Source organism: Sphingobacterium sp. Mn56C (genome assembly GCF_049319645.1).
In the GTDB taxonomy this organism is placed as follows: Bacteria; Bacteroidota; Bacteroidia; order Sphingobacteriales; family Sphingobacteriaceae; genus Sphingobacterium.
This window is the reverse complement of sequence record NZ_JBMOUC010000001.1, coordinates 230,687-1,153,432: the sequence shown is the minus strand read 5'-3', so window position 1 is coordinate 1,153,432 and position 922,746 is coordinate 230,687. Positions and strand designations below refer to the sequence as shown.

General features: G+C 40.6%; 749 protein-coding genes, 6 tRNA genes, 1 other RNA gene, 11 pseudogenes, 1 CRISPR repeat array and 1 riboswitch (2 of these 769 only partly in view). Of the genes and pseudogenes, 348 read left to right on the top strand and 419 right to left on the bottom strand.

The window, feature by feature from the left end:
• The 3 genes in view from aroB to ACL9RF_RS04870 are tightly spaced (at most 45 nt apart) and all read left to right on the top strand, a layout consistent with a single transcriptional unit that may run on beyond the window.
• Nucleotides 1-474, top strand: partial view of a 3-dehydroquinate synthase gene (gene aroB, locus ACL9RF_RS04880; protein ID WP_422799472.1) — the 3' end only. Its footprint begins 597 nt before the window's first position; the window shows 474 of its 1,071 coding nt (coding positions 598-1,071); the start codon falls outside the window, past its left edge; the stop codon is at nt 472-474.
• Between the two features lie 18 nt (nt 475-492).
• Nucleotides 493-1,227, top strand: a complete 735-nt coding sequence (locus ACL9RF_RS04875) for a ThuA domain-containing protein (protein WP_422799471.1) — start codon at nt 493-495, stop codon at nt 1,225-1,227.
• 45 nt (nt 1,228-1,272) lie between these two features.
• On the top strand, nt 1,273-1,692 hold the full coding sequence (locus ACL9RF_RS04870; RefSeq protein WP_422799470.1) for an NUDIX hydrolase: 420 nt from the start codon (nt 1,273-1,275) through the stop codon (nt 1,690-1,692).
• An 8-nt stretch (nt 1,693-1,700) separates the two neighbouring features.
• Here ACL9RF_RS04870 and ACL9RF_RS04865 read toward each other — a convergent pair whose 3' ends face one another.
• Nucleotides 1,701-2,543: an ATP cone domain-containing protein gene (locus ACL9RF_RS04865; RefSeq protein ID WP_422799469.1), complete on the bottom strand. Its 843-nt coding sequence runs from the start codon at nt 2,541-2,543 to the stop codon at nt 1,701-1,703.
• A 158-nt stretch (nt 2,544-2,701) separates the two neighbouring features.
• Between ACL9RF_RS04865 and ACL9RF_RS04860 the strand changes: the two genes are divergently transcribed.
• Complete coding sequence (locus ACL9RF_RS04860; RefSeq protein WP_422799468.1) at nt 2,702-3,004, top strand: YgaP family membrane protein; 303 nt, start codon at nt 2,702-2,704, stop codon at nt 3,002-3,004.
• 93 nt (nt 3,005-3,097) lie between these two features.
• A complete protein-coding gene (locus tag ACL9RF_RS04855; protein ID WP_422799467.1) occupies nt 3,098-3,787 on the top strand; it encodes an SIR2 family NAD-dependent protein deacylase in 690 nt (229 codons plus the stop codon).
• Between the two features lie 185 nt (nt 3,788-3,972).
• On the opposite strand, the gene ACL9RF_RS04850 is transcribed toward ACL9RF_RS04855, so the two are convergent.
• Nucleotides 3,973-4,218: a hypothetical protein gene (locus ACL9RF_RS04850; protein WP_422799466.1), complete on the bottom strand. Its 246-nt coding sequence runs from the start codon at nt 4,216-4,218 to the stop codon at nt 3,973-3,975.
• Between the two features lie 205 nt (nt 4,219-4,423).
• On the bottom strand, nt 4,424-5,755 hold the full coding sequence (gene gdhA / locus ACL9RF_RS04845) for an NADP-specific glutamate dehydrogenase (protein ID WP_422799465.1): 1,332 nt from the start codon (nt 5,753-5,755) through the stop codon (nt 4,424-4,426).
• 186 nt (nt 5,756-5,941) lie between these two features.
• Here gdhA and ACL9RF_RS04840 point away from each other — a divergent pair, with 186 nt between their 5' ends.
• Both ACL9RF_RS04840 and ACL9RF_RS04835 read left to right on the top strand, forming a co-directional pair.
• Nucleotides 5,942-6,730 carry a sulfite exporter TauE/SafE family protein gene (locus ACL9RF_RS04840; RefSeq protein ID WP_422799464.1) on the top strand — a complete coding sequence of 263 codons (789 nt, stop codon included), beginning with the start codon at nt 5,942-5,944 and terminating at the stop codon, nt 6,728-6,730.
• A gap of 77 nt (nt 6,731-6,807) precedes the next feature.
• Complete coding sequence (locus ACL9RF_RS04835) at nt 6,808-7,806, top strand: D-cysteine desulfhydrase family protein (protein WP_422799463.1); 999 nt, start codon at nt 6,808-6,810, stop codon at nt 7,804-7,806.
• Between the two features lie 4 nt (nt 7,807-7,810).
• Here ACL9RF_RS04835 and ACL9RF_RS04830 read toward each other — a convergent pair whose 3' ends face one another.
• Nucleotides 7,811-8,704 (bottom strand): cation diffusion facilitator family transporter, encoded by an 894-nt coding sequence (locus ACL9RF_RS04830; protein WP_422799462.1) that lies wholly within the window; start codon nt 8,702-8,704, stop codon nt 7,811-7,813.
• A gap of 483 nt (nt 8,705-9,187) precedes the next feature.
• Nucleotides 9,188-9,856, bottom strand: coding sequence for a response regulator transcription factor (locus tag ACL9RF_RS04825; protein ID WP_422799461.1), 669 nt, complete (start codon nt 9,854-9,856; stop codon nt 9,188-9,190).
• A 99-nt stretch (nt 9,857-9,955) separates the two neighbouring features.
• Between ACL9RF_RS04825 and tssO (ACL9RF_RS04820) the strand changes: the two genes are divergently transcribed.
• The 21 genes from tssO (ACL9RF_RS04820) to hisD all read left to right on the top strand — a co-directional run bounded on the left by tssO (ACL9RF_RS04820) (nt 9,956) and on the right by hisD (nt 35,162).
• Nucleotides 9,956-10,477 (top strand): type VI secretion system TssO, encoded by a 522-nt coding sequence (gene tssO / locus ACL9RF_RS04820; protein WP_422799460.1) that lies wholly within the window; start codon nt 9,956-9,958, stop codon nt 10,475-10,477.
• A 7-nt stretch (nt 10,478-10,484) separates the two neighbouring features.
• Nucleotides 10,485-11,012: a type VI secretion system TssO gene (gene tssO, locus ACL9RF_RS04815; RefSeq protein ID WP_422799459.1), complete on the top strand. Its 528-nt coding sequence runs from the start codon at nt 10,485-10,487 to the stop codon at nt 11,010-11,012.
• A 13-nt stretch (nt 11,013-11,025) separates the two neighbouring features.
• Complete coding sequence (locus tag ACL9RF_RS04810; protein WP_422799458.1) at nt 11,026-11,931, top strand: hypothetical protein; 906 nt, start codon at nt 11,026-11,028, stop codon at nt 11,929-11,931.
• Complete coding sequence (gene tssR, locus ACL9RF_RS04805; RefSeq protein WP_422799457.1) at nt 11,928-14,288, top strand: type VI secretion system protein TssR domain-containing protein; 2,361 nt, start codon at nt 11,928-11,930, stop codon at nt 14,286-14,288. Before ACL9RF_RS04810 ends, tssR begins: the two co-directional genes overlap by 4 nt.
• A 164-nt stretch (nt 14,289-14,452) precedes the next feature.
• The gene (locus ACL9RF_RS04800; protein ID WP_422799456.1) at nt 14,453-16,924 is read left to right on the top strand and encodes an AAA family ATPase; all 2,472 of its coding nucleotides are present in this window, start codon (nt 14,453-14,455) and stop codon (nt 16,922-16,924) included.
• A gap of 22 nt (nt 16,925-16,946) precedes the next feature.
• Nucleotides 16,947-17,387, top strand: a complete 441-nt coding sequence (locus ACL9RF_RS04795; protein ID WP_422799455.1) for a GPW/gp25 family protein — start codon at nt 16,947-16,949, stop codon at nt 17,385-17,387.
• A gap of 44 nt (nt 17,388-17,431) precedes the next feature.
• On the top strand, nt 17,432-19,327 hold the full coding sequence (locus ACL9RF_RS04790; RefSeq protein WP_422799454.1) for a type VI secretion system baseplate subunit TssF: 1,896 nt from the start codon (nt 17,432-17,434) through the stop codon (nt 19,325-19,327).
• Nucleotides 19,311-20,258 carry a type VI secretion system baseplate subunit TssG gene (locus tag ACL9RF_RS04785; protein WP_422799453.1) on the top strand — a complete coding sequence of 316 codons (948 nt, stop codon included), beginning with the start codon at nt 19,311-19,313 and terminating at the stop codon, nt 20,256-20,258. The genes ACL9RF_RS04790 and ACL9RF_RS04785 overlap by 17 nt, the downstream gene beginning before the upstream one ends.
• Before the next feature lie 36 nt (nt 20,259-20,294).
• The gene (locus ACL9RF_RS04780) at nt 20,295-21,176 is read left to right on the top strand and encodes a TssN family type VI secretion system protein (RefSeq protein WP_422799452.1); all 882 of its coding nucleotides are present in this window, start codon (nt 20,295-20,297) and stop codon (nt 21,174-21,176) included.
• A gap of 33 nt (nt 21,177-21,209) precedes the next feature.
• Nucleotides 21,210-22,358 carry a hypothetical protein gene (locus ACL9RF_RS04775; protein ID WP_422799451.1) on the top strand — a complete coding sequence of 383 codons (1,149 nt, stop codon included), beginning with the start codon at nt 21,210-21,212 and terminating at the stop codon, nt 22,356-22,358.
• Between the two features lie 130 nt (nt 22,359-22,488).
• Entirely contained in the window at nt 22,489-22,941 is a 453-nt protein-coding gene (locus ACL9RF_RS04770; protein WP_422799450.1) for a type VI secretion system contractile sheath small subunit, read from the top strand.
• 25 nt (nt 22,942-22,966) lie between these two features.
• Entirely contained in the window at nt 22,967-24,334 is a 1,368-nt protein-coding gene (locus ACL9RF_RS04765) for a DUF5458 family protein (protein ID WP_422799449.1), read from the top strand.
• A gap of 94 nt (nt 24,335-24,428) precedes the next feature.
• Complete coding sequence (locus tag ACL9RF_RS04760) at nt 24,429-24,932, top strand: hypothetical protein (RefSeq protein WP_422799448.1); 504 nt, start codon at nt 24,429-24,431, stop codon at nt 24,930-24,932.
• Between the two features lie 5 nt (nt 24,933-24,937).
• Entirely contained in the window at nt 24,938-26,842 is a 1,905-nt protein-coding gene (locus tag ACL9RF_RS04755; RefSeq protein ID WP_422799447.1) for a type VI secretion system Vgr family protein, read from the top strand.
• On the top strand, nt 26,842-27,966 hold the full coding sequence (locus tag ACL9RF_RS04750) for a DUF2931 family protein (protein ID WP_422799446.1): 1,125 nt from the start codon (nt 26,842-26,844) through the stop codon (nt 27,964-27,966). The genes ACL9RF_RS04755 and ACL9RF_RS04750 overlap by 1 nt, the downstream gene beginning before the upstream one ends.
• Before the next feature lie 70 nt (nt 27,967-28,036).
• Nucleotides 28,037-29,152 (top strand): DUF2931 family protein, encoded by a 1,116-nt coding sequence (locus ACL9RF_RS04745; protein WP_422799445.1) that lies wholly within the window; start codon nt 28,037-28,039, stop codon nt 29,150-29,152.
• Nucleotides 29,153-29,157: 5 nt separating this feature from the next.
• On the top strand, nt 29,158-30,969 hold the full coding sequence (locus tag ACL9RF_RS04740; protein ID WP_422799444.1) for a phospholipase effector Tle1 domain-containing protein: 1,812 nt from the start codon (nt 29,158-29,160) through the stop codon (nt 30,967-30,969).
• A gap of 24 nt (nt 30,970-30,993) precedes the next feature.
• Entirely contained in the window at nt 30,994-31,650 is a 657-nt protein-coding gene (locus ACL9RF_RS04735) for a hypothetical protein (RefSeq protein ID WP_422799443.1), read from the top strand.
• A 142-nt stretch (nt 31,651-31,792) separates the two neighbouring features.
• Entirely contained in the window at nt 31,793-32,200 is a 408-nt protein-coding gene (tssD, locus tag ACL9RF_RS04730; protein ID WP_422799442.1) for a type VI secretion system tube protein TssD, read from the top strand.
• A gap of 824 nt (nt 32,201-33,024) precedes the next feature.
• A complete protein-coding gene (gene hisG, locus ACL9RF_RS04725) occupies nt 33,025-33,876 on the top strand; it encodes an ATP phosphoribosyltransferase (protein ID WP_422799441.1) in 852 nt (283 codons plus the stop codon).
• The gene (hisD, locus tag ACL9RF_RS04720; protein WP_422799440.1) at nt 33,876-35,162 is read left to right on the top strand and encodes a histidinol dehydrogenase; all 1,287 of its coding nucleotides are present in this window, start codon (nt 33,876-33,878) and stop codon (nt 35,160-35,162) included. Before hisG ends, hisD begins: the two co-directional genes overlap by 1 nt.
• A gap of 283 nt (nt 35,163-35,445) precedes the next feature.
• Here the strand turns inward: hisD and ACL9RF_RS04715 are convergent, their stop codons facing one another.
• Nucleotides 35,446-35,748: a hypothetical protein gene (locus ACL9RF_RS04715; RefSeq protein WP_422799439.1), complete on the bottom strand. Its 303-nt coding sequence runs from the start codon at nt 35,746-35,748 to the stop codon at nt 35,446-35,448.
• 314 nt (nt 35,749-36,062) lie between these two features.
• Nucleotides 36,063-36,842 carry a patatin-like phospholipase family protein gene (locus ACL9RF_RS04710; protein WP_422799438.1) on the bottom strand — a complete coding sequence of 260 codons (780 nt, stop codon included), beginning with the start codon at nt 36,840-36,842 and terminating at the stop codon, nt 36,063-36,065.
• Between the two features lie 144 nt (nt 36,843-36,986).
• On the opposite strand from ACL9RF_RS04710, the gene ACL9RF_RS04705 reads away from it, so the two are divergent.
• Nucleotides 36,987-37,592: a TetR/AcrR family transcriptional regulator gene (locus ACL9RF_RS04705; protein WP_422799437.1), complete on the top strand. Its 606-nt coding sequence runs from the start codon at nt 36,987-36,989 to the stop codon at nt 37,590-37,592.
• Between the two features lie 32 nt (nt 37,593-37,624).
• On the top strand, nt 37,625-38,257 hold the full coding sequence (locus tag ACL9RF_RS04700) for a nitroreductase family protein (protein ID WP_422799436.1): 633 nt from the start codon (nt 37,625-37,627) through the stop codon (nt 38,255-38,257).
• A gap of 98 nt (nt 38,258-38,355) precedes the next feature.
• Here ACL9RF_RS04700 and ACL9RF_RS04695 read toward each other — a convergent pair whose 3' ends face one another.
• The 3 genes from ACL9RF_RS04695 to ACL9RF_RS04685 all read right to left on the bottom strand — a co-directional run bounded on the left by ACL9RF_RS04695 (nt 38,356) and on the right by ACL9RF_RS04685 (nt 42,916).
• Nucleotides 38,356-40,569: an NADP-dependent isocitrate dehydrogenase gene (locus ACL9RF_RS04695; protein WP_422799435.1), complete on the bottom strand. Its 2,214-nt coding sequence runs from the start codon at nt 40,567-40,569 to the stop codon at nt 38,356-38,358.
• Nucleotides 40,570-40,747: 178 nt separating this feature from the next.
• The gene (locus tag ACL9RF_RS04690; protein WP_422799434.1) at nt 40,748-41,470 is read right to left on the bottom strand and encodes a carbohydrate-binding family 9-like protein; all 723 of its coding nucleotides are present in this window, start codon (nt 41,468-41,470) and stop codon (nt 40,748-40,750) included.
• Between the two features lie 48 nt (nt 41,471-41,518).
• Nucleotides 41,519-42,916: a family 10 glycosylhydrolase gene (locus tag ACL9RF_RS04685; RefSeq protein WP_422799433.1), complete on the bottom strand. Its 1,398-nt coding sequence runs from the start codon at nt 42,914-42,916 to the stop codon at nt 41,519-41,521.
• 365 nt (nt 42,917-43,281) lie between these two features.
• Here ACL9RF_RS04685 and ACL9RF_RS04680 point away from each other — a divergent pair, with 365 nt between their 5' ends.
• Complete coding sequence (locus tag ACL9RF_RS04680; RefSeq protein WP_422799432.1) at nt 43,282-44,361, top strand: agmatinase family protein; 1,080 nt, start codon at nt 43,282-43,284, stop codon at nt 44,359-44,361.
• 94 nt (nt 44,362-44,455) lie between these two features.
• Here the strand turns inward: ACL9RF_RS04680 and ACL9RF_RS04675 are convergent, their stop codons facing one another.
• The 11 genes from ACL9RF_RS04675 to ACL9RF_RS04625 all read right to left on the bottom strand — a co-directional run bounded on the left by ACL9RF_RS04675 (nt 44,456) and on the right by ACL9RF_RS04625 (nt 66,164).
• Entirely contained in the window at nt 44,456-46,912 is a 2,457-nt protein-coding gene (locus ACL9RF_RS04675; protein ID WP_422799431.1) for a phosphocholine-specific phospholipase C, read from the bottom strand.
• Between the two features lie 4 nt (nt 46,913-46,916).
• Complete coding sequence (locus tag ACL9RF_RS04670) at nt 46,917-48,428, bottom strand: SusD/RagB family nutrient-binding outer membrane lipoprotein (protein WP_422799430.1); 1,512 nt, start codon at nt 48,426-48,428, stop codon at nt 46,917-46,919.
• Between the two features lie 14 nt (nt 48,429-48,442).
• Entirely contained in the window at nt 48,443-51,670 is a 3,228-nt protein-coding gene (locus ACL9RF_RS04665) for a SusC/RagA family TonB-linked outer membrane protein (RefSeq protein ID WP_422799429.1), read from the bottom strand.
• A gap of 190 nt (nt 51,671-51,860) precedes the next feature.
• Nucleotides 51,861-53,825 carry a sialate O-acetylesterase gene (locus ACL9RF_RS04660; protein ID WP_422799428.1) on the bottom strand — a complete coding sequence of 655 codons (1,965 nt, stop codon included), beginning with the start codon at nt 53,823-53,825 and terminating at the stop codon, nt 51,861-51,863.
• A 110-nt stretch (nt 53,826-53,935) separates the two neighbouring features.
• Nucleotides 53,936-55,531 carry a solute:sodium symporter family transporter gene (locus tag ACL9RF_RS04655; RefSeq protein ID WP_422799427.1) on the bottom strand — a complete coding sequence of 532 codons (1,596 nt, stop codon included), beginning with the start codon at nt 55,529-55,531 and terminating at the stop codon, nt 53,936-53,938.
• 17 nt (nt 55,532-55,548) lie between these two features.
• Nucleotides 55,549-56,589 carry a GntR family transcriptional regulator gene (locus ACL9RF_RS04650; RefSeq protein WP_422799426.1) on the bottom strand — a complete coding sequence of 347 codons (1,041 nt, stop codon included), beginning with the start codon at nt 56,587-56,589 and terminating at the stop codon, nt 55,549-55,551.
• Nucleotides 56,590-56,605: 16 nt separating this feature from the next.
• Nucleotides 56,606-58,636, bottom strand: coding sequence for an alpha-galactosidase (locus ACL9RF_RS04645; RefSeq protein ID WP_422799425.1), 2,031 nt, complete (start codon nt 58,634-58,636; stop codon nt 56,606-56,608).
• A 13-nt stretch (nt 58,637-58,649) separates the two neighbouring features.
• Entirely contained in the window at nt 58,650-59,834 is a 1,185-nt protein-coding gene (locus ACL9RF_RS04640) for a DUF4998 domain-containing protein (protein ID WP_422799424.1), read from the bottom strand.
• An 18-nt stretch (nt 59,835-59,852) separates the two neighbouring features.
• Entirely contained in the window at nt 59,853-61,046 is a 1,194-nt protein-coding gene (locus ACL9RF_RS04635; RefSeq protein ID WP_422799423.1) for a DUF5000 domain-containing lipoprotein, read from the bottom strand.
• 28 nt (nt 61,047-61,074) lie between these two features.
• Nucleotides 61,075-62,973, bottom strand: coding sequence for a RagB/SusD family nutrient uptake outer membrane protein (locus ACL9RF_RS04630; protein ID WP_422799422.1), 1,899 nt, complete (start codon nt 62,971-62,973; stop codon nt 61,075-61,077).
• Nucleotides 62,974-62,987: 14 nt separating this feature from the next.
• On the bottom strand, nt 62,988-66,164 hold the full coding sequence (locus ACL9RF_RS04625; protein WP_422799421.1) for a SusC/RagA family TonB-linked outer membrane protein: 3,177 nt from the start codon (nt 66,162-66,164) through the stop codon (nt 62,988-62,990).
• A 241-nt stretch (nt 66,165-66,405) separates the two neighbouring features.
• Between ACL9RF_RS04625 and ACL9RF_RS04620 the strand changes: the two genes are divergently transcribed.
• Both ACL9RF_RS04620 and ACL9RF_RS04615 read left to right on the top strand, forming a co-directional pair.
• Nucleotides 66,406-66,966, top strand: coding sequence for a Crp/Fnr family transcriptional regulator (locus ACL9RF_RS04620; RefSeq protein ID WP_422799420.1), 561 nt, complete (start codon nt 66,406-66,408; stop codon nt 66,964-66,966).
• 85 nt (nt 66,967-67,051) lie between these two features.
• Nucleotides 67,052-68,242 (top strand): calcium:proton antiporter, encoded by a 1,191-nt coding sequence (locus tag ACL9RF_RS04615; RefSeq protein ID WP_422799419.1) that lies wholly within the window; start codon nt 67,052-67,054, stop codon nt 68,240-68,242.
• Here the strand turns inward: ACL9RF_RS04615 and ACL9RF_RS04610 are convergent.
• From ACL9RF_RS04610 to ACL9RF_RS04600, 3 genes are all read right to left on the bottom strand, one after another.
• Nucleotides 68,232-70,244 carry a hypothetical protein gene (locus tag ACL9RF_RS04610; RefSeq protein ID WP_422799418.1) on the bottom strand — a complete coding sequence of 671 codons (2,013 nt, stop codon included), beginning with the start codon at nt 70,242-70,244 and terminating at the stop codon, nt 68,232-68,234. The two genes, ACL9RF_RS04615 and ACL9RF_RS04610, sit on opposite strands and share 11 nt — an antisense overlap.
• A gap of 101 nt (nt 70,245-70,345) precedes the next feature.
• A complete protein-coding gene (gene trxB, locus ACL9RF_RS04605; protein ID WP_422799417.1) occupies nt 70,346-71,302 on the bottom strand; it encodes a thioredoxin-disulfide reductase in 957 nt (318 codons plus the stop codon).
• Between the two features lie 15 nt (nt 71,303-71,317).
• Nucleotides 71,318-72,286 carry an exonuclease domain-containing protein gene (locus ACL9RF_RS04600; protein ID WP_422799416.1) on the bottom strand — a complete coding sequence of 323 codons (969 nt, stop codon included), beginning with the start codon at nt 72,284-72,286 and terminating at the stop codon, nt 71,318-71,320.
• 287 nt (nt 72,287-72,573) lie between these two features.
• On the opposite strand from ACL9RF_RS04600, the gene ACL9RF_RS04595 reads away from it, so the two are divergent.
• Entirely contained in the window at nt 72,574-74,352 is a 1,779-nt protein-coding gene (locus ACL9RF_RS04595; RefSeq protein WP_422799415.1) for an AMP-dependent synthetase/ligase, read from the top strand.
• 108 nt (nt 74,353-74,460) lie between these two features.
• On the opposite strand, the gene ACL9RF_RS04590 is transcribed toward ACL9RF_RS04595, so the two are convergent.
• Both ACL9RF_RS04590 and pyrE read right to left on the bottom strand, forming a co-directional pair.
• Nucleotides 74,461-74,859, bottom strand: a complete 399-nt coding sequence (locus ACL9RF_RS04590) for an SRPBCC family protein (protein ID WP_422799414.1) — start codon at nt 74,857-74,859, stop codon at nt 74,461-74,463.
• A gap of 22 nt (nt 74,860-74,881) precedes the next feature.
• A complete protein-coding gene (gene pyrE / locus ACL9RF_RS04585; RefSeq protein WP_422799413.1) occupies nt 74,882-75,529 on the bottom strand; it encodes an orotate phosphoribosyltransferase in 648 nt (215 codons plus the stop codon).
• Here pyrE and ACL9RF_RS04580 point away from each other — a divergent pair.
• On the top strand, nt 75,528-76,136 hold the full coding sequence (locus ACL9RF_RS04580) for an NUDIX hydrolase (RefSeq protein ID WP_422799412.1): 609 nt from the start codon (nt 75,528-75,530) through the stop codon (nt 76,134-76,136). The two genes, pyrE and ACL9RF_RS04580, sit on opposite strands and share 2 nt — an antisense overlap.
• 145 nt (nt 76,137-76,281) lie before the next feature.
• Nucleotides 76,282-76,833, top strand: coding sequence for an NADPH-dependent FMN reductase (locus tag ACL9RF_RS04575; protein ID WP_422799411.1), 552 nt, complete (start codon nt 76,282-76,284; stop codon nt 76,831-76,833).
• A gap of 45 nt (nt 76,834-76,878) precedes the next feature.
• Here ACL9RF_RS04575 and ACL9RF_RS04570 read toward each other — a convergent pair whose 3' ends face one another.
• Genes ACL9RF_RS04570 through ACL9RF_RS04560 form a run of 3 tightly spaced genes read right to left on the bottom strand, consistent with a single transcriptional unit; the run spans nt 76,879 to nt 79,981 of the window.
• Complete coding sequence (locus ACL9RF_RS04570) at nt 76,879-77,958, bottom strand: DUF3810 domain-containing protein (RefSeq protein WP_422799410.1); 1,080 nt, start codon at nt 77,956-77,958, stop codon at nt 76,879-76,881.
• A complete protein-coding gene (locus ACL9RF_RS04565) occupies nt 77,936-78,997 on the bottom strand; it encodes a nucleoid-associated protein (protein WP_422799409.1) in 1,062 nt (353 codons plus the stop codon). The genes ACL9RF_RS04570 and ACL9RF_RS04565 overlap by 23 nt, the downstream gene beginning before the upstream one ends.
• Before the next feature lie 57 nt (nt 78,998-79,054).
• Nucleotides 79,055-79,981 carry a histone deacetylase gene (locus tag ACL9RF_RS04560; protein ID WP_422799408.1) on the bottom strand — a complete coding sequence of 309 codons (927 nt, stop codon included), beginning with the start codon at nt 79,979-79,981 and terminating at the stop codon, nt 79,055-79,057.
• Nucleotides 79,982-80,119: 138 nt separating this feature from the next.
• On the opposite strand from ACL9RF_RS04560, the gene ACL9RF_RS04555 reads away from it, so the two are divergent.
• The gene (locus ACL9RF_RS04555; protein ID WP_422799407.1) at nt 80,120-80,776 is read left to right on the top strand and encodes a YceH family protein; all 657 of its coding nucleotides are present in this window, start codon (nt 80,120-80,122) and stop codon (nt 80,774-80,776) included.
• Nucleotides 80,777-81,197: 421 nt separating this feature from the next.
• On the opposite strand, the gene ACL9RF_RS04550 is transcribed toward ACL9RF_RS04555, so the two are convergent.
• The 3 genes from ACL9RF_RS04550 to ACL9RF_RS04540 are packed head-to-tail and all read right to left on the bottom strand — an operon-like array spanning nt 81,198 to nt 82,375.
• A complete protein-coding gene (locus tag ACL9RF_RS04550; RefSeq protein WP_422799406.1) occupies nt 81,198-81,620 on the bottom strand; it encodes an SH3 domain-containing protein in 423 nt (140 codons plus the stop codon).
• 28 nt (nt 81,621-81,648) lie between these two features.
• Complete coding sequence (locus ACL9RF_RS04545; RefSeq protein WP_422799405.1) at nt 81,649-82,146, bottom strand: BON domain-containing protein; 498 nt, start codon at nt 82,144-82,146, stop codon at nt 81,649-81,651.
• Between the two features lie 49 nt (nt 82,147-82,195).
• The gene (locus ACL9RF_RS04540) at nt 82,196-82,375 is read right to left on the bottom strand and encodes a hypothetical protein (protein WP_422799404.1); all 180 of its coding nucleotides are present in this window, start codon (nt 82,373-82,375) and stop codon (nt 82,196-82,198) included.
• A 793-nt stretch (nt 82,376-83,168) separates the two neighbouring features.
• Between ACL9RF_RS04540 and ACL9RF_RS04535 the strand changes: the two genes are divergently transcribed.
• Entirely contained in the window at nt 83,169-83,771 is a 603-nt protein-coding gene (locus ACL9RF_RS04535; protein WP_422799403.1) for a hypothetical protein, read from the top strand.
• Nucleotides 83,772-84,314: 543 nt separating this feature from the next.
• On the opposite strand, the gene ACL9RF_RS04530 is transcribed toward ACL9RF_RS04535, so the two are convergent.
• The 4 genes from ACL9RF_RS04530 to ACL9RF_RS04515 all read right to left on the bottom strand — a co-directional run bounded on the left by ACL9RF_RS04530 (nt 84,315) and on the right by ACL9RF_RS04515 (nt 89,818).
• Nucleotides 84,315-85,580, bottom strand: a complete 1,266-nt coding sequence (locus tag ACL9RF_RS04530; RefSeq protein ID WP_422799402.1) for a Na+/H+ antiporter — start codon at nt 85,578-85,580, stop codon at nt 84,315-84,317.
• Nucleotides 85,581-85,937: 357 nt separating this feature from the next.
• Nucleotides 85,938-87,059 (bottom strand): lipid II:glycine glycyltransferase FemX, encoded by a 1,122-nt coding sequence (locus tag ACL9RF_RS04525; RefSeq protein ID WP_422799401.1) that lies wholly within the window; start codon nt 87,057-87,059, stop codon nt 85,938-85,940.
• Nucleotides 87,060-87,251: 192 nt separating this feature from the next.
• Nucleotides 87,252-89,141, bottom strand: a complete 1,890-nt coding sequence (locus tag ACL9RF_RS04520) for a DUF294 nucleotidyltransferase-like domain-containing protein (RefSeq protein ID WP_422799400.1) — start codon at nt 89,139-89,141, stop codon at nt 87,252-87,254.
• A 20-nt stretch (nt 89,142-89,161) separates the two neighbouring features.
• Complete coding sequence (locus ACL9RF_RS04515) at nt 89,162-89,818, bottom strand: exonuclease domain-containing protein (RefSeq protein ID WP_422799399.1); 657 nt, start codon at nt 89,816-89,818, stop codon at nt 89,162-89,164.
• A gap of 291 nt (nt 89,819-90,109) precedes the next feature.
• Here ACL9RF_RS04515 and ACL9RF_RS04510 point away from each other — a divergent pair, with 291 nt between their 5' ends.
• The 4 genes from ACL9RF_RS04510 to ACL9RF_RS04495 all read left to right on the top strand — a co-directional run bounded on the left by ACL9RF_RS04510 (nt 90,110) and on the right by ACL9RF_RS04495 (nt 96,760).
• A complete protein-coding gene (locus ACL9RF_RS04510; protein ID WP_422799398.1) occupies nt 90,110-90,787 on the top strand; it encodes a response regulator transcription factor in 678 nt (225 codons plus the stop codon).
• Complete coding sequence (locus ACL9RF_RS04505; protein WP_422799397.1) at nt 90,784-92,157, top strand: ATP-binding protein; 1,374 nt, start codon at nt 90,784-90,786, stop codon at nt 92,155-92,157. The genes ACL9RF_RS04510 and ACL9RF_RS04505 overlap by 4 nt, the downstream gene beginning before the upstream one ends.
• A gap of 171 nt (nt 92,158-92,328) precedes the next feature.
• Entirely contained in the window at nt 92,329-95,352 is a 3,024-nt protein-coding gene (locus tag ACL9RF_RS04500) for a SusC/RagA family TonB-linked outer membrane protein (RefSeq protein ID WP_422799396.1), read from the top strand.
• 4 nt (nt 95,353-95,356) lie between these two features.
• Complete coding sequence (locus ACL9RF_RS04495; RefSeq protein ID WP_422799395.1) at nt 95,357-96,760, top strand: RagB/SusD family nutrient uptake outer membrane protein; 1,404 nt, start codon at nt 95,357-95,359, stop codon at nt 96,758-96,760.
• A gap of 239 nt (nt 96,761-96,999) precedes the next feature.
• Here ACL9RF_RS04495 and ACL9RF_RS04490 read toward each other — a convergent pair whose 3' ends face one another.
• The 3 genes from ACL9RF_RS04490 to ACL9RF_RS04480 all read right to left on the bottom strand — a co-directional run bounded on the left by ACL9RF_RS04490 (nt 97,000) and on the right by ACL9RF_RS04480 (nt 99,337).
• Entirely contained in the window at nt 97,000-97,269 is a 270-nt protein-coding gene (locus ACL9RF_RS04490) for a Sec-independent protein translocase subunit TatA/TatB (protein ID WP_422799394.1), read from the bottom strand.
• A 162-nt stretch (nt 97,270-97,431) separates the two neighbouring features.
• Nucleotides 97,432-98,208: a LytR/AlgR family response regulator transcription factor gene (locus ACL9RF_RS04485; RefSeq protein WP_422799393.1), complete on the bottom strand. Its 777-nt coding sequence runs from the start codon at nt 98,206-98,208 to the stop codon at nt 97,432-97,434.
• A gap of 22 nt (nt 98,209-98,230) precedes the next feature.
• The gene (locus tag ACL9RF_RS04480) at nt 98,231-99,337 is read right to left on the bottom strand and encodes a sensor histidine kinase (RefSeq protein ID WP_422799392.1); all 1,107 of its coding nucleotides are present in this window, start codon (nt 99,335-99,337) and stop codon (nt 98,231-98,233) included.
• A gap of 236 nt (nt 99,338-99,573) precedes the next feature.
• On the opposite strand from ACL9RF_RS04480, the gene ACL9RF_RS04475 reads away from it, so the two are divergent.
• Nucleotides 99,574-100,803 (top strand): MFS transporter, encoded by a 1,230-nt coding sequence (locus ACL9RF_RS04475; RefSeq protein WP_422799391.1) that lies wholly within the window; start codon nt 99,574-99,576, stop codon nt 100,801-100,803.
• A 77-nt stretch (nt 100,804-100,880) separates the two neighbouring features.
• Here the strand turns inward: ACL9RF_RS04475 and ACL9RF_RS04470 are convergent, their stop codons facing one another.
• From ACL9RF_RS04470 to ACL9RF_RS04440, 7 genes and pseudogenes are all read right to left on the bottom strand, one after another.
• On the bottom strand, nt 100,881-103,817 hold the full coding sequence (locus ACL9RF_RS04470; RefSeq protein WP_422799390.1) for a DNA polymerase III subunit alpha: 2,937 nt from the start codon (nt 103,815-103,817) through the stop codon (nt 100,881-100,883).
• Nucleotides 103,818-103,961: 144 nt separating this feature from the next.
• On the bottom strand, nt 103,962-105,101 hold the full coding sequence (locus tag ACL9RF_RS04465; RefSeq protein WP_422799389.1) for a hypothetical protein: 1,140 nt from the start codon (nt 105,099-105,101) through the stop codon (nt 103,962-103,964).
• 787 nt (nt 105,102-105,888) lie between these two features.
• Entirely contained in the window at nt 105,889-107,211 is a 1,323-nt protein-coding gene (locus ACL9RF_RS04460) for a hypothetical protein (protein ID WP_422799388.1), read from the bottom strand.
• Between the two features lie 655 nt (nt 107,212-107,866).
• Nucleotides 107,867-108,016 (bottom strand): helix-turn-helix domain-containing protein, encoded by a 150-nt coding sequence (locus ACL9RF_RS04455; RefSeq protein WP_422799984.1) that lies wholly within the window; start codon nt 108,014-108,016, stop codon nt 107,867-107,869.
• Between the two features lie 53 nt (nt 108,017-108,069).
• A complete protein-coding gene (locus ACL9RF_RS04450) occupies nt 108,070-108,474 on the bottom strand; it encodes an integrase core domain-containing protein (protein ID WP_422799387.1) in 405 nt (134 codons plus the stop codon).
• Nucleotides 108,475-108,557: 83 nt separating this feature from the next.
• Nucleotides 108,558-108,824: pseudogene (locus ACL9RF_RS04445) on the bottom strand (transposase).
• 312 nt (nt 108,825-109,136) lie between these two features.
• Entirely contained in the window at nt 109,137-109,688 is a 552-nt protein-coding gene (locus ACL9RF_RS04440) for a hypothetical protein (protein WP_422799386.1), read from the bottom strand.
• Between the two features lie 278 nt (nt 109,689-109,966).
• Here ACL9RF_RS04440 and ACL9RF_RS04435 point away from each other — a divergent pair, with 278 nt between their 5' ends.
• Nucleotides 109,967-110,131 (top strand): hypothetical protein, encoded by a 165-nt coding sequence (locus ACL9RF_RS04435; protein ID WP_422799385.1) that lies wholly within the window; start codon nt 109,967-109,969, stop codon nt 110,129-110,131.
• On the opposite strand, the gene ACL9RF_RS04430 is transcribed toward ACL9RF_RS04435, so the two are convergent.
• Nucleotides 110,132-110,635 carry a hypothetical protein gene (locus ACL9RF_RS04430; protein ID WP_422799384.1) on the bottom strand — a complete coding sequence of 168 codons (504 nt, stop codon included), beginning with the start codon at nt 110,633-110,635 and terminating at the stop codon, nt 110,132-110,134.
• 709 nt (nt 110,636-111,344) lie between these two features.
• On the opposite strand from ACL9RF_RS04430, the gene ACL9RF_RS04425 reads away from it, so the two are divergent.
• Nucleotides 111,345-112,067, top strand: a complete 723-nt coding sequence (locus ACL9RF_RS04425) for an SDR family NAD(P)-dependent oxidoreductase (protein ID WP_422799383.1) — start codon at nt 111,345-111,347, stop codon at nt 112,065-112,067.
• Nucleotides 112,068-112,255: 188 nt separating this feature from the next.
• On the opposite strand, the gene ACL9RF_RS04420 is transcribed toward ACL9RF_RS04425, so the two are convergent.
• Nucleotides 112,256-112,951 (bottom strand): phage integrase SAM-like domain-containing protein, encoded by a 696-nt coding sequence (locus ACL9RF_RS04420; RefSeq protein ID WP_422799382.1) that lies wholly within the window; start codon nt 112,949-112,951, stop codon nt 112,256-112,258.
• A 169-nt stretch (nt 112,952-113,120) separates the two neighbouring features.
• Between ACL9RF_RS04420 and ACL9RF_RS04415 the strand changes: the two genes are divergently transcribed.
• Nucleotides 113,121-114,752 carry an ABC-F family ATP-binding cassette domain-containing protein gene (locus ACL9RF_RS04415; RefSeq protein WP_422799381.1) on the top strand — a complete coding sequence of 544 codons (1,632 nt, stop codon included), beginning with the start codon at nt 113,121-113,123 and terminating at the stop codon, nt 114,750-114,752.
• Nucleotides 114,753-115,270: 518 nt separating this feature from the next.
• Nucleotides 115,271-115,744 carry a GNAT family N-acetyltransferase gene (locus ACL9RF_RS04410; protein ID WP_422799380.1) on the top strand — a complete coding sequence of 158 codons (474 nt, stop codon included), beginning with the start codon at nt 115,271-115,273 and terminating at the stop codon, nt 115,742-115,744.
• 197 nt (nt 115,745-115,941) lie between these two features.
• Here ACL9RF_RS04410 and ACL9RF_RS04405 read toward each other — a convergent pair whose 3' ends face one another.
• The 9 genes from ACL9RF_RS04405 to thiS form a co-directional block, all read right to left on the bottom strand.
• Nucleotides 115,942-116,946 carry a quinone oxidoreductase family protein gene (locus tag ACL9RF_RS04405; protein WP_422799379.1) on the bottom strand — a complete coding sequence of 335 codons (1,005 nt, stop codon included), beginning with the start codon at nt 116,944-116,946 and terminating at the stop codon, nt 115,942-115,944.
• Between the two features lie 125 nt (nt 116,947-117,071).
• Nucleotides 117,072-118,493, bottom strand: a complete 1,422-nt coding sequence (locus ACL9RF_RS04400; RefSeq protein WP_422799378.1) for an aldehyde dehydrogenase family protein — start codon at nt 118,491-118,493, stop codon at nt 117,072-117,074.
• A 192-nt stretch (nt 118,494-118,685) separates the two neighbouring features.
• The gene (locus ACL9RF_RS04395; RefSeq protein ID WP_422799377.1) at nt 118,686-119,777 is read right to left on the bottom strand and encodes a ThiF family adenylyltransferase; all 1,092 of its coding nucleotides are present in this window, start codon (nt 119,775-119,777) and stop codon (nt 118,686-118,688) included.
• 12 nt (nt 119,778-119,789) lie between these two features.
• Nucleotides 119,790-120,953: a 2-iminoacetate synthase ThiH gene (thiH, locus tag ACL9RF_RS04390; protein ID WP_422799376.1), complete on the bottom strand. Its 1,164-nt coding sequence runs from the start codon at nt 120,951-120,953 to the stop codon at nt 119,790-119,792.
• Nucleotides 120,954-120,967: 14 nt separating this feature from the next.
• Entirely contained in the window at nt 120,968-121,747 is a 780-nt protein-coding gene (locus ACL9RF_RS04385) for a thiazole synthase (protein ID WP_422799375.1), read from the bottom strand.
• A 7-nt stretch (nt 121,748-121,754) separates the two neighbouring features.
• A complete protein-coding gene (locus ACL9RF_RS04380) occupies nt 121,755-122,381 on the bottom strand; it encodes a thiamine phosphate synthase (protein WP_422799374.1) in 627 nt (208 codons plus the stop codon).
• Complete coding sequence (locus ACL9RF_RS04375) at nt 122,366-122,983, bottom strand: hypothetical protein (protein ID WP_422799373.1); 618 nt, start codon at nt 122,981-122,983, stop codon at nt 122,366-122,368. Before ACL9RF_RS04375 ends, ACL9RF_RS04380 begins: the two co-directional genes overlap by 16 nt.
• 12 nt (nt 122,984-122,995) lie before the next feature.
• Complete coding sequence (thiC, locus tag ACL9RF_RS04370) at nt 122,996-124,840, bottom strand: phosphomethylpyrimidine synthase ThiC (RefSeq protein ID WP_422799372.1); 1,845 nt, start codon at nt 124,838-124,840, stop codon at nt 122,996-122,998.
• A gap of 3 nt (nt 124,841-124,843) precedes the next feature.
• Nucleotides 124,844-125,047: a sulfur carrier protein ThiS gene (gene thiS, locus ACL9RF_RS04365; protein ID WP_422799371.1), complete on the bottom strand. Its 204-nt coding sequence runs from the start codon at nt 125,045-125,047 to the stop codon at nt 124,844-124,846.
• A 107-nt stretch (nt 125,048-125,154) separates the two neighbouring features.
• Nucleotides 125,155-125,244: riboswitch (TPP riboswitch) on the bottom strand.
• An 860-nt stretch (nt 125,245-126,104) separates the two neighbouring features.
• On the opposite strand from thiS, the gene ACL9RF_RS04360 reads away from it, so the two are divergent.
• From ACL9RF_RS04360 to ACL9RF_RS04325, 8 genes are all read left to right on the top strand, one after another.
• Entirely contained in the window at nt 126,105-126,284 is a 180-nt protein-coding gene (locus ACL9RF_RS04360; RefSeq protein WP_422799370.1) for a hypothetical protein, read from the top strand.
• Between the two features lie 17 nt (nt 126,285-126,301).
• Nucleotides 126,302-127,957 (top strand): hypothetical protein, encoded by a 1,656-nt coding sequence (locus tag ACL9RF_RS04355; RefSeq protein WP_422799369.1) that lies wholly within the window; start codon nt 126,302-126,304, stop codon nt 127,955-127,957.
• An 870-nt stretch (nt 127,958-128,827) separates the two neighbouring features.
• Complete coding sequence (locus ACL9RF_RS04350; protein ID WP_422799368.1) at nt 128,828-129,007, top strand: hypothetical protein; 180 nt, start codon at nt 128,828-128,830, stop codon at nt 129,005-129,007.
• An 18-nt stretch (nt 129,008-129,025) separates the two neighbouring features.
• The gene (locus tag ACL9RF_RS04345; RefSeq protein WP_422799367.1) at nt 129,026-130,678 is read left to right on the top strand and encodes a hypothetical protein; all 1,653 of its coding nucleotides are present in this window, start codon (nt 129,026-129,028) and stop codon (nt 130,676-130,678) included.
• A gap of 856 nt (nt 130,679-131,534) precedes the next feature.
• Nucleotides 131,535-131,732 carry a hypothetical protein gene (locus ACL9RF_RS04340; RefSeq protein ID WP_422799366.1) on the top strand — a complete coding sequence of 66 codons (198 nt, stop codon included), beginning with the start codon at nt 131,535-131,537 and terminating at the stop codon, nt 131,730-131,732.
• 18 nt (nt 131,733-131,750) lie between these two features.
• Complete coding sequence (locus ACL9RF_RS04335) at nt 131,751-133,400, top strand: hypothetical protein (RefSeq protein WP_422799365.1); 1,650 nt, start codon at nt 131,751-131,753, stop codon at nt 133,398-133,400.
• Between the two features lie 616 nt (nt 133,401-134,016).
• Nucleotides 134,017-134,247, top strand: coding sequence for a hypothetical protein (locus tag ACL9RF_RS04330; RefSeq protein ID WP_422799364.1), 231 nt, complete (start codon nt 134,017-134,019; stop codon nt 134,245-134,247).
• 1 nt (nt 134,248) lies between these two features.
• Complete coding sequence (locus ACL9RF_RS04325; RefSeq protein ID WP_422799363.1) at nt 134,249-134,389, top strand: hypothetical protein; 141 nt, start codon at nt 134,249-134,251, stop codon at nt 134,387-134,389.
• 250 nt (nt 134,390-134,639) lie between these two features.
• Here ACL9RF_RS04325 and fbaA read toward each other — a convergent pair whose 3' ends face one another.
• Entirely contained in the window at nt 134,640-135,719 is a 1,080-nt protein-coding gene (gene fbaA / locus ACL9RF_RS04320) for a class II fructose-bisphosphate aldolase (protein ID WP_422799362.1), read from the bottom strand.
• A gap of 157 nt (nt 135,720-135,876) precedes the next feature.
• On the opposite strand from fbaA, the gene ACL9RF_RS04315 reads away from it, so the two are divergent.
• Genes ACL9RF_RS04315 through ACL9RF_RS04305 form a run of 3 tightly spaced genes read left to right on the top strand, consistent with a single transcriptional unit; the run spans nt 135,877 to nt 138,880 of the window.
• On the top strand, nt 135,877-136,227 hold the full coding sequence (locus tag ACL9RF_RS04315; protein WP_422799361.1) for a Spx/MgsR family RNA polymerase-binding regulatory protein: 351 nt from the start codon (nt 135,877-135,879) through the stop codon (nt 136,225-136,227).
• Complete coding sequence (locus ACL9RF_RS04310) at nt 136,227-138,185, top strand: M1 family metallopeptidase (RefSeq protein WP_422799360.1); 1,959 nt, start codon at nt 136,227-136,229, stop codon at nt 138,183-138,185. The genes ACL9RF_RS04315 and ACL9RF_RS04310 overlap by 1 nt, the downstream gene beginning before the upstream one ends.
• Nucleotides 138,167-138,880 carry a hypothetical protein gene (locus ACL9RF_RS04305; protein ID WP_422799359.1) on the top strand — a complete coding sequence of 238 codons (714 nt, stop codon included), beginning with the start codon at nt 138,167-138,169 and terminating at the stop codon, nt 138,878-138,880. The genes ACL9RF_RS04310 and ACL9RF_RS04305 overlap by 19 nt, the downstream gene beginning before the upstream one ends.
• A gap of 133 nt (nt 138,881-139,013) precedes the next feature.
• On the opposite strand, the gene ACL9RF_RS04300 is transcribed toward ACL9RF_RS04305, so the two are convergent.
• Nucleotides 139,014-139,652: a carbohydrate-binding family 9-like protein gene (locus tag ACL9RF_RS04300; protein WP_422799358.1), complete on the bottom strand. Its 639-nt coding sequence runs from the start codon at nt 139,650-139,652 to the stop codon at nt 139,014-139,016.
• A 5-nt stretch (nt 139,653-139,657) separates the two neighbouring features.
• Nucleotides 139,658-140,779 carry a phosphotransferase enzyme family protein gene (locus tag ACL9RF_RS04295; protein ID WP_422799357.1) on the bottom strand — a complete coding sequence of 374 codons (1,122 nt, stop codon included), beginning with the start codon at nt 140,777-140,779 and terminating at the stop codon, nt 139,658-139,660.
• A gap of 173 nt (nt 140,780-140,952) precedes the next feature.
• Between ACL9RF_RS04295 and ACL9RF_RS04290 the strand changes: the two genes are divergently transcribed.
• Nucleotides 140,953-142,278, top strand: a complete 1,326-nt coding sequence (locus ACL9RF_RS04290) for a hemolysin family protein (RefSeq protein ID WP_422799356.1) — start codon at nt 140,953-140,955, stop codon at nt 142,276-142,278.
• Between the two features lie 2 nt (nt 142,279-142,280).
• Here ACL9RF_RS04290 and trxA read toward each other — a convergent pair whose 3' ends face one another.
• Both trxA and ACL9RF_RS04280 read right to left on the bottom strand, forming a co-directional pair.
• Nucleotides 142,281-142,580, bottom strand: a complete 300-nt coding sequence (gene trxA / locus ACL9RF_RS04285; RefSeq protein ID WP_422799355.1) for a thioredoxin — start codon at nt 142,578-142,580, stop codon at nt 142,281-142,283.
• A gap of 45 nt (nt 142,581-142,625) precedes the next feature.
• A complete protein-coding gene (locus ACL9RF_RS04280; RefSeq protein WP_422799354.1) occupies nt 142,626-143,480 on the bottom strand; it encodes a glycoside hydrolase family 25 protein in 855 nt (284 codons plus the stop codon).
• A 187-nt stretch (nt 143,481-143,667) separates the two neighbouring features.
• On the opposite strand from ACL9RF_RS04280, the gene ACL9RF_RS04275 reads away from it, so the two are divergent.
• Nucleotides 143,668-143,752 (top strand) — tRNA-Ser (locus ACL9RF_RS04275).
• A 219-nt stretch (nt 143,753-143,971) separates the two neighbouring features.
• Here the strand turns inward: ACL9RF_RS04275 and ACL9RF_RS04270 are convergent.
• The 7 genes from ACL9RF_RS04270 to ACL9RF_RS04240 form a co-directional block, all read right to left on the bottom strand.
• Nucleotides 143,972-145,297 (bottom strand): DUF4302 domain-containing protein, encoded by a 1,326-nt coding sequence (locus ACL9RF_RS04270; RefSeq protein WP_422799353.1) that lies wholly within the window; start codon nt 145,295-145,297, stop codon nt 143,972-143,974.
• A gap of 4 nt (nt 145,298-145,301) precedes the next feature.
• Nucleotides 145,302-146,672, bottom strand: a complete 1,371-nt coding sequence (locus tag ACL9RF_RS04265) for a substrate import-associated zinc metallohydrolase lipoprotein (protein WP_422799352.1) — start codon at nt 146,670-146,672, stop codon at nt 145,302-145,304.
• A 3-nt stretch (nt 146,673-146,675) separates the two neighbouring features.
• Nucleotides 146,676-148,148: a RagB/SusD family nutrient uptake outer membrane protein gene (locus ACL9RF_RS04260; protein WP_422799351.1), complete on the bottom strand. Its 1,473-nt coding sequence runs from the start codon at nt 148,146-148,148 to the stop codon at nt 146,676-146,678.
• A gap of 12 nt (nt 148,149-148,160) precedes the next feature.
• Complete coding sequence (locus tag ACL9RF_RS04255; RefSeq protein ID WP_422799350.1) at nt 148,161-151,790, bottom strand: SusC/RagA family TonB-linked outer membrane protein; 3,630 nt, start codon at nt 151,788-151,790, stop codon at nt 148,161-148,163.
• A 272-nt stretch (nt 151,791-152,062) separates the two neighbouring features.
• Nucleotides 152,063-153,247: a FecR family protein gene (locus ACL9RF_RS04250; RefSeq protein WP_422799349.1), complete on the bottom strand. Its 1,185-nt coding sequence runs from the start codon at nt 153,245-153,247 to the stop codon at nt 152,063-152,065.
• A 54-nt stretch (nt 153,248-153,301) separates the two neighbouring features.
• Nucleotides 153,302-153,823, bottom strand: a complete 522-nt coding sequence (locus ACL9RF_RS04245) for an RNA polymerase sigma-70 factor (RefSeq protein ID WP_422799348.1) — start codon at nt 153,821-153,823, stop codon at nt 153,302-153,304.
• 566 nt (nt 153,824-154,389) lie between these two features.
• On the bottom strand, nt 154,390-154,986 hold the full coding sequence (locus ACL9RF_RS04240; protein ID WP_422799347.1) for an HD domain-containing protein: 597 nt from the start codon (nt 154,984-154,986) through the stop codon (nt 154,390-154,392).
• Nucleotides 154,987-155,229: 243 nt separating this feature from the next.
• Here ACL9RF_RS04240 and ACL9RF_RS04235 point away from each other — a divergent pair, with 243 nt between their 5' ends.
• The 10 genes from ACL9RF_RS04235 to bglX all read left to right on the top strand — a co-directional run bounded on the left by ACL9RF_RS04235 (nt 155,230) and on the right by bglX (nt 174,123).
• Entirely contained in the window at nt 155,230-155,748 is a 519-nt protein-coding gene (locus ACL9RF_RS04235; protein WP_422799346.1) for an RNA polymerase sigma-70 factor, read from the top strand.
• 88 nt (nt 155,749-155,836) lie between these two features.
• Nucleotides 155,837-156,781 (top strand): FecR family protein, encoded by a 945-nt coding sequence (locus ACL9RF_RS04230; protein ID WP_422799345.1) that lies wholly within the window; start codon nt 155,837-155,839, stop codon nt 156,779-156,781.
• Nucleotides 156,782-156,926: 145 nt separating this feature from the next.
• Nucleotides 156,927-159,623: a carboxypeptidase-like regulatory domain-containing protein gene (locus ACL9RF_RS04225; protein WP_422799344.1), complete on the top strand. Its 2,697-nt coding sequence runs from the start codon at nt 156,927-156,929 to the stop codon at nt 159,621-159,623.
• A gap of 7 nt (nt 159,624-159,630) precedes the next feature.
• Entirely contained in the window at nt 159,631-160,911 is a 1,281-nt protein-coding gene (locus ACL9RF_RS04220; RefSeq protein WP_422799343.1) for a hypothetical protein, read from the top strand.
• A gap of 63 nt (nt 160,912-160,974) precedes the next feature.
• A complete protein-coding gene (locus ACL9RF_RS04215; RefSeq protein WP_422799342.1) occupies nt 160,975-162,180 on the top strand; it encodes a PepSY-associated TM helix domain-containing protein in 1,206 nt (401 codons plus the stop codon).
• Between the two features lie 453 nt (nt 162,181-162,633).
• Nucleotides 162,634-165,492, top strand: coding sequence for a triple tyrosine motif-containing protein (locus ACL9RF_RS04210; RefSeq protein WP_422799341.1), 2,859 nt, complete (start codon nt 162,634-162,636; stop codon nt 165,490-165,492).
• Nucleotides 165,493-165,749: 257 nt separating this feature from the next.
• A complete protein-coding gene (locus ACL9RF_RS04205) occupies nt 165,750-168,755 on the top strand; it encodes a SusC/RagA family TonB-linked outer membrane protein (protein WP_422799340.1) in 3,006 nt (1,001 codons plus the stop codon).
• Between the two features lie 35 nt (nt 168,756-168,790).
• Nucleotides 168,791-170,335, top strand: a complete 1,545-nt coding sequence (locus tag ACL9RF_RS04200) for a RagB/SusD family nutrient uptake outer membrane protein (protein ID WP_422799339.1) — start codon at nt 168,791-168,793, stop codon at nt 170,333-170,335.
• Between the two features lie 113 nt (nt 170,336-170,448).
• Nucleotides 170,449-171,807 carry a glucoamylase family protein gene (locus ACL9RF_RS04195; protein WP_422799338.1) on the top strand — a complete coding sequence of 453 codons (1,359 nt, stop codon included), beginning with the start codon at nt 170,449-170,451 and terminating at the stop codon, nt 171,805-171,807.
• A gap of 6 nt (nt 171,808-171,813) precedes the next feature.
• On the top strand, nt 171,814-174,123 hold the full coding sequence (gene bglX, locus ACL9RF_RS04190) for a beta-glucosidase BglX (RefSeq protein WP_422799337.1): 2,310 nt from the start codon (nt 171,814-171,816) through the stop codon (nt 174,121-174,123).
• 417 nt (nt 174,124-174,540) lie between these two features.
• Here the strand turns inward: bglX and ACL9RF_RS04185 are convergent, their stop codons facing one another.
• The 3 genes from ACL9RF_RS04185 to ACL9RF_RS04175 form a co-directional block, all read right to left on the bottom strand.
• Nucleotides 174,541-174,819 carry a hypothetical protein gene (locus tag ACL9RF_RS04185; protein WP_422799336.1) on the bottom strand — a complete coding sequence of 93 codons (279 nt, stop codon included), beginning with the start codon at nt 174,817-174,819 and terminating at the stop codon, nt 174,541-174,543.
• Nucleotides 174,820-175,299: 480 nt separating this feature from the next.
• Complete coding sequence (locus ACL9RF_RS04180; RefSeq protein WP_422799335.1) at nt 175,300-175,947, bottom strand: TetR/AcrR family transcriptional regulator; 648 nt, start codon at nt 175,945-175,947, stop codon at nt 175,300-175,302.
• 39 nt (nt 175,948-175,986) lie between these two features.
• Complete coding sequence (locus ACL9RF_RS04175) at nt 175,987-177,261, bottom strand: aminotransferase class I/II-fold pyridoxal phosphate-dependent enzyme (RefSeq protein WP_422799334.1); 1,275 nt, start codon at nt 177,259-177,261, stop codon at nt 175,987-175,989.
• Nucleotides 177,262-178,306: 1,045 nt separating this feature from the next.
• Between ACL9RF_RS04175 and ACL9RF_RS04170 the strand changes: the two genes are divergently transcribed.
• The 5 genes from ACL9RF_RS04170 to ACL9RF_RS04150 all read left to right on the top strand — a co-directional run bounded on the left by ACL9RF_RS04170 (nt 178,307) and on the right by ACL9RF_RS04150 (nt 183,626).
• Nucleotides 178,307-178,681: a hypothetical protein gene (locus ACL9RF_RS04170; protein WP_422799333.1), complete on the top strand. Its 375-nt coding sequence runs from the start codon at nt 178,307-178,309 to the stop codon at nt 178,679-178,681.
• Nucleotides 178,682-178,883: 202 nt separating this feature from the next.
• Entirely contained in the window at nt 178,884-180,089 is a 1,206-nt protein-coding gene (locus tag ACL9RF_RS04165) for an NAD(P)/FAD-dependent oxidoreductase (RefSeq protein ID WP_422799332.1), read from the top strand.
• A 316-nt stretch (nt 180,090-180,405) separates the two neighbouring features.
• Nucleotides 180,406-182,067: a hypothetical protein gene (locus ACL9RF_RS04160; RefSeq protein WP_422799331.1), complete on the top strand. Its 1,662-nt coding sequence runs from the start codon at nt 180,406-180,408 to the stop codon at nt 182,065-182,067.
• A gap of 305 nt (nt 182,068-182,372) precedes the next feature.
• Nucleotides 182,373-183,269 carry a DMT family transporter gene (locus tag ACL9RF_RS04155; protein ID WP_422799330.1) on the top strand — a complete coding sequence of 299 codons (897 nt, stop codon included), beginning with the start codon at nt 182,373-182,375 and terminating at the stop codon, nt 183,267-183,269.
• 216 nt (nt 183,270-183,485) lie between these two features.
• Entirely contained in the window at nt 183,486-183,626 is a 141-nt protein-coding gene (locus ACL9RF_RS04150) for a hypothetical protein (RefSeq protein ID WP_422799329.1), read from the top strand.
• 76 nt (nt 183,627-183,702) lie between these two features.
• Here the strand turns inward: ACL9RF_RS04150 and ACL9RF_RS04145 are convergent, their stop codons facing one another.
• Entirely contained in the window at nt 183,703-184,551 is an 849-nt protein-coding gene (locus ACL9RF_RS04145) for an AraC family transcriptional regulator (protein WP_422799328.1), read from the bottom strand.
• 342 nt (nt 184,552-184,893) lie between these two features.
• Nucleotides 184,894-185,352: an SRPBCC family protein gene (locus tag ACL9RF_RS04140; RefSeq protein ID WP_422799327.1), complete on the bottom strand. Its 459-nt coding sequence runs from the start codon at nt 185,350-185,352 to the stop codon at nt 184,894-184,896.
• A 621-nt stretch (nt 185,353-185,973) separates the two neighbouring features.
• Between ACL9RF_RS04140 and ACL9RF_RS04135 the strand changes: the two genes are divergently transcribed.
• Both ACL9RF_RS04135 and ACL9RF_RS04130 read left to right on the top strand, forming a co-directional pair.
• The gene (locus tag ACL9RF_RS04135) at nt 185,974-187,221 is read left to right on the top strand and encodes a putative DNA modification/repair radical SAM protein (protein ID WP_422799326.1); all 1,248 of its coding nucleotides are present in this window, start codon (nt 185,974-185,976) and stop codon (nt 187,219-187,221) included.
• Nucleotide 187,222: 1 nt separating this feature from the next.
• Nucleotides 187,223-187,993, top strand: coding sequence for a TIGR03915 family putative DNA repair protein (locus ACL9RF_RS04130; RefSeq protein WP_422799325.1), 771 nt, complete (start codon nt 187,223-187,225; stop codon nt 187,991-187,993).
• Nucleotides 187,994-188,199: 206 nt separating this feature from the next.
• Here the strand turns inward: ACL9RF_RS04130 and ACL9RF_RS04125 are convergent, their stop codons facing one another.
• From ACL9RF_RS04125 to ACL9RF_RS04020, 22 genes are all read right to left on the bottom strand, one after another.
• A complete protein-coding gene (locus ACL9RF_RS04125; RefSeq protein WP_422799324.1) occupies nt 188,200-188,826 on the bottom strand; it encodes a hydrolase in 627 nt (208 codons plus the stop codon).
• A gap of 323 nt (nt 188,827-189,149) precedes the next feature.
• A complete protein-coding gene (pdeM, locus tag ACL9RF_RS04120; protein WP_422799323.1) occupies nt 189,150-189,800 on the bottom strand; it encodes a ligase-associated DNA damage response endonuclease PdeM in 651 nt (216 codons plus the stop codon).
• Nucleotides 189,797-192,256 (bottom strand): ligase-associated DNA damage response DEXH box helicase, encoded by a 2,460-nt coding sequence (locus ACL9RF_RS04115; protein ID WP_422799322.1) that lies wholly within the window; start codon nt 192,254-192,256, stop codon nt 189,797-189,799. The genes pdeM and ACL9RF_RS04115 overlap by 4 nt, the downstream gene beginning before the upstream one ends.
• Before the next feature lie 33 nt (nt 192,257-192,289).
• On the bottom strand, nt 192,290-193,870 hold the full coding sequence (locus tag ACL9RF_RS04110) for an ATP-dependent DNA ligase (RefSeq protein WP_422799321.1): 1,581 nt from the start codon (nt 193,868-193,870) through the stop codon (nt 192,290-192,292).
• Entirely contained in the window at nt 193,867-194,880 is a 1,014-nt protein-coding gene (locus ACL9RF_RS04105; RefSeq protein ID WP_422799320.1) for a ligase-associated DNA damage response exonuclease, read from the bottom strand. The genes ACL9RF_RS04110 and ACL9RF_RS04105 overlap by 4 nt, the downstream gene beginning before the upstream one ends.
• Nucleotides 194,881-195,069: 189 nt before the next feature.
• On the bottom strand, nt 195,070-196,101 hold the full coding sequence (arsB, locus tag ACL9RF_RS04100) for an ACR3 family arsenite efflux transporter (RefSeq protein WP_422799319.1): 1,032 nt from the start codon (nt 196,099-196,101) through the stop codon (nt 195,070-195,072).
• Nucleotides 196,102-196,104: 3 nt separating this feature from the next.
• Nucleotides 196,105-196,719: a low molecular weight phosphatase family protein gene (locus tag ACL9RF_RS04095; protein WP_422799318.1), complete on the bottom strand. Its 615-nt coding sequence runs from the start codon at nt 196,717-196,719 to the stop codon at nt 196,105-196,107.
• Between the two features lie 17 nt (nt 196,720-196,736).
• Nucleotides 196,737-197,210 (bottom strand): DUF6428 family protein, encoded by a 474-nt coding sequence (locus ACL9RF_RS04090; protein ID WP_422799317.1) that lies wholly within the window; start codon nt 197,208-197,210, stop codon nt 196,737-196,739.
• A gap of 87 nt (nt 197,211-197,297) precedes the next feature.
• Nucleotides 197,298-197,627, bottom strand: a complete 330-nt coding sequence (locus ACL9RF_RS04085; protein ID WP_422799316.1) for an ArsR/SmtB family transcription factor — start codon at nt 197,625-197,627, stop codon at nt 197,298-197,300.
• A gap of 212 nt (nt 197,628-197,839) precedes the next feature.
• A complete protein-coding gene (locus tag ACL9RF_RS04080) occupies nt 197,840-199,258 on the bottom strand; it encodes an alanine racemase (protein ID WP_422799315.1) in 1,419 nt (472 codons plus the stop codon).
• A 30-nt stretch (nt 199,259-199,288) separates the two neighbouring features.
• The gene (locus tag ACL9RF_RS04075) at nt 199,289-201,127 is read right to left on the bottom strand and encodes an FAD/NAD(P)-binding protein (protein WP_422799314.1); all 1,839 of its coding nucleotides are present in this window, start codon (nt 201,125-201,127) and stop codon (nt 199,289-199,291) included.
• Nucleotides 201,091-202,065 (bottom strand): 2,3-diaminopropionate biosynthesis protein SbnA, encoded by a 975-nt coding sequence (gene sbnA, locus ACL9RF_RS04070; protein WP_422799313.1) that lies wholly within the window; start codon nt 202,063-202,065, stop codon nt 201,091-201,093. The genes ACL9RF_RS04075 and sbnA overlap by 37 nt, the downstream gene beginning before the upstream one ends.
• Before the next feature lie 85 nt (nt 202,066-202,150).
• Complete coding sequence (locus tag ACL9RF_RS04065) at nt 202,151-204,265, bottom strand: catalase (RefSeq protein WP_422799312.1); 2,115 nt, start codon at nt 204,263-204,265, stop codon at nt 202,151-202,153.
• A gap of 225 nt (nt 204,266-204,490) precedes the next feature.
• Nucleotides 204,491-207,581: direct repeats of the CRISPR family, unit length 30 nt; unit sequence ATTTCAATTCCAACATGGTACGATTAAAGG.
• 205 nt (nt 207,582-207,786) lie between these two features.
• Nucleotides 207,787-208,050 (bottom strand): CRISPR-associated endonuclease Cas2, encoded by a 264-nt coding sequence (cas2, locus tag ACL9RF_RS04060; protein ID WP_422799311.1) that lies wholly within the window; start codon nt 208,048-208,050, stop codon nt 207,787-207,789.
• 1 nt (nt 208,051) lies between these two features.
• Complete coding sequence (gene cas1b / locus ACL9RF_RS04055; protein ID WP_422799310.1) at nt 208,052-209,059, bottom strand: type I-B CRISPR-associated endonuclease Cas1b; 1,008 nt, start codon at nt 209,057-209,059, stop codon at nt 208,052-208,054.
• 20 nt (nt 209,060-209,079) lie between these two features.
• Nucleotides 209,080-209,589 (bottom strand): CRISPR-associated protein Cas4, encoded by a 510-nt coding sequence (cas4, locus tag ACL9RF_RS04050; protein WP_422799309.1) that lies wholly within the window; start codon nt 209,587-209,589, stop codon nt 209,080-209,082.
• Between the two features lie 2 nt (nt 209,590-209,591).
• On the bottom strand, nt 209,592-212,402 hold the full coding sequence (gene cas3, locus ACL9RF_RS04045; RefSeq protein ID WP_422799308.1) for a CRISPR-associated helicase Cas3': 2,811 nt from the start codon (nt 212,400-212,402) through the stop codon (nt 209,592-209,594).
• Nucleotides 212,371-213,141: a type I-B CRISPR-associated protein Cas5b gene (gene cas5b, locus ACL9RF_RS04040; RefSeq protein WP_422799307.1), complete on the bottom strand. Its 771-nt coding sequence runs from the start codon at nt 213,139-213,141 to the stop codon at nt 212,371-212,373. The genes cas3 and cas5b overlap by 32 nt, the downstream gene beginning before the upstream one ends.
• Before the next feature lie 61 nt (nt 213,142-213,202).
• Nucleotides 213,203-214,126, bottom strand: coding sequence for a type I CRISPR-associated protein Cas7 (locus ACL9RF_RS04035; protein ID WP_422799306.1), 924 nt, complete (start codon nt 214,124-214,126; stop codon nt 213,203-213,205).
• Nucleotides 214,127-214,134: 8 nt separating this feature from the next.
• Nucleotides 214,135-216,081, bottom strand: a complete 1,947-nt coding sequence (locus tag ACL9RF_RS04030) for a hypothetical protein (protein ID WP_422799305.1) — start codon at nt 216,079-216,081, stop codon at nt 214,135-214,137.
• 12 nt (nt 216,082-216,093) lie between these two features.
• Nucleotides 216,094-216,882, bottom strand: coding sequence for a CRISPR-associated endoribonuclease Cas6 (gene cas6, locus ACL9RF_RS04025; RefSeq protein WP_422799304.1), 789 nt, complete (start codon nt 216,880-216,882; stop codon nt 216,094-216,096).
• Between the two features lie 301 nt (nt 216,883-217,183).
• Nucleotides 217,184-217,257: transfer RNA gene (locus ACL9RF_RS04020), tRNA-Arg, on the bottom strand.
• 148 nt (nt 217,258-217,405) lie between these two features.
• Between ACL9RF_RS04020 and ACL9RF_RS04015 the strand changes: the two genes are divergently transcribed.
• Nucleotides 217,406-218,236 (top strand): alpha/beta fold hydrolase, encoded by an 831-nt coding sequence (locus ACL9RF_RS04015; RefSeq protein ID WP_422799303.1) that lies wholly within the window; start codon nt 217,406-217,408, stop codon nt 218,234-218,236.
• Between the two features lie 113 nt (nt 218,237-218,349).
• Here ACL9RF_RS04015 and ACL9RF_RS04010 read toward each other — a convergent pair whose 3' ends face one another.
• Genes ACL9RF_RS04010 through ACL9RF_RS03985 form a run of 6 tightly spaced genes read right to left on the bottom strand, consistent with a single transcriptional unit; the run spans nt 218,350 to nt 224,686 of the window.
• Entirely contained in the window at nt 218,350-219,588 is a 1,239-nt protein-coding gene (locus ACL9RF_RS04010) for a sulfate adenylyltransferase subunit 1 (RefSeq protein ID WP_422799302.1), read from the bottom strand.
• An 11-nt stretch (nt 219,589-219,599) separates the two neighbouring features.
• Complete coding sequence (gene cysD / locus ACL9RF_RS04005; RefSeq protein WP_422799301.1) at nt 219,600-220,490, bottom strand: sulfate adenylyltransferase subunit CysD; 891 nt, start codon at nt 220,488-220,490, stop codon at nt 219,600-219,602.
• A gap of 8 nt (nt 220,491-220,498) precedes the next feature.
• Entirely contained in the window at nt 220,499-221,203 is a 705-nt protein-coding gene (locus ACL9RF_RS04000; protein ID WP_422799983.1) for a phosphoadenylyl-sulfate reductase, read from the bottom strand.
• A gap of 2 nt (nt 221,204-221,205) precedes the next feature.
• A complete protein-coding gene (locus tag ACL9RF_RS03995) occupies nt 221,206-221,784 on the bottom strand; it encodes a precorrin-2 dehydrogenase/sirohydrochlorin ferrochelatase family protein (protein ID WP_422799300.1) in 579 nt (192 codons plus the stop codon).
• A 1-nt stretch (nt 221,785) separates the two neighbouring features.
• On the bottom strand, nt 221,786-222,553 hold the full coding sequence (cobA, locus tag ACL9RF_RS03990) for a uroporphyrinogen-III C-methyltransferase (RefSeq protein ID WP_422799299.1): 768 nt from the start codon (nt 222,551-222,553) through the stop codon (nt 221,786-221,788).
• A gap of 21 nt (nt 222,554-222,574) precedes the next feature.
• Complete coding sequence (locus ACL9RF_RS03985; RefSeq protein ID WP_422799298.1) at nt 222,575-224,686, bottom strand: HEPN domain-containing protein; 2,112 nt, start codon at nt 224,684-224,686, stop codon at nt 222,575-222,577.
• A 173-nt stretch (nt 224,687-224,859) separates the two neighbouring features.
• On the opposite strand from ACL9RF_RS03985, the gene ACL9RF_RS03980 reads away from it, so the two are divergent.
• The 5 genes from ACL9RF_RS03980 to ACL9RF_RS03960 all read left to right on the top strand — a co-directional run bounded on the left by ACL9RF_RS03980 (nt 224,860) and on the right by ACL9RF_RS03960 (nt 230,509).
• Nucleotides 224,860-225,834, top strand: coding sequence for a PstS family phosphate ABC transporter substrate-binding protein (locus ACL9RF_RS03980; protein WP_422799297.1), 975 nt, complete (start codon nt 224,860-224,862; stop codon nt 225,832-225,834).
• Nucleotides 225,831-226,718, top strand: coding sequence for a phosphate ABC transporter permease subunit PstC (gene pstC / locus ACL9RF_RS03975; RefSeq protein WP_422799296.1), 888 nt, complete (start codon nt 225,831-225,833; stop codon nt 226,716-226,718). The genes ACL9RF_RS03980 and pstC overlap by 4 nt, the downstream gene beginning before the upstream one ends.
• On the top strand, nt 226,718-227,572 hold the full coding sequence (locus ACL9RF_RS03970; RefSeq protein WP_422799295.1) for a PstA family ABC transporter permease: 855 nt from the start codon (nt 226,718-226,720) through the stop codon (nt 227,570-227,572). The genes pstC and ACL9RF_RS03970 overlap by 1 nt, the downstream gene beginning before the upstream one ends.
• Nucleotides 227,527-228,363 (top strand): phosphate ABC transporter ATP-binding protein, encoded by an 837-nt coding sequence (locus tag ACL9RF_RS03965; protein ID WP_422799294.1) that lies wholly within the window; start codon nt 227,527-227,529, stop codon nt 228,361-228,363. Before ACL9RF_RS03970 ends, ACL9RF_RS03965 begins: the two co-directional genes overlap by 46 nt.
• A gap of 481 nt (nt 228,364-228,844) precedes the next feature.
• Complete coding sequence (locus ACL9RF_RS03960; RefSeq protein WP_422799293.1) at nt 228,845-230,509, top strand: FISUMP domain-containing protein; 1,665 nt, start codon at nt 228,845-228,847, stop codon at nt 230,507-230,509.
• Nucleotides 230,510-230,855: 346 nt separating this feature from the next.
• Here the strand turns inward: ACL9RF_RS03960 and ACL9RF_RS03955 are convergent, their stop codons facing one another.
• On the bottom strand, nt 230,856-231,959 hold the full coding sequence (locus ACL9RF_RS03955) for a hypothetical protein (protein WP_422799292.1): 1,104 nt from the start codon (nt 231,957-231,959) through the stop codon (nt 230,856-230,858).
• 140 nt (nt 231,960-232,099) lie between these two features.
• Here ACL9RF_RS03955 and ssrA point away from each other — a divergent pair.
• The 4 genes from ssrA (at nt 232,100) to ACL9RF_RS03935 (ending at nt 236,452) form a co-directional block, all read left to right on the top strand.
• Nucleotides 232,100-232,469: a transfer-messenger RNA gene (gene ssrA / locus ACL9RF_RS03950) on the top strand.
• A gap of 1,191 nt (nt 232,470-233,660) precedes the next feature.
• Complete coding sequence (locus tag ACL9RF_RS03945) at nt 233,661-234,518, top strand: TIR domain-containing protein (protein WP_422799291.1); 858 nt, start codon at nt 233,661-233,663, stop codon at nt 234,516-234,518.
• Between the two features lie 277 nt (nt 234,519-234,795).
• Nucleotides 234,796-236,061 (top strand): AAA family ATPase, encoded by a 1,266-nt coding sequence (locus ACL9RF_RS03940; RefSeq protein WP_422799290.1) that lies wholly within the window; start codon nt 234,796-234,798, stop codon nt 236,059-236,061.
• Nucleotides 236,051-236,452: a hypothetical protein gene (locus ACL9RF_RS03935; protein ID WP_422799289.1), complete on the top strand. Its 402-nt coding sequence runs from the start codon at nt 236,051-236,053 to the stop codon at nt 236,450-236,452. The genes ACL9RF_RS03940 and ACL9RF_RS03935 overlap by 11 nt, the downstream gene beginning before the upstream one ends.
• 134 nt (nt 236,453-236,586) lie before the next feature.
• Here ACL9RF_RS03935 and ACL9RF_RS03930 read toward each other — a convergent pair whose 3' ends face one another.
• The 12 genes from ACL9RF_RS03930 to ACL9RF_RS03875 form a co-directional block, all read right to left on the bottom strand.
• Nucleotides 236,587-237,261: a hypothetical protein gene (locus ACL9RF_RS03930; protein WP_422799288.1), complete on the bottom strand. Its 675-nt coding sequence runs from the start codon at nt 237,259-237,261 to the stop codon at nt 236,587-236,589.
• A 4-nt stretch (nt 237,262-237,265) separates the two neighbouring features.
• Complete coding sequence (locus tag ACL9RF_RS03925) at nt 237,266-237,826, bottom strand: hypothetical protein (RefSeq protein WP_422799287.1); 561 nt, start codon at nt 237,824-237,826, stop codon at nt 237,266-237,268.
• On the bottom strand, nt 237,780-238,178 hold the full coding sequence (locus ACL9RF_RS03920) for a relaxase/mobilization nuclease domain-containing protein (RefSeq protein ID WP_422799286.1): 399 nt from the start codon (nt 238,176-238,178) through the stop codon (nt 237,780-237,782). The genes ACL9RF_RS03925 and ACL9RF_RS03920 overlap by 47 nt, the downstream gene beginning before the upstream one ends.
• Complete coding sequence (locus tag ACL9RF_RS03915; protein WP_422799285.1) at nt 238,159-238,521, bottom strand: plasmid mobilization protein; 363 nt, start codon at nt 238,519-238,521, stop codon at nt 238,159-238,161. Before ACL9RF_RS03915 ends, ACL9RF_RS03920 begins: the two co-directional genes overlap by 20 nt.
• A gap of 70 nt (nt 238,522-238,591) precedes the next feature.
• Nucleotides 238,592-239,473, bottom strand: coding sequence for a toprim domain-containing protein (locus ACL9RF_RS03910; protein WP_422799284.1), 882 nt, complete (start codon nt 239,471-239,473; stop codon nt 238,592-238,594).
• Nucleotides 239,474-239,614: 141 nt separating this feature from the next.
• Entirely contained in the window at nt 239,615-240,661 is a 1,047-nt protein-coding gene (locus ACL9RF_RS03905) for an AAA family ATPase (protein ID WP_422799283.1), read from the bottom strand.
• Nucleotides 240,658-240,969, bottom strand: coding sequence for a DUF3853 family protein (locus ACL9RF_RS03900; protein ID WP_422799282.1), 312 nt, complete (start codon nt 240,967-240,969; stop codon nt 240,658-240,660). Before ACL9RF_RS03900 ends, ACL9RF_RS03905 begins: the two co-directional genes overlap by 4 nt.
• A gap of 226 nt (nt 240,970-241,195) precedes the next feature.
• Nucleotides 241,196-242,182: a hypothetical protein gene (locus ACL9RF_RS03895; RefSeq protein WP_422799281.1), complete on the bottom strand. Its 987-nt coding sequence runs from the start codon at nt 242,180-242,182 to the stop codon at nt 241,196-241,198.
• 5 nt (nt 242,183-242,187) lie between these two features.
• Complete coding sequence (locus tag ACL9RF_RS03890; protein WP_422799280.1) at nt 242,188-242,625, bottom strand: hypothetical protein; 438 nt, start codon at nt 242,623-242,625, stop codon at nt 242,188-242,190.
• 161 nt (nt 242,626-242,786) lie between these two features.
• Nucleotides 242,787-243,473, bottom strand: a complete 687-nt coding sequence (locus ACL9RF_RS03885) for a phage integrase SAM-like domain-containing protein (protein WP_422799279.1) — start codon at nt 243,471-243,473, stop codon at nt 242,787-242,789.
• Between the two features lie 296 nt (nt 243,474-243,769).
• Nucleotides 243,770-244,279, bottom strand: coding sequence for a recombinase family protein (locus tag ACL9RF_RS03880; protein WP_422799278.1), 510 nt, complete (start codon nt 244,277-244,279; stop codon nt 243,770-243,772).
• Nucleotides 244,280-244,861: 582 nt separating this feature from the next.
• Nucleotides 244,862-247,507 (bottom strand): outer membrane beta-barrel protein, encoded by a 2,646-nt coding sequence (locus ACL9RF_RS03875; protein ID WP_422799277.1) that lies wholly within the window; start codon nt 247,505-247,507, stop codon nt 244,862-244,864.
• 456 nt (nt 247,508-247,963) lie between these two features.
• On the opposite strand from ACL9RF_RS03875, the pseudogene ACL9RF_RS03870 reads away from it, so the two are divergent.
• The 3 genes and pseudogenes from ACL9RF_RS03870 to ACL9RF_RS03860 form a co-directional block, all read left to right on the top strand.
• Nucleotides 247,964-249,125: pseudogene (locus ACL9RF_RS03870) on the top strand (IS5 family transposase); the annotation flags it as partial.
• 295 nt (nt 249,126-249,420) lie between these two features.
• Nucleotides 249,421-249,660, top strand: coding sequence for a PcfJ domain-containing protein (locus ACL9RF_RS03865; protein WP_422799982.1), 240 nt, complete (start codon nt 249,421-249,423; stop codon nt 249,658-249,660).
• Nucleotides 249,661-250,224: 564 nt separating this feature from the next.
• The gene (locus ACL9RF_RS03860) at nt 250,225-250,554 is read left to right on the top strand and encodes an HAD-IA family hydrolase (RefSeq protein ID WP_422799981.1); all 330 of its coding nucleotides are present in this window, start codon (nt 250,225-250,227) and stop codon (nt 250,552-250,554) included.
• 238 nt (nt 250,555-250,792) lie between these two features.
• Here the strand turns inward: ACL9RF_RS03860 and ACL9RF_RS03855 are convergent, their stop codons facing one another.
• The gene (locus tag ACL9RF_RS03855) at nt 250,793-251,689 is read right to left on the bottom strand and encodes a LysR family transcriptional regulator (protein ID WP_422799276.1); all 897 of its coding nucleotides are present in this window, start codon (nt 251,687-251,689) and stop codon (nt 250,793-250,795) included.
• Between the two features lie 83 nt (nt 251,690-251,772).
• Between ACL9RF_RS03855 and ACL9RF_RS03850 the strand changes: the two genes are divergently transcribed.
• Together ACL9RF_RS03850 and ACL9RF_RS03845 are read left to right on the top strand one after the other, a co-directional pair.
• Nucleotides 251,773-252,369, top strand: coding sequence for a LysE family transporter (locus ACL9RF_RS03850; protein ID WP_422799275.1), 597 nt, complete (start codon nt 251,773-251,775; stop codon nt 252,367-252,369).
• 58 nt (nt 252,370-252,427) lie between these two features.
• A complete protein-coding gene (locus tag ACL9RF_RS03845; protein WP_422799274.1) occupies nt 252,428-252,604 on the top strand; it encodes a hypothetical protein in 177 nt (58 codons plus the stop codon).
• Between the two features lie 124 nt (nt 252,605-252,728).
• Here the strand turns inward: ACL9RF_RS03845 and ACL9RF_RS03840 are convergent, their stop codons facing one another.
• From ACL9RF_RS03840 to lepA, 8 genes are all read right to left on the bottom strand, one after another.
• Nucleotides 252,729-255,143, bottom strand: a complete 2,415-nt coding sequence (locus ACL9RF_RS03840) for an ABC transporter permease (protein WP_422799273.1) — start codon at nt 255,141-255,143, stop codon at nt 252,729-252,731.
• A 171-nt stretch (nt 255,144-255,314) separates the two neighbouring features.
• Complete coding sequence (locus ACL9RF_RS03835) at nt 255,315-255,971, bottom strand: TetR/AcrR family transcriptional regulator (protein WP_422799272.1); 657 nt, start codon at nt 255,969-255,971, stop codon at nt 255,315-255,317.
• Nucleotides 255,972-256,671: 700 nt separating this feature from the next.
• The gene (locus ACL9RF_RS03830) at nt 256,672-258,006 is read right to left on the bottom strand and encodes a sensor histidine kinase (protein WP_422799271.1); all 1,335 of its coding nucleotides are present in this window, start codon (nt 258,004-258,006) and stop codon (nt 256,672-256,674) included.
• 8 nt (nt 258,007-258,014) lie between these two features.
• Complete coding sequence (locus ACL9RF_RS03825) at nt 258,015-258,692, bottom strand: response regulator transcription factor (RefSeq protein WP_422799270.1); 678 nt, start codon at nt 258,690-258,692, stop codon at nt 258,015-258,017.
• 327 nt (nt 258,693-259,019) lie between these two features.
• On the bottom strand, nt 259,020-259,466 hold the full coding sequence (locus ACL9RF_RS03820) for a hypothetical protein (RefSeq protein ID WP_422799269.1): 447 nt from the start codon (nt 259,464-259,466) through the stop codon (nt 259,020-259,022).
• A 62-nt stretch (nt 259,467-259,528) separates the two neighbouring features.
• Nucleotides 259,529-260,047 (bottom strand): hypothetical protein, encoded by a 519-nt coding sequence (locus ACL9RF_RS03815; protein ID WP_422799268.1) that lies wholly within the window; start codon nt 260,045-260,047, stop codon nt 259,529-259,531.
• A 58-nt stretch (nt 260,048-260,105) separates the two neighbouring features.
• Nucleotides 260,106-260,993, bottom strand: a complete 888-nt coding sequence (locus ACL9RF_RS03810) for a bifunctional 5,10-methylenetetrahydrofolate dehydrogenase/5,10-methenyltetrahydrofolate cyclohydrolase (protein WP_422799267.1) — start codon at nt 260,991-260,993, stop codon at nt 260,106-260,108.
• Between the two features lie 37 nt (nt 260,994-261,030).
• Nucleotides 261,031-262,821, bottom strand: coding sequence for a translation elongation factor 4 (lepA, locus tag ACL9RF_RS03805; protein ID WP_422799266.1), 1,791 nt, complete (start codon nt 262,819-262,821; stop codon nt 261,031-261,033).
• Between the two features lie 234 nt (nt 262,822-263,055).
• Here lepA and ACL9RF_RS03800 point away from each other — a divergent pair, with 234 nt between their 5' ends.
• From ACL9RF_RS03800 to ACL9RF_RS03780, 5 genes are all read left to right on the top strand, one after another.
• Nucleotides 263,056-263,871, top strand: coding sequence for an SDR family oxidoreductase (locus ACL9RF_RS03800; protein ID WP_422799265.1), 816 nt, complete (start codon nt 263,056-263,058; stop codon nt 263,869-263,871).
• Nucleotides 263,872-263,974: 103 nt separating this feature from the next.
• Nucleotides 263,975-264,478 (top strand): hypothetical protein, encoded by a 504-nt coding sequence (locus ACL9RF_RS03795; RefSeq protein ID WP_422799264.1) that lies wholly within the window; start codon nt 263,975-263,977, stop codon nt 264,476-264,478.
• Nucleotides 264,468-265,280 carry a helix-turn-helix domain-containing protein gene (locus ACL9RF_RS03790; protein WP_422799263.1) on the top strand — a complete coding sequence of 271 codons (813 nt, stop codon included), beginning with the start codon at nt 264,468-264,470 and terminating at the stop codon, nt 265,278-265,280. Before ACL9RF_RS03795 ends, ACL9RF_RS03790 begins: the two co-directional genes overlap by 11 nt.
• 9 nt (nt 265,281-265,289) lie before the next feature.
• On the top strand, nt 265,290-265,736 hold the full coding sequence (locus tag ACL9RF_RS03785) for a nuclear transport factor 2 family protein (protein WP_422799262.1): 447 nt from the start codon (nt 265,290-265,292) through the stop codon (nt 265,734-265,736).
• A 203-nt stretch (nt 265,737-265,939) separates the two neighbouring features.
• Nucleotides 265,940-266,986: an outer membrane beta-barrel protein gene (locus ACL9RF_RS03780; protein WP_422799261.1), complete on the top strand. Its 1,047-nt coding sequence runs from the start codon at nt 265,940-265,942 to the stop codon at nt 266,984-266,986.
• A 103-nt stretch (nt 266,987-267,089) separates the two neighbouring features.
• Here ACL9RF_RS03780 and ACL9RF_RS03775 read toward each other — a convergent pair whose 3' ends face one another.
• The 5 genes from ACL9RF_RS03775 to ACL9RF_RS03755 form a co-directional block, all read right to left on the bottom strand.
• Entirely contained in the window at nt 267,090-267,524 is a 435-nt protein-coding gene (locus ACL9RF_RS03775; protein WP_422799260.1) for a tail fiber domain-containing protein, read from the bottom strand.
• 101 nt (nt 267,525-267,625) lie between these two features.
• Nucleotides 267,626-268,621, bottom strand: a complete 996-nt coding sequence (locus ACL9RF_RS03770; protein ID WP_422799259.1) for a cytochrome d ubiquinol oxidase subunit II — start codon at nt 268,619-268,621, stop codon at nt 267,626-267,628.
• A gap of 29 nt (nt 268,622-268,650) precedes the next feature.
• On the bottom strand, nt 268,651-270,015 hold the full coding sequence (locus ACL9RF_RS03765; protein ID WP_422799258.1) for a cytochrome ubiquinol oxidase subunit I: 1,365 nt from the start codon (nt 270,013-270,015) through the stop codon (nt 268,651-268,653).
• A 531-nt stretch (nt 270,016-270,546) separates the two neighbouring features.
• Nucleotides 270,547-273,318 (bottom strand): GH92 family glycosyl hydrolase, encoded by a 2,772-nt coding sequence (locus tag ACL9RF_RS03760; RefSeq protein ID WP_422799257.1) that lies wholly within the window; start codon nt 273,316-273,318, stop codon nt 270,547-270,549.
• Between the two features lie 174 nt (nt 273,319-273,492).
• Nucleotides 273,493-274,218, bottom strand: a complete 726-nt coding sequence (locus tag ACL9RF_RS03755; RefSeq protein WP_422799256.1) for a GntR family transcriptional regulator — start codon at nt 274,216-274,218, stop codon at nt 273,493-273,495.
• A gap of 324 nt (nt 274,219-274,542) precedes the next feature.
• On the opposite strand from ACL9RF_RS03755, the gene ACL9RF_RS03750 reads away from it, so the two are divergent.
• Nucleotides 274,543-274,896 carry a helix-turn-helix domain-containing protein gene (locus tag ACL9RF_RS03750; RefSeq protein WP_422799255.1) on the top strand — a complete coding sequence of 118 codons (354 nt, stop codon included), beginning with the start codon at nt 274,543-274,545 and terminating at the stop codon, nt 274,894-274,896.
• 229 nt (nt 274,897-275,125) lie between these two features.
• On the opposite strand, the gene ACL9RF_RS03745 is transcribed toward ACL9RF_RS03750, so the two are convergent.
• Genes ACL9RF_RS03745 through ACL9RF_RS03735 form a run of 3 tightly spaced genes read right to left on the bottom strand, consistent with a single transcriptional unit; the run spans nt 275,126 to nt 282,240 of the window.
• Nucleotides 275,126-277,669, bottom strand: a complete 2,544-nt coding sequence (locus ACL9RF_RS03745) for a M14 family zinc carboxypeptidase (protein WP_422799254.1) — start codon at nt 277,667-277,669, stop codon at nt 275,126-275,128.
• 46 nt (nt 277,670-277,715) lie between these two features.
• Nucleotides 277,716-279,089: a RagB/SusD family nutrient uptake outer membrane protein gene (locus ACL9RF_RS03740; RefSeq protein ID WP_422799253.1), complete on the bottom strand. Its 1,374-nt coding sequence runs from the start codon at nt 279,087-279,089 to the stop codon at nt 277,716-277,718.
• Between the two features lie 13 nt (nt 279,090-279,102).
• A complete protein-coding gene (locus ACL9RF_RS03735) occupies nt 279,103-282,240 on the bottom strand; it encodes a SusC/RagA family TonB-linked outer membrane protein (protein WP_422799252.1) in 3,138 nt (1,045 codons plus the stop codon).
• A 570-nt stretch (nt 282,241-282,810) separates the two neighbouring features.
• Between ACL9RF_RS03735 and ACL9RF_RS03730 the strand changes: the two genes are divergently transcribed.
• Together ACL9RF_RS03730 and ACL9RF_RS03725 are read left to right on the top strand one after the other, a co-directional pair.
• The gene (locus ACL9RF_RS03730; protein WP_422799251.1) at nt 282,811-285,300 is read left to right on the top strand and encodes a TonB-dependent receptor domain-containing protein; all 2,490 of its coding nucleotides are present in this window, start codon (nt 282,811-282,813) and stop codon (nt 285,298-285,300) included.
• Between the two features lie 3 nt (nt 285,301-285,303).
• Nucleotides 285,304-286,059, top strand: coding sequence for a hypothetical protein (locus tag ACL9RF_RS03725; RefSeq protein WP_422799250.1), 756 nt, complete (start codon nt 285,304-285,306; stop codon nt 286,057-286,059).
• Between the two features lie 227 nt (nt 286,060-286,286).
• Here ACL9RF_RS03725 and ACL9RF_RS03720 read toward each other — a convergent pair whose 3' ends face one another.
• The 8 genes from ACL9RF_RS03720 to ACL9RF_RS03685 form a co-directional block, all read right to left on the bottom strand.
• Nucleotides 286,287-286,754 carry a hypothetical protein gene (locus tag ACL9RF_RS03720; protein WP_422799249.1) on the bottom strand — a complete coding sequence of 156 codons (468 nt, stop codon included), beginning with the start codon at nt 286,752-286,754 and terminating at the stop codon, nt 286,287-286,289.
• A 543-nt stretch (nt 286,755-287,297) separates the two neighbouring features.
• The gene (locus tag ACL9RF_RS03715) at nt 287,298-289,340 is read right to left on the bottom strand and encodes a beta-L-arabinofuranosidase domain-containing protein (protein ID WP_422799248.1); all 2,043 of its coding nucleotides are present in this window, start codon (nt 289,338-289,340) and stop codon (nt 287,298-287,300) included.
• A gap of 268 nt (nt 289,341-289,608) precedes the next feature.
• Nucleotides 289,609-291,453: a glycoside hydrolase family 2 protein gene (locus ACL9RF_RS03710; protein WP_422799247.1), complete on the bottom strand. Its 1,845-nt coding sequence runs from the start codon at nt 291,451-291,453 to the stop codon at nt 289,609-289,611.
• Nucleotides 291,454-291,586: 133 nt separating this feature from the next.
• The gene (locus ACL9RF_RS03705) at nt 291,587-293,002 is read right to left on the bottom strand and encodes a Gfo/Idh/MocA family oxidoreductase (protein ID WP_422799246.1); all 1,416 of its coding nucleotides are present in this window, start codon (nt 293,000-293,002) and stop codon (nt 291,587-291,589) included.
• 31 nt (nt 293,003-293,033) lie between these two features.
• A complete protein-coding gene (locus ACL9RF_RS03700) occupies nt 293,034-294,479 on the bottom strand; it encodes a 3-keto-disaccharide hydrolase (RefSeq protein ID WP_422799245.1) in 1,446 nt (481 codons plus the stop codon).
• Nucleotides 294,480-294,537: 58 nt separating this feature from the next.
• On the bottom strand, nt 294,538-295,830 hold the full coding sequence (locus ACL9RF_RS03695) for a Gfo/Idh/MocA family protein (RefSeq protein ID WP_422799244.1): 1,293 nt from the start codon (nt 295,828-295,830) through the stop codon (nt 294,538-294,540).
• Nucleotides 295,831-296,187: 357 nt separating this feature from the next.
• Nucleotides 296,188-296,973 carry a response regulator transcription factor gene (locus tag ACL9RF_RS03690; protein WP_422799243.1) on the bottom strand — a complete coding sequence of 262 codons (786 nt, stop codon included), beginning with the start codon at nt 296,971-296,973 and terminating at the stop codon, nt 296,188-296,190.
• A 2-nt stretch (nt 296,974-296,975) separates the two neighbouring features.
• Nucleotides 296,976-300,125: a ligand-binding sensor domain-containing protein gene (locus ACL9RF_RS03685; protein ID WP_422799242.1), complete on the bottom strand. Its 3,150-nt coding sequence runs from the start codon at nt 300,123-300,125 to the stop codon at nt 296,976-296,978.
• Between the two features lie 412 nt (nt 300,126-300,537).
• Between ACL9RF_RS03685 and ACL9RF_RS03680 the strand changes: the two genes are divergently transcribed.
• Nucleotides 300,538-301,707 carry an aldose epimerase family protein gene (locus ACL9RF_RS03680; RefSeq protein WP_422799241.1) on the top strand — a complete coding sequence of 390 codons (1,170 nt, stop codon included), beginning with the start codon at nt 300,538-300,540 and terminating at the stop codon, nt 301,705-301,707.
• 14 nt (nt 301,708-301,721) lie between these two features.
• Nucleotides 301,722-302,681, top strand: coding sequence for a glycoside hydrolase family 43 protein (locus ACL9RF_RS03675; RefSeq protein WP_422799240.1), 960 nt, complete (start codon nt 301,722-301,724; stop codon nt 302,679-302,681).
• 350 nt (nt 302,682-303,031) lie between these two features.
• On the opposite strand, the gene ACL9RF_RS03670 is transcribed toward ACL9RF_RS03675, so the two are convergent.
• From ACL9RF_RS03670 to ACL9RF_RS03650, 5 genes are read right to left on the bottom strand one after another with little or no spacing between them, the layout of a single operon-like run.
• A complete protein-coding gene (locus ACL9RF_RS03670; RefSeq protein WP_422799239.1) occupies nt 303,032-304,240 on the bottom strand; it encodes a glycoside hydrolase family 76 protein in 1,209 nt (402 codons plus the stop codon).
• Nucleotides 304,241-304,254: 14 nt separating this feature from the next.
• Nucleotides 304,255-305,376, bottom strand: a complete 1,122-nt coding sequence (locus tag ACL9RF_RS03665; RefSeq protein ID WP_422799238.1) for a glycoside hydrolase family 76 protein — start codon at nt 305,374-305,376, stop codon at nt 304,255-304,257.
• Nucleotides 305,377-305,387: 11 nt separating this feature from the next.
• The gene (locus ACL9RF_RS03660; protein ID WP_422799237.1) at nt 305,388-306,536 is read right to left on the bottom strand and encodes a SusE domain-containing protein; all 1,149 of its coding nucleotides are present in this window, start codon (nt 306,534-306,536) and stop codon (nt 305,388-305,390) included.
• Nucleotides 306,537-306,548: 12 nt separating this feature from the next.
• Nucleotides 306,549-308,186: a RagB/SusD family nutrient uptake outer membrane protein gene (locus tag ACL9RF_RS03655; RefSeq protein ID WP_422799236.1), complete on the bottom strand. Its 1,638-nt coding sequence runs from the start codon at nt 308,184-308,186 to the stop codon at nt 306,549-306,551.
• Nucleotides 308,187-308,190: 4 nt separating this feature from the next.
• The gene (locus tag ACL9RF_RS03650; protein ID WP_422799235.1) at nt 308,191-311,349 is read right to left on the bottom strand and encodes a SusC/RagA family TonB-linked outer membrane protein; all 3,159 of its coding nucleotides are present in this window, start codon (nt 311,347-311,349) and stop codon (nt 308,191-308,193) included.
• Nucleotides 311,350-311,542: 193 nt separating this feature from the next.
• Between ACL9RF_RS03650 and ACL9RF_RS03645 the strand changes: the two genes are divergently transcribed.
• On the top strand, nt 311,543-311,692 hold the full coding sequence (locus ACL9RF_RS03645) for a hypothetical protein (protein WP_422799234.1): 150 nt from the start codon (nt 311,543-311,545) through the stop codon (nt 311,690-311,692).
• A gap of 14 nt (nt 311,693-311,706) precedes the next feature.
• Here the strand turns inward: ACL9RF_RS03645 and ACL9RF_RS03640 are convergent, their stop codons facing one another.
• Nucleotides 311,707-313,194 carry a glycoside hydrolase family 125 protein gene (locus ACL9RF_RS03640; protein ID WP_422799233.1) on the bottom strand — a complete coding sequence of 496 codons (1,488 nt, stop codon included), beginning with the start codon at nt 313,192-313,194 and terminating at the stop codon, nt 311,707-311,709.
• Nucleotides 313,195-313,548: 354 nt separating this feature from the next.
• On the opposite strand from ACL9RF_RS03640, the gene ACL9RF_RS03635 reads away from it, so the two are divergent.
• Complete coding sequence (locus tag ACL9RF_RS03635; RefSeq protein WP_422799232.1) at nt 313,549-317,655, top strand: ATP-binding protein; 4,107 nt, start codon at nt 313,549-313,551, stop codon at nt 317,653-317,655.
• A gap of 1,099 nt (nt 317,656-318,754) precedes the next feature.
• Nucleotides 318,755-319,660 carry a helix-turn-helix domain-containing protein gene (locus ACL9RF_RS03630; protein WP_422799231.1) on the top strand — a complete coding sequence of 302 codons (906 nt, stop codon included), beginning with the start codon at nt 318,755-318,757 and terminating at the stop codon, nt 319,658-319,660.
• Between the two features lie 66 nt (nt 319,661-319,726).
• Here the strand turns inward: ACL9RF_RS03630 and ACL9RF_RS03625 are convergent, their stop codons facing one another.
• From ACL9RF_RS03625 to ACL9RF_RS03615, 3 genes are all read right to left on the bottom strand, one after another.
• Nucleotides 319,727-322,978 carry a TonB-dependent receptor gene (locus ACL9RF_RS03625; RefSeq protein ID WP_422799230.1) on the bottom strand — a complete coding sequence of 1,084 codons (3,252 nt, stop codon included), beginning with the start codon at nt 322,976-322,978 and terminating at the stop codon, nt 319,727-319,729.
• Between the two features lie 351 nt (nt 322,979-323,329).
• Nucleotides 323,330-324,160, bottom strand: a complete 831-nt coding sequence (locus ACL9RF_RS03620) for an SDR family oxidoreductase (protein WP_422799229.1) — start codon at nt 324,158-324,160, stop codon at nt 323,330-323,332.
• Between the two features lie 190 nt (nt 324,161-324,350).
• Nucleotides 324,351-328,352, bottom strand: a complete 4,002-nt coding sequence (locus ACL9RF_RS03615; RefSeq protein ID WP_422799228.1) for a two-component regulator propeller domain-containing protein — start codon at nt 328,350-328,352, stop codon at nt 324,351-324,353.
• A 401-nt stretch (nt 328,353-328,753) separates the two neighbouring features.
• Here ACL9RF_RS03615 and ACL9RF_RS03610 point away from each other — a divergent pair, with 401 nt between their 5' ends.
• The gene (locus ACL9RF_RS03610) at nt 328,754-330,967 is read left to right on the top strand and encodes an alpha-galactosidase (RefSeq protein ID WP_422799227.1); all 2,214 of its coding nucleotides are present in this window, start codon (nt 328,754-328,756) and stop codon (nt 330,965-330,967) included.
• Nucleotides 330,968-331,653: 686 nt separating this feature from the next.
• On the opposite strand, the gene ACL9RF_RS03605 is transcribed toward ACL9RF_RS03610, so the two are convergent.
• Nucleotides 331,654-333,120: an RICIN domain-containing protein gene (locus tag ACL9RF_RS03605; RefSeq protein ID WP_422799226.1), complete on the bottom strand. Its 1,467-nt coding sequence runs from the start codon at nt 333,118-333,120 to the stop codon at nt 331,654-331,656.
• A 714-nt stretch (nt 333,121-333,834) separates the two neighbouring features.
• Between ACL9RF_RS03605 and ACL9RF_RS03600 the strand changes: the two genes are divergently transcribed.
• From ACL9RF_RS03600 to ACL9RF_RS03575, 6 genes are all read left to right on the top strand, one after another.
• Nucleotides 333,835-334,584: a DeoR/GlpR family DNA-binding transcription regulator gene (locus tag ACL9RF_RS03600; RefSeq protein WP_422799225.1), complete on the top strand. Its 750-nt coding sequence runs from the start codon at nt 333,835-333,837 to the stop codon at nt 334,582-334,584.
• A gap of 181 nt (nt 334,585-334,765) precedes the next feature.
• Entirely contained in the window at nt 334,766-335,497 is a 732-nt protein-coding gene (locus ACL9RF_RS03595; protein ID WP_422799224.1) for a 3-keto-disaccharide hydrolase, read from the top strand.
• Between the two features lie 205 nt (nt 335,498-335,702).
• Nucleotides 335,703-336,605, top strand: coding sequence for an SDR family oxidoreductase (locus ACL9RF_RS03590; protein ID WP_422799223.1), 903 nt, complete (start codon nt 335,703-335,705; stop codon nt 336,603-336,605).
• A gap of 32 nt (nt 336,606-336,637) precedes the next feature.
• Nucleotides 336,638-337,567, top strand: coding sequence for an AraC family transcriptional regulator (locus ACL9RF_RS03585; protein ID WP_422799222.1), 930 nt, complete (start codon nt 336,638-336,640; stop codon nt 337,565-337,567).
• Between the two features lie 66 nt (nt 337,568-337,633).
• Nucleotides 337,634-338,479: an AraC family transcriptional regulator gene (locus ACL9RF_RS03580; RefSeq protein ID WP_422799221.1), complete on the top strand. Its 846-nt coding sequence runs from the start codon at nt 337,634-337,636 to the stop codon at nt 338,477-338,479.
• Nucleotides 338,480-338,559: 80 nt separating this feature from the next.
• Nucleotides 338,560-339,279, top strand: a complete 720-nt coding sequence (locus tag ACL9RF_RS03575) for an FAD-binding oxidoreductase (protein WP_422799220.1) — start codon at nt 338,560-338,562, stop codon at nt 339,277-339,279.
• A gap of 173 nt (nt 339,280-339,452) precedes the next feature.
• Here the strand turns inward: ACL9RF_RS03575 and ACL9RF_RS03570 are convergent, their stop codons facing one another.
• The gene (locus tag ACL9RF_RS03570) at nt 339,453-340,892 is read right to left on the bottom strand and encodes a hypothetical protein (protein ID WP_422799219.1); all 1,440 of its coding nucleotides are present in this window, start codon (nt 340,890-340,892) and stop codon (nt 339,453-339,455) included.
• 176 nt (nt 340,893-341,068) lie between these two features.
• Here ACL9RF_RS03570 and ACL9RF_RS03565 point away from each other — a divergent pair, with 176 nt between their 5' ends.
• Nucleotides 341,069-341,989: a helix-turn-helix domain-containing protein gene (locus tag ACL9RF_RS03565; protein ID WP_422799218.1), complete on the top strand. Its 921-nt coding sequence runs from the start codon at nt 341,069-341,071 to the stop codon at nt 341,987-341,989.
• Nucleotides 341,990-342,073: 84 nt separating this feature from the next.
• The gene (locus ACL9RF_RS03560; RefSeq protein ID WP_422799217.1) at nt 342,074-343,276 is read left to right on the top strand and encodes an MFS transporter; all 1,203 of its coding nucleotides are present in this window, start codon (nt 342,074-342,076) and stop codon (nt 343,274-343,276) included.
• 38 nt (nt 343,277-343,314) lie between these two features.
• On the opposite strand, the gene ACL9RF_RS03555 is transcribed toward ACL9RF_RS03560, so the two are convergent.
• From ACL9RF_RS03555 to ACL9RF_RS03545, 3 genes are all read right to left on the bottom strand, one after another.
• Entirely contained in the window at nt 343,315-344,199 is an 885-nt protein-coding gene (locus tag ACL9RF_RS03555) for a bestrophin family protein (RefSeq protein ID WP_422799216.1), read from the bottom strand.
• Nucleotides 344,200-344,498: 299 nt separating this feature from the next.
• Complete coding sequence (locus ACL9RF_RS03550; RefSeq protein WP_422799215.1) at nt 344,499-345,125, bottom strand: response regulator; 627 nt, start codon at nt 345,123-345,125, stop codon at nt 344,499-344,501.
• Between the two features lie 8 nt (nt 345,126-345,133).
• Nucleotides 345,134-347,140, bottom strand: coding sequence for a tetratricopeptide repeat-containing sensor histidine kinase (locus ACL9RF_RS03545; protein ID WP_422799214.1), 2,007 nt, complete (start codon nt 347,138-347,140; stop codon nt 345,134-345,136).
• A 165-nt stretch (nt 347,141-347,305) separates the two neighbouring features.
• Between ACL9RF_RS03545 and ACL9RF_RS03540 the strand changes: the two genes are divergently transcribed.
• The 5 genes from ACL9RF_RS03540 (at nt 347,306) to ACL9RF_RS03520 (ending at nt 353,508) form a co-directional block, all read left to right on the top strand.
• Entirely contained in the window at nt 347,306-347,782 is a 477-nt protein-coding gene (locus ACL9RF_RS03540) for a hypothetical protein (RefSeq protein ID WP_422799213.1), read from the top strand.
• Nucleotides 347,783-348,689: 907 nt separating this feature from the next.
• Complete coding sequence (locus ACL9RF_RS03535) at nt 348,690-349,094, top strand: (deoxy)nucleoside triphosphate pyrophosphohydrolase (protein ID WP_422799212.1); 405 nt, start codon at nt 348,690-348,692, stop codon at nt 349,092-349,094.
• Nucleotides 349,067-352,219 carry a DUF3427 domain-containing protein gene (locus tag ACL9RF_RS03530; protein WP_422799211.1) on the top strand — a complete coding sequence of 1,051 codons (3,153 nt, stop codon included), beginning with the start codon at nt 349,067-349,069 and terminating at the stop codon, nt 352,217-352,219. Before ACL9RF_RS03535 ends, ACL9RF_RS03530 begins: the two co-directional genes overlap by 28 nt.
• Before the next feature lie 539 nt (nt 352,220-352,758).
• Nucleotides 352,759-352,980, top strand: a complete 222-nt coding sequence (locus ACL9RF_RS03525; protein ID WP_422799210.1) for a hypothetical protein — start codon at nt 352,759-352,761, stop codon at nt 352,978-352,980.
• An 18-nt stretch (nt 352,981-352,998) separates the two neighbouring features.
• On the top strand, nt 352,999-353,508 hold the full coding sequence (locus ACL9RF_RS03520) for a beta-barrel fold lipoprotein (protein ID WP_422799209.1): 510 nt from the start codon (nt 352,999-353,001) through the stop codon (nt 353,506-353,508).
• 197 nt (nt 353,509-353,705) lie between these two features.
• Here ACL9RF_RS03520 and ACL9RF_RS03515 read toward each other — a convergent pair whose 3' ends face one another.
• The 12 genes from ACL9RF_RS03515 to mnmE form a co-directional block, all read right to left on the bottom strand.
• Nucleotides 353,706-354,155 carry a GNAT family N-acetyltransferase gene (locus tag ACL9RF_RS03515; RefSeq protein ID WP_422799208.1) on the bottom strand — a complete coding sequence of 150 codons (450 nt, stop codon included), beginning with the start codon at nt 354,153-354,155 and terminating at the stop codon, nt 353,706-353,708.
• Nucleotides 354,156-354,556: 401 nt separating this feature from the next.
• Complete coding sequence (locus ACL9RF_RS03510) at nt 354,557-355,402, bottom strand: DUF2971 domain-containing protein (RefSeq protein WP_422799207.1); 846 nt, start codon at nt 355,400-355,402, stop codon at nt 354,557-354,559.
• 2 nt (nt 355,403-355,404) lie between these two features.
• Nucleotides 355,405-356,655, bottom strand: a complete 1,251-nt coding sequence (locus ACL9RF_RS03505; protein ID WP_422799206.1) for an McrC family protein — start codon at nt 356,653-356,655, stop codon at nt 355,405-355,407.
• Nucleotides 356,655-358,727, bottom strand: a complete 2,073-nt coding sequence (locus ACL9RF_RS03500) for an AAA family ATPase (protein WP_422799205.1) — start codon at nt 358,725-358,727, stop codon at nt 356,655-356,657. The genes ACL9RF_RS03505 and ACL9RF_RS03500 overlap by 1 nt, the downstream gene beginning before the upstream one ends.
• Nucleotides 358,703-361,192 carry a helicase-related protein gene (locus ACL9RF_RS03495; RefSeq protein ID WP_422799204.1) on the bottom strand — a complete coding sequence of 830 codons (2,490 nt, stop codon included), beginning with the start codon at nt 361,190-361,192 and terminating at the stop codon, nt 358,703-358,705. The genes ACL9RF_RS03500 and ACL9RF_RS03495 overlap by 25 nt, the downstream gene beginning before the upstream one ends.
• 315 nt (nt 361,193-361,507) lie before the next feature.
• Nucleotides 361,508-361,957, bottom strand: coding sequence for a metallophosphoesterase (locus tag ACL9RF_RS03490; protein WP_422799203.1), 450 nt, complete (start codon nt 361,955-361,957; stop codon nt 361,508-361,510).
• Nucleotides 361,958-362,060: 103 nt separating this feature from the next.
• Nucleotides 362,061-362,897, bottom strand: coding sequence for an IS3 family transposase (locus ACL9RF_RS03485; RefSeq protein ID WP_422799202.1), 837 nt, complete (start codon nt 362,895-362,897; stop codon nt 362,061-362,063).
• Between the two features lie 55 nt (nt 362,898-362,952).
• Nucleotides 362,953-363,267, bottom strand: coding sequence for a transposase (locus tag ACL9RF_RS03480; protein ID WP_422799201.1), 315 nt, complete (start codon nt 363,265-363,267; stop codon nt 362,953-362,955).
• Between the two features lie 54 nt (nt 363,268-363,321).
• Nucleotides 363,322-363,801 carry a tyrosine-type recombinase/integrase gene (locus tag ACL9RF_RS03475; RefSeq protein WP_422799200.1) on the bottom strand — a complete coding sequence of 160 codons (480 nt, stop codon included), beginning with the start codon at nt 363,799-363,801 and terminating at the stop codon, nt 363,322-363,324.
• Between the two features lie 95 nt (nt 363,802-363,896).
• On the bottom strand, nt 363,897-364,076 hold the full coding sequence (locus ACL9RF_RS03470) for a hypothetical protein (RefSeq protein ID WP_422799199.1): 180 nt from the start codon (nt 364,074-364,076) through the stop codon (nt 363,897-363,899).
• A gap of 2 nt (nt 364,077-364,078) precedes the next feature.
• The gene (locus tag ACL9RF_RS03465) at nt 364,079-364,438 is read right to left on the bottom strand and encodes a helix-turn-helix domain-containing protein (protein ID WP_422799198.1); all 360 of its coding nucleotides are present in this window, start codon (nt 364,436-364,438) and stop codon (nt 364,079-364,081) included.
• 270 nt (nt 364,439-364,708) lie between these two features.
• On the bottom strand, nt 364,709-366,088 hold the full coding sequence (mnmE, locus tag ACL9RF_RS03460) for a tRNA uridine-5-carboxymethylaminomethyl(34) synthesis GTPase MnmE (RefSeq protein WP_422799197.1): 1,380 nt from the start codon (nt 366,086-366,088) through the stop codon (nt 364,709-364,711).
• 86 nt (nt 366,089-366,174) lie between these two features.
• Between mnmE and ACL9RF_RS03455 the strand changes: the two genes are divergently transcribed.
• A complete protein-coding gene (locus ACL9RF_RS03455) occupies nt 366,175-366,864 on the top strand; it encodes a DUF4377 domain-containing protein (RefSeq protein ID WP_422799196.1) in 690 nt (229 codons plus the stop codon).
• 173 nt (nt 366,865-367,037) lie between these two features.
• Here ACL9RF_RS03455 and ACL9RF_RS03450 read toward each other — a convergent pair whose 3' ends face one another.
• Both ACL9RF_RS03450 and ACL9RF_RS03445 read right to left on the bottom strand, forming a co-directional pair.
• Nucleotides 367,038-367,886 (bottom strand): aminotransferase class IV, encoded by an 849-nt coding sequence (locus tag ACL9RF_RS03450; protein WP_422799195.1) that lies wholly within the window; start codon nt 367,884-367,886, stop codon nt 367,038-367,040.
• A gap of 13 nt (nt 367,887-367,899) precedes the next feature.
• Entirely contained in the window at nt 367,900-368,937 is a 1,038-nt protein-coding gene (locus ACL9RF_RS03445) for an RluA family pseudouridine synthase (RefSeq protein ID WP_422799194.1), read from the bottom strand.
• A 51-nt stretch (nt 368,938-368,988) separates the two neighbouring features.
• Between ACL9RF_RS03445 and ACL9RF_RS03440 the strand changes: the two genes are divergently transcribed.
• Nucleotides 368,989-369,870 (top strand): 1-aminocyclopropane-1-carboxylate deaminase/D-cysteine desulfhydrase, encoded by an 882-nt coding sequence (locus ACL9RF_RS03440; protein WP_422799193.1) that lies wholly within the window; start codon nt 368,989-368,991, stop codon nt 369,868-369,870.
• A 16-nt stretch (nt 369,871-369,886) separates the two neighbouring features.
• On the opposite strand, the gene ACL9RF_RS03435 is transcribed toward ACL9RF_RS03440, so the two are convergent.
• The 5 genes from ACL9RF_RS03435 to ACL9RF_RS03415 form a co-directional block, all read right to left on the bottom strand.
• Nucleotides 369,887-370,168, bottom strand: coding sequence for a GNAT family N-acetyltransferase (locus ACL9RF_RS03435; RefSeq protein ID WP_422799192.1), 282 nt, complete (start codon nt 370,166-370,168; stop codon nt 369,887-369,889).
• A gap of 18 nt (nt 370,169-370,186) precedes the next feature.
• Nucleotides 370,187-370,687 carry a nuclear transport factor 2 family protein gene (locus ACL9RF_RS03430; protein WP_422799191.1) on the bottom strand — a complete coding sequence of 167 codons (501 nt, stop codon included), beginning with the start codon at nt 370,685-370,687 and terminating at the stop codon, nt 370,187-370,189.
• Between the two features lie 53 nt (nt 370,688-370,740).
• Nucleotides 370,741-372,429, bottom strand: a complete 1,689-nt coding sequence (locus ACL9RF_RS03425; RefSeq protein ID WP_422799190.1) for an ABC1 kinase family protein — start codon at nt 372,427-372,429, stop codon at nt 370,741-370,743.
• 99 nt (nt 372,430-372,528) lie between these two features.
• Complete coding sequence (locus ACL9RF_RS03420; protein WP_422799189.1) at nt 372,529-373,659, bottom strand: LuxR C-terminal-related transcriptional regulator; 1,131 nt, start codon at nt 373,657-373,659, stop codon at nt 372,529-372,531.
• Between the two features lie 852 nt (nt 373,660-374,511).
• Entirely contained in the window at nt 374,512-375,450 is a 939-nt protein-coding gene (locus ACL9RF_RS03415; protein WP_422799188.1) for a hypothetical protein, read from the bottom strand.
• Nucleotides 375,451-375,856: 406 nt separating this feature from the next.
• On the opposite strand from ACL9RF_RS03415, the gene ACL9RF_RS03410 reads away from it, so the two are divergent.
• Nucleotides 375,857-377,233, top strand: a complete 1,377-nt coding sequence (locus tag ACL9RF_RS03410; RefSeq protein ID WP_422799187.1) for a GH1 family beta-glucosidase — start codon at nt 375,857-375,859, stop codon at nt 377,231-377,233.
• A 174-nt stretch (nt 377,234-377,407) separates the two neighbouring features.
• Here ACL9RF_RS03410 and ACL9RF_RS03405 read toward each other — a convergent pair whose 3' ends face one another.
• The 8 genes from ACL9RF_RS03405 to ACL9RF_RS03370 all read right to left on the bottom strand — a co-directional run bounded on the left by ACL9RF_RS03405 (nt 377,408) and on the right by ACL9RF_RS03370 (nt 387,534).
• Nucleotides 377,408-378,082 (bottom strand): hypothetical protein, encoded by a 675-nt coding sequence (locus ACL9RF_RS03405; RefSeq protein WP_422799186.1) that lies wholly within the window; start codon nt 378,080-378,082, stop codon nt 377,408-377,410.
• A gap of 162 nt (nt 378,083-378,244) precedes the next feature.
• Nucleotides 378,245-379,789, bottom strand: a complete 1,545-nt coding sequence (locus tag ACL9RF_RS03400; RefSeq protein ID WP_422799185.1) for a SusD/RagB family nutrient-binding outer membrane lipoprotein — start codon at nt 379,787-379,789, stop codon at nt 378,245-378,247.
• Between the two features lie 130 nt (nt 379,790-379,919).
• On the bottom strand, nt 379,920-383,513 hold the full coding sequence (locus ACL9RF_RS03395) for a SusC/RagA family TonB-linked outer membrane protein (RefSeq protein WP_422799184.1): 3,594 nt from the start codon (nt 383,511-383,513) through the stop codon (nt 379,920-379,922).
• Between the two features lie 181 nt (nt 383,514-383,694).
• Complete coding sequence (locus ACL9RF_RS03390) at nt 383,695-384,681, bottom strand: FecR family protein (protein ID WP_422799183.1); 987 nt, start codon at nt 384,679-384,681, stop codon at nt 383,695-383,697.
• 66 nt (nt 384,682-384,747) lie between these two features.
• Nucleotides 384,748-385,368 carry an RNA polymerase sigma factor gene (locus ACL9RF_RS03385; RefSeq protein ID WP_422799182.1) on the bottom strand — a complete coding sequence of 207 codons (621 nt, stop codon included), beginning with the start codon at nt 385,366-385,368 and terminating at the stop codon, nt 384,748-384,750.
• Nucleotides 385,369-385,471: 103 nt separating this feature from the next.
• A complete protein-coding gene (locus tag ACL9RF_RS03380) occupies nt 385,472-386,680 on the bottom strand; it encodes a GTP-binding protein (protein ID WP_422799181.1) in 1,209 nt (402 codons plus the stop codon).
• Nucleotides 386,677-386,868, bottom strand: a complete 192-nt coding sequence (locus tag ACL9RF_RS03375) for a hypothetical protein (protein WP_422799180.1) — start codon at nt 386,866-386,868, stop codon at nt 386,677-386,679. Before ACL9RF_RS03375 ends, ACL9RF_RS03380 begins: the two co-directional genes overlap by 4 nt.
• Nucleotides 386,869-387,168: 300 nt before the next feature.
• Complete coding sequence (locus ACL9RF_RS03370) at nt 387,169-387,534, bottom strand: MerR family transcriptional regulator (protein ID WP_422799179.1); 366 nt, start codon at nt 387,532-387,534, stop codon at nt 387,169-387,171.
• A 119-nt stretch (nt 387,535-387,653) separates the two neighbouring features.
• On the opposite strand from ACL9RF_RS03370, the gene ACL9RF_RS03365 reads away from it, so the two are divergent.
• A complete protein-coding gene (locus ACL9RF_RS03365) occupies nt 387,654-388,538 on the top strand; it encodes an alpha/beta fold hydrolase (protein WP_422799178.1) in 885 nt (294 codons plus the stop codon).
• 86 nt (nt 388,539-388,624) lie between these two features.
• Here the strand turns inward: ACL9RF_RS03365 and ACL9RF_RS03360 are convergent, their stop codons facing one another.
• The 7 genes from ACL9RF_RS03360 to ACL9RF_RS03330 form a co-directional block, all read right to left on the bottom strand.
• A complete protein-coding gene (locus ACL9RF_RS03360; protein ID WP_422799177.1) occupies nt 388,625-389,317 on the bottom strand; it encodes an AcvB/VirJ family lysyl-phosphatidylglycerol hydrolase in 693 nt (230 codons plus the stop codon).
• A 42-nt stretch (nt 389,318-389,359) separates the two neighbouring features.
• Entirely contained in the window at nt 389,360-391,960 is a 2,601-nt protein-coding gene (locus ACL9RF_RS03355; protein ID WP_422799176.1) for a phosphatidylglycerol lysyltransferase domain-containing protein, read from the bottom strand.
• Between the two features lie 67 nt (nt 391,961-392,027).
• A complete protein-coding gene (locus tag ACL9RF_RS03350) occupies nt 392,028-394,568 on the bottom strand; it encodes a DUF5686 family protein (protein WP_422799175.1) in 2,541 nt (846 codons plus the stop codon).
• A gap of 104 nt (nt 394,569-394,672) precedes the next feature.
• Nucleotides 394,673-395,497, bottom strand: coding sequence for a hypothetical protein (locus ACL9RF_RS03345; RefSeq protein WP_422799174.1), 825 nt, complete (start codon nt 395,495-395,497; stop codon nt 394,673-394,675).
• Between the two features lie 2 nt (nt 395,498-395,499).
• On the bottom strand, nt 395,500-398,049 hold the full coding sequence (locus ACL9RF_RS03340) for a TonB-dependent receptor (RefSeq protein WP_422799173.1): 2,550 nt from the start codon (nt 398,047-398,049) through the stop codon (nt 395,500-395,502).
• A 30-nt stretch (nt 398,050-398,079) separates the two neighbouring features.
• On the bottom strand, nt 398,080-399,093 hold the full coding sequence (locus ACL9RF_RS03335) for a FecR family protein (RefSeq protein ID WP_422799172.1): 1,014 nt from the start codon (nt 399,091-399,093) through the stop codon (nt 398,080-398,082).
• 3 nt (nt 399,094-399,096) lie between these two features.
• Entirely contained in the window at nt 399,097-399,711 is a 615-nt protein-coding gene (locus tag ACL9RF_RS03330) for an RNA polymerase sigma-70 factor (protein ID WP_422799171.1), read from the bottom strand.
• Between the two features lie 228 nt (nt 399,712-399,939).
• On the opposite strand from ACL9RF_RS03330, the gene ACL9RF_RS03325 reads away from it, so the two are divergent.
• From ACL9RF_RS03325 to msrB, 5 genes and pseudogenes are all read left to right on the top strand, one after another.
• The gene (locus ACL9RF_RS03325) at nt 399,940-400,497 is read left to right on the top strand and encodes a sigma-70 family RNA polymerase sigma factor (RefSeq protein WP_422799170.1); all 558 of its coding nucleotides are present in this window, start codon (nt 399,940-399,942) and stop codon (nt 400,495-400,497) included.
• A 4-nt stretch (nt 400,498-400,501) separates the two neighbouring features.
• Complete coding sequence (locus ACL9RF_RS03320) at nt 400,502-400,765, top strand: hypothetical protein (RefSeq protein WP_422799169.1); 264 nt, start codon at nt 400,502-400,504, stop codon at nt 400,763-400,765.
• An 85-nt stretch (nt 400,766-400,850) separates the two neighbouring features.
• On the top strand, nt 400,851-401,300 hold the full coding sequence (locus ACL9RF_RS03315; RefSeq protein ID WP_422799168.1) for a DUF417 family protein: 450 nt from the start codon (nt 400,851-400,853) through the stop codon (nt 401,298-401,300).
• Nucleotides 401,301-401,314: 14 nt separating this feature from the next.
• A pseudogene (msrA, locus tag ACL9RF_RS03310) lies at nt 401,315-401,893 on the top strand (peptide-methionine (S)-S-oxide reductase MsrA); the annotation flags it as partial.
• Nucleotides 401,894-401,926: 33 nt separating this feature from the next.
• On the top strand, nt 401,927-402,406 hold the full coding sequence (msrB, locus tag ACL9RF_RS03305; RefSeq protein WP_422799980.1) for a peptide-methionine (R)-S-oxide reductase MsrB: 480 nt from the start codon (nt 401,927-401,929) through the stop codon (nt 402,404-402,406).
• Between the two features lie 187 nt (nt 402,407-402,593).
• On the opposite strand, the gene ACL9RF_RS03300 is transcribed toward msrB, so the two are convergent.
• The 10 genes from ACL9RF_RS03300 to ACL9RF_RS03255 form a co-directional block, all read right to left on the bottom strand.
• A complete protein-coding gene (locus ACL9RF_RS03300) occupies nt 402,594-403,196 on the bottom strand; it encodes an HAD family hydrolase (protein ID WP_422799167.1) in 603 nt (200 codons plus the stop codon).
• Nucleotides 403,189-403,605, bottom strand: coding sequence for a VOC family protein (locus ACL9RF_RS03295; protein ID WP_422799166.1), 417 nt, complete (start codon nt 403,603-403,605; stop codon nt 403,189-403,191). The genes ACL9RF_RS03300 and ACL9RF_RS03295 overlap by 8 nt, the downstream gene beginning before the upstream one ends.
• Before the next feature lie 180 nt (nt 403,606-403,785).
• Complete coding sequence (locus ACL9RF_RS03290) at nt 403,786-404,697, bottom strand: AraC family transcriptional regulator (RefSeq protein WP_422799165.1); 912 nt, start codon at nt 404,695-404,697, stop codon at nt 403,786-403,788.
• Nucleotides 404,698-404,699: 2 nt separating this feature from the next.
• A complete protein-coding gene (locus tag ACL9RF_RS03285) occupies nt 404,700-405,167 on the bottom strand; it encodes a TetR/AcrR family transcriptional regulator (RefSeq protein ID WP_422799164.1) in 468 nt (155 codons plus the stop codon).
• 40 nt (nt 405,168-405,207) lie between these two features.
• Nucleotides 405,208-406,644, bottom strand: coding sequence for a TolC family protein (locus ACL9RF_RS03280; protein ID WP_422799163.1), 1,437 nt, complete (start codon nt 406,642-406,644; stop codon nt 405,208-405,210).
• Between the two features lie 57 nt (nt 406,645-406,701).
• Nucleotides 406,702-409,863 carry an efflux RND transporter permease subunit gene (locus ACL9RF_RS03275; RefSeq protein WP_422799162.1) on the bottom strand — a complete coding sequence of 1,054 codons (3,162 nt, stop codon included), beginning with the start codon at nt 409,861-409,863 and terminating at the stop codon, nt 406,702-406,704.
• Between the two features lie 54 nt (nt 409,864-409,917).
• Nucleotides 409,918-411,018 (bottom strand): efflux RND transporter periplasmic adaptor subunit, encoded by a 1,101-nt coding sequence (locus ACL9RF_RS03270; protein WP_422799161.1) that lies wholly within the window; start codon nt 411,016-411,018, stop codon nt 409,918-409,920.
• A 483-nt stretch (nt 411,019-411,501) separates the two neighbouring features.
• The gene (locus tag ACL9RF_RS03265) at nt 411,502-412,575 is read right to left on the bottom strand and encodes a pyridoxal phosphate-dependent aminotransferase (protein WP_422799160.1); all 1,074 of its coding nucleotides are present in this window, start codon (nt 412,573-412,575) and stop codon (nt 411,502-411,504) included.
• 8 nt (nt 412,576-412,583) lie between these two features.
• Nucleotides 412,584-414,029, bottom strand: a complete 1,446-nt coding sequence (locus ACL9RF_RS03260) for a SusD/RagB family nutrient-binding outer membrane lipoprotein (RefSeq protein WP_422799159.1) — start codon at nt 414,027-414,029, stop codon at nt 412,584-412,586.
• Between the two features lie 11 nt (nt 414,030-414,040).
• On the bottom strand, nt 414,041-417,334 hold the full coding sequence (locus ACL9RF_RS03255) for a SusC/RagA family TonB-linked outer membrane protein (protein ID WP_422799158.1): 3,294 nt from the start codon (nt 417,332-417,334) through the stop codon (nt 414,041-414,043).
• Between the two features lie 485 nt (nt 417,335-417,819).
• Here ACL9RF_RS03255 and ACL9RF_RS03250 point away from each other — a divergent pair, with 485 nt between their 5' ends.
• A complete protein-coding gene (locus ACL9RF_RS03250) occupies nt 417,820-418,191 on the top strand; it encodes a hypothetical protein (RefSeq protein ID WP_422799157.1) in 372 nt (123 codons plus the stop codon).
• 83 nt (nt 418,192-418,274) lie between these two features.
• Entirely contained in the window at nt 418,275-419,030 is a 756-nt protein-coding gene (locus ACL9RF_RS03245; protein WP_422799156.1) for a DJ-1/PfpI family protein, read from the top strand.
• Between the two features lie 158 nt (nt 419,031-419,188).
• Here the strand turns inward: ACL9RF_RS03245 and ACL9RF_RS03240 are convergent, their stop codons facing one another.
• Nucleotides 419,189-419,428, bottom strand: coding sequence for a hypothetical protein (locus ACL9RF_RS03240; protein WP_422799155.1), 240 nt, complete (start codon nt 419,426-419,428; stop codon nt 419,189-419,191).
• Nucleotides 419,429-420,031: 603 nt separating this feature from the next.
• On the opposite strand from ACL9RF_RS03240, the gene ACL9RF_RS03235 reads away from it, so the two are divergent.
• Complete coding sequence (locus ACL9RF_RS03235; protein WP_422799154.1) at nt 420,032-420,961, top strand: helix-turn-helix transcriptional regulator; 930 nt, start codon at nt 420,032-420,034, stop codon at nt 420,959-420,961.
• 124 nt (nt 420,962-421,085) lie between these two features.
• Here the strand turns inward: ACL9RF_RS03235 and ACL9RF_RS03230 are convergent, their stop codons facing one another.
• On the bottom strand, nt 421,086-421,835 hold the full coding sequence (locus ACL9RF_RS03230) for a hypothetical protein (protein ID WP_422799153.1): 750 nt from the start codon (nt 421,833-421,835) through the stop codon (nt 421,086-421,088).
• A gap of 136 nt (nt 421,836-421,971) precedes the next feature.
• Between ACL9RF_RS03230 and ACL9RF_RS03225 the strand changes: the two genes are divergently transcribed.
• From ACL9RF_RS03225 to ACL9RF_RS03210, 4 genes are all read left to right on the top strand, one after another.
• Entirely contained in the window at nt 421,972-422,595 is a 624-nt protein-coding gene (locus ACL9RF_RS03225; protein WP_422799152.1) for a hypothetical protein, read from the top strand.
• 273 nt (nt 422,596-422,868) lie between these two features.
• Nucleotides 422,869-423,582, top strand: coding sequence for a hypothetical protein (locus ACL9RF_RS03220; RefSeq protein ID WP_422799151.1), 714 nt, complete (start codon nt 422,869-422,871; stop codon nt 423,580-423,582).
• Nucleotides 423,583-423,726: 144 nt separating this feature from the next.
• Nucleotides 423,727-424,539, top strand: a complete 813-nt coding sequence (locus ACL9RF_RS03215) for a GNAT family N-acetyltransferase (protein ID WP_422799150.1) — start codon at nt 423,727-423,729, stop codon at nt 424,537-424,539.
• Nucleotides 424,532-424,657: a hypothetical protein gene (locus tag ACL9RF_RS03210; RefSeq protein WP_422799149.1), complete on the top strand. Its 126-nt coding sequence runs from the start codon at nt 424,532-424,534 to the stop codon at nt 424,655-424,657. The genes ACL9RF_RS03215 and ACL9RF_RS03210 overlap by 8 nt, the downstream gene beginning before the upstream one ends.
• A 157-nt stretch (nt 424,658-424,814) precedes the next feature.
• Here ACL9RF_RS03210 and ACL9RF_RS03205 read toward each other — a convergent pair whose 3' ends face one another.
• The 5 genes from ACL9RF_RS03205 to ACL9RF_RS03185 all read right to left on the bottom strand — a co-directional run bounded on the left by ACL9RF_RS03205 (nt 424,815) and on the right by ACL9RF_RS03185 (nt 433,508).
• Complete coding sequence (locus ACL9RF_RS03205) at nt 424,815-425,672, bottom strand: EamA family transporter (protein WP_422799148.1); 858 nt, start codon at nt 425,670-425,672, stop codon at nt 424,815-424,817.
• 229 nt (nt 425,673-425,901) lie between these two features.
• On the bottom strand, nt 425,902-427,677 hold the full coding sequence (locus ACL9RF_RS03200) for a hypothetical protein (protein ID WP_422799147.1): 1,776 nt from the start codon (nt 427,675-427,677) through the stop codon (nt 425,902-425,904).
• 2 nt (nt 427,678-427,679) lie between these two features.
• Nucleotides 427,680-429,506 (bottom strand): hypothetical protein, encoded by a 1,827-nt coding sequence (locus ACL9RF_RS03195; protein ID WP_422799146.1) that lies wholly within the window; start codon nt 429,504-429,506, stop codon nt 427,680-427,682.
• Between the two features lie 401 nt (nt 429,507-429,907).
• Nucleotides 429,908-431,728: a hypothetical protein gene (locus ACL9RF_RS03190; protein WP_422799145.1), complete on the bottom strand. Its 1,821-nt coding sequence runs from the start codon at nt 431,726-431,728 to the stop codon at nt 429,908-429,910.
• A 4-nt stretch (nt 431,729-431,732) separates the two neighbouring features.
• Nucleotides 431,733-433,508 carry a hypothetical protein gene (locus ACL9RF_RS03185; RefSeq protein ID WP_422799144.1) on the bottom strand — a complete coding sequence of 592 codons (1,776 nt, stop codon included), beginning with the start codon at nt 433,506-433,508 and terminating at the stop codon, nt 431,733-431,735.
• Between the two features lie 329 nt (nt 433,509-433,837).
• On the opposite strand from ACL9RF_RS03185, the gene ACL9RF_RS03180 reads away from it, so the two are divergent.
• The 7 genes from ACL9RF_RS03180 (at nt 433,838) to ACL9RF_RS03150 (ending at nt 440,489) form a co-directional block, all read left to right on the top strand.
• Nucleotides 433,838-434,872, top strand: coding sequence for a c-type cytochrome (locus tag ACL9RF_RS03180; RefSeq protein WP_422799143.1), 1,035 nt, complete (start codon nt 433,838-433,840; stop codon nt 434,870-434,872).
• Between the two features lie 25 nt (nt 434,873-434,897).
• The gene (locus tag ACL9RF_RS03175) at nt 434,898-435,368 is read left to right on the top strand and encodes a hypothetical protein (RefSeq protein ID WP_422799142.1); all 471 of its coding nucleotides are present in this window, start codon (nt 434,898-434,900) and stop codon (nt 435,366-435,368) included.
• Between the two features lie 65 nt (nt 435,369-435,433).
• A complete protein-coding gene (locus ACL9RF_RS03170) occupies nt 435,434-436,372 on the top strand; it encodes a substrate-binding domain-containing protein (RefSeq protein WP_422799141.1) in 939 nt (312 codons plus the stop codon).
• A 24-nt stretch (nt 436,373-436,396) separates the two neighbouring features.
• Complete coding sequence (locus tag ACL9RF_RS03165) at nt 436,397-437,326, top strand: LysR substrate-binding domain-containing protein (RefSeq protein ID WP_422799140.1); 930 nt, start codon at nt 436,397-436,399, stop codon at nt 437,324-437,326.
• 89 nt (nt 437,327-437,415) lie between these two features.
• The gene (locus ACL9RF_RS03160; protein ID WP_422799139.1) at nt 437,416-438,375 is read left to right on the top strand and encodes a bifunctional helix-turn-helix transcriptional regulator/GNAT family N-acetyltransferase; all 960 of its coding nucleotides are present in this window, start codon (nt 437,416-437,418) and stop codon (nt 438,373-438,375) included.
• 212 nt (nt 438,376-438,587) lie between these two features.
• Nucleotides 438,588-440,105, top strand: a complete 1,518-nt coding sequence (locus ACL9RF_RS03155; RefSeq protein WP_422799138.1) for a glycosyltransferase family 39 protein — start codon at nt 438,588-438,590, stop codon at nt 440,103-440,105.
• Between the two features lie 177 nt (nt 440,106-440,282).
• Nucleotides 440,283-440,489 (top strand): hypothetical protein, encoded by a 207-nt coding sequence (locus ACL9RF_RS03150; protein ID WP_422799137.1) that lies wholly within the window; start codon nt 440,283-440,285, stop codon nt 440,487-440,489.
• Nucleotides 440,490-440,576: 87 nt separating this feature from the next.
• Here the strand turns inward: ACL9RF_RS03150 and ACL9RF_RS03145 are convergent, their stop codons facing one another.
• On the bottom strand, nt 440,577-441,419 hold the full coding sequence (locus tag ACL9RF_RS03145; protein WP_422799136.1) for a helix-turn-helix domain-containing protein: 843 nt from the start codon (nt 441,417-441,419) through the stop codon (nt 440,577-440,579).
• A 103-nt stretch (nt 441,420-441,522) separates the two neighbouring features.
• Between ACL9RF_RS03145 and map the strand changes: the two genes are divergently transcribed.
• Nucleotides 441,523-442,290: a type I methionyl aminopeptidase gene (gene map / locus ACL9RF_RS03140; RefSeq protein WP_422799135.1), complete on the top strand. Its 768-nt coding sequence runs from the start codon at nt 441,523-441,525 to the stop codon at nt 442,288-442,290.
• Between the two features lie 131 nt (nt 442,291-442,421).
• Here the strand turns inward: map and ACL9RF_RS03135 are convergent, their stop codons facing one another.
• From ACL9RF_RS03135 to ACL9RF_RS03120, 4 genes are read right to left on the bottom strand one after another with little or no spacing between them, the layout of a single operon-like run.
• The gene (locus tag ACL9RF_RS03135) at nt 442,422-443,546 is read right to left on the bottom strand and encodes a cytochrome-c peroxidase (RefSeq protein WP_422799134.1); all 1,125 of its coding nucleotides are present in this window, start codon (nt 443,544-443,546) and stop codon (nt 442,422-442,424) included.
• Nucleotides 443,547-443,566: 20 nt separating this feature from the next.
• The gene (locus tag ACL9RF_RS03130) at nt 443,567-445,117 is read right to left on the bottom strand and encodes a DUF6850 family outer membrane beta-barrel protein (protein WP_422799133.1); all 1,551 of its coding nucleotides are present in this window, start codon (nt 445,115-445,117) and stop codon (nt 443,567-443,569) included.
• Between the two features lie 2 nt (nt 445,118-445,119).
• A complete protein-coding gene (locus ACL9RF_RS03125) occupies nt 445,120-446,328 on the bottom strand; it encodes a DUF4876 domain-containing protein (RefSeq protein ID WP_422799132.1) in 1,209 nt (402 codons plus the stop codon).
• 14 nt (nt 446,329-446,342) lie between these two features.
• Nucleotides 446,343-449,135 (bottom strand): TonB-dependent receptor plug domain-containing protein, encoded by a 2,793-nt coding sequence (locus ACL9RF_RS03120; RefSeq protein ID WP_422799131.1) that lies wholly within the window; start codon nt 449,133-449,135, stop codon nt 446,343-446,345.
• 483 nt (nt 449,136-449,618) lie between these two features.
• Between ACL9RF_RS03120 and ACL9RF_RS03115 the strand changes: the two genes are divergently transcribed.
• The 3 genes from ACL9RF_RS03115 (at nt 449,619) to ACL9RF_RS03105 (ending at nt 452,112) form a co-directional block, all read left to right on the top strand.
• On the top strand, nt 449,619-450,452 hold the full coding sequence (locus ACL9RF_RS03115) for an SDR family oxidoreductase (protein WP_422799130.1): 834 nt from the start codon (nt 449,619-449,621) through the stop codon (nt 450,450-450,452).
• A gap of 163 nt (nt 450,453-450,615) precedes the next feature.
• Complete coding sequence (locus ACL9RF_RS03110; protein ID WP_422799129.1) at nt 450,616-451,074, top strand: DoxX family protein; 459 nt, start codon at nt 450,616-450,618, stop codon at nt 451,072-451,074.
• A 123-nt stretch (nt 451,075-451,197) separates the two neighbouring features.
• Nucleotides 451,198-452,112: a helix-turn-helix domain-containing protein gene (locus ACL9RF_RS03105; protein WP_422799128.1), complete on the top strand. Its 915-nt coding sequence runs from the start codon at nt 451,198-451,200 to the stop codon at nt 452,110-452,112.
• Between the two features lie 171 nt (nt 452,113-452,283).
• Here ACL9RF_RS03105 and bioB read toward each other — a convergent pair whose 3' ends face one another.
• Together bioB and ACL9RF_RS03095 are read right to left on the bottom strand one after the other, a co-directional pair.
• Nucleotides 452,284-453,381 (bottom strand): biotin synthase BioB, encoded by a 1,098-nt coding sequence (gene bioB, locus ACL9RF_RS03100; protein ID WP_422799127.1) that lies wholly within the window; start codon nt 453,379-453,381, stop codon nt 452,284-452,286.
• Between the two features lie 327 nt (nt 453,382-453,708).
• Nucleotides 453,709-454,692: a YeiH family protein gene (locus ACL9RF_RS03095; protein ID WP_422799126.1), complete on the bottom strand. Its 984-nt coding sequence runs from the start codon at nt 454,690-454,692 to the stop codon at nt 453,709-453,711.
• A 489-nt stretch (nt 454,693-455,181) separates the two neighbouring features.
• On the opposite strand from ACL9RF_RS03095, the gene ACL9RF_RS03090 reads away from it, so the two are divergent.
• On the top strand, nt 455,182-455,967 hold the full coding sequence (locus tag ACL9RF_RS03090) for an SMI1/KNR4 family protein (RefSeq protein WP_422799125.1): 786 nt from the start codon (nt 455,182-455,184) through the stop codon (nt 455,965-455,967).
• A gap of 90 nt (nt 455,968-456,057) precedes the next feature.
• Here ACL9RF_RS03090 and ACL9RF_RS03085 read toward each other — a convergent pair.
• The 3 genes from ACL9RF_RS03085 to ACL9RF_RS03075 form a co-directional block, all read right to left on the bottom strand.
• Nucleotides 456,058-456,142, bottom strand: a tRNA-Ser gene (locus ACL9RF_RS03085).
• A 592-nt stretch (nt 456,143-456,734) separates the two neighbouring features.
• Nucleotides 456,735-457,424 (bottom strand): response regulator transcription factor, encoded by a 690-nt coding sequence (locus ACL9RF_RS03080; protein ID WP_422799124.1) that lies wholly within the window; start codon nt 457,422-457,424, stop codon nt 456,735-456,737.
• Nucleotides 457,414-458,745: a sensor histidine kinase gene (locus ACL9RF_RS03075; protein WP_422799123.1), complete on the bottom strand. Its 1,332-nt coding sequence runs from the start codon at nt 458,743-458,745 to the stop codon at nt 457,414-457,416. The genes ACL9RF_RS03080 and ACL9RF_RS03075 overlap by 11 nt, the downstream gene beginning before the upstream one ends.
• Nucleotides 458,746-458,860: 115 nt before the next feature.
• Between ACL9RF_RS03075 and ACL9RF_RS03070 the strand changes: the two genes are divergently transcribed.
• Nucleotides 458,861-461,233 carry an outer membrane beta-barrel protein gene (locus ACL9RF_RS03070; protein ID WP_422799122.1) on the top strand — a complete coding sequence of 791 codons (2,373 nt, stop codon included), beginning with the start codon at nt 458,861-458,863 and terminating at the stop codon, nt 461,231-461,233.
• An 80-nt stretch (nt 461,234-461,313) separates the two neighbouring features.
• Here the strand turns inward: ACL9RF_RS03070 and ACL9RF_RS03065 are convergent, their stop codons facing one another.
• The 6 genes from ACL9RF_RS03065 to ACL9RF_RS03040 all read right to left on the bottom strand — a co-directional run bounded on the left by ACL9RF_RS03065 (nt 461,314) and on the right by ACL9RF_RS03040 (nt 474,894).
• Nucleotides 461,314-462,972 carry a sodium/sugar symporter gene (locus tag ACL9RF_RS03065; RefSeq protein ID WP_422799121.1) on the bottom strand — a complete coding sequence of 553 codons (1,659 nt, stop codon included), beginning with the start codon at nt 462,970-462,972 and terminating at the stop codon, nt 461,314-461,316.
• Between the two features lie 134 nt (nt 462,973-463,106).
• The gene (galK, locus tag ACL9RF_RS03060; protein ID WP_422799120.1) at nt 463,107-464,267 is read right to left on the bottom strand and encodes a galactokinase; all 1,161 of its coding nucleotides are present in this window, start codon (nt 464,265-464,267) and stop codon (nt 463,107-463,109) included.
• 1 nt (nt 464,268) lies between these two features.
• Entirely contained in the window at nt 464,269-465,309 is a 1,041-nt protein-coding gene (locus tag ACL9RF_RS03055) for a UDP-glucose--hexose-1-phosphate uridylyltransferase (RefSeq protein WP_422799119.1), read from the bottom strand.
• Nucleotides 465,310-465,865: 556 nt separating this feature from the next.
• A complete protein-coding gene (locus ACL9RF_RS03050; protein ID WP_422799118.1) occupies nt 465,866-467,386 on the bottom strand; it encodes a RagB/SusD family nutrient uptake outer membrane protein in 1,521 nt (506 codons plus the stop codon).
• A 9-nt stretch (nt 467,387-467,395) separates the two neighbouring features.
• Nucleotides 467,396-470,572 carry a SusC/RagA family TonB-linked outer membrane protein gene (locus ACL9RF_RS03045; protein ID WP_422799117.1) on the bottom strand — a complete coding sequence of 1,059 codons (3,177 nt, stop codon included), beginning with the start codon at nt 470,570-470,572 and terminating at the stop codon, nt 467,396-467,398.
• A gap of 311 nt (nt 470,573-470,883) precedes the next feature.
• The gene (locus tag ACL9RF_RS03040) at nt 470,884-474,894 is read right to left on the bottom strand and encodes a hybrid sensor histidine kinase/response regulator transcription factor (protein WP_422799116.1); all 4,011 of its coding nucleotides are present in this window, start codon (nt 474,892-474,894) and stop codon (nt 470,884-470,886) included.
• 224 nt (nt 474,895-475,118) lie between these two features.
• On the opposite strand from ACL9RF_RS03040, the gene ACL9RF_RS03035 reads away from it, so the two are divergent.
• The 6 genes from ACL9RF_RS03035 to ACL9RF_RS03010 all read left to right on the top strand — a co-directional run bounded on the left by ACL9RF_RS03035 (nt 475,119) and on the right by ACL9RF_RS03010 (nt 485,844).
• Nucleotides 475,119-477,515, top strand: coding sequence for a glycoside hydrolase family 95 protein (locus ACL9RF_RS03035; protein ID WP_422799115.1), 2,397 nt, complete (start codon nt 475,119-475,121; stop codon nt 477,513-477,515).
• 9 nt (nt 477,516-477,524) lie between these two features.
• Nucleotides 477,525-479,834 carry a GH92 family glycosyl hydrolase gene (locus tag ACL9RF_RS03030; protein ID WP_422799114.1) on the top strand — a complete coding sequence of 770 codons (2,310 nt, stop codon included), beginning with the start codon at nt 477,525-477,527 and terminating at the stop codon, nt 479,832-479,834.
• A gap of 26 nt (nt 479,835-479,860) precedes the next feature.
• A complete protein-coding gene (locus tag ACL9RF_RS03025) occupies nt 479,861-480,124 on the top strand; it encodes a hypothetical protein (protein WP_422799113.1) in 264 nt (87 codons plus the stop codon).
• Between the two features lie 356 nt (nt 480,125-480,480).
• The gene (locus tag ACL9RF_RS03020; protein ID WP_422799112.1) at nt 480,481-482,982 is read left to right on the top strand and encodes an SEL1-like repeat protein; all 2,502 of its coding nucleotides are present in this window, start codon (nt 480,481-480,483) and stop codon (nt 482,980-482,982) included.
• Nucleotides 482,983-482,986: 4 nt separating this feature from the next.
• Nucleotides 482,987-484,777: an HSP90 family protein gene (locus ACL9RF_RS03015; RefSeq protein ID WP_422799111.1), complete on the top strand. Its 1,791-nt coding sequence runs from the start codon at nt 482,987-482,989 to the stop codon at nt 484,775-484,777.
• 8 nt (nt 484,778-484,785) lie between these two features.
• A complete protein-coding gene (locus tag ACL9RF_RS03010; protein ID WP_422799110.1) occupies nt 484,786-485,844 on the top strand; it encodes a hypothetical protein in 1,059 nt (352 codons plus the stop codon).
• Nucleotides 485,845-486,151: 307 nt separating this feature from the next.
• Here ACL9RF_RS03010 and ACL9RF_RS03005 read toward each other — a convergent pair whose 3' ends face one another.
• Nucleotides 486,152-488,071, bottom strand: coding sequence for an alkaline phosphatase (locus tag ACL9RF_RS03005; protein WP_422799109.1), 1,920 nt, complete (start codon nt 488,069-488,071; stop codon nt 486,152-486,154).
• 610 nt (nt 488,072-488,681) lie between these two features.
• Between ACL9RF_RS03005 and ACL9RF_RS03000 the strand changes: the two genes are divergently transcribed.
• Entirely contained in the window at nt 488,682-489,521 is an 840-nt protein-coding gene (locus ACL9RF_RS03000; RefSeq protein WP_422799108.1) for a phosphatase PAP2 family protein, read from the top strand.
• A gap of 63 nt (nt 489,522-489,584) precedes the next feature.
• Here the strand turns inward: ACL9RF_RS03000 and ACL9RF_RS02995 are convergent, their stop codons facing one another.
• On the bottom strand, nt 489,585-490,568 hold the full coding sequence (locus ACL9RF_RS02995; RefSeq protein ID WP_422799107.1) for a lipoate--protein ligase: 984 nt from the start codon (nt 490,566-490,568) through the stop codon (nt 489,585-489,587).
• 182 nt (nt 490,569-490,750) lie between these two features.
• Here ACL9RF_RS02995 and ACL9RF_RS02990 point away from each other — a divergent pair, with 182 nt between their 5' ends.
• The 5 genes from ACL9RF_RS02990 to ACL9RF_RS02970 all read left to right on the top strand — a co-directional run bounded on the left by ACL9RF_RS02990 (nt 490,751) and on the right by ACL9RF_RS02970 (nt 494,696).
• Complete coding sequence (locus tag ACL9RF_RS02990) at nt 490,751-491,458, top strand: response regulator transcription factor (RefSeq protein ID WP_422799106.1); 708 nt, start codon at nt 490,751-490,753, stop codon at nt 491,456-491,458.
• Nucleotides 491,459-492,811: a sensor histidine kinase gene (locus ACL9RF_RS02985; protein WP_422799105.1), complete on the top strand. Its 1,353-nt coding sequence runs from the start codon at nt 491,459-491,461 to the stop codon at nt 492,809-492,811. It abuts the gene before it with no gap.
• 128 nt (nt 492,812-492,939) lie between these two features.
• Complete coding sequence (locus ACL9RF_RS02980; protein WP_422799104.1) at nt 492,940-493,470, top strand: hypothetical protein; 531 nt, start codon at nt 492,940-492,942, stop codon at nt 493,468-493,470.
• The gene (locus ACL9RF_RS02975) at nt 493,463-493,957 is read left to right on the top strand and encodes a hypothetical protein (protein WP_422799103.1); all 495 of its coding nucleotides are present in this window, start codon (nt 493,463-493,465) and stop codon (nt 493,955-493,957) included. Before ACL9RF_RS02980 ends, ACL9RF_RS02975 begins: the two co-directional genes overlap by 8 nt.
• Nucleotides 493,941-494,696 (top strand): YoaK family protein, encoded by a 756-nt coding sequence (locus ACL9RF_RS02970; protein ID WP_422799102.1) that lies wholly within the window; start codon nt 493,941-493,943, stop codon nt 494,694-494,696. The genes ACL9RF_RS02975 and ACL9RF_RS02970 overlap by 17 nt, the downstream gene beginning before the upstream one ends.
• 85 nt (nt 494,697-494,781) lie before the next feature.
• Here ACL9RF_RS02970 and ACL9RF_RS02965 read toward each other — a convergent pair whose 3' ends face one another.
• From ACL9RF_RS02965 to ACL9RF_RS02955, 3 genes are all read right to left on the bottom strand, one after another.
• Nucleotides 494,782-495,672 carry a hypothetical protein gene (locus ACL9RF_RS02965; RefSeq protein ID WP_422799101.1) on the bottom strand — a complete coding sequence of 297 codons (891 nt, stop codon included), beginning with the start codon at nt 495,670-495,672 and terminating at the stop codon, nt 494,782-494,784.
• A 9-nt stretch (nt 495,673-495,681) separates the two neighbouring features.
• Nucleotides 495,682-496,245 (bottom strand): hypothetical protein, encoded by a 564-nt coding sequence (locus ACL9RF_RS02960; RefSeq protein ID WP_422799100.1) that lies wholly within the window; start codon nt 496,243-496,245, stop codon nt 495,682-495,684.
• Nucleotides 496,246-496,731: 486 nt separating this feature from the next.
• The gene (locus ACL9RF_RS02955) at nt 496,732-499,197 is read right to left on the bottom strand and encodes a glycosyl hydrolase family 95 catalytic domain-containing protein (protein ID WP_422799099.1); all 2,466 of its coding nucleotides are present in this window, start codon (nt 499,195-499,197) and stop codon (nt 496,732-496,734) included.
• Nucleotides 499,198-499,320: 123 nt separating this feature from the next.
• On the opposite strand from ACL9RF_RS02955, the gene ACL9RF_RS02950 reads away from it, so the two are divergent.
• From ACL9RF_RS02950 to ACL9RF_RS02900, 11 genes are all read left to right on the top strand, one after another.
• A complete protein-coding gene (locus ACL9RF_RS02950) occupies nt 499,321-500,217 on the top strand; it encodes an AraC family transcriptional regulator (protein WP_422799098.1) in 897 nt (298 codons plus the stop codon).
• A gap of 554 nt (nt 500,218-500,771) precedes the next feature.
• The gene (locus ACL9RF_RS02945) at nt 500,772-501,128 is read left to right on the top strand and encodes a YciI family protein (protein WP_422799097.1); all 357 of its coding nucleotides are present in this window, start codon (nt 500,772-500,774) and stop codon (nt 501,126-501,128) included.
• A complete protein-coding gene (locus ACL9RF_RS02940; protein ID WP_422799096.1) occupies nt 501,118-502,350 on the top strand; it encodes a DUF6596 domain-containing protein in 1,233 nt (410 codons plus the stop codon). Before ACL9RF_RS02945 ends, ACL9RF_RS02940 begins: the two co-directional genes overlap by 11 nt.
• 135 nt (nt 502,351-502,485) lie before the next feature.
• Nucleotides 502,486-503,595, top strand: coding sequence for an alkene reductase (locus ACL9RF_RS02935; protein WP_422799095.1), 1,110 nt, complete (start codon nt 502,486-502,488; stop codon nt 503,593-503,595).
• Nucleotides 503,596-504,170: 575 nt separating this feature from the next.
• The gene (locus tag ACL9RF_RS02930; RefSeq protein WP_422799094.1) at nt 504,171-505,205 is read left to right on the top strand and encodes a FecR family protein; all 1,035 of its coding nucleotides are present in this window, start codon (nt 504,171-504,173) and stop codon (nt 505,203-505,205) included.
• On the top strand, nt 505,192-508,209 hold the full coding sequence (locus ACL9RF_RS02925; RefSeq protein ID WP_422799093.1) for a TonB-dependent receptor domain-containing protein: 3,018 nt from the start codon (nt 505,192-505,194) through the stop codon (nt 508,207-508,209). Before ACL9RF_RS02930 ends, ACL9RF_RS02925 begins: the two co-directional genes overlap by 14 nt.
• A gap of 16 nt (nt 508,210-508,225) precedes the next feature.
• Nucleotides 508,226-509,425, top strand: coding sequence for a DUF4876 domain-containing protein (locus ACL9RF_RS02920; protein WP_422799092.1), 1,200 nt, complete (start codon nt 508,226-508,228; stop codon nt 509,423-509,425).
• Nucleotides 509,425-511,008, top strand: coding sequence for a DUF6850 family outer membrane beta-barrel protein (locus ACL9RF_RS02915; RefSeq protein WP_422799091.1), 1,584 nt, complete (start codon nt 509,425-509,427; stop codon nt 511,006-511,008). The genes ACL9RF_RS02920 and ACL9RF_RS02915 overlap by 1 nt, the downstream gene beginning before the upstream one ends.
• 46 nt (nt 511,009-511,054) lie before the next feature.
• Nucleotides 511,055-511,690, top strand: a complete 636-nt coding sequence (locus ACL9RF_RS02910; protein ID WP_422799090.1) for a hypothetical protein — start codon at nt 511,055-511,057, stop codon at nt 511,688-511,690.
• A 14-nt stretch (nt 511,691-511,704) separates the two neighbouring features.
• Entirely contained in the window at nt 511,705-513,912 is a 2,208-nt protein-coding gene (locus ACL9RF_RS02905; RefSeq protein WP_422799089.1) for a HEAT repeat domain-containing protein, read from the top strand.
• Between the two features lie 38 nt (nt 513,913-513,950).
• On the top strand, nt 513,951-514,520 hold the full coding sequence (locus ACL9RF_RS02900; protein ID WP_422799088.1) for an RNA polymerase sigma factor: 570 nt from the start codon (nt 513,951-513,953) through the stop codon (nt 514,518-514,520).
• A gap of 77 nt (nt 514,521-514,597) precedes the next feature.
• Here the strand turns inward: ACL9RF_RS02900 and ACL9RF_RS02895 are convergent, their stop codons facing one another.
• The 10 genes from ACL9RF_RS02895 to ACL9RF_RS02850 form a co-directional block, all read right to left on the bottom strand.
• Nucleotides 514,598-514,945: a RidA family protein gene (locus tag ACL9RF_RS02895; protein ID WP_422799087.1), complete on the bottom strand. Its 348-nt coding sequence runs from the start codon at nt 514,943-514,945 to the stop codon at nt 514,598-514,600.
• A gap of 84 nt (nt 514,946-515,029) precedes the next feature.
• A complete protein-coding gene (locus tag ACL9RF_RS02890; RefSeq protein ID WP_422799086.1) occupies nt 515,030-516,481 on the bottom strand; it encodes a PLP-dependent aminotransferase family protein in 1,452 nt (483 codons plus the stop codon).
• Nucleotides 516,482-516,509: 28 nt separating this feature from the next.
• Entirely contained in the window at nt 516,510-516,887 is a 378-nt protein-coding gene (locus ACL9RF_RS02885; protein ID WP_422799085.1) for a hypothetical protein, read from the bottom strand.
• A 174-nt stretch (nt 516,888-517,061) separates the two neighbouring features.
• Nucleotides 517,062-517,943 (bottom strand): DMT family transporter, encoded by an 882-nt coding sequence (locus ACL9RF_RS02880; RefSeq protein WP_422799084.1) that lies wholly within the window; start codon nt 517,941-517,943, stop codon nt 517,062-517,064.
• Nucleotides 517,944-518,185: 242 nt separating this feature from the next.
• Nucleotides 518,186-519,076 carry an AraC family transcriptional regulator gene (locus ACL9RF_RS02875; RefSeq protein ID WP_422799083.1) on the bottom strand — a complete coding sequence of 297 codons (891 nt, stop codon included), beginning with the start codon at nt 519,074-519,076 and terminating at the stop codon, nt 518,186-518,188.
• Between the two features lie 224 nt (nt 519,077-519,300).
• A complete protein-coding gene (locus ACL9RF_RS02870; RefSeq protein ID WP_422799082.1) occupies nt 519,301-520,152 on the bottom strand; it encodes a sugar phosphate isomerase/epimerase family protein in 852 nt (283 codons plus the stop codon).
• Between the two features lie 33 nt (nt 520,153-520,185).
• Entirely contained in the window at nt 520,186-520,962 is a 777-nt protein-coding gene (locus ACL9RF_RS02865; protein ID WP_422799081.1) for an SDR family NAD(P)-dependent oxidoreductase, read from the bottom strand.
• Between the two features lie 12 nt (nt 520,963-520,974).
• Nucleotides 520,975-522,690 (bottom strand): IlvD/Edd family dehydratase, encoded by a 1,716-nt coding sequence (locus tag ACL9RF_RS02860; protein ID WP_422799080.1) that lies wholly within the window; start codon nt 522,688-522,690, stop codon nt 520,975-520,977.
• Nucleotides 522,691-522,695: 5 nt separating this feature from the next.
• Nucleotides 522,696-524,849, bottom strand: a complete 2,154-nt coding sequence (locus tag ACL9RF_RS02855) for a PQQ-binding-like beta-propeller repeat protein (RefSeq protein ID WP_422799079.1) — start codon at nt 524,847-524,849, stop codon at nt 522,696-522,698.
• A 98-nt stretch (nt 524,850-524,947) separates the two neighbouring features.
• On the bottom strand, nt 524,948-525,610 hold the full coding sequence (locus ACL9RF_RS02850; protein ID WP_422799078.1) for a metal-dependent transcriptional regulator: 663 nt from the start codon (nt 525,608-525,610) through the stop codon (nt 524,948-524,950).
• 115 nt (nt 525,611-525,725) lie between these two features.
• On the opposite strand from ACL9RF_RS02850, the gene ACL9RF_RS02845 reads away from it, so the two are divergent.
• Nucleotides 525,726-528,029: a TonB-dependent receptor gene (locus ACL9RF_RS02845; protein ID WP_422799077.1), complete on the top strand. Its 2,304-nt coding sequence runs from the start codon at nt 525,726-525,728 to the stop codon at nt 528,027-528,029.
• A 9-nt stretch (nt 528,030-528,038) separates the two neighbouring features.
• Nucleotides 528,039-528,521: a thioredoxin family protein gene (locus ACL9RF_RS02840; protein WP_422799076.1), complete on the top strand. Its 483-nt coding sequence runs from the start codon at nt 528,039-528,041 to the stop codon at nt 528,519-528,521.
• A gap of 48 nt (nt 528,522-528,569) precedes the next feature.
• Here the strand turns inward: ACL9RF_RS02840 and ACL9RF_RS02835 are convergent, their stop codons facing one another.
• On the bottom strand, nt 528,570-528,896 hold the full coding sequence (locus ACL9RF_RS02835; protein ID WP_422799075.1) for a DUF4870 domain-containing protein: 327 nt from the start codon (nt 528,894-528,896) through the stop codon (nt 528,570-528,572).
• Nucleotides 528,897-529,220: 324 nt separating this feature from the next.
• Here ACL9RF_RS02835 and ACL9RF_RS02830 point away from each other — a divergent pair, with 324 nt between their 5' ends.
• From ACL9RF_RS02830 to ACL9RF_RS02820, 3 genes are all read left to right on the top strand, one after another.
• Nucleotides 529,221-529,799 carry a Crp/Fnr family transcriptional regulator gene (locus ACL9RF_RS02830; RefSeq protein WP_422799074.1) on the top strand — a complete coding sequence of 193 codons (579 nt, stop codon included), beginning with the start codon at nt 529,221-529,223 and terminating at the stop codon, nt 529,797-529,799.
• 66 nt (nt 529,800-529,865) lie between these two features.
• A complete protein-coding gene (locus tag ACL9RF_RS02825; protein ID WP_422799073.1) occupies nt 529,866-530,225 on the top strand; it encodes a DUF4260 domain-containing protein in 360 nt (119 codons plus the stop codon).
• A 25-nt stretch (nt 530,226-530,250) separates the two neighbouring features.
• Nucleotides 530,251-530,508, top strand: coding sequence for an NAD(P)H-dependent oxidoreductase (locus ACL9RF_RS02820; protein WP_422799072.1), 258 nt, complete (start codon nt 530,251-530,253; stop codon nt 530,506-530,508).
• 27 nt (nt 530,509-530,535) lie between these two features.
• Here the strand turns inward: ACL9RF_RS02820 and ACL9RF_RS02815 are convergent, their stop codons facing one another.
• The 3 genes from ACL9RF_RS02815 to ACL9RF_RS02805 form a co-directional block, all read right to left on the bottom strand.
• The gene (locus ACL9RF_RS02815) at nt 530,536-531,078 is read right to left on the bottom strand and encodes a DUF6705 family protein (RefSeq protein WP_422799071.1); all 543 of its coding nucleotides are present in this window, start codon (nt 531,076-531,078) and stop codon (nt 530,536-530,538) included.
• 125 nt (nt 531,079-531,203) lie between these two features.
• On the bottom strand, nt 531,204-531,671 hold the full coding sequence (locus ACL9RF_RS02810) for a hypothetical protein (protein ID WP_422799070.1): 468 nt from the start codon (nt 531,669-531,671) through the stop codon (nt 531,204-531,206).
• A gap of 506 nt (nt 531,672-532,177) precedes the next feature.
• On the bottom strand, nt 532,178-532,534 hold the full coding sequence (locus ACL9RF_RS02805) for a winged helix-turn-helix transcriptional regulator (RefSeq protein ID WP_422799069.1): 357 nt from the start codon (nt 532,532-532,534) through the stop codon (nt 532,178-532,180).
• Between the two features lie 105 nt (nt 532,535-532,639).
• Here ACL9RF_RS02805 and ACL9RF_RS02800 point away from each other — a divergent pair, with 105 nt between their 5' ends.
• From ACL9RF_RS02800 to ACL9RF_RS02790, 3 genes are all read left to right on the top strand, one after another.
• A complete protein-coding gene (locus tag ACL9RF_RS02800) occupies nt 532,640-533,536 on the top strand; it encodes an MBL fold metallo-hydrolase (protein WP_422799068.1) in 897 nt (298 codons plus the stop codon).
• Between the two features lie 201 nt (nt 533,537-533,737).
• Nucleotides 533,738-536,065: a TonB-dependent receptor gene (locus tag ACL9RF_RS02795; RefSeq protein ID WP_422799067.1), complete on the top strand. Its 2,328-nt coding sequence runs from the start codon at nt 533,738-533,740 to the stop codon at nt 536,063-536,065.
• 72 nt (nt 536,066-536,137) lie between these two features.
• Complete coding sequence (locus ACL9RF_RS02790; protein ID WP_422799066.1) at nt 536,138-536,923, top strand: DUF4249 domain-containing protein; 786 nt, start codon at nt 536,138-536,140, stop codon at nt 536,921-536,923.
• A 68-nt stretch (nt 536,924-536,991) separates the two neighbouring features.
• Here ACL9RF_RS02790 and ACL9RF_RS02785 read toward each other — a convergent pair whose 3' ends face one another.
• The 4 genes from ACL9RF_RS02785 to ACL9RF_RS02770 all read right to left on the bottom strand — a co-directional run bounded on the left by ACL9RF_RS02785 (nt 536,992) and on the right by ACL9RF_RS02770 (nt 540,966).
• The gene (locus ACL9RF_RS02785) at nt 536,992-537,555 is read right to left on the bottom strand and encodes a LytR/AlgR family response regulator transcription factor (RefSeq protein WP_422799065.1); all 564 of its coding nucleotides are present in this window, start codon (nt 537,553-537,555) and stop codon (nt 536,992-536,994) included.
• A gap of 6 nt (nt 537,556-537,561) precedes the next feature.
• A complete protein-coding gene (locus ACL9RF_RS02780; protein ID WP_422799064.1) occupies nt 537,562-538,518 on the bottom strand; it encodes a sensor histidine kinase in 957 nt (318 codons plus the stop codon).
• A gap of 193 nt (nt 538,519-538,711) precedes the next feature.
• A complete protein-coding gene (locus ACL9RF_RS02775; RefSeq protein WP_422799063.1) occupies nt 538,712-539,362 on the bottom strand; it encodes an MgtC/SapB family protein in 651 nt (216 codons plus the stop codon).
• 29 nt (nt 539,363-539,391) lie between these two features.
• Nucleotides 539,392-540,966 (bottom strand): Na+/H+ antiporter, encoded by a 1,575-nt coding sequence (locus ACL9RF_RS02770; protein ID WP_422799062.1) that lies wholly within the window; start codon nt 540,964-540,966, stop codon nt 539,392-539,394.
• Nucleotides 540,967-541,537: 571 nt separating this feature from the next.
• On the opposite strand from ACL9RF_RS02770, the gene ACL9RF_RS02765 reads away from it, so the two are divergent.
• Genes ACL9RF_RS02765 through ACL9RF_RS02750 form a run of 4 tightly spaced genes read left to right on the top strand, consistent with a single transcriptional unit; the run spans nt 541,538 to nt 550,744 of the window.
• Nucleotides 541,538-544,747: a SusC/RagA family TonB-linked outer membrane protein gene (locus tag ACL9RF_RS02765; RefSeq protein WP_422799061.1), complete on the top strand. Its 3,210-nt coding sequence runs from the start codon at nt 541,538-541,540 to the stop codon at nt 544,745-544,747.
• Between the two features lie 11 nt (nt 544,748-544,758).
• Nucleotides 544,759-546,222, top strand: a complete 1,464-nt coding sequence (locus ACL9RF_RS02760) for a RagB/SusD family nutrient uptake outer membrane protein (RefSeq protein ID WP_422799060.1) — start codon at nt 544,759-544,761, stop codon at nt 546,220-546,222.
• Between the two features lie 18 nt (nt 546,223-546,240).
• Entirely contained in the window at nt 546,241-548,436 is a 2,196-nt protein-coding gene (locus tag ACL9RF_RS02755; RefSeq protein ID WP_422799059.1) for a redoxin domain-containing protein, read from the top strand.
• A 16-nt stretch (nt 548,437-548,452) separates the two neighbouring features.
• Entirely contained in the window at nt 548,453-550,744 is a 2,292-nt protein-coding gene (locus tag ACL9RF_RS02750; protein WP_422799058.1) for a S9 family peptidase, read from the top strand.
• Nucleotides 550,745-550,918: 174 nt separating this feature from the next.
• Here the strand turns inward: ACL9RF_RS02750 and ACL9RF_RS02745 are convergent, their stop codons facing one another.
• The 8 genes from ACL9RF_RS02745 to ACL9RF_RS02710 all read right to left on the bottom strand — a co-directional run bounded on the left by ACL9RF_RS02745 (nt 550,919) and on the right by ACL9RF_RS02710 (nt 563,211).
• Nucleotides 550,919-552,079 carry a metallophosphoesterase gene (locus ACL9RF_RS02745; RefSeq protein WP_422799057.1) on the bottom strand — a complete coding sequence of 387 codons (1,161 nt, stop codon included), beginning with the start codon at nt 552,077-552,079 and terminating at the stop codon, nt 550,919-550,921.
• 59 nt (nt 552,080-552,138) lie between these two features.
• A complete protein-coding gene (locus tag ACL9RF_RS02740) occupies nt 552,139-553,593 on the bottom strand; it encodes a RagB/SusD family nutrient uptake outer membrane protein (RefSeq protein WP_422799056.1) in 1,455 nt (484 codons plus the stop codon).
• Nucleotides 553,594-553,604: 11 nt separating this feature from the next.
• Entirely contained in the window at nt 553,605-556,991 is a 3,387-nt protein-coding gene (locus ACL9RF_RS02735) for a TonB-dependent receptor (RefSeq protein WP_422799055.1), read from the bottom strand.
• Nucleotides 556,992-557,114: 123 nt separating this feature from the next.
• A complete protein-coding gene (locus ACL9RF_RS02730; RefSeq protein WP_422799054.1) occupies nt 557,115-558,305 on the bottom strand; it encodes a FecR family protein in 1,191 nt (396 codons plus the stop codon).
• A gap of 220 nt (nt 558,306-558,525) precedes the next feature.
• Nucleotides 558,526-559,104 carry an RNA polymerase sigma factor gene (locus ACL9RF_RS02725; RefSeq protein ID WP_422799053.1) on the bottom strand — a complete coding sequence of 193 codons (579 nt, stop codon included), beginning with the start codon at nt 559,102-559,104 and terminating at the stop codon, nt 558,526-558,528.
• Nucleotides 559,105-559,421: 317 nt separating this feature from the next.
• Nucleotides 559,422-559,706, bottom strand: a complete 285-nt coding sequence (locus ACL9RF_RS02720; RefSeq protein WP_422799052.1) for a hypothetical protein — start codon at nt 559,704-559,706, stop codon at nt 559,422-559,424.
• Nucleotides 559,707-559,947: 241 nt separating this feature from the next.
• Nucleotides 559,948-561,066: a redoxin domain-containing protein gene (locus tag ACL9RF_RS02715; protein ID WP_422799051.1), complete on the bottom strand. Its 1,119-nt coding sequence runs from the start codon at nt 561,064-561,066 to the stop codon at nt 559,948-559,950.
• A 687-nt stretch (nt 561,067-561,753) separates the two neighbouring features.
• Complete coding sequence (locus tag ACL9RF_RS02710; RefSeq protein WP_422799050.1) at nt 561,754-563,211, bottom strand: hypothetical protein; 1,458 nt, start codon at nt 563,209-563,211, stop codon at nt 561,754-561,756.
• 457 nt (nt 563,212-563,668) lie between these two features.
• Here ACL9RF_RS02710 and ACL9RF_RS02705 point away from each other — a divergent pair, with 457 nt between their 5' ends.
• The 8 genes from ACL9RF_RS02705 (at nt 563,669) to ACL9RF_RS02670 (ending at nt 575,644) form a co-directional block, all read left to right on the top strand.
• Nucleotides 563,669-564,997 carry an IPT/TIG domain-containing protein gene (locus tag ACL9RF_RS02705; protein ID WP_422799049.1) on the top strand — a complete coding sequence of 443 codons (1,329 nt, stop codon included), beginning with the start codon at nt 563,669-563,671 and terminating at the stop codon, nt 564,995-564,997.
• A gap of 13 nt (nt 564,998-565,010) precedes the next feature.
• Nucleotides 565,011-568,115: a SusC/RagA family TonB-linked outer membrane protein gene (locus tag ACL9RF_RS02700; protein WP_422799048.1), complete on the top strand. Its 3,105-nt coding sequence runs from the start codon at nt 565,011-565,013 to the stop codon at nt 568,113-568,115.
• A 16-nt stretch (nt 568,116-568,131) separates the two neighbouring features.
• The gene (locus tag ACL9RF_RS02695) at nt 568,132-570,123 is read left to right on the top strand and encodes a RagB/SusD family nutrient uptake outer membrane protein (RefSeq protein ID WP_422799047.1); all 1,992 of its coding nucleotides are present in this window, start codon (nt 568,132-568,134) and stop codon (nt 570,121-570,123) included.
• Nucleotides 570,124-570,142: 19 nt separating this feature from the next.
• A complete protein-coding gene (locus ACL9RF_RS02690) occupies nt 570,143-571,072 on the top strand; it encodes a DUF4973 domain-containing protein (RefSeq protein ID WP_422799046.1) in 930 nt (309 codons plus the stop codon).
• 700 nt (nt 571,073-571,772) lie between these two features.
• Complete coding sequence (locus ACL9RF_RS02685) at nt 571,773-572,561, top strand: HmuY family protein (RefSeq protein WP_422799045.1); 789 nt, start codon at nt 571,773-571,775, stop codon at nt 572,559-572,561.
• Nucleotides 572,562-572,610: 49 nt separating this feature from the next.
• A complete protein-coding gene (locus ACL9RF_RS02680) occupies nt 572,611-573,579 on the top strand; it encodes a hypothetical protein (RefSeq protein ID WP_422799044.1) in 969 nt (322 codons plus the stop codon).
• Between the two features lie 30 nt (nt 573,580-573,609).
• Entirely contained in the window at nt 573,610-574,623 is a 1,014-nt protein-coding gene (locus tag ACL9RF_RS02675; RefSeq protein ID WP_422799043.1) for a hypothetical protein, read from the top strand.
• 151 nt (nt 574,624-574,774) lie between these two features.
• The gene (locus tag ACL9RF_RS02670; protein WP_422799042.1) at nt 574,775-575,644 is read left to right on the top strand and encodes a hypothetical protein; all 870 of its coding nucleotides are present in this window, start codon (nt 574,775-574,777) and stop codon (nt 575,642-575,644) included.
• Between the two features lie 66 nt (nt 575,645-575,710).
• On the opposite strand, the gene ACL9RF_RS02665 is transcribed toward ACL9RF_RS02670, so the two are convergent.
• Both ACL9RF_RS02665 and ACL9RF_RS02660 read right to left on the bottom strand, forming a co-directional pair.
• Complete coding sequence (locus tag ACL9RF_RS02665; protein WP_422799041.1) at nt 575,711-577,012, bottom strand: nucleotide sugar dehydrogenase; 1,302 nt, start codon at nt 577,010-577,012, stop codon at nt 575,711-575,713.
• A 35-nt stretch (nt 577,013-577,047) separates the two neighbouring features.
• Nucleotides 577,048-578,493, bottom strand: coding sequence for a glycosyltransferase family 2 protein (locus ACL9RF_RS02660; protein WP_422799040.1), 1,446 nt, complete (start codon nt 578,491-578,493; stop codon nt 577,048-577,050).
• 467 nt (nt 578,494-578,960) lie between these two features.
• Between ACL9RF_RS02660 and ACL9RF_RS02655 the strand changes: the two genes are divergently transcribed.
• The 5 genes from ACL9RF_RS02655 (at nt 578,961) to ACL9RF_RS02635 (ending at nt 586,270) form a co-directional block, all read left to right on the top strand.
• Nucleotides 578,961-581,093 carry a TonB-dependent receptor gene (locus ACL9RF_RS02655; protein ID WP_422799039.1) on the top strand — a complete coding sequence of 711 codons (2,133 nt, stop codon included), beginning with the start codon at nt 578,961-578,963 and terminating at the stop codon, nt 581,091-581,093.
• A 1,086-nt stretch (nt 581,094-582,179) separates the two neighbouring features.
• Nucleotides 582,180-583,349 carry a hypothetical protein gene (locus ACL9RF_RS02650; RefSeq protein WP_422799038.1) on the top strand — a complete coding sequence of 390 codons (1,170 nt, stop codon included), beginning with the start codon at nt 582,180-582,182 and terminating at the stop codon, nt 583,347-583,349.
• Between the two features lies 1 nt (nt 583,350).
• Nucleotides 583,351-584,592 (top strand): quaternary amine ABC transporter ATP-binding protein, encoded by a 1,242-nt coding sequence (locus ACL9RF_RS02645; protein ID WP_422799037.1) that lies wholly within the window; start codon nt 583,351-583,353, stop codon nt 584,590-584,592.
• A 1-nt stretch (nt 584,593) separates the two neighbouring features.
• Complete coding sequence (locus tag ACL9RF_RS02640) at nt 584,594-585,421, top strand: ABC transporter permease (protein ID WP_422799036.1); 828 nt, start codon at nt 584,594-584,596, stop codon at nt 585,419-585,421.
• Nucleotides 585,422-585,424: 3 nt separating this feature from the next.
• Nucleotides 585,425-586,270, top strand: a complete 846-nt coding sequence (locus ACL9RF_RS02635) for a glycine betaine ABC transporter substrate-binding protein (protein ID WP_422799035.1) — start codon at nt 585,425-585,427, stop codon at nt 586,268-586,270.
• A 218-nt stretch (nt 586,271-586,488) separates the two neighbouring features.
• Here ACL9RF_RS02635 and ACL9RF_RS02630 read toward each other — a convergent pair whose 3' ends face one another.
• From ACL9RF_RS02630 to ACL9RF_RS02605, 6 genes are all read right to left on the bottom strand, one after another.
• The gene (locus tag ACL9RF_RS02630) at nt 586,489-587,457 is read right to left on the bottom strand and encodes an ROK family protein (protein ID WP_422799034.1); all 969 of its coding nucleotides are present in this window, start codon (nt 587,455-587,457) and stop codon (nt 586,489-586,491) included.
• A gap of 554 nt (nt 587,458-588,011) precedes the next feature.
• On the bottom strand, nt 588,012-588,752 hold the full coding sequence (locus tag ACL9RF_RS02625) for an SDR family oxidoreductase (RefSeq protein ID WP_422799033.1): 741 nt from the start codon (nt 588,750-588,752) through the stop codon (nt 588,012-588,014).
• Between the two features lie 93 nt (nt 588,753-588,845).
• Nucleotides 588,846-589,778 (bottom strand): helix-turn-helix domain-containing protein, encoded by a 933-nt coding sequence (locus ACL9RF_RS02620; RefSeq protein WP_422799032.1) that lies wholly within the window; start codon nt 589,776-589,778, stop codon nt 588,846-588,848.
• 383 nt (nt 589,779-590,161) lie between these two features.
• Nucleotides 590,162-591,223 carry a 2,3-butanediol dehydrogenase gene (locus tag ACL9RF_RS02615; protein WP_422799031.1) on the bottom strand — a complete coding sequence of 354 codons (1,062 nt, stop codon included), beginning with the start codon at nt 591,221-591,223 and terminating at the stop codon, nt 590,162-590,164.
• A gap of 277 nt (nt 591,224-591,500) precedes the next feature.
• A complete protein-coding gene (locus tag ACL9RF_RS02610) occupies nt 591,501-591,851 on the bottom strand; it encodes a DUF3817 domain-containing protein (protein WP_422799030.1) in 351 nt (116 codons plus the stop codon).
• A gap of 29 nt (nt 591,852-591,880) precedes the next feature.
• Nucleotides 591,881-592,342, bottom strand: a complete 462-nt coding sequence (locus ACL9RF_RS02605) for a hypothetical protein (RefSeq protein WP_422799029.1) — start codon at nt 592,340-592,342, stop codon at nt 591,881-591,883.
• Between the two features lie 267 nt (nt 592,343-592,609).
• On the opposite strand from ACL9RF_RS02605, the gene ACL9RF_RS02600 reads away from it, so the two are divergent.
• The 6 genes from ACL9RF_RS02600 (at nt 592,610) to ACL9RF_RS02575 (ending at nt 600,427) form a co-directional block, all read left to right on the top strand.
• On the top strand, nt 592,610-593,197 hold the full coding sequence (locus ACL9RF_RS02600; RefSeq protein WP_422799028.1) for a TetR/AcrR family transcriptional regulator: 588 nt from the start codon (nt 592,610-592,612) through the stop codon (nt 593,195-593,197).
• Between the two features lie 269 nt (nt 593,198-593,466).
• On the top strand, nt 593,467-593,994 hold the full coding sequence (locus ACL9RF_RS02595; RefSeq protein ID WP_422799027.1) for a DUF420 domain-containing protein: 528 nt from the start codon (nt 593,467-593,469) through the stop codon (nt 593,992-593,994).
• Nucleotides 593,995-594,049: 55 nt separating this feature from the next.
• Nucleotides 594,050-595,204: an efflux RND transporter periplasmic adaptor subunit gene (locus tag ACL9RF_RS02590; RefSeq protein WP_422799026.1), complete on the top strand. Its 1,155-nt coding sequence runs from the start codon at nt 594,050-594,052 to the stop codon at nt 595,202-595,204.
• Nucleotides 595,205-595,225: 21 nt separating this feature from the next.
• Nucleotides 595,226-598,390, top strand: a complete 3,165-nt coding sequence (locus ACL9RF_RS02585; protein WP_422799025.1) for an efflux RND transporter permease subunit — start codon at nt 595,226-595,228, stop codon at nt 598,388-598,390.
• 15 nt (nt 598,391-598,405) lie between these two features.
• Entirely contained in the window at nt 598,406-599,833 is a 1,428-nt protein-coding gene (locus ACL9RF_RS02580) for an efflux transporter outer membrane subunit (protein ID WP_422799024.1), read from the top strand.
• A gap of 33 nt (nt 599,834-599,866) precedes the next feature.
• Nucleotides 599,867-600,427 (top strand): biliverdin-producing heme oxygenase, encoded by a 561-nt coding sequence (locus ACL9RF_RS02575; RefSeq protein ID WP_422799023.1) that lies wholly within the window; start codon nt 599,867-599,869, stop codon nt 600,425-600,427.
• A 67-nt stretch (nt 600,428-600,494) separates the two neighbouring features.
• Here the strand turns inward: ACL9RF_RS02575 and ACL9RF_RS02570 are convergent, their stop codons facing one another.
• On the bottom strand, nt 600,495-601,292 hold the full coding sequence (locus tag ACL9RF_RS02570; RefSeq protein ID WP_422799022.1) for a response regulator transcription factor: 798 nt from the start codon (nt 601,290-601,292) through the stop codon (nt 600,495-600,497).
• A gap of 92 nt (nt 601,293-601,384) precedes the next feature.
• On the opposite strand from ACL9RF_RS02570, the gene ACL9RF_RS02565 reads away from it, so the two are divergent.
• From ACL9RF_RS02565 to ACL9RF_RS02555, 3 genes are all read left to right on the top strand, one after another.
• On the top strand, nt 601,385-602,188 hold the full coding sequence (locus ACL9RF_RS02565) for a DUF5694 domain-containing protein (RefSeq protein ID WP_422799021.1): 804 nt from the start codon (nt 601,385-601,387) through the stop codon (nt 602,186-602,188).
• A gap of 37 nt (nt 602,189-602,225) precedes the next feature.
• Nucleotides 602,226-602,942 carry a DUF3667 domain-containing protein gene (locus tag ACL9RF_RS02560; protein WP_422799020.1) on the top strand — a complete coding sequence of 239 codons (717 nt, stop codon included), beginning with the start codon at nt 602,226-602,228 and terminating at the stop codon, nt 602,940-602,942.
• A gap of 279 nt (nt 602,943-603,221) precedes the next feature.
• Complete coding sequence (locus ACL9RF_RS02555) at nt 603,222-604,046, top strand: hypothetical protein (protein ID WP_422799019.1); 825 nt, start codon at nt 603,222-603,224, stop codon at nt 604,044-604,046.
• 256 nt (nt 604,047-604,302) lie between these two features.
• Here ACL9RF_RS02555 and ACL9RF_RS02550 read toward each other — a convergent pair whose 3' ends face one another.
• Nucleotides 604,303-605,163, bottom strand: coding sequence for an SDR family oxidoreductase (locus ACL9RF_RS02550; protein ID WP_422799018.1), 861 nt, complete (start codon nt 605,161-605,163; stop codon nt 604,303-604,305).
• Nucleotides 605,164-605,188: 25 nt separating this feature from the next.
• Nucleotides 605,189-605,599, bottom strand: a complete 411-nt coding sequence (locus tag ACL9RF_RS02545) for a nuclear transport factor 2 family protein (protein WP_422799017.1) — start codon at nt 605,597-605,599, stop codon at nt 605,189-605,191.
• Nucleotides 605,600-605,747: 148 nt separating this feature from the next.
• On the opposite strand from ACL9RF_RS02545, the gene ACL9RF_RS02540 reads away from it, so the two are divergent.
• Nucleotides 605,748-606,104 carry a winged helix-turn-helix transcriptional regulator gene (locus tag ACL9RF_RS02540; RefSeq protein WP_422799016.1) on the top strand — a complete coding sequence of 119 codons (357 nt, stop codon included), beginning with the start codon at nt 605,748-605,750 and terminating at the stop codon, nt 606,102-606,104.
• 59 nt (nt 606,105-606,163) lie between these two features.
• On the opposite strand, the gene ACL9RF_RS02535 is transcribed toward ACL9RF_RS02540, so the two are convergent.
• Nucleotides 606,164-606,982 carry an SDR family NAD(P)-dependent oxidoreductase gene (locus tag ACL9RF_RS02535; protein ID WP_422799015.1) on the bottom strand — a complete coding sequence of 273 codons (819 nt, stop codon included), beginning with the start codon at nt 606,980-606,982 and terminating at the stop codon, nt 606,164-606,166.
• 189 nt (nt 606,983-607,171) lie between these two features.
• On the opposite strand from ACL9RF_RS02535, the gene ACL9RF_RS02530 reads away from it, so the two are divergent.
• Entirely contained in the window at nt 607,172-607,552 is a 381-nt protein-coding gene (locus ACL9RF_RS02530; protein WP_422799014.1) for a winged helix-turn-helix transcriptional regulator, read from the top strand.
• Between the two features lie 423 nt (nt 607,553-607,975).
• On the opposite strand, the gene ACL9RF_RS02525 is transcribed toward ACL9RF_RS02530, so the two are convergent.
• From ACL9RF_RS02525 to ACL9RF_RS02515, 3 genes are read right to left on the bottom strand one after another with little or no spacing between them, the layout of a single operon-like run.
• The gene (locus tag ACL9RF_RS02525) at nt 607,976-608,248 is read right to left on the bottom strand and encodes a VOC family protein (RefSeq protein ID WP_422799013.1); all 273 of its coding nucleotides are present in this window, start codon (nt 608,246-608,248) and stop codon (nt 607,976-607,978) included.
• 49 nt (nt 608,249-608,297) lie between these two features.
• Nucleotides 608,298-608,732: a GNAT family N-acetyltransferase gene (locus ACL9RF_RS02520; protein ID WP_422799012.1), complete on the bottom strand. Its 435-nt coding sequence runs from the start codon at nt 608,730-608,732 to the stop codon at nt 608,298-608,300.
• 17 nt (nt 608,733-608,749) lie between these two features.
• Entirely contained in the window at nt 608,750-609,421 is a 672-nt protein-coding gene (locus ACL9RF_RS02515) for an FAD-dependent oxidoreductase (protein WP_422799011.1), read from the bottom strand.
• 241 nt (nt 609,422-609,662) lie between these two features.
• On the opposite strand from ACL9RF_RS02515, the gene ACL9RF_RS02510 reads away from it, so the two are divergent.
• Complete coding sequence (locus ACL9RF_RS02510; RefSeq protein ID WP_422799010.1) at nt 609,663-610,991, top strand: site-specific integrase; 1,329 nt, start codon at nt 609,663-609,665, stop codon at nt 610,989-610,991.
• A 567-nt stretch (nt 610,992-611,558) separates the two neighbouring features.
• Nucleotides 611,559-612,590 (top strand): serine hydrolase domain-containing protein, encoded by a 1,032-nt coding sequence (locus tag ACL9RF_RS02505; protein WP_422799009.1) that lies wholly within the window; start codon nt 611,559-611,561, stop codon nt 612,588-612,590.
• Between the two features lie 74 nt (nt 612,591-612,664).
• Here ACL9RF_RS02505 and ACL9RF_RS02500 read toward each other — a convergent pair whose 3' ends face one another.
• Entirely contained in the window at nt 612,665-612,982 is a 318-nt protein-coding gene (locus tag ACL9RF_RS02500) for a DUF6922 domain-containing protein (protein ID WP_422799008.1), read from the bottom strand.
• Between the two features lie 180 nt (nt 612,983-613,162).
• Here ACL9RF_RS02500 and ACL9RF_RS02495 point away from each other — a divergent pair.
• From ACL9RF_RS02495 to ACL9RF_RS02485, 3 genes and pseudogenes are all read left to right on the top strand, one after another.
• A pseudogene (locus ACL9RF_RS02495) lies at nt 613,163-613,273 on the top strand (DNA-binding response regulator); the annotation flags it as partial.
• 9 nt (nt 613,274-613,282) lie between these two features.
• Nucleotides 613,283-613,825 (top strand): hypothetical protein, encoded by a 543-nt coding sequence (locus ACL9RF_RS02490; RefSeq protein ID WP_422799988.1) that lies wholly within the window; start codon nt 613,283-613,285, stop codon nt 613,823-613,825.
• A 112-nt stretch (nt 613,826-613,937) separates the two neighbouring features.
• Nucleotides 613,938-614,024 (top strand): annotated as a pseudogene (locus tag ACL9RF_RS02485) (hypothetical protein); the annotation flags it as partial.
• 240 nt (nt 614,025-614,264) lie between these two features.
• Here the strand turns inward: ACL9RF_RS02485 and ACL9RF_RS02480 are convergent.
• The 7 genes from ACL9RF_RS02480 to ACL9RF_RS02450 all read right to left on the bottom strand — a co-directional run bounded on the left by ACL9RF_RS02480 (nt 614,265) and on the right by ACL9RF_RS02450 (nt 621,444).
• Entirely contained in the window at nt 614,265-614,447 is a 183-nt protein-coding gene (locus ACL9RF_RS02480; RefSeq protein ID WP_422799007.1) for a hypothetical protein, read from the bottom strand.
• A gap of 25 nt (nt 614,448-614,472) precedes the next feature.
• Nucleotides 614,473-614,880 (bottom strand): RidA family protein, encoded by a 408-nt coding sequence (locus ACL9RF_RS02475; RefSeq protein WP_422799006.1) that lies wholly within the window; start codon nt 614,878-614,880, stop codon nt 614,473-614,475.
• Between the two features lie 162 nt (nt 614,881-615,042).
• Nucleotides 615,043-615,837: a DUF6597 domain-containing transcriptional factor gene (locus ACL9RF_RS02470; protein ID WP_422799005.1), complete on the bottom strand. Its 795-nt coding sequence runs from the start codon at nt 615,835-615,837 to the stop codon at nt 615,043-615,045.
• Between the two features lie 562 nt (nt 615,838-616,399).
• Nucleotides 616,400-618,991 carry a hypothetical protein gene (locus ACL9RF_RS02465; protein WP_422799004.1) on the bottom strand — a complete coding sequence of 864 codons (2,592 nt, stop codon included), beginning with the start codon at nt 618,989-618,991 and terminating at the stop codon, nt 616,400-616,402.
• Between the two features lie 271 nt (nt 618,992-619,262).
• Nucleotides 619,263-619,454, bottom strand: a complete 192-nt coding sequence (locus ACL9RF_RS02460; protein WP_422799003.1) for a hypothetical protein — start codon at nt 619,452-619,454, stop codon at nt 619,263-619,265.
• Between the two features lie 7 nt (nt 619,455-619,461).
• A complete protein-coding gene (locus tag ACL9RF_RS02455) occupies nt 619,462-620,352 on the bottom strand; it encodes a GLPGLI family protein (protein ID WP_422799002.1) in 891 nt (296 codons plus the stop codon).
• A gap of 3 nt (nt 620,353-620,355) precedes the next feature.
• Nucleotides 620,356-621,444 carry a hypothetical protein gene (locus ACL9RF_RS02450; RefSeq protein ID WP_422799001.1) on the bottom strand — a complete coding sequence of 363 codons (1,089 nt, stop codon included), beginning with the start codon at nt 621,442-621,444 and terminating at the stop codon, nt 620,356-620,358.
• Nucleotides 621,445-621,955: 511 nt separating this feature from the next.
• On the opposite strand from ACL9RF_RS02450, the gene ACL9RF_RS02445 reads away from it, so the two are divergent.
• The 3 genes from ACL9RF_RS02445 to ACL9RF_RS02435 are packed head-to-tail and all read left to right on the top strand — an operon-like array spanning nt 621,956 to nt 623,326.
• Nucleotides 621,956-622,495, top strand: a complete 540-nt coding sequence (locus ACL9RF_RS02445) for a Crp/Fnr family transcriptional regulator (protein WP_422799000.1) — start codon at nt 621,956-621,958, stop codon at nt 622,493-622,495.
• Nucleotides 622,496-622,545: 50 nt separating this feature from the next.
• On the top strand, nt 622,546-622,938 hold the full coding sequence (locus ACL9RF_RS02440) for a tautomerase family protein (RefSeq protein WP_422798999.1): 393 nt from the start codon (nt 622,546-622,548) through the stop codon (nt 622,936-622,938).
• A 1-nt stretch (nt 622,939) separates the two neighbouring features.
• Nucleotides 622,940-623,326 carry a cupin domain-containing protein gene (locus ACL9RF_RS02435; protein WP_422798998.1) on the top strand — a complete coding sequence of 129 codons (387 nt, stop codon included), beginning with the start codon at nt 622,940-622,942 and terminating at the stop codon, nt 623,324-623,326.
• Between the two features lie 144 nt (nt 623,327-623,470).
• Here ACL9RF_RS02435 and ACL9RF_RS02430 read toward each other — a convergent pair whose 3' ends face one another.
• The 10 genes and pseudogenes from ACL9RF_RS02430 to istA all read right to left on the bottom strand — a co-directional run bounded on the left by ACL9RF_RS02430 (nt 623,471) and on the right by istA (nt 632,452).
• The gene (locus ACL9RF_RS02430; RefSeq protein ID WP_422798997.1) at nt 623,471-623,740 is read right to left on the bottom strand and encodes a hypothetical protein; all 270 of its coding nucleotides are present in this window, start codon (nt 623,738-623,740) and stop codon (nt 623,471-623,473) included.
• A 15-nt stretch (nt 623,741-623,755) separates the two neighbouring features.
• The gene (locus tag ACL9RF_RS02425; protein ID WP_422798996.1) at nt 623,756-624,016 is read right to left on the bottom strand and encodes a hypothetical protein; all 261 of its coding nucleotides are present in this window, start codon (nt 624,014-624,016) and stop codon (nt 623,756-623,758) included.
• A gap of 226 nt (nt 624,017-624,242) precedes the next feature.
• A pseudogene (locus ACL9RF_RS02420) lies at nt 624,243-624,521 on the bottom strand (conjugal transfer protein TraG); the annotation flags it as partial.
• Nucleotides 624,490-624,969, bottom strand: coding sequence for a hypothetical protein (locus tag ACL9RF_RS02415; protein ID WP_422799979.1), 480 nt, complete (start codon nt 624,967-624,969; stop codon nt 624,490-624,492). The gene ACL9RF_RS02415 and the pseudogene ACL9RF_RS02420, both read right to left, overlap by 32 nt.
• A 185-nt stretch (nt 624,970-625,154) precedes the next feature.
• Nucleotides 625,155-627,575, bottom strand: coding sequence for an outer membrane beta-barrel family protein (locus ACL9RF_RS02410; protein WP_422798995.1), 2,421 nt, complete (start codon nt 627,573-627,575; stop codon nt 625,155-625,157).
• Between the two features lie 204 nt (nt 627,576-627,779).
• Nucleotides 627,780-628,106, bottom strand: a pseudogene (locus tag ACL9RF_RS02405) (S8 family serine peptidase); the annotation flags it as partial.
• A gap of 112 nt (nt 628,107-628,218) precedes the next feature.
• On the bottom strand, nt 628,219-628,491 hold the full coding sequence (locus tag ACL9RF_RS02400) for a hypothetical protein (RefSeq protein WP_422798994.1): 273 nt from the start codon (nt 628,489-628,491) through the stop codon (nt 628,219-628,221).
• A gap of 55 nt (nt 628,492-628,546) precedes the next feature.
• On the bottom strand, nt 628,547-629,428 hold the full coding sequence (locus tag ACL9RF_RS02395) for a DUF2971 domain-containing protein (RefSeq protein WP_422798993.1): 882 nt from the start codon (nt 629,426-629,428) through the stop codon (nt 628,547-628,549).
• Nucleotides 629,429-630,120: 692 nt separating this feature from the next.
• Nucleotides 630,121-630,882 carry an IS21-like element helper ATPase IstB gene (gene istB, locus ACL9RF_RS02390; RefSeq protein WP_422798992.1) on the bottom strand — a complete coding sequence of 254 codons (762 nt, stop codon included), beginning with the start codon at nt 630,880-630,882 and terminating at the stop codon, nt 630,121-630,123.
• 19 nt (nt 630,883-630,901) lie between these two features.
• Complete coding sequence (gene istA / locus ACL9RF_RS02385; RefSeq protein WP_422798991.1) at nt 630,902-632,452, bottom strand: IS21 family transposase; 1,551 nt, start codon at nt 632,450-632,452, stop codon at nt 630,902-630,904.
• Between the two features lie 161 nt (nt 632,453-632,613).
• Between istA and ACL9RF_RS02380 the strand changes: the two genes are divergently transcribed.
• The gene (locus ACL9RF_RS02380) at nt 632,614-633,033 is read left to right on the top strand and encodes a topoisomerase C-terminal repeat-containing protein (RefSeq protein WP_422798990.1); all 420 of its coding nucleotides are present in this window, start codon (nt 632,614-632,616) and stop codon (nt 633,031-633,033) included.
• Nucleotides 633,034-633,102: 69 nt separating this feature from the next.
• On the opposite strand, the gene ACL9RF_RS02375 is transcribed toward ACL9RF_RS02380, so the two are convergent.
• The 4 genes from ACL9RF_RS02375 to ACL9RF_RS02360 all read right to left on the bottom strand — a co-directional run bounded on the left by ACL9RF_RS02375 (nt 633,103) and on the right by ACL9RF_RS02360 (nt 635,271).
• Nucleotides 633,103-633,597 carry an ester cyclase gene (locus ACL9RF_RS02375; RefSeq protein WP_422798989.1) on the bottom strand — a complete coding sequence of 165 codons (495 nt, stop codon included), beginning with the start codon at nt 633,595-633,597 and terminating at the stop codon, nt 633,103-633,105.
• A 46-nt stretch (nt 633,598-633,643) separates the two neighbouring features.
• Nucleotides 633,644-634,042: an ester cyclase gene (locus tag ACL9RF_RS02370; RefSeq protein ID WP_422798988.1), complete on the bottom strand. Its 399-nt coding sequence runs from the start codon at nt 634,040-634,042 to the stop codon at nt 633,644-633,646.
• Between the two features lie 12 nt (nt 634,043-634,054).
• Nucleotides 634,055-634,435, bottom strand: coding sequence for a DoxX family protein (locus tag ACL9RF_RS02365; RefSeq protein ID WP_422798987.1), 381 nt, complete (start codon nt 634,433-634,435; stop codon nt 634,055-634,057).
• 80 nt (nt 634,436-634,515) lie between these two features.
• On the bottom strand, nt 634,516-635,271 hold the full coding sequence (locus ACL9RF_RS02360; protein ID WP_422798986.1) for an SDR family NAD(P)-dependent oxidoreductase: 756 nt from the start codon (nt 635,269-635,271) through the stop codon (nt 634,516-634,518).
• Between the two features lie 125 nt (nt 635,272-635,396).
• Here ACL9RF_RS02360 and ACL9RF_RS02355 point away from each other — a divergent pair, with 125 nt between their 5' ends.
• Complete coding sequence (locus ACL9RF_RS02355; protein WP_422798985.1) at nt 635,397-635,720, top strand: winged helix-turn-helix transcriptional regulator; 324 nt, start codon at nt 635,397-635,399, stop codon at nt 635,718-635,720.
• A 59-nt stretch (nt 635,721-635,779) separates the two neighbouring features.
• Here the strand turns inward: ACL9RF_RS02355 and ACL9RF_RS02350 are convergent, their stop codons facing one another.
• The 7 genes and pseudogenes from ACL9RF_RS02350 to ACL9RF_RS02320 form a co-directional block, all read right to left on the bottom strand.
• On the bottom strand, nt 635,780-635,992 hold the full coding sequence (locus ACL9RF_RS02350) for a hypothetical protein (protein WP_422798984.1): 213 nt from the start codon (nt 635,990-635,992) through the stop codon (nt 635,780-635,782).
• A 40-nt stretch (nt 635,993-636,032) separates the two neighbouring features.
• On the bottom strand, nt 636,033-636,839 hold the full coding sequence (locus ACL9RF_RS02345; RefSeq protein ID WP_422798983.1) for a helix-turn-helix domain-containing protein: 807 nt from the start codon (nt 636,837-636,839) through the stop codon (nt 636,033-636,035).
• Nucleotides 636,826-637,737: a DMT family transporter gene (locus ACL9RF_RS02340; protein ID WP_422798982.1), complete on the bottom strand. Its 912-nt coding sequence runs from the start codon at nt 637,735-637,737 to the stop codon at nt 636,826-636,828. The genes ACL9RF_RS02345 and ACL9RF_RS02340 overlap by 14 nt, the downstream gene beginning before the upstream one ends.
• Nucleotides 637,738-637,757: 20 nt before the next feature.
• The gene (locus ACL9RF_RS02335; protein ID WP_422798981.1) at nt 637,758-639,173 is read right to left on the bottom strand and encodes an aldehyde dehydrogenase family protein; all 1,416 of its coding nucleotides are present in this window, start codon (nt 639,171-639,173) and stop codon (nt 637,758-637,760) included.
• Between the two features lie 249 nt (nt 639,174-639,422).
• A pseudogene (locus ACL9RF_RS02330) lies at nt 639,423-639,530 on the bottom strand (IS982 family transposase); the annotation flags it as partial.
• 163 nt (nt 639,531-639,693) lie between these two features.
• A complete protein-coding gene (locus ACL9RF_RS02325) occupies nt 639,694-641,181 on the bottom strand; it encodes an ankyrin repeat domain-containing protein (RefSeq protein ID WP_422798980.1) in 1,488 nt (495 codons plus the stop codon).
• Nucleotides 641,182-641,200: 19 nt separating this feature from the next.
• Entirely contained in the window at nt 641,201-642,190 is a 990-nt protein-coding gene (locus ACL9RF_RS02320; protein ID WP_422798979.1) for an alpha/beta fold hydrolase, read from the bottom strand.
• 97 nt (nt 642,191-642,287) lie between these two features.
• Here ACL9RF_RS02320 and ACL9RF_RS02315 point away from each other — a divergent pair, with 97 nt between their 5' ends.
• Nucleotides 642,288-642,650 (top strand): winged helix-turn-helix transcriptional regulator, encoded by a 363-nt coding sequence (locus ACL9RF_RS02315; RefSeq protein ID WP_422798978.1) that lies wholly within the window; start codon nt 642,288-642,290, stop codon nt 642,648-642,650.
• A gap of 177 nt (nt 642,651-642,827) precedes the next feature.
• Here ACL9RF_RS02315 and ACL9RF_RS02310 read toward each other — a convergent pair whose 3' ends face one another.
• Together ACL9RF_RS02310 and ACL9RF_RS02305 are read right to left on the bottom strand one after the other, a co-directional pair.
• On the bottom strand, nt 642,828-644,003 hold the full coding sequence (locus ACL9RF_RS02310; protein ID WP_422798977.1) for an MFS transporter: 1,176 nt from the start codon (nt 644,001-644,003) through the stop codon (nt 642,828-642,830).
• Between the two features lie 12 nt (nt 644,004-644,015).
• Nucleotides 644,016-645,176 (bottom strand): FAD-dependent oxidoreductase, encoded by a 1,161-nt coding sequence (locus ACL9RF_RS02305; RefSeq protein WP_422798976.1) that lies wholly within the window; start codon nt 645,174-645,176, stop codon nt 644,016-644,018.
• A gap of 93 nt (nt 645,177-645,269) precedes the next feature.
• Here ACL9RF_RS02305 and ACL9RF_RS02300 point away from each other — a divergent pair, with 93 nt between their 5' ends.
• Nucleotides 645,270-646,256: a helix-turn-helix domain-containing protein gene (locus ACL9RF_RS02300; protein WP_422798975.1), complete on the top strand. Its 987-nt coding sequence runs from the start codon at nt 645,270-645,272 to the stop codon at nt 646,254-646,256.
• A gap of 102 nt (nt 646,257-646,358) precedes the next feature.
• Here the strand turns inward: ACL9RF_RS02300 and mobC (ACL9RF_RS02295) are convergent.
• The 3 genes and pseudogenes from mobC (ACL9RF_RS02295) to mobB (ACL9RF_RS02285) all read right to left on the bottom strand — a co-directional run bounded on the left by mobC (ACL9RF_RS02295) (nt 646,359) and on the right by mobB (ACL9RF_RS02285) (nt 650,748).
• Nucleotides 646,359-648,360: pseudogene (mobC, locus tag ACL9RF_RS02295) on the bottom strand (conjugal transfer protein MobC).
• A gap of 139 nt (nt 648,361-648,499) precedes the next feature.
• Nucleotides 648,500-649,345 carry an abortive infection family protein gene (locus tag ACL9RF_RS02290; RefSeq protein ID WP_422798974.1) on the bottom strand — a complete coding sequence of 282 codons (846 nt, stop codon included), beginning with the start codon at nt 649,343-649,345 and terminating at the stop codon, nt 648,500-648,502.
• Between the two features lie 101 nt (nt 649,346-649,446).
• Nucleotides 649,447-650,748 carry a conjugal transfer protein MobB gene (gene mobB, locus ACL9RF_RS02285; RefSeq protein ID WP_422798973.1) on the bottom strand — a complete coding sequence of 434 codons (1,302 nt, stop codon included), beginning with the start codon at nt 650,746-650,748 and terminating at the stop codon, nt 649,447-649,449.
• A gap of 84 nt (nt 650,749-650,832) precedes the next feature.
• On the opposite strand from mobB (ACL9RF_RS02285), the gene ACL9RF_RS02280 reads away from it, so the two are divergent.
• Entirely contained in the window at nt 650,833-651,207 is a 375-nt protein-coding gene (locus tag ACL9RF_RS02280; protein ID WP_422798972.1) for a hypothetical protein, read from the top strand.
• A gap of 38 nt (nt 651,208-651,245) precedes the next feature.
• Here the strand turns inward: ACL9RF_RS02280 and mobA (ACL9RF_RS02275) are convergent, their stop codons facing one another.
• Nucleotides 651,246-651,683 (bottom strand): conjugal transfer protein MobA, encoded by a 438-nt coding sequence (mobA, locus tag ACL9RF_RS02275; RefSeq protein WP_422798971.1) that lies wholly within the window; start codon nt 651,681-651,683, stop codon nt 651,246-651,248.
• A gap of 753 nt (nt 651,684-652,436) precedes the next feature.
• Here mobA (ACL9RF_RS02275) and ACL9RF_RS02270 point away from each other — a divergent pair.
• From ACL9RF_RS02270 to ACL9RF_RS02255, 4 genes are read left to right on the top strand one after another with little or no spacing between them, the layout of a single operon-like run.
• Complete coding sequence (locus tag ACL9RF_RS02270; RefSeq protein WP_422798970.1) at nt 652,437-653,204, top strand: ParA family protein; 768 nt, start codon at nt 652,437-652,439, stop codon at nt 653,202-653,204.
• A gap of 5 nt (nt 653,205-653,209) precedes the next feature.
• Complete coding sequence (locus tag ACL9RF_RS02265) at nt 653,210-653,632, top strand: DUF3408 domain-containing protein (protein WP_422798969.1); 423 nt, start codon at nt 653,210-653,212, stop codon at nt 653,630-653,632.
• Nucleotides 653,633-653,643: 11 nt separating this feature from the next.
• Entirely contained in the window at nt 653,644-653,919 is a 276-nt protein-coding gene (locus tag ACL9RF_RS02260; RefSeq protein ID WP_045756031.1) for a DUF3408 domain-containing protein, read from the top strand.
• Nucleotides 653,920-653,921: 2 nt separating this feature from the next.
• Nucleotides 653,922-654,560, top strand: a complete 639-nt coding sequence (locus ACL9RF_RS02255; RefSeq protein ID WP_422798968.1) for a conjugal transfer protein TraD — start codon at nt 653,922-653,924, stop codon at nt 654,558-654,560.
• Between the two features lie 136 nt (nt 654,561-654,696).
• Here the strand turns inward: ACL9RF_RS02255 and ACL9RF_RS02250 are convergent, their stop codons facing one another.
• Both ACL9RF_RS02250 and ACL9RF_RS02245 read right to left on the bottom strand, forming a co-directional pair.
• Complete coding sequence (locus ACL9RF_RS02250; RefSeq protein ID WP_422798967.1) at nt 654,697-656,631, bottom strand: DUF3732 domain-containing protein; 1,935 nt, start codon at nt 656,629-656,631, stop codon at nt 654,697-654,699.
• Nucleotides 656,632-656,634: 3 nt separating this feature from the next.
• A complete protein-coding gene (locus tag ACL9RF_RS02245) occupies nt 656,635-657,855 on the bottom strand; it encodes a three component ABC system middle component (RefSeq protein WP_422798966.1) in 1,221 nt (406 codons plus the stop codon).
• Between the two features lie 420 nt (nt 657,856-658,275).
• Between ACL9RF_RS02245 and ACL9RF_RS02240 the strand changes: the two genes are divergently transcribed.
• From ACL9RF_RS02240 to ACL9RF_RS02170, 15 genes and pseudogenes are all read left to right on the top strand, one after another.
• On the top strand, nt 658,276-658,581 hold the full coding sequence (locus ACL9RF_RS02240) for a DUF4134 domain-containing protein (protein ID WP_249991162.1): 306 nt from the start codon (nt 658,276-658,278) through the stop codon (nt 658,579-658,581).
• An 11-nt stretch (nt 658,582-658,592) separates the two neighbouring features.
• Nucleotides 658,593-658,925: a DUF4133 domain-containing protein gene (locus ACL9RF_RS02235; protein ID WP_422798965.1), complete on the top strand. Its 333-nt coding sequence runs from the start codon at nt 658,593-658,595 to the stop codon at nt 658,923-658,925.
• Complete coding sequence (locus tag ACL9RF_RS02230) at nt 658,922-661,429, top strand: TraG family conjugative transposon ATPase (RefSeq protein WP_422798964.1); 2,508 nt, start codon at nt 658,922-658,924, stop codon at nt 661,427-661,429. Before ACL9RF_RS02235 ends, ACL9RF_RS02230 begins: the two co-directional genes overlap by 4 nt.
• A gap of 20 nt (nt 661,430-661,449) precedes the next feature.
• Complete coding sequence (locus ACL9RF_RS02225) at nt 661,450-662,082, top strand: DUF4141 domain-containing protein (protein ID WP_422798963.1); 633 nt, start codon at nt 661,450-661,452, stop codon at nt 662,080-662,082.
• A gap of 3 nt (nt 662,083-662,085) precedes the next feature.
• Nucleotides 662,086-663,081, top strand: a complete 996-nt coding sequence (gene traJ / locus ACL9RF_RS02220; protein WP_422798962.1) for a conjugative transposon protein TraJ — start codon at nt 662,086-662,088, stop codon at nt 663,079-663,081.
• 13 nt (nt 663,082-663,094) lie between these two features.
• Nucleotides 663,095-663,718 carry a conjugative transposon protein TraK gene (gene traK, locus ACL9RF_RS02215; protein ID WP_379663464.1) on the top strand — a complete coding sequence of 208 codons (624 nt, stop codon included), beginning with the start codon at nt 663,095-663,097 and terminating at the stop codon, nt 663,716-663,718.
• Nucleotides 663,719-663,728: 10 nt separating this feature from the next.
• Nucleotides 663,729-664,129: pseudogene (locus ACL9RF_RS02210) on the top strand (hypothetical protein).
• Between the two features lie 3 nt (nt 664,130-664,132).
• Entirely contained in the window at nt 664,133-664,417 is a 285-nt protein-coding gene (locus ACL9RF_RS02205; RefSeq protein ID WP_422798961.1) for a nitrogen regulatory IIA protein, read from the top strand.
• Nucleotides 664,404-665,729 carry a conjugative transposon protein TraM gene (traM, locus tag ACL9RF_RS02200; protein ID WP_422798960.1) on the top strand — a complete coding sequence of 442 codons (1,326 nt, stop codon included), beginning with the start codon at nt 664,404-664,406 and terminating at the stop codon, nt 665,727-665,729. The genes ACL9RF_RS02205 and traM (ACL9RF_RS02200) overlap by 14 nt, the downstream gene beginning before the upstream one ends.
• Nucleotides 665,730-665,755: 26 nt before the next feature.
• Complete coding sequence (traN, locus tag ACL9RF_RS02195; protein WP_422798959.1) at nt 665,756-666,658, top strand: conjugative transposon protein TraN; 903 nt, start codon at nt 665,756-665,758, stop codon at nt 666,656-666,658.
• A gap of 17 nt (nt 666,659-666,675) precedes the next feature.
• The gene (locus tag ACL9RF_RS02190; RefSeq protein WP_422798958.1) at nt 666,676-667,233 is read left to right on the top strand and encodes a conjugal transfer protein TraO; all 558 of its coding nucleotides are present in this window, start codon (nt 666,676-666,678) and stop codon (nt 667,231-667,233) included.
• 54 nt (nt 667,234-667,287) lie between these two features.
• Nucleotides 667,288-667,692: a DUF3872 domain-containing protein gene (locus ACL9RF_RS02185; protein ID WP_422799978.1), complete on the top strand. Its 405-nt coding sequence runs from the start codon at nt 667,288-667,290 to the stop codon at nt 667,690-667,692.
• Nucleotides 667,693-667,796: 104 nt separating this feature from the next.
• Nucleotides 667,797-668,072, top strand: a complete 276-nt coding sequence (locus ACL9RF_RS02180; RefSeq protein ID WP_422798957.1) for a molybdenum ABC transporter permease — start codon at nt 667,797-667,799, stop codon at nt 668,070-668,072.
• A 61-nt stretch (nt 668,073-668,133) separates the two neighbouring features.
• Nucleotides 668,134-669,447, top strand: coding sequence for a hypothetical protein (locus tag ACL9RF_RS02175; RefSeq protein WP_422798956.1), 1,314 nt, complete (start codon nt 668,134-668,136; stop codon nt 669,445-669,447).
• 288 nt (nt 669,448-669,735) lie between these two features.
• The gene (locus ACL9RF_RS02170) at nt 669,736-670,131 is read left to right on the top strand and encodes a DNA-binding response regulator (RefSeq protein ID WP_422798955.1); all 396 of its coding nucleotides are present in this window, start codon (nt 669,736-669,738) and stop codon (nt 670,129-670,131) included.
• A 15-nt stretch (nt 670,132-670,146) separates the two neighbouring features.
• Here the strand turns inward: ACL9RF_RS02170 and ACL9RF_RS02165 are convergent, their stop codons facing one another.
• Nucleotides 670,147-671,130 carry a hypothetical protein gene (locus ACL9RF_RS02165; protein WP_422798954.1) on the bottom strand — a complete coding sequence of 328 codons (984 nt, stop codon included), beginning with the start codon at nt 671,128-671,130 and terminating at the stop codon, nt 670,147-670,149.
• A gap of 344 nt (nt 671,131-671,474) precedes the next feature.
• The gene (locus ACL9RF_RS02160; protein WP_422798953.1) at nt 671,475-672,107 is read right to left on the bottom strand and encodes an antirestriction protein ArdA; all 633 of its coding nucleotides are present in this window, start codon (nt 672,105-672,107) and stop codon (nt 671,475-671,477) included.
• A gap of 390 nt (nt 672,108-672,497) precedes the next feature.
• Between ACL9RF_RS02160 and ACL9RF_RS02155 the strand changes: the two genes are divergently transcribed.
• Nucleotides 672,498-672,659, top strand: coding sequence for a hypothetical protein (locus ACL9RF_RS02155; protein WP_422798952.1), 162 nt, complete (start codon nt 672,498-672,500; stop codon nt 672,657-672,659).
• Nucleotides 672,660-672,685: 26 nt separating this feature from the next.
• Nucleotides 672,686-673,690: pseudogene (locus tag ACL9RF_RS02150) on the top strand (recombinase family protein); the annotation flags it as partial.
• Nucleotides 673,691-674,216: 526 nt separating this feature from the next.
• Here the strand turns inward: ACL9RF_RS02150 and ACL9RF_RS02145 are convergent.
• Nucleotides 674,217-674,289 (bottom strand) — tRNA-Lys (locus ACL9RF_RS02145).
• Between the two features lie 694 nt (nt 674,290-674,983).
• On the opposite strand from ACL9RF_RS02145, the gene ACL9RF_RS02140 reads away from it, so the two are divergent.
• From ACL9RF_RS02140 to ACL9RF_RS02120, 5 genes are all read left to right on the top strand, one after another.
• Complete coding sequence (locus ACL9RF_RS02140) at nt 674,984-675,715, top strand: hypothetical protein (RefSeq protein ID WP_422798951.1); 732 nt, start codon at nt 674,984-674,986, stop codon at nt 675,713-675,715.
• Between the two features lie 525 nt (nt 675,716-676,240).
• Complete coding sequence (locus ACL9RF_RS02135; RefSeq protein WP_422798950.1) at nt 676,241-676,846, top strand: TetR/AcrR family transcriptional regulator; 606 nt, start codon at nt 676,241-676,243, stop codon at nt 676,844-676,846.
• Nucleotides 676,847-676,998: 152 nt separating this feature from the next.
• On the top strand, nt 676,999-678,174 hold the full coding sequence (locus ACL9RF_RS02130) for an efflux RND transporter periplasmic adaptor subunit (RefSeq protein WP_422798949.1): 1,176 nt from the start codon (nt 676,999-677,001) through the stop codon (nt 678,172-678,174).
• Nucleotides 678,175-678,269: 95 nt separating this feature from the next.
• A complete protein-coding gene (locus tag ACL9RF_RS02125) occupies nt 678,270-681,452 on the top strand; it encodes an efflux RND transporter permease subunit (protein ID WP_422798948.1) in 3,183 nt (1,060 codons plus the stop codon).
• Between the two features lie 23 nt (nt 681,453-681,475).
• A complete protein-coding gene (locus ACL9RF_RS02120) occupies nt 681,476-682,888 on the top strand; it encodes an efflux transporter outer membrane subunit (protein ID WP_422798947.1) in 1,413 nt (470 codons plus the stop codon).
• A 76-nt stretch (nt 682,889-682,964) separates the two neighbouring features.
• Here ACL9RF_RS02120 and ACL9RF_RS02115 read toward each other — a convergent pair whose 3' ends face one another.
• On the bottom strand, nt 682,965-683,336 hold the full coding sequence (locus tag ACL9RF_RS02115) for a winged helix-turn-helix transcriptional regulator (RefSeq protein ID WP_422798946.1): 372 nt from the start codon (nt 683,334-683,336) through the stop codon (nt 682,965-682,967).
• A gap of 156 nt (nt 683,337-683,492) precedes the next feature.
• Here ACL9RF_RS02115 and ACL9RF_RS02110 point away from each other — a divergent pair, with 156 nt between their 5' ends.
• Nucleotides 683,493-684,386 (top strand): class I SAM-dependent methyltransferase, encoded by an 894-nt coding sequence (locus ACL9RF_RS02110; protein ID WP_422798945.1) that lies wholly within the window; start codon nt 683,493-683,495, stop codon nt 684,384-684,386.
• Nucleotides 684,387-684,564: 178 nt separating this feature from the next.
• Nucleotides 684,565-684,756, top strand: a complete 192-nt coding sequence (locus ACL9RF_RS02105) for a hypothetical protein (protein WP_422798944.1) — start codon at nt 684,565-684,567, stop codon at nt 684,754-684,756.
• A gap of 36 nt (nt 684,757-684,792) precedes the next feature.
• Here the strand turns inward: ACL9RF_RS02105 and ACL9RF_RS02100 are convergent, their stop codons facing one another.
• From ACL9RF_RS02100 to ACL9RF_RS02090, 3 genes are all read right to left on the bottom strand, one after another.
• A complete protein-coding gene (locus ACL9RF_RS02100) occupies nt 684,793-685,458 on the bottom strand; it encodes a response regulator (RefSeq protein ID WP_422798943.1) in 666 nt (221 codons plus the stop codon).
• 14 nt (nt 685,459-685,472) lie between these two features.
• Nucleotides 685,473-687,095, bottom strand: a complete 1,623-nt coding sequence (locus ACL9RF_RS02095) for an ATP-binding protein (RefSeq protein ID WP_422798942.1) — start codon at nt 687,093-687,095, stop codon at nt 685,473-685,475.
• 201 nt (nt 687,096-687,296) lie between these two features.
• Nucleotides 687,297-687,452 (bottom strand): hypothetical protein, encoded by a 156-nt coding sequence (locus ACL9RF_RS02090; protein WP_422798941.1) that lies wholly within the window; start codon nt 687,450-687,452, stop codon nt 687,297-687,299.
• 417 nt (nt 687,453-687,869) lie between these two features.
• On the opposite strand from ACL9RF_RS02090, the gene ACL9RF_RS02085 reads away from it, so the two are divergent.
• Nucleotides 687,870-688,850 carry a hypothetical protein gene (locus ACL9RF_RS02085; RefSeq protein WP_422798940.1) on the top strand — a complete coding sequence of 327 codons (981 nt, stop codon included), beginning with the start codon at nt 687,870-687,872 and terminating at the stop codon, nt 688,848-688,850.
• Nucleotides 688,851-689,217: 367 nt separating this feature from the next.
• The gene (locus tag ACL9RF_RS02080; protein ID WP_422798939.1) at nt 689,218-689,613 is read left to right on the top strand and encodes a hypothetical protein; all 396 of its coding nucleotides are present in this window, start codon (nt 689,218-689,220) and stop codon (nt 689,611-689,613) included.
• Here the strand turns inward: ACL9RF_RS02080 and dinB are convergent.
• Entirely contained in the window at nt 689,594-690,760 is a 1,167-nt protein-coding gene (gene dinB / locus ACL9RF_RS02075) for a DNA polymerase IV (protein ID WP_422798938.1), read from the bottom strand. The genes ACL9RF_RS02080 and dinB overlap by 20 nt on opposite strands.
• A gap of 141 nt (nt 690,761-690,901) precedes the next feature.
• Between dinB and ACL9RF_RS02070 the strand changes: the two genes are divergently transcribed.
• Complete coding sequence (locus ACL9RF_RS02070; protein WP_422798937.1) at nt 690,902-691,426, top strand: GNAT family N-acetyltransferase; 525 nt, start codon at nt 690,902-690,904, stop codon at nt 691,424-691,426.
• A gap of 607 nt (nt 691,427-692,033) precedes the next feature.
• Nucleotides 692,034-692,690: a hypothetical protein gene (locus ACL9RF_RS02065; protein ID WP_422798936.1), complete on the top strand. Its 657-nt coding sequence runs from the start codon at nt 692,034-692,036 to the stop codon at nt 692,688-692,690.
• Between the two features lie 76 nt (nt 692,691-692,766).
• On the opposite strand, the gene ACL9RF_RS02060 is transcribed toward ACL9RF_RS02065, so the two are convergent.
• Together ACL9RF_RS02060 and ACL9RF_RS02055 are read right to left on the bottom strand one after the other, a co-directional pair.
• The gene (locus tag ACL9RF_RS02060) at nt 692,767-693,468 is read right to left on the bottom strand and encodes a LytR/AlgR family response regulator transcription factor (RefSeq protein ID WP_422798935.1); all 702 of its coding nucleotides are present in this window, start codon (nt 693,466-693,468) and stop codon (nt 692,767-692,769) included.
• Nucleotides 693,469-693,474: 6 nt separating this feature from the next.
• Nucleotides 693,475-694,488: a sensor histidine kinase gene (locus tag ACL9RF_RS02055; protein ID WP_422798934.1), complete on the bottom strand. Its 1,014-nt coding sequence runs from the start codon at nt 694,486-694,488 to the stop codon at nt 693,475-693,477.
• 172 nt (nt 694,489-694,660) lie between these two features.
• On the opposite strand from ACL9RF_RS02055, the gene ACL9RF_RS02050 reads away from it, so the two are divergent.
• The 3 genes from ACL9RF_RS02050 to ACL9RF_RS02040 are packed head-to-tail and all read left to right on the top strand — an operon-like array spanning nt 694,661 to nt 700,406.
• Complete coding sequence (locus ACL9RF_RS02050; protein WP_422798933.1) at nt 694,661-696,052, top strand: TolC family protein; 1,392 nt, start codon at nt 694,661-694,663, stop codon at nt 696,050-696,052.
• A gap of 6 nt (nt 696,053-696,058) precedes the next feature.
• Nucleotides 696,059-699,343 (top strand): efflux RND transporter permease subunit, encoded by a 3,285-nt coding sequence (locus ACL9RF_RS02045; protein ID WP_422798932.1) that lies wholly within the window; start codon nt 696,059-696,061, stop codon nt 699,341-699,343.
• Nucleotides 699,333-700,406, top strand: a complete 1,074-nt coding sequence (locus tag ACL9RF_RS02040) for an efflux RND transporter periplasmic adaptor subunit (protein ID WP_422798931.1) — start codon at nt 699,333-699,335, stop codon at nt 700,404-700,406. The genes ACL9RF_RS02045 and ACL9RF_RS02040 overlap by 11 nt, the downstream gene beginning before the upstream one ends.
• Nucleotides 700,407-700,525: 119 nt before the next feature.
• Here the strand turns inward: ACL9RF_RS02040 and ACL9RF_RS02035 are convergent, their stop codons facing one another.
• The 5 genes from ACL9RF_RS02035 to ACL9RF_RS02015 form a co-directional block, all read right to left on the bottom strand.
• Nucleotides 700,526-701,548, bottom strand: a complete 1,023-nt coding sequence (locus tag ACL9RF_RS02035) for an endonuclease/exonuclease/phosphatase family protein (RefSeq protein ID WP_422798930.1) — start codon at nt 701,546-701,548, stop codon at nt 700,526-700,528.
• 91 nt (nt 701,549-701,639) lie between these two features.
• Nucleotides 701,640-703,013, bottom strand: a complete 1,374-nt coding sequence (locus ACL9RF_RS02030; protein ID WP_422798929.1) for a DUF5689 domain-containing protein — start codon at nt 703,011-703,013, stop codon at nt 701,640-701,642.
• 6 nt (nt 703,014-703,019) lie between these two features.
• Nucleotides 703,020-705,746, bottom strand: a complete 2,727-nt coding sequence (locus tag ACL9RF_RS02025; RefSeq protein WP_422798928.1) for a TonB-dependent receptor — start codon at nt 705,744-705,746, stop codon at nt 703,020-703,022.
• An 82-nt stretch (nt 705,747-705,828) separates the two neighbouring features.
• Nucleotides 705,829-707,280: a fimbrillin family protein gene (locus tag ACL9RF_RS02020; RefSeq protein WP_422798927.1), complete on the bottom strand. Its 1,452-nt coding sequence runs from the start codon at nt 707,278-707,280 to the stop codon at nt 705,829-705,831.
• Between the two features lie 50 nt (nt 707,281-707,330).
• A complete protein-coding gene (locus ACL9RF_RS02015; protein WP_422798926.1) occupies nt 707,331-708,932 on the bottom strand; it encodes a DNA/RNA non-specific endonuclease in 1,602 nt (533 codons plus the stop codon).
• Nucleotides 708,933-709,086: 154 nt separating this feature from the next.
• Here ACL9RF_RS02015 and ACL9RF_RS02010 point away from each other — a divergent pair, with 154 nt between their 5' ends.
• Both ACL9RF_RS02010 and ACL9RF_RS02005 read left to right on the top strand, forming a co-directional pair.
• Nucleotides 709,087-710,208, top strand: coding sequence for a clostripain-related cysteine peptidase (locus ACL9RF_RS02010; protein WP_422798925.1), 1,122 nt, complete (start codon nt 709,087-709,089; stop codon nt 710,206-710,208).
• 160 nt (nt 710,209-710,368) lie between these two features.
• Nucleotides 710,369-712,018 (top strand): right-handed parallel beta-helix repeat-containing protein, encoded by a 1,650-nt coding sequence (locus ACL9RF_RS02005; protein WP_422798924.1) that lies wholly within the window; start codon nt 710,369-710,371, stop codon nt 712,016-712,018.
• Between the two features lie 124 nt (nt 712,019-712,142).
• Here the strand turns inward: ACL9RF_RS02005 and ACL9RF_RS02000 are convergent, their stop codons facing one another.
• Nucleotides 712,143-712,856: a class I SAM-dependent methyltransferase gene (locus tag ACL9RF_RS02000; RefSeq protein WP_422798923.1), complete on the bottom strand. Its 714-nt coding sequence runs from the start codon at nt 712,854-712,856 to the stop codon at nt 712,143-712,145.
• A 93-nt stretch (nt 712,857-712,949) separates the two neighbouring features.
• Here ACL9RF_RS02000 and ACL9RF_RS01995 point away from each other — a divergent pair, with 93 nt between their 5' ends.
• Complete coding sequence (locus tag ACL9RF_RS01995; RefSeq protein ID WP_422798922.1) at nt 712,950-713,819, top strand: LysR family transcriptional regulator; 870 nt, start codon at nt 712,950-712,952, stop codon at nt 713,817-713,819.
• Nucleotides 713,820-713,849: 30 nt separating this feature from the next.
• Here ACL9RF_RS01995 and rocD read toward each other — a convergent pair whose 3' ends face one another.
• Nucleotides 713,850-715,085 (bottom strand): ornithine--oxo-acid transaminase, encoded by a 1,236-nt coding sequence (gene rocD, locus ACL9RF_RS01990; protein WP_422798921.1) that lies wholly within the window; start codon nt 715,083-715,085, stop codon nt 713,850-713,852.
• A gap of 150 nt (nt 715,086-715,235) precedes the next feature.
• Between rocD and ACL9RF_RS01985 the strand changes: the two genes are divergently transcribed.
• Together ACL9RF_RS01985 and ACL9RF_RS01980 are read left to right on the top strand one after the other, a co-directional pair.
• Nucleotides 715,236-715,727 (top strand): thermonuclease family protein, encoded by a 492-nt coding sequence (locus ACL9RF_RS01985; protein ID WP_422798920.1) that lies wholly within the window; start codon nt 715,236-715,238, stop codon nt 715,725-715,727.
• A 36-nt stretch (nt 715,728-715,763) separates the two neighbouring features.
• A complete protein-coding gene (locus ACL9RF_RS01980; protein WP_422798919.1) occupies nt 715,764-716,585 on the top strand; it encodes a glycoside hydrolase family 16 protein in 822 nt (273 codons plus the stop codon).
• 62 nt (nt 716,586-716,647) lie between these two features.
• On the opposite strand, the gene ACL9RF_RS01975 is transcribed toward ACL9RF_RS01980, so the two are convergent.
• The 3 genes from ACL9RF_RS01975 to ACL9RF_RS01965 are packed head-to-tail and all read right to left on the bottom strand — an operon-like array spanning nt 716,648 to nt 723,943.
• A complete protein-coding gene (locus tag ACL9RF_RS01975) occupies nt 716,648-719,191 on the bottom strand; it encodes a PIG-L family deacetylase (RefSeq protein WP_422798918.1) in 2,544 nt (847 codons plus the stop codon).
• 24 nt (nt 719,192-719,215) lie between these two features.
• Nucleotides 719,216-720,652: a RagB/SusD family nutrient uptake outer membrane protein gene (locus tag ACL9RF_RS01970; protein ID WP_422798917.1), complete on the bottom strand. Its 1,437-nt coding sequence runs from the start codon at nt 720,650-720,652 to the stop codon at nt 719,216-719,218.
• A 12-nt stretch (nt 720,653-720,664) separates the two neighbouring features.
• A complete protein-coding gene (locus ACL9RF_RS01965; RefSeq protein ID WP_422798916.1) occupies nt 720,665-723,943 on the bottom strand; it encodes a SusC/RagA family TonB-linked outer membrane protein in 3,279 nt (1,092 codons plus the stop codon).
• A gap of 602 nt (nt 723,944-724,545) precedes the next feature.
• On the opposite strand from ACL9RF_RS01965, the gene ACL9RF_RS01960 reads away from it, so the two are divergent.
• The 13 genes from ACL9RF_RS01960 (at nt 724,546) to ACL9RF_RS01900 (ending at nt 735,292) form a co-directional block, all read left to right on the top strand.
• Nucleotides 724,546-724,974, top strand: a complete 429-nt coding sequence (locus ACL9RF_RS01960; protein ID WP_422798915.1) for a hypothetical protein — start codon at nt 724,546-724,548, stop codon at nt 724,972-724,974.
• An 875-nt stretch (nt 724,975-725,849) separates the two neighbouring features.
• Complete coding sequence (locus tag ACL9RF_RS01955; protein ID WP_422798914.1) at nt 725,850-727,115, top strand: site-specific integrase; 1,266 nt, start codon at nt 725,850-725,852, stop codon at nt 727,113-727,115.
• 672 nt (nt 727,116-727,787) lie between these two features.
• The gene (locus ACL9RF_RS01950) at nt 727,788-728,180 is read left to right on the top strand and encodes a single-stranded DNA-binding protein (protein ID WP_422798913.1); all 393 of its coding nucleotides are present in this window, start codon (nt 727,788-727,790) and stop codon (nt 728,178-728,180) included.
• 45 nt (nt 728,181-728,225) lie between these two features.
• On the top strand, nt 728,226-729,299 hold the full coding sequence (locus ACL9RF_RS01945) for a DUF932 domain-containing protein (protein ID WP_422798912.1): 1,074 nt from the start codon (nt 728,226-728,228) through the stop codon (nt 729,297-729,299).
• A 54-nt stretch (nt 729,300-729,353) separates the two neighbouring features.
• Nucleotides 729,354-729,788: a hypothetical protein gene (locus ACL9RF_RS01940; protein WP_422798911.1), complete on the top strand. Its 435-nt coding sequence runs from the start codon at nt 729,354-729,356 to the stop codon at nt 729,786-729,788.
• 16 nt (nt 729,789-729,804) lie between these two features.
• Nucleotides 729,805-729,999: a hypothetical protein gene (locus ACL9RF_RS01935; protein ID WP_422798910.1), complete on the top strand. Its 195-nt coding sequence runs from the start codon at nt 729,805-729,807 to the stop codon at nt 729,997-729,999.
• A 12-nt stretch (nt 730,000-730,011) separates the two neighbouring features.
• Nucleotides 730,012-730,623, top strand: a complete 612-nt coding sequence (locus ACL9RF_RS01930) for a PRTRC system protein E (RefSeq protein WP_422798909.1) — start codon at nt 730,012-730,014, stop codon at nt 730,621-730,623.
• 18 nt (nt 730,624-730,641) lie between these two features.
• Nucleotides 730,642-730,860, top strand: a complete 219-nt coding sequence (locus ACL9RF_RS01925; RefSeq protein WP_422798908.1) for a PRTRC system protein C — start codon at nt 730,642-730,644, stop codon at nt 730,858-730,860.
• A gap of 17 nt (nt 730,861-730,877) precedes the next feature.
• On the top strand, nt 730,878-732,032 hold the full coding sequence (locus tag ACL9RF_RS01920; protein ID WP_422798907.1) for a hypothetical protein: 1,155 nt from the start codon (nt 730,878-730,880) through the stop codon (nt 732,030-732,032).
• Nucleotides 732,033-732,044: 12 nt separating this feature from the next.
• Nucleotides 732,045-732,770, top strand: coding sequence for a PRTRC system protein B (locus ACL9RF_RS01915; protein WP_422798906.1), 726 nt, complete (start codon nt 732,045-732,047; stop codon nt 732,768-732,770).
• The gene (locus ACL9RF_RS01910) at nt 732,770-733,576 is read left to right on the top strand and encodes a PRTRC system ThiF family protein (protein ID WP_422798905.1); all 807 of its coding nucleotides are present in this window, start codon (nt 732,770-732,772) and stop codon (nt 733,574-733,576) included. Before ACL9RF_RS01915 ends, ACL9RF_RS01910 begins: the two co-directional genes overlap by 1 nt.
• Nucleotides 733,577-733,909: 333 nt before the next feature.
• A complete protein-coding gene (locus ACL9RF_RS01905; protein ID WP_422798904.1) occupies nt 733,910-735,028 on the top strand; it encodes a hypothetical protein in 1,119 nt (372 codons plus the stop codon).
• 12 nt (nt 735,029-735,040) lie between these two features.
• Nucleotides 735,041-735,292, top strand: coding sequence for a hypothetical protein (locus ACL9RF_RS01900; RefSeq protein ID WP_422798903.1), 252 nt, complete (start codon nt 735,041-735,043; stop codon nt 735,290-735,292).
• A 60-nt stretch (nt 735,293-735,352) separates the two neighbouring features.
• Here ACL9RF_RS01900 and ACL9RF_RS01895 read toward each other — a convergent pair whose 3' ends face one another.
• From ACL9RF_RS01895 to ACL9RF_RS01825, 15 genes are all read right to left on the bottom strand, one after another.
• Nucleotides 735,353-735,748: a DNA-binding response regulator gene (locus ACL9RF_RS01895; RefSeq protein ID WP_422798902.1), complete on the bottom strand. Its 396-nt coding sequence runs from the start codon at nt 735,746-735,748 to the stop codon at nt 735,353-735,355.
• 264 nt (nt 735,749-736,012) lie between these two features.
• Complete coding sequence (locus tag ACL9RF_RS01890; protein ID WP_422798901.1) at nt 736,013-736,321, bottom strand: helix-turn-helix domain-containing protein; 309 nt, start codon at nt 736,319-736,321, stop codon at nt 736,013-736,015.
• Between the two features lie 4 nt (nt 736,322-736,325).
• On the bottom strand, nt 736,326-736,613 hold the full coding sequence (locus ACL9RF_RS01885) for a helix-turn-helix domain-containing protein (protein ID WP_422798900.1): 288 nt from the start codon (nt 736,611-736,613) through the stop codon (nt 736,326-736,328).
• A gap of 163 nt (nt 736,614-736,776) precedes the next feature.
• Nucleotides 736,777-737,061 (bottom strand): molybdenum ABC transporter permease, encoded by a 285-nt coding sequence (locus ACL9RF_RS01880; RefSeq protein ID WP_422798899.1) that lies wholly within the window; start codon nt 737,059-737,061, stop codon nt 736,777-736,779.
• A 101-nt stretch (nt 737,062-737,162) separates the two neighbouring features.
• Nucleotides 737,163-737,612: a DUF3872 domain-containing protein gene (locus ACL9RF_RS01875; RefSeq protein WP_422798898.1), complete on the bottom strand. Its 450-nt coding sequence runs from the start codon at nt 737,610-737,612 to the stop codon at nt 737,163-737,165.
• 11 nt (nt 737,613-737,623) lie between these two features.
• Nucleotides 737,624-738,184 (bottom strand): conjugal transfer protein TraO, encoded by a 561-nt coding sequence (locus tag ACL9RF_RS01870; RefSeq protein WP_422798897.1) that lies wholly within the window; start codon nt 738,182-738,184, stop codon nt 737,624-737,626.
• Between the two features lie 25 nt (nt 738,185-738,209).
• Nucleotides 738,210-739,106: a conjugative transposon protein TraN gene (gene traN / locus ACL9RF_RS01865; RefSeq protein WP_422798896.1), complete on the bottom strand. Its 897-nt coding sequence runs from the start codon at nt 739,104-739,106 to the stop codon at nt 738,210-738,212.
• Between the two features lie 88 nt (nt 739,107-739,194).
• Nucleotides 739,195-740,541 (bottom strand): conjugative transposon protein TraM, encoded by a 1,347-nt coding sequence (gene traM, locus ACL9RF_RS01860; RefSeq protein WP_422798895.1) that lies wholly within the window; start codon nt 740,539-740,541, stop codon nt 739,195-739,197.
• Between the two features lie 5 nt (nt 740,542-740,546).
• Nucleotides 740,547-740,816 (bottom strand): nitrogen regulatory IIA protein, encoded by a 270-nt coding sequence (locus ACL9RF_RS01855; protein WP_422798894.1) that lies wholly within the window; start codon nt 740,814-740,816, stop codon nt 740,547-740,549.
• 10 nt (nt 740,817-740,826) lie between these two features.
• Nucleotides 740,827-741,450, bottom strand: coding sequence for a conjugative transposon protein TraK (gene traK / locus ACL9RF_RS01850; protein ID WP_422798893.1), 624 nt, complete (start codon nt 741,448-741,450; stop codon nt 740,827-740,829).
• 21 nt (nt 741,451-741,471) lie between these two features.
• Nucleotides 741,472-742,467 carry a conjugative transposon protein TraJ gene (traJ, locus tag ACL9RF_RS01845; RefSeq protein WP_422798892.1) on the bottom strand — a complete coding sequence of 332 codons (996 nt, stop codon included), beginning with the start codon at nt 742,465-742,467 and terminating at the stop codon, nt 741,472-741,474.
• A 2-nt stretch (nt 742,468-742,469) separates the two neighbouring features.
• Complete coding sequence (locus tag ACL9RF_RS01840; protein WP_422798891.1) at nt 742,470-743,102, bottom strand: DUF4141 domain-containing protein; 633 nt, start codon at nt 743,100-743,102, stop codon at nt 742,470-742,472.
• Nucleotides 743,103-743,128: 26 nt separating this feature from the next.
• Nucleotides 743,129-745,633, bottom strand: coding sequence for a TraG family conjugative transposon ATPase (locus tag ACL9RF_RS01835; protein WP_422798890.1), 2,505 nt, complete (start codon nt 745,631-745,633; stop codon nt 743,129-743,131).
• The gene (locus ACL9RF_RS01830; protein WP_422798889.1) at nt 745,630-745,962 is read right to left on the bottom strand and encodes a DUF4133 domain-containing protein; all 333 of its coding nucleotides are present in this window, start codon (nt 745,960-745,962) and stop codon (nt 745,630-745,632) included. Before ACL9RF_RS01830 ends, ACL9RF_RS01835 begins: the two co-directional genes overlap by 4 nt.
• An 11-nt stretch (nt 745,963-745,973) precedes the next feature.
• Nucleotides 745,974-746,279 carry a DUF4134 domain-containing protein gene (locus ACL9RF_RS01825; protein ID WP_422798888.1) on the bottom strand — a complete coding sequence of 102 codons (306 nt, stop codon included), beginning with the start codon at nt 746,277-746,279 and terminating at the stop codon, nt 745,974-745,976.
• A gap of 316 nt (nt 746,280-746,595) precedes the next feature.
• Here ACL9RF_RS01825 and ACL9RF_RS01820 point away from each other — a divergent pair, with 316 nt between their 5' ends.
• Genes ACL9RF_RS01820 through ACL9RF_RS01800 form a run of 5 tightly spaced genes read left to right on the top strand, consistent with a single transcriptional unit; the run spans nt 746,596 to nt 754,331 of the window.
• Nucleotides 746,596-746,886 (top strand): helix-turn-helix domain-containing protein, encoded by a 291-nt coding sequence (locus ACL9RF_RS01820; RefSeq protein WP_422798887.1) that lies wholly within the window; start codon nt 746,596-746,598, stop codon nt 746,884-746,886.
• Nucleotides 746,876-748,945, top strand: a complete 2,070-nt coding sequence (locus ACL9RF_RS01815; protein WP_422798886.1) for an HsdM family class I SAM-dependent methyltransferase — start codon at nt 746,876-746,878, stop codon at nt 748,943-748,945. Before ACL9RF_RS01820 ends, ACL9RF_RS01815 begins: the two co-directional genes overlap by 11 nt.
• Entirely contained in the window at nt 748,942-750,219 is a 1,278-nt protein-coding gene (locus ACL9RF_RS01810; RefSeq protein ID WP_422798885.1) for a restriction endonuclease subunit S, read from the top strand. Before ACL9RF_RS01815 ends, ACL9RF_RS01810 begins: the two co-directional genes overlap by 4 nt.
• A 1-nt stretch (nt 750,220) precedes the next feature.
• On the top strand, nt 750,221-753,991 hold the full coding sequence (locus ACL9RF_RS01805; RefSeq protein WP_422798884.1) for a DEAD/DEAH box helicase family protein: 3,771 nt from the start codon (nt 750,221-750,223) through the stop codon (nt 753,989-753,991).
• Nucleotide 753,992: 1 nt separating this feature from the next.
• Nucleotides 753,993-754,331 (top strand): hypothetical protein, encoded by a 339-nt coding sequence (locus tag ACL9RF_RS01800; protein ID WP_422798883.1) that lies wholly within the window; start codon nt 753,993-753,995, stop codon nt 754,329-754,331.
• Nucleotides 754,332-754,375: 44 nt separating this feature from the next.
• Here the strand turns inward: ACL9RF_RS01800 and ACL9RF_RS01795 are convergent, their stop codons facing one another.
• The 3 genes from ACL9RF_RS01795 to ACL9RF_RS01785 are packed head-to-tail and all read right to left on the bottom strand — an operon-like array spanning nt 754,376 to nt 756,224.
• Complete coding sequence (locus ACL9RF_RS01795) at nt 754,376-755,011, bottom strand: conjugal transfer protein TraD (RefSeq protein WP_422798882.1); 636 nt, start codon at nt 755,009-755,011, stop codon at nt 754,376-754,378.
• A gap of 3 nt (nt 755,012-755,014) precedes the next feature.
• Nucleotides 755,015-755,452, bottom strand: coding sequence for a DUF3408 domain-containing protein (locus tag ACL9RF_RS01790; RefSeq protein WP_422798881.1), 438 nt, complete (start codon nt 755,450-755,452; stop codon nt 755,015-755,017).
• Nucleotides 755,453-755,456: 4 nt separating this feature from the next.
• Nucleotides 755,457-756,224 (bottom strand): ParA family protein, encoded by a 768-nt coding sequence (locus tag ACL9RF_RS01785; protein WP_422798880.1) that lies wholly within the window; start codon nt 756,222-756,224, stop codon nt 755,457-755,459.
• Nucleotides 756,225-756,968: 744 nt separating this feature from the next.
• Here ACL9RF_RS01785 and mobA (ACL9RF_RS01780) point away from each other — a divergent pair.
• The 3 genes from mobA (ACL9RF_RS01780) (at nt 756,969) to mobC (ACL9RF_RS01770) (ending at nt 760,813) form a co-directional block, all read left to right on the top strand.
• Entirely contained in the window at nt 756,969-757,406 is a 438-nt protein-coding gene (gene mobA, locus ACL9RF_RS01780; protein WP_422798879.1) for a conjugal transfer protein MobA, read from the top strand.
• Between the two features lie 2 nt (nt 757,407-757,408).
• The gene (gene mobB, locus ACL9RF_RS01775) at nt 757,409-758,710 is read left to right on the top strand and encodes a conjugal transfer protein MobB (RefSeq protein ID WP_422798878.1); all 1,302 of its coding nucleotides are present in this window, start codon (nt 757,409-757,411) and stop codon (nt 758,708-758,710) included.
• A 102-nt stretch (nt 758,711-758,812) separates the two neighbouring features.
• On the top strand, nt 758,813-760,813 hold the full coding sequence (mobC, locus tag ACL9RF_RS01770) for a conjugal transfer protein MobC (protein ID WP_422798877.1): 2,001 nt from the start codon (nt 758,813-758,815) through the stop codon (nt 760,811-760,813).
• Nucleotides 760,814-760,863: 50 nt separating this feature from the next.
• On the opposite strand, the gene ACL9RF_RS01765 is transcribed toward mobC (ACL9RF_RS01770), so the two are convergent.
• Both ACL9RF_RS01765 and ACL9RF_RS01760 read right to left on the bottom strand, forming a co-directional pair.
• Nucleotides 760,864-766,269, bottom strand: a complete 5,406-nt coding sequence (locus ACL9RF_RS01765) for an N-6 DNA methylase (protein WP_422798876.1) — start codon at nt 766,267-766,269, stop codon at nt 760,864-760,866.
• The gene (locus ACL9RF_RS01760) at nt 766,256-766,693 is read right to left on the bottom strand and encodes a DUF1896 domain-containing protein (RefSeq protein ID WP_422798875.1); all 438 of its coding nucleotides are present in this window, start codon (nt 766,691-766,693) and stop codon (nt 766,256-766,258) included. The genes ACL9RF_RS01765 and ACL9RF_RS01760 overlap by 14 nt, the downstream gene beginning before the upstream one ends.
• A 164-nt stretch (nt 766,694-766,857) precedes the next feature.
• On the opposite strand from ACL9RF_RS01760, the gene ACL9RF_RS01755 reads away from it, so the two are divergent.
• Both ACL9RF_RS01755 and ACL9RF_RS01750 read left to right on the top strand, forming a co-directional pair.
• The gene (locus tag ACL9RF_RS01755) at nt 766,858-768,162 is read left to right on the top strand and encodes a DUF6602 domain-containing protein (protein ID WP_422798874.1); all 1,305 of its coding nucleotides are present in this window, start codon (nt 766,858-766,860) and stop codon (nt 768,160-768,162) included.
• A 24-nt stretch (nt 768,163-768,186) separates the two neighbouring features.
• Entirely contained in the window at nt 768,187-768,837 is a 651-nt protein-coding gene (locus ACL9RF_RS01750) for a hypothetical protein (RefSeq protein ID WP_422798873.1), read from the top strand.
• 152 nt (nt 768,838-768,989) lie between these two features.
• On the opposite strand, the gene ACL9RF_RS01745 is transcribed toward ACL9RF_RS01750, so the two are convergent.
• The 13 genes from ACL9RF_RS01745 to ACL9RF_RS01685 all read right to left on the bottom strand — a co-directional run bounded on the left by ACL9RF_RS01745 (nt 768,990) and on the right by ACL9RF_RS01685 (nt 780,810).
• Nucleotides 768,990-769,871 carry an ORF6N domain-containing protein gene (locus tag ACL9RF_RS01745; RefSeq protein WP_422798872.1) on the bottom strand — a complete coding sequence of 294 codons (882 nt, stop codon included), beginning with the start codon at nt 769,869-769,871 and terminating at the stop codon, nt 768,990-768,992.
• Nucleotides 769,871-771,955, bottom strand: coding sequence for a DNA topoisomerase 3 (locus tag ACL9RF_RS01740; RefSeq protein ID WP_422798871.1), 2,085 nt, complete (start codon nt 771,953-771,955; stop codon nt 769,871-769,873). The genes ACL9RF_RS01745 and ACL9RF_RS01740 overlap by 1 nt, the downstream gene beginning before the upstream one ends.
• Before the next feature lie 19 nt (nt 771,956-771,974).
• A complete protein-coding gene (locus ACL9RF_RS01735; RefSeq protein ID WP_422798870.1) occupies nt 771,975-773,438 on the bottom strand; it encodes a DUF3945 domain-containing protein in 1,464 nt (487 codons plus the stop codon).
• Between the two features lie 84 nt (nt 773,439-773,522).
• A complete protein-coding gene (locus ACL9RF_RS01730) occupies nt 773,523-773,831 on the bottom strand; it encodes a helix-turn-helix domain-containing protein (RefSeq protein WP_422798869.1) in 309 nt (102 codons plus the stop codon).
• 27 nt (nt 773,832-773,858) lie between these two features.
• Nucleotides 773,859-774,212, bottom strand: a complete 354-nt coding sequence (locus ACL9RF_RS01725; protein ID WP_422798868.1) for a helix-turn-helix domain-containing protein — start codon at nt 774,210-774,212, stop codon at nt 773,859-773,861.
• Nucleotides 774,213-774,448: 236 nt separating this feature from the next.
• Nucleotides 774,449-775,282 (bottom strand): RteC domain-containing protein, encoded by an 834-nt coding sequence (locus ACL9RF_RS01720; RefSeq protein WP_422798867.1) that lies wholly within the window; start codon nt 775,280-775,282, stop codon nt 774,449-774,451.
• Nucleotides 775,283-775,349: 67 nt separating this feature from the next.
• Nucleotides 775,350-776,117, bottom strand: coding sequence for an MBL fold metallo-hydrolase (locus ACL9RF_RS01715; protein WP_422798866.1), 768 nt, complete (start codon nt 776,115-776,117; stop codon nt 775,350-775,352).
• Between the two features lie 129 nt (nt 776,118-776,246).
• Nucleotides 776,247-776,645 carry an OsmC family protein gene (locus ACL9RF_RS01710; RefSeq protein WP_422798865.1) on the bottom strand — a complete coding sequence of 133 codons (399 nt, stop codon included), beginning with the start codon at nt 776,643-776,645 and terminating at the stop codon, nt 776,247-776,249.
• A gap of 15 nt (nt 776,646-776,660) precedes the next feature.
• Nucleotides 776,661-777,413: an SDR family NAD(P)-dependent oxidoreductase gene (locus ACL9RF_RS01705; RefSeq protein WP_422798864.1), complete on the bottom strand. Its 753-nt coding sequence runs from the start codon at nt 777,411-777,413 to the stop codon at nt 776,661-776,663.
• Between the two features lie 24 nt (nt 777,414-777,437).
• Entirely contained in the window at nt 777,438-778,478 is a 1,041-nt protein-coding gene (locus ACL9RF_RS01700; RefSeq protein WP_422798863.1) for an NAD(P)-dependent alcohol dehydrogenase, read from the bottom strand.
• A gap of 54 nt (nt 778,479-778,532) precedes the next feature.
• Nucleotides 778,533-778,820 carry a hypothetical protein gene (locus tag ACL9RF_RS01695; RefSeq protein WP_422798862.1) on the bottom strand — a complete coding sequence of 96 codons (288 nt, stop codon included), beginning with the start codon at nt 778,818-778,820 and terminating at the stop codon, nt 778,533-778,535.
• Between the two features lie 153 nt (nt 778,821-778,973).
• Nucleotides 778,974-779,729 carry an SDR family NAD(P)-dependent oxidoreductase gene (locus ACL9RF_RS01690; protein WP_422798861.1) on the bottom strand — a complete coding sequence of 252 codons (756 nt, stop codon included), beginning with the start codon at nt 779,727-779,729 and terminating at the stop codon, nt 778,974-778,976.
• Between the two features lie 181 nt (nt 779,730-779,910).
• Entirely contained in the window at nt 779,911-780,810 is a 900-nt protein-coding gene (locus ACL9RF_RS01685) for an AraC family transcriptional regulator (RefSeq protein ID WP_422798860.1), read from the bottom strand.
• Nucleotides 780,811-781,014: 204 nt separating this feature from the next.
• On the opposite strand from ACL9RF_RS01685, the gene ACL9RF_RS01680 reads away from it, so the two are divergent.
• Complete coding sequence (locus tag ACL9RF_RS01680; protein ID WP_422798859.1) at nt 781,015-782,073, top strand: flavin monoamine oxidase family protein; 1,059 nt, start codon at nt 781,015-781,017, stop codon at nt 782,071-782,073.
• 211 nt (nt 782,074-782,284) lie between these two features.
• Here the strand turns inward: ACL9RF_RS01680 and ACL9RF_RS01675 are convergent, their stop codons facing one another.
• The 5 genes from ACL9RF_RS01675 to ACL9RF_RS01655 form a co-directional block, all read right to left on the bottom strand.
• On the bottom strand, nt 782,285-782,821 hold the full coding sequence (locus ACL9RF_RS01675) for an OsmC family protein (RefSeq protein WP_422798858.1): 537 nt from the start codon (nt 782,819-782,821) through the stop codon (nt 782,285-782,287).
• Nucleotides 782,822-783,118: 297 nt separating this feature from the next.
• Nucleotides 783,119-783,625 carry a YbhB/YbcL family Raf kinase inhibitor-like protein gene (locus tag ACL9RF_RS01670; RefSeq protein WP_422798857.1) on the bottom strand — a complete coding sequence of 169 codons (507 nt, stop codon included), beginning with the start codon at nt 783,623-783,625 and terminating at the stop codon, nt 783,119-783,121.
• A 124-nt stretch (nt 783,626-783,749) separates the two neighbouring features.
• Nucleotides 783,750-784,610 (bottom strand): helix-turn-helix domain-containing protein, encoded by an 861-nt coding sequence (locus ACL9RF_RS01665; RefSeq protein WP_422798856.1) that lies wholly within the window; start codon nt 784,608-784,610, stop codon nt 783,750-783,752.
• Nucleotides 784,611-784,630: 20 nt separating this feature from the next.
• Nucleotides 784,631-785,410 (bottom strand): SDR family NAD(P)-dependent oxidoreductase, encoded by a 780-nt coding sequence (locus tag ACL9RF_RS01660; protein ID WP_422798855.1) that lies wholly within the window; start codon nt 785,408-785,410, stop codon nt 784,631-784,633.
• Between the two features lie 287 nt (nt 785,411-785,697).
• Nucleotides 785,698-786,627: a helix-turn-helix domain-containing protein gene (locus ACL9RF_RS01655; RefSeq protein ID WP_422798854.1), complete on the bottom strand. Its 930-nt coding sequence runs from the start codon at nt 786,625-786,627 to the stop codon at nt 785,698-785,700.
• A gap of 473 nt (nt 786,628-787,100) precedes the next feature.
• Here ACL9RF_RS01655 and ACL9RF_RS01650 point away from each other — a divergent pair, with 473 nt between their 5' ends.
• The 5 genes from ACL9RF_RS01650 to ACL9RF_RS01630 all read left to right on the top strand — a co-directional run bounded on the left by ACL9RF_RS01650 (nt 787,101) and on the right by ACL9RF_RS01630 (nt 791,670).
• Entirely contained in the window at nt 787,101-787,937 is an 837-nt protein-coding gene (locus ACL9RF_RS01650; RefSeq protein ID WP_422798853.1) for an oxidoreductase, read from the top strand.
• Nucleotide 787,938: 1 nt separating this feature from the next.
• Nucleotides 787,939-789,108: an MFS transporter gene (locus ACL9RF_RS01645; protein ID WP_422798852.1), complete on the top strand. Its 1,170-nt coding sequence runs from the start codon at nt 787,939-787,941 to the stop codon at nt 789,106-789,108.
• A gap of 78 nt (nt 789,109-789,186) precedes the next feature.
• Nucleotides 789,187-790,077, top strand: coding sequence for an HD domain-containing protein (locus tag ACL9RF_RS01640; protein ID WP_422798851.1), 891 nt, complete (start codon nt 789,187-789,189; stop codon nt 790,075-790,077).
• Nucleotides 790,078-790,766: 689 nt separating this feature from the next.
• Nucleotides 790,767-791,444: a hypothetical protein gene (locus tag ACL9RF_RS01635; protein ID WP_422798850.1), complete on the top strand. Its 678-nt coding sequence runs from the start codon at nt 790,767-790,769 to the stop codon at nt 791,442-791,444.
• Nucleotides 791,398-791,670, top strand: coding sequence for a PLDc N-terminal domain-containing protein (locus tag ACL9RF_RS01630; RefSeq protein WP_422798849.1), 273 nt, complete (start codon nt 791,398-791,400; stop codon nt 791,668-791,670). Before ACL9RF_RS01635 ends, ACL9RF_RS01630 begins: the two co-directional genes overlap by 47 nt.
• A gap of 217 nt (nt 791,671-791,887) precedes the next feature.
• Here ACL9RF_RS01630 and ACL9RF_RS01625 read toward each other — a convergent pair whose 3' ends face one another.
• The 8 genes from ACL9RF_RS01625 to ACL9RF_RS01590 form a co-directional block, all read right to left on the bottom strand.
• Nucleotides 791,888-792,412 (bottom strand): hypothetical protein, encoded by a 525-nt coding sequence (locus ACL9RF_RS01625; protein ID WP_422798848.1) that lies wholly within the window; start codon nt 792,410-792,412, stop codon nt 791,888-791,890.
• A 390-nt stretch (nt 792,413-792,802) separates the two neighbouring features.
• Nucleotides 792,803-793,189: a hypothetical protein gene (locus tag ACL9RF_RS01620; protein WP_422798847.1), complete on the bottom strand. Its 387-nt coding sequence runs from the start codon at nt 793,187-793,189 to the stop codon at nt 792,803-792,805.
• Nucleotides 793,190-793,441: 252 nt separating this feature from the next.
• Nucleotides 793,442-794,059: a Type 1 glutamine amidotransferase-like domain-containing protein gene (locus ACL9RF_RS01615; protein WP_422798846.1), complete on the bottom strand. Its 618-nt coding sequence runs from the start codon at nt 794,057-794,059 to the stop codon at nt 793,442-793,444.
• Between the two features lie 103 nt (nt 794,060-794,162).
• Entirely contained in the window at nt 794,163-794,894 is a 732-nt protein-coding gene (locus ACL9RF_RS01610) for a helix-turn-helix transcriptional regulator (protein WP_422798845.1), read from the bottom strand.
• Between the two features lie 286 nt (nt 794,895-795,180).
• Nucleotides 795,181-796,518 (bottom strand): hypothetical protein, encoded by a 1,338-nt coding sequence (locus tag ACL9RF_RS01605; RefSeq protein WP_422798844.1) that lies wholly within the window; start codon nt 796,516-796,518, stop codon nt 795,181-795,183.
• A 38-nt stretch (nt 796,519-796,556) separates the two neighbouring features.
• Entirely contained in the window at nt 796,557-797,909 is a 1,353-nt protein-coding gene (locus ACL9RF_RS01600; protein ID WP_422798843.1) for a hypothetical protein, read from the bottom strand.
• A gap of 33 nt (nt 797,910-797,942) precedes the next feature.
• Nucleotides 797,943-799,880, bottom strand: coding sequence for a RagB/SusD family nutrient uptake outer membrane protein (locus ACL9RF_RS01595; RefSeq protein WP_422798842.1), 1,938 nt, complete (start codon nt 799,878-799,880; stop codon nt 797,943-797,945).
• Nucleotides 799,881-799,897: 17 nt separating this feature from the next.
• On the bottom strand, nt 799,898-803,029 hold the full coding sequence (locus tag ACL9RF_RS01590) for a SusC/RagA family TonB-linked outer membrane protein (protein WP_422798841.1): 3,132 nt from the start codon (nt 803,027-803,029) through the stop codon (nt 799,898-799,900).
• Nucleotides 803,030-805,196: 2,167 nt separating this feature from the next.
• On the opposite strand from ACL9RF_RS01590, the gene ACL9RF_RS01585 reads away from it, so the two are divergent.
• The 8 genes from ACL9RF_RS01585 (at nt 805,197) to ACL9RF_RS01550 (ending at nt 818,201) form a co-directional block, all read left to right on the top strand.
• Nucleotides 805,197-807,371, top strand: a complete 2,175-nt coding sequence (locus ACL9RF_RS01585) for a TonB-dependent receptor (protein WP_422798840.1) — start codon at nt 805,197-805,199, stop codon at nt 807,369-807,371.
• Nucleotides 807,372-807,756: 385 nt separating this feature from the next.
• Nucleotides 807,757-808,332 (top strand): RNA polymerase sigma-70 factor, encoded by a 576-nt coding sequence (locus tag ACL9RF_RS01580; RefSeq protein WP_422798839.1) that lies wholly within the window; start codon nt 807,757-807,759, stop codon nt 808,330-808,332.
• Nucleotides 808,333-808,415: 83 nt separating this feature from the next.
• Nucleotides 808,416-809,561 carry a FecR family protein gene (locus ACL9RF_RS01575; RefSeq protein WP_422798838.1) on the top strand — a complete coding sequence of 382 codons (1,146 nt, stop codon included), beginning with the start codon at nt 808,416-808,418 and terminating at the stop codon, nt 809,559-809,561.
• Between the two features lie 149 nt (nt 809,562-809,710).
• Nucleotides 809,711-813,070, top strand: coding sequence for a SusC/RagA family TonB-linked outer membrane protein (locus ACL9RF_RS01570; RefSeq protein WP_422798837.1), 3,360 nt, complete (start codon nt 809,711-809,713; stop codon nt 813,068-813,070).
• A 26-nt stretch (nt 813,071-813,096) separates the two neighbouring features.
• Entirely contained in the window at nt 813,097-814,551 is a 1,455-nt protein-coding gene (locus ACL9RF_RS01565) for a RagB/SusD family nutrient uptake outer membrane protein (protein WP_422798836.1), read from the top strand.
• 53 nt (nt 814,552-814,604) lie between these two features.
• Nucleotides 814,605-815,483: a DUF4843 domain-containing protein gene (locus tag ACL9RF_RS01560; protein ID WP_422798835.1), complete on the top strand. Its 879-nt coding sequence runs from the start codon at nt 814,605-814,607 to the stop codon at nt 815,481-815,483.
• A 32-nt stretch (nt 815,484-815,515) separates the two neighbouring features.
• Entirely contained in the window at nt 815,516-817,060 is a 1,545-nt protein-coding gene (locus tag ACL9RF_RS01555) for a PKD-like family lipoprotein (protein ID WP_422798834.1), read from the top strand.
• Nucleotides 817,061-817,079: 19 nt separating this feature from the next.
• Nucleotides 817,080-818,201, top strand: a complete 1,122-nt coding sequence (locus ACL9RF_RS01550) for a thioredoxin-like domain-containing protein (protein WP_422798833.1) — start codon at nt 817,080-817,082, stop codon at nt 818,199-818,201.
• Nucleotides 818,202-818,299: 98 nt separating this feature from the next.
• Here ACL9RF_RS01550 and ACL9RF_RS01545 read toward each other — a convergent pair whose 3' ends face one another.
• Nucleotides 818,300-818,836 carry a DUF1543 domain-containing protein gene (locus ACL9RF_RS01545; protein WP_422798832.1) on the bottom strand — a complete coding sequence of 179 codons (537 nt, stop codon included), beginning with the start codon at nt 818,834-818,836 and terminating at the stop codon, nt 818,300-818,302.
• An 86-nt stretch (nt 818,837-818,922) separates the two neighbouring features.
• Between ACL9RF_RS01545 and ACL9RF_RS01540 the strand changes: the two genes are divergently transcribed.
• On the top strand, nt 818,923-819,876 hold the full coding sequence (locus tag ACL9RF_RS01540; RefSeq protein ID WP_422798831.1) for a cytochrome-c peroxidase: 954 nt from the start codon (nt 818,923-818,925) through the stop codon (nt 819,874-819,876).
• A gap of 106 nt (nt 819,877-819,982) precedes the next feature.
• On the opposite strand, the gene ACL9RF_RS01535 is transcribed toward ACL9RF_RS01540, so the two are convergent.
• The 3 genes from ACL9RF_RS01535 to ACL9RF_RS01525 form a co-directional block, all read right to left on the bottom strand.
• Entirely contained in the window at nt 819,983-821,740 is a 1,758-nt protein-coding gene (locus ACL9RF_RS01535; protein ID WP_422798830.1) for a RagB/SusD family nutrient uptake outer membrane protein, read from the bottom strand.
• A 2-nt stretch (nt 821,741-821,742) separates the two neighbouring features.
• Nucleotides 821,743-824,826 carry a SusC/RagA family TonB-linked outer membrane protein gene (locus ACL9RF_RS01530; RefSeq protein WP_422798829.1) on the bottom strand — a complete coding sequence of 1,028 codons (3,084 nt, stop codon included), beginning with the start codon at nt 824,824-824,826 and terminating at the stop codon, nt 821,743-821,745.
• 828 nt (nt 824,827-825,654) lie between these two features.
• The gene (locus ACL9RF_RS01525) at nt 825,655-825,789 is read right to left on the bottom strand and encodes a hypothetical protein (RefSeq protein WP_422798828.1); all 135 of its coding nucleotides are present in this window, start codon (nt 825,787-825,789) and stop codon (nt 825,655-825,657) included.
• A 52-nt stretch (nt 825,790-825,841) separates the two neighbouring features.
• Here ACL9RF_RS01525 and ACL9RF_RS01520 point away from each other — a divergent pair, with 52 nt between their 5' ends.
• From ACL9RF_RS01520 to ACL9RF_RS01505, 4 genes are all read left to right on the top strand, one after another.
• The gene (locus ACL9RF_RS01520) at nt 825,842-826,288 is read left to right on the top strand and encodes a MarR family winged helix-turn-helix transcriptional regulator (protein WP_422798827.1); all 447 of its coding nucleotides are present in this window, start codon (nt 825,842-825,844) and stop codon (nt 826,286-826,288) included.
• The gene (locus ACL9RF_RS01515) at nt 826,285-826,710 is read left to right on the top strand and encodes an organic hydroperoxide resistance protein (protein ID WP_422798826.1); all 426 of its coding nucleotides are present in this window, start codon (nt 826,285-826,287) and stop codon (nt 826,708-826,710) included. The genes ACL9RF_RS01520 and ACL9RF_RS01515 overlap by 4 nt, the downstream gene beginning before the upstream one ends.
• A 67-nt stretch (nt 826,711-826,777) precedes the next feature.
• Nucleotides 826,778-827,656, top strand: coding sequence for a 3-hydroxyacyl-CoA dehydrogenase (locus tag ACL9RF_RS01510; RefSeq protein ID WP_422798825.1), 879 nt, complete (start codon nt 826,778-826,780; stop codon nt 827,654-827,656).
• 138 nt (nt 827,657-827,794) lie between these two features.
• Nucleotides 827,795-828,430 (top strand): nitroreductase family protein, encoded by a 636-nt coding sequence (locus ACL9RF_RS01505; protein WP_422798824.1) that lies wholly within the window; start codon nt 827,795-827,797, stop codon nt 828,428-828,430.
• A gap of 100 nt (nt 828,431-828,530) precedes the next feature.
• On the opposite strand, the gene rny is transcribed toward ACL9RF_RS01505, so the two are convergent.
• From rny to pheT, 4 genes are all read right to left on the bottom strand, one after another.
• Nucleotides 828,531-830,084 (bottom strand): ribonuclease Y, encoded by a 1,554-nt coding sequence (gene rny, locus ACL9RF_RS01500; RefSeq protein WP_422798823.1) that lies wholly within the window; start codon nt 830,082-830,084, stop codon nt 828,531-828,533.
• 249 nt (nt 830,085-830,333) lie between these two features.
• The gene (locus ACL9RF_RS01495) at nt 830,334-830,624 is read right to left on the bottom strand and encodes a cell division protein ZapA (RefSeq protein WP_422798822.1); all 291 of its coding nucleotides are present in this window, start codon (nt 830,622-830,624) and stop codon (nt 830,334-830,336) included.
• A 68-nt stretch (nt 830,625-830,692) separates the two neighbouring features.
• Nucleotides 830,693-831,001: a hypothetical protein gene (locus ACL9RF_RS01490; protein WP_422798821.1), complete on the bottom strand. Its 309-nt coding sequence runs from the start codon at nt 830,999-831,001 to the stop codon at nt 830,693-830,695.
• A gap of 32 nt (nt 831,002-831,033) precedes the next feature.
• Complete coding sequence (pheT, locus tag ACL9RF_RS01485) at nt 831,034-833,430, bottom strand: phenylalanine--tRNA ligase subunit beta (protein ID WP_422798820.1); 2,397 nt, start codon at nt 833,428-833,430, stop codon at nt 831,034-831,036.
• Nucleotides 833,431-833,614: 184 nt separating this feature from the next.
• Here pheT and purL point away from each other — a divergent pair, with 184 nt between their 5' ends.
• Nucleotides 833,615-837,286, top strand: coding sequence for a phosphoribosylformylglycinamidine synthase (purL, locus tag ACL9RF_RS01480; RefSeq protein ID WP_422798819.1), 3,672 nt, complete (start codon nt 833,615-833,617; stop codon nt 837,284-837,286).
• Between the two features lie 88 nt (nt 837,287-837,374).
• Here purL and ACL9RF_RS01475 read toward each other — a convergent pair whose 3' ends face one another.
• The 5 genes from ACL9RF_RS01475 to ACL9RF_RS01455 all read right to left on the bottom strand — a co-directional run bounded on the left by ACL9RF_RS01475 (nt 837,375) and on the right by ACL9RF_RS01455 (nt 841,758).
• Nucleotides 837,375-839,045 carry an FISUMP domain-containing protein gene (locus tag ACL9RF_RS01475; RefSeq protein WP_422798818.1) on the bottom strand — a complete coding sequence of 557 codons (1,671 nt, stop codon included), beginning with the start codon at nt 839,043-839,045 and terminating at the stop codon, nt 837,375-837,377.
• A gap of 34 nt (nt 839,046-839,079) precedes the next feature.
• On the bottom strand, nt 839,080-839,256 hold the full coding sequence (locus ACL9RF_RS01470; protein ID WP_422798817.1) for a hypothetical protein: 177 nt from the start codon (nt 839,254-839,256) through the stop codon (nt 839,080-839,082).
• A 562-nt stretch (nt 839,257-839,818) separates the two neighbouring features.
• The gene (locus ACL9RF_RS01465; protein WP_422798816.1) at nt 839,819-840,463 is read right to left on the bottom strand and encodes a porin family protein; all 645 of its coding nucleotides are present in this window, start codon (nt 840,461-840,463) and stop codon (nt 839,819-839,821) included.
• A gap of 83 nt (nt 840,464-840,546) precedes the next feature.
• The gene (locus ACL9RF_RS01460) at nt 840,547-841,608 is read right to left on the bottom strand and encodes a Gfo/Idh/MocA family protein (protein ID WP_422798815.1); all 1,062 of its coding nucleotides are present in this window, start codon (nt 841,606-841,608) and stop codon (nt 840,547-840,549) included.
• Between the two features lie 27 nt (nt 841,609-841,635).
• A complete protein-coding gene (locus ACL9RF_RS01455) occupies nt 841,636-841,758 on the bottom strand; it encodes a hypothetical protein (RefSeq protein WP_422798814.1) in 123 nt (40 codons plus the stop codon).
• A 258-nt stretch (nt 841,759-842,016) separates the two neighbouring features.
• Between ACL9RF_RS01455 and ACL9RF_RS01450 the strand changes: the two genes are divergently transcribed.
• Nucleotides 842,017-843,282, top strand: coding sequence for a DUF819 domain-containing protein (locus ACL9RF_RS01450; RefSeq protein WP_422798813.1), 1,266 nt, complete (start codon nt 842,017-842,019; stop codon nt 843,280-843,282).
• Between the two features lie 39 nt (nt 843,283-843,321).
• On the opposite strand, the gene ACL9RF_RS01445 is transcribed toward ACL9RF_RS01450, so the two are convergent.
• The gene (locus ACL9RF_RS01445) at nt 843,322-843,843 is read right to left on the bottom strand and encodes a DUF421 domain-containing protein (protein ID WP_422798812.1); all 522 of its coding nucleotides are present in this window, start codon (nt 843,841-843,843) and stop codon (nt 843,322-843,324) included.
• An 85-nt stretch (nt 843,844-843,928) separates the two neighbouring features.
• Here ACL9RF_RS01445 and ACL9RF_RS01440 point away from each other — a divergent pair, with 85 nt between their 5' ends.
• The 7 genes from ACL9RF_RS01440 to rodA all read left to right on the top strand — a co-directional run bounded on the left by ACL9RF_RS01440 (nt 843,929) and on the right by rodA (nt 851,915).
• A complete protein-coding gene (locus tag ACL9RF_RS01440) occupies nt 843,929-844,372 on the top strand; it encodes an acyl-CoA thioesterase (protein WP_422798811.1) in 444 nt (147 codons plus the stop codon).
• Complete coding sequence (locus tag ACL9RF_RS01435; RefSeq protein ID WP_422798810.1) at nt 844,365-846,041, top strand: M1 family metallopeptidase; 1,677 nt, start codon at nt 844,365-844,367, stop codon at nt 846,039-846,041. Before ACL9RF_RS01440 ends, ACL9RF_RS01435 begins: the two co-directional genes overlap by 8 nt.
• Before the next feature lie 148 nt (nt 846,042-846,189).
• Nucleotides 846,190-847,212 carry a rod shape-determining protein gene (locus ACL9RF_RS01430; protein WP_422798809.1) on the top strand — a complete coding sequence of 341 codons (1,023 nt, stop codon included), beginning with the start codon at nt 846,190-846,192 and terminating at the stop codon, nt 847,210-847,212.
• Nucleotides 847,213-847,312: 100 nt separating this feature from the next.
• Nucleotides 847,313-848,152, top strand: a complete 840-nt coding sequence (mreC, locus tag ACL9RF_RS01425; protein ID WP_422798808.1) for a rod shape-determining protein MreC — start codon at nt 847,313-847,315, stop codon at nt 848,150-848,152.
• A complete protein-coding gene (locus tag ACL9RF_RS01420) occupies nt 848,145-848,669 on the top strand; it encodes a rod shape-determining protein MreD (RefSeq protein ID WP_422798807.1) in 525 nt (174 codons plus the stop codon). The genes mreC and ACL9RF_RS01420 overlap by 8 nt, the downstream gene beginning before the upstream one ends.
• Nucleotides 848,670-848,677: 8 nt before the next feature.
• On the top strand, nt 848,678-850,645 hold the full coding sequence (mrdA, locus tag ACL9RF_RS01415; protein WP_422798806.1) for a penicillin-binding protein 2: 1,968 nt from the start codon (nt 848,678-848,680) through the stop codon (nt 850,643-850,645).
• Nucleotides 850,638-851,915, top strand: a complete 1,278-nt coding sequence (rodA, locus tag ACL9RF_RS01410) for a rod shape-determining protein RodA (RefSeq protein WP_422798805.1) — start codon at nt 850,638-850,640, stop codon at nt 851,913-851,915. The genes mrdA and rodA overlap by 8 nt, the downstream gene beginning before the upstream one ends.
• On the opposite strand, the gene ACL9RF_RS01405 is transcribed toward rodA, so the two are convergent.
• Complete coding sequence (locus ACL9RF_RS01405; protein WP_422798804.1) at nt 851,912-852,766, bottom strand: nucleoside phosphorylase; 855 nt, start codon at nt 852,764-852,766, stop codon at nt 851,912-851,914. The genes rodA and ACL9RF_RS01405 overlap by 4 nt on opposite strands.
• Nucleotides 852,763-853,380, bottom strand: a complete 618-nt coding sequence (locus ACL9RF_RS01400; protein WP_422798803.1) for an IMPACT family protein — start codon at nt 853,378-853,380, stop codon at nt 852,763-852,765. Before ACL9RF_RS01400 ends, ACL9RF_RS01405 begins: the two co-directional genes overlap by 4 nt.
• Before the next feature lie 807 nt (nt 853,381-854,187).
• Between ACL9RF_RS01400 and ACL9RF_RS01395 the strand changes: the two genes are divergently transcribed.
• The 5 genes from ACL9RF_RS01395 to ACL9RF_RS01375 all read left to right on the top strand — a co-directional run bounded on the left by ACL9RF_RS01395 (nt 854,188) and on the right by ACL9RF_RS01375 (nt 859,439).
• The gene (locus ACL9RF_RS01395; RefSeq protein WP_422798802.1) at nt 854,188-855,012 is read left to right on the top strand and encodes a prephenate dehydratase; all 825 of its coding nucleotides are present in this window, start codon (nt 854,188-854,190) and stop codon (nt 855,010-855,012) included.
• A 53-nt stretch (nt 855,013-855,065) separates the two neighbouring features.
• Nucleotides 855,066-856,172: a chorismate mutase gene (locus tag ACL9RF_RS01390; RefSeq protein WP_422798801.1), complete on the top strand. Its 1,107-nt coding sequence runs from the start codon at nt 855,066-855,068 to the stop codon at nt 856,170-856,172.
• Nucleotides 856,172-857,419: a 3-phosphoshikimate 1-carboxyvinyltransferase gene (aroA, locus tag ACL9RF_RS01385; protein WP_422798800.1), complete on the top strand. Its 1,248-nt coding sequence runs from the start codon at nt 856,172-856,174 to the stop codon at nt 857,417-857,419. The genes ACL9RF_RS01390 and aroA overlap by 1 nt, the downstream gene beginning before the upstream one ends.
• A gap of 78 nt (nt 857,420-857,497) precedes the next feature.
• The gene (gene aroC / locus ACL9RF_RS01380; protein ID WP_422798799.1) at nt 857,498-858,592 is read left to right on the top strand and encodes a chorismate synthase; all 1,095 of its coding nucleotides are present in this window, start codon (nt 857,498-857,500) and stop codon (nt 858,590-858,592) included.
• Nucleotides 858,582-859,439, top strand: a complete 858-nt coding sequence (locus tag ACL9RF_RS01375) for an ROK family protein (RefSeq protein ID WP_422798798.1) — start codon at nt 858,582-858,584, stop codon at nt 859,437-859,439. The genes aroC and ACL9RF_RS01375 overlap by 11 nt, the downstream gene beginning before the upstream one ends.
• A 121-nt stretch (nt 859,440-859,560) precedes the next feature.
• On the opposite strand, the gene ACL9RF_RS01370 is transcribed toward ACL9RF_RS01375, so the two are convergent.
• Nucleotides 859,561-861,984 (bottom strand): alpha-ketoacid dehydrogenase subunit alpha/beta, encoded by a 2,424-nt coding sequence (locus tag ACL9RF_RS01370; protein WP_422798797.1) that lies wholly within the window; start codon nt 861,982-861,984, stop codon nt 859,561-859,563.
• 178 nt (nt 861,985-862,162) lie between these two features.
• Between ACL9RF_RS01370 and ACL9RF_RS01365 the strand changes: the two genes are divergently transcribed.
• Together ACL9RF_RS01365 and ACL9RF_RS01360 are read left to right on the top strand one after the other, a co-directional pair.
• Nucleotides 862,163-862,879 carry a hypothetical protein gene (locus tag ACL9RF_RS01365; RefSeq protein WP_422798796.1) on the top strand — a complete coding sequence of 239 codons (717 nt, stop codon included), beginning with the start codon at nt 862,163-862,165 and terminating at the stop codon, nt 862,877-862,879.
• A 66-nt stretch (nt 862,880-862,945) separates the two neighbouring features.
• Nucleotides 862,946-863,401, top strand: a complete 456-nt coding sequence (locus tag ACL9RF_RS01360) for an NUDIX domain-containing protein (RefSeq protein ID WP_422798795.1) — start codon at nt 862,946-862,948, stop codon at nt 863,399-863,401.
• A 69-nt stretch (nt 863,402-863,470) separates the two neighbouring features.
• Here the strand turns inward: ACL9RF_RS01360 and ACL9RF_RS01355 are convergent, their stop codons facing one another.
• The 3 genes from ACL9RF_RS01355 to ACL9RF_RS01345 form a co-directional block, all read right to left on the bottom strand.
• A complete protein-coding gene (locus tag ACL9RF_RS01355) occupies nt 863,471-863,599 on the bottom strand; it encodes a hypothetical protein (RefSeq protein WP_422798794.1) in 129 nt (42 codons plus the stop codon).
• Nucleotides 863,600-863,653: 54 nt separating this feature from the next.
• On the bottom strand, nt 863,654-864,127 hold the full coding sequence (gene rlmH, locus ACL9RF_RS01350) for a 23S rRNA (pseudouridine(1915)-N(3))-methyltransferase RlmH (protein WP_422798793.1): 474 nt from the start codon (nt 864,125-864,127) through the stop codon (nt 863,654-863,656).
• A gap of 352 nt (nt 864,128-864,479) precedes the next feature.
• Nucleotides 864,480-865,106, bottom strand: a complete 627-nt coding sequence (locus tag ACL9RF_RS01345) for a helix-turn-helix transcriptional regulator (RefSeq protein ID WP_422798792.1) — start codon at nt 865,104-865,106, stop codon at nt 864,480-864,482.
• A 186-nt stretch (nt 865,107-865,292) separates the two neighbouring features.
• On the opposite strand from ACL9RF_RS01345, the gene ACL9RF_RS01340 reads away from it, so the two are divergent.
• From ACL9RF_RS01340 to ACL9RF_RS01330, 3 genes are all read left to right on the top strand, one after another.
• Nucleotides 865,293-865,922 carry a superoxide dismutase gene (locus tag ACL9RF_RS01340; protein ID WP_422798791.1) on the top strand — a complete coding sequence of 210 codons (630 nt, stop codon included), beginning with the start codon at nt 865,293-865,295 and terminating at the stop codon, nt 865,920-865,922.
• 69 nt (nt 865,923-865,991) lie between these two features.
• Nucleotides 865,992-866,492 carry a DUF2480 family protein gene (locus ACL9RF_RS01335; protein WP_422798790.1) on the top strand — a complete coding sequence of 167 codons (501 nt, stop codon included), beginning with the start codon at nt 865,992-865,994 and terminating at the stop codon, nt 866,490-866,492.
• A gap of 4 nt (nt 866,493-866,496) precedes the next feature.
• Nucleotides 866,497-867,033 (top strand): NADPH-dependent FMN reductase, encoded by a 537-nt coding sequence (locus ACL9RF_RS01330; RefSeq protein ID WP_422798789.1) that lies wholly within the window; start codon nt 866,497-866,499, stop codon nt 867,031-867,033.
• A gap of 46 nt (nt 867,034-867,079) precedes the next feature.
• Here ACL9RF_RS01330 and ACL9RF_RS01325 read toward each other — a convergent pair whose 3' ends face one another.
• Nucleotides 867,080-868,108 (bottom strand): threonine aldolase family protein, encoded by a 1,029-nt coding sequence (locus ACL9RF_RS01325; RefSeq protein WP_422798788.1) that lies wholly within the window; start codon nt 868,106-868,108, stop codon nt 867,080-867,082.
• Between the two features lie 85 nt (nt 868,109-868,193).
• Between ACL9RF_RS01325 and ACL9RF_RS01320 the strand changes: the two genes are divergently transcribed.
• Complete coding sequence (locus ACL9RF_RS01320; protein WP_422798787.1) at nt 868,194-868,904, top strand: AAA family ATPase; 711 nt, start codon at nt 868,194-868,196, stop codon at nt 868,902-868,904.
• A gap of 92 nt (nt 868,905-868,996) precedes the next feature.
• Here the strand turns inward: ACL9RF_RS01320 and ACL9RF_RS01315 are convergent, their stop codons facing one another.
• The gene (locus tag ACL9RF_RS01315) at nt 868,997-869,818 is read right to left on the bottom strand and encodes a siderophore-interacting protein (protein ID WP_422798786.1); all 822 of its coding nucleotides are present in this window, start codon (nt 869,816-869,818) and stop codon (nt 868,997-868,999) included.
• 827 nt (nt 869,819-870,645) lie between these two features.
• A complete protein-coding gene (locus ACL9RF_RS01310) occupies nt 870,646-871,239 on the bottom strand; it encodes an SOS response-associated peptidase (RefSeq protein WP_422798785.1) in 594 nt (197 codons plus the stop codon).
• A 1,007-nt stretch (nt 871,240-872,246) separates the two neighbouring features.
• On the opposite strand from ACL9RF_RS01310, the gene ACL9RF_RS01305 reads away from it, so the two are divergent.
• The gene (locus ACL9RF_RS01305; protein ID WP_422798784.1) at nt 872,247-872,708 is read left to right on the top strand and encodes a hypothetical protein; all 462 of its coding nucleotides are present in this window, start codon (nt 872,247-872,249) and stop codon (nt 872,706-872,708) included.
• A 351-nt stretch (nt 872,709-873,059) separates the two neighbouring features.
• Here ACL9RF_RS01305 and ACL9RF_RS01300 read toward each other — a convergent pair.
• Nucleotides 873,060-873,133, bottom strand: a tRNA-Arg gene (locus tag ACL9RF_RS01300).
• Between the two features lie 238 nt (nt 873,134-873,371).
• On the opposite strand from ACL9RF_RS01300, the gene ACL9RF_RS01295 reads away from it, so the two are divergent.
• From ACL9RF_RS01295 to ACL9RF_RS01285, 3 genes are all read left to right on the top strand, one after another.
• The gene (locus tag ACL9RF_RS01295; protein ID WP_422798783.1) at nt 873,372-873,896 is read left to right on the top strand and encodes a YceI family protein; all 525 of its coding nucleotides are present in this window, start codon (nt 873,372-873,374) and stop codon (nt 873,894-873,896) included.
• Nucleotides 873,897-873,987: 91 nt separating this feature from the next.
• Nucleotides 873,988-874,072: transfer RNA gene (locus tag ACL9RF_RS01290), tRNA-Ser, on the top strand.
• Nucleotides 874,073-874,323: 251 nt separating this feature from the next.
• On the top strand, nt 874,324-875,376 hold the full coding sequence (locus tag ACL9RF_RS01285) for a site-specific integrase (RefSeq protein ID WP_422798782.1): 1,053 nt from the start codon (nt 874,324-874,326) through the stop codon (nt 875,374-875,376).
• Here the strand turns inward: ACL9RF_RS01285 and ACL9RF_RS01280 are convergent.
• From ACL9RF_RS01280 to ACL9RF_RS01245, 8 genes are all read right to left on the bottom strand, one after another.
• Nucleotides 875,310-875,819 carry a JAB domain-containing protein gene (locus ACL9RF_RS01280; RefSeq protein ID WP_422798781.1) on the bottom strand — a complete coding sequence of 170 codons (510 nt, stop codon included), beginning with the start codon at nt 875,817-875,819 and terminating at the stop codon, nt 875,310-875,312. The genes ACL9RF_RS01285 and ACL9RF_RS01280 overlap by 67 nt on opposite strands.
• Before the next feature lie 335 nt (nt 875,820-876,154).
• The gene (locus tag ACL9RF_RS01275) at nt 876,155-877,138 is read right to left on the bottom strand and encodes a DUF5712 family protein (protein WP_422798780.1); all 984 of its coding nucleotides are present in this window, start codon (nt 877,136-877,138) and stop codon (nt 876,155-876,157) included.
• Between the two features lie 14 nt (nt 877,139-877,152).
• Nucleotides 877,153-877,710: a BfmA/BtgA family mobilization protein gene (locus tag ACL9RF_RS01270; RefSeq protein ID WP_422798779.1), complete on the bottom strand. Its 558-nt coding sequence runs from the start codon at nt 877,708-877,710 to the stop codon at nt 877,153-877,155.
• Nucleotides 877,711-878,015: 305 nt separating this feature from the next.
• Nucleotides 878,016-878,288 carry a helix-turn-helix domain-containing protein gene (locus tag ACL9RF_RS01265; protein WP_422798778.1) on the bottom strand — a complete coding sequence of 91 codons (273 nt, stop codon included), beginning with the start codon at nt 878,286-878,288 and terminating at the stop codon, nt 878,016-878,018.
• Between the two features lie 323 nt (nt 878,289-878,611).
• The gene (locus tag ACL9RF_RS01260) at nt 878,612-879,079 is read right to left on the bottom strand and encodes a hypothetical protein (protein WP_422798777.1); all 468 of its coding nucleotides are present in this window, start codon (nt 879,077-879,079) and stop codon (nt 878,612-878,614) included.
• A complete protein-coding gene (locus tag ACL9RF_RS01255; protein WP_422798776.1) occupies nt 879,034-879,942 on the bottom strand; it encodes a sporulation-delaying protein SdpB family protein in 909 nt (302 codons plus the stop codon). Before ACL9RF_RS01255 ends, ACL9RF_RS01260 begins: the two co-directional genes overlap by 46 nt.
• Before the next feature lie 9 nt (nt 879,943-879,951).
• The gene (locus ACL9RF_RS01250) at nt 879,952-880,467 is read right to left on the bottom strand and encodes an SdpA family antimicrobial peptide system protein (protein WP_422798775.1); all 516 of its coding nucleotides are present in this window, start codon (nt 880,465-880,467) and stop codon (nt 879,952-879,954) included.
• A 131-nt stretch (nt 880,468-880,598) separates the two neighbouring features.
• A protein-coding gene (locus tag ACL9RF_RS01245; RefSeq protein ID WP_422798774.1) for an IS3 family transposase occupies nt 880,599-881,956 on the bottom strand; the annotation gives its coding sequence in 2 pieces (ribosomal slippage) (nt 880,599-881,641 and nt 881,641-881,956; 1,359 coding nt in all).
• A gap of 203 nt (nt 881,957-882,159) precedes the next feature.
• Between ACL9RF_RS01245 and ACL9RF_RS01240 the strand changes: the two genes are divergently transcribed.
• The 4 genes from ACL9RF_RS01240 (at nt 882,160) to ACL9RF_RS01225 (ending at nt 887,680) form a co-directional block, all read left to right on the top strand.
• Nucleotides 882,160-883,146, top strand: coding sequence for a hypothetical protein (locus ACL9RF_RS01240; protein WP_422798773.1), 987 nt, complete (start codon nt 882,160-882,162; stop codon nt 883,144-883,146).
• A gap of 169 nt (nt 883,147-883,315) precedes the next feature.
• A complete protein-coding gene (locus tag ACL9RF_RS01235) occupies nt 883,316-884,092 on the top strand; it encodes a TIR domain-containing protein (protein ID WP_422798772.1) in 777 nt (258 codons plus the stop codon).
• On the top strand, nt 884,093-884,479 hold the full coding sequence (locus ACL9RF_RS01230; protein ID WP_422798771.1) for a hypothetical protein: 387 nt from the start codon (nt 884,093-884,095) through the stop codon (nt 884,477-884,479).
• Between the two features lie 1,212 nt (nt 884,480-885,691).
• On the top strand, nt 885,692-887,680 hold the full coding sequence (locus ACL9RF_RS01225) for a sialate O-acetylesterase (protein ID WP_422798770.1): 1,989 nt from the start codon (nt 885,692-885,694) through the stop codon (nt 887,678-887,680).
• A 160-nt stretch (nt 887,681-887,840) separates the two neighbouring features.
• On the opposite strand, the gene ACL9RF_RS01220 is transcribed toward ACL9RF_RS01225, so the two are convergent.
• Both ACL9RF_RS01220 and ACL9RF_RS01215 read right to left on the bottom strand, forming a co-directional pair.
• Entirely contained in the window at nt 887,841-888,254 is a 414-nt protein-coding gene (locus tag ACL9RF_RS01220; protein WP_422798769.1) for an NUDIX hydrolase, read from the bottom strand.
• A 34-nt stretch (nt 888,255-888,288) separates the two neighbouring features.
• Complete coding sequence (locus ACL9RF_RS01215) at nt 888,289-888,645, bottom strand: winged helix-turn-helix transcriptional regulator (RefSeq protein WP_422798768.1); 357 nt, start codon at nt 888,643-888,645, stop codon at nt 888,289-888,291.
• 149 nt (nt 888,646-888,794) lie between these two features.
• Between ACL9RF_RS01215 and ACL9RF_RS01210 the strand changes: the two genes are divergently transcribed.
• From ACL9RF_RS01210 to ACL9RF_RS01190, 5 genes are all read left to right on the top strand, one after another.
• Nucleotides 888,795-889,547, top strand: coding sequence for an SDR family oxidoreductase (locus tag ACL9RF_RS01210; protein WP_422798767.1), 753 nt, complete (start codon nt 888,795-888,797; stop codon nt 889,545-889,547).
• Between the two features lie 4 nt (nt 889,548-889,551).
• Nucleotides 889,552-889,890: a hypothetical protein gene (locus tag ACL9RF_RS01205; protein WP_422798766.1), complete on the top strand. Its 339-nt coding sequence runs from the start codon at nt 889,552-889,554 to the stop codon at nt 889,888-889,890.
• A gap of 373 nt (nt 889,891-890,263) precedes the next feature.
• Nucleotides 890,264-891,301, top strand: a complete 1,038-nt coding sequence (locus ACL9RF_RS01200) for an MBL fold metallo-hydrolase (RefSeq protein ID WP_422798765.1) — start codon at nt 890,264-890,266, stop codon at nt 891,299-891,301.
• Complete coding sequence (locus ACL9RF_RS01195; RefSeq protein WP_422798764.1) at nt 891,301-892,089, top strand: helix-turn-helix domain-containing protein; 789 nt, start codon at nt 891,301-891,303, stop codon at nt 892,087-892,089. The genes ACL9RF_RS01200 and ACL9RF_RS01195 overlap by 1 nt, the downstream gene beginning before the upstream one ends.
• 16 nt (nt 892,090-892,105) lie before the next feature.
• Nucleotides 892,106-892,933: an SDR family oxidoreductase gene (locus tag ACL9RF_RS01190; RefSeq protein ID WP_422798763.1), complete on the top strand. Its 828-nt coding sequence runs from the start codon at nt 892,106-892,108 to the stop codon at nt 892,931-892,933.
• 82 nt (nt 892,934-893,015) lie between these two features.
• Here ACL9RF_RS01190 and ACL9RF_RS01185 read toward each other — a convergent pair whose 3' ends face one another.
• Nucleotides 893,016-893,975 carry a helix-turn-helix transcriptional regulator gene (locus tag ACL9RF_RS01185; protein WP_422798762.1) on the bottom strand — a complete coding sequence of 320 codons (960 nt, stop codon included), beginning with the start codon at nt 893,973-893,975 and terminating at the stop codon, nt 893,016-893,018.
• Between the two features lie 87 nt (nt 893,976-894,062).
• On the opposite strand from ACL9RF_RS01185, the gene ACL9RF_RS01180 reads away from it, so the two are divergent.
• The 8 genes from ACL9RF_RS01180 to ACL9RF_RS01145 all read left to right on the top strand — a co-directional run bounded on the left by ACL9RF_RS01180 (nt 894,063) and on the right by ACL9RF_RS01145 (nt 903,741).
• A complete protein-coding gene (locus tag ACL9RF_RS01180; RefSeq protein ID WP_422798761.1) occupies nt 894,063-895,205 on the top strand; it encodes an FAD-dependent oxidoreductase in 1,143 nt (380 codons plus the stop codon).
• Nucleotides 895,206-895,400: 195 nt separating this feature from the next.
• Nucleotides 895,401-896,180 carry a hypothetical protein gene (locus ACL9RF_RS01175; RefSeq protein WP_422798760.1) on the top strand — a complete coding sequence of 260 codons (780 nt, stop codon included), beginning with the start codon at nt 895,401-895,403 and terminating at the stop codon, nt 896,178-896,180.
• A gap of 6 nt (nt 896,181-896,186) precedes the next feature.
• Entirely contained in the window at nt 896,187-897,131 is a 945-nt protein-coding gene (locus ACL9RF_RS01170; protein ID WP_422798759.1) for a hypothetical protein, read from the top strand.
• 264 nt (nt 897,132-897,395) lie between these two features.
• The gene (locus tag ACL9RF_RS01165) at nt 897,396-898,037 is read left to right on the top strand and encodes a hypothetical protein (protein WP_422798758.1); all 642 of its coding nucleotides are present in this window, start codon (nt 897,396-897,398) and stop codon (nt 898,035-898,037) included.
• Nucleotides 898,038-898,188: 151 nt separating this feature from the next.
• On the top strand, nt 898,189-899,160 hold the full coding sequence (locus tag ACL9RF_RS01160) for a hypothetical protein (RefSeq protein WP_422798757.1): 972 nt from the start codon (nt 898,189-898,191) through the stop codon (nt 899,158-899,160).
• Nucleotides 899,161-899,180: 20 nt separating this feature from the next.
• Nucleotides 899,181-900,452, top strand: a complete 1,272-nt coding sequence (locus ACL9RF_RS01155; protein WP_422798756.1) for a S41 family peptidase — start codon at nt 899,181-899,183, stop codon at nt 900,450-900,452.
• Nucleotides 900,453-900,813: 361 nt separating this feature from the next.
• Nucleotides 900,814-901,296 (top strand): cupin domain-containing protein, encoded by a 483-nt coding sequence (locus tag ACL9RF_RS01150; RefSeq protein WP_422798755.1) that lies wholly within the window; start codon nt 900,814-900,816, stop codon nt 901,294-901,296.
• Between the two features lie 132 nt (nt 901,297-901,428).
• A complete protein-coding gene (locus ACL9RF_RS01145) occupies nt 901,429-903,741 on the top strand; it encodes a tetratricopeptide repeat protein (RefSeq protein WP_422798754.1) in 2,313 nt (770 codons plus the stop codon).
• Nucleotides 903,742-903,759: 18 nt separating this feature from the next.
• Here ACL9RF_RS01145 and ACL9RF_RS01140 read toward each other — a convergent pair whose 3' ends face one another.
• From ACL9RF_RS01140 to ACL9RF_RS01125, 4 genes are all read right to left on the bottom strand, one after another.
• Nucleotides 903,760-903,957, bottom strand: coding sequence for a hypothetical protein (locus ACL9RF_RS01140; RefSeq protein WP_422798753.1), 198 nt, complete (start codon nt 903,955-903,957; stop codon nt 903,760-903,762).
• Between the two features lie 81 nt (nt 903,958-904,038).
• On the bottom strand, nt 904,039-904,674 hold the full coding sequence (locus ACL9RF_RS01135) for a LuxR C-terminal-related transcriptional regulator (protein WP_422798752.1): 636 nt from the start codon (nt 904,672-904,674) through the stop codon (nt 904,039-904,041).
• A 184-nt stretch (nt 904,675-904,858) separates the two neighbouring features.
• Entirely contained in the window at nt 904,859-906,427 is a 1,569-nt protein-coding gene (locus tag ACL9RF_RS01130) for a helix-turn-helix domain-containing protein (RefSeq protein ID WP_422798751.1), read from the bottom strand.
• Nucleotides 906,428-906,753: 326 nt separating this feature from the next.
• On the bottom strand, nt 906,754-907,413 hold the full coding sequence (locus ACL9RF_RS01125) for a sterol desaturase family protein (RefSeq protein ID WP_422798750.1): 660 nt from the start codon (nt 907,411-907,413) through the stop codon (nt 906,754-906,756).
• A 1,419-nt stretch (nt 907,414-908,832) separates the two neighbouring features.
• Between ACL9RF_RS01125 and ACL9RF_RS01120 the strand changes: the two genes are divergently transcribed.
• Nucleotides 908,833-909,441 (top strand): hypothetical protein, encoded by a 609-nt coding sequence (locus tag ACL9RF_RS01120; protein WP_422798749.1) that lies wholly within the window; start codon nt 908,833-908,835, stop codon nt 909,439-909,441.
• A 33-nt stretch (nt 909,442-909,474) separates the two neighbouring features.
• Here the strand turns inward: ACL9RF_RS01120 and ACL9RF_RS01115 are convergent, their stop codons facing one another.
• The 10 genes from ACL9RF_RS01115 to ACL9RF_RS01070 all read right to left on the bottom strand — a co-directional run bounded on the left by ACL9RF_RS01115 (nt 909,475) and on the right by ACL9RF_RS01070 (nt 920,389).
• Nucleotides 909,475-909,756, bottom strand: a complete 282-nt coding sequence (locus tag ACL9RF_RS01115; protein ID WP_422798748.1) for an antibiotic biosynthesis monooxygenase family protein — start codon at nt 909,754-909,756, stop codon at nt 909,475-909,477.
• 528 nt (nt 909,757-910,284) lie between these two features.
• The gene (locus ACL9RF_RS01110) at nt 910,285-911,034 is read right to left on the bottom strand and encodes a hypothetical protein (RefSeq protein WP_422798747.1); all 750 of its coding nucleotides are present in this window, start codon (nt 911,032-911,034) and stop codon (nt 910,285-910,287) included.
• A gap of 713 nt (nt 911,035-911,747) precedes the next feature.
• A complete protein-coding gene (locus ACL9RF_RS01105; protein WP_422798746.1) occupies nt 911,748-912,698 on the bottom strand; it encodes a DUF4407 domain-containing protein in 951 nt (316 codons plus the stop codon).
• Nucleotide 912,699: 1 nt separating this feature from the next.
• Nucleotides 912,700-913,245, bottom strand: a complete 546-nt coding sequence (locus ACL9RF_RS01100) for a hypothetical protein (RefSeq protein ID WP_422798745.1) — start codon at nt 913,243-913,245, stop codon at nt 912,700-912,702.
• A 33-nt stretch (nt 913,246-913,278) separates the two neighbouring features.
• The gene (locus ACL9RF_RS01095) at nt 913,279-913,554 is read right to left on the bottom strand and encodes an HNH endonuclease (RefSeq protein WP_422798744.1); all 276 of its coding nucleotides are present in this window, start codon (nt 913,552-913,554) and stop codon (nt 913,279-913,281) included.
• 247 nt (nt 913,555-913,801) lie between these two features.
• On the bottom strand, nt 913,802-915,334 hold the full coding sequence (locus ACL9RF_RS01090; RefSeq protein WP_422798743.1) for an MBL fold metallo-hydrolase: 1,533 nt from the start codon (nt 915,332-915,334) through the stop codon (nt 913,802-913,804).
• A 32-nt stretch (nt 915,335-915,366) separates the two neighbouring features.
• A complete protein-coding gene (locus tag ACL9RF_RS01085) occupies nt 915,367-916,611 on the bottom strand; it encodes an MFS transporter (protein WP_422798742.1) in 1,245 nt (414 codons plus the stop codon).
• A gap of 98 nt (nt 916,612-916,709) precedes the next feature.
• Nucleotides 916,710-917,816 (bottom strand): MBL fold metallo-hydrolase, encoded by a 1,107-nt coding sequence (locus ACL9RF_RS01080; protein ID WP_422798741.1) that lies wholly within the window; start codon nt 917,814-917,816, stop codon nt 916,710-916,712.
• A gap of 177 nt (nt 917,817-917,993) precedes the next feature.
• Nucleotides 917,994-918,668: an ArsR/SmtB family transcription factor gene (locus tag ACL9RF_RS01075; RefSeq protein WP_422798740.1), complete on the bottom strand. Its 675-nt coding sequence runs from the start codon at nt 918,666-918,668 to the stop codon at nt 917,994-917,996.
• Between the two features lie 299 nt (nt 918,669-918,967).
• Complete coding sequence (locus ACL9RF_RS01070) at nt 918,968-920,389, bottom strand: PLP-dependent aminotransferase family protein (RefSeq protein ID WP_422798739.1); 1,422 nt, start codon at nt 920,387-920,389, stop codon at nt 918,968-918,970.
• Between the two features lie 99 nt (nt 920,390-920,488).
• Here ACL9RF_RS01070 and ACL9RF_RS01065 point away from each other — a divergent pair, with 99 nt between their 5' ends.
• The 4 genes from ACL9RF_RS01065 to ACL9RF_RS01050 all read left to right on the top strand — a co-directional run.
• Nucleotides 920,489-920,989 carry a cupin domain-containing protein gene (locus ACL9RF_RS01065; protein ID WP_422798738.1) on the top strand — a complete coding sequence of 167 codons (501 nt, stop codon included), beginning with the start codon at nt 920,489-920,491 and terminating at the stop codon, nt 920,987-920,989.
• Between the two features lie 20 nt (nt 920,990-921,009).
• The gene (locus ACL9RF_RS01060) at nt 921,010-921,924 is read left to right on the top strand and encodes a dihydrodipicolinate synthase family protein (RefSeq protein WP_422798737.1); all 915 of its coding nucleotides are present in this window, start codon (nt 921,010-921,012) and stop codon (nt 921,922-921,924) included.
• A gap of 135 nt (nt 921,925-922,059) precedes the next feature.
• A complete protein-coding gene (locus ACL9RF_RS01055; protein WP_422798736.1) occupies nt 922,060-922,392 on the top strand; it encodes a 2Fe-2S iron-sulfur cluster-binding protein in 333 nt (110 codons plus the stop codon).
• An 11-nt stretch (nt 922,393-922,403) separates the two neighbouring features.
• Nucleotides 922,404-922,746, top strand: partial view of a GNAT family N-acetyltransferase gene (locus ACL9RF_RS01050; protein WP_422798735.1) — the 5' portion only. Its footprint extends 197 nt past the window's final position; the window shows 343 of its 540 coding nt (coding positions 1-343); its start codon is at nt 922,404-922,406; its stop codon lies beyond the right edge, outside the window.

Genomic DNA, 922,746 nt, shown 5'->3' with positions numbered 1-922,746 from the left:
ATGGCAGATGCTATAGACCCGGAATTGATCTATAGGTCGGTGCAAATTAAGAATACTGTTGTTTTAGAAGATCCTACTGAAAAGGGCTTACGCAAGATTTTAAATTTTGGACATACGATTGGCCATGCCATTGAGGGGTATTCTTTATATAATGATGCCGACCCTTTATCGCACGGTGAAGCTATTGCAATAGGTATGATCTGTGAAGCCTGGCTTTCCCATAAACAAGGTAGCCTGTCGGCGGATGAACTTGCCGATATTACCCAAACATTTCTGGCGCTTTACCCTAGATATGTCTATACTACAGATCGGTATGAGGCATTTTTAGAACTGATGAAAAATGATAAAAAGAATGAGGCCAACCAGATTGGGTTTGCTTTGTTAAACCGCATTGGTGATTGTACTTTTAATGTATTTGTCGGGGAGGATGATATTAAAGGTGCACTGGATTATTATTTGGCCGTTGCGACCTAATTATTAACCATATTATTGATGAAAAAAGTACACCTAACCCTTATGATTGCCCTGTGCAGCATGGCTACTACAGTCTTTGCACAGCAGCGCGAGCAGCAGAAAAATGTTTTGATATTTAGTAAAACTGCGGCCTTTAGGCATGCCAGTATTCCAAAAGGTGTGGCAACCGTTACGAAGGTGCTAAACGCTAATGGTATACGTACGGTAGCCTCGGAGGATGCAAATTACTTTTGTGCCGACAGTTTACGACAATTCGATGCCGTACTTTTTTTAAGTACCACCGGCGATTTGTTTAACGCTGCACAAAAACAGGCCTTTCAAGACTTTATACATGCTGGCAAGGGGTTTATCGGTATTCATGCGGCAACAGATACCGAGCACAGCTGGCCATGGTATGGGCAGCTTGTAGGGGGCTATTTTGCATCACATCCTGAAGTGCAAGACGCTAAGATGGCGGTAATAAATCGAAAACATCCCGCTACCCAGCATCTGCCAGAGGTTTGGTGGCATAAGGATGAATGGTACGATTTTAAGGATATAAAATCAGAATTAAGCGTGTTAATGACATTGGACGAAACTTCATATAAGGGTGGTAAAATGGGCGATTTTCATCCCATAGCTTGGTTCCAGGAGTTTGAAGGCGGACGTGTTTTTTATACCGGTCTTGGTCATACGGACGAATCTTTTGACGATGCGGCCTTCCAAAAGCATATCTTGGGTGGCACCTGCTATGTTCTGAGATTAAAAAAATAAACCTGTGCATTTTCTGTAAACTGCATAGGTTTACAATACTATATTATGTTAAACCCTGATAATAATACAATAACCATTGCTTCTGCAATGGTTTTAAATTTTAATGGCGACCTATTGGTGGTTCGTAAAAAGGGAAGCTCATACTATATGCTTCCCGGAGGAAAAATTGAGGCCCAAGAAACGCCGGCAAAAGCCCTAGTTCGCGAACTGCAAGAGGAGCTGCAATTCGAGCTTCCGGAAAGTGCATACCACTTCTTAGGCACACATCGCACTGCTGCTGCAAATGAGCGCGGAAAGAGCGTGTGTGGTTATATTTTTCTATTAAAGGAGCGACGCGCAAATACCCCTATAACGCCATGCGCCGAGCTGGAAGAGGTGGTATGGCTCACAAAGGAAAACTATAAAACGTATACATTAGCACACTTATTAACGGAGTTTGCCTTACAAAGATGGCTAAATGGCTAATATCAGTCTTAAACCCCTACGAGCGGACTATTTATCAGTTCGCAGGCCTCTGCAAGAATAGCTTTTTTTGTTTTTGTATCGACGGATAATAACTTTATGTACCTTGGATTATGTATGATATCCTTAACGAGTATACACTGTGCCTTCAACAGGGTGTCTTTTTGCAAAGCATCCAGCGATGTTAAGCAGGTGATAGGATATTGTCCGTTGTCGTCGACCTTTAACTTTAAACTCGCATTTTTAGGGTAATCCCAGGCGAGTAAATTCATTTTATAGTACGCCGCAAATTTTATGGAGTCGGAGGTAAGGTAGGCATTCGTAACCAGCCAGGTCGCAGTAATCTTTAATTTTTTATTGAAAAAGTTATATGTAATACCTGTTATATCCTTCGCGCGCGACATAAAATACATGGGCGTAGTAACGGATATTTTAGCGTCTATATCATTTCTAAATTTACATTCTACAGCCAGTAGTTTATTGCCTTTAACGGCAATAACATCGATTTCATGCGTTACGGCATGCCCCTGTATTGTTTGTCCGGTAATGGCTTGATAACCCTCTGTTTCAAATAACTTGGCTATCCATTTTTCAAAATGATACCCCTCAGGGCCTAAATCGCGAATGGCCTTTTTTAGACTGTATCGGGCAGCATAGGTATTACGTTGATTTTTAAGATAATTAAAGGCAAGCTCGTATAGTTCCCGAGTAGAGATGCCGTCGTATAATTTATGTTGTATAGCTTGGAAGACCTGTGTAACCTCCGTGTCGTTTGCTCCAGACCTCGACAAGGAATGCCTGAGGCTCTCCGGTTTATAGGGTACCAATTCTCCAGAATATTTCTTAACGTTCATAGTATGGTTTTAAAGGCGTAATTTAGGAAGTATAAATCTTTTCGCAAAATCCTTTATCTGGAATATGTTTTGAAGCTGCACATGCCTGCAGGAGAAAGATTATCCGATAAGAATCAAACTTTGTTGTTTATTTTTTGTTTTACATAAAAAAGAACACTATGAATGCACTTATAAATTACGGACTGAATAAGCTTAAAGCAAAGGTCGACGAGAAATGTATCGACGGAAATGTAGGTACATCAGAAAGAATATTATCTGTTGTAGCAGGAGGTTTTATTCTCGGAGTAGGTATAAAGAAAATTATCAAAAATCCAATTAGCGCATTAACAGGCCTTAGCATTGGTGGAGCGTTAATTTATCGCGGTATTACAGGGCATTGTACGGCAAAGTCTGCTTTGGAGAAGATGACCAATAAAGAAGATGAGGTCACCGTAATAGAACATCGCTACTTTGTAAAGTAAGTCAAGTCGTTATTAAAAAAGTATATACAACGCATAAAATTGTAAGATTTTATGCGTTTTTTTGTGGCAGGGTTACCTGAAAAAAAGTAATGTATGCGTAAACGAAAATTGGTTGTATTGTCTGGTGCAGGCATCTCTGCAGAAAGTGGATTGCAGACTTTCCGCGGGCAAGACGGTCTTTGGGAAGGCCATCGGGTAGAAGATGTGGCTTCGCCAGAGGGGTGGGCGCGCGACGCCGAGCGGGTACAGCGCTTTTATAATTTGCGCCGTGCTGCCTGTCGACAAGCACAGCCCAATGCCGGTCATTTAGCACTTGTGGAATTGGAGCCATATTTTGATGTATATATAGTAACGCAAAATATCGATGATCTCCATGAGCGTGCGGGCAGCAAACAGATCATACATCTACATGGAGAAATATTAAAATCTCAGTCATCCAAAGATCCAAAATTAGTATTTGACATCAGCGGCGATACCCTTAAGATGACCGATCTATGCCCTTTAGGCTCTGTATTGCGGCCCCATGTAGTTTGGTTTGGTGAAGCCGTACCTATGATGCAGGTCGCCAGTAAGGTTGTGAGCGAGGCGGATATTTTGCTCGTCGTTGGTACATCTCTACAAGTTTATCCGGCTGCAAATTTAATTTATGCTGTTCCGCATCACTGTGAAATTATTGTGGTCGACCCACAGGTAGATAATTTAAGGTTACACCACCGTGTTCGGCAGATCGCAGCGCCGGCCAGCGTTGCGTTACCAAAATTGATTAAAGAGCTGGCCAAATAATATTTGGAGCCGATATTTATCTCGCTGTTTATCAATGTGTTTTGTCGGTCTTGTGGTATGCTTTATTGAGCAGGTAACCGCCACCTGTGTTATGCAGCGCAAAATACACCAAATTTAATTCTGAAACATACCTACCCCAGTCTTAAGTAGCTGTTTGTCAGGTTGATACAAGGTCTTTTTGAATTTTAATTATACCTGTTGTAGGCTTCTATAAAGCCAGATCGCATGGCTTTAAATTGTTGCAGAACTTGGGTTATAAAAGTCTCATCCAAGATTTCAAAGACAGAATTTACACCTTCGGTAACGTCAGTTTCAGCGAGTTTAAAAGACTGCTCCAAGTTGCCTTGCTCAAATTTGATAATAAACTTTTGGTTCATACCAAAGATGGTAATCTTACATTCCGGATGTGGTAACTCTGCTATTGTTCTCATGTTGTAAATTAAAAAGCCAAATGTAAAAATTAAAAGTCGGAAGTGAAAGCTTAAAGATGTCGCTAGCCAAGGCGACAATTAAATTCCACCTATACTTCGCAATACCTGTAATGGTTGATCAAAAGGATAGGATACGGCCACAAAAAAAGGTGACCTACTTACTATGAACTAGCGTAGGTCACCTTTTATATTCTTAACGACAGGGTTAAACGATACCTTGCGATTTCATCGCCTCTGCCACTTTCACAAAGCCACCAATATTAGCACCTTTTAGGTAATTAATATATCCAGATTCTTCTTTACCGTAACGTAAACAAGTTTTATGAATATTCTCCATAATAGCCTTTAAACGTGTGTCCACTTTTGCTGACGTCCATTGCTGCCCAATAGAGTTTTGCGACATCTCCAAGCCCGATACGGCCACACCACCCGCATTAGCTGCCTTTCCTGGTGCAAAGAATACTTTTGCGGCATGGAAAACAGTAATAGCTTCGGCTGTGGATGGCATATTAGCCCCTTCAGCAACACACTTACAACCATTTTCGATTAGCTTTTTAGCATCATCTCCGTTGAGTTCATTTTGGGTAGCACATGGCAATGCGATATCACATTTAAACTGCCATGGCTTTTCGCCTGCATGAAAAGAGGAGGATTTATATTTCTCAGTAAACTTATCTATATTACGACCTAAAGTAGCAATATAGGTCAGTTTTTCATGCGTAAAACCATCCTCGTCATATAAAGTTCCACTGCTATTGGATAGTGTTATAACCTTAGCACCCAGCGCAATTGCTTTTTCTGCCGCATAAAAAGCAACATTACCAGCACCTGAAATACACACCGTTTTACCTTCCAGATTTTGGTCAATATAATCGTAGATACACGCTACAAAATACAATAAACCATAACCCGTAGCCTCAGGGCGAATATAAGAACCACCCCAATTTACACCTTTACCCGTAAGCACGCCTGTAAAGTTATTCTGTATACGTTTATATTGTCCAAACAGAAAACCAATTTCACGGGTACCTACACCAATATCACCGGCAGGAACGTCAGTTTCCGCACCAATATGACGGTACAACTCGGTCATAAAAGATTGACAGAAACGCATAATCTCATTGTCCGACTTTCCTTTAGGGTCAAAGTCGCTACCACCTTTACCACCACCAATAGGCAAACTAGTCAGCGCATTTTTAAAAACCTGCTCGAAAGCCAAGAATTTCAAAATACTTAAGTTCACATCCGGTGCAAACCGTAATCCACCTTTATATGGACCGATTGCCGAATTCATCTGAACACGGTAACCACGATTTACCTGCACAGTATTACTGTCATCCAGCCAAGCAACACGGAAAGATACCACGCGCTCCGGTTCAGCTAATCTTTCAAGAATTTTTAAGGTTTCATATTCAGGATAATTCTCATTTAAGAATGGAATTATATCTTCAACGACTTCAGTTACTGCCTGCAAGAATTCAGACTCATTGGGGTTACGTTTCTCAACGTAATTAATAAAGTTTTTAAGGTTGAGCATTGTTACTTGTTAAATTTTCATTTTCTCTGACGCTAATTTACATTTTTTTTACTAAAAACAAGTCGATATTTGAAAAAATACAAAAGAATTGTGCTTTCAGCGATTTTACCCTTTAGAAAAAAGGAATGTAACAAAAGATACAGCCTCCGTTTAATTATTTACTTAGCTTTAGACTTTTTAACAAATATGGAAAGTTTAGGTTTTTTATTAGCGCTGTGTATTGGAGTATCTTTGGGATTGATGGGGAGTGGCGGATCCATTCTTACGGTTCCGGTATTTGTTTACATATTGCAGGTAGAACCATCGCTATCTACCACCTATTCTCTTTTTGCGATCGGTGTTGCCGCAGCTATAGGTTCTATACGCAACTACAGACTTAAGCTAATTGATTACCAAAAGATTATAGACTTCGGAATACCTTCCATAATCCTCGTATTTCTTACACGGCAATTTATACTTCCCCTTATACCTAAAGTATTTTTTATCGGCCCCTGGATTATCCATCAAAATACGATCCTCATGGTCTTCTTTTCGTTGGTAATGCTGTTATCAGCCCTAAAAATGATCCAACCATCTGAAAAGCGAACAGCTGTTAATGACCGAAAACCAAGTCGATATACGACCATTCTTCAAGGTGCAGGAGTAGGTTTGATAACTGGCATTGTAGGAGCGGGTGGAGGTTTTCTGATCATTCCGGCCTTAATTGGTTTTTACAAAATGCCCATGCATAGGGCTGTAGGCACATCATTAGCGATTATCTGCATAAATTCTTTTTTCGGCATGGCAGGAGATATAGAAAAAATACCCCTTTTTGACTGGAAAATTTTAGCCCCCTATACGGTTTTACTTTTGCTGGGTATGTTTCTTGGTTTTTATATATCACGTTATTTCAATGGGCAGCAGCTAAAGCGTAGTTTAGGGTACCTTATTTTAGGGATTGCTATTTTTATATTCCTTAAAGAAACACTTTTATAGTAAACCTAGGCTAAACCAAAATATTGCTTATATTGTTATACCTATAATTAGTTAATCGATAATCTGTTATACACAATATGATGCAAGCTATAAATTTAAAAAAGTTCCCCAAGCTAAGATTTATTACCTCAAAAACCGAAATACATAAACTTTCGGTGTTAAGTAAAGCTTTAGGTGTAAACCTTTATTTCAAAAGAGAAGACCACAATATATTTGGTTTTGGTGGCAACAAGGTTCGTAAGTTAGAATACCTTTTAGGTGATGCACAAAAACATAAGGCAACCCATATTTTAACCATGGGCGCCCTACAATCCAACCATGCACATATGACCGCATTACTGGCTAATATGCACGGGTTTGAAACCGAGCTCTTTCTTAAAAAAACAGTTGCTATATCCTCCACCGTTTATGCGCAAAATGGAAACAGCCTGCTGAATAAAATTATTCAGGCCAAAACGCATTTCTTTAGCCAAGGTGAAAATGCTACCGAGGCATTGAAGCAGCGTGTTGAAGCCATAAAAAGAGCGGGGGGGCGTCCCTATGTTATACCTATTGGCGGTTCGTCGGCCTTAAGTACGTTAGGGTATTTAGACGCCTACATAGAAATTATGGAGCAACAGAAAGAAGGACGTACGTATTTTGACCATATGGCTTTAGCAACGGCCTCAGGTGGCACACAGGCAGGGTTGGAGCTGGGGAAGTTGATTACCGGAAGTGCTGTTAAAATTACAGGATACCAGGCCAATCCTACGCAAGAAAATTTGGAACACCAAACATTATCCTTTGTAGAGGAAGCCTTAACTCTAATTAAATATAAAAGCCAGGTACCGGAGAAAATCAACCTGCATAAGGCTTTTACCGGCAACAGATACGGCATACTCGAACCTTATCATATCGACTGCCTACGGTTATTGGCTAAAACTGAGGGTATATTTTTGGATCCGATTTATAGCAGTAAAGCCTTTAGCGGACTGCTAATGGATATTGAAAATGGTTATTATAGAAAAGGAGAGAACATATTATTCCTGCATACTGGTGGGGCACCTAGTTTATTTGCCTATGCTGATAGCTTTTAATCTATTAATCTATCGTAATTTTACTTGGGTCAAAGGGTTCAATATGCACAAATACATTGGCTATATCACTGAGGTTATCCATTAGATAATCTTTTAAGGCATGGGCAATATCATGGCCTTCCTTAACACTTAAATCTGCGCTTACAACAGCATGTAAATCTACAATATACGACATGCCTACTTTACGTACAAAACACTTATCGGTAGCCATCACACCATTAACCTCCAAAGACTTTTCGCGCACAAAGGCCACAATATCCTCAAATAAGTTTTCATCCATAATTTCTCCCAATGCAGGTCTAAAGATGTGGTAACAATTGTATAATATTAAGCCCGAAGCAAATAATGCCGCCCAGTCGTCGGCATATTCATAGCCCTCACCCAACCATAAGGCGATGGAAATTCCGATAAAGGCAGCCACCGAAGTAATAGCGTCGCTTCTATGGTGCCAGGCGTCGGCACGCAAGGAAGTACTATTTAATGCCTTTGCACGACGCATAACAATCTGATAGCTAACCTCCTTCCATACGATAATTACACCTAAAACATACAAGGTCCAGGGTTTAGGAAGCTCGTGTGGAGTCTGCAAATTAAGGATACTCTGGTGTGCAATAACGGTAGCAGAAATTACCAGAAATATTACAACAATGAAGGTAATAAGTGGCTCAATGCGGCCATGTCCATAAGGGTGTGTTTTATCGGCCGGTCGTTTGGAATATTTTATACCCAATAAAACCAAAATCGACGAAAATATATCTGTTGTGGATTCTATAGCATCTGCAATTAGCGCAAAGGAATGTCCAAAGAATCCTGCCAACCATTTTATAATGGCCAGACCAAAACTTCCCAGTATACTGAAGTACACTGTTTTTTCTGCCTTATTTGCTTTTGACGACATACCGATGTTTTTTTACAAAATAACTAATTATATTTTATCATTTGGTCCAAGCGTTGGAAAATAGATAAATAACTTTTCAACATTGCAAATTAAAGAAAGAGCCATTTCTGTTTTGATGGTTAAAGGATCGAATTTTTGTGGGATGTAATAATGATTGTTATCATTAGTTTTCAAAACAACCAAATGAAAGCACATAAATTACAATGTTTTAAAACAGAACTTTTAGCGTTATAAGAAAATTTATAATTAATTAATATACAGGTTAATATTGTTTTTATCTAAATGTATGGAATACCTATATATTTTTAGACATTAAGATGTTTGCAGGAATTAAGCACGAACAAGTTTTCAGATTGTTGTTTGTTGTAGTAAATTAATTTTATTTCATTTGTATGTGATCTAGATAATTTAATACTTGTTCTTTAGCATATAGCTGGCATAATTTGTCAAATACAATAACTGAAATTTTGTTTAATGAAATTGTTATGTACTGGAATTATAATAGCCCTGTTCGACACAGAAACGGATAAGGTCTATTTTATTTCTCAAACCTAATTTTTTGACCAGGTTTGCAATATACGTATCTATAGATCTGCTACTCAAATTAAGGTATAATCCTATTTCTTTATTACTTAGTCCTTCATAGCATAATTTCATAATTTGTATTTCTGTTACTGAGGCAGTATACCAGGCTTTTTGTTGCCTTTGAAAATAACCATGTACCGCAGTAGGCTGCAGTTGCCAATGTTTCAGGTAGTTCGCATACTCCTGCGTATGGGTTAAGATGTAGTTTTTCAATAAATCCAGAATTACAACACTTTTCTTCTGGCAATAATAAACGTCAGGAAATTTGGATAGGTATTGACACATATCGTCCTGATAGGTCGGAGAATAGGTTAGTATAGGCGTGCTGTTGCCTGATTTACGTATCGTTGAAATGGCTTCCATGCCACTCATAATCGGCATAAACAGGTCTATAATAAAAATATTTTCTTGCCGAAAGTATAATTGACTTAATAATTCATGACCATTATTACAGTTTTTTAGTACACGGTAGAACGGATTACAAAGTAAACTATTAACCAATATCTCTTTAAAATAATAATCAGATTCAGCGATAGAGAGGCTAATTGTATGTGGCTGTATATGCATAAAAAGATGATTTAGAGCAAACAAATATAGGGAAAACATTTTCGGATGCCGTTACAGCCAACAAACCAACACAGCAATAAACAAACCAACTATTAATCCATGAAAAGTAAAACTACGATAGCTAACAGCCGGAACAAGCGAAGAGCGCTATGTATATTTATGCTTCATTTTGCCCTATTCACCATACTAACGTTCTTGGTTATTTATCTCTTTTTTTATAGCTATGATGTGCAGCGAAAAAATATTCAGAAAGACATTATTGCTTACCAATCCATTCTTAACAAGCAGTATGTGTTAAAGCTAAAAATGGACAGCCTTTTTTACCTGATGGGCTTATGGAATACCGGGAAGGTGACCAATGACCTGGCACTGGGAAAATACATTACGCAAAATATTCAGCAAACTAATCAGCTAATTGGAGCGGATAGTATTTCGGAATTTAAGCACTATGCCCTTCTATTAAAACAGTTAGACGCTATGCTTATGCTGAAGTATGAAATATTCCAGATTTCGGAGAAAGAACGTATGGCCTTAAGAAATTTAAATGAATGTATGGGCAGTATTAAGAAAGTAAAGGCAGAAATCGAGCAGGATCCAACACGGAGGTTCCAAGTAAAATAAAGCAGCTATGAACAGCGCAAATACTTTATCAAAAAGAGAACAACAGTATCAGTTTACCTATCTGTTGGCCATGGCGCTGCTTGTTATTGGTGCCGGTATATACCTTATTTCCCGCAGGTTTGCTACACCATTATCCGGAAATGATGTTTTAGAAATACAAATGTTGGCCGAGAGAAACAAATTTTCACGACAGCAATATCTGGTGTTTCCATTAATACATAACACCTATAAAAAAATTCATATTCTGAATGATAGCGGCCTGCATCCCTTCGCTGCGCATGATATTAAAAATAGCATTAACGCGATAGCAAATAGCTTTGAAAACAGCGGCATTTACGATAGTAGAAAAGAGGGCTATATACAAATGGCCCAATTCTATAAAATGTATCTCGAAGACAAGATTATTGCAGTCAAAAAAATGGAAAATATAACCCTCTTTGAAAAGCAGTATGAAGAGTGTGCAATCGGTTTTAAAGATAAGGAACAACAGTTGGCCCAAAAGAAAAATGCAATACTCTCTAGAAGTGTTCAGTAAACGGAAGTAGCCTATGGAAGCCTATAGAAAACATAACCATTTAAAAGTTTTACTCCTTTTAGGGGCTGTATTTTTTAGTCTGCTATGGACAGGATTATGGCTGCAATCGACGTTTTTTCATTCTGCAGGTGATATTGATGCAAACGTTTATCCCAGTACCTTGTCCGTGGGTGACACTTTATTTTATACCGATAAATCTGCATTTACAGCCTTAAAGGAGTGGCATTTCGGGGATGGAAACAGTTCGGTAAATGACAGCGGGTTTTACTTTTATAAAAAACCGGGTTATTACCAGGTAAAACTGACTTTAAATGGGCAGTATACCAAAGAATTTGCGATTACAGTATTGCCCCAAGCCGGCGAAAAGCTAATGGACTCCATGACTACAATGGAGGCGCCACATCAGGTTATGCAATATGAAAATGTGGTGTTTAGGGCACACAGCAAATATGCTAAGGTATTTGTTTGGAAGTTTGGCGATAGCCATACCATAGATGCCAGGGAGAAGGTTGCTATCTATGCATACCAAACACCGGGCGACTATACGGTTACGCTCTATACCGATGAAACAGCATATCCTATAACACAGCAAATACGGGTTTTGCCTTCCTTTAAACTTCGAAACGACTCGCTTTCTGTAGATGATATGTACAACAAGATTGATGACGACTTTAAGTATCACCTCCAACAGATTGCCAACAGCACGCAGGTTAATCAGCATTATAAATACCTATTAACCAAATACCTCTGCCAGCAGGAAAATACACCTGTAAAAGTGAACAGCAATAAAATAAATAGCTTTTACTATTACTGTGCGGGTTTACAGTTTGATAGAAATAGGATTATAGAACGTGTTAAGGTGGGTTTTGATGATGATATGAATTGTGTAACACAAATTGAAATAATCCAAGACAAATGAGCCGCACATTTAGATATATCCTGGCCTTTGGTTTTGCATGCCTTCTTCTTGCAAGGGGCTGCTCGCTGCAAAAGGTTCTAATAACACCGCATCCAACATTTTACACCAGTATGGATAGCCAGTATTACGATACTGGTTTCTCGCGTAAAGGCCAGGATTGGATTGCCTTCTCCGACCGATCCCATAACCGCATTTTCCCAACTTCGACATCCGATCATCAAGCCCATAACAAATTGTGCACATTCCTAGATCCCTTTATTATCCTCAAAAAGAAAGGCGGTATGTATAAGGTTACCGCCTATAAGCCTGATTTCATCCAAAATGGGAAAGTACCGCGGTCTAAGCATCTTCGTTTCACAGGTTGGATTCCTGAAGAACAGGTATTGCTTTGGCGTAGCGGAATAATCAACGCATCTACGGGTTTTATGGCTAAAGTTGCTGTTGTTATTAACGCTAAAGAAGTTATGCTGCAGCCCGAAAAATATATACAGCAAGATTCGGCTTTTATATATGCTACTCCCGATCTTACCCACAAAACTGGAAAGAAAATAGGCTTGGGGTCTATCGTGTATATCTATAAACAAGCAGCAGATGGGCAACGATTTTTGATTGGTACAGACCCTCATTTAATGCCCGATAGCTTACAGCACACTACAATGGGATGGATAAGTCGCCATATGTTGTCGGTTTGGGGAGAGCGATTTGCTGTAAAAACAAAAAACGACACCTTGCAGATTGTGCCCTTTTACCCGGATAGTTGCTGTAACGTAGCTGCATCTACCCAGAAAGTATTAAAAACAGCGAATAGCCTAACACAGCTTTATCCTATACAAAATACCGGCGATTTAAAATGCAGCACCAAGGTTTTTAGACCTTTATTTAGTTACGCTAAGAATAGAATTTATAATGTTTTTGGGCAACCGATTTATTATAATAACTACCTCGAATTACTGGATAACCACAGCAAACTCAATATCATCTTTGTGCTTGATATTAGTGGATACAGCAAACCCTATACTGCCGTTGTGAAATCACTACTGCAGGAACTACAGCTGAAGTTCAGTCGGTCTAATTATTTTACAGCCGTTAATTTTGGGGCTGTAGTGTACAAACAAAGTCGCTACAACATCGAAGCCTTCCATACGGATCTACATGCTGACTATAACGCAATTACACATTTCCTTGACGAGCAACAAAAACATGTACCCGGTAAAGATACAACTATTGTTCAGCCCCTGGACAAAGGCATAAACGCAGCCGCCAATATGTTGGTTGATGCGCAGCAGGAGACCAACTTAATTGTGGTCATAGGCTCCACAGCAAGCTTAAGGCAAAGTAACATGGTTATTCATGCACTTTCAAGAAGTAATGCCAGAGCCCTATTTTTTCAGACCCAATCTAAAATGGCAGATGCATATACAGATTTTGTGCTTTTGGCAGAAAACGCCGTTCTAGAGAGTGCGGGTAATATTTCTGCAAAAAAGAAAGCCACCCTTGTCGATCAGCGTACAATCTTATCGGTAAATAAGTATAACATATCTGCAGGCCATAATGGCGTATATATGCTCGATTTTCCTCAACAGAGTATGACCCAGGGCTTAGTGGTATTTCCCAAAAAAGGGGACGTGATGGAAGTAGGAATACTCAAGATGGCACTCGATACGTTACTCAGACAGGTTACTGTCGATAATAAAAGCATGGATAGCTGTTTAATACGTTTTTTCCATTCTTCAATTGGGTTAAAGCGCACCAGCTTATCTACAGCTTATACCCGTCATTTTGAGGATACAAAAATCCGTATTCCAACGGATGTTGCATCCGCCTTTCTGAACCGAAATACGAGCTTACTTTTACGCGAATCTTTCACTGTAAAACAGGATTCATTACCCCATGTAGTACAACCAGGGTTGTTTCTAAACTCCTTGGAGTATGAGCAGTTAAGAGAGTTTTACAACCAAGTATATCAGGCTGTTGTACCGAAAAAGGGGAAGTTTCGCAAAGGTAAAGCCATACGTACTTACTTGCGTATTCTCGCTGAGCATCCGTATGCCGCAAAGAAGTTAAAACGAGCCAAACTTAAACGGTTGCCTATGCGCGAATTAATCCGATTATCAACAGGGTTTGACTTTTTACTGACGGAAACTACCGGCATGGAAAAAACAGCCAACGACTGGATAAAGGATAAAAAAATACGTCCCGAAATGGTTTACAACTATTTCGTCCAATTTGGCGATATAGCCGCAAAGCTTCAGATTGCTAAACAGGATGATTCCTTACATATAGCACATAAAGGGAAGGTTTTCTTTTGGCTTAGTGCGGACTACATCCCACAACTAAAAACGGGTTTTGGGCTTTAGCGCCGCACAGTAAGAATTCGTTACGCTACTGTAGCGGATGAATTAGGCCGGTTATCCGGTAGCATTAAGAATAAGGTTATGGTCGAGTTTTTTCACTGGACTGAAAATAGAAATTGGATACCATTGCATTTAATTTTTCAACACATAATAAGAGTTATCTAAAAATGAGCATAATCATAACCAACGAAACCTTAAAACAGCTCTTTCATATAGCACAATCTATAGCAAAAGAAAATCAAAATATGCATTATGGTGCTTCGCATTTACTGCAGGCACTGATGCATCGGGAGATGGATTTACGTGATTTTTTGAAGAATATAGACCAGGATCCGAATTATATTTACGATTGGACGGAAGTACGTATAGAGGAATATCCAAAATCGGTACATCTTCCTACAAACATTGCGCAGGATTGTATTGTTGCTAGTATAATTGAAGCGGCTGATACCATCCGTTTAAAACTCGGACTGGATGAAATTACGCCTTTATGTATGCTTGCAGCCCTCGTAAAGCCGAATATCGCTTACACTACAGAACAGCTTAAATCACTCCCCCTAAGGGAACATGAGATATTACAGGCGTTTATGCATACCGATGCTGATTTGCCGGCTAACGATACTATGGTAGTACATAAGCTATTTACCAGTACTCCTAAGTATGCGGAGGATATAACTGCCAAAGCGAAAGCCGGAAAACTGCAACGTATTATAGGTCGTGAAAAGGAACTGCGTAATCTTATGGAAGTATTATGCCGAAAAAGTAAACCCCATGTTTTAATAATTGGTGAGCCTGGTGTGGGCAAGACTGCCTTGGTTGCAGGTTTAGCACTGGAGATTGTACAGGGTAATGTACCGGCGATGTTGTGCTCTTCCTTGATTATTGCATTGGATCTGCCGAGTTTATGTGCCGGAACGGCTTATAAAAGTGAAATTGACGATCGCTTAATGGCTGTTTTAGCAGTCTGCAAGAAAATGAATAAGGCTATTGTATTTATCGACGAAATACATAACCTCTTGGACGAAAAGGGTAGTGCAGGGCATCTGGGAAACTTGATAAAACCTGAACTTTCAAACGGGGAGATAACCGTAATTGGTACGACTACACAAGACGAATATCGAAAAATAATTGAGCGCGACAAGGCATTTAACAGGCGTTTCGAAGTATTGGCTTTGGAGGAGCCGAATCAAGATACCTGTGTAAAAATGATGGAACTGCAGCTGGAGCACTTCAAAGCTCATCATACCATGGATGTGGATAAATGTGCCTTGGCTGAATGTGTAAGATTAGCAAAAAGATATGCTAAAGGTAAAAAACTTCCTGATGCCGCTATAGATTTACTCGACCGTACAATGGCGGCATTAAAGATTCTGAACGAATTATCAGTAAAAGAGCTGCACGCCTGGAAACATGAATTTGACCAGCTTTTTACAACAGTCTTCACCGATGAACAAGAACGAATTAGGCAGTTGCATGGGCTATATGGGCAGTTACAAAATAGGATAAGCCCTATACTGTGGGGGGCGTTAAAGGAGCAGCCTAACCTGCATCGCTCCATGAAAGCAGATGCTATCCAGCAAGTGCTAGAGGAGGTGTATTCCAAGCTGCTGATCGATGCTCGTGTACCAAGGTTGCAAGTCGGCAAGCTTGAGCTTACTGCGGTCATGGCCAGCATAACGAATATTCCAATTGGCCATATACAAGCGCAGGAAAAAGAAAAACTGCAGCATATGGAGATACTGCTTCGAAAAAGAGTTGTAGGTCAAAACCATGCTTTAAAAATTGTTACAGATGCTATTATTGAAAACCGCAGTGGATTGAAAAAAAACGGACAACCTATCGGATCCTTTTTCTTCCTTGGTCCTACGGGAACTGGTAAAACGGAATTGGCAAAATCAATAGCCGAGTTATTATTCCACGATGAAACGGCTATGATCCGCTATGATATGTCGGAATTTAAAGAGGAACATGCTGCAGCCTTATTATATGGTGCACCGCCAGGCTATGTAGGCTATGAAGAAGGGGGCCTGCTGGTGAACAAAATACGTCAACAGCCATATGCCGTAGTCCTGTTTGATGAAATTGAAAAGGCGCATCCGTCTGTGTTTGACCTATTCCTACAGATTATGGATGAAGGCAAAATCCATGATAAACAAGGGAAGGAGGGGGATTTTAGCCATGCCTTGATCTTGTTTACGTCGAATATCGGAAGTCAGCTAATTGCTGATAAATTCAACCAAAATATAACCCCTGCCACTGCCGACCTACAACAAATAATGTGCAGTTATTTTCGCCCTGAATTTTTAGGCCGCATTACGGAAATTGTCCCATTTGCTCCTATAACGGAAGATACAGCAACCGAAATATTTAAAATACAGGTACAAACCTTGGTTACGGCATTGCATAACCTGGGTATTCATTTTTCTATGACCCAGGAGGCCATGCGAAATCTTGCCGTTGCGGGGTTCAACAGCAGTTATGGTGCCCGCCAGATCAGTAGCGTAATACGTACACAGCTAACACGGCCCATATCAAAAAAAATTCTCGCAGAGGAACTGATGAATGGCTATTCCATAACAGTAGACTGGAATAATGCCGACAAAATAGTCCATTGGCATATCTCCTCGCCGGAATTATAATATACCTGTAAACAGCCTTATTATGATACACCTAAATTATAATATACCGATAGACACGGAGAAGCTTATTAACAAGCAGCACAATGATGTGGTCTGTAGCGATGCTGAGAGTATTGCGCAAAATATTATGCTATTAATAACGACAAAGAAACGGGAGCATAGATATGACTTGGATTTTGGTAATGCCGTTTGGGATTTGGAGTTTGATAATGCGGTGACTACCGTAGAATGGGAGGCGCTTTTTATAAAGAGTATGAAGGAACAAATAGGTAGGTATGAAAAACGCATCAATACCCCCAAAATTGAAATTCATATGGAGTATGTTGCCCATACTTATGAAACTAAGATGTTTAGTGAGATAAGAAAGAAAGCGAAAATTGCCATTAATGCAAAATTAACCGATAGTGGGGAGAACTTCAGTTTTATGACGGAGTTGTATTTGAGTCCAATGTCTATAGATTAAAACTTGTAGCAGCACTTTTTTAAAAAAATATTCGAAAACAGGGTATGATAAATGAAAAAACAACCGCTTATTCAAAAGAAGCAATTAAGGAACGTATGTTACGGAATGCTGTAAAAATATGGGGACTAAAAAGCAGTGATAATATGGACCCATTGGTATCGCTACTCATCGACGCTTTTGCTATGGAAATTTTTAAGGTCAATCATGAAATCCAGAACGCAGACTCCAGGGTGTTGGAAAAACTGGCTAAACTCCTTACACCTTCGATATATACCCATCCACAACCTGGACATGCCCTTGCCTACTGTTACCCGAATGACTCGATAATGGAATTACCAGCATACAGCGAATTTTTTATAAAAAAGCAAATACCGTCATTCAAAAAATCGGAACCCGATAATCAGGTCGATATTCATTTTACTCCGGTGGATAAGGTGAGGCTGGTGAAAATGAAAACTGCCGTTATGATAACCGCAGGGTGCTACTTTACTTTTACGGAAGGCTCCTGTAAAACAGTCCTGGCAAAACTACCTTCCACAACATTACGCCCGAATAAAATTATGCTCGGTATTGATGCAACCGATTTTTCTGGGGACCATTTCCCGACAAAATTAGCATTGTACTGTACAAACCCAACACATGGCTATATAGACTTTGTATATAAATTATTGCCCTTTATTTCGGTTACTGCTGCCGGAGAACTCTTGGAAGTTACAGCGGGCCTAAGCTATTGTACGCAAAAATCTACTGCGGGATATTTAGAGATTTTTAGCGAAAACTCTCTGCAGAAACTCTTAGAAGAAAATATTAAAAATACGTATAAGGATAAATTCATTGAGATATCGGGCTTAAAGGCAAGCCTGCTTACCGGGCTGCTACCGCCTTCATTGCACTTTATGCACGACCTCAGGGAGGCAATGGCAGGTATTGAAGGGAAACAAATGCTGTGGTTGGAGATGGAGTTTCCTCCACAATACACGCATGATATTCTTGCTGGTTTTTCATTTTCTTTAAATGCCTTCCCCATTTATAACCGGAAATGGAAAAGTAAGGAGTATGCATTGAATGTTATGGCCGATAATATTCCTATGTCGACCGCTGTGGGAGAACATTTCCTATTTGTAGATAAGGTGGAGGATAACTTTGGCCATGTGTATTCGGAGATTCCATTTCAAAATACAAAGGAGGTGGATGTTACGGGACAGTTTACCGTTAGAAAAGGAGGGATGGAACGTTTTAACGACCGTAATGCGTTGGATATGACGGCAAATTTACTGGAGTTAACTCGAGATGAAGTTTCTGCTTTTGGAGTTTTAGACCGAGATAAAGTTGTAGAGGCCATACGAAAAATGACGAATCAAATGCGGGTATTGGATAAGCGCGTTTCCCAAGCTGAAAAAACTACCATGCAGGAAATTAACTATGCTATCGTAAGTCCGTTTGCGGATACAGAATATTTGAAGGCAGCGTATTGGGTTTCCAATTGCACCTTAGCCAATAATATACCAATGGGTACCTGCTTTACGCAGCCTAGAATTACGGAGGTTATTACAAACCAGTCGATTACTTTATTAACCCCAACTACCGGAGGTAACGAAGCCCAAAAAGGAACAAACGCAATTCAGGCCTATAAATATGCATTAACCACAAGGAATAAGCTTATTTCTATGGAAGATATTAAAAGCTTTTGTTTCCTCCTGGTAGCAGATGATATTGCGGAAATTCAGGTAAAAAGAGGAACTATCATTAGCAGTAAACCTAAAGAAGGGTTTATTAAAACTATAGAAGTGGAGATTACGCCGAAGGCGTACAACAGGATGGGGACAAGATATTGGAACAATCTTGCGGAGACGCTAAAACATCAAATTATGCTTAGAGGAATTGACGGAATTGAATATATCGTTCGTGTAATAGATGGAGATCATGAAACAGGTGTATAATATAAGTGGCAACTGGGCAATACAGAATAACCTGTTTACAGATTATAAGGCTGAAGTAATCGCCTTAAACCTGATGAAATATTTTACCAATATAGAGCAGGTATTTTTAAATCGCATGGGAGGTAGCCATAGAACCATTCAAAAAGATATTGTAGGTGTACATAGTCATTGGTACGCGTTGGACGCGCTTATTGTTGAACTATCTTCCTGTCGAGACGGAATTTATGATTATCTCCCCGAAGGGGTTTTTCATGCCCCATACCGCGGTAATTCCGCTCGCCATGTTGATGCGATTAGATCACATATCCACGAACAAAATAAAGTAGAAGCTGCTGCGCGCACCTTCTTCAAGCCTTTTGAGCAAGAGTCTTTCTTCGTAACACGTAATGCCCTCCAGCAGGAACACGCATTTGAAACCATGGATCAGTCGCCCATGTTTTTACAGGTTATGAAAGAGCTTTGGTCTTTACTGGGTGCTGTTGACCCTAATACCGCAAAGATCTTTATTCACCTGCTTCCTTTTTTCCATCGTGTTAAAGGCAATTCCAGCTGGTTAGCCAAATGTTTAACTGCTTTTTTGAATATTCCGGTAACAATAACCTTTGTTCCCAATAAGGTGAAGGACTTTCAAAGCGGCACAAGCAGTGTTTCTCTTTCCAATTTTCACCTGGGCATATCCATGGTTTTAAGTGGTGAACATTTTGATGGCAACAGAAACTGGTGTATACAGTATGGGCCTATTCCTTATGCAGAGATGGCGAATTATGTGCCAAAATCGGCACTTAGAACGTTGCTATCCGTCCTTTACAGTCATTTTGTGCCCGCCAATATTGCGGTCGAAGAGGCCTTCTTAACAAATCGAAATACGGATTCTTTTGTAGTAAGTAAAAGCCAGGATACCAATAGGTTGGGCTACACAACGTACCTATAAGACGGAAAATCACAACACCTAAAAACAGTTATTTATATGGATAACCAAGTTATAAAAGTCATTTTTCTGAAATACATATTAGTACCCCTAGTAATTATACTACTTGCCGTTATCCTGGGGTATATGAAAATCAAATTGCCATCCATTAAATGGAAAGTCATCGTAGCCTACTTACTGGTTGCCGGGATATGCCTTGCGCTACCGGGTTTTTTGGGCTATTCAGGAAACACCTTTAATCCTTTTTGGTATTTAATCTGTATGTTGTATTATATGTTTTGTGGTATGTTAAACGTCAATCTACTACAGAATTTTTTTTACAGCAAATCGCAGCCACTAGGTTTTATAATGCTCTTTAATGGCATCCTAACTACGATAGCTTTATTGTTAGGGGGGTATATTTTTTATTGGATATTTAATGGATTAAGCCCTTTTGAAGGGTATGCCTTTATGGCTGCCACATCCCTCACAATATTCCTTATACCGCTCTCCTTTTATTACTGTTTTATCTTATACATTACTATCCCCTTTACCATCTATAAGACCTGGCAGCATACCCAAGTTCATAATGTCTTTGACTTTCACAAATTAGAATCATCAACCCTTATCGTAATAACCCTGGAATTAACTAAAACAACAGCCGAAGGCCAAAAGTCTAGAATAGATGCCAAAGCCCCTTATGATGTGCTAGCTGTAGGGCATTGGTTTTATAGGGTTGTGGATGATTACAATCACAAATATCCGGCAAGCCCCATTCAGCTGCTAGACGCTAATGACGAGGCTTACTCCTGGGTATTTTATACCAAAAAATCAATTTTTCATTTTAGAAAATTTATTGATTTCGACAAAACAATGCAGGAAAACAAAATAACAAAGCACAGTACTATTTTTTGTAAAAGAGTGATTAACAATGAAATTTAATTTTAATCGATACCCAATAAACCCTACATAGCTATGATTCAGAACCTAAAAAACTTCGCAATAAACTGGACGGATGGGATGAAAATATCGGAAAAGCATCTCAACGCTCACGACAACTTCTTTCTAGACAGTTTACGGGACACAAATTCCTTACGCTGTACGAATTATAACTATGGCCTCTTGCCTATAGGGTTCAAAAAAGGAGATGAGGAGGCGATATTCGAGGTGGTTAATACGGCCACGAATGATGTCCATATTGTCGTCAGACATTGTGCTGCAATAACGGAAGCAGGGTATAGAATTGAGCTTTCAGATTATAAAATTAATTTTAAATCGTTACTTAATACTAGTAAGGGTAAAACCAGCCAAAATAAATTAGCCTATTACGTGCTTATTTCCGCAAACCCCTATAGCAGAATACCCTTTGGGGATATCGATCCCGAGGAAACTCCACCTAGACATCCCTATACCCAATCGAAATATACAATACAGCTTTTAGCTGAGGATGATTTAAAAAGTGGCGCCACAGGTGGTAATTACCTGATTATTGGTAAGGTTGAAATTGATGATCATGCAGCTAAAGCGGATAAAAACTTTATCCCCCCCAGCACAAGTCTGCATAGTCATCCGGTATTGCTTAGCTATTACCAAAGTTTTGCCGATGCGATGGGAAAACTTCAACAGTATGCGCTTATTATTATAAAGAAAGCACTGCAATTTAATCAGAATACCACCTTAGTGATCAATGTGAAAGGCCTATGCCGCACGATAATAGATTATATCGCCAATATATATTTTAGTTATAGAAATATGGTGCCCCAACAACCACCGGTACATATGATTGCGATTTTCTCCAGCCTTGCCTTGCATATATACAACAGTACGCAAGTATTGGCTAATGCAGAGTTGGAGGAGATGTTAAATTATTCCTTTGAATGGAGTGAAGTGCCACCACATGCCCTGCTGAATCAGCTATCTATGGTGGCCGAGATTAACTATGATCACAATAACTGCGGGCAGCATATGTCGGCTATTAAGCTCCTTTTAGACAGCTTAGAGCGCATTTTCAGCCATCTGAGTAACCTGGATTACATCGGTCAGGTAAAAGAAAATATCATCGTTAATGATACCGATATTACACCCAAAACACAGGTTAAGAAAGGCTGGAGTTTACTTGATTAGCATAGAAGTAGTCTTACAAATGATAGATCTAAGAAAACTTCTACAACGCATAAAGGCTATTTTTCGTAACAAAAACTTAGCATCTGGTTCGCGAGATCCTAAAATTAATAACCCTATAAATCCAAAAATTATGACAATGTTCAATTATGGTGTTGGTGGCAACGAAGTAAAAGTAGACACCAATGAAGCTATCCAGGAAATACAACAAAATAAAACCCTACTGGTTAGCAAGTTAACAACAGAGGAGCCGACTTCCCCAGAAATAGTAAAAGACTTAAAAACGATTGCTGATGTTTTTAATTATTTCAAACCTGTAGTAGCAATAAGACACGATACTGCTGATGGAGATGCAGTTAACGAAGATTTTACGTTTCAAAACCTGGGCGATTTTACCCCCAAAAATTTAGTACAGAACTCCGAGTTTTTAAATAATCTGAGTTTAGCGCAGAAACAATACAATACCATTATCCGACAATTGCGAAACAATAAGGTACTGCAAAATATGTTGGCTAACCCGGAGGCCAAAGCCGAATTTATTGAAACGCTTAAATCGGTCGTTTCCGAACTGGAAGGCCAGCAATAACAGCGAACTATTTAAAACAAACATTATGTCAAAAACACAACCAACAACAGCAGCAGCAGCAGCAGCAGCAGCGCCACATAAACAACAGCTGCTGGAAAATGATAGCCATATTAGCGCATTATCAAAACTAGGCGGTTTTAGTTTTATGGAATCCGTAATCGATGGCATTGCCAATATGAACGCCGAAAGAAAAGCAAGGAAACAGATTTTCCTATCCGACAGCAATAAAGCCGCCGAAAGAAAAGATCTTCTTAAGAAGATTCAGGTTTGGATTGATCTGCTAAGTGCCAATGCGCTGGTGGAGCATATGGTAGAAGACTGCAAAAATAAATCGGCAACAGCCGAAATAACCCTAAAAAAGAACTTAAAAAATACCTTAGAACAAACCAGAGATCTGGAGACTGCCTATAGAACGGTTGCTCAATTTTATAAAAATACCGAATTGGATCGGGTAGATAATGTTCATCTGATAAATGCCTCTTTAGCACAAGTTTCTGATATTGATAATCCACTCTTTATAAACCATATCGCCAATGAATTTAAGCAGTATTACGATCGTTTAGATTTGAGAGATAACTACGCCATCTTCGTGGCTCCAGGTTACTTTGGATCGAATAAGGTCGTAGAAAAATGGGCGAAGGTATGTAATGAGAACAAGGTTATGTTAGTAACGGATTTCGCTGATCTTGATAAACCGGATGATGTAATTGATTTATTCTATAGCGCGAATCTTACGGGTGGAGAGCTGCATAGGAGCAATGTTATCATGACATGTAACTGGATTATCGGTCGGGGTAAAGCAGAGGAGGTAGGGGAAGCGGACCATGTATACCTACCGCCATCCACCTCCTTAGCGGGAAAAATCCATTCTACATTAATGTCGCAGGCTGCTGCAGGTAAAAAATATGGCAGCATAAACGAGGTCGATGCTGTAAAGTTTGAACTTAAGAAAAGTGAAATTTCTCAATTAGAAAAGATGGGTTTGGTACCCATGGTGAATGAATACGGTAAAATTATGGCATTTTCTGCAAAAACATTATTTACAGGGGATAACATAGGTTTACAAACCTATTCTGTGGTCCGCGTTTTTGATTATGTAACCAAGGTGCTCCTGGATTTTCTAAACCGTAGGGCCTTTGAAAACTGGACTGCAAAAAATGAAGATGATCTTCGAAAACAGATTGTCCGTTTTCTGGATGGTATTAAAGGTGCCGACAAATTAATCGAAAAATTTAAGATTGTTCGCTTTGAGCAAGACCGCCACCAAAAAGATAGGGTCTGGTTAGATATTCGGATGACTCCCTATTTTCCGGCCAAATCCTTTGTTATAAAACTCGATGGTCATAAGGGGGATGATGGGAATGAATGGGAGGCAGAATATGTGCAGGAATAACATTTAAAAAGGCAAGCAAACTGATGGATGACAGCTTTCAGGTTTCTATTCCATACGGCTATGCTGCCTACCTATTACCTATGCTTAACCCTATATGAAACGTATAACACTGATGCTACTTATCAGCCTGGGTGTTGCCTGTTCTAAAAAGTATAAATCAAGGGCAACAGCAGACAAACAGACGGATAGCAGGTACGCTACAATTAACCTCTTCCAGGAGGCGCAGCCTGTGGAGGAAATGCGCGTTGTAACTATAGCCCTAAAGGAGGCTGTAAGTAAATCTGCTGTTGTGGTCTTCACAACAGACATACAGCGAATAGAGTGCTCCGACTATAGAGGTGGTTCCATCTTTTTCCTGTATCAGGTGAACCGTGGCGAATTTATAAAATCCGGCGGCAAACATAAAAATTGCAAATTTCCGATACGGTTTATAAGCGATAAAAAACTTTTTTATGAAAGACAAATCCATGATTCCATATACCTGTTTTTAATGCCCATGAATGGGCATAAGCTGTTGGAAGACAACCTAGCGGTGAAATATAAATGGAATACTACTATTCCAGGAATAATAAAAAGATTAAAAAAAAATGAAAAGTAACGCATATGGCAAAAAAGGATAGTGGAGGTCAGGGGCAGAAGAGCAATGCCAGCCTGATGGCAAAAAATGAGATATCAGGAATATCTCACCTCGTAAAAATAACCATTGTGGTAGAAGGGAAGCAACTATTATATTACAAAAACTTCCACCTAAAACAGACCGTCTCTGGTCACCATCAATTTACACTGATCTTAGACCACGACGCTTTGGACGGACCGGAAGACCAACATCTAAAAAATGCACAAAAACTTTTGGGAAAACGTATACTCGTAACCTTTAAGCTAAAAAATATTATCAATGGGCCTGAAAAAGAGTTTGTAGGTGTAATAACCCAAGTTGGGTTATGTCGCGAAAATAGAAACCACGGCAATATTGTGCTATCTGGCTTTAGTCCGACCATATTATTAGATGCCGCCATCCATACCCAAAGCTTTGCTGGAAACACGATTATTTCCATAAATAATATTGTACGTACCGTAATCGAACAGGGGCTTGAAACCGATAAGTATCCGGTAGAGATAAATTCTACCTATGAAAATGTAGCCTACAGCTGCCAGTACCAAGAAACACATTACAATTATTTGGTGCGCCTTGCTGAATCTTATGGACAGCAGTTTTACTATGACGGCACCTGTATCCGATTTGGAAAATTATCTTTTTCGGAAAAACCAATACCCTTAACTTATGGTAAAAATGTCGACAAAATTGACATCAATATAAGAGCGGTGCACCTTAATTATCGCTACTATGGGTATAATAGTTATGAAAACCAAAGGCTTTTTACAGGACCTAGTACGATTAACCATGTATCATCTTTGGGGAAAGCGGCGAGCGATATTTCTAAAAGAATATTTAGTACCCCCTCTTTGGTTGTGGCTCCGCTAAGAGCAAGAACGACGAAAGACCTGGATGCAAAGCAAGAGGGCAAAACAGGTGGTGCTTCAGTCAATAGTTTTGTAACGACAGGACGCACAAGAATACCTTTTCTTTATCCGGGTTGCCTTGTCGATATGGACATGCTTCATGCAGAAACCAATGAGCCGACCTACTTTACCAGGTTGATGATTACTGCTGTAAACCATACTGTTGACAAATTGGGGAATTATATTGGCGATTTTGAAGCTGTAGGTGCTGATACAGGATACTTACCACAGAAAAAATTTTTTGTGCCTATTGCCGAGCCACAGTTTGCTACCGTAATTAACAATGCAGATGAAAGAGGACGCGTACAAGTGCGCTTCGATTGGCAAGGCGATGCCGACTGTAGCGATTGGATTCGTGTGCTTAGCCCCAATGCTGGCAGTAGTCAGAAGGTTGATAAAAACCGAGGTTTTGTATTTGTTCCTGAAATTGGCGACCAAGTTATGGTCGGCTTTGTGCATTGCCACCCTGATAGGCCCTATGTTATGGGGGGCTTGTTTCATGGTGGAATAGGTTTAGGTGGCGATAAACAGAATCACCTGAAAACGATAATAACGCGCAGCGGTTGCAGCATTCAAATTGACGACGATGAAAACCAAGGCAGCATTACCATTAAGGACCCCAGCGGTAATGTATGGTATATGGATGGTAATAAGAATATTAGCCTCAGTGCACCGGAGAATTTCACCATAAATGCTGGCAAAAACGTTACTATCCATGCCGGAGAAAATATGAACCTAACTGTGGGAAATAATATGGACACACAAATTGGGAATGGTAATACAGTAACCGTTACTAAGGATCATCGATTTATCTCCGACTCCTATCATCAAAATATCAAAGGCGATAAGATCATACGTGTTGCGGGAAACTTAGACGAAGTTACCTCCACAACCACCCATAAAGCTAAGGACGGAGATGTATTAATTCAAAGTGCTGGTGTCGCTCAAGTTGTAGGTAAAATAGACGCTAAAATAAATAAAGAATAATGCAATACAAGAAATACACCCAACAGCTGTTTTTGCTTATGCTGCTCTCGGCACAACAAGCAAGCTGTAAGCAACAGATAAAGGAAAAGACTATGGCCATAGAACAATTTAAATGGGAGGAAAGCACCAATGCTCCATTGGGTTACCCCGCTGAAGTATATCAGGGTGGACTAGAGCTCGCCAGCGGTGGTTTTGTAGGTTTATTTCATGGCACAATCCCTGGAGACAACGGCTGGGGAAGTCCCGGTTCGGGGATGAGTAGTGGTGCTAAAACGCTACCTAATAAATTGGATGTCAAATACCTCAGTTATGCTGAAAACCAGTTTTACTACGCCAACTGTCCTATAGATTACGACAAACTTGTGCGTGTATTTAAGGAGCCGTTACAAAGAAGAGGAGCTATGGGTAATTTATTGGCGGACCACTTTGATCAGGTAAACGTTGGTTTTGCCCCCGGAGGCGTGGTAGTGGTATGGGCTTCAGGCCCCGGGCATCGCGTAGAAATCGGGCGTTACCAAGCGGAAAAAACTGTCATTCCGGAGTCTGAGATCAATAGATTAGACGGTGCGGCACATCTTATTTTTGAAGAAACGGAAGTAGAGCGCGTCATGCATTCAAACAGCATTATCCCCTTAGCAGTGCAGGCAGCGAATAAAAATAAACCCATCCCTTTTGGTCTTTGGGATAGCTACCGTAAGAAATACCATTGGAGGCCAATTTTTCAGATTCAGCAGGAGGGAAAAATGAGAGACTTTAGTTTTACCTATTTTAATGGCGAAAGAAATAAATACTTCTATGAAAACAATATACAGTCTACCAAAAACAGCGAACTCTTTTATCAAGAGGTACAAGATAGCATTACTTTCGCCATTCCAAGCAGCATAGGTTTTTCATGGTTTGCAAAAGACAGCCGAAAATATTCCGGTTATTTTCGGTTCAATGAGCAGGAAATCTTTCAGGCATTCCACAAACTCTGTGCATCCGATACCACAACACACATAGAAATGTTGATACGCACCAATATACCCAATAGTTATGCTACAGTACTACTTCGTAACAGCCAGGGTAAGGAAATAGCCTTAATACAGCATGATGATGAGGAATTTTTTCAAATTAAAAGATAATAACCATGGGAAAGACAGGCTTTTATGGGAAAATCAATTGAAGTAACTCGGCCCTCTAAATTTAACAGTTATGAAATACATCAAACAACTGCTTTTGCTTATGCTGCTCTCGGCACAACAAGCAAGCTGTCAGCAACAAAAAAAGGAAACGACTATGGCCATAGAACAATTTAAATGGGAGGAAGGCACCAATGCTCCATTGGGTTATCCCGCAGAAGTATATCAGGGTGGACTTGAACTCGCCAGCGGAGGTTTTGTAAGTTTATTTCGAGGTACTATTTCTGGACGTAACGGCTGGGGAAGTCCCGGTTCGGGGATGAGTAGTGGTGCTAAATCGCTGCCTAATAAATTGGATGTCAAGTACCTCAGTTATGCCGAAAACCAGTTTTATTATGCCAACTGTCCTATAGATTACGACAAACTTGTGCGTGTATTTAAGGAGCCGTTACAAAGAAGAGGAGCTATGGGTAATTTATTGGCGGACCACTTTGATCAGGTAAACGTTGGTTTTGCCCCCGGAGGCGTGCTGGTCGTATGGGCTTCAGGCCCCGGGCATCGTGTAGAAATCGGGCGTTACCAAGCGGAAAAAACTGTCATTCCGGAGTCTGAGATCAATAGATTAGACGGTGCGGCACATCTTATTTTTGAAGAAACAGAAGTAGAGCGCGTTATGTATGCAAACAGCATTATCCCCTTAGCAGTACAGGAAGCGAATAAAAATAAACCCATTCCCTTTGGTCTTTGGGATAGCTACCGTAAGAAATACCATTGGAGGCCAATTTTTCAGATTCAGCAGGAGGGAAAAATGAGAGACTATAGTTTTAACTATTTTAATGGCGAAAGAAATAAATATTTCTATGAAAACAATATACAGTCTACCAAAAACAGCGAACTCTTTTATCAAGAGGTACAGGATACTGATACCTTCGCCATTCCAAGCAGCATAGGTTTTTCATGGTTTGCAAAAGACAGCCGAAGATATTCCGGTTATTTTCGGTTCAATGAGCAGGAAATCTTTCAGGCATTCCACAAACTCTGTGCATCCGATACTACAACCCAAATAGAAATGTTGGTACGCACCAATATACCCAATAGTTATGCTACAGTACTACTTCGTAACAGCCAGGGTAAGGAAATAGCCTTAATACAGCATGATGATGAGGAATTTTTTGAAATTAAAAGATAATAGCCATGGGAAAAACATTTGTATATAATAGCGGCAAAGTTGTGGTTCCAAAGGAAGAATTGCAGCCGTCCTTCGGTATATTTTTTGACGGCACACTCAATAACAAAGAGAATACCCGAATTCGGGAGGCCGTACAGAGCAATACGGCTAAAGATTGGGAAAAAAAAGTATATAAAAAAAATGCTGGTCATGCGAAAGACAGTATCAGTTATCAAAATGACTATACAAATATTGCGCGACAATGGAGTGCTTGTAAGAAAGATTATGCAATTTATATAGAGGGCATAGGAACAGTAGAAGTCCCTCCTGATATAGCCAGTCAAAGTCCAGCGCAGCTAAAGAAAACCATTACTAAAATAGGTGATGTTTCGGAGGGATACCTATTGGGCTCAGGCGATACAGGAATACGAGGGAAAGTCCGTAGGGGTTGTGAAAAATTAGTGGAAAAACTAAAAAACATTGTAAATACCAGTGGTGAAAAAGAAGAAAAAAAACTCACCAGCCTCACCTTAGATATCTTTGGATTTAGCCGTGGCGCTGCTGCTGCACGCAATTTTTTATATGAAATTAACGGCAGCCGCAGGGCTATAGATGATGAATTAACAAGCAAAAAAAAACTAGAAAGGGTTGTTGAAGTAAAAAACAAGTCAAATAATCGAAGCAGAGTTGAATACAAGAAAGTTTATAAAACGCTCTATTACGATAGGGATAAAAAAGAGGTAGATGTGTTATATACCGTAAACAATAAGCTGCCTAGGTTTGGATATCTAGGCTACTTATTGTTGAAAAACGGAATCTTATCGAAAGAGGAATTAGAAGGCCTTATTCTGTGTATTCGTTTTATTGGACTTTATGATACCGTATCGAGCTATGAGGAGGTTAATAATCAATCCCTATCATTGGGTGCAAAAGTCGGTGCGCACTTACTTAATTTTAATCAGTTCGAGGATGATGTAGCGGAACTGCAGTTAAATAATCTAGGGCGATTTCAAAAGGCCGTTCATTTTACGGCGATGGATGAATACCGGATAAACTTCAGTCTTACACGGATGCAGGTTCCAGCGGGTTCGTCTAAATCGGTTCTTATAGAAAAAAATCTTCCAGGTGCGCATTGTGATATTGGTGGCGCATACCTTTCTGGATTTGAAGAAATACCCATTACTAAGGAGCATATCAAAGGGTATTGGTACAGAAAAGACCAAACACAAGGAAAGCGCTATGTCCGGAAAGAATACAGTTATATACCATTGCATTTTATGGAAACCCTATTTCGCAATGTGCTAGCCGGCGATGCCGATCAAGTGTTTGCATGTAAAATAGATGAAAAATATCCCCTAAAAATAAACAAGTATGATCATGAACTATTGTACCCGACAAGGGAGAATAGAAGCATGCTTCAGATGAACAGTAATTCGTCAGTTCATAGTCTATTCCCCCCGTCGAAAAAACAAAAAGTACGCTACAACCTCAAAGACGACGAGGTATTGCTAAATGCGAAAGATTATTTGCGGAGATATGTTTTTGGAGATGGGCAGGAGTGGAAATTTATCGACGATAGCCTTCTTAAAAAAAGAAAAAAACGAGTTGCCCAAAACCAGCTCATCGAAGATAGCAAAAGGGATAAGGAGGAGGAGACAGGTGTAAAAAACGAACAGGAGACTGATTTTAAGGTGATTAAGATAAAGGAAGTTCTAGTAAAAGGCTATGATAGTCAATTGCTGTTGAGAAAATTAAGGAATAGCTATTTACATTTGTCAGCAAGAATTTCAGAATTAGGCATGAAGCCACGTAGTAACAATTTGCGTGAGGAGTTTTAGGGGGCTACAAGTGGAATAATTACCATGAAAGAATCGAGCGTACATAGTAATCCACTGCTATCTGCTGTATACCAGTTTTCAAGCACATTACAGCATCAAAATCCACGCCTTACTAAGAAGTATACGCGCAAGGTGTGGGTACAGCAACTAACCTTTAAAAAGGAAACCACATTATACCAGTTCTTATGCAAGAAATTTGTGTTCGACGATCCTCATATAACGGCATTAATTCGAAAATGTGCTTATATATTTGATGTATTACTAATTACGGTGGCTAGAGATGGTCATATTAAAGCCGTTGAAAATGAGAAAGAATTGGCGAGAAAGTGGGAGCGGCTAAAAGAAAACTTACAGAAGGACCATTTCGGTTGCGAATTCGAAAATTACATGCACAGTTTTGATTCCGTTATTTACCATAAAGAAAAGTTACATGCCTTTTTGGAAGCTGATAAAATGTTTGGACTATTTTTACGTGGTTTGTCGCTACTAGAAAATTATGACCCCAATGCATACGATGTTATAACCTTAAATGATAATCTTAAATTGACAAAAAAAGCAGAGCAGAACAGGCTGATTGAGCTGTATAGTTTTCAAGGCGATCTATTGCAAGAAGCCCTAAAGGTGCAAGATCAATTACAACACGAGGTGCTGTGTTGTGGTATAGAAAGCAGTGATGTTTAACCCCATTATCCTAAAGTATTATACTAGGCTATCGTAGTTTTACGATACTTTTTGAGGTTTTAGGGCATATTGTAGGAATTCGATATAGGCTTTAATAAATTTGCTAATAAACCAATTAATATACCATTAAAAACAACTTATTATGGCAGAGAATAATGCAAGAGCGGTGTTGAAATTCAACAAAGGTGACGCTCAAAAAGTTTTGAGACTACATTATAATGTAGATCGTGCAGTAGATGTCTCCGGACGTGTAGCATCAGATCCATCCAATGCAATTATAAAGATTACGGTTGAGGCTACAGATAAATCGGATATCTTGGAAAGCTTGTTGAATGGCAAATATAAACCAACAACAGGGGAGGTGACCTTCAATAAATCGCATGATGAAGGAACATTGATTACCTTAAACTGGGAGAATGGTTATGTGATTCAACATAGCGTAGATTTTAATTCGTTAGACGGAAATAGTATGCTAATCAGCTTTGTGGTCAGTGCAGAAAAAATAAATTACGGTGGTGGAACCTACGAGGGGATTTGGCCAAGCGCTTAGTTTTAAACTACGCCTAAAAAACAAATGAGTAAAAATAGCAAACCCGTATAGGTTTGCTATTTTTTTATAAGCCTAAAACCTGATGGTTAGTCGGTCTGATTTGTCTGTTAATTTCTTTAGCTTATTGTGTTTTACCAACAAAAAATACAGACTCAAGTATCACATATTGGAGGTTTTATTACAGAATCAACAAACTTTAAAAATACAGTCTATTTAACATAAAATAATTTATAAAACAAGTCATATAATTTATATTATGTTAAATAGAATAATTAAATTGTCTTATTCCCGTTGTGTCTCTTTTGTAACTAACTGTATGCCAGTTTAAAATATATGTCTACTTCCCTAACCCAAAATGCTTGGCGTATTTATTTCTTTCCAGGTATTGGGACATAAATATCGCAAGCTAATGGCTTTAAATTTTACTAAAAACTATACAATTCAAGCTGTAGCGCTAAATCACTATGAATCCAATAGCGGCTTTTAGCTGCCTGCTAAACTAGCATCCACAGCATAAAAAAATACTGGTCGCTTTATAACAATGACAGCGAGCCCTATTTTGTTAACATGAACATTCCTATTGGAAACCATTTTTTTTCGTAACGTCTGTAGCATTCATAGTTTGGGAAAAATTTGGATAAAAAAAATTAAAACTCTACATTTGGGCATTGTTATTAATTATGCCACAATTGTTATCACATTACACACATAAACATCATCGCCATTTTGGCGATATGTAACTCTATGTGTTTCTACGTGAAGCAATATTTTCCCCGGCACTATTTTATAATTAATAATACGTTCAACCTTAAATACCAACTATTTTGAAAAATCTTAAAATTGCTATCCAGAAATCTGGTAGATTAAATGAAAAGTCAGTACTTCTCTTAAAAAACTGTGGACTTGATTTTGAAAACTATAAAAGTTCCTTAATAACGACTGTTGCTAATTTCAATCTGGAGATTTTATTTCTTCGTGATGATGATATTCCTGGATATGTAGAACAAGGAATTGCAGATTTAGGTATTGTTGGTGAAAATGTAATCGATGAATCGGAAGCTAAGGTACAGTATCTACAGCGTTTAGGGTTCGGAAAATGCACGCTGAAACTTGCTATCCCTAAAGACTCCACCATTCAGGACCTCAAAGATCTAGACGGAAAATCCATTGCCACCTCCTACCCGGTTATCCTAAAATCATTCTTAACGGAATACAAAATCAATGCAGATATACAGACTATTTCCGGATCGGTGGAAATAGCTCCGGGTTTAGGCCTTAGTGATGCGATATGCGATATTGTATCTACCGGAAGCACGTTGAAAAATAACGGACTAAAGCCTTTTGCCGATGTCCGTAAATCAGAAGCTATTCTTATCGGACGTGATGGCATTGCGGACAATGAAATCCTATGCGAGCTATTGCAACGTATTCAGTCTGTACTGATGGCTAAAGAAACAAAATATGTGGTTTTAAATGTCGAAAAAGCAAATTTACCCAAAATCACCGAGCTCTTATCGGGTGTAAAAAGCCCTACCGTGGTTCCTTTAGCCGAAGAAGGCTGGGTGGCCGTTCATACGGTTATTTCAGAGGATGATTTCTGGGACAAAATCAATAAATTAAAGTCAGCAGGCGCTCAAGGAATTGTAGTAATGCCTATTGAAAAAATAATATTATAATGCTTAAAACTTACCAATATAAAGATCTTACACCTGCGGATATTCAAAATCTTATTCGCCGAAATACAGACCCGAATAATGCCATTCAGCAGACGGTAGAAACTATAATTCAAGATGTAGTGCAGTCTGGTGATGATGCCCTGATTGGGTTTGCGCGTAAATTTGACCAAGTGGAGCTTTCTAAACTGTATCTTGAAAAGGCAGAAATTGAAGAACTGGCCATGACAATTTCCCGTGACCAGCAGCGTGCGTTGGAAATTGCTTTTCAAAATATCCATAAATTTCATAGTACCCAGCTACGTCGGGAGCGTGTTACTGAAACTATGCCTGGGGTGAAATGTTGGCGCGAAGTGCGTCCTATAGAAAAGGTAGGTTTATATATTCCGGGTGGCTCTGCGGTTTTACCCTCTACCCTTTTGATGCTGGGAGTACCGGCGCGTATTGCAGGTTGTAAAGAAATTGTTGTATGCTCACCCCCACAAAAGTCGGGTAAAATAAATGGCTTTGTAGCTTACTGTCTATTGTTGTTAAAAATAGATCGTATCTATTTGGCGGGTGGAGCCCAAGCCATTGCGGCGATGGCTTTCGGTACCGCTACCCTGCCTAAGGTGGATAAAATATTTGGCCCTGGAAATCAATTTGTAACTAAAGCGAAGGCTATGGTTCAAGGTATGACTAATGTAAGTATTGATATGCCAGCTGGCCCATCGGAGGTATTGGTATTGGCCGACCATACTGCAAATCCAGCTTATGTTGCGGCCGACTTATTGGCGCAGGCTGAGCATGGTGTCGATAGCCAAGCGGTTTTGGTGAGCACGGATGAAAAACTACTATCCGCTGTTAATAAAGAATTAACGCAGCAGATTGATGATCTTCCACGACGTGAAATTGCGGCCAAAGCCATTGAAAATTCATATGCTGTTTTAGTGCAAGATTTAGCTGAGGGCATGCAATTTTCTAACCATTATGCGCCAGAGCATTTGATTATTGAATCCGATAGCTGGCAAACCGTTACAAACCATATTTTAAATGCAGGATCTGTATTTTTGGGCCATTTAACACCTGAAAGTGCGGGCGACTATGCCTCAGGTACCAACCATACGCTACCTACATCGGGCTATGCACGCTCCTACTCTGGCGTTTCTGTTGATTCTTTTGTAAAAAAAATAACCTTTCAACAGATATCTGAAGAAGGTTTGCAACATATAGGCAGTGTCGTTGAAACACTCGCCGAATTGGAAGGGCTGCAGGCACATAAAAATGCAGTATCTATCCGTAAGAAATAATAAAATTGGTCATCCTTTGATAGATGACCAATTTTATTTATTCTTCTGTGGCGCGTATTTGGCTCGGCTAAACCTTAGGCTTGTAGGGCCTTCAGCGTTTAAGTGCCAGATTTACTGGTGTCCATTAAAAACAGCCTCAGCAACATTACCCCTTATTATTAATGCAGTATAGTCTATTCCTAAAATTACCAGGAATAATTAGTGTTGCATATGCAGGTAATTGATGATTACAGGTGGGCGCAATAACGCAAGGTGTTAAGTCCAGTTACAATAGCACTTAAAATTAATTCACTTTTGTAAATGTAAAGTAGTAATACTTATCCGAATTTTGATTTTTTAATTTCTTTTTTTGTTCAATAAGGTTTAACAAATCCGAATAGGTTAAATCTACATACTCCACAGCAGCTAAAATTCTTGGTGGATTCGTTCTTTTTTGTCCATAAATAGGAAATAATCGGGACCCGGAATAATAGCTATCTATTTTCCATTTGTATACTTTCGGGTCATCTAATTTATAAGGATCGTAATCATCGCAAGCCACTAAAAGAGTTAACAAAAAACAAAATGTGAAGAGTATTTTTTTCATAAAACATATATTAAAACAATACATAGAAACAATTAAAAGGTAAATACCATATTTCATAAAAAATGCGCGAAAGGTAAATATTAAGCTAATAAGTAAATATTAATCGCATTACTATGAGGTTGCTAATATAGAGTTAAATGAAAAATGCACACCTATACTTTAGGATAGTTAGTCGGTTTACAGCATTTAATTGTCCGTAAACCAGGATAATAATCAAATATTTAGGTAAAGAATAGCCATCCTGTAGGTGGAGGTAGGAATTTTAAAGACAAATTTGGATTTTAAAGGACCAGCCTAAGCCTATACATTGTTTTTTAGGCTAAAAGACTAACAAGCTGTTTTTCGGCAAGCTCATATCCACTTTCAATTAACTCGGAAGCCCGATCAAAATCCCAAATTCCAGCCATATTATGCGGCACATCAACAACATAATCAGGCTTATACAAAGCCAAGCTCATGTTAGACAATCGCCTACGCATGGCGATATACGATTCCTGCAATATACCCAAAGCATTCAATTTGGCATAGTGGGTCTCATTATCCCCATTTGGCGCACCATCCAGATTAACAACCACAGTAATCGTATTGGTCTCCTGTACATAATTGATCGGGATAGGATTTAAAACCCCACCATCAACCAAAAATCTACCCTTCTGCTCTACCCCACGAAAAACAGCAGGAATAGCAATGGATGCACGAATCGCCGCATATATACTACCCTCACGAAAGATAACTTCTTTTCCTTCAACTAAGTCTGTAGCTACAGCGGTATATTTTATCTTCAGGTCTTCGATAGCCATATCTTCAAAAACATCCTGTAAGGTATGAAAAACCCTTTCTCCTTTTAAAATACCAAATCGAGGATCCGTAAAATCCATTAAGCGAAACACCTCTCTTTTGGTTAGGTTGCTCATCCAATGACTTAGTTCATTGATTCTACCTTCCGCAAATGCAGCCCCTACCAGCGAACCGATAGAGCAACCCACGATCTCGTCTATTTCGTAGCCCTTTGCGGTTAACCATTTTATGACACCAATATGTGCCAGTCCTCTTGCACCCCCACTTCCTAGAACTAAAGAAATTTTATGTTTCATGCCCGAAAATTTACCTTATAAAGATAGGTAATTGCAAGGTGAAATAGCAATTGTCAAAAAAAAGTCTAAAAGTTAAAAATATTTTAAAAGTACAAAACCACCCTTTACATTTGCTAACACTGTTAACTAGATGTTTAAACATGTATGTCAAAAGAAAGCAATAGCGTACAAGAACAGCTTGATTTAAAGCAAAATATAATTTCCGAATCGTGGAAGATTATCATAAAAGAAGGATGGCAGGCGTTATCCATCCGAAAAATAGCGGAAGGAATTGGGTTTAGTGTCCCTGTAATCTACAAACATTTTGAAAATAAGGAAGCGATTTTGGCCCATTTTTCCAAAGAAGGATTCGCTATACTTGCCGAAAAGATAGAGCAATCCATTTCAGGAATTACCCCAGGGGCGATGAGACTTCGAGCCATAAGAGATAGCTACTGGGCGTTTGCCAGCGAACATACTGCCCATTACCGCATTATGTTTGGTTTAGGAATTCCAGCCTGCGAAGCAATTAACAGCAATACAGAAATGCGCGCCACTTCAGATTTGATATATGCTGCAATAACCGACCTGCTCATTGAGAATCAGCACACTACCGATGAAGCTTACCTGAAGTTAAAGACATTTTGGTCCATCCTACACGGATTTATAGCGATTGAATTATTAGCTAAAAACAGCATTACACATCCTCCAGCAGCAACCATAAACGACGCTATTGAAGGCTTTATTTATACACTAATACATAAAAAGTAGCATTTAGAATTTAAAATTTAATTTTTTTTAAAATGAGTTTATTACAAGATTTAAGTTGGCGATATGCCACAAAAAAAATGACTGGAGAAAAAGTAGCACAAGAAAAAGTAGACTACATTATTGAAGCGGCACGCTTGGCACCCACCTCATCCGGATTACAACCGTTTAAAGTTATACAAGTTACCGACCCCGAGCTAAAAGCAAAAATTCAGCCCATAGCCTACAATCAAAGTCAGATTGTAGACGCCTCTCACCTCCTTATTTTTGCTGCATACGATAGTTACACGAAAGAACGTGTAGACCAAATATTTGCACAACAAGAAAATGAGCGAGGTTTACCTGCTGGCGCATCCGACGACTACAAAAACATGTTATGGAGCGGTTTAGCACAGCAAAGTGCGGAGCAGCATTTTGCACATGCAGCACGCCAAGCCTATATAGGTTTCGGTCTTGCCATAGCCGCCGCCGCCGAACAACGTGTGGATGCGACCCCTATGGAAGGGTTTGTTAACGATCAGTTAGATGCCCTATTAGGATTAGAAAAACATGGCTTACGTTCCGTAACTATACTCGCTATTGGTCATCGCGATGAAACCAATGACTGGTTATTAAACCTGAAAAAAGTACGTGTAAAAACAGAAGATTTTTTAATCTCCTTTAATTAAAACAAGAAGGTCTGCCTGGTAAAGCCCTGCGACACCTTCAAACATTAATAAATAATATAAAAGTGCCATCGCAATGATGGCACTTTTATAGGTATATATTATAATGCCGCAATTGCCGCATTTAATGTCGCCGAAGGACGCATATCCTTAGTCGCTAACGCATCATTCGGGAAATAATAACCACCAATATCCTGCGTTTTTCCTTGTGCAGCGATCAACTCTTCATTAATTTTAGCCTCATTTTCAGTTAAAGTATTCGCTAAAATAGCAAAACGAGCCGCTAATTCAGTGTCTTTAGTCTGTTTCGCCAACTCTTGTGCCCAGTACAACGTTAAGTAGAAATGAGAACCACGGTTGTCCAGCTGTCCAACTTTACGCGCCGGAGATTTGTCGTTCGCTAAGAACAAAGCATTCGCTTCATCTAATGCATCCGCTAAAACTTGCGCTTTGTTATTATGCTGAGTTTGAGCCAAATGTTCAAACGAAGCCTGTAAAGCTAAAAACTCACCCAAAGAATCCCAACGCAGGTACCCTTCCTCTAAAAACTGCTCCACATGTTTAGGTGCAGAACCACCGGCACCCGTTTCAAACAAACCTCCACCATTCATTAACGGAACGATAGAAAGCATCTTTGCTGAAGTACCCAACTCCAAAATTGGAAATAAGTCGGTTAAGTAATCACGCAATACATTACCCGTAACGGAAATAGTATCTTCCCCCTTACGGATACGCGCTACAGAAACCTTCGTCGCTTCTACCGGAGATAAGATACGAATATCCAAACCAGCAGTATCGTAATTTGCTAAATACGTATTTACCTTCTTAATAATTTCTCTGTCATGCGCACGGTTTTCGTCCAGCCAAAAGATTGCCGGAGTATTCGACAAACGAGCACGGTTTACGGCCAATTTAACCCAGTCCTGAATAGGTGCATCTTTGGTTTGGCACATACGGAAAATATCTCCCTCCTCTACAGCTTGCTCCATTAAAACCGTAGCATTTGCATCTACCACGCGAATAGTACCAGCAGCAGCAGCCTGGAATGTTTTATCATGCGAACCATACTCCTCAGCTTTTTGCGCCATAAGACCAACATTAGGAACAGAACCCATAGTACGCGGATCATAAGCACCATTAGCAATACAATCTGCAATAACAGCCTCATAAACACCCGCATACGAGCGGTCAGGAATAATTGCTAAGGTATCACGTTCAGCACCCGATTTATCCCACATCTTACCACCGATACGAATCATCGCCGGCATAGAAGCATCCACGATAACATCCGAAGGAACATGTAAGTTTGTAATACCTTTATCCGAATTCACCATGGCCAAGTCCGGGCCATTTGCAATAGCCGCATCAATCGCAGCCTTCACCTCCGTTTCCTGTGCTGTGCCCGCAATTTTCGCGTAAACTTCGCCTAAACCATTATTTTTATTTATTCCCAATGTTTTAAAAAGCTCCGCATATTTTGCGAAAACATCGTTAAAATACACTTCAACAATAGCACCAAAGATAATAGGGTCAGAAACCTTCATCATGGTAGCCTTCAAGTGAGCCGACAATAAAACACCAGTTTCTTTAGCCTCTGCCAACGCCGAAGTTACAAAAGACTTTAACTTAGCCAAATTTAAAACCGACGAATCAATTACCTCAGCAGCTTTCAAATTCGCAAAGCCTTTAAGTTCTTTTACAGTACCATCAAGAGCCACAAATTCAATTTTAAACTGCGTATCTTCGGCAACCGTCAACGACTTCTCTGTAGCATAAAAGTCACCATCCTGCATGGAAGCCACCTTTGTTTTACTATCAGCAGACCAAACACCCATACGATGTGGGTTAGCTTTCGCATAATTTTTAACCGCTTTAGGCGCACGACGATCCGAGTTACCCTCCCGTAAAACCGGGTTTACTGCAGATCCTAAAACTTTTGCATAAGCCGCTTTAATTTTTTCTTCCTCCGCATTTGCAGGCGCGTCCGGATAGTTTGGCACCGCATAACCTGCCTTTTGCAACTCCGCAACTGCCGCTTTTATTTGAGGTATAGAAGCCGAAATATTCGGTAATTTAATAATATTTGCATCCGGAGTTGTCGCCAACTGCCCCAATTCAGCCAATGCATCTGCAGTTTGCTGTTCAGGAGTTAAGTACGCATTAAAATTCGCCAGAATACGACCAGCAAGGGAAATATCTCTTAGTTCAACATCGATATCCGCAGTTTTAGCGAAAGCTTGTACAATAGGTAAAAATGAATAGGTAGCCAATAAAGGCGCTTCATCCGTTTTGGTGTAGATAATCTTAGATGACATAGTTTCTATAGAAATTTTATTAAATTTTCGTAAAATAGAAATTAAAAGCCCGCCAGCCGGCGAAGGCTCTAAAAATCCGCCTAAAGATAATAAAATTATGCTATTTACTGGCCTTTTAATGCGTAAAATATTGCTTTTAACGTTAAATCGATTACTAACAACTACCAACAAATAACCCCTATAAAAAACGCAAATGCCCAAAGAATTTAGGTGCATGGAAATACGGTTTAGGGGTGTTAATTGCACTCCACGATAAGTAATGAGGCTGTTGCAATTTATCGCCACATTTATAAAAGTTAGCCCTAAACTGCCTACCCTGAAGATCCGTAATATCGTGTAAAAATAAAGCATTTAGCGGAATAAAAGCCGTAAGATCCCAGCTTGTCGACATTGTTTTCTCGGGAAAAGGACGATCCCCCAGCGACGACCACCGCAAAACGGAAGCCAGCACTGCAGGCGCAGCAAGCCTACGGTCGTGCAGCGTTCCTCCCTGAGCTAATAACCTTCCGGCAGCATTAAATTCAAAATTATAATACAGCGTACTTGCGCTATCCGGCATAACAAAAAATTCAAGGCAAGAATCTTCATACACCCTGCCATTATCATATTCCGTAAGCGCACGAACAGTTTTTTCGTGCACACGGAAATGCAGCAACATACCCTCCCGGTTATAAGCCATACGAAATTGTACTACAGGACTGTAAGGAAAGTTGGGCCAATTCAACTGTTCAATTTGGTTATACGAAACCCGGTGCTCATCAAGCAGCGCTATAATCGCTGCGGGCTCTAATACCACAGCATCCATTCTATGCAACTCCAAATATTTTGGCGATACCTGCGCACAACATACCCGCAGCATACCCAGCAACCCGAAGAAAGCAAGCGACAACCACAACTTCATACAAATTTTAAAATTAGCCCATTTAAAGCATAAACAATCCAATTACCATTACCCGTTTATTGCATCCACATTCCAACCCGATAAAATACCGCCATAAAAATAAAAAGTAACATAAAATTGTTTCCCCGTATTCTTCTCCGACACCAAATATCGCTTAGTAACATCATAACTCCCAGCGTCGGTGTAATCAGACAGCTGAATGACAGGTATATCATCCGTTAGCCGGTCAGCGGCAATAAGTTGCTGTATTTTACGCTCCACCAACTTCATTACACCCGGTTTTTTAAAGGGATCAACCTCCAGTTCTATGGTTTTATCCAGTGGCATAACCCCCTTATTTGCCGCACGTACAGCCTTTGCCTGGCTGGTAAATGCCCTAAAATCAGCCTTCAGCTGAGGATCCTTTATAGCATGTACGGTAAAAATAGCAACCCCCTGGGCGCCACTTCGCAAGGCAGCATCCATGTCTGCAAGTATTTTACTACTGTTGGAAGCCATTAATCCACAGTACAAGGTTGTTTCCGCCTTTTTATCCCGAACATTTTCCAGCGTACAATCACTGATAAAACTAACATCCTCGGTATAAAAATTACTATACACCATCGGAAACACGATATCCAAGTTCCATTTCCCCCAATCCTGGCGCACCATCCGCGACGACATCTTAGGTGTAGGGAATGGTGATGCGGCCATAATTTTACCGCTTTTATGAACCGTTTCGGCAATAAGGTTGGCCACCTCCGTAATCTGGTCACAGCGAAACTGCCGCCAGTTCAGGTCAGTAGAAGGATCAGTTTGCGCACGCGGGTCATAACCATACGCAGCTTTAAATTTTTTGATCGCCTCCGGATGATAACCATAATCCCAAGCAGCATATTCACGATCCTGGACGATCCCATATTTCGGCCATAATGTCGTAGGTAAAACCACATCCACATAACGGTGATAATCAATTGCGATCCCGTTTAAGCCATCAATGGAAGTATATTCCTCTATTTTTTCCTTTATATAATTCCGTACCTCCGGTAAAACGGGCGATAAGAATTTATAATAACCAACATAAGCCATGGAGTCGGCTAAACTCGCCCCGTTCCGGTTTACCTCAAACCAATCCGGATGCGCTTTAAGAATACGCTCCCGGTCGTGCTCCAAGTTCATGGTCCATAACCAAGCATAGACCTCAATGCCGTATTTTTTCGCAATCGGAATAGCATTACGATAAGCCTGAGGTGAAGGAGCATTCAGCAATAGCCCATCAATCCCTAAAAAATTCATGGCGCGGCAAATAGAATCAAAATTTGCATCAGGGCGATAATCGAGCCAAGTCCAGAACATTGGATATTCGGTTTTTGCGGCCTCCCTATCCTTCGGCTGCGCAAGCAGTAAAGAAATAAAAATAAAGAGAAAGGTAAAAACAAGACATACCCTTTTTAAAATAAAGTTCATAATTCGTTAGAGGTTAAGTGAAAAAATGTAAAACCTGCATCGCTAAAAACCACAACCAACACAGATCCAGCCTAACAACCTTAAAAAGAAGTCCTTGACCGATGGCAACCCCACGAAGGGAAAACCATAAAGTCCTGCTTACGAAATCAGGATCTACTCATTAAAAAGTATCGGTTTAGAAAATAGGCTAGCATAGGTAAAGGTTAAGCAGCACAAATTCAAGGTATTAAATTTAATTAAAATTTTAAAATTAATAAAGAAAAAACTGTTTTTAAGCAACCTGAAATATCGGCCTAAGCCCTATACGCAGTTCCATTTTATTATTCCCTTTGGCTTTCTTATTTTTGTAGCTTAACAGAATATTCATGTCAACAAAAGAAGAAAAAATCGCGGGTTTTGATCCTTCACAACCCGGATTAGCAGATGCCAGTATATATGGATTACCTTTTGCCGCAGAAGAGAGTGAAATCGTTGTTGTAGCCGTGCCCTGGGAGGTAACCGTAAGTTATGGTGCAGGCGCTTCCGAAGGGCCGGCAGCCATCCTTGATGCCTCCTTTCAGGTAGACCTGCTGCACCAGGATTTTCCGGAACTATGGAAATTAGGGATCTACTTGGATGAAGGGCCAGAACATTGGAAAACACAAAGCGATAGCCATAAAGCCATGGCGCAGCCCATTATTGAAGCCTTAGAGCGTGGTGAAGACATTCAAAAAGACAGCCTACTAAAGGCAGACCTGGACCGCATTAATGCCGCCTCTGAAACCTTAAATGCCGAGCTTAAAGCACGCGTATTAGACTGGATGGCGAAGGGTAAGAAAGTTATTCTTCTGGGCGGCGACCACTCCACACCATTAGGATACTACCAAGCCTTAGCGACAAAACACAGCAATTTTGGTATCTTCCATTTCGACGCCCATATGGACCTACGCATCGCATACGAGGGATTTACCTACTCCCATGCCTCGATTATGTACAATGCCATACAGCTACCCGAAATCACGAAACTTGTGCAAGTGGGAATTCGGGATTTCTGCGAGCAAGAAGTAGCTGTTGTACAATCATCAAATAAGGTTAAAGTATTTACAGATTCAGATTTAAAAAAGGCGCAGTTTGAAGGAAAAACCTGGCAGCAGCAGATGGATGAAGCAATTGCCTTATTGCCACAACATGTCGCTGTAAGTTTTGATATTGATGCGCTATACCAATGGTACTGTCCAAATACAGGTACCCCCGTACCGGGAGGTTTATCTTACGAACAAGCGGTATATGCTTTAAACCGATTAGCCGAGTCTGGTAAAAATATAATTGGTATAGATCTAGTAGAAGTAGCCCCTGGCGATACCGATTGGGATGGTAATGTGGGAGCACGTTTATTGTTTCATATGTGCGGTGTACTGGCTAAAAACAACGGTTTAGCTGTAGGAACGCCGATAAACTTCCACTAAAAAGAAGGCAAGGTACAGCGACTTAAAATTAAGTTAATTTAAATAGCTGGAACGCTAGCGTTCCAGCTATTTTATTATCCCTTAGTACAGGATACTAGCCCGCCATTAAAGGATCCGTAATACTCGGCGCCCCATTCTCCAGTCTACCCGCAAAATGGAAGCTAAAGTCCGGATCTTCCAGACAAGTGATTTCCAAATCGTACCAGCCCTTACTTTTAGCAAAAGAAAGCACTGTTGGCCCTGAAAATGAGCTCTCCACAACCTGTGGCGCAAATAAGTCATAACTATTATCCTTAATTCGATAACTGAAATCCATATTATGTTTCTCAAAAAGCAAAACCCAATCTTTGCTTTTAAGATCCTGCTTTACCGATATCTCATGTCTTTTAGCACGATGCCCCGTAAAAGAACGATAAAAACCATTCGGACCATACACCCGCATCCTTACGACAGGAGTATCAAACTGCTCCCAGTTCCAAGCATAAGAAACCGGTTTACCCTGCTGCACTGCAAAATTCCATACCTGCCCTTTTCCCTTTACCTTACTCTGGTACGATACAGCATAAAAAGGTACGCCCATAACCTTATGACGCGGAATTGCCGATTCCTGTACAGCGAAGTCAAGTTGTAAACCATCCCCATCCATACGCGCATTCACCTCCATGCGGTACGGTAAAGCATTCGATGGCTTCGTGCCAGGCTCTTGTACCGCCCTGTCTTTCCCCTGTAAACCATGCACACGAATTTCGTCCAATTGCTGCTCCCGAATTTCCACAAAATCCGACGGAAATTTTTGCGATCGTGCACGGTAGATACGCTCAATATACGCATCGTGGTCCAGTGGCTTTAAGCGACTTAAATCAACCGATTTTTCAACCTTTCGGAATACCGAAGTTAAGTCGCCGGTAACCAGCCTGCGCCAATCGCTGATATTCGTTTCAACAATTCTCTTACCCGTTTTTTTAAATAAAAAGTGCTCCAAGAACTGAATATTAGATGTAAGGTCAAAAACCTCCGAATTCACCCATCCCCCTTTTGTCCAAGGCGAGGCAACCACCATGGGTACCCGAAACCCTAAGCCAATAGGGCTTTCCAAAATACTTTCCGCCTTGCCCGTACGCGTACGCTCCTGTTCCTGCGTAACATACTCATCCTCCGTGCGTAAACCCTTCGATACCGCACCAGTATCAGGGTCCGTCGTCAAGGGCGGTACAAATGGAGGTACATGGTCAAAGTAACCATCATTTTCATCGTAAGTAAGGATAAAAATGGTTTTTTTCCAGATTTCCGGATTCTTGGTTAAAATATCTAAGGCTTCAGACAGGTACCAAGCGCCATACCAAGGCGAGCCCGGGTGGTCAGAAAAACGACATGGAGCCACGAGCCAAGAAACTGTAGGGAGTTTATTTTCATCCACATCCTTACGAAACTGGTAGAAAACATCGCCCGCAGGCACCTCCACCTCCTGCAGCCTCTGTCCGTCGTTATAAGCAATCTTCTTGGTTTTATGATAATTTAAATCGCCCTTGTTTGTTACAAAGGCATTACGGTGAATAGCCTGCTGCTGTGGCGATAACAGGTTAAAATTTTCCTTAGAAAACCTAACAATATCCCGCTCCAAACCTGCGATAAGCTGCCTCTGTTTATCCCTGTCCGCAGCCTCATCCATCTGTCGGAGTTCCGCTTTCAGCTGCAGGATTTTTTCCTCCATAAAAGCCACATGCGCCGGGTGATAGCGCACCCCATATTGCTTATGAAACTCCAAATTATTGTCGGTAAAATTTGTTAACCACTCTTCAGCCTCCCCCTCCAAACCCACAGGAATACTTAATTCATTCTGGTACACCTTCCAAGATATTCCCGCTTCTTCTAATCGTTCGGGATATGTTTTCCAGCCTACATCCTTATAATTTATCTGGCCATTATCGACATGCGGAATCGAATGAGGGTCGCGTGGATTTTCGCGTACCGTGCCCGACCAAAAGTGCGATCTGTTGGCACTCGTACCCGTTAATGAAGCGCAGAAATGTTGATCACAAACGGTAAAAGCATCGGCAAAAGCATAATAAAATGGAATATCAGCACGATTATAATACCCCATCGTTAAGGGCATATTTTTAAAATCTGCTGGCCCCGGGCTTTTGGCATCCAGCCAATTGTCCATGAGTCCATAATTTCTTGCCGCAACCATGTCGCTCCAACCATGCGGTAAAGAACCCATCCATGTAGATTTACTACGTACAATATCCAAATGAAAGGGAGCAAAATGCTGGCCCTTTTTATTGGTTTGAACCCAGATAGGCAAACCATTACTTAATTGCAGCGCCCTAGGATCATTAAAACCACGTACCCCCTTTAACGAACCAAAGCAGTGGTCAAAAGAACGGTTTTCCTGCATTAAGAAGACAATATGCTCCGCATCCAGGTAAGTCGATCCTTCCTGAGCATCAATTGCCAGCGCCTTTTGAATAGAATTGGGCAGAAAATTAAATGCTGCCGTAGCTCCCGCCAAGAGGGAAGCTTTTTTTATAAATGCTCTTCTAGACTCCATTATTTTATTTTAACCACCAAGTTGGCAGATTAATATTATCGTTACCATTAAACTGTGCCTTAATGGCATCGGCTACATGTTTACTATTCGTATTATATTCATCCTGCGGATACATCCAACGGTAAGCCACTTTTACGTTAGCATTTTTCCTGAAAGAAGGATATCCCGTTCTGAGATGGTCGAAATAGGCCGTATACCCACCCTGATGGAAAGAACGAAAGTACTTCTGTAGCATAATAAGTTCAATTTTAGCCTCCGTCGACGAAGCATTTTCTAATTTAACCTTTTCTTGTGATAAATAAGCCGTTAAGCGATCCTTTGCGACAAAAGCCGCTAAACTTCCCTCCTTAGATTTAGCATAACGCTCATAAAAAAGGAAAGATCCTGTAATACCCTTGTTGTATAAGTCGGCAGCATCCGCCGTAATCCATCCACGTACAGCAGCTTCAGCCAGAATAAACTGCACCTCCGCATACCCCAATAAAGATAAAGGCTCGCCCACCGCATAATTTGGGAATCGGTCATGTACCTTCGACACCCTACCCGCTACAGCCTTTGCATTCACCTGCGCATAAGGCGCTATAGGGTCGCCACCTTCATACGAAGAAAAATCGTCCAGCGCCTTACCCTGCTCCTTGCCCAAGCGTGTTTGCGAGGCCACAACAAAAAGACGAGGATCCTTATAAGCCTGCAAACGTGCAATAAAGGTCGAATCCATATACATGCCAGAACCGTAACCACTGCTATTAAACTCCGGATATCGGTTGCCATCGATATCTAAAAACACCAGCTGACCATCATCAGCCCCAGTATCATCGTTAATAATCGGTTCATTCGCATAAATTTTGGCAAATTCATTGGGAATACTAAAAGGAAAATCTGTTGTCTTATTGGATAACGTTAATAAAACCTTTAAGCGGAAAGCATTAATTAACTTGCGCCAGCTAGCGCCTCTGCCCGCTAAAATAATATCCCCTTGAATCGGATTATTATCGTCCTTTAATAACGTATTCGCATCCTCCAGTTCTTTCAGAATACCTATAAAGACATCTTTTTGGCTATCATACTTGGGCATATAAATGCTATTACTCTCCCCTTTGGCAGCTTCAGAATATGGAATATCACCGAAGGTAAGGGTAAGGTTATACAAGTAATACGCCCGTATAAACTTAGCCAATGCCGAATACGATTTAACCCCAATTTTATCCGCCTCTTCCTGCATCTTTGTCACATTACGCAGCAGTTTATACTGGTCAAAACTACCACGTTGCCAATTGTAAATCTGATTGGCATTCTCGCCATCGGTTTGCACAATCATTTTTAGCGCATACAGCGGTCCGGTACCCCTCCAGGTACGGAAAGCATCCCACTGCACCTTAGTTAAAAGCGCTTGAGGGTGCGTTGTTGCCGCCTCGTTAGGGTTTTGGTTTATATCCGAAAGCTTTCGGCAAGACTGAAGACCAGCAAATCCGACAAGTCCCAGTGCTAGAAGCATATATTTTATCTTAGTTTTCATGAAATGCTATACCATTAAAATTTAAAGTTGAACGATACCCCAATATAACGTGTTGAAGGATCTTGTAAATCACCGTCGTTGCCAATACCGAAATCAGGATCGATATAAGGAACTTTTTTCCACATGGCCAGGTTGTAGCCAAAAACTGAAGCATCTAAACCTTTAAGCTGTTTTAATTTAAGCACTTTATTAAAGTCGTAACCCACAGACAGCCGGCGTAATTTTACAAACGAACGGTCAAATACATTGGCAAATGTTTTACTTTCCGATGTTGTCACACGCGCCTGGTACGGGTAATTTTGTGCCCAAGTTTGCCAATCCACGGCACGTGTATTCTGGGCATAGGTACGCGTATCCGAAGTAATATTACCATTGATATCGCGCTGCACTTCTCCCCCCGTTACCACAACACCCTCGGGCACGTAAATAAACTGCCCAGCATCATACTGCTCCTGCCTGTACTGGGTAGAAGCCGGATGTTTTCCTCCCCACCACATTTTTTCTATTGTTGTCGAGTTCATCACCCCACCAATGGAGCCATCGATGTCTAACGCAACCTGTATACCCTTGTATTGGAAATTATTGGAGAACCCAAACTGCCAATCCGGATTTAAGTAACCCATATATTGCGGAAAAGGATTACGAATTGGCATGCCCGTATTAGCGTTTAAGATTACCTTTCCCTCCGGTGTTTTTTCCCATGCTGTAGCATAATACGCATCGGCACGATCGTTTAATTTAAGGTTACCAAATTTAGGGTTGTCATCATATATTTCGGTCAGACGTTTCACCATCCGTGTCCAGTTCAGGGAAGTATTCCATTCAAAATTTGTGTTTTTAATAATATTAGCACCTACAGTAACCTCATAACCCTGGGTAGTATACACATTACCATTGATGGTACGGCTGGCGAAAGCCGACCCTAAAGATATGGGCAGGTTAATAATATTGCTGTAATCGGATATATTGTAATACGTAAAATCTACATTCAACTTATTGTTAAAGAAACCCAGTGAAGTACCAATTTCAAGGGACCTAGACTTCTCTGGCAATAAATACGGATTCACCAACTTTTGCGGATAATCTACTGAAGGAATAGAGCCATAGGTAACATCCTTTTTGTAAGTAGGACTGATTTCATACGCACTAAAATCATTGGATACCCAAGCCACAGAACTAAAGACCTTCAAGTAATCTATCTGCTCTGGCATTTTAAAATAATCCGATAGCACCGAGCTTAACGATATACTCGGGTAAAAGAAAGATTGATTTTCCTTATTAAAAGTCGACGACCAATCGTTTCTTCCCGAAAAATTTAAATACGTAGACTTAAAGATACTTAAGTTAACAGCGCCATATAAGCTGCGGATAACCTTTTCATTAAAATTCGATGTTGCCTTCACCGGACCTTGGGTATTTCCTAAACTATAGATAAAAGGAACCACAAGACCGTCGGTCGTTTGGTACAGCGTTCTTTGCGTACGGTCGAAGGTCGACGAACCAGCATTCACGGTTAAGCCAAAATTTTCCGATATTTTTTTGTCGTATGTCGCTAAGATATCCGCGTCGAAATTCAACTGTTTACTGCTCCAATTTTTATAATCCCCGTTTCTTGAATCGTCATAATTCATATACGATTTAGGGCTCTGTAAATCACTAAAATTCGATTTCTGCCTTGCCGAGACCCGACCTTTAACCGTAAACTCCGGCGTAACTTTCCAAGATAATTCCGACTGTCCATGAATGATATCATCGTCGTATTTCTGATTTAGCTCATAAGCCGCAAAATAGGGGTTATTATACCAAGCATAGTTATAGTTTGCCTGTCTGTAGCCCTCCTGTCCAGGAATGTACAAATGCTCGCTCAACTCGCGACCATTCACATCATTACCCATCCATAACAAAATGGTATACATATGGTTTTTAGGGCCATACCCATAGCGGGGATAATTGGGCGACTGAACTTTATTATACGATACATTAAGGTTAAACTGTAATTCAGGAGTAAAGCGGTATGCGGTATTCAAATTTACACCACCCGTTGTTAATTTTGTATTAGGAACCTGCCCCGTCTGCGTGGCATATTTTGCCGAACTAAATAAGCTAACTTTCTCCGTTCGGTACGATATAGTCGCATTATTTTCCGATACAAAACCCGTGCGTAAGAAATCCTTAAGGTTATTATGCGACACCCAATCGATTGGAACACGTTCGTATCGGCTTTTATCGTTATATTTTGTTCCGCGAACATCCCCCCACCAAGGGATAACCTCACCCGACACCTTATCACGTATAGGTGAATTCCACTGCGCTATCTTCTGTCCGGTATTAAGCTTGGGCCCCCAGGTCATATCACCATCGGAAATACCACCGTCACTGCCGTCCCAAAATTCATATTTTCCGTTGGAGCCCGAACCGAATTCCATTTGCGATTCCGGAAATACAGTAAAGCCCGCAGAAAACATCGTACTAGAGCCCACCGTAAACGTTAAGTTTTCACTTTTTCCGGTACGCGTAGTAATCATAATAGCACCATTGCGGCCACGTATACCATAAAGCACCGATGCTGCGGCACCCTTTAACACATTAATATTCTCTATATTCTGACTAGGAATATCAAACAATGCCGTTTCTACAGGAACACCATCGACCACAATAAGCGGAGTACGTCCGCGCAGGTTAAACGTTGGCGCCTGAAAAATACCCGTAGGGTTATTTACATTTAAGCCAGCCACCTGCCCCGATAAAGCAGAGCCGATATTCATGGTTTTTGCTTCTTTCAAAACATCCACCTTCACCTCTTGTGTAGCATAGCCCAGCTGTCTTTTTTGCTGTTTAATACCAATGGCCGTAACCACCACCTCATCCAACTGCGAGTTGTCGCGAGATAATAAAATCTCCATTTTATTGCTCGACAAGGTTAACGACTGCGTAGCATAACCCAATGCCGTTATTCGAATCCTATCACCCAGGGAAGCTTTAATTTTAAAATTACCTTTAAAATCTGTTCTGGAAACCTGCTTATTGCTATCGTTAAAAATAGTAGCGCCATCTACGGGATTACCATCCACATCACGAACGGTTCCTTCCATGACTTCCTCCATTATACCCCGTTTAACGGAAACCGTCGTTGGACCAAGAGTGTTTGCCCAAACCTGTTCAGGCGGCATGCAGCACAAAACGGCTAAACAGATCCCCAAAGGGGTACCCTTAAAAAGATACTTAAATTGTTTTGGTTTCATTCCTAATTTTGATTTCCCCAAAACAAAGAATTAAATATTAAGTCAACATTATCCCCTTGTAAACAAAACATGTAAGTCTGCCAACCCTGCTGTGAGCCATACGAAAACCAGCCGTTAAAAATAAAAAAAGTGAAAAAGCCATTACGCTTTTTCACTTTTCAAACCTATAAAAATCATTATTTTAATCCAATTACTGATCCCACCAATCGTCGGTACGGAATGGCGATGCCGGCAAGGCCTCCTTATTAAAAATACTTAAATCCGGGTTGTCCGCAAATCCATACCGAATAGCAACCGGATGCGGCACCTCTTTGGCCGTTAAAAAAACAGTATTGCCGATCACCTTAATTGCTGCAGGATAAAAGACCCTATCTTTTCCGGCTAGCGTAAAGCCCGACGTAACGCCAGTAGGCTGATGAACCAATAAACTCCCCAGCGGATCGAAAGTCAGCACAGCCTGGTCGCCTTTAATTTGGTAACGTTTTAACTGTGGCCCCTGTGCCGTAATATGCTTACCATAAAGATTTCGCAAGGCGATAAGTCCAAGTCGGCGACCGACCTCCTGTTTATTTTTAGGATGAATATCATACGCATCACCCACATCCGCAATAACCGCCATCCCCGTATGGTTAAGTTTTAATGTATTAGCCTGCGCATCGCGTATTTCGGCAAAGGCTGAAGGTTTAGGCTGTTCGGTTTTCTCCCTATAATTTGCCAATTGTACAAAGTAAAAAGGCAGGCTGTTATTTTGCCATTTGGAACGCCAATCCTGAATCATAGCCGGAAATAGCTGCCTGTAACGTTGCACATCACGCTCGGCATTGCTTTCACCCTGGTACCAGATTACGCCCCGAATGGCAACATCCTTAAAAGGATTTACCATTGCATTGAACAAAACCGTAGGACGATTAGGGCCATCAATAGCCGACGGCATAGCAGGCATCTTCTTCAAATCCAAACCAACGTTAAGCTTCCATGGCCCAGCAATAGATAACTCCTGCAGATCAGGCCCCGTAATTTTAAGTTGATCCAAGGAGCCATACAAGCCCCCATCGCCGGCACCATCAAAAACCTTAATCGCAATCTTAACCTCCGTTGATGTCACCAAAGCCGCGGGGATTACATAATTCCTATTCTGTGTAAAACCCTCCGTGGCGCCAACCCGAGTACCATTAACAAACGTAAAATCATTATCATCTATAGGTCCCAGCGACAATTGTAACTCTTTACCCACCCAATTATCGGGAATATTCACCGTCTTACGGAAGTAAACGATACCATCCAAGCCCGGGTACAACGCCTTATCAAAGGGCTGTGGCAACAATATCGTATTCCAATCCGCATCGTCGACATCTTTCGCTGTCCATCCACCCGTAGACCGATTAAAGCCAAGGTCATTCTCCGCTAGCAGCTGATTCCATAATCCCAGTTCCTGTTTGTAATCCGCTTCTGCAGTTTTACTTTCCAGGCGTTTTATGCCCGATGCATAAGCATCAAATTTCGCTAAAGCCTGACTACTCGACCAAGCTTCAATAAAAGTGCCTCCCCAGGAAGAATGAATTAAACCAATAGGAATACCCGTTTTCTCATACAGCTCGCGCGCAAAAAAATAAGCCGTAGCCGAAAAATCAGGTATGGTATTTGGCGACACCGCATTCCACCCATCCCACAACACCGCTGCATGCTGCTGCGGTACTTCCGCCGTAGCCTGTTTAACCTGAAGGAAACGAATATTAGGGTAATTTGCCAGCGCAATTTCCCTTTTAAAGTTCTGTATATTTCCCCATCCTGCAAGAGGCATTTCCATATTCGATTGCCCCGAGCAGAACCAAACCTCACCAATAAGCACATTATTCAATTGCAGCACATCGCCATCATCGAACTTCAGCGTATAAGGGCCACCATAAGCCGGTGTTTTTACCGCTATCGACCAAGTCTGGTCGTCGGCCACTATCGCCTCATAAGCTTTGTTATCCCAACCCGTTGTAATTTTTACTTTTTTACCCCCACCGTTACTCGTTCCCCAAAGTTTTACTTTTTGCTTCTGCTGCAAAACCATATTGTCGCCAAAAACATCAGGCAAGGTCACTTCAGCATAACCTACAGCCGAAGAAAGCAACCCTAAAAGTAAAAGTATATTTTTTTTAATAGGCATATGTTAATAAGTTGAATAGATGTATAGATGTAAAGTTATAAAGATATATAGATAAAAAGATGTTAAGTCGTTTTCAAGCAACGCTGTTCGTATAAAGATAAGAAATTTGCCTAAGAAGCCACCCCAATGGGAGATAGCAAAACATACAGCCCAACCATTAAGAGCAATAATATAAAGGCATAGCGATAGCGACCTTTCCAATACGATTCGCGGCCAGCTTTAGAGAAGTCGACTTTAAAATCACTATGATATTGCGGGTACAAAAATCGGCTACCCAAATAAATAATAAGCGAGACAACGACAAATAAAATGGCAAAAATATGCAAGTAATGTAAGTCAATATCCAATACAAATTTCAACAGCGCGAAACCCAGCATAAATATAAACAGCCCTACCTGAGCCATTTGTGGCGCCACACTTCTCGACAAAATCCCCATCAGCATAATGGTAAAAATAGGCATATTAAAAAAGCCAGAAACCGTTTGCAAGTACGTATAAAAGCCATCGTGTGCAAATAATATAAACGGCGCAATTACCATGGCAAAAAGAGAAACGATAATTTCAAAAAACTTCCCTTTTTTTAATAATTCATCGTCGGAAATAGGTTTATTTTTACGTGCTAATAAAGGTTTGTAAATGTTAAAAACAAAAAGGCTACCACAACTTTGCAACCCGGCAGTATACGTAGTCATAGCGGCACCAAATACCAAGGCAAGCGAAAAACCGACAAAAATATCCGGAAGAATATGTTTAATTAACTCCGGAAATACCGACGCCGTAGGAACCACATTTGGAATAATATGTACCGCCAACAAGCCGGGCAAATTAATAAGAAAAGGCATCAACAACTTACCCCCGGCCGCAAAAGTCATCCCTTTTTGCGCCTCCTCAAGGTTCTTGGCACTAAGCGACTGCTGCGCAATATATTGCTCCATGCCCCAATAGTAAAAATTGATTAATATCATCCCCGTAAAGAGGGTACTAAAAGGCACAGCATCCCTATGCGAGCCAACCGCATTGAGGTGTTCCGTTTTGGAGGATAATATGGTTTTTAACCCCACCATCATGCTGCCATCACCCAGATGCCATAAGCCATAAATAGGAATAATCAAAGCCAGAAAAAACAACCCAATGCCCAGCGTCATATCTGAAATAGAAATCATTTTCAGACCACCCAATATGGTATAACCACTCGCAATAATCCCTAAAGTCCAAACCAGCATCCAAATACTCTGCCAATACGAGATATTAAAATAGCCCGGTAAGTCAAACATCGAGGCAAAGCTAAGTGCGCCGCCATACAATACCGGAGGCAAAAGGTTAACCATATAACCTAATAAGACAATAATAGAAACTAAGGTTTTTGTAGCATTATTATAGCGGAGCGACAAAAAATCCGGCACCGTACGAAAGCCATTTTTAAAATAAATAGGCAACAAAAATTCAGAGACCAACAACATGGCCAAGACCGAGCTTACCCCCCAGCCTATAACAGAAAGGTTGTTGATATAAACCGATTCATTCTCGCCAATAAATTGGTTGGCACTTAAATTTGTTAACAGCAGGGCAGCCCCCACCATTACAAACCCATTACTTCTTCCAGCGAGGAAGAAACCGTTTAGTGTTTTACTATACTTTCCCTTAAACTTTAAGAAAGACCAAAGGGCAACGATGCTTGTAAAAAAACAAAAACTCAGTAATACCATACCCCTACACGCTAAGATTAGACAGATTGCCTATCGTACAAAACTGTAGGCACAAATTCCTGTATAATATAACGCGTATTGATAAATAGCGCAGCGAGCTCGCCCATACGTGCGAAGTCTGTAGAAAACGTAGTAATACCACCACAGATAATTTCTTTAATAACATCATCATTGTGTGCTAATATAGCCAGATCTCTGCCCAAGACCCATTTTTTCTGTACCACCTCTTTTAACATAAGGTACAGCTCAGGGTTATGAATGGTAAAGTAAACTTTACCTTTCTCCAGGGTACCCTGCTTATATTTCTTTTCAATGCGACCGTTCAAATTGCTATCCTTCAGAAAGCTCATAAACGCACTTTTTAGCGCATCAGGTTCCGCCGTATTTTTACGGAAGAAATAAACAATTTCATCATAACGCTCCAATTTAGGTTTTAAATCGGAGAACACTTTAAGAGCCGACTGTTCAAACTCCTGTGCCACAAAAGAATAATCATCGCCTAAATCCATAAAACGATCTATAAGCAATAATTTTGTTGGCGAAATAGACAGCAACAACTCCTTCGAGCGTTCATTTTCTATCGGCGCCACCACATACACCGTATAACGACCGTTAATACGGTTAAAAATATCCTCAAAAGTTTCTGTGTTATTGTGGTGGAAGAAAAGATCCACCACAATATCATCAGAAATATTAGCTTTTAATTCCGAAACCAGCGTATCCTGAAAGGTGTCATAAGCATACAACACTACAGCCACCTTTTGCTGCATGCTTGTGTTATTGCTGATTACAAAATAGCCCTTACGGTTTTTAGATTCTACAATACCATGAGCAATAAGATCGCGATACGCCTTTACAAAAGTCTCTCTGGCAAAGCCCAGTTCCTTTATCAGCATATTTACCGAAGGCAAACTGTCGTGAACTTTCAATTCATTGGCATCAATAGCATCCAATACCCCTTGCACAATACACTCGTGCTTAGATAAGGTCTGTAAACTTTCTAATTTTTTAATTCTAGCAAATAACAAAGCGTAAGCCGCCTCACTTGATTTCTTCATAAAATTTTGGTCCTAATTAAAGGTCAATACGGAACAATTTGGCACCAGCCTCTTTGAAATGTACCGTACCTGTTGGTTGTAAATTTACCTGTTCTTTTGTAAATAACTCTTTAGCCTGGTAAGTTTTATTTCCTTCTAGGCTAAAGTCCTTAAGGTTCAGCGATAAGTTTGTTGCTTCATTCTTAAAGTTAAACGCCGCAATATAAACACTATTACCCACTTTTTTCACATACGTATCGTTTGCCGCTTTACCAGAAGCAAAACCAACCGGTATAAAGCTACGGCCATCATTTACGACATTCAGCAATTCTTTATCCTGTAAGTACACATTAATCTGCTGTTGCCATCCTTCTTTTTTAGAAAAATCATCCCCAAGAATAATTGTACCCGTTACTAATCCAGACAACAAACGAGCCTTATTTACCTCCGGTCCTTCGCCCGTAAAAACCAAGTGATCAGCATCGATAAACTCATAAATATGCGTCTGCCACCAGCCATAACTTACCGAGTTCAACGTATATTGAGTTTGGTCGATAGTATGCCAAGCATCGCAGGCAATTCTACGCATATGCGCAAAAGGCGCCGTTGCTAAAGAAGGAGATATTGCAGCATAAATTAACATCTGACCATCCAAAACATCCACCAAATGTTTCATACCCACGGAATATGCCTGCATACCCGTTGTAACCTTAGGATCTGAAAAACCTGTAGACTCAATGGCGGCGTGCGATAAGAAATCTATCTTTATCATCTCGAAACCACATTCCTTAAGTTTTCCTAAGATATAATCCATACGCTTCTGCGTACCCGGGTGCGTAGGATCCAAAGCGCGGCCACCATCCAGATCGTGGTACCCCTTAGCCGTTTTAGTCCACATTTCGCCGAAGGTATAGTTGCTACCCTCCGCTTTACGATTCGGACCACTGCCATGCCCCCAGTCAGTAAAAGGCGCCCAATACGCTCCAGGTTTCAAGCCTAAATCCTTACAATATTTAACAAATTCTTTCAATTTTGTATAGTCGCCAGACATACCACCCGGCACCATATTATCCCAAAAAGAATCCAAGTCAATATACGCATCCCCCTGCTGATTGCGGAAATGCGGAATCTGCTTAGCAAAATAATCGGCAGTACCGGTAGCATTTTCAAAGGATAACTTCTCTTGAATAACCCCCCAGCTGTTCCAGCCGATAGGCGTTCCTTTATCCCATTTTTTAAGGTAAGCCGGGAACAGCGTATTATGCGTTTTCGCAAATACATCCATACCCTTACGCCAATCGTTCTGTAAGCCGACGAAAAACAAAGGAGATTTCAACTGGTCGCCCTTAACAAAGCCATGCCCCATAGAATCGCGTGTGATAGTAACATCCACAAAACCCGCCTGCGCCTCTAAGAAATTATAACTTTTAGCATCCCCTTGGATATGTATACCCGATTTCCAGGTCGACTGATCCAAAGAACCTAAAATCAAACCCCTATTCGAATGCTTATCGTACACTACCCCTACTTCGGCGCTCACCTTATTTGAAGTACTAAGGGACTCATTTTCATAGGATATAAAAGTGTCGTTATCCCATGGCATAGCAATTTGGTGTAAAGCACTGCCCAACTGTCCAGTTTGATTTTTAGCCTGCAACGGCACCATCTTATTCGACGACAATGCTTTACCATTAACCTCCACCTGAACCAAAACAAAATCTTGATTATCATAAAGGTAAAAATGCTGCTTAATCTCCTTTCCGTTTTTTGTTTTACCCGTAAAGGTATACTGTTTCCCTTTCCCTAAAGCGTCATTAATAGCTTTTTCTGCCGTCAATCTTTTACCGATAATTTCGGCAGAACTCACGGTTGAGCCATCCGCCAAAGCCACATAAGAAATAGCGTCTTTAACAAAAACATCTTTATTTTTAGAAATGGAATAACTACCCGATTGGCTGTTATACTCCAATACCAGATGCTTGTTTGACATCGTTTTCTTTTGTGCCTGGCTAAGCGAAATTCCGCCTAAGACCAACAGTAAAGTAATACTTAATTTTGTGCGATTCATTGTTTTTTGTTTGTTATTGTAAGGTTATTTTAAACTCCTTAATCTTTACATACTCATACTCGTTCACCATATTGAGTAAAAGACCGAAGTTATAATCTGTTTTTTGTTTTATTTCAAAATTTAATCCTTCCGAATTTTTCAGCTCATTATACGCTTTTGCCTGACTTATATTCGCTAGGTCAGGGATCCCCGCTTTACTGCCCAATACAAGGTACACGCTCGAATTGTTGTTGTAGCCAGTCTCAGGATCGGTTGTAACCGTATACTTCCCAGGCCAAAACGTTGCCTGTTGTTCGGTTTTACCATTTTTAATCAGCTGTGCGCCTCCCCATCCTGTTTCCCATTGCATCACGGCATCACCATTTTCATAACCACCATAGCCACCATTTTGATTTTTAGCAGCAGTATTCGTCTGCCAATACTCCAACGTTCCCCAGCGCTCGCCACTAAAACTTCCCGGAGAAAATGGCTTTTTAAAATTTTGTAAGTACCAAGCAGTGATATCACCCTTCGGGCGAATTTTTTTCGGTGTCCCTACGACAAAGGTATCAATTGCAAGGGCATCTGGTTTGTAACATGTTTGGTATGTAATATCCCCCTCCAAGTTGTAATCGGCAATTTTTGTCTTTTCATCGAGTGCTTTTGTCACGATCACCTTATCCGTTACAGCCCCTGATTTGGAGTTATACGTAAAATGTATACAAGGAACCCCCATATACGTAGATACATTCTGCCAATCCAACTCCACATTTTGGCCGGCCACAAAGCTATACCCTAAAAGCTGCCTATCCACAAGCCCCGCGCGGTACCTGTCGCCATATACATTGCCTGTAATAAACGTAGGGATAGAGAAATTACCTTTATCATCAAGGCTACGAACCTCAAAGTTTATCGGCCCTTCCGGCAAGTTGTTAATTTGTTTTTTTAGGGAGTCGATATTCGAAGTTAAAGTTACCGGAAAAGTAATTGAATCCTTTTTGTTATTCCAGTAAACACGCACCGCAGAAACACCCCTGTTTACGGAAAAGAACCCTTCCAACTGCACCCTATATTTACCCGAGCGCAGCACAATAGAATCCATTTTTGCCGGATATACAATTTCCTTACCATCAAAAGATTTGGTAAAGTCGTTCATTTTACTGCAGGACCCCATAAGTGAAAGCCCTGCTAATGGTAACAATATATGTTTAAAATTCATGATTTTTCGATTAAATGATTAATAGATTCCCCACACCTGCAATTGGGCCATCTGAATAAAGTAGCTACCTCTCCAATTACGTAAGTTACGCACACGTAAGTACTTGTATTTAGGTGCATTACTTGGAACGTCGAAAGACCAGCCGGCACGACCATAATCCTCATCCGCCCCCGTATTAGTTCCCGACGGTGTACCCGACGGTTTACGTACCGTGTAAGTACCTAGCAGATCCCAACTTTCCCAGGAACCATCTTCTTTCGGGTTGTTGCTACCCCAAACTTCAAAATCACGAATATTACCCTTATCGTAGAAGCCAGCCTCGCGGCGTGGGAAAATAACCACACGGCTAATTTGCGCTTCTTTTCCTAACGAAAAGGTCAAGGAAACCGGAGCGCCAGCACTTTCCACCGTATACAGACTAGGCCAACGGTTTGGATCCATGTTACCGTCAAAAATCATTTGCATATTCGTACCATACTGATACTGCGCATCGCCAGGATAATTTAATGGAATAAACTGCTGTCTATCTAACAAATTCTCCTCAAAAGGTGTGATGGTTTTGAATAAGGTATCCGATTTATTCAACCAACGATCGCGCACATAAAAGGCAAAATTCAGCGGCTTAGGTTTAAAGCCACGTACATTGCTAACAATAACCGAGTCGCTGGTAAAAACAGACTCTAATGGCACATAATCACCATTTCCCAAGGAGTCTACCAAAGGAACAATCACTACATTACCTTTATTCTCGTTCACCGAATTTATGCGTACACCACCAAAAGTCGCCGATGCCTCCAACTCCTTAAAAACAAGCTGGTAAATCGGGGTTGTAGGCTTTACAGTAACCGTTATCGGATCCGAACTGACTTCCGACTTACTAACCGTATACAAGGTAATATCCTGCGGTGAAGTATCCGCAAAACCATCAATTGTAATTTGGGTATTGTACTGCGACGATTTTACCGAGCGCACCTGCCCCGACGCCATGGTATACTCGGCCTTGACATAAAGGACCTCCACATTATCCGGGAGATCATATTTTATTAACGCTTTTCCAGGGCCATTAACCACCGAAACATTCGATAATACACCCGGTTTGGTGCCATCATTTTCAATTAATGTCCAGCCCTTATCCGCTTTACAGCTCCACAATATACTGGATACACATCCTAAAAGTAAAGCCGATTTTATAGTATGTTTAAAATTTTTCATGAATTTGGAAATTAAAGTTAAAAAACGATTACCATCCTGGATTTTGCACCAAATTAGGATTCGTCAATAAATTACCTTCGGCAATAGGCCACAGATAGTCACGCGGCGCTATAAACCTCTGCGAGAAAAACGTCTGTTCCTTATAAAACAATTCAGGACGATTTTTATCCTGGTTACGATCCCAACCGGTAATATTTTTATTTAATTCCACTGCCGCCAGTTTCCAACGGCGAAGATCCCAGAAACGCGCGCCCTCAAAAGACATTTCAATATTCCTTTCACGCTGAATAATATCACGTAAACCTTGTTTCGAGTTTGGTTTATCCGGATTTTTAGAATACGACGCCCAGCTTTCCTTAACCCCCTTTAAACCCGCCCTGGCGCGAACCAAGTCTACATATTTAAACACATCCGCTGTAGGACCTTCAGCCTCATTTAAAGCCTCTGCATACATCAAATACAAATCCGCTAAACGCAGCATTGGCCAAGGATACTCCTCTATATGGCTACTGTTTCCATCTTTAAATGCAAATTTCCAGTTGACCAACTTTTTCGGATAATACGTCGTAATCGGAATAGAAAAACCCGAGCCAAAACTTCCCAAACGCAATTCTGTTGTCCAGGTGTTTTCATCGCTACGTGTAGGGCTATTTTCCATGTACCAAATACCACCATCGAAACCCACATTGGCATAAAAACGGTTTTCACGATCAAAGTGCAAACGTGCTGTCTGGTAATTCGGAATATTGTTAAAACGCTCTGCTTGCGTGCCCGCACGAAGTTGCGACTTATTGGTAAAGTCAAGTGTTTTATCCTCATCCATAGGTACCCCATTTCGCGTATAAAACTGTTCAATAATTTTAATCGTAGGTGCCAACACCCCATGTACCCCATTATTGCCCGCATGGTTGGGGTCAATATGTGCCATAGAAGAATACTGCAACTGCCAGGTTCTAGAATTCGAGTTGCCCCAGATAATCTCACTGTTCCATTTTTCCGTAACCGCATTACGGATACTCATTTGCGTAATAGTAGTATCCGATAATTTAAAAGTAGGACTTATAAATTTAAACAGCTGCACACCCAACGATTCGTTAGCATCGATAGCAGCCTTGGCAGCTTTTGCTGCTAAAGTCCATTTCTCCTGCGAGAAAGTCTGGTTAAAAAACGGCTTACCATCCTTACTTAAAAATCCAGCAAAGTCGGTATTGCCATTAAACAAAGGACTTGCAGCATACAACAATATTTTGGCCTTAATACCCAAGGCTATAGGCTTGGTAATACGGCCTAAATCCGTTACCGGCGATTGCACCGCATTCGGTAACTTATCAATAGCCTCGTCTAAGATATTTACGATATAATTAACGACATCATCCACCGGTAGCTGATGAGGTTTGGCCTCATTAATATCAATATCCACCGGAAAATTAGTATCCAAAATAGGAATAGGTCCGTATTGACGCATCAGCATAAAATGATAATATGCTTTTAAAAATAGCACCTCACCTTCCCAAGCTTTACGCTCGTCGGGCATTAAGTCGCGCACCTTTGTTAAGTCGCGAATATTTTCTAAGAAGATATTACAGTCGCGGATAGCCCTATACATCGAGTTATCCCAGTAATTACCATACACCCAGTTTGCAGATTGGTTACCCCGAGCTACGGCCCAGTTATAGCCATTTATACTTACGGTAGGCAAATCTAACCAAAACTCGTCGCCACCAAGGAAAGCGATATTCTGCGTCGGATCGCCGTCGTTAGGGAGATAGTGGTAACAAGTTGCTAAATATTTTATCGCTTCACTACGCATAGTAAAAGCATTATCAACGGTAGCCACATTATCAGGCACCACATCTAAAAAGTTACACGATTGCATAGACAATGCACCCGCAAAAATTAATATTTTAAGTTTAGAATATTTTTTCATGAATAAGCCCTCCGTTAAAAACCAACATTAATACCAATATTGTATACCGCTTGAATAGGGTAACCAATACCTTCACCACCCATTTCTGGATCCCACATTTTAAATTTACTCCATACGCCCAAGTTTAAACCATTGGCATAGATACGTAAATTCGAAATGCGCATGCGTTCCAATTTTTTTGCAGGCACATTGTACCCCAATTCAACAGATTTAAGGCGTAAGAAAGCCCCGTTACGCATCCACCACGTAGAAGTCTGGCCATTGTTGTTATTATAACCGTCGGTTAAACGCGGCCACATCGCACGGATATCCTGATTATCTTCAGACCAGTAGCTTTGCGCAATTTCTTTTAACAATCCATTTTGTGAACCCGCATATTTAGGGTCCGGATTAAATGCAAATGGTGTAACATTCTTAGGGTCGATAAAGAAAGACGAACGTGCTGACCCCTGGAAGAACGCAGATAAGTCTACATTTTTATAGCCTACAGTAAAACCACCACCATAAATAATTTCCGGCACAGTAGGGAAACCAATAGGCATCACATCTAAAGAACTAATTTTGCCATCACCATTAAAATCACGGTACTTAATATCGCCACCTAAAGCAGGGAAAAGATCGCCAAAGTTTTGTGTTGGTGAGTTTGCCGCTTCCACATCGTCGACAAATAAACGTTCTGCAACATAACCGTAAACCTGGTTGATGGACTTGCCGATACGGCTAAGGTATTTTAAATCGGCAGGGTAATCGGGCTCCTCGTTATGGACAACCTTACTTCTAGCATAAGTCATATTGGCACGTAATTGTGTCCACCAGTCGCTGTTAAAAGTCTTGTTGTAATCCAATGCTAAATCGAAACCACGCGTATTGGCTTTACCCATATTCGCTTGCACCGTATTTTGGAAACCAGCAGTAGAAGGAATATTTGAACGGCCCATTAAAATTCTACTGGTATTGTTGTTATACACATCCAAGACTGCGCCAAAACCATTTTTTAAGTTAAGATCAAAACCCACATTAATAGTTTTGGTAACCTGCCAGGTTATATTATTGTTGGCATAACGGCTGATAGAATACCCCGGGCGAGAGAATGCCCAGTTGCTACCCCAAGAGTAGCCATAACCTCCGTCATTCGGATTTACCTGCGAAAGGTAGAAAAAACGATCCCATTCATTACCGATCTGATCATTACCTACCAAACCAAATGTTCCTCTAATTTTCAACCTAGAAACCACAGGTAAAATAAAATCAAAAGCCTTCTCCTCATGTACATTCCATCCCAAACCAAAGGAAGGGAAGAAACCAAAGCGTTCATGTTTTGAAAAGCGCTCCGAACCATTATAACCGAAGTTTACCTCTGCCAAGTATTTATTACGGAACGCGTAGGTTGCTCTACCCGACAGGCCTATATTACGTGCAGGAAGGGCATCTTGTAAATTACCTCCTTTGGTGGTAATAAAATTACGCATAATACCGATCAACATACCCGTAATTTCATGATCTGTACCGATCGTGGTATTGTAATTTACCGACATCTCTCCATATAAAGTTGAATTTGACTCGCGGTTACCTGGAGAGTAATTTAAATATTCTGTACCATTGTTTTCATTTAACAGGTTTAGCACCTTCATATCCGTTCCCGGTAAAGCCGAGTAATTGTAGAAAAACGGACTAAAGTTTCTGCGGAGGTCAAAGTGCGCATAACGCTGTGTGTAGGCCATTAAACGCGCCGATAAACCCTTCGTTAAGAAGTCGAAATTCTGCTTTAATTCTACCTGAACATTTACATTCGACGTACTGTATTCCTGGAAGCCCGACACCATCTGTGCATACGGGTTATTATAAAAATTACGGGTTCTAGGAATATAATCATTACCAAACATCGGGTGTGTTTTCAGCGGATTCATCGAAGACGGATAGATTGCAGGGAACATAACCGGGTTGGACCAGATCGCACGTTTAAATACTTCGCCACCCCCATCAATAGGGCCTCTGTAATCGTCAAACTGTGCATAAGTACGCACGATACCAATTGTAGAAGGCGTAATATTTAACGTAACATTGGAACGTAAGGAGTAATTTTTAAGGTCGATATTATTGTCGAAGTTATTGCTTTTCTCCGAGCGTAATATACCACGATCCGAATTAAAGGTACCGGCAATATAGTACTGCGCCAGATTGCCCCCGCCCGATACGTTAAAGTTTAACCTTTGGTTTCGGGTAAAGTCCTTAATTAAATTATGAATCCAGTTATTGCTGGGGTATAAATACGGGTCGTCACCTCTTTCCGTATGCTCAATCTTATTGGGCGAATAGGGTAACGTTCCCTCCGGGTTACGTGTTAAAACAGCCTCATTGGCCATGTTCATATAGGTAATATTATCCGCAAATTTAAAGTTACGTGTGTTACTAGAGATCGAGTTTTCATAACGAACATTAAACTTAGCCTTACTAATAGCACCAGATTTGGTGAGAACCAAGACCACACCATTGGCACCACGCGCACCGTATAAAGCCGCTGCTGCTGCATCTTTTAATACGGAAAACCCGGAAATATCATCCGGCTGTAAACGCGCAAGGTCGGTATTGCTAGACTCAATACCGTCGATAAGAATTAAAGGATCTACCTTACCCGCACCAAATGATCCTACTCCGCGGATAAAAAACGAAGCATTATCCTTTCCAGGTTCTCCGCTACGCTGGTAGGCAATCATTCCCGATACACGGCCTGCCAACATCGATGTTAAGTTGGATGTTGGGCCCTTAAGTTCTTTAGGATTAATGGAAGTAATGGAAGCTACCATACTTGTTTTTCGTTGAGTACCGTAAGCTACAACGGTCACCTCCTCCACATTTTCACTGGTTGGTGATAGGTAAACCATCAGGCGACCCTCGGTTTCCAAGACCAGACTTTTTTTATCAAATCCTACCGAAGTAAACTCCAAGACATCCCCTTTTTGGACCTCTTTAAGTAGAAATAAACCCTGGCTATCCGTCCCTGTACGGGCGGTACGCCCCTTTACCGAGATGGTAACATTAGGAATAGGGAGTTGGCTGACGCTGTCTAGCACCTGCCCTTTTAAATCGAAAGATTTAGTCTGGGCTTCAGCTACAAAAGTGAGACTAAAAAGACATAGCAACAGGCCTATAACTTTCCAGCTTCTTTGTAAAAAATAATCGCAAACATGCATAAAGATTTTGGTTTTAAATTTTGGTTATAACATTTAAGCGTATATAGAATAGCCCTCTATTCTATTCTATACCATACGCAAATATAAACTACTTTTTTCTATATCAAAATATTTTTTAGACTATCTATAACAATAAAACAAAGGCTTGCGTTTAAGGAAAAAATATTAAATAATTTAGTATTTTTGAATGCTTACCCAGGTATAGTACCCTATATTAAAGCAAGCCTAAAACAAGCAGGGAATGACACTTGAATCGATTATTAATAAGATATACAATATACCGTTATCATCCAGATCTTTATTAGCAGAACATATAGAGGAGATGAGCTTAACGAAAGGTAAAATATTACTAAAAGCAAATAAAGTTGAACACGCTATTTACTTAATAAAATCGGGTATTGTGCGGGCCTACTCGGATCATGAGGATGGAGAGATTACCTTTTGGTTTGGTGAAGAAGGAGAAGCCATTCTTTCCATGAAAAGCTACGTACAGAATGCCCGTAGTTATGAAAATATTGAGTTACTCGAAGATTGTGTTTTATACAAAATCAGTATCCATACGTTAACACAGTTTTACGAAAAAGATATTCATATAGCCAATTGGGGGCGCAAACTGGCCGAAAACGAGCTGCTGAAGGTAGAAGAACGCCTAATTTCCAGGGAGCTCTTATCGGCCAAACAACGTTATGATAAATTACTGGAGCAGCAGCCATCTTTATTAAAGCGAGTACCCTTAAAGCACATTGCTTCGTATTTAGGTATCACACCTGTAAGCTTAAGTAGAATACGGAAGGAAAGATAAAACAATTACTTATCTTAGGATAAGTGTGGGGCATGATGTTGTGGTTAGTTTTGTACAGTTTTTAAATCCTAAAACAAATTTAAATATGACACATAAACAAGTAACAACCGAAACCCTTGTGGATACCATCTTCCCGGTAAAAACCCGAATCCGGCTGGCTTTAGTATGGGCGGTCGTACTGGCATTTTACTTATGGGGAAATAATTTTTTAGGCGCTAATTTAAATCTACTTACTGCGGCAGTATTATTCGGCCTCCTGCTATTTACCATAATTGCAGCTGCATTTGGTGTCGTAAAGGAAGCCGATGAGCTGGCTCATAAATTAGGTGAACCCTACGGCACATTAATCCTTACCCTTTCCATCGTTTCCATTGAAGTTATATTGATTGCCGCCGTAATGTTAGGACCAGGTGAAATGGCTACTATTGGTAAGGATTCTATATTTTCAGTTATGATGATAATACTCAACCTCGTCATGGGAATATGTCTCCTTGCCGGCGGATTAAAATATGGTGATCAGGCCTATAATGCACAAGGTACACTCACCTATATGGCTATGATAATTATGTTGGGCGGTATTGCATTAATGTTACCAAATTTTGTCCAAGGAGCAGGCAACGGTATTTTCACCAGCACACAGGCGGTATTTATTGCGGGATCTGTGGTTGTCCTGTATGCCTTCTTTCTATTCTTTCAAACCACAAAATATAGTTATTTATTTATACAACCGAAATCAGGTGCTATGGAAATTAGCTATGCAGAGCGGTTGGCAGACTTAAAAAATGTGCGCAACAGTAAGCAGCTTAGGCATGCGGGGCAAAAGAAAGAAATCTGGTTACGCTCGCTCATACTCGTCGCTATGATATTGCCTATTGTGCTGCTGTCACACAACATGGCGGTTGTGGTCGACTATGGTATCGCGACAGCCCAACTGCCGCTACAGTTAGGGGGTATTATTATTGCGGTTATTGTATTCACGCCTGAATCTATGACTGCAGTTAAAGCAACCTTAAACAATGAATTACAGCGCACTATAAACCTAAGCCATGGTGCTTTTGTATCCACAGTAGGATTAACAGTGCCTGCAGTGTTGGCAATTGGTTTGATTTCCGGAAAGACGGTGCAATTGGGCCTATCGCCAACGGAAACACTTTTATTTATGGTGACACTGGTGTTAAGCATGATAACCTTTATGGGCAAACGTACATCGCCTTTCCTGGGCATTATGCACCTGCTCCTATTTGTGTTGTTTATTGTACTGGTATTTAATCCTTAGGTGGAAAGAAAAAGGATTTAGGGTTGACTTTAAAATAGAGCCATACCGCTTTTGCCATGCGCCAAAATTCGGTAGCAGAGAGATTCCTCGAACGGAAAGCCAATAGCAAAGACAAGGAGAAGCTAACGGCAAAATTCATGAAACCAATTAAGCCAATCCCGACAATCCCCCACAGCCACATGTCAGTGGTAAGCTTGAAATTATGGCCATAACAGCCTAAAGCAAGATTACCACTGGCAAAGGTGATGTGGCGGATATCCAGATCTAAACCCAGAAATACGCCAATTGTAGCCGTAGATCCCATAAAAACACCAAACCAAATGTTTGATATAATGCCGGCCCATTTCCGTTCGTAAAACCCTGCGATACGATTTGTTCGTTCCTTGCCAAGTCGTTTTTTTAAGAAGGGATGCTCCTGTATACGGTAATACAAGACATGATACTTGTCGCGGTTGGCAACACTGCCTGCAATAATGCCTGACAAGAATAAAAATATACCGGCAATACCCGCGTGAAATAAAGCGGGTGAATCTACAGGACTTAAATCCTGAATTAACGTAAACCATTTTGCTGAGGCAATATTCACTTTGAATAGTTTATCAATACCCCATATTAGGAATAAACTTACTGGAAATGCCATAATTACATTACCAATAAATGCAATAAACTGCGAACGAAATAGACGTGCAAAGAAAACCGCAAAATTCCAATAGCGCTGTATAGCCGTATTTTCGCTGGCCGTAGTTTGCTGCTGCATGGCTTCCACCAAAGCCGAGGCCGTCATGGCGGGTTGTTTTGTAGCTAAGGTAGCGCCTACGAGATAAATGCTGGTGAAACCTACGGCATAATTAAAACTATAGAGCAGCGCATGTCCGAATGCACTGCTATGAACATTGCCCAGTAAAAGCTTAATAATGCATAAAGCGCCAACGATTATACCTCCCGCACATGCCGAGCGGAACATCTTCCAATATTCGGCGCGACTATTGGTTATATAATGCTCACCTGTTTGTGCAGTATGATGGGTAATTTCGTACGCAATGAGCTGTGTACTCTGTCCAATCAATCTGCGAATATTATTTTTACGGCAGTTATAGTCTATCAATTGAATGGCTAAATCGATAGTTTTTTTGTTCTTTTCCTTTTCAGATTCGATAATTAAAAAGGGTAGTAACTCTTTTATACGCTGCAACTGCTGCCGCATTCGTAAAAGTGTTTGGTTTACCTGTATAGAGATTCCAAACTTGTGGGAGTTTGAAAATGCCTGATCAATAAATTGCGCACATTGTTTGTGTAACACCAATAGCTGCTTATACTGCAAATCATCAGCCGACAGGTATTTTATTTCTCCCGCTAAAAAACGCTCATTAAGCTCGCCAAATTCACGACCTATGGCAATAAAAGGGCTATCAAAATTCTGAAACTCCGGAACCATCTTATTAATATCCGTTTCCATTGCCCTACCCGAAATGCGATGTAATAAGGTTTCAATACCGTACAAAACCTCTTTAATTTCAAATGGATTAGTTTTGTCGTATATATTATGGAACTGCAATAGCGTAAACAACCGGTAGCATTGCTCCTTAGGTATCAGCAGCAACCATTCGATATCCTTACGTACATAGAATACTTGATTTAATACATACTGCAACGTATTTTTTGGAGGCTGCTCGGGCAAAATGTTTGCTAACAGGCGTTTATGAATCTCACTCCGAAAATCGGCATACTTTATAATTCCAGCATCTGAAATAATCTGGTCAAAATCAAGGTCCCTAAGAAGGTTATGTACATAAAAGCTTAATATAACATTAGCCTCCTTATGCTGCTGTAGGAATTCGATAAGCGGTGTCAAATCCACTACGGCAGGCATATGCCTTCGCTTAGGTCTGAATATTGCGACCAATTGTATTAAAAAATCAATACATAAATCTTCCTTTTCCGTTAGCTGTAGCCGTTCGGCATATTTCTCAAACAATTGTTGAATTCGATGATAAGGCGTCAAATGAAAAATTATTAAGTAATAGCACACCCGTAAAAATGTGTATGTAGAACAAAAAAAGGGGGAAAATGTTTTCCCCCTTCGTATACTTTATGACCAGGCAGTTATTCGCCTTTACTAGCCAAATAGCGCTCCGCTTCCAGCGCCGCCATACAGCCTGTGCCTGCCGCAGTAATCGCCTGCCGATATACGTGATCCTGCACATCGCCACAAGCGAATACACCAGGGATGTTTGTTGCCGTCACATTAGGTTGGGTAATTAAGTAGCCCGTTTCATCCATATCCAATACCCCTTGGAACAATTCGGTATTCGGTTTATGACCAATGGCAACGAAAAAGCCGGTAACATCAATCACCTGAGATTCCTGCGATTTCGTATCGATCACTCTCACACCCGTCACCCCTTGACCATCACCCAAGATCTCTTCGGTTTCTGTGTTGAAATACACCACAATATTCGGCGTATTTAACACCCTATTTACCATAGCTTTGGAGGCACGAAACTCATCCCTACGGACGAACATATGCACGGTTTTACATAATTTAGCCAGGTAGGTAGCTTCCTCGGCAGCGGTATCTCCAGCCCCTACAATAGCCACGTCCTGACCTTTAAAGAAAAAGCCGTCACAAACGGCACATGCAGATACACCAAAACCATTATACTTCTCCTCCGATGGAAGGCCCAGCCATTTTGCCGTTGCACCCGTTGCAATAATTACGGTATCGGCAGTCACCGTCTTCACAGCATCGATTTCTACCGTGTGTACGCCCCCAGAGGTAGAAAAATCAACCTTTGTAACATAACCGAAGCGTACTTCTGTGCCGAAACGCTCGGCCTGAGCACGTAAATCCTCCATCATAACTGGGCCCGTGATACCGTTAGGATATCCAGGGAAGTTATCCACCTCTGTCGTCTGTGTTAATTGACCACCGGGAACAATACCGGTATAAACCACCGGTTTCAGATCTGCACGCGCCGCATAAATTGCTGCGGTATAACCTGCAGGTCCAGAACCAATTATTAAACACGCTAGGTGCTCTATTTCTTGTGTAGTATTCATCTAATATTTTGTAATTTACTTTTTGAATTTATCCTGCAATCCTTTTAACATATCTGTAGTAATAGGTTTTGCAGGTTCCGTTTTGTTTTTCATAACAGGCTTATTAACAGCACCACTACCCTGCTTAACCGAAACATCTTCTGTAGCTTCTTTTTGCTGGCTAGTTTTGTGCTCTTTCTTTAAGCTACGGTAGGCATTCCACTGTTCCTCGAGGATTTTTTTAGTATACCTGGGAAAGTCACCGTTTTGCATCCAAGCATAATAGCTAGGCTCCATATCAAAAACCTGAACAAGTTTACGGCCTTTGTGTTTTCCAAAATTAATGGTTACATCTCCCTCCTCATCATAAACAAGTCTGCCAGCAAAATCTGCTGGTTTACTTAAATTCGTGAATGTATGTAAAGCCTCTACGTCGTTTACTACCGGCTGAGAAATAACGCCGTGTTTATCTTCAAACTCCACATTTTCGTACTTGCTAAGCTGTGCCTTTAAAACCTCGTAGGTGGCACGAACATCGGCCTCCGCCTGATGGGCATTTTCTAAAGACTGGCCACAGTAAAACTTATAGGCTGCCTTTAGGGTACGTTGCTCCATTTGGTGGAATATATTTTGCACATCAATAAAAGAGCGACCATGTAGGGAGAAATCCACACCAGCGGCCAGAAATTCTTCCATCAACAAGGGAACATCAAATTTATTCGAGTTATATCCGGCCAGATCTGCATCCCCAATAAAAGCAGCAACCTCTGCGGCTAAGTGTTTAAAAGTCGGCAAATCCTTGACATCGTCATCGTAGATACCGTGAAAAATAGAAGATGCAGCAGGAATTGGCATTTCAGGATTAACCTTCTTTTGGTATACTAATTCCGTACCGTCGGGCATAATCTTTAAAATTGCAATCTCCACAATCTTATCTGTAGCTACATTTACCCCTGTTGTTTCCAGGTCAAAAAAAGCTAGCGGTCTTTTCAATTTCAATTCCATGGCCTAAAGATATGGCTAAATCTGTACATACAAAAATCCATTCCTTAATTCCTAAAATTTTTAAATATAAATGATAAATACCGCTAGTTTATCAAAAATAACTAGTATATTTTGACCGATATGGAATACAACAGGCAGTATTCTATGTGCAACCAAATATTACCTAATCTTTACTATTTTCTTACATTTGCAAACTTTATTTCGCCTGTAGCTGTATATGCATATGCAAGAGTACCTGTATTCTTTAGGATGCTGTACAGCTGGAATATCATTATAGTTTATCTTTTATGAATAACGAACAAACCTTACGATTATTTGACTTAGCCCGGCGGCAACAGGAATTATTTCCGGAGCTAGCTATGTTTTCCCATAAAGTTGACGGAGAATGGACCCCCATTTATGTTAATGAATTCTTAGAAACGGTAAATGCGCTATCTAAGGGTCTTATTGCACTGGGCGTGCAGCCCCAAGAAAAAGTAGCACTTATTGCAGACAGCAGTGTGGAATGGCATATTATGGACTTTGCTATTCAGCAGATTGGCGCCATTGTGGTGGCTATCTATCCCAATATTTCGGATAGCGACTACCAGTATATTTTTAATGATGCCGAAATTAAACTTTGTGTAACCCAAACCAAGAACCTTTATAACCGTATTTTAGGTCTGGAGAGTAATATCTACACCTTAAAATATGTTTTCTGTATGGATAAACAGGAGGATGTTCGGCATTGGGATGAGATTAAAGCCATTGGGGTTTCGGTGGCCGATACCCTTATCGCAGAACGCAGCGACCGTATATTGCCGACCGACTTGGCCACGTTGATCTATACCTCCGGTACTACAGGGAACCCTAAGGGAGTAATGCTATCGCATTCGAATATTATGTACAATGTAATGTCGGCTCGCGAAATTACACCCTTGCAGTCCTATAGTAGAGGTTTAACCTTTTTGCCACCCTGCCATGCCTACGAACGCATGGTGATATACACGTATCTCTATATTGGTATTACGGTATATATCGCCGAGGGATTGGATAAAATTGGCCAAAATATGGGGGAAGTAAAACCACATATCATGACCGCAGTACCTCGAATTCTGGAGAAGGTATACGAAAAGATTATGAAAAAAGGGCATGAACTACAAGGGACAAAACGTAAAATTTTCGACTGGGCGGTTGCTGTAGGTGAAAAGTATGACCCTAACCCGGAGAATCGTAGCTTTTCCTATGCGCTTAAACTTGCTGTTGCACGTAAACTGGTCTTAAATAAATGGTATCAAGCCTTAGGCGGAAAGCTCGTAACAGTGGCGTCGGGCTCTGCTTCCCTATCGCCCAAACTTGCCCGTGTATTATTGGCTGCAGGAATACCGATTTACGAAGGGTATGGACTAACCGAAGCTTCCCCTTTAATTGCTGTAAATCATTATATACAGGGTACCCGAATCGGTACTGTAGGGCCTCCTGTAAAGTATGTAGAGGTTAAACTCGCCGCCGACGGAGAGATTCTAGTTAAAGGGCCTAATGTGATGATGGGTTATTATAAAAACCCGGAAGAAACCGCAAAGACTATTCAGGATGGCTGGCTTTATACAGGTGATATAGGGGTATTGGAAGAGGGGCGCTTTATTCGTATTATAGATCGCAAAAAGGAGATGTTTAAGATTTCTGGCGGCAAATATGTCGTTCCTCAACCTATAGAAAAGAAAATTCTGGAATCCGATTTTATTGAACAGGTGATGGTTGTTGGCGACGGACAAAAATTTGCGTCTGCCTTTATTGTTCCGAATTACAATAATCTGCTCGACTGGGCAAAATCTAACCTGCCTGAGGTTAGCGCCATGCCGAGAGAAGAGTTTTTAAAGCAGGATGTAATCGTAAAAAAGGTAAATGCCGAAGTACGTAAGGCTAATCAACATTTTGGAAATTGGGAGCAGATTAAAAGACCCTATATCTTACGTAATGAGTTTACGATTGAAAACGATGAACTCACACCCACTTTAAAAATGAAGCGCAAGGTCATTTTATCGAAATATAAAAAGGAATTCGATGCCATATATGGCGAAGCGTAAGCTTCGTTTGTTACAATATGTTACCCTAAAAAAGAAAATCGTTAGTTTTTCTGCTGTTTTTGATAGCAAAAAAACTAACGATTTTTATTTTTTTTATAACGGTTTAAACTATTTCAATAATTCTTTAAGGCTGGCAACTTGATGATCCACTAATTTTTGAAGTGGTCCTGAAGCTACCATCTTCATCATCATATTCAACTGCGCATCAATTACAAAAGTTGCTTTCGTTTGCCCCGCGTTAACATCCTCGACCTGCCAGGATAACTTCACCTCAAAAGGGGTCTCCTCTACAGGAACACAAACTATTTCTTTATTCTCCACACGAGCACTAACCTGTAGCGCTAATTTAGCCATGTTTTTAATGGTAAAACGCGCTTCATCTGCTGTTGAAGACCAATTATAGATATTCTCAGGCATCAACTGCTCGTGGTTGTTCAAGTCTGCCAGGAATGTATAAACCTCCTGAATGGGTTTATCAAGAACGATAGAATTTTGAAAAATAGCCATATTAAAAATTTTTATGTATTATTTATTCACCGGCACCCCAGTTCGCTGGGTTAACACGCCACTGCTCCAATAATTCCACATCAGCCTCTAACACATAACTTTTCTCTACCGCTACCTTAATTAAGGCATTGTAGTTACAAAGACTATGGAAAGTACATTTAGCTTCCGTAAAATTTTGTGTCGCTTCATCCAAGCCATAGGTAAAGATAGACACCAAGCCCACCACATTACATCCAGCTTCACGAAGGGCTTTTACAGCCTGTAAAGAGCTTTTACCTGTAGAAACTAGGTCTTCTATAACCACAACACGCTGCCCGGAAACAACCTCGCCTTCAATTAAATTTTGACGGCCATGCCCCTTTGCACTGCTACGCACATAAGTAAAAGGAAGTCCTAAATCTTGAGCAACCAATACACCTTGTGGAATTCCTGCCGTAGCTACGCCAGAGATCATATCTACAGATCCGAACTCTTCTTGAATTAACTGCGAAAGTTTTTGTCGAATATAGGTACGGATAGATGGATGTGATAAGGTAATCCGATTATCACAATAAATTGGAGATTTCCAACCCGAAGCCCACGTAAAAGGATTTTTAGGTTGTAATTTTATTGCTTTAATTTGCAATAAGGATTCAGCAACTTTTTGTTCAACCTCATTTAAATTATTCATGGCACAAATTTATAAAATTTATATGAACCAAAGCCTGCTTATTTTAGCAGATTTTGCTCCTCGTATCAAAAAAAACATTCAAACTATTGGATTACAAGACCTTGATCTAGAAAAACTTTTTAACACTACTACTAAGAACAGCCCAACGACTTATTTGTTTGTGCACCCAGATATACTTGATATTGCCAAAGACCTATTTAGCAAGGTTAAAACAATCTATGCTGCTGGTGGCGTTGTACGTAATGGGGAAGGTGAAATTTTATTTATCTACAGGCTTGGAAAGTGGGATTTACCTAAAGGAAAAGTCGAAGAAAATGAAAAAATGCGCGATGCCGCAGTGCGCGAAGTCGAGGAAGAGTGTGGAATTCATATTAATTATCTCGGCAAAAAATTGGTTACCACTTACCATACCTATTATATGAAGGGGAAGTTTGTGCTAAAACAAACTAAATGGTACAATATGGGGGTTAATAAAATTCCAAGGCTGGTACCTCAAGTCGAAGAAGACATTACCGAGGCACAATGGGTAAATCCAAAACATTTGGAATCGGTACAATTCAACACCTACCCCTTGATAAAAGATATCCTGGAACTTATCGAGGAATAGCATCCGTCGATCTGGTCTTTCGCTTTTTATTTTGCATTGTGCAACCCAGGTTGCACAATGCAAATGTATAGCCGTCCAGTAAGCAGCAATAAAACAATCTGTCATCGCTAATTGTTATATACCTACAATTAAACTTTAATAAACTATGGAAAAAAAGGTAGGTATCATTGTAGGAAGCTTAAGGAAGGAGTCATACAATAAAAAAGTAGCCAAATTATTAACTGAAATAGCGCCTAAGGAATTGTCCTTTGAGTTTATCGATATCGCAAATATTCCACTCTACAATCAGGATTTCGATGATTTAGATCAGATACCACCGGAATATATTACGTTTAGAAAATCCATTGAAAACCTCGACGCTGTTTTATTTGTAACACCCGAATATAACAGATCTATGCCTGCCGTCTTAAAAAATGCTATCGATGTTGCATCACGCCCCTACGGGCACAACAAATGGGATAAAAAACCTGCAGGTATTGTTTCGGTTTCTGTGGGTAATATCAGTGGTTTTGGTGCAAACCATCACCTTCGCCAGACGCTAACATTTATAAATATGCCCACCATGCAGCAGCCAGAGGCTTATTTTGGTCATGTATCCGATGTATTGGAAGAAAATGGCGAATGCAAGGATCCGAAGACAATTGCATTCTTAACAAACTTTATGCAAGCTTTTGCTGCCTGGATAAAGTTATTTTAAAATTCAACTGGATCGAAGTTGGCCGGCCAACTTCGATCCAGTTTTTTAAGGCCTGTTCTGCAATTCCCAGGCAATTACTAATCTGCTCATCATGCTATAGCGTTGCATGCCTTCGGGTTGGTTATTATGCTTTAAATAGCCCGTATAAAACCAGGAAAACAGTTTGTCCCCCCAGCTGCTGTACTGCTGCCAAAACAGCGCTTCATTTTTTAGATCCTGTCGAATACCGTCAGAAAGCTTATTGCGATACGATGAAAATAACGATTTATCAAACGCTAAAGGCATCAGCAGATATTGGATAGCCTCATAATAAGCGGCATAAGCATACCAGGGATTTTTATGATCCTTCAGCGTTAAAAATGCAATAAAATTACACTCATCTTCGAAACCTATCCCCATCTGATGGCATAACTCATGCACCATTACAAATGGATACGATGGTGCTGGCATATTTTCATTGATATGCGCTTCCAAAGTAAAAGGATTAAGGTATCCTGTAACCTTAAAATAGGAAACCGCCATACTCGATACAGGCTTCTTCAACTGAATCTGCGATTTCGCCAAAACAGCAGAAAACAAGGTATCCTTGCGCACATAACCTTCGATATCCCGGGCTACCCCATTTTTAGACAGCTTTTCAATATCAATCTGCGCACGAAGGTTATTGGCTTTCTCGATGTAACGATCTAACACGGCCAAATGATCCGACATCGCAAGGGTATCGGTTTTTAATGAAAGCTGGGTAGCAAGGGGCAATCTATAATAATTTAAGCCCCAATTCAAATTAAAATAAACATACAACGACAGCAACGCAACGCCTAATCCGAGCACATTAGTCCACAACTGTTTATAAGATTTTTTACGCCATAAAAGCAGGGTTTTATATATCCAACAGCAGCCAGCAACTAGCACAGCGCCATAAAAAATATCGCCGAAGCTAAAAGGCAAGCTAGAAAATAAGAGTATAGAAAGGTATGAAAATACAGGATAGAATTTTCTGGAATAATACGTTTCTACTAATATGGGGTGCTGCATAAACAGGTTCATCCCGATTATTACAGCAACTAACAGTAATATTGCCCCATATAGTTTTTTTGGCGTATTACGACTGACTTTCATTTTCATAATAGAGCTTATAATAGTTCATGCCCTTATCTTCGTCATAGCCCTGTTCTAAATACTCCCTTTTTCCATGCACATAAAGGCTGAAATTTTTATCTAATTTAATGACAGATTTATACGACGATTGCATTTTTTTTACAGCTGGAGTAGCAATATCAAAATTCTCCTGAAATGGCATATCAAATTCATTTTCAAAATTTTGCTTATAATCTTTAAATAAATCAATAGCCTGCGGGTTGCTGATTACCTCCTCCTGAAATTCATCCATATCGAAACTTTCTTTATTTTTAAAGTAATTCATGGATTTATTTAACAGATCAATCTTATCTGCAGCTTCCAGTTCAAAAACCTCATCCAGTTTCTCGGTAACGAAGTTTTTATAGACCTTCATGAGGTTACCCGTCTGCTGATAACTATCGTTCCGCGATTTTAACTGCAGGAAGTCATCTTTCCAATACACCGCTTCCGATTGGTTAGTTTGGTCGACAACCAGCACTTTAAATCCAAATTCAGCTTCGGTATTCACAATAACCACCCCTTTGTCGAGTTTATTAATGTTGATGGCCTCCTGCTCATAATTTACCTGAAAACCACCTTGCTGTGGATATACCTTTAAGTAAGCTTCTTTATTTTCGGATTTAAATATCCCTACGGCATCCAACTCCTCTCCCTCCATCTGCACATTTTTTAAGGCTACAACATACAGCTCACCAGATTTTATCTTCGGATGTTCAGAAACTTCGTATAAATGCTTCGTTACCTGCTGAGAATATTCATGAAAGGGCAAATCCCCGTCAAAAAAACGCTTGGTAAAATGAAAAACTTCGTTAAGCTGCAATTCCTCATTCGGATGAAAAAAGCGATATACCTCGGTCAGCTTGGCAAAAGGTTTCATAAAATACTGCATCAAAAGGTCGGGAAGAACCTCATCAGCATGGATGTCTATAGGTTCTTCCGAAAGAATATAAAACTCGTCATTAACTTTGTTGCCAACATGATGTATGGATAAATTATCGAGTAAAGCGTCTTGATGAAAAAACATGGTATTTTTTAAAATGTGAATAGTTGAAAGTAAAAAACGTTTTATTTTAATTAAAGATCAAAAATCAAAGATATCAATTGCCGCACGATAGGTCTCTACATGTGCATTAACAATATGTTTTATATTTGGCGAGTACCCCCCTCCCATACTCACCTGAACCGGGATATCCCTGTCGCGACATGCCTGCAACAACATACGGTCACGCTGTTTACAACCTTGAGGGGTAAGTTTTAGTTTCCCGAGTTTATCGGTTTCCAAAATATCAACACCAGCTTGGTAAAAGACAAAATCTGGCTGCAGCCTCGTAAACAGATCCGGTAAATGTGTGGCCAATCGTGCAAGATAGGCGGCATCGTCGATTCCATCCGGCAAGGGAACATCCAAGTCGGAACGTTCTTTTATAAAGGGGAAGTTTTTTTCGCCATGCATTGAAAACGTGAAAACATCAGGACGAGCTAAGAATATATGGGCTGTACCATTTCCCTGGTGGACATCCAAATCGATTATCAAAATCTTTTTTGCCCGCTGCTGTGCAATCAGGTAGGCAGCCGCAATTGCCTGATCGTTGAGTAAACAGAAACCCTCAGCATAGTCGTAACCCGCGTGATGCGTTCCTCCGGCAACGTTAAAAGAAACCCCATATTCCAGGGCATATAAGGCCGACTGTAGGGTGCCGTCGACCAAGCAACGTTCTCTGATCAGCAGCTCCTCCGACAACGGAAATCCTAATCGGCGTACCATCTTAGGGTCCAGCTGCAAGTTAAAAACAGCGTTTACATAAGAAGGCTTATGTGCCAGGCATGCAGTCTCATAGCGCAGCAAATCAGGTGCAAAAAAGTTGTCGGCAGTTACCAGTCCTTCGTACTGCAGCTGTTCTGCAATAAGGTCATACTTCAACATCGGAAAGCGATGCCTTTCGGGAAGCGGATGGTTATATACTTTATGATAAGCAATCTTCAGCAATTTCTCTATCTTTAAAAACACGAAAATACAAAGAACTATAGTATGTACATCTTTTTTTTGCAGGAAACTAAAAATCTGCCGTCCGGTATATTCCTCCACATAACTACCCTGTTTTTATAATTAATTGCTATATTAGAACATCAAAAACCTGACAAGAACATGGACGAAGTACTGGGGATACCTACCCTCAACAAGGAAGAAATTCGCGTATTAGGGGCGCTTATGGAGAAATCTAAAACAACGCCAGAAAATTATCCGTTAACCAGCAACGCCTTACTGTTGGCCTGTAATCAAAAAACATCGCGAAAACCCGTAGTAAATTATAGTGAAGACCTCTTGATACAATCGATTGATAGCCTAAAAAAGAAAGGTCTTGTTTCTACGGTTGTTGGCGGTGGCTCCAGGGTGATTAAGTATAAACACAATCTGGCCATAAAATATCCTTTGGTTCCCTCGGAGGTAGTAGTTCTGGCCTTATTATTTTTAAAAGGCCCACTTACAGCTGGTGAGATAAACAACAGCGCCGGACGCATGTATGAATTTGAATCTTTAGATGAGGTACAACAAACCTTAAACAAACTGGCGGAAGACCCGGTAGGCTATATAAAATTACTACCAAAGAAAGCAGGGCAAAAAGAATCGCGTTATATACATCTTTTCAGCGAATTTAATGCGGAGGATTATGAGCAGCCCTTAGCGCCCAACGCTGAAACCCAAGCCTCTTTACTCGACTTACAGCAAGAAGTGCAGCACTTAAAAACTGAACTTCAACAACTTCGTGACGAAGTAAAAGAAGTTTTAGCGCTTTTGCAGTAGTGGTGGAATCTGAAGCGATTAGCTTTATAGGTAACCGTCCTGTGATACTAAGCACGCACTTTACTATACAGGCGCAACAGCTTCGTACCTTAAACCTTAAGCCCATATACCGGCTAGCTTTCAGGGCATGGCAATTTATAGGGATAATGTAATTTGGCTTAGTGGACCTAATCGCGTCAGGTGGAGGCCCAAAGATACAGCGCAAGCTGGCAGCATGGGCTTTATGGCTGCCACACTAGGAAAAACAGGATAAACAGAAGTACTAAAAGCTTTACTACCCTTGCAACATCAAAAAATGGCAAGCGTAAATACCTAAGCAGATTGTAAAGCCATATCGTTCTATTAACCGACAGCAGGCAAATACACTAAAAGCGCCATTTGGCGCTTTTAGTGTAAGGAACGGTCAGTCTCTACCTCTATACTAAGGTAGAGGTTCTAAATATTGCGCATAACAATAACCTTCCTCGCCGTTTTTTGTACGCACCAACCACCACTGGTCATTAGCACGACTTATTAAATTAATAATCTCTCCTTTCGCTGCCTTCCCAATAATAGGCTGGTCCGTACCAGGTCCTTTTCGGATATTAAGATTCGAATTTTCGGTAATCACTTTTACCTGACTTCCCGCTACAGCAGTAGAGACATCGACATTCATAACCACATCCCCAGCTAGAAAATTAGGGTCTATCTGATTATAAACATCCCAGAGCTTATTTTTAACATCTGCACTAGGCGCTGTACCACGAATATGCAGCACCCCATCCAGCTCTTGTACCTGTAAACCCTCAATATTGGATGCATTTGCAGTATCCAACAGTACTTTATATTTTGTTGTTAAGGCCATATAATTATAATAAAGCTTAATTAATATTTTATTTAATCGTTAATCCAGAAAGATCCACCCGTTTCGGGTTTAAAGCATCCAAAGACTGTTTTAAAACTTGAACACGAGACTGCTCAATAGTTCCGCTTACGGTAATAATACCATCCTTAGCACTTGCCGTAACCGTAGGGTAATCCTTTACTGCATCTACTAATTTATTGGCTAAATCACTATCACTCGTGTTAATCGTAATGTTTTGCGTAACAGGTGCCACCACATTAATGGCGTTTACTACAGATTTAATATGCTTGGAGTCTGCATCTCTCGCAGCCTGCTCTGTTGCAACCTTACTAGCCTCCGAAGAAACATTACCACTCAAAGTTACGACAGACTCATTCACAGCAACCGTGACGTTAGGGTTTGCTTGAATTGCCTTTTCCACCTTTGCCTTTAAATCTGAATCCGAAATTTTGGATTTACAGGAAAACTGCATAAAAACTACAGTAAGCCCAATTCCGAAAAAACCAATGCTTTTTTTGATGTTCATAATTGAAAACTGTTTAATAGTAATTGTTAACCTATTAACAGCATATAAACTAAAAAGTTTGGGGTATACGAAAAGATAAGTTATCCGAAATTAACCGGCAGGAAAAAGACATCGCTTGATAAAATGGACTATGCAAAAACAGAAAACCAAAGCCCAGCAGTACCAATCGATCCATACCTAAATACGAAAACGACAACAATTCCGATAAGTAATTTTTTCTATTCAGCATATATTAAAGCCGATACAGGAAAAACTAACCCTGAAAGCCAGCACCTATAGATATACCATAAAAAACAAGATCTTGCATACAAAAAGCAAACTATTTGTAAGCATAAAAAAATAGAATTGTCGGAACACGGGCAGTCCGTTAATAAATTTTAAGGCAAAAAATTTGCGACAAGAGTAAATTTTTACTACTTTTAAAAATCTGATAACAAACAAATACATCCTCCTGCAAAAAGGAAAGGTGTATAGATATTATTAACCAAGGTCGATGTTCTATTTAGGTAAAAATACAATCAAATGTAAATATAAAGCGCATAAAGAATAGGCTGTACTTGCAAACGATGCTATAAGCTCTGTAATTGGAAAATATTATAAATTAAAATTATAAAGTATAAAAACAGCAGCAACAGCAAACAACTACTAGCCATTGGTCTGTGTCGCCCGTGCTTTCTGTGCCGTCTGTGCCGTCTGTGTCATTTGTAAAGACTAAGCCATCCGAGTCTGATCTGCATATGACCATGTCCAAGTCCATGCAACCCTGCTCTGCTGACCCTCGTGTAGTTGTGACGTTGTGCCGTTGTAACGGCTGCCTGTTATGCGGTTAGTGCTATCCGTACCCAGCAATATTTACAACTAAAAGAATACTTGTCCCGTTTGCTAAAAATTTGCAATTAATTTATGAGCCACCTTCAGGTAATTAACGAAATAAAAATTTTATTTATAGTAATAAAAACCCTAAAAAAAACTACCAATCAAACAGTTACAAACAACACAAATATAATAAATTAAATTGATATATGACAATGAAAACAAATCGAAAGTTTAAAAATGTGCCAGATGAGATTGTGTTTTATACTAATTTAGAAAAACTTCGGAAACATTTTCGTCTGAATAAAACGATAATAGGTAACTTTTTAAAATGGAGCACACTAAAATATGCGCGTATACATAACAGAAAACAAAAGCCTATTCTAGACGACATAATTGAAATAGCAAACATGTATGGCTTAAGAGCAACCGACCTAATGAATCCCGATATGCCCGTTCCCAAGTTATACATGCTGCAATCAGGATTACAAAAAATTGCAGTATCACGTGAGGGTAAGCCCGACAAAGGTTATGTAAGATCCGATTTAATCTCTCACGTTACAATAATTCTAAGTGAACATATCCCTGTTCAAGGAACATTCACCAACAACCAAATACGGGAACATCTTCCAAAACACCTGAAAAAATATCCAATAGAATGGAAAAAAACAAGATTAAAATTTCACGTCGAACCAGCACTTCCTGAAGGGAGAGTATTACGCGGGTCTACACAGACTTATAAACTTATACAAGAAATATCAGAAGAAATACTCAAAAAAGCAAAGGATAGCATCTCGGTACACCAATCATAAAGTACCTTGAAAAACGCGATCTACAGTCAATAAAAAGTTGCAAGCATCCGTTATCAGGACAAAATCCCCTTGGCATACCATGCTTCAAGGGGATTTTTTTATAGATGCAACCCAAGCAACACCAAGCGTATAAAATCCCCTACTCAGGTTCCTAAATCAGGCTATTGTTAAATTGTTGTTACCTATAATAAACCCTTTTAGTTGTCTTACAAATAGTTTTATATTTGTAGCTCATAATTTAGGTTAATAATTGGTTAGTTAAAACGCCGCAGGCTCCCCGCCTACGGCGTTTTTTATTCCCGGTCATTGATGATCAGCATAAATACCGTACTGTTTTTCAAGGCCTACACGCCATATTCCAACCAATCCATAGCTAAGCCGAAAGGTTAGCCGTGCTACAGCACTCCCAAGCGCAGAAAACCAACAACAACACTAACGCAGGCAACACAGACTTCCCCTGTTTGCCTTTCCACTTATAAAAGGTAATGCCAAATAGGACAGGTATCCTATACCCATAACCTAGACTTTAAGACCCGCCTTATTTTAGGAATTCTTAACCGCCGTTTCCTCCTTATCATCCATTCGTTTTATAATCCAAGGTAAAGTAAGGCCCTGTCCGATTAGCGAAAACAATACCACAGCAATAGCAAGGAAAATAATTTCGTTGCGCATCGGGAAAGCCTGCCCGTTATCCAGAATAATAGGTAAACCCAGTGCAATCGCCAACGAAACAATACCACGCATACCCGACCAGGTTAGAATAAAGCTCGTTTTAGAATCGTAAAGGGCCTCCTTACTAATTTTACGTTTTCCCAGGAATGCCCTTTGCAAGGTATGCTGCTGACTATAAACGCGTAACATACGGATTACTAGAGCTACAATAGCAATAACAAAGGCATAGCCCAAAAAGTACCATACCTGGTCGGCAGGAACGCGCTTCAGCACATAAGGAAACTCTAAACCGATTAACAAGAAAATCAAACCATTTAATAAGAAGATAACTACATCCCAAAAATTGCGCGACTGCTGCTTAATATGTTCGGGAAAACGCGAGCGACTTAAACGCGACATTCCCAAGCCTAATATGACAACGGCAATGACCCCGGATACATGGAAATGCTCGGCAATAAGGTAGGTAACAAAAGGCATGAGCACCATTAAGCTGATAATGACCAAGGTATTTTTGCGAAAAAAACGTATCGCAAAAACCAGAATCTGCGTCACCAGGACGCCCAATAAAAAACCTCCGCCTAACACCAGGATAAATTGTAAACTGGCATTCCAAAAATTAAAAGCAATACCAGTAACTGCTGCCACAGCAAATCGATAGGCGATTAATGCTGAAGCATCATTCACCAAACTCTCGCCTTCCAAAATAGTCAACGTTTTATGGGTAAGGCCCAGGCCTTTGGTGATACCAATGGCGGCAACAGCATCGGTAGCCGATAAAATTGCACCTAAAACAAAAGCCAAGGGCCAGGTTAGGCCAGGAATAAGGTAATAAGCCACGACCGCAATACCTACCGTAGTTAGAAAAACTAGACCTATGGCTAAGGTGCTGATAGTATTGAGATGCGTCCGAAACGTTCGAAAGGAAATATTAAAGGCCGCATCGTATAATAATGGCGGTAAAAAAAGAAGCATTATAATCTCCGGGTCTAAGTCCAATTCAGGCATTATCGGTAGAAACCCGATTCCCATACCCCCCAGTAAGAGCACTACAGGTACAGCGATTTTAATTTTATCGGCCAATCCGGATAACCCAATCATTACCGCCATTATGGATAATACAACAGCATAATTTTCCATTCTATTCTTCTATTATAGTTTTGTAACGTATAGCATGTAGCCCTATACTTTTGCTAAAAATATAGTCTCTACGTTATAATTCCAAGCCACATTTATGAGATCAAAGCATTAGGCTAAATAGTAGGTCTGGCAAGGTCCGATCATACAGACCAAAAACCTATTAGGCCTACCCTACGCGCTGTTTTGTCATGTAAATATCAGAAAAACAAAAAGTAAAAAAAAAATTAGCATTGGATGTATCAAAAACCAGTAATCCAACGTTTCTAGAGTATATTTCATAATTTAGGTTAATAATTGGTTTGTAAAACGTCTAGGGATCCCCTCCCTAGGCGTTTTTTTATGGCCAAGCTTAAAAAACTACAAATGATAGCTTTGGTTCTTAAATTCCATGGAAGAATAGATATTATATTTTTGCTTATCGAGCGGATAATCCCAGCAGCCCAAACGATGGTAAATTTCGCCACCGAAGCCAGACTTAAAACGATACAACCCATACATCGGATGTGATGGATCGGCTGTTGGCGAGACTCCAAAGAAATCATACTCCACACAGCCAAAGTCCTTGGCCATCTGCATGGCTTTCCACTGTAAGGCATAGGTAGCCATATAATTTCTATTTTGCGTTGCCGAAGCCCCATACAGGTAGGTTCCGCGATTTCCCGACACCACCAAAAACATCGCGGCCAATGGCGTTTCATCCACCTCGGCGACAAGCAAATACACTTGTGCTGGCGATTCCGTATCATTAGCCTTGGCGGTAAGTACAATTCTAAAGTAATTAATATCGCCTAGAATAAAATTATTCCGCTGCGCGGTTTCCTTATACAACTCATACCAAACCGGCAGGCTTTCCATTCCCAACGATTTGATGGTTACCCCCTTACGGTTAGCCAAATTTATATTGTAACGGGTTTTGGGCTTCATCGCTGCCATCAGGCTGTCCTGATCTTTCCGCAGATCCATAAAGATTGTATTCGACGGCAGAATATCCGTATTTGCCTTACGTAAATTCCAGTTTTCGGTATTGTAATTCAACCGTATTTCCTGTATTCTTTTCTCGGGAACGCCCAACCAGTTACCCTGCAGGTCGTAACAATCCTCGTCCTTAGCCCAATGCGATTCCCAGGAAAGATCATAACGTATTAAAATACAATTTTTGGGCAGGTAAGTACGCAAGCTTTCCGAAAGCTGCTCCAAAAAGAAACCCTGATTTTCCTCGGATGGTTCTATTTCTGGCCCATAAGGCACATAAGCCAAACAATGGTCGGCATCTAAATTTTGGATAAGAATAAGTAAATCGCCCACAATAAATGCATCCTCCTTGGCATCTACAAATAGATCGGCACTTTTAACCCTGAAATCATAGGCTTTAGAAGTTAAACCTTGCATTTCTTTCACCTTAGACCAATAAGCGGTCTGTTGAATAATAGCGGTTCGATAAATTTCTTTTATCGCCTTATCTTCAATATCTGCAATCATTTTTTATAGTATAGATAAACAAATAGTTGGCATATCTACGACGAATCCTAGCTATGCCAACTATATAAAATAATGTTACTTCTGCTTAAATTTAAAACACAAAAACGGCAAAGGTAAGAAATTAAATCTGTATATAGGCAATTATTTTTTGCATTTGCACGGAGGTTTTAAAAATCAACAGCAACTATACGTCTAAATTTCTCGTGTAAAACGTTGTTTGATGCCCAACTGAAAATTATGAATAGTTTTAAATATTTCTTTAAGTGTAGCTTTTTCAATTTTTGTCAGCGAATCGATACGAATCATATTGTCAGGCTCGACCTTCTCGCCAATAATTTGGTTGGCTTGGCTTTTCAGGCGCAGCGCCATTAAGTAATAATACGACTGATACAACTCTTCATATTGCGCCTCGGTAAATACAGCCAATTCCATTAATTTGCGCAACCGCTCGCCGGTATTTTCTTCGAAGATCGTGTTCTTTAAGGCATAAGCACGCACCAAGTCTACGATAGGTGTCATGGCATTTTTGATATTAAAGACCTCCGTTTTACCGATTGTCTGCGTTTTAATGGTATTAAAAAACGTTAGTGGCGGCTCATACTGCAACGCATTTTTAGCGATAAAAGCAAAGAAGCGCTCGTTCGGTTTTTGCAATTCCTGCTGCAGGAAGGCCTTTAATTCGTGGATAATTGCAGCATCACCATACAGCATTCTACAGTCAAAAAACGTTGAAAACTTAATGGCATTTTCCGGAACCGTTTCATCAATCCAATTTTTATAATTACGCTTCCAATGCGAGAGGGAGTGCGTCCAATTGGGGTTGCTAGCCATATAGCCACCCGTACAATACACAATACCTATAGCATTAAGCTGATCCGATACCTGCGTGGCAAACTTTAAAAAATAAGCACGTACGAGCTCACGCTGTTCATTGGCTTTATCCTCATATATAATGGCATTATCCTGATCTGTTTTTAAAGTCTGCTCCTTCCGCCCCTCACTTCCCGTAACCATAAACACAAATTTTGCCGGCGGCGGCCCCAGTTCGCGAATAACCTTCTCGATAACCTTGACAGCGATCGTATCTGCAATGGTAGTAATCACCTGATTGGCAATTTTTCCATGCACACCGCGGCCCAAAAGCTGATTGATAATATCAGGCACATACTTCCACTTCTGCTGCAGTTCGCCAATACTTTCAGCAAGCTTTACTGACTGTATAAATACCAAAGGCGACTGAGCCTGCTCGGCCAGCAGCCTGTTGCGACTTAAAAACCCCACATACTTACCATCCTTCTCGACCAACAAATAGCGGGTTTTGGTGCGAAACATCATCAATACAGCCTCATACAAATACGCCTGATGCGAAATGCTAACAATAGGGTTATCCATGACCAAGCGAATGGCTGCCTTCGGATCCACCTGCTTAGCGATAACATTATCCCGTAGCGTGATATCCGTAGCATAACCAATGATACCGCTATCATCGGTAACAAAAAGACAGCTCACCTTCTGAGCGGCCATATGCTGTGCAGCTTCAAATATCGGCGTTTCTGCTGGGCAGGATACAATGTCTTTATACACTATACCATCGATTTTTCTGGAATACAGCTGCTCGGCAGCAATATAACTCTGCTCAAAAGAAGCCGGTGTTTTCACGAAATGCGAAAACTCCTCGTCCAACATCCGCGTACCGAAGTCCATGGTATAATAATGGAAAAAATCTTCATAGCTATTACATAGCTCAATAAAATCTTTACTAGGCAGTTTATAAATAACAGTACCTTTTTTTGCCATCACCGATTTCAGCGCCTTCGTGCGGTTTAACAACACCGAAATACCACCAAAGCAATACCCCTCCTGATGGATTTCTACCGATCTTCGATTTTCGGAGGTATCAAAAAAGAATGTTTCATACTCTCCTTTCGCAATAATATCTACACCCTGCAATTCGGTGACGCCCTGTCTGTATGCTAAAGTATCTCTAGGATAGGTTACCTGTATTAGTACATCTGTTAAACTTTGCAATACACTTTCCGGAAGCAGGTCAAAAGGCTTAGTCTTTCGTAAGAGTTCGTACATAGTATGGTCAAGTTATAAGGTTAAGATGTTTTCTTGTTAATCGGTATCTGCAAAAAATCGAACTTACGGTTAAAACTTAACCGCTGTTCGTCGAGGGTCTCTTCAGTTATCTCCTGTCGGTCCCAAAGCTCAAAGAAACATTGCGCGGTAACCCACGCATCATGCGCTGCCTCATGGTGTTTTGTAAGCTCGGTTTTAAAAAGAAATTCATACAATTGTGGCAGGCGTAGGAATTTTATGGAAGGGTTTACCACATAGTTTTTACTATTCAGCATGGTACAAAACAAAGCGCGCCCCACAAAAGGGTTCGGAAGTCCGGAACGGTAAAACTCGGCGCTAAGCACCAAGGTATCCAACTCAATAAAATGGCCTATAATAATAGGGTCATATTTCTTAATGATATAAGCTAAATTTCGCAAGGTTTCCTTACGCCTTAGGCCATGCGTTCTCAAAAAATCTATCGTTATGCCATGAACCTGAGTAGCGGTGGCATCTATGCTCACCTCGGGTTCATAGATATAGGCATTAAACTGCTTCACCTCCCTACGATCGATATCATAAAGCTTCCAGGCCAACTGCAGCACATGCGGCCAGTTGCTGTCGTCCATATAACTACGATCCCAACGCAAAGGAATTCCCGATGTTTCGGTATCCAAAAACAGCAGATAATCTTTCAATACAATAAATCTTTATTTTACAATAATAAGAAAAAAGCCATTTTAAAGCTTTCTTTTTCTAATCTTCTTTTAATGAATTTAAAACTATACGGCCTGTGTATGCCCAGCGCAATAGCGATACAATTATACCCATAGTATAGGCGATTGGCGAAATAGCACATCTTTTAGTCCCTATTGCGACAGAAATAGCCGTTTAACAGCCTATAGTCCATATTAGATTTTTCTAACCTATTTCGAAGCTACGTAAAATAATGGGATTTTAGCCGTGCATACTTATGAAAAACGAATATTATGATTATACTTTTGGTAGAAGATGATGCACGCGTATCGAATTTTATAAAAAAAGGACTTGAAGAAGCTGGGCATCATATTACGGTAGCCTACGATGGAAGAATGGGTTTAAAATTAGCCTTAGAAAACCACTATGACCTGCTCATTATCGATGGCATACTGCCCGAATTAAATGGTATGGAGCTGTGCAAGAAGATACGGAATTTTAAGTCCAATATTCCAATTATTATGCTTACCGCATTGGCGACCATAGAAGATAAACTATCGGGCTTTAATGCCGGTGCAGACGACTATATTACAAAGCCCTTTCATTTTGATGAGCTGCTGGTACGCATAAAAGCTTTGTCCAGACGCGGACAAACTACCCTGTCGGCGATTCAATACAGTGCGGATGATCTGGTGATGGACTGCTTCACCAAGCGTGTCACGCGGGCAGAACAGCCAATTGCACTGACAGCAAAGGAGTATGCTCTATTGGAGTACCTATTAATCAATAAAAACCGCGTGATGTCGCGTATGCAAATTGCGGAGGCCGTTTGGGGAATAGGCTTCAATAGAGGCACTAACTTTATTGATGTGTATATTAATTACCTACGAACGAAGATCGATAAGGGGCACCCATCGCCCTTAATTCATACCGCGATAGGTATGGGCTATATTCTCAAAGAGACTAAATGAAAACAAAAAGAAAACTAATTTTACAGTTCTCCCTGCTGTTTGCAGCCCTTTTAATTGTCGTGATGACGGCAATTTACCTGTTGGTGTCGAAAGATATTCAGGCCAGTTTTTACAAACGTCTGGAAGATCGCGCGTATACCATCGGCCATACCTACCTGGCTTCAGACAACTTTACGACGGAGGAGTATCAGGAGGTGTTGAAAAAATACCCCCGGACGCTACCCACAGAACGTATTCGCGTGTACGATATGCAATACAAGCCTATTTTTATTAAGGAGGATGGTTATTTATATGAGCGTGCTGTCATTGACCAGATCATTCAAAAAGGTTTAGTGCAGTTCGAGCGCGATCGGGTTCCTGCCGTAGGTATTTTATACAAAGACAACTCCGGCGACTTTGTCATTATTGCCTCAGCGGCAAATATTTATGGTATGCAATCGTTACAGGAACTGTTGTATGCCATGGTTATCAGCTTTGTACTTGCTATCGCAATTACCATTATTCTCGGCAATGTCTTCGCCGGATGGATATTATCGCCCATCAACAGTATCATCAACCATATGCGTTTTGTGGAAGCCAGCAAACTGAATGAGCGCCTGCCGCTGCGCAGCGTAAAAAATGATGAAATTGAAACATTAAAAGAAACTATAAATCAGGTTTTTGAGCGCCTGCAGCAAACATTTGAAACGCAGCAATCCTTTATTTCCAATGCATCCCATGAGCTTAAAACCCCTATTGCCGTTATTATGGGCAATGCAGAAATTACCCTCCGCAAAAAAAGATCTATCCTCGAATACAGGGAGGTACTTCAAGATATTGTACTCAACTGCAACCGTATAGACGATTTAATCCATAATCTACTGGATTTAGCACAAGTAGATTTTCAAATGTTAAAAACCCAAGACTTTCTGTTTGAAGACTTTTACTGGGAGAGTATACACGATATACTCCATACGAAACCGCAGATACAGGCAGCCCTGGATATCGATGCCCCGCAAGGACTCGGCAATATCTATGTAAATGGAAACCCTAATTTGCTAAAAATAGCCTTATCCAACCTGATTCATAATGCCGGTAAATTCTCCAATTACGAGGAAATAAATATCCGGTTAATACTGCAAGATAACGCTGTTTTAATAGAGGTCGTCGATCAGGGTATTGGTATACAGAAGCAAGATATCCATAAAGTGCTCACGCCATTTTACAGAGCAAAAAATGCCTTATCCCAGGAAGGCTATGGCCTGGGGCTGTCGATGTCACAGAAAATCATCAACCTGCATAAAGGTCAGTTAAGGATAGAATCCGAGTTAAATAAAGGTACCATTGTAACGGTACGTTTGCCATATATCAAAAAAGAAAAAAACACATAAATAGTAGGCCCTAGACTAAGACATTAGAAAAAACTAATGCCTTTCTAATGGGTTATTAAACTCTATAAAATTCTTTTCTAATACCGCATCTATACATTTGAAATGGTTTAGGGATAGGCCTTAAACCATTAAAATATCAGATATTACATGCGTCGAAAAAGTATTTTAAGTATGTGCTTATTGCTAGTATCAGGGTCACCCCTGCTCGTTCATGCACAGCAAAAAACAATTACCGTTACCGTCACAGACCAAAAAAACCAGAAAATTATTCCCGGTGCGGTGCTCGTAAACCCGTTAAATGCGCAGTCCTATGTAACCGACAGCAATGGAAAGGTTTCTATTCCATTGGATAAGGATTTCGTTAACCTTATGGTAAGCATGATGGGCTACCAGACCCAGACGCTGAAAATTAACAACCAGCAAGCAGAATGGACCATCAACCTAGCTAGCGAAAACAAAGAACTGAGCGAAGTTGTTATTACGGGTTATACCAAACAGTCGCGCGTGCATACCACCGGTTCTATTAGCACCATTGAAGGAAATAGCATCGCCAGAATGCCTGTAAGCTCCTTTGACCAAGCCCTGCAGGGCCAGATACCTGGCTTGTATGTCGCGTCGCCGTCGGGGCAGCCCGGAGCAGCCGGCCGGGTTACTTTACGCGGTATAGGCTCTATCCAGGATGAAAACTCCTCGCCTTTATATATATTAGATGGTATCCCCATTTCCGATGGATCGTTTGCGACCCTAAACCCACAGAATTTTGAGCATATTACCGTGCTTAAAGATGCGGCGGCCACCGCACAATATGGCTCCCGTGGTGCCAATGGTGTCGTTGTTATCACCTCCAAAAAAGGTACCGCCTGGGAAGATGGTAAAGCACGCATCAGCTATACAGGGCAGCAGGGTTTTGCTAAGGTAAACAACAGCAAATGGGATATGATGAATACCGACGAGCGTTTAGCGTTTGAAGAAAAGCTGCAGGATCCGAATTTCCCGGGATGGGCGTTCTCCAAAAATAACCCCAACAAGCTGGTTAATGGCGCACTGCTGCCAAAAACAGCGGAGGATTTCGCGGCTGGCGAGGCAGCGTTAAACGACTTACGTACGGTAAACAACGACTGGCGTAAAATATTACTCCGCAAGGGGCGCACACAATCGCATGATATTAACCTCTCTGCGGGTAAGGAAAACCTACAGGTATTCTCGTCGCTATCCTACTTTAACCAACAGGGGGTACTCTATAACTCGGGATTAGAGCGCATAAACTTGAATAACAATATTTCCTACCAATCGGATCGCTTTTCGATGGGTGTAAATGTAAGTTTAGCCACCACAGACAATAAAATTTCTGAGTCGGATTTTGATGTCAGCGAAACCAACCCTGTAGCCTCCCTGTACTTCGCCCTACCCTATGAACGCCCCTACGGCAGCGATGGAAAGCTGCAGACCGGCCCCAATCGCTTTGGTTCCAACGCCTTAAGCATGTATCAAGATGTAAGCCGTAGAGAAAGGCAGTATAAATCGGTTATTTCTGGAAACTTCAGCTATAAAATCACCGACGACCTTAAACTTACCAGTACATCGGGTATAGATTTTCAACAGATAAACCATAAACATATCATCCTGCCCGACACGTATTTTGGTTCCTTGGTAGAGCAAGGGGAACGCGGGTCTTATACCCAGCAAACAAACCATTACTTCAGCCTATTATCCAATATCGGCTTTAACTACAGCAAAAATTGGAATAAGCACTTTATGGAGTTAATTGGGTTGGCAGAAATCAACAAGACCAGGTTGGACAACTATGGTTTTACAGGTTATGGCCTTATTCCGGGATTACACAATAGCCCTGCAGGCATTACACCTGGTAGTACGGATAATAACCTTATTCCCACAATTGAAGGCGGCGCATCCGAAAACGTACTGCTATCACAGATTGGGTTGTTGCGCTATTCCTATGGCAACAGGTTTACGTTTACCGCCAGTTTACGGCACGACGGTTCATCGCGTGTGCCTGTCGCGAATCGCAATAAATTCTTCTACGCTTTCGGTAGTTCATGGAACCTCGGCGAAGAGCAATTTGTAAAAGATCTGGGCATATTTAGCCTGGCGCGCCTTCGTGCCAGCTACGGGCTTACCGGAAATGCGGCGGGTTTTGCGAGCGACTTCGGTTACCGCAGGTTGTATGCTGTATCGCAGTATGCCGGGCAGCATGCGCTCGTGCCTGTAAGCCCAGGAAATCCATTCTACAACTGGGAGATGAATAACGTGGCTGATATCGGTTTAGAATTGGGCTTCTTGAATAATCGCTTAGTTGCCGAGGTAGACTATTACAACCGCGTTACAAGCAACTTATTTGTAGATAGAAATCTTTCGCTAACCAGTGGTTTCGAATCTATTGCCGACAATATGGGTAAAATAAGAAACCGCGGTGTTGAATTGCGCTTAACAGCGGATATTATACGGCAGAAGGATTTCAATTTTCGTTTAGGGATAAATGCTGCTTATAATAAAAACCGCATCTTAAGCTTGGGCGATGAGGAGGAGATTGTTACCGAGGACTATTCCATCCACCGTGTGGGGCATCAACTGGGGCACTTTTATATGGTGCGCTGGGCTGGTGTAGACCCGCAATCCGGTGCTCCTTTGTATCTCGATGCAGATGGAAATACCACCGATGTTTTTGACCCTGAAAATGCGGTGTTGGTGAAAGGCTCCTTTGACCCGCCATTAAAAGGTGGTTTTACTGCACAGCTGGGGTATAAAAACCTATCGGTAAGTGCACTATTCACGTATATAAAAGGGATGTATCGTTTAAATACGGGCGAATTGTACCGCACTGCCGCAGATGGCAACCACCGCATCTACAACCAGTCGAGGTCTATGCTGGACTTCTGGCAAAACCCGGGCGATAATAGTAGCAACCCTTCGCCTAAGTATGCCCGTTTTATGACCGACCGAGAGCTTCAATCTGCAGATTACATTAAACTGCGTAGTTTACAGGTGAACTATAAGCTGCCGCAAATAAAAGCGTTAGGGAAATACTACCGGGAGCTTAGTGTATTTGCAATGGGACAAAACTTAATTACATGGACGCCATGGAAAGGACAGGATCCGGAAGATGACAACAATTGGTATCAATATGAATACCCCCTGCCTCGGACCTTCACGTTTGGTGTTAACTTAAAATTCTAATATAATGACCGCTAGAAATCTACGCTTTTTATTACATGTTATTGCAGCATTTTTTTTAATCCACTTTACAGCTTGCAATAAAACCTTAGACCTACACCCGAAAGACAATTTAGTCGACGAGCAGGTGTTTGCGAATATAGCTAACTTTGAGGCTGCCGTAATGGGTGTTTACGCAGGCTTGGAATACGAGCATAACCTTCTTGTTGCTGGCGCCATGGCCGACGAATTGCGCCTGGACAATGACAACAGTGGTGTTAACAGCTTCGCAACAAACTTTTATAGATGGACATACTCGTCGGAGGATGACGTGCTATTCAATGCTTGGAAATGTGGCTATGAAACTGTATATCGTATTAACCTACTTTTGGAGAATATAAACCGTGTGCCAACGGATGCTGCTGGCGACAGCAAAAAAATTAAACAGCTGAAGGCCGAATTATTAGGCCTTAGGAGTTTTGTACATTTCGGTATTTATCAAATATTCGGAAAATACAACGACAGCCAGGATGGTACGGCCGTGCCTTATATTACACAGGTGAACCTCCGTGCGAAACCTTCCAAGGCGACACAAACGGAATTTTATACGTTAGCTTGGGCAGATTTGCAACAGGCTTTGCAAGCCGAAGATTTACCAACAGTAGATTATCGACTTAACCGCGCTGCTTTACATGCTTTTGCCGCTCGTTTATTGCTGTACAAAAAAGCCTACAGCGAGGCGGCACAGTATGCTGAACTGGCTCTACAGCAGCATAACCTAACCTCTGCGGATAATTATATGGATATCTGGCAAGATAAGGATAATGCGGAAGTTATCTTTCGCTTAAAACGTAACCACGCAAATGCAATACGGCCAAATACGTTATGGTTTAACTATGGCGCTGGTAAGATTCTTTTTCATCCGTCGCACAAGCTGAGTGATTTTGCTCAGCAAGATGTGGGTATACGTAAAGATTTATTCTTGGAACAGCCGGATAATGCGAACGAGGATGAGGATGAAGACGAAGATAGCAGCCCGATATTGAAGTATCCCGGTAATGTTTATGCGCATACTATTAATGATGTCAAAGTATTCCGCGCCGCAGAAATGTACCTGATACGTGCCGAAGCAGCGTTGAAAAGCAATCGGCAGGCCTTAGCAAACGAAGCGTTGAATACCCTGCGTGCAGCACGGGAGGTCGATGAAATTGCCCATAACATCGGTATCGATGACATTGTAAAGGAAAGGTATATAGAACTAGCCTTTGAGGGGCACCGCTATTTTGACCTAAAAAGACTGGGCTTAACTATTCAACGTATTCCGGCCGATTTAGCTATTCCAGAAGACAAAATGGAACTTCAGCCATTTGATAACGCCTATCACTTGCCTATTCCATTTAAGGAAACACAGGTTAACCCGAATTTAAGGTAGCAAAACTAGCGTAGAGGTATAACTACAAGTTTCAAAAGAATACCAAATATAGTGTACAAAAATTTGCGTTAGTGTAAAATGTACACTATATTTGTACTATCATAATTTAGGTTTATAATTGGTTATAAAAGGTTTTCATTCTCCCCGTTTGAAAACCTTTTTTTTATACAGATTTTTTGTAAAAAAAAAGACAGGCTATGCGATAACCTGTCTACCTCTCTTAATAAAAATAAAATTCCTTAAGCCTGTGCTTCCGTTTTAACCGTTACTGGTTCTACGGATTCCGTTGTTGTTGGTGCAGCAGACGCAGACACGGCTTCAGATTTTGTGGCCGATTTCTCTATACTGGCAATCTCTTTGGAGATTTCATTTTTGACACCTTCCGAGGCGTCTTTAAATTCACGGATACCCCGGCCTAAACCTCTAGCTAGTTCTGGCAATTTTTTACCTCCAAATAACAGCAGTATAACCACTACGATTAATAATACTTCTTGTGTTCCTAAATTCATTACTCTGCAGTTCGTTATCAATTAATACAATACAATAAACGAAAGTAAGAGTTTTTCAAAAAGCTATCAAATCGCTGCTTTAAAATTAGAAAAAACTAATCCATAAATAGCGAAATTATAATCTGTTTCTAATTTAGCGCTAGTCCTCGCCGCCATGGAGGTCTAAAAATCTAACCATTTCTTTAAGGTCGTCGCTTTAGCTTTGCTAACCACAATCTCCTCATTCTTATAGCCTACAACATCCAGCTTTAACTTGCCATGGAAATAATTATGAATTTTTGTTATCGCATTTACATGCACAATATACTGTCGGTTGGCTCTAAAGAAAACCGCCGGATCAAGCTCCTGCTCCAGGAGCTCCAGCGTCTGCGAAACGATAACCTTTTCGCCCGAAAATAGATTAGCAAAGGTTACGTTCGTCTGGGTGCTAAAAAAAGCTATATCCACAACATTTACCTTTTTAAAACCGTCGCGATAAGGCAGCAGAAAACGACTTCTATACGTTTTCGGCTGCATATAAGTCAGCAGTTGTTCCATAAGCTGTTGCTGTTGCTGCAGCTCCAACGCCGGTAGATTATTAGCCTCAAACTTTTGTATTGCAGCCAAGAGATCATTCTTATCAACCGGCTTCAGCAGGTAGTCCAGACTATTATATTTAAACGCCTGAACGGCATACTCGTCATATGCTGTCGTAAAAATCACCGGACAAGCGATTGTAAGCTTCGTAAAAACTTCAAAACTTAAGCCATCGTTGAGCTGTATATCCATGATTAGTAAATCCGGTTCTTTATGTTCGGCAAACCAAGCCAAGGTCTTTTTTACGCTCGGTAGCACCGCAGCGATTTCAAAGGTAGGGCGCAGTTCCAGCAGCAAACGTTGAATACGTTCCGCATTCAATTCTTCGTCCTCCAGAATAACTATTTTTTTTATCCAATTCATTCTATATTCTCTCTTATAGCCATTAAAGCAAAGGTATTGTTACGGCAAAAAAATCATTACGCTCCACTATTTCAACCTTTCTTTCGGTCAGTAAAGCATAACGCCCCATAATATTACGCAGGCCCAGCCCCGTAGAACGCGGTGGATAGACTAGGGGTAATCTATTGTTGCTTACCTCCACGCTATCAGGCCCTGCTGAACGAATTACTACCTGCAGAGGTTCCTCCTCGTCGGTACGGTTATATTTAACCGCATTTTCTATAAACAGCTGTAATGTAACCGGTGGAATTAAAAGATTCCGCTGCGCCTCATCTATCGCCAACGTAAAGGCAACCCCTGCCCCCATTCTATGCTGTACCAGGTAAATATACGCCTCCATAAACTGGAGCTCCTCGCGTAGCGTTATCAAAGGTTTTTTTGCATTTGTAAGCAGATAACGGTATACCTTAGCAAAATTCTCCGTATACCGATACCCCATCTGCTGATCCTTTAAAATTAGTTCCGAAAGCACACTTAAATTATTAAAGACAAAGTGAGGATCCAGCTGCAACTTTAAAGCCTCGAGTTCAGCTTCGACCAAGAGCTGTTTATTTTCGGCATCTTTAACTTTATAAACCGCGGCCCTAATAGTTTCTGCCTTCCAACTATCGAGCAGATAGCTACCCGTATTCAGTGCACTAATCATTAAAGCGACACCAACAAAAGCAAGCAACAAGTATAAACTCTGGCGTATGTCCACCACCTCGGTACCGGTACTAACAAAGCTATCGCCCCTAAAAGCAAGGACAGCTACAGCAACGATAATCAGCATCAACAGCATAGCAAACACCTGCATAAGCGTTTGTACAACCAAACGCGTAATGGGTTTTGCCGTCCAGGGCATTTTCTTATTAAGGAAATTATCGATAGCAATACTGATCTCCACCTGTGCCACAGCTATCAGCAAGTTATACCCTACATCCAGCAACAGCTCCTGCGTCGACATGCGCTCATAGCGCTGCCAGTAGCCCGAGTAAGGCAGAAAAACCAGCGGTATAACGTAAGCACCGATAAAAGATAACGCAATCAGAAACAACCGTTTTATAAATTTTGTAAGCCCTATATTCTGATTTTCAATACTATATTCCACCCTATTTTTTCTTTATTTTATATTAATAGCATATTAGTAGAATAATTGTCTATACTGTTACGTTTTTAGCAAATATTATTTTTCAAACTGGCAGCCCTGCAAAAGCGACGTTTTATCTTCTATTTATTCCTACCTATACCTTATTTTCACCGTTTCGCAAAAATATTGATACCATACTGCGCTATAAAACAAATAATATTCATTAATATTGCGCTGCATTTTTCTGACACAAACACATGGAACTCAAGCAAAAACTATCTTTTACAGGTTACGAAAAGCTCGTTATCTTTATTCTTGCCATCACACAATTCACCGTTATCCTAGACTTTATGGTTATGTCGCCATTAGGTGATTTACTGGTAAAATCTATCGATATGGAGGCCTCGAAATTTGGAATTGTCGTTTCTGCCTATGCCTTTAGTGCAGGGATTTCTGGATTGCTGACCGCAGGCTTTGCCGACAAGTATGACCGTAAAAAACTGTTATTATTTTTTTACATCGGCTTTATTATAGGGACAGCACTCTGCGGTATCGCCAACGATTTTTATAGTCTAGTGGCGGCGCGTATTGTAACCGGACTATTTGGCGGCGTTATAGGCTCGATCTCTTTAGCGATTATTACCGATTTATTTGTATTAGAAAAGAGAGGTCGTGTTATGGGCTTCGTACAAATGGGCTTTGGTGCCTCTCAGGTATTGGGTATTCCTATAGGTATATACCTCGCCAACCTATGGGGTTGGGAGGCGCCATTTTTCCTTATTGCCATCCTTGCCTTGCTTATTGCTATACTAATCGCCTGGAAGCTAAAACCTGTACGCGAGCATTTGGCACTGCAGCAAGAAAAGAATGTATTTACACACTTATGGAATACAATTAAAAATAAAAATTACCGAATCGGGTTCATGACGACAGCCATGCTTTCAATCGGCGGTTTTATGATGATGCCTTACGGCACAATATTCGCTGTTAATAACCTTAAAGTAGCAACCGAGCAACTGCCTACCTTATTTATGGTATCGGGTATTTCAGCCTTAGTGATTATGCCTATAGTCGGTAAAATCAGCGATAGCGTTAGTAAACTTCGTTTATTCAGCATCGCTGCAATATGGCTTTCTGTCGTCTGTATTATCTATACCAACCTTTCGGCCACGCCATTTTACCTGGTATTGCTGACCAACGTATGTATGATGATCGGTATCCTTAGCCGCTCTGTACCAGCATCGGCATTAACATCTGCAGTGCCAGATGCAGCCGATCGAGGCGCCTTTATGAGCGTCAACGCCTCCTTACAGCAGATTGCCGGAGGTATTGCAGCCGTAATCGCCGGACTTATTGTACATCAGCAGGATAAGAATAGCCCCTTGGAGCATTATAATATCGTCGGTTATGTACTCGTTGTGGTGACCTTATTATCGATTTATTTTATGGCAAGAGTAGACCACATTGTTCGATTAAAAAAGTCCTAACAGAGATCCTATACAAATAACCGCAACATACAAGAGTCGGCATGATACAGCACATGTACATGCCGACTCTTGTATGTTTACTCGCTGCGCGGATCAACCTTTAAAGGCATCTTGGCACAACGTATCACCTCCAGTGCAGCGCAACCATAAGCTACGGTAACCTTCCCTTCGATAAGGTAAACGCCTGCACCACGCAAAGGAAACTCGGCCAAAGACGGGGGGAAATGTACCGTATCAAAAAATACCCCCTCACAGTCAAAAAAAGTTCCGAATTTCATGAGCTCCCCTTTTTTTGTACGCACATATTTTTCGGCCACAAAATCGCCCACCATACGAACCACCTGCCCCGCTTTGGTCAGCAAATCCTTCGCCATAACATCCCCACGATACGAACTTTTTGCCAAATCAAACATAGACCCTGAAACACAAAAGCCCAACAGCTCTATTTCGTCGTAATAATCTTCCGTATTATGCTGTTCCAGTTGCGGAAGAACAGGAATATGTATATCCGATTGAAAAAGCATATTGCCGCTATTATGCTGCTGCTTTTTGCTAACCAATAGATGCGCATGCCATAACAACTCCTTCTTTCCGATATTCAAAAAACGAAACGCCCCTACACGGATCAGAATGAGCAACTGCTCTATGCCCGCCCCCGTTCGGGCGACAAAATTCTCCAACCCCGTAAACAGACCATTAGCCTGTCGCTCGGTTTCAATACTCGAGGCCAAAGCCTTTTCCAGGTGCAGTACCTCATCAAAGCCCAAGTAAATATCAACCCCCTCGATACAAGTGCTATAAACCGAATGGTTCACACAAGGCAAACAAATATTTGCTCCAGCCAGACGAGCCTCATTCACATACACCTTACGGCTATAAAAGCCCCCATAATTATTTAACACACTCACCATAAACTCCAGGGGATAATATGTCTTCAGAAAAAGACTTTGATAACTCTCTACAGCATACGATGCCGAATGCGCTTTATTAAACGAATAACCGGCAAAACTTTCCATCTGTCGCCATATTTCACGGCTCACCTTAAGGTCATAACCTTTAGCCTTACAATTATCAAAATACTTATCCTCAATTTCAACCAAATGTTTCTTATTGCGGTATTTTCCCGACATCATGCGCCGAAGCACATCCGCATCCGCCATATCCAATCCGCCATAAGCATGCGCAATTTTCATAACATCCTCCTGATACACCATCACCCCATACGTCTCCGACAGCTGCTCCTTAAACACCGGATGCGGATATGTTACCGCACCAGGATTATGGTGTCGTTTAATAAACTCCGCCATCATACCACTACTAGCAACCCCCGGGCGTATAATCGAAGAAGCCGCCACCAGCGTCAAGTAATTGTCGCAGCGCAGCTTCGTAATCAGCTGCCGCATTGCAGGGCTTTCAATATAAAAACAACCTATAGTATTAGCCGATCGCAACTGATCCGCAATATGTGGGTCATTAAAAAATCGTTTAGGGTTCTCCAGATCAATAGACAGCCCTTTATTCTGCAGCACCAATTGCTGGCAATCTTTAATATGCCCGATACCCCGTTGCGAAAGGATATCAAATTTTTCGAAACCTATATCCTCGGCCGTATACATATCAAACTGCACCGTTGGCAAGCCCTTTGGCGGTTTATCCAATGCCGAGTACAGCGTCAAAGGCTGCTCAGCAATCAGCACCCCCGAAGCATGAATAGTACGCTGATTTGGAAAATCCTCCATACGGTTATACACACTTAAAATCGTATCTATAACCTCATTTTTATTTAACATATTATCCGGTTCGTGCAGCAAACGGTCGATCTCTGCCTTCGGCAAACCATACACCTTGCCCAACTCCCGCAAGATACTACGCGACCGGAAGGTGCTCATGGCCCCCATAAGTGCCGTATGCCCCGGTTGGTAACGTTTAAAAATATAATCGTACACATCATCTCTATCGCGCCAGCTAAAATCGACATCAAAATCTGGCGAACTCTTGCGTTTAGGGTTTAAGAAACGCTCGAAAGGCAAATTCAATGCAATCGGGTCAACATCCGTAATGCCCAAGCAATAAGCCACCGCAGAATTAGCACCAGAGCCACGCCCTACATAGTAAAAATCCTTATTCCGCGCATAACGGCAGATATCATCTGTAATCAAAAAGTAACTAGCGAAATGTTGATTTTCAATCACCTCCAGCTCCCGTTGAATACGCTGCTGGGCCACCATATCCGTTTTTGCATACCGATTAGCAAACCCATTCATCACATGTTTAAGTAATAACGCTTTATCACTATAATGGCTCCCGGTAAAGCTGGCCTTATTTTTTGCAGCAGTAAAATCCATTGTAAAGCTACACTGCATAAATAACCGATATGTATTCTGCAAAACCTGAGGCAAGGCCTTGTACAGCAACATAAGCTGTGCTCTAGGGATAAAATGCTCCATAACAGTGGCAACCTGAGTAAGCGATAGCTGCGAAATCAATACGTTATGATCTACCGCCCTTAACTGCTTGTGGAAGGTATAATCGTCGCGTCTAAAACTCACGGGAGCCAGCACCACACAACGCGCTAATGCCGTAGTACCCAACAAAACAGCCCTGCTGCATTCCTCCGGACGAACCCCAATGTATTCATAATCGCGCAACGCAAAACAGCCCATCTTTTCAAAAGGGTACACAATAAAGACATCCTTAAACTCCGGTGCCCGCTCTGGCAGGGTAAGCCCCTCCATATTAAGTGCGGTACGGTAAGCATTAATCTCCTCAAACCCCCTTTCATTTCGGGCGATAGCCACAAAATGAAATATATCGCCCTCACGAAACTCCATTCCAGCCAAGGGATTTAACCCCTTCTCCTGTCCCTTACGGATAAAATCCAAAGATCCACTGCTGTTGTTTATATCGGTAAGCACAGCGGTATCATAACCATAGGAAACCATTTCATCCATTAGCTCCTCTAAACTATAGGTGCCATAACGTAAACTATAATAACTGTGTACATTGAGTAACATAACAAATTGTTTTTTGCTTAGCCCTACTAAAAAGTAAAGCATAAGTACCCACAAAAATAAAACAATTACTAATATTTTTAGCAATTGTTTTATCCTATTGTACAACAATATGTTTATTATAAGTACTACCCCGTTTTTTAAGGTTTAAAAATAATACCCGATATTAATATTAAAGCGTGTTTGCCACTTATCCTGGCCTGTACCATTACTTAAAGCATAAATAGATTCATATCCAAAATTAGACTGGCTTTTTCCAGCGGCAAAATCGATATACGTTAATATTGGTCCGGCGGAAAAAGACAGCCCAGTAACATTCATCTGTGAGCTTTTAAAACCAGACACCTTTTTATTCATAAAGGCATAATCATTATAAAAGCACAATTGCGAAATCGGCTTCCAGTTGACCGGAACGGTATAAGAGAGTCCAAATGTATACGTATCCGCCTCGGCAGCAATTAAATAAGCCCCACCAAAGCCCACCATAGCAACCATATCTTTCGATTCAGTTGCAGGCGCTTTCGTGTTATATTTATACATCGTATACTGTGCTTTGAGCCCCAGCTTACCCCAGTCCATCATACCCTGAACAGCAGTAGCATAATGATCCCCTGTCTTTTCGGTTTCCAAATTATACAAACCACCATACTGCGCAGATAAGCCCAATTTCACTTTTAGATTATCATCCCCAAACTTATAATCCACCTTTCCGTTTATCTGATTAATTTTTTTATTACGGAAAGACATCTTTCCATCACCATCAACATCAATAGAACCGACATCATAACCATAACGCTTAGGCGAAAGGTCGCTATTATTGCCATAATCCTGCACCAGTGGATTCTTAAAGAAAGCAAAGCTAAAGTCTATTTTATCACCAATATGTCTATAGTTTGCCCCCATATTGTAGCTATCCTCCAGCCCTAAGAAAAAGTTCATGCTCATAAAAAATGAGCTCGAATTTGCGGGCGTATTTCCAAAAGGAATAGGCAATAGGCCGAGTTGGATTTTATCCTTTTTATTCAGCGCATAGCCCATTATGCCATGTTTTAACACACCACCACCAGCACTAATTGTCATCACCCGATACTCAGCATCCAGATCAATACCTTTGTAAGCAGCTTTCGTATTTATTCGGAATATATCATATCCGAAATCTCCTCCCCGATTTTTTTGTCCCTGTTTCCAGGTAGAATAATTGTAATTGAAACGTACGGCTCCGCCGATGTCCACTTGAGGCTGTTCCTGTGCTAGCGCACAAATTGTGGTAAAAAGGAACACAACCATCCATAATAAAGGTTTTTTTACATTAATTTTCTATCATTTTAATAAAATAGTACTCTTGAAAATGACAGATAATGTGTCAAAAGACCTCACCCCACAACAAGTGAATATAGAAATGCTAGATAAGCATTAAAAAAGAGTAGTATTTAATTGGATTAATAATATTATAACGGAAATTCTGCCCGTTATTTTAAAAATTCAACCAACTAAACCCAAAAACACAAGTTGAAGTTATGTAAAATTAATCTCAACAAAAAAAATTAAACCCAAAAAATATAGAAAAGTGACAAAAATCATCTATTGGAAAGAAAAAAAATCCGTAAAAAAAAGAAGCTGCCTTAAAGACAGCTTCAATTACGCGTATTACATATTATTTAGAGTCCATGGCAATTTCATCAAATATTGATGCATTATGTCCACCCGCGGCAGCTCTATGTATTATAGGCTGATACGTATGTACACGGATAAACTTTTCTTCAGCAGTTTGCTAAAACAATACCAAGTTACCATTCGATTGAAACTTATAAAATATCATTTCCGACAATTTGAGTATTTAACCTACTCGTCACACCATTTTTTTATGCCCTTGGTACCAAAGATTGGGGTATACCTAGCCCGAGATTGACTTGAAGATTAAGTCAATCCATTGTTATTCTATTCAATGTGGTCAACTTATTATCTGTAATTATTGACTTATCACAGGAGTTAAACATTAACACCATTAATGTGAATGCTAAAATAAAAAAATTTGTTTCATAGTATGAAAATTTAATAGTGATGTATAAAAACATCAATTATTAGTAAACTTATTAGTATTATCAGCAATCTGACCAAAGTATGTAGACAGCGCTCCGGAAGCAGTTCCTGTATGTACTATAGGTTGGTATTTATTTACAGCATCATGTATTATGTCGGCAGTTTGCCAATACAACGCCAAGTTGCCATTTGTTTGAAACTTATAAAATGCGCTTTCCGACAATCTGGGGTAGTTTCCATTCCAATTTGCAGATGGAAGATATAAATTCTCCGTTGACCAAATTGCGCTATTATCGGACATATTATACTGGTTTATAAGATATATAACCAAATTGCCATCATTCTGAAAAATCATCTTATAACTATATTGGCTCCCATTCTGCGCAGACCGTGATTCCCATAAAACTTTATTATTTAATTTATTTTTAATGCATAAATTCCCATTAGACTCACCTATAAGCATATAATTTCCAGCGTTAATTTGCATGGGAAAGTCATATGCTTTTCCAGGCTTTATAATAGTGCCATCCAACATTTGGGAATCCGTTAACTCAGGATTATTTGCTAACACCACATATTTATCATACCATTTTTTGGGGATACCTTTCATAAAAATTTGTTGGCAATCAGGGAAATTAGTAGTATACCTTGAAATACAACCAAGAAACGGAGACATCGCTCCGGCCGCGGTGCCTGTATGCACTATAGGCTGGTATTTATTTACACCCATAAACTTTTCTTCAGCAGTTTGCCAATACAATACCAAGTTGCCATTCTTTTGAAATTTATAAAATGCCTTTTCAAACAATCTGGGGTAGCTTCCATTCCAATCTCCAGATGGAAGGTATAAATTCATTGTTGCCCAAATCGCTTCTCTATTACCACTATTATTAAAATATGTACGATAGATAACCAAATTACCATCATACTGAAAAGTTAAATAATACTTAGCATTATTTTTATATTCTGTGGACTGTGATTCCCACAAAATAGTATTATTTACTTTATCTTTAATAAGTAAATTTCCATTGCTATTACCTATTAACGCATAATTTTCGGCATTAATTTGTATGGGAAAGTCATATGATTTTCCCGGCTTTATACTAAGGCCATCTACCATTTGTGATTCCATGATTTCAGGGGTATTTGTGGTTTTAACATATTTATTATACCACATTGTGGGTATACCTTTGGTAAAAAGCTCTGGATCATCAGGAGAACGAGGTTCATTTGATGATTTAGTTAATCCATTCTCATTCGCTCTATCAATCCAATCCCCAGTAAGGATTGAATGATCACAAGCGCAAAACATTACCAAGATTATCGTTAACGCTAAATTAAAAGTGTTTGTTTTCATAGATTTTTAAATTTAGTATGGGTTTTGTATAGATTAATGTGCCTTAAAACTATAAACCCCCACACAAAAATTGCACACACAAACCTTATTACCAGCGACATAAGTAAGGAAACAAAGTAAACTAGGGGAACCAAGAAAAAAGCAGTTCAAATCAATATATCCTGGTAATATCAAGGGTCAAAAATCAATGCGAAATTTATGTCGTTAATGGAAAGCTATATATAAAAACATATTATACCTACTTCATATTTATAACCATATAAATTTCCAAAGCACATTTTAGCCGGGCTTACATACTAAAACGCTTAAGTTATGCAGCACAACAGGAAAATTTGTCAAGTTGTTTTTATTTATCGTAACAAGCAGACTGTATTTGGAGTGGTAGTAATCGTAGCTACGGTATATGCATTCGATTTTTTAGGTATGCGCTATCAGAAAGCTAAGAAAAAGCTTCGATGAGCTGCTCGGGATGATAAAAATGATTGGGTGCAGGAATCAAATCTCTTTGTTTTAATATCCTATAAACACTTGATTCAGAGATAAAAACACCTTGTTCATCCGTTATTTTGCAAGCTAATTCTCTGCAAGACAACTCGGTATGTTCCTATGCAATTTCTACAACCAGATTCTTTTGCTCTTGGGGGATACTATTCCACTACCTACGACAACTTCTCTTGCTTGTTGCCAAGCCATCAAAGCCACTTCTGAGATAATTCTGGTACCATCTGTAAAAAGTGCTACGTGTAATCCCAAAACTATCTAAAGTACGTTTTACACCGATTTCACGCTGTCTGACTGTTTGTATGATTTCGTACTTCTAACCTGCTGATAATCGCATATATTTCCTGTATTTATGGATTAACCCACCTCTGAAGGATGATTACTGTTATAGTCAATTTGCCACTCATAAGCTAAGGCATTGACCTGATTAATGGATTCAAATAAATAAGCATCTAAAACATCTTCTCTAAATGTACGATTGAAACGTTCAATATATGCGTTTTGTGCAGGCTTTCCTGGTTGGATATACTGTATTTCTATCTCTTGATCGCTACAAAAATCTTTAAAAACTTTAGCGATAAATTCTGAACCATTATCTGCTCTTATGCGTTTTGGTTTTGCTCTGTGTAACAATACTTCTTGTATTTTTTGCACCAACCTTGTTGCGGGAATAGAATAATATTGTGTGGAGAGATCCATAAGTTTATCAATAATGATCCGGTCATCTTTTTTATGGGCATAGTAATACATACTACGGCTCATAAAAACAATTTTACAAGACCTATGAATACTGATTCCTTTTGCTTCAATGATACCCTCAACCAGCTCCTTACGTTCACAGAGCCTTAAAGCTTTTTTTCAATAATATCTTTTAAAATACGACGATCTAAACTCAAATCGGCAAACATCCGCTTTAAACGGTTGTTTTTTTCTTGTAATGCCTTGACTTCTTTCAAATGTTGGGCATCCATACCACCATACTTTTGATTCCATTGTTAAAACGTGGAGGCTGTAATACCATGCTCGCGACAGATGTCGCGTGTCGACTTACCTGATTCATATTCCTTTAGAATATTGACAATCTGATGTTCTGAAAACTTGCTCTTCTTCATAATGTTTAACATACTAATTTAACATTTTTAATTGGTCTGAAAAACAGGGAAGTCTACCGTACCATACGAACAAACATTTGATTAGACGCTTATTTTAAGCCACTAAAAGAACTATTTTTTGTTTTGCTTTATTTTTTTTATTTATTTTATTTACATCAATGTAGCTCTTTATAACTATACTTATCGAATTGTAACTTTTTTAACATTTTGTTCTAACAAATAGGAGTAACAGTATGATTGTAACAAAAAAGAGGAACAAAATAGGTGCAACAGAATAAGTGAGTCAGACCGAGGTACTTTTTATTTACTTAATTACAATTTACCATATCCTGTCGATATAATTAATTTTTCTATTAAAACGTCTATTTTTTTACCATTTTCTACAATACTTCCAAAATAGTCATCAGGATGGTACCCTTCGTTTTGTGATAAATTAGAAAACAGTAATTTATTCAAATGTTTATTGTTGTCTAATAATAAATTATATACTTCTTTAATAGTCGACTTATCTTTAACTTCTGCAAATATGTTAAAGGCACCATAAGATCTGTAAAATGGGGTTTTATACTTGTCAACCATCTCATCAATTTTTATCGGCTCTATTTCTTGGCGACCAACATTATAATAAGGCAAATTGTTGAAAAACGTTTGATATCCATTAGTATTACTTATAAAGTTCTCTAAAGCAGTAGTTCTCTTAGTAAGGATCATTGAGTATTTAATTTCCCTTTTCTTTAAATCCCAGTCAAACCCTATCTTTAAAAGATATCCTATGCCACCAACTAAAATTGTAATAATAACGGCGATTTGAGACCAATAATCAATAATAAACTTAAAAAAAGTGTGACCTTGATTTTCTTCCATGAGGTAATTAATTATGTACATACAATGATACGATTTTTAAATTTTAAAGCTTAATAGCCATCATGTCCCACAAAAAACATTACAAAAAATATTGTCCTATTATTATACTTGTAAATATTCTCCCCTCTTTTCTTTGTTATAGATATTTGTTGAAAGTCAAGGTTCAAGAAAAAAACGACTTAAAATATTATAAGCCCTTACTTGGGGTGCTAATATTCTTTTTAGTAGTACGTGTTAATGAACTTTGTTCTTATAATAATTATACAAAACATTAAAGTATGAAAATCAGTAAAAAAACACAACAAGAGATCGAGTTATTACTGCTTATAACAGGTCACAATTGGGATTGGTCAGATCCAGAAGAAGAGCAGCAATGGATGGATCTTTACACTGCGATAGACCGTTTTAAAAACAGCCTACAAAGAAAAGGCCTGTGGAAGTAATTAGATAGGCTTTTTCGAATAAACCTCAATTGAAATAGGAATTTCAACTTTAGCGCCATTGATTAATAAAGCCAGAACAACTCTATTAATTAATGGACCAGACTTTCCTTTGGTTGCTTTATTTGCTGCGAATGCATCTATAATATTAGCATTATTTGAATGCACATAGGCTGCATAATTAGATTTAGGGCCAATCTTTTGAGGTTTATTTACATCTACACTTTCACTATGAAAGGTATGAAGCTTTACGCTGTTGGCACCTGAATTACTTACGGGCAAAGTTTGATTATTTAAAACAACATAGCTTTCGTTCCAAAGAAAATCGATCGTTTTATCAGATTTATTAAACAACTCAAAATCGATACGTCTTCCCCCAGCTTTTAAAAACTTCACAGTAATCACATCATCTTCAAATAAAAACTTATCCGGGTGCATCCCGTTTAGACTAACATACGTAGAGGATATTTTTTTCACTTCTTGGGCTTGAGTATCTTTTCCGGCCATTGTCAGTAAACAAGCTGTTATCAAAAGATAATATAGTTTCATAATAAAAGCATCTATTCACAAAATAACTAAAAATTATGAAACATTAAAAAGCTCTCCTTAGAAGGATTTAAATTTAATAATTAAAATTATTCTAGTGTCCATTTCTATATCAAGGCTTCAGTGTGCGTGTGTAGAAAGTATTAAAGATTTTTCTAATAGCATAGAGGAGATAGCCCTTGCTGCGTCCACAGCAGGAGATGCTTGGGCAAAGGAATCCGCAATTATCCAACGAAACATAGACAAGTACAAGGATCGCCAGCAAAAAGACCGTAGGCAGCAACATAAATGGGCTGTGAGGAATTATAGGAAATAAAAATCCCCTCTTGCGGGAGGGGTTAGTTCATACAATCTTCAAATATTTCTGATGCAATATTTTTAACTCCATCTAAATCAGTGACACTTGAATTTATTAATAAATAGGTGTAATTAGATTTATCGAAATGATGCACAAAGGCATCATTTAACTTTCAATTTGCAAAATCTAGGAATAAATATATAGTATCAAGAGTTGAAAATTGTTTAAGCCGTTGCTTTTTATATTGTTTTTTTCCATTAATTTTAACAACCTGAAAAAGTATTGGGTAAGCACAGTCGAAATAGAACTTTTTGTTCAATTAAACACATACTTCTTCGATATTTATTTCTCATTAACTGAAATTCAAAAATAATGAATAAAAAAACATACTTAATATTTGGAATTAGTAAAGGATTAGGTAAATCCATTACAATAAATTTACCTAAAGACATTGATACAGTTTTTGGAATTTCAAGAACTCAACCTGATTTTTTAAGAGAAAAAACTAATGTAAATTGGATACAGACTGATTTGTCTAATCCTAAAATTTCATCTGAAACTATTAAAGCTAGATTAAAAAATTCAGCTATTGATTACCTAATATATAATGTTGGTATATGGGAAAATAGTGCTTTCTCAAATGAATATATTTTTGAAGAAAATTCTCTATCTGAAATTAATAATATAATAAATACTAATATCACATCTTGTATAGTAAATATTCAATCACTCTTAAATAATTTAAAATTATCTAGTAATGCAAAAGTTATTTTAATTGGTTCAACTTGGGGATTGGATAATCACAATGGAAAAGAAGTGACTTTTTCTGCTTCAAAATTTGCTTTAAGAGGAATTGTTCATTCTTTGCGAGAAAATTTACGTCGTCACAAAATAGGTGTTTCAATTATAAACTTGGGATATTTAGCAACGGAATTTGATAATAACGAGGATGTAGCGACAGTATTAAAAAAAACTGATGGAAACTTAATCCCATTACAAGATGTAATTAATTCTTTAAAATTTATTATTTCTACATCAAATGCAAGTTGTGTCAAAGAAATTAATATGCCAGCAATGAATGATACGAATTTATAATTGACACATATATTTCATTTACACCTGTCAAAACCATATTTGGGGTGCTAATATTCTTTTTAGTAGTACGTGTTAATGAACTTTGTTCTTATAATAATTATACAAAACATTAAAGTATGAAAATCAGTAAAAAAACACAACAAGAGATCGAGTTATTACTGCTTATAACAGGTCACAATTGGGATTGGTCAGATCCAGAAGAAGAGCAGCAATGGATGGATCTTTACACTGCGATAGACCGTTTTAACTACAGGCTTATATAATTTAAAAGGATCATTAGGGATTAAAATTATGCCATTATCATAATCGTTGTATTTCAATTTCATAGTATCAAATATCACCTTGATATCTCTTATCGTGTTGGCTATAGTTTGATTAGATCTACCTCCTCTTTTAATAGCGTCACTACGCAAAGGAATTTTTAGGAAATCTTGAAATTCTTCCAAAAACTTTACCTTAAAATCAAAAGGCGAAAGTACATCACCCCCTACAAATTCCTTAAGTCGTTGAAGGGAAGATATTCTTTGTTTATACGAGTTTTCACGATGCTTAATACGCTCAAGATATTCTAAACTATATTCGAAAAAATCTAAAGGACCTTGCTCGGCCTTGGTAAGAAAAGTTTTAACATTAGCAACACTCATCAACGCTAATCTTACCCCTAAAGAATTAACTTTATCCCTAAGTTTATTTAATTCAATACTTAAATATCTGTCAATAAAAATCTTTTTTAATCGTAACTTCGTGTCCAAATCTTCTTTCTTAGCAACAAAGTTAGTGTCTAGGTAAACAGATTTACCCTGGTGTGTTATCCGATATTTAACAGCCCAAGTACCGTTCTGTTTTTTATGATGCTTAAGAATAGTAGCTGAAATTGAAGCCATGCTAAAAATTTTATAAGTTGTAAATTATTTGTAAAGTTTAATAGCGCAAAATAAGCAAATATATGTGATATTATAAGCATTACACAATCTAATTGCTAAAAATAATAGTATTCTAAATAATTAAATATCAAGTACTTAACTGCCTTTTTTGGCAGTTTTAATTAATTTTATGGTCAACGTAAATAATATTTCTGTTTCTTTTGGAGGAACCACGCTGTTCAGCGATGTTTCCTTTTCAATAAACGAGAACGATAAAATTGCCCTTATGGGTAAAAATGGTGCCGGAAAGTCTACCCTATTGAAAATTATTGCCGGTGCAGGAAAACCAACAACAGGCAATATTTCGGGACCTAAAGAAGCGGTTATTGCCTATTTACCCCAGCATTTACTTACGGAAGATAATGTAACGGTATTCGAGGAAACTGCCAAAGCCTTCGAGGAGGTCTATAAAATGCGCGATGAGCTGGAAGAGTTAAACGAGCAGCTCAACATCCGTACCGATTATGAAAGCGACGATTACATGAAGCTTATCGAGCGTGTATCCGAGCTTAGCGAGAAGTTTTATTCTATCGAAGAGACCAACTATGATGCGGAGGTAGAAAAGGTATTAAAAGGATTGGGTTTTGACCGTAGCGACTTTACGCGGCAGACATCGGAATTCTCCGGGGGTTGGCGTATGCGTATTGAGCTGGCGAAAATATTATTAAAAAAACCGGACCTTATTCTTTTGGATGAACCTACCAACCATATGGATATCGAGAGTATACAATGGTTAGAAGACTTTTTGGTAAACGCTGCAAAAGCGGTGATTGTAATCTCGCACGACCGTGCATTTGTAGATAACATCACCAACCGTACGATCGAAGTTACCATGGGGCGTATATACGACTACAAAGCAAAATATAGCCACTACCTTGAGCTGCGCAAAGAACGCCGCCAGCATCAGCAGAAGGCATACGAGGAACAGCAGCGCTTTATTGCCGACAACCAGGAGTTTATAGATCGTTTTCGCGGTACCTATTCCAAAACACTGCAGGTGCAATCGCGCGTTAAAATGCTGGAGAAACTAGAGGTTATTCAAATTGATGAGGTAGACACCTCTGCCCTACGGTTAAAGTTTCCGCCTTCACCCCGTTCAGGGCAGTATCCTGTTATTGTAGAAGAGCTGACAAAAAAATATGGCGACCATACCGTTTTCGAGAAGGCTTCGATGGTAATTGAGCGTGGCGAGAAAGTCGCTTTTGTCGGTAAAAATGGCGAGGGTAAATCGACGATGATTAAAGCGATTATGGGCGAGATTGATTTTGAAGGTTCCTTAAAAGTAGGCCATAATGCCAAGATAGGATACTTTGCACAAAATCAGGCCGCCTTATTGGATGGGGAGCTTACCGTATTCGAAACAATAGATCAAATTGCCGTTGGCGATGTGCGTGTTAAAATTAAAGATCTTTTAGGGGCATTTATGTTTAGTGGTGATGATACCACTAAAAAAGTAAAAGTACTTTCCGGAGGTGAAAAAACACGTTTGGCGATGATAAAATTATTGCTAGAACCGGTAAACGTACTTATTCTGGATGAACCTACCAACCACTTGGATATGAAAACCAAGGATATTATTAAAGATGCCTTGCAAGATTTTGATGGCACGCTGATATTGGTGTCGCACGACAGGGACTTCTTGGATGGCTTAGCCAATAAGGTTTTTGAATTTGGCAATAAAAGGGTACGTGAGCATTTTGAAGATATTAAAGGCTTCCTGGAGTACAAGAAGATGAATAGCTTGAAGGATATCGAGAAATAAGGGCTGCCTTAAGGCTTTCTTACAGCCTTAAGCCATCATCCCCATAACCCTACAGATTTAGTTGGCGCTTACGCTTAGTAACTAAACCTGTAGGGTTTAATTTAAATATGCTGCCGTTATTTCTAAGGCAAAAAACCACTATACCTTTACGCCGCTGCAACTACAAGGCCGACAGCATAAATTACAACGCCGGAAAAACGATTTTCCAAGCCTATATATTCGTTTATTTTACCGGTATAAAAAAAATACGACCCGCATAGGCCTCCCCTATAGCAGTCCCCATTCAGGTATTATAAAAACCCATTATACACGGCTCTGTTTGGCAACAGGTAACAGCTAAGCAGATGAATACCATAAGAATCGGCAAACAAACTGGAACGTTATATGCCAGTGCTAGTCACAAGAAAGCCTAAGTTAATTTGTCGTAATACATCAACAAATTGTCAGTTTACATTTCTATAAACCCATTAAATTTGCGTTGAACTAAAATCCAAATCACCAAAAAGCAAGTCAGCAACATGCGCAATACACCAACCCTAACCCTAGTAAATTACGAAAAAAAATACTACAGTCAGCTCAAAGCATTGACACTGGAATGGCTGGAAAAATACCTAACCGTAGAACCAGAAGACGAGAAGTTTATAGAAAATCCCGAAGAATATGTACTCCAGAAAGGCGGCTTTATTTATATCGCCCTTTACAATAATGAAGTAATCGGAACCGTATCCCTATACAAGGTTACAGCGCATCAATATGAACTCGCCAAACTGGCCATTACCGAAAAATACAAAGGATTAGGATTCGGCAAAGCTTTAGTAGAGTTTGCTATACAGAAAGCAAAATCCTTACAAGCCAGAGAACTGGTATTATACACCACAAAACGACTAGCAGCGGCCTATAACCTATACCTTACATACGGCTTTGTAGACAGCAGTAAGGCGCAAAAATACCTAGAATCAGACAGCTATATGGTTTTAAAACTTCAATCATAGCACAGAAAGAACATACAATACAGCAGCATTAAGGCGTTACTTGAGTACCTAACTATTCAAACCAAAGCCCTAAATGCTGCCGCTATAGCTAACAAACGGCAAGAACGCCGTACCGCCAGGCTACTGTTTTTTATTTTCACCTATAAACAAACCGGCATTGACCCGCACCATACATAAAACAGGGAAACGCAGAAAAACTAAGCAACCGACATCACCAACTTTTTACCCCTAGCGTCATTGTTTTCCATAAGCAGGTGCGCCTGCTGCACCGTTTGCACCGTTAAGCCCCCAATACATTTAACCTGAAGCGGTGAGATCGCCTTATTTTCTATCGCCGCAAAAAGACTCCGTAGTCCATCGCCATAAGAAGCAAAGCCAGACACGCCCTTATGCAAAGCCATGGCATAATTGGCAATATGCATACACGAAGCCGCTTTATCAAACAACAAGGCCCGAGCCTTATCCGTTGTAAAAGACGTTACATCAACATACGTACCAAAGACATCCAATACTTCAGCACAAGTCTCAGACAGTGCACCCCCGACCAAATCAATAACATACTGAAAAACACCATGGCGCTGCAGCAGTGTCTCCCGCACCGGTTCAGTGTTATAGTTTATGATGCAAGCAGGAGATAAACCTAAAGACTGCAGATCAGCAATACGCGCTTCATTAGCCGCAGTAGTATAAATCCTATCAACAGCCGCCGCCTTCAGCAAACGTATAACCATCGATCCTACAGCACCAGATCCACCCGTTATGAAAACAGCCGCATCTGTAGGCAGCTGCAAGCGACTTACACATTGCAAAGCCGTTAAACCTACCATAGGTAAAGCCGCTGCTTCCTCAAAACTCAGCTGCTCCGGAATTTTCGCCAGCAAGGCTTCAGGCACAGCGATACGCTGCGCATAAGTGCCATTAGAGGCTAAGCTGCCTACATAAGCTGCAACAGCATCCCCAACTTCGAACTGCTTCACAGCAGCACCAACAGCAATGACTTGGCCAGCAAACTCACGTCCTAAAATCGGTGAATGTAAGAGCTTACTTTCCGTAGAACCCATTCGCATTTGGTAATCAATCGGATTAAAAGCCGTTGCCTTAATCTGTACTAAAACAGAAAAATCATCAAGAACGGGCTCCTCCACTGTCTTTAAACTAAAATTTTCAACGCCACCAAAATTATGCAGTACAATAGCATCCATGTATCAATCGTATGTTAAGATTCGTAAAAAAAGCAATGTACTCTTTTTAAACAAAAAAAAGGAGGCTATTGTAAAATAACCTCCCCCTTAAAAAGCTCCTTCAAGGAACCTAGACCTACCTAAACCTAACCTAAACCCAATACAGCCTTCGGTTCCAAGTAAGCTTCCAAGCCAAAAGCACCATACTCACGGCCAATACCAGATTGCTTAAATCCACCAAAAGGCAATAAAGAATCGTGTGCCAAGCCATTCACACAAACCCTTCCTGCATCCAGCTGCGCAGCAACACGATACGCATGATCCTGATCCGCCGAAGCAACATAAGCAGCTAACCCATACGGACTATCATTTGCTATAGCTATGGCATCCTCTTCATTATCATACGGTATAATCGACAGTACAGGGCCAAAAATCTCCTCCTGCGCAATACGCATGCTGTTGTTTACCCCCGTAAATACCGTAGCCTGCACAAAATTACCCGCTTCCAATCCCGAAGGTTTACCAAGGCCACCCGCCAACAACTGCGCTCCCTCTGCGATTCCAATTCCAATATACTCCTGTACACGTTCAAACTGCTTCACACTAACCATAGGTCCGATTTGCGTATCCATATCACGCGGATCAGCCACCTTAGTGCCGTCGATAATACGTTTCACAATTGCATTAACCTCATTTAATTTTTCTTTAGGAACCAATAAACGCGTTGCCGCCGCACAAGCCTGTCCAGAATTTAAAAATGCCGCCGCTACCGCTACCGGCAATACCGATTCAAGATCCGCATCTGGAAGAATAATATTCGGCGATTTTCCCCCCAGCTCCAACGTTACCCTTTTCATCGTATCCACTGCACCTTTAGCGATCAGTTTACCCACACCCGTAGAGCCGGTAAAAGATATTTTAGAAATCCCCGGATTGCGTGTAATCTCCGCACCCACAACATCACCAAGGCCATTTACAAAATTAATAACACCCTTTGGCAACCCCGCTTCATGGAAAACTTCCGCAATAAGCTGCGTTTGCTGTGCGCTCATCTCACTCGGTTTTATAACCACCGTACAGCCCGCAGCAATGGCCGTTGCCACTTTGGTTACGATAAAACCATTGCTCATATTCCACGGAATAATAATACCAGCTACACCAACGCCCTGTAGATGCACCGTTCCCGTTCCAATTTTACGCGTTAGCTCAAAATCCTTTAACGTATCGATCATCGCGTTAAAATCATGTGCAGCAAATTGGATAATCATAGTACAAAACTGCAAAGTACCGCCATATTCCTGCACCATAACATCAATTAACTCCTGCTGTCTACGGATAAAAGCATCCCTTAATTTTTCCAGGTAAGTAATACGTTCCGCCTTGGAGGTTTTTGCAAAATGTTTAAATGCTGCCTGCGCCGCATGCACGGCATGCTGCACATCGCGTTCATCCCCTAACCGTACTTGAGCAGCTAGTGTATTATCAATAGGACTGTATAAATCCAATACCTGCGTACCATGTGGCGTTACAAACGCTCCGTCGATGTAGATTTTATCAATTACTTTCATATGTTCTTTTTTTATTACATCAAAGTTCAGGAACATTGATGGCAAGTAATTTTCTCTACGGCTCAACTTTTATTTGCCTAAAAGCTCAGGGACAAACAAGGTAAGTCACTATAATATTTAAATTCCAGTCATAAACCCAACCGAAACCCAACCTAAACCTAGACCTAAACCTAGACCTAAACTAACTGAAAGCTATAGGACATGGTAAAAACAAGGCATAAATGCCTTAAGCCAGGTACAAGCTATTCTGCTACGCTTTGCTGTAGGGCATACAAAAACGATATGCCGTTTTTCATGGTATAGCTGTTCCCTCCATACCTTAGGAAGATCATACAGCGGAATATTCCAGGTCGACAAAGGCTGCTCGGCATGTGCATAAATCTCCTGCACATCAATACAAACCGCCTGTCCACGCTGCAACCACTGGTTAAGTCTTTCGGTATCCACAGCAGCAGCAACAGCTTCTACCTGCTGTTGTTCGGTTGCCCCCTCCTCTGGCATGGCTGTGTCAAACTGTAGACTACGATAGCTATTTTCAAAGGCATTGTACAACAGCAGCTTCCCTGCGAAGGTTTTACCTATTCGGGCGCAGATTTTCAGCACCTCATTAGCCATTAATGCCCCTGTAACGGCCACCAATGGGCTCCAAACGCCGTCGCCACCGTTACTACAGCTCCCCTGATCACTAGCTTCCGGAAATATATCGCTATACTGCTTTTGTGTATGGTAGTTAAAAACGGCCAGCTGAGCCTCCCAAGCACCAAGAGCCCCCATCACCAAAGGCAGCTGCCACTGCTGTGCCAAAGCCGCCAGCCTATACTTACTCCCAAAATTATCCGTACCATCGACCAGTACCGTTGCCGTTTGCAGCCAAGGCATGTCGCTGTCCCCATCCATGTATGCGCATATCGGCTGCACAATATCTTTTTGATAGCGGGTATTGATTTGCTCGGCAAGGACTTGTGCTTTAAATTTTCCGATATCAGCTAAGCCAAAGCTAGCTTGACGTGCTAAATTGGATAGCTCTACGGTATCGCCATCTAGCAGTATAATTTTACCGATGCCAGCAGCAGCGATATACGGAAGTATCGCGCTGCCCAGGCCACCAGCACCGACGACGACGACTTGGGCACACTGCAGCCGTTCTTGGCCTTGAAGACCAAATTCTGGTAGTAGTATTTGTCTTTTATATTGTTCCATTGGCTTGAGGTTTAGGTTTAGGTTGAGGTTTAGGTTTAGGTTGAGGTTTAGGTTTAGGTTTAGGTTGAGATTTAGGCTTTGCATGTTCAACAGATTTTAGATAGGATATTCTGATGCCGCTGGTATTTCAGCTGTTGCCTGTATAGGTTCCCAATTTTTCCATACCGCCTCATAGCCATGTGCTTCTATACGTTCGAGCATTTCCTGCGGACTACGTTCGTCGGATATTTCAAACTGCTCCAGCGTTTGTGGATCCACCGCATAACCTCCAGGATTTGTTTTCGAGCCCGCACTTAAGCTCGTTATTCCCAGCGGTATAACATGATCCCTAAACAAGGGCTGCTCGCGTGTGGAGAGCGACAATTCGACGGTAGGATTCAACAGCCTATAAGCGCATATAAGCTGCAGCAAAGCACGATTATCCATATCAAAATTATTCGGCAGCAGGCGGTTGTCTTCACCATCTTCCCAATATATAGGACGTAAGCGTGGGAACGATATGGAGTATAAGGTTTTCCAGTATGTCTCCTCCAGGTATTGCATGTGCAGCGCCGTAAAGAAACTCTCTACCCGCCAGTCCTCTAATCCGATAAGCGCGCCCAATCCGATTTTGTGTATGCCGGCTTTCCCTAAGCGATCGGGTGTATCCAGGCGGAAGTCGAAATTCGATTTCTTCCCTTTGGGATGGTAGTCTTTATAAACCTCGCGGTGATACGTTTCCTGATACACCAATACGGCATATATGCCCTCGGAAATCAGGAGCTCATATTCAGCTTGCAATAATGGCTGTACCTCGATGGAAATATTGGCAAACAAGGGCTTCAATAGTCTTATGGCATTTTGTAAATAAGCTACCCCCACTGTTTTATGCGCTTCACCGGTTACCAGCAACACATGGTCGTACCCCATGGCCTTCAGTGCCTGCGCCTCTAGCAAAATCTCCGCATCATTTAAGGTACGCCGTGGAATCTTATTGTCCATGCTAAAGGCACAGTAAGTGCAAATATTCTGGCATTCATTGCTCAGGTATAAGGGAGCATAAAGCTGTATCGTCTTTCCGAAACGCTGCTGCGTTAAAGCCCTACTCTGCTGGGCCATTTCCTCCAAAAAGGGTGCTGCAGCCGGCGAAATAAGCGCTTTAAAATCTTCGATAGTACGGTGCGTCTTGGCTAATGCCGCACGTACATCGCTATCCCGCTTCGTATAGATACTCGCGTACACCTGCTCCCAGCGGTATTGTGTGAATATAGATTGAAACATAGTAGTACCTTATCTTACTGCAAAAATGCGGTTAAAGGCGAACTCTCCTCGGCAGTTTGCGATGCCTGGGGCAACCCCAGTTCGAAAGCCTTACGACCAGCCTCCACCGCCCATTTGAATGCTAGACCCATTTGCACCGGATCCGAAGCCACGGCAATAGCCGTATTTACCAATACGGCATCGGCCCCCATCTCCATAACCCTGGCGGCATGCGATGGCGCCCCCAATCCGGCATCTACAACCACAGGTACCTGTGCCTGCTCTATAATAATACGCAGAAACTCCTCGGTCAATATGCCCCTGTTACTACCAATAGGTGCCGCTAAAGGCATAACCGCGGCAGCACCAACCTGCGCTAGGCGCTTACATAACACCGGGTCGGCATGCACATAGGGCAGCACAATAAAGCCCTCTTTAACCAAAATCTCCGTAGCCTTTAATGTCTCTACCGGATCAGGCATAAGGTACTTCGGGTCGGGGTGTATTTCCAGTTTCAGCCAATTCGTCTGCATCGCTTCACGCGCAAGTTGAGCAGCAAAAACAGCCTCTTTGGCATCCCGGGCCCCGGAGGTATTGGGTAGCAATTGAATACCCCGCTGCGGCGCTACCGGCTGCGGAATATGCCGCAGTATATTACCCTCAGTTTCATGATTTAGCTGCATTCTTTTTAGCGCTACAGTTACCATTTCCGTGGCGGTAACCTGCATGGTATCTGCCATAACCTTTAGGCTACCAAACTTCCCTGTTCCTAAAAACAAACGGGAACTAAATATTTGATCTGCAATTTTTAACATCCTAATCTTATAAAGTGTTTAAATACCGAAGTAACTGTTTAATCTCGGTTGCGGTACTATTCAGCAAACCGCCAGACATAGCCAATCCATATAGACCGCTATCCAACAATATATTAGCATCATTTATCTGCACTCCGCCAATAGCTATCACAGGAACATTGGCAGTTATTTGCGTTTTTAAAAGGGCCTGGTATCCGGATAAGCCCAAGACAGGGCTTAATTTTTTTTTCGTCGACGTATAGGTAAAAGGCCCTAAACCAATATAATCGCAATTCTCCTGTACCCGCTGCTGCAGGTCGGCCAACGTATTTGCGGTACCTCCAATTATGGTATCAGGCTGCAACATGTCTCGGGCAATGCTTACTGCAGTATCTTCTAACCCCACATGTAAGCCATCGGCATGAAGCTGCCTGCTTAAGTCTACCCGATCATTAATAATCAGCGTAGCCCCATAGACCTTACAACGCTGCTGCACCTCCAACCCGAGATCCAAATAAGCCTCGTTTGTAAAGTCCTTACAGCGCAGCTGTATCCATTTCAAACCGGCATCCAACACAAACTGTATTCCCTGTAACTGCTCTGTAGCAGTACGTCCCTGACTAATATATTGTAAACGTTCTATCTGTTTTGCCATAATGCTTTTATCCCTTTAAAATAAGCTAACGTATCATTCGCATCCCATAAAGCGGAATGCAGAGCGATGCCATCAAAATCGCGCAATACGTCCATTTCATATTGTAAACGCGGCAGCGCGATTCCACCGAGCGCAATACGTTTTGCACGGTTCGACTGTTTAAGTATACACAGCCTTTCTTCCGAAGGCATCGCTGGGTAATTGCTTTTGCTGAGCGATGCAAAGACCGGACTGATAAATACGGCGTCAAAAGCCCCACCTAATGCGGCAAAGCTGTCTGCACTATGTACGGATGTCGATAGCGTATATTTTTCCGCCAGCTTGGGCAACCTAAGGTAAGCGTCGTTACCCAAATATTCCGACTCCTTAAAATGAAAACGCCCGTTATTAAACGGCATATGCCATGCTAAACAATCGGCGGGCCATATCAGGCGCGACTGGTACTCCTCGGGAATATTCGCCCTCCAATAGTCCATATCAGGGGGCCGCAGCTTACGCCGAATATAGAGCGCATCCAAGCCCTCCTCGAAAAGTTCCCGAACAACAGCGCCATCTTTACTGCGCTGTTGTTCGGGTAATACGGCATAAATTAACGATAGCATAACCTATTATTTTTAGCTATACAACGCACCGCCATTCGCTTTAAAAGCAATTGATTTTTCCAACATACCATCCTCCGAGGCCTTACGAATCTCCTGCGTAATTTTCATCGAACAGAATTGAGGTCCACACATGGAGCAGAAGTGCGCAATCTTAGCCCCCTCTGCAGGCAAGGTTTCGTCGTGGAATGATCGAGCCGTATCCGGGTCCAGGGATAAGTTAAACTGATCTTCCCACCGGAATTCAAAGCGTGCCTTACTTAAGGCATTATCCCGGTATTGTGCACCCGGGTGCCCTTTGGCTAAATCTGCCGCATGGGCAGCAAGCTTATACGTAATCACCCCATCTTTAACATCTTTTTTGTTCGGTAAACCGAGGTGTTCCTTTGGCGTCACATAACATAACATCGCCGTGCCAAACCAGCCTATCATCGCAGCACCGATGGCCGAAGTGATATGGTCATAACCCGGGGCAATATCGGTAGTAAGCGGACCCAAGGTATAAAATGGTGCTTCGTGGCATGTTTGAAGCTGCTTGTCCATATTCTCCTTTATGCGATGCATAGGCACATGTCCGGGTCCCTCGACCATCACCTGCACATCATGCTCCCAGGCAATTTTTGTTAACTCACCAAGCGTTTCGAGCTCCGCAAACTGTGCTGCATCATTTGCATCGGCAATACTGCCGGGGCGTAAACCATCGCCCAAGGAGAAAGCCACATCATATTGCTTCATAATCTGACAGATATCCTCGAAGTGGGTATACAGAAAATTCTCCTTATGATGCGATAAACACCATTTCGCCATAATACTGCCGCCACGCGACACAATACCCGTAACGCGTTTCACCGTCAGCGGAATATAGCGCAATAGTACCCCAGCATGAATGGTGAAATACGATACCCCCTGCTCTGCCTGCTCTATCAATGTATCCCTAAAAATCTCCCAGCTAAGGTCTTCCGCCTTACCATTCACCTTTTCCAAGGCTTGATAGATGGGCACCGTACCAATCGGAACAGGAGAATTACGTAATATCCACTCCCGTGTTTCGTGGATATTATTGCCCGTAGAAAGGTCCATTATCGTATCGGCACCCCAACGGCAAGCCCAGACGGCCTTTTCAACCTCTTCTTCAATAGACGATGTAACGGCCGAATTGCCAATATTGGCATTTATTTTTACCAAGAAATTACGCCCAATAATCATAGGTTCCGACTCGGGGTGGTTAATATTATTAGGAATAACCGCTCTTCCTGCAGCAACTTCCTCGCGCACAAATTCGGGGGTTATATGGCTCTTAGGAACCCGCGCACCAAAGCTATTACCTGCATGCTGCTGCAGTAACGTTTTATCCTGTAATGTATCATAAAGTGCATCAATGCGTTGGTTTTCGCGAATAGCGATATACTCCATTTCAGGCGTTATAATTCCCCGCTTCGCGTAATGCATCTGCGACACATTAGCACCCGTTTTTGCACGTAAAGGTTTACGCAAATCCGGAAAACGTATCGCTGTTAAGGAGTCATCCTGCAGGCGCTCCTTGCCATACGCCGAAGTAATGGCTGGCAGCTCCTCAACGTCGCCACGTTCTAAAATCCACGGCCGGCGGATGCAGGGAATACCCGCATAAATATCAACGGTATGCTGCGTATCGGTATATACACCCGTCGTATCGTATACCACCACCGGCGCATTTGGCATTAAAGTACCGTCCATGGTGCGCGTGTCTGCTAGGCTAATCTCGCGCATGGCAACCCTTAAATCCGGGCGGCTGCCCTGCACATAAATTTTACGGGACCCTGAAATCGGCCCTGTAGTAATCCCCTCCTGAGTAGGAAAAAAGTCCTTTTGCTTTGCCATAACCTATCCTCCTTGTGCTGCAGTGATAATTAATACGGAATCGTTTTCCTGCAAGAGGTACGACGATTGACTACTTCGAGGAATTAAGACATCATTTACGGCTACAGCAGTCCCTTGGACGCTACCGTTCAGGAGCTCATCCATCAGTTCGGATAACCGTACCGAAGGCTGCACTTCTCTGCTTTGGTTGTTTACATTAATTTTCATTTCCAAAATGTTTTAACTAATCTTCAGAAATGAACTTGAATATAGAAGGATGGAATTTTAGGTCAGTTCTCAACACATAGACCTACAAAAATACATATGCAACAAGGAAGCTGCACTTCTCTTTTCCCTTCGCCGGTACTAACCGGATCAAGTTCTAAGGGTATAATCTCAGCACTAAGGCACCCCTAAAGATTTTTTTTGCAAGGTCTGTATTATTCATGAAAAAAGCAAATCATAAGCATAAAAAGAAAAATCAGGGTTGCAATTGCGGCGCATAATTTGCCGGGAAAAATACGGCTGCACGCTACTAAACCCTTCCTTAGCTATTCAATTAGGTAAGTTTTAAAATTATATTATTTCTTAAAAAAATATAACAACAGTTCTATCGAAACCCTATTTTAACGGATTTTAATTATCTGTCCACAACTTTTAGCTGTACTTATTCCAGCATTTCACAATTAATTACAACCCACAACTCGGTTCTCATTATTTTATAAACAATACGGGTTATTAAACGGACAAGAAAAATGTTTGCAACTACCCCTATAAGGTCCTATCAAAGCTACCTCATCGCAAAGAAGTTGAATGCAGCTGCTCAAAAGATAATAAGCAAGCATATCACCTTACTAAACTGCTTTCATTTATCCCAAAAAGTCATCTAATTAAGCTGTCCGATATGCCCTGTATAAATTAAGATTTCTTAAATACTCCAAAATTTTAATGCTCCAATACATAGAGCTAGACAACAAGTTTTTTCTACTGAAAGGTTTATTTTTATCTTAATACGTAATATTTAGTAACGATTAGTCTACATATTTTCTATTTAATAAAGCATACAACTCCTAACTCCGCATATATTTACAATCAAAATAAACATAACCCTTAAGAAATAAAAAATATACAGTCCATACAGGGCGTAAAAGACCTGATAAAATACATCATAGAAAAAAAGGCCAGTGTATACCAGCAAAATGCTTTAAAAGTGGCTTATAATTTAAGTTTTTAAAGAAAAAATAACCCTAAAAGAACTAAAAATATGAATACAAATACCAAAAACATGGAAAAAACAAAGGCAAAGGAAAAGACCTACCAAAGCCCTGTCATAGCCATCACACGCATAGGCTTAGAAGGCGGTTTTGCCATAGAATCTGCCCCCTTAAATCCGACATCTGAATTTGGGGAAATTGTAACGGAATGGGAACAAGGGGAAGATGTAAGCACAACAATAGAATGGTAACCTAAAAAACAATTATTATGAATATTTTGAAACTCAACCTAGGGATACAACAATTCCATAACACAGGCCATCTTATACCAGCAGTTCTGCTGTTGTGCAGCCTGTTAGCGTTTTCCTGCGCCAAACAGGAGGACAAAAACTATAATCCCGACGATAATGGAAGGGTTAAGGTGCGCATCAGCAGAGCCAGCTTCGACGACGAAATTAATTTCAAGTCGGGCAGCACTCCCTTTACCGATTACCCTTTGTCAAACCAACAAACCGTATCCGTAGATTTTAATGCAGACTACTACCTGACAGCCACACTAACACCAGAACCGAGCCAAAAAGCGGACAAAAACCCGTCCACAAAAGCCGATATTATAATAGATCTCCTAGAAAATAACGTCAAATACAAAATCGTAGTCTTTGACCCGAATGGCGGTTATGTAACCGAAAAAAACTACAGCCATCAAAATGAAGACACCGAAGGAGACCTGCTATTAGATGAATACAAGGAATACACTTTTATCGCCTACTCCATAAACAGCAGCAGCACAGCGCCACCAGACATGACCTTTACCAACCCCAATGTCAAAACATTAGCCACCGCAAGGGTGTCCGTACCCGGAAATGCAGATTTTATGTACTTTAAAAAGAAGCTAACGCTGGTTGCCAATACCACTAACTACTTAGAAGTAGCGTTTAAACACCTATTCAGCGAGATAACCACAAAAATTGATGTCAGCGCAACTGGCTATACCCTGACCGCATTTGAAGCAACCATCAGTCCGCATAAAAACTCCGCAAATATTTCGCTAGCAAGTGCTGCTATAACCAGGCCTGTAGCAAATGTTACAGCACCCGTTTTGTTTACACCAAACCCAACAAACTCGGTAACGACCTTGATAAACTCCCCAGAAAATACCAATACGACACTTACGGTAAGCAAAATTACCGTCGGAGAGATTACCGAGACCAATCTTCCAGCGATTACAAACCTTAAAATTACACCCGGTGTAAGGTACAACCTAACCCTAAAAATCACGCCAAACGATAAATACCTGGTACACCAAGGTAGACCCGCAGCACAGATCGGCGGACAAATATGGGCGCTGCATAATGTTGGTGTCGCAATAAATCAAGACCCTAATCAAAGCCCAATCACTTCCCAGCTGCATGGTAACTATTATCAGTTTGGCCGCCTCCCCGCTGTTGCTGGACCAACAAGCATTACCGAAAACTCAAATTGGAACGCCACAGCTGCCCCCTACACGGCATGGAATACCGGAACAGAGCTCGCACCAGTTAAAACGGCCACCGACCCCTGTCCTGCAGGATTTAGGGTACCCACAAGAATGCAAATGGCGCAATTAGTAGCCAATATTACCCCAACAAACAGAGGAAGTTTTGCTGAAAGTAACACCCATTATAATGCAGCAAAAGTATTAACCAGCAAAAGAAATAAAAACATATGGCTGGTACTACCTGCACAGGGAATAATGAATACGAATAGCACAGGAAATGAGCCAGTTGGTTTACAGAATCGTGGGAGCTGGGCAAACTACTACACAAGCTCTGCAAGTTCTGCCGGTTTTTGGCGCTTAACAGCTTTGGAAACAACTTTTGAGTTAACGCTACTAACCGATGGTTTTTTACAGCAAAGTCGACCACTGCGATGCATTGCGGAATAACCGCCGACTGTTAACAGCCTTATATTTTTAGCAGGATGCCCGTTTTTGGAATTTATAACCCTGGCTGTCTCTAAAAGACTCACAAAAAACAGTAAAAGAAAGAATAAGGTTAAGCTACTTTGATAACAAAATAACAACATAACAACAAGGAAAAGAGAAGAAAGCCCTAAAAAGCAATCTTCTCTTTTTTTGTTGAAACAAGTCCAAAGCATTATCCCCTACAACAAACCAATACCCTCCCCCCCCCAAAAAAAGCATAGTGCTGCGCACGAAAAAACTATCTTCCATAAAAAGAGCCCAAATATTTTTAGCGCCCTAAACCCATTTCCTTGCTGTATTTGAATGCTTCCGGGTAGAACTACACAAATAATCCATTCTCCAAGGTTTAAATCTGTGACCTTTGCACTCTTTTTTTAGGGGCTAAGGCCTATAAACTTTTTTTTACCAGCCACATCACTAGAAAAACCAGCAAAATCACCATACAACAACACTTTTACTCTCCTACAGCATTAAAAATTAAAAAAACACACAGCTAGAGATAAAATACAGCTGAATTAAGTGCACCACAACACGTTTAAAGAAACAAATTACGCCAACAAGCAATATTTAGTAACGATTAGTCTACATATTTTCTATTTAATAAAGCATACAACTCCTAACTCCGCATATATTTACAATCAAAATAAACATAACCCTAAAGAAATAAAAAATATACAGTCCATACAGAGTGTAAAAGACCTGATAAAATACATCATAGAAAAAAAGACCAGTGTATACCAGCAAAATGCTTTAAAAGTGGCTTATAATTTAAGTTTTTAATGAAAAAATAACCCTAAAAGAACTAAAAATATGAATACAAATACCAAAAACATGGAAACAACAAAGGCAAAGGAAAAGACCTACCAAAGCCCTGTTATAGCCATCACACGCATAGGCTTAGAAGGTGGTTTTGCCATAGAATCTGCCCCCTTAAATCCGACATCTGAATTTGAAGAAATTGTAACGGAATGGGAACAAGGGGAAGATGTAAGCACAACGATAGAATGGTAACCTAAAAAAACAATTATTATGAATATTTTGAAACTCAACCTAGGGATACAACAATTCCATAACACAGGCCATCTTATACCAGCAGTTCTGCTGTTGTGCAGCCTGTTAACGTTTTCCTGCGCCAAACAGGAGGACAAAAACTATAATCCCGACGATAATGGAAGGGTTAAGGTGCGCATCAGCAGAGCCAGCTTCGACGACGAAATTAATTTCAAGTCGGGCAGCACTCTCTTTACCGATTACCCTTTGTCAAACCGACAAACCGTATCCGTAGATTTTAATGCAGACTACTACCTGACAGCCACACTAACACCAGAACCGAGCCAACAAGCGGACAAAAATCCGTCCACAAAAGCCGATATTATAATAGATCTCCTAGAAAATGACGTCAAATACAAAATCGTAGTCTTTGACCCTAATGGCGGTTATGTAACCGAAAAAAACTACAGCCATCAAAATGAGGACACCGAAGGAGACCTGCTATTAGATGAATACAAGGAATACACCTTTATCGCCTACTCCATAAACAGCAGCAGCACAGCGCCACCAGACATGACCTTTACCAACCCCAATGTCAAAACATTAGCCACCGCAAGGGTGTCCGTACCCGGAAATGCAGATTTTATGTACTTTAAAAAGAAGCTAACGCTGGTTGCCAATACCACTAACTACTTAGAAGTAGCGTTTAAACACCTATTCAGCGAGATAACCACAAAAATTGATGTCAGCGCAACTGGCTATACCCTGAACGCATTTGAAGCAACCATCAGTCCGCATAAAAACTCCGCAAATATTTCGCTAGCAAGTGCTGCTATAACCAGGCCTGTAGCAAATGTTACAGCACCCGTTTTGTTTACACCAAACCCAACAAACTCGGTAACGACCTTGATAAACTCCCCAGAAAATACCAATACGACACTTACGGTAAGCAAAATTACCGTCGGAGAGATTACCGAGACCAATCTTCCAGCGATTACAAACCTTAAAATTACACCTGGTGTAAGGTACAACCTAACCCTAAAAATCACGCCAAACGATAAATACCTGGTACACCAAGGTATACCCGCAGCACAGATCGGCGGACAAATATGGGCGCTGCATAATGTTGGTGTCGCAATAAATCAAGACCCCAATCAAAGCCCAATCACTTCTCAGCTGCATGGTAACTATTATCAGTTTGGCCGCCTCTCCGCTGTTGCTGGACCAACAAGCATTACCGAAAACTCAAATTGGAACGCCACAGAAGCCCCCTACACGGCATGGAATACCGGAACAGAGCTCGCACCAGTTAAAACGGCCACCGACCCCTGTCCTGCAGGATTTAGGGTACCCACAAGAATGCAAATGGCGCAATTAGTAGCCAATGTTACCCCAACAAACAGAGGAAGTTTTGCTGAAAGTAATACCCATTATAATGCAGCAAAAGTATTAACCAGCAAAAGAAATAAAAACATATGGCTGGTATTACCTGCACAGGGATTAATGAATACGAACACAGCAAATGCGCCAATTGGTATAGACAATCGTGGCAACACTGTAAATTACTATACAAGCTCTGCAAGTTCTGCCGGTGTTTGGCGCTTAATAGGTTCGGAGACGACTTTTGGCTTAACGCTACTAACCGATGGCGATCTACTTCAAGGTCGAACACTGCGATGCATTGCGGAATAACCGCCGACTGTTAACAGCCTTATATTTTTAGCAGGATGCCCGTTTTTGGAATTTATAACCTTGGCTATCTGTAAAAAGAACCACAAAAAACAGTAAACGAAGAAATAAGGTTAAGCTACTTTGATATCAAAATAACAGCAAAACAACAAGGAAAAGAGAAGAAAGCCCTAAAAAGCAATCTTCTCTTTTTTTGTTGAAACAAGTCCAAAGCATTATCCCCTACAACAAACCAATACCCTCCCCCCCAAAAAAAAGCATAGTGCTGCGCACGAAAAAACTATCTTCCATAAAAAGAGCCCAAATATTTTTAGCACAGTAAACCCATTTCCTTGCTGTATTTGAATGCTTCCTGGTTGTACTACACAAATAATCCATTCTCCCAGGCTTAAATCTGTGGCCTTTGCCCTCTTTTTTTAGGGGCTAAGGCCTATAAACTTTTTTTTACTAGCCACATCACTAGAAAAACCGGCAAAATCACCATACAACAACACTTTTACTCGCCTACAGCATTAAAAATTAAAAAACAATAAAACCACAAAGAAAATACATCCGCATTCAGTTTATTTTAATATGTTTTAGGAAACAAATTTCCTAAATACGCAATATTTAGTAACGATTGGACTACATATTTACTGTTAATTACACAAACAGCCATTAAACTACATATACATTTACAGAGAATTACAATTAACTACATAAAATTAACCAAACAAGGCATACTTAACATAAAAACACAAAAATTGGCTTATAAAAACATGTAAAACAGCCTTTTAGACTTAATAAATCAAAAAAATAAAACAACAAAAATTTATTCAAAGAAAACATATAGCATTAATAATTAAAACACTGTAAAAAAATGAAAAATAGCAAAAACATGGAAACAGCAAAGGCAAAGCAAAAGACCTACCAAAGCCCTGTTATAGCCATCACACGCATAGGCTTAGAAGGTGGTTTTGCCATAGAATCTGCCCCCTTAAATCCGACATCTGAATTTGAAGAAATTGTAACGGAATGGGAACAAGGGGAAGATGTAAGCACAACGATAGAATGGTAACCTAAAAAAACAATTATTATGAATATTTTGAAACTCAACCTAGGGATACGACAATTCCATAACACAGGCCATCTTATACCAGCAGTTCTGCTGTTGTGCAGCCTGTTAGCGTTTTCCTGCGCCAAACAGGAGGACAAAAACTATAATCCCGACGATAATGGAAGGGTTAAGGTGCGCATCAGCAGAGCCAGCTTCGACGACGAAATTAATTTCAAGTCGGGCAGCACTCCCTTTACCGATTACCCTTTGTCAAACCGACAAACCGTATCCGTAGATTTTAATGCAGACTACTACCTGACAGCCACACTAACACCAGAACCGAGCCAACAAGCGGACAAAAATCCGTCCACAAAAGCCGATATTATAATAGATCTCCTAGAAAATGACGTCAAATACAAAATCGTAGTCTTTGACCCGAATGGTGGTTATATAACCGAAAAAAACTACAGCCATCAAAATGAAGACACCGAAGGAGACCTGCTATTAGATGAATACAAGGAATACACCTTTATCGCCTACTCCATAAACAGCAGCAGCACAGCGCCACCAGACATGACCTTTACCAACCCCAATGTCAAAACATTAGCCACCGCAAGGGTGTCCGTACCCGGAAATGCAGATTTTATGTACTTTAAAAAGAAGCTAACGCTGGTTGCCAATACCACTAACTACTTAGAAGTAGCGTTTAAACACCTATTCAGCGAGATAACCACAAAAATTGATGTCAGCGCAACTGGCTATACCCCGACCGCATTTGAAGCAACCATCAGTCCGCATAAAAACTTCGCAAATATTTCGCTAGCAAGTGCTGCTATAACCAGGCCTGTAGCAAATGTTACAGCACCCGTCTTGTTTACACCAAACCCAACAAACTCGGTAACTACCTTGATAAACTCCCCAGAAAATACCAATACGACACTTACGGTAAGCAAAATTACCGTCGGAGAGATTACCGAGACCAATCTTCCAGCGATTACAAACCTTAAAATTACACCCGGTGTAAGGTACAACCTAACCCTAAAAATCACGCCAAACGATAAATACCTGGTACACCAAGGTATACCCGCAGCACAGATCGGCGGACAAATATGGGCGCTGCATAATGTTGGTGTCGCAATAAATCAAGACCCCAATCAAAGCCCAATCACTTCCCAGCTGCATGGTAACTATTATCAGTTTGGCCGCCTCCCCGCTGTTGCCGGACCAACAAGCATTACCGAAAACTCAAATTGGACCGCCACAGCTGCCCCCTACACGGCATGGAATACCGGAACAGAGCTCGCACCAGTTAAAACGGCCACCGACCCCTGTCCTGCAGGATTTAGGGTACCCACAAGAATGCAAATGGCGCAATTAGTAGCCAATGTTACCGCAACAAACAAAGGAAGTTTTGCTGAAAGTAACACCCATTATAATGCAGCAAAAGTATTAACCAGCAAAAGAAATAAAAACATATGGCTGGTACTACCTGCACAGGGAATAATGAATACGAATAGCACAGCTCCATCTGGTTTACAGAATCGTGGCACCAATGTAAATTACTATACAAGCTCTGCAAGTTCTGCCGGTATTTGGCGCTTAAGAGCATTGGAAACAACTTTTGGCTTAACGCTACTAACCGATGGTTATCGACAGCAAAGTCGACCACTGCGATGCATTGCGGAATAACCGCCGACTGTTAACAGCCTTATATTTTTAGCAGGATGCCCGTTTTTGGAATTTATAACCTTGGCTATCTATAAAAGACTCACAAAAAACAGTAAAAGAAAGAATAAGGTTAAGCTACTTTGATAACAAAATAACAACATAACAACAAGGAAAAGAGAAGAAAGCCCTAAAAAGCAATCTTCTCTTTTTTTGTTGAAACAAGTCCAAAGCATTATCCCCTACAACAAACCAATACCCTCATACAACAACACTTTTACTCTCCTACAGCATTAAAAATAAAAAACAATAAAACCACAAAGAAAATACATCCGCATTCAGCTCATTTTAATATGTTTTCGGAAATAAATTTCCTCAATACACAATCTTTAGTAACGATTTAACTACATATTTACATTTAATTACACAAACAGCTATTAAACTACATATACATTTACACAAAAATGTAATAAACTATATAAAATATACCAAACAAATTATACTTAACATAAAAAAACAAAAAAATGGCTTATAAAAACACGTAAAAAAGCCTTTTAGGCTTAGGAAATCAAAAATTAAACAATAAAAATTTATTAAATCAAAATATATAGCATTAATAATTAAAACACTGTAAAAAAAAATGAAAAATAGCAAAAACATTGAAACAGAAAAAGCAAAGCAAAAGACCTACCAAAGCCCTGTTATAGCCATCACACGCATAGGCTTAGAAGGCGATATCCTGCTAGATGAACTCAAAACATACACCCTTATCGCCTACTCCAAAAACAGCAGCAGCACAGCGCCACCAAAAATGACCATTGCCAATTCCAATGTCAAAACAATAGCCCGCGCAAGGGTGTCCGTATCCTGAAATGCAGATTTTATATATTTTAAAGAAGCAAACACGAGTTGCCAATACCACAAACTACCTCGATATAGCCATTAAACGCCTATTCAGCGAGGTAACCAAAAAAATTGACCTCAGCGCAACAGGCCATACCCTGAGCGCTTAAGCGCATTGAAGAACCATTTCAACTTAACGCTGCTAACGTCAGGTTCACTGCGATGCCATAGCAGCGTAGCCTAAGCATTAAGCTGTGCACTAATAACCCCGTCAAACCAACCCTTTACAACCGCCATGCAATCGGACATTACAGAAAACGTAAAATCAAATACCTTAAAGAATACGAGAAAACATAAAAAAAGAACAAAAAAATAGCCATCCTGTGGACGGCTATTTTTAAGTTATAATACAAGTAAATATTACAATTTATCATTTGCATTTACCGCATTCAATTCCTCAAAGGCTTGTTTCAAACGCGCAACAAAAGCATCCTCACCTTTACGTAACCAAACACGTGGGTCGTAATATTTTTTGTTTGGAGAATCTTCCCCTTCCGGGTTACCAATTTGCGCCTGCAGGTAATCGTGGTTTTTAGCTTCGTAAGCACGAATACCATCCCAGAATGCCCATTGCATATCCGTATCGATATTCATTTTAATCGCACCATAAGAGATCGCTTCTGCAATTTCTTCCGGTGTAGAACCCGAGCCACCATGGAACACAAAATTAACCGGTTTCTCTGCCGTAAGGTTAAACTTCTCACGGATATATTCTTGCGAGTTATGCAAGATAACAGGCTGTAATTTCACATTTCCAGGTTTGTAAACACCATGCACATTACCAAATGCTGCCGCCACAGTAAATTTATCCGAAACCTCCGACAATTGCTCATATGCATACGCAACCTCCTCCGGCTGTGTATATAATTTTGAGCTATCCACATCCGAATTATCAACACCATCCTCTTCACCACCTGTAACACCCAATTCGATCTCTATCGTCATACCTAGTGGCTTCATGCGCTCCAAATATTTTTTAGAGATTTCGATATTCTCCTCGATAGATTCCTCGGAAAGATCCAACATATGCGAAGAAAACAAAGGTTTACCATGCTGTGCAAAGAACTTTTCGCCTGCATCCAATAAGCCATCAATCCAAGGTAAAAGCTTCTTAGCCGCATGATCGGTATGCAAGATTACGGCAACACCATAATGCTCTGCCAATAAATGTACGTGCTGTGCAGCAGATACCGCACCAAGAATACACGCCTGCAGACCATCATTGTTTAATGATTTTCCGGCATAGAATTGTGCTCCTCCATTAGATAACTGGATAATAACCGGTGAATTTGCAGCTTTCGCTGTTTCCATAACAGCATTGATGGAATTTGTACCAATGATGTTTACGGCAGGTAAAGCAAATTTCTCTGCTTTAGCAATTTCAAATAATTCTTGAACTTGATCCCCTGTCAATACACCTTTATAATCTTTTAGGCTCATGTTATATTATTTTAGTTTATTTTAAATCAGTGCTAAAGTTAAAGCTTTTTTCCAAATACCGAAATATAGTGTCCAAAATACACTAAGTTTTTTTACACTTCGCGCCCCTGCATCACAATAAGTTTTAATATATTTAGGCATTTATAATAGACGAAAGATGGTACAAATTTACGGAATAAAAAACTGCAACACAGTAAAAAAAGCCTTAGATTGGCTGACAGAAAAGCAGATAGCGTACAATTTTCATGATTTTAAGAAAGAACCCGCTACTGCAGCCAAACTCGAGGAATGGGAAAAACAAGTAACCTGGGAGCTTCTGGTCAATAAAAAGGGGACAACTTGGAAAAAATTGCCGGCAGAAGAACAGGCCCTTGTCGTCGATGCTGCATCAGCAAATACCGCTCTACTGAAAAACAATAGTATGATAAAAAGACCCATTATAGAATGGAACGGCAGCATCATCCTGGGATTCGATGAAGCCTTATACACCGATAAACTTCAAAAATAATGCATAGAAAAAGCTGGAAACACCTGCTATATGTTTTAATGGGAAGCATATCCCTGCAAGCCATAGCACAAGAAAAGAGTAACTACAGTTACAGCGAAGCATTTGGGCCCAATTTTTATAAAAACAACGGTACCGTATACCGCAGTGCCACCGGAAAACCAGGCCCCATGTATTGGCAAAATGCAGCGAGTTACGATATTAAGGCAAGATTAAACGATCAGCAAGACCGTATTACAGGGCAGGTTCAGGTTACCTACACCAATAACAGTCCGGAGGACTTGGATTTTATTTGGTTGCAGCTGGATCAGAATTTGTTTAGCAGCACCTCAAGAGGTCAAGCGACCATACCCCTATCCGACAGCCGTTATGGCAGCACGCATACCGCCTTCGAGGGAGGCTATAAACTGAGCAATGTAAAGGTTTCGGATAGCCCTACGGCAGCGACCTACAGCATTACAGATACCCGCATGCGCCTTAATCTGCCAGCAGCGCTTAAAGCCAATGGTGGTAAGGTAACATTTAGCATGGATTTTGAATTTGCAATACCCGAATATGGTGCCGATCGTACTGGAATATTGAACAGCCGCGATGGTAAAATATACGCCATAGCACAATGGTACCCGCGAGTATGTGTTTTTGATGATATCGCCGGTTGGAATACCGACCCCTACACCGGTCCGGGAGAGTTTTACTTAGAGTATGGCGATTATAAGGTAGAAATTACCGCGCCTGCCAATCATATTGTGGTACTGGGTGGCGAGCTGTTAAATCCCGAGGAGGTATGGACCCCTACACAACTGGAGCGGTATAAAAAAGCGCAAAATAGCGACAAAACAATCTTTATACGCACCGAAAATGAAGTAAGTCAATCTACATCGCGCCCCAACAAGAAAGAGCTAACCTGGAAATATGCCTTAAAAAATGCACACGATATTGCCTGGGCATCGTCGACTGCTTTTATGGTCGATGGCGCTAAGATTAACCTTCCCGAAGGAAAAACGGCGCTAGCCCTATCGGCCTACCCGAAGGAAAGCTTCGGCGGAAATGCATGGGAACGATCTACAGAATATACCAAAGCTGCCATTGAACATTACTCCAACAAATGGTTTCCCTATCCCTACCCTGTTGCTGTAAATGTAGCGTCTAATGTTGGTGGAATGGAGTACCCTGCAATTTCTTTCTGTAGTTCCAAAGCAAAAGCATCCGAATTATGGGGGGTAACCGACCATGAGTTTGGTCACAACTGGTTTCCAATGATTGTAGGCAGCAACGAACGCCTGCACGGCTGGATGGACGAAGGTTTTAACACCTTTATTAATTCCATATCAACCGAGGCATTTAACAAAGGAGAATATGCCTTGAAGCGGATGAATAAAAATTTCCTGACCTATGCCATGTTCGACCCAAAATTGGAACCTGTGATTAACAGTCCGCAAAATATGAAGGAGCGTAATATCGGGTTACTGGTTTATTATAAACCAGCCTATGCCTTAAACCTGTTACGCAATGAAATAATTGGGGCAGCGCGTTTTGATGCCGCCTTTCGGAAGTATATTGAAATATGGGCTTATAAACACCCTACACCAGACGACTTCTTCCGGACGATAGAAAACGAAACCGGAGAAAACTTACGCTGGTTCTGGAGAGGATTGTTTCAGCATAACTGGCAGCTGGACCAAGCTATAACCGAGGTAAGATACCCCGAAATGAACCCTGCAAAAGGAGCCATAATAACTGTAGCCAATTTACAGAAGCTCGCTATGCCGGTTGAAATTGAGGCCACAACAGAAAGTGGTAAAGCTATAACCGTTAAACTTCCGGTAGAAATATGGGAGCGCAACGACAGCTGGACTTTTAAACTCAACAGCACAGAAAAATTAAAAGAGGTGAAAGTAGACCCTAGAAACGTATATCCAGACACAAACCCGGAAAATAATATATGGAAACTCAAAAACTAAATAAAAAAAGCCTACTTGCTTCTTTGGCCTTTATTGTACTATGCATTGCCCCTAACACAAAAACTTTGGCGCAAGAAACCATAAAAGGATTTATACTGGATATCAGCAGCAGTGAACCCCTTTGGAACGCAACGATAAAAAATATCCGCACCCAGCAGCAAGCGCAAACGCAGAAAGATGGGGCCTTTACCCTATCGGGAAGGGTGAACGATTATTTTGAAGTCTATGCTACTGGATATATCAAAGACACCATTTTTTATTACGAAAACAGCATTCGTAGAATCTATTTAAACCGCGACGAGCGAATTATGAATATCGACGAAGTACTGGTGAAAAGATTAACCGATAACCGCTTGGCACAAGAAATTGCAAAAGCCCAAAATGCGGGAAAAGTAACCGATGCAAGTCAGGAAAAAGGAGGCTTACGGATATCACCATCGCGGATATTTGGTCGTTCGGCACGCCAGGCGCGCAGCAACCTAACGCTGCTACTGTTAGAACAAAACAACCGTAAAGTAGACCGTATCTTTACGAGCAATCTTATCGCCAGTATTACCGACCTTAGCCCCGATGATATTGCCCTCTTTAGAGAGCTTTACAGGCCCAGTTTAAGTTTCGTGGAAAAAGCAAGTCCGGAAGACCTTAAAGCCTATATTTCGGATTCGTACAGCAAATTTAAGAAGCGTAATAACTAAAATAACTAAAACGACTAATCCGAAAAAGCGCGCCTTTAGGGCAGGTATGGCGCAGCATTTATACAAATAAATACCGTATAGATGCTGCGCCATTTGAAGTTAATAGCGCAGCAAAAAGCTGCTAAAAGTGTCGCTAAGGCTCGAAATACAACGATCCAAAACTTTGGGGCTGATGAAAATTAGGCATTGGAGTTTGTATAGCATTCCAGGAAATATAATGTGGGTTAGGCAGGCCATCGCCACACTTATAGAAATTGGCGTAAACTACCTTACCAACGATTGGTTCGCTGGTCATTATATCGATAGGTATGAGCAGAAAAATTTCCCATTTTTTTTGACCATTTAATTTTACCAGCTGTGTAAAAACATCAACCCGATCAATTTGTTCGGCCGACAACCTCCTACGATCAGTCCGCAGCGCAGGACCATAGCCAATTATGCCCGTCCCTAAGACATTAAACTCAAAGTTAAAGTACGTCTTTTTATCGTCCAGCGAAACGAAAAACTCGACACAGCTGTCTTCAAACACATTTTCGTTTGCCCGGATATGCTGCGCCTTAACAAAGGCCTCTTCCACCTGATACTGAATAATAATACAACTAGCGGTATAAGCCAGCCGAAATTGTACAGCCGGAAAATACGGATACTGATCCGGCCAAGGAACCTGATCCAATACATGCCAAGCACAACCCTGTAATTTCGTGTTCAGTAGCGCGAAGCTCATGTCGCCCGATAAATCCGACAGCTTCGGCACCGCAATATGTTTTATCATAGTGCTTAAAGATACAGGGAATTTGCGTATGTTGAACGTAATATTTCCTGTAACAGCTCCGCGCGCTTTTCCAGCTGCAAAAGCAAGGTAAACTGCGCCCTGGTACGCACCAGATTATGATTCGGGTAATGCACCTTATAATAAACATCACCGTTAAGATAATCGGTTAAAAAACGTACGGTCTGCAAATACGGCAACAGCAGCACCCCCTCCCACAGCGATTCCAGCTCCATCTTCGTTAAAAAGTCACGTGCCTCCAGCAAATAGCCTTCGGTATATGCTTTAAAGAAAGAAACCTCCAACTGCACCTTCGATAAATCGACCTCATCCTCCGCCCCCATGTTAATAATGCTACGGATTGCATCGCCAAAGTCGTAGGCCACATAACCCGGCATTACCGTATCCAAATCCACAACACACTGCACCTGGCCAGTAAGATCGAGCAGCACATTATTAAATTTCGTATCGTTATGAATAACACGCAGCGGCAGCAATCCCGACGAAGCCATATCGTTAATTTTCGACATCGCTTTTTCTCGTTCAAATATAGCAAACAGCAGGTCCTCCACATCCAAAAGCCTATTATCGGCATTAACCGCCATTGCTGCACGCAAGTTAGCCATGCGAAAGGCGATATTATGAAAATTCGGCAGTACCTCCAGCAGTTTATCCGCCTCCAGCGAAGACAGCTGCTTTTGAAAACGCCCAAACGCCTGGCCGGCAGAATAAGCCTGAGCAGCGGAGCCTACCCTATCATAACAAACCGTATCCTCCAACAGAATAAAAATACGCCAAAAATCGCCCGCCGCATCTTGGTGGTAAAGAGTCCCATTTTTACAGGGAATAACCGTCAACGAATACTTGTTAACATCCTCCACCTGCCCCTGCAACTGCCCCTTCAGATGCTGCGTTACCAACAAAATGTTACGCATTAAACCATCGACATCTTGGAATATATGCCCATTAATTTTCTGTAACAAATAAGACGTTGTTGCCGGTTCGTGCATGGTCAGCTTATAGGTATCGTTAATATGCCCCGAGCCAAAAGGCTCGATATCCTTAATCTCCCCACAAATGGAAAAACACTCAATAACGCTTACGATCTTTTCTAATCCTAAAATAGACATTTGCCAAATTTATAAATTATTGTACGATTTATTACGATAGTACAATATCTACAAAACCTTTAATTATAAAAAATAGAATAACATATCAAACGTTTGCACAAAATTTAAGCCAACCCAAAATGGAAAATTATAAAGTGTTTTTGTTATATTAGTAGCAACCTTTTACTATATATATGCTAACAGAAGTCGTCATTATACTCCTATTAATCCTATTAAATGGAGTTTTTTCAGCCTCAGAAATCGCGATTGTTTCCAGCCGGAAAGCCCGCTTAAAGGTTTTAAGTGAAAATAATCCCGGAGCAAAGAAAGCCTTACACCTAAAAGACGAACCCAACCAATTTCTATCTACAATACAGATCGGTATTACACTAATCGGAATATTAACAGGTTTTTTCTCTGGCGGCAGCATTTCAACCTACCTAGCCGAAATATTATCTGCCCTACCCGCCACAGCACCCTACGCGCAACCCTTGGCGGTTACCCTGGTTGTGGTCGTGATTACCTTTATTACCCTGGTTCTTGGCGAGCTGGTACCGAAGCGTATTGGCATGGCCATACCCGAGCGTTATGCCTCTTTAATTGCCATTCCGATGGATTTCTTAAGTATGGTCGTAAAACCCTTTGTGTGGCTACTTTCCAGGTCTACAAATGCTATTGTACGCCTTTTTAACATCCATAACTCCAGCACTGCCGTTACCGAAGAAGAGATTAAAGCCCTGGTCGATGAAGGTGTGGATTCGGGGGTGATTGAGGATTTTGAACACGACATGATGGATCGCCTATTAATTATCGGTGATAAAAGAGCAATTAATATGATGGTGCATCGGAGTGATATTGTGTACCTAAACCTACACAGTACCTTCGAGGAAATAAAAGCCTATATCCTGCGGCATGAGCATACCGAGTATCCCGTATGCGATGGCAGTTTCGATAAAATAAAAGGAATCGTACGCACCAAAGTATTGTTAAATGCAGTTTTAAGAGGGCGTACATTTAACCTAGAAAAACTTATTGAACCCATACCTTTTGTCTATGAAAACAGCAGTATATACACGGTATTAGAGCAACTTAAATCTGCAAAAGTAATGCAAGCCGTCGTGATTGATGAGTACGGCAGTACCCAAGGCCTGATCACAGGTAAGGATATTATCAGTAGCTTAATCGGCCGTGTGGAGACTGACACATATTCGCATAAATCCAAACTTATACGCCAGCGGGAAGATGGCTCCTTTATTTTAGAAGGCAGGTATCAGCTAGACGACTTTTACCTTCGTTTTGGCATACTCCTAACGGAGGAAGAGGAGGACGCGCTGGGGAATATTACGACCCTCGCTGGCCTGGTATTCTTATTATTAGACCATATGCCTATGGAGGGCGAAACGGTAACCTTCTGTGGCTACCGCTTGGAAGTTTTGGACATGGATGGCAATCGAATAGACAAGATTGCGCTAAGCAAAATTGAAGAACCGCAGCATCCTGAGGTAGCTAATGTAGATTAGCGCTATGCCGAGTGCACATCGATAATCGATACCAGCTCCCGCTTAGTTAACACACCACTTTGACGCCACACCTGGTTTCCATTGCTATACAGAATTAAGGTAGGTACCCCCTGCACGGCAAAACTGCGCGATAGCGCTTCGTTTTTGTCAACATCAATTTTTATCACCGTAAGGCGGTCGCCATAATGGTCCTTAACATCCTTAAGAATTGGTGCCAGGGTCTGACAAGGGCCACACCATGTGGCAGAGAAATCAATCAGTACCGTTTTGTTTTTATTTATTATTTCCTTAAAATTTGCCATATACTTTATTACCTAAAAATTTTAATATTCTTAATCCTTGCTTAACTAGCGGAATGGTATACATAGACGCTCGAGAGCCTCGATATCTCCATTATACATATTTAAATCTACCGGCCCCGTTATACCTTTAACGCTACCTTTTTCCGAAAATTGCCAAAAATGCCAATGATCTTTAGGTTTCTCCACCCAAAAATTATAGTTTGCAATCCATAGGGTATATTCCTTAAATTCCTTCTCTAAAAAATCACTGAAATAGCTATCACCAGAGTAGACAATAGGCTTCACCTTATAATGCTTCTCTACCACCTCTAACCAGCGTTTTAACCCCACTTTAAGGCTATCCATTGGCTGACTGCGCGGCTTTTCTTCAATATCCAATACCGGAGGAAGGTCACCGGGATGCAACTTCACGGTTTGGATAAAATTTCTCGCCTGCTTTAACGAGTTTTCATTCGGCCGGAAATAATGGTAAGCACCACGAATTTTATTACGCCCGGCAACGGATTTCCAATTTTCCGCAAACTTGTCGTCTTGCTTCGTGGCCCCCATTGTTGCCCGTACAAATATAAAATCTATAGGAAAACTATCGTTAATGGTCTGCACATCCGGCCAGTTTATTTCCCCTTGGTAGGCACTGATATCAATACCAAAAATTTTTTCCTGATGCCCCGTCATCAGGAATATATTACGCGCATCGTGTTTATTTTTTTCCTTATCGCTATAGGCGCTGTTTGTATTAAATACGGCACCGATATAATACGTAATTCCTGCACGGTAATGGTATAAGGCAAACAAAAGCACAAGGATTAAAGGAATAAGGATACTCCATATAAAATAAGGCCTGCGCTCCTTTGCATCTGCTGTTATTTTTTGTTTGCTGGTTTTACGTTTTTTCACCATATGGCATCGAAAATAGTTTATTATTCCTAGCTAAACAACAACGACACTATTTTTTTTGACTTTGTAAACTCTTCCTGTAGCCTTAATTTGAGGGCTCATAAAAAATAATTAAGCTCATTTTCAAGTGTTAAAGCGGCCTGGGTTATTTTCTTTTTGGAGATACCGTCAGAATTTCTACTTTTGTGGCGGAGAGTTGGCAGAGTGGTCGAATGCGGCAGTCTTGAAAACTGTTGACTGTAACAGGTCCGGGGGTTCGAATCCCTCACTCTCCGCAGCAAAATCCTTCATCTACCGATGGGGGATTTTTTGCGTTTACACGCTAGGGATACGTTTTTTTGGCATATTGTCCACATTAAGCGTCCTTGCCATTCGGCAAGCTGTACCATACGGTAGCAACAGGTTACATACCCATAGACGGTACAATCCTCCAGACTAGGAGCACAAAAAAAGGGGCTGCAAGATACAGCCCCGATAAATCCTAAAATATCACGTTAATTATTAAAACCTGTAAAATAAAAATCAGGATGCTCCACGCTTTTAAATTGAGACATCACATCCCCTGTTGCGGAATTTACATAATAACCTAATTCAAATTGATCTACATGTAAACGCTCTTGAAGTAAAAAGCGTATATCGTTAAAAATGGCACCTTCATTTCCTGTCGGAGCGTTGGCTAAGGTAAACTTGAACCGCCCGTTTTCAATTGTATAGTTGTAATTATAGGTTAAGGTAACCCTATTATTGCCGGATGTACAGTTAAAGGCAACCGATAATTTATTATTGACCACCTGGAACCTGAAATCTATGGTACGTAGGATAATGGGCCCCGGATCTAAACTCCACCTACTGATGCCCGCCTTAGCAGCATTTCTACGCGTCACGAAATCGGCACTCCAGCCGGTGAATGTTTCCACATCCGGCACCTGTATAGTGGTAAACTTTGACCCCAGTGCAACCAGATACGGCACAACAGACGAACTATTAATTTTTACGGCGTATTCCTTTCCATCCAACCCTATACCCACAACAGCATTTTGATCTTTAAAAACAAAGCGTTTCAGGCGTACCTTATTTACTTCAATACCCTGCGGAAGTTCGACACCCTCCAACGTATTAAAGAAACTCGTGGACACATAATCAAAGGTGCCATCCGATGCGGCCAATATAATAGACACCTTTTTGCCGTTAAAATTAAAGGCAAGCTCTGCTTCCAGACCGTTAACATCAATAGACGTTAGCGGATTGGTCTTAAAAAACAATTTATTCCGGTTTATAGCTTGCAAATAGTCGGCGGAGAGGTAAGCCTTTTGTTCATTTTCTTTCGCCTGCACCAACACCAAAGGCTGACTAAACTTCCGGCCGGAAAAAAACAAGGTATCCCCGTGGGTTTTGACGTATTGGTACTCCACATCACTACCTAAGCCCTGCCCTGCCTTACCCCCAAACACGCTGGGGTCAGGATCTTGTAGCATGGTAATATAGGTATAGGAATCGAACGATAATGTTGCCCCCATAATCTGCCGTATACGATACGTAGACTCTTTCCATGTGGTTGCAGTATTATCATTCAAATCTGCCACAAGCTTCAGCCTATCATTCTGCGCAAACTGCATGTAAAAGCCATATCCCGCTTCCGTAAGTTTTGTTGTAGTAAAAGCCTTCCAACCAAAGGGTGCATCCACCAATGATTTTTTAACATAAGCCAAGGTGTCCGCAATACGTTCATTAGGGTCGCCAAGCAGAAGTTCAGGTTTTCTTTCCTTGGTACAGCTAAGGGCTAACAAAGAGAAAATCAAAATATATACTATCTTTTTCATAGCCTTAATATTTTTTATATGAAACATTCCCTAACAGAGATGCAGTCTGATCATTGCTATCTGTTAGCACTAAAAACTTCAAATAATCCGCTGGCAGTGTATGGGCAACATCATCCTTCCAGGTCACATTAAAAGAGGTGCTCCCCAAATAAGTAATTAAAGGTTGCGTGGCAGCCAGCACCCAATCTAGATTCCCATTACCATAGTTTGCATCTGTGCCCTGTGTTTGAGACTTCACAATGCTGTAACTACCACTCGGCAGGCGTGCAAGCGTAAAATCATAATACGCAGCATACGTATTGCTGTCATTACCGAAGGTAATTTGCAAAGTAGCTTTGGTAGCGGAAGCAAATTTAAACTGCACAGTTTTTGTTCGCCAGCCACCAAAACCATTTAAAATTGGCGTAAGTACACTACGTTGTTTGCTAGATACAGTATTAGCCACAGCCCAGGGCTCACGGATATCCCAATTCAACGCATCGAAATAATTATTGTTCCATGCCGTCGTTGCTCGATAGTTCTGGCTATTATACTTTTCTTCCATCACACGTTGGAATTCCATTTGAAGCAAGGTGACATCGATAAAAAAGTGCTGCATCATATAATCACGAACAATAGATTCCTTACGTTTAAATTTTGTATAAGCATCCCTACCTGCCACAAAACCAATATTATTATAATACAATTGCCCTGCAACAATTAAATGCGACAGCACTTCAGCAAAATCTTCACCAACGGATTTCCGGGCATACGGTGTTATAAAACCCAGCGACCGCGCCAGTATAGCCGTGTTCTCCTGTGCCGTCCAATTGGCGTAATAATTTCCTACAGATACCATTTCATAATCCGGAGGAATAACGCGCGTTTGGTTTAGAATATGTGTAAATTCATGGTGCACCACCTGAAGATTCCCTTGAACAACATTAGGATTAGCAACATTAAGGCCATTTAAGCCATACAGGGTAATTCTACGCCCCCCGTCGGCCGTTCCTCCTTTCACAGAGCCATCCGGATCATAATCACCACTACCGAACAACACAAACTGCTTCGGAGTATATTCCTTAATAAAAGGCATACCTCCAATTTTTCCATAGACCTCCAGGAAGCCATTTTTTACAATTTCCATCTGCGGAATAACCTTAGCCTCCTCCACAGGAGCAATATTTTTATTAAGATCGTGCATATTACGCTGGTAGCGATAAACAACCTCAATATTATACGGGTCAGTAAAATTTTTCGTCAGCCATTCATCGATTACACCCGGTGTAAACGTATCGTAATTTTCAATTTTAACATTTAGTTTATCCTCTTTATGGCAGGAGAACAGCAAGGCAACCAGGCTGCTTCCAAGAAGTAATTTATATATAGTTTTCATACGTTATCTAGGATTTTGTTCAACACCTGACAATTTTGCTTCTTCTGGAATTTGAAGTACCCTTTTGAGATCTCCAGGTTTTAATTCCACAAATGTTTCGCGCCCCTCATTATCCAACACGTTATGCTTTACCGATATGTCCTTACGAATAATATCAAACCAGCGTAACCCCATTGACATAAATCCGATCTGCTTAAGCTGCAAAATGGTTTTAATAAATGCCTCCTTATCATCAGAGACGTTGAAAAACGCCTTAGCCTTATCCAACGTAATACCATGAGCAGCAACAGTATAACCATCAATACGGTTACTTAAGAACAAATTAATATCCGCAATTGCGGCAGAGAAATTCCCCAGTTCAACATAAGCCTCAGCCCTATTCAACAAGGCCTCATCGGTAATCAAAACCGGTACCATCAACATAGGGTACCCCGTATTTGCTGTAGCATCTGTAACATAGAAAAACTCCTTCCATAGGTACGTGGTATAATTGGGCGAACCATAAGAAACGCCGAAGTTATACAACTTCGCACCCGCAGCTGTAGGCCCATTGTATATATTTTGAAAAACATCGACCCCCATCGCATAACGATTATCCCACCAACGCTGGTAACCAGAAAAGGTCTCGGTAATCAATAAATTATACGGCTGTTCGACTTTCGGAAATGCCGTACGCACCGCTTCAAAGCCCATGGATTTGAAGGTAGAATTATAAGGAATTAATTTTCCGGTAAAATCACCACCGGCAAATATTTTATTCGCATGGTCAACCACCTTTTGCCAATCGCCCGTAAACAGGTAGAAACGCGCTGCAAAAGCATGCGCTGCCGCCGGTGTAAAGTGATACTTAGGAACCGTCCAAGTGCCGCCCCCTGCATCGAGAAGCGCTAAACCCTGCTCCAGGTCCTCCCGTATATTGGCATAAACGGAGGCCACGGTACCGCGGGTATATTCCTTTATTAATACCTTTTCTGTTTCCTTAACATAAGGAATACCGGGCGAGTCGTTTTTGGCGCCTGTACTACGGTCATAGACCTTAGCGAAGAAGTTGACAAGCGTAAAGTGTGCATACGCACGAGCGACCAAAGCCTCCCCTTTATATGGAGCAGCCTCTGTACCAAAGTCATTTTTTTCTATGGCATCCAAAGCATGATTTGCTGCCGCAACTGCAGCATAACAGCCATTCCAATAGCCTGTAGGGGTATCACTTCCACTATCCTTAACATCCTCCCAAAAGTAAAGACTCGGTACCGGCTGATACAGCGCACCCACCCCCTTATCTTCCACATTATCAGAATACGTTTCTGCGATTGCCAGATAATTACTCTTCGGATAGGCCGAAGCAAGTAACCGTTTAACCTTATCAACCGTATTAATTTCAGCACGTAAATCCGGCTCCTTATCGAGAAATTTGCTACAAGCGCTAACAAAAACCACCGAAGACAACAGTAAATAATTTATAGTTTTCAATTTCATGATATCAAAGATTTAAAAGCCTAACTTAACAGATAGCGTTACCTGTTTTGGAACAGGAAGCGCTACCCCACCATTACTATAAAACTCAGGGTCAACACCATTTAATTTCTTGTCCGCATACAACAACCAAAGATTATTACCCACCAGATTAAATTGTGCGGTTCTAAACTTAATCTTCGAAACCAACTGCTTAGGCACATTGTACCCCACCGAAACCTGAGACAACCGCAGGTAATCGCCACTTGCAACACGTTCTGTAGAGTAATTATAGGCATTGTACGTGTAGCTAGCAGAATTTCTGGACTGGGCCGCATTAATTACATCATACGAGGCAGCATAGCCATCCAAGGTAGAAGGAATCACTGTAAGGTACTCATCACCGGCATAGATAAAACGGTTTATTAAGTCTCTGGAAACGTTGTACATATCCAAGTACGCAGCCGAGTAAGAAGGTTGCAAACGCACCTTATTTCCAAAGGCAAATTTTAACAGGAAGGAGAAACTAAAATCCTTATACTCCAACCGATTATAAAAGCCCCCTGTTACAGTAGGGTCTACCGGGCCCTCATACTTTAAGAAGCTTGTATTGGTATCCTGAAACCAAAAATAAGTCTGGCCGCGCGTACCATCGGTATTCACAAATGTCGGGAAGCCACTGTTTTCATTCAACTTATCAAAATCCAAGGAATACAAACCCCGATGTGGATGGCCCATCTGTGCGCCCCCTTCGGCAGATATTAAATTCCATATATTGCGCGTAACATTAAGTTTAGTAATCTCGGTACGGTTTAGACCTAAGGTAAACTGCGTACGCCATGAAAAACCATTTGGATCTTTAAAAGGAGAGCCACCGAGTAAAAACTCCACCCCCTTAGATTTCATGTCGGCATAGTTCCCCAGCTTATTAAACTGCCCGCCAATACCAGAAGTACGAATAGGGCCGATAAGGTCAAAAATATTACGTCGGTAAACATCCACTGTAAAATCTATTCTATTGTTCAGAAAACTTAAATCTGTCCCCACATTTAACTCATACATTTTCTCCCAGGTAAGCTCACTATTTTCGAGACCACTGATATCAATTTTACCTTCTTTTTCATTCTCAAAAGGCCTGTAGGCGACAGCATTGTAGAACACGGCCGACGAGTTGGATGCATTCCCAATATTGGCCACCAAACCATACGTACCCCGAATTCGGGCATTGGAGAGAATGGCATTATCTGGGTTAAAGAAATGCTCCTGATCCAAATCCCATGCTGCCGATACATTCCATGTAGGCAACCATCGGGCAACCTTAGTTTTACCCATTTTATTAGACCCATCGTAACGCGTGGTAAAGTTAAAGGAGTACTTACTTTTGTAATTATAGGCCCCTCGTAAGGCATAAGCCAACTTACGGTCGTAATTATACATCATTCCAAAAGGCGGGTCGCCACTTTCTATGGCTTTCTTATAGTAGCGATATCCAGGCATCACCAGGTTACCGTTATCGAATTCAATACCAGGACCATTAAAAGCATGATTCTGTTTATCCGCATATTGAAGCTCGTAGGTACCAAATAAATTCACCGTATGATCGTCCCATTTTTTATTAAACTCCAAGTTATGACGCATGTAATAGCTTATCATATTATTGTTGGATAAATTAAAAAAACCACCATTGGGTAAAACCACATATTTATCGCGGTTTGGGTAATCTGGATCTGCATAAAGGAATCGGTTACCCGAATTTATGGTCTGATCGGAATTTGCCCGGTAAGATTTCGAAAGATTAGCTTTTTCTGTAATCATATGCTGACGCTCCGAATTATAGTACCGATACATACCATTTACGGAATACGTTAATTCCGGTATAATTTTATAGGTTAATCCACCCTGCACCTTAATATCCATAATCTTAAGTTTGATGTAATTATTATCCAACTCGTTCAGAATATTAAACGGCGCATAGTCGCGGGTGAAGAACTCCCGATTTCCTTGTTCATCAAAAGCCGTTATAATACGACTGGTATTCAATGCATACGAATAGGGGTTAATATCAAAATCGCGCGAGTACGATCCAAACACCGCATCCGATTGCCTATTCAAGGTTCCAGGTGCGCGCTGATCCCGGATATTACCTTGAAAAATAAATTCGAAATTCAGTTTATCGTTTAGCCTATAATTATTACGAATATTTGCAGTAAAGCGTTTCGCTTCATTACCAAGGGTAAATCCGGAATCGTTCATAAAACTCGTAGAAGCATACGTCTGTGATTTTGCAGTTCCGGTACTCATACTCAAGGAATGATCGTGCACGAGCGACTGTTTAAACAATAGATCGAACCAGTCGGTATTGGCATTCGCATAACGCTGCAAAAAATTATACCTGCTAGGCGCATCATTACGCAGCGCATAAGAATCTGTTTTAGGATCATAGTCGTACATTAAATTATACATCTTCGTAAACACCCCACCTGTACTGGCCCTGGATACCTGCGAATGGTTCAGGTAGCCTTTGTTTTCCATATCGATAATAAGCTGCATCTGCTCGCCGGAGTTCATAATATCAAACTGGTTGTAATTCGGTTTAATATAAGTCGTATAATTCCCGGAATAGTTGATTACTATGCCACCATCCGTATTTCTACCACGTTTGGTGTTCACGACAACCACACCATTCATAGCGGCCGCCCCATACATAGCCGTTGCTGCAGCATCCTTTAAGACCGTAATCGACTCAATATCATCGGGGTTTAAGCCGGCCACGGAAGATCCTAACAAGGTATTCGCATCTCCGGTAGATAAAGCTTCATTGGAAATATTAACGGCTTCATCCAAAATTACACCGTCGATAACCCATAGAGGCTTGTTATCGCCCGTGATAGATGTTGCACCCCGCACCCGTATTTTAGGAGCCGCCCCAAACGTTCCCGACACATTCTGCACCGAAACCCCTGCAGCCTGCCCTTCCAGCATCCTGGAAATATCAGGCACCCCCGCACGCTCCGCCTCTCTGGCATCTATCTTCGAAGAAGCACCAGTAAACAGCTTACGATCCAGGTTTTGGTATCCTGTAGCAACGACATTAACTTCCTGTAGCTGTTTATTATCCTCTTCCAGAACAATGTTTAAGGTGGGTTTTCCGGCTACGGCAATTTCTTGCGTTACATAACCCACATAGCGTACGATTAAGGTTGCTGTAGGAGCAGCGTTAATTTTAAAGCCCCCTTGGTTATCGGTTAATGTGGAGGACGCCCCCCCTTTTACTGAAATGGAAGCGCCGACCAATCCACGGCCATTTTTGTCGCGTATAGTTCCAGCAATAGGCTGCTGAACTTTTTCCGCGAGCAGCTGCCGAGGCATATTGGCCCTGTTGCTGTTAATAGAAATCGTATTGGCAATAATTTTATACTCTATATGGGTACTTTCCAAAATAGAGCGTAAAGCTTCCTCTACCGTGGCATTGTATAAATCAACATGGATACGGGTTTTCGAATTCATATTTTCACCATACAGCAACCGTAAGTTAGACTGTTTGGATACAGCAGATAACGCTTCTTCCAACCGTACATTTTTAAGCTTTAAGGTAATCCGTTGTGCGACCCCTTCAGCATGTACGCAGGTTACGAACGCGAGGAGAAGGAATGTGCTAATTTTCATAATACGTAAAGGTTTGCAAAAACGAGGATCTTGAGGCATCAATTTCCACTTTTTGCCTTTTGGTAAGTAATTCATAAATTTACGTTAAGTGGGTTAATTTGGTTATTACGCTCCTAAAACATGTGAAACCAAGTTTCCTATTCTCGGCTGGGTATGCGCCAACATACCTAGCCATTTTTCTGAGTGTTGTATATTATATCCTCATATTATGCTGTTTTAAAGGTGATAAAATAGAGTTAATTAAAGTCTTTATCGATTCAGGGAGTAAGGGATTAAACTTTGGCTGAAATCGTCAATGTCCTTCCATCCAATTTAAAGTTAAGATTGCTGACATAAGATAACATCTCCAGCACCTGCGAAAGGTTCACATTTCTATCTATGCTGCCCGTATATTCCTTTTCCAGCGTAACATCTCCTAAAAATTTAACGTCCAGGTCGTACCATCTCGACAGTTGGGAGGCTATACTAACAATGGTTTCCTTTTTAAAATTAAACTCATTATTATGCCAGGCGAGCTCGTAATTTACATCGGCAACACCTTTAAAAAACCTGGAAGGAGACATCTGGGCAAACTCTCCAGGGTTTAATTCCAGCCTTTGATTGCCTAATTTGACCTCAACACGGCCATCAACCAAAGTGGTACGAACGCGCTCGGAGTACGCATTTACATTAAAGTGGGTTCCTAAAACTTTAACCTCCCCATCTTTGGCTTCTACAATAAAAGGCTTATTCGGCTGGTGGTGAACTTCAAAGTATGCCTCGCCGTCCAATTTTACGCGCCTCTCGTGTGCAGCAAAGCGTATCGGAAATGTAAGCTCTGAATTAGCGTTAACCCATACTTTCGTGCCATCACTTAAGGTTACTTTATAAAAACAGGCCTTCGGCACATGGAGGGAGGTAAAATGAAGGCTGGACGAAGGAAGAAATTCATCCTTTACCAATAGCTCATTGCCGGTATCCACAAAGGATCCCATCTGTTTAATGGTGTCTTTACTGTTTTCTTTAAGTAAAATCTGTGAGCCATCGCTTAAAGTCAGTATAGCTCCACTTTTTGCAGGTGCAACATCAGCATTTGCCTTGGCACCAGGGACACCTGCGGATCGGAAAGTTTTATCCTCCTTATGATTTAGCGTATCCTTCTGGTAGAAGTAAAAGTGTAGACCTAAACATACTATCGCCATAGCTGCAATTGATATAGCACAGACCTTTATTCTGTTGTTTTGCAATTTAGACTTATTACGCTTCTTTACAAGGGTAGTCCACGCCTTCTGCTGATCTAGCCCATGTATAAAATTAATATCACGCTCTATATGCTTCGCATCCTGCAGGGAGATTAAAAACGCCTGGAGTTGTTTATCTGCAGCAACAACTTTTTCGAATGCTATACGCTCGTTCGGATCTAAATCATTTACTAAAAATCGATTAATTAAATCGGTTAAATCGTTCGTTTCTTTCATAATCTATATACTTAAGAAACATAACACTGTCAAAGGGGTGACAAAAAGATAAAACTATTTTAATAAAAAAATAATTAGGGGAATAAACTCCGGATCTAGTCTTTGCATTAGAAACTTTAAACCGCGTTGTTTTTGTGTTTTCACCGTATTGACGCTAATTTTTAATTGTGCAACAATTTCCATATTCGATAGACCTTCAAGGTAACCCATCCTAAAAATCTGTTGACAGGAGAAGGGCATGGTTTCCATAATACGGTAAATCTCCGCAAGAACCTGGCTGTGGGTAAAATGCATTTCCATACTTTCGCCATCTTCTTCCGTAAAGGAGGTCATCGACCAATATTTTTGTTTTATCTTTTCACGTCTCAGGTAATTAAGACTTGCAAAACGAACCGCCGTGTACAGAAATCCTTTTATACGCACCTCTTCCCCATCCAGGCGTGCAGGAACTTTAAAAAAATCAATAAAGGCATCTTGTACTACATCCTCGGCGATTGTAGAATCGCCAACAATTTTCCAAGAAAAATGACATAATGGTCTGTAAAATTGCTGAAACACCTTTTCCTCACGATTCATAATTTTAGGTTAAATGATACATGAATTCATCCGATATATTTAAGGCTGAGTTAAAGCAAATATGTATCGAACTATTAACGAATATATAAAATATTTTATAAATCGCAACTTTTTCTCGGTTTATTAATAAGGATTTTACACAAGCACTATCTATAAAATTTTGTACTGCTCTATCGAAAAATTGTTTTGTTTACATACCAAAAAAGGAGGTATTATAGGTACATATAATAAACAAAAATGTTATTTTTTTTGAAATTAAATATAGCTAGCAGGATCAAATGCTAGATTATATAATTTTTTTCGGCTATCTTTTCCCATATGGGCAGCCTGTATTAAGCACCGGATTTACGCCTTGGTGGCGCTCCGTATTACACGCTTCTTTTAACCGGTATTTATCGCTATAGTTATTTCGGTTAACTGTAACATAAAGATGCATTTATTAACAGCCAAAACCTGTTACGCAAGCATAGTTCAGCATGATAATCCTTCCTGCGCACCAGCAAAATACCCAACTAACCCTGTGGTATTATGCTGCTTATGCACGGAGTTAAACAATCGATACGCGGCTATTCCTCCTTTTTTAAGTTACCCGCTGCAACACTAGCATCCAGCAGCTCCTTAGCATAATCCCACAGCTGCTCCGAACCTTCTTTAATTTTTATCTTTTTCTCGACAACCTTATGGTAAGGCACATCAAACTGACGCCAAGTACCGCCAGCGTTGGATACATTCTGCAAAATAGGCTCCAACCGATCCATCGCCCTAGCAAATTTAGCCTCCTCCGTTTTTCCGGCTTCAAACTCCTCCCAGATAGCGATAAAGCGTTCTGCCTGCTGCGGTGGCAGCAAACCGAAGATACGTTGCGCTGCCGCCCGCTCCTCTTGAGTATTATCGTGGTTCTTTGTGCTGTCGTACAGAAATGTATCGCCCGCATCAATCTCCACAATATCATGGATAAGCACCATGCTAAGAACTTTTAATACATCTAATGGGGTATTTGCATGCTCCGCCAATACCAGTGTCATCATGGCCAGGTGCCAACTATGCTCGGCATCATTTTCCCGTCTGTTGCTATGAAACAAACTTGTTTTACGTTGAATATACTTGACCTTATCAATCTCCTGAATAAAAGCCATCTGTTGTTTTAACTGTTCGATTTCCATAAGTAAAAATTTCTAAACCAAAGGTATCTATTAAATCCAAAACTATCCTACCACAACCTATGTATCCTCCTAATAAATAACTACCGTTTACCTCCTGCATATCCAATTTAATGCCTAAAAAGCTGCGTAGCACCTCACAGCTGCGCTGTTGAAATTAAGTAGAAATTTGATAGACTGTTTATTTGGAAACAATCTAAATAAATATATATTTGCACTTCATATTAGGAATTGATTTTTAGGGAAATGTCGCATACGGAATTAGATTGGCAAACAGAAAAAGGATTTACGACACTTTATACATTGTATGCAAAAAAAATGTATCGTGTGGCATATAGCTACCTACATGACAGAGATAATGCGCAAGAACTCGTACAAAAGATTTTTGTAAATTTATGGGAACGGCGTTATGTCGTTCAGATTCAAAGCTCTGTAGAGCATTACCTGTTACGTGCTATAAAGTATGCGATATTTCGCTTTATCGAGGAACAGGCTAAGCGTACGCCCTGTATGCAAGCTTCGATCGACACCAATGATACTTTGCCTGGTCCAACATCCCCAATCGACCAATTGGTTTTCAAAGAAACATTGCAACAGATCGAAGATAGGATTAAAACGCTACCCAGTAAGAGGAGAACTATTTTTCAGTTAAGCCGGGAGGACGGATTAAAAAACCAGGAGATCGCTTCTCGCTTAAAGGTGTCTACAAAAACTGTTGAGTACCATATCAAACACTCTCTCCTTTTCTTAAAAAAGAAATTTTAATGTATTAACCTATATCCATGCCCTAGAAAAAATAAACTTTTTTTTAGGGTGAACTATTTATTTATGTACTTACCTATATACACAGCATATGAAGGTTGACAAATCATTACTCGAAAAATACCATGCTGGCCATTGCAATGCTCAGGAACGCTTGCTGGTCGAGGAATGGCTATGTAGTGACAGTGACGAATGGCCTGAAGAAAGCTTAAAGCCTGCCCCGGATGAAGAGTTCTTAACCCTTCCAGATGGTATAAAAAATAAAAAATACAGCTTTACTAGGCGATATGCTAATTTCGGTGTTGCCGCGGCAGTATTATGCACCTTAGGCTTCCTAATCTACGGACAGCTCAACAAAAGTATACCTTCAGCAGCGGTTGATACTAAACTATCTCCCAGCAATGTATACCATACAGAAAATGGTAAAAAAGCGAAGATAAAACTGGAGGATGGCACAGAAGTTATTATGAATGCCGCATCGGAACTACGCGTTCCGATAAAGTTTACGGATTCTACACGGATTGTGTACCTGGAGGGCGAAGCCTATTTTAAAGTTGCAAAAGATAAAAATCGGCCCTTTACGATTATATCCGACGAGGGAAAGGTGACGGTATTAGGTACCGAGTTTAACCTTAAAGCTTACCGCCATGAAGTAACGGAACTGGATATTCAGGAAGGTCGCGTTTCCTTCGCTTCCTTAAAAGCTGCTAAGCAGTGCCTTATCTTACAGGCGGGCGAGGGCGCTACATTAAACCCGCAAACGGGCGTTTTACGGCGTGCACAGGGAAAGGCTCCTTTAACTAGTTTATGGAAAGATGGTGGTATAAATTTGGAAAATGTAAGTCTAAAGGAAATTGCAAAAATTATTGAACGTAGATTTGATTATACGGTAAACATAGCCGACGACAAGCTTGCTAACCAGCGGTATAGCGGATCCTTTAAAGTGCTGAAGCTCAAGGAGCTTTTAGACGAGCTTGCTTTTGTGATGCATTGCAAGTACAGCTTAGCGGACAAACAGGTGAAATTTTATAAATAAACCCTTAAAACGGAGCGATATATGATAAAAAACAGGAGCTGATACAAAAATTACTTGCGTTTATAACGGAGGAACATCCTGATGTGAAGACTGCGAAACCATTACACCAGGATGTTTTAATTACTTTAACCTTAAAACGATTAAATTGAACAAATATACTAAAATTAGCACAGCCTTTGTGCTGATCATACTGTTTATTGCCCTAATTTTGCCCGCATCGAAGGGCTTTGCACAAAGTGGCATATTAACGAAGAGGATCTCTATTTCCTTTCAGAATACCAGCATACCAAATGCATTAAAGCAGTTGGAAAATGAAATAAACCGTTCATTTTCTTACAATAGCAGTCAGGTTGATAAAAACAAAAGAATAAATAAGAGCTATAGCCACACCCCTATTCGCAGTATACTGGACGAACTTATGGACCAGCGTATTGTCGAATTAAAAGAAAATGCCGAAAAGATTATTTTTCGTGTCAAGGAGGTCGACAATTGGCGTGGTACCTTGCAAGGAAAGGTTTTGGACAGCAGGGAACAGCCTTTAAGCCATGTCACGGTAACGCTTAAGCCTGGCGATAAGAAAGTCATAACCGATAACGATGGGCACTATTTTTTTGACAACCTGCAAAGCGGAGATTATAACCTTACCTTTCAAAGTATAGGCTTTCAAACTATACAGCTACGTAGCAGTTTAAAACAGCATTCTGTTTCGCTTGCGGCAGTGGTTCTGCCTATTTCCGGCAATCAGTTAGACCAGGTAACGGTCGTCGGACAGAAGGATGTGCAGCGCCTTAAAGCCAGCGGTTTCCAAATGAATGCTATTGGATTGAAGGCTTACGCCAATAGCAGCAAGGATATAAACCAAGTGTTAAATACTTCTGCCGGGATACGTATCCGGGAAAGTGGTGGCTTAGGTTCCGACTTCAACTTTTCGATCAATGGTCTCTCCGGCCGTGCTGTACGCTTCTTTATGGATGGTATCCCTATGGAAAACTTTGGCGTTGGTATGCAGTTCAATAATATCCCGGTTAACCTTGCCGACCGCGTGGAGGTATTCAAAGGTGTGGTGCCCATAAATTTAGGAGCAGATGCGCTGGGTGGTGGTGTAAATATGGTTACACAAAAAAGTAAAGATGGTTACCTGGATGCCAGTTATAGTCTAGGCTCTTTTGCCACACACCGCGCGGCTTTGAATAGTCAGTTTGTAGACCGTAATACGGGTATCCTTGTCAACGTAAATGGCTTTTACAATTATTCCAAGAATAATTACTGGATGCATAGCAACCCAAAATATGAAGCTACCATCAGTGTTCCAGATGGAAATGGTGGTTTTGAAGAGAAAAGTGTCAAGCGCTTTAACGACAGATTTGAGTCGGCTATGTTACAGGGGAAAATCGCCCTTATAGACAAAACATGGGCCGATCGCTTTGGCATCGGCTTGCTGTATAACACGCATTATAAGGAGTTTCAAACGGGTGCTAACCAAAATATCGTCTATGGCGGCGTGCACCGCAAAGGGAATTTTATTATGCCCTCTTTACAGTATGAAAAGCAAAATTTATTTGTCGATGGTTTATCTGTAAATATTATCGGAAACTTGGGTATCGACAAGTACAAAATTGTGGATACTTCCAGCAATACGTATTGGTGGGATGGTACAATCGCTTCCTCCGGAAATAGCCACGGCGAGTTGTCCAAAGGATCGCCAATATCCATCAGGCAATACGATAACCATTTCTACCTGGTTCGAGCCAATATGGATTATGCGCTGACCAGCACCTTACACGTAGCCTTAAATTATAACTTTAGCAAGTCGCGCCAGGAATCGTCCGAATTACTGCGCACTACGCCCTACGATCCGGCAAACTTAAAGAAGCAGATATTGGGTTTATCCCTTCGTGGAGAGTTTTTCGACCACCGCTTAAACAGTACCTTATTTACGAAATATTATGCCTTTAATGTGGGCTTAGGCAATAGACAGATCTTGGTAACCGACCATTATGAAATCCAGAATATGGACAAACAGTACCATAACTTTGGTGTAGGCCTTGCCAATCGCTATAAGGTGCTGCCGCAAACCGCTGTACGCTTGTCGTATGAGCACGCATACCGTTTACCCGAACAGGAGGAGGTTTTGGGTAATGGTGTAACGATTGTGGCGAATTATGACCTGCGCCCTGAACGTAGCCATAACCTCAACATAGGCGTTGACCATCAAATTCAAATTTCCGACAAAAGTATCGTTAGAGTCGATGTAGGTAGTTTTTACCGTAAGGCAACTGATCTTATTTACGCTATCCCCTGGGGCAACAACTCTTCTAAATACTTAAACGAACGTAAGGTAAATGTGTATGGCTTCGAAACGGAATTACAGTTTAAGCAGGGCGCAATTTTTGAGGTAAATGCGAATGTAAGCTACCAAAAATCGATACAGAACCAACGCTATATTTATAACACAGCGACGGAGTCTGCGACCTACAAAAATGTGATCCCTAACCAGCCCTGGCTTTTTGGTAATGTATTGATTTCTGCTGGAAAGGATAACCTGCTGGGCAAAGATAGCCGCATACAGCTCGATTGGACAACACAGTATGTGCATTGGTTTTACCTAACCTGGGAGGCTTGGGGCAGCAAAAACTCGTTAAATCAAATCCCTACGCAATTTATTCAAAACTTAGGGTTAAGTTATAGTTTCAAAAATGGCCGTTATAATATTGCTGCTGAAAGCCCTAACCTGACGAACCGCCTATTGTACGATAGCTTCCGCCTTCAAAAACCGGGCACCTCATTTAACGTTAAATTCCGCTACTTTATAAACAAAAACCTTAACAATACTAATAATTAGATTTATCATGAAAGTAATACAAAGTTCAAAAAAAACACCTAGAAAACCCGTATTATGGTCTATAGCCCTTTTGGGATTAACCTTATCATTTACAGGGTGTAGCAAAGATAAAGGCAGCAATATCGATAGTGAAACCATAACAGGGGAATCGGTCTTTGCTGTGGGTGCCGAGATTTTATCGCCTGCGGGATCGTACTTGTTTGAAACTTCAAACTTAACAACTGGCGCGATTTCTTTTTTAGGTAATGGCGCCAATGTTACCACGCAGACCCCCAATTTTATGAGTTTTATTTATGGGGATGGCTTTTACTATGCGTATATCAATAATACCAACACACTTTCACAGTATGCCTACAAAAACCAAAAACTGGAATTGGTAAAAGCTATCCCTTTTACGCTAGAAAATAGCTTCCGCTTTGGGCACTGCTGGGTGGATGCGAATAACCTTTTGATTTATTCGCTATCGGGTGATTATAAGGTGGTCGATGTGCGTAGCATGACGATTCATAAACAAGGAAAAATTACCGCTCCAGCAAAAGCTGGTTTTAGTGCCCCATACATCGGGTTTATGGTGGTCAAGGATAATAAATGTTATGTGAGTTTTGGGTATCCGTACTTGGAGAAAGTTGCGTCGCAGAAGTTTCCGGGTAAAACAAACTCCCTAAGTGGAACCGCAAATTTCGCGGTGTACGACTACCCGGCAATGGACAATGTGGTGTATAGCGAGGATAGCCGCTCGTCATGGGCCGGAAATGAACGTAATGGTGTCTTAAAGACTTTTGTGTATAACGACGATTTGTATGCCATAACGGCAACGATAGAGCTTAGTGGGGGCAACTGGGATAAACCTACGGGCTTGTATAGATTTAAAAAAGGGTCTAAAAAACTGGATGAAGGGTATTTCTTGAACATCTCGGAGAAGCTGAATGGCGATAATACCTTTGGCGGCGCATATGCCGGAAATGGTAAATTAGTGGTACGCCGAATCAGACAGGAGTTGGTTAAAGAGTGGGCAAATTATGGCTTTGCAAATGTTCAGGAGTATCATGTGGTAGACCTGGCTACGGAAAAGGTTACGAAGCTTGACATCCCCTTGTCGAAAAGCTTATCTACAGCGCCGAATGTGTTGGCCGACTTAACCACAAATACGGTTTATTTCGGTGTAAACACGAAGGACTTAGATGGCAACTTTAATATTTACCAGTATAATAGTAACAGCAACACGGTAAAAAGGGGTGTTAAGATCAATAATGTAGATCAGGTGAATGTACTTTTAAAGGTTAAATAAGACGTGATATTCTAAATAGTAAGGGCAGCGCCTGCTGGCTGGCTGCTCTTGCTTACTACTAACATGCGTAAAAATAAACAATCTATAGTTCGTCGTGTCAACAATTGGTTGCACCTATGGTTAGGGCTTATCAGTTCTGTGGTGGTATTTGTGGTTTGCTTAACGGCAGCGATATGGACCTTCCGCTATGAAATAACCTATTACTTTGAAAAAGGTAATCAAGTAGAAAAGCAAGATAAGGCCTACGTTACGCCGGCAATACTGCGCGAAAATGCGCTGGCCTATCTAAGGAAGGATGATAAGGATATGGGCCATATAAACTCGATATTCTATAGAGCCGGCCATAAAAGTATTGTGCTAAATTATAGCGACTCGCTGCGCGCTCCTGCCAAACAATTCTACTTTAATCCTTATGATGGTCGGGTGATATTGCACCGCGACAAACAGAGTGTCACGCAAGATTTTATAGACTTTTTACGTGCGGGACATCGTTTTTTTTGGATGCCTCGACATATTGGTAGTCCTTTTGTCGGCACAAATTGTTTGGTGTTCTTGCTGTTGCTAATTACGGGTTTAGTGTGGTGGTACCCTAAAAAATGGAATAAATCTACCCGCGATAAAAGTTTTAAGATTAAATGGTCGGCAAACTGGAAACGTGTTAACCTTGATCTCCATAATGTGCTGGGTTTTTATGCGGCTTTTTTTGCCATAATATTAACAGTAACGGGGCTTTATTATTCCTTTACTTGGTTTCGGGAGGGTTACCACTTTGTTATTACCGCGGGAAAAACTATAGAAAAACCCGTGCGACAAAATATAAAGGACAATAACCAGGATGGTATGCCGGTTGTGGATGCGGACGATATACTCTTTAAAAAACATTACGACGCGTATTTGGCAGCTGGCTATGAGGCTTTATACATTTTTTACCCTCAGCAAAAAAATGGGCCTATAAATCTACAGCTGCGACCTTATGAGGATGGACAGTATGGGGCGATATCTTATATTTACGACACGCGCACGCTAAAACCTATGGGTAGGAATGAAAACCAACCACCGCAGAATTTCGGTCAAAAGGTCTTTGCCGCTAACTTTGATATTCATGTGGGTTCTATTGGCGGTATATGGACTAAAATATTAGCTTCCCTTATTTCTTTAATTGGGGCTTCCCTGCCGGTTACGGGTTTTATAATTTGGTACAATAGAAAATGGGGTAAAAAGAAAGTACGCCCGAAAAATAGAGAGCGTAGAAACCCGATCGTTGAATAGTAGCAAAGCTGCACCTTTTGAAAAGGTTGCAGCTTTGTTTTTTAGGTCTTAACCTTGACTACCCCACTTTATTCCTGCTTCGTAGATAATTTTTGCTTTTTGGGCCTTCTTTTGGCTTTTTTTTGGCATTTCTAGCGTACGCTTATGCTGTTTTTTGGGGGGATAACTTTTGCATAGCAGGTATTCGATATTTCGGATATACCAGGTATAAAAAATCATATGAATTTATTTAAATCGATTCAATAATGGACGCCATGTTTTTTACACCTAAAATCGCTGCATTAACCCACAAATTACGGGACTATCAACCTCGGTAATTGCCCGTTTAACATTGCATTATTAGCTGAATTTTAGTATTTTCACGGGCAAACAGTATAAACCACCTTGCTAAAGGTTAGTTACTGACCATCATTTTTTGGGTAGGCTATATAATCGCTAAGGGAAGCATAAATTATGTATAACACGAAGACCGTCACTTTGGTTCTGCTTTATTTTTTGGTAAGTTTAAGTACTTGGGCACAACAGATTACACCTATAGGCACGCCACATGTGCAGCAGTATCCAAAATCTTTGTATGCTGCAGGCAACCAAAACTGGGCCTTATCGTTTAGTAAAAATGGCCTGCTGTATAGCGCCAATACCGAAGGTTTATTGAGCTACGATGGTAGTTACTGGACCCTCCATAAACTTCCGACAAAAGGAATACTGCGATCTGTGTTGGTTGCCGATGATGATCGTATTTTTACGGGGGGAAATGAGGATTTCGGGTATTGGGAGCGTAAACCCATGGGACAGTTGACGTATAACAGCTTAAAACCCCTGTTGGACAATCCTAAGACTTTAGATAACGACGAAATATGGAAGATTTTGGCTTATGATAATGCCATTTATTTTCATGCTTTTTCCAAATGTTATGTATATAAGGCGGGTAAAATATCCATTCTAAAAGCAAATGGTGAACCGTTCTTGTTTCCGCATGTTTCGCATAATTCGCTTTATTTTGAACAGATTCCCTCTGGCTTACATAAACTGATTAGGCAGCAGTTATTACCCATAAAGAGTAAGCATACTTTAAAAAACAAAAATATTCTGGCTATGCTGCCGTATAAGGATGGACAGACCATCGTCGCAACGGCACAACATGGGTTGTACCTCATGGATGCGCATGGCGATGTGTCGGTTTGGGATATCCCTGCAAATGCCCTCTTCCGGGCGTATCAGATTAATAATGGCTTGGCTTTATCAGGGCATCAATATGCCTTTGGCACCATCCGCAATGGGCTGTTGATTATTAATGATCGCGGTGAACTGATACAGCATATCAACAAAAATAATGGCTTACAGAACAATACGGTACTGGCCATTGCCACGGATAAACAAAACAATTTATGGGTGGGTTTGGATAATGGTATCGATCGGATTGATCTTAATACGCCCTTGAATTATTATACCGACTTTTCCGGACATATAGGCTCGGTGTATGCGGCGGCAATTTACGGCAATTCCTTGTATATAGGTACTAACCAGGGACTATTTTATAGTCCGTTTACGCCAAACGGCGCTTTTAGGCCCTTTCAATTTAAACAGGTGCCCGGATCGAGCGGCCAGGTTTGGTCGTTGGCGGTTATTGATGGCAAGTTGTATTGCGGTCATAATGCCGGTACTTTTTATGTTCAAGATGATCTATTCGAAAAAATAGCTGCCCATACGGGTGGGTACTTCTTTTATCCGGTGCCTACACAAAACCGGGTGCTTCAAGGAAATTATACCGGCTTAAGTAGCTTTCTTAAAGGTGAAAAACTAATGCATAGTAAACAATTTGAAGAGATAAGAAAACCTATATCTTATCTAAATCAAGTGGGTAGCAATCAGTTTTGGCTGGGCAACGGTAGCGGTTATTATTTGGTGGAGTTAACGCCAGATTTTAGTGCATTAAAGGTTTTAATGAATACCAATACCATACCATCTCTTCCTAAATTCTCTGCTGTATCTACGGTAGAGCATAGTACAGTATTTAGCAGTGAGGCAGGTCTTTATGTATTCGACCCCTTGCTGAAAAAATTTACCCTTCCCCATGACTTGAATAGCCAACTGCAGGGTTTTAAGTATGCGCATAAAATCCTTAAGCTTGCCGAGCACAAGTATATTTTTGCGAGTAAGGCAAAATGGGCAGCGGTTAATTTTTTGCCCAATGGAAAATTAAGCATGGATAGTAGTGCTTTGCTTCCGCTGTCGCATAAGACTATACATGGGTATGAAAATAGCTTATCGCTGGGCAATGGGCTGTACCTGATTGGACTGGATAATGGTTTTGCGATTTACAATAGCCAACATGAAGCCAAAGCCGTCATTCCGAAACCTGAAATTAGTAGGGTACTAAACTTGTCGGATTTCAACGCTACCCTTACTGGAGATATCCTGCAGGTGCCGTATAAGGATAACAATGTACGCATAGCCTTTTCACTCCCCTACTATGCTGATCCGCAAATCCAATATCAATATAAACTCGTCGGCTACACCCAGGATTGGTCTGTATGGAGCCCCGAAACGTTTAAAGATTATACCAATTTACCCTTCGGCACCTATAACTTTCAGGTACGTGCCCGTCTTTCCGATGGGCAGGTTTCACAGGTATCACAGCTCCATATTCATATTCAGACGCCTTGGTATGCGCAGCCGCTGATGTTCGTGTTGTATACCATCGGTTTGGGGCTGCTGTTGTTTGGAGCCTATTTATGGCTGCGCGGCTGGCAGGCGAAAAAACAATTTCTGTTGAAAAGAAAGCTGCTACAGCAGCAAAAAATTGCGATAACACGGGAGACAGTAGAAAATGAACAGCAATTAATACGTTTAAAAAACCAGCAATTAGAAAAAGAACTCGATAATAAAAAACGGGAGTTAGCGAATATGGCGACGCATATGATTTATAAAAATGAAATGCTAAACAACCTGCATAATCAGCTTAAAGAATTAAAAGACGCCGATGGGAATAGATTAAGCAACGAGGAGCTTCATAAAATCCATAACTTAATTGAGAAAGCGCATAACGATAACCGGGATTGGGATATTTTTGAAGAAAGTTTTAATGAATCGCACGAAAGTTTTTTTAAGAAACTCAAGGCAGATTATCCCGATCTTGTTCCCAACGACTTGAAGCTTTGTGCCTATTTGAGGCTGAATATGTCGAGCAAAGAAATCGCTTCCTTGCTCCATATAACCACACGCGGCGTAGAAATCCGACGCTACAGATTACGTAAAAAACTGGGCTTATCTACCGAAAAAAACCTTACCGAGTTTCTTATGGAGCGCTAAAATCCGCAGACAGACTACATCATTACCACACATCGACATGGGTGTATGTTGTACACGCCATAGTTTAGTGGCCTGTATTCACAGCATAGTTCAAAACCCTAGAAATCAATCCAATACACAGATTGCCGACAGATGTCTGAGCAGGTATTTTGATGCTGTAGTAGTAATGTGCATTACCAAAATTTGCATGCGCCAGTTCCCCTACCAATATTTGCGTAGAGAAAAACACGTAACGTAAATTATATAAACCTATTTTTATGAGGACCTTAGTTATTCTTATTACGCTTGTATGCGCCACGCTGACCGTGTATGCCCAGACCCCACGTACAGGGAGGGTTTTGGATAGCCAATCGCGGCAACCCCTTGCGGGGGTAAGTATTTCCGTCAAAGGGAAGCCCGCCGCTATACAAACCGATGCCGACGGCAAATTTACCTTATCGGCAGAGGCAACTGATATTTTAGTATTTAAATTTATAGGTTACACCCTACAAGAACGTACTGCCGGTAACCACAGCGATTTTGAGGTGCTGCTTCAGGAAGATAGCCAATCCTTGGATGAGGTTGTTGTGGTGGGGTATGGCACACAACGTAAGGTTGACCTGACAGGATCGGTGACACGCGTTAAAGGCGACGAGGTGGCGAATATGCCCAACGCTAACCCGATAAGCTCCTTACAAGGAAAGGTTGCCGGTTTAACCATTAGCAATTCCGGTGGCCCGGGAGATGCACCGACGGTACGTATCCGGGGAATAAACAGTACCAATAATGCCGCACCACTTTATGTTGTCGATGGCGTGATGCACGATAACATCGATTTTTTAAGTCCGCAGGATATTGAATCGATGGATGTATTACGCGACCCCTCCTCGATTGCCATTTTTGGGTTACGCGGTGCGAATGGCGTTATTGCGATCACGCTAAAAAAAGCCGCAAAAGGCCGTACTACGGTAAACTTCTCGGGTTCAGTGGGTTTTAACCGCGTGCAGGATCTTATTAAAGTAACCGACGCTGCGGGGTTTAAGGAGCTCTATAACAGGCAGCTGGAAAACTTAAATGCACCTGCGTTTGATTATACCAACTATACGGCAAACACGGATTGGCAGGATTTACTGTTGCGTACGGCATTAAACAGCAATAACAACCTGAGTATTTCCAACAGCAGCGACAAAAGCAGTACGCACTTCTCATTGGGGTACAATAAGCAAGAGGGAGTGGTAAAAAATGGGGAATATAGCCGTTATACTGCGCGTTTAAGTCAGGACCTTAGGGTGTCTGAGCGTATAAAATTTGGTGCCGATTTCTCGGGTAGTTTTTGGAATAAAAACCCTACGGTAGTAAACCTAAACAATGCCTTATGGGCCGCTCCTATAGTTCCTGTGCAGTACAATGAAAGTACATACTACAGTATGCCGTCTTTCCAACGGGCGCAGGTAGGTAATCCCATCGCAAACCTACACCGTAACGACAAAACATCGCTACCACGGGGCTACCGTTTTGTGGGTAGCCTTTTTACCGAGATAGCCATACTACCCGAATTAAAGTGGAAATCTACCGTATATACGGATCTTGGTTTTAATCAAACCCGGGGGTACACACCATTACCTTTTCATTTTATGAACCTGGGGGAAGATGCTGGCGCCAACCGTATAGATTACGACAATACCCAACGGACGGCCGTAAATATGCTGTCGGAGGAGTACCGGAGGTTCCAGCAAGATCATACCCTGACCTACGAGAAAAATTTGGGTGCTGACCACCGCCTAACGGCAATGGCGGGATTTACAACCGTTTATGCCGATAATACAAAAATGAATGGTACACGACGGGATACCACGGTTCATGTTCCGCAGGACCCTAATTACTGGTATTGGGATATTATCAATCAAAACAGTAATCCGCGTGGTGATTATAGCGGCAGCGGCAGTCGAAATTCTATTGCCGGTGGTTTTGCGCGTGCCGGATATAGCTACCAAAATAAATACCTGTTGAATGCCACTATCCGAAGGGATGGCAGCTCAAAATTCGCACCTGCAAACCGCTGGGGCACCTTCGGTAGTGTGGGTTTAGGATGGGTACTATCCGAAGAGTCATTCTTGAAGCATTTCGAGAAGATTAACTTCCTGAAATTGCGTTTTGCTTGGGGTAAAATTGGGAATGCAAATGCTGTAGCCGATAATCTTTACCTGCCGGGTGTAACCAATTCAGCAACGGCGGTATTTGGCGATAATGTCTATTCCGCAATTCAAGGGGAATATATCGCCGATCCAAACCTGCGTTGGGAGGTGGTGCAAGGAATAGACCTGGGGGTAGAACTAAGCGCCCTTGACAACCGGTTGACCGTGGAAGTAAATTTGTACGACCGTACCACAGACGGCATCTTAACCTCGGTGGTATTGCCCAACGAGAGTAGACGCTATTTTACTAACCTCGGTAAAATTACCAATCGTGGTATCGAACTGACAGCGGGATGGTCCGATAAAATCGGTAACCTACGGTATGGCGTAAATGCAAATTACAGCTACAACAAAAATACCGTTAATTCCATTGGTAACAGTACGAACTTCCAAATCCTTGGTAATAATGGTGCCAATGTTACGGAGTCGGGTCGTTCTATAGGTTACTTTTATGGGTATCGGCAGATAGGGATCTATCAAAATGAAGCAGCGATAAAAAACAGCGCATCCTTTGCGGATTCTAAACCTGGCGACATCCAATATGCGGATTTAGACGGCGATGGTAAAATTACGGTAGCCGATAGGGAATATCTCGGAACACCTTTTCCACCCCATAACTTCGGCTTACAGCTGACATTTGCGTATAAAAATTTTGATGCCCTGCTGGAAGGTAATGGTGTGGCAGGAAATAAAATATATCCCATTCGTAAAACGAATAATTTTGCGCCTCTAAATTATGAGGTCAATCGATTAGGCGCCTGGAAAGGCGATGGCAGCAGTACTACGGAGCCTATACTGGATAATAGCCGAGGAAATAATTACCTCTTCAGCAGTTACTTCTTGGAGCCCGGAGACTTCTTTAGACTGCGTACACTGCAAATCGGGTATACGATTGGCTCGAACCGAATACCGGATTCTTTCATCCGTAAAGCGCGGGTTTTTATACATATACAGAATATTAAAACCTGGTCTAAGGTGAGCGGTTATTCCCCAGAACCTGCCATTTCGAGTATTACGGCAGCTGGGGTAGACAATGGCACCTACCCTATTCCTGCTACCTATTCGCTGGGTGTTAACTTATCCTTTTAGCCTTGCTACCCTTTAACCCTAAAAACTGAAAAACGATGAAACCAAATACATCCTTAAGAATCCCTTTAATATTTTTGCCTATTGTACTGATATTTTTAGCCTTATCGGGCTGCAAAAAGTTTTTGGACAGTCCGAATCAAGGCTCGTATACTGAAGATGATTACCCCTATCCTACGGGTGCCGGACCCTACGATCCTTTTATTTTTGGTGCGTATAATGATTTAAGAAGTTACAATGTACACGCTGATGGTTTTATTGCGGCTACCAGCATACGTAGCGATGATGCGGATAAGGGCAGTACACCGGCAGATGGTGGCGCCGATGTGATTAGCATGGATAATTTTCCGGTACTGCCATCCTCGGGTAGAGCAAATGCTTTATGGAAGGGCTATTATGGCTTAATAACCAAGTGTAACCAGACTATTTTTCAGGTCGACAGTAACCGTAATATACCGGCGACAGAGGCGGTTAAAGTACTGGCCAAGGCGGAAGCACGGTTTTTACGTGGCTATGCCTACTTTAATTTGGTGCGCTTCTTTGGTCGTGTACCGAAATTTGATCGGTTTTTTGAAAATCCTGCTGAGCAGAATAATATTCCGCAAAGTTCAACCGCAGCCCTTTATACCTTTATTGAAGAAGATCTTACTTATGCAGCACAAAATTTACCCGACAGCTGGGAGCCTAAATTTATAGGACGTGTAACGCGGGCTGCGGCCCAGGGTTTACTGGCCAAAGTGTATATTACCCAACAGAAGTGGAGCCTTGCACAGCAATCGGCACGGTTGGTAATAAGTTCGGGTTTATACGATTTATCAACCACTTACGACAAAATTTTTACGGAGGAAGGCGAAAACAGCAAAGAATCTATCTTTGAAATTCAAGCTACAGCATCGGCTTCGGAACGAGAGAAGAATGGAATTCAATATGCCAGCATTCAAGGTGTACGCGGGGCCAACAATTGGAATTTAGGTTGGGGCTGGAATGTGCCTAGTGCGCAGCTGGAGGCGGCATACGAACCCAATGACCCACGGAAAGCAAGAACCATACTGTATGCCAGTACATCCACGCAGGAAGGGTATTCGCTGTATAACGAAAAGATGCCTTTATACCCAACGGAAGTTCCAAATCCGAGGTATAACCACAAGGTACTGGGTAGCCCAAACCTACGCAATACCATTAGTAGGGGTTCCTGGTGGATGAATGTGCGCATACTACGTTATGCCGATGTGGTCTTAATGTATGCGGAAGCTGCCAACGAATTGGGGCAAACGGCGGAGGCATTACAGGCCCTAAATCAAGTCCGCGAACGTGCCCGTCGGGGTGCCCCAGATGGCACCTTGCCCGATATTACGGCAACTGGGCAGGAGGAGCTGCGTCAGAGCATAAGACATGAACGTCGTATAGAGCTTGCCATGGAGCATGAGCGCTTCTTTGATATTGTACGCTGGGGTATTGCCGAGTCGGTTTTCCATGCAGCAGGAAAACCCAATTACCAGGATTTTAGGGATAAGTTGTTGCCTATCCCCACGGAACAAATTGACTTAAGTAAAAATGTACTTACCCAAAATCCAGGTTATTAATTCCAGGGTAAAACAAAAATAAACACTAAACATTCTAATTCCCTGCGTATCTTTAACTTATAGGTTACTTTGCGTAGGGATATTTTTACCTATTGACACATTTACAAATAGCCATGCAAAAGTTATTTATTTTATTCAGCATAGCCTTGCTGGTATTAAACGCTTGCTTTCAGGCGAAGCAACAGGCAACAGCGGCAACGCAAAACAAAACGGATATCGATACCGATACCTTATTAGATCGTGTACAACGGCAGACGTTTAACTACTTCTGGGATGGCGCTGAGCCACATTCTGGCATGGCGCGTGAAAGGATACATATGGATGGGCTGTACCCACAGCAGGATCAGGATGTGGTAACCATTGGCGGTACAGGTTTTGGTATAATGGCCATTATTGTAGCCGCAGATCGCGGTTTTATCCCTAAAGCGGATGCCGTACAGCGCTTAACGAAAATAGTTGATTTCCTGGCTACAATACCGCGCTTTAAAGGGGCCTGGGCACATTGGTACGATGGCCCTACCGGAACGGTGAAGGCGTTTAGCGAAAAAGATAATGGTGGTGATATCGTTGAGACTGCGTTTTTAGCACAGGGCTTAGTTGTGGTAAGGGAGTATTTTAAGCAGGGAAATACGGCTGAAAAAGCACTCGCGGATTTGGCAGACAGCCTTTGGAAGTCGATTGATTGGAACCATTATACCCAAGGGGAAAAGGTTTTGTATTGGCATTGGAGCGAGCAGCATGGCTTTGGAATGAACCATCCGATACGGGGTTTTGACGAATGTTTAATAGCCTATGTTCTTGGCGCCGCCTCGCCGACCTACCCGATTTCCAAAGCTGTTTACGATATGGGATGGGCACGATCGGGTGCACTAAAAACTGAGGCCCAAAAGTATGGTATACCGATGTTGGTCAAGCATAATGCACAGCCTGGAGAGGTTGGCCCTTTATTTTGGTCGCACTACAGTTTTATCGGTCTCAACCCTATGGGTTTATCCGATAACTATGTCAATTATGGTCAGGCGGTGGTTAACCATGCTAACATTCATATAACGCATGCTGAACATAACCCGCATAAATTTGTGGGTTATGGTAAAGATAAAGGCTGGGGACTAACGGCGAGTTATTCTTTAGCGGGGTATAGTGCACATCATCCGGACAACGATATCGGCGTTATATCACCTACAGCGGCACTTTCGTCTATGCCTTATACACCCAATGAAAGCCAGTCTTTTATGCGATACCTATTTACGCACCTTAAGGCTAAAGTATGGGGCAAATATGGTTTTTATGATGCCTATAGTGAAACCGAAAACTGGTACCCACAGCGTTATCTCGCTATCGACCAGGGCCCTATAGTTTGTATGATCGAAAATTACCGGTCTGGATTATTATGGCGAACGTTTATGCAGGCCGAGGAGGTGCAGTCTGGCTTAAAAAAACTTGGATTCGAAATTCATAACCTAAACAAATAAATACCAATGAAAAGTAAATTTTATCTCTTCTTTGCCTTACTTCTAGTCGTCCTTGCTGGCGCTATGGCACAACCTAAAGATCCAAAAGATCTTGAAAAACAACATGACCGGACAATGAAGGTCTTTATCGATGCGTTGCTGGCCAAGATGACCCTGGCGGAAAAAATCGGACAATTGAACTTGCTGACTGCCGGCGAGGCGACAACGGGCACGGTAGTGTCTACGGATATCGATGCCAAAATTAAAGCCGGGCAGTTGGGTGGTTTATTTTCGATGAGCAGCCCTGAGCGTATTCGGAAAACCCAACAAATTGCAGTGGAACAGAGTAGATTGAAAATCCCTCTGCTTTTTGGTATGGACGTTATCCATGGTTACAAGACCATCTTCCCTATTCCTTTGGCACTGGCATCTTCCTGGGATACGCAGTTAATTAAACAAACCGCAGCCATTGCGGCCAAGGAGGCTACTGCGGATGGTATACACTGGGCATTTTCGCCGATGGTGGATATCTCCAGAGACCCGCGCTGGGGAAGAATTTCGGAAGGATCGGGTGAAGATCCTTACTTGGGTGGCTTAATTGCTAAGGCGATGGTGCAGGGCCTGCAGGGTAATTCGCTTGCAGATAAGGAGACGATGCTTGCTTGTGTAAAGCATTTTGCATTGTATGGTGCTGCGGAGGCTGGCCGGGATTATAACACGACGGATATGAGCCTGCACCGTATGTATAATGAATATTTTTATCCCTATAAGGCAGCCATTGATGCTGGCGTGGGTAGTATTATGACTTCTTTTAACGATATCAATGGTATCCCGGCCACAGCAAATAAGTGGTTGCTTACGGATGTGCTCCGTAAGGAATGGGGTTTTACGGGTTTAGTAGTTTCGGATTATACTTCCGTGAATGAGCTTATCGATCATGGCCTTGGCGATTTGGAGGAGGTGTCTGCTAGATCTATTAATGCAGGTTTGGATATGGATATGGTTGGCGAGGGCTTTCTGACGACTTTAAAGGCATCGGTGGCGAAAGGTAGGGTTTCCGAAGCGACTATTACGGAGGCCTGCCGCAAGGTGCTGGAAGCGAAGTATAAATTGGGACTTTTTGAGGATCCTTACCGGTACTGCGACAGTAAAAGGGCGGAAAAGGAGATTTTACATCCCTCACACCTTGAAAAAGCGCGTGAAGCGGCTACAAAATCCTTTGTTTTATTGAAAAATAAGGATCAGCTCCTACCCTTAGCAAAAAAAGGAACGGTGGCCTTAATTGGCCCCTTGGCGGCAACAGGAGCAAATATGCCGGGCACGTGGAGTATAAGTGCAGACCTTGAAAATACTGCTTCCTTATTCGAGGGTATGCAGGCAGTACTGGGCGATAAAGTGCAGCTTGTGCATCACCTGGGCACGAATTTGGTTAGCGATCCAGCTTACCAGGCCCGGGCTACTTTATTTGGCCGTGAAATAAAAAGGGACCCGCGTGCGGAGGAGGCGATTAGAGCCGAAGCCTTGGCTGTGGCTGCACAGGCTGATGTTATCGTGGCCGCATTGGGCGAATCGTCTGAAATGTCAGGCGAGAGTTCCAGCAGAAGCGACTTGAATATTCCGGAAAATCAACAGCGCCTGCTAAAGGCTTTATTGGAAACCGGAAAACCAGTGGTTTTAGTCTTGTTTACGGGGCGCCCGTTGACCTTAACCTGGGAGGACAAACATGTGCCGGCAATCTTAAATGTTTGGTTTGCTGGCACGGAGACGGGGAAGGCGGTAGCCGATGTGTTGTTTGGGGATGTTGTTCCGGCGGGCAAACTTCCTGTTACCTTTCCTAAGCATGTCGGACAGGTGCCGATTTATTATGCGCATAAGAATACAGGGCGACCACAGCAAAAGGAAAAATGGTTTGAGAAATTTAGATCCAACTATTTGGATGTGGATAATGAACCCTTATACCCTTTTGGGTATGGCTTAAGTTATACCCAGTTTAATTATACGGATCTGAAGCTCGATAAAGATCAGCTGCAGGCAGGACAGCAAATTCAGGTATCACTAAACATTCAGAATACCGGTAGTTATGATGGCTATGAAATTGTGCAGATGTACATTCAGGATGTGGTGGGTTCGGTAACAAGACCCGTTAAGGAACTTAAAGGTTTTGAGAAGGTGTACTTGAAAAAAGGGGAACGAAAAACAGTTACTTTTACCATTACTGAGGAGGATTTACGCTTTTTTAATGCCGACTTAAAGTTTCAAAGTGAACCGGGAACATTTCAAGTTTTTGTGGGCCCTAATTCAAGGGACACCCAATCGCTACGTTTTGTCTTAAATTGATACAGGATTAGCGGTTTATACCGCTGGCATAGCTAACCAAATTAAAGTTTTGAAAAGCAGGAAGGCCGTAAGCAGGACCTTCCTGCTTTTACTATTACCGCCCTTGTTTTTGCGGCCTGCTCTTGATCGGTTTATAGGTTTGTATTTCGTTGAAATCGTTTGTTTCCACATCTCTTCTGGATTACATACTTCATCAGGCGTATGGCCAGATATTGCAGGTTAGTCTAGATTTGGTATCGATATCGCTGGGGTTCCTGTAAAGGAAATTGTATCGCTCTTCTTGGTCTTCCAACGTGAACGCTACCGGAGGAAAGAGGGATTTTTTAAGAACCTTTTATGCGCTTATAAAAATCTGGAGGATTGAATAAGATAAGCAACAATCGCTTAAGGCTTTAGCTTTATTGCGCCAAATTTTGATTAGGGCGTACTGCGGTTACTGATCTCGGCTTCTATTTGTTTTAGGATAATAATAAAAATAAACAACGCGCATGAAAAACCACCCAATAAAATAAATACAGCGTAGTTGTTGAGCACAACGGAATAATACATTAACAATAAAAACAGCAACAGCGTAAGCACACACAAAAACCTGACATATGCCTTGTATTTCTTTTGTTGCTGCCGCAGTTGCACCAGGGTATAGTTACTTAATTTACCCGTGCTAGAGGATGCTTTAAATATTTCGCTACTTTTCATTGTTTTTACTTATACGCAAATAAACAAAATTTAATCCTATATGCGGTTAGGTATGCGCATATTAAGTGATTTTTAATTTAAATATTCTCACATATGTAGAAAATAATCTACATAGCTGACTAATATACTGTTAACACCGACGGTGAAGGCAATTATTACCCTAAAAGACATAAAAAAAAGCTAGATAGAGTAATCTAGCTTACGCTTAAGAAAGTTGACTTTCGGAGTGAAAGAGTAATATGGAACACAAATATACATATAAATTTTAAAGTTCAAATAATAGAAACATAAATTTTCACATATTAGAGAACTAAAATAGCGGTAATTTTTCCACATTCAACCTTACCTATACTTTAGGGCGCAAAAGGTATTAAACAGGGATAGAAAATTTTTTTTCTATCCCTGTTTTAACTTGTCTGATAAATTTATTGCGCGGAGAATTTACACCCCTGCAAGCCTAAATAACGGCTTAACCGAATACTATTCTGTGGTCCACTTCTGGGTATATGTCCAAGACAGTATATTTTTTATAGCAAGGCGTATGCGATCTAAACCGGCTTTCTCTGTCAGATCGATCTCACAAAAAGTACTCTCCGTATTTTCGGCATGCAGCACCAGGTAATAGATACCAGCAACCAGAATACTTGTTACCGCTCGTAAATCTACCTCCTTACCTTCCAGTTCCTTATCCGCAAAGGCAAAATAGAGCGCACTCATACGCTCTCTTTCCCTTGATATATACGACATAATCTCGGATTTCTCACTGATCTGCCAAGCTACGGCCTTTTGCATCTCTTTATTCTCCATAAACCCGTCCATCTGATTTAATAATAAAGCCTCCAAGACACCCTTGGACCCTTCCGTAGGTGCTTTACCAAAGTATTCCACGGCATGAACGGTTGCAGAAACCCAGAAGTCTTTACCTTTTATATACGTTTCCACCAGATTCTCCACAGTTTCAAAATAAAGATAAACCAACTTTCGATCCACACCTGCCGCTTTGGATATATTAGCAATAGTTAAACCTGGATAACCTTTTTCCTGAAGAACAACACCCACTGCGGCAATTAATTTGCCCATGGTCCGTTCCTTATCATTTTTTTCCCCCTTATATAGTTTACGTGGCATATGTTTTACATTCAAATTTTATATACGATTCCATTATGTTTACCTCCCTTTCTTTAAACTTACTTTTTTTCCAATATCCTCTAAGGCATTTAGTACAGCATCCAGCTGTGCCGTTGTATGTGTTGCCATTAAGCTGGTACGGATACGCGCATCTTTTCTGGCTACACCCGGATAAATAATACAATTGGCGTAAATCGAACGCTGTAATAGCATGCGTGAGATTTCGGCAGTACGTACAGGATCGCCAATTTTAATCGGGATTATAGGCGATTCAGTATTACCAATTTCCACGCCTAATGTTAATAGTCCTTGCTTAAAATACTGCACATTATCGTGAAGCTGCTTACGCCAATGCGGTTCTTCATCGATCAAATCCAGCGCCTTCAGCAAACCAAAACTTGCCGGTGTAGCGGTGGATGAAAAAACATGCTGCCTAGACTGGTAACGCAAAAAGTTAACGATTTCTGGCGAGGCAACAACAAAACCTCCAATATGCCCTAAAGCCTTACTTAAGGTTCCAGATAGAATATCCACCTTTTCCAAGACATTATAAACTTCAGCTGCACCTCTCCCCGTTTCGCCGACCACGCCAATACCATGGGCATCATCTACCATTAAATAGGCACCATAGCTTTTTACAAGATTTACAATTTCGTCCAACTTAGCCAAATCACCATTCTGCGAGTATACCCCGTCGACAATAACCAGTTTGGTTCTATACTGATCCTTTGCTTCACGCAGGGCACGCTCCAGATGCACCATACTATTGTGTGGAAATTTTTTGGTATGTGTGCCAAGAAGCCCCTCGTAAACACTGGCGTGCACTTCCATATCCACAATTGCACAATCTTCAGCTTTTAATAAACTTAATAAGGTTGCACTATTTGCCGTATAGCCGGTCGTAAAGATAATACTCGAACCTTCTGGCCGGTTAAAAAAGCGTGATAATTTATTCTCTAATTCAACATGATACTCGTGCAAGCCACCAATTAATGGCGAGGCACCAGCTCCAGTACCGTATTGACGAATACCAGCAATGGCAGCCTCTATAACCTTAGGGTGACGTGTGAAATTTAAGTAATCGTTAGATACTAAACTAATACATGTTGTGGGTTGCGATAAAAAAGGAGAAGAAACGGTGGTTTCAGGACCACAACCGTTGGTTTTAAAACGGAAATTTAAAAGATTGTTTTCTTTTTGATAGTCGATATACTCTTTAAAGTATTTTGCTGTAGCCATCATATCATGGCCTTCAATATTTTCAAACTCTTTAAACGTAGCTGTTGAAAAGCTAATAGATTCTCTTGAGATCATATAATTGATATAAAGTTATGATAAATTAAACAAGTGAATTTCAGTCACTTATTCATAAAGAGTTTAATAAACTGAAATATTTTGGAATATATATATCACAACCAAGGAGCCAAAAGACAGCCCTTCTATCTAGCTATTTTATTTGGTTCACCAATTACACAGCCGCCTACACCATCTTACCGTATTAATTATACTATCCACCTGACCATAATTTACGGATACCTCCGTAAAACCAAACCAGCGATTTATCGTCTACAATAGGATAGATAATACTTTTTTATACACGAAAATACCGTAAGAAAAACTTCGTATAAAAAATCAACATTAAGATTTACAGAAAGTTACAAATCAAAAGCTGATAGAAAACAACCATTATCAAACCATATACAAGGTACAGAACTCACCCAATTAATATATATATTAATTGTATTTTCAGAAAATTAACTCTATATTTAACTCGGGATTGAAAATTACTTTACCTAATGACATCCTGTTAATTTTATAGTTCTGTAAAAGCCACTCTAGTCCAGTGGCTTTTTATATTGACACGAGCTTCCTAACAAAAGAAGAATTACATCTTAATTCCATATTAGTTAGTATAAAATGCTTTAAATTTTTTATCGATAATTGCATTATTTAATACAAAACAAATACACCAACAAAAACAGACCAACACATACGTGTCGTTATATATTTTCTCAAATATAGGATTTTTATATTACTTCATATAATTTTTTATTTTTTTTTAAAAAACGCGCTAAACAACCCTTCTAAAAGGAAGACTGTTAAATACTTAGAGTTATAAATTTTATCTATAACACATTTATTCTATATAAATTTTATATATATTCACAACATAAAGAAAATTCAAATTAAGGATAATTGTCGATTATTTAAGATAAAAAATTAAAAGAAATCGGAAATTCAGTGTTTTTTATAAAAACAAATATAAGGTTCTAGTCGTTCACTAATTCAAGTAACGCAGGGTACTATTAGTTTTATAGAATTTACCTCAATATTTATACTTTATTTTAGTGTCGCATTTATGAAAATACTAATTTGTAGTACATCGGGATTAATAAATTATGGTTTATGCAAGCATATAGCGCAAACATTTCATGACTCGTTGTTGTTATTTGCAAAGAACGACGAAATATTAAAACAACAACTTAGAGAATATACAGTTCCAATAATCCTACTATCCTCAGAAATGCTCCGTCAAAATAAAGAATTACTTCGTTCATTAAAGGACATATCCCCTCACTCACAAATCATTCTTTTGGTATCAGGTGCCTGTGTAAAACACATTGAAAAGTTAACATTAGATGCAATAGATGAATACTACCACTTAGGAGAGCCCTTAGAAAGGCTTGACAAAATAATAGCTTCGCTTTATGTAACACCAGAAAAATATAAATAAACGAACAGGCTTAATACTAGTGCTATTTTATTGCCGCTATTTAAGCAGAAGCTGATCCCTTTATTAAGATCATGTCAAAAAACAGCATGTACTTTATTAAGGATTAATAAAACCTATACGTCCGAAAAGATCTACAGTATAAACTAAAGTGTATCGCTTTAAACAATATGCGTGGTTCATTTGTTATTCATAAAAAAGTGTCATGGATTTAAAATCGAATGAACCCTTCTGGTTGGTAAAAAATGGAATAATTAACAGTTATCCCTCCTTAAAAGAAAACGCCAGCTGCGAGGTTTTAATTGTCGGTGGCGGTATCACAGGAAGTTTGGTAGCACATCAATGCATACAAGATGGCTACAAGACAATATTGATCGACAAACGCGAAATCGCCAATGGCAGTTCTTCGGCGACAACCGCCATGTTACAGTATGAAATTGATACCCCCTTATACCTGTTGCGGAAAATGATCGGAAAAGGCGCCGCAGACGCTAGTTATAAGGCATGTGCAGAAGCGATAGATCTGCTGCAGGAAATAGGCAAAGAGATAAATTCCGAAGCAGGATTTAAAAAAAAGAGCTCGCTCTATTTTGCGGCTTTAAAAAAAGATGTACCCTGGTTATTGAAGGAATATCAGGCTAGAAAAGACGCCGGTTTTATGGTGAAATGGTTAACAGCCGATGCTATCCATCGAAAATTCAAGCTTTCGAATACCCACGGTGGTATTCTCTCCGAACAAGGCGCCAGTGTAGATGCATTTAGATTGGTGCATGAATTGTTATCCTTTAATAAGCTGTATGGCCTGCAAGTGTACGACCGTACCGAGCTTTTGGAAACAAAAACCTTAAAATCTGGTGTAAAAGCAGTTCTAAGCTCAGGTCATGAAATTATGGCTCATAAAATCATTTATTGCACAGGCTATGAGAGCACAAATCTTATTAAGGAGAATTTTGTAAACCTTATCAGCACATATGCCTTGGTATCTGAAGTTGAAAAAAAGAAGAACAAGAGCCTAAAAGAGCTACTAATTTGGAATACCAGTGCCCCTTATATGTACATGCGAACTACCGATGATGGCCGCATATTAATCGGTGGTGAGGATGAAAAATTCGTCAATCCGGAAAAACGGGATAAGCTAATTCATAAAAAAAGCAAAAATCTTCGTAAAAAATTTGAAAAATACATCCCTGAAATCCCTTTCAATCCAGATTATGCTTGGGCAGGAACATTTGGGGAAACCAAAGATGGCCTACCTTATATTGGGACGCATAAAAAATTTAAGCATAGCTATTTTGTGTTGGGATTTGGAGGCAATGGTATCACCTTCTCCGTTATTGGTATGGCTATGATAAGCAAATGGCTAAGTGGCAAAAAGCATAACCTACAGCGATATTTCCGTTTTGGCCGATAAATCAGAAAAATAATGTGTAAATGGAACCATCGCAAATTTATCCCCCCTTAAGTGGCATTCTATGAATAGGGCGCATTATATTATAGAAATAGAAAATCTACTACTTTTTACTAAATGATTAATGAATAAAATAGTTTAACTAAATATCGGCATCCTTCATAAAGTGCAGTAGCTGCATTTTTGATTGTTAAGGTTAGCATAAGACACTTGTTATCAATTGCAGGTTGTCTCCGAGGTACCCTAACCGTTCAATAATCAAAAGATTACAAGATGACTACATACACTCCTTGAAGGCATCCCTCATTAATTACTTAGAATGATAAATACCATAAATTTTAAAAAAAATATATATTCAAGCATAACCATTGCAGCACTCCTGTTTTTTCATTCCTGCAGCACGACCACCGATAAACTTATTGAAATCGTTCCTGGCGGAAAAGCCAAGCTAGAGGTGGAAATATCAAAAGATTTTTTTGCCGAAAAGAAATCTATCCAATTAATAGGATCTACAGCTGCATCGAGAGTTCCAGAAAGGACGGCTATTCAAACTGCTTCCATTGACCTCAATGATAAATATACATTAAGCGCAGCATGGGTTGCAGAACCTTCTGCAGCGTATAATGCCGTAAACAGCAAAGCGGCGAGCAATATGTTGACCACCACAATAACAACTTTACAACCCTATATTAAATATAAACTTCTCGTTTTTGACGATAAGGGTAAATTTATATCCGAAAGAGACTATACCCATGGAAAAGAGCAGCAGGAAGACCAATTATTACTTCAAGGTGGCATAAATTATACCTTCGTGGCATTTTCTGTTAATAGTGCCACAGTGCTGCCTGCGGTACATTTTGCAGACGAAACCAATAAGACACTGGCTACAGCAAGCATTGCAAACCTAAGTGGTTCTTTGGATTTTATGTACGCTAAAGTACAGAAGGTGCTAGAATCTGACATTACTTATAAGCTTAGTTTAGAGTTTAAACATAAATTCAGCCAAATTACCACAACCATAGATGCTAAAAGTACAGGATATAACATTACAGAAGTGCAGGCTAGGTTTTCACCACACTTTAACGCCGCTAGCGTAAACCTGTCGACCGGCGATATTACTCAAAAAGGAACAGAAAGCCTTGCCGATGTAAAATTTAGCGCATTACATAAACCAACAGTAACCAGTAGTCCTACCCTAATCAATGCGGCAGCTACGCAAACGGCATCGCTAACCATTAACAGCATCACAATAGGACCAATGCAAAAAACAGATGCGCTGTCGTTTAAAGATCTTGCGTTAAAGCCTGGAGTAAAGTATAATCTTATTATAAAGGTAAACCCTAAAGATGAATATCTAACCCATGTTGGCATACCCGCAGCCCGAATAAATGGTAGTATCTGGGCCCTGCATAACGTCGGTGTTTCCACTAGTCAGGATCCAAATCAAGAGCCTATAACAGCCGCATTACATGGTAACTACTACCAATTTGGGCGAATAATACCAACGGCAGGACCGACGGATACAAATATAAATAGCGAGTGGACCTGGCGGTACCCTGCTTTAGATGCCTGGAATGCCGGATCAATAGAAGCGCCTAAAAAAACTGAAAATGACCCCTGTCCAAAAGGCTTTCGTATTCCTACACAAATAGAATGGCGTGATCTGCTTGAAAGTACAACAGCCTCCAACGTAGGGAATTTTAAAATCCATGACACACATTTCAATGCAGCGAAGGTATTAACCAGTAAGCGTAAAAAGAATGTAAGGCTAGTATTACCCGCTCAAGGTTGGATGAATACCAATTCTTACAACATATCTGTCGGCTTAAGACAACGCGGAATTAATATAAATTACTATTCCAGTACAGTAGATGCCGGTGGCATGTGGCGCCTGGCGGGCGACGATCTAGACATAGATATCAGCTATCTCCAAAAAGGCAGATTAACCCAAAGTAGACCGCTTAGGTGTATCGCAGAATAAGTCGCTGCAGGTAGATTTTTAGGTGCACGCAACTAATCCAGGTAACGTGCACCTGTTTTTTATAAAAATAACATCTGCCGCTGCTTTTGCAGCGCCTAGTATGGCTTTGTTTTTACTATATGAAAGGAATTTCGTATTTTTGCACAAAATTCATTGTAATGGTTACCTTATCCGCATTTGATCAACATATCGTACCTTAGTTTTTCCCAAAAACTAAATAATCTGCATTCTTGCAGACTTTAAATGTTATCGTACTACGATAGCAACTGGTACTATATGGTCAAATTTTTATATTAAATATTATAATGAAGAAATCACTCTTCCACCTACATATTGCTATAATTTTAGCAAGCTTATCCGCTATTTTTGGTAAACTCATAACATTAAATGAGGTATTTTTAACCTTCTACCGTATGTTTTTTGCGGCTGTTATACTCCTTATATTGGAGTGGACGGTTAAAAAATATAAACCCCAACGTGCGGATAATAGCTATGTATGGGTAGAAGACCGCGCGCGAATAATGGGGGTCGGCATGCTCCTAGCTTTGCATTGGATCTTTTTCTATGCCAGCATTAAATATGCAAATATCGCAGTCGGCGTGGTCTGCTTTTGTTTAACAAGTTTATTTACGGCATTATTGGCGCCACTACTACAAAAAAAGCCATTTTCATGGTCTGAAATTGGTATAAGTTTACTGACACTGTTGGGCATTCTACTTATCTTCAAATTTGAATCTCAATTTAGGTTAGGTATTGTGTTGGGGGTGCTATCATCCCTATTTGTAGCCTTATTTACCATCCTAAATGAGCCCTGGTCTAAATATGTGGAAGCACAACGACTTACCAAATATCATATGATCGGCGGAACAGTTGGTATTGCTATCTTATTACCTATTTACTTGAAAATTGAGCCTGTAGCGTACAGCATCCCTAAAGGGCTAGATTTAGTATACTTAATTTTATTATCCAGTTTTTGTACTGTACTTCTCTATATACTATTAAATAAAGCTATGCGATATCTTTCTGCCTTTACTGTAAACATAAATTTTAACCTGGAGCCCCTATACGCCATCGCTATAGCCGCGGTATTTTTTCAGGAGTTTAAGGAAGTCAGTGCAGCCTTCTTTGTAGGATTACTGCTGATATTAGCCGCGTTACTACTACAGCTTCTGCAAGTTTTACGGAAACGTTTACCAAATTAAAAATAAAAAAAATAGCTTAAGAAGGCCGCCTGTTAAGGCGGCTTTTCCATCAAAATCAGTTTGCGACACCGCTATAAACAGCATAAGATCCTTATCTTAGAATGCATACACTATTGCTATTATTTTTGACCTGTACAGTACCAATAACAGCGCTGCAAATCTGTACCTAAGAAATAAACCCCAATATAAGCTGGTATTAAATTTTCGAAATATAATATGCTACATATAACAGCGGAAGGTGCCATAAAAGCACAGCTTTCCTTAGTAGAAAGACGGAAAATTGCGCACGGCCTATTATCAGGTTCAGCGCATATTTCGAAATACAATACGGGCATATGCCATTATACAGTAGCCTAGACCCTATAGATGGTACCTTTGTACCTTTAGTTAGGAAGGCACAAAAATTAAGGTTTATATATCGTCCTTGTAAATATTAGGAGGTTAACCTATTTTGCGACTTAAACTGCCGTGGAGCTATACCCACTTTAGTTTTAAAAAATTTGGTAAAATAAGAAGGTTCATCGAAACCTAAGGCATAAGCTACCTCCTTCACGTTCATAGACTCGTGAACCAACAAACGTTTACTTTCCAATATAACATACTCATCAATAAGCACTTTTGGCGACTTCCCCAAAAGCTTCATTACGACTTTCTGCAATTTTCTTTCACTAATATTTAATTTACCGGCGTAATATTTAACCTTGGTAAAATCTCTAAACTCCTCTTTAATCAGCTTCCTATAAGAAGCAACATAGGCATAATCTTTAGAGTATCGGTGGTGAAAAAGCTTGTTCGCACTAAGCAGATCAGTCCAACGTCTTTCCAGTGTAAATAATATATTGGATAAGAAATTATTTAAAATTGCGGATTGAAATTTATCATAAGGCTTCACAAGCTCACTTTTCAATTTCTCTACCATAAATAGCAAATCGTCCAAATTTTCCGTATCGAAATAAATCTTAACAAGTAAACCGATGGTATTAAAAATCTGTGCATTTTCCAAGAAAACCTTGTTTTGTAAGTTTTGATAAAAAAATGCAGCGGGAAAATAAATCAGAACCCCATCAAAACCCGCTCGCGTTAGAAATTTATGAACCTGTCCCGGAGAAATAACAAATACATCGCCTACCTCCATATCGATTTCCTGACAATCTAGCCTATGTGTGGCGCGCCCCGCAAGTTGAATATAGATGCAATAAGAATCCGTATAAGTAGGAATATCCCCTACCTTTCCTGCTTCCACTACACCATCAGAAATCGTAATAATATGTATCTCTTGCATAAGATTGTTTACAGCTTAAAAAATAATCGGATTTATAGAAATAGATTTTCTGATACATGCCACATAAACAGGCTAAAAGCGCTGAAACACCCGCTTTAACCTATTTTAAATTCAAATAATTACACCTAAAGGAAATTTTATTTCTTTTATAACAATAAAACAGGCATTTAGTTTGGTATAGTAATCGAATTTATAGTTAACTTTTAGCTAAGGTTCCTACTGCAGTCGACAGGCATCCTTCCGTTTTTTGGAATATAAAGCCACTGTAGGTAAAGAATAATAAAGGAAAGAGAGGCTTTCCTAAGAAAGCAAAGAGGAAACTACAGCGTAAACATACTACCGCTACTGATTAAATTTTTTTTCCAAGATATCGTAACGGAAATCAAAAATATGTTCCAATTTCTTTTTAACAAACAACTTATGCGCCCATTCGCCAAGTATACCAAAGGGCAATTCATACTCTACCGTATCCCTCATCAGCACCCCATCGGCATTGGGAGTAAACTCGTGGAGGTGATTCCAATATCGATATGGCCCTTTCTCCTGGTAATCGGTAAAACTCTCCTCCCAGTTAACCTGTGTAATTTTAGTTTGCCAAAACAAGGGTATACCCCATAACGGCGATACCTTATACGCGATAATCATTCCCTCGTAAATAGGCACTTCCGTATTTGTAGACAGAACAGTAAAGCGCATATCTGCTGGCGTTATTTTAGCAAGGTTCAAAGGAGTGGAAAAAAACTGCCAGGCAGTTTTCAAATCGCAATGTAGTTGCTGTTCTCTACGTAATTGATGCTTCATAACAACAGGATTTGAATTGTAGCATACTTCGTTATTTAAAATAGTTGAAAGCCATCCCCGCCTTTCCATCTCCCATTTGTCTACCCTATCCCACCCCAATACCTAATTATTTATAATGCATGCAGCAGTCTGCATGCATTATAAAACATTGTATGACAAACCACGCCCTGCAATGCAGCAGCGCAGAAAGGGCAGATCGGGCAGCAGAGCGACATAAATCTTACGTTTATACAGTATTACACCATAATATAGCAGGTAATACCTAAGAAATTAAACCAAAATTTATCGCTATACAAGTATACGAAAATTACAGCAAACGTAAAGTTGCCCGACCAATATTGCTGCTAAAGTATTTACCCAAAAAACTACTTAAAAATCCTAAAAACGCCCAAAAAATCCATAAAGCCTCCTAAACCTCCTAAACCTCCTAAACCTTAAACCTGCTCAATTAGCACATATACCAAACCTTTAAAAACAGCCGATACCTAATTATCAACCCAACTTCAAAGAGCCATATTTTAGAAGTAAAATGATTTAGACCAATCAAATACACTAATTTTTTTAGCCTTTCAATTTTCTGTATACTAATTTATTTAGTATTTTTGTTGCAAATATTTTAGCATGGAAAGATTAGAGGAAAAATTACGCATTTTGGCCGATGCTGCTAAATATGATGTAAGTTGTAGTTCTTCGGGTTCAAAACGAAAAAATAAGGGTGGCATTGGCGATGCCTCATCCTCTGGAATATGCCATAGCTATACAGAAGATGGTCGATGTGTATCCTTATTAAAAATACTTTTGACAAACCATTGTATTTACGACTGTGCTTTTTGCGTAAGCAGGCGCAGCAATGATATACAACGTGCTGCATTTACGGTAGAAGAAGTGGTTGAATTAACAATGAATTTTTATAGGCGTAACTATATTGAAGGGTTATTTTTAAGTTCAGGCATTTTTAAAAATGCAGATTATACCATGGAAAGATTGCTTCGTATTGCCAAAAAATTACGCACCGAGGAACGATACAATGGTTATATTCATCTTAAAACCATCCCTGGAGCAAGTGAGGAGTTGATACAAGAGGCTGGTCTGTATGTAGATAGAATGAGTATTAATTTGGAACTTCCTACCGATGCTGGACTTAAATTAATGGCGCCAGAGAAGGACCATGAGTCTGTAAAGAAGCCTTTGGCTTTTGTAAACAACAAATTAATACAACTTAAGGAAGAGAAAAAAGTAATGAAACATACGCCTTCCTTTGTTCCTGCCGGACAAAGTACGCAGATGGTTATCGGTGCCACAGCAGAGAACGATTATGAAATTATGCATGTTGCCGATAGTTTTTATAAAAATTATAACCTGAAGCGGGTGTATTACTCCGGTTATATTCCCATTTCAAATGATAACGCTTTGCTGCCACAAATAGGCACAAGACCACCGCTGTTGCGTGAAAACAGGTTGTACCAAACGGATTGGTTAATGCGCTTTTATGGCTTTAAAGTAGAAGAGATATTAAATCCTACCCATGTGCATTTAGACCTGGATATCGACCCCAAATTAAGCTGGGCCTTAAGAAATCCGCATTTTTTTCCTGTAGATATCAATTCGGCCGACTATTGGATGATTATTCGGGTGCCAGGAATTGGAAGACAGTCGGCAATGAAAATTATTCAAGCCCGCAAATTCGGTAAAATTCACGAATACCAGGTCAAAAAAATGGGTATTGCTTTCAATAGGGCGAAGTATTTTATGACCTGTGCCGACTCGCCTATCGCTTTAGGTTATTTAGCCATGGACCATGTCCGAAAAAGTATTGTTCAACGCAGCAGTTCCAAAATTATCAGTACCCCACAGCTAAGCTTATTTTAAGATGATCTATAGTTTTGATGGCTCGTATGATGGTTTGCTGACTTCCGTATTTACCGCTTTTGAAAGAAAGCAGTTTACCCTGCAGCTGCTAACCACAGACGATTTTCAGGAGACTTTATTTGAAAAACCTTTGACTATACATTCGGATAGGCAAAAGGCCGATCGTGTTTTAAGTGGATTGCAAAAAAAACTCCCAAAAAATGCGGTGGCAGATTTTTGGAAAGCATATCTCTCCGAAGACCCTAAAATATACAGCATTATCCTTAAGATTATGATTCATGTTTTTAAGGGAAACACGGATATCTTATCCAATTACGGCGATGAGGATGTATTATACTTTCATCAAACACTAAAAAAAGTAAGTCGGGAAAGGCATCGTGTCAAAGCATTTGTACGCTTTCAGAAAAGTGAAGACGGCATGTATACCGCCATTATGGAGCCTGATTTTAATGTATTGCCGCTTGTGGCAGATTTTTTCAGAAAAAGGTATGCCGATCAACGCTGGCTAATTTATGATAATAAACGAAAATATGGACTGTACTATGATCTTCAGCAGGTAACGGAAGTGGAATTAACGGCGACCGAAAATAGCGCCCTACAGAATTTACAAACGCAAATTCACTTGGACAGCAATGATAGCCGCTATGCGCGGATGTGGAAAGGATACTTTGATAGCACCAATATTGCAGCGCGCAAAAACATGAAACTTCATCTACAACATGTGCCCAGGCGGTATTGGAAGTACCTACCCGAAAAACAAAACACCGGATAAGGAAAAACCCCATGCGCTATAGCTAAAGTAAATCATAAAAAACAAGCAAATAAATACGTATTATTTGCTTGTTTTATAAAAATAGAGTCATGTGCAGCATGAACGCGAAAATGAAGCACAGCCTAAAAGCGCCGTCTGCAATTTAAGAAAAGCATAAGGCAACCAAACCTAAGCTGTTGACGCCTCAATAATTTAAAAACCTAAATTTACAAAGTCTCCCCTAAGAAAGAACCATTGCTCACCAGCGCTTTAGCGAAAACTGGAACGGTAGACTCACGATTCCAATCCCGTTGCCATTCGCAAGACACCTGCGTAAGCGACGTCAGAACTGCTCCCGCCTGCTGTAATCTACCTAAGGCCGTATCGTGTGCTATTTTAGAAGTTCCCCCCACACAGTCTACCGGCGTGTACACCTCGTAACCTTCTTTTAAAGCGTCTAATGTAGGAAACGTAAGGCAAGCTTCAGTCCATAAAGCACAAATCAGCAATTTGTTACGACCCACCGCTTTTACAGCGTCTAAAAACTCTTGATCCTCCCATGCATTGATAGACGTTCTATCGTACGATATATCATCCTTAAGCACCGACTTCAATAATTTTACCGTTTCGGTATTTCTTCCCGTACCAACATTGACGGTGGAAAGAACGATAGGCACCTTAAAACCCTTGGCCATCTCAGCGAGTGCAGTAATATTACGTACCATATCGTTTCTATCCATGGAATTAATAGAATTCACCTGTAATGGTTGGTAATCAATCAAAATCAATACCGTATTTTCTGGCGTTAACATGTGATCATTTTTTTGATCGCGAATTGGGGTGATACTACTCATAGAAATTAGAATTTATAATTTTAAATAATCTGTAAATAATCAACTATCCACTGGCAGGAAGTATAAAACAGCGAAAATTCCAATTTCCGCTTTACTTCCATACAAAATTAGGGGATGATAGGCTCCAAAAAAAGGTAATAAACCGTATAAATAGGGTAAAAATTAGCACCTGTTATTTATTCCATGTATAGTCGGCACCAAGCTGTAAAGGCATCCAGTAAAAACTCCAAGGAATACCAGAATACGAAGCCTTTTCCGGGCAGTGTATGATAATAATAAACCGGATAATAAGAAGAGTAATAAAAGGCAAATGCGCGCAACCTTTAAGCGATTTCTGCTATTCCGCCCTCATAACAGGCATAATAGACAGCGTCGTTATACTTGGATTTTGTATCCAAACCGGTAAAATTACTAAATGCTGGAAGAACAATAAGCTCTGGCGACACCACAAAGGCGGGCAAACGTAAGGTACGTCTTGTAGGCAGGGGAAGTACAATACCGGGGTGAATATGACCGGTAATCTGTGGAAACAAGGAATCTGCGACGGGCTCATGTACAAAAAGTAAAGCGTGCAACAAGTATTGCGTTGAAACCGATGATAGCCCCATATTAAGCAGATATTTGTCGTTCATTCTATCGTGATTCCCCTTAACCAGCAAAAAATCAATCGCATGATTCTCTTCAATAAAGCGCATAAAATCCTGCACCTCTATATTATCATTTGCATGCAACATATCGCCTACCATGATAACACGTTTAGCTCCAAAATAATGAATCAAGCGCGCTAAGCGGTTTAAATCTTTTTCATGAATCTGAGTCGGCACAGGAATACCATTTTTTCTAAAATGTGCCGCCTTTCCGATATGCAGATCCGATAATATTAAGGCATCTTCCTTTTGCCAATAGATAACGCGCTCATTACAAAACACAAGGTCTTCCCTATTCCACGCTATGGATTTGGTATGGATTCTCATCTTTTTCTTTTACTTAACCGATTACTCATTTCCTGCATACGTTGGATACGTGCAGCCAAGTCTTCGCTAGATAGCGACTGTCGTAAGCTATCTACCTTAATCGGAAAACTCAGCGGCGTAAAATTAAGGGTTTTTTGATAAAGAATCTTAGAATTAGCAATACGCTCAAATGCCTGCATCAACCGAGGCTCCTCCAATTGCTGATTGAAAACCTCAGTATACGCTTGCCGCAATAACAAATTATGCGGTTCATGCTCCTCAAGCACCTGAAAGATAAGCCCCGCCGAAGACTGCAATGACCTATTATTATGCTGCTTACCAAATTGGTTTTGAATAACATAGCCAGCAATAACGGCAATATCTCTAAATTTACGCTTCGCCATTTCGGCAGCATTGATACTGGCCAGCACATCCTCCATTAAATCCTCCTTGCGCAGGATATGTTGCAGCTGATCGTTAGAAAGAACAATCTCTGTATCCGAATACAGCTCAAAGCCATAATCGTTCATGGCCATGGAAAAACTAATCGGATACAACTGACTTATACGATACGCCATTAAACTAGCCATCACCTCGTGCACCAGCCGGCCCTCAAAAGGATACATAAATAAATGATAGCCCTCCTTAGTTTCAATACTTTCGACCAAAAACTCGTTTTCAGAAGGAATATGCGAACGATCTTGCTGCTTAGCGATTAAAGGGTGCAAAAATTTTAATTCTGTCTCCCGCGCTTTAGGGCTTTTAGAATCCGCTAATTTCTGCCGTAATAAAGCGCCGAGGTTCGAGCTAAGCGGCAGGCGCCCACCTAACCAGCTCGGCGTAATAGCCTTACCTTTGGAAGCGCTGACATAGGCCGTCATATCCTTTAGTCTGACCAGCTCCAACACCCTACCCGCCAGAATAAACTTATCCCCGACCTTCAGTTTAGACACAAAATACTCCTCCACCATACCAATATAGCCGCCGGTCAGAAACTTAACCTTAACCATCGCATCACTGACAATCACGCCCAGGTTCATGCGATGCAACATGGCAATTCTACGCTTTTCCACGACATACAAACCATCCGCATTCCGAACAACCTTATGAAATTCTTCATAATTCTTGCCAATCCTTCCCCCTTGAGTAATATGCGACAAACACCAAGACCAATCCTCCGCCGTGATCCATTGAAAGCCATAGGTAGACTGAACTATAGCCAACATATCCGCATCCTGAAAGCCCCCTCCTAAAGCCACGGTAACTAAAAATTGAACCAACACATCATAACATAACACCAAAGGCTCCCGATTTTCAATAATTTTATGCTTTACAGCATCCTTTAATGCTGCAACCTCAATAAGTTCCAGCGAATGCGTCGGAACAAAATAAATTTTTGAAACTTCATGAGGGGCATGTCCGCTACGTCCGGCGCGCTGCATAAATCGAGCTACACCCTTACTCGAGCCGACCTGAATAACCGTATCCACAGGTTTAAAGTCGACACCCAAATCCAACGAAGAGGTAGAAACAACCACCTTCAGTTTCCCTGCGCTTAAGGCATCCTCAATCCAAGCACGAATATGACCGTCGATGGCGCTATGATGCAAAGCCAGCTGGCCGGCAAATTCAGGATAAGCCTCAAGTAAAAGCTGATACCAATATTCACTCTGGCTACGGGTATTTGTAAATAATAAAGTCGACCTACTGTTTAAAATAATTGGAACGACCTTTTCCACTAACTTTCCGCCCAGATGCCCCGCCCACGGCAATACCTCCACCTCATCCGGAAACACCGAGACGATCTCTATTTGCTTCTTCTCTTTAGCCAGTACAGTTGTTTTTTTTATGTTGTAGGGGATTAAAACCTCCAAAGCCTGCTCCAGATTACCAATGGTGGCAGTAATACCCCAAATCTTCACATCAGGCTTCATATACAACAAAAAGGCCAAAGCCAGTTCAACCATTACTGCACGTTTAGAGGTCAGCAAATCATGCCACTCATCCACGGCAATAAGTTTGATATGCTTAAAAAACTGATCCCTGCTTTTTTGGGCCAACAAGAGATGCAAGCTTTCCGGTGTTACCAAAAGTATATCAGGCATGTGTTTGGTTTGGCGCTGCTTAATTTTAATATCCGTGTCCCCATTTCGAACCCCCACGGTCCAGTCCAAGCCAATTTGATCAATAGCCTCCTGCATAGCCTTCGCTAAATCCTTAGCAAGCGAGCGAAGTGGCGTCACCCAGAGCAGCTTTAACCCCTTCTTATACCGATCAGGATGGTTCATATAATCAATTAGAAGCCCTACAAAAACCGAATAAGTCTTACCAAAGCCTGTAGGAGCCACCAGCAAACCACTATAACCCTTAGCAATACGCGCCCAATTTTCTGTCTGGAAAGAAAACGGCGTTCTACCCTGGTCACGAAACCAAGCCTCTACAATTTTAAAACCCTCCGAATTAACAAAATTATTCAATTACGCGCTATTTTAAAGAGATGTAAAAAAATCTTACTTAATCAACCTTTTAATACCGTCGAGATCATCAATATCCGCCACCGTTTTATCCCTACGCCAGCGAAGGATACGTGGAAACCGTAACGCTATACCCGCTTTATGCCTCGTGCTCCAGCCAATACCTTCGAAAGCAAGCTCAAACACAAGCTCCGGTTTTACCGTACGTACAGGGCCAAACTTTTCAATAGCATTTTTAGTAACGAAGCGGCTGACCTCCTGTATCTCCTTATCCGTCAAGCCAGAATAAGCCTTCGCAATCGTCACCAGTCTATCACCATCCCTAACCGCAAAAGTATAATCGGTATAATAATTACTACGCCTTCCACTACCCTTTTGCGCATAAATCAATACCGCATCCAAGGTCATTGGATCGATTTTCCATTTCCACCAATCCCCCTTCTTTCGCCCAACATGATACACCGAATCCTTTTTTTTCAGCATCAAGCCCTCACTATTATTTTGACGACTCTGCTCACGCTGCGCAGCCAACTCCTCAATCGTATCCACCACGATTAAAGGCGACAACAGCAAGGCAGTATCCTGCTGGCGGCCATAGAGATGCGCCAAAGTATCCCTACGATAAGCCAACGGCTCTTTTCGTAAATCCCGACCATTTAGTTCCAATATATCATACAACAACATAGACACCCTAACCTCCTGCAAAAGCTTCTTTGAAAGCACCTTGCGGTTCAGGCGTTTTTGTAAAACACTGAAATCCAATACAGCAGCGCCATCCACCGGAAGTATCTCTCCATCCAAAACAAAATCCCCGTCCCAATTTAAAATATCAGCAACAATTTCCGGAAACTGATCCGTCACCAATTCCTCACCACGGCTCCATATAAAAACCTCATTAGCCCGCTTAATAACCTGCCCCCGTATACCATCCCACTTCAGTTCCACCTGCCATTCCTGCAAGGGCATAATGGTTTTTGACACATCTTCCAAGGGGTATGCCAAGCAAAAAGGATACGGTTTAGATAAACTAGTATCCGCATATTTCCCATGAATAAGATCATCAAAACTAACCTCATCCACCTTCCAGTCGCCCATAATACTATGTGCAACATCACTAGCTTCGAGCTGGTAATGGTTAGCAATAGCATTTATAAGCCCCTTGCGCGAAACCCCTACCCGAAAACTGCCCCCCAGAAGCTTATTAAAAATAAAGCGCTGTTGATGCGCCAAGCCCCTCCACGACGCAGTAACATACGCTTTTTTCTGCTGATCGGAAACCTGCTGCAAAGCCAATATCTCCGCCATCCATTCCGAAAGGGTTTTATCGATAGAAAACGTTGGATTAGGCAATAATAGAGAAATAGTCTCCCCCAAGTCCCCTACGCTGGCATAACACTCCTGAAACAACCAATCCGGTATGCCCGTAATTTCCATAACCCAATCTTTCATAAGATTCGTATGCACAGCACGCTTTGGCCGTTTACCCGTAAACAGCGCCAGGAACCACACTTTATCCGAATCAGAAGCCACCTGAAAGAAATCATCCATAGCCTTAAGCTTTTGGTTGGTCTTATTGGTACTATCCAAGGCATAAATCAACGCGGCAAATTCTTTCATTCCCCACCTCCCTCTAAGCTATCCACACTATGCTCATCCCCAAATTCAGTTTTCACCTCCTCCGATTCCATACCAATTTCATTCAGGAATTTACTAAACACCGCAGTCTGCCCGTGGGTGACATACACCCTATCCGCTTGCGTAGCTTTAATAGCCTCCAATAAATCCGGCCAATCCGCATGATCGCTAATGGCAAAACCCGCATCAGCACTACGCCACCGTCGCGCGCCACGCACCGTCATCCAACCCGAGCACAAGGCATACGCCATGTTAGGGATCTTCCGCAGCATAGCACTATCCACCAAGGCTGGAGGCACAATGACAATACCCTGATTCAGGTATTTAACATCTTCCCTAAAGTCAACCACCTGGTAATCGGGGAGATGAATTCCGACACTTTTATACGCTTCGTTAAGCCTATGAATGGAATAATGCACATACATAGGCCCCATACCACTAATAGCCTGCATAATACGCTGGGCTTTACCCAAAGAGTAACCAACAAAAACAGATGTTCGCCCATTGTCGCGGTTATAACCAACCCAATCCTGAAGCGCAGCATTCTGTTCCTGAACCGTCTTCCATTGATAAATTGGCAATCCAAAAGTACTTTCCGTAACAAACTCATGGCATTTTACCGATTCGAAAGGCGTTGATAAACCATCCTCCTGCAGCTTATAATCGCCCGAGATAACCACAACCTTACCTTTATACTCCAAACGAATCTGAGCAGAACCAATAATATGGCCGGCGGGATGGAAGGAAACCTTCACCTGGTTAATACGAATACTTTCCTGATAGCCAATACCCTGCACCTGAATATCCGCACCAATTCTACTTTTTAAAATAGGCACCGTAAAATGATGGCACAAGTACTTTTTCATGCCCGAACGGGCATGATCAGCATGGCCATGCGTAATCAGAGCCATATCCACCGGTCTCCAAGGATCGATATAGAAATCCCCTGGAATACAGTAAATACCCTCTGGACGAAATTGAATAATCCGCATATAGTTGTAACTATATTTTCGGAAAAAAGTTTACTTCAGCAGCAAGATTTCCCAAAAGCTCGCCACAAACGCCCCAGCATTAACAAAATAAAGACCTAAACACCTAAACCCAATAAATCATAACGCACCTCCTTACAGTAAAAAAAGTAAAAAGGAAGGAAAAGCGACGATCCACCAGCAAACAACATATCAACTGTAGTATTTCTTTTTAAGCCATAGACTAATCTTTACCAATACAATAAGCACCGGAACCTCCACCAGCGGTCCGATGACACCCACAAAAGCCTGCGGAGAATGGACACCGAAAACCGCTATCGCCACGGCAATGGCGAGTTCAAAATTGTTGCCTGTAGCCGTAAACGCAATCGCTGCATTTTTGTCGTAAGGAACATTCAATGCTTTATTGAGGAAGAAGCTCACAAAAAACATGAGTATAAAATAGAAAACTAAAGGTAGAGCAACCTGCAACACATCCCTTGGCAGGTCTACTATTTTATCCCCTTTAAGACTAAACATCAATACAATGGTAAAGAGTAAGGCATACAATGTTACTGGCGATATAAGGGGTAAAAAACTCCGGTTATACCAGGCTACCCCCTTATAGTTGACAAGAAAGTGACGGCTCAGGAAACCAGCCAAAAAAGGAATACCCAAATACAACATTACAGATTCGGTCACCTCTTTTATAGACACGTTAATCTCCCTATTAGGCAACCCCAATATACCAGGCAAAACATTTAAAAACAACCATAACAGGAAACTATACGTAAAGACCTGAAAAATACTGTTTAGTGCCACCAATAATGCCGCATACTCCCGATTTCCTTTGGCCAAGTCATTCCAAACGATAACCATTGCAATACATCTTGCCAGGCCAATGCTTATCAGACCGACCCTATAATCCGGTTCATTGCCTAGAAACAAAATGGCCAAGGCAAACATTAAAAGCGGTCCAATAATCCAGTTTAGCAATAAAGAGATACCGATAACTTTTCTATCTTTCAAAGCAATAGGCAGTAATGTATAATCAACTTTAGCCAATGGAGGATACATCATCAAAATCAAACCTACCGCCAGCGGAATATTCGTCATGCCAACAGATAGTGAATTTATGCGATCCGAAAAGCTCGGAAAAAAGTGCCCTAAAGCAATTCCCGTTAGCATGGCCATAAATATCCACACCGTAAGGTAACGATCAAGAAATTTTAGTTTTGGCGCCATACCTTAGGTATTGATTTTTGAACAAACGTAAAACATCTCCTCCGCAATTTGCAGGCTCCTTTCCAAATAAACCTGAAACTGCTCGGGCGTATTATCCGAGTGCTTAGGATCTTCATAAGTAATCGATATTCTTTTATCCGCAGCCGCAATAAAAGGGCATCCTGCGTCAGCATGTTCGCAGGTCATGACAGCTGCGAACGCCGACACCGGATTGAACAGACTGTCATACCTCTTAGAAAATCCAATTATTGGCGCATGGTTATCCTTATATTTTATGGCATAAACAGGGTTATTGCCCGCATGAATAGTAAAAGTTACAAAACCCTGCAAGGATAACGTCTCTACAACTGTAGGGGACAATGCAGTCTCCTCCGTGCCCCCCGAATAACACAACATCTGTGGTATACCGAAATAAGCAGCAGCAACCTGGGCCCAAACCTGCGATAAATGGCTCCTGCGCGAATTATGCGTACATATAAAGAGGAGCTGTATCTGCTGCCTATGGTTTAAGCTGTCCTGAATAAAAGCGATCAAAGGCGCTAACGTTTTTCTACGTTCAGAAGCCTCAATTTTTGTCCAGTTTAACTGTCGTATGGTATTGGATAAAATAGAATACATAACACCTTTATCCAACATTAACAACAACCCGAGTCGGGCGTACAACAAGACGATTGATTTACCCCTAAAACGGATACCTTTGTCTTTGGAGTTTGTGGAGGAATACCACAAGCATCCTGCGCTAAACAGGCCGTAGTTTTATTTTTAAGGAGAAAGGTAGTACCGTTGAATGCTAAATCAAACTTGCCTATGGTACCGCGCTGATATTCTACCTCAATCTCCCCATCCTCTATCCCTAATTTTTCTTCTGAAAGTTTGATAATATGCAAGAGCTTTCCAGGTTTCAACCGATGTTCAAAGTCATCGGCATTCCATAATTGAAAGCTGACTGTTTTCTCCTTCCGAATTACGCCAGCACAATCTATAAAATTTTTGAAGACCTGTCCGACCTCGGTTACGTGAAAATGCTCCGGAACAAAAGTCCCGTCTTCTAATTGAAATTCAACATTTTCTAATGCTGGTAAGATTTCTTTAATTTCTGATAATTTCATAACACGAATTTTTAATTTATATAAGAGATAATTTAACTATAAACGACATATAGCAATATTACGATATTGAGAGTAAAAAAAAATGCCCTAACAGCATTGATTTACCTGCACATCCTGGTTAAAAAAAGCATTAAATTCCGCTTGATATTGCCTCCATACCTGCTCGTCGATACAATAACAAACCGATTTTCCTGCTATGGAGCCCTGAATAATTCCTATTGCTTTTAATTCTTTTAAATGCTGCGAAATAGTTGCCTGAGCCAACCCCAACTCCTCAACCAAATCATTACATATACAAGCTTTTTGGTTGATGATATACTGCAGGATTGCTATTCTTGCAGGATGCCCCAAAACCTTAAGCAGCGCTGCAAGTTTATTATCCTCGTCTTTATACTGGTCTGTTTTTGTTACTCCCATTTCTACAACTATTTATATCGCAATATTACGATATTAAAATTCAAATTTCAAAATTTTTTATTTTTTTCTATACGCGATCTTTTCTTAAAACCATTTTCACAAAGAAAATCAGCATACTGCCTACCCCCTTTAGCGGTATACATTACCCCTAAAAAAAAGCCCTACCCTAAGGCGGACTTTGTTATATAACAACCATTGAAACCAGCTACACGTTAATCTGCATTAAGATGAAGTAAATTATTCTCATACATAAGATTCTTCGCTAACTCGAATAAATGTGCTTCAGACTCAAAGAAGTGCATCATATAACCCGCGGTATTTGGAAAAATGACGAGATCACCTACCTGTGGAAACTGCGAGAAAAGAAGCTTACGTTTTAATATCAACTCCTGTTCCAGGCAATACGCCCCGACCAGATAACCTTCAAAAGAGGCTAAACCTGCGGATTCCTTAATCTGTGGGATATGAATCGGGTCTAAAAGAAAATCTGCGCTAGAACTTCGCAACTGCGTACGATTCATCTCCAAGCCAAAGAGCCAGTTACCCTCCGCATCCTTCTTTCTGAAAGCCACCCTGGCCACTGTAATGCCACATTGATCCAACAACGACCGACCCGGCTCCATACGTAATTCCAGCTTACGGTCGGCAAGCAACTTAAAAATTGTTGTGTTATAAGCCGACGATGTAGTCGTCAATATGGCTTTCAAAATGGCATCTTTACTTAACGGACTAAAATACGGATAGACGGTAGGTTCACCATACAGCGTATCGTTTACCTTCACAATTCCCAAGGGATCATTTTGATAGGTAATAGGTTCCCTTTTCTCCAATACGGCCAATTTAAGCTCCCGGTTAAAATCAGCCCATTCCTGCTCGCTGGCAAGGTAATTCATTAAAATCCCGCCGCCGATATCTAAAGAATCTGTAGGGATACCCTGCGCTGCTAAACTATCGATAAGCTGCAAGGCTTGCTCGATGGCCGCCGTTCGTTGCGCCACAGCATACCCATTTAGGTGAAAATGCAAACCTGAATAGGTAACCCAGGACTCCTCCTTATGGATATGGTTTATACAGGCAAACGCTTCCTGCAAGGAAAACCCAAAGCGTGTGGCTAAGGTTTTGCCTTCAAAGGTGAAACCACCCAACCGAATGTTAATATTTATTTTACGTTGCTTTTTCTCCACAATTTCTTTCAGCAAGTGCCATTCGTCGAGATTGTCCAAGACTACGGTTACCTGATGGTCGACAGCTAGTTCAAGTAGCTTTCTATTTTTCACTGCAGCGGTCAGAATAAGGTCTTTGCTCGCTATCCCCGCATCGAGGCATTGCTTCAGCTCCCTATAACTCGCCGTATCAGCCCCCTCACGGAGGCGCGCCGCAGCCAACGGAAAGGCCATGCATTTATTCGCCTTCCTGGCAAAGAAAATTTTATGCCGTAAGGCATAGGCATCGAAAACAGCCTGATATGCCGCTATATTTTCTTCAAAAGGTTTTATGCAATGTATGTTTATCGGGGATTCATATTGTTCGATAGCCGAGAATAAAAGATGCTGTTGGGCTATTAATTCCGCTATCCATCGGTGAATTAAGGGGGTTAATGAAAGGTGAGGTATATCTGGATTGTTGTGCATGTCTTATTTTTTAATGATGCGCTATTTACTTTAGCGCCTGTTGTCAATACGTTCAGCCATTGCGGCGCCCCATAGGCTTATGAGGTTATTCTTTGTACGGGATAAGGAATCGTTATCCAGCAAAAAACCTTCGGTATTACTCCCGTAGGCATACAAGGACAGGTCCTGCTCTGCTTGCAAAACCCTTCCATTTGCAGCCATGGCTATGCAGCCAGGCATATATTCCTGATTGGCATAAGGTTTCGCTAGGTTATTATTCAGCAAGTTGTGATACAGGTTCGAATTCATGGCCATCAAATTAGGCCGCGCAATACGCGCATCTATGATATAATCAACGGGTATAGCCCTATTTTCACCCTGCAATACAAACTGATTATTAGGCTTTTGGTGAATTACCTCCACATTTTGGTCTGCGTGAACCTGCATTATATTTGCCTTTAATAAAGCCCTTATTTTTTTCATATTTTCGATCGGCGGACCGTAGCTTGTTCTCCCAAATGCACTAAACAGTGCCTTATCGATATATTGCTGTGAAGCACCTGTAAAGCCACCTTGAGCATATAAAGAGGCAATCATCGGACTAGCCTCGCGCCAAACTGCGGCCGCCTCCATCAGCGGACTAACCAACTCTCCTTTTTCGGCCTCAGCAATTAAAAAGTCGATATAGCTGATGTAGCTTTCCTGCGCTGTTTCCTGCTTTGGAATCCGCGGAAACAACAAATCATTGGCTTTAAATCTTTCGTTTTCTGGCAACATTTGGATATACGCCTCCACCTTTGATACTTCTCTTGTTTGCAGCATGGTGCTGTAATAGGCAAATTGTATTTCCTTTTCCAGCCAAGGTAATATTTCGGTATTAAAGTTTATTTTTCGCTGCTTGCGCAGGTTTAGCATGTCGTCAAGCCACTTCTGGTTTAAATAATGCAGGGTATAGCTCGTTGACCCAAATATTGGACCACGCGGCATTATGGGGAGCTGGTTGCGGGAGAATGGAATAATTACAGGCTCATTTCCACTGGGGAAGTAATCTCCGGAATCTCCGAAATATCCCCCTCTACCCTCAGACAGCTGCAATACCACATCAATACAGGTTAATCCCCATCCGATAACACCAACACTTTTATGAGCTGGAATTGCATCTAATTGCTCCACCGGGTACGGGTTTATCCAATAATTATCCGGTATACCGTTATCCCGGAAGTCCAGCAACGGCAGGTTACGGTAACAATGACCGGTACAAAGGACCACATTGTCGACCCCTAGTTCAAGAGTATCCGTTTGGATGAGCAAATTCTCCGTACCATCAGTTTGAATACTACGCACCTCCTCTGCCAGGAGATGTAAACCTACATTTGCAGGCATAGCAAGCATAACCTGCATAGCGACATACTGCAAATAGCTGCCAACCAATGCCCTGGAAGCATAATCTGTAGGATCAACCTCCACATCCCGATTCTTAAACTTAGCAATCCAATCTACCAAATTAAGACCATCCTCAGGCGTTTGTCGCGTTCTATCCCAGGCATCAATATGGCCTATGCAATAATTAATAAGTAAATAATCAGGCTGCTCCACTTGGTAGTTAGGTCCCGAGCCGAAATCCTCCGTTTCGTTCCACCAAAAGATCTCAAAAGGCCCCACATTCTCCACCGCCGATAAACGACTAAGTAATTCTTCCAATGCATACAAGCCCTTTGGTCCGCCACCAACAATAGCGATTTTAAAAGCTGAAGAATTATAAGGAAGCACAGCAGCCGAATCCCGATAAATCTGTCGCGCTATAAATGCCTGCCCAGCAGAAGCCTCCGGCACCATATCTAGGGTTTTCCAAATCATAGCGTTAAGGATGTGAAGTGCTGCTTTATCCATGCGTCAGAATAAATGGTGTTGAGGTATCTCTCGCCATTATCTGCAAATATTGCAACCACCGTTGCAGCATCGGGTAAATCGTTAATTTTTGTTTCCAGGGCTTTCACAATAGCACCCGAAGAGCCGCCGACCAAAATGCTCTCCGTTTTTAGCAGATGATGGCAGCCCTGTACCGACTGGCGGTCTGAGATCCACATAACCTCATAAACCTGCTCCGGAATTAAGAAGCTCGAAGCCCGACTCGCGCCCATACCAGGAATAATTCTTTTTTGGGGTTCATGACCAAAAATCAGGCTACCGACCGCATCAATGGCTATAATCTTGGTATGCGCCTTGTGCTTAACAATAGCATCACCAAAGCCCCGTAAAGTACCACAAGTACTGGTCGATATAAAAATATAGTCAGGGGCTTTCCCTAAACTATCCCTAATCTCAAGAAACGTTTGTTCATGCGCCAAAGGACTATCCATATTATGGTACTGATCCGTCCAAAAACTGTTGGGTATTTCCTTTAACAGCTCCTGCACTTTCGCTAATCGGGTATTCAAGTATCCCCCTTTTCCGTCGTGTTTATCCACCGTAACAATTTCAGCCTTAAAAGTTTTTAATATACTTGTGCTCAACGCATTGATATGCGGATCTGTTACCAGGATCAACCGTAAACCAAAAAAATGACATATCCGAGCGAGTCCGATACCCATATTTCCCGATGTAGATTCTATTATCGTGGTGCTGCGATTCACAATACCCCTATCCAAAGCATTCTTAATAATAGCATAAGCTGTACGATCTTTTATGCTACCCCCCGGATTAAACATTTCCAGTTTTCCATACAAATGCACCTTTGAATCGGCAAAAACACGATTCAAAGGTACTAATGGGGTATTGCCAATAAACTCTAAAATGCCCAGATCATCTGCAATTTTTATCTCCTGCATAGTAGCTCGATTTTAGTGTATTTAAAATAATCTTTTACCTCTTGATGGGCAGTAAGACCCTCATTAAAGGGTTGTAAACAGTATACTACGCTTGCACTTTTCTAGATTTTTCACGTTCCCATACCCGATAACCTTTCACCACATTTATAAAATCGTCGATCAGCTTTTTCTTACTGCCTAATATCACCCCCTTATCCTCTTTAACCAAGGTATGTTTAAGGAGCGACTCTGCCCCCGGCGCAAATGCAAGCGCTTTACAATGCCGGAAGCCCTCATTAATACATTGTAAATAATCGGGATTTGCGGCTAACTTCGCCACAGAATCACCTTCAGGTGTATAAAAAGCATCATACAATACAGAAGCATCTGTAAGAAAAGTATGTTGAATATCTTCGGTATCCCCCTCTAGAAACTTCAATTTCCCCACATGCGAACCTATTAACACAGCTTTTGCGCCCTCTTTTTCTAGGGCGTCTCTCATTGTATCCACCGAGGCCTTGCTAACGCCATCATCCAGCAAAAAGGCAATCTTCAATGTTTGCAGCGTTCCCTCACCAGGTTTTATCTGCATACTTAAAGCATCCGATTTCTGAATTTCAGGCTTTTTCGGCTGTATTGGATACTGCGGATGGTTTTGACGCGCAAATTGCAGGGTCAGTGGATCCAGCTCCTTTGGAGGAGTTAACCCAAGGTTATGACCAACTTGTTCAGCTAAACCTTTCTCCACCTGGTATAAGATCGCCAGCTCACGGCGGCGAATATCCACATCATCCACCTTCGATAATTCAAAGCTAAATGCCTGAACTATATGCTCCTGTTCTTCTGGACTTTGGGAATTAAAAAATAAGCGCGCCTGCGTGAAGTGGTCTGCAAAAGAGTCAGCGCGAGCACGAACCTTTGCCGCATCAATTTTCTGCGCATGACTTTGATAACCACCTTCCCCTTTGAGTTTAGCATGAAAAGGACAACCCTCGGCCTTACTGTTCGGAAAGTAACTCACGGCACCCTTTGGTATATCAAAACGAGAGAAACCATCTTTTTGGTTGTTATATTTCCCATTTATGGGCCGATTAATTGGTAACTCGTGGAAATTTGGCCCTCCCAGACGATAATTTTGGGTATCCATATAGGAGAAAATTCTACCTTGCAGCAGTGGGTCATCCGAAACATCAATGCCAGGAACCAAACGCCCCGGATCAAAAGCCGCCTGTTCAGTCTCTGCAAAGAAATTCTCCGGGTTACGATTTAAAGTCATCGTACCAATAATACGTACCGGAACAAGCTCCTCGGGAATAAGTTTTGTAGGGTCTAGTATATCAAATGAAAACTTCATTTCATCCGCCTCAGGTATAAGCTGAACCCCCAAATCCCATTGCGGGAAATCCCCCCCATCAATGGCCTCCCATAAATCACGACGATGAAAATCCGAATCGAAACCAGAAATTTTCTGCGCTTCATTCCACGATACAGCGCGCACACCCAAGCGCGGTTTCCAGTGAAATTTAACGAATGTAGCCTTCCCCTCTTGATTAATAAATTTAAAAGTATGCACACCAAAGCCCTCCATCATACGTAAACTTCGTGGAATGGCGCGGTCCGACATGACCCACAACGACATATGTGCCGACTCAGGCATTAACGATATAAAGTCCCAAAAAGTATTATGCGCCGAAGCTGCCTGTGGCATTTCATTATTAGGTTCCGGTTTTACAGCATGCACAAGATCTGGAAAATTCATCGCATCTTGAATAAAGAAAACCGGAATATTATTTCCTACCAAGTCATAATTGCCCTCCTCGGTATAAAACTTGACTGAAAAACCACGCACATCCCTAGCTAAATCCGTAGAACCCTTAAATCCTGCTACAGTAGAAAACCTAGTAAATACAGGCGTCTTTTTACCTTTTTTCAAAAAATCCGCCGTTGTGAATTCCGAAATATCCGCTGTAGCCTCAAAAATACCATGTGCTGCCGATCCACGGGCATGAACCACGCGTTCGGGAATTCGTTCACGATCGAAATGCATCAGTTTATCCAGGTAGATATGATCCTGCTGCAAGGCCGGTCCTCTGTTTCCTACTTTCAGCATATTGTTATTATCCTGCACAGGCACACCATCATTGGTGGTCATAGTCTTCTGGCTGTTATCTATAACATACTGGTCAACCTCATTTCTTTGTATTCGCTTTTCATTCTTCATAGTTGATAAATTTATTAGGTATTATACTTTCTATCCTTTATATATATCCAAAACAATTAACCCACTGCATACCAATAAACACCATAATCCGTTATTCGTTTTACAAGCTTATGTTAATTAATTAAAATGAATGAGGGCGCAGCGCGAAGATTCAAGCTCAACCTTAAGGAAGTTCACAAAAGATCGTAAAAAACAGTAGGCAATGTAATTACAAACCCAACTTTTATTTCAATTCCAACATGGTACGATTAAAAGCTCTGCCGCCTCTCCTCCAGAAACATTTACAAAGGAATTTCAATTCCAACATGGTACGATTAAAAGGTGACATTCGAGATATAGAAGTTTATATTAGAAACTTATTTCAATTCCAACATGGTATGATTAAAAGAAAAACAGTTCCAAATGTATCGCGCGCTGAATGAAAATTTCAATTCCAACATGGTACGATTAAAGGTTATTGGTTAACAACAAAACCAGCTTATTAGACAGGAATTTCAATTCCAACATGGTACGATTAAAGGTTTCCAGTATGTCATCCATTTTTTTCTGCTCCCAAAGATTTCAATTCCAACATGGTACGATTAAAGGAAGACGGCGAGCGCTTGGGCGGCTTCGCGGCTTCGCAATTTCAATTCCAACATGGTACGATTAAAGGCCAAGTAGCTTAACATAACACCGATAGAACCGAAAGTATTTCAATTCCAACATGGTACGATTAAAGGTTGTTGTCGTCACACCATAAATTAAGAGCTTCGTAAAATTTCAATTCCAACATGATACGATTAAAGGTTGGGAGATACTTTTACACCATCTTTATAAAGCCAAACATTTCAATTCCAACATGGTACGATTAAAGGAAGTTTGTGGAAGCCTATGTAAAATTAGACAACCTTAATTTCAATTCCAACATGGTACGATTAAAGGTGGATATACGACCGTACGGGCGAACGTCTGAAAAGCATATTTCAATTCCAACATGGTACGATTAAAGGTGTGCGAGGTAAACAGTAAAACCCGTATTGATCCCAATTTCAATTCCAACATGGTACGATTAAAGGCGCGGTCGTCGAACCTGGAGAAGGCCCCTAAGTTTATATTTCAATTCCAACATGGTACGATTAAAGGGACCTTGTTCCAGCCTGAGGAGCTCCCGCAGATCCTATTTCAATTCCAACATGGTACGATTAAAGGATTGAAACTAAACCAAATTGAAGCATAACGCCACGTATTTCAATTCCAACATGGTACGATTAAAGGCATCCGATGCTAAAATATCGATGCGTTCCAGGGTAGATTTCAATTCCAACATGGTACGATTAAAGGGGCGGTGTAAGGTTTGTAATTCTACATTTTGCCATAGATTTCAATTCCAACATGGTACGATTAAAGGTGCCTGACCCTTATCCGCTCGACCTCGTGCTGGAACATTTCAATTCCAACATGGTACGATTAAAGGTTGCTCCAATTGCTGTATTTGGTCGAACCTAATTAATATTTCAATTCCAACATGGTACGATTAAAGGAAAGATAGAATTCTCTATCAGCCAAAACTTGAAACATATTTCAATTCCAACATGGTACGATTAAAGGCGGTGCCAATGGGTCAGGGTGATGGACGTCTTGTTCAAATTTCAATTCCAACATGGTACGATTAAAGGGTATCGAACGATCCGGAGAACTCGCCCAGGCGGACCTATTTCAATTCCAACATGGTACGATTAAAGGCCTGCAGTACTGCAGAATCGTTGTAATTATTATTTGATTTCAATTCCAACATGGTACGATTAAAGGCCGCGACGAGTAAATGGGGCGGTAATTGGTTTTTATTTCAATTCCAACATGGTACGATTAAAGGCGATGCTGATTTAACAGAGGTTGAACAATGGGCAGAATTTCAATTCCAACATGGTACGATTAAAGGATCAAGCTCCAGCAGCTATCCGGGGGCGCCCTCTATGATTTCAATTCCAACATGGTACGATTAAAAGTAACCCCTATAAATAAATTTCTAGGCAGATATGTAGAATTTCAATTCCAACATGGTACGATTAAAGGTGTAAGCGCGTTGCGCAATGTACGGCGCGTCTTGTAATTTCAATTCCAACATGGTACGATTAAAGGGAGTCCGATGATCCTGGCATCGGAGCAGTTACAAATATTTCAATTCCAACATGGTACGATTAAAGGAAATTATAAAAGGTAAAGGTAAAAGGTAAATTAATAATTTCAATTCCAACATGGTACGATTAAAGGGGTATGTGGATCTTTGGGCCCAGGTGGTCCTGCTGGAATTTCAATTCCAACATGGTACGATTAAAGGCCGGGCTAGCGATCGGCACCCTAATATCAAAAATAATTTCAATTCCAACATGGTACGATTAAAGGGCAAGGTCCACGGCACACGCTCGAACGTTTCTTGAATTTCAATTCCAACATGGTACGATTAAAGGAAAGAACCTGCACCCCAATAAATATATCGTCCCTATTTCAATTCCAACATGGTACGATTAAAGGTTACGCAGGATATGAAAATTACGGCCGAGGTGGGCAAATTTCAATTCCAACATGGTACGATTAAAGGCCTTTTCTTATTTTCCTCCTTTCTTTTTTTAGTTGTATTTCAATTCCAACATGGTACGATTAAAGGTTCTATTACCATACTACGCTAGTAATACCAGTTTTGAATTTCAATTCCAACATGGTACGATTAAAGGCCCTATAATGACAGCTGCAAGCCTGGGGCTATACATATTTCAATTCCAACATGGTACGATTAAAGGATTACACACGAACAAGCAGTAGAATTATTGGAGTGGTATTTCAATTCCAACATGGTACGATTAAAGGAAAGTGGGGGATGTAGTGAAAGTTTGGGATTATGAATTTCAATTCCAACATGGTACGATTAAAGGATGAGAAAGATAAGAATTATAAAACCAGTGCTACTATAATTTCAATTCCAACATGGTACGATTAAAGGCATAACTTCGCTAGGTCTACAAGTGGATTCACACTAAATTTCAATTCCAACATGGTACGATTAAAGGTTCCATATTTCCGCTATAACCGCTAGAGATATCCATATTTCAATTCCAACATGGTACGATTAAAGGTCTGTGTCCCTCGATAATTAATTCGTTACCGTTGTGTAATTTCAATTCCAACATGGTACGATTAAAGGGCTTTTTAGCTTTGCCCGTTATCCAGGAAGAATTACAATTTCAATTCCAACATGGTACGATTAAAGGGCCAGATCCGGGCGCATCATCCAGGTACCTTTGGATATATTTCAATTCCAACATGGTACGATTAAAGGCCGTATGTTTAACGGCAAAAAAGCCTACTATAGCAGGCAAAACAAAGATACATATTATCCTTTAGCAGTTCAAAATTAGTCGACCAGTAATAACCGATTTTACCCAAGGCATCGACAACCTATATAAAAGCCTAAAAATCAGTTAACTACAATTAACAATAAGATGTCAAAGAGCGATATTTGGAATACATTGTATCATCGACAACTAAAGGAAGGTATCGAGCTCATTTTTTTCCTTTCCAATAACCTGTTTCTCAAGCCATTTTAACTGCCTACTCTTAAAAATAATAATGCTATCCTTTTCATTATCCATAAACAATTTGGCTTTCGTTAGAAGTTCTTGCAGTTTCACTTCAGAAATTTCACCTTCAAACACCGAATTCTGTATCCAATTAAGGTAGCGTCGACAGAGGTTAAGCATTTTAGTCACCTTTTTATCTGTGACATCATAAACGAGTATTACATACATATTACCAACGTGCTTTAAAAGGTTTATACTCTTCCAGACCTAAGATATGCTTACTCAATTTATAACATTCAAGTTTAATCAAATGTTTATAACTAACATTGCGTTTCAACACAGGATGTTTAAATGTTTCGTTTATACGCTCTTCCCAAACTCGCGTAAAAGTCTTCCTCCCAGACTCCTTCAATAAACAACTATTAATTTGATGATCAAAGTCCTTCGCCTGAATTTCCTTTTTATTCAATAACCTAAAAATCAAACGATCGACCAGTAAAGGTTTAAAAATCTCCGCTAAATCCAAGGCTAACGAAAAACGCCTATACCCAGGTTCATGTAAAAAACTAATTGTTGGATTAAGCTGTGTATGATAAATTTGACTCAAACAGAGTGTATAACAGAGCATATTCCCGTATGAAATTAATGCATTAATTTCATTTTTAGGTGGTCTTTTATTTCTATTCCCCATTCTAAAATCAGCAGATATGATATCGTCAAAAGCCTTATAATACGTTTGTCGGATATTTCCTTCGATACCCATTAGTTCATCCACAGCCTTAGCATCTGTTATCAATCTCGCATAGCGATCTATATCTTCTAAAAGATGAGTCAAATTCTTTTCTCTATTAATATAATACCGCAAATTCTTCGTCATATTAAAAGCAGCACCTGAGACAAATTTCTGTGCAATAACAATTCTTGTCTTCGGGTTTATATATTGCTTCGTTTGTTCTATCTGCATCTTCCCTGCTAAGAGATATTCCTTTGGAGAAAAAGACCCTGTATAATGTTCATAATAGTCAAAAAAATGTACCGCAATTCCAGCCTTTCCAAGAAAATTATACAAGGCAGAATTCGCGTCTAAACTTCCAAAACAGAAGAGGTCTGAAACACCCTCAACGGGAATATATTTAGGAACACCTTCTTTTCCATCTTCATCTAAAGGAACAAATTTCAACGTATTATCCTTTCGGCTCATACGCCCTGGATTGAATAGATAGTATGTTTTTTTCATCCTTTAACTTTTATAAAAATTTAATCCTCTTCTCCGACATAACAGAAATCTTGATAACTGCAGGATTTACAAATCTGCGCATGAATAACATCGGGACAAGCAACACTTTCACAAATTTGTTGTATATCAGTTTCCCATTTTTGAATTAGCAGCACATCGCTCTCGACTAATAAAACTCGCTCACGCTGGCGTAACTTAGGATATTCAATAATGCCTGTAGCCCCAGCTACACCTACCTGCTGTAAACGATAGAGATAGTACTTTACCTGAGCAATATGTGCCCCCTCTACCCTATCAGACTTCTTGACCTCATGTATTACTTTATTACGGGCATCATAAAAATCAATTTTCACATTCCCCAATTGCAGTTCCGTATATTTTTCGGAACGATCTGAATAAGAAGTTTCTCCGATTAATTTACCCTCAGCCACTATATCGGAGCTATGTTCCATGCGTATACCATGATAATGCAGCCATAATTCACGCTTGCATATGTGATAGAGATTTATATGTGTAGCATTAATCAGCATAATTATAAAAATTGAGTTTCTTCGATACCATTAAATGCAAGCTTATCCAGCCCCCTTTCTACATTATAAAAATCCCTCCAACGTTCCAAATATTGATACCCATATTTAGATTTTTCTAAATCACTGAAATGAATTATTTGTTGTTCAATCTTATCAGAAGAAAACATGGAAATAACATATTTAGACAGTATACTTTGAAGGACTTTTTCACGAATTTTTTGTTCCATAAAATCAATTCGATTATGAATAATATCGATATATAGATCAAATACTTGAACACCAGAAATAGTTCCTTCTCTTGATGGATAAATTCGATTATTAGCTAAAAATTTCAACTCTATATCATTAAAAAATGCTTTTTTATTATCATGGACAATGGCTGGTAAGAATATAGGTAGGTCCAATGGAACAAAACACGCTATATTTTTTGTTTCTATTAATTTAAATTGTTCCTGTACTTTGGTAAATCTCAAACCCTCGATGTGCCTTTGATACTCATTAAAGTTCACAAAAAGCTCCTTATTATTCCAAACATTGCGATCATTTAAAACTAAATCATATAACAGATCGAAATCCTTAGATTCAAGAATTTTTTTATACTGAGCAACAGTGATTTTTTCTTTTGTTATTTTTAGACGTGAATCCTTGCCATAAATAGTAGTTTCCCTATTATAGTTAAAAAGAAATAGTTTACAGTTATGCTTATTCACATTCCGGTTTATACGTCCAGCTAACTGTTCATCTGAATCTATAAGTGATCGATCCTTAAATCCTAAATCCATATCGATATCAACACCAGCTTCAACAACTTGCGTTGTTATAAGTAATATCTTTTTCGTACGATTATGCTTACTCTTTAAATAATCAATGATATAACGTCTTCTATGTTCTAAAATAGATCCGGAGAGCACAAATATTTCATCAAAGAATTGATGTTTGCCCAACAGTTCATAAAAGGAACTTGCCGATTGTTTATAAATAAATTCAACAATGGTAAAGACCGAACCCTTAGGTTTTGCCATTCCATAATCTTCGTTAGCATAAGCTTGTGATTCTAGTATAACACGATCCATCAGTTCATCGAGTTGCAAATCTGAACGTTCAAAATATTCAAAATTGAATTTTACGCGTTCGGAAAAATTAGGATTTTGAAAATACTTTTGACGTGCTTCAGGTATCAAATAGACAAAATCATTCACCTTTTCTTTCAATACCTCAAGTTTATCTAACTTAGGAAGAGTAGCTGACATTAGAATAAACTTAATATTAAAAGCCTTGGCGTAGTACTTTATAAAATAAATAATTTTATCCCAATGGCTGGGATTATAACTTTGGAGTTCATCGATAACGACAACAGAGTTAGCCAAGCGATGAAGCAAATAATTAGCTTCTTTTTTATTTGTTTTTAAAATATCAAAAAAGCGAATATGCGATAATAAACTTATTGGATAATGTGCAAATAGATTGGCTATATAATTAATCCTATCCTTACCATAAAGAGCATCATTATCATTCTTCTCCGCAATCCCCGACCGACTATGAAATTCCACCAACTCATCTGAAGCTAAACCCAATGTCTCTGCTAATGTTGAATACGTTTGTGTAATTAAAGTCGTAAAAGGAAAAACGTAAAACACCTTATTTAGGCTACCTTGATATTCTTTCAATAATTCAAGCGTAGCTAAAATAGACAGATTTGTCTTTCCTCCTCCTGTCGGTGCTTCTATATAAAATAGGTTTTTAGTTAAATTACCACGTATATTTCGAAGTACCTCAATCCCCATTTCCTTACGCAATATATTCAGATTAGCACCTGACATTTCCTTTGGACCTAAAAGGGTATACCCTTCCAAATCTGAATAGGTATGTGCATTAAAATTAATTTTATGATGTTCCTGATCTAGAAACTCCGTTTTTGTTGCGTAAGCATAAATTTCATCAATCCGACTCTTGGTTAAAACACCATAATCAACTGGCGGTAAACCGCTTAAATACTCGTTAGTCGCCAAATAATCCGAAGCAGTAAGCAGCGAAAAATTCAACTTTATTAATACAAAGGCGACACTTGATTTAGAAAAAAATTTCAGAATATTATCTTCTAAAAATTTTCTATTGCCTAATAGAGAGATGACATTTGGATGAATATCATATTGATAGGCATCTAAATAAGTAGACAAGAAATCTCTGATCTCCTTCTCATCCCTATTGGCAAATAAATTCGCCATACTTAAGGTCTTTATTAAGTTATCATTCAACTCATAAGCATGATGCTTGAAAATACTGTAGGAAAAATAGAATGCGGTGGCTACTAGAAAATACAAATTTTTGCCTTCTTTTTCTTTAAGTAGATCGTCAATATGTTTGGCCAGATAAATAAAGGCGCCTAGCGGGGCGTGGGTATTAAGGATTGGACTTTCTTTCTTATACTTTTCATGAAAATGAGGATTTGTCATCTTAACTACTTGAAAATTCTCATTTACCTTTCCAAAATCATGAAAATAAATACTGTTGATAAAAAGTTTTTTAACCTCATTGCCGATGTTTTTATCAGTTATATCGTAATCGGTCAAATAATTAAAAATAAGCCGATCGATTACAGCATCTAAATGATGTTTATCAACCAAATCAACAAAATAAGTATTCACCAAATCTACATGGTCAGCCAGCGTTTCCGGAGCATGCTGCGACCTGTTATCCTTAGATTTATGAGCCCAATAAACTTCCCCGTTAATCAAATACGTATGTAACGGGGAAGCTTCAGCTAGAAAGCTTCTAACACTTTTATAAGAATTGAACATAACCTTTCCGTTCATTCAGATAATACAGATCTTTCAGTTGCTCTGTTTTCTTAATTTTATATGTAGAATACACAAAGTCGCTAAGTTGATATTGCATTAATACTTCATTTATAGACAAAGGCAAGCGCTCAAAATAAATAAACGTCTGAACTTGATTATCGAATTCTAAAAAGTCTGGATACGCCACTTCTTGCTCATCTTTTAAGGTATATACTTTCTCAAAAATGCTTTTAATTTCAACACTTTCACCTCGATTTTCGTTGGCAAGGTGAAAATTGTATTCTTTAAAGCTTCCCCTTTCCCACCAAGCTGTAAATTCATTTTTACCAAAATATGGAATATACGTGGCCTGAGCAGTAGCAAGCTGCTGTAGAAGCTGTGTATGGAGGTCATCTTGTTCATCTAATAAAATATAAATACGATAAGCAGGACTAATCAGCGTCAATTCTTCCGTCAGGAAGTTGGCCCCTTTATTTGCATAACCAATTGTATTACTATACCGAATACTTGTTTTAGCAAAATTACCACGATCGTGATTTAACGGTTCAATCCCTATTTTCAAATTCTTTAGGCGCGTATAATATGCGGGCAGCACTCCCTTTTCCTTGTAACCGTCCAAACCCAAAATAGCACCTAAAATACCCAAAACAGCAGGTTTGTGGATAATATTATACGACAGATTAATCGTATTATTGGTATCAGGTTTTCTAAAAAACCCAAATTCTGATTGTAAATCTATAGATACTAATTTCATATATGTGTTGCCAACAGATTAAATGCGTTCTGAAGAATTAAAGTCTTCAGGAATACTTCAATTAAATTTCAAATACTAAAGCTCCTTCTGGTTGATGTATTACCTTAGTCAAAGCTTTATTATAGTACAATTCAATTTTATGAATATCGGCAGCAATATGTGCTTCTTTCAGTAAAGATTGTACGTTAGAGAGATCTATTTCTTTGTTATCATTAACCTCGATTAAACCAACAAATGAAGGCAATACTGTTCTTGCATTTTCCTTAAGCTCCACCCATAATAACAATTCATTTTCAGTACCTGATTTTGCTGCAGAATCATAATAGGTTGCTCCTTTACGTAAACCCTCTTTTAATTTATCAATATCGGCAATAGTCAATCCTTCTCCATCGACACGAGCAATATCATCGGTTATATTTTTTGGATTTACAGAAAAATGATGTACATAATGCCCTTCTTCCAATCGGGATTGAGAGCCTAAAGTCGTCATGGTGTTATCAGCACTCCCCTCATTCGAATTTCTAAATGGAGACATAATTTGCTCCGAATAGATTACATTTTCAGAAAACTTATTTAAACCATGTGTAATCTGACAAGTACCATGAATGGAAATATTCGTTTTCCCAGCATACGTGCCACCAAATAGCTTAACATCAATATTCTTTAATAAATTGCCTAAAACCTCCAACCGCAATTTTGATTTATCTTTATCCTTTTCATTTTTAAACTCCTTGTAATGTAACAAATACGTCTCGTCTAAACTTCTAGGCGCCATATTCTCACTCAAGGACTTGAAGTAGAACACATTTTCATTTAAAGCATTTTTCCAGTAATTTCGAATAGTGTACTTCAAGGCTTTATCTGTGGCATAGACAATTCCGTTAGGCAGTTTACGTGGCTGTCCAGAAAAGTCTGCATTATAATTAGAATTAATCGATTTGATTATTGCTGCACCGTATACGCGGTTTTTAAAAGTCGTGCTCATAGCTTTTATTATATTGATTTAATCGAACTAAACAATTGGTTTTTAGCGAATACCCCAGAGAGTATTTCAGGTAGTAAATGCTTTATATTAGCTTCGGTCTCATAGCTTAATACAAAGGCTGCGGCTCGTTCGAAATTACGAGAGAAATTGACGTGTTTGTAGCGAGCTACATCATTCGCAATAGCCTTCTTGAATTCATTGCATTTTGATTGCTGTAAATATGGCTCTAAAAGCTGATAACTATTATCTGCAGACTTGCTTTTACTAATAAGGTAATCTATAACCATACCTGCAGTAAAAGCAAAATATCTATCGTTAACATCCCCTGAAAAGCCTTCTTCGGCAACGACCTCATCGACGAAGCTTTGGTAATCTTTAAGTTTACTTCCCATATTTATTTTAGATTTTTGTTTATTAAAAAAATGTTGCGCACTATACCATATATTTAATTTTTTTTTAATCCCATAAACATTAGATTTTTTAACGTCATCCTTAATGGCATTAAAGACTAACTCATCAAAGACATATTTATCAATAAGTTGGCGTTGAGACTTGTAGACAAAATCATATATGGCCTTTCTATATTTTGAAAAAGACAAATAGGTAAGATCTAAGCCCACATAATCTTCTTTACTTAAATCTGCAAAATAATCGACTCGCAACCATTTACTTTGGATTAAAGGTTTAAAAATAATCTGTTCAAATTGGAAGATGTTTTCCAGCAAAGCATATTGTTTTAAGCCTTTACCTTCTCCTTTACTAATTTCAAACAGATTATCTATTTTTAGGGGAGGATCTATCTTATAGTCAAATTTGCTGACGAAATCAAAATCTTTAAAGACAATACCATCTACAGTATTTTGCCAAAATAGCAAGTAGTAATTACCAATATCATCGACATTTTCAAGGATCATTTTATCCAAAATCTCTTTGAAGGAAAGTTTAAAACCACTCTCTCTAAAAATTCCGATGACTTGCTGTTGTAACTCATCCTTATAAACGAAAATTGGCAAAGGATTAGGAACTGTCCGATTAGGTAATAGGTTTTTAAACTCATTCAGTAGTTTAGCTTCAACATTTGATATACGCCAAGAGATATCAAATGGTGCTGTTTGATGCATTAAAAATGGCATATTGCTATTAAAACCATTCATAAAATTGCTTGTCCCGTATATTAGACTTTCCCCATCAGGAACCGTATTATACTTATCCGTATTGAACAATTTATCATCTAAATACTTTTTATGAACATTCTTATAGGAGGATAAAGGCTCATCGAGATAAAAAATAATATAATCTTTATCTGTAAGTTCTCTAACTTTTAACAACTGTTGATCCAATTCTTGAAGTTGAGTTTTAAATAGTTCCTTTTCAATTTTATCGTTACTATCTTTATTACTTGCCTTTATCGACTCCTGTTTTGCAATTAAAACCTTCCTTTGTTTCTGATTATCACTTTCTATTTTTTCTAAGATACTCGAGAAATGAGTTTGGGTAAAAAAATGCTTAAAAACATCATAGGCTTCTTGTTCGGATTCGTCATCAAATAATTGAAATGATTTGGTAAAGTAATTCGCAAAGCGTTCGTAGATTTGCTTTTTTTTACTTTTTGCGTTTTCTTTATACTTTTCTCCTCCTTCTAAATGCTCCTTTTTAAAAGCGACTACAAAGGGAGAGCATGTATGAATTGCTTTTGTAGGTAAATCAAAACATTTATTTGTATCGATACACCAAGCATTTTGATGTAAAAGTTTACAATTTTCTAAAAATAAACTAGGTGCATCTTTCGTTTTTTTGGAGAATATCTCATGTTGAAAATCTCTCATATTAATACTAGAAACTTGCGCTTCAAGCGTCTTATGTATTAGAATATGTAAGCCTTCTTTAGGAAGAGAACCTAGATTTTTAAACTCTTCTGGTAAGGTGTCAGTAAAATTTACTAGTTCTTTTATCATTACTTTGCATGTTTAATCTTCAACAATCTCAAGGAGTCCCATCCCCTGCCCATTATACAAGCCTGCGCCAGCATTACCCAACAATTCCAAAAACCTCCGTTCTGCCTTCACTTCCAACTTAAAATTTACAAAACCACGGATCTTCGTTTCTTCAGGCGTATCAGCTTTAATGGTAATTAACCGGGATTTCGGCGGAAGCCTATTATACGTCACTGTCGCAAATAGAAAGGCGGATTGCGCTGTTACGTCGTCATAAGAAGCTTTAATCTTTTCACGCCAATTATAGATAAGCGACGAAATAAAATCCACATCCTGCGGAGAGCGATAATCATAATTTCCAGCATCGTTTTTTAAGCCTATCACCAACGGTGATAGCGGAGCGAAAGTTCTGGACAAAATTTGATTTTCGCCATAACTAGCCAAAAGGTTAGGTAATGCTTCTATAGCTTTAACTTTAAAGCAAACCTTAGACTTTTTATCTGCAATAACTATACTCTCAGATGAAAAAAGACCTTGAACAAAATATTGTACCGCTTCTGGTAAGTGAAATGACACGACAAATGACAACTCATTATGTTGCAAAAGCAAACGATCACCTTCAATTTTAAAAGGACAATTTATAGCTGAAAACGTAAAAAATTTAAAACCTTTTCCATAACCTTTTTCATGAAGAAAATCAGCATACTGCCTATCCCCTTTAGCCATAATCCGGTAAATCGCGGATGACAACGGATATTGGTAATTAATTGGTATCATTAGCCTGTTCACTGTATCTGTCGATACTACAATCTTAAATCTCATATTAGTTTATACAACATGTAATGATAAACAATAAAATTAAAATAGCATTACGGAAAACCGTAATGCTATTTTAATTTATATCCTACTAGTAAAAATTTGGTTATGGTGTAAATATTTAATTTAGCAGTTAAAAACAGAACGTCTCAAAGTAAAAATCGTACAAGAATCCATTGAATGACCTAGAAATTTAAGCAGTACCCCGTACAAATTTTTACAACTTACCTTATTCCCAAAGAATCCCGGCCGAAAAAGGAAATTTAACGACAAAAAAAGAGGGTTTTCATAAAGAAAACCCTCTCGGTGCGCTCAAAGGGAGTCGAACCCCTAACCTCCTGATCCGTAGTCAGGTGCTCTATCCAATTAAGCTATGAGCGCGGCTTCCGTCACTTTCAGAACCGTAGTTCCTTCCGTTTTGGTGATGCAAATATCAATACTTTTTTATAAAAAACAAAGCTTTTTAAGCTAAAAAAGCAACATTATACCTATATTGCTGATATTTACGGAATTAAAATTTCATTTTTTTATGGCAGAAAGGATTATTCGTAGCAGCAAAGTACGTATTGACGATATTAGCGTTTCATATTATATAAAAAAGGCGACAGAACCCGAGAAACAGGTCATCCTATTTATCCATGGTTTTCCCTTTAACAAAAACTCATGGCGACAGCAGTTAGCATCTTTAGAAGACAATATTACAGGACTTGCTGTTGATGTCCGCGGACACGGACTTTCTACCCATGGGCACGGCTTCTTTAGCATTGATGTCTTTGCGAAAGACTTACGTTCATTTATGGATGCCCTAGGCATTGAAAAAGCTATTCTATGTGGCGTATCGATGGGCGGATATATAGCCCTGCGCACCTACGAACTAATTCCCGATCGCATAAACGGCCTTATCCTATCAGACACCCAACATAAAGCCGACGATAATTTGGCGAAACAGAAACGATTTGATAGCATCCAAGCGCTATTAAGATACGGTAGAAGACCATTTGCGCTCGGTTTTATAGACAATCTACTCGCAAAAAAGAGTATAGAAGCGCATCCAGAGCTGGTAGAATTTATTAAAAGCAGTATACGCAGGAATTCCATTCGCGGCATCTGCGCTACCCAACTGGCCTTAGCCTCGCGCACGGATAGCAGCGCCTTATTAGCAAAGATTAACGTTCCTACCCTGTTGCTACGAGGTGAGGAGGATAAAATTACCCCTAAAGCAGTTATGGAGGAGATGCACACCGCAATAGCAGGATCAAAATTTATAGAAATTCCGGGAACCGGACATTTACCAAACTTGGAGGATCCACTTGCCTTCAACAAGGAAATAAACCTATACCTCTTAACACACTCCAGATAATAGTGCAAAAGTGCATAAAGAACGAAGTAGAAATTAAATCCTTACATCCTTAAATCCCAAAAAAGATACAAAGATATAAAGATATAAAGATTTAATTTCTCCGCTATTAACCCTTAATGCTCTATAATTAACGCCCCCACTGTTAAGTTATTTCGTGGATCGATAAGAATAGCATGCGAACAGGCAGGAAATTCAGAATTAAAGTCAAAAATAATGTCTGCAGCAGCACCTACGCTAACCCTACCAATATCATTCAGCTTAATTTGCTCGTTGTAAATACGCTCCTGCGTATGTACATCAAACGTATAAAGTACCTCCGCAATCTTAACTTTTGTAATGCGGCTATGCTGCTGTAACAAATACACCTGAGACACATCCAGCGGCCTATGCTCAAACCAACTGATATTAGCCTCAAACACACGTTGCTGCTGTGGCGGAAAAGCGGCGCTGACAATAAAATCGCCACGCGAAATATCCACATCATCCGTTAAGTGCAAAATCACAGACTGACCTGCTGCGGCAGCAGGCAGCTCCTGCTGATCCAGCTCTATAGCCTTCACCGTACTCGAAGTCCCCGAAGGCAGAATAAGCACCGGATCGCCAACCTTAAGACCGTCGCCAATAACACGGCCAGCATACCCCCTATAATCCGGTAAGTCTACACCCTGAGGGCGCAGCACCCACTGCACCGGAAATCGCCAGCCAGCAGCCGTATCCTCTGGCAACTCCAGCTGCTCCAAATACTGCAGCAATGTAGGGCCAGCATACCAAGGTATACGTTCCGATGGGTACACAATATTATCACCTTTCAATGCCGATACCGGCAGAAAGTCAACCCCCTGAAGGCCTAAATTTTCTGCAAGCTGAAGATAATCTGCTTTAATATTTTCAAAAACCTCCTCCGCATAATCCACCATATCCATTTTATTCATGCAGACCAGCACCTTCTTCACAGACAGCAATTTCGCAATAAAGGAATGTCTTTTCGTTTGTTCAATAACCCCCTTTCGCGCATCGATAAGAATAATTATTAAGTCCGAATTAGAAGCCCCAGTAATCATATTCCGGGTATACTCAATATGTCCAGGGGCATCAGCAATAATAAACTTCCGCTTATCCGTCTGAAAATACTTATAAGCCACATCAATGGTAATCCCCTGCTCACGCTCCGCCTTCAGTCCGTCCGTAAGAATAGCTAAGTCCACCGTACCATCCTCATTTTTGCGGTTTGCCAGTCGGATAGCCTCCAGCTGATCATCTAATATAGAATCCGTATCATACAGCAAACGACCAATGAGTGTACTCTTACCATCATCCACCGACCCTGCAGTAATAAATTTCAGTATGTTCATTATATAATATCCTAAAAGTACCCTTGTTTTTTACGTTCCTCCATTGCAGCCTCAGAGACACGGTCATCCAGGCGGGCACCACGTTCACTCACCGTAGAGGCATTAATTTCGGCAATAATAGCATCCAATTCGGTAGCCTCCGATTCTACAGCAGCCGTACAAGTCATGTCGCCAACTGTCCTAAATCTTACAGACTTATGCGCAACCAGCTCATCCGGTTCTATCTGTAAAATATCCGCAGCCGCCATCCACTGGCCGTTTCTCCATACCACATCCCTCTGGTGCGCAAAATAAATCGATGGCAGGCTAATATTTTCACGTTTAATATAATGCCATACATCCAATTCAGTCCAGTTGGAAATCGGAAACACCCGAACATTTTCGCCCTTTTGAATCTTTCCATTAAAAATATTCCATAACTCCGGACGCTGTCTTTTAGGATCCCACTGTCCAAAGGCATCACGCACCGAAAAAATACGTTCTTTGGCACGCGCCTTCTCCTCATCCCTCCTTGCGCCACCAATACAAGCATCAAAGCCATACTGTTCAATGGTATCCAATAAGGTTACCGTCTGCAGCGCATTTCTACTGGCATTCTTCCCCTGCTCTTCAATAACCCTACCCCGGTCAATACTATCCTGAACAGCACCAACAATAAGCTTTTCACCAATCTCCTCCAGCAGCCAATCCCTGTAAGCAATTGTTTCCGGAAAATTATGTCCCGTATCGATGTGCACCAAAGGGAAAGGAAACTTACCCGGCCTAAAGGCTTTTTTTGCTAAGTGCACTAAAGTAATGCTATCCTTTCCGCCAGAAAATAGCAAGGCAGGTTTCTCAAACTGCGCCGCGACCTCTCTTAAAATATAAATGGCCTCTGCCTCAAGATGATCTAAATAATCCATTCCTCAATTTATTTCGTTTTACTATGTAATCCACACTCCTTTTTACTCGTATCCTCCCACCACCAGCGTCCAGCACGGAAGTCTTCCCCCGGTTGCACCGCACGTGTACAAGGCTGACAGCCAATGCTAGGGAACCCCCTATCGTGAAGGCGGTTATAAGGAATATTATGTAATTTTAAAAATTGCTCCACATCAGCCAAGGACCAGTGAAACAAAGGGTGCACCTTTATCACAGCATTATCTGCATCCCATTCCACACTTTCCATATCCTCCCGATTGGGCGATTGCTCTGCCCGGATGCCAGTAATCCAGATTTTATAACCCGCTACAGCACGCTTTAAGGGCTCTATTTTACGGATATAACAACACTCCTTCCTATTATCCACCGATTCGTAGAAGCTGGACGGCCCTTTATGCGTTACCATCGCTTCCACGGCGGTAGTATTGGGGTAATAAGCCTTTATTGGCAACTGATATCTTTCCAAGGTGCGATTCCATACCGCATAGGTCTCCGGAAATAAGCGACCCGTTTCCAACGTAAAAATAGCCACCTCAGGCTGCACCTGCTGCGCCAAAATATGCGTAATAACCTGATCCTCGATACCAAAAGAAGTCGAGAAAACAGCCCTATCGCCATAATTTGAAGCTATAAAAGCCAATATCTCCTCGGCCGTAAGCGGCGCTAAGCTATTTTTTAAATTCTCCATTTCCAGCATTATTCCCCCCGCTTTAAACTATCCTTAGTATGCGCATTTAAGACCCTAATCTTCTCCTGCAAATCACCCTTAAGCTGCTTGCGTAAAGCCTGCATAAGCAGCAAAGTATCATCAATCTCTTCCGGCAACAGCTCATTGAAAAACTCCTTCAAGCGCTTAGCCATAGTAGGCGACTTTCCATTGGTAGAAATCCCCAGCTTCAAGTTTCCCTTCTGTACCACAGAGCCCAGGTAGAAGTCACATAGATCAGGTTTATCGGCAACATTAAGCAAGATATGAGCCTGTTGTGTAAGTTTTCTAACCTCCTTGTTTAAGGCCTCATTGTTGGTCGCCAAAACAACCAGATCCTTATCCAAAAGATCCGACGGCAAGAAACCACGCTGACTAATACGCACTGTATCCCTAAGCGCAGCAAAATCCCATACCTCGGGTAAAATATCCTGCGCCACAACATGCACAAAAGCAAAAGGAGAATTCGTAAATATAGCCTGAAGCTTCTCCAGACCAACAGGACCCGCGCCCACCAATAAAGTCTGCAGCTGATCCATTTTTACATAAATAGGAAACAAGGTATTCATACTACACCGCTAGAAGTTGAGCCTGCTGCATAACACGCTGGAAGGAGGCATGTTTACGCACCACCTCCCCTAATACCAAGATCGCCGGTACAGCAATTAAATTCTGCTCCACCTCCTCTAAAATGGTGTTTATACTGCCCAAGGCAATGCGTTCTGTTGGTAAGGAACCATTCTGAATCACAGCAATAGGCAAATCACCACGCCCCTGCTGCTGATAGAGGGCCACAATTTCTGGTAATTTAGCGTAGCCCATCAATAGCACCACCGTAGCATTCGTATGCACTGCCGTCAGCAAGTCATTCGAAAGCTTACCATCCGAGGTCGCTCCCGTTATCACCCAGAAACTCTCGCTAATACCCCTATATGTCAAAGGTATCTGCTGTAAAGCTGTTAAACCAACCGACGAAGAGATACCAGGTACCACAGCAGTGTCGATGTTAAACTGTCGGGCATAATCCAATTCTTCACCACCACGGCCAAAGACAAAAGGATCGCCACCTTTAAGGCGCACGACATGGCCATGTGTTAAGGCATAATCGACCAAAAGCTTATTAATATAATCTTGTGAAGTCGATAAACGCTCGGCCCGCTTGCCGACATAAATCTTGACGCATGATGGTTTAGCATAATCCAGTAGCTCGGCATTTACTAAGGCATCATACAAGATAACATCGGCATCCATTATTGCTTTTATTCCTTTGCGCGTGATAAGGTCAGGATCGCCAGGACCAGCGCCTACCAAGGTAATAAAGGGTTTATTTTTTTTCATTTCTCACTCTCCCTATTAATTTTAAACGTTTACGGAACGTAAAGCCTCCCTTCGGGCTGCAGCCTCATAATAAAACGCTGTAGCTTGAACGATGTACGTCTCAGCAAAATCCTTACTAGGCTGGTATTTATTAAGCTGCAACACCCGGTCAGCAAAAGACGTAGGAAAGGTAAATATCCCTTCCTGCACATACCGCAAGTCGAACTCCTGAATAACGGCAGACTGCGTACTTGAATTTACACCCTTATCCAAGAGCAAAGCCTTTGCAGTCCAGACAAAAGAGCTGTAACTATGGTAAATAGCATCCGCATACTGCTCCTTTTCAAGAGCCAGTTTTGCCCATTCAATTTTCTCCTCCGCCTCCAGGAGCAACGTCGCCACCAAGTCGATCATCACCCCGGCACATTCCCCAACACCTATTGCCGTTTCAAAATCCCCTTGATGCCCCCAGTCGATAAACTCCTCTGCCGTAAGCGTGCTTAAATCGGCCAGCGGTTTCAGCAGCTGATAGAAATAATCCTTACCGCGGCGTTCGTAATAACCCAAGAAATGCTCTTCGTTTTGCTTTTCCCGCTTAAAATCCACCAGCAGCAGGTCTACGACCTGCAGTACACGCTTCGTAGGCACCTTGATAACCCGCTCGGCAGCACGCCCTTCCCCATCCCCAATGGTACCTCCACCCAACATCACCTGCGCAGCAGGAACAACCTTCCCTTGCGCCTTTACCGAGCTGCCATGAAAACCAATATGCGCCAATCCATGCTGGCCACAGGAGTTCATACAGCCTGATATCTTAATTTTTAGCGCTTGTTCGTAAATAAAATCATCGTGAAAATCGTGTATATATTGCTCCAGCACGCGTGCCATTTCTGTAGAATTGGAGATGCCCAGATTACAGGTATCTGTACCCGGACAGGTTGTAATATCGGCCGTACTATCGTATCCAGGCTTTGCAAACCCCAGCGTCGTTAAAACATTAAATACATGGGGCAGCGACTCCTTACGGACAAATTTAAACATCAGATTCTGACCCTGTGTTATCCGAATATCATCCGCAATATGGCCCTGCAATTCCTGCAGTAAAATACGTGCTTTTTCGGTTGATATATCTCCCGTTAACACCTTGACATTAACACCGTAATACCCCTTTTGTTTTTGTTCAAAAACATTCGTTTGTCGCCATATAGCAAAGGCTGTAGAATCTACCGGTGTAACTTCGGCTAGGGCTACTGCCACTGGTGCGTCCACAGCAGAACTATCTGTCTGGGTATCCACCCAATACACCTGGTTTTTATTGGCTATACGTTCTTCCTCGATCAAGCGCAGCACTTCCGACAAACCTAGCTTTTGTACCAAATATTTAAACCGCGCCTTATTCCGATTATTACGTTCGCCATAGCGGTCAAAAACCCGTAACGTAGCTTCTATATAAGGAATAATCTGCTCTTCAGGCATGAACTCCTGCACCACATTGGCCAGTATAGGCTGCGCCCCTAAACCACCACCAAGCATCACCTTAAAACCACGTTTTTCAACGCCATCAGTTACAATAACCTTAGGGATAAACCCAAAATCATGGATATAGCTAAAAGCAGTATCGCGCTCAGACGATGAAAAAGCAATTTTAAACTTCCTTCCCATCTCCGCACAAATAGGGTTTCGTAAGAAGTAAGCAAAGGTAGCATGTGCATAAGGGGAAACATCAAAGGGCTCTAAGGGGTCTATACCTGCCGTGGCAGATGCCGTGACATTACGCACGGTATTTCCACAAGCTTCGCGCAATGTAATGTCGTCTTCTGCAAGTTTAGCCCATAATTCGGGTGTCTTATCCAGACTTACATAATGTATTTGGATATCCTGCCTTGTGGTTAAATGCAGGTTACTGCTGGCATAGGTATCCGAAATGTCTGCAATCTTTAACAGCTGCTTAAAGGTAACCTTTCCAAAGGGTAACTTTATGCGAACCATTTGCACCCCAGGCTGCCGCTGTCCGTATACACCACGGGCAAGGCGTAAGGACCTAAACTTCTCATCGGGTAATGTACCCGCTTGAAAGTCCTTAATCTTTCGCTCTAACTCAATGATCTCCTGCGCTACAATGGGGTTCTCTAATTCTGTACGAAAACTTTGCATGATTTAATATTATCCTTGGTTTTATAATATTTGCAATAATTATATCTATAAATAGGTAAATCGATAACTATTGCATCACAAAAGTATAAAAATAAAAACTATTTGCACTATATATTCTACCAAATTACTATATATTTGTGAAATAAATTTAAATGCTACTTCACCCATCCTAAATGAAAAAGAATAAAATACTACTAATCAGCGTTTTAATTCTTAATCTTTTGAGCAGTTGCGCACCAAAGGTAAAAGAAGGCTATGACGAAAAACTTGGATACAGCGGAAATATATCAATTTCTGGTGCTTTTGCGCTCTATCCAATTGTGGTATTGTGGTCTGAGGATTTTAAAAAATTGCACCCTCATGTGCGTTTTAATATCTCTGCTGGGGGCGCTGGAAAGGGTATTGCCGATGTTTTAACAAATATGGTTGATATCGGACTGGTATCTCGGGATTTACATCCGCAGGAAATAGAAAAAGGCGCTTTACCCTTATTTGTGGCTAAAGATGCGGTCTTAGGTACCTTTAATGCCAACCACCCCGATGCAGCACTGCTCAAAACACGCGGTTTAACGCAGGCGGAGCTACAGGATATTTTTACGGGTAATAAGTATAAAACATGGCGCGATATTGATCGACGCTTTTCAAATACTGCTATCGGAGTTTATGTGCGTTCCGATGCGGCGGGTGCTGCTGAAACCTGGGCGAAGTTCTTTAAATTGAGCCAAGAGGATTTAAAAGGTGTAGGTATATTTGGGGACCCGGGGTTAGCGCAGGCTATTAAAGACAATACCTTTGCTATCGGTTTTAATAATATCAATTATGTGTATGACCTAAAAACACAGATGACAACACCTAATATCGCCGTTATTCCAATTGACAAGAATAAAAATGGGAAAATTGATCCTGAAGAGGATTTTTACAGCAACCTGGATGAACTTATAGCAGCCGTTGCTGATCATAAATACCCTTCGCCACCAGCTCGGGATTTGGCCTTTGTAATTCAAAAAAACAATGCCAGCAAACTGATAAAGGAATTTATACACTTTGTCATGGCGAAGCAACAACAGGGTTACCTGCTTGAAAATGGCTATGTGCCACTTACGGATAAGCAAATAGAATTAGAATTTGAAAAGATACATACGCCATGAACAGGAGGTTACGAAAAGACTCTATAGTCAAAAACTGCGCCTTAGCGCTCCTTATCCTTACGGCATCCATTATTGTACTACTGGTGGTAGGCTTAGGGATAAAGGCGATGCCACTGCTGCAAACGCAGAACCTGCTGGATATCCTTACAGCCAGCGTGTGGTCTCCGCTAAAAGGTAACTTCGGTTTTCTGCCGTTTATTTTGGGTACGGCTTGGGTTACCTTCATAGCTTTGATTATTGCGGTGCCCTTATGCATTTTAGCGTCGGTATACCTGGTAGAGTACGCCTCAGACCGCCTACGCCAATTGGTCATGCCACTGATGAATGTCTTGGCGGCTATTCCGCCGGTTTTATATGGTGTGTGGGGGGTACTTTTCGTGGTACCCTTAGTGGGTCAGTGGATAGCGCCTATATTTGGCGTGACCACAACAGGCTATTCTGTTTTTGCTGGTGGAATTGTCTTGGCGGTAATGATCTTCCCAATTATGGTGAGTATTATGGTCGAGGTACTTCAAACTATTCCTTACGACCTGAAAGCGGCTTCCTTATCTTTGGGGGCCACCCGCTGGGAGACCGTGCAAAAGGTTGTTCTTAAAAAAGCTCGCCCCGGCATTATTGCAGCCATCGTTCTGGCCATATCCCGTGCCATTGGTGAAACCATTGCTGTATTGATGGTCTGCGGTAATATCCCTCAGATACCGAAATCACTATTCGATGCGGGGTACCCTATTCCGGCGCTTATCGCCAACAATTTTGGTGAGATGATGTCTATACCGCTCTACGATGCAGCGCTGATGTTTGCCGCCCTGTTGCTGTTTATTATTATCTTCGGATTCAACCTGATATCAAGAACCATCTTAAGCCGCTTGGAGGAGCATAACTAATGTCGAATATTAAATCCAGACTTCGCAACGAGAAAATCGCTAAAATTTGTATGCAGCTATCGGGTATCAGCATAACAGGTTCCTTGTTCCTTATTGTGGGCATTATACTCTACAAGGGGCTACCCTACTTAAGTTGGGAAATGGTAAGCCAGTCGCCACAAGGGGGCTTTTACATTGGCAAGGGTGGCGGAATATTAAACGCTATACTTGGATCTTTATATCTGGCCAGCGTATCCACCGCTTTAGCTGCCCTTATTGGTATCCCTATAGCCTTGTACCTCCATGTTTATGTGAAGCGCGACACCTGGCTGGTTAAGGCGGCGAAGCTATTGTTTGATGTGCTATTTGGAATTCCGTCTATTGTGTACGGCGCTATTGCCTTTAGTATAATGGTATGGCTGGGTATTCGAGCCTCCCTGCTGGGTGGTATAATTACCATCACGCTATTAACCATACCTATTGTAGTGCGTACTATAGACGAACTTTTGGCCACCATTCCTATAGACTTAAAAAATGTAACGAAATCACTGGGCGCTACACGTTGGGAGATTGCACAGGTATTATTGAAATACATTAAACCTGGCGTATTTACAGCGCTACTTTTAGCCTTTGGCCGTGCTATTGGCGATGTCGCAGGGGTATTGCTGACCACAGGTTTTAGTGATAATCTTCCGAAGTATATAGATGAGCCGGCGGCAACATTGCCCTTAGCGATTTTTTTCCAGCTGAGTAGTCCCATACCTGAGGTTCAAGGACGTGCCTATGCCTCGGCTTTAGTTTTAACATTTATCATTTTAATTATTGTTATATGCACACACATTCTAGCCTCGAAACAGAAAAAACACAAAATTTAGGTGCAGCAAATCATGTAGCATCCGTGCCTACTGCGTTAGCGCCGCATATACAAATCAAGGATTTGAATGTACATATAGAGGGTAAACATATTTTAAAAAATATAAATCTCGACATCCCCAATAATTCTATCACCTCCATTATCGGACCTTCGGGCTGCGGCAAAACAACGCTCCTGAAGACATTAAACAGGTTGTTGGACGACAGTAAAAATGTGCTGGTTTCGGGTTCGGTTTTAGTAAATGGCGAGGATATTTATGCTAAGGATGCTGAGGTAACCCATATTCGCAAAAAAATGGGCTTGCTATCTCAACGCCCCTTCCCCTTGCCTATGTCGATTTATGATAATATCGCTTATGGCCCGCGCATCCATGGCGAGCGTAATAAGAAGGTGCTGAACGGTATTGTTGAAACACAGTTGAAAAATGTTGGCCTTTGGGAGGAGGTAAAAAATCGGCTGGACAGCTCTGCTACAGGACTATCTATTGGTCAGCAGCAGCGTTTGTGTTTGGCACGTGGGCTCGCCGTAAAACCAGAAATAATATTAGGTGACGAGAGTACTTCTGCCCTGGATCCTATTTCAACACAGACGATAGAAAACTTACTTATAGAACTCAAAAAAGACTATACTATAGTCTTGGTAACGCATATCTTGCGTCAGGCACGCCGGGTATCCGACTATATTATCTTTGTATATGAAGGTGAAATCGTCGAATTTGGAAAAACCGAAGACGTCTTGTTAAATCCGCAAAACCCCATAACACGGCAGTATGTAAAAGGATTTATCTCCTAGTATAAAACGCCTCAGGGGACGTAGGTTATCCATACTAATCTATTATTATCCGATTAGTATGTATCCTTCTATTGCTGCGCTATAAACAATAGAAACAGTTTTTTTACGGTTTATTTGCTACCTAGGAGACGGCCTATTGAATTTTATGGCGTTGACCGTAGAATTCCTGGGGTAATCTTGCACCTTACCCTTACAGGGTATCTCCAAAGGACTGGCCTTTCCGGAAAATGCCTAAACATTAAGGCTAGCTATTCCAATAGCTAAGCGATTTTATGGAGCTCTTTTTTCTTGAAAATATTGGGTAGATAAAAGGGTTAAATACTGACAAATACCCCTATGTATTCTGCATGAAAAGTACGATTAACAAATACTAGCCTTAAGTACAGTATTTGAAGTCGGTTATGTATTTAATTTTACGGCAATTCAAAAAATTGAATAGATGCAATTATTGTTGGAAGAACCAACACGTAAAACTAAAAATATGAAAAATAAACACAAGTATCTCAGAAAAAACTACTATCGTAGAATCGCCTTATTCTTAATTCCTTTTTTATTTGCTCAAGCTTGCAATAAAATAAAAGACGATAACATTCCGGTATCAGAGGGTATGGCCGAAGTTTATATAGAAGTTAAGGATGATGGATATGCCGACGAAATAGCGGTTGAAAAACCGTTAAATCCATCGGCTAAAGTAAAGCTCAGCCAAGGATATACCTTAGCTGCCGAGCTGCTGCCTGTACCGGGTAATATAGGTAGTAAAGGGAATGGTAGTATTTGTAAGATGACCTCTAGATATCTGGCCCAAGGTAGTTCTGAAAATTTGAAGTATAAGGTTGTACTTTTTGATAAGGAGGGGGTATTTCTTTCTGAAAACAATTTCTCGTCAAAACAGGCTATAGAAGCGAATGCATTTCCTTTGCCTGCTAATGCCCCATACACCTTGATTGTCTATGCTGTAGACGGTACAAGTAAACTGCCGGAGATTACTTTTACTGGTGGTAAAACCTTGGCTTCATCGCAGCTTTTGTTTGATAAAACTGTTGATTTAACGTATTTCCGTAAGGATTTGTTCGTTTCTAATACTGCTAGGCAGGTTATTCATGCATCTTTAAAACATAAATTCAGTGCGCTAATTACGACGATTGATGCTAGCCAACTCGGCCATCCGATAAAGGCATTAACTTCAAGTTTTAATCCTGATTATGGAAAGGTATCCTTTAATTTGGCAACAGGTGAGATCCATAGATCGGGTACTGCATCAAACACGGCGATAGTATTCCCTGCTCTGAATACAATCGCTGTAACCAGTGTGCCTACGGTAATTAATGCGGAGGGGGCTGCAACATTTACGATTTCCAATTTTGAAGCCGGACCACTTAAATTTAAGGCTGTGGTTGGTTTTGATAATTTTAAAATTAAACCTGGTGTATTATACAAGCTAAAACTTACGCTTGTTTCTACAGATGATCGTTACCTGATGTATAAAGATCAGGCTGCGGCACGCATTAATGGGCAGATTTGGATGCTTGGTAATGTGGGTAGTAATGCGACAGCGCAATCTTTGGAGATGCGCAACAACGATTATGTTCAATTGGAGAATATACTCTTTCAGCATGGCGATTATTTTCAGATTGGAAATAGTAACGCTGTAGCCAATAAGATTATAACACGCCAAAATATTACGGATTGGATAAAAACGGATAATACGAGTATTTGGAGTACGGGTACCGAGGAGAAACCTGTGAAATCCAAAAATGACCCCTGCCCTACAGGGTATAGGGTTCCTACAAATACGGAGTTTAAGGCACTAATGGCGAATACCTTAATTACAAATTATGGGGACATAAAATCTGATCCGAAAAATTTTAATGCAGGAAGGTTGTTAGTTAGCAAAGCTAAAAACGAAATTAAATTGTTTTTCCCCTTACAGGGGCTGCTCGGTATTGAATCTGGTGAAAAAGATGCTCCATGTGCAATCGCATCGCGGGGTCTTTTAGGGTATTATTGGACGAGTACTTTGTCGAATGGCGACAAAGTAAAAGTTAATTGGATCCGTTTTAGTGGAAATGACCACGCACGTTTTGAATCTGTTAATTTAACGGATCTTTCTAAGGATGCATTAAATATTAGATGTATTGCTGAATAAATCTGTTCGTTAGATAACTGAGTTAACTATCGAATTTATAGTATAATGCCGCTGCTTATTTTTATAGGTAGCGGCTTTTTTGGGGAGTCTAAGTGGGCATAGCTATCCTATACATAGTATGCTTCGAGATGGTAAAGTTTTGTATCGTTTGGTTTTAACTACTTCTCTATCTGCTGCAATGGGAAGGTTTTTGAGAGCATTTAGTACCGTATTCTTCCTATACATCCTTAGGCCGTTAGTTCACAAAAATTAACTTTTAATTTTTAATGATCTTATACTAAGGGTTTTGAAATTTAAAATAAGCTGTTTATCGGGTTCTTAGATGAACAGCTTATTTTTATGTGATTTATTTTTTCTTTTTTCTCTTTTTTACGAATTTGCTGTATAGGTTTTTAACTAATGCTTTGACTTTATCTAATGTTTTTTTCTCTTTCTTTTGACTTGCCTTGCTGCTGTTTTTCTTTTTAGTGGACTTGGGTTTGGCGCTGGATTTCGCGTTTTCTTTTTTCGATTTGTTCTTTCCTTTACTGCCTTGGGTAGGTCTTGCTTTACTGTTTCCTTTTTCTTGTTTGTCTGGTTTGTCTGGTTTGCCTGGGCTGTCTTTTAGGTTTTCTTTGTTAACCTTGGCTGCTACTTGGTCCTTCGTTTTGGTTTTATTTGTGCTAATGGTCTTTGTTTTTGGTGCCTTTGTTGCTGACGCTGATTTTTCTGCTATGGCGGTTTTTCCTTCCGTACTTTTCGTGTTCGTGCTAGCCTTTACTTGCTTGGTATTAGTTTTATTATTATCCTTAGGGCTTAAATTTGCTTTAGAAGGTTTAGCTGGTTTAGCTGGTTTAGATGTTTTTTTTGGCGCTGCCTTTATTTCTTGATTTTCAGTTGTGTGCGTACTTGCGCTTACTGCTGTACTTTTATTGGCATCATTGTTATTATTATCAATATTAGTATTAGTTGAGCTTACCTTTGGTTTCGCTCTTCCTGCTGTTCGTTCTGTTCTTGCTGTACTAACTTTCCTTGTTGTTCTTACTGGTTTTTTTTTATTATCTTCAAGATCTTGAGTATCCTGTGTATCTTGATTATTTTGGTTATTTTGGCTAGCGTTTGCTACTGCCCTGCTGTTCGTGATGTCGCCTTTTTCGATTTCTGGGGCTCCCGTATTTGTATTGCTCGCCCTTTTTACGGTTTGTTTTGCTACAACATCTACTTCCGCTTTCGCTTCTGTTGCTTCTTGCGCTGGGCTTGTCGTCGCTTTTTTTCTGTATGCTCTCTTTGGTTTTACTGCTGCATTGGGACTGCTTGTGGCGGCTGTGCGGGCAGGCGTAGCTTTCGTCGTATCGTTTTTCGTGGTTGAGCTTGGATTTTTTGTGCTGCGGCCTGCTGTTGCTTTCGCCGCTTTATCTCCTTCAGCTTCGGCTACTTTCGCTATTGTTGTTTTCGGTGTTCTTGTCGCCATAATTTTAAGGTTATTATTAACAATTAATTAACAGACTAATATACAGCAAAATATGTGCTAAACTTTATTTTAGCTTAGAATTTTTGCAGATTTTGCTTATTTACCATTCTTTTTTTATGTAATTTTGCTTTTCATAACCTGGGGTCGACCGGAATTGACAGGGTAGCGATGGTTATGTAAGCATGCAGTGCGTTGTTAGTCTAGCACTTTAATCTGAACTTTCAACTTTATAAATGGCGAAGAAAACTACGCCTTAGCTGCTTAATTTAGAATTAAGATCTAGCTTTTGTCTCGTCGGGCTTTGTTCTACCGCTCGACATTAGAGGCACCGAATCGTAGAACTGGTTTGTGTGATATTGCTAAACATAAATGAGAAACAGCAAATAAGGGGTAAGTTATAGGTTAGCAACCCACCTTTCTTACTCTCGAAAATTAAAGGGAAGCTAAGCATGTAGAAAGCGTAAATCATACTATGTTTGGACGAGGGTTCGAATCCCTCCGGCTCCACAAAACACCTTGTAAATCAAGTATTTATAAGTTTTACACCCAAAATTACACCCGATAATTTTGGGTGTTTCTGTATTAATACGGTTCAAAATTTAATTAATGAGGTTATTTAAAAATATTCCTTTATCGTATTACGCTGTAACTCGCGAAAGTTGTATTAAAAGTTCGAATACTGCCAGTCTAACAAAAGACACTGATTATCAGCGCCTTTTGTTATTTACGGACATATTTCGGACAATTTTCATTTTTTTAAAGTACAATTAAGATAGGTAAATCTAGAATAGGGTGTTGTTATACTTGCTTTTTATAGAAATTATAAATAGTCCAAAGGACTTGGAGTTTTCTTCTTATCAATAATTGTGCAATGTGTAAAGATCATTGTCGTTTTAATGGACTTATGTTCTAATAGCTCTTGATTTATACAAATGTCTATAGTAGACTGAACCAAAAACTAAAACAGATGTCAAAGAGCATGCACTTTGACATCTGTTTTAGTTTTTGGTTTGATTAGTGCTTTCTTTTAGAACAAGCTATACACTGCGTTCACTATAACGACCTGTTTTCTCTCCTTCAATTAGATAATCAGTAGGATTACGTATGCCACAGCTATAAATTGTTATCAAAATCGCTTTGTATTTGAATTATCGGTACTATCAAAAAGTCTACGCACCTCTTCTTTTGATAAGATTCGGGTAATTTTGTTTCACTACGCTTAGGTTATAAGAAATTCAAATGAAGTGATTAATCTAGCAATAAGTGGTATAGTTTTATATACCACCAACTAATGATCGCTGGTAGGAAGAACTGGTTTTGTCATCAATAACTTTCTTGTTGAGAAAAGCTACTATTCTTGAGAAAGGGATTAGAGAGAGCTTTTTATCTCCATGTCTGCCTTTCAAAAATATCGTTACGTACTCTTTGTAAGATTTTTTTTACCAGTAGCATAACGTTGTAGGTGCAAACACTCTTCAAAAGCTGATAAAATTATTTCGCTATCCATATACTCTAAAAGGAAAGATAATAATATCTGTTTCGTTACCCATAATAATTGACAATGATATTGAGTTGATATACAGAAAATTACTATATTTAAGAACTTGATGACGAAATTCTTTTTTAGAGATTATCTGGCGTAACATTATTTCGTTTAAAAAGTAGTTAGCGTAATGCTTTCACCGAAAAAACGTTTAAAATATGAATCCAAGTTATTACCAAAATCAAATTAACCGAATTGAAAAGGAAATTGCAGATTTAAATAAAAAAATCGCAGATGAAAATAAAAAGGAAATAAATAAGAATAAACAAATTGATTCAGTTAATAGAACAATAAATAAAAACACATCACTATCATCTTTACAGAGTAAACAAAAGCAAATTCAAGGTTATCAAAATGATATTTTTAATTGCAAAAAAAAGGTAGCTGATTACCAACAAAAAATTGCATCAAAATCTGTTGATTTAGGAAGAAAAAAACAAGATTTAAGAAAAGTCGAAGAAGCTGAATTTAAAAAGCAGAATCAGCAAAAGCTCGATATACAAAAAAAAATGCAACAATCTATTAATGAGCAAAAATCTCAACTAGATTTATTAATAAATCAAAATTATTCTTCAAAAACTTCTCAAATCGAGGATAAAGATGTTGAAGTAGCCAAGCTTTATGATTTTTTTATTTCTCACGCTTCTGAAGATAAAGAAGATATTGTTAGAAGTTTAGCTGACAACCTAAAAGAAAATGGGTTTTCCGTTTGGTACGATGAATTTGAGTTAAAAATTGGTGATAGTCTAAGAAAAAAAATAGACGCAGGTTTAATTAACTCTAGGTATGGAATTGTAATTATTTCACCTTCATTTGTAAAGAAAAATTGGACGGAATATGAACTTAACGGAATGGTAGCTAGAGAAATGAACGGTCATAAGGTTATTCTTCCAATTTGGCACAAAATTTCTAAAGATGAAGTTTTAAAATTCAGTCCAACTTTAGCAGATAAGATGGCTTTAAATACCTCAATTCATTCTACAGAAGATATAATTAACGCTTTGAGGGAAATATAAAAAAGCCCTCCACTAACATCGTATTGAGGAAATGGCAGGTTATGGGAGAAATTGAAAGTTTCTCCTTTTTTGTCGCAACAGCCTTTTATATTTTCTTTTTTCATAAATTTAGAAAATAATAAAAGGCAGTTGCTTAGCTTAGGGCAAGATTGAATGTTTAGGCTTTTTAGTACGCCCTATAGCCAATACGCGGATAGTTATAGGCAATTTTAAAAAACATATAGTAGACCGTTAAATTCTATTTTGTTACTTTGTAAAAATTAAAAAACTAATAAAAGTGGAAAAAATACTTATAGAAAACTTTGGTGGAATAAATAATATGGAGTTTGACTTTAAGTCAATTAACATACTTATTGGGCCACAAGGTTCTGGGAAAAGCATAACAGTTAAATTGCTATATTTCTTCAAAAACTTTATAAATGAGATAATAAAAAGTATTGAAAATGAAGAAACTAAAAGAGACTTAGACCAAAAGCAAAAAGAAACATTTATAACATTTTTTCCTAAAGAATCTTGGAGCAAAGAAGATTTTTTTATTTCATACTCATATGAAAGCACTTCTATATACATCAAAAAAATTGATAACAAAATAAATTTTGACTACTCTGATAATGTTAAGGCTGTAATAAAAAAAGGAAAAAAGATTTATCAAGATGAAAAAGCTAAGCTTCTGGAAAATAGAAAAGTTCCTAATTTTAGTACTAAAAGACAAATTAATGAAAAAATTCAAAAATGTGTCAAAAATGAATTAGGAAGTCTTTCTACTTTTGACCAGTTTTTTATTCCAGCTGGTAGAAGTTTTTTTGCAAATATCCAAAGCAGCATATTTTCTTTTTTAAGTGATAACAGGTCTTTAGACCCATTTCTTATAGAGTTTGGTTCCTTTTATGAGAACTTAAAACGTTTTTATAATGATCTTTTATCTGATGAAAAAAATGACAAAGAATATGATGAACTAATTTCAGAAATATTAAATAGTACTTATGTCAGAGAAAAAGAGAAGGATTATCTAGTTCACAAAGACCATAGAAAAGTAAATTTAACTAATGCTTCATCTGGACAACAAGAAACCCTACCACTAATAATAATTCTTAAAACTCTTACAAGAATTAATTCTGTAGGAGGAGGTTTTACACTTTATATTGAAGAACCAGAGGCTCACTTATTCCCAACTGCACAAAAACGAATAGTAGAACTATTGGCTCGTACATTTAATAGTACTGACAACAAATTTCAGATATTTGTTACAACTCATAGTCCATACATACTTTCTTCTTTCAATAATTTAATTTATTCTGGAAACATAAAAAATAAATTGAAATCTGAAGGAAAGAAAAACTATAAATTAAATAAAATTATTCCTACAAAAGAACAGTTAGAAAGTGATATGTTTAGTGTTTATTCATTAAGAAATAATGAACAAAGATATTTAATTGAAAAAGATTCAAAACTTATTTCACCTACTATATTAGACTCAGTATCAGATGAGATTTCAGTAGAATTTGATAAACTTCTTAATATTGATTTTTCAAATGAATTGTAGAATAGAATCATCTCAGAAATTATTTACATTTGAGGAGAAGAAAAGTAAATTAACTCTTGAAAATGTTGATCAAGTTACTTCAACTAAAATAATTGTAGACGGTTGTGAAATAAATGACGAAACTATAAGATGTGATTATATGTTGTTAGCTAAAGGACTAGAGTTTTATATTGAACTTAAAGGTCAAGACTTGGCTCATGCCGTAAATCAAATTAAAGCAACAATTAAACGCTTATCGGCAGACTTAAAAATCAAGAATAAAAAAGCTTACATAATTTGTACAAGAAGTCCTCTGAGTTCAACACAAATTCAAAATTTTAAATTTGATTTATTGAAAAACTATAATTCCGATTTACAAATAAAAAGTTCTCCTTACAGGGATAAATATTAAAAAATTGCCTACGACAAGGTATTGCCAAAAGCGAGGCTGAACAGCTTCGATTGTAAATTTGTGCAAGATTCAATATTTGTTCTACTATTGAATTTTTGTACTGAAAATCCCCGCCTTCGGCAATACCCGAACCGTTATTCAGGACTATTTAAGTTTCTGATCTCCTGACGTTTTCGGTCTATACTGTTTAATAATTTGTTTTCCTCCTCTCTTTTAACTACAAGGTCATGGAATTTATTGGGATCATGTGTGTATGTGGAGTCAATATGCGATGTAATATTTGGCAACTCCAATTCCATCATTCGGTAACGCATCTCATATGATATTCTATTGTCAAGCTGTCTGTTCTTCTCGTATAGAGCACCAAGCCCTAGCGAGATAACGACCGAAAATAATACCATAAGAACAGCCATAGGAGTCGATTTCAAATCGATGCCATATTGATATTTCACGATGACCTGTTCGGGAATCGCTGAAATTTTTGACACAATCTCTTTTTCTTTGTCTGCTAGTACGACTAATTCCCGTCTAGATGTAATGGCAATTTCATTGGCGACATCTTGAAGTGCCCCATAATCGTTAATGATCTTGGATAGAACATCATTTTCCCGTTTAATAAATTGCTTGATTTGTTGTAGTAGTTCCTGATCTTTGGAGCGCATTACATGAAATTCTCGCATGTTTTTTTCATTATCTGAAAGCAGGGATACAATTGTCGGCATGATTCGTACAATATCCTGCGTGATGAGGTCTGTGTTTTCCTGCAATGCGCTTACCTGTTGCAATAAGTTTTCTAATTCTGTATGCATAGTGTTAACGTTTTAATCCGTAGTTTTCTTTCTTTTTACTTTTTTTAATCAATGGATCGTCTTGCTCTGGTGTAATTTCGGGGATCGAAAATAAAGGTGATGCTATATGACCAAAGGTTTCCCCGAGGTTGGTTTCCGTAAACCGATCTTTCGAAGCAATACTTTCTACCTTGTAGTTTTGTTCTATAAAATTATCGAGCCCATTTAAAGCCTTATCGATCTGCCCAAAGCCCAAAGAGCGGTCAATGGCCGATCCTCGAAATGTCTGTCCGTCTTTGATGAACGAAATACCCTGAACCTCATCTGATCCCGATCTGTACTTAAACTGCATTTCTACACCTCTGTAACGGATATAATTTTGTAGTTCATTCCAGTTTCTGCTATTACGAATGCCAGCCTTCACCGTGTCGTAAATTTGGTATTTCGTCAGATCATTACCTTTCAGTCTTCCTCTGTTAACATTCTTTTTGCCTTCGGACTGCTTAAAGCCATATAGCGCATTAAGTTCCTTGCAGGCTTTAAAGCTTCTTATACCGCTGATTGCTGTTGGAGATAGTCTTACCATAATCGTTCACACGGTTGTAAATAATATGGATATGATCATGCTGGCGGTCGTGGTGGCGTACCATTAAGCACTGGGTATCCCTAATATCTAATTTTGATAGGTAACGCTTAGCTGCGGATACCACGATGTCATTATTCAGCTTGTTCTTATCTTCTGTGTTCCACGAAAGAATAATGTGTCCGACTGCCTTGCCCAATTTGGGGTTAATCATCCTCTGAAAATTAAAATCTTGTGTGATGGTCTTTGCCGAATCCGTCCGCAATCCATTTGCATGGATAATCTCACTATCTTTTTTCAAGGCATATCCAACGCATCCGCCGAATGATCGGCCCTCAATTATCTTCGCTATCATGATGCAGTAGTTTATTGATACAATGGTTAATGTGATGGATCGTATTTTTGCATTCCTGAGCCACCTCAATTAGTCCAGTCTGGTGTGCTTTTTTAGTCAGCTGATTTAGATTGTTCGAAGCCCCTGCGATCGCCCTAAAAGCTTTTAACTGTTCTTCGGTAAACCTAGGTGTAATTTTTCGTAGAATCGCAGATTTGCGCACCCATTCCGATTTGCTCATACCTGCAATTTTTGCGTTTTGCAAAACCCTGTTATGTTCGTTTTCATCGAAACGGACATTGATCCTGAACTGTTTTTTATTTTCGAGTGCGGGTCTTCCGCCTTTTTTCTTGTTATCTTTCATAATCTTCTTTTTTAGCTGTGACCATCGGGAGTCAATCGGTTTTGGGGTCACCAAAACACAACCTTGCTACCTACCTATTCGATAGTTTTCTCCCCGATTGGATATTATGGGTTTGTTCTTCGGATGATGTAAAAATTAGGTAGTCATTGACATCCTTTATATCACAATTCTTTTTCTGCAATTCCTCCATTCCGTTTTTAAGAGTGTGTGTGTTTTCGAAGTGACTTCGTAAAGTATTGTAAGATTTTACACCGCTGGTATCTGCGTCCAGATAACTTGTTATACCGTTATGTTGTTGTAAGAATGGAAATGATTTTTTCAGATTTGCGGTCGTATTCAAGACGCAATAATTAGCAACTAAATAAGGCTTGCCAGCGTTCTTTTTTAAAGTCATATAGGAAAGACAGTCGGTAAAGCCTTCAAGCAGTACAACGTCCTTATAACCGTTGTTAATCGTGGTAATGTCCTTGGTTAAGAGGGAACGTTTGTCATAGCTGTTGCGCAATTCAAATCCACCAGCATCATTCTTAAAACAGACAGCAAAAAATGTCTGTCCTTTTGCTGTCCGATAATAGATTTCCTGACAGTAAGCTTTGGCAATTTCAATATCTATTTTTCGTTCTTTGGTGAGATAGTCTGTTAATGCTTTGTTCTCGAGTGGTTTTATTGAAAGTATGGTGTAACCACGTTCATTTTCATATTGCATTGCTGGCGCTTTATCTAATATGGTCAGCTGGTGAAAAGAAAGGACATTTTTTCTTTCATCAGCCCAATCCAGTACAATAGATAGATTGTCTGTTTCCAGAAACTTCAACAAAAAATCAATGTTGTTACCTCCGAAGCCTTCTGAATGTGAATACCAAATGTTTCTATGGATATCGACTTTTGTCGAAGCCGTTTTTTCGTTCCCGCCATTGAATGGATTTCTAAACCATGCTTCACGACTGTTCATTCTGGTACATGGAATCCGAAGATAATCTAATATGGATATGAGCGGTATACGCTTTAATTCAGTGCATGTCATAATCATAATTTTAAATAGGTTTAGTTTAGTCTATTACTATATAGGGGCAGACTAAACTAAACCTGTTTTTTAATAGTAAAATTCAGGGTTGAACTGATAGGTTTTATCAGTCTTGATGATCATCCGTTTGTTCTCCAAAAAGGTCTTTAGCTGTTTCGCTTTATTAATTCCAAAATTGAAACCTTTTGACAGATAGGCGTCCTTTAGTCTTGCGACAAAATCATCATAAGTACAGGTGATTTCTGAATCATTAAACAATTCCTGCAATACCTCTCGATGGTTCTCTTCTGGTAATTCCTGATAGCTGAATCCTTTTTTAGCTTTCGGACTTGTTAAGTCGAAATTTTCATCAAGTACAGGTATACCATCGTCAATAAAGAAGGTGAATGGTTCAAATTCGATATCCCTGATGAATTTTGGTGCTACGGTGCTGTAGTTGGCATCCAGATCACTTTTAGTTATTTGGAGAATGGATTCGGCTTTGTTGTTCAATTCTGTTCCTAAGTGCCCCCGAGTATTATCATCTCCTTTGTTTAAGTGTAGTACAGTATGAATATGGATATTGAGTTCCTGCGACCACTTCATCAGTTTGTTCGTGATTTCAGTCGCTTCGGTAACGTTATTGATATCGTAAACGAGATCTCTAATACCATCGATGATAAGGAGTGCAATCCTACCAGCATATTTGTATAGCGCATATTCAATGATATTGATACGTTCCTTGGTGGGGTATTCTCTTAAAGAGATAAACTTTAAATTACCGTGGACTTCTGAAGTTGGATAATCAATGAGCTTGTATATTCTGGAAAGTAATCTATGGCAATGGAACTTACTCTGTTCCGTGTCACAATAAAGTATCACTGGACGAGTTGGAGGAACTTTAACCTTATATTGTAATACTTGTTTTCCCCTCAATGCAGCAGCGACCATTGAGATCACGTTGAATGTCTTCCTGCTCTTCGCCTTTCCCGTGGATGCGCTGAAATTCCCAAGGGTTCCAATGACGGAATCCGAATTGCTGATCGTTATCATAATAGGAGGTTCTTTAAATTCATCTGTTATTTTAACTGTAGACTTTTCAAGAGCTTCGACAATATTCTGATTAAATGGAATCATATGAACCTCCTTTTCTTTTGATTGGTATACTCCTTAAACAATTTTAAAGCAAGCCGAGTATCAACAATAATTGTCCTTTGATCCTGTTGAATCGCACCAGTAATTACACCACTGTTTTTTATTTTCTGTGCTTTCGATTTGCTACAATTAAACAATTGCATGATACCCGAAATACCGTATACGAATTCAGGTAATGTGCTTTTAGCTTCTTCTTTAGGTATTTCTGCGATTGCTTCTCGTTGAATAGCAAGTAATTCCTCACCAGTCATCATAGCGACTGGCTTTGATAGTAATTCACGAATGTTCATGTTCTTATTAATTGAAATTAAACAATAGCCGTGCGCATCGGCATTTAATGTTCGAACATGAGCTAAGGTAAGAGGTTAGTATCGTGGTAAATAAGTGGTAGAATAAAACACAACGACAATTATTCAACTTATTATCAGCTAGTTATATAAGGGTAGGTGATTTTCTTTGTGGTTCGTTTGTAAACTAAATCTTTAAAAGTATTCAAAAACTCATTTAAGCGGATTGTTAATTGTTTGAATGATTGAATAAGTCTTCTAAAAGTTTATATAGCTTCTTCCATTTTCTACTACTTTGGATTTGTCGATAGTGTGCTTTATACGATGATAGTTTGATATTTTGCATATTATGGATTTTTTCTAACCACTTATTTCTGGCAACGTCATCAAGACGTTTGGAAAAAGAATCTATAAGATAGTACAATATAAAACCTGGTGAAATTTTTAGATTGATTTCTTTATTCAGGTTGATTACAGTGTGAAAAGTTTGAGCATCTACTTCGATAACCTTATTCTCAATTAAAGCTTCATAAACAGCTCCTACCAAAGACATTGGAAAATATTCATAATATTCGTCGTTTTGGAAATTTTCTCTGTATATATCAAAGAGTGGCTTTATCCTCACTCTCAACACATTAGTCACCTCTTCAAGGATAGATTTTGTTAATTGAAAATCATTCTCGAAAAATTGTTGTGATTCATGGATTTTGGTTTCGTAGTCCTGTAATTTAGATTGAAAGATTGGTTCAATCCGGTCAATTTCCAATTCGGCCCTTATCCTACGGGAATCATCACCTCCGTAGAAATAACTATCCAACGATCTTTCAAGTGCTTCTTTTTCCTTTCTAACTTCTGTAAATTTCTTTGTATATTTTTTGACTTCAAGTTCAATAATTTCATATTCCCGACGAAATGCTTCTATGGATGAATTTGCTTCAATCTCAAAATTTCTGGTATTAACCAGTCCAGCTAATCCATGATAAACGGCATCAAAATTTCTGGTTAGTCCAATGATTTTTTCACGACTAGAATTGACAAGAAGATAATTGATAACTTCTTCAACAGATGGGGAATCCAAACGCTCTAATACAGTTCGCTTTACTTCGGCTAACTTATTCCAGCCAAAATACTGATTATTTATCTGTTGGTGTAGAACCTCCTCATACCGACGTAATAATGTTAGAAAAGATATTAACTCATTTTCTTCTTTTTGCATACTCCTTACATTTTATTAAACATTTCCATAGCTTCGCTAAGCATTTCGTCTACGGTATCGATATAGGGTTGCATAGATTTATAATCTGAGTGTCCAGTCCATTTCATCATAATATGGACAGGTATTCCAAGAAACAAACCGTTGCATATAAAAGAACGTCTTCCAATGCGAGAAGTTAATAACATGTACTTCGGGACAACCTCTTCTATACGCTTGTTCCCTTTATAATAGGTTGTCATAAGCGATTCATCAAGTCCAACTAATTCGCCAAGTTCCTTTAGGTATTCATTATATTTCTGGTTAGAAATTACCGGTAGAGCCTTTTTGTTCGGAAATCTTTCGTCCTTATACTTGTTTAAAATTGCTTTTGTGTGGTTATTAAGGTCGATGATGAGTTTATCATCTGTTTTGATCGTCACTACTTCTATATACCTCTCTTTCACGGCATCTTTTGTTAATGCATATACATCTGAGTGTCTCAATCCTGAATAACAAGTGAAAATCAGTATATCACGAACACGGTGTAAGTATGATTTTTCTTGCGGAATATCGAAAGCCTTAATTTGATCGATCTCTTGCCCAGTAAGAAAAACGACTTTTTTTTCTATTTTCTTAATTTTCGGACGGTACGAAAGGAATGCTGAATTCGTCCCCCCCCCTCTCTATATCCCCAACGAAGAAACCATTTTAAGAACTTTAAATGTTTTTCCAGTGTCGAGTTTTTAAATCCTCGCCTCTTCAAAAGGAAATCCATATACTTATCAAGTGTAGTATTATCAAAATCATTAACAGCGATGTTTGGTTTAAAATCGTGGAGGTGATTTCTGACCGTTCGAAGTTTTTTTTGTGTGCCTTCAGTCCAATTGTTAAGTTTACGGTTCTCTTGAATAAATTGATCGTAGTAATCAAAAAATTTACTTTGTATTGTTGCTTCGGGAGAATTTTCATTTTTTGGTTTTATCTTATCATTTATCTCATTCCTTAGTGTTGACTTCGAAGGGACTGCCCCTTCAATTTCATAACTTTTGAAGATATCCTGAATGACGCTCTCGATTTTTAGGAGTGATGCATTTATTTCGTTTGCAGATTGTTTGATTTTATTTGTTGTGCCAATTTTTACACGTTGCTTTTTATCATCCCATTTAGATACATCAACTCGAAAGCCACTGGATAAATCCAGTCTATCACCGTCATAGTTGATTCGGACTCTGATAGGTACATTTTCTATGACTTCTATACCGTCCTTTTTACGCTTTTCAAGTGAAAAAATTATATTTCTTTTGATGTTCATTTTTGGATGTATGCAAAATAGCTTCACCCAAATTTACACCCAATTTTTCAGAATACCTAAAAATTCCTAAAACCCTTAAATAACATTAAATAACTGAATTACAGTCATTTTTATATTTAATTAGGTTTGTAAAAATCTTTAAAAACCTATAAAAAAAGAGCCTCCGGCTCCACTTGACGGGATAATTGAAAAATTATCCCGTTTTTTTGCATAATAAAATAGCCTATTTCCCTCATTTTCAATTTATTACCAACAAAAGCTTCCGTGATATACGGAGTTCGATAGATGCCATTCTCCTAGTATAAAAAGTCATCGAACACCATTTTAATGAGTTCCTGCTTTTCTATTGTGTTAGCTTCTGTATAAACGTAATTAAGATCTGAAAGATAAATTGGCTCATGATTTTTTAGAGGGAATAACCCTCCTGGATTTTGTTTCCATGCTTTGAATTGTTGAAATCCATAATATAAAGGGTTTGTTAGTATTCGTTCAACGGCAGTAGTTGCCGTGCGTTTTAATTCCATTTCTATAGCCTTTTCTTTTTTTTTGTATAAAGCAACTCCTGCTATATAAGCATCATAAATATATCTAACAACAAATGCTTCACTTTCATCCACTATTAGACGACTTACCTCATTCTTACCCTCCTTTTTATAACCAAATGGGGCCCGCCCGCCTTGAATCCAAAGTCCTTTAACTGCTTTGGCTGTATAGATTCCTGCATTTATATCATTCTGTCTTTTTATATTTTCAGAATTGCCCATTAAAAATTCAAGCCCCATTATAAAGAATGAATTATGATCCATACAATCATAATTTGATCCTCTACTAGCGCTTTAAGCTTCCAGCTCAAAAATTGCAATTTTATTTGTTGGTTACCTTCATAAAATCGAAGAAGTAATTCACATTCATTACCACTTGTTAATAGCAATGGTTCATCCATATCTGTCTCATGTTTTAGCTCCTGAAAGCCTACATTTTGCAGAATAGTTTGTAGCTTATTAGCTTCCTTCATTGATTTCCGGCCGGTGTTAAAAATTGAAATCCAATTTTCAACCGTCAGTTCCTCTAAGGGAGAATCCCTATTTACGAGCTCAAGATAATTATAGGTTCCTTGGTAACCATCAATATTTATTATACTTACCTGAGTGTCATTTTTGAATCCATGATTGGATAAGATAAAAGATTAACAAGAAATAAGTACATCATACAATGATAAATCATTGGATTTAGATTCCTTAAACAAATATACGAAGAGTGCTTTGTCAATGATAAAATCATTAATAAACACAGTTGAATCTTCTTCAGAAGAATTCTTCAATCCTTGAACAATAGTCTTTTTCTTCATAAATTAAATTGAAATTACAGGGGGTACCCTGACTATAATTTTAATTAGATGTTTTAATTCTAAAATTTTCCTCTAGTTGCTTTCTTTCCATTCCGGATTTACTTTTCGTTCCTCCAAAATTATAGCTCAAGTTTAAACGATATACCCTTGTTTCTGGCTTAATATTAAATGTGTAATCCTGGACCTTTATATTGCTATAAAATTTATAATTTGATGTATTGAAAATATCATTAACGGCCATCTTGAGGTTTACCTTATTATTAAAAAAATTCTTAGATAGTCCTAAATCAGCAAAATAAATAGGTTTTATAACATCTTGAGCATAATATTCTCTAGACTGATAATTGAAACTAGCTTCAAGGGAAAAGCTATCTGAAATCTTATATTGATGATTTGTAGTAAAATTAAATGAAATGAGAGCTAAATTATAATTACTTCCAAGAAAGTCTTTGTATAAAAATCTATTTTGATAAACCGTAATATTGTTATAAGTAGTCCAGTTTTTCAAAATTTTAATTTCCCTATTCACATTTAGACTAGTCGAATTTTGTGCATAAATATTTTCAGTAGTTTGAAAGAGATGCTTTCGCAGTGTATCAAGTTTAATAACTCCCGTCATAAAATCCTTAGTTCTTTTATGGCTCAGAGAAACAACAAAATTGTTAATAGAATAATTCAAACTAAAGGAATTAGTATATTGAGGTTTTAAAAAGGGATTTCCTTTTAAATAGGTAAAAGGGTCCGTAAAAAACACAAATGGATTTAATTTTGAGTAAGCAGGTCTATCGATCCTTCGATTATAGTTCAAACTTAATTGAGACTTATCTGAAATATTTTTTGTTAAATTAATACTTGGAAAAAAATCCCAATAATTTCTTTTAACAGTACCGTCTTTGTCAGATGGTTCATTTATCGATTTTGTTTGTTCAACTCTAAATCCCGATTCGATATCCAATTTCATGAAATTGAACTTATATTTAACGAATCCAGCATTAATCTTTTCATCGTATAGAAAACTATCATTTAGATTATCTGTTTTTTGTTCCTTAATCAACTGCGAAAAGATATTATTGGTTTTTACTTGGCTACTTTTGATTCCGAAATCTAGCGAACTTGAATTTTCGAAAACATATTTATAGTCAATTGATACTGCTCCCACTGTGATTGTTGTAGGGGCATCAACCATTAAATTAGATTTACTTTCTACGCCAGATCCAAGTGTGGGTTTCAAAACATTGAAATAATTGCTAGACTGGGTATTTCTATAATTAGCATAATCTAGGGATAAGGAAAGCTGCTGTCCAGATGTATCCGCCAAAAATTTATAGCTTAAATTCAAAGCATCATTTTTGTACTTATTTTTTCCATTTACTTCTGTGAATAATAAGGAATCAATCTGTCCGTCTTCTCCCAAAAATTGACTATTGTTATTCTGGTTGTCATTCCAGGAGTTAATGAATCCTTTGTATTCAAATCCAAGTGAATGTTGTTTTGAAATGTAATAATCTAACCCCAATTTATAATTCGTATTAATTGAAGTACCACTTGATAAACTATGCTGGTTAAAATGAGTAAGTTCATTTTGGTATCTATTTGATCTCAAAATATCAATTTTCCCTTTCATTTTATCGTAATTATTTAAAAAATTCCCGTAAAAATTTAGTTTTCCAAAGCCATAATTTAGATCTAGACTAAGATTATGCTTTTCATAATTACCATAACCTATTCCTCCAGATAAATTACCATTTAACCCCTGTTTTTGTTCCTTTTTCAACGTAATATTAATAACACCTGAACTACCGCTAGCATCATAATTCGACGAAGGATTATCTATAATTTCTATCGTTTCAATTGAACCAGAGGGTGTCGATTTCAAAAGATCCTTTAATTGATCGTCAGTTAAATTTGTCGTCCTACCGTTAACTAGAACATTCACCCCCTGTCTTCCACGCAAACGAATCGAACCATCCTGTCCAACATTCAGTCCAGGAGCCCGTCGTATTATTTCTAATGCTGACGAACCAACCGATAATGAACTGTTTGAAACATTTACTATAGTTTTATTACCTTTTACTTCTACCAACTTTCGTTTTCCGGCAACAACAATCTCATCTAAATAAGTTAAATCTTGTTCCAGTACAATTGTTGAAATAGCAGACTCACTTTCATTATCTAAAACCTCTTTCGATGACAGATCTTTGCTTTTATATCCCATAGCTATAACCTGAATCCTCCCAAACTCTTGACCAACATGTAATTCAAACTTCCCTGTAGAATCAACTTGTTGCTGCGATAAAACTTTTTCTCCGTCGCTAGCAATTAAATAAATTGTTGCATAACTTACAGGCCTGCCTGCCTGATCTACAATAGTTGCCTTAATTGATTTTGGTAATGTCTGACAAATTGAAATGTTACAACAAATTAGTACTATGAAAAAAGTAAAAAATAAATTGATATTTGAGGAGGCCAAGAAACCTTTAGCCAACCCTTGTTTTTGACCTCCTGACAAATTAACACCATCTTCTTGGATATGATAATCAGATCCATTTGGGAAATATTTTTTTAATAATTTTTCGTCCCATAATATGTGTTCACAAGTAGTCTTCTTTTCTTTCCAATTGCCAATAAGCTTATACGGAGGTTGTTTATCTCCTATACAAAACTGATGAATAATTTTAGGTATCATAACAAATTTATAGCTTCAAATTTTCTCCGATTGTAAAACAAATGCAGATAAAATTTATCTGCATCGAAAATTTATCTCTACAAAAATTAACTTAGGGTTTATAAAAATTTATTTTTATTTTCAAAAAAGAAATATTATACGATAGCTAAGATAGGCTAATATTCAATCTTATCCTAAACGATTTGAGATTTTCTGCAATCTTTAATTTTCTATATTCTGAAGGCAGTTCCATGGATAATATCATAATAGAACCCCTTGTATGTATTTAGCTAACCCTTAAAAAGTGGCTATCATGTTGAACATCAAATATTTAAACTATAACTTACTTGTTTTTATTTGCAATGTTTCGTATATTTGGTGTAGAAACCTTGCAAATTCAACCCTATGCTAGCGAAGAAAAGATCACAAACCAATCCAGTTTCTTCTTTACTTTATAATACCCCTTGAACCCCAATCCCCCCTTATATTTTGTCCAACCGTGTTGACTGTCAGCTATTTGATACGACATTTAGCCCTTTATACTGCCCTGATAATGGACGTCCGGCCAAACCGATACGCTTGATGGTAGGGCTATTGATTCTGAAGCATATCCGTAATATTTCCGATGAAAGTATTGTGGAGCAATGGTCCGAGAATTTGTACTACCAATATTTTTGTGGCCTACAGGAATTTATGGCAACAGTACCTTGCGAGGCCTCTGAGTTGGTTCATTTTCGTAACCGTATTGTGGAAGCAGGAATTGAATTAATCTTTAAGGAGAGTATCAGAATCAATGGGGATGACAGCGATGATCCGGATGTTAATGACAATACAACGGTTCAGGAAAAAAACATTACTTTTCCCACCGATAGTAAGCTGCATAAAAAGATCATAAAAAAAGGCGCTTCAAATCGTTAAAAAGGAAGGGTTGTCCATCCGTCAGAGTTACCCAAGAATACGAAAAAAAATTAAGTGTCGATCAGCGATTTCGCAATCACCCCAGAAATAAATCAAAAGCCAGAAAAGCTGATAAGAAAGTAAAAACCATTGCTGGTCGATTGGTTCGTAAACTGGGACGTAATTTATCTGCCGATTCGATCCATCAAAAAACCATCCTATTTTTCAAACAGGTTCTAGCGCAGACCTGGGCCAGTAAACATAAAATATAAGCACTACATGAGCCAGATGTACTCTGCATTTCCAAAGGTAAAGAGCATAAGAAATATGAGTTCGGAAATAAAGTCTCTATCGTAAAGACTCAAAATACCGGTGTAATCGTTGGTGCAATGGGGCTCGAAATGAATTTGATGGACATACATTAACACCAGCATTAGCACAAGTTAACAGAATGGTAGGAAAGGAACCCAAAACTATGAATGTGGATCGGAGGTATCGAGGGAATACCTAGATTGGGATAACCCAAGTTCAGATCCACCCCAAGCCCTTTAATGACAAAAAACAAACCAAGTACCAACAGAACAAGCTCAAAGAAGCGCACCGAAAAAGAGCAGCAATAGAACCTGTAATCGGACATCTAAAAACCGACCATCGGTTGGGAAGAAACTTTTACAAAGGGATTGTTGGTGACAATATCAATATTATCCTAGCTGCAGCTGCTTTCAATTTTAAGCGAATGATGAATAAATGGAAGTCATCATTTTTTGTCTTTATTAAAACCTGATTATCCAATTCAATCGCTGGCTATTAAATTGGATAATCAAGTCAAAATTTTTGTGCCGGTTCCCTGGCAATAAAGGCGGATAATCTGTCGTAGTTTATTCATGTTTATCGGTGTATTGGACATCGTAATCAAGGGTTTTTGTTCATCAAAAATCTAAACAAAAACCACATCTAACGAAACCGATTAGTAAACTACTTTATATTCTTTTCAGGGGATCACTTTCCTCTGGTAGAAGGGGACAGTTTCAGATGGTATAGGGGGACCATTTTGGAGAGGTTTATCCAATAAATACTATTTACAAAAAGATTCATTGATTTTATCCGCTCAAATTGATGGCAAAAGAATAGAAACGGTTGAAGTCTCTTTAAACAAAATGGAAGTTGTTCAATCTCGTGGTTTGCAGAATAGAGCGTCTGAATACAATAAAGATATTGTAGATCTAGTGAATAAAAATATGCATCAGATAAGTAAAAGAATGGAGGCGACGGGGTGATTGATATTACAAAGAATAGGTTATGAATAAAAGGAGACAGGTAGAAAGCTAAACACCCTGTCTCCAGTCAGATTATCTACTTGTTCTCGCAACCTTAATCAAAAGGTTAGAATTTTCTGATTTGTTTTAGTACTGGTACTAAATGTTTGCAAAGGTGTGCCAGCGCCAAAATCGTAAAAATAATATAGATAAAAGTCATTATTATTTAGATTATTTAATTGAATAAATATTATCTAAGTTTTCTGGCTTCCCTTGCCTATTATCTAGTAGTTTCTGGAATACACGTATCCCGTTGATCTGAGGTGCAAATGTAGGTGATTTTTTGAATAGAATAAAAAATGATACATAAAAAATTAATAACAATTGGAAGTGCTTTTGTAAAGAAGCATTTCCGATACCCTTTGGTTTATTCGGAGTTAGTACGCGCTACTCCTACAGGAGAAATACCAGATATAATCGCCTTTGGTGCTTTCAATAGGTCGATAGTTGTAGAATGTAAAGTTTCGCGATCTGATTTTCTTCGGGACAAAAAGAAAAGCTGCCGGGTAATGGACTACCTATTGTCTGATACAGAAAGTATTTCGTAAGCTACACATAGAGCACTATTTTGACAGTAGCATATCTGCAGATTTTGTTGCCAAAGGGAAGCCCAGTCCCGACATTTATTTAAAAGCTGCATTGGATCTACTTACTCACCCATCAAAATGTATTGTATTTGACGATTCAATAGCAGGCATTCGAGCAGCCCATGCCGCCGCAATGATGGTAGTGGCCGTACCGGAAAGCGGAAAATTGCATGATGTAAGATTTGATATAGCGGATTTGAAAATCAGAAAGCTTAGTGATTTTTGCAAGCAGCATCTTGCCTTTTTAAATATAAAAGCAGCGACCTAACTAGCTGTAACGCATATACAGGAGAACGAATGAAACTATCTATTCTAGAATACCTGCACCTGTTAGTATACATACACACATATAGATGCGCTTTGATATTTATACCCATTCGGATGTAAGACTATGTTTGCCTGATATGTGTACCCTTTAAGCTAGAATTGATGCTTTTAAATAGCAGAAACCCTTTGGTATACAACAAGGTAACAGGGTAAACCTATACAAAACTGTACCGAATCGACTAAGGATGTAATTCTAGCATTTTACGTTCCAGAATATCCATAAAAAGTTGCATCGCTGGACTGACCCATTTTTGATGATGATGTGCGGCAATCATAGTCACTGTAGGGTTGAAATCTTTAATCGGGATTTTGACAATTTCGCCGCTCTTAAGCTCTTCATCGACAACAAATGTAGGAAGGCATGCAACGCCAAGATGGTTTATCACGCTTTTTTTTATGGCTTCAATACTCCACAATTCGATATTCTGCCGGGTCTGTATATGGCGTTCCTTGAGATATTGCTGCATATACCTCTGGTAAACACCATTAGGATCATTAAAAATAACATTAACTTGCTTGGTCTGCCCGCTTGTGTCGAAGTCCATTTCCTCCTTCGGTAAACTTGGCGATGCCATAATGCCGACTTCAAAATCTACCAGTTTGTGAACATGCACCTGCGAATCGTAACCATAGACCTGGAAGTGTATACCCAAATCGATCTCGTTTTTCATGATTTCTTTTTGGATATCGTAACAGTTTTTCACCTTCAGCTTGAGGTTAACCTCCGGGGCAGTTTCCAAAAACTCCTTTAAAACAGGTTGAATAATATAGGTCAAAAGACTATCGGATACCGATATCGTCAAGGTACCTTTCATCTGAGATTTGTCGGCACTCAATAACCTGATTTGTTCTATTTCCTCTTCTATCTTCCGAATATGTGGGATGAGTTTTAAAGAGCGCTCCGTAGGAACCATACGTCGGCCGACTTTTTCGAACAGCGGAAACTGCACTTCCTGCTCCAATTGCTGAATCTGATAACTAATAGCAGATAAGGAATAGTTCAGCGCATGTGCGGCATCCTGAAAGTTTCCTTTTTCAACAATGGTTCGGTAGCTCTTCAACTGGTTGATATCCATTACTTCAATTTTTTTGAACTAAATGTACAAATAATTTCGATTGACTCGAAGCATTTATTACCGTAGGTTTGTCAAAAAAAAAGATGTGGATTTCATTTTTTATTTATTCGGTTTTAACGGCACTACTACCTGGGCCCAATAATATTTTAGCACTTAACAGTGTAATGCAGGTAGGTTATAAAAAATCACGTACTCTGCTTTACGGTATTTATGGAGGTTTTACGCTGCTGATGTTTTTATCAGCAGCCTGCAGTGACCTTATTATCAGCTCCTACAAACCGCTTTTGGAATATCTTAAATATTTGGGTGTAGCCTATCTATTATACCTAGCCTGGTCGGTTGCCACGAGCAAACCTTTAACCCCAGATGACCAAGCCAATCTGGATAGCGCTAAAAACAAAAGATCTGCCTTTTGGAAAGGCTTTTTACTGCAGTTGGTAAATGTTAAAATAATTATATATGGTATCACAGCATTTAGCAGTTTTGTGTTTCCGCATTTTAATGATATCAAGATAACGGTGGCCTTTGCCCTATTTCTTTCTTTAATTGGAAGCACGGCAACCTGGATCTGGGCTATGGCTGGGCAGAAATTAATTTATTTCCTTACTAAACATGCGCAAATAATTAATAAAGTAATGGCTATTTTGCTGCTGTATTGCGCCATAAGCCTCCTTTTTTAAACCATTAGTAACTTGGATCCTATTAGCGTATCACAATATTGTAACGCTTTGTTAAATCATGGAATCAAATCCGCCTAGGCACCCCGAAAGAGCCTGTGATTTTTATGTATACAACGAAACAAAAAATGTTCGTTTACTTCTGCTGCTATTATTATTGTCGCTTCTAAAATCTACAGCCCGACAGGGGTCAGTACAACAGGATGCACTCGCGGCCTTGCTAATGTGCAGCTGGTAAACGTAAAATTTTCACGAACAAATCCCGATCCATGGCGCTACATGCTGTTCAACCTCGGCGCAGGTACAGCTTCAGCAGCTTACCTACCTAAATAAAACAAATAAACAGCCAAAAAATAATAGGATTACTCATCGCGCAGCTGTTTTGAAATAGCGACTTTCCTTCTTCCTAGATACATAAAACCAATTAAGGCACAGGTAAATCCGAAGAAGAATAGAAAAACCAACACCAGAACCCAGATATTCTGCTGGATATGGAATACATAATTTGCCAACCATTGGTTCAGCAGCACATACATAAGCGGGGCAGCAATTAAAGTCGACAATAGTAGTAAAACAGCATAATACTTTCCAAATAAAGCAATGATATTAGCCGGTTTAGCACCTAAAACCACCCGCACAGCGATTTCCTTCTCCCTTTTTTGAAGGGTAAACACCAATACCCCTACGATACCCAAAATCGCAATAATAAAGTTCAAAAATGTAGTGACATAAGCCGCCTGCTTCAACTGCAATTCAGCGGTATACAAAAACTTAAACTGCTCGTCCATAAAAGTATACTCAAATGGAACATCCCCCAACACATCCTGCCACTGCGCTTTTACAGTCGACAATGTTTGCGGCATATCCTTTGTAGACAGCTTTAAAGCCATAAATCTATAAATGCTTAAGTCACGAACATGGGCAAACAAAACCGGCTGAATGCCCTCGCGCAGGCTAGCATAAAAGTAATCCTTCACCACGCCTGCAATGGTATAAACATCCTCCGACCCCACTTCACGTACTTCCTGATTGACAGCTGTTTCTACCTCCAACCCTAAAGCTTTGACAGCCGACTCATTTAGCACCACACGATTTGGAGGCAAGGAAGAGCCCGCATAAAAACAAGAACCATTTAATAGCTGTAGACCAAAAGTGGCTGCATAGTTTTCGTCTACACTAATAATTGGAATAGAAACCTTATGGCCAGTCCCATTGGCCGCTTCAAATATAGCCGCATTTGCAGGCGTACGATTAGGGATTTCGAAACAAAGGGTGGCCTCCTTAACAGCATTTAATTTTAAAAGCGCCTCCTGTGCGGTTTTCATTTTTGCAACGCCAGCCGTATCCCATTGTTTGGGCAAGGCCGAGATCACCAATATCTGCTCTTTATCATAACCCAGATTTTGATTAAAAATAAAATCTACCTGCCTAGATACCGTTATGGCTCCCATACAAGCCGCAATAGCAATTGAAAACTGAATCGTCAGCATCAGGCTTTGTAAATTCGCCCCCTTCGTCGTCGGGCCAACCTTCCCCTTAACGGCATTCACCATCCGCGCCGCACTTAAGACCAGCGCAGGATAGATGCCTGCGAGCAAACCTGTAAAAATTAAAACGACCAGTAGAAGCACAAAAATGTGCCCATCAAAATCTATTACCGACGGCATGCTACTGTCCAAAACAGCCGCAAAAACAGGTCTGCAAACCTCATAAATCAGGAGCGACAGAAAGCCAGAAAGCAGACTCAAAATTAAAGCCTCCCCTAAAAATTGCAACATAAGCTGCCTTCTTGTACCACCAAAAAGTTTACGGATACCTATTTCTTTCAGCCTACCGGCAGCGGTTCCCAATGTAATATTCACATAGTTTAATATCGCCATGCCCAACAAAAACAAGGCGGCCCAAAATAAGATATTTATCATCTGTTTTGCAGCACCCCCATCCTGTGTTAAGTAATAATCCTTTAATGGCACCAACTTAACCTTTAAGGCACGCTGAATGTTCGGCTTTGTATAGCTTTGTAATATTTCTTTAATCGCAGCATCCAGCCTTGCTACAGATACATTAGGTTTAACTGAAATATAGCTCAATACATACGGATTGTTCCAGTCCGATGCCGTGTCGCCATTACCGAAGTACCTATTCCCTTCGAAGGGAACGAAAATATGCTGTGTTTCTTTCAGGATATGGGTAACCGAGTTTTTAGGCGGATCTTGCATAACGGCCGACACCGTATACGGCTGCTTCACGCCGGCCAGCGTTGTTTGTATACTAAGCTGCTCTCCGCGGGCATCCGATTTACCATACAGTTTAAGGGCCAAAGATTCGGTAATAACGGCAGAATGAATACCCTCAAAAGCATTACGCCCATCTCCATGCAACAGCTTAAAGCCAAATTGCGAAATCAAGGTCGTATCGCCAATGGCTATATTTTCTGTCGTATTAATCGTTCCTGCCGACACCACATTGGCAACCGAGCTATAGCGGTAGTACTGCGCTACAAGGTCGGGATAGTTTTCCTGTAAAGTGCGGGCCAAAGGAGCCAGGGTAGTAAGAGGTATACCTATACCCTCATTTTTATCCCATTCACTTTGTAGAATATACTGCCGGTCGATATTTTTAAGATCACGGTTTACACGATACTGCGTGAGGATATATATCCCAATGGCCAATGCAAAAGTGATTCCCAACGACAAACAAAACAGGTAAAGCAGGGCAAACCCTTTATGCTGCCGTATATATCTAGTGGTGGTTTTATAGTAATTTCTAAATAGCATAATTCTCCTAATTAGTGTGCATATGAAACAAAAAGCCTACCCTTCCCCGGAATCAAAGCACAGTCCAAAATCATAACCCACTATATACCAAAAAGATGAATAAAAAAAAGAAACAGCCTTATGTACGAAAGCGCACACCAGGCTGTTCAATACCGAACACTGCTAAAAGAATTACTTCGCCGTATTCACCGCCTGCTGGTAACTTAAACCAATCAGCTGCTTTAAACTCTTTGCTATTCGTTTTTTACCCGCTTCAGTTTTTAAATCAATACCACAAAAACTGCCAACGGCAGCATTTTCGTGCAAAGTCAAATAATATACACCAGCTAGTAAAATGCCATAGTTTGCCCGTAGATCAACATCAGAATTAGAAAACAAGGGATCGGAAAGCTTAAACATCGTTTCCCCCAATACCTCCCGTTCATAATTAAGCTGCTGCAATAACGGATTTTTCTCGCTAACCTGCCACAATAAAATCTTCTGCGCCTCCTTGAAACCATCCAAATGTTCAAAAAGCTTGACCAGGGATATTTCGGCCAGGTGCTGCATATAATCCTCCTCAGTACGTACAGTATCCTCCATATCATGCAGAATAATTCCCTCCATACCAATCCAAAAATCACGTTTTCTAAGGTAAGTATTCAGCAGCTCATCCATGCTTCCGAAATACTTATAAATTAATTTTTTACTTACACCAGCAATTTTTGCAACCTTGTTTACCCCCAATCCCGTATGCCCCTCCTCGCGGATAATATCACCTACCACCGCCAATAATTTTTCTTTGGTCCGTTCTTTATTACGAACACTTCCATCCACTATTTTACGCATTACAATATGTGCTAAATCCAATAGGCAATATTATTTCTAATTTTCAATGAATTAAATTAGGCAAAAAAAACAAAATAACAAGCCCTAAATAAAATAAGTCACCACTTCTTCTAAAAATGCATACTACATTTGCCCTAAGCGTAGTAAAACGGGATATAAATTTATTACGATGGTCTTTATTTCAAAGGCAGAAAACTATACTAACCATCTTTATACATTTTGTCCTCTACCTTCAATTCGTTGATAGCAGAGGGCATTTTTTTTACTTACCACCAAAATTTACAGCCTAACGAAATGAAATTTAATTTCAAAATAATTAAAATAAATAACGAAGGCTAAATGAGAACCATCTAGCCTTCCATCTACCTATGAAAAACGGTCTTACTGGGAATAAGACAATTTTAAATCAATATAATACTTTAGAATTGTTAAAGCAAAGTCAAAAATTAGCCCCCGCATCAATACGCTAATAACCATGATTTTTAAGAAAAAAAATAATTCAAAACCAATGGAATTTAATGTAGAGAAGGGGGAAAAAAGGTTTTAGTTTTCTTCATAAAACCAACATTTAAGGGCTATAATAAGGCTTGCCCTCTGGAAAAATAAATCCAGAAACATCGAAAAATTTAACCAAAGTATAAATTTATTTACCTCCTATATCTATTAAAAAATATACGAGCACGCGCAACAACATCAGTCCTTAGAGGAGTAAAAGAACCTCCGTTCCCGTTGCACTGCTTTGGATAGACATTTTAATTTTATGCAAATTAAAGATAATATTAGCTATCGAAAGCCCCACCCCTTTACCTTGATAACGCTGCGTATTTTGCCCACGTACAAAATTTCCCATAATATACTGCAGATCCTCCGTTAATATACCGATACCTGTATCAATAATACGAATACAAAGACGCCCCTCCTCCTCCGTCAACAGCACCTTTACAGGGCTATTATTCGAATACTTAATAGCATTATGTAAAATATTGCCGATAGCTAATTCCAACAACTTATCATTTCCATAAATACGCAGTATATTCGTATCAGCAACCTGAATATCCACCTCAATCTGTGCCTTATGGTAGAGAATTGCATTTTCGATAACCTGCCAAACTACCTCATCCACACGAACAGGTTTAAATTCGAAATTCGTCTTTGCACCAGAAAGCAACATCATATGGTCCAATGTTTCCTGTAAATCATTGGTATACTGTTTTAATTGCCGAATAGTATCTTCATACTCAGCGGTACTACGGGGTTTCTGGTGTGTTACCTCCATTGTGCCCAACAGCGCCGTAATTGGTGTACGCAACTCGTGCGACACATAATCGATAAAATTTTTCTGCACATTAAAGGTCTGTGCCAGGCGGTCTACAAAATGGTTATATGTAGACACCAAATCCTCCACCTCTGCATAAGATTTATTTACAGAAATAGGTTTCATAAAATTTTTAGCATCCCTGTCCTTAATCTGCTCAATAATCTTTAACAGCGGGTCGTAAGCAATATTTCCTAAGTACTGCGAAAAAAAATAGATAAAGCCAATACCAAGTATAGAAACAGCAATAAGAATGTGTAATAAAGACGAAACCTGGTTTTTAAATTCATCCTTTGTCTGCCGTGTTATTACAACAAAATCCCCTTGGTTATCGCGATAAAATATACCATTATAAAAATACTCAGCCGTTTCAAAAAATACATTTTCATGCGCACGCACCTGCGCAATAAAGCTATGCGTTATGGAAGTATCGGTATCCATTTCACCACCAAAATGTTGACCTAAAGAGTCAAAAACCACAATATTCCGGCGTGAAATCGTCTTAAGCAGCTGTGTTTTAATATTTTCATGCTCCAGTAAAGGTAGCTCATCTTTCTCCAGGTAATAGATTGCCGCCAGCAGCGACTTATTTTCTAAGGACTGCTTCTCTTTCTTATCCATCAAGGCATAGAAAGAAATATAAATAACCGAAGATATAATAACGGTTATAACACTGAAGATAATGATAGCGTAAAGAGAAAGGCGGTGTTTTAGTTTCATAACATGCGTTAACCCTTAAACATGTAACCCACTCCCTTTATGGTATAAATAAATTTGGAGTCTCCCTTTTCTATTTTATTTCTGAGGTACGAAATATAAACATCCACCACATTGGTGTGGTTATCAAATGTTATGCCCCAAACGGCATTTAGAATCTGTACACGTGTCACAGTTTTATCAATATTCTCCACCAGGTACATCAGCAGCTTATATTCACGTGGCGAAAGATCAATCTCCGCTCCCCCATGGCTCACCAAATACTGATTCAGATCAATGCTTAAGTCACCAAAAGTTAAAACCGACGAAGGTCGTTCCTGCTGTTGATATTGCTGCCTACGTGTTAAAGCCTTAATACGTGAAAGAAGCTCATCAAAATGAAAGGGTTTCGTAATATAATCATCGGCACCATAATCCAATGCAGCCACCTTGTCTTGCACGGTATTGAGAGCACTAACCATTAGTATAGGTGTAAAATTCTTTTTATACCGTAAGGTTTGAACCAACTGTGTGCCATCCATGCCGGGCAGCATAATATCCAAAATAATAAGATCCCACTGAATATTACTAAAGTCGGAAAGCACATCTTCTGCCGAACGGCACAGGGTTACCATATAACCGTTCTCCTGCAAGCCTTTAATTAAAAAGTCGCTGATGCGTTTATCATCTTCTACTACTAAAATCTGCATATGTAAGCCATTTAATCAAAAATACCGCTTTTAAGACAGTTATCCTTGATGTTTTATGTTTTTATTGCTATTTAATAGGTTAAATACGGCCCGGAGATTGTAAAAAGTGTAGCACCTGCGCTTAGCAGCCTAAAAATAAGGACCAAAATACTCCTCTAAAAATTTTCAAAAAAAATTGTGTAAGTGTAAAATGTACACTACCTTTGCAGTATCATAATTTAGGTTTATAATTGGTTATAAAAGGTTTTCATTCTCCCCGTTTGAAAGCCTTTTTTTCGTTTATAGCCAGGCTAGGCCGCATTAAAATTACCTATGTATTAAAGCATTTTAAGCAATTGCCGTAATAACCGAATGCTTCCCATTAAAGGAAAAACCTTCGCCCACTTTTTTCGTCAATAGGGCTTTACCTATAGGCGATTGTGGAGAAATTACATAAATCGTTTCTTGGTCCAACCGCACCATACCTATACTTATGGCTATAAAATAGGTCGCTGTTTCCGTTTGTATCAGCGCCCCTACTCCTGCCGCCGACAAAAGCTTATCGGCATCAATTTTTTCCAGTATACCCCTATCCTGCTGCGCAATAGCCAGCTGTTGCTGGTAGCGATTCAAGTCCTGCTGCAACATTTCCCTGCTCGTTTCATATTTGTCGCCGGCACTGCTCTTCGTATCCTCCGCCAAGGCTTGGTCGGCATCCTGAATACCCTTTTCAATCTCAGCTATCCGCCCTTGCACCTGCAAAAAACAATGTGTTAAAATTTCTTTTTTATTCATATAATTTCAAAAAAAAGCGCCCGTACATTACATACGGGCGCAAAATATGCTCTTTAAAAAGATTACTTTTTCAAAGCATCTTTTAAATCATTGGCTTTACGCTCAGCGCCTTTGGTAACATCTTTTATCGCATTATCTGCTTTATCAGCTGCTTTACCCATGGCTTCTCCGGCCTTATCAGCTGTATTTTCTAAAGCCTTACCTGTAGACTTACCAGCCTCGATAGTTCCGTCGACCGCGTTGTTTACCTTCTCTTCAATTTTCTCTCCTGTAGCATTCGCAGATGCTTTAACTTTATTCCATGCCGCTTCCGCATCCGCTAAAGCCTTACGTGCAGATTCCTCTGCTTTTTTATCACCTTTGGCAACAGCGGCATCCAAATCAGCCTTAGCCTTATTGTATTCCGTTTCCGCTTTAGCCGTAGCTTCAGCAGTTTTCTGATCCAATTGGTCTAAAGAATGGTCCAATTTTTCACCTACTGTCTGTTCATCGGTTGTAGCCTTATCTTTTGAAGGCGTGTTGTTACAAGAAGCAAAAGTAATTGCTACGGCAACTGCTGCTAATAATGCAATTTTTTTCATTGTCGATCAGTTTAATTTCCTGACCGTAAAGCAACAATTTTTATGCCAAACAATAAAATTATCCTTTAGGGTAAACGGTTCCTTTTGCTGCCTCCAACGTATTCTTCAACAAACCGACAATTGTCATAAGACCTACGCCACCCGGTACAGGTGTAATCCAAGATGCTTTCTGCGATACAGCATCAAAATCTACATCGCCAAAAAGTTTGAATCCAGATTTCGTTTCGGTACTGTCTTCACGGTTAATGCCCACATCAATTACAATAGCCCCCTCTTTGACCATATCTGCAGTAACGAAATTTTTCTTGCCAATTGCTGCCACCACAATATCGCCACGCAATACCTCGGTTTTTAAATCTTGGGTGCGGCTGTGTGTTAAGGTAACTGTACAGTTTCCGGGGTTGCTATTACGCGCTAATAAAATACTCATCGGCGAGCCTACAATATTGCTACGCCCCACCACCACAGCATGTTTACCAGCCGTATCGATACCATAATGTTCCAACATTAACATAATACCATACGGTGTTGCCGGAATAAAACAAGGCAAGTTACGTTGCATACGTCCCAGATTGATCGGGTGAAAACCATCCACATCTTTACGGTAATCGATAGCTTCCGTTATACGCTCAGGATCGATGTGTTTAGGTAAAGGCAACTGAACAATAAGACCATCGATTGTTTCGTCTTTATTGATTTCCTGTATTTTAGCAATTAATTCTGCTTCGGTAATGCTTACATCGTATCGGATATTGGTCGATTCAAAGCCCACCAATTCGCAGTTGCGCATTTTACTGGCCACGTATGTTTCACTACCACCATCGTTTCCAACCAAGATAGCAACCAAATGTGGTTTACGCCCTGCCTGGGCAGTAAACGCAGCGGTCTCTTTCTTAATGTCTTCTTTAATCTTTGCAGATACTTCTTTACCGTCTAAAAGTCTCATTGTAATATATAGATAAGGTTGATTTCTCGCTTTCTTATTAATCTAATTTCAATACTGCCATAAATGCCGACTGCGGAATTTCTACGTTTCCGACCTGGCGCATCCGTTTTTTACCTTTTTTCTGTTTTTCCAATAGTTTACGCTTACGCGAGATATCACCACCATAACACTTCGCCGTTACGTCTTTACGCAATGCAGAGATTGTCTCGCGGGCAATGATTTTTGCACCAATAGATGCCTGGATACGAATCTCAAACTGTTGACGTGGTAATAGCTCTTTTAATTTCTCACATATTTTCTTACCGAAATCGTAGGCATTACTGCGGTGAATTAAGGAAGAAAGCGCATCTACAGGCTCATCATTTAAACGGATATCCAATTTCACTAAATCCGAAGAACGGTAACCGATCTGCACATAGTCAAACGATGCATAACCTTTAGATATGGTTTTTAGCTTATCGTAAAAGTCGAATACAATCTCGCCCATAGGCATCTCGAATATTAATTCTACACGATCTGCTGTAAGGTACGACTGGTTAACAATAGTACCGCGTTTCTGTATACATAAAGATAATACTGGGCCGACAAATTCGGCTTTGGTAATAATATTCGCTTTAATATAAGGCTCCTCGATAATGTCTAATTTACTTGGATCCGGTAAGTCCGACGGATTGTGTACCACCACCTCTTCATTATCTTTGGTAAGGTAGGCCTTGTAAGATACGTTGGGAACCGTTGTGATAACGGTCATATCAAATTCGCGCTCTAAACGTTCCTGGATAATTTCCATATGCAACATGCCCAAGAAACCGCAACGGAAACCAAATCCTAAAGCTGCAGACGATTCCGGCTCAAACACCAAGGATGCATCGTTTAGCTGTAAGCGGTGCATAGATTCGCGTAGTTCTTCGTAATCTTCCGTATCTACGGGATAGATTCCGGCAAATACCATTGGCTTTACCTCCTCAAATCCTAGGATAGCTTCTGTTGAAGGCCTTTCTTTATGGGTGATAGTATCTCCTACTTTCACTTCACGCGCTTCCTTAATACCCGAGATAATATAACCTACATCGCCAGTTTTAATAACATCCTTAGGAACCTGCGTTAATTTTAAGGTACCCACTTCATCGGCAATATATTCTTTTCCTGTGGCAATAAACTTAACCTTATCGCCCTTACGTATTTCGCCATTCTCTACTTTAAAGTAAGCCATAATACCACGGAAGGAGTTGAATACAGAGTCAAAAATTAGTGCCTGCAATGGAGCCGTTGGGTCGCCTACCGGCGCCGGAACGCGCGCAATAATGGCGGCTAAAATTTCCGGTATACCCATTCCTGTTTTTCCCGATGCGGGAATGATATCTTCACGGTTTCCACCGATAAGGTCAATGATCTGATCTTTCACCTCCTCAGGCATAGCCCCCGGCAGGTCCATTTTATTTAAGATAGGAATAATCTCTAAATCATGCTCTAAAGCCAAGTATAGGTTAGAGATTGTCTGCGCCTGTATTCCTTGGGAAGCATCCACAATCAATAGTGCACCTTCACAAGCTGCAATAGATCTGGAAACCTCATAGGAGAAATCCACGTGCCCTGGTGTGTCGATAAGATTTAAGATGTACTGCTCACCATTTAAGGTATATTCCATCTGTATTGCATGGCTCTTAATGGTGATACCGCGTTCGCGTTCCAAATCCATGTTATCCAACAACTGCGCCTGCGCCTCCCGTTGGGTAATTGTTTTCGTGTATTCTAATAATCTATCAGCCAGCGTACTCTTGCCGTGATCAATGTGTGCTATAATACAAAAATTGCGTATATGCTTCATATAGGTTCTTTGCCTTCTACTTTAAACGGCAAATATACGTTTTAGATATTAGATTTATCCTATTTCTGGTGATAATAAAACGGCATATAAAGCAGGTGTAACCCATTTATAGGTATGGATATAAAAAATGCCAACCTGAAATGAGCTTTTCAGCAAATAAAAATTGAGCTTTACAGAAAACGATAGTAAACCAACTACAGCTAAATTTGTTATCAGATTATAACATTAGAAAAAATGAAAAAAACAGTATTTATAACAGGAAGCAGCAGCGGCATAGGTAAAGCTACTGCCTTATATTTTGCAGCGCAAGGCTGGCAGGTTATTGCTACGATGCGTAACCCTGATAAGGAAACAGAATTATCTGCTGTTGAAAACATAAAACTCTTGCCTTTAGATGTTTTAGACCCTGAAAGTATACGTTCTGCCGTAGCAGAAGGGATTGCCACATTCGGCAAAATTGATGTTTTAGTAAACAATGCCGGTTATGGTGCTTATGGCCCCTTGGAGGTTTTCGACCGTGAAAGTATTAGCCGACAGTTTAATACCAATGTTTTGGGCTTACTGGATGTTACGCAAGCGATTACACCGCATTTCAGAACCAACAAGGCTGGGGTATTAATCAATGTGTCGTCTATGGGTGGTAAATTCACCTTCCCTTTTGGCGCCTTATACCACGGCACTAAGTTTGCGGTTGAAGGGATATCGGAATCCTTAGCCTTTGAGTTTGCAACATTTGGCGCAAAGGTCAAACTTATTGAACCTGGCGCCACTGCAACGGATTTTGCAGGCCGTTCTTTCGATTTCAAAAACGACGAAAGTATTGCAGAGTACCAGCCTTTAATGCAAACCTTACTACAGATGATCCAAGCGCTGGATGGCGGCAGCGTACCGCCGAGCCATGTAGCAGAAAAAATATTTGAGGCCGCCACCGATAATAGCGACCGCTTACGCTACCCGGCAACACCTGATGCAGTGGCATTTTTAGAAAAAAGAGCGACAGAAAGCGACGAGGTGTTTATTACCGGAATTAAAAAACAATTGGGTTTATAAGACCGCTAATTTCCATAACCTATAGGCAGGTGTTTGTGCCTATAGGTTATGTCCCCAACATGTTGATACAAAACACATCTGTTGAACCTAAAATACAAACAATATGGACCTACTCAAATTAAGCACCGATTGGGCTAAAGCTGAGGTTTTCTCGGCAAAAATTATTGCTTTAATTAGTATAGTAATACTTCTTGGAAGCTTAGGCTTTTTTATTTACGGAAAAACAGCCATGGCAAGAGCTTTTGTTTGGCCCCTATTTGCCGCTGGCCTTTTTATGATTGCCGTTAGCGCCGGGTTATACTTCGCCAACAAACCTCGCATAGCACAGTTTGAAGCCGCCTACCAGCAGAATGCCACGCAATTTGCCGAAGCGGAAATTGCGCGCACCGCAAAGTCGCAGCAAGATTTCACAAAGGTATTTATCGTATTGCCACTATTGATAGTCGCCGGAGCGGCATTAATCCTTTTTCTTTCCAGCCCCACCTGGCGGGCTATAGGTATAAGCTTAGCGTTTTTATCTACGGTACTGCTGCTTATCGACAGTAATACGGAAGCACGTAACGCTGCCTATCACAAACAACTTAAAACAATAACACATGGTCGGTAATGAATTAGATTTTGGAAAGGCATTTGTTTATTCCTGCTATTTCCAAAAAACCTTTGGGTATGAGCAGTTTATTGCCGAGCATGTCGTATCCTATCAGCTGGAGGGCGAAACACATGTCGAACATCAAAAAGGCAACTTTATTTTAAAAGCTGGCCAGCTTATGATTGCACGAAAAAATCAATTGGCTAAGGCTTTTAAACACCCATCGCCACAAGGTGAATATAAGGTATTGTCGGTTATGCTGCATGCAGAAAGATTAAAGAAGTATGCGGTAGACCATCATATACACAGCTCAAATACCTATGCTGGAGATTTAAATCTTAGGCTAGAGAAGGATACTTTCCTGGAGGGATATTTTCAAACCTTACTTCCGTATGTAGAGCAAAAAACTGCTGTAAGCAAACAAATGGAGGATATGAAGGTGACAGAGTTAACTGTTTTACTGCTGGAACGTAATCCGCAGTTACTGGATTTTTTATTCGATTTCACTGAACCTTTTAAAATCGACCTGGAAGAATTTATGACTAAAAACTACCAGTATAATGTTCCGCTGGAGAACTTCGCGAAGCTTAGCGGCCGTAGCTTGGCTAGTTTTAAACGCGATTTTGAAAAGATTTTCAATACATCGCCAGGGAAATGGCTTAAAGAAAAAAGGCTAACGGAGGCATTTGAGCTTATCGCTAGTAAACAACGTAAGCCTGCGGATATTTACCTGGATCTGGGCTTCGAGAACTTATCGCACTTCTACGCATCATTCAAGGAAAAATTCGGTGTAACACCGGCAACAATATTATCTAAATAGATTATTCGTATGGAAAATGTACAACAAGAAACCAAAGATCGCTTAGCTATCCGCGAACTCGTCGATAACTATGCTTACTGTGCAGATAGCAGAGATGCACAAGGACAGATGGCGCTTTTTACTGAAGACACTCACTTTGTCGTGTTTATGGACAGTAAATCGGATACGCCAACGCAGGTAATCCATAGTCGTGCCGACTTGTTCCCTGTATTCGACAATTTAAATACGTACCATGCTACCATGCATTTTAACGGACAAAGTACAGTGCAGTTGCAGGGTAATACTGCAACGGGTATTACCTATTGTCGTGCCCATCACTTAACATTAACCGACGACGGCCAGCATTTCATGGTTGCAACCATTCGTTACAAGGATAAATTTGTAAAAATTAACGAAAAATGGCTTTTTTCTGAACGAATTTTACTTGTAGACTGGATTGAACAGGGAATAAGATAGTTTTTAAACGAAAAAACTATGTAAAATCTAAAAATAAATAAACAAAAACAGAAAAACATACAAAAAAAACACTCAAAAAGCAAAATTTTAGCATTATTTAAAGCAAGTGATTTATTTTTTTTAATAAAAAAACATAAATCACTTGCTTTTTTAATTTTTCAAACCTATTTTTATTAAAAATTCAACCTAAATAAAAATAAAATATGAAATTTATTATCAAAATAATACTTTTTTGCGTTTTTATCAACGAAACACAGGCACAAACAACCGAAAAAGAAAACCCTTTGGTTATTTCAGGCTATGCAGACACGTATTGGAAGTATGATTTCTCAGGAAAAGAGAATATAGGTACGTATTTTGCCAACGATCAGAACTCAATTTCTTTAGGAATGCTAGCTTTAGGTCTAAAAAAGACTACCGGGAGGGCTACATTTATGGGAGAATTGTCATTTGGCCCTCGTGGACAGTATCTTTCTATCCCGACAGGCGATAATAGAGATAAAACAAACTCATTTCATATCCAAAACTTGTACATGACCTACGATTTCACCGATAAATTTAGCATGACAGCGGGTTACATGGGTACATTTGTGGGCTATGAGGTCATCTCTCCCGCTTCAAATTTCCATTACTCTACCTCGTATTTATTTGGGGCAGGTCCTTTTCAAAATGCCGGCGTTAAGGCAACCTACAGCTTCTCACCGAAGGTATCCATTATGGCAGGACTGTTTAACGATTGGAATGTATACCAGGATTTAAATGGATTATCGCATTTTGGGGCTCAGTTGGCACTACAGCCTACCGATAACCTACAGGCTTATATTAATGTATTAACAGGTAGCTCTTCCGAAGGTAAGGAAAACTACAGCTCTGGAACGTTGGTAGATTTTGTTGCTTCCTATTCCATTACCGATAAAACAAGGCTTGCCGTAAATGCGGCAGACTATAAACATAAGGGAGGTGGCGGATACAGTGGCGTCGCTGTATACCCACAGTATACCATCAGTCCGCATTTCGACCTTGGCCTGCGTGCGGAATATTTTAAGCCGAAAGAAGAAGAAGGCGCTGTCGATACAGAGGAGCAGCATTTCACCTCCTTTACCCTATCGGGAAAGATTAAACACGGCGGTTTATCGGTTATTCCAGAAGTACGCTTAGACCATGCGCCACAAAAGCCGTTCCTTACCCATGCGTCGGTAGCCACAGCACAGGCCTCCCAGTTTTCATTGGCATTGGTTTATGCATTTTGACACTATAAATTTTGAAACTTTAACTAAACTAAACAACGCCTATAATCAAGCGCCGGAGATTGTGCATTTCCTTTTCAGCTTCGGCGCAATAGGCTACATTAACCTACAGATCCTTAACCTTAAGCTGTTCAATTTCACGCTTCAGTTCATCAATCTGAGCCTGCTGTTCTTTAATTGCAGCCACCAAAACAGGAATCAAACCTTCGGTATCGACACCATCAAAACGCGCTATCTTGTTTGTGTTTTTACCAACAGAAACTGCTTTAGCCTCCTGCCGCACCATATTTGGAAACACCGTTTTTACGTTGCTGGCCAAAAAACCATAACGGTCTCCATCGGGCAGCGCTAAGCCTTTAAACTTTTCCGTATTATACGAAAATGCTACAGGCTCTAAATTTTTAAGCTGATCAATAGAATTCGTTAACTCCTGAACATTAATTTTTAGATCCGTTTCGCCAATTTCCTGTGCTGAAGTCCCCATACTAAAGGCTAGCACATAAAATGAAAATGCTGTTGATTTTAGCAGATAATTTTTCATGATTTTAAAATTTTTAGAAAATTGTAATTGCATAACCAATACTCCCTCAAGTATTGACATCTTTTTATAATATTCGTAAAATAATAAAAATTTTTTAAATATTAAACCTGCTCGGGTTTGCGATGAAAAGAATATAGCAGGTAGAACAAAAAAGGTAAAATAAAAATACTCCCCAGCAACAGGGCCCAAGCCAATACGGTAATGGTCCGCTCTCCCCCCTGATGGTCGAACAACGATAAGGAGCCACCATCAGCCAGCAGCACCAAATCCGGAAAATGGTTATACGTTGCGGCGACTAAAATCATAAAAACCTGAATTGCGGCACAGAAGCGAATCAACGTACTCTTACCCTTGGCAAAACCCCAAAATAAAACCACAATGCTCACACTCGCAGCCAGGATGGCTAGCTGCCCGATCGGATGACCAAAGATCCAGGCGAACAAGGGAATATCTGCCTGCGTTGCCGTAGCAAAAACTAAGGCACTCGACAAAAACACCACAAAGAAGTACCCCTTCGCCTTTTTTATTAAATACAAGCGAAAGCTGGCATCAGCCGTCTCGCCAATAATATAAATCGATGCCAGGTAAGCGCTAATACAAATTGTAAATAGACCAACAGCAATACCAAAAGGGTTCCACCAACTAAAAATATAGGCCGTCAGAAAATCTGTAGCCTCCGTATCAATGGCTCTAGAAACCGTACTCGCAGCAATAAGACCTAGGAAAAATGGCGTCAGCAGACTACTTAAACGGAAGATACGATTGTATACCAGCTGCCAATTGTCTTCCACTGCATCATAATGCCTAAAGGTAAATGCCGTACCTCGGGCAATGATACCAAGCAGCATTAATACCAAAGGTATATGCAGGTATATAGACAAGGTGCTGTAAATGGTCGGAAAACCTACGAATAATACCACAATAGCAATAACTAGCCACATATGATTCGCTTCCCATATCGGACCCATGGATTTATAAGTGGTATGTTTCACTTTTTCCATCTGACGCTTTCCGGTAAATATTTCCAGAATTCCAACCCCAAAGTCTGCTCCTCCCAAGATCATATACAGATACAAAGCAACCCATAAATATGCCATTACAACGTACAACATAACAAGTTTTATAATTATCGATTTACAAGATTTCCCTTAACATCAGCTGGCTTCTTTTTAAATTCTGGATCTGTAGGATCATACAATTTGCCTACCATACGCAGCTGGCGATACATTAAAAAAGTAACAATAGCTGCAAGGGATACAAATACAGCCGTAAAAATATAAAAGGAATATACGATACCTGGCATCGGTGTAACGGCGTCTATGGTACGCATAATACCATAAATAATCCAAGGCTGCCGCCCTACTTCCGTAACAACCCACCCAGCTTCCAGCGCAATATACCCCAAGGGAATGGCAAACACAAAAATGCGTAGAAACCAGGTTTGCATCAGCCACGAATTCTTTTTCCACAAGGCAAAAAAATACAATAGCGAAATACCACACAGCAGTACCCCCAGGGAGATCATCAGCTGAAACGCATAATGCGTTATCGCCACAGGAGGCCAATCGGCTTTAGGAAACTCATTTAAACCTTTCACAGGCTCCTTAAAATTTCCATGCGTCAAGAAGCTTAAAACTCCGGGTATTTTAATCGCATATTTGAGTGTTTCGTTCTCCTCATCGACAATACCGCCAAGAACAAATGGCGTATACGGCTCGGTATGAAAATGAGCTTCCATTGCTGCCAGCTTTATAGGTTGTCTTTTGGCAACATCCTTGGCCGAGATATCCCCACTCAAGGGCTGCAGCAAAGCCGCGACGCAGGCACATACAGCCGAAATTTTAAAAGCCTCCCGGTGGAATGCCACATTCTTCTTTTTCAATATCATTAATGCGTGCACACCGGCAACGGCAAATCCTGTAGAGACAAAAGCTGCAAGCAGCATATGCAGGGCCTGGGAAAACCAGGCGTCGTTTAACATCGCTTTAATCGGATCGATATTGGAATACACACCATCGACATAATCAAAACCTGCAGGACTATTCATCCATGCATTTGCTGCCACCACCAAAATACCCGACGCTAAACCACTAAGCCCCACCAGTAAACCGGTAAACCAGTGAAACCATTTGTTAAACTTATCCCAGCCATACAAAAAGAACCCCAGCGCAATAGCCTCGATAAAAAAAGCCGTTCCCTCCAGCGAAAAAGGCATCCCAAAAATAGGGCCTGCATGTTTCATAAATGTAGGCCAAAGCAAGCCCAACTCGAAGGAAAGCATCGTTCCCGATACTGCCCCCGTTGCAAATAAAATAGCCACCCCTTTGCTCCAGGCCTTCGTTAATCCCTTATAAATTTCATTCCCGGTTCGCAGGTACCTATAGTGACTAAAAGCCATAAAAAAGGGCATGACCATACCCACACAAGCAAAAATAATATGAAAACCCAACGAGAGGGCCATCTGAGATCGAGCCGCTATAAAATCATCCATGTTTGTTTACGATAAAGGTTGCTAAAAATAGCAAGGTAAAAACCCATATTTTCTACCCGATGAAGGTAGCCATTTATCGACAAAAAATCAAATCCAAACCTATAAACGCGAGCCATTAAGCCTGCAATCCTAAGACACAGCAAAGCGAAATGCAATGCCTTAATCTTACTTATCCCCTAAACCCCTAAACCCCTAAATCTACTAAACCTGATCGTACCACCGCAGGCTTTTCTTCCCGAACTCCGTCTCCTCTATTTAACATAATATATTTATTAAACACAGATAAAAAGTCCTATCCCATATAAACCAACACCTAAAACGCGAAATACAGGATTCTAAAATAGGGTCCTAAAACAAGCTATTATAAAATCAGCCAAGACAAACTAAAGCAACATACAAAAGCCATATACTACTGTTTACCAACTGCATATAAAAAAAAAGAACTACCCATTACAGATAGTCCTTTAATCACACTAAACCTAATTAACGATTTATAAAAAGTCCAACCAGCCAAGGCAGTGAGACTATAACCTATTTTAATCCCCATTTTTTATTTGGCTTATTCCCCAACCACAACTCCAACGTCCCTCCTTTCACCAGGTCCTCATGCAAAATCTGGAAGGAAGTGTACGTTTTTCCATTTAATACCGCCTTTTGGATGTAACAATTTTCAGCCGAGTTGCCATGTACCCTAATTTTAAATGCAGTACCTCCATAATAACTACGATTAAGGTTTATGGTTACCTCATCAAATACCGGCGCGGTGATATCATATCGTGGTATGGCCGATGAACCCCCATCAATGCTAAACAGGCCAATAGCCATTAACGCGCTTATCGCGCCCATCTGTCCCTGATCTTCATCGTGCCCACCGTAGCCCTTATCTGGTGTAATAGCCCCATATGCCTGCTCTTTGACCCTACGCACCCAGTATTGACTTAACCACGGTTTTCCTGCATGGGCAAAAACATGCGCATTGGAACAACCGGGTTGGTTTGCATAGGATACATACCCTTGGTTATAGCCATACACAAAATCCATTGCGGCCGATTTTTGAAAAGCCGAATCTAACATCCCCGTGAGCACGGCATTACCTCCCATTAATTTAGCAAGGGTAGGAATATCATGCGACAATCCAAAGGTAGCCTGCCAGCCATTCGCTTCCACAAAGCCGTAGCCATCTAAGGGGTTTTCATGCAGCCAAAGGCCGTCTTTCTTTTTCGGCATGATAAGGTTCAAACCTTTATGGAAAGATGAGGGCCATCCGCCTGCCCGTTTTGCGAAGTAGTCCTGATCAGCCGTTCGACCAAGTTTTCCTGCCATCTGTGCCAAAGCCCAGTCTTCAAAGGCCCACTGAATCGTAATTCCCGCATTTTCAGGGCAATAGCCATTTTGTGTATAAAAAGCCAACTGATCGTCCATATCTAAGGCAAGCATCCCCCCTTGCTCATGGTTGCGTTTCATGGCATCGAACGCCGCATTTACCTCCCATTTTTGGGTCAATTTTTTTTGAAAGGCACTGGTAATTAAGGAAGTTGCCGGACAACCGGTCATGATATACGAATAGCCACCCGCATTCGGACCACGTGGTAGCAGTCCGCCATTCGTATCGTATTGCAACAATGAAGCTGCAAAATCATCCAGAACTTCTGGATAAGCTAAACCCCACCAAGTATTTAAATTCCATTGCGTTAACCAAAAAGCATCCGAATTGTACATATGAAACAAAGACTTCCCGTTTTTATCCTTCGGAAGAGTTTGCACCGTAAGTTTAGCATTTTTAGTATGCGCCCCAACACGCGTACCCCCGCGGGTATAATCTGGATATTGTCCGTTAACATCATCCAGCTTATGCCGCCCTAAAATGGTATGCCATACATCGGTATAAAACTTTGTTTTCTGTGCCACCGTTCCGCCTTTAACGTCCACCCTGCCCAGCATGGCATTCCACTCTTGCTGACTTGCCGCACGTACAGCGTCGAAATCCCAGCCCGGGCACTCGGCCAGAAGGTTGGCCTTAGCATTCTCCATGCTTACATAAGAAATGGCCATTTTCACCTGTACCTGATCGCCGGCACGAACGTTCAATTTGGCTGCGATACCCGCAGTTGGGGCATCGCTGTAGCTCATCCCTGCATTCCGGGGAACCGAAAAATTAGGTCCCTGTAGTTCTTTAACATTAGGCAGGTAAGTTTTGTCAGACCAGCCATCTATAGCCTCGAGGTCTTTATCAATCTCCATAACGAAGAATATACGAACGCGGTCCGGACCGCCCCATAATCTGCCTTCAGTATCAAAATATCCCGATACCTCCCGCGCACCTGTAGGTTTCGCGTAAGCATTAACCATCGTGGTTGTCGATACATAACCGCCGAGGTTTAACAAAATATTCGCCTTAGTATCTTCGCTGTAGGTAAGCCTATAGATGCTGGTACGCTCGGTTGCTGTTTGTTCAACCATCGTACCATAGCGCTCCAAGAACATCCGGTGATAGCCTGGTTGCACCAGCTCACCATCGTGTGAGAAGGGCGATTTCCAATGCTCCTCCCCTTGTGTGGGGTCTACGACTCCTGTTGTCGGCATTAACGTTAGCCCAGACAGCATCCAGCCGTGCACCTGTGGAAAGCCCAGTACTTCCGTAGAATTATAATTATACCCACCGCCATACTGGTTTTTATTGCGCGTTAATGGTGCTGCACCAATCATTCCAAAGGGTTGATTTCCGGTAATAAAGAAAAAATAACGCCCCCGCGCAGATTCAATGTAGGGGTCAACCCACGAAATATAGTCTTTATAATCTTCTGGAGCAGGAAAAACTTCTATTTCTGAGAGCCCTAAATTAGGGCCATCACCGTCGGTTACCTCAAATCGAACCCACTCAACCTTACGCGACGGAAACTCGACTACGCGTGGGCTACCATCGTTGGGGATTTGAAATACGGGAACTGCACTGCCATCACTAAACCGTAGTATGCCGCTGGCCGTATGGGAATTTAAGGTCGGGCGATCGTATAGAATTATTTTGTTGATATGGGTAGGCTTCTGCCAATCTAACTGCAACCAAGGATAATCAATTTCTCCCCAGAATGTAACGGAGCTCGAAGAAGCCCACTCGCCAACACCGTTTATGCGCATGCGTTGGTCTATACTATTTTGCCCCTCATAACCGGGTTTCCAAACCGATGATACGGTAACTTTTGCTTGAGCTGCTATATTATAACTGCTGGCATATACAGCATTATATGAAAATATAAGTCCAGCTATGGATGCCCATGTAAGTGCTCGTGTATTTTTAAAAAACATAATAGATTTAGATTTAAAACTGAACATACTTAATATGTATGAACATTTTTATGAAGTCCAAAGATAGAATTAAAATCCATAGAATAGTGTAAAATAAACTATACAAAACAAATTTACGTTTCTATGGAATAAATCGTATCGAGTAGCGGTTGCATTAATTTTTCCCGCAGCAGCTTAACGGGTAAACGACACGGTATAGGTGTAGCTATCGCCCCGGTAGAAGCCGAGGTTATATTCAATCGGGAGATCATTTTCATCCAGCACCCAACGCTTTCGAACAAGCACAGGATCCCCTACTTCAATTTGTAAGCGGTCGGCCAACATTTTATCGGCCAGCATACTGGAAAGCTCCTCCCGGGAGGTTTTTAGTGTATACCCTTTTTGCCTTTCTATAATATCGTATAGTGGACCATCAAAATTATCACTTACGGTAAGACCTAAAATGGGGTTAAAATACGATTGAAAAAATACAAAAGGGAAATCGGTACTACCACGAACACGCTCTAAATAAAAAAGACGGTCGTTCACTGTGGTACCAAAAAACAGGGATACTTCGGCATTAACCTGTCTATGCCCCATACTTCGCTCAAAGTCTACAACGGTAATACCTTTGGATTTCATCTCTTGGGTAAAGGAAATCCAATTATTGGCCTTGCCCTGCAGTGGCCCTTTTGCGAGTAGGGTGCCATGTCCTTTTCTGCGGATAAGCAGTCCCTCCTGTACCAGCCGATTTATAGCTTGCCGTAGGGTATTGCGCGACATGCCAAGTTCTTTGGCCATGCCTACCTCATCGGGCAGTAGTTTGCCGTTTAGGTATTCTTCCTGCTGCATAAGTGCTCTCAAATGCCGCTCGGCACGCATATGTAGGGGTTCGGTAGCCGTTGCTTTCTTTTGCTCCATGGTTTATTGCTCTTGCATTGCAGCCAAAAATACAGCAATTATGGCGTAGAAGCAACCGCCTTTTGGCTATTCTTGGATAAATAATCTGCATGTCGATGCCGCTTACTGGCGTTGCTATCGTTGTGCTCCTGCATACTTATTTTTATTATTAGCATGGTCTGTTGTCCGGCTTCCTTATACTGAACGCCTCTTTTTGGCGTGTTTGTGCTGGGGCATTTTTTATCTAAAAATTTACACTACTAAATAGGTAGACTTAAGCGTTTTTATTATATTTGTTGTGGCTCTAGTGGCCAGACCATTATTAATTTAGAAAGCGTAAAAGAAATGATAGGATTAGGTGCTGCCAGCAAAATCAAATTATGCCGTAGAGAGAGAGGCCTTTCGCAATTGGATGTAGCCGAGGGTTTACATATTTCTTTAAAGGCTTACCAAAATATTGAAAACGGACTGACAAAAATTGATTTGGATCGTCTCGGACAAATTGCTCATATCTTAAAATTGGATATCACAGATTTTATTCCGGCTACCGCTACGGAGGATACGGTGGATGGGGTTCGTGTGCATCAGGAAAAGGAGCTTTACCAAAAAATTATTGCGGATAAGGAGGCTTATATATCGCACCTCGAGGAGAGCTTAAAGTTTTACCGGGAAATTATTAAGGAGCAGATTCATTTTTAGCTGGTTTAGGTTTAGGTTAGGTTTAGGTTTAGGTTACACTTAGGTTAAACCCTTATAGAATAGCTTTACTTGCTTCCGGATTGTATAAAAGAAATGGAGCCATCGTTTGGATGGGCTCCATTTTTTGTTTAGGCTTTCTTTTCTTTAATAGGGGCATGGATTTAAGTTGCTCACGGCTTAAACCCTATGCCCCGGCCTAAAATTTATATGTAGATTGGTTTGTTTTTACTTAAAAAAATCTGTTGCTGCCTCCTGTACCAAAGAAGATTGCATTTGTTAATAGGCGGCTTGTCGATAACCAGTACCCGCGGAAGGTTGGCGATTCGGCGAAGTAGACCACTGCTCCTCTACCCTTGTTGTTTTTACCGATGACGATATTATCTTTTACGGCATTTAATGCCGTAGAATCGGCATAGCCGTTCACTAGGATATTTTTCGTCTTCAGAATTGTTTGGTTGATGGTCTTCGGATCGATGCTGTTGTAGCTGCTACGAAGGGCGTAGGTATCTTTGTCGCTGATACCATAGGCGAGCGGACTTTTGGTGTCGAGTTCGGCCTTCACAATAATGCCGCTTAGGCGGGAGCTGGCGCCGCGGCTGAGTAGTGCTGCACGGGATGTTGCAGCTCCCTCCTCCTTGCTGTCATCGCCTTGTCGCGGTCCGCGCTGCTCGCCAAATAGGGTGCTATTTACCCAGGCGTTGGATCCTGAAATGCTTAATACGGTTCCTCCAGCATCAACCCATGCATTTAAGCGCTGTGCAAAATCGGCTGAGTATTGTGCTCCTGTAAGGATAATGCTGGTGTAGCTGCTTAAATCTACGCGATCTAAGGACTTACCGTCTAATTTAACCACGGGTAGGCCATAGGTTTCACTCAATAGGGCCCATACCTCACCGAATGTTGTCCAGCTGCCGCCAGAAATTAAGGCTACCTTAGGTTTTTTCAATACGCGGATATTGTTGCTGCCGAGGTCTACACCACTTAAGCTGAAACCTTCGTTTATGGCATAAATTTGAATTCCACTCTCCTGTGCTGTTTTTTGTATCACTTGATATAGGCTGCTGGCGTCCAGATCTTGGTAGGCCACGGGTATCACAATACTCCCTGCTGCAAAGGCTACATCGCCAGCGGTGGTTTTACTCTTAAAGGGTAGGCTGCTCACACGTGCGCTAACACCGGCTTCTTGCAGGGCGTATAGTGCTTTTGTTGCCAGGTAGTCGGAAACCTCAAAGACATAGGCTAATTTCGACTGATCGACAGCTAGCGTTGTTGTGGCAGGTAGGCTAACAACGCGTTCGCCTAATGTTTGCGGAACTTTGGACTTCACAAATGGAATGCCGTAGCCGTGTACGGTGCTCCATGCGGAGATATCATAAAATGTCGTTGTTTTATCGAATGCATTGGTTTCATTTTCTTCAAAAATAGACTGCAATACCCTAAACTGATGCTGCTTTAAGGGTACTACATACGCTGTACCCGGTTCGAAGCTTTTGTTGTCGATCGTTACTGCTTTTGGGAGTGTGTATACTTCAATTTGGTGACTTAAAAGGTGTTCTAAAAAGGCACGATTTAAGCCGATGTCTTTTTTGCTACCAAAAACTATGGTTTTATACGGTAGTTTATCCGCCTGCGTTAAGGCGCTTTCAAAAAACGAACGCTGTTCTTTTAAGAAGGTTTCTTTCTCGTCGGTTGCTGCACGTAAACCTGCAATACTGATCTCAAAATTATCGCGTAGATTTTTCGAGAAGGTACGTACACCGGCGTCGGTAAGTACGGCAACGCCCGAGGTGCCTCCTACTTCCAGCGTTATACCTGCCCCCCCCTGGTAGTCGGGATAGGTAGACCCATAGATTGGGGATAAGTTGGTGAAACTTTCTTTTGTAAAATACAAGGAACCGATGCGGTCAAGGGCTGCCGAGAAGTGTTTAGCCAGGATTGCAGTAAGCACTTCGTAGTTGCTTTGTGGCAAAATTTTATTCCAGCTGGTTAATGGCGATGGCTCGAAATAATAGGTGCTATTGCTACCCATCTCATGGAAGTCTAGGTATACGTTAGGGTACCATTTGTGGTAATATGCTACTCTATTTTTACTCTCTACCTGCGATAGTGGCAACCAATCCCGGTTTAGATCGTTCCAAAAGTGGTTACCCCGATGTGGGGTCCATCCGCCAGCATGGCCTAAATCTGCCGGATCTACTACGGTCGGGTTGGTATGAAATCCGTTAATATAGGTGGTAGCACGCTCGCGCCCATCGGGGTTTTGTGCGGGTTCGATCAGTACTACGGCGTCCGACAAACGTTTCACAATATCGGCATCCTCAGTAGCAACCAGGTAATAGGCGGCCAAAACCGATGCATCGGTTCCTGCAATTTCACCGCCATGTACGTTGTAAGCGAGTTCGACAATAACTTTCTGCTGGTTGTAGTTTATAGCCCCTTTTCCATGTACGAGTTTTAAGTGATCCTGACGGATATTTTCTAGATTACGCTGGTTGTCGGGTGTAGTTACAATAAGTTTAACCTGCTCCCGGTTTTCCCAGGAATGGCCGAACACCTCCAGCGAGGCACGATCGGACTTCTGTGCCAATAGTTTAAAATATTCCACAACTTTGTCGTAACGCACGAGTGAGGTTCCGATGCGGAAGCCGAAAAATGCTTCGGGCGTAGGGATATCGGGATTAAAACGGGCCGATTCGCCGAAGTAGTATTTGTCTTGTGCTTTCGTTAAGGTAGCAGCCAACAAAAACAGTAAAATCAATAGTTTATGTTTCATCGTGTAGGTAAATTTTTTTTATTTGTTGTGCACTAATTCTTACACTTTAGTAGCCTGGGTTGTTAATACCATTTAAATCCGGATCCGATAATACATCAGCCTGCGGAATAGGAAACAGCCAGAAATTACGGCTTACACCCAGCAGCTTTTCGGCCTGCTCGGTACGCACCAGGTCGTACCACCGGTCGGCTTCAAAAGGAAACTCCAAGCGTCTTTCCTCCCATATGGCCTGCAGTAGTGCTTCGGTATGGACCGCTGTCGTTGGGTACAGATCTGCCTCGGCACGCCCCCGTATACGATTTAGGTCGGCAATAGCGCCTGCAATATTCGGATTGCTCTTCCGTAAGCGTGCCTCAGCACGTATTAAATAGATATCGGCAATACGGATTACAAAGGCTGGATTTAGGTTCGGGCTTGCGGTATTGTAAATATTAACATACACATCCGCACCCCGTGTAGCCAGTAGGTTCTTGCGTGCCCCCCCTTTTTTAGGGTCGTTCAACAAGTTTACAATTTGGTTGGTCGGGCGAAATTCGTAAGAGCCGCGTGGTGTTCCCGACGCTGGAAACCAAATGGTGCCGCTCATACCTGGATTGTTTGTAGTGGCCGATAACTCGAAAATAGATTCCGACGATAGAAACGGAAGGGTGAAAAATTGGGCGTAGTTTTCTACCAAGCTGTATTTCGGTAGCTGTATAACCGCATCGGCTTCTTTCTCGGCAAGATCAAACTGCTTGGTATATAAGTACAGCTTGGCACGTATTGCTTTAACCGTGGCCCGCTGCACTCTGTTGCGAGTTACAGCATCGTCGGCCGGCAGCAGTGCCTCGGCCTTATCCAAATCGGCAAGCACCTGCTTGTAGCTATCCTCCACCGACGATCTTTTTATTGCTCCTAAGGTGGTTAAATCCTTGGTAGGGTTCAGTTGCAACTGAACGCCGCCCCAGCTGCGCACCAAATTAAAATACGCTATAGCCCTAAAAAAATAAGCCTCCCCAACCAGTTTATCCTGTTCCCCACTTAAAAAAGTAGCATCCTGCACTTTCGGAATTTCTGCTATCGCCCAGTTGGCTACATTTATTAAGGCATAATTTTCACTGTATGCGCTAACAATTGCCGAATTCGTTACGGTAAAAGCACGGTTGTCCAATTCAATATTCTGACTCTGACTACCTGCGAAGAACACATTATCGCCCGGTAAAACGGCCAGGTTAATGGCCGAACCCAAATTGTAGTTTTTAAACCTGGAATAGGCCGAATTTACAAGTGCCTTAGCCGTTTTAGCATCGTAGATGGCATTTTCTGCCAGCAAGGCATTCGTAGGTTTAAGGTCTAAGAACTTTTCACAAGATTGCAGCCCTGCCGACAACGATACCGTGAACAGCAGCCCCCATTGTAGTTTATTAAAACGTTTTTTCATTGTCAAGGAATCTTTAGAGAGAAATATTGATAATCAATTCATAAGTCCGCGGCTGTGGCACTGTAGCCCAGTCGTAACCCGCTGTATTTTGGTCGGTACTCTGCGCACTTACCTCCGGATCCAAGCCGCCATATTTCGTCCAGGTAAACAAGTTGGTCGCCGAGAATGTAGCCTTTAACTTCTGCACCTTTAATTTTTGTGCAAACTGCTTAGGCAAGGTATAGCCAACAGCAACATTACGCAAACGTAGAAACGAACCATCCTCCAGGTAACGGCTACTTAAATTGGCCACCTGCCCGGTATAGTTATTTGCGGGCGAATTATTCTGACTCGGGTTCAAGGTATACTTTGTCATTTTCGGGATATCGGTAATATCACCCGGTTTCTGCCAACGGTTTAGCTGGCGCGGATCGAAACCGATACCATTCTGTGTACCGCCATGCACCAAGAAGAAATCGTGCATATTTAAGATTTTGTTACCCTGCGTAAAATATAGGAATGTCGATAAGTCCCAGCTTTTATACCGGAAGGTATTCGTTAAGCCGCCAACAAAGTTAGGCTGTGCGCTACCCAATATCTGCCGATCGGCATACGAAATAATGCCGTTGCCATCTACATCCTCATATACCGCATTACCCGTTTGCGGATCTACATACAACTGTTTGTATAAAAAGAAAGAATTTATAGGGTGCCCCTGCCGCAGAATCGAGGTTCCACGGTTGGTAGCCCCCATGGTTTGCTCTTGCGGAATGCGTTCAATTTTATTGCGGTTTCCCGAAATATTAAAAGACGTCTGCCAGGTAAAATTATCCTTACTAATATTGGTCGACTCGATGGTTAGCTCCAAGCCTCGGTTACTTATTTCCGAGTAATTACGGATGGCCGATGTATAACCACTCCGGGAAGGTACAAACACAGACTGCAAACCTTTTGTGGTATACTTATGGTACCAATCTAAGGTAACATTAAGGCGACTATCCCATAGACCTACATCCACCCCCAGGTTGGTCTGCCGCGTACTCTCCCAGGTCAAATCGGGGTTCGCTAAACGCCCTGGAGCAAGCGCAGGCTGGTCCAAATACGATTGTGCACTGGTCGACCATATCGCCAAAGCATCGTAATCGCCAATTCCATTTTGGTTGCCCGATATACCATAAGTAGCCCTAAATTTAAGGCCATTTACGGTAGTATTATTTTTCAGAAACTGCTCATTTCCCACATTCCATACAAAACCAGCTGCCGGAAAATAACCCCAACGCACATTTTTACCGAAACGCGAAGAACCATCGGCACGGAAACTAAATTCCAAATTGTAGCGGCTATCATAACCATAACCCACATTACCAAAAAAAGAAACTAAGCGGTTTTCATTCCGGGAAGAGCCACCACTTGTAGTACCCCCATTCGATACCTCCTTAAGGACATCGAAGATATAGTTGCTACCGCTCGCCGAAACACTCTGCGACTGTTGCACATTTACCGTATTTCCAAGTAATACATTGACATCATGCTTTCCATCCCATGTATTTACATAGGTCAGTAACTGCTCGGCCGTATAGACCTGTATCGTACGGTTTGAAACCGATGCCGATGCACCATTGGTAAGCGAAAAATCCGAAAAACTTCGCGATCCATTGCTGGTGTAGTCAAAACTTCCCGATGTACGGTACTTCAGCTTCGGTAAAATACTATACTCCCCGAAAATATTTACGGTATTACGCCAGGTCGTATAATCATTATCCAAATGCTCGATTAGGCGCAGGTGGTTATTAAAGGTAGCATGATTCAAGTAATTGCCTTGATTATCGTATACCGGCAGGAAAGAGCGCGGAAAAATTGCGGAGTTTATTATCCCTCCGGGGTCATTATCGTTATTACGAACATTTGAACGCCCTACACGTGCAACGTTATAACTCGTACCGATTTTAAGCTTATCCGTTACATTATTATCGTAGTTTACCCTACCCGAGAACCGCTGAAACTGGTTGGGTTTAACAATAGACTCCTGGCCGTCGTAACTCAACGCTATATAATGGTTGCTGTTTTGCGTACCACCAGAAAGCGATAGCTGGTAACTGGAGGAGTATGCCGTCTGAAAGATATCGTTTATACGGTCATATGTCGGTAAATTGGCGATATTATTGCGGCTGAAATCGGGGTTTCCGGCAGCATTTTTAAATGGAAATACCAGATCCCAGTTGGTTGGTTTTTCCCGTAGCAGGTAGGTCTCCAGCGACTCTTTATTTTCCAGCGCCGTATTATTCCAAGATTCAAAAAGCAACTGTCCTGTTTCAGGCCCGCTAGTCGCTTTAAACTTCTTCGCCGCATCTGCCCAACCTTGTTTTGTACTGAAGCCAATGCGACTTGCCGTATTACGCTGTCCGCGTTTGGTACGTATTAATACCACCCCATTGGCACCTTGAGAACCATAAATAGCCGTTGCATTGGCATCCTTTAACAGGGTAACACTCTCAATATCTGCCGGGTTAATATCCGCCAACGGATTCGACAGCAGGTTACCGCCACCGCCTGTAACGGGCAGGTTGGTATTGATAAAAACACCATCTACGACATACAACGGAGCCACACTACCGCTGATGGAGTTGTTGCCGCGGATAACGAAACTAACGCCACCACCAGGTGTACCGGAGGTCGACGTAATCTGCACCCCTGCTGCACGGCCCTGCAAAAGTTTAATAGGATCCTGGTCGGCCTGGTTGCTCGTATTTTCCGAGAAATTTACCGTCGTAATCGAGCCACTTACCGCTTTACGCTGCTGCGTGGTATACCCCGTAATGACGACCTCGTCCAGGAAGCTATTTTCGCCCTGCAGATCAATCAGCAGGGGTTGATTTTTATCCTTCACCGTAATCGTCAACGGCTGATACCCTACGCTGCTAATCAATAAGGTAACCGGCAGCTTCGCTACATCCAAGGAAAACGTTCCTTGTTTTGTAGAATGGGCAATATTTTTTGTATTGTTGATGTCTTTAATAGAAACACCATGAACAAGGTCACCCTTTTGTGCATCGCGTATGCTTCCTTGGATTTTCTCCTGGGCAAAGGCCACATTTCCGATTAATCCAGTAGTCAGCAACAGCAAGGCTAATTTAGAGTAACGTCTCTTTTTTTCTCTATCTTTATCTTCCATCAGATTCAATTATAGGTATACATGCTATTTAATGATACTACAGCGTATGTACAGCTAAAACATAGCGCTGCCCGTCCCCTTTTTGGGGCCTAAAAATTTTAATGAACATTTTGTTTTAGGGAAATTACTGACCGATGCTATACATCATGGCCATAAACATGGAGCCGGATGGAAAGTTAAGCTGGATGGGAAACCTATCGACAGACCGACAAGCTAGGTGGGGATTTTTTTTCTGGTAAATTACGTTTTTCATATGTTGTTAATTGTTAGTATTATGCTTTGTTTTCACTGTTTTAATCTACCATTTTAGTAGACTTTATTTTTACAAGTCCAAAGGTAATAGCTATCACACAAAGTTTAAACGCATAATTTATGCCTATAGACGTAGTTTTTATGCCTAAAAAGTTAAAATGCCAACTTTCCCCACGCTAATCCATTTTATAAGCGGTACAAGCACATGCTATTGCTAAAACAATACAGCCTATGAAAAAGCTAAAATTAGATTAATTTCAAATAGTATTTAGAATTAGTTCAAATAAGGATATATTTGCGCATTATTTATTATTACAGATGAAAAACATCCTCTTACCCATCTGTCTTTTCTTTACTATAGGTGTACAAGCAACTTTTGCGCAGTACCATATCCGAGGGAAAGTTACAGATAGCCAAAGCACTGCTATCCAAGCAGCCACGATCAAGCTTATAGGGCAACACAAAACAGCACAATCCGACCAAAACGGATTTTTTACATTTACAGATTTAAAGCCTGGAAAATACCAGCTGGAGCTGGCTTATTTAGGTTACCAGCCCCACCGTAAAGAAATACAGATCAAAGATGCAGACGTACAACTGAGCCTGCAACTGGAACCCGACAGCAGAGAACTGCAGACCGTAGAGATTATGGGGCGCACGGAGAAGAGCTATAAAAATTCGGTAAGTTATGCGGGCACTAAGGTTGCAGCCGAAATTAAGGACGTTCCGCAGTCGATACAGTACGTTACCAAAGAGTTAATGGCAGACCAAGGGGCAGTACGTATGACCGATATTGTCAAAAATGTTAGCGGTGTAAACCAGTATACCTTTTACGATGATGTCAGCATCCGAGGTTTCCGTAATCAAGGTGGCGTAGGCAGCAACAGCTCGAACCAGCTTTTTAATGGTTTACGCACATTCAATGGTTTCTGGCGTCAGAACCTACTGAACTATTTGGAACGTGTCGAGATTATCAAAGGCCCTGCGGCCGCCTTGTTCGGTAATGTAAATCCGGGAGGAACCATAAATAAGGTTACAAAAAAACCTTTAGATACGGCGAGAAGATCAATAAACCTGCAAATGGGCAATTACAATACCCTGCGCACAAACCTTGATTTTACAGGTCCGGCCAACAGTTCGAAAACGGTATTGTACCGGTTAAACCTGGGCTACGAAAATGCAAATTCCTTCCGCGATCTTATGTTCGACAAAAACATCGTTATCGCTCCCTCCCTATCGTATGTACCATCTTCCAATACACGCATTAATTTTGACGCGGTATATAACAAATCGAACAGCCGCCTAGATCGTGGACAATCTATCTTCGGTTCGAACGATTTGCATTCTACACCGATATCCTTAAATGTGGCTGATATTAACGATTTCCTGAACGAGGAAACGTATTTAATAACCACCTCATTAACGCATCGCTTTTCCGACAAACTTACGCTGAATGCTTCGTATTTAAGAACCGGCTATAGGCAGGATCTTTTTGAACATAGAAGCACGTCCTTTGCGGTGGATAAACAAGGGAAAAATATCGAAAATTTGGCTTTACGAAGAGCCAGCCAAAGACACAACGAGCAGTTTAGTGATAGCTTTACGGCTTACCTTAGCAGCAACTTACATACGGGTAAGGTCGAACACCGCCTGGTATTGGGTTACGATTACAATGCCAGCACCATTCCGGTGGGATCTTCACAGATGGATGCTGCGGGTTATCGTTTAAAGGATGGCACTATTGCCAGTAAGTATGTGGCCAAAGACTCGGCTAAGTATGTTTTCTATAACTACAAGGGGAAAATGATCCCTATGCCAAATGTACCTTCTTTTGACCTTTCGAAAAATGAACACTCCCTTTTATCTGTGGATGGCTATGTGTATGCCGCCAACAATACCGATGTTGTGGTGCCCTTCCGCTCGGAACAGCACAGTGTTTATGTGCAGGATTACCTCAGCTATAAAAGGTTAAAGTTGCTGTTGGGGTTGCGTTGGGATAGTTATATTTCTCATCTCAACTACAGCACCCCACAGCTGGAGAAAGTTCGTCAGCATGCCTTTCAGCCTCGTATTGGTGCTACTTACGCCATTTTGGATAATATCAATGCCTATGCGACGTATACAACTGGCTATAATCCGCAGGATGCACGTAGCCAAAATCCAAACGCTGGAGGCCCTTTCGACCCGATGACCAGCTATTTGCTAGAGGCTGGTTTAAAAACAGAGTGGTTCGGGCGCCGCTTAAGTGCTACCGTTTCGGTGTACGATATTCAGCAGCGTAATGTGCTGTACAATGCCTTAGACCCCGATAACCCCGATCTGCTTGTGCAAATCGGTAAAGATAAATCCCGCGGTATCGAATTGGATGTGGTGGGTTATATTGCTCCGGGTTTAAATGTGCTGGCGACTTATGCGTATAACCATGCGCGCCTTGATGGGGCGAATGCTGGTGCCGATACCACGTACAACAACCAGCAGAAACCTAATGCACCAAAAAACCAGGGTAGCGTTTGGGCCAAATATGTGGTGCAGCAAGGGGCATTAAAAGGTTTTGGTATTGGCTCGGGGGTGCATGTCGTTGGCAATAGAACCTTTGGCTTCCAAGGTCAAAAGAATATCGTTCCGAGTCACGGACCGGGTTATACCTTGGTTAGTGCTGCTGCTTATTATACGATTAATGCTATACAGCTGCAGTTTAATGTAAACAATCTTACAAACCGCACGCATTGGGTCGGTGGTTACGATAGTTCGCGCCTATATCCAGGGTCGCCGCGAACATGGTTATTTTCTACAACTTATACTTTTTAATTTATGAACAAATTAGTCGTTACGCTGCTGACAGCCCTATTTTTTATGAGCCTGCTTATTGGGGCACAAGATGTACAAGCACAGCAGAAGGGTAAAGATGCTAAAGAAGGGAAAGCGGTTCAACCGATGAAAGCGCAGGAACGCCGCCTTAAGGTAGCCTATATTACGCGGCTTCAACATCGCGACCGAGAGATTGATGATAGGGTGAAAAATCACCTCGACTCCATGGGTTTTGAGGTTACGTTAATCGACCAGACTGAACCTGCAGCACGTGCAAACGGGGCAGATTTATTGGTTATTTCGTCGACCGTTACTTCGCAGGATTTAGAGCATAAATATACCCATATTGGTATTCCTTTGTTAACTTGGGAAAATGATCTTCTGGACGATTTGCGTTTTACGGGTCGCCATAAGGGCGTTGATTTTGGGGAAGTAGATGGCGAGCATTATATATGGATTGTTAATGCTCCGCATCCTTTAGCGGCGGGTTTGCCGGCTGGTATAAATTCGGTGTACCGTAAAGATCAGCCTATGGGCTGGGGAAAACCGGGTTTAGGGGCTGCGATTATCGCTACTATGCCGGGACAACCTGAGAAGGCTATTATTTTTGGCTACGAAAAGGGGGCTACGATGGATTATGATTTTATTGCTCCTGCACGCCGGGTGATGTTATTTTTAGACAACCGTACCTTCCCTGACTTAAAACCGAATGGGAAAAAGCTATTCGATGCGGCCATTAATTGGGCCGTTGGCAGATAGTGTAATTATCGTATATATACTATTTAGTAATAATCTCAGCGCCCCAGGCCTTCCTACTTTCTACAGGACGGCCTGGGGCGCTGAGTTTTTTTATATTTTTTTGTACGATAAGCCTTACGTTCTTAAAGTTTTTCGGGGGTTACCTAAGCCCAAAACTTAGCACTGACCAGATGCCCTTGAATTTGTTTCCCGGTGATCTTTACCTTTTTCATCGTTAAAAAGGTATTTTATCCGCCTAATACCGCACATATGCTGCCTGGCCTATGTATTTGCCCGGAATCAAGGATTTCGATTATTCCTACTTCCGGTGGCGTATTGCCAGGCATCTTACCCATCACTTGCAGCGTAGACTGCTGGAGTAATACTTCAGTACCCTGCACTTTATAATTGCCCACGTCCTTCCATTCGCCTAAAACAGCTATCAGCTGAAAACTATCATCAAAGGTGAAATTAGCAATGCTATGCTCGGCAACGGTGGCGGTACGCTTACCCTGCGTGGTGGGCACATCAAGCAAGACCTGAAGTTCGCCCAGGTGGGTATCCATTTTTATTTTAGCGCCATGCACCACCACAAGCCGGTTGTCCTGTGCCTGTTCCTCTTCTTCGCGCTCTTTCTGCACGGCTTCCATTTCGCGCCACTCCTGCTTTGCTTGGATCAGCGCATCAAACTCCTGATTTCTTTCGCTACTATCCATACCGGCGGGCATGATACCTGGCCTGCCCATAGCAGCTGGTATATTTTTTAATGTTCTCATAAACCGATGTTTTAAGCTGTCGTTTGTGTCTCTACTAAAACAATAAATTTTAATCCTCCTATAGTCACGAACCCTATTGGAAAAGGTGTTTCCAGGCTCTGTTAAAAAGGCCATTGACCACAGGTTCTCCTTAGAATTCATTTGTCCAAAAGTATATAAATAATAGCTGCATAAGCCCAGGCCGAAGAGCGTATTCCTGAAAAACACTCCGCTTTACATCACGTCCTTTTTATTGAAACGTTTTATGTATAGGCTATTGAAATCTAAAAAAATATAAAATGTAACAAGAAGAAACACTTTAGGCGTTAAGAGGACTACAACCAGGCCATAAATAACAGCCAGCAATTCCTATGGTGGAAAAATACCAGCGTCGAGGAGAATATGGTGCAGCCTGCCCTGCCGCCGCAGGACCGTATGCCTATAAAGGCAAAAAGGCTGCTCCTAAGAACAGCCCCATAACCAAAACCACCTTACTAATACAATCTATTTTGTCGTTGGGAATGCGGCGATACGCAGACGTGCAGCCCCCATCGGTATAAGTTCAATTTCTTGCGTAGGCTCGGTACTCCATAGCGGACTAAGGGGGAGTACCCCGGTTAAACCATGCGCATCGATCTTCCAGTCTGGAAGTTTTTTACCTTTGGTCTTTATACTAATTGGCACAGCATTGGCATCAAAGGGGAAATCATCTTTAGGCCATGCCCGCTTTACAACCTCCCAATCGGCTACATTTGCCAGCTCCTGCTCGAGCAAGGCATAGTTCCAATCCGATGCTGGCAAGATTTCATACGAAGGCCACTTTGTCGGATCGGCAGTTTCCTGCCACTGGGAGTCGCCAATGGCGGAGGTTTTACTATCTTTTTGGATATAATTTTCCTTGATTTTTAAGGCATAGGTCAAGGGCCCCCGCATTACAGTAACCGCATTTTTATTGGCTGTCCAGCGCTGTGTTTTAATGGCCATCGGCATACGGAGCAGCACGGTATCCCCATTCTTCCAGGTACGTTCGATACGCAGGTATTTCCCTTTTACGCTGGACGACACCTCTTTACCATTTACCAGTACCTGATACGCGTCTGCCCATGCCGGAATACGCAGGTACAAGGGAAAGTTAACGGCCTCAGCCGCATGAACAGCAATGACAATGGACTCATCGAACGGATAATTAGTCTCCTGTACCAGCTTTACTTTCTTTTTATCAGCCACCCAAATCTCGGCTTCCGAAGCGGCATACAATACCGCCGCTACGCCGGCGTCGTTGGTTGCCATATAGAGGTGTTCGGCATAATATGGCCAGCCCTGACTATGGTTATGCTGGCAACAGCGCGAGCTAAAAGGGTTCATCATTAAAAATGGACCGCTATTATCGATTCCAGGATGATGGTTATGGCTGTCGCTGATGGACATATTCGGACTGGTTATATAACGTAAAGCCTTAAAATCTGCGGTAACCGCTGCCGGATAGGTATTAAAAGCCACATCCTCCGCATGATCGGCCCAGAAAGTATCGCCCGTAATGCCCAGCAATATTTCGTTCGATGCCAGCTGCTCCACCATTCCACAGGTTTCCACACCTTGGCGTGGGTCGGTAAAACCCGGGCGCGCATTTTCATCCGCGCCAAACATACCACCGGGCACCTGTCCAAACTGATGGCGTATGGTATGGAAGTTAGCATAGGTAGCATTTAAATCCTTAGGGGCATGGCTCTGCAGGTAATAGGTCGCCGGCTCCCTAAACCCCTGAACGACATTTACATTATGCCAATTTGGTAAATCATTCGTTAACATCCAATTTGCGGTATTTTTATGAATCTTCGTCGCCAGTTCCAACAACCATTCGTTGCCTTCGGTGCGGTTATACAACCAGTATACCGATAAAAGGTTATCCCCACCGCGGCTATTTTCCCAATAATCTTTGAGAAAAAAGCTATCCGGAAGATTCAGCTGCCACTTAAAGTAATTGGTCATCAGGGTTAGCACCCGTGTGTCGCCACTATACTCGTAATACGACTGTAGGCACCACAACATAATCATATTACCCCAGAGGTCGGGTTTATTATGGCGCAATATTAAAGGGCCAAAATAACCATCCGGACGCTGACTTTTTAGGGCGCCCTCCAACCATATTTTAGCTTCGGCAAGGATGGCAGGATCCTTCAATATATAGCCCAAATGCGCATAACCCTTTAACCAATACGGCACCTCTTCCCAACCAAAATCCCCTTTTCCATCCGGGCTCAACCAAGCATTATTTTTTTTGGACAACCAGGCAGATATCTCCCCCAGCTGCCCGGTAAGGCCGTTCCGCTGAAGCTCCAAATACCTACCGAGCCATCCTTTTGGTACAATACTTCCTACAGGCAGCTTCATCAACGCATTAGCCTTTAGCGGCAACCTATTGTTTATATAGTTACCATTATCCGCCTTGAGGGGCAAATTGTTTACCACAGAAACCTGCGTATCCTGCGCCTTAGCCAGCAGAGCCAGGCTTATAAAGAGTACAAAAGCGTTTATTTTCTTGATCATATATTGCTGCTATAATATCGTAAAAGCGTCAACGCTATACGATTGTCGATACGCCAAAAATACAGCTACTGTAGCACAATAAAAGGCCATATTATCTCATTAAAACGACAAATCGTATCAGCCTAAACCGCTGGCTCCTTGCCTAAGACAACAATCAACAGCGGGGGCAAAAAAATGGCTACCCCTACTCCGTATGCTACTACAGGCACCGGTATAGATAGTACAAAGGCGCCCCAATTGGAGCGCCCTTGCATTTTTTCCTTATAATTTATTTGATACTATGCTTGTACAAAACCTGATGAATATTACTAAGGTCTTGCGTTGGAATTTTAATCACCTTACGGTCGTAACTCATCAATCCGTTAGTTTCCACCTCCACGTCTGTCGTCTGGGTATACACCGCAGCCGACAAACCTCGGGGTATCAACGGCGATAAACTGTTGATCAATTCTTGGTAGCGGTTCTTAAGCGCTGTAGCATTTTTGAACGATATATACCCCCAATTATCTTTATCCTGCCAGGTATGCCCCTCCACAGGCAACCCCAGTCCGCCAAACTCTCCCAATGCCAGAATATACGCATCTCCAAATATCCGCGGGTCCGGCATGGCTGCATCCGGATAATTGTGGATATCCAAAACATGCCCTACATACTGAAAGTTACCCCCACTTGCACTATTCACTAAGCGCGATGGGTCGTAAGCCATCGTCCATTCGGTAATCTCCTTGGTTTTAAACTGCCCCCAGGCCTCATTGAAAGGCACCCAAAGAACGATACTCGGGAAGTTATGCAAGGCATCCATAATACTTTTCCACTCCTTACGGTAATAGCGCTCCGATTCCTGCGAGCGAGCCTTATCGTGTATACCGTTAGATACTTTGCCGGGTTGCATATCCCAAACATTGCCCCCCAAGTCGCCACTCGGCATATCTTGCCATACCAAAATACCCAAGCTATCACAGTGTCTATACCAACGGGCAGGCTCGACCTTGATATGCTTACGGATCATATTAAAACCCATCTCTTTTGTTTTGACGATATCAAACTTCAGGGCCTCATCTGATGGTGCCGTATGCAGCCCATCAGGCCACCAACCTTGATCCAAAGGGCCATACTGAAAGACAAATTTATCGTTTAAGTACATGCGTTGTATCCCCTTTTCATCCTTCTTCATACCGATTTTACGCATGGCAAAATAGGTTTTGGTTTGGTCTACGACCTTACCCTTACGGAGTAATTTAACCTGTAAATCGTATAAGTTAGGGCTATCGGGGCTCCACAGTTTAACATCCTTCAGCTTTAGTGCAACCTCCTGGCCTACGGCAAATGTCTCGGCTGCTAGTACACTGGAACCATCCAAAGCTTCAATCCGCAGCTGGTCACCAGCCTCCGCATCGACCACATTTGCCGAGAATTTCAAGGCCGACTGGTCTACATCCGGCGTCTGCTTGGTGCTGGCAATATACGTTTTGGGCACAGCCTCCAGCCATACCGTCTGCCAGATTCCTGTTACGGGGGTATACCATATACCGTGCGGATTCACAATTTGTTTTCCACGGGGTTGCGGACCATCACTGGTAGGGTCCCAAACGCGCACCTGCAGCAATTGCTTATCCCCTTTTTGAAGGGCCGCTGTAATATCAAAAGAGAACGGATCAAAACCACCCTCATGCTGCCCTATATGTTTACCATTCACATAAACATCACAGCGCCAGTCTACCGCACCAAAGTGCAAAAGCACCTTCTCTTTACGTAAGTCCTTGGTCAGGCTAATCTCGCGGTTATACCAAAGCGCCTGGTCCTTACTCACCTTTTTACCTACGCCAGATAGCGCCGATTCGATGGCAAAAGGCACCAGAATATCACCCTCCCATGTAACCGGTACTGCCGTTGTATGGACATCCGTAATCGCATATTTCCACAGCCCGTTAAGGCTCTTCCAGTTATTTTTACGCTCCAATTGCGGACGAGGGTACTCGGGATGTGGGTTTTCGGGATTTACATGCTCACCCCATGGCGTTTGTATTTTATCGCCTGCAGGTTTCCATTTTTGCGCCCAGGCCGATGATATTCCTGCGGCCAGCAGCAGCGCTACTAAGATTTGTTTGTTCATATAGTTATAGTTGTTACTTCCAGTTTTTAACGTAAAAAAAATGATTTTTAAAAAATATAGCACGTAGTAATACAGTCCATTGCATATTTATACTATACAATAGCTACAGATGAACTGTATTACATATCAGGATTTATACCTTATAGAAATCTTCCCATCCTTTGCGTGGGGGTGGCCCTGCCAATAAGGCATTCGCGAAGGGATCGTTTAACACCTCCTTGCGTATGGGGTCGAATTGTAAAGTTGCGTTTAAGCGTTGCGCAATAACTCCAAGACAGAAAACCTGGCTTAAAGGGCCTGCTACGGCGAAGGGAGAACGGGTCTGTTCCAGCCCTTTTATTGCCTTCAGGAAATTGGCATAATGGTTGGATGACGATTGAGGTACCTCGGGTAATTTCGCCTGCCAAGCCTCGGCTTTTTCTTCCGGAATAATGGCCAATGTACTGCCGTGCGATCCACCTTTAAACGTAAGGTTTTTGCTGTAGATAATTTTTCCGGGATTAAGTTTTGCCGGCTCCAAACTCCCCGTACTTGGCGGCGGTATATTCGGATCCAGACCCGAGACCCCATAACCCGCCGGTATTGGCGGAAGGTTGTTAATACCATCGTACCAGTTTATTTCCACTGCAGGCATTGATTTACGCTTCGGAAATTCGAATTTTAAGGTCGATGATTGGGGGAAGAAAAAGGAATTGTGCCCTTCCAACGCTAGAGCCGACACCTTGCTGGGTAAACCTAAGGCCAAAAATTCGTGCGCCGTATCCAGAATATGCGCTCCCCAGTCTCCCAATGCTCCCATTCCAAAGTCGTACCAGCAACGCCACTGTCCGTTTACATAGTCTTTATTATAAACATGACCAAGCGTCTGCATCTGCCAGATATCCCAATCGAGCGTTTCCGGGACTACCTCCGCCATCGGGAAATGCTTTCGGTTAACATCCCAGTTGTGCCAGCGCCGTACCAAATTCATATGCGCATCAATACGCGTAACATCCTTTATTATTCCAGCTTGCTGCCAGGCCTTAAACTGAAAATAATTGGCTTCAGAATGGCCCTGATTGCCCATTTGCGTCACAACCTGAGGCTTTTTCTTCGCCATCTGCATCATCAGCTCCACCTCCAAAAAAGTATGCGCCATGGGTTTCTCCACATACACATGTTTTCCAAGACCCAGCGCCATCATGGTCACGGCGAAGTGCGCAAAATCCGGCGTCCCAATACATACAGCATCGATCTGATTACCGACAGCATCAAACATCTTTCGGAAATCTGTAAACTGCGGAGCCTGCGGAAACAACTGCAGCACCTCTACGGTATGCGGAGCACCCAAGTCGACATCACAAAGCGCCACAATATTACACAAACCGGTCTTATACAGCTCCTTAATAATCTCCGCCGCGCGGTTTCCAAGGCCCACACAAGCGAGGTTAACGCGTTCATTGGCAGCGGCCAGAGACAGGCTTGCGAATGAGCTATTGGCCAGCAAAACAGCTCCACCCGCCATTGCAGCACGCGATATAAAACTTCTACGCGATAAATAATGATTCATAATTTAAAAAGTAACTACGCTCGTTAAATTGTTATTTTATTTTTTTAACCTTAATACTGCGAAAAGAAACCGCATCGCCATGATCCTGCAATAAGATATGGCCCGTTGCAGCCTCGCCAAAGGCCTCCCAATCCTTATACTTGCTGAGCGCAACCAAGTCCTTAAACTCCTTAGACCCCCTTTTATACTGCAGCATCAGCATACCGTTGAGGTAATGGAACACCTGATTATCTGCCGTAACGACAATGCGGCCGCGATTCCATTGCCCAATGGGGCGGCGTGCACGCTCCTCCCGGTTGGAAGTAATTAAATCATACAACGACGCCAAGGTACGGTTGCCCGCTCTCCCCAATTTAGCGTCGGGATGGGTCGCATCGTCAAGAATCTGGTATTCCAACCCAATAGCCGAGCCCTGTGTTTGCTCCTTTAGCGTCACAAAATACTTCACGCCACTATTAGCCCCTGGTGTAAGTTTAAACTCAAAAGAAAGGTCAAATACAGCATACCTATCCTTTGTAATAATATCACCCCCATTTGTCGATTCACCGCCATCCGCCTTCAGCACCTGCAAAGCCCCGTCACTAACCTTCCAACCGCGGTCCGGGAAGTCAGGTCCCTTTACACTACGCCATTGCCCAACAGAATTGCCGTCAAACAATAAGTTGTAACCGGCCTTCTTTTCCGTTTCACTCAACACATTAGGCTGTACATTAACCACATAAACATCCGGATTAAGCGGCGAAGCCTTAAACTTACCCGTTTGAATGCGTACCTGTCTAAAAAACACCCTCTTGCCGTCCAACTCATCGGGGATACTATGGATTTGTAAAGCAATAATCCCTTCCCTGCGCATGGTATCGATAAAATGTGAAGCAGGTACACCATTTACCCAGCTACGCAGCTCGGCACCTAAAGCTTCAATACGTAGGGTATTAAATTCCTCCAACTTATAAGCCGATTTAGCCTTTTCATTAAGGTCTAAGGGATAAATCCAGCCTCTGCGGCCTTCATCGTACAGCCCCCCCGTCCAGGATCTAGGCGTAGGGTCGATTTCCACCTGCGGACCAAATACCCTGCCGTAGCCCTTATTTCCTTCCGGATCAATATGACTGCGTACCTGCACTCCGGAATTAGTCGTATTGCCTTCCAGTTTAAATTCCACCTCCAACACAAAATCACCATACTCCTTTTCGGTCACCAGAAAGGCATTGGGGAGGCCTTTTTTCATGGTGCCCACAATAAGCCCCTCTTCCACCTTAAAATCGGCATCCTTACCGACAATCTTCCATCCCGACAAACTTTTACCATCAAACAGATGGTGCCAGCCTTTCTGCGCCTGCACCACAAAGGGTATAGCCCCTACAAGTAAAGACGTTAAGCCCAAAGCAATAAAGTTTCGTGCAGCCCGTAGGTGCCAACTACCATCACTGTATTTTTTATCCATTAGTTTATTTTTGTATGCTGTCTTATTTTTCATACCGCTACCTGATTTTTACGAATGCTTTACTAGAAATATGTAATCCCGTGTTAAACGCCTAGGTCATTCTGTACCCATTATGGTAAGGTGCCAGCAGATACCCATTGGCCTCCTTTTGCAGAAACCGGTTTCGCTGTTTATCCCAATCCAGCTTTTGTCCCGTTCGGTAAGCAATATTACCCATCTGCGAAAATATAGCGATATGCGCACCCGCCTGTATGGGAGCATTCAAAAGCCGGGCATCCTTCTTCTGTATTGCCGCTACAAAATTCTCCATATGCTTTTCTAAACCATTGTCTTTCGGTCGTTGCAAGGGCACCGCCGCCATCTGATCTTTTTCTGGAATAACCTCCCAACCATCACGGTTTAACACCAGCGTACCCTTATTGCCGATAAAGGCAACGCCATGATTTCGATTAAAAGGACCAACACCAATACCCACCGCCTGCTCCCATACCACACTGAAATCATCAAAAGCATACACCGTTGTCAAGGTATCTGGCGTTTCCGAGGCACCATCCGGATCGGCATACTTTCCACCCAAAGCCATCACCGAATTTGGCGTCGACACCTTCATGCCAAGCAAGGCATAATCCAACATATGCACCCCCCAATCGGTCATTAATCCGCCCGCATAATCCCAGAACCAGCGGAATTCGAAATGAAAGCGATTGCGGTTAAAAGGTCTCCTCTTTGCAGGGCCCAGCCAGCGCTCATAATCCACACCCGGTGGTACAGCCTCATCAGGAACCTTCGCTATAGTCTTCTTCCAGTCTACATACGACCAAGCTTTTACCGAGCGTATTTTACCCAACCTACCACTATGCACAAAATCAATAGCATCGGCAAAATGCTGCTGGCTACGCTGCCACTGTCCAACCTGCACCATCATTTGGCTCTTTTCCGCTACCTCCAGCATACGCTCACACTCCCGAATAGAATTGCCTATAGGCTTTTCCATATAGACATGCTTATTGGCTTTTATAGCGTCTACAAACTGCAGGCAATGCCAATGGTCAGGTGTGGCGATAATAACGATATCGACATTAGGATCCTTCAATAAGTCCTTATGGTCGGCATAAGCAGCGACCGCAATCCCCTTTTGCTGCAGCTCCGCCACCCGGCGGTTCAACACATTTTCGTCTACATCACACAAAGCCACACAATGTACCTGCGGAATTTTTAAAACGGCCTGCAAGTCGGCCCAGCCCATACCATTTACCCCGATAACGGCAACCCCCAGCTGCTGCTGCTGCTGCTGCTGCTGCGTGGAGGCAAAGGCTTGAAAACGACCAAATAATGCCGTTGTCGCTAAAATAGAGGATGCTTGAATAAATTGTTTTCTATGCATAGTTTATGTATCCTTTTACTTCGCAATAAACAGACTGTACCCAAAACCAAGCCACATACCAGCAAAAAGAAAAGCCCTAAAGGAGCCATACACTTTCCACCACCTATGCACCGATGAGCTGTACCATACCGTTATATTTCGACGTACATTTAGGTTTACCTTTGTAGAACAAAGATGTTAATTACACGTATTAATTTGTTGTCTATTTAAATCAAAAAAGGCGCAATTCGTATCAACCCAAAAGTGGGTATAAAAACTAAAAGGATTTCCGTTTATTATATTGGTTAAGTTTGCACCGTATTAAATGTAGTGATAAATCCTTAATTAACAATAAGGTAAAAATATATCACAAAAGAATTACATAAAACCCGTTCTGGCGGAAACCCGATATTTATCCATATAATCCTTGGGCGATAGGCCAAACTGTTTCTGAAAATTACGTGTAAAATGTGAAGAAGAGCTAAACCCCACCATCCATGCAATCTCATAAATACGATACTCCCCCAGCAGCAGCAATTCGGAAGCCCTTTTTAAACGTATAGTATTAATAAGCTCATTAGGCGACAAATCAGCCAGCGCCTTAATTTTTCGATACAAAGTAGGCCTGCTCATATACATAAAATCCGCCAAGCGGTCTACACACAAATCCCGCTCGGCAATATTATCCAGAATAAACGAATTCAAGCGTTCCAGCTGCCGCATATCCGCCCTACCGAGCGCTACAGCCTGCACAGGCATGGCTGGCGACTGGTTAAAATGGCTGATAACATGCTGGCGATTCCGCAATAAACTAGCAATCTGCGCCTGCAGAAAACTCGGCGAGAACGGTTTCTCTACATACGCATCGGCCCCATATTCCAACCCGGTAATCTTCGAATTAATATGCGTCTTTGCGGTAAGCATAACAAAAGGAATATGGCAATAGCGAACATCCTTTTTAAGTTCCAAGCACAATTGAAAGCCATCCTTAATGGGCATCATAACATCACTAACAATAAGATCCACCGGCGTAGATGCCAGTACCTCAATAACCTGCTGCCCATCAGCAGCCTGCAGCACATTATAGGTGTCCAGCAAATCGTCGGTTAAAAAATCCAAGATCTCTGGATCATCATCCGCAAGTAATACAGTAAACTTTTCCATGGTTAATTGCTTTCTACTGTAGCCCTTTGTATAGGTACAGTAAGTTTAAAAATATTCCATCCATCCACATTCGGCACCAAATCAAGCCTGCCATCGATAAGGGCAGTAAAAGACTTCGCCAATGCCAAACCTAAACCCGTTCCAGCAATCTGATAATGCGATTTTGAGCGCTGGAAAGGCTTAAATATACGTGCTGCATCCGCCTCCGTTATTAGCCTACCATCATTCATCAGCACCAAGACAAACTCCTGCGCCAGCTTATCCAGCTCCAAGGATAAGCGAATACTATGATCGGCATACTTCACCGCATTAGACAACAAATTATCGATTATTTTCGTCAAAATTTCCAAATCCAAGAAAGCCCAAATTTCCGTACTACAAGCCGCCGTATCGACCGCCAAACCCCGTTTCTCGATTAAAGGAAAGTATTCTGCCAGTATACCCTCCAGCAGCGCACTAACATTGCAGCAGGCTGGCGACAGCTGCCATTGCTGCTGCTCGAGCCTTTGAAAATCCAGTAACTTCCCCGTTAACCCGATTAGCTTCTCCGTATTATTGTCCATCGTACGCAGGTATTTTTCCATCCTCGGATTATCGGTATTCAGCGCTAGGACGCGCTCCAGCGGCGCTTTTATCAGCGTTAGTGGCGTCTTAATCTCATGAGCAATCTGTGCAAAGAAATCCAATTTCGACTGCTGAAGGTCCCGCTCCTGCCTTCGCCTAAAAGCCTCCAAGCGCTGTTTATTCTGTTTTTTCACCCTTTTATTGTACGTAAACACCAACATAAAAATAAAGGTAAGCCCAAGAAACACATAAGCCAAGTAAGCCCAAGGAGTAGCCCACAACGGCGGGTGAACCGTAATGTTAAGCAAACGTCTGTCCGATAAAGGGCGTAAATTAGCATCTATAGCCTCCACGACAAAGGAATACTTTCCAGGAGGAAGTTTGGTAAAATAAGCCTGCTGCGCATCCTTCAAAATTGTCCAGCTGCTGTCGAAGCCCAGCAATTTATAGCGGTACAGTGTGCTATGCGTTGCCCGATAATTTAAAGCCGCAAACTGCAGGGTTATCGTCGACTCGTTATACGGCAGCTGAATATGGTCTAAAAAAGTTACCGCCGTATCCACATCCTGCCCCACAATCAACTCTTTATTAAGCACCTTAACACCCGTTATATAAAGTGGAAGTTTTACGTTACTGAACGTAATATCCTTCAATTGCTGCGGGTCAAAACGCAACAAACCTTTGGTCGTACCGAAATACAAAAAGCCTTCAGGATCCTGGAAAGTGGCGTTATAATTAAACTGCAAATCCAGTAAGCCCTGCTCCTTATCGAAGAGCTTCTTTTCAAAATCCGGGTTTTTCATGCGCAGCAAGCCCAAAGTTGTCGCTATCCACAAGTCCCCCTGCCGATCCTCCTGCACCCCAACAATATGATTGCTCGGAAGACCATCCTTCTTACTGAATGTACGAAGCAGTTCACCCTGCGCGGAGAGCTGCAGCAAACCCGCCTCCGTAGCAATCCAGATTTTCTCGAAACGATCTTGCGTCATGAAATGCACATGCGTAAAATCCACCGGTTTCTGCATGCGCTCCTGCACAGGCTGCAAGCCTTTTTCAGGTTGCTGTGGATGGTATACAAACAAACCACTTTGGAAAGTCCCGACCCACCATAATCCCGCCTTATCCTCGTACATCATTGAAAAGAATTTGCCTTCCGGAAAACCAGGAATAGGGATAAACCTATTCTCTCCAGGGATAAACTCACAGGCACCATAGCCTGTAGACAAAATATAACGGCCCCCACGCGTGCGCATAATATGGTGCACGAAATCATTTGTTAAGGCCCCCGATGTCTGGGTCCGATCAAAATGCGCCAATAGCCTCCCCGTCCTGACCGACAATACATCCATTCCCCGATCGAAAGTTCCGACCAACAAGCTATCGCCAGCGAGAGCAAGGCCATGGATATTCGTATGCGAAAGGCCTGCTGACAAGGAGAAATTCCGAAACGTATGGGTAGCTCTATCCCAGCGAGAGAGGCCATTATCTTCAGTTCCCACCCACATAAAGCCCGCATTATCGATCAGCATCTCCCGTACTGCATGCCCCGCCAGAGAACTCCCTTCAGCACGGGGGAAAAACTTACCAAAGGCATTATGGCTAGGGTGGAAATAATTTACCCCCCCAAAATAACTACCTAACCAAATCCCACCCTGATCATCTTTACAAATCGTATACAAGGCATTATCAGAAAGGCTCCACGGATTATCCCGTTCGTGCGACACAAAACGCGCGATATCCTTAGCACTATCGTACAAAACAAGTCCCGTTTCCGTTGCCAGCCAAAAAATACCCGGCGCAACCTCGCAGATATCCCGAATAAATAGCGGCTCCTTCGCCACATTCGCCGACAAAGGATGGCTTATTGCCGAGGTACGTCGATCCCATTTAAAGATCCCCTGCTTAGCCGTTCCTACCCAGATATTACCCGCCAGATCTTCTTTTATCACCGTAACCCATATCCCCCCCTGATTTGGAACCGGCAGCTTATAGCGCTTTTTGGCAAATATGGCTAGCAGCGCCCCCTCCGCAAAGCCCCATAACTCCCCCTTCTGGTCGACACAAAAAGAAGCCATACGGTAGTCCGCCGCCTCAGGCACCCTATCCAGGCGCTGTCTACCAACCTCATACCGCATCAACCGGCCATCTGCCAGGAACACTATATTACCCGCCTTATCCTCCGCAATATGGTCTACAGGTCCGAAGGCTTCCGCCCCAATTGCTGAAAACCTATCCAAAGCCGCATGATAGCGAAACAAGCCTTTATCGGTGCCCACCCAAAGAACCCCATTAGCGCTTAATAGCAAGCTTTTTATGGCATTATTGGCCCGTATACGACCAAACTCTTGATCAAAATTATACAGCTTAAAGGTATACCCATCGTAGCGATTTAAGCCATCCTTGGTACCAAACCACATAAATCCTTCCCGATCCTGTAGCGAACAAAGGACAGAATTATTAGACAAGCCATTGTCTACCTGAAAACGGTTAAAATTATACGTCTGTGCCCAGCCCCCTTTTAGCAGCATAAGCAGGCAACATAAAATCTGAAAACTACACTTTAACACTTGCACTAGGTTTACATTCATACGAAATGACACATGGTCGACAGCAATAAATATCCTTTTTTCTACCGACAAAAACTGTCATCCCTAATTCAATTCATAGCCAATTTGTATCAAAAAATAAGGATTAATTTTGAACAATATAGCTATCTTTTTGAATGATTTATACAGACATATCCATTTCTATACCCCTATTTTAGGGAATTATAAAAACCAGGAACGCGGTACAGAGACTTTTCGGTAGTTTCAAGAAATACAGACAGGCATTACAGCTACAGAAGGCGTATAATCTCCTCGGCACTGGGGCGTTGAGGCACTGAGGCGTTGAGGCGCTGGTACGTTGAGACGTTGCGTTGTTGAGACCATATAATACTGTAAAACAGGGAAGAATATAAAAATAATACATAACTTAAGTTAAAAACCTAAAAATAGCACCATGCATACACCAAAAATCGGTACTTTGGCCCTTTTGCTCCTGTTGGGAGCCTCCTGCCAACCGCCAGCACAAAAAAACCATGCCGGCGCAAGTTCTACGACCAACAGTACAACCGCCAAACTTGTCGACAGCAGCAGCTTTGCGGCCCTAATAGATCAAAAAAAAGTAAGCCTATACACGTTAAAAAACGATCAGGGCATGTCGGTACAGCTCAGTAATTTTGGAGCCCGCATAGTGGGGCTTATTGTGCCCGATAGAAATCAAAATCCTACCGATGTAGTTTTGGGCTTCCCAAAAGCCGAGATGTACAACAACCCAGAAGAGCCTTTTTTTGGCACCATTGTAGGGCCCTACGGTAACCGTATCGCCCAAGGTAAATTAACCATTGGCAACAACAGCTACGACCTGGTAAAAAATGACGGCCCCAATACCCTGCATGGTGGTGCCAAGGGTGTACACTTTGCCGTATGGGATGCCAAGCAGGAAAACAACAGTGTACAGTTTACCTACCTGTTGCCCGATAAAAACGAAGGCTTCCCGGGAAATATTAAACTCACAGTAACGTATACGCTGCTGCCGAATAATAGCCTCCGCATCGATTACCAAGCCATTTCCGATAAGGAAACAGCGCTCAACCTAACCAATCACGCCTACTTTAACCTCAATGGTGAAGGAGCCGGCACAATAGAAAACCATACCTTACAATTGTTTGCCGACCATTATACTCCGGTCGATAGCACCTTAATTCCTACTGGAATCCTCGAATCCGTTGCTGGCACCGCATTCGACTTTAGGCAACCAAAGGCCATAGGAAAATCAATACAAGACAACACGATACAACTCCAGTATGGTAAAGGTTATGACCACAACTTCGTGTTAAACAAAACCCAGGTTGATGGCTATAATTATGCCGCCAGGGTCGTTGCTGATCAGACTGGAATTGTGATGGACATCTACAGTAAAGAACCAGGCATACAGTTTTATAGTGGCAACTTTATGAATGAAAAGGTAACCTTAAAAAATGGTAAGAAGGATAGCTTCAGAACCGCATTCTGCTTGGAGCCACAAAACTTTCCCGATGCGCCAAACCACAAAAACTTTCCGAACAGCATTTACAAAGCCAACCAGCTGTACAGCAGCACATCGATATATCATTTCAGTGTAGAATAAACCGCAATCTAATTATGCAACTAAAAAACATACTCCTTGGCGCTCTTTTAGCTCTCTATATTCCGCCCATCTGGGCGCAGCAAAACCCTATTTTTCCAGGCTGGTATGCCGACCCGGAAGGTATCGTGTACGACCGTACCTATTGGGTATTTCCCACCTATTCAGCCCCATATGAGCAGCAGGTATTTTTTGATGCCTTTTCATCCAGTGATTTAGTAAGCTGGGAAAAACACCCCGCTGTATTGGATACCAGTGCCGTACGCTGGGCAAAGAAAGCGATGTGGGCACCTAGCGTCATCGAAAATAAAGGCAAGTATTATCTTTTTTTTAGTGCCAATGACGTACATCCCGGCGAGGTGGGTGGCATTGGTGTCGCCGTGGCAAACCAGCCCCAAGGGCCCTATACTGATGTTTTAGGGAAGCCACTTCTCCAAGAAATAAAGCATGGAGCCCAGCCAATAGACCCGTTTGTTTTTCGGGACCAGGACGGACAGCATTACCTGTATTATGGTGGCTGGGGGCATTGTAATGTCGTTAAACTGAATGACGACTTCACGCAGCTGCTGCCCTTTCCTGATGGTACGATATACAAGGAAGTAACGCCAGAGCATTACGTCGAAGGCCCCTTTATGTTTATCCGTAATAACAAATACTACTTTATGTGGTCTGAAGGCGGTTGGGGTGGCCCCGATTACAAAGTAGCCTATGCTATTGCCGACACACCTTTAGGCCCTTTTAAACGTGTCGGTAGCCTATTAGAGCAGGATACTAAAATTGCCACCGGTGCCGGGCATCACTCCGTCATAAAAGTTCCCGACGCGGATAAATACTTTATAGTCTACCACCGGAGGCCCTTAGGAAAAACAGGCGCCAATGAACGTGAAACCTGTATCGATGAAATGACCTTTGATGAAGATGGTTTTATAAACCCCGTAAAAATGACCATTGAAGGTGTAAAACATCCCTTGAAATAAGCAATTTAAAAAAACAGAAACGCCCGCTAGACCCCTGTTCCAGCGGGCGTTTATCGTCAAGGCAAATAGCCGACACTATACCCGCATGGCAGCAATAAACGATTAAAAAAATAGCGCCGGTAAATCATAAAGCCGTGCACAAACCCTATACCATACCAGAGGACGTTATTTTACATCAAGCCCTAACCCCAGGCAGCCAACGCTGGCAATAGCCAAAAAATAAGGGCTGCCTAAACAGACAGCCCCAACAAACAAAAAACACAATACCAATCCTATGGAGGTTTCAACATAACCCCTATAAAATATGGATATTGGATCTTTTTTTATAAACTATTCCTTTACGCCTGGATCTAGATATTACTCAAGCGTGCTAACATTTCGGCTATGGCATACTGATCCAACAGCCATTTCTTATCCGCCTTTTCTTTTCCAGTCCAGTCTTTAGCAAAAAGCCCCTCCTTATCCCGGTTGTTCTTCCAGGCAAAGTCAAGATTCTCCTGAAAAGCCTTAATATAAGTTCGATCCATATCGATATGGTATAAAGACACAAAGCCACGCAACATAACGGCAATAAACCAATTGTCGGTTTTCTTTAATACCGGAAAATCCGCCGAAGCACGATGATCAAAGAAGTACGCATAAGCCGCCTTTGCCGACTTCTGCGCATCGGCCAGGTAAACTTTATTGTTCGTTAGCTTATACAGTAAAACGGCCGCCTGAATCATTTGTCCCGTATTGTACGCATACTTGGCTTTATCAACGCTTCCTTTCAAGTTAATATTATCCCAATATAAATTATCGGTAGGATCCATTAAATGCTTTTTAGTCCAGGCATATAAATCCCTACCCCTTTTCAGGAAACGCTTCTCGCCCGTAGCCTCATACAATTTTAAGGCATATACCGCTCCGGGAGCATTGGAACAGGTGTTTTTACTATTTTTATTTTGTTCCACCCAATAAATACCATCGCCAAGTTTATCATCGGTACCACTTTCAATAAAAGCCCATATCGCTCGCGCCTCCTGCAGGTATTTTTTATCTTTCGTTGCCAGGTACAAATCCGTAAAATCTATACCCAGCCAAATATTATCGTCATAAAAACGATCCGATAAGGGGGCAGAATTAAGGTAAGAAGCATACGCAACCGGGCTACGCTTATCGAAGTAATGCGCCAATCCTTTTAACACATGCCTATCGATTACCGTTTTTATTTTCCTATCCTGCGAAGTTTCCAGTAAGGCCACCTGTGCAGAGAGACCACCAGAAAAGGGCCATAAATACGAATAAGGGTTCGCCCTATGCGCCGTATTATCTGCAGCGTCCTTATCTGCATCCCCTACATCGGCCAGGTAACTGGCCTTATACGTATCGTCGTATGGAAAATTTTCGCGATACAGCCCCGTACCATCCGGCACCAAATAATATTTATCGACCTGTGACAGCATTTCCTGCGCACGCAAGTAATTGGCATCCATTTTGAATTTATGCTGCCCCCAAGCCTGCGTCTGCAACAACAGCACAGCAATAAGTTTAATAACTAAAATTTTCGTGTTCATCATCCTATAGGTTACTACTATTTCATATAATTGGCAATCCCTTCAAACAGCATGGCAGCACTAGCTTGACTGGTCAGTTGAGTTTCTCCAACCATAGGCTCGGTCCAACTCGGCCCGAAGCGCAACAGCTGCGGTATGGTTCCCTCCCTCCAGGCAAGTTTAGCATTATTTTTTAAAAAATTCTCAAACTTTTTTCTATAATCCGGATGGATGCCCTCTTTTTTCAAAAACAGCACAAAATACCGAATAAAAATCCCCTTAAACAAACCATTATCACCCGTACCTTCATTGCGCAGCACGTTTCTACTGGCATCAATACATTTAGTAATGGTAAAATTGGCAATTTTCTGACCGTCATGTATATACAACAAGTCGCCAGTAATATCAAAAAGCTCGACCGCAGTACCCAGGAAAGTCCCTTGGTTGTAAGTCAGTGCCACCGTATTAACGACATCCGTTTTCCCGTTGATATTATCATACACCGCACCTGTAGCGCGGTTAAAGAGCACATCCTTTTGCCAGTTATAAATCTTCAGCGCCCAATCCAGGTACTGCTTATCTTGCGTAACCTTATATAAACGCGCAGCCAAAATACTAGCCGGGCCATTCGAACAAGCATTTTTAGAATACATCATATCCTTAGCCCATGAAATGCCACCCCCCGCATACTGCTCGGTCCAGGCGGCAATAATATCCCGCCATAAATCGACCACCACAGCCAGGTATTTTTCATCTTTCGTAACATCATACAAGCGCAACATGGTCAAGGCATTCCACTCCATATCGTCGTAGAAATTATTATAATACGTATTCCCATTCTTAACTTTTACACCCGCAAACCAGGTATCAAAATAAGCCATATATGCCTTATTCTGGGTGCGTTGGTAGGCATCAATTAGCACATCCATGGCATGCGCATTCGGCCAGTAGTGGAACGTTAAATCGCTGGCATTGCTGCCATAATTAAAATACCCCTCTTCATTCCAAAACTGCGTTATCAAAGACTGTGTGGATTTATCGGCAATTTCCGGCCAACTTAAGGCCAAGGCATCCTCCGCCGGATCCGGATCATCAATCTTGGCACAAGCAGAAAAAAGTAACACCATTGCCAAGGCAAAAAAACAACTATATCTTATCATCGCTATACATTTTATTTAACCTCAATACTATGTGTATACTCCTTATTCCCCTGCAATATGACAGATACACTAGACAGCTTACCATCCACGATATCCGCAAATTTCCATTTATCATCCCAACGTGTAACCTGATTCAACAATTTCAGGTAATAATAACTCGCAGGGCTCGACGCATTGGGTCTGCTATCGGTACTATTTTTGGCCCCCCATTGCAGCGTAACGAGCTTACCATTATCAAGCGTAACCATCTGAAATTTATAACGCTCATCTCTACCCCAGCTCTCCTGTTTAAAGTTTATCGTTCCCGTGCCCTTCCAGATACCAGAGCCCTGATAAGGTAAATCCAAAATAATCCTATCGTCGGGCGAAAAGAAGACGCCAATAGACTGTATCTCCGTATACCGAATCGAAGCCAGGTTAAAATCAATCGCTATACGATAGACCGCCGTTTTGGCGACTGTATTATGCGCATTTTCAGGCGCATCTTGCAATTTCGCCTGATCCTCCGAATAGTACGCCTTAAAACCAGCAACCTTACGGTCTACAAAAACAAAAGCTTTGCCCGCCTCCAATTTAGTATACAACTCAAACTCACCCGGAACAACCTGCTTAAACGGTAGTGCCTGCGACAAATTCTCTGCAGATTCTGTTGCCGCCCCTGTCACATACAGCTCCTCCGGAATGTCGGCAAAGCCCTCAAAACTTGTAAGCGTCAAACTCCGCTTTATCGGCGACAACAAACGCTGTGTACCCCTTGTGCTGATAACCGACCAATTAAACTCACCCGTTTCCCCCGGCTTTATGCCTGCAGAAATAGCCATGCTATTCAACACCTTATGCGTGATATACGCATTATTGGAGAAGCCATTTCTATCCGACAGCGCCTTATAGACAGGTTTGGAAAAATCGCCATCCTTCCGGTCAAAGACAACCTCATACTGCACCGAGCCCGCATCGGCAGCCAAGGCATTCTCCCATTCAAAAAATAAAGCCGCCGACGGGGACTTCGATAATTTTATGGAGCGATTATCCAATGGTTCAAATAAATTATCCACCGCGGTGATATCCACATCCTTATAATTCATATTATCAGTTTTACAAGCTACCACAGTACTTGTAAGCAGGATAATACACTGCCAGATATACGTTTTTGTTTTCATCTTAGGTTAATATTAGTTTTCATAGCCTGGGTTATTGGGCAATAAGTTCTTGTTTAAATCCAATTCGGTACGCGGCACCGACCAAAGGTAATCCCTGTTCTCGTCAAAGCGGCGACTATCCAGCTCGATATACTGACTATTGCCATTTACAAACTTAGCCCCCAGCACCTTGCCCTCGAGGTACGTCTTCCCCGCTTTCCACCGTTTAATATCATAATACCGAAGTCCCTCCAGTGCCAGCTCGCTACGGCGCTCATTGCGTATAACCTGCTGCAAGGCTGCAGCAGTAAGTCCGGTCGGGAAGTTCAAGGCTTCAGCTGCTGTAAAACCCGCGCGTTGACGAATTACCCTTATCGTTTTATTCCAGACCTCAGCATCCATCTGTCCCAGTTCATGTTTCGCCTCTGCCAACATCAACAAGACATCCGCATAGCGGAACATAATAATATTAAGACCCGCATCGAAAGTTGCCGTAGCCGTTTTATCGTAATATTTCCGGGTATAATAACCCGTTGCCGTCGTATTAGCACTAGGACCATTATAGATATCCTTACGCTCGTCGGAGGTGCTACCCGTACCCGGCCGTATATAGATTGTACGTTTCGAACCGTTAAAATCGGTCCACTCTGCAGCATGAAACACCAGCGTTGCCGCCAGACGAGGGTCTCTATTTACATAAGGATTGTTATCATTATAGGCAGGGTCGTCGGCAATCGTTAAGCCCCTTAAAGTAAGGTAACTATCGACCAAAGACTGCACCGGAGCATACGCATTTAAACGCGCGCCAGCCGACAAGGGCGCCATATCATAAAACTTACTCCAGGTACGATCGTTGGGCACATAACCATAGTCCAGTATAACCTCCGCATTATACTCATTAGCGGCTTCAAACAAACCCCCATAACTCGGAAATAAGGCATAGCTACCATATACATGCGGATAGCTGATTAAACTATCGCAGTAATCTACCACCTTCGTCCAGTTGTTCTCGTAAAGGTAAACACGCGCTTGAAAAGCCACGGCCGCCCCCTTCGTAATACGGCCATTATCCACAGCCGGCAATTGATCCCTATTCGGCAGGTGCAGCCCAATATCCGCTAACTCATCGTGGATAAACTGCCGTACCACAGCTGCAGGCGTACGCTTTAAAAGATGCGCCTCCTCCAGGCTTATGTCTTGCGTAAAGAAAGGTACATCACCAAAAAAATTAACCAGCCTAAAGTAAATGAAAGCCCGAATAAAGCGCACCTCCGCTTTCCGCTGCTGCTTCCATTGCAAGGAAGCATCCTCCACACGGTCAATATTCCCTAATAACACATGGCAAGTCTTCAAGGCCCCATAAGCATCCGCCCATTCCCCACGGAAAACAGCAAGCGAAGCATTTGCAATACCACTGCGAATGGTACGTGCATCGGTATTGGTACGCCCTTCAAACACATTATCACTAAGCGCCTCATCATTCCACATCTTATTAGCGCTATACATTTGGTTGTACGCCATATTCACCATAGTCTCCGCATTTGCTGCCGAGCGCCAAAAAGTAAGGTCGGTAAAATTGTCTGTAGGTACCGGGTCCAAGGTATTGCAACTTAAAAACAGCGCAAACACAGGCAACCACAGTCCTAATCTATAAAAAAGCTTATTTTTCATATCTTTAAAATTGAATATCCAAGCCAAAACCATAATATTTTAAGGTAGGATAGTTACGCGCACTATTAGCAGACCCACCCATATTACCATCAAATTCAGACGATTCAGGATCTATCCATGAATTAAAGCTCAAGGTCAATAAATTCTGTGCATTGACAAACACCCGAGCGCGCTGTAATTTTATTTTATCGGTAAAGTGCTTGGGCAAGGAATAACCAATCTGTATATTTTTCAGGCGCGCATAACGCCCATTAAAGAGGTAAAGATCAGATCCCATTCGATAATTATTCTGCGTAGAAATCCCCCCTGCGGCAGTAAGGCGTGGCCACTGCGCATCCATATGCGTTGGCGTCCAAAAATCCAGCTGATGCTGATAGATAGCATACGAATAGTTCTCATGGAAAGGCTCTACCAACTCCCCCCTTACCATCATATCCCTTTTTCCGACGCCCTGCCAGAACATGCTAAAATCAAAATCTTTAAACGTAACATCATAAGAAAAGCCAAACGTATAACGCGGAAAACCATTCCCCAACACAAACCTATCGTTGGCATCAATAATACCATCGTTATTACGGTCTACATATTGCACATCCCCCGGTTGCAAATCACCGGCATTGATACCTACAGGGAGAGCAGCCGTTTCCAGCTCCTGTATATTTCGGAAATAACCTTTCACCTTATATCCATAATACACATTATACGGGAGCCCCTCGCGAATAATTTTGGAAATTCCATCGCTAGTTTGAATCGACTCCTTACCTTGGAAATTCAACACCTTATTAAAAGAGTCGCCGATATTTGCGGCGAAATTATGTTTAAATTTCCCCGTTTCCGTACGGTAGTTCAACACCAACTCCCAGCCCTGATTGCGCATCTCCCCAATATTAGTCTTACTAAGACGCGTACCAAATACCGAAGTAATCTCCGGTGTCAGCAAAATATCCACCGTATTTTTAATAAAATAATCGAAACTTGCCGTCAGCTTATTCCTAAAGAAAGAAGCATCCAAGCCAACATTGAAATTGCGCGTTTTCTCCCAGCGCAGGTCATTATTAGCATAGGTAAAACCAGCGCCCACCACCGGTTTATTATTAAAGCCATACGTATTAGTATACGGCTGATAAACCGTAAGGTACTGATAGGCCGGAATATCCTGATTACCGAGGATACCATAACTAGCACGCAGCTTTAAATCGCCGACACGATCGCGGTATGCGGCAAAAAAATCCTCCTCCGACATCCGCCAACCTAAGGATAACGACGGAAATAAACCCCAACGATTTTCTTTGGCAAAACGTGAGGAGCCATCATAACGAAAGGTCCCTTCGGCAAAATACCGGTCCGCATATGAATAAGCAGCGCGACCAATTAACGAGGTTATACTCGTTTCATAGGTACCATTTAAGGAGGTTCGGCTGCCAGGATCAATAATGGTTCCCGTTGTCGGCGTTCCTAATATCGGATCTGTAAACCTCAATTTAATCTCATTCTGGCGGCGAGTATACGATTCATTGGTAGCCCCAAATAACAACTTCACCGCATGCGCATTAAACGTACGGTCATAATCCAATAGCAACTGGTAATTTAAGCGTGTAGCCTTCTCATTGAAGTCCTCGGTATTCCGATTTGGATTAACATACACCGAAGGTGATGACGCATCGGCACTGCTATACAATGGCACCTGAATACGACGGATAAAACGGTGGTCTGCATAAATCTCCGACCCAAATACACCCCTTAATTTAAGCCCCTTTGCTAGGTTTACATCAAGCGATACATTCGCATTAAAATAATCGTTATCGTATTTTTGATAGCCCCCCTCCTGCAGTTCCGCCAAGGGATTCTGATCCGTAAGCGCATTATTGATCAAGTACTTTCCATTAGGCGCCTGCATGCCATAATAATAGTACGAAGGCAATCGCGATGCATTAATAATAGCATTCGACGCCGTATGGTTCAAGCTGTTATTTCGGGAATACGCCAAAATTGTTCCCAGTTTAAAAATGCCATAAGTTGCAGAAACGTTAGAGCGCAGGTTAAAACGCTGTATACCGAAATTTTCATTACCGACAAAGTTGCTCCTCTGATCAACAAAGCCACCCGAGAAAAGGTAAGTAGCATATTCACTACCACCCGAAACATTGATGGTATGATTATGCTGAAAAGCCCGTTGTATAATCTCGTTATAATTCCATTTTTCAACATCCCGGTGGTCAAATAAATCCAAAACCTGATCCGGCGTAAACTCCGGAGGCTTGCCGACATTGGTTAAAGCCTGATTTCGCAGCACCGCATTCTGATACCCCTTAACCGGTGCAAATAAAATCCGTGGATCCTGAACCCCTGCCAAGGACGAAAGCTTTACAGTAGGGCGCTGATTTCGCTTCCCCTGCTTCGTTGTTACCAAGATAACGCCATTAGCCGATCGGGAGCCATAGATAGCCGCTGTACCCGCATCCTTTAACACCGACACGCTTTCGATATCCATCGGGTTCATTTTATTCATAGCACCAATATCACTCACCAGCCCGTCGATTACCACCAATGGCCCATTACTATTCATGGTAGAAATACCCCGTATATTTACATTCATGGCATTATCATTCGGGTCCATGCTTTTCTGCTGTATCGTTAAACTTGGCGATGCGCCCTGCAAAGCCTGCGTCACATTCGCGACAGGTCTATTTTCCAGCTGTGCAGCCTTGATCTGATCTACCGCACCTACCACCGCTTTACGGGTGGTGGTACCATAGCCGATAACCACTGTTTCCTCCAAAACGGTATCCTCCATCCTAAGCACGACATGCTGCATAGCCGATGCAGTAATGCGATAGGTTTGGGTTACATAGCCCACATGCGAAATCAGCAGATCATCCGCCAGATTTGCCGGCAGCGAAAAATTACCCTTACTGTCTGTAAGTACCGTACTTCCGGCGGATGCTTTTATAAGGCGCAGGCTAACACCGGCCAAAGGTTCTCCTAGCTCATTGACCACCATTCCCCTCACAATTTGCTGCTGCTGCTGCTGCGCCTTGCTTTTTAGGACCGATACAGGGGCAGCTATAGCCTGCGGCGCTGCCAACCCCATTCCTAGCGGAACAGAAAGGACAAAAGTCCCTATTAAGCGTAGAAAAATGGGTTTATTTCTATTCTTTATCATGTTTATTATTGGTTAGTTGAACGCTGATATTTCACAGCGTTCTATTGTTTACATACCGCTACAGCCTCTTCTGCTACCCCCAGCATAAGATTATATAAAACCGCGGTATGGGGTGCACACGGTTTTAAGCTGCCGCTTATACTACATTACGTAATTTAAGTTTACCTATCTTTCATATGTTGTTGTTTTAAAAATGAATACCAAAACTAAATCCCACAAAAAAATGATCCCCGAAATTGAGGGCAGTACAGGGCTTCCTATACCGCAATGTACAGCAGCATCCTCTTGCATGCTCGTGCATCCTGATACATGCTGGAGCATCCTTTGGTACCGCAACCCCTAACCAGCCCCCGCAAACTAAAGGGTATTTAAAAGATTAACTTTCCCACTATGCACCAACTTCAGTATTAGTTCACCAAAAAGTGTATTTTGCCAGGCAAACCAAGACCTTGTAAAATTACTAGGGTCATCCTTATGAAAAGACTCGTGCATAAAACCCGTATGCGCATCAGTAGCCATCAGACTGCGTATACAATCTTGGATTTCGGCGTCATTCTGACTTGTAAATGCCCTCATCATAATGCTCATCGGCCATATCATATCGTAACCGATATGCGGACCACCAATACCCTCGGCAGCCTTACCCTTAAAAAAGTAAGGGTTGTCTTTACTCCACACAAAGTTTCGTGTCTGCTGATAAATCGGGTCGTTAAGATCGACATCCCCCAGGTAGGCCATCGCCAACAGGCTGGGAACATTCGCGTCGTCCATCAAAAGTTGATTGCCGAAACCATCCACCTCGTAGGCATAAATTTTCCCATATTTTGGATGGTTATGTACCGCATAGGTATGTAAAGCCTGCTCCACCTCATCCGCCAATGCGAGGCATGATTTGGCAAGGTCCGGGTTTTTATTTACCTGTGTTAAGATGCTGGCCATCTTACGGAGGGATGATACCGCAAAAAAGTTGGAGGGAACTAAAAACTGCAAGACTGTAGCATCATCCGAAGGGCGGAACGACGACACAATGAGGCCCACAGGATTTACCGGCGCCCCAAGTCCATTGTTGTTTAGAGTGTCGAACGCACGATCTGTTTTACGTAAAAAGGTATAAGGGCCCACATTGTCCTTACGCTGCTGTTCCTTAAAGGTTTTAAGAATCAACTCTACCGCCTTCAGCCAATCGGCATCGAAAATACTATCGTCGCCCGTTACCTCCCAATAATGGAAGGCTAAACGCACGGGATAACATAAAGAGTCAATCTCCCATTTACGCTCATGCAACTCCGGTTTCATGGCGGTCACATCGCTCATCCACTCCCCACCAATAGGGCCATCATTAAAGGCATTAGCATAAGGATCAATCCCGATGGATTGAAACTGTCGCCGTATAACACCCTCCAACATCTTCCTAAGCTTTTCCTCTTTATTGGCAAACTGCACATAAGGCCATACCTGCGCTGCCGAATCACGTAACCACATCGCGTGGATATCTCCGGTTAACACAAAAGTATCCGGCTTGCCCTCCTTTTCTGTATACTCTACCGTGCTGTCCAAGGTATTCGGGAAGCAGTTCTCAAACATCCAAGCCAACTTCGGGTTTTTAAGCTGCTTTTTTACCCGAGCAATTTCCTCCTCTATCACCATAGAGGTAAACATCCGCTTTTGGGGTGCCGGACGATTGGTCTTTATCGGATCATCTATCTGGGTATTATCGCGTACCACCAGCTGCGGCGCATTTGCGGTCCAGAAAGCTGTAGCTTGACTAGTTTGGGGTATGAATACCGCCGGCAGCAGAAAGGTGGATAGTAATCCCAGCCCCATTGTTGTCCGTTTTTGTCGCATAATATATACTATATTTTTGGTTTTAATTTTTACGCCTGCTGCCAAGGTTTACCGCTTTCAACAACGGCATACTGCGCTTTAATCTTTCAGAAATACAGCTTTGCTGCAAGGGCTTAAATTATAGCCCTGATAGATTTAGCATATACGAACTATTACAGCTCGCTTAGGTTTACACACTTGGTATAGCAAAAGTAGAATAAGGCGTTAAAGCGTCAATAGCAGGCCTTCAGCATTGCACAGAACTTAACAACATTGTCACAAATATTTACAAATTAGAAATGTGCCAACTGAATAAAAAAAACGAAATTCGTAAGGCATAATTATTTATAAACCAGCTTCCGAAACACCTAACAAATGACTGTATCCAAACCTTTACGTCCAAACATATACGCCCTATGGCTGCCGTTAAAAACAGCCGTGATCTGCATCATACAGCTACTGGTCTTGCCCTATGCGAATGCCTATAATTTAAAGCAGATTAGCAATCGGGAAAACCTCTCCAACAGCGCGGTGTTATCGGTGTACCAAAGTCTGAATGGTTTAATGTTGTTCGGAACCTGCGATGGTTTAAATTTTTACAATGGCCGTACGGTGGAACACTACCAACCGCTTTCTTCAGCACATGCCCTGTCGGGCAATCTTATTGAAAATATTATCGAGACCGTGCCCGAAACATTCTGGATTCAGACCTATTACGGCATGAATAAATTAAACCGGCAAACCAATACGGTGCAGCATTTCAGCCAGTTTGACAAGGTGCTGTTCCGCGTAAAAGATGCCCACCATACCCTTTTTATTCTACAGGAAAAAGAGGGCATTTTTTACTTCCCAAAAAATGGGAAGGATTTTAAGCAAGTAAAACTACCCGGTCTGGATATCCATTCTGTGAAGGGACTTTTTATTGCTCCGGATAATGCTTTATGGATCCTGCAAGAAGATGGCCGCGCTTATTCGTATACCCTTACCCTCGAGGAAGGAAAGGCGGAGCCGGAGATTTCAGTAAAGCCAGCCCGCTCATTCCGACATCCTGCCGCCATAAAAAATGTCTTTGAAAATCAAGGTGAACTGCTGTTTTTAGATCAATCGGATAACCTGTATAACCTAAACAGTACTGCGAAAAACGCTACATTCTTAACTAATTTAACGGCACTGCTACGCCAAAATGGCGAAATATCCAGTGCCATAACCTATCGGGATGGTTTGTTTATAGGTTTCAAAACGAATGGCCTCTATCACCTTAAAAGACAAAATAAACTGGATCATAGCTATGGCATAGAAAAAGTGTTAATCCATGCGGGTGTTTTCACCCTCTATAAAGACCGCTATCAAGATATCCTGTGGATCGCCACAGACGGTCAGGGCGTGTATAGGTATGCGAACGACAGCTATTCGATAAAATCGACGCTATTAAACGATCTTTACCTGAAGATGAGTAAGCCTATACGAGCTGTCTACCAGGATCAGGAGCGTACCTTATGGCTGGGCAGCAAAGGTGATGGCATCCTTCGTGTGGAGAATTATGAAGTGCATAAAAACATACTTAACAACAACTTAGTGGCTTTAAATAGCAGTAACAGTTTACTGTATGACAATTCTGTATACAGTTTTTCGAAGAGTAAAAAGAATGTCCTTTGGATTGGTACCGAGGAGGGAATAAATTACTACGCGTATAACACGAAAAAAATACATAAAATCGCCTTCTACGATGGTGATACCCCTATAAAGTATATCCATGATATTTATGAGCAGGATTCTATATTGTGGATTGCTACGGTAGGTCTTGGTTTTGTTAAGGCGCAGCTGCAGTGGAAGGGCGACACCCCCACATTAAAACTTATACAACGCTATACCCTGCAGGATAAACTGCCATCGGCAAATTATTTCTTTTCTATATATGCTGAAAACGATAGCACGTTATGGTTTGCCAATCGTGGGCAAGGTGCAGTTATATACCATACTAAAAGCAACCGCCTGGAACCGGTATTGTTGCAGCATACCGAGGCAGATATGACATTGAACGAGTTTTTTAGTATCGCCAAGGATGCAAACAACAATTACTTAATCGGCACCAGCCGTGGTTTAGTACGTAAAGATAACCAGCAGCACTATAGCCTATACCCTAAAAGCGCAGGTTTTTTACATAACAGCATCCATAGCATTGTTGATGAGGGCGACGATATCTTTTGGCTAAGCACAAACCGGGGTTTAATCGCTTACGATGCCGCTGCAGAACGCTTTCGTACCTACGGCCGCTCGGATGGTCTGGAGGTTATAGAATTTAGTGATGGGGCAGCGTTTAAAGATCCACTTTCGGGGGTTATGTTATTTGGCGGCATCAATGGCTTTGTTTCCATACAGAAAAATGAATATGAAACCCAAACCTACAGGCCTCCGATATACTGTGCAGGATTAAGTATTTTGGGTAAGGAAGAGAAACTGGACGGAAATATACAGCAGGATCAGCATAGCCCAACCTTAAGCCTTGGGTATAACCAAAATTTTTTCACATTAACTTTTAATGCCATCGATTACCTTCATGGCACGAACTATACCTTTTACTATAAACTCGTAGCTGCGCATGACGAATGGATAAATAACGGAACCTCCAATCAATTGTCGTTCACCCATCTTCAACCCGGCGAATATACCCTATTGGTGAAATACCACAATGGCGCCTTAAACATCGACAGTGAAACCTATACGCTCAAGCTTAAAATTGCCCCACCCTGGTATCGGTCTCCCCTTGCCTATACCGGTTATTTTAGTATCGCCATCCTTGTTTGCAGTTTGGTGGCACGTCATTTTATCCTGCTGCAACGTAGAAAACGAAGCCATTTACTGCAAAAAATAAAGGAAAAACATAAGGAAGAAGTTTACGAGTCTAAGCTTAGCTTTTTCACGAATATTGCCCATGAATTCTGTACGCCACTGACCCTCATATATGGGCCATGCACGCAGATTTTGCAGCAGCCTAATGTGGATAGTTCCATTGTAAAATACACCCGCATTATACAACATAATGCGGAGCGTCTCAACCTACTTATACAAGATCTAATTGAGTTTCGACGCATTGAAACAGGGTATAAAAACCCGACTATAGCGAAGCTTAATGTAGCCGATTTAACCAAACAAATTGCCGACTTATTTACGGTGATGGCGGAGGCCAGGGAGACGCAATTCGACATCGATATACCGCCAACACTCATATGGAATACCGACAAGAACTTTATTATAACCATTGTTACCAATTTACTGTCGAATGCATTTAAATATATGCAGGCCGAACATGCAGCCGTCCAAATACAGCTATGCTGCACCGAAGCAAATAGCCTGATAATCCGGGTATCTAATACGGGCGAAGGTATTGCGGAAGAAGATATTGCCAAGATATTTGATCGCTACAGTGTATTGGCAAATTTTGAAAATCAAGATAGCCAAACGATGTTCTCGCGTAATGGACTGGGTTTAGCCATAGCGCATAAAATGGTGGAGCTATTGGGCGGAGAAATAAAAATTAGCAGTACAGCCCATGCCTGGACTCATTTTGAGGTTACCCTTCCCTTTATAGCCTCCAACCTTACGAACATTACGGTAGGGAACCTGCAGGATAGCGATTTGAAAAAACTACGCCTGGAAAATAGCCTAATGACCAGGCTGCCACAGTCACAAGCAGCTTATAGCAGCCAAACAGCCAAACCGACCATGCTAATAATAGACGATGAAGTCGATATCCTCTGGTTTTTAAGTGATATCTTTGCGCCAGCATTTAATATCATTGCCTTAAATAATGCTGCAGAGGTACGGGATTGTTTAAATGAAGTGCTCCCCGATATAATCCTGTCGGATGTGAAAATGCCTACAATAGATGGCATTGCCTTGGTTAAAACCATTAAGTCGAACCCACAAACGGCACATATCCCTTTAATCTTAATATCTGCAAAACATGAGATAGAAGAACAAATTGCGGGTATAAATGCGGGTGCCGAACTCTATATTACCAAGCCCTTCCATGTAGACTACCTAAAATCGTCGGTTTCCCATTTGATACACCGAAAGGAAACACTCAAAGACTACTTCTCCTCGCCGCGAAGTGCTTTTGATCTTACTAAAGGTAAATTAACCCATAAAGAGCATAAAATTTTGCTGAAAAAAATCCATGCCATTATAGATGCCAACATAAGGAATTCCGATTTGTCGGCTAAATTCATCGCTGACAACCTACATATGAGTACGCGAAACTTATACCGCAAAATCAATGAAATAGCGGATACCAGTATTTCCGATATGATTCGGGATTCCCGTTTACACATCGCAGAGGATTTGCTGGTGAAATCTAAACAAACTATTGATGAAATTTTATTTCAGTCGGGTTTCGCAAACCGAGTTACTTTTTTTAAGGCCTTCACTAAAAAACACCAGATGACACCCAAAGCCTACCGCGCACAAAACAGCAAGTTATAAAGACTTAAGTAACACACTTTAGCCCATATGGCCACTTGGCAGCTTCCTGTATAAAGGCATTGTAAAGCACCTTAAGGCACTTTAAAGTCAATAAGGCTGCAGCTGCCGAACAGCCATCGACCAAAAAAAGAAAATCAAAATCAAAAATTACCCAAACCTCCGTAAGGGCAAATGCAGTTAGGGTCGTTGAATAAATAAACAATAAAAAAATTACTAAATAGTAAAACTATTTTCTCTTATTAGTGTTCTACTAGTATATTCTAATAGGTTAATAGTTGGTTTTAGAACGTCTACGGTCCCCCCACCTTAGGCGTTCTACATTTTGGTATATATTTTTAAACAATAAGAAAACTAATCGAATACACTTCCTTGGTTCTAGAGCCCGAGCCCGCTAAGTATAAAATGCCGAAACAGTCCAACTTATTTAACATAATATATTTATCAACTTAAAATTTAGATTTAAATCAAAAAAAACAACAGCCGCAGGATGGAAAACAACCATCTGTACCTATACCCCCAAAAACCCGTATATATTACTGGAGATAAAAGTTTACCTAGCGAAAGACAAAAGCAGTTGCAGGATTAACTATACGACCAATACGCCATACAAGCCCCAGCCTACTAGCCCATAAGGAAAAACATTTTGCGAGCGGATTAAAACGCCCTAATTATTGATTAATTTTTAAAAATATACCCATACGCACCTAAAAAATATAAGATATAACATTCAGGATTGAAAAATCATCAATACCGACAGCTCAACTCCTATAAAGTTGTTGTTACAATTTTTAAATTTGTAATCCCTAAACGTTAACAAAAAAAGAATTAAAGGAGGTTGGAGGCCCTAAGGAAAAAAGAAAAAACTGCGCTCAGTTGCAGAAAATAGGCCTTAAACGTCATAAAAAACAATATCTACGTATTTAAAATAAAAATAGAATGCATAAATCGATTTTATTTAGCTTTTATTATATTATCTTCGAATGTTGTTTATAATAAAACTATATCTACCGGAGAACTAACGATTATTATACCATCATCCACTATAGGGTGATAAATAGTCTGTGGATCAAATACAACATTGAAAACATAATCCAAACTAATGAATGTAACTTTAAATTATTTAGGGATTACCAAAAAGTTAAAACAAATACTACCCGGTTTAACCCTAAACCGCCTTGATGATTTAAATCTAAAAACACCACTTAAAAGTGTAAACTTCCGCCCTAATTATTATGCCTTTTTACTCGTTAAAAATGGGGCAGGAAAAGTTATAATAGACGATAATACCTATTCCATACGTCCACAATCCTTAATCTTTTTAAACCCTGGAAATACAAGGGAGTTTTTTTTCGAGCATATCGATGAAATATTTGTGGTTACCTTTAACGATTTGTTTCTTAAAGAGAGTATACATGATAAATTCCTACAAATTTTTCCTTTTTTATTTACCGAGGTAAATAAACCCATCGCATTGGAGGAACGTTCTTTCCAGGAACTATTTAAGCTCTTGCACGACATGCATGAGGAGATATACAACCGTAGCATAGACCGTGCTGCTATTATAGGGCATCAATTTGCACTGTTTCTTTACTTCTTAAAACGCAATGTATGGGAAAATTACAGCCCCTTATGGGAGGGTAAACACAACTCCAAAATTGTCAAGAATTTTAAGTCGCTATTGCAGCAGCACTACCGCGACTTTAGAGCCGGGAATGTAGAGAAAGTGTATAGTGCCGCAGCCTATGCCGAACAGATGGAGCTGGATTGTAACTATCTGGAAGAGATAATCCTAAGCAAAACGGGAAAATCTATATCGGAATGGGCCATCGACAAGTCTGTTGCGGAAGCTAAAATTTTGCTGGCGACAACCCAGGACTCGTTTACCTCAATTGCCAACAAGCTTGGATTTGAGGATAGCGTACACTTTATTTATCATTTCAAGGAAAAAACAAAAAAATCGCCTATACAATTTAGGAAGGACCACTTCGAAGGATTGAAACCTTAAAATACGGGGCCAATCGTATGGACTAAGCCCCGCTGTTAAATACCATGCAATGCTCTACTACTCGTTTTAGAAGGAATAACGCAGACCAAATTGCATTTGCCAACGTGAGGCAAAAAAGTCTTTGGAATAAGAGGTCGTCTCATCTTTATGGAAGGCATACGTTGGGTTGCGGCTTTCTGTACCTGCTTTTTCTAACTGCAAACCTATATTACCGGTAGCGTTAAAGGTATTGGGTGCAAAATATTGTATGCCCCAATGTTTATTCAACAGATTCGTCAGGTTTAAAATATCGTATGTTAGAGACAGGGTATGTGTTTTTGTTTTACGCACTTTAAATGAAATATCCTGGGCAAGTCTAAAATCTGCCTGATAATTCCAAGGCGTACGTGCACCATTACGCTCGGTAAAATCGCCCCGGCGTGTACGTAGGTACTTGTCATTGTCGATATAGCTGTCGAATGCCGCCGCCATTGCCGCCCCCGCTTCTGTTGCGGCAAATAGTTGTGCCGTTTCGCCTACCTTTGGAATATACGCTAAACCTACGTTTTGTGCTGACCCATTTATGGTCGAGTTTACAAAACCTAAGGTGTAGGGCTGGCCAGATTGCGCACTGAAAAATAAGGATAAATTGGTTAGATACCGCTTGTCTTTACCCCAGTCTACACGATAGTTTACCGTAGAAACGATGCGGTTGCGGATATCGAAATTTGAATACGCTAAATCGGGGTTGTTAGGGTTCAAGGCTTGATTTAACTGCCAGTTCGACTCCATCGAGTTACGGATACCATTGGTTATATCTTTAGACCTGCCGTAAGTATATGCTGCCGAAATATCTACGCTATTATCGATATTTTTACCCACCTGTGCCGTTAAGCTATACCGGTACCCTTGTTTTGTATTCGTTAACAAATACGCATTGGTATACAAGGGGTTTATGGCTTTAGTATCGTTTAGTGGCATATATATCGGTTGTTTTTTATTGACATCGTAAGGCATATAAATCGGGTTATCGACCAAGTTGATGTGCTTGAACTGCAAATCGTAAATGACCTTGGTATAAATAGCCTCTACAGAAAAACGCCATTGATCTTCGGTTTTATAATCTACAGCCAGGCTATTGCGCCAGATTTGTGGCATTTTGAAATTATTATCTATTAAATCGACCTGTGTTGCGCCTGAGGCATCGTTAATATCTATGCCTTGGTTTTTTACAAATCCAGCTTCACCGATTCCAGTAAGGGCATCCTTAATCGGGTCTGTTCCAGGCTTTGGCCTGCTCGGTTTATCCCCATTATAGCTGTATCTTTTATCAAAGGCACCGTAGGAGTCTCCATTATTATAATACGCATAACCTAACCAAGCAAATGGAATTCTTCCGGTAAATACCCCCGTACCACCGCGGATTATTAAACGCTGATCTTCGAAGACATCATACGAAAACCCCAAGCGTGGCGACACCTGCACCTGCCCCAGGAAGTTATTTGTTATGTCTTTAGGCTGTGTATAGCTGTATGTCGTGCCATACCTCGGATCAGTTGGCGCATGTATTGTTTTTGTGCTCAACGGCTGTTTATTGGGTATATGCGCCAGATCAAAACGTATTCCTGGCGTTAATTTCAGGTGATTACCGACTTGAATTTCGTCCTGGGCATACAGGCTATATAAATTTACATTAAACTTGGCCGGCGGATTGTTAACGATATAATCGCGACTGTTATTCGCATAGTTGTAGTTCGTACGTACCCGGTTAGGTCTATTGTTTAAGAAATCATCTATACTGGAATACGAAATACGTCCATTCCATGCGTTTACAAACCCGTAATTAATGGTATAAAATTCATTGTGCGTACCAAAAGTAAAGGTATGGTTATTTTTCACCCAGGTCAGGTTATTGGTTAGCTCCAGTGTCTTTTGCTTCATATCAAAAATACTCGCTTCCCGGTCTGTACCCATAAATAAGGTCCCCCCCTTTGCAGCGATTTCAATCTGCGGTACTGCAGGGTCTGCCGTAGGTTTTCTATAATCGTGAATACTGGAATACCCAAGGATGAAGCTATTGGACCAGGCATTGCCAAAACGACTTTTTAGCTCGGCAACGGTAGAATTCTGATTGTTAATCTGCTTAAAATCTATGCCAGCAAACCTAAAGTTATTCTGATCTCTCTCCAAATTTGTTGCCTGTGAGGTAATGGTATTATTGCGTATCGACAGCTGATGGTTAGCATTGATAATCCAATCCAGGCGGTTAAAAAACTTATTCGAGTTGGAAAAAATAGTGTAGTTGTCGTAGCTTCCGGCATCTAAGCCATAAAAATTCTTGAAATGATCGGCAATCTGTTTCGCTTGGTCTACAGTAATTTTATCCATATCTGCAGAACCTGCTCCAAGGATTATAGGATCCTGCCGACGGGTAATTTCCTGGTTAGTGAAAAGGAACAATTTATCCTTTATTAAAGGCAGGCCCAGGCGGAAACCCGTTTGATATTCATGGAAAGATGCGGGCATTTTCGAATTATCGCCGGCACGGTTTCTTCCGGTTATGGCGGCATTTCTTCCAAATGCATATACAGAACCGGTAACCAGGTTGGAACCACTCCGTGTTACCGCATTGATGCTACCCCCCAAAAAGTTACCGATTTTAACATCAAACGGAGCGAGGTAAACCTGAATATCCTGAATGGCATCGATTGATACGGGATTGGTACGCGTGCTGCTACCCGGCTGACCAGAGGTCCCTCCTTGCCCACCCAGGGAAGGGCTAAAACCAATAGCATCGTTATTGATGGCTCCATCTAAGGTGACATTATTATACCTAAAATTCGTGCCCAAGAAGGAGTTATTGCTACTTTGCGGTGTTTTGCGTGTGAAATCTTGCAACGACCGACTTATGGAAGGCATTGTTTTCAATTGGTCGGCATTGATACTGGTATTGGCACGCGAGCTTTTGCCCTTCGATGCACGTACCACAACCTCCCCCAGTGTTTTGCTGTCTTCTTCCAACTGAAAATTCTGTGTACTAGGGCCCAGTGGCAGGTTAATGTTGGCCAGCTCGTTCTTTTTAAAACCAAGGTACTCCACCTGAATCAAGTAAGGGCCTCCAGGGTTAAGATTCGCCAAGGTATACCGCCCTTCGGTATTGGTCTGTGTGGTAAGTCTAGCATTGGTTCCGGTATGGACTAAAGTTACGGTGACGCCCGAGATATTTTCGCCCTGCAGATTAATAATTCTACCCGTAAGGGTAGACGTGGTGATTTGTGAAAAGCCCATCTGCGCGAGAAGCAGCAGAAACATAGCCGGCAGTAAATTTAAGATTCTCATGATTAGTAATTTTCATCGAATCTCAAGTATTAATATTAAGTCAATATTAACGACAGCATATTCTAATCTCTTTCTAATCCATTACTAATAAAGCAGATAGAAACAAAACTTCGCCAATGCAAAAAAAATGCGGATAAAGAATTATTAGGTACGCATAGAGCGGCCAGACAGATTAAGCGTAGATTAGAATGTATATGCCTGCTGCCTTAACAAAAGATGTACCGATTGCACGCTATGTGTTTAAAGGGTAGGCGCCCCTAGGTATCCGCTTGGTTTTCCTATATAGCCCTGTGCCTGCCACCGTTATTTTAGCGCTAACCGCAGCAGAACACAGGCTATAAATAGCATATTTTATCCTTTCGTATCGATGCCAAAGAAATTGCGCATATGGCGAGTGTGCGTTAGATCGTCCATACTGGTACGATCTTTAATCCAGCCTTTAGCATCTTTACCCACCGCATAGCGGAATTGATCGCTGCCATCGGTTGCGGCAACTAAAATCTCCTCTGCAACCTGCTCGGCAGTAGAGATATCTTCCGACATCTGGCCCAGTTTATCCATTGCCGCTTGTGTAAATGCCTGATAATCGGTTAAACTGTCATCGCTAGCAAAAAACTTGGCCGAAGTTTCGTGAAATGGTGTGATTACACCGCCTGGTTCTACCAATTTAAGCGTTATATTTTGAGATGCCAGTTCGTAAGATAGCGCTTCAGAGAAGCCCTCTAAAGCAAACTTTGAGGATACATAAAGTGAAATAAGCGGTATACCAATGCGTCCACCAGCAGAACTTACGTTGATAATAGCACCCTGCTTTTCCTGGCGGAAATGTGGCAGAACGGCACGGATAACATTCATGGTTCCAAAAACGTTTACCTGAAACTGCTTTTCAATCTGCTCCGGTGCTATCGCCTCAAAAATACCATACTGCCCATATGCTGCATTATTCACTAAAAGATCAATCTTGCCAAACCTAGCGATACCTTGCTGTATACTATCTGCGATAGAACCTACGTCTTCTAAATCTAAACGTGTTACTAAAGTATTTTCTAACTGTGTAAGCTCCTGCTCCTTTTCTGGATTACGCATGGTGGCCAATACATTCCATCCATTTTTTGCAAATAAAATTGCTGCTGCTCTTCCTATTCCTGTTGAAGTGCCTGTAATTAAAACTGTTTTTGCCATTGTCTTTATAATTTGTAGTAAAACATTGCCGGAAGCTGCCTCCAAAGGCGGCATTTACCTTCCGAATTACCCTACAAATGTACAGCGCAAACAGGGGCACGAAGTTTCGGCAAAGGCTCAGTTTTACTGTCGGCAAAAGCTCAGAAGCCCCCGCGCTCCTACCGAACAAATACAAAAAACACCCGCCAGCTTACTTTTCTTTCATGGCCTCTTTAAACTCCTTCGGACTCATATTAAACTGAGCCTGAAAGAGCTTCACAAAATAAGACGGACTGCTTATACCGACCAAATAGGCAATCTCATTAATGCGGTACTCATCCTGCTTTAGCAGCTCCACAGCGCGCTGCATGCGCACCAAACGGATAAGCTCTACAGGACTGTAATCGCTGATGCTCTTAACGCGTCTATGCAAACTCGAACGGCTGTAGTTTAATAATTCGGCTAATTTTTCGACACTAAACTTGGTATCCATAAGATGCTGCTGTATGCTGTCTATAACCTTCTCCAGGAATAATTGGTCGCTTTTGGACAAGCTGATGGTTTGTATTCCAAACAAAGGATCTTTCGTAACATTAGACAATACCTGGTTACGGTTTTTTATTAAGGCATCCAATAAGGCCAGCAGGTAACGCGTAGAGAATGGTTTTTCCACATAAGCATCTGCACCCGCCTCTAAGGCCTTTAATTTGCTACCCAAATCATTACGTGCCGTCATCAAGATCACGATCATATGGTTCAATTTGGGGTTACCTTTTATATGTTGGCACAGGGCTATACCATCCATAATATTCAGCATAATATCAGATAATACCATATGGAAACGCTGATTTTCCATTACATGCATAGCCTCCTCGGCATCCCGTGCCGTATGAATACTAAAAGACCCTTCTAATTCACTACTTAGAAAATCCAGCAAATCCGTATTGTCTTCCACCAGAAGAATAGCTAATTTATCCGCATCCTGCTTCGGAAGAACAAGGGCGCCAATAGCCTCCCCATGCCTGGAATGGCCATCGTGGACCGCTTCAAAGGGCAGTTCGATACCATCCTGCTCCAGGGAAGCCGCAGCAGTTGCCGGCATCGGTATAGCCAGGTTAAAGCAGTTTAAGCCATCCTCAACTTTATACGTCAGCGTCGCCTGCAACAGCTCTGCCAAGGCCAACGATAAGGAAAGCCCTAAGCCCGAACCCGGAATTTGATGGTTTCCATCTTTAACCCGGAAAAAAGGTTCAAAAATTTTCTGCTGCGCCTCCGCAGAAATGACAAGACCATCGTTCAGCACGCTCAGCTGAAACGCTCCCGCCTGAACGCTACAACGTATGCGAATCCTGTGTGCGCCATACTTTACCGCATTGGAAAGCATATTATTCATTATTTTCGATAAGGCCTCTTTATCCGACTCTACAAAAAAAGCACCTTCGAGGTCCGTATCCACCGTTAGCTGAATGCCTTTATCCTGAAGAGCGATTTCAAAACGCTCCAACACATTATGCAACAGATCCATCACATCCACGGCCGTTTTATTCACCATAAAACGCTGCGCATCCACCTTCCTGAAATCCAAAAGCTGGTCTACCAAGGTCATGAGTAGGCGACCGTTTCTTTGCATTATCTGCAGGTTCTGCTGTACCCTGGCACCCGCTAAACCATTTTCAAGAATAGATGTTAGGGGACCATTTATTAAACTTACCGGCGTACGTATCTCATGCGCAATATCGGTAAAGAAGTTAATCTTTGCTTCGTACAACTCCCGTTCCTTCTGATTTTCAAAAATCCGCTGTCTGGCTTGTTGTCGCCTTAACTGTCTCTTACCGAGCGCACTTACCGTATAAAAACCAAAGGCCACGAATAAGAATACATAAGCCGCATACGCCAGGTCACTACCCCACCAGGCGGGGCTTATTTCGAGGATGACCAGACGCTCGGGCCCCCAAACGGCATCATTGTTTGTGCCCTTAACCTTAAACTTATACGTACCCGCCTGTAGGTTGGCATACGAAGCACTGTGGTTATGATCTGTATAGACCCAATCTTTATCTACACCCTCCATAATATAGGCATACCGGTTGGCCTGCGGCGCAGCATAACTTAAAGCCGCAAAAAATAAGGTTATATTATTTTGGTCGTAGCGCAGCTTAAACCGCTTTAAGAAGGGTAAGCCTTTATTTATATCCGGAAAATCGGTACTACCCGGGAGAACATCCTTCCCGGAAACCTGCAGCTGCGTAATAAAGGTAGTCGGCACGAAGGTGTTTTTAATAAAACTATCGGGTTTAAAGGCCAGCAGACCATCTAATGTACCCATATAAAAGGTACCGCTACGGTCGACGATTGCAGAATTTAGATTAAAACTATTCGAAGGTAAGCCATCCTTGGTCGTAAACACCCTAACCCTACTGTCCTTAGGGTTGAAACATACCAACCCCCTATTGGTACCAAACCAAAGGTTGTTCGCGCTATCGACTTGTATTTTGTAGGCTATATCGTCTGGCAAACCTTCCTTTACCGAGTAGGTTTTCATGGTATTGGACATTTTATTGTATACAGATATACCCGCTCTTTCCGTCGAAAACCAAATTTGCCCCTCCCGGTCTTCTGCCACGCCATTTAGTAAATTTGTAGGTAAACCCTCGCCTGTTCCCGTTAGAAACTGGCGTACATCCCCCCGAACGGGATCATAACTGAAAGAACCACTACCCATGGTAGCAAACCATATTAACCCTGCGCTATCTTGAAAAATATCCTGCACAAAACAATTTCCAAAAACGGGCATTCGCTGCCAAGCTGTCTCGCCTGGCTTACGGATAAAAACTTCCCAGCCATTTCCCATCCACACATTGCCGGCACGATCTTCATAGAGTACAAAAATACTGCCCTCCTCAATGCCAAAATCTTTGATACTTTGATGCCGCCCCACACCAGTATAGGGATTAAAAATATCCATACTCCCCCCAAAATAACCCGACCATAGGTTGCCGTTATTATAAATTATCGTCGCAGGCTGCCGATTTCCGGATGGTGTTTTTAGCTGCCTGAATGTACCCGTTGACGGATTAAAACCCAGAATTCCGGAATCCTCCGTTCCCAACCAAATATCACCATTAGGGCTCTCCACAATTGTTTTTATCCGATTGGATACCGCATTATTTAGTTTCTCCTGGGGTTTATAAACTTTAAATTTGGAGCCAAAGGCGGAAAGGTAATTTACGCCGGCAAATTTTGTGGCTATCCATATGGCACCTTCCTGATCGCGGTATATATCTTCGATATAGTTGTCGTTTAGGCGATGGCTGTTTACGGTAAGTGTACCCCTTTCAAAGGCAGCGATATCCACACTAAATAAGCCATCCTGTGTGCCGACCCAAAGGGTATGATCAAACACTTCGACCACACGGACAACCGAGGTATTGACCACAGGAACGACTATTTCCTGCAGCTGTTTGGTTTGAATATTCAACAGCAGCAATGCGCCTTGATGTATGCCCAACACCAGCTTGTCCTTATACCGCTGTAGGCTATATATATTTTTTCCTTTTAAAATCTGATTCGCTGTATTGTCTAAAAACTGCTCAAAGGTATCTTTCTTGGCGTTGTATAAAAATATACCAGCGCCATTGCTCCCGACCCATACCAGGCCATGGGCATCTACAAATAGGCTTTCCGGATGCTGTGTTCCTAATTTATACTCCGGCACAACCTTATACAAGGTTAATTTACGCTGGATGCTGTTGTACCGGAAAACCCCTTGGTTGGGTACCGTAATCCAGACATTATGCTGTTGGTCGAGGTGTATATCAGAAATCCACTGGTGGATTTTTATGCCCTCTGCTGTCGCCACATCAAAAAGACTGAAGGTCTCTTTTTCCATCGAAAAAATAAACAGCCCGTTATCTGTACCTACCCATAGCTGCTGTGCATGATCTTCCACTAGCGCATTGATACTATTATCGCGTACACCTTGCTGTGGGTCGTAGCAATCGTAAGCGCGCATATTATGACCATCGAAACGGTTTAACCTGTTTTTTGTTCCGAACCACATAAACCCGTTACCATCCTGTATTATAGCTTTTACATGATGGTTGGATAACTCTTCACTGTAATTAATAGGTATCTCCTGCTTGTGTAATAGCCCTGTATCTACAAAGGGTATAACAAAAAGTGAAACGATAAAAAGCAGGATTTTCGCAGTCATTTACATCTGGCATTAAAAACAGCTGCAAAGATACAAAACCGCCAAAGCAATTCTATCCTATATCCTTATAATAATGTCGCAGCTGTGCCTTGCGGCTTTTTATAAGGTACTATCGGGCAGCATAGGTAGGGCCTAAAGGCCCAGCCCGCCGGCCTGAAGCCAACAGTTTTTCATACTGCTGCGCCCACAGCATATACAAGTTAAGGGGGAATTGCAGGATGGTCTTAGCACGGAGCCTTTGCCGAAGAAAAGGCCTTAACGCTTTAAAAACGAATATGCTAACCGCAAAATAGGACATTTCTATTAGCTTATGCGCCAAAATTACCATCTTATCTGCCGTCGTTATTTTAGCTTTGGCTAATTGTTAATATTATAAATACATGTATAATTCTAAAACATCTATGAAGTTTCTAAAGCAATTTATGTTACTTGTTTTGGTTTTATTAAATCTGCAGCTCTTCGGACAGCAGCCTGTAAAACCAATTGAAATTACAACAGACAAGTTGTCTATGATTTTTACGGTCGACAAAAATCAACGGATTATCTACCACTATTTCGGCAATAAGATTGAAGGTAGTAGACAGGCTTTTTTAAGCCGTGGATTTATTGGTCAACCCGACAGCAATGACGACCTTGCTCCACTGGCATTCCCTGCTTATGGGGGTCGTTATTATCTTAATCCAGCGTTAAAGGTGACGCATGCTGATGGCTTACTTACCACCGACTTAATGTATGAGAAGCATGAGGAAGTAAAGCTGGATAATAACAAAACCCAGACGGTACTTTACCTGAAGGATCGCTTGTACCCGATTTATGTGCAGTTGACGTTTACGGCTTTTGCAAAGGAGAATGTGATCACGCAATCGGCTAAGGTGACGAATAAAGAAAAGGGCAATATTAAGGTGGAAAATATCGCTTCGTCGTATCTTCCATTACATGCAGAATCGTATTACCTGACACATTTTAATGGTACCTGGGCGCATGAAATGCAGCAGGAGGAGGAGAAGCTTAATCATGGCATTAAGGTTATTGAAACCAAGAAAGGTGTTAGAGCAACACAGGCGCAGAACCCTTCGTTTTTAATCAGCCTTAACCATCCTTCGCAGGAGGATTTTGGCGATGTGTATGGCGGTAGTTTGGCTTGGTCTGGAAACTTTAATCTTTCCTTCGAGCTGGATGAATCGTACCGTTTAAATGTGGTTACGGGCATGAATCCTTTTGCATCGACTTTTACGTTAAGCACCAACGACTTTATTGAAACACCGGAGATGATTTGGACGTTCAGTGATAAAGGCCGTGGGCAGGTGTCGAGAAATTTCCACGATTGGGGCCGTAAATATGGTATGGCACATGGCGATAAAGTTCGCCCTACCGTATTGAATAGCTGGGAGGGTGCTTACTTTACCTTTGATGAGAAAACCATTAAGGATATGATCGATGATGCTGCAAAATTTGGCATTGAGATGTTCGTACTTGACGATGGATGGTTTGGCAATACGTATCCGCGTAACTCGGACGGTGCGGGTTTAGGGGATTGGCAGACTAATGTAAAAAAACTTCCTAATGGCTTAAACAACCTGGCGCAATATGCCGTAGATAAGGGCTTACAGTTTGGTATTTGGATTGAGCCGGAGATGGTAAACCCGGATAGCGAGCTGGCGAAGAAACATCCGGAATGGGTGGTGCAAAGCGGACAGCGTGAGAAGTTAACGATGCGTAACCAGTGGGTATTAGATCTTTCAAACCCTAAAGTTCAAGATTTTGTTTATGATATCTTCGACCAAACGGTTAAGCAGTCTCCACATATTAGCTATATAAAATGGGATGCTAACCGCCATATTGATAACGTTGGCTCGACGTATTTACCGAAAGATAAACAATCGCATTTTTGGTACGAATATGTGCGCGGCTTGTACCGTGTATACGAAAGAATACGTGCCAAATATCCGGATATCGATATTCAGTTGTGCTCTTCGGGTGGCGGTAGAATGGACTATGGTGCCATGAAGTTTCACAATGAGGTGTGGCCTAGTGATAACACCAATGGTTTAGACCGTGTTTTTATTCAATATGGCGCTAATTTATTCTTCCCTGCTATGGCTACGGCATCGCATGTTTCTACAAGCCCTAACCATCAGACGCAAATGATGATGCCATTGAAATTTAGATTTGATGTAGCCATGTCTGGTCGTTTGGGCATGGAGCTGCAGCCGAAGGATATTGTTGGCGACGAGTATGATTTTGCACAACATGCAATCCAGGATTATAAAAAAATTCGTCCTACGGTGCAGTTGGGTGATCTTTATAGAATGGTATCTCCATACAATGGCACCAATTGGGCTGCTCATATGTATGTGGCAAAAGATAAAAAAGAGGCGGTATTGTTTGCCTATAGCTTAGCATACCATGGTCGTACCACTTATTTTGAAGAGAAATTAAAAGGATTAAATCCGGATAAAAACTACAAGGTGGTGGAAATTAATAAAAAACCAGGTAGCCGCACTTTCGATAATGATGGTGAGGTATTCACAGGCGAGTACTTAATGAAGGTTGGCTTACGCCTGAATATTGGTGACGCTTTTGCCAGCTCGGTGCTGATGATTTCGGAACAATAAGCGTAGCGCTAGCTTACTTTAAAATTTAAATATTTATGTTGCCCTCTTTCCAATTTACAAGCTGTATTGCCGGGAAAGGGGGCTTTTTATTTTCGCTATCATTTGGTTAACGAAAACAGTAAAAGATTTATCAGGGAGAACACATTCCAATAATTTTTTGACAAAATCAAAGATATTTGGTGCTTTGTATACCTGTCCATTTATATATATTGCCATCAAGCTCATTCTGATCTTTGCATCTTTCAATGTGATGTTAAGCTAATTAATTGGGTTAATATAGTTACAGAGTCCAGTCTTCAAGTAGCATACTTCCATCTCCAGCCTTTGAAGCATTTATCAACCGAAATGCCACACGACAACAAACATGATAAGCCTGCTTTGCCTTAAAAAACAACAGACTTCAGGGGAAATAGCAACATGAGTCCCTTAACTTAACAAGTCAATAGCCTAATTATTAAACATTTAAACGCATGTTGTTTTTATTAAAAAGTAAAGAATTATTTACTTTTTTACTTATCACGAAATCCCTTTACTTAATGAATTTATGTTGGTGACAAAATTTTTAAAAAAAATGGGACTGTTGAAAAATTTAAACAGTCCCATTGATTAATTAAAATCTTTAGAATATTCCTTGATCCCATTACTTCACCCTAAAATCATTAGGTTATTAACAATGCTATTCCAAATTAGTAGATAAGTTCGCAATACCACTTTTGTTCAGAACCATTTTGCCAAGGCCATTGAATAGCTTTAGCACCATCATTTTCAGAATTACTCGAAATTGCTAGAACCTGACCACTATTGTAATTTTTCAATTTAAAAGAACCATCTGAATTCCTTTCAAAAATCCATTTTTGTTCAGAGCCATTTTGCCAGTTCCATTGAATTGCTCTTCCACCATTTGAAATCGAATTATTCGCTATTGCTAACGCTAAATTGCTATTCGCATTGGTAACTTTATAAGAACCATCATATAGTTTTTCAATATTCCATTGTTGCTCTGGACCATTAGACCATGACCACTGTATAGCTTGTTCTCCTAAATTTGTTCTTCCAAATGGAATAGCTAATACCTTACCACTGTTTAAGTTGATTATTTTATACCTACCGTATCTTAGGAAACTATAGTCAGTTATTTTGACTTTATTTTCCTCAAAATATTGATTAATATAGTTTTCAACAGAACTTTTTTTAGATGGAGATAGAATTAAATCCTGAATAGGAATCAAACCATTTTGACCAATATCTATTAAAGCAGCATTTTCAATGGTACATGAATTTTGCCAATTTTGAACATTAATTGTAGGTAATGACCCATCCAGATTTATTGAACCGATTACTCCTTTAGATCCATCTCCACCTACTGTCCTGTAGCTCAAATTTTGGTTAAAATTTGATTCTATATCTTTTCGTTGGACATCTCGATCAATATTCACTCCAAAAATAGAATTAACGCCTAAAACGAGGCCAGCGGTTGTGGCAGTCTGTACACTCCTTGTATTAGATTCTGTTTTATAATTAAGTTCTAGTTTACCACCTAATGTTGCATCACATAAAACATGAGTTCCATACTTTCTAATTAAATTTTGTGGAGTAAGATTTTCAACATCAACTTTAAAACTATTAGTCAGATAATTTTGTTTCAATTCCGACGCACTAGTGTAAAAATTAATCCGCTTTAATTTAATCATTAAAAAAGTAGATGCATAAGAGTATTTATTTGACAAATTACCAATCTCGTTAAATGAATTTTTAAAACCTCCTTTAAAAAGATTATAAGTAATATCAAGCCCCATCTTAGAAGTTAAATTTCTAGAATACTCTTCACTGTTATAGCCATAGACATGACTGTAATACTGCTGTGCATGTGTATTAATACCAATATCATCATTACGTTCTAAAGCGAGTTTATTCATATCAATTACTTGCTGACGCGATGACGATGAGTTCGCAAAACTACCTGTAATATCATATCCTGCACCGAGTACATCAAAATTACCATCCCCTGCAGAAAATGGAGAAACTATTATATCATTATTGTTTAATAGTACACTATCTTGCCTATTTTCCAAAACGTCCTTTTTACAAGATAAAGTAAAAAGAACGACACTAAATAGTAATAAGCAATTTTTTAACATTTTTATAAGTTTCATAATTATATAAATTGTGAGGTTAGTTTAACTACTAATGTAAAAAAAATAACAAATAATTGAAAATTTATTTAAATAAAAAGAAATGTACATTAAAAATATATATGAGATTTGAAATACGTGTTGACTTGGTAGCTTTAGTACTTAGCTTTTTTACCATCAACAACTTTCAAGAAAAGCGTGAAGGGTTAATCCAACAATTTGACCATTGTACTTCTGTAAGTAGTAGTTTGAAAATATAAATTTCCTGATAGAAGTTTTCATCCGGTGTCGCCCTCTGCTATAGGAATACAACAAAAGTATTAGGTTTTAGGTAAATCTGTACCAAATATGCTGATTTAGGATGTATTTATTAATTTTACCCTACTTCAAACCATGCTAACAACATATTATTTTAAGATAATTGTTTTCGTTTTAACACTTCCATTTAATATCTCACCTTGCTCATCGACAACCGAAAGAATTAGAGGTATATTATGTTAGGATTTTATTCGGTGTAATTTTGATATCCACAGCAAGCAGGAGGATGAAAAGTAAGGGTATACATAACGGATAAAGCGATAATCTTTTGAATATTTTAAGTAGGATATACGGAAGCGAATACATGTTGTATAGAAATAGGTTTATTCCTTTTTTTTATTTTTGCTTTTATCCATTCTTTTTTCGCGAAATCATAAAATTTGATACTACCTTTATCGGGTAATATTTAGGGCCCTTATGTTAAAAGAAGAACGATTTGAATTTATACTTGAGCAGTTAAAAAAAGAATCCTCGGTTTCTTATGAAACTTTTGCAGCCTCGCTGTCGGTTTCGGAGGATACCATACGCCGCGATATTGAACAACTTTACCGCAACGGATTGGTTTCCAAAGTTCGTGGCGGTGCGATGTTGCGCAGCAAAGACCCTCTCTCCTTTCAGGATCGCACATTGACCTATCATGAAGAAAAAAATGCCATAGCACTAAAAGCACAGCGTTTTATTAGGCCGGGCATGACGATATTTATGGATGGGGGTACTACAGTATGTGCTCTGGCCAGCACGCTGCAAGCTGATATTGCTGTGCGTATTATTACCAATAATGTAGCATTAATGCCTATTTTAACGGCATTTAAACATATAGATATTATTTTTCTTGGTGGAGAATACCAGGCGAATACCGCAACGACATGTGGCCTTGAAACCACGGCCGAGGTATTGAAGTATAATGCAGATCTTTACTTTATGGGCACCTGCGCCTTGGACGACAAAAATGGAATATCGGCGGTTTTTAAAAATGATGCCGCTGTAAAGCGCGCCATGCTGTCGGCTAGCCAGAAGACTGTCGTACTGGCAGACTCTAATAAACTGAATCAAACCGAACCTTTTAAGGTGACGGATATACACAACATTGATTACCTGGTTTCTGAACTGGCGGCCACCGACCCTAGCTTAGACGCCTACCGCTCTTTGGGGGTCTCGATTCTCTAATAGCCTAGCGGCTAATATCGATTCTTGAATGCTGTTGTTTGTGTTTGCTTATAGCGATAGTGGTTGTTGGGTCGGTTTATTTCAGGTTTTTAGCCTTGTTTTCAACAGAAATATTACACGCCAATTATATTGCGCTTTTTAGCAATATTGCATACTTTTGCAATATCAACAGATTCCAATTATGATAAAAAAAACAATTAAAACATGGACTTGCATTACTGCAACTTTTACTGCAGTCTTATTTTCTGCCTGCAACAGTGAGCCTAAAGAACCCAATAAACTGACAGAAAAAGAGGTTCAGGATGGATGGACACTGCTTTTTGATGGCAAATCTTTGAAAGGTTGGCATATTTTTAATAAGGGTGCAATCCCTTCTTCCTGGACTGTACGAAATGGGGAGTTATTCTGTGACCCCGATAGTAAGGATCGGAAGGGCGACCTTGTTTCGGATGGCTCATATGAGAATTATGACCTGCGTTTTGAGTGGAAATTGGCTAAAGAGGGCAATTCGGGTGTGTTTATTAATGTGCTCGAGGTGGATACGTTAAATTCGGTATGGAATTCCGGTCCTGAGTATCAATTGCTCGACGATTACCACCAGGATTATGATAAACCCTTAAAAAAAGCGGGTTGCTTGTATGGTTTTACGCCGCAAAAAAATCTGGTGAAAACAAAAATTAGTGGCGACTGGAATCAAGGTAGAATCGTACAGGAGAACGGCAAAACGGAGTTTTACCTGAATGATGTGTTGACCGCCGAGGTTGACTTTAAATCGCCACAGTGGCAAAAAATGGTGAAACAAAGCACGTTCGCTTCTTTCCCGGAATTTGGAAAACATACGTCGGGTAAGATTGCCCTTCAAGATTGGGCTCATGGTGTTTCTTTTCGAAATATTAAAATTAAGGTCTTGTAATTGGGTTTTACCGTATATTACAGCAGTAGCATCAGGCTACTTCCTGTATTACTGATCCTAAAATTTGAAGCTATGGTTACACCTGACTTTAAATTTTAGGATTTTTTAGGTATTCAAGTTCCGTTTTGGCTTCAACATGTGTGGATTCGACTACAGCACGATTTCTAGCATTCCAGATCTTTGGGTTATAAAATTTGAATATATTATGCGTATTGTATTAACAGGGTCTTTGGGCAATATTGGGGCTCTCCTAACCCAACATTTAGTGGATGCAAATCATCAGGTTACGGTAATTAGCAGCAAGCCGGAACGAAAACAGGCTATTGAAGCCATCGGTGCGGCAGCGGCTATCGGCAGTATATGTGATGTAGATTTTCTTACACGTACTTTCTGTGGTGCCGATGTGGTTTACCTAATGGAAACCATGGAGGCTGTCGGCGATATTTTTGATCCTCGTATCGACTTTATTGCCGCAATTACTGCTATAGGTTGCAATTATAAAACCGCAGTAGCACTGTCGGGCGTAAAACAGGTCGTACATCTTAGCAGCATTGGCGCAGATATGGACGTGGGTAATGGTATATTGCTATTCCACCGCCGTGTCGAACAGGTATTATTGCAGCTTCCTATGCAGGTAGCTATTAAATTTATCCGACCTGTAGGTTTTTATACCAACCTCTTTGCCAGCATACCTACCATCAAAAAAGAGGGCCTTATGCGTTCTAATTATGCTGGCGATACCAAGGAGCCGTGGGTGTCGCCCCTGGATATTGCCGAGGTGATTGCGGAGGAAATAAACCTTCCATTTCAGGGGCGTAGCGTTCGTTATGTGGCCAGCGACGAAGTGTCGCCCGTGGAGATTGCGGCTACATTGGGAAGGGCTATTGGTATGCCAGACTTGCAGTGGCAGGTGGTTTCGGATGCGGAGCTTTTACAAAACTGGCTCGCTATGGGCTTTAACCCGCAAGTGGCGCACGGTTTTATAGAAATGCAAGCCAGTCAGCGCTCTGGCTTGTTGTATAGCGATTATTATCGACACCGCCCTAAACTAGGGAAAGTAAAACTCGCAGACTTTGCCGTGGAATTTGCGAAACAGTATGCCGAATAAGGAAGCTCTTATATTTCTATTACCTTTGTATTATGCGACAAAAACTGACTAAACGGATTACTTCTATACCGGAATTTCACCGCTTACGGGGTTTGCCCATGCCTAAACATCCGTTAATTAGTATGGTAGATTATAGTGCTATCGTGCCAGACCCTAGTGCGGGACAGTTTAATTGGGTGCTTGATTTTTACCATATTTCTATTAAACGGGGTATGCAGAGTAAGCTGCGCTATGGACAGCAGCACTATGATTTTGATGGGGGTATTCTGTTTTTTATTGCACCTAACCAATTGTTTAGTATAGAGCATAATACCGAAGACTGGCAACAGAAATCGGGATGGATGTTATTGATTCATCCTGATTTTTTATGGAACACCGCCTTGGCCAAGGGAATTAGTCGCTATGATTTTTTTGATTACTCTGTACACGAGGCGTTATTCCTCTCGGAGGAGGAGGAGCTGATATTGAATGGAATTGTGGACGCGATTAGAAAGGAATACCAGGGGACAATTGACCGTTTTACCCGTCTTATTATAGGTACCCAACTGGAAACTTTGTTAAACTTTTCAGCGCGTTTCTATGCGCGGCAGTTTATGACGCGGAAAGACAACCATAATTTACTATTAGCACAGGTGGAACAGCTGATAGCGAAACACTTTAGGGCTGATAATGGGGTGACGACCTTGCCTTCGGTTCAGGATATTGCGGCACAGTTGCAGTTGTCGCCCAATTATTTAAGCCGGATATTGAAAACTTTAACCGGAAAAAATACCCAGCAGTTCATCCACGATAAAATTATGGTTAAGGCTAAGGAGCTCTTGGTTACCACTACACTGTCGGTTAGCGAGATTGCCTATGCACTAGGCTTTGAGCACCCCCAATCGTTCAGCAAGTTTTTTAAAGGGAAGACAAAAGAATCTCCGCTTGCTTTTAGAGATAGAATTCGTAATATCCATTCCTGAAAAACGGTTTTGCCATATTAAATATTAAATTTCAAATCTTGAATACTATAAGCTAAATCCTTGCCCATGCCATTAATTCCCATTCAATCTTTGACACAGGAACCATACCTCGGAATTTCGGTTAAACATATCGTTATGGATAGCCTGCAGGATATGGTTATCGCAAACCAGGCGCACCGCCATGATTTTCATTTTTTCCTGCTGCAGGAAAAGGGGCAAATTGAGATGGAGGTAGATTTTGAAAAACAGAACAGCAACGCGGGTGCACTGATTTATATACACCCCAATCAGGTACATCGCTTCGTGGGTATCGAGAAAGCTAGTGCCTATATTTTGGGTATAAAAAATGAAAACTTACAGGCCGATTATATGGCTTTACTGCACGATATACATCCCCAAAATACCATACAGCTGAATGCGGAGGGCCTTAGTTTGCTGAAAGATGCAATTTCATTATGCCTGAAGCTAAGCACCTTACAAAACCAAAAACTCCTGTCGGCAGCATTTAAAAATAGCTGCAATACGTTTATAGCCTTGGCACTGGCGCAGTACCTGGAGCGGCTGAAACCTTTTAAAAAGCCTACACGCTTTGAAAATATAACCAAGGACTTTACCCATAATTTGAACACAAATTTTAACCGCTTAAAGCGACCGCGTGACTATGCTTTACAGCTTCATATCTCTACGCCCTACCTAAACGAGTGTGTGCGTACCGTTACCGGACTTTCTGTATCGGAACACATCAACCAACGTATTATCCTGGAAGCTAAAAGATTGCTCTACCACACCTCCAAGTCGGTGAAAGAGATTGCCACCGAATTGGGGTACGACAACTTCACCTACTTCTCGCGATTTTTCCGTAAACAGGTTGGCATGACGGCATTAGCCTTTAGGCAAAAAAACTTCGATTAGTGCCATAGCTACCCTATTCTGTTTCTTGTGTCCTACTGGGGATATGCCGTTCTTTGCCTTAACATTTAAAAGGTAATACTATGTTTAACGGAATGAATTGGATGAATAGCGCAATAGATGGCTTTATGGGTGCATTTTTACGGAGCTTTACGGTGGTAGACTGCCAGTATTTAAGTCCGCAAATTAAAATTACAACCTTTAAAGGTGATGTATCTGGCTTCAGTACACAGGTAGGGTACGCCGTTGCCGTACTGGTAAACGAGCGAAAATTTAGAAACTATACCCCACTGAATATCGACCACAAAGCAGGCACATTAACGATAGTGAGCCACCTACATGGCCATGGTCCGGGCAGTTTATTTTTTGAATCTTTAAGACCCGGATTTAGGGTACAGATGTCTGCGCCACGGGGTTTTAAACAGTACGACTCGAGCATAGAAAAGCAGGTATTTTTTGGCGATGAAACTTCCTTGGGTATAGCGCAGACAATTCTTAAGCTGCTAAAGGAAAACGGGCATACCTATCAGTTTTATTTTGAGCTGTCTGCGGAGAATGCCGATATACCACAGCTGATGGGAATCGACAATAGCCTGGTTTTACCTAAAGGCATTAGCCAGGAGCAGATCGCTAGCAGCCTGCCGATATTTTGCCATGAACAGTGGCGGCATGTAAACTTCCTTCTCACAGGGAATGCAAGCTCACTGCAGCAGTTTAGAAAAGTTATAAGACAGCAGGAACAGGCTATTGCAAACAAAATCTACAGCAAAGGATACTGGCAACCGGGTAAAACGGCGTTGTAAGGTTCGTTATGGCGGATTATTATCCCCTACCCTACATGTGCCCCAATACTGCCTTCTAGTAACAAAGCAATGGGGTAATATAGATGTATATATTTATGGGTCTATATTACCCTAAAAACTATTGTCATTAAAGCCCTTTTTTTATACACTTAAGGCAAATAAACCGATAAATATTAGGTGATTTTAAAGGTCAGCTTGGCCGCAAAAATACGCTTAGGGTCGCCAAACAGCGCCATGCTCTCCAGCATTGTGCCGACATTTAATTTCACTTTTTGTTGGTATACAACCTTGCCATTGTACCATACCTGCACGGGTTTTGTAAAATCTATTTCCGACAAATAAAGGGTAAAATCACCCTGTACTTCTCCGACACGGTTTTTAGACTGTATCCGGTAAGTATTGCCGCTTTTCTCCCAGTAAAAATCACGTACCGCCGTCTCCAGCAAACCATCGCTTTGCTTTACGGCTGTATGCTGTAACCCATCTAAACGACAGTAAGCAAAACTGTTTCTGTAGGTATAGCTACTGTCGTTAACACGATTAAACACCGTATCATGAACGGCATAATACTGAAAACTAACCGTATCAGGGTACGGCTTACGCGAGAAATTGCGCAGCCAGGCCGTGGTTTTAAAATAATCTATCCCGTGCCCCCTTCCCTTCTGTATGTCGACAATATGTGGAAATTGACCGTTATTATTCTTAGCTGCCGAGTCTAATGCCAACTTCCATTGCTGTCCGCCAACGCTACGCCCATAGGCATGATCGAACTCGCCAACACTCGCATAAAAGGCGGTGTTGCGGATATTCTCGATTGGCGCCTCGCTTAGTGCTGCAATCCCGGCCATCGGCCCTATGCCCGCAAAATAATCGGCAAAAAACAGCCCCATTCGAAAACTACCATATCCACCCTCCGATATTCCAACCACATGGATTCTATCAGGATCCGCATCCCCGGCTAGCACGGCGAGTTGCCAGGCACGTATAAAAGCCGTCTGCTCGCCCCTATGGTACCAGCGCCCCCGACGGTCGTCGGCCATACGCGGCACAAAGTATAAACTAGGCTCGTCTTTATACATAGCGCCCAATTTCTTTGCTGCCGCCCATTCGCTATCATTAAACGCGGCTCCCCACTTCCATGTTGCCGTCGGTAGCGTTCCGCCACCGTGCAGATTGATAAACATAGGGTATCCTGTAGCAGGCTTTTGCCCCTTTTTTATACGCGCAAAAAGCATCTCCTTTTGTGTTGGAAGCTCCCATATGCTGGAGTCTTGAAGACCAGACTCTGGCAGTGTAGACCAGTATTTTGCCAGCCTTTCTTTATTCGCTTCCAGCCAATAATTCCATACCTGCGCTTGTTGCTGCGACAGATTGCCGGGCTTAACCTCTTGCTTATAAAATACCAAGGGCGGGTTCGTAGGATGTGCTGTTTCCAATTGCGCATGTAGGTACTGCACCGCAGATTTTTCGTTGAGCGATATACCGTTGCCGGTAGATTGCGGCTGCTGGCTTCGGCATCCAGCGGCCAGTAGTACAAGTAGTACCAGTAGTAAGCTATTGCAGGTTATCGTTTGGGTAAAGGTTAATAGTGCCTGCCTGTTAAATTTTTGCATGCCCTAAATGTACATAATACCACGAAATTGTGTGTTATATGTTAATAATATTACGCATTTTACGTTTCCTAGCTACAGTGCAAACAGCCGTTTTGAACCTGCTATTTAAAGCATACATGGTTTAAATTTATAAGGCTTGATAAAAAAATATTATTTGAATTGTGTAATTTCGAATTATGGAAAAGGCAGAAACGCTACAGGAATATTATCGTCGTACTAACAAAATTATGCCCAAGGACTTGGAATATGATAACGCGCCAACGCATCATTTCAATATCCTAAAACGCAGCAACTGCTTCAGCAGTTTGCCCTACCAGCGTAGAGATTACTATAAAATATGCTTGTTGAAAGACCCCCTGCGGCTGCATACTGAAAATGCCGTCCTGGAGATGGATAAACCCTGTATTATCTTCTCCAACCCCAGGCAAAAGTATGGGTGGGAGTCGTCGGTAAGCCCGGGGGATGGCTATATTTGTCTGTTTAATGAAGCGTATATCTCGAGCGATATTAAAGCGATACTGACCAAGTTTTATGCTTTATTTGAGGAGCAGGATTACCCTTTTGTTTTTCTCTCTAACACGGAGTATAATCTTTTCCTAACCTATTTCAGGCAGCTGGAGATGGAGTATAACAGTGATTTTGACTATAAAACGGAGCTCCTACACAGCCTTCTGCGGCTTATAATTTTTCAGGCTATTAAACTAAGGAAACAGCTTATTCCAGAAGTTAAGGTGGAAGACTACCCGAATAAATTGAGCCAGCGCTTTATGCATCTGCTCAACAGCCAGTTTCCTGTAGACTCGCCCTTGCAGCCTATACCATATAAAACGGCTGGTGATTTCGCCGGGCAGCTTTTTGTGCATGTTAACCACCTTAATCATAGTCTGAAAGAGGCTATAGGCAAATCGACAACGCAGCTTATAAATGAAAGAATTTGTTTGGAAGCAAAGGACTTGCTGCAGAATTCGGATTGGAGTATTACGGAGATTGCGTTTAGCTTGGGCTTTGACTATCCGCAGCACTTTACCACGTTCTTCAAAAAACATACCGGACAAAACCCAAAACATTTCCGCCTTTTGGAGTTGAAAAATATTTGATTTGTGGAGATATTTATTTGAATAGGGTAACTACTGCAGGATATGGCGAGCCTACCTTTGTGTCATTATTTTGTGCATAATGATATGAAGCAGTTAAAACATGAAAATCAGCGGATAAGTAGTATTCTAGCCTTTTTACTAATCCCCTTATCCGGACTGGCGATTGATATTTATATACCCTCGTTCCCAGAAATGGCGATAGACTTAGGTACCAGTGCCGACAATATTAAGCTTACCATGACCATTTACTTGTTAAGTTATGGTGTATCGCAGTTGTTTGTGGGCATGTTGTTGGATAGTTTCGGTCGTTATAACATTCATATCGCTTCGCTGCTGGTATTTGTTCTTACCTGTGTTGTTATTGCCTTGACATCGGATATTTACCTCATCTTCCTAATGCGTTTTATACAGGGCTTGGCTATTTCGTTTATTACCGTGGCCAAGCGGGCTTTGTTTATTGATATCTTCACGGGCGATAAGCGTAAGCATTATACCAGCATGCTTACTGTGGTATGGTCTACGGCTCCTATTGTTGCTCCTTTTGTGGGCGGATACCTGCAGACGTACTTTGGCTGGCACTCAAATTTTATTTTGATGGCCATTTATGCGGCTCTTATGTTACTGTTGGAGTTAAGGTATAGTGGCGAAACTATTGTAGTCAGACAGAAACTTTCGTTGCAGAGTATAGTACATACCTACCGAACGTTACTGGCCGATCGGGGTTATAGTATCGGGATAATGGTGCTTGGTTTAAGTTATGCTATGGTCATGGTTTTTGGCATGAGTATGCCTTTTATTGTAGAGCATAAACTACACCTTTCGCCAATTGTTACAGGCTACAGCACCTTAGCATCGGGTGTGGCGATATTCTTCGGCGGCTTTTTAAGTAAAAAACTCGTCGATAAGCCGTTGTATAAAAAACTATGGCTTGCGAATATTTTTCAGCTTATAGCAGTAACCGCTATGCTGATCACGGCCGATAGTGTTGTAAGCTTGCTGTATATTGGCGCGTTTGCTATTGTTATTCACTTTTGGCAGGGCTTCACGTATAATTCCTATTTCACCTTTGCGTTAACACGCTTTCCGGAGTATGCCGCAACATCAAGCGGACTGGCTAGCGGTGGCTCTTATATTTTATTTTCTTTTTTCAGTTATATGATGGTGTCTAACCTTACTATTGATAGCCAGTTTACATTGGGTATTTCGTATCTGGTTTTTATTGTCACCATATCGGCAACGTTAATGCTTTTGGGCTTAACCCTTAGGCGCGGGCTTACCGCGGGTTAAGGTGGTTAACGAGGGATAGCAAATTATTTATCAGGCTTTTATAATATATAATAAGCATCCGGATCTACGGGTTTTGGTTTTTCCACCTCATCCCCAAGCTGCTGCAGTAAGGCGATTTCAATATGCGTACTGATTGTGGTCATCGGAGTATCCATGGGCCCATTTTCAAATGGATCTTGCATCAAGATCGCCGTTTGCTCGATAAAAATAAATATAATTGGTAGACCCGCAGTAAGCGCCGTTTTTATATATGGATACTCGTCGTCTATACCAAAGGGGAGCAATAGTGCAAACAGGTAAATTAAAAAATGTATTAATGTACCATAAGACACCGGAAATACAGTGCTCTTAATACGCTCGCATCGGCCCATCGAATCACAGAGTCTACTTAAAGTTTCGTCGATCTGTACCATATGGTAGTCGGATACCGCACCAGCCTGGCGCATTTTTTTCAGGTGTTTACCATGCAATGAAATTATGCCATTGGGAATATTAAACCCTTTAACCTTATGTTTTGCAATAAAATCCTGCACGCGAGGGGAAAAACCCTGTCCACGTAAAGACTCACTAAGGGCGTAATTCCATATAATCTGCCGCTCTACAAACAACCTTATATCCGCTGCGTAATCATCGGGTAAAAACTCCTGTAGCTGCCTTAACAGTGTGCGCGAATCGTTAACAATCGCACCCCATACCGTGCGCGCCTCCCACCAACGATCGTACGACTGTCCGGTTCGAAAGGCCAGCAGCAGCGATATTGCGGTGCCAATTATAGCTATCAGGCCCAGTGGAATTACTAAGGAGGAGAAATAATTTCTAGTAGAAATAAAACCAATAATAATGCTAAAAGCAGTAATGGCTGTAATATCCAGCTTAATGGTCTTAACAAAATCAAAAACAGAAATTTTACCCTTTAATAACATATAAATATCTCCTTAACATACCCTCCTTAATAAAATCATAATGGCGGTAAAAAGTTTTAAGAATACCTATATTATTTCGCACATTTCAGCTATTCACCTATAAATCAGGCTTTAATTTTTAACGACATACATCAGCCATCTATTCACCTGCCAAATCAAGGTTATCGAAGACACACCATTCTATAGACCACAACATTCGAAACGAAAAGCCTGGCAGTTAAGCTTTAAGGTTTAAGGTTTAAGGATTACAAGCCAGAAATTTGTCGCTTTAAAAAGGTTTTTAATAGCTTAAATGCAAGTTAAATCAACCTATTTTCGGTAGCAATCTTCACCAGCTCGAACATATTTTTAGCTGTAAACTTCTGTAAAAGATTGCGTCGATGCGTTTCTACGGTAATCACAGAAATAAACAATTTTTCTGCAATATCCGCAGACGTAAGACCATTGGAAATGGCCTGCAGCACCTGCTGTTCCCTTTTCGTTAACCGCGGCAGTTGTGGGGGTGCCTCCATAGGCGTTAGCATAATTTCCTGAACCTTTCTACTCAGCGCCAGCTCGCCCGCTACGGCCTTTTCCACACAGCAGACAATCTCGTTCGCATCGGCATTCTTAAGGATATACCCATTTCCACCATTTTCTAAAAAACGGAAAATAATACTTCTTTCCTCCTGGTTGCTGATCCCCAGCAGCACGGTATCTTTAGATTTCTGCTTTATAAGCTTACAGAAGTCCAAACCAGAACCATCGTTAAGCACAATATCCAGCAATACCACATCCACCCTATTTTCCTGGATAAAATCTAAAAGAGCCTCCCCTTTGGTAAAAAAGAAAAGCTGATACCTATCAACATCGCCAGAAAATAAAGACTTTAAGCCTTCTAAAATCATGGGATGGTCATCCACTATCGCTAAGGTTATTCTATCCATAGTACTGATTACAGATTACATTCAATATTTATTGTTGTTCCATGCCCTTTACCGCTATCGATCTCCACCGTTCCTTGAATCAAGCGCAGCCTATTCGTTATGTTTTTTATGCCCAAACCATAAGCCACAGTCGAGGTATCAAAACCTATGCCATCGTCTTCAATCGTTAAAGCCAGCAATTTGTCGTTCTGACTAATCTGCACAATAACATTAGATGCCTGTGCATGTTTTATAACATTACTCAACCCCTCCTGCGTAATACGATAAAGAGCCAGCTGCACCGGAAACGGAATATCAGGCTGCAGGTTGAAAGCTTCATACTGAATGGTTAAACCGGTTAAACCGGGGCTGCTCATAGCCTCACAAAGCTCCTTAAGGGCAATTTCGAGACCTAAATTTTTTAAAGTCTCAGGCATTAGGTTTCGCGATATCCGACGCATTTCCGTAATCGACTTATCAATTTTTGCTAATATATCCGTATTACTCGTAAGCGCTAGCGATGAAATCGACATCCGTATATTAGCCAGCATTCCCCCCATACTATCATGGAGATCTTGGGCAATACGCTGACGCTCCTGCTCCTCACCTTTTAACACCGCTTTCGATGCCTCGAACATTTTTTCCTGTTCCACATGTTGCAGCTCCTTCAAGTGATTGTTGCGTATCTGCTGGTTTAGTCTTCGCTGGTTTCTATAATTCGTAAAGGCCAACAGCGCTATTATTACACTTAATATAAAAGCAACAGCCAAAAAGGTAGTACGCAAACTGCGTGCACTAGCGCGCTGCGCTTCGGTATTTTTTTCCTGCAACAGACGACTTATGGTACTTTCTTTCTGATGCGTATCGTGGATAAGTTCCAGCTCGTTCATCTTTTCGAGCAGCTTTTGTTGCTGAATACTATCCGATAAAGCGGCCACCTTTTTCATCCAAAGGTACGCCTCCTTATAATTTCCCATTGCTTCATTAACTGCTGCCAGCTGCGTAATTGTAATCTTCCTATTCATAGGCTCCCTCCCCAGCACAGCATCGTTAAGGAGCTGCTCAAGAATAGCCTTCGCCTTCGGGTAATCCTGCTGCATCAGATAAACATTGTACATTCGGAAATACATCATCTGCGTAAGTAAGTTCTGATTTTTCTCACGTGAGGCTATAATTCCCTTTCTCAATACCCCTAATGCGCGCGCATACTCCTGTGTTGTGGTGTAATACATAGCCAGCTGGTAGTAATAATTCGGATATTGCCTACTGTCGGAAAAAGGCAGCAACAGCGCTGTAGCCTTATCCAGATATATTTTTGCTGAACGACTATCGGCCATGTAACAATAGTTACTCACCAGATTAAAATAAGTTATTACATGTATGGTACCCTGTTCAGGTATATGTTGCAGCATATCCAAGGCTTTAAAATGATACTCCTGTGCTTTATCGGTTTGGCCGACAGACATAAAGGTTAGCCCTACCTGCGTGTAAGCATACGCCAGCAGCAACTTGTTGCCACTTTTTTGACACAACGGTATACACTGCTCCGTGAGCGTTTTAATAAAAGCCTGATAACCTTTCTCTTCGATTTGCAAATAACCATAGTTATACCAACATTTGATATACAGTTCCAAGTTATCATTATCGTCTTTAAGCGCTTGTATAGCCTCCTCGTAGTACCTTATCGCCCTTAGTTTTTGTCCGCGGTATGCATAATAAATACCTTGATAATAGGCCAGTACCCCCTTATTCAACAACTTCAAACTAGCCGATGAAGACACTTTATCCAAGGCCTCCTTACTCCGCACACTGTCTGTAGGCGCATAAAATTCGGACAGCAGCAAATAATTCACTAAGCGCAGCTTTTCGCTGCTACCCTGCTTTATTGACTTATCCTGGTTATCCGGGTTAACCTGTTCAATTTGCTGGTTTATTTGACTTAGGTACGCACTTTCATCTAAAGGCAGAATTTGCTGCGCATAGCTCGTTGCAGCCCATACCATAATTGCTGTAAGTAGATAGAGTTTCTTTCTCATATAGCCCCAAAATTTAAGCATAAATATCAGGATATTATACAATCCTTCCTACATATACCAAAGAATACGGGTAAACCCGTAGATTAAGAATCCTTGTTTTCTATTATTGCCATACAAAAAATGGCTGCTGATATTTGTATCAAACATTAATAAATAAGCATAGGTATGAAAAAAACAAAATTAAAAACTGCGTTCCTTGGTATTTTAGCTGCTTTAACGCTTGGACTTTTTGCTGTTGGCTGTAGCAAGAGCGATGATAATAATGGGCCTAATTTAGAGAAGAACTTGTATAAAATAACCGTTGCGCTTAGCGATGTGGATGTAAGTCGTGATTTTGTATCCATCGCTGTTGCGGGTGGCACGGCAACAGGAAAAACTGATGTTTGGAAAGTCAACGGCACGCCGAGGGCTGGTGAGTCGGCCATAGGCTTAAACAAAAATGATTTCGGTGCAGGAACAAAAACCTATGTCATCGAGTCTACAGAACCAATTGCCGCATTTTCCGGATCTGTACAGATTATAAACTACGGCGCTGGTTTGCCTATTAGCTTGAAAATCGAAAAAGGTGATAAGGTGGTTGTAAACGAAAATATTACGCTTACCGGTGATGGTAGCGACTTTACAAAATCGTATTCTTTTTAAGGTATTTCGCCCCAGAATTGGGGTAATATATGCTACGGGAGGCAGAAGCTTAGTATGTCTCCTTTTATTGGCGTATAAATGACCTTACCTTTCTGATTTTCTGTTATCAAAAAAACATGCTGTTTACATATGGTATTTAGGTACATAATAGCTGTAAATTAATCAAGTCAAGAATCGGCGATTTTAGACTTGATGATGTTTCAGAATTGCCTGTAGAAAGAAAGTTTTATTAAGATACGCCCTCCGAAACCTATGGGACCAAATCCCAAATCCCAAATCCCAAATCCCTTGCCAAATCCTACAGAACAGATAAATCCTACAGAACAGATAAATCCAGTACCTTTAACTGAAAATCTTTCAGAATTTAGCAACTTATTACGTACAGTATTAAACATACACTACAGTTTCTGCCTTTTCTGAGAAGGGTGATACTTAACCACTGAATGCTATTTAATTAGTCCAGCAATTTTTTTAGATAGCGCATAGATATTATAGCAGGTAAAATTTTTCCAAAAATTTTCTCTCTTCTTAATTTGTCCATCAAAATATTTCTATCTTTTAATAGTTTATTTATAAAAGATTATAACCCTAAAGGGAATATTTTTAACTGATATGAAAAAGTATTTCCAAAAATTTGTTGATATCCCTTTACACTGTCTTTATTTTCTAATTGACAATAGGCTACGAAATATCCGAACCTTTTCTAGCATTTTTTAAGGGCATATAATAGGTTATTATTCCCTTATAGATATACCTTGGTATTCTAGAAGGATGGCATAAGATGGGAACAGGGAACTCCATCCACCCCTGCCTATATTACGCCTATTAATAATCTAAATTTTTTAAGTGTGGCAAATATAAAATTTTAGACTATTTTTAAGTTTATTAAAATGCGTTAAAAAATTTTATGCTAAGAGTTACTTGTGCAATAATCATACACAATGAAAAAATTCTCCTCTGCCAACGAGGAGAAAACATGCGCCTTCCCTTGAAATGGGAATTCCCCGGAGGAAAGCTCGAAAAAGATGAAGCAGAAGAAGCCTGTATCATTCGCGAAATTAAGGAGGAATTACATTTACATATCCATGTAGGGCAGCAATTGACGCCTGTTGAATATACCTATGAAACTTTTGCCATTTGTTTAATACCTTTTTTAGCAACCGTAACAAATCCAACCTTACAATTAACCGAACACAAAGCTTATGCTTGGGTATCCCCACAAAGTCTACTTCAGTACGATTTAGCTCCTGCAGATATCCCAATTGTGCATGAAATATTACAGCTATGGAACTTGGAATATACGAAACCTTAATTACACAAACGCTTCAGGCTAAACTCAATAAACTCGATAAAAAAACCTATTTTGTAGCCGACTCAAAACGATTGGATGCAGTTGAAGCCAGTCATTTTTTATCCTTACACTTAAGCAGAATCATAGGACGTGTACTATCCTCATTGAAAAAATCCGATGATGTATCCTTAGTTGGAAAACAAATTCAAATCGCGAATAAAATTCTCCAATTTTTAGAAGGAGAAATTGAGAATTCTTCCTTTGTGAATGATTTAATTGAGGAAGAAGGACGAATTCTGGAAGGGGTATTTAATAAACTCAACGAAGAATATACGAATTTAAACCTACGTCTAAATGAAATAATGCCTACGACCCGCTTGTCGCAAAGTGAACTTTTTACAGGCGGTAATAGCAGCATATCTCTGGAAAGTGAATTGAAAAAAGAGATTCGTTCTGCTAACCGTATTGACCTGTTAGTATCATTTATAAAATGGAAAGCTATTGTGATATTAAAGGATGCCCTTGAGGAATTTACAGGCAGAGGTGGGCAACTGCGTGTTATTACAACAACATACATGGGGGCCTCTGATGCTAAAGCGATTGAAGAACTGGGAAAATTGCCTAATACCACTATCAAGGTATCCTATAATACATCCAACGAGCGGCTTCATGCTAAAGCATATTTATTTTATCGTAATACCGGGTATCACACCGGCTATATAGGATCCTCAAATTTTTCACGTTCCGCATTAACGGATGGTTTAGAATGGAATGTTAAAGTAACGACTAAGGAGATACCCCATATTATCAATAAATTTCAAAAAACATTTGAGTCATACTGGAACCAAGGAGAATTTGAGATATTTGACAGCACAAAAATAGAGAAATTAACCCATGCGCTGCAAAGCAATAAAATTGGGAAATCTACGAGTGAAATCGTTAATTTCTTCGACTTAAAACCCTATCATTATCAAGAAGAAATTCTAGAAAAATTATCCGTCGAAAGAAAACTACATCGTTCTTTTAGGAATCTGGTTGTTGCCGCTACAGGTACCGGTAAAACCATGATTGCTGCATTTGATTTCAAACGTTTTGCAGAAGAGAATAGACAGGCACGTTTGCTATTTGTTGCGCATCGAATCGAAATATTAAAACAAGCCTTACATACATTTAGAAATGTACAAAAAGATCAGAATTTTGGGGAATTGCTAGGTGATGGGTATCAACCAACAAGTAAAAATCAGGTCTTCGCAACTGTGCAATCTTTTAATAACCTAAATTTAACTACCTATGCGGCAAATGATTTTTATGATTTCATAATTCTAGATGAAGCGCACCATGGATCGGCTAATAGTTATAAAAAAATAGTAAACTACTTCAATCCGAAAATTTTATTAGGGTTAACAGCAACACCTGAACGGATGGATGGTCAGAATATATTGGATGATTTTAATCACCGAATTGCTGCCGAAATACGGCTTCCTGATGCGTTGAACAATAACCTACTCAGTCCATTTCAATATTTCGGCGTTACGGACGCAATAGATTACTCCAAAATAAAATGGAATAATGGCAAGTACCAAGCCGACGAACTTAGTAATATTTATACAGCAAATGATGCGAGAGTAAACGATATAATTACAAATATAAGGAAGTACACGAAGGATATACAAGGTAATAGATGTGTGGGGTTTTGTGTCAGCATAGCACATGCAAAATATATGCATGCAAAGTTTGAGCGTGTAGGCTTAGCATCAAACTACCTCGTAGCTGAGAACTCTTCTCAACGAGATACTATTATCGATAGCTTCAAAAAAGGCGCTATAAATTACCTGTTTGTTGTCGACATATTTAATGAAGGTATCGATATTCCAGAGATAGATACAGTTCTGTTTTTACGACCAACAGAAAGTTTAACCGTTTTCTTACAACAATTGGGTAGAGGTTTGCGCTTGCACGACAATAAGGATGTATTAACCGTTTTAGATTTTATAGGCCAAGCAAGAGAAGAATACAATTTCGAAAGTAAATTCAGAGCATTAATAGGCAAAACAAACTCCTCTGTTGCAGAAGAGTTAAAAAAAGATTTCCCTCATCTGCCTCTCGGAAGTTCCATAATCTTAGAGAAGAAGGCCAAAGATTATATGGTGGAGAATATCAAAAAAGCCACGAATATTACCAGAAAAACTTTAATTCAACGTATACAAATGTTCCAGCAAAACTTTACGTTGAATCTTAGTTTAGCGACATTTTTAGAAAAATACAACCTAAAATTAGCGCATATTTATAAAAACTATACCTATACGGCCTTATACCATGAAGCGTTTGGAACAGCTTATGACAAAACCAACGAACAACGTTATAAAACATTAATAGGAAAAAAATTAATGGCTACCGAAGCAGTTCATTACTTCAAATTTATCCTCGATCTGGTGGCTGTTGATTTTGATTTGAATAGTCTGTATGGAGACAGCGTTTTACATCAAAAGCTAGGGTTAATGTTGTATTATGATTTTTATGGTGAAGCTAATCAAGAGGGAGATTTAAATAGTGCTTTAAGGATGATAGCCCTAAATAAGGACTATGTTGATGAATTAAAAGCCTACCTTAAGTATAGAATATCTAAAATAAGTTTCGAGGAGGTCGACTGTAAGGATCTTCCATTTACATTCCCACTGAAAGTACATGCACGGTATAACCGCGATCAGGTATTAGTAGCCATGGGTTTGTCCAGCTATGGAAAGAAAAGCTCAAACCGTGAAGGTACTGCTCCTAACAAATTTTTAAATGCGGAGGCTTTATTTATAAACTTAAAGAAAAGTGAAGAGGACTTCTCGCCGACTACGATGTATGATGATTATGCAATAAACGAAACTTTATTCCATTGGCAATCACAAAATAATGTGACACCAGATTCAGATAGAGGTCATTCGTACATTTGTCAACATGAATTGGGCAAAACGATTTTATTATTCGTTAGAGAATCTAAAGAAGATGAGCATAATTTCACCAGAGGTTCGGTATTTTTGGGTAAAGCATCATTTGTATCATCTGAAGGCAGTAAACCTATGTCTATCCAATGGTTATTAGAGGAACCTATTCCGAATTTTATGTGGCAAGAAAGTGCTAAGATGATTGTAGGATAAATGTCAGGCTAATTAGGGCCTGTTTGTATGGCGTAATTCATACAGGTCCTTTCCATACCTTTATTTAAAATAATGGTAGAACCCTTATTTTTAACCATATTCTAACATAAATAGTAAGGATGCATCATGAGGTAAAAAAGCGCTTAGATTGGTAAAGCTTTACTTAAGGCTTTTATCCTCTGAACACGAACCTTAAAGGGAGTGTTGTAACAAAGTTCGCTTTACACTCCCGATTTTTTAGGAAAGGAGACTTTGAAAGCAACACACAGTTCTTTTGATACGCTGTAAGATGGTTGATGTTCCACTTGGCGATAGTTTTGTGATTTTCATTATTTCCAACGAACATTACAGCATGTAGAATCCTAAATGCTAACGTAGTTTAATAAATTCCTTTGAAAATAGAGTTTTTTTTCACTATATTGACCAGATAATGCTCCATATCAGCCTAAAATGATTCCTTGGATATACAGATGCATGTAGCATAAAGAAAAAATAGAAAATACTTAACCTATATACCTGTACTAAAATATATTTGGATTATGAAATGGATATTTTGGTTTTTCGTTGTAAACATCATTAGCGTAATAGCACTCATGAAAGGAATGGTTGCTGGCGAAAACACATTTGTTGGGATTATTATTGCCTTATCCGCTTGGGGGTTATTTATTAGGGCTATTGTTACCAGTCAAGAGAAAAAACGTAAAGCAAGGTACAGAGAACAAATGCTTGACGAATATCTCCGTCAACAATTGAGAAAATAATATAAATTACATTAGATAATGCGAAGTACAATTTTGAGCCTATTATGCCTTTTTGTTTTCATGAATACATCGTGTAAAAAAGACGGTGAAAATGACAAAGATAATTCCGTAAAAAAGAAAGCTGTAGAAGTAAAAATAACCTTTAGTTCCAATTATGCCCGTTATGGAGCAAATTTCGGATTACAAGTGGCAAGCGTTGATGGTGGTCTAAACAGTAGCTTTAGATTTGACGGTATCAGCTCAACAGCATCCATAGTATATGATGCGTCCATAATACACCAAGCTGAACTGTCACCGATCAGCAGTTCTAGCCAAAGCATTAAGACATCAATGCCCGTTAGTACTTTTTCCATTGCCACGATAGCAACCAATCTAACCGCAGATGCAACGCCACTAACGGCTAAATATGAATTCTATATCGATGGCAAAAAGACAGTAGAAAAATCCCTTTCATTCCAACCAAACAATTATGCAGCCAAAGTTCTAATTTTCGATGTTTCGAATCCGTCAAAACTCATTGAAAATTAATATCAATATATTTGACCTTGAGAGAAATCTCTAAGAAGAGGGCTATGCGTATACATAATTGGGGCATTATCCTAAATCAGTTCTTAACTTTATTTGAAAAAAGAGTCCAATTGTACGACTACAACTGAACTCTATATTCTTAATTTACACAGTTTGTGACACATTTCACTTTACACTCCTATGTATTATTTGTTTACTTATAATTTTTTTTCAAAACAAATACTACTATCGATATTTAAGTATTGTCCATAGTTCGGAATGATTGTAAAATTGTTTTTCTTATACAAGCCAATAGCCTCAATCATTTTGTCACCCGTTTCTAAAATACATTTGCTATACCCCAATTCTTTAGCCCAAGATTGTAATTCAATAAGTATCTTTCCTGCAATACCCTTCCCTCGCATCTCAGCGGATACAAACATTCTCTTTATTTCTATTACACCATTTCCGTATTCCTTTATTGCTCCGCAACCAATAGGCTTGTTAGCTTCATAAGCAACAACTACATGCTTTATTAGATCAATCTTATTGAATTGAGCGAAATAGTTATTTACTTCTCCATTTTTTATTGCTAAATCTTTATCAAGCTCAATTATTAAATTTTGAAAATCTAAGTTGTCTGAGTTTGTCCTATTAATTGTATACATGCGCTTTATTTAATCTTTTAAATTCGTGGTCTATCGTAATAATTGAATATTCCGAAATACCCAAATGGATTAAGTCCCTGTTTATATGCTAAGGATCCATGGGTTTCTTAAAGCATATTTTTATATTTATTCCGTGTTTGAAAAATTGTAAGTCTTCAAATGCATCGTTTCAAAACTAATGCATTACAAACAATAAAGCAACGAAAATATTTCATTTTCAAGGTTTTAAATTTGTTTGCTAATATCTAGTTATAGGCAGTTATGAGCAACTGCTTCAACCCCCGATACAAAGAGTATTAGTTATTGATTTTTAGTGAATTAAATTTTAAAAAATACAAATAAATTTCAATTTTGTAACATTTTATTATCTGAGAAGTCGTCAATGATTTGTTTAAAAATAATTAAATTATGATTTCTTTTGGCTCTACACAAAATGAATGATAGCCCATCTTCATTTTATAAACTTTAACATTGGCTAAATTTTGGGATTTTATAAATTCTAAAATTTCTTTGCAATGTAAATCTGTCATTTTACAGCCCAAATAAATTTCTTTAATAATCTCTTTTGGATAAGAAATAATTTCATTTGGTAAATTGTTTAACACTAGTCTATACTCTGATTCATATTCCCAACATTTATGTTTTGTAAAACAACGAACAAACGATGTTTTAATATCTCTTTGCTTAGTAAAATCTATTTCAGGATAATCCAATTGATAATTAACGGGACCTATCTTACAGCCAAATTCTTCATACTTCTTTGATATCAAATCAAAAAATAAGTTTGTATCAAATCCTATGCAATATCCTTTATGAAAATTTGAATAATGGCTCCACATAAGAATATTATCATAATTTTTTGCTAAAGATAAAACGCCATAAAAATCATGGTCTAAAGATGATATAAGCTCAGCTCTTGAATTCCAAAATTCCTCTGGATTGTATTTCATGAAATTATATTGACGAGTAGCATCATACAATATCTCTTCTTTTTTTTTGCCTTTTAATACTTTAGGATCTAGTAACTCAAAATATTCATTAATAAAATTATCTAAAGTAAAACTATCATTTGAAAAAACATATGGTAAGCTTAAATCAAAAGGATCATTAAAATTTTTCGGTGAGCTAGCAAATAATTCAAAATTTAACAAAGTTTTTGCATTATAATTTTTTATTACATTTTCTCCTTCATAACCTCTGTACTTGTATAGTACTATAGGAAAATTCAACTCTTGAATATTATTCATAATCAATATAAATTCAATAAATAATTTATTCGCTCCACGATCTTATCCTTCCAGACTTTAAAATCTTTATCAGCAGGAATTTGTACGATATGACAATGCTTATCATCGAGTTCTTTGTGAGTTTTATGATAGAATTGTCCATCTAAGGTAAACCCTTCACCTGGGTAAATTAGGGCAACTCTTCGCGCGCTAAAATATTCGTGGTATACATACATTTGACGCAGATCATCAGGAGAAGGTGAATACCCATTGAGATTTTTCCATTTGGTATCAAGAACAATCACCTCATTACTCAACCGATCTTCTAGCACAATATCTGGACGCATAGAGGAACTCATTCCTTGTGACTTCCAAAATGCTTTACTTATCTGCCCTGATACTTTATGTGACGAGAGTTGCTTTTGTAATACTCGTAAGACAAACTGCTCCCACAATGCATTCATATCAAACATCAATGCTAATACATTTCTTCGACCTTTACTCAAGTCGGGATGATAATTCAATAATAGCAATTCTGCGATTTCCAAAGCCCGTTGGTAAACGATCGTTTTACGATCGTACACTATCCTAGAAAAAGTACTTGCCACAACTTTTATTGGCTTTTGTTCTGGAAAATTCAACAATAAATTACCTATACGTGAAGCTAATAGATTGTTTCTATTCAAATGAGGAAGCAAAATTAATGCTGCATATAGAATTTGGTGTAACTCATGATCTACAGCGTATTTTGTAGTTTCAACATAAAAACGTTCTTGGTGAACTAGATTGTTCTGAATATGCTTTCCGAATAATAGCTTTCCTTTTAATGCAGTCGTATTTTTTTCTTCACGAACATATTTCTTAATCAAACCAGCACGAAATAGAGCTTCTAATTCTGAAATAAACAATTCAAAATAAAGGTCTAAAACAGAATTATACTTTAGTTTTAAACTAGAAGATCCAGAATTTTTCACAGAAAAACCCCAAACCGTCCGAATCATATTGATCAGCAAGCCTTGCCACTTTGATTTAGTTACATCATCTACAGTTTTATCAGCCTTAGGTAATACCTCAATCAAAGTATCTCCAACCTGTAACACCCCTACAAACTCGCAAAATTGAACACCATTGCGGATCAGTCTAAAAAAAGGTGTGTAATCGCCATGATAAGAAACCAAAGCATAGAATAGGCTTTCATCCCCTTCATTACTCAAATCAAAAACAAGCTTCTGATGTTCAAATACAATAATATGTTTTCGTTCTGATAATGCCATTACCTCATTAACAAATCAAGTGCAGCTTTGAACCCCTCCCCATTTTCATCGTATGTACGGTAATCAATGATCTGATAAATCATTCGACTCGCTAAATCTTCTCTATAATCATAATCAAAAGAAGCAAAAATATCATCTTTAGAATCCATAGGTTGTACAAAGCCAGAACCTAACACCAAACCTATCTTGCCATAATCCCCAAAAAAGTATTCTTGCAGTAGTGGGATAATATTTTTATAAAAAGAATCAATAATAGTCTCCTCATTCTTACCAATAAAATATGCATGACCTATACAGTGATCGCGATCTACCAACTTCTCAATACGTAGATTGATACGCTTTAAAATTGCTGAAGCCTTATAGCCGCACACCTCATAATCCAACTCCTCCAAATCTGGTTTTGGAAGCATTTCTTCAAATACAAAACGTCTACGCAAAGCTGTATCCAGAGCCTCCACCGAACGATCTGCCGTATTCATGGTACCGATAATATACAAGTTAGATGGTACCGAAAATTTCTTTTTACTATATGGTAAGATTACTTCTAAAACTTCCTCTTTCCCAGCACGCTTAGATTCTTCGATTAACGTAATAAGTTCGCCAAAGATAGCTGACACATTACCTCGATTGATTTCGTCGATTATCAGAATATGTGGTTTTAAAGAAGGTTCAATTGACTTTGTTGTACTAAACAATTCTTTGAACGCATTAATTTTTACATTATGCTTGTAAAATTCGTAAATGGTCATCTGAGATATATTTATATCTAAGAAAAAATCAGGATTATAATTCATTCGCGTAGATAACCATTTTACTTTTCTAAAATGCTTGTAATCAATAGACAAATTATCATCAAAATAATAGTCTCCATCAACTATACCTACAGCATCTACGATCTTATTACCTCTACTAATTACTACCACATCTCCCTTCTTTATACGTAGAAAAGTAAATGTTGCCTGAGCTGAATAGGTAGATTCGTTAAATTCTTCTGGATTTTGCTCTGAGAATTTATTTTTAAATTCATTCCAATTAGAAATCTTACACAAACCAGATAAATCGTTTTCGCCTCCATAACCTAATGCTATGACATTATTATCCAAACAATATTCATGTACGTCTGGTCTAGAAACTCCTCCTAATGAAAGTTTGAAATAATCCTTATTCTCCCAATCTATCGAATTATCCTTATATACTTCCTTTAATGAAGCTTGATGACATATCGACTTAAATATTCCATCATCAATTGTATAACTTATCTTTCCTTCATTATTATCACTATCTAAAACAGGCTTTATCCCTTCCACAAAATCCTCATAACTCATGGATTGATGAAATGTCGTAAAGACAATTTGGCCTGATTTAACCAGCCGCTGATATTCTGCTTTAATGATCCTACGATCCAGACTCAAATCAAACGATGGATTTGCAATGGATACCGCCTTATTGATTGTATTGTAAGTTTTACCAGTCCCTGGAGGACCGTATAAGATTTGGTTTAATGGTTGTTCCATTTTAATATCTGCAATTTTATCTTGTATACCATCTTGCTCATCCTCTAACATTTCGACCTTATCCATAGCACGAAATGCTTGATACAAAATATCTTGAGCAAATATTAAATGGTTAGCATCATGGTAACATTCGGTAGTTAAGAAATCAGATTTAATAGCTAATAACTCTTCATCTTTCTCGATCACATTAATAATAAAATCCTTAAGTAATTGAATATAATGCTCATATTTCTTATTCTTTGGTGCCGATTTGACACGCAATTTCTTACAATATGCACTATAAAATGAATCTTTATAAAGAGGATAACGATCCGGATATTTAAAACTCAAAAAAGTAGCTATAGTCCTTTCGTCATGATGATGATGTAGCTCATTTCCTAATGATTGATATAATTCAGCCACATTCGCTTGAAAAGCCAAAATACGTTCATGAAGCCCAATGTTTTCATCAAATAAAAGTTCAAAACATTTTTTGTAGGCTTCAGGAGCATTTTTTGCTAAAATATTTCTAACAGCTATTCCATTATGGTATATCAAATTTTGATATTTGATTCCCACTTCAAGCCGCCATTTAAATACATGGGCACCACAAAGAAATCTGAAAGCAGAGATTGTCCAAGATTATTGGCTACAACTCCTTTGAAAAGGTAGTACGCTACATTTTTTGGAATACGATCCAATTTAGAAACCAAGGCCACATCTTTATCTACCGAGGCTTCTAATTGCGTCATTAAAAAACGAACAACAGGATGCAATTCATAAAGCATATGGAATTTTGCCCATTCGCCTTTACGTTTACGCGACTCTTCAATAGCTTTTTGCACCGAATCTTTATTCAAAGAAAGTTGGTACACTTCACCAAACTTAGATGGTTTTGCTTCTTTCGGTAAATCGTATAAAATACGATCCAAATCAGCGGTATGTTTTACTTCTAGGATATCTCCTTCAAAGTTAGCTTGCTCATGTTGTAAATACTGATCGGTTTTTAATTGCTCAATCAGCGCTTCGTAATAGGATTTTTCATTATCAAACAACGAAATATGTTCCTCGATAGGTTCTGCTACCTCCATCTTAGGCGTTGCATCATCAAATAAGGAATCAAATTCGTCATCAGACATCTCAACTTTAGGTGCATCTTCTAACAAACTTTCGTCATTCGTAGCAATCGCTTTAATGACCAAGTCTTCCTCAGCATTAGCATCGTATAATTTGTAGACTGAAGCTGCATCTCCCAATGATTGGTACACAGCTTCCTCTTTTTCTTTCAGTTTATTGACAATGTGTAAATCATCTTTCAATCCCGGCAAATCGGACTTTGCAATCATATAATGGATAAAAGGTGTTTTGCTTTGTCCATAACGATCGATACGCCCATTACGCTGTTCCAAAGTAATCAATGACCATGGAATATCGTAGTTAAACATATGATTACAGTAGTAATGTAAGTTCACCCCTTGTGCACCGGCATCTGAGGTCAATAGCACACGTACATCAGAATCCGCCTTCCCGAAATCTTCGATAATGCGTTGCTGCTCCATATCGGTTAAAGAACCATGAAAATCAGCAATCACCTTGTCCGCAAAATCAAAATCTTTTTTCAATTTATCCTTGAGCGCTTTCAAGGTTTCAATACGTTCTGCGAAAATCACGATACGGAAGTCGTTTTTACGACCGTTCCACTTTAGGCGAATCAATTCATTGCGTAATTCAGTGTATTTTGCATCTTTTCGTTCATTTATAATAGTCTCTAACTTGTCCTTTAACTCTTGAAGAACCGTTAGATTCTGTTCCATTAAATGTTCATCTTGATAAATGCCTTCTATCTTTCGGATACGATTTTCAATGGCTGTTAAAGCTGCCTCAGGTGAAGACATATAAGCTTTGAAAAGACCAATGGCAAATAATAAATCCTTCTTAAATCGCTTCGTTGACAGCTTACCAAATAAGTCTTTCTGCACATCCTCTTTATCCAGTTGGCTCAGCGCATTAAACTTAATTTTTTGCTGCAATTCCAAAAACTCATTTTCAGCATCGCTCAACTCTGCATGAATAGACACAATTTTACGTTCCTGAAAATTGGAGCGTACGGCCGCATCGTCAATATCGTTTTTAAACCTACGTACGTAGTAAGGCAATATTTCTTCTTTGGTATAATTGGATTCGTCCTTAATCGCTAAAGGTTCAATCATGTTAATCAGATTCGCAAAATTTTCTTTCTTACCATTATGAGGCGTAGCAGAAGTCAAAACCAACGATTCACATTTGGTACTTAGCAACAGCGCCAAACTACCACGTTGCGAATGGCTATTGGCCACGGTATGGCACTCATCTATCACAACAATATCCCATCGCGTTTTTTCAATATAATGCTGAAACTTTGCATTATTCTTTAGGGTATCAATGGATACTATGGTTTTATCATAATAATCGAACGGATTTTTATTAGCAGGGAGCTCGGATTTAATCTTTGAAATACCATCAGAATCTAATCGAACCAATGGAATCGCGAATCGGTTCCAGATCTCCTGCTGAAACTGACCTAAAATTGATTTTAAAGCCAATACAAGAATACGCTTGCCTTTACCTCTTTTGATCATCTCAGACAAAAAGATTCCTACTTCTACCGTCTTACCTAAACCTACTGCATCAGCAATAAGAATTCTTGGTCTTGGTAGCTCAAAAGCTTTCAAAGTTGGCTCCAACTGATAATTAGCGACATTAAAAGCAGCCTTGTGCGCAATCGTAATTTTATTGCTGTAAACACTGGCATTTCGAATTTGATTTTCAATAAAAAGCTTGGTCTTTCTGTATCCATAATCGCTATCAGGAACCAACTTTGTATCTTTGGGATCCAACACACGAATCCCTGCATCCAGCTGTGTATCAAACACAAATCGTTTACCTTTTACTAATTCAGAAATTCCTTCTACTCTTAATATCCAATGTCCATTATTTTCAACACAATCGTCAATAATAAAATCTTCATCACGATTTGTGATGCGCTGTCCTGGAGTGAAATTCATATCAGTGGCTAATACTTTGCTAAAGGATATTATAATAACCTAATTAATAAATCGTGAAAATAATAATATTATTTGTGATTTAGTATTATTAATTACTAATACTAAATCACAAATTCACTATTGAATATTAAACAAGAAAATCTTTCATTTAACCAAATTAAATTCAAAACAGATATTAACTTAAAAAAAATTACAATTAAAATAAGTGAAGTGTGATATTAAAGTTTTATTAAACTTTAATAATAAGCTCTTTATCAAACCCATTAAACGGTTCATCTACATAGCCATTAGGGTTACAAATCACTTCGGTCTTACTTATATGATATCGAGAGGGTGTGTGTGAATATGCCCATGAATCCAAAAGTCTGGTTGGTGTTTTAAGATAAAATCTTCCATGTTAGAAGCGTAAGCAGCTGTTACGGGGTGGTTTTTATATTCTTCGGATACAAATTTAATATTTGGTGCATGATGAGTTATTACAATATTTTTAGTTTTATTAGAATCTTGCAAACTTTCATCTAACCATTTTCGAGAAACTTGATGTATTTTAAAGGTATCAATAGTTCTCATTTTAGAGTAAGAAGGGTCACGCTTTATCATTTTGTAATCGTTCATCACAGATTGACAAATGATACCATATTCCATCGGATCTCCAAAAATTGAAAAATCAGTCAACAATGTACATCCATGAAAACGAATGTCGTCAATATCAATAAAAGAATTTTCTAAGACATGAACATTGCTGTTTTCTGCAAGTGACTTCAATTTATTTAATACCTTTGGATAAGAACTTTTATAATATTCATGATTACCCAGTGTTTTGACCCCTATAAAACAAGAGTAATCTTTTAAATTTCGCTTGTTAAAATTATGCTACCAAATCCTTCCTTCGAACCAGGTGTTTATCTGTGTTCCATTTCTCCATTGGAGTCATTTTACCTAAAAGACCATGTAATCTTTCATTATTATAAAAATGGACATAACGTTTTAATATCTGTTGTATCTGACCAAAGTTACTATACTCAAATCTGGTAAACACTTCCTTCTTTAAGATACCATGATAAGCTTCTATATGTGCATTTTCTTCTGGAGTAGCTACATGAGTAAACTCTTGCTGAACACCGATTATACTCAAATACTCCCGCACTTTTTTTGCTATAAATTGACTACCATTATCACTCCTAATAACTGCGCTCTGCGGGTAATCATAGTCTTCGAATAACTGAGAAAGAAGCCCTATAACATGATTTTGCTTAATATTAAAAGCAAAATAATCTTTCAATATTCTACGGGTATGAACATCAATAACTGACAGTAAATACGCATTTTTACCAACATTGGGTATCCATATCATTTTGATATCCATCTCCAGGCATTCCATTGGCTTAGACGTTTTTACTATTCTGAATTTTACAAACTTACGCCCTGAACCACTTCTATTTATTCTATTTTCCAACTTGAGCAACCCCGCTTCTTTCATAATCCTATAGAGTTTCTTATGGTTGATATGATACCCTGTTCGTTTTAAATAATGTGTCATTAATCGGTATCCACAATCGATAAACTCATGTTCCAAAATACCCTTGACAGCTTTGACTACAACCGATTGACAAACCAGACCATCTGTTTGATGATGCGTAAATTCAGAAGGACGGTTCCCTTTTTTGCCCAAACTAGGTTCTCTGTAATAACTACTTTCTACCATACCAACCATTTTTAGGACCTTAGACCTACTGCAATTATGCTTGTGACAAATAAGGTTAACTAAATCTTTCTTGGATCGGATGTCCCAAACTTTTTTTTAAAAGCGCTCTTTGAACCTCCAATTCAATCTCTTTGTCGCTAAGTAATTTTCGAAGTATACGATTTTCTTCTTCTGCCTGCTTTAGCTCTTTGCTTTTGGTGTCATAAGTAACTTTTAGGCCTGCTTCTCCTTGACTATCGTGCTTTTTCTTCCAATTATAAAAAGTACCTGTACTTACGCCATATTTACGACATGACTCTACAACACCTATGGAATCTCCACTAGATAAGATTTCTAGTTTTTGATCTAAAGTCCATTTCTTATATTTCATTATCTCAAATGTATTAATTTGAAATTTAAAATTTCACTCCGAACTTATTGGGGGCTAAATTACATAAGAGTACGAATTCCATTTTAAAGGAAAAAAATCACTCACCCTTAAACCAGTTACAATACAAAATAAAGCCGCTATTTTTATTGTATCAACTTCACAAGGCGTTTCCATTAATCTTTTAATTTCATCCTCTTCCAAAAATTCACGAAATGGATTTTCAGCTTTAGGAGATTGAATCCTTGAAGTGAATTTTTTAGAAATTAGCCCTTGTAAAAACGCCTCTTTTATAGCTGCTTTGAACTTATTGTAATACATGTGCTTTGAATTAGGACTTAATTTATTCATTTCACTTTTAAGTGTGGTTGTCCTTTCTAAATACATTTTGAAATCTCTACACAATTTTTCTGTTATATCTTTAAACTTACATCGGTTATTAGTGAATCTACAAAAATATGTATATGAACTTTTCCAAGTGTTATAATTACCGTCTGAAGTAGCACGTTTTTTTGACTCTTGTTTAAAGAATTCCAAAAAGCTTTCTTCTTGTGCAAAAAAAGATCCCTCCTCAAATGCTCCAGTAAGTAAGCTATTAGTTCTTTCTATCCTAATTTTATCTTCTGCAGCTTTTATGATTTCATTTTTTGCCTTTCTAATGGATCTTTAGTATTCTTTTTATAATAAAGTTTTAAATACTCTCTACGAGTGGATTTACCTGTTTTTGGGTTGACAATAGGAGGATAATAGTCTAAATATAGACTTACACGACCATCTTTCAATTGACTTTCTCTTAATTTAACGTTTATCATGGTTATAATTTTATAAATTCAAAAATATCTGCTCGAGCTATAATTACACGCCTACCGATCATTGTGACTTTTAATCGCCCTTGCTTAATTAATCTCCATAGTGTACTACGGCTAACTCCTAAAAGTTGACATGTTTCAACTACATTAAGTACGGGCTTATTACAGCCCACATCAGTTGATTTAGGATTTTTTAATTTCTCATGTGTTTCTTCGAGAGATTTCAAAAGTTTTTTATCACGAATCTCCTTCTTATAAAATCTGCTATTACAAGTTTTGCTACAGAATCGTGTTACTGTTGTCCTTGCTAAGAAAGCATTCCCGCAAAAATCGCAAATGCGACTGATCTTAATATTACTTGACATGTTTATTTAAGTTTATATTGTTTCATGAAATCACCTCGCAATGTTTCCTGATGTTTCCTCATGTTTCCTGATGTTTCATAATTCCACCACGTCATTTTAAATTTGTACGGATTTTTTATTTTTCACTTTCGCCGTACAAAATCCGTACAAATCCATAACAATGAACACAAACCAAATATAAGTAAAAATAAATAAAAAACCCCTTAAAACATTAGTCTTAAGGGGTTTATACATTATTAGTAATTATCCGTTATTACCGTTAATTACGATTTATTTCCCGATACAAAACTTAGAGAAAATATTCTCCAGCAAATCATCCGTCGTAACAGCACCTGTTATTTCACCAAGATGATGTAGCGACTGACGGATATCCATAGCCAGAAAATCAGAAGTAACCGGATTATCAATACCATACAGCACCTTCTCTAAGGCTGCCTGTGTATGCCTCAACGCTTCCACATGTCGGATATTAGTTACCATTACATCATTGGTATTGATGTTCGATAAATTCACCTGATTCAAAAGCTCATCCTTCAGCTCCTCAATCCCCTGCTGCTCCTTTGCAGATATATATAGCGGATTTAACTGCGCATACGCACTACGCTGCTCCTGCGATAGCAAGTCCGCCTTGTTGATAATCGTTACAAATGGAATCTGCAATGCCTCAACATCCGCCAGCTGCTGCTGCACAGCCTCAATTTTATCCTGCATAGGATCAAACAGATAAACAATCAACCGCGCCTGCTTCATCTTCTCCAGAGTACGCTCTACCCCCTTCGCCTCGATAACATCCACGGTTTCACGAATCCCTGCTGTATCGATAAATCGGAATGTAACACCATGAATATTAATCTCATCCTCAATCGTATCACGTGTAGTACCCGCAATATCCGAAACAATGGCACGCTCCTCATTCAGCAGCGCATTCAACAAGGTCGATTTGCCGACATTAGGTTTCCCTGCAATAACAACAGGAACACCATTTTTAAGCACATTACCCTGCTCGAACGACAAAATAAGGCGGCCTATAATCTTATAAATCGCCTCGATTAATCGTTTAAGCTGATCGCGGTTAGCAAACTCCACATCCTCCTCCGAGAAATCCAGCTCCAGCTCAATCAAAGAAGCAAAATGAACAAGGTCCTCACGCAGCTTTTTCAGCTGATTAGAGAAACCACCACGCATCTGCTGCATGGCAATCTGATGGGATGCTGCCGAATTAGAGGCGATTAAATCGGCCACAGCTTCAGCCTGAGAGAGATCCATTGCTCCATTTAAAAAAGCACGTAGCGTAAACTCCCCCGCCTTTGCTGCACGGGCACCCTGCTTTATAAAAAGAGAAATCAAGCGTTCAATAATATATTTAGAGTTGTGCGTAGAAACCTCCACCACATGCTCTTTAGTATACGAATTAGGCCCTACAAATAGCGTTACCAAAACCTCGTCAACAATCTCGTCCTTATCGCGGATTGTACCGAAATGTACCGTATGAGAGGCTTGTTTGGTAAGGTCTTTACCTTTAAACACGCTATTGGCAATATGTATGGCATCGCTACCCGACAAACGGATAACGGCAATGGCACCATTTGTTCCGGGCGAGGTCGCCAGGGCAACGATGGTATCCTGAGAAATCAATGCTGTAGTTGACATGCGACAAAATTAGCAATTAACCACAGCAATTCTAAACATTTCGCATCTTAACTTGTCTATTTTATAGAAACAATAAAATACATTTTATGAGGAATACTATTAAAACTGTTTTAATTCTATTTACCCTGCTTTGGGGAACCGTTTCCTACGCTCAGAGCAATAATTTCCGTATGGAAATCAAAGAAAATAGAGGCGACTGCCAAGGTGTTGCCAAACAAAAATGCTATTTGGTAAAATACCACAACAGCAAAGACTGGGAGTTTTTTTATGCTACCTTAGAGAATTTCAATTATGAAGAGGGCCATAGATATCGTGTATTGGTAAAAAGAACCGCCATACCAAACCCACCGGCAGATGCCCCTAGCTACCGCTATGATGTATTAAAGGTGCTGAAAAAAACCACCGTAAAAACCCAAAATAACGAAACTGCAGTCAACAACCAGCTAAACTTCCTCGACGGCAAAAAATGGAAGCTAATTCAGCTACAAGGTAAAGACGTCGCTAAATATAATGCCTTCCTGACCTTCGATATTAAAGAAAAAAGAGTCTCGGGAAACTCCAGCTGCAACAACTTTTTCGGTCCTGTAACCTTTAAAGGCAATACCATTTCATTTGGCGCTATTGGTGCCACCATGAAAGCATGTGTGGGTGACACTATCGAGCAGGATGTATTTAAGCTGTTTGACAACAAAGGACTTACCTATGATATTGCCGAACAGACCTTTAACCTATATCAAAAAGATAAACTTATTGCCATCTTTGGACTCGAAAAATAGGACCTGAGTAATGTTTTAGCCCAAAGCGGTAGAAATTGCATTTTTCGCGTTCCCTACATATCGTTTTGGGCTTTATTTTTAAGCTTTACCTGCTCATCTTTAATACTTTAATACTTTAACCTTATAACCCTATAGCACGTAATCTTTAAGCCTCTAACCTAAATTCCTAAAGCTTAAAGCCTATAACCTTTTACCAACTTCTCCTGCAACACCCGAGAGATGCGGTTAAAATAACGTTTCTGCTTGTACCCCATTACCCACTGTATCCCCTGCACCGCATTGGTAACAAAAATTTCGTCGGCTACTTTTAATATTTCCGGACTAATTTGCGCCTCCACCAAAGGAATACCTTCCTCCTCGGCAAGCTCCATAACCACCTTACGCATCACGCCTTCAACACAGCCCTCGCTTAAAGCCGGTGTATACAATACCTTATCGTAATACACAAAAATATTCGACGTTAGCGCCTCACAGAGGTTCCCCTCCTGGTTTAAGATTAAAACCTCATCGTAATCAAACTTTTTCTTATGTAAACCTGCCAGCACATACACCAAAGCGTTGTTCGACTTAAGACAAGACAGCTCCGTGTAGGCTTTTTTATGCGCGGTATACAAGCCCACAATAAGCCCCATTTTTTTATCCCGTACAGGGTCCGTAACGCGGCTAACCTGAAAGATAAAACCAGAGGCATTGGTTTCAGGAGTATACAAACCATCACCATCGCGATACACAATAAGACGCACCCGCACCTTCTGTCCAATCATATTGTTCTTACGGATAAGCTCTTCGGCAGCTTTTTTAATAAAAAAGCTGTCAAATTTCACCGCACCATCGAGCTGCAGCATCTGCATCCCCTTCTGTAAGCGGGCGATATGAAGGTCTAAAAAACGAATTTCCCCATCCTTAAACAACATGGTTTCAAAAACGCCGTCGCCATAGCGAAACGCCCTGTTGTTGGCTTGTAGTATGTTGGTATTTTCTGGAATTAATGATCCATTAAAATTTATATAGTGCAAAGACATAAATACATCAAAATTAAGTCAGCGATTTGTCGGCGGCATAATTACGCCACTTTTCCAGCGCCGCTGAAAAGTCAGCTGGAATCTCTACTTCAAAGTCTACAAACTGTTTAGACTTCGGATGCTCAAAACCCAAGGATTTGGCATGCAATGCCTGCCTGGGTAAAAGCGCAAAGCAGTTTTCTACAAACTGCTTGTATTTGCCATTGGCAGCACCTTTAACAATGCGGTCGCCACCATAGCTGGCATCCCCAAACAAAGGGTGGCCGATAGATTTTAAATGTGCACGGATCTGATGCGTTCTACCGGTTTCCAGTCTACATTCTATCAAGGTAACATACCCCAAGCGTTCTAAAACTTTATAATGCGTAACCGACCACTTCCCCTTCTCCTCCTCATTATACAGATTCATAATACGCCTATCCTTCAAATCACGACCGATGTACCCCGTTACGGTGCCATCCTCTTTAAGGTCGCCCCATACCAAGGCCAAATACCGGCGATGGATGGTATGTTCGTAAAACTGTTTCGCCAGAAACGTCATCGCCCATTCATTTTTCGCGATAACCAGGAGGCCCGATGTATCTTTATCAATACGATGTACCAACCCCGGTCTTCCCGTATTACCGGGCAGCGTAGGCAGCTGGTTAAGGTGAAACGTTAAGGCATTCACCAAGGTGCCTGTATAATTATTAAAACCGGGGTGAACCACCATGCCAGCCTCTTTGTTTACCAGCAGAAGATCATCGTCCTCATACACAATATTTAATGGAATATCCTCCGCATATACTTCCGTATCGCGGGGAGGATCGGGTAAGACCAGGGTAATAATATCCAATGGCTTAACCTTATAACTAGCCTTGATCACTTTATCGTTTACACGCACAGATCCGGCATCAATGGCATTCTGTATTCTATTTCGGGAAGTGTTCTCTACCCTATTCATTAAAAACTTATCTACACGAAGCTGTGCCTGACCTTTGTCGGCAACAATTCGTATATGCTCGAACAATTCCTGTTCTTCCTGTTCGATGAACGCTATATCTTCCGTCATTATGCAAAAATAAGGCAAAACAACCAAAAATTATTAACTTTGGACAAGTATATGAGACCTTTTGACTACCATAGCCCCGAGCAAGAAATATATCACCCTTTATATCAGCAAAAATCAGTACGTGTTTTCAGCAAAAGAGATGATATGATACACCCCTTTATCTCGGGCAATAAGTGGCGCAAACTAAAGTACAACCTCCTGAAGGCCGAGAAGGAGGGCAAATCGCATCTCCTAACATTTGGTGGTGCATGGTCGAACCACCTGTTAGCAACGGCCTGTGCGGCTGCAACCTTTCAGCTGCGCGCCACCGCCTTTGTACGTGGCGAGGATGTACGCAATCCGGTGTTAGACATGTGCCGCATTTTTGGCATGAATCTAATTTTTGTGGATCGCGAAGCGTACAGAAACAAAGCCCTGTTATTCCAAAACCTACCCCATACCCAAGACTACTACTTTATCGACGAAGGTGGCGCCGGTCCTGAAGCTATCCTAGGCTGCAAAGAGATTATCCCAGAACTGCAACAAGAGTACGACCATATCTTCTGTGCTGCAGGCACAGGCACTACCGCTGCCGGCTTGGCCACTGGTCTATCCGAACAATGTAAAAGTAGCCGACTGCATGTGGTACCCGTACTTAAGGGAGGCGCATTTATTGGCGAAGAGCTGTTAGCCCATGGCGTGGATATGCGCCATACCCAGCTCCATACAGACTATCATTTCGGCGGGTATGCAAAAACAAAACCCGAATTAATACAGTTTATCAAAGAATATGTAGCTACTACAGGCCTGCTGATAGAGCCTACTTACACCGGCAAGGCCATGTTTGCCCTACACAGCTTGCTCGCTGCCGACAAAATTGCCCCCAACAGCAGGGTTTTATTTCTGCATACTGGTGGGCTCACCGGTCTATTGGGCATGTTGGATAGATTCTAAGGTGTACCTGCAGGGCTTAGGCCAATACATCACGAATGTCAACATCTTTATCAAACATCGCTTTAGCAAAAGGACATAATGGTATAATTTTAATCGAATTATCACGCGCATAGCCCACCAGCCACTCCAAAAGAATTTTTCCGATACCCATACCTTTCTGTGCGGTATCTACCTCGGTATGGTCAATTATAATTTTATTCGGCCCGGCAACAGAATATGTCATCTCGCCGATCTTTTTATCATTTTCTAAAGCATACACCGCTCCTTTGCTCGTATCAACCTCATGTTTAATTATCATAGTATATAGGGTTTAATTTCAATTATTATTATGTAAACGCTCCAGTAACCGATCTTCTGCCGCTGCTTTTAGCTTGATCAGTTCGGCCACATCCTCATTAGGAACGGTCATCGACAATACATATTGCCTTATCAGCCATTTTCCGTCTTCAAAAATCAACACACCCGATCCGCGGCATATTTTCATTTGTGTATTTAACAACTCATCAAACCAAACAGTTTTACCGTCGTCAGAAAAATCGACATGTCGACTTACGGGGCTAAACGACCAGGCCTTACCCTTGTCGAAATGAGGCTTAGCGTAGGCCATAAATGCATTTTTATCCCATCTTTCTGTAGCATCGGTTCCCAAATACACCGATTTAGGATGCATCAGATTGAAGTAGGTATCAAAATCGGCTTTAGCCGCTGCCTGATGCCATTGATCGATTACCGCGTGTACAACTACAGTAGCAGATTGACCATAACCCAATACATAAGAACAGGTTATAAGACAAAAGGATAATATTTGTTTTTTCATGGACAGGCAAAAAATAGTGGATTTTTAATTGTTATATATAAAGTTACAAAAAATCAGGTGGAAATTTTTCGGCTACGCAGCTTCGCAATTCCTATACAAAGTATACTCAGTATAAAAAACAGCCAAGACAATACGGAGACTCCCAAAAATGATGTGGTACTCGCCTGTTCAGGCTGATACCCATTCTGGATAATACAGGCGCCGATAAATAAAGCGATGCCCAGATAGAAGTACCGTGCTATACGCACGTTTTGCTGCTGCTGTTTATACAGCAATAGCAAATCTTTATTCTCGGTCTGTACTTTTAAATCGCCAGCATTTACTTTTTCCAGCAGCAGAAGCACGTTGGAGGGCATTTCCTTAAGCTGTTTTTGCAACGTTAGCAGCGATATAATACCGTCTCCTAAGAGATGAAAGGAGGTGAAACGCCGAATTATAATTTTGGTAAGGTAGGGCTTTACCTTGTCGACAATATTCAGTGCTGGAAGCAACTCCCGCCCTATTCCTTCGAGTAGCACTATACCGCGCACAAGGAGGTAAACGTGCGACGGCATACTTATGTTATTGCGGTTTAAGATGCCTGAAAATTTGGTAAATAGCATCTTTATATCCAGCTCTTCTAAAGATAAGGCCCCTATCAGGTGGAACATCTCTTCGATATCACGTGTTAGTGTTTTTTCATTTTCCACTGCAATAGAAAGAGCCATTTTTTTTATCGTTTGAATCAGTCCGGCGGCATTTTTATAGACAAAGTACAGAATAAAATCTTCCAACAGCTCCCTATCCTTGGCCAACATCTTCCCGACGGAACCTAAATCGATAAAGGCTATTTTCCCCGATGGCGTGACCAAAATATTTCCCGGATGCGGATCGGCATGAAAAAAGCCAAATTCAAAGACTTGAGATAGGTAAAGACTCAAGCCCCGATCTAAGGTTGTCTCTAGGTTAATACCTTGCTGTAGCAGCGCCTGCACATCATTTATCTTTACTCCTTGGATAAAAGACATACACAGCACATTATCGTTCGACAGATCTTCATAAGGCTGAATACAGGTAATGGTTTTTTCATTTTTAAAATTCTGCGCGAACTGGGTGATATTCTTAAGCTCGTTTTTGAAGGAAAGCTCCTCGTAAATATTCTGCTCAAAGGCCTCAAAAATTTGATCCAAGTGCACCTCCCGGGCAAAGGCATAATAATGCATCAATAGATCCACCAAATCACGAAGCAAGAGCAGGTCGGCTTCCACAATTTCGCGTATACCCGGGCGTTTAACTTTTAGGATAACACGGCTGCCATCTTTGCGTGTAGCGCGGTAAACCTGCGCAATAGACGCGGAAGCAAAAGGTTCGGCATCTACGGCATCAAATACCGTATCTACGCTAATACCTAGCTCCCTTTCCAGCAGTTCGGGCAAATCTAGCGGTATGGGCGGCACGCTATCTTGTAGCTTTTTCAATTCCAGGATAAAGGCCTTAGGAAAAAGATCCTCACGGGTGGATAGCACCTGACCAAATTTTACGTAGGTAGGCCCTAAAGCTTCAATAACAGCTCGTGCGCGTTCATAAAATGAAGCCTGCGCAGTCCCAGCCCCAGCTCCAGTCGCGTCGACAGCGCTAGCGGCATCAGCATCGTTACCGGTCAGCTTTTCTAATATTTCCGTAAAGCCATACTTCGTAAAAATATGGACTAATTTCGCTGTCCGTTTAAGTTTCTTTTGTTTCGTGCTGAAGTCAAAAACCATATGTATCCTATTTAATAAAACCGAAAAACTACAAACTGTAATCAATATACATACTGTAGGCGGTTAAATCAAATCTATGGCCCTGCCGACTTTACTTCCTTAAAACTTAGGTGGCACATTTTCGCGTAGTTCCGACCGTTTATAGATCCCTAGAACCTCATAAATTGTTTTTAAGTGATACTTCACGGTATTTTCGGAAATAAACAATTCGGCACCAATTTCCTTATTGGTTTTACCCAATTTAACAAGTTCGATAATTTCCAGCTGTCGTTTGGTAAAGTCGAAACTGTCGATGCTGATATTTGGCTTCTCTACTTTACTTTTTTCCGAGCTTAACTGCTGCAATAAATTGCGCATAGACTCATTCTCCGCGGCTATCAACGAATTTTTAATCCGGTTAGACTGGTAAAGTTTACCCAATGCTGCCAGCAAGGCCAACAGCAATACCAATAAACTAATAAGATAATAACGAAAATTACGTTCATTCTTACGCGTCAATTCATTACGCCGTTCCAACAACTCCTGTTCCAAGCTATTCAACTTTCCAGCCCTATTATTAGCGTCATACTTACTACGCAATTTGCTTACCTTATTCTGTCGTATATAAGCATTCTCCCAGTCTTTTATTTTCACATAATATCGGGTCATAGCTTCTTCCAAGACAATAAGGTAATAATCTATCCCATAACGCTCCGCATAATCCACCCCTGCTTCATAGGTCTCCAAGACCTTATCATGTTGACCCATGTCGCCGTATAAGCCAATTTTTGCGCGGTACACATTAGGCACATTCCGCGGACTACCGTTTTTCATAATAGCTATAGCACGGTCAAACTGCCGCTCTGCCTCCACAAAATCCGTATTGCGCATCGCCAATATGCCTAAGATGGAAATATAAAACCCTTGTGTATCGGGCCCTACAAGGGGCAATTTAGATTCGTCAACCTGCTTAAACAGGGCATCAAACTCGCGATCTCTTTGCAGGTCAAAATAGATAAACATACGCTCTAGCAGCACCCGAAAGCGTACTTCCTCGTCATTTTTACTTTTTAAACCACATTCTAAGGCTATATCCAGATTTTTTAAGGCACCTGCGTAATTATACAGCCTTTTGTACAACAAGGCCTTTTCCAGGTATCCCTTATAGCGATCGTAATCCGTAGCTTGCTTATCATCAATACATTGTTGGAGATATACTAAGGCATCCTCATAAAGGTGGTTATCCAACATGCTATCTATATCAAATTTATTATTTTCGGGAAAACGGCCTTGCCCTTGAGAAATAAAAATGCACAGACACAAAATACTAGTAAAAATAAATCTCAGCATGCTATAATTTAACATCGATGATATAAAGTCAATATTGTTTGTTTTTCATTTATCCTGTAGGTAGCACAAGATTTTTTGCTTTGCCGCAAAGATACAAAACATTATCACTTTTAAAATATGGGCACAATCGCTTACCATATTTTCACATCGATAAACTATAAATAGATTAACAAAAGGTAAACAAAAGGTTAAAAAAAGCGCACTTCACAGCATAAAAGCCCTCTAACCACTCAAACTACTGCCTTAACCACCCACAAACTACCCGTTTTTTTTCACTTAATAGAGAAAAATAGAATACTTTTGTGACAACAATTCTACTATAGAATGTAACGACATCTGTCTACCTATGATTTTAAATAGCGGAAGAAAGTCAGCAAGGTTTTTGAAAAGAAACCCGCTAGCAAATTTTTTCCTGATGTAAAAAGGATGAAATTGTGAAAGAGCTTTCATTTTTTTGGGCAAGTAAAATAACGGACACGTTTTTTTACGCTAAACAATCCTATTAACCAAACACTATATAGAGTCATCTAGGGGACCAATTTTTTAAACTATAGTCGTGAAGCCAGCGCATGTTGCTTCTTATGTTAAAAGACGTTAAAAACGAATACGTCAAAAACTAAAGTTCGCATACCTGCGTTTTAAGGGTATATTCATAATATAGATTAATAATTGGTTAAATTAAAAAACGCCTAAGGATCCCTCCGAAGGCGTTTTTTAATGCAATAACAGCAGTGCTATACCTTTGTATACGGTTTAGTACTTTATGGCCGGAAAATCTGTTTTCGCCTTTTCCAGTTGCGACAGCCAGCTATTGCCACGATCATCTTTATCGCCGAAAGCCTGTAAAGCCAATGCCTTTAAATCGGTCTTTGCTGCGCCGCTCCAAAAGTGTATAAACTCGCCGTAATTCATGCCGCGTGTATATTCTTTTCCTAAGGCAATATCTTTTTGTGGAAAGTTTGCCGCTAGCAAGGTGAAAAACCGTTGCAACACCACACGCTGACCATAGTTTTGGTAAATTGGATAGAACCAATCCTTAAACCAGGTTGTATTGGGTCTTGGGAAATTATCTTTCGTCGCCATGCAGCTTTGGTATACACTTTCCGCTTCTTTCTTCCACCCCAGATTCACATAGACATCGTAATTAAAAATTTCCATCCATTTACTATCGCGCCAAATTCCGAATGCCGGCGATCCTTTAACGCCATGGGAGGCACCTTCAACAATATGGCCTATCTCGTGTATGTAAGCATCCAGATTCCACCCCGTGCTATCGCGCCAGGAGGTGCTGCCCAAATCTACCATATTGCGGTTATCGTGTGAAGCATCAAAATACGAAGCTGGATGTCCACCGCTAAGTTTTCCCGTATGCAACACCACATATAAACGAGGGTCTTCCCCAAAGTTGCCGTAGGTTTTTTTAACATACTTCCAGGCATCATTGGCCTTACGCCAAGGCCAGGAAATATCCCGCGGGGTGTCATCATCATAGTATACCGCAACCTCATCGTTGTAGTACACCCGTTTCACCAGCTCCTTATGTTCAAACCAATGCTCCTGCCATGTTTCTGGCGGAGTTTCAAGTTTTGTATTTTTCGGATCACTGGATGCTGGAATACGTAATTTTTCTTTCTGAGCACAGGAGCTACCCAACAAGGCCAACAATAGAATGAACGAGCCAGTACGTCGCATAATTTTTAGGGTTTAATTTTATAGTTTATTTTAGGGCGAAAATAGGATTTGCAGCGGTATACACAAAACATCCCTGCCAATAATACCCCAAAAAAAGAGGTTCTTAACGTCAATGTTACAATAGCCCTACTACTGCAGATTGCTGACGCTTGTAATACCTAATAAAAGCCTAAAAATCAATCAAAAGCTTAACAAATACTTAATATATAACAAGCATTTTATAGGTATCTTTAATGCAGGTAAACACCATATTAACGGAAACATTAATCATACTATAATGAAAAAATTAAGCCGCTTTCTGCATCGCATTTTTTTTAATGTTTGTATGCTACAATTCAGTTCCTTTTACTCGCCGTTCAGATTTCATAAAAACTAACTACTTGCCGGTACCATTTCAGCATTTACTATGCACATAAACAAAGAAGCCTTTGGCTCAGACTTCTTATGGGGAGTTTCAACCGCGGCTTATCAAATTGAGGGGGCACATGATGCCCATGGAAAAGGCCCTTCGATATGGGATATTTTTGTAAAAAAAAGAAACAAAATATTCAACAATCAACATGCCGACATGGCCTGCGATTTCTACAACCGGTATATAGAAGATTTGGAGTTATTACATCGGCTAAATATCCCCAATTACCGCTTTTCAATAGCCTGGAGCCGTATTTATCCCGACGGCATAGGAGCGGTAAACCAAGCGGGTATTGATTTTTATAACCGCCTGATTGATCTGGCGCTAGAGCTGGAAATTACGCCCTGGGTAACCCTATACCACTGGGATTTGCCTTATGCCCTCGAGCTACGAGGGGGCTGGCTAAACCGTGAGGTTACGCAATGGTTTTGCCAATATGTAAAGACTTGTGTACAACATTTTGGCGATAGAGTAAGCCATTGGATGGTGTTGAATGAGCCTACAGTTTTTACGGCTGCAGGATATTTCTTCGGCATTCATGCGCCTGGCAAAAAGGGGCTCGACAATTTTCTTGCTGCAGCCCATCATGCTGCCCTCTGCCAAGCCTATGCTGCGGCAGTTATAAAGTCGTTATACCCCAATAGCAGCGTAGGCACCACCTTTTCCTGCTCGCATGTCGAGCCATACAGTCCCCGGCAGAAAGATATTGTAGCCACACAGAAAGCCGATGTGCTGCTAAACCGCTTTTTTATTGAGCCTCTTTTAGGTATGGGCTACCCGACGAAGGAAATTAAGGTACTGCGTCGCATCGAAAAGTTTATGCAGCAACACGACGAGCGGGATTTGCAGTTTAATATGGATTTTATTGGACTGCAAAACTATACCCGCGAGGTAATCCGCCACTCCTATTTTGTTCCATTTATCAACGCCAAGATTGTAAGCGCCAAAAAACGTAAAGTGCCAACGACGGCTATGCAATGGGAGGTATACCCCGAGGCAATGTATCATATACTCAAAAAATTTCAGGCTTACCCCAATATACCGCCACTGCTTATTACCGAAAATGGCGCTGCTTTTCCAGACACCGTGGTCCATAATCAGGTAGACGATCCTAAGCGGTTATTTTACCTGCAACAAACGATAGCTCAGGTGTTGAAAGCCAAGGAAGAGGGCGTGCAGGTGAAGGGTTATTTTGTGTGGACACTATTGGACAATTTTGAATGGGCTGAAGGTTATGCACCTCGATTTGGTTTGGTTTATGTAGACTTTAATACGCAGCAGCGCATTGTAAAATCATCCGGACAGTGGTATGCTGATTTCCTGAAAAACGATAGCAGCTCGCAGTTTACAGGTAGCGTAAGAAACATCTAACGGCGGTAAACAATAAAGGGCCATCCTTCCGGAGGGCCCCACTGTAGCACTAAACTTTAGACTGCCCTTATGCATTAAACGGGTAATTGGATTAATAAGGAAGCCTGATTTCAGGGTTTAAATTTATGGTTTAAAGCCAGGGCGTCTAAAGTTTACTGCTTTTCGTACTCAATGCTAGTAGATTGCTATCCCTTCCCTCCCGGTTGGCACCCCCTGCATGGGCATCGTATCCTGTAATAATTTATGTATCCTGAGCCCCGGTTGCTTGGATGGACTGTGGTATCTTAATAAGTCTGCACTGAAAGATTCATCTTCATTACTCGCTTTGTATCTTTGCGCGGATAGATCGACTGCAACATAAATCTCTGCCATTGTGCCGATGCTAGGCTGAGCAACTGTCCATACTGCTGATACCCTTTCTTCCGGAATTCCTTGTTGCCCCGTAGCCGGCATTGGGTATTGCTGCGGCGACATTATTTTTTCGACCGCCAAACAATAGTAACCCAAACAGGCAATCAACAGGATAACCGCGACGATTACTACGCGGTTCAAAATAGTTAAGCGGTACAATTTTGTCGCCTCCCGTCTTTCGTTTACCGCCACCTGCTGCAAAATGGAATACAATATTTCGTGGGTTTTAGCGGGGTCGCTGTCGCCGTTCCTATAGGCTGCATCTGCCCATTTATCGGCCAGCAAAGACTGTAACTTTTTGTCTTGCTCATCTTGGGATATAACCGCCATAAACTCCTCCACCTCCTGCTCGGTTGCCGTATTGTTATAACACGAATTAAATAAATAAGTTACTCTATCCTGATCCATCGCGTTTATCGTTTCGTTTAATGCTAACATTACTCGCCTAAGGCAGTAACTGATAATTAAAAAAATACATAATTCAAAAAAACAATCCTTTTAGGAAAAGCTGTTAGCCCTTCGGGGCTAACAGCTACCGCCGACTACAAATCGAACAGTGTTTTCCATAGGTAGTAAATAGCTTTTTTTAGAGGGCTGCCATCACCAGGGTTTGCCTGTGCCTTGCAATAACCAGGACTTAGACCAGGCGCTATTCTCCATATCCACCTGTGAATAAGCGGTTTTTTGAATGCGTTTTAACGCCAACTCTACATTCTTCTGGTTTACATTGATCTCCTGCTGTGTATACGGAATACGCAGCGGCAGCTGCGATCTACTCGCAGCCGGCCCTGCTTTAAATTGCGGAAAGCCTGTCCTGCGGTAATCAAACCATGCCTGCGCTGCTGTCGTCCAGTTAGAAATCCACTTCTGCTCCATTAACTGCGCTAGGGTATGATTAAAGGCTACCCCCTCCTGTTTGATATAGCTGGCATACGCAGCCGTTTGACCCCAGCTTTGTAACGATGACCAAATACCGCGCTCGTAGTAAAACTTTGCCGACTCGGGTACCTGCCATCCTTTTAATGCCGCCTCGGCGAGCATAAAGTTTACCTCCGAAGCAGCCAACAGGCGTGCTTTTAGCAGATCTCCGCTAGCCGATTTATAGGTATCGCTTAAATAGGAAACATGCGGATTTATGGACGTTTGTCCCGGCGTTGGGTTCATATTATAGGCCGAAGGGTTTTTCGAACCGCTGGGCGGCAGACCAACATATTCGGGATCGGTATTAACCGGTATTCCACGCAGCATATCTGGCGACAGCACACGAACGCCATTTACTATTCTATCCGTATTTGCGGGCGCGGAGGTATGCACCTCGATTGGGATTTCTACCCGCTTCGCCCAGACCGGTAACCTAGGATCATGGTGCTGCTGAAGGCTTTCTACCAGCGTGGCACACATTTTCATTCTCCTGAAATTGCTGCCCGAGGCATCAAATATCGTGTTCGAGGGCCAGGCATCTCCACTATTGTTGCCTACAAAATCCATTAACACCTCCTCTCTTGCATCGGTAAAAATTGGAAAAACAGCTTGGTTGGCCATAATCTGCTCAACACCTTGTTTGGCGAAGGCTGGCTCTTTTTCCGATAAACGCATATAATAACGAAGGGCTAAGGCATTGGCAAAACGACGCCATTTGGAGGCTTTGCCGCCGAAAAAAACATCCGAATTGCTACGTACATCGTACGAAGCATCGGCCTGCGACAGCAATTTATTGGCTTGTTTAAGCTCGTCCAAGATTCCTTTATAGATAACATCCTGCTGGTCGAATTTCGGAAAACTGTATTGCGGCCCACCTAATTCGGCCTGCAGTGCATCGGTATACGGAGCGTCGCCCCAGAGGTCCGTTATCAAGCCAAAAACATAAGCCCGTATCACCAAGGAAACGCCATGGTGAAAATCCAGCCCCATTTGTTTGGCACGGGTACGCATCAGTTCATTATCACGCAACACACCGTAAAATGGATCCCAGCTTAATGTACCCGTCGCCCACATATAATCGTTATGCACCTCAAACCAAGCGTCCTGCTGCGTATGCTGCACCAGCCCGCCAAGCACACCAAAACAAAGGCTGTTGTACTTAACCCCAATCCCGGTCAGCACGGTCGACAATAATAGGTTGGGGTTTGCCTCGCTCTCATTCATGCCGTTCGGGTTTATATTTATCGCGGTAAGGTTCTTACAGGTCGAAAAATTGAGACTTAACAGACTTATAATTACCAACAGACCGTAATTAATATTATATAATTTCTTATGCATTGCAGTTAAATCATGGTTAAAAGGTTATCGTTATATTAAAGCCCAGTGGAATAGCCCAGGGTGTAACATTATACCGCTCTATTCCTTGTTTAAAACCCAAATCTGGCTCCGGCTGAAAAGCCATCTCGGGGTCAATGCCTACCTTAGCTTTAGTCCATACCATAAGGTTACGGGTATAAACACCCACACGCCCGCTATGAGCACCGCAACGTTTTAACCATTTGGCACCGCTAATATCGTAGCTCACCGTCAATTCCCGGATTTTTATAAAGGAGGCATCGAAGGTAGAGGCACGCATAAAATCCCAGGGGTAATTGTCCGAATAGGAAATATACCGCGTACCCTCCGCGCCTAGATTTTCGGTATAGCCCGTAAGGTTACCCTGGCTATCGTATTGCGCAATAACACCAGGATTAAAAACGCCGAAGTTGCCTACCGTACCGCCGACATTAATCGGAAAACCACCGTATTCATCGCCAGGGCCACCCACCATGGGGAAGATATTCCCCTTTACCCGAACGAGGTCATTTTCTACCAAGTACCTCCGTAAATCATCGGCGGTACGGCCTTTAGGGTTAATAAGATTATCGAGTAAACGCTGTGTCATAAGATTAGACTCGAAATAACGGTAGGTTTGCGACATAAACATGCCGCCGAAACGCATATCGGCAGCTAAGTTTAGCGACCATTTTTTATAACGTAGGTTAGACTGTATGCCGATACTGAAGTCGGGGTACACATTGCCGATTTTATTGCGGCTGTTGTTGATACGTATAGCCTGCCAGGAACCATCATTCGCTAAAATGGGGTAGCCAAAATAGGGCGAGGAGGGCTCCTCTACGGTGATAAGCTTGGAGTCGTACAGGTCGCCAACATCATCCCCAACATAGGTACGTGCAGCACCCCTACCCTCGGTCCAGAAGGTATATAAGTCGGCACCCTCCGAAAGCTCCTCGATACGCGTACGGTTGCGCGACCAATTGGCCCCGATGTCCCAGCTCCAGCTTTTTGTTGCTACAGGTCTTCCGCTAAGGGCAAGCTCTAGCCCACGGCTGCTCAATAAGCCGGCATTAATTTTCTTGGCTTCAAAACCGCTGGATCCCGGTAAGGTGCTGGAAAATATTTGGTTTCTATTTTTTAGCAGGTAGTAGGTTGCCTCTACCTTTAAGCGGTTGTTCCATAGCCCCAAATCCATACCCATCTCGTAGGAGGTAGCAATTTCTGGTTTCAAATCTGAAACTAGCAACATATTCGAGCGACTTAAGCGCGGCACATCCCCCCAGCTTCCTGGATTGTACAATACATTGGTTAAGTTGTACGGACTGGTATCATTGCCTGCTTTGGCGACGCCGCCACGTAGTTTAAGCAGGTTTATGGACTTGGGTAGGTGCAACAGCTGGTTGGCCAGAATAGTCCATACTGCAGATGGATAAAAATACGACCGGTTTGCAACCGGTAAGGTGCTCGACCAATCGTTGCGTGCTGTTAGATCCAGGTATGCATAATCGCGGAAGCTGATATTTACGAAACCATAGATACTGTTTACGGCACGCTGGGTAATTAGGCTTACATACGCTAAGTTTGCCGGACTGATATTAGCGAGGGTATATAATGCCGGAACGATTAATCCGGCGCCAGGCTTTGTGGCATTGCTGTGGTAGGTACTTCTGGTATACCGCAGGTTTCCACCAAATGAACCTTTAATCCGAAAATTACCGATATCTCGTTGGTAGGTAGTTAAGAAATCCATATTCTGCTCGGCATGCATCAGGTTTACTAAACCATAGGCACCGCGTGGCTCACTAATATAGCTGTAGGGGATTTTTGTTTCCCGGTTTTCCCAATATACATCTGTAGCATAGCGTACCATGGCGGTCCAGTTTTGTTTAGCGTCCCATGCGAGGCTTGCATGGCCAAATACCCGATCCCGCACAAAGGAATTATTTACGCCATAGGCTAGAAAATAGGGGTTATTATAGTCTGTAGGCGCCTGCGAACGCTGCTGCATGCCTTCCTGCGAGGGCAACCAATAGTCTTGCAGGTCTAGGATTTGTATATGGGGCGACACCTCGTATGCCGCTTCCATTGGATTGGCTCCTCTATTTCCTGCAGGCCTGTTGTTGGCCTTGTTTTTACTGGCGTCGACCGTTAAACCCATTTCCAGAAAATCGTTGATTTTCACCGTTGAATTCAGGTTTAGGGTATGGCGGGACAGATCTGAATTTGGTATAATACCGCTGTGGCTCAGGTTGCCGTAGGAGAACCTGTAATCCATATGCTCACTCCGGTTGGCAATCGATATACCCTGTGTACGGGTAATGCCGGTTGCTACGAAATTTTTCACATTATTGGGATGCGACAGCAGCGCCGTTGGTATGGGGTTGCCGTTTTCATCCTGTGGACTATCCCATTGTATAGCCCTGTATCCTTTGTCGAGCGGCGGCCCCACACGTGGGCTGGCACTTTCATCGATTCTTAATACACCTGATAGATCGCCAGGCTTCCATGGCATCGTTCCGGTTGCAAATTTATGGTGGGTATGGATAAATCGGTAAGGAATATCAAAAACTGTATTGTGGGTTACGGCGATGGTAATCTTCTCCGCATTTTTACCCGTTTTTGTCGTAATAAGCACCACACCGTTGCTGGCACGCGAGCCGTACAAGGCAGCAGCACTAGGCCCTTTTAATACCGAGATGCTTTCGATAGCATCTGGGTTAATACTGGCAATAGCATTGCCGTAGTCAACGATATTATTGTTGCCAATCTGACCGATATTATTTAGCTGATTTTTTATAGGCACACCATCGACGACAAAGAGGGGCTGATTATCGGAACTTAACGAAGATGCACCTCGGATCAGCATACTTACCGAAGCCCCTGTAGGCCCGGTGCTGCTGATGGATACACCCGGAACCCGTCCTGCCATACCGGTAAGAAAGTTATCGTTATTCATTTGGCTGATAGACTCACCCTTTACCATAGCTACGGCAAAACCCAACGACTTATCCTGTCTCTTTATGCCCAATGCCGTAACAACGACCTCATCCAACGCGTCGTTTTGCTGTTCTAAAACAAGGGTATATGTTGCGGTATGCTTTGGTCCTACAACGAGGTGCTGCAGCTCTTGGCTACGGTAGGAAATATGGTCTACCCTAACCCGGTATTCCCCTGCGGGCAATTTTGTTTCGGCAATGCCCTCCGCATTGCTGCTGACACTACGTTCTATAGGCCCTATTTTTACCGACGCCCGACCGATAGGCTGCTGCTCGCTATCGGTGATACGCAGCCGTAAGGTGTAGCTGTTGGCGGTGCTGCCCTTAACCAGCACCACAGCATCGCCAACGGCGGTATACTGGATGCCCGTATGCTGGAGTATATACCTAAGCACCTCCTCGAAACTCGCCTGCTGAAAGTTGCGTGCCTTAATGCGGATAGCTTCTAAATCGAGCTGATTTTTGTCGTATCCAATTGCCCTTCCCGATTTTTGGGAAAGTGCAACCAAAGCTTGTGCAGCACTTCCATCCTTTAAGGAAATACTAATTTTTGCAGTGAACAACTGCTGCCTATAATCCTGACTTTTTGCCCATGTCCTTTCCTTTGCCAGCATAAGGGTACACAAGTAAAGGACAAAAGCTATATTTGAAAGCTTACTAATTTTAAACATACATGGATACAAATCTTTCAACACAAAATATGCATACGGCAGCCTTTTGCAAGGAAGCGCTTCGCCAAAGGAGCGCCTATTAGAAAAGCAAAAAACGAGGTCAACGCAGCTGTATTTTTTTCACCTACTTAAAGAGCACAATCTCCGAGGCGCTCTTTCTATACTTTAAATCGTGTATCGTCACAATCATTTGCATAAGATGCTCTACCGACCTTACCTGAGGGATAACTAAAGAATAATTAAAATTTCGGGTATCCAAGTCCTCACTGCGGAGTGTCAAGCCATAACGATTAAAAATAACCTGCTGCAGCTCTTCGAAGCTTGCGCCATTCAGCAGCAATCCCCCTTGCAGCCATATGTTGCTAGACTCGGCCTCCGTTGTAAGGCGCTCAACGCTATTACGCTGCCCGTCAAAACGTATACCCTGCCCTGGTGTCAATAAAAAAGCTGTATTTGTGGCAGCAGTCTTTACCTGTACGCGTCCGGTTTTTACATCCACGGTGGTACGCTTCGCCTCTACAGCATAATTTACGTTAAAGGAAGTGCCGAGCACCTGAACAGCAACCTCACCGGCTAGGATAGAAAATGGCAGTATAGTATCACGCTTAACGGCGAAAAAAGCCTCTCCTTGCCGCAGTATAATGGCGCGTTTTTTGGCAAAACCATGGGCATCATAGGCTATTTTTGTATTGCCATTTAAGGAAATTATACTGCTATCGGGAAGTTGCACGCTACGTAGTTCGCCAATATCGGTGCCTATTTCGATAAGCTGCACCGTCTTATCCGTTGCATTATTATTAAAATACTGCTGATTTAGGTATCCCAGGCCGAAGGTAAAAAATAGCCATACTGCCGCTGCCATGGCCACAGCCACAGCCATGCGCCTCCATATCCGTGCAGATTTCGGCTTAGATTTTTTAACCTGATGTATCGGCATTGCGCCAAACAAATCGGCATATATACGACTACGATGCTGCGCATCGGTAAAGGGTGGCACCTGCTGTTCCTGAGCTACAGCATCAAACCAACGATCCACCCGCGTCTGCTCCTCCTGCGACATATCGCCCGAGAGATAGCGTTGGAGTATATTCTTAAACCGCTCTACTTTCACCTTTTTATCCTTGTTTTAGCATACTACAAGTGAAAGGCTTAAAAGTACTTTAAGAAATTGTATTTTTTATTTTAAGAAATGATGAAGTATAAGGGAGCCGATTACCACAACAGGTAGGTTGTCCTGTTCAGAAAAGCGCTGCGTAAGATCCTGTTTTAGAATACGTTTTGCCTCGGAGAAATAATTTTTTACCGTCTGCTCAGCAATATTTAAATCGCGCGCCACATCCTTAACCGATTGATTATCAATACGCATTAAATATACCGTTTGCATCAATTTAGGCAGCTTAGCGACCGACCGATCAACAATTTGCTCGAGCTTACGGTAGTGGCTTAAGGTATCGCCTTCCAACATGCCGATTACATCCATACGGCTAAACATAGTTTCAATAACATTTTTACGCACTTTCTCGCGCGCATAATAGTTCAGCACTTTATTTTTTACAGACTTAAAAAGATAAGGCTGTAAAGATTGGTAATCGGTATGCAGTAGATGACGTTTCTCCCATACCTGAATAAATACCTCCTGCACAATATCTTTGGCTTGATCCTCCACACGCACATGCCGATAAGCAATGGTATAGAGCTGCTCCCAATAACCGTTAAAAAAATAAGTAAAACCCCGAGCATCCCCTTTTTTAAAAAGAGAAAAATAGTGCCTTTCTAAGTCATTTTGCGTACAATTCACCGGGCAAATATAAGGCTATTAAATTACGATAATATTAAAATTTAAAAATAGAAATACAACTATGGCAGCCCCAATCGGCTGCCCGTAATCCAAAGCAACAATGTTAAATAGCGGAAGGAAAAGGATCTTCAATAGGCAACTGTTTATCAAATAGATACCATTCGTCTTCCTGCAGCAGGCAGCCCTCGAGGTCAGCAATAAGCTGATGTTTGTCCATCTCATGACCAATGAAAACTATTTCATTTATACGGTCGCCCCAACGTGCATCCCATTTCGATTCAATAAGGGTTCTATTTTCCACAAACGAAGCATAGCCTTCTCTTTCCCGCAATGGCATACTGCTCCACCATAATCCAGCACTTTCCACACGCGAAGAGCCCCCGGCTTGCGAAAAGTTTAGCGCCATGGCGGGCCTTGATGCTAGCCAAAACAACCCTTTTGCGCGGATTATAGCCTGTGGATACTGTTGATTCAAATATGTCCAAAAGCGTTGCGGATGGAAAGGTTTATTATTTCGAAATACAAATGAGCTTATGCCATATGCCTCCGTTTCGGGCGTATGATGGGCGGCTTCCAACTCTTCTTGCCAGCCTGCTGCCGATTCAGCCTCGGCGATATTAAACAATCCGGTTGCTATAATTTCTTTCAGTTCCACCTGCGCAAAAGTTGAGCTGATAATTTTGGCCGTAGGGTTAAGTTTTTGGATTATAGCACGTAGCATCCCAACACTATCCGTATCGACCAAATCGATTTTATTTAGCAAAATAACATTGGCAAATTCAATTTGTTCGGTCAACAGGTTTACCAACGTTCGGTTGTCGCCTTCCATATCCGTTAACTCCCGATCTACCAATAACTCCGATGTCGAGAAATCGTGAAAGAAATTAAAACAGTCGACCACCGTTACCATCGTATCTATATAACTAAATTTAGATAGATCTATACCACTAAGCTCATCCACATAGGTAAAAGTTTGCGCCACAGGGATAGGCTCGCTGATACCTGTACTTTCGATTAGTAAATAGTCGAACCTATTTGCACGCGCCAGCTTTTCGACCTCTATCATCAGATCTTCCCGCAATGTACAGCAAATACAACCGTTGCTCATCTCCACCAATTTCTCCTCCGTTCTTGACAAGGTATTCTCCTTATCCACCAAACGGGCATCCACATTAACCTCGCTCATATCATTTACAATAACGGCAACACGAAGGCCCTGTTTATTGTGCAAAATATAATTTAATAAGGTGGTTTTTCCTGCTCCCAGAAAGCCACTCAGCACCGTTACCGGCAATTTTTTAGGTGTTTTCATATTTTCTTTAGCCAGCTTATAATATTTTGCAAATGTTCCATACCATACAGCTGTACAAAGCGCTGTGTTTCCAGATGATTAGCATCCAGGTAAATTGAAAGTCGAGATTCGGCAAAGCCTTTGGTCAGGTTAATTTTACATTTCTGGGTTATGCAGACAACCCATTCCTCAAACGTTTTTGGTAGCATGTTATGTTTCCGTATTAATTTATACAATCTGTTTTATTTATTGCAACTATGTTGCAAATGTAAAAATAAAAATCAGCAAAAGAAACATTGTTGCAATAAATTGGCTTAGCGGCTAAAAATGTTAATAGAAGTTAAAAATGAATAAAAACAAACGAATCCAAGCGAATTAGCGTTATGTAGTTACATTCATAATTTAGATTAATAATTGATTCAAACGAACGCCTGAAAATCCCCTTCAGGCGTTCTTTATGGACTACCTGGAGCGTCCTAATCAAAGGTATTGAGAGCTGTACTATAAGGTTAGCCTTCCTCATTTTCGATATTAAACTTACAGCGTTTTATTTGTTTTTTCATCGCTTTTAACTCCTTCATTTTTGTGTCTATTTGCGCTAATCGTTTATTGAGTACCTCTATTTTTGCCGATTTACTTATTTCTTTCTTATACCAAGCATGGATAACATCTTTAATTTCTAACAGGGTAAAACCTACGGCTTTTGCCATTTGGATAAACCTTAGCTTATCCACAACCTCATCTCCATAATATACATAGTTATTGGTGGTGACCTCACTTTTGGTCTGCCCAGAAAATAGACCTGTTTTTTCATAGAAACGGATGGTTCCAATTGGAATTCCTGTTTCCTTGGATAGCTGACTTATTAATTTCATAGGGAATATTAAAAAAAAGTAAAGTATGCAGTATACTACATACTTGCAAGCTTCAAAAATAGTATTTAAGTTTGCTAAACGCAAGATAATCAAGCGTAAAAATTCAACACTACAGAAGTATGGAAAAACACTATTCAGATGAACAGCTTTTACAATCCTTGCCCGGGTTTACACACCACTATACAGCCGTAAATGGCACGACTTTACACTATGTAATTGGTGGAGTCGGCGATCCTTTAGTTTTAATTCCCGGTTACCCGGAAACCTGGTGGGCCTATCGGCATGTTATGGCAACATTAGCTAAAAAATATGTTGTTATTGTTGTGGAAATGCGCGGTATGGGTGGTTCCTCGAAACCCGAAGCAGGTTACGACAAAAAAAATATGGCGCAAGATATTTATGATTTGGTACAAGCCCTGGGGTATCAAAAAATTTATATTGGAGGACACGATATTGGTGCGCATGTGGCCTATAGTTTTGCGGTTAACCATCCGGATGCAGTTCGAAAGCTAATCCTATTGGATACACCACATCCAGACCCGAGTATGTACAATTTACCCATGCTGCCTATACTTAATGCAAATTATCTCTACCCCTGGTGGCTCGCATTTAATCAGGTGAAGGAACTTCCTGAGCAGATTTTAGCGGGGCGTATGCATAGTGTTATTGCTTGGTTTTTTGACCATCTGTTGAAAAATAAAAATGCCGTAAGCGATTTTGATCAAGCCGTGTACAGCAACGCTTACAATAGCAAAGATGCAATTCGAGCTTCCAATGCATGGTACCAAGCCTTTCCTCAGGATATCGAAGACAGTAAGACCTACGGAAAAATAGAGGTCCCGGTTTTGGGTATTGCTGGCAGCGGATATGCCTTACTCGCATCAGCGTTACCCAATATTTCCAACAATTTTCAGCTTGAAGAAATTAAAGATACTGGCCATTTTTTACTGTCCGAAAGTCCCAGTGAAACGGCAAATCTGATGCTTAAATTTTTAGCCAAATAAATAAACTCCAAGAAGTTAAACTTCCGTAGAGGGCGTTTAAAATAAATTATGTAAAAGGCATGCTGCATTTGAGAGCAGCATGCCTTTTACATAATTTTCTTTAATTCTGCAGCCAGCAGGGTAAACTTATTATCAAAATTATGCCCGCCACTTAAGACCAGTAACCTGGCATTCATTGCCTTTAACTGCTGACTTACCTCATCCTCCTTTCCCACTACACATATCAGTTTATCGGGTGTTTGTTTAATTTCGTCCAGCACGCTGTACTTCCTTTTCTTCGCTGTGATGCTAAGCATATCCGCTACACGGATAACAAAATCAGTACTTGCCGACGGCGACAGCAGAATGGTAAGCTGCAGCTTCTCCTTAATAGCCGCAGATAAACGCCGAGGGAGAAAGGCAGCCACGTCGGCACCAAAGGAATAACCTACAATAGAAAATTTAACCTTATTCATCCGCCGCATATAGTACCACACAATCTCCTCCACATCCTTCGCCAGCTGTTCGGGAGTTTTCTGATTCCAGAAATACTTGTTGCTGTTTAAAAGCAGTACCGTATTTCCCGTCTGAGAAATTGACGTCGCCATAGCCTTGTTTGCCGTATTACTGCCACCATCGCCACTAAACATCAGCACCAAACCACCCCCCTGCTGGCTGTTTATAATTTCTATCGGATATTTGGAGCCCAATTCTTCCGTATGGGCAACCGCTGTAGTATGCAGCATCAGGGCGAGCATAATAAGCAACAAAAAACGGGTATATTTATAAAAACTATTCATCAAAAACTGGCGTATAAATTCCTATACATTAAAGAATAAAAGCTATTTGTTAAAATTTAAAAACCATTTAGCCCCCGGGCCGTCAACTTGCATAGCCCTATACATTACCAAAGGAAAAGCCACCAAATCATAGTCGTAATCATACACCAAAAACTTAGCACGCCACTGCGGATCAAATTTCTCCTTAAATGATTTTAGTCCGCGATGTGCTTTAAAAAAGTTCGTGCTGCAATACAAGTAATGCATAATACGGCAAGGCCACTTATTCGTATTTTCCATACCCGCAAAAGGTGCCAAGCCCAGATTCAAGTGAACAACACCCTTGGCACGGCAATACTCTATAAGCTTCAAAATCAGCATATCCATATTTCCGCCCGGGGCCTCATCAATTTTTCGAATGAGATCATACGTTGCTTCACAGGGGGTATAATCGGGTATAATATTCAAAAATGCGACAACTTTACCCTCCTCATCCTCCAGGGTTATAATATCGTGCTGTTTTATTTCGTGGGTACTAAACATACCCTGTGCAAAAACCCGCTCCTTACGTTTCATATCTTTAAGCCAATTATCAGATACCTGCTGCAACTGTTGAATCATATTATTCGAAATTGGCGCATGGTAAATTTTACTTATGAACCCTTTTTTCTCGATACTATTTACAGCATTTCGCAAGGACTTCCGTTTTTTTCCCTCCAAAGAAAAAGTCGACAGATCAACGATAGCCTCCTGCCCAATCGGCAGCCTCTTTTTCCCCATCTCCTCAAATACCTGGACATCATTTTCATCCACACGATAATAAGCAGGCCGCAGGTTTTCTCTTTTACAGAACCCCTCGAACTCCTGCAGCAGCGCTAGGGTTGTGCTTCGGTCACTGGCGCAAACAGGCCCCTCCAGTACAATAGCCCTATTCAAATGACGGCGATAAGCCACAAAACCATCTGTATGCTCCGAGAAATAAAGCTCCTTATCCTTATACAGCTTAAAATAATCCAATGGCGAGCGCCCATACCTATCCAAAATAGCCTGCGCCCTATCCTTTTGCAACAAGGCTGCATTTTCCTGCAGCTTCCGCTGTGGCCGAATAACAGCATACAGCAGCAGAACCAGACTACCCACACCCAGAAAATTTATGGAGTACAAAAACATACGCGCAAAATTTGTTTGCGGTGCAGCAATATTATCATTTAGCAACAAGAAGCTATTACAGGTGCTATGCACCGCATTCCATAAGTTAAAATCCATATTGAAGTGTACCCTACGCAAATAATAAAAACCCGTGATACCGTAAGCCAATACAACAGCCAAAACTAAAACCGCAATTTTCCAATCGATAACCTTAGAATTTTTCCTAATCGTTATGAAATAATGCTTTTTCGTTATTACCAACACGACAATCAACATCAAAAACAAAAAAGACTCTTCGTAATCCAATGCTTTAGTGATATTGCCTACGAGCGATAGCAGCGACAATACCAAAGCCACATACCAAGAGCTTTTGGTACCACGCAGCAGAAAAATCGAGCATAATACCAGTAACACACCCATAACCAAAATCAAAGCATTCGATACATACATCCCCGAAAGCGGCAGAAACTCGTGCAGCAGATGCACCCGTGAAAATATGGATGGTGTTAATACCGATACCATATTCACAATACCCATACTAAAAATAAAAAAGGCCGGAAACATCCGCAGCAGTATAGAATTTCGTGATACAAAAAAGCTGAAAAAACCTGCAATTAAAGGAAGCCAAAATTCGAATATACGGTACATTAAGGTAATAGAAATTGCCTGCTCGCCACTGTACCCATACCTAGACAAAAGCCAGGTCATAGACACTTCCACTGCCCCCATACCCTTTAAAAAGGGAGAGAAACAATACAATAAAGTACCCATGCAGTAGCCAATAACCGATGCCTCCCAACTCCATTCCAACCCCAACACCCACATGGATACATACAGATGCACAATACCTACAAGCTCAATAAACAACGATATCAACAATGTTTTAACCAGGTACTTCTTGGAAAATTCTACTGCCACAATGCGGTTAATACACGGCGCAACAGCAGGAAAAGCAGCAACAACCTTACCATACAGCCAACCTTGTTTTGCCAGCGATAGGGAGCCCCCTACAAACAGCCCCATAAGCACAACAAGGCTGGCTAGTGCCACCCAATAATCGCCCGCAGCATGGGCATTAAATATCCACAAAACAGGCAAGGCCAAGAGCAGTAAAGACACTATCCCCATAATGCCATACACGTAAGAAGCCTTATGAATCGTGGTTTTGTCGACCCCCTTATGCTCCAAATCCTTCGTAAAAAACAGCAGCGAAGTTACCCCACCCGCCGGTAGAAACACCGCGATAAGGTTACGCTTTAAAAATAACTTAACAGCAGAATACATAGACACGCGCTGATAAAAAGTTTCGAAACTCGCCACATACATATACCCCTGCAGCAGGATATACAAAACCGTTAAGGAAATACCCACCAAAATCCAAAACAACGACCCTGTGCGCAGCAAATAAAGCGCTTCTACACATTCATGGCGCTGCTGATAAAAAAACAAAATTGATAAGACCAAAAATAGCCCCGCTAAGCCTATTTTAAAAACCAATCCAAGTTTCAACTTCATAACCTTTAATACTATTTTACAATAATTACCTAAACCTAACCTAAACCTAGCCTAAACCTAGCCCAGCTTAAAAATCAACATACAATTTTACACGTATACCCCAAGGCGCCACATGCTTACGATCCGTGTACGACAGCCGACGTACATAATCTACCCGCAACACCTTAAAAATATTACCCAACCCGACGCTACCCTCCATATACGGAACACGAGACAGGCTACTTACCAAAGTCTCCTGCCGTAAATCGCGCGGAAAGTGCAGCAAATCAGCATTATTCGACGGCATGTTCGACCTATTTAAAGAGCCTGTAAGCACTTTAAAAGAAACAATCTCACGAAGCTGTAACCTTTTCAGCAGCGGCACCTTATTCAAGAAAAAACCATGGAAAGAATGTTGGATATTCAGGCCAGCATACCTATCGCTCATAAACTCCATAAAATTCATCAAGTTGTACGACGACAGCTGGTAAGTATAAGTCTGGTTGGCACGGTGGATAAAAAGCAGCGGATACGACACCTTCCCCAGCAACAAGCCCCCCTCCAGCTGCACATCCGAATATCCCAGCTGGGAAAGGAAAAACCGCTTACTAGCCGTAAACCTAAACCGTTGGTAGTTATAGGCACTGCCAAACAAGTCCTTAACACCAACAGTCGTACCCAACGTAAATATCGGATGCCCCTCATTTATAATGCGTCGATACCGTTTCCCCTGGAAAAACTTCTCCCTTGGCGCCCAGCGTATCTCGGCACCAAACTCCGAGATACCCATATCCTTACGGTACGTATCCGCAGTAGTTTTAAAATTCAGCGCACCTGTAGGCTCCAGCAGGCGGTTTTCAAAGGAAAGCTTAAAAGAAAGATGATTTTCAAACTCATGTAGATACACTGCCGACCACTTTCTATTGTACCACATCTTATCATTTACCCCCCGTTTAAAAGAAAGAATAAAATTATCATCGGCAATATAATTCAGTTCCTGACCAGGAATTTCGATATCATAACTATGTTTTACCGTAAACGATCGCACCGGAAAGGTATAAATAGAATTTTCCGTCAGCGATATTGTGGTACTAAGACCATACTTTGCACGTCTATCCCGTGTACCATAAGCCCCATACCCATCAAATACCAGCCTACGGCTGAAGGCATCCGTAGTACGAGCACCAAAACGAAAACGCGATCCTTCAATGGTATTAAAGCTATACAAGGAATTTATCGGTCCGACTTCTATTTTTCCGAGATCCAAATGACCGCTAAAAATAAAAGAAGCAAGGCTCATATAACGGTTAAAAGACCTGTTGTTTCTGAGGCTATCGACATTACTAAAGCTCGACAGCTCCAAGCGACTCAGTTTTTCAGGCCGCAAGACCGAAAACCTATCGACATTTAGCGACTCCCCTACGGCCGACTTCTCTGCAGGCGATGCTGCGGTTAAAGGTGGAAGTTGCTGGTTGAAATGAGAAGCTCGAAAGGTTTTTATACCATATACGCTCATGCCCTGCTTAAATACCCCCAAGTCCAAGGCCATCCTGCTACGCGACAGGAAGTACTTTCCTGCAGGCGATTTAGCATAGTCTATTTCAAAATCTACACGATTCACCCAATTAAGGTTCGCATCGGCGTTTACATGCAGCACAGCTGCCTGCACGGCATAGCTGCCATCCAAATTGATGTATAGAAAGCCTGTTACTAGGGCATCTTCCTCATTGCGCGGCCTAACCTTGACCTTCATCTGCCATGGGCTGCTGGTCTTGATGGTGTCTACCAGAAAATACTTGTAAAAAATGGGGCCTTCAGCGCTTATAGGACTTAAAAATCTACGGTTTCCCAACTGAATATCATGGTCATAAATATCAGGCGTACCATAGATCATATCCATAAACTCGTCGAGACCATCTTCATCAAACTTCTGGTCTACTCTTCTTTCTTGGCTGGCCAGTACCTCCGATTTCAGCATTTGCTGCTGGGCATACGTTACCTGCGTGGCACGCTCCTGCATAAACACCGGAATTAAGGAGCGCCCCGGTTGATTTACGGTATCTAGCGTTGCCATAAGGAAGGGGAATTTTTTCAGGAGGCGCGATTTCGGAACTTTGTCATTTGGCATGCTGAGCGACATGGCTAATTTATCGTAAGCCAAGAAGGTGTACCGATCTTCTGTACGGGCGTTATTTTGATCGCGCGCGCCAATAACCTGACGTATAAAATCTACAGCAGGATTATTTTTGTTACTATACCTCACCTTTCTGGCTGGCCGTATTACAACCTCCTCCAGCCTCTGTTCCTGCGGATCCAACTGAATGACTACAGGACTTTTCAGGTCTTTGTCTAACAGCAGCTCTTGGGAAACAAAACCTACCGCAGAAATAAAAAGTTTACCGATGGTAGCCCGATGCAGGATTTTAAAATGACCCGCCTTATCGCTGCTTGTTCCTTTATCGTGTAAACCATCAAATATTATAGTAGCGTAGGCGACAGGGTCGCCGGTGGATTTATTAACGATAATACCCGAGTATTCCTGCTGCTGACTGATAGCGGGTTGTATTACGCAAAATAATAGTACTGTAAGTGTGCTTAAACAAATTATTAGACCATTTCTACTGAACATGCTATGTACATTTTTACATAGATGACAGGCGTAGGTTAAAAAGGTCCTATAGTTTTTTGGGAAAAAAGTTATTTTTTTCCCAAAAAACTATATGCCCCGGTTCCCTAATTAGTGCGACTACCAAAATCCTTCACTTTAATGCGATAGCGGTGTGCATCGATAGCGTAGAAGTAACCACTGGCATTGCCGCTGATATTACCGTTTATATTCGCAGGCATTGGCGATAACAGCCCCTTCCAGTCGGTTTCCTGAAAAAGTTGATAGAGGTATTTGGCATAGCCCATGGACATAGAAAAGGTATATAAATCTAGGCTATCTTGTGCACTGAAGTTTTGCGTAATATAGGGCGAAATACTGGACCCTAAGGCATTGGGTGTTCCAAAGGTATGTTTGTAGCTGTAGTGGTATGTATTTTGCCCAGCAAGGGGCAGCCAGGTTGAAGGGGCTTTCTGAATTAAAAATCGTCCTGGATATTGCGTTCCGAAAACATGCTTCGGATAACTTAGTTGTACCTGATTGCCTTTGCGTTCTATCTTTAGCTTATTTTGAGGGCGCTCGCTAACAATTTTACGTAGGGTATCGACAGCCTCGTATACCTTCTCGTTGTAGGTAACCTTTAAATGGTAAGCCTGATTAAAGTTTTTATTATTTTTTACAATACCGGTATATATACCCGAAGAATCTATTTCCTTAAATCTTATGGTTTCCTTTCCATCAAAGAGCATAACCTCGGCATCGTGAATCTGTTGTATTTCGGTGTCATAAAACATAATAGGTTTACTCAACTTAATATACTGCAGCGTATCTAAGGTGCTGATTCCCCCCTCTACGATTACATCATAAACAGGGTCCTCGGGCCAATCGTACTGCTTTTTACAAGCCGTAAGAAGCAACATGAATCCGGAAAGCATAAGCCCTATTTTTTTCATGGTTAAAATTTAACTGTATAATTCACCCCTAGCGTTGTGCCAGTAAAGCGTTTCTCCTCATAAACATGGTCCGTAGCATCCGACTGACTTAACTTAATAACCAAAGGATACTTATTATTATATACATTATTCACATTAAAACGAAGCAGATGCGTACTCTGCCGTTTTGCAATCATCAGCTGCCCCACGCGCCATTCGGCGCCCAAATCTAAACGATGGTAAATAGGCATTCTAAACTGGTAATGGTTATCGTAAATGGGCACTTTCAAGCCGTTATTTTCATAATAACCAATAGGAAAACGTGCCGGACGCCCTGTCATAACGGTAAAAAAAGATGAAATATGAATGCGCTTGGTTAACTGATACAAAGCCTGCAATTTGGTGCTATGTGGAATATCATAATTGGCACTGAAAGTCCTTCCCTTGTTAACCCCATCAATCTTGCGTAAGGCCCTCGACCAGGTATAACTTACGTTTAAATCCATTTTATCGCGATGCCATTCGTACAGCAACTCCAGACCATACGCTCTGCCGCTGCCGAAGCGCAGCTGATCTTCTACTTTAGGGTTTAAAATCAGCTGCGCTTCATTGGCCAGCTGCAGCTGATGGTTTAAGAATTTATAATAACCATTAACGCTGAAGCTTCCATTGGGCTTCAGTCGTTTTACCCCCACATTAAAGTTATGGGCTTGCTGTGGCTTTATTTGGCTACTGCTTGGAATCCAAGTTTCCAAGGAGGAATACGCCAGCTCGTCGTTCTGTAGCAATTGCAAGTATTGAACGTTATGTGCATAGCCCATATGGAAGGCCAGCTTTTCATTGTGCTGGTACCGCAATACCATACGCGGTTCAAGGTGTACCGTACTAAAGTAGGGGTCGTAATAACCCTTGTTGCGCAGAGGAGCAGCAGCAGGGTCTTTAAGCGCTAGGAATGCTCTTTTAATGCGCTGAAAAGCACTTAAACGTAATCCATAATCTATTTTTAGCTGGGCATTCAAGGTTTGTTTACCTCGAAAATACAGGGCATGCTCATTGGCATAACTTCTAGGATTGCTGTTGTTTTGCCTATCCGAAGACTCGCCAGGAATAAAAGAATGCTGAATACTATTAAACCCAAACTGATACTGAACGCGAGGGTTTTTATAATACGTAAAATCGCCCTTCAACGTAAGGTCCTGAATTCCTGTAGTCCAAATATTGCGATTTTCCATGCTATCATTATCCAAGGTCAATCTATTTTTATAATCGCTGAATACTACAGAAAGGTTCAGAAACAACTTAGAATTAAACAAATGATTCCACCGTAAGGTCGAGGTAATATTACCCCAGCTGTTAACAAAACCATTCGGTGCATCGACCTGATCATTCCCCGCATACAAAGAATAATACAGCTTGTCCTTTTCAGAGAAGGTATAGTTTACTTTGCCGTTAATATCTAAATACTGCCCCTTTAAACCAAAAAGCTTATAGTCTTTGTTTAATAAATTTAAGTACGAGCTTCGGGATGTAAGTATAAAAGAACTCTTATCTTTAACAATCGGTCCCTCCAGACCAAAGCGCGTTGCCAGCAAACTAACCCCCACCCACGATTTTGTCGTTTTACTGTTTCCTTCTGCCGTACGCACATCCACGACCGACGATAAACGACCGCCAAAATTTGCCGGTAAAGCATCCTTATAAAGGTCTATATTATTGATAGCGTCGGGATTAAAAATAGAATTCAGCCCAAATAAATGCCCTGTATTATAAATAATAGCTTCATCCATCATAATAAGATTATGGTCTTTATTACCGCCGCGGATAAACATATGGTCGCTGCCGTCGTGTACGGCGGAAACCCCAGGTTCCATCTGTAAGCCTTTAATGACATCCACCTCTCCTTTATAATACGGCATCCGCTGTTTCTTTAACCACTGCATTTTAACCGTCGTGGAGGAATGCGATACAGAGTCGGAATAGCTATCTGCAGCATCTACCACAACCTCAGCCAAATTTTGTTGCCGCAGCAGCATGTCCAAGGCGATATGCTCCATATGGCTATGTAGCGCAATTGGCAAACTCTTCGGTTCATAGGAAAGATGGCTTACACGGAGCTGATAATCACCTTCGGGAATACTGATCGAAAAAAAACCGTAATTATTGGTATTAACAGTGTAATTTCCCGGCGATAAACGAATAGTAGCACCTATTAAATCCTCATTCGAGGACATATCTTTAACGCGTCCGCTGATGGTAAAAGTCTTTTTTTCGGGCAAAAGAATAACAATATCCTGAGCATAGCTGTAGGTTAGGTTGGCCTTACTCAATAAAAACGCCAACACCGTTTCTATAGGTGCATGTACAAAAGACCTTTTCACCCGTACATCCGCTGGGAGCAATTTAGCGTCGTACGACAACGATAAGTTACTATGCTCTGAAAAAAGGGTAAAAGCCTCATTCAAACCCACCTGATCAAACCTGATATCGATATATCTTGCAGGGAGTTTCTCTTGTCCAAATGCCGTTGTAAAAACCAGAACAAAAAAAATGAAATGGACGATTTTTACAACCATAAACTCCTATACAACTGTTTTAACTTTTATTTAATAGGTATTAGAAAAAATGTACCTGTCTCCATTTTTTTCTACACGCAATTGCAGCGCTGCAGCTATAGCGTGTACAATTTCGTCTACGCTTTTATGGTCAAAATAACCACCCCATGTTCTGCTTTTAAGGCGCTCATCGGCAAAGGCCACATCGACATAATAAATCTGCTTTAAATCTGCAGCAATCTGTGCTAACGATGCCTCGGTATACTTAAGCCTCTTGTCGTGCCAGGATTTAAAATTAGGGTTTACAATTGTGCTGCGGTGTAAACGGGCAGTTTCACGATCGTAAACTCCCTTTTCATTGGCGTTAACCAACAATTTAGCCTTATCCTCCGCCGCATAAGGATGGCGCATTTCCACAACTCCGGTAGCAACATTAACCTCCACCTTTGCCGAATCTACCTGCACGTCAAAGCTTGTACCGATGTCTTTAATAAGAATATCAGCAGCTTCAATTTCGAAAGGAGCATCCTTCAGTCCGCCTTTAATATCCACAAATATCTTACCCTGCTTAAGGGTAATTTTACGGTTCCCTCTAAAATTTCGCGCATTATAGGAAACCACTGTATTCTCGGCTAACACTAAAATGGAACCATCGGGTAGTGTAATTTGCCGTCCCTGCTTTTGCGCTGTTAGCAGCAGCGTAGCTACCGGCCTATGATAATAATACAAAGCTGCAAACAGCAAGCCTAAAATTAGCGCTGCCGCCACGGCCCAACGGCGCCACACAGCAATCTTCGGCGAAGAAACTACCGGATGTTTGATAGCTGGCGACGGAGATAAGGCCGGTTGAAATTTCTGCCAAGCGGCATCGGCAGATACCCGCTTATACTCCCCCAACAGCTCCAGCTGCTGCAGCATAACTAACGCCTCCTGATAGCGCTGTGCATGATCCGCTGAAGCGTCAATCCAACGTTCCAGCTGTTTTTTATCCGCTGCGGATATTGTATTTTCTAAGTCCTCAACAATTAAATGGTAAGGTACTTCGTTGAAATCTAGCTTCTCCATACCTTAATGATTACGAAACATCCAAAAAGTCCCAATAGCAAAATGTAAAAATGCAAAAAATACCGAAATAAGTTTATGCTCCTCAAAATACACCCGAATTTTAGCATAACTTAAACTAAGGTGATTTTTTACCGTTTTTATAGAAATGCCTAAGTTGTCGGCAATAGCTTGTTGTTTACGTTTTTCAAACTTGCTCATGATAAGCACCTTTTTGCACTGTGCAGGCAGCGATTCTATGGCCATCTCGAGGTGCAGCAATTTCTTTTCCAGTAGCGCAGCAATATCCACTGCATCGGCATCCTCTGCATCTACGCCAGCCTGCCAATAGGAGGTTTGCTGCGCTGCCTGCAGCTTTTGATTTTTAAGAAGCGTTAAAGCGCGGTTTATAACACAGCGAGACAAATATCCCGACAGGGATTGTTGTATGGTTAACTGGCCAGCATCCTTCCACAGCTTCATAAAAACATCATTCACTATTTCTTCGGCAACGCTTTCATCGTTCATATATTTAAAAGCCAAAATATAGAGGCGTTTATAATACAGTTTGTACAGTTGTTCGAATGCAGCTATATCGTTGGCGACAACAGCTTCCAATCGCTCTTTATCACTTTTTTCCATTAGTATCTTGCAACGGATTATTGTAGAAAGATAGGTCCGCCGATTGAAAATAAAATTATATACTTCAGCCTAATGCGGGCATAACAGAGGGGCAATGCCATCTATAAAACTCCCACATTATACCTATAAACTGAGTGCCAAGGTAGATATTTAATGCGTACCGTAAAAATTGATTTTAAAATTAATTGCGCTATTTCTATATATTTGAATGCTTTAGCCGATAAATGTATGCAGCAGGATGTATCAACAACAATAACCCAATGGATAGACGCGTATAGTGCGGCACTCTACGCAAGGGCGCTGTATCTGCTGTCGGATCCTGCAGAGGCGGAAGACCTGCTGCAGGAGGTTTTCCTCGCTGCACTGGAGGGTTATGCATCGTACCGTAATGACAGCCAACCTAAAACCTGGCTCATGCAAATATTAAACCATAAGGTTGCCGATCTGTACCGTAAGAAGTATAAGAAAAGTACGACCATACGACTGGATCAGTTTTTTGACGAAACAGGTTCCTGGAAGGAAGATATACGGGTATTGCAAGACTGGAATGAAGCGGAAGTTTTATTAAATAACCTCGATTTTTCAGCAGCCCTCGACCACTGCCTGGAGGAATTGCCGGCACGTTGGAAAATCCCACTCCAATTATACTATCTGCAAGAAAAAAAAGCAAAAGAAGTATGTCAGGAAATTGGCATCAGCACGACTAATCTATGGAAAATTCTACAGCGCAGTCGTTTGCAGCTTCGGCAATGTTTGGATATAAACTGGTTTAATCCGCAAAAGTAACTGTATGATTAAAAAAATTATTCATTTTTTCGTGTTGCCATGCAGCAAGGCTACGCTGCTGTTAGAGAGGCGTAATGCAGGCATGCTCTCCCCCATACAGCAGCTGCGCTTAGGTATGCACCTTAAAATTTGTGCTTACTGTACAGCATACAGCGCTAAACTCGCTATTCTTGATCGCATATTGCGAAAAAAAGAAGCCCACAAAAAAGAATTTGACATTGATTTAGAAGGCCTTAAATTAAGGCTTAAAGAAAGTTTAAAAAAATAAGAGCTTTTGCTGTCAGGATTTTTAAAGTTTAACGACTAAACGGTTGTATTTGGTTTAGTAAACACAATTTTAAAAAATCCAAGAGATGCAATTCAATAAAAAAAAGCAACCGCAACTGGTAGTAAACAGCTATGGATACTATCTTATTTTAGCAAGTTCAGCGCTTATCCTGTTCTGGATCGGCCTGTTTAAATTTACCCCAACAGAAGCCCATGCCATACGCCCTTTAGTCGCGCATCATCCGCTATCGTATTGGATGTATGCTGTATTTAGCGAACAGTGGGTATCAAATATCGTGGGTGGCGTAGAAATAACCGTTGCCAGCTTACTGCTGTTAAGTCTTAAATTTGTAAAATTAAAACGATTTGCAGGTATTGGCATGGTTGTTATCTTTTTAATGACCTTAAGTTACTTGTTTACTACAGCTAATATGTGGAAATTAGTAGATGGTTTTCCGACAACCGATTTCTTTATCCTGAAGGATCTTTTATTCCTCGGATTCGGTATCGGTTTACTTCAATTTAAAAATGCGTAACGCAGTTTCATCGTATGAAAAAAACAATTATTGTAGCAGTTATAGCCCTATGCGCTATATTGCTCATTCAGGCAAATGTAGGTACAAACAACACAAAAATAATTCGGGAACATAAAGAACATATAAACATGAAAACAACGGATTCACAACGGGAGATATATTTTGCAGGAGGATGCTTCTGGGGTACAGAGCACTTCTTTAAACAAGTTCGCGGTGTTACCGCTACAGCCGTAGGTTATGCCAATGGAAAAACCGCCAATCCTACGTATGGCGAGGTTACGACGGGCAATTCAGGATTTGCAGAAACGGTGAAAGTCGTGTATGATCCAACGGTAATTGATCTCGATTTATTGATTGATTTATATTTTAAAACCGTTGATCCTACGAGCTTAAACAGACAGGGAAATGATGTGGGCACCCAATATAGAACAGGAATTTATTATACAGACCCCAACGATGCGCCATTAATTACCGAAAAGATTAAGGAACTTGCCGCTAGCATCCATAAAGTTGTAGCCATAGAAAATAAGTCGTTACAAAACTTTTACGATGCCGAAACATACCACCAGGATTATTTGGATAAAAATCCAGGCGGATACTGTCATATCGGTCCGAATTTATTTAAAATAGCACGAGAGGCAAACCCCGAAAAGGCGCCAGCGTTTAAAAAAGCCGATCAGGAAACCTTAAAAAAAACGCTTACCCCATTGCAGTATGAGGTAACACAGCATAACGGTACCGAGCGCGCTTTTCAAAATGAATACTACGATGAGTTTAAAGACGGCATTTATGTCGATATAACTACAGGAGAGCCTTTGTTTATATCGACCGACAAATTTGAATCGGGCTGTGGATGGCCTAGTTTCTCGAAGCCCATAAACGAAAATTTAATAAACGAAAAACGCGATCGAAGTTTTGGAATGGATCGTGTTGAGGTGCGTAGTAAAACTGGAGATGCCCACCTTGGTCATGTTTTCAACGACGGTCCTACCGATAAAGGGGGCTTACGGTATTGCATCAATAGTGCATCCTTAAAATTTATTCCAAAAGAAGAAATGAAAGCTAAAGGTTATGAAAAATATTTACCCCTTTTAGCTAAAAAATAAACTAGTAAAGTGGCTGTCTTTCCCAAGAAGACAGCCACTACCTATGTTACTGCATTACAGCACCGATTAGGGCAGCGGTGTTTAAAAATTTCCAGCCCACCTTGCCTGCATAATATCCCTATCCGTAAGAACAGGTCATCCACATTTCTCCTTTTATTCCCTGCAATAACACCAGCATATAGCGGGGTTAAAACATAAAACCCAAGTGCCTTAAATCCTTTTCTAAGGCCTCGGCCGTTGTAAAATGTACAGCCAAAAAGCCCAATTGCAGCGCCATCTCCACATTTACTCGGTTATCGTCTATAAAAACACAGTCTTGAGGCAGCAAATTATACCGGTTTAGTAAAACCTCAAAAATCCCTGCTTCCGGTTTAATCATCCCCTCCTCACCCGACAGCACAATTCCATCAAAATTCCGCATAAACGCATAATGCTGCTGCAGCAACGGAAAAGTTTCGGCCGACCAATTGCTCAGTGCATAGACCAGATAATGCTGCTGCAAGGCTTGAACAATTTTTGCTGTACCCGCAATTTCACCCTTTAACATATCTGGCCAACGCTCCCAAAACAGGGCTATTTCTCGGCTATAATTCGGGTACTGCGCTTGTAAAGCTACAATAGCCTCCCGAAAAGACCTGCCCCTATCCTGCTGCAAATTCCAGGTAGGCGAGCAGACCTCCGTTAAAAAAAAATCCATTTCTGCTTGCGTATCGAATACATGCTGGTAAAGGTACCGAGGATCCCAATCGATGAGTACGCCACCAAGGTCAAAAACAAAAACTTTAGGCATAGGCAATAAGATGAGCTGCAGCAAGTTCTACATAATTTCCTTCCGGGTCTAATACCACACTTTCATAATACCCATCGCCAGTAGTACGGGGTTCACTGGCAATCGTATATCCATCCGTCCGGAGCCTTTCTGTTAACAAGTGTACCGCATCTTTATCACCAACTGTTAGTGCAAAATGCGCTATCCCTTTGCTGAAACCCCGTTTATCAGGCTCCTCAAGAATATCAGGCCGATGCATTAATTCCAAGCGTGTATTCCCCAATCCAAATGTTAAGAAATAGGAGCTGAATGTTGTGGTGGGATTTAGGTATAAGTCGCTACTATCCAAACCAAAATAGGTACAGTAAAAGGTACGCATCAACTCCAAATTATCAACCCATAGGCCAATATGTTCAATTTTTATATTCATATCGCTTTTTTATTTTCACAAACATATGCAAATTTATGCAATTTTGCTTTGTTTTGCATAATAAAAAATTATCTACCCTAATTAGCCCGTATTACAGCAGTAGAAAAAAACGATTTAGAGGAATAGATATAAAAAAAAAGGTGCCCTTTTTAAGAGGCACCTTCTAGCGATATATGGATGTTAAGAGATTTCTTTACCTTCGATCTGGTTTCGATAAGCCAATGGAGATTTGCCCAAGTAACTTTTAAAAAACTTACTAAAAGTTCCGAAATCAGAGAAGCCGAGCTCGTTCATCACGTCTTTCACCGTCATGCTGGAAACATTTAAGAGCATAACGGCTTCCGACACAACAATTTCGTCCAGGATAACCTTTGGCCCTAAGCCGGTAACCTCCTTCACTACCCTACTTAAGTGCTTCCTCGAGATAAACAACTGGTCGGCATAAAACTGCACCGAGCGGTTTACTTTAAAATGCTTGGCTGCAAGGTTTAAAAAGTTTAATACCAGCCGGTTTTTATGTTCGAAATTCACACTCTTCTTGGCTACATTACCACTGATTTTGGCACTTGTTTCATAGAACAGCAACATTAAGGTCATCTTAATAATTTCCACCTGAAACATCGACCCCTCCTGCAAGGTATTTTGATGCTCCAAGTTATTGAAATACACAAAGAAACGTTCGGCCTGCATGCGGTCGAAAGCAACCACATTTTCACCCTTATGCCCTACACATTCCATCGTATAGGCCTTGTATATCGGGAGGCCAATTTTATGAAAAAGATCAAAATCAGTCAGCATCGTACAGATTTCAATATCCTCCGAAAAGGCTAAGACCTGTACCACCATCATAGGCGAAAGGAAAATCACTTCATCGGGCCCCAGTTCGTAGGTAGTAAAATTTATGGAAATGCGCAAGCTCCCTTTCCGAATCAGGCATATACCAAAATTATCAGCCCGCACCGGACCCAAGGAAAGCTGTGTTTCCAATTCCTTTATATACGCACGAATCACGAGCAGCCCGTCGTACAGCCGATGACCAATATGCTGGTCTAAATGATCCTTAAAGGTAACGCGTGCAATTTGTTGTACCATGGTTATCCATTAAAATTCAGAATACTCTTTTTAAAATACAATACATCATCTTCAGAAAGAACAAAGTTTTGTAAAAATTCATTCAAAAGATGTTTTTCCGACTGCTGTACTGTTTTCTTCAACACATCAAAACGCCGTGTAAACAACTTTTCGTTTGTAAAATAATCCTGCAGAATGGCATTGTCGTTCACAAAATTCATCTTATAGCGCCGAAACTGTAACAGCAAAAAGTTCACCTTATCCAGGCGCTTAGTTTTGTCGTGCACAAAAGTATAACACTTCAACAATTCATCATGCATTACAAGTGCAAACAGCCCGTATATACTACCAAAATAATTAAAGAACTTACTCTGCGATACCTGCATGGTCTCCAAAATATCCTTTACACGAATGGCCTTAAAACCTTTCTGTTGGATTAATGGTCGCACATCGGCCAGCGCTCTACCGATAAACCCTTCTTCTATCGTCATTACCAATCCTTTAATAACGCTTTTTTATTATTTTATTGTCTTATTGTACACCGCCACCTAGCGCTCTATATAGCGCGACCTCAGCATAAAGCAGCTGGCTTTTAACCATCATCTGATCGAGCTCGGCCTGCAATTTGGATTGCTGTGCAGCAAGGATTTCCAAATAGGTTGCCATATCATTCTTAAAGAGAATCTTCGCTTGGTGAATCAGCTCCTGGTTGCGTTGCACCAGCTTATCATTAAAATCCTGCTGATCTTGCAACGAAGAGATCTTCTCCAAAATTGTAGACACCTCCGTTACCGCCTGCAATACCGATTCCTTAAACTGCAGCTCGGTTTGCTCTACGCGTATCCCCGCTTGGTTGTAGGCCGTTTTCAACTGCCGTCCTTGCAATATCGGTTGGGTTATAGACCCGGAAACTAGGGCAAACAAAGAGCCCGGAACATTAAACCAGTTGCTGGCAACAAAGGCATTTAAACCACCCTGTGCCGTAATTCGTAGCGCAGGATACATATTAGCACGCGCCACTTTAACATCCGTAACGGAACGTAGGAAGGCAAACTCCGCCTGTTTTACATCCGGGCGACGGCTCACCAATTCGGCAGGTACCCCCGTAGCAAAAGCCGATCTACCTTCAATTTCCGTTAAGCGGCCACGCTCGCCGATATTGATTGGCATACGGCCAGTAAGGGCATGCAACGCATACTGTTGTACCGCACTATTCTCGTCGATAATACGAATAGCTTTAGACAAATTATCGCGGCTATTTTCCAATTGCTGCACCGCCAATGAATTCGTTAAACCTAAGCGCTGCTGCACCTTAGTAATTTGCAGGGTACTATCCAAGATAGCTAAATTCTGCTCACTTATAACCTTCTGCTGATCAAACATTAACAAGTTGTAATAACCCTGTGCAATGCCAGCGATTAAACCCGTACGCACCGTGTTCATGGCCTCCTGCGTTTGGAGGTAACCTGCGAGAGCACCTGCTTTTTGGCTTTTTATCTTACCCCAAATATCAGCTTCCCATGCTACCGTTAAGGTTGTAGAATAATCCTCCATATAGGATTTACCCAAAAACTGACTGGCCATCATACCATTCATACTATTGTTGGAAGGACGGGTAATATTTGCGGTACCCACAGATAAGGAAGCGGTAGGCAGGTAACCCCATTTCACCTGCTTAAGTGCTTCCTGTGCAATTTCAATCTGCTTTAAAGCCACCTGCATATTGTTGTTGCGGTTCAACCCACTGTCGATTAGCGCCAGCAGGTATTTATCTTGAAAAAATGCCTGATAAGGAAGCTCCGCAATATTTGCTGTCGTATCCAGCTGCAGTACGGGCGAACTGTGCGTAAATGCAGCAGGGAGATCCCGCTGCTGCAAATCCGGCAGTTTTTTGCTTGTTCCGCAGCCTGCTAAAAGCAGCACGGCAGAGCAGACTCCAAACACTTTTATTTTATTAGACTTTGTCATAGTTTACTGTATTCTATTTTTATATATTTCTGGCATCCACCCTGTTGAACCTTAGGTCTACAGCGCAGTTTCCTCTTCATATTCCCAGTCTTTCGGGTCTATTTCCTTGCCCCGTACACGCTCTTGGATATACTGGAAAATAACAAACAATACCGGTGTAAAAAATACCCCCAATACGGTACCAACCAACATTCCGAATACCGCCGCATAACCAATAGAGTGGTTACCGATAGCCGATGGACCTACGGCATTCAACAGCGGCAATAGACCGGCGATAAACGCTAAAGATGTCATTAAGATAGGGCGTAGACGTGCTTTGGCACCTTCGATTGCTGCGGCTGCCAACGGTTTACCCGCCTTCCGGCGCTGCAGGGCAAACTCGATAATCAGGATAGCATTCTTGGCCAATAGACCGATCAACATGACGAGCGCAACCTGCACATAAATATTGTTGGATAACCCACCGATAGAAATACCCCAGAATACACCTAGCAGCCCTACTGGAATGGCTAATAGTACGGCAAATGGAAGGATGTAGCTTTCATATTGAGCAGATAACAAAAAGTATACAAACACAATACACAACCCAAATATGATGGCAGTCTGACCCGATGCTGCCCGTTCTTCACGGCTCATACCTTTCCAATCTATGGTATATCCTTGGGGTAATGATGATTTGCTAACCTCTTCTATGGCCGCCATGGCTTGGCCAGTACTGAAACCCGGTGCCGGCATAATTGTTAAATTAATGGCGTTGAAAAGGTTAAAGTGTTCCACATTTTCAGGACCTGATACAGGTATTAAGTTAACTACCGACTTAATCGGCACCATCTGTCCGAGTTTATTTTTAACACTTATTTTTTCGATCGACTGCGGATCTGCACGGAAAGCCGGGTCAGATTGCATCACCACGCGATAGTATTTTCCAAAGCGGTTGAAATCCGAGGCCTGCATACTACCATAATACGCCTGCATGGCAAACAGCACATCCCCCACATCCAGGCTAAGCTGCTTCGCCAAACCTTCGTTTACCTTAATCTCGTATTGTGGAAAACTAGCGTTAAATGTTGTGAAGGCAAAAGCTACTTCAGGTCTACCCATTAATGCGCCCACAAAGCTGTTCGATACATCGTTAAAGGCAGACAAAGTTCCCGAGTTACGATCCTGCAATACCACCTCTAAGCCCGAGGTATTACCGAATCCCGGAACGGTTGGCATCCCGGCAACCAGGAAGCTCGTTTGATCCTGCGCCGCAAGAATACCTTGAAAGGCGCCAATCAACTGATTGATATCCTTCACCTCACCACGTTCTTTCAAAGGTTTTAGCCGCAACATCAACGCTCCTGCAGAAGATGAAGTACTGAAACTCATCATGTTTAACCCCGAAATATTGATGATACTTTCAATAGCAGGGTGATCCCGCAGCATGCTCTCTGCGGTTTTCAAGTTTTGGCTACTGCGGTTTAGCGATGCCCCTGGAGGGTCGTTTGCCAATACCATCAGGAAGCTTTGATCCTCATCTGGGATAAAACCAGTAGGCGTCGATTGGAAGGCATAAACAAACAAACCAATAAACAATACTAATCCGGCAATGGCTACAGATTTACGTTTCACCAAGAAAATAATAGACTTCGCGTAACGCTTTGTAATCTTATCAAAACCCGCATTAAAACCCGCAAAGAAGCGATCTTTAAAAGAAGTCTTTTTCCCATCCGCATGGTGGTCATGCTGTTTCAGTAAAATCGCACATAAGGCCGGACTTAACGTAAGGGCGTTCACCGCAGAAATAAGAATCGCCATGGCCAATGTTAATGCAAATTGCTGGTAGAATACACCCGTAGGGCCGTCCATAAAGGCTACCGGAATAAATACTGCCGACATCACCAAGGTAATGGAAATAATAGCACCCGTAATCTCGCTCATGGCCGACATGGTTGCCGAGCGGGCATTCATTTTCTTCTTCTCCATTTTGGCATGTACCGCTTCGACTACCACAATAGCGTCGTCGACCACAATACCTATCGCCAGTACCAAGGCAAAGAGCGTAAGTAAGTTGATGGAGAACCCAAATAGCTGCATAAAGAAGAATGTACCTACAATAGATACGGGTACGGCAATCGCTGGAATTAAGGTAGATCTAAAATCTTGTAAGAATATAAATACCACAATAAAAACCAGGATAAAAGCCTCGATCAAGGTGCTCACCACCTGTTCGATGGATTGGTCTAATGACTCCTTCGAACTATACGGTACATTGTATTTTAAACCCGGCGGGAATGACGCCGACAGCTCCTCCAAACGCTTGTTCATCGCTATTTCTACCGCATTGGCATTCGATCCCGCAGTTTGGAACAGGGCCACCATAATAGCAGGCTTACTGTCATAGTTTGTCGTTACGGTATTGGTATACGAGCCAAACTCAATACGCGAGATATCTTTTAACAGCAAAGTAGAACCATCGCTATGCGCACGTAGAATAATATTTTCATACTGTGCAGGTTCGGTATATTTACCCTGGTAGCGGATGGTATATTCAATAGCCTCTTTAGAGCTTTCGCCGAATTTTCCCGGCGCAGCATCTTTATTTTGTGCCTGTATAGCGCCCGCCACTTCCTGTGGTGTAATCGCATACGCCGCCATTTTTTGTGGGTCTAACCATACCCGCATCGAATAGTCTTTGTTACCAAAAACCATAGCATCACCCACACCGGCAATACGTTTTAACTCGGGTACAATGTTAATTTTGGCATAGTTCTCAATAAAGAGCTCATCCATACCCTTGCCATCGGCATACAAGGTAACCATGGCCACCATACTATTCTGGCGCTTCATGGTAATAACACCAATCTGGTTCACCTCAGCAGGCAGCATACTGGTAGCCTGCGCTACCCTATTCTGCACGTTTACGGCCGCTTGATCGGGGTCTGTTCCCAATTTAAATACCACGTTTACCGATAAACTACCATCGTTACTTGCCGTAGACGTTAGGTAGTCCATATTTTCAACCCCATTAATGGCATTCTCCAACGGAGGTGCTACAGATTTTGCGATAACCTCGGCACTCGCTCCAGGATAGGTCGCCATAACGGTTACCGTTGGCGGTGCAATCTCTGGAAACTTGGTTATCGGCAGGGATATCATGGATACCACCCCCAGAATAACCAGTAGAATAGATATAACGGTTGCCAAAACGGGCCGTTTTATAATTTTTTTAAGCATATATAATAAATAAGATGTGACCTTGTATTCCTAATAAGACTATAATATATGGTCCTATTTTTTAGGGCTTACCGCCATACCCGGTTTCACGAAACCTAGTCCGCCAACAATAATAGTCTCTCCCTCTTGCACACCTGCATGCACATAATAATCATCCAAGGTTTTTCCTACCACCTCAATCTCTGTTTGCTGCGCTTTATTTTCTTTGTCCAGTTTAAAAACATAAATTTTATCCTGAACAGCAATTGTAGAACGAATAGGCACCATAACCACATGGTCTAAATGCTGTACCATTTCTATTCTTCCGGTATTTCCAGCTCTTAGCTTTTTATCCGGATTTACAAATTTCGCACGTATAGAAATTGAACCTGTATTTTTATCAAACTGCCCGGTAATGGCATCGATTGTTCCTGCATGTTCATAGGCTTTATCATTCGCTAATACCAAAGAAACAGGTGCTGATTTTCCACTGGCCTGCATATCCTGGAAGTTTGCGAAATCGCCCTCACTCATGCTGAAATAAGCGTACACCTGGTTTATATCCGTCAATAAGGTCAACGGTTCCACCGATGCCGCGCTTACCAAGCTTCCTAAGCGATAAGGAATACGGCCGATGTACCCTGAAACTGGCGCCTTAATCAAGCAAAAATCTACATTTATTTTCGCCGCATTCATGGCAGCTTTAGCCTGCTCTAAACTCGCTTTTGCTGCTTCAAAAGATGCCGTAGCTTGCGTTACCTGTAAATCAGATACAATCTTATTGTCGACCAACTCTACTTTACGATCCAAATCGATTTTCACATTACGAAGATTCGCCTCCGCTACTGCCACAGCAGCTTTTGCCGTCTTAAACTGCTCAACAAAAGGGCGTTCGTCGATCTGAAATAAGGGTTGTCCGGCACGTACATAAGCGCCCTCGTCGACATAAATTTTACTTAAATACCCTGAAGTTTGCGGACGAACTTCAATATTCATTGTTCCTTCAATGGAAGCGGCATAGGTATTTTTTACCTCACCCTCTCCGGCTTTTACCTGGGTAACGGATACCTCCGGTGCTTGTACTTGCTGTGGTGTTGTCGCTTTGCTCTGGCAGGAGATAATGCCCAAGAGCATACCAAAACCTGCAATCGTCTTTAGACAGCGCTTTAAATTCATATGTTTCCTTTAATTTTTTTATGGTCACAAAAATAGATTGACTTCAAACCGATAGAAAGACAGGAAGGTTCCAATGGTTGGTAAAAAGACGCACGCTGTATCGCTTTGACATTTGCATGACCCCTAAAAAAATAAGTGTTTCCATTATTTCCGGTTGTTAAAACAAGCAATTGTAATGGCAGCGTAAAAATTTAATTAAATAGGCTACAAAAAATAAGAGCCCAAAAAATTGTCTCCAACAACAGTAGCGTGAAGAAAAATGGCTTTTTACTTGTTGCATTAATTTCCGCCAAAATGAATAGGGTTAAAAAGGACAACATAACTAACCAACACAAGGCCAGAACCTAGCCCTCGGCTGTGACACTCCATTGCCGAAATGTTTGAATGTGAGGCGAAGACAGCCTGCATATAAAAAGCGCTACCTGGATTTAGGTAGCGCTCGATAATAGCTAGCAGCCATGGCTGCTATATGCTTTTCTTTATTTACTGCTTATAGAATTCCTTTAGCAGATCTTGAATTTTACGATTCTCCTCGGGTAAACCAATACTTATACGGATCCAGGTATGATAAGGCGCAAACTGACGCCCCGTTTGTATACCATGGTCCTGGAGGTATCCTGCAATTTTATCATGCGGTACCTGCGCATCAAAGAACACAAAATTGCCTTGGGAAGCACTGTGTTTTAAGTGCTGCTGCTCCAGAAACTTATGCCATAAAGTGCGCTCTTGGTTAACTTGTCTGTACACTTCGCTGATGTAGGTCGTATCGGCTAAGGAGGCTTTTGCGGCGGCGATCGACAAGCGGTTAAGGTCGTGGGTACTGCCCAAACCTTGTGCTTTCAGGTACTTTGCTATGCCTTTGGGTGCTATGGCGTAGCCAATGGAAAGGCCCGCTAAAGCATAGGCTTTAGCAAAGGTTCGGAAGACCAGCACCTGGTCGCCGTCTTTGATGTTTTGTAGTGCAGTGCGCTCCTTATACTGATCGGCAAACTCCAGGTAGGCCTCATCGACAATGACCAATGCAGTTTTTGATACCTCGTGTATAAACTTATGAAAGGCCTTACTATCCGAAACTGTGCCCGATGGGTTGTGCGGATTAACCAGAAATACTGCTGCTGTTTTTGCATTTACTTTAGCCGCAATTCCAGATAAATCGTTTTCAAGATGTTCGGTTAAGGGCACCTCAATCACCTTACCGCCAACACGTGCTGCCCCATTAACCAATGCCGGATACCCCGGTACGGTATATATAAATTCTGAACCGGGGCCCGCCTTTAGGGCTAGCGTTACGCCCAGCAGATCCAACATCTCGCCGACAATAATCTGCTCGGGATCGACCCCCTCCTTTTGTGCTATTCGGTGTACAAGCTCGTCGCCCTCGTTTCGCGTATAGCGAGCGATATTCTGTAACTCCTGTTGGATCGCCGTTTTTACCGATTTGGCCGGACCAAAGGGGTTTTCATTTAAGGATACCTGTATCTGTGCTGCTGCCGTGCAGGTATATAGTGCTGCAAAACCGCTAAGTAGCAGTGTTGTGGTTTTTATTTTTATCTTCATGCGGTTTACTATTTGTCGTTCCAAAATAATGTTGCCGTAACTTCATCCTTTCCTGTATTCAATTTTTTTACGGCCTCATTCCAGTGTATGCTGTTGCTATTCTGCTCGGCTGGCGGATAATAAAATCTTTTCGGAAAGCTGGACTCTGCCTGCTGTGGCGGACTTACGACATCGATGTTTGGATAACCCAAACGACGTATTTCGGTCCAGCTATCCCAGTTTCTATTGGCAAAGGCTATCCATTTCTGGTAACCAATTTTCTGTTTCCAGTTGCCAGCAGCGCTGGCATAATTCACCGCCGCCTGCTGCAGGTATTTATCCGCATCGGCAGCTGTACCGCCAAATTCTAAAATCGAAGCCCTAATAGCAGCCTCATAATGCCCTTCTACTGTACCCGCAGCAGGAATACCGCGCGCAATTGTTTCGGCAACTAAAAAATGAGTTTCTGCATAACTTAACAGAACAGCGGGTGCATTTGCCGATAGCCAGAAATTACTAAACTTCGAAAGATTCGAATTTACGCCCCCCAGTCCGGCCACGGCACCCGAATAATCCGCATTGCTATCTTTACTAAATAAAATCGGTAGTCGGGGGTCATTCCAGGCCTTCAAGGTATGCACAAAATAAGCCGCTGGCGCATAATAGGTGGCGTAAGTGCCATTCACAAGATCCTGCCAAACCGGATTTGAATTTGCTACCAGCCCCGGCACATAAGTAAAACTCGCATTCTCCGTCAGGAGCCCAGTCTGTATAGCCTCCAACGCTTTGGTATTCGCTTTAGCGGGTTCCTTATCGGCATATAAAAGGGCAAGTTTTAATTTTAAGGTTGCCGCAAACTGCTTCCATTTTTTAACATCCCCCTTAAAGATCTGGTCGGCAGGACCAAAAGACGCCGCCGTAATATCGAGCTTCTCTATCGCCAAGTCCAGGCGCCTTAAAAGGTCGTCGGTAATGGTTTTGGCGTCATCATACTTCGGAAAAGGAATGCTACGGTTTAAGGATTCAGAATAAGGGATATCGCCGTAGGTGTTTACCAATAAGCTATAGGCATAAACCTGCAACACATCGGCAATTAAAGTTTTATTTAATTTTACCGCATCTGGAACCTTATCGTTTTTAAACTTCCCTTTTGCCTCCTCCAAATTACTTAATACGCGGGTATACAAACCCGTCCACCATCCTGTAGGCGCATTATTTGTCGCAAACTGATACCGCGCCTCATTAATATTCGCCGTTTGCGTCCATACCTGCGCAATAACCCGAAAAGGCGATGTGGTCCAGTTACTGCTGCTATACAAATCAGCCAGACTCTTCTCGCCGGCCAGAAACAAGGCATTAGCCGGAACTTCAGTAGCATTTTTAGGGTCGTTATTCAAGTCACTAAAAGACTTTTCGCAGGCCTGTAAGGCTAGTCCACAAATCGTAGCGCTTAGGATCCAAAGTTTTGTTTTCATACGTTGTTGTACTAAAAGGTTAAACGACTGGTAAAAGAAAAAGATCTTACCGTAGGGAATACACCATTCTGATAGCCTATAGAAGCATTCGCTTGGTAAATCATCGGGTCCGCATTCGATAGCGTTGTCGAGGGCGCCCCCTGCTCCGGATCAGCATAGGGTAGGTTTTTATGTATTATCCATAAGTTTCTTCCCGCCAAGGCGAAGTCAATACCCTTAAGCACCTTTTTACCTTCAAAATAGTGCGCTGGAAGGCGATACGAAATGCTTAACTCCCTAAGTTTTACATAAGAGGCATCGTAAACATATGATTTTGCAGTAAGACCGTTACTGGAGCCAAAAGGCAATAAACCGCCCAGCTTATTGGCATCCGAAATATCAATACGCTTATCGTTTGGCGTACCATCCTTCTTCACTCCCGGCAATATCAATCCCCCACCATTTGCTATAGACTCCCGAATATTATGACCTAAATCATTGATTGCCGCTGTTTCGGCCAAAATTCCCGAACGCGAACCATTGTCTAGATCCAACGAATATACATCGCCCCCCTTCACGAAATCAACCAAAAAGCTTAACTGCAGGTTTTTGTAGGTAAAGCGGTTTGTAATACCGCCAATCCACTGTGGCGCTATACGACCAATATTCGAATTCCGATTGCTCGACTTAACATAATATCCATTATCATTGACAAGTGGCTGACCATTTTCATACACATAGTCGGAGCCTCGCAAAATACCGTACGACTTGCCCACCTCGGCAACGAGTTGTACCGCATTGTGGTAGCTAGCCAAAGTATAGGCCTGCTGACCCGCATACAGGGAAATAACCTTATTGTTGTTTTTGCTCCAATTAACGGATAGGTCGTACGTAAAGCTGGACGTACGGACAGGCACTGCCGTTACACTAATCTCCAGGCCCCGATTTTGAATCGTACCGCCATTAACAAAAAAATTGCTGTATCCCGTGGCAGTAGATGGTGTTATAGGGGTTATCTGGTCGTAAAGGCGAGAATGGTAATAGGTAGCATCCAAAATAATCCTATGGTTTAAAAATGCCAATTCTAAACCACCCTCATACGAACGGTTACGCTCGGGTTTTAAATCTGGATTATTGTTGGTCAACGGATTATAAAAGATATGTTGCCCATTTATCGGAGCACCAGCAACGTAGGTATTGCGTACACTATAGATCGGTGCATCTCCACCCACCTCGGCATAGTTTAAGCGTAATTTCCCAAAACTCAACCAGGATGCCTCAGGCAGCAACTTAGAAAACGTGAAGCTCCCCGAAATAGCGGGATAAAAATAAGCATTGTTGGCTTTCGGCAGAGCGGATGATTTATCGATACGTCCGGTAACATCCAGAGCCAGAAAATCTTTAAAAGCCAATGTTGCCCCGGCAAAATAACCGTTTACCTGCTTGCTGCCGTCATATTCTACAGGTGCTGCAGGTGTAGCAGCCGAATTTGCTATACTGTACAGGTTAGGTACAATCAGCCCACCACTGGTAGATTGCGCTATAGACTGCGTATTATTGCGCCGGATATTCGTCCCGATCAGGGCCTGCAGGTTAAAATCGGAGTTTAAATTTTTATTGTAATTTAATAATAAGTCAAAATTATTTTCGTAGAATTCCACCTGCGAGCGCCCATAGGCAGGTGTTTGGTAAGAGCCTACGGCGATTCTATTTTCAAACTTTTGTGTATAGCTATCCCGAGTTATCCGTGCGCTGGCCTGCAGGCCTTCAGCAATATTATACTGCACAAAGATATTCCCAAAATAGCGCCCCCTGTTGTCGTTGTTGTAGTTCTCATAATCGTTCCAGAAGGGGTTATTATGATAGGCGGGTTTAATAACCTGACCGGAATCATCGGTGTAGCTGCCTGTAACGATATTCCAGGAAGCATTATAGCCCCGATCATAGGCATCGCGCAATTTCCTATAGTCTATATTGGAAGGATTCCATTGCCTGAGATCGCGTACATTAGCATTTGCCGACCGATAGTCGTAGGTACTGCGGTTACGTGCATAGACGTCACTAAAATTTATAGCCGCTCCTATGGATATTTTACGGCTGATATCGGTACTGGCCGAAAAATTAAAGGTATTTTTTTTCTGTACGCTGTTTGGTGCAATGCCACGTTCGTAGGCATTGGTATAGCCCAGTTTAAAGTGTACCCCCTGTTTTACGGTTTGTACAAATATGGCGGTAATTGAGCCTAGGGGATGCTGAAAATAGTCTCGGGCTTTGTAGCGACTGCCGGGCTGCCAGGGGGAAGCTTTTCCGTAGTTTTCATCGCCCGGAACAAAAGAATCCCAGTTGTAGACTTGCAGATCTTTATTGTATTTCGGCCCCCAGCCTAAGTCTTGATTGGTCATAACCACTGGAACGGGTTTCCCACCACTACCTATGGCTGGCACATAGTAAAAATACCCCTCCTGATCGGGATAATTGGCATTGTAACCCGCAGTACCCTTTCCTTGGCCATACTCATGTTGATAACGGGGTAAGGTGCTGCCATCAATACTGCCGGATATAAAACTTTGGTTTACAGAAATATCGACTTTGTCGGATGCGGATGTCCCTTTTTTAGTTTGTATAAGTATTACCCCATTTACCGCCCTCGAGCCATAGAGTGCGGATGCTGCTGCACCTTTCAACACCGTTAAGGACGCGATATCCTGCGGATTTATATCTGCTGCGGCGTTCCCAAGATCTAAACCATTACGGCTATTGTTGGCATTATCAATCGGTACGCCATCTACCACAAATAACGCTTGGTTGCTCTGTGTTAGCGACTTAAAACCACGGAGAATAACATTATTTGTTCCTCCGAGGGTATTGTTGCTCGTAACCTGTAGACCGGCAATTTTTCCGGACAACCCGGAGATGAAATTTGTATTTGGGGTGCGGTTTAGGTCTTCGGCCGACAGCTGCTGCGCCGAATAGGGCAGTAAATTTTTAGATCGCGTTATGCCTAATGCGGTGACCACAACATCATCCAGCTGTTGAATAGCATCGGTCAAAACGAGTTCATAGCTGTTCTGCTGCTGTACCAAAAATTCTTGCACGCGGCTGTACAGGCTTTTTACCTGTAAAACATCGCCGATCTCGACCTTCAGCTCGGCATGCCCACTTTTGTCGGTAACCGCAATTGCTTGTCCGGAATTTTTATGGGTAATATTAATACCCGCCAAGCCCGCTCCTGTCGTGGATCGGACGGATAATTGAATGGTTTTTGTTTGTGCCATTAGCGCAATAGTATATACGCCAAATGCGAAACTTAGTATAAGTTTTTTCATTTTATTGGGTAGTAAAATAAAAGATTAACGCCTGGTTGTTGGGCGTAGATTAGAGCAAGTTGATCTGGAGCGTTTTAACAGGAGGTGCTTTGCATTCGAAGGCTACGTTTTGGTTGCCTCGGTATTTCTAGCGTAAAATGCTGTTCTTCGGATTGGAGTTTCGTTATTTTTTTCATCTTTAGTGGTTAGGTGCTACAAATATAACTATTTAATCTATATATTTAGTAGCACTTATTTTAAATAGCTTTTTAAATCGCTGCAAATCAGTTATTTAATTTTAGATTTAGCTGTATAAACCGAATACTAGTGATATAGAATTCAGATTAGCAGGTCGTTTTCAACGTTCTTATTCGCTCCTTCATGTTGAGCTGTATTTGGTTTAAATGTTCTGGAGGTTTAGGAGTTTTAGTAGGTTTAGGAGGTTTTGGTAATCCTTTTTCGTTATCTTTGTTAGCTTTACAAGGTTTACATGGTTTCCCATAGAGATGAAAACAGTAATAGGTCTTCTTTTAATATGCTGCATGGTACTACGACCTTTATTGCCGCTGTTAAATTATGTTGTCAACTATTCTTACATCACCGAGGTCTTGTGCATCAATAAACAAAGGCCTGCATTATTGTGTAGCGGTAAATGTTACCTGCGAAGAGAAATGGCGAAAAACACCGACCCTGCCCCCCTATCAAAAACCAAAATTACGACACAAAAAACAGTGGAAGGGTTTATTGTGGGTGATTCGTTTATGCAGATCGACGTACAATGCAGTAGCATTAAAAAATACCAGCCTCCTATTGCTATTGAACGTATCTATAACTTTTCATTTGTCGGAAAACCTTTCCGACCTCCTGCTGTGGCTTAAAACTTGTCCATATTTTACTTTCTAGGTATAATAACTGGGCATACGGTTAGGTCTTCTTTAATTTATTTTTTACACAAACATCCATGAAATTTACTTGTTTCCTGCTGTTTTCGTTGTGTAGCTTATGTTGCTTTGCACAGGCTACCCCCGTTAACGGCCAACATATGTCGGAGGAGATTGCCTCTGCTACAAAAAAAGATACCATAACAATTGCCGTTCTGCTGTACAATAGTATTGTACTTGAAGACTTCGCTGGTCCTATGGAGGTTTTTTCCAAGGCACAGCAGCTGACTCAAGGTGGGTATAAAACATTTACCGTAGCTTTCTCGCCTGAGGTGATACATACCGAAAACGGTTTGTTGAAAATTGTACCTGATTTTACACTCGATAATTTCCCGAAAGCCGATTACTTATTAATCCCCGGAGCAAGCATGCCGGTCATAAATAAATTACGGGAGGATAAACGTCTTACCACATTTTTACAAACATGGGCTAAACAAGACAGCTCTTATATTTTTTCAGTATGTACCGCAGCTTATCTATTGGCCAATGCTGGAATTCTTGACCATAAAAATGCGACGACGCATTATTTTGTAGCCGACGATTTTGAGGAGCAGTTTCCGCAGGTTACCCTCGTCAGAAATGTCCGCTACATAGCCGATGGAAGGGTAATAACATCTTCTGGTGTTACATCCGGAATTGATGCTGCCCTTTATATTATTGGAAAAAATAGCGGCGAGAAATTGCAAGGTATGATCAATAGAGCGCTACAGTACAGCTATGGCACGCACGAAAAATGGCCCGTCGCACCGCATGGTATGCGGTACCGTAGTAAGTAGGTGCGGGTAGTATATTTTTATCTTTTAAGCCTTGCAAAAATTAAAAGATACTACAAAAAAATAGAGCTGATACCTATGTATCGGCTCTATTTTAGTAACAATCGATTTTCTACTTCCCCTATTTTTTCCTGCGCTTTGAAGGTTTCAAAGAAGCGGTATTACCTGGCCTGTTGCCTGTTCTTATTATCACGCTGACGGCAATCTGGCGCACCCGTAGAGTCCGCTATTCGTTTTAGTCTTGGTTTCCATCCCGTAGTTTTAAAAATATTTAAGGTAAACAAACGCTCTAACTGCTTCGTAGTCATCATATTCACTTCTGCAGGGGATTTCGTAATCATTTGTGTAGCGCATGAACTAAACATAAAAGCAATACACAGCAATAGAATTAATTTTTTCATTTTTATATAGGTCATTAAGTTAATAAGCGGTTGACACGACTGAGTAATCCAATACCACATCATGCTCATCAAAAGTGATAATCAGATCAAAAGACTTACTGCTACTGTTCTGGCTAGAATGCTGCCCGGCAAAAAAATCAGTAGTTCCAGCTTTATTCTAAACCGACATCTTATTATAGCTCCACACCTCTCGGTTAGTTCTATTTTTAGAAACCAAATTTGGAGAACCAAACAACATTAAGACCTCATCTTGCATTGTATTTCCTTTTATAACGTTAGACTTAACAATTCCCATGGTCAAATTACTTTTCTCTGTTGTACTATCAGCACCATACTTGTAGCTATTACAAGATGATAGCGATAAAATCAGTAAACTGGTTAATAAAATTTTATGCATAACGATTCATATTTATCTACCGCAAAGTAAGCGTACGGCTATGGAGCCTATGTTCATTAGTAATCACCAATCGGTGCACATAGACTGCATACAACTGATTATATTTGTCTACCAATGATCATTCATATATGGCAACCAATAAACACGCAATAATAAGATACGAGGCTTTAGACAGATGTTTCTCCAACAAGCGTAGAAAATTCTTTATGAATGATTTAATACAATATGTATCTCATGCTATACAAGAATATACTGGTAAGGAAACATCCATATCACGTAGGCAAATATTCAAGGATATTGACTTTATGCGCGATACTATAGGCTTTAATGCACCAATAATTGACATCAAAGAAGGTAAAAAAGCATTCTACAGGTATGATGATCCTACCTATTCTATTACGCTACAGCAAATAAATCCAATTGAAGCAGAATTGCTAAAAAATGCTTTGGAGGTATTAAAGCGCTTCAAAGGTATAGCTCCATTTGACTTTATCGCAGAACTATCGCTCAAACTCAAGAAAACTTTTCAATTAGAAGATTTAGCGCATATTATCTTTTTTGATCACAATGAATACCTCAAAAATATAGATTCACTTGGTCAGTTGTTAAAAGCTACTCAAGATAAGGATGTACTTACCATTACATACCAATCATTCAACCAGAATAAAGAAGATATCTTTGTCTTTCACCCCTATTTCTTAAAGCAATACAACAAAAGATGGTTTCTTTTCGGACAACGTGAAGATTTTGAGACTTGGACAAATCTCGCTTTGGATCGAATTATGGAGTTTACCAAATCATACAAACATGATTATAAAGCTAATACACAGGATCCTGAAGCGTACTTTGAAGATATCATCGGCGTCAGTAAACCTATTGGTGCTGTTTGTCAGTTTGTCAAAATCAAAGTGAATAAGTCGCTATGGACTTATATCGAATCGAAACCCTTGCATCCATCACAAAAGGTTATCAATAAAGCTGATAGCTATACCACGATACAACTCGATATTATCCCTAACTACGAATTCTATGCGCAGATACTTGGATTGGGTGCAGCAATAGAAGTTTTGGAACCAAAGCAAGTGCGTGATGCTGTTCGTGAAAAAATTGAAGAGAGTTTAAAACTCTATAATTAACAATTAATAAGCGATTTAGAATAAAAAAATCAAGTACAGCAAGTTGAGTTGCTGCAAAGAAGTCTACCTTTGCTTATGCAATACTCTTATTTATTATATCTTATTCGATAAAGTAGTAGGTATTTTAAGAAGTGCTATAAGGTCTTGGTTTATTAAGTATAGAAGACCTATTAAGAGTAAAGTGTAGATTACTGTCACTTTCCTTTATTGTATCAAATACACTTTTATAATCTTCATCATTCGATTCAGGATTAATATAAATTTCATTAAGTAATTGTGATGTATCAATCTTGATATCCTTGTATGTAATATTTTCAACAGTATCAGATTCATCACCTATAAAAAATAAACGATGTTCTCTTTCATCTTGGTATTGAATATCTTTGACCACACAATCAATATAAATATTTCCATATTTAGGTGTAAAAGGAAACTTCTCATAAATAATATTTCCTGAATAAATATTATTTTCATCAGTAATAGATGCATATAATTTATCTAAGGTAGTTTTTACTGCAACACCTACATTTTTATTCTCTGAACGACCATATGTATCCCACATCAAATTATTTTCATGCTCATTTACACACCAACAACAACCGAACACTTTATGTTTCGCTTGGTCACGAAATTTATTTAGTGCATCTACAATATGCTGTTCACAATTAATTAATTCTAATTGTTTAGATAATGTTTCAATTGTATAAGGCTCAACGTGTCCTTCTCTTGCATCTTTCCATTCAGTAATTTTATTAAATCTTAATGTTCGATACTTTAACATACTTTCCAAGGTACTAAGTTTAAAATATCTCCAAACAATTATATCTGAAGGGTTAGCATATTGGTCAAAATTTCTATGTCTAAAATATGTCATAACAAAAGGATTTAATCATGAAAGTTAATAAAAAAGGGATAATAGTAAACATCCCTGCTTTCTCAGAACTGTGCATATAGATTGCACAGACGTTATATATATTTGTATTATTAAACTTTAAAAATAATCAGAAATTATGACATTATTTAGCACAAGTGATCAGGGCTATGAAGTAGAAGATCACCTTTTTTGGATGTATCGTGTAACATACGAAATTGAAATGCATATCAGCACCGTTATTTCATTAGACAGATTAGTTTCTGAGAACTCTTTAATAAGCGATCTCAGCACTGATATGATATTTTATCACAATGAATTAGCATTAACCCGAACTGCATATATTTTAAAAAACCAAACTAAAAAAGATGAAAAACATTCCCTAAAATGTTTAAAAAATTATCTTGATGGTAAACAAGTTAAAATAAATAATAAGCCTATTAAATTGATTTTTGATGAAATAATTACTTTTTATCAAAAGCATCAAGAAGATATTGATAAGCTAATAAATAAAAGAGATGCAGAGGCTCATGAATTTAAGACGAAAAACCAAATTGAAATTTCTATTTACAATCGAATCAGCTTTGACAAACAATTAGACATAATTCAAGAGGCAAGAAATATCATAAGTAAATTATATGTAGTACTTTTTAACCGAGAATTTCCTTCCGATCTAAAATATCCAATTAATTTATACAACAAAATATACAAGAACAGTATAAAAATAATTGCCTCACACGTTCAACCTCAAAATTACAATTAGTTAATTACCATAACTTCAATATAGGCTAACGTCAAATGCAGAGTTTAAGGTATTGTATTTCTAAAATTCAACTAAACATATCAAATATCTCCTTTTTAATTATATTTGGTTGCAACCGAAAATATCAATCCAATAGTGAATATGGCCAAATCCAATTTCCAATTTTTTGAAGAAGAATATGCCTTGCTTTGTAATTTAGCATAAGCCGCTGAGTACAACTTATATCAAGATCCCGCTACGTCCTTATTCAAATTGAGGCAGTACGGAGAATATATGGCTAAGCAGATATTTGAGACCTATGGAATGGAACTGCCTGAGGATACAAAGTTTCAAAACCTAGTATATATGCTAAGAAACCAAGGCATTCTTCCTAGCAATGTAGTCGATCATTTTACAATTCTTCGCAAGCAGGGCAATGATGCTGTTCATGATTATATTGGGACTACAAAAGATGCAACATCATCCCTTTTTTCGGCTTTTAAGTTAGGGAAATGGTTTTATGAGTCGTACTCCAAAAAGAATCGAGATATTTCCAGTCTTAGATTCAGTAAACCAGAGAACCTTGATACGAGGCATGCTTTAAGTATCCTAGAGGAGGAGAATAATATCTTAAAGTTGCAATATGAACAAGCCATTGCACAACAGAAAACAGTTAGTCAACAACAACGTCAAGAATATACCGAGAGAGCAAAACAATCCGCTTCAAAGTTGGATTTGAACGAAGCGCAAACTCGTGTGCTTATTGACGAACAACTACGCAGTGCAGGCTGGGAATGTGATTCAATACAACTCAATTTCAAATCAAATAGCACTTTACCCGAAAAAGGTAAAAACAAAGCTATAGCAGAATGGCCTTGTGGTAGAAAATGGGCATATTATGCGCTATTCATTGGCGAGGAGTTGTATGGTATTGTAGAGGCCAAAGCATACTTTGTGGGTGGAGCACTAAAAGAGCAAAACCAATATTCTTCTGTCTATAATGCTTAGGATTTAACATTAAATTTCCTCCTAGACCTTTTGGCCAAGGATATGAGGAATAATCCTTTCCTACATGAACGCCGTTAATTTCAAAAAGGAATATTAAATTTAGTTTTTGATTCGCTAAAATTATATTTGCAGCAACAAATTACTATGCAAAACTATACTATCCAACGTTTCACACTTCAAGATATCCCTTATATCCATGGCCTACAACCTGCGGATTGGGGTGATATAAGTGCCAACTTTATCAGCTACTGCACCCAAGATTTCTGTTACCCTATAAAGGTATTACACGGCCATCATATTATAGGCTTGGGCTGCTTAATTTGTTATCAAGACTCGGCATGGCTGGCCCATATTATTGTTAGCGAGAACTACCGTGGTCAGGGAATAGGGAAATTAATCGTCAACGCTCTTATTGATACCGCACAGCGCAAGGGTATTAGAGCCATACATCTGATCGCCACAGACCTGGGGCTGCCTGTATATAGCAAACTTGGCTTCCAGGCGAGCTGCAATTATCTATTCTACGATAGACCGCAGCAGTATACGGCACAGCCCATATCGGAACGACTAATGCCAGCGACGCAAAAACACTATGCCCAAATCTTGGCTATGGATGCTGAAATAGCTGGCGACAAAAGGGAGCTGCTAATCCGCCAGCACTTTAACCATTGTGTGGTCTATGAAGCGGATAATATGGTGCAGGGTTATTTCCTACCTACCCTAGGTAATGGGCCCTTGTATGCCAAAACCGAAGCATCAGCAGAGGCCTTAATGGAGCTTAAGTACAGTAGCGCTGCGATGGCTGTTTTACCTGAGGTGAATACCGTAGGGCTGGCTTGGTTGGAGGCGCGTGGGTTTACACGGAAGGTGTATACTGCCATACGCATGACATTATCGACAGCGACAATCTGGCAACCGCAGCATATTTTCTGCCGTATCGGCGGAAATTATGGGTAAAATTATCCTTCAGCATGGCCATGCGGGCGGTTATTATCAGATAATGGTCATGACTATGTTAAAAGACGTTAAAATCAATATGGATCTATACCAGGGGCATAACAATTGCGTTATTTAGGTACATTCATAATTTAGGTTAATAATTGGTTAGTTAAAAAACGCTTTAGGTTCCCCGCCTAAGGCGTTTTTCTTTGTATTACGATAGGATAGGATAAGTACTGTAAGATTAGTAATTAAATTCTGGCACGAACAGCTATTAAACCTTAAAATCGAAATTACAAAATATGAAGTTGCACAAGAGCAAGGAGGCTGATACTTAACACGGCAAGCACAATACCGTAGAGGGTATGCTTCCGTAACGCTTCCTTAAAATAAAATCTACCTATCAGTGTTCCTCCAATAATAACGCCTAAATTCATGGTAATAAAAACCAAGGTTGGACTATCGGCAAATATTTTATGGGCCTTTAAGTAAAAGAAAATATTCATAAAGTTTAATACGCCTAGAAGCAGACCTAGGTAGGTGTATTTGTAGGCAACCTTCCCTTTGCTGCATAAAAAGTAGATAAAAGCGACTACCAAACAACAAAGAAAGACTATAAATAAGGTAGTTGTATAGTTTATGCGCTTATCGGTGGCAATAAGCTTAAATAGGGTATCGACAATACCATATCCAAAAAAAATCGTTAGCAGGTAGACCAAACTAAACTTCCCCGATCCTTTTGATTTTTTATATAAGAGCAATATAATACTCAAAAAAGATAATATAATGGCTACAATTTTAGGTGCTGTGGCCTGCTCATTAAACAACTTAAAGCTTAAGACGACTGGGATTATTAATGATAAGCGTTGAAAAATATCCGTACGCATTATTCCGGACACCTTTAAAGCCTTATACAATATAAAAAACATGCTGGGCAACCCTACGCCTAATAGGGCGATAATAATATAGTTCGTGGTCGAGAAGTTAAGGTTGTGGATGGAAACATCAAAAAATAACCACGATAAAATCGCCGCCGCCAAATAGCCAAAGGCAATAAATAAGGCTAAGTTTTTTGTTGAATCAATTTTCAGCTGCTTCATATAAAAGCCCACACATAGCGACGAAAACAAACTTATCCATAATGTATACATACAAATTCTTTTTTATTTCTTCTTTTACTTCCAATGCTATACTTGATATTGGTATTGTATTATACCCTATATACGCTTTGACGCCCACAGAAGCATTGCAAATGTCTGTGTTTTACCTTTAAATTTACTACTCCGGATGCAAAAATTAAACTGATCCGGCTACACGGCAGCGTTTACAGCAATCTAGCCCTATTTTCGGGGCATGATTCGTGGGAAACATGGCATACAGCTAAACGCTTTTTACCTTACTGAGCCAAAGTAAGCCGAGGACGTCTTCCTCTGCGGCAACCGACCTGAACAAATCTTTGCTGGAAAGGGTATCTTGATAATACTGCATCAGATCAAATTCTCCGGTTGCCGGACGGCAAGGAGCATCGGGGTTGATAATTTGTGTGTCGATATCTGATGTTCCTTTATGGCTCGAAGAGTAGGCATCGCCGGCATAATAGGCTAGAATATCATGCCCAATTTCGTGTGCCGCAATTTCTCTAAACAGTAATTTCGTTTCATACACATCGTGATAATCCCATCCATGCTCATGTTCTATATAGCCCACATTAAAACAAATTACACTCCAACTCCCACGTTTTCCATACAGCGCTTCAAGCTCCTCTGGTACTTGAACAGGGTTTCCGGATGCCACCACTTTATTATTGGTGTTATACAATAAGTATATTTCCGTCATCACATTTTTTCTTCTGTTTTTAGCACGCACGTACACCTCATACGGCTTATTATTTATTTTGACATATTTTCCCTGTTTATGTATTTTATTTCTTCCCCAATGGTAATTAATACCCTCCAAGGCAAATCTCCTCAGATCCTCAAAGCTATGCGTGGCGACCTTAATTGCAGGTATGCCATGGATTAATTCTTTATTTGGTATTTTATTGGCCGCATAAAACGATGCCCCCAATGCACCAGCATCCCTCAACCTCACCCGTAACGCTACCTCCACCATACAGGTTTTATTATCTATCCATATATCAACACACTGAACCGTGTTGTAGCTATAGTTAAAGACAGCAGTGGTGTAATCTTTCATTTTTTCATCCCCAAAAGCAACGATTGTCGCCGTAAGCCCCAATTCGTGGGTCAGCAATTTACTCGAATATACTTCATCATCGTTAAAACCATCCCAGCAGATAATATATGTTCCAGCAGGAAAATCCCTACATACGGTCTTCCGTTCAGCCGAGCCCGCAGCAGCGGTGGATGCTGCTGCCATAATAACATTTGTAACTGGCTGCACTTCTTTTAAAGACGAAAATATATGCCGTATCGTTTGGCCCCTATGTTCAATTTTTAAAAGCCATTGATCAATCCCCTTACCCCGAACGGTTAGCTTAAAATTTATCGTAGCATTTTCCTTGTCGCCAACAAAATCAGGAATACCAAAAGGCATAAAATCGGCTTTAATATGCTCTAGTTGAAGATCAAAATCTAATTCCTCTATTTCCGGTGCCGGTATCACTTCGCCTGCACCAATACAGGCAGGAATATGTACCTGTCCAGGATCAATAATTTCAATACAGCCAGTCTCGGGAGGGCTATTTCCGGGCATTTTACCCATAACCTTTAAGGTAGATTTCTTAAGAAGTACCGCATTATTTTGTACGAGAAAACTGCCATAATTTTGCCAGTTTCCTAGTACGGCAGTTATTTCAAAGCCATCTCTGAATACGAAGTTAGCGCCCTTACGGTCTGCTATGGTACCCGTAGCCTTTCCCTGCGTTGAAGCAACCGTACGTAATACCCTAAACAAGCCCACATGATTTGCTATTTTTACGGTAGCACCGTCCACAACAACAAGCTGGTCTGCCAACTCCTTCTCCTCCAGGTCGCGCGCTTTTGCCAGGGCACGCATCCGCTTCCTGCTCACGTTGCTGTTTACCACAGCATTATGCGCTAAATAGCGCTCAATATCGATGCTATCCCCGTCTACCGCATCCTCCCAAGAATCACCTCGGAAATAAGAAGTAAACATTTTTTTTAACCATGACATAATTAATTACTTTTTAATTTCGTTAACCAAATTAAACCCAGTACATCATTTTCTGCTGCTACGGATCTCTTATGCTCCCAGGGCGGAATATAATTTTGATAATAACACATGGTATCAATTTCTCCGGATATGGGATAATTAGGCGTTTCTGGTTTTACTTCCTGACTCCAAATGGTTGAAGATCCTTTATGTCCATAGGAGTACAGCGCGCCTGCATAGAATTTTAAAATTTCATGACCTACCTCATGAGCCGCAAGCTCCATAAATTTTAAATCTTCATCATACCCATTTTGGTAGGCCCAACCGAAAGAATAATGGATATATCCAACATTATAACACAGCACATTCTTCATCCGCGAATTAAATTCTGCCGTTAAAGGATCCTCTGTTATAGCACCCGGATTTGACGATCGTCTCCATTTTTCATTTGTCGTATAGTGTACACCTAACGGCTCCATCGCATCATTGCCCGTATGCGTAGCCTGCATATATACGCCATAAGAAATATTACCAATTTTTACATTTTTCCCCACACTATGCTGCTCATTTCTACCCCAATGGTAGTTTACACCCTTTAGTGCAAGCAACAGGAGATCATCAAAACTACGTGTCCGTGTTTTGATGGGCGGATACAAGGTTAAAAGCTTCTTTCGCGGTATTTTTTCCCAAGGATAGCCTGCTTTAGAACCGCCTACCTCCGGATGGTTAGGCTCCACATATGGGCGTTCCAATCCTACAGCTCCAGCATCGAATAAATTCAGCCTTAAAAAGAGATCTATTTTAGCAGTTTTCCTATTAATAATTACGTCAACCCACTTGACCTGTTTATAGCTATACCTAAATTCCCCCGTTGAGACTTCCATCTTTTTACCATTTCCCCAGGCCGTGAAGTAGGCCGTAAGACCATTTCCCTGGGTTAAAATTTTACTGTTGTATATATGATCCGCATCAAATCCATCCCATAAGATACTATACTCCCCTGCTGCCCATAAACGTTCCTGCTGCTGCGGCTCCTCCTTAGCTTTTGATAGGAATAGCAGGCCATTAGCCTGAGCCACATCAGCAGAAGTAAATACCGCTATCGATGATGACGACAACTCCTGCAGTATAACACCCTTATTTTTAATAGTTAAAGACCATCCATCTATACCCTTACCCGAAATACGTAGATTAAAACGAATTTTATCCTGCTCCCTGTTGCCCTTAAAATCTGGAATACCTAAAGGCACGAAATCAGCTTTACCATGCTCGACAGCAACATCAAAATCCAACGGTTCATTGGCAGGCAAAGGGGCCGCTTCACCATGCCCTATATACGGCGGAATAGTTACCTGTCCGGAATCTAAAAAGCGGATAACACCAGCCTCTAAAGGACTATTTCCGGGCATTTTACCCTGAACAGCTAAGGAAGATTTTAGAAGGAGAACCTCCCGATCTTGTAGTTTACAAGTGCCATAATCTCGCCAATCGCCTATAATGTCGATCACGGAGAAACCATCATAAAATATAAAATTATCGCTATGTTTAGCTAAAATAGTACCGCTATGTTTTCCCTGAACAGTAGGTAGATTAGCGTGCAGTCTAAACTCCCCTACATGAGCCCCCATTTGTATTTTAGCCCCGTCGACCACCAGGGTTTCCGATGCCTGCGCAAACGCTTCCTGTTCGCGTTCTTCGGCGACTGTCTTCATTCTTGATCTATCGCTGTTTCCTTTGAGTTGAGCTGCATATACTTCAACACCTGTTTCCGGTACTGTTGATGTATCAATCCGCTCACCTGAATCGCTTGGTGAGGGAATTTCAGTATATATTCTTTTTAACCAAGACATAGAACATAATATAAATCTTTAGGAAAAGGAGCATATAAAGGTCGTACATGCATATTTTAAATAGACTACAGTTAGCATTATATCCTTCTATTGATTTTCTAGGTGTAAGAAATTAATAGAAGGATAAACATATATACTCTTAGCTATTGCAGGTACTATCCAAAAGAACAGTTTTTAATATTCCTAAGATTTTAACCAGGAATAATTGTGGTAAGCCATATCCCATGCGAGTAAAAAACAGGCATAATACATGCAAATCCTCTCTGCATACGATAGTATATTATATGGCTGGTATAGCGTTTGCGGCTAGACTAAAACAAAAGGAAGTGGGTATAATCGGGTATTGAAATTTAAATTTAAGAAACTGGATTACCGCTTGATATGAAGCTGCAAATAAATAATTAAAAACATTTTAATTTTGTCAACCATAATAGACCTAAAACATCCTTTTCGGCTGCAACCGATCGTTTTAAGTCGCTTATAACAGGGTCATTCTGGTAATACCGCATCACATCTATTTCTCCCTCTAAAGGATAGTCCGGCGCATCGGGTTTTACAATTTGCTCATCCGTTGTGCTGCTGCCCTTATGAGATGCTGAATATTCAGTGCCACCAAAAGATTCTATGATTTGGTGGCCCACCTCATGAGCCGCTGTCTGTTTAAAAATTTGATCTTCATCTTGTAATTCATTATAATCCCATCCCAACTCATAATTTATATAGCCTACATTATAACAAATAACGCCCCATAGCAGGAAGTCTCCATTTTTATCCATAGGCTCACCTGGTAAAGGTGCTGGATTACCGGAGCGTAAATAGACATTGTTGGTATTATAGAGCAAATTCAATTCGTCCATAGCTCTTTCGTTGGTGTTCACAGGCTGGATAAAAACTTCATATTTCCTTCGATTAAGGGTTATATAATTTGCAACATCATGCCGCCAATTTCTTCCCCAATGGGATTGCAATCCCTCCAGGGCCAGATTCTTCAATTGCTCAAAACTATGTGTTCGCTGCTCAATAGGTGGTTTCGACTTTATACGTTTAGATTTGGGGATTTGATCACTCGGAGCGGATGGACTACAGAGCCCTAACCTGAGGCCACATTTTGCGCTATCAGGCATCAGCCCAATAGCACCACCATCTTTAAAGTTAACCCGAAGCGTGACATCAATACGGAAGGTGAGGTTATCGATTTTTATATCTACCCAATCCACTCTATCATAGGCATATTTAAAAACCGCAGTTGTGCATTCCTTTTTTAAATGCTGCGCTTTTCCTACTACGGTAGCGGTGAATCCTACATAATTCGTAAATATGAAGCTGTCATAGATTCTGTTGCCATCAAAACCATTCCAGCTTATTAAATATTCCCCTGCAGGCCAGGCACGCTGCGGCTCGGCAGATTTCTCTACAGCAGCATAACGTTTTCTCTTAATTTTAAGCTTCCGCTTAGGCAAGATTTCCACAACCGCCGTTGTCGACGACAAACGGTGGATAATCGTTCCATTTTGCTCAATTTTCAGATACCATCGATCTACCCCTTTACCAGAAACCTTTAGCTTAAACTTAATCTTATCATTCCCTACCCTGCCGAAGAAATCTGGAATACCTAAGGGTACAAAACTAGTTTTTACATGTTCCAGACTGATATTAAAATCATGGGTACTATTTTCGGGAATCGGGGCCGCAGCATTCCCTACAACCTCGCTAGGAGCGGAAACCTGTCCCGGATCGAGAAAACGGATGCAACCCTTTTCGAGCGCGCTGTTACCAGGCATTTTACCCAGTACCGATAGCGTTGATTTGGTCAGCAACACGGCATTATCCTGAAATTTACAGCAGCTGTAATCTTGCCAATCGCCTAGGATAGCGGTCAAACTAAAGCCATCGTCAAAGATAAAATTGGCTATATATTTGTCTAATATAGTACCCGAAAGCCTTCCCTGAACCGAAGGACCATCTTGCAAAACCCTAAACACCCCTACATGGGTACCCATTTTTATCTTGGCACCATCTACGACGAAAAGTTGCTGCTCTTGCTGCTGCTCCTCCCTTTCGCGCTCTTCAGCAATTTTAGCCATATTTAGAGCAGCGCTGTTTGCTCTTACACGAGCCTGATACACCAAATCTCCCGCAGAACTGACAGCGGATGGGCCTACATCTTCATCCGCATTCGCACGTTCGAAACAAACTTTAATCGCCCTATTGAACCATGACATAATTTTATTTACTTTTTAATTTACTTAACCCTATTAAACCTAAAACATCCTTTTCATGGGCTACAAAACGACTAAAATCTTGTATAGGCACCCGGTTTTGATAATAAGGCATAATATCAATTTCGCCCGATGTTGGATAAAGGGGCGCATTCGAATTTTTGTTTTGTGTTATCAGGTTTACCGTACCTTTATGTCCATAAGAATAAATAGTTCCGCCATAAGCTTTTAAAATCTCATGTCCAATTTCGTGGGCGACTGTCTCCCTAAATTTGATATCCTCATAGGCTTCTCTTTCATAGCCCCAACCTCCCCCATATTGGATATAGCCTACATTATAACAAATGACACGCCGAGCAACCAAATTGCCTAGCCAGGATATGGGGTCGGCTGTTAGGCTACCAGGATTTGTAGACCGTAGCCAGGCATTATTCGTATTAAAGATTAACAAAGTCGCAGGCATAGCATTTTCTGCTGTAGGTATAGCCTGTATAAAAACCTCATACCGTTCACCTGCTAGGCATACATCCTGTGCTACAGCATGTTTTTTATTTCGCCCCCAGTGGTAACATAACCCTTGTAAGGCTAAGTTTACTAAGTCTTTAAAACTACGTATCTGTGTTTTTATGGGCGGCTTGCCTATATCTAATGCCTGCAGGGGAAGGTTGTCCCATGCATCCTTCAGATCGCTACGGTAGCCCCTGAAAAGGCCTTTACGAGCGCTATCCAACCCGCGAGCACCACCATCCTGGAAGTTTACCCGCAACGTAACATCGACCTGACGCATGGTAGTATGTATTTTTACATCTAACCAGCGGACCTCTTTGTAAGCATATTTAAAAGCCACTGTACTAGCGGCTTTCTTTTTAGTTGCCGTTTGTCCGGTGAGGGTCGCTTTAAACCCGGAATCGCAGGTAAACACAGCGCTATCGTAAATCTTATCTGTATCCAAGCCATCCCAGTTTATATAATATACACCGGCATGCCAAAATCGACTACTGCACACACTTTCCGCTTCGACCGTTGTCGAAAAAATTTCATAAACCACCCTACCTTGCTGTTCAATTACAAAATGCCATTGCTCCACGCCCTTTCCCGATACAGTTAGCTTAAATTTAATGTAGTTCTTTTCCGCAGTACCCTTAAAATTTGCAACCCCCGGAGGGACAAAATCCGATTTCAGATGTTCCAGCTTAATAGCAAAATCCAAGGCTTCATTTTCCGGTATTGGCGCCAGTTCGGCAGCGCAAATATGCGTAGGTATATGCACCTGTCCTGATTCTATAAATTCTATAAAGCCCAGCTCGGGGCTCGTATTTTGAGGCATTATTCCCTGCACAGGTAAAGTAGATTTAGTTAGCAGCACGGCATTGTTCTGCGTTTTAGCTGTACCGTAATCTAACCATTCGCCCAAAATTTCCGACACAACAAAGCCATCATCAAAGGTAAAATTCGCGGTACTTCTATCTTCCACAGTACCGATGGATCTCCCTTGTACAGCAGGCCCATTGTGGAGCACCTTGAATGTGCCTAAATGGGCGCCCATTTTAATTTTGGCACCCTCCACAACGATAATCTCCTCCTCCATGGCCTGCTCATCCTTTTGCCATATGGCAGCCCTGCCCTGCATTGCGCCCTGCTCTTGCTTAGCCTTACCTTGGGCTTCATCTTCCAGTTCTGCTTCACGAGCAGATGCGGAGCGTTCCACAAGCTCCACAGGAACAGGAAAAGGAACAGGAACCGAATTCTGTGCCCGATAATTTCTTTTTAACCATGACAACATAATATATATTGATTTTCATCCTTCCTGCTTGCACAGTATAGCTATAGGCTATACGGCTATGCTGGTTTCGCTTGGCTACAGCCAAGACCGTAGTCTTACAGTTATAGGTTATAAACATACACACACTTCGTATCAATCGGTACTAACCTAAAGTATAGTTTAGCCCCGGCGCAGTAAATTTTTTCGGCTAACCTTTTATCCAGTAACCGTAATTTTTCCGCCTAACTTTTCCGGTAGACAGACCATCCTACGGCATACCATAACATAAGGTTATTGTCCATAAAAAACTCTCATAGAAAGAACAACAGCATTTTTGGCAAGTTTGTACTATGAATGAAGGTAAAAAATCACTAGACCCAAACTTAACCTATACCAATGGCCTATTGCACTATACCAAAATATTGGCCGTGTTAAGTGCTATCATGTTGTTGATACTAACCATTTTGTTAAATCAATACCAAGCAGAATCTCAAAGCAAGCAGAGTAGCCCATTACACACGACCTTACCTACAGTTTCAGCCATACCCGACGATTTTGTTATACCCGCCTTTCCAGAAACCGAAGAAGGTAAATTAGCCGCCTACGGTAAGCGTATCATTACGGAGACTTATGCCGAAATTGGCCCCGGTACCCGCCTCGGCATTACAGGGAATCGATTAGCCTGCAGCAGCTGTCACCTGAACGCAGGTACCAAGGCGTATGCCGCTCCCTATATCGGATTAAGTGGTCTTTTCCCCATCTACATAGGGCGCGAAAATAAGGTGGTATCCTTGGAAGAACGCATCAATGGCTGCTTTGAGCGGAGTATGAACGGTAAGGCAATCGATGTAAACAGCCTTACCATGCGCGCTATAATCAGCTATATCAAACATATTAGTGCAGATGTTCCGGTAGGAAAACGCATGGAAGGACAAGGATTTGTAGACTTTAAAGCACCAGAGCGAGCCGCCAATCCGAAAGAAGGTAGCCTGGTATACCAAAATCGATGCGCCTCTTGCCATGGTGCCCAAGGGGAAGGACTCCAAGGAAGTAATGGCCACAGGGAGGCTGGATATATTTACCCTCCGCTCTGGGGCGACGACAGCTATAACGATGGTGCAGGTATGGCGCGCCTACTAACCGCAGCCCGTTTTATAAAGGGCAACATGCCTTTGGGTGTACAGCACGACAGTCCACTGCTAACTGACGCGGAAGCTTATGATGTTGCAGCCTATATCAATAGCCATAACCGGCCCTCCAAGGCGCAGAAGGAATTAGACTATCCCGACCTCACAAAAAAACCAAAAGATTGTCCATATCCACCCTATGCTGACCATATTAGTCAGGAACAACATAAATTTGGACCCTATACTTTTGTAAAATAATCCGAACAACTAATAAAAAAAACATATGAAAAAAAACCTTATTATGCTCAGCATCGCCGCAGCCTCCATTTTTGCTACCACCGCACATGCCCAAGCGCAGCAAACTGTAGCACAGAATAAACAGTATAACGGTGCACAAGCCACAAAAACGGAATATAAAGCCATTTATCAGATGGATCAGGCCTCCCCAGAGATTATAAAAAAGACAATACGAAACATCAATAATCTCCTAAACGACCCGCGCCTTCAGGGCAAAGTTCAAGTAGAGCTTGTCGCTTTCTCTGGCGGTACCGAAGCATTCCGTAAGGGTAGCGAATATGAAGAAGCCCTTCTAGCCTTACTGAAAAAGGGGGTTATAGTTGCGCAGTGCTTAAATACCCTTCAAGAGCGCAAAATTGAAAAAGGTGAATTGTTTGATTTCTTGGCTTATGTGCCTACCGGCAATGGGGAGTTGCTGATTCGCGCCAATGAAGGCTGGACAATCATTAAACCCTAAAACTTAAAGCCTACACCCAAATCTTAAACCTTGAAAATTAAGCGCACATACTTAAAACTTAAAATATGAAAAAAGCATCACAAAGAAAGATACCCCTGTTTATGCTCCTGCTAACGGGTATGGCCAGTACCGTCGTAAATGCACAAGATAAATATCGCTATGACCCGCCCTGGAATACGCCACCAAAATCGGCCGTCGAGTTTACGATAAAAGGCATAAATAATGTTCCCGATTTATACGGCGATATTGTTGACCCACAATTGGTGGTATTTTTTGCCGGTAATCAATTTATGTGTATAGACGAACTACTGGATGGCTTCAAAAAGAAACACCCGCAGATCGAACGTATATTTGCCGAAACGCTGCCACCGGGGATACTGGCGCAGCAGATTGAAGGCGGCTCCCTGACCATTGGTAACCTTCGTATCACGCATAAACCCGATGTGTACACGGCCGGAAAAACACGTGTAGAATCCATGATGTCTCATTTTAATCGTGTAGAAAGCTATGCTTACAACAAACTGAGTTTAATGGTACCTCGCGGTAATCCGCAAAATATACAGAGTTTAGCTGATTTAGAGAAGAGTGCTGTTCGGGTTAGTATGCCGAACCCGGCATGGGAAGGTATTGGCCGACAGATAGAAATCGCCTATAAGAAAGTCGGTGGAGAGAAATTACATCAGGCGGTTATGAAGACAAAGGTCGACGAAGGTACCACCTACCTCACGCGTATACACCACCGCGAGAGTCCACTGCGTATTCTATACGACGACAGCGATGTGGCCCCTGTATGGACCTCGGAGGTGTTATACCAGCAAATGATAGGCCACCCTGTAGAGGAAATAAAAATTCCGCAGCAGCATAATATCCGCTCCACTTATATGGCTGGAAGACTGAAAAATGCTCCTCGGCCAGGTGCTGCGGATTTATTTATGGATTACCTAATTTCGGATGAGGCAAAAGCTATTTATCGTAAGTATGGTTTCGACGTAGACGAAAAATAACGCATTTTTTTAGTAATATTGATTATGATTAACGCAGATTTCAAGATTTTGGTGTTTATTGCCGCAGCCAGGCATCTCAACTTCACACGTGCAGCGAAGGAGATGAACATCTCCCAACCTGCTGTCAGCAAAAATATCCAGGAACTTGAACTGCAAGCCGGCCGTAATCTTTTTGAACGCAATGGACACCGACTGGCACTCACCGAAGCCGGACAGCTTATGCTGGAGCATGCCCTTAAACTTACCGCCGTATATGAAAACCTGAACTGCGAAATGGGCATGCTTGATGGTGTTCTTGCCGGAGAGCTTCGGTTAGGATCTAGCACCACCTTATCGCATTTTATCTTGCCTGCGATATTGGCCAACTTTCACTTGGATTTCCCCAATATTAACCTGAAGGTGCTGCATGGCAACTCCAGAACGATTGAGGATTGGTTAATGAATAAAACCATTGATCTCGGTGTTGTTGAAGGGCTCTCCGATAACCTCTCCTTAAAGTATGAAACCTTCCTGAAGGATGAGGTGGTATTGGTAACACGAAAGGGTAACCCTAAACTTGCAGGTCGTGAATCTATTACCCCCGAGCAGCTCCTCGATTTTGAATATGTCTTTCGCGAACAGGGTTCGGGTACGAATGATGTGATCCGAAAAGCCATAACTGCCACAGGAATCGACTGGCAGGGACTTTATGTTAAGGTATATATTGCCAGTACCGAAAGCATTAAAAATTTCCTGCTTAACACAGATTGCTTTTCCTTCCTTTCTATACATGCCATATGCAAGGAGCTTAAACAGGGTGAACTGCAGGTCGTCGATGTAGAAAACTTTAGTATGGAGCGTAACTTTTACTTTGTGCGCCCTCATGGGGTTATCGGTCAATTGCCCGAGGCTTTCCGTAGGTATGCCTATCAAAGATTTGCCAAAAACGGCGTTTTCAATCCGCAGGAGAAATAATAATTCCTTTAAATAAAATTTGTCAATTGTATAAAATCCAATATATTTGCATAACTAGTTATGTAGTTTATTATACAATATAATTTGAAATGGATTTTTTTAATAGAACTGGCAAAATGGCCTTGGGAAGTCGTTTGAGACTTTTAACGGCAAAATTTACGGACGACGCCGTAAAGATTTACGATTTATACAACAGCAATGTTTCGGTAAAATGGTTTCCCGTATTATTTGTATTATCCGATGGCAGCGAAAAAACCATTACCGAGATTGCCGACGAAATCGGGCACTCGCAACCTTCGGTAACAAAATTAACCAAGGAAATGGCGAAAGCCGGCTTACTAAATAACAACCTTAAAACCAGCGACAAACGTCGAAACATGGTTAGTTTATCGGAGGATGGACAGTCGGTTATAGACCATATTATACAGGTGCAGGGTATCGATGTGGAAGCCGCAATTGATGGACTTATCCGTGAAGCGAACCATAACTTATGGGAGGCTATTGCCGAATGGGAGTTTTTACTGGAACAGAAATCGCTGTTTAGACGGGTGCAGGAGCAGAAAAAGGACCGTGAAAGCAAAAATGTGCAGATTGTTCCGTATAGCGCCATGTATCAGTCTGCCTTTAAGGCTTTAAATGAAGAGTGGATATCGACCTATTTTGAAATGGAGGAAGCAGACCATAAGGCGCTGGACAATCCTGAGGATTATATATTAAATAAGGGCGGTAAAATATTGGTGGCGCTGTATCAGGGTGAACCTGTTGGTGTATGTGCCTTGATAAAAATGGAAAATGCACCCTTCGATTATGAAATGGCAAAAATGGCTGTATCGCCAAAGGTACAGGGTAAAAGCATAGGTTTTCTGCTGGGAACGGCCATTACAGATCTGGCCACGGAATTGGGGGCAGCGAAAATTTTTCTGGAAAGTAATACGGTATTGAAACCTGCCATCAACCTTTACCATAAATTGGGATTCCAAAAGATTTCGGGTTTCCCCTCCCCGTATAAACGCTGTAACATTCAAATGGAGCTTAATCTTCCTAAATAATCCTTACTTATACGTTTTATTAACGGGCAATAGGATCACGCAAATCAGACCGAACTACAGATTACGCAAATAGGCTACTTTTACAAAGAAAGTAGCTTGTTTTAATTCCTGGATAGCGCGACAGGCTTAGCCATTGGGATAATCCTGATTTGTACTATTTTTCTTTGCTTGGGCAACCATATGCTGCTTACAAACGTTTTAGGTATAGACATATGAAAAAAACAACTATCCTATTATTCCTTATCCTGCTTAAATTTGTTCTGCATTATTTTCTGATTGCTGCGGATTATGAGTTACATCGCGATGAATTTTTACACCTGGATCAGGCCAATCACCTGGACTGGGGTTTCACTTCTGTCCCACCCTTCACCTCCTGGGTTTCCCTGCTTATTAAAATATTGGGAAATGGCATTTTTTGGATTAAATTTTTCCCCGCATTATTTGGGGCACTTACGATTTTGTTAGTCTGGAAAACAATTGATACGCTAAAAGGTGGTACCTTTGCTTGCCTATTTGGGAGCTGCTGCCTTATCTTTTCGTCGCTTCTGGGTATCAATGTATTGTACCAACCCAACTCCTTCGATGTATTATGCTGGACCGCATTTTATTACTGCAGTATAAACTATATTAACCGTAATAGAAGTAAGTACCTTTATTTTATGGCATTTGTATTTGCCCTTGGTTTTTTAAATAAATACAGCATTGTATTCCTCTTACTTGGCTTTATTCCTGCCCTCTTGCTTAGCAAAGAAAGGAAGGTATTTGGCAATAAACACCTATATTATGCAGCGGCCCTCGCCTTTATTCTTATCCTGCCCAATTTAATTTGGCAATACCAACAGCATTTTCCGGTGTTCACGCATATGCAGCAATTAGCGGCCACACAATTGGTACATGTAAACCGTGGTAACTTTATTGCAGCGCAGTTTCTGTTTTTTCCGGGTACTTTTCCTGTTGTTCTAATCGCCTTTTGGGCATTATTATACGATAGTCGCTTTCAAAAATACCGGGTTTTCCTTTATTCATTTAGCATTACCCTTGGTATCTTCTTATTTTTCAAGGCTAAGTCTTATTATGCCTTCGGCCTATACCCGATATATATTGCATTTGGTGCTGTGTATTTAGGCCGCTGGATTAAAAAACCAGCTCCTGTTTTAAAAACAGCCTTAGTAAGCTGGGTTATTATTTCTTTTATTCCGCAATATCGCCTTGCATTTCCCAAACATAGTCCGGCCTACATAGTGCAACATCCCGAGAAATATCGTAAACATGACCTGTTAACCTGGGAGGATGGCAAACAGTATCCCCTGCCGCAGGATTTTGCCGATATGCTGGGCTGGAAGGAGCTGGCCAGAAAGGTTGATAGTATTTATTTGGGTATGCCTTATCCAAAAAATACCCTGATATTATGCGATAGTTACGGGCAGGCTGGTGCGATTAATTATTACTCTACGCTGGGATTACAGGCGGTTTCTTTCGAGGCTGATTATATAAACTGGTTTAACCTGCGACCGACTTATCGGAATCTTATACGCGTTAAATATGCATGGGAAAGGGAAGCCGAAATGGCTGGTACGGGGCCCATTTTTGAGCATGCCGCCTTGGCGGATTCCATAACGACAGCGTATGCGCGCGAAAATGGAACCTTAATTTTCAGCTTTACTGGAGCCAAAATCAATATCACGGATAGAATAAAACAAGAAATTGAAACAAAAAAAAATACACCATGAAAAGGGATTGCTTCACTAGTGTAGAAAATATAAAACAGGCAACAAATTAAACTACAAGTAAATAAAAAAGAGAAATGTACTGCGTAAACCCTGGCTTTATATAAAGAAGTAATAAAGAAACCATAGCACGTATAGGAATTTAACAGTAAGTTAACATTAAAAAGGTAGTTTAGTAGGATGTTTACACTTATAATCCCAATTCTAATCTTCGCGGTACTGTTGGCCTTACTCAATATGGACTCCATTAAGAAGGCTTTATTATTTGTAGTGCTTATAGGCTGCACAGTCTTATTTATCTATTCCTGCCTTAACTTTCCGGGACTTAGCGCCATTGGCACTTCCTTATTTATCGTTGCTGGGGTACGGCTGGCACGAAATCTATAGTTAGCGTATAGATAACCTACTTATCGAGGCTGATGCCGAAGGAGAAAACGGCTTATTTTCAGTTGTAAGGCTGAACAGTTTGCAGCCTTACAACTGAAAATAAGCCTTCGGTGGCATACCCGAGAATTTACGGAAATCTTTTATGAAATGGTTGTCGTCGTAATAGCCATTTGTTAGTGCTACCTGCATTAGATCTTTCGTACCTGCGGGTTGCAAATCTAGATAGGCTGCTAAAAAGCGCTTCATTAAGAGGTATTCTTTGGGCGAAGTACCGATGTACCTTTTAAAGTTTCTTTCTAACCATTTATAATTTAAACTGCCGGCATAGCCCAAAAGCAGATCTTTTACCGTAAGTACAGGTTGCGAATCGATATACAGCAGGATGTCTTCCAAAATTTTGGGACTGCGGATGGCTGTGGATTGCTGCTGTACCTGGATAAGAAATTTACTGACCACAGAAATCTGCTGTGCTATAGAGGAGGTTTTGTAAAAATCGCTATAGAGGTTCGCGACCTGCGGACCGGCAATGTCAGAAAAATTAAATATTTGTTCTTTTGCCCCTACTGCATCATCCTGATTAAAGAGGGTAAAAAATGCCTGTGGATAAAAACGCACTACCAGGCACTTTTCGTCCGGGAATGTAGATTCGCAATAGGTATTTCTAACGACGCCTGCACAGACCCAAACATGACTTACTGTACGCTGCTGCCCTCCGGTATGTATGGTGGTAACAGCTGTATGTTTCGGCATAAATACCAGCACCGGAAAACCATCGTTAAAGAATAATTGCCGACCGCCAGGATGTGCTGCGCCATCGTACACATAAAAACCCTCAACAACATTATCGAGCTCCTCCGCTGCAGCATACTTGATTATATCGCCTGCTTGATCGAAATCGGGGTTTATATGTTTAAAAAAGTGAATCGGCATAGGTCACAAAAATAGCAATTCGCGAGGATACTCACTCAAATGTCTAAGTTATACTATTGTCATCTTACCATAGGTCCTACTTTTGTACCTATAATTTTAAGACATGATCATAACGGATAAAAAAGATATACAGGGTATGCAGCAGGTTAGTGATGCGGTGGCCCTTACATTAAAGAAAATGCTCGCGTATGCGAGTCCGGGAATGAGCACCTTGGAGCTCGATACCTATGGCGGAGCGCTACTGGCTGAATTTGGTGCACGATCGGCCCCAAATCTGGTGTACAAATTTCCAGGGTTTACCTGCATAAGTATAAATAATGAGGTATGCCATGGCATCCCTAATGCCAGAAAAATTATACAGCATGGCGATGTGTTGAATATTGATGTGTCGGCAGAGTTACATGGTTATTGGTCTGATAACGGATGTTCCATGGTTGTAGGCGAGGATTTACATCAGCAGCAAAACCTTGTAAACTGCTCACGAAATATTCTTAAAAATGCGATTAGCCGTATTCGCACTGGTGTGCGTATAAACGAAATTGGCGATTTTATAGACAAAGAGGCCCGTAAAAACGGATATAAGGTTATTAAAAATCTAGCAGGACATGGTGTGGGAAGGGCTTTACACGAGCAGCCTGATAATTTATTAAATTACAAAGATCGCCAGGATACTCGCCGCTTTCGGAAAGGTGCTGTTATTGCTTTGGAAACTTTTATTAACACCCACTCTAGTTATGCTATTACGCTACCTGATGGTTTTACCATGCTGGGCAATAATGGAGGTTTTGCCGTGCAACATGAACATACCGTACTGGTGACCGATGGTTTACCGCTTATCCTGACGGAGAAAAATGATATTTGGGAGTTGTAAGGAACATAACACACGAAATACAATATTTTATACTGTTATAAGCAGTACATTATGGATTTCCTCGATTTATTGTTTACGTTAAATCGAGGAGATTCCAATGCATGGCTACCTGGCCTGGTACGCAACAACGCTTACCGTGGCAATTGCGGTCTATCCATTTTATAGGCCGTAGCGGTAATACTTTCCAAGAAAGCGGCAAGGGCATCGATTTCTGTGGCCGATAAGCCCAGGGGTTTCATCAACGGGTCTGTAACCGGAAAAAGCGGGTCTTGCTGTTTTTCTTCTTCGGTAGGGTTTACCATCTGCATTCCGCTATTATACATGGAGAGCAATCCTTTTATATCGTCGAAAAGACCGGTATGCATCCACGGAAAAGTATGCATCACATCGCGTAACATAGGCGTTTGAAAACGTCCGACATCTTTCGGGTCTTTTGTTATTGCGTAGCGCCCTAAATCTTGCAGCTCTCGTTTGTAATAGGTTAAACCGATATTATGGAAATCGTGGTCTGTAAAATAAGGGCCATTATGACAATTCATACAGCGTGCTTTGGTACGAAATAGGTGTAAACCCTGGATTTCCTGATCACTAAGCTTCGCATAATCGCCATCGACAAATTCATCAAAGCGACTGCGGCGCCCTTTGATGGTGTTTTGAAAGGCACGCAAGGCCTCCAGCATACGCGTTACCGTAACTTTGGTATCACCGAAGGCATTTTTAAAATATACCTCATAACCCCGTATAGCCGCAATTTTACGCGGCAAACGTTTAAGATCTGCGGCCATTTCATGCTGTGCCAGCAGTGGCCCTAAAGCTTGCTCCTCCAAGGAGGATGCCCTGCCGTCCCAGAACAAGGCCTTCCGCTGCGCTACATTGATAATGGATATGGTATTTCTTGGCCCCTGCCTATGGTCGTTGCCCAATGCGATATCGCGGCCATCTGCCCAGCCCAACTGCGGGTCGTGACAGCTGCTGCAGGAGACTTGATTAGATCCCGACAAACGAGGATCAAAAAATAAAAGCTTCCCCAATGCCGGCAATGGCTTTTGCTGCTCTTCTAAAAAGGAAACATCATAGGGTAATGCCGCCAACTCCTGCCATACCACCGCTGAGTCTAGGGTTGGCTTTGGCCATTTTGCAATCGGTTTACTATACAGAACCCGTAATTGCTCGTTCTGGTCTAGGGCGCTATCAAAATTTAAAAATACCAAAACAAAAGGTGCCACCAACGGCAAAATATACTTCAACTTAATCATCACAAAACTACCTCAAAATCTTACAAAACTATGCCCAACCGTAGCGAGCCTCTTGCATTATACTGCCCTTGATCGAAATGAACAACAGCCATTTCTGCCCCTACCTTCCCTATTAACCGCTTAGACACAGGGAAATAGTAACTGCCCCGCAACGCGTAGCGGCTATGTGCCGCACTGTAATAATTAAACTGCTCCTGAATTAGCGTTGTTAACCCTGCTGTGGCCAAAGCCTGAGGCATGGTTAAATCGGCATGGAGAAAATCGGATCGCTGGAGCCCTAAATCGACATCCCAGAGGCTGCGCATTGTCCTTTGACGCATCAACCCTGTGGTAAAACCATAACTTATTTTTTCCCATTGCATCGTGCGCTGTTGGGGATTATAAGATAGCTTATCCATCGTCATATCGAGTGTGGGGTTTACCCGCCATCGCCATCCTGACCTTAACGGATAGCTTACCGTTATACCCACTGCTGCCTGGTATACCCGATGACTGAAATCCTGAAGCTCTCCAATTTTCACATAGTTACTTCCTGTAGGATTATCAAACAAATAGCTGCGCCCGGATCGTTCGTAGTGACCACCGCTTAGCTGCGGTATCCAAGTAAACTTGCCACTACTGCCAACATATCCCAACTGCCCCTGTACCGACCGGGTATGGGCTTCAGATACCGGCAAAGACCGTAGGTTGGTGATGCTTTTATCTATATAAAAACGCTGGGCTACCAAGGAACCATAAAGCCCCTTGTCGGCTATAGGCTGCCACTGCAGGCCTATTCCGTTCATATGCCCTATATAATAGGTCTCCGAATTTTTTCCCCAGAATAGTTTCTGATCTACACCCATGCCAATTAAATGAAAAAATGCAGGTGCAGAAATAGGACTAGCAATGCTTACGGTATTATTTTGCGTGTAATAGCGATAATCGTAGTGCAGCGCAAGCCTATACCTCCCCACAGGCCTCGACATACCGACCGACAAGGTTAAATCGGAACTTGTATTATGCGTACGTGGATCGACAGAGCGGTATAATAAAGCCGCGGTGTACGCACCCGAAACGGAAAACGTTTGTTTGCCGACCTCCCTGTTGTACCCCCCAGCAAAATGGTAAAACTCATTGTTTTGGTCTCCACCTACGCTATCCGCCAATACATAGGGGTACACCCAAGACAAATCTGATGTTTCATTCCAGCGAACAGCCTTCGACCGCTGATTTCCATAACGCCCCGCACCCCAGATTGAGCTCCAACGGTCCAAACGTCGGAAACTATGTACCGCCAAACCGTAATGCTGCAACCCCTTACCCTGTTGGGGGTCAAACAGGGTCTTTCGCTGCGTAGCATACAACAGCTCAACTGTCGAAACCTCGGCTGTACTATCGCTATGCCGTAACACAGCGTTCACCCCTGCCTGCTGGCGTTTCAGCACAGACTGGTCCAGGTAATTACGCTGCAGCTGTTCCCAGTTTGTTGCCAAACTATCCTGCTGTTGCGCCCATACCATCGTACAGGAAGCCAGCGACAGTAATGCCGCTATCCTCATTTTCACAAAATAATCCTGAAACTCCGGCATGCTTAATTTTTCAACGAAGGCTGCACCTCTGCATCAAAATCGACACTCGAATTATTGGTATCTTTCAGCCTACGGTGCCCTGCAGCTGAGGTGCCAATCACCTTTCTACGCACACTTTTACCGTAGCGAGAGGTGTCGCCGGAATACTTGCCGCAGTAGGTCCAGCCCCTATCCAAACTTACTGCTGTAACCAACCATTTAAACTCGGATGCCACGGAAAGATTCACCGCATCAATGACCCATTCGTTCGGAATTTTATAGGCCAAATCTTCCATATCAAAACTAAAGTCACCCTCCACAAATTTGTAGCTATACGCATAGGTAAAATCGCTTAAATAAACAGCCTTACTTACAGGAATACGCGCTAAAATAAAACTCTGAAAACCACGGTTGTTTATAACAATTCGATCAAATAAAGCCTCCAAGTTTGGCACATTCGGGTTATCGATTGTTTCATCATCATCAGGCGCAACAATTTCAAAATCCGCCTGGCTGAGATTTATTGCCAAACGATTGAACTCCTTATGATTAATAGCACTTTCCGCAATAACGATAGCTCCACCAGGCTGCACCGGATATGTTTTTCCATTCCCCGGAATTACCATTACCGCATCGACCGCAACGGCCTCCTCCATAATATTAGGCTTGTAATCACGCTTATCCACCGTTTGAAATGCTGTCGTTGCTATCACCAAGCCATCCGCATACAAAACACGTTCACTGTTATTATACAATTTTATGTAGCGGTCGCCCAAATATTGCTGATTCTCCGGGGTTAGAGATCCGGTGAAATACAACTCCTCAATAACAAAGTCTAGTTGATTGTTTACCACATAAAGCTTCAACGAAAGCCGCTCCTGTCCGGCAACAACTTTAGCGCCCTGCAATAGACCTGCAATGGCTACCTCTTCCTTAACACCCTGCACTACATAGCTGGCCTTACCCTCCACCTGTATCGTATACACACCCAGAGGCAAGTTTTCCGTAAAACTTAAGTCGGTACCCTTCCATTGCAACTCCATGCCCGTGTTGGTCTCTTTTAATGTCGCCGTTAGCGATTCGATAAGCAGGTGGCTCATTTCTGCAGGCTTTTCCAACTGTATAACAACAAGATTTCCGGTATTCATTTCGGTAGTTGTATCTTTTTTACAGGCAAAAAAACCTACTAATACCACAGCAAGTAGCATTAAACCTATTCTATTTATTTTCATAATTTTTAACGTATTTAAATGTTCAAATTTATTTCCATTCCAAAATATGGGCTATTAATTCCGCGGGCACGAAAGTCTACACCATTTACGGTATAAGACTTATTATACTGCAGCAAGCGATTTACATACATCGCCATACGAATTTTAGCGCCTATATTTTTTGTTGCTTTAAAGTTTACATACATCGTCATGGGAACCCGGGATACGGCGAAGGCATTATCGGCATAATTAACAATAAGCTGTTTTAAAGCAGGGTCTTGTGCGGCTCTATCCGTAAAAGGATAGCGGTTGCCATTGCCGTCGATATACGCTACAGGCCTTCCATTTTCATAGGCACTTTGATTGGTTCTAAACCACTGCACCTGCAGCGATGTTAAAAATGCCATCCCGATACGGGGGAAATAATTATCGACAAAAAGCTTACTATGGAACACCTGGTTTTTAAAGCCCTTATCGGTTAAATATAACCCCAAATATTGCTGACGCTGTCCATCGATAATAATCGTACTCCGCGGATTATTATACAGCATTCGGCTATTGCCATACTGCGATTTAAACCAAGCACCATCGGCCGTAAGTTTGGTATTTAAGAAAGTAAACCTTGGACTCGACAGCTGAAACTCTACCCCTTGTTTATGGATGCTTGAGCCATTCTCAACCTTTGGATAAAGGGTCAGAATAGTCCTGTCCTGATAGGGTAATGCATAAATATCTGGTGCTGCAGTAATCGTACTGGGATCCAGATGACTCGTTTGATAGGTTTTAGCATGCAACACCGTATAATCCGACATGTTGCGGAAGCCATTATGCATCGACTCATCAAAAAGCGATGCCACAAGATTTACCCCAGCATACGTTGCCTGCATACGCAGTTCTTTTTTTAAGGTACTCGCCGGCGTCAGGCTGTAATTTGTGGGATCTAATGACTGTGTAAGAAAATTGATGCGTCGAAATTCAGGGGTATCATGAAAGTAGTTCAATTGCACGATATCCCAATACACCGTATTGGGCGAAATCTGCGCCATAACTGGTTTTTGAGAAGCCCTTCCCACACCTGCGCCAACCGTTATCTTCAAGGGATTTCCCGCTATATCAACAGCCGGAAAATGCCAGGCTATATTAAAGCGCGGGTCAACATACCAATGGTTCAACATGCTGTAAGCAGCGGGTAAACCCAAAATTTTATTGGCACGGAGCCCCAGCAAGGCTTCGATGCTGTGCGCTGCAAGACTGTACTTCAGCTGATCTTCAACAAAAAAACTTAGCTCCTGGCTGGCAGGAATATCCTTAAACGCCCGTGGGCGCACATCCATCTGCGGGGATAAGGGGCGCATAGGATCGAAAACATGTCCTTGACCTATATTTTTATCCATCGACCATTGGGCGCCCACAAGCCAATTCTGCGTTAGCTTTTTCCAGGTAAAAAAATGCTCACTTTCCAGATTACCATATAGATTTAAAGGCTTCCCATCTACCTGAAGGTGGGCCGTATAGTTGCCCGGCAAAAAGATACCATCGTGCACCCCATCTTCCCTACCGGGCGATATCGCTGTAGCCTGCTCCAGCTGTACCCATTTCACCCGATCGATACGATCTTGCTCCAAGTGTAAGGAATGATTAAGCGTAATTTTTCTAAACCAACTTGCCTTGGGTCTACTTACACTTAAGTGCTGCGACAGGTTACCTGTTTTATTCTTCGCAGCATAGCGATCCACTTCAGCATAGCCTATGTCGCTATCCTTTTTTTCCTTATCCAAAGTCGATGATAAATCTAGGGCCGCCATCCATTTCCACTGTTGCCCAGAGGCATCCTGCCAGTTACTATCCCATTTAAACATGGCCGTTAACCGGCTGTAGTTTTCCAGCGGATTGGTCGGGCTATCTTTAGCTTTCAGGTAGTCTATGCCTACATTTACAAACTTATTGGCACCCACCGCAAGACCCTTACCGGCATAAAATAACTTACTCAATCCGTCGGATTTAAAGCGTAAGGTCAAGGGCGATCCAGCAGATTTCCGACTTATCTTTACTAAACCAGAAGTTAAGTTACCATAACGTACCGACGGTATACCGCGGATAACCTCCACCTCCTGGATATTATCGGTAGCTATGGCGCGTAAATCAATCCCCTTGCCCAGCATATTGCGTGAGCCACTAACGGTACGCCTGGTTTGGCTTTCACCAATTGTTGCCTGCATATTGGCATGGCTCGACAGCGGTGCCCCGTCTATCATAAATGCAACACCCAAACTAGACGACTCATATCCAGGTTCATTAACGCCAACCTCACGCAGCTGCATGGTATTTGCGGCCGTCAATACCGGATCTTTGGCCATGCCCCCCGGCAACAGCTCTAAAAGATCCGAAAAACTACTGGGCTGCAACATCTTCAAGGCTTCACGTGTGATCCAGGTGCTGCTGCTGAGCCTATTCGTTTCCTGTCCGGTTACGACGACTTCTTGAAGGTATTGTTTCTCACTTTTTAGACCTACCGACATTAGGGTTGATACCGTATCTGCACGCAGCTCCTTGGTGTACGATTGGTACCCCAGTAAAGAAAAGGATAGCTGTAATTTATCGGTTTGCGGTAAAGTTAATACGGCGATACCCTCTTTATTGGTAATTATAGCTTGTGCCTTCCATTTTATATTTACTCCAGCCAGCCCTTTACTTGTCGTACCATCTACGACACGGACCTTTATAATTCTGCTCTCCTGACCAACGCCAACCAAAGGCAGTAAAAACTGAAATACGACTAAAACCACACTTATTTTTCCAACGGCCCTGTTATATAATCCAACCTGCACTGTATTTTATTTTTATTTAGTCTAAATAGATTTTCCGCAAAAGTATAAAATATTTGGCATTACGGAAATTAAATGTTTTATTTTTCTGTTCCATATAGCTACCTTAAAATAATATTCTGACCAGCAACTATAGTCGTCCATTAAACCCGGTCTTGCTAATCGAGCAAACAAAATTACTTAGTGGCAAATCTCTTACTTAACACAGTGTAAGCATTTGCTAAAAAAAAGCTTCAAGAGACTGCGAGGAAGCGTCTTTCAGCCTTACAAAAATGGGCTCTTGCCTAACCGAATTTTATAAAGACTAGAAGGGTAATTCTGTTTGTAGTAAAGCATGCCCAACTGTGGATATGCCAGCTTCCTAAGGAAAATACCGTAACATGCAAAAGACACCTGCACTTTGAATACCATTTTCTTCAATTCGGATACTTAAACTGCTGCCGATAGCGTGATATTTGTTCACTAAAGTAAATTAAAGCTGCTATCATGAACAGTACTATACTTATAACCGGGGCCTCTTCTGGAATTGGAAAGGCTACTGCATTGTATTTTGCAGCGCGGGGTTGGCAAGTTATTGCCAGTATGCGTGATACCACGGATGCCAAAGCCTGGGGCGACAGGGAGAATATTTTTTTGCAACAGCTGGACGTTTGTGATGCCCATAGCATCGAAAAGGGAATTGCCGCCGGAATAGCTAAATTCGGGAAAATCGATGTATTGGTAAACAATGCAGGTTATGCGCAATATGGGATTTTCGAAAGCATTCATGAGGATCAGATGCGCAAGCAATTTGAAGTCAATGTTTTTGGCGTTATGCGGACTACAAAAGCTATATTGCCCCATTTTCGGGAACAGCAAAACGGAATCCTCGTTAATATCAGTTCGGGTACTGGGCGTTTTACCGTTCCTTTGATGTCGCTGTATAGCGCAACAAAATTTGCGATTGAGGGTTTCTCCGAGTCTCTCGCTTATGAATTAAAGGCTCAAAACATCCGTGTAAAAATTATTGAACCGGGAAGCACGGCGTCTAACTTTCACCATACCTTAACGGCAGAGGCTGCCGAAAATAGCACCTTACCCGATTATGAGGCTTACCGCAGCACCTTGGAGAAACGAATGTCCGAAATACGGGAAAAATATGCTACACAGGCTTCTACGCCTGCAGCCATTGCGCAAACGATTTTTGAGGCGGTAACCGACGGAAGCGATAGGCTTCGTTATGTTGCTGGAGATGATATCTTACCCTTTATTGCGCTACGGACTTCCAGCTCTGAACAGGAATACCAGGAGACTATGCAAAAACAGTTTTCCGTAGACTAATTGCAAGACCTTTGGTTTTAGGTATGCCTTATCGGCGTATCGCCTTTGCCTTGTCAATGGTATCGGCAAGCGGTACTTAACACTATAAAAATAGAGGATATACATATTTTAAACACCTAAAAAGAGCATCCTATAATCCTCTGGATGACGCAATATATAGTATATGAAAAATAAGCTATTGGCATATTTAAAATGGAGCGCTACGGTTAAAACATCTTGGATAGGAACCGTGTTGCGCATTTTGGTGGGTTTGCTGCTATTGTTGGCCGGGATAAGCCATTTAACCGCGTCGAGCGTAGAGTTTGCAAAGTTGGTTCCCGCCTGGATGCCGCTGTCGCATACCTTTATTGTTCTATTTTCGGGTCTTATCGAAATACTATTAGGGTTGGCATTAATTGCTTTATCCGGTAAAAAGGTTTTGTTTGGTTGGTTAACGGCTATTTTTCTGCTGCTGGTTTTTCCAGCAAATATTAACCAATACCTCAACCATATTGATGCCTTTGGGTTAGAGACGGATCAAGCGCGTTTTATGCGTTTATTTTTTCAGCCGGTATTGATTCTTTGGGTCCTCGGGTCTACGGCGGCATTAAAGTCTGCTATACACTATAAAAGCGCTAGGTAAAAGCAGGCTTAATGCCTGCTCCTGGTCTTGCCAAAAGTGCACGCAGGATTTATCGGCGTTAGGTTTAAAAAATATCCCTAAAACTTATAATCTGTTGTACCTTTACCCTAACAAAGTGTTGCGATGAAAAATATCAGTTCCATATCCGAATTTCATAATCTTCTGGGCTTACCCAAGCCCCTACATCCGTTGATTAGCTTAATAGATGTTACGGCGATGCAAATTTCGGACGATGCTATTTGGAAAAAATTTACCGTAGACTTTTATAGCATATCCTTAAAAAGGGATGTCAAAGCTAAAATAAAATATGGCCTGCAGTACTATGATTTTGATAAGGGTACGATGAATTTCCTCGCACCCAAACAAATTCAGTCGCTAGTTGTCGAGGAGGCTAATGCCATTACAAAAAACTGTGGCTTCGGGTATATGCTGATGATTCATCCTGATTTTTTATATAAACATCCACTAGCGATGGCTATAAAAAACTATGGTTTCTTTTCCTATTCCTTGAATGAGGCTTTACATCTTTCGGAAAGAGAGGAGCGTAATATTATGGAAATCTTCCAAAAGATAGCGCTTGAATATCAATATATAGACCGTCATACGCAAGATATTATCTTGTCGCAGATCGACTTGCTGCTGCAGTATAGTAACCGCTTTTACGAACGCCAGTTTTTCACCCGTAAAGCGGTAAATAGCGACCTGCTAGCTAAGATGGAAAGTATACTGAATACTTATTTTGAGCAGAAGTTAACGCTAGAAAATGGATTGCCTACGGTAGAATATATCGCTTCTAAGCTTCGTGTTACCCCACATTATTTAAGTGATATGTTGCGTAGCTTAACCGGACAGAGTGCACAAACACATATTCACGAAAAAACGCTGGAGAAGGCCAAAGAGTACCTGTTGGCGACGGAATTATCTGTTGCAGAAATTGCTTACTTATTGGGGTTTGAGTATCCACAGTCCTTTCATAAGTTGTTTAAAAGGAAAACCCAGATGTCGCCTTTAGCCTTCCGCTCAAATTTTAATTCCTAATACCTAAACCTTATTCCTAAACCTTATTCCTAAGAATGCTGTGCCTATAGACAGGCGTCCCAGCCTTTAAGATGTTATACTTTATACCCGCAATTTGCCGAGCGACAGTAGACGCGCTGGGCCTATTGCGGGTTTTAGCTTGCACTTTAGCTAAGAAAATAGGAATATGTGTTACTTTTTGCTGTTTTTGGTATTACTGTAGGCAATATTGCGTTCAATTTTATGCGCCGGACGGCTCCACCGTTCTTTTTCCTCGCTTTGTAATGCGCCACTATTCCTTACCTCAGCGTCGTCTTGTCTTTTTGGCGGCGCACCTTTTGCAAAGGGCTGCTGCGGTTTTAAGCCTAATAGTTTAAACAGCTGCATATCTTCATGGATATCGGGGTTCGCTGTGGTTAGTAATTTATCGCCAGCAAATATCGAGTTCGCTCCAGCAAAGAAGCACATCGCTTGCCCTTCCTGCGACATCTGGGTACGCCCAGCCGATAAACGGACCTGCGCCTGGGGCATAACAATACGTGTGGTCGCTACCATGCGTATCATATCCCATATCTGTACGACTTGTTGTTCCTCCAATGGTGTTCCCTCTACCGGCACTAATGCGTTTATTGGCACCGACTCGGGGTGTGGATTTAAGGAGGATAGGCTTACCAGCATTTCTGCCCGATCCTGTAGGGTCTCTCCCATGCCGATAATGCCACCGCTGCATACCGTTACATTGGTTTTACGCACATTGGCGAGTGTCTTCAAGCGGTCCTCATAACCGCGGGTAGAAATAATCTCCTTATAGTATTTTTCGGAGGTATCCAAGTTATGGTTGTAGGCGTATAAACCTGCATCGGCAAGGCGCTGCGCTTGATTTACCGTTAACATCCCTAAGGTACAACAGACTTCCATGTTTAAGCTGTTTACGGCACGTACCATGTCGAGTACCTCTTCAAATTCTGGCCCGTCTTTTACATTACGCCAGGCAGCACCCATACATATTCTTGAAGACCCTGCGGCTTTTGCGGCCATAGCCTTTTCTTTTACTTCGCCGATAGTCATTAGATCATTGCCCTTAATATTGGTGTGGTAGCGTGCTGCTTGCGGACAATAGGCACAATCTTCGGGACATCCACCGGTTTTAATGGATAATAGGGTCGAAACTTGCACGCTATTGGGGTCGTGGTACTCGCGGTGTATTTGTGCTGCCTTATAAAGCAGATCCATTAGGGGTAGGTTGTAAATAGCTAGAATTTCTGCTGTTTTCCAATTGTGTTGTATCATCTGTCTCTATGTAATTCGCCCTGGCTTTACTGCCCTGGAGTAATAAATTTGTACCCGACAAATGTATTTTATTGTGTAGAGTTAGCTATAGTCCGGTTACTAATTTATAGATAGTCCGGACGCTGGGTTTACTTGAAGGTAAGTTGTTAACCGATTAGATATACGGCGCATATTTGCTACTATACCGCAGTAAAAATGGCTTACAAAAATGGGATTGTAGGGCATGGTTTGGGATCGTTAATACGCTCCTCCAAGATTTAGGTTTAGCCTTGTACTTCGATTGTATCCTAAATTAAATGCTGCCTATTGAAAATTTACATGGTGCTGCTACCCTATATATAGTATGGTCCACAACGTAGCCACTGCCATGACCACCCAGAGCAATACGCCTTGTACCAAAGGCTTGAAGCCCACCGTTTTTAACACCTTAAAGTTTAATCCGCAGCCAATTAAAAAGAGCGTTACGGTAAGCCCTGTTTTTGCCAGCGCAACGGCATAATGATGGTATGCTTGCACAAAGGGTATATAACTATTGGCAACCATAGCCAGGACAAATAGTCCGATAAAATATGGAATTTTCACTTTCGCGCCTTTATTCTTAAAGATAAAGGTGGAGATGAATGCCAGTGGTATAATCCACAGTGCCCTGGCCAACTTTACAGTTGTTGCAATTTCCAAAGCTTCGGTACCATATACCCCCGCTGCACCTACGACCGAGCTGGTATCGTGTATGGCGAGTGCACACCAAATCCCAAATTGGCTTTGCGACAGATGCAGGAGGTTACCAAGCCAAGGAAAAATCCATAAGGCTAATGCGTTTAATATAAAAATCGTTCCCAGAGCAACAGATATAGGTTTTTCGGAAGCTCGTATTACCGGGGATATAGCGGCAATGGCGCTACCTCCACAGATGGCTGTACCTGCCGCTATAAGGTAGGAGGTTTTCTTTTCAATTTTCAATAATTTCCCTAGGAAATAACCGATTATAAGGATACCTACAATGGATACAACAGTGAAGGCAATACCATCTTTTCCAACCTTTAAAGCACTGGAAATTTGCATCCCAAACCCTAAGCCTACTACCGACACTTGCAGTAAAAAGTGTGTGGCTTTTTGCTGCAGCTTGGGATACGGCTGACCGATAAATTGTGCTAAAATTATCCCGATTAACAAGGCTATGGGAGCTGATATAAAGGGTAATAAGCATACGATTAAAGCAAATAAAAAGATCAGCTCTTTTGGACTAAATTTGTGGTTCAGTAGCTTATGTAGGCTACTTTCTTCACCTTCCGTTTTAACTAATTTTTCCATAATCATATTTTTTACTACCACAAAGTTCCTTTTATTTACCCTGCCATGGAAATTACAATTTGTAATTATCCATAACAATTGGTTATGACAAAATGAAAAACCAATAACCAATATCCAATATCAATTTCATTAGAAAAGAATACGGGAGCTAGGTAACGAGGGGGAATGTAGGCTGACCTAAACTTTTGATACCGTAAGCAGCGTTTAAGCATTGGGGTTACAGGTTGAGCAGGGGTTCGTAAATTTTCCGTATTACGGGCTTTATCTTGCTGTATCTTGCCTAAATTTAAGGGTGCTTTTCGTTTTTGGGGTACTTTATAAATTTAAAAAAATTTGTGCAAACTAAACGTTTGTACGGTAAGATTACCTATTTTAGATTTTTTAGTTTGTAGGTTATACTACGTAGCGGGCTTCCCCAGGCATGGGTAGTAGAGCACACGGCTGAAGGTGTTTTCAACATTTTTATTGTTTAATTTAATTTTAATTGAAATGATTCCTTACAACGAAATATTAGAACAAATAAAACCGGTAGATACTCAAATTTTCCGCCTTGGATTGTCTGAGGAGGAAATTCAGCAATTGCAAGAGCATAGTGTACCTAAACTGCCAAACTATTACGTTGATTTTCTAAAGATCTTTGGTTTCCAGCAGGATTTTGTACAGGGTTTATTTACGGATAAGAGGTTGTTTTTAACACATAATACGGACTTGCAAGAGGCGGCTGCTTCGGCGCCTTTTTTGGGTAATTATGTAATTATTGGTGATAATAATGGTGAAGATTTTTGGATGCTACGCACGGATGATGAAGAGGATTTAAATGTTTACAATTGGGTAGACGATGAGGTGGAGGATACAGAAATGACTTTTATGGACCTGCTGCAGCATGCGGTTTTGATGCGCACTGATCCGAATACGTTTTGGGAATCTAATGCCAATAAGTTTTGGCATGTTCAGTTTAATATTCCTACAGCGAATGCGGATTTACTCTATGCTACCCTGCCGCTAGAGATAAAATCTGATTGGCGTCTTGTGGATGGGGATACTGATGCTGCTGAAGTGTTGTATTGTTGTGATGCGGAATTAAGTGGCAAGCAGATCAGGTTAAATAAAAGTGAGCGTCCATCCCGGAATTATACCTTGTATTCTTTTGATTGGTATGAACCGCTAAGTCAAACGAAAATAGATTCTCATATTAGGTTATGGCAGGATGTATTGGAAAAGAACTTTAAGAATTTTTCGTATCTGGATTTTGGCTTTGGATTAGCTGAAGCTTAGGTTAGCGAGAAATTTGTAAAAAAAAGAAGGGATTTAGATAATGGAAGCATCTAAATCCCTTATGGTTAAACATTAACAGCTTAATGTTTGCGGAGAGTGAGGGATTCGAACCCCCGGACCTGTTACAGTCAACAGTTTTCAAGACTGCCGCATTCGACCACTCTGCCAACTCTCCGCGACAAAAGTAGAAATTTTTTGTGGTTTCACAAATATAAATTTGGTTTTTCATGCTTTAAATGGACAAAAAAAGGCTAAACCGCTAGTAATGAAAGTAATTAATTTTGTTCTTTTTGCTTTACAATAATTTTAGATGCGCTGCATGTCGGAAAAAAATCCCATCACAGCTTTTTCTTTGAGCTGCTAGGCTGTATTGCATCCGCTGAAAGGATAACAGGTGTTATTTTTACGATTACGTATCCGTGCTACCTATTTATGGCCGGAGGCGCCCCTCCTTCTTCCTTCTTCCTTCCTCCACTTTTATTCTTGCGGACTGCTGGAGATTGGCGATTTGTGGGATTTCACTTTGGATTTAAGGTTTAGGTTTTTGGGTTTAAGGTTTAGGGTTTTGTTGGAATGCAAATTATCGCCATTTCATTTAATAGATTCTAATAGCTTGGAATAAGCTGCGGCGAACGCTAAACCAGCTGAAAATCTGGAAGCTCTGGAAGCTCCGTAATCTCAAGGTACTGCGCCTTCAAGGAAAGTTCCTTTTACAGATCCGCAGTCTTGTAATGATGTATTATATATTATTCATTAAAAATTAATCATTAAACATTAAACCGTATTTCGAAACCTACAGCACGTACAGAAGATATTTTTATCCGATCATCCTGCTGCAAATATTTACGTAACCTACTAATAAAAACATCCATACTACGCCCCGTAAAGAAATCCACATGACCCCAGACTTTTTCCAATATCTGCTCCCGCGTAAGCAAGCACCCTCTATTCTCCCATAGGAAGGCCAGTAGGCTAGCTTCACGCTCCGTCAAGCGAATACTTTCGCCTGCAGCAGGCTTCAACAACAAGCGCCTATGGTCAAAGGTATAGGTTCCGATATGCAGTAAACCCTGTTTTTCTACTTTTTTCGCACTACGGCGCACAATATTTTTTATGCGCAGCACTAATTCCTCGGGATCGCAAGGCTTAGTCATATAATCGATTGCCCCGATTTTTAGTCCGCTCAGTTTATCGATACGTTGATCCTTGGCGGTAAGAAAAAGAAAAGGGAAATCAGGATAATCCAGGATAAATGACCGAGCAAGCTCGAAGCCCGAGATATGAGGCAGCATAACATCGAATATGGCCATATCAAAATCCCCCTCTTTTCCCATTGTTGCAGCCAGCTCCAACGGGTTTTGCAACCAAACTACCGTCATATCGGCAAATGCTAAATACTGCTGCAACATAAAGCCAAAATCGGCATCATCTTCGACTAAAAGAATTTTATACGCCATAAGGTAATTGTAATGTAAAGGTGGTGCCTTCCTGAATACGGCTATGCACCGCAATTTCACCGCCATATTTGTCGACTATATTTTTCACTATAAAAAGACCCAGGCCCAAGCCTTTGGTATGGTAGATATTATTATGCTGAATACGGTAATATTTTTCAAAGATATAGGGGTACTCTTTTTTATCCATCCCCATACCATTATCTTCCACACGTATACGTAAAGCATGCTGCTGTTCCATACAACATACCCTGACTTCAGTAGCGCCGTACTTTACGCTGTTGGAAAGCAGGTTACTTAATATCGATTCTATATCATTTTTATCCAGCGCAGCGTCAACAAAAGAAAGCGCCGTTTGTAGCCTCAGGTCGGGATGTGTGCATTGAAAATCGGATAGAAAATTCTGCAGTGCCTCGGCCGTTAGGCGCGCTGCGCTTGTATCCCGCGGATCGGTTAAGGAAAGCGGCCGAACAATAGCTGCCAATCGGTCAACCTGACGATCTATGACCTGAAGCACCGCTGGCTCATACTTTTTAGCTAAGCTTTTCGATGCAAAACCTAGCGTTGCAATTGGCGTACGTAGCTCATGCCCTATATTATCCATAATATCCTGTAAAACCTGTATTTCCTTACGCTGCCGTAATCTATTGCGTGTCGTTTGATAAAAGAGGATCAATACTGCGGTTATAATGCCGACGGATGTCACGATCAAGGCAAAAAGATCCTTATACACCAAAATATCCAAATTGGTGACATCAAAATATAAATTACGTAACATACGATACTTGTAGTTGCTTTGATCCAACTTGACATCGCTGTTATTTATATAGGAACTGAACCTGGAATTCGACGATTCCCAGCTGGTATGCGACAATAGCCGCTTCTCCTGCAGGTTTCTTTCGGTTTTAAAAATCAGTATCGGCTTTTGGATTAATGTACGGTGCGCTTCAACGTCTTGTAAATTTAGGTGCTCCTTCATTAGGGCGACTTGTATACCCTTAGGCACAAAAATCCGGTCTACTAAAGCTGTTATAAATGGATTTATGCGCCGCGCATTTTCGGCGTAGAGGGCTACCAAATCAGCCTCGCTAATTTTACCCTGCTCCAAAAGCAGGTACTGCTGCACAGCTTTTTCATCGTCGAATATGCGATCCTCGTACATTTCCAGGGAATCCCCCATGGAAGACAGACTTTTTTTGACGTCTGCTAGTATTTCCTGCCGCTTTAATTTATAGGTATTACGCAAAAAATAAACCTGTATACCGATTAATCCAATCAGCAGGAATGAAAAGAGTATAACCGACTTGTAGCCTTTTTTTTCCATATAGCAAATATAAAGAGTTGCGGTCTTCTACCTAGTCTTTAACCTTGCATTAACCCTTTATTAACCAACAATATTAGACAACATCCTCAATTTTGTCGGTATAAAAACAACCTATATGCGACTTATACTAGTATTTTTAATTATCCCTTTTGTTATACAAGCACAGCAGCTGAAGCTGAAGGGAACCGTAAGCGACGCTGCAGAAACCCCTATTTCGCAGGCTACAATTATTATTAGCGATACCTTAAACCACCCGGTTACCCAAACCTACAGCCTTGAGGATGGACGGTTTGAAATTAATCTGCCTGCAGCCTCCAATTATATCCTGAGCGTACAGCACCTAAACTACCAACGGTATGAACGCTACCTCAGCACAGAAAGCCTAACACAACCTGTACATATACAGCTTGCTGCCCACAGCAACAGCCTGGATGAGGTCTCCGTCAGTGCTACCAAACCGCAGATTGTCCGCAAAGTTGACCGCATAGAATTTAGGGTCGAGCATAGTAATATTTCCGCCCTTAACAGTTGGGAGATACTAAAAAGAACACCTTCAGTAAACATTATAGGCAGTACCATATCGGTACAGGGGAATAGTCAGATTATATTTATGATAAACGATAAAAGGGTGCTGATGAATGTCGAGGATTTAAAAACGCTGCTGGAGAGCACGCCAGGCAGCGAGTTGCAATCGATTGAGGTGATTACCACAGCACCGGCTAAATATGAGGCCCAGGGTAGTATCCTTATTAACATTAAAATGCGGCAGAACCAGCAATCCGGGTATCGCGGTACGGTTATCGGCTTGTATGAACAGAGCAATTATGGGAAGCAGCTTTTGGCCTTTACGAATTACTACAAAACAAAAAAAGTAAACCTGCGGGCAACTTATACGCGTGCCAGAGGAACCTATGCACGTTACGGCGAGGATATGGTCTTTTACCAAAACGACCAAACGACCTGGAAGAGTGATCTTGTTCGCGTAGACCGAAACAATAATCAGAATAGTTATGTCGTATCCGCAGATATTACGCCAGATAGTTTATGGACAGTATCTATGGGGATAAATGGTTCTTTTTATCCGCGCTCTACAGGGCTATACCAAGTGCCTACAGAAATATTCAACGCAGCTAACGAGATTGAATCGCGGTATTTTACGAGCAACGACCATGCTGATAGCCATGCGAATCATAATGTTTATTTACAGGTCAGTAAAGTACTTCATAAAAAAAGTAGCATCGACTGGATAAATTACTTTACGACAAACCGACGAAAAAAATTCCAGGATGTACAGACTGTGTTGGACTTTAAAGGGCAGATGCCAAGGCTGGTGTATTTTATTGCCGATAATAGCAGTAATACGAAGCTGTTCTCCACGCAACTTGATTATACCCTTAAAGGGGCTTCGCAGCTGCTGGAAGCCGGAGCAAAGTATAGTTTCATCCGCTCGGGTAGTGCCCTGCTGTTTTCCGATAATGAGGAGGGTGATCTTTATTTCAGGCCCGAGAAAAGCAGTGATTTCACCTATAATGAACATAATATTGCCGCCTATGTGTCGGCAAGCTATGACTGGAAGAATTGGAGTTTTAAAGGTGGGCTTCGTGGCGAATATACGCAGCAGGATGGCATCGTATCGCTGCCGCTCCTTAGAAACAGTACCCGTTATTTTGTATGGTTTCCTACATTTTATGCACAGTATAAAGGCGCCAAAAATGCGCAGTGGTCTATGGCTTATGGAAAAAGAATTAACAGGCCGGCCTATGCCTGGCTAAATCCTGCAAAATCGTACTTCAACCTATTTTCCTACTTTCAGGGGGACCCCCAATTGCGGGCTACAATATCGCATAAAGTTACCCTTGGATATAACCGCAATAACTGGAATATTGAGGCCTTTTACAGCTATGATAAATGGCCCAATATGGAAATCAGCTATCAGGATAACACACGTAAACAGGTTATTTATCAGTATACCAATATCGATGAAGATCAAAGCAGCGGCCTGGAGGTTAGCAAAATGCTGCAGCTGAAACCCTACTGGACCATAAACCTGTCGGCAACGGGGCTGTACCAGCAAAATTACTTTATGGGCGTAGACAGCAAACGGTATAAAAACGATGCTTTTCAGTTTTACAGCAGCGGTAGCAGCAGTTTTATCCTGAGCCATAAAACCAACTGGAACCTAGAATTGGGGCATCGTTACTATACCCCATCCATCCAAGGGCCATTCCGCATAAGCTCCTTCTCGAGCACTTACCTCACTATGAACCGCAAGTTTTTTAACAAAAAACTCGACGGCAGCCTGTCGTTGATGGATATCTTTAAACAGGAAACAAGCACCGTTGTAAGTCGATATGCCGATCAGCATAATGCATTTTGGGACTACCAAGACTCGCGTAAGATTAATATTACGGTACGTTACCATTTTGGCAATCAAAAGTTAAAAGGTACAAAAGCCGTCACAACAACCGATGAGCAGAACCGGATTTAAATGCAACGCAAAAAGGCCATCCTCGCAGATGGCCTTTTTTTGGAATCGGTATTTTTATACTTTTTCTATTACGATAAATACTACCAGAATAAGGTGTAAAGCGCAACAATAATACCCAAGATCAATACCGCACCTACGGTAAATGCCTGATTTGTTTTAAACATTTTCGTGTCTACCTCAAATCCTACAGGAACAATACCACGTTTATTATCGATTTTACTGATGATGTACATACCGATTAAACATAAGACAAATACAATACCTACACGATCTACAAATGGAATTTCGTATACGCCATCTACCGGCACGGCGAAGTTTATCGATGCCAAGAAAGAAAGATCTACCATACCTGGTAAGAACTTCAAGATTACCGACATTAAGAAACCACCGATTGTCGCAAACAAGGCCGCATTTGAAGTCGCCTTTTTCCAGAAGAAACCTAACAAGAACATGGCAAAAATACCCGGAGATACAAAACCTGTATATTCCTGAATATATTGGAAACCACCTTTTTTATCGATACCTAAATATGGAGCAATAATAACGGCAAGGATCATCGCAACAACGATAGTGATTTTACCTACGTTAACAAGGTTTTTCTCGGTTGCATTTTTATTAATTAAGTTTTTGTAGATATCCAACGTAAAGATTGTGGCAATACTGTTGGCCTTACCTGCCAATGAAGCTACCACCGCTGCTGTCAATGCTGCGAACGACAAGCCACGTAATCCCGATGGTAATAAGGCTAATAATACCGGGTAAGCATGGTCAGGGTTTACCTCACCATTGGCGATCATTTCCTGTTGGAAATACCCTTCCTGGTATAAAACATACGCTGCAATACCTGGAATAACAACGATCAATGGCATTAATAATTTTAACGACGCCGCGAATAAAAGACCGCCACGTGCAGTTTTTAAGTCCGCCCCCAATGCGCGCTGCGTAATGTATTGGTTACATCCCCAGTAGCTTAAGTTAATAACCCACATACCCCCGATAAGGACACTAAGGCCTGGAAGGTCAATATAATTGGCATTATCCGGACTTAAGATCATATGGAAGTGATCCGAAGCGTGGTTGGATACCAGGTTAAAACCATCTAAAACGCCAGCACCACCGAAGTGATCCGATACCAATGTTAAGGCCACATACGTTGTAGCCAAACCACCTAAAATCAAGAAGAATACCTGAATAACGTCCGTGTAACCGATTACCTTCATTCCACCAAGGGTGATAAACACGGCAAACACCGCAAGGGCAATCATACACACCTGGAAGTCTAACCCTGCAATACTCGAAACGGCCAAGGCACCCAGGAATAAGATGGAAGTTAAGTTTACCACGACATACAACAACAACCAGAAAACCGCCATAATCAGCGATACGGTCGAGTTATAACGTTTACTTAAAAACTGTGGCATCGTAGCAATCTTATTTTTAAGATATACCGGTAAGAAAAATACCGCAACCACAATCAAGGTCGCTGCCGCCATCCATTCGTAGGTCGCAATAGCCAAACCTATTTTAAAACCAGAACCACTCATACCGATGAACTGTTCTGCAGAGATATTCGACGCAATGATCGACGAACCAATTGCCCACCACGTTAAAGAGCCTTCCGCCAGGAAGTAATCGTGCGCACCCACCGTTGCAGCCTTTTTCTTATAGTAGATGTATATACCATAACCGGCAACGATGATAAAGTAAAATAAAAAAATTATGTAATCTTTAGTTTCCATTTTTTAACGAACTATGGCTTTGCCCATTCTAAGTTTGTGAGCAGCTAGGCCAGTAAACATTTAACATTTGTTCCGTAATAAAACGCAAAGAGCCCCATATAACATTGCAGTGCAATAAATATGGGGCAAAATTGTTATGTTATAATTTGAGAACCACCACTGGTTTTTACCGGTATCACCGTTAAGTCCAGTCCGAACTTCGCTTTGTATATCGGCGCAATTTCTGCGGCTATCGAATCTCCAAAACCTTTTTTGATAATGTTGATGGTACAACCGCCAAAGCCGCCACCCATCATACGGGCACCTACCACTTCCGGTTTGTCTTTCACATACTCGGCTAAGAAATCCAGTTCCTCACAGCTCACCTCATATTCTTTACTTAAGGCAGCATGCGCCAGGAACATCTGCTCTCCTAGCCCTGCAATATCGCCAGATTTCAACGCATCACAAGCCTTATTTAAACGCTCGTTCTCTTGCACCACATAACGGCTTTTCACAAATACATCCTGATCTTTAGGCTGTACAATAGTTTCCAACTGTGCCACCGTAACATCACGAAGGCTGTTTACCTCCGGATGGATTTCCTTAACCCAGGCTACAGCCTGCTCACAAGAGGCTCTACGATCGTTGTAGGCGGATGAAGCCAGGGAGTGTTTAACATTGGTGTTAAACAAAACAACCTCATAATCTCCAAGTTCTAAAGGCACATATTCGAAACTAAGATCTCTACAGTCTAATTTCAATACAGCGCCCTCTTTACTCAACACCGAAGCAAACTGGTCCATAATACCACATTTTACCCCGACATAAGTATGCTCGGTCATCTGTCCGATTTTAGCAATCTCTTGACGAGAAAGCCCTAGCTGAAACAATTCGTTTAAGATAAAAGCCACAGAACATTCCAAAGCTGCCGACGAAGAAAGGCCTGCACCCGCGGGAACGTTCCCTACGATATACAAATTAAAGCCCTTTAAGGTCAGGTTACGCTCCTGGATTTGGTTCACCACACCTAGCACATAATTTGCCCATCCGATTTCGGAAATAGCAATATGGTTTAAGTCGGCTTCAAACTTCTCCTTAAACTCTTCCGCATATACGGAAATCTTATCGTCTTCACGAACGCCAATAGCGACAAAAACCGCATTATCAATCGCCGTAGGCAAAACAAAACCTTCATTATAGTCGGTATGCTCACCAATAATATTGATACGGCCAGGGGATTTAGCCAAAAGATCAGGGTCCTGGCCAAATATTTCTTTATAGCTAGTTTTTAACTTCAAAGAAGATATCTCCATGTTATTTATTTTTATAGTGGGTTGTAGATTGATTCTTCAATACATTCGCCGCAAATTCAGGCGTAATATCACGCTGTGGACCTGCCATCATTTCGTAACCTACCATAAATTTCTTTACCGTTGCCGAACGCAACAATGGTGGGTAGAAATGCATATGCCAGTGCCAGTGATCCTGCTCACCAGAATTTACCGGGGCCTGGTGCATACCGGCAGAATAAGGGAATGAAATATTAAAAATATTGTCGTAACGAATTGTTAGCTCCTGCAACGTCTTGGCGAAGTCTACCTTCTCCTCTTCCGTAAATTCAGCAATATTAGTTACATGTCTTTTGCTCACAATCATGGTTTCATAAGGCCAAGCTGCCCAAAATGGAACCAAAGCTACAAAGTGCTCGTTGTCGACAATAATACGCTCGTTTTTCGTTAACTCTACATCCAGGTAGGCACTTAACAAAGAGCGGCCATTTGCCTCGTAGAAGGCCTTTTGTCTCGCACTTTCCTTTGTAAGCTCGTTCGGAAGATTGCTCTGCGCCCAGATTTGTCCATGCGGGTGTGGGTTACTACAGCCCATAATGGCTCCTTTATTTTCAAAAATCTGTATGTAACGGATCCAGTCTGTTTTTGCCAGCTCCACAAATTCCTGCTGCCATACATTCACCACCGATACAATATCGTTTAACTCCATCTCTGGCAACGTTAAATCGTGACGTGGTGAAAAGGAAATTACCTTACATATGCCGCGTTCATTTTCGGCTATTAATAAATCCTGCTCATTGTAGCTTGCCGCCGGGGTATGGTTTAATAAAGCGGAGAAGTCGTTTACAAAAACAAAGCTTTCGGTATACTTCGGGTTTACGGTACCATCTGCACGACTATTGCCCGGACATAAGTAACATGTAGGATCATACTCCGGTCGTTGTTCCGTAGGTAGATCTTCCACCTGCCCTTGCCAAGGTCGCTTACTGCGGTGAGGCGATACTAAAACCTTCTCTCCCGTAAGGATATTAACTCGGCTATGCGGATCTTCTAAAAAATCAATCATTATTTACTGTTGTTAATAGGTATATATATTACAAAATCTTTAAATTCTCTTTTTTAACGCTATGCGCTTCCTTGTCGCTGGCCTTCTTAACGCTGCCTCATCAGCCTCATCAACCTTAACTATAAGGCGTTAGGCATACCTCCAGCACTTGCAGACATCGCTGCTTTAGCGCGGCGGCAAAACATACCATAACTTCCGCTAGCTACTTCTTAGCTGGATAACGTTTCCCATGCTTCCTCCACTTACTCGCTATTTTAACGTAGCCGAGAAACCCGCGCCCCTTTATCCTATTCTAATCTATACTACAAAGTAAGTAAAATGCAACGGTAAAATTAAAAAAAAACCAATAATAAACGACAAAAAAAAGAAGAGGTTAAATTCAATGGAAAAGTAGCTAAAAGAAGGATAAAAAAATTGCTATATAAAATCAAAAAATAGCACAATAGATACAAGGCATACCGCGTATAGCTATACGCCCCCTACAGTAGAAATAGCCTGCTGCCGAATTTTAAAAAGAAGGCGCCCCAAAAGGGCGCCTGAAAAACTGCTATAACGACTATTGATAATCTTTATTCTGTACCAATATTCCGGCACTCTTATCAATTTCTGTCTGTGGAATTGGCCACCTGTAAAATTTATCCTGAAAGTTGTAAGGCACTTTACTATCCTTAACCGCATTAAGCACCTGTCCGGCGGTACGCCAGCGTTGCAGATCATAGAAGCGTAAGCCCTCAAAGCCGAGTTCTACCCTTCTTTCCTGCCGAATCCTGTCACGCATTTGCGCCTGGCTATAGTTTGCTGGATAAGCAGGCATCCCTACCCTTTTTCGTAAAGTCGTCATCGCCTCGTATACCGAAGCATCCGGCGAAGCTAAAATTTCATTCTGTGCCTCAGCATACATCAGCAGTATTTCGGCAAAACGGATGATAACAGCATCTTGCTGACTTAAAGACGAGAATCCGAACGGCAAATTGGCAGGGTCCAAGAATTTCATGACCCCATAACCTGTAGGGCGCGGGTTCGACGGACGGTGGATTAATCCACCGCCAAAGTCAGGGCGATCAACAAAAACGGTTTTGGCCAGGCGCGGATCCCGATTATTAAACGGGTTTTGTGTATCCGTTAATGGCGATACCCCAAACGGCAAGCCGTCAGTACACTCAAAGCTGTTCACAAAATTCTGCAACGGAGAGGCCGCAATCCAGTCGCCGAGATACATATCCCAAGGAGCAGTATTATTTGGCGCCAGGAAGTTAACCGAAAAGACAACCTCCGTATTATTTTTCTGTGTCGCATCGCGGAAGACATCTTCAAAATTATCCGACAGTTTATAGTTTGGCATTATGGCCAAGCATAAATCCCGTACCTGCGTCATAACCGTAACATCTGCCTTACCCTGGTTGTCAAACCCCGTAAATAGCAGCACCCGCGCCTTCAGTGCTTGCGCTGAAGATTGGCTGGCATGTCCCGCATTTGCGAAGTAGGCCTTTGTACTCAAGTGCTGTATACCAAAATCTAAATCCGCCAGAATCTGCTTCAATATATCTGCTGCAGGGTTCGAAGGCTGCCGCTGCGTATCCAAATCTAAAGGCGTAAGGATCAGCGGCACATCGCCGTACATACTATACAACTGAAAATATAAAAAGGCACGGATAAAACGAGCTTCCGCCGCTAAAAGTGCCTTGTTCTCCGCACTCATATCCGATCCACTGTAGGTTTCAAGTTTACTGAGCAACAAATTTGCCCGACCAATTCCGCGGTAAGCATCGTTATAAATTGCCGTAACATAACCCCTGGTGGTGGGGTTAAGGTTTCCCTGAACAATTTCATTTACACTACCCGAATTAAATTGATTGTAACCATTATCGGTAATGCAATCGCGGAAGGCCATACCATACGAAAACTGCTCGGCCTGCAAGGCGCTATACGTAGCCGTGAGTACCTTATCGAAATCGGCTTTGGTAGAAAAGAACTTTTCCGAAGCCATCTCATCCAAAGGGTTAAGGTCTAATGCCTTAGTGCATGCACCAAACAATAGTCCGGAGCAAAGTATAGTGATTAAAAAACGTTTCTTCATGACTATTATTTAAAAATTAAGTTGGATACCAAATGAATAAATCTTGTTCTGTGGGTACTGTACCAGATCCCCATTTCCAATACGCTCCGGATCTAAGCCCTTAAACGAAGTGGCCGTAAACAAGTTGTCGCCAGAAAAATAAAGGCGCAGGCGCTCAATCTTCATTTTCTTTAAAACATCCGCAGGTAAGGAATAACCCAACACTATATTTTTCAACCGTAGGTAGGAAGCATTCTGAATAAAATAGCTAGAGTTGCGGCTAAACTTCTCCGGTGCACTCCAGCCCCAATAGATTCGAGGCATCGTAGCAGAAGGATTTTCTTCCGTCCAGCGGTCCAACCAGTCTTTTGTTGGCGGACTTCCCTGCACAAACGGCGTAACACCCCAACCTGAAACATACGATTTCACACCATGAACCCCCTGCAACATGGCAGAAAAGTCGAAATTTTTAAACGACGCCGAAAAATTAAACGAATAATTCAGCTTTGGAAACACCCCATCGATCACCGTTCTATCGTTGGCATCAATTTTACCGTCGCCATTTACATCCCTATATTTCAAATCCCCCGGCAAGGTGTTATCGTTAAATTGTTTCGGAGAGTTCGTAATTTCATCCGCCGACTGGAAGATACCAACCACCTCATAGGTGTAAAAGCTGCCTATAGGTAAACCATTTTTATTGATGGTATAATCGAAAATATCAGGCTGCCCATATTCCACAAGTTTATTTTTAAACTTATCCAGGTTTGCGCCTACACGATACTGCAAACCTTCAAGAGCACCATTACGAACGGTATTATGGTAAACAATACCCAATTCAATACCCTTATTATCCACCACGCCATCATTAATAGTCGGCGCATCCAAGCCAACAATAGCTGTAACCTGCGACTGCCTCAAGATATCTGAAGTCCGCTTTTTATACCATTCTACAGATACATCCAAGTTGCGGAACAGCGATAGATCCAAGCCAATATTCGACATTGTGGTGGTTTCCCACTTAATTCTAGGGTTATTTAAACGCTGCTGTGCCACACCTGGACTTAGGTTACTGTTATCAAAAGAATAGTTACCTGTTAAGTTTAACAAAGCCTGGTATGGGTAGTTCCCTGTATACACATTTTGGTTACCCAGCTGGCCCCAGGAGCCACGGACCTTAAGGTTTGTCAGCCAGTTAAGCTCTAAATCCTTAACAAAAGGTTCCTCCGAAACACGCCATCCCGCAGAGAACGAAGGGAATGCTGCCCAGCGGTTCTTACCATAAAATTTGGAGCTTCCGTCGTAACGCAAATTAGCCTCGGCGAGGTAACGACCTTTAAAATCGTAGTTTAACCGTCCGAAGTAAGAAATAATCGCCCATTGATTACTCGTACCATTGGCGCGCATGATATCCGCGCCCCCCGCATTTAATTCGCGTAAGGACTCATCTACAAAGCTTTGTCGATACCCTTGTAAATAACTATACTTACTTTTTTCAATGCTATACCCCGCCTGTACTTTAAGGTTATGATCCGCAAATGCTTTTTCATAGTTTAGGTAAGTAAACAAATTAGTATAAATAGTTTGTTGATCTTGATCCGTCAATCCCTTGCCAAGATCCAGCAAATCACCAAATTCGCCCGAGCGGTAAAAGTACTCCGGCAAAACAGACTGATACTGTTTATACTTATCCATATTAAAATTATAGGCCCCTTTAGTATACCAAGTCAACCCCTCAAGAAACTTCACTTCCATCCAGCCCTGCAAATTCGCGGTATAATCGTCGGTATCCTTTGAGAAGCCACGATCCAAAACGGCAACAGGGTTTTTATTGTTGTATTCAAAAGGGTACGCTTTACTTGTAAAACGACCGCTGCCATCAGCCACATAAGGGCCATAAGTCGGTGCCTGCGACATGGCGGAGAGTAACATATCCTTGGCACCGTTTGCCGTAGCCTCGGTGCGTCCATTTTTCAGGAGTACATTCGTGCCAAACTTAAAGTTATCGCTAATCTTGGAAGTTAAATTAACACGAACATTATAGCGCTTATAATTAAACCCCTTCATAATACCATTTTGGTCGGCGTAACCTAAAGCCACATTATAGGTCGTTTTCTCATTGCCCCCTTGAATGCCCAGGTTATGGGTATGCGTAGGATTGGAGCGAAAGATTAAATCCAGCCAATCGGTATTTGGATATAATATAGGGTCGGTGCTATGGCGGTATTTGTCGATTTCCTCCTGTGGGTACAACCCATCGTTAAGGTTCGAATTTTTGCGTGCCTCATTATACAACTCCATATACTGCGCCGAGTTGGTGATAAGGTCAAACATTTTAGTTGGTCTGTAGATCCCGATATTGCCATCATATTGCACCACTGTTTTTCCAGCTTTTCCTTGTTTGGTGCTGATTAATATAACGCCATTGGCGGCCCTAGAACCATAGATAGCGGCAGAAGCCGCATCCTTTAAGACGCTGACATTATCAATATCATTGGGGTTTACATCCGAAAAACGCCCTGGCACCCCATCAATCAAAACTAAAGGATCGGAGCCTGCAGCACTAAAGGTACCTACACCACGAATGCGTATAGAAACCGACTCGTTTCCAGGCTCCCCCGAACCTTGATTAATCTGCATCCCCGGTACCATCCCCTGCAACATGGCTGCCGCATTAATTATAGGGCGTTTTACCATATCATCGCCTTTTACGGTAGCTACTGCCCCCGTTAAGTTTGTCTTCTTCTGCGTACCGTAGCCTACCACGACCACCTCATTCAAATTCTCTACCGACTTGTTCAGGGTCACATTTACTGTAGTCTGCCCGCCTATAGACTGCTCTTTGGTTTCAAAACCTACTGAGCGAAAGATCAGCACGCCTGCCGTCTCGGTAGCTACAAGTTCATAATACCCTGAAACATTGGTCGACACCTGCCTGTCTGTACCCTTTACCTGTACAATTACGTTTGACAAAGGCTTACCTTCCGCATCTATAACAAAGCCAGAAATACGCTTCTGCTGATTTAAAGCCTGCACATTGAGGTTTCCTTTTTTCAAAGAATAAGCTTGTGCAGCGGCAGCCCAAACCGTAGTGCCGGACGCCAACATTGCAGCACTTAAGGAGAGGAACATAGCCTTCCTTCTCCAAGTCCCTCCCAAAAATTTTTGCTTTTGAGAATCATGAGATTTACTCGTGTTACTTTTCATATATGGATTCAATTTTGGTTCTTTTATTGGTTAGTTATTCGGTTAAACCCAGCATTAAATAATACCATATACCAGCAAATACAGTTAAAAAAACACCATAAATGCGCGAAACATATACGTTTCAGGTACAGACTTTACCTGCAAAAAAAAAATTAATATATAGTATTGGATTACTAGGTTTATAACATACAGGATAACATAGCGGCAGCCCTCAAGCTTATTCAACTATACTATTCTATACTATACAATAGTAGCGTAAATAGTATAAAAAACCAAAAAAAATAAGAAATAAACCCTGAGGTTAAAAAATATTAGATAGAGTTAATTTTTTTAGCATACTCTTTAGGTGTCATGCCATACTGCTTTTGAAAGATCTTTATAAAATAGGAGGGCGATTTTATGCCAAGCAAAAAGCACATTTCATTTACGCGGTGCCCTTGTGCAATAAGCTGAGCAGCTTTTTGCATACGAATCTGATTGATAAAATCTACCGGTGTTAATTGAACCAACGCTTTCAACTTACGGTGTAAGTTAGAGCGGCTCATAAATGAAAGCTCGGCCAAGGTTTCGACATTAAAATCCTCTTTACCCATATTGTCATGGACAATAGAAACAATGCTATCCAACAAAGCCTGGTCGGCCACAGAGCGATCGGCCTGTTGATTCAACAGAAACGGACGTTCAGCAAACAGCTTTAATCCACGCTGTCGATTCATCCATAAGGTACGAACCAAGGTTTTAATATACGGAATAGAAAAAGGTTTTTCCACATAAGCATCAACCCCCACCTCGAAGCCACGGATTTTACTTTGCATATCCTGTTTTGCCGTCAGCAGGATACAAATAGGTTGCTGAAGTTCCGGGTTTTCACGTAGCCAATGTACCAGGGTATAACCATCAACCAGGGGCATCATAAGGTCCGAAATAAGGACATCAATCACCTGTTCGGCTAGTATCGCCTGGGCTATTTTTCCGTTTTCTGCTTGGAAAACCGTATAATCCTGCTCCAACTGCTCGGTTAAAAACTGTAGTAAATCGGCATTATCCTCCACCAGCAGTATCCGCGCAGGCAAGGCTTCCGCAGGCGCTGACACCGTCTTCTGCGTAGGTATAGTATCCCCTACTACATCGCCCAAGGAAAAGTCGAGGTTAAAGGTATTCATATCCTCTTGCACAGCATAATATAACATCCCCTGTTGTAATTCGGCTAATGTTCGCGCCAATGCTAAGCCAATCCCCGTGCCGGAGGCACTTTTTGACGCTGATGGCAGCTGATAGAATGGATCGAAGATCTTTTCCCGCTCGGCCGCTGGAATTAGGGGGCCATCATTTAAAACTTGAAAATGCAGCTGATTCAAATGGGTATCCAGCCGTACAAAAACCTCGCGTTCCGCAAACTTAAATGCATTGGCCAATAGGTTATTACAAATCTTCGTAAAACTGGAAATATCCACATCCATATAGAGCGGTTTATCGGGCAGCATACTTCCCACAACCTGAATATGCTTTCCCTTACTTGCTATAAACTGCAGCAGCATTTCTTTTATAAAAGCGACGACCTCCAGCCTTTCAATATGGAGCACATATTTTTTGGCGTCCATTTTCCTGAAATCCAACAATTGGTTCGTCAGTGTTAACAGCTGCTTGGCATTTCTATCAATCACCTGCAGCTTGTCTTGGGCTTGTCCTTCCAAATCACCTGAAAGTAAAAGCTGCTCCACAGGCGCCGTAATTAACGTTACAGGCGTACGTATTTCGTGGGCAATATTGGTAAATAGGTCGAGTTTAGACTGATACGACTCGCGCTCCAGCTGTATCTCATACTCACGAAGTTCTCGTGTACGACGAATGTGCTGTCTGCGGGCAACCGTACGTAAAATATAGCCCAGTATGAGCAGCACGAACACGGCATAAACCAGGTAAGCCCAAATGGTACGCCAATATGGGGGCAGCACCTCCACCTGCAAGCGTACCGCCGTAGGGTTCCATAACCCATCGCTGTTGGCACCTTCCAAAACAAAAGTATAGCGCCCGGATGGCAGCTTGGCATAGTTTACCGTACCTTTCGTCGTATACTGCCAATCGTTTTCAATACCCTCCAGGCGGTAACGGAACTGATTACGCTCGGGCGTTTCGTAGCCCAGCGCGACGAAGTTTAAAGTAAGGTTCGTCTGCTCGTAGCTCAGCCTTACTTTCTGCGTGGCTAACATACTTTTTTGCAATATGCCTAAACTATCCTGCGGATGCACCCAAACGTTGTTTACGGCAATTGCGGTAATATATACCGGTGGAATAAAGGTATTCGATGAAAAGTTGTTCGGATCAAAAGCAATTAGTCCGCCCTGATTTCCAAAGTACATTTTCCCAGAACGGGTTAATACCGCCGAGCGGTAATTAAATTGGTCCGACAACAATCCGTCTCGCTTGCTGTATACTTTAACCGCCTTCGTCTCGGGAACGAAGCTCACCAATCCGTGGTTTGTGCCAAACCATAATTTCCCCATTCTATCCTCCAGAATTTTATACGAAGAGTCGTCAGGAAGACCGTCCTTTATACTATAGTTCAAGAATGTACCCTTTGCTTTATCGTACCTACAGATGCCTCCTCTGTCGGTTGCAAACCATATTTGCCCCTTGCTATCTTGGGTAATGCTGGTGACCGAATTGGACGATATAGCACTGTTCTGCATGGTGAAATGCTGCAGCTTATCTTGCTCGACGTTATACATAAACACCCCGGACCCCATACCGGCAACCCAGATTAAGCCCTCCCTATCCTGGAAAATATCGAAGACATTGCTTAATCCAAATTGTGGTAGGTACCGGAATGTGCCCTGTGCATGGTCTGCAACATAGAGCCCCCCGGTATTTCCCAGCCATATCCGCCCTTGTTTATCCTTCAGTAGGGCCGTAACGGTGGGTTCCATGGCTTCCATAAACGGCGCCGCCACAGGCGCCCCACTGTTGGCCAAAAAAGCGCGCAACGGATTCCGGTAGTAACCCACCCAGATTGCTGTGCCGACATCCAACACCGCCAGTGCCCGTGCTGTGGCGCGCTTTTCCACATGCGTAAAGCTGCTATTTTCGGGGTTAAAACGCCATAACCCATTATCTTCAGATGCCAGCCATAGGCGGCCGCTGTCGTCTTCGATTATTTGGCGCAGGCGTTTGGTATATATGGAGGCCCCCTGCCCTGTAGGGTAATATTTTTCGAAGTTAGAACCTGAACTGCGCCAGTAATTGACACCTCCAGAGTTGGTGCCGATCCATATCCCGCCTTCCTTGTCCTGAAATATCGTTTCTACAATATTATCGGATAAGGAATGGGGATCTAAAAAATCTTCTTTTATATGGTTTATTAATCGCCAGTTAATATCGAATACCAATATTCCAGACTGTGTACCCACCCATATTTGGCCTTCACGTGGCGTAAACAGGTATCGGATTATGGTGTTAGATAATTCTGCATGGGGAACCGCGGAAAGCTTATTGTGCCTTAAATCTAAACGGAAGATGCCGCCTTCATGCACGCCAATCAACAGGTCATTACCCTGCTGCGCCAGGCTATAGAGGTTTTTATGCTGTAATATGCTGCCACCCGGCGCTGTAAGGCTTACAAACTTGTCTAACTGTGTATCGTAATAAAGTAAGCCTGCTCGGTTTGTGCCTACCCATACTTTACCTTGTGTGTCGACAAGTATATGCTGCGGAGCATTATGGTTTGGGTTATAAGGCCCTGCCAGGGGGTACTGCTGCAGGCGTTTATTTTCCGGATTGTACGCAAACAAACCCTGCCCAGGGGCGACCATCCAGATTCGCCCATCATGTCCTTGTGTAATAGCGGCAATCCAGCCTTGCACAGCAACCTTGTCTTTGGTTTGTGCCGAAAATGCAGTAAAGGTTTCCAAAAGGGGGTCGAAAATAAATACCCCTTTATCCGTTCCTACCCATAATTTTTTAGCCTTATCTTCAAAAAGTGCCGAGATACTGTTGTCGCCTTTTTTTGCTTTGGGGTCGTAACACTCAAACTCGCGGATAGCAATACCATCGTAGCGGTTTAACCGATTGCGCGTTCCAAACCATATAAAGCCATAACTATCCTGACAAATGCTCTTCACATTATTTACCGACAGGCCTTGCTCTCCATTGATATGTTTAAAGTAATAACTGCTACCATGCCCTGGTAAGGGGCCTATAAAAAAGGTGAACAGCAGCACAATATATAGGCCATAAATAAAACGCGCACGACATGATTTTGTCGTTGCTGACAACCGTGGCGCGTGGACGCTACCGGGTAGTGCGATGTGGCGAATTATTTGCATATACCCTACAAAAATACACATTTTAACCCGGTCAGCTGCTTTCTATTGTAACGTAAACATAACGTTTAAACGTTTTTGAGCTACATTTTCTACAATTGTGTTATTTTTTGACCAGATAGACCTATACCGTTTATGGCCTAGGCTGTACTTTTGAAAGTAGAGATCCACCTCTACCGCTATAAACCCTATATCAAAAAAAATTAATACTAAATATATACATCCGAATGAAAAAAAATGTTTTACTACTTTGTTTAGTACAGCTGTTATTACTGGCCGGAATTCCGGTAAGTAATGCCCAGCGTCTCTGGTATCAGCAACCTGCTAAGGAATGGATGCAGGCGCTTCCACTTGCCAATGGCCGCTTAGGGATTATGATCTTTGGTGGCATAGAAACCGAAACCATCGGTCTAAATGAAATCACCATGTGGTCCGGACAACCAGATCCTTTTCAGGAAAGAGCCGTTGATAAGGACAGCTGGAAAAATCTGCGTCAGTTATTCTTCGACGGCAAGTATTTGGAAGGAAACCAGATCGGCACGGAGTTGCTTGCCGGACTACCGCACTCTTTTGGTTCGCATGTTCCACTAGGGGATATTGCTATTACGTTTAAACATCCTGCCGGACAGGTTAAAAATTATGTCAGAGAATTGGATATTGACCAAGCCATAAGCAAGGTATCCTACCAGATTGGAGACACCAAATTTGAACGTGAGTTTTTTGCCAGCAACCCGGCAGATGTCTTGGTTACGCGCCTTAGTGCTTCCAAAAAAGGGGCTTTAAACCTGGTATTGGCCTTGGATTTGCTTCGCGAATCTACCCTGCTGCCAACAAAGGACGGTTTAACGTTTAATGGTACGGTATCGTTTCCACGTCAAGGACCAGGGGGTGTTAACTTCTTGGGAAAGGTGTCGCTAAAGCTTAAAGATGGTAGCATGCAGGTTAAAGACGGTAAAGTGTATGTCGAAAAGGCTAGCACTGTGGATATTGTTTTTGATGTGAATACGGACTTGTTAAACGCTAATTACGAGGCTTCAACCCACAATAATGTCGATCATGCTATCGCTCAGGAGTACACGCAGTTGAAAGCTACCCATATCGCGGATTATAAAAAATTGTACGACCGCGTAAAATTATCGTTCGGCAAAAGTGGATTTGAGCATTTGCCTACCGACGTTCGTTGGGAAAGACTTAAGGCTGGCAACTATGATATCGGTATGGATGCTTTATTTTTCCATTATGGCCGTTATTTACAGATCGCTTCATCGCGTGAAAACTCGCCTTTCCCAACAAACTTGCAGGGTATATGGAACGATAACTTGGCTTGTAATAGTGGTTGGACAAACGACTATCACTTGGATATGAATACCCAGATGAATTATTGGTTAGCCAATGTGGGTAACCTGGCTGAAACGAATACGCCCTTATTTAGCTATATTCAGGATTTAGCAAAGCATGGTGCTAAAACGGCGAAAAACGTTTATAATTCGCGCGGCTGGACTGCGCATACGGTAGCGAATGTGTGGGGGTATACGGCCTCTGGTAGTGGGGTAAACTGGGGCTTATTCCCTACGGCTAGTAGCTGGATTGCATCGCACTTGTGGACGCAGTATCAGTATACGTTGGATAAAAACTTCTTGAGACAGGTGGCTTATCCGATCTTGAAAGGGAATGCAGAATTTTTTATCGATTATATGGTTAAGGATCCTAAATCGGGTTACTTAATGACGGGCCCTAGCACATCGCCGGAGAATTCGTTTTCTTACCAAGGGCACGATATGGCCTTGTCTATGATGCCTACAGCCGATAGACAGTTGGTGTATGAGGCTTTTCAGTCTTGCTTAGAGGCTGCAGAAACCTTAAACCTGGATGCGGCATTCCAAGATACGTTGCGCAGTAGCTTGAAGCTGCTTCCGCCAATGAAAATCGGTAAAAATGGTGCTATCCAGGAGTGGTTTGAGGATTTTAAAGAAGCACACCCTAACCACCGCCATACTTCGCACCTTTTAGGCTTATACCCTTTTGCACAGATTACACCCGACGAGACGCCGGAATTGGCGGCTGCAGCGCAAAAAACAATCGAAGGTCGCCTGGCTGCTGAAGGTTGGGAGGATGTGGAATGGAGCCGTGCCAACTTAATATCGTTCTACGCGCGCTTACGCAATGCCAACGAGGCTTACGAGAGTGTGGTACAGCTGCAACGTGAATTTGCACGCGAAAACCTATTAACCATCTCTCCGGAGGGTATCGGCGGTGCGCCTTCGGATATCTTTGTATTCGACGGTAACCAAGGTGGTGGTGCTGGTATTGCGGAAATGTTGTTGCAAAGCCATAACGATTTGATACAGCTTTTACCGGCATTGCCTGCAGCCTGGAAAACCGGTTACTTTACGGGTTTATGTGCACGTGGTGGCGCTGAATTGGATGCGAACTGGGTAAATGGCAAATTAACATCGGCAAAAGTTAAGGCTACAGTTGGCAACACCTTTAACCTGAAACTTCCTACGGCGAACCAGGTGGTTACGGTAACTGTAGGCGGCAAGAAGACAAAAGTAACGACAGATGCCAATGGCGTTCTTAAACTTACACTTGCTACAGGAGAATATACATCTTTAGCATTCTAATCTATATTTATGAAAAAAGTAAGTTCATTATTTATTCTGGTTTGTGCGGTAGCCCTAAGGCTGCCGGCGCAAACCTCGCCTAATGTTACACGGTATGTAAACCCCTTTATAGGGGCTAGTACCAATACGGCGCACTCCTACCATGGTTTAGGAAAAACCTTCCCTGGTGCAGCAACCCCATTTGGCATGACGCAGGTAAGTCCGAATACCATTACGGGTGGCGACAATGGCCCGGGTTATAGCGACGAGCACCGTACCATCGAAGGTTTTGCCTTTACGCAGATGTCGGGTATTGGCTGGTATGGCGACCTTGGCAACCTATTGGTGATGCCTACAACGGGTCCATTACAGCTTATTGCCGGAAAAGAAGGAAATACAGCGCTGCAAGGTTACCGCTCGGCCTATAGTAAAGCGACAGAAAAAGCTACTGCAGGGTATTATACCGTGCAACTGGATCGTTATCAGATACAGGCCGAAGCAACCGCATCACCGCGGGGTGGCGCATTACGGTTTACCTATCCCGAGAACCCACAATCGCGCATACAGATTGACCTTGCGCGCCGTGTTGGCGGCACTTCCACCAAGCAATATGTAGAGGTGGTAGATGCCCATACCATCCGTGGGTGGATGGAGTGTACCCCTGAAGGTGGTGGCTGGGGAAATGGCGAGGGTAAACCCAACTATACGGTTTACTTTTATGCTACGGTAGACAAGGCTATTGCAGACTACGGTTTTTGGTCGGCACAGTTTCCGGCAGGGCAAAGCAAGAAAAACCAAGATGTATCCAGTCTGGCTTATCAACAGCGAATTGCACAAGCCAGCATTATCCGTGGCGAGAAGGCGTTAACAGGAGAGCATTTGGGTTTCTTTATGGACTTCCCGACCAAAAATAAGGAGCAGGTTACCTTAAAAGTTGGTATCTCCTTTACCGATATGAAAGGTGCTGAAAACAATTTTAAGCAGGATGCATTAGCGCGCAAAAGTTTCGACCAAATACGTAAGGATGCGAACCAGCTGTGGGAAAAAGAGCTATCGAAAATTTCAATTGAAGGGGGCACAAACGATCAGAAAACTGTGTTTTATACGTCCCTATATCATACCATGATCGATCCCCGCAGCGTTACCGACGCGGATGGTCGCTATACCGGTCCACATGGCGTAATACAGCAAAGTAAAGACTTTACCAAACGTACGATTTTCAGCGGTTGGGATGTTTTCAGAAGTCAATTTCCTTTACAGACACTGATTAACCCGAAAGTGGTTAACGATCAGATTAACTCTTTGATGTCCCTGGCGGAGCAGAGTGGAGAAAATTACCTGGAGCGTTGGGAGTTTTTTAACGCTTACAGCGGATGTATGGTAGGAAACCCTGCCATATCGGTAATAGCAGATGCATATAGTAAGGGCATCCGTGGTTACGACGCCGAAAAGGCCTTGGACCTGATGATCAAGACATCCAACAAATTCGGTAATGGCGATAAGGGTTATGTAGCTGTAGAAAATGGTTATAGCATCTCTGAAACGTTAGAATTTGCCTATACCGATTGGTGTATTGCACAAATGGCAAAGGCACTGAAGAAAGATGATATCTACAACCTTTACCAGAAAAAAAGCAAGGCCTATGCGCATATATATGACATTGAAAAACAATGGTTCAGACCACGTCACCTCGATGGTAGCTGGCAGGCATGGCCGGAAGAGGGGCGTTTAAAAGAATGGTACGGCAGCATTGAGTCTAATGCTTACCAGCAGGGATGGTTTGTGCCGCATGATATTCCGGGGATGGTAGCCCTTATGGGAGGAAAAGATCGCGTTTTGGCCGATTTGGAAAACTTCTTCGAAAAGACACCGGCAGATTTTCTATGGAACGATTATTACAACCACGCCAACGAACCTGTACACCATATTCCTTTTATTTTCAATAGACTTAACAGCCCTTGGCTAACGCAAAAGTGGAGCCGTTTTATATGCGACAATGCCTATAAAAACTCGGTTGAAGGTCTTACGGGCAACGAGGATGTGGGTCAAATGTCGGCTTGGTATATTTTAGCCGCTATTGGTATTCATCCCCTGGCACCTGGTGATCCTGCTTACGAAATTACCAGTCCTGTATTTGATAAAATCCGATTAAAAACGGGTTCAGGGAAAACATTTACCATTATTGCCCGTAACAATAGCCCCGAAAATATCTATATTCAAGGTGCAACACTCAATGGAAAACCTTTAAAAGTATCGCATATTCAACATGCTGACATTCTAAAAGGTGGAACATTGGTTTTAGATATGGGAAATACAATTAATAAAAATACTTTTCAGTAAATCAGCAAAATAACCAAACTTGATTAATGAAAAAATTTAATACAAAAGGCGCTTTTAAAGGCGCCTTTTGTCGCTTCAATATGGCCTGCTATAGGCATGCTGCGCCTCCGATACAGTCGCTGTCGGAACTAAACCTCGCCCCCCCCTTTAGCATAGCCCTCTCGCCATCTGCCCTCCCGCTAAAGCTTAAATGCATACATACAGAAATACAGGTATACGGGTATATGGGTATTTGGGTATATGGCTCTTGCGATTGGAAAAGCTGCAAAATTAAATACTTGAAGGCTTAAATAGGTAAAGACTGAAATACTGAAACTAAACATAAACAGTAGCCGGCATCCTTTATCCGCAGCAGTAGGAGGCAACCGTACAGGTTATACATATACCTAAGCCTAAACCTAATCCTAAACCTAATCCTAAACCTATGCCCCTATTTATAGGGATTTTCAAAATGGCAGTTCTTCAAAATAAGGATTAATATCCCGAAAAAGGATTTTTAAATCCCTGTACGCTAAAAAGCTATTTTCTAATCTGTCCATATTGCCATTTTATTCGTGTAATTGGCAAAGTTTTTGTTTTTGAATACAGGAAAACATCATTTTATACTATTTTTTTACGTTTATCAAAACACCGTAAACAATACCATATGCATCTTAAAAATGACTATCAGGAAAAACTAGTACAAATTCATGCTGCATTAGTTGAAAATCCTGACCTTTCACCAGAAGACAAACTTTCTAAGGAGAACTTTTTCGAATATTTAGCCTTATTCGAGGGTTTACTCTTACAATATAACAGCAGCGAAGAGATGCTGTCCAAATTGGATAGCTTATTTAACAGTTTATTTGAATCGAGTACGGATTATGCTGCATCGCTGTATTTGGACGATGAAGACTTCGCTTTTTTCTTCGATAAGGTCCTTAACCTATTGGATAGCTATGCGGCATTAAACCCGAAGGCGTATCTGGAAATCGCCTTACAGTATATTTTAACGCGCCGTACGCTAACTGATGCGAGCCAAAGTGCTGTATATTTTGCAAAAGCAATCGAGGCGAATGTGGCGCCAGCCAAGGCTTTATTTTTATATTATAACTACATAAAACTTTTAAACGTCCTGCCGAAGGAAGAGGCTTATCAGCAATTAATTCACGAGGCAGAAAACGGCGATATTTGGGCTTTGGCTTATTATTCGCATTTTTTGGTGTGGGAGGATGATTATGAAGCGAAGATTGCCCAAATCGAACCGCTAAAGGCTAGTGATAATAAGAAAATACAACGCCACTATTACGAGACCATGCAGCATTATTATGCGAGGCAAAATAAGCCCGACATGCAGCTGCAGCTCTTAAATGAGGGGATTGAAAAAACAAACTCGGCGTACTGTAAATATATGCGCACCGAGCTGCAACGTTCTAAAGCGCAGACCGAAGCGGAGTTTGAGGCCTTGATACCTGCGTATACCGAATCTTGGGAAACCGGAATAAGTGATTCGGCAGTACAAATTGCTTTATTGAAATTACAAAATGTCCCGGGCGAAAACCCGAAGGCCGCAGATTTTGAATCGGCCATCTATCATTTGGAAAAAGCCTGGCAGTATAACCATGCTTATGCGGCATTCCGCTTAGGCTGTATATTTTTATTTGTCGAGAGCTTACGCGATGTTGAACGGGGTCTGGCTTACTTGGAGGAGGCTGCAAACCGCAATCTGACGGATGCTAAAATCGAACTTGCCGAGTTGTATGCCGAAGGGCAGTTTGTGCCTTTGGATGAAAATAAGGCGCTTTCGTTATTTCAGGAAATGGCCGAGCAGGGTGTTGCTTATGCGCAATACCGGTACGGAAATTTTATGGAGCAGGGTACGGCTGATCAGGAAGCGAATTTCTTGGCTGCATTTCCTTGGTATAAAAAAGCGGCCGATAATAGGCTGCCGCAGGCGCTGTTTGTCGCGGGTCGTTATATAAAATTGGGTTACCATGGTGCTGACCCTAACCCTGCCGAAGCCCTTCAGTATTTTGAAAAGGGTGCTCAGCTCAATAGTGCTCCTTGTATCACCGAATTGGGGCTGGCAGCGGAGTTGGAGGAAACACCCGACTATGGCAAGGCTTATGCGTACTTTGCGCAGGCCGCAGCACTGGGTTATCCTTATGCTAATTATTTGAAGGGTGTGTATTTGGAGTATGATTACCATCAGACGGGATCGCCTGATCTGGTAGGTGCCTTTGAGGCTTACTTTACGGGGGCACAGGCAAACGATTCTAACAGCACCTATGAGCTGGCGCGTTGCTACCGCTTCGGTATCGGAACGGAAGCGAATATCGACGAGGCCATTCGGTACTATCAAAAATCGGCCGACTTCAACCACCCGCGCGGACTTACGGATATCGGCTTGTGTTATGAATATGGGTATGGTGTGGCTCAGAATAATCAAAAAGCATTTGAATATTTGGAGAAAGCGGCAGCGCTGGAATACCCTTATGCCATGTATGTTTTAGGTAGGTATTATATCCACGGCCTCATACAACAAGATTCGGAGCAAGGGCTGGCTTGGCTGGAGCGCGCTGCTGCGCAGCAGGTGCCGGAGGCGCTGATTCTTTTGGGCGACTATTACTTTTACGATTATGACCAATTGGGGGAGTATGATCGGGGCTTTTCTTATTATAAGGCAGCGGCAGATTTAGACTACCTGTCGGAAGGACTGGGTATGTGTTACGACTTTGCTGTGGGTGTTGAAGGCGATCCTCAAACGGCTTTTAACTATTACCAGCAGGCGGCAGCGCAACATAATATTATGGCAATGTACCGCTTAGGACGTGCCTTCTACTACGGGCGTGGTACCGATGTGGATAAGGAGGCCGCTTATGCGCAGTTTGATCAGGCAGCACAAAGTGGTAATCTGTATGCGAAGTACTATGCTGGCCTTCAATTATTGGAGGGCGATGGTGTGACTCAAAATATTGCGCAGGGCTATGCCTTTATTAAAGAAGCTGCTGAGGCGGAATTTGCTGAAGCGCAATTTAAGCTTGGCAACTGTTACCTCATGGGCGAAGGGGTGGAAGAAGATGATGAATCCGCGCTATACTGGTTTGAAAGGGCTGCAGAAAATGGCCATGAGGAAGCAATAAAACTTACTAAAAGAACAAGAAGATAATACTATGGATGAACAACCTTCCTATTCTTTCCAGGTAAACCTTAAGGGTATGATTGCCCTTTTATCGGAACATTTATACAGCGACCCGAATACTTTTATTCGGGAGCTGCTGCAAAATGCTGTGGATGCAATTACAGCGTTGCGGCATATTGACGAGAACCATGTTGGACAGATTGCTATACACCTGCCGCATGGCGAGCAGGAGAACTTCAGGTTTGAGGATAATGGAATAGGTTTAAAAGAAGCCGATATTCACCAGTTTCTTTCGGTTATTGGCGAGAGTTCTAAGGGTAAGGATATAAACGATGCCAAGGACTTTATTGGTAAATTTGGCATTGGCCTGCTCTCTTGCTTTGTGGTTAGTGACCAGATTATTGTGGAAACAAAATCGGCATTAGAACAGAAGCCTTTACGCTGGATTGCCAATACCGAAGGTGATTATAGTATACAGCCTATGCTGGAGGATATGCCTATAGGTACGCGTGTTATCCTTAAGCCGAAGAAAGTTTTTAATTACTTGTTCGAAAAGAGTTTCTTTACGGCCAAATTACGTTTCTATGGCGATGCGATAAAAGAACAGGTAATGGTACACGATGGCGCTATAACGGAGGTTTTAAACCATGGCCAGCCGGTATGGCTTACGGAGAAAAGCGACAAAGCGGCCTTACTTGAGGTGGGTAAAAGGGTGTTTAATACCAGCTTTTTAGATGCCGTACCTTTTGATACTGAAGCCGGAAAAACGAGGGGTGTGCTCTATATTTTGCCGTTTAAAACGCAGTTCAGCAGCAAACAGTACCACCGTGTTTACCTAAAACGGATGTTTCTATCCGAAGAAGACCAGTCTTTATTGCCAAGCTGGGCATTTTTTGTACGTATGTTAATTAATACGGAGGAACTAAGTGCCACGGCATCGCGCGAGTCTTTGATGAAAAATGATCTGCTACGCGACACGCGTAAGGAAATTGCTAAGGCCTTGAAAGACTATTTGCGCACGATTAAAGCTGTAGATTACAGCATTTATACCCGCATTATTCAGACGCATTTTTTACACTTAAAGGCTTTTGCGCTGGAAGACAATGAGTTTTTGGATATATTTTTGGATGATATGCCTTTTGAAACCAACAGGGGTTTCCGCAACTTTAAGCATATTGCGCAGGCACAGCAGACAATCTTCTATTGTGCAGAGTTCGAAAACTTTAAACAGATCGATCGCCTTGCCGATACGCAGGGACAGCTTTTGGTGAATGCTTCTTATACTTTTGATACTGAATTGCTAAAGAAAATAAATCAGCGCTATCGGCAATATACCATCCGCGAGATGTTGCCTAGCCAATTGATGGAAACATTTTCGGATATTGGCGACTTAGAAACGGAGCGTTTTAAGGCCTTCCGCGTTAAAGCGGAGGCTATACTGCTTGCGCATAATTGTGTACTGGAGCTTAAGATGTTCCAGCCTGCAGATACTGCGGCCATTTACACCAAACCGGAACAGAGCCATTTAGAAAATACGGCTAAGCAGCTGAAGGAAAATGCTAATCCATTTGCGCAGGTTGTCAAAGCGCATACACCAAAAACTAATAACAGACCGATATTATGCCTTAACGTTTCTAACGACCTGATTCACAGCCTTGCCCCTATTGAGGATACTTACCTCCTGCAGTCGGTCATTGAGGTGTTGTATGTGCAGGCCATGATCTTGGGCAAATACCAGGTTCAGGAATCAGAAATGAAGGTTTTAAATAATGCGATGAAGAATCTTATCGTTATGGGGCTAACAAATTTTGTAAACATTTAATAATCCATATGTACGCACTTAAAATTCAGAAAATATTAAATCAGATCGACCGGGTCGATAGTGCCGAAGAAAAAGTAAAACTGGTGTTACAGGCTATCGCCATTGCCGATGAGAACCATGATTTGGAATGGGGCTATGACCTTCGCCTGGATCTTCTAAACTACGAGATTGATCTTGCCTTCTCGCCCGAGTCGCTGCCTGCATTTGCCTGGATATTACAGACCTACGACGAAAATCCGGAGCTTTTTAATGAAGAAGATTTCTTATGGCAGTATAAATGGATGATGTCTGACTTGTATGAGAATCCTGATGTTAGCAAAGCGCAGATTGAGGCTGCCTTAAAGGATTTTGAAACTCGCCTGTTGCGCAATGGTTATGGCATGCGTGCCATTTACAACGAGGAGTTTAGTGAGGCATTGGCGCAAAAAGATACGACGGCAATACAGGAGTCTTTAACTAAAGTGCTATCTGTAGAACGTGATGATATGAGCGATTGCCTTGCTTGCGAAATGGATGCCGAGGTGTCGGCAATTTTGTATACCCAAGGTTTTACAGCGGCTTATGCAAAAGCGACACCGTTGTTTGAGAAAAAATTCACCTGTGCGCATGTTCCACTACGTACGGCCGTAAATTTAGCCTACGAGGGGCAAAAGCTTGGTTTTTCCGAGCAGGCTGCCAAAGCTGCAGAGCTGGCATCAACGGAGATTCTCCTTAAGGAGAAGGAAAAATCAATTACCTTGTCGGCCATAAAATTAGCCTTGTACTATGCCTATACGGATAAAAAGAAGGGTAAAGAATGGTTAGAAAAATATATCCCTTGGGTGGATGGCCGCGAGGACCGTACGGTTTTTTATGTTGCCAAGTTTGTGGTAGACGCCTTGAAAGAGTATCCTGCAGACGAGGTTTTCCATTTAGAGCTGCCTGAAACACATCAGCTTTTCAAGGGGGATACTGTGTTTACGAAAACAGAATTACAGGATAATTATGCCGCAATTGCTCAGCGTATTGCTGCGAAATTTGACCAACGGAATGGGAATGCACATTTCAGCAATCAGCTTATAGCTTAAGGTCATTTATGCGTAATGGGTTGGGGTCACCGCATTACCCCAACCCCTGTTTCGCTAATCGCGCGTAGGCCTGACAGGCGATATAGCCTATTTTTAGCGAAGAAATATTTGTAAACCTGCGGCAATGCGCTTCATGTATAGGCTAATGCAAATAATCAACTAATGCCAGCTGGAATTAAAATATTTAAGGCGCTCTATTAGATAGGGAAAGTTGCTGGGGAGATACCCGCCCCGATTTTCCCTGTATAGTAGAGCGCCTATTCCTTACGGGGTACTGTCCCTCCCATCGAAATGCTGCTGGTTGCTGTTATTTCAAATTTAACAGTGCCAGAAGCTTATGAAAAATCGCAGTGTTCTCATAAAAACCTATAAAGGTATTTGACCCGGGGCCATAAGCCATCACCGGTACCATCATCGCACTATGGTCGTTGGAGGCAAAATGCCCTTGTGCATAGCCCCTTATAGGGTCGGCATCGAGTAGCGTAAGCCCGCCTGTTTCATGATCTGCTGTTACAATAACTAGCGTATGTTTATCCTGATCGGCAAACCGCAGCGCCTCACCTACAGCTTTATCAAAATCTAGTGTTTCCATGCTTACATCGGATAAATCACGTGCATGGCCGCCATAATCAATTTGTGCTCCTTCGGCCATAATAAAAAAGCCTTTTTTATTTTGGTTAAGCTTCGATATACTATACTTTAGGGCAGTGGATAACATATCGCCACGCCCCTTTTTAACGGATCGTATCGCTGCCTGCGGCAGGTAAACCACGTCTTTCCTCGCCTTGTTACGACCAAAGCTTTCTAGGTCATTGCTTACCGCAAAGCCTTTCCTCACCAAAGCCTCCTTCAGCGCGGCATATTTTGCTGTATCCCGATATGGCCAGGGTATACCACCTACAAGCACATGGACGGCTTCCTGCTGCAGGAGATCTTGGGTAATGGCTTCGGAGGCGTTACGATCTGTATGCGCGGCATAAAACACCGCCGGTGTAGCATCGGAGGCATCGCCGGTACTGAGGATACCCGTAACCTTACCGCGCTGTAGCATATAATCGGGTAGTTTCTTCAACGGCTGCCCCTGGGCATCGACACTCACTACGCCATTCCACGTTTTTTGTCCGGTAGCGATAGCAGAACCGGCAGCCCCTGAGTCGGTATTTCCCGGACTTAAAGAAGCGGTCTGCGCAAAACCGATATACCGAAACTGCGCCATATTTAAAGCCCCTTTATTGGCTATCAAGGCGGCCTGTATATGTCCAAGGCCCATGCCATCGCCAATTAACAGTATAATATTTCGTATGGGTGCTGCTGTACCATCGGAGGTATAAGTCGGCCTGTATACGGCTTGCGGTTTTTCTTGCGGAGACTGAAAGCGCGTATAGGGTATACTGTGCAAGTACTGCTGCAGCACATCGGGTTTATCGGTATTTAACCAGGTAACGCCCAATTTTTCCAATATAATCCAGGTATTCGTACTTTCGGCTGTGCCCCATAAGCGGAATGGTTTGCCCTGTGCTGCTGCTTGCGCCGCTGCGGCTTTGATACTTGCCATCTCAGGCCCTGCTGGCGCCCCTTTCCCATTCCACCGTGTATAACTACGTATATCGGCACTGATTAACGCTATCTTTTTCAGTTGCGCTGCGCTATACGGAATATCTGGTCGTCCATCGTAAAAAATATAATCGGGATAGGCGTAAAAGAGATCTACTGGCGGCATATTGCCACTCAGAACAATCTTAATTCCATGTTCATTGCCCGAACCGTACAACATGGTGGTGTAGGGTTCCAACAGCTTCACCAAAGCGGGCATAATTACCTGATAACTATCCTTCAGGTCCAGCATCAATTGCAGCGATTTGCCAGGATCTGAAAAGGCGTGGTTTCCATGCTCCTTAAACAATTTTATTAAAGGCTTTAGGTACAGCTGTTCCAACGTTTTACCCTGCTGTATCTGGCTGGGATCATGCGCTGCATAAAGGCTGTCATTACGCATAAAAAGATCGACTTCAATAGATTCCATACCCGCATGGTAAGCCCGCCAGAATGGCATATCGCGCTCGTAGTCGTTATGGCTATGTCCTTTTATCTTCCATGTTTTTAAACTTGTTTGCTCGCCAAACATTAACTGCTCGAAATGTTGGCTGTGGTTATTGCTTTCCTGCGCATGCCCGGTAAAAACCGCCATCGCCAGCAGGGCGCTACCTAAAATCGATATTGTTTTCATGTTGTTATATATTAATTACCTGCGCACCTTTAATTTTGGCCGAGGTCCGCGATTGATACATCCAGTGGCAGAATGGGCCAAACCTCCGGAACAACGGAGTTAAAAGTACCTGTTCCGAATCCTCAACCCCGGTACACGGCGAATTTGGGGCAGTTTTCAGCGTAAAGGATTTACAGGATGCAGGCAAATGGGGCTCAATCCGAAACCCAAATGGTTGTCTATAATTTCTTAAACTGCATTGCTGTCTACTACATATCCTCTGCCTCGCTGCTGCACAGTTCTGCGGGCAGAGCTAATGGTGCTGCTTCTATGGTCTTTTTTAGCGTACAAAATATGGCTACAAAACTATTTATTATCTAAGGGATATATAAAGCCTTGCTTATTATCAAATTGTTAAGATTAAAATACGGAAATTACCTGCTGTTTATGGTAGCGCGTGATACAAATTAACATACCGTATAAATAAAAAGCTACATTTTGCGAGGCATTCGGAATTATTACTTCAGTTGTATGTACAATTAATTATATTTGTGGCAAGATGAGATTAATATGACAATGTTAACCTGCATTTTACATACTATAAATAAAATTTAAGTCAATATCTTCGTATATGTACGGACGTTTTTTGCAAACATTAGTATTTGGTTTATTTTGTTTTGCTCCAATTTTAATAACCAATTATAAGGCATGTGCAAATGTACAGATGGATAGCGTGCAACTTCTCCCTACAGCAGCCGATATGGAGGATATCAACGGTTTTAAAATCACGGAAAAAGATACTACAGCTAAAAAAGGTTTTTTAAGCCAGGTACACTATACTGCACTTATCTTTCCCGCTGTAACCATGACTTATGGTATTGTAGCGCAAGAAAGCCATTATTTAATTCGTACGGATAAGGAAATTCGAGATGCCTTGCAACGCAATATATACCGGAAAATTAGAATCGACGATTTCGCTCAGTACGCTGGCGCTGCGAGTATATTTGTGCTCGATGCTGCCGGGGTTAAGGCCAAACATTCTTTAAAGGAGAGCTTGTTTACAACCGTTACAGCGCACTTAATAAGTACGGCAACCGTGGCGACCTTAAAACGTACTACGGTGGTATGGCGCCCTGACGAGTCGGCAAAAAATTCTTTCCCCTCCGGACATACGGCGACTGCGTTTATCTCGGCTGAGCTTTTATGGCAGGAGTATAAAGATCAATCGTATTGGTATGGTATCGCGGGTTATACCGTAGCCGCGGGAACAGGATTTATGCGCATGTACAACAACCGTCATTGGCTTTCGGATGTTGCCATGGGAGCCGGCATTGGGGTGTTGAGTACGAAGATTGCTTATTGGCTGCTGCCACTGGTAAGCCCCAGATTAAATCATCAAAAACATATGTTCGTCGTTGTACCTAGCTATAATGGGGAATTGTATGGCTTAAATGCTTGTTTTAAGTTTTAAGGTTTAAGGTTTAGGGCTTAGGATTTTAGGTTTAGTGTTTAACATTTAGCATTTAGGGGTATTTTAATGAAACAAAGTTAAAATTTCCTCCAGACTTACTTTTCCAAAGTAGGCTGTTAAATCTGTGCGAGCCAAAACCTGTTCTATGTCGCTTAATTGATGTTTCCTTCCATGCAGCAAGGCTTCCAATTCTTCAATAGGTTGGGAGGCGAAGAAATCACCAAAAATCTTAATCTTTTGTATATGTCCTTGATCTACATCCATATGCAATTCAATAAATCCTGCCGGAATTTTAATGGCTTTTTTAAAGTTATAATTGGGCGAGAATCCAAAATTCCAATCCCAGCTGCTGTATTTACTATCCGCTAAGGCTTGTATATGCTGTATATCGTCATCCGTTACTGTATAAAGCGTAGCATCGGCATTATTCCGAACCATTTCCTTTATCAGCAAGGCTTTAAAGACATTAGTATCTGCCGCTTCTGGCAGGTATTCGTTTAGGTTAATCACACGCGCACGATTAGATTTCACCGCTTTATCGATAAATTTCAAGGGGTTAACTTTTAAAGCCTCCCCCAATACTGCCATTTCAGAATGTAATAGTATGGTGCCATGTTGAATCATCTTGCCATTTTTCGCTAATTTGGCATTGCCGCTGAATTTCTTCCCGTCGACGAGCAGGTCGTTTCTACCTTCCAGCTTTGCAGGTACTCCCAGGTTATTTAATACGGTTAAAACCGGTGCTGTAAACTTTGAAAAATCCATAAAATCCTGGTTGGCTAATAGGCTATGGAAAGAGAAATTTAAATTGCCCAGGTCATGGTATACCGCCCCGCCCCCGGATAACCTACGCACCACCTTTATTCCCTGCGCATTTACATAGTCTAAATTTACCTCGGCAAGGGTGTTTTGAAATTTGCCGACAATAATGGAGGGGGCATTGACATATAGAAGAAATATATCCTCGTCGGGAAAGCGCGTTAAAAAATACTCCTCAGAGGCAATATTAAAATAAGCATCTTGGGATGGGGATTCGATAATTAACATAAATCTGTTTTTATCAAAAATACAAAAATGGTAGTTTAAACCCTATTGTAAATAAAAAAAGCTGTGGATAGGTGTTTTAAGACCTTACCCTAAGACCATATTTTAGCAGCAAGAAAGCTTTATTTTTACCGAGATTGTTTATTTTAGCGGTTAGCATGCTAGTTAAGGTAAAGAAAAGCGTTATGGACGGAAAAAAAATCTTACTGATTGAAGATGAAAAAAATGTGGCTGAATTTATTATTCAAGGTCTTGAAGAAGATGGTTATGTCGTTTACTATGCCAATAAATATAGCGACGCCCTTCCGCTCTTAACGGCCCATGCTATCGATCTTATTGTTCTTGATATCCTCCTTCCGGAGATGAATGGTCTGGAGGTATGTAAAAACTTGCGCCACTTAGGGTATACGGACCTACCTATTCTTATGGTTACTGCGCTCGGTAGCCCCGAGAATGTGGTGTTAGGGCTGGATAGTGGGGCCGACGATTATTTATCGAAGCCTTTTAAGCTCATCGAGTTAAAAGCGCGCGTGCGTACGCTAATCCGCCGTAAGCAGGAGATTACGAAACAGGTTAAGGTAGCGGAGAAAAAAACCTTTACCTATAAATTTCTGGAAATCGACGATTATAAAAAAATTGCCTATGCTAACGGACAGGAGCTTAATTTAACCTCTACAGAATATAGGCTCCTGATGCTCTTGATCCAGGCACCTGGAAAGGTATTTGAACGGAGTGAACTCCTGGATAAAGTATGGGGAATAAATTTCGATATAGGCTCGAACGTCGTGGATGTTTACATCAACTACCTCCGTAAAAAAATTGAAAAAACAACACCTGTTAAAACCATACACACGGTTATTGGTATGGGCTATGTACTAAAAATAGACAGCTAAGTGAGAACCTACAACAAATTGCTATACGCGCTAATCAGCATTCTTGTCATCTATACCATCAGCTTTGTGGTGTTTATTATGTATTCCATTACCAACTTTGCTTTTGCAGATTTCTATAAACGCCTGGACCTTCGCCGTGACCTTGCGGCAGAGCGTATGCTGAACGCAAAGAATGGTAAGGAGGAATGGCCCTTGGATTATATTGAGGAGCTTAATAAGCAGCAGGAGTTCCTGGTGGAGTTTGATAGCCAGAACCATATTGTGTATAGCAAGGGGTTCGATAAAAACCTGTGGCCGGAGATTAATAAGGATAAACCTTCTAATTTTAAAGTAGGCACGAACTTTTACTCGGCAAATTTTTATACTAAAAATGGCCACCGTTATATTATAGGTGTCTCGGCGGAAAATTATTTCTATACGCATCATTTAAATTACCTTAAAAACCTGCTGCTCGTCGCGCTTATCCTGGGGATACTCTTTGCCGTAGTCATCTCCTTATTGGTGAAAAGGTCGTTTATGAAACCTATAAATGAACTGATTACTAATGTAGAAAAAATAGGTTCCGAAAATTTGTACTTACGCCTCAATGAGACCAAAGAGAAGGGCGTACTCCGCAAGCTAACGACTACCTTTAACCAGATGCTAAACCGTATTGAAACATCGTTTGAAACGCAAAAGAACTTTATTAGCAATGCCTCTCATGAACTCAATACTCCCCTCACTACGATCATCGGTATCGCTGATTTAGCGCTTTCTAAGGAGCGTAATATTGCGGAATATAAGGCATCGATGCGTAAGATTATGGCGTCGGCGGAAAACCTAGAACAGAAAACACGTGCTTTATTGTTACTGGCAAGGACGGGTTTTGAAAATAACAATCTTAATTTCAACCCTGTACGTATAGACCAGATTATTCTGGATGCTGAAATGACTGTAAAGGCGATAAACCATACTTTTCATATTAAAACCGACTTTAGTATGTTGCCGGAAGATAGTATGAAATTAAAAGTTCGCGGATCAGCTCCTTTGTTGCAGCTGGCAATCTCTAATATTGTGTCCAATGCCTGCAAATATTCGGCCGATCATACGGCATATGTTGCTTTGGGAGCCTATGAAAAGGGGATTTTAATTCTGATTAGAGACAATGGTATTGGCATTCCTTCCGAAGAACTTCCGTATATCTATGACCCCTACTTCCGAGCTTCTAATGCCACCATATTTTCAGGTTATGGCATCGGTCTTCCCCTCGCGCAGAATATTATAAAAATGCATCAGGGCTCGTTGCTGCTTTCTTCCAAGCTTAATGAGGGCACCACGGTACGCATTGAACTGCCCACCATATTTGCATCTTAATGTTATTTTAATGTCGCAGTGACATTCTCATCTTATTTTAATCTGCCCGCCAAAAGTTTAATGGAAAACTAATTTCGTTTTCACGCTGTCCCTATGTCATGGGGTTAATTTTGCTTCAAAATTATTCTATGGCAAGTTTAAAACGTGTATTAATTCCGACCGATTTTAGTGTAAACTCCTTACGTATAGTTTTGGAGTTTCTTGAAAACCATACTGCCGAGGAGCAGCTGGAAATGGAGCTGGTATTGGTATATGGGTTGCAGCTCAGCGATTCCATAACTTCTTTATTAGCGTTCAACAAGGAAGACTGTCTGGCTGACTTACAATCGGAGGACTTTATTAAGGGATGCGAAATTATACGTACCCGATATAAGGATAAATTAACGGAGCTGTATGCCGATGTGCTCACCTCAAAAAACCCACGCTACCTACAGAATTATATCAAAGGGCACCGCATTCAGCAGGTTATTATACTGGAGGGCCTATCGTTCAGCCCTACAGCACGCCATAATTTCGATGTAAACCTAACCCTGAAGGGTATGGAAAAGCAACTGGCTGTACCTTTACTACACCTGCAGGTACCCGAGGAGATGGGTACGCAGCGGGATTTAATGGACGGCATATTTTTCCGAAAAAAATGGAGGCTGAGTTATGAATAGGAATGTATTATTAAAAATTACTTACGCGCTATTAGCCGTGTTGATGCTGTCCACGCTTTCTGTGGTGATTTACTATGAAAGTCCGGAGCGCCTTATTCAGGGCGAATGGGTAGAAACAACCTGGCGCATTGAGAAGGATAATGCGGCCAAAGCTATTGATTTGGAGTCGCCGCTGTATCAAAATTTAAAACAGGAAATTCTGCGCGATGTACAACTGCTGCACCGTGGTGTTTGGCGTTTTAGCGACAACGGGAAACTGCAATCGAATAAAGGGAACAACAGTGAATCTTTAGAATGGTTTATTAAAGGCCGCGGACATATTCTGGAGCTTAAACGCAATGGAAAATCAATCGAGAGTTTCCAAATTCAGACTATCAATCAAAATAAACTTGTCCTGCACCTAAACTTCGACCTTCAGGTAAAGGGGATAATGGAAATCGTGCTGGAAAGAAAAGAAAATTTAGGACAATATGTTAAGAAAATATAGCAACCATAGAACACAATCTGACAACTTAAAACTCGGCGCACTTACCGCCTTTTCAGCGGGTATGGTAAATGTGACGTCGGTAACTGTATTTTTCGCTTTTACCTCGAATATAACGGGTTATTATGCGGTATTTGCGCAGGAATTAAGCAAAGGTAACTGGTATCAAGGGGCCGTGGTCTTGTTATGGATTCTTGTATTTTTTATGGGTAGCTTTTTATCAAATTTTGTGATAATACAAGGAAAGGGACGATGGAGCCAATACATATCGCATGCTATCCCGGTAATGTTGGAGTTATTAAGTGTGCTATTTGTAGGTTTATACCTCCAATTCTTTTATGGCAACTCCTTAAAAGAAACAGAATTTCTAGTCGCAGCGCTGCTATTTGCTATGGGGCTGCAAAATGGTTTAACGGCTAGCATCTCCAATTCGGTTATTAAAACTACGCACCTAACGGGTTTAACCACCGACCTGGCAATTTTACTGTCTATGTTCTGTAAGGAAAAAAATAGACAAAATAAAGCTTTAGTCGATAAATTTCACCTGTTACTGACCATTATGGTGACCTATGTGCTTGGCGGACTTGCAGCGGGTATTGGTTATTTACACCTTGGCATAGGTACTTTTTACCTTACTTGTGTGATCTTATTTAGTATAGCCGTATACGATTTTTATAAGTTGGCCCGCGTGAAACAATATTACGACCGTAGGAAGGTTTACAAAACCTCTACCTCATCCTAAACCTTATCCTAAACCTTTAATTAAATTGCAGCAAATGTTTACTAAAAATACTTTTAACTAAAAAGAGCGGGAAATCCCGCTCTTTTTAGTTAAAAGTATTTTCGAATAAGGCATTAGTATTCCAGGTAGCAAGACTAAAGGAAATGGGCTTAGCAAAATCTTCCAGGGTCCATTTTTTATGTATAAAATCGACAAGAGTTTGTATCGGCGTACGATTAGCCGCAGGTGCCGGCGTATTGCCCAACAGCAGCAAACGCACCGTTGTATTTGCCAATACGGCTTCATCTTGCTCGGTTAATTCTGCTTTACGCAATACCTTATTAAGCGCCTCTTTTACAAGATCATCAGGCAATTCTGAACCTATTAAAGCCACTGCTTTACGGCCATAATCCACTGAGTTTACATAAACAAGATCATCGCTCTTAAGGGAGTTCATTACGGCAATATCATACCCAAAAGTACCCGATTCTGGTATATCTATCGCAGCATTTAGCATGATCTGATTATAATGTAATACGAACATAGACTTCATCGGCCTCGGCATATCAGCCTTAGAAAAGCCAAACCACTGTTCCGTATTTATAGCCTGGCCAAAACGAATAGAAAGAAGCGCGTCGTCCCAAGACTGTATCCTTTGCAGGTTAAAACTCGTCGACACCTGCTGCATTTTGTCTAAACTATTCGTTTCCTGGATTCCCTCTAGGACAACCTTATCCAGCAGTGCTTTTGTTGCGCGCACCGTTTGCGGTTTAGCGTTTATAGATAAGCTTATCGTAACATCGTCTTGTACAAGATCTATAACGGGATGTTTATCTTGGTTAATACTGGCCTTATTCAAAACGGCACCCAAATAAATAGCCTCCGGAGATTTGGCCGTAAAAACCGTAGCTTTCTCCTGTGCCAGGGCAAAATTCGAAAGTTGTAAGGCAATACAAACGGTAGTAGCGGCAAAAAATGTTTTAATCGTAAATTTCATAACGTAAGATTATTTATAAATGGCATTCAATTGCAAGAATATTAGCTGAAAGTCGTCTTCCCCTTTGGCGATAAAATTTTCGGCGGGCAGGCTGTCATACATAGCGTCGACTATAACCTGGCGACCTACCGCGATGGTGCTTTCTTTTTTATACATACGCATATGTAATACAAAACCCTGATCTTTATCCTGCTGACCCAGTTTTTTCCAAACCGTGGTGCCCGAAGGTTGATAAAGCAGGTTTTCATTTTCCCACTTGGCCTTAAATCCCTCCGTAAGCTTCAGCTTTTTAACCAGAAATACCGAATCATTTTTCGTTATAATTTCTTCGGGAATAGTATAAGAAAGGCGATTGCCAAAATAAGTTTCTAATTCTGTTTCTGCCAGCGTGGCACCCTTTTCTTGTGGACTATACCGTTTTAAACTCAATAGGTTTTTATTTTTCAACTGCAGATGTAATTCTTTACGTTCGGGTTCAATAGGTTGTGTAGGCTCGCTATTGTCGGATTTCTTGCAAGAAGAAAAAAATGCCATGCCTAAACAGCAACAAATAGCTGGAATAAGGATTTTCATAAATTATTAATAAATTAGTATAAACAGCACGAAGATATAATTTTAAACTAAAAATTCAAAAGGTTGTATATACAAGTAACATCTGGCTACAAGGGAGCTGGAAAACGATTTACCCCTGTATTAAATTGCAACTTTTTTTTTAAAAAAATTAGTTAATAAAAAGCTGTAGTTACCTATAAAGAAAAGCTTGCAAAGAGGGAGGTGAGCTCATTCCCCACCTTGTTTAGTTTTAACAACAGCTTTTTCAGTTGAAACGATAACTCCAGCCCTATTCCAACTCAGGATAATGTACAGGACTTTCACCAAAACCTAATTCGGGTAGGTTTATCTAGGTGGTTTAAGCGCCATAAGGCGCGGATAAATAAATAAATAATAGATTTTTAAATATAGCATACTTCTTGGCTATCTCCACGTTTACTTCATTAACCAGGAAGAGGGTGACGCTGATTAATAATACGCTACCTTCTTCCTGGTTTGTATTGAAGTTTATTTAAGATCAAACACAAGCACCTCATCTTTTTGGGTATTCACTTGAATTTTACCTTTCATCCATCCGAGCGTTCTGCCTATAGAACTGCGTACTTTATAGGCATCCTGGCCAGGTAAAAGTAGTTCTAGTTTTTGCCCTTTCTCGCTGTGGACTTTAATATTTCTTACTTTTCCATTCTCTAGCTTTGCACTTACCAAAAAAGCACCAACAGTTCTAAGTTGTTCAAACGCGGCATCATTTTTAATATTCCAATTTGGGAAGAGTACTATAGAACCATTGTATCCTTGTATCAGACACTCATTTATAACTGCCGGTAGCGCAAAATTTTCGAACCAAATACCCATTCTAGACATATAGGCATAATCACTTTGGTCCGAATACCTTCCTCCTGTTTGCATGACCATATCCGTAGCTGTACCGTTTGGCAACAAGCAATACCTCACCTGACGCTTAAAATCTTCCAAGTCTAACTTTCCAATTCGTGCTGCTTGCATATGGATAAATACGAGGTCATTTCCGCCTTCATTTCTTTGATTTGCATACGTATTGAAGAGGATGCGTTTAGTGGAATCATCACTATGAAGACCATGCTCTTCGCCTGGGAAAACAGAAAACAAAGGTAGTGGAACATTATAGACGGTCTGTGCATCTTCACCATCAACAGCTACAAAAACTTTTTCTTGATTAGGCAATTTTGCTGTAGGATAATCCGGAAAATTTTTCAAGATATCTTCCATGGAATGGAGTAAATCTTTTTCCTGCTGCTGGGTACCTAGAATTTCTGTCGCTTGTTTAAATGCATGGAAAGCAAATTTTGTTAATGTTAGGTCCGCATTAATGTCGTGATTGAACTGAAAACCTGGACGGAGGCCATATAACTCGGGTGGAACTGAAGGGAAAATGTGGTACTTGTTGTCTCCCCAACGTTCCAGATCTCTTCCCTCAGCACGCTGCATATAAGCGACAAGAAATTCTACTGCCGCTTTTATAGGCGTATAAGCTCGGTCGCGGAGAAAGTCTACATCCATGCTGTAAGTATAGTGCCACCACAAACCCTGAATGGCCCAAGGTGTTTCACTAATCTCCCAGCCCCAGTCTGGAATTGGGTAAGGATTCATGGACATTTCGACTGGGTAAGCAGAATGTGGTATATACATACCTGGAAGCTGATAATAATCTTTTGCCCATTGTTTACTAACAGGAAATAGTGCTTCAATAAGGTCCACATATGGCAGATTCTTATCCAAATGATTACTTGAAAATGTTACCCAAAAAGGTTGTTGGGTATTATAGTTCATATGGTAATCACCGTGCCATGCTGTACCAATATTATTGTAACTCCAGTTGGCAAATATTCCAGGCGTAGTTACGCCATCCTTCAGACTACAGTTTAAAAAATATAGATTCCTATACCAGATGGATTCTAAAAAGCTATCGGAAAGGGTTACACTAGACTGATTCCAAAATTTCTTCCAAACCAGCAGGTTTTTATTCCATACCTTATCTTTTTCGATCCATATAACTTCTTTTGAATCCGGAGAAATAGGGACTTCCGTATCTAACCCTTCTTTTAAGCTAACACAAGCCAAGAAACTATCCCTATTATCAATTGCAACCTCAAGTTTGGCCATATCTTCTTGGTTACCATTCCAGTTTAGATGTGTTTTTTTGGAAATTGATCCAAGAACTTTTAAATCTACGCTAAAGGCTTTGTCTTTTGGACTTTTTATGGAAGTATCCGATATCTTTTTTGGCAGAACCTGCCGAAACGAAAGTATGCCATCCTTCAAATTTTCCACCATAGTATATTTTGGAAATTCGGATGGTGTTGACGGGTCAGGTAGTATCCGCAACCGTTCAAAATTATGAGGGATAGACTTTCCTTGTGTATTTACATAAGATATCCATAATTGATCATTTTCCATATCCGTAAATATTTTCAGATAGGTTGGCTTGGAATTACTATCTAAAAAACTTACGGTGCACATGCCTGTTGCAATATCCAAATCATGCCCCAAAAGCTTCATTTTTCTCCTGTCAAAGCCCAAAACAATGGAACCTGTAGGAAATGGACGAGGATAGGGTTTACTATAGTTTTCAGCCGTCATCGCATTGTAAGCTTTGTACCATGGGTCATCGGTTAAATTTGCAAGATCTGCAGGTATCTGTTTTACCTTGTCAAATACTTGTTGAAATGTTCCTATCTTTTCCTTATTCTCCTCCGCAATACGCACATCCCAAACCTTATTATGTCCTAAATATATCACAATTGCATCAGGCCGAGTGGTAACCACTGCTCCTAATGCACCGTTACCTAATAATGCACCCGAAAAGAAATCTGGCGCTGCTCTATCTATGTGTATTCCGTGCAGACTTGCTCTGCTTTTAGTTAGAACTTGCGCTGAGGAAATATGGTAAGCACATATCAAAAGTATAGTAGTTAATCCAAAAAGTCGGTTCATAGTCTTAGTTTTTATGCTACAAAACTAAGGCCTCGACTGTGATCTGAAAATAGTGTTTCCTTACAATAGCATGGACTATTCTTCTATTATCGCTACCTTTATATTATTCCTAAAATGAAGTTTATGAAAAAACAGCTCGGCTTTGATGGTGAAAAGATAATTTCAGTTCCTGAAAAACTATGGGAAACTACATTCCGCAATAATCTCGGTTTATTTCAACTTTATATTACCCATATCGGGTACTTTCCTAAAGCCAGGGGGCATCATCGGAACAGAAAAACTGGCTGTGAAGACAATATTCTATTATACTGCACACAAGGAAAAGGTTTTTTTGTATTGGGTACGGAAAAGAAAACGGTCGAAGCCAACCAATTTGTAATTATACCAGCCACAACATTGCCATTACATTATGGTGCCGATGAGCATGATCCGTGGACAATTTATTGGGTGCACTTTAAAGCAGATCTACTAAATGAATTCAATAAAAGTTTAAAGCAGTTTGAAGCTTTTTCAGTAAAGGATATTCCTTACGATGATAAATTGCCTGAAATATGGTCATTAATTTATGATTCATTAGATTTGGGATTTAGTACTTCCAATTTATGTAGTGCCAGTTTCAATCTATACCATTTCTTGGGTTTACTTATCTTTCAACAGCAGAACAGAATAAAACAATCCTCCTCAATTCCGGATGTTGTGGAGGAAACCATCCTCTATATGAAATCTAACCTTCATCAGCCCCTTCTGGTCAGCGACCTTGCCCAACGGCATTTTCTGTCTACTGCATATTTTGCTACCTTATTCAGAAAAAAAACCGGTATGCCTCCCTTAGCTTATTTTATTCATTTAAAGATGCAGAAAGCATGTCAAGAGCTCATTCAAAGTAATATTCTAATCAAGCAGATTGCGAATGATTTAGGCTATGAGGATTGTTTTTTCTTTTCAAGGATATTTAAAAAGTATATGGGAATATCTCCTTTACAATATCGTTTAAATACCAAAAGCAGATTAGTAGTCTAATACTGCTTTAATGTTATTATTTCCTTATTCTGCTTGTGATCCTGCATTTTCGTTTAGGGTATTCATACTTGTAGTGGCTAGTTTTTTAGGCTCGTATTGTATATTTTAGTTGCAACAATTCAGTTGTATTTTTTTTGTACATTTAATAGTGCTTTTACTTGGCTTAATATCGTTTTAGAGGTTTAGAGGTTTAGTGGTTTAGAGGTTTTGCCTTTTGTATTGTTTCTTTTTAACGCAGAAAATGCTTTTGCCTATTGGCGGGTTGCGGGTTGCCGGTTGGAGGCTTGGCTTGTCGTTGCTTTACTTGCAGGTAATAGCCTGATACACCCTGCTAATATAGGTTAAAGGTTGTATGCATATGGTTCAATATTTTTAAGGCACTAATCTATTACGAATCTGATTTGGATCTTACCGAAAATGGATATATCGTATGGACTAAGAAATTAAGCGTTAAAATCGTGTTAGGTTATAACCGATTAAGCCTAAAAAAAAATTACCGGAATGTCCAAAATAGAAAACCTGATTTGTCTTTACTAAAACTTAAAAAAGGAACTATGAAACAATATTTATTATTACTTCACGAAGACGTTGAAACGTTAAACCAGCTGTCGCCGAAAGAAATGGAAGAATTGGCAGATGCTCATTTGAACTGGGCTAATACCTTAGCCGAAGGGGGACATTTTATCGCCGGGGATGGATTGCATGAAAAAGGGGTTTTAATCCAGGGAAAAAATTGTGTTGTTAAAGACGGCCCCTACTTGGAATCTAAAGAGATTATCGGTGGTTATTATTTGTTGCAAGCATCCGATTTGGATACGATTATTGCGTTGGCGAAGGGATGCCCTACGCATCGTTATGGAGGAACAACGGAGATCCGCCCGGTAATGGAAATGGAAGATTATGAGCAGTAACCTTGGAATAAGGTATAGAGCATGCTATGGAAAGCTGTTTTCAGGATTGTTAAATCAGTTTGGAACGGATTATGTTTCGGAAATTGAGGATGCTATTCAAAATTCCTTTTTGAAATCCCTGAAATTAACGACACAAGGTAAGGTTCCTGATAACCCTGAAAACTGGCTTTTCATTGTCGCTCGCAACGATGTATTGAACCAAATAAAAAAACAGAAAGCACCGTATACGATCGCTACAGAAGAAAATGAAGACAGCTTTTCCGCAGGCAGCGAGACGGACTTACGTATCCAAACGATTGGTTTTATTATTACTTTAAAAAATAGCTCCAACCAAGCCAAAATTCTTTTTGCCTTGAAGAATATATTCGGCCTTAGCATAGCGGAAATAAGCGATACGACATTAATCAATCAGGAAGCCATTTATAAGCATATTAACCGAACGAAGAGAAGTATGCAACAGGAGGTAAAAAACATGGAGGTCGACTTACATAGCATCCGGATTAATCCACATGGGGCTGCCATTGCAGAAGAAATTTTCTATGCGGTATTTAATATTGGTTTTGACTCTTTTCATGAAAAAACAGGGCGTATTGTAAATGATGATTTATGCTTGGAGGCTTTTGCATTGACGAAATTTTTTTTCGATCAGTACCAATACAACTCTACGCGTAATCTTTTGGCTCTTTTCTGTTTTCATTTGGCCAGGGTACCTGCAAAAATAGAAAATGGAAAACTTATTTCATTCTTCCATCAAAATCGTGAAAAGTGGAACAAAGAATTCCTTCATTTAGGCTTTCATTATCTTATTAAACCAAAAGAAATAAATACGTACTATCTTGAAGCTGTTATTATCAGCAAGTATATGTCGGTACATCCCTTTAAAAAAGCGGATTGGATGGATATTGTAAAACTTTATAAATGGATGCAACAGATTTCAAAATCACCGATTATTACGCTGAACTATTGTTTTTGCCTTAGCAAAATTGGTCAATCTGAAGATGCACTGACCCTTCTCTTGAACCTGGAAAAAGAACTTCCTCAGGATCATATCTATTTTTCTTTGGTTAAAGCTACCTTATTAAAAGAAATCAGCCCTAAAGAATCCAATGGTTTATTCCTTTCTGTAATGCATAAAATGAAACAAAAAATACGAAAAGAGTATGTGCTGGAAAATGCATTACAGGATTTATCTGCCGTTCACTTTACCCCTATTTTTACATAAGCAATACATTTAATCTACCAAAATGGTAGTAATTGTAATTTTAACGTCAATCTACAACTTGGCCTATGGATTTTTCCAAATTGTTTTTCAGATTTGTATGCCTAATACATGGCACATTAAATAAACGATTAACACATGACAACGCAGCATTCCACCCTTGCTTCACCCGTAAAATTGGGTTCAACGACGTTACGCAATAAAGTAATTATGGCTCCCCTAACACGTATGCGTGCGCAGGAGAATTTAGCCCCGTCAGCAATTTCAGCAACGTATTACGCGCAGCGTGCCTCCGCGGGATTAATCATTACCGAAGCCTCTCAAATATCGCAACAAGGACAAGGTTATCCTTTAACACCTGGGATTTATACGACAGCACATATTGCGGGCTGGAAGGCTGTAACAGAGGCGGTACACCAAGAAGGCGGCACAATTTTTATTCAGCTATGGCATGTGGGCAAGATTTCCCACTCCTCTTTTCAAGTGGGTAACAATCCCCCCGTATCGTCGTCGGCAATTGCCGCTTTAGGTAATGCCTATACAGCAGATTTCTCGCGTGTAGCCTATGAGATTCCTCATGCATTAACAGTGGAGGAGATACAGGCTATCGTAAACGATTATAAACAGGCGGCTATACATGCTAAAGAGGCTGGTTTCGACGGTGTAGAAATTCATGCCGCCAACGGCTACCTCATAGAACAATTTTTAAAATCTGTTGCCAACAACCGTACCGATAAGTATGGCGGTAGTTTTGAAAATCGCGCTCGTTTCTTATTCGAGGTTTTGGATGCCATCCTTGAGGTACTGCCTGTCGATAAAGTGGGCATACGGTTATCCCCTTTCTTTTCAGCGTACATGCCGGAAGAGCCTGATCCACTTCCATTTTACGATTACCTGATTAAACGATTGGCAGACTATGGCTTGGCGTACCTTCATATCATTGAACAGGAAGGCTCGACTAAAAATTTCAGCACCGATGATAAGGACGCGGAAACGGATGATCTTCTCATCAAACATATCCGCCAAATTTATCCGCACCCTATTATTGCAGCCGGAGGATTTACGAAACGGAAAGCCGAGAAGGCTATTGAACTGGGTTATGCTGATGCTATAGCATTTGGCCGTGCCTTTATCTCGACACCAGATTTACCATATCGGTTATTTAACGATATCCCCTTGAATGAATTGGACTACAACAGCATTTATGGCGGCGATAGTAAGGGATATACCGACTACCCTACTTTATAGTATGCCCTGCTTACTTTAACAAGCCAGTGGCCTAAGATTTTTTCTTAGGCCACTGCCTGCTTTTCAGGGCTGCTTGTTGGATATGGTGAGGTATACAAGACCCTGATGCCATTTTACACGCTATAGGAAGCCTGTTTAGAGCTTTTAGAGTCTATAATATGACCTTTGCTCCTGTTGCCTTTTACCCTTTTGGCAACAGGATAAGGCAATCGGATAATGTGCTGCTATACGCCAGATTTTATCTGCCTGCTAAACCTTCCGGATTATGGATTGGGTCTGCCCATGCCGTTACAGGAAATTTTTTCCTTTAATTTTCGTCATGCTTTTGTTTGCTGACCGCAATAAACCTTGGCTTTAGATAATATTTAAGCATTTTTTTAGATCGGCTATGTTCCGGTTAATGTATGGTTTTTATGCAGGCTTGTACAAGGGTGGTGCTAAGGAAAACGTGCCAATAATAATAAAAAAACTGCTGTATATTAATCGTTTACAATTAAACTAAAAAATATCCGCAGGCTCATGGGGTAATTATTCTTATTTAAACTGTATATAAATAAAAGGTCTCCTTTACGTATATGCAGAAGAAAAAGAATAGCATCGATTATATGGCCGATTCCTCTTTCAAGGAGTGGACATTATACCATAAAAATAGCGCTTATTGGCAGGCGTACCTACAGCAATTTCCGGAGGAAGCCGCTAATATTAAGCAGGCTAGAGAGGAAATACTTACCTTGGCGACTCCTGTGCAACAGAGCTCTAGCTTACGGAAGGTACAAAATTGGGCCGCAATAAAACAGGTGATAGATTATGGCTCCCCTTCCAAGCCCTCGGCAGCGGAGCTGCAGCATTCCTGGCGTTTCTTTTCGTATAAAACGGTTACACTTGCTGCTGCCTTACTCGTACTGACCGCATTTAGTGTTTACTTTTTTCTCTATAACAGGGCGGCTAACCCCGAATATATTACCTACCAATCGGAGTATGGAACGACCAAATGGGTTGTCCTACCAGATAGCAGTACGGTACAGCTCGTTGGCAAAAGTGCCTTAAAAACCTTATCACATTGGAAAAATGGGCAGCAGCGCGAGGTTTGGCTATCGGGCAATGCTGATTTTAAGGTGAAGCATATCCATGAAAATGGGGCGCCTATACAAGCTTATGATCGTTTTATTGTACATACGCCGCTGCAGGGAGAGATCGAAGTATTGGGGACGGAGTTTAGGGTAAACAGCCTACTACCGCTGGTAAACATTCACTTACGAAGTGGTTCCATAGCGATTAGACAGCTGGGGCATGCGTTAAAATTAAGACCTGGACAAACGGCTATACTTGAAGCGAATAAAAAACCTTCCATACAGGACCCGGCGGTAGCAATGGACTGGCAAAATAAGGAGTTGCAACTCAATAATGCGCCCTATTATCAAGTAGCCTTGCTGTATAAGGATGTTTTTGGTCGCCGTTTAGTGGCGCCACAGCAGCTGGATACGTTGCAGCGGCTGGATGGTTTTATTCCCTTCGGCAACGCCGAACAGGCACGCAAGGCCTTATCTACCTTATTAAATATCCCGATGAAAGATTACCCTATAGTAGCTGTATCCAATGAAAATAAATAGTTCCATTGCCCTAAAAATAAAGACGTCTATCGTACTGATGGCTTGTTTTTTTAATACCCCTATTATAGCGCAGGATATGCTGCCTTTAAAAGACATGCTACAGCGTATGGAAAAACAATATAAGGTGCGTTTTTCTTTTAAAGCCGAACTCTTGCAAGGGGTACGTGTTAAAGCAATTAACCTGAAAGACCTTAAAACCGTAGAACAGGCTTTACCTAAGGTTTTGCAGGGCTTGGACCTCAGCTACACGCCTATTCAGGGCAAATACTACAGCATTATACCGGCGTCGAAAAAAAGTATGGTGAAAGATAGTAGCCCTGTTAAAAACAGCAACGATCAACTTATACATGCGGTGGTACTGGATAAAAAATCGAAAACTACCTTACCTTATGCTACCGTAGAAATTGAAAGTTTAGGCTTAAAAACCCAAACCAGCTTAAATGGCTCATTTACCTTTCTAAAACTTCCATCAGGAAGCTTTCCCGTTAAAGCACAATATGTGGGCTATAATCCGGAAACGTTTACTGTGCATACTATGTCTAGGGGCACAAACCGTGTAGACACGTTGTTTTTGGATAACCAAAGTCTGGATTTAGAGACCGTTGTTGTAACCTCAAAGGAGAGCAATACGGCTGGCGAGGCTACCAAATCTATCATCGGCCGAATGGCGTTGAAACACTTGCAGGCAAGTAATTTGGGCGATGCACTACAGCTGTTACCTGGAAAATTGGCCGACAACCCCTCTTTAACCAGTGTGAATAAGGTTTCGCTCCGGCAGGTCGGTACAGATAATGCGGGAAGTTTGGGGGTCGCATTAATCGTAAATGGTGTACCCGTGAGCAACAATGCGAATTTGCAACTTAACAATACCGCAACAGGTGGGGTATCGGCAGGGTATAGCACCACTGCAGGTGCTGGATTGGATTTCCGCCAGTTCTCGGCGGATAATATCGAGTCTATAGAGGTGATACGGGGTATTCCTTCCGTGACGTATGGCGACCTCACCGCTGGTGCCATTATTGTTAAAACACAATCGGGTGTGGAGCCCCTTCAGCTGAAATCGCGTGTAACCCCTACAGCCAAGCAGTTTTGGTTGGGTCAGGGGTTTCAGCTGTCGCCTACGGCGGGTCTGCTGAACATTGACGCCGATTATACACGGGCGACCTCTGATCCGCGATTTACGGCATTAACGTATGATCGCTATACCTTCAACGCGGTGCAGAAGGTGGAGCTGGGAAGCAGCAAAAACTTACACCTGCAAAATGGCTTTACACTGTCGGCCAACAACAGCCAGCGTAAACCGGATCCCGACGATCCTAAGGACAACCGTACCTATGCGAAAGAGTTTACCTTACGCTTTTTTAGTAACGGTACCTTCGATGCAGAAAAAAGATTCTCCCGTACGCTTTCCTATACCCTATCGGCAGATATGGCGCAGCAGAAGAGTTATGAGCAGGCACTGCAGAGCGGTGGTTTTCCTATTGTCTATGCCATGGAAAACGGATTAAACCCGGCCATATTGGTGAACGGCAGTTACCTGAGCCAACTGTGGGTTGATGGTAAACCTTTCAATGCGTATGCTAAGGTTAACAATTCATTTTTTAGCAAAATTGGTGCTACAAACCACCGTGTTCAGATGGGAATAGAATGGCGTAGCAGTTATAATTTTGGTAAGGGAAAGCAGTATGATCTGGAGCGCCCTCCTCGTTTGGAAACGGGGGCCGGAACCAGGCCCCGCTCGTATAAGGAGATTCCCGGACTTAACCAATATTCCTTGTATCTGGAGGATAAAATATCGGTGCTGCTGGCCAAACGTATGCTTACCGTACAGGCTGGATTACGCTACGATAATATTCAACCTACAGGGCTATTCCGCTCTTCGGTGGGCCAGGTGGTAGCGCCAAGGATAAATGCTTCTTATGCACTCTTTAAGGGTTTTAATGTGCATGCAGGTTATGGTATTGCGGCAAAGGCGCCAACCCTAGCCTACCTGTACCCGCAGCAATCTTATTACGATGTAATTAGTTTAAACCATGTTAGTGATCATCCTGGCGAACGTCTGGTGCTGGTGAGCACGTACGTAACGCCAACAGAAAATAAAGACCTTAAGATTGTTAAAAACACGAAAAAGGAATTGGGCTTCAGCTGGTCAAATACGCTGGGTCGCTTTCATGTTACGGCGTACTACGAGACCATGAAAAATGCCTATGACTACCAAAACGACCTGGAAACGTTTCAGGTCTTGCAAGTTCCACAATACTCGGTAATAGGGCGCCCCCCAGGGCAACCTCCAGTTGTTTCTGAAAATCCGACGAGTTATAGAACTTATTTTGCGAGTTATAACCGCCCTACAAATGGGCTGGATAAACTTAACAAAGGGGTAGAATTTGACTTTAGCTTTGCGGAGATTAAAAGTACGGGTACCAGTTTTGTATTAAACGGTGCTTGGCTGTCGAGCAATACCACCCAAAACTCCTGGTATGTGGTAAAGAAAAGCCGCGTAACCAGTGAGGAACGTACTCGCCTGGGCATTTTCAGCGCCGGCCGTGGAAAGGAAAACCAGCTCTTTACGACGACCTTACGTACAATACAGCATATTCCGCAGTTTAGGTTAATAGCAACCTTAACCTTGCAAAATATTTGGATCGACCAGAATAAATACCTCAACTACGAAAGAAAACCTTTGGGTTATATGCGTATTGAAGACCAGTCGATACACTGGCTAACGACCGACCAACGCGCTAACTTAGACCCTGTGAAAGACGAGGATATCTTACAGGATATTCCGGACAACTACTACGTAACCGAAAAATGGAAGCCTTTAAGTTTACTAAACTTCAGACTTACCAAGGAGTTTGGGAAGCACCTGGACATTTCCTTCTATGCAAACAATGTATTTCAGCATAGGCCCTTGCAGGCGAGCTCGAGGTGGCCAAATCAGTTTGAACGACGTAACCCTTCTTTATTCTTTGGGTTGGAAATGAATGTAAAACTTTTTAGATAACTAAATATACATACGCATGAAAACAATTTATCAATTTTTAGCATTTATCGTATGCCTGGGTATAATCTCTTGTAAAAAGGAGAATGCCACGCAGGTAACGCTAAACTACACGGTAAAGGTAGAACATCCTATAGGATATAAAACCGTAGCGGCAGCAAATGCTACCGTTAAAGCGACAAATTCCTTCACTGGGGAGACAAAAACCGTACAGACGGATGCCAATGGGGAGGCACATTTCTCCAATTTATTACCTGGAAGCTACCAGTTTGCAGCCAGCAAAACCCTTGCCGCACAGGAGGCAAATGAGCAAACCGGATTTGATGCCGAGATATTCTTAAATGCATCGTTAAACAATTATGCTATTCAGGAAACGGGTACCGTTACCCTGCAACTTAAGGGTTCGGCTGTGGGGGGCTGGGTTATCAAACAGATTTACTTCAGCGGGGCACCTAATACGACAAACTTTACCAATGATCAGTTTTATGAGCTGTATAATAATTCTTCCGAGACATTGTATGCCGATAGCATCTGCATCGGTGATATTGTCGGTAACCCGTACCTTAGTTCAATTTCAAAACCTAGTGGTTTTGCCAACGATACCGAATATGTGTATTTCCAGAATATCTTTATGGTTCCTGGAAATGGGAAAACTTTCCCTGTAGCGCCTGGAGCATCTTTTTTGATCGCCAGAACGGCAATAAATCACAAAAGCGACAGCAAGTTGGGGAACCCTAATTCTCCGGTTGACCTGGGCACAGGTATTGCCGATGCAGAGGTTTATTACGCAGAATCGGGTAGAGATATCGACAATCCGGATGTGCCGAATATGCTTATTAAGCACTTTGGAACGGCTACAGCATTCGACTGGATCACAACGGTGTATGGCCCTAGCATTGTTATCTTTAAACATGGGGATGTTGATAATCTACCTAAAAGCTTGGAGCCGAATTCAACCAGCACACGGACCTACCCTAAGTTACCTGTATCGGCGATATTGGATGCTATAGATTGCACCAGCAACGGCAATGTACCGCAGTTTAAAAGGCTACCGGCAAATGTGGATGCGGGTTTCCAATTTGTAACTAAATCGTATTCGGGTGAGGCCCTTCGTCGGAAAGTGAAAACAACCATTAATGGCCGTCGGGTATTACAAAAAACGAATAACAGCAGTGCAGACTTCGAAAGAGTGTCGGTTCCTACACCTAAAACTTGGTAATGTATAAATTTCCATTCGCTGCTAAAATGGTATTGTCTTGCACCGCATTACTTCTTGTAACTGCGGTGCAGGGCTATGCTCAAGCGCAGCAAGATACAAGTAACACAAGTAAGCTGGGCTTCTGGGAAGATCCTAAATTGTTTGTTCCGTTGCTACAGAGCCAAAATGTGACGGCTTTAACCCAGCTGCCTTTTAAAAATATAGGCAATAGCCACATCACGGGCAGCCTGGATAATGGCGCGCTACACCGGGTGCAGCAGCCGGAGGCGGTTCGTACTTTTCAGTTGTTAACCGAGCGTTATCAAAAACTGAACAACATGAGCTGGTATGGGAAGTTTAGCTATCAACAGGAACAGGACAAAGATATGGCTTATAATTTGGTAATGGACCCTTACCGCGGAACTCCCTTTATTATGGCCGATTCCATTGGCGGTACCTGGAATAAACAGCTGTTCGGCCTAGAAGCCCGTGCCGTTTACAATCGTCCAGACAGCAAGCTTTTCTATGGTTTGGGGATGGCCTATAAGGTGGCTATGGGTGCCAAACAGGTCGACCCACGACCGATGAATTATGTAAATTCGTTAACGCTGAGCCCTTCCATTCGTTGGGCATACAGCAATATGCAAAGTATTGGACTGACGGGCATTTATGGTTTCCGCAAGGAAAATATATCCATTGCTATCCGAAACCCTACGACCTTACACAACCTATACCGCCTTAAAGGATTGGGTATACATGATCCTGTTATTCCTATAGGTACCGGGGCGAGCCGCCATTACAGTCAAACGAACTATGGCGCAGAAGTACAACATCAGCTTCGACTTAACGATAGGTTGACCCTCACCAGTATTGTTGGCCTGAAACAGGAAAAAGAGTCGGCAACAGATGGTTCATTAATACCCTACCCTGCCGGAGACTATGCCCGTAAACTGGCGAATGCCCATATTATACTTCAAAAGAAAGGCATGTATTGGCAAGAATGGCAGCTCCGCGCCTCGGCGTGGCGTGGTAATGGTACCGAGTACCACACCCAATACGATAACCAAAAGAATATCTACCAGGTTATTTTTCAAGGGAAGACCTATTTTCAGGATGGTAATACTGTCGGATTAACATACAGTTGGGTACAGCCCAATGCCGAACAGGATATTGCTCAACGATGGTCTATCGCTGTAGATTGGGAGCGCCTTAGCGAGTCGTATAATATTGTGCAGCCCAGCAGCCAGAATTACGACAACCTATACTTTAAAATAGCCTACCAGAATTTTAAGGTTAAAACATGGCGTTTTAAGGGGGATATCAACTATCAGTATAACCTCGCCCAATCTATGCTGTATACACCAAACACAGGCACCAACCTTATGGCTAAGGCGCTGCTATATCCTGATTTTGAATTCCTTACAGCCGAAAAACTGGGCGTCAATGCGGAGGTCAAAAAATTGATACAGCTCCCATCGACACCTAAGTTAACCTGGTATGCATTCGCAAATGGTCAGTTCCTCAGGAGCATATCGCCCTCAAGCAATCGTTATCATGGACAGGAACGAAGGAGCTTTGCTATTGGTATCGGCACCTATTATTAAAAATTAAAACAATAATAATAATTCAAATTTTAAACGATAATATACTATGAAGTTTATACCCACTAAAGGCGGCTTTATGCTGCTCTTAACCCTATTTTTCTTAAACAACAATACCAGCCAAGCGCAGCAGATTAAGGTGCTGCCGGCAGAAGTTCAAATTCGGGTTGCCGTAATGGCGGCGCCAGCAGAAAAAAGAGACGGCGCTAAAGTTTGGGGTTACGATCCGGAAGGCAAGCCGGTAGAATTACGTAAAGGCACAAACGATTTTGTCTGTTTGGCACCGAAACCCAATACCTCGGTTATTTATAGCTATGCGTACCCACAAAATCTGGAGCCTTTTATGGCTCGTGGCAGAGCCTTAGTTGCAGAAGGAAAAAATACCAAGGAGAAAAACGATATCCGCGAAGCGGAAATCAATGCGGGGAAACTCTTTATGCCACAAGGGCCTAACACCTTGTTCTGCTACTGGGGTAAGCTTACCGACCTGGATACGGAAACCGGAGAAATCAAAAATGCCTTACGCCGTTATGTAATTTATGTGCCTTATGCGACAGCTGCAAGCACAGGTTTGTCGGATAAGGTTGCCCTACCGGGTATGCCGTGGTTAATGGATGCTGGGAGTTATAAAGCGCATATTATGATAACCCCGGAGAATGTTACGCATGCACATGCTGCGCATTAATACAAAAGATTGAAATGAGAAAATTTACATTTTTAGCACTCCTTGGGTTGTGCCTATGGAAACCCGTACCTACGGCTGCACAGCAGCTGATAAAACCCGAGCGCTCGGATTACCAAACATCCTTTGCTATTGTCGTCGATAAGGATACCTATAAAGCGGCAAAAAAAGAATTGGAGGCCTACAAGAGGGTACTGGAAAAAAGAGGCTTAGGGGCCTATCTTATCTACCATAACTGGGATAACCCGGAGCAGATTAAAAACAGCCTGCAGCAGCTGTACGGTAAGGACAGGCTGGAAGGCGCAGTTTTCGTTGGAAATATACCGATTCCGATGATCCGCGATGCGCAGCACCTTTCCTCGGCCTTTAAGATGGATCAACGAATTAACTGGCAGCGCTCGTCGGTACCGTCGGATAGATTTTACGATGATTTTGATCTTCAGTTTGATTTCATAAAGCAGGACAGCTTAAATAAACAGCTCTACTACTATAGTCTGTCGGCCGAGTCTCCCCAATTTTTACAACTGGACATCTACACCGCGCGTATAAAACCAACCGAAGGCCCGCAGTTTATTCCTCGTATTAAACAGTACCTGCAGAAAGTCGTTCAGCAAGCCGATCAAAAGGAGCGCTTAAATACGATGATGGTCTATACTGGCCACGGTTACCATGCCGAAAGTTTAAATGCCTGGGCTGCAGAGCAGGTGGCCCTACGGGAGCAGTTTCCATCGATGTTTACACTGCAGGGAAATATCGCGTTTTTAAACTTCAGAATGATGAAGGCTATGCGCGACAGCTATCTTAGCCAAATACAGCGCCCTGATCTGGATATCGCCATTTACCACGGTCATGGCAGCGACGATACGCAACTGTTAAACGGTTATGCCTATGCAACGGCACCGCATCCGTCGATAGAAAATATAAAACGATATCTACGCAATAAAATTCAGAATGTCGCCGAAAGTAAAGGCGATGTTGAGGCGGCCAAAAACAGGTACCATACCTGGCTTGATGTACCACTATCGTGGATGGATAATGCCTTAGTAGATTCGGTAATCCGTGCCGATTCTTTGGAAAATGCAGGTGCTGATCTGCATATCAGCGATCTGGAAACGGCGACGCCGAATGCGAAATTTGTGATGCTGGACGCCTGCGATAATGGCGCCTTTCACCATGCCGATTATATGGCGGCACATTATGCGTTTAGCCCTGGAAATACTCTGGTAACACTGGCAAATAGTGTCGGCGTATTACAGGATATATGGCCAAACCGCTTACTCGGTATATTGCAACAGGGCGTACGGATGGGCAACTGGTTTAAGCAGGTCGCCTATCTGGAAACGCATCTTTTTGGCGATCCGACCTTTGCTTTTGATACCGATAATACGACCGCTGCTGCCCAGTACAACACAGCCTTGCAAAACCCGCATCAGCAGGAGGAGCTGTGGAAAAGCCTGTTGAGCTCCGCTGATGTGGATTTACAGAATATGGCCCTACAGCAGCTTTTTCTTATCCAGGGCGATAAACAATCTGCGCAACTACGCGACACCTACTTTTCGTCGCCCAATATGACTGTGCGTTTGCAGTGCCTGCAGCTATTAAGTAGTTTGGACAATGCAGATTATGTGGCAGTATTAAAGCAGGCGGTACACGACCCATACGAGCTTACACAGCGTTTGGCGGTGCAGATGATGGGTGAAAAAGGCAATGTCGATCTTATACCGGCATTATTGGAAGCAACATTTAACTATAAACATATGGAGCGTGTAGCATCTCGTATTCAGAATGTGCTGCCTTTTATGCCTAACAAAGCTACAGAACAAGCCCTGGAACAAGAAATCCAGAAAGTCGGTCACCTGAGTAACATAGTTTCCTGGGAAGAGCAGCTGTTAAAAAGCCAGTTAAAAAATGAAGCCAAGCTTTTAAAAGACTATGGCCAGATAAACGACAGTAGCAGGGATAAAAAAGAACGTTTTTTTTCTATTCGAACCTTACGCGCCTACCGCTATCACGAGGCGATACCGTATATTATAACGCTTATACTAAATGAAAACGAAGACCGGGATTTGCGTATCCATGCTATAGAAGCCTTAAGTTGGTTTCCAAAATCGTATGCAAAACAGGCCATTATCGAGGCATGCCAATCGTTAACAGGGTCCAACGATTTAGCGATTAAAAAGCAGGCCATTAAAACATTGGCCATCCTAAACTGTAAAGGTTATTAATTTTATTTGAACTAATTCTAAATAAAGCTATTTTTGCAGTGAATAAGGAAGTAAAGGTTAGTATGGAGCTACGTTCAGAGCAACAGCTGTGGAGGAATTTTGTCCTGGGGGACGAAAAGGCCTTTGAAATGCTGTACACAAAATTTCATGATGCACTCTATAATTATGCCTGTGGCATAACGCAAGATGTAGAGCTTGCAGCAGAAAGTGTGCAGGATTTATTTATTAAGCTATGGCGCAACCATCAGAACTTAGCCCAACCGGCTTCGCCAAAACATTACTTGTTTCGTGCTATACGTAATATTATCTATAATAAACAACAGCAGCACAGAAGAATTCTATATGTCGGCGACAGGCAACACTTGGACGAGTTAAGTCCTGCAACCTATACCGAAGATGTACAATTTTTTAATGCCTTACCTTTATCGGTATCCATGCAAACAAACATGGAAAAGCTTACCTCAAAGCAGCGGGAAGCCCTATACTTATATTTCGTCGAAGATTTTAGCTATAGGGAGCTGGCCTTGCATTTTAATATCAAAGTCGAAGGAGCCTATAAATTGGTTTATCGCGCCTTAGAAGCGTTGAAGCAGGTATTCAATACCTAAATAAGGTGCCGTTTATAGCGGCACCTTGTTGGTTATATTATGCGGTTTCAGCATAGCGTGTCTAAGGCATCCCCCCTTTAGAACGTAGCAATACCAGAAATCTCTACCGATGCACCTGCCGGCAGATCGGCCACAGCAATACAAGTACGCGTAGGGAACTTATCATTGAAAAAGCTACCATATACCTTATTCAGCAGATCGTAGTTTTTCATGTCCTTCAAATAAATAACGGTACTTACCAAGTCGTCGAAGGTTAACTGATGTGCCTTCAATTGGGTATGCAGATTTTCCATAACCTGCTTCACCTCAGCTTCGAAGCTTTCGTTTGCCAGCAGCCCTTTTTCGGGAATACGACCAATCTGTCCGGAAATAAATAATTGGTCTTTAACACGTAAAGAAGCACTATAAGGAACTGTATTTGCCATTTTCTATGTGGTTTTTAATCTTTAATCTATAGACTTTAATTTTTTAATATAAAATTGCCCCTAAACTAGGGTAAAAAAACGATACTAACCGAATTCGGAACCCTTATTTAATGCATTCACCTCATCCTTAACAAGCTGTCCCAATATTTTAAGGTCAAAGCGTAACTTATCACTCCATTCTAAGGCATAATTTAAACGCATACAATTGGTATACCGGTCTTCCAGGGTAAACATCCTTCCCGGGGCAAAGCTGATGTTATACTTAATAGCCTTATCAAATATTTTCTCGGTATCCAGGCGTTCATCCAACTCCAACCACAGCACAAACCCCCCTTGAGGCTGGGAGATCTTCGTGTTTGCTGGAAAGTAATCCGCTATTGCATCCTGGTAATGTCTGCAGTTGTAGCGCAATGTATTACGCAAGGTGCGCAGGTGGAAATCAAAACGACCATGCTCCATAAAATCAGCCACTACCTCTTGGTATAATACCGGAGTAGAAATCATTTGCAGCAGTTTCTGCCGTATAATCTTTTCCTTAAACTTCCCCGCAACGACCCAACCCACCCGGTAGCCTGGGGCCAGGGTTTTAGATACCGATGAGCACCACATCACGATACCCTCCTTATCAAAATACTTGCAAGGTTTGGGCCGCTCTTTACCAAAATATAAATTGCCATACAGATCGTCCTCAATCAGCGGGATGTTCGCCTCTGTCAGCATTTCTACCAATTTCTTCTTACTCTCCTCGGGCATTAAACTCCCCATAGGATTACTGAAATTTGTCGTAAAGCAGCAGACATTTATCTTCGTTAAAACCTTTTCCAAGGCCGATAGATCGATGCCGGTAATGGGATGCGAGGGTATCTCCAACACCTTAAGGCCCAAGGATTGTGCAATCTGTATGGTGCCAAAATAAACCGGGGTTTCTATAGCGATGGTATCACCAGGTTTCGTAACCGCCAATAGGCAGTTGTAGATGGCATTCATCGCACCGGTAGTAATAACGAAATCATCCTCTGTATAAGGCCCCCCATTATCAAGGCTCCATTTGGCCAATGTACGCCGCAATGCCAAGCTACCCTGTGGCGCATCGTAGGCTGTACCACCATCGGGCAGACGTTTTAACACATTGACAATGCCCTTATTTAATGTGGCAATAGGCAGCATACTCGGCGCCGGTACACCCAGTGAAAACTGGGTAATACTACGATCTTTGAGGGTATTAAACACCTTATCGATAAGATCCAGCGGCTGCGCCTCCTGATTACCGGCTTGCAAGCGCCCAACCGATGGCAAGTCGAGCCTACGTTGCGAGGTCTTACTGACATAAAAACCTGTTCTAGGCTTCGATTCAATCATAGACTCCGCCTCTAAGGTTAGAAAAGCTTGCTTCACAGTATTTATACTCACCTTATACACATTTTTAAGGGCACGTACCGAGGGCAGTTTATCGCCAAGTTTTAGGGTACCCGACAATATCTGCGCTTCAATATCGCGCGCAATCTTCTGATATAAAAGCTCTTTTCTATAGTCCATATTCCGATATTTTAACCCCCATAGCTTACTACGCTCCGCAATTGACATCCGCTAACCAGCGGTTCAAACGTAAAATTACATTTTTCACAGTTGTTGTACCATTGCTTGCAGGATCAAAACAATACAGCAGCTGCTTACTTGCCATATCCAGCATTTTCTCCCGATCTACTTCCTGCTCATAAACCGGTGAAACGACAGTATTAACAGCTATAACACCAGTATTTTCCACATGAACCGATGCATAGGCTATGACCTGATTCTCGAGCCGGGCAACGACAAGTGGCAGGCCAAAAGTAAGATGCCAGTCGGCAACCGCCTGCACCGCTGCTGCGGCTTGTCGCTGCCGAAACATTCGATACGCCGCTGTTAGATCCGATAAATACACCGCAGAAAATACGATCTTCATTTGTGTTGTTGTTTCCATAGCTGATTTTATGACATAGGTTTACCTACAAACCTACAGCGAAAATAAGAACAGGTACAGATACAGAATACATTATATTTATAGACACAGCACCCCAGGTAACATACGCTGAGTTCCATGGGTTGCTATGCACTACACATGCAGCCGCTTAGCATCCTACTGCATTTGCCTGTTTTTTTTATTCCAGGAAAAAATGACCTGCAAGACCAGCGATAAAGACACAATAACTAAACCAATAAAAAAGTAAATATCTAACAGTCTCCCCTCTTTAAAAAGGACAATAGCCAGAATAATAGCATACAAAGGCTCTAAGTTAAAGGTTAGGTTAACCGTAAATGCCGACAGCTGCCGTAAAACATCCGCTACCAGTACATACAGCAATACTGTGCAAAATAACGATAGCAGGATTAAATAGAACATGTCCGAATAACTGGGAAGTATGTTCTCCATGGGGTAAAAGAATACAAATACAAGCCATAACAAACCAAGACAGATACTGGCGTACCTCATCTGCAGATAATTGATTAATAAACTGGGGTATTTCACAATCAGTTTTTCATTTATTAAGGTGTAAATTGAAGCCAATGCAGCCGATACCACGCCTAATATGATACCCAATTTGTTTTGAATATTAAAGTGAAATATTATGGCGATACCTAGCACACTCAAGGAACTTAAGAGCAGTTCTTTAATATGGATACGTGCTGAAACAAAAAACGGCTTAAATAGCGCCGTAAAAAAGCCCATTAAACCATAACAGAGTACAGCTATAGAGATACCGGACGAATAAATACTGGCATAGAATAGAATCCAACTTAAACCAATAAGAAAACCTCCTTTACCAATCTCATGGCGCTCTTTGTAGCTAAGCGCATACTTTTTTCCTGAGGCTAGTAATAGAATTTTTAAAAATATAGCGGATAGAAAAACACGATACACACTTAAAACAAAAGGATTCAATACGATCAGTTTACCAAAAATGCCGGTAAAACCTGCCAGTACTACAGCAAGGTGCAGCAAAAAATATGATTTTTTCATATGCATAATTATCCCTGTAAAACAGGAAAATAAATAATAAATTGTGGAATTGAAGGCATAAAGAGTAGGTCCACAGCTTACGCATAGACACTTTATCCTCCCTTATTTACGGAAATGGATAATTATAAAATTGGCGGAGGTAAACAGCTTTTTCTGTTCATATCAATTAAATATCTGCTGGGGCAAATATATAAATTTAGGCCGACAAAAATGCGTACTAATAAAAAAAATGATGCCATGTTTTAACTTGCCAGCTCGACAAGCTTTGCCCTAAACTGCCGTGGCGAGTCGCCGGTAATCTCTTTAAAAACAAAACAAAAATGCGTGCTCGAATTAAAACCACAGCTTAAGGCCACATTACCAATACTATCGTTTGAGTTTTTTAGGCGCTCTTTGGCAAGCTCCACACGCTGCTCGTTTAAATACTTGGTAAAGCTTTTTTTCATGCGTTTTTTAAAGAACCTGCAAAAGCTCTGCTGCGTCATACAGGCAACCTCGGAGACCTGTGGCAGCGAAATCTGCTCGCTAAGCCGTTCTTTAATATATTTAAGAACCAACACCAACCGATCGGAATCTGCGTCTTCATAGCTGCTCCTATTTTCGGCATCTATAAACACCTTCTCATCCGACTCGGAGATCAGATGCATAACCTGCAACAAGCCTTCAATTTTTTTGAAGCCCTCGGCTGTGGCCAGATCCTGCAACTTCTCGGCAATTAAATCACGCGTTTGACCAAATATTTTAATCCCCTTAGACGACTGCTTAATCATCATCCGTATGGAATCAAACTCCTTGATGGATTTAAACATATCCATAAAAAGCTCGGCATTAAAATAGGAAACAATAGCTTGGTTTTCCATGCCCCCATTACCGGTATAATACGCCGGGTCGCTAAGCCATAAATGCGGCACATTGGAACCAATAAATACCATATCACCCGCTTCAAAGGGCTCTACTGTATTACCGATTATACGTTTACCATGCCCCTTCCGAATAAAAACCAGCTCCAACTCAGGATGTGCATGGTATGCAGGCTGTGCATGATAGGGAGAACATAGAAAGGCTTGATTTCTAACATCAACTTTCATTAATTCTTGAATAAATGGAGTTAATTCTGTTTTTATGGCTCTCATCCTAATGCTCTTATTTAAACATTCAAAACTAATGCTTTAATTTATTTATTTGGAGACCTCGATGTAAAAAAAATGATAAAAATCCAAAATCTATTCTTTCTAAGCAAGATACAATACACAACGAGGCCCTTCTGCTATATGTTCCGGTAGAAACGAGAACAATAGCAAGAAAGGCCATCGCAGAACCAAACTTGAATCCTATGCTTACTAGGAATAAAGTAGCGTTATTTGCTTTTTGTTAAAGCATTAAAATCCGACAACATCTTTTTTACATCTTTAATATTATCGTCAAAATTCTGTTCACATTCCATCTGAATATAACCCGTATATTTTTGTTTCTTCAGCTCCTTCAGCAATGCCGGCACCCCCACTTTACCCTTTCCGAAATCAACATCTCTGCCATCGGCATCAACATCCTTCAGGTGTATACCAATAATATGGCCCTTCAGGCTTTTTATTGCCGCAACAGGATCGACACCACTACGCACCCAATGCCCTACATCGGCGCAGGCACCGATATTCTTAAAGCCTTTAGTCGCTTTTAAAAATACCTCAGGATGCCAAAAATAGCTACTTCCTTTAGCATGCTGATGAATAGCGATTTTAATGCCATACAGCCCTGCCAGACTATCGATTAAAGGCAGCACCTCAACGGAAGGCTCACAGACCAAATATTTCACGCCATAAGCTTTACCAAATTCGAAGTTATGCTTCCACTCCTGCTCCGTTTGTCCGCCACCTACATACACCGAGGTCATCTGAAGGCCATTCTCCTGGATCAATTGTTTGACCTTCACCACTTCATCCGCGGAAAGGTTATCCCAGGATTTATTTCCATAGGCAGGCCCTAAATTGTAAAAGCTAAAGCCTTCAATATTTTTTACGCCAGCCTCTTTAGCTAATTTCAGTGCCTCCGGAAGGGAATGGCGGTGGAAGGAATACAGCGCAATACCCACATTCCAGTCATTTTTAGGTTTTACGTTAACCTGTCCGAACGATACGGCCGGCACCAGCAGGCATACCATACTCAGGAGGAAGAAAAAAGAACTTCCCCAACTTACATTTTTACTTACCATAATTTTTACGTTTTACTAAATCTATATACCAAGCTATTCTGGCGACGGACTGGTTACAGTCCACCCCCCATCGACAACCAAACTCTGTCCGGTTATATGGCGAGCAGCATCGGAAAGCAGAAACAAGGCGGTCTGGGCAATATCTTCTACCCCCGCTGCGCGCCCCATCGGTGTCAGCTGCGACCAAATCGTCTCATAGTCCTTATCCAAAAGCGTTCTTTCTGTGGCTGTAGCGCCAGGGACAACGGTATTAATAGTAATCTTATAAGGCGATAAATCCAGCACTAAACTTTTTGCCAGCATCTCTAATGCCGCCTTACTCATACCATATGCCGCCAGATTTTTGTGCGCCTGATGCCCCGTTACGGAGGAGGTTATTAAAAAAGAGCCCCCTAAGCCCTGGCTCCTTAGCTGGCGTGCCGCCGCCTGCAGCAACAAAAATGTGCCGGCAACGTTTACCTTCAACACCTGATGTAAATCTGCCGAAGGATAATCGAAAAAATCCCCGAACAGCGTAATTCCCGCATTTGCTACGACCAAATCCAACTGCTTAAACTCCTTCACAGCGGTATCGATCATTTCTTGTATAACAGCCGGGTCGCTACTGTCGCCAGCGACAGCCACACATACTGCGCCTAAATTTTGGATTTCAGCTACCGCCGGCGTCAATAAGCTGGGATCGATATCGTTGAGCAGCACCCGGGCACCCTCGAGTGCCAAGTGTTTCGCAATACCAAAACCAATACCCTGTGCAGCCCCTGTTATCAGCGCCGTTTTACCTTCAAATCTTTTAACCATCACCTTTTCCATATGCATGCAAAATTAATGCGAATCGCGCAATACTTCCGACCCTGAGCCTCCTTTTAAGAAATCCAGATCGCAGCCCTTATGCGGCGGTTCCACATGATCAATAAACAACTTGACATACCCTCTGGTTTGCGGATTCGCAAAACCAGCATGCTGCGCACGTCTACGGTTCAGTTCCCCCTCCGGTAGCAGCATATCCAAACTCCGGTTTTCAATATCCAGCGCTATCAGGTCGCCATTTTGTACCAGCGCCAATGGGCCATTATCAGCAGCCTCGGGCGAAACATGCAGCACCACCGTACCAAAGCCTGTACCACTCATTCTACCATCGGAAATACGAACCATATCGGTTACCCCCTGCTTAAGCAACTTTTGCGGAAGGCTCATATTACCAACCTCCGGCATACCGGGATATCCTTTTGCACCTACATGCTTTAACACCAGCACCGAGCTGGCATCGACATCCAAATCCGGATCATCTATCCGCAGTTTATAATCTTCAATATTTTCAAATACCACGGCTTTTCCTGTATGCTTCAGCAAAGCAGGGTCAGCCGCCGACAGTTTAATAACAGCGCCATTGGGACAAATATTCCCTTTTACAATAGCAAAACCACTCTCCTTTTTTACGGGCTTATCGAGATTAGCGATAACATCAGGATTTAACGAATAGGCATCCTGCAACAGTTCGGCCCATGTGCGCCCCGTTACCGTTTTGACATCCATATGCAAGTATTTTGCCATCGCTTGCATAACCGCTGGGATACCGCCTGCATAATAAAGATCCTCCATAAAAAACTTGCCAGAGGGTTGCAAGTTTACCAATAGTGGAATGTTTTTGAGCTTCGCATCAAAAGCATCAATATCCAGCGGCACGTTTAACCTACCTGCAATAGCCAATAGATGTATAATAAAGTTTGTCGAACCACCAATGGCGGTATTAACATCGATAGCATTTTCAAAAGCTTTTTTTGTTAAAATAGTCGAGGGCTTTAAATCCTCCTGTACCATTTCAACAATGCGGCGCCCAGAATACTGCGCAAGCACCTTTCTATTGGCATCGACGGCCGGTATAGCGGCATTTCCAGGTAATGCCATACCCAGCGCCTCCGCCATTACAGCCATCGACGATGCGGTACCCATAACCGCACAGTGACCGCGGCTGCGGCACATTCCTGCCTCAGCGGCACTCAGCTGTTCATCGTTCATACGACCAGCTTTAACATCGGTAGCAAAGCGCCAAATATCGCTGGTACCAATATCCTTACCCTCGTATTTCCCCGTTAACATGGGGCCACCAGAAACCACAATTGTAGGAATATCGACACTGCAAGCCCCCATTAACAAGGCCGGTGTAGTTTTGTCGCAGCCACAGAGCAGCACCACCGCATCTACTGGATTGGCACGAATAGACTCTTCCACGTCCATGCTTACGAGATTTCGGTACAGCATGGCTGTAGGTTTCATGAGCGTTTCACCCAGCGACATCACCGGAAACTCCACGGGGAACCCCCCTGCCTGCAGAATACCCCGTTTTACAGACTCGGCGAGCTCTCTAAAATGGGCGTTGCAGGGCGTTAATTCCGACCAGGTGTTGCAGATACCGATCACCGGTTTACCTTCAAACTCATCGGCCGGAATACCTTGGTTTTTCATCCATGCCCGGTAAATAAAGCCATCCTTACCCTTCCGTCCAAACCATTGCTGGCTACGCAGTTTTTTACTTTCCATGGCATTTATTTTTTGGGTAAAGCAAAGGCCACATAGGCATCCGAAGAAGCCCCGCCCCATTTCGAGCCCCCGCAAGCTATCACAACATACTGTCGGCCATTTACTTGGTACGTTGCAGGCGTGGCTACACCTGGCGCAGGCAAATCAGTTTCGAACAATATTTTACCATTCTTTTTGTTGATCGCTCTAAATTTACCATCCGCAGTTGCGGCAATAAAAATTAGCCCTCCGGAAGTCACCACCGGACCGCCATAATTCTCTCTTCCTGTTGTCGGTATACCTTTTTTCTTGAGCTCCTCAAACTCCCCGAAAGGAATCTTCCACACATACTCACCCGTGTTCAGGTCGATCGCATTTAAGGTACCCCAAGGTGGACTAATAGCCGGGTATCCTTCTTTTGTCAAGAACTTGTTATAGCCCGTTGAACCGTACGATGGTTTATTATTTTTTGGATCATCACCCAGCAGATCCTTACCTGAATACGCCAACTGCTGCTCTGCTTTAATGTCTAAAATATAAGAAGCGATGGCATTGACCTCCTCCTTACTCAGGTGATTGAAGCCCGGCATCATGCGACGGCCCGTAGAAAGCAGGTCGGTAAATTGTTTTTTAGTATATTTTTTATCCACAGCAACGATAGACGGGTAATCGCCCGAACCTAAACGCTCTGGACCATGACAGGCCATACAATGCTTGGCATATAATAAGGCGCCTGCTTTTATATTGGTAAGGTTCTCCTTCTTCTGTGGAGCATTTTCAACGAGGTTTAACACCCAGGCCATCTCGTTGGCATTGACATATAGAATATTACTCGTCGGATCGAATGCAGGTCCGCCCCACTCGCCACCACCATCATATCCCGGAAAAATAATTGTACCTTCCTTTGTCGGCGGTGTATATATACCTTCAGATCTATAGCCCTTAAAACGCTGTAGAATATCCGCATAAGAGTCTGCATCGACTAACGTATTTAAATCTTTCTCGGTAACACGCTGGCGAACAAACGGTTTAGGCAGCACCGGGAAGGGTTGTGTAGGCCACAGCTTCTCGCCAGGAACACCATCTGTAGGTACAGGGCGCTCCTCGATAGGATAAACTGGCTTCCCTGTTGTCCTTTCTAAAATAAAAAGCAATCCTGTTTTTGTAGATTGTGCTACGGCTTCAATTTTTTTACCTTCCTTATTTACGGTAACCAAAATCGGCGGACTAGAGATGTCCATATCCCAAACATCGTGATGTACGGTTTGGAAATGCCACATTAACTTACCGGTATTGGCATCCAAGGCAAGAATACAGTTTCCATAAAGCCCTTGCCCCCAACGGTCGCCACCATAAAAGTCGTTCGTAGGATTGCCGGTACCGGCAAATAAAATACCACGTTTTTCGTCTAAGGTAAAACCAGACCAACTGTTAGTCGACCCCATGCGCTGGTATGCCGTAGGATCCTCCCAGGTTTCATGGCCCGGCTCGCCAGGATGTGGAACGGTATGGAAAATCCATTTCTGTGCACCTGTTTTGGCATCGAAAGCACGGATATGCCCTGGTGTTTCCTCGCCGGTATAACCACTTAGAAAAAACAAATTTTTATAAACCATAAGCGGGGAGGTAACCGCTATAGAAGCCTTTTCGGCATCCATATCCAAGCCCTTACGTAAGTCGATACCGCCATCCTGACCAAAAGTTGATACCAGCTTTCCTGTTTCGGCATGCACCGCCAAGGCTACAGAACCTACCGTATATATAATTCGCTTATCCGCCCCATCTGCCCAATACGCCACCCCACGATTCATGTTTACACTACCGCGGTGCCAGGTTTTATTGGCCAGTGAATCTGCAGGGTCAAAATTCCAGATTTCCTTTCCAGTTTCGGCATTAATAGCGAAAAGTTTTAAACGTGGAGAAACACCATACATTACCCCATCGATAATAATAGGGTTACATTGCATCGGTCCGAACTTGGACGCATCACCACCTTCGGAATGATATGTCCAAGCCACTTCTAAGCCGGCAACATTGGAAGTGTCAATTTGATTGAGGTCCGAGTACTTATTGTTATCCCTTTGACCACCGGTTACTTCCCAGGTAGTACGCGAGGCATTTGGCGAACATGCGGCAAACAGTCCAACCAGTAACGTTCCCACTAAAAATTTCTTATTCATGTATAAATGGAATATTTCAAACTACAAAATTAGCCGTTACGGGCAATATGTATTTCGAAAAATAAACCAATTATTGCGAATATTTCACCTTTTAAAATTTAGTCGGATAGGTGGGCTATCAGGATTTTTTCGCAGACAAGATGACTAAAGGTTTCTTTGATATTATCGCCATACAACACGGTCATGCTACGATCGAAAGCCTCCATACCAAGAATAGTAAGGGTAGAACCCAGCGCTAAATCACGCTGATTTAAAAAGCGTAGAAAATCTTCGGAGGAATCCCCAACAGCACGGAAGGTAACCTGTTGGCCAACGCTGCAGGTCGATAACTTTACATAGTTATCGGCCTCTATAACTCCATAAATATCAGGAATCGGAGAACCATGGGGGTCATATTTCGGGAATCCCAGTAGGGCGTCCATTTTATTGAAAAAAGCTGGCGACTGTATATGTTCAATCTGCTCGGCAATAGGGTGTACCTCCTCCCATCCGAAACCCATTTTCTGCACCAAAAACATTTCTGTAAGCCTATGCTTACGCAATATCAATGCCGCCTCATGCTGCCCTTTAGCCGTCAGCTTTAATGGTTTATAACTTTCATAGATTACCAAATCTTTTTCGGCCAATCGCTTCATCATACTATTCACAGTCGGCATTTTAATATTAAGCTGCTTGCTCAATTCATTAACCGACGCCTCGCCTGTTACACGGGTTAAGGCAAATAAAGTTTTAAGGTAATTCTCTTCCGTTTGTGAGATCATACACAAATATGATAAAAAGAGTTCTTTATTTCTCAAAAATATTTTTGTTAGTTCACGCTAACTTTTTAATTTTGCCCCTATAATTTATTAATTACATAAAACTAAAACCGATTTAATGAAACACAAAAAAGGTATTTTAACTACAACTTATCTCTTATTTAGCGTCTTATTATGCTTTGGCCAATCGGCAAGCATAAAGGGTCGTATAACGGATAAAGAAGGGAAGCCTATCGTAGGAGCTACCCTATTATTAAAGCCATCCAACACTAAAACTGCGACCGACAGTCTTGGTAATTATATATTTCAACATATTACAGCCAATACCTACACCGTTGAAGCGAAACACATCGGCTACAAAAGCAAGCGCAGTAGTATTAAGGTGAATACTACTGCGGCGATCGTAGACCTATCGCTAAGCGAAATAATGGAAAATAATCTTGATGAGGTTGTCATATCGGGTACCATGAAGGAGGTTTCAAAACTGGAAAGCCCCATACCGGTAGAGGTATATTCGGCCAAGTTCTTCCGCGCCAACCCCAGTCCTTCCATATTTGAAGGACTACAGACCGTAAATGGTGTACGTCCGCAGTTAAACTGTAATGTATGTAATACCGGTGATATCCATATCAACGGTCTTGAAGGGCCGTATACAATGGTTATGATCGATGGTATGCCGATTGTAAGTGGCCTTTCCACCGTCTATGGTTTGAGCGGTATCCCTATGTCCTTGGTCGATCGGGTTGAAATTGTAAAAGGCCCCGCCTCTACATTATACGGTAGCGAGGCCGTTGGCGGCATCATCAATATCATCACCAAACGCCCTTCCAGCGCACCGCTGTTATCGGCAGATGTCTACGGCACCACATGGGCTGAATTTAATGCCGATATTGGCGGTAGGTTTAAGGTAGGCAAGAAAGCCAACAGCTTACTGGGTATCAACTACTTTAACTACCAAAACCCAATCGACAATAATAAGGACAATTTTACCGATGTGACCTTGCAAAACCGAATTTCAGTGTTCAACAAGTGGAGTTTTGACCGCAAGGATAATCGTGTTTTCAACCTTGCCGGAAGGTATCTTTACGAAGACCGTTGGGGTGGAGAAATGAATTGGAACAAAAAGTACAGAGGTGGTGAGGAGGTTTATGGTGAAAGTGTGTATACCAGCCGATGGGAATTTTTTGGTACCTACCAATTGCCGGTAAAAGAAAAAATTATGTTCCAATTTAGTGCCAATGGACATAATCAAAATAGCGCTTATGGCGGCGATATTTTCATTGCTAAACAGTACATCGGTTTTGGCCAGTTAACTTGGGATAAAACCGTAGGCAGGCATGACCTGCTTGCAGGTCTCTCGTATCGTTTTACCTATTACGACGATAATACACCCGCCACTGCCGTTAACGATTCTATCCGTATGGATCAGGTTAAAAAAACACGCCTTCCAGGGTTGTTTCTGCAGGATGAGATTACCCTAAACGCAAACAATAAGCTTTTACTGGGCCTGCGGTACGACCATAACTCCATTCATGGCAATATCCTTACGCCACGGATTAGTTATAAATGGAACTCGCCGGATAAAAACAATATTATCCGTTTAAGTATGGGTAATGGGTATCGTGTGGCCAATGTTTTCACGGAAGAGCATGCTACGATTACGGGTGCACGTAAGGTGGTTTTTCTTAATAATTTAAAACCCGAAACCTCCTGGAATGCGAACCTAAACTATGTACGTAAAATCTTTATCGGTAGCGCGCTGTTAAACGTAGATGCAACGGCCTTCTACACGTACTTTACCAACAAAATTATTCCGGATTATGATACCAATCCGTCAGAAATTATCTTCGATAACTTGAATGGTAATGCGGTGTCCAAAGGGCTATCCGTAAATCTGGATATGTCTTTTACCAATGGGTTAAAAATCCTTGCCGGCGGAACCGTGATGGATGTGCAATCGACGGAAGATGGCGTTACCACGCGACAAATCAAAACGGAGCGTTTCTCTGGAACCTGGAATATTGGCTATACGTTCCACAGATTAGGATTAACCGTAGATTATACCGGAAATGTTGTTGGGCCGATGCGCCTTGTATTAATAGGCGACCATGACCCTAGAAGACCGTACTCCCCGTGGTGGAGCGTACAGAACATCCAGCTTACGAAAAAGATTGGCCATCAGTTTGAGCTGTATGGAGGGGTAAAAAACCTGTTAAACTGGACCGTAAATAAGGGTAACCCCTTTGTGATAGCACGTGCGCATGACCCTTTTGATAAGGAGGTGGTGTTCGATAATACGGGTAACCCAACGGTTGTACCGGGTGTTAATCCATATGGGTTGAAATTTGACCCTGATGGTTACTCGTATGGCCCTAATCAGGGTATCCGTGGTTTCTTAGGATTACGCTATACCATTCGTTAATAACAAGCTATGCATGTTAATATTAAACGGGTTCCTGCTATGGTTGTTCTGCTCCTGCTGTGGAGCAGTAAACCCGCTTTTGCGCAATATCAGCGTACGGTAAACGACTTGGATAGTTTGATACAAAAGCACCCTAAACCGGTTTTGATGGTATTAGGAACGGAATGGTGTAGCTACTGCAGCATGCAAAAAAACATTATCCAGAAGCTGCTGCAAAGCGATACTACAGCCGCAAACAGGCTGTACTACGTACCTTTTAATGCCGAAATAAAGGATGCCGTGCAATTTTTAGGACAAACTTTTACCTACACGGCCACAGGCAAGGACAAGGGGGTACATGCCTTTGCTCGCTTTTTGAATCGTAATGCTCCCATTTCTTATCCAACGCTGGTTCTTTTAGACCCAAAGGGAAATGTAATTTATCGCCATCCCGGACTGGTAACGAAGGATCAAATGCGTATTATTTTGGATCATCTTGCAGGTCTAATCTAAAGAAAAGGCGTCTTGTTTTACAGACGCCTTTTTAATGTACTTGAAATTTTATCTCTCAATAAAAGCAAAGCTATTTTCAAAAGCTTTACCTATAATTGGCAATGGCTTTTTAACCTTATTGATAACATTTACAATGCCCAGAATTGTAAAAATCAATAGCAAAATTCCGGCATAACTTAGTAAAGAACCCATAGTTTCCGAAATAGCCAGTACAATGCGTACAATAACGTTAAAGACTACACCAACTACCATAAGACCAAAGCCTTGTTTAAGATGGTAAATACTAAAATTATCTCTTTCTTTCTTCCCGGCAAAGAAACCCACTAACCAAAGGATTCCCAAATAGCTTAAAATAGACTGCACTTTTGAACTCATAGCTTTATAGTATTTATATATTTATTTGTTTGTTTATTTACTTATTAATTATTTTCCTATTTATTGGGATAGACGCCAAATATCCGGTACAACCACAAACAAATAGTTTGCCAACAGCGCCAAAAAAAGGGACTTAAAGCCAAAAAAAAGCCATTTCCAGAGTCTGCAAATTATGTTTTCACTATAATTAGGGATAAAAACAGCCTTAAATTAGTATCTCCTGAGGTTTGCACCAGCTGCCGCCTGCTCCTTACCTTATTTTGTACCTTAGCCCGTACTTTTTATCAGATAATAGTATATTTAGTCTCCTAATTTCGCATAGCTATGGCAGACTTTAATACTACTTTTCAAGCACATTTTGGCCGATTTACCGATACAGAGCTCCAACAGATTCGCAGTTATTTTAAAGAAGAGCAGTTAGCTAAGGGGGATTTCTTTACTAATGCCGAGCAGGTGTGCCAACGACTAAGTCTCGTAACATCGGGCATATTACGTGTATATGCCTGGGCCAACGACAGAGAGATTACGCAATGGATCGCTACGGAGAACTTTTTCCTTACGGATGTACAGGGGTTCTTTTTCGACCAGCCCAATCGTTGGAACATACAGGCACTAACGCCTGTAACGTTATGGAGTATTTATAAAAAGGATTATATGGACCTCTGTACAGCATTCCCGCAGTGGCATGATATTGAGAAAGGTTTTATCGTGAAATGTTTTGCCATGATAGAAAACCGGGTATTCTCTCATCTATCGATGACCGCAGAAGAACGTTATACCTTATATTTTAACCAAAATCCTGCTCTTTTCAATCAGGTACCGCTGCATTATATTGCCTCGGTACTCGGCATGACAGCCGAAACGTTCAGCCGCATACGGAAACGTCAGCTTGCAAAATCTTGATATTTGTCAAGGCCTATTTGTATGATTCTATAGAACTTTGTGGTTAGAAACAATAGAAAATAAGGTATGCGTAAGGTATTAAAACTCGAAGAATTAGGTCAATTTTTATGTGCCATTTTTTTATTCAGCAGATTAGACTACAGCTGGTGGCTTTTCCCGGCCTGTATTCTGCTGCCCGATTTATCTATGATTGGTTACGCCATAAATACTAAGGTAGGTGCGATAGCCTATAATATCGCTCATCATAAGGCCTTGGCGATTCTTATCGCTACTGTGGGTATGCTACTCCATGTACCTGTATTTATCTTGGTGGGTATTATACTTTATGCCCACGCTTCGATGGATAGAGTATTTGGATATGGCCTTAAATACTACCGTGGTTTTAAATACACGCATTTAGGGGAGATAAAAAAAATAGATAGGTAATACATTCGTTATAGTAACCCTTTGTATGAAAATAATTGTAATCGTAGGTAGTTCGAGACAAGACGAAGATACAGCAACTTTGACAAAAGAACTAATAGAGCAATCGAAATGGGATTTACTTGATTTAAACGATTATGATATTGGTTATTTTGACTACACGCACGAAAACCGAAACGATGATTACTTGACTTTAATAAAGAAAATCATAGAGAAATATGATACAGTAATTTTTGCCACTCCAATTTATTGGTATTCAATGAGCGGAATAATTTACACCATTTGATTAGGGAAATACCATTAGATTTGAAATTTATTGAGTAACTTTTTTGAATTTTAGCTCCTTGGGTAAATTAAAGGTGTTTTTCGTTTCTTTTTTGTTTACAATAATGCCTTCTTGCTTCGCTGGGCTTAATGAGAGTAGCAATTCATCTTTTGAATTTGATATTATTGCCTGTACCCTATATTTAGTAGAATTTTTATCAAGAATAAAATAGCCTTCTATTTTATTCGTTTCCGATGTATGGCCTCTGGTAAAAAATGTCGCATTTTGCAATAGCTCATTTTGCTCTATCGGTCTTTCACTTTTAGATATGATTTGATTTTTCTTCTTCAGTTCGTGAAAGCCGATAATCCCATCTGTTTTAACGCTCCCAATAGGAATATTTTCTTTACTAAGATTAAGTATTAATTCGAAATCATTGCCTGAATACTTCCATTTACCAATAAATTGGTCAATGGAAGTATTTTTTATTTGATCATCGGCATTTAAATTATCATAATTTTGAGCTATCAGATTGGATGATACTGTTAGTAATATAATTAGTATCATTATGCGATTTATTAAATTTTTCATTTCGTTAATTATTTACAGGGGTTTGATATTATAACTCTTTTTCCGACTTTTTCTTCAAGTTCTTTTGGAACCCAATCTTTTTTATTCTCGTCATACTCGAATAATTTCATACCAGTTTTTTCGAATCAAAGATAGTTAAGAAAACCATTTAAATTTTGTTGGACTGAATTATTATTGTTGACAAGACCTTCATATAAAAATTCATAAGGTAAACCAGGCGAAATTCCTTTTACAATTTTATCTGCATAAGTACTAAATAATGAAACATTTTCGATAGTTAAGAGATAATTTGTTTTTTGGTGGGTTGTTACACCAAAAAAGAACCCCTGCGGGCTCATCATTAACCCTTGAGTGTATATTTGTGAAATAGCAATTATGTCAGAATAGGATAATATTGAATACCCGGCTTTTACATGGTTATGCATTAATCCGTTTATTTTATCGTATAAAGTGATAGGTATAGAATGTTCGTCTTTTTTTCCTTTAATTTCGATTAGATTGTCACCATAGAAAATACCACCTGATTCATAATTGTCTGTTACGGATTTCTTTGCTAAATTATTTCTGAGATTATTAAATGCAGCCTTACCCATAAGTGATTTTAATAGATCGCAAGGATTTTTAGGTACGCTTGATTGTGTAGGATAATAAACAGGACGGCTAATATAGGGAAACCATGGGTTTAAGGTATTAGCGGGATGTCTTGGATTGTCCTTGGTTATGATAACTTCATCGATTTCTATCGGATTTGGATTTCCGGGAAATCCTGGACCAGGGTTTGTTTTTAGTTTTTCATAACATATAGAGGGAAGACCAGGAATAGGATCTATTTCGCCTTCATAAAGTATGGCTTATTTCGAAACAATAAAAACTGTAAACCTATACTAATGATAAAAACGATAAAAATGATTTAAAGCATATCTCGCATTAAAAATGCGTCGTTATACTTGGCGCTATGTGTGGTGCAGACCTTTATGCGGGCAGTGCCTAGCTCTTTTGGCAGAAGAAAGCCTTCCCGATGGGCCTGCCCTGTCGGCCGTTGGGGTTATTTACATCCTTACAGGCTACACAGCTAAAGGGCAATTTTCAAGGTTAGCCCCTACTTACCGGTTACCATTTTGCGGTGCTGCAAGCCCCAGTTTTTGAGTTCCAGAATAACTTTCTCAAGCGTGCGTCCATGTGCTGTAATTTCATAGGCCACCGTTGGCGGAAACGTGTCGAGCGCTGTACGCGAGATCAGATAATTCTCCTCCAGCTCCTTAAGCTCCTTGGCCAGGACCTTATCACTTAACCCTACAACCTCCTTGGTAATCTCCTTAAATCGTTTACCTCCAAATGACAGGCTCATTATAATAGGGATCTTCCATTTACCACTTAACAGGGTCAATGCATCTTTTATGGGCAGCATCCCTGCCGAACATTCTTTCTGTGTACTATTTGCTGTCGTATTTGCCATAAATATTGCTGTTACTAACCTCTTGGAAAGTGCTTTCCAAGAGGTTAGTAACCTTTTTTGAACCACAAAGGTACTTAATTTTGTAGGGTAGAAAACAATAAAACTATGCTAGAAACGCTAGAAAACCACAAGAATGGACATATTCAATTTCCTTTGGGAGATTTAACCTTATATGTTATTACCGATGGGGCCTTTAAAATGGATGGCATACAGCCTGTATTTGCTCCAGAGGCTGATCCAAATGCTATTAAGACATTTTTAGAAGACAATTTTTACCCGAGCGATCGTATCGATTTTGCAGGTAATATTTTGTTGGTAAAAACGCAAACACGAACAATCCTGCTGGATACTGGAAGTGGGCAGCAGTTGTCGCCAACAGCGGGTAAGCTTTTGCAACACCTCGCTGCTGCAGGCATCTCTGAACATGACATCACGGATATTGTGCTTACGCATGCGCATGCCGACCATATCGGCGGATTATTGCATGGGGATGGCAGCCCTGCATTTGCAAATGCTGCGGTGCATATTGCGCAAGCTGAATATGATTTTTGGATGGCTACAGCGCCCGACTTTTCAAAGGGATCGATAAATGAAACAACACAATTTGGGATCGACTTTGCACAGCAGCATTTAAATAGTATCGACGCTGCCCGCTTGCATTTCTTTACCGATAAGGATGTATTATTCGACTGTTTAAATGTGGAAATTGCCGCCGGACATACGCCCGGACAGGCCATTATTACGGTGTTCTCGCAAGGTCAAGAGTTGGTGCATATGGCAGATACTTTTCAGCATATTTTGTTGCTTGCCCATCCAACATGGGGCAGCCTCATCGATACCGATTTTGAAATGGCTATAGCGTCGCGCCAAATGTTGGGTAAGCGATGGGCGGCAGAAAAACGTTTAATCTTTGGCGACCACCTGCCCTACCCTGGATTAGGGTATCTTAAAACCCGTGATACTGGTTTTGAATGGGTTCCGAAGGCATTTTTCACCGTGTAAAGCGGTATATTTTTCTTTTCACTGGGTAGATAAGGTTTCTCTGGCAAAATACCAGAGAAACCTTGCCTGCCTAAACAAATACCTATAACCTATACGCTATAAGGCCTTAAAAAGCATAATTTCCTATAAAAAACACACTAGTTTGTATAATTGCTGGTTTTCAACTCGACATAAATCTTACATTCGTTGAAAATTTAGAAAATGTATAAATCGCTACCTATCTTATTACTTTTAGCGTCGCTATCACAGGTTTCCTTTGCTCAAAAGCGGTATAGCTTATCGGGTACCCTAACGGACGCCGCCACGGGCGAAACTTTAATTGGCGCTACGGTAAAACTTCAAGAGCTGCCACAGGCCAACAGTTCTAGTAATGCCTATGGCTATTATGCGCTTAGTGCTCCGGAAGGTCGCTATGTGGTTATTGGCTCTTATGTGGGCTATAAGACTTTTACCGATACCATCTCGCTCTTTAAAGACCAGGTACTCCATATCCCCTTACGCGCACAAAATAGTTTGGAGGAGGTTGTTGTGGCATCGCATCGCAGAAACAACAGCAATATATCCTCCCCACAAATGGGCGTAGAGAAACTGAATATGAGCCAAATTAACCAGCTTCCGGTAGTATTGGGCGAGCAGGATGTCTTAAAGAGTATTACACTAATGCCGGGTATAAAGACCTCGGGCGAGGGTAATACAGGTTTTTACGTTCGAGGAGGTGGTGCCGACCAAAACTTAATCCTTTTGGATGAAGCTACAGTTTATAATGCAGCGCACTTGTTGGGCTTTTTCTCGACCTTCAACTCCGATGCCATCAAAGATGTAAGCATCTATAAAGGCGGTATGCCTTCGGAGTATGGCGGAAGATTATCGTCGGTGCTGGATATAAAAATGAACGAAGGGAACAATAAAAAGGTTACCGTGCAGGGCGGTGTCGGACTGATAGCCTCGCGGATTAAAGTCGAGGGGCCTTTGGTAAAAGATAAGGGTTCGTTTATGATCTCTGCCCGTCGTACTTACGCCGATTTATTTTTAAAGGCTTCAAAAGATAGCACCCTGAATAAAAGCACTTTATATTTTTACGATATCAATGCTAAGGTAAACTATCGTTTCAACGATAAAAATGCCCTTTATCTTTCGGGGTATTTTGGGAAGGATGTGCTGGGGCTGCAGGATGTTTTTGGCACCAACTGGGGAAATGCTACCGGAACACTGCGTTTTAATCATGTGTTTAGTAGCAAGCTGTTCTCGAACACTTCCTTAATTTATAGCAATTACAATTATGTGATCGAGGGTTTGGACCGCACCGATGGCTTTAAGATTACCTCCAAAATTATGGACTTTAATGTTAAGCAGGACTTTCAGTATTATGCCGCTTCCAACCATGCGCTAAAGTTTGGCCTACATGCTACTCGCCACGATATTGCCCCGGGTGATATCAGCACCACAGCATCGTCTAGCTTTAACGATAAACATGTGGAGCACCGCTATGGCTACGAGATGGCTGCTTACCTGGGTGACGAATGGAAGGTAAGCCCGAAATTAAGTGTGATGTATGGCTTACGATTAAGCTCAATGCTGCTTACGGGGCCTGGAACCTACAGCAGTTACGATGAGGCTGGAAATATTATCGATGCACGGAAGTATAGTGCTGGGGAGGTCGTGAAAAATTATATGAACCTGGAGCCTCGTTTCAGCTTGAGTTATATGCTTAATGAGGAGCAATCTATAAAAGCATCCTACAACCGAAACACCCAGAATATTCATTTGCTGACCAACTCCACCAGCGCCAGCCCTACAGATTTGTACGTGATGAGCAGTAAAAATATTAAACCCGAAATTGCTGATCAGTTCTCGGCGGGATATTTTAGAAACTTTAAAGACAATACCTACGAATTTTCTGGCGAGCTATACTATAAAAACCTGCAAAACCAAATCGACTATAAAGATGCTGCACAGTTGTTGGTAAACCAGGATGTAGAATCGCAATTGTTATATGGCAGCGGTCGTGCCTATGGTGTGGAGTTATTCTTTAAAAAGAAGTATGGCAAGTTTAACGGTTGGGTTGGCTATACGTTATCGAAAACGGAGCGTAAATTTGAAGGCATTAACAACGGAAACTACTTTCCAGCAACGCAAGACCGTACCCACGATGTATCTGTCGTTGCTATCTACAACTTAAATGAAAGCTGGACCCTCTCGAGTAACTTTGTTTATGGCACAGGACGAGCGGTAACCTATCCGACGGGAAAGTATAATGTCGGTGGCCATACTACTTATTCGTATTCCGATAGAAATGCATACCGACAGCCGGCATCGCACCGTTTGGATATTGCAGCAACGTATACGGCAAAACCTGGTAAGTATTTCACTTCTAGCTGGACATTCGGTGTTTATAATGTGTATGCCCAAAAGGATCCTTACAGAATTGCCTTCCGCGACAGCAAAAAAGTGCCTAATGCCACGGAGGCAGTGCAAACCAGCATTTTCGGTGTGCCTATCCCCTCTGTTACCTGGAACTTCAAGTTTTAAGTTTTAAGTATTTAGTATTTAGTTTTAAGTATTTAGTTTTAAGTATTTAGTTTTAATTTAACGTCTAATACCATGAAAAAATATAACCTCTACAGTCTGATCGTTTTTGTATTAGCATTAACATCATCGTGTGAAAAGGTGATTGATATAAAAGTAAATGACGAGGTGGGCAAGCTTGTTATTGAAGGGATAATAAACCAAACCGATACGGTACAAAAGATTATCTTAAGCAGAAATGTTTCTTTTACGGGTAGCAATACCTACCCCGGCGTTTCTGGCGCAACGGTTACCGTTCGTGATAGCGACAATAAAACCTATGTTTTTAGGGAAACAACAACGGGAACATACATCGCTAATCCGTTTATCGGCGAACCTGGAAAAACCTATTCCATGGAAGTGCAGGTCGACAACGAAACCTACCGTGCACAGGCACAGCTGCCACAGCTGGTACCCTTGGATTCCATATCAGCAGAAAAACCTAAAATTGGCGATAAGGATACACGTAACATAAAAATTTACTTTAAAGATCCTCAGGATCAGCAAAACCAATATCGATTTGTCCTATATGTAAATAATAAACAAACGAAAGATATTTATGCGCTGGACGACAATTTTACCAATGGCAATGAGGTAAGCCTCACCTTAAGACCCGACGATCTGGATATATTTCCTGGCGATAACGTTAGGGTAGAAATGTTTTGCATTGACCGGGCTTTATATACCTATTGGTACAGCTTGATGCAACAATCTGGTGGTGGTGGCATTACACCAAGCAATCCGCCGACAAATATCAGTCCATCGGTACTTGGCTATTTTAGTGCACATAGCCAATCGAGTAAAAGTATCACAATTGAATAAAAACAAGGAAAAACGGGATTCCCAGAAATTGGAATCCCGTTTTTCCTTACCTATTAAGGGTATGCTTTTCAATACGCTTCAACAAATCGTCTCGGAAGCTGGTTTAAGATGGTTTTAACATTCATTGCCACCATCAGCTTTTTATCCTTGCTATGGATCATAACATAATCCTTCATGGCCTCAATATATTGAATATCTTTCAGCTTCAGGCGGAACAATTTCCGATCCGCCGGATCTTCTGCAACCACTTTGTCGGAGGATTTATTTTGAAAAATAGCGACCACCTTATCCATTGCCTTTCGAAGGCGCTCCTCGGCAATAGGTTTCAACAGGTAATCTAAGGCATTCAGCTCATAACTTTCCAAAGCATAGTTTGGATAAGCGGTGGTAAAAATAATCTGTATACCCGCAGGAATGGACTTAGCAAAAGTTAACCCATTTTCTTCCGGCAGGTGGATATCTAAAAAAATCAATTCCGGAGCCTGCTGTTCCAAGAGCAAACGCGCATCTTCCGTGTTGCTATACATGCCCATACAATCCAAAAAATCATAAGCCCCCAACAGCTTCACGAGCCCCCTCCGTGCCAGCCGCTCGTCTTCAATTACAATATACTTAATACGAAAATTTTCCATCGTTAATTATAGCACTATGGGTATAGACAAACATACTTCAAAAACATCATTTTTATCGGAAATATCCAGGCTGAACCTGTTGGGATAAAGAATTTCCAGGCGCTTCCGTATATTACTCAGACCAATCCCGCCATACTCCTGCTGCTGCACATTTTTCTTCAACGTATTGCGGCAGGTAAACAGCAAATTATGGTCTTCCCTAGTAAAGTGGATATACACATGCATGCCGCTGTCCATAGGCTGATGCCCGGCATGTTTAATCACATTTTCTACAAAAGGAATAAAAAGAAATGGCGGTACTTTTAGAGCCTCCATATCGGGGTCTACCCAAAACTCCACCTGAAAATTATCCCTGCGGATATCCTCCATAAACAGGATATTGCGTAAAACCTCCAGCTCCTTCCCTAGCGCAATAGTCTCTCCCTTTGCTAAATACAACTGGTTGCGTAAAATATCACTTAGACGCATCAATACTGAGGAGGCCAATTTAGGGTCTTCTTCAATCAAAAAATTGATATTATTTAAAGTATTAAATAAAAAGTGTGGATTTATCTGGCTTTTTAGCTGCTCCAGCTGCATCATTAGCGTATTATTCTGAAACTCCTTTAAACGGATAAGATTTACAATCCAGGTTTTGAACAGTTTAACACTACTTACGGCAGCAATAAAAATGGTCAGCAAGATGGCAAAGACGAAAAAATCCGCCCAACCTAAAAACGACTGATCGGCTTTTTCAATTAAAAATAAATTCTGCCGCTCAAAATACATCATACCCAAAAATATCAAGGCATAATAAAGCAGTAGGCTGCCTGCGTAGGCCAAAAACCGACTGCGCAGCATAAACTTCGGAATCAATATATAGTGGTTAACATAGAATAGTGCCAGAAGTATAAGTATAGATATAAATTTGGTAAATAAAACCCATTTATCATCCGCCTGAGATGTGGCCTCCGCTGTCGGCACAAAATGTATTCCTATTATCGCGGTAATCAATAAAAAAAGGCCGGATCCATCGGTAGCGCTTGTCGATTATAAAATCTATAAAAGGGCTGTGCTCATAGTCTGTACTTATCTGCTGGCTCCAGATGTATTCCTATTTATCTCCTGTAATTACCTATACAAAAGTAAAGATAAATAAGGTTTTATCGGAGCGCTTCTACCAGTCGAAGGAATCGATTCCCCCCTGTTCCAGCAGCCAACTGTTAAAAAGTTCCAGCTGCTTACCATCGCCACGGACCAGGACTTCTACTTTAATATGGCTGTCTTCACGCGTAAGTTTGAGGTTGCTGTATTTTAACTTAAAAACCTGCATCTGATTGCAGATAAGGGCCGCTTGCGCCGGGTTATCCACGGTAATACAGTAGTCCCTATGCTGAAAGTAATAATCAATACGAAATTGAATATAATCCATAACAAATAAAATAAACAGTGCGAGCACAACAGATATTCCTGCCAACGCAAACTCGCCGATACCAATCAGCATGCCTATTGCTGCCGACACCCATATGGAAGCTGCTGTGGTAATGCCTGTAACACTGAAGTTATTTCTAAATATTACACCAGCACCTAAAAAGCCTACCCCTGTAATAATATTTGCGGCAATACGATCCCTGTTGTCGGCAACACCCAACAGGTAAGAGCAAATGGTAAAAACCGTTGAGCCAAAACATATCAACGCCAAAGTCCGAAAACCTGCAGATTTACCGCGGATCTCACGTTCTAAGCCTAAAATACTGCCACACACAATGGAAAGCAATATTTTCAATATTTCATCGCCATAAATATGGTTTGTTAAAATAGATTGCATAGCCGCAATTTAGTGTATAATTTATTTTTTTAAACCTCCATAATTCTACTCTCTTCGAGGTCGATTTTCGCCAGGTATTTCCGTACCAATTCTTCATCCAGCCTTTCATTACCACTATTAGCCGCCAACAGCCAGTTACGCTGGCTCTCGAGGAGCTCTTGGTAATGGGCTTTCAAGAGGGGAAGCAACGCATGATCTTTTACACGTGTACTATTTTCTATCCAATGCAAGGTAATCTTTTCAAGTTCTGTATACAACTGTTGCCCTTCGTGCTTTTTAAGAAATTCCATAGCCTTGGCATTGATTCCCGCATCGAGGTAGCGCTCCGCTTCCTCTTCCGGCATATGATCGTCAAAATCGTTCAGTTTTATTTTTTTAATTAATAACGGCAGTGTAAGCCCTTGAACCAACAAGGTAGAAAGAATAACCACAAAGGTGATGAACAAGATTAAGCTACGCTGCGGAAAATCGACGCCTTCACTGACCTGCAGGGGTATAGATAATGCCGCCGCCAACGATACTACACCCCGCATTCCCGTCCAGCCAAAAACCATGGGCGCTTTATAACCTGGATTACGCGCATCTGCAACCGTAATAAAGCGACTCGCTATTTTGGTAATAAACATCGTTAATAAGGCAAACAAAAAGCGGCTGCCTATCAATACCACCGTAATCAATACCCCATAACCTATAGCTATCGGCAGACTTATGGCTTCGGCATGTAGCGATTGAACAATTTCGGGGAGGTCCAAACCAATAAGCATAAACACCAAGCCATTTAGCACAAATATTAAACTCTCCCACACACTTAAGCCCCTTAAGCGGGTATAACTATTTAAAAATACATAACGCTTAGCAGAAAGATATAGCCCCCCGGATACGACAGCAATAACGCCCGAGCTCTCCAGCTCCTCGGCAAGAATATACATGAGGTAGGGTGCTACCAAGGTCAAAACAATATCCACATTCGCATCCGAAGTAATCAGCCTATGCAACTGCATAAAAACCCACCCTATCGCCAAACCTACAGCCAATCCCCCAACAATCATCCAAGCAAAACTACCTAAAGCCTGGCCCATAAAAAATTGGCCGGTGCCGACCGCAATCAAGGCAAAACGGAAGATAATAAGAGATGAGGCGTCGTTTAATAAACTTTCCCCCTCCAACACGGCCGACATCCTTTTGGGCACCTTCACAAACTTCATAATTGCTCCGGCGCTTACCGCATCAGGCGGCGACACAATACCGCCCAACAGAAAACCTAAAGCCAGGGAAAAGCCGGGGATAAAATAATTCGCTACTAAGGCCACAGATATAGCGGTAAAAAACACCATCCCGAATGCAAAGCCCGTTACCACCCTGCGCCAGCGCCACAGCTCCTTCCACGATATTGACCAGGCTGCCTCGTACAGCAATGGTGGCAGGAATAGGGTGAAAATTAATTCGGGAGCAATATGTAAGGTGGGCACCGCTGGAATAAAACTAATAAGCAAACCTGCTAAAACCAGTAATACCGGATAAGCAACTTTAATTTTATTGGCCAAGACAATCAAAAAAACAATGACCACAATTAGAATAAGATAGAATGGAAAAACTTCGTGCATAGCGTGCTGTTGTTGTAGTAGAGAACCTCCTGATTAAGTGTTATGTATGAAACAAAATTTGTACAAATAAGTTGTAAACTTACTTACATTTTTTAATGCCTGTTATCGTGTACAGCTCAATTTTAATTTGCTGTAAAGCAAAACCTTTTTTTACCTGCTATACTTATGTATACCATTTGTATTTTTCTGCCACATTACCACCCCAAAAGCATAGATCAAAAATTGCTACAAATCAATGGTTTACAAATAAAACTAGAGGATATATCTATGATTTAGATCGAAACAATAAAAAAAGACTACTTTATAGGTGGTTTTTATATTTTTTATTTTATAAATTTGTTGTGCTATCAAATAACAAACTTAAAATAAAGCGCTTATGAAAGAATATTACCAACCTAAACCACGCCTAATACAGCTCTCCCCCTGTTGTAGCCATTATACCCACCGCATCCGAATGCCTTACCAAGGTTAAGCCTTGGCAATATATCGACTGTCTTAACGGAGACATTTTAGACTTAAAATGCCTTCCCAAATGGTAAAGGCTATTTTTTCGACTTCATTTTTTTTATTCATGAAATATCATAGAACTAACATACAGGTTATGGGGGTATGGCTTGGCCTTGCCTTAAGTGTTCCTGCCATAACCTTCGGGCAAGATCGCCCACAAACGCTTATCAATGCCTCCTTTAGCGGCGTAGTGATTGACGCAAACGATAACCGCCCGTTGGAGGGCGCCACCGTGTCCTTGTATGGGGTTACGCATGCGGTAAGCACCAACCGTAAGGGGGTATTTGCTTTTGTTACCGGACAAAATCTTCCGGCACGGTTAACCATATCGTTATTAGGTTATCAGCCCTTGGTAACGGTAATAAAAAATCAAGGGGATACCATACGGCTACAGCCGCTATCCAATGACCTGGATGAGGTGCTGGTCGTGGGTTATGGTACCCAGCGTAAAAAAGATTTCGCAGGTGCAGCTTCTCGCATCGATAATACTGCCCTAAAGGACGTACCTGTACAGAGCTTTGACCAGGCCTTATCTGGAAAGGCTTCAGGCGTTAGTGTCGGACTACCAAACGGTTTATTGAACAATCCGCCTGTAATTCGTGTTCGTGGTTTAAACTCCATATCCTTAAGTGCCTACCCTTTAATTGTTGTCGATGGGATTCCTATCCTGACGGGAAACATATCTGGTAATTCTTCGATTACCAATAACCCCTTGGCCGATATTAACCCTGCTGATATTGAAACCATTGATGTACTTAAAGATGCGGCTTCTACTTCGATTTATGGTTCGCGTGCTGCCGGGGGCGTATTATTAATTACCACCAAAAAGGGTAAAGAAGGCCGTACCAAGGTAAATTACGACGCCTGGGGTTCTGTGGTTACGGCCACACGCTTGCCGAAGGTATTGAAAGCCGAAGATTATATCGCTATAAAAAATGAAGCCGTACGGAACAATAAAATCTTAAGCGGTAACGGCAATAATGATAATGTTGCCGATGCCCTTTTCTTTCCCCAATACGATGCGGATGGAAAACTGCTGGAAACGAAATGGACAGACCATGTATACAATAAAGGATATAGCCATAACCATAGCATAAACATCAGCGGTGCCAATGCCCATACACAGTATTACCTATCTGGCAATTATTCCAATCAGGAGGGATTTTTTGCACATAATGCTTTCGAGCGTAAAGGTATCCGATTTAGCATTGACCACAAGGTAAATGATTGGCTCAACGTGGGTGGAAACTTATCGTACAACAATACCTTTAACGAAGCACAAAACTCCGGTTCTCTACCTGGAAACCAACTGTACCTCTATGGTGCCGCCCGCCTCGCGCTGGTGCTTCCACCCAATGTATCGCCTTTTAACCCCGATGGGAGTTATAACCTCAACAGCAATGGCTTGCTGGGCTCTGGCGCCAATAAGTTTTCGAATACCTTATATAATCCGGAAGCCCTTTTTGCATACAGTAAATTTACAACGGGCAACGACCATATTATCGGTAACTTACACAGTAGTATACGGCTGCTAAAAAATCTGAAACTCAATACGGTGTATGCGGTAGACCGCAACCTCGTGGCTACCCGCTCTTTCTTAAGTCCTAAAATTGGTTCAGCGGGCTATTCAAATGGGGGAACGGTAAATAATGTGGATGCGACCTTAAACAATTGGAACTTTACAAATACGTTAACCTACGATACATCTATAGGCGACAAACAGGATATCTCCCTGCTTGCGGGTTATGATATACAGAAATACAGTACCGATAACTGGAATGCTGCACAGTCTAACTCTTCGGATCCGTTTTTTGAAAACTTTCAAGGAAACTGGACTCGCATTACGGGGGCTGGGGGTGTTGTTTTCGAACGCTTCTTCCGCTCTACATTTTTTAGGGCCACCTACAACTACGATAAACGTTATCAGCTAACGGCGAACTTCCGCCGTGATGGCAACTCTGCACTGGGTGAAAACAATAAATATGGTGACTTTGGTGGTGTTTCTGTAGGCTGGTCTCTTTTTGAGGAGTCTTTTTTCAAGGCGTCAAAATTTGCCGATCTCTTCGGCGATGTTAAACTCCGGGGTAGCTGGGGGCGTGTGGGTAATGGCAATGTGGGGCCATACGCCTCTCTAAACTTATATAATTCGTCGTTATATTCGGATGTAGCAACCTGGGCTTTGGCACAGGCCGGAAACCCAGACCTCGGCTGGGAAACTTCCGAGCAGAAGAATGTTGGCCTAAGTTTCAACCTGCTACACAAACGCTTGCAGGTGGATATCGATGGTTTTTATAACGATGTTAACGGTTTGGTACTGGAGGCTCCACAGTCGCCATCTAAGGGTATCCCGGGTAACAAAATCATTAAAAATGTCGGTAGAATGTATAATAAAGGGTTGGAATTTGCTATTGGTGGTCTGGTACTGCAAAAAGGTAAATTCCAATGGAATGCCAATGCCAATTTAAGCTTGGTAAAAAATAAAGTTACCGCGCTTGCCGAGGGGAACTCCGATATTATTGGATATACGCATACCACCACCGAGGCTAATAATGTAACGCGTGTCGGGTATGCGGCAAGCAGTTTATACGGTGCTCGTACAGCGGGCGTTAACCCGGAAAATGGCCGTCGTATATTTATCAATAAAAATGGCGAGCAGGTACAATATACGGCTGCTGCTGCCGCAGGACAGAGCAACTGGACTTACCTAGATGGCACCACCGCGGCGGCAATTACTGTGGCAGACTATCAGGTTCTAGGAAATGCTATGCCAACCTGGTATGGTGGCTTTAACAACAGCTTTAAATACGGTCCTTTGGATGCGACCGTAAACTTCACCTTTGCGGGTGGAAATAAGATTATGAACGGCACACGGGGCACTTTACTCGACCAGCGTTTCTTTAACAATAGTACGGAGGTATTGGGGCGATGGACGACTGTTGGGCAGGTTACGGATATTCCGCGCTTGGTTTATAACGATGTGATTTCTAATGGTTCAGCAGGCTTTTCTATAGATTCTAATGTCGAAAAAGCAGATTTCTTACGTTTGCAGCAGCTTACGCTGGGCTACTCGTACCGTAATCCGGGTTTAAGTAATATCGGTTTATCGGCTATTCGTTTGTATGCCTCGGCTTCGAATCTATTCTTGTGGACCAATTACAAAGGCGCCGACCCTGAATCTTCGTCCAATGGTAATACCAATACCAGTCTGGGTATTGAGAAAAACTCAATCGGCCAAGGAAGAACCTGGCTGGTTGGAATTAATGTTTCCTTCTAATTTTTTTTATTATGCAAGCATCAACAATAAATACCTTAAAAAAAAGCAGCATGGCCGTTCTGGCTTTAAGCATTGCCCTGACCGCTTTGCAGGGATGTAAACGTGAACAGGGGCTATTCCCGGAAAGTACGACCAGCATATCGGATAAGAATATCTTCGATACGCCACAGCGTATCGAGGGTTTGGTAAATGGTATATACAAGGCTTTTAAAGGGGCGTCTTTATATGGCGGGAGGTATTTTATGTACCAGGATTTCCGCGGTGAAGAGTTTATCACCATAACAGCCAATAGTTATACGGTATTTGAAAGTTGGAACAATTCGTATAGCTCCGGGTCTAACGACATTAATAGCTTATGGTCTACGGCGTATACGGCAATTAATAATGCGAATATTCTAATCGAAGGCCTCGCCAACAGAAAGGATGTCGTAGGCGAAGAGAAGGCGAATGCGTATATTGCTGAAGCGAAGTTCTTACGTGCTGTATCGTATTTTAGCTTGGTTACGGTTTTCGGACAGCCCTATACTAAAGATCAGGGGGCCTCTCCCGGCCTTCCCCTGCGCTTACAGGCCGAGCTCGACACCCGCAACAACGATTTAAAACGCTCCAGTGTATCGGAAATCTATGCGCAGATTATCCAAGACTTAGACGATGCGGAGAAGGATCTTCCGGAGAGCTATAGCAATGCGGGTTTAAATACAACGCGGGCGCATAAAAATACCGCTAGGGCTTTTAAAACGCGTGTCTTTCTGGCGCAAAACAATTGGGCAGCGGTACTGAAGGAGGCCGTAAAAATTGTTCCGCAGACTAAAGCGCCTTTTGCCGCTGTAACGGGGGTAAAAAGTGAACTTCAACCTGATATCTTAACCCTGTTTGGCGCTAATTTTACAACCACCGAGTCGCTATTGAGCATGCCTTTTTCTACTGTAGACTCCTATTCCGGACAAACAGCAATTGCTTATGTGTATTTTGGGAATAAGGAATATTACCTAAATCCGAATGGAATTTTAGGGGATCCACAGTGGAAAGCCGACGACCGCAGAAGGTTGCTTCTGGCACCTAGTGGGGGAAAGCAGTTTTTGAAGAAGTTTGCCAAGGTATCGCCGTACATCGACTATATCCCTGTCATACGTTATGCCGAGGTATTACTAAATTATGCGGAAGCTGCTGCCCAATCCGGACAGCTGCCGCTGGCTGCTGAGCTGGTAAAGGCTGTGCATAAACGCTCGGATGCCTCCTTTGCTATCAGCGACAGCCAAAGCGCGGATAAACAGGCTTTATTAGCTATCATTGCCAAGGAACGGCGGATTGAATTATTGGGTGAGGGCTTTCGTGGTTTTGATCTTTTACGTAAATTAGAGCCCCTGCCGGCCAAGGCTGACGAAACTATACAGACACCAGCAGTTCCGGTTTCTGCACAGAACTATATCTTTCCGCCACCCAATACGGAGCTGGCAACAAACAAACTTTTTTAATCTGATGGAATAGCTTTTATGAAAAAAATATCTCCCCGCATTCTATTTGTCCTCAGCCTGTTGGCGATGGCAAAACCTGTAACGGCACAGCATATTTCGGTTACGGGTGCATTGCAGTACAGCCCTAAAAAATCCGCGCCCCTAAAGAATGGCGACTGGGTTTATCTTTCTCGTTTCGACAATAAAATATTTACAGTAATTGATTCTGCGCAGGTAAAAAAAAACAAATTTTCCTTCACAACAAAACTTACGCTACCTGATTTATATGGTTTCTCGTTAGCAAAAGAGGCACAGCCTACGTATTTATTTTTGGATGCTTCGCCCAACCATATTGTTGTAGGATCGCCCTCGGACCCGCAATCTATAGCGTTACAAGGCTCTAAAGAGCAGGCTGTATTTGAACGTTATCAGGCCAATAGGCCGCAGCATATTGGCGATTTTTTAAAACAGTACCCCAATAGTCTCGCCAGCAGTTATCTCCTATACCGGGAATGGTCTTACCGCCTTAGCCCTGAGGAGCTGGAGGAGCAGATAGCGCTGCTAAGTCCGGCACAGCAGCAGTCTCGTTTTACCAAAGAGCTGCGCGAGATTATCCGGATTACACGCGCCGTGGCGGTAGGTAAAAAAGCGCCCGCTATTGTGGCAAAGGATACTTCCGGTAATGCGGTAGCGCTATATGATAACCTGAAACGCTATACCTTAATTGATTTCTGGGCCTCCTGGTGTGGCCCATGCCGACGTGAAAACCCCAATATTGTGGCCAATTATCAAAAGTATAAGTCTCAGGGTTTTGGTATTTATGCTGTATCGTTGGATAAAACTAAAGCGGCTTGGTTGCGCGGAATTAAGGAGGATGGCCTTACTTGGACGCATGTTTCGGAATTGAAATTCTGGGATAGTGATATTGCTAATTCCTATGCTGTGCGTGCCATTCCGGCAAATTTCTTAATCGATGAAAAGGGCATTATCGTGGCAAAAAATGTGAAGGGAGAGCAGCTGGGGCAGCTTTTGGATAGCTTATTCAGGCAGCCTGTAACGACGCAGAAAAAGGATTTTAAACCGCAGGACCCTATTGCGTATGTGTCTACGGAGTCGAAAGAGATTGAGCTTCAGCAGAAGGGTGAATATTCTCCCGATCAGGCGGTATTTTTTTCCAACGATTATGCGGGTGCTCGCTTCGCATCGGTACAGCAGGATGCGGAGGGAATTTATCACCTGCTTATTCGTCCGGAAAATACACCAATAAACCAAAGCCCTTGGTATGGTTTTCAGGTCTGGGCAAAAGATACGCGTCCCGCTGTTATTCAACTGGACTACCCTGCGGGTTTTAAAAATCGCTACCACCCGAAATATAGCCACGACGGTAAACTGTGGCAGCCTGTGGCAAAGGACGCCATCACCGAGAATGCAGACGGTTCCATCCGTATTTCTTTAACCCTTACCACGGAAAAGATTTGGCTGTCGGCGCAGGAAAATATCCCCTCCGAGGCGGTTTATACTTGGATGGAAGCTACACTTAAAAGCGGAAACGCACAGAAGTTTACGCTTGGAAAAACGGCCTTAGGGCGACCTATTTATGCGTATGGATCGGGAAATCCAAACAGCACGAAACGTATTTTAATTATTGGTAGGCAGCATCCTCCGGAAATTACAGGGCACTATGCATATGCTGGTTTTGTGGATTACCTTCTGGGCGATACGCCCGATGCTAAGGCTTTCCAAAGGGAGTTTTATGTGTATTATATTCCGGTGGTTAACCCAGATGGTGTGGACCTGGGACATTGGCGCCATAATGCCCATGGTGTCGACCTTAACCGCGACTGGGATGCGTTTCGTCAGCCGGAGAGCCAGGCTATACGTAACTTCCTGGCGCAGGAGATTCGGGGTGAGCGATCCTTATTTTTTGCGGTGGATTTCCACTCCACGGGATCGGATATCTTCTATACGGTAGATGCCAAGTTGCCCTCGCGCTTGGGTACTTTTGTTCCGGATTGGATTCAAAGTTTGCAGGCCAAAATTCCGGGCTACGAACCTAAGGTCAAGGCCCTCTACCTGGGTGGCCCTACGTATACTGCTTATAGTTATTTTTATAAAACGTACAATGCCGAATCGTTGGTTTATGAAATAGGTGACGATACGCCTTCAGATTTTATTCGCCAAAAGGCGGCAATATCGGCGCAGTTGCTGATTGAAAAATTAATCGCTATTCTTTAATTTTTAATAGATGCCTATGTTGATTTTTAAAAAATTTATCGCCGCTTTTTCGTCCTTTATGGATTCAACAGGTCTAGGTGGTTTAGGTGGTTTAAGAGGTTTAGGAGGTTTAGGAAGCTTAAGGGGGCTAACCTGGCTAGCTGTATGCAGCGCCTTTCTGTTGCCAAGCCTTGCGTTGGCTCAACGGCCTATAGAGTCCAAACTGCCTATACAGGTAACGGATTTAGTAAAGCTGGCCAAAATAAGTGCATTGGAATTGCACAGCCCCAGCGGACAGCTTTTATTTACGGTGCGCCGGATCGTTGCCGACACGGCAAAGAAGGGGGATTACCGGTATCAGGATGAGGTTTTTAAACTCGACCTTAAAAAAGACCGACAGCCTGAGCACTTGTACCCTAGCCTGGGGTTAGATATATCGGCCGTGAAATTCAGTCCGTCGGGCCAGGAATGGGCCTTTGTACAGCAGGTTAATGGGAAACCGCAGCTTTTTGTGCAAGCCAGCTCGGGGGGCCAGGCTGGGGCGATAACGTCGTTTAAATATGGCGCCAATAATCCGCTATGGTCTGCTGACGGGAAAGCCTTGATTTTTTCGGCCTCGGTAGACTTAACGGATATACTAATCGACACCTTATTGCAAAATGTGGGGGAGCCATACCCTACCTGGGCGAGCGAAAAACCAGGTGTTTCTTGGGAAAATTTCCTTGCTTCAGCAAATAGCAGTCCTAATCCGGACGGCAGTATTTCGGAGATTCGTGCTTACTTACAGGGAAATGCGGCACGCAAAAAGGCCAAAGTTATCGACAAATTGCAGTTCCAGACGGAATCGTATACTACTGGTGACCTTAAGTTTAACCATTACTTTATGGTTAAACTAGATAATCCAGACGTTATTGTACCCCTAGCGCGGGGGTATCGCTCTTATGCGAATGCGTATGTTGATGGTGCCGATGGTATCTTCTTTACTGTCCGTGAAGGTACGGTACACCCAGATCGAAACCAAACGAATGCGTTATACCGGTTGAACCTGAAGTCTAACCTTTGGGAGCGTCTTTTATTTGATGGGGAACATCAGTTTACTTTAATCGAGGTTGATACCCTTCATAAACAGCTGGCTTATACCAAACAGAAGCCAAATACCCTGACAACTGCGCAGCTTTTTATTGCCGATTATGGTGCTACGTTGCAGAATACGACACTTATTGCCTTGGACCTGCCAAAAGAAAATGTGCGTTTCGATGTGAATAATAGGGAGGTATGGTTTACTGCACTAAACGACGGACAGCGGGATTTGTATCGGTATGATAAGGCAAAAAAGGTTCTGCAGCAGCTGAGAAAGGAAAATACGGGGGTGCAGGATTTTGTACGCTACAAGGATCAGCTGATACAAATTTTATCCTCGCCGGAAAATCCCTATGAAATTTTCCAGACTACCGTCAAACAACAACAACAGCAACATCCCAAGGCCTTAACACAAATAAATGCCCAATGGCTTAAACAGCGCCAGGTACTTCCACTACAGAAGATAAAACTTAAAAACCAACAAGGTGCCGACCTATCTTTTTGGCTCCTGAAACCTGCGGAGCAAACAGCTGCTGGTAATACACCCCTATTGGTAGAAATACACGGGGGGCCGGCATCCTACTTTGGCCCCGACGATGCTAGCATGTGGTTAGAATACCAGTACTTTGCTGCCAAGGGATATGCCGTTTTATTTGGTAACCCCCGCGGGTCTACAGGCTATGGTACCGACTTTCTGAAAGCCAACTACCAAGACTGGGGGCAGGGACCGGCCGCGGATGTGCTCGCCGCTGTGGATGCTGTCATACAACAGGATATAACCATAGATACCGCCAATCTTTTTCTTACGGGTGGGTCTTATGGGGGCTACCTCACCACCTGGATCCTGGCCCACGACCAGCGCTTCCGTGCGGCATCCAGCCAACGTGGTGTTTATGATCTGTCAACATTCTTTGGTGAGGGCAATGTATGGCCCATGGTGAAGCGCTACTTTGGCGGCAATCCTTGGGAGGGAAATACAGCCCGTATTTTGAGTCAAAATTCGGTATTGGACATTGCACAGCAGATACAAACCCCACTACTAATTTTTCATGGCGAGCAGGATCTGCGTACCGGTATTGCGCAATCCGAGCGTTTGTATAAAACCCTAAAAGTGCTTAATAGACCTGTAGAGTATGTAAGGCACCCCGGTGCGAACCACGAAATTACACGCTCTGGCGATGTGGTGCAACGCATTGATCAGTTGCTGCGCACCTATGAGTTCTTTGAACGCTATAGAGGTAAACCCTAATATCTATGGTGCTCATTGCGGCCTATTAAGCATTCCCTGGTCATCCATACTATGCAACGGAAACAAAACAAAATAAGGCGTCTGTAACGGACGCCTTATTTTTGCTTTACGAATAGCACAGACAGCAGCCATGCAGAAACTAGCCTAAAAACTGCCTGAAGTATGCATTTTCTATTATAAAGGTTTATTCTTTATGGGCGCATCGTAGAGTAATAAAATCTCCTTTTTGCGAAGCAATAAGCCACGGCTACGCCCCTGCTCCCGATTTACACGGTTATTCACATTTACCGCACGAACGGTATTACCATAAAAAAAAGACACCTCTGGAAAGATGGTATGGCCAACATAGATTTCTTTCACCTTATAAAAATCCAATACCAGGCGTAAATCCCCCTCGGGCAAAGGATTATAACGCTCCTCCTGCCGCACCATACCGCGGTACCATAAAGGGCCGTTGGCACCAAATAGAAACTTTGCAGCTGCCGACTGATCACGCTCGCCCTTCGTTTTATACAGGTAATGTCTTACCGAATCGTTTACCGCCGGAATTGTCCATTTATCCTTAACCATATCCACACTTAAGCCAGCATGAACAAACAGTCTGTCGCCAATTTTTTCTATCGTATTTCGCGACTGCAGCCATCGACCGAGTTCAGACTGCATAGACCATAACTCCCGGTAGGCTATACCAAGACTATCTTTCAGGGCAATATATTTCGGTTCATTGTACTTCAGGTTTTCCCGTAGTACCATCTCCTCATGGTTGCCCAGCAAAAAATGAACGCTACCTCCAGCACGTTCCGCCTCGGCTTCCAGCTTATACAAAAGCCAAAAAATAGGCAATACATCCCGTCCACGGTCAAACACATCACCAATCAGCAGCAAATGATTTTTACCAAAGGTCCATCCATAATCGGCATCTATAATCTGCTGATCCCGGAGGATAGCATAAAAGGAATCGAAATCTCCATGCGGATCCGATAACACCGCGATATCCCCCCTAACCTTATGGTTCCACTTCGGGGTTTTAATACGGTGCAAGGGAACCGAAAAACGATGCTTTCCATCGTCGGTAACCACCGTTAGCGGATTCGTACCCATGCTGGATGTAACTATCGTACCATCCTGCACACGAATAATCTTCGCAGCCCCGTCCGCATACAAAACATAGGGACCATCCTGTGCGGATAGTCCCAGATGCTCCTGTCCAAATGTAGGCGCTATACCTAGCAAAGCCCACACCAAGCCCAGGCCTAGCATTCGTTTTGTACGGATTGAACTGCGGTACTTTATAGGCCTATCGAAAGCCCTTTTTACAGCGCTGTAATCCATCATTTTCTATGTTACAATAAACAACCCGACTTAACTTATGAAGGTTAATACATCTAAAAACCTTAATAACCTTCGTTTTGTACAATTTTCGTATTTACATCAATCTCTACACGCGGAATAGCCAGTAAAGTTTTAAAGAAAGTACGGTCAAAAGATTTTGTTGTTGGTGTCAACAAAGGAGAACCATGCGTAGCACTCTTACGCTCGATACGCAGGTTATTACGCATCGCATCAAACAAACGGTGCCCCTCGCCCACCAATTCCCTACGGCGCTCCTCCATAACACGCTGTAAAGTTACCGTTCCGGAAACCACATTTGCCGGATTTGCACGCGATACAATGGCATTTAAATACGTTAATGCCGCGGCATTATTCCCCAACTTCACGGCCGCTTCGGCAGCAATTAAATACGCCTCCGACAAACGTAAAACAGGGATATCCGCCTGCTCTGGATTTTCACCCAAACCCGTATTTCCCGGGTATTTGTTTAAATAATAGAAATCCACTTTTTTACTATCTGTATACTTAGTAATAACCTTTAAACGCACATCGTTAACATCCTGGTTTAACAGCGTCATATAATCACCAGAAAGGATAATATCATTATAACCACCACGCCATAATAAATTACCCATACTTTCCTTACCACCCGCACTTTCAATTTTTGTAATCGAAAGCTGGAATAAGATTTCACTGGTAAAATCCTTCGACCATATCGTGCTATACTCCTCATTTTTCCAAAGCGTATACTGAGCTTTAGCATTTGTCTTAGGCGCTGTCGCCTCCTCAATTAACTTCGATGCAGCAGCAAAAGCCTGCTGATCCTGCCCCGTATACAAATACGCCCTAGCCAACAATTGATCGGCAGCAAATTTAGTAAGCTTACCATCATTCCGAGCCGTGCTCAATAAAGATGTCGCCAGCTCCAAATCGGCAATCACCTGCGTATACACCTCCTTAACCGTATTTCGCGCCGGTTTATTGGTCGACACATGTTTCTGCGTTTCAATAGGCACACCTAGCGAAGCACCAGCATCCTGCGTATAAGGCTTACCATACACCTTCACCAAGTCAAAATGTCCCATGGCACGAATCGTTAAGGCCTGCCCCAAGATGTCCTTCAATTCTGCCGTCCAAGCTTTTTCGGGTATGCTATTTACATAAGCTATAATTCCATTAACATTACGAATAGCCCGATACGGTTGGTACCATAACGAAGAAGGTGTATTCTCTTTATTATAATCAAAAAGATAAAACTTAGCCGCCCGCTTGGTATCGCCATTTGCCATCATATCCTCGCCAGTAACATCCCCATAATACGTCATACGGGCACCATAATACTCATAACCACGTAAGATATCGTAAGCGCCATTTAAAGCATACTGCGCATCACGAGGGGAACTAATAGCCTTATCACTATCTGTAGAAGTACTTGGTTGAGCCTTCTCCAACCATTTATCGCCACAAGCACTCAATACTAAAGCGGCAGCAACTGCCATAAAAAATATATTTTTCATTTTTCTAATCCTTAGAACTTAATATCCAAACCAAATGTTACCGTTTTCATTTTAGGCGATTCAAAATAAACCGAACCATCAACCGGTACCTCCGGATCATAGTTTTTGTAAGCAGCAAAAGTCAAAAGATTTACGCCAGCGCAGTATGCGCGGATGCTGCTCACTTTAAGATGACGTGTAATGTCTTTCGGTATACTAACCCCAAAGGTCAGGTTCTTCAATCGGATATGATCGGTGCTATGTACACGTCTCGTGTTTGCAACGCTACTCATATCGTACGCATTACCAACCATAAATTTTTCAATATCCGTCACATCGCCAGGCTTCTGCCATCTTCTTGCATAGTATTTCGGAATATTATCATATCCAGTTTTACCGGCCAATTCAGTTTTACTTGCCCCCTGATCATAAGAATACCCCCCTAGCGAATAAGACCAGGTAAAGTTAAGGTCAATAAATTTATAGCGGAAGCTGTTCGTAAAACCACCCACCAATTTAGGGTCTACATTTTTGTACAGAATACGGTTAGCCTTACTTGCATTCTCTGTAATTTCACGCGACTCCAGATTTGCCGGATCGTTTACATAAAACTGAGGCACCCCCGTCTGCGTGTTTATACCAGCGAACTCAATAAGGTAAAAGCTATTCCAAGGCATACCCACGCGGTGGATTAAAGTACCATCCCTTAACTCGTTACTCCCATCGGCCAGCGACAAGGTCTTATTACGGTTCATACCAAAATTTAAGGCCGTATTCCATTTGAAATCTCCTTTCTGGAAGACATCCGCATTCAAGTCCACCTCAAAACCACTGTTACGGATAGCCCCAATATTCGTCAGGTAAGAAGCAAAACCCGTAGTAAACGAAGTAGGCATGCTATTCAGCAAGTCGGCCGACTCCCTATTGTACCACTCCAACGTAACATTTAAGCGGTTCAACAGACGGAAATCCAAACCAACGTTCACATTCTTCTGTTTCTCCCATTTCAAGTTCGCGTTTCCAATTTGCGTTTCACGAATACCCGGGTTACCAAAATAAGGATAACCAAAGCCCGTTAAATCCATATACGTAAATAAACTCGAAGGCAGCGTACCATTGGTACCATAAGAAACCCGCAGCTTCGCGTCGGACAGCACCCCTTCTACAGGCTGCATAAAATCCTCATTCGAGAATTTCCAAGCTCCAGAAAGCGACCAAAATTTCCCCCATCGGCTATCGCGATGTAAGCGCGAGCTACCATCCACCCGAATACTAGCACCTAAGAAATATTTATTATCAAAGTTATAATTCGCACGCGATAAGTACGATAGCAAACGCCACTCCTGCTGCGCACCTGAGAAATCTGTCAATACCGAACCATTAGAAGGAAAAATTTTGTCGAAAGTCGGGAAGTTATCCTTACCACCCGAAATATCATCACGTGTATACCTATTCACCTCATAGCCTGCCAACACATCCACATTATGTTTCGCTGCAAACTTTTTAGTATACGTTAAACTATTCTTCCAAACCATCTGATTATACTGCCTAAAGCTAGCGGTTAACGAACCATTTGCTTTTTCGCCATCCGAAGAGCGCGGATCTGCCCAAGAATTATACCTGGTCGTAGTATGATCCAAGCTAAAGGTAGAATTAAACATTAAACCATCGATAAGTTTATAGTTTAAGAATAAAGTGTTAAAAGCACGGCTAGCCTTCTCCTTCCGGAAATTGTACAATGCCGCTGCCAACGGATTACGCTCGCCATTGGAGAAGAAATCCGTAAAAAAAGAACCATCCTGATTATACACCGGCTCAGAGCCTGTAACCTTATGGCGGGAAGCATATATCGGCGAAGTATACGTACCACCCTCTGCATTTACATCCTGCTCTACGGTTGAATACAAAATATTAGCCCCAACCTCAATCCTATCCGTCATCTTGTACTTCACATTTAAGCGGCCCGAAAAGCGTTCAAAATCCGACTGATACGACAATCCCGTCTGGTTCATGTAGGATAAAGAATTATAAAACGACAATTTCGTGTCGCCACCTGAAGCCGAGAAGTCCACATTTTTAAAAGGCGCTGTAGAACGGAATAATTCTTTTTTCCAATCGGTCCATCCACTCCAGGGCTTCGGCGCATACTTATCAATATTAGCCTGTGCGAAGTCCTCAATTTTAGCCTCGTCGTTTAAATTATCCAAATAACGCGCCTTATTACGTAAACCCTCCAGCAGCATCTCACGGCGCTCAGGGCCACTCATCACCTCCCTATAATCCGTCGCTTGGCTCGATAAACCATAGTCCGCCTTTACCGAGAACACCGGTTTCCCCGCCTTACCCGATTTTGTCGTAATCAGCACCACCCCCGCAGCAGCACGCGAACCATACAAAGAAGCCGCCGCGGCATCTTTAATAACTGTAATCTGCTCAATATCTGCCGTATTTAATGTCGACATCACATCAAAGCCCGCATTATTCGAGCTGCTTGAAGCCATATTTCCCGACATCACCGGAACACCATCGATAACAAATAAAGGCTGGTTCGAAGCATTGATAGAACCCATACCCCGAATACGGATATCGGTAGAACCGCCAGGCTGCCCCGACAGCGAATTTACCTGCACGCCAGGCGCATTGCCCTGCAACATGGTCGATAAATCTACGGCAGGAATATCACGCATACGATCGGTATGTACCACCGATGCAGACCCCGTATACTCCGATTTTTTAAAGGTACCATACCCCGTGACAATAACCTCATCCAAGCCAAAATCTACCGATACCAGGTTCACATTAACCGCAGCTGCAGTGACCTCAACCTCCTTCTTCTCGAAGCCCATGATACTAAATAACAACACATCACCCCGATCCGCACGAATACTAAAATCGCCTTGGTTATTTGTAGAGGTTGCAGCTTTTCCCCCCTTAACCGAAACACTAACACCAGAGATCGGCTTCCCCTGCGCATCCGACACCCTACCCTGAATATCCTTTTGCACTGCGGCAGTAACTTTAAGAGCCGCATTTTCCTCCTTATGCCCCCGAGGCAGTTCAGCAGACGTTTTAATCACGATAGATTTCCCCGATAAAACATAGGTTAATCCATAATGAGGCAGGAAAGCATTTAAAGCCTTATCCAAGGCCATATTATCAAAATTCACCTGCACATTAGGCGTATTTTTAATCACCTCCGCCTTACATAAAACCGTGTAACCCGTTTGTTTTTTAATCTCCCGAAAGACATCCACAATCGGGGCATTAGTCTTTTTCAAAGACAAAGTCTGTGCAAAAGACGAGGCTTGTAGCTGGCTTGCCGATACAGCAATAAGCGCAGCAATCATTTTCATCATAATGAGGTATTTACTTGTAGGAACAAATACTACATTTTCCCAGGTCAAAAAATTTTTTTTCATTACATTTGATTGGTTTAGTTTTTTTAATTACAGTCACAAAAATTTAATTAATCTAGATCCGTTTAGCCGAGAAAGTGCCACCTTTCTCGGTTTTTTTTTGATACTAGCCAAAAGGGTAGTTTTTTATTTCATTAGTCGAACCTTCCTCCCATCAAGGTTAATTTTAATAGTGTCATCGGTCATTTTTATTATTTTAAGTACTTTATCAAAAGAATCCATACGCGAAATCGTTCCCCAAAGGGCAATATCAGCCAAGGCAGGATCAACCTGTATGTCAATATCATACCAACGTTCCAGCTGCTGCAATGCCGTAGCCAGCGGTTCATTATTAAACACAAACTCCCCATTTTTCCAGGCCATAATCTCGTCCACATTCACCGCCTGCACATGCATTGCCCCCCCTTTAACCACCGATTGCTGTCCCGGATTAAGCACCATTTTTGCACCATGCGGAATTGAAACCTGAACCTTGCCCTCCACCAACGACACCTTCGAATCGCGATTATTGCCATAGGCATTCACATTAAAATGCGTACCCAAAACTTCCACCGTTTCATTTTTTGTTTTTACAATAAAAGGATTCATCTTATTCTTGGCCACCTCAAAGTATGCCTCCCCATCCAATTCAACCACTCGAGAGCTTCCGGTAAAGGTTTTAGGATACCTCAATTTACTATCGGCATTTACCCAAACTTTCGTACCATCAGAAAGAATAAGCTGGTATTGTCCGCCTTTAGGTGTTGTTAAGGTTAGTACAGCGCTCGCCTCCTGCTCGGGCAACAATACCGAGCCATCATCATAGCGAATCACCTTACCCATAACGATCAGCCCCTTATCGGCATTAAGATCTACCGATGCTCCATTGCCCACCGTAAGCGTAGCACGATTTGTACCCGCTGTAAATTGCTCGGCCTTTGCCCATATCCTTGCCTCCTGGTTGGCCGTATTTTCCGTCGCTTTAAAAAATGTCAAGCCCAGGGCAAGTAAGAGACAAGCTGCCGCAAGGGTAGCCACAAAATACCTTACCTGCATACGCTTTTTACGTTTAATAGCAGCAACGTCCCGCTCCTCCACCAGAAACAAAATACGTTCGAGAGTCTGTTGCTCCTGATCCCCCCTATCCCGAGAATACAGCTCCCTATAGTTCGATAAAACAGTCGCTAGTTGTTCAGGATCTATTAAATCATTGACCATAGGTAATAAATCGGGGTACTTTTCAAAAAGTTCGCGCAACTGCGGATGCGTAGTTGGATGTATTTCTCCGTGTATATAGCTTTTTAATAAGCTGGTAATCTCCTGTATAGATGTATACATATACTGTATTATCGTCTTTGTTTTAAGTAAAAACACGAGCCAAACAAAAACCTTACAGCAAAAAACAACTTATTTTATAATCAACTCAAAACCAAGGCTATAATTATTAAATAATATCAACAAAAGCGCATCAACATTAAAATAATGTTAACAAAAATGCGTTTTTTATGAAATTAAAAATATCAAAGGAAAGCAAATAGGAAAGAAGGCGTATAAACCATTAGCGGACTAAAAGCTGCAATAAGGAGAGCATAGGCAGCGCATTTTTCATTTTCATCCACTGTCGTAACGTATGGATTGCACGAGAGCGGTTAGCATACACGGCTTCAGGGCTCATATTCAAGGCTTCGGCAATCTCATCCACAGTTTTATCCTCACGAAAAGTAAGGTTAAAAACCGCGCGTTGTCTTTCAGGGAGACGCTCCACCTCGGCAAAAATAACCTGTAAGAGCTCCACATGAACCATCCTGGTAAACAAATCAGAATCCTCCGCCCAGAGGTTCTCAATTTCAGATAACGGAGCCGATGCCAGGTTTACCTTATTATCGCGCAGCGCATTAAGGCTCGCATTTTTAGCAGCTATATACAAAAAGGCACGTAAATTATCGGGCGAATGAAACTCCATCCTACGGGTCCAAACTTTCATAAAGACATCCGTCAAAATTTCTTCCGTTCGCTCGGAATTCTTTACATAACGAAGAATAAAAAGGTGTAGAGGTTTATAAAAATAACGATAGACAGCAACAAAACCATCTTGTTCACCCTTCTTTAAATTCTCTACAAGTACACATTCATCCATAAACGCTTAATCAGAAATCGTAATAACAAGAACTCAGGCATATGCACATCAACCTTGATAAACGAATAGATGTCAACTTTATGAGGGCTAAATTAGGAAACACTTTCTGCTTTACCAAGTTAGGCGGTAAAACTTCATTATAACTTAATACAGGATAAAACAGCCGCAGCAGCATATTCGTAAAATACAGCATTGTTACCTGGCAATTCTAAAGACCGCCAAACCTGAAAACCGCCAAACCTGCAAGCCCGTGTAGCCTGTTTAAAAGTATAGCTTAATTAATTAGTTAATAAGAATTAAATAATAGAACCAAGGCCTTAATAATGTATTAATTTATAATCATCGGCATAAGATCCCGTTTCATAACGCACCAATTTTTCATTTTGAAAAACAAAAAATCTATACACCCCCCTTAAACTATTATAAGATTGATAAATATTAATGCCACTCTTGTCGCCAAATACCAGGTCAACACTATTCTTATTTTTATTTACAAACTCAGTCTCCAACATACCCAGGCTAAATTTAGGATCGGAACCATATAATAAGGTTTTACAACTAAACATAACAAGCGTTAATCCGATTAATATAACTTTTTTCATTATTTAGGGGCTAATCATTACGAAAGGCAATATAATATATTTTCGACAATTAAGAATTAAATTTGCTCCAATTAAAAGCCAAAAATGGCTACATAAAATATACTATACTCATTTTTAAAAACTTACCTTCTGAAAGTAAGGCCAAAAAATAATAATGTATAATACGATAAAGGCAATAGACAATAAAAAAGGCGCCCCAGCAGGACGCCCAAAAGACAAAAATTTAAGAACAATAGCGCTATTAGTTAAGAATTTCCTTAAGCTTAGCCTGCAATGCAGTACCGCGAAGATTCTTAGCAATAATTTTCCCTGTAGGATCTACCAAAAAATTAGCCGGAATAGCACGTACGGCATACTGTAAAGCCGCTTCATTTTTCCATCCTTTAAGATCAGACAATTGCGTCCACTGCTGCAAGCCATCATCATGGATAGCCTTTAACCAAGCCTCACGCCCCTGAGGGTTATCCAACGACACACCAACAATAGTAAAGCCTTTATCTTTAAAAGTATTAAAAGCAGTCACCACATTTGGATTTTCAACCCTACACGGTCCGCACCAACTTGCCCAAAAGTCAATCAAAACATACTTCCCTTTAAAGTTAGCGAGACTGACCACATTACCAGCCGTATCCTGCTGACTAAAAACAGGGGCATCCTTGCCTAAAGCTATAGGCTCGTAACGCTGTAATTCCTCCCCATACTTTTTGCCTGCAGCACTGGTTTTAACCTTGTCGGAAAGCGATTGATACAATGGATATATCTCGGTATATTCCGGAGAATATCCGGCGATAGATTGTACAATATCCAAAGCAATCGGACTGTCCGGATTCTTTTTCACAAAATCATGGTAGATATTTTTTCTCGCTGTAGCAACTTTTTCGGAGGTCTCCTCCAGTTTATTTTTTGTTGCCGCAGCCCCCTGCTCCTCCTTACTTAACGTTCTATACCAAGCATAAACAGCATTCTGTTGGTCGTTTAGCTGCTGAAGCTGCGGCTTAAGCTCATCGTTATGTTTATTAGCCAGCCCTGCAGTAGTTTGTGCATTATGCAAAGAATCCTTACTCTTAATAGCAATTTTACCCGGCTCTAAATAAAAGCTATAAGCATTACTATAAGCAGCACGAATACTCTTACCCACCAATAAGGTTGATTTTACAGGACCATCAATCTCCCCAGAAAAAGAAAATGTTCCACCCTTGTTAAAAGACGCTGAATCTGCAGTATTGCCACGCAGCAGGTAAACTTTATCGCCAGCAGTAAATTTCGGAATAGTCCCATTTAGGGTATAGCGCTGTTGTTGAGCCAACAAACCTAGTGGCGCCAATAACAAAGCCACCACTGCCGTTTTAATAGTTTTCATACGTATCTATTTTTTATGTTTAATTATTAAGAAATATCTATAGGAAAGTACTACCATCTACCAGGAGACGGTTTTTAGGGTATACACAAGCAGGATCAGAAAATCCTCCAGGAGCTTTTCGGAATACGGGTAAGTTGCAATTTTAAATAGCTAACAGATACCCAAATTCAAATCAGTTGCTGGCCCCCTATACCCATTTTAGCGGAATAGTTAAGGGCACATTCGCATTAAAGAAATTGCAAGCATCGCTTTCACATTTGGATTTGCATGTACGTTTACAAAACGGGCATATCTGTTGTGTGCTGATTTAAAAATCGTTTCAAAGTCTCGCTCCATAGTACTTGTATTTATCTGTTTTATACGTATCAATTGATACGAAAACAAATATAGCTAAAAAAATAAAGTCTACAACTTTAATAGATTATTTTTTTTTAACTGTAAAATACAAAGCCAATGCCCCCCCCCTATCCTATAAGCATAAAAAAAAACGGCCATTTTTAAGACAGCACAACGAGGTATAAACTACAGTTAGAATGTTCACAAAAATAGCATGTGCGCAGGAACCCTCCGCATAAGGTGCGCGGATTATCCTAATCCCTAAGGGAGCTCAGCACAGCATAATTTAAGCGCCCTAAATTTCAAAATATAAATTAGCTTAACCGCGAATAGGTAGGTACAAAAAAAACACTACTCAACACGATACGCTACCCCAGTAGTGATATCTATAAAAAAACCCGACTGTTCTTTATCACTTTCCACATAACCGTTGCTGGAAATGGACCGGTAACTGTCGCGACCAATGCGCTGTTTCGTCGTATTATTGTATAAGTAAAAACGACCGCCTTCCTGCTCTTGAATGGCAAAGATCCCGCTTGCACCATCGAGTTGCTCTATAGCCTTGTAAATAGGTTCGATGTCCCAAACCCTTTTGCTAGAATTCCATAACCCCATTGTAGGCTTTAAATCTCCCTTTTGTACCTGAACGAGGTATAAATTTTTTGATTCATAAACATACTTAAGCTTTCCAATTTTCAGTTCCGAATCAAAAGGTGCACCCGCAAACAAAAGGTGTTTATCGGGCCATACCAAATAACCAACCCTATCCAGGATATAGAAATTATCGGCTTTTATTTCAGACAACAGCTTACCATCCGCATCCAAGTATAACCAGTCGTAAGCCCAGACAGCATGGTCATAGTTAAACCTTCCTAAAACAAAATAAGGCGTATTACTAACCGAATAAATTAAAGAAACATCCTTCAGAAAAGCCAATTGCGTGGCGGTAACATTATGTATTGCCTTCGGAAAAGGCTTTTCATACTGCGGAAAAGCGTAAGTACGCCCGGTTTTACTATCCAGCAACAGTTTAGGCACCTCAGGCGTAAAACGCTCCATATTAATAGAATCGAAGGTGAATTTTTGTTTATTGACTAAAGTTTCAATTCGAGTAGCGCCTACTAAACCAGAAAAAATAGCCTTTGATTTTTTGATATCAAACATATTAAATTCCCCCTCTGCAGACGGAATATAACGTCCCTGTTCCAAAACCACGCTGATATTTCTTTTTACTTTGGTGAAAGTAGCATGCTCAATCGCATATAAATCGTCGTTTAAAACAACATGCTTATCATCTACCGGATAACAGTCTAGCGAATACCTATTTTCATCCTCAGGAATATCCTTTTTCAGCAATACCTGCCCGGTTTCTAGCACAAAGATTTCCACCTTTACATAAGGCGCCGTTTTTTTTAGGTCACTGCTCATTATATTCCAATCCCAATTCCATACCGGAAGTTTCTTTTCATAGGCTGCCGACTTTATGGCTAATGTTAGATTTTGCAGCACCTGAAGATCTAGCGCATGCGTACCATAAGGAACAATAGTAATCCCTTTCGTATTGATTATCGCCGACTCGTTATCCGCATTCGCAACGAGCGCAAACCCTGTCTGTGTAAAGGGTAGCGCCCGAAAAAAAATGGTGGGCAGCATCCTACGCATCGTGCTATCGACATAAACATAACCGCTGTCTTTTGTGCGCATGGGCATCCACTGTGTATTTTTTAATGCCGGAATAGGATTACTCCCCTGAGCACATGCTGTAGCACAGAAAATTGTTAGTATATAGGCCAAAAATTTATTTTTCATGTTTCCTGCTAATGTTCGTCTTACTTTTCAGGCTGTGCTTATGTATAGTATAGCCATACCCTTGCACCGAAAATAAGGGAAATAGTACGACCGAAAAATAGCTATAAACGGTGATTATATACCAGCAGTAAAGCACCATAAAATATCCTTCTACATCCTGATTTTTGTATACAATACCCAAGGTAGGCCAAATGAGGTCGCGGACCTATACAGGCTGATAGCTATCCATATCAAGCGGCACAACCGACCACTACACTTCTCCTAACCCCCTGCAAGCCATCAACTTGATATGATTTTACCTTTTTTTGAACAATTTATATAATGCATTAAGTCCCTCTTCGGATTAGTTTTGGTTAACTTAAATTATAAACCTGATGCGATACTATACCTAACTATCCCAGTGGCAGGTTATGCCTTTTTTTAGTAAACATTAATTTATTTATTAACCTAATATTACATGAAAGAAGTAAAAAAAATTCCAGGAGACATACGTCTCTTGCGGCGGGTATTTTATGGTCTTTTACTGCTTGTATGCTGCAGCTTACAGGCCTGTAAAAAGGTCGAAAAGCAGGATACCAGTACCGCCTACGACCCCAACAGTCCGGTTACCTACAAAGACTATTACCCTAAAAATGGCGGTGTAAGTACACAGATGATTATTGAAGGCGCGAATTTCGGCACAGACACTGCTTTAATACGCGTGTATGTAAATGACAAAAGGGCCGCTGTTATTGGCGTTAATGGTACACATATCTATGCCTTAGTACCACCACGTGCTGGAACGGGGAAGGTAAAAGTTGTGGTAGGGAAAGAAAATCACGATAAGGAATATAGCTTTCCTGATCCTTTTGACTATGAATTTAAACATCAAGTATCGACTATCGCCGGCCAAACCGACAACAATGGAAACGGAAAAGACCAAGATGGCACTTATTCATCTGCATGGTTCGATAGCCCCAATTGGCTACTATTTGATAAAGATGGGGCATTGTATGTATTACAACCTGGTGCTTTGCGAAAATTATATAAAGATCAGGTAACAACCCTACTCAAAAAAAGTGGCCCTTTCGAGCGGATGAGGACCCTAAAATTTAACTTAGCAGAAGACACCCTATACATCACCAATGACCAAGGTAATGCAACAGGATTGGGTACGGCTGTGCTATTTCGAAATAATGGTTTTAGCACGTACAAACCTTATATCTACTCTCGACAAACAAACTTCGGTACCGTTCACCCCAAAACGGGTGATTATTTCTACAATAGGTTTCAAGATGGTATGCTATTTAGGTTTGATAAAGCTACTAATCTTCCTGTAGAACAGTTTCGCATCAAAGACAACGACTGGGAGTATTCGATGCTATTTACAACAGATGGTAATACGGCTTACATTATCGTACGTAACAAAAACTATATCGTAAAAGCAGAATATAACCCCGCTACAAAGAGGCTGGAAAATCCGTTGGATTGGGCCGGTGGAATAAATATTTCAGATTTTAAAAATGGTATAGGCATGGAAGCACGTTTCGAGCGTCCATGCCAGGGCGCTATAGACGAAGATGGCAATTTATACGTTGCGGATAAAAATAATCATTGCATACGTAAAATCACCGTAGATGGCGTAGTCTCGGTTTATGCGGGTATCCCTAAACAAGCGGGATATGTTGATGGAGAGCCTTTAAAATCGCAGTTCCGATCACCGGAGGGAGTAGCGTTTGGCCCCGATGGTGGTCTGTATGTAGCCGATTTTGGAAATCACAGAATTAGAAGAATTTTGGTCGAATAAAAGTGCCTAAACTATGAAAAAAATTATAAAATTTATCGTTCTTATAGTAACATATCTAGGTTTCGGCAGCCTATTGTTTGGCCAAAACTTAACAATAAACGGTAAAATAACGGATACAAAACTTAAATCTTTGGTAGCTGTATCTATATCCATTAAAGACAAACCCGGATTTGGTACACAGACAAACCGTGAAGGAGAATTTAAAATTCAAGCGGGACCGCACGATATTCTTATTATCACAATGGTAGGGTACGAAAAAAAAGAAGTCCCTGTAGATAATAACACATTTTTACAAATTGAACTCCAGGAAACCAGTAATACAGGAATCGATGAGGTAACAGTGATGGCCGCCGGAACAACGCAGCGAAAAATAACCGTTACGGGAGCGGTAACAACAGTAAATGTTAAAGACCTTAAAACCTCATCGGGACAACTTAGCAATGCCTTAGCCGGTAACGTTGCGGGGATTATTGCCCGCCAAATTTCAGGCGAGCCAGGTGCTAATGTTTCAGAATTTTGGATCCGCGGTATTAATACATTCGGCGCAAATGCTGCTGCCCTTGTTTTGGTCGATGGAATTGAGCGAAAGTTCAACGAAATAAACATAGAGGATATTGCCAGTTTTTCGGTGCTAAAGGATGCCTCTGCCACGGCAATTTATGGACAACGTGGCGCTAATGGCGTAATTATTATAACCACAAAACAAGGGGAAGCTGGAAAAGCAAAAATAAATATGGAGGCCATAAGAGGCTATAATACCAGATCTAGAACAGCGAATTATGTCGATGGCATAACGTATATGAACCTCGCCAATGAAGCCAAACAGGCGCGTTTTCAAAACCCACTTTTTTCGGATGTGGAAAAGCAAATATTAAGTCATCAGCTCGACCCCGATTTATACCCAAATGTAAACTGGTGGGATTATGTGCTTAAAGATGGTGCCAAAAATCAGACATATCGGCTGAATATTGCTGGAGGTGGTAGTACGGCAAGATACTTTATTTCGGGAGCCTATTACAATGAAGATGGTATGTATAAAACTGATGATGTAATTAATACATACAATACCAATGTGAACTATGGACGTTACAATTATCGGGCAAATGTAGATGTCAATGTCACAAAAACAACCTTAGTTCGCCTGGGGGTTTCTGGATTCTTAACCAACCAAAATAGGCCTGGCACTAATACAGGTGATATTTGGGGCTCACTATCTGAGTTTACTCCGCTTACAATACCTGTTAAATATAGCAATGGTAGCATACCGACATATGGTACGGGCAACCGTACAAACCCTTGGGTGTTGTTGACGCAAACAGGATACAGCACGCGTTGGGAGAATAATGTACAAACGAATGTGTCCTTAGAGCAGGATTTAACCAACGTTCTTTCGGGTTTGCGTTTTGTGGGTAGATTTGCTTTCGACACCTACAATGACAATGTCATCAGTAGAACAAAAGGCCCAGATATGTTTCGTGCGGAACGTTTAAGAGATAGAAATGGTGATATCGTAATGCGTCGTGTTAAAACAGCCACTCCGCTAGCGCAAACTTCGGAAACCTGGGGTAATCGAAGGTATTATACGGAGGCTAATTTAAGTTACACCAAACTAATTGCACAGCAGCATAACATCGGGGGGTTATTACTTTTCTATCAGCAGGATATCAGTGAAACAGCAAATGTAGGTAGCGATGTATTGAAAGGTGTACCCAAACGGAATGTGGCCTTATCTGGGCGAGTTACCTACGGCTTTAAGGACCGCTATTTAACAGAATTCAACTTCGGTTACACGGGGTCGGAAAATTTCGAAAAGCGTAAGCGATTCGGCTTTTTCCCGGCAATATCAGGTGGATGGGTTATTTCTGAAGAACCTTTTATTAAGGATAATTTACCATGGATTGATCTCTTAAAGGTGCGTTACTCGTATGGTGAGGTAGGTAACGATAAATTAAACGGTCCTGATGGTAAGGAATTACGCTTCCCATACATTAGCACATTTAGTTTTAACTCGAGTGGTTATACCTTCGGTGAGTATGGTTCCAACGTACAGAATGAGATTTATGAAAGCCTTATTGGCACACCAAACTTGACTTGGGAGGTATCGAAAAAAAATAATTTAGGGTTCGATTTCACCTTCTTGAATAACAAAATCACGGCTACAATTGATGTCTTTAGGGATCACCGTATGCGCATATTTATGCCGCGCCGCCATATGCCACAGACCGTAGGCTTATATGGTAGAGAACCCATGGCCAACGTTGGTGAGATGTTGTCTAAAGGTATCGATGCCAGTTTTATGCTGGCTCCTAAAATAGGCTCGATCGACTTTACAATACGTGGAAACATAACCTATAGCAATTCCAAAGTTTTGGAATATGATGAAGCAGCAAACGCATTGCCTTACCAAATGACTAAAGGTTACCGTTGGCGGCAAACACGAGGCTTGATAGTGATGGGTTTATTTAAGGATTATGAGGATATAGAGAACAGTCCAAAGCAGACATTTGGCGGCACGCTTCTTCCAGGGGATATTAAATATAAAGATGTCAATGGAGATGGTATTATTGATAGTAAAGACGAGGTTCCACTGGGCTCTACTACGGTGCCTAACATCATCTATGGTTTGGGGATGAGTGCCACATGGAAAGACTTCTCCCTAAGCTTTTTACTACAAGGATCCGGGAAATCGGACTTTTTCATCGGTGGTAATAATGTACATCCATTTGCTACAGGCGATATAGGAAATGTTCTAGCTGCTGTCGCTAACGATGGCGATCGTTGGATTCCTAGCGAAATTTCAGGATCTCCAGGTACAGAAAATCCGAACGCCCTATTTCCGCGCCTAAGTTACAATGGAAACGCAAATAACTTTCGTAATTCAACATTTTGGTTGCGCGATGGTAGTTACCTAAGATTAAAAAATGTAGATGTCAATTATGCCTTGCCAAAAGCGTTGTTGTCCTCTCTGAAAATTAGTGCTGCGCGCGTTTACCTGCGTGGCGATAATCTCTATGTTTGGAGTAAGTTCAAATGGTGGGATCCAGAAATTGGAACCAGTGATGGCAGAGCGTATCCGATCAGTAAAACCCTAACGTTAGGGCTTAGAGTCGAATTTTAACCTTTATTATACCCGCATGAAAACAAAAAAATTAATTTTATTAGCCTTATGTGCTTCGGGCACGCTTTTTAATGCTTGTCAAAAATATTTAAGTGTAGACCAGTACTTTAACGATATGCTTAATAGTAAGGAAAAAATATTTGCTAGTAAAGAATATACCTCCAACTGGCTAACGAGTGTATATAGGCACTTAAAGGATACTGGCGCCCAAATTGTAAATAAGGGGGATGGTGGCAATGCATTTTCTTTTATTTCGGATGATATGATCTTTGGCGACCGCCAGGATAGGATACGTCGCTATCAAAACTGCGAGTACTCTGCTGACGATCAAATCTACGAAACAGGACGCTGGGCATTTTTGTACGAGGGAATACGTAAAGCTTCGGTATTCCTGCAATATGTAGACAATTGCATAGAAATGAATATGAACGAAATTGCCGATGCAAAGGCTCAAGCAAGATTTTTACGGGCGCATTTTTACTGGATGTTACTACGGCAGTTTGGTCCAATACCTATAGTGCCAGACGAAGGACAAGATGTAAGTTTACCCTATGAACAATTAGGACTTCCCCGGAATTCATACGATGATTGCGTGGATTACATTACCGCTGAACTTGCACTTGCTGCAGGCGCTTTACCTACAGTAAGATCGGCTACGGAGGTTGCACGTCCAACACGTGGTGCAGCGCTAGCAACGCGCGCCAAAGTATTTCTATTTGCTGCATCCCCCTTGTATAATGGCAACAATGAATTATTCGACTTGGTCGATAACACGGGTAAGCAACTCATTAACCAAACCTACTCGGAATTTAAATGGGCAAAGGCTGCCGCTGCCGCAAAGGAGGTGATAGACCTTGGGCAATATGACTTATACATTCACCCTTACCAGGACCGTGATATAGAACCATATAAAAAGACAATAGACCCACCCTATCACCCTGTATTTTCGGAAAATGTTTACCCAAATGGCTGGAAGGGGGCAGACCCTATGCTTTCGTATAGCGAGATTTTCAACGGGGGTATTACCATATCCAAAAACCCAGAATTTATCTTTACACAAGTTGAATGGGCTAGTGGAAATACAACCGATATTGCCAAACACGCTGCACCAACAACATTGGGGGGCTATAACTGCAATGCGATGACCTTAAAACAGGTTAAAGCTTATTATATGAACGATGGGAAAACCATATATGAATCACCCGAGTATCAAAAAAATAAGGATGCCTTTAGCAGCAATAGTGATGCTTATCGACCATTACCGGCAAACGTAAGTTTACAATATGCAAATAGAGAACCTCGTTTTTATGCAAGCGCCGCCTACAATGGTTCGATTTGGGAGAACAATAGCACCACCAATTCTGCCCTTAAAAATAGACAGATATTTTACTATAAAGGCGAACCCAATGGCAAAATATTATCGTCCCCAGATTTTTATGTTCGTACGGGGGTGGGCGTAAAAAAATACTACCATCCCGATGATTCTTGGTCCGAGGGCGGACAAAGAACGCGGAAATATGAACCTTCAATTCGTTATGCGGATGTTTTGCTCTGGTATGCTGAGGCATTAAACGAACTGACTGGCTCGCATATAGTCAAAGGTTATAACGAGGTTGATATCGTAGTAAACCGGGATGTGAACCAAATACAATATGCGATGAAACGTATCCGTATGCGCGCTGGTCTTCCAGACATTCTGGATAACACCTACCAAAACCAACATGAATTCCGTAAGATCCTAAAGCTGGAGAGGCAAATTGAATTTTTTGGAGAAAATGCCAGATACTGGGATTTAAGACGTTGGAAGGATGCCGCTATAGAGGAGAATATGCCAATCATGGGCGCAAATTTGGATATGAAGGGCGATAATGCGCAACGTCCGCTTTTCTATGCGGAGACGGTGATTACATCGGTTCCTAAAATATTTATCCGCAAAATGTATTTATGGCCCATTGAAACGGGTGAACTACGACGGAATGGTAAATTAACGCAAAACCCAGGTTGGTAACAATTTATTCTACTTAACTATGAAAAAAATAATCTTTTTAAGCATACTGTCGATTGGAACACTATATTGTTGTAATCCTATGCTCGACGATGAGCTTTTTGAAAAAACTGTGGTATTTACAAAAAATGGTTTTCAAGATATGTTGATCGACTACAATAGTCAGGAAGAAACGATTGCTATGTTGCCGGTATCGATTAGTGGAACTACTCGAAATACCGAAAATGTTCATGTAAAAGTTGCCCTTGATACCGATACGTTAAACAATTACAATTTTGAACGCTTTAGAAATCAGACAAATCTATATTACAACTTGTTGCCGGAGGATAGTTATGCGTTATCTGCACAGGACGTAATTATACCTAACGGAAGCGAACGAGTTATGCTTCCCATAAAACTCAAGCCAGCAAAAATCGATAAGCTAAAGGACTTTGTTTTGCCCTTACGTATTTCCGAAACCTCAAGCTATAGCATAGGCCCTAACAAGTATAGCAAGGCCTTGTTGCGGATTTTGTTTCAAAATTACTTCTCGGGAAATTATGTTGTTTCGGGCAAAGTACGCGATAAAACCTATAATTCTGAGATTAACCTCAGCAGTCGAACCTTAAAGGTTGTGGACGAAAATACCTGCTATTTTTATGCGGGTAATATTGATCCCAATTCAAATCTAGATATAAATAATAAATTTATAATTATGCTACACGTTAACCCAGACACAAAAATTGTATCGTTATTTGCCGCAGATCCTGCTATTGAACTGCAACCACAGACGGCTAAAATAGAAACATCTATAAACACGGATCCACAGCATAACAACACAGAAATAACAACACTTAAAATTACCTTAAAATATACCTATAAGGATATTACAAATACCTTATCCCCTCCAACCATGGAGTTTGATGGAAGCATGACTTTAGTGAAAATTAAAGATACAGCTAAAACCGAGTAATTAAGATACAAACTCCAGTAGTCACCGAATAAACCTTAGCCGCTACAGCTTAACTTTTTACGCGATCTATGGAGCTATAGATAGGTTATTATTGGCGCGTTTTACTATGGTAAAACGCGCCTAATTTCTCTTCCTGCATTCGCTATTTCCATACCAAGGGTTTTCTATTGCAATAATAACACTTGTAACGCCTTAATGGGAGGAAGAATAAGAAAGTTCTTACCCCTAAGCCTCTTGATACGCGCTCATGTAAATTCCCTTTCTTACAAAGCGGGCATAATTTTAATTCATTCGGAGGAAACTCGTCCATGTTGCTATTCGATTAATCGTAGTATTCCGGGGATTAATGGCATTGAGGTAAATAAAGGATACCATACCTAAAACAGAAATTAAAACCCCAGTTGTTTTTCGACTGCTAAAATAGCACAGCAATATAAAGTTTATGTTAATTCCTGAAATATTATGGCAGCCCGGGGGACCAGTCCAATAAAAATAAACCACTTTTAATATAAAATAAATCGTTTTGCATAGCTCATCTATCCAAAACTATTCAAACATTTGCACAAATTTATTTAGAATGATTATTAATAAAAATAAGACCGCAAATTTCCGCTGAGGCTCCACGACAAAAGGCCAACCTGCCTGCAAAAAATAACAACATCAATCTACAATTGAAAAACATACTTAACAACAAAAAACAATGAATGGACGACAACAATTAGGGTCTAAGGCAAAATACCTGTGGGTACTATTTGCCATATGCAGCATAACCTTAAGCTGCAGCAAGAGCGAGGCACAACTGGAAACCGAAGTAGCACCTACAGCGCCTACCACCGCTACGGTAGCCTATTATAAGCTGCATCGCGTAGAAAATCTAGCTGCAGAGACCGACGATAAAAACCCTATGGCGCGCAAAACCGCGGTTATTTATAGCCTTAGCTACAAACAAGAACAGCCTTTGAGCTATAGTAAAACTGCCTATTGGGATATTTCATTTTCGGGTTTATACAACAGTTTTATTGGGGGAAACAACGGTACCGATGTTAACAATAGAGGATACCTTGGGGCCGGAAAGGGAGCTGTAGCCATTGTGGAAAAAGCCTTCGATGAGGTTATTGATATTCCCGCAGACAGCGAATTTTCCAGCAGAGATGGAAAGATTGGCACCGACAACTATGGCGACTTCGGTGAAGGAATTGGCTGGTATGCCTATGATTTTAGTGGCACCCTAATGAGTGATGGTCGGTACGAAAAAAGGCATGTTGCTTACACGCTTAGCAAACCCCTAGTGACCGTAAAAAATGTGCATATACCTGCGCGCACAGTAATTGTAAAGCTGGCAAATGGCGATTATGCTAAAATTAAAATGATCAGCTGTTACAAAGATGCCTTTAATCCGGAGCAGTGGTTTTTAAATACACCCCATATGTTTTTCACCTTTGAATACGTAATCGTTCCAGCTGGAAGCACAAAATTTGAGATTAAATAACACCCTAGCTACAGGTTTAAATCCATAAAACCCTTAATAACAGAATAAAATGATTCAAAAAATAAAATATAGTCTGTTGCTTTTCTGCAGCTGTTGCGCTATCCTAGCCTGCAAAAAAAACGAAAGCCTGCCGACCCTACCTAACAGCAAAATTACGGCCTTTAAAGTGCCACTTGCTGAGGGCGATATCTATGCTGCTATCGATCAGCAGGAGCACCTTATTACACTCTACCTTCCTTATTATAACGAGCTTGAAATGATTGTTCCCCAAATAAGCCTGGAGCCTGGAGCAACGCTGCTGGAACAAATTAAGCCGATATCGGTGCTGGATACCAGTATACGTTACACGGTGAGAGGGGCCGATAAAAGCATATCCACCTATACATTAAAGAGCATCGTACAACAGCCGGGCACTGCCTTAGCGCTACAGGAGCTTTCTTCAGCAAACCATTACCAGGTTTTCGGCGTCGGCGCTTACAACCTACAACTTCAGGGCGTCTTTAATACCACCGATATAGAGAAAATACAGGCCTTTCTTGTGGACCAAGCTGGCCATGAGCTGCCACTCCTATCGAGCACAGAATTTAGTACAGCCTATATCCGTGTAAAATACAACAGCAGCACCAAGCAAAAGGAATACTCCTTTGGCGATCTTCGTATGCCTACTACGGCCATGCCAGGGCTTTACCAAGTGCGTATTAAAGTGCGCGGTGCTACCACCCAAACACAGTACCCAATAAAATTGGAATATCAACGTCCAGATGTAGCGTTCAGAAGTCAGACGGTTACGATCGGCGACACCTTTACCATTAAAAGTAACGGCAATATCTTTCGGAACTTTACGGAGTTTAGCCTTTCGGTAGGCGGCAAAAAAATAAGTTGCCCTATCGAACAATATACAGCAACCGAAGCCATAATCCGTATTCCGACAACTGTTCCTGCAGGCAGGTACAATCCAACGGTCAAGTTTGAAGGCTATCCGGAACAAACCCTGTTTTGGAGCCTTACGTTAAGGTAACACCCTAATTTTAACAATTAATTAATTATTATGATAAAAATATCTAACCCCCGACAAATACCGGTTTACGGCAGAAACTGCCTGATAATAATGCTGCTACTTACACTATTTTACGGTTGTAAAAAAGAAAGTCCGAGCTTCCCTTACAAGGACCTCCTTCGATTCAGTGTGAATGATGCTCAGGGTAAGCCCTTAGTCGCGGCGATTCATGGCAATGCTATAATCTTGTATTGGCCACCCGAACAAAAGGTGCCTGAAAGTATAACGCCCGAGCTAAAGGTTTCCGACAGAGCACATATTTTTCCTGCATCGTTAAGCAAAGTGCCGTTTGTCGATGGCACCACCTTTACGGTTACTGCCGAAGATGGTACAACGCAGGTATATACCCTTAAAAAGGTGGTTAACCAACCGAAGCCATATGTTAAAGACGAAGGCAATACCTATGGTTTACATCAGAAGAATGGTAAATTCTATAGTGTGGTTAGCGAAGAGATACGTTTCTTTGGCGATTATTTTAATCCCGAGGATGGACAGCTTAAAGTATTCTTACAAACCGCAGACGGCAAGGAGGTGGAAGCACCGATAGATACGGAAGCGTTCCATCAAAATCTCGTACGCTTTAAGGCTATTCCGGGCGATAATGCGGTGGGGCATTTTACGGGTATACGCATCTTCAGCAGTCCGTACAGCATAGCGATTAAACAGGAGTTCGATATCTTGGCAGACCCCAGACCTCAGCAGCTGCCTTTTACAGGAAACATAAACGCCAAAATTGGGGAAGAGCTTATTCTTCCAGGAAAAAATATGGATAAAACCACTGGCATCCGAATTTGGAATAAAGAACTTGGGGGGTACTACGATGTAGAGATACTTGAAAAACAACCCAATAGTTTAAAGATTAAAATTCCGACAAAAAATTTCCCTGAAGGGATTTATACTGCCGCATTCTATAATTTTGAGGCTAAGCCCGACTATCCAGAATTCATCAATACATTCCCTAGTATCTACCGCCCTTTTAATGGCGAGATAAAGATTCAGAAATAAACCAGACAGACCCGGATGGCGGCACTATGGCTGCCATTAGGGTTTGGATCTTATTTTTTTAGGAGCGGGTAAAACCTAAAAATTTTCTTAATATATGGAAGATATTTATTTTCTTTACAGTGTACAACATCGTTAAACAACCTACACCCACATGAGAAAAGTTCAGATTTCCTTAACCTTACTTTTGGTATCATTGATTTGCGCATCCCAGGCTCAGGAAATAATTCCCTTTCGATTAAATAACCATTATAATATCCTCGTAAAGGCATTGATCAATGACAGCGATAGTGCAAATCTGATGTTCCAAATTGCTATGCATGAGGGCTCCCTGGCGCCAAACCGGATAAATAAAGTGCCGTCGGTAAAGTTTGATACTGCTGAATTTCCGGAGGGGCTCAGCAAAAATAATCGAATTCAAGTGGCAAATACAAGATTAGATAGTGTTTGGATATGGGATAATGAATATACAGGGTATGAAGCTGATGGTAAAATTGGAACCCAGCTTTTTAAGAACAAGATCTTTAAAATTAATTATGATAATTCCTGCTTTGAAGTCTATGATAATCTTCCATCAACCCAAGGTTTTATCGCCCTACCGCTAATAAGCAAAAGAGGACAACTATTTATTGCGGCAAACAGTATCCTTAAAAACCAGGTGTTAACGACCGAATTTATGCTGCAGTCGGGGTTCTCTGGAGCTGTAATTTTCGGAAATACCTTTACCGAACAGCATAGCCTTGAAAATGAACTCACTATAATAGATGAAAAGACAGTCCTAAATTCTGGAGGAAATAAAAGTAAAAACCTTATTGCTCTACTTCCTCATCTTCAGATAGGAAGGGATGAATTTCATGCTATTCCGGTAAATATCAGTGTGGGTGACCTCAAAAATCAACCGCAAAGTTATATTGGTGCCGATCTGATACATCGTTTTAATTGGATAATCGATGTAAAAGGTAAAACCGCATACCTGCAAAAAAACAAAAACTTTCAGGACCCCTATTATTTTCAAGGTAAATAAAATAGAATAATACCATACTATCAGCACTTCCACTGCACGGCAACTCTGGAAGTGCTGATAACCGCCTTACAGACGAGCATTAACCATATTACGGTCTATAATACCCTTAATATCAAAAACAACAGAAGAATCCTTTTTTAAATGCGACAGATCCAAACCGATAAATTCGCGATGCCCCACAGCAAGTATTATGCTATCGTACCTGGTATCCTGGGGCAGCTGTTTTAAAAGGGAAAGACCAAAGTACCCCTTAACTTCTTCGGCATTTACCCAAGGGTCGTAAATATCCACCTCCAACCCAAAACCTTTAAGATCATTGACCATATCTACAACCTTACTGTTACGCATATCCGGACAATTTTCCTTAAATGTAATGCCTAAAACCAACGCCTTTGCGCTGTCAAACTTGATATTCTTCTGCACCATTAATTTAACCACTTTGGAGGCTATAAAAGAAGCAATCTGATCGTTCACCTCGCGACCGGATAGGATTACATGCGGATGATACCCGAGTTGTGTCGCTTTCTGTGCCAGGTAATAGGGATCTACAGATATACAATGGCCCCCCACTAATCCAGGTTTAAAGGGTAAGAAGTTATACTTCGTTCCTGCAGCTTCCAAAACATCCTGCGTATCGATTCCGACACGGTCAAAAATTAAAGCCAGCTCGTTCATAAAGGAAATATTCACATCACGCTGTGCGTTTTCAATAACCTTGGCCGCCTCAGCAACCTTTATAGACGGGGCTAAATGTGTACCCGCCGTAATAATAGACTTGTATAAGGTATCTACCACCTGCCCTGCCGCAGCTGTACTACCTGAGGTTACCTTCACTACATTTTGCAAAGAATGCACTTTATCTCCTGGATTAATACGCTCTGGCGAATACCCCACGAAAAAGTCGGCATTATACGCAAGTTTCGAATATTCTTCTAAAACGGGTATGCACTCCTCCTCGGTACAACCCGGGTATACTGTAGACTCATAAATTACAAGATCCCCGGGGCGTAAAACCTCAGCAATCATCTTCGATGCTGCACGTAAGGGTGATAAATCAGGGGTATTAAAATCATTAATTGGCGTTGGCACCGTTACAATATATACATTAGCGTCCGCAATATCGGCTTGGAGATTGCTGGCCTTGTACCCCCTTGTTGCCTGCGAATCCGTATATAGCGACGCAGCCTTCCTGAGTGCAGCTCCATCGACTTCTAAGGTACGGTCTACCCCTGCTTGAAGCTCCTGCACTCTAGTTTTATTAATATCGAAACCAATAACCGGAGCCGTTGCTGAAAAGGCTATTGCCAATGGCAACCCCACGTATCCCTGACCGATTATGGCAATTTTTTGTACCTGAAAATCCTTCATAAATATATAGTATGTCCAAAAATAGAGCTCTCCAATTAACCTCTTGTTAACCAACCGCGACGTCCTGCTGTAGCAATGGCAAACGGGGTTATCCAAAACAAACTGAACACATAAAACAAGCTGTAGCTATAGGCCCAAAGCGCTTCTTTACTATCTTTGTTTTTTGTCGCAAAGAAGTAGGCCTGTATACTGGAAAAGAGCAGAATACCCACCAATGTGGAACTTAAAAACAGTAATGGATAATGAAAAACGGTCCATATTGTTAACAATAACATGGGGTATGCCAGTAGCACTTTTTTCCATTGCATTATTAGCAATAAACGTGCGCCCCATTTAGGGCCTTTACGGAAGTTTGTAAAGGCAAATTTTCCCATCATTATATTCTCCCGTACATTACTTCTTTCCCATCGGATAAACATTTTATACAGGTTTTTGTACGCGATAGGCGTATCCGTATAGACATACGCATTCGACTGAAATAAAACATGATAGCCCTGTTTTAATATCATATTCGTCATCGCCCTGTCTTCGCCAATATCGGATGGCTGCCCCATAAAGGTCTGGTTTATCCAGTCTTCCAAACAATTCATAACCGCGACTCTACGATACCCTGATAAGGCACCTGGGGTACACATAACCGTTCCTAACTCACTTTGTGCCGACCGTACAAACTCAAAACTAAAGACAAAGCTGACATTAAGCATACGCGGAATAATAGCCTTTTTATTGTTTAGCACACGTACATTTCCGGCTACGGCACCACATTCCTTGTTGGTCACAAACGGACTGGCCATATTCCGTATGGTATCCTTATTCACGACCGAATCACTATCTACTGTAATAAATATTTCACCAGTTCCCAACTTAAAACCACGATATAGCGCATGGCGTTTACCCATATTCTTAGGCTGCTTATAGATTTCTATACGGTCGCCCAACTCCAGTTTTGCACGCTGAATCCAGTCAAAAGTATTGTCTTTACTCCCATCATCGATCGCAATAATCTGTAGTTTCTGTACGGGATAATCACTACCGGCTAAACTATGCAAGGTATCGTATACCAAACGCCCTTCATTATAAGCTGGAACAATTATGGTACAGGTCGGCAATTCGGCATCAGAGACCGAAGCTATTGGCCTATATTTACGGTGCAAAACGACCAAAAAAATTAAAAACGAAATAGCTACCAAAGCCAATAATAAACCAAAACCTATGAGTATCGTACCACCAATAGTATCCAGACGCTGATAACGCAGAACCTCGAATTCTTCCCTCAACATAAATACTGCAGCCACGGAGGCTAGTAACAGCAGAAATGTGATTCCAAAAATTCCATATTCGCGTGGACCAAAGCTGCTACTTTCTACTTTTTTACGGCTATTTTCTGCAGGCAAGGGTTCATCCTTTAATTCGTAAACCTTAGGCTTCCAGAGGGGGCTAATCTGCTTCGATACAACGGAGTTTTCTTTCATGTAATTCATAGCTTTCTATCTTTTAGTAGTCGATTTGTGCAATAGTATCCCATACAACCTAAAGATTGTAATAAGAATATTACGATTCATTAAACGCAATTAATATGCCTTTATTTTAGCCTGTTTTTTTTTAGAAGGAACATATTGTAACTTTAATGATACGATTTGACAAGAACTAAACAGCTGATTTACAGCAAGCTTAATCGAATTAATAATTCGATTTATCATTAAACAGGTAACAAATTACCAAGAGAAATTTTAAGGTTTTTTAACATTTTAATTTTTTTTGTAGGAAAAATATACTGCAGTCGGAAATGGTAAGATGCGGGGTTTATCGCGTTTTAACCTACAAAAATAGACTTATTATAATCCAATTTCAGCGTCGATATCCTTATCTAAAATTATAATTGCAAGTGAAATTAATTGTAGAATAATAAAAATAACCTTATATTTATTTTTATTAAGTCTAAATAAATATGAATAAAATATTATCCTTTGCATTATGCGTACTCCCAACGGGAGCCCTAATAGCACAAACACAACCACAAACAGATTCCTTACGAAACAGCCGCTTAGAGGAAGTGGTTATATCGGCAACACGTTCGCCTGAAATTTTAAAAAAGGCTATTGCTACGATACATATTATCCACAAAAAGGAAATTGAACAGCAAACACTGCTGTCTGCCGACTTAAGCAATATTCTCGCCTACACTGTTCCGGGTTTAGCATTTGGTAATAATCAAATGGGCAACAGAGGTCAGACATTACGGGGGCGCAATGTTTTGGTCATGATTGATGGTATTCCGCAATCTAGCCCATTACGGAATAACGACCGTGAAATCCGGTCGATTGATCCGGCTTTACTGGAACGTATCGAGGTGGTAAAGGGGGCGACATCGATTTATGGAGGTGGCGCTGAGGGAGGAATTATTAACTACATTACACTCCAAAACACAGCAAAAAAACGATTCGGTGGAAGAACGGTTGTAGGCTTTACGGGACATGACTTGTTTACGGGTAATATGCTCTCTGCAGATGGCGGTGCCGGTTACAGACTCTCGCAAACTTTATATGGTAAGGAGTCGAATTTTGACTACCTGATAAATGGTACCTTTACCAAAACTGGTGTTAAAATAGATGGAGCGGGGTTAGTACAAAATCCACGCTACGGTCTTGGCGAAACTACTATACATAATATGTTTGCAAAAATTGGTTATACCTTACCGGATAAAGGCAGACTCGAGTTAATGTACAATTACTTCTCCAGTTTACAGAACTCAAAATATATTTTGGATGTCGGCAAATATGGAGAACGCCCTTCTACCGGCAAACTTGGGCAGAGAGAAGGCGACAAAGAGGGCACACGCTACAACCACAATAGCTATTTAAAATACAGCAACTCTACCATCTTCCGCAACACTTCTCTAGAGGCTACCCTGTATTTACAAGACTTTTATACCATTTACGATTACCGTAATCCGCCACGTTGGAATACGGGTGGACAATCGACAATTTTAGAAAAAAAGTATGGGATAAGAACAGATTTTACCAGCGTATTTAAGAATGAACGTGCTATTCGGGCATCTATAAATTACGGATTGGATGTATTCAATGAAAAAACAAGTCAGCCATTGGTGGATGGCAGAATTTGGGTTCCTAAGTTGTCTATGTGGGCAGCGGCGCCCTTTGTTCAAGGCCGTCTCTTTCTGACACCAGATTTAACGGTGAAGGGTGGCTTACGCTGGGATCAGCTTTTTATAAAAGTTCCCGACTATACTACCCTCCCTTCTGAAGATAATAAACCTGTAAACGTAAACGGTGGCAATCTGAAATACAATAATTTATCGTATAATTTAGGGGTTGGATATAGTGCATTAAATGGCCTTCAGCCTTTTGTTTCGTATTCCAGAGGATTTAACATCTATGACCTTGGGCGGGTACTGCGGGACGCTAAGGGCAATGTCTTAGAAGAGATTAATACAAAACCGGTAGTCATAGACAGTTATGAATTAGGTTTTAATGGTAAAATTGGAAATTGGGGCGATTACTCGGCCAGTTACTTTTATAATTACTCCAAACTAGGAGCCGATTTGGTTGCTGAAAATGGCTTTTGGGTACCCCTACGTGCGCCACAGTATGTGCAAGGCGTTGAGCTTGCCTTTAATCTTTATCCGCTACGACAGCTCGACTTGGGCGTTAGCTATGTTTACCAGGAAGGGAAAGTCGACGTAGATAACAATAAAAAATTCGATAAATACCTTAGTGGCTTACGAATAGCCCCTGCACGCCTGAATAGCTATGTAAAGTGGAATTCAGAAAATCGGAAGCTACAGCTCGGGCTCTACCAAATGTATTCTTTTAAGCGTTCGCGCTTTGAACCGAATGCTAAGGGGATATATAAGGAAGGTGAAGGCCCTGTTAAAGCCTTTAACCTATTTAACTTTCAAGGAAGCTATACACTTAATAGCTTTACTACCATTGGGTTAGGCTTGGAAAATGTTTTTAACAAAACATACTATACACCCACATCCATGTTTACAGCTCGGGATAACGAGTATGTACGCGGAAATGGCCGCTACTACAGCGTTTCTTTAAGCTTTGTTTATTAAATATCCCGTTCTAAATGGCTTTTTGTTTTTTTATTTTGCCAGGCTATAGTTTAAGAAGATGCTGGATAATGATTTTGTAATCTTTAAGCTTCAGTTTATGCATACTTTAATAAAGGATTAAAAAAGCTAAAAAAGGAAGCCATCTATCGATGGATGGCTTCTTGGCTTTAGGGTTTCGTGCAGCATGGATTTAGTTATCGTAGATTTTAGGGCCATTTTATTTTGCGCTACTTATCCGCTGCAACGAGCCTTAGGCGACTAGCTTTTACCTTCCATTTCACCACATCCCCTGCTAAGCATGATGTAAAGGTTATTTTTAAAGGCAACGAATTTCAAATGCGGATGTCCTTAAAAAAATTTGCAGCCTATAGCGATACAGGCTTTTCAAAAACGGTACTTTTTATCCTTTTACAAGCGTAAGGAGCTACCCGAATATGCCATTTTTGTGCTCCATATTTCGATTTGTCCGCATAATTTCGAAAAAAAAAATAGGGCTATTCGTAAGCCGGTATACCTCAACTTTTACACGGAAATAAAATGGTTTTAGCGAGGTTTACATCTTGTAATTTCAGACTAATTTTGCCTTAGAGATTCCAAAAAATGACGCTAAATATTGCCCTGTTTCGATAAATCCTAAACCACAGAACTAAGCCGGTATGTATCAGCCGGTTCAAACCTGTTAAAATAAAAATTATTGGTTTGGAAATCCGATTATTCTACGGTATAAATTAGGACATTTTAAAACAATTTAAACGCTTTACTGTTTATTGTTCATACGGTACATAAAAACTATCCAAAACACAAATATTGCTCATTGGTGAATTTTATAGCTTAATAATATGATATGCGACATATATTTTTACCTTTAATTAATTTTCCCTATCTTTGCGCTATCTTTTACGGATTTAGTTGCTGAAAATATACTGGCCTAAGGACTTAAAAATGCCTCCAGCATATGAGTAGCTCAATTAAATAATGCTCTTTTTAATGCCCTTCGGCATTTCTTTATTCGCCACCTAAAGGTGAAGTCTTTTGACACATTAGCTGTCAGTTTTCAAGAGTAATATTTATTAAAAAACAAAAAAAATGAATAAGAAAAAACCTGTAATCTGGTCAATTTTGTTCCTTTTTACTAGCGCTTATTTACAAGCACAGGAACAACCAGAATTAAATATTGGCGGTGCCGTACGTTTTAATTATAATTACTCTACCTGGAAACAGGAACAAGCACGACGCGGTGGCGATTTTGGCTTCGATGTATTTCGTCTTGATGTTAAAGCAGGCTATAAAGGGATCGATCTGGATGCCGAATACCGTTTGTACTCGAATAGTTTTGGCGGCGGTATGTTAAAACAGGGGGCTTTAGGGTATGCCTTCAACAACAAAGATAAACTGCAAATCGGTTTAGTCCCGGTACCATTTGGTAACAGCCCCATCAATTCAAATTCCTTTTTCTTTAGTTTGAATTATTACCTAGGCTTGGAGGACAATTATGATATGGGCGCCAGGTTTACGCATGTAGGGGATAAAATGGAGTATAGCCTTGCGTTTTTAAAGAATGCCGAAGAGCTTGATTTTGGCGATAATAGCGATCTTTCCCCCAGCCGTTATGCTTACGATGTAGGATCAATAGATTTACATGGCGATGGTAACTTATCCTTTAGGAATAAAAAAGTCAATCAGCTAAATGGTAAAATTGACTTTAAGTTTGGAGAGAACGCCGTAAGACATAAAATAGGCGTTTCGGCTCAATTCGGAGGCCTTTATAACCTGGATACCAAAAATACAGGAACACACTACGCCACTGCGGCACATTATAACCTGGAATACCGTAAGCTGGAAATGAAAGCACAATACACGCGGTATGCCTATAATCCTAAAGCCCCAAACAGCGAATCTAAAGATGTGGTAGCCTTGGCGGCATATGGTGGTGCATATTTGGTGGCTGCGCAAGCCAACACGTATACGCTGGGCCTTTCGTATAAGATTCCTGTAAGCTGGAAACCTATTTCCGAATTAAGCGTTTACAATGATTATGGATACATGCATAAACCTGCAGCTGGCTTTAAAAGCTCGCAGATGAATGTTACAGGGGTCATGGTCAGCGCCGGCAAAGTGGTCACCTATATCGATGTGGCAGCGGGTAAAAACCAGCCTTGGTTGGGCCCCGAATGGAATAACGCTTTGGCCCAAGGGGGGGAACAGCAGGATAAGTGGCATGTGCGTTGTAATATGAATATTGGATACTATTTTTAATATGGAAAATAACAGAAAAGTAAAAATTAAGGTGGAAGACCTGACCATTGTTTTTGGTAAACAAAAGGAAAAAGCCTTACAGATGCTCGACGACGGGTTTTCTAAAAAAGAAATACTGGAAAAAACAGGATCTACAATTGGGATCAATAAAGCCAATTTTGAAATCTTCGAAGGTGAATTTTTTGTAATTATGGGATTGTCGGGCTCCGGGAAATCTACGGTATTACGGTGCTTAAACCGCTTAAACGAACCTACAGCAGGTAAGGTATTTATAAACGATGATGATATTACCGTAAAAAATAATAAAGAATTACTGCAGGTACGCCGTACCGAGATGAGTATGGTGTTCCAGAAGTTTGGTCTACTCCCTCATCATACGGTACTCACCAATGCGGCTTTCGGTTTAGAGATTCGTGGCGAGGATAAAGAAAAACGGGAAGCGAAGGCACAGGAGGCTTTAGAGATTGTAGGGTTAAGTGGTTTTGAACATCAGTATCCCGCACAGTTATCGGGTGGTATGCAGCAGCGGGTAGGACTGGCAAGAGCATTGGCAAATGATCCGGAGGTATTGCTGATGGACGAAGCATTCTCGGCCTTAGACCCGCTTATAAAATCGGAAATGCAGGATCAGCTGTTGGATTTGCAAGCTACTTTACATAAAACCATTGTTTTTATTACCCACGATTTGGATGAGGCTATAAAACTTGGCGATCGTATCGCTATTATGAAAGATGGCGTTATCGAGCAAATTGGCACGGCAGAGGATATTTTAACTAATCCGGCTAGTGATTATGTTAAAGCCTTTGTCGAAAAAGTAGATCGAAAGGCTATTATTACGGCGGGTTCATTGATGTTTGAGAAACCTACTGTGGTGATGTTTCGTAAGGATGGTCCCGAGGGGGCATTACGAAAAATGCGCTCTACCGGCATTGAAATCCTGCCGGTTGTCGATGTCCATTACACCTTCTTGGGTTTTGTCACCTTAAACGAGGTTATACAATCGGCAAAACGCAAAGAGACTACGGTAGAATCGATTATACATAGTAATGTACCTAGTGTTTTTAAAGATGTTACGGTGGAGGAAATGCTGCCTTTAACCTCTGAAAGCCGCTCGCCTATTGCTGTCGTCGATGATAAAAATAAGCTTTTAGGCATTATTTCGCAGACTTCTTTAATTATTGAATCAACGAAGTATAATAAAGAGGAAATCATGGAATTAAAAGAAAAAGCAAATAATCAATAGTATGGAGAAAGTTATCAATATTGGACAATATATAGAGGTAGCCATAAATTGGTTAACCGAGCATATGAAACCGGTTTTTGATGTGATAAAACATGTCGGTAATTCATCGGTTTTAGGAATCGAATGGGTATTAATAACCCTTCCTTTTTTTGTGGTCATCGGTTTATTTACGGCGCTGGCCTGGTGGAAAGCGGGCAAAGCTGTTGCAGTAGCAACCCTGCTTGGGTTGACTTTAATTTACTTAATGGGTTTTTGGAAAGAAACCATGGAAACATTGGCCTTAATATTTGTATCGACACTTACGGCTCTTGTGCTTTCCATCCCTCTGGGTATTTGGGCGGCAAAGAGTAAAATGGCCAATAAATTTATACGCCCCTTGCTGGATTTAATGCAGACCATGCCGGCTTTTGTATACCTTATTCCGGCGGTATTATTTTTCAGCATCGGAAAGGTACCGGGTGCTTTTGCAACCATAATATTTGCCATGCCTCCTGCTGTACGTTTAACAACCTTAGGTATTAACTCGGTACCTAAAGATATTGTGGAGGCAGCACGTGCCTATGGCGCAACAAATAGGCAGATATTGTTTAAGGTGGAGCTGCCTTTAGCCACCCAAACCATCTTAGCTGGGGTAAACCAAACCATCTTACTTTCGCTATCGATGGTGGTTATTGCAGGTATGATTGCCGCCGGAGGCTTAGGGGAAAAGGTGTTAGAAGGTATCAATAACCTGGATATTGGTTTAGGTTTTGAAAGTGGCCTGTCGGTCGTGATTTTGGCTATTATACTCGACCGAATCACGCAAGGTTTTGTAAACAAAAAACAATAATCTATGTATAGGATAAAAATAAATATGACATTTTTACTGCTCCTGACGGCCGTATTTTTAACGGCTTGTACAGGCGGTAAAAAGTCGAAATATATCACCATCGGTATGGTCGATGGCTGGGCCGAAGGAGTCGCGATGACGCATGTGGCAAAGGCCATACTGGACGAAATGGGATACCATGTTATTATACAAAAGGCATCGACGGATATGATTCTGGCCTCTATGCATAACGAAGACACTGACTTGTTTATGGATGTATGGCTTCCAAATACGCACGGTACCAAGATTGCTAAATTTTCCAACCTCATGGAACTGGGAACAAGTTATACAGAAGCACAGATTGGTATGGTAGTACCCGCTTATGTAACGATCAATTCCATTGAAGAGCTCAATGCACATCAGGATAAATTTGGAAAAAATATTATCGGTATCGAAAAGGGTGCCGGCATTACTACGGCTACAGATCGCGCCATTACAGATTATCAGCTGCAGTACAATCAGCTAAACTCTTCTACAGTTGCTATGCTAACCGAGTTACAAAATGCTATAAAAGAAAAGCGCTGGATAGCTGTCGCTGCCTGGCAGCCGCATTGGATGTTTGGGCGCATGGATTTAAAATTTCTCGAAGACCCTAAAAATTCATATGGCGATGCAGAAAAAATTAAAACTTTCGCGCGTAAACAGTTTAAAAGTGAATATCCTGATCTAGCCTTATTCTTTTCCAAAGTACACTTTGAGGATAAGGTGATGGCAAAATTACTTGCTCAAATGGAGGATAGTAAAGACAAACAAGCAACGGCACAGGCTTGGATTAAAGAAAATGCAGACTTGGTAGCGACTTGGTTGTAGCTATTATGGGGTAAGGTTTTTTGGTCAATCTTGTAACCACAGATAATAAGGCTATAGAGCAATGCTACCGGTAGAAAATTTTTTGTATCTACCCTATGCTACAACATAAAGGCGGCTTTGGAAGCCGCCTTATTTTTTATATCAGATTGTATGATTATATAATTGTAAATTTTATACTTTTATACTTTTATACTTTTATACTTTTATACTTTTATAATTTACTTTTCCCAAACCAGGGCACTTGCGCCTAGAATAGCCGCATCAGCCTCTTCCAGCTCACTGAAAACCAATTTAACCTTATTTCTAAATAAAGGCAGTAAATTTCTTTCCATATGTAATTTCGCAGGTTTTAGAATAAAATCACCGGCTTTAATCACACCACCAAAAAGTAAGATCGCTTCCGGAGAAGAGAACATCACAAAATTTGCTAAAGCCTCCCCTAATTTTTGTCCGGTATACCGAAACACCTCAATCGCTATAGCATCATCTTGTAAGGCACATTCATGCACGGTTTTAGAATTAATAGCATCCTCAGGATAATTATTTAACATGGACTCCGGAAATTCAGCCCTCATTTTCTTCGCGGTAATGGTTATACCAGTTGCAGATGCATAGGCTTCCAGGCTTCCTTCAGAACCTGTGCTCCAGTGCTTACGACCACCAGGTTTTACAATAGTATGCCCAAGTTCACCGGCAAAACCATCGTGCCCATAGACCAGCTTTCCGCCGGCAACAATACCGCTTCCCACGCCTGTACCCAGCGTAATCATAATAAAATCCTTCATCCCCCGTGCAGCACCGAATAGCAATTCACCTAGCGCCGCCGCATTAGCATCGTTGGTAATGGTACAAGGCAAATTAAATTTCGCACGTATTAAATCCGTAAATGGGATAACACCCTTCCAGGGAAGATTGGGCGCTTGTTCGATGGTTCCAGAATAATAGTTCGCATTCGGAGCGCCAACCCCGATACCATCAAAGTTTTTCTCCCCCCCAAATGACTCCATTAAAGGCAATATTTTCTCGTATAGCGCATCTATAAACTCTTCCACAGATGCATAATCATCTGTTTTCAGGTTTCCTTTTTCCAGAACCTCGCCCCTATGGTTAACCACTCCGAATTTCGTATTGGTACCTCCGATATCGATCCCTAGCGCGACACGTTTTGATAAATCTATTAATGACATTTCTTTTTTTTAATTTCTAAGTTTAAAATTTAATAGAAAGATAATATTTTATGAGGAATAAAAAAGAGAGAATCTAAATAAAATATAATTCTCTTAAATTTCGCAAGGCGTATCCTGGGGTAGGTATAAGATTTCCGCCCTTTAAAACGGGGGCGAAAGCTCCTTATAGGTAGGCATCTGCCAAAAGATGTTAGGAAATAGCAAATCTTTACGCCTTAAAAGAAATAACCAAAGTACGGGCTTTTCAGACCGCATCGTCCAACGAAGCCATATTTTGTTATTTTACAAAAAAATACACCCTCTGAGGTGGTTTAACGTCGTTGCAGGAAGGTATTGAAACAGGAAAAACTCCTTCGAACAGCACATCTTTTTCAAAAATGTGCTGTTGTTTAACATATCGCAGTTAACCATACCAGGCCTGGGACTTTACCTATTAACTTGCAAGGTATGTTAAAACGAAATCTTCATACCGCAATTCAAAAGGATATGGAACTGGTGTTATGGCCTGCATGGATATTCCTAAAATCGAAAAAGTATGCTGCCCGGATTAGTATTTAGGCCATACCCCCATTTACACCAATATTCTGTGCGGAAATCCATTTTGCATCATCACTAGCCAGAAAAACAATAAGCTTAGCAATATCCTGCGTTTCCCCAATACGATTAAAGGCCGATAATGCGGCCAAACGGTCTATGACTTCCTGAGGTTTACCATGCGTAAATAACTCGGTATTTGTAGGACCGGGAGACACGGAGTTGACATTGATACCCCTGCTGCCAACTTCCTTCGCAAAAACAGCTGTGAGCTGTTCTACGGCCGACTTGGTGGCTACATAGGTGCCATAGGTAGGTAGCATAAGGCGATTTACGGAGGTTGAAAAATTAATAACAGAGCCGTTATCTGCCAAACGCGTTGCCGCCTCCCGGAGGGTGTTAAAGACCCCTTTTACATTCACATTAAACTGCCGGTCAAAGTCTTCGTCTGTGGTGTCTTTTATCAGTTTATTTATCATAATACCCGCATTGTTTACCAATACATCGATTCTTCCGTAATGGTTGATAGCGTCGCTAAATAATTTTTTTACGGCAGCGGCGTTACTTACATCCGCTTGCAAAGCAAGCGCATCCCCTCCCTGCTGCTTAATGAAATCGACAACCTGCTCTGCAGCTTCATTTCCACCTGCATAATTTACGATAACCTTTGCTCCTGCTGCCGCTAGCTGTTTTGCTACTTCGGCACCGATTCCTCTAGACGCTCCAGTCACCAGAATCACTTTCTCTTTTAATGCACCCATTATATTATTTTATTTGGATTGAATTATTAAAACAAAATTGGGACAAATATCCTCCTATCGACGTATATAGATTATAGTTTATGTTGTAAATATCTAAGAAAGCCGATTGAAATATTGTTGTCTGTATTCCGCAGGACGCATGGCGCTGTGTTTTTTGAAATAATTGCTAAAGTGGGCTGTCTCCAGAAAACCTAAACGGAAGGCAATATCCTTGATGCTGAGGTTTTGGTCCTGCAACATTACCTTAGCTTCCGTAATAATTTTGTCGGCTATCCATGTGCTTATTGTTTTTCCGGTTTTACTGCTGATAACACTGGAAAGGTAATTTACATGCAGGGCTTGCAGGTCGGCAAAATCCTGAACCCTCAACTGGATAGTGGCTCTTCCAGCCATTAGATCCCGGACATGGCCTTCTAAATTCAATTTGAATTTTTTTACAATTTGGGAGCTTCGACTTCCTTCATTAATTGGACTATAATCCTGAAAAAAAAATGCTTTAATCTTCCATAGAAGCGCTAAAACCAACGCACCGATGATTTTATTTTTATAAAGGTCGTTGCCTGTATACGCCTTATAAATCTGTAGACACAGTTCTTCCAGCTGATCAAACTGCTGCTGCGTCAATATCCGAGGTGAGACAACTTCGGACAGCAAAAACGAAAAATCACGATACACATCGTGATGCACATGCTCCTTTAAAAAATCCTCTCCAAAGGTTATAAGGCAGGTATGTTGCAATTTTTCCCATTCGAATATTCGATAATTCCCGGGGTTGGTAAAGTAGACCGTATTCGATGTAACCTCGAACCGCTGGTCATCAATCGTATAATGTCCGAAAGCACTTTTGATAAAAAGAAAACTGAAATAATTCGGTCGAAAGGACTCTGAACGAAATGGCAGCTTCTGAAAGGTATCCTCAAGCTGATGAATGGTAAAACCCGACGCTGCTTCCAAAGAATCACTGGGAAGGCCGAGCTGCTGATACAATTCACGCAGGGTACGTACCGATAAATTACCTTTTGCCATTTTTAATATTTAGGTAAATATATTAAACTCAACGCTATTTTTAGCCTATTAATTTGCTTAGTATCGGTAATTTCCGCCCCTTGGCATCAATTTTCGCGTGTTTGCTGTTCATTATTGCCTAAACATCGAATCCCGTATTCCGCTGGCGATCCGGGGAATATCCCACTACCTTTACGTTGATGGTTTACCTGTTGCCATGGCGGTAGATATTACCCTGTACCTTTATTGGCGTATAATCGACAAAACAATACGTCCTATTTTTACGTAAACCAAGCTGTCGCCGGGTATAATTTAGATAAAAGCCATATCTACAGCCTCTTCTTAAAAACATACCGAACGACAGCTCTTGGTTTCGAAAAAATTAAATGCTTAGATACTAAAAATTAAGGATTCAAATTTATTAAAATCTTTACCTCCGATGGTTTAGAAACGAGTGCTTCAAATCCTAACGGAACAATATCGTCCAGACCAATCACCCCGGTAATTAATTTTTCCACCGGCATGCGGCCGCTATCGATTAAGGAAATTACCTGCGGGAAGATATTACGGTAGGCAATCGTACCCTTAACGGTTATCTCCCGAATCACCTGATTGGTAGCCCTATGTACAACATCATGGGTAAAAAGGGCAACCAAAAGTGCTGTGCCACCATTCCGCAAACTATCAATCCCCGTATCAAAGGATGCCTGTACGCCGGCAGCGTCGATAAAAACATCCACACCAACGCCCGTATCCGTTTTTATCTGCTGGGCAATATCCTTATCTTTTGCATTTATAACCCGTGTAGCGCCAATATCAACAGCCTTCTGAAGCCTGGCATCCGATATATCGGTTACAAATACCTTCCCTGCACCTGCCGCAAGCGCTGCTTGTACACATAAAAGGCCAATGGGGCCCGCCCCAGAGATTAGTATAGACTGCCCCAACTTTAAACCACTCTGCATAACCGCATATACTGCCACCGCTGCAGGCTCTACCATTGCCCCTTGCTCAAACGACATACTGTCTGGAATTTTATGCACCATATAATCTTCCACCACAACATACTTCGCAAAACCACCATTGGAGGATAAACCTACAAAGCCCAACGGTTCACTCAGGTTATACTCGCCAGTACCAATAAAGGGGCTATCGAAATTCTTAAATATAGGCTCTACGACCACACGATCGCCCTTACTAATTCCAGAAACAGCCTTCCCTACTTCCTCCACAATACCCGAAAATTCGTGTCCTAATGTGGTTACACCCTGATGGCCATTTAGCGGATAGGGAGCATCCACAGGAATAAGTTGTGGTCCATGCACATACTCATGAAGATCTGACCCACAGATCCCGGCAAACTGTACCGCAATTTTAACTTGCTTGTCTAAAACTTGGGGAATCGTAGTCTCCTCGACTCTAATATCCTTTGCTGCATACCAGCGTGCGGCTTTAATTGTATTCATAGTGTAATTGTTTATCCATTGAAATTACTAAATGAAAACAGAATACCGTATAGATCAAACATAAATTATGAAGTAAGCGACGACAATCGCAAAATAAAGTGACTTTGGTCAGTTTTTTAGCGTTAATTCTACCGCTTAACCTGCATCAATACGGCTGCTGGAAAAGGCATCCTAAGGATGGCCCCACGGAACAAAACCTAAACCTAACCTAAACCTAAACCTAACCTAACCTAACCTAACCTAACCTAACCTAACCTAACCTAACCTGGAACAAGCCTTAATCCGTACGCCCCCTTCCAGCCCGCTGTTGCTCCTGGGCCAAAGGTTTTAGAATAAACCGGTCCACATACAAAGTTCCAAGTGGAATAAAACAAGCCAGCCAAACCTTCCAAGTAGTCTGTTTAAATTTCCAATGCTGTTCGACACTCACCTGTATACTTTGCAGCATAAACAATAAAAATAAAACCCCATGTATAGGCCCCATAATCTTCACTAAAATAGGCGCATGAGCCAGGTATTTTAAAGGCAGCGCTACCAGCAGCAAAAACAATAAGGAAAACCCTTCTAAATAACTCAGTAGCCGCAAACGCCCCACTTGATGTTTCAACCATACCGTACAAAAATCCATGAAAGACAATTAAAATATAAAGGAAATAATTAAAAAACCGGTAAATAAGGTCTCGCCGCCAGCGGCGAAAATGGCCAAGGAATAGCCAGGAACATTACCACAAAAGCTGCCAGAAACCACAGCAATAGCAGCCTATACTGCTGCGAATCTACACCTGTACGTTTAACCTTTGACGATCCTATGGTTAGCAGCACAACCGCCAAAATCATCAATCCGATATGGATATAACGGAAGAAAAAGTACGGGTTTGGCCAGGCAGTAGGCCATTCAAACGCCTGCTGACCAACGAATGGGCTCTTGATATACATTAGCATACCCATCATTAACTGCAGGTGGGCAAGGGTTACCGTCAGTGATCGTATACCATGTGCTGTACGGCCAAAAGGTTCTGCCAGAAGCAGCCCCTTTACAGCCATAAATAGGGCATACAACAGGGATCCCAACAGCAACCATCGAACCCCGGAATGAAACATTAATAAAATAGCGTACATATAATTTCGTGTTTAAAATAAAAACATACCAATCAGTATGTTTTTATGCAAAAGTATTAAATCTGTTTTCATAACGCTAAGGTGATCCGTCATTTCAGCGTCAAATCAAACATTCTTCCTCCCATACACCAAGGCCAACAGATTTTGGGCAGCCCGCTCAGGAATTTCCATTCCCTGTTGCTTTTCCAGTTTTACATATTTATGACAACAGAAACTTAAAATGTTCCAAAAAGCTACCTACATTTGCGACATACTAATTGGTATGTTATGGCAAAAGCAGAAGAAACAAGAGCAACCATTCTCAAAAAAGCGTTGGAATTAATCTATAAACAAGGTTATCGTTCGACCAGTATTGATGATATCCTGGCTACCACCCAAGTAACAAAAGGAGCTTTTTACTATCATTTTCGGAATAAAGATGAAATGGGTGTGGCGATGATTTCCGAAGCTATACAAGACGAAATATGGCCTCAAATTGAGCAATCCCTATCTACAGATGTAAATTTTCGTGATAAAATCTATGGAATGATCAAAGGTTTACTATTCGAGCATCCCTTTATGACCGCCGAATATGGTTGTCCTGGTGTAAATTTAATCCAAGAGATGGCACCGATAAATGAAACCTTCCAGCAAGCCTTAAAAAGATCCCTAACCAAATGGGAACGCGCTATAGAAGGCGAATTAAAAAGGGCACAGCAAGCCGGTGAACTGTCTACTTCTCAAGATACCAAGCAGATTGCGCTGCATATTATTACCCTCTATCATGGCGTAAGAAACATGGGTAAGTTACTTGGCAAAAACCATTATGTTTCTTTTTTACAAGAATTTAAGAAATACTTAAACTCCTTAAAATAATCGGTTAACAAAGACAAAGAGCCAAACTTTTAAAACTTCCAAGGTTTTTATTTTTATTCGCAATAAAACATACCAGTTAGTAGGTTTTATTATTTTACAATAATTATATGCATAAACAATCGACATATCTAAAAACATACCAAGAAGTATGTTTTGATGTTATTCCATTTTTCCTGGTCCTATTCACGGCCGATGCCTATATCCGCTGGATAGCAAGCCAAGACCCCTATCTATTTCCATTTTCCACATTTAATCCCTACCGATAAAGCATGCAAGCTCGACATTACAGCACCCCGATTTGGATACTCACACTCAGCATCAATGGCCTGATTATACTGGCCTACTACCTACCCGAAATTCCGGCCCTGCAGCATTATGATTTTTCGGGTTTACCCCGGTTCAACGCCATATTAAATGGCCTAACTTTTTGTGCCCTGCTTTCCGCGTTTTATACCATAAGACGTAAAAATATAGCATTACACCGAACTTTCATCGGTCTCGCATTTTTCTTTACCAGCTTATTTCTGTTCTCCTACCTCTGCTATCACTTCAGCAGCAGCAGTACCAGCTACGCTGCTGGCGGCACTATACGCATCGTGTATTTCACGGTACTCATCAGTCATATTATTCTGGCCGGTATTATTGTACCCCTAGCGCTGCTAACCATGGCTCTGGCATTGAATAGGGATTTTCAGCGACATCGAAAACTGGCGAGATGGACCCTACCGATATGGCTCTACGTTAGCCTTAGCGGGGTTATTGTGTACCTCATGATTGCCCCATATTATCCGCATTAAATCCTAGCGCAGCTTATACAGCTGTCATTAATTACGTATCAAGTTTATTATTTTTATGAAAAAAACACCCTTTAGTGGCCTATTTATTCCACTTATTTTACTAACGGCCTGCCAGTCTAACACCCCTCAGGCCCAAGATAGTCCGCTACCTGAGGTTCCGGTAACCCAAGTTAGGCTGATGGATACACTCGTTTATACCGAGTACCCCGCCAAAATTGAAGGATATACCGATGTAGAAATCCGTACACAGGTTAGCGGCATTCTAGAGCGAATCTTCGTGGAAGAGGGTGCCTATGTAGAAAAAGGGAAGCCCCTATTTCAGATCGATGCTCGCTTATATCAGGAAGCCTACAACCAGGCACAGGCCGAAGTAATGGCTGCGAAAGCCCAGGTGAGCAGCGCAAAACTGGAGGTCGAGAAACAAAGCAGTTTAGTTCAACAAAAAGTGGTATCGCCATACCAGCTAAAAACGGCGCAGGCGACCTATGATGCCGCTCTGGCGAATGAAATGCAGGCCCTCGCCCGCAGCAAAAATGCAGCGGTAACCTTAGGTTACACAACCATAAAAGCCCCCGTTAGCGGTTACTTCGGCCGCCTCACCCAAAAAACGGGTAGCCTTGTTGCCCCTACAGATGTGCAGCCCTTGTCTCACCTATCCGACAACAGGCGCGTACATGCCTACTTCTCCATTGCCGAAACCGACTTTGCCCAACTTAAGCAGGGCTTAGCGGGGACGACTATTGATGAGAAGTTAAAAAATGCCGCCGCGGTACCTCTGCTGCTATCGGGTGGGCAGCCTTATCCCAATATGGGGACTTTAGACATGGTCGATGCGGCATTCGATAAAACTACAGGTGCCATCACCCTGCGGGTAACCTACCCCAACAAAGAGGGGCTATTGCGCTCCGGCAATTCAGGCAGGGTAAAAATAGCGGTCAAAAAAAATGCAGTAATCGCTATCCCTCAGTCGGCAACCTTTGAGCTGCAGGATAAAACCTTTGCTTTTATTGTCGACCAAGATAATAAGGCTCGACAGGTAGCCTTGACCCTAACCGGAAAAGATAACCTTAGCTATTTTATTGCACAGGGCCTAAAAGATGGCGACAGGCTGGTACTAAAGAACCTGGAGGCGCTGAAGGATGGGCTTTCGGTAAAAATATCCGATGGCCATAGCAAGCCAATGCCAGCACAAAAATTAGCGGACAATTAATCTTAACTATATCCAATACTAATGTTAAAAACTTTTATCGATAAACCGGTTATCGCGACCGTGGTTTCTATACTATTGGTGATACTCGGCGGCGTAGGCCTCCTGGATCTCCCCATCCAACAGTTTCCTGATATCGCCCCTCCCGTAGTACAGGTTTCGGCAAATTATCCCGGTGCCAATGCGGAAACAATGGTACGTGCCGTGGCTCCTCCCTTGGAGGAGGCTATAAATGGCGTTGAAAACATGAGCTATATGAGTTCCACATCCAGTAACGATGGTACCTTGATTATTTCGGTGTATTTTAAGTTGGGTACCGACCCCGACCAAGCCGCAGTAAACGTACAAAACAGGGTTTCCTCTGCCACAGGGCTACTGCCTATGGAAGTGGTACAGGCCGGTATTACTACCCAAAAAGTGCAAAACTCGCTTATTATGGCCATTAACCTGATGAGCGATAATCCGGATTTGTATGATGCCACTTACCTGACGAACTATGCACAGATCAATATTATACCCGAGCTGAAACGCATACAGGGTGTAGGTCAGGTAACTTTCTTTGGCAGCAATAAGGACTACTCCATGCGTATTTGGCTAAACCCAGCACAGATGGCAGCTTACAACATTACGCCTACCGAAGTGATGCAAGTCTTACAGAGCAAAAACCAAGAGGCCGCCCCAGGTAGATTTGGAGAGTCTAGCGATCGTTCGTTTGAATATGTGCTGAAGTACTCCGGAAAATACACCAAACCGGAGGAATATGCCAACCTGATAATTCGGGCCAATGGCGATGGGAGCCTCCTTAAGTTAAAAGACCTGGCAACGGTGGAATTGGGAAGCTATACCTATAATTCTCAAAACACCGTACACGACAAACAGAGTATCCTATTTCAGGTTATTCAGCTTCCGGGCTCCAATTCCAGGGAAATACAAACGCAGGTAGCCGAATTTCTAAAAAAAGCAGAGAAGGATTTTCCACCAGGAATTAAACAGCAAATCTTGTACAACACCAAGGATATGCTGGACCAGTCTATTGATCAGGTAAAGCAAACTTTAATCGAAGCATTTATACTGGTATTTGTCGTGGTCTTTATATTCCTGCAAGATTTCAGGTCGACCCTAATTCCGGCAATAGCCGTTCCAGTATCCGTTATCGGTACATTTTTCTTTATGTCGGTATTCGGGTTTTCCATTAACCTACTCACGCTCTTTGCCCTGGTCCTGGCCATAGGTATTGTGGTCGATGACGCCATTGTCGTCGTCGAGGCGGTACATGCCAAATTAAAAAGCAGCGGCGATACGCCGAGGCAAGCCACCCTCTCGGCAATGCATGAAATTACTGGAGCCATTATTTCCATTACCCTGGTTATGGCTGCCGTTTTCCTACCGGTAGGATTTATGAAAGGTTCAGCAGGTGTTTTCTACCGACAATTTGCATTTACCCTGGCCATTGCCATCGTAATATCGGCCGTAAACGCCCTAACCTTAAGTCCGGCTTTATGCGCCCTACTGCTAAAAGGAGACCATAGCGATGCTGACGGAAAACCTAGCTCCTTTAAACAACGTTTTTTCCTGGCCTTTAATCAGGGCTTCGATAACCTTACCTCCCGGTATATCGGCAGTGTCAAGAAAATGATTCATTTTAAATGGGCCAGTATAGGCGGTTTGGTGCTGGTTACGTTGGTTACAGCCTGGATGATCCGCCGTACGCCTACCGGGTTTATTCCATCCGAAGATTTGGGCTTTATTGCCATATCGGTAAACCTCCCGCCCGGATCCTCGATGAACAGAACACAAGCCATTCTCGATGAAGCCGCCAATAAAGTCAGGGATATGCAGGCAAAATTTGCCTTCAACGAAGTCGCCGGCTTCAATGTACTAACCAACTCCACAAGCCCGTCATCGGGGGTAGCATTCTACCGGATGAAAAAAGATGGAGAACGCGGGGAGATGAATGCTGTTACAGAAAATATTGCCGAACTCCAAAAACGACTGAACAGCATACAAGGCGCACAGTTTTTTGTGTTTTCATTCCCAACGGTACCCGGATTTAGCAACGTGGATGCCCTAGATTTCGTGCTGGAAGATAAAGCCGGTGGCAAGCTCGATAAATTTGCCGATATCGCCAACCGCTTTATCGCCGAGTTAAATAATCGCGAAGAGATTGCAATGGCCTTTACCACATTCCGTGCCGATTACCCCCAATATGAGATGACGCTGGACCATGAGAAAATAGCCTTACTGGGTATAGACGAAAAAGATATATTCAGCACCATGCAGGCATACTTCGGTAGCGCCCAGGTGTCAGACTTCAACCGATTTGGCAAATATTACCGCGTTATGGTACAGGCTGAAAAAGAGGAACGTGCCGATCTTACGGCGATGAACGGCATCTACGTAAAAAATAACACAGGGGATATGGTACCCATGAACACCATTTTACAGCTAAAGCGGGTATTCGGTCCGGAGGTAATATCGCGATATAACCTGTTTAATTCCATCGGTGTAAACGCCGTACCGAAGCCTGGTTATAGCACGGGATCGGCTATACAGGCTGTTCGGGAAGTATCCGAAAAAATATTACCTACGGGTTATGCCTATGAGTTTTCCGGTATGACACGCGAGGAAATTGCTTCCGGAGGGCAGTCGGTCGTAATATTTATCCTTTCCCTGGTATTTGTATACTTCCTACTTTGCGCCCAGTACAACAGTTATATCCTGCCATTGGCAGTCGTATTCTCTATTCCTACCGGTATAATCGGTGTTTTTATGGCCATCGGAATGGCAGGAATCGACAACAATATTTATATACAAGTAGCCTTAATTATGCTGATCGGTTTATTGGCTAAAAATGCTATCCTTATTATCGAATATGCCGCCCAGCGTAGGCAGGCTGGTCTGGGGCTGGTTGAATCTGCATTGGAGGCTGCGCGACTACGGATACGCCCGATTATTATGACCTCCATAGCCTTTGTTGCGGGTATTTCGCCGATGATGCGCGCTACAGGTCCATCTGCCATGGGTAACCACTCGATCAGTATAGCTGCTGCCGGCGGCATGATTAGCGGAGTAATCTTAGGGCTGCTGATTATACCGGTGTTGTTTGTGTTGTTCCAGTCTCTACATGAAAAGGTTACGACAAAAAAAATCCAGCTCCCATCCGTGTCTGAAGCTAAAAATCGCCATTAAATACGTATTGAAATCATGAAATTAACCCAAAAATCCATCCGCCGCAGGCAGCTGCTGGTACTAAGTATCTTTGTCATCCTTGCTGGATGCAAAATCAACAAAGATTTGCCGCGGCCAGAGCCAGAATTACCCATCTCCTTTCAGGACAGCATAAATGCCGATACGCTGGGTATAGCGGCTTTACCTTGGCAAAGTTTTTTCCAAGACCAAAAATTACAGGCATTAATCGATAGTACCTTGCGTAATAACTTCGACATGGCCCTTGCGCTAAAAAATATTGAACAGGCGCAGGCCATGGTGAAACAATCGAAGTGGAACCAGCTTCCTATGCTGGAGCTGCAGCTGAATGCGAATACCCTGAACCCCTCAACCTATAGCCTCAATGGAAAAACATCGAGTATGTTTTTGGGCAGCAATCATATGGAAGACTTCGCCGCCACAGCTTTATTATCCTGGGAGGCAGATATATGGGGGAAAATCCGCCTTAGCAATAAAACGGTGCTGGCGGAATACCTCCAAACCGAAGCGTCTAAAAAGGTGCTGCAGACCCAGCTTATTGCCAGCGTCGCAAAAGGGTATTTTAACCTGCTGATGCTCGACGAGCAGCTGCGTGTAGCGAAGCACCATATTCGCCTCAGCGATAGCAGCCTGCATAGTGTTAAGGCCCTTTATGCAGCCGGACAGGTAACAGATGTGGCCGTACAGCAGGTGGAGGCCCAGCACCTGCTGGCCGCAGCCATCCTGCCCTATTTACAACGAGAGATCAGCGTACAGGAAAATGCCCTTCACCTGCTGTCAGGGCAGCTTCCGGGCACTAAGCAAGCCCGTTGCCGGCTGCAGGATATCGAGTTTCCTGCCCAGTTTTCTACCGGGCTTCCTGCGGCAATAATGCGACGTAGGCCGGATATACGGTATGCCGAGCTCGACCTAACGCGTGCTAACGCTAAGGTTGGTATTCAAAAAGCACAGTTTTATCCAAGCTTACGCATCACCGCAACAGGCGGTGTTAATGCCCTAAAAGCCAGCGACTGGTTTAATGTCCCTAACGCGCTTTTTGGGATGGTTGCCGGATCTGTGGTGCAGCCGCTGCTTCAGCATAAACAATTGCAAACGCAGTATAAGATTGCACAGCTGGAACGCGAAAAAAGTGTGATCCGCTTTCGGCAGACTGTTCTACAGGCGGTAGGCGAAATAACGGATGCCTTGACCAAAATCGATAATCTCCACGAACAGCAGCGCGTAAGCGCCCTGCGGGTAAGTAGTCTTCAGCAGGCAACGTCCAAGGTGGATGCTTTGTTTTTAAATGGCATGGCCAATTATATGGAGGTTATTACCGCGCAACGCAATGCCCTGGATAGCGAACTCGACTTGGCATCGCTTAGATGCCAACAGCTACTGGCCATGACCGATCTGTACCGCAGCCTTGGTGGCGGAATATTTTAATAGCTCGTGTATACACAAATAAAATTATAATTTATGCTTATCGAAGAATTAAGAAAACATACTGCAGAAGCACATCAGCAGGTAGAAAAAATCGTTATTAATCGCCTAAAAAACATAAAACAACCGGCAGATTATGTGCACCTGCTTAACGTATTTTACGCCTACTTTAACCAACTGGAGCAGGCTATACAACCCTATATAACGGCCGATATTCTACCCGACTACACCGAGAGAAGGCATGCCGCAATTTTGGCTGCAGATATCGGCAGCTTCGGTTACCTGAGCACTACCGCATTGCCGGCCTCCGTTCCTCCAATTGACAGCAGTATAAAAGCTTTGGCTGCACTGTATGTTATGGAGGGATCCATAATGGGCGGACCGATTATAATCCAGGTATTGGCCCGCCATGGGATACAGCAGGGCACCTTATTTTTCGCGGGTTATGGCGCCGACAGCAAAAGAAAGTGGGAAACCTTTACAGCGGCATTACATAAACATATTCCAGAGGAACACTTTGCTGTAGCCATAGCGACGGCCATCGTTACCTTTACGCAGTTTGCTGAAACTTTTAAGCTGGCCGCAAGTAAAGGCTAGTTTATGGTACAGGTACCCTACAGTGCTTTGCATGGGCTGGCGCGCGGGGTACCTTGCTTTTGTTTTCTTATAATAAACGGTTGCTTATGGCATACACCAGCGCTTCGTTCATATGATTTACCCCCAACTTTTCAAAGAGCTTACGCCGATGAAATTTTACGGTATCCATTGAAACAAAAATTTTCTCCGAAGTTTCATGAATCGTTAACCCGCGGTGGTAATACCGTAATATCTCGATCTCCCTTTGGGTCAAGTTGATTTTGTTTTGCTTTTCCCAGCTTCCCGTTGCCAGATCAAGTTTCCACAGTAGGTTGGAATGCAGTTTTTCTACGGTTACATTTCCAGAGGAAAGGTTGGAAGATAGCGATACGATACACATGGCCTTCCACATCTTCCCTTCTTCGGTTAAAAATACTGGCGTTAACTTGTGGTTTATTAAAATAGTCTTGTTCTGGAGGTCGCGTAATTGGAAGTCGTAGGATATCACATACAATTTCCGCTCATCCACAGGGATTTTTTCATAAAAACTAAATCCTGCTTCATTTATCCGTATTAGCATCTGAAAATCCTCGGCAGGAACATATTTTTCATAAAACCTATACCCCATCTCAAGAACCTGCTGCGGCGTTAATCCGGCAAGAAATAAAGGATTGTCGGATACAAACTCGAAAGTCTTTTGCTGATAGTCGATAAGGTAAACACTTTGGTAGGTAATACGCGAGAAAGCTTTCAGCATTTCCATATAATCCTGCACCTGCATAAGATCCTTTTCTGAAAGATTTGCTACCGTATTTTTTTTTGAAAACAATGCGTTGAAATCCATAGCCAAATAATAACCACCGAAATTAGGAAAAACTACACGCAAGTGTAGCTTTTATTTTTCTGAACTACTCTAATTTTGTACGACAGAGAAACAAAAAATACAGTCACATTCCAATACCATTATTTGAATTATCTATGTTCCGTACACTTATCCCCATAAAAACAAAACTTCTTATCCTAGGGATTTTTGTTTCATGTACAAGCCATGCCCAAAAAATTGAGGTCTTAAATTTTGCAACGTTCCATATGACCCATACCTCCGATGCACATCGGGTAAATTTTGATGAAAAAGATGCGTACCGGAAAAAGGAAACCCTACACATAGCGCAGCTCCTGGCCGAATTTAAACCTACAATTATCTGTGTGGAGCTTCCGCCAGCAAAAAACGAAGCCCTTCGCATGGATTATAGCAACTTTATGAAAACCCCCGCCTATAGCCCTAAGTTTGCTGGAGAAATCGCTTTAATAGCCTACGAAGTAGGAAAATTGCAAGGGGTGAAACAGATTTATGGTATCGACGAGCAGGAAACAGCGGCCTACAACTATGGTATCGCTCAGGAACTCAACAACCCGGTGGATAGCATAACAGCTAAAAAATATAACCTACAGATTCAGCAGGAATTTGCGGGTTTGGAAAAACTATCGACGCTGGAAAAGCTCCAGTTCTTTAACCGAAAAGAAACCTTACAGAAATTAATTAATCTAAATGCCGATATACTAACCTACAGCAGCACGAAGGGTAACTTCGAAGGGGCGGACGAGGCTAGTAAATTTTACAGAAGAAACTTAAGGATATTCTCAAATATCAATCAGATACCAGTAACGGAGAAGGACCGTATTTTTATTATTATGGGTGCCACACACAGCGCATTTCTGGAAGAATTTATCCAACGTAGCCCCAAATATAAGTCCGTAAGTGTTGCTTCATATCTTAAATAAATACTATACTAAACTAAATATTAAATACTGTTAACCTATGAATTGCAGAAACTGTGGAGGGGATGATCTAACCTCGAGATACTGCCCGGATTGCGGACAACCGAAGGAACTAAAACGCATAGATGCCCATTATATTGTTCATGAAATTGAACATGTACTTCATTTCGAAAGGGGTATTTTCTATACGATCCGGGAGTTGTTTACCAGGCCGGGGCTCAATGTAAAAAATTATATCTCCGAAAACCGGAGCCGCCTGGTTAAACCGATTATTTTTATTATCCTGACGTCGCTGATCTACACTTTGATTAACCACGCTTTTCATTTCGATGATAAATATATGGCATATGAAGGTCAAAAAAACAAATCAGCCCTGGTTATGTTTCAATGGATTCAGGATCACTATGGCTATGCCAATATTATGCTCGGTATATTCGTTGCCGTCTGGATAAAAATATTTTTTAAAAAATACCCGTATAACTTCTTTGAAGTGCTTATTCTTCTCTGTTTTATTATGGGGATATCGATGCTTATCTTTAGCGTTTTCGCCATAGCACAGCACTTTACCGCTGTAAATCTTATGGAAATTGCCAGCATAATTTCGGTGCTTTACTGTGCCTGGGGTATTGGACAGTTTTTCGATAAAGATAAATTAGTAAATTATTTCTACGGATTTGCTGCTTACTTTTTAGGACTTCTGACCTTTTCCATGGGAACATTAATACTGGGTATACTTATCGATCTGGTTATTCAATAAACAGCCTTAATACCAATGCACTGCCTACGGAAATACCTGGGCAGTGCAGGCCTTTAACAACCTTTAACCTTGCCCCCTATCCTTGCTAAGGCCAGGTATTTAAAATAAATGTGGATGTACCTAAGCCGAACATTCTGGACTTTTACGGTGCCCCCCACCCACACATTTTCTACAGGAAGGAGAGCCATCGATTTTTATTTTAGCTACCACGTTAAAAAAGTAATTTAATAGCTTAAATATTACTATTTTAGGACGCAAAATATATTAAACAAGTAAACCATGATAAACAAATTAACCAATTATAGATCAACTTGGGTAAAAATGTCCGTACTTCTTACAATTATACTGTTCGGGGGCTGTAAAAAAGAAGAGAAAAAAATAGTAGATTTTGCGCTCAGTTCAAATACCATTGAGGTGCCCTTAAATAGTGTAAGCTATTTGCCGATAAAAAGTGGGAATGGTAGCTATTCTATAGTTACGGAAGATGAACATATAGCTTCCGCAAATTATATAGAAGGGGGTGATTTAACATTTGGTTCCATTTTTTTCAACGGAAAAAATAAAGGGGAAACTACTTTATCTATAACAGACATGGCTACAGGAAGGCTGGAGAAAATACGCGTAAGCGTTACCGACTTTTTTCTACCTCTGGTGGTTTCAGAAACAAATCATCCTGCCTTGGTAAAAAATATGAGGATATTATTGGTTAATAATGAGCGTAAGGATGTTTTCTTTTTCCTAGAAAAAGATGAAAAATTAGAACGCCTGCAACAGGGCACTTTTGCGTTTGAAACGGAACTTAAAGATAAGGTGCGCATACCGTACTTAATTTTGCGCTATCCTGCAGATGAGAATGGACAATTTGTAAACTCAACAACACATGCAGCTGTCGTACATAAATTTGACCTTAGCGGGAGCAGGAGTCAATTTTTTGATCTTATTCGCCAAAGATTTAATGTGAACTGGGAATTACCTGTCGCCCCAGAAACAAAATCATCCCCTATATCGTTTATTGCCGTTAAAATGACAGCAGCAGGAACGAACTATAGCATTCAATCGTATGTTAGTCCATCAAATTGGAAGGATAACATTTCTACCAAATAAGCAAGCTCCAGCAGACCTTTTATCGACCGCGTCATAGGGAACCTAGGCGAGTCCTTAATCCAGCCTCTGCTCCTCTTTTTTTCATGTGTTAGGAAAAAAATCCTCATCCGCGATAATCCACCATACCGCTAGAATTGTATTGCTAAATAAAAGAAATACAATTCTAGCGGTTTTTAGGGTGAATATGCACAGCACTCTTGCTCTATAATGGCATTTTTCTATACCCAAAACATTATTTATCAGCTTTACAGGGATATTAAATAGTAAACAATTCTTTTAAAAACTCTTCTAAAGACGCTGTTGGCCTGCCAAGAAGTTTTTCTAAAGCATCGCTTTCAACAGCATACTGCTGGGTTTTGATATCGTGCAACGTACCGGCATGGAGGTAAACCGCAAAATCTGGTAAACCCATTTCCTGGAGGGATTTTATAAAAACATCCGTTGAAATATCCGTATAATTCAGCTTTTTACTGGTTAATGCAGAAAGTGTAGCAGCGATTTCTTTAAAACCGACACTTTTCGACCCGGTAAAATTATACGTTTTATTGTCATGCCCTTTTTGAAACAGCAAATTAGCCGTGGCCTCGCCCATTTCCCGACGAAGTACATAAGGTACCTTTCCATTTCCTCCGGGCAACTTGATACCTATTTCCAAAACATTTGGCCCCAAAATCTGAGTCAAGGCATCCGCATACATTGTATTGCGTAAAATGCTGTAGGTTAAGCCACTTTCTTTTATATAATCTTCGGTTTGAAAATGGCTAATCATCAAATCTTTAACGCCAGAGGTTTGAATATCATGTATAGCCAAACTCGTATAAATTATATGTTTTACGCCTTGAGCTTTAGCGGCATCGATAACATTTTTATGCTGCTCAAAACGATCCGTATTCATCGTAGAAATCAGCACTAATTTATCAATTCCCTGAAATCCGGCATGCAATGATTCTATGGAACTAAAATTGGCAATCCTCGCCTGCAATCCTTGGGAGGCTAATTTACTTACGCCCTGCTGGTTACTCGATGTAACCACAAAATCACGGGTTGATGTTCGTTTCAGAAGTTGCTGTACAACACTTGAACCTAAATGTCCGGTAGCGCCTGTTATTAATAGCATAAGTATTAATTTTTGGTTTTAAATATTACAGACCTCCCGCGTTGCCGCCATAGGATTCCGGAGCAGCTGAAGATGCAAACTCTTCCATTTTTGAAATCAGGCCATGCGTTATGGTATAAATTTGCACCCACCTATTTTTCATTTCAGCACCGCTCTCCTTGGAGATAAAATGTTCATTTCCTAAAACAATCAGCTTATCCTCACCGGCATCAATAAACTCATTTGTATGGAAATAGACGACTTCTAATGCATGAATATTATATTCAAAAAACATCCGTGCACCTTCTTTTCCTATAAATTTTGCACTCGGCATAATTTGGGTACCGTGATGAATTAATACAGCATCATCTGAAAAGGTATCGACAATGGCATTAATATCCTGCTGCGCAAATACCGCAAACATTTTTTCTACAACTTGCCTTGCTATTGTTTTCATAACATTAATTATTTTTACTATTGTTTTATTTAACACAAAGTAATAGAATAATAACGAGCTGATTACTACCACTTTCATGCAGGAAAGCACTTTCCTGTATGAAAGTAGGTGGCTAAATGTTATAGTCGTATATTTGGAAAAAAACAATATGAAGCCTTTATTTGATGAACCAAAATTTTGTAGATATAGAACGAATGCTGTAAAGGATAGTATGGAGCTATTAACTGGTAAATGGAAAATACATATACTAGGCACTTTGCTTTATGCTGGCAAAATGCGTTTTATGGATTTGCAACGAGAAATCGAAGGCATAGGTTCTAAAATGTTATCCAAAGAATTGCAAGATTTAGAAATGAATCATCTCCTAACAAGAACTGTTTTGCAAACCAAGCCTATTACAGTAACCTATGATTTAACTGAATTTGGTCGAACCTTGGAGCCTGTTATTGATGCGATTGCACAATGGGGAATTGATTATCGAGAAACTTTATTTAACAAAAAGTAATTACAGCACACTTTAAGTTTAGATTAATTATCCAATAACAAAGTTGACGTTAAATTCTTTTAAATTCCATTTAGAAGTCGCTTTGTTATACTATATAATCTTTCCGCTTTTTTTTCGTCGAAAGTTTCTTTTTTCAGGCTATTTTGTTTGCGTCGTGTGTATGAATTTAAATAACCTGCAGGAAGGTTTTCCAAGAGTTCTAGAATAGGAATAATTGCTTTTTCTACTGGTTTTGCCATAAGCTTAAAAATCAGATCGAATAGTAAATTTCCAGTATCCCCCATCCCGGGTGTATTCACGGCCATCGGATTATATAAAATGTATTTAATTTTACCGACGGTATCATTTTTAGCAAATTGAACGCCTGATAAATCATTCAATCTGCTAGCATGCATCATAACTTTTAACGGAACAAAGCTATTTTTATGCTGCATATCTTCCCAATTAACATTACCCTTTAATCCTGTACCACAAATATTTAAAATAAAAGGATTATTGTTTTTCTCCAGCCATTCTTTCCATCCATAACTAAGTATAAACCTACTTAAATAATCCAAGGCAAATGAAAACTCCAAACCTTCCGAAGTTTCAATATATGTCTTGTTATGTTTTGTAGCACAGAAAATTAGTCCGTCCAATCGGGCAAAGTTATTTTTAACGAACTCCAGTAATCTATTATTTTCACTGATCAGACTTAAATTTGCTTGTATAAAAACTGCGTTTTCAACTAGTCCTGATTTTTTGGTTTCCTGTATAAAAAGATCACCACTTTTTTTAGAATTGCTGACTACAAGTACACGGTTACCTTGTTTTAAGAGACTCATGGCGATGCCTTTTCCGATACCCATCGTACCGCCAGTAATTAATATTGTTTTCATACGGTTTGATTTATTATTTTTAAAATGGAACATACCCCATGATATGGTTAAGAAATGGCGTACCAATGCTTGCTATCCATAATACTAACAGTTGACATTCCAAATAAATTATTTTTCAAAATTACGTATATTCACTTCTTAAAAGTAAGTACTATACTTTTGTATAGTACTATACAAAAGTATAATAACATGGAAAACAACAATATAAAGAGTGATGAATTTGAGCCAACATCTATTAAAGAATGTTCAGATCACTATATTTTAGCCGTAAACGATACCATGAACGTTCTACAGGGAAAATGGAAAATACCCATTATTGCCATACTTCTTTATGGTAAAAAACGTTTTGGAGAACTGGAAAGAGCAATTCCAAAGATTAATCCTCGAATGCTATCAAAAGAATTAAGGGATTTAGAGGCAAATGGAATTGTAGAGAGAACGGTTTATGCTACAATTCCCGTTTCAGTTGAATACAAGTTAACCCAGTCTGGAGAGTTATTTAGTGGAGTATTGGATGTTATGCTTCAATGGGGATTACAGCATAGAAAAAATACATTAAAAGATAAATAACATGTATTGAAAGCGAGGGACGGGCGTAAATTTATATGGCAAACACCTAATTCTTCACTCGCGTTTTGCCCCCTGTTTTTTTTACCTGTTCCCTTACTTCGGATACAGTGTAAACGCTAATAACGCTAATCGCTATGACGGCCTCTATATCTAAAAATAATGCCTAGTATAAGCTGTAGCTATATAAATCACTGCTAAGAAGCCCATGGTAGGATATTCGTAAAAAATAACGGTGGCGCTGCAAACCATCCGTATTGCATCCCTACATTTGGTCCTGCACATCCATTTTCCTGACAGGCTTAATTCACCTTCCAGAATATGGATAAACTCCAGCTAATTTCCGTCAGAATCGTCAAAGTAAAGGGCTAATGCAGGCACCCAGGCAAAAACCATTGGTTCGTTGGTACCATCTTTAAGGAAATTTTATGCTTTTAATTCTCTTTCCTGTAAAAAAGTATTCGCCGATTCAAGTATAAAATCTTTGGAACAGCGGAATGCAAAGTACCTCTTCTGTAAATTCTCTGGATGTTCCCACAGTCCGAGCATGGCCTTCTTATTTTCACCGATCCAAAGAAATGCAATAGGCCAGGTTTCATCGTAATGCGCCAGTTGTAGTCCCATTATTTTGGTATAAAACTGAACAGCCGTTCCCAGCGTATTCACCTGAATATGTGCTTTAGAAAATCCCTCAATCATTTTTTATGTTTAGTATGAACAACATATTTAATTCTAAGGCAGTCTGTTTTTAAAGGCTCATATGTATTATAGGATAGTTTTTACCCGACCCATCCTGGTCCGATCTTCCTATTCTCCTAAACCCTAATTTTTCATAAAAGCCAATAGCCTGAATATTCTGTTCATTGACATCGACCTTATCAACAGCACAACTCGCTTTCATAAATTGAAATAGCCTTTTACCGTATTTTTTCCCTCGATAATCATTATGGATAAAAAGCATTTCCAGATTTCCTTCCGATGCAGCAGAAAATCCGATAGGTATCTCATTTTCGACAAGTAAGAATACCTCCAGGTTGGGCAGATAATCTGTTGGAATAACCTGTTTAAAATGTATAAAATCTTCCTCGCTTAGAAAGTGATGTGTAGCGCTTACCGCTGATTCCCAGATTTCCATAATTCTTGGATAATCTTCGATGGTTGCAAGCCTGAATTGTTCTGTCATGCTTATAAAATTAACAATTAAATATTCAAAGATAGCTTTCCTGATGCAATAGTATATGCTTCTTTTAACACCTCAGCATAGGTTGGATGCGCATAACAAACGGAAGCCATATCTTTCGCTGTGACCTCATAATCCAAGCCCACAACTGCCTGTGCTATTAAGTCTGCGGCTCGGGCACCTATAATATGCACCCCCAATAATTCGCCGTATTTCGGATCAGAAAGTACTTTTACAAAACCATCTGTTTCCATGCCGGCTCTGGCTCGGGCATTTACCGCAAATGGAAATTTACCAACATTATAAGCTAATCCTTGTTTTTTTAATTCTTCCTCTGTAGCACCGACCGAAGCAACCTCTGGCCAGGTGTAAACAACAGCGGGAATACGGTTATAGTTTATATGCGGTTTTTGTCCATTTATTGTTTCTACAACAAACACCGCTTCTTCTTCTGCCTTGTGCGCCAACATCGCCCCACCGATTACATCACCGATAGCATAGATATTAGGCACCGTTGTTTCAAGCATAGCATTCACTTTAATAGTCCCATTGCCATTTAGCGCTACATTTGTATTTTCTAAACCCAGATTGGTTACATAAGGTTTTCTGCCTACGGCAACCAAAATATAATCGGCGGTCAGTTCCTGTTCGGCACCTTCTTTATTTTTAAAATAAATTTTCAGTAAAAACACATCAATGATTAATAACAGGAAAATCGGCTGTAAATAAAGACTTTACAGCCGTTTTATGATTTTTTGGTAATGAGGTAAAAAGCAGGAAAAAGCGAGGTTTGGCAAAAGTAAGGTTACTAAAACGTTACTTTTGAAAATAGAAAACAACGTCATTAAAACACTGTATTTCAGCTTTCTGCATAATTTTTCATATTATTCCGTAGCTCACATAGGTTTAATTTTATCATTAAGAATTGTGAGTATGGAAACGATAAAAAAATCAACGTTTAAGGTACTGTTCTACCTTAAAAAGAATGCCCCGAAGAAAAACGGAAAGGTTACGGTTATGTGCAGGATTACCGTAAACGGCAAACAGTCTGCATTCAGGACCAAGCTGGATATTTCTGCATCAAATTGGGATTTGAAGTACGGGAGGGTTTTAGGAAAAAGCCGAGAAGCCCAAGAGGTAAACGGCAAGCTTGATAAAATCCGTTTGGGTATTGAGGAATGCTATTCCAAAATCCTAAAGAATGAGGGGGCTGTAAACAGTACAAAACTTAAAAATGCCTTTCTCGGTATGGAAAGCGGAGAACTGACCTTTTTCAAGTTCTATGAACAGTTCCTTTCCGATTATGAAAAAAAGGTTAATAACGGACTGCGGGTAAATGGTACACGCAGTAAGTACAAAACACTTTTAAAGCACCTACGAAATTTTGCACTGATAAAATACGGCTATTCTGACTTATCATTCAACGATCTTACCTATGATTTTGTACAGGACTTTGATTATTATTTGCGTGACAACCAAAGTTTAACGCATAACACCATTTGGTTGTATATGATTGGCTTTACTACACTTTGCAGGTTGGCAATGAGTAGAAAGCACCTTGCTTTCAATCCGTTCAGCGAGTATAAGAATACCAAAAAGGACAAAGACAGAGGTTATCTACTACGAAATGAGTTGGAACAGCTTGTAACGTTCAACTGCGAGAAAAAGAAAGACGAATTGGTTAAAGACCTGTTTGTTTTCAGTTGCTTCACGGGACTATCCTATTCCGATATGAAAGGGCTTAGTAACAGTAATCTTCAGGATTTCTTTGATGGCAACCAATGGATTATTGTACGCAGGAAAAAAACGGCTACATCTTCAAACGTGATGCTCTTGGATATTCCGAAAATGATTATTGAGAAATATAGAGGATTTTCAAAAGATGGAAAGGTATTTCCTGTGCCATCAAACACTGTCTGCAATAATAGTTTGAAACGAATATCTCAACTGATTGCCTGCCTTAAAGAAAAAAAAGTAACCTTTCATTTGGCACGTCATACGTTTGCTACGCTGTTTTTAAGCGAGGGTGTCCCGCTCGAAAGTTTAAGCAAAATGTTAGGGCATAAGAATATTGCCACCACTCAAATTTACGCCAAAATTCTCAACGAGAAAGTTGGTAAGGGTATGCAAAAGGTATCGCGCAAATTTAAGGGTATGGAGCAGTCTTTTTTTATTTTCCCTGTACCTATTACCATTTCACATAAAGAGTTTTGTACGGATATGGGAAAGCATAACAAAAAACATCCAACACTTTCCCGGTAAATATTTTCGTTATCCTTTCTGTGGCTCTGTCAGCCACAAGAGTTTTAAAAGTAAATAATCCGCTTTTCATAAGCGGAAGTATTAGGATTAACAGGTTTCCAAACAAAACAGATAAAAAGGAAGCTAAGTTGGAAAGAACAGCCCACGCAACAGCCAGCCAAAAGCTTACGGCATAATGAAAAATAAAAAAGAACAACTCACGTCAAATTCTTTTTTATTTTTCACCCTTCGGGACTTATTCCGTTTCCTTTCGGCTTTGGAATGTCCTTTCCGTTTATCTGCTTTCTTTTTTTTTTGTTTTTTGTTTTGGAAAATATTTTTAGAGGGAGTTTTTTGGCTATATTCAGTCGGTTAGAATGCAAATACTACTTGTTTTCCTGACAGGCTTACCCTGACTTCTTTTTCTTGTAGAAATTGCGGAGCAAGAAAAAAGAAGCAAAAAGAACACCGCTTTTTAGAATTTGGTATTTATCACATTGCCTATTAAGCACATTTTCAAATTCTGTATATTTACCATTATAATGGTTGCCATTAATTTTAACAACTTCAATTGTAAAAGAACAAAGTATGAAATTTTCCCTTTTACTATTTTTAGTATTTCCTTTAATTCTCTTTGGACAAAATGATATTCAAAAAATAATTGACCAAGAATATGAAAAAGGGCATTTTAATGGAAGTGTTTTATATTTTGACGGAAAACAAACACAAAAAATCAACAAAGGATTTTCTAATATTCAGTTTGTTGTAGAAATCAATGATAGAACCCGATTTCCAATAGCATCCATAACCAAACTTTTCACATCACTTGCTATTTTACAGCTTGAAGAAAAAGGTTTAATCGATTTCGAAGACACACTCGGAAAATTCATTCCCGAACTTCCTGAAAATTGTAAAAACATATCAATACAGGATTTATTAACTCACTATTCCGGATTAGAAAACGAACCCATAAAAGCCGTGGTTAATAAATATTCTCTCGACAATTACATAAAGGATTTTGTAAAAAAGTCATCAAATGATACTGTGAAATTCAATTATAACAATGTCGACTTTGTGCTACTATCTAAAGTAATCGAATATATTACAAAGAAAGAATTTTCAAAATCAATCGAAGATTTGATCATCATACCTCTAAAACTGGAAAATACAGGCTTTGTAATTGAAAATGAAATTATTAAGCATTTGGCGTATGGTTATCATAACTATTCCTTCGGAGAAGGAGAAAAAGATGAACCTCTTTTTAATGATAGAAGATACATCTCTAATTATTTTGGAGCAGGCGGAATTTATTCAACTACTGAAGATTTATATAAACTTTTACTTGCCATCAAAAACAATGTGTTGATTTCTGAGAACTCGAAAAATAATTTTCTTCTAAAGCCGCAAACCAACGAGTACGTAGATTGGCTCTCGGGAAAACCTACATTTGGTTTCTACTACGATGATAAAACAAATGTTTATAGAAGAAGTGGAAGTATTGACGGATTTAATTCTGAAATCATGTTAAACAAAAACTTCGATAAAATCTTAATCATTCTTTGTAACACAGACACCGCTGACTTACAAAATCTGGCAAATAGAATATACTTAGTAAAATAAATAACAAAATAACTTCAATCTATCTTGTTCAATTCCAGAATTCAAAGAAAACTTAAAAGAATAAAACTTTTATTTTATATCCAATCATACGGTTTGTCCTTACGGTTCAGGTAACAGTACATTTCTTCCTTTTTGAGTTCAGGGAAGAATTTTAGAGCATCCTCAATTGCATAGTTAGGAAGAAAATAAGTTTCGTCACGAATTGCCTTGATTACTTTGTCATATCCATAAAAGCTGACAATTTCATCAATTTCATTTTGACCGCCACGTTCAACAATACGTGCGATTACAGCCAGATAGGCTTTTTGCCAATCCAATTTATCTATATCCGTATCCCAAAAGAATTTGAAATGCAGATTAGGTTTATCAGTGCTTTTTTCTACATTTTTCATATGGATATTACGGTTTGATTTGTGCCAATCATTTCGGCCTTATAGTGCCAACTATTACGGTTCAAATGATGCCACTTTAGTGGTTTAGTTTTCTCCACTATCGGTCCGTTTTTACGGTTCGAATTGTGCCACTACAAAAAGATCAAGAAAGAATTACCTTGTCGCTTTAAATACAGCGACATGGCCAACAAACTTGATCCGATGGACTTAAAACAAATACTCACATTACATCTAGACGGTTACAGTAACCGTAAAATAGGTTCCGTTCTGGGTATTTCCCGCAATACGGTCAACACCTATATGCAACTTTTCGCAAGCAGCAAATATTCTTTCCAGGAACTACTGAACTTCGATGTGTCCGCTTTATCCGAACTATTCTCCCCGCATACCACCTTGGATACGGCACGCCATAATACGCTCATGCTTTATTTCGAAGGGATCAACAAGGCTCGGAACCATCCTGGGTTCACTTTTCTATACCACTATCAACAATATGTTGAACAGGCGGCAGACCCCTATAGCTATACACAGTTTTTGGAGCATTATCGCCGTAAATACCTAAAAGAAAAGGGTTCGATGAAACTTCAGCATTTAGCTGACGAAGAAATGTTCATTGATTTTGCCGGTAAGAAGCTCCAGATCATCGACAAGCATACGGGAGAGGTCATCCCTGTTGAAGTATTTGTTTCTATACTTCCGTGTAGTCAGTATACATATGTTGAGGCTTGTAAGAGCCAGAAACGTGCAGATATGATATCCTGCTGCAGTAATGCGCTACGTTTCTATGGAGGTGTTCCCAAAGTTGGGCACATACAAAACCTGAATTTCAAAAGCATTGCATAACGATAAGTCAGGAGCTGAAAAGGCAAGTCGAAAAAGCCATGGCTTATGTCTATGCAAGTTGGTATGCTTAATCTGGAAATCTGTACCATGGTAATTTCATAACCCTAATAATCCGATTGAAAACGCAATCAGACCAGTTGCCCTAGGACGCAAAAATTACCTTTTTACGGGAAGGATAAGAAGAAGTCTTACGCGTTAAACGCACAGGATTGTATATGGAGTTAGCAAAAAAAGTATTTATACTATATTGGTTTAGCCTTTGCCTTTTTCAATAAATAAATCAATATAAAAATACGCAGTAAGAAAACAAAGATACATTAACGTACAAACACGCGTTTAATCCATTTAGGGCTTTATGCGGATGATTACTGGTCTAATTAATTTACCAAGCACAGGCCCACACATGCACCTGATTGATGGATTCGAATACATCAGCAGCTCAAGCATCCACTCTAAATATACGGTTGAAACGATCCCGAAGTGTACACAGGAATTTTGTCGGTTTCATTATCCCAGGTACAATTGCCTCCACACCTTGTGTGGGGCAATCAACCTTTAGCTCCAATGCATGGATTGCAGTATCGATTTTAAACCGTAACAACTGGTACATTGACCCAGTCATTACAGTAGCGTATTAAGTTAGACTATTATTGTTTAGATGCCCAAATTTCAATCTCAATTTTCAGTTCTGCAAGCCCTAAGCCTTTAACATAAGCCACAGTCATGGACGGATATGACTCGCCAAATAAATTCTCCCACTCTGCATATAAGAAGTCCCAATCGATTTCTTCCGTAGCCCATATATTAACTTTTATAACGTTATCTGGGTTTAAATGTTGACTTTGCAAAACCTGTTCAATATTTGTAAATGTGTTATGCACCTGCTCATTTAAGGGTTCGGGGATATTTCCATTTATATCCGTTCCTATTTGTCCAGAAAAGGTATATAAATCGGAGTTCTTCGGAATAATGGTTACATGTGAATACTTACCCACAGGGGCTGAAATATTTTTTGGGTTTAACCTAACGACTTTTTGAATGTTATCTTTACTCATTTTAGAATTTTTTAATATTATAGATAAAAATATGTATGCGATCTGGCCTTACTCTTTTTTGAGAAATACCGAAATCATACAGCTGATTTATGCGCAAAATTAAGTAAGGAAAATTCTGTGTAATTGTAAAAAACCGACAGCTAAAAAAAGTATGCGTGATAGCTATTCTTTCAACAATGGAAAATTAGCTAAAAGTTCATTCGTACTAAGCAGGAAGTTCTTAGGATTAGTCCCAGTAAACTCTCTAAACTCCTTAATATAATGGGATTGGTCGAAGTACTCTGCTATATAAGCAAGCTCCGTGAAATTACTAAAATCGGTTCGGCGTAATGTATTTAAGCCGGATTGAAACCGGATAATCCTTGAAAACATCTTAGGCGATATCCCCACATATTGTTTTATTAGCCTCTCTAGCGAACGTTCAGACATACTCATTTCATTTTGAATATCTTTCAGCGTTTTGCCTTTTTGCAATAACATTGAAGCAAAATCAGCCTTTTCATTACCGCCTTTAATCCGCTGTAGTAGATTAAGGAAAAAATGAGTCATTATTTCTATCTTCTGATTTACAGATGTGGCATTGACAAGTTGTTCAAGAATGGGCGCATCGATAACGTATTCTAAGGGAACGTTCTGATTGTTTAATTCAAAGGCATCCATATTAAAAAGCGTTTTTAATGCTGTTGGTTGTAGATACATCCCCATAACTCCGAAGCCCCCTGTTACGGTATGTTCAGTATATTTGGTTGATTGCCCATACAGAAATAATTGAGGCATCGCGTTACCCTCCATATCAAAAAACAAATTAGGCTCATTTTGGAATATCAATGCAGGCAATCCATCCGGAATGATTTTAAAATTTTTACTGTTTTCAGTATCCGTAAAATCTTCCAATACCCAAAAGTAGCGGATATAGTCCTGTAATGGCTTTATTGGAATAATTTTTTGATAATACATTATTTGCTTTTTTACGAATATTAAGGTAAGAATTTTTTGTAAAAAAGCCAAATGCTGTATATCACAGTCCTTTTCCTTCCTGCTGGTCCGTCTTTTTGATAGCTGTTTCTCGAGGCGTATCCAGGAATTTTGTCGGGTTTATTTTTCCGTTTCTTAATTCAAAAATGTTTGGTAACAATTGCCCAAATTGGCATTGAACGCATCCTATAAAAATCGAGATTATTGCCAATATATAATTTGAGTTTTTTTAACTCGCTATTGAGATATTTATTTATGCGTTTCGCCCCATACAGTTTCCTTTAGGGAATTGAACACCTGAAACCTTTATCGAAAATCAAATAAAATTACGGGATTTCTCTATTTTAGAATAGTCTTCAAAATGGGAGGAGCTCATATCCTCAAAACTTTAAAAAATTAGCTGACCTGTTGTTCGTGGGGCGGATACATACATCCAACGTGAAAGACCATCAAATATCTAATTGAGTTGAATACGTACAGAGTATAAATGGCCGACAAAAAGTAGACACTCTATTTTTATCAAAGTCAAATCTAGAGGACTGGCTTAAAAATTAATTTGAGCACTCAAAATTGCCATTCTACCGCGATAAGCATTTTCTTGGTAAAAGGAATAACCAGAATCCATCATGAATAAACTACTATTTTTTCTATTTAATAGATTTGATACATTTAGACCATATTCTATTTTTTTTGAAAACTTATATCTTAAACTTGAATTTAATAATGCCTGGCTATTTTTATTATTTAAACTAGAGACGGTAAGGTAGGATCCATTTACTGTAAGAAATAGTTTGGATTTAAGAGAATAGGCTAATGAAGCATTATGATTTAGAATATTACCCTTATTAGGAGTTTCTATATTAGTTTTTTCTACCCAAGACCAAGAAAAAGCACCAAAATATTTACCTTGAATATTACCAAATTTCCATTCTACTTTAGGATATACTTGTAAAGTATTCGTACCTATCTTTTGTTTTCTATTATTAAAGATTTGCTCAGCTCTATTTGCGCTATATTTAACTTCAAAAGAAGAGGTTCCGGTGAATAATTTTATATACTTCCCTCCTTTTATTCCAAATTCCTGTGTGTATTGTGTATTGTTATCTGAAATATATTCAATCTTTATTGCATCTTGATTTAAATTGTAAGCGCTTATTACATCACTCTTTAAGATTGAGAAATTATATGAAAAATTCCAAAAAGACATTTTTGAAGGATTTTCAATATTATATCTTGTCTGTATTCGATTATTAAATATTTGTGGAATATGTGCTTTAGAGCTATTAATTGAACGGAAATCTGTTAGAATAAACGATCTATATACATCATTAATTTTACCCAATTTTTGTTCTGAAAAATATTCAATACTTATATTTTGATTTGGCTTAAACGCATATCTAATATTTAAATAGGGGTAAAATAAAATTCGACTATTACGCTCATTTAGTTCATAACTTGGGTCACTATACTTTGTAAACAAGGCACCTAATGGCAGTTTTAAGTTTGTTTTTAACTTTCCTATATTAAGTTGATAAGCCCCATATGCACCAAGATAAAATCTATTCCAATGTAGGTCATTATAAAAATTAGCAAGGCTCGTTCCATTGCTTACATGGTCGCTTGTTACCAGTTCGGAAGATAATTTTTTGTTTTCATAAGAGGATTCAAATCCATAATTTTGACTAAAATTAGATGTTGTTTGTAAGAAATAATAAAAATCAGACTTAGTACTAAGGGTTCTATTTGTCAAGTACTGATTCAAATTATAAGATTTTTCAAAATCAGAAATAATAGGAATTATAGTGTCTGCTAAAATGTGTAGTTTCTCAGGGACATTTCTGTATATCGTGCTCCAATCAAATTTCCAAAAATTGCCACCATTGTTTTTTGGAATAAAACTAAATTTATTCTCAAACAATATATTTTTTTGTTTTAAATTTTCAGTCAAATTAATTTCAGTAGAACCAATACTGTCATTTACTTGATGTAAAGAAAGATTTAACGTACTGTTATTGGTTAAATACATCTGATCTACATTTCGTGTCAAATTTAAATTTACTTGAGTTTTAATAGGTTTATGCTGTAAATCTATAGACTGTTTTGTTTCAAAAATATTTTGTTGTAAATCAAATTTTTCAGTTGTAAAGGATTTTAATAAACGATTATCTATATAAAACCCTAAATTACTACGTATTGTCCAATCTTTTTTTAGTTTAAAAAGAAAGTTAAAAAAACCACCTAAACTATGATTTTTATAAAACATATCGTTACTTTCTTTTGTGGAGTTTATAGATCCTGATTGTAACATGTAATATTCTATATCATTTGGTGCTGTTTGTGTTAAGTTTTGAAGAGCAATTTCAATATCATTTCCCGAATTATTGGCCATAATAGCATTAATTGTTTTCAATTTTTTATTAAAACGAAGTACGTTTGATTCAAAGAGGTATTGCTTAGTTCCAAATCCTCCTTTAACTTCTCCTATCCATTGGGCTCTAATATCTTCTTTAACTTTTAAATTAATGGCTAGTTGATTAGAATTTACTTTATCACCTAATGCTTTTATAGATTGATGATTTCTATAAACGTCTACATTCGTAATAATCTTATGTGGGATATTTCGAGTACCTAAACCATATTTATTGCCTAAAACATCATCTCCATCTATATAAAAATAGGAAATATCTTGGCCATTAAAACTAATTTTCCCATTTTCGGATACGTCAAACCCAGGCATTCTTCTCAGAACATCCCCAATACTTCTATCAATAGAGTCAACGAAATGACTAACATTAAAGGATAGTGTGTCTTTTCGTTGTCTAATTGGAACTGGTTTTCCTATACTAATTTCCTCTATTTGATTTTCTTTTTGCGTTAAGATAAAATTGTATTCAGTTTGATTTTGTATAATATGGATTGATTGTTGTATGTATGATAAATGATTAACCTCTAGTGTAGCGTCTTTTAAGTCGGACTCAATAATTTTTATAGCATAATTCCCCCTAATATCTGTACGCGAAAAAGAATGAATCTTATTTCCTTTTTTTAACAGAATACTTGCTCCAGAAATAACTTCTTTTTCACTATTTAGTACTATACCTTTTAATTCAACTTGCTGTGCAAACGAATAATTCAAAAAAAAAAAAAGAATAAGAAAAATCGCATTTATATCAAGTTAAAAATTGGTTGAAAATCAGTTACTAATATTTGATTAAAGTTATTTTTTTCGATTAATAAAGGGTAGATTGAATCTATTCCATAGGTAATCATTCTATTTGTACTATCTATTAATAAATTATTCTAGACCATAAATCTTCGTTAACAATTTCTCTAAACATTTTTAAGTCAGAAATTTTAGTAAAACCAAATAGATTCTTTTCATTAGAAAAATTTTTGTAGAAATACTTTTAAGCGGACGAATTATCCCCTGTACAGCCAACATCAGGTATTATTATTATTATAGAATCACTAAGTTTTTTATTTTGACTTTCTATCCAGTAGCTAAACGCTTTATAATTTAAATTACTACTTTTTGGTGTATTTTTATTAGATGAAAATGAAAGTAATATTAGGAGAAAAATTGAAATCAAGTTTTTCATATATTTTTTAATTTTTATCTAAATTAATAGGATTTAGTATGATACTAGACCATGAGAGATGATTTGTTAAACCATAATTAATAAGTGTTCCAAAAGTGTTGAAATCATACTTTTCACTCATGTAACGAAAATAGGCGGCTCTATCTTTCCGTGCTAAATCTAACTGTTTATTGTATTCCTGTTTAGAATACTTTTCATTTTTTTCCTTATCGGTCAAAGAAATGAATTTATATTTATCTTTTTGATAATCGATAATTTCATTTGGTATGGTAGCCGTTTCCATACGGACAAACTTATACAATACCTCTGATTTTGAATCTTGAGCTTCTAAAATAATTCCAGGTAATCCTTTTAAAAACCATGGGCCGGTAGGAATAGGTATAGATGGGGAGAACCAAGCATTCCAAGTTCTTCCCAAGTATGTGGTATTAGCTAGAGTACATTCTATCCCTTCTATTAGCTTTGTTGTATCCTTAATTTCCCATTTAATTTCAGGTATGCTATCGGTATAATGACAGTAATGCGCCATATAAGTGTTTATGATCACGTCATTAGATGCGTAAGATAAAATGATTTCTTCAGGTATATTTATTTTTCCAGGCGTAATTTTAAAGTTAGTATTTCCTGATCTAAATTCTGTAAACATTCCTTTTTCAGTATCCTTATATTCTATCAATTTATCAAAGCTTACAAATTGAGAATGCTTATCACCTACTAGTAAAACCATATTTTGTTTATATACTTTGTCTGGGTTGGCTGTGTCGCGTACATGTTCATGTTCATAAAAAACCCTATAAATAGGTTTTTCCTTAATATTTGTGTTTACAGTACTTTGCCCTTTAACAATTATTATTAGTATACTAAAAAGAAAAGTCGTTAAGTGTGTTTTATTAAGCATGAATTATAATTTAAATGTATCGAAAATTAGGATGTCACTATTCTCTTTATATTTTGTGTAATTAAGAATATTTATCCCCTTTTCTGTAACAAACATACCGGCAGGATTATAATCTGAATTTAATTTTTTCGCTTTTACAAAAGCGAAATCCTCATCAAGGACTATTATTTCTAAAGGTGTTTCCTTTTTTAATTTAGGATCTTTTATTAATAGCGTTCTATAATACTGCTTTTTATAGGGGTCATAGATAATATTAATATATTCATTGTTATTTTTAAAATGCTGTTCCATTTTAATAGACCAATCTTGTTCACTAATCCCCGAAATATCAAATTTATCTTTTGTAAGTAATGGTTCAGCAATAGAATAATATTTATTCTTATTATCTAAAATTGGTGAAATTAAATTTCCATTTTCCAGATTAAACAAGAAAATTTCATTAGAAAAATTAGGTGCTATGATAATAAGGTTCTCCTTGCGTAAGGATGAAAACTTATTCATCATACCATAGTCACGCTCAAAAAAAAGCCAAGGCAATGGTGCCTTATTACCAACTTTTTTAGTTAAAATATTTACTGATTGTATAAATTCTTTATCTGTAACTCTCTTAATTGTATTTTTAGCGGTTCTATCAAAACTATTAATTAAGTAAAAATTGTTTTTATAAAAATGGATAGGGCTCCATTTCATGTCTCCTGCATAAGGGTAATATCCAGATTTAGGGATAGAAATATTTCCAAATACATCTATTTCTTGTTTTTTCACACCATCAACTGTTTTTATAAGAGTTCCCTTTCCTTCGTCGAATAGCCAAAATGTGTTATTAGATTCTAAATAGAATGACTCCACGAGATTCAAGTTGTTGATAGCTAGTTGATTAACCAGTTTTCCCGTAGTGAGATCATAAAATTCAATAAATACTTGTTTTTTACTTTGTTTATTGAAAATTCTTACATATTGATTGTGGTTTATTACTGTAGCGTAACCAGAATTATACCCAGTATTTTTAGGTAAATAAATTTTGTATTGTGCAATACAAAATTGGTTAATACTTAAAAGGAGTATCAAAAAAAGGTTAATCTTTAAAAACATAACTGGTAGTTATAAAATACTTGCACAGTAAAATTACTATTCAAGTATATACTTAATAAATCTTTGCTTACTATGCCGTTACGTCACCAAGCTCTAAGTCGCCGAAAGTTGTAGTTCCTACGCAGGTTTTAATTGGGTATTTAGAAGTTTTAGAAACTCCACTATAACATCTACCCCTTTTCAATGCCCATTTTCTGCGGTACCACAAGCGGTGATAACTTTTTCTGCAGCATTCGAATATGCTAACACTCCTAGTGCTATCATACTAAATAAGAATATTTTTTCTCATATAAAAAAGTTTATCCTTAAATATACATATTTTTTTTAAAATATGTTAAATGTTTCTCTAATCCTTTTAAAAGCACGAATAATATTATTTTTCATTTTTGTAATATTTTTTTTTTTAACAGGGCTTTTCGACAGGTTTGTTTGTATTACACTTTTCTTTATTTTCTAAATTTACTTTTTTGTATGTTTATGTTTACTTAACATTTAATAAGATTAGTTATTTATGCTCACAGAAGAAAATATAACTCTTTTCAAAAAAGTTGCACGCAAAATAGAACTTAAAAAGAATGAATTTTTTGTACGTGAAAATGAGCTATGTGACTTAATTGGTATAGTAGAAAGCGGCACACTGTATTCCTACTTTGAAGATGCAGATGGAAACTTTATTGTAAGTGAACTCTATAGTGCAAATACTATAGTAACTTCATATAGAAGTTTTTCAACAGGAATACTTTCTCCAGCCTTCATCAAAGTCTATTCTGATACTGTAATTTACGTTATAGATAAAACCATGTATAACCAATTACTTTCAGAGCATTACTTTTTATTACTATTTAAAAATATAATTGAGGAACTCTTTATTAATAAGTGTTTTAAAGAAACATCGCTAGTAAAACTACAAGCTAAAGAGCGATATCTAAAATTGATAGCTACTCGCAAAACTATTGAACAAGATTTTCCTCAACATCTAATAGCATCCTATTTAAAGATCCGTCCAGAAACATTATCTCGTTTAAAAAGTCTTGATCTACATCAAGGTTAAAAACAAAATACTTTTGGGAATTTTGTGGTGTAATTAAAATTTGAAAAATTATGCCACTTGTAAGAATATCACTCTCAAATAGCTATCAACAAGAAACAATCGATATTGTCTCTTTGTCTATTCATCAAGCATTAATAGACATCTTCTATATTCCTAAAGATGACTATTTTCACATTATAGAATCCCTTAATGAAAAACGGATAAAATACCCTAGCGAGTATTTGAATATTAAACATTCATCAAATATTATTTTTATCCAAATTTTTGCTGCAAAAGGTCGTACTATAAAGCAAAAAGAGCTTTTGTACAAAAAAATCACTGATAACATTCGATTAAATGCTAACATTTCATCGAATGAAATAATCATTCTTCTAACGGAGATTGAAGCTAAAGAAAACTGGTCTTTTGGAAATGGCTTGATACAAACTTTTAAACACATATAAAATGGATGTAAATAATATCAATACCGTATTAAACTTGATTGATAATGACCAAAACGTTGGAGTAAAACTAGCGCGTCTTACAGGTGATAAAGACACAACTATTTTTGCTATTGAATTAGCTCCTAGCCAATTTATACCAGCACATTTTCATAAGGTAGGTATAGAAACATATTTTGTACTTTCAGGAAAAGGAACTATTCATTTAGGACATATAACTCATAGACAGCTACTAATATGGGAACATAAAATAAATGTTATAGAGGGAGATTGTTTTTCTATAGAACCAAATCAGGTTCATAAATTTGAAAATAATTCAACCCAAAAGCTAAGACTTATCGGAATTGCCCCTTTAACGCATTCTACAGATGAAGATCGTTTTTTTATTTGACACCCTAAAACTTAACTTTTTAAATAGATTATTTAATCCAAAAGGTATGAGTAATACACAATGTACTACAGACCTTCCTTCAACATTTTTTCAATATTACTGGCGTGATAAAACATACTACCCCCAATTTTACGGTAGGGTAATTTACCATTGATACGTAGGGTTTGTAATGTACCAAGGAAAGCCAAGCATTCTTCTAACATCAGCGCTGCGAAACCACTGTTTTTTGCTTAGCACGTAAAGAAAGTCGGGCGTTTGTTGAGAGCGAACGGCAACAGCAAACGCGTAATCCGAAAAAGGAAGGCACACAACAAATATATCACAGGCCATCATCTCACCTGTGGATCGGTCGATATAATGGAGTTTCTTTCCAGAAAAGTCAATATACAGTTTGTCGCCTGCGATGTGTTCCATCACCATGCTGCCCTTTCAGAAGATAAGCTGCTGCCTTAAATGATAAGTGAACTGTGGATAGCTATAACCAGTGGAGTCGCTTTCCATATACTCTTGCCAGAGCAACTGTTTGTTGACCCCGGTACGCTTAAGTTCTTTTTCGTAATAATCAAGACGGCTCTTCAGGTATTTAAACTTAGCTGCCTTATATGCCGGATTACCTGAATGAAAAGATTTTTCTAATAAAGGATCCTCCTGTTTAAGCAGTTCTTCGGTATTGAACCCTCCGTCGGCCATCTTTTTAAGGTAAGAACGCACTGTATTCTAACTCATTCCAAGAATGTGGGCAATTGTTTTTATTCCATTGCCGTCCTGATACAGTCTAATTAATTGCTTTATCTGACTCCTTTGTTTTGGTTTTCCAGCCATCAGTGATCCATATTGTTTGATCACTAAGTAACAAAAACTACTCGCAAAGGGGTCAGCATGTTCCAGTATGTCCAAGTTTTCAAGTTCGGCATATGAGGTTAAGCATGATGGTATAGGATGCTTCGTAGGCATCGGATATATCCGTCATAAAGACAGGGCTTAAAGGGTTGCAACGGTGGCTTCGACGTGGGTCATCGAAATTGATGACATAAAACTTGGGCTTTACCTTATACTTATCGGAATGTTTCAGCAAATGGTTATAGGCAATCGTGGAAAGGTCGTCAAACTTGAAATCATAGATTTAGACCGCATAGCCCTTTTCGATGTGTTGCTTGATAAAATTATTGATGACTGCATACGATTTTCCTGCACCTTTCCTTGTCAATTAGGATTTGTCCAGTTTCAAACTCAAACTCATCAAAGTCGTTGCATTCAAATATTTTCCAAATTGCATTCTCCGAGGATGTTTTCCAAAAGTCTGGCCAAAATAATGCTCCAGATTCCAAATAGGAAGGATCATCAAATAAATAGGAAGGATCACTCATACTATTATTGTCTGCATCCAAGAATAGAACTTCTTGAAATGAGCTATTAATTATCGCAAATGGCTTTATCGAATAACTAATAAAATCAATCGACGAAAAATGCATTGTATTTTTACATTCAACATTAAGTTCACTTAATTGGTCAATTATCTCCTGGTTAATTTCTCCATTCCTATGCCACAATTCAATAGGCAATTTACATCCATTTTTCCTCCATAATAAGATATTTATCCATGCGCATGTGAAATAGCGAATTCCACCTGCGCAAATAACTATTCCTTTCCCAGAGAAATTTTTCGGATAGATTGGTATATCGAATTTAACGTAGTTTTTCCAATCGTCTTGTAATTTTTTGATTTCGATTTCGGTAATTGAGATACTAGATCGTCTAATCCCATCGACTCCGAATCCACCGGCTCGTTCTTTTGGATTATTTTTCCAATTTATTACAAAATTAAATCTTACAATCTTCCTCTAACCTCATTACCGCCCGCATCGATATACTCTCTATAAGTCGATTTTTTGCCACTTGAGAAACTATAGTTGAACCAGACACCAACGTATCTGCTAAAATCTATTTTATTTCTGTATACATTTCTGACAAAGGTAGGAGTGTTAATATCTTGTCCAGGCTTAAACAAGTGAAATGGATCACCTATTTCGAGTCGGGTGGTTAATTTATCATTGAAAAAGCTTTTTTTGACATAGATATCAATTTTTCCAACATTATGAGCATCATAGAAATCGTAGAAACCATTTCGATTATAAAATCCTGAAATTTCCAGAAAGTATTTATTTGGAAGGTAGATTCTATTTGTGGCCCATAAGTTTTGAGAGAATTTTGAACGATGGACCTCCGGTAAAGTGGCAACATCTATTTTTGTATTCCTCAAAGTAGTATTTATATTGAATTCCCACCATTTAGTAATTTTAATTGGAATATAAGCTGATAAGAAAAAATTATGATTATCACTTATGTTTTCATCTTTGGAAATTATAAGTCCATCTAAATTGTTGATTCTGGTTGCTATGCCATTTTGTGTATTTTGGAAACCAGCAGTAAATGAATATTTGTTTTTTAATAAATATTCCAATTGAATATTGTTACTGGAATATGGTAATAACTTGGGGTTTCCCTCTTGAATATTGTTTGCGCTGGTAAAAAATGTAAATGGGTTCAATTGTCTAAATCCCGGTCTATTTATTCTCCTCCCATACGAAAAAGTAAGTGAATGATTGTCACCCAATTTTCTATTTATGTAGGCAGAGGGAAACCAATCCAATCTGTTATTTGAAATTTTTTGATCTCCAGAAGAAGAATTACCGTCATAAACTGTATTTTCCGCTCTCAGGCCTGCTTTGAACTGCCAGTGCTTGAACGATTTTGAAATCGTAGTATAGAATGCTAATATTTTTTCGTTGTATAGAAAATCATTAGACATTTGTGAGTCCAATGGAGAAAAATCTGTGAGCCCTTTCCTATATTCCATTAGGTAATTTGTCTTTGAAATTGAATATTTAGCACCCACGCTAAACTCAAGTGAATTTTTAAAATTTTTCTCAAGATCTATATTAAAAACATGGGCATAGGAGTTCCCGATATTATGAGTAAACAGGCTATCTCTTATTCCGCTTTCGATATGATCTTTGTTTAAAAAACTTGTTTCAACTGTGGAAGGATTGTCTAAATAGTATTTTACTAAGCTATAGCCCAAGTCTAATTTACTACCAAGGCTATCAAATTTATTCCTATAGAACAAATTAGCCATTTGACTTTTATAATAGAAATTATCTCTTTTTTTACTTATTTGTGTTGAATCAACTGATGCTGGGCTATCATTCTGCAAAAAACTAGTAGTTGTCTTTGTTGTATTGTCCCTATCGCCTGGATTTGTGAACATAGTATAATTCGCTCCTAAAGTTTGTTTCTCCGTTAGACGGTAGTCAATTCCGAAGTTGTATCCGTAAGTATCAAATTTTTCAGTATATTTTTCTTTTTGTCGACTGTTTAAACCAGTTTCCTTGATTTGCTGAACAATATCATCCTCATAGAATGCTGGGGAGTTTCTGTAATTACCCCCGGCCTGAAATGTCAATTTACCAGTTCTATAATTTAACATTGCTGAGTTATTTCCATTATTATAGCCATTATACCAGTACCCGGCATTTAGATTTCCCGATAAGCCAAATTTATATTCAGATTTTAATTCGATATTAATTATAACACCAGCATTTTGGGCATCATTTTCTGCTCCGGGAACTGTTTTTAATTCATAAGATTTTATTGATTCTGAAGGTATGTTTTGAAGATAAGCTATGAGTTGGTCGCCAGACAGCTGCAATCTCCTATTGTCAATATAGATTGTAACTCCTTCTGAGCCTCGAAATTTTATCTCCTTTCCAGTTGCATTGACCCCTGGAATTATATTGAGGAGTCTAAGTCCATTTTCTCCATTTTCATAAATACTCTCTTCTATGTTTAGTGTCAGTTTGTCCGTTGATCTTATTAATAAAGGTTTCCTGCTTTTGACTTCTACTTCACCTAATTTTATTGAATTATTGTTGAAAAGGATAACATCTTCCATAATCAAATTTTTGCTGGAGGCTATATTTTTATATGTTGTGTGGTAGTTTACATGAGAAAATTGAATTATATAATCCATTTGATCAACGTCTTCAAGTGCATAGTATCCACTTTCATTTGAAAATGTTCCTTTCACTAAGGATGAATCTTTTAATGACCGTAGTGCAATGGTCACCTGTGGAATAATTTTTCCTTCTTCGTCCTTTACGTGACCGGAAATTCGACAATCCTTTTGCGCATATAAAGTAAACGATGTGGAAATAACCATCAGCATCGTTAAGAGTTTGGTTTTATTCATTTTTCAATTATTTGTGCCATTTGCAATTAATTCTTTACTCAGATTTATGGAGCTAATCTTGCCTTTGATCATTAAGGTTTTACCAATTATAGCGGTCATCTTCGCACAGGCGAAACTTGTGCAAATTGTAGCGCCTTCTTTTGAAAGGTATTCAGCAGAAATAAAAAGGTCTTTTTTCGTGAAATTTTTGACGCCTTAGCTATTCTATATTTTTTCATTGACTAGTTCAACGCTGTATACCTTCTCATAATTAGCTGGAAAAGATATTAGTTCATCATTGCTGCTCGCCGCAATGATGAGAATTCCCTCATTGAATGCCCTATCGCAAAGCAATTTTAATGAATGCGGGATTGTTTTGGAAGTGAAACCCGCACTTATATTAATAATGTCAACTTTATTGTTAATACAAATTTGAATAGCAGTTTTAAGCATATTTAAGTTAGTGATCAATTGTTTTTTAAATACTTTAACAATATAATAGTTTGCTTCTGGAATTAGTGAATTTATAATTTGAAAACAAATATTTCCATGACCATTTTTATCGTCTTTCGGCTTTCTCTATCATTGTCAAATAATACTCTTCCCTAATCCGAGATTCTTCTAGCTCACGTTTAAGACGAGCGATTTCACCTCTTTGGTCAGGTTATACGTTGAGTTCGCCTGTGGAAACTTTTTTTGCTTTTTTGTCTTCCATATAGAATGTAAGGGGCTTCTTCGTACTCCCTTCACCAATATAACCAAGTTGTCGCATAAATTTCAGTATCTGTCCTTTATCAGCTGGTTCCCCAGTAAATTCTTGCCAGATCTGTGGTTTAGACTTACCGCCTTCTTGATAAGCACGGATGATTTCATGCTTTTGCTTTACACTGAAATAACGGCTCGGCCGCTGCTTTGATTTAAACCTTTTTTCTTCCATTTTTTGCCTGATTTAGGTATAAACCTATTTCAGGACAAGACAATGTTATGTTTAGTTAATTTCTATATGGTATTTCACAACAAGATATTTTCGAATTTATTAATTTATGTTTTTTTAAAAATGCCTTAATTGATATTTCACATAGAATTTGTTCTGGATTAGGACCTACATTGATTTCTGAAATTATGCTTTCTAAGTTTTTAATAGGAAATTTAATAAAAGGCTTTAAATACAAACCTCTATTTAAAAAGTTAGTTTCTAGTTCCTTTTTTGAGTAAACAACTCTCCATTCATCTTCTTCTACAAAATGTGAGTTTTTTATCAGTGAACAAGCAAGTACTCCTCTATTCATAAATCCATTTCCAGCAATTGTTACTGCTTTATCAAATTCTTTTAATTCATACTTGTCTTGATTTTCAAAAATACCTTGTTCGTGACAAATACCAACAAATAAAAAAATTGATTCAGTTACTAAATGAGAAATCATTTTATCTTGAACTTCAATATCATAAATACATTTGAATATATTTAGTTTGTTATTTTTGAAAAAATCTTTTTTAAAACCTAAATTAATTCCAATTCCATTGTTTGTGTAACCTCTCCACTGACTTAGTAAATTATTATTAGCAGTTAGAGATAGAATAAAAATTGATTTATTAGATTCAATATACTGAATTGCAGATTCTAATGCTTCAACAAAATACTTGGTAGCCTTTAGAACAGAAAAACCGTTCTTATATATATTTAAATGCTTTTTTAATAGCTCAACCCCAAGTTTGTATTCACTTTTATCATTTAGATAAAATAAACTACTCATCCAAATTTCGCTATTATCAATTATTCCTTGAAATCCTTGTATTGTTGTATAATGATATAAATTTTCTGGAATATTAGAGTTTAAAAAGTCAGATAAGTCTAATATTTCTTTTTTAGACATAGTTTGGTTATTAATTACGCATAAAGTTTTGCCGCTTTGCGAAGGCGGGGATTTTCAGCACTAAACTTCATTAGATGAACAAAACTTGAATTTAGCACTTCACTGTCATCGAAGCACGAACCCTCCGCTTTTGCAAAACTGCTGTTAGCGATTCGGTGTTCTTTCTCTGTCGTCTTAGTTGTTATTAAATAGTTGCACTAAAAAGTCCTTAATTTTTGTTTCAGTCCATTTTTTTGAAGTACCTGAAAAGTTGTATGCCAAGCCATTTTTAGAACCAAAAAGAAAAATCGTATTCACGTTTTTTTCATCACTTTTTGCTTCCCACAAAATGTAACCCCTTTCTACTTGGTTGTCAACAGTAGTAACCGTCAAACCTTGTTTTTCCCAATATTCTGCGTCCCATTTTACAAATTCAATTACGAATTCATTGTCTGTCTGATTGGTTTTATAAAATGGATATTTGTCTTTCGGATTTTTAGTTACAGCAACAGTTGTCGAGTCGTTGTTTATAAAGAAATGCTGTTTACTTACTTGGTTGTAACTTGTCTTTGTCCATTTGTCTGGAAAAACAATATTTCCATAAGGTGTATATTTCGGAGAAGTTGACCATGTGATTCCGTGGCAAATTGACCACCTGATTTGCTGGCGAAGTTAGCTGGGAACTGTATCAGCATTATCCTCAAAAGTAGTAATTATAAAGTTTGCGTTTTAGTGTTATTTTCAGTTGACGTTGATCGTTGTCTTCGCATAGATTCACCATTTAGTTCCATCCTATGTGCATCGTGTACAATCCGGTCCAGTATGGCATCTGCGATAGTCTTATCACCGATTACTTCGTACCATGCGCTGACAGGTAATTGTGATGTAATGATCATGGACGTTTTACCGTGTCTGTCCTCTATGATTTCCATTAGCGCCGCTCTGCTTGGGGCATCGAAAGGCTGTATCGCAAAGTCATCGAGTATAAGGAGCTGCTGTCGCTCTATTTTAGCAATTTCCTTGATATAAGTGCCATCAGCCTTGGCCATCTTCAAACGCGCAAAGAGTTTAGGGGTATTTGCATATAGCACCCGGTACCCCATAATACAGGCCTGATATCCCAGTGCCGTGGCGATATAGCTTTTTCCTATGCCTGTGCTGCCCGTGATAAGTAGGTTTTCGTTCCGCTCAATAAAGGAGCAGTCGGCTAGGCGTTTGACTAGGTTCTTTTCTATATTGCGGGAGACCTCATAGTTTATATTTTCCACTGCCGCCTTGTAACGGAACTTGGCATAGAATATCTGGCCGGTAATACGCCTGTTATGACGATCGTCCCATTCGGCATCCACTAGCTGTCCAAGCAACTCATCTGCCGTAAGGCTGTCGTAACGGCCGCTTTCTAGCGAGCTTCTGAAAGCATGGTACATACCATGGAACTTCAGTTTACGTAATTTTTCAAGTGTTTCCGTATTCATTTTGACTATTATTTATGTGTTATTTGTAATATTCTTCACCCCTGATATTTTCATGTTCGGGCATGGGCAGCTGCTCGGCAAATGGATTCTCTTGGTAGTCGTCCATCTTGTTGGCCAGTATGGTCTGCACGGTCTTGTAATTGTAGACACCATAGCTTAGCGCTCGGCCACAGGCCTTTGAAAGGCGGTCATTCCCGACTTTCTTAGCAAACCCCAATATACCAACACAGGATCGGTAGGCCTGCTCGGGATGCTGTTTGCGTTCCAGTATCCGCTGGATCATAAGCTTTACCTCCTGGCTAATAGATTCTGCCCATTGCAGAAAACGCTCAGGAGTCCATTCCGTGATGAAGCGGTGCGTAGTGGCCAGATGTGTACTCTGGGTGGTATATCCATAGGTTGCCCGTTCCCGCAGATGAGATGCGATACGCTCATAGTTATAAAAGACCTCTAGAGCATTCCTAGAATAAAGCATTTTGACTTTCTTACCGATGAAACGGTAAGGTACGCTGTAATAGTGTCGGTCTTCCCCTAAGCACACGTGGCCGTTCTTCATTACCGTAGCGTAATGGAGTTTTTTGAACTCGTAACGGGATACAGGGAGTGCGCCGAGTACAGCGCGCTCAACGTCTTCAAACTGCTGCCTACGGCTGTAGTTACGACCTTTCAGCATCCCATTGTTATGATGTTCCTGATGCTCCTGTATGGCAACATTGAGATCCTTTAGGTTATGATATGTGTTTTTGTGCAGCGGGGCATATATTCTACTGTAGACTATCTTTACTGCTCCCTCCACTAGAGCCTTGTCCCGTGGGCGGTAGGCTCTGGTGGGCAGAACACTGGTCTGGTAGTGATCAGCGAAGTCGGCAAAAGTTTCGTTCAGAGTGGGTTCATACCGGTTACTCTTGGTTACGGCCGCTTTGAGATTGTCTGGAACAATCGCCAAAGGTACACCGCCAAAATAGTGTAGTGCGTTTTCGCAAGCACTTATCAGATCCTCCTTCCCTTGACTTCCTACTGCTTCGACATAGGTCAGCTGGCTAGCTCCCAAAATGGCAACAAATACCTCAACATCCTGTATTTCCCCACTATCAAGATCCACTATGTTGAGCTTCTTGCCTACAAAATCAATGTACATCTTGTCTCCAGCCTTATGGTCTATATGCATAACCGGATTGACCATTGCTTTCCACTGATTATAATAAAAGCAGAACTGGGTGTACTTAAGCCCTTCGGGAAATTCTTGCTGATAGCCTTCCCATAGGATCTTGCGGGTAACACCGGTGCGCTTTAGCTCCTTATCCATCCGCGGAAAACACCGCTGTAGTGCCTGTAGGCGACTGTCAGGTGGCCGCTCATTACTCCTGCCGAACAAATCCTCAAGCTCACGGTCACCAAGAGAGTTTACCTCATCAAAGGTGAAACCGCTGGACTGGAAAGCACTGAGATATCTCTTTGTCGTATTACGCGATACACCTAGCTGAATGGCGATCGACTGCTTGCTGCGACCTTGTTGGTAAAGTTTTAGTATCTGTCTTATCTTGTTCATGCTGATCGTTGTATTTGCCATATCTATAGGAAGTCTTTTCCCAAAAATACGGCTACCGATACAGCCCTTAACTAGTAAACCATGGTGGTCAATTTCGTCCGAAATCACATGGTCAATTTCCGCCGGAATAAGTGGTCAGTTTGATCCGGAATCGGGTGGTCAATATCACCGAAATCTCCACAATGACTGCCGAATGGGAGTTGGATTTGCAGAAAATAGAAAATAACGAAGCAGATGTAGCTGCATTTCAAAGGGAAATAGAAACCTATGCAAAATCTATTACAGATGAATTATTGCAAATTAGCATTACCCACGAAAACCTGCCCCAAATTATTTGCCCGAAATGTAAAAGTCATGGGCTTATTATTCGAGATAAGATTGTCAAATGTCCTGATGAGGTTTGTAATTGGGTACAGTTCCGCAATGTATGCGGTGTACAAATCAGCATAGCTGATATTGAAATACTTTTGAACACAAGTAAAACTTCACTTATTAAAGGAATGAAAAGCAAAGCTGGAAAGAAATTCGATGCTCATATCGTATTGAACGAGGATTGTACTACTTCATTTGAATTTGCCAAAAATAAAAGCTGTAAAAAGTGATGGAAAATAAATGAAAGTCTAAACAAATAATATTTAGACTTTCCAAATCATAGATAACAATTATGTTTACTATTCATTTACCTGACTCACAATATTTGCAGGATTCATTTCGAAATATGCATCTACCACTTTTCCATCTACAATATGGAAAAGATGCATCCATGTATTGGAAATATGTCTATTTGTAGGCAATAGACCGTTAAAGTCACCGGCATGCTTGCCTGTGACAGTACCATACACAGCAATCCATTCTCCATCATTCACAAAATGGGTAAAAGTATGCTTCATTTCACTGAATGCTGAAGAAAACATAGTAAGCATCGCGATATGGCTATTGCCATCAGCAGGAATATGGGACATTGAATTTGTGAAAGAATACTTTTTGTCCATCAGTTTTCTTAGTTCTTGATAATTTCCCGCGTCAACATTTTTATACCATTCTACAACAACTTCTCTATTTGTTTTCTTTTTCTCGCCGACACCTTTAAAACTCATCAAAGATATACTCACAAAAATGGTCATTAAAACTGATAAGTGTCGATGTGCTTTTGAAAATATTTTCATTTTTTTTATCTTATGATTGATTATTGAACAAGTAATTTTAAAAAATTTACTTTACACTGATTTGGTTTATAATATTTGCTGGATTCATTTCAAAATAAGCATCCGAAACCTTTCCATCTACAATATGGAAAAGATGCATCCATGTATTGGAAATAGATTTAGCGGTCGGTGCTATCCCAGTAAAATCTCCGGTATGTTTGCCTGTTACAGTTCCATATACGGCAATCCATTCTCCATCATTCACAAAACGGGTAAAAGTATGTTGCATTTCACTGAATGCTGAGGAAAACATAGTAAGCATAGCAATGTGGGTATCACCATCAGCAGGAATTGGCGACAATGAATTTTTGAAAGAATAGTTAGAGTTCATTAATTTTCTTACTTCATCATAATTGCCAGCATCAACGTTTTTATACCAAGCTATTGAAATTTCTTTATTAGTCATTATAGTATTATTTTAATTTGTTATATTTTTATATTGATATATTTTCTCATAAGATATATAAGAAACTGCAAGTATTACAAGGAACAATAAAGGAAGGAAAATGTATATAATATCATCCCCTTTTGAACCATGAGCAATAGAACCAGATATAAGATTAATGCCAAAACCAGCATAGGCGAATTGTTTTATACCTTTTGGAATTTTTGGAATTAATAAGACTAAAGCACCTAATATTTTAGCGATACCAAGTTCAACTCTAAAATAGGGTGGAAATCCTAAATGTTGAAAGGCTGCTTCGATTTGAGCCGCCGTAAGATATTGATAGGCACTATTGATCATAAAAAGTGAAAAAAAACCAGTAAAAAACCAGTAAATTATTTTTTTTGTTTTCATTTTTTTGAATTTTGAAAAATCTTTGTGAAGCTATGTTACTTCACAAAGAAAAATGACATGGAAATAATATATTTAGAAGGCTAACTTCTAAATGGCTCATTAACAGACGAAGCACCATCGATGACATATTCTGCTCCTGAAATAAATGATGCATCATCAGAAGCTAAGAACGTAACCAATTTAGCAACTTCATCCGGTTGGGCATATCTTTTTAATGGCATTTTACTTGTAAGAAAAGCATGAACCTCTTCGTTACCAAATTCGCCTTTATAGATAGCATCTGTAGCTGTCACAGATGGAGCTATAGAGTTTACCCTGATCTTTCTTGGAGCTAATTCTATTGCAGCAGCTTTGCTATAGGCCGTTAATCCAGCTTTGCTGGCTGCATATATACTCATTCCTGCCATAACAGTATATGAACTTATTGAAGTTGTATGAATAATAGAGGCTCCATCGTTAAGAATTGGAATAAATTTTTCAGTGGTAAATATTGCCCCTTTTAGATTTACGTTTAACGTTTTATCAAAATTTTCTTCTGATACATTTCCAATTGTTTCCTGAAAAGAACCAGCAGCATTCACAAACAACACATCAACTTTGCCATACAGAGAAGTGACAAAACCAACCAATTGATCTATGTCGTCTAGATTTGCCGTATCAGCGCGGAAACCTGTTGCATTTTCACCCAATACTTCGACAGCTTTATCAAGAACCTCTTGATTTCGACCTGTGATAACAACTTTTGCCCCTTGTACTATAAATTCTTTTGCTGTTGCAAGACCTATACCTGCACTTCCGCCACTAATAACGGCAACTTTATTTGCTAGTGTACTCATGTTAAAACTAATTTTAATTGTTTTTCTATTGCAAAATAGAAATTGTTGCTTTACATTTGCAAGTAGTTACACTTTTGTATAGTATTTACAAAAAGTAAACTTAAGTTGATTATCAATTTTTTGTTATGGAAAATAATTTAAAAAAAAATAAAACAAGATGTACTATTGAAGACGTCTTAGATATTTTGGGAGGAAAATGGGCAATGTCAATCATCTACGTTTTGTATGAAGGTAAAATGCGTTTTAAGGAAATAGAACGCGCTGTTCCTAATATAAACACCAGAATGTTAGTAAAAGAACTGAAAAACATGGAAGCTAATAAAATACTTACCAGGAAAGTTTTTGCTACAGTACCTGCTACAGTCGAATATGAATTAACTGAAAAAGGTAGAAAACTACAACCTATTATTAACGACTTAATTGAATGGGGACATGAATTTATAGATTAGCTTTGAGCTTCTTTCGTTCAAATTTCATATGAAAATGTTGTACCTAAATGCGATATTATTTAATTTTGTTGCAACAAGTGTTGTAAATTGGGGTCATTTTTAATACGTTGTATTTCGCTTTCAACAACCCCAACAATGTCGAGCTTAATCTGTTTATAATTAGCTTCAATTTCTTCTTTCATTTTATCTTCCCCATGGTCATCAACAAAGGATAAAATCTGCGGAATCTTTTGATAGACCTTTTGAGATTTGACATATCCATAATATGTCAAATCTCAAAAATATTTAACCTGTAAACTAATATTGAACTTATTACTCTTGTCTTAATGCAGAAGGGGGAATACCAAATTGTTTCTTAAAGACGTAAGAAAAATGTGATAAGTTTTCAAAACCTACATCAAGATAAACCTCTGATGATTTCTTTTTTTTTTCTTTAATTAAGAAATAGGCTTCGTTCAATCTTTTTTGTAACAGCCATTTAGAAGGTGCAACTTCATACACTTTTTCAAAATCTCTTTTAAATCCTGAAAGACTTCGTCCTGTGAGGTAAGCAAAACGAGGAATTTTTAAATTGAACAGATAGTTATGTTCCATAAATGCCTTCAAATCTATTTTTCCTGGTTCTGAAAAATCAAACAAAATATTTTTTAACTCCGGATGCACTTTTAATATAATCAATAGTACCTCTTCTAATTTAAGTTGTACAAGTGGGTCGTTTCTATCCGCTGAAAAAGGAAAATACGGTTCTAAAGATTTTACGAAATTGACAAAAAGCTTATCATTTTTCAATTCAATTACTGGTGGCATATCTGCTTTCCCTACCGCCTGGAAATTATATTTTTGGGCAAGCTTTATCAAGGTTTCTTGGTCGAAAGCAATTGATAGCGATTTGTACTCTCCATTTGATGATGTGTTTTTTACATACTTTGCTAACTTGTTTCTAACGCTAAACCTGAAAGAACCTTGATTAAAGACTTCTTCTGTACGTCCATCATAAACTTTTAACGAGCCTGAAATTTGAAATGCAAAGGCATGTTCGGGGATAAAGTTTTCTCCGTTTACCGACCTGCTAATATAACAGGAAGACATTATTCTGGGTCTATCTTCAATTGGTAACATTCTTCTTGTTTTTTATAGGCAATTTAATGATTTTATAAAAGAATAACACGCCCAACGTAATTATCAGCCAACCGATAAAATGTTGATAGCCTATTGATACTCCTAAAAATAAGAAAGAGAACAAAGCTGTGAGGATAGGTTGGTTATTAGTCATTATTGCGGCTTCAGATGCAGTTAAGTACTTTATACTTTTCATAAAAATCCATCTAGTAAGCAACGTTGCAACAATGGATGTGTATAACACAAACAATACCAGCTTTATGCTTATATCATTAGGAATATGAACGTCAGAAATACCTATTGGTATAAAACATAGCCATCCAAATAAGGTAGAATACATTACTATCGAAGTAGGACTTCCGGAGTGGCTAACTTTTTTTCCGAGAATTGAATATACACAGTTTACAAATGTGGATAGGAATATAAATATATCGCCTTTTTTCAAATTGAAATCCAAGAGAATATTCATATCACTACCCACTAATGTTACTATCACTCCTATAAATGCCAACAAAACGCCAATCACCTTATATAGGGTAAATTTTTCTTTCAGAAAGATACCAGATAAAATAGCTGTTATTGATGTAGCCAATGCGCCTATAAAACCAATGTTTATGGTTGAGGTTGTTTCGTATGCTTTAAACGCAAATAGGTTGCCTAATACTACTGACGTTATCCCCATTATTATCAGTAGTATCAGGTTTTTACCTGTCGGAAAATTTATCCCTTCTTTTTTTATAACTATAGGTACAAGAATAACCAATACAATCAACCACCTGAAAAATAGTAGTGATTGAGGGTTAAAAGATTTTAAAATTTGGCTAAGAAATATCACGTTTGAAGCTGCTGCAATACAATACAAAAGCATTAGCAAAGCTGCTTTGGTTTTCTCGTTCATACGATAAAGTTTTTAGAAAATTAAAACGCGATCACTTTGGGCTCTAAATGGAATTCTATCCCATAAACCCAACCTGTTCTGCCAATTCCTGATTCCTTAAAACCACCAAATGGAGATTTAAGTTCGGTATTAACTGCCTTATTTATGATTACTCTTCCTGAAAACATTTTCGAAGCTACCTTTTTTGCTCTTTCTAAATTATCAGAACTGATATATCCAGACAGTCCATAAACAGTATCATTTGCTATAGCAATCGCTTCTTCTTCTGTGTCATAGGCAATCACTGACAGTACAGGACCAAATATTTCCTCTTTGGCAATTGACATATCAGAAGACACGTTGACAAATACAGTTGGTTTTACATACCATCCCCCTAATCCGTCAGGGTTGCCTAATCCCCCCACTAGCAATTCTGCACCTTCTTCCACACCTTTGCGGATATATGATTGAACTTTATCAAATTGAGGGGCATTAACCATCGGCCCTATAACGGAATCAGTATCGTATAATTTTCCAATTTTTAAGTTATTTACTTCTTGAACTAATAGGGGCCTTATTTCGTCCATTTTACTTCGTGGGACGATTAACCTAGTACCTGCATGGCAAGCCTGACCACTATTGCTAAAAGCTATTTGTAGTGCTAGTGGAATTGCCTTGGACAAATCACAATCATCTAAAAGGATATTTGGCGATTTGCCACCTAACTCTAATGTTACTCTTTTCATCGTATCCATAGCTTGCTTTCCAATAATCTTACCAGTGGAAGTAGAGCCGGTGAACGAAATCATCGAGATATCGGGATGGTTTACCAAGGTAACGCCTGCAACAGCTCCCGTTCCATTTACAATATTTATGATGCCTGATGGTATATCGGCATTTAGGAAACATTCTGAAAGTAATTGGGTTTGTAATGCACTAAATTCACTGGGTTTTACAACAATAGTACAACCGGCTGCAATGGCGGGGGCTATCTTTGCGCAAATATGGTTATAATCAGCATTCCAGGGGGTAATTGCACCAACAATACCCAAAGGCTCTTTTACAATCATTGAATTTCCGTATTCTTTGATAAACTCTAATTCAAACATTGCCTCCTTTGCAGTAAGAAATGCGTGTGCTGCCGCTTTGGTTCGTCCCATTGTAGCGGTTATAGGCGATCCATACTCCAAAATTGCTAAATCATTAAGTTCTTTTTCCTTCTCAATAACGCTGTTATATAGCCTGTCAAGTATTTCCGCCCTTTCCTTTAAAGATGTCCTAGAAAAACTTAAAAATGCAGTTTTAGCGGCTGCAATGGCGGCATCTACATCGTTTTTATTACCTAATTGAACAGTTCCGATTAGTTGCGCCGTTGAGGGATTATATAGGTCCTGGATCTCAGTGCCGATGGATTTTACAAAAATCCCATTGATAAAGTGTTCATTTATCTGCTTCATATCATGATTATTTTATACCACAAAGTTATATGGTTTTGATACGAAGAGCTTTGTTAAATAGCCCAAATTCACTTTGTTTTTTAGCTCGTTTCTTTTATACCATCTTCTCGATCTAGTGAATGATATATTGATGTATAGTCATCGCTATTGTACCAGATGCTGTAACTCAGAATCATTATTGATGCGTTCTATTTCGCTTTCTACAATATTGAGAATATCTAGTTTTATCTGTTTATAGTTCGCTTCAATTCTGTTGAATATATTCTTATTGATGTATTGAATGACGGTCAACGCTGTAATCTTTGTTAAAATTTTGGTCTTGAAACCGTTAAATGATTTGGTGTAATTGCGTCTTACTATATGCAGGCGATGGGCATTAGTTTTCTCGAGTTCAAGGTGCTTATATCGTTTTAAGATTGCAAATTCTTTTTCCTTTCACGAGCCAGTTGAACAATGACAATTACGACAGTAGCAATTCCAAAAATTGGTGTAACAAATAAGAAAGTGTTTCTAGTCCATCTTATTTCTTTTCAGCTTGTTTTAATAAAGAGATTATTTCTTCGTAATGATATAGTTGCGCAAGTTCTAGTGGGGTAAGTCCAGAATGTGAAGTTAAATTTAAATCTGCTCCCACATTGACCAAACATTTTACTGCTTCCAAGTTGTTTTGCCAAACAGCATCATGAAGGGCGGTCATTCCATTGTATAACCCTTGCATGTTGATATCCAACCCTTTTTTTAATTTTTCCTCTTTTTTCTGTGTTAATGCATCAATTACTTTAGGATGGCCTGCATATGCCGCTTCATGTGCGGCGGTAGCCCCCATTAGTCCGTTGAGTAATTGGACATCAGCACCTGCATTTAACAATAAGAGAACAATCTCAACATGACCATCTCTTGCTGCGATACCAAGTGGCGTGTAATCATCATCGTAATTCCCCAGTTTTGGTATGCGTTCATTTACATTTATTCCACAATCAATAAGATTTTTTACAGTGTTAACGTCATTACCTTTTATGGCTTTAATCAAAGTTTGAGATTGGATTGCTTTTTTAAGAGTATGATTGTGTTTTTTAATTATATTAATCATCGAAGGTATACCTATATGTTTAGCAATATCCAAAGCAGATTCATGAAAATTATTTCTAAGTTCAATTCTTGCCCCATTTTCTAAAAGTATTTTAACTGCATCCTGCTGTTTGTAAAGTATTGCATCCATTAAAGCCGAATTTCCAATGATAGGACTTTGTAAATCGATGAAAGCTCCCTTGTCCAATAATAGCTGTATAATGAATGTATTTCCCGATTGGGCAGCTTTGTGCAGAGCTGTAGCCCCCATATTTGGATCAATCGCTAAAACATTTGCCCCCTTAGAAATCAATAGCTCAACCAATTCAGTATGTCCAAAACCAGAAGCTAGCATCAATGGTGTAAGCCCTTTAGAATTTGGTAAATCTACGTCTAAGCCATTTTCTAAAAGCGATTTAACTGTAGCCAAATCATTTTTGTATATAGCATGTTCCAAAGGAGTAGTAGCAGTTTGATTTAACGAAGGGTGGTCATTTGAGATACTTTTCTTCTTTATAACAAATGCCTTCAATTCTTCCATTTTTCCATTTTTGAATCGCCAATTATCGCAATAAGTGTAATGGTCGTAGTTTCCGGTCTTATTTTTTAAACTGATTTCGCCTGTTACAGTTACAAAGTCTCCTTCTTCGGTTATCGTTTCGATATTGAATACAGGTGGCTCTAAATAAACTTCGCTCATATATTCTCGAACTTTATATTTTCCGTTGAGTGTCTGATCGCCTACAAAAACCCATTTGGTATCTTCTGTACAGTAAGCTAAAAAACTTTCGTAATCCCCTTTTGCTACTGCTGCATTAGCATTTTGTAATATGGTTTTATTGCTCATTCTTGTTTGTTTTTTTAATTGATTATTTCTTGTTTGTGCATGTACGGAAGAGATCAGCATAAATGCTGAAATAATACTAAATAATCGATCCATATCAAGTTTTTAAAATTATTTAATAATTTATTTGTTGTAAAAAAGCTATAATTTCACTACTTACAATTTTTGCAGCTTCATGTTGTGGCCAATGTCCAACGTTATCCAATACCACTTGTTTAATCAATCCGGGATGAACTTTTTGAAGATCTTCAAGTGTTGGAATTTCAGGATGAAAAAATCGACATAATCCATCTTTTTTTCCCCAGATATAAAGACTCGGTTGTGTGATTAGTTTATTTTTTAGTTCAGGCATTTCATCAAATGTGGTTTGCATCCCTCTATAATGATTTATTCCCGTTTGGAAACCTGTTTTTTCAAACCAGCTAATTGTTTTTTTTACATACTCATTAGTTGTCCATTCTGGAATATCTACAGGAGAAGACCGAAACATATTTCTTTTTGCATCAACAGGATCCCAACCTGTACCATTTATTGGACTTCCAGAAAGCCAATAAAGAATATTTTTGAGCGTTTTTTCAACAGGTAGATAATCTTTTTCTAAATGGTTTCCCATCATTTCGAAGGCATAATATTTATTTTCAAATCCATTCTTACGCAAAAAGTTCCAATAACTCATATCTCCCCTAGGTGCAAAAGGAATACTTAAACTAACCAATGCCTTGAACCGATCAGGTCGCATTAGCATCGCCTTTTGTGCATGATCTGCACCCCAATCGTGTCCTACCAAAGCCGCCGTTTCAATATTTAGAATATTCAACATATTTATCAAATCGTCAACAATATGCTTGGCACTATAAAACTTGTAATCCGAAGGTGCATAGCTACCTCCAAATCCACGCATGTCCAAGGCTATCGTTCGATACCCAGCATTGGCAAGACTATTCATTTGATTTTTCCATGTTTCTGCGATGTCTGGAAATCCATGACAAAATAGCACCACTCGCCCTTTTCCTTGCTCTATTATCCGAAATGAATGCCCATTGATGCTTAACTGTTTTTCCATAATTGGGTATTCTTTATTTTCTTTTAAATTTTTATTCTTCATCTGATAATCTTTATTAATAACAGTACAAATGTAAAATAGACTTATGCAATTTCGTATATTGGCGCCTAATTGTATGGTACTATAAAAAAGGTAAGTAATGGGAAAAATAAAGGAAACATCCACTAATTTTGAAAATAAAAAGGTTTTGGCAGATGAATGTTCTGAAGCATATGCAGCAAACATTATTGGTGGACAGTGGTCATTGGTTATTTGTTCTTGGCTATTAAATGGAAAAATGCGTTTTGGTGAATTAAAAAAATCTATACCAAATATTACTGAACGTATGCTCACTTTACAATTACGAAAACTTGAAGAACATCATGTTATTACAAGGACCGTTTATGCAGAAGTTCCTCCGAAAGTAGAGTATGAACTCACTGAAATAGGTTATGAATTAAAACCGATTATCCGCCAAATGGAAAAGTGGGGAGAGCGTCACAAAAATCTAAAAGTTAAATAAGTTGAATTTTCTTTATAAAATAATGGGACAGTAACGACGTCACAAATTTTCAACACCGCTACCATAACTATGGGATACTGTTAAAAGAAGGAGGCCTTACACTTAACTCCGTGCATATGCAAATGAAAAATTAGTAGATAGATATCATGTAATGAGCAGCATTGATTTTGATTTACTTCAGGTACGCTTTGTATATAGTCTAAGTGTTACCAATACAACTAATGTTGCTGCTAAGTATAACATGGCGGGACTGTAAAAATAGATTGCACCAGCCAATAACGGAATAAGTACATTATTTGCCGATTGGAGGCTTTGATTTATACCTTGCACTTCACCTTGTTTATTTTCGTCAACAGACTGTGACAATTTTCCGTTGTATATTGGTTCGAATAAACCTGATCCGCAAATAATACAGATAAGGGCAAATGAAATGATAGTTACCGAAGATATGAATGTGCTGACTATAATTAATCCTAGACCTAAACCAAGAATAATTAAACCTGTTATTCCAATATTTTTATCGCTGAAACGTTTCAGTAGCCAAGGCAATATTATTGCGCGAGTAATTATATCACAGACCCCGACTATCGTTAGTATAACTCCAATAAATTCAGGTCCCCATTTATAAACATCCTTAAGAAAAAGAATAAAATTGAACTGGAAAATACCTAAGCCTGCATAAAATAATATACCTACTAATAGCAATATTTTAACCGCTTTTAAACTGAATATATTTTTAAAATGCGAAAACGTATTAAAACTGTTAAGAGAAATTCGTTTAGTTCTCTTTTCCGGAGCAAGGGATTCCGGTAGAAAAAAATAAACTGCTAGGCATGAAATGAGTATGAGTGCTGCAGTAACATAAAACGGAAATGCCAAATCAATGCTTCCCAGCAGCCCGCCTAATGCCGGGCCACCCAGTTTTCCAATCCCCATAGCAGAACCTATATAGGCATACCATCTAACCCGTTCTTTGGGTTCAGTACTGTCTGAAATATAAGCAAATAATGCACTAATATTCCCTGCCGTAATCCCGTCAATAATACGTCCAAGAAAAAGAATCCACAATGCCCCGCCTATACCAAACAAAATATATCCGACAACTGAACCTAATAAGCTGATTGTTAAAACTATTTTTCGTCCATACCGGTCACTTAATACCCCTAAAATCGGGGCTGCAAAAAATGTACAGGCCGCAAATACAGATACAAGCGCACTCATGCCAATAACAACTTTTTCAGGAGAAAGATATTGGCCAACTATAAAAGGGAGCAACGGCAGAATTATAGACAGGCCGATAGAATTCATTGCTACAATTCCTATTATGACCCATAATTGCTTTTTTGATTTCATCTGATGTGATAGTTACTTTATTCCAAAAGCATGTAACATTTTCTCCATTGCACCTGCCGAGTGCATGTGTTCTCCGTTTTCCAGTGACTGTTTTGCTGCCGCTGATGCTCTTTTACGCATATTGAATTCATAGGTAGAAATGGCTTCCCGCAAAGTGTCGAATTGACCTGATGTTAAAAATTCGTTTAATTCCAAAGCATCAAACATAGAAGTGTTTGCACCTTCTCCGGCAAAAGGAGGCATTACGTGCGCAGCATCTCCCAATAATGTAACGTCAGGCTTTGATTCCCAGGTTTGATCTAAGGGCATACAGTAAATTGGACGTGGAATAGCTGGTATTTCCATATGTTCAAAAATACCGTACCAGATACTGCTCCAGTCACTATACTCTTTTTTGAACCATTCCAGTAATTGTGCTTTATTATAAAAATCCAAACTGCTATTTGCAACCCAATTTTCATCTTGTTTAAAACTTATATAAAAACCCAGACCCCCAATAAACTTCTGACCTCCAAGAACATTCTTTCCGTCTCCGAAAGCCATTACTTTGCCACCGTTAAGCAATTTATAAATATGTGGCGTTACTTCTTTAGCATTTTGGATATTGATTTCAAGCATTGTAATACCCGAATAAAAAGCCTTAATATCAGTAATATACGGGCGGATCTTTGAATTAGCACCATCTGCTCCCACAACCAGATCTGCATAGACAGATGCACCATTTTTTAGATTTAATAACCAGCCTTCGTTTTGTTTTTCCATTGATATAAAATGACTATCCCAAACAACTGTTTCTGGCGCTAAAGAGTCTAAAAATATTCTTCGTAACGCACCACGATCTATTTCAGGTCGAGACACTTCTGGTTCAGAACCTTTAATCATGATATGATTGTGGTCACTATAGATTATCTCTGCTTTTTCATTAATAATAATTTTTTTATCAGCATTCTGACGAACATTCTTTGTAAAGGCTTCTACTAAATCAGCCTTACGGATAGCTTGCCATCCCGAATTTTCATGCATGTCGAGTGGGGAACCCTGAACCCGAGCATCCTTGTTTACATCTCTTTCGTATACTTTGACATTCACACCTTTAATTTGTAAAAGTCTTGCTAAAGTTAAACCTCCAGGGCCGGCGCCAATAATGGCAACTTGTTTATTTTCTAGTAACATGATTTTATGTTCTTTAATGACTATACAAAATTATTAAGTATATTAGAGATAAAATAATCATAATAGACATAGAAATAGCTGTAAAAGACTTTCATGAACAGTATAAAACATACAGAACCAAAGGTATTAAAGAGTTTTGCCCAGTTGTTGGGTACAAAGATGAATAACTGGAAGTTAGAAATTCCTGAAAAATTTGGCAAGGGCTATTGTTGGGGCTACGTGTTTAATGAACATATCCGAATGTTGATTTTTAACTATAAACTCCATGAAAATATGGTCATTGAAAATCCGGATATTAATGAAACGGCAAGGGTAATCTTATTTAAATTTCAAAATATTTTTCCGGACACCGAAAGCTTGCCAGAAGATATACCCTCCATGACAACACCTTCGGTTTTAATTGCTACGAGAAGTCTCAACACAGATATTACTATTCCCGTGCATACCAATACAGCCACCATTAATATAGAAGTAGATGCAGGATATTTGAGGGGGTTATTTGAACTTCCTGATCAATCGCATCTATTGCAAAATTTGCTGGAAAATACACAGCCTTTATTATTCGAACAAATGATTTTTCCTTCTTTACAGAAAATTGTGGATGAAATTGTGTCTGATTCCAGCAACCAAATTTTTAAACTATTTTTTCTGAGGTTAAAGGCCGAAGAACTCGTTTGCCGCTTGTTGATGGAACTAGAAAAACGGGATATGAAGCAAATTTATACTTTAAATGCCAATGATATTGAACGCATATATCAGGTTAAGAAACAAATGCTCGAAAGCCTGGACAAGCCGCCCTTAATTAAAGAGCTAGCCTTAGCTGCAAGTATGAGCCCCACCAAATTAAAAAATTTATTTAAGCAGATTTTTGGTAACAGTATTTTTAGTTATTATCAGGAGTTTAGAATGAAAGAAGCTAGCCGGCTTTTAAAAGAGGGCGCCCTATCTGTCTCCGAAGTAGGATATAAATTAGGCTTCTCTAATTTAAGTCATTTTTCTAAAGTTTTTTTTTCGCATATAGGTATTAAGCCTAAGCAGTACAGTAAAATGCATGTAATAAAAACACCACCCAAAATTTAATATCTTGGCTATTTAAATAGAATTTCAAAGACATTTTGTAACTCCCATTTTTTATCTCATCGCAATTAATTTTAAAAATGACAAAATATTTGAAGATATGTTTTACACCTGATTCACCAAATGCTGCAAATCAGGATCGTTATTGATGCGTTCAATTTCGCTTTCTACAATATTGAGAATATCTAGTTTTATCTGTTTATAGTTCGCTTCAATTTCATCTTTCATTTTATCTTCCCCGTGCTGATCCGTAAAGGATAAAATCTGCGGGATTTTTTGATAAGCTTTCGTTTCGGAAGCCACTTTTTCATTATCCAACACAATTTCAGCATGAAACATTTTCTGTTCGATGCGTTCATCGAAGTTGTCCGCTACTGCTCCGACAAACATACCCTGTGTGAGCATGGATATTTTGGAGGCAGGAATTAAGCTATCCATTTGGGTGGATATAGATGTGGATTTATCATTGCGATTTATCGTAATGCTTTGGCGTTTCTGCAAGACCTTACCAAACCGCTCACTTAGGTTTTTTGCTGTTTCCCCTAAAACTTGACCGGAAAAAATATTACCAACGGTGTTTTGGATGACCTTGCTTTCCTTGTCGCCGTAATCCCGTGTTAACTGCGAATAGTCTTGAAATCCCAAGCACACCTATACCTTATTGCTACGTGCTGTTGCGATAAGATTGTCCAGTCCTCGGAAATATATCGTAGGCAACTCGTCTATGATGACGGAACTCTTTAACTGTCCTTATCTTATTGATAAGTTTTACAATCCTCGAATTGTACAATCCTAAAGCGGACGAATAGATATTTTGAGGGTCGGGGTTATTCCCGACACAAAGTATCTTCGGCTCTTGGGGGTTGTTGATGTCCAGTGAAAAATCATCCCTCGTCATTACCCAATAAAGCTGTGGCGAAATCATCCGTGACAATGGAATTTTCGCCGATGCTATCTGCCCCTGCAACTGGTCTTGCGCTCCGCCTTGCCACGCATCCATGAACGCTGAAAGGTAGTTTTCCAGTTCGGGGTACGAGGTTAATATCGTGAATATGTCCGCATATTTTTTGTTCAGAAATTCAATAGCGTGTGGGAAAGTACAATACTTTCCGTTTTCATAGATTTTCAGATACCAAATGATGGAAGCAAGCAATATAATAGGACTTTCCACGAAAAAATCCCCTTGCTTACTTATCCACGTTTTGTTGAGGTTAAGCATGATGGTATATGATGCTTCGTAGGCATCGGATATATCCGTCATAAAGTTTGGGTTGAGCGGATTGCATCGGTGGCTTCGGCGTGGGTCATCGAAGTTGATAACATAAAATTTGGGCTTTACCTTATATTTATCGGAATGTTTCAGCAAATGGTTGTAGGCAATCCTTGAAAGGTCGTCAAACTTGAAGTCGTAGATGTACATCGCAAATCCTTTTTCGATGTGTTGCTTGATGTAGTTGTTTACGATGGCGTAGGATTTTCCGGAGCCGGGAGTACCAAGTACCATCGAGGCTCGAAAAGGATTGACGACATTAACCCAACCATCATTCCATTTGCCTTTATAATAAAACTTCGTAGGGAGATTGACGGAGTATTCATTTTCCATCAGACGGGTTTCCTGTTGGAAACTCTCGTTTTCATTATTGAAAACATCGTCCATCAGATTGTTGCGGAGTAGTCGGCTCATCCATACCCCTGCCATGAGCAAAGCTATATATCCCAAGCCTGTTGTAAGGATATAAAGCGATGTAGCAATCCCTGCCGACAATTTCAATAAGGGTGTGTTCAAAAAGAACAGCACAAAGCCAATGGCTAGGGCAGTGTAAATCTTAGCCCATGTTATCTTTTCATCCTTTACGCCCTTATTACCAAGACAGCTTAACGTCAATAATACCAGTGCAAAAATCTTGGTGTAAAGCGTGTGTTCAAATAGCCCTGCGGTACGGTTAAAATTGGTCAATATCTTACCGATAATTTCCAGTGTCCATCCCCGTTCGGCAAAGAACCCGTAACAGAACCAGTAAAAGTGCATCAGTACCAACAGAATACTTACGGCACGCATAAAAGCCATGATTTTGGCTAATCCTCTCAAATCGTCTTCTCCTTGCATAACAAAAAAATTTAGTGATGCAGGGAATTTAGAGGCTATTTAAAAGCACTTACACAAAGGGGGGGCGGATGGCTTTTGGTGGCTTAGTTTGACATGCTTTAATCACCAAAATAGAGTGATTCGAGGTTTAAGCTGTTTTTTAAAATTCTAAGTCTTTCCAATCAGTATTATGAACTTCTTTATTATTGTCAACCCGATTTTCAATAGCTTCAATAAACTTAATTGTACTTGAAATGTTATTGAATATCAATACACTCTCCTCGTAGTTCAATATAGGGTTGTCGTGGGCAAAACTTCTGTTGTTCCTAATATCGTTGAATGAATCAAGATTACTAATGGACGTTCTCAATATTCTTTGGGACATTTCAGATTCAACATGATTACTTATAATCAAAAATTTCACATATTTACCAAATAAGCTATGTAATGCTTCATCTTGTAAATATGAAATGTTGTGTTTTTTACATAGCTCTCTAATATATTTCATTACGAAAGTATGTAATCTATCAAGTGCAATTTCCGGCAAATTTTTATCAATACTATCTTTTATAGACTCTGATAGTTTTTTGAAATCTAAATCCTCAACGTTTGGTTTGATAGCATTAATATCATTTACAATATTGCCCTTTAATCGCTCTGCTATTTTTTGACATTCCTTATAAAGTTCTTCTTTCAGGTCAAATTCATCATCCTCCATATTAAACCAAGAGCCTGTTTTTCTTTCTTTTAAATACTCTAAATGATGGCTCAGAAGTTCGCTTAACAGTTTCCCCACAGTATAATCTTCTTCGACTTTAATAAATTGTCTTAGTCGATTTGCTTTAGAGTTGGAGGCGTAGTGATACTTTTCATCATCAATATCTAAATCAACAGCATCTGATATGAATTCTCTAAACGTTCTGTCACTAAAATTTGAAACGTAACCTGAACTCATATCCAGAAATTTTTCAATCTTATTCTTCTCTTGAAGTTTTAAATCTGCCATGTTTTTTTGCAATGAGTTGTATTTTTTATAGGTACGAATTTAACGAATTAAAAATTAGTTTAGTAAAAATATATAATCAATCATTTAATAGTTAGAAGCTGTCAGTTCGCTCTGAACTGGTGACTGTTGCGTTTCTTCTTTTTCTTCATACGGTTGGCAAATTCCTGTTCCTCGTAGTCTTCGCCCTGTGCCTCCGGCAGTAGCCCACCCAATCCGTCTATCAACAAATCATCGTTCGACTGTCCTTTATTCAGAAAGTCAAAAAGTGCATGGGCCTCCTCTTTCTCTACGGTGTTGCTCGTGGTCGATGGCTGATTTTGTGTGGATGTTTTTTCGGCTTCTTGGCGTTGCCCGATTGCCTGCACGTTCCACCAATCATTAAAGACATTAGCCGAGAGGTTTTTGCCCAAAGCTGAACCGTTACAAACGGTACGGCTTTCGTGGTCGATAAAAGTCATACCATATATACGCCCCTCATCGTTGCGCCGTACCACGGTATTGATACCCTGTTCCAATAATTGCTTTTTAAAATCGTTTTCATTAATGGCGGTGTGCATTGCGACTTCAATAGTGCTTTTGAGGACGGCTCTTACAGGGTCGGATTTCATTTTCTCCTTAGCTGTTGCGAATTGGTTTTGCAGTTCGTCCAGTCCTGCCTGCTTGCCGAAAAGGGATGCCTTAAAAGGATTGCTCGCTTTTTCTCCCTGGTCGTTTAGTGCAAAATAGACAAGCCCATTTTTGGGCTGTCCGTGCAATTCCCCTTTGACTTCCTCGGCGGTAATATGGAAAAGTGAAAGCAAGGCGTTGTATGCTCCGAGGCTTGCGTACCCGTAATACTTCGGCAGGTGTCGCACCACCGAAGCGATTTGGCTCTTAACGTCTCCGGCTCTGTAATCCACCGGACGGAATACCTGCTCGTTTCCCGTGCGCTGTTTCTCCGTGGCAGGTATCAGATTATACGTTTGTTCCAAATCCCGACAGATTGCCATTGAACGTGGATGGTCGTAGCTGTCCGGTAGTTTCTTCCCGTCCAAACCCACACAGACCGTTACGATATGGATATGGGTACGCTCAATATCGGTATGCTTGAAAACGATATAGGGTTGCTTGCCATACCTCATACGCTCCATATACTCCTGCGCCATTTCCACGAACTGCCCATCGCTGACCCTATCCGCAGGATCAGGGTTCAGCGATATGTGGCGCACTGGCTTTTCTGTTCTGATATTTGCGGACAGATACGGCTCAAAACACTGGTACAGGTAGCTTGTCGAATAGGTACTATCCAACGTTTCGGGTATTCTATTCAGTAACAGAACCTGCCCGTTTTCACTGTCAATTTTCTTTTGGTTATAGGAGATAGCCCCGTATAAATTCTCACCCTTTCCAATTTTTGCTATCATCTCTTTCCTTTTTGATTATATTAAATATCACGAATTTTCCTCTTCGATAAAAAAAGCTTATTATTGTAATAAAATCGTATAATCATGACCAGATTTTTTACCTTTTTTATCGTTGTTTTATTGTTTTCCTCTATTACCAGTTGTGAAAAGTCAGATGACACTTCCCCTGCATTAAATCTGAGTGGGACTGAATGGCAGATGTCTAATGAGGAATTTGGTGTCAATCTTCGTTTTATGAACGATAGTGTCTGTGCTATTACTACAGGTGCTACTGATGGTAGATTAGGAGTAAATTATTCTGAATACACCTACAAAAGAGCTTTTGGGATAGATTTGATGATATTAAACCACTCTACTGTAGAATATACTGTTAATTTTTTGGATAGCCATAATCTCCAATTGAGCCGTTCGGTTGAAAATAAAAGTGTAGACCCCATCGTTTTGGAAAAGCTTAAATAATAAAAATTATCCTAAAGACTTCTTTTTTCGCTATCATCCTATCCGTGTTTTTGCAGGTGATCTTTTTCAAATTCCTGTGTTAGCTCAATCACTTTGCGGCACAAGTCCGCCATTTCTGCCGTCTGCTTTTCCAGTTTAAAGAGGTAAGCCGATGCCTTTTTCTCCGAGAAATTGCGGTAAAGTATCTTCACGATTTGGTTGTAGTTCACGCCAACCGCTCTAAACTGGCTGTAAAAATTGGTTAGCCTCGTATGAAAATCGACTGCATCCATATCAATTTTTACGGTCTTGATTGGCTTCTGAAAGATGCAGGCTGTAATGAAATGTGCCATTACTTTCATTCCCGATTGCTCGAACAACGTAAGGAACTTTGCATTTTCTTCGTCCGTAAGACGAAATACATAACGGTGGATGCTTGGGTCTGCTTTAGGCTTGCGACCACCTCTGTTTGTTCGATTTCTTCTGTTGTCTTCCATATCTAAATCCATTAATAACCGAGCTTCAGCGAGCTCAACTTTAGTTAATTAACATAAACCCCGACTTCGGAGGGTGTTTACCAAGCCCCCTGCAAGGGCAAGTGGTTTTGAGGCACGAAACGGGTTTCGAGTGCCTCAAAACATAACTTGCTCTGTTCGGGTGAACAGAAAATCCGTCCGCCTATCGGCGGATACGGATTGGATAAAGCGAAAGAAAAAACGGCTTTGAGCCGTTCCACCCTTTAATGCTATATCCTAATAATTTTTCCATCCACCTTTTGCATTTAAGTCCTTACAAAGTAAGGGTAGCTTTTCCAAAGCATTACCCTATCGCTCCCGACCAAACATTGCCAACAAATGCCCCAGACTACCGCATTAAAAGAGTGCATCGGAATAACCTGCTTCTTTGCGCTATCAGTCACGCAAGCCTGTTTGCAAGCATCCGCTCCCGATGACAAGGCGGAATGACAGAGCGCAGGAAAGCCGGAACGCATGACGGCATTCCAAACGGCAGGCAGACCGGACGGCATGAAAGCTATCCCGTAGCCATTCCAACAGGCAGGACGACAGGCAAGCCATCGGTCTTGCCTATATGGAAGCCGGAATGACGGCACGGCTGATTGAACGAATGAGGGCAAGTCCGACAGACGAAATTGTATCAAGACTGCCGGACGGTGTGCAGGGATGACAGCCCTGTTCCATGCAGGACGGCAGGCAGTACACGGAAAATAGAAACTTAAAAATAGAATAGAAATGGAAGCAACAAACAGGACAAAATTCATTGCTTTTTCAAGCCAAAAGGGAGGCGTTGGAAAAAGTACATTTACAACCGTAACGGCAAGCATACTCCATTACCAAATGGGGTATAACGTAGCCGTCTTTGACTGTGACTATCCACAACACAGCATCTGCCAAATGAGGGAACGGGATTTGAAAGCGGTCATGCAGAACGAGGTGCTGAAAAAACTGGCGCATCGCCAATTTTCCACCATCAATAAGAAAGCCTATCCGGTACTGCAAAGCAAGGCGGACAATGCGTTAACGGATGCGGAAGCATTTATACAGTCTTCGGCTGTTCCCGTGGATATGGTCTTTTTCGATTTGACGGGTACGGTGAACACTTCGGGTTTGCTGAATACACTGGCAGGTATGCACCATATCTTTTCGCCCATCACGGCAGACCGTGTGGTCATGGAAAGCACATTGAGCTTTACCAATGTGCTGACCAACGTCCTTATGAAACACGGGCAGACTTCTATCGAAACCATACGGCTGTTTTGGAACATGGTCGATGGCAGGGAAAAATCGCACCTGTACGAAATCTACGGCAACGTCATTAAGGAGGTCGGACTGCAAGCGATGGAAACACGCATTGCGGACAGCAAGCGTTTCCGCAAGGAAAGTGAAGCAACGGCAAAGACCGTCTTCCGCTCCACGCTGTTACCTCCCGATAAAAGATTGATGAAAGCCTCTGGCTTGGATTTGTTCATCAGTGAATTTCTAAGAACCGTTAACCTGTAACCGCTATGGACAACGAAAACAAGAAAAAGCCGAATGCCCCGATTGACGAGGCATATCTCATGTCCATTATGGCAGGCGAAATAAAGAAGCCCCAACAGGCGGTAGCTCCCCAAGAGCCGAGCGCAGAGCCTACAAAGGAAACGGCTACGGAAAAGCCCGTAGCCAAAGAGCGTACCCGACAAAAAAGGGCTTCCGGCACAGGCTATGGTGAGCGTTTTCTCAACAGCCATACCATGACACGTCGTGGCGATAAGAGCATCTACATCCGGCAGGAATACCACGAACGGCTTTCCCGTATCGTGCAGGTTATCGGGAAAGATAATATACCCCTATATGCCTATTTGGATAATATTCTCGAACATCATTTTGAACAGTTTGAAAAAGCCATCACCGATGATTTCAACGATAAGTTTAAACCCATTTTTTAAAGTATTCGATTATGAACAAGACACAGCAAAAACAACCGGAAAAGGTATTGCGCAAAGCGCATTACAAATCGGCATTTTTAAGACCGACAGGGGTCGTGGCAAGGTGCGGAAAATCGGTCTATATAAGCCCCGATTTTCATAAGAAATTATCCCGTATTGTCTTTCTGCTCGGAGAGGGAGAAATTACGCTTACCGATTACCTGCACAGTGTACTGAAACACCACTTTGAGGAGTTCGGAGACGAAATAAAGATTATCTACGCCGACAAGCAAAAGCCAATATTATAGCTATGGAAACATTGATTGTAATATGCCTTATCATCGTCATCATCCTTTTGCTGAAAGATAAGGTGGTCATCCATAAGAACGTCCACAGGAAAATAAAGCCGGAAAAGAAAAGTTCAGACCTGCCGGATATTATGGGGTTTCCGAAGCCTGTGGAACGCCACACCTTGCCACCGAATGCCACAAAGAGACAATCGGGCGAACGTGACTGGATAGTGGATAATTTTGGAACAGAAACCTACGGGATAGGTTTAGGATTGGAAAATCCGCAGATTGAGGGAGAGCCGGATGAAGATTTCGGGAGTATGTCCGATTTTGAAAATGAGGAAGACGAATGGGATGAATACGGGTTTGAGGACAGCGACAATGAGTTTGCTACAGGGGTTACCTTTGATGAACTGACGACCGTGGGGGCATGGTTGGAGCAAGATGCACCAGAGCCTGCCCTTCAACAGAAAGCGGTGGATATAGTTCAGCGATTACAGGGAACGGAATTGTTCGGTCTGCTCGAAAACTCAATGGAGGGGGCTTCACGGAAGATTGCAGAATTGTTGGATAAGAGCCTCTCCGCTGGAACGGATTTCAGTTCTCCCGATTTGCGGAAAAGTGATTTGGAGGATTTCGACATCGGGGAGTTTGTGTAAGCAAACTCCCTTTTGTTATAAGAGTTTTTTTTAATTCTAGACAATATTCACAATGTCAGCGCATAATAAAGTTAGCGCTGAGTTGAGCAAGTTCTCAAACCTAGTTGTTAACGGCAATCTTAATTTTTGCAAGAGTTTAAATTAGTTTATCACCATCTTTGCTCCATCGATATTTTATGAATTGTGAAAATTCATCTTCATCAGCATGTTCTAAAACAATTACTTGTGGTTTATAACCACATTCTTTATCAATATTAGCAATTTCATTAGATAGTACTTTGAATATATTTTTCACTTGAAAAATGTTATCATCTACTTTCATTTGCTCATTTTCAACTTCTTCATCCAATTGTTTGTAAATTTTAGGAAAATACACTTGACTTGGTTGATCCAAAACTAAAATTGATGGTATTTTACAAGTTGTAGTAGTACTATGCAGATATAAAAAACCTAAAAATGCTGATAAATGAATAGCTAACCAGTTTGAACCACTTCCCATTTCTGAAAGAAGAATGTTTTCTTTATTATTTAGATTGTATGTTAAGCTAAACTTTTCCAAATCAAAAAGAATTCTTCCTGGTTTAAACTCCTCCTCAAAATCAAGCAATTCACAAATTGCACTCATCTTTTCGCTTAATTTTATTTGTGCCTTTTGTATCTCTGCTTTTAAGTTGAAGCCTGCGAGTTTATTTTTGAGATCTTCAATTTCTACTTCTAGTTCTGAGTAATCATTTGAGTTGTTTGACAAAAGTTTGTTCCTCTCAATGAGATTTTGAGCATTTGCTTCAGTTCGACCTTTTAATAATAAGTTTCTTTCATATTCATTGTTGGTGTTGAATTCCTTTAAAACTTGTTTGTTTAAATTTTCAGCCTTAACATTTAGCTCTTTCAACTCTTTTTTCAGAGTATCTCTTTCTTTTCGAAGTGATGCATTTTGATATGAAGTATCAACTACATAAGTACCTATTTTTTCAAATTCATCCTCTAAAATTTGATTAGAATCTTTAATCACAGAAATTTGATCCGTTATCGCATCTACCTCTTGATCACAAAGAGGACAATGAACTTCACTAATAGTGGTCTCAATAGACGCTAAGGATTTTAATCGATTAATATTTTGGGAATAGTTTCTAGAAATATCATTATTAGATTTAATTGTAGATAACAAATCTAATACAATATCTAAATCCTTCTTCTTTTGGAATATTAAATTATCCACTTTTCTCAATTCCTCATTAAGATTCTGGTCACCCACTGAATTAACATTGGCATTAGGCAGATCTTTAACAAGCTTTTTAAGATCAGGCAAAGTAATCTCTTCAGACAGTTCTTTGCCTATTGATGTATAATAAAGTGATACTATCCCATGAAGATCCTCTCTTAACTGACCGTTACTGATTTTTAATTTTTCATCTAACTTTTTCCTTTGATTTAGTTCTTTTTGTTTGCTTTCAAGGGTTCTCTGTAAATCAAAAAAATCTGCATTTCCCCACCCCATTAGTATGGGATAATCATCAATGGTTTTCTTTCTCTTATAAAAATCGTCGAATCTATAAAAAAGACTATGCTTATTTGCAATTAGGTTTTGGTGCTGAAATAAAAATGGCACAAAACTACGCATTGTTACTTTCCCACCTGATTTTCTTTTATCTTCTTCTTCGTCAATTCTTGTGTCCAAAACAGAAATTCCTATATGTTTCTCAAATTCTCGTTTAGCGTCATCTAAATCGGTTAGTTTTTTGTCGCTGAAATATTGTATGGAGAAATCAATAAGAAACTCCGAATTTATTTCAACACTAAAATACATTTGATTACTGCTTTTTCTTCTTCCTATAATCAGATGTTTTTCTTTAATCTTAAGAATTATACAATATATATCTGTCCAGTCTGTTATAATTCCTTTTGGTATAGTTGATCTGCTTGCAAATAAACAATAGTCTATTATTTCAATAATTGCACTTTTACCTGTTTTAGAATCACCAGAAATAATATTTAATCCTTCATCGAATTTTAATGTTCGTAATTCCCCATTATCTTGAAAAAGAAATATATTTGATATTGACGCTTGCATAATCTATAGGTTAAAAAAAATTGTCTTATAATCTTCTTTTGATAAAATTGACCCTAAATTAAAGGCCGCTTTATAATACTCTTTAAGTATGTTGTTTTTTTCTTCTGTATACGTGCTTTTCAATTCATCCTTTAGAATTAAGTAGTCAGAAATTTCTATATTATGGATATTTGACAAAGTAATCAAAGCCTCTTTTGTTTTCTTCTTATAATTAGCTAACAAGTTTTCGATAACAACTAATTCTATTTTGACTTCTGCATTTAAAAGTGTGTTAAATGTACTTTTTGATGTGCTTCTTACAAGTTTGTTCTTGATTGTATCATTGTAAAGCATAGGGAGAACGTAATAGATTACAATATTGTTTTTTAATGTAGGGTTTATTTTTAGAATTTCCTCATAAGCCTCCTCTGACCTAACGTAATCTTGAAATGCTTGATGCAAATCGTTTTTCTTTATGGATATTGCATTCAATTTTTCAATGAATTTGTAGCCTTTCGTCAAGTTTGCATCTTCTCTTCTTGGCTCCTTAATCAATGGAAAGGGAGTATAATCTTTGGTGAATTTTGACAAACTAAATTGCAAATCTGAATTGAAATCAGTAATATTAATCTCCCATTTATTCGAATTATCAATAGCCTTTGTAACCAAACTTTGAATAAGCACACCAATAGCGGCCTCTCTTAAATTATCGGGTATTAATTTAAAAACAGAGTGCTCTTTTAGTTGAGCAAATTTTTGATCTACTGTAGGTTCATCACTATTAATAACAAATTTTTCTAAAATCCCTAACAACTCTGATTTAGATATATTTTTGGTATTGAAAACCTCCTCTTTAAATGGTTTAGAAGTAGCTGAAATAGGATGATTATTGAGTTTTCTATACTTTGCATTTTTTGTGAGCTGATTCCAACCGTGAAAAATACTATCATTATGGATTTTTTGGGTAGTATGAAGAATAAACCTGTCATTAGCTTTTAATTTGTCACATTCAATAACAAGATTCTTTAATGTTTTCCAAACATCAACAGAATTACTAGTAAGATTCGATTCACCCTCATGATGTTTAACTTCAACAGATTCACTTCCATATTGAACATCTCCATAACACTCTATGTAAACATACTCTCCATTTTTAGCGTTTAGGCAATATTCTAATGCAACTAACTTTTGATATTCAAACCCTATTTGTTTTTTTGTAGAATCGTTGCTAAAAGTATCGCTCATATTTATTGATATCTAAGTTTATTATAAGTTTGTCGATAACTACTAGTAAGCTTTGTAAATAATTATGCCTATTGAAAAGCCGTTGTATTTTTTCTCATAAATACATAAGTAATCTACCTTTTTAATGCTTGTAAAGCGTTTTTTATCTTCAGTAGCTAAAATACAGAAAAAAACAATGTGAATCCCTTTAACCCTCGTTAATTTCAGAGTTGTGTTAAAAAGAACCTTTTAGATATTTAATTTTCAAAAACGTTCTCTTTAAACTTTTCTTCTTTTATATTTTTTCAAACGAGAAACGTCATTCCCTGCCAATTAATTCCACTGATTTCCACTTTACCATAACGCTTCGATTTCCATAAGACTTTTGTTGCGAAAGCCCGCAAAGAGCGGGAATTAGTAACAGTTTAATTCAGTTAAATCATGGAAAAACAAAGCAAAAAAGTGTTGCTGACAGGCGTTGCGCTCCTGTCGGCATTCGGTGTGTTCGCACAGGGCAACGGCTCGGCAGGTATCACCGAAGCCACGCAGATGGTGACATCCTATTTTGACCCTGCGACCCAATTAATTTATGCGATTGGGGCTGTGGTCGGGTTAATCGGTGGCGTAAAGGTGTACAACAAATTCAGTAGCGGTGACCCCGATACAAGCAAGACTGCGGCGTCGTGGTTTGGGGCTTGTATCTTCCTGATCGTAGCGGCGACCATTCTCCGTTCATTCTTCCTTTAATCCGAAAACCTATGAGCAATTACAATATCAATAAAGGTATCGGTAGAACGGTCGAGTTCAAAGGGCTGAAAGCACAGTACCTGTTCATCTTCGCCGGAGGCTTGCTCGCTGTGCTTATCCTCGTGATGGTCATGTATATGGCAGGTGTAAACTCCTATGTGTGCCTCTTCATCGGGGCAGGCGGCGCATCGCTCATCGTGTGGCAGACATTCGCACTGAACGGCAAATACGGCGAACATGGATTGATGAAAGTCGGGGCAAAGAAAAGGCATCCGAAATACATCATCTGTCGCAGAGCCGTACACCGCTATCTGAAATGCACCGCTAAACCCAACACCCTATGAGAAATACAGCAAAAGCCACAACGTTGGAGAGCAAGTTTCCATTACTGGCGATGGAACACAATTGCATCATTTCAAAGGATGCGGACATCACGGCTTGCTTTCGAGTACACCTGCCGGAACTGTTCACGGTAGCACCACCTGAATATGATGCCATCCATTCGGCATGGCACAAGGCGATCAAGACCCTACCGGACTATACCATTGTCCACAAACAGGACTGGTACATCAAGGAAAGTTATGCGCCGGATCTTTCACAGGAAGACCAGAGTTTTCTTGCGAAATCCTATCAGCAACATTTCAATGAACGTCCTTTTCTGAACCATTACTGCTATCTCTTTTTGACCAAGACGAGCAAAGAACGGATGCGGATGCAGAGCAACTTTAGTTCGCTCTGCAAAGGCGTACTAATCCCGAAAGAAATTAGGGATAAAGAAACCGTCAGAAAGTTCATGGAGACGGTGGCACAGTTTGAGCGGATTATCAATGATAGCGGTTTTGTAAAACTGGAACGCCTGACCGAGGATGACATCATCGGAACGGACGAAAAACAGGGTCTGCTCGAACAGTACCTCACCCTGTCAAGGGAAGCCGGAACGCCCATGCAGGATATAGCTTTGGGCAGTGAGGACGTGCGTATCGGCAACAAAAGGCTGTGCCTGCACACGCTATCCGATACGGACGATTTGCCCAACACAGTATCGGCAAATACGAGGTATGAAAAGCTGTCCACGGACAGGAGCGATTGCCTATTGTCCTTTGCCTCTCCGGTCGGCTTGCTCCTTAGCTGTAACCATATCTATAACCAATACCTGTTTTTGGATAACAGCGATGAGAACCTGCGCAAGTTTGAAAAATCCGCACGGAATATGCACTCACTGGCAAGGTACAGCCGTGCCAATCAGATAAACAAAGAGTGGATTGAAAGGTATCTGAACGAAGCGCACAGCTTCGGGCTTCCCTCCATCCGTGCGCACTTCAATGTGATGGCGTGGTCGGATGACCCGAACGAACTCAAACAGCTAAAGAACGATACGGGCAGTGCGCTTGCTTTGATGGAATGCAGACCGAGGCATAACACGGTGGATGTTGCCACGCTGTATTGGGCAGGCATGGCAGGCAATGCAGGTGACTTTCCGGCAGAGGAAAGTTTCTATACGTTCATCGAACCTGCACTGTGCTTTTTCACCGAGGAAACCAATTACCAAAGCTCGCCATCGCCTTTCGGTATCAAGATGGCGGACAGGCTCACGGGCAATCCTATCCATTTGGACATTTCCGACCTGCCCATGAAAAAAGGGATTATCACGAACCGCAACAAGTTCATACTTGGTCCGTCAGGTTCGGGAAAATCCTTTTTCACCAATCACATGGTACGGCAATACTACGAACAGGGCGCACACGTCCTGCTCGTGGACACCGGAAATTCCTATCAGGGACTGTGCGAACTGATCAAGGGCAAGACCAAAGGCGAGGATGGTGTTTACTTTACCTACACGGAAGACAACCCGATAGCATTCAATCCATTTTATACGGATGACGGCATTTTCGACATCGAGAAAAGGGAAAGTATCAAGACTTTGATACTGACTTTATGGAAGCGTGATGACGAACCGCCGACCCGTTCGGAGGAAGTGGCCTTGTCAAACGCCGTGAGCGGTTATATCGACCGTATCAAGCAAAGCGATGAATATCCCTCTTTCAATGGGTTTTACGAGTACGTAAAAGGTGACTACAAAAAGATACTGGAAGAAAAACAGGTAAGGGAAAAAGACTTTGACGTTGCAGGTTTTCTAAATGTATTAGAGCCTTACTATCGTGGGGGTGAGTACGATTACTTGCTCAATTCAGACAAGCAACTCGACCTGCTTTCCAAACGCTTTATCGTGTTTGAAATTGATGCGATTAAAGACCACAAAATCCTCTTTCCCATAGTGACCATCATCATTATGGAAGTCTTCATCAATAAGATGCGCAGGCTCAAAGGTGTGCGTAAACTGATACTGATTGAGGAAGCGTGGAAAGCCATCGCAAAGGAGGGAATGGCGGAGTACATCAAGTACCTTTTTAAGACCGTCCGCAAATTTTTTGGTGAAGCCATCGTGGTCACGCAGGAGGTGGACGACATTATCCAGTCACCCGTGGTCAAGGAAAGTATCATCAACAATTCCGACTGTAAAATCCTCTTAGACCAACGCAAGTACATGAACAAATTCGATGACATCCAAGCGATGCTCGGACTGACGGAAAAGGAAAAATCCCAAATCCTTTCCATTAACATGAACAACGACCCGTCAAGGCTTTACAAAGAGGTGTGGATTGGGCTTGGCGGTACGCATTCCGCCGTGTATGCCACAGAGGTATCGCTCGAAGAATACTTAGCCTACACCACGGAGGAAACCGAAAAAATGGAAGTCATGCAACTGGCTTCCGAACTGGACGGCAATGTGGAACTGGCGATAAAGCGCATTGCTGGGCAAAGGCGTGAGAAAACAAATAGTTATTAATCATTTAAAAATTAGAGACAATGAAAATAGCAATGTTACTGGTGTGTACGGCATTTATGCTTGCCGTTGTACCGTCCGCTAAGGCACAATTTGTTGTTACAGACCCTGCAAACCTTGCATCGGGTATTATCAACAGTGCAAATGAAATCATACAGACTTCATCCACAGTATCAAACGTGGTAAAAAACTTTAACGAAGTAAAAAAAGTGTATGAACAGGGCAAGGAATACTACGACAAACTGAAAGCCGTAAACAACTTGGTAAAAGATGCGCGTAAGGTGCAACAGACGGTTTTGCTAGTGGGTGATGTGTCCGAAATGTACGTAAACAATTTCGGCAAAATGATGAACGACCCGAATTTCAGTCCGCAGGAACTGACGGCAATCGCCAACGGGTATTCCACGCTATTGAACGAGAGTACCGAACTGCTCAAAGAACTGAAACAGATTGTAAGCTCTACCGGACTTTCCTTAAATGACAAGGAACGTATGGACATCATCGACAGGGTTTACAAAGAGGTCAAGGACTATCACAGCCTTGTCCGCTATTTCACCAACAAGAATATCTCCGTGAGCATTTTGAGGGCTAAAAAACAGAACAACACCAAGAGGGTGCTTGAACTGTACGGCACTGCTGAACAAAAATACTGGTAAGCTATGGAATGGAACAATCTTCACGAACTCCTGCGCTCGCTTTATGATGAGATGCTCCCACTGTCCGCCGATATGGCGACAGTGGCTAAGGGCATCGCCGGATTGGGCGCACTGTTCTACGTAGCACTGAAAGTGTGGCAGGCATTGAGCCGTGCAGAACCGATAGACGTGTTTCCGCTTTTGCGACCGTTCGCCATCGGCCTTTGCATTATGTTCTTCCCGACCATCGTACTGGGAACTATCAATGCGGTGTTAAGTCCGGTAGTAAAAGGCACAAACGCCATGCTCGAAAACCAAGTGCTTGACCTAAACAAGTTACAGCAACAAAAAGACCTGTTGGAAAGGGAGGCGATGCTCCGCAATCCCGAAACCGCTTACCTCGTAAGCGATGCGGAATTTGATAAGAAGCTGGACGAATTGGGATGGTCGCCGTCCGATTTGGTTGCCATATCCGGTATGTATATGGAGCGTGGAATGTACGATTTAAAGAAAAGCATCCGTGACTGGTTTCGGGAGTTACTGGAAGTCCTTTTCCAAGCATCGGCACTGGTCATAGATACGATACGTACTTTCTTCCTTATCGTGCTGTCCATACTCGGGCCGATAGCCTTTGCGATAAGTGTATGGGATGGTTTTCAATCCACACTTACGCAATGGCTGACCCGATATATCAGCGTGTACCTGTGGTTGCCCATCGCCGATATGTTCAGCTCCATGCTTGCAAAAATTCAATCCCTCATCATCGAACGGGATATTGATATGCTTGCCGACCCGACCTATATCCCCGACACCTCCAACACGGTGTATGTCATCTTCATGATAATTGGCATCGTGGGGTACTTCACCGTTCCAACGGTGGCAGGTTGGGTTATCCAAGCCGGAGGCGCAGGAAACTTCATGCGCAACGTCAATCAGACGGCATCGAAAACAGGAAACATCGCCGGAGCCGGAACGGGTGCTGTGGCAGGCAATATCGGTGGCAGGTTAATGAACAAATAAAAATCAAAAAGCAATGGAATTTAAAACACTAAGAAACATAGAAAACAGCTTTAGGCAAATACGGCTGTATGCCATCGTATTTGCGGTACTCTGTATTGGTGTGGTAGGCTTTAGCGTATGGAAAGCCTATGAGTTTGCGGAAGCACAACGCCAAAAAATATATGTATTGGACAAAGGCAAATCCTTGATGTTGGCACTGTCACAGGATGCAAGTATCAACAGACCTGTTGAGGCAAGGGAACACGTTAAGCGTTTCCATGAACTGTTCTTTACGCTCGCACCGGATAAGAACGCTATTGAAAGCAACATGAAAAGGGCTTTTAATCTTGCCGACAAATCGGCATTCGATTACTACAAAGACCTTTCGGAAAAAGGCTATTACAACCGTATCATTTCGGGCAATGTGCAACAGCGCATCGAAGTGGACAGCGTGGTCTGCAACTTCGATACCTATCCCTATGCAGTACGGACGTATGCCAAACAGTTTATCATCCGTCCAAGCAATGTGACCAGACGGAATTTGGTCACTTCATGCCTATTGTTAAACTCGGTCAAGTCTGACAACAATCCGCAAGGTTTCAATATCGAAAAATTTGCCGTGTTGGAAAACAGAGATGTTGAAGTCATAGACCGCTAAAATCAAGATTATGGAAGCAATATCAGATTTGAACACGTTCGCCAAAATCCTTACCGCAAAAGGATATGACGGCTATTTCCATACGCAGGGTGCGTATGCCGGAAAACTGAAAGCAAGCATCAGCGAATATCTTGCTAACTGTCCCAAAGGTTTAGCTAAAAAGGAGTTGTTGCTATCGTGCATTCTATGCTGGGCGGGCGAAGCCCTGCCCAGCATAGAATAGAATGCCTTATGTGGGTGAAGTACCTAAACGGCAAATTCTTTTTGGGCAGAATGGAGATTGCAAAAAAAGACCGTTACGGGCAAGTGTTGAAACAATCGGAACTGACCGACCTGTCGGTCGTGACCGCTCCCAAAGCAAAAGAGGCAATCGCTATGGTCAACGATGCAGTGGAACGGAATAACAATTAGGGCATGAAAAATCTAAGAACAACAATCAATAATTGGTTTGACAAGCTCGATGGGCAGTGGCGGACGATGCCTGTTAAAAAACAGCACCGCTATACGCTACTGCTCTTTTCGGGCTATGCACTGTTGTCCATTATCGTACTGTTAAAAGTCTGCTACGATGTAGCAAAGCCCGATAATACCCTAACAATAGAGCATATCGAAAACCCTATTAGGCAAAACAATTCCTCGGTTTCTCCGCAGGACAGTATTAAAACAATTTTAAAAGGTAAAAATCATGAAAGACAGTGAAAACAAAAGGGTAAGTTTTTTGGTCGAAGATGACGACCCCAAAAACGGAATGGATGCACCGCAGGACGGTGCGCAGAACAAAGCCGAAAAGCTAAAGAAGCCTATCATTTTTGTCCTTATGGGCGTGGTGTTCTTCGGCTGTATGTACCTCATCTTCAAACCGTCCTCCGATAAGAAAACGGTTGAGGATATTGGTCTGAACGATGCCGTACCGCAGGCGAGCGATGCAGGGCTTCAATCCGATAAGCAAAAGGCTTATGAACAGGAAATGCTCGACCAAAAAATGCAGGAAAAGCGCAATGCGCTCCTGTCACTGTCCGACTATTGGAGCGAGGACAGTACCGCCGATCCGGAAGCGGAGCAACCGGATGAGGGCTACGAAGACGGTTACGTTTACGGCGGTGGTACACGCAGGAACAGCAACCCTGCCCTTAACAGTTACCGCAATGTACAAAATACGCTGACCTCATTCTACGATAACAGCGATTACGAAACGCAGGAACTCCGCAGGCAGGTTGGGGAACTGAAAGAACAACTGGCAGAAAAGGACGTACCTCCTGTAACGACCGTGGATGACCAACTGGCTTTGATGGAAAAGTCATACGAAATGGCTTCCCGTTATCTGCCCTCAACTCCAACACAGACAGGTAATGCGGACAAAACAGCTTCGGCAAAGAGTGCCCCACAAAAGGAACATTTTGTGGCGTTCACCCCTGTAAGGAAAAATGCGGTTTCCGCATTATACCGTGAACCGACCGACAGTGCTTTTTTGGCAAACTGGAACGAAAGCCGAAACCGTGGCTTTTATACGGCAGGCGTTTCGGAACAGGTCATACAGCCGAAAAATAGTATCAAGGCGGTAGTACAGGAAACACAGGTCGTGACAGGTGAAAGCGGTGTGCGGTTGCGCCTGTTGGAAACGGCAAAAACGCCTGTCCGCTCCATTCCGGCAGGAACGGTACTGACGGCAAATGCCAAGTTTCAAAGTGGCAGGTTACAGTTAAAGGTAACATCCATCGAATTTGAGGGCAACATTATTCCGGTCGATATAACCGTGTACGATGTGGACGGACAGCAAGGGTTATATGTACCATATTCTCCCGAAATGAACGCCCTTAGTGAGATAGCCTCCAACATGAGCCAAACCTCCGGCACTTCCATTATGATGACACGCTCGGCAGGGCAACAGATGGCAGGCGACCTTTCCCGTGGCGTGGTGCAGGGCGTATCGGGGTACTTCTCCAAGAAAGTGCGGACACCGAAAGTAACCGTCAAAGCCGGTCATCAGATTTTCCTCGTTTCAAAAAACTAATGTTCAACACTAAAATCAAAAAGAAAATGAAAGCAATATTTAAAAGCCTCATGGCACTGGTCTGTTTGACCGTCTTTATTACAGGGGCGAATGCACAGCAAGTGGCATCCAGTACAACAAAATTGAGCATGGGCAAGGTTGAGCCTTACGAAATGCAGGTGACGTACAGCAAGACTTCGCATCTCATATTCCCGTCCGCTATCCGCTACGTGGATTTGGGCAGTGAGTACCTTATCGCAGGCAAAGCCGAAGATGCGGAAAACGTACTCCGTATAAAGGCAAGCGTAAGGGATTTTGACGAGGAAACCAATTTTTCGGTCATCACGGACGATGGTCGGTTTTACAATTTCAACGTCTTTTACAGTCCTTATCCGCTGGCACTGAATTATGATTTGCTGACGATGCAAAAGGCATCGGACAGGGAAAACGGCAACGATGTGCTGTTTGAGGAATTGGGGGGCAATTCGCCGTCACTGGCAGGGTTGCTCATGGAGACGATTTACAAAAAGAACAAACGGATTGTGAAGCATATCGGGTCGAAAAGCTACGGCATACAATTCCTGCTGAAAGGTATTTATGTTCACAACGGAAAATTCTATTTCCATACGGAACTGCGCAACAAAAGCAATGTGCCGTTCAACATTGACTTTGTGAATTTCAAGGTCGTGGACAAGAAAGTCGCCAAGCGTACCGTGGTGCAGGAAAAGGCAATGAACCCGTTGCGTATGTACAAAACGCTCGGTGAAATTACGGGCAATACGACTGACCAAAACGTGTTCCTGCTTGACCAGTTTACCATCACGGATGACAAGGTTTTGATTATCGAAATTTTTGAAAAGAACGGGGGCAGACAACAGTTGTTGCAGGTGGAAAATTCTGACCTCGTACACGCTAAGCTGATAAGCGATATGCACCTAAAGATTAATTAACCCAAAAAGAACGAACAATGATGAGATACATTTTTGCCGTGGTGCTTGCCATGTTAAGTATGACGGCAGTACAGGCACAGCGTATGCTCCCCAAACAAAAGGGATTGGAGATAAACGCAGGTATGCTGTCCAAAGAAATAAGCGACAATTACTATCTGAATTTGACATTGACCGTGAACGGAAAGAACGGCAGTTACTGGATATGGGGTGCGGAATATGCCCATCAGCTTTCCGGTTACAGGGATGTACAGATACCGCTCGAAACCTATATGGGCGAGGTGGGTTACAGTCTTCAGCTATTGGGCGATGCAAGAAAGACCGTTACACTAAATGCAGGGCTTACCGCTGTGGCAGGTTACGAAACCATTAACCGGAGCGAAGCCATGCTACCGGACGGCTCGACCATCCTCGACAAAGACAATTTTGTTTACGGCACTGGCGGACGGCTTACGCTCGAAACGTACCTGTCCGACCGCTTCGTCCTGCTCCTGCAAGGGCGTACAAAAGTATTATGGGGTACGGATTTGAAACAGTTCCGTCCATCGGCAGGGATTGGACTAAGGTTTAACTTTTAAAATTGATTTACGATGAAAACATTAATCAGAAAATACGGACTTCATATACAGGCAATGCTCATGCTCTTAGCGATGTTGGTCTGCGCGGTGGTGCTGACCTCCTGTGAAAAAGACGACCTCAACATCAGGCAGAATTACCCTTTTGAGGTACAGGTAATGCCTGTACCCAAAGAGGTAGCGAACGGGCAGACCGTTGAAATACGGATTACCGTTCAACGGTCGGGCAACTTTAACGATGCGAAATACTTTATCCGCTATTTCCAGTTTGACGGACAGGGTACATTACGCTATTACAGCGAACCGCCGTATATGCCCAATGACCTGTATTTGTTGCCACAGACACAATTTAGGCTGTATTACACCTCGCAATCCACCGTATCACAGGCGTTTGATATTTGGATTTCGGACAACTTCGGGAACGAAAAGCAAATAAGTTTCCAGTTTAACAGCCGTGATTAAAGACAGAAAAATCCTGCCCGATGTGGCGGGATTTTTTCATTTTTAAGTCTGTTATTTATTGCTTTTTCGTAAATTCAAAGTGTTGAATTATAATAGCTGTCGTTATGGGTGCATCACTGGTTTTAGGCATAATAGCATTGGTTTTGGGATTAGGTCTGCGTTACTGGATTAACCGCAGGAAGTTTTACAGGCGTAGCCCGACCGGAGCAGAGGATTTTTCATCTTATGAGAAATCGGTCATTATAAAAACTTCTGAACGTTTAGGAAAATGGATAGCTTATGCTTTGATTATATTCGGTGTGCTTTTCCTGTGGAGTTATTCAAGGCAGAAAAAGGAAAAAGAAAAAGCATCCCAAAATATGGAAATGCCTAAATCGTGAAGCATCAACATTCTTATAAATTCCTAATAAGTGGGTAAGCTTAATAATAAATACTTATAAATTGAAAAATAAAATTCAAACTATTGTCTACGATTTTTTCGTGAATTCTTCGGACTTCAACGGAATTCCACTACGGAATATTTCCCAAAAGCTTAATATAGAATATGAAGCCTCAATAGACTTAATAAAAGAACTTGTTATTGAAGATATCGTTTCAATTCAGTCAAGCACTAATCCTCATATTATAGGTTTTCAGCATTATCCAATTGAGAGCCAGTTAACTATTTTGGAAGAAGCAAAAAAAATTAAAGAGGTTATTCATTCATTTGGTGATTTCAAAATTTCATCTGAGAATACAGAATTCCCCATTTGTCTCTATCCAAGTAAAATTTTCCTTAGCAAGAATAGAACATTAGCTGAATTTGGTAACGCTTGTTATACGCAACAGCTTGCACTCGGAGAACCTCATTTAAAACCAATTTTTTTTGAAATAGAAGTATTGGATAGGTATTCTAATGACCCTCGGTTTGATTTCAAGTTTGAAGATTATTCTGGACGTATTTCTTGCAGATATGATGAAAATGAAAAGCCAATTGTAAGGGATGAGGACGACATCTTTCTAAAAACATTTGGATTAGGTTTCGATGATAATGGAAACAGGTTGGCAGTAGTTTACTTAAGATACCTAAAGGATTTAACCACCGAGCATCAAATCTATTGGAAAAGCAGAGAGAAATCAGGTCACTGTAAAATGCTTGAAGAATATCATCAGAATACAATTCAAGGCAACTGGTCATCTTCTTATTCTATTTTTTCTGGCTTCATTGGAGAACAAAAATGCATAAACGACCTAACTGAATTGATTTTTTCCAAGGCTCTATTTAGAAAAACATTTGAAGAAGAGAATAGACCAAAGGAATTCACGTTTTTCTTTACACCAACTTTGAAAAATTATAATGATTTCATATTGCTACTTGATAAAATGATTTCAGAAAACATCAATAAAGATTTTTTCGAGGGGAAGGTTGAACTATTTGAATACAAAGAATTAGGAAATGGTTTGGTAGAAAAGCAGTCTAAAGGTACACTACAAATTTTCGAAGAATGGCTAACTTCAGTTTTTAACGTAGAGGGAGACGGTTCAATCAGTGAACTTTTTAAACCGTTAAAGAAAATACGAAGAGAAAGACAAAATCCGGCTCATAGAATTAGTGAAAACCAATATGATTTGAAGTTTACTGATAAACAAAAACAAATTATAAGTGATGCTTATTCAGTGTTTAGAAATCTAAGAAATATATTCCATCAACATCCCAAAGCGAAGAGCTTTGAAATTCCGAATTGGTTGGAAAATGGTAAAATCAAAACTTTCTAATGAGAGTCACACTGCAAATTATGCATATTACGTTTGTTGAATCTTTTTGGCTTCACTATATTTGTATCTGAAAATATAAAAATCTTAAAGTGTTGTTACTTTAAGTCTCGATACTGAAAACTGGTAATTTTTAAGACAACGAGACGATAAGTAGGAATGCTCACGCCATAGGCGTGGGTGCTCGCTTATTCGTTGTCAGGCATACCAGTGCCCCAGTATCGGTAAGTGTAGTTGCCTGCGCTTTTTTTTAATGCAGGAACTCCATACAAAATGAAAAACTACGTCAATATGGAGACTAAGAACATAAGTCGAATTACCACTGCATTTATCAATGATAAAAGTCCCGTGATGGATTTCATACATGATGACCTCGTTGCTTCGGGGGTAGATGTTGTCTTTCGCTCTGATAACGTCGCGGACGGGAACAATCTGCTATCTTCGTTAACAACGCTACCCAATATTTGCATCATCGACCTCGATTTTTCGGATAAAGACATAATGAAGCAAATACGGGAATTAAGAAGTCAACACCCTATATTGAAGCTAGTTGCACATAGTGATATGGATGATGAAAAAATTATTAGAGAACTTGCGGAGCTTGGCTTCTCAAAATATGTGCTGATAGGCGAGGATATAAAAAAAGCCATTGACGGGGCGGTCAATAGTGGTTGGATGAATGCTTAACACTTGATATTTATCTTATTTTAAATGATGGAGTCTTGCTAAATATTTTTTGCACATTCTTTCATCACGTTTATCATAAAGTGATTTGCGGATACCATAATACCCTCCACCAATAATACTTAAACTGCCAAAAACTTCTTTTATGTATTCCTGATTTAAAGCTTCTGAACTATGAGCTAAAGTATAAAATGCAAGAGGTATGGTAGCGATATCGACGCCAAGTCTTATGATTTCTCTTAAGATTTCATTGAATGTATAATTGTAGTTGTCTATAAATTGCTGTTCCGAAATTCCGTTTCCAATTGAATTTTCAAGTATGTCTATCTGGGAGTTAAAACTCCCAATTAAATCTCTGTTTCTATTTCTAAATTCTATCAACTTGTCAAATGGTATGTCGCCAATATTTTTAGGAATTTGCAGTTTAATTATTCCACGAATAAACTTATCACGGATATTAGTATTCGTTGACTTTATTTGGGCATAACTTGTGTATTTATCGTACTCTAAATTGTCTGTAATAATACTACCATTTCTTTCAAATGCAATTGCTTTTGCGAGATGTGTCATATATAAGAAAGCAAGACTTCTTGGTAACTTAATGCCATCGGCATTTCTTCGTCCAATCTTCTCGCTTTCACAAAATTCGACCCAAGAATTTGAAAATTTTTCTCCATAAATTTGATAGTCCCAAGTGTTTGGATTTTTCCAATCTCTGAAAATATTAACTCTGTTAAAAAGGAAGCTTGATTCGTAAGTTTTCTTTATAATTCTTTCGGCTTCGGAAATGGCTTTTAATGAAGCTTGTTCACCTTGATAGTATTCTGGAGAGAAAAAGTCTACCAAATCCGTCTCATTTTGAAGCTTACGATAGTCATTACTAATCAAATGTTGTCGGTTATATGGTATAATACTTTCGAACTTATCTAAATATAAAATTGAGAATTTTAACCATTCATTTTCAGGGGGTTCAAAATTTGGATAGTAAATGTATTTTTTCATTATTTGTTCACTCTTTAATAACTGTGTGTAGTCGTGTTTATTCGTCTATATTAACAAAGTTAAACAATAAACCTTTCATTATAAGCAAATAAGATAAAAGTAAATCCACTACAATCTTAGGTCTCTTTGCTACTTTCCTTTTCGTCTCAACTCACGAAAGAAAGTAGTCTAATCCGAATACAGCCTATTTGGAAAATGCAGGTTTAAGGAACGATGAGGCGGAGTCATTTTACAAAGGGGTTGTTCCGCTTTTCGCAAAAAGACTGTTCCAACCTGGGGAGGATCTGTCTTTTTGCCCGACCGAATTTTAACAAAAATGGGAACGGTGCACCGTTCCCTAAAATCTATGAATTGTAGAATACATGACCGCCATCGCTCCAATAGTCACCGCTAAACAGGTCACGAGCATAAGCCTCATAATCGAAGTACGTTTTTGCAAATTCGGGCAAGTCCATTTGCTCTACCTGTTCATAAGCAAAATCTTCATCGTCCTTGTATTCCCCTATATAGTCACCGTCAAAGTCGCTTATTAGGTCGTCAATATCGCCCTCGGATAGCTTGCGGTGTCCGTTGTCGCACCATATTAGAAATGCCTCTTTTCGGGTTTCGTCCATATCTTCCAAAGCCTCCAAAACCTCAAATATGCTATCGCTAAACCAACACTCGCCGATTAAGCCGTTTGGGATGTTTTCGTAATCTTGAAACATAAATTCGGGGTCTTCCTCGTCATTGTGCAACTCCCCGCAAGCATCGTAAAATTCGTCTTTGTCCGCATAGTCGGATAGCGTTAGCCATTCCCCGAAGATTGAACCGTCATTATATTTTGCGTATGTGCCAACATATACCCTTGCTTCCGATGTGTTTATTTGATGTGCCATTTCTTTACTGTTTTGATTTAATTTTTTTGATTTATTCGGCAATGAGAGGTGGTGCTGTTGTTTTGTTTCAATACCATTTCCAATGCTTATATTCCTCATGCCTGACATTTTTTTTATTCGTGTAAAGAGCCGGAGTATGCTGTGTTTCGTTTCGGGAGCAGTGTAGGTTAGTGTTTAGGATGCACAAGGTTTTGGAAAACAAATACTACCCAACGGGTGGAGATTTTTTTTCAAACTTGCATGACCTTTTGCCTCCGTTAAGAACACGTCCAACCTTTGCTCCATGAAACGTGAACAACAGGCATACTCGCTTTTTAGGCATAACCAAACATGGAAGTAATGAGGATAGCATTGCCGAAATGGTTCTAAACAGGCAGACTATGCCAAGTAATTCAACCCAAAGACACAATCCAATATCCACTCCATCAGTGCAATAAGTTTGTCTGTGCGGATTAATCCGTGTGGTTAACAGGCAAAAATCAGTTGAAGATGGAAAAAGAAAAAGCGAACGATTTAACACCCGAAAGAGTTGTACAAATCTTGAAAAAGAAAGGAACAGAGGTCGATTTAGAGGAAGCAAAAACCATCTTGGAGTTTGTCAAGAAGATAGCTGACATTGCAGTTAACCAGTATCTAAAAGGAAAACTTTAACCCAATGAACAAGGAAAACTGTTGTGATGAGAAAGGCAGATTTATACATACGTGTATCGACAGACGAGCAAGCGGACAAGGGATATTCGCAACGTGACCAAGAAGACCGATTAAGAAAATATTGTGAGATAAAAGGCATTCAGATAAGGGATGTGTACATAGAAGACCACTCGGCGAAATCTTTCAAACGTCCAGAGTGGCAGAATTATTTATCCAACCTACGCAAGACAAAGAACAACAAATCGGGGTCAATAGTCCTATTCACTAAATGGGATAGGTTCAGTAGAAACGCAGGGGATGCCTATCAAATGATTAACCAGTTACGGACATACGGTGTTGAGCCTATGGCAATAGAACAACCTTTAGACCTTACCATTCCCGAAAACAAAATCATGCTTGCGTTCTATCTCGCTTCACCGGAAGTTGAGAACGACAGACGTGCCTTAAATGTTTTTCACGGAATGCGCAGGGCAAAAAAAGAAGGGCGGTATATGGGTACTGCTCCTTTGGGATATGTCAATAAGATAACAGAGGGCAAAAAGAAATTCATTGCACCCCATGATTTTGAAGCACCGCTTTTAAAATGGGCGTTTGAACAAATCGTTTCCAATAACTTCAATACCGAACAGATATGGAAAATGGTTCGGGAGAAAGCCGATGGAAAAGGTCGGTTCAGCAAAAATAACTTTTGGGTAGCCGTCCGAAACCCCTTGTACTGTGGCAAAATATTCATTCCTCCCTACAAAGAAGAAAAGGGATATTTTGTCAAAGGACAGCATGAGCCATTAATCAGTGAAAAGACGTTTGCCGATGTACAGGATATTCTCGATGGGAGAAAGAGGATTGTAAAGCCTAAAATCGTGGCTATGGACAATCTACCGCTTAGAGGGTTTATTAAATGCCCTAAATGCGAGCGTATGCTGACTGGAAGTGCCTCAAAGGGAAAGATGGGCAACTACTATTACTACTATCATTGTAGTTCAGCCTGCGGTACACGGTTCAAAGCGGAGACTGCTAATGAGGCTTTCTTAAAACAACTACGGTATATGTCACCAAAAGAGGGTATGGTCGATGTTTTTATCGAAGCCTTTATAAAAGACTTCAACAACAAAACTAAAGCCCAAAACACGGAAAGGACAAATATCATAAGTGAGATTGACGCATTGAACAAACGCTATCAAAATGCACTTTTAAAGAATGCCGATGGAGAGATGGCAGATGACGATTTCCAAGAAGTAAAGAAATTGACCAAAGGTAAGATTGAGGTTTTGGAAAGAAGATTAAACGACTTGGCAGTAGTGGGAACAGAGATTAAAGACTTAGTAGCCTCCACCTTAAAAAAGGTCGCAAACATTGATAGACGTTATGAAAACGGTGATATTGAGGAAAAAAGGCTTATAGTGAGTTCGATGTTCCCTGATTTTTTGGAATTTGACGGAACACGACATCGAACTCCGAGACTAAATTCTGCCATCGCTCTTATCTATCAGAATAACAGTGAATTACAGGGTAAAAAAAATGGGACAAGTCTATCGTTTTTAGACTTGTCCCAAGAAGTGATCCCGCTGGGATTCGAACCCAGGACCCATACATTAAAAGTGTATTGCTCTACCAGCTGAGCTACGGAATCCTAATTCTTTTTTTCGAATTATGTCTCCTTGTTTGGAGTGATGCAAAGGTAGAAAAAAGGTTTAGAAGTGCAAAATATTCCAAACATTTTTTATTAAAAAAGGGCTAAGTCACTGTAAAGCAAAGAAAATAATTTCATCTTCTTTTTTAAAAAAAAGAGCATCCAGTGCAAAACAACAACGATTTAAGACATATATCAATCTCAAAGGAAATTACAACATCGAAAATTTACGGTATATGGAAGTAAAGAATTACCAACAGAGGTTACCCAATGGTATCACGGCCACACCATCGATGTCCCAACCCTCATATATCCCCCCCTTCCTCCATTAAAACCAATACATACTAAGGAATACTCCTATTCCATCATGCAAACGATAAACAAAAACTAGATGCTTGTCGACTCTATTGCAGGAAAGCGTTCCTATATGATAATACCAAGCCTGCAAATGCAGCGCTATAATATCAAACAAACAAACAAACAAACAAACAAACCCTATCTGCTGGCAACAGGTTAACAGACAAACCTGAGAACACGTTAACAATAGTTCACTGGGCATAACCGTAAATTCAAGTCCCAAAAAAGGTAGTTCACCAAAAAAATAAGAATTCGCGTAAGTATGCCCTCTACATTTGCAGCAGTAAAAAACACCCACAATTGTACCGCATAAAACATTAAGTAATACGCATAAACAATGAAAACAACAAAAACAACACAACAGAAATTCCGTAAAGAAGTTATCCTTATCCTGGCTGTGCTTACGCTATACGTATCCAGCGTTATGGCACAGAAATCCGCAGTAATGCATGCCTTTTCAAATTACAATATCGATGCGGGTATATTAAACCCCGGACGTTTACAACAAACCGAAGACTATGCTTTCGACATAAAGCAGCGTACGCTGGCGGGTAACAAAGAGAAGGTTATCATCGCCAAATTTACACCCACAAAAACCAGCGATGAGCGCTGGGATGTGGTATCTGTGGATGGGAAACCTGCCAGTAAAGGAGAAATTAGCACCTTTAGAAAAACACAAGTTAAACAGCCCGCCAATACTTCCGATATGCAGACCGACGATGGTAGCTTTAGGGTCGAAAAGGAGACTGCCGACTATCTTGTCGTTAGCTTTAAAGCCGCGGAGGGTGCTCTTGCAAAAGATGCTGCTTTTATGAAAGACTGCAGAAGCTACCTGACGATCAACCTCAAGACAAAAAAGCTCGAAAAGTCGGAGGTACTGAATGAGAAATCTGTACGCATAAAAGGTCTTACGGCCGAGAAGTTCCATGTCGTGGTAACGTATAGGTGGGACGAAACGGAAAACCGTTACTTTATTACCAGCGAAAATGTAGATATGACCCTTAGTATCGTAGGCCAAAAGGCTGCAGTACAAACAACTACCGAATACCGTAATTATAGTAAACAATAGGAATCAGGTATCGGTACTTGCCTTACGCCCAAACTTCCCGACATCAAAATAACTGCCACTTTTTTTAAAAACTGTATTTTGATGCTGGTTGTGAGGGCGTTTTTTTAACATACTAACGCCGCAGCGCTGCCCGCGCAAATAATTCCTTAGGCTGGCCATCGCCCCAAGGTGAATTGCGGCCTAAAGAGCTAAGGCTTTTGTTACTCTTCCCTAAAAATTACTTTCTATAGTAGAATACTTAAGATTAAACGGATTGTTGTATCCGTAGACGTATTCCTCTGCCCTACAGGAAAGCCTCATTCTACCCTCGCTTTTACTTTTTTGTAGGCTAGGTACCAGGTATCATTGTTTAAACCTGAATGATTTTGTTTTGAATAGTGCGTGAGCCTTTCTCAATGGCTTCCGCCAGTGTGTAGGAACTTGATTTTATTAACTTTTATATTTCCTGACAATTATATGTCATTTAAAAAAAATAAAACTCTCACTTTTGCCTAACATTGTTAAATCATTTACTGCTATAAGATAATGGGTAGCAAAGAACGTATACAGCGACTTAAAGACGAAAACAGAATAAATATTCTGGAAGCATCCCTTCAGATTGTGAAAGAAGAGGGCTGGCAGGCTTTGAGCATGCGTAAAATTGCGGACATTATTGAATATACAGCTCCAATGATCTATGAGTATTTTGCCAACAAAGAGGCTATACTGAATGAACTCTCCAGACAGGGGCATATTTTATTGACCAAGCGTATAAAGGAAGCGCAGGCTTTACATGAATCGCTGGAAAATCAATTGGAAGCCATGTGGTTAGCATACTGGGATTTTGCCTTTGAAGAACGCGAGTTGTATCAGCTTATGTTTGGTGTGGGTACCCCTTGTTGCGGCAGTAACAACGAGAAGAAGGAAAACTCTATCAATAGCTTCGGACTCCTTATCGCAGATGTAATCGCCGAAATAATGGCCGATCAGTACCCTTCCCCAGATTTAATCTGTCGAAAGTATTTCACATTCTGGTCGGTAATGCATGGGTTGATATCTATTAATTTAGTAAATCAAGGTAATGGTGATACCATCAATCAACTTGTTCTTAAGGATGCTATTTATGGTATTATTCACTCTCTAAAAGCATAATTCTTACGATCTTTTTTTTACCCCAATAGAAACGACATTAAATAATTTAACAGTGTTAAATGAATGGAAATATAAACGTAGATACCGAACAGATTTGCTGTTGGGTTTCTTAGGCCTCTTTTAATCGAACAAATACAATACATTACATACACATGAACAAATACCCAAATCTTAGGAAGCTCTATCCTTCTGTATTTAACAGTGTTAAATTACTGAATACAGTTAAATTTAGTGCAGTAATCGGACTACTTTTCTTACATAGCTGTACTACCGGAGTAAGCCAGCCTGCTCCGCCAGCAGCACCTGCATTACCGGTAACAACGATTTCTGGCGCCAACGAGTCGGTATACCAGGAGTATCCTGCGGCTATAGAGGGCGCTTCGAATATTGAAATTCGACCACAGGTTGGCGGAGCTTTGGAACGCATTTACGTAGACGAAGGTGCACGCGTAAGTAAGGGACAATTGTTATTTAAAATCAACGACCGCCCCTTTCAGGAACAGTTAAATCAAGCTAAAGCCAACTTGCTAGCGGCACGTGCTGAGCTGGAAAATGCAGAGCTTGAGGTGGAGAAAAAAACACGCCTGGTAGAAAATAAAGTGTTAACGGATTTTCAGCTTAAAACGGCAATTAGTAGCCGTAACATGGCTAAAGCGAGTGTTCAGCAGGCACTTTCTGCTGTTGAGGCGGCCAAAATTAATGTCGGTTACACCGAAATCCGGGCGACATCAAATGGTTATATCGGACGTTTGCTGAAAAAACAAGGTAGTTTGGTCGGCCCCGCAGACCTTGAACCCTTAACCAGCTTATCGGATGTACAGCAGTTACATGTCTACTTTTCGTTGGGCGAAAATGATTTTATTGCCTTCAAAAACGAGGCTGCAGGTAACAACCTGGAGCAAAAGTTAAAACAGCTGCCGGCAGTATCCTTGCTGTTATCGGATCAAAGTGTTTACGAGCATGCTGGAATGGTGGATATGGTCGACGGACAGTTTGATAAAAATACAGGGGCCATAACTTTACGGGCTACATTTCCAAATCCTGGTGGCGTGCTACGCAATGGTAATACCGGTAAGATACGCCTGGAGAAAAAATACAATAAGGCCCTGCTTGTTCCACAATCGGCAACACTGGAGGTGCAAGACAAAATTTTTGTGTATGCCGTAAACAAGGAAAACAAAGCTGTACAACAGGCAATTAAGGTGATTGGTAAAAGTGGTGAAAACTACCTGGTAGAATCGGGGCTGCACGAAGGTGACCGTATTATAGTAAAAGGTTTCGATCGCTTACAAGACGGTCAGGTCATTAACCCGCAAGCAGAAAAATAGTGCGCATAATATGCCGTTTACACATCGCTTTATACGACCTGTAAACAGGGTATTTTATTTAAAAATAACAGTTTAGTAATAGTAACAACGCAGTCATGCTTAAAAAAATAATAGAACGCCCCGTTCTGGCTACCGTAATCTCCATATTATTGGTGATTTTAGGTGTCCTCGGGATATTAAAGCTGCCCTTGCAGCAATTCCCAGATATTGCCCCTCCGGCAGTACAAGTTACCGCTTTATACCCTGGTGCCAATGCCGAAACTGTATTGCGCGCCGTTGCCCCTTCCCTGGAGGAGTCTATAAATGGGGTTGAAAATATGAGCTACATGAGCTCCACAGCCAGCAACGATGGCTCTTTGATGATTACCGTATACTTTAAATTGGGTACAGATCCTGATCAGGCCGCAGTAAACGTACAGAACCGTGTGGCACAGGCAACCAGTCAGCTCCCTACAGAGGTCGTTCAGGCAGGTATCACAACGGCCAAGCAGCAGAACAGTTTGATTATGGTATTGGATCTGTATACAGAGGATGATAGCAAATACGATCAAACATTTATTGCCAACTATGCGCAGATTAATATTATCCCAGAATTAAAACGTATTCAGGGTGTCGGTCAGGCGCTTCCTTTTGGTGGTAGTAAAGATTATTCCATGCGGGTATGGTTAAATCCTAACCAGATGGCAGCGTATAAACTTACCCCTGCCGAGGTTATGGCAGCCATACAAGACAAAAACGTGGAGGCTGCTCCGGGTAAGTTTGGAGAAAACAGCAAGGAGGCCTTTGAATTTGTTATCAAATATAAAGGAAAGCTTAACCAACCTACGGATTATGAAAATATTATTATCCGCTCTAATGCGGATGGTTCGGTATTGCGATTAAAAGATGTGGCACGCGTGGAATTGGGGGCTTATACTTATGCCAGCCATACGCGAATCAATGGTAAAGCGGGCTTAAATATTGGTGTTATGCAACTTGCAGGATCCAACGCCAACGAAATTCAGATTGCTATACATGAATTTATGGAGAAAGCGGCATTAAGCTTTCCTAAGGGGGTAAAATACTTGGTTCTTTACAATACCAAAGATGCTTTAGATCAGTCTATAGACCAGGTAAAGCATACCTTAATTGAGGCTTTTATATTGGTGTTCCTGGTGGTTTTTATTTTCTTACAGGATTTTAGATCGACTTTGATCCCTGCTATTGCCGTACCGGTAGCGATTGTAGGCACTTTCTTTTTTATGCAGCTATTTGGTTTTTCCATAAACTTATTAACGCTTTTTGCCTTGGTATTGGCTATCGGTATTGTGGTCGACGATGCGATTGTTGTCGTCGAAGCCGTGCACAGCAAAATGGAACATAGCAACCTCAGTCCCAAATTAGCGACGACCTCTGCCATGGGCGAGATTACTGGCGCTATTATCTCTATTACCCTCGTGATGTCGGCGGTATTCTTGCCGATTGGGTTTATGGAAGGCTCCACGGGTGTGTTTTACCGACAGTTTGCCTTTACATTGGCCATTGCCATCGTAATCTCGGCGGTAAATGCCTTGACATTAAGTCCGGCCTTATGTGCTTTATTCCTAAAACCTGTACATCACGGCGATGCAGCAGCGGAACAGAAGTTAACTTTTAAAGCGAAATTTTTTGCCGGTTTCAATGTGGGCTTCGAGAAAATTACCAACAACTATGTGGGCAGCCTTCGTTTTTTGGTGCGCCGTAAATGGGTGGGCTTGTCGGCTTTAGCGCTCTTGCTCCTGGCGACAATATTTATGATTCGTCGCACCCCTACAGGATTTATTCCTTCGGAGGATCAGGGCTTTATCGCGATTTCCTTGTCTATGCCTGCAGGGGCATCTTTGGATAGAACTACAGCTGCCTTAAAGGAAGCGGAAACACAGCTGCAGAATGCTGATTTTACCAAAACACTAAACGTACTATCGGGTTTTAATATTCTGACTCAATCGACTAGCCCTTCAGCTGGGGTGGCCTTTATCTTGCTAAAACCGCATAAAGAGCGCGGTGCAATAAAGGATATCAACGCCATAATGGCGGATGTTAACCAGCGTTTAGCCGATATTAAAGGGGCAAATTTCTTCGTCTTTACCTTCCCTACTGTACCGGGTTTCAGTAATGTGGATGGTTTGGATATGGTGCTTCAAGATCGTACAGGCGGCTCCTTAGGGAAATTCTCAGATGTAGGGCAGGGTTTTATCGGTCAGTTGATGCAGCGCCCTGAAATTATGGTTGCCTTCACGGCTTTTAGAGCCGACTACCCACAGTATGAGCTGCTGGTAGACGATATTAAGGCCGAGCAGCTGGGTGTAAAAACCCGTGATGTATTGCAGACCATGCAGGCTTATTTTGGCTCGTCGCAGGCTTCTGACTTCAACAGATTTGGTAAATACTACCGGGTTATGGTGCAGGCCGACTTTAAAGATCGTAGTGAGCCCTCGGCCATGGACGGCATTTTTGTAAAAAACAAAAACAACGATATGGTGCCTATAAAGACGTTGGTTACGTTAAACCGCGTTTATGGCCCGGAGACAGCCTCGCGCTATAATTTATTTAACTCCATTGGTATCAACGCGATTCCAAAACCGGGATACAGCACCGGGGATGCAATTCGTGCCGTAGAGGAAGTGGCTTCACAGCACCTGCCTACGGGGTATACTTATGAATTTTCGGGGATGACGAAGGAGGAGATGATATCTGGCGGACAGTCGACATTGATTTTTATTTTATGTTTGGTGTTTGTTTATTTCTTATTGGCGGCACAGTATGAAAGTTATATTATTCCGTTTGCCGTTATATTATCTATACCTACAGGAATTTTCGGGGTTTATGCCGCCATTGGATTAACCGGGATATCCAATAATATCTACGTGCAGGTGGCACTGGTCATGCTTATCGGTTTATTGGCGAAAAATGCAATCTTGATTATTGAATTTGCATTACAGGGGCGCCGCAATGGTCAGTCGATTACGGAGGCTGCCTTGGAGGCATCAAAACTACGCTTAAGGCCAATTATTATGACATCGCTTGCTTTTATTGTAGGGATGGTTCCTATGATGGGCGCGGTAGGGCCGTCGGCACAGGGTAACCATGCCATCAGTATTTCTGCTGCCGGTGGGATGCTGGCAGGGGTAGTTCTGGGTTTGTTTATTATTCCGATATTGTTTGTGATTTTCCAGTATTTACAGGAAAAAATAAGCAAGCCAAAATTTAATGAAACGGTTGACAATGTGCCTGCAACATCTGCCCCACTGCAGCACTAGTACACTACTTTAAAAATACTTACATGAAAATAAATAGCACATTTTTTGTAACCCTAGCGCTATCGACGAGCCTCTGGGCGTGCCAAACACAAAAGATCAACCACGATCTGGCGATGGCTGTGCCGGATACTTTTAGAACCGATATTCCTGTTGTAGCAGATAGCAGTATGGGTAATATTCCTTGGCGTGACTTCTTTCAGGACCCTGTTTTGCAGGGACTGATTGACACGGCAATTGTTCAAAATATGGACCTTAACCTGGCTGTGAAAAATATAGAAACAGCGCAGCTGTTGTTGCGTCAGGCTAAAGCTGGCAATATTCCGGCGATAAATCTCCAGATTCAAGCAACAAGCACCAACCCTTCAAACAACAGCTTAAATGGCCTTAGCTTAGGGCAGTTTTTAGGGCAAAATCATATTGAGGATTACACGGCTGCACTAGGGCTTTCCTGGGAGGCGGATATTTGGGGGAAGATAAAAAACCAAAAGGCGGCAGCATTGGCTGCTTACCTCCAAACCGAAGAGGCGCGCAAAGCGGTGCAAACACAACTTGTAAGTCAGGTTGCCAATGGCTACTATCAGCTATTGATGCTGTACCAATTGCGTGAAATTGCGGAGCAGAATTTGGGCCTTACAGAAAATACATTGAAAATGGCGCAGCAGCAGTATGAGGTCGGTGATATCAGTCTGCTGGCTGTGGAGCAAGTTGCCGCACAGCGTTTGGCCGCAGCAGCGTTAATTCCAGATTTTGAACAGCAGATACAACTTCAGGAAAATGCCTTACGTATCCTGAGTGGCGAATTTCCAAAAGCCATAAAAACATCCGCTAAACTTGCCGCTATTCACCTTCCGGTGGATATTAATGTGGGTATCCCAGCAGAATTATTAAGCAAAAGACCGGATGTTAAACAAGCGGAACTCCGGGTTACGGCGGCATCGGCGTCACAGCAGGTTGCCAAAGCACAGCTTTATCCTTCGTTAACGATTAGTGCGCAGGCTGGTTTAAATGCCTTTAAAACGAGCAACTGGTTTACCATTCCAGCATCGTTATTTGGTACAGTAACTGGTGGTATTACGCAGCCTATTTTGCAAAGAAGAGAGCTGAAAACTAAATATGAGGTGGCGCGTGTAGACTACGAAAAGTCGGTGATACAATTCCGCCAATCGGTTGTCAATGCCGTTGGGGAGGTCTCCGACGCGTTGGTGTCTTTAGAAAAACTTCAGGATAAACAGCGCATTGTTCAGCGTAAGGCCGAGAAACTTAAGGGAGCCATAAACCATGCAGATCTTCTTTTTGAAACGGGAACAGCTTCTTACCTGGAAGTAATCACGGCACAGAGCAATGCCTTACAGAGCGAGCTGGAACTGGCGCAGATACATAAAGCCGAACTAACGGCGGTTATTAATCTTTACCGCGCTTTAGGCGGTGGTTATTAAAAGTATGCGCTGCTGATCAGCAGCGGAGGTAATACTTTTTTGCGGAGGTGCCCCTAAAAGGGCATCTCCGCTTGTTTTATTCGCCCCCATCGGCAGCAATAGAACTATCCCTGTCGCCCAATACAATCTTACGATGTGCACGGCCCCAATTCCATAATTCAAACAATACTTTATTTATAGACCGCCCATGCTCCGTAAGACTGTATTCTACGCGCGGCGGTGTGCTTCGATACACTGTTCGCTGCAGCATCTTGTTTGCCAATAATACTTTCAGCTCTTTAGACAACGTTTTGTCGGTTATACCTTCAACATCGCGTACCAGCTCCGTAAAGCGCTTTGATCCAGCACATAGACTGTAGATAATCAATAACTTCCATCTTCCCTCCACGGCATCCAAGGCATCCTTAATGGGAAGCATGGCTTTCGAACAATCATTCTCAGAAATCATAGGCTAACTTATTTAAAATCAAAATACTATACTTTTGGATAGCGAAATTATGTGGTGCCTCCATCGCTTTAAAGCAATAAATGTAGCTATTTTTGTATGAACAATGGTCGTGGCATGGCCTTCTAAACAGCATACGAACAACAAAAGCACCCAGACATGAAGCCCCTAAGCAGCGTAAAGATTTTTAAAACCAATATACCTAACCTGGAAATAGCCATGCAGCTGCAGGATAAACTTGCAGCCTTATACCCCCAGGCAGTACTTAATTTTGGCTTTCAGGATTACGATAAAACGTTACACATTGGAGCGGCAGCAGTTCCGACAAATGCCATTGTGGCACAGGTACAAAGTTTTGGCTTCGAGTGCACTGTCCTAACCGATAATAGCGGTGCTGAACCGCAGCTATCGGTAGAACGTATGGCAAATTTCTGGGAAGATAGCTTTAAACAGTACCAGACCATGTGGGGCTTCGAGCCGGCAAAAGCGGCGGTATTAACCAAAAATAAATTTCTGAAAAACAATATTTATAACATTCTTATTCCTGGTTTTGGCTATGGACGAAATGCGAAGATATTTATCGATAATGGCATACAGGTTACTGGAATTGAAATTGCGCCGACCGCAATGGACTTGGCACGACAGCAGTTTGGAGAAACTATCCCGATTTACCATGGGTCGGTTACGGATATGCCCTTTGACACGAAAATATATACCGGAATTTTCTGTTATGGCCTGCTCTATTTACTAGATGCCGCGCAGCGCAAGAAACTTTTAAACGACTGCTATCAGCAGCTAGCTCCCGGTGGAATTATGGTATTTACCGTAATCTCAAAAAATTCACCTAACTATGGTAAGGGTAAACGTATTACAGACGATACGTTTGAAATTGCAGAGGGCGGACAGCTATTTTTTTATGATGCGGAAGCCGTAGAAAGGGAATTTAAAGATGTTAATCTTCTTGAATACACGGAAATCGATGAACAGTCTAACCCAAATCCTGGCAAACCTACGCTTAAGTTTTTCCTCGTTACTTGTAAACGGCCCCTATAATTAGAAAAGGAGGGCCTACATACTGACCTGCTTCAGAACAAACGGGAGGTTAACTGAAGAACCTCCTATTCGTTCATATTTCATAATTAAGTTAGTATATAATCTTTTTATAAGTATCTGTTTAATTGCAGTGTGATTGTTGTAGCAAAATACCTCTCGGTTTACAGCTTGGTATCAAATGGCTAAAAACACACCTAAACCTGAACCTAAACCTGAACCTGAAGCTAAACCTGACGCAGTAAAACTAAATAACAAAATCAGGCAAACCTTACGGAAAACCGTAAACCTTCCGCTTATTATACCAACCTCGTATTTTATAGGTTTAGCGGGTTTAGCTGGTTTAGCAGGTTTAGGAAATCAGTCTGCATGATTAATTTAATACATTACATATTCCTACAGTTACGCATTAAATAAGGCCGATATCCTTGCAGTACAAAATAAGCTGTTCATTTTTAGCGAAGCCCATTACATCGCGCATCAAGTTTAACCGTTTTTCAATGCTACTTAAACCCGACGGACGAATATCACGTTGTTGTAAATACACAGGAATATTTTTTTGGGATACTCCTTGCGAAAGCAGGGATATAATATGCAGATCCAACGTACTAAACTCGTGGCTATTTTTATCCTGGATAGACTCTTTCACATCAGGAGACTGATAGGTTCGGTTGGCATATATTTCTCCTAATGCTTCCTTCAAATGCTGCCCATCTTTACGCGCCTTGCGTACATAACCATCTACAATACGATTTCTTATTAGCTCATCGATATAGGAAGAGCGCAACTCGGCCGACAAAATAATAATCTTCAGATCAGGCTGCAACTGTTTCGCAATACGGATAAGGTCAATACCATTATCGATTTGTTGGGGTGTGTTATCATCTTCAAAAATCAAATCCGTAATTAATAACTCATAAGGTTCCCCTTCGCGGATAGCATTTTTAATCCAGTTTACAGCATGGTCGCAGTAATACACATATTTTGTGTTGGATATACCTAAATCCTGTAGGGTTTTCTGTACCGAAATATTAGCAATTTCGTGATCTTCGGCAATAAGAACTTTTTTGAACATAAGACTTTTTGTTTTTAAGAAATAGGTACTTTAATCTCAACTGTAAGACCCTTACCTACCTCACTCACAAAATTAATTTGTCCTGAAATACTTTCAATACGGTTTCCCGTACTGGTCAACCCATTTCCATAAATAACATCCTTACCCATGCCCACACCATTATCCTTGTAAAATATAACCAACTGATTACAAGTCCTTTCAAACTTAATAACCACATTTTTTGCCTGGCTATGTTTTTTCATATTCACCATCAACTCCTGCAACACCTGCTTAATTTCTTCAATTACAGCTTTACGTATACCCTTATAAAATTCAGACTCGTTACCAGCAATCAACACCCGATGTGTTTCATTCGCAAAAGACTTAAGTAGATCTGCAATCTGCTCGTTTATAGGTTGCTCTACCTTAGGTAAATCCTGCGCTTCATAAGATATATCGCGTGATTTATGGTACATATCCTCCAGCTTATCCAAAATACTGCCTCTATCGATATCACGCTTATACTCGATTTCGCTCATTACGCGATACAAACCATTGGCGACCACATCATGTATCTTCCTGGAGGTTTTGAGTTGGCTGGCCTTAATTTTATGCTGTGTTTCCAGAGATATTCGCTCTTTCTTCTTTTTATACCAAAAGCCAACACCGGCAACAAAAAGTAAAAATACCAAGGTTACAGCCCCAATAATCACCCGATGTAATATAATACGGTTTTCCTTTTCTTTATTCTCATTTTGCAAGCGCAGATTTTCGGCTTTATTTTTATCAACCTCATACCGTATTAGCGCAAATTGATTCTTTGCCGCTGTGCGCGCTTGCTGTACACTATCGGTGAGATTCCTATAGGTCTCAAAATAATGTTTTACCTTTTTCTGATTTGAACTTAAGGAAATAAGTTTACCTAAGGCAACTATTTGATCATCGGAATTTTGAATTTTTTTTGAGATTTCATAAAACTTTTCCAAAAAGTATATAGCTGAGTCTGGTTTAGAATTTTCATAATAGGTTGAAAGAAAAAAATAACTCGTGCTCTCCTCCACCAAATCTCTAGCTTCCTGTCTTAAATACAATGTTTTATAAAATTCAGGTGCTGCATGATATGTAGAATCTTCCAACCATTTCGTACGCGCAATATTAGATAAAATTCGAACATATTCTTTCGATGAGATAGGAACCTTCTCTAACTCCTTTTTATACATCTGGATAGCATCCATAAAAAAACCAAGTTTTTGATAGCTAAGCGCAATATTACTCCTGTAAATTATGGAGTTCAAAGAATCAGTCGAAAAAGTGAGAGCCTCCTGAAAAAAAGAAATTGCATTTTGATAATCTTTAAGTTGCAAAGAAGAAACACCAAGATTATTATAGTTAGTACTTAAATACACAAAATGATTAGGGTTTTTCTTATTGAGATATTCTATCGCCTGTAAAGCAGATTCTTGAGCACCAAAGTAATCGCCATAATCTTTTTGGGTAATTGACATATTAATCAAGCAATTTGCGGTATTCAAACTATCTTTGGCATCTATAAATAGGTTTTTAGCTAAATTAAAATATAAAAATGAACTATCCACTATGCCCTTATCCAAAAATTCGTAGGCCTTATCGTAATAAGGGTTATCAATTGTTTTCTTCAATTCATTAAAAGAAGAAGAACAACGAATAAATAAAAAAAACAGCAATAAAGCTAAAGTAGATGGTTTCAAGTAAGTTCGTTTTTCCGAAATTAAGGAAAATAAAAAAAGCTTACAATACCATTTTTTAAAAGGACATATAATTTTCTTAAAAAGAAAAAAAAGGGATATCTTTTATTCTAAAATATCCCTTTTTTGTATTTATTAGATACGCGGCGGACGTGGCGGACGTGGAGTTCCTGCCTCCCCATTGGTTGTATGACTATTATCTGCTGATACCTCCGTTTCTTCATCATAATCAAAAGAAGAAACTGTTGGATTACCTTGACTAAGCCAAAAAGCTAAAATTACATACCACATAATTCAAAAAATTAAAAAATAAATACCCTATAGTCCCACACGCTCCGTGCATGGGGTTGCTACGCTTATTGTTCAGAAGGCCTTCTGAATTTTGGGAAGTAAAAATTGCTAGTATCAAGAACGGTTAAACACTGCTTCCCACATCAGTGTTCACAGCCTTGATATAGGCAGATGTTAGAAATCATTGTACCTTTTCCTAGCAAGGAATTTTTGAAGTATCGTCTGATTTCGAAAACAAAACTACAGGCAGCAATCCATTTACCATCAGCGGTTTCCGATATTTCCAATATTTCCGATTGATTTCCGATAAATCATTAAAAAAGGAAGGAATCTCCGGTAAAAAAGTGGACAAATTTGATATGTATTATTTTACGGTTTCCCGTATTTTATAAGAATAAGGTATTTTAATTTTGTAGTATGTCCGATTTCGAATTATTCCGCGAAGAGGTGCTTTCCTATTACGAGCGCCAAAAGGTAAATAACTTATTACCAGTAATGCTTGCTGCCCCTAGTCCAGCAAATTTGAAGGAGCTGGCCCTTTTAAAATTTCGCCAAGGATTAACACCTGCTGATGAAAAAGTATACAGAGACTATTACTGTCCATTAGAATTTGAATCGGATTTAGGGAAAGCTATACGAACAAAGGATGTAGATAAGCATAAATCGATTCAAAATTTCATCTTGCGTAAAACAAAAGCGCCGAAAGAAGAGATTGTAAAATTAGTCGCTGTACTTATCGATTTTCAACCGCGCCCCTTTATATTTAATAACTGGAAGAGTGTTCAAGAGCATTATAACGTAAATAAAGAAATTTACTCCGCGAGCAAACCAACTACCGACTATACCACGGTCAACAAAATTAACCTCCCCAAAGAGCGCCATAGTATGGAGGTATCTGCAGCGGATATTAAAAAGGCACCACCGCCGCATACACCACATACGCCGCATAATGCACATGCTGCGCATAATATGTACATCAAACCAAGTGCACTGGACCGCTTTATACATAAGTATCGGGCCACTTTGTTTCTACTTGCCGGTATAATCTTACTCAGCCTAATTTCCTCCTTTTATCTATTACCCGTAAAACAATGCATGTGCTGGTTAGACGATCATTATATTGCAGTACACTGTACAAATACCGTCAACACGGTACGCGTTATCGCGTTGGATCAACATAAGCTGGCTACATTTAAGAAAATAAATGATCTGAATGCATTATGTAAAAATGGAGGTAAAGGCGTATGGTATTCCAAAATAAACGATGAGGTCGAATTTTTTACCGGACCAGGATATCATCCTATAGCAGACCAAATACCATTAAAGGTAGCTACAAATTATATAATTCAGGAGTATGTTGGCTGCAGCTTTCCAGATTATGTAGCGCGTAAGGAATAGCAACAGCATCCTGGTGGCAGTGTATGGCGATTTTTTTGTTAATAAAAACTTGTTAAAAAGGGTGCCTATATAAGATATGCACTACATTAAACGAATTGAACTGTAAACAAAACATACCCATATCATTGTTCGTTAGGTTGTTACTCCCCCCTTCAATACCGAGGCTTAAATCCTTTGTGCATACATTTTTTTCTTTTAGATTAAAACTTAACTTTAAAGAATTTTCAATATATTAATAAAAAACTATTCCCAATTTTATTTACAAAAAGATAAAGTTAAAACTTAATTAAAGTGATTTATATCACTTTAATTACACGGCATTCCAAAAAAATATGTATATTTAATACAAACAGTATTTACCTAAGCCATGAAACAACTTATTCTCGTAGATAGTGTACAAATAGGCGTATTTCTTTTTTTAGGCTACATTATTGAGGGGCCAAATAAGGAGTGCGGCTTTGCAATTTATATTTCCGATGCAGATAGACCTGTACTATGGATGTTAAAAGATACGGATGGCAATAAAGTAACGATTCATCTGGATGAAGATATTATTGCCCATATCGCTACCAAAAGCAAATCAGATTTTACACAACGCAAACAGAATTTCAAGAAAATATTAGACTTTATTGTAAGCAGCGAAAAGAAGGCCGCCTACATGGTCTTTAAGGGCATGGAAATGGAATATTTCAGCGACACCAAACTTTTGGCCAAAGCCAAGAGCAAATATATTCATACAGCGCCTAAATCGACCCTTTCTTAGGAGGGTCTGGGGCAAGAATTCCTTTCATAATACAAGCCTCACCATAACGCAGGCGCATCTTATCCATATACTGCAATAAGCTCACCTCTTCTGCCGTATCACTAAAGAGATCGGTCTGGTAATTGCCATAAATTAAATTGGAAAACTTAATTCCGATTAAGCGGATTAACATGCGTTTGCTATAGAGTTTTTTAAACAGTGCCATCACCTTTTCGCGTATTACACGATCTGAATTTGTGAACCCTATAGACAGCTGCTGCGTATAGGTATCAAAATTACTATAGCGTATTTTTAAGGTAATACAACTGGTCAGTTTTTTCTCCTTCCGCAGATCAAAAGCCAAGCTATCGACCATAGCAATCAATGTTTTACGCAAGAGCTCCATATCAATAGTATCTTGTAAGAAGGTCGTCTCCTTACTCATCGACTTCTGTTCCCGAAAAGGTATCACCAAACTGCCGTCCAAACCATTCGCTTTACGCCAGATAGTAACGCCGTTTTCGCCCAGCACACGCCGCATCGTAAATGCTTCCATCTGCTGTATAGTACCAATTTTGCTGATGCCCATATTCCGTAGCTGTATATACGACTTTTCGCCTACCATAGGTATTTTACGGATAGATAAGGGCGCTAGAAATGCACGTTCTGTCCCCGTTTTTACCAGGCACTCCCCACTGGGTTTTACCTGCCCTGTGGCAATCTTACTCACGGTTTTATTGACCGATAGGCCGAAGGAAATCGGCAGACCGGTATCCTTAATAATACGCTGTCGCAGCTCTTGTGTCCATTTCCAGCAGCCAAAAAAACGATCCATGCCGCTTACATCCAGGTAATGCTCATCAATACTCGCCTTCTCCACAAGAGGAGCTTCCTCTTCGATAATATCGGTTACTAACTGCGAGTATTTGCTATATTCATCATGATCACCACGCACCACAATAGCTTCCGGACATAACCGCAACGCCATCCGCATCGGCATCGCACTATGTACACCAAGTTTTCGGGCCTCGTAAGAACAAGAAGATACCACCCCACGATCCGAAAGGCTACCAATCAATACCGGCTTGTCTTTCAACGCAGTATTTTTTAAACGTTCTACCGATACAAAAAAAGAATCCAAATCACAGTGTACTATGCTACGTTCCATTATATTATCAACTATATTAAATCGAAAAGCCCATTGCTATCACAACAAATATAAGCGATAACCAAATCATTTTACTAAAAATATTAGCAAAATAATTTAGTTAACAGAAAAATCCCAAACTCTACTTACATTTACGGCACTATGCATACCATAGCCAAAACCATGAACGAATTAGATATACATATTGCCCAGCAACAAGATTTATCCCGCATTGTAGAAATATACAACAGTACAATTGCCTCCCGATTAGTAACCGCCGATACCGAGCCGGTTACGCCGGCGAGCAGGCAAAAATGGTTCGACGAACATACAGCCCATAAAAGGCCCTTGTGGGTTGTGAAAGACGATACGCAAACTATCGTTGCCTGGATTAGTTTTCAATCGTTCTACGGGCGCCCGGCCTATGATGGTACGGCGGAGGTTTCTATTTATATAGCCCCAGAACAACGTGGCAAAGGCTTAGGACAGCAGCTCTTACAGTTCGCAATAGAAAAAGCACCGGAATTTGCCATAAAAACACTACTCGGTTTTATTTTTTCGCACAATATCCCCAGTATAAAACTGTTCGAAAAATTTGGGTTTCAGGAATGGGGACATTTCCCCAATATCGCCGAGTTGGATAAGGTAGAACGAAGCCTTTCCATCTTTGGCAAAAGAGTCGGATAAGCAGCTGGGAGTTTTACGCCTGATCCATAAAACAAACTGTCCTGGACGCTTGGATCAACTCAACAATATAAAATTTACCTTTTTTTCTGCACGTCCTAGCTGTAGCTATAAACCACAGCAAAATATTGCATATTTTATGGGGTTCTATACCCCAAAGTTGCGCGTCAAAGAAATTATAAGGCTGTATACAACCCGTATAAACACCTGCGGCTAATACATTTTAGTACCCTTAAACAGGCTTTAAAGGCTTATTAAGGGAGTATAGAAAAATAATCTACTAATTCTATAGATTTTACTTGCTTTATTGAAAATTAGCACTTATCTTTGAGTCATCATAAAATAGGTTTATAATTGGTTATAAAGGTTTCCTCTCTCCCCGTTTGGAAACCTTTTTTATTTTTATCCCATTTATTTAGGCGAGTAGCAACGTAGCGTAGCGCCCTAATTTAATTTTTTCATTACCAATTAAAGACAAATCAGCAACGGAGCGAAAGAAAGTGAAATAAAAAATAAGTTCTAGGGTTCAGAAAGTTCTTACTTTATTTTTTTTTCATTAACTTGCATGCCAAAGCACCACATAGTCAAACAAATTGGCTATCAGTAAATTATGAAAAGGGGAATACTATATTACATCATAACCATCTTAACTTTAGCAAGCTGTGGAAAGGAAGGCCCCTTTACACAAGAGCCCTTGGTGATGACATTTGATAGTGTACAAACCCTTTCTCCACTACAGGTGTACAGCAAAAAAGGTTTAATCAGCCAGGATTCCAAAAACAAAACGAATATCACAAATTTCTTAAATAACCTCTACAGCATCGGTAGCGTAAACTATCAATCCAAATTCATCGTTCCCGACAGCAGTTATGGCAAGGCACATTTCACCTTTTATCCGGATGGAAAAATAACGTATGCTACACCGATTACAAAAGTAAAGCTGCAAGATGCAACATCAATTATGCAATCGCCCATACAAAACAGTGTAACCGAAGATGTACTTGTAACGACTTCATTTTTTAAGTATGGCTATGATATCTCGGCAGACAATAAATACAACTATCAGTATATCGTAAAAGGTAATGACCGCACGCTTAGTGTATCCCTCCTATCCTATAAGTATATTAAATACTCCGATCAGGGAAAACTAATTTCAGTGAATTTTGGCCGTGTTCATAACGAGTTTAATCCAAACTTTTTAACAAATTTAGGTAAGAACGATACGCTGGCGGTGCAGCAATTTTCGTTGCATTATTCTGTAAAATAATAAAGCACCCGAAGTTTACTTCCTTGCATATTCAACTTGTCAGCGCCTGGTAGGTTTACCAACAAAAATCAGTACACTAAGCCTCATTCTTGGCCTGCAACAACCTCTCCTGCAACTCCCGTCGAAAGGTAATACCCACGGGCAAATTGATATCCGTCAGAAAAACCTGTCCGTTTTCATACTTATGAACCTTTTGCAAAGCCACAATATACGATTTATGGATACGTAAAAATTGTGATGCTGGCACTTGCTGCAGAATCTGTTGTGTTGTCGACGCCGTAAGGTAGGTACGCGTTCCGGTTACGATTTTCACGTAATTACCAAAACTTTGTATATAATCTATTAAACTTAATCGGATTTCAATCCACCGCCCATCCATTTTAATGGTTAGGGTTTTAGGTTCATCTATCACTTTCTGCTCCTGCCCCTTATAGGCTAAAAAACGTTCTATAGATTTCAGAAAGCGTGGAAAAGAAATCGGCTTCAACAGGTAATCCATTACCCCATATTCATAACTCTCCAAAGCATACTCGGAGTAGGCGGTGGTTAGTATAGTATGCGGCGGATTGCTTAACATACGTAAAAATTCGATACCATTAATTTCGGGCATATCGATATCCAGAAATATCAGATCCACCTTATATTGCCTTAAATAATTTAGGGCTTCCAAGGCATTATAACATTGCTCAACCAACTGCAAGTTCGGGTTACGCTCGATATAATTTGCCAGCACATAATGTGCGGCGGGTTCATCATCTACAATAATACAAGTATACATACACATCTACGACAGCTCCATTTGTAAAGATACATTAAACTCTGAAAGACCCGCATGGATATTGAGCTGGTATCTTTTCGGGTACATATGCTCCAGACGAGCCTTTGCATTTTCTAAGCCAATGCGGGTGGACTGAATTTTACTTTTCCGCTCGGGAATAGAATTTTTTACCGAAAGGTGCAATACCCCACCCCGCAGCTCCAGCACAATTTTTATAAAACAGTCTTCAAGGCTGCAGGTACCATGCTTAAAGGCATTCTCCACATAGGTAATCAGCAGCATGGGTGCTATTTGGTAGTGACATTCAATATTTTCGGGATACACAAACTCTATTTTACTTCTATACCCAACGCGTTCGTTTTCCAACTCAATATAATTGGCAATAAAATCAATCTCATCGGCCAAGCAAACATACTCTTTTTTAGTATTCTCCAACTGATAACGCAGCAATTGCGAGACTTTAATAATCATTTCCGAGGTACGCTCCGGAAACTTTAAACTTATGCCATAAACCGTATTCAGGGTATTAAAGAGAAAATGCGGGTTAAGTTGCTTTTTCAGGTAATCGATCTGGGTTTGATTAGACAAAAGTTCGGTTTTTGTCTTTTGCCGCTGGTAGCGATAATATTCTATAAATTGTATACTTCCCAAGATACAAATCAACGTACCTAACAACACCCCGAACTGATAATGGAATGTATTTTGTATTAAATCTTTGTATAAAAAACAGTTTTTATAGATTACATTTTCCGTTAATAGGCGCAAAACCAAGGAGAACAGCAGCAGTACCGTTACCGACGACAAAATATAACCTAAGGGGTTATTCTTCTTAATCAAAATCGGTAGCAGCAGAAAACGGTTAAACTGGGCGTGGCTATAGAGGATAAGAAAATAAATAACCCCCATAAAAAAACCTTTCCAGCTTAAAATAAGAATCCAGTCGTTTAATGTAAACAGGATAAAGGAGAATACCAATAAGGTAAATTCTACCATCCATTTATTCTCAAACACCTTGCGCATAAGCCCTTCTAATTAATAGTTTAACGGTTACAAAGTAATAACATAAATTTTACATTGAATGTAAAATTTATGACCAATTAAACTCGTCATAATTAAACAGCATACATCACTTAGATACACCCTTCTAAAATATGGCGTCCTATATTCGCTCTCACTAAAATGATAATATGTTATGATTAAAATGAAATGCCTATTGTCATTGAGTCTATTCTTTATTACATCAACCCTATTGGCACAAAACCTAAGCTTACAAGAAGCCGTACAACAGGGGCTAGCAAACTACGGAAGTATCAAAGCAAAACAACAGTACGTACATGCGGCAGAACAGACCAGTGAACAAGTTAAAAGAGATTTTTGGCCAAACCTTACCCTCGCTGCACAACAAGACTATGGCACCGTAAATGGGCAAAACGGACCGCTTTATGGTTTTGGAGGGTTGGGCGTAGCCTCGTCGGGTATTCCTATGGAAAAACAAAACTGGAATGCTGCTTTTGGAGCCTTGTATTTGTTGAATATGAACTGGGAATTTTACAGCTTCGGACGTTTAAAACAACGCATCGCCGTAGCGCAGAGCCATACTGCTCAACTGCAACTGGATGTGGAGCAGGAGCAGTTTCAGCAAAAAATTAAAGTTGCTGCAGCCTTCCTAAACCTCCTTGCCAGCCATCGCGTGGTTGCCAACCAGGAAAAAAACCTAAGCCGCGCCGTTGTATTTTATAATATTGCTGCCGCAAAGGTGAAAAATGGGATCCTTCCCGGAGTAGATTCTACCCTTGCCGCAGCGGAAGTTGCTAAAGCAAAAATCAGCCTCTTCCAGGCGAAAGAAAATAGAAAGGAGCAAAATAACAAATTGGCCTTTTTAATCGGTGGCAGCAGTCAGGATTTACAAATCGACACCGCATTGGTATATAGTGCGCCGAAAAAAACAGCCTTAAATGTAGCGAATACCGATGCTACAGCGAACCCTATCTTACAATACCAAAAAAGTAAAATAGCCGTTGCCGAGCAGCAACTGCAGCTTATACGCAAAGAGGCCTTACCATCGTTAAGTTTATTCGGTGTTTACCAAACAAGGGCTTCCGGTTTTAACAACGACTATGCGGTAAACAGCAATTCCTTTACACGCAACTATTGGGATGGCGTAAATCCCAGCCGTCAAAACTACCTACTGGGCTTAGGTATCAGCTGGAACCTAACCAATATTCCACGTACCCATACCAAGCTGCGTGCACAAGCCTACAGCAATGAAGGCCTACGGCAAGAATATAACCTATTGGAGCAACAGTTTATGGCCCAGCTGGATGCCGCCGAAGTAAAGATAACATTAGCCTACCAGAGTGATCTAGAAGCGCCAAAGCAGGTACAGGCCGCAACACAGGCCTATAATCAGAAATTAACTTTATATAAAAATGGCTTAACCAGTTTGTTAGATGTTACCCAGACTTTATATATCCTAAACCGCGCCGAAACCGACCGCGAAATCGTGCATATCAACCTGTGGCAATCGATGCTATTAAAAGCGGCCGCAACTGGAGACTATGAAATATTCAATAACGAACTATAACAACCTATGAATCTAATACGTTTTGCGCTGCGCAAGCCGATCACCATTATGGTGCTGGTTGTCGGCATGTTTATTTTTGGTATTGGAGCGATAAAATCCATTAAAGTGGATATCCTCCCCAAGATGAACCTTCCGGTAATTTATATTGCGCATCCCTTCGGGGGCTATACCCCCAGCCAGATGGAGTCCTATTTTGCGAAAAATTATATTAATATCCTGCTCTTTGCAAATGGGGTAAAATCTATTGAGACAAAAAATATCCAAGGCTTAACCTTAATGAAGGTTTCCTATTACGAAGATACCAATATGGCACAAGCCGCTGCCGAGCTCAGCGCGCTATCCAACCGTATACAGTCGGCATTCCCTCCGGGGTCACAGCCGCCCTTTATCATCCGTTTCGACGCCTCCTCCTTACCTGTGGGGCAGCTCGTATTAAGCAGTCCGACGCGCGCTAACAACGAGCTCCAAGACTTGGCAAACGTGTATGTACGTGCCTCCTTCACCTCCATTCCGGGCTTACTGTCGCCGCCACCCTTTGGCGGTAGTCCGCGCACCATCGAAATCAACGTAGATCCCGAGCAGCTGCGTAGCCATCAGCTGACCCCCGACCAGATTGTGGAAGCCATCCGTATCAATAACCAAACCGCACCTTCGGGAAATGTGCGTATAGGCGATAAAAATTATATCACGCCAACCAACAATACCCTTCAGGAGGTAAAAGAATTCGAGAAAATTCCAATCTTTAAGGGCGGCGTGCAAAATCTTTACCTTGGTGATATCGCCACAGTAAAAGACGGTGCCGATATTACGGCGGGTTATGCACTGGTAAACGGCAAGCGTTCGGTATATGTGAGTATTGCCAAAGCCGGAGATGCCTCTACCTGGGATGTTGTTCAAAACTTAAAAGCAAACCTGCCGAAGATTCAAAGTACCCTTCCCGAGGATGTAAAGATATCATACGAATTTGACCAATCTACACATGTTATAAACTCGGTAAAAAGCTTAATTACAGAAGGTGCCATTGGCGCCGTTCTTACCGGATTAATGGTATTGTTATTTTTAGGCGACCGCCGTGCCGCTTTAATCGTAATACTAACGATTCCGATATCCATTATATCGGGTGTACTTTTTTTAAAGTTGTTTGGACAAACGATTAACCTGATGTCTTTAAGCGGGTTAGCACTAGCCATCGGCATATTGGTCGACGAGAGTACCGTGACCATCGAAAATATTCACCAGCACCTGGATATGGGGAAACCCAAGGCACTTGCCATTTGGGATGCCTGTAAAGAGATTGCCTTACCTAAGCTTTTAATATTATTATGTATACTAGCCGTTTTTGCTCCCGCCTTTACCATGACAGGTATACCGGGGGCCTTATTTCTGCCCTTAGCCCTTTCCATTGGTTTTTCTATGCTGATATCTTTTCTATTATCGCAGACCTTTGTGCCGATTATGGCCAACTGGATTATGAAAGACCATAATACCCATCAGCCTACCGCAAAAATAACGGCCGATGAAGCGGCGTTTCAGGCTTCCGGATTGAGCCCCGAATCTGAAGAGGATACATTCCATCAGAAGGCTATTCTGGTACAAAGAGAAGACTTTAACAACGACGGTAAAATAAGTCTTTTCGAACGGTTTAGAAACGGTTTTATGCGTTTTATAGATCGTCTTTTCCATTTCCGTAAAACCATAACTATCGTTTACCTCCTCGGAGCTATAACATTGGTTGTCGTTTTACTACAGGTTATCGGGCAGGATGTCTTTCCGAAGGTAAACTCCAGCCAGTTTCAGATGCGCCTACGGGCAGCCGAAGGTACCCGTATCGAGCGTACCGAAGAAAAAGCAAAAATCGCCCTCAAGGAATTAGATGCCATGGTGGGTAAAGACCATGTGGGTATAAGCTCCGTTTATGTCGGCCAACACCCTGCCCTATTCTCCGTATCGCCGATATACCTGTTTATGGCAGGCCCCCATGAGGCCGTTTTTCAGGTTGCATTAAAGGATTATCACGCTGATATGGACGACTTTAAGGATGCGTACCGGAAACGCCTGAAAGAAGCGCTCCCTGATGTTCAGGTATCCTTTGAGCCCATTGAACTAACCGATAAAGTCTTGAGTCAAGGGTCGCCCACACCAATAGAAATTCGGGTAGCCGGAAAGAGTAAAAAGACCAACGAGCAGTATGCTGAAAAACTGATTACCGCCCTACACCATATTCCCTATTTTAGGGATGTACAGCTGGCACAGCCTATTAAATATCCATCCTACGATATTAAAATCGACCGGGTAAAAGCGGCACAGCTGGGGTTAGACTTAGCAGAGGTATCGCGCTCGCTGATTGCGGCAACATCCTCTTCGCGGTATACGGATAAAAATACCTGGATAGACGAGAAAGCCAGTCTCTCGTATAATGTTCAGGTACAGGTACCCTTAGATAAAATGAAAGACGAGAAGGAAATCGGCGAGATACCTTTACTTAAGAATTCCGCCCGCCCCGTATTGAGCGATGTGGCCACCATAACACCTTCGTATACCTACGGTGAGATCGACAATATTGGCGCACTGCCCTACCTTTCGGTAACGGCAAATACACACCAAACAGATTTAAAAACAGCATCCAAGGCTGTACAAGCGGCGATTAAAGACCTGGGCGACCTACCGCGCGGTTTGTCGGTCGAGCAAATCGGCCTGGGTAAGGTGTTGCAGGAAACCATGGGAAGCCTGGAAGCCGGACTATCACTGGCTATTATTGTAATTTTCCTGATGCTGGCAGCCAACTTTCAATCGTTCAAAATATCGCTGGTGGTCTTAACGGCAGTGCCTGCCGTTGTACTCGGATCTTTATTGCTGTTAATGCTTAGCGGCTCGACCTTAAATATGCAGTCGTATATGGGTATTATTATGTCGGTTGGGGTGTCTATTGCCAATGCGGTACTATTAATTACCAACGCCGAGCAGCTGCGCAAACATAACAACAATGCCCTACAGTCGGCACGTGAGGCCGCATCCTTACGCTTACGCCCTATTATTATGACCAGTATCGCCATGATTGTGGGGATGTTGCCCATGGCTATTGGCCACGGGGATGGTGGGGAGCAGGTTGCACCCTTAGGGCGTGCTGTAATTGGGGGTTTGTTTTTTTCCACATTCGCCGTTTTAGTAATTCTGCCTCAAATATTTGCCTGGGCACAGGGCAACAGCAGTACACAGTCGATCTCTTTAGATCCTGAAGATAAAGACAGCAAACATTTTATAGCATCTATAGCACAAATTCATGATAAATAAAACGATAATAACAGGCGCATTATTGGGTATATGCACCTGGATAACAGCCTGCCAATCTGCTGCCGTAGAGCAGCATAAAAGCGTCGAAAACAGCAGCGCACCCGAGCTGGAAACGATAAGCCCTGAAAGGGATAAATTAACGAGCGACTTACAAATGCCGGGCGAGATCAGCGGTTTTCAACAGGTGGATATCTATGCCAAAGTGAGCAGCTATGTTAAAGAATTAAAGGTGGATATTGGCAGTACCGTAAAACGCGGACAGCTGCTGGCGCTGCTCGAAGCGCCTGAACTTAGCGCCCAGCTGGCGGCCGCCCAATCGCGCTTAAAATCGCAGGAAGCCGTTTACACGGCAAGCCGAAGCACCTATGAGCGCTTATGGGAAACCTCGAAAGTAGAAGGCACCGTAGCCCGGCTGGACCTCGATGTGGCGGCAGCAAAAAAGGATGCCGACCATGCACAGCTGCAGGCCGCAAAAGCGGCCTACCAGGAGGTGCAAACCCTGCTCAGTTACCTGGAAATACGGGCACCTTTTGATGGCGTTATCACGACACGTAGCATCAATCAAGGTGCCTTTGTAGGGCCTGCAGGACGGGGTTCCGAAGCGCCGATATTTACCCTACAGCAGCAGGAGAAGTTGCGCCTTTCCGTTTATGTTCCCGAGCAATATGCGGGCTATCTTGCGCAAGGAGAGTCCTTAAAATTTACCGTAAAGTCTATACCCGGTGAAACCTTCAGCGGCACTATCGCCCGTAAGTCGGGGGCCCTAGACTATAAATTACGTTCAGAACGTGTAGAGATGGATATCAACAACAGCGCCAACAAACTGCTACCCGGTATGATTGCCGAAGTACAGCTCCCCCTAACCGCGAAAGACAGCACCTTTGTGGTACCTAAAACAGCGGTATTTACCTCCAGTGAAGGCAGCTTCGTGCTGGCAGTAAAAGACAAAAAAACAAACCGCATTCCGGTACAAAAAGGGCGTACAGTAAACGATAAAGTCGAAATCTTTGGCGATATCCAAAAAACGACCAGCCTGGTTAAGCAAGCAAGTGAGGAGCTATAGGTAAATTCTAAACCCCTAAACCCCTAAACCCCTAAACCCCTAAACCTCATAAACAATAAAGGCTGCACCCCAAATTCAGAGATGCAGCCTTTATTATTTTACGATATACGTATTCCTTCTTACTTCGTCAAATAAATTAACGTAGGAAAGTGATCCGAATAACCATTTATAAAAACCCCTTGTGAAAAGGTACGGTGTGGATAACCCTTATTTTTACCCTCCTGTTGAATTAAGAAATCACGGTTAAAAATTTCGGCACGCACAAAACGTAGTCCATTGTTTTTATTATCAATCAAAGGTCTTGAAATAATAATCTGGTCGAATAAATTCCATTTCCCCTGATACGATAACGAACCGATACCACGATCATAAAAACCCCACATGGTATTGTATAAGCCCTGTTCAGGAACATCCTTAATATTCTTCTTGGCCTGCAATACCTCGCGCACACTCTTATCCGTAGGGTCGTCGTTCAAGTCGCCCATGATCACAATCTTAGCACCCGGCTGCACCTGGTATATAGAATCACAGATACCTTTGGTAATCGACGCTGCAAACTCGCGCAAACCCGAAGATTTAGAGCCATAACGTGAAGGCCAGTGATTTACGATAACATGCAACGTATCCCCCGCCATCGTTCCCGACACCAACAACTGGTCGCGTGTACGGAAAGAAGAGTCAGTAGGTAAAACATAAGGATACGCATGCGTATTAAACGGTGTAAACACATCCTTATTGTAGATAAACCCAACATCCACACCACGACGGTCTGGCGAGTCGTAATGCACAATATCCAGGTTCAAATCTTTTAATTGCGGGTCGGCAATTAAGTCTTCCAGCACATTTCTATTTTCAATTTCACATACCCCCAAAACAGCAGGGCCAGAAGAAGAGTAAGGCGATCCAAGCGCGCGGATTGCCCGTGCCATATTGTTCACCTTTTGTTTATACTTTCCTTCCGTCCATGCATTTGCACCTGTCGGTGTAAATTCTGAATCGTTGGTATTTGGGTCATCGTAGATATCGAAAAGGTTTTCCAAGTTGTAAAATGCCACCGGAAAAACTTTTCTATTGGTCTGAGCACAAATTTTTGTGGTACCCAGTATCGCGAACAACAACCCTAATACTAAAGTTTTTTTCATATGTATATACTTTGTTTTTTAAAGGACAAACGGAATATCCATCGTACATACACGGCAATTTAGCCCGCTGTACCATGGATAATTCCCCTGTTTAGTCTTTTTTTACAACGATAATATTACCGCCTGTAGTACCCCCCTTTTTGATAATAATATTATCCAAACGAAGACCTAAAGTATTATCCGTTCCCGCTACAGAAAACTCAACAGTTGTAGTCGCTGCTTTAGCAATATTAGGAATGGTAAACGTATAGAATTTACTGTTATCGCCAGCAGCATTTGTTACAGGCGTACTCGGAATAGCATAAGACACCCCATTAACCTTTACCTTAAGAACATTTAAATCTATAGCATCACTAGAATTAAATAAATTCGCTGCCAACTGGTAACTTAAAGTTAAGCCCTCGGCATTTGCTGTATTAATTCCAGAGATCACCAAGTTTACATCTCTATTCGATGGATACCAAATATGCGCTCCATTATCACCCGCAAGGCTACGAATATCCAAAGCACCCGAAGCATCGGTAAAAACAACAGGAGCTTTCATATCGAAATCCGTGAAATCTGCGATCTTAGGTCTGTTTCCCGAAGCGTAAGTTTTTGTACCCAATGTTTCTTTAAAGATAATCTCTTCACCTGGTTCTGTAGGTGTAGTATTTTCCGGAATACCATCAAAATTACGGATATCACTTTTGTCGCGCAGAAACAACTGCCATCCCCCGTTAAATCTTCCCAACATACCTACTAAAGTACCCTTACCTACAGGCAATTTATCCTTAGCAATTGTAGAGAAATTACTGGTACGCACATCTAAAGTTGTATTTTTAGCATCTTTAATTTTCTCATTTGTGGTTACATCTCCCGTCGTAAAGTTGTTTTTGCCCTCGTTAATAAAACGAACATCCTTAATCATCACCAAGCGGTTAACCATAGAAGCATCCAGTTTTGTTAAATCAACCTCAATAGGTTGCGCATTCGCTTCATTTGGCCATCCACTAATCGATGCATGGTTATTGAAGTTCACCCATGGAATACGGTTTGCATTGGTACCCACAAACGCAATCTGAAGCTCATCGCCATACTTTACAATTGCTAAACCTTTAAGCGCAATGTACAACTCCTGTCCGACACGGTACTTCGTATACATACTATTCTGATCAATACCGATATTGAAACCTGCCGTTTCATCCTGAATATACAACTGCTTGTAGATATTTCCGGACACATCATTCCCTGCAACGACAGCCTTAATAATTAAGTCTTCTGTAATTTCTGTTGGCGTTTTAATATCCGCGAATTTTTTCTTTAAATCCGCTAAGGTAATATTAGCCGAAGGACCATTATACTTAGGCTCTGTCAATGGAGGGCCATCGTACTCGCGGTCACAAGAGCTATTGAAAATTAGCAATCCCAAGCATAATAAACTTAGGATAAAGCTGAAATTGATGGTATTATATATGCGTTTCATGCGGAATTAAAATTTATAGTTAACATTTACAAAGCAGTTGATACCTTGCATGTAGTAGTATTTGCTTAAGAATTTGTTTGGAGCCGTGATATCCATACGTCCTTGCTCATAGCCCCCGGTACGGATATCTTTTTTGTTTAACAGGTTGTTTACCGAAGCATTAAAGTTCATAGATTTTCTATTTTTAAGGTACAAAATTTTACCTATAGATAAATCCAACGTATAAACATCCTTAAACTTCTCCTGGTGAATCAAGGAACGGTACGCATTGTTTTGCGTCTCATCGAATGGATTAACATCAACATAGTTAGATGCTAAACGACGGATAGGAGCAATATCAATATACTGATTTGCAGCATAGTTTACATTGGCACCAATAAACCAGAAATTATAGAAATAACGAACACCTAATGTGGCTGCCGTTTGTGGCATACCCCCTACATGGTAGTTTTTCATGTAAACTGTCTCCTCCACATTATTGATCAACCCATTTTCAGAATTAATAATTCCCATAGGATTGTTGCTGTAGAAAAACTCCGATTTCGTACCCGCAAAATCCACCGTCCAGTTGTTATCAACCTTATACGACAAGCCCAATTCCACACCCCTGTTTACCTGGTTTAAGCCACGTAAAGCATGGTTAATAAAAGTACGTTGCACATCGTGGTAGTATGATTTACGATCGATCATATCGTAGAAGTTCGTTTGGTAAACCGACACCCTACCATTTAAACGCGGCATCGAGAAGATATAGCTGAAATCTGTAGAAAAGATTTTTGTGCTCTCTAAATTATCCACCGTTTTATCGTTAATTCGTGGCGACACATAGGCTAAATTTGGCAGTGGCGCTTTTGTCTGGTAGTTGATATTTCCGGTCAACATATGGCGCCCATTGATTTTGTAGGTTAAACCACCTTTAAAACCGTAGTCAAAAAATTCATATGTTTTACCATTACCATAAGAATTTGTTGGGTAACGGCCATTTTTCATATACCCGACACGTTGAAAATCGGTGTAACTTAACTGTGCACCGTAGTAAAAATCGAAGTGCGCATAGTTATATTCATTCTGAAACCAGGCATTTGCCGAGCGTACGTTAAAGTTAAAACGGTATCCGAAGATATCATCTTTAAAGGCTTTCGCATTTGGGTTTAACATATTATTCTGACTAAGGTCACTGTTTCCTGGGAAATCACGCTCCGAAAACTTATCGATATCCAATACATACGAAGCCCCCAATAAGTCTTCCACAGTTTTATACTGTTGGTTTTGTGTGCCACGTAAAGAAACACCAGCCGTAATCTTTGCATGATCGCTGATCACCTTATTTAATGTCGAATTAAAAGAGCTCTCCAATAAATTCGAGTGTCTTTTTTCGACCATATAAATTGCGGCACCATCATTGATCTTACCTTCTAATTTATTGGCCATATACATTTCCCTCCAGTTGATCTGGGTGTAGTCGGTATTATTCGTTGACCACAGCTCATGGTAGGTATTAAACGCATTTGAACCTGCTTCAAAGTAGGAAGGCAAGTAACGGTAATAATCTGGGCGTGGATCAGGACCATTGTACCAGTTTAAAGCAGTACTCGCATACTTACCATAATGTAAAGAAATACCCGTTGTTAAACGTGTATTCTGATCAATTTTCCAAACATGCGAAAGAATCGCTGTAGGGTCATAGGCCGTTACATTACGAGAGTTACGAACCTTCCCATCTTGGTACCCCCAGTTCGGGTTGTATAAGTTATTGCCTACAAGATCATATACCTCCTGGAAGGATGCCGACTGCTGACCACGACCTACCGGCGAACCAAAGGTTACAAAAGACAAACTGTGGCGTCCCTGTGCAAATTGTTTCTCCGCAGAAAAAGCATAGGATAAGTTATCGTAAAACGTACCCTCTACATTTCCTTTATGCGCATAACGCCCCCCGATTAAGCCCGTAAAAGCCCATCCGTTGTCCATCATACCTGTAGAATAGCTCAACATGCTGCGGCTATAGTAATTGCGGTTTGTATACGTTACCGTAGCCTTAGCACCTTTGGCATAACTCCCGGCACGCATATTAATATTTTCGGAACCACCGATAGAACCAAAAGTAAAGGTCGATGCCGCCATAAAATTGTCTGCATCTCCATTACGTGTTAAATCGTTAATGGCACCAATGGAAGCGAAGTTAAACACACCACGAACCTGGTCGTTAAACTCTACCCCATTAATAAATTTCTTCTCATAAATATTTTGATATCCACGTGTTCTAAAACGAAAGGCTGATAGTTGAAACCCCGCTTTATTCAAAAACACATCGTTGGATAGAATAACCTTGGCAGATATATTTTGTGCCGACGACTCATTATCGTCGTCCAGCATATCGTCGGCAGCCATCAGTAAAGGCTGCATTCCTTCGTTATCGATATTAGGCGTAACCTCAATATCCCCTAAATCCAAAGTCCCCGATTTAGGGATTCTTATTTTAACTTGCTTTGTTTGTATATTGGTTCCGGTAATCGAAACCGTTTCCTCCCCACTCATCAGATGCGATGCACTAAACATTCCCTTATCATCGGAAGTTACGGCAATCTGATTCCTTTCGAAATAAATACGTACCAGCGCAAAAGGATCTTTTGTTCCCGCTACGCGTAATGTCCCTTTCACGACAACCGATTGCGCAAAGGCCGGTACCGTCACTAGAAAGAGAAAAAAATAAATGATGTACTTTTTATACATTTCAATGATTTTGTAAAAAAAAATTAAAAAGGCAAAAACCTCAGCAGCTATTAGCCCTGAGGTTTCCTCCTTTAAAAGATTATTATTTTAAGCCTGAAAGGCTGATATCGTCGATACGAACACCAACGGTATTAGAAGTACCTTGAATATAAAACACTAAAGAAGATACCTTAGGAAGATCTTTAACCGAAGATAAATCAACCTCTACCTCTGAAAATTTGTTTGCCTCTGTTGCCGTTAACACACGCGATGCAGGGAAAAAATCTTTACCATTTAACGTAAGTTTAATTTTATTCACATCAAAAGTAAGTTCTTTAGATGCATTTGTTGTAACAGCAAATTTCACTTTTAAATCACTCACCTTGTCGGTATTGATATTATCGATTTTAAACTCTGCATCTTTGTTTGCAGGAAACCAAAGGTGATTTGATAAAGTTCCCGTGCTACGCACATCCGTAGTCTTAAATTGATCCGAATACACTAAACTTGTATTATCCCAACCTTTGTAAGCCTCAATTTTAGGTTTTGGGTTGGCTTTACTCAAGTCTTCTGTACCAAATGTTTCGGTAAACAATACGGTGCTTTCTCCAGGTGTTGTTGGGTCTGTAGGCGTAGTACCACCGTCTTCATCCTTACCAATTACATAAGAACCTGAAGGAACATCAATCCAGTCGGTAATTGTAGCCGTAACCACTGCAGCCTGGTTGCCAGCAGCATCTGTTGTTAACGTTACATTGTACGAATATTTTTTACCCGCCTCGTAGTTTGTTGTTGTCGGTAAAGGCCAAGTGAAATCACCCTGTGCTAATTTAAATACCACAGTAGCACCGCTAACATTGCTCACGGGCAAAACAATAGCTTCAGCTACAGTGCTGCTTGCACCGGCAGTAGTTTTAGCAGCAAAAGAGGCTTTAGTACCCTGACCTGTTAAAATACCAGATGATAATTCAAAGTTTGCTGTAGTATTAAAACCATTAAACTGTACAGCAAGGCCATTTAACGAAGCTACACCATTTCCCTTCGTTACCGTAACTTCAACCTTACTTAAGGCATGGTTAAATACCAACTGCGCATTCGGGTTTGTTTTGCTTGCATCTTTCGCGTTGTTAGCATATAAAATATCGATTTTACTCTGCTGCGATTGGTCGGCAACATTTACCGCGATTGCATTATTAGTAAGGGCTGCTTGATACGGATAGTAGGCAATAAAATCTACCTTGGAGCCGTCCTCTGGAAAGAAAATTTCTTCCGCTGTAGATGCAGCCGTGAAGTTACCACTTCCATTGTTTGTAACGTACTTTTTGTTGCTTGCCGAAACATTGGTAAGGCCAGCACCAGTTTTCATAAATACGCCGATAGCGTCATTGTTCTCCCAAGCATTGTTTGCCGCTTTAGTAACAACCTGATTTGCGATTTTTGAAGAGAACTTTACGGCCGAGTTGAAATCACTCTCCGGCGCAGGGCTCTTCTGACAGGCTGTTGTCATTGCGACCGCTGCCAATGCAGACGCAAAAAGAAGTTTGTTGGCTTTCATAACCTTTTTTTTTGTAATTAATGAATTGAATAGAATTGTATATATGGTATTTATTTCCAAATACTGGTATTTATACTCGATTTCTCTGCTTTTGTTAAATCAGGAAAGAACGAAAACCCGGTTGCCGCTTCTAATTCAGATACAGGCATCTGGTAACTCTCGTACTTATTGTTCGTTCCTGGGTCTACGTTATTCATTTTGTAGGCAATGGTATAATACGAAGTACCTTTTTTCATCGCCAACGCTTTGAAATAATACTTCGGTGTTACGGCCAGCACCCCATTGTTATCTTTCACTTTAGAACCTACCGGTATTGCCGGTGTGTCGGGCATTGCGCCCGTTACGACATACATCGTATCACACTGCGCAGTCCAGGTACGGATTTTCCCTTCCAAATTGGCCCACATCCCTTGGTTTAAGCGTGAGTTTTGCGCCGTCATATTCGAGAAGTAAAAGGTGGTATAGTTCGCTTGGGTACTCGACGTACGGTCGGCACTCGGCAACTGATGGCCCCTATCCCAGCCACCACCAGAGAAACCACTGAATATGGCATATTGGAAGTTGCTGATAATTTTAGGGTCATAAGCCCATTTGTCGGTACGTTTCGCCCCGCCCATATAGGAAGCATGCAATGGATAAGCCACCCAATACGCCATACGCAGTTGTTTGTCGTATAACATGGTATAGTTACGTTTAGAAGCATCTTCTGGCATCATATGCGCCACGACCTCCATATCCTTGCCTAAGTTTTCAATTTTTGGTAATTCAAAGTAAGCTTGTGTCTTCGGTCCTCCATTATCAGAAGGTTTACCATTATCAATTTTTACTACAAATGTAAAACGCTCCCCTTTTTTTAAAGGCGCGACTTGAGGAACCTTCCAAGTATAGCTATCGCCATTTGCAGCTTGAAAACGAATGCTCTTGCCCGAGATCTGCTCACCTGGCAACAACGTAAACTCGACTAAAGCTTGCTGATTGTTATGCGGAGTAACCTTAGCAAAAATTGTTTTACGCTCCGTAGCATTGGATAAAGTAGCATTGCGCAAATCAAAAGATGCCAATACATTAACCTCGTTCATCGAAGCCTTCATTTCCTCGGCTTTCAGGGCCTCGGTATTGGTTACCGAAAGGCTGATGGCCACACGCGACAACTGCCTTGTGAATACCAATGGAATAGCACTGTTGTTGCCGGTAATACCTTTGGCATTGTTTGCATACATTAAATCTAAAGCGGATTGGTTGCTTTGGTCGGTTAGATCAATAGCGTAATGGTAGTTGTTTACAGCTTTTTGTGGATAGAAGGCTACAAAATCTGCTGTGGTGGTTTTGGGAAGATAAACCGGATTAGCACTTTGAAAAACATTTCCATTTATGGTAAACGGAATGTTATCAACGTTGTTTAAGATATTCTTCTCTTCGAGCGCTTTGCCTGCTTCCAGCATAAAAACCCCAATTTTATCGCCCGGTTCCCAATTTACCCCCGTTGCCTTGGTCGTTAATTGCCCCTCAATAGTAGACGTAAAAGAAATCTTTGTTGCTTGTTGGGCCGCATTTTCAGTTCTTTTACAACTTGAAGCTAGTACGAAAAGAAAGAACAAACCAAGGAATTTTACCCCTTTTCCCTTGGGATTAAGAACATTTTTTTTATTCATTATTACACAGATACTGTTAATCAAGCCGCAAAATTAACACAATTTTACATCTTTAAGTTGTACTAATAATTAATCTAATGTTAAGTTTAAGTTACTTAACATGTAACTCTTTGTTCTTTAGACAGATTGCCTATATTTGCATAAAAATATTTCCATGAAAATAATTTTAAGATATTGTTTAGCGCTATTATTCATTGGTTTAAATTTAGTAAGTTGTACTAAAGATAATGATTTAGCAGAAGATATCAATCGTTCTGTTCTTATTTATATGGGTGCCAATAATAATTTATCCCAAAATGCTATCGACAATATCAATAGTATGGAGCAAGCTCTTCTACAGACCAAAGCCGATATTATTGTTTACGTCAACCTACCCAACCAACCGCCACGAATATTTAAAATACAACCCGATAACAGTCCGGAGATTAAAAGTCAAGTGCTAAAAACATATGGCGATCATAATTCTGCAGACCCTGCTGTTATGAAAGATATATTACAAACGATGCAGCAGTTTGCTCGCGGCAGGTCGCAGGGGCTTATCCTTTGGTCGCATGCATCAAACTGGCTACCCGATGGCAACAATAAACCATCAACACGTTCTTTCAACGATGATAATGGCAGAAAGACAAATGTGAAAGAGTTGGCCGCTATTCTTCCCTCCGCATTGGATTTCTTAATTTTTGATGCGTGTAATATGGCGAGTGTAGAGGTATTATACGAGCTTCGTAATAAGGCTAAATATGCTATTGCCTCTCCGTCGGAGATACTGACCACGGGCATGCCTTACGAGCTTATAATTAACGACCTTACCAACGATAACCTGGAAGCAGGCTTGCGCGAAACGGCAAAAAAATACTTTAACTTTTATAATGACAAGACTGGCCCTTACCAATCGGCAAGCATCAGTTTAATAGACAATAGGCTATGGAATAGCTTTTTGAACGAGACAAAACTGCTGACCCTGCAAAACAGTAATCTACAGGTAGATTTACAAGAATTGCAACGCTTGGAGTTTGACCCGTACTCCATTACAGTGAGTTATGATTTTATGGATTTTATGCGTCGGCAATATGGCGATGTGCGTAGTCTGCAAAATGCCATGGATAAACTGATCTTGTATAAAGCGCATACACCGTATTTTCTAAATAAACCCATCCACACCTTCTCGGGCCTATCTTGTTACCTGCCAACTTCGCAGACAGCATGGGCACATGGCTTCTTTAGAGAGCTGGATTGGGCCAAAGATAGTGGCTTTACCAACTTTATTCTGGATTAAGGTAACGTAATTTTATTGTGAATATGGCTGTTTCAGGTAGGTTTTAGGTCGCAATTTTATACTTTTGCCCTTCGACCTATTTTACATGAACATTATGCGCTTTATACTTTTCACAATTTTTCTCGTTGCATACCAGGGAATATCTTTTGCTCAAAAAGGAATGAAAGAGGTTTTCATTCCCGTACAGCAAGGCAGCAGCAATGCGGCCTTTCAGCAGGCTTTAGCTAAAGGCTCTAATAAACAGCCTTTGGTAATTAACTTAGAAAAAGGAAAATATTATTTCTCCAGGGATGAATCGGTAAAAAAAGTGTACCATGTGTCCAACACAACCTCGGAGGAGGAGGATACCGACCCCACCAAACATATTGCCCTACACCTGTCAAATTTAAAAAATGTTACCATCAACGGTAATGGTGCTACCTTGGTGATGCTGGGCGAGATGACATCTTTTGTCGTTAACGAAAGCAGCAATATTACTTTTAAGAATGTAAACTTCGATTATGAGACGCCTACACAACCTGAAATTACAGTGGTTGAGGTGGAACCGCAGGCCATTGTTGTAAAGGTACATCCACGGTCTATATACCGTATTCATGGCGATAGGTTGGAGTGGTATGGCGATGGATGGAGCTTTGACAGGGGCATAGCGCAGGCTTACGATGCTGATCAGGATATTACCTGGCGTACCGAAAGCCCTATGGAGAAGTTTTATAAGGTGGAAGAACTGGAAAAAAATGTCTTAAAGTTGTACTTTAAGGATACCTTCGCTACAGCGGTCGGACGTACGTACCAGTTAAGGGATGCTATTCGCGATGAGGTTGCCGGCTTTATTAACCTGAGTAAGGACATTACCTTCGAACAGGTTAACTTCTTTTACTTAGGCAACTTTGGGGTTGTATGTCAGACTTCAGAGAATATTAGCTTCGACCGAATGTCTTTTGCGCCAGAACCGGGTTCTGGGCGCAGCAACGCAGGCTTTGCCGATTTTATCCAGGTATCTGGCTGCAGGGGCTTGATAACGGTAAAAAACTCGAACTTCGCTGGTGCACATGACGACCCTATAAATGTACATGGCACGCACCTGCAGGTTACGGAGCTTATTGGCAACCATAAAGTTAAGGTGCGCTATATGCATCCACAAACCTATGGTTTCCAATCGTTTTTTAAGGGCGATAAGGTCGAGTTTATTCATAGCAAAAGCCTGAACAGCTTGGAGGAGATGACGGTAAAATCTGCGCTTATGCTGGATGATCGTACCATTTTAATTGAGTTTGAAAAGCCTTTCCGTAATCCTGTGGTACATAAGGGGCTGGACTTGGTGCTTGAAAATGCAACATGGACGCCTGAGGTGCATATTCTTAATAACTACTTTACGCGCATCCCTACCCGTGGGATATTGGTTACGACACGAAAAAAGGTGCGTATCGAAGGCAACTACTTCCACAGAATGCAGATGAGTGGAATATTAATTGCCAACGATGCCCTTAGTTGGTTCGAATCTGGGATGGTGCGCGATGTGCTTATTCGTAATAATGTGTTCTATGAATGTGGTTACCCGATCATAAATATTGCACCGGAAAATAACTTACAGGAGCAGGCGGTGCATAAGGATATCAAAATTGAAGACAATATTTTTATCTTAAAAAAGGATGTAGGCCCTGTTGTATCGGCAAAATCGGTGGACGGACTTTTATTCCAAAACAATAAAATTCTGAGTCCGGATATTCATTTAACTCCTTTACATAAGCTGGTCGTACAGCAGGATGTAAATCGTGCAACGCTGTTCAATAATATACTAATACAAAAATAGATTGCCACGCCAGACAGCGGTTCCCTTAAATTGGGGCTGTCCTCTCGTATTCGATGCACTAATTTGTGCTAGATTTAAATACTACATGTAGGTATTGAGGTTTTAGGTTGTAGGTTTTAAGCTTTTAGGGCTTAAAACCTACAAACGAGGCGAAACTTAGATTTTTGTGTAATACGTCGACCTCTGTGAAACCTACCTTCTTCATGAGCTCCACTTGGTAAAGAAGGCTACGCGGAGAATCTTCCTTTTCGATATAAGCGAACACATGGTCTCTATAGTGTTCATCTTTTAAGCTGCTAAGGTAGTTCCCGTATTTATGGGTATATATAAATTCCTGCAAACGGCTTGCTTCTTGCCAAACAAGATCAAAAATCCATATGCTTCCACCTGGTGCCAGCAGATGGAAAAGCTTAGCAAATGCATCTTCCCAATCTTGGTCGTCACGGAGGTGATGTAATACGGCTGTCGCAAGGATTACATCATACTGCTCTCCTTCATAATCCAGGGTTTGAAAATCACCTTTCCGTGTTTTTACTTCCCGCTGAGTTAATGCCGATACGCGTTCATATGCGCGATCTAACATAGGCTGACTAAGGTCTACGAGGGTGACGGCAATATCGCTTACTTTATGCAATAATTTTACGGTATAATTGCCGGCGCCGCAGCCAATATCCAGCACATTGTGGAGGTTTGGATAACAGGCTTGTATTGCATCCGTAATTAATTCCATCGTATACAGGGCATCCAACGTCGTTGCTTGTCCGGTTTCTAGGTTTGAAAACCGCGCTACGTCTGTGTCAAAGCGCTCCTCAATTTCTTTTAATGTTGATTTTTTCATTCTATCACTTTCTGTTACTGCTGCTAATTTAGGGTTGTTAATGATACCTTAAAAATACTATTTTTGTTATCGTTCAATACCTTTTAACTATCGATGGAATTAAGACACCTTAAATATTTTCAGGCTTTGGCCGAGGAATTACATTTTGGAAAGGCTGCAAAGCGGCTTTTTATTTCGCAGCCCCCCCTATCGCGACAGATAAAGGAGTTGGAGGATAATCTGGGGGTACTTCTATTCGAGCGCACGAGTAAATCCGTACGATTAACCCCTGCCGGCGCTTTCTTCTACAAAGAAACTGTACGTATCCTGAAGCAATTACAGCAGCTGCAGCAGGAAACACAGCAGATTCACCATGCCGTAACTGGCGATATACGTATTGCGTATATCAGCGCTACCGATAAGGTTAAAGTTGCGGAGTTAATGCGTCTCATCAAGGAAAGTTACCCCAGGTTACATGTTTACCTGTACGAGCTATCTTCGGAAAAGCAGGTACAGGCCTTGCAGCAGGGAAAGTTAGATTTCGGAATACTCCGTGCTCCCATCCTGTCGAAAGATGTACATTGGATACCTTTATTCCAAGACAGTTTCTGCCTGGCGCTTCCGGCATTTTACAAGGACGATATTGTATTTAGAGACCTCGGTAACCAATCTTTTATCACCTACAATCGCGCCTATGCGCCCAACTATTTTAACCAGATTTTAGCCTGCTGCGCTCAGCTGGGCTTCGACCCTACCATCAATCAGGAGAGTAATACCGTAGCCTCCATCTTGGAACTCGTACATCACGGCTTAGGTATCAGTATTGTTCCCGCCTCGGTGGTGAAACAATACCAACACCTATCCGTCCGTTTTATTGCCCTACCTACCGATATACAATCCCTCGTAGCTTTGGGGCAGCCCGACAGGAAGCAGTCTGCTCTACAGCAACAAATCCAGCAATTTATTGTGGATTTATTTGTTTAAGTTGTGGGATAACAGCAGCAGAGCCTAGCCCTATTCCAATACCGTTAAACTATTTTTGATGATGGCTATAGCCGCGTCGAGCTCTTCCTGCGTAATAACCAGCGGTGGTGCAAAACGGATTTTGTCGCTATGTGTAGGTTTGGCGAGAAGGCCATTTTTCATTAATGTTAAACATAAAAGATAGGCAGCCTCCGGATCATTATGTTCGATAACAATTGCATTCAACAAACCCTTACCGCGCACCTCTTTGATATTCGGATGTTTCCATTTCTGAATTTCCGTTCTGAAATATTGCCCCAGCTGATCCGCCTTTTCGGCGAGATTTTCGTCCTTAAGCACCTCCAATGCAGCCATAGCCACGGCACATGCCAGCGGGTTGCCACCATAGGTAGACCCATGCTCGCCGGGTTTAAGGGTCAGCATTATCGAATCGTTGGCCAATACAGCCGATATAGGCATTACGCCAGCACTCAGCGCTTTCCCTAGAATTAAGATATCCGGCTTCACCCCCTCGTGGTCGCAAGCCAATAATTTACCCGTACGCGAAAGTCCGGTTTGAATCTCATCGGCAATAAACAACACCTGATGGGCCCTACATAATTCAAAAGCCTGCTGCAGGTATCCCGCATCGGGCACCAAAACACCGGCTTCCCCCTGTATAGGCTCGACCAAAAAAGCAACTACATCCGGGTCCTGAACAGCTTCTTTCAGGGCATTAATATCATTATAAGGAATAGTTAGATAACCGTTTACGAAGGGGCCAAACCCCTCCCGTGCGCTAGCGTCGGTACTAAAAGAAATAACATTAATAGTACGGCCGTGAAAGTTCCCTTCAACGGTAATAATCTTGGCATTACCATCGCTTACACCTTTCACCAGATAACCCCACTTACGTGCCAACTTCAAGGCGGTTTCTACAGCTTCAACACCTGTATTCATAGGGAGCACTTTATCATAACCAAAATAGCGCGTAATATACGCGGTATAATCGGCCATCTTATCACTATGAAAGGCGCGCGAGGTTAGAGTCAATGTTGCCGCCTGGGATATTAAGGCTTCGATAACCTTTGGATGGCAGTGCCCCTGGTTTACCGCAGAATAACCCGACAGGAAATCAAAGTACACCTTATCCTCCACATCCCACACCCGTGCGCCGCTTCCTTTTTTTAGTACAACAGGCAAAGGGTGATAGTTATGCGCACCAAAAGAATCTTCGGTAGAAATATAAGCGGCAGTTTTTGTCGGAATAAAATAAGCTTGTATCATAATGCTATCGTTTTAAGAATTAAGGATATAAAAGTCAACTCAGCTATAAAGGTATTCCTTTATTTCGAATTAATCGAATAGCACAGGGAGAACCTATTTGTAGATTCATAATTTTTAGACATATTCGCCACTTGGCTTTAATCTACATAAATGCTTAACACAACAATGACGTATATTCTTTCCCTATTACTGGCACTATTGCCGATATCCGTATTCACGCAAACCTCCCTAAACGGAAAGGTAATCCGTGTAGCCGATGGCGATACCCTAACGCTCCTCGATGCGGCCAACAACCAGTTTCGTATACGCTTATACGGCATCGATTGCCCCGAAAGCCATCAGGATTTTGGTAGGGTGGCGCAAAAATTCACGTCCGACCTCTGCTTTGGCAAGCAGGTAAGCGTGGAAGTAAAAGATAAGGATAGGTACGGCAGAATTGTGGGTATTGTTTTTACGGCCGACAAGAGAAATGTTAACTACCTGCTACTCGAGGCAGGGTTGGCATGGCACTACACAGCATTCGACCGCAGTGAGGCTTATGCCAGGGCCGAAACCATTGCCCGAAAAGAGAAACGCGGTCTATGGGTACAATCGAATGCTATGGCACCTTGGGAGTTTAGAAAAACGAAAAGAAAAAAATAATGCTTATCTTCAAAGTATCAACCTAAAAAGTTAAACATGATGAAAAAACTTATTGGCGCAGTGTCGCTAGCCTTATTATGCTGCAATACCTTTCAGGCCAAGGCTCAGCGCAGTTTATTTGCCCAAAAACCTAGCTGGTCCGATGAATTTAACTATACCGGCCTTCCAGACAGCAGCAAATGGTCTTTCGATATCGGTACCGGGCATAATGGCTGGGGAAACCAGGAATTACAGTACTATACCAAGGAGCGCGGCAATATCGAAGTAAAAAATGGAGTTTTAAAAATAACCGCAAAGAAAGAAGCCAAAGAACAGGCTTCCTATACCTCTGCAAAAATCCATGCCCGTGGCAAAGGTGATTTTCTGTATGGCCGCATAGAAGCGCGTGCCCAGGTGCCGCAGCAACGCGGCACCTGGCCTGCTATATGGATGATGCCTACAACATCCAAGTACGGAGGCTGGCCCAAATCCGGCGAGATTGATATTATGGAACATGTGGGGTACGATGTAAACACCATCCATAGTACAGTACATACCGGCGCCTTTAACCACATCAAAAACACCCATAAATCGGGTACCAAATTTATTAAAGATGCCATCCATAACTTTCAGGTTTATGCCGTTGAATGGACGCCAGAGTTTATTAAAGGCTACATCAACGAAGAGCTAATTTTCACCTTTGAAAACCTCCAGCAAAGCAGTGAGGAATGGCCTTTTGATCATCCATTCTACCCGATTATTAACTTAGCTATAGGCGGTAGCTGGGGTGGGAAAATGGGTATCGACGATGCGCATATGCCCGCAGAATTTCTGGTCGATTACATTCGGTACTACCCCTATATTGGAGGGAAGAAATAGTAAGTCGGTTAAAGATCGCATAGCAGGGGATTCCTACGCCTTACGAATCCCCTGTTTTAACTTTATTTTCCTGAACCTAAACCTGAACCTGAACCTAAACCTGAACCTGAACCTGAACCTAAAGATAACAAGTTTGCAAACAACTTATACGCTCCAGGCACGCCATAAGGCAGCTGCCGAAATAACGATAGCGAAGTGTAAACATAAAAACCTTTGCCCTGCTTAGCAATTAATAAAAGCCCCTGCTGCGCATTTTGCCCTTTATCGTTACTACTTAAAAGCGGCGTAAAGGCTGTATCCCACTGCTTCGGAATAAATATAGCCCGATCTTGTATCCAACCCTTAAAATCAGACTGGCTCAATCTATTCGGGTAGATAAGTGCTGCAGCCCTGTTATCCAAGAACTGCACCTCCGCTTCCTCATCAGTAATACGCTCATTAGAAACCTGCACAGGCAGCAGCCCAACCGTAGCACTGTCGAGGTCGTAGTTGGTATTATACTGACTGATAACAACGCCACCATTTTCCAGGTAATGCAACAAATTGTTGTGCCCCTCATAAATGCGTGTATCCAAATTATACAAACGGTCGCCCAACACAATAGCATCATAAATAGATAAATCTGTTGTCGGCAAATCCGCAACCCACAGCTCATCTACCACGGCAACAAACTCCCGTAATGCGGTTGGCAATTTATCCTCTTTAGCTTTAACATAGGCAATCCGTTTTGCCGTATTCGCTATAGTAGTACACAGCACACGCAGGCTCGCATTCGGAAAATACTGCTGTTTAACAATATGCGGGTAGTCGATACACTGATGCGACTGCTCAAATTGCAAGCCTCCTGTTGCCACCTGAATACCCAAGTCGGCAATAGTTTCCTGCAAAGCATCCACCTGCACCGTAAAACGTATCCGTTTACTTTCCCCCTGCGCGATTGAAAAGTCGACCTGTTCCGGAAGAACAGTCCAGCCCTGTGGCGCGTTTAACTTTAATACCCCATCCGTGCGTCCCGATTTCAGCCCTTTCACTTCAACAACAACATCCTGCTTTTCAGCATTATGTATCAGCAAATTTTTACGCAGAAAACGTACAGCAACCTGCGGCGCTAATACCACAGGACTAAACTGCGCACCCAACAAACGATCGTTCCATACCTTTTTTACCGGCACCTCCAGCAGCAAAGGCAGTCCGTCGATGTTTAAGGAAACTTTAACCGCAGGCGAGATAGGCAATTCCGAAAGAATATGTCCCGACAGCTGCTCCGAGCGATAAGCATTTGCCGTTCCTACCTGGCGGAGCCACTCCGGAAGATAAGGCTTTGAGGTGCTGTCAATTACACCAGATATAGACAACTGCCCCGAATATTGCAGCGACAGCTGCTGAACAATAGATTTCCGTAATGCCGGAATTTCGATTTTCTCTACCGTTACCGTTTTACCTGACTCCGGCATGGCCCATTGCAAATTCACATGCCCCACATCGCCTATACACCACAAATCAGTCGGGCTGCTAGCCTCCAGCTGTACACCCAAAGCTTGTATTAATAGCGCCTCTATAGGTTTCTTTTTCAACATCAGCCAATCCGGCTGTGGCTGCGGCTGCCTATCCATCCAATGCAACAGCTGGATCAGTCGGCTCGCTATCTTTGCAGGCTCGTCGACATCAAAACTTTTTATAGCCTGATCGATATATCTACTATACTTCGCATACAATGCTGATTTATAAATCGGCGACACACCGAGGTCCAGCTTCCCGTTCTTCCCTGCCTTACCCTCGATAAGCTCGAAATACTCAATGGAGGCCTTTCTATTGGGGAGGTTTCCCATCGCCTGGCAGCGGTGCTGGTTTCTGCTATCGGCAGCAATATCGCCATAGCTTTTGCCCAGCAAGTTATTCATGGCCGGAATCGGAAGCCCCCAATAGTGAGAGCGTGGATCTACGACACCACCAATATCCTTAACACCGGCCTCCTGGTATACATTCCACAGCAGCTGCTGCGCCTGCCATGGCGACAACTCCGGGTTATCCGTTGGAAATACAGCAGGGTCTGCAGCCATTGAAAATGCCTGCTGCGCCAAAATACCAACCGCCTGATGATGCCCATGAGGATCTGGAATTTCAGCAGAAAAGCGCGATATAATAAGTGTAGGTTTAAAATAACGGATTGCCCATACCATATCCTGCAAAACCTCTTGCTCACCCCACAGCTGCAAAGTCTCCTCGGCGGTTTTTGAAAACCCAAAATCTTTGGCACGGCTAAAAAACTGCATACCGCCATCAATCTTTCGTGCCGCCAGCGACTCCTGCACCCTTAAAATCCCCAACTCTTCACCAAGCTCGCTACCAATAAAATTCTGGCCCCCTTCACCACGTGTCAAGGAAAGGTAAGCCGTTGTAGCCTTTTTTCCGTACGACAAATACGCCAGCAGGCGGTTATTTTCGTCGTCCGGGTGCGCACCAACATACAGAATACGGTCCACATTTTTCAGTTTCTGCAACGCATGCACAAGCTCCAACGCATTCGAAACACGAGACTCCTGCGCTACGGCATTTATTTTTATTAAAGCACCTATCATACACAACACAATCAAAATTATTCGCATCCTACCATCCTCCATCCCAATACGCTACAGCGGATTCTGTTTAAAATTTCTATTTATATCCAGTTCACGCTGTGGAATAGGATACAATAAACGAGGCTTTTTACCTAACGCAGACAGCACCGCCTCGGCTTTCTTGAAACGCAGCAAGTCCGGCCAGCGGTGATTTTCAAAAGCAAACTCCACACGTCGCTCACGCAACAACTTATCCTCAAAAGTACCGGGCGTTGCACGACCTATAGGAGCCAAGTTTGCCCGGCTACGGATCTCGTTGATAAGGCTATACGACTCATCCGTTTCACCCAAAGCCTCAGCCAGTGACAGCAGCACATCCGCGTAGCGGAAAACCGGAAAATTATACGAAGCGTCATTCTCACCAAAAGCATTCGTTTTCCCATACTTTACAATAAATCGAGCATCGTTGCGCGAATTGGTAATCACCTGTCCGGAAGAATTGGTATATATGGTATCCATGGAAAGCTTAAAGCGCAAATCCTGGCTATCATAAGCCTTCACCATCTCATTGGTAGGCCTATTTTTATACGTCCCGGTACTGCTAAACAACAAAGGGGTAAAAGCATTTGTAAACCAATTGCCCGTGCCCGTGCCGCCACCTTTAAACTGCACCTCAAAAATTGATTCGGGATTATTTTTATTCTCCAGGCCCCACAACTTATCATACGCCACTAAGCGGTAATTATTATCCGAAATAATACGACGCAGCACCCCTGCAGCATCCGCTTTTTTACCCAGGAGCAGCTGCACCTTAGCCAATAAAATCGCCGCTGCACCCTTCGTTGCGCGCCCCACATCGGCACCCGAATATTTAGCGGGCAACCATCCCTCAGCAGTTTTCAAATCGCCCTCCAGCTGCGCATAAATCGCTGCCGCTTCCACCTGCGTTTTCTCGACATCACCCTCACTTTCGTGCAATTCCAGCGGAATATTTCCAAAAGCTATCGCTGCATGGTAATAAAAAAGAGAACGCAAAAATAAAGCCTCCCCTTTCAATCTATTCTTTAATGCCTCATCAAAGCTCACCTTTTCAATACGATCCAACACAATATTAGCACGTGCAATTCCCTTATACGTATCCACATAGGCCGCTTCAATAATACCATTCGTAGCAATCTCCAAGAAGTTTTCAATTTGCGTAAGCTCGGCCCCCAAGCCCGTACCATCGCTACCCTGATCCGTATTGTCGGAGCGCTGCTCAAACAACACCCAATAACTCTGATTATACGCACCCGAAGCCTGCAACACCTTATATGTAGCATTTACTGCGGCCACAAAATCACCCGATGTTTTATAAAAAGCCTCCGTATTACGCTGCGATATCGGAGCCAAATCCGTGAAACTCGACGAACATCCCGACAATGTAGACAAGCCCAATAACGCCATAACACCTAAACCACTTAAACCACCTAAACCTGTTAAACCCTTATTTTTAAATAAAAAATTCATCTTCAACCAATTTTAAAATCCAACATTAATACCCACCGAATAACTACGAATTAGTGGATAAGCACCATAATCCTCGCCCTGCACCTGCGCCAGCTGCATCTGGTTACTCACCTCCGGGTTAAAACCAATATACTTAGTCCAGGTATACAAGTTCGTTCCCGTAACAAATACCCGCGCCCGCTGCACCTTCCCTTTCAACACTTTGCCCGTAAGATCGTAACCAAACGTAATGTTACGCAAGCGCAAGAAGCTCGCATCCTCCACCTGAAAATCCGAAGGTCGGTTATTCTGGCCATGGTTATCACTCAAGCGATCAGCACGCGGAATTTTTCCATTTCCAGGCTGTTCAGCAGAAACCCAGCGCTTTGTCCATTCCTTATACGAGTTTGTAGCGCCCTCACCATTGCCCAAGTGCCTGCGTGTAAGATTCAGCACCTTACCGCCATGACTTCCCTGCAGTTGAATCGTAAGGTCAAAACTTTTATAGTCGAATCTATTGGTAAAGCCATAAACAAAATCAGGCTGATAGTTTCCAATAACTGTTCTATCGTTCGCATCAATTTTACCATCGCCATTAATATCCTTAAACTTAAAATCTCCAGCACGCGCAGCAGGAGCAATATGATCAGGAATAGATTGCGCCACCTCAGCATCAGACTGATAGATACCTTCCACCACATACCCATAATAACTACCTATGGGCGCCCCCACCTGTGTAATATGCCTTACCCCCGCAGCCCCAGTCGTAAGGATAGGTTCATTATTTGGCCCCAAGCGCAATACTTTATTTTTGTTCTTAGAGAACACCAAATCCGTTGTCCACTTAAAATTACCGACCAGGTTTTTTGTATTCACCGAAACCTCAAACCCTTTATTCTCCACCTGTCCGATATTCTGTAAGGCCGTTGTAAACCCCACCGACGATGGCACCTGCACATACAACAGCAGGTCTGACGTCTTTTTATTGTAATAATCGAAGCCCAATGCCAACCGATTTTGTAACGCAGCAAAGTCGAAACCAATATTCCACTGATCCGTTTTTTCCCAAGTAAGATTTTTGTTCTCAATGGTCGACGGTGCCAAGCCATTCTGTACAACATCACCAAACACATAATTCTGTGGATCCAGCAGCCCGATAGCGGCATAATTTGGAATCAAGAAGTTACCCGTTTTACCCCAGCTACCTCGAATTTTAAGATCATTCAGCCAAGGGCTATCCTGCAGAAAAGACTCCTGACTAATGCGGTATCCAGCAGAAAAAGAAGGGAAAGAACCCGTTTTTTTGTTGGCCCCAAAACGCGAAGCCCGATCCGAACGAAAAGAAGCTCCCAGCAAAATTTTACCCTGGTACGCATAATTTATACGCGAAACAAAAGACGCCAGAGACCACTCCTCCCGTATACCCGTCCCCCCCGTCACCTGGCCACCACTAACCGTTTCCACCAAATCATCGGGATACTTTTCGGCACGTACACTATTGTATTCAATAATATCCTTTTGTCCGGTATACCCCAGTAAAGCACTAAAATGATGATGCTCACCGAAGTGACGATCGTAAGAAAGGGTATTTTCTACTATATAATTCAAGTTAAACGAAGCATTTGACTGCCCATAAGGCTCGCCCGCTGTTGCCTGCCGAAATAAAAAGGCTTTAGCACGATAAAAAGAACGGTTAAAATGATTAAAATCAGCTCCGCCATACAATTTATAAGTTAAGCCAGGCAACAGATCTACCGATATAAAACCATTCGCTGTCGTACGGTACTGCTGCAAATTATCGTTTATAAAAGCAGTGATCGCCAAAGGGTTACTGGATTCTGTCATCCCAGTACCGCGACCGTCGGGCGTATACAGGTGCGATTGGTTATCGGTTTGGTTAATGCTGCCATCGGCAAGATAAGGCGATACCGTAGGCGATGTTACCAATGCCGAATAAATAATTCCTGGAGGCACAGCAAAATACGGCGCTCCTGCCGGAGCCTTTTCCGACTTGGTATAAGAAGGCGCGAAGCTAACACCCGCTTTTACACGGTTGCTTAAGTCGGCCTCCAGATTTATGCGTAAGTTATAACGCTCATACCCTGATTTCTTAATGATCCCCTGCTGGTTAAAATACCCTCCCGCGACGTAATACCTGGAATTATCGCCTCCACCACTGTACGAAAGGTTATAACTTTGTATAGGAGATGTGCGAAAGATCTCCTTTTGCCAATCGGTATCAGTACCCGTAGGGTTAATAAAATCATCGGGCAAAAAATACTGCGCTAAGTTACTGCGCTTGTAGCGCTCTTCATTGCTATCGTTTTTACTGGCAGTAGGAAAATCCTGCACGTAAGCATTGTTCTTTGCCTCCAACGAATAGGCGGCATACTCCTGCGCATTCATCATCTTCACCCGTCGTGCTACATCTTGAAACCCGCCCAGGACATCCAAATTTAACTGTCCTTTTTGCTGACGGCTACCTTTTTTTGTCGTCACAATGACCACACCATTACTGGCGCGGGAGCCATAAATTGCCGAGGCGAAGGCATCTTTTAAAACATCTATAGACTCAATATCCGCTGAATTTATTACGGCAAGTGGATTTACAGATGGCAGCGCAAATGCAACCGTACGCGTTGTTACGTCGCCCTGCACCCCAGCTGAAACATTTTTTGAGATGGGATAACCGTCAATAACATACAGCGGGTCACTACCAGCAGAAATAGAGCCTAACCCACGTACCCGTATAATAGGGCCTGCACCCGGTTCGCCCGAAGGCTCCTGCACCACAACACCCGGAAGGCGGCCAGCGATAGCATTCTCAAACGATGGAACGGCAATTCCCTGAATTGCAGCACCAGAGATGGAGGCTATAGCTCCGGTGACTTCTTTTTTACGCTGACTGCCATAGCCTACAACGACCACATCTTCAAAGGTACTTGCACGCTGCACAAGCTGTACATTTACAGGTGCAAAATTATGTACGGTAAGCTCTTGCTGACTATAACCTACATAAGTAACTACCAAAATATCACCTACTTGTGCTTGAATTTCAAAATGACCATTTACATTTGTATTCACCGCTTTTCCACCACGTTTATGTCGTATGGTGGCGCCTTTTATCGGATCGCCCGTCAGGCTATCATACACCACCCCGCTTAACAGTTGTTGTTGTTGTTGTTGATTGGCCGTTTGGGGTGTCGATATTTCGGCCTCGGCCAATGGTATACCTACCGTCGTACCTATACTTAGCGCTAAGGCAAAAAATAATTTCGGACGTATCGTTCGGTGAAAGTAACTGTGTTTCATGTTAATAAATGGTTTAGCCTACTAAAGTATACAATTTCTATAGACTTTAAAAGGATTAAGCAAAAAAAATAACACAAATAATCTTGAATGGTCCCCCCTACACCAATAAAATAGAAAAGCGTATAACACATAAGTGCCCAGATACGAACAGGTAATGTCCATAATCGGTCAGCAGGTTGCCAAGGCAAAAACAACAAGAAATTCACCTTCAATGTATTATACAATTGGATTTAGAATTGGATAGATTTTGGCACCGCATATAACAGGTATGGTAAACAGAATAATCAATATCTGCTGGCAGCCATTTTTAAAAGGCCTGTTTGGTAACAAAAATAACATGGAGCTTATAATTAAGTTAATATAGAAAAGGGAAATTTACAAAAGATTTAAAAAATGATACCGTTAAATACCGCATTCACCGAAGGGCAAATAAATTCACCGACAAAAAGGTGTAGTTTACCTAAAAATCAGTTCTATTGACCTGAAATGCATTTTGTGTGCCTGGCAAACGCCTTACTTTTGAAACATATTGAAAAACAAGAATTAAAAAAACTAAATCCAAAAATCATTTAAATAAAAATATTAATTAAATATAAAAAATTATGAAAAAGACCTTAACCACAATCGCAACTGTATGCTTACTGTTTATTGGCTTCAATTCTTTTGCCATGACTACGCATAGTAATCCCTTAAAAGGATATGCAAGCACAAAAATTGTAACCTCTTATTTGGAGGCCATCAGTATTGGCAGCGTTGACCTCAGCAAATTTTTGTTTACCGAAGATTTTGAGTACAGCAATACAGCCAATAATTCTAAACACAACAAATCGGAGTATTGCAAATTTTTAAAAGCTAATAAGGGTTTAGTTTTTGACTGTAAAACATCGTATGAAATTTTAGATGAGAATAGCCAGGCTTGTATGGCGAAGGCAATAATGAAATTTGACACCTTTACACGGGTAGATTATATTACTTTAACAAATGGTAAAGAGGGATGGAAGGTGAGTAAGGTGGTAACGACGTATCCCTAAAACATAGATTTTTTGTTTCTTTTGGTGTATCCCAAATACGCCAATGTTTAGTTTAGTTAGAAAGCCTGCTTCCTGCAGGCTTTATTTATTTTAAAGTTTTCAGGAAAAAGCTGTATCGACTGAATACTAAGCTTTTATAAAGAATATCAAAAAAAGTCAGGTAACGATTTGGTAACGGTGCTTACTGCTTTGCTTTTCAATGTGTTTCCGTTAGCTCAATAGCAAATATAATAAAAAATATAACTTTTATATTTCAATCTCTCAGTTATTCTGTATATAAGCAATAGCTAAACGCCTTTTCCAAAGTCTTTTCCCCAATACCGTTATAGTTTGCTAATGCAATCATTGAGTTTATTTCTCCACTTTGCATTATCTCTGAAATCTTTCTTGCATATTGTGGTTGTATGCCTGTTTCTGTTTTAATAAAATGACTAATGAGATGCTAAGTTAGGTATTAAGGTCAATTTAAGGGTATTAATATGCGCTTTATATCCCTTTAACTTCATAGAACGCTTTTTCAACTTCTTGTTGATAAACGTTCTCAAATAGCTGTATTTCCGCTTTTACAAAAAAATTGTTACTTATTTTAGGTATATCTAAAACATTTTTTTTAACAAAAAAGATTAGATAAAAGCAAAAATAAGCAAAACGGTTAAAACCGTTATTATATAGCGGTTTATAAAATGGTAGTCTACAATTGGAAGTCAGTGTACGATATGTTTTGGGCTTAAAATGACTGGGTTGGGTTACTAAATCATTACTTGTTTTTACAGGTAATAATTCACTTAAGTTTCTATAATTCAGTTTTTTGCATTGTTTTTCATCATTCCTTGTAACTCATTGATAGTTAATTTTAAACATTAAACAATTGAGTTATGGAAACTGTGAAAAGATCTACTTTCAAGTTATTGTTTTACTTGAAGAAAAATGAACCGAAAAAGAATGGTAATGTCCCTGTTATGGGACGTATTACAATTGATGGAATCGCAAAAACCTTTAGTACCAAGCTGGATATAAACCCCAATAATTGGGATTTAAAACATGGAAGGGTTTTGGGTAAAAGTACCCAGGCATTAAATATCAATCTTAAATTGGATAATATACGGGGGCGTATCAACAAAATTTATGATGAAATGCTCAAAGATGAAGGTTTTACAACCTCACAAAAAGTAAAATTGTCGTTTTTAGGTGTTGGTGTAATGGACGACGCTATTCTACAAGTATTTAAAGAACAAAATGAAGATTTTGAAAGAATGGTTAATAAAGGAAAACGTTCTCAAAACACTTTCTATAAATATAAAATAGTATATAACCATCTTAAAAATTTTATCAAAGAACGTTATCATAGAGATGATATGGCTTTTAGAGAGCTTAATTCTGATTTTATTCGAGAGTTCGATTTCTTTCTACGTATTGATAAAGAATGTACACATAATACAGTTTGGGTTTATACCATGCCAGTAATTTCGTTGGTTGATCTAGCAATAAAAAAAGGACTGATTCGTAAAAACCCATTTGAAAATTATGAAATCAGTATGCAAGAAACTAATCGTAGTTACATTTTAAAAGAGAATGTCGAAAAGTTAATGCTTTTAAGGTTATCTATAGTTAAGTACGAACTTGTAAAAGATCTCTTTATTTTCAGTTGCTTTACGGGGCTTTCATACATCGATATTCAAAAACTGAAGTGGAGTAATATACAATCCTTTTTTGATGGACACCAATGGATCATTAGCAGAAGAAAGAAATCGGATGTTGCATCAAACGTTCGTTTATTGGAAATTCCGAAACTTATCATTGAAAAATACAGAGGGGTTACAGGTAATGATTATGTTTTTCCAGTTCCTTCAAATGCTACATGCAATAGTCATGTCAATAAATTAGTACAAGAGGCAGAAATCATTACAGAACAAAAAGTAACCTTTCATACTGCCCGACATACATTTGCTACCATGTTTCTAACTGAAGGAGTTCCACTTGAGAGCCTCAGCAAAATGATGGGACATAAAAATATTTCCACTACACAGATTTATGCTAAAATTACCAGTCAGAAAATTAGCAAGGATATGGATTTGGTATCGTATAAATTTGCAGGAATGGAAGCCGCATTTTCTAAAATGGAGAAAGAGGTTATCATTTAGAATTTTTATTTACAAAGCGAAGCAGGATTTTGTCCTGCTTTTTTTATGCCCACACAAATCGTCAAAGCACATTTATTCCTCCAGCGTACACATCTAACTCAATAAAAGAATTTTGACAATATGATCTTATAAACCATCCAGAAAAACTACCCTCCATCCCTCTAATAAATATTTTCTGTATCGTTTATGTGGCTTCCAAAACCACAATACTTTACATATTATAAACTTTATTTTAAAATTCTGCTGCATGTAAATGCAGGTTCTTGTACTCACATAGACCATTTACTAAATGCCTTTTCCATTGGCTTCCACATAGGTTTTATTCAAGAACCGGTATGCTGTTTTGTCCCATTTCAAGAGCAAAGGTATGATCGTGTTCTTAACCCAGAAACAAGGTCATGCCCTTTGGGTTTGTCAAAAAATCTCCACCCATGCGGGTCGTATTTGTTTGGCAAAACCTTGTTCCTGCTAAACACTAACCTTTTATGCTCGTGAAACGAAACAAAGCATACTCCGGCTCTTTAGACGAATAAAAAAAATGTCAGTAATAGAAAAATATAGCATTGGAAATGGTAACAGAGTGAAACGAAACTTCAGCACCTCCTCTCATTGCCGAATAAATCTAAAAAAATCAAATAAGAACAATTTTAATAACGCAAAAAAGTAGAAATCATGAACATCACAGGAAGACTGACAAGGGATGCGGAAGTACGCACAACGTCACAAGACAAACAAGTGGTAAACTTTTCAGTAGCAACCAACGACAGCTACAGAAACAAACAGGGCGAGCGTATAGAGCAAACAACCTATTTCGACTGCTCATACTGGATAAGCCCCAATGTAGCCAAGATACTCACCAAAGGCACTTTGGTGGAACTCACAGGCAGAGTAAGTGCAAGGGCATGGACGAGCAATGACGGAGAAGCACATGCAGGTCTGAATTTCCATACCTCAAACATCAAACTGCACGGAGGTGCCAAGAAATCAGAAAGCATACAGGTTAATGCAAAAACGAAAAGTAACAAGGTAGTACCACAGCCTGTAGAAGATGACCTACCATTTTAACAACAACCATTCATTCAATTTTCAAAAATTTTATACATCAATATCATGGCACATAATATCAATTTCAACGAGAGAACAGGACGTTATTCATTTTTTAGTGTACAACAAAAAGCATGGCATAGTTTGGGGCAAATTGTAGAACAGTACCCAACAAGCGAGGAAGCCATCAAACATGCGGGGTTAGATTATGAAGTTGTAAAATCCCCCTTATTCACCAAAGGTTCGGGCATAATCGAAACAGCTAACGGTATAGAGATTGGCAGTAGCGAATTAGCCGTACCCAACTATTTCGCCAACATACGCACAGATAACAATGCTGTATTGGGTGTAGTCGGTAAAGATTACCATATAGTACAAAACCGTGAAGCCTTTAATTTCTTTGATGCGATTGTAGGCGGTGGCGAGGGTATTCTATACGAAACCGCAGGAGCATTGGGTAACGGAGAGCGTATTTTTATCACAGCCAAATTACCCGACTATATTCGTGTAGGCAATGGCGATGATGTAACCGAAAAGTACATTTTCCTTACCACTTCCCACGATGGTAGCGGAAGCATCACAGCTGCATTTACACCTATTCGTATAGTATGTCAAAACACGCTGAATGCCTCGTTACGCAATATGACCAATGTAGTCCGTATCAAACACACTTCGGGAGCAAAACAGCGTATTGAGAACGCCCACAAGATTATGGGATTAGCTAACACCTTGAGTAATCAATTAGAGGGGATTTTCAATGAGTGGACTAAAGTAAAAGTATCAGACCGAGAAGTAAGAAAGCTAATCCAATTGGCACTTTGCCCCAACAAGGAAACCTTTGATTTGCTGAAAAAAGGTGCAGAGGATGAAGTCTCAACCCTATTCAAAAATACTGTAGAAGATGCCTTTGCATATGCAATGATAAGCGATACACAGCAAATGGACACCACTAAAGGCACATTATTCGGGGCTTACAATGCTGTTACAGGCTACTATCAAAATGTTCGCAACTATAAGAACGACGAAGCCAAGTTGCAGAGTATTGTAATGGGTGGTACGGCACAGTTAAAAACCCAAAAGGCTTTTGAACTATGTACCTCATTTGCCTTGGAAGGTGCAGAAATCTTAAACCTTAACTAAATAACTATAGGCTACCGCCTTAAAGGGTGGTAGTCGTATTAAAAAACAAAATTTATGAAAGACACATTCTCATTCAAAATAGAAAGCCAGTTACATGGTATAGAAAATCCCAAAGGATCTATTGAACAAGTATTGCTTGCTCAAAATATAGCAAAACATGAGGGATTAGGCTTTTTCAATCGAATTGCTCTTGTGACATTTGGAGACGCCACAACAAACAAGGAGATGCATGGTGCTGTCCCTACAAATGAAACCTTATTGTTCGCCTGCGAGGATTGGAATAATACCCTGCTTTATCTATGTATAAGAAGTGAAAAAAGTGTTTGTAAAATTGCAACGGGCAGTTTTCAAAAAATTACAATTCACAAAGAGTATCGTCACACCATATTACTCAACAAACTTTCAGATAAAGAGATAGCTGAAATTTTCAAATACGTTTGGGATAATTTGGAAATAATACAGCCAACTCCGAGATGTTTAGAGGACTAATTTTTAATGAAATACAATGAAAATAAACGATTTACACGGCTTCGAAATCGAGATAACCGACCTTAAAGAAGCAATCAAAATTGCAAAACGTAATACAGGATACAGCCACGAGGACAAAAGTTTTTCCGATTTCGATAAAAGGCAAAAAAACTATTGGACAGACATACACGAAAAACTGACAGTAATTAAAAAGCGAATAGATAACAATTAAAATTTCAGAACAATGAACACCAATTTTTTCAATCAGATACAGGCTTTGGACTTTACAGGAGTATTGCAACTAAATATTTCCAGAGGAGGAGAAAATAACCTTATCGTATCGGTTTTGCTCAATAATGAACAATGCGGAGATAATGCCAAAAACCTGATACCTCCATTGACATTTAACGCCACGCCACAGGAATTTGACGAGGGATTTTTTGAGCAGATAAAAGCACCTATCAAAACCGTTTCGGGTGTAATGGTGGATATGGAAAAATTCCTAAAACAAATGGAAATTGTCAAGCAACAATCGGCAATGGAGAAAGAAAAGACGGAGAAAGCCAAAAAGGAAAAGGAAGCCAAAGACAAGAAGTTTAAAGACGGAATGGCGAAGGCTGACGAACTCGAAAAAGAGGGCAAATTTCGTGAAGCATGGATGAAAGTTCCCGAAATCACCGAGTTTCCCGAAAAAGCGGACGAGATACGCAAACGAAAAACGGTATTGTCTGACAAGTTTGGAACACCAAGCCTTTTCGGAGCAATGGAAGAAGCTACACCCGAACCGCCACAAACGGACGAATTTACAGCCGATTATCCCATTGATGAAACGGACGAAGAAGAAGCAGAGTATTAACAATAAAAAACAAACATTATGTTATTAGCAACGCAATTAGAACGAGTGTTTATACTCAAAGATAAAGGACAGGACATCAGACTAACCGACCCCGAACCACGTTGGAGCGTAGAAGCTGTAATGAATTTTTATGCCAATATATACCCTATACTCACGACCGCAAAAGCATCTGCACCACAGATAAAAGATGATGCAGTAGAGTACAAATTTGAAAGCGTAATGGGAACGAAAGGTTAAACTAAATATTTAAAGTAATGAACTATGCACAAACATATCCTATCGGGAACTATCACGATACCCGAACAGCAACGACAACGGCAATTGCACCGCCAATTAAACGAGTTTGCCAATTGGATGCAAAAGCCAAAGGACGCAAACGAAGTGCGGAAAGACAAACGCAAATCAGTACCGACAGCAATGTTGCCAATGGTTTTCTAAAGTGTATGTTTCTACCTAAACTGAAAGAAACAAAAACTTTACAGGCTTGTAATAAATCAGTAAAAACGGAAAGGGATTTTTTTCAGTCCCTTTCCAAATTGGCAGAGCATTACCAAATTGCCCCGATGCAGACCCAACAATATCCCTATCCCTACAATATGGCATTGGCAATGTCGGATATGGAAGAAAAACTGAAACAAAAGGTTTTGGATTGGGAAGAAATCCGTTTGGTACAGGATAATAAGAAAACCTATTTCGTAAGTGAGGAACACTACAATACTGGCTCAACATTGTTTTACATTCCCGTTGCATCCTTATATAGAATGTTGCACAACCGCAAGCGAAAAACAACCGCTCATTTATTATTGTCCGTTTGTACTTACCTGTACCACATAGCCAATGTACCTTATTATAGGCAGGAAGACAGCTATCTGTATTGGATGTATGAGATGATGAACGATTGGGTGGAGCAAGACGATTATACAGACGACACAGCCGTTTATCTTGCAGAAATCAGTCAAGCCGAGTACATCGGGAATTATATGGAGCAAAGGATTTTTAACCGTATCAATCTGACCATATTTGAACAGCGTATCCACGGTTTTAAAGCCAAAGACGATTTTGACAGAGCGTGTTTGGCTATAGCAAAAGAAGCCTTTGCCCTTTATCATACCTATCCGAATGAAAACGTATTTCGTAATGCTAAACCCAATGGAGAAGTATCGGAAGAAGATATGGAAAATATCATCGGAATGGAAAAGTATATTTCTTTCTATGCAGACCACAAAGGTTGGCTGACTGAAACATTGATAGAATCGGTTAACAACGAAATACAGGAGTACGGACAAATGGAAGAACCCATTATCCTAAAACAGTTTGACGGCAGGGATATAACTGACAACAATCTTTGTTTTGAAAACCGACTATTTGAACTACTACACAGATTAAGCGATATTTTACACGCCTTTTAAAAATTGGAAATTATGGAAACGACTAACGACATAACACAAGACTTCGGCACATTGTACCACCCAAAATCGGCTTTGGTATTCTATGAAACCAAAGGACGCAATACAGATGTTTATGTAGAACATTTTGATATGGATAAAAGTGGCAACCCGATAAACGCCCACCCTTTGACCGTAAAGGAAGCGGGCGTATTGGCAAAGGCACTCAATACCGAACAGGAGAACAACAAAGCCTTTTTGAAATCGACTGGAATTTTGCCAACCAATATTTTGCACATCAATCCGAGTACGGATAAAGGTTCGGTTGTATGGTACTCCAAAGCACAGCAACGGCAAATGTATTTTGTGGATAGTCTGCAAATTCCAAACGGAAAAGCACAAGTACCGCCAATGCTTTGGAAAGCAAGTAAACATGATTTGAGTGTGTTTGCCCTTTCGAGCGACAGAAGACCAACAGAAAAGACAAAATTATATCATACGCCTTATTTCAACATTTATGAAGACGGTAAAGTCTGTATGGGAACAGTAAGTGTTGACATTAAAAAATCCGTTTCGGTGGAAGAATTTATACAGGCTTGGGAGTATTACTTTTTCAATTCCTATTTCAGCCATTTGTTAGGTAATCATAATCCGATAAAAGGAAATTGCGTGAACTTATGGAAAGACCTTGTAAATACAAATAAGCCCTTTCCTAAAGAAGTATTGAAACCGAACAATAAAACCCTTAAAAATCTATTGTAATGAAAAAAGTAAAAACAGCCGTTCATTTTACGGACAACTATTTAATAAGCCCGACCAACCCCATTGAAGTCAATTTGATTGGTGCAGGTGGTACAGGCTCAAAAGTTCTGACTGCTTTAATGGAAATGAGCCATAGCCTAACGGAATTGGGGCACGCAGGTTTGCAGGTGCGTTTATGGGATGATGATGTTATCACGGAAGCCAATTTGGGCAGACAGCGATTTGCACCAAGTGAAACAGGGTTGTACAAATCCGTAGCCTTGATAAACCGTGTTAATCGCTTTATAGGAACGAATTGGAAAGCAGAAACTCAAAAGTTTGGGCGTAATAATTTCGGAGGTCTGCCCGAAAATGCAAAGTCAACGATTTATATTACTTGTGTGGATAGTGTACAAGCACGATTTGATATTGCAGAAATACTCAAATCTATGAACAAAGGCAGAGCCAACCGTGACGAACCCAAATATTGGTTAGACTTTGGTAACAGCCAACAGACAGGACAAGTCATACTATCTACTATCGGAGAAATCAAACAGCCAAATTCCGAGAAATATCAAACGGTGGCAAGTCTGCCAATGGTTACCGATGAATTTGGCGAACTGCTGAAACAGTCCGAACAAACAGACGATACACCAAGTTGTAGTTTAGCAGAAGCATTGGAAAAACAAGATTTATATATCAATGCAACACTGGCTCAAATGGGATGTTCCTTGTTATGGTCTATGTTCCGTTATGGAATGACCGAAAACAGAGGTTTCTTTCTGAATCTGAAGAACTTCCAAACCCAACCCCTAAAAGTCTCCTGATAGCACAATCGGGCGGCGAAAAGACGCATCCTTCCGTTAGTCGGAACCGCCTTTTCGCATTTAAAATTGGTGCAACCACTTCCTAAAATGCACCATTCTCACAATCCCTCTCTCAACATTTTATCTACCAGGTTGCGACATTTTTTCGTGGGATATTCAGTATCCCATTTGTTGCTTTAGCGAACTTCTTTTCTTTTCACACAGCGACCAAAGAAAAGAAGCAAAAGAACGTCGCTTGGTTGATAATGGATTTGATTTAATTACTGTTTAAACAAGATTTTATTTTCTTAAATTTGGCACTAAGAAAAATTTTAATTAAAAACTGATACCGAAATGAACTTTTCAGCAGAAGAAATATACTCAATGTATGGACAATACGATACTTTTGTAACTCTCGAATTTAAGTTCAATTCAGACGAATATAATCGGTTTGGAAATAGATTAATGGGAGTGTTTTTGTACACACTTGAAGAAAGGAAGAAATATGAAGATGTTTTACAAAGTGTAAAAGTACCAAGAACTGATACGAAAATAAAGTTTAGCCCTTCATCAATCGAAAAATTAAGTACTGAAAATATTGAAATACTTGACAGATATGGAATTCAAGCAAGTAATATAAATGTAATCTCTTCATTTAATAGACAAAGGAAAAATAGATTTTCGGAAAAAGGAACAAAAGAAATTCCAAATCAAATTACAATCCAAGCACCGAAAATTGACGGTTGGCAAGAATTAAATAGATTGAGATTTGGTTTTTTAAATTCTATTTATAAATCTGGACAACCTTTCACACCTAATCAAGAGATAGAATATTGGGGTTTAAGAACCCATCTTGGATTAGGAATAGATTTAGAAGATTTTTTGAATATTAACAACAGAAATGCAGATTTTTTGAAAAAAGTTAGACTTGTAGAGTTAGACTCTAAGTTTCAAGAATTAAGTATTCAAGAAGAACAAATTCAAGAATTTGCCAAACTAAAAATTGAGAATATATTCTACAAGAAAGACGTAATCGATAAAGAAATTCAGAAATCAGGAGAAAATATCAATTTAATAACTGAAAATTTTAAAACACAAATTGAGGAATTAAGAAAATGCTGTTATCAATTTGAAGAAGATATAATTGGGTTTGGTAAAATTCCTATTTATCTTTCTTTCGAAAGATTTGTTCACGTTTACGCAAGACACGTTGCAGAAACTCAAATTGGAGAAAAATTTTCAGGTGAAAAAACTGTTTTTCAATACAAATTTGACGACATTAAATATTTGATAAAAATGGTTGTTGAAACAGTTACTGATGAAATTCAAAGTCATTTTGAACAAAATCCAGAATTGCCATTTAGACGAATAGGTAAAAGAGCAGTTTATATAGACGGACATTACTATAGACTTGTAATTGAACCAAACGGAAGTATTCAAGATTTTCATCCTTATAACGTAAATGAAGAATAATAAATAGAACCAATGAATTTTCAAACAGAAATGGACAAACTTTATAATGAAGTACAAGATAAATTAGCTAGCGGAATATCCACTATAATCAGAAATATAAATGACAAAGAAAAGATAGTTGAATTTTTAATTAATATAAAAAATCAACCAACGATTGATATCTTAAAAAGAATTAACAAAATAGCGATTGAAAATGAGGATTACGAAACTTGTGAAGCGCTTAAAGAATATTCTAAAGCAAAAGGAATAATCTTATTGACTTAATATTAATTTAATCAGTATAATTCTTCTGTTCAATTTCAACTTACTCCCATACTAAAATATCTACAGCCCATTGACAGTTTTGTAAATAACTCTTTTAAAATCATCAATATCACTGCCAACTAATAAGCAACTAAAAAAACCAATATCTAAAAGAGCTTTACCTACTTTCTCATTGTCAATATCACTATGAGAAAGTAGTTTGATTGTAGGATATTCCAGTCTTAATTTTTGAAGTTGTGACAGTATCTGCTTATCGTAAAAATTAAGATCGATGACACAAACTCTAGGAAGTTCTTTCAAGGTAGTTAATTGAGACAATCCATCTTCGATTGTTTCAGATCGGAACATAATTTCAAAACCTGAAATTGTCAGATCTTTACAGATTAAATCTAAAATCGAATTTTTGTCATTAATAAAAGCTAGGGTGATTTTTGGTTTTGCGGTACTGGTTTCCATATCCATATCAGTTTTAAGTTTATGGTGATCCTACACAAAAAAGAAAGCGCAGGCAACTACAACTTACCGACATTGAGGCACTGGTATACCCGACAACGAATAAGCGAGCGCCCACGCCTATGGCATGAGCGTTCTTCCTTATCGTCCCGTTGTCTAAAAATTACCAGTTTTCAATGTGGGACTTAAAGCAAAAACACTTTAAGATTTTCTATATTTTACTACACAAATATACTAAAGTCATTTTGATAGGACTGCATGTTCCTTCTAAAATTGATTATAAACTGTTTTTATTATTCCTATATAATTCTGCTCCAAGGTGATCAGAATATCACTCTCCTTGTAAATTATCTTACCAGCAATCTGTATATACGGCAAAATTTGGTCATCTCTGTATTGCTGTAATGTTCGCTTACTAATATGGAGCAATTGACAGACTTCTTCACCTGACAGATATATTTCTCCATTCATCACAGGGCGATAGTTTTTAAGTATATCCTCGATGCGATATCGTAACTGCATTATCATTTCTTGATGGGCAATAATTACTTCCGTGTCATTCGTTAGTAAATCCATTGATTTATGTCTTATTAGTTTGTTTAGTTTCAAGTAAAGCCTGAACGTCGGAGTGTTTATAATAATTTTTACGGTTCAGTCTGGAATAAGGCAGTAGCCCTTTGTCTTTATAGGTTTGTAAAGTCCTCTTGGTAATGTTCATCATTAAGCATACTTCCTGGTTATCCAGCCATTTTTCTTTATTGAAAATCGGAGTATATTTCCTAGTGGCATTTTCGGTTAGCTCCAAAATTGCTTTTAACTCATTTGTCAATCCGTCCAGTGCGGATTTTTGTATTGCGATAACTTCCATAGTTTGCTGCATTTTTCAATGAAAGTTTAAATTATAAATACTTTGTATGCCCTTACTTGATGCTGTAGTCATTGGCATTAAAAGGTATTGTTTGGCTTAAACAAAAAAAATCGGATAGCATTTTGAGCTATCCGATTTTCTTTTATACTGTATTTCTAAATGATTATTTGACTTGGGCAGGATATTCCATTTTCACTCCCTGTTTATCTTTTTTCATTTGTGTATAAGACCAAATGGTAACTACACCAAGAATAATTAAAATGTAGGCGATCCATTTACCGATACGTTCTATAAATCGGACAAAAACAGATGCTTCAAAACTCGAAAATCCTTCTGCACCCATTCCATTTCGTCTGTAAAATTTTCTACGGTTTATCCAATATATTAAACCTATTCCTACAACCGTAGGAATAATACCAATGACTAATTGAGAAGTTACTGCATCCATCTTTAATTCCTTTTGTATCAAGTAAATTTAAACAAAAACATCCTGTCCTAAAAACAAAAGTCGACCTTTAATAGCCGACTTTTGCATGTCTAAAATTTTAATTAATCCTTACTATTAAATTGAAAACTAATTCGTTTCTCATTCCCAAAACTATCCGAAATCCAAACATCAAACGATTGTGATACTATCGATGCCGAAGTGTAATATAATCGGAATTGCTCTGTCTGTAATTGATACAGGTCATTGGGTAAATAAGGCTGTTCATCGTTGTACTGCAATGTTCCTTTGCCGTCAAATTGGAAATAGCGTATGTAATACTTTGTATTGTGGTAACTCCCTTTACGCTGTATCATTATTCTGATTTCTACCGTCTGCCCATTAACAACGTCTTTAGGTACTGGCATTACATTGATTTCAAAAGGAAAATCGTTCTGTATTTCGAGGTCGTTATCTTTGCTACAAGATACCAACGTAACCGAAGCAGTGAGGATTGCCAAGAGAATATATACAGGTACTAATTTAGCTCTGAGTTTATTAAATATAACTATCATTATTTTACGTTTTAAAAATTAAACCTTATTCCAGCACCTGCGGAAGGACGGAACTCCTTCAGATCCGTACCCCAAAGGACTTTTGTACGCCCTTGTATCACTAATGTAAAACGGTCTGACAAGTACGTTTCTAATGTGAGCCGCCCGCCCGCTCCGTAGATAAAATTATCTTTGCTCAGTATTTTCGCTCCGTCATACAACATTGCTTCACCTCGGTTAATGCTTTCATAGCCGACTACGCCTGTTATTCCTAAATTCAGCGAGATGTTCTTACGGACATCCCCCAGTAAGTAGAAACTGTAACCACCCTCAGCACTATAGGTTTCCTGCGGAATGCTTAAATTTTTGTAGTCGTGGTATTGGTGGGTATATTCCAACGCCCAAAGTTGGTAGTTTCCATTTTTGCCATTGACGGTCATTCCAATATTGATATAATAGTCATTACCGATTTTATCATTGGATAATACACCAGTATTTACTTCCAGTCCTTTTTGTTTGGGAAGCATTCGTTGTGCCTGACTGCTCGTTATGCTAGCTATGATAAGCATGACGGTATAGATATATTTTTTCATTTTTTGCTTTGATTTTAAAGTGTTATTAAAACTTCAGATGCATATCGTCAATCAGACGAGCCTTGATTAAATCCGAATTTTCAACCTGAAGCGTTTGATGCCTACCTCCATCTTTTTCGAAAACTTCAATCAGTAAAACCTTATCATCGGCAATGGTAAACTGATCCAATAAGAACACATTTTTTCCAATAGATTTTCCACTAATTCCTTCTTCCAATGGTTTGTATGTACGAAGTGGTATCAAAGATCTTTCTTGTACTACAGTACGTTTAGCTACTTTTTTATCGACAACCTTGAAATTGATAAAGTCAATCTGGAAAGGTACATTGCTAATATTTGCAAGTTCGGTATGGAAATAATATTTACCATTGTGTATGTAAATTCCTTTTAGTATAAACTGAATACCGAAGCTTTTAGCCCCGATGTGTTTTACAATACGCTTATCTTTTTTGTAAATGGTTTCCAGTAATAAACCTGCCAGAGATGGTGAATTGTTCCCCAATTCTTCAAAAAGAACATCGTTTCCGCTAGTTTTATCAACTGCTTTCTGCATTGTCAGCAGATTATAGCTTAAGGCATCAGGGTAAGAACTGTAATGCACATTAAAACTGTAAAAACGACCATCATTCGTAATAACTGAAAAGTTGGTTTCCGGTTCAAAATCCCTTACCGATGCCTTAACACGGAGTACATTTTCTGCATCATCCGCTTTTGATGCAATCAAGTATTCACTACCAAGATCCACATAACGAATGGCGGTCGGGAATATCAGGTGTGAAGTTTTATCGTAGGTGACTTCCATTCGGTATGGTTCAATCTTGCCTAAAGCAAGTTTCGTTGTTAAGCTATCTTGGGCATAAGATTGTATAGAAAATCCAAGTATTATGGTAAATACCCAAAAAGTTTTTAAATGATTTTTCATTGTTTTAATATTTATTTTTAATGATAATGAAGCTTATTCCCTTTTACAGAATAGGGTTCATTTTCTAAATTATTTGAGTTGAATATTTTTATTTTTTGGAAACAAGGAATATCTGGTATCCTGCCTTTAGTGTAACTTTCGGCGTTCTTATTTTTTTAGAGAAATACCCTGAAATACCTTGAACAACGCCACGGCTAAGATCTGCGGCAATTTGCTGTCCGGCATTCTGTGTAAGCATTATACTAGTACCACCCGTTTGGCTCATATTGCCAGCCATTTCGGTAAGTGCATTCATTTCTGGCGAATAAGGAACGTACAAGCCTTGCTGGCCATCGAGGTCATAAATGGTAATGTCTACAGGAATGATATTCCCGTCCAGTTCTATGGAATTAACCTTTAGCTGTAAACGTCCTCCTTGGAATTTGCCAATAGCAGTTACGATAGCTCCTTGCGGAATAGTACGGTTAGCTGTTTGCGCAGGCTCCAGTAATCGGATACGCACACCGCTTTCACCAATAATGGTTTGTGTTTCCTGTATACAGGCTTTAACGCTATTTTTGGGCTGTACAATTTGCTCTACCGAACCAACAGTGTAAAACCCCCTGTTTCTGCTTTCACTCCAAGTAGATAAAAACTCGTTATTGGTAGGCTCCCGATACAAGGCGGATACGGCATTTTTCTTAGTTGGTGCAAACGGCACAAAATATTCTTTTGGAGTATTTGATGCAACCCTGTGTGTAACTGTATCCGTTTTTGTAGAGTTTGTTGATGTTGGTGGCTGTCCTTGATTTGTTCCAGACGGAAGATATTTTGCAGCCATCTGATAAGATTTTTCCATTAGTGCCAATTGGTCATCTACAGTCACAGGCTTAGGTATCATATCCTTTTCAGCCAGCTTTTCTTTTAAGTCAGCCAGCTGCTTTCGAAGTTGCGTCGTTTCAGAATTGTCTTCGCGATAAAATGAACTCAATTCAGATTGTGTATTACGGTAACTATTAAGTGCAGGGGTTCCATATCCTTCAGATTTCTTGCCATTATATATATCCTCATCTTTCATCTTCTCACCAGCAGTTTTTTGACTGTCATCTGTATTCCAATAATCAGAGAGTGTTGTTAGTGCACCACGTTTTTCGGCATCCTTCTGCTCTAGCATTTCCTGCTCATAAGCCTTTTGCTTATCTTCCTGCATTCCTGTACCAGTAGCTTCTGGAACGGCATCGTTTAATCCGATATGTTCAGTTTTCTTTTTATCTTCTGATGGTTTAAAAATGAGGTATATACAACCTAGGAATACAATACTCATTAAGCCGAATATTAATGGCTTTTTAAGTTTGTCCATTTTATTCTGAGTGCTGTCTTGCTGCACATCAGCGGTCTCTTTCGGATCTCCTTCTGTTACCCGAATAACCGTTTTTTTATGCTCAATTTCTTTCATAAATCTTATTTTTTGATTTTTCTTGATAAGGTATCCTGCATTCTTGCAGGATTTTTAACTCTGTTAAGAGTGGGATTTTCTATATGCTCAATGACCATCTCGTTACCGGACTTTGAAGTATCGTACCATACTTTGCAAATGACCCCTGCGGTAAGCAGTAGATATCCTATAAAGAAGTATAGAATGTATTGATGCTGTTTTTTTAAAGGTAAAATCCTCCAACGCTGGTCAAGCCTCTCAATCCACTCATCTATATTTGCTCTGATTTTTTTCATGACCTGTATTTTAACGTTCAATCACTTCAATATCCTTGTTTTCTATCACGGCAAACTTTTCTATATTGAAACCTTGCGGGTTATTGTCCGAGCGGACGGAGTTCACGAGATAACATGACGTCACCAGACTACGTTTTGTGATGTTGCTTGAGCGTATAATGAACTGTTTAGCATAAGTTCGTACAGCATACGGATAGGTATCGAAATTGCAAGAAATACTATCGACTTCGGTACGCTGTTGAATATTACCCGATATGATACGATTGTAATATCCTTTTTCCGAAAGGTCTTTGTAATAATCAAAAGCTGATTTATCGGCAAGATTAAATGCTCGTTTCATATTGCTTTCAATAGCATTTTTGTCTGGAGCTAGCGTAAAAAACAGCTCGTGAAAACGTCTGATATGCTCTCTCGCTTCTACAGGACGATTAATACTTGCATCCTGTGATAGGGCTAGCATTAATGATTTTCCGTTGTCAAGTACATAAACCTTTTGGCGCTGCAGCTCCGCAAAGTTGTAGGATCGCCATACGGCATATCCTACAACACTTATGCAGAGAACGGCAAATACAAGGGCGTACAACCTGATTTGGCGAAAACTGTTTTCGATATTTCTTAATGTTTTAAATTCCATTTCTTTTAAGATTAATTGTTATTATTTGCCCATTAATTTGCCACCAATGTTTCCAATTGTTGAACCTGTTCCTGCTCCAGCGATATTTCCAGTTTTCATTGCTGTCTGATTTACATTTCGGGTAAAATTTCCTGCACCACCTGCCTGAATAATCCAGCCTGTCACCGTTGGTATAGTAAAGTATCCGACAATCCCAATAATCATAAAAATGACATACACGGTATTAGAGGTGTCTGGTATATAGCTTGGATCAGCGAGCATGGAGATGTCCCTTTCCAATATCAAGGATTGTATTCTTGCTAACATAGAACTGAACAAATCTGAAACAGGGAGCCATAAGTAGACGCTGATATACCTAGTGAGCCATTGCGTAAGTGTTGATTGGAAACCATCCCATACAGAAATTGCAAAAGCAATTGGTCCAAGTATGGAAAGGACAATAAGAAAAAAAGTACGAATGGTATCTATAACCAGTGCCGCTGCCTGAAAGAGTATTTCAAGCAAATTGCGGAACCAATCTTTTATCGCTTTTTCCACCTGATAAGCGCCTCGATCCATATACATTCCTGCCATTGTACCAATATCAGAGGGAGACCAGCCCAACTCATCCAACTTCTTATCGAACGCTTCATCCGATACCATGTAGGCGGTTTCAGGATTTCTGACCATAGCTTCGTATTCCAACTTGTCTTTCTGTTGTTGCAATTTGTTCAGGTCAAGTACCTGGCCTTCGAGTATGCTGTGCGTTCCTGTTACCACTGGACTTAATACTGCATTGATAGACCCAAGTACTATAGTTGGAAAAAACATGATACAAAGTCCCAAAGCAAACGGGCGTAATAATGGAAACATATCAATTGGTTCAGCACGGCTCAGTGCCTGCCAGACTTTTAATGCTACATAAAATAGCGCACCTAACCCTGCAAGGCCTTTAGCTATTCCCGCCATATCTCCTGCAAGCGGCATCATATCGTCGTAAAGCGATCGAAGGACTTCGTGAAGATTATTCCATTCCATGACTACCAGTATTTTTGATTAGAATTTCCGTAGAGGTCTAACACTCTCTTGGCATCATTTTTCTTTTTAGCTCGCAGGTAGCTAACAGAAATATTCTTATTGGTGTAATATCGTACAAGACTGTGGTATTCCTTAACTTCCTTGTACACACGATCAATAATATCCATGCGCTCCTTATCATTCAATGAAAGGCTCGTTGAACTGACGATTTGCTTCAACTCTTTTAATAGTTCGGTACTTTCATTGAGCAATGCAGAATAACCATTGCCAATAGCTACCAGTTCTTGAGGTTTGAAATTGGGATCGTTCATCATCTTACCGAAATTGGTAACATACATTTCAGACACATTACCGACCAGAAGAACGGTCTGTTGTACTTTTCGGGCATCTTTGACAAGATTGTTTATAGCCTGAAGCTTGTCATAATATTCTTTACCCTGTTTATACACCTTTTCTACTTCCTTGAAATTCTTTACCACGTTACTCACGGTGGAAGATGTTTGTACGATTTCATTGGCACTATTAAGGATACCTGAAGCCAGGTTAGTTGGATCGGTTACCACCCATTGGGCTTTTGCTGATGGTGTTACAGCAAGTGCGATGACTGTAAATACCATATAAATGATCTTTTTCATGATCTTAAAATTTTGATTGTTAATGACTATTGATTTGATTTATCACGCCGCTCCATAGCGATGTGCTTAATGGCGAGTTCTACGTTACCGTCCAGTTCTGAGGCAAGTTGCATAACCTCCATCTTTTCAGTTTCTTCGGTGGTATATGCGAGATACTCCTCCAAACTAACTTCTGTGGCGTATACCGCAGAATGGGTTCCGCCTAAGCCAATCCAAACTTCCTTGTACATTCGGTTTAGATCGTTGTTCATATTGATGGAAAGTACCTGTGCTTTTTCCTTGTCGGTAAGTCCTAGCATAGCCTGTATATCATCGAATTTGTTCATGTACTTGCGCTGGTCCAGCAGGATTTTACAATCGGAATTGTTGATGATACTTTCCTTAACAATGGGAGATTGGATAATATCGTCTACCTCTTGTGTTACCACGATAGCTTCACCAAAAAATTTTCTGACGGTTTTAAACAAATATTTGATGTATTCAGCCATCCCTTCTTTGGCAATCGCCTTCCAAGCCTCCTCAATTAGGATTAGTTTTCTGATGCCTTTCAGTCTCCGCATCTTGTTGATAAAAACCTCCATAATGATGATTGTCACTATCGGAAAAAGTATTTTGTGATCCTTGATGGCATCAATTTCAAACACAATAAAGCGTTTGGAAAGTAAGTCTAACTGTTTGTCGGAGTTGAGCAGATAATCATATTCACCACCTTTATAATAAGGTTCTAGTACATTAAGGAAATTAGCAATATCAAAGTCCTTTTCCCGAACCTGTTTTTCCGTCAAAACCTTTCGGTAATCACCTTTCACATAATCGTAGAATCCATTGAATGAAGGAAACACATTATCTGTTTTAATGTATTCGATATAACCACTTACTGCATTGGATAAGGCCACTTCTTCTGAGCGTGTTGGTGGCTCGTCATCTCGTTTCCAAAGGGTAAGGATGAGGGTTTTGATACTTTCTCGTTTTTCGATGTCAAATATGCCATCATCGGTATAGAAAGGATTAAAAGCAATGGGATTGTCTTCGGTATAAGTAAAATATACGCCGTCTTCGCCTTTGGTCTTTCCCTTTATCAGTTCACACAACCCCTGGTAGGAATTACCTGTATCCACTAATAATACATGAGCACCCTGTTCATAATACTGTCTGACCATGTGGTTGGTGAAGAACGATTTTCCTGATCCCGATGGACCTAAAATGAACTTGTTTCTGTTTGTGATAATCCCACGTTTCATGGGCAAATCCGAGATATCCAAATGAATAGGTTTACCCGTCAATCGATCAGCCATTTTTATCCCAAACGGAGATGGTGAATTGTGGTAATTGGTTTCTTCCGTGAATAAACACAAAGATGGCTCAATAAACGTATAAAAACTTTCCTCACTCGGAAAATCGCCTGCATTGCCCGGTATTCCCGCCCAATACAATGTGGCTACATCCGTAGTGTTATGGCGGGGCTTACACTCCATCAATGCCAATGCACTACCGCAATCGTTCTTTAGCTGTTTCAGCTCCATAGGGTCTTCCGACCACACCATAATGTTGAAGTGCGCACGGATGGAGGATAGCCCGAAGCTGTGAGCCTCGTTCAGATACTTTTCGATCCACTCTTTGTTGATTTGGTTAGCACGGCTGTACCTTGCAAGTGAGTGCATATTCCTTGCAGACTTTTCAAACTTTTGTAGGTTGTCTTCGCTGTTATCCAAAAACAGATATTGATTATAAATGTGATTACAACTTAAAAGCAAGCCTACAGGGGCCGCAAACGACAAACGACAATCACTACGGTCGGTAGATAATTTTTCAAACCGGGTGTCAGCCGAAACCGTCCCGGGTAAATCGTCCGTATCCGAAAGTGTGTGTAAGGACAATCTTTTATTTCCGATACGTACTTCTTCAGCTCCCAGAGAAATATCCTGCATGGGGGTTCCTGCTTCTCTTGATAATGTAAGGTATTGCTCCAGTAATCCTTGCTTTTCATCCGTACCAATGATCTCTGCTTCGGTCAGGCGTTGTAGCATTATAAATCCACTATCATTCACAATACGTTCAAACTGAGCCACAGCTTCCATAAAGCGGTGTATCGTTTCCTTATTCCTGATCTCCTTTGGAATAAGCGAGCCCTTACAAAGCGAGCTGAAGTTACTTTGCATGCGCATTCTTTCCTTAGTAGTCTTGGTTAGGAACAGGTAACAATAATGGTTTAAGAACGGTCGCTCATTGAAATGACGTTGATAAGACTTTGCCAAAAAGCTTTGGTCTTCCTTCGCCAAATCTGGAGCGTAGCTTTCTTTAATGTACCAATCCTGCTTGTGAACGACTGTAAAATCCGGCAAAGTTTTGATAGCCTTATGCCAGGCAGAATGAATGGCTTCATATTCCGCCGAAGCGACCGTAAACAGTTCCGGCAAACAAACCTCAAAGCAGGCGGTAATGTCTGCATCTTTGGAAAGAATGCAGTTGTTTTCTACTGCCAGCAAAGGAAACTTGCTTTCCAATGTGGTAGTCTTTGTTACATTTCTCATACGGCATTCTGTTTAGAAGTGAACTTTAAATAGCGGTTTATGGGCTTGCGACAGATGATGTAGCGAGGATGTCTTTTTCTTGCACCGATTTTCATCAGCCCATGCTCACCATGTTTGTGGTTGAGTGAAAAGGTTTGCCATACAATAAGCGAAGCTCCGCCTGCTCCGAGCAACAGGCAGATATAAGAGTTTACGCCTGCCATATACAGTATCATCACGAGGATAAGCGTACCGAGCAGCCCGCCTGCAAAAATGAACAAGTATTGTGCTTTCAAACCTTTAAACTCTACCGTTCTACCAATACCTCTGTTAATGTTATAACTATTCATAAAACAAAGGTTTATAAGAAGAATGAACGTAGAATGGTAGCAGCTACGATTAGGAAGATACAGGCACCAAACCAAGAAGCAGCCGTTTTCGAAGTGTCAGGATCACCCGAACTGAATTTGTTGTAAACTTTAACACCTCCTATTAGTCCTACTACCGCACCGATTGCATAAATTAATTTGGTGGCCGGATCAAAATAAGAAGTTACCATTTGAGTAGCTTCTGTAATGCCAGCAGAACCATTTCCTTGCGCAAAAGCACAAATTCCAAACAGCAACGCCATTGCTGTCAGCAACATTTTTTTTCTTTGTTTTTCCATAATTGAAACACATTAATTTGTTATCCTTAGCCCACACCATGTGGGCTTTCGGAACAAAGGTGTTTCGGAATATGAGGCGGTATAAAAAAGTGGCAGTCAGAGGAATTATTTGGCTTTAAGTGGCTTCATGCTCAAAATTGGGCATCAATAAATTGCAACTTAAAAGAGATTGTGATCTCAAAATCGAATTTGTGAAATGAATTTTTAATAATTCATTATTGCCGATTTGATGGTTTGTAAATAGACACTGATTGCGGGATAATCTAATATTCTTCGTAGATTTACCAAAATTTGACAAGTCAAACAAAGAAAAGTCATGAACTTCGGTGAAAAGATAAAAGAACTGAGAGAAGGCAAAGGTTTATTGCAGCGGCAATTAGCCGCCAATCTCGAAATAGACACCCCCATGTTTAGCAAAATTGAACGTGGCGAACGGAAGGCAAAAAGAGAACAGGTAGGTCTGCTTGCAGAGCTTCTCCATGCTGATAAACATGCTCTGTTTTCTATTTGGTTGGCCGATCAAATTTTGGAGTTGATACAAAATGAGCCTCAAGCAGACGAGGCTATAGAAATAGTAAAAAAAGAATTAAAAAAGTATGAGCATTAATATTCTGAAATACGAATCAGACGTTTGGCGTACAGCCGATTTACTTATTGGAGCAGGAATCAAACAAAGTGACTTTCCTAAATATATGATGCCTTATTTTGCTCTATTGATGGTAGAAAGTAGGTTGATAAGAGAAGCAAATAGATTAGCGGAAGAGATAGGTAAAGACAGTATTGATGATTTTGTGGAAGAGTTTCAGCTGGCAGGACTTGGATATAATGACTACATCATTAGAAAAGGTAAATCTCTAAAAGATATTTGCAAAAATGACAAAGCTTTTGATTCTGATTTTCATCTTTATTTAAAATCTTTTGACCCTGAAACTAAATATTTATTGGGAGTAGACAAGGGAACAGAAGATGAAAAATTTCTTGATATTTCAGGAATAAGTGGTCAGCTCAAAAAGAAAAGGATATTATTTGAAACTGTGCAGGCTTGGAGTGAAATAGATCTTACTCCATTTAATAATTCTGAAATTACCACGCTTGAAGAACACATCAAAAGAAAGTGGGCAGACATATCAGCAGAAACTGCTGGAGAGCAATACACTCCAGACGATATTATTTCACTTATCTCCGAACTTATTGCTGCAAAAATTCAGGATAATGGTAAGTTCCTTACGATATACGATCCCACTTGTGGAGGTGGAAACTTACTCTTTGGTGTAGAAGATAAAATTAAAGAGAAGTTCAAAAGACCCACCAAAACATTTGGGGAAGACTGGAGCGATAGCCTTTATGCATTGGCCAAGATTGAAAGTCGTTTTAGGGCAGATTCTGAAATCAAATACGGCAATACGCTTACCAATATATCTTTCATAGAAAAACGGTTTGATGTAATAGTGGCCAATCCACCTTATGGTGTAGATTGGAAAGGCTACCAAAAAGATATCCAAAACGATACTACTGAGCGCTTCGTAGCACTTCCATCTATTTCAGATGGTCAGTTCTTGTTTACGCAACATATTCTTTACCAATTGGCTAATGATGGCTTTTCGGTAGTTGTTCACAATGGTTCAACACTTTTTAGTGGTGATGCAGGAAGTGGCGAAAGTACCATTAGAAAACATTTTTTCGACAATGATTGGGTTGAAGGTATTATTCAAATGCCTACAGATGAATTTTTTAATACTGGTATTTATACGTATTTATGGATATTCAATAAAAATAAGCCAGCGGACAGAAAAGATAAAGTAATCCTTATCAATGCAAGTGAGCTTTACGAAGGTCTGAAAAAGAGCAAAGGTAAGAAGCGTAAACAAATGAACCTCGACAACAGGACTGAGATTGTAAAAGCGTTTACCCATTTCAAAGACAATGAATATTGTAAAGTATTCGATAAATGGCATTTCTACTACAACAAGCAAAGCATTATGCTTACTAATGTAGATGTAAATGGCAAATTCATTGAAATGCCCCATAAGGAAACCAAAGAAAGCGAAAAAGTAGAAATAAAATCTATCAAGCTCGATCCAGTTAAAATAACTATAATGGATGAAGCTAACACAGTTACATTGACAGATTTTGAAATCACAACGTTTGATAAGACCAAGTACGCATCATTAGATGCAAAATTTAATGAGGAAATAAAACCAACTATTACTGTGCTTGACTATAAAGATCAGAACTTAAAAGTCTTTACAAAAAATGCTACATATTGGTATGATTCGGATAAAGACACAATTATTGAAGAGATTGGTCGCAAGCAAACAGAATTAGGCTGTGGAAAAATTATAATTAAATCAACTTTCAAAAAAGCTTCTAAAGCTAAAAGTGCATCAATTGTTATTACAGTTGAACTAACAAAAGATTTGCAAAAAGACTATGAAATTATTACATACTCACCAATTGAAACTAAAAACCAGAAATCTATTGCTGAGTTTATGACTAAGCATATTTCCAAGCCATATGAATATATAGACAATGTAATTGGGGTGGAAATTAATTTCAATAAAGTATTTTATATTCCTGAAAAGCTTAGAGAAATTGCTGAAATTAATTCAGATTTGGAATTATTAGAAAGTGAATTGAAAAAACTTGAAAAAGATCTAGCCATATGATGAAGTATACCTCTTATAAAGATTCAGAAATTGGTTGGCTGGGTTCAGTACCCTCGACGTGGAAAGTACTGAGAGCAAAAGATATTACCGAAAAAATAGGAAGCGGAGTTACTCCTAAAGGTGGTAGCGAGGTTTATGTTGATGCGGGGGTTCCCCTTTTAAGAAGCCAGAATATTTATGATGATGGATTAAGAATCGATGATGTATCGTTCATTGATGTTGAAACACATCAAAAGATGAAAAGTTCTCAATTGAAGCCTTTTGATATATTAATAAATATTACTGGGGCTTCAATCGGAAGATCTTGTGTTGTTCCAGAGAGTCTTTCAATGGCTAATATTAATCAGCACATTATTTTTATAAGAACGAAAAAGCCTTTAGTGCCCTATTTTTCATACTATCTTAAATCAAATGCCGTCAAAGAATATATAAATTTAATTCAGGCAGGCACATCAAAGGAAGCGTTAAACATGGGACAAACTTTAAGCATACCTATTCTATTACCAAGCTTAAAAGAACAAACGATTATTGCCTCTTACCTCGAAATTAGAACCAAGGGCATTGACAAAAAAATAAGCTTGTTGAAAAAGAAAGTAACCTATTATCAAGAATTATATAGAAGATTAATAGAAAATGCTGTTTTTAGAGGACTTTCAGAAGGTAATAATGAAATCAGTCTAAAAGCAAGTGGAGTTAAATACATTGATGCAATTCCAAGCCATTGGTCAATAGTTCGAGTTAAAGATCAATTTCACATAGGTAGAGGGAGGGTAATTAGTCAAGAGGCATTAAAGGAAAATGGGAAATACCCGGTATATTCTTCTCAAACAGAAAATGATGGTTGTCTAGGGTTCATTGACACATATGATTTTGACAAAGATTTACTGACTTGGACAACAGATGGTGTGAATGCAGGAACTGTGTTTCGTAGGAAGGGAAAATTCAATTGTACTAATGTATGTGGGACCTTAATTCCCAAATCAAAAAATCTGGATTTAAACTATGCAGTTTATGCACTTCAATTAAGCGCAAAACATAATAAGCGAATAGATACGAATGGAGCTAAAATTATGAATGGCGAAATGGCAATAATAAAAATTGCATTTCCTCCTTTGCAAGAACAAACAAAGATTGCAGAATATCTGGACGAAAAGTCAACGACTATAACTAGAATTATCCGGAATATTGAAAGCCAAATAACTACATTAAAAGAACTGCGAAAAACGCTCATAAATGATGTTGTAACCGGTAAAATAAAAGTAATTAACGATTGAGATGAAAGAATTAGACTTACAAGATAAATACCTTATCAACTTTCTTTGCGAAAGACCTGATGGTCTTCTTTATAAAGAAGCGAAAGCCAATACGGTGTCGCCTAATTTCTTCATTATTGAGGATTTAAAACACTTTATTTCAGAAACGGAATTGAATAAAGCTAATTATAAAAAACTACTTAAGAAATTCAATACTGAAAAGGACCTACTGAATGCTTTTACTCTGTTCCTCGACGAAAAAGTAAAATCGTCTATGAATATGGCCATCTTTATCAATACCAATAAATCGGTCACATTTGAAGGTATAAAATTATATTTATTCTATCCGAGTGGTAGCGAGTTCGAAGAAGATAAACTGTTCGATCAAAACGTTTTTTCAGTAGTACAGGAAATGCCATACACCTTCAAGTATGAAGGCAAGCAGCATTTTTCATTCAGACCTGATTTATCTTTCTTTCTTAATGGTATCTACTTAGGATATAGCGAACTAAAAAGCAATTGGACAAATCAGACAGCTACAAAAAACGGAAGAAGAAAAGTTAGTAATGATTACCTGAATGCCGTTCAGGAATATTTGACTATTGCTGACAAGAATGACCTGTCCTTTTCTATTCGTAAAGACTTTTTAAAAATATTTGAGAAGGCCATTCATATTACTTCTACCGATATTTCAGAAACCTATGTAATGCGCAACATTTCAAATCATTTTGATGAAATTAAAGCTACGGTAGCGAATGGTAGTTATGATTTTGAGCAATATGAAAAGAAGATACTAAAAGATTTTAAGCCATATCCACTCCGCAACAAAGAAGCCTCTAAAACAAAGCGTTTTGAGGAGGTCTTTAAAGCCCTATACGACAAGAAAATGATAGAGAAAGAAATTCTCTATTATAATTTCATTGAGCGTGAATTGATTAAAAAAGAAGGTAGTAAAACCAAAGAATATAAACATAATGACGGTAGACTAATTAGTCCAAGGCCAAAACAAAAATTTGGAACTGATAAAGTTCTTTCTAAAATCAATGAATTTCTGGAACACGAAAATGAGCCGGAATATTTCATCAACAAGCTGGAAGTAGAATTGAGAGCTAAAGGAATTGGTGAAAACCAAATCAAAGAACTGATCGCTAAACGCCAGAAATATCAGAATAATAAAACTGTTTATTCCCTTTTATTGCAGTATGCAGCAGGTTTTGGGAAAAGTAATATTATTGGCTGGACAGCGCTGCAACTAAAAGACCTTCGTAAAGATGGCTTGTATGTTTATGATAAAGTGATGCTCGTTGTCGACAGGTTACAGCTTCGTGACCAGCTTGATTCAAAGTTACATAACATGAATATTCAAAAAGGAATGTTCATTGAAGCTTCAGACAAGAAAAGTTTTCTGACGGCTCTTAGTAGCGATAAAAGAATTGTCGTTGTCAATCTGCAAAAATTTTCCGCTGTAAACAATATCATAGATGAAGCGGTAGTGAAAAAACTATCTCAACTAAGAGTAGCTTTTCTGATTGATGAGATCCACAGGAGTAACAGTGGTGTTCAGCATGAGGAAATGATAAGTGTATTTGATGAATTGCAAAGCAGTTTTGATCAAAGTAAAGAATATCAAGTACAGCATACCAAGAAAAACTTGATTATTGGTTTCACGGCGACACCAAGCGATCATACTTTAGCCCGATTTGGAGAATTTAACAAATATGCTGAATCTGAAAAAATTTGGATTCCATTTGATAGCTATACCATGCGGGAAGCGATTGAAGATGGCTACATTTTAAACCCGATTAGAGGTATAGTTCCCGTTTCCGCAAAAATGTTTTTTGAAATTCCTGATAACGAACTCGAAGGTTTTGAAGGCGATTTAGGTTATGGCTTTGAAGAAATTCCCGACGATACGGATACAGGTGTTGATGAGGAAGGAAAGAAATATGCAATACGCAAAAAAAAGATATATGGGAACACACAGCGTATCGAGGCCATTTCCAAATTCATTGTTGAACGCTTGCTTTCATCGGTTTACCCTAATATAAGAGGTACAGCCAAAGCAATGCTTGCAGTTTCCTCAATTCCTGTTGCAATAAAATATAAAGGCTTCATCGATAAATATTTTTCGGAATTAGTTAAGGATAAAAAACATGAACGTTTTGCAGATGCACCTATATATATAGTTTATTCTGATAGCCAAGAACATAGGAGTGCTATTGGTTTAAATGCTGGACTAAACGAAGAAAAAGTCTTACAAAACTTTGCTATTAAAAAAAATGGATTAATAATCGTTGTTGATAAACTTCAAACAGGTTTTGATGAACCTAAACTCCATACCCTTTTCCTGGACAAAGAGATTAAAGGAATTAATGCCATTCAAACAATATCAAGGGTCAATAGAACGGCTAAGTATAAGAATGACTGCAAGATTATTGATTTTTCATATAAAAACGTCAATGTAAAAAATATCAAAGCCGCTTTTGAGCATTTCAGTAATGTAGTGGTTTCTGACTTTGATCCATTGGGCGATGAAGAAAAATTAGTGGATTTGTTTAAGGAATTAAAAACGCATTCAATATTTAAAACTAACTTTCCTTCTTTTAAGACCTATCATACTTCAAATCCTGATGTTTCTTTGATTATCAGCATAGAAGATGCAATGGACGATTACATCAGAAATTCTCAGGAAGAAGCAAAAAAGTTAAAGGAAAAAATATTAGCCTATTTCAAGATTCTTAATTTGATTGAGTTCGTTATAGAACTAGATTTAAAATACAGCGAAACACTTCTATTAGATTTCTGGCGTAAATACAACATACTATATAATCAAATCAATAAAGATTCAGAAATTATTGATGATGTAGAGATATACTTTGACAATCGAATTGGTATAATCGCTCCTAAAGAAATTAAGCCTAGTAGTACTAAATCCGCTATAGCTGAACCAGTTGGTGGACAAGGTGAAAAGAAATACAGATACCACATTCTCAAAGTGATTGAGAAACGAAACCAGGAAGAAGAGGCAATTGCCGAACTCATAGCGGATTTTGAAGGTAAAATCACATCCTTATTCGAGTTTATTAAACAAGATGAAACTGGTCAAAGACTTGTTGCAAAGATTAATGACGATGGTACCGCATTCTCTCAGGATGAAATCTATGCTGACTTCTCAAGAATATACCGAAAATTTACTATCCGGAATAAAGAGTTAGGTGATTTCTTTATAAGGGAAACTAAGGATATTCTTAGTCAATTGTGTGACGATTTTGAGAGAACCTTAAAGGAAAGCATTTCAAAAAATGCAATTACTGAGATTGCTGAAGGCTACATCTACCTCTCTACAGATGACTTAATAGTAGCCCAAAACATTTTTGTAAAATATAGCCATTTTGCTGAAGCATTAGGTTTTAAAATTACTGATGAAGGTATATTCGAACAAGGTTCTTGGATAAAGAAAGGAATTAAAATGGTTCAGGATTTTTTCAAGCGTGAGGAAGTTCAGGAAATATATCAAAAAGGCAAAAGAAGCTTAGAACTAGCACATATAGAAAAGGTTCAAGCTGAAATTGATGGCTTAAAAGTTGGTGCAGCTGCCCAGCTTTTAGAAAGTGTAAAAGGTACCTCAAATGTGGCAGTTAAGCTTGGCTCCATTGTGTTGATAAAAGCAGAGGCAAATGGCCAGGAGCAAACCCTGATATTTGATCTAACCGATCAACAACGTCAAAATCTTGAAAAAAATGGTTTTCTGCTAAATCAACCACAAGAATTGTTGAAATTTTTAAACAACTAATATGGCAACAACTATCCAAAATATTGAAATTCTTAGGGCATACCTTTCCGGAGTATTAAATCGGGCTGACCACCATGCTCAAAATGTAAATGAAATTGCATTAGCAATCGCTGGTGGTATCATCTGGAGAACAACTGACAATATTCGTGTTATGTCGCGTGAGGGTGATATGAAAAATGTACTATGGCTACAGGTTGGGCAGAGAACTTTATGTTTTGCATATAACCATTCCGCAGGGAACATAGAGGTTAGAGAGGGCTCTGTACAGGGTAATGTTATTATTAGTTTTAATAATACAACACCTTTATCTGATGTAAAGCTATTTTTTGAAAATCTATAATAGTTGATCATATGAAAAAATTAACAGATTTTAATATTGGGGAGTCATACAAACTCCCCAATATCAAAATCACTCAAATCATTGTTCCGAAAATTGGAAGAGCTAGCATCCGTTTCAGTTGAGAATGTACTATCCAAAAGCTCAGCAATCTTTCGGGATGCACCTTCTATGGAATTTTCCAGTAAGCTAAATAATTCGGTTCCCTGTAGTTTCTGAACTATGGCTGCCGCCGTTTCCTTTTGAGCCTGTTCCAAATTCTCTTTTTGGAGCAAAGCCCCTACGGAGCTTAGTTCATCGAAGGTAACCCCTTGAGCAAAACCGTTATCGTCATGGACTATCCCATACCTGTTCCATTCTTCTTCCTCTTCTTCCCAATCAGGTGTATTCTTGAAAACTTCCTCCAGTTCTTCCTGCGGAATTTGAATACCTAGGTTTTCGTTTTCGTCGTATTCAATGTCTAAATTATCAGGGTTTATCTCTTGTTCCACTAACTGGCTTTCATTGGCTGTGTTTGGCACTGAAAGGCTTCTTACGGGCTTCGATTGCCCCATAATATCAGGAAGCTTCGGATTTACTTTCTCCTGTTTCCGCTTTTGCTCTGATGTTTTTCTGCTAACAATCTTATCCTGCACAAGCAAGGCAATAACAATCAGGAGGCATATTACAATTACTGTTTCCATAGCTTATAAAATAGGTTTGTATTTGTCATTGAAACTCTTTGTAATCTGCTCTCCAAATTCCTGAAAATGGTAATCAAGTAAATTGTCTAAATACCCATAGATGGTTATTTTATCTTCGCCTATTACTTGTACAATACGTGATAATTTTTCGTGAAAATCCGGTCGGATATAAACCGTTTTCCCATCACGGGCATTGGTGTCCGGCCTTCTGAAAAAGATATTTTCATAGTCGGCATCACTTACCTTTTTCGCCTTGCTTTTTTCTTTAACGGCTGATTTCTCTTTTGGTAACTCATTAGTTTTAATATCTTCCTTTTGCGGTTCTTCAGCATGTTCAGGTGGAAGCTGTAAGCCCTCTTTCTTTATGCCATCAACCATCAGGTTCATCATCAACTCTTCATTGATGTCGGGCGTCGCTTTTCTTTTATTATCTTTCTCCATAAGGCTACCATTGAATGATTTTTAAAAATTCATTGATGAACAGATCTAACTGACAGGTTTTCATCAGACGTTCATCGGGAGGCATCACGGTAGAACGAAAAACGGTTTTGCTATCCGCTTCGCTTTCTTTACGAAACCGTGTACTGTTCTTGATCTGGCTCTGCATCAGGCTTAATCCCAATTGTTCAATTAGCTGATTATACACGCCATATAAGGGGGTGCTTTCCCTTCCATCCACTTGGTTCCAAAACAGGTTTATGGTTTGTATTGCAGTTTCCCCTTTTTTCATAATCACGTCCTGCAAAAGCTGTGTAAAAATGAGCGTACTTTCCATTACCACACGGTCTGCAGTAATAGGTGTAAAAATGTGATGCATTCCAGCCAATGCCTTCAGAATGCCGGGCGTATTTACTGTTCCAGGCAGATCAAAGAATACCACATCAACCGGAACAGAAGAAGCTTCTACAAATTCTTGTGCCGCATCCAATACGCTATCTGCTTTATGCTGTATAATTGGGTAGGCTTTTTTGTTGATGCTGGTAAATTGTTTGTATGCCAGCTTTTTCAAAGCCTCGTTTTCCATTACCATTGCCAGATCACGGGTTTTCATTTTCATCAGGCTGTGCTGCGGAAAATCCGCATCGAATACGGCTACATTGAAGCCCAATCGATAGTGCATCGTACTTGCAACAAGTGTTGTAAAAGTGCTTTTGCCGACACCGCCTTTTTGAGAAGAAAAGGCGATAAATACTGTTTTGTGTTTTGCATTCATATTGCTACTGTTTTTAATTATTAATATATCTATTTACTTATATTAGTATTTCCGCTGTTAGCTACTTAGCACTGCACATATATTCATAGCTCTGTATAGAAATAGTCAGGTGCGCAAGTGTGTAGCGAACTGTCTATATACCCGAATACGTATCTATATTGATGTGTAGGTTTTTACCAACCAACCTATTTAGGTGCTTAAATATTTATGTGCTTAACCATATAAGCAGGTACTCTTGTCTGTAATTTTTTACATCTGCACAATTCTATTTCTCTATATGTGTAATTGCGTATTTACATTGTTACCTGCATAGCTATCTACAGCCTTATATCGGTTCACAGGTACAAAGGAATGCACATATATAGGTGCTTTAATTATCGTGGCATTGTTTGGCATTCAAAGGCAGTATTTGTCCATGTATTGCATAACAATACTCTGTTTAAGAGGGGCTTACTTTGTAAAATGATTTTTATTAACGGATTTATGCAAAAGCATCTTGAAAAAATGGACACTAAGCAGGACGGCTTCAAGCCGTTTTTCCCTGCTATCTATAATCCGTCCCGCAGGGCGGATTTTTGTGTTCAACGGAACACGGCAAGTTGTGTTTTGAGGCACTCGAAACCGAGTTCGTGCCTCAAAACAACTTGCCCTTTGCAGGGGGCAGAAAACACCTTCCGAAGTCAGGGTTTTTGTGTGGATTATCTAAAGATGAGCTCGCTAAAGCTCGGTTAAAATGGATTTGTGATGAATGAAAACAATAACAAAAAACAGAATAAAGGTGGACGGACACCTAAAAGTGATCCAAGTATCCACCGTCACGTTTTTCGGCTGACAGATGAAGAAAACGCCAGGTTATTATCGCTTTTTGAAGCATCGGGAATGCCTAATAAAGCGAAGTTTATCATTTACCTGCTGTTCAGTAAGGAAATGAAATCGGTTAAGATTGACAAAGGAACAGTTGATTTTTATATGCGACTGACTTCATTTCACAGTCAATTTCGCTCCGTAGGCGTGAATTATAACCAGATTGTAAAGCTGCTATACAAACATTTCTCCGAGAAAAAAGCGGCAGCATTCCTGTACAAATTGGAAAAACAGACGGCTGAAATGGCGATACTATGCCAAAAAATCATCCAGCTAACGGAAGAATTTGAAGCGAAACACCTGAAAAAACAGCCTTAGAAATGATTGCGAAAATTGGCAGAAGTGGAAATTTGTATGGGGCATTGGCGTATAATCAGCTCAAAGTGGAACATGAAAACGGCCAGATTTTGTTTACTAATAGGATAATTGAAACCACTAACGGGCATTATTCCGTTGCACAATTAGCCCAATCTTTTGCTCCTTATCTTATCGCCAATCGCAATACAGAAAAGCATACATTGCATATTTCGCTCAATCCCGACCCGAATGATAAAGTTAGCGATGACAAGTTTCGGGAAATGGCAGAACAGTATATGCGGGAAATGGGCTACGGGGAACAACCTTTTGTAGTATTCAAGCATACCGATATTGACCGCAGCCATATCCATATCGTATCGGTTTGTGTGGATGAAGAGGGTAAAAAGATTTCGGATAAGTTCGAGAAAATGCGGTCTATGAATGTGTGCCGTGAACTTGAAAGGCAACACGGATTGATACCTGCCACGGATAAGGAACATAAGCAGAATGACAAGATTTTTCGACCGGTAGATTATCGTGCAGGCGATGTGAAGAGCCAGATTGCTTCAGTAGTACGCCACCTGCCGAACTACTACCAGTACCAGGCGTTGGGAGAATACAATGCTCTGCTTTCCCTTTTCAACGTTACCACCGAAAAAGTGGAGGGCGAATTGCATGGCAAGATGCAGCAGGGGCTACTGTATATCCCGTTAAATGAAAAGGGCGAAAGAGCCGGACATCCGTTCAAGTCTTCTTTGTTCGGAAAGAATGCAGGGCTTTCGGCTTTGGAATTGCATTTTGTAAAAAGTAAAGAGGCTTTAAAAGACCACCCTACAAAGCCAACAATTAAGGCTGCCATAACCATTGCTCTGAAAACTACTAGCGATGAGTTGAGCTTTAAAAAACAGTTGGCAGAACAGGGCATTAACGTAGTAGTACGCAGGAATGATGCAGGGCGTATTTATGGAATGACATTTATAGACCATAATTCCAAAACCGTTTGGAACGGTTCCCGTTTAGCAAAGGAACTTTCAGCCAACATTTTCAATGACTACTGGAATAACAATATTCAACCGGAAGTAAAAGAGCCTGCCGAGCTTCAATCAAAAATCTCACACGCAAAAGATATTGAAGATCTGCCTTCAGAAAAACCACATCATTTATTCGACTTCCTCAATACAGAGCCTATCCCTGAGAAACATGAGGACGGTTTGATTGAGGCATTGGGTGGTTTGCTTCCCGAAGCCCAGGGTGAAGATTACGAAGAACAGGATTTTGCCAACAAGATGAAGAAGAAAAGAAAGCGCCAAAGAGGTCAGAAATAACGATCAGCCAAATGCTGCCACACAACGCCACACAACGCCACAATCTTACAGCCACTTTGTAGAGCCTCTAAATTCACTTGCAAAAATTCAATTCATTGAGATATGCAAGGAGAAGACGATTTAAGAGGTTTAGCCAAGATTATGGCTTTCATGAGAGCTGTAAGCATCCTTTTGATGCTGATGCACTTTTACTGGTTCTGTTACGGCTTCTTTTTAGACCGTGGTTGGACACTGGAGGTCATCAATAAAATATTGGGAAATTTTGAACGGACTGCCAGCCTGTTCTCCCACACCCTTTACACCAAAATATTTGCTTTGGTTTTACTGGCGTTAAGCTGTTTGGGAACCAAAGGGGTAAAAAATGAAAAGATTACCTGGCCCAAGATTTACACAGCTTTAGCTATAGGCTTCGTTCTATTTTTCCTTAGCTCACCATTGCTCCAATTGTCAGCGGGGCTGGCAACTTCTCTATACATCCTGACCAACTCATTAGGATACATTGCCCTAATGATGGCCGGTGTATGGATTACCCGTCTGTTGCGTACCAATCTCATGGACGATGTATTCAATAACGAAAACGAAAGTTTCATGCAGGAAACCAAGTTGATGGAAAACGAATACTCCGTCAATCTACCTACAAAGTTTTGGTACAATAAGAAGGAACATAAAGGCTGGATCAATATAGTAAATCCCTTCAGGGCTACGATTGTATTGGGAACTCCCGGATCAGGTAAATCATACGCAATAGTTAACAGCTATATCAAACAGCAGATAGAAAAGGGTTTTTCAATGTATATCTATGATTTCAAGTTCGATGACCTTTCTACCATTGCTTATAATCACTTGCTGAAGCATACAGACAAGTACAAAGTAAAACCAAAATTCTACGTTATCAATTTTGACGACCCACGCAAGAGCCACCGGTGTAATCCTATTAACCCCGATTTCATGACTGATATATCCGATGCCTACGAATCGGCTTATACCATTATGCTGAATCTTAACAGGTCGTGGATACAGAAGCAGGGCGATTTCTTCGTGGAATCGCCAATTATCTTATTAGCTGCTATTATTTGGTTTCTAAAAATCTATGACAACGGAAAATACTGCACGTTTCCCCACGCTATTGAATTACTGAACAAAAAGTATTCGGATGTATTTACAATTCTGACTTCTTATCCCGATTTGGAGAACTATCTTTCTCCATTCATGGATGCCTGGCAAGGCGGCGCCCAAGACCAATTGCAGGGACAGATTGCATCGGCAAAAATTCCATTGTCAAGAATGATTAGCCCGCAGTTGTATTGGGTAATGACCGGAGATGACTTCACGCTCGACATCAACAATCCTAAAGAGCCTAAAATCTTATGCGTGGGTAACAATCCCGACCGCCAAAATATTTACTCTGCTGCATTGGGCTTGTACAATTCAAGGATTGTAAAACTCATCAACAAAAAGGGACAATTAAAGAGTTCGGTTATTATAGATGAGCTGCCCACGATTTATTTTAGAGGACTGGACAACCTTATCGCAACTGCCAGAAGTAACAAAGTTGCAGTTTGCTTAGGCTTCCAGGATTACTCACAATTAATCCGGGATTATGGCGATAAGGAAAGTAAAGTAATTCAAAATACGGTTGGGAATATTTTTAGTGGTCAGGTTGTCGGAGAAACAGCGAAGAACCTGTCAGAACGCTTTGGTAAAGTATTACAGAAACGACAAAGCCTTACCATCAACCGGAATGATAAGTCCACCTCCATATCTACCCAATTAGATAGTCTTATTCCTGCTTCAAAGATTTCTACCCTAACACAAGGTATGTTTGTAGGAGCAGTATCGGACAATTTTGATGAACGTATTGAACAAAAAATATTTCATGCTGAAATTGTCGTGGACAATGAAAGAGTTGCTGCTGAAACTAAAGCCTATAAAAAAATACCGGAAATCTTATCTTTTACTGATGAGCGCGGTACTGATAATATGAAGCAGGAAATAGAAACTAATTACCGACAGATTAAAAAAGACATCGTACAAGTTATCGAAGCGGAGCTTGAACGCATCAAAAATGACCCTGATCTACAACATTTGGTTCAGGATAATTAAAAAAGGGGCTTTTTTTCAAAGCCCTTTTTAGTTTTCACTACCAATACTTACTACAATACACCTCGTGGCAAATGAATACCTTTAGTTCGTACAATACTCTCTGAAACCGTCGGAGCTTCTTTTTGCTTTTCAGCCTGTACGACCGGTTCATCTTTAGGTTCCGGGGCTATGGATAGCTGTATCTTCCGTTCAACGGCAGCAAGTTCCGTTTTCAGTTCACTTAGCTTGCTTTCCTTTGCCCATGTACCATTAACCACTTCCCGAAGTACGGGAAGGTCTTTTTGAAGTTCGGCTATCTTCTTTTGTTCCTGCTCGATATAGCCCGGCAGCTTTTCCAGTGCTTTCAAAAAATTCATTGCTGCCGTTTCAGGATCTTTAGCCATAATGCCGTTGTTGTATGTGTATTTTATGTTCCCTTCTCCCTGTACCAAGAAACGATTTACACGAATGTCCACACCTTCTTTTTCCGACACTTCTGTTTTAACCAATAACTGAAATCCATACAGGCTACCTATTTCCTGATAGTCACCTCCGGTACGGGCTGTGTCCGCAATCTGGTTAAGTTTTGCTCCTATCTGCTTCACATCTGAGTTTGAGGATAAGTCATCGAGCTGCAATGGATTTACGATAGTACCATCCGAACGCTTTTGTATACGCACTTGTAAGTTATCCCAATCAAAATTAAACTTGTCCAGACGGGAACCGGCACTTTCAAGCATTGCAATAGTGTCTTCTAGTTTGTATTTAGAACTGAATTTGGAACGGTTGAAAGCCTGCTTTTCGCTTTCCAGTCCTACAATCTGTTTTTCCAATTTCGCTTTATCCAGAAGATCAGTATTCCCTGAAAGGATTGCCACGTATTCCGAAAAGTTCATGCCTGATTTTTCATCCATACTTCCCTCATCAATGGTTCGCTTTCCGAGATTATTGGATTTTAACTGGTCTATGAAGAGTTGCTTATTATACAACAGGTTAAACTTGTAGCTATCCAATGATTTTTCTACGGCATAGATGATAATGTCCACTTTGTTGTCCGCAAAGAATTTCGCTATTTCATTTCCTTTTCGGATTGCCCTTCCATCACGTTGGGCAAGATCGCTTGGCCGCCACGGTGTATCCAGGTGATGAACCGCTACGGCTCTTTTCTGTGCGTTTACACCAGTGCCGAGCATACTCGTAGAACCGAACAGTACTCGTATTTTCCCCTCGTTCATCCCATTGATAAGCTCCTTACGTTGCTTATCATTTTTGGCTTCCTGTATAAAGCGGACTTCATGAGCCGGAAGGCCGTGGTCTTCCACGAGCTTTCGTTTTATTTCGGCGTACACATTCCATTCACCGGGCTTGTATGTTCCCAAATCAGAGAAAACGAACTGTGTGCCTTTCTGTACCTTGTATTGGTTGTAGTACTTCGCTATGTTGGCAGCACAATGGGAGGCTTTATTGTCGGGGTGATCTTCGTACCTACCGCTAACCATTCGCATATCGAGCGACATCTTACGGGCATAATCCGTAGCGATGAGCATCTTTGCTTTTTCCTCACGGTCTGTTAGCGGAGGTCTGCCTAAGAGTTCTGCATTTCCTGTTTTGGCAAACTCCATTAGCTTTTTGATAAATACATCCTGATCCGGTGTGGGCGGGATGTTGTACAATACCTCATTCTTATTGGGACGGTCTATACCTATATCCTTTGCCGTTCGGTAGTCTGTGATTTCTGAGTAGAACTGTGCCAGTTCCGGCACTTTAATAAAGTATCGGAAACGCTCTTTAGCTACGATGTTGTTAGCTACAGAAAACTCATAATCGGTGGTTTTCCTTGCATAGATGGCTGCCCAGGCATCAAAAGAGTTGATACCCTGTTTTTCCATTGCCCGTGGGCGCAGGTATTTGAAGAGCAGGTATAGCTCCGTTAACGAATTGCTGATGGTTGTTCCCGAAAGAAACGTTGCTCCCATATCGGCATTGATACGTTCCTGAATGGTACGGATAGCAAAAAGCAGGTTCATAGCCTTCAGGCTTCCGTCCACATTCCCTAATCCGGCAACCCGTGTGTGCCTTGTATTGAACATCAGGTTTTTGAACTGGTGGCTTTCGTCCACAAACAAATGGTCAATCCCCATCATCTTAAAATCCACGACATCATCCTTGCGGTTCTCAATATCGTGTTGCAGCATTTTGAGCTTGACTTCGAGGTTTTCCTTCCGCTTGATTACTCCGGCAAGCATACCCCTTGTAACTTCCTTGCCCTGGGATTGCAGGACATCAAGGTTACGCTCCACGCTGTCCAGTTCTATTTCGAGTATTTCCTTTTGTATTTCGGGCGACTGCGGTATCATTCCGAACTGGTCATGCGTGAGGATTATACAGTCCCAATCATTATTTTTAATATCACCGAAAATCCGTAGCCGTTTTTTGGGTGTGAAGTCTTCTTTACCCGGATACAGGATCTTGGCATGTGGGTATGCAGTTCGGTAGGCTTCGGCTATTTCGTGAACGTTGCTTTTTAACCCAACAATCATAGGCTTATGAGCTAAGCCCAACCGCTTCATTTCCTGTGCTGCGGTACACATTACCAATGTTTTTCCTGCACCTACTTCGTGGTCGCAGATAGCACCGTTGTTCAGCTTTATCATCCAAACGGTGTCCTTTTGGCTGGAATACAGGTCTTGAATGTTCAAGCCTTTTCTGTCCAGTCCGGGGAACTCCTGATGGCCTCCGTCATAGTTCGGACGCACAAAGCAATTAAAGGTATCGTTATACTGGTCGGTCAGCCGCTTTTTAAACTTATCGTTCTGTCCGTGAAGCCAGTCGCTGAAAGCTGTGCGAATTTCATCAATCTTGGTATTGGCCATTTGTATGGCTTCCATATCCCGTACCTTGACCTCCTGATTGCCAACCATCACTTTTTTGGTAATATCCGGTGTGGTATTAACCAATGCGTGTTTAAGCAGGGCAATTCCGTCAAACGTCCGGCTTTCAGCTTTGACGGCATATTTATCCCATATATGTACATTCTTCTGATCGCATTTTACCGAAAAGTCATCGGAACTTTCAGAGTAATGAACCAGTACATCGGTATCGAAAAGGTGCGAAGCAAAACGGGCATAAATGCCTGTAGGTATCCAGCGTTCACCCAAGTTGAAATCCAACTCTTCAAATTCGATGCGCCCCGGTCTGGCTTCTTCTAGGACCGTAAGGCTTTCTTTGGATTGCACATCATTCGGATTACGTTCAATATAGGCTCTGACTTCCTCCGCCTTTTCCACTACGTTACCCGCAACCCAACGTTCGGATATTTCGTATTCCTTTTGCAGTGGATTGTAGAAAATGCGCCCATGTAAGGCGCCTTTCAAAGCATCGTCATTCATACCGCTGATTTCGGACATATAGCTCAAATCAACGCTTCCGTATTTGTTGAGCGAAGCTGCTAATGCTTCTTCAGGATTGTCCGTTGCGATGGTTACGTTAGAAAAACTTACAGGATGGCTGAAAATATCCGCTTTGTGAACCACACCTCCAATAACACGTTCCAGATAAGGGATTTCTTTACCGGCACTATCCGTTTTTATTAGCTTGATATTATCAGTGCTATTAAGATTGCCGTACCTTTTGACAAAGGCATCATATAAGCGGTTAAGGGTTTCCCGTTCTTCCTTGTATTCAGTCTGAAATGTTGCCTCTTTATTGTAAAGCTCCTGGTAAATATCACGCACAACAATGTACCCTTCGGCTCTTGCTTTTTGCAAAGGCGGTAATTGTAAAGGATGAAAAACGGCCGTACCACCTGATTTATCTACATCTTGCAAATGACCAATCAAACCATTGTCCATCACAAGACAATCGTTCCGGTGGAATGATTGCAGTTCACCACTATACGGAGCAGGTTCGGGAATAGTATTCAGGAGGGCAGCTTGGGCAGCTTGGCCATTATCATTAATGCCCGAAAACAGGTCGCCGATAGCTTCCTGCTTTATGCCGTTGGCTGATGTATTTTGATTGCTAACCCTATTGGAAACCGGAGGCGTATATATTTGCTGCATCGCACTGAACAAATCGGTCTGGCGACCTATCGCACGGCGGTTTGCTTTAGTGCTTTGCCCTTTGGCTTGCGTCGTTCTTTTGGGTGGAGCAAGAACAGCTACCGGTTCATCTATATTTTCAAACAGGTCGAAAATGCTTAACTGCTTTAATTCCTGTTGACTTTCCTGAATAATTGCTGATGTAGCTAATGACCGTCGTTCCTGACTGATTACAATAGGTTCTACAACTGGCGGTTGCGGTGTTATGGGAATTTGTATAAGACGTTCATCGTTCCGCTCTCCTTTATATAAATTGAAATCCAAATGCTTTCCAAAATCTTCCGAAAGCATCCGTCGCAGGTCTTTTGCTATTCCGCTGGCTCCGTCTTTATGCGTGTAGATCAGGGCAGGCTGCCCATAAGGGTCGGTATCTAATTTGCGGTCGGTATGCACAATCCTTGTGCTATCCTGAAAGAGTGCATTACCTGGAGTATTATATTCAGTTTGCCTGCTTTGACAAAACAGTTCTTCGGCTTCGGTCAAACCTTGTTTTGTCGTATTCTTTTGCAGGATAATCAGGTCGCTGCCAACCTCTGTGCCTGCGTACTCTGTAAACAAGTTGTTCGGTAAGCGTACAACTGAAACTAAATTGTTATCCTGCATCAACGCCCTGCGTATCGGTTCATTTTTCGGGCTGTTCAGGATGCCCTGTGAAGTGATGTAAGCCAGTAAGCCGCCCTCACGGAGCATATCAGCTCCTTTAAGGAAGAAGTAATTGTGTATTCTTTGTGCAGCCTGTACTTTGACTGTGTCTTTGCTTCGGGAATAAGAGAGGTCAAATACCGATGTATCACCGAACGGTATGTTACTGGCGACAACATCGTAGCTGTTATGTTCCTTTTCGGAAATTTCCTCGAAACCGCTTATACGGATATTGCTTTCGGGATACAGTTGTTTTAAAACCTTGCCTGTGAGCAGATCCTTTTCATAAGCAGTAGTGCTTGCTTTCTGGTTTTCTGAAAAGGATTGTATGAATGAGCCGATACCTGCGGAGGGTTCAAGGAATTTCTGAATGTTCAGATTGTTTTCACGCAAGGTTGCGGAAACCGCATCTATGATTTGTGGTGGCGTATAAAAAGCTGTTAGTACAGAGCTTTTCATACTGTCCACATACCTGCGGTATTGCTTATCGTCTTCGGAATTTTCTTTAAGTAGTCTGTGGAGTTCCTGCGTGAGCGGAAACAGGTCGTGTTCCGTCTTTCTCCAGTGATTGATATCTATTGGGTTCAGCACGAATTTAAGACCGCCAAATCCGCTGTATTGCATCATTAGCAGTCTTTCGCCTACGGTAGCTTGTCGTTTCTCCTTTTCCAGTTTAAAAGCAATTCGTAAGGCATCAATATTCAGTTGGAGATGTTGGCGTTTACTGAAGCCCATTTTCCTCTATCCAGATTGCGATGGTTCCGATCAGTTCCGTATAGAGCAGGTCATACGCTGTGTTATAAGTGAAGTCATCCGTAAGCTCATATCCTTCAAATACAGGCCCGCAAACAGGTAGCATTTTCAAAGCGAACGGTCGCAGCTCTTCGTCGGCCATTATGGTGTCAAACTCATTGCACACAACTTGAAAAATTGTGTCAAACTTGGAGAAATGTAAGCCTTCAAATAGAATATAGTTAGCGATCTCATCGCATTGGTCTATGGAGTTTCCTGAGCGGAAAGCCCCTTCGTAGGCATTGGCGGCCCACGATGAACGTTGGTCAATAAATTTTTGGTCGTGTGCCTTTTCCGGAAAGCTTGTATTTAATAATTCTTGCAGTCGTAATCTGAAATACGACAAGTCCTTTTGCTGTGTATCCATGCTATAATCTTGTTTTTTTTATCTAAAACCTAAAATTATAGCAGACAAACATCGTATTTAGAGAAGTGGCGGGAGTTGTCGTTGAAAGGTAGGATTTGGCTTAGTACCCTAGTCGTAAAAGTTTAATTTTGTATATTCGTTATTATGAAATAAAAACTAATTTTATGATGATAGATACTGTTGCTGATTTGATCCATGAATTTGTATCGGCAGAAAAAGAAATACTTAATAAACAAGAAATAAAACATCCGACAACCATCGGAGCCATGTATGAAGGATTGACAGCGGAGGTTTTAAGTAAATCTATTTTTGCTGGGCTGAACCTAAAAGTTGTTAAAAATAGCTTTATTGTCGGATGTAAAACAGAATTTGACGTTCTGTTAGTAGAGGGAGATGGTGAAGCAATACCTTATACAGATCGTTTTCATTTTCAACCGGAACAGGTAATTGCTGTTATTCAAGTAAAGAAAAATCTCTATGCGAAGGATATTGAGGAAGGGTACGATAACTTAAAATTTCTCATTGATTATTTTGACGACAGAAATCCTGAAAAATTTGTTGGGATAATGTTTAGAGACAGCTTTAGACAGATTTGTAGAAAAGATTTAATGGCATACAAATTAGGTGAACTTTCAGAAAACGAAGAGGGTATATATCATGCCCTATGGGCTGATACAATTCTCCCAGTCAGAATAGTTTGGGGGTATAATGGTTTTTCAAGTGAGTATAATTTTCGAGAATCATTTTATAACTATTTATCTGATAAAAGATCTACTAACCTTAATAATATAATAGCAGGGTTTGGTCCCCATAATTTTCCAAACCTCATTATTTGTGGAAAGTATGCAATGTTTAAAAATAATGCAATGCCTTTTGTAGCACCAGTCCAAAGTGATAATTGGTGGCCTTTTTATGTAACTTCATCCCATAATCCGGCCTATTTTTTTCTTGAAACTATTTGGACAAGATTATCTTACAGATATGAACTTCCAAATGATATTTTCGGTGAAGATTTAAAAATGGAACCTGCTACCAGGTTCCTGGACTGTAAAGTTCAAACTCTTGCTGATCTTAAAGGGTGGGAATATAATAGTAGATTGATTTCAGATAAAGAACTCAAAGCAAATACAGAAGTTTTACTATGGCAACCTACAACCCTGGATAGAACACAGTACGTAATTATTGAACAGCTCTGTAATAGAGGTGAAATAAACTTGGATACAGATAAAGATTTAGAACTTTTTGTTGTTCAGAGTGACTATACATCACTAGTTGATTTCCTAGAGAAATTAATGGCAACGGGGCTTATCTATATTGAAGATCGAAAGATTAAACTATTGACCGACCAGTGTCAATGTGTGATATTACCAGATGGACGAACCGTTGCAGGGGAAAATAAAAGTGACCGATTAACTAATTGGGTGATGAAAGAAATAGCACAATACAGAAGTAAAAATGAACAAAATTAAATCATTAGTCTTATCTAAATAATTATGGAAAATTGCTACATGTGTAATGAGCCAAAAACATCGGTTGAGCACGCCCCTCCAAGATCTTTTTTTCCCAAAGCTAATCGGGTTAATTTAATCACGGTGCCGTCTTGCATATCTCATAATGAGAATACATCTAGCGATGACGAGTACGCAAGAAATATAATAACTGTATCAATAAATAATAACCAAAAATCAATCGACCAATTTTTCTCAAAATCTTTAAAATCATTTAAACGCAATCAGGAATCAACAAATAAAATTGTTGACACCTTCATTAATGCGGATGAAGTTACAATTGGAGCAAAAGCATTTAGATTTGATAGGGCTCGATTTGATAGAGTGATTAGAAAGATCGCTTATGCTTTATATTATTCCGAGTACGGAAAAACTTGGAATAGACTATTAGCTGTTTTGACAAATCAAATTAAAAATTCAGATCTCACGAATGACAGCTTTGGAGATATATTTGATGAAATTTCTGATGATTTAAATTCGCTCCCATTAAAAGGTGAAAACCCGCAAATATTCCAGTATTCTTTTATAAAATTTGACAATAATGAAAATGATATAGCGATATTTATGATTTTTTACGAAGGATTTCCTATGTTAGTTATTCCAGATAGAAATTCTGGAAATAATAGTTTTGACTAAAATAATCTCATACACCAATTTGAGAATGATAAATCTTGAACTGCAAGTTTATATATTTTTATGTTTTTAGAGTTAGAAAAACTCTTGAAAGAATTTAGAAAATCATCTTTAGAAGCTTCTAAGTAAACAATAAACCCTCCGATTCGGAGGGTTTATTGTTTACTTAGAATTTGTAACATCCTGCCTACCTCTATGTCCATTCTCGAAAAGGCAAACCACTTTTTGCCTAAGTCTTTCAATGATGCTCCGATATGATAGAGTTTTGTATCGTCAATAATCAAAAAGCGGTCGTGAGCATCGGAGTAAATCTCAATTTCAATCGGAGGGTATTGGCTGTTGTAACGTTGTACATCTAACCGTAACTGATTGCTGATGTTTTTAGTATAGATTGTTGTGGTTACGTTCGTATTCCGTTTACCAAGCAATGTGAGTACAGTATCGTCAACGTAATTGTCAATGAGTATAATTGAACTTCTCGCACTTCTTATGATATCGGCAACAAACGTATAAGCATCAAAAATCTGCCCATCGTAGAAAATACCTTTTTCGCTGTGAATTTTATCGCTTTCCAGCGCCTTAAATATTTCTTCAAATTTCTGGTCGGCTTCCAGTTGTTTAAGTTCTATTTTGTCCAGACGATTAAAAAGTGAGGCATTGCTGATAAGTATTCTTCGCATCTCTACAAAGGCTTCCATAATTTCTACACTGATTTTAATGGCAATTTCAGAGCGGAGAACGGCCGAGGCCATTGCCACCCCTGATTCTGAAAAAACCATTGGTAAATAACGCCTTCCGCCGTGGTTTAAACTTGAGGTGCCAAATTGGAACCTCAAGTTTTCGACTTCCTCTTCAGTCAATTGAAAACAGAATGATTCGGGAAACCTTTCATTATTTCTTTTTACAGCACGGTTAAGGTTCTTTGTTTCCACCTGATACAAAGAGGCCAGGTCACTATCCAGCATAACCTGCTTGCCGCGTATGTTATATATAAAGTTCCTGATTCCCTCTTGACTAACGATAGATCTATTATCCATTATTTTTTGTAGTTTTTATTTTTCTCAAATTCAAATGAGCTTTCTGCATTTTCATTCAGTACGATATAGGCATCGAACTTTTTTCCGGCTTTACTTTTCATCCCTTTAATGAGGGTAGTTTTCCGCTTTGCAACTAGGCTTTCTATATCAGCTATACTGAGTTGCACCTCACAAACATTACGGAACTGTACCCAATTGCAAACCTCGTCAGGGCATTTTACGATCTTATCCCTGATAATTAATTGATGGCTTTTACATTTCGGGCAAGTGAGATTGGGCAGGTTAGTTTGGGCTATAGAGGTATTTAGCAGTTCCTGTGTAATGGTAGCAGAATAAATTTCCATATCCATCTGAAAAGTACCTGCATTGCCTTCGCCCGTTTCAATCTTTTGCAAAGCAAGTTCCCATTCGGCAGTCATTACAACATCTGCAATCTTTTTGTCTTTTACTAGATTATATACCTGCAATCCTTTTTCTGTAGGAACCAAGGACTTCTTTTCTCTTTTGATATAGTTACGTGTAAACAATGTTTCAATTACAGCAGCTCTTGTAGCTGGCGTACCTATACCAATGTTTTGTAATGCCTTTCGTTCATCTTCATTTTCGATTTCCTTTCCAGCAGTTTCCATAGCCGATAACAGACCGGCTTCTGTATAGAGTGCAGGTGGCTTGGTTTTCTTTTCCAGAATACATGCTTCCTTGATTTTAAATTCATCTCCCTTTTTCAATTCAGGAAGATCCTGCAGAGGATCGGTATCATCATCTGTGAAACTACCTCTAATGCCACGCCAACCAGCTTCAATAATCTTACAGCCTTTTACAATAAAATCATAGTGCAATGCCTGTAAACTAAGATCTGTAATTTCTTTTATACAGGCTTGTGATAACGCTTCCAATAATCGAAAAGCAATCATATCATACACCACATTTTCTTTTGCAGATAGTGCTGAAGGGATTTTGTCTGTAACAAGCAAACCATGATGATCTGTTACACGCAGATCATTGACGATACGCTTATTGAACCGTCCCCATTTCATTTTGGTTACGGCTTGCTTACAGCTTTCCCTATCTTGCAAGGCTCTCACAAGATTGGGGATCTCTGCCCACATATCTTCAGGGATGTACTTGCTTCCGGTTCGGGGATATGTGATAAATTTTTTCTCATACAGGCTTTGAGCAATATTCAGGGTTTCCTCGGCTGAAAGGTTCAGTTTCTTGTTCGCTTCTTTTTGCAATCCTGTAAGGTCAAACAGTAAAGGTGGCTGCTCAGTAATGCTTTTACTTTCTACGAAAGTAACGCTAACGCTTGTTGCTCTTTCAATAGATTTCAAAGTATTTTCTGCCAGCTTTTGATCGTCCCATTTATTTTTAGAAAGGCTGTTGAAATCAATAAACTCTTTGTTGTGCCGCAACTGTATCTGCCAATACTTCTTTACTTTGAAGTCTTTATTTTCAAGATAACGCCTGCATATCAGAGCCAGCGTAGGTGTTTGTACTCTTCCGAGTGAATATATCCCGTTACCAGCGGCTATGCTTAGTGCCTGGGTAGCATTGATGCCCACAATCCAGTCAGCACGGCTTCTTCCTTGCGCCGCCTGATACAACCCGTTAAACTCATTTCCGGGTTTAAGATTATCAAAGCCCTGCTTGATTGCTTTTTCTGTAAGAGAGCTGATCCAAAGCCTTTCAAAAGGCTTATTGCATTTCAGGTATTCGTAAATGTAGCGGAATATTAACTCGCCCTCACGTCCTGCATCGGTAGCTACGATAATGCTATCTGAACGCTTAAACACCTGCTCAATTACTTTCAGTTGTTTTATTGCTCCCGGATCTGGGGTGTAGCCCTTGTCCTTTTTTACTTTACGAACAGTAAGCAAAAAGGGATTTGGAAGTAACGGTAAAGATGCTTTATCAAATCCCGTAATACCATAATCTTCAGGCATACCTAATCCAACCAGATGCCCGAATGCCCAGGTAACAAAATAGCCATTGCCTGTCAGGTAACCGTCCTTTTTTTCGGAAGCACCCAACAAGCTGGCTATTTCCCTTGCCACGCTTGGCTTTTCTGCAATCACTACTTTCATATCATTCTGTTTTTAGTGATTACCTTTTTACGCCTTTTGACTTAGCAGGGGCTTTTGGTTTTTCCTGTTGTTCCTGCTGCTTTTTACTGTCGGGACTTTTTTGTCCTGACTTCAAAGGCTCCTTAATATTTTTTGTCGCTTCATTGGTTTTACCTTCCGAATTAACCGCAATTTGCGGTTTGTGGGCTTCGGTAGGTTTTACCTGCTCTTTTAGCTTATTCGGGTTTTGGAAAGAGAAATCCGTTTTGCCTGTTTCCTTATTGAGCGTGATATAACCGTTGTATTCCTTTCCTTTCTTGTCAACCAACCCGGTTAAATAAACAGTCTGACCATCTTTAAACTTATTGTATTGCTCATTATCCAAATCTTTGCCTCTGAATGTTCTCGGTGCTTCCTGCGATTGGCTTCGCTGATTACTCTGGCCGTTGCTTTGAGCTTGTTGATTGGTGTTGCTTCTATCGAAAAGAAACTCGACATAACGCTTATCGGCATTGAACTGTACAGTGGCATTGAACTCGGCACCTTTTTTAGAAACCATGCCTTCGATGTAAAGGGGTTTGCCTTCCGCTAAAGTTTGTTTTTGTGCATCATCAAGTTTCACACCCTTAATTTCATCAGGGACTTTAATTCTATCCGTTCGCAATGCTACCAATTCATTAGTAAGCCTGTCCACACTAATAATAGATGGGATTGTTTCACCCGTTTTAGGGTTGGTCAGATTAACCACACGCCCCATATTTCCGGTTTGAAGCAGGTTATTTTTATCTTCTTCTTTGAACTTGTGTCCAAAAAACTCAAAGTTCAGGTTCGGCTCTTTTCGGATACCATGAATGGCAACCACTACCTGCCCGTCCTCATTGGCTTGCAGGGATAACCGGGCATCCATGCGGGTAACAGCAGTACCAAGATTGAGGCTTACGGGTACAAGCTCATTGGTTTTGTAGCCTTTCAATAAAGGATCAAGGAGGTTCATTTTTTCGAGCTTCTCTTTGTTTAATCCGAGATTGTTCATTGTTTCCCAATCAATCTGTTCCGGCTTATAGCGGTATTCGCTAGTTTCCGGTGTTGCTTGTGTTGTTTCCATATTATTTTGATTTACTTGTTTTTGATCCTGCTGTGGTTCGGCTTTGACTTCGTGCTTTTTCATCAGTTGCTCACCTTCAGGAGTTGGATTGTTTACCTGCTTCTGCATTTCGTTTGCAGTGTCAATAGCCAGTGGTGCAGGTACTTTGAAAAAGGAAAAATTTGTAGGGTTCTTTAGCTGGCTGAAAAAATTAGAAAAGAAATTGGAGAAGAAATCACCGCCCTTATCCACACGCATAAACTGGTTCTGGTTTTTCCTGGTAGGATCAACCGTTTCCATTTTCCCGTTTTCGTCGATACTTTTTACTGCCTGAATTTTCTTTTTGTCTTTATCAAGCACCAATAATATTTCCGATAATTGGTCGGGAGTTTCCTGTTTATCTAAAGTCTGTTCACTCATAATCTGAAAATTTTATAATTCAAAGCCGAATGTATAAGAAGTATTCATCGTTTTGCCTCGGTTGACTTTCATAGGCAGTATTTGTCACTTGTTGGCGTTCATTTTGGTAAGAGGTACGGTAAAACTCTCTCTTATAAACTGATGTACATCGGATAGTTTATAGTACAGCTTGCCGCTGATAGTATAGTAAGGTAGCTTGCCAATAGAACGGTATCGTTGTAAGGATCGGTTACTTATTTTCAACATTTGGAGCAGATCCTGGTTATCCAATAATTCTTCTCCGTCTATACTGTTGCGTTTCTTTTGAAATTCATCTATGTGGTTGCCAAGAATATCTAGGCGATCTATAATGCGTTCCATCCAGGCAATAAATTCCATTCTATCAATATTCATAAGGATATACTTTTACGGAGTTAATACTTAATTTTTATTAGACTTTAGCCTTCTCCCTTTTTCTATGTAGCTTTTGCCTTTTTCCATCAGCTCTTTGACATACTCGTCACTGGTCTGTACAGCATTAGCATTCAGCATATCCTTAATAGCTCCAATGGTGTAGAAATATTGTCCATAGATTTTTGAATAAGCCAGGTCGCCATTGTTCCGCATACGCCACAGTGTTTTTTCACTGATATGCAGGTATTGACACACCTCATGGTTATTGAGCCATAAATCATTATAGCTTTGGTCTTCTTGTTTTCTTACAAAATCAGCAATTGTATTTATACTGTTATAAAGCTTTTGCCAAATTTCTTCATCAATGGTTATAATCTTCATAGTCTCATTTTTTGATTTCTACACAAAATTGATGTACATCCTTGACTTAATTTGCCAATCTATGCCAATTGGTTCGGCGGTTTTCTAAAAATTTATACAAGCTAAAAAATACTTATTCAGCTTGATTTTAATCAGATACAAGCTTTTCAAAATGGCTTTGCCAATTGGCAGATATGGGCAAACAAAAAAGCAGCACATAGATTGCACTGCTTTGAATAGGTGAGTGAGAGATTTATTTATAGGTCTCTATCCATATATTCTTCTAAAGAAACTTTGAGTTGATCCAAGAAAGATGTTCGGGAACCGCTTCTTGTTTTCATCCGATGGAAAGTATGGTGCAGATCTTTTAGATCTAGGTTAAAAATCACTTCGGCAATTGCACATAATTTCCTAATATTGGTTTTACCGTTAGAGATGCTTTGATTTGCATGTAAAGCATAGATAAGTTCGATAAGTGTGCTTTTGGAGCCAGTCCATTCAAGTTGAAAAGATTTAGCATCGGGGTAATTTCCATTAAATGCTTCATCATTAATTTTAAAAAATAAATAATTATGAAGTAATTGGTCACATAAAATTCTTGATAACCTATAATCATAATAGGTTGAAAATTTATAATCTGCTTCAAAAATATGACTGTTTAATCCATTATTCCAATCAATCTTTCCTCTTACAAAATATTCTTCATCTTTGTCATTCCGGCCAGAAATGTAATATCGAAAGAAAGAACAACCACAGTTTTCATAATAGTTTCTTTCTATTTTTTGTAATTCATCTATATAGTATTTCTTTCTAACTTCGTAAATATCTAATGGACAATTACTTTCCGTTCTGTAAACTTTGTTGTAATATATCAAGCGTGCCTGAATAACTGGTTTTATTTCTTTGAAAAATTCAATCTCATCTTGAACCGTTTCAAAACCTTTTTCAAGAACATATTCTTTCATTTCTGACATTGTTTGAAACAGATCTGATATTTTTAACTTGACTTTTGAAATCAAATCTTTATTATCAATGTCCAATAAGTTCTCTTCGACGTTGATTTTCTTAATAACATTTCTCAAGTATATCATAATTACTTCAATTTAGGCTATTATGCAATAAATCAAGCTCGTTCTATGATGCTGAAAAATAATGACTCTAAAAATGGATAACTTCGCCATCTTTGGGAATCAATAACTTTTTCTTATTTACGTGCATTTCATTTGCTTTCTGTTGTAAAATTGCTCTAGTTGTATGACAATGGTCCATTGCATCCATATGTATAGCAATTATGGTAGCAGTATCGCTAATACCAATTAATCTCATCGTTTCCTCTTCATCCATTAGAATTGAATTTTCCTCATACCCTGGTATTTTTGCTCCACCACTGTTTACTACAATTATGTCTGGTTTGAAACGTTCGATAGTCATTATTACTTCTATAGTAAGAATACTATCACCAATTATGTAAATTGTTGGACTTCCTTTATGTTGAAGTACAAAACCAGAAGTATGTCCCATCATTTTCAAAACTTCACCACTTCCATGCTGTCCGACTGTCCTACAAATAGTAATACCTTCCCAATTTTCTGTACAAGGAATAATTTCTACATCTTTAAAACCTCGACTTTCAAAATAGTCTAAATCTTCAGGTTGTATATATAGTTTTTGTTTTCTATCGAGTACATTCAATGCTTCTGGGTCCAAATGATCTATATGAGTATGGGTAATCAATGTAAGATCAACATCTTTGATAATATCATCAATTTTCATAGGCAAATCAACGATAGGATTTTTTGCAATTCCTGCAAATGATTCAAAAGCTCCCTTTGAAGAAAACATTGGGTCTAGCAAAATTTTCTTTCCAGCGTAATTGATTAGAAGGGTCGCGTTTCTAATCAACTGTATATTTGTCGATGTTGACATAATTTCTAATTTTATCCATTTACAACATTTTCCTTATGTCTTTTAACTTTTTGATAAGGACTAAAAGAACGAGAATTCAGCTACCAAATAGTTTTGGTAGCCGAATTAAATAGTATATTATATTGGATTTTAACTTGATTTTTTTTGGTTATAATTAAAATCAAAGTTTCTGCTGATTGATGGATCTAAGCTTTTACCAACGTGACAGTTTACCGTAGCATTTTCTATTATAGTTTTTTCATCGGCAGTATAATCTTTTTCAAAAGTTAGTTTAATATTCATTAGACTAACTTTTGATCCGTCTTCACTCATATTATAAGTAATCTCGCTTTTTGCTTGTACTACTTCAAAACCTTTCTTGTGGGCTTCGTAATCAATTGTTCCTAATAAACAACTTCCATATGCGCTCACTAATAGATCAACAGGCGTAAAACTGACTGCATTTACAACTACATCGTCCTCATTTAAAGGTGTTTTTGTATTTGAAGTGTATTTTCCTTTATAAAGGGTTTCTATTTTTTTTGACATTTTGTAAGTTATTAATTAATTCCTACCTGCCATTACTCCACCATCTATATCCCAAACAGCTCCCGTTACCCAGCTTGTTTCGTCTGATAATAAGAAAGTGATTGTTTGAGCAATATCTTGCGCTGTGCCGACTCTCCCAATAGGATGAAAATCATTGAAACCTTGTAATGATTCTTCAATCTTATCTTTCTCGATAAAAGAGCCATATATCGGCGTTACAACCACAGCAGGAGACACAGCATTTACACGAATATTATATTCAGCTAATTCCATTGCCAAATGTTGAGTTAAACTGTGTAAACCAGCTTTTGCCATTGAGTATGCCGATGAAGGTGTTGCTTTAATCGCTTGTTTAGCCCACATAGAGCCAATATTTACGATAGAACCTCCGCCGTTTTCTTTCATCACCTTTGCAGTTGCTTGTGTAATGAAAAAGAATGCTTTATTAAAATCGTGATAGATGTTATAATCCTCTTCTGTATGCTCCAGAAATGATTTTGGTTTAAAATAACCTGCTGCGTTTACCAAATATGTTAAATTTGGAAGTTCAGAAGCAAGTTTACTACTAAACGCTTTTACTTCTTCTAAGTTGGTCAAATCTAATCCGTACGATTTTACTTTTCCAATTTTACTCAATTCATTAGTTACTTCTGCTAGGCTCTCTCCAGCTCTTGCGATGATAGCAACTTCCACACCTTGTGCTAATAACAATTCTGCTGTGGCTTTTCCCATTCCTGTAGAACCACCTACTATTAATGCTTGTTTCATTTTTTTAAATTTTTTATATTGTTTTTATAATTTTTTCATGTCGATAACAAAACGGTAATGAACATCTCCCTTCAGGGTTCTGTCAAATGCTTCGTTGATATAATCTGGACTAATGACTTCTACTTCTGCGGTAATATTATGTTCCGCACAGAAATCTAACATCTCCTGGGTTTCAGCAATACCACCAATTAATGAACCTGCAATTTTTCTTCTCTTTGAAATCAAATGAAACGCAGATAATTGTGGCATTTCTGGTGGAATTCCCAACAAAATCAAAGTTCCGTCTTTACGTAAAAGATTTAAATATGTGTTGTAATCGTGCTTCGCAGAAACGGTATCAATAATAAAGTCAAAAGAAGAATAAGCATCTTTCATTTGTTGCTTATCAGAAGTCAACACAAAATGATGAGCTCCCAAATCAAGAGCACTTTCTTGCTTTGTAGGGGAACCACTTAAGACCGTAACCTCTGCACCAAAACTAACTGCAAACTTTACAGCCATGTGTCCTAAACCTCCTAATCCTAAAACAGCTACTTTATGATCCTTTCCAACATTATGGTACTTTAACGGAGAATAAGTTGTAATTCCCGCACACAAAAGCGGTGCGACAGCAGCAGCATTCAGATTTTCAGAAACTTTCAGTACGTGGTTCTCGTCTACAACTATGTTATCACTATATCCACCTTTTGTAACAGATCCGTCATCCATTTTTGCGTTTTGAGTTGGAATAATTCCTCCATCACAATACTGTTCTTCTCCTTTATCAGTAGCATTACAATTCGGGCAACTATCTATAAAGTAACCAACACCTACAAGGTCACCCACTTTAAACTTAGTTACGTTTTCACCTGTAGATTTTATACGTCCAACTATTTCATGTCCAGGAACTAATGGGTAAATTGTATTTCCATATTCATTTTTTGACTGATGAATATCTGCGTGGCAAATCCCGCAATACAATATATCTATAACAACATCTTTAACGCCTGGTTCTTTTCTTTCAAAATTGAAAGATACTAATGCTGTTTGTGGATCGTGTGTAGCAAATCCTTTTGACTGTATCATAATAAATGATTTTTATTGATATGTTAAAGAAATATTCTTCGACATCCCTTTTAATTAGGCTACTGTGTATATTCTTACATCAGGATTATCCTTCAAGAATGGTTTTAACGCTACTACCACATCGTTGTTAAACAAATCGGTAGACAAATATGCTTGTGCATTTGCCACGGTATCAAATCCATGTAAAACTTGTACGTCTTCGTCACGAATTAATAGTTCTTTAGATTCAGCACCCTCAATACCATTCAGAAATGGTGCTTTGTATTGGTTATAAATACTTGCAGCGCTTGATCTGTCTGCATTATCAATCTTTAATGTAATTTGTAAATACGCTTTTGACATTTTTTTAAAATTTAATTGTTAAACATTTATTCTTATATCAAATTGGATAACTTCCATTTTGATAATACAAAGTTCCGTCATTTAGTCACCTCGAAAAATGGAAGGATTGGAAAAGGATTGGTATAAATCGGAATATTCAATTTTAATTTGTTTTTAGGAGCGGCCAATCATTGCTCCACCGTCTACATCCCAAATAGCTCCGGTAACCCATGAAGCCTTTTCTGATAGCAAAAAGACAATCACAGATGCAACATCTAATGGTTGTCCAACACGACCAATTGGGTGAGAGTTGTCAAATTCCTGAAGAAATTTTTCAATGTTTTCCAAAGAAACAAATGATTCATATATAGGTGTCACAACAATAGAAGGAGATACTGCATTTACTCTTATATTGAAATCCGCAAGTTCTATGGCTAGTTGCTTTGTAAGTGCAAGTAGCCCTGCCTTGGCGACTGCATATGCTGATGCAGGGGCGCTTTTGATTGCTCTATTTGCAGAATAGGATCCAATGTTAACAATTGAGCCACCACCATTTTTTTGCATAATACTAGAAGAAGCTTTTATTATAAAGAAAAAAGCTTTAGTGTATGCTTGGTAGGTCTCGTAATCTTCATCTGAATGATCCATGAAAGGCTTTGGTAGGAAATGTCCCGCACTGTTAACAAGATATTTTAAATTTGGGAGAACTGCATGCAAATTTCTATTGAATGATTGTAATGATTTTAAATTTGCCAAATCAAGTTGAAAGACTTTTACTGAACCTCCATCTTTTACCAATTCATTTTTTGTTTCTTCCAGTAAAGTAAGATTTCGCCCTATTATGAATACTTCAATTCCTAGAGTTAGAAGTAACCTTGCTGTTGCCTTACCTATACCAGTAGAACCACCTACTATTAATGCCTGTTCCATATTCGATTTGTGATTTTAATTTCTTTTACAAAGAAACTAAGCGTAGCAATTTCAAAAAATGAACAAAATTGAAAAGAAATGGTATTTTTAAGTAGTTACTTCAGATTTAAATTGAAGACTTTAGAGTACTTGTTTACTTAGTTCTATCTCTAAACGATTTTTAAACAAATACTAGTTCTAACTAAAAGATTGATTTCCTAAATTCAGAAGGGGACACCATAGTGTGTTTTTTGAAATACTTTACAAAGTAGGAAGGATCATCAAACCCCAAACGATAGGCAATTTGATTTACATTCATTTCCGAATGCAATAATAAACGTTGTGCTTCCAAAACAATCCTTTCCTGAATAATTATGGATGGACTTTTACCTAAAAGCTGATTAGTAAGATCTGATAAGGTTCTCGATGAAATATACATTTGTTCGGCATACTCTGATATTGTCAAACCTTTTTTGTAGTTCTCATCCACTAGGTTAATAAATTTCACCAATTGAACTCGCTTGTCATTAACAACAAAGGAAGCTTGGTCTAAGTTTTTTTCGAGCTCATTTTTCCGACGTTGTATTTGAATTAAAAATGCTTTAAGATATACACGGAGTAATTCATCTCTTCCGAAATCCATTGGGTTATCTAATTCGAAACGAATCAATTTTAAATAGTCTCCTAATATTACATCAATTCCACTATCTATACAACAAGATGGCAATTGATAAGGATTATTGAATAAATTACACTTTAAAAAGAACTCTACTTCACTATCTTTATGTACCAGAAAAGACTCATTGAAATGCAATAAAACACCAGTATAATCTCTGTTTTCATCAAAATAATGTACTTGGTCTTTACCGATAAAAAAAATAGAGTTATCGGAAACTTCATATTCCTTGAAGTCTACAAAATGTTTACCTTTTCCATTCTTAAACCAGATAATCTGATAAAAACTATGAAAATGGGCTTTTGAAGCATGCTCTCCATGTTCCTTTAGATACGGATTGAGATCATGTATAGTAAATTGTGCCTTGGTTGGTTGGTGAAGATTCAGATGGTATTCACTTATATTTTGAGCATTTTTATTAGCCATTTTATTTAATATTTTATCGACATTAAACTAAATAAATGCCTCAATTAATTGTTAATTTTCTTCAAAAAAAGAATGTAAAACACACAACTAATTTATTAAAATAAATCCATCTAAACTATAGAATAATACAATTCTTCTCATATTTACCAGCCTTTTTCCAATATCTACCTCTATGACCAATATCTAATTGGAGACCTTTGCAAGATGAAATCTAATAATCAAATTATAGTAGTTGGAGCTGGTTTAAGTGGTTTATATTTAGCTTGCTTATTAAAAAATAATGGAATAGATTGTATCATTCTAGAGGCGTCTGAAAGATTTGGTGGGAGAATTCAAACTTTAAAAGGTAGTTTAGATACACCTTTGGAAGTTGGTGCCACTTGGTTTTCTGATGTACATGAAAATTTACTTTCGCTAATAGATAATTTGGGATTGAAAAAATATCCCCAGTTTTCGAAGGGAATTTCCTTATTTCAAACCAAATCGTTTGAACCTCCTCAAAAGTTTTCTGTTCCAGAAGCAGAAACATCATCATATCGATTAAAAGGAGGAACAAGTATTTTAACTGATCTATTGGCTGAACAATTAAAAGGAGATCAAAAACTATTAGATTCAAAAGTTATATCCATCGAAGAAATAGAAAACTCATTAATAGTAACCACTTCAATGGGTAGAAAATATACCGCGGATAAAGTGGTTCTCACTATGCCAGCTCAGTTAATATCATCCCAATTAACATTCATTCCAGAATTACCAATTGCGAACCTGTTACCTACAGTTCAGACTTGGATGGCGGGTTCTATTAAATTTGTTCTTGAATACGAAAAGCCGTTTTGGAGAGAGAGGGGATATTCGGGTATGTTATATAGCCATGCAGGCATTATTACTGAAATGTATGATCATACCAACTATGAAGAGACTAAATTTGGATTTACAGGATTTCTAAATCCTGGAGCAGTTTCATATTCAAAAGAAGTAAGAAAGGAATTTGTGTTGAAGCAACTTATTGAACTTCTTGGTGAAGAGGCTGCACATTCAACAACTTATTTCGATAAAGTTTGGAAAGACGAATTTATCCTAGAAGGCTCGCCTATTATTCAAAGACCTCATCAAAACAATGGTCATCCTCTATTACAACAATCCTATATGAATAGTAAATTGTTTTTTTGTGGTACAGAGACATCCCCAATGTATGGAGGGTATATGGAGGGCGCAATTATTTCCGCAAAAAACACTTTTGATAAAATAAAAAAATCTATTTGAAAATTACAGCATCCTTACACCAAAAATAAGAGTTGATATAACAGCTTAAAAAGCAAAGACAGTATTAATTAGTTCAAGTTAGGTAAAAGCTAATTATTCATGTAAGATTGATTATTATAAAGTCTGATGCAATTTGAATAATGATAATATTCTATTGACTATTAAAATTTAACAAGAAGAGCCTGTAAATTTACAAGCTCTTCTTTTACTTCTATAAATCTCTATTGATAGTGATTTTAACTGGATCAGCAATTGTGCGATATCCAGGTGATATTCTTCGAACATTCTCGATAATCTCATCAAATTGTTCTTGTGTAGCCTCGCCTTTTACTTTAAAATTGAACTGCAACTCTTCAAAACCTACCGACGCAGAAGAATCGATTTCTAAAAAGCCCCTTAAATCAAGCTCTCCAATAATATCTAATTGAACACTTTCAAGCTTTATTCCTTTACTTGTCGCTCCAGCTACAAATCCTACCATCATACATCCGGCGACTCCACCTAAAATATAGTCTTGTGGATTTGGAAATTTATTATCACCTAATAGCTCTTCAGGCTCACCTATATTAAAAGTATATTTTTTGGGATTTCCTGTAGATCCTACATTTTTGGCATGAGTGATAATCTCTGTGTTCACACCACCTTGCCAATTAGCCGTTACTCCCATCTTTGCGATAGCTTCATTAGGTCTTTCATCGATTAAATTTATATACTTCGCTAAAGCTTCTAAATTAACATTGTTTAACATAATCTTTTTTTTAAATTTATTAATGCAAAACTAACCTCTGTATACTATTCTATAAATGGACAAATTGGAAAATGGTTGGTAGTTTTTACTCTCTTCCAAAAATAACAGTATCTATTCATTTTTGGAAGGGAGTAATTGTTAATATATCGGTAGACAATAAAGCTATTTACTAAAGTACACTTAGAGAACGAGGTTTTACAATTTGACAAAAGTAAAGCCATCATCTCATAATTTTGAAATATTAGGAATCAAAAGGGCTGCATACATTTTCTTTATTAAATGAATAAAGTGCTTAAATTACTTCTTTTGCGCGTATATCAATAGCGATGCTCTTTCTAAAGTTGAAAAATATAAATTAAATCCGACATATGCTGGTGTAGCATTCTTGTCTAAATCTAATTTTTTATCAACTGCATAAACAGTAATTAAATAACGGTGAGCTGGACCGGCGTTTGGAGCAACTCCCGCATAACCAGGTAATCCCATATCGTTATTAATCTGAACAGCTTCTAAGGGAAGCAGTTGCTTTTTGACATCTCCAACATCAGAAGTAAGTTCAGTGATATCAGCCGGAATGTTAAAAACAACCCAGTGCCAAAATCCACTTCCGGTTGGAGCATCCAGATCATATATAGTAACCGCAAAGCTTTTTGTGCCTTTTGGTATGTTTTCCCAATATAATTGTGGAGATTGGTTTCCTCCGGCATATCCCATACCATTAAGATATTGCTTGTCTGTAAACTGCCCACCGAGTTCATTGCTTTTTAAAGTAAATGTTTGGGCGAATGTTGTTCCTGTTGCCATAGTTGTAAGTAATAATATTAAAAAAGATAGTCGCATTTTGTAATGATTTAATTATTTATACAAAAATATGAAGCTACATGATGTGTACTATTTAGCCAAAAGGCTAAAAAATGTTTCTAAAAGTTCATAATGACATTTGAAACTTTTTGGGCGTTACGCCATAGTATTGCTTGAATGCTTGTACGAAACTGGAAAGATTATCATAACATAAATCTTCATAAATCTCACTTGCTGTTAAACCTTGATTTTTTAAAAGATCAGCAGCTTTCTTCATTCTAGCTTTAAAAATCCATTGTTTTGGTGCTTCTCCGAAAGCCTTTAAAAATTTTCTTTTAAAAGTGGATAAACTCATATTGCATAAAAAAGCAAGTTCTTCAACTGTTATTCGATTATACATTTGGATATTAACAATCTTTCGCAGATAAGCATCTTCATTCCAGCCTTGAAAGGTCTGCACAAAGTATGATTCTAAATGTTTGTCCTTACACAATAGATAAGTCACTAATTCAGAAAACTTAACCCAATAAAAATCCTTATTATTGAGTTTTGAATCGCTTGAAGCAATTTGCATCCCTGCAATAAAATTGGTTATATAAGAGTCAACACTGAAGGACTTTGGTTTAAAATCAAATATATTCACCAATCCACGGGGTCGATTATAAAAACGTTGGTTATTAAAAAAAGACAAAAATGCGTTTCGGCTCACGAAAAATAATAAACTTCTATAATGACCATGGTGCGCTAATTTTTCACTCATAAGACTATTACCATAAGGTAGAAATAGGAAATTTTTATTATTAATGCTTAAGGTACCAGATGCATAATCAACAGTTTTCTCACCGTCAATAATAAAACTAAACAAATAGTAATCAAGAATAATCTTTGTTTTAGTGCTTGGCTTTTTTGACTCGTAAGGAATAACGATGATGTCTTCTCCCAAACATGATTCATTATTTATTTCATCGGGTAATATTATCTCTCTCATTAGTAAAATCTTTAAATGTCCTAAAAATCAAAAGGAAATTTAACTCCCGATATTTTTGCACATTGCTCAATAAAATTATTTTGAATGTCTGTATTCCTGGCATCTTGATGTACGCTTTTATTTTTCTTGTGGTAATAATAATTTCCTGATTGTAACACTTGAGCTTCATCTGAAGTAGCTAGCCAGATTTGGGTCAAAGGAGCATCAACAATACTATCTGGAGCATTTTTGCCACCTAATTTCGTAGCTACCCATCCCGGTTCTAAGGCATTGGAGTAAATATTCTTCCATAAGTTAGCTACAGAAAAGGCAAGTAACACATTGTGAAATTTTGAATCTGCATAGGCTTGATATCCATTCCATGTCCTGTGATCCCAGAGCAAATCTTCTAAGCTGCTGTCTCCATTTCTGTGAAGGACACTGCTCGTATAAATTAATCTCTGAGGTCTATGGATCAAGCTTGTGAGAATATATGGTGCGAGGGAATTCACTGCGAAAACATACGGTAATCCGTCTTCAGTTTTATTTTTTCTGTTTTCATTAAAGCCGATTCCCGCATTATGTATTATTGCATCAAAATGTCCTAATTTATTAACTTGCTCTGCAAGGCTAATTGTCTCTGAAATACTAGAGAGATCGGCGACTGTAACAGCTTCTGCATTTGGATTAGCTTTTAATGCATCTTCAGCTCTGCTTGGGTTCTTCGCATGTAACACTACTTTATGTCCTTGTTCAATGAGTAAATTAGAGGCCATCATACCCAATCCGTCAGAGGATCCTGTTATAAATATCCGTTTCATAATTTTATGTTTATAAATTTCCTTTTTTAATTATCTAATCTGTTAAAGCTATTCCTGTTTTACCCTTTTTTGATGAAGGTATTGTAAAGTTAGATCGTATTTTTAGCGATAGTCTTATTCAAAACACGTTATCGCTTATGAATATCAAATTAATAACGAATAAAACGACAAAGTGCGAGGTTTAACCTCGCACTTTGTCGTTTTATATATAAAGATATTTTACTTTATGTCACCTAATTATTTTGTGTGACTACCAACTATGTATTGTTCAGAGTTCCATACCAGATTTATACTGCTGATTGTTGATGATTTTTCCTGAAGGCCTGAGGTGATAAACCAATATTTTTTTTAAAAAACTGTGTGAAATTTGGTTGATCAGCAAAACCAATACTATATCCTATTTCCTGCATCGTAAGATCTGTTTGGATTAGCATAGCTTTAGTCTCTTCCAATAACCTCGTTTTAATATGTGTGCTTACATTCTGACCTGTATGTCTTTTTAGAAGTGTATTCAACTGGTTGGGATGTATTGCTAAAAAATGGGCAAACTCTTTGGCCGTTTTCATCTTGATAGGGTTATCTACATTAATTTGAGAAGTTTCTTCTTCCAAAAGCTGAAAGAAATCATGCACCTGTCGATACTCTTCTGAAACTATGCTGGGTACGGAAAAGTTGCCTACCTTTACACTTTCTATCATCACCATTTGGATATATGTCTGAAGACGATCTTCAGTGAACTCATCCCTAGTTTTCATCTCCTGTATCATCTGTTCCAGCCAATGATCAAATAAGCTAATATGTTCTTTCTGCAGTTGAATAACATTTTTCTCAGGTTTTGAGAACAATTCATACTGTTCCATTGCCAATTTTAAAATAGGCTTTGAATCAATGAATTTCTTTTTGAACAGCACAAAATATCCATCAGCTTCTTCACCGAGGTTTTTCCAGGAAACAATTTCGTTTGGATGTAAAAAAATTATAGAAGGTAGATCAAGATAGTAAGTATTCATTCCTATGGTCAGTACACTTAGGCCTTTAGAGAAATAAAGGATCTTATAAAAGTCACGTCGATTGGGAGATAAGTAATTTTTACATGGATCCTCTTTACGACTTACTACCTGTATATTAACATCATCAAATGACTCGTGAAATACAGGCAGAATATCACCCATATTTTTGAGTTGTTCTATTCTTTTATTTTCAGATGATTTGGTCATAAGATTATGTATTAAATATTTACAAAGTTACAAATTTGAAAGTATCATGATTTATGAATAATATGTTTTGGTTTATGAAAATCAAACTGATTGAAGTAGATAAAGAACTATATCAATTTAGTCAAGTCTTATTAATTTTACCCCATTGAAAATACTACAGATAAATAGTGCTTCACACTATGCGTTACAGCATAGATGGTGTTTGGCATTACGCTGAGTTAACCAATTATCATTTGTAAACTAAAACAAAAGCAATATTACCTTGCCTCTTTTTAATACCATACAGTTTGATATTCATAAGCAATAGATTGTTTTGAATAAGTCGGTGGTACCCTATAGTCTATACCTTTGACCTGTTTATTAAATATAAATTTTAAACTACATAATTACAAGGATACAATCCGAGATAATTATATCTAGTTGGAAATCATAAATAAACTATAAAACATATTAAACGGTATAATATAAAAAGTATGAAAAATCAAAAAACATGGCTTATTACAGGAGCCTCTCAAGGATTAGGATTATTAACAGTGAAATATCTATTGGCTAAAAATCAAATCGTAGTTGCAACCACAAGAAATCGCGATACATTTGAGGCCTCATTATTAGAAAGTAAAAATCTTACTGTTATAAGCCTGGACATAACCAAAGAACAGGAGGTAGAAAAAGCAGTTCATCAAATTATTGGGGAGCATGGAAGAATTGATGTATTGATTAACAATGCTGGATACGGTTTTTTGGGTGCTATTGAAGAAGCTTCCTCTTCTGAAATTGAAAAAGTATTTTCAGTGAATGTCATGGGTACATTTAACATGTTACGACACGTTTTGCCTTTTATGCGTAAGGAAAGAAATGGACACGTAATCAATTTTTCCTCTGCCTCCGGTCTTGTAAGTACTTCTGGTTTTGGAATATATAATGCAAGTAAATATGCAATCGAAGGATTGACAGAAGCATTAAAATTAGATGTAGAAGGTTTGGGGATTAAAGTTACTTTAATAGAGCCAGGGGCATTTCGTACCAATTTTTTAGGAACATCCCTGGGGATCGCAAAGAATGAAATATCAGACTACGATGCTACTGCAGGGAAATATAAAAGAATTTTCCATGCTAACAATGGTAAACAACCAGGCAATCCAGAAAAAGCGGTAGAAGCGTTGGTAAAAATAACTGAAATGGAACAACCTCCATTACGCTTACTTTTAGGGACTGATGCTTATAATCGCGTACAAGCCAAAATGCAGCAGCTAAATGAAGAGTTCAACCTTTATAAGGACATTACATTTTCAACAGATTTTATAAATTAAAATGAACAAAACTATATATGCGCTATCGCTTGGCGTATTTGGAGTGGCTACAAGTGAGTTTTGTGTAATTGGTATATTACCGATATTAGCCAAAACCTTTAATGTTTCCATTGATACCGCTGGATGGCTTATGAGTGGATTCGCATTAACAAGTGCTATTTGTGGTCCATTCATAACCATGCTCTTAAAGAATATTAACAAGAAAACGATACTATCAATAGTGCTTGCAACTTTTGTTATTTCTAATATACTATCATCATTTGCTACTAATTTTACGGTTTTGATAATTTCTAGGATAATACCAGCGATATTTTATCCGGCATTCTGGGCAATAGCGCTTACACTTGGTATGAAACAGGTAGCACAAAAAGATATACCAAAAGCAATTTCAGGCGTAATGATGGGACTTAGTATCGCAACTGTAGTAGGTGTACCATTAACAACCTATTTTGCAGATTTATTTAATTGGAAGGCTTCTTTTATTATGGCAGGTTTTATCAATTTAATAGCCTTCTTTAGCCTACTATTTGCGGTACCTTCCACACCTGTTATCAAACAGAAAAGTACCCAGCAAAATTTATCTATCTTAAAAGAACCTTTCGTTTGGATCAATTACTTATATGTACTATTGAGTATATCTGGAATGTTTGCTACATACAGCTATCTTGCAGACTATTTCACAACAATCACAAAAATGAGCGGAGCACAAGTAAGCTTGGTTCTACTGATATTCGGGGTTGCGGGTATTTTCGGTAACTGGATAGTAGGTAAACTAATCAGTCGAAATGTCAAATTAGGTTTTCGATTTTTTCCGATCATCTTGATATTAGTTGAATTATTAGCATACTTCTTTGGGGATTTTTTTATACCAATGGTATTTATTATTTTTCTTTGGGGATTTATTCATACAGCAGGTTTCCTTATCGGCAACACGCGTGGTGCATACAAAATACCTCGAGATACCTTGGAATTCACCAATAGTTTTGTTTCATCTTTTTTTAACTTAGGAGTGACTTGTGGCACAATGGCTGCTGGCTTGGTTATTAAATCGGTAGGTGTGCATCATATTATCTGGATTAGTGCCGTATTTCTATTATGCGCATTTGCTTTAACTTTTATTAACCCTATAATTAATGAAAAATATGAAGAGAGCGCTGTCGGCCGAAATTAAAAATATATTAGTCCTGAACAACTGGTTTGTCAGCAATGTAAAATATCATCAATTTAAAATATTTATGAATAAGAAACTATGAGTATATTGTATCAGGATGAATTATATGGGAACTTTAAAATTGAAGGTATTTTAGAGGAGCTCGTTAATACGGAGCCTTTCCAAAGGCTAAAAAGGATTCATCAAGGCGGTGCAATTATCGTTGCCCGACCTGATTTGAATCAAACACGTTATGATCATTCAATAGGTGTTATGAAACTCATTCAGGTTCTAGAAGGTGGTTTAGCGGATCAGATTATGGGTTTATTACATGATGTTTCTCATACAGCCTTTTCACATCTAATTGACTATGTTCTTGATTTATCGGAGGAGAATTACCACGAACATATTTTTAGCGAAGTGATCCAGCATCCAGAAATTTTAAGAATAATTAAAAAATATGGATTTAATATTGAACAGTTTCTAACACCAGAAAAGTTTACTGTTGTGGATTATCCATTACCAGGTTTATGTGCTGACAGAGTTGACTATACACTCCGGGACTTAATGAAGCTAGAGCAGATTACAAAAGCTGAGGTTAGTTGGTTTTTAAAGGGGCTCGCAATTATCAATAACAGAATAGTTGTTACCGAAGTTAAATATGCTCAATGGTTCAAAGGTAAGTATACCTTTCTAGTCGAAGAATATTTTAATGGAAGAGAAAATAAAAGTGCAAATAAATTCATGGCAGCGATAACAAAAGAATTATATAACAAAGGAGATTTGACACTAGCAGATTTTAATAAAGACGATTTTCAAGTTTCAAAAAAAATAGAACGTGTTCTAAAAATAGACCTTCATAAATCTTATCAGAACTGGTTATCCGCACAGGATACTCATGTGGTGTTCAAAACTAAACCAAGAGAGGTGGATCCAGATGTGATTATAGAAAATCAGTTATTGAGGTTGTCACAACTTAATAATAAGTGATTTTCGTTCTATTATCCTAGTTAGTTGCCTAGAAATGGGTTGTTAGGTTTTAATAAAACCGATGGAGACTTTCTTCATCGGTTTTTTATATAGAAAATTTGCTTCTCTAATTTACTTAGATTGACATACAAATTTTCTAGCTTTAGCTGGACAGTTTTTTTAAATATAATTCCTACAGACCATATGTATTTCAGTACGTCCTCTAACTGGCTTTGGCTAAAAGTATTTTGATTCTATGAAATATATTTAGCAATAAATCTACAAATTCTGAGATTTTATTGAATACCGTTATTAAATGATATTGTTATAGTTCAATACATACCTAGATTATTTCTTTTATTTAAATCTGAAGATCATGGATGATATAATTGACTAAAAATTAATGGTATTATGATCTATTTTATAGTATTTTTGTAACGATTTACAAGGAAAATTAATGAAGATGAATGCAATAAGCACCATTACTAAATCATTACCGGATCTCTTTTTAAAAACCATAACTTATTGTTTATAAGAGCAATATTAAGTTTTTCATTTTTTTTATAAAAAAAAATAATTTTTTTGAAAAACAAACTATATTTACAGGTAAGCAAAACAAAACACCCTAATTATGAAAAAAAATTTAATCATCATTGCTACAGGAATTATATCTTTCTTTTATTCTTGTCAAAAAGAAACTTATACAATAGTTGGATAAAGAAAACGGCATTAAAGAGAAAATCTCTATACAAAATGGCTCTATAACATCTCTATCTGAGTATGCTTTAAAAAGTGGAATTTATATTATTACTGCAGAAAAAAAATCAGATATCATAACCTACTCTACTAAAGTGGCAAAAACTGTTATTTTAAATGCAGAAAAAATAGATTTTTCGAATTTTGTATTTACTTTAGATAAAGGAGAACTAAAACTTGATAATTATTCTTTATCATTGAAAAATGATGAATTGTATTTAATGACTCCATTATATGAAGGGTTCATGAAGGATGGTGAAAACAATAATCTTATAGACACTAAAACTGCTGCTTTAATGCTTTTATATTCTGAAATATCTAAAAATTCTAATGTTCAACATAAATTTACTTATACTGAATTTTTAGCTAAAAGTTCTGCAGATTATAATATAGAACAAAAATCTAGTGTTAAAAAAGGCGATAAGCTTGCTTTATTTAACAACAGGCAATGTGGCTTAAATCATGCAGTTGAATTTGGCTGGAGTAAAGAAAGTGCAGCAGCAGATCTTGCAGAACAATTATCTGATACAGATTTCTATAACGGATGTACTAAAGTGGGAGGTATTTCTACTTCTTGTATAACAGATGAACATGCATGTATGTCGAGTCAAACTTATAGATGTCCTTGTTAATTATATATATATGTTAGGGTTTATCAATATAACATCATCAAATGCTACTATTATTATAGTAATAATAGTAACATTAATAATTTTTTCTATTATAAGTGTCGTAAGAAGAGAACGTGGACTAGTGCGTATAATATGGATTCTAATAGTCCTATTTTTACCTATTCTAGGTTCCTTGATTTACTTAACAACACTCATATTTTCTCATAAAAAATCATTAAATATATAACTTGCATAACAAGTTATAATTATTTTTTTCGAGAAAAAGTTATCTTTTTATCTTATGATGAATCTTCTCGCTCGGATTTTTTATCTGCTCAAATCGGCTTAAATTCTTTTCTTGCGGTTTAGCTTCAAGTAATAATATATTTACGTTAAAAGCTTTATCTATGTGTTTTTTAAAAATCTCTCTTTCAGTTATACCGGGGTTTTTACAGGATTCCTTTCTATATTTCTTTTGCTTCGCATAAATGTTTGTTAAAGCGCTCTGCTTTGGTGTTTTCTTCTTTGACTTTACCGCCAAAAAGAAAAGGAACAGACTTTATTTCCTTAGGATTCAATTTTAATATATTTTCTCCTCTTTCCTTTTGCTTGTTATATTCCTCAAACAAGTTTTTTTTTCCTGATAATGAATTGGAAACAATTTTTTCAAGATTTGATTTTATCAATAAATAATTAGCTTTCAAATGATATAAATATCCCTCTTTTGTATATTTAAAGCCCCTATTTTCTAAAATGTATCTGATATTTGGACTACCGACAGAACAACTTAAACTTATTGCTTGATGTAGGTCGGCTTTTAGGTGTCGTAAAATAATACCCTCCCCCTCGCACATCTTCGTATTACCTCTCTTTGAGCAGGTTCTCCCGCCCTTCGGTGGGGTGCTGTTTAGGGAAAAATTATATGCAACAAAAGAAAAAAGGAAAAAAAAGAAAGCCATTTTTATAGCGTAACGATAAGAAAAAATCATATAAATAGCGTAGCGGTTTATGCTGATTTTTTATAGTCGTGTAGCTTATCTTAGCTGTACTTTTATTATTTTTTCATTCTTAGGGAAGAATATATTCTTGTTATTTATAAAACAAAACTTATTAATATGTTATCTACCTTGAAAAATAAAGCTGTAAAATTCAGCATATCTGTAAGTTATAGAGATTTTTTTTTTAATCTAACTTTGACTTTCTGAATACTTAATAGGACTTATTGAATACTTCAAAAAGTCATATTATAAACTAGAAGCGCATGAAAGTCAACAATAAAGATTTAATCCAATCGTACATTATCACATCGGCTAAATATGATTATTCAGTATATGAAAAACGTATTTTATACCTATTAATTGAACTTTTTCAATCATTGACTAAAGGTTGCAAACCGTATTTGAGTACACAGGCAATACTTTGCCGTCCTTTGAAAATTCTGCATATTTTGCGATAATCATTTTTGGGATATCCAACAGCATTCCATTGGAGGATGTAGCCGTTTTCTTTCTCCGGACAATAATCCACTGGTTTCCGTCAAAGAAAACCTGAAGATTACTGTTTTTCATTCCTTTCATATCGGAATACGATAATCCTGTAAAGCAACTGAAAACAAATAGGTCTTTAACCAATTCGTCTTTCTTATTCTCGCAGTTGAACATTACAAGCAGTTCCAACTCGTTCCGTAACAAATAACCTCCGTCTTTATCCTTTTTGGTATTCTTGTATTCGCTGCACGGATTGAAAGCAAGATGCTTTCGGCTCATAGCCAAAAAATAAGAAAAAAATGACTGTAAAGCACTTATTTACAACCGTTTTTCCTGTTTTTAACCATTAATGTATTTTTACTGAAAATTTATTTTAATGTTTTCAGTAAAAAAGCCGTATCGGCTGAATACTAAGCTTATTCTATAGGAGGTTTTATGCATTCTTACGCTGTTGTTTACGTCGATTTTCCCATTACCAGGGAAAACTGGCTACAGCAAATTCAGCTGACTCTTTACGCACATCCTTATTCCCTATTGCCCTACAACATGTCTTTCGGTACCCTTAACTTGGATAACCTGCGTGTTGCTAATCGGGATCAAGGGTAAGGTATCTTGGTAATCGTTGTATACCGCTTGCATTAAGTCGGCAAAAGGCTCATTACCAAAATGTGGTAGGGGATAAAAATCTATCAAGCCTAAACCAGTATAGCTGCTAAGTTCAGTGGCGACATCCTTAGCATCAACACGCTCCAAATACTGAATATTAGGGGATAAAATAATGCTTCCTGCTGATGCTCCAATATAAGTTTTACCCTTTTCGATATATGCTGAAATCAATTTATCTGCTTTTGATTTTATTAATTCCTGAAGTAGGTAAAATGTATTACCACCAGAAACATAAATGAAATCATTTTTTGCTAAGGTCTCAGCAATCTGTTGTTCTGTTTTACCTGAAATATTCAGCTCGTCAACAGTAATACCTAGTTCACTAAAAGCATTTCTATCATTCGCTACATACCCCGTATAATCCTCCACGTCACTTGCTGTAGGAATAAAAGTAACACTTTTTCCAGACACCTGCTCCCCACAAAATTGCTCAAAATATAGCGCCACATCACAAAATGAAGAGGCTAAGAATAATTTTTTCATCGTCTACAGTTATTTTTAAAATGCAAAGTTACACAAACACATATTTATTTTAAGGCATTTATTGTATTAAGCAATCGCTGTAGAAGATGTGTACAACGAAGGATTAACTACATTTATGCATATGCTGCTCGCGGTACAACTTTGGCGAAATGCCGTAATGCGCCGTGAATGCTTTATAAAAATAGGAGCGACTGGCTATACCCACATCAAAAATAAGATTACTTACTGGCGTGTCGGTATTACGCAGTAAGAAGGCTGCTTTCTTTAATCTACTTTGTTTGACATAGTTCGACGGTGTTTCGTTCATTATATCCTTAAATTTACGGTAAAAATGCCGTGGACTCATCGCCATTTCGTTGGCCAGGTAGGATGAACTTAATAGCTCATTACACAAATTATCTGCAACTAGCTTTTCGATACGAGCTTTAAAGATCTCGCTTTCCAGGATTTGCTCTATGGTGAGGCTCAGGCTGAGCTGTTGTGATTCGGCTTTGGTTGTGATGGGTTGATCATCTATTAATGCTGTGTACGGCTGAGCTTTAGGTTGAGGTTTAGGTTTAGGTTTAGGTTTAGGCTGATGTTGAGGTTGAGCATGCTGCATACCCGCTAGTGTAGAGGTTAGTGTGCCATTTAACCCTGCCCGTTGGTTAAACCTACTTAGGGTCAGCGATCTGAAAAAATTACGATTGAAGGCTTTAAGATACAACGACTTGCGCCTTAACTCGCGAAGGGTAATAATGGAAAAAAAGACCAATGAAAAATTAATAGAAAAAGCCATTGCTCTAAAGGCTCCACTTTCTAAAGGCTGAAATATAAATCCCCAAAAAAGCATCATAATTAAAAGGTCAAAATTTTAGGTTGTTAGTACACTATAAAGAAAAATCCATTACTAGATCTCCGCTATAGTTTTAATCTTTTCTCAAGTTTATACAACAAAGCTATTTGAAAAAAACCATGCATTTGTTTAATAAACGCTTAAGAAAAACCTAACAAAACCTTAACAGCTGTGTTGCACGCAAAAAAGCGGCTGCCTTGTATTAAGGCAGCCGCTAACTAACTAAAAACAAATAACAACAACAACAACGATTATTGATTTTTGACTATAGGATTTTGGCTATAAGCTATTGACACCTAATCCAATGTCCGCCACGACTAGATAGCCCCATATCTGGACTTAACAGCAGTATACGCATCTGCCCGGCAGCATTAGGGACTTTCACCACATAGAGCCCTTCGGGACTATACCAGGCATCAAACAAGGCCTTAAAATGTTGCTTTATAGCATTTATTTCTATACTGCTGTGCGCATCACCCCAGTTTCCATGTACTCCATCGGGCTGCACATTGGTAAAAAATAGCTGCTCCCCATCCTGACCTTTACGAATATCAGCTCCCTCGGTGCTCCCCAGCCAGATACGCGTGCGAAAACCGGATGTCCAGAATACCATGGACCTTTCTTTTGCGCGCATACCTGGATCCATAAGATCTAAACCTAATAACTGTAAACCCTGCACCGCACCAATATTTACATTGCCGGCAGTAGCATTCCAAATCTCCTCGCTCGCTGCACCCTGGTTTTGGGCTTTATTGAAGGACCACTTTCTGTTGCCCGTATAATCAAATAAAGTCACGGCGTTCTTATTCGAGTGCACTTTAATATCCGACATGCCGGTAATAGTGATGGCATCGTTTAAGTTTAAAGAGCGGAAGTCGTACCTCTTCCCCGATACGGCATGTATATCCTGAATCGGTGATGTTAGGGTAAAAACAGATCCTGCTTTGGTCAGCTTGGATGTATAGACCTGCGTATGGCCTAAGGCATCATTTCCTGTTTTGTTCTCGATGGTGATAACCTTAATGTTATAATCCTCAGTACGATAGTCCAGCGACAGCTTATAATAGGCTACAAAATTGCCTGCCGCATCGGTAACGACACTGTTATCCAGCAAGTTTTTGGCCAGCAGCTCTTTAAACTCCTTTTTTGTTTCCAGCTTATCGTCTATATAGGCCGCCGTTGTAGGCAATAACACAATAGTATTTCCTGTACGTTCACCTTTCAGGGTAATGCCATTAGACAATTCCGCCGCAGCAGGGAGCGCTTCGATGATAAAGTTATCCTCAAAGTAAGCCGGATCCAGTAAGGCAAAATGGCCCGCATCCGATAAAGCCCAGCGCACGGCACGCCCTTTTGTGGAAAAGGCCGAATTGACAGTTTTTGAATCTGCCAAGAAATCCGAATCTACAACAACGGATCCCTCGGCCGTATTAAAGCGGAAGAAAAACTCATGGTCTTGATAAAAGGCGTGCCAGGTACCATTCGGAACCGAATTTAAGGCCGACTTAACCTCGGATGCCAGTAACCTCTCTACAGTGGGATAACCAACATTATCCAGATCAATTTTATTGCAGGACGACAGTGCCAAACAAAGCCCCGATAGCGCTAATCCTATTTTTTTCATAATTTAAGTTTTTATTTTAGGTTATTATGTATGGGCTATTAACCACCGTTTATAGCGATAAATTTCGTCACCTCCTCACGATACTCTTCCCAAAGCTCCTTCATGGTTTTTCCGGGATAACTTTTGGCTAGTATTACACCAACCGCATCCTCCAGACTCCATGCATTCGTTAAATCGTCGGATAAAACCGTCCACGGTAACAACCGCACAAAGTCGCCATCGTAAGCACGTAGCCAGCTCATAAAGGCACCAGAGGTATTGTAGTCGATTTGCCAAACAAACTTTTTATTGGCCGTAGGGTCTTCATACGCATAAGCCATGGCCGTTTTGTACTCGCCCACCTGTGTGGTTAGATCGTAACCCTTATTTGCAATTTTTACCGCATCAGGCCACCCTTCCTGATAGCCCTGACGATCACAGTTCTCGATACTGGTGCCCGACGAAGTGCTGTACGACTTTTTGTATTTCCCGTCGCGAGGCATCCACTGTATACAGTGCCCCATTTCGTGTAGCATAACGTTATACATATCCGGCATGCGCCACAACGCTGAGTTAGGGTTGTTTACACTCGCTTCATAGTTTATGCGTCGGCCGATAGCGTGGTTAGGGTAGTCTATAGCATTGGCTACCCCAACGCCATCTTTTATTAAAATATCCAATTTGGAGTACGGGTCAAAGGCGAGGTTAAAAGGGTCGAACGACATAGCCGAAACCTGCATATAATACCATCTTTTAAACTCCTCCTTAGCACGTTCTTCATTTCCGGCACCAACTAAATCGGCAATAGCTTTCGTAGGTTTTGACGACTCGGAGGTGAAACTTATCTGCACCGGATTGGTAACATTCTGCATAAAGTAAGTGGAAGCAACGTAGGTTTTATTAACGGCTTTACCCTGATCTTTAAGGAGTACCCATTGACTTTTCTGCTCTTCACCTTTTTCATTTTTATATAAGGTACGGTACCGTATCTCATCCAGCGCTATACGTGGTGTTACAATCACCGATCTATACTTACTCAATCGTAACGTACTCGGTTCATTATTGAAATCTCTTTTCTTCACGGTAAGCTGTCCGAAGAATGCTGTATTCGGAACAAATCGCCGTTGCACCTTTTTACTCGACAGCAGCGTATAGAATTCGAATTCTGTTCCTATATACTCATTTTTCTTGTCCCACTTATCATCGGCATTATTCCAGTTAATATACAATTCATTTAAGTTGTTGTCATAATTTGCATCCTTTATTGGGGCAGCAATATAACTGGTATTGGCACCCGGATTGGGGGGCGTATTTCCCCCACCAGTAGGGGGCTCTATGGCTCCTTTTTTACTACTACAGCCAAGGGTTAAGATTAAAACTGTAGCGAAATAGAGATAAGATGATTTAAGCATATGTAATATTTTTTTATTGTTTTTACTATTTATTTATTTTGCCACCTGCACATTCCAGTCTAGGTTCTGCACCAGCTTAGGGTTACGCAAAATATCCTCGTGCGGTATAGGCATAAAATAATGCTTCTTTTGAAAAACTCTGTTTTCTACAACGACCTTCTCAAAAAACTGAGGCACATTTTTAGCCATATTTAAGCCGTGCATAGCGCCACCTTCACCGCCCCTGTGGTAGGAAGGATACACCCAACCATCACCATCCTTATCGGCCACCTTCCAACGGCGAACATCAAAGAAGTGATTCCACTCGAACGCCAACTCCACCAAACGCTCCCGACGGATTCTGTTGCGTACATCCTGTTTTGTCAGCGGCACGGCAATACGCGTAAAACCATTATTATCCTGTCCCGAGCCATACTCCGGTACGCCCGCGCGATAACGGATTTTGTTCACATATTCCAAGGCTTTGGAATAATCCGGATTATTGCCCTCGCTCAGCGTTTCGGCATACCCCAAATACATATCCGCAAGCCTTAGGATATTCGAGTAATGGTTGTCGTTTGTTTCACCACTTGCCGACGCTCCCTTACGCACGCTGTACCCCGTATTTGGAGAGTCGTGCTCATTTTTTTGACGGCCAGAATTACCGCTATAATTAAATTCGGTCGTTACCAAACCGGCATTGGTACCCGTATTCAACCAGGTAGCCCCATTGAAGGTGATATTCACATAAAAACGAGGCTCCCGATTCATCCATTGGTTTAAAACCTCGGCCCCCTGTTTGAAATACTGCCGACCGTTTACTACATAATCAGATTTAGCACCGTACAAATTTGCAGCAGGAACACCAGCATACTGCGGATAATTTACATCATCGTCTATGCGAAGCCCCTTGTCGGTAAAAAACATATCCACCATTTCCTGCGTAGCAAATAAACCAATACCCCCCTGGATCTCCCCTTGGTTAATACCCGCATGTTTTGGTGTAGTAACATAACGGTACGTATAATGGCTCACCAGCTTCAGGAAGATGACCTCCTGGTTGCTCTCCGGCTTAAAGCCCGACGAAGCCACACGGCACGATTCGTAATGATCCAGCTTATTGTTTGCCGTAAATACCTCCTGCAGCTTATACATATTGCCATAGTGATTAAAGAAATCCTCATAAGCCAAGCGTGCTTTCTCCCATTTAGAAGCATCATACTGCAGCGGAAACAGCTGCTTGCCATCGGCATTTTTTATACTGGCGTAATCGGCATTTCCGTTGTACAAGTCGCTCGCCGCATACAACAATAACTTCGCCTTAAACGCCTTACAGGCCGCTTTGTCCATACGCCCTAAACCAGAACCCTTCTGCTGCGCCAAAAGCTCAGCATCCGCCGCCTTATCAAACTCATCCGCAATATAAGCCACACACTCATCCACAGAATTACGCTCTCTAAGCAGCTCCGACAGGTTAGCGTCGGTCGGCATAGCCTCCTCCCCGATAATCGGAATAGGCCCATAGATACGAAACAGCTCGAAATAAAATAAAGCCCTCAATGCCCTAGCCTCGGCCTTCCAGCGGGCCCTTTCGATTAAAGTTGCCTCCAAACATTTATCAACCTGCTGAATAAAAGTACTCGCCTTAGCAATAGCCCGGTAGTAATCTACAAACCACATTTTTGTCCAGCCCGATGAAGCATAGGTTGTCCCTAAGTTCCAATCCCAGCTGGGTTTATCCATAAATGTAATCCCAGACTCCAAGGACCCCGCAGTAAACATCCCCCCCATTTGATCCGGATTACTCTCACGTGTAATATCGCGCACATAACTGTAAACATTATTCAGGTACTGCTCCGTTTTCACACGGCTGGTAAAGGTGGATTCTAAATCGTATTGAACCCCAGGTATTTTATCAAAGAAATCGTTACAGCCCACGGTGCACACACTCAATGAAGCCATTAACACGATCATTTTAAAAGACTTTTTCATTTTAATTAGGTTTTGGATTAAAAACTAAACTTCGCACCAATAGCATAGCTAGACACATTCGGGTAACTCGACCCATTGTTGCTGTTTAACTCGGGATCCCAAAGTTTAAATTTTGTAAACGTCAATAAATTGGTGCCCATCATATAAATGCTAGCATCCTTAATAAAGGATTTCTGCAACAATCGTTTTGGAAAAGTATAGGTAATATTCACCTGTTTAAGGCGTAAGAAACTAACATCCTTCTGCCACCATGTGCTTGGCTGGTTATTATTGGTGTTCTGTGCCTTACCATTATACAAACGCGGGTAAAACACATCCTGATTGGTCGGATTATCCGCACGCCAACGATCCGTAATATTACTAAAAAGGTTATCCTCGCCCAGGTCTGTAGAGAATGGATTTATAGAGCTACCACTTAACATCCTATCCGCTTTGCCGGTTCCCTGAAAAATAGCGCCAAAAGAAAAACTACCCACCTGCAGATCGGCACCAAAGCCATAGTAAATCTTAGGTACATCCCCACGGCCAATAACCGCGATATCATTATCATCAATAATCCCATCGCCATTTAAATCGCGGTATTTTATATCCCCCACGCGCACGGTACCAAATTGTTTGGCATGGTTATCAATTTCATCCTGACTGGTAAAAAGACCATCTGCAATAAAACCCCACCTAGATAAAACAGCGGTGCCACGTGTTTCTAACCAAGGGTAAAGCACGGCAGGTCTATCATTTTCAATGATTTTATCCTCATTTGTTGTAAAATTACCGCGTAAAGTCAGGGCCACCTTATCACTTAAGCGCTTATTATATTCGGCAGAAATCTCAATACCCCGGTTTTCGACTACGCCAAGATTGGCATACGGTGCCTCCACAAAACCCGCATAATTAGGGATCGTAGAACGCTGTAGAAAGATATTATCCCTACGCTCCTTAAATAAATCGATCACAAAGGAAAGGCTGTTATTAAAGAATTTCACATCGATACCTAAATCCTGCTTTCTAGATTTAGACCAGGTAACATCGACACCATATTTCGATATCCCCCAGCCACCAGCATAATTATAAGCACCAAAAAAAGTTCCGTCGCGGCCCTCCATGATACCTTGGTACATAAACCTACGTCCGGTGGCGGCATCACTACCTACCCAACCATCGGTATACCTAAACTTCAAGAACGATATTGCCGAGCTTAAAGGCTCCCAAAAAGACTCATTCGAAACGGCCCAGCCTATACCAAAAGCCGGGAAAACACCATAACGACGATCGGGTGTAAAGTTTTCAGATCCGTTGATCCCCAGATTAGATTCCAAGAAATAACGATCGTTATACGAGTAGGTCACCCGTCCGGCATATCCCTTTTGCTTATACGGCAGCGATCCAATAATATCGCCTGCACTGAGGTTCCAGTAGATCTTCTGGTTGTACAGTAGTAAGCCGCCGAAACGGTGTTTTCCAAATTCACGATCGTAATTTAGGGCAGTTTCAAAATACGAGCTTCGGTTGATGGAGTTCCCACTATTGAAACCAAGCTCATTAGACGACTCCCGGATTACATCGTAAACATAATTTCCATGGTCATCAAATAGGGTATCTTCGATCCAGGTACCATTTTCATATTGTTTTCCCCCGAAGAAATACAGGCTCTCACCGCGGCTATATTGTAAAGTACGCGAATTGGAAACGTCAAAAGCCAGCATAGCCGTTGCAGAAAGCCCCTTACTCCAATCGGCAAAAGCAAGATCCTGGGTAACGCGTAAATTGGAGTTTAACTTATTGCCAAACTCACGGTTATAGCCCCCACGCGAAAGAAGCGCATATGGGTTAAACAAGGCATCACGATTACGCCCCGAAGAGCTGCCATTAGGCATTTCTAAAGCATAATAAACCGGGTTTACAGCCATCGCACCGGCATATAAACTGCCCGAACTTTGTTGCGGATAATGCCCTGAGCTTAAGTAACCGGAGAAGCCTAAATCAATGGTCGTCGTCTTGGTAGGACGTAGATTTAAATTCGATGTAAAGTTATAACGGTTGTAGCGCATACCGGTATTAAAATTCTCCAAATCAAAACGCTTTGTTAAACCCACCTCATCGTAATGACTTAAGGATACATAATAGTTGGCACTAGGCGCACCACCACGAACATTTAGGTTAAAGCGCTGATTTTGGCCCCAATCGTTAAATAATGCATCCATCCAGTTTACCGCCGGATAGAGGTATTCATTGTACAACCTCGGATTATCATTTGGCAATAAGCCGTGGCTTTTTTGTGTAGCCTCGATATAGGCATCGCTATAGCGTGCTGTGCCATATGTATTGCGGTAGGCATCGTTACGCACATCCATGTAGGTAAAGGCATCAGCCATCTTCACCTGCTGCGCCATACGGGTAAAACTATGGTAATAGTCGACCGAAAATTGTGGTGTTCCCACTCTACCAGGTTTGGTTTTAATAATAATTACACCGTTGGCACCACGAACACCATAAACCGCTGTAGCAGATGCATCCTTCAGCACCGTAAAGGATTCGATATCCTCGGGATCGATATTATTAAATGCTCGCTCTACACCATCCACCAAAATGAGGGGGTTTGAACTTTGCCCCACCAAGGTGGAGATACCGCGGATCCAAATATCAGAATTATCGTGTCCCGGTTCACCGGTACGCTGTACCGCCACCACACCGGCAATACGGCCCGACACTGCGGAAGAAAGGTTTCCTGTGGGAACCTTGATATCCTTGATATTTAAGGTCGATTGGGCGCCAACAACGGAAATTTTACGCTGCTGACCAAAACCTACAACCACAGCTTCATCCATTTCTGAAATCTCTGGTAGTAGAATCACATCGACAAGAATTTGTTTTTCAATCTTAACTTCTTCAGGTTTATAGCCCAGGAAATAAAATTCCAGTACTGCCTTAGGCTGCAGTAACTGTAGACGATAGGTCCCCTTATCGTCGGTAATGGTTTTGTTGGGCGTGCCCTGCTCGGTGACAACAACGCCGCCCAAAAGGTCGCCTTTCTCATTGGTTACCCGACCACTGATGACACTTTGTGCCCAGAGGGAAGGGGTAAAAAACAACATTAAAAAGACCACAATGATGTCTTTAAAATGCAGTCTTTGTTTTGTTAATACATGCATAATTAAATAGGTTTTATTGAACAGTAGTGTGATACACTGTCTATCAAACAGTGCATTACAAATAAAACCTAAAGACCGAAGAATAATGTCCTCATTTGCGCCAAAATAGCCTGTACGTTGCATTTTGTCCGAATAGAGGACAGCAAATTATACCGCTTTAGTAAAGCTTGTAGCCCCATGTGCTCCATCACTTAGCATACAAAGTGCCGATCTTAACCGCTCCGTATCCCCCTAAAAAAGAAGATAAAAAACAGACTAACCGTACCTGAAAAATAGCGTAACAATACAATATGCCAGGATTTAAAGTTGCAGAACAGCAGCCTTAAGGAAACAAACCAAAACCCGACAAAAAAAACTTTAAGTCTCATGATTACAGTATACAACACGCCGCTTGCGTATAGATTTGGCAGAGACGACAAACTACATAAAACAAATATAAAACTGTATAGTAAGTAATAAAAAAACTAAGCGCCAGAAAAATGAATTCCCTAAAATAATCCAGAACATACAACATTTTACAACCCGCCAAAACAGCTAAAGATTCATATGCCTACCAATATCTTAAAATAGTTTCAGCCATGTTAATCCTACGGCGAGACTATCCAACCATAAGGCTACCTATAGGCATGATTCGAAATATTATAGGGCTTATAAAGAGGAAGGGGGCTCTGACGCGGTAACAAAAATTTCCATTGTAAAGTCTAAGCGATTTGGTTAAAAAAAACGAAACTCAACCTCAAAATGATAAACTACTACTAATCAAAAGCTTTCTTGCAGAGTCATAGGCTATAGCGATCGGATTTCTTGATAACAATCAAATAAAACAAGCTTTTACTTGTTTTAGGATTTATTGAAAATCAAACTTTACATAAAAACTATACTTCTCTATTTTTCAATACTTTATAATTATTTATATAAGATAAAACTATAACATAAAAAAACAAAATAATTAAGCCCATTTTCGGCTATCGCTCTATTAGATAATAAGCGTCGAAACACCAAAAAACACCAAAACTGACATGCTGACAGTGCTTAATTTCACCATACGGTATAGATTACAACGGAACTACAGGTCTCCTGAAATAAAGATTTAAAAATCAGCAATCGCATGCGATGAATGTCAATAACCTCCAATTATTAAGGCCCTTATGGTTTTCCCGAAAAAGGTAAACGAATTCGTTTATCGAAAAAAAATAGGGATATAATTCTCCCTGCTATCTTGCTACCTAACCTGTCCTAAAAATTTCTCTGATAAACCATACCCGGGGAGCTGGGCCATAAAATAGCTGTAAACAAATAAATGGATTAGACCCTAAGCAAGTCCGCATAAACGTATTTTAAACCAACACTTAAAAACTACACATTTCAAATAATAAGGGCAATTACGGAATACATAAAAATGCGCTTTTTACAGCAGGATTATCCTTCCTAAAAACGCTATACTTAAATTTAAAAGTTAAGATATAAGAAAGTAAATAAAGCCAAAACCCTTAAAAATTAAATGTCGAAATAGCTTATATAATATTGTATTTTTTGCAATACCGCGAAGCTTAGACAGCCTTACGCTGCCGAGAAGGTGTAAAGTTATTCTTGCCCTTTCGGCTAGTTTTGTGATTCGAATTGCATTTACACCCTGTAAAAAAAGGTGGTTTTTACTCGATTTAAGACCTTCACGAATTACTAGACACCCTTTCGTACCAAATAATATAAAACTGTCTTAAATAGCCTTAAAATAGCTAAAATTAATATATAACCTAAAATGGAGATGCTTGGTGTACGTTACGCGGCTTGTAGGTGTATTGCGGCTTATTTTGTTTGCTTAAGATATAACCAAAAAAAAACGCTTAAAGCGGGGAGCTTTAAGCGTTCCTAACTAACCAATTATTAACCTAAATTATGAATGGTTCAAAGTAACGCAATTTCCAGCGAACTACCTCAAAAGACTAATCGATTTAACATCCTTTAACAAAGGCATGACTTGAGCTTGACAATTGGGCGGTTTGCGTGTATGTTGGAAGCCATTTGGGCGATTTATTTTCATAAAAAATAACGAATCACGGTAAAAAAATAACGCAAGACGAAGTTTTTTCAGGTATAGCAAATTTAGCTTATTTAGAATAAGTTCAAATAAATATATTTGTCCGATTTTTAAACAGGCATAACAAACATGAATTCCAAACTATTTTACCTACTTGCTGCTGTTGTACCCCTAACTGTACAGGCGCAGGATAAAAATACACAAGACACGATAAAAAACGAACGCATCGATGAGGTCTATATTTCGTCGAGTAGGGGTTCAGAAAAACTTTCCCAAATTCCGACATCGGTTACGGTAGTAAACAGCAAACAACTACGTACTTGGGCTCGTGTAAGCAGCAATATGAGTCAAATTCTGGAGGCTACGGTATCGGGTTTAGGCCCTGCAACAGGTACGTATTCCAACTCGGGGCAGTTGCTAAGGGGCCGTAATATGCTGGTAATGATCGATGGGGTACCGCAATCGACACCGATACGCGATGGTGGTGTAGACCTAAAAACGGTGCTTTCGAACGACCTAAAGGCTATCGAGGTGATAAAAGGTGCCACCTCGCTGTATGGTGTGGGTGGAAGTGGTGGTTTTGTAAATTACATTACCCGCGACCCAGAGGGCGCCAAACCCTTGTCGGGAAATACGCAGCTCTGGGGCACGTCGAATCTGGCGAAGAGCAACGATAGCTTTGGCGCTGGTATTTACCAATCTTTTACGGGTAGCACAGGCAGGTTAAGTTACTATGCGAGCGGCAGCTACGAGAAAACGGGCAATACGTATGATGCTAAAGGTGTTCCTATCTTTCCGACCTATTCCTTAGGTAACACGAAAATATATTCGGCTTTTGGTAAGGTGGGTTATAAAATCAACGCCGATCAAAGCTTAAAACTACGGTACAACTTCTACAAAACAGCACAGGATAGCAAATTTATCGCTATAAACCGGGAGATAACGGTTTTTAATGGCGACGGAGACTATGAGCTTATTCCGGGCTATGGCGTTCCTGGAAAACCGGATGGGGTGCCGCCGGGTATGGCATCGCATAATGCGCAGCTTACGTATTCCTGGGATCGATTGTTTAATAATAGCACGGCGTTTACGGCGGATGTATTCTTTCAAAATGTAGATAATATCTTCTTTTACTCGCCAAACTTCGAAAACGGCGGACAATCGAGGGTGTTATCTCAAAAATATGGTGCACGCCCTAATTTTAATAGCAAGCTGTTTGTAAACGCTAAAAATGACCTTTCCTTAACTTATGGATTGGATTTTCTACACGACAAAACTTCACAGCCGCTTACAGATGGTAGAATTTGGATGCCTGAGATTAACCTCAGCAATTGGGCGCCTTATGCGATGGCAAAATGGGCATACGACCAGAATTGGGTGGTAAAGGTTGGCGGTCGCTACGACTTTATGCGCCTTTCGCTAAACGATTATAATACGCTACCCTATTCTGCGCAAGGCAATGGTCAGTTTTCAGAGTCTGTAGCTGTGCATGGTGGTGCGTTGAACTTTAAAAATGCCTCTTTTAATGTGGGGGTACGGTACAATAAACATAATGAATTTGTGCCTTACTTAAGCTATTCCCAAGGGTTCAGCTTACCGGATGTGGGTTTGGCATTTCGTAATGCTGCCGTTAAGGATATCCAAGATATTGCAATCAAACCGGTAGTTACAAACAACTATGAATTTGGTTTTGTGTCTACCTTTAAACATGTGCGCCTAGAGGCAGTAGGTTATTACAGTACCTCCAAACTTGGTACAGCCATGGTTTTTGTGGAAGCAACGAAACGGTTTGAACTAAGCCAGTCGCCGCAATCGATATTTGGTGCGGATGTAACGCTTGATTTTAACTTCTTATCTAATAAACTGAATTTCGGCGGTACGTATACGTATACAGAGGGCATGCAGCATACGGCTACAAATCCTTACGTATGGACCTATATTGGTGGTCATTTGATTAGTCCGCCGAAAACGACGTTTTATGTTCATGTGGAGCCTATAGAAAAATTATCTTTTGATATTCAGGCGATTTTTGTTGGCAATAGAAAAAGGTTTGCCCCTATTCAAAACGCACAAACTAAAGCCTGGAGCTACCGCTATCAGGAATCTCCGGTAAAGCGTTACAATACCATTAACTTGCAGGCAAACTATAAGTTTACGCAAAAGCTGGACGTTTCTTTGGCGGTAAACAATATATTTAATACGTATTATATGCCGGCGCGGTCGCAATGGATGGCTTTTTTACCCACACAAAGCCCTGCCGGTGAAGGTGCTAATGCACGCTTAAGTTTAAACTATAGCTTTTAGTACCCCATACCTTCCCCTACTTTTTTTTAACAGAAGCCTTCTTTTTAGCTGGCTTCTGTTTTTTTTAACCTTTGCGTTTGCCTTTACCCTTAGCTCCCGCCCATTTGCATGGCTACACACGAGCCAACCCATGGAGATCTAATGGTTTACACAACAATTATTTCTGTAACCTATAAATTCTATAGATTTAATTTATAGATTTGCAAACACCATCGCTATAGCGGAACACACTTTACCAAAGTCTATAAGAATGTTTAAAATACAGCAAATTCAAACCCTTTAAAATGTATGCCCATTTTGATGTTATTTCCGAAACGCCTAAATTTCCATTTTTTAATGATAATGCGATGTCAACCCACACCCCTAATATTCCCTAAACCATAAGATGCATACGCTAACCATTACCACATTAACAGATGAAGAGTTGTTTACCTTAACCCAAGAAAAGGAGGATAAAGCGGCATTTGCGGAATTATACAACCGCTATTGGAATCGTTTATGGCAGTTTACACAGCGTCATCAGATCAGCGCCAATGATGCGCAGGATGTATTGCAGGATGTTTTTACATACTTATGGGTCAATAAAGGTCAGATCAAAATTAAACATCGCTTCTCTTCCTTTTTATTCCGAGCGACCTTAAATCAGGTATTAAAAAAAATCGATCGTTCCAAGTTTATCGCAACCTACGCGGCGTCCTTAACCAATAAATTGAAGGAGCAGGGTATACGTACCGAGGATATTATCTTTGAAAAGGAATTGCAGCATACTATCAGCACTGCTTTAGAACAGATGCCTGCAAAAATGCGTGCCGTTTTTGAAGCCAGTAGATTCGATGGCCTCAGTCATGAGCAGATTGCTGCTAAATATAGGATTTCCAAGGAGACGGTAAAAAGTCAGATTAAGAATGCACTCAAAATTATGCGTAAATACGTCAATACCTTGCTTTTCAATTTTCTTTAATTTTCTCTCACCCCAAATTACGTCTCACCGTACGTATTCAATGTAGGCGTTATAGATTACCCTACCTCTCATACATCATTTACATGGATACGGAAGAATTAGATAAACTTCTTAAGCGTTATCAGGAGGATTTGTGCAGCCTCAGCGAGTCGAAGGTGCTGGAGGATGTTCTATTTGAAGAATATCCGCTGCTTCCTGAAACAGAAGACGCTATGGCAGCGAAGGTTGTCGTATGGAGGCGCCTGGAGCATACTTTGTTCTTCAGCAGGCTTCGCCGGCTGCGTTGGCATTATGCTGCCGCCGTTGCGGTGCTGTTGGTTGTTGCGGGCACCCTGTTTACAGTATTGTATAACAGGCCGGCTTCTATCGTTGCCGGCGATGGAATTCCATGGTCTGACGCAGGAACGGCGATACAGCCGGGTGAGAATAAAGCAATATTGATGCTGGCCGATGGCAAAACTTTGCACTTGGCTGGTGCTAAAACGGGTATTGTTACGGATGCCGATGGTGTTAGGTATGCGGATGGTGGTAAAATATCGGCCTTCGAGCATGGCGCCAACGCGAGCGCAGAAACAGCATCAGCGGCAGCACAGTGGTTGGTGCTTAAGGTACCTCGGGGCGGACAGTATGTGGTGCTGCTGGCCGACGGTAGTCGCGTTCAGCTGAATGCGGAGAGCTCCCTGCGCTACCCGGCCTTATTCTCGGGCACAAAACGGGAGGTTTACCTGGAAGGGGAAGCTTATTTTGAGGTTAATGAAAGCAGTAAGGTTAATCAGAAAACACCGTTTATCGTGCATACTGAAGGCCTGGAGACCTTGGTGTATGGAACGAAATTTAATATCAACAGTTATGACAATCGTACCAAAACTACGTTGGCTTCTGGGCATGTGCGTGTTAAAACTTCATCGGGAAAACAGCTGTCCTTAATACCTGGTGAACAGGCATCGTTTTCATCCCTTACTTTACACAAGCAAAAAATCGATATCGCCCAGGAGCTGGCTTGGGTTAATGGAAAGTTCTCGTTCGATAATAAGCCTTTTAAACAGATTATGGACGAACTGGCGCGCTGGTATGACCTGGAGGTAGTCTATAAGAGTGATATTCCTAAGGTAGCGCTTACTGGAGATGCCTTCCGGAATCAAAATTTGAGGTTATTCTTACGCATTTTGGATGCCGCAAATGTAGATTACCACTTAAATAAGGAATCGCGAATACTAACAATATTGTAATCTTTAAAACCTGAAATTATGCATAGAAAAACCTAACCTAGATCATGGATGGTCGGCTGCATTTCATAGCTTCATACGGCCTTCCTTACCATCGGTACAAAAAAAATTAACAAACAATACCTTAACCTAACAACCAAATAGTAGAATTAATGAATAGAATATACCTCAGAAGTGTAGCCTATAGCAGTGCTTTATTGCTGGGCTGCAGCCTTCTGTTTATAAGTACCACCGGTTATTCGCAGACTATTACCTTAAAAGGCAATAGAATCCCATTCACACGGGTTATTAATACCATTCGTGAACAAAGTGGATATAGCATCTTTGGCCCTAAGCAATTATTGGACGAGGCGGGGCTTCTTTCCTTGGATGTGAAGGATATGCCGCTAACGGAGTTTTTACGTAAAATTACCTCCGAAAAAAACCTGGATTTTGTGATCGAGGATAAAACCATATCCCTATCGCAAAGGGCTGCTAAGGTGGCCCCCTCGGTGTCGGCTACGCCACAATTGCAGCAGCGTAGAACGCTTACGGGGCAGGTGGTCAATACGTCTACGCAACAGCCTATCGCCGGCGCTACTGTAACGCTAAATACGGAAAATACTACGATTACGACCGACAGTAAGGGTAGGTTTGTCTTAACGTTTACGCCTACCGCAGCAACTCCGGTACTGCTGGTATCTTTTGTGGGTATGAAAAAAAAGGAGGTAGCCGTAAACAGCCAAAACAGCCAAAACAACTTGTTTATTGGTTTGGAGGAGAATATCGAAACAATTAAAGATGCTATTGTTACGGGTATTTACCAACGGACAAAAGAAAGCTTTACCGGGTCGGCAACAACATACACTATACAGGAACTGAAAATGGTGGGTAACCAGAATGTGCTGCAGAGTTTAAAAACCTTGGATCCTTCTTTTGCTATTATCGAGAATACAACGTTTGGCGCTAACCCAAATCGTTTGCCTGATATTGAAATCCGTGGTAAAAGTAGTGTTATTGGCCTGAACGACCAATATGGTGCCAACCCCAACCAGCCGCTTTTTATACTCGATGGCTTCGAGTCTTCCTTGTCTGTTATCAACGATATCAGCATGGATCGCATTGCCAGTATTACCATCCTTAAGGATGCGGCGTCGACAGCGATCTATGGCTCTAAGGCTGCCAATGGTGTGGTGGTGGTCGAAACGAAACGCCCAACGCCGGGGCAGCTGAAGGTGACGTACAACTTAAATGGCTCGGTTGCCTTCGCCGACTTAAGCGACTATAACTTAATGAATGCGGCCGAAAAACTTCAGTACGAACGCCTGTCTGGCTTTTATGGTAGGTTGGATGCCCATGGTAATATCTCCAATGATGATGGTGAGGCTACGTATAACCAACGCATGCAGGAGGTAGCACGTGGTGTTAATACCTTTTGGGCCAGCGAACCGCTGCGTACTGCACTGGTGCAACGGCATACCATAGCGGCCGAAGGGGGGGACCAAAATTTAACTTATAGCGGAACAGTAAGTTATAGCGATAACCCGGGTGTTATGAAGCTCTCCAGCCGCGGGATTACCAGTGGAAATATGCGCTTGTTATACCGTAAAAATAATATTTCCTTCAACAACTCTTTAAGCATAGATTACCTGAATACCAATGAGGAGCCGGTGGCGTATGCGCAGTTTGTTCGTGCCAATCCGTACCACCGAAAATATAATGTATGGGGTGGAATTGATAAACTGATGGAGTCTTTTACGTATGTTGATAATGCTTTTGTGAATAAAACGCAAAATATTTACAACCCCTTGTACGACATGAAAAACAATAATGTTAACAGGGGTACAAGCGTTGGCTTTACCAATAACTTTGAATTGGAATGGAGTATACAGAAAGCGTTACGCTTGCGTACACGCCTTAGTGTACGCAGCGTAACCGACAAAACAGAAAAATTTCGCTCTCCCTTTAATTCTGAATTTGTGAATACGGATGTCTTATACCAGGGTACTTACAGCGAATCGAATGGCAGGCAGATGACGTATGATGGTGACTTAGCGCTGACGTATGGCAAACTTATCCATAACCTACATTTGGTTAATATCGTGGTCGGCGGAAGAGCGGAGCAAACCGCAAATGCAATCAGTATGTATCAGGTGCAGGGTTTTGTGGATGATGATTTTAGTAATCCTGCCTTCGCTTTTGGCTATGAACGCGATGGGCGCCCCTTGTATAAAAAAGATATCCGCCGTGCGGCTTCATTTTTCTTAAATTCTGGTTATTCCTTTAATGGCCGGTATCTTATCGATGCGACCTTACGGTTAGATGGTTCTTCTGTATTTGGCACGTCTAAGCAGTTTACCCATATTTGGTCGCTAGGGTTGGGCTGGAACGCCCATAATGAAAGGTTCTTCCGCGATATTTTTGACGATAAGATAAACTACCTCAAGTTACGTGCATCGGTAGGAAACCCTGGTAATCAGAATTTCACCGACTACATTTCTACCCGTGTTTACCGCTATAACTACGAGAATAGAAACCCCTTTGGCTCAAGTGTTATTCTGGATAATTTTGGAAACAAAGACTTAAAATGGCAGAAAACGGTAGATAAAAATATAGGCTTAGACGTTGAGCTGTTGAAAAGTAGGTTGCGTTTTAATGTGGACTACTTCCATAAGGATACGGATCCTTTGCTTATTGCTATTGGATTGCCGAGCTCTACCGGCACAAATAGTATGCCTTCAAATTTAGGGGCTCAAACGACCAAGGGTTTAACCGTACAGGCCAATTATGCGCTTATCCAACAGAAGGAATTTATCTGGCGCATTAATATGAACCTCCGTAAACTGCAGGCCAAGTATCGTAATATTGGAAATTCATTGGATTCGTACAATAAAAACAATACATCCAGAAATCTTGTCCGCTACTACGATGGCGCCAGTCCGTCGGATCTGTGGGCCGTGCGTTCCCTGGGTATTGACCCTGCAACGGGCCGCGAGGTGTTTTTAACCAAAGATAATCAGCAGACTTTTGTGCATAATTACGCCGATGAGGTTGTCGTCGGAAACGTTGACCCTAAAGTGGAAGGGATAATCGGCACATCGTTTTATTATAGGGGGTTTTCTGCCGCTATAAACTTAAGGTATAGGCTGGGCGGACAAACGTTTATGCAGACGTTATATGAAAAGGTAGAAAATATTTCTATACAGGATGCTTCCCTGAATCAGGATAAAAGGGCCTTAACGGACCGCTGGAAAAAACCGGGCGACGTAGCCAAATTTAAGGCTATTTCGAATACGGTATCTACGCCAATGTCTTCTCGTTTTGTGGAGGATAATAATATTCTTGCGGGCGAATCTTTCTCCCTGGGTTATGAAGCAGGCGACCAAAAATGGTTACGCACTATAGGTGCCTCTTCCCTGAATTTTAGAGTGTATATGAATGATATATTCAGAATCTCTACGGTTAAAAATGAACGCGGGATCGACTACCCTTTTGCAAGGTCTGTATCCTTCTCGCTAGGCTTACGGTTTTAACTTCCTTTCTTCTTATGTATACACGTATGAAAATTAAACTTTTAACAACATTACTTGGCCTGCTTTTCGCTTTTACCTCTTGCGAAAAGTGGATCAGCATCAGACCTACGGATCGTTTATCCGAGGATGTGCTATTCGAAAATAAAGAGGGCTATCTGAAGGCTTTAAATGGCGTTTACGTCGAGCTGGCAAACCCTTTATTATATGGGCAATTTATGTCTACATCGGTCGTTGATGTGCTGGCACAGTATTATTTCTTAAACTCCAGCACCCAGACTTTTTACGACTATACTGTATTTAATTATAGCGCAAGTTCGGTGAAAACGGGTTTTGATAGTGCATGGAAGAAATCGTATGCTCTTATTGCGAATACCAATATACTTTTGGAAAAATGTGGAAATGCGCCGTCGGCACGGCTTCCGGAAAGGTATTATAATTTGATTAAAGGCGAAACGCTGGCACTGCGTGCGATGTTGCACTTCGACTTGCTGCGTCTCTTTGGTCCGATATATAATAACGAGGGGAAATCTAAAATCGCTATCCCCTACGCTACACAGCCGAAGCCTGTTATTTATCCCCTATTAACCGCTGAGGAGGTGCTTAACCGGATAATCGACGACTTAACAGCGGCGCAGGAATTATTGCTTCGCGTGGATCCTATCTTAACGGAAGGGGTGAAAAATACCGCGGACCCCTTAGGCGATAATACGTTTAATTATAGGCAGTATAGACTGAACTATTTTGCCGCAACGGCGCTCCTCGCGCGTGCTTACCTCTGGAAGGGGGACCATGCCCAGGCTTTGCAGTATGCTAAAGAAATTATTCAAAAGGGACAGCAGCCTACAAGGCCTATTTTCCCTATGGTAACTTTCTCTGCAGCAACGGATTCCCAAAAGCCGGACAGGTTGTTTTTTACGGAGGTCTTATTTGGGGTTTATACTTTAAATCGTGTTAAGATGTACGATAATTTATTTTCACCTACACAATCTCCGTTTTCACGTCTTTCTTTTAACGCCAGTAATGCGGATAGAACGCGCGTTGAAGCTTGGTATGAGGATAAGAATGATTACCGCTATAGGGTATGGGAAAATAGCAACGTCGATAATGCCTTCATCTTGACGAACCAAAAGTATAAAGATTATCAGGATGCACCGGGACAGTATATGATTCCTTTAATTCGTATGAGTGAGGCTTACCTGATCGCGGCCGAGTGTGCCGAGCCTCTCGCTGAAGCAACGGCTTATTTGAATGCCGTTCGTACGAGTAGAAATATTTTCAGCGTTTTCCCTGCCGATCGTGATGCCTTAAAAAATGCGATTACAAATGAGTATCAGAAGGAGTTTTTGGGTGAAGGGCAAATGTTTTTTTATTACAAAAGAAATGCCTCCCAAACTGTACCTAATAACCAAGCGCTAACGGGAACCAAAAATATGTCGCTCACAAATTATGTGGTACCAATTCCGGATAGTGAATTAAGGTAATTAATCGCTATAACAATCTACACTAATCTATACTAATCTATAATTTTTATACTATGAAAATTTTAACGTTGTGTATGCTTCTTAAAATAGTCGCCGTAGTTACTGCGCTATGTTGTGTTTCCTGTGAACAGGAGTTGATGGATTATAGGGGTAATGAGGGCGTTTATTTTGCTGTTCAGCATGGCGCCGGTGCGGGATTTGGAAACGATAGATCCTGGCCTTTTCAGCCGTATAGCAACGTAGAATTTGTAAAAACACAGCATCTGGATTCTACCGTGCATATTAAGGTTATGATTACTGGACCTATAAAGGATTATGACCGCCCTTTCCTTGTGGAGGTCAACCCTGATTCGACAACCGCTATGCTGGGACTGCATTATGCTGCCATCCCTAAGGAGGTTATTGTGCCGGCGCATAAAACGTCGGCTACTATACCGGTGCATATTTTCCGTACCCCGGATTTGCAGCATGAAGAGAAGAAAATTGGTTTACGCTTGCGGCCTAATACTTTCTTTGGCTTGTCCTTTCCGCATTGGAATGCTTTGCCCGAGCTTACCGCTTCCTCAAAACCGATCATCCCTACTTTTGATGCTAGCTTACATAGCATTTATATCAATGATTTTATGGTACAGCCCAGTATATGGCGTGGGTCTATTCAAGCTGGAAATAGGGAGTCTGGACGATGGGGCGCTTTTTCACGTAAGAAAATTGAGCTGATGTGTAAGGTGATGAATTTATCGTATTCCGATTTTGGAAGCGCGAGTACAATGCCGAGTGTGCTGATTGCGCTGATTGGCGACGAATGTGCCAGGTACTTAATCAAAAAATATGCGGAGAATGACCCTGTACTGGAGGATGATGGCCGTTTGATGTATATAGGCGGCGTGCCTTGGACCTCCTACATTGGGGTGCCCTGGGTGCCTGAGCGTTAAACTAAATCGATATATATTTTAGATAAAAAAGCATGAAAAATATACTAAAAACCGTATGCCTGCTCCTGGCGTTTGCTGCCACTTCTTGCGTTAAGGAGGTCGGAAATTACGACTATAATGAAATAAATGAAATTCACTTTAAGGGAATAAACGATGCGTATTCCAAAATAAGTGGTGTCGATACTTTACGTATTTTCCCTTCGATTACCGCAACCGAAGGTAGCTTGGATACGAATAGATTTGTCTTTCGCTGGGTTGCAAAAAATGATACGTTGTCGGATACGATTGGGCGTTCTTTAAATCTGATATATCCGGTAAAATTAGCGCCTCTTTCTTACCAGCTGTACCTTCGTATTCTTGATAAAAAGACAAATATCCTGTGGAAAACAAAAACGGACTTAAATATCAGCACGGCGTATACGCGTGGTTTTTTTGTGTCTACGGAGGATGTTAATGGTTTTGTAAAGGTGGATATGATTACCATGGCTGGTGATACGGTAATACGTAGGGATATCTTAAAAAATAGTGGTTTACCTGCGCTAAAGGGGGCCATTAATGTGCAGCACTCGGGTGGTAATGTGGATTACAGCAAACTGTGGGTATTCAGCACCTCGGGCTCTTACTTTGTGGACCGCCTTAGCCTTGCAGGAAATGTTGACAACAGGTTTAGTAGGCTTGTCTACTTAACGGATAACATTGATAAATCTACGCTTACACCTGTATTGTTTGCTCCGCAGATTATCCATAGCAGTGGCAATGTTGGCAATCCGTTTTTAAAGGCTTTGTACACGCAGGAGGGATATATTTTCACAGCGAACCCGCCTTCCAATGGCGGCGATTATTATTCAAATCCGATAAACCGCGACCGCGATGTGTATGCGGAAATATTGCCTGCGGCTCCTTATTTAATTTACCCTTTAGCAAATATGTCTTCCTTGGTTTGGTACGACACTAAAAACGAACGCTTTATGAACTACCCTTCCTTTTATGGCTTACCTTCTTCGGTGCAACTGAAGGATAATGCTAACGATATTTTTCCATGGAATCAAAAAAATAGCGGACGAACGTTGCTGTATGCTGAAAATACGCGAAATACGGATGCGGGTGCCACAAATGGCAATTCGTTCACGCTGATGAAGGATGCGAGTAACCAGCATTTTATTTATAAGTTTTACGCGAATGGTGCCAATCCGAATAAATTGGGCTTTTATGTTATTAAACCTATCGCTACGGATTTTGATAAGGCTGATTTTTATGCGTTTTCCTCCAACCGTACCGTTGTTTTTTATGCTGTAAAAAACCGCTTGTATGCTTATGATTATAACCCTGGAAATGAGAAGTTCTATGCGTTTAATGAATTTAACGGCGATAAAATTACCCTGTTAAAATTCGATACGCAGGTTGATCCGGGTACTAACTCACTGTATATCGCAACCTTTAATGCGGCGACAAAAGGAACTTTACGTCGCTATATTGTAGGTAATAACCCGAATACTATCGCCCTAACTCCCGTTCCTCATGCGGATTGGACGGGGTTTGAAAAAATTAAAAACATCAGCTGGCGTGCTGTAAATTAAAAACTTCAAAAAATTACGTATGGATGTTTACAAATTAATCGTATGCATTGGCCTTCTTGGTGTATCCTTTATGGGCCTGGCTCAAAATAGGTCGTTTTCTATTCAAGGCAACTTTCCGCAGTGGTCTAGGGGTGCCGTAGTGCTGCTCTATAGGCAAAATAATGCACTTACTGCGGATACTTGTGAGCTGTTGCAGGGGAAATTTAGGTTTCGTGGCCGTCTGGATCAACCTGCTGAGCTGAGCCTATATTCCATAGCTTCAGTAGCCGGAACTACGAAGGATAATATGCGCTTTTATGTGGATAAGGGTACGGTACGCTTAAATGGTACGGATTCTTTGGCAACAGCTACCCTAACCGGGGGGCGCTTTACGCAACAGGGGCTTGCACTAAAAAATGCAACAGATCCGTTAATGCAGCAAATTGCAGACCTTAGAAAGCGTGCCGCACAGCTGCGTAAGGTGGAGACGAGACCGCAGGACTTCGCAGAAATTGACAGTCAATATAGATGCTTGCTGGAGGATTTAAAGCGTGTTAAGCTGTCTTTTATAAAAAGCCATCCTAAATCTTTCCTGTCGTTGCTTACCTTAAACGAATATTTGTCGGGAGCCGTGGATTACACATTTGCTGCTCCTTTATTTAATAGCTTAGACCCGAAAGTGCAAAATACAGCCTTGGGGAAACAGACGTTAATGAAGCTTACAATCGCCAAAAATACAGGTATAGGGGCTATACTACCAGATTTTACCGTGAAAGATACCCTCGGTATGGACCTTAGCTTGCTGGAGGTGGTAAGAAGTGGAAAGGTGACGTTGCTGGACTTCTGGGCGAGTTGGTGTTTGCCGTGTAGAAAAGAAAACCCGAACCTGGTAAAGGCATATCAGGCTTTTCACGATAGGGGCTTTAATATTCTTAGTGTTTCCTTGGATAAATCGGCCGCTGCCTGGAAGAAAGCTATTCAGGACGATAAGCTTACTTGGTTTCATGTGTCTAGTTTGCAATATTGGGAGGAGCCGGTGGTTAAACAGTTTGGCATCAGTGGGGTGCCGGATAGTTTTCTGTTGGACGGGAATGGAAAAGTGATTGCCCGCGGCTTACGTGGCGAGGCTTTGTTTGAAAAGCTTAAGGCGCTTTTTATGTAGCCTTTATTTTTTAATATTTTAGGGTTTAACAGGAGCTGTTCAGCATATGGATAGCTCCTGTTGGTTTTATACCAGGGGCCTGGCTTTGCCTGGCTGGCCTAAAAAAGTTTGAAAAATCCATTTATTACGGTATCCTCTTCCGCCTGTGCCGTTGGTATAATTTCCAAAACATATTTTTCCTTTACCCCTGCAGCAAGTAAATCGCTAACTTCATAGGCATCGTCGACATCGATCCCGTATTTATCATCTACATGGTAGGCGATATGATTTTTGGCAAATACGGTTTCTTTGGCCTGCTGCTTGGCGTCGGCTAAATCTTTGGCGACAATAAGCTCCCGAAAATGGTACTCGTCGAGTACATTGGATTTATAACCGCCCAAATTTAAGAAATACAAATGTAGGCCATTGTTATTGGGGCTTGCCCCTTCCCTAGTCGCAACACGGACTTGATAGTTGCCGACAGTATTTACCTTCCGGTAAGCATCAATATGTATTTTTCCTTTTGCCTCGGGCCAGGCGGCAAATATTTCATCTTTAAAGTCCATATAGTTATTGCCTATAGAAAAGAAGATATCATGCTGCTCGATTTTTCGTCCTTCGGGCTTACAGCCCATTAAAATCATATACAAATGCATAGCCTTTTGTTGTTATATTGTAAACATAAATAAGGATAAATATACGATCCTACTACCAGATGTAAAAAAGGGTATCTTTGCGGCGTATGAAAAACAATGCAGGCAGACAGTTTTCGGGTAAGTATATTATCGTTTTCTTTTTTATCGTGGTGGTGCTTTTATTTATATTAAGGCAATTTTTGCAGCAATCGAATAATGCAATATCCTTAAACTATCCGGCACATTTTTCCGCGCCTCAGGATACAACGGCCGTTACGGTGTATGGCGCCAGCCTCGGCAAGCAGCTCTTCCATGATCCTATCCTTTCGTATAATAAACAGGTATCCTGTGCCTCCTGCCACCAGCAGAAAGGCGGTTATTCGGATGCTGGAAATCCCAAAAGTATCGGCGACCGGGGTGTGCCTACACTGCGCAACTCTCCTGCATTGGTTAACCTGAGCTGGAAAAAGCAGTTTTTTGCCGATGGAAGGGTAAGCTCGTTAACAGGAACAATATTAAATGCCGTACAGGATACTTTGGAGCTTAACTCGGATATGGGGCTTATTTTAAAACGCTTAAATGCAGACCCTGCCTACCGTAGCCGTTTTGAAAAGGTTTACCATAGTGCGGATATTACGCAAGCGCATTTCTTGGATGCCTTAACACAATACTTGCGTACCTTGAATGCATGGGACGCCAAATATGACCGGGTTATGCTGCATAAGGAGCAGTTTACAGCCGACGAAAATAAGGGGTATCTGTTATTTCAGCAATATTGTGCCTCTTGCCATATCCCTCCGCTTTTCCATACCGAACAGGCCTTTGCCCATACCGTAACTTCGGCTCCTGATAACAAGGCTTACTTTAGCCCTTCGTTGCGCAATATTATGTTATCTGCCCCATACTTACAGGATGGTAGCGTGCCTACGCTTGAAAAGTTATTATTGCTGCACCCGGCTAGCGGTATGCTTAAGGATAAAAAAGGTCTTTCAACCTCGGAAATACAGGAGGTTATCGCCTTCCTAAAAACACTGTCCGACAATCAACTCCAAAGTTATTAAGCGCTTGCCGCATATTCAGGATTGGATTAGGCGCCGTTAAACGCATAAAAAGTGGCTGCCTTTTTTGAGACAGCCACCGTAACCTATATAAAATCTTATGTATTGTTTAATAGCCTTGGTTTTGTGAAACGCCCTCGGTTATATCCATTACATTTTGCGGAATCGGGAAGATCCGGCGGAAGGGTTGTGTTGCTGGTTTAGCACTCTTTGCCATAGGAAGATCGTATTTTCCAAAACGTATCATCTGCTGGCGGCGTAGCAGCTCCCAGTAGGTTTCGTATGCGATTTCCTTATACAGTTGGGCCTCATCCATGGACGAAATTGCCTTTCCTGCTGCATTTTGGTAATAGGCCTCTCGCGTTCTGGAGGTGCGCAGTTTATTGATATCCTGCATGGCCAGATCTTTATTTCCTTTCCGGAAGTAGGCCTCTGCACGTAGGGTATACATCGCACCTAAGCGTACCAACGGAATGTCGACATTACTGGCGCCATTACCGTCGCCTGGATCATACTCGTATTTGAAAACCCGCACGCCACGATTGATTTGGTTTTGCTTAAACACCGCCTCTTTAGGGTTATCAAAATTCAGCTCTGGTGTAAAGTCCATTTTTACACCTGTACTTTTTTCCATGACCAATTCGGAAACCTTGATCCGATTATCTGCGGTCATAACGAAGGAGGAATTGTTTGCTAAAACCGGACCATACTGCTGCCCTTCCATAATACCACGGTTAAAGTGGAACCACATTAGGTTGGTGCCTGGCACAATATCGGTTGAGGGTACCGACTGCTCACCATTGTTCAAAAACCAGGTGCCATCGGAATATTGATACTTACGCGAAAAGCGGGGGTCATCGTGGTTGCCATCCCAGGAGTAGTAAAACTCGGGGGTCATACATGCCGCATTTGTACCTCTATTCGCTGGCGTAGGGCGCTGGTTACGTTCTACACCGACATAACCAAAGGAATTCGACCCATTGCGTATTTTATCTATCTTCTGCGTTACCACCCATATTAACTCGGCTGCTTTTTCATTTTTAATCGAGAAATTAGTGAAATAGTTGCTTTCTAAATGAAACTTACTGGAGTTTATTAATAAACTGGTATAATAGATAACCTTGTCCATATCTGTATCGTTTCCTGTTACGGCTTTCTCCATAAAGTTGAACGATGCAGCGTAACGGTTTTTAAGCACAGCACGGTTGAGGTACATGTTTGCCAAAAAACCATAAGCCGCCTCTTTGGTAAAACGACCATTATGTGTGGCGTTATCGCCTAATCCTGCAAGATCGGGAATTAAGGCCTCTACATCTGTTATCAACGCATCGATGCCAGTATCGGCTTTTATAAACTCCAAAGGTGCTTTTTCATCCATGGGATTGCGATACGGTGCTTGCCCGTAAAGGTCTAAAAGATGGAACAGATAATAGGCCAATAATCCCTTGGCCTCGGCAAGATACATTTGCTTTTGTGGGAAGTTGGATTCTGTAATTGCCTTCACGGCCGATAAGGAACGCGTAACCCCATTGGTCAACATATTCCAGTTGTCGGTAACAATAGCATTGTCTGGCCCCCAGGTAAACTCGTGCATCGATCGCCATTTACCGCCATCGCCCCAGTCGCTGCCTCGCGTAGGTAGCATGGCTTCATCGGTAGTGTATTGCTGTAAGGCGAAGACTCCTCCATGGTCGACAAAGGTACCTTTGCCCAAACGGTCGTAGGCTGCCGATAAAAACCCTACCGGACTGGATCCATTGGGGTCTAAAATCTCATCTTGAATCTTCTCATCCAATTTTGTACAGGCGCTTAAGGATAAACCCAAAGACAGTACAAGCATATATTTTAAATTAAATACCTTTTTCATAATTATAATTTTATCGTTACGCCTACCAAGAAAGTTTTAGCCGTTGGATAAGCTGAGTAGTCTACCCCTAAAGATTGGTTGCCATTTGTCATACGCGGACTGTTTATCAGTGGGTCGTAGCCCGAATAGTTGGTCAGCGTCCATAGGTTTTGCCCCGTTACATATACCCCAAGCGATTGCATCCATTTCACCCGTGGCGAGCTGAAGTTATACCCTAAACGCACGGAGTTTAAACGCAAGAAATCTGTCTTTTCTAAGTACAAAGTCGAAATCAGTGGGTTATTCGCTGCGCTGATGTTTGGTGCATAATAGTGGTTGGAAACATTTCTATCGGACGCGAGGTTATTAATATTTAAAGCGTTCATAGCTAAGTTATTATAGTTATAACCGCCAAATTGGCCAATAAAGGAAAAGGAGAAGTCAAACTTATCGTAACTCATCTGGCTATTTAGACCATAGGTGAACTTAGGCATCGCTCCTTCTATAATATGGCGATCTACGCTGTATTTATACATCCCCTTATCGTCTACCCCCTGGTATTCGGGCAGGTAAAAGGAGCCTATAGCATAGCCACTTTTATAGATATTTACGTTAACCCCCGATTGTCCTGGCCCTGCAATTGCACCTGAAAGAAACTCAGAAACAGGAAGGTTTTTAACTTTATTGTTTATAAAAGCACCGTTGGCATCTACAGACCATTTAAATTTAGGACCATTATAAACCTCAGACCCTACTAAAAATTCAAATCCCTTGTTTACAATACTGCCATCGATATTTACCCAAATATTGTCTGTCGGACTTAAGGGCTGTGAGGGAATATTTAAAATCGCGTCTTTGGTTGTTTTGTTGAAGTAATCCAATGTACCGTAAAGCTTTCCATTCCATAAGCTAAAATCTAAACCTACGTTACTTTGAATGACGCGTTCCCATCTTAACTTCGGATTTGGTGTACGCTTTACCGATACCCCGTTTACCAGGGCTAAATCATCGTTCATGTAGTAACCATCGGATGGCGATAAGGCATAACTTGCTTTAGAAATACGGTTTTGAACTTCCTGGTTACCGGTTTCTCCCCAACTTAAACGCAATTTCAATTCGTTCAGCCAGTTGGGTTTGTCTATAAATTTCTCATTTGTAATATTCCATCCTGCAGCAAAAGAGGGGAAATATCCGTATTTATTGCCCTCACCAAAACGCGTCGAGCCGTCGGCACGTAGCGATCCGGTTAATAAATAACGGTTGTCATAGTTGTAATTTAAACGCGCAAAATAGGACTGCAGTTCATTCTCCTGAATAAAACCCGTGGTGCTTGTCGGTTTCCCTGCATAATTAGGGTTGTTCTCCGGAAGCACTCCTTCCCCTTTAGCACCGATACCTTCTACGGTGTATCCATTGCCACCGGTATTAAATTTTTGGAACGAAAAACCGGCAACGGCATCCAGCTTATGTAGGCCAAATGTTTTATTGTAATTTAGGTAATGTTCTAAAAGGGTATTTTTAGACGTTTGATTATAGCGCACGTATTTACCATTCGGACTTAAATCTGTATAGTTTTTAAAGATGGTCGTATTACGCTCACCTAATGCACGGTCGAAACCTAAATTAAATTTATAATCTAAACCATCGATAATACGGAAAGAGACATCCAAATTGGATAACACACGCAATGTTCGCGTATTGTCGCGGTAAATATCCATCAGATATGCCGGATTATAGTGCGCGTTCATATTGAAATTGGTAAAATCGCCATTCGCATCCCGCACAGAACGTGTAGGGTTGGCCATTAAAATATGCGATATTAGCTGTCCGTTCGAACCGGTATTATCCGATGTAGGCACACCATTGTCGCGCGATTCACTGGCAGTAAGGTTTAACCCCACGACCAATCGTTTATTATCCAAAAAACCTTCAGAAACATTAACGCGCGCGGAGGTACGTCTAAAGTTGCTATTTTTTATAATACCATCCTGATCCATCTGCGCTGCCGATACATAATAGTTTCCGGTCTGTGTCGCTTTAGAAAATGATAAAGAATGGTTTCTAGTTTTCGCAGTACGGAAGATTTCGTCCTGCCAATCGGTATTACCGCCATGATCAAAAGCCTTATCGCTGATGGCAGCACGGTATTGATCGGCACGCATGACATCGATTTTATGCGCTAAGGTTGAAAAACCAAGGTACGAATCGGCCGTTAATGATGCCTCCCCGCTTTTGCCCTTCTTGGTTGTAATAATCACCACACCATTTGACCCACGTGCGCCATAAATGGCAGCAGCGGAGGCATCCTTTAATACCGATATAGACTCGATATCTGCTGTATTTAAAAAGTTAAGTGGGTTTTTGGGTCTACTAGATCCTAAACCTACATCGGCCCCTCCCGGACTTACGTTATCGTTGCTCAACGGCACACCATCGACAACAAACAAGGGTGTACTCCCCGAACGGATTGAGCCTGCACCCCGGATAACAACATCAATACCGCCACCGGGTTCACCCGAGTTGGGCACTACGCGTACACCGGCAACTTTCCCCTGCAATAGGTTATCGGCCGAAACAACAGCACCTTGGCGGAATTTTTTCTCGTCAAGTTGTGCAATAGACCCTGTAAGGTCTTTTTTCGTCTGCTTACCATAACCTACCACCACAACTTCGTCGAGGTTAGCATCTTCTGCTACTAATACAACCTGTAGGGTTGTATCTTGAATATTTACGGTTTGTGTTTGATAACCTACGTAAGAAATTATAAGCCGTTTACCAAGCTGTGTTGTAATCTGAAACTCCCCCTGCGCATTGGATGTAGTGATATTCTTTGTCCCCTCCTCTTTTACGGTAACCCCCGAGAGTACATTTCCATCCTTATCTACTATACGACCTTTAATCGTTGCTTGCGCATTTGCACGGTCTTTACCGGTAAATACGTAGGTTTTCTGTGCAGCAGAAAGAGCAGCATTTCCAGCATTGGACATACTGTGGTTTAATGTACCTGCCTTTATATCAGCCAGATTCGAAAGGCTTAAATAAACAAGGGATACCAAACCAACTTTCTTAACACATGAAATGGTTGATGATTTCATCATGTTTTTCATATAGGTGATTTTAAATTAATAATTCGCGTCAGTATGACCACCTTAAGAATTATACAGGAATTGTAGATCGAGATAATTTCTAAGCTTATATTTGGTTAAGTGTCTACGTTGATATATTCTATACTATACCATAATTTCGACACTCCAAATTAGCAATTTTTCGGCTAAGTCAAAAAATATTTTATGTATTAAACTTTAAAGGAAAATTTGTTATTATTCTCGTAGGCAAAAGGGGTAATTATTTTCATATATTAAACTTTTGCCTGCAAAGGTATTTGCCGTTAGTTAATAGATAGTTAGCGCAATATTATCAAATTATTAACGACCACACATCGACCATAATAATTTAACAGACAGAATTTTAGCGACAAAAAAAACATATGTAATTTAAAATATATGGCATAACATTATCAGGGGATCCTAAATGTGGCAAAAGAATTCTAACCCAACATAGCTGCGTAGGGAACAAAAAAGGTCTTTTAGAATCGTCCGAAAACCAACCTAAAAGCCCAACCTGCTGCTTTCCACGCTATTCTAGCTCAGCGGCTACCTATCCCAGCAATTTCTGGGGTTTATTAAAATGGAATAACGATACCCATAACGCTTCCAACATGAAAAGTATCAGCCTGCGGATTTGCCACACGCCGCCATTTCCAATGTACAGCGGGTTGAGTTTAGGCTTTACCCGCAGTATAGGAAAATGAGGTGGCTACAAAAAACCTGTATTTGTATTGTAGAGGCATACGGTCGCATAAGGCGCCACGCGAGTGATGGCCATGCACGGCGGTAAAAGAGCCCGCAGGCATACCCTGAGCATTGTGGGCTTATTTATAAAAACAATACCAAAGGAATTTGGAAATCGGCATGAATTTCCTGTAGGTTATCCTGTAGTTGGTAGGTAATTGCCCTTTTAAGGGGCAGTACTTTATTATGGTGCAATTTGGAGGCTAACTTTTCTAACATTAATTTGACAAAATTATATTGTGCACAATATAATTTAAAATTACCTTTGACTATGGCAATTGAAAAAATAAGTGGCGACGAATTAAAGCTGATGAACCAGATTTGTTTTCCGATATACAAGTTTTCGAAAGAGATAACGAACCAATATCGGCCTTTACTGGAAACATTGGACCTCACCTACCCTCAATACTTGGTTATGATGGTACTGTGGGAGGAGGCTGTACAGACGGTAAGCCAGCTCGGAGAAAAACTGGCGTTAGACAGTGGTACGTTGACCCCCTTACTAAAACGTATGGAACAAAAGGACTACGTGAAACGTACCCGCAGTGCAGCAGACGAAAGGGTGGTTGTCATCTCGCTTACGGAGGGGGGGCAAAAGTTAAAAGAGAAGGCTTTGGGCCTTCGTGAAAAACTTATTGACAATTTACATGTTAATGTAGAGGAGCTTATGGAACTAAAAACGTTAATTGATAAAATTTTAAATAAAAATAAAATATGAAAACATTGTATTCAATCGCTGCTACTGCTGCGGGTGGCAGAAACGGAAATGTAAAAAGTGATAATGGTATTTTGGATCTTGAAGTTAGAATGCCTAGGGGTTTAGGTGGTGCAAACGACGATTTCGCCAATCCGGAGATGCTGTTTGCGGCAGGTTACGCCGCATGTTTCGATAGTGCTTTAAATTTGGTTATTAAACAGGCTAAGGTTAAAACCGGCGAAACTAAGGTTACAGCACAGGTGAGCATCGGACAGCTGGATAACGGGGGCTTTGGGTTAGCGGCTAAATTGCATGCCAATATTCCAGGGGTATCCATAGAAGAAGCGCAGGCTTTAATCGAAAAGGCACATCAAGTATGTCCGTACTCGAATGCTACACGTGGTAATATGGAGGTTGAACTTACCGTTTCAAACAACGAGTAAACTTGTTGCGGTAACTATACCTCAAAAAAGTAAACAATTTTTTTAAAACACTAATCTTATAATCCTTATGTCAGTAAATCAAAGCATTATCTTTAAGAACGTAACTGTTGCGGGTAGTGGTGTACTGGGCTACCAAATTGCCTTTCAAACGGCCTTTCATGGCTTTAATGTGATCGTCTACGATATCAACGATGAGGTATTGGAAAAGGCGAAGCAAAAGTTTGACACTTTAAGCGCGGCATTTACCACAGATTTAAAGGCAACACCTGAGCAGCTTGCCGATACTGAAAAGCGTTTACATTATAGCTCGGATTTGGCGGATGCGGTGAAAGATGCTGATTTATTGATTGAGGCCGTTCCGGAAAACCCGGCTATTAAAAACGACTTTTACACGAAACTGGCTGCTGTAGCGCCGGAGAAAACAATTTTTGCAACCAATACCTCGACACTGCTGCCGAGCCAATTTGCAGCCGTAACCGGCAGACCTGAAAAATTTGTAGCCCTGCATTTTGCTAACGAAATATGGAAACATAATACGGCAGAAATTATGCGCCATGAGGGTACAAAACAGGAGGTTTTTGATGCGCTTATTGCCTTCGCCAAACAAATTGGTATGGTGGCTCTACCGTTACAAAAAGAACAGCCTGGCTATATCGTAAACTCTTTGTTAGTGCCCCTCTTGAGTGCTGCAATGGAATTATGGGCCAAGGGTGTAGCCGATATTGAAACCATAGACAAAACCTGGAAAGTGGCTACGGGTGCGCCTGTTGGTCCTTTTGCTATTCTTGATGTGGTTGGTATAACAACAGCATACAACATCAATAAAATAGCGGCTGATGCAACACAAGACCCGATAAAACTACAAATCGTAGAGAAATTGAAAACCGATTATATCGATAAAAATAAACTCGGTGTCGCTACAGGCGAAGGTTTTTACAAATATTAAATCTTGGCTAATCTTGGGTAATCTTGGGGTAAATTGTCATTTACCTGCTGTTTATCGCTGCGCTTCTGCGATTATCCGCCTGCCTCGATTAGTTAGAGCTTTATATATGTATATATTTATTTAATTCCTAATAAGAAAATGTCATTACTAGAAGATCTTCAATGGCGTCATGCTACTAAAGCATATGACCCTACAAAAAAAATAAGTGAAGCGCATTTAGACCAAATTCTAGAAGCTGCTCGTCTCGCGCCAACCTCTTCAGGCTTACAGCCTTTTAAGGTCTTGGTGATAGAAAATGCCGAAATTAGAAATAAACTAGCCGAAGGTGCCCTTAATCCAGAATGTATGCGAGAATGCTCGCATGTCCTGGTATTTGCGGCTTGGGACAGGTATACTGCCGAACGTATTGATCAGGTTTACGACCGAACAACGGATGAACGCGAGCTTCCTCGGGGACGCTTCAGCAGCTATACCGATAAAATAAAGGGCATATACCTGCCCCAGGAAGAAGAGCTAAACTTTGCGCATACCGCACGACAAACGTATTTAGCCTTAGGATTGGCTTTGGCACAGGCTGCAGAATTACGTATCGATAGCACCCCGGCAGAAGGCTTTGATAACCAGCACGTAGACGAGGTGTTGGGATTAAAGGATTTGGGGTTAAAAAGTGTGTCGCTACTCTACTTAGGCTACCGTGACCCAGAACGCGATTGGTTAGCGGCAATGAAGAAGGTACGTACACCAAAAGATGAGTTTATTGTAACCTTTAAATAAAACACAACTGCTGATAAACCTTTTTAAAAAAATAAGCAAAAAAAGAGCAGCCACCTTCGAAGGGTGGCTGCTCTTTGTATTGTATAAACGTTTTAAATGCTTATTTCGCAAACGATACCGAACGTGTTTCACGGATTACGGTAACCTTAATCTGACCTGGATAAGTCATTTCAGTCTGGATACGGTTGGAAATATCAGCGGCTAAAATTTCGGCATGTGCATCCGAAACTTTTTCACTTTCAACAATAACGCGCAATTCGCGTCCTGCCTGAATAGCAAATGTTTTCTCTACACCAGGGTATGATAATGCCAATTCTTCCAGCTCCTTAAGACGTTTGATATAGCTTTCTACGACCTCACGGCGGGCACCAGGACGGGCACCAGAAATGGCGTCACAGGCTTGTACCACTGGCGAGATCATGGATGTCATCTCGATTTCGTCGTGGTGAGCACCAATAGCGTTACAAACATCCGGGTGTTCTTTATATTTCTCGGCCAATTGCATACCTAAAATTGCGTGAGGCAATTCGGGGTTATCATCAGGCACTTTACCGATATCATGTAATAGACCGGCCCGCTTCGCATGTTTAACATTCAGCCCCAGTTCTGCAGCCATGGTCGCAGCAAAATTTGCCACCTCACGGGAGTGCTGTAATAAGTTCTGGCCGTACGACGAACGGTAGCGCATACGCCCCACCATACGGATTAATTCCGGATGCAGGCCATGTATACCCAAATCGATAACCGTACGCTCACCAATTTCTACAATCTCGTCTTCAATCTGTGTACGTGTTTTAGCAACAACCTCTTCAATACGTGCCGGGTGGATACGGCCATCCGTTACCAAACGGTGTAACGACAAACGGGCAATCTCACGACGCACAGGGTCGAAACCTGATAAAATAATAGCCTCCGGAGTATCGTCGACAATAATCTCCACACCCGTTGCCGCTTCTAAAGCACGGATATTACGGCCTTCACGACCAATAATACGGCCTTTGATTTCGTCGTTCTCGATATTAAAAATCGATACCGTATTTTCAATTGCCGATTCTGTTGCAGTACGCTGAATGGTTTGAATAACGACCTTTTTAGCTTCTTTAGAAGCCGTAAGCTTAGCCTCGTCTACGATATCCTTAATCTGGATAATCGCCTGCGAACGCGCTTCTTCCTTTAGCGAAGACACCAATTGTTCTTTCGCCTCATCTGCGGTAAGTCCGGCAATAGTCTCCAGCTGTTGGATATGTTGGTTTTTCAGATGCTCAACCTCTTCTTTTTTCTTCTCGTTAACCTCTACCAACTGATCAAGCTTCTTGTTTTTAGCCTCTAAATCTTGTTTCTCGCGATTTAGATTCTCCAGTTTCTGGTTTAAAGACTGCTCTTTCTGACGGATAGTATTCTCCTTTTGGTTTACGGTATTATTACGCTGGTTAACCTCTTTTTCATGCTCGGCTTTTAATTGAAGAAATTTCTCCTTAGCCTCCAACTGACGCTGCTTCTTCACATGCTCAGCCTGCTTCTCAGCTTCTTTTATGATGCTTGCTGCTTTTTCGTTCGCTTCTTTTTCTTGTTTCTTGAACAGCATCTGTAATAAGTAGCGTCCAATCACAACTCCAATCAGCAACGATAGTATAATTGAAATTGATAACTCCATGTTATTTTAGTATATGTATTTAGTGTTAATTTTTTTTCAAAAAAAAACCGCAATTAAATTTTACAGGTATCATGTATTATTAAACTTCGTGTTCACATGATTTGAGCTATTGATCATGACCTAGATGGCTTACGCAAAATGGCCTTCATCTTGTTAATGCTCGTGATTTTGAAGCGTTAAGTTTAAAATAGTGACAACCCGAATTTAATTGCGGCAAATTCGTCGTTATTGCTCTATAAGAACGATAATTTATTTTTTAAAGAAATTTGATAATAAAGCATCCAATTCGTGCATGGAATGTTCCAGACCTTGATCTTGATTTTCCAACTTCCTTTCAGCCTTTATCATCCCTGTAGCATATTGCAATACACACATGGACAGTAAATCCTGCTTATCACGAACTGCATAATTATCCTGCAATTCCTTAATCTTTTCATTTATTAATTTTGCTGCATGTCGAATAATCTCTTCTTCTTCTACAGTAACCCGTAAAGGATAAACACGATCAGCAATATTTATTTTTATGGAAATCTCTCCCATTTTGTTGAGCTTAATAACGGTATAAACTTATTTTATATCTCCCAATCTCTCCGCATCTTATCAAAGCATTACTTCAATAAGCCTATACATCTATCTATTTCCCGCACAAAATCGTTAATTTTTTGTTTTGTGTCAAGTATTTTTTCATTTATAGCCTCTTTATCCACTTCCGCTTCTTCCAAAGATTTGGCCACCGCCATAACTTTAATCTTCTCCTCCAACTGTGCAACCTTTTCTGTACTGGTATCAAACGCCACCTGTACCGACTGCAACTCCAACTTCAACAGATCGTTCTCTTCTTGCAAAGCTTCACACAAGTGAATTAAATTTTTCGTTTTCTCAACGATAATATTCATTTGTGCCGATAATGCTGCCATATATTTCGCAATTAAATAGTATTAACTAGATTTTAGCGCACAATTGCACCAGTTTCTTTGCCAAAGTTAATAATTAATTTCTGAATAATACCATCAATTTGTTTATCATTTAACGTTTTTTCTTCATCCTGAAGCGTAAAACTCAGAGCGTAAGACTTTTTACCTTCCGCTAATTTTTCGCCTTTATAAACATCGAAAATGCTAACGTTTTTCAATAATTTGCGCTCCGTTTTAAACGCAATATTTTTAAGCTGTTCAAACGTAACTTCCTCCTCTAATAATAGCGCTAAATCGCGACGCACCGCAGGAAACTTCGACACCTCTTTGTAGGTGATGGTATTCTTACGGATCGCCTTCAGCACTAAATCCCAATCAAAATCAGCAAAAAATACAGGCCCTTCCACATCCGCTTTTGTCAAAGCCTCACTACACACAGCGCCGACAGACACCAAGACTTTTTGTCCTTTCATATAATCTAAGCCATAGGCCAAATGCGGGTTTGTAGACTCCAGCACCTGTAAACCCTCCACATGTAAGCGTTTGATTACCCCATCGACCGCAGCCTTAATATGGTAAAAATTGCTGTTTTGCGCTGGTTGGTTCCATTGCTCTGCAACTGTTTTACCCGAAATCGAAATGGCAAAACGGCGTTTTTCCGTATACGCACCATCGTTAAGGTGATACGTTTTACCATACTCAAAAAACTTAAGGTCTTTCGCTTTCCGTTTTTGGTTGTATGAAATCGCCGTTAGCATCGAATAAAGCATATTCTGACGCATGGTATCCAAATCAGAACTCAATGGATTTAACAAGCGAACCGCGGTATCCTCATCGTCGGTAAATGCTAACTTCGTTAAAGAATTGGAAAGAATCTCGCGGAAACCATTGGCGATTAATAAATCTGCAGTTTGATTTAATACAAGCTCTTTATCGGGCTTCTCTTGGGTATTCAGCGATGCTAATATTTGAGACTTAAGCTCGATATTATTGTATCCATAAATACGCAATACCTCCTCAATAACATCCACCTCACGCGTAACATCAACTTTATATGCCGGTACTTTAACGGCAATAACATCCCCCTCTTCTGCGACAATAGCTATCCCTAAGGCGAGTATAATCTCCCTAATTTCTGCTGCAGGAATCTCCTTTCCGATAAGACGCTGCACATTTTTATAATTTACCTCAAAAGAAAAAGGTTCCACAACATTCGGATATAAGTCAGTCACTCCTGACGATACCGTACCCCCTGCTACTTCCTGAATTAATAAAGCAGCACGCTGCAGGGCTAAAACCGGCATATTGGGGTCTGTTCCACGTTCAAAACGGAAGGAGGAATCGGTTTTTAAACCATGACGCTTAGCGGTTTTTCGTATCGACACCGGATTAAAATAGGCAGACTCCAGAAAAATGTCTGTTGTCGCTTCGGATACACCGGAGTATTCGCCACCGAAAACCCCTGCAATACACATCGGTTTAACAGCGTCGGCAATCACCAAATCCTCTGCCGATAACGTACGTTCTACCGCATCCAACGTCACGAATTTCTCGCCCTCGTTTGCTAAACGTACAATAATTTTGTTCCCTTCAATCTTCGCGGCATCAAAGGCATGTAAGGGTTGTCCTAAATCATGAAGAATATAATTCGTTACATCCACAATATTGTTTATCGAACGGATGCCTATTGTATTTAATTTCTCGCGCAACCAGGCGGGTGACTCCCCAACCGTAACGCCTGTAATATTAACCCCTGCATAACGTGGGGCTGCCACTTCGTTTAACACCGTTACCGCAGTAGCATCGGCTGCATGGCCCGCAGTAAAAGCATCTACGGTCGGTAAAGTGTAGGTCGTACGGAAATATGCAGCCAAATCGCGGGCTACCCCAAGATGGGAAGCCGCATCTGCGCGGTTTGGCGTCAACCCAATTTCAAACCGATAATCGTCTTCAATATGATAAAAATCCTTTACAAAGGTACCAACAGGTAAGTCCGACGGAAGCTCTACTATACCCGCATGTGAGGCACCTAAGCCAATCTCATCTTCCCCACATAACATCCCCTCTGAAACCTCACCACGGATCTTCGACTTGGTAATTTTAAAAGGCTCCCCATGCAAAGGGTGGCAGGTTGTACCAACCGTAGCAACAATAACCTTAAGGCCGACACGACAGTTTGGCGCACCACATACGATATGCAGCGGTGCTGCTCCACCCACATTCACCGTAGTAACCTTTAATTTATCCGCATTGGGGTGCTGCTCTGCGGTAAGCACCTCTCCTACGACAAGTCCATCCAACCCTCCAGGGATAGGCTGCACCTTTTCTACCGCTTCAACTTCCAGACCAATATCCGTTAAAATTAAAGACAGCTCTTCTGGCGACTTCGCTATATCTAAGTAATTCTTAAGCCAATTGTAAGAAATATTCATTTTAATACGATTTTGAAGGTACAAAGATAAAATTTTTAGCCGTAGTCCCTTATTATCCGTCCAAAAATCTCCATATTATTGAAAAAGTTCTTTTTTTTACATAGCCACTTTATTAGCAAGGATTAATAAATAATGCGTACATTTGTATCTTCATTTGAAGAACGTTCAAAACTTACATAAAATAATGATTTATTTCTTTGAGAACCCATCGAACACGGTTTATAGTGTTCAAAGCGTAACCTCTTTATCACAAGAAGACATTAATAAATTAAACTGGCTTTTCGGAAACGCCAAACTCCTCAACGACCAAACCCTCAACCATTATTTCGTCGGACCACGTGCAGCTATGGTAACACCATGGAGTACCAATGCCGTTGAAATTACACAGAACATGGCTATTGATGGTATAATACGTATCGAAGAGTTTCAGCCTGTGCCTGCCGACTTCAACGATTTCGACCCTATGATATCGCAGAAGTTTAGCGCTTTAACACAGGATATCTTTACGATCAATATACAGCCGGAACCTATTATCGAAATCGACGATATTGATGCGTACAACAAATCGGAAGGCTTAGCATTAAATGCGGAAGAAGTGACTTACCTAAACAACCTATCTACCAAGTTGGGACGTAAGTTGACCGACGCAGAGGTGTTTGCTTTCTCCCAGGCCAACTCGGAACACTGCCGCCATAAAATCTTTAACGGCACTTTTATCATCGACGGTGTGGAGCAGCCTACCTCTTTATTTAAGTTAATTAAGAAAACCTCCGAAACTAATCCTAACGCTATTGTTTCGGCTTATAAAGATAATGTAGCCTTTGTAAAAGGACCTACAGTAACACAATTTGCCCCTTTGTCGGCAGATAAAGCGGACTTCTATGTGGAGAAGGAATTTGAATCGGTATTATCGGTTAAAGCCGAAACACATAACTTCCCTACGACGGTAGAGCCTTTTTCCGGCGCTGCAACGGGTTCGGGAGGTGAAATCCGTGACCGCCTTGCGGGGGGGCAGGGCGCTATTCCGCTTGCTGGAACGGCAATTTACATGACGGCATATTCAAGACTGCTGCAAGATAGACCTTGGGAGCAGGGCATGCAGGAGCGGGAATGGCTGTATCAAACACCTATGGATATCTTAATAAAGGCTTCCAATGGTGCTTCAGACTTCGGCAATAAATTCGGTCAACCGCTAATCACGGGTTCGGTATTAACTTTTGAACACGATGAGGATGGCCGTAAGCTGGGTTATGATAAGGTTATTATGCAGGCGGGTGGTATTGGCTATGGTAAATTGGACCAAGCGAAAAAACATACCCCTAAAACTGGCGATAAAATTGTAATTCTCGGTGGCGAAAACTACCGTATCGGTATGGGGGGTGCTGCGGTATCGTCGGCAGATACGGGCGCATTTGGATCGGGCATTGAGCTGAATGCTATTCAGCGCTCCAATCCGGAAATGCAAAAGCGGGCAGCAAATGCGGTTCGTGGCATGGTGGAGTCGGAGCACAACCCTATTGTATCGATTCATGACCATGGTGCTGGTGGACATTTAAATTGTCTATCCGAACTGGTTGAGGATACTGGTGGTTTAATTGACCTGGATGCATTGCCTGTGGGCGACCCTACTTTATCGGCAAAGGAAATTATTGGTAATGAATCGCAGGAACGTATGGGTTTGGTTATTGCGGAAGAGGATATCGATATTTTAAAACGTGTTGCCGACCGGGAACGGTCGCCAATGTATACCGTTGGTGATGTAACTGGCGACCACCGTTTTACTTTCCAATCGAAAACTACAGGTGAGAAACCTATGGACTATGCGTTGGAAGATTTCTTTGGCTCTTCACCGAAAACATTTATGAGGGATACGACTATTGTAAGAAATTATGCGGATGTCGTATACACAGTAGAAAATATTCCTTCTTACCTTGATCAGGTATTACAGCTCGAAGCGGTGGCGGCAAAAGACTGGTTAACCAATAAGGTAGACCGCTGTGTGGGTGGCCGTGTTGCCAAGCAACAGTGTGCCGGACCTTTGCAGTTGCCGTTGAATAATGTCGGCGTCATGGCTCTGGACTATAAAGGTAAAGAGGGTATCGCTACAACGGTAGGACACGCTCCGGTTGCCGCCATTATTGACCCTGCTGCTGCCAGCAGAACAGCAATTGCCGAGTCGCTTTCAAATATTGTATTTGCACCAATCAAGGATGGCCTTGCGGGGATATCGCTATCGGCAAACTGGATGTGGGCTTGTAATAATGAGGGCGAGGATGCGCGTCTTTATAAGGCGGTTAAGGCTTGTTCAGATTTCGCTATTGAGTTGGGTATTAATATCCCAACGGGTAAGGATTCTCTTTCCATGAAGCAGAAATATCCGAACGGCGAAAATGTAATCGCACCAGGAACGGTTATTATCTCTGCAGCAGGAAATTGTACCGATATTACAAAGGTTGTAGAACCGGTGTTGAAAAAAGACAGCGGCTCCATTTATTATATCAATTTATCGAAAGATGACTTCCACTTGGGTGGTTCTTCCTTCGCACAGGTATTAAACAAAATCGGAACTACGGTACCGACCATTCAGGATGCTGCATATTTTAAAACGGCGTTCAATACCATTCAGGATTTAATCCTTGACGGACAGATTGAGGCGGGGCACGATGTGGGCTCTGGCGGTTTGATTACTACCTTGCTGGAGATGACTTTTGCGGATGTTAATCTTGCGGCAAACTATGACCTTACGCCATTGGCTGAGCAGGATACCGTTAAGGTGTTCTTTAATGAGAATATTGCGGTGGTGCTGCAGGCTAAGGAGGATGCGGCCTTTGAAAAAGCATTTGCAAATGCAGGTATCGAGGCTGTTAAGATCGGACAGGCAATTGCGGGTACTACTGTATCTTTCAAAAACCATAACGATAGCTTCCAATTTGCTGTCGAGGAAACTCGTGATACTTGGTTTAAGACATCTTTCTTACTCGATAGCAAACAGTCGAAAAATGGAACCGCAGCGTTGCGTTTTGCACATTATAAAAACCAACCTTTAAATTTTGTTTTTCCTGCGCAGTTTGATGGTAAAATGCCAACTACTGACACGACAAAACCGCGCCCTAAAGCTGCGATAATACGGGAGAAGGGCTCCAACTCGGAACGTGAGATGGCTAATGCGATGTTCTTGGCGGGTTTTGATGTTAAAGATATCCATATGACGGACTTAATCTCGGGTCGCGAAAATTTGGAGGATATTCAATTTATCGGTGCTGTAGGTGGGTTCTCGAATTCAGATGTTTTGGGATCTGCTAAGGGTTGGGCTGGTGCATTTTTATACAACGAAAAAGCCAAAAAAGCGTTGGACAATTTCTTTGCTCGCCCAGATACTTTGTCGGTGGGTATTTGTAACGGTTGCCAGTTGTTTATGGAGCTGGAATTAATTAACCCGGATCACGAAGTGCACGGCAAAATGTTGCATAATACGTCTGGAAAACACGAGTCTAACTTTGTGTCGGTGAAGGTGCAGGAGAATAATTCGGTTATGCTGAAATCGCTTGCTGGCTCTACTTTAGGGGTGTGGATCTCGCATGGTGAGGGTAAATTTAACTTACCAAACAGCGAGGAGAACTATGGTATCGTAGCGAAGTATGCGTATGAGGAGTATCCACATAACCCGAACGGTTCGGACTTCAATACGGCTATGTTATGCGATGCTACAGGTCGCCATTTGGTTACTATGCCGCATATCGAGCGCTCGGTATTCCAATGGCATTGGGCCAACTACCCGAACGGCCGTAAAGATGAGGTTTCCCCTTGGTTAGCGGCGTTCGTTAATGCCCGTAACTGGTGTATCGAACATAAATAATATCTTAATATTAAAATATTTTAACACTAAAAAAGCCGTCTAAAATTTAGACGGCTTTTTTTTATATACCTTATCCTCCTTTTACACATTACTCAGCTACGCAGCGCATTACATAACTATCAACTTTTGTTGATAGAATTGTCCCAAGATTATCAAATTTCACTGTATTTGTGTCAAAGAATAAGGTAACGTTTAACGATGTACTGGATGAAAAACTTGTATGATAATGTCCATGTGATCCTCTATTTATCAGGCCCTCTTCATTGTAATGCCCCTCACTTACATATCGTGTTGGAAAAAAACCTTGAGCAGGGAAGGTAAGTTGAACACCTTTATTTATTTTACTAGTAAAAACTTTTGCGGAACTAAACTGGGAGCTGCCAGCAGTAAAATTGCCAATATTAGTTGTACTTGTCGCTGTTATAAGGGAGTTGTATTCCCGCATGGTCGGAATTCGAAACCCTTCTGGACAAGGATCAGTTGGTGTTTTTATAGGATTTGTTTCATTGCCATTATTCCATGAGCCTATAGCAGGAAAATTAGGTCCACCATAAAATGGATCTGCATTAGTAGCGGTACCAGAACCTGACCGATAACTGCGCCCCCATTGGTAATAATTACCATGCCTATCCGCATTCATTTGGTTATCCGGATCTAAGCTTGTATCAACCCCCAAATTATGTCGCATCCAAATGATACCATCTATACGTGCTGCTGGATAGTCTTTATGGTATAACAAAATATCACTTGGATTAATTTTTAGCTTTAGATTATACCTAACTCCAGGGGTAATTGTTAGGGTATTGAAAGGAACAATATTGGTTTGAGTAATTGACCCTATGCTAATACGCGTAATATTATAGGATGCATCACCTTCAACATCCGCATTAATTATTGTTGGCTTACTAGTAACTAGGGATGTATTTAACGTTCCAAAAACTACGTCGGCATTTGCATTCGCCGCCGATCGAGTGATATGGCCGTTGGCAAGATCTATAGTAGCCGTGGTGCTATGCGGACTAAAATTTGAGCTGACCTCTGTAATATTATACCCTGTACTGCTGGCATCAATGCTGGTTGTAATTTGACTAAACTTATGTTTTAACATTACATTTAAATTGTTTACAAGATTTGGATTTAAGGTCATTTCCTTCCTGAAATGCATGAAATCTGCCGATCCATTTAAAGCAACAACCCTGGCTGTTGCCAGCGTTTTGTTAGCATTATCTGTGAAATTTATCGCTGGAAGGTTTACTTCATCATTAATAGAATATACTATAAAGCTGTACATCACTCCGGCATCTAATAATAAATGGCCTTCATTTTCTTCACTGCCATGGGTATAGTCTTTTTCGACTATGTATTTCCCCGATGGATCAAATACTACGACCTTGTATTTAATACCAGGCTTCAGTGTGCCACTTTCAATAGCGGCTCTATTGTTGTGTGTTTTTGTTCCTTCTTCGATTATTGCTTTACCAGTACTACTACTGTCGGGAACTAACTCTGCTGTCAGGTAGTAGTTGTTATTGAGAATTACCGAGGCCTTTTGAGGGACATCTAAATGGGTGGATTTTGTGCCAGTTAATAGGGAGCCACCAAAAACTCCTGCAGTTAACTTAAATTTAATTTTCGCTAAGCCTACAGATGAAATATCGTTTACAAGGTCTGACTTTGGATTACAGGCCAAAATATGAAGGGTAACGATAAGCATAAGTATTTTTCCTATGCTATAGGCAGGTTTTCTAATTTTTTTCATAATGCAATTAATATTTACGGTGTATATGAATCGGTTATATGCATTCAATCTTCAAAGTATACCCTATTTCTTTATTGATATTGTTGCGCTGAACCAGTAGGGGCGCAACAGTATTTTCATATCCAAGCCTTACTTTAGGAGTGGTAAAATCGAACACATCGGATTTATTTTTTATTCCAAATAGGACTGGAATGGCATGAATAATTTTCATATAGTAACCTTTTAGGTGAACAAATTGCTAGTAGTAACTTTTATTTTACTTTTTTTACCAAAAGAAAATCAAATTAAACTTAAGGGTAAATAAAGAAAAGCACACCCTTAAAAGAATAAAAATGTAGCCTTATGATTACAAATAATATATTTAAAGAAAATAAAAGCAGCCAAAAGAAATACACGACACTTTAATGCTTATTACCTGGTCCTTTAAATTATTACTAGATATAATGGGTGGGTATTTACTAAGCATCATGCTAACTTTTGGCCTATAGCCCATTTTTAACCAGGTTGAATGCGGCGTGACGATACATAGCGTGACTTTCCTGGTGATAGATTAACAGTTGTATAAGCCGTGCTAAAAAATGGAGATAATATACAGGAGAGAAATGGATAGGTTTTGCACTGTTAACCAGCAAGGTACTAAATTGAATAGCGTAAAAAAAAATTACGGCTTTTAAAGTGAAGACTACCTAGAATAACTTCGGTAACAGTATCTTCCCGGATTATTATTTACGGAAAGATACTGTTGCAACATTAGGTTTTAGAGGTACGCAATATTAATTAAACGCCCAGCCTATACCAAGGGAGAGCGTGGTATTTTTAAATTTTGCACCGTTGATTACCGCCATATTCGAAAGGCCGAAGCTAGAGCCTGCATTAAGCAAAAATCCATGTGGCAATTGGTAACCAAACAGAAAGTTCAACCCTACTTCAACGTCCTTGATGTAGCCACTTGTTGCGGGGTCTTTTTTAAGGTCTTTCGATACACCATATTGTTTTACTTTAGCATGTAGGTTATACCCTACAAAAGGACCTGCACCCCAAAAGAAGCGACCTCCATTACGGATTTGTATATCCCATACTGCATTTACAGGAACTTCGAGGTATAAAAAATCATCGACAATATCCTTATCACCGAAAACCTCAGTTCGTGCCCCTTTACCTTGAAGAAAAAGCCCCGGCTGCAGGGAGAAATGTCGGCCCAGTCTGTTATTAACATAACCACCAAGGTGATAGGTTGGTGTTGGCTTTGTTGTTGCCGATTCCCCATCATAGGAGGAGGTTTCAAACGCTAAATTTAAACCTCCTTTAACGCCAAAAGTAGTTTGCGCAGCTGCCTTAAAAGAAAAAAATGCACATACGCATGCGCATGTAGCAACAGTCTTTAAAGCGTACTTCGACGCTTTTTTAGAATTAATCATGTGTAATCTGTATCTATTAATAAAATGGTTTGTGGCTGCAAAGATACTATTTTTCACGCCAGCATGAAATTATAACAAAAAGATTATTTTAGGGCGGCCTTAACCTGTGCATCAGCCGCTAAAGCGATGGTTAAACTTTCTAAGGCATCCTGCATTGATTTCGATAAATCTAAATCTTCTTTCATCGCTTTCAGAAAGTAGCGTTGCTCGCGGTTGCAAAGCTCCTGATGGTCGGGTTCGTCCTGCAGATCGATCCATTTATCTGGCTGGGTAAAGTTATTTGAACCATCCATAGCTGCATTATGAATGCGTATCGACTCGGTCCTGGTATGCGAGCCTACATCATCGGAGTTACCATCTTGCGCTGCCTCCTTAGCCACAATAGAAACAGAACCTTTAGGACCAATAACATCCTTCACAAAAAATGCAGTTTGACTAACCATCGGCCCCCAACCTGCCTCATACCAACCGACACTACCATCGGCAAAGCGAATTTGCAGTTGTCCGTAGTTGTAATTATCGGCTGGAATATCGGGGGTTAACCGTGCTCCTATGGCGGTTACTGCTATTGGTTTCGCGTCAGTCAGCTGACACATCACATCGATGTAATGCACGGCACAATCCACAATCGGACTTAAGCTCTGCATAATATTTCGGTGCACATCCCACATATAACCCTGGCTTTGTTGGTTAAGGTTCATCCGGAATACCAGGGGGGAGCCCATTTTACGGCCCTCCTCAATAAACCGCATCCACGAGGGGTGGTACCGCAGAATATAGCCGACCAGCAGCTTGCGGTTGGCATTTTGCGCAGCCTCCAACACGCGCTTTGCCCCCAATACGGTCGTGGCCAGCGGCTTTTCTATGAACACATGCGCACCGGCAGCAAAAGCCATTAGGGCATAGCTCTCGTGGGTATCCGGATAAGTCGCAATGCATACGGCATCGGGTGTTGTTGCAACCAAGGCGGCTTCGTAGTTATTAAACAAGGGATATGTCGCTTGTAATTTCTCGTTGAGCCTAGCCTTGCTGTCACCACGAGAAACCAAACCGACAATCTCAAATTCTTTAAAATGATGATAGGCTGTAGCGTGCGATACCCCCATATTACCGCAACCGACTACCAATATTCGGATTGTATGCATAGTCTATAAGTATTTTTTAAATCCAGTTTATGCTATAGCAGCAAGTCGGCGGTTTTTCCTCACATGTAGGCCAATAGCTTTGGCACTATCTCTTCCACCACGGGCATTGCCTGTGTTTAGGTTAACCTTGTTGCCGCTATAGGCTGCCATTTTACGGCTTCATGTTCACAGGCTGGCGCTTAAGATAAATGCGTATGGCACGTGCAGCAACAGTTTTTACTACGGTCCTAGCGCATTTTCTTGCCTTGATAATTGCATCCCCTCCCCCGTAAGGAATCAATATCTAAATTTGCAATTTTTAATCGTTAATATGCTATAAACGAAAGCTTAAATTACGCTTTAACTTGAAATAATTCAAGAATATTACCTAATTTCACCCTACCACTAACATATAGTATACCTTAACATATGAATAACCAAACGGCTATAACCGCGCCTTTAATTACATCAACCCCCGTTATTGTAGGCATATTGATGGCAATCTTAGGACTTGTATTTTATACCTCGGGACTGCAAAATAGATACATTAAAGGTTTTTATGCCATCTTTCCTCCGCTATTACTCTGCTATTTTATTCCCGGAATATTAAACTCTTTACAGGTTTTTGATGGCATAAACTCGCCTTTAACAGCCATCGGTAGCCGCTATTTTCTACCGGCTTGTCTTATACTTTTTGTTATCAGCCTTGACCTAAAAGAGATGTGGGCCATGCGTAAACGTGCGGGTTTGATGTTTATAACGGGCACCATCGGAATAATAATCGGTGGTCCTTTGGCAGTTTGGCTCACCGCAATGGTAGCACCACAGGTGGTAGCTGGGGCAGGGCCCGATGAGGTATGGCGCGGCCTGGGTACTTTGGCGGGCTCATGGATTGGTGGTGGTGCCAACCAGGTGGCATTACGCGAAATATTACAGCCTTCACCGACTTTGTTTTCTTCCATTATAGCCATTGATGTCTTTCTAGCGTACTTGTGGATGGCCTTTTTGCTGTACGGTGCCAATAAGGTTAAGGCTTTTGATCGTTTTTTTAAGGCCGATGGTTCTGATGTAAATGCGCTTATTGCACGCATGGATGCCAAAACTGCGACACATGCACGCATGCCGGAAACCAAAGACCTTATTATTATGCTGGCGCTGGCTTTTGCTGGTACAGGTTTAGCTACCTATATAGCTGAACCGATAGGTGCTTTTATCGGCCGTAATTACCCGAACCTGGAGCAGTTTTCTTTAAGCAGCCCTTTCTTTTGGATTATACTTATTGCGACTATTTTTGGCGTTATCCTTTCCTTTACTCCGGCGCGTAAACTTGAATATGCCGGGGCCTCGAAAATGGGCGCTGTATTGCTTTACATGCTTATTGTAACCATCGGCATGCAGATGGATATTACGGCAGTTTTCACCAACCCGGGTTTATTTGTTGTCGGTATTATCTGGATATCCTTCCATGCCTTACTGCTGTTGCTGGTAGGAAAAATCGCTAAGGTACCGTTCTTTTATTACGCTGTGGGCAGCATGGCTAATATCGGTGGGGTGGCATCTGCTTCGGTGGCTTCAGCGGCCTTTCATCCTGCCTTGATTTCGGTCGGTGTTATCCTGGCGGTATTTGGCTATGCTATAGGAACCTATGCAGGCTGGTTAACGGCCGTTCTTATGCAGTTGGTATCGCCAATATAGAGCGGTTGCTGCTGCTGCTGCTGCTGCTGCAGCAGCAGCTTAATTGCCAAAATTTGTAGGATCGCCTTTGCGGTAATGCTTGCGTTTATACGCTGTAATTTTAGGCTGTCCAGTATCGCTGATAATCGAGATATTCCCGTCGACCTCGAGCATAGCGAGTTTCACATCGCGGAAGTGCTCAATGCCATGTTCACGCATGGCTTCATGCAGCTCTTCATTGGTAATTCCGAGCTGCGCAAGTAGCGCAAAATCTAACTTCCCTTTGTGGATAAGGATATGTGGTTTATCGTTCAGCAGTTCTCGAAGTTTTTTGTTTTTATAGATTATATGTTTAATGATATAGTTCATTACAAATAAAATGGATGCGGCCAGTAATCCGCCCAATAGACTGCTATCGGAGCCTACCATAGCATTCTGTACGGCATTACTTATAAGTAATATGAGTACAATATCGGATGTGTTGAGCTGGGAAAGCTCTTTCTTTCCGGCAATACGTATAGCGATCAGCATAAAAATATATACGGATGCCGAACGAAAAACGATATCAAGCAGATCTGTCATTGGGTTTAGATTTAAAATCCTAAATTAGGTGTTATAATTGAAGAACAGTAAATTTTTAGCTACTTTTAAACCAAAGGTTAATATTATGACAGAAAATATTTTTTATAAAGGTCAGGTGCTGTGGGCACAGATTGATGCCAACCAGCACTTAAGGCACTCCGCTTATGCCGACTTCTGCGCGCAGGCGCGGACGAATATGTTGTTCAAAATGGGCCTTTCTATAGCTGATTTTGGGAAGTATAAAATTGGCCCTATATTATTCCGGGAAGAGCTTATTTATAAAAGAGAGATTCGTATTGACGAATTTATTCAAGTTGGGGTGGAACTCACAAAGTTTAACCCTAAAAATGGAAGGTTTTCTTTTCGACATTACGTTTATAAAGAAAACGGAGACCAGGCTGCCATTGTGCATGTCGACGGCGCTTGGCTAGACCTCGCCTCACGTAAATTAACCAACATTCCGCCGGAATGGGATGCTGTTATTCAAAATATCCCTAAATCCGACGATTACGAGGAAGTACATGCGTAACACCATTTTTTATGCATTCCTGCTAGGTTGCTTGGCGCTGTTGGGGTTTGCCCGCACGGGCAATGCACAGTTAATGCGGGCAAAGGAGCTGTTCACGAAAGCGGACTCGCTTCGCGGACAGCTTACATTTTTACGTAGCTGTTATGATGTAAAATATTACCACCTTGATATTCGGGTGGATATCCCTCATAAAGCTATTTCGGGTTCTAATCTTTTTGTGTTCGAAGCGGTAGAGGATTTCAACAAACTGCAATTTGACTTATTTGACAACCTCTCGGTTGATAGTGTAATATACCAGGGTAAGCTGCTGCCCTTTACCAGAACGTACAATGCTGTATTTGTGACATTTCCACGTGTTATTGAAAAGGGAAAGTTGGACTCCTTTACTGTTCATTATGCAGGGAGCCCGGTACAGGCCACCCGCGCCCCGTGGGATGGTGGCTTGGTCTGGAAAACCGATAAAAATGGGCTTCCTTTTGTTGCTACAGCTGTACAGGGGCTTGGCGCTAGTGCCTGGTGGCCCAATAAAGATCACCTCTCTGATGAGGCCGATAGCATGCTGATTTCTGTCGCCGTACCGAAAAACTTGATTAATGTATCCAATGGTAGGTTGGTGAAAACCGAAAACCTACCGGATGGCTTCACAAAATACCATTGGAAGGTGGTAAACCCGATAAACAATTATAATGTTGCTTTAAACATTGGCGACTACCTGCATTTTCAGGAGCGGTATAGGGGCGAAAAAGGACTTTTGGATATTGGGTATTATATCCTTCGTGAAAATAATAGCAAAAAAAATAAAAAACACCTGCGCAAAAATGTGACCCAGACCTTGGCGGCATTGGAACATTGGTTTGGCCCCTACCCTTTTTATGAGGATAGTTATAAAATTGTGGAAACACCGTACTTAGGCATGGAGCATCAAAGTGCCATTGCCTATGGTAACCGATTTATGAACGGTTACCTGGGTGCCGATCGCTCGCATACGGGATGGGGAAATAAATGGGACTTTATTGTGGTTCACGAATCTGGTCACGAATGGTTTGGAAATAATATAACAGCCAAAGATGTTGCCGATATGTGGATACACGAAAGTTTTACGACCTATTCGGAGGCGTTGTTTATTGATTACCATTTTGGTAAAGAGGCTGGCAATGCGTATTTGTATGGCTTACGTGCGGGGATATTAAACGATTCGCCGATGCAGGGGCCTTTTGATGTCAATAAAGAGGGTTCGGTAGATATGTATATTAAGGGTAGTATCCTGCATCATATGATTCGTACCATGCTGGACAACGACATGCAGTGGCGAAATGTTCTGCGCGGCCTAAACAAGAAATTTTATCACCAGCAGGTTGATTATGCAGCTATATTAAACGAGATGTGTGCGTCGACTGGAATTAACCTGCGCCCTATATTTGCCCAGTATATTCAACATCGCGACATCCCGAAACTGGAGGTTAAGGAAGGGGAAAACGGAGGGGTAATGGCGCGATGGATTGCGGATGTACCGAATTTCAGTATGCCTATACACTTAGGCATTAAGGGCCAGAACCTGCAACGCGTAAACCTCACGGCAGCATTTTCTCAAGTGCCGATTGCTGGTTTATCCACACAAAATTTACAGGTCGATACCTTGAATTATTTTATCGACCTTCGTGTACAATAAAAGGGATATTTCATGCGTTTTAAAGAATGGGCTCAGAGCGAAAATTTCTATAAATTGCGTGTATTTTTTTTCGTTTTCTAACCTATCTTAATCGATTTTTTTCAGTAGGTTTGCATTAAATTTTAAAACAGAATTAGGACGCACTTAAATGGGGTTATTTAATTGGTTTACGCAAGAAGTTGCGATTGACTTGGGTACAGCAAATACCTTAATTATCTATAATGACAAAGTAGTAGTTGATGAACCTTCTATTGTTGCATTTGACCGCACGACCAACAAGGTTATTGCTATTGGTAGACAGGCTATGCAGATGGAGGGTAAAACGCACGACAATATAAAAACAGTAAGGCCTTTACGCGATGGTGTTATTGCTGATTTTACAGCTGCTGAGCATCTTATCCGCGGTATGGTAAAGTTAGTGAGCAACGGTAAATCGTGGTTCTTCCCTTCTTTACGTATGGTAGTTTGTATTCCTTCGGGCATTACCGAAGTGGAAAAACGTGCCGTACGCGACTCGGCAGAGATTGCGGGTGCTAAAGAGGTTTACTTAATCCATGAGCCTATGGCTGCTGCAGTAGGTATTGGTATTGATGTGGAAGAACCGGTGGGTAATATGATTATCGATATTGGTGGTGGTACAACAGAAATTGCAGTTATTGCGCTGTCTGGAATTGTATGCGATCAATCTATCCGTGTAGCGGGAGATAATTTCGACTCGGATATTGTGCAGTACATCCGTCGCCAGCATAATATTATGATTGGAGACCGTACCGCAGAAAAAATTAAAATTGAAGTGGGCGCGGCATTGCCAGAGCTTACCGATCCGCCAGCAGATTTTGCCGTTCAGGGTAGGGATTTAATGACGGGTATTCCAAAACAGATCACCGTTTCGTATACCGAAATTGCACACTGTTTGGATAAGTCTATTTCGAAAATTGAAGAAGCGATTTTGAAAGCCTTGGAGATTACACCGCCAGAGCTTTCTGCAGATATTTACCAAACGGGTATTTACCTTACCGGTGGTGGCGCTTTACTACGTGGATTGGATAAACGTATTCAAGCGAAAACAAAACTTCCGGTGCATGTTGCCGAGGATCCACTACGTGCGGTTGTTCGCGGTACAGGTATTGCCTTGAAAAATATTGGAAGATTTAAGTTCTTAATGCAGTAATACCTTTTTAATATAGGTCATATTAAAGTTGTACGCGATATAGAACTCCAAAGTATTCTATATCGCGTATTTATTAACACTCTAAACATAATTGCAGTAAATGAAAAACCTTTGGCTCTTTCTGGTAAGATACAATGCCTTCTTCTGGTTTGTGCTGTTTTTCGGTTTTTCGATTTTCCTTGTTGTCCAAAACAACAATTACCAACGCTCTGCTTTTGTAAACTCGTCGAATGTGGTGGTTGGTTATTTTTATGAAAAAGTGAATGCCTGGAAAACTTTCTTACAACTTAGCATTACCAATGAACAGCTCGCGCAGGAAAATGCTTTATTACGGGCGCAGCTGCTGGAGCAGCATACTGAACCGGAAGTATTAAGCCCTATTCAAGTTGCGGATAGCAGTACCCTATCCCGGTATGAGTTTATTGTGGCCAATGTTGTAAACAACAGTATTCATCAAAAGAGCAACTTTATAACCCTGAATAAAGGGTCTGAAGATGGAATAGAGCCTGACATGGGCGTTATTACATCCAATGGTATCATAGGAACGGTATTAAATGTGTCCAAGCATTTCAGCACCGTGAAATCACTGCTTCACCCCGACACCAAGATATCGGTTAGTTTAAACAACTCCCAGGTGTTTGGCTCCTTGGTATGGGGTAATAATACAGACTCGCGCTTTGCCATGGTCCGCGATATCCCTAACCATGTTAAGGTGCATATTGGCGAGCCGGTATTTACATCGGGCTATTCGACCAAATTCCCTAAGGGTATAAAAGTAGGTCATATTTTGGAAACTGATATTACCTCGGGCGACAGCTTTAAGGATATCCGTATTCTATTAACGACAAACTTTGCCAATTTAAACTTTGTGTATATTGTAAAAGATAAACAGGCCAAAGAAAAAATTGAACTTGAATCCTTGAATAAAGATAATGGCTAAGATAGTAATCTATAACATCCTTCGTTTTGTCGTACTGCTGGTATTACAAATCGCCGTTTTAAAAAATATAGGCTATTACAATATTGTTGCGCCATTTCCATATATTTTAATTATCTTGTTGCTTCCAATAGGCTTTCCAAATATTTTGCTTTATAGTTTAGCTTTATTGACGGGCTTGTCTATTGATGCGTTTTACGATAGCTTGGGCGTACATGCTGCGGCATGTGTGGCCATGGCATTTTTTAGGATATTTTTCCAAAATATTACCTTAGAAGTGGATGAAAAACAGTCCATGGATACCCCAAATTGGGGAAACCAGGGTTTTAAATGGTTTGCGACGTATATTGTACTATCGACCATAATTCACCACTTGGTATTATTTTTATTGGAGACGTTTTCTTTCAGCAATATTCTACAAACCTTGTCGAGCGCTTTATTAAGTAGTCTATTTACCATAGTTTTAATTTTCCTTTTCAGCCTACTGACCTATAGAGGAAAAAAACGCTTCGTTAACTAAAGAGTTATATGAACAGTTTTTTTGAAAGAAAGTATGTAATCCAAGGGATTTTCATCGCTATAGCGTTGATTATTATTTCCCGATTGGCGTATATCCAACTGATAGATGATTCTTATTTATTATCGGCAAACAATAATGTTCTCCGCAAGGTGGTAGTTTATCCGGCACGGGGGGTGGTGTTAGACCGTAATGGTAAGGTCTTGGTGCAGAATGAACCTGTCTATGATTTATTGGTAACACCTAAAGAGGTTAAAAACATCGATACAGCATTGTTATGCCAGCTTATAAATATCGATAAGCAGGGTTTTATTACGCGAATGGAGAAGGCCCGTGCGCACTCCCCTTTCCGTGCTTCAACGTTTGAAAAACTTATCCCTCCTGATATTTATGCCCGTTTTCAGGAGCATCAGGATAAATTTCGTGGCTTTTATGTGCAATTGCGTACGATTAGAAATTATCCGGATAGTATTGCTGCACAATTTCTCGGCTATATCCAGGAGGTAAACGACCGCGACATCGAGCGCTCCAAAGGGTTTTACCGCATGGGCGACTATATTGGTGCCTCGGGTGTGGAACGCTCTTATGAGGATCTTATCCGCGGAAAACGCGGTGTTAAAAATCAAATGGTCGATGCCTTAAACCGTCCGAAAGGTATATTTATGGACGGCAAATACGATACCCTTGCTGTTTCTGGTGATGGCTTGGTTTCCTCGCTGGATAAGGACTTGCAGGTATTAGCCGAGAAGTTAATGAAAAATAAACTGGGTTCGGTTGTCGCCATTGAACCGGCTACCGGCGAAGTGCTTACCTATGTGAGCAGCCCCAGCTATAACCCCAATATGATGGTTGGCCGTGACCGTGGCAACAATTACATGAAGCTGCTTAACGACCCCCTACGCCCTTTGTTTAATCGCCCTATACAGGCTTCCTACCCACCAGGGTCGGTATTTAAGGTTGTTGCCGCATTGACCGCGCAGGAGGCGGGGGTAATTACATCGCAGACCATATTTAATTGCCCGGGTGGCTACCGTTATGGTGGCGGGCGTGCAATTATGCGTTGTACACACGTGGATGGCCCTACAGACCTTATAAAATCTATACAGAAATCCTGCAATACGTACTATGGTTATGTTTATGCGCGGATGATTGATTCGCGCGGTATGTCGGGACCAAAAGCTTATGGTTTATGGCGCGACGGACTGATGAAGTTTGGCCTTGGCCATAAACTGGGTATCGATCTTCCGGGAGAAAAAGGGGGGAATATTCCTACACCGGAATATTATACCAAACGCTTTGGCAATGAAACCTGGCGCTCGAGTTATAACATCTCCTTATCCATTGGCCAGGGGGAGCTTGGCATTACGCCCCTACAGATGGCGAATATTATGGCTATTGTTGCCAATAGAGGCCATTATTACCGACCTCACTTGGTGAAAGGTATTGGCGACAAAAAAATGGTGCGTGAAGAGTATACCGAAAAGATTTATGCTGGTGTAGACCCTAAATATTACGAGCCTGTAATCGAAGGGATGAGCCGCGCCGTGAATGTATCCGGTGGTACCGGTTACTCCGTACGCATCAATGGCATTGAGATGTGCGGTAAAACGGGTACCGTGCAAAATCCACACGGCGAAAACCACGCTGTATTTTTTGCCTTTGCCCCTCGGGTAAACCCGAAGATTGCTATCGCAGTATTTGTGGAAAATGCCGGTTATGGCGGCACCTGGGCCGGCCCTATTGCCAGTATGTTGGTCGAAAAATATATTACCGATACCATTACGCTTCCTAAACACCTTCAGGATCGTATTATGAATGCGAATCTGGAGCCCAAAATCATAAAGAAAGCGGTTCCTGCAAAAAAGGAAAATATCCAAAATACGAAAGACAGCGTAAAACAAAACAACAGGCAAGCCACAAACACGAAAAATACCGCATTAATAGTACAGCATAGTCAAGTAAGAAGAAACCATGAATAATTTAAACAACAAAAGCTTCTTTGGCCGTATCGACTGGTTAACAATCTTTCTATGGTTATCTTTATGTATTATCGGATGGTTTAATATCCATGCGGCAGTTTTCGACCCTAACCATGCGAGCATCTTTAACCTGGATACCAACTACGGTAAACAATCGATTTATATTTTTACGGCTTTCATTATCGGTATTTGTATACTAATCATAGATCAGCGTTTTTTTATATCCATGTCGCCTATTATTTATGGCGTTGTGGTGCTGCTGTTGGTGGCCGTGTTGGTTGTAGGCCGAAACGTAGGTGGTAACCAGGCGTGGATTCCTTTGGGAAGCTTTCGCTTGCAACCTTCGGAGTTTGGAAAGCTGGCCACCTGCTTGTTACTGGCCACTTACCTGAATACACAAACCAATAAAACACCGAATCTGCAAAGCCTTGCTATTGGTGCTTCTATTGTATTATTTCCGGTGATGTTGGTTATGCTGCAGCCGGATACAGGATCGGCATTAGCCTTTTTCTCGTTAATATTTGTGTTTTACCGCGAGGGATATTTAAGCACCCAGTTTTTGATCTTGGGGGCTTTAGCCATTTTACTCTTTGTGCTTGCCCTGCTGGTGCCCAACCAATGGATATTAATCGGTATTGTGGCCGTGATTTGTGGATTTGCCATTTTTCTATTCCGCAAAAAACAGAAGTATATTATTAACATCGCTATCTTCTTTGTCGCTTCCGCAGCTTACATTTCGGTAGTTGACTTTGCTTATGATAATATTTTACAACAACACCAACGTAACCGGATTGATATTATCTTAGGGAAAATGGACGACCCCAAGGGACAGGGGTATAATTTAAATCAATCGAAAATCGCTATCGGCTCTGGGCAGCTTTTCGGTAAAGGCTATCTGCAGGGTACACAAACAAAATATAATTTCGTGCCTGAACAAAGTACAGACTTTATCTTCTGTACCATTGGTGAAGAATGGGGTTTTGTAGGCTCTGTAACCTTAATAGCCTTATATATTGTATTACTGCTGCGCATTGTACACCTGGCCGAGCGGCAGCGGACAACCTTTGCCCGCACTTATGCTTATGGTGTAGCGTCGATTCTATTTTTCCACTTTTTTATTAATATCGGTATGACCATAGGTATCGTTCCGGTAATTGGTATTCCACTACCCTTTATTAGCTATGGGGGTTCTTCCCTATGGAGTTTTACGATTCTATTGTTTATCCTCCTTCGTTTTGACTCGGCCCGCAAAGGCCTATCGCCAAACTAAATCTTGGCCATAATTTTTTGTATCGCTTGGTCAATAACTTCGGTAGGGTTTGCACAGAACTCATCCATCACGCGGGAGGCTAGAATAACATTAATGGAAATCGCATGGTGCCCAAACATATTGGAAAGCGCATAAATCCCGGCTGTTTCCATCTCTAAATTTGTTATCTGCCGTTCCTCGACGATAAAATTCTGTGCTCGCTGTATTAAATCGGGGTAAACATTATGCGAACGCACACAGCGCCCTTGTGGCCCGTAAAATCCAGGAGCAGTCATGGTAATACCTTTAGGTAAATCGGAAGCAAATTGTGCTAAAAGCTTTTCGCTAGCCCGACCAACATAGGGCTTGAAGGATAAGCTGGAAAACTGCAGCTCAATAGCGGCTTTCAAACGCGATTCCATTGGGCTGTATGGCTTGACATAATACTGCATTAACGCATCGAAACCAATTGCATAATCGCTAGCCAGTACGGTTCCGATGCTGAGGTTTCCACGTATAGACCCGGAAGTTCCTATACGAATTATAGCGAGCGATTTAAGCTCTTCCTTCAGGGTTTTGGTTTCAAAATCTACATTGACCAAAGCGTCCACTTCATTCAAGACAATGTCGATATTGTCTGTCCCGATTCCTGTAGAAATAACGGAAATCCTTTTATTACGCAGTCGCCCAGTATGGGTTATAAATTCGCGTTTACCTTTTTTTAATTCAATAACATCAAAATATTGCGACACCATAGCGACACGATCAGGGTCGCCAACAAAAATAATGGTGTCACCAATATCTCCTGGAAGGAGATTCAAATGGTAGATACTACCATCGGCGTTTAGTATTAATTCAGAATCTGCAATCATAACGTGTTAATATAGGAGACCTGCACATCCTCCAGCTGGCTTAACTTGCCTACCACGGCTTCCACCTGAAGTTGTCGCATTTCTACTACTAGAACACAATTATTGTCAAAATGTTGTTCCAACACGGAAATATTTTCATCTTTTACGATCCGCATTACTGCGTTCATCTGTAAATATTCAAATTGCACCCTATACACATCATTCACCGTACGTTCGACAATAGAGGCTTCATCTAAACATGCCTGGGTAGCACTTTTATAGGCATTTATCAATCCAGGAACCCCCAGTAGCGTTCCTCCGAAATAACGCACCACAACCACCAAAATATTGGTAACATTTTTCGATAAGAGCACATTGAGTATAGGCCTTCCCGCGGTACCTGACGGCTCTCCATCGTCGTTAACCCGGAAAACGGCACGGTCGGGTGTTAAACGGTAAGCCCAACAATGATGGCGAGCCTTTGGATGCAATGCCTTCAGTTCGGCAATGATATCCTTCAATTTAGCCTCGTCTTTAAACGGATAGGCATACGCCACAAACTTACTTCCTTTATCCCTGAATATACCTTCAGCGGGTTGTTCAAGGGTTAAATACGTATCTTCAAATAAACTCATATTAAGAAATTAAAACCCTGCAATCCATGGCAGACTACCGCCAAAGATATTGATTATGATTCTCATTTCTGTAACCTGTCGGCTTTGATAAACGTATCTTCTCTACCTATTCCTTTGGATTAGCTATGGGCTAAGGTATTATCCTATTCGTAAGGCTATAGCTTAGAAACCTAGAACATAGAATACCAGGTAAAAAAAACGGTTATAGATACTTATATTTCCGGAGTCGCGCTATTTTCAAACTTTAATTTAAGGATTTTAATACCTTTTAGCGTTTGGTTTTCGGGTAAAACCTACGCCAACAGCCACAATTATCATAGAATTATCAAAAAATAGAGTAAATATTAAGCTTTTTTTAAGCTTATTTTTTAACCTAAAAATAAGCTTATTTATAGGTTAAAAATGGTCATAAAAATATGCTAAAATAATTAAATATTAAAAATACAAAAACCTATTAATCAAATTATTAAGAAAAAACAATGTGAATAAATAAGCAAAACCTAACACAAAAAACACCTAAAAAATATAAACAAAACAGGCTTAAAAAAGCATTTTTTAAGGCAAAAAAAACAGTAAAAAAACATTTTTTTTAAAACTTTTTTGAAAAAATATTTTGATTTAATAGTTCTATCGTTTACTTTTGAACCATCAAAACAGAGACATGAATAACTTTGCTACATATAACTATTTTTACTTCTTTTATTTTACCAATAAAAGCCGGGACTAGTATGTATTTAGCATATAGATAAAGAAATTTAGAAAGTCCCGCGTTTAACTCGGGACTTTTTTTTTGACCATAACGCAGCTATGAAAACAAAAATTGCAATTCAAGGTGTTAAAGCCTCTTTTCATGAGGAAGCAGCATTCAAATATTTCGGTGAAGATATCGAAACTATTGAATGTGGATCTTTTAAGCAAACCTGTGAAATGTTGAAAATGGGTAAAGCGGACTATGTGGTAATGGCGATAGAAAATTCCATTGCTGGAAGCATCTTGCCCAACTACAATTTACTACGTGACTACCGTTTTCATATTATTGGTGAGGTGCACTTAAATATTCAGCAAAATTTACTGGCATTGCCGGGGGTTAAAATTTCGGATATTTTAACCGTTGAATCGCACCCTATTGCCATCCGTCAATGTGACGAATTTTTGGGCGAGTATCCAAACTGGACCATTAAGGAGGGTATGGACACTGCCGGCTGTGCTAAACGTATTAAAGATGAGCAGCTTAAAACGACCGCTGCCATAGCTTCGGAGTTCGCTGCAAAAATTTATGGGTTAAATATTCTAGAAAAACGTATTGAAACACATAAAAAAAATGCCACTCGTTTTTTAATTCTCTCCAACGATATTGTTGAGCAAAAGAGCGCCAATAAGGCTTCTTTGTCTTTCCAAACAGGAAATGCGGTGGGTTCTTTAGCCGCCGTATTGCAGTGCTTTGCAGAGCAGCATGTCAACCTCAGCAAAATACAATCGATGCCGGTTGTGGGCCGCCGTAATGAATACGATTTTTATGTGGATGTAGAATGGAAAAAACAATCGGATTTTGATGCCGCCATTCGTAAAGTACTTAAACATACGGTAAATTTCAGTATCATGGGTGAGTATATCAAAAACGAAAAAGTATAATTTAATAAGACAGGTAAATATAATTTTTGAAAAAATAAAAAAACTATAATAAAATGAAACATTCTTTAGACATCCTTCCCCTAAGTTCATGGATTGACACTGGCGACAAACCTTTGGTAATCGCGGGCCCTTGTAGTGCAGAAACCGAAGAGCAACTGGTATCGACAGCACACTTGTTGGCGAATACGGGTAAAGTTAATGTATTACGTGCGGGTATCTGGAAACCGCGTACTCGCCCAGGCGAATTTGAGGGTATTGGTAGTATTGGATTAGAATGGTTAAAAAGAGCTAAAGCGGAAACTGGTTTGTTAACTGCCACAGAAGTTGCCACAGCGAAACACGTGGAAGAGGCTTTAGCTGCTGGTGTGGATGTTTTATGGGTAGGTGCACGCTCTACAGCAAACCCTTTTACCGTACAGGAAATTGCAGATGCTTTAAAGGGTGTTGATGTTCCTGTATTTGTTAAAAACCCGGTAAACCCGGATCTTTCCTTATGGATTGGTGCCTTGGAGCGTATTAATGGTGCGGGCATCAAAAAATTAGGCGCTATTCACCGTGGTTTCTCCTCGTTCGAGAAAACAGCATTCCGTAATGAGCCGATGTGGGACATCGCTATTCAGTTAAAAACTATTGCTCCTGAGCTTCCTATTATCAACGACCCTAGCCATATTTGTGGAAACCGTGAGTTGATTCCTTACATCACACAAAAGGCGATGGATATGGATATGCAGGGTTTAATTATCGAATCGCACATCGATCCATCGGTAGCGTGGACAGATGCGAAACAACAGGTTACTCCTGCCGCATTGGCCGAATTATTAGATAATGTTGCGGTGCGTAAAGCTGGATCTAACAACCCGGTATTTGAAGATAAATTAGCGGAATTACGTCAGCAGATTGATAAATTAGACGATCAAATTTTAAAACAAATTGGCGACCGTATGAAAATTGCGGAGAAAATTGGGGAATACAAAAGAGATAACAACGTTACAATCTTACAGGTGTCACGCTGGGATGAAATCGTTCAGAAACGTGTTCAATTGGCGAAAGCATTGAATATCTCGGAAGATTTTGCTGTTAAATATTTAGAGCTTTTGCATAACGAATCTATTCGTAAGCAAAATGAAATTATGAACAGCAAAGCAAACGCGGAGGCATAATGGGGCATGCTAGCATAACGCTCTCTCATGCAACAAAACAGGTAAATGGCACGGTACAGCTCACGGGTTCTAAATCCGAGAGCAACCGCGCTCTTATTATCCAGGCGCTTAGCAAGGGAAAGGTGCAGATAAAGAACCTTTCGAGTGCCGACGACACGGTATTGTTAACGGCAGCCTTACAACAAGCACACGCTGCTGGCGAGAACGTAAAGACAATTGATATTGGCCCTGCAGGAACGGCCATGCGTTTCATGACTTCTTACTTGAATTTGTGTACGGGGCAGTTTGTATTAACGGGTAGTGCGCGTATGCAACAACGCCCGATAGGGATATTGGTAGATGCTTTGCAACATATGGGTGCTTCCATAGCCTATAAAAACCAACCGGGCTACCCTCCGTTACATATCCAAGGTCCGTTTCAACAGGCAAACCCTGAGGTAGCGATAAAGGGCGATATCAGTAGCCAATATATCTCCTCCCTTCTACTGGTTGCTTCGGCAACGGAACAGGGCTTATCTTTAAAAATTGAGGGCGAATTGACATCGCGGCCGTATGTGACTATGACTTTAAATATGCTTGCCGAAGCGGGTATACAGCATACTTGGGAAGGGAATACCATACAGATAAAACCCCAAGCTGCACAAGAAAGCACAATTTATATCGAGCCGGATTGGTCTGCTGCTTCGTACTGGTATGCGATGGTGGCTCTTTCAAATGCTGGAGAGGTACGCTTACCGGGCTTAAAACGTAATAGTTTACAAGGCGACCGGGAAATTGCAGATATTATGACGCACTTTGGTGTGAACACTACGTTTGAGGATGAGGGTATTCTGCTTCAGAAAACTACCATTACTTCGGATAAGCAGTTGTTCGACTTTAAGGAGTGCCCCGATTTAGCACAAACGGTAGTGGTGGTTGCTTCGGCATTGAAACGTGATGTTTCCTTTACGGGCTTAGAGACGTTAAAGATTAAGGAGACCGATCGTATTGCTGCACTACAAAATGAAATTGCAAAATACGGCGCAAAACTTATTGCGGATGGGGAAACCTACCATTTAAAAACGGCCGATGTTAAAGAACCGGCATCATTGGATATTCATACCTATGAAGACCATAGAATGGCGATGGCATTTGCGCCTTTAGCTTTGGTATTTAATGCCGTAAACATCCACGAACCTCAGGTGGTTGAAAAATCATACCCTAGTTATTGGGAAGACCTCTCGAAGTTAGGTTTTTCGATTAAATAGTCTATATTTATGGAAATCGTCTATATATTTTACGAAAATGTATAGACGATTTAATATATTTACCGAACTTAATAAATTATGGCAGGAAATTCTTTTGGAGATATTTTTAAAATTACAACGTTTGGCGAATCGCATGGTTCTGCAATCGGTGTTATTTTAGATGGATGTCCTCCTAATATTGAAATAGATGAAGCATTTATCCAATCGGAATTGGATAAAAGAAAACCAGGTCAATCGAAGATTACCACACAACGAAAAGAAAGCGATACGGCACAGCTGCTATCCGGGGTCTTTGAAGGTAAATCTACGGGTACACCGATCGCGATTGTTATCCCTAACGAAGATCAACGCTCGAAAGACTACTCCCATATCATGGATAAGTTTAGGCCTTCTCATGCTGACTTTACGTATCAGATGAAATATGGTATTCGTGATTATAGAGGCGGAGGTCGCTCGTCGGCACGTGAAACTGCTGCGCGCGTCGCGGCTGGTGCTATTGCAAAACTTTTCTTAAAACAACAGGGCATCGAGGTATTTGCCCATGTTTCCGGCGTAGGAACAATCGAGGCGCCAAATGTGGATACCACGGATCTTTCGGCCCTCCTTAGCCTACGTGAAGCGAACATAGTACGCTGTGCCGATCCGGCAACGGCTCATCAAATGGAAGAGTTTATTCAGGTTATCAAAAAAGATGGCGACACGGTGGGGGGAAGAATTTCAGCCGTTATACGTAATGTACCTGTCGGTCTTGGTGAACCGGTGTTTGATAAACTTCATGCCGACCTGGGCAAAGCTATGCTGGGGATTAATGCCGTGCATGGATTTGAATATGGCTCTGGATTTGAGGGCTCTACCTTAAAGGGGTCTGAGCATAATGATATCTTTGATAAAAACGGTGATAAGGTGGTTACACATACTAACTTTTCAGGGGGTATACAAGGCGGTATATCCAATGGAATGGATATAACCTTCAAAGTTGCTTTTAAGCCGGTGGCGACTATTATGCGCGATCAGCCTACCTTGGATACCGACGGACAGGAAACGACAATTTCGGGCAAAGGCCGCCATGATCCTTGTGTCGTACCACGTGCTGTTATTATCGTTGAGGCGATGGCGGCATTGGTGATAGCTGACCAACTTTTAAAACAAAATGCTTATGCTAATGTCAGATAATAATTCTACATATATTTTAGCATGCGATATCGGAGGTACTCATATTACCTCCGCTATCGTTCATACACGAACTTGGGAAATTCTTTCGGATACAATCTCACGTAATGTTGTTAACTCTAACTCAGATGCTAAATCGATTTTATTGAGTTGGACCGCCAATATTCTGGCATGCCAGAAAAAATTTGGCCAACCTATTTCAAATATAGGTATTGCTATGCCAGGGCCTTTCGATTATGAACAGGGAATCTCGCTGATGCAGGGGCAGAATAAGTATGATGCGCTGTATAAAATGAATACCAGCAAGGCATTGCAGGAGAATTTGTCGAATGCACAGCTGAATATCCGCTATATTAACGATGCCGCAGCTTACCTGCAAGGTGAGGTTTTTGGACAACAACGGGAGCATGAATCGCGTATACTTGGTATTACATTAGGTACAGGTTTAGGCAGCTCGGTACGTAGCTATGGAGAAAAGGCCTTTGATGCCGACCTTTGGAAAGCGCCTTACCGCAATGGGATCTTTGAAGAACACCTGGCGACACGCTGGTTTACGGAGCGCTTTAAAGCGCTTACGAATATTGAAAAAGAGGGATTTAAAGAAATTCTGACAGATTATAGTGATTTACCCGAATTTCAGCAGCTTATAGTGGAGTACCGTGATAACCTTTACGATTTCCTCCGGTATTTCAGCAGCTTGCACCAAAGTTCCAAATTTATACTGGGCGGCAACATCGCTAAAGCTTGGCCTATTATTGGCAATAGCGAGCGCTTTAATGATTTTGAAATTAGCGTGGGTATATTTGAAGAAAAAGCAGCTTTAATTGGTGCTGCTTCCTTATTTGAATAAAGGCTGATAAAAGCCTCCCCTAGTTTAGCGGTATATTAAAACTATAGTTTCGCCTGTATTTCGAAAACCTTACGCTTTACAGCTTAACAAAAAAAATGTTGAGCTGTAAAGCGTATAGGGCTTAAGCATCCAGCAAGGGAGGGTATTGTTGCGGTGCAACCTCGTTCATAATAGCATAAACAGACTCTACAACATCATCGACCGAAGGCTTGGTAAAATAATCGCCATCCGAACCATAAGGAGGTCTATGTGCTTTTGCCGACAAGGTTCTTGGTTGCCCATCAAGGTAGAAATAGCCTTGCTGAACTTCCAGGATTTGCTGCAGGATAAAGGCTGAAGCACCTCCCGGTACATCCTCATCTACCACCAATAGACGGCTTGTTTTCTGTAGCGATTGGGCACAAATTTGTGTCCGATCAAATGGCTGCAGACATTGCGCATCAATAATTTCTATGGATATTCCAATTTTCTCCAGCTCCAATGCCGCTTCTTGAACTATGCGTAGGGTGGAACCATAGGATACTACGGTAACATCTTTTCCGTCGCGAATCTTTTCGGCAATGCCTAATGGCACCTTAAACTCGCCAATATTGCGCGGCATCTTCTCCTTCAGACGGTAGCCGTTAAGGCATTCTACAACCACTGCAGGATCATCCGACTGTAATAAGGTATTGTACATGCCGGCAGCCTGCGTCATATTTCTAGGCACACAAATATGTACGCCGCGTAGCGATGCCAGTAAAACCGTCATCGGCGATCCCGAGTGCCATATCCCCTCGAGCCGGTGGCCGCGGGTACGTATAATTAATGGAGCCTTCTGCTGCCCTTTCGTACGGTAACTCAAGGACGCAAGGTCGTCGCTTAATACGGGTAATGCATAAATCAGGTAATCCAAGTACTGAATTTCAGCAATAGGTCGTAATCCTCGAACCGCTAAACCTATGCCCTTTCCGATAATTGTAGACTCGCGAATACCGGTATCGAAAATTCTTAATTCGCCATATTTATCTTGTAAACCTGCAAAACCCTGGTTGACATCACCAATTTTCCCAACATCTTCCCCAAAGGCCACCAAACGCGCATCGCGACTAAAATTCGCATCGAAGCAAGCATTCAGCACCTCACGACCATCAACAATCGGAGCATCGGCAGCATAATCGGCATCTACAACCGAAACCTGCAAGGGCGATCCTGCCGATTCAACATATAAATTCGAGTTATAGCGTTCTGCATTTACCTGTTGCTTTTGTTTATACCAGCTAAGCAACGCTTCCTTTGGCGAGGAGTTTACAAAACGTAGCTCACGCAATACCAGGCGCACCGTAGCATACACATCCTTTAATGTAGGCTCGGTATTACTCTGCAACAATTTTAGCGGCAGCTCTGCGGCATCTTCCTCCAGCGCCTTCAATAGCGTAATCCCCTCTTCAACCTCCTCCTGCATCATCCTTCTATAGTCTGTCCAGGCACGCTTCTGCTCGCTACGCACATAAGCCTTAGCCTGCTGTTCCATTTCTGCCAGCGCCGCTTCGGTGGCCATGCCAGACTCTAAAATCCAGGCGCGCATTTTGGTGTTGCAATCGTAGTCTACCTCCCATTGCAAGCGCTCGGGCGATTTATAACGCTCGTGCGAGCCCGAGGAGGAGTGCCCCTGCGGCTGCGTAACCTCTACCACATGCACAATACACGGAATATGCTGCTCACGTGCTAATTTCGCCGCCTGCTCATAGGCTTCACATAGTCCCGGATAATCCCAGCCTCTAACTTTAAAAATCTCGAAACCTGCCCCTTTATCATCGCGCTGAAAGCCTCGAAGTACTTCGGATATATCTCCCTTTGTGGTTTGCACACTATTGGGTACGGAAATACCATAGCCATCGTCCCAGATGGAGATCACTGCAGGCACTTGATGTACACCAATTGCATTTACGGCCTCCAGGAAAACCCCTTCCGAGGTTGCCGCATTACCTATAGTACAAAAAACAACCTCATTCCCTTCGTTAGAGAAGTAGCTTAAATACGCTAACTCCGGGTTATGTTTATATAATTTCGACGCCAAGCCCAAACCTACTGTACGCGACATTTGTCCGCCGGTTGTGGAGATATCCGAAAAGGAATTTTTCTGTGTCATTTGGTTCTTCCAGCTGCCATCAGGATTTACCTGATTTGTCGCAAAATGTGCTACCATCTGCCGTCCTGCCGAGGAGGTATCGGCCTTAACATCTGGCGTCGCATACAGTTGAGAGAAGAAGTGATATACATTGGTAATGCCTGTGGCAAAAGCAAAAGTCTGATCCCGATAATAGCCAGACCGCCAATCGCCATCTTTAAAGACCTTGGCCAAGGCCAACTGTGCCAGCTCTTTGCCGTCTCCAAATATTCCAAATTTAGCCTTCCCTGTTAACACTTCCTTACGGCCTATCAAACTCACGATACGACTTTGCACCGCTTGGGCATAGTCACTTAAAATAATTTCACGAAAGTCATCAAAACTCAATTTGGAATTGAACAAATATTCTGGCCCTTTAAATTGCGTATCTACCATTTATTATTCTCAGTTTTAACAAAAGTAACAAATTTAGTTTTTACAATATACTCAATAATTTATTATTATGGCTAAAATGCGTTATACATTAATTTTCTAATCTCTTTAAAATATACAGCTGAATTTGGTACATTTAACCCGAAAGAATTGTAAATATAAATAAATAGAACGTACGATTATGGATAATGATAGCACTGTAGGATTAGGAGATTTAGAAAAAACGGTATCTTTAAATGCGCTGGTGGAGGTTCCTTTTGCAGAAAGAGACCAAGAATGGGTAGCCAGCTTCTTGAGCAATATTGCAGATGCAAACTTAAAATTAGGTAACCCGGAGGTGGTAATAGCGAGTGATGGTTTTCCTTATGTACAAGTACAAACTGTAGCAACAAACGAGAACTTCCAGGCTTTTGTGATTAGCAAGCAGCTGCCTACCCTATTGCTTCAGGGTTTTGGTATCGTCGTAAATGCACAAAATGAACAGCCTGACTGGGTATTCACGTATGGCGATATTGTAAACTTTGAGCTCAACGATACTTTCTATAGTGAGGATCATCTCTTTTCGCAGCATAAAGAGAATGTCGTAATCGGCAACGATGAAAAAATATTAATCGGACAGCCATCGGATAGTATCTTGCCGAAATATCTACGCAATCAGCTGCGCGAATTCTTAAACCATGCGGGCATAAAAACGCCTAAAACCATGCTTATTGCGCGTAATTTCGAAGACGAGGCGGTGGTTAAGCAGGACCTTGTTTTTAACTTTACACCGGGACAATTTGCGAATGAACAAGCCTTCCAGCAGGTGGGCAACACGATAACCTGGTTCTTGCCGAGACATTATTCAATTTTATTTATCGACGAGATGGCGGTAGAAAATGGATTTCAACAGATCTAACTTAAATATAGAAAATAGCGTACTACCCCAAAAAGAGATATTGTGTTGACTAGTGTAAGGAATAATATGTATCCGTTTAATGTGAGAGTGTATGGCATCTTAACCAATGCCGACAATAAGGTTTTAATTACGGATGAAAGAACACAGAGTGTAGCCTTCACCAAATTTCCGGGTGGCGGACTAGAATACGGTGAGGGATTAATTGATGCCCTCAAAAGAGAATTTATGGAAGAGTGTAATCTGAAAATCGAGGTTGTAAAACATATATACACCACAGACTTCTATGAAAAATCCAGCTTCAACGAGAGTCAGATTTTGTCGGTTTATTACCAGGTTAAGGCCTTGGAACCGTTAGCCATGCCTATTAAAGACAAAGCATTTGACTTTGACCCTTATACGGGGAACGAGAAAGATGAGGTTTTCCGACTGGTAAATATAACAGAGCTTAAAAACGAACAGCTGACCTTTAAAACGGATCAGGTAGCCTGGCAAAGATTTTTAGCAGAATTTCCTGCACCTTAATATAATTCAAAAAAAAAATGCTGTTCAAAAAAAATGAACAGCATTTTTTGAAGGTATAATGTACACGATTTACTTAAAAAAATACGCCACTGCGGCTATGGCTACTCCACAAAGGATTATAAGCCATTTAAGACTAGACCCTTTACTGCCTTCATCACTTTTAAATCTATAATCGCGTTTATACTTATCCATATCCATAATTACCTCCTTTTTAATACAATGATGCGTAAAAATATACAATTCCACAAAAAATTATTCATGATGGTAGGGCTCTCCCCGCATAATACTGAAGGCTCTGTATACCTGTTCTACAAAAAATAACCGTACCATTTGATGCGAAAAGGTAAGTTTTGATAAACTGATTTTAAAGTTGGCACGTGCCATCACCGCCTCCGAAAAACCGTATGGACCGCCAATTAAAAAGACCATATGTTGCACACTGGCCAGCATCTTCTGCTCCAGGTAATTGGAAAATTCTACGGAACGAAATTCTTTACCATGCTCATCCAGCAGTACTAGAAAATCTTGATTCCCAATTTGCTTCAGAAACATCTCGCCTTCTTTTTCTTTCTGCTGCGCCTCGGACATATTTTTAACGTTTTTAATATCCGGAATAACAGTTATGGTAAACGTTACATAATGTTTTAATCGCTTCAGGTACTTATCAATTCCCTCTTGTATGTATTTATCGTCTGTTTTTCCAATACAGATTAAACTTATCTTCATGTTACAAAATTAGTACTTACCGGCGATAAATAAACATTTAAGATATGCACTATACCAGCAACAGTCGGACGACTTCCTTTGTATTAGCCTGACCGGGGTATTACGCTCCGGTTTTTCTACGGCCGCTGCAGCTCTGGTCGCCATACCATAGCGCAAAGTGAAGCCCCAGCAAGCAAGGCCGGAATAAGCGGCCTCCCATTGTATATTTCGCCTTACACAGGCGTCCATAAATACGGTAACACAGCTGGATAAGATGCGGATGAATAGGCCTATATGACCGCAATTTTGGTATACGCTAAACATAAAAATGTAGGTAGATAACCTGCAGCAATGGAGATAATACGACAAGCACTTACCTCAGTTTGGTTATTTTATAGGTACAGCGCAACGCACCCGAGATAATATGCTGTGTTCTGTCGACAAAAAATTTAGGCCCTAAAAGCTCCTGGAAGTTTTTTAACTCGGCTCTACAGAAGCCTTGACATTCGGTCGCGGCAGCACAAATCGGGCAATGGTTTTCCATAAAAAAATAACTGTTCCCCTCTTTCTTCCACTCGGCAAGATATCCCTCATCCGAACGAAGTGCGGTTAGCGTTATTAATTTCGCTTCCAAGGTTTTATCAGACGCCATTGCGTTAGCATACCGATCGTAAGTTTGCTTCTCGCGATCTGAAATCAATAAATTAAGCGCATTTTCACCTAACAAATTTTTCACCGATTGCAGGAGGTCTACTGTAATCTGTGCATGGGTATCCGGAAATTTAGACCTTCCCTTATCGGTAAGCATAAAATATGCTGTAGGCCGCCCTACCCCCTCTTTTTTAGCTTCAACAGCAATATAACCCTCATCGGAAAGTTTTACCAGATGCTGCCGAGCCCCCTCTTTGGTCATACCTAACTTTTCTGCTAGGTAGGCTAAAGTAACTTCTCCTTGCATCTTTATTTCCATTAAGATCCGATCGACGCTTTCTTTCTTCATAATTATACAACTGCAAACTTGTTTTATAAGGATTTACAAATATAAAAAAATCCGACGTTAACTGTTATGCTTTTAAATCGTTGGTATTACTACGTATAAAGGATAGGTTGGGAATTTATTAAAACAAGTAAAAACTTGTTTTATTAAATTCCTTTTTGTTCATTTGCAGTATAAATATTAAAAGCTATGTCACCATACATCTTACCCGCGCTTCCATATGCTTATGCTGCATTAGAGCCATTTATCGACACAGAAACGATGACAATTCACCACAGCAAGCACCACCAGGGCTATGTGGATAACCTGAACAAGGCTCTTATCGATACAGGGGCTGAACACCTGGATTTACTAACACTATTACAGCGTAGCAGCACCTTTAGTGCGACCCTGCGCAATAATGCTGGCGGACATTATAACCATAGCCTCTTCTGGGCCATCCTGTCGCCAGATGCGCAACACCTGCCTACCGGCGATTTAGCCATAGCCATTAAGGAGACCTTCGGAAGTGTAGACCAGCTAAAAGAAGACATTCAAAAAGCAGGGCTGGCGCAGTTTGGCTCAGGTTGGGCTTGGTTATATCTAAAAAAAGATGGCAGCTTAGCCGTTGGTGCTACCGCAAACCAAGACAATCCGCTTATGGATAATGCTCCTATTCAGGGATTCCCGATTCTCGCTGTTGATGTTTGGGAACATGCCTATTATTTAAAATACCAAAACAAACGTGCCGATTATTTACAGGCATTTTGGTCGGTTTTAAACTGGTCGGCAGTTGAGGCCTTGTATGCGGAAGCTAAACAGGTTAAACTAGGCGAATAGATAGGTTGTATATAAGAATAGAGCAGCAACCTGAGTTGCAGTAATTTCAAAACATTTTTACCCACAGCCATGAACGTAACACCTCTTAACAATAAGGTAGAAAATTCGGGAATTATAACCGTCGATATTTTGGAGTATAAACCCTTAGATACGGTTTTATTTCTCGATATTAAGGACTTCCTATATATGGGGCTTATTATTCGGGAAAAAGATTTTAAAGCCTTGGTCTCAAATTATGCCTGGGAAAAATTTAAAAATAAGCCTGTAGCCATAGGTTGTACCGCGGATACCATTATTCCGACTTGGGTTTTTATGATGCTGGCCGATAAACTACAACCGTATGCTACGGTGGTGGCCTTTACGACAACAGAAGACCTTACCCTGTGGTTGTGGCTCGACCATATAGCGGGTGCTGACTTTTCGGAATTACAGGACAAAAAGGTTGTCGTACGTGCGCATTTTAATATACACCCGTCTTTATACATTGCCCTTACCACAAAATTGAAACCCCTCGTAAAAACCTTAATGTACGGCGAAGCCGGAATGCCTAAGGTAATTTATAAAAAGTAAAAACATGAAAGTATTAATCTTCAACGGGGCATTAGACAGAAGAGCTGATGCCACATCCGAACGCATCAGCAACTTTTTAAGTACCCTACTCCAAGCCAATGCGGTGGAAACGGAAATCTTTAAAGTAACGGATTCCGGTATTCCCTTATTTGATCTTTCGCTAAGCAAAACCCCTATTGCTGTGGAACGCATGAACCAAATATTCCGGGATGCCGATGCCCATATCTGGCTGAGCCCTCTATACCACGGCAGCATGACCGGTGTTATGAAAAATTGTTTAGACTGGTTAGAATGCACTGCAAAATTGCCAAATCCTTACCTTAGTCATAAAAAAGTTGGACTTGTATGCTGGGGTGATGGCGTACAAGCGATGCAAGGTATAAATGCTATGGATGCCGTTGCTAAAGCCCTGCGGGCATGGACTCTACCTTTTAGCGTACCCATACAACGTGGCGATCTGTTTACCCCCGAGGGTACCCTAACGCAAAAATACCAGGAGCGCTTTACGCTACTTACCCAACTGTTATGGACTAAAATATAAGTGGGACAGGATAAAAATATAGAAGCATAAGGCTAACGCGGCAGCGTTAGCCTTGCTGTAGTACAGCTATAAAGGCCTTCACCTGCTCTTCCTCCGTTGCCCAAGACGTTATTAAACGGATGGCGGTATGCTCGGAATCGATTTCCTTCCATTCCAGAAACTGAAACTTCTCTTGCAATAACGCAATACATCGATTGGGTAAAATAGGGAAAATTTGGTTGGTTTCAGAATCGGTTAAAAAGCCATAGCCCTGCTCTGAAATAGCCTCCTTTAACAGCTGCGCCATCGCATTGGCGTGTGCAGCCAGTTTAAAATAGAGGGCATCTTCAAACAAGGCTAGAAACTGTATACCCAATAACCGACCTTTAGCCAACAGCGCTCCTTTCTGTTTTAAGATATAGTCGAAACCACGGGCAATATCTGGATTTGCAAAGACGATCGCCTCTCCCAATAGTGCCCCGTTTTTGGTACCCCCAATATAAAAAACATCCGTTAACGCATGTATATCCGCCATTGTAAGATCGTTGCTTGCCGCCATTAAAGCATGCCCTAACCGTGCGCCATCCATAAAAAGCAGTAAATCGTGCTTTCTGCAACAGCGATGTAAGGCCTCCAGCTCGGACTTGCGGTAATGGGTTCCTATTTCCGTTGAATTGGAGATATACACCAACCGTGGTTTTACCATATGAGGGCGCATAGCATACTGCTGTACAACCTGCTCTATAGCATCAGGATCCAACTTACCATCTGCTGTAGCTACCGTAAGCACCTTATGCCCTACCGCTTCTATGGCACCCGTTTCGTGCCTAACAATATGGCCTGTGTCCGCAGAAATCACCGCCTCGTAAGGGCGCAATACATGGGCGATAACCATAAGATTTGTCTGTGTGCCCCCAGAAGCAAAAAACAGAGATGCCTCTGAATTTCCTAATAGCCTATGCAACAACCTTTTGGCCTCCACCGAAAAAATATCGTCGCCATAGCCATTTTCCTGCTGTAAATTACGTGCTATCAACTTCTCTAAGACACGGGGGTGCGCACCCTCGGTGTAGTCATTTTTAAAACTATATCGCATTATATTACTTACTTTTGTATGGTGTAAACAAAGATAGTTAAATACAGGTTACAGCCTATAGGAAGCCCTTTACAAAGCAAAAAAAATGAATATTTACGATTTAATTATTAACGACAAAACGGTCGTAACCTTGGATGAAGTGTTTTTGGCACCGGAGAGTGCAACCGCCGTAAGTCAGCTGATCCGTGAACACAAACATATAGCTGCATTAACAGCCTACGGCCTACCTGTAAATACAAAGATTCTTTTGAAGGGACAGTCCGGATGCGGAAAAACAACTACGGCAAAGGCCATAGCGCAGGCGCTGGGCAAGCAGCTATTGATTTTAAATCTAAGCAATATTATCTGCTCCAGGATTGGCGAAACCTCCCAAAATATCAAACAACTGTTCGATAAAGCAGCACGTGAAAAATCCGTTTTGTTTCTAGACGAGTTTGATCAGATAGGCAAAGCCCGGGGAAATGACGACAAGGATGTCGGCGAGATGCGGCGTTTAGTAAATACACTCCTACAGTTAATCGATTATTTCCCGAAGGATGCTTTGTTAATATGTGCGACAAACCATGCCGAGATTATTGATACGGCCCTACTACGCAGATTTCAAGTTCACATAAACTTTCAGCTTCCCGATAAAGAAACACTAGACAGGTACTACGATCAACTGTTAAGACCGTTACCCGCGTCGTTACAACAATTTGAACGTAAATATAACCGATCCTTTGCCGAAGCCAGAGATTATGCCTTTACCCAGGCTAAAGGAATACTACTGCTCGAATTAGAACAAGCAGAATCCTAAAAAGTAAGGTTTTAAAAACCTTACTTTTTAAGATATCCTGAACAAGGCAGCCCGTTATTCCAAACAATTTAACCCTATCCGATGCCTCATACCTAATCGGCCGATTGCTTTTCCTGCTGCCGTTCATTTGTCGAGCGATCCTCCGCAACACCCGACTTCCAATACGAGTAGGCATACAACTCCTCTTTAGTCCAGTTTTTTTCCTGACGCAAATAAGAACGCAATGCCTTCACGGTATTGTACTCTGCAGCAACATAGGCAAAGCGATTTTCCAAAGGCAGGTCATAGGTCTTCACCAAATCTGCAAGCGTACTCCCCTCCTGTGGATTTGGATTAAACAGCCATTTAAAGGTCATATCCGCATTCGTTTGCAACTGCTGTACATCCTCCGCTGTTGCCACCTCAATACTACAGATCCCCGATGCCGTAGCGGGTAGATGCTCTAATATGGCTGCCAGCACCGGAATAGCTGTGGCATCCCCCACCAAAAGATAATTGTCGGCCGCAGCATACAACTCCGTTTTACCATCCTTCATTAGCAGCCCCAGCACGTCCCCCTCCGTTGCCGATAAAGCCCAAGCCGATGCTGGTCCCTCATCACCATGTACGGCAAAGTCAATCCATATTTCCTTTTTTTCCAGATCTATACCGCGGTGGGTATAGGTGCGTATTGCAGGCCTCAGATTTTCGGCAGGCTGTATCCAAACCTCTTTTTCACTATCGAAAGTTGGAAAATGAATCTCTTGTAAACCTCGCGGAGGGATCAAAATTTTATTATTTACCCCCACCGTAGTATTGGAAAAGCGAGCTATATTAGGTCCAGTAAGAAAAATGCGAATATAATGTGGCGTAATTTGTTCCTTCCGAACAACCGTCATAACCTCTTGTATAATGCTTAATTTTGAATTTGCCATGATATCACTTGAATTATTTAGAATGCTTCTAAATTAAGAAATAAAAACAAAGGCACCAAGTAAATCTAATCTAACAAAAATTGTAGGGCCCTAAAACCAACCGCTAAAAGTACAGGCCCCTCTATAATCGAAATACAGGTTACAACCAGACACAAAATTAGGCATCACCGTATTTTTCCCTTCTTAATGAAAAAAAAATGTAATCTTTACGGGTTCCCGTTTTAAATACCTAAATAGGGTACCTATCTTTAGACTATAACGCCTGTTAATACAATGTTATTCATTATTTGGTAGATAATGATTGGTTATTTGCCGCCTCTTAATCCCCAAGAGGCGGCATTTATTTTTCCTGAAAATCAAGAAAAATAGGCCAAAAAAAAATCTGACCCCTAAACAATTAAAGTTGGCAATGTTAAAATATGCATAGAAAGATCTGATTATATAGGGATTTTAATTTCGGCTTAAGCCCAATAAAAAAAGCGGCACAAAAAATATTTTTCACGTAAACGAGAAATTTACGGTTTCCCGTTTTTTTTGTTCGAACCTGTTATTTAACTTTATCCTACGTTTGTTAATGTTATATTATTATTTCTCTGGGTGATAATATTTAGGTTAGAAGCCGCCTAAGGTTCAATAGGCGGCTTTATTTTTTTTATAAATTTCGCAATAAATAGCTAGAAATGGAACAACAAGAGAACTTCTATTTCGCCCTCGTCCTTGGTACCTAACTAAAAAAGTGACAATTGAATTTCCTGGGTATTAGTATCCTCTCCCCTGGCCCCGGTTACACGGTATACCTGATGGCTTTGCAGCTCGCCAGCATAGGGTTATATCAGCGTTTCTATTTCTTGCTTGCCGGTTGCATTTAACCAGGCTTCGCGATTATCCGCTGCAATAATTAATGGCATGCGTTTCTTTTGATTATGTATTTCCGACAACAGCGCATTCGCCGCTGTTGTGATTATAGAAAACGTCGGATAGGTTTCCCCGGTCTCCTGATCGGCAAAAACACTGTACACCACGCCCAACGTAAAGATCTCCTGCCCTGGTTTATAGATGTAATAATTTTCAGTTTCCTTTTTACCTTCCACTTTATGTGGTTCAAAAAAGCCTTTTACATACAGTAACCCACGAGTTTTAGAAATCGCATTCCGGTACGAAACCTTCTCGAAAATACGTTCACCTTCAGCATTTAAGGTATTCGCATACTTAGCTGCCTCCGCTTCTGTTTTTATCCAATAGGGAATCAATTTCCATCGTGCCGCTACAATATCCGCTGTTTGCGCATTTAAGGTTACTGGAAGAAAAGGGCGTGTAAAACCAGAAACATGGTAGTTCTCGTCGCCCGTGTACGACACATGTAAGGATGGAAACGATTGCTCTAGTTCCTTTTTTGATGGGGTTGACGTATGGTAACACATGGTACAAAGATTTAAAATACTAATTTATGAAATTGATTATATTATCCTGTATTATAGTAGTTATTTGTATATTAGAGGACTAACCTATCGATTAAACTAAAGAATACAAATCTAAGGTTTACTAAGAAACCTTAAAAGATAATATTTTTTCATTTAAATAAAAATGACGCTAAATATTTTAAAAAATAACGGGCATCGTTATTTTTTAAAGAAACAATATATAGATTTGGATTAAATCTTCATTAAGATAATAGATGGCAGGGTTTGGCAGGGTTTGGCAGGGTATTTCAGCCTACCTACAGATAACAGGTATTGGCTTGCCCTTAAAGAAAATGATATACAGCAAAACATACCTCTTTTCTTTCCTTGGGCCTAGAAATACTTAGGTTTAAAACTTTTGAAATTGTATTTTAACCAATGCATATAATTATGAATAGATGTTATCGATTTAAGTGCTTTTGATTCTATTGCATACAGTATTTAAATCGGCATCCCGCCAAAATTTGGTGATGCGGTATCGACTGTAGGATCCTGAATTTAGCGCTAACCACCTTCCTGTTTGTGCCATCCAAGAAGTCTGATTAAGGGGAAAATAGAGGACTTTAGTGAATAAAGGCACGTTTCAGGAAATAGCACTGAAAATTATTACGGCAACTCCGTAAATATCTAATCAGGTTCCTGCACGATATGCAAAGCAGGGAATATGTTTTCAACAGCATTATATCTGCAACAAACGCCTCCACACATTCGTAAAGCAGATTACACTTTTTTGATGTTGCATATTTTTTGAAATAATATTCTTTAGCAACATATAGGCATTACAACAATAACAGCTCCGACACCGGCACCGTGCCCCAATCCCTAATTGGGATGCCTATCATCCATCGAAATCCTATAAATTTATTATCCGAACAGTTCCAGGCACAAATTCTAACCTAAAACCTACAATATTTTCTCGTGCATTAAATATTAACAAACACAATTTTATAAACTAAATACCATTTATTATGAACAACATTTTTTCAATTTTAGCACTTATTATTGTTTTCTCCTTGAGTGCATGCTCGGATAAAAAAGTAGACATTGAGCCCATCCCAAAACCACAAAAAACAGAGGCTTCATTTATTATTGGCAGATGGAAATTAGCATTTACAAACACGATAGATAATGGTGTTTCTCATAAAGTGGATGACACCGAAGGTTATGATATCATTTTTGATGACAGGAAGAACTTTACCATTAACCGGACTGTCAAAGGTGACCAAGAAAATACCGTAAAATTAATCCAATCGGGGTCTTATACGGTTTCTAAGGCGGTTAGAATATTGACACTAAAAGACGGTATTGAGCCTGATAAAAGCAAAGGTACCGTAAAACATAATATTGTTAGCCTTACAAAATCGGACCTTATATTGTCGAGGAAAAACGAACATGGTAAAACAGAACTTCATTATAAAAAGGAAGCTTAATCGTGCTACTTTCTACTTAATACTTTCCTGTGTTTTATGATTATAAATACTAAGTTTTGGCGTCCCTTTTGCTTAAGGGACGTTTTTTATTTTTATTGTTCAGAAAAATTCCCTCTTCACCATGCTTCTTATAATCGGAGTCTTTCCGGGAATGCTTTCGCATATTAGTGGATTATTTGAGCAATTGTCATGTTGTGTGATAAAAAATTTGGGGAACTGTTTTGTTTAAGTTTTATTTAAAACGGCTTTACTGCTCTTAAAGCATTTTTTTAATAGAACACTCACTTGCTGTGTGGGAAATAAAAAAGCCGCCTTTAATATTATTTAAAGCGGCTTTTTTGTTATTTTTAGTACACCAATCAGGATTCGAACCTGAGACCGACGGTTTAGAAAACCGTTGCTCTATCCAGCTGAGCTATTGGTGCTTCCTTTCAGTGCAACAAAAGTAGATATTTCCTGCTGAATTGCAAAATTTATATGCTTTTTTTTACCTTACAATCATTAACTAATTGCCTGCCAAAGCAATAATTTTAGAATTCCATTTAAAATTAATGGTATAATAATATTGCCTATTTGTATGGTTATACATTTGTTAAATCTAAAACATAATTAAGATTTAGATTGTTTTTATACTAAAGCATTAAATCGTAAAATTTAAAGACAATGACAGTTTGGAACCTAGACATTACCCACAGTGAATTAGAATTTAAAGCACGTCACTTGATGATCTCCTCCGTTAAAGGATCTTTTAAGGACTTTTCTGTAATCCTAAAATCCGAAACCGATGATATTACCCAATCGCAAATTGATGTATCTATTCAGGTAAACAGCATTGATACAAAAAACGAATCCCGCGATGAACACTTAAAAGGGAAAGACTTCTTTGACACCTCTATTTTTCCAGTGATAGTTTTTACCTCTACCTCGGTAGAACTTCAGGACAACGATAACTATCTTATTGCAGGCGTCCTTACCATCAAAGGTATTAGCCAACCAATAACACTAAAAGCGGAATATGGAGGTGTTGCCAAAGACCATTTGGGCAATGCTAAAGCCGGTTTTACCGTAAAGGGTAGCATCAACCGAAGTGAATTTGGCTTAACATGGAATACAGCCTTAGAGACGGGCGGAGTTATGGTTTCTGAGGAAATAAAATTTTCCGCTGATTTACAGTTTATAAAAAGCTAGCATTCAGCACAAAAACCGCTCTATCCGTTATAAAAGCATATTTTTTTAAAATATATTTTGGAAATAACCGTAGAATTTCTACTTTTGTCGCGGAGAGTTGGCAGAGTGGTCGAATGCGGCAGTCTTGAAAACTGTTGACTGTAACAGGTCCGGGGGTTCGAATCCCTCACTCTCCGCAGATAATTATATCGAAATACTCTAAAATCCTGCAAATGAAACATTTGCAGGATTTTTTATTGGTACCAAAGCCATGAATTACGCATTATTCCGCATCAAAAAGGTGCGTTATCTGGTGCGTCATTGGAACAGTGAGTGTGACGCACCAGAATAGCTGCAAAAACCTGTTATTGAACAAGTTGCACCAGCGAACATCTTGATTGAAATGTCTTGTAATCCTATTTTTATTCACCTTTAAAATAGAAGTATTATGAAAAGTACATTCGCGTTGCTGTTCTTTCTGAAAAAGCCAAAAGGCTACCAAAAAGGAAAAGTTCCCATTTATCTACGCGTCACGCTTAACGGCAAACGCTCGGAATCTACGGTCAACCGCTCTTGCGATCCAATACAATGGAATTCGCATGCCGGACGGCTCAAAGGCACTAAAGAAGAGGTAAAGTCAATCAATCACTATTTAGATTCCCTGCAAAACAAAGCTTACGATGCTCATCGTGAATTATTTGATGCAGGCGATAACGTATCAGCCAAGGGCATCCGAGATAAGATCTTCGGAAAAGCACAGAAGCAGTTCTTACTAATCGAGATCTTTAAAGAGCATAATTCCAAGATGCACGCGTTAATTGGTCAAGAATACACAGCCGGCACTTATTGCCGGTATCAAACGTCGCTCAAGCATACCCATGACTTTCTGAAATGGAAATATAATGTCCATGATATGGACATTAAGAAAATAGATCATGCTTTTATCATGGACTACGAGTTTTATTTGAAGTCTGTTCGTAAATGCGGTAATAACTCGAGCGTAAAATACATTAAAAACTTTGGTAAGATCATTCGGATTTGTCTAGCTAGCGGATGGATCACGTCAAACCCTTTTGTAAACTATAAAAGCAAGGTGAAGCAGGTCGACCGGGTCTTTTTAACCACTGATGAGCTGGCGCTTCTTGCTGAGAAAAGCTTCATTACCGAGCGCCTATCATTCGTTCGTGATATCTTTCTGTTTTGCTGTTTTACCGGACTAGCATACGCAGACATTAAAAAGCTCAAACGATCCGAGATCGTCACCGGGGTAGATGGCGAGCTTTGGATCAATACCAGCAGACAAAAGACCAGTACGGCATCCCGTATTCCACTTCTTCCATCGGCACTCGAGATCATTCGTAAATATGATCAAGATCCATACTGCGAGCAAAAAGGCACTGTTTTCCCCATCCTTAGCAATCAAAAGATGAATGCTTACCTAAAGGAGATCGTAGATGTTTGTGGGATAAAAAAGCAGATCACCTTCCATATCGCTATATGATCTAAAAGTTTGATGGATAGCATCTCGCCTCCTTGCTGAACACGTCTGGTAATGGCAATATCAGCTTTACTTGGCAACAGTGCTCCCGAAGGGTGGTTATGAGCGATAACGATGGATGTTGCTCGACATAATAATGCCGCAGAGAATAGTAGTCTAGTATCTACTACCACGGCATCCAGACCACCATCTGAAAGTTTATAAAATCCGATAAGATCTAACGGCTGGGAAAAGCATAGTAGATAAAAGCTTTCTCGCACATTGAGGTCATCTGCATTCCAAATGTCTCGCAGTAAATTTGCGATCGAGCAAGCACTATTCAAGCACTTAAACTCAGGCTGCTTTAATCGCTCGCAGTGGTTGTAGGAAATAGAAAGTTCATTCGCATAGATTTCCTGCGGATACTTTGATTTGTTTTGCTGGATTGTTTTTGACGATTTTCTCATGATAGTAAGGATTAAACGTGATACAAAAAATTGATTACACGAGCATCCTACGAGACAAGAGCTTGATTAGGCAAAAGAAAGCAGCGATCAAAAATGAGCGCAGCGGTGGAGGCTCCGGCAGCTAGGCCGGATACCCATTTTTATCGAAGTTTTATTGAGTGCGATAGGCAAAGTGAGGTGGCCGCCTATCAAGCTGGCGAAGTAAATTTGTGTCACTTCAATTTTATGAAGTAGTGTTTTGCTGTGATTTTTAGCGGAGCTGTATCAATGAGATTATTGAAATCGCAGCTAATACTTATTACGATAGCGGAGTACTAAGATGTTAATCTAGACACCTATCTTCCCAGACCGCGCTTTTTCTTGCGTCGCTTGTTTTTAGCCAGCATGGCATCATGCGTTGGCTTCATGGCTTGGGTATCAAACTCTGATTGCATGAGCAGATCTTTATTATTCACCAAATCATCTACCCTAGTAAGTAGTTCCTGACTAACCTTCTGCCCTTCCATCATCAAATCACGTGAAAGCTGTGCTACCTGACTACTCATTCCCTGCGGCGTATTCTTATTATCACTACTGCTCTTTTCAAGTCTATGCTGAGCAATCTTTTGCTGCACACTGCCATTCTTTAAAATGTTCGCGTGGGAAAAGCTCTCCCCTATATTTCGGTGAAAACCGAACATCTGATCAAAGACAATTTCACCGCTGAGCTTAAATGCTCTGCGATCAAATTGCCCCATTTTCGCCGAGTGCTTATCATTTGTTCCTTTGGATGTGTTTTGCGGACTCAGCTTGATCTTTCCCGTGGCATCTTTACGGCTAACAATAATTTGGACATGCATCTGCGGACCTTCCTTTTGCTCCCCTCGTTTCTTTGATCCGTCCTTTACCTGCTTATCATCCATCTTGTAATAGCGGTAGTTTTCTAGCTTACCATACCAGATTAGATCACGGTGGCTTTCTACTCCTGGCCGTTTAAAGTTCTGGGCATACTGATCCATGATACTCGTGGCAAATTCTTTTAACTTTTCCTTAGCAGTATCATCTCCATAGGTTTCGATTAGATGCGCTATTTCTTTTCTACTAGGACTGATATTGATCAGAAAGAACTTACTATCACTGCTGCCTAGCTTAAAGACGTTATTGTCTATTGCCGTTCGTACCTCAAATGCTTTGACATCATCTCTTGCTCCATTAAACCAAAACTCCGACTGATTTACCGAGTGATTCGCTAGCCTGTTCTCTTTTTCCAGATATTGCACCAACGCGCCACAACTACCCTTATTGTCTCCAGTTTCTGACGTGGTAATATTGATAAACATACAGGAACTAGCATTTAAAGTGCATAGATAGCGGCACGAAACTGCTTAAGAAGCTCATCTCTCTTGGTAGCAGATGATGACCATCCCAGCGATTCTCGCTGAGATGCATAATCATCAAAAAGCTTCAGGAACTTTAATTTTAGTATTTTGCTCTCATTTGTCTTAGTGATAAGCAGATCAAGCTTATTACCAGTAGCACTAACCTGTCTGCTCGATTTATCTACGGATTCTTGCACCAATGGGAGTTTGCCATTAACTTCCTCCATCACGGTTCGCTGGGCAACAGAGGACTTAGACAATCCTTCCAGCTCAGAATACATCGGAATTAATAGATCCGTCTCCTGGGTTTTGATAAAGGATATAATTCGGCTGATTCCACTAGAGAGTTCCCGCTTTAATAGTTCATCACTTAGGTCAGTAGGATCTTTTTTACTTTTGTAAAAGTAATCGATCATATCCATCGTAAGCTTCCTTTTACTACGACCTAGCTTGCGCGCAAGAAGCGATAGCTTCTCATCTGACTTTACCGGAAAGCGAATCGACTTACAGTTTTCATCAACCTTGCTCATCATTACCTCCCAGATCTTGGATTAGAAATTGAAAACTACTTCCATGCTGAGGATGCCAAGAGGGCTGATAGTTAATGTATTTATATTCCACCAGCTCCTTAATGCACTTATGATAAGTCGCTTTGGATCTGATGCGCGAAAAGCTCATCAGTTTGCGCCTGCTTGCCCGAAAGCTTTCAGCAAACTTTACTGAGTCGCCATAGTAGTACAGTGCCATCAGTAATCCGATATGCATAGACGTTAACCGCGAATCAACCGCAATGCGCTGAAAGTAACAGCTAGTTTGACTTCTGGAATTATGGTTGCTTTTAGCCATTATCCCTCCCTTTCATCAAATCCAAGATATCTGCTCTACTGTAGAACATAATTCCCCCAACCTTTCGGTAAGGCAGCGTCCCGTTGATCCGGAAGTTTTGTAACGTGCCAGCTGATATCCCCATTAATTTTCTAACATCGGCACTGCGAAGCCAATGCTGGCTAATACCTCCATTTAATTTCTCATTTAGGATTTCTCTGATTTCCTTAATTAGCTCCACTTTAAGCGCAAGCAAATCTTCCCTACTCACAAAATCTATCTCCATATCCTTGGTCTTTTAGTTAACCATTCACAAATTCAGCTGTGGGACGCTGAGTGAACCTCAAATATAAACCAGTTCAGTGGATAAAAACGATCCTAGACGAATTTCGATGGGGATCTAAAAAAGTCGGATCTATAAATCATTTATGACCAAATACCGTATAGATAATTAAACACTATTTAGCAATATAAAATTTGATCCAACTTCACGAACAAAAATGAAATCAACAGAGACATTCATAAATCGATTAAAATAACCAGACAACTTCTTAAGTCCGACAATAGCATTAAGGATATATAATAAACATAAAACAGATCATAAATACTTCAATTAGTTAACATATGTCCTCTACCTATCTTAAATAGATATTCTCTAAGGTTTTGCTCATTCGCAATGGAAATTGTCACCTTTGTACCATCTATTTTTTTAATGAACAACGCACTATCAGTTTCTGTAATATATCCCTTCCCATATTTTTTAGAAGTTCTTATTCCCCAACCTAAAAAATCACCTAAAGCGTCGTTCTTTATAAATTCCATTGTTTCTATATCATCAATTGATAGACGATTTGGAAACATTGGAAGATATCCATATCTAATTTCATCCCTATTAATGTTTAATCGCAATTTTAGTGAAACTAACATGACACCAATTACTTCAATACCAACCGCGAAGTACAGCAAAGATTTGTCTTCCTGATTCTCCAAATAGTAAAGAATAAAGAAAAAAAACTGTAAGGTGAAAATAACTAAAACTGCTTTTGGAAGCTTTGAACTTTCGGAAAATTTCTCCATAAATATGAAAATACATTTTTAATAGAAGATAAGTTTTGACTCAAACTTACGTCGAGCACAGCAAGATACAGTATTAAACCTCCTGTCATTGCAAGAAAAAAAGTCGGTAATCCATGCACGACAACTATTTGAAAGTGGAATAAAACAGCTACAGGAAGTATAACATATTTAAATTTCTGCGGTAAAATTAGCGCAACAGCTATTGCTATTTCAAGGAGTATGACACCCCATGTTATCAATGAGACGGTTAATCCCGCTTCAAACAGAGGTCCTAACAAAATTTTCAAAAAAGAAGTAGCACCGAAAATCGGATCATTAAACCAATAATAAACTGCAGTACCATTTGACCACTCAGGAGCCGCAATTTTGGATATCGCAGCATCGAAGTATAAAATACTCATTTGAATTTTTATGAATATTAACGCACACCATGCATTGAATTTAAATAATGGATGGGCAGATGTGAAAGAATTGCTAGTTTTCAACCATCCATTTACTCTGTCATCCAAAATCGCTATTGGAATAATCAGAAATGTTAGAATTACATTAATTTGATCTCCTCCCTCTACTATAAGCATACTATAAAATAATGAGTATGCTATCCATGATTGCAAAATACACATAAACCTTGGGTAGAACCCTAAAGCTGAAATGAATAGGATTATGCATGATAAGATATACGGAATTAATGGAGTATCAAACCACATAAACAAATTAAGACTCATAAGCCCGCTTGCTCCAATCCTTACAACCTCAAGATGATGTTTAGGAAAAAGATCGGAATATGGAGTAAATAGTAGCGTTAGAAGTAAACTTAGAGCTAATAATGATCTCGCTAGTGTTATGGTATTTGTAGTAAGCACAAATAAAGTTTATTTGATTAAGACTTTTACAAAGGTAAATGGATTATTGTCTCCCTGACCCTCTTTTGCCCACGCAAAAGGAACTGGATTGAAAAGCTTTACAAAATATGTTCCACAAGTAATATGACTATAATCGGAATTTAATTTTTTTTTAATTGGGACACAGTCTTTATAATCTTCTAATGACTTTGACTTATTTTCAATCCAATTCTTCTTTCCAATTGTTCCGGCAACCATTGATGCTTCATAAGCGATTATTCTCCGTTTTCGAGATAATCCGAAATAGGTGGCGATAGATTGGTTTAAGAATGGTATTTCAATGAGTTTACCTTCTTTGTATTCGTAAACGGACATGCTCGCCTCTCTGGGGTTTTTGGTAAAAAAACCCCAGCCTTCTGGAAACATTTGATTAAGATAGGTTTTCATTTGCGAATTAAGTATGACTTGCTCATTTCTTGAAGCTGAGAAAACAGCAAACCCGAAAATAATCCATGATAAAGCAATTATGTATTTAATATATACCATTTAAATCGAATTCTTGCGGAAGAAGTTTTTTAACTCAACTACAGTATTTTCTTTTGAAATAGTTACCTGACGTTGTACGTCATCAAACTAATTTGGACACTTTGGTCTATCTCCTTAAGGAGAGATTGTTGTTATAAATTTAGTAATTTTTGTTGATTATACAATTGCCTTCTCAGGTTAATTGAATTGATTTTCACTTGTTCTCTTTTTATTAGAATTTGATCTGTTCTACCGAAATAGACATCAGCTGGTGTTAAATTTTTCAGTGATTCATGATAACGTTTTTCATTATAATTGTCTACAAATTCTGTCAAAGCTTCGATGAGCTGCTCGGGATGATAAAAATGATTGAGTTTGACCACGTTTTTCATCGTCCGATGATATCGTTCAATTTTCCCTTGAGTTTGTGGATGCATTGGTCTTCCGTGCACTTGTTTCATCTTCAAATCGCTTTTAAGATAAGTTTTCAGTTCGTTTGACACGTAGCAAGCGCCAATGTCCGATAGTAATTTCGGTTTCGCTTTCGACTTCAATTTTGCTTTAGCAATTGCTGTATCTACTGTCCTTTTTACATCGTCAGCTTTCATCGAGTCGCATAATTCCCAATGAATAATATAGCGGCTAAAATCGTCCAAAACAGTACTCAAATAGTACCATCCCCAACTGGTAATCTTGAAATAAGTGAAGTCCGTCTGCCACATTTGATGCACAAATGCTGTTTTATCTTTGAACTCATTAGCTGCTGAAATAAGAAAATGATTGGGTGCAGGAATCAAATCTCTTTGTTTTAATATCCTATAAACACTTGATTCAGAAATAAAAACACTTTGTTCATCTGTTATTTTGTAAGCTAATTCTCTTGAAGACAACTCGGTATGTTCCAACGCAATTTCTACAACCAGATCCTTTTGCTCTTGGGGGATACTATTCCACTGCCTACGACAACTTCTTTTACTTGTTTCCAAGCCATCAAAGCCACTTTTGAGATAATTCTGGTACCATTTATAAAAAGTACTTCGGGCAATCCCAAAACTATCTAAAGTACGTTTTATACCGATTTCACTCTGTGTGACTGTTTGTATAATCTCGTATTTTTCACCTGCTGATAATCGCATATATTTCCTGTATTTATGGATTAATCCAGCATGTCTAAACTTTTTTTTACAATATCGTAGCGAAGAACTAGATCGGCTACAATTTCTTTCAGACGAGCATTTTCTTTCTTTAAATCTGAAACCTCATCACTTGTTGCTTCTCTGGTAATATCACCTGAAAGACGTTTTTTACCCGCTTCAATAAATTCTTTGTTCCAGGAATAAAACTGAGATTGGGCAATGTTGTGTTTACGGCAGAGTTCGACGACTGAAATCTCTGCTCGAAGGCCTTCCATTACGATTAGAATCTTTTGCTCTGAACTGAAAATTCTACGGGTGTACTTACGAATGTCTTTGACAAATTTTTCAGTGCTCTTTTTCTTTGGAGTTTCCATAATTAAATTTAATGTTTTTAATGAAAACCCTCCTTAAGATTATAACTTTAACTGTCCACTTTTTGCTGACGATTTACAGCTATTAAAATTATAGGAAATACCCAAAGATGCTTAAATTCATGTAAGAATAGCTTAGCTTTACTTATTACAAATCCCGTCAATATAACGGCAGCAATGTATTTTATAAAATTAACTTGATAATTTTGAAAGATTATGCAATCAAGCTTATAAATAAGCTTCATGATAAAAGAATAAGAAAAACACTTCAAAATAATTCAAGAGAATCAACTAAAACGTGTTTATATGGCTTTAAGGAATATCTAAATGCCTTAGTAAAGAACTATGTAGCAGAAGATAAGTCTACAAATGACTCATATGTAATTGGGAGAATATTTAAGAATACAGGACTGATACGAAATCAAGTTGAATACAATAACTTTATGAAAGTCAGCCTGTCGGTAGCTAATAATAAATTTAATGGGCTGATTAAAATTATAGAGGGTGACGACTCTAAAATGAAGCATAGTACGATTGTTAAGTTCTCGGATTTAATTAGTAACTATATAATGGATGTCAAACCATTTATTGAATATTTTGAACGAAAAACTAATCCTGAGTTTATACTATTCAAAGGATGGAAATCCTATAATAATCATACTTTCGAGTTATCCATAATTAGTAATAACCTATATTGGAACGGGTTTTATAAACAAAATATTTTCGATCAAAAAATGGCAATTAATATTGCTTGTTTTACATTGCGGCAAGCATTAGAAATTAAATTTAAAAGAATATGTGGTATATATGATATCTACAATCGTGAATTTAACGGCCCAAAATTGAGACATGATTTTTTTTCCGATTTCATTGATGGTAATTCAAACCTATTTGAACACCCCTATAAAACTCTAACTGATCTTGTTAAAGTTTACAAATGGACTAATGTTGCTATACATAATGCAGAAAATCCGTTGATATGGGAATTAAGATTTGCATTGGATTATGCTGGCACTTTTTTTAAGTGGGGTGAAATGGTAAGTGAGGATAACCGGCACATACAATCGGTTAATGGGTCGGTAGTTATCAAAGACTATGTTGAGCTTAAAAGAAAACTGATAGATAAAATCAACAACCATGGAACTGATATTTACTGCATTCATTTCATTGAACCAGAGGCATTTATAGAATAATTATCAATTGCTAAAATTTTAAATCATCTCCAAGCATGAATAAACAGGAATTTCAAATAATGGAAACATTAGATGATGTTGCAGCCAATTTGAAACACTTGACCTACACCCAACTAAAAGATATGGTATTTAAATCCGTAATCATAAAAAGTAATAAATAAACAGGCGAATGGAAAAATCAAAAATATACAAAGGCTCCTATTTTCTCGCTGACGTTATTAAAGAGGTTTTGGATAAGAACTTAAATGAGGATGTTACAAAACAATCATTTAGATTGAGAAGAAATGAAGAATCATGGGAATTCGACGATGAACGGGAATTTTTTGCAGATTATAGAAAGCCACATGAAAATTCAACAATTAGAAAATCTGGCGCCACAGTGAGCATAAGTATAAGTTACACAAAAGATGTGGATACCACTGTGATAGTCCAAGCAGCTTCAAGAGGTGATATAGAAAGTGTATTCGAGCTTTTTGAAGAAAAATATGACTCATCAATTGTTCAGCCATCGGATGAAAGTAATTTTCCAGTGATTTTTATAGGACATGGCCGTAGTCTAGCATGGCGTGATCTGAAAGATCATCTTACTGATAAGCATGATTACAAAATTGAAGCTTATGAAACAGGTGCTCGCGCTGGACACACTATACGCGATATATTGGATGATATGGCAACAAAAAGCTCATTTGCTATTTTAGTGATGACAGGAGAAGATGAGGGTGCTGATGGTACACTTAGGGCACGGCCTAATGTAATTCACGAAGTTGGTCTATTTCAGGGGCGGCTTGGATTTAGCAAAGCAATTGTGCTATTAGAAGAAAGTACAGAAGAGTTTTCCAATTTGTATGGTATTCAGCAGCTTAGATTTGCAAAAAATAACATCAAAGAAGTTTTTGGTGATGTATTAGCAACATTAAAAAGAGAATTTGAATTAAATAAACGATAAATGAAAGCAGACGTTCAATATAATGACTTCAGGGGCACGGCAGCAGCTGATATATCTGACTCCTTAGGTTCTAAATATGGTGACAACCTCAAAAGCTTTGGGAAATATTTCAAAATCGATGAAAATCGATTTGAAGTTATAGGTATTTCAATTTACGGAACAAACAATTTATATATCTCACTTTACTGTGTAGACAGAACTAAAAGCACGCTGGAAAGAGAACATATTGTGAGTATGTCAATTGATATCGATGACGACAAAGAGGTATTGAGCTTCCTCTTCAAAAGATTGCACATTGTATTGCATTCAAGATTTGACAAGAAGTACGGTGAATTAAGCTACGACGAAGAAGTTAACTATGAAGATTTCCATGATTCTGATATATAACAATTTCCCTTGATGAGGTCTTTTTTTAAATAAGTTAATTATCACCAAAACGTGAGCGAATGCCAATACTTCTCAAAAAAATGACTGTCTATATTGTAAACATGTGGAAATTCCGCATATTTATACATAGCAATTGCAGCTAAAACTTATTAAAAAATAGTAAGTAATTTAATGCGTAGAATTACAAAACAGCCTCAAATATTATTTAATCATAGATTATTGCACTAGGTGCAAATCCCAGCTGGATTATATGGTTAGAAAAGGAGATTTTGTTCCGGTCGTCTAAATATCTCTACAAATATTTTAATCTAAAAAGCAGTAAATATCTTTTTGTAGCTTCAAAAAATACTTTACCTTTAATCTATAGGATATTAGAATTGAAAATCATTTTATTTAGGTGCATTTTTCGGTGCGTGGTTTAAATAGCTAATCATAAATCACTAGATATAAACACGTTGCAGTTAGGTTTCAAATCCCTCACTCTCCGCAAGATGTGAAGACTATAGTTTTCAAAAACATCAAAAAATAAAAAATCCTGCAAAATCAATGATTTGCAGGATTTTTTTGTTTTCTACTTATATTAAAGCCCCTTCATTTATAGCGATAGGCATGAATATCAGAGTAACGGTACTGCCTATACCCCAGTAAATGACCTTGATCTAGGACAGGTAGATGCTGGAGATTTCGGTGGCGGTGCCGGGAATGGGGATAGTAATCCTGGGAGTTATGATGGTGCAAATGTATTGAAATGGATCTGCTTATATCTCTACAGGAGCATATGGAGGATGTGTATTGCAGCTATTACAGGGTTATACCTGCGCTTCATCCTTGTTAACGCAATGATCCATTGTAAAAAATAGCATTTCTTCCTGAATTAAATCTTAATTTGTAGTAAATGATGGTTTTTGCTAGCCCTGACTCAAAGGCTATATGTTGGTGGATACCCAAATTATCTCCAAACAGCCTAAGCGATTTGTTTAGAAATTGTGAACATCCTGGTTAAATAAGAAATTAGCTCTGTAACATATACGCGACAAACTTTATTATAGTACTTTAGAGGGCTTGAGGAAAAATACATTTCCGTATTATTGCAGCATAGTACAGCATAGTACAGATAAATAACTGTTTACCCTTTTAGGGATGTTAGTTTACTAAAAATAATGAAACAACTTTAAACCTAAAAACTCCACAACCAAATAAGAATTAAATATAATGACACAAAAAAACCGTGGTCTATTTACAGGCCTTTTACTTGCATCGCTATCTACACTACCTTTTGTACAGCAGGCAGTAGCAAAAGTTTCTTTACCTCCTATGTATACCAACAATATGGTATTGCAACAACAAAGTACAGTGAAGATCTGGGGAACCAGTACGTTTAAGCATAAAGCGATTGAAATAAAAACCAGCTGGGACAATAAGGTGTATAAAACCTCTTCAGACGGTGATGGTAAATGGAGTGCTTATTTGAAGACTTCCACGTATGGAGGCCCTTACAGCATTATTATCAACGATGGCGATCTGGAGAAACTGGAGAATGTTTTATTGGGCGAGGTATGGTTCTGTTCGGGGCAATCGAATATGCAAATGCCCTTGGCCGACTGGGGGAAAATAGAAAATTATGAATCGGAAATAAAAGCGGCCAACTACCCGAATATTCGTTTCTTACAAACAGACATGCAAACGGCAAACTTACCCCAAGAGCAGGTGCCGGTGTTATGGGGCGGCTGGAATGCCGTTAGTCCGCAAACTATTCCAGCATTCTCGGCTACAGCTTATTTCTTTGCACGCGAGTTAAATACCAAAACGGGTATTCCCATTGGCTTAATTCATTCTTCCTGGGGCGGTACAATTGTGGAGGCCTGGAGCAGCAAGGAGTCTTTAGCGCAATTCGGCACGTTTTCACGCTCTCTGGCACGCCTTTCTGAACCGGCAGCAAAAGCCGACCTCGACAAGGAATATGCGTTATGGAACCAGATTAGAGATGAAAACGACAACGGTTTTGTGCGTGGGGGTTTAGGCTGGCTAGATCGTAATGTAGACACCAAAAACTGGCGAACTATGCAGATACCGGCATTTTTTGATAAAGAGGTTTTTCCTGGTGTTGATGGTATTGTATATTTCAGAAAAAAAGTTCATATTCCACAAAATTGGGTTGGAAAATCATTGAAGTTGGAATTAGGAACGATAGACGATAACGACGAAACCTATGTAAATGGCATTAAAGTTGGTGAAACAGAGGGCTACGCTACGGAGCGTCATTATCAAATTCCGGCGAATGCCAACACAGACAGCATACTACACATTGCCGTAAAAGTTTACGATGGCGCCGGCGAGGGGGGAATATATGGGGATGCTTCTTTACTTAAGCTGATTGGACCCAATAATGAAGAAATTAAACTTGCGGGCGACTGGTTTACCAATTTAGGGGTAGACTATAGAACGCTACCGCCGCGCCCTGAGGCAATGGAGGGCCCAAATAGACCTACCGTATTGTACAATGCCATGGTAAATCCGTTTATAGATTTTAAAATAAAAGGGGTAATATGGTATCAAGGTGAGAGCAATACGGAACGTACACAAGCGTATCGTTCGTTATTTCCAGCCATGATAAAGGATTGGCGGAATAAATGGAAACAGAAGGATATGCCTTTTTATTTTGTGCAGCTAGCGAACTTTATGGCGAAAGATACCGAACCTACAGAGTCGGCATGGGCCGAGATACGGGATGCGCAGCTGTATGCAAGTACTTTACCTAATACTGGAATAGCCGTGACCACAGATATTGGTGATAGCGCTGATGTACATCCAAAAAACAAACAGGAAGTGGGTCGAAGGTTAGCTTTAATAGCGCTAAACAAATTATACCACAGCCCTACCCCTTACTCGGGCCCTCAATTAAAGGCTTGGAAGGTTGTTGGAAACCATATGGAATTAATCTTAACGCCAATGGCTAAAAAAGTCGTAGGAACAGATAATATCGCCCAGGGGTTAAAGGGGTTTTCAATCGCAGGCAAAGATGGTAAGTACTTTCCTGCTCTGGCCTTATTGCAAGGCAATAAGGTTGTCGTAAGCGCCTCGGCTGTACCTGAGCCGGTAAGTGTGCGTTATGCATGGGCAAATAATCCAGACTTATCTTTATATAATGAGGCCGGTTTACCTGCATCACCTTTTAGTACTGCAACCTGGAAAAAGAAATAGCAGACACCGCTAGTAGGGCAAGGGCACACTATGGGGTTAACAGCCTGTTTACTTTACATGCCTGGCCCCTTACACGGGAGCTGAGGATGCTTATTTATACGGTTATATCGTGTATTACAGCTTAAAAAACTGCCCTGCTAGAGGATCATTACGCTCGACACTAAACCGAGCGTAATGATCCATCTTTAACTAAAATATCGAATACCTGTAGTACGCCGACAACCTGATACTCCTCAAGCAGGTATTCCTGATAGGTAAAATACTTGACCTCATCAATTTCATTACCCGGTGTTATATCCTCACGAAGGTCATAACGGAAGCAATCCTGCTCCATAATAAGATCCGGAGCTTCACCAAATGCGGGCGCCGTGATATGGCAATAGTAGTTGATTTTTCCTGGATCAAGAACGAGGTTTAGTTCTTCAAGAACCTCACGTTGCAAAGCCTGCAACGCATCTTCGCCGGCATCAATCTTTCCGCCTGGCAGGTACCAAGCTTGTTTATTCTTACTAAAGGCAAGGAGCAGTTTATTAGCGGCAACCACAACCAGCCCTGCAGTTTTTAATATAGGCATTACACTATAAATTAGGTAAGCCATAAAGGTACAACTACTGCTGCAATTGCTTTCGATAATTTGTTCCCCATTTTATAATTTCGTCCAGCAAGCCACTCAAAGTCCGCCCCTGCTCGGTTAACGCATAACTCACAGAAATGGGTTTGGTATCTAAAACGGTACGGCTTACCAAACCGTTTATTTCTAAATCTTGCAATTCCTTAGACAGCATTTTTCGCCCTATACCATCAATCGTATGCAGCAGCTCCATAAACCGCATGCTATCCACCACCATTAATGTGCCTAATATAAATATCTTCCACTTGCCACAGAGAATATCGGAACTATCTTTTATGGCCAGTACCCGTGCTTTACAAACTTGCTCTTTCAGGGTTAAACGTTGCGCTTCCATGGGTTTTTATTTTACAGTTTTTATGTATAAAGATACATAAAATAAGAAAGGTATCCGCGAGGGAACCGGTTTCCTCGAAGGAACCTATAGTTCCTGTGTAAAGGTTTCTACCTAATTTTGAGCTTAGTAAAACAAAAATATATAACGTTATGCGTTTAAAAAACAAAACAGCCCTAATCACTGGGGGCACAAGTGGCATAGGATTAGCCACTGCAAAATTGTTCTTGGCAGAGGGAGCGAAAGTTATCGTCGCCGGACAGCGTGATATAAAGGATAGTGCGGCTTTTGATGGTTATGCTAAAGAAAACTTGTTTTTCTTTCAATATGATACGGCGCAAGTTGCAGCGGTAGAACGTTTAGCAGAATTTGTGAAAGAAAAATTTCAAACCTTAGATATTGCCTTTATTAATGCCGGTGTAGCAAAATTTGCAGCTTTGGAAGCGGTTTCTGAAGACTTATTTGACGAGCTGATACAGGTTAACTTTAAGGGCGCGTTTTTCACCTTACAAAAGCTGTCTCCTTTATTTTCGGAACAGGCATCGGTTATTTTAACGTCTTCCTCTGGCATACATAAAGCACACTGGGGCTCCAGCGTATATTCTGCATCCAAAGCCGCCATACGCAGCTTAGCGATTACCTTAAGTGCAGAATGGATAAGCCGCGGTATCCGTGTAAATGTAATTAGCCCTGGCTCTACGGATACCGTACTGCTCGAAAAATTAGGTGTAACAGGGCAACAACTTCAAGAGATGAAAGACAGCCTTATCAACAATATTCCGACAGGCCGATTAATCCGTCCGGAGGAGATTGCAAACGCAGTGCTGTACTTGGCAGCTGATGGCTCTGAGTCGCAAACAGGAACTGAAATTATTGTCGATGGGGGCGCATTTTTAAAAGTTTAATGGTATGGAAAATGTAATTCTAGTTTTTATAAAACTCAAGGAAAACATCGATAGAGCATCATTTGAAGCCTTTGAACACCGGGTGTCCCAATATAACATCAACCTTCCGTCGCACCATAGCTTTCAGGTTTTACGTACTGTAGGCACCTTGGGCAACGAGAATGCGACTGTACCCTACGATTATATGGAGATAATAGGTATAAAGAGCTTGGAGCTGATGTATAAAACGGTGCAAAACGACAAAATAATACAGGCTTTTATGGAAGAGATAAAGCAGTTTGCTGCACATACAGAGGTTCTTGTGATGGATAAAGTCCTAGAGGTTGAGGCTGCAGGTGCATAAAGGGTAACCGCAGATTTTTGAGCATCATACATCAAAATGTATAAAAAAGGTATCTTTCAAATGGAGATACCTTTTTTTATATAACAGGTATCCCCTGCTATCGGGACCTTTTTTTCCACGATCATCCCTTCCCACGAGCCCCTATTTTTAGTTAACTGCAAGCAAGCATCCTCCAGTTATTGCGGTAAACAAATGAGCTTTTCACGACAGCAAATTTGAGCTTTTTACGAAAGTCATAAAAACCTTTGGCCGCTATCTTTGTACTATACTAATAAAGATGATGGAAACTGCAACAAACAAAAAAAAGAAATTTCGGAAAGGTTATAGGCTTATGGCTTTGCTTGCAATCCTCGTTGGTTTAACCAGTACATATATGACAAGTCCACAATTTGGGAAAAGACCTTCAGGCGAACGCTTAACACGCATAAAGCAATCCCCACAGTTTCAACACGGAAAGTTTCAGAATTTCTCAGAAACACCACAAGTAACCCAAAATTTAGGTATCGCCCTGTATGATTATGTATTCAAAAAATCTAAACGCGTAAAACCCAATGAAAATATAACCGCAATTCCGGTAAATTGGGAAGCGGTAGATAAAAATAAAGATGCCTTAATATGGTTTGGACATTCTTCTTACCTCTTGGTAGTAGATGGTAAAACTATTTTGGTAGATCCTGTTTTAGGCAAAAATGCCTCTCCAATTCCGGGGGGAGGAAGGCCTTTCTCTGGCAGTAAGGTCACCGAAATCGCTGATTTACCTTTTATAGATTATCTTTTTATTTCGCACGATCATTACGATCATATGGACTACGAGACGCTAAAAAGCATCCAACCGAAGGTGGGTAAAGTAATAGCGGGTTTAGGTGTTGGTGCACACCTGGAATATTGGGGGTATACTGCGGCACAAATTATTGAAAAAGACTGGTGGGAAAAGGTTGACTTAGGCGATAATTTCAATGTTATTGTTACCCCTGCGCGCCACTTCTCGGGACGGAGTATCTGGTCGGCAAATACATTATGGGCAAGTTATGTGTTGCAAACGCCGACTAAGAATATTTATTTGGGTGGCGACAGTGGGTATGATACGCATTTTGCACAAATCGGACAGCAGTATGGCCCTTTTGATATGGCTATACTCGAAAATGGGCAATACGATAAAAGCTGGAAGTATATTCATATGTTTCCGGAGGAAGTTGTTAAGGCAGCCAACGATTTACAGGCTAAGGTAATCTTCCCGGTGCATTCTGGTAAATTTGTCTTGGCAAACCACGCTTGGGACGAGCCGCTGCAACGGATATCTGATTTATGTGTGGCAGAAAATATTCCGTTAATAACCCCGATAATCGGTGAGGTGATCGACTGGAATACAATGCAAACAAAACCTACCTATTGGTGGAAAAATGTAAAATAATGGTACAAGAGGAAAATCTATACGGTATACAACGCACGTGCTATTCTAAAAGCATAAAATCGGGCGAGCAGTTTATAAAAGAACATGGTATCTCTTATATTGTTTCGGGCGAACTGGAGGCGTACGACGGACTTACAAAACAGAAATATCGGGCTGGAGATATTATCTTATACCGCAAAAATACGTTAGTACGTTTTGTAAAATATCCGCTAAACGACGATAATTTCGAAGCCTTATCGGTCATTCTGGAGGAGGAGTTGTTGCAAAATTTTGCCGCGCAGCATCAGCTGTCTGCGGATAAAAATATAAAAGATAGTCTTTTCTTAATGGCTCCCGACGAGCTATTGCGCAGCTACTTTCAGGCTTTAATGTCTTTTTTCGGACAGGACCTTAACCCGGCGTTGATCGAACTTAAAAAGCTGGAGTTATTACATCTTGTGCTGCGTAACAACCCCACATTGAACCATGTCTTGTTTCAATTTGGCATGCCGGGCAAAATAAATTTGGAGGCTTTTATGAATGCCAACTTCCGGTTTAATGTACCGATAACACAACTGGCATTTCTTACGGGCCGTAGTTTGGCCTCTTTTAAACGCGATTTTGAAAAGATATTTCGCACCTCACCGAGTCGCTGGTTACAACAAAAGCGCCTGGAAGAGGCTTACTTTTTACTGGAAAACAAAAAAATGAAAACAAAGGATGTGTATTTGGAAGTCGGCTTCGAAACTTTATCGCACTTCTCTTATGCCTTCAAAAACAAATTTGGAGTTACCCCATCAAGTATTTAATATTAATTAATTAAAAATGAGAAAGACAATTTTTATTACAGGTGCATCCTCTGGTATCGGCCAGGCGACTGCTTTATATTTCGTAGAACAGGGTTGGAATGTCGTTGCAACAATGCGTAGCCCCGAGAAACAGGATGTTTTAACCGATAGCGAGCAGCTGCTGGTGTTAAAATTAGATGTGGAACAACCGGAAACTTTTGATGCCGTAATTGATGCAGCATTGGCTAAATTCGGTAAAATCGATGCCTTGCTAAACAATGCCGGTTATGGTCAGCATGGCTTATTTGAGGCAACAACAGCAGCACAAATTCAGCGTCAGTTTTCGGTGAATTTATTCGGCACTTTAGAAATTACCCGCGCTTTATTACCGCACTTCCGTAAGCAGAAAGCGGGGCATATTATCAGTATTACCTCTGGTGTTGGCCGTGTTACGGTACCACTGGTATCGATTTATGCGGCTTCGAAATTTGCTTTAGAAGGCTTCTGTGAGTCTTTATCTTTCGAGTTAAGTGCTCAAAATATCAAAGTTAAAATTATCGAACCTGGAAATATCGCGACCAACTTTGAGCAAACTACTAAAGCGAACTTCGCTGTAGACGAGAATCTAACCGATTACAGCAAATACTTACAACAAATGGACGAAGTATTTAAAGGTATTTATAGTGGCGGTGGATCCACAGCGCGTGATGTGGCGGCGACTATTTTTGAGGCTGCAAACGATAATAGCGAAACTTTACGTTATGTGGTGGGCTCTGATTTGCAACCTTTAATAGATATTCGCAATAACGGTACCGACGAGGCGTATATGCAGGTGTTGCGTGATACGTTCGCGCCAAAAGGGTAAATACATACCTACAAAACCTGCCTTAAAACATAAGAATATACAAGGCGAAAACAATGCCTATATTTTTTAGTTTATATCTTATTTATAATACAGCAGCAATGCTGTATTTTTTTGGTTTTATACCCATATGTTTTTCAAATAGCCGTGTAAAATGGCTAAGGTTTGTAAAACCTAGGGTATACCCTACTTCGGATACGCTGACTTTTTTCTCGCGCAATAAAAACGCGGCATGTTGCATACGTACCTTTTGGTAATAATTGTAAATACTATCCCCAAAAACTTGTCGGAATAGTTTCCCTAGTTTGCTTACACTCATGCCGGCCATTCGGGCTAAAGCGGGTAATGCTGGAGCTGTATCCAGCCGGTTAATAATATGCTCCTTTACGCCATATATCTGTTGCAGGTCGTGTTGGTTTAGGGCATAATAGCGAAGCGTATTGCGCTTTAGAAATTCCGATAGAAATAGATAGATTAGCTCTTCGGCCTTAATTTTATAAAATAAGGCCGACAGCGCCTCTTCCCGATTATCGGCATTGAAAACTTCATTTGCAACCTTATTTATAGCGGGCGAGATTAACTCTTCATATAGGTATGGCTGTTGGTTATTCATCAGTTTTTCGAGACGGTTATATGCTGAATCGACCGTGAGAATGGGTTTTAGCCAATTTATATCGATTCCCAGTATAATATTGGAGATAAACCGATGGGGGGCAACTTGTATATCCATGGCCATATCAGATGTTGATACCTGCACAGCGGGCCATCGGGCCATGCTGGCCATGCTGGAATTTACATCCAGGTTCCTAAAACTAAAGATCAGCGTATTGCCTGGGGCTTCATGCTTTAACCTCTTAATTAGAAAGGGTTCAAAAACTTCAAATTGCTGCACCAAAATCGACAATCCGGGGATTGTATTCACAAGCTTTACATAGCCCCTACCTATATTTTCCGGAAATGTTACCCGACCGTTTTCGTCGGCCTTACCTCCTTGTAGTGTTAACTGCGTTATAAAATCATTAGGTACTTCAGTGTTTAGGATCATAAATACGGTATTGAACTAAAAACATACTAAATATAGCTATTTTAGGCCATCCTACCAGCATACCTTTGTGGCAATAAATATAAAATCATGAAAAACAAACTTTTAGAGGATAAAAAAGTAGCCATTATAGGTGCTGGCCCGGTAGGATTAATGACAGCAAAATTATTGCAAAATGCAGGTGTTGCAGTCACCGTTTATGAGCGTGATCTGCATGCAGGAATTCGTATTTCTGGCGGAACGTTGGATATACATAGCGATACCGGACAAAAGGCTTTGCTTAAAGCCGGTTTAATAGATGATTTTTATAGGATAGCACGCCCCACGGGGACTAGGTTAGTAAACGAAAAAGCTGAAATATTATCGGTGGAATTTCCCACGGAGGAACAGCTATACGATAGACCGGAAATTGACCGCAATGCGCTGCGCCAGCTCTTATTGGCTAGTCTGAACACGGATACAGTATGTTGGAACAAACAGGTACTTAAACTGGAAAAAGAAGTTCATGGGCATAACATATACTTTTCCGACGGTTCTACAGCTACTGCAGATTTGGTGATCGGTGCCAATGGTGGTCGATCGGTTATACGAAAGGCCATTACGGCAATTGACCCTGTATTTACGGGTACCTTTATTATACAGGCGGAAGTATGGGATGCTGCAGCGAATGTACCGTCTTTTAAAAATTTGGCTGGGGAGGACATTGTGATTGTTTTAGCGGATAAAAAAATGCTATACGCACAGCCTAAAGCCAACAAGGCCTTAAACTATTTCGTTTGCTTTCAAGCGGATCAGGATTTTATTTCCAAGCATAATCTGGATGTAACCAATAGGTTGTCTATTATTAATTACTTAAAAAATAGTTGTAAAGGTTGGGATACGGTATTTATGAATTTATTTGAAAATACACATCACTTTAGCATTTTGCCTATGCGCAAAATGCCATTGGATAAAAAATGGAAAACTGGGGATGGTATTACCCTGGTAGGCGATGCAGCACATTTAATGCCACCATATGCCGGTATAGGGGTTAATATTGGCCTGCAGGATGCTCTGATACTCGCGGATAACTTAACGTGTGGCAACTTCCATAACCTAGAAGCGGCCATTGCAGATTACGAGGATAAAATGTTTAATTATGCGCGCCAGGCACAACAGGATACCGACGCTGCTGCCTATGGCCTATTTTCGGATAATGCGCTAGCATCTTTTTTTGATGGCAAACGGACCTAAAAGGCCTCCCCCAATACTTTGAAAATTCTTTTCCATACTTCATTCCTTTAGTAGCTTAGCCTCGGTAAACGTTAGGCCAGGATATCAATTTTAATAAACGAAATATCATTTTTCATAGAGGGTTTATTAAAAGTATACCTTAAATTTGAGTCTATTTAGATTTAGTTTAAATAAACTTAACCAAAAATAATTCATATGTTCTCAAAAATAAGTACAGCCAAGTTTAGGGTTTACGCCTTAGCAACAGTTCTTATCTTTTCGTTCGCACAATGTAGTAAAGATAAGACGGATACAGTGCTCCCTCTGGAGCCCGAGACAAGCAGTCCTGTTCCATACTACAGACTGCAAAGGGTAGAAAACCTTGCTGCAGAAACGGATGATAACAATCCTACAATTCCTAAAAAAGAAGTGCTATATAGCCTACGTTATAAAAAAGAGCGCCCATTAACGTATGCCAAAACAACGTTATGGGATATTTCTTTTTCGGATTTATACAACAGTATGCTAGCCGGTAACAACCATACAGACCTTAGTAATTCTGGTTATGGTGGTAACGGTAAGGGGGGTATCACGGTGCTCGAAAAGGCTTTTGATGAGGTCGTTGATATCCCTAACGATAACCTCTTTAAAACCAATAAAGCAGCAATTGGACCCGACGATTCGGGTGCCTTTGGTACGGGTATAGGTTGGTATCTTTACGACTTCGGTGGCAGTATTGTAGGGGATGGATCCGCTAATAAAAGCCATGTTTCGTATGCCTTAGGGCAGCAGATAATCCTTAAAAACAAGGATAAAGCGCCTATCCGTACCGTAGTGTTAAGATTGGCCAATGGCGACTACGCCAAAATAAAGATGATTTCCTGCTACAAAGACATCTATAATCAGGATGATATGTTTAAAGATACCCCGCATATGTTTTTCACTTTTGAGTATATCATTGTTCCCGCGGGCAGTACTAAATTCGAAATTAAATAACCTACTATGAAATATCTATTTTTTATAAGTTGTGCTTTAGCAATATTCCTAAGCAGCTGTACCAAAACCGTAGATTATGAGCCCTTGGCGCAGAACCGTATCCAATCGTTTAAGGTCATAAATTTGCCCGACACCAGCATTTCTGCAGTGCTGGACCATATCGAAAATACAATTACGGTATATGTGCCCTATTACTACGCAATGGAAATAATTCAGCCTGAAATCAAACTCGATCCAAATGCAAGAATAAAAGAAGTCGTAGAACCGGTGCTCATTACCAACAATACCACCCAGTATACCGTTGTTGCTGCAGATGGAAAGGAAAGGCAGTATAAATTAATTATAATACAACAGAATACACCAGAGCTTGTTTTGAAATGGCCTGATGATTCGCCAAGGGTTGCACCGTCTGAGGCTATTGTAATTGTGGGTAATTTCTTGAGTACGAGTAAGGCTACCTTACGGATGGAACTTATACACAATACCACGAAAAAAAGCCACCTCGTTGATGTATCCGATGCCAATTTACTGGCTAATACGGCTTTCCAGGATTATACGCTTTCGCAAATTATAAACCCAGCATTAGACAGTGGTTATTATACGGTAAAAGTAGGTTTCTTAGGCCATAATGTGACCATGGATAAGCCACTACAGGTGTACTACAAAAAGCCTGCTGTAGGCCCATTTTGGAGCACCGTAACGGTGGCACGCGGCGAAACGGTAAAATGTATAGCAGACCGATCCTTATTTATTAATCTAAATACAGTTAAAGCAACGGTAAATGGCGTAGATTATAGCATTCCGGTAAAAAGTTATACCCGCCAAGAAGCACTGCTTACCATTCCCGATGACTTCCCTTTAGGGGATCTGGGGTCGGTTCCCTTCACCTTAAACTTCGGCGATTGGGAGCCTACAACGGTACAGGTTCCACTGGTAATCCAGGCAAAATAGGCACCATTTGAAGCGCAATAGTTTACATCCAAAATCAACATAAATAATTAATTAAGTATTTAAATAAGAAAATAAATTAAGATAGTATAATTTCAAAGTTTGTTACCCTAAGGTATGCCGCTTTTCCTTGCTTTGAGGATGTTCTCAAGGATGAAACGGAGAAAACAACAATATTGCCTCCCTACCTACTTCGAATAATGCAGGGAGAACAACATTGCCACAAGAACGTTAAAACTGATTAAACAATTTTAAAACGCTACAAGTATGATGAAGACAAATTTAAAAAATATTACCAAACTAACCTTTATAGGTTTGACATTGGCTTTAACTACGGTATCTTGTGATAAAAGCAAGGATAATCCGGGACTAAACTTACAGCAGGAAAAAGCGGAAGTGATAGCGATTACCAGTAAAGTCCTTACGGGTAATTATGGCAACCCTGCCAATGGCCCCAGTGCATTCGGCAGCCGATATTTCAATGTGGCTACGGGTGCCAACGACTCCATCGGTTCGGGAACATTTCACCTTAAGTTTACGGGGTCTAACAACGGAACAGTCGCTTCCAATGCATCCAATTATACGGTTAAATTTTATAACATCCCCAAAGGGAAAAGCTTTGATGATTTAACGATTAATGCGGATTATAACAGCGCAACCGACATTGGTACCAGCGGTATTGGTAGAAATACAACCACAACGGCAGCAAATCCTGAGCGTAATGCCAACGGATGGTGGTATTATGACGTATCCAGCCACCAGGCTCAAGCTGTAAGCAATGTGGTCTTGTTTGTGAATACCGGAAGTGTTATATATGCCCTACAACCTACTGCTGTAGTGGGTGAAGGTAAGGCAACCAGCAACCGCGCGAAGTATACATTTGCTATCGGTGTATTAAATAATAACTAAATAAAAGGATAGTATGCTCTGGAAAGATTTTTTTCAGAGCATATTCCATTCATTAACCTTAACGATTAACAGGATGTATATAGCTCGTAAAAAACTAAATCTACCGCACCTACTACACGTATCTATAATTTTGCTGCTAACCATGCTGTGCATGCTTAGCTTCTATGGCTGTAAAAAAGAGTTTAAGGAAGCTCCTTATGCAAATATCGAGCAGTTTACTGTAAAGATTGCCGATAATAATGTAATTAAAGGGGGGATTCAGGGGGATTCTATTTTTGTATATTGGCCTGCAGGGATTAGTGTGCCCAGTCATGTTACGCCGCAGATCCGGCTGTCAGAGGGCGCCACAATAAGCCCGGCATCGGATGTGTCGGTAGCCTTCAACTCGAGTACCGTGTATACGGTAACGGCACAAAATGGCGATAAAAAACAGTATAAGTTAATTCCGCAAATTAATATTCCCAAACCGATCCTAACAAACCATCCGTTCACAGGCACCACACTTGAATTGGGGTATACTTTAAATTTTTCGGGGCAATACTTATTGGCCAACGATACCACACAAACCAGAATATTTATGGTCGATACGGCATCTGGTGAGGAAATACAGGTGTACCTTAAAGATGCCAGCGTATTAAACAGCATTGTTTTGCAAGTTAGGATGCCTTTGGATGGACGGGTGAAGGTTGGTAAAAGCTATCGCGGCAAGTTTATTGTCGGCAACAACACGGTCCTATTGCCGGGTACACTAACCATATCCGACCCTACCATATACTCGGTAAAAGGAAATTATACTTTCTTGGAAGAGGGCAAAGATATACCTGCAACCTCCGCATTTACCTTTACCTATAACCGTTCCGAAATCGCCGAGAAGTTTTTCCCGGGCGAGTACACGCAGGTAGAATTTAGACTTACGCCAACCGGACAATCGAGTTACCGTACTTTCTATGCGCCATTGACTGGCAAAACTACCGATAAATTAACCTTTAACCTCCCACCAGATATACCGGCAGGTACCCTAAATCGTATTCGTATAGGCTTCGCTCCTACGGAAGGCGAAAGTATTCCAAGCGAATATGTATGGACACCTACCGAAAAAACCACCACAAAAGTGGTCCGCTAATGGCGTAAACCGTTTTCTTTATGCGGCATATCCTATCCATCATCGCTTGCGTACTGCTGCTGTTTTCCTGTAAAAAAGAAGACAGTAGCAACCGTGATGGTGAAAATGAAAGCCCAAGCCCAGCAACAGGATCGCGCATGGAGCTTACCTTAGACTCTATATTTCTATATGCTAAGCAGGTATATCTGTGGCATGATGCATTGCCAGACTATCAGACCTTTGCTCCACGGCAGCGTTACAGTACCATAAAGCCCGAATTTTATGGCTACACTGCGGCATTATTCGACCTTAGCCAACGTAAGCTGAACCCTGCAGGTTTTCCGTATGAACAGCCTGTAATATCGGGTAAACCCAAATACTCCTACCTTACTGAAATTGGTTCTACAGCGGAGGTATTGGCAAAGGCCAACCATATCGCTAATCCGGAAAGCACAGGCGAACCTTTGTTTTGGAACACCGCAGATAAGAGAATAGCGTATTTGTATGTACCCGCTTTTCCTGATTTAGCCACTGTATCCAATACATGGAATACGGCATTTATGCAACTGGCTGCCGCCAAAACGAGCGATCTTATTGTAGACCTCCGTAATAATGCTGGCGGGTATGTACAGACGGCTAAATACATGGCCAATTTGATAGCTCCAGATGCACTCGAAGGGAAACGGATGTTTACCGAGGTTTTTAATACGCTCTTGCAATCCAACAAAGCAGCAATCCTTAAAAAACAACTGTACCGCAATGCCGCAGGAAATACCGTGCCCTACCAGGGGCGCCTTGCCACGATGGCCGATGTAGATTATAGTGCTAAAGCTAATGCACATTATTTTCAAAAAAATGGCGGTCCAAACAACGTACAAAGGCTTTATTTTATCGTCAGCAACCAAACCGCCTCCGCCAGCGAATTATTGATCCATATCTTTAGGCCCTACCTTCCTGTAACCCTTATCGGACAGCAAACTTTTGGTAAACCTGTGGGCTTTTTTCCGATAAAAATTGATAATTATGCGCTATATCTCAGCAGCTTTGTGCTGGAAAATGCACAGGGTAAAGCGGATTATTTTAATGGAATGCCGCCCGATATTGAACTGGCTAATCTCCCGAAATCTGTTACCTTCTCGGTTATGGATCCAGCCATTGCTGCTGCCCTGACTGCTATAGGCTATCCGCTAAAAAATAGCAGTAACGCCGGACAGAGGAACGCTGCGGTTAAATCCGACGCAGCACAGGTTGCTCCGATCCCCTTACTAAAAACACAGTTTACCCTGCTGCCTGCGGTTGTGGCATTGGATTAAATTGGTATTTTTAGGCTCAACCACAGCAGCTACTGTTCTTTTAGTATTTCATTTCTCCTGTCGGCCGCCATATAGCCTTTACAAAAAACCATACCTCCTATACCATCGCGCTAAGATTTAGCAACAGGCCCTACTGCTGCATTGCTGGAAAATATAGCCTGAAGACAGCGCATACACCAGATACGCTTGATGCTCTCCTAAAAACTAAAATTGTCGACCGGCAGATTTTCCCTATTAACGTTCACAGCAGGCATGGACTTTCAAATTTTTTTTTTGCTATGCGTAATTTTTTGCATGCGTACCGTTACATTTACAGCATTAATAACGTTATATATAAATACATACTAAATACCATAAAAAGATGCAAGAAAAATTCCCTGAGATCCCACGGGTAATTGTTACCGGTGAACAGGATGGTCGTTCAGTAATTGTTAAGGATGGCCCTGCAACAAATGTAAAGGAACATTTTAAGGGATTAGTGATAGCAGATATATGGGCAACAGATAGCATGCCGGTAGATCTTAGTAAAAATTTAATTCCAGAAAATACGGCGATTCCAGTACTGCCAAAAAAGGGGTCTTATGTACGCTATGTGACCATCCCACCGGATAAAGACCTCGGTATAGAAGAAAAAAAAGGACAACCCCATCCACTTATGCACCAAACCGCATCTTTGGACTATGTTATTATTTTAGCCGGGGAGTTGTATCTGATACTTGATGAGGAGGAAACCCTATTGAAAGCCGGTGATATCGTGGTACAAACGGGCACGAACCACGCATGGAGCAACCGCAGCCAGCAAAACTGTATTCAGCTGGCCATTTTATTAGATGCAGAAAAATAACATTAACGCGTATTTTAAACTTTATCTACACTTTTGTTTTCATTAAACTACAAAAAAACAAAAACCTTCATACCCTTGCCATATTGGTACAATTACTGCTATATTTTTAGGTGTGTAAAACAGAACTTTTAAATGACATACGACGACTTATTAAAACTATTTTACAACGGTGATTTAGAAGAGGTTATATCCAAGGGTGAATTATATTCCTTGGCAAACCCTGAAGATGTTGAGGCTTTACTTTTACAGGCTATTGCTCAACATGATATGGTATTTAGCCTGGGAGCAGAACAAATTTTCACGACCATTCAAAATTATGTTTTACCTACCCTACGTAAAGCTTTAGCTGTACAACCTAACAACCCTAAAATTTTATATAATGTATTGGTTTATACCATCGATAACCAACAGAATCTGGTGCGCCATGGTCCCTATAACAAACATATTGACGACGATACCAAAGATGAGTTTATAGGTTATGCGCAACGCGTTATCGACCATACAGACGAAAAACTTCTGGGTTATGATATGCTGGCAAGAATTTATGAGTTATTAAACGATTTAGATAAAGCTTTAGCCACCATTGAACTGGGGCTTCATTATGTAGATAACAACCCTGATGCGGACAGAGAAGCGCGCGGTCAAGGTTTTTCGGCTTTATGGATCCGGAAAATAAAAATACTGGAGCGTACCAAAAAGCTACCTGGCAGCGACCTTGCTAAAATGATTAACGCTGCGCTTTATAATTTTGACAGCAATTATGAAGATCACTTTTTCGACCTCGCGACAATTGCCTACCAGCATGAGGAATTGGATGTCTTGGTCCTTATCTTGATGAAGGCTATAAAAGGCGATGCCGAAGAGGAGGAAATCAAAGAGAAGCTTGGCTTTTGGTGGGATGTTTTATTGACCGAACAAAAAAATGGTTTTCAGCATCGGGATCTGCTGTATTTAATTTTAATTATAGAACGCTCGCATTATACCTATACCGGGAGTGATGAGCATGGCTATTATAAGCGTGCCTTAACTTGGTATGCATCTTTTCCCGACGATTATGGGGTTTTACACTTCTTAGGTACCTATTACTTTGAGCACGAAGATTATGCACAGGCTTTGGAAATGTTTGAAAGGCTATTTCGGGTAAACCCGAACAGCATGGCTTGGATTCGTTATATACAGTCTCGATTTAAGGTGTATAATACGCTGGAGGCTATGCTACCTCCGATGTCGCTGCCCCCAACCGATGACCATGCCATTGATTATTATAACAGTGCTGTATTTCTCGGCGAATTTGTGGATACTTTGCCTCAAGCTTATCAATTGAGCTATCAAAAATTAGTACTGGACTTGTACATGACCAGCTATACAGGTTTCCAAGCTTACTTTGAGGCAGATAAATTCGAATACCTACGCCTGCCCATGTGGCATTGCAGGGCAATGTGCTGTGCTAATATTGCGGTGCTATACAAGGCTGCATGTAAGGATTTTCATACCTCAGCCGCTTTTGCGCTAGAGGGATTGCAGTACAGTCAGTTTCCATTATTGTACAGCAACCTCTTAGAGGTTTACCATGAACTGGAAGAATATAGCAAGATAGACGACTTGGCTGATCGTTATTTCACGCAGGGATTTGGCGATATTCCGTCGCCTTATAACTTCCTTATTGCTGCGATACAGCGGCAGGCAAAAATTCATTTGGGCAATACCTTTTCCTTGCAGCAAAACAAAGATATGCTGTATTCCTTTTACCAATACGCAGAAGAGAATACGATTATGCAAGATGACCGCAGCATTTTTACCAATGCATGCCATGCCCTAACGACATTAATTTATGAAGAGGTGGAAACATGGGAAATCACCGAAAAGGTAAACTTCTATGAGCATATCTTACAAGATTACCCCAAATATGCCTTTGCTCCCTTTCAACTTATGCAATTGTATAACGAATTGGAGGAATACGAAAAATGTCAATGGGCAGCGCAGCGTTATCTCGAGATAAAACCCGCAGATCAGCTTGCGGATACCGACGCCGAAAAAACCTATTATTTTCTATTGAAGGCGCCATCGTGGTTAGGTAATTTCGAAGAGGCTATACATACCTTTGAGCGTGATAGAAAGGCGGCAGCACGGGTTATGTTGCCAGACTCCTGGTTAATTTATATGAAAATTGCTACCGTAAATTATGTGAATACGGGAAAAATAGTGGCGGTAAATACCCTAATCGCCGAAATGGAGGCTTTCTTTGCCATGCATCAGCTGGAGGATATAGAGCTATTTGATGAAGTACAAAAACTTAAAGCCATAAATCTGCATAATGCAGGAAAGAAAAATGAGGCCATTCGCTTATTAGATCAGCTTATGAAAAAGGATAAGTATGAACCTGAATTAGACGAACTAAAGGCTAGCTGGGGTAAGCTTAGTTTTTTTGCTAAACTTGGCTTTTGATAGCTTCTCATATATACCCTACAAGTGTAATGGTGCAGCATGCTGTACCTTTACACTTGTAGGGTAAAATACGGCCATAATACCGATTAAAAACCGTATTATGCCAGGTGCCGGCTCTCGGCTTATTTTGTGCGCCATGCGGATGGTTATTAACCATTCTCCGTCACTTTTACTGCTGCCGATAGCAGCGCGATAGGTATTTAAGCTATAGAGCAAAATTCCTTATGGTCTTTAACTTGGATAAAAAAGAGCTTAAAAATTAAATATTTAAATAATTAAAAAATAATTCACCCTAAGTTAAATCAGCTCCTTTTCCTTCGCTAGCATTAGCAGCTGCCCAATCGAATTTGTTTTTGTCTTCGCCATTATATTACGTCTGTGGCTAACAATGGTATGTTTACTTAAAAAGGTTCTTTGTGCCGTTTCCAGTACACTTAGGCCTTGCGCAAAATAGTTAAGAATTTCTGTCTCCCGTACGGTTAGTACTTCATATCCCGCATCAGTGTCTTCCTTTGCATCCAATAAATCCTGAAGGTAGGGATCCATGTAAAAGGATTTTATTGAACTGGCGTATAGGGCCTGTGTGATAGCATCTAAGCTACAATTTTTACTGATAATTGCGTCCGGCTTGGCCAATTGTATATTTTTTAGCACATAAGGCGAAGAAGCATTGGTGATGAACAAGACCTTGGCAAAGCGATTTAATCGCCGTGCTTCACTTAAAATAGATAAACCTGAATCCCCCTCCAGGTAATAATCTACAAAGACATAGATCTCCTCATCACCGCGCTCAATTAGAAATTGAATAAGTTCAGATTTATGGTTAAAGGTTTTAACAAACTTAAATAACTCATACTTTTCCAACATCAAAGCCAGGAGCTCTCCAAATAGTGGTTGTGCGTCAAGAATGACTGCATTTTTATTATATTTCATAGGTATGGTAGATAATTCAGCACATAAAAACAGCGGCACAAATAATCTGGTATCCCCTTGTAACTACTGTCTTAATTTCTGAAACAAAAATAAGCCTAGAAACACCATAATGACTAGAATATAAGCTGCAATAATAACAGTTTTCCGAAAACTGATAGCAGTTAATACTTAGTAAAACAACCGTTTAACTTAAATTTTCGGTAGTGGAATGTTCTCGCGCAAATTTAATAAATGTCGAAGGCGATATTCCGGTAATTCCTTTAAAAACTGCAGAAAACTTGCTGTGACTGGAAAAGCCAGATATCTCTGCGAGGTAAGATAATTTATAGTTTAATAGCTCGGGTTCTGTTTCTAAACGTTTTAAGATATAGTTGATACGGAAATGTTGAAGATAATTTTTAAAATCTGTCGATCGGTGTTTTTTAACTAAAAGAGAAACATAACGCTCATTGGTATCCAACCTTGTTGCCAGTGTTGCTAAAGACATTTCCTTATTCAACAAGTAATCGGTCTTCTCGATTTGCTCTAAGGCTAATAGAATTCTATTTTCTGTCGCCTCGGATATGGCCAATTCATTTTTTTCAGTACTAACTTCCGGAACTGTTGTCTTTGTAATCGAAATATTCGCTCGTCGGTTTAGGGAAGAAATAATTTCCATAAACCGTTTCCGATCTTTTCCACGTTTAAAAAATACAAATACCATAAAAACAATGAAAATCATACATCCTAAGGCTATGACCCCATTCCTTACCGTTACCTGATTGACATACCACTCCTTATCTTTCCCCAACTTTATATATAACTCCTCCAATACCCTGTTTCCCGTATTCTGCTGTTCTAATGTACTTTGGCGGTATTTATCCCGATACAAAATCGATAAATCCAACTTACCTATGGCTTGGTAGTACTTGGCATAGGTTTCATACAAATCGGCTGTTAAAAAGGAAGATTCAGAGGTGGCGTTTATTTTTTCTATTAATTGTAAGTAATAATGGGCACTGTCATATTGCTGGCGTGCCAAGAATAGTTCGGCTTTAATCCGGTATATCTGAGGCAATAAAATACTCTCTTTACCCGATAATTTCTGCAAAGATGCGTTAATTAAAGAGTCAGACCTCTGCAAATCGCCTAAGCTTAGGTAACATACTGCTGCCAACCGGTCGTTTGTAGCCTGCGATAATAAAGAACGTTGCATTAAGGTGCTATCTGTGATCTGCCTAAAATAATGCTCCGCCGATGTTAAAAATGTCAGCGCTGTATTATAATCCTTTGTATTTTGTGCTACAAAACCTTTTTCCTGCGCTATATTGCCTTTGGTCAGAAAATAGGTCGGACTATCTTTCTGCTCCTCTACTGCTCTTTCCGCATCGCTGAGATGGTTTTTTGCTTCCTGGTATAAACCTGAAACACGAAAGTAACTCGCCAACATGCCGGAGGTAGAAATTTGATATTTGGATAGCTTTTTGACATTTGCCAACTGTTTAGCTTGGAAAATATAATACAAAGCATCGGACATTTCTCCGTTATTTTTATAGATTTCGGCTTTTAATAATAAGGAACGTATTCTTTCCTCATCCGTGTCTGCTGTATTGTATAGGGAATCACTGCGTGCTAAAGCCTCTTCTGCACTTATTCGGGTGCGGTCAAAAATTTCCTTATACGCCGCCTCAAAGTTTCGTTTTTGAGCCTTCGCTGTTAAAATGCTAATAAATACAAACGTAAATAATAGTAGATAAGTTAAATGACTTTTCATTAATATTAATAAGTTGTTAGACTCTATTATTTGGTAGATGTTGGTATGCCAATATAAGTCTATTAATGACCAACTTACATTAGTGAGCACAAAAATACATAAGATATTTTATATTTTAACTAAATAGCAAATATTTACTTTAAAATAGCATGTTTATGCTATTTATACAAATATAAATCCAATTATTTTTTTTAAAAATTAAATACCCCATGTGGATATTAAAAATTGGTCAATAAAGTTTTTTTGCAGTGGGCACAGAAAAGGCTGCAGAATTGCAGCCCTTATTTGTACTAATTTTCTTCTTATTTTTCTTTTTTTAAGCGCGCTTATTTTTCCGCTTTAGGTTTATTCTTTTGCTTATCATCGGGACCAAAACCAGAGCCTAATATACCATCCCAAATGGAAGAACTTACGCCAAAACCCTTCTCAGGATCGGAATAGTGGTGCAACATATGGTGCTGTTTAATCCGTTTCATAATACCACTTTTAAAATTAGCATGGTGCATTGCATAATGACATTCGTCATAAATCAGATACCCCACCATAAATCCTGAAAAAAAAGAGGCTAAATAAAATTCGTTCGAGAAAAAAAGGGTAAACATAAAATACACCAACGTTGCCAATGGTATACTTGCCGACAGTGGCATCACCAAACGTAAACGATCTTTAGGATAATCGTGATGAATACCATGAAAAATCCAATGCACACGCTTTAAAAATTTATTCTTTGGGTGATAATGAAATACCCATCGGTGCAAAGCGTATTCAAAGATTGTCCAGAATAACAATCCAAACACAAAAAAGCCTAAATAATTCCAAATACCTAATTCGCCTGGGCCTAGCGCTTTCCACGAAAAATAGAGGATGACAGGAACATAAAAAATAACAGGAACTATAAAATGAACTTTACTTAATGATTCCAGGAAATCACTTTTAAACATTCGTATAGATTCACTAGAGTTTGATACGTAATTCTTTTTTGCCATATCTTTTCATTCTTTATTATATCAAATAACTTCCGTGCAAAGATAATAATTTATTGACTTTTTTACCGTTCCAATCAAAAAGCAAGTGCTATTGTTGTAATCTGAAGGTAAAATTTTGATCTCGGATAAGCTGTACCATGCTTTAGTAGGTGCACATGTTTATGTAAAGATAAGATTAAGCTGTATTAAATTAAAAATAAATTTTTATGGTAGGCAATAGGTTTTAGTTTAACAGCAAGTAGCTCGCCATTAAATTATAATTGACCTTAACGTATAGGCTTGCCCATTGCTTGCCTGCAAAAGGGAAAAGGGGAAAGGGTAAATTTAATATTTAATACCGAAGTGAAATTTATATAAAAAAAAAGGAAGGTATAGTGTGTAAGAAGATGGATGGGGAAATCGGGATAATTCGCTCTTTGCTATAATATCCGCCACCCTAGCAAAAGCCCTTTCTTTACAATCGGGCTATGCTAAGATTTTGGATACTGAAAACAAACAGAACACTATTATATAAACAATTTTTTAGCTCAACTATTGTCGTAAGGTATCGACCATAGCCTATACCTGCTAAAGCCTAAAGCTTACCAAACGATTTTCATGTATTTGTTATTCTATTTTTTTGTATCGATATATTTTTTATGTATAACCATACATGGTTCTTTATTAAGGTATACATGCATACAGATATAACTGCATGCTGGAACTTCGTTTGGATGTATCCCTTAGTAAGGACAGACCTTTTAAATCTTTTGCGGGTTAAAGGTTTTTAAAAACCGGTCATTTAATTAAATGGTATTTGTAGTAGATGAAAAAGAATGTTAATTTTATAGCGCCAACAATAAAATTACAGCCCGTAGCATAAACCTTATGTATATACATTTCATTTGGTATGACCGGTTTCAGACAGCCGAAGAGGTGCGCTTGTTTACTATACCATATGTGCCGAAAGACAAAAGCGTCGCCCCTCTTCTTCGTCTATTATTTTAACATGCTCATCTTGATGGGCAGTATTCGTTCTGACAATAATCCTGAAATGAAGACCTCTATACGCGATTATAACGCGGATGTAAACGGTTTACCATTCAAATTTTATGTTATGTGTTATGTGTTTTGCTCATAATTAATAAAGGTTATGCGAAGTACTTAATACACGCGCAATCTATTTGTTTAAACCCTTTAACGCTTGGAGACCTGGAGAACTTCGCTTAAGGAAAAAACTGTCAAAATAATGCGATCAAAAAATCGCTACAAATTAGTTAAAAAGCAAGTGACCAACATGGGCTTTATGACATAGCCTGGCGGTTTATGGTTTGCAATAAGAACTTCGATTAAACCGCCCCTACAGCATGATAACCACATCACTTACACAAAGATACACAATTAGATAGAGTTAACAAAATATTATCAAATAAAAAATTTATGAAGACAGAAACGGAATATAAAATTGAATTTGGGAAACAGGTGGAGAAATACCTCAAAAAATCAGGCTTAGACATCAATGACTTTGCGCGCCTTATTAGGTCAAATACGGATAATGTACGGGATATTATGGCGGGGAACGTAGGTTTAACCATTGGCAAAATGGTAAATATTGCGCACTTATTTGGACAGGTATATTATAACTTCGCAAACCCCAACTACCCTATTCCAGCAAAAAATGAATTGACAGAAAAAATTAAGGATATCATTGATAGAAGAAAACGTATTGGCAAGAAAACAATCGATAAGAATAGAATTCTAGCGCATAAATTGGATAAATTTATAATGGATGGATTATTGAATACACCAGTAACGTCTAAAATAATTCATTATAAAATGGGCAAAGATGTGAAGAATAAAAAGACGTCTGAAATTACTAATCTCCTTGGAAAATCACCTCGTAACAAATTTATTCAACCTATAGACATTTATCATAAACAGAAGGTGTATATCCATAAGGATTATGCCCAAGCATACCGTAAATTGTCGAAGGAGGAATTGGAACAGATAATTCTTCAACAGGAAGAAAGAATAAATAATAAGGACTAAGGTCTTTTACCTGCAGTGTAGCTTAGGGCTTACCTATATATAATGTAAGACCTGCGGAAATGGCTCGTAATAATGATGCAACAGGGCCTTCCATTCGTTATATTGTGGAGACTGTCGGAACCCTATTTCATGCGCTTCTATAGATTCCCATTCTACCAATAGGATATATTGGTTTTCAATTTCTACACATCGCTTAAGACTATGCTTTATATAGCCTGCTGTAGCGGCGATGTATTTCCCTGCTTCCTGAAAATCCCTTTCAAAATCAGCATTTTTACCCTCTTTTATATTTAATATAGCAACTTCTATTAGCATAGGACAGTAGTTTTTTTTGTCTAAAACGAAGGTATAAAAAATTATTAGTAGGAGGACTTACATTTCTTATTAATGTGGCCGTCAGGCCTTATTCTTTAAAGGGTTTAGGGGTTTAGGGGTTTAGGGGGGACTATGGTTCATCGGCTCACCTTTTTCGGCGTTCTGCAATAACTTTGGCCGATATTAAGGCTGTGGGCATATTTATGGCGGAATGCAGGTCGTAGGTAGGTAGTTATTCGTCAGTTGTAGATATAATACAATATAATATATTTTATTTACTAGGCAGGTGCCTCTGGCATACATACATTGACCAAACCGGGCCTCCGTTTCTTGGAGTATTATACAATTAGCGGGCACTTTGCTTTAAAAGGAAAAATAAAACCCTCCTCAGCTGTCCAAGCTAAAGAGGGCTTATTTTTCTGCCATTGCGTTATTGTGCGAATAAATTATGTTTTTTGAGGTAAAAGCTATGCAGTCTGTTCTGCCAGGCTACCGCATCAAACTTCTATTATGCAAACCGACAAATCTCTATTCAGCCGCATTGATGGACATAATAACGCCGCGGTAATTTTCATAGTCAGAACCGATATACAAGAGATCAAATCGTTTCTTTCCTTCCTCTTGTAAAGATTTCTTGAGTGAGGAATAGTTTATTTTTTCGATTTTCGGATTCCAGTCGCTATCTGTTTCTGGTTTTATTGACGCGATATCGTCCATTTTAAATATGACCTTACTCCTAGCGGTAGCCACAGAACGCTGAATAAATAAGGTATCTGCATCCACCTTATTGACACGAATCCATCCCGCAGGAAGACCTTCGATACTATTGCCCTCAGCATCGGTAAAAAAAGTAACCCCATACAACTGTCCGGCATGTATTTGTTGTAACGCTGTGGTCATGTTTTGTATATCATTTTTATACTGTTTTCCATCTTGCCCTGTCTTTATAGCGTAAATAACAGCACCAACAAGAGCGATGACAAGTAGCGAAAGGTAGCCCTTCCACAACTGAAAGTAAGGAATGCTAACGCTACTTTTAAAGGCCTTAACCGTTTCTTTAATTTCAGGAGAATAATCAGTTACTGGAATCAAATCGCCGTTGGCATTATAAAGACGCGACATTTTCACAAAACCACCGCCTACAGGAAGTCCAAAATACTTTATCCCTGGCGTTACCATATACAAATCCAGCTGTTCGGGCAACTCTTTATTTTTTAACACTCCCGTAATACGTTTTTGACCTAAGGTATAATCATAACGTGTATAGAAAAAAATCATGCTTTATGTAAATTACTTTATAAAATATAGTATCGTTTTTAATTATGGAGCACAAAGGTACATTTTTATATAAAAAATTCACCATTTCACCTATACTTTCGGTTAACCCGATAATTAAAAAGCACCTATATCCTTAAAAACAAATCGCTTAACAGCAGCATGGTTAAACAGCTCCTATCTTTTGACGATACCGTTTACAGGAACAGTACGCCCTGAAAAATTGAATACACATTACCATCTTACACCGCGCATCAGGCCGACTTAATTCTATGAACGGCAACTTATGAAGGAATGCGAATGGTGGTTTCTATAAAATGGCGATCGGGTAAAATACCAGCGGATAAGCGATAAATCGCGTAAGGAAAGAATATAGGTAAACCTGAGATTCCTCCCCTCCCTACTACATGCTTATAAATAAATCTACTGAGTCTGCTGAGTTTGGTGAGTGGAGTAGATTGGGTTGATTGGGTTGATTGGGTTGATTGGGTTGATTGGGTGAATTAAGAAGGCTATACAAAGGAAAACCTACATATAGCCTTCTCAGGCTTTATTACCAAAACAACAGCTTTTTTTTGTGGTTGTCGGCTCTGCTCCAGAGCAGTGGATTTGCATAATTAGCCACCTTGCTCTGTCGCAAGCGATTAGGAGTTAAGGAATCGTACCCCACAATCAGCGGAAATGTCTAAAGACTGTACCGGTAACAATCGCAAACCTTAAGGCGACAATTTCTCTAACATCTTTAACCTCACCTCCGTTTGATGTCGGATTAGTTTATCGTAATCCGATTCGCTATCCCAAAGTTTTAGGGATACCACAAAAAGCTCAATCGACAAAAAGAAGAATAAAAATAGCAGGTAAATAAAAAGTGCCAGATTCGATGTGGTAATAACGCTATGCAGTATTTCGATTTCATCGATAAATCCAGATGTTTTACGAAGCTCCTCTTCCTTTTGTTTTTTCAGCGGACCAATTGAGGCTTCAACTTCAAACTTTTTGTTTGTTAAGGCTTCTATTTGTTTTAATGTCTGCTCGAGCTCAAATTTCTTTGGATTCTCTAATATGGATTTATTGGTAGAGTTGGTGGTATTCACATTATTACCTTCCCTATCCCGCGTTACCGAGGTATTCGTATAGCTGGTAACAATAACGGGATTTTTTTGCAGCTCACTGCTGATGAAACTAGCCTTTTGATTGAGGTTTAATAAGGTAGAGTCGTAACTAGCAATCTGGTTTCTTAAATCTGCTTCGCTATTTTTTACAGCATCCTTAACACGTTCGTCCATAAGCTGCACCTTTTTAAGCTCAATATCTTCCTTAAAGATAATCTGATCCATAATAAAGGAACCAATAAGTGCCATAATAACGGCCAAAACTACCCGAAATGCCGTTGATACTTTACTTAACTTGGACGACAATATAATAATACGTTCAATTTGTAAAATCACAAAAGCACAGATTAACGCCGCAACAACACCCCCAAAAATACCGGTATGCAGATAACGCATAGCAAAAGTGTAACCTATAAATACCCATACCAGCATAATTAATAGCAATGCGGAGGTATATTTTTTAACATTTTTGGAGCTTATTTCACTGGAATGTTTTACAAGCTTATAGTTGAATCCTGTAAGCCAGCATCCAAATTTTAACCACCAATCTTTCATATTAAAACTCCTTCATTAATAAAGTTGATTGTGTAATTGAGGATAAACCTTTGGTAAAACCACGTTGATAGGCCAAAATTGCTCTTTCAAATAAACCGGTATCCTCTTTTAAAGACTTGTCAATTTCATACACCTTACCCATATGCTCCAGCAAATCCGCTTTTTTCGTCTGCAACTCCTCAACCAGATCCACAAGTCCGGCACGCGAGCGCGAGCTGATATGAAAATCAATCTCCTTTACCATGGAATCGTGATAGGTTTTTACCTGGTGGAGTATAATTTCTAAATCATACTTTATTAATTTAAGGTTATCCTGTTTATACTTTTCATCTGGACTCACTAGAGCATCGTTAAACCCCTTACTCTCGAAGTCTAATTTAAGGTAGTTGTAAATGGCCTGAATACCCACAGCCGTATTTAAGTTTGCGGGCGATTCGGCATCAATTTTTTCAATAAAAACCTTTTCCGGAATTAAAATATTACCATTTTCTTCCGCCTTTTCTTCTGTGCTTTTATGTTGTTTTTTAAAGAAATCAAATATTCCCATGGTTTAGGTGAAGGGTTAAAATAAGATTAAATGTTAGATTAATTTTGTTGGTATCTGATAATGACTATGTCCTTTAACGAGGCATCGTTTACATAAGGTAACCAGTAAGTTGTTTTCGTACTCCCATGGCGCCTTAAATTGTTTTGTTCTACGAATATAATGGTACTGACGATGGTGTAAATGTAGGTTATTTCCATCGTTACAAATCACACATTGATTGTTGTCTCTTTCGAAAATTTCATTTTGTTTGGCCTGCCATCGATAATCTGCATATACGGAAGCATAAGGACCAAAATTCTTTCCATCCATTAGTTAATAATAATTGTAGACCACTAAATTACAATTTTTTTTTGTATTTAATTAATTGATAAATTATTAAATATTTAGGATACATATGGAACATAGCCGAAATGCCAGTGCGTGTATCCTTAGCATATATTGCTGTAGGTAGACACGCATAGCAAAGACAGCCGCTCTACTTAATTTTCCGTTTTAAGTAAACCGTTATTTTGCTTATGCATAACCGTATGGCAGCATTTAATGTAAAACCAAACGACTAATTATTATGATCTATCAACCCCTCTAAATCCCCTATGTATATTTTTACCTTCTCAAAACCGTGTTTTTTAAGCATAGAATACGCCATTGCGGCACGGGTTCCGCTCTTGCAGTGTACAATAACCTGTTTGTCTTTGCTTACTTTGCTGAAGCTGTTTTCCAAGTCTGCCAATACGATATTCTCTGCCGTTGAGATAGGACCGGATTGGTATTCGTCCTTACTGCGTACATCAATAATTTGAATGTTTTTGGCATTAGAAAGAGACTTAAGTTCTGTTTTGGATATCACATTCGACTGTTGTAAAGGAATGCCCAATGACTGCAGATTGTTGACATATCCGTACATATTATCCATACCGATACGCATCAGCTTTCGGTTTAAATCCTCGATTTCATTTTCATCTGCAATCAGCACAAACTGCGTTTGATAATCCAATAACCAGCCCATAAAGGTTGAAAATGATGTATTACCCTCAATATGCAGGCTATTTGGGATATACCCCTTGATAATGGTTGTCAGTTTTCGGGTATCAACCACAGTCAAACCATTTTTCTGAGCGGTCAGGAAATCGCTTTTGCTTAATTTTTGGCGTTTTGGAACTTCAACCAACAAGGGGCGAGGTATCCTGTTCCATTGTTTCATCGTGGCAAAGTATTTCGGCGGGTCCGGCTGTCCGTCAAGGATATACTTTACAAACCCTTCCACATCGTTGCTAAACTGAAAAGCTTTGCTTGTCAACTTCTCCTGCTTTAAGGTAGATTGTGGTACATCACTTAGCGATTTACCACAAAACGAGCCTGCTCCGTGCCCCGGCCAAATCTCTAAATCGTCAGGAAGTAGTGAAAAAAGCTGTATGGAGGCATACAACTGTTTTGCTCCCCTATCCTGCGAACCAGCCTGTCCGGCAACTTTCTCCAGCAAATCCGGACGACCAACATCGCCTACAAAAATAAAATCCCCTGTCAGTGCTTTTTGAGGACTAGAAGATACAGAAAGATCTGTTACCAAAAACGTCAAACTTTCGGGCGTATGCCCCGGCGTGTGCATCGCTTCCAAAATGATGTTGCCCATTGTGATTTTATCGCCGTCTTTGATTGGACTATGCGGAATTTCATATTTCCAATCGGGGTCCGTTTCTCCCGATAGTACCAATTCCGCTCCCGTAGCGTGAGCCAGCTCCGGCGCACCACTCAAATAGTCAGCGTGGATATGGGTTTCTGTTACCCTTGTTATCTGCAGGCTGTTATCTTCTGCAATTTTCAGATACGTATCCATATCACGTTTCGGATCCACGACAATAACCTCCCTGCTTTGCCTGTTGCCGACCATATAGCTGGTCTGTGCCAGCGTAGGGTCAAATATCCGCAGAAAAAAGAGATCTCCTCCCGAAGAGGCATCGATAATATATATATCCTCCATACCCTTTTGTTCCCTATTGAAGCCGACCAACGGCGAGGCAACCAATGGCGAAGTAAGACAAGCCGCACCAAATAAAGCCCCTGTTTTTAAAAAATTTCTTCTACTTTCCATTATTCCTTAATTATTTTTGCGAATTGAACGTGTTATTTTTCCAATGTTTCTTTCATCCGTACCCAAACGACAATACCCGAAAGGAGCGTAACGATACCCGCGAGGTGGACTGCCCACATCAGTCCGAAGAAGTTGCCGACAACACCGGCCATTAACGCACCTACGGCGTACCCCATATCACGCCAAAAGCGGTATACCCCCAGAGAAGAAGCTCGCCAAGTTGGGTGGGCGGCATCACTTATGGCAGCCAGTAAAGCCGGGTAAACCATTGCCGTACCCAAACCTAACAGCACCGAACCAACCAAGCCGGCAGTCAAGGGGTCCAAGAACTCCATACCGATTACGATATGCCCGAATACTTGCACAAACATCCCCCAAACAATAAGCGGTTTTCTTCCCCATTTATCGGCTAAGGGGCCTGTTACGACTTGCCCTACGCCCCAAACGACAGGATAAACGGCTTTAATCCACCCAACACCCTCCAAGCCGACACCCATAGACATAAAGAGCAAAGGGAATACGCCCCAGGACATCCCGTCATTCAGGTTGTTAATCAAACCCGCCTGCGAAATCGAAAACAGGTTTTTGTTTTTGAATGATGTTTGTTTGAATACCCACCACAAATTCGGCTTATGGGCTTCTTCGCCCAATGTGGTCGCCTGAATTTGAGCAGCTTCCAACTGGGCGTGTTTCCGTGTATCCTTTACCAGGAAGATGGACAGCATTACCCCTACAATCGTGTAAGCAATACCAAGATAAAAAGGTTCCGGTCTTAGTCCGTAATACGATGCCAGATAACCCGTTACCAATGCGGTCAACCCAACTGCTCCGTAACCTGCAGCCTCGTTCAATCCCATTGCCAAGCCCCTGCTTTTCTTGCCGACCAAATCAATCTTCATATTGACAGTCATGGACCAGGCCAAGCCCTGACTTACACCAAGTAAAATATTGGCAAATAATATCCAGTTCCACGATGGTCCAAAAGCCAATAAAAACGGAACAGGTAAACCGACAAGCCAACCCCAAATCAATACTTTCTTGCGGGTGTACTTATCTGCCAAGACACCCGAGATCAGGTTGGTGAACGCTTTAACCACGCCAAAGGCGATGATGAACGAAAAGACAACAACGTCTGATTGGATGTTAAAAACCTCTGTTCCGACCAAAGGCACAATGGTTCTTTCCAAACCAACCATACCGCCCACCATCATATTGACCAGGACGAGCAAGGTAAATTGTTGCCAGTTTTCTTTTAATCCTAATTGTATATTCTTCATTTAAAATACTGTTTTAATAGGTTAGGGTTTGTTCTGCCGTTGCTATCCAATTACCCAATTCCTCCATACAACTCCTTTCTGTTGCCACGATGATTTGCTTATGAAACAGCACATCGGTTGGCTCCTGCTTCCAAATCAGCGGGGTTGATACCCTCGTAGTTTCCGCTTTTATTAAGGGTCGCAATCTGTAGGTAGTTGGGCGGGGTTGGGGGAATACGCTTCATGGTCTGTTCGATAAACGCTTCTTTGTCTAATTGCAACAAGGCAATGTTTTTAGAAAGATTAGACAAACTATCGCCGATGATTGTCCCATCAAATGTGATGGTATTTGAAGTATGTGCAGGTAGGATAAATAAATCGTGCTTGCTTAGGGTTAAAATTCGACCCAACGAATTAAATAACTGCTCGGCTTTCTTTAGCCCCTGTTCGTGGTCAGCTTTCAAATCAGGCCTTCCCACACCATCGGTAAATAAGGTATCGCCCGTCAGTAGGTAAGTATCGGCTACCAAGTACGAAATACTTTCGGCTGTATGCCCAGGAGTAAATATCGCCGTAAGTTCAGCTGCACCAAAAGGTACAACCTGTCTGTCACTAAGGGGCACAAAATCATAATCCACGCCTGCGTTCTCTGTAAATAGCTGCGTTGCTCCGGTTGCTTCCGCCAATTCCATGCTGCGCGAAATATAATCAGCATGAATATGCGTATCCATTACAAATTTAATCGTCCAACCGTAACTTTTCGCCAATTCCATATATACATCTGGATCTAAAGACGCATCCACGACAATAGCTTCCTTTTCGGAGCCAACGATATAAGAAAGACAACCTTTGGCTACCCGTCTTACCTGTACAATCGTTACATTGTCGTCTTTTATTTCTGCCGTGTTCCAAGCATAATTCCACGCTTTCATACCGCCCTGTAACGATAAAGCATTATAGCCTTTTTCGTTCAATAAGTTGGCGGCGATAAGGCTTGTTTTACCTCCGGCACATACGGTTACAATGGGTGTGTCTTTGTCAAAAGTTGTATCATCAAAGACCGTCTTATCTCCGCTTACAAGACCGGCATACACATTCTGGTGAACACTGCCGGCAATATGCCATTCTGCTCTTTGCTCCTGTGGCCTAATGTCTAATACCACTACTTCTTTGCCGTCCTCAAACATTTGTTGAAGTCCTAATACTGCTATTTCCGGTGTACGCATAACTGATATAATTTATGAGTACAAAGATAAAGAAAAAAACAAACTATTCAATAATTCTATTGAATAGTTTGTTTTGAATTATTCTAAACCTTTAAAAAACAGCTATAAGGAAGCAAAAATAAAAGGGGCATCCCATTAAAAATGAGATGCCCCAATATGAAAGTCTGATCCTTATCTTTACGAAACTTCGACCTTTTCCACAGGATAACCTTTTAACGCCCATTCAGGAAAGCCATCATCCAGGCGTACTGCATTGTAGCCGTTTTCGGTAAGCATTGCAACGGCCTCATCGGCAAAAACACAAAAGGGACCTCGGCAATACGCTACAAGCATTTTTCGTTTCGGAAATTTCTTTAAAGAATTCCCCAAATCCTCTATCGGTATTGATAATGCTTTATGAATATGTCCTCTATTATATTCCTCTTCAGGACGTACATCCAAGAGTATTACTTCGTCATTGTCGAGCATGGAGGCCAACTTGTCGACATCAATAGCCTGCATATCTCCGCTTTGACCGCCCCGAAAATCATGGATTACTTTTTCTACTTCAGCATTGAAAGTCATGCCCAATTCCCGAAGCGACACCATCGTGCTATACATACTTTCGCTGGCAAGCGAATAGTTAATAAAATTGCCGTTACGGCTTATCTTGACCAGCTTGGCATTTTTGAGGTTCTGTAAGTGCTGGGAAGTATTGGCTATGGAAAGCCCCGTATTCTTTGCTATTTGCTCTACACTAAACTGCCCCTGTGCCAATAGGTCTATGATTTCTAACCGATGTGGGTTTGCCATTGCCTTGACAATTTTAGATAATTCCGTATATACCTTGTCTTTAAATTCTCGTTTGTTCATTTTTAATATCAATTAGCTAATACCTTCACTCCTAGTTGGTATTCCTCCTGCAAAGGTAAAAAATCTATTCAATAAATTTATAGAATAGCCACCTAATCACAGTCTCTTCTGTAGCTAATGGCATAAAATACAAGTATACCTATAAATGTTAGGTATACAGCCACGGTCGATTGATGTTGCCCGACTTTTAGAAAATACACCTCCTTCTTAAATTACGCGAATAAAGGTTGAGCGTATTAAAGCATTATGCTGGATCTATTGAATATAATCAATGTATGGCAACAAAAAATAACCTAGATTTACAGCAAGGTTGCTAATGCCATAATCCCCTCCGTTAACTCCTTTTCAGAAAGCGAACCGAAGCCTAATCGTATACCGTTTATAGGTTTATCAAAGCTATAAACATCGGGAGTGATAATTTTAATACCCCTGCCATGCAATTTTTGGGAAATCTGCAACCAGTCCGCTTGCTTATTAGGAACAATCCAAAAAGCTAAACCACCATCAGGAATGGTATACGTCGCTTTGTCCTTCAAATGGGTATAAAGCACAGATGCCGTAAAATCCCGTTTTGCTCTGTAGTGGTTAGTTGCCTTTTTAATATGCCGCTTTATTGTGCCGTCTTTGAAAAGTTGCAAAACAGCCTGTTCCATAATACTGTCGCTCTGTACATCAATAATCTTTCGCAAACTACCAACCTTTTCAATCAACGCACTGTCGCCGCTTGCTAAATAGCCGATACGGAGAGCGGGTGCAACAACTTTACTCATTGTGCCAATGTAAACATATTGCTTTAGTTCCGTAAAACTTGACAAAGGCAAGATAGGACGATAACCAAAATGAAACTCATTATCGTAATCATCTTCGATAATCATAAAACCATATGTGTTGGAAAGCCTTATCAATTCCAGCCTTCTTGTTAAACTTAATGTTACCGTAGTCGGATATTGGCGGTGCGGTGTAACATAAATCGCTTTTATTGTTACGCCCGAATGCAGATAAGCGATTACATCCTCCATCAGCAAACCATCCTGGTCTACCCTTGCTGGCAAAAGCTTTGCACCTGCATTCTCAAACGCTTTCCATGCAGGCTTATATCCCGGATTTTCGACCAGTACATAATCGCCTTTCGCAAATAAACACTGAGCCGTGAGATACATCGCCATTTGACTGCCACGGGTGATGCAGATATTTTGTTCGGTTACTTGCATACCCCTTTGATGATTGAGCATTTGGACAATAGATTTTCGAAATTCCAAATCGCCCAATTCATTGCCGTACCCCATCATCTGCCACCTTGCCTTTTGATTGAAGATTTGGCGGTATGCCCTTGCTAATTCTGTAATGGGCGCAATTTTACTATCCGGGCTTCCATCATCAACCTGCAAATGATAAGGTTTAATTGCTGTATTTTTTGGAGCAGCTATGACCTGGTTGGCGGTATGTATGTTTATAAAATCGGGTAATGCATCGGCAACAAAGGTTCCTTGTCTTTCTTTAGAGATGAGCCACCCCTCGATTTGCAGTACATTTAGGGCTTCTACCACCGTATTGCGGTTGACTTGCAAAAGTTGTGATAGCTTTCTACTGCCGGGCAAGGCATCGCCGGGCTTTAACCTGCCCGAGTGAATATCTTTTATAATGGCATCGGCTATTTGCAGATAAATAGGTTTATCCGATTGTTCATTTAACTGTATTTCAAATTTCCAACCTCTTAACATCTGGACTATCTATTTTTAATAGAACTGTATCATTACAATGGTCCAAAGGTACAATATTTTGTATAGCAATAGTGCAAAAAAACAATAAAAAAAACCATTATGGCAAATTTAGAAACAGCAAGAGAAGTTAAAAAATCAATCCATGCAGAACAGAAGCAGTTTAGCTCAAAAGACTTTCATCAGACGTTTGCAAGGCCAACCTATGTAAAGCCGTCACACATCATTCATAAGAATGTTGAAAATACAGGTGTACATAGCCATTTTTCGGAGGAAAGAAAACATCCGGTTTTCTTTGTGGATTTACCGAGTAAAAATGTCAGTATGACCATTGGCGGTTTGTTACCCGGACAAAAAACACAGCTGCACCGTCATACCTACGAAACCATACTGTATGTTATCGAAGGCAAAGGTTGGTCACGCGTGGAGGATGAAATTGTAGAATGGCAGGCTGGCGATGCAGTGTACATTCCATCCTGGGCTTGGCATCAGCACCAAAACCTTAGCGATACTGAGGCTGCAAAATACATCGCGTGTGAAAATGCGCCACAACTGCAAAACTTAGGCGTAGCATTACGGGAGGAAGAGGGCAGAGACTTTTAACTTTTAACAAACAACTATACATGAATTACATGAATAAAGTGCCATTTAAGGGTGTAATCGCTTATGCCATTACACCGTTTGACGACAACGAGAATATTGATATCCCATTATTCAAAAAACAGGTTGAACGCTTGGTAACAGTCGGCGCTCATGGTATCGCTCCATTGGGAAGTACCGGTGTAATGCCTTACCTTAATGATGTCGAAAAAGAAGCATTAACAGAAGCTACCATACAACAGGTAGCAGGCAGAGTACCTACCTTAGTAGGCGTTTCAAACCTTACTACATCGAAAACTATTTACCATGCACAATTTGCCGAAAAAGCAGGTGCAACGGCTGTCATGATTATACCCATGAGTTATTGGAAACTGACCGATGACGAAATTGTTAAACATTACGATGCTGTTGCGTCCAAAATATCCATCCCCATAATGGCATATAACAACCCTGCCACAGGCGGGGTGGATATGTCGCCAGAATTGCTGAAACGCCTATTGGAAATTCCTAACGTATCCATGATAAAGGAAAGTACAGGCGACATACAGCGTATGCATTATTTGAAAAAAGAATTGGGTGAGGAAGTTGCATTTTTCAACGGATCCAATCCGTTAGCACTTTCCGCTTTTTCTGCAGGCGCAAGGGGTTGGTGTACTGCCGCTCCTAATTTGATACCCGAGCTCAATATTGCGCTGTATGAAGCTGTACAGAACAATGACTTGAAGAAAGCCCAGGGTTTATTTTACAAACAGATGGATTTGTTGACATTCATACTGGCAAAAGGTCTACCACGTTCCATTAAGGCCGGTTTAGACCTCTTGGGAATAGGCGGAGGGGGCTTAAAAAGTCCGTTAAAACCGCTTTGTGCTAACGAGCTAGCAGCCTTGCAAAATTTACTTTCTGCTATGGAAATCGAAGTGTATGAATATGAGGCATAAATCTAAAATAGCGTAAAATGACAACACCATTCTTTTATCAAGCACGATGCCCTGTCGCTAAGCCGGGAAGATTTCAAATTTCGGGCTTGGTACTTGACTGTTTCAGGTATAAGTGAAAACGAACAAAAATAGCATATGAACCCAACAGAAGAAACTAAAGTCGCCGAAGGCAATGACGCCAAACCGGAAAGCGTAAGGGTAATATTAACACTAGGTGCTGACACAAATCATATCCAATGGCACAAAGCGATATCTTTGCTTGAAGCAATGCGCAATGCCGGTATAGAGGCACCACATTCCTGCTGCATCGGCACCTGTGGTTCTTGTGTCTGCAAATTGGAAGAGGGCGAAGTTCGTTTAAAAAGGAATTTTATCCTTTCTCAAGCGCATTTACAGCAGGGGTTGATTTTACCTTGTGTAGCAGTACCCCTAAGTTCAACCATTAAGATAAACTATAACGAGTTTTAATTTTTAGAAATATGAGCATCAACACTCAGCCTATATTGGAAAACGAAGAAGCCATCCTTTATCCCTTGCAGCATAAAGATTTCGAAGATCTTTATGCTATAGCAGCCGACCCCAAAATATGGGAACAGCACCCGAATCATGACCGCTGGAAAAGGGAAGTCTTTAAAACATTCTTTGCCCTTGCTTTGCAAAGTAAGGGTGCATTCAAAATTGTAGATAAAACATCCGGCGCTTGTATTGGAAGCACACGTATTTACAACTACAAGGAGCAGGAAAAAAGTGTTTTTGTGGGTTATACCTTTTATGCCGTTTCGTATTGGGGGAAGGGTGTTAACCGTTTGGTAAAGGCCACCT

Excerpts from the sequence above, each read along its gene's own strand:
- ACL9RF_RS03000 (WP_422799108.1), top strand. The coding sequence starts at position 488,682 with ATGTACGGACGTTTTTTGCAAACATTAGTATTTGGTTTATTTTGTTTT.
- tssR (WP_422799457.1), top strand. The coding sequence starts at position 11,928 with ATGAGCCGCACATTTAGATATATCCTGGCCTTTGGTTTTGCATGCCTT.
- traM (WP_422798960.1), top strand. The coding sequence starts at position 664,404 with ATGAAAGACAGTGAAAACAAAAGGGTAAGTTTTTTGGTCGAAGATGAC.
- ACL9RF_RS01490 (WP_422798821.1), bottom strand. The coding sequence starts at position 831,001 with ATGGCAGCATTATCGGCACAAATGAATATTATCGTTGAGAAAACGAAA.
- ACL9RF_RS02525 (WP_422799013.1), bottom strand. The coding sequence starts at position 608,248 with ATGATTGAGGGATTTTCTAAAGCACATATTCAGGTGAATACGCTGGGA.
- ACL9RF_RS01835 (WP_422798890.1), bottom strand. The coding sequence starts at position 745,633 with ATGAGAAATGTAACAAAGACTACCACATTGGAAAGCAAGTTTCCTTTG.
- ACL9RF_RS02635 (WP_422799035.1), top strand. The coding sequence starts at position 585,425 with ATGTATAGGATAAAAATAAATATGACATTTTTACTGCTCCTGACGGCC.
- ACL9RF_RS04485 (WP_422799393.1), bottom strand. The coding sequence starts at position 98,208 with ATGAATTGGATAAAAAAAATAGTTATTCTGGAGGACGAAGAATTGAAT.
- ACL9RF_RS01730 (WP_422798869.1), bottom strand. The coding sequence starts at position 773,831 with ATGAATATTGATAGAATGGAATTTATTGCCTGGATGGAACGCATTATA.
- ACL9RF_RS03150 (WP_422799137.1), top strand. The coding sequence starts at position 440,283 with ATGTTTACACTTATAATCCCAATTCTAATCTTCGCGGTACTGTTGGCC.
- ACL9RF_RS03075 (WP_422799123.1), bottom strand. The coding sequence starts at position 458,745 with ATGGAAAAAAAAGGCTACAAGTCGGTTATACTCTTTTCATTCCTGCTG.
- ACL9RF_RS02730 (WP_422799054.1), bottom strand. The coding sequence starts at position 558,305 with ATGTATACATCTATACAGGAGATTACCAGCTTATTAAAAAGCTATATA.
- istB (WP_422798992.1), bottom strand. The coding sequence starts at position 630,882 with ATGAATACGGAAACACTTGAAAAATTACGTAAACTGAAGTTCCATGGT.
- ACL9RF_RS02450 (WP_422799001.1), bottom strand. The coding sequence starts at position 621,444 with ATGTTTTTAAAGATTAACCTTTTTTTGATACTCCTTTTAAGTATTAAC.
- ACL9RF_RS04150 (WP_422799329.1), top strand. The coding sequence starts at position 183,486 with ATGCTACATATAACAGCGGAAGGTGCCATAAAAGCACAGCTTTCCTTA.
- ACL9RF_RS01590 (WP_422798841.1), bottom strand. The coding sequence starts at position 803,029 with ATGCATGTATTAACAAAACAAAGACTGCATTTTAAAGACATCATTGTG.
- ACL9RF_RS02085 (WP_422798940.1), top strand. The coding sequence starts at position 687,870 with ATGTCCGATTTCGAATTATTCCGCGAAGAGGTGCTTTCCTATTACGAG.
- ACL9RF_RS04270 (WP_422799353.1), bottom strand. The coding sequence starts at position 145,297 with ATGAAAAAGATAGTATATATTTTGATTTTCTCTTTGTTAGCCCTTAGC.
- ACL9RF_RS04215 (WP_422799342.1), top strand. The coding sequence starts at position 160,975 with ATGCGTAAAAATAAACAATCTATAGTTCGTCGTGTCAACAATTGGTTG.
- ACL9RF_RS04835 (WP_422799463.1), top strand. The coding sequence starts at position 6,808 with ATGATGCAAGCTATAAATTTAAAAAAGTTCCCCAAGCTAAGATTTATT.
- ACL9RF_RS03050 (WP_422799118.1), bottom strand. The coding sequence starts at position 467,386 with ATGAAGAAACGTTTTTTAATCACTATACTTTGCTCCGGACTATTGTTT.
- ACL9RF_RS02840 (WP_422799076.1), top strand. The coding sequence starts at position 528,039 with ATGCATGTTAATATTAAACGGGTTCCTGCTATGGTTGTTCTGCTCCTG.
- ACL9RF_RS02430 (WP_422798997.1), bottom strand. The coding sequence starts at position 623,740 with ATGGAACACATCGCAGGCGACAAACTGTATATTGACTTTTCTGGAAAG.
- ACL9RF_RS02010 (WP_422798925.1), top strand. The coding sequence starts at position 709,087 with ATGAAAATAATTTTAAGATATTGTTTAGCGCTATTATTCATTGGTTTA.
- ACL9RF_RS02000 (WP_422798923.1), bottom strand. The coding sequence starts at position 712,856 with ATGAAAAAATCAACATTAAAAGAAATTGAGGAGCGCTTTGACACAGAC.
- ACL9RF_RS03365 (WP_422799178.1), top strand. The coding sequence starts at position 387,654 with ATGGAAAAACACTATTCAGATGAACAGCTTTTACAATCCTTGCCCGGG.
- ACL9RF_RS01675 (WP_422798858.1), bottom strand. The coding sequence starts at position 782,821 with ATGTTAAACAATGTTAATTTAGAAGCTTTAGCGAAGTATATAAATTTA.
- ACL9RF_RS03620 (WP_422799229.1), bottom strand. The coding sequence starts at position 324,160 with ATGGCAAAAACAGTTTTAATTACAGGCACTTCAACAGGAATAGGAAGA.
- ACL9RF_RS03195 (WP_422799146.1), bottom strand. The coding sequence starts at position 429,506 with ATGTCTTGGTTAAAAAGAATATATACTGAAATTCCCTCACCAAGCGAT.
- ACL9RF_RS01190 (WP_422798763.1), top strand. The coding sequence starts at position 892,106 with ATGAGAAAGACAATTTTTATTACAGGTGCATCCTCTGGTATCGGCCAG.
- traK (WP_379663464.1), top strand. The coding sequence starts at position 663,095 with ATGGAATTTAAAACACTAAGAAACATAGAAAACAGCTTTAGGCAAATA.
- ACL9RF_RS02355 (WP_422798985.1), top strand. The coding sequence starts at position 635,397 with ATGGAAAATAATTTAAAAAAAAATAAAACAAGATGTACTATTGAAGAC.
- ACL9RF_RS02005 (WP_422798924.1), top strand. The coding sequence starts at position 710,369 with ATGAAAGAGGTTTTCATTCCCGTACAGCAAGGCAGCAGCAATGCGGCC.
- ACL9RF_RS03335 (WP_422799172.1), bottom strand. The coding sequence starts at position 399,093 with ATGGAGAAGCTAGATTTCAACGAAGTACCTTACCATTTAATTGTTGAG.
- ACL9RF_RS03200 (WP_422799147.1), bottom strand. The coding sequence starts at position 427,677 with ATGTCATGGTTAAAAAAAATGTTTACTTCTTATTTCCGAGGTGATTCT.
- ACL9RF_RS04410 (WP_422799380.1), top strand. The coding sequence starts at position 115,271 with ATGCGCAATACACCAACCCTAACCCTAGTAAATTACGAAAAAAAATAC.
- mobB (WP_422798878.1), top strand. The coding sequence starts at position 757,409 with ATGATTGCGAAAATTGGCAGAAGTGGAAATTTGTATGGGGCATTGGCG.
- ACL9RF_RS03325 (WP_422799170.1), top strand. The coding sequence starts at position 399,940 with ATGCAGCAGGATGTATCAACAACAATAACCCAATGGATAGACGCGTAT.
- bglX (WP_422799337.1), top strand. The coding sequence starts at position 171,814 with ATGAAAAGTAAATTTTATCTCTTCTTTGCCTTACTTCTAGTCGTCCTT.
- ACL9RF_RS01895 (WP_422798902.1), bottom strand. The coding sequence starts at position 735,748 with ATGGAAACCAGTACCGCAAAACCAAAAATCACCCTAGCTTTTATTAAT.
- ACL9RF_RS01370 (WP_422798797.1), bottom strand. The coding sequence starts at position 861,984 with ATGGTAGATACGCAATTTAAAGGGCCAGAATATTTGTTCAATTCCAAA.
- ACL9RF_RS01345 (WP_422798792.1), bottom strand. The coding sequence starts at position 865,106 with ATGAAGAAAGAAAGCGTCGATCGGATCTTAATGGAAATAAAGATGCAA.
- ACL9RF_RS02960 (WP_422799100.1), bottom strand. The coding sequence starts at position 496,245 with ATGAAAATCCTTATTCCAGCTATTTGTTGCTGTTTAGGCATGGCATTT.
- ACL9RF_RS02765 (WP_422799061.1), top strand. The coding sequence starts at position 541,538 with ATGAAATATCATAGAACTAACATACAGGTTATGGGGGTATGGCTTGGC.
- ACL9RF_RS02710 (WP_422799050.1), bottom strand. The coding sequence starts at position 563,211 with ATGAAAAATAAATTTTTGGCCTATATACTAACAATTTTCTGTGCTACA.
- ACL9RF_RS03185 (WP_422799144.1), bottom strand. The coding sequence starts at position 433,508 with ATGTTGTCATGGTTAAAAAGAAATTATCGGGCACAGAATTCGGTTCCT.
- purL (WP_422798819.1), top strand. The coding sequence starts at position 833,615 with ATGATTTATTTCTTTGAGAACCCATCGAACACGGTTTATAGTGTTCAA.
- ACL9RF_RS03985 (WP_422799298.1), bottom strand. The coding sequence starts at position 224,686 with ATGCAAAGTTTTCGTACAGAATTAGAGAACCCCATTGTAGCGCAGGAG.
- ACL9RF_RS03885 (WP_422799279.1), bottom strand. The coding sequence starts at position 243,473 with ATGAACATCAAAAGAAATATAATTTTTTCACTTGAAAAGCGTAAAAAG.
- ACL9RF_RS04230 (WP_422799345.1), top strand. The coding sequence starts at position 155,837 with ATGAAGGTTGACAAATCATTACTCGAAAAATACCATGCTGGCCATTGC.
- ACL9RF_RS01450 (WP_422798813.1), top strand. The coding sequence starts at position 842,017 with ATGAATAACCAAACGGCTATAACCGCGCCTTTAATTACATCAACCCCC.
- ACL9RF_RS02975 (WP_422799103.1), top strand. The coding sequence starts at position 493,463 with ATGAATAGGAATGTATTATTAAAAATTACTTACGCGCTATTAGCCGTG.
- ACL9RF_RS02715 (WP_422799051.1), bottom strand. The coding sequence starts at position 561,066 with ATGAAAACTATTAAAACGGCAGTGGTGGCTTTGTTATTGGCGCCACTA.
- ACL9RF_RS03625 (WP_422799230.1), bottom strand. The coding sequence starts at position 322,978 with ATGAGAATCTTAAATTTACTGCCGGCTATGTTTCTGCTGCTTCTCGCG.
- ACL9RF_RS02845 (WP_422799077.1), top strand. The coding sequence starts at position 525,726 with ATGAAACACAAAAAAGGTATTTTAACTACAACTTATCTCTTATTTAGC.
- ACL9RF_RS02790 (WP_422799066.1), top strand. The coding sequence starts at position 536,138 with ATGAAAAAATATAACCTCTACAGTCTGATCGTTTTTGTATTAGCATTA.
- ACL9RF_RS04130 (WP_422799325.1), top strand. The coding sequence starts at position 187,223 with ATGATCTATAGTTTTGATGGCTCGTATGATGGTTTGCTGACTTCCGTA.
- ACL9RF_RS01065 (WP_422798738.1), top strand. The coding sequence starts at position 920,489 with ATGGCAAATTTAGAAACAGCAAGAGAAGTTAAAAAATCAATCCATGCA.
- ACL9RF_RS04875 (WP_422799471.1), top strand. The coding sequence starts at position 493 with ATGAAAAAAGTACACCTAACCCTTATGATTGCCCTGTGCAGCATGGCT.
- ACL9RF_RS01915 (WP_422798906.1), top strand. The coding sequence starts at position 732,045 with ATGGAAACGACTAACGACATAACACAAGACTTCGGCACATTGTACCAC.
- mrdA (WP_422798806.1), top strand. The coding sequence starts at position 848,678 with ATGAACAGTTTTTTTGAAAGAAAGTATGTAATCCAAGGGATTTTCATC.
- ACL9RF_RS01210 (WP_422798767.1), top strand. The coding sequence starts at position 888,795 with ATGCGTTTAAAAAACAAAACAGCCCTAATCACTGGGGGCACAAGTGGC.
- ACL9RF_RS04085 (WP_422799316.1), bottom strand. The coding sequence starts at position 197,627 with ATGGGAGTAACAAAAACAGACCAGTATAAAGACGAGGATAATAAACTT.
- ACL9RF_RS04535 (WP_422799403.1), top strand. The coding sequence starts at position 83,169 with ATGACAATGAAAACAAATCGAAAGTTTAAAAATGTGCCAGATGAGATT.
- ACL9RF_RS04280 (WP_422799354.1), bottom strand. The coding sequence starts at position 143,480 with ATGGTGAAAAAACGTAAAACCAGCAAACAAAAAATAACAGCAGATGCA.
- ACL9RF_RS04335 (WP_422799365.1), top strand. The coding sequence starts at position 131,751 with ATGAATATTTTGAAACTCAACCTAGGGATACGACAATTCCATAACACA.
- ACL9RF_RS03730 (WP_422799251.1), top strand. The coding sequence starts at position 282,811 with ATGAAAAACATCCTCTTACCCATCTGTCTTTTCTTTACTATAGGTGTA.
- ACL9RF_RS02740 (WP_422799056.1), bottom strand. The coding sequence starts at position 553,593 with ATGAAAAATATATTTTTTATGGCAGTTGCTGCCGCTTTAGTATTGAGT.
- ACL9RF_RS03505 (WP_422799206.1), bottom strand. The coding sequence starts at position 356,655 with ATGGCATTATCAGAACGAAAACATATTATTGTATTTGAACATCAGAAG.
- ACL9RF_RS03560 (WP_422799217.1), top strand. The coding sequence starts at position 342,074 with ATGAAGCAGTTAAAACATGAAAATCAGCGGATAAGTAGTATTCTAGCC.
- ACL9RF_RS03245 (WP_422799156.1), top strand. The coding sequence starts at position 418,275 with ATGAAATTTACTTGTTTCCTGCTGTTTTCGTTGTGTAGCTTATGTTGC.
- ACL9RF_RS04690 (WP_422799434.1), bottom strand. The coding sequence starts at position 41,470 with ATGAAGTTGTGGTTGTCGCTTGCTTTCTTCGGGTTGCTGGGTATGCTG.
- ACL9RF_RS03260 (WP_422799159.1), bottom strand. The coding sequence starts at position 414,029 with ATGAAAACAAAACTTTGGATCCTAAGCGCTACGATTTGTGGACTAGCC.
- ACL9RF_RS03020 (WP_422799112.1), top strand. The coding sequence starts at position 480,481 with ATGCATCTTAAAAATGACTATCAGGAAAAACTAGTACAAATTCATGCT.
- ACL9RF_RS03610 (WP_422799227.1), top strand. The coding sequence starts at position 328,754 with ATGAAGTTTCTAAAGCAATTTATGTTACTTGTTTTGGTTTTATTAAAT.
- ACL9RF_RS02535 (WP_422799015.1), bottom strand. The coding sequence starts at position 606,982 with ATGAAAACAATATTAATTACTGGCGGTACGATGGGTATCGGAAAAGGC.
- ACL9RF_RS02340 (WP_422798982.1), bottom strand. The coding sequence starts at position 637,737 with ATGAACGAGAAAACCAAAGCAGCTTTGCTAATGCTTTTGTATTGTATT.
- ACL9RF_RS04645 (WP_422799425.1), bottom strand. The coding sequence starts at position 58,636 with ATGAATCGCACAAAATTAAGTATTACTTTACTGTTGGTCTTAGGCGGA.
- ACL9RF_RS02670 (WP_422799042.1), top strand. The coding sequence starts at position 574,775 with ATGAGAAAAGTTCAGATTTCCTTAACCTTACTTTTGGTATCATTGATT.
- ACL9RF_RS02810 (WP_422799070.1), bottom strand. The coding sequence starts at position 531,671 with ATGGGTAAGGCTGCATTTAATAATCTCAGAAATAATTTAGCAAAGAAA.
- ACL9RF_RS03740 (WP_422799253.1), bottom strand. The coding sequence starts at position 279,089 with ATGAAAAAACGTTTTAATAAACTACAATGGGGGCTGCTGTTCACGGTA.
- ACL9RF_RS03145 (WP_422799136.1), bottom strand. The coding sequence starts at position 441,419 with ATGCCGATTCACTTTTTTAAACATATAAACCCCGATTTCGATCAAGCA.
- ACL9RF_RS01400 (WP_422798803.1), bottom strand. The coding sequence starts at position 853,380 with ATGAGTTTATTTGAAGATACGTATTTAACCCTTGAACAACCCGCTGAA.
- ACL9RF_RS04440 (WP_422799386.1), bottom strand. The coding sequence starts at position 109,688 with ATGGAAGAAAATCAAGGTCACACTTTTTTTAAGTTTATTATTGATTAT.
- ACL9RF_RS01715 (WP_422798866.1), bottom strand. The coding sequence starts at position 776,117 with ATGTCAACATCGACAAATATACAGTTGATTAGAAACGCGACCCTTCTA.
- ACL9RF_RS04795 (WP_422799455.1), top strand. The coding sequence starts at position 16,947 with ATGATACACCTAAATTATAATATACCGATAGACACGGAGAAGCTTATT.
- ACL9RF_RS03375 (WP_422799180.1), bottom strand. The coding sequence starts at position 386,868 with ATGCTACCAAAAACGTTTGAGGAATGGGTTGTCTGCATAACCCAGAAA.
- ACL9RF_RS02750 (WP_422799058.1), top strand. The coding sequence starts at position 548,453 with ATGTTGATTTTTAAAAAATTTATCGCCGCTTTTTCGTCCTTTATGGAT.
- ACL9RF_RS04260 (WP_422799351.1), bottom strand. The coding sequence starts at position 148,148 with ATGAAATTGAAAACTATAAATTATTTACTGTTGTCTTCGGTGGTTTTT.
- ACL9RF_RS01870 (WP_422798897.1), bottom strand. The coding sequence starts at position 738,184 with ATGAAAAAATATATCTATACCGTCATGCTTATCATAGCTAGCATAACG.
- ACL9RF_RS02410 (WP_422798995.1), bottom strand. The coding sequence starts at position 627,575 with ATGAATAAAACCAAACTCTTAACGATGCTGATGGTTATTTCCACATCG.
- ACL9RF_RS03700 (WP_422799245.1), bottom strand. The coding sequence starts at position 294,479 with ATGAAAAATAAGACAGCATACAAAAATAAACTAATGGATAAAAAATAC.
- ACL9RF_RS02835 (WP_422799075.1), bottom strand. The coding sequence starts at position 528,896 with ATGAGTTCAAAAGTGCAGTCTATTTTAAGCTATTTGGGAATCCTTTGG.
- ACL9RF_RS01805 (WP_422798884.1), top strand. The coding sequence starts at position 750,221 with ATGAAAGAATTAGACTTACAAGATAAATACCTTATCAACTTTCTTTGC.
- ACL9RF_RS03290 (WP_422799165.1), bottom strand. The coding sequence starts at position 404,697 with ATGGTACAACAAATTGCACGCGTTACCTTTAAGGATCATTTAGACCAG.
- ACL9RF_RS02205 (WP_422798961.1), top strand. The coding sequence starts at position 664,133 with ATGAAAAATCTAAGAACAACAATCAATAATTGGTTTGACAAGCTCGAT.
- trxB (WP_422799417.1), bottom strand. The coding sequence starts at position 71,302 with ATGAATACTACACAAGAAATAGAGCACCTAGCGTGTTTAATAATTGGT.
- ACL9RF_RS02890 (WP_422799086.1), bottom strand. The coding sequence starts at position 516,481 with ATGGACTATAGAAAAGAGCTTTTATATCAGAAGATTGCGCGCGATATT.
- ACL9RF_RS04430 (WP_422799384.1), bottom strand. The coding sequence starts at position 110,635 with ATGGCCGGAAAAGATACTCAAGCCCAAGAAGTGAAAAAAATATCCTCT.
- ACL9RF_RS03820 (WP_422799269.1), bottom strand. The coding sequence starts at position 259,466 with ATGAATAAAAAAGAAATTTTAACACATTGTTTTTTGCAGGTGCAAGGG.
- ACL9RF_RS03875 (WP_422799277.1), bottom strand. The coding sequence starts at position 247,507 with ATGATACCTAAAATTATTCATCAGTTTTGTATAGGAGATAAACAACCT.
- ACL9RF_RS03780 (WP_422799261.1), top strand. The coding sequence starts at position 265,940 with ATGAAATTTATTATCAAAATAATACTTTTTTGCGTTTTTATCAACGAA.
- ACL9RF_RS02965 (WP_422799101.1), bottom strand. The coding sequence starts at position 495,672 with ATGAAATTTACGATTAAAACATTTTTTGCCGCTACTACCGTTTGTATT.
- ACL9RF_RS01365 (WP_422798796.1), top strand. The coding sequence starts at position 862,163 with ATGGATAATGATAGCACTGTAGGATTAGGAGATTTAGAAAAAACGGTA.
- ACL9RF_RS02090 (WP_422798941.1), bottom strand. The coding sequence starts at position 687,452 with ATGTGGTATGTAATTTTAGCTTTTTGGCTTAGTCAAGGTAATCCAACA.
- ACL9RF_RS01250 (WP_422798775.1), bottom strand. The coding sequence starts at position 880,467 with ATGGTATATATTAAATACATAATTGCTTTATCATGGATTATTTTCGGG.
- ACL9RF_RS03485 (WP_422799202.1), bottom strand. The coding sequence starts at position 362,897 with ATGGTAGAAAGTAGTTATTACAGAGAACCTAGTTTGGGCAAAAAAGGG.
- ACL9RF_RS04145 (WP_422799328.1), bottom strand. The coding sequence starts at position 184,551 with ATGCAAGAGATACATATTATTACGATTTCTGATGGTGTAGTGGAAGCA.
- ACL9RF_RS04310 (WP_422799360.1), top strand. The coding sequence starts at position 136,227 with ATGCATAGAAAAAGCTGGAAACACCTGCTATATGTTTTAATGGGAAGC.
- ACL9RF_RS02395 (WP_422798993.1), bottom strand. The coding sequence starts at position 629,428 with ATGTCTAAAAAAGAAATATTAGACTTATCTGACTTTTTAAACTCTAAT.
- ACL9RF_RS04165 (WP_422799332.1), top strand. The coding sequence starts at position 178,884 with ATGGATTTAAAATCGAATGAACCCTTCTGGTTGGTAAAAAATGGAATA.
- ACL9RF_RS02280 (WP_422798972.1), top strand. The coding sequence starts at position 650,833 with ATGACCAGATTTTTTACCTTTTTTATCGTTGTTTTATTGTTTTCCTCT.
- ACL9RF_RS03755 (WP_422799256.1), bottom strand. The coding sequence starts at position 274,218 with ATGGAGCAAAAGAAAGCAACGGCTACCGAACCCCTACATATGCGTGCC.
- ACL9RF_RS01940 (WP_422798911.1), top strand. The coding sequence starts at position 729,354 with ATGAAAGACACATTCTCATTCAAAATAGAAAGCCAGTTACATGGTATA.
- ACL9RF_RS02585 (WP_422799025.1), top strand. The coding sequence starts at position 595,226 with ATGTTAAAAACTTTTATCGATAAACCGGTTATCGCGACCGTGGTTTCT.
- ACL9RF_RS01800 (WP_422798883.1), top strand. The coding sequence starts at position 753,993 with ATGGCAACAACTATCCAAAATATTGAAATTCTTAGGGCATACCTTTCC.
- ACL9RF_RS02020 (WP_422798927.1), bottom strand. The coding sequence starts at position 707,280 with ATGAAAGCCAACAAACTTCTTTTTGCGTCTGCATTGGCAGCGGTCGCA.
- ACL9RF_RS03570 (WP_422799219.1), bottom strand. The coding sequence starts at position 340,892 with ATGCAAAAATTTAACAGGCAGGCACTATTAACCTTTACCCAAACGATA.
- ACL9RF_RS03690 (WP_422799243.1), bottom strand. The coding sequence starts at position 296,973 with ATGGAAAAGTTTACTGTATTACTTGCGGATGATGATCCAGAGATCTTG.
- ACL9RF_RS02695 (WP_422799047.1), top strand. The coding sequence starts at position 568,132 with ATGAAAACAAAAAAATTAATTTTATTAGCCTTATGTGCTTCGGGCACG.
- ACL9RF_RS03410 (WP_422799187.1), top strand. The coding sequence starts at position 375,857 with ATGCACATAAACAAAGAAGCCTTTGGCTCAGACTTCTTATGGGGAGTT.
- ACL9RF_RS01925 (WP_422798908.1), top strand. The coding sequence starts at position 730,642 with ATGTTATTAGCAACGCAATTAGAACGAGTGTTTATACTCAAAGATAAA.
- ACL9RF_RS02520 (WP_422799012.1), bottom strand. The coding sequence starts at position 608,732 with ATGACAGAACAATTCAGGCTTGCAACCATCGAAGATTATCCAAGAATT.
- ACL9RF_RS03350 (WP_422799175.1), bottom strand. The coding sequence starts at position 394,568 with ATGTTCAGTAGAAATGGTCTAATAATTTGTTTAAGCACACTTACAGTA.
- ACL9RF_RS03935 (WP_422799289.1), top strand. The coding sequence starts at position 236,051 with ATGAATTGTAGAATAGAATCATCTCAGAAATTATTTACATTTGAGGAG.
- ACL9RF_RS01325 (WP_422798788.1), bottom strand. The coding sequence starts at position 868,108 with ATGCGATATAGTTTTAAAAATGACTACACCGAGGGTGCGCACCCCCGT.
- ACL9RF_RS01610 (WP_422798845.1), bottom strand. The coding sequence starts at position 794,894 with ATGATGCTTTTTTGGGGATTTATATTTCAGCCTTTAGAAAGTGGAGCC.
- ACL9RF_RS04155 (WP_422799330.1), top strand. The coding sequence starts at position 182,373 with ATGAAGAAATCACTCTTCCACCTACATATTGCTATAATTTTAGCAAGC.
- ACL9RF_RS03705 (WP_422799246.1), bottom strand. The coding sequence starts at position 293,002 with ATGAATCATTATTTATCGCGTAGAAGTTTTATATCGCGTGCTGCAATG.
- ACL9RF_RS04330 (WP_422799364.1), top strand. The coding sequence starts at position 134,017 with ATGAAAAATAGCAAAAACATTGAAACAGAAAAAGCAAAGCAAAAGACC.
- ACL9RF_RS04375 (WP_422799373.1), bottom strand. The coding sequence starts at position 122,983 with ATGCTATCGTTAATTTATGCCGTATTACCCGAACAACAGCGCAGTAAA.
- cas5b (WP_422799307.1), bottom strand. The coding sequence starts at position 213,141 with ATGAAATTAGTATCTATAGATTTACAATCAGAATTTGGGTTTTTTAGA.
- ACL9RF_RS02035 (WP_422798930.1), bottom strand. The coding sequence starts at position 701,548 with ATGAAAAAAACTTTAGTATTAGGGTTGTTGTTCGCGATACTGGGTACC.
- ACL9RF_RS02930 (WP_422799094.1), top strand. The coding sequence starts at position 504,171 with ATGCAGAAGAAAAAGAATAGCATCGATTATATGGCCGATTCCTCTTTC.
- ACL9RF_RS04595 (WP_422799415.1), top strand. The coding sequence starts at position 72,574 with ATGAATAACGAACAAACCTTACGATTATTTGACTTAGCCCGGCGGCAA.
- bioB (WP_422799127.1), bottom strand. The coding sequence starts at position 453,381 with ATGATACAACACAATTGGAAAACAGCAGAAATTCTAGCTATTTACAAC.
- ACL9RF_RS02815 (WP_422799071.1), bottom strand. The coding sequence starts at position 531,078 with ATGAAAAATTTAATAAATCGCATAATGATACTAATTATATTACTAACA.
- ACL9RF_RS01735 (WP_422798870.1), bottom strand. The coding sequence starts at position 773,438 with ATGAGTGAACAGACTTTAGATAAACAGGAAACTCCCGACCAATTATCG.
- ACL9RF_RS03840 (WP_422799273.1), bottom strand. The coding sequence starts at position 255,143 with ATGCTATTTAGAAATTACTATAAAACCACCACTAGATATATACGGCAG.
- ACL9RF_RS02475 (WP_422799006.1), bottom strand. The coding sequence starts at position 614,880 with ATGAGTAAAGATAACATTCAAAAAGTCGTTAGGTTAAACCCAAAAAAT.
- ACL9RF_RS02245 (WP_422798966.1), bottom strand. The coding sequence starts at position 657,855 with ATGAGCGATACTTTTAGCAACGATTCTACAAAAAAACAAATAGGGTTT.
- ACL9RF_RS02805 (WP_422799069.1), bottom strand. The coding sequence starts at position 532,534 with ATGGCAAATACGACAGCAAATAGTACACAGAAAGAATGTTCGGCAGGG.
- ACL9RF_RS02165 (WP_422798954.1), bottom strand. The coding sequence starts at position 671,130 with ATGAAAAAATACATTTACTATCCAAATTTTGAACCCCCTGAAAATGAA.
- ACL9RF_RS02650 (WP_422799038.1), top strand. The coding sequence starts at position 582,180 with ATGAATAAGAAAAAACCTGTAATCTGGTCAATTTTGTTCCTTTTTACT.
- ACL9RF_RS02680 (WP_422799044.1), top strand. The coding sequence starts at position 572,611 with ATGATTCAAAAAATAAAATATAGTCTGTTGCTTTTCTGCAGCTGTTGC.
- ACL9RF_RS01985 (WP_422798920.1), top strand. The coding sequence starts at position 715,236 with ATGCTTAACACAACAATGACGTATATTCTTTCCCTATTACTGGCACTA.
- ACL9RF_RS01440 (WP_422798811.1), top strand. The coding sequence starts at position 843,929 with ATGACAGAAAATATTTTTTATAAAGGTCAGGTGCTGTGGGCACAGATT.
- ACL9RF_RS04010 (WP_422799302.1), bottom strand. The coding sequence starts at position 219,588 with ATGAACATACTGAAATTTATTACTGCAGGGTCGGTGGATGATGGTAAG.
- ACL9RF_RS03795 (WP_422799264.1), top strand. The coding sequence starts at position 263,975 with ATGGACCTACTCAAATTAAGCACCGATTGGGCTAAAGCTGAGGTTTTC.
- ACL9RF_RS01405 (WP_422798804.1), bottom strand. The coding sequence starts at position 852,766 with ATGATTGCAGATTCTGAATTAATACTAAACGCCGATGGTAGTATCTAC.
- ACL9RF_RS02470 (WP_422799005.1), bottom strand. The coding sequence starts at position 615,837 with ATGTATTATCAAAAAATTATTCCAATAAAGCCATTACAGGACTATATC.
- ACL9RF_RS01660 (WP_422798855.1), bottom strand. The coding sequence starts at position 785,410 with ATGAAACGGATATTTATAACAGGATCCTCTGACGGATTGGGTATGATG.
- mnmE (WP_422799197.1), bottom strand. The coding sequence starts at position 366,088 with ATGTCAACTACAGCATTGATTTCTCAGGATACCATCGTTGCCCTGGCG.
- ACL9RF_RS02320 (WP_422798979.1), bottom strand. The coding sequence starts at position 642,190 with ATGAAGAATAAAAATTTAAAAGAAAATAAAGAATACCCAATTATGGAA.
- ACL9RF_RS03070 (WP_422799122.1), top strand. The coding sequence starts at position 458,861 with ATGCGACTTATACTAGTATTTTTAATTATCCCTTTTGTTATACAAGCA.
- ACL9RF_RS03450 (WP_422799195.1), bottom strand. The coding sequence starts at position 367,886 with ATGTCTTTGCACTATATAAATTTTAATGGATCATTAATTCCAGAAAAT.
- ACL9RF_RS02270 (WP_422798970.1), top strand. The coding sequence starts at position 652,437 with ATGGAAGCAACAAACAGGACAAAATTCATTGCTTTTTCAAGCCAAAAG.
- mobC (WP_422798877.1), top strand. The coding sequence starts at position 758,813 with ATGCAAGGAGAAGACGATTTAAGAGGTTTAGCCAAGATTATGGCTTTC.
- ACL9RF_RS01310 (WP_422798785.1), bottom strand. The coding sequence starts at position 871,239 with ATGTGTTACCATACGTCAACCCCATCAAAAAAGGAACTAGAGCAATCG.
- ACL9RF_RS03315 (WP_422799168.1), top strand. The coding sequence starts at position 400,851 with ATGCAATTCAATAAAAAAAAGCAACCGCAACTGGTAGTAAACAGCTAT.
- ACL9RF_RS04345 (WP_422799367.1), top strand. The coding sequence starts at position 129,026 with ATGAATATTTTGAAACTCAACCTAGGGATACAACAATTCCATAACACA.
- ACL9RF_RS04655 (WP_422799427.1), bottom strand. The coding sequence starts at position 55,531 with ATGGTATTACTGAGTTTTTGTTTTTTTACAAGCATCGTTGCCCTTTGG.
- rocD (WP_422798921.1), bottom strand. The coding sequence starts at position 715,085 with ATGATACAAGCTTATTTTATTCCGACAAAAACTGCCGCTTATATTTCT.
- ACL9RF_RS02155 (WP_422798952.1), top strand. The coding sequence starts at position 672,498 with ATGGAAAAAGAAAAAGCGAACGATTTAACACCCGAAAGAGTTGTACAA.
- ACL9RF_RS03170 (WP_422799141.1), top strand. The coding sequence starts at position 435,434 with ATGAAAAAAGCATCACAAAGAAAGATACCCCTGTTTATGCTCCTGCTA.
- ACL9RF_RS04305 (WP_422799359.1), top strand. The coding sequence starts at position 138,167 with ATGGAAACTCAAAAACTAAATAAAAAAAGCCTACTTGCTTCTTTGGCC.
- ACL9RF_RS04855 (WP_422799467.1), top strand. The coding sequence starts at position 3,098 with ATGCGTAAACGAAAATTGGTTGTATTGTCTGGTGCAGGCATCTCTGCA.
- ACL9RF_RS04175 (WP_422799334.1), bottom strand. The coding sequence starts at position 177,261 with ATGATCTCAAGAGAATCTATTAGCTTTTCAACAGCTACGTTTAAAGAG.
- ACL9RF_RS04770 (WP_422799450.1), top strand. The coding sequence starts at position 22,489 with ATGACAATGTTCAATTATGGTGTTGGTGGCAACGAAGTAAAAGTAGAC.
- ACL9RF_RS03230 (WP_422799153.1), bottom strand. The coding sequence starts at position 421,835 with ATGACATATTTTAGACATAGAAATTTTGACCAATATGCTAACCCTTCA.
- ACL9RF_RS01785 (WP_422798880.1), bottom strand. The coding sequence starts at position 756,224 with ATGAATGCAAAACACAAAACAGTATTTATCGCCTTTTCTTCTCAAAAA.
- ACL9RF_RS04210 (WP_422799341.1), top strand. The coding sequence starts at position 162,634 with ATGTATAACACGAAGACCGTCACTTTGGTTCTGCTTTATTTTTTGGTA.
- ACL9RF_RS04075 (WP_422799314.1), bottom strand. The coding sequence starts at position 201,127 with ATGGATAAAGCAGCACTTCACATCCTTAACGCTATGATTTGGAAAACC.
- ACL9RF_RS02550 (WP_422799018.1), bottom strand. The coding sequence starts at position 605,163 with ATGCTATTAATAACAGGCGCTACCGGACATTTAGGTTCAAGTGTTGTA.
- ACL9RF_RS04295 (WP_422799357.1), bottom strand. The coding sequence starts at position 140,779 with ATGTCTATTTTAGGATTAGAAAAGATCGTAAGCGTTATTGAGTGTTTT.
- ACL9RF_RS04465 (WP_422799389.1), bottom strand. The coding sequence starts at position 105,101 with ATGGTTGTGTTCCTTTTTACCACAATTTGTGCGCTAGCACAGGAACAG.
- ACL9RF_RS01125 (WP_422798750.1), bottom strand. The coding sequence starts at position 907,413 with ATGGCAAAAAAGAATTACGTATCAAACTCTAGTGAATCTATACGAATG.
- ACL9RF_RS02335 (WP_422798981.1), bottom strand. The coding sequence starts at position 639,173 with ATGAAGCAGATAAATGAACACTTTATCAATGGGATTTTTGTAAAATCC.
- map (WP_422799135.1), top strand. The coding sequence starts at position 441,523 with ATGATCATAACGGATAAAAAAGATATACAGGGTATGCAGCAGGTTAGT.
- ACL9RF_RS01965 (WP_422798916.1), bottom strand. The coding sequence starts at position 723,943 with ATGAAACACAGTTACTTTCACCGAACGATACGTCCGAAATTATTTTTT.
- ACL9RF_RS04350 (WP_422799368.1), top strand. The coding sequence starts at position 128,828 with ATGGAAACAACAAAGGCAAAGGAAAAGACCTACCAAAGCCCTGTTATA.
- ACL9RF_RS04775 (WP_422799451.1), top strand. The coding sequence starts at position 21,210 with ATGATTCAGAACCTAAAAAACTTCGCAATAAACTGGACGGATGGGATG.
- ACL9RF_RS03135 (WP_422799134.1), bottom strand. The coding sequence starts at position 443,546 with ATGATTAAGTTGAAGTATATTTTGCCGTTGGTGGCACCTTTTGTTTTG.
- ACL9RF_RS01130 (WP_422798751.1), bottom strand. The coding sequence starts at position 906,427 with ATGAAAAGTCATTTAACTTATCTACTATTATTTACGTTTGTATTTATT.
- ACL9RF_RS04415 (WP_422799381.1), top strand. The coding sequence starts at position 113,121 with ATGGTCAACGTAAATAATATTTCTGTTTCTTTTGGAGGAACCACGCTG.
- ACL9RF_RS01875 (WP_422798898.1), bottom strand. The coding sequence starts at position 737,612 with ATGATAGTTATATTTAATAAACTCAGAGCTAAATTAGTACCTGTATAT.
- aroC (WP_422798799.1), top strand. The coding sequence starts at position 857,498 with ATGGCAGGAAATTCTTTTGGAGATATTTTTAAAATTACAACGTTTGGC.
- ACL9RF_RS02615 (WP_422799031.1), bottom strand. The coding sequence starts at position 591,223 with ATGAATACAATTAAAGCCGCACGCTGGTATGCAGCAAAGGATATTAGA.
- ACL9RF_RS02225 (WP_422798963.1), top strand. The coding sequence starts at position 661,450 with ATGAAAATAGCAATGTTACTGGTGTGTACGGCATTTATGCTTGCCGTT.
- ACL9RF_RS03710 (WP_422799247.1), bottom strand. The coding sequence starts at position 291,453 with ATGAACAAACAAATCTTAGTAGCGCTGCTGCTGGCCGCAGGAATATCA.
- ACL9RF_RS03435 (WP_422799192.1), bottom strand. The coding sequence starts at position 370,168 with ATGATAATTAAACATGAGGTTGATACGAGCAAAGGAGCGGTGTATGCT.
- ACL9RF_RS03920 (WP_422799286.1), bottom strand. The coding sequence starts at position 238,178 with ATGATAGCGAAGATAATTGAGGGCCGATCATTCGGCGGATGCGTTGGA.
- ACL9RF_RS01315 (WP_422798786.1), bottom strand. The coding sequence starts at position 869,818 with ATGGCAAATTCAAAATTAAGCATTATACAAGAGGTTATGACGGTTGTT.
- ACL9RF_RS02025 (WP_422798928.1), bottom strand. The coding sequence starts at position 705,746 with ATGTATAAAAAGTACATCATTTATTTTTTTCTCTTTCTAGTGACGGTA.
- ACL9RF_RS04355 (WP_422799369.1), top strand. The coding sequence starts at position 126,302 with ATGAATATTTTGAAACTCAACCTAGGGATACAACAATTCCATAACACA.
- ACL9RF_RS03175 (WP_422799142.1), top strand. The coding sequence starts at position 434,898 with ATGAAAAAAAACCTTATTATGCTCAGCATCGCCGCAGCCTCCATTTTT.
- ACL9RF_RS02665 (WP_422799041.1), bottom strand. The coding sequence starts at position 577,012 with ATGAAGGATTTTCAGGTACAAAAAATTGCCATAATCGGTCAGGGATAC.
- ACL9RF_RS04400 (WP_422799378.1), bottom strand. The coding sequence starts at position 118,493 with ATGAAAGTAATTGATAAAATCTACATCGACGGAGCGTTTGTAACGCCA.
- ACL9RF_RS02785 (WP_422799065.1), bottom strand. The coding sequence starts at position 537,555 with ATGGAAAATTTTCGTATTAAGTATATTGTAATTGAAGACGAGCGGCTG.
- ACL9RF_RS01625 (WP_422798848.1), bottom strand. The coding sequence starts at position 792,412 with ATGATTTTTTCTTATCGTTACGCTATAAAAATGGCTTTCTTTTTTTTC.
- ACL9RF_RS01265 (WP_422798778.1), bottom strand. The coding sequence starts at position 878,288 with ATGGAGATAGATTTTGTGAGTAGGGAAGATTTGCTTGCGCTTAAAGTG.
- ACL9RF_RS03095 (WP_422799126.1), bottom strand. The coding sequence starts at position 454,692 with ATGGAAAAATTAGTTAAAACGGAAGGTGAAGAAAGTAGCCTACATAAG.
- ACL9RF_RS03540 (WP_422799213.1), top strand. The coding sequence starts at position 347,306 with ATGAAAAAAACAAAATTAAAAACTGCGTTCCTTGGTATTTTAGCTGCT.
- cobA (WP_422799299.1), bottom strand. The coding sequence starts at position 222,553 with ATGAAAAAAAATAAACCCTTTATTACCTTGGTAGGCGCTGGTCCTGGC.
- ACL9RF_RS03545 (WP_422799214.1), bottom strand. The coding sequence starts at position 347,140 with ATGAGAAAGAAACTCTATCTACTTACAGCAATTATGGTATGGGCTGCA.
- ACL9RF_RS03300 (WP_422799167.1), bottom strand. The coding sequence starts at position 403,196 with ATGCCTAAAGTTTTTGTTTTTGACCTTGGTGGCGTACTCATCGATTGG.
- ACL9RF_RS03725 (WP_422799250.1), top strand. The coding sequence starts at position 285,304 with ATGAACAAATTAGTCGTTACGCTGCTGACAGCCCTATTTTTTATGAGC.
- ACL9RF_RS03685 (WP_422799242.1), bottom strand. The coding sequence starts at position 300,125 with ATGAATGTAAACCTAGTGCAAGTGTTAAAGTGTAGTTTTCAGATTTTA.
- ACL9RF_RS02980 (WP_422799104.1), top strand. The coding sequence starts at position 492,940 with ATGGCAAGTTTAAAACGTGTATTAATTCCGACCGATTTTAGTGTAAAC.
- ACL9RF_RS01900 (WP_422798903.1), top strand. The coding sequence starts at position 735,041 with ATGAATTTTCAAACAGAAATGGACAAACTTTATAATGAAGTACAAGAT.
- tssO (WP_422799459.1), top strand. The coding sequence starts at position 10,485 with ATGAACAGCGCAAATACTTTATCAAAAAGAGAACAACAGTATCAGTTT.
- ACL9RF_RS01505 (WP_422798824.1), top strand. The coding sequence starts at position 827,795 with ATGTCATTACTAGAAGATCTTCAATGGCGTCATGCTACTAAAGCATAT.
- ACL9RF_RS03715 (WP_422799248.1), bottom strand. The coding sequence starts at position 289,340 with ATGATCAAGAAAATAAACGCTTTTGTACTCTTTATAAGCCTGGCTCTG.
- ACL9RF_RS03660 (WP_422799237.1), bottom strand. The coding sequence starts at position 306,536 with ATGAAAACAAAAACGTATATCTGGCAGTGTATTATCCTGCTTACAAGT.
- ACL9RF_RS03925 (WP_422799287.1), bottom strand. The coding sequence starts at position 237,826 with ATGGTAAGACTATCTCCAACAGCAATCAGCGGTATAAGAAGCTTTAAA.
- ACL9RF_RS01165 (WP_422798758.1), top strand. The coding sequence starts at position 897,396 with ATGATGAAGACAAATTTAAAAAATATTACCAAACTAACCTTTATAGGT.
- ACL9RF_RS04745 (WP_422799445.1), top strand. The coding sequence starts at position 28,037 with ATGAAATACATCAAACAACTGCTTTTGCTTATGCTGCTCTCGGCACAA.
- traM (WP_422798895.1), bottom strand. The coding sequence starts at position 740,541 with ATGAAAGAAATTGAGCATAAAAAAACGGTTATTCGGGTAACAGAAGGA.
- ACL9RF_RS04300 (WP_422799358.1), bottom strand. The coding sequence starts at position 139,652 with ATGATAAAACATATTGCGGTGCCGAAGCTGTCGGATTTATCGGGCGAC.
- ACL9RF_RS02875 (WP_422799083.1), bottom strand. The coding sequence starts at position 519,076 with ATGAGAGCCATAAAAACAGAATTAACTCCATTTATTCAAGAATTAATG.
- ACL9RF_RS01685 (WP_422798860.1), bottom strand. The coding sequence starts at position 780,810 with ATGGCTAATAAAAATGCTCAAAATATAAGTGAATACCATCTGAATCTT.
- ACL9RF_RS01930 (WP_422798909.1), top strand. The coding sequence starts at position 730,012 with ATGAACACCAATTTTTTCAATCAGATACAGGCTTTGGACTTTACAGGA.
- ACL9RF_RS02995 (WP_422799107.1), bottom strand. The coding sequence starts at position 490,568 with ATGTTAATTATCGAATCCCCATCCCAAGATGCTTATTTTAATATTGCC.
- ACL9RF_RS03585 (WP_422799222.1), top strand. The coding sequence starts at position 336,638 with ATGCGACAAAAACTGACTAAACGGATTACTTCTATACCGGAATTTCAC.
- ACL9RF_RS03970 (WP_422799295.1), top strand. The coding sequence starts at position 226,718 with ATGTCGAATATTAAATCCAGACTTCGCAACGAGAAAATCGCTAAAATT.
- ACL9RF_RS04565 (WP_422799409.1), bottom strand. The coding sequence starts at position 78,997 with ATGTTTTTTCATCAAGACGCTTTACTCGATAATTTATCCATACATCAT.
- ACL9RF_RS03495 (WP_422799204.1), bottom strand. The coding sequence starts at position 361,192 with ATGAATTTCACTCCAGGACAGCGCATCACAAATCGTGATGAAGATTTT.
- ACL9RF_RS02880 (WP_422799084.1), bottom strand. The coding sequence starts at position 517,943 with ATGAAAAAATCATATTTTTTGCTGCACCTTGCTGTAGTACTGGCAGGT.
- ACL9RF_RS03900 (WP_422799282.1), bottom strand. The coding sequence starts at position 240,969 with ATGAACATTCGTGAATTACTATCAAAGCCAGTCGCTATGATGACTGGT.
- ACL9RF_RS02445 (WP_422799000.1), top strand. The coding sequence starts at position 621,956 with ATGCTCACAGAAGAAAATATAACTCTTTTCAAAAAAGTTGCACGCAAA.
- ACL9RF_RS03155 (WP_422799138.1), top strand. The coding sequence starts at position 438,588 with ATGAAAAAAACAACTATCCTATTATTCCTTATCCTGCTTAAATTTGTT.
- ACL9RF_RS04235 (WP_422799346.1), top strand. The coding sequence starts at position 155,230 with ATGTCGCATACGGAATTAGATTGGCAAACAGAAAAAGGATTTACGACA.
- ACL9RF_RS02030 (WP_422798929.1), bottom strand. The coding sequence starts at position 703,013 with ATGAAACGCATATATAATACCATCAATTTCAGCTTTATCCTAAGTTTA.
- ACL9RF_RS03615 (WP_422799228.1), bottom strand. The coding sequence starts at position 328,352 with ATGACTGCGAAAATCCTGCTTTTTATCGTTTCACTTTTTGTTATACCC.
- ACL9RF_RS02460 (WP_422799003.1), bottom strand. The coding sequence starts at position 619,454 with ATGAAAAACTTGATTTCAATTTTTCTCCTAATATTACTTTCATTTTCA.
- ACL9RF_RS02825 (WP_422799073.1), top strand. The coding sequence starts at position 529,866 with ATGCGTAAGGTATTAAAACTCGAAGAATTAGGTCAATTTTTATGTGCC.
- ACL9RF_RS04425 (WP_422799383.1), top strand. The coding sequence starts at position 111,345 with ATGAATAAAAAAACATACTTAATATTTGGAATTAGTAAAGGATTAGGT.
- ACL9RF_RS02115 (WP_422798946.1), bottom strand. The coding sequence starts at position 683,336 with ATGATTTCTGAGAATGATTGTTCGAAAGCCATGCTTCCCATTAAGGAT.
- gdhA (WP_422799465.1), bottom strand. The coding sequence starts at position 5,755 with ATGCTCAACCTTAAAAACTTTATTAATTACGTTGAGAAACGTAACCCC.
- ACL9RF_RS02135 (WP_422798950.1), top strand. The coding sequence starts at position 676,241 with ATGGGTAGCAAAGAACGTATACAGCGACTTAAAGACGAAAACAGAATA.
- ACL9RF_RS03345 (WP_422799174.1), bottom strand. The coding sequence starts at position 395,497 with ATGAAAAAAATAGGGCTTATGCTTTCCGGATTCATGTTGCTTCTTACG.
- ACL9RF_RS03650 (WP_422799235.1), bottom strand. The coding sequence starts at position 311,349 with ATGATAAAGAATAGAAATAAACCCATTTTTCTACGCTTAATAGGGACT.
- ACL9RF_RS01535 (WP_422798830.1), bottom strand. The coding sequence starts at position 821,740 with ATGAAAAAGGTATTTAATTTAAAATATATGCTTGTACTGTCTTTGGGT.
- ACL9RF_RS04135 (WP_422799326.1), top strand. The coding sequence starts at position 185,974 with ATGGAAAGATTAGAGGAAAAATTACGCATTTTGGCCGATGCTGCTAAA.
- ACL9RF_RS01295 (WP_422798783.1), top strand. The coding sequence starts at position 873,372 with ATGACAGTTTGGAACCTAGACATTACCCACAGTGAATTAGAATTTAAA.
- ACL9RF_RS02830 (WP_422799074.1), top strand. The coding sequence starts at position 529,221 with ATGGCAGACTTTAATACTACTTTTCAAGCACATTTTGGCCGATTTACC.
- ACL9RF_RS02050 (WP_422798933.1), top strand. The coding sequence starts at position 694,661 with ATGATTAAAATGAAATGCCTATTGTCATTGAGTCTATTCTTTATTACA.
- ACL9RF_RS01665 (WP_422798856.1), bottom strand. The coding sequence starts at position 784,610 with ATGAGAGAGATAATATTACCCGATGAAATAAATAATGAATCATGTTTG.
- ACL9RF_RS01390 (WP_422798801.1), top strand. The coding sequence starts at position 855,066 with ATGAAACATTCTTTAGACATCCTTCCCCTAAGTTCATGGATTGACACT.
- ACL9RF_RS04710 (WP_422799438.1), bottom strand. The coding sequence starts at position 36,842 with ATGAAACATAAAATTTCTTTAGTTCTAGGAAGTGGGGGTGCAAGAGGA.
- ACL9RF_RS03765 (WP_422799258.1), bottom strand. The coding sequence starts at position 270,015 with ATGGATGATTTTATAGCGGCTCGATCTCAGATGGCCCTCTCGTTGGGT.
- ACL9RF_RS04110 (WP_422799321.1), bottom strand. The coding sequence starts at position 193,870 with ATGAAAGAATTTGCCGCGTTGATTTATGCCTTGGATAGTACCAATAAG.
- ACL9RF_RS01700 (WP_422798863.1), bottom strand. The coding sequence starts at position 778,478 with ATGATACAGTCAAAAGGATTTGCTACACACGATCCACAAACAGCATTA.
- ACL9RF_RS02800 (WP_422799068.1), top strand. The coding sequence starts at position 532,640 with ATGCTAGAAACGCTAGAAAACCACAAGAATGGACATATTCAATTTCCT.
- ACL9RF_RS04290 (WP_422799356.1), top strand. The coding sequence starts at position 140,953 with ATGCTAACAGAAGTCGTCATTATACTCCTATTAATCCTATTAAATGGA.
- ACL9RF_RS01655 (WP_422798854.1), bottom strand. The coding sequence starts at position 786,627 with ATGACCAAATCATCTGAAAATAAAAGAATAGAACAACTCAAAAATATG.
- pheT (WP_422798820.1), bottom strand. The coding sequence starts at position 833,430 with ATGAATATTTCTTACAATTGGCTTAAGAATTACTTAGATATAGCGAAG.
- ACL9RF_RS02595 (WP_422799027.1), top strand. The coding sequence starts at position 593,467 with ATGCAAGCTCGACATTACAGCACCCCGATTTGGATACTCACACTCAGC.
- ACL9RF_RS01690 (WP_422798861.1), bottom strand. The coding sequence starts at position 779,729 with ATGGAACAGGCATTAATAGTAGGTGGTTCTACTGGTATAGGTAAGGCA.
- ACL9RF_RS04250 (WP_422799349.1), bottom strand. The coding sequence starts at position 153,247 with ATGAAAGAAACGAACGATTTAACCGATTTAATTAATCGATTTTTAGTA.
- ACL9RF_RS02820 (WP_422799072.1), top strand. The coding sequence starts at position 530,251 with ATGAAAATAATTGTAATCGTAGGTAGTTCGAGACAAGACGAAGATACA.
- ACL9RF_RS03775 (WP_422799260.1), bottom strand. The coding sequence starts at position 267,524 with ATGAAAAATTATCTGCTAAAATCAACAGCATTTTCATTTTATGTGCTA.
- ACL9RF_RS03005 (WP_422799109.1), bottom strand. The coding sequence starts at position 488,071 with ATGAAAACAATATCGATTTTAGGTAGCGCCCTGCTGGCGATGGCGGTT.
- ACL9RF_RS04735 (WP_422799443.1), top strand. The coding sequence starts at position 30,994 with ATGAAAGAATCGAGCGTACATAGTAATCCACTGCTATCTGCTGTATAC.
- ACL9RF_RS04265 (WP_422799352.1), bottom strand. The coding sequence starts at position 146,672 with ATGAAAACTATATATAAATTACTTCTTGGAAGCAGCCTGGTTGCCTTG.
- ACL9RF_RS03235 (WP_422799154.1), top strand. The coding sequence starts at position 420,032 with ATGAATGATTTAATACAATATGTATCTCATGCTATACAAGAATATACT.
- ACL9RF_RS03295 (WP_422799166.1), bottom strand. The coding sequence starts at position 403,605 with ATGAATATAAAAATTGAACATATTGGCCTATGGGTTGATAATTTGGAG.
- ACL9RF_RS01060 (WP_422798737.1), top strand. The coding sequence starts at position 921,010 with ATGAATTACATGAATAAAGTGCCATTTAAGGGTGTAATCGCTTATGCC.
- ACL9RF_RS01530 (WP_422798829.1), bottom strand. The coding sequence starts at position 824,826 with ATGAAAAACATGATGAAATCATCAACCATTTCATGTGTTAAGAAAGTT.
- ACL9RF_RS01580 (WP_422798839.1), top strand. The coding sequence starts at position 807,757 with ATGCATACGCTAACCATTACCACATTAACAGATGAAGAGTTGTTTACC.
- ACL9RF_RS03180 (WP_422799143.1), top strand. The coding sequence starts at position 433,838 with ATGAATGAAGGTAAAAAATCACTAGACCCAAACTTAACCTATACCAAT.
- ACL9RF_RS04170 (WP_422799333.1), top strand. The coding sequence starts at position 178,307 with ATGAAAATACTAATTTGTAGTACATCGGGATTAATAAATTATGGTTTA.
- ACL9RF_RS03030 (WP_422799114.1), top strand. The coding sequence starts at position 477,525 with ATGAAAAAAGTAAGTTCATTATTTATTCTGGTTTGTGCGGTAGCCCTA.
- ACL9RF_RS03340 (WP_422799173.1), bottom strand. The coding sequence starts at position 398,049 with ATGGTTGTAAAAATCGTCCATTTCATTTTTTTTGTTCTGGTTTTTACA.
- ACL9RF_RS04205 (WP_422799340.1), top strand. The coding sequence starts at position 165,750 with ATGAGGACCTTAGTTATTCTTATTACGCTTGTATGCGCCACGCTGACC.
- ACL9RF_RS01200 (WP_422798765.1), top strand. The coding sequence starts at position 890,264 with ATGACAAGTCCACAATTTGGGAAAAGACCTTCAGGCGAACGCTTAACA.
- ACL9RF_RS04360 (WP_422799370.1), top strand. The coding sequence starts at position 126,105 with ATGGAAAAAACAAAGGCAAAGGAAAAGACCTACCAAAGCCCTGTCATA.
- ACL9RF_RS04630 (WP_422799422.1), bottom strand. The coding sequence starts at position 62,973 with ATGAAAAAATATTCTAAACTTAAAATATTAATTTTTGCGGGTGCATTG.
- ACL9RF_RS03240 (WP_422799155.1), bottom strand. The coding sequence starts at position 419,428 with ATGAAAAAATTAATTCTATTGCTGTGTATTGCTTTTATGTTTAGTTCA.
- arsB (WP_422799319.1), bottom strand. The coding sequence starts at position 196,101 with ATGGCGCCAAAACTAAAATTTCTTGATCGTTACCTTACGGTGTGGATA.
- rodA (WP_422798805.1), top strand. The coding sequence starts at position 850,638 with ATGAATAATTTAAACAACAAAAGCTTCTTTGGCCGTATCGACTGGTTA.
- ACL9RF_RS02620 (WP_422799032.1), bottom strand. The coding sequence starts at position 589,778 with ATGGCAAAAGGTAATTTATCGGTACGTACCCTGCGTGAATTGTATCAG.
- ACL9RF_RS01935 (WP_422798910.1), top strand. The coding sequence starts at position 729,805 with ATGAAAATAAACGATTTACACGGCTTCGAAATCGAGATAACCGACCTT.
- ACL9RF_RS01750 (WP_422798873.1), top strand. The coding sequence starts at position 768,187 with ATGGAAAATTGCTACATGTGTAATGAGCCAAAAACATCGGTTGAGCAC.
- ACL9RF_RS03130 (WP_422799133.1), bottom strand. The coding sequence starts at position 445,117 with ATGCCGGAGTTTCAGGATTATTTTGTGAAAATGAGGATAGCGGCATTA.
- ACL9RF_RS03915 (WP_422799285.1), bottom strand. The coding sequence starts at position 238,521 with ATGAAAGATAACAAGAAAAAAGGCGGAAGACCCGCACTCGAAAATAAA.
- ACL9RF_RS02565 (WP_422799021.1), top strand. The coding sequence starts at position 601,385 with ATGTTCCGTACACTTATCCCCATAAAAACAAAACTTCTTATCCTAGGG.
- ACL9RF_RS01560 (WP_422798835.1), top strand. The coding sequence starts at position 814,605 with ATGAAAATTTTAACGTTGTGTATGCTTCTTAAAATAGTCGCCGTAGTT.
- ACL9RF_RS03065 (WP_422799121.1), bottom strand. The coding sequence starts at position 462,972 with ATGGAAACTAAAGATTACATAATTTTTTTATTTTACTTTATCATCGTT.
- ACL9RF_RS03905 (WP_422799283.1), bottom strand. The coding sequence starts at position 240,661 with ATGATTCCATTTAATCAGAATATTGTCGAAGCTCTTGAAAAGTCTACA.
- ACL9RF_RS01605 (WP_422798844.1), bottom strand. The coding sequence starts at position 796,518 with ATGAAAAAAATAGGATTAGCGCTATCGGGGCTTTGTTTGGCACTGTCG.
- ACL9RF_RS04090 (WP_422799317.1), bottom strand. The coding sequence starts at position 197,210 with ATGAAATTATCAGAAATTAAAGAAATCTTACCAGCATTAGAAAATGTT.
- ACL9RF_RS03635 (WP_422799232.1), top strand. The coding sequence starts at position 313,549 with ATGACTGTATCCAAACCTTTACGTCCAAACATATACGCCCTATGGCTG.
- ACL9RF_RS04570 (WP_422799410.1), bottom strand. The coding sequence starts at position 77,958 with ATGAAAATGAAAGTCAGTCGTAATACGCCAAAAAAACTATATGGGGCA.
- ACL9RF_RS01615 (WP_422798846.1), bottom strand. The coding sequence starts at position 794,059 with ATGAAAAAATTATTCTTAGCCTCTTCATTTTGTGATGTGGCGCTATAT.
- mobA (WP_422798971.1), bottom strand. The coding sequence starts at position 651,683 with ATGGAAGACAACAGAAGAAATCGAACAAACAGAGGTGGTCGCAAGCCT.
- ACL9RF_RS04520 (WP_422799400.1), bottom strand. The coding sequence starts at position 89,141 with ATGTACGAACTCTTACGAAAGACTAAGCCTTTTGACCTGCTTCCGGAA.
- ACL9RF_RS04180 (WP_422799335.1), bottom strand. The coding sequence starts at position 175,947 with ATGCCACGTAAACTATATAAGGGGGAAAAAAATGATAAGGAACGGACC.
- ACL9RF_RS04420 (WP_422799382.1), bottom strand. The coding sequence starts at position 112,951 with ATGGCTTCAATTTCAGCTACTATTCTTAAGCATCATAAAAAACAGAAC.
- ACL9RF_RS04830 (WP_422799462.1), bottom strand. The coding sequence starts at position 8,704 with ATGTCGTCAAAAGCAAATAAGGCAGAAAAAACAGTGTACTTCAGTATA.
- ACL9RF_RS01090 (WP_422798743.1), bottom strand. The coding sequence starts at position 915,334 with ATGGAAAGTAGAAGAAATTTTTTAAAAACAGGGGCTTTATTTGGTGCG.
- ACL9RF_RS03605 (WP_422799226.1), bottom strand. The coding sequence starts at position 333,120 with ATGAAACTTATAAAAATGTTAAAAAATTGCTTATTACTATTTAGTGTC.
- ACL9RF_RS02935 (WP_422799095.1), top strand. The coding sequence starts at position 502,486 with ATGACAACGCAGCATTCCACCCTTGCTTCACCCGTAAAATTGGGTTCA.
- fbaA (WP_422799362.1), bottom strand. The coding sequence starts at position 135,719 with ATGAGCCTAAAAGATTATAAAGGTGTATTGACAGGGGATCAAGTTCAA.
- ACL9RF_RS01475 (WP_422798818.1), bottom strand. The coding sequence starts at position 839,045 with ATGAAAAAAATTAGAAAACCTGCCTATAGCATAGGAAAAATACTTATG.
- ACL9RF_RS04490 (WP_422799394.1), bottom strand. The coding sequence starts at position 97,269 with ATGAATTTAGGAACACAAGAAGTATTATTAATCGTAGTGGTTATACTG.
- ACL9RF_RS04220 (WP_422799343.1), top strand. The coding sequence starts at position 159,631 with ATGAAAGTAATACAAAGTTCAAAAAAAACACCTAGAAAACCCGTATTA.
- ACL9RF_RS02645 (WP_422799037.1), top strand. The coding sequence starts at position 583,351 with ATGGAAAATAACAGAAAAGTAAAAATTAAGGTGGAAGACCTGACCATT.
- ACL9RF_RS01725 (WP_422798868.1), bottom strand. The coding sequence starts at position 774,212 with ATGAAGATTATAACCATTGATGAAGAAATTTGGCAAAAGCTTTATAAC.
- ACL9RF_RS01765 (WP_422798876.1), bottom strand. The coding sequence starts at position 766,269 with ATGGGCTTCAGTAAACGCCAACATCTCCAACTGAATATTGATGCCTTA.
- ACL9RF_RS04195 (WP_422799338.1), top strand. The coding sequence starts at position 170,449 with ATGCAAAAGTTATTTATTTTATTCAGCATAGCCTTGCTGGTATTAAAC.
- ACL9RF_RS03395 (WP_422799184.1), bottom strand. The coding sequence starts at position 383,513 with ATGCTGGCAAAGGAAAGGACATGGGCAAAAAGTCAGGATTATAGGCAG.
- ACL9RF_RS01810 (WP_422798885.1), top strand. The coding sequence starts at position 748,942 with ATGATGAAGTATACCTCTTATAAAGATTCAGAAATTGGTTGGCTGGGT.
- ACL9RF_RS02370 (WP_422798988.1), bottom strand. The coding sequence starts at position 634,042 with ATGACTAATAAAGAAATTTCAATAGCTTGGTATAAAAACGTTGATGCT.
- ACL9RF_RS03965 (WP_422799294.1), top strand. The coding sequence starts at position 227,527 with ATGCACACACATTCTAGCCTCGAAACAGAAAAAACACAAAATTTAGGT.
- ACL9RF_RS02625 (WP_422799033.1), bottom strand. The coding sequence starts at position 588,752 with ATGGGTGCATTAAAAGAGAAAGTGATTCTGGTGACTGGAGCGTCTAGA.
- ACL9RF_RS04810 (WP_422799458.1), top strand. The coding sequence starts at position 11,026 with ATGGAAGCCTATAGAAAACATAACCATTTAAAAGTTTTACTCCTTTTA.
- ACL9RF_RS01565 (WP_422798836.1), top strand. The coding sequence starts at position 813,097 with ATGAAAATTAAACTTTTAACAACATTACTTGGCCTGCTTTTCGCTTTT.
- ACL9RF_RS02630 (WP_422799034.1), bottom strand. The coding sequence starts at position 587,457 with ATGTCATTAATAGATTTATCAAAACGTGTCGCGCTAGGGATCGATATC.
- ACL9RF_RS02955 (WP_422799099.1), bottom strand. The coding sequence starts at position 499,197 with ATGAACCGACTTTTTGGATTAACTACTATACTTTTGATATGTGCTTAC.
- ACL9RF_RS02455 (WP_422799002.1), bottom strand. The coding sequence starts at position 620,352 with ATGCTTAATAAAACACACTTAACGACTTTTCTTTTTAGTATACTAATA.
- ACL9RF_RS01160 (WP_422798757.1), top strand. The coding sequence starts at position 898,189 with ATGCTTAGCTTCTATGGCTGTAAAAAAGAGTTTAAGGAAGCTCCTTAT.
- ACL9RF_RS04850 (WP_422799466.1), bottom strand. The coding sequence starts at position 4,218 with ATGAGAACAATAGCAGAGTTACCACATCCGGAATGTAAGATTACCATC.
- ACL9RF_RS03045 (WP_422799117.1), bottom strand. The coding sequence starts at position 470,572 with ATGAAAAGTAACACGAGTAAATCTCATGATTCTCAAAAGCAAAAATTT.
- ACL9RF_RS03800 (WP_422799265.1), top strand. The coding sequence starts at position 263,056 with ATGAAAAAAACAGTATTTATAACAGGAAGCAGCAGCGGCATAGGTAAA.
- cas2 (WP_422799311.1), bottom strand. The coding sequence starts at position 208,050 with ATGTATGTAATACTCGTTTATGATGTCACAGATAAAAAGGTGACTAAA.
- ACL9RF_RS03205 (WP_422799148.1), bottom strand. The coding sequence starts at position 425,672 with ATGTATACATTATGGATAAGTTTGTTTTCGTCGCTATGTGTGGGCTTT.
- ACL9RF_RS03105 (WP_422799128.1), top strand. The coding sequence starts at position 451,198 with ATGAAAAATATCAGTTCCATATCCGAATTTCATAATCTTCTGGGCTTA.
- pyrE (WP_422799413.1), bottom strand. The coding sequence starts at position 75,529 with ATGAATAATTTAAATGAGGTTGAACAAAAAGTTGCTGAATCCTTATTG.
- ACL9RF_RS01110 (WP_422798747.1), bottom strand. The coding sequence starts at position 911,034 with ATGATTTTTTTCTATACACGTTATGATTATACCTTAGGTCAAAAACGT.
- ACL9RF_RS02640 (WP_422799036.1), top strand. The coding sequence starts at position 584,594 with ATGGAGAAAGTTATCAATATTGGACAATATATAGAGGTAGCCATAAAT.
- ACL9RF_RS02895 (WP_422799087.1), bottom strand. The coding sequence starts at position 514,945 with ATGGCAAATACAGTTCCTTATAGTGCTTCTTTACGTGTTAAAGACCAA.
- mobA (WP_422798879.1), top strand. The coding sequence starts at position 756,969 with ATGAATGAAAACAATAACAAAAAACAGAATAAAGGTGGACGGACACCT.
- ACL9RF_RS03825 (WP_422799270.1), bottom strand. The coding sequence starts at position 258,692 with ATGCAGATTTTAGTAGTAGAAGATGATAAACGCATCAGCGACTTTTTA.
- ACL9RF_RS01855 (WP_422798894.1), bottom strand. The coding sequence starts at position 740,816 with ATGAAAAAAATCAGAGCAAATATAGATGAGTGGATTGAGAGGCTTGAC.
- ACL9RF_RS03565 (WP_422799218.1), top strand. The coding sequence starts at position 341,069 with ATGGAAAAGGCAGAAACGCTACAGGAATATTATCGTCGTACTAACAAA.
- ACL9RF_RS01745 (WP_422798872.1), bottom strand. The coding sequence starts at position 769,871 with ATGGATAATAGATCTATCGTTAGTCAAGAGGGAATCAGGAACTTTATA.
- ACL9RF_RS03580 (WP_422799221.1), top strand. The coding sequence starts at position 337,634 with ATGCCATTAATTCCCATTCAATCTTTGACACAGGAACCATACCTCGGA.
- ACL9RF_RS04865 (WP_422799469.1), bottom strand. The coding sequence starts at position 2,543 with ATGAACGTTAAGAAATATTCTGGAGAATTGGTACCCTATAAACCGGAG.
- ACL9RF_RS03380 (WP_422799181.1), bottom strand. The coding sequence starts at position 386,680 with ATGAAAACACCTAAAAAATTGCCGGTAACGGTGCTGAGTGGCTTTCTG.
- ACL9RF_RS04580 (WP_422799412.1), top strand. The coding sequence starts at position 75,528 with ATGGCACAAATTTATAAAATTTATATGAACCAAAGCCTGCTTATTTTA.
- ACL9RF_RS02365 (WP_422798987.1), bottom strand. The coding sequence starts at position 634,435 with ATGAAAACAAAAAAAATAATTTACTGGTTTTTTACTGGTTTTTTTTCA.
- ACL9RF_RS01970 (WP_422798917.1), bottom strand. The coding sequence starts at position 720,652 with ATGAATTTTTTATTTAAAAATAAGGGTTTAACAGGTTTAGGTGGTTTA.
- ACL9RF_RS01885 (WP_422798900.1), bottom strand. The coding sequence starts at position 736,613 with ATGGAAGTTATCGCAATACAAAAATCCGCACTGGACGGATTGACAAAT.
- ACL9RF_RS01335 (WP_422798790.1), top strand. The coding sequence starts at position 865,992 with ATGAACGTAACACCTCTTAACAATAAGGTAGAAAATTCGGGAATTATA.
- ACL9RF_RS01435 (WP_422798810.1), top strand. The coding sequence starts at position 844,365 with ATGCGTAACACCATTTTTTATGCATTCCTGCTAGGTTGCTTGGCGCTG.
- ACL9RF_RS04740 (WP_422799444.1), top strand. The coding sequence starts at position 29,158 with ATGGGAAAAACATTTGTATATAATAGCGGCAAAGTTGTGGTTCCAAAG.
- ACL9RF_RS04660 (WP_422799428.1), bottom strand. The coding sequence starts at position 53,825 with ATGCCTATTAAAAAAAATATACTTTTACTTTTAGGGTTGCTTTCTTCG.
- ACL9RF_RS02660 (WP_422799040.1), bottom strand. The coding sequence starts at position 578,493 with ATGAATTACATGAAAGAAAACTCCGTTGTATCGAAGCAGATTAGCCCC.
- ACL9RF_RS01080 (WP_422798741.1), bottom strand. The coding sequence starts at position 917,816 with ATGCGTACACCGGAAATAGCAGTATTAGGACTTCAACAAATGTTTGAG.
- ACL9RF_RS02775 (WP_422799063.1), bottom strand. The coding sequence starts at position 539,362 with ATGCAATCTATTTTAACAAACCATATTTATGGCGATGAAATATTGAAA.
- galK (WP_422799120.1), bottom strand. The coding sequence starts at position 464,267 with ATGGAGATATCTTCTTTGAAGTTAAAAACTAGCTATAAAGAAATATTT.
- ACL9RF_RS01545 (WP_422798832.1), bottom strand. The coding sequence starts at position 818,836 with ATGCATTTGTATATGATTTTAATGGGCTGTAAGCCCGAAGGACGAAAA.
- ACL9RF_RS02920 (WP_422799092.1), top strand. The coding sequence starts at position 508,226 with ATGAAAACAATTTATCAATTTTTAGCATTTATCGTATGCCTGGGTATA.
- ACL9RF_RS02360 (WP_422798986.1), bottom strand. The coding sequence starts at position 635,271 with ATGAGTACACTAGCAAATAAAGTTGCCGTTATTAGTGGCGGAAGTGCA.
- ACL9RF_RS01230 (WP_422798771.1), top strand. The coding sequence starts at position 884,093 with ATGAAAGCAGACGTTCAATATAATGACTTCAGGGGCACGGCAGCAGCT.
- ACL9RF_RS02490 (WP_422799988.1), top strand. The coding sequence starts at position 613,283 with ATGCAACTTTTCGCAAGCAGCAAATATTCTTTCCAGGAACTACTGAAC.
- cas1b (WP_422799310.1), bottom strand. The coding sequence starts at position 209,059 with ATGAAAAAAACATACTATCTATTCAATCCAGGGCGTATGAGCCGAAAG.
- ACL9RF_RS02325 (WP_422798980.1), bottom strand. The coding sequence starts at position 641,181 with ATGGATCGATTATTTAGTATTATTTCAGCATTTATGCTGATCTCTTCC.
- ACL9RF_RS01420 (WP_422798807.1), top strand. The coding sequence starts at position 848,145 with ATGGCTAAGATAGTAATCTATAACATCCTTCGTTTTGTCGTACTGCTG.
- ACL9RF_RS03850 (WP_422799275.1), top strand. The coding sequence starts at position 251,773 with ATGTGGATTTCATTTTTTATTTATTCGGTTTTAACGGCACTACTACCT.
- ACL9RF_RS01815 (WP_422798886.1), top strand. The coding sequence starts at position 746,876 with ATGAGCATTAATATTCTGAAATACGAATCAGACGTTTGGCGTACAGCC.
- ACL9RF_RS04760 (WP_422799448.1), top strand. The coding sequence starts at position 24,429 with ATGAAACGTATAACACTGATGCTACTTATCAGCCTGGGTGTTGCCTGT.
- ACL9RF_RS02865 (WP_422799081.1), bottom strand. The coding sequence starts at position 520,962 with ATGGAAAAGGTGATGGTTAAAAGATTTGAAGGTAAAACGGCGCTGATA.
- ACL9RF_RS01465 (WP_422798816.1), bottom strand. The coding sequence starts at position 840,463 with ATGATTAATTCTAAAAAAGCGTCGAAGTACGCTTTAAAGACTGTTGCT.
- ACL9RF_RS02255 (WP_422798968.1), top strand. The coding sequence starts at position 653,922 with ATGGAAACATTGATTGTAATATGCCTTATCATCGTCATCATCCTTTTG.
- ACL9RF_RS01995 (WP_422798922.1), top strand. The coding sequence starts at position 712,950 with ATGGAATTAAGACACCTTAAATATTTTCAGGCTTTGGCCGAGGAATTA.
- ACL9RF_RS04125 (WP_422799324.1), bottom strand. The coding sequence starts at position 188,826 with ATGAGTAGTATCACCCCAATTCGCGATCAAAAAAATGATCACATGTTA.
- ACL9RF_RS04450 (WP_422799387.1), bottom strand. The coding sequence starts at position 108,474 with ATGAGCCGTAGTATGTATTACTATGCCCATAAAAAAGATGACCGGATC.
- ACL9RF_RS01155 (WP_422798756.1), top strand. The coding sequence starts at position 899,181 with ATGCGGCATATCCTATCCATCATCGCTTGCGTACTGCTGCTGTTTTCC.
- ACL9RF_RS04780 (WP_422799452.1), top strand. The coding sequence starts at position 20,295 with ATGGATAACCAAGTTATAAAAGTCATTTTTCTGAAATACATATTAGTA.
- ACL9RF_RS02250 (WP_422798967.1), bottom strand. The coding sequence starts at position 656,631 with ATGCAAGCGTCAATATCAAATATATTTCTTTTTCAAGATAATGGGGAA.
- ACL9RF_RS01470 (WP_422798817.1), bottom strand. The coding sequence starts at position 839,256 with ATGAAAATTATTCATGCCATTCCAGTCCTATTTGGAATAAAAAATAAA.
- ACL9RF_RS03530 (WP_422799211.1), top strand. The coding sequence starts at position 349,067 with ATGGAACTTGGAATATACGAAACCTTAATTACACAAACGCTTCAGGCT.
- ACL9RF_RS03645 (WP_422799234.1), top strand. The coding sequence starts at position 311,543 with ATGAATACCAAAACTAAATCCCACAAAAAAATGATCCCCGAAATTGAG.
- ACL9RF_RS02240 (WP_249991162.1), top strand. The coding sequence starts at position 658,276 with ATGGAAAAACAAAGCAAAAAAGTGTTGCTGACAGGCGTTGCGCTCCTG.
- ACL9RF_RS03575 (WP_422799220.1), top strand. The coding sequence starts at position 338,560 with ATGTTTAACGGAATGAATTGGATGAATAGCGCAATAGATGGCTTTATG.
- ACL9RF_RS03680 (WP_422799241.1), top strand. The coding sequence starts at position 300,538 with ATGCATACACCAAAAATCGGTACTTTGGCCCTTTTGCTCCTGTTGGGA.
- ACL9RF_RS04255 (WP_422799350.1), bottom strand. The coding sequence starts at position 151,790 with ATGAAAATTAGCACATTCCTTCTCCTCGCGTTCGTAACCTGCGTACAT.
- ACL9RF_RS03995 (WP_422799300.1), bottom strand. The coding sequence starts at position 221,784 with ATGAATACCTTGTTTCCTATTTATGTAAAAATGGATCAGCTGCAGACT.
- ACL9RF_RS03420 (WP_422799189.1), bottom strand. The coding sequence starts at position 373,659 with ATGTTGGATAACCACCTTTATGAGGATGCCTTAGTATATCTCCAACAA.
- ACL9RF_RS01695 (WP_422798862.1), bottom strand. The coding sequence starts at position 778,820 with ATGTCAAAAGCGTATTTACAAATTACATTAAAGATTGATAATGCAGAC.
- ACL9RF_RS03470 (WP_422799199.1), bottom strand. The coding sequence starts at position 364,076 with ATGATAAACGTTAAATTAAGAGAAAGTCAATTGAAAGATGGTCGTGTA.
- ACL9RF_RS04080 (WP_422799315.1), bottom strand. The coding sequence starts at position 199,258 with ATGCACAACAATCCAGATATACCTCACCTTTCATTAACCCCCTTAATT.
- ACL9RF_RS01225 (WP_422798770.1), top strand. The coding sequence starts at position 885,692 with ATGACACAAAAAAACCGTGGTCTATTTACAGGCCTTTTACTTGCATCG.
- ACL9RF_RS01340 (WP_422798791.1), top strand. The coding sequence starts at position 865,293 with ATGTCACCATACATCTTACCCGCGCTTCCATATGCTTATGCTGCATTA.
- ACL9RF_RS01095 (WP_422798744.1), bottom strand. The coding sequence starts at position 913,554 with ATGGATGGAAAGAATTTTGGTCCTTATGCTTCCGTATATGCAGATTAT.
- ACL9RF_RS04650 (WP_422799426.1), bottom strand. The coding sequence starts at position 56,589 with ATGAAGAAATCAAGTGAGGCGGCTTACGCTTTGTTATTTGCTAGAATT.
- rlmH (WP_422798793.1), bottom strand. The coding sequence starts at position 864,127 with ATGAAGATAAGTTTAATCTGTATTGGAAAAACAGACGATAAATACATA.
- ACL9RF_RS04065 (WP_422799312.1), bottom strand. The coding sequence starts at position 204,265 with ATGAAGAATGAAAAGCGAATACAAAGAAATGAGGTTGACCAGTATGTT.
- ACL9RF_RS04035 (WP_422799306.1), bottom strand. The coding sequence starts at position 214,126 with ATGAGCACGACTTTTAAAAACCGCGTATACGGTGCAGCAATAATCAAA.
- ACL9RF_RS04765 (WP_422799449.1), top strand. The coding sequence starts at position 22,967 with ATGTCAAAAACACAACCAACAACAGCAGCAGCAGCAGCAGCAGCAGCG.
- ACL9RF_RS02170 (WP_422798955.1), top strand. The coding sequence starts at position 669,736 with ATGGAGACTAAGAACATAAGTCGAATTACCACTGCATTTATCAATGAT.
- ACL9RF_RS01755 (WP_422798874.1), top strand. The coding sequence starts at position 766,858 with ATGATGATAGATACTGTTGCTGATTTGATCCATGAATTTGTATCGGCA.
- ACL9RF_RS03055 (WP_422799119.1), bottom strand. The coding sequence starts at position 465,309 with ATGATTGATTTTTTAGAAGATCCGCATAGCCGAGTTAATATCCTTACG.
- ACL9RF_RS03090 (WP_422799125.1), top strand. The coding sequence starts at position 455,182 with ATGATTCCTTACAACGAAATATTAGAACAAATAAAACCGGTAGATACT.
- ACL9RF_RS02910 (WP_422799090.1), top strand. The coding sequence starts at position 511,055 with ATGAAGTTTATACCCACTAAAGGCGGCTTTATGCTGCTCTTAACCCTA.
- ACL9RF_RS03835 (WP_422799272.1), bottom strand. The coding sequence starts at position 255,971 with ATGCGTAAAATAGTGGATGGAAGTGTTCGTAATAAAGAACGGACCAAA.
- ACL9RF_RS01620 (WP_422798847.1), bottom strand. The coding sequence starts at position 793,189 with ATGAGCCGAAAGCATCTTGCTTTCAATCCGTGCAGCGAATACAAGAAT.
- ACL9RF_RS03760 (WP_422799257.1), bottom strand. The coding sequence starts at position 273,318 with ATGTTTTTTAAAAATACACGAGCACTTACATGGGCATCCATAGCTGGA.
- ACL9RF_RS01720 (WP_422798867.1), bottom strand. The coding sequence starts at position 775,282 with ATGATATACTTGAGAAATGTTATTAAGAAAATCAACGTCGAAGAGAAC.
- ACL9RF_RS04785 (WP_422799453.1), top strand. The coding sequence starts at position 19,311 with ATGAAACAGGTGTATAATATAAGTGGCAACTGGGCAATACAGAATAAC.
- ACL9RF_RS03465 (WP_422799198.1), bottom strand. The coding sequence starts at position 364,438 with ATGTCAAGTAATATTAAGATCAGTCGCATTTGCGATTTTTGCGGGAAT.
- ACL9RF_RS02015 (WP_422798926.1), bottom strand. The coding sequence starts at position 708,932 with ATGAATAAAAAAAATGTTCTTAATCCCAAGGGAAAAGGGGTAAAATTC.
- ACL9RF_RS03210 (WP_422799149.1), top strand. The coding sequence starts at position 424,532 with ATGGGTAAAATTATCCTTCAGCATGGCCATGCGGGCGGTTATTATCAG.
- ACL9RF_RS03670 (WP_422799239.1), bottom strand. The coding sequence starts at position 304,240 with ATGATGAACACGAAAATTTTAGTTATTAAACTTATTGCTGTGCTGTTG.
- ACL9RF_RS03265 (WP_422799160.1), bottom strand. The coding sequence starts at position 412,575 with ATGAAGATAAAAATAAAAACCACAACACTGCTACTTAGCGGTTTTGCA.
- ACL9RF_RS03695 (WP_422799244.1), bottom strand. The coding sequence starts at position 295,830 with ATGCATAGAAAACAATTTATTCAAGCATCCTCTATTTTAGCGACAACG.
- ACL9RF_RS03895 (WP_422799281.1), bottom strand. The coding sequence starts at position 242,182 with ATGCAAAAAGAAGAAAATGAGTTAATATCTTTTCTAACATTATTACGT.
- ACL9RF_RS01650 (WP_422798853.1), top strand. The coding sequence starts at position 787,101 with ATGAAAAATCAAAAAACATGGCTTATTACAGGAGCCTCTCAAGGATTA.
- ACL9RF_RS04680 (WP_422799432.1), top strand. The coding sequence starts at position 43,282 with ATGTCAACAAAAGAAGAAAAAATCGCGGGTTTTGATCCTTCACAACCC.
- ACL9RF_RS01355 (WP_422798794.1), bottom strand. The coding sequence starts at position 863,599 with ATGGATATGGATAAGTATAAACGCGATTATAGATTTAAAAGTGATGAA.
- ACL9RF_RS03040 (WP_422799116.1), bottom strand. The coding sequence starts at position 474,894 with ATGCAAATAATTCGCCACATCGCACTACCCGGTAGCGTCCACGCGCCA.
- ACL9RF_RS04705 (WP_422799437.1), top strand. The coding sequence starts at position 36,987 with ATGTCAAAAGAAAGCAATAGCGTACAAGAACAGCTTGATTTAAAGCAA.
- ACL9RF_RS03010 (WP_422799110.1), top strand. The coding sequence starts at position 484,786 with ATGTACGCACTTAAAATTCAGAAAATATTAAATCAGATCGACCGGGTC.
- ACL9RF_RS02130 (WP_422798949.1), top strand. The coding sequence starts at position 676,999 with ATGAACAAATACCCAAATCTTAGGAAGCTCTATCCTTCTGTATTTAAC.
- ACL9RF_RS01710 (WP_422798865.1), bottom strand. The coding sequence starts at position 776,645 with ATGTCAAAAAAAATAGAAACCCTTTATAAAGGAAAATACACTTCAAAT.
- ACL9RF_RS03190 (WP_422799145.1), bottom strand. The coding sequence starts at position 431,728 with ATGTCATGGTTCAATAGGGCGATTAAAGTTTGTTTCGAACGTGCGAAT.
- ACL9RF_RS04240 (WP_422799347.1), bottom strand. The coding sequence starts at position 154,986 with ATGGAAATCGAACAGTTAAAACAACAGATGGCTTTTATTCAGGAGATT.
- ACL9RF_RS03360 (WP_422799177.1), bottom strand. The coding sequence starts at position 389,317 with ATGAATAGTTTTTATAAATATACCCGTTTTTTGTTGCTTATTATGCTC.
- ACL9RF_RS02505 (WP_422799009.1), top strand. The coding sequence starts at position 611,559 with ATGAAATTTTCCCTTTTACTATTTTTAGTATTTCCTTTAATTCTCTTT.
- ACL9RF_RS01215 (WP_422798768.1), bottom strand. The coding sequence starts at position 888,645 with ATGGAAGCGCAACGTTTAACCCTGAAAGAGCAAGTTTGTAAAGCACGG.
- ACL9RF_RS03735 (WP_422799252.1), bottom strand. The coding sequence starts at position 282,240 with ATGGAAGATAAAGATAGAGAAAAAAAGAGACGTTACTCTAAATTAGCC.
- lepA (WP_422799266.1), bottom strand. The coding sequence starts at position 262,821 with ATGAAGCATATACGCAATTTTTGTATTATAGCACACATTGATCACGGC.
- ACL9RF_RS03830 (WP_422799271.1), bottom strand. The coding sequence starts at position 258,006 with ATGAAACTAAAACACCGCCTTTCTCTTTACGCTATCATTATCTTCAGT.
- ACL9RF_RS02425 (WP_422798996.1), bottom strand. The coding sequence starts at position 624,016 with ATGGCCGACGGAGGGTTCAATACCGAAGAACTGCTTAAACAGGAGGAT.
- ACL9RF_RS02305 (WP_422798976.1), bottom strand. The coding sequence starts at position 645,176 with ATGTTACTAGAAAATAAACAAGTTGCCATTATTGGCGCCGGCCCTGGA.
- ACL9RF_RS03595 (WP_422799224.1), top strand. The coding sequence starts at position 334,766 with ATGATAAAAAAAACAATTAAAACATGGACTTGCATTACTGCAACTTTT.
- ACL9RF_RS01555 (WP_422798834.1), top strand. The coding sequence starts at position 815,516 with ATGAAAAATATACTAAAAACCGTATGCCTGCTCCTGGCGTTTGCTGCC.
- ACL9RF_RS03025 (WP_422799113.1), top strand. The coding sequence starts at position 479,861 with ATGAAAAAATTTAATACAAAAGGCGCTTTTAAAGGCGCCTTTTGTCGC.
- ACL9RF_RS01270 (WP_422798779.1), bottom strand. The coding sequence starts at position 877,710 with ATGATGAGCAAGGTTGATGAAAACTGTAAGTCGATTCGCTTTCCGGTA.
- ACL9RF_RS02180 (WP_422798957.1), top strand. The coding sequence starts at position 667,797 with ATGGGTGCATCACTGGTTTTAGGCATAATAGCATTGGTTTTGGGATTA.
- ACL9RF_RS01510 (WP_422798825.1), top strand. The coding sequence starts at position 826,778 with ATGTCAGTAAATCAAAGCATTATCTTTAAGAACGTAACTGTTGCGGGT.
- ACL9RF_RS04635 (WP_422799423.1), bottom strand. The coding sequence starts at position 61,046 with ATGAAAAATTTTAAACATACTATAAAATCGGCTTTACTTTTAGGATGT.
- ACL9RF_RS02940 (WP_422799096.1), top strand. The coding sequence starts at position 501,118 with ATGAGCAGTAACCTTGGAATAAGGTATAGAGCATGCTATGGAAAGCTG.
- ACL9RF_RS01630 (WP_422798849.1), top strand. The coding sequence starts at position 791,398 with ATGAACATGCATGTATGTCGAGTCAAACTTATAGATGTCCTTGTTAAT.
- trxA (WP_422799355.1), bottom strand. The coding sequence starts at position 142,580 with ATGGCAAATTTTAAGGAAATAATAAATAAAAACAAAACGGTACTGATT.
- ACL9RF_RS02065 (WP_422798936.1), top strand. The coding sequence starts at position 692,034 with ATGAAAAGGGGAATACTATATTACATCATAACCATCTTAACTTTAGCA.
- ACL9RF_RS03555 (WP_422799216.1), bottom strand. The coding sequence starts at position 344,199 with ATGTTATTAAAGGGTAAAATTTCTGTTTTTGATTTTGTTAAGACCATT.
- ACL9RF_RS02700 (WP_422799048.1), top strand. The coding sequence starts at position 565,011 with ATGAAAAAAATTATAAAATTTATCGTTCTTATAGTAACATATCTAGGT.
- ACL9RF_RS03750 (WP_422799255.1), top strand. The coding sequence starts at position 274,543 with ATGATAGGATTAGGTGCTGCCAGCAAAATCAAATTATGCCGTAGAGAG.
- ACL9RF_RS03930 (WP_422799288.1), bottom strand. The coding sequence starts at position 237,261 with ATGCATACAGAATTAGAAAACTTATTGCAACAGGTAAGCGCATTGCAG.
- ACL9RF_RS02185 (WP_422799978.1), top strand. The coding sequence starts at position 667,288 with ATGCTCATGCTCTTAGCGATGTTGGTCTGCGCGGTGGTGCTGACCTCC.
- ACL9RF_RS02045 (WP_422798932.1), top strand. The coding sequence starts at position 696,059 with ATGAATCTAATACGTTTTGCGCTGCGCAAGCCGATCACCATTATGGTG.
- ACL9RF_RS01395 (WP_422798802.1), top strand. The coding sequence starts at position 854,188 with ATGAAAACAAAAATTGCAATTCAAGGTGTTAAAGCCTCTTTTCATGAG.
- ACL9RF_RS02480 (WP_422799007.1), bottom strand. The coding sequence starts at position 614,447 with ATGACTGGGTCAATGTACCAGTTGTTACGGTTTAAAATCGATACTGCA.
- ACL9RF_RS02855 (WP_422799079.1), bottom strand. The coding sequence starts at position 524,849 with ATGAATAAGAAATTTTTAGTGGGAACGTTACTGGTTGGACTGTTTGCC.
- ACL9RF_RS03115 (WP_422799130.1), top strand. The coding sequence starts at position 449,619 with ATGAACAGTACTATACTTATAACCGGGGCCTCTTCTGGAATTGGAAAG.
- ACL9RF_RS04825 (WP_422799461.1), bottom strand. The coding sequence starts at position 9,856 with ATGCATATACAGCCACATACAATTAGCCTCTCTATCGCTGAATCTGAT.
- ACL9RF_RS01705 (WP_422798864.1), bottom strand. The coding sequence starts at position 777,413 with ATGAAACAAGCATTAATAGTAGGTGGTTCTACAGGAATGGGAAAAGCC.
- ACL9RF_RS03535 (WP_422799212.1), top strand. The coding sequence starts at position 348,690 with ATGCTAAGAGTTACTTGTGCAATAATCATACACAATGAAAAAATTCTC.
- ACL9RF_RS01575 (WP_422798838.1), top strand. The coding sequence starts at position 808,416 with ATGGATACGGAAGAATTAGATAAACTTCTTAAGCGTTATCAGGAGGAT.
- ACL9RF_RS02605 (WP_422799029.1), bottom strand. The coding sequence starts at position 592,342 with ATGTACGCTATTTTATTAATGTTTCATTCCGGGGTTCGATGGTTGCTG.
- ACL9RF_RS04550 (WP_422799406.1), bottom strand. The coding sequence starts at position 81,620 with ATGGCCTTAACAACAAAATATAAAGTACTGTTGGATACTGCAAATGCA.
- ACL9RF_RS01055 (WP_422798736.1), top strand. The coding sequence starts at position 922,060 with ATGAACCCAACAGAAGAAACTAAAGTCGCCGAAGGCAATGACGCCAAA.
- ACL9RF_RS02105 (WP_422798944.1), top strand. The coding sequence starts at position 684,565 with ATGGCTAAAAACACACCTAAACCTGAACCTAAACCTGAACCTGAAGCT.
- ACL9RF_RS01585 (WP_422798840.1), top strand. The coding sequence starts at position 805,197 with ATGAATTCCAAACTATTTTACCTACTTGCTGCTGTTGTACCCCTAACT.
- ACL9RF_RS01890 (WP_422798901.1), bottom strand. The coding sequence starts at position 736,321 with ATGGATTTACTAACGAATGACACGGAAGTAATTATTGCCCATCAAGAA.
- ACL9RF_RS02685 (WP_422799045.1), top strand. The coding sequence starts at position 571,773 with ATGAATGGACGACAACAATTAGGGTCTAAGGCAAAATACCTGTGGGTA.
- ACL9RF_RS01840 (WP_422798891.1), bottom strand. The coding sequence starts at position 743,102 with ATGAAAAAGATCATTTATATGGTATTTACAGTCATCGCACTTGCTGTA.
- ACL9RF_RS02125 (WP_422798948.1), top strand. The coding sequence starts at position 678,270 with ATGCTTAAAAAAATAATAGAACGCCCCGTTCTGGCTACCGTAATCTCC.
- ACL9RF_RS04555 (WP_422799407.1), top strand. The coding sequence starts at position 80,120 with ATGGACGAAGTACTGGGGATACCTACCCTCAACAAGGAAGAAATTCGC.
- ACL9RF_RS04385 (WP_422799375.1), bottom strand. The coding sequence starts at position 121,747 with ATGTTAAAAATTGCAGATCAAATATTTAGTTCCCGTTTGTTTTTAGGA.
- hisD (WP_422799440.1), top strand. The coding sequence starts at position 33,876 with ATGCTTAAAACTTACCAATATAAAGATCTTACACCTGCGGATATTCAA.
- aroA (WP_422798800.1), top strand. The coding sequence starts at position 856,172 with ATGGGGCATGCTAGCATAACGCTCTCTCATGCAACAAAACAGGTAAAT.
- ACL9RF_RS01220 (WP_422798769.1), bottom strand. The coding sequence starts at position 888,254 with ATGCCTATATTAAAAACTGCAGGGCTGGTTGTGGTTGCCGCTAATAAA.
- ACL9RF_RS01760 (WP_422798875.1), bottom strand. The coding sequence starts at position 766,693 with ATGGATACACAGCAAAAGGACTTGTCGTATTTCAGATTACGACTGCAA.
- ACL9RF_RS03655 (WP_422799236.1), bottom strand. The coding sequence starts at position 308,186 with ATGAAAAATAAGCTTTTTTATAGATTAGGACTGTGGTTGCCTGTGTTT.
- ACL9RF_RS03770 (WP_422799259.1), bottom strand. The coding sequence starts at position 268,621 with ATGGCATATTTATGGGTTGCTTTGTATCTGTATATGATCTTGGGAGGA.
- ACL9RF_RS02055 (WP_422798934.1), bottom strand. The coding sequence starts at position 694,488 with ATGCGCAAGGTGTTTGAGAATAAATGGATGGTAGAATTTACCTTATTG.
- ACL9RF_RS04695 (WP_422799435.1), bottom strand. The coding sequence starts at position 40,569 with ATGTCATCTAAGATTATCTACACCAAAACGGATGAAGCGCCTTTATTG.
- ACL9RF_RS03255 (WP_422799158.1), bottom strand. The coding sequence starts at position 417,334 with ATGAAAAAACTTATACTAAGTTTCGCATTTGGCGTATATACTATTGCG.
- ACL9RF_RS04200 (WP_422799339.1), top strand. The coding sequence starts at position 168,791 with ATGAAACCAAATACATCCTTAAGAATCCCTTTAATATTTTTGCCTATT.
- ACL9RF_RS02575 (WP_422799023.1), top strand. The coding sequence starts at position 599,867 with ATGCTTATCGAAGAATTAAGAAAACATACTGCAGAAGCACATCAGCAG.
- cas6 (WP_422799304.1), bottom strand. The coding sequence starts at position 216,882 with ATGAGATTTAAGATTGTAGTATCGACAGATACAGTGAACAGGCTAATG.
- ACL9RF_RS02870 (WP_422799082.1), bottom strand. The coding sequence starts at position 520,152 with ATGGTAAGTAAAAATGTAAGTTGGGGAAGTTCTTTTTTCTTCCTCCTG.
- ACL9RF_RS02860 (WP_422799080.1), bottom strand. The coding sequence starts at position 522,690 with ATGGAAAGTAAAAAACTGCGTAGCCAGCAATGGTTTGGACGGAAGGGT.
- ACL9RF_RS02690 (WP_422799046.1), top strand. The coding sequence starts at position 570,143 with ATGAAAAAAATAATCTTTTTAAGCATACTGTCGATTGGAACACTATAT.
- ACL9RF_RS03630 (WP_422799231.1), top strand. The coding sequence starts at position 318,755 with ATGAATGTAACTTTAAATTATTTAGGGATTACCAAAAAGTTAAAACAA.
- ACL9RF_RS02500 (WP_422799008.1), bottom strand. The coding sequence starts at position 612,982 with ATGAAAAATGTAGAAAAAAGCACTGATAAACCTAATCTGCATTTCAAA.
- ACL9RF_RS03785 (WP_422799262.1), top strand. The coding sequence starts at position 265,290 with ATGGAAAATGTACAACAAGAAACCAAAGATCGCTTAGCTATCCGCGAA.
- cysD (WP_422799301.1), bottom strand. The coding sequence starts at position 220,490 with ATGGATTATTTAGATCATCTTGAGGCAGAGGCCATTTATATTTTAAGA.
- ACL9RF_RS03845 (WP_422799274.1), top strand. The coding sequence starts at position 252,428 with ATGGAATCAAATCCGCCTAGGCACCCCGAAAGAGCCTGTGATTTTTAT.
- ACL9RF_RS01520 (WP_422798827.1), top strand. The coding sequence starts at position 825,842 with ATGGCAATTGAAAAAATAAGTGGCGACGAATTAAAGCTGATGAACCAG.
- ACL9RF_RS02290 (WP_422798974.1), bottom strand. The coding sequence starts at position 649,345 with ATGGCAGATTTAAAACTTCAAGAGAAGAATAAGATTGAAAAATTTCTG.
- ACL9RF_RS04475 (WP_422799391.1), top strand. The coding sequence starts at position 99,574 with ATGGAACTCAAGCAAAAACTATCTTTTACAGGTTACGAAAAGCTCGTT.
- ACL9RF_RS02440 (WP_422798999.1), top strand. The coding sequence starts at position 622,546 with ATGCCACTTGTAAGAATATCACTCTCAAATAGCTATCAACAAGAAACA.
- ACL9RF_RS03455 (WP_422799196.1), top strand. The coding sequence starts at position 366,175 with ATGAGGAATACTATTAAAACTGTTTTAATTCTATTTACCCTGCTTTGG.
- ACL9RF_RS04755 (WP_422799447.1), top strand. The coding sequence starts at position 24,938 with ATGGCAAAAAAGGATAGTGGAGGTCAGGGGCAGAAGAGCAATGCCAGC.
- traJ (WP_422798892.1), bottom strand. The coding sequence starts at position 742,467 with ATGGAATGGAATAATCTTCACGAAGTCCTTCGATCGCTTTACGACGAT.
- ACL9RF_RS02230 (WP_422798964.1), top strand. The coding sequence starts at position 658,922 with ATGAGAAATACAGCAAAAGCCACAACGTTGGAGAGCAAGTTTCCATTA.
- ACL9RF_RS01195 (WP_422798764.1), top strand. The coding sequence starts at position 891,301 with ATGGTACAAGAGGAAAATCTATACGGTATACAACGCACGTGCTATTCT.
- ACL9RF_RS01880 (WP_422798899.1), bottom strand. The coding sequence starts at position 737,061 with ATGGATGCAGTAACTTCTCAATTAGTCATTGGTATTATTCCTACGGTT.
- ACL9RF_RS04340 (WP_422799366.1), top strand. The coding sequence starts at position 131,535 with ATGAAAAATAGCAAAAACATGGAAACAGCAAAGGCAAAGCAAAAGACC.
- ACL9RF_RS01980 (WP_422798919.1), top strand. The coding sequence starts at position 715,764 with ATGATGAAAAAACTTATTGGCGCAGTGTCGCTAGCCTTATTATGCTGC.
- ACL9RF_RS01910 (WP_422798905.1), top strand. The coding sequence starts at position 732,770 with ATGAAAAAAGTAAAAACAGCCGTTCATTTTACGGACAACTATTTAATA.
- ACL9RF_RS04670 (WP_422799430.1), bottom strand. The coding sequence starts at position 48,428 with ATGAAAACTAAGATAAAATATATGCTTCTAGCACTGGGACTTGTCGGA.
- ACL9RF_RS03415 (WP_422799188.1), bottom strand. The coding sequence starts at position 375,450 with ATGCGACGTACTGGCTCGTTCATTCTATTGTTGGCCTTGTTGGGTAGC.
- ACL9RF_RS02540 (WP_422799016.1), top strand. The coding sequence starts at position 605,748 with ATGAAGCCTTTATTTGATGAACCAAAATTTTGTAGATATAGAACGAAT.
- ACL9RF_RS03285 (WP_422799164.1), bottom strand. The coding sequence starts at position 405,167 with ATGACGATAGAAGAAGGGTTTATCGGTAGAGCGCTGGCCGATGTGCGA.
- ACL9RF_RS01120 (WP_422798749.1), top strand. The coding sequence starts at position 908,833 with ATGAAGACAGAAACGGAATATAAAATTGAATTTGGGAAACAGGTGGAG.
- ACL9RF_RS01955 (WP_422798914.1), top strand. The coding sequence starts at position 725,850 with ATGGAAACTGTGAAAAGATCTACTTTCAAGTTATTGTTTTACTTGAAG.
- ACL9RF_RS04675 (WP_422799431.1), bottom strand. The coding sequence starts at position 46,912 with ATGGAGTCTAGAAGAGCATTTATAAAAAAAGCTTCCCTCTTGGCGGGA.
- ACL9RF_RS03270 (WP_422799161.1), bottom strand. The coding sequence starts at position 411,018 with ATGAATTTAAAGCGCTGTCTAAAGACGATTGCAGGTTTTGGTATGCTC.
- ACL9RF_RS02725 (WP_422799053.1), bottom strand. The coding sequence starts at position 559,104 with ATGGATGAATGTGTACTTGTAGAGAATTTAAAGAAGGGTGAACAAGAT.
- ACL9RF_RS02530 (WP_422799014.1), top strand. The coding sequence starts at position 607,172 with ATGGAAAACAACAATATAAAGAGTGATGAATTTGAGCCAACATCTATT.
- ACL9RF_RS01075 (WP_422798740.1), bottom strand. The coding sequence starts at position 918,668 with ATGAACAAACGAGAATTTAAAGACAAGGTATATACGGAATTATCTAAA.
- ACL9RF_RS02610 (WP_422799030.1), bottom strand. The coding sequence starts at position 591,851 with ATGGATTTTTGTACGGTATGGTTGAAACATCAAGTGGGGCGTTTGCGG.
- ACL9RF_RS04545 (WP_422799405.1), bottom strand. The coding sequence starts at position 82,146 with ATGAACATCAAAAAAAGCATTGGTTTTTTCGGAATTGGGCTTACTGTA.
- ACL9RF_RS02315 (WP_422798978.1), top strand. The coding sequence starts at position 642,288 with ATGGGAAAAATAAAGGAAACATCCACTAATTTTGAAAATAAAAAGGTT.
- ACL9RF_RS04505 (WP_422799397.1), top strand. The coding sequence starts at position 90,784 with ATGAAAACAAAAAGAAAACTAATTTTACAGTTCTCCCTGCTGTTTGCA.
- ACL9RF_RS04600 (WP_422799416.1), bottom strand. The coding sequence starts at position 72,286 with ATGGAATTGAAATTGAAAAGACCGCTAGCTTTTTTTGACCTGGAAACA.
- ACL9RF_RS03980 (WP_422799297.1), top strand. The coding sequence starts at position 224,860 with ATGAAAAAGAATAAAATACTACTAATCAGCGTTTTAATTCTTAATCTT.
- ACL9RF_RS01205 (WP_422798766.1), top strand. The coding sequence starts at position 889,552 with ATGGAAAATGTAATTCTAGTTTTTATAAAACTCAAGGAAAACATCGAT.
- ACL9RF_RS01540 (WP_422798831.1), top strand. The coding sequence starts at position 818,923 with ATGAAAAACAATGCAGGCAGACAGTTTTCGGGTAAGTATATTATCGTT.
- ACL9RF_RS01790 (WP_422798881.1), bottom strand. The coding sequence starts at position 755,452 with ATGGAGAAAGATAATAAAAGAAAAGCGACGCCCGACATCAATGAAGAG.
- ACL9RF_RS01180 (WP_422798761.1), top strand. The coding sequence starts at position 894,063 with ATGAAAAACAAACTTTTAGAGGATAAAAAAGTAGCCATTATAGGTGCT.
- ACL9RF_RS02140 (WP_422798951.1), top strand. The coding sequence starts at position 674,984 with ATGAAAACAACAAAAACAACACAACAGAAATTCCGTAAAGAAGTTATC.
- ACL9RF_RS04510 (WP_422799398.1), top strand. The coding sequence starts at position 90,110 with ATGATTATACTTTTGGTAGAAGATGATGCACGCGTATCGAATTTTATA.
- ACL9RF_RS02590 (WP_422799026.1), top strand. The coding sequence starts at position 594,050 with ATGAAAAAAACACCCTTTAGTGGCCTATTTATTCCACTTATTTTACTA.
- ACL9RF_RS02850 (WP_422799078.1), bottom strand. The coding sequence starts at position 525,610 with ATGATCTCACAAACGGAAGAGAATTACCTTAAAACTTTATTTGCCTTA.
- ACL9RF_RS01260 (WP_422798777.1), bottom strand. The coding sequence starts at position 879,079 with ATGGAGAAATTTTCCGAAAGTTCAAAGCTTCCAAAAGCAGTTTTAGTT.
- ACL9RF_RS03125 (WP_422799132.1), bottom strand. The coding sequence starts at position 446,328 with ATGAAAATAAATAGAATAGGTTTAATGCTACTTGCTGTGGTATTAGTA.
- ACL9RF_RS03250 (WP_422799157.1), top strand. The coding sequence starts at position 417,820 with ATGAAAACAGTAATAGGTCTTCTTTTAATATGCTGCATGGTACTACGA.
- ACL9RF_RS03405 (WP_422799186.1), bottom strand. The coding sequence starts at position 378,082 with ATGTTAGCATTAAACGAAACGATAAACGCGATGGATCAGGATAGAGTA.
- ACL9RF_RS02675 (WP_422799043.1), top strand. The coding sequence starts at position 573,610 with ATGATAAAAATATCTAACCCCCGACAAATACCGGTTTACGGCAGAAAC.
- ACL9RF_RS03480 (WP_422799201.1), bottom strand. The coding sequence starts at position 363,267 with ATGAAATATAAGAAATGGACTTTAGATCAAAAACTAGAAATCTTATCT.
- ACL9RF_RS04800 (WP_422799456.1), top strand. The coding sequence starts at position 14,453 with ATGAGCATAATCATAACCAACGAAACCTTAAAACAGCTCTTTCATATA.
- ACL9RF_RS01375 (WP_422798798.1), top strand. The coding sequence starts at position 858,582 with ATGTCAGATAATAATTCTACATATATTTTAGCATGCGATATCGGAGGT.
- ACL9RF_RS02190 (WP_422798958.1), top strand. The coding sequence starts at position 666,676 with ATGATGAGATACATTTTTGCCGTGGTGCTTGCCATGTTAAGTATGACG.
- pdeM (WP_422799323.1), bottom strand. The coding sequence starts at position 189,800 with ATGAGAATCCATACCAAATCCATAGCGTGGAATAGGGAAGACCTTGTG.
- ACL9RF_RS03665 (WP_422799238.1), bottom strand. The coding sequence starts at position 305,376 with ATGATAAGATATAGTTGTTTTTTTGCCTTGGCAATGGTGTTACTTTTT.
- ACL9RF_RS02760 (WP_422799060.1), top strand. The coding sequence starts at position 544,759 with ATGCAAGCATCAACAATAAATACCTTAAAAAAAAGCAGCATGGCCGTT.
- ACL9RF_RS03550 (WP_422799215.1), bottom strand. The coding sequence starts at position 345,125 with ATGGATAGAATAACCTTAGCGATAGTGGATGACCATCCCATGATTTTA.
- ACL9RF_RS04530 (WP_422799402.1), bottom strand. The coding sequence starts at position 85,580 with ATGGAAAATTATGCTGTTGTATTATCCATAATGGCGGTAATGATTGGG.
- ACL9RF_RS01460 (WP_422798815.1), bottom strand. The coding sequence starts at position 841,608 with ATGCATACAATCCGAATATTGGTAGTCGGTTGCGGTAATATGGGGGTA.
- ACL9RF_RS01920 (WP_422798907.1), top strand. The coding sequence starts at position 730,878 with ATGAACTATGCACAAACATATCCTATCGGGAACTATCACGATACCCGA.
- ACL9RF_RS04790 (WP_422799454.1), top strand. The coding sequence starts at position 17,432 with ATGATAAATGAAAAAACAACCGCTTATTCAAAAGAAGCAATTAAGGAA.
- ACL9RF_RS02070 (WP_422798937.1), top strand. The coding sequence starts at position 690,902 with ATGCATACCATAGCCAAAACCATGAACGAATTAGATATACATATTGCC.
- ACL9RF_RS03110 (WP_422799129.1), top strand. The coding sequence starts at position 450,616 with ATGAAAAATAAGCTATTGGCATATTTAAAATGGAGCGCTACGGTTAAA.
- ACL9RF_RS04540 (WP_422799404.1), bottom strand. The coding sequence starts at position 82,375 with ATGCTGAATAGAAAAAATTACTTATCGGAATTGTTGTCGTTTTCGTAT.
- rny (WP_422798823.1), bottom strand. The coding sequence starts at position 830,084 with ATGGAGTTATCAATTTCAATTATACTATCGTTGCTGATTGGAGTTGTG.
- ACL9RF_RS03815 (WP_422799268.1), bottom strand. The coding sequence starts at position 260,047 with ATGAAAAAAATTGCATTATTAGCAGCAGTTGCCGTAGCAATTACTTTT.
- ACL9RF_RS04500 (WP_422799396.1), top strand. The coding sequence starts at position 92,329 with ATGTGCTTATTGCTAGTATCAGGGTCACCCCTGCTCGTTCATGCACAG.
- ACL9RF_RS02600 (WP_422799028.1), top strand. The coding sequence starts at position 592,610 with ATGGCAAAAGCAGAAGAAACAAGAGCAACCATTCTCAAAAAAGCGTTG.
- ACL9RF_RS01640 (WP_422798851.1), top strand. The coding sequence starts at position 789,187 with ATGAGTATATTGTATCAGGATGAATTATATGGGAACTTTAAAATTGAA.
- ACL9RF_RS01085 (WP_422798742.1), bottom strand. The coding sequence starts at position 916,611 with ATGAAGAATATACAATTAGGATTAAAAGAAAACTGGCAACAATTTACC.
- traJ (WP_422798962.1), top strand. The coding sequence starts at position 662,086 with ATGGAATGGAACAATCTTCACGAACTCCTGCGCTCGCTTTATGATGAG.
- ACL9RF_RS03215 (WP_422799150.1), top strand. The coding sequence starts at position 423,727 with ATGCAAAACTATACTATCCAACGTTTCACACTTCAAGATATCCCTTAT.
- ACL9RF_RS02755 (WP_422799059.1), top strand. The coding sequence starts at position 546,241 with ATGAAAAAAATATCTCCCCGCATTCTATTTGTCCTCAGCCTGTTGGCG.
- ACL9RF_RS02950 (WP_422799098.1), top strand. The coding sequence starts at position 499,321 with ATGAAAAAACAGCTCGGCTTTGATGGTGAAAAGATAATTTCAGTTCCT.
- ACL9RF_RS02040 (WP_422798931.1), top strand. The coding sequence starts at position 699,333 with ATGATAAATAAAACGATAATAACAGGCGCATTATTGGGTATATGCACC.
- ACL9RF_RS03960 (WP_422799293.1), top strand. The coding sequence starts at position 228,845 with ATGAAAAATAAACACAAGTATCTCAGAAAAAACTACTATCGTAGAATC.
- thiS (WP_422799371.1), bottom strand. The coding sequence starts at position 125,047 with ATGAAAATTAATGTAAACAACCAAAGCAGAGAAGTGCAGCCTTCGGTA.
- ACL9RF_RS03945 (WP_422799291.1), top strand. The coding sequence starts at position 233,661 with ATGAATCCAAGTTATTACCAAAATCAAATTAACCGAATTGAAAAGGAA.
- ACL9RF_RS03165 (WP_422799140.1), top strand. The coding sequence starts at position 436,397 with ATGATTAACGCAGATTTCAAGATTTTGGTGTTTATTGCCGCAGCCAGG.
- ACL9RF_RS01945 (WP_422798912.1), top strand. The coding sequence starts at position 728,226 with ATGGCACATAATATCAATTTCAACGAGAGAACAGGACGTTATTCATTT.
- traK (WP_422798893.1), bottom strand. The coding sequence starts at position 741,450 with ATGGAATTTAAAACATTAAGAAATATCGAAAACAGTTTTCGCCAAATC.
- ACL9RF_RS02235 (WP_422798965.1), top strand. The coding sequence starts at position 658,593 with ATGAGCAATTACAATATCAATAAAGGTATCGGTAGAACGGTCGAGTTC.
- ACL9RF_RS01820 (WP_422798887.1), top strand. The coding sequence starts at position 746,596 with ATGAACTTCGGTGAAAAGATAAAAGAACTGAGAGAAGGCAAAGGTTTA.
- ACL9RF_RS02060 (WP_422798935.1), bottom strand. The coding sequence starts at position 693,468 with ATGTATACTTGTATTATTGTAGATGATGAACCCGCCGCACATTATGTG.
- ACL9RF_RS04575 (WP_422799411.1), top strand. The coding sequence starts at position 76,282 with ATGGAAAAAAAGGTAGGTATCATTGTAGGAAGCTTAAGGAAGGAGTCA.
- ACL9RF_RS02345 (WP_422798983.1), bottom strand. The coding sequence starts at position 636,839 with ATGTTACCAATTGAAGATAGACCCAGAATAATGTCTTCCTGTTATATT.
- tssD (WP_422799442.1), top strand. The coding sequence starts at position 31,793 with ATGGCAGAGAATAATGCAAGAGCGGTGTTGAAATTCAACAAAGGTGAC.
- ACL9RF_RS03810 (WP_422799267.1), bottom strand. The coding sequence starts at position 260,993 with ATGAGACTTTTAGACGGTAAAGAAGTATCTGCAAAGATTAAAGAAGAC.
- cas4 (WP_422799309.1), bottom strand. The coding sequence starts at position 209,589 with ATGCTGATTAATGCTACACATATAAATCTCTATCACATATGCAAGCGT.
- ACL9RF_RS01320 (WP_422798787.1), top strand. The coding sequence starts at position 868,194 with ATGAATATTTACGATTTAATTATTAACGACAAAACGGTCGTAACCTTG.
- ACL9RF_RS02375 (WP_422798989.1), bottom strand. The coding sequence starts at position 633,597 with ATGAAAATATTTTCAAAAGCACATCGACACTTATCAGTTTTAATGACC.
- ACL9RF_RS01115 (WP_422798748.1), bottom strand. The coding sequence starts at position 909,756 with ATGCTAATAGAAGTTGCTATATTAAATATAAAAGAGGGTAAAAATGCT.
- ACL9RF_RS01830 (WP_422798889.1), bottom strand. The coding sequence starts at position 745,962 with ATGAATAGTTATAACATTAACAGAGGTATTGGTAGAACGGTAGAGTTT.
- ACL9RF_RS04620 (WP_422799420.1), top strand. The coding sequence starts at position 66,406 with ATGACACTTGAATCGATTATTAATAAGATATACAATATACCGTTATCA.
- ACL9RF_RS03640 (WP_422799233.1), bottom strand. The coding sequence starts at position 313,194 with ATGCGACAAAAACGGACAACAATGGGGCTGGGATTACTATCCACCTTT.
- ACL9RF_RS03320 (WP_422799169.1), top strand. The coding sequence starts at position 400,502 with ATGATTAAAAAAATTATTCATTTTTTCGTGTTGCCATGCAGCAAGGCT.
- ACL9RF_RS04470 (WP_422799390.1), bottom strand. The coding sequence starts at position 103,817 with ATGTTACTCAATGTACACAGTTATTATAGTTTACGTTATGGCACCTAT.
- ACL9RF_RS02735 (WP_422799055.1), bottom strand. The coding sequence starts at position 556,991 with ATGAAAAAAAATTTTTTGACCTGGGAAAATGTAGTATTTGTTCCTACA.
- ACL9RF_RS02120 (WP_422798947.1), top strand. The coding sequence starts at position 681,476 with ATGAAAATAAATAGCACATTTTTTGTAACCCTAGCGCTATCGACGAGC.
- ACL9RF_RS01455 (WP_422798814.1), bottom strand. The coding sequence starts at position 841,758 with ATGGCAGCCTATAGCGGCAACAAGGTTAACCTAAACACAGGCAATGCC.
- ACL9RF_RS03515 (WP_422799208.1), bottom strand. The coding sequence starts at position 354,155 with ATGTATACAATTAATAGGACAAACTCAGACAACTTAGATTTTCAAAAT.
- ACL9RF_RS03280 (WP_422799163.1), bottom strand. The coding sequence starts at position 406,644 with ATGACAAAGTCTAATAAAATAAAAGTGTTTGGAGTCTGCTCTGCCGTG.
- ACL9RF_RS04685 (WP_422799433.1), bottom strand. The coding sequence starts at position 42,916 with ATGAACTTTATTTTAAAAAGGGTATGTCTTGTTTTTACCTTTCTCTTT.
- ACL9RF_RS03275 (WP_422799162.1), bottom strand. The coding sequence starts at position 409,863 with ATGCTTAAAAAAATTATAAAACGGCCCGTTTTGGCAACCGTTATATCT.
- ACL9RF_RS02310 (WP_422798977.1), bottom strand. The coding sequence starts at position 644,003 with ATGAAATCAAAAAAGCAATTATGGGTCATAATAGGAATTGTAGCAATG.
- ACL9RF_RS03330 (WP_422799171.1), bottom strand. The coding sequence starts at position 399,711 with ATGGAAAAAAGTGATAAAGAGCGATTGGAAGCTGTTGTCGCCAACGAT.
- ACL9RF_RS04750 (WP_422799446.1), top strand. The coding sequence starts at position 26,842 with ATGCAATACAAGAAATACACCCAACAGCTGTTTTTGCTTATGCTGCTC.
- ACL9RF_RS04715 (WP_422799439.1), bottom strand. The coding sequence starts at position 35,748 with ATGAAAAAAATACTCTTCACATTTTGTTTTTTGTTAACTCTTTTAGTG.
- ACL9RF_RS01600 (WP_422798843.1), bottom strand. The coding sequence starts at position 797,909 with ATGCTTAAATCATCTTATCTCTATTTCGCTACAGTTTTAATCTTAACC.
- ACL9RF_RS01175 (WP_422798760.1), top strand. The coding sequence starts at position 895,401 with ATGTTCTCAAAAATAAGTACAGCCAAGTTTAGGGTTTACGCCTTAGCA.
- ACL9RF_RS01825 (WP_422798888.1), bottom strand. The coding sequence starts at position 746,279 with ATGGAAAAACAAAGAAAAAAAATGTTGCTGACAGCAATGGCGTTGCTG.
- ACL9RF_RS01950 (WP_422798913.1), top strand. The coding sequence starts at position 727,788 with ATGAACATCACAGGAAGACTGACAAGGGATGCGGAAGTACGCACAACG.
- ACL9RF_RS03790 (WP_422799263.1), top strand. The coding sequence starts at position 264,468 with ATGGTCGGTAATGAATTAGATTTTGGAAAGGCATTTGTTTATTCCTGC.
- ACL9RF_RS01170 (WP_422798759.1), top strand. The coding sequence starts at position 896,187 with ATGAAATATCTATTTTTTATAAGTTGTGCTTTAGCAATATTCCTAAGC.
- ACL9RF_RS02795 (WP_422799067.1), top strand. The coding sequence starts at position 533,738 with ATGTATAAATCGCTACCTATCTTATTACTTTTAGCGTCGCTATCACAG.
- ACL9RF_RS04380 (WP_422799374.1), bottom strand. The coding sequence starts at position 122,381 with ATGGCAAAACAGATAGAACGTTTACAATATATTAGTCAGGGACGTACT.
- thiC (WP_422799372.1), bottom strand. The coding sequence starts at position 124,840 with ATGGCAAAGCAAAAGGACTTTTTTCCTACTCAGGAGGGGATTACTACA.
- ACL9RF_RS02100 (WP_422798943.1), bottom strand. The coding sequence starts at position 685,458 with ATGTTCAAAAAAGTTCTTATTGCCGAAGATCACGAAATTGCTAATATT.
- ACL9RF_RS04860 (WP_422799468.1), top strand. The coding sequence starts at position 2,702 with ATGAATGCACTTATAAATTACGGACTGAATAAGCTTAAAGCAAAGGTC.
- ACL9RF_RS01285 (WP_422798782.1), top strand. The coding sequence starts at position 874,324 with ATGAAAAGTACATTCGCGTTGCTGTTCTTTCTGAAAAAGCCAAAAGGC.
- ACL9RF_RS03675 (WP_422799240.1), top strand. The coding sequence starts at position 301,722 with ATGCAACTAAAAAACATACTCCTTGGCGCTCTTTTAGCTCTCTATATT.
- ACL9RF_RS01795 (WP_422798882.1), bottom strand. The coding sequence starts at position 755,011 with ATGGAAACAGTAATTGTAATATGCCTCCTGATTGTTATTGCCTTGCTT.
- ACL9RF_RS02905 (WP_422799089.1), top strand. The coding sequence starts at position 511,705 with ATGAGAAAATTTACATTTTTAGCACTCCTTGGGTTGTGCCTATGGAAA.
- ACL9RF_RS03590 (WP_422799223.1), top strand. The coding sequence starts at position 335,703 with ATGCGTATTGTATTAACAGGGTCTTTGGGCAATATTGGGGCTCTCCTA.
- ACL9RF_RS03160 (WP_422799139.1), top strand. The coding sequence starts at position 437,416 with ATGGATTTTTTTAATAGAACTGGCAAAATGGCCTTGGGAAGTCGTTTG.
- ACL9RF_RS03510 (WP_422799207.1), bottom strand. The coding sequence starts at position 355,402 with ATGAATAATATTCAAGAGTTGAATTTTCCTATAGTACTATACAAGTAC.
- mreC (WP_422798808.1), top strand. The coding sequence starts at position 847,313 with ATGAAAAACCTTTGGCTCTTTCTGGTAAGATACAATGCCTTCTTCTGG.
- ACL9RF_RS01645 (WP_422798852.1), top strand. The coding sequence starts at position 787,939 with ATGAACAAAACTATATATGCGCTATCGCTTGGCGTATTTGGAGTGGCT.
- ACL9RF_RS01905 (WP_422798904.1), top strand. The coding sequence starts at position 733,910 with ATGAACTTTTCAGCAGAAGAAATATACTCAATGTATGGACAATACGAT.
- ACL9RF_RS03225 (WP_422799152.1), top strand. The coding sequence starts at position 421,972 with ATGACATTATTTAGCACAAGTGATCAGGGCTATGAAGTAGAAGATCAC.
- ACL9RF_RS01975 (WP_422798918.1), bottom strand. The coding sequence starts at position 719,191 with ATGCGAATAATTTTGATTGTGTTGTGTATGATAGGTGCTTTAATAAAA.
- ACL9RF_RS03035 (WP_422799115.1), top strand. The coding sequence starts at position 475,119 with ATGAAAAAAAATGTTTTACTACTTTGTTTAGTACAGCTGTTATTACTG.
- ACL9RF_RS04105 (WP_422799320.1), bottom strand. The coding sequence starts at position 194,880 with ATGCGGATTATTCAATTTCGTCCAGAGGGTATTTACTGTATTCCAGGG.
- ACL9RF_RS04315 (WP_422799361.1), top strand. The coding sequence starts at position 135,877 with ATGGTACAAATTTACGGAATAAAAAACTGCAACACAGTAAAAAAAGCC.
- ACL9RF_RS01495 (WP_422798822.1), bottom strand. The coding sequence starts at position 830,624 with ATGGGAGAGATTTCCATAAAAATAAATATTGCTGATCGTGTTTATCCT.
- ACL9RF_RS04665 (WP_422799429.1), bottom strand. The coding sequence starts at position 51,670 with ATGAAACCAAAACAATTTAAGTATCTTTTTAAGGGTACCCCTTTGGGG.
- ACL9RF_RS04325 (WP_422799363.1), top strand. The coding sequence starts at position 134,249 with ATGCAGATTTTATATATTTTAAAGAAGCAAACACGAGTTGCCAATACC.
- ACL9RF_RS02560 (WP_422799020.1), top strand. The coding sequence starts at position 602,226 with ATGAATTGCAGAAACTGTGGAGGGGATGATCTAACCTCGAGATACTGC.
- ACL9RF_RS01430 (WP_422798809.1), top strand. The coding sequence starts at position 846,190 with ATGGGGTTATTTAATTGGTTTACGCAAGAAGTTGCGATTGACTTGGGT.
- ACL9RF_RS03015 (WP_422799111.1), top strand. The coding sequence starts at position 482,987 with ATGGATGAACAACCTTCCTATTCTTTCCAGGTAAACCTTAAGGGTATG.
- ACL9RF_RS01135 (WP_422798752.1), bottom strand. The coding sequence starts at position 904,674 with ATGAAATATAATAAAAATGCAGTCATTCTTGACGCACAACCACTATTT.
- ACL9RF_RS02435 (WP_422798998.1), top strand. The coding sequence starts at position 622,940 with ATGGATGTAAATAATATCAATACCGTATTAAACTTGATTGATAATGAC.
- ACL9RF_RS01305 (WP_422798784.1), top strand. The coding sequence starts at position 872,247 with ATGAACAACATTTTTTCAATTTTAGCACTTATTATTGTTTTCTCCTTG.
- ACL9RF_RS01595 (WP_422798842.1), bottom strand. The coding sequence starts at position 799,880 with ATGAAAAAGTCTTTTAAAATGATCGTGTTAATGGCTTCATTGAGTGTG.
- ACL9RF_RS04840 (WP_422799464.1), top strand. The coding sequence starts at position 5,942 with ATGGAAAGTTTAGGTTTTTTATTAGCGCTGTGTATTGGAGTATCTTTG.
- ACL9RF_RS04625 (WP_422799421.1), bottom strand. The coding sequence starts at position 66,164 with ATGCATGTTTGCGATTATTTTTTACAAAGAAGCTGGAAAGTTATAGGC.
- sbnA (WP_422799313.1), bottom strand. The coding sequence starts at position 202,065 with ATGCAGGAGATAAAAATTGCAGATGATCTGGGCATTTTAGAGTTTATT.
- ACL9RF_RS02545 (WP_422799017.1), bottom strand. The coding sequence starts at position 605,599 with ATGAAAACAATAGCAAGGCAAGTTGTAGAAAAAATGTTTGCGGTATTT.
- ACL9RF_RS03400 (WP_422799185.1), bottom strand. The coding sequence starts at position 379,789 with ATGAATGAGAGCGAGGCAAACCCCAACCTATTATTGTCGACCGTGCTG.
- ACL9RF_RS03370 (WP_422799179.1), bottom strand. The coding sequence starts at position 387,534 with ATGAAATTAATAAGTCAGCTATCCAAGGAAACAGGAATTCCAATTGGA.
- ACL9RF_RS02925 (WP_422799093.1), top strand. The coding sequence starts at position 505,192 with ATGAAAATAAATAGTTCCATTGCCCTAAAAATAAAGACGTCTATCGTA.
- cas3 (WP_422799308.1), bottom strand. The coding sequence starts at position 212,402 with ATGAACGGAAAGGTTATGTTCAATTCTTATAAAAGTGTTAGAAGCTTT.
- ACL9RF_RS04185 (WP_422799336.1), bottom strand. The coding sequence starts at position 174,819 with ATGAAAAGTAGCGAAATATTTAAAGCATCCTCTAGCACGGGTAAATTA.
- ACL9RF_RS02770 (WP_422799062.1), bottom strand. The coding sequence starts at position 540,966 with ATGCACGAAGTTTTTCCATTCTATCTTATTCTAATTGTGGTCATTGTT.
- ACL9RF_RS03220 (WP_422799151.1), top strand. The coding sequence starts at position 422,869 with ATGGCTAAGCAGATATTTGAGACCTATGGAATGGAACTGCCTGAGGAT.
- traN (WP_422798896.1), bottom strand. The coding sequence starts at position 739,106 with ATGAAAAATCATTTAAAAACTTTTTGGGTATTTACCATAATACTTGGA.
- ACL9RF_RS01680 (WP_422798859.1), top strand. The coding sequence starts at position 781,015 with ATGAAATCTAATAATCAAATTATAGTAGTTGGAGCTGGTTTAAGTGGT.
- ACL9RF_RS02510 (WP_422799010.1), top strand. The coding sequence starts at position 609,663 with ATGGAAACGATAAAAAAATCAACGTTTAAGGTACTGTTCTACCTTAAA.
- ACL9RF_RS01105 (WP_422798746.1), bottom strand. The coding sequence starts at position 912,698 with ATGAAAGATTGGTGGTTAAAATTTGGATGCTGGCTTACAGGATTCAAC.
- ACL9RF_RS03445 (WP_422799194.1), bottom strand. The coding sequence starts at position 368,937 with ATGACGGAAGATATAGCGTTCATCGAACAGGAAGAACAGGAATTGTTC.
- ACL9RF_RS01275 (WP_422798780.1), bottom strand. The coding sequence starts at position 877,138 with ATGTTTATCAATATTACCACGTCAGAAACTGGAGACAATAAGGGTAGT.
- ACL9RF_RS04160 (WP_422799331.1), top strand. The coding sequence starts at position 180,406 with ATGATAAATACCATAAATTTTAAAAAAAATATATATTCAAGCATAACC.
- traN (WP_422798959.1), top strand. The coding sequence starts at position 665,756 with ATGAAAGCAATATTTAAAAGCCTCATGGCACTGGTCTGTTTGACCGTC.
- ACL9RF_RS02720 (WP_422799052.1), bottom strand. The coding sequence starts at position 559,706 with ATGAAAAAAGTTATATTAATCGGATTAACGCTTGTTATGTTTAGTTGT.
- ACL9RF_RS02945 (WP_422799097.1), top strand. The coding sequence starts at position 500,772 with ATGAAACAATATTTATTATTACTTCACGAAGACGTTGAAACGTTAAAC.
- ACL9RF_RS02655 (WP_422799039.1), top strand. The coding sequence starts at position 578,961 with ATGAATAAAATATTATCCTTTGCATTATGCGTACTCCCAACGGGAGCC.
- ACL9RF_RS04495 (WP_422799395.1), top strand. The coding sequence starts at position 95,357 with ATGACCGCTAGAAATCTACGCTTTTTATTACATGTTATTGCAGCATTT.
- ACL9RF_RS02555 (WP_422799019.1), top strand. The coding sequence starts at position 603,222 with ATGATAAACAAATTAACCAATTATAGATCAACTTGGGTAAAAATGTCC.
- ACL9RF_RS02400 (WP_422798994.1), bottom strand. The coding sequence starts at position 628,491 with ATGGAAGAAAAAAGGTTTAAATCAAAGCAGCGGCCGAGCCGTTATTTC.
- ACL9RF_RS04395 (WP_422799377.1), bottom strand. The coding sequence starts at position 119,777 with ATGCAAAGCCTAAATCTCAACCTAAACCTAAACCTAAACCTCAACCTA.
- ACL9RF_RS01670 (WP_422798857.1), bottom strand. The coding sequence starts at position 783,625 with ATGGCAACAGGAACAACATTCGCCCAAACATTTACTTTAAAAAGCAAT.
- ACL9RF_RS01070 (WP_422798739.1), bottom strand. The coding sequence starts at position 920,389 with ATGTTAAGAGGTTGGAAATTTGAAATACAGTTAAATGAACAATCGGAT.
- dinB (WP_422798938.1), bottom strand. The coding sequence starts at position 690,760 with ATGGAACGTAGCATAGTACACTGTGATTTGGATTCTTTTTTTGTATCG.
- ACL9RF_RS01570 (WP_422798837.1), top strand. The coding sequence starts at position 809,711 with ATGAATAGAATATACCTCAGAAGTGTAGCCTATAGCAGTGCTTTATTG.
- ACL9RF_RS02265 (WP_422798969.1), top strand. The coding sequence starts at position 653,210 with ATGGACAACGAAAACAAGAAAAAGCCGAATGCCCCGATTGACGAGGCA.
- ACL9RF_RS03855 (WP_422799276.1), bottom strand. The coding sequence starts at position 251,689 with ATGGATATCAACCAGTTGAAGAGCTACCGAACCATTGTTGAAAAAGGA.
- ACL9RF_RS02580 (WP_422799024.1), top strand. The coding sequence starts at position 598,406 with ATGAAATTAACCCAAAAATCCATCCGCCGCAGGCAGCTGCTGGTACTA.
- ACL9RF_RS01515 (WP_422798826.1), top strand. The coding sequence starts at position 826,285 with ATGAAAACATTGTATTCAATCGCTGCTACTGCTGCGGGTGGCAGAAAC.
- ACL9RF_RS01280 (WP_422798781.1), bottom strand. The coding sequence starts at position 875,819 with ATGAGAAAATCGTCAAAAACAATCCAGCAAAACAAATCAAAGTATCCG.
- ACL9RF_RS01550 (WP_422798833.1), top strand. The coding sequence starts at position 817,080 with ATGGATGTTTACAAATTAATCGTATGCATTGGCCTTCTTGGTGTATCC.
- ACL9RF_RS01525 (WP_422798828.1), bottom strand. The coding sequence starts at position 825,789 with ATGTTAGAAAAGTTAGCCTCCAAATTGCACCATAATAAAGTACTGCCC.
- ACL9RF_RS04640 (WP_422799424.1), bottom strand. The coding sequence starts at position 59,834 with ATGAATTTTAAACATATATTGTTACCATTAGCAGGGCTTTCACTTATG.
- ACL9RF_RS03440 (WP_422799193.1), top strand. The coding sequence starts at position 368,989 with ATGAGACCTTTTGACTACCATAGCCCCGAGCAAGAAATATATCACCCT.
- ACL9RF_RS01330 (WP_422798789.1), top strand. The coding sequence starts at position 866,497 with ATGAAAGTATTAATCTTCAACGGGGCATTAGACAGAAGAGCTGATGCC.
- ACL9RF_RS04870 (WP_422799470.1), top strand. The coding sequence starts at position 1,273 with ATGTTAAACCCTGATAATAATACAATAACCATTGCTTCTGCAATGGTT.
- ACL9RF_RS04460 (WP_422799388.1), bottom strand. The coding sequence starts at position 107,211 with ATGAAAACAAACACTTTTAATTTAGCGTTAACGATAATCTTGGTAATG.
- ACL9RF_RS02160 (WP_422798953.1), bottom strand. The coding sequence starts at position 672,107 with ATGAGGAATATAAGCATTGGAAATGGTATTGAAACAAAACAACAGCAC.
- ACL9RF_RS02990 (WP_422799106.1), top strand. The coding sequence starts at position 490,751 with ATGGACGGAAAAAAAATCTTACTGATTGAAGATGAAAAAAATGTGGCT.
- ACL9RF_RS03955 (WP_422799292.1), bottom strand. The coding sequence starts at position 231,959 with ATGGCGACAAGAACACCGAAAACAACAATAGCGAAAGTAGCCGAAGCT.
- ACL9RF_RS03910 (WP_422799284.1), bottom strand. The coding sequence starts at position 239,473 with ATGAACAGTCGTGAAGCATGGTTTAGAAATCCATTCAATGGCGGGAAC.
- mobB (WP_422798973.1), bottom strand. The coding sequence starts at position 650,748 with ATGATAGCAAAAATTGGAAAGGGTGAGAATTTATACGGGGCTATCTCC.
- ACL9RF_RS01150 (WP_422798755.1), top strand. The coding sequence starts at position 900,814 with ATGCAAGAAAAATTCCCTGAGATCCCACGGGTAATTGTTACCGGTGAA.
- ACL9RF_RS02885 (WP_422799085.1), bottom strand. The coding sequence starts at position 516,887 with ATGAAGATCGTATTTTCTGCGGTGTATTTATCGGATCTAACAGCGGCG.
- ACL9RF_RS03720 (WP_422799249.1), bottom strand. The coding sequence starts at position 286,754 with ATGGATAGTAGCGAAAGAAATCAGGAGTTTGATGCGCTGATCCAAGCA.
- ACL9RF_RS01235 (WP_422798772.1), top strand. The coding sequence starts at position 883,316 with ATGGAAAAATCAAAAATATACAAAGGCTCCTATTTTCTCGCTGACGTT.
- ACL9RF_RS03425 (WP_422799190.1), bottom strand. The coding sequence starts at position 372,429 with ATGGTTTTTGACTTCAGCACGAAACAAAAGAAACTTAAACGGACAGCG.
- ACL9RF_RS04590 (WP_422799414.1), bottom strand. The coding sequence starts at position 74,859 with ATGGCTATTTTTCAAAATTCTATCGTTCTTGATAAACCCATTCAGGAG.
- ACL9RF_RS04030 (WP_422799305.1), bottom strand. The coding sequence starts at position 216,081 with ATGATAAAAGAACTAGTAAATTTTACTGACACCTTACCAGAAGAGTTT.
- ACL9RF_RS03520 (WP_422799209.1), top strand. The coding sequence starts at position 352,999 with ATGCGAAGTACAATTTTGAGCCTATTATGCCTTTTTGTTTTCATGAAT.
- ACL9RF_RS03745 (WP_422799254.1), bottom strand. The coding sequence starts at position 277,669 with ATGAAACATAAACTATTGATTTTACTGTTTTTGTTGGCTGCTACCTTA.
- ACL9RF_RS01740 (WP_422798871.1), bottom strand. The coding sequence starts at position 771,955 with ATGAAAGTAGTGATTGCAGAAAAGCCAAGCGTGGCAAGGGAAATAGCC.
- ACL9RF_RS03525 (WP_422799210.1), top strand. The coding sequence starts at position 352,759 with ATGAAATGGATATTTTGGTTTTTCGTTGTAAACATCATTAGCGTAATA.
- ACL9RF_RS01100 (WP_422798745.1), bottom strand. The coding sequence starts at position 913,245 with ATGGGAATATTTGATTTCTTTAAAAAACAACATAAAAGCACAGAAGAA.
- ACL9RF_RS03430 (WP_422799191.1), bottom strand. The coding sequence starts at position 370,687 with ATGAAAAAACAAATATTATCCTTTTGTCTTATAACCTGTTCTTATGTA.
- pstC (WP_422799296.1), top strand. The coding sequence starts at position 225,831 with ATGAACAGGAGGTTACGAAAAGACTCTATAGTCAAAAACTGCGCCTTA.
- ACL9RF_RS02380 (WP_422798990.1), top strand. The coding sequence starts at position 632,614 with ATGACTGCCGAATGGGAGTTGGATTTGCAGAAAATAGAAAATAACGAA.
- ACL9RF_RS04615 (WP_422799419.1), top strand. The coding sequence starts at position 67,052 with ATGACACATAAACAAGTAACAACCGAAACCCTTGTGGATACCATCTTC.
- ACL9RF_RS01185 (WP_422798762.1), bottom strand. The coding sequence starts at position 893,975 with ATGATCCTAAACACTGAAGTACCTAATGATTTTATAACGCAGTTAACA.
- ACL9RF_RS04140 (WP_422799327.1), bottom strand. The coding sequence starts at position 185,352 with ATGAAGCATCAATTACGTAGAGAACAGCAACTACATTGCGATTTGAAA.
- ACL9RF_RS01960 (WP_422798915.1), top strand. The coding sequence starts at position 724,546 with ATGAAAAAGACCTTAACCACAATCGCAACTGTATGCTTACTGTTTATT.
- istA (WP_422798991.1), bottom strand. The coding sequence starts at position 632,452 with ATGGCAAATACAACGATCAGCATGAACAAGATAAGACAGATACTAAAA.
- ACL9RF_RS02915 (WP_422799091.1), top strand. The coding sequence starts at position 509,425 with ATGTATAAATTTCCATTCGCTGCTAAAATGGTATTGTCTTGCACCGCA.
- ACL9RF_RS04405 (WP_422799379.1), bottom strand. The coding sequence starts at position 116,946 with ATGGATGCTATTGTACTGCATAATTTTGGTGGCGTTGAAAATTTTAGT.
- tssO (WP_422799460.1), top strand. The coding sequence starts at position 9,956 with ATGAAAAGTAAAACTACGATAGCTAACAGCCGGAACAAGCGAAGAGCG.
- ACL9RF_RS02970 (WP_422799102.1), top strand. The coding sequence starts at position 493,941 with ATGTTAAGAAAATATAGCAACCATAGAACACAATCTGACAACTTAAAA.
- thiH (WP_422799376.1), bottom strand. The coding sequence starts at position 120,953 with ATGTTTCAATCTATATTCACACAATACCGCTGGGAGCAGGTGTACGCG.
- ACL9RF_RS02745 (WP_422799057.1), bottom strand. The coding sequence starts at position 552,079 with ATGATGGATTACAGCGCTGTAAAAAGGGCTTTCGATAGGCCTATAAAG.
- ACL9RF_RS02260 (WP_045756031.1), top strand. The coding sequence starts at position 653,644 with ATGAACAAGACACAGCAAAAACAACCGGAAAAGGTATTGCGCAAAGCG.
- ACL9RF_RS04435 (WP_422799385.1), top strand. The coding sequence starts at position 109,967 with ATGAAAATCAGTAAAAAAACACAACAAGAGATCGAGTTATTACTGCTT.
- ACL9RF_RS03880 (WP_422799278.1), bottom strand. The coding sequence starts at position 244,279 with ATGGATCATAATTCATTCTTTATAATGGGGCTTGAATTTTTAATGGGC.
- ACL9RF_RS02300 (WP_422798975.1), top strand. The coding sequence starts at position 645,270 with ATGAACAGTATAAAACATACAGAACCAAAGGTATTAAAGAGTTTTGCC.
- ACL9RF_RS01360 (WP_422798795.1), top strand. The coding sequence starts at position 862,946 with ATGTATCCGTTTAATGTGAGAGTGTATGGCATCTTAACCAATGCCGAC.
- ACL9RF_RS04525 (WP_422799401.1), bottom strand. The coding sequence starts at position 87,059 with ATGATTGCAGATATTGAAGATAAGGCGATAAAAGAAATTTATCGAACC.
- ACL9RF_RS03355 (WP_422799176.1), bottom strand. The coding sequence starts at position 391,960 with ATGAAGTTGAAACTTGGATTGGTTTTTAAAATAGGCTTAGCGGGGCTA.
- ACL9RF_RS01445 (WP_422798812.1), bottom strand. The coding sequence starts at position 843,843 with ATGACAGATCTGCTTGATATCGTTTTTCGTTCGGCATCCGTATATATT.
- ACL9RF_RS02110 (WP_422798945.1), top strand. The coding sequence starts at position 683,493 with ATGAAGCCCCTAAGCAGCGTAAAGATTTTTAAAACCAATATACCTAAC.
- ACL9RF_RS04015 (WP_422799303.1), top strand. The coding sequence starts at position 217,406 with ATGGCAGAAAGGATTATTCGTAGCAGCAAAGTACGTATTGACGATATT.
- ACL9RF_RS03600 (WP_422799225.1), top strand. The coding sequence starts at position 333,835 with ATGTTAAAAGAAGAACGATTTGAATTTATACTTGAGCAGTTAAAAAAA.
- ACL9RF_RS01145 (WP_422798754.1), top strand. The coding sequence starts at position 901,429 with ATGACATACGACGACTTATTAAAACTATTTTACAACGGTGATTTAGAA.
- ACL9RF_RS02705 (WP_422799049.1), top strand. The coding sequence starts at position 563,669 with ATGAAAGAAGTAAAAAAAATTCCAGGAGACATACGTCTCTTGCGGCGG.
- ACL9RF_RS04245 (WP_422799348.1), bottom strand. The coding sequence starts at position 153,823 with ATGAATCGTGAGGAAAAGGTGTTTCAGCAATTTTACAGACCATTATGT.
- ACL9RF_RS03080 (WP_422799124.1), bottom strand. The coding sequence starts at position 457,424 with ATGGCGTATAAAATTCTTTTAGTCGAAGATGATGCCGATTTTGGCTTT.
- ACL9RF_RS04095 (WP_422799318.1), bottom strand. The coding sequence starts at position 196,719 with ATGTATTCTATTTTATCCAATACCATACGACAGTTAAACTGGACAAAA.
- ACL9RF_RS02080 (WP_422798939.1), top strand. The coding sequence starts at position 689,218 with ATGAAACAACTTATTCTCGTAGATAGTGTACAAATAGGCGTATTTCTT.
- ACL9RF_RS04700 (WP_422799436.1), top strand. The coding sequence starts at position 37,625 with ATGAGTTTATTACAAGATTTAAGTTGGCGATATGCCACAAAAAAAATG.